The 913,734-nt window shown below is 70.0% G+C and carries 869 protein-coding genes, 2 tRNA genes, 11 pseudogenes and 3 riboswitches (2 of these 885 running past the window's edge); of the genes and pseudogenes, 375 read left to right on the forward strand and 507 right to left on the reverse strand.

Translation table 11 applies throughout. From position 1 onward, the window contains the following. Together HDA40_RS01115 and HDA40_RS01120 are read right to left on the reverse strand one after the other, a co-directional pair. A protein-coding gene (locus HDA40_RS01115; RefSeq protein WP_253750284.1) for a carbohydrate ABC transporter permease crosses the window boundary here: on the reverse strand, nt 1-299 show its 5' end (the start). 646 nt of this gene lie to the left of the window's left edge; only the first 299 of its 945 coding nucleotides appear in the window; it begins with the start codon at nt 297-299; its stop codon lies beyond the left edge, outside the window. Between the two features lie 88 nt (nt 300-387). Then, nucleotides 388-1,671, reverse strand: coding sequence for an extracellular solute-binding protein (locus HDA40_RS01120; protein ID WP_253750286.1), 1,284 nt, complete (start codon nt 1,669-1,671; stop codon nt 388-390). 193 nt (nt 1,672-1,864) lie between these two features. Between HDA40_RS01120 and HDA40_RS01125 the strand changes: the two genes are divergently transcribed. Both HDA40_RS01125 and HDA40_RS01130 read left to right on the forward strand, forming a co-directional pair. Further along, the gene (locus tag HDA40_RS01125; RefSeq protein WP_253750288.1) at nt 1,865-2,761 is read left to right on the forward strand and encodes a MurR/RpiR family transcriptional regulator; all 897 of its coding nucleotides are present in this window, start codon (nt 1,865-1,867) and stop codon (nt 2,759-2,761) included. A gap of 88 nt (nt 2,762-2,849) precedes the next feature. Beyond that, complete coding sequence (locus HDA40_RS01130; RefSeq protein WP_253750290.1) at nt 2,850-3,059, forward strand: hypothetical protein; 210 nt, start codon at nt 2,850-2,852, stop codon at nt 3,057-3,059. Nucleotides 3,060-3,119: 60 nt separating this feature from the next. On the opposite strand, the gene HDA40_RS01135 is transcribed toward HDA40_RS01130, so the two are convergent. Continuing rightward, a complete protein-coding gene (locus HDA40_RS01135; RefSeq protein ID WP_253750292.1) occupies nt 3,120-3,629 on the reverse strand; it encodes a MarR family transcriptional regulator in 510 nt (169 codons plus the stop codon). 61 nt (nt 3,630-3,690) lie between these two features. Here HDA40_RS01135 and HDA40_RS01140 point away from each other — a divergent pair, with 61 nt between their 5' ends. Both HDA40_RS01140 and HDA40_RS01145 read left to right on the forward strand, forming a co-directional pair. Further along, nucleotides 3,691-4,194 carry a winged helix DNA-binding protein gene (locus HDA40_RS01140; protein ID WP_253750294.1) on the forward strand — a complete coding sequence of 168 codons (504 nt, stop codon included), beginning with the start codon at nt 3,691-3,693 and terminating at the stop codon, nt 4,192-4,194. A 10-nt stretch (nt 4,195-4,204) separates the two neighbouring features. Next, entirely contained in the window at nt 4,205-4,720 is a 516-nt protein-coding gene (locus tag HDA40_RS01145; RefSeq protein ID WP_253750296.1) for a hypothetical protein, read from the forward strand. Here HDA40_RS01145 and HDA40_RS01150 read toward each other — a convergent pair. Beyond that, nucleotides 4,717-4,962, reverse strand: a complete 246-nt coding sequence (locus tag HDA40_RS01150) for a CBU_0592 family membrane protein (RefSeq protein ID WP_253750298.1) — start codon at nt 4,960-4,962, stop codon at nt 4,717-4,719. The genes HDA40_RS01145 and HDA40_RS01150 overlap by 4 nt on opposite strands. 6 nt (nt 4,963-4,968) lie before the next feature. Continuing rightward, nucleotides 4,969-5,035, reverse strand: a riboswitch (guanidine-III (ykkC-III) riboswitch). Between the two features lie 16 nt (nt 5,036-5,051). After that, nucleotides 5,052-6,104 (reverse strand): winged helix DNA-binding domain-containing protein, encoded by a 1,053-nt coding sequence (locus HDA40_RS01155; RefSeq protein WP_253750300.1) that lies wholly within the window; start codon nt 6,102-6,104, stop codon nt 5,052-5,054. Between the two features lie 324 nt (nt 6,105-6,428). Between HDA40_RS01155 and HDA40_RS01160 the strand changes: the two genes are divergently transcribed. Beyond that, nucleotides 6,429-7,454: an IS110 family RNA-guided transposase gene (locus HDA40_RS01160; protein WP_253750303.1), complete on the forward strand. Its 1,026-nt coding sequence runs from the start codon at nt 6,429-6,431 to the stop codon at nt 7,452-7,454. Here the strand turns inward: HDA40_RS01160 and HDA40_RS01165 are convergent. Then, on the reverse strand, nt 7,438-8,691 hold the full coding sequence (locus HDA40_RS01165) for an MFS transporter (RefSeq protein WP_253750306.1): 1,254 nt from the start codon (nt 8,689-8,691) through the stop codon (nt 7,438-7,440). The genes HDA40_RS01160 and HDA40_RS01165 overlap by 17 nt on opposite strands. 68 nt (nt 8,692-8,759) lie before the next feature. On the opposite strand from HDA40_RS01165, the gene HDA40_RS01170 reads away from it, so the two are divergent. Continuing rightward, the gene (locus tag HDA40_RS01170; protein ID WP_253750309.1) at nt 8,760-9,221 is read left to right on the forward strand and encodes a MarR family winged helix-turn-helix transcriptional regulator; all 462 of its coding nucleotides are present in this window, start codon (nt 8,760-8,762) and stop codon (nt 9,219-9,221) included. Between the two features lie 43 nt (nt 9,222-9,264). Here HDA40_RS01170 and HDA40_RS01175 read toward each other — a convergent pair whose 3' ends face one another. From HDA40_RS01175 to HDA40_RS01190, 4 genes are all read right to left on the reverse strand, one after another. Continuing rightward, entirely contained in the window at nt 9,265-9,744 is a 480-nt protein-coding gene (locus HDA40_RS01175) for a MaoC family dehydratase (protein ID WP_253750312.1), read from the reverse strand. An 82-nt stretch (nt 9,745-9,826) separates the two neighbouring features. Continuing rightward, the gene (locus tag HDA40_RS01180; protein ID WP_253750315.1) at nt 9,827-10,072 is read right to left on the reverse strand and encodes a DUF3040 domain-containing protein; all 246 of its coding nucleotides are present in this window, start codon (nt 10,070-10,072) and stop codon (nt 9,827-9,829) included. 93 nt (nt 10,073-10,165) lie between these two features. Next, entirely contained in the window at nt 10,166-11,395 is a 1,230-nt protein-coding gene (locus HDA40_RS01185; RefSeq protein WP_253750318.1) for a transglutaminase domain-containing protein, read from the reverse strand. A gap of 304 nt (nt 11,396-11,699) precedes the next feature. Beyond that, complete coding sequence (locus HDA40_RS01190) at nt 11,700-12,281, reverse strand: TetR/AcrR family transcriptional regulator (protein WP_253750321.1); 582 nt, start codon at nt 12,279-12,281, stop codon at nt 11,700-11,702. 71 nt (nt 12,282-12,352) lie between these two features. Between HDA40_RS01190 and HDA40_RS01195 the strand changes: the two genes are divergently transcribed. Next, on the forward strand, nt 12,353-13,594 hold the full coding sequence (locus HDA40_RS01195) for an NAD(P)/FAD-dependent oxidoreductase (protein ID WP_253750324.1): 1,242 nt from the start codon (nt 12,353-12,355) through the stop codon (nt 13,592-13,594). On the opposite strand, the gene HDA40_RS01200 is transcribed toward HDA40_RS01195, so the two are convergent. Both HDA40_RS01200 and HDA40_RS01205 read right to left on the reverse strand, forming a co-directional pair. Further along, nucleotides 13,564-15,195, reverse strand: a complete 1,632-nt coding sequence (locus HDA40_RS01200) for a PrsW family intramembrane metalloprotease (protein WP_253750329.1) — start codon at nt 15,193-15,195, stop codon at nt 13,564-13,566. The two genes, HDA40_RS01195 and HDA40_RS01200, sit on opposite strands and share 31 nt — an antisense overlap. Then, the gene (locus HDA40_RS01205; RefSeq protein WP_253750332.1) at nt 15,192-15,674 is read right to left on the reverse strand and encodes a hypothetical protein; all 483 of its coding nucleotides are present in this window, start codon (nt 15,672-15,674) and stop codon (nt 15,192-15,194) included. Before HDA40_RS01205 ends, HDA40_RS01200 begins: the two co-directional genes overlap by 4 nt. Nucleotides 15,675-15,776: 102 nt before the next feature. On the opposite strand from HDA40_RS01205, the gene HDA40_RS01210 reads away from it, so the two are divergent. Then, on the forward strand, nt 15,777-16,628 hold the full coding sequence (locus HDA40_RS01210) for a class I SAM-dependent methyltransferase (RefSeq protein ID WP_253750335.1): 852 nt from the start codon (nt 15,777-15,779) through the stop codon (nt 16,626-16,628). A gap of 8 nt (nt 16,629-16,636) precedes the next feature. Continuing rightward, entirely contained in the window at nt 16,637-17,161 is a 525-nt protein-coding gene (locus HDA40_RS01215; RefSeq protein ID WP_253750338.1) for a hypothetical protein, read from the forward strand. Between the two features lie 118 nt (nt 17,162-17,279). Here HDA40_RS01215 and HDA40_RS01220 read toward each other — a convergent pair whose 3' ends face one another. Continuing rightward, complete coding sequence (locus HDA40_RS01220; protein WP_253750341.1) at nt 17,280-17,894, reverse strand: alpha-ketoglutarate-dependent dioxygenase AlkB; 615 nt, start codon at nt 17,892-17,894, stop codon at nt 17,280-17,282. Then, on the reverse strand, nt 17,891-19,522 hold the full coding sequence (locus HDA40_RS01225; protein WP_253750345.1) for a RecQ family ATP-dependent DNA helicase: 1,632 nt from the start codon (nt 19,520-19,522) through the stop codon (nt 17,891-17,893). Before HDA40_RS01225 ends, HDA40_RS01220 begins: the two co-directional genes overlap by 4 nt. Nucleotides 19,523-19,694: 172 nt before the next feature. Here HDA40_RS01225 and HDA40_RS01230 point away from each other — a divergent pair, with 172 nt between their 5' ends. Beyond that, entirely contained in the window at nt 19,695-21,605 is a 1,911-nt protein-coding gene (locus HDA40_RS01230; RefSeq protein WP_253750348.1) for an elongation factor G, read from the forward strand. Between the two features lie 21 nt (nt 21,606-21,626). Here HDA40_RS01230 and HDA40_RS01235 read toward each other — a convergent pair whose 3' ends face one another. From HDA40_RS01235 to HDA40_RS01250, 4 genes are all read right to left on the reverse strand, one after another. Continuing rightward, nucleotides 21,627-21,914 carry a CD225/dispanin family protein gene (locus HDA40_RS01235; protein ID WP_253750351.1) on the reverse strand — a complete coding sequence of 96 codons (288 nt, stop codon included), beginning with the start codon at nt 21,912-21,914 and terminating at the stop codon, nt 21,627-21,629. Between the two features lie 40 nt (nt 21,915-21,954). Continuing rightward, entirely contained in the window at nt 21,955-23,175 is a 1,221-nt protein-coding gene (locus tag HDA40_RS01240; RefSeq protein WP_372502810.1) for an RNA polymerase sigma factor, read from the reverse strand. Between the two features lie 16 nt (nt 23,176-23,191). Then, on the reverse strand, nt 23,192-23,599 hold the full coding sequence (locus HDA40_RS01245; protein WP_253750357.1) for a YciI family protein: 408 nt from the start codon (nt 23,597-23,599) through the stop codon (nt 23,192-23,194). Nucleotides 23,600-23,676: 77 nt separating this feature from the next. Beyond that, nucleotides 23,677-24,141 (reverse strand): hypothetical protein, encoded by a 465-nt coding sequence (locus HDA40_RS01250; protein ID WP_253750360.1) that lies wholly within the window; start codon nt 24,139-24,141, stop codon nt 23,677-23,679. Between the two features lie 154 nt (nt 24,142-24,295). Between HDA40_RS01250 and HDA40_RS01255 the strand changes: the two genes are divergently transcribed. Continuing rightward, nucleotides 24,296-26,572: a glycosyl hydrolase family 18 protein gene (locus HDA40_RS01255; protein ID WP_253750363.1), complete on the forward strand. Its 2,277-nt coding sequence runs from the start codon at nt 24,296-24,298 to the stop codon at nt 26,570-26,572. A 98-nt stretch (nt 26,573-26,670) separates the two neighbouring features. Beyond that, nucleotides 26,671-27,612 (forward strand): serine/threonine dehydratase, encoded by a 942-nt coding sequence (locus HDA40_RS01260; RefSeq protein ID WP_253750365.1) that lies wholly within the window; start codon nt 26,671-26,673, stop codon nt 27,610-27,612. Here HDA40_RS01260 and HDA40_RS01265 read toward each other — a convergent pair. Next, nucleotides 27,609-28,526, reverse strand: coding sequence for an NADP-dependent oxidoreductase (locus HDA40_RS01265; protein ID WP_253750367.1), 918 nt, complete (start codon nt 28,524-28,526; stop codon nt 27,609-27,611). The two genes, HDA40_RS01260 and HDA40_RS01265, sit on opposite strands and share 4 nt — an antisense overlap. An 88-nt stretch (nt 28,527-28,614) precedes the next feature. Between HDA40_RS01265 and HDA40_RS01270 the strand changes: the two genes are divergently transcribed. Next, complete coding sequence (locus tag HDA40_RS01270) at nt 28,615-29,547, forward strand: AraC family transcriptional regulator (RefSeq protein ID WP_253750369.1); 933 nt, start codon at nt 28,615-28,617, stop codon at nt 29,545-29,547. Here the strand turns inward: HDA40_RS01270 and HDA40_RS01275 are convergent. Further along, complete coding sequence (locus HDA40_RS01275) at nt 29,544-30,566, reverse strand: GNAT family N-acetyltransferase (protein WP_253750371.1); 1,023 nt, start codon at nt 30,564-30,566, stop codon at nt 29,544-29,546. The genes HDA40_RS01270 and HDA40_RS01275 overlap by 4 nt on opposite strands. 58 nt (nt 30,567-30,624) lie before the next feature. Between HDA40_RS01275 and HDA40_RS01280 the strand changes: the two genes are divergently transcribed. The 7 genes from HDA40_RS01280 to HDA40_RS01310 all read left to right on the forward strand — a co-directional run bounded on the left by HDA40_RS01280 (nt 30,625) and on the right by HDA40_RS01310 (nt 36,520). Then, complete coding sequence (locus HDA40_RS01280; RefSeq protein WP_253750373.1) at nt 30,625-31,437, forward strand: class I SAM-dependent methyltransferase; 813 nt, start codon at nt 30,625-30,627, stop codon at nt 31,435-31,437. 101 nt (nt 31,438-31,538) lie between these two features. Next, nucleotides 31,539-32,297 carry a MerR family transcriptional regulator gene (locus HDA40_RS01285; RefSeq protein WP_253750375.1) on the forward strand — a complete coding sequence of 253 codons (759 nt, stop codon included), beginning with the start codon at nt 31,539-31,541 and terminating at the stop codon, nt 32,295-32,297. 107 nt (nt 32,298-32,404) lie between these two features. Further along, nucleotides 32,405-33,622 (forward strand): cytochrome P450, encoded by a 1,218-nt coding sequence (locus tag HDA40_RS01290; RefSeq protein WP_253750378.1) that lies wholly within the window; start codon nt 32,405-32,407, stop codon nt 33,620-33,622. A 1-nt stretch (nt 33,623) separates the two neighbouring features. Beyond that, on the forward strand, nt 33,624-33,860 hold the full coding sequence (locus tag HDA40_RS01295; RefSeq protein ID WP_253750381.1) for a ferredoxin: 237 nt from the start codon (nt 33,624-33,626) through the stop codon (nt 33,858-33,860). A 25-nt stretch (nt 33,861-33,885) separates the two neighbouring features. Further along, entirely contained in the window at nt 33,886-34,761 is an 876-nt protein-coding gene (locus HDA40_RS01300; RefSeq protein ID WP_253750384.1) for an SMP-30/gluconolactonase/LRE family protein, read from the forward strand. Between the two features lie 30 nt (nt 34,762-34,791). Continuing rightward, nucleotides 34,792-35,670, forward strand: a complete 879-nt coding sequence (locus HDA40_RS01305) for an alpha/beta fold hydrolase (RefSeq protein WP_253750387.1) — start codon at nt 34,792-34,794, stop codon at nt 35,668-35,670. A 79-nt stretch (nt 35,671-35,749) separates the two neighbouring features. Beyond that, the gene (locus HDA40_RS01310; protein WP_253750390.1) at nt 35,750-36,520 is read left to right on the forward strand and encodes a phosphotransferase family protein; all 771 of its coding nucleotides are present in this window, start codon (nt 35,750-35,752) and stop codon (nt 36,518-36,520) included. On the opposite strand, the gene HDA40_RS01315 is transcribed toward HDA40_RS01310, so the two are convergent. The 5 genes from HDA40_RS01315 to HDA40_RS01335 all read right to left on the reverse strand — a co-directional run bounded on the left by HDA40_RS01315 (nt 36,487) and on the right by HDA40_RS01335 (nt 40,318). After that, the gene (locus HDA40_RS01315) at nt 36,487-37,392 is read right to left on the reverse strand and encodes a hypothetical protein (protein ID WP_253750393.1); all 906 of its coding nucleotides are present in this window, start codon (nt 37,390-37,392) and stop codon (nt 36,487-36,489) included. The genes HDA40_RS01310 and HDA40_RS01315 overlap by 34 nt on opposite strands. Nucleotides 37,393-37,409: 17 nt before the next feature. Then, nucleotides 37,410-37,814 carry a DUF3052 domain-containing protein gene (locus HDA40_RS01320; RefSeq protein WP_253750396.1) on the reverse strand — a complete coding sequence of 135 codons (405 nt, stop codon included), beginning with the start codon at nt 37,812-37,814 and terminating at the stop codon, nt 37,410-37,412. A gap of 65 nt (nt 37,815-37,879) precedes the next feature. Further along, the gene (locus tag HDA40_RS01325; protein ID WP_253750400.1) at nt 37,880-38,848 is read right to left on the reverse strand and encodes a quinone oxidoreductase family protein; all 969 of its coding nucleotides are present in this window, start codon (nt 38,846-38,848) and stop codon (nt 37,880-37,882) included. A gap of 33 nt (nt 38,849-38,881) precedes the next feature. Next, nucleotides 38,882-39,373 carry an NUDIX hydrolase gene (locus tag HDA40_RS01330; protein ID WP_253750403.1) on the reverse strand — a complete coding sequence of 164 codons (492 nt, stop codon included), beginning with the start codon at nt 39,371-39,373 and terminating at the stop codon, nt 38,882-38,884. Nucleotides 39,374-39,490: 117 nt separating this feature from the next. Beyond that, nucleotides 39,491-40,318 carry an aldo/keto reductase gene (locus HDA40_RS01335; RefSeq protein WP_253750406.1) on the reverse strand — a complete coding sequence of 276 codons (828 nt, stop codon included), beginning with the start codon at nt 40,316-40,318 and terminating at the stop codon, nt 39,491-39,493. Between the two features lie 53 nt (nt 40,319-40,371). On the opposite strand from HDA40_RS01335, the gene HDA40_RS01340 reads away from it, so the two are divergent. After that, nucleotides 40,372-41,313, forward strand: a complete 942-nt coding sequence (locus tag HDA40_RS01340) for a GNAT family N-acetyltransferase (RefSeq protein WP_253750408.1) — start codon at nt 40,372-40,374, stop codon at nt 41,311-41,313. 92 nt (nt 41,314-41,405) lie between these two features. On the opposite strand, the gene HDA40_RS01345 is transcribed toward HDA40_RS01340, so the two are convergent. After that, nucleotides 41,406-41,750: an ArsR/SmtB family transcription factor gene (locus HDA40_RS01345; RefSeq protein WP_253750411.1), complete on the reverse strand. Its 345-nt coding sequence runs from the start codon at nt 41,748-41,750 to the stop codon at nt 41,406-41,408. Between the two features lie 106 nt (nt 41,751-41,856). Here HDA40_RS01345 and HDA40_RS01350 point away from each other — a divergent pair, with 106 nt between their 5' ends. Both HDA40_RS01350 and HDA40_RS01355 read left to right on the forward strand, forming a co-directional pair. Continuing rightward, complete coding sequence (locus HDA40_RS01350) at nt 41,857-42,786, forward strand: DMT family transporter (protein ID WP_253750414.1); 930 nt, start codon at nt 41,857-41,859, stop codon at nt 42,784-42,786. Continuing rightward, complete coding sequence (locus HDA40_RS01355; RefSeq protein ID WP_253750417.1) at nt 42,783-43,520, forward strand: class I SAM-dependent methyltransferase; 738 nt, start codon at nt 42,783-42,785, stop codon at nt 43,518-43,520. The genes HDA40_RS01350 and HDA40_RS01355 overlap by 4 nt, the downstream gene beginning before the upstream one ends. A 202-nt stretch (nt 43,521-43,722) precedes the next feature. Here the strand turns inward: HDA40_RS01355 and HDA40_RS01360 are convergent, their stop codons facing one another. Continuing rightward, complete coding sequence (locus HDA40_RS01360) at nt 43,723-44,265, reverse strand: YbaK/EbsC family protein (protein WP_253750420.1); 543 nt, start codon at nt 44,263-44,265, stop codon at nt 43,723-43,725. 182 nt (nt 44,266-44,447) lie between these two features. Between HDA40_RS01360 and HDA40_RS01365 the strand changes: the two genes are divergently transcribed. Then, nucleotides 44,448-44,858 (forward strand): HIT family protein, encoded by a 411-nt coding sequence (locus HDA40_RS01365; protein WP_253750423.1) that lies wholly within the window; start codon nt 44,448-44,450, stop codon nt 44,856-44,858. 24 nt (nt 44,859-44,882) lie between these two features. Here the strand turns inward: HDA40_RS01365 and HDA40_RS01370 are convergent, their stop codons facing one another. Next, nucleotides 44,883-45,782: a GNAT family N-acetyltransferase gene (locus HDA40_RS01370; protein WP_253750426.1), complete on the reverse strand. Its 900-nt coding sequence runs from the start codon at nt 45,780-45,782 to the stop codon at nt 44,883-44,885. Nucleotides 45,783-45,898: 116 nt separating this feature from the next. Between HDA40_RS01370 and HDA40_RS01375 the strand changes: the two genes are divergently transcribed. Genes HDA40_RS01375 through HDA40_RS01385 form a run of 3 tightly spaced genes read left to right on the forward strand, consistent with a single transcriptional unit; the run spans nt 45,899 to nt 48,348 of the window. Next, a complete protein-coding gene (locus HDA40_RS01375; RefSeq protein WP_372502811.1) occupies nt 45,899-46,609 on the forward strand; it encodes a M50 family metallopeptidase in 711 nt (236 codons plus the stop codon). 31 nt (nt 46,610-46,640) lie between these two features. Beyond that, nucleotides 46,641-47,279, forward strand: a complete 639-nt coding sequence (locus HDA40_RS01380; protein ID WP_253763529.1) for a DsbA family protein — start codon at nt 46,641-46,643, stop codon at nt 47,277-47,279. Nucleotides 47,280-47,289: 10 nt separating this feature from the next. Continuing rightward, the gene (locus HDA40_RS01385) at nt 47,290-48,348 is read left to right on the forward strand and encodes a phosphotransferase enzyme family protein (RefSeq protein WP_253750429.1); all 1,059 of its coding nucleotides are present in this window, start codon (nt 47,290-47,292) and stop codon (nt 48,346-48,348) included. Here HDA40_RS01385 and pip read toward each other — a convergent pair. Then, a complete protein-coding gene (pip, locus tag HDA40_RS01390; RefSeq protein WP_253750432.1) occupies nt 48,260-49,183 on the reverse strand; it encodes a prolyl aminopeptidase in 924 nt (307 codons plus the stop codon). The genes HDA40_RS01385 and pip overlap by 89 nt on opposite strands. A 95-nt stretch (nt 49,184-49,278) precedes the next feature. Here pip and HDA40_RS01395 point away from each other — a divergent pair, with 95 nt between their 5' ends. Beyond that, a complete protein-coding gene (locus tag HDA40_RS01395) occupies nt 49,279-50,349 on the forward strand; it encodes a serine hydrolase domain-containing protein (protein WP_253750435.1) in 1,071 nt (356 codons plus the stop codon). A 3-nt stretch (nt 50,350-50,352) separates the two neighbouring features. Here the strand turns inward: HDA40_RS01395 and HDA40_RS01400 are convergent, their stop codons facing one another. Both HDA40_RS01400 and HDA40_RS01405 read right to left on the reverse strand, forming a co-directional pair. Beyond that, a complete protein-coding gene (locus HDA40_RS01400; RefSeq protein WP_253750438.1) occupies nt 50,353-51,042 on the reverse strand; it encodes an alpha/beta fold hydrolase in 690 nt (229 codons plus the stop codon). 20 nt (nt 51,043-51,062) lie between these two features. After that, entirely contained in the window at nt 51,063-52,283 is a 1,221-nt protein-coding gene (locus HDA40_RS01405; protein WP_253750441.1) for an arginase family protein, read from the reverse strand. 576 nt (nt 52,284-52,859) lie between these two features. On the opposite strand from HDA40_RS01405, the gene HDA40_RS01410 reads away from it, so the two are divergent. Both HDA40_RS01410 and HDA40_RS01415 read left to right on the forward strand, forming a co-directional pair. Next, a complete protein-coding gene (locus tag HDA40_RS01410) occupies nt 52,860-53,381 on the forward strand; it encodes a P-loop nucleotide/nucleoside kinase family protein (RefSeq protein ID WP_253750443.1) in 522 nt (173 codons plus the stop codon). A gap of 9 nt (nt 53,382-53,390) precedes the next feature. Further along, a complete protein-coding gene (locus HDA40_RS01415) occupies nt 53,391-53,909 on the forward strand; it encodes a GNAT family N-acetyltransferase (RefSeq protein ID WP_253750446.1) in 519 nt (172 codons plus the stop codon). Nucleotides 53,910-54,008: 99 nt separating this feature from the next. Here the strand turns inward: HDA40_RS01415 and HDA40_RS01420 are convergent, their stop codons facing one another. Genes HDA40_RS01420 through HDA40_RS01430 form a run of 3 tightly spaced genes read right to left on the reverse strand, consistent with a single transcriptional unit; the run spans nt 54,009 to nt 57,762 of the window. Next, entirely contained in the window at nt 54,009-54,767 is a 759-nt protein-coding gene (locus HDA40_RS01420) for a hypothetical protein (RefSeq protein WP_253750449.1), read from the reverse strand. A gap of 40 nt (nt 54,768-54,807) precedes the next feature. Then, nucleotides 54,808-57,423 carry an excinuclease ABC subunit UvrA gene (locus tag HDA40_RS01425; protein WP_253750451.1) on the reverse strand — a complete coding sequence of 872 codons (2,616 nt, stop codon included), beginning with the start codon at nt 57,421-57,423 and terminating at the stop codon, nt 54,808-54,810. 39 nt (nt 57,424-57,462) lie between these two features. Then, complete coding sequence (locus tag HDA40_RS01430) at nt 57,463-57,762, reverse strand: GNAT family N-acetyltransferase (RefSeq protein WP_253750454.1); 300 nt, start codon at nt 57,760-57,762, stop codon at nt 57,463-57,465. Between the two features lie 55 nt (nt 57,763-57,817). Between HDA40_RS01430 and HDA40_RS01435 the strand changes: the two genes are divergently transcribed. Further along, nucleotides 57,818-58,792, forward strand: a complete 975-nt coding sequence (locus HDA40_RS01435; RefSeq protein ID WP_253750457.1) for a GNAT family N-acetyltransferase — start codon at nt 57,818-57,820, stop codon at nt 58,790-58,792. On the opposite strand, the gene HDA40_RS01440 is transcribed toward HDA40_RS01435, so the two are convergent. Then, complete coding sequence (locus HDA40_RS01440; protein ID WP_253750460.1) at nt 58,789-60,036, reverse strand: NAD(P)/FAD-dependent oxidoreductase; 1,248 nt, start codon at nt 60,034-60,036, stop codon at nt 58,789-58,791. The genes HDA40_RS01435 and HDA40_RS01440 overlap by 4 nt on opposite strands. A 66-nt stretch (nt 60,037-60,102) precedes the next feature. On the opposite strand from HDA40_RS01440, the gene HDA40_RS01445 reads away from it, so the two are divergent. Then, nucleotides 60,103-60,732, forward strand: a complete 630-nt coding sequence (locus tag HDA40_RS01445) for a nucleoside/nucleotide kinase family protein (RefSeq protein WP_253750463.1) — start codon at nt 60,103-60,105, stop codon at nt 60,730-60,732. A 14-nt stretch (nt 60,733-60,746) separates the two neighbouring features. Here HDA40_RS01445 and HDA40_RS01450 read toward each other — a convergent pair whose 3' ends face one another. Both HDA40_RS01450 and HDA40_RS01455 read right to left on the reverse strand, forming a co-directional pair. Further along, nucleotides 60,747-61,979, reverse strand: a complete 1,233-nt coding sequence (locus HDA40_RS01450) for a tetratricopeptide repeat protein (RefSeq protein WP_253750466.1) — start codon at nt 61,977-61,979, stop codon at nt 60,747-60,749. Between the two features lie 305 nt (nt 61,980-62,284). Continuing rightward, nucleotides 62,285-62,647: a DUF1304 domain-containing protein gene (locus tag HDA40_RS01455; RefSeq protein WP_253750469.1), complete on the reverse strand. Its 363-nt coding sequence runs from the start codon at nt 62,645-62,647 to the stop codon at nt 62,285-62,287. A gap of 47 nt (nt 62,648-62,694) precedes the next feature. Here HDA40_RS01455 and HDA40_RS01460 point away from each other — a divergent pair, with 47 nt between their 5' ends. The 5 genes from HDA40_RS01460 to HDA40_RS01480 all read left to right on the forward strand — a co-directional run bounded on the left by HDA40_RS01460 (nt 62,695) and on the right by HDA40_RS01480 (nt 66,130). Further along, nucleotides 62,695-63,495: a Bax inhibitor-1/YccA family protein gene (locus HDA40_RS01460; RefSeq protein ID WP_253750471.1), complete on the forward strand. Its 801-nt coding sequence runs from the start codon at nt 62,695-62,697 to the stop codon at nt 63,493-63,495. 165 nt (nt 63,496-63,660) lie between these two features. Further along, nucleotides 63,661-64,578 (forward strand): DMT family transporter, encoded by a 918-nt coding sequence (locus HDA40_RS01465; RefSeq protein WP_253750474.1) that lies wholly within the window; start codon nt 63,661-63,663, stop codon nt 64,576-64,578. Beyond that, entirely contained in the window at nt 64,575-65,297 is a 723-nt protein-coding gene (locus tag HDA40_RS01470; RefSeq protein ID WP_253750477.1) for a PP2C family protein-serine/threonine phosphatase, read from the forward strand. The genes HDA40_RS01465 and HDA40_RS01470 overlap by 4 nt, the downstream gene beginning before the upstream one ends. A gap of 33 nt (nt 65,298-65,330) precedes the next feature. Further along, entirely contained in the window at nt 65,331-65,654 is a 324-nt protein-coding gene (locus HDA40_RS01475) for a hypothetical protein (protein ID WP_253750480.1), read from the forward strand. Next, nucleotides 65,651-66,130, forward strand: coding sequence for a hypothetical protein (locus tag HDA40_RS01480; RefSeq protein ID WP_253750483.1), 480 nt, complete (start codon nt 65,651-65,653; stop codon nt 66,128-66,130). Before HDA40_RS01475 ends, HDA40_RS01480 begins: the two co-directional genes overlap by 4 nt. Here HDA40_RS01480 and HDA40_RS01485 read toward each other — a convergent pair. The 3 genes from HDA40_RS01485 to HDA40_RS01495 all read right to left on the reverse strand — a co-directional run bounded on the left by HDA40_RS01485 (nt 66,127) and on the right by HDA40_RS01495 (nt 68,794). Next, nucleotides 66,127-67,356 (reverse strand): RNA polymerase sigma factor, encoded by a 1,230-nt coding sequence (locus tag HDA40_RS01485; protein ID WP_253750486.1) that lies wholly within the window; start codon nt 67,354-67,356, stop codon nt 66,127-66,129. The genes HDA40_RS01480 and HDA40_RS01485 overlap by 4 nt on opposite strands. A 21-nt stretch (nt 67,357-67,377) precedes the next feature. Next, nucleotides 67,378-67,713, reverse strand: a complete 336-nt coding sequence (locus tag HDA40_RS01490) for a YciI family protein (RefSeq protein ID WP_253750488.1) — start codon at nt 67,711-67,713, stop codon at nt 67,378-67,380. A gap of 82 nt (nt 67,714-67,795) precedes the next feature. Continuing rightward, the gene (locus tag HDA40_RS01495) at nt 67,796-68,794 is read right to left on the reverse strand and encodes a Gfo/Idh/MocA family protein (RefSeq protein ID WP_253750490.1); all 999 of its coding nucleotides are present in this window, start codon (nt 68,792-68,794) and stop codon (nt 67,796-67,798) included. A 45-nt stretch (nt 68,795-68,839) separates the two neighbouring features. On the opposite strand from HDA40_RS01495, the gene HDA40_RS01500 reads away from it, so the two are divergent. Beyond that, nucleotides 68,840-69,361, forward strand: a complete 522-nt coding sequence (locus HDA40_RS01500; RefSeq protein ID WP_253750492.1) for an orotate phosphoribosyltransferase — start codon at nt 68,840-68,842, stop codon at nt 69,359-69,361. Here HDA40_RS01500 and HDA40_RS01505 read toward each other — a convergent pair. Together HDA40_RS01505 and HDA40_RS01510 are read right to left on the reverse strand one after the other, a co-directional pair. Next, the gene (locus HDA40_RS01505; RefSeq protein WP_253750495.1) at nt 69,350-69,835 is read right to left on the reverse strand and encodes a hypothetical protein; all 486 of its coding nucleotides are present in this window, start codon (nt 69,833-69,835) and stop codon (nt 69,350-69,352) included. The genes HDA40_RS01500 and HDA40_RS01505 overlap by 12 nt on opposite strands. Nucleotides 69,836-69,915: 80 nt before the next feature. Then, entirely contained in the window at nt 69,916-70,410 is a 495-nt protein-coding gene (locus HDA40_RS01510; RefSeq protein WP_253750498.1) for an HNH endonuclease family protein, read from the reverse strand. Nucleotides 70,411-70,434: 24 nt separating this feature from the next. On the opposite strand from HDA40_RS01510, the gene HDA40_RS01515 reads away from it, so the two are divergent. Beyond that, nucleotides 70,435-71,478 carry a helix-turn-helix transcriptional regulator gene (locus HDA40_RS01515; protein ID WP_253750501.1) on the forward strand — a complete coding sequence of 348 codons (1,044 nt, stop codon included), beginning with the start codon at nt 70,435-70,437 and terminating at the stop codon, nt 71,476-71,478. On the opposite strand, the gene HDA40_RS01520 is transcribed toward HDA40_RS01515, so the two are convergent. From HDA40_RS01520 to HDA40_RS01530, 3 genes are all read right to left on the reverse strand, one after another. Then, nucleotides 71,475-72,404, reverse strand: coding sequence for an SDR family oxidoreductase (locus HDA40_RS01520; protein ID WP_253750504.1), 930 nt, complete (start codon nt 72,402-72,404; stop codon nt 71,475-71,477). The genes HDA40_RS01515 and HDA40_RS01520 overlap by 4 nt on opposite strands. A 79-nt stretch (nt 72,405-72,483) precedes the next feature. Further along, entirely contained in the window at nt 72,484-73,839 is a 1,356-nt protein-coding gene (locus HDA40_RS01525) for an NAD(P)/FAD-dependent oxidoreductase (protein WP_253750507.1), read from the reverse strand. A gap of 189 nt (nt 73,840-74,028) precedes the next feature. Then, a complete protein-coding gene (locus HDA40_RS01530; RefSeq protein WP_253750512.1) occupies nt 74,029-75,327 on the reverse strand; it encodes an NUDIX hydrolase in 1,299 nt (432 codons plus the stop codon). 109 nt (nt 75,328-75,436) lie between these two features. Here HDA40_RS01530 and HDA40_RS01535 point away from each other — a divergent pair, with 109 nt between their 5' ends. Further along, nucleotides 75,437-76,372, forward strand: coding sequence for a polysaccharide deacetylase family protein (locus HDA40_RS01535; RefSeq protein WP_253750515.1), 936 nt, complete (start codon nt 75,437-75,439; stop codon nt 76,370-76,372). A 53-nt stretch (nt 76,373-76,425) separates the two neighbouring features. On the opposite strand, the gene HDA40_RS01540 is transcribed toward HDA40_RS01535, so the two are convergent. Then, nucleotides 76,426-76,809, reverse strand: a complete 384-nt coding sequence (locus HDA40_RS01540; protein WP_253750518.1) for a hypothetical protein — start codon at nt 76,807-76,809, stop codon at nt 76,426-76,428. 102 nt (nt 76,810-76,911) lie between these two features. Here HDA40_RS01540 and HDA40_RS01545 point away from each other — a divergent pair, with 102 nt between their 5' ends. The 3 genes from HDA40_RS01545 to HDA40_RS01555 all read left to right on the forward strand — a co-directional run bounded on the left by HDA40_RS01545 (nt 76,912) and on the right by HDA40_RS01555 (nt 79,897). Further along, nucleotides 76,912-77,694, forward strand: a complete 783-nt coding sequence (locus tag HDA40_RS01545; protein ID WP_253750521.1) for an RNA ligase family protein — start codon at nt 76,912-76,914, stop codon at nt 77,692-77,694. Beyond that, nucleotides 77,681-78,802 (forward strand): AAA family ATPase, encoded by a 1,122-nt coding sequence (locus HDA40_RS01550; protein WP_253750524.1) that lies wholly within the window; start codon nt 77,681-77,683, stop codon nt 78,800-78,802. Before HDA40_RS01545 ends, HDA40_RS01550 begins: the two co-directional genes overlap by 14 nt. A 72-nt stretch (nt 78,803-78,874) precedes the next feature. Beyond that, nucleotides 78,875-79,897, forward strand: coding sequence for a tyrosine-type recombinase/integrase (locus HDA40_RS01555; protein ID WP_253750527.1), 1,023 nt, complete (start codon nt 78,875-78,877; stop codon nt 79,895-79,897). Nucleotides 79,898-80,050: 153 nt separating this feature from the next. Here the strand turns inward: HDA40_RS01555 and HDA40_RS01560 are convergent, their stop codons facing one another. Further along, entirely contained in the window at nt 80,051-81,547 is a 1,497-nt protein-coding gene (locus HDA40_RS01560; protein ID WP_253750530.1) for a midas domain-containing protein, read from the reverse strand. A gap of 98 nt (nt 81,548-81,645) precedes the next feature. Then, on the reverse strand, nt 81,646-82,233 hold the full coding sequence (locus HDA40_RS01565; RefSeq protein ID WP_253750533.1) for a hypothetical protein: 588 nt from the start codon (nt 82,231-82,233) through the stop codon (nt 81,646-81,648). 91 nt (nt 82,234-82,324) lie between these two features. Here HDA40_RS01565 and HDA40_RS01570 point away from each other — a divergent pair, with 91 nt between their 5' ends. Together HDA40_RS01570 and HDA40_RS01575 are read left to right on the forward strand one after the other, a co-directional pair. Beyond that, nucleotides 82,325-83,026 carry an ANTAR domain-containing protein gene (locus tag HDA40_RS01570; RefSeq protein WP_253750535.1) on the forward strand — a complete coding sequence of 234 codons (702 nt, stop codon included), beginning with the start codon at nt 82,325-82,327 and terminating at the stop codon, nt 83,024-83,026. A 4-nt stretch (nt 83,027-83,030) separates the two neighbouring features. Continuing rightward, nucleotides 83,031-83,909 carry an ANTAR domain-containing protein gene (locus HDA40_RS01575; RefSeq protein ID WP_253750538.1) on the forward strand — a complete coding sequence of 293 codons (879 nt, stop codon included), beginning with the start codon at nt 83,031-83,033 and terminating at the stop codon, nt 83,907-83,909. Here HDA40_RS01575 and HDA40_RS01580 read toward each other — a convergent pair. Both HDA40_RS01580 and HDA40_RS41930 read right to left on the reverse strand, forming a co-directional pair. Then, nucleotides 83,896-85,521 (reverse strand): ABC-F family ATP-binding cassette domain-containing protein, encoded by a 1,626-nt coding sequence (locus HDA40_RS01580; protein WP_253750541.1) that lies wholly within the window; start codon nt 85,519-85,521, stop codon nt 83,896-83,898. The two genes, HDA40_RS01575 and HDA40_RS01580, sit on opposite strands and share 14 nt — an antisense overlap. A gap of 162 nt (nt 85,522-85,683) precedes the next feature. After that, nucleotides 85,684-86,721 (reverse strand): PASTA domain-containing protein, encoded by a 1,038-nt coding sequence (locus HDA40_RS41930; RefSeq protein WP_253750544.1) that lies wholly within the window; start codon nt 86,719-86,721, stop codon nt 85,684-85,686. A gap of 197 nt (nt 86,722-86,918) precedes the next feature. Between HDA40_RS41930 and HDA40_RS01590 the strand changes: the two genes are divergently transcribed. Both HDA40_RS01590 and HDA40_RS01595 read left to right on the forward strand, forming a co-directional pair. Continuing rightward, nucleotides 86,919-87,161, forward strand: a complete 243-nt coding sequence (locus tag HDA40_RS01590) for a hypothetical protein (protein WP_253750547.1) — start codon at nt 86,919-86,921, stop codon at nt 87,159-87,161. A 9-nt stretch (nt 87,162-87,170) separates the two neighbouring features. Then, nucleotides 87,171-87,839, forward strand: coding sequence for a class I SAM-dependent methyltransferase (locus HDA40_RS01595; RefSeq protein ID WP_253750550.1), 669 nt, complete (start codon nt 87,171-87,173; stop codon nt 87,837-87,839). Here the strand turns inward: HDA40_RS01595 and HDA40_RS01600 are convergent. Both HDA40_RS01600 and HDA40_RS01605 read right to left on the reverse strand, forming a co-directional pair. After that, on the reverse strand, nt 87,817-88,233 hold the full coding sequence (locus HDA40_RS01600; RefSeq protein WP_253750551.1) for a DUF4395 domain-containing protein: 417 nt from the start codon (nt 88,231-88,233) through the stop codon (nt 87,817-87,819). The two genes, HDA40_RS01595 and HDA40_RS01600, sit on opposite strands and share 23 nt — an antisense overlap. Nucleotides 88,234-88,243: 10 nt before the next feature. Continuing rightward, entirely contained in the window at nt 88,244-88,678 is a 435-nt protein-coding gene (locus tag HDA40_RS01605; protein WP_253750554.1) for a TlpA family protein disulfide reductase, read from the reverse strand. Nucleotides 88,679-88,700: 22 nt separating this feature from the next. Here HDA40_RS01605 and HDA40_RS01610 point away from each other — a divergent pair, with 22 nt between their 5' ends. Further along, nucleotides 88,701-89,642, forward strand: coding sequence for a phosphotransferase family protein (locus HDA40_RS01610; protein WP_253750557.1), 942 nt, complete (start codon nt 88,701-88,703; stop codon nt 89,640-89,642). Between the two features lie 143 nt (nt 89,643-89,785). Here the strand turns inward: HDA40_RS01610 and HDA40_RS01615 are convergent, their stop codons facing one another. The 5 genes from HDA40_RS01615 to ngcE are packed head-to-tail and all read right to left on the reverse strand — an operon-like array spanning nt 89,786 to nt 94,972. Further along, complete coding sequence (locus HDA40_RS01615; protein ID WP_253750560.1) at nt 89,786-90,703, reverse strand: N-acetylmuramic acid 6-phosphate etherase; 918 nt, start codon at nt 90,701-90,703, stop codon at nt 89,786-89,788. Then, nucleotides 90,687-91,661 carry a MurR/RpiR family transcriptional regulator gene (locus HDA40_RS01620; protein WP_253750562.1) on the reverse strand — a complete coding sequence of 325 codons (975 nt, stop codon included), beginning with the start codon at nt 91,659-91,661 and terminating at the stop codon, nt 90,687-90,689. Before HDA40_RS01620 ends, HDA40_RS01615 begins: the two co-directional genes overlap by 17 nt. Before the next feature lie 14 nt (nt 91,662-91,675). Further along, nucleotides 91,676-92,587 (reverse strand): carbohydrate ABC transporter permease, encoded by a 912-nt coding sequence (locus HDA40_RS01625; protein WP_372502813.1) that lies wholly within the window; start codon nt 92,585-92,587, stop codon nt 91,676-91,678. Beyond that, nucleotides 92,584-93,489, reverse strand: coding sequence for a carbohydrate ABC transporter permease (locus HDA40_RS01630; RefSeq protein WP_253750566.1), 906 nt, complete (start codon nt 93,487-93,489; stop codon nt 92,584-92,586). Before HDA40_RS01630 ends, HDA40_RS01625 begins: the two co-directional genes overlap by 4 nt. A gap of 55 nt (nt 93,490-93,544) precedes the next feature. Beyond that, nucleotides 93,545-94,972, reverse strand: a complete 1,428-nt coding sequence (gene ngcE, locus HDA40_RS01635) for an N-acetylglucosamine/diacetylchitobiose ABC transporter substrate-binding protein (protein ID WP_253750568.1) — start codon at nt 94,970-94,972, stop codon at nt 93,545-93,547. A 185-nt stretch (nt 94,973-95,157) separates the two neighbouring features. Between ngcE and HDA40_RS01640 the strand changes: the two genes are divergently transcribed. From HDA40_RS01640 to HDA40_RS01650, 3 genes are all read left to right on the forward strand, one after another. Then, nucleotides 95,158-96,114 carry an N-acetylglucosamine kinase gene (locus tag HDA40_RS01640; RefSeq protein WP_253750572.1) on the forward strand — a complete coding sequence of 319 codons (957 nt, stop codon included), beginning with the start codon at nt 95,158-95,160 and terminating at the stop codon, nt 96,112-96,114. 121 nt (nt 96,115-96,235) lie between these two features. After that, nucleotides 96,236-98,035: a glycoside hydrolase family 35 protein gene (locus HDA40_RS01645; RefSeq protein WP_253750575.1), complete on the forward strand. Its 1,800-nt coding sequence runs from the start codon at nt 96,236-96,238 to the stop codon at nt 98,033-98,035. 156 nt (nt 98,036-98,191) lie between these two features. After that, entirely contained in the window at nt 98,192-98,908 is a 717-nt protein-coding gene (locus HDA40_RS01650; RefSeq protein WP_253750578.1) for a hypothetical protein, read from the forward strand. A gap of 16 nt (nt 98,909-98,924) precedes the next feature. On the opposite strand, the gene HDA40_RS01655 is transcribed toward HDA40_RS01650, so the two are convergent. The 3 genes from HDA40_RS01655 to HDA40_RS01665 form a co-directional block, all read right to left on the reverse strand. Next, complete coding sequence (locus HDA40_RS01655; protein WP_253750581.1) at nt 98,925-99,827, reverse strand: homogentisate phytyltransferase; 903 nt, start codon at nt 99,825-99,827, stop codon at nt 98,925-98,927. A 152-nt stretch (nt 99,828-99,979) separates the two neighbouring features. Then, nucleotides 99,980-101,047 carry a cytochrome d ubiquinol oxidase subunit II gene (gene cydB, locus HDA40_RS01660; RefSeq protein WP_253750584.1) on the reverse strand — a complete coding sequence of 356 codons (1,068 nt, stop codon included), beginning with the start codon at nt 101,045-101,047 and terminating at the stop codon, nt 99,980-99,982. Nucleotides 101,048-101,067: 20 nt separating this feature from the next. Beyond that, entirely contained in the window at nt 101,068-102,510 is a 1,443-nt protein-coding gene (locus tag HDA40_RS01665; protein WP_253750587.1) for a cytochrome ubiquinol oxidase subunit I, read from the reverse strand. 728 nt (nt 102,511-103,238) lie between these two features. Between HDA40_RS01665 and HDA40_RS01670 the strand changes: the two genes are divergently transcribed. After that, complete coding sequence (locus HDA40_RS01670; RefSeq protein ID WP_253750590.1) at nt 103,239-104,108, forward strand: lysophospholipid acyltransferase family protein; 870 nt, start codon at nt 103,239-103,241, stop codon at nt 104,106-104,108. Here the strand turns inward: HDA40_RS01670 and HDA40_RS01675 are convergent. Beyond that, a complete protein-coding gene (locus HDA40_RS01675; protein ID WP_253750593.1) occupies nt 104,034-104,270 on the reverse strand; it encodes a hypothetical protein in 237 nt (78 codons plus the stop codon). The two genes, HDA40_RS01670 and HDA40_RS01675, sit on opposite strands and share 75 nt — an antisense overlap. 299 nt (nt 104,271-104,569) lie before the next feature. On the opposite strand from HDA40_RS01675, the gene HDA40_RS01680 reads away from it, so the two are divergent. The 5 genes from HDA40_RS01680 (at nt 104,570) to HDA40_RS01700 (ending at nt 109,390) form a co-directional block, all read left to right on the forward strand. Then, nucleotides 104,570-105,943 carry an MFS transporter gene (locus HDA40_RS01680; RefSeq protein ID WP_372503141.1) on the forward strand — a complete coding sequence of 458 codons (1,374 nt, stop codon included), beginning with the start codon at nt 104,570-104,572 and terminating at the stop codon, nt 105,941-105,943. Nucleotides 105,944-106,014: 71 nt separating this feature from the next. Further along, nucleotides 106,015-106,710 (forward strand): thymidine kinase, encoded by a 696-nt coding sequence (locus tag HDA40_RS01685; RefSeq protein WP_372502816.1) that lies wholly within the window; start codon nt 106,015-106,017, stop codon nt 106,708-106,710. Between the two features lie 9 nt (nt 106,711-106,719). Further along, nucleotides 106,720-107,526 carry a methyltransferase domain-containing protein gene (locus HDA40_RS01690; RefSeq protein ID WP_253750598.1) on the forward strand — a complete coding sequence of 269 codons (807 nt, stop codon included), beginning with the start codon at nt 106,720-106,722 and terminating at the stop codon, nt 107,524-107,526. A gap of 29 nt (nt 107,527-107,555) precedes the next feature. Beyond that, nucleotides 107,556-108,086 (forward strand): DUF6886 family protein, encoded by a 531-nt coding sequence (locus tag HDA40_RS01695; RefSeq protein ID WP_253750601.1) that lies wholly within the window; start codon nt 107,556-107,558, stop codon nt 108,084-108,086. Between the two features lie 74 nt (nt 108,087-108,160). Further along, complete coding sequence (locus tag HDA40_RS01700; protein ID WP_253750604.1) at nt 108,161-109,390, forward strand: sporulation protein; 1,230 nt, start codon at nt 108,161-108,163, stop codon at nt 109,388-109,390. A 185-nt stretch (nt 109,391-109,575) separates the two neighbouring features. On the opposite strand, the gene HDA40_RS01705 is transcribed toward HDA40_RS01700, so the two are convergent. Then, complete coding sequence (locus tag HDA40_RS01705) at nt 109,576-110,355, reverse strand: hypothetical protein (protein ID WP_253750606.1); 780 nt, start codon at nt 110,353-110,355, stop codon at nt 109,576-109,578. Nucleotides 110,356-110,467: 112 nt separating this feature from the next. Between HDA40_RS01705 and HDA40_RS01710 the strand changes: the two genes are divergently transcribed. The 5 genes from HDA40_RS01710 to HDA40_RS01730 all read left to right on the forward strand — a co-directional run bounded on the left by HDA40_RS01710 (nt 110,468) and on the right by HDA40_RS01730 (nt 117,511). Further along, complete coding sequence (locus HDA40_RS01710; RefSeq protein ID WP_253763532.1) at nt 110,468-111,205, forward strand: sulfite exporter TauE/SafE family protein; 738 nt, start codon at nt 110,468-110,470, stop codon at nt 111,203-111,205. A gap of 254 nt (nt 111,206-111,459) precedes the next feature. Beyond that, complete coding sequence (locus tag HDA40_RS01715) at nt 111,460-113,031, forward strand: IucA/IucC family protein (protein WP_253750609.1); 1,572 nt, start codon at nt 111,460-111,462, stop codon at nt 113,029-113,031. Next, nucleotides 113,031-114,446, forward strand: a complete 1,416-nt coding sequence (locus tag HDA40_RS01720) for an IucA/IucC family C-terminal-domain containing protein (protein ID WP_253750612.1) — start codon at nt 113,031-113,033, stop codon at nt 114,444-114,446. Before HDA40_RS01715 ends, HDA40_RS01720 begins: the two co-directional genes overlap by 1 nt. Further along, on the forward strand, nt 114,433-115,599 hold the full coding sequence (locus tag HDA40_RS01725) for a type III PLP-dependent enzyme domain-containing protein (protein ID WP_253750615.1): 1,167 nt from the start codon (nt 114,433-114,435) through the stop codon (nt 115,597-115,599). Before HDA40_RS01720 ends, HDA40_RS01725 begins: the two co-directional genes overlap by 14 nt. Nucleotides 115,600-115,729: 130 nt before the next feature. Then, the gene (locus tag HDA40_RS01730) at nt 115,730-117,511 is read left to right on the forward strand and encodes a substrate-binding and VWA domain-containing protein (RefSeq protein ID WP_253750618.1); all 1,782 of its coding nucleotides are present in this window, start codon (nt 115,730-115,732) and stop codon (nt 117,509-117,511) included. Nucleotides 117,512-117,525: 14 nt separating this feature from the next. Here HDA40_RS01730 and HDA40_RS01735 read toward each other — a convergent pair whose 3' ends face one another. After that, nucleotides 117,526-118,740: a chorismate-binding protein gene (locus HDA40_RS01735; RefSeq protein ID WP_253750620.1), complete on the reverse strand. Its 1,215-nt coding sequence runs from the start codon at nt 118,738-118,740 to the stop codon at nt 117,526-117,528. Nucleotides 118,741-118,941: 201 nt separating this feature from the next. Between HDA40_RS01735 and HDA40_RS01740 the strand changes: the two genes are divergently transcribed. Continuing rightward, a complete protein-coding gene (locus tag HDA40_RS01740) occupies nt 118,942-119,139 on the forward strand; it encodes a DUF5999 family protein (protein WP_253750622.1) in 198 nt (65 codons plus the stop codon). Between the two features lie 253 nt (nt 119,140-119,392). Here HDA40_RS01740 and gcvP read toward each other — a convergent pair whose 3' ends face one another. After that, a complete protein-coding gene (gene gcvP / locus HDA40_RS01745) occupies nt 119,393-122,194 on the reverse strand; it encodes an aminomethyl-transferring glycine dehydrogenase (protein WP_253750624.1) in 2,802 nt (933 codons plus the stop codon). 73 nt (nt 122,195-122,267) lie between these two features. Further along, nucleotides 122,268-122,376, reverse strand: a riboswitch (glycine riboswitch). A 124-nt stretch (nt 122,377-122,500) separates the two neighbouring features. After that, entirely contained in the window at nt 122,501-123,019 is a 519-nt protein-coding gene (locus tag HDA40_RS01750) for a YcxB family protein (protein WP_253750626.1), read from the reverse strand. A gap of 75 nt (nt 123,020-123,094) precedes the next feature. On the opposite strand from HDA40_RS01750, the gene mgrA reads away from it, so the two are divergent. Next, nucleotides 123,095-124,081, forward strand: coding sequence for an L-glyceraldehyde 3-phosphate reductase (mgrA, locus tag HDA40_RS01755; protein ID WP_308197659.1), 987 nt, complete (start codon nt 123,095-123,097; stop codon nt 124,079-124,081). Between the two features lie 119 nt (nt 124,082-124,200). Here the strand turns inward: mgrA and HDA40_RS01760 are convergent, their stop codons facing one another. The 12 genes from HDA40_RS01760 to HDA40_RS01815 all read right to left on the reverse strand — a co-directional run bounded on the left by HDA40_RS01760 (nt 124,201) and on the right by HDA40_RS01815 (nt 134,266). Then, entirely contained in the window at nt 124,201-124,869 is a 669-nt protein-coding gene (locus HDA40_RS01760) for a SanA/YdcF family protein (protein WP_308197660.1), read from the reverse strand. Nucleotides 124,870-124,929: 60 nt separating this feature from the next. Beyond that, a complete protein-coding gene (locus HDA40_RS01765; protein WP_253750628.1) occupies nt 124,930-126,231 on the reverse strand; it encodes a mannosyltransferase family protein in 1,302 nt (433 codons plus the stop codon). Nucleotides 126,232-126,344: 113 nt separating this feature from the next. After that, nucleotides 126,345-126,920, reverse strand: coding sequence for a MerR family transcriptional regulator (locus HDA40_RS01770; RefSeq protein WP_253750629.1), 576 nt, complete (start codon nt 126,918-126,920; stop codon nt 126,345-126,347). 200 nt (nt 126,921-127,120) lie between these two features. Continuing rightward, nucleotides 127,121-127,588, reverse strand: coding sequence for a bifunctional nuclease family protein (locus HDA40_RS01775; protein WP_253750631.1), 468 nt, complete (start codon nt 127,586-127,588; stop codon nt 127,121-127,123). A 50-nt stretch (nt 127,589-127,638) separates the two neighbouring features. After that, a complete protein-coding gene (gene ftsR / locus HDA40_RS01780; protein ID WP_253763535.1) occupies nt 127,639-128,355 on the reverse strand; it encodes a transcriptional regulator FtsR in 717 nt (238 codons plus the stop codon). Nucleotides 128,356-128,432: 77 nt separating this feature from the next. After that, on the reverse strand, nt 128,433-128,873 hold the full coding sequence (odhI, locus tag HDA40_RS01785) for an oxoglutarate dehydrogenase inhibitor Odhl (protein WP_253750632.1): 441 nt from the start codon (nt 128,871-128,873) through the stop codon (nt 128,433-128,435). A 166-nt stretch (nt 128,874-129,039) separates the two neighbouring features. Beyond that, nucleotides 129,040-129,417, reverse strand: coding sequence for a glycine cleavage system protein GcvH (gene gcvH, locus HDA40_RS01790; protein ID WP_253750634.1), 378 nt, complete (start codon nt 129,415-129,417; stop codon nt 129,040-129,042). Between the two features lie 44 nt (nt 129,418-129,461). Continuing rightward, a complete protein-coding gene (locus HDA40_RS01795) occupies nt 129,462-130,517 on the reverse strand; it encodes a DUF881 domain-containing protein (protein ID WP_253750637.1) in 1,056 nt (351 codons plus the stop codon). An 8-nt stretch (nt 130,518-130,525) separates the two neighbouring features. Next, entirely contained in the window at nt 130,526-130,858 is a 333-nt protein-coding gene (locus HDA40_RS01800; protein WP_253750640.1) for a small basic family protein, read from the reverse strand. Then, nucleotides 130,855-131,751, reverse strand: coding sequence for a DUF881 domain-containing protein (locus HDA40_RS01805; RefSeq protein WP_253750644.1), 897 nt, complete (start codon nt 131,749-131,751; stop codon nt 130,855-130,857). The genes HDA40_RS01800 and HDA40_RS01805 overlap by 4 nt, the downstream gene beginning before the upstream one ends. Beyond that, nucleotides 131,748-132,350: a cardiolipin synthase ClsA gene (gene clsA / locus HDA40_RS01810; protein WP_253750647.1), complete on the reverse strand. Its 603-nt coding sequence runs from the start codon at nt 132,348-132,350 to the stop codon at nt 131,748-131,750. Before clsA ends, HDA40_RS01805 begins: the two co-directional genes overlap by 4 nt. Nucleotides 132,351-132,514: 164 nt before the next feature. Continuing rightward, entirely contained in the window at nt 132,515-134,266 is a 1,752-nt protein-coding gene (locus tag HDA40_RS01815) for a DUF2264 domain-containing protein (RefSeq protein ID WP_253750650.1), read from the reverse strand. 120 nt (nt 134,267-134,386) lie between these two features. On the opposite strand from HDA40_RS01815, the gene HDA40_RS01820 reads away from it, so the two are divergent. Continuing rightward, nucleotides 134,387-135,433 (forward strand): LacI family DNA-binding transcriptional regulator, encoded by a 1,047-nt coding sequence (locus HDA40_RS01820; RefSeq protein ID WP_253750653.1) that lies wholly within the window; start codon nt 134,387-134,389, stop codon nt 135,431-135,433. A gap of 83 nt (nt 135,434-135,516) precedes the next feature. On the opposite strand, the gene HDA40_RS01825 is transcribed toward HDA40_RS01820, so the two are convergent. The 4 genes from HDA40_RS01825 to HDA40_RS01840 all read right to left on the reverse strand — a co-directional run bounded on the left by HDA40_RS01825 (nt 135,517) and on the right by HDA40_RS01840 (nt 140,301). Next, nucleotides 135,517-136,701, reverse strand: a complete 1,185-nt coding sequence (locus tag HDA40_RS01825) for an alpha-L-fucosidase (protein ID WP_253750656.1) — start codon at nt 136,699-136,701, stop codon at nt 135,517-135,519. Between the two features lie 62 nt (nt 136,702-136,763). Continuing rightward, nucleotides 136,764-138,431, reverse strand: a complete 1,668-nt coding sequence (locus HDA40_RS01830; RefSeq protein WP_253750659.1) for a type 2 periplasmic-binding domain-containing protein — start codon at nt 138,429-138,431, stop codon at nt 136,764-136,766. A gap of 47 nt (nt 138,432-138,478) precedes the next feature. Beyond that, the gene (locus tag HDA40_RS01835) at nt 138,479-139,384 is read right to left on the reverse strand and encodes a carbohydrate ABC transporter permease (protein ID WP_253750662.1); all 906 of its coding nucleotides are present in this window, start codon (nt 139,382-139,384) and stop codon (nt 138,479-138,481) included. Further along, nucleotides 139,381-140,301 (reverse strand): ABC transporter permease, encoded by a 921-nt coding sequence (locus HDA40_RS01840; protein WP_253750664.1) that lies wholly within the window; start codon nt 140,299-140,301, stop codon nt 139,381-139,383. Before HDA40_RS01840 ends, HDA40_RS01835 begins: the two co-directional genes overlap by 4 nt. A gap of 241 nt (nt 140,302-140,542) precedes the next feature. Between HDA40_RS01840 and HDA40_RS01845 the strand changes: the two genes are divergently transcribed. Next, the gene (locus tag HDA40_RS01845; RefSeq protein ID WP_253750667.1) at nt 140,543-141,544 is read left to right on the forward strand and encodes a hydroxyacid dehydrogenase; all 1,002 of its coding nucleotides are present in this window, start codon (nt 140,543-140,545) and stop codon (nt 141,542-141,544) included. On the opposite strand, the gene HDA40_RS01850 is transcribed toward HDA40_RS01845, so the two are convergent. From HDA40_RS01850 to HDA40_RS01870, 5 genes are all read right to left on the reverse strand, one after another. After that, nucleotides 141,483-141,896 carry a ribosomal maturation YjgA family protein gene (locus HDA40_RS01850; RefSeq protein ID WP_253750670.1) on the reverse strand — a complete coding sequence of 138 codons (414 nt, stop codon included), beginning with the start codon at nt 141,894-141,896 and terminating at the stop codon, nt 141,483-141,485. The genes HDA40_RS01845 and HDA40_RS01850 overlap by 62 nt on opposite strands. After that, entirely contained in the window at nt 141,893-142,396 is a 504-nt protein-coding gene (locus HDA40_RS01855; protein WP_253750673.1) for a GNAT family N-acetyltransferase, read from the reverse strand. Before HDA40_RS01855 ends, HDA40_RS01850 begins: the two co-directional genes overlap by 4 nt. Before the next feature lie 23 nt (nt 142,397-142,419). Next, on the reverse strand, nt 142,420-142,581 hold the full coding sequence (rpmG, locus tag HDA40_RS01860; protein ID WP_253750676.1) for a 50S ribosomal protein L33: 162 nt from the start codon (nt 142,579-142,581) through the stop codon (nt 142,420-142,422). A 34-nt stretch (nt 142,582-142,615) separates the two neighbouring features. After that, entirely contained in the window at nt 142,616-143,146 is a 531-nt protein-coding gene (locus HDA40_RS01865) for a YcxB family protein (RefSeq protein WP_253750678.1), read from the reverse strand. 147 nt (nt 143,147-143,293) lie between these two features. Beyond that, complete coding sequence (locus HDA40_RS01870) at nt 143,294-143,848, reverse strand: alpha/beta hydrolase (RefSeq protein ID WP_253750681.1); 555 nt, start codon at nt 143,846-143,848, stop codon at nt 143,294-143,296. Between the two features lie 56 nt (nt 143,849-143,904). Between HDA40_RS01870 and HDA40_RS01875 the strand changes: the two genes are divergently transcribed. After that, nucleotides 143,905-144,348 carry a VOC family protein gene (locus HDA40_RS01875; RefSeq protein WP_253750683.1) on the forward strand — a complete coding sequence of 148 codons (444 nt, stop codon included), beginning with the start codon at nt 143,905-143,907 and terminating at the stop codon, nt 144,346-144,348. Between the two features lie 8 nt (nt 144,349-144,356). Here HDA40_RS01875 and HDA40_RS01880 read toward each other — a convergent pair whose 3' ends face one another. Next, nucleotides 144,357-144,848, reverse strand: coding sequence for a GNAT family N-acetyltransferase (locus HDA40_RS01880; protein WP_253763536.1), 492 nt, complete (start codon nt 144,846-144,848; stop codon nt 144,357-144,359). Nucleotides 144,849-144,944: 96 nt separating this feature from the next. Between HDA40_RS01880 and HDA40_RS01885 the strand changes: the two genes are divergently transcribed. Then, entirely contained in the window at nt 144,945-145,487 is a 543-nt protein-coding gene (locus HDA40_RS01885) for a winged helix-turn-helix domain-containing protein (RefSeq protein WP_253750686.1), read from the forward strand. Next, nucleotides 145,484-146,350 (forward strand): MBL fold metallo-hydrolase, encoded by an 867-nt coding sequence (locus HDA40_RS01890; RefSeq protein WP_253750689.1) that lies wholly within the window; start codon nt 145,484-145,486, stop codon nt 146,348-146,350. Before HDA40_RS01885 ends, HDA40_RS01890 begins: the two co-directional genes overlap by 4 nt. Nucleotides 146,351-147,156: 806 nt before the next feature. On the opposite strand, the gene HDA40_RS01895 is transcribed toward HDA40_RS01890, so the two are convergent. After that, nucleotides 147,157-148,164: a LacI family DNA-binding transcriptional regulator gene (locus HDA40_RS01895; RefSeq protein ID WP_253750691.1), complete on the reverse strand. Its 1,008-nt coding sequence runs from the start codon at nt 148,162-148,164 to the stop codon at nt 147,157-147,159. A 75-nt stretch (nt 148,165-148,239) separates the two neighbouring features. On the opposite strand from HDA40_RS01895, the gene HDA40_RS01900 reads away from it, so the two are divergent. The 11 genes from HDA40_RS01900 (at nt 148,240) to HDA40_RS01950 (ending at nt 160,293) form a co-directional block, all read left to right on the forward strand. Further along, a complete protein-coding gene (locus HDA40_RS01900; protein WP_253750693.1) occupies nt 148,240-149,379 on the forward strand; it encodes a Gfo/Idh/MocA family protein in 1,140 nt (379 codons plus the stop codon). Then, a complete protein-coding gene (locus tag HDA40_RS01905) occupies nt 149,376-150,431 on the forward strand; it encodes a dihydrodipicolinate synthase family protein (protein WP_253750695.1) in 1,056 nt (351 codons plus the stop codon). Before HDA40_RS01900 ends, HDA40_RS01905 begins: the two co-directional genes overlap by 4 nt. After that, nucleotides 150,428-151,318 (forward strand): sugar phosphate isomerase/epimerase family protein, encoded by an 891-nt coding sequence (locus HDA40_RS01910; RefSeq protein WP_253750697.1) that lies wholly within the window; start codon nt 150,428-150,430, stop codon nt 151,316-151,318. Before HDA40_RS01905 ends, HDA40_RS01910 begins: the two co-directional genes overlap by 4 nt. After that, complete coding sequence (locus HDA40_RS01915; protein ID WP_253750698.1) at nt 151,315-152,118, forward strand: sugar phosphate isomerase/epimerase family protein; 804 nt, start codon at nt 151,315-151,317, stop codon at nt 152,116-152,118. Before HDA40_RS01910 ends, HDA40_RS01915 begins: the two co-directional genes overlap by 4 nt. A 4-nt stretch (nt 152,119-152,122) precedes the next feature. After that, nucleotides 152,123-153,343: a low temperature requirement protein A gene (locus HDA40_RS01920; RefSeq protein WP_253750699.1), complete on the forward strand. Its 1,221-nt coding sequence runs from the start codon at nt 152,123-152,125 to the stop codon at nt 153,341-153,343. Continuing rightward, on the forward strand, nt 153,340-154,572 hold the full coding sequence (locus HDA40_RS01925; RefSeq protein ID WP_253750702.1) for an MFS transporter: 1,233 nt from the start codon (nt 153,340-153,342) through the stop codon (nt 154,570-154,572). The genes HDA40_RS01920 and HDA40_RS01925 overlap by 4 nt, the downstream gene beginning before the upstream one ends. A 112-nt stretch (nt 154,573-154,684) precedes the next feature. Next, nucleotides 154,685-155,137 carry a DUF4190 domain-containing protein gene (locus HDA40_RS01930; RefSeq protein ID WP_253750705.1) on the forward strand — a complete coding sequence of 151 codons (453 nt, stop codon included), beginning with the start codon at nt 154,685-154,687 and terminating at the stop codon, nt 155,135-155,137. Between the two features lie 89 nt (nt 155,138-155,226). Beyond that, nucleotides 155,227-157,464 carry a transglycosylase domain-containing protein gene (locus HDA40_RS01935; RefSeq protein ID WP_253750708.1) on the forward strand — a complete coding sequence of 746 codons (2,238 nt, stop codon included), beginning with the start codon at nt 155,227-155,229 and terminating at the stop codon, nt 157,462-157,464. A 33-nt stretch (nt 157,465-157,497) separates the two neighbouring features. Continuing rightward, nucleotides 157,498-158,235, forward strand: coding sequence for a (Fe-S)-binding protein (locus tag HDA40_RS01940; RefSeq protein WP_253750711.1), 738 nt, complete (start codon nt 157,498-157,500; stop codon nt 158,233-158,235). Continuing rightward, nucleotides 158,232-159,659 (forward strand): lactate utilization protein B, encoded by a 1,428-nt coding sequence (locus HDA40_RS01945; RefSeq protein ID WP_253750714.1) that lies wholly within the window; start codon nt 158,232-158,234, stop codon nt 159,657-159,659. The genes HDA40_RS01940 and HDA40_RS01945 overlap by 4 nt, the downstream gene beginning before the upstream one ends. A gap of 10 nt (nt 159,660-159,669) precedes the next feature. Then, complete coding sequence (locus HDA40_RS01950; RefSeq protein ID WP_253750717.1) at nt 159,670-160,293, forward strand: LutC/YkgG family protein; 624 nt, start codon at nt 159,670-159,672, stop codon at nt 160,291-160,293. Here HDA40_RS01950 and HDA40_RS01955 read toward each other — a convergent pair. From HDA40_RS01955 to HDA40_RS01970, 4 genes are read right to left on the reverse strand one after another with little or no spacing between them, the layout of a single operon-like run. Next, nucleotides 160,277-161,092, reverse strand: a complete 816-nt coding sequence (locus HDA40_RS01955; protein WP_253750720.1) for an alpha/beta fold hydrolase — start codon at nt 161,090-161,092, stop codon at nt 160,277-160,279. The genes HDA40_RS01950 and HDA40_RS01955 overlap by 17 nt on opposite strands. Beyond that, nucleotides 161,089-165,258 carry a hypothetical protein gene (locus tag HDA40_RS41935; protein WP_253750722.1) on the reverse strand — a complete coding sequence of 1,390 codons (4,170 nt, stop codon included), beginning with the start codon at nt 165,256-165,258 and terminating at the stop codon, nt 161,089-161,091. The genes HDA40_RS01955 and HDA40_RS41935 overlap by 4 nt, the downstream gene beginning before the upstream one ends. Then, nucleotides 165,255-165,560 (reverse strand): trypco2 family protein, encoded by a 306-nt coding sequence (locus HDA40_RS01965; RefSeq protein WP_253750724.1) that lies wholly within the window; start codon nt 165,558-165,560, stop codon nt 165,255-165,257. The genes HDA40_RS41935 and HDA40_RS01965 overlap by 4 nt, the downstream gene beginning before the upstream one ends. 22 nt (nt 165,561-165,582) lie before the next feature. Then, a complete protein-coding gene (locus tag HDA40_RS01970) occupies nt 165,583-166,233 on the reverse strand; it encodes a class I SAM-dependent methyltransferase (protein WP_253750727.1) in 651 nt (216 codons plus the stop codon). Between the two features lie 63 nt (nt 166,234-166,296). Here HDA40_RS01970 and HDA40_RS01975 point away from each other — a divergent pair, with 63 nt between their 5' ends. Beyond that, nucleotides 166,297-166,824 carry a hypothetical protein gene (locus HDA40_RS01975; RefSeq protein WP_253750730.1) on the forward strand — a complete coding sequence of 176 codons (528 nt, stop codon included), beginning with the start codon at nt 166,297-166,299 and terminating at the stop codon, nt 166,822-166,824. Nucleotides 166,825-166,998: 174 nt separating this feature from the next. On the opposite strand, the gene HDA40_RS01980 is transcribed toward HDA40_RS01975, so the two are convergent. Then, entirely contained in the window at nt 166,999-167,370 is a 372-nt protein-coding gene (locus HDA40_RS01980) for a hypothetical protein (RefSeq protein WP_253750733.1), read from the reverse strand. Between the two features lie 195 nt (nt 167,371-167,565). Between HDA40_RS01980 and HDA40_RS01985 the strand changes: the two genes are divergently transcribed. Then, nucleotides 167,566-170,163: a proprotein convertase P-domain-containing protein gene (locus HDA40_RS01985; protein ID WP_253750736.1), complete on the forward strand. Its 2,598-nt coding sequence runs from the start codon at nt 167,566-167,568 to the stop codon at nt 170,161-170,163. A 453-nt stretch (nt 170,164-170,616) separates the two neighbouring features. Next, a complete protein-coding gene (locus tag HDA40_RS01990; protein WP_253750739.1) occupies nt 170,617-172,116 on the forward strand; it encodes an HNH endonuclease signature motif containing protein in 1,500 nt (499 codons plus the stop codon). Between the two features lie 81 nt (nt 172,117-172,197). On the opposite strand, the gene HDA40_RS01995 is transcribed toward HDA40_RS01990, so the two are convergent. Beyond that, entirely contained in the window at nt 172,198-172,683 is a 486-nt protein-coding gene (locus tag HDA40_RS01995) for an NUDIX hydrolase (protein WP_253750742.1), read from the reverse strand. Between the two features lie 55 nt (nt 172,684-172,738). Between HDA40_RS01995 and HDA40_RS02000 the strand changes: the two genes are divergently transcribed. Continuing rightward, on the forward strand, nt 172,739-173,362 hold the full coding sequence (locus tag HDA40_RS02000) for a hypothetical protein (RefSeq protein ID WP_253750745.1): 624 nt from the start codon (nt 172,739-172,741) through the stop codon (nt 173,360-173,362). On the opposite strand, the gene HDA40_RS02005 is transcribed toward HDA40_RS02000, so the two are convergent. Next, the gene (locus tag HDA40_RS02005; protein WP_253750748.1) at nt 173,346-173,735 is read right to left on the reverse strand and encodes a DnaJ family domain-containing protein; all 390 of its coding nucleotides are present in this window, start codon (nt 173,733-173,735) and stop codon (nt 173,346-173,348) included. The two genes, HDA40_RS02000 and HDA40_RS02005, sit on opposite strands and share 17 nt — an antisense overlap. A gap of 63 nt (nt 173,736-173,798) precedes the next feature. Here HDA40_RS02005 and HDA40_RS02010 point away from each other — a divergent pair, with 63 nt between their 5' ends. The 4 genes from HDA40_RS02010 to HDA40_RS02025 are packed head-to-tail and all read left to right on the forward strand — an operon-like array spanning nt 173,799 to nt 176,159. Further along, nucleotides 173,799-174,602, forward strand: coding sequence for a TrmH family RNA methyltransferase (locus HDA40_RS02010; protein WP_253750751.1), 804 nt, complete (start codon nt 173,799-173,801; stop codon nt 174,600-174,602). Nucleotides 174,603-174,634: 32 nt separating this feature from the next. Further along, nucleotides 174,635-174,874 carry a hypothetical protein gene (locus tag HDA40_RS02015; protein WP_253750754.1) on the forward strand — a complete coding sequence of 80 codons (240 nt, stop codon included), beginning with the start codon at nt 174,635-174,637 and terminating at the stop codon, nt 174,872-174,874. Further along, nucleotides 174,871-175,332, forward strand: coding sequence for an NUDIX hydrolase (locus HDA40_RS02020; protein ID WP_253750757.1), 462 nt, complete (start codon nt 174,871-174,873; stop codon nt 175,330-175,332). The genes HDA40_RS02015 and HDA40_RS02020 overlap by 4 nt, the downstream gene beginning before the upstream one ends. 11 nt (nt 175,333-175,343) lie before the next feature. Next, on the forward strand, nt 175,344-176,159 hold the full coding sequence (locus HDA40_RS02025; RefSeq protein WP_253750760.1) for a class I SAM-dependent methyltransferase: 816 nt from the start codon (nt 175,344-175,346) through the stop codon (nt 176,157-176,159). Between the two features lie 35 nt (nt 176,160-176,194). Here the strand turns inward: HDA40_RS02025 and HDA40_RS02030 are convergent, their stop codons facing one another. After that, complete coding sequence (locus HDA40_RS02030; protein WP_253763537.1) at nt 176,195-176,632, reverse strand: Lrp/AsnC family transcriptional regulator; 438 nt, start codon at nt 176,630-176,632, stop codon at nt 176,195-176,197. Between the two features lie 78 nt (nt 176,633-176,710). Between HDA40_RS02030 and HDA40_RS02035 the strand changes: the two genes are divergently transcribed. The 4 genes from HDA40_RS02035 (at nt 176,711) to HDA40_RS02050 (ending at nt 182,343) form a co-directional block, all read left to right on the forward strand. Then, nucleotides 176,711-177,640, forward strand: coding sequence for an SMP-30/gluconolactonase/LRE family protein (locus HDA40_RS02035; RefSeq protein WP_253750763.1), 930 nt, complete (start codon nt 176,711-176,713; stop codon nt 177,638-177,640). Between the two features lie 246 nt (nt 177,641-177,886). Then, nucleotides 177,887-178,729 carry a transposase family protein gene (locus HDA40_RS41940; RefSeq protein WP_253750765.1) on the forward strand — a complete coding sequence of 281 codons (843 nt, stop codon included), beginning with the start codon at nt 177,887-177,889 and terminating at the stop codon, nt 178,727-178,729. Between the two features lie 268 nt (nt 178,730-178,997). Continuing rightward, nucleotides 178,998-181,829, forward strand: a complete 2,832-nt coding sequence (locus HDA40_RS02045; RefSeq protein ID WP_253750768.1) for a glycoside hydrolase family 9 protein — start codon at nt 178,998-179,000, stop codon at nt 181,827-181,829. A 148-nt stretch (nt 181,830-181,977) separates the two neighbouring features. Then, nucleotides 181,978-182,343 carry a hypothetical protein gene (locus HDA40_RS02050; protein WP_253750771.1) on the forward strand — a complete coding sequence of 122 codons (366 nt, stop codon included), beginning with the start codon at nt 181,978-181,980 and terminating at the stop codon, nt 182,341-182,343. 29 nt (nt 182,344-182,372) lie between these two features. On the opposite strand, the gene HDA40_RS02055 is transcribed toward HDA40_RS02050, so the two are convergent. After that, the gene (locus HDA40_RS02055) at nt 182,373-183,137 is read right to left on the reverse strand and encodes a dienelactone hydrolase family protein (protein ID WP_253750773.1); all 765 of its coding nucleotides are present in this window, start codon (nt 183,135-183,137) and stop codon (nt 182,373-182,375) included. A gap of 105 nt (nt 183,138-183,242) precedes the next feature. On the opposite strand from HDA40_RS02055, the gene HDA40_RS02060 reads away from it, so the two are divergent. Beyond that, nucleotides 183,243-183,911 (forward strand): NAD-dependent epimerase/dehydratase family protein, encoded by a 669-nt coding sequence (locus HDA40_RS02060; RefSeq protein WP_253750775.1) that lies wholly within the window; start codon nt 183,243-183,245, stop codon nt 183,909-183,911. A 78-nt stretch (nt 183,912-183,989) separates the two neighbouring features. Here the strand turns inward: HDA40_RS02060 and HDA40_RS02065 are convergent, their stop codons facing one another. The 5 genes from HDA40_RS02065 to HDA40_RS02085 form a co-directional block, all read right to left on the reverse strand. Then, entirely contained in the window at nt 183,990-184,595 is a 606-nt protein-coding gene (locus HDA40_RS02065) for a hypothetical protein (protein ID WP_253750777.1), read from the reverse strand. A 49-nt stretch (nt 184,596-184,644) separates the two neighbouring features. Then, nucleotides 184,645-185,676 carry a serine hydrolase domain-containing protein gene (locus HDA40_RS02070; RefSeq protein ID WP_253750779.1) on the reverse strand — a complete coding sequence of 344 codons (1,032 nt, stop codon included), beginning with the start codon at nt 185,674-185,676 and terminating at the stop codon, nt 184,645-184,647. Between the two features lie 9 nt (nt 185,677-185,685). Further along, nucleotides 185,686-186,705 carry a lysylphosphatidylglycerol synthase transmembrane domain-containing protein gene (locus HDA40_RS02075; protein WP_253750781.1) on the reverse strand — a complete coding sequence of 340 codons (1,020 nt, stop codon included), beginning with the start codon at nt 186,703-186,705 and terminating at the stop codon, nt 185,686-185,688. 76 nt (nt 186,706-186,781) lie between these two features. Continuing rightward, nucleotides 186,782-187,411 (reverse strand): alpha-ketoglutarate-dependent dioxygenase AlkB, encoded by a 630-nt coding sequence (locus HDA40_RS02080; protein ID WP_253750783.1) that lies wholly within the window; start codon nt 187,409-187,411, stop codon nt 186,782-186,784. A gap of 65 nt (nt 187,412-187,476) precedes the next feature. Next, a complete protein-coding gene (locus HDA40_RS02085) occupies nt 187,477-188,427 on the reverse strand; it encodes a LysR family transcriptional regulator (RefSeq protein WP_253750786.1) in 951 nt (316 codons plus the stop codon). 137 nt (nt 188,428-188,564) lie between these two features. On the opposite strand from HDA40_RS02085, the gene HDA40_RS02090 reads away from it, so the two are divergent. Together HDA40_RS02090 and HDA40_RS02095 are read left to right on the forward strand one after the other, a co-directional pair. Next, nucleotides 188,565-189,584, forward strand: a complete 1,020-nt coding sequence (locus tag HDA40_RS02090; protein ID WP_253750789.1) for a M64 family metallopeptidase — start codon at nt 188,565-188,567, stop codon at nt 189,582-189,584. A gap of 113 nt (nt 189,585-189,697) precedes the next feature. Continuing rightward, a complete protein-coding gene (locus tag HDA40_RS02095) occupies nt 189,698-190,258 on the forward strand; it encodes a hypothetical protein (RefSeq protein ID WP_253750792.1) in 561 nt (186 codons plus the stop codon). Between the two features lie 16 nt (nt 190,259-190,274). On the opposite strand, the gene HDA40_RS02100 is transcribed toward HDA40_RS02095, so the two are convergent. After that, complete coding sequence (locus HDA40_RS02100) at nt 190,275-190,988, reverse strand: GntR family transcriptional regulator (protein WP_253750795.1); 714 nt, start codon at nt 190,986-190,988, stop codon at nt 190,275-190,277. Nucleotides 190,989-191,316: 328 nt separating this feature from the next. Here HDA40_RS02100 and nhaA point away from each other — a divergent pair, with 328 nt between their 5' ends. Then, a complete protein-coding gene (nhaA, locus tag HDA40_RS02105; protein ID WP_308197661.1) occupies nt 191,317-193,191 on the forward strand; it encodes a Na+/H+ antiporter NhaA in 1,875 nt (624 codons plus the stop codon). An 86-nt stretch (nt 193,192-193,277) separates the two neighbouring features. Here nhaA and HDA40_RS02110 read toward each other — a convergent pair whose 3' ends face one another. Both HDA40_RS02110 and HDA40_RS02115 read right to left on the reverse strand, forming a co-directional pair. Then, nucleotides 193,278-193,979 carry a TetR/AcrR family transcriptional regulator gene (locus HDA40_RS02110; protein ID WP_253750798.1) on the reverse strand — a complete coding sequence of 234 codons (702 nt, stop codon included), beginning with the start codon at nt 193,977-193,979 and terminating at the stop codon, nt 193,278-193,280. Nucleotides 193,980-194,418: 439 nt separating this feature from the next. Further along, nucleotides 194,419-195,276 (reverse strand): universal stress protein, encoded by an 858-nt coding sequence (locus HDA40_RS02115; RefSeq protein WP_253750800.1) that lies wholly within the window; start codon nt 195,274-195,276, stop codon nt 194,419-194,421. Between the two features lie 59 nt (nt 195,277-195,335). Here HDA40_RS02115 and HDA40_RS02120 point away from each other — a divergent pair, with 59 nt between their 5' ends. Further along, nucleotides 195,336-195,536: a DUF1918 domain-containing protein gene (locus tag HDA40_RS02120; protein ID WP_253750803.1), complete on the forward strand. Its 201-nt coding sequence runs from the start codon at nt 195,336-195,338 to the stop codon at nt 195,534-195,536. A 9-nt stretch (nt 195,537-195,545) separates the two neighbouring features. On the opposite strand, the gene HDA40_RS02125 is transcribed toward HDA40_RS02120, so the two are convergent. Continuing rightward, entirely contained in the window at nt 195,546-197,177 is a 1,632-nt protein-coding gene (locus tag HDA40_RS02125; RefSeq protein ID WP_253750806.1) for a DUF885 domain-containing protein, read from the reverse strand. Further along, the gene (locus HDA40_RS02130; protein ID WP_253750809.1) at nt 197,177-198,439 is read right to left on the reverse strand and encodes an alanine racemase; all 1,263 of its coding nucleotides are present in this window, start codon (nt 198,437-198,439) and stop codon (nt 197,177-197,179) included. The genes HDA40_RS02125 and HDA40_RS02130 overlap by 1 nt, the downstream gene beginning before the upstream one ends. Before the next feature lie 109 nt (nt 198,440-198,548). On the opposite strand from HDA40_RS02130, the gene abmR reads away from it, so the two are divergent. Next, nucleotides 198,549-199,091, forward strand: a complete 543-nt coding sequence (gene abmR, locus HDA40_RS02135) for an ATP-binding transcription factor AbmR (protein WP_253750812.1) — start codon at nt 198,549-198,551, stop codon at nt 199,089-199,091. Nucleotides 199,092-199,106: 15 nt separating this feature from the next. Then, entirely contained in the window at nt 199,107-199,499 is a 393-nt protein-coding gene (locus tag HDA40_RS02140; RefSeq protein ID WP_253763538.1) for a VOC family protein, read from the forward strand. On the opposite strand, the gene HDA40_RS02145 is transcribed toward HDA40_RS02140, so the two are convergent. Then, a complete protein-coding gene (locus HDA40_RS02145; protein ID WP_253750815.1) occupies nt 199,485-199,991 on the reverse strand; it encodes a DUF402 domain-containing protein in 507 nt (168 codons plus the stop codon). The genes HDA40_RS02140 and HDA40_RS02145 overlap by 15 nt on opposite strands. A gap of 72 nt (nt 199,992-200,063) precedes the next feature. Further along, complete coding sequence (locus tag HDA40_RS02150) at nt 200,064-200,861, reverse strand: helix-turn-helix domain-containing protein (RefSeq protein WP_253750818.1); 798 nt, start codon at nt 200,859-200,861, stop codon at nt 200,064-200,066. Between the two features lie 94 nt (nt 200,862-200,955). Between HDA40_RS02150 and HDA40_RS02155 the strand changes: the two genes are divergently transcribed. Together HDA40_RS02155 and HDA40_RS02160 are read left to right on the forward strand one after the other, a co-directional pair. Further along, nucleotides 200,956-202,845, forward strand: a complete 1,890-nt coding sequence (locus HDA40_RS02155) for a glycoside hydrolase family 15 protein (RefSeq protein WP_253750821.1) — start codon at nt 200,956-200,958, stop codon at nt 202,843-202,845. Further along, nucleotides 202,832-204,301: an MFS transporter gene (locus tag HDA40_RS02160; protein WP_253750824.1), complete on the forward strand. Its 1,470-nt coding sequence runs from the start codon at nt 202,832-202,834 to the stop codon at nt 204,299-204,301. The genes HDA40_RS02155 and HDA40_RS02160 overlap by 14 nt, the downstream gene beginning before the upstream one ends. On the opposite strand, the gene HDA40_RS02165 is transcribed toward HDA40_RS02160, so the two are convergent. The 7 genes from HDA40_RS02165 to HDA40_RS02195 form a co-directional block, all read right to left on the reverse strand. Next, a complete protein-coding gene (locus HDA40_RS02165) occupies nt 204,191-204,601 on the reverse strand; it encodes a hypothetical protein (protein ID WP_253750826.1) in 411 nt (136 codons plus the stop codon). The genes HDA40_RS02160 and HDA40_RS02165 overlap by 111 nt on opposite strands. Nucleotides 204,602-204,667: 66 nt before the next feature. Beyond that, nucleotides 204,668-205,726 carry a saccharopine dehydrogenase family protein gene (locus tag HDA40_RS02170; protein WP_253750829.1) on the reverse strand — a complete coding sequence of 353 codons (1,059 nt, stop codon included), beginning with the start codon at nt 205,724-205,726 and terminating at the stop codon, nt 204,668-204,670. A gap of 82 nt (nt 205,727-205,808) precedes the next feature. After that, a complete protein-coding gene (locus HDA40_RS02175) occupies nt 205,809-206,567 on the reverse strand; it encodes a hypothetical protein (RefSeq protein WP_253750833.1) in 759 nt (252 codons plus the stop codon). A gap of 75 nt (nt 206,568-206,642) precedes the next feature. After that, a complete protein-coding gene (locus tag HDA40_RS02180) occupies nt 206,643-207,176 on the reverse strand; it encodes a GNAT family N-acetyltransferase (RefSeq protein WP_253750836.1) in 534 nt (177 codons plus the stop codon). 25 nt (nt 207,177-207,201) lie between these two features. After that, nucleotides 207,202-207,996: an ABC transporter ATP-binding protein gene (locus tag HDA40_RS02185; protein ID WP_253750839.1), complete on the reverse strand. Its 795-nt coding sequence runs from the start codon at nt 207,994-207,996 to the stop codon at nt 207,202-207,204. After that, nucleotides 207,993-209,030, reverse strand: a complete 1,038-nt coding sequence (locus HDA40_RS02190) for a FecCD family ABC transporter permease (protein ID WP_253750842.1) — start codon at nt 209,028-209,030, stop codon at nt 207,993-207,995. The genes HDA40_RS02185 and HDA40_RS02190 overlap by 4 nt, the downstream gene beginning before the upstream one ends. Then, nucleotides 209,027-210,031 (reverse strand): FecCD family ABC transporter permease, encoded by a 1,005-nt coding sequence (locus tag HDA40_RS02195; RefSeq protein WP_372503142.1) that lies wholly within the window; start codon nt 210,029-210,031, stop codon nt 209,027-209,029. The genes HDA40_RS02190 and HDA40_RS02195 overlap by 4 nt, the downstream gene beginning before the upstream one ends. 142 nt (nt 210,032-210,173) lie before the next feature. On the opposite strand from HDA40_RS02195, the gene HDA40_RS02200 reads away from it, so the two are divergent. The 7 genes from HDA40_RS02200 to HDA40_RS02230 are packed head-to-tail and all read left to right on the forward strand — an operon-like array spanning nt 210,174 to nt 217,352. Continuing rightward, nucleotides 210,174-211,184, forward strand: a complete 1,011-nt coding sequence (locus HDA40_RS02200) for an ABC transporter substrate-binding protein (protein ID WP_253750845.1) — start codon at nt 210,174-210,176, stop codon at nt 211,182-211,184. Nucleotides 211,185-211,188: 4 nt separating this feature from the next. Next, complete coding sequence (locus HDA40_RS02205) at nt 211,189-212,652, forward strand: pyridoxal phosphate-dependent decarboxylase family protein (protein WP_253750848.1); 1,464 nt, start codon at nt 211,189-211,191, stop codon at nt 212,650-212,652. Next, the gene (locus HDA40_RS02210) at nt 212,639-213,955 is read left to right on the forward strand and encodes a lysine N(6)-hydroxylase/L-ornithine N(5)-oxygenase family protein (RefSeq protein ID WP_253750851.1); all 1,317 of its coding nucleotides are present in this window, start codon (nt 212,639-212,641) and stop codon (nt 213,953-213,955) included. The genes HDA40_RS02205 and HDA40_RS02210 overlap by 14 nt, the downstream gene beginning before the upstream one ends. Further along, nucleotides 213,952-214,500, forward strand: coding sequence for a GNAT family N-acetyltransferase (locus tag HDA40_RS02215; protein WP_253750854.1), 549 nt, complete (start codon nt 213,952-213,954; stop codon nt 214,498-214,500). The genes HDA40_RS02210 and HDA40_RS02215 overlap by 4 nt, the downstream gene beginning before the upstream one ends. Then, nucleotides 214,490-216,301 (forward strand): IucA/IucC family protein, encoded by a 1,812-nt coding sequence (locus HDA40_RS02220; protein ID WP_253750857.1) that lies wholly within the window; start codon nt 214,490-214,492, stop codon nt 216,299-216,301. The genes HDA40_RS02215 and HDA40_RS02220 overlap by 11 nt, the downstream gene beginning before the upstream one ends. A 23-nt stretch (nt 216,302-216,324) precedes the next feature. Beyond that, complete coding sequence (locus tag HDA40_RS02225) at nt 216,325-216,864, forward strand: HAD domain-containing protein (RefSeq protein WP_253750860.1); 540 nt, start codon at nt 216,325-216,327, stop codon at nt 216,862-216,864. After that, on the forward strand, nt 216,861-217,352 hold the full coding sequence (locus tag HDA40_RS02230; RefSeq protein ID WP_253750863.1) for a hypothetical protein: 492 nt from the start codon (nt 216,861-216,863) through the stop codon (nt 217,350-217,352). The genes HDA40_RS02225 and HDA40_RS02230 overlap by 4 nt, the downstream gene beginning before the upstream one ends. 9 nt (nt 217,353-217,361) lie before the next feature. On the opposite strand, the gene HDA40_RS02235 is transcribed toward HDA40_RS02230, so the two are convergent. After that, on the reverse strand, nt 217,362-218,633 hold the full coding sequence (locus HDA40_RS02235) for an amidohydrolase family protein (RefSeq protein ID WP_253750866.1): 1,272 nt from the start codon (nt 218,631-218,633) through the stop codon (nt 217,362-217,364). Between the two features lie 142 nt (nt 218,634-218,775). Here HDA40_RS02235 and HDA40_RS02240 point away from each other — a divergent pair, with 142 nt between their 5' ends. Both HDA40_RS02240 and HDA40_RS02245 read left to right on the forward strand, forming a co-directional pair. Beyond that, a complete protein-coding gene (locus HDA40_RS02240) occupies nt 218,776-220,182 on the forward strand; it encodes a glycosyltransferase (RefSeq protein ID WP_253750869.1) in 1,407 nt (468 codons plus the stop codon). A gap of 27 nt (nt 220,183-220,209) precedes the next feature. Then, entirely contained in the window at nt 220,210-222,168 is a 1,959-nt protein-coding gene (locus HDA40_RS02245; protein WP_253750871.1) for an SDR family NAD(P)-dependent oxidoreductase, read from the forward strand. A 6-nt stretch (nt 222,169-222,174) separates the two neighbouring features. Here HDA40_RS02245 and HDA40_RS02250 read toward each other — a convergent pair whose 3' ends face one another. Continuing rightward, nucleotides 222,175-223,392, reverse strand: coding sequence for a phospholipase D-like domain-containing protein (locus tag HDA40_RS02250; RefSeq protein ID WP_253750874.1), 1,218 nt, complete (start codon nt 223,390-223,392; stop codon nt 222,175-222,177). A 54-nt stretch (nt 223,393-223,446) separates the two neighbouring features. After that, a complete protein-coding gene (locus HDA40_RS02255) occupies nt 223,447-225,135 on the reverse strand; it encodes a DUF885 domain-containing protein (protein WP_253750877.1) in 1,689 nt (562 codons plus the stop codon). 62 nt (nt 225,136-225,197) lie between these two features. On the opposite strand from HDA40_RS02255, the gene HDA40_RS02260 reads away from it, so the two are divergent. Then, the gene (locus tag HDA40_RS02260) at nt 225,198-225,698 is read left to right on the forward strand and encodes a hypothetical protein (RefSeq protein ID WP_253750879.1); all 501 of its coding nucleotides are present in this window, start codon (nt 225,198-225,200) and stop codon (nt 225,696-225,698) included. On the opposite strand, the gene HDA40_RS02265 is transcribed toward HDA40_RS02260, so the two are convergent. Then, nucleotides 225,695-226,189: a hypothetical protein gene (locus HDA40_RS02265; RefSeq protein WP_253750882.1), complete on the reverse strand. Its 495-nt coding sequence runs from the start codon at nt 226,187-226,189 to the stop codon at nt 225,695-225,697. The genes HDA40_RS02260 and HDA40_RS02265 overlap by 4 nt on opposite strands. A gap of 104 nt (nt 226,190-226,293) precedes the next feature. On the opposite strand from HDA40_RS02265, the gene HDA40_RS02270 reads away from it, so the two are divergent. After that, nucleotides 226,294-227,043: a nucleotidyltransferase domain-containing protein gene (locus HDA40_RS02270; RefSeq protein ID WP_253750885.1), complete on the forward strand. Its 750-nt coding sequence runs from the start codon at nt 226,294-226,296 to the stop codon at nt 227,041-227,043. A gap of 44 nt (nt 227,044-227,087) precedes the next feature. On the opposite strand, the gene HDA40_RS02275 is transcribed toward HDA40_RS02270, so the two are convergent. From HDA40_RS02275 to HDA40_RS02285, 3 genes are all read right to left on the reverse strand, one after another. Further along, complete coding sequence (locus HDA40_RS02275; RefSeq protein ID WP_253750888.1) at nt 227,088-227,717, reverse strand: flavin reductase family protein; 630 nt, start codon at nt 227,715-227,717, stop codon at nt 227,088-227,090. 55 nt (nt 227,718-227,772) lie between these two features. After that, complete coding sequence (locus HDA40_RS02280; protein WP_253750891.1) at nt 227,773-228,681, reverse strand: hypothetical protein; 909 nt, start codon at nt 228,679-228,681, stop codon at nt 227,773-227,775. A gap of 217 nt (nt 228,682-228,898) precedes the next feature. Further along, a complete protein-coding gene (locus tag HDA40_RS02285; protein WP_253750894.1) occupies nt 228,899-229,432 on the reverse strand; it encodes a MarR family winged helix-turn-helix transcriptional regulator in 534 nt (177 codons plus the stop codon). Nucleotides 229,433-229,522: 90 nt separating this feature from the next. On the opposite strand from HDA40_RS02285, the gene HDA40_RS02290 reads away from it, so the two are divergent. The 4 genes from HDA40_RS02290 to HDA40_RS02305 all read left to right on the forward strand — a co-directional run bounded on the left by HDA40_RS02290 (nt 229,523) and on the right by HDA40_RS02305 (nt 234,618). Next, a complete protein-coding gene (locus HDA40_RS02290; protein WP_253750897.1) occupies nt 229,523-231,661 on the forward strand; it encodes an LLM class flavin-dependent oxidoreductase in 2,139 nt (712 codons plus the stop codon). Next, nucleotides 231,661-232,554 carry an LLM class flavin-dependent oxidoreductase gene (locus tag HDA40_RS02295; protein WP_253750900.1) on the forward strand — a complete coding sequence of 298 codons (894 nt, stop codon included), beginning with the start codon at nt 231,661-231,663 and terminating at the stop codon, nt 232,552-232,554. Before HDA40_RS02290 ends, HDA40_RS02295 begins: the two co-directional genes overlap by 1 nt. Nucleotides 232,555-232,705: 151 nt before the next feature. Continuing rightward, nucleotides 232,706-233,629: a phosphodiester glycosidase family protein gene (locus HDA40_RS02300; protein WP_253750903.1), complete on the forward strand. Its 924-nt coding sequence runs from the start codon at nt 232,706-232,708 to the stop codon at nt 233,627-233,629. Between the two features lie 2 nt (nt 233,630-233,631). Beyond that, entirely contained in the window at nt 233,632-234,618 is a 987-nt protein-coding gene (locus tag HDA40_RS02305) for a bifunctional glycosyltransferase family 2/GtrA family protein (RefSeq protein WP_253750906.1), read from the forward strand. Nucleotides 234,619-234,656: 38 nt separating this feature from the next. Here HDA40_RS02305 and HDA40_RS02310 read toward each other — a convergent pair whose 3' ends face one another. The 3 genes from HDA40_RS02310 to HDA40_RS02320 all read right to left on the reverse strand — a co-directional run bounded on the left by HDA40_RS02310 (nt 234,657) and on the right by HDA40_RS02320 (nt 237,266). Beyond that, nucleotides 234,657-235,040 carry a hypothetical protein gene (locus HDA40_RS02310; protein ID WP_253750908.1) on the reverse strand — a complete coding sequence of 128 codons (384 nt, stop codon included), beginning with the start codon at nt 235,038-235,040 and terminating at the stop codon, nt 234,657-234,659. Between the two features lie 74 nt (nt 235,041-235,114). Next, complete coding sequence (locus HDA40_RS02315) at nt 235,115-236,614, reverse strand: sensor histidine kinase (RefSeq protein ID WP_253750911.1); 1,500 nt, start codon at nt 236,612-236,614, stop codon at nt 235,115-235,117. Further along, complete coding sequence (locus tag HDA40_RS02320) at nt 236,592-237,266, reverse strand: response regulator transcription factor (protein ID WP_253763540.1); 675 nt, start codon at nt 237,264-237,266, stop codon at nt 236,592-236,594. Before HDA40_RS02320 ends, HDA40_RS02315 begins: the two co-directional genes overlap by 23 nt. A gap of 272 nt (nt 237,267-237,538) precedes the next feature. Here HDA40_RS02320 and HDA40_RS02325 point away from each other — a divergent pair, with 272 nt between their 5' ends. The 5 genes from HDA40_RS02325 to HDA40_RS02345 all read left to right on the forward strand — a co-directional run bounded on the left by HDA40_RS02325 (nt 237,539) and on the right by HDA40_RS02345 (nt 244,282). Next, nucleotides 237,539-238,150 carry a DUF4956 domain-containing protein gene (locus HDA40_RS02325; RefSeq protein ID WP_253750913.1) on the forward strand — a complete coding sequence of 204 codons (612 nt, stop codon included), beginning with the start codon at nt 237,539-237,541 and terminating at the stop codon, nt 238,148-238,150. Then, nucleotides 238,147-238,908, forward strand: a complete 762-nt coding sequence (locus tag HDA40_RS02330; RefSeq protein WP_253750916.1) for a polyphosphate polymerase domain-containing protein — start codon at nt 238,147-238,149, stop codon at nt 238,906-238,908. Before HDA40_RS02325 ends, HDA40_RS02330 begins: the two co-directional genes overlap by 4 nt. After that, complete coding sequence (locus HDA40_RS02335) at nt 238,905-240,704, forward strand: carbohydrate-binding domain-containing protein (protein WP_253750919.1); 1,800 nt, start codon at nt 238,905-238,907, stop codon at nt 240,702-240,704. Before HDA40_RS02330 ends, HDA40_RS02335 begins: the two co-directional genes overlap by 4 nt. 134 nt (nt 240,705-240,838) lie before the next feature. After that, a complete protein-coding gene (locus HDA40_RS02340; RefSeq protein WP_253750922.1) occupies nt 240,839-241,714 on the forward strand; it encodes a DUF72 domain-containing protein in 876 nt (291 codons plus the stop codon). 174 nt (nt 241,715-241,888) lie between these two features. Next, nucleotides 241,889-244,282 (forward strand): transglycosylase domain-containing protein, encoded by a 2,394-nt coding sequence (locus tag HDA40_RS02345; RefSeq protein WP_253750925.1) that lies wholly within the window; start codon nt 241,889-241,891, stop codon nt 244,280-244,282. A gap of 1 nt (nt 244,283) precedes the next feature. On the opposite strand, the gene HDA40_RS02350 is transcribed toward HDA40_RS02345, so the two are convergent. The 9 genes from HDA40_RS02350 to HDA40_RS02390 all read right to left on the reverse strand — a co-directional run bounded on the left by HDA40_RS02350 (nt 244,284) and on the right by HDA40_RS02390 (nt 253,527). Further along, nucleotides 244,284-245,666: a hypothetical protein gene (locus HDA40_RS02350; protein ID WP_253750927.1), complete on the reverse strand. Its 1,383-nt coding sequence runs from the start codon at nt 245,664-245,666 to the stop codon at nt 244,284-244,286. Further along, nucleotides 245,663-246,157: a SigE family RNA polymerase sigma factor gene (locus HDA40_RS02355; protein WP_253750930.1), complete on the reverse strand. Its 495-nt coding sequence runs from the start codon at nt 246,155-246,157 to the stop codon at nt 245,663-245,665. Before HDA40_RS02355 ends, HDA40_RS02350 begins: the two co-directional genes overlap by 4 nt. Nucleotides 246,158-246,276: 119 nt before the next feature. Next, entirely contained in the window at nt 246,277-246,978 is a 702-nt protein-coding gene (locus HDA40_RS02360) for a nicotinamide mononucleotide transporter family protein (protein WP_253750933.1), read from the reverse strand. 73 nt (nt 246,979-247,051) lie between these two features. After that, nucleotides 247,052-247,182, reverse strand: a riboswitch (FMN riboswitch). Between the two features lie 44 nt (nt 247,183-247,226). After that, entirely contained in the window at nt 247,227-247,847 is a 621-nt protein-coding gene (locus HDA40_RS02365; protein WP_253750936.1) for an RraA family protein, read from the reverse strand. 103 nt (nt 247,848-247,950) lie between these two features. Then, the gene (locus HDA40_RS02370; RefSeq protein ID WP_253750939.1) at nt 247,951-249,105 is read right to left on the reverse strand and encodes an epoxide hydrolase family protein; all 1,155 of its coding nucleotides are present in this window, start codon (nt 249,103-249,105) and stop codon (nt 247,951-247,953) included. 183 nt (nt 249,106-249,288) lie between these two features. Further along, nucleotides 249,289-250,905 carry an ABC transporter permease gene (locus tag HDA40_RS02375; protein ID WP_253750942.1) on the reverse strand — a complete coding sequence of 539 codons (1,617 nt, stop codon included), beginning with the start codon at nt 250,903-250,905 and terminating at the stop codon, nt 249,289-249,291. Next, entirely contained in the window at nt 250,902-251,846 is a 945-nt protein-coding gene (locus tag HDA40_RS02380; protein WP_253750945.1) for an ABC transporter ATP-binding protein, read from the reverse strand. The genes HDA40_RS02375 and HDA40_RS02380 overlap by 4 nt, the downstream gene beginning before the upstream one ends. 8 nt (nt 251,847-251,854) lie before the next feature. Beyond that, on the reverse strand, nt 251,855-252,505 hold the full coding sequence (locus HDA40_RS02385) for a TetR/AcrR family transcriptional regulator (protein ID WP_253750948.1): 651 nt from the start codon (nt 252,503-252,505) through the stop codon (nt 251,855-251,857). 38 nt (nt 252,506-252,543) lie between these two features. Beyond that, complete coding sequence (locus tag HDA40_RS02390) at nt 252,544-253,527, reverse strand: MDR family NADP-dependent oxidoreductase (protein ID WP_253750950.1); 984 nt, start codon at nt 253,525-253,527, stop codon at nt 252,544-252,546. Nucleotides 253,528-253,623: 96 nt separating this feature from the next. On the opposite strand from HDA40_RS02390, the gene HDA40_RS02395 reads away from it, so the two are divergent. Further along, entirely contained in the window at nt 253,624-254,574 is a 951-nt protein-coding gene (locus HDA40_RS02395; protein WP_253750952.1) for a LysR family transcriptional regulator, read from the forward strand. On the opposite strand, the gene HDA40_RS41945 is transcribed toward HDA40_RS02395, so the two are convergent. Both HDA40_RS41945 and HDA40_RS41950 read right to left on the reverse strand, forming a co-directional pair. Beyond that, nucleotides 254,568-255,077 carry a peptidoglycan-binding domain-containing protein gene (locus HDA40_RS41945; RefSeq protein WP_253750954.1) on the reverse strand — a complete coding sequence of 170 codons (510 nt, stop codon included), beginning with the start codon at nt 255,075-255,077 and terminating at the stop codon, nt 254,568-254,570. The genes HDA40_RS02395 and HDA40_RS41945 overlap by 7 nt on opposite strands. A gap of 141 nt (nt 255,078-255,218) precedes the next feature. After that, nucleotides 255,219-255,692 (reverse strand): Lrp/AsnC family transcriptional regulator, encoded by a 474-nt coding sequence (locus HDA40_RS41950; protein ID WP_253750957.1) that lies wholly within the window; start codon nt 255,690-255,692, stop codon nt 255,219-255,221. A 78-nt stretch (nt 255,693-255,770) separates the two neighbouring features. Between HDA40_RS41950 and HDA40_RS02410 the strand changes: the two genes are divergently transcribed. Then, the gene (locus tag HDA40_RS02410) at nt 255,771-257,060 is read left to right on the forward strand and encodes an APC family permease (protein WP_253750960.1); all 1,290 of its coding nucleotides are present in this window, start codon (nt 255,771-255,773) and stop codon (nt 257,058-257,060) included. Here the strand turns inward: HDA40_RS02410 and HDA40_RS02415 are convergent. Both HDA40_RS02415 and HDA40_RS02420 read right to left on the reverse strand, forming a co-directional pair. Next, entirely contained in the window at nt 256,958-257,446 is a 489-nt protein-coding gene (locus tag HDA40_RS02415) for a hypothetical protein (protein ID WP_253750964.1), read from the reverse strand. The two genes, HDA40_RS02410 and HDA40_RS02415, sit on opposite strands and share 103 nt — an antisense overlap. A 135-nt stretch (nt 257,447-257,581) precedes the next feature. Beyond that, a complete protein-coding gene (locus tag HDA40_RS02420; RefSeq protein WP_253750967.1) occupies nt 257,582-257,992 on the reverse strand; it encodes a VOC family protein in 411 nt (136 codons plus the stop codon). A 220-nt stretch (nt 257,993-258,212) separates the two neighbouring features. Here HDA40_RS02420 and HDA40_RS02425 point away from each other — a divergent pair, with 220 nt between their 5' ends. Together HDA40_RS02425 and HDA40_RS02430 are read left to right on the forward strand one after the other, a co-directional pair. Next, nucleotides 258,213-259,061 (forward strand): class I SAM-dependent methyltransferase, encoded by an 849-nt coding sequence (locus HDA40_RS02425; RefSeq protein WP_253750970.1) that lies wholly within the window; start codon nt 258,213-258,215, stop codon nt 259,059-259,061. A gap of 27 nt (nt 259,062-259,088) precedes the next feature. Next, entirely contained in the window at nt 259,089-259,691 is a 603-nt protein-coding gene (locus HDA40_RS02430) for a hypothetical protein (protein ID WP_253750972.1), read from the forward strand. On the opposite strand, the gene HDA40_RS02435 is transcribed toward HDA40_RS02430, so the two are convergent. The 6 genes from HDA40_RS02435 to HDA40_RS02460 are packed head-to-tail and all read right to left on the reverse strand — an operon-like array spanning nt 259,673 to nt 263,909. Next, on the reverse strand, nt 259,673-260,773 hold the full coding sequence (locus HDA40_RS02435) for a 5'-3' exonuclease (RefSeq protein ID WP_253750975.1): 1,101 nt from the start codon (nt 260,771-260,773) through the stop codon (nt 259,673-259,675). The two genes, HDA40_RS02430 and HDA40_RS02435, sit on opposite strands and share 19 nt — an antisense overlap. A 15-nt stretch (nt 260,774-260,788) precedes the next feature. Then, nucleotides 260,789-261,562, reverse strand: a complete 774-nt coding sequence (locus HDA40_RS02440) for a nucleotidyltransferase domain-containing protein (protein WP_253750978.1) — start codon at nt 261,560-261,562, stop codon at nt 260,789-260,791. After that, nucleotides 261,559-261,798: a hypothetical protein gene (locus HDA40_RS02445; RefSeq protein ID WP_253750981.1), complete on the reverse strand. Its 240-nt coding sequence runs from the start codon at nt 261,796-261,798 to the stop codon at nt 261,559-261,561. The genes HDA40_RS02440 and HDA40_RS02445 overlap by 4 nt, the downstream gene beginning before the upstream one ends. A gap of 34 nt (nt 261,799-261,832) precedes the next feature. Next, nucleotides 261,833-262,456, reverse strand: a complete 624-nt coding sequence (locus HDA40_RS02450) for a hypothetical protein (protein WP_253763541.1) — start codon at nt 262,454-262,456, stop codon at nt 261,833-261,835. Continuing rightward, a complete protein-coding gene (locus HDA40_RS02455) occupies nt 262,456-263,319 on the reverse strand; it encodes an SDR family NAD(P)-dependent oxidoreductase (protein WP_253750983.1) in 864 nt (287 codons plus the stop codon). Before HDA40_RS02455 ends, HDA40_RS02450 begins: the two co-directional genes overlap by 1 nt. Next, nucleotides 263,316-263,909, reverse strand: coding sequence for a TetR/AcrR family transcriptional regulator (locus HDA40_RS02460; protein WP_253750986.1), 594 nt, complete (start codon nt 263,907-263,909; stop codon nt 263,316-263,318). Before HDA40_RS02460 ends, HDA40_RS02455 begins: the two co-directional genes overlap by 4 nt. Before the next feature lie 87 nt (nt 263,910-263,996). On the opposite strand from HDA40_RS02460, the gene HDA40_RS02465 reads away from it, so the two are divergent. Beyond that, nucleotides 263,997-264,713 carry an SDR family oxidoreductase gene (locus tag HDA40_RS02465; protein WP_253750989.1) on the forward strand — a complete coding sequence of 239 codons (717 nt, stop codon included), beginning with the start codon at nt 263,997-263,999 and terminating at the stop codon, nt 264,711-264,713. 74 nt (nt 264,714-264,787) lie between these two features. On the opposite strand, the gene HDA40_RS02470 is transcribed toward HDA40_RS02465, so the two are convergent. Then, the gene (locus HDA40_RS02470) at nt 264,788-265,708 is read right to left on the reverse strand and encodes a proline dehydrogenase family protein (protein WP_253750992.1); all 921 of its coding nucleotides are present in this window, start codon (nt 265,706-265,708) and stop codon (nt 264,788-264,790) included. Nucleotides 265,709-265,751: 43 nt separating this feature from the next. Between HDA40_RS02470 and HDA40_RS02475 the strand changes: the two genes are divergently transcribed. Next, entirely contained in the window at nt 265,752-267,362 is a 1,611-nt protein-coding gene (locus HDA40_RS02475; protein ID WP_253750995.1) for a helix-turn-helix domain-containing protein, read from the forward strand. A gap of 9 nt (nt 267,363-267,371) precedes the next feature. Here HDA40_RS02475 and HDA40_RS02480 read toward each other — a convergent pair whose 3' ends face one another. Beyond that, nucleotides 267,372-267,737 carry a YybH family protein gene (locus tag HDA40_RS02480; RefSeq protein WP_253750998.1) on the reverse strand — a complete coding sequence of 122 codons (366 nt, stop codon included), beginning with the start codon at nt 267,735-267,737 and terminating at the stop codon, nt 267,372-267,374. Nucleotides 267,738-267,825: 88 nt separating this feature from the next. On the opposite strand from HDA40_RS02480, the gene HDA40_RS02485 reads away from it, so the two are divergent. Beyond that, nucleotides 267,826-268,704, forward strand: a complete 879-nt coding sequence (locus HDA40_RS02485; protein ID WP_253751001.1) for a LysR family transcriptional regulator — start codon at nt 267,826-267,828, stop codon at nt 268,702-268,704. Here the strand turns inward: HDA40_RS02485 and HDA40_RS02490 are convergent. From HDA40_RS02490 to HDA40_RS02560, 15 genes are all read right to left on the reverse strand, one after another. Continuing rightward, the gene (locus tag HDA40_RS02490) at nt 268,688-269,230 is read right to left on the reverse strand and encodes a dihydrofolate reductase family protein (protein ID WP_253751004.1); all 543 of its coding nucleotides are present in this window, start codon (nt 269,228-269,230) and stop codon (nt 268,688-268,690) included. The two genes, HDA40_RS02485 and HDA40_RS02490, sit on opposite strands and share 17 nt — an antisense overlap. A gap of 44 nt (nt 269,231-269,274) precedes the next feature. Beyond that, complete coding sequence (locus HDA40_RS02495; RefSeq protein ID WP_253751007.1) at nt 269,275-269,439, reverse strand: hypothetical protein; 165 nt, start codon at nt 269,437-269,439, stop codon at nt 269,275-269,277. Nucleotides 269,440-269,572: 133 nt separating this feature from the next. Beyond that, nucleotides 269,573-270,517 carry a hypothetical protein gene (locus HDA40_RS02500; RefSeq protein WP_253751010.1) on the reverse strand — a complete coding sequence of 315 codons (945 nt, stop codon included), beginning with the start codon at nt 270,515-270,517 and terminating at the stop codon, nt 269,573-269,575. A 31-nt stretch (nt 270,518-270,548) separates the two neighbouring features. Continuing rightward, nucleotides 270,549-271,340 (reverse strand): carbon-nitrogen hydrolase family protein, encoded by a 792-nt coding sequence (locus HDA40_RS02505; protein ID WP_253751013.1) that lies wholly within the window; start codon nt 271,338-271,340, stop codon nt 270,549-270,551. Nucleotides 271,341-271,393: 53 nt separating this feature from the next. Continuing rightward, complete coding sequence (locus tag HDA40_RS02510; protein WP_253751016.1) at nt 271,394-272,191, reverse strand: hypothetical protein; 798 nt, start codon at nt 272,189-272,191, stop codon at nt 271,394-271,396. Between the two features lie 44 nt (nt 272,192-272,235). Beyond that, nucleotides 272,236-274,497, reverse strand: a complete 2,262-nt coding sequence (locus HDA40_RS02515; protein WP_253751021.1) for a M28 family peptidase — start codon at nt 274,495-274,497, stop codon at nt 272,236-272,238. A 32-nt stretch (nt 274,498-274,529) separates the two neighbouring features. After that, the gene (locus HDA40_RS02520; protein WP_253751023.1) at nt 274,530-275,036 is read right to left on the reverse strand and encodes a hypothetical protein; all 507 of its coding nucleotides are present in this window, start codon (nt 275,034-275,036) and stop codon (nt 274,530-274,532) included. 18 nt (nt 275,037-275,054) lie between these two features. Continuing rightward, nucleotides 275,055-275,966: a hypothetical protein gene (locus HDA40_RS02525; RefSeq protein WP_253751026.1), complete on the reverse strand. Its 912-nt coding sequence runs from the start codon at nt 275,964-275,966 to the stop codon at nt 275,055-275,057. 7 nt (nt 275,967-275,973) lie between these two features. Further along, nucleotides 275,974-276,387, reverse strand: coding sequence for a hypothetical protein (locus HDA40_RS02530; protein WP_253751029.1), 414 nt, complete (start codon nt 276,385-276,387; stop codon nt 275,974-275,976). Between the two features lie 392 nt (nt 276,388-276,779). Continuing rightward, a complete protein-coding gene (locus HDA40_RS02535; RefSeq protein WP_253751032.1) occupies nt 276,780-277,391 on the reverse strand; it encodes a hypothetical protein in 612 nt (203 codons plus the stop codon). Between the two features lie 4 nt (nt 277,392-277,395). Further along, nucleotides 277,396-278,226: a carbohydrate ABC transporter permease gene (locus tag HDA40_RS02540; protein WP_253751034.1), complete on the reverse strand. Its 831-nt coding sequence runs from the start codon at nt 278,224-278,226 to the stop codon at nt 277,396-277,398. Further along, a complete protein-coding gene (locus HDA40_RS02545; RefSeq protein ID WP_253751037.1) occupies nt 278,223-279,155 on the reverse strand; it encodes a carbohydrate ABC transporter permease in 933 nt (310 codons plus the stop codon). The genes HDA40_RS02540 and HDA40_RS02545 overlap by 4 nt, the downstream gene beginning before the upstream one ends. A 92-nt stretch (nt 279,156-279,247) precedes the next feature. Then, on the reverse strand, nt 279,248-280,513 hold the full coding sequence (locus HDA40_RS02550) for an ABC transporter substrate-binding protein (protein ID WP_253751040.1): 1,266 nt from the start codon (nt 280,511-280,513) through the stop codon (nt 279,248-279,250). Then, entirely contained in the window at nt 280,510-282,402 is a 1,893-nt protein-coding gene (locus HDA40_RS02555) for a DUF2264 domain-containing protein (protein WP_253751043.1), read from the reverse strand. The genes HDA40_RS02550 and HDA40_RS02555 overlap by 4 nt, the downstream gene beginning before the upstream one ends. Further along, nucleotides 282,399-283,409 carry a hydroxyacid dehydrogenase gene (locus HDA40_RS02560; protein WP_253751046.1) on the reverse strand — a complete coding sequence of 337 codons (1,011 nt, stop codon included), beginning with the start codon at nt 283,407-283,409 and terminating at the stop codon, nt 282,399-282,401. Before HDA40_RS02560 ends, HDA40_RS02555 begins: the two co-directional genes overlap by 4 nt. 312 nt (nt 283,410-283,721) lie before the next feature. Between HDA40_RS02560 and HDA40_RS02565 the strand changes: the two genes are divergently transcribed. Beyond that, nucleotides 283,722-284,876, forward strand: coding sequence for a substrate-binding domain-containing protein (locus HDA40_RS02565; protein ID WP_253751049.1), 1,155 nt, complete (start codon nt 283,722-283,724; stop codon nt 284,874-284,876). Here the strand turns inward: HDA40_RS02565 and HDA40_RS02570 are convergent. Continuing rightward, on the reverse strand, nt 284,873-285,391 hold the full coding sequence (locus HDA40_RS02570; protein ID WP_253751052.1) for a GNAT family N-acetyltransferase: 519 nt from the start codon (nt 285,389-285,391) through the stop codon (nt 284,873-284,875). The two genes, HDA40_RS02565 and HDA40_RS02570, sit on opposite strands and share 4 nt — an antisense overlap. Before the next feature lie 72 nt (nt 285,392-285,463). Here HDA40_RS02570 and HDA40_RS02575 point away from each other — a divergent pair, with 72 nt between their 5' ends. Next, entirely contained in the window at nt 285,464-286,114 is a 651-nt protein-coding gene (locus HDA40_RS02575) for a LysE family translocator (protein WP_253751055.1), read from the forward strand. Nucleotides 286,115-286,281: 167 nt separating this feature from the next. Next, nucleotides 286,282-287,226, forward strand: coding sequence for an acyltransferase domain-containing protein (locus HDA40_RS02580; RefSeq protein WP_253751058.1), 945 nt, complete (start codon nt 286,282-286,284; stop codon nt 287,224-287,226). A 220-nt stretch (nt 287,227-287,446) separates the two neighbouring features. On the opposite strand, the gene HDA40_RS02585 is transcribed toward HDA40_RS02580, so the two are convergent. The 4 genes from HDA40_RS02585 to HDA40_RS02600 all read right to left on the reverse strand — a co-directional run bounded on the left by HDA40_RS02585 (nt 287,447) and on the right by HDA40_RS02600 (nt 291,046). Further along, entirely contained in the window at nt 287,447-288,982 is a 1,536-nt protein-coding gene (locus tag HDA40_RS02585) for an HNH endonuclease signature motif containing protein (RefSeq protein WP_253751061.1), read from the reverse strand. A gap of 168 nt (nt 288,983-289,150) precedes the next feature. Beyond that, nucleotides 289,151-290,026, reverse strand: a complete 876-nt coding sequence (locus HDA40_RS02590) for an ATP-grasp domain-containing protein (protein WP_253751064.1) — start codon at nt 290,024-290,026, stop codon at nt 289,151-289,153. Between the two features lie 13 nt (nt 290,027-290,039). After that, nucleotides 290,040-290,882, reverse strand: coding sequence for a phosphotransferase family protein (locus tag HDA40_RS02595; protein ID WP_253751067.1), 843 nt, complete (start codon nt 290,880-290,882; stop codon nt 290,040-290,042). 11 nt (nt 290,883-290,893) lie between these two features. Then, nucleotides 290,894-291,046, reverse strand: coding sequence for a hypothetical protein (locus tag HDA40_RS02600; RefSeq protein WP_253751070.1), 153 nt, complete (start codon nt 291,044-291,046; stop codon nt 290,894-290,896). 106 nt (nt 291,047-291,152) lie between these two features. Here HDA40_RS02600 and HDA40_RS02605 point away from each other — a divergent pair, with 106 nt between their 5' ends. From HDA40_RS02605 to HDA40_RS02630, 7 genes and pseudogenes are all read left to right on the forward strand, one after another. Next, nucleotides 291,153-292,175: a hypothetical protein gene (locus tag HDA40_RS02605; protein ID WP_253751073.1), complete on the forward strand. Its 1,023-nt coding sequence runs from the start codon at nt 291,153-291,155 to the stop codon at nt 292,173-292,175. A gap of 5 nt (nt 292,176-292,180) precedes the next feature. Then, nucleotides 292,181-294,451: a molybdopterin oxidoreductase family protein gene (locus HDA40_RS02610; RefSeq protein ID WP_253751076.1), complete on the forward strand. Its 2,271-nt coding sequence runs from the start codon at nt 292,181-292,183 to the stop codon at nt 294,449-294,451. Between the two features lie 9 nt (nt 294,452-294,460). Next, nucleotides 294,461-294,526, forward strand: a pseudogene (locus HDA40_RS42425) (4Fe-4S binding protein); the annotation flags it as partial. 30 nt (nt 294,527-294,556) lie between these two features. Further along, complete coding sequence (locus tag HDA40_RS02615; protein ID WP_253751079.1) at nt 294,557-295,048, forward strand: 4Fe-4S dicluster domain-containing protein; 492 nt, start codon at nt 294,557-294,559, stop codon at nt 295,046-295,048. After that, the gene (locus HDA40_RS41955; RefSeq protein ID WP_253751082.1) at nt 295,045-295,572 is read left to right on the forward strand and encodes a QcrA and Rieske domain-containing protein; all 528 of its coding nucleotides are present in this window, start codon (nt 295,045-295,047) and stop codon (nt 295,570-295,572) included. Before HDA40_RS02615 ends, HDA40_RS41955 begins: the two co-directional genes overlap by 4 nt. Then, entirely contained in the window at nt 295,569-295,883 is a 315-nt protein-coding gene (locus HDA40_RS02625) for a hypothetical protein (protein WP_253751085.1), read from the forward strand. Before HDA40_RS41955 ends, HDA40_RS02625 begins: the two co-directional genes overlap by 4 nt. Further along, complete coding sequence (locus HDA40_RS02630) at nt 295,880-297,085, forward strand: MFS transporter (protein WP_253751088.1); 1,206 nt, start codon at nt 295,880-295,882, stop codon at nt 297,083-297,085. Before HDA40_RS02625 ends, HDA40_RS02630 begins: the two co-directional genes overlap by 4 nt. A gap of 232 nt (nt 297,086-297,317) precedes the next feature. On the opposite strand, the gene HDA40_RS02635 is transcribed toward HDA40_RS02630, so the two are convergent. Continuing rightward, nucleotides 297,318-297,803, reverse strand: a complete 486-nt coding sequence (locus tag HDA40_RS02635; RefSeq protein ID WP_253751091.1) for a hypothetical protein — start codon at nt 297,801-297,803, stop codon at nt 297,318-297,320. Continuing rightward, nucleotides 297,800-298,564, reverse strand: coding sequence for a phosphotransferase (locus HDA40_RS02640; RefSeq protein ID WP_253751094.1), 765 nt, complete (start codon nt 298,562-298,564; stop codon nt 297,800-297,802). The genes HDA40_RS02635 and HDA40_RS02640 overlap by 4 nt, the downstream gene beginning before the upstream one ends. A gap of 23 nt (nt 298,565-298,587) precedes the next feature. Between HDA40_RS02640 and HDA40_RS02645 the strand changes: the two genes are divergently transcribed. Beyond that, a complete protein-coding gene (locus HDA40_RS02645; RefSeq protein ID WP_253751097.1) occupies nt 298,588-299,718 on the forward strand; it encodes a winged helix DNA-binding domain-containing protein in 1,131 nt (376 codons plus the stop codon). Between the two features lie 114 nt (nt 299,719-299,832). On the opposite strand, the gene HDA40_RS02650 is transcribed toward HDA40_RS02645, so the two are convergent. Genes HDA40_RS02650 through HDA40_RS02680 form a run of 7 tightly spaced genes read right to left on the reverse strand, consistent with a single transcriptional unit; the run spans nt 299,833 to nt 305,587 of the window. After that, nucleotides 299,833-300,123, reverse strand: coding sequence for a hypothetical protein (locus tag HDA40_RS02650; RefSeq protein WP_253751100.1), 291 nt, complete (start codon nt 300,121-300,123; stop codon nt 299,833-299,835). A gap of 4 nt (nt 300,124-300,127) precedes the next feature. Continuing rightward, nucleotides 300,128-300,694: a hypothetical protein gene (locus tag HDA40_RS02655; protein WP_253751103.1), complete on the reverse strand. Its 567-nt coding sequence runs from the start codon at nt 300,692-300,694 to the stop codon at nt 300,128-300,130. After that, on the reverse strand, nt 300,691-301,674 hold the full coding sequence (locus tag HDA40_RS02660) for a proline racemase family protein (RefSeq protein WP_253751105.1): 984 nt from the start codon (nt 301,672-301,674) through the stop codon (nt 300,691-300,693). The genes HDA40_RS02655 and HDA40_RS02660 overlap by 4 nt, the downstream gene beginning before the upstream one ends. A gap of 49 nt (nt 301,675-301,723) precedes the next feature. Next, nucleotides 301,724-303,325 (reverse strand): alkaline phosphatase family protein, encoded by a 1,602-nt coding sequence (locus HDA40_RS02665; RefSeq protein ID WP_253751108.1) that lies wholly within the window; start codon nt 303,323-303,325, stop codon nt 301,724-301,726. Nucleotides 303,326-303,385: 60 nt separating this feature from the next. Further along, on the reverse strand, nt 303,386-304,006 hold the full coding sequence (locus HDA40_RS02670) for a GTP cyclohydrolase II (RefSeq protein ID WP_253751111.1): 621 nt from the start codon (nt 304,004-304,006) through the stop codon (nt 303,386-303,388). Further along, nucleotides 304,003-304,707: a RibD family protein gene (locus HDA40_RS02675; RefSeq protein ID WP_253751114.1), complete on the reverse strand. Its 705-nt coding sequence runs from the start codon at nt 304,705-304,707 to the stop codon at nt 304,003-304,005. Before HDA40_RS02675 ends, HDA40_RS02670 begins: the two co-directional genes overlap by 4 nt. After that, nucleotides 304,700-305,587: a lysylphosphatidylglycerol synthase transmembrane domain-containing protein gene (locus tag HDA40_RS02680; protein WP_253751117.1), complete on the reverse strand. Its 888-nt coding sequence runs from the start codon at nt 305,585-305,587 to the stop codon at nt 304,700-304,702. The genes HDA40_RS02675 and HDA40_RS02680 overlap by 8 nt, the downstream gene beginning before the upstream one ends. 190 nt (nt 305,588-305,777) lie before the next feature. On the opposite strand from HDA40_RS02680, the gene HDA40_RS02685 reads away from it, so the two are divergent. From HDA40_RS02685 to HDA40_RS02700, 4 genes are all read left to right on the forward strand, one after another. Then, the gene (locus HDA40_RS02685; protein ID WP_253751119.1) at nt 305,778-306,227 is read left to right on the forward strand and encodes a YdeI/OmpD-associated family protein; all 450 of its coding nucleotides are present in this window, start codon (nt 305,778-305,780) and stop codon (nt 306,225-306,227) included. Between the two features lie 186 nt (nt 306,228-306,413). Next, nucleotides 306,414-307,997, forward strand: coding sequence for a Na+/H+ antiporter (locus HDA40_RS02690; RefSeq protein WP_253751122.1), 1,584 nt, complete (start codon nt 306,414-306,416; stop codon nt 307,995-307,997). A gap of 43 nt (nt 307,998-308,040) precedes the next feature. Next, nucleotides 308,041-309,012 carry an aldo/keto reductase gene (locus tag HDA40_RS02695; RefSeq protein ID WP_253751125.1) on the forward strand — a complete coding sequence of 324 codons (972 nt, stop codon included), beginning with the start codon at nt 308,041-308,043 and terminating at the stop codon, nt 309,010-309,012. Between the two features lie 2 nt (nt 309,013-309,014). Next, nucleotides 309,015-309,629 (forward strand): CG0192-related protein, encoded by a 615-nt coding sequence (locus HDA40_RS02700; RefSeq protein ID WP_253751128.1) that lies wholly within the window; start codon nt 309,015-309,017, stop codon nt 309,627-309,629. A 20-nt stretch (nt 309,630-309,649) separates the two neighbouring features. Here the strand turns inward: HDA40_RS02700 and HDA40_RS02705 are convergent, their stop codons facing one another. From HDA40_RS02705 to HDA40_RS02715, 3 genes are read right to left on the reverse strand one after another with little or no spacing between them, the layout of a single operon-like run. Then, nucleotides 309,650-310,633 (reverse strand): glycosyltransferase family 4 protein, encoded by a 984-nt coding sequence (locus HDA40_RS02705; RefSeq protein ID WP_253751130.1) that lies wholly within the window; start codon nt 310,631-310,633, stop codon nt 309,650-309,652. Then, on the reverse strand, nt 310,630-311,028 hold the full coding sequence (locus tag HDA40_RS02710; protein ID WP_253763542.1) for a 6-pyruvoyl trahydropterin synthase family protein: 399 nt from the start codon (nt 311,026-311,028) through the stop codon (nt 310,630-310,632). Before HDA40_RS02710 ends, HDA40_RS02705 begins: the two co-directional genes overlap by 4 nt. Before the next feature lie 37 nt (nt 311,029-311,065). Then, the gene (locus HDA40_RS02715; protein WP_253751134.1) at nt 311,066-312,040 is read right to left on the reverse strand and encodes a zinc-dependent alcohol dehydrogenase; all 975 of its coding nucleotides are present in this window, start codon (nt 312,038-312,040) and stop codon (nt 311,066-311,068) included. 17 nt (nt 312,041-312,057) lie between these two features. On the opposite strand from HDA40_RS02715, the gene HDA40_RS02720 reads away from it, so the two are divergent. Genes HDA40_RS02720 through HDA40_RS02730 form a run of 3 tightly spaced genes read left to right on the forward strand, consistent with a single transcriptional unit; the run spans nt 312,058 to nt 314,052 of the window. Next, a complete protein-coding gene (locus tag HDA40_RS02720) occupies nt 312,058-312,819 on the forward strand; it encodes a CDP-alcohol phosphatidyltransferase family protein (protein ID WP_253751137.1) in 762 nt (253 codons plus the stop codon). After that, nucleotides 312,816-313,304 (forward strand): NUDIX hydrolase, encoded by a 489-nt coding sequence (locus tag HDA40_RS02725; RefSeq protein WP_253751139.1) that lies wholly within the window; start codon nt 312,816-312,818, stop codon nt 313,302-313,304. The genes HDA40_RS02720 and HDA40_RS02725 overlap by 4 nt, the downstream gene beginning before the upstream one ends. A 4-nt stretch (nt 313,305-313,308) precedes the next feature. Continuing rightward, complete coding sequence (locus HDA40_RS02730) at nt 313,309-314,052, forward strand: FkbM family methyltransferase (RefSeq protein ID WP_253751142.1); 744 nt, start codon at nt 313,309-313,311, stop codon at nt 314,050-314,052. 147 nt (nt 314,053-314,199) lie between these two features. Here the strand turns inward: HDA40_RS02730 and HDA40_RS02735 are convergent, their stop codons facing one another. The 6 genes from HDA40_RS02735 to HDA40_RS02760 form a co-directional block, all read right to left on the reverse strand. Further along, nucleotides 314,200-314,451 (reverse strand): glutaredoxin domain-containing protein, encoded by a 252-nt coding sequence (locus tag HDA40_RS02735; RefSeq protein ID WP_253751145.1) that lies wholly within the window; start codon nt 314,449-314,451, stop codon nt 314,200-314,202. Nucleotides 314,452-314,508: 57 nt separating this feature from the next. Next, nucleotides 314,509-317,241: an AfsR/SARP family transcriptional regulator gene (locus tag HDA40_RS02740; RefSeq protein WP_253751148.1), complete on the reverse strand. Its 2,733-nt coding sequence runs from the start codon at nt 317,239-317,241 to the stop codon at nt 314,509-314,511. Between the two features lie 71 nt (nt 317,242-317,312). Then, entirely contained in the window at nt 317,313-317,783 is a 471-nt protein-coding gene (locus tag HDA40_RS02745; protein WP_253751150.1) for a S26 family signal peptidase, read from the reverse strand. Continuing rightward, nucleotides 317,780-319,576, reverse strand: coding sequence for an ABC transporter ATP-binding protein (locus tag HDA40_RS02750; protein WP_253751152.1), 1,797 nt, complete (start codon nt 319,574-319,576; stop codon nt 317,780-317,782). Before HDA40_RS02750 ends, HDA40_RS02745 begins: the two co-directional genes overlap by 4 nt. Then, nucleotides 319,569-320,111: a TlpA family protein disulfide reductase gene (locus tag HDA40_RS02755; protein ID WP_253751154.1), complete on the reverse strand. Its 543-nt coding sequence runs from the start codon at nt 320,109-320,111 to the stop codon at nt 319,569-319,571. Before HDA40_RS02755 ends, HDA40_RS02750 begins: the two co-directional genes overlap by 8 nt. Before the next feature lie 69 nt (nt 320,112-320,180). After that, on the reverse strand, nt 320,181-320,369 hold the full coding sequence (locus tag HDA40_RS02760; protein ID WP_253751156.1) for a hypothetical protein: 189 nt from the start codon (nt 320,367-320,369) through the stop codon (nt 320,181-320,183). Nucleotides 320,370-320,492: 123 nt separating this feature from the next. Between HDA40_RS02760 and HDA40_RS02765 the strand changes: the two genes are divergently transcribed. Continuing rightward, nucleotides 320,493-321,017 (forward strand): MauE/DoxX family redox-associated membrane protein, encoded by a 525-nt coding sequence (locus HDA40_RS02765; protein WP_253751157.1) that lies wholly within the window; start codon nt 320,493-320,495, stop codon nt 321,015-321,017. Between the two features lie 23 nt (nt 321,018-321,040). On the opposite strand, the gene HDA40_RS02770 is transcribed toward HDA40_RS02765, so the two are convergent. The 4 genes from HDA40_RS02770 to HDA40_RS02785 form a co-directional block, all read right to left on the reverse strand. Continuing rightward, the gene (locus HDA40_RS02770) at nt 321,041-321,415 is read right to left on the reverse strand and encodes a hypothetical protein (protein WP_253751159.1); all 375 of its coding nucleotides are present in this window, start codon (nt 321,413-321,415) and stop codon (nt 321,041-321,043) included. A gap of 63 nt (nt 321,416-321,478) precedes the next feature. Continuing rightward, on the reverse strand, nt 321,479-321,922 hold the full coding sequence (locus HDA40_RS02775) for a DoxX family protein (RefSeq protein ID WP_253751160.1): 444 nt from the start codon (nt 321,920-321,922) through the stop codon (nt 321,479-321,481). Between the two features lie 443 nt (nt 321,923-322,365). Next, nucleotides 322,366-323,382 carry a methyltransferase gene (locus tag HDA40_RS02780; protein ID WP_253751162.1) on the reverse strand — a complete coding sequence of 339 codons (1,017 nt, stop codon included), beginning with the start codon at nt 323,380-323,382 and terminating at the stop codon, nt 322,366-322,368. Between the two features lie 10 nt (nt 323,383-323,392). Then, complete coding sequence (locus HDA40_RS02785) at nt 323,393-323,944, reverse strand: TetR/AcrR family transcriptional regulator (protein WP_253751164.1); 552 nt, start codon at nt 323,942-323,944, stop codon at nt 323,393-323,395. 62 nt (nt 323,945-324,006) lie between these two features. Here HDA40_RS02785 and HDA40_RS02790 point away from each other — a divergent pair, with 62 nt between their 5' ends. Then, nucleotides 324,007-325,107, forward strand: a complete 1,101-nt coding sequence (locus tag HDA40_RS02790; protein WP_253751167.1) for an FAD-dependent monooxygenase — start codon at nt 324,007-324,009, stop codon at nt 325,105-325,107. Here HDA40_RS02790 and HDA40_RS02795 read toward each other — a convergent pair. The 7 genes and pseudogenes from HDA40_RS02795 to HDA40_RS42435 all read right to left on the reverse strand — a co-directional run. Further along, nucleotides 325,104-325,337, reverse strand: a complete 234-nt coding sequence (locus HDA40_RS02795; protein ID WP_308197662.1) for a cellulose binding domain-containing protein — start codon at nt 325,335-325,337, stop codon at nt 325,104-325,106. The two genes, HDA40_RS02790 and HDA40_RS02795, sit on opposite strands and share 4 nt — an antisense overlap. Before the next feature lies 1 nt (nt 325,338). After that, a complete protein-coding gene (locus HDA40_RS41960; protein ID WP_308197663.1) occupies nt 325,339-325,497 on the reverse strand; it encodes a hypothetical protein in 159 nt (52 codons plus the stop codon). 137 nt (nt 325,498-325,634) lie between these two features. Then, nucleotides 325,635-326,015, reverse strand: a complete 381-nt coding sequence (paaI, locus tag HDA40_RS02800) for a hydroxyphenylacetyl-CoA thioesterase PaaI (RefSeq protein ID WP_253763543.1) — start codon at nt 326,013-326,015, stop codon at nt 325,635-325,637. A 305-nt stretch (nt 326,016-326,320) separates the two neighbouring features. Next, nucleotides 326,321-328,066: an MFS transporter gene (locus HDA40_RS02805; RefSeq protein WP_253751170.1), complete on the reverse strand. Its 1,746-nt coding sequence runs from the start codon at nt 328,064-328,066 to the stop codon at nt 326,321-326,323. After that, complete coding sequence (locus HDA40_RS02810; RefSeq protein WP_253751173.1) at nt 328,063-328,530, reverse strand: MarR family winged helix-turn-helix transcriptional regulator; 468 nt, start codon at nt 328,528-328,530, stop codon at nt 328,063-328,065. Before HDA40_RS02810 ends, HDA40_RS02805 begins: the two co-directional genes overlap by 4 nt. A gap of 12 nt (nt 328,531-328,542) precedes the next feature. Continuing rightward, nucleotides 328,543-329,553, reverse strand: coding sequence for an MMPL family transporter (locus HDA40_RS42430; protein WP_372503143.1), 1,011 nt, complete (start codon nt 329,551-329,553; stop codon nt 328,543-328,545). An 87-nt stretch (nt 329,554-329,640) separates the two neighbouring features. After that, nucleotides 329,641-330,795 (reverse strand): annotated as a pseudogene (locus HDA40_RS42435) (MMPL family transporter); the annotation flags it as partial. Nucleotides 330,796-330,845: 50 nt separating this feature from the next. On the opposite strand from HDA40_RS42435, the gene HDA40_RS02820 reads away from it, so the two are divergent. Then, a complete protein-coding gene (locus HDA40_RS02820) occupies nt 330,846-331,445 on the forward strand; it encodes a hypothetical protein (RefSeq protein ID WP_253751178.1) in 600 nt (199 codons plus the stop codon). On the opposite strand, the gene HDA40_RS02825 is transcribed toward HDA40_RS02820, so the two are convergent. Beyond that, nucleotides 331,432-332,016: a DUF4291 domain-containing protein gene (locus tag HDA40_RS02825; RefSeq protein WP_253751179.1), complete on the reverse strand. Its 585-nt coding sequence runs from the start codon at nt 332,014-332,016 to the stop codon at nt 331,432-331,434. The two genes, HDA40_RS02820 and HDA40_RS02825, sit on opposite strands and share 14 nt — an antisense overlap. 163 nt (nt 332,017-332,179) lie before the next feature. Between HDA40_RS02825 and HDA40_RS02830 the strand changes: the two genes are divergently transcribed. Then, the gene (locus HDA40_RS02830; protein ID WP_253751181.1) at nt 332,180-334,207 is read left to right on the forward strand and encodes a HelD family protein; all 2,028 of its coding nucleotides are present in this window, start codon (nt 332,180-332,182) and stop codon (nt 334,205-334,207) included. A gap of 48 nt (nt 334,208-334,255) precedes the next feature. On the opposite strand, the gene HDA40_RS02835 is transcribed toward HDA40_RS02830, so the two are convergent. The 5 genes from HDA40_RS02835 to HDA40_RS02855 all read right to left on the reverse strand — a co-directional run bounded on the left by HDA40_RS02835 (nt 334,256) and on the right by HDA40_RS02855 (nt 338,037). Next, a complete protein-coding gene (locus HDA40_RS02835) occupies nt 334,256-334,639 on the reverse strand; it encodes a Rid family detoxifying hydrolase (RefSeq protein WP_253751183.1) in 384 nt (127 codons plus the stop codon). After that, the gene (locus HDA40_RS02840; protein WP_253751185.1) at nt 334,636-335,088 is read right to left on the reverse strand and encodes a RidA family protein; all 453 of its coding nucleotides are present in this window, start codon (nt 335,086-335,088) and stop codon (nt 334,636-334,638) included. Before HDA40_RS02840 ends, HDA40_RS02835 begins: the two co-directional genes overlap by 4 nt. A 143-nt stretch (nt 335,089-335,231) precedes the next feature. Next, nucleotides 335,232-336,374: a peptidoglycan recognition protein family protein gene (locus HDA40_RS02845; protein ID WP_253751187.1), complete on the reverse strand. Its 1,143-nt coding sequence runs from the start codon at nt 336,372-336,374 to the stop codon at nt 335,232-335,234. A 59-nt stretch (nt 336,375-336,433) separates the two neighbouring features. Beyond that, a complete protein-coding gene (locus HDA40_RS02850; protein ID WP_253751189.1) occupies nt 336,434-337,177 on the reverse strand; it encodes a polysaccharide deacetylase family protein in 744 nt (247 codons plus the stop codon). Next, on the reverse strand, nt 337,174-338,037 hold the full coding sequence (locus HDA40_RS02855; RefSeq protein WP_253751192.1) for a glycosyltransferase family 2 protein: 864 nt from the start codon (nt 338,035-338,037) through the stop codon (nt 337,174-337,176). The genes HDA40_RS02850 and HDA40_RS02855 overlap by 4 nt, the downstream gene beginning before the upstream one ends. 210 nt (nt 338,038-338,247) lie before the next feature. Here HDA40_RS02855 and HDA40_RS02860 point away from each other — a divergent pair, with 210 nt between their 5' ends. The 8 genes from HDA40_RS02860 to HDA40_RS02895 are packed head-to-tail and all read left to right on the forward strand — an operon-like array spanning nt 338,248 to nt 345,027. Beyond that, on the forward strand, nt 338,248-339,186 hold the full coding sequence (locus HDA40_RS02860; RefSeq protein ID WP_253751195.1) for a 3-oxoacyl-[acyl-carrier-protein] synthase III C-terminal domain-containing protein: 939 nt from the start codon (nt 338,248-338,250) through the stop codon (nt 339,184-339,186). After that, nucleotides 339,183-340,070: a diiron oxygenase gene (locus HDA40_RS02865; protein WP_253751197.1), complete on the forward strand. Its 888-nt coding sequence runs from the start codon at nt 339,183-339,185 to the stop codon at nt 340,068-340,070. The genes HDA40_RS02860 and HDA40_RS02865 overlap by 4 nt, the downstream gene beginning before the upstream one ends. Next, on the forward strand, nt 340,060-340,302 hold the full coding sequence (locus tag HDA40_RS02870) for a hypothetical protein (RefSeq protein WP_253751200.1): 243 nt from the start codon (nt 340,060-340,062) through the stop codon (nt 340,300-340,302). The genes HDA40_RS02865 and HDA40_RS02870 overlap by 11 nt, the downstream gene beginning before the upstream one ends. Beyond that, nucleotides 340,299-341,177, forward strand: a complete 879-nt coding sequence (locus HDA40_RS02875; RefSeq protein ID WP_253751203.1) for a class-II aminoacyl-tRNA synthetase family protein — start codon at nt 340,299-340,301, stop codon at nt 341,175-341,177. Before HDA40_RS02870 ends, HDA40_RS02875 begins: the two co-directional genes overlap by 4 nt. Further along, nucleotides 341,174-342,229 (forward strand): SDR family oxidoreductase, encoded by a 1,056-nt coding sequence (locus tag HDA40_RS02880; protein ID WP_253751205.1) that lies wholly within the window; start codon nt 341,174-341,176, stop codon nt 342,227-342,229. Before HDA40_RS02875 ends, HDA40_RS02880 begins: the two co-directional genes overlap by 4 nt. Then, nucleotides 342,213-343,301, forward strand: a complete 1,089-nt coding sequence (locus HDA40_RS02885) for a DUF3419 family protein (protein WP_253751208.1) — start codon at nt 342,213-342,215, stop codon at nt 343,299-343,301. The genes HDA40_RS02880 and HDA40_RS02885 overlap by 17 nt, the downstream gene beginning before the upstream one ends. After that, on the forward strand, nt 343,298-344,338 hold the full coding sequence (locus tag HDA40_RS02890) for a GNAT family N-acetyltransferase (RefSeq protein WP_253751211.1): 1,041 nt from the start codon (nt 343,298-343,300) through the stop codon (nt 344,336-344,338). Before HDA40_RS02885 ends, HDA40_RS02890 begins: the two co-directional genes overlap by 4 nt. A 35-nt stretch (nt 344,339-344,373) precedes the next feature. After that, nucleotides 344,374-345,027 (forward strand): hypothetical protein, encoded by a 654-nt coding sequence (locus tag HDA40_RS02895; protein WP_253751214.1) that lies wholly within the window; start codon nt 344,374-344,376, stop codon nt 345,025-345,027. Nucleotides 345,028-345,055: 28 nt separating this feature from the next. Here HDA40_RS02895 and HDA40_RS02900 read toward each other — a convergent pair whose 3' ends face one another. Genes HDA40_RS02900 through HDA40_RS02910 form a run of 3 tightly spaced genes read right to left on the reverse strand, consistent with a single transcriptional unit; the run spans nt 345,056 to nt 346,947 of the window. Further along, entirely contained in the window at nt 345,056-345,994 is a 939-nt protein-coding gene (locus tag HDA40_RS02900) for a DUF1152 domain-containing protein (RefSeq protein WP_253751216.1), read from the reverse strand. A 42-nt stretch (nt 345,995-346,036) separates the two neighbouring features. Further along, nucleotides 346,037-346,522 (reverse strand): GrpB family protein, encoded by a 486-nt coding sequence (locus HDA40_RS02905; RefSeq protein WP_253751219.1) that lies wholly within the window; start codon nt 346,520-346,522, stop codon nt 346,037-346,039. Continuing rightward, the gene (locus HDA40_RS02910) at nt 346,519-346,947 is read right to left on the reverse strand and encodes a hypothetical protein (RefSeq protein ID WP_253751221.1); all 429 of its coding nucleotides are present in this window, start codon (nt 346,945-346,947) and stop codon (nt 346,519-346,521) included. Before HDA40_RS02910 ends, HDA40_RS02905 begins: the two co-directional genes overlap by 4 nt. Nucleotides 346,948-346,999: 52 nt before the next feature. On the opposite strand from HDA40_RS02910, the gene HDA40_RS02915 reads away from it, so the two are divergent. Both HDA40_RS02915 and HDA40_RS02920 read left to right on the forward strand, forming a co-directional pair. After that, on the forward strand, nt 347,000-347,365 hold the full coding sequence (locus HDA40_RS02915; protein WP_253751224.1) for a MerR family transcriptional regulator: 366 nt from the start codon (nt 347,000-347,002) through the stop codon (nt 347,363-347,365). Nucleotides 347,366-347,403: 38 nt separating this feature from the next. Then, nucleotides 347,404-347,823: a YunG family protein gene (locus HDA40_RS02920; protein WP_253751227.1), complete on the forward strand. Its 420-nt coding sequence runs from the start codon at nt 347,404-347,406 to the stop codon at nt 347,821-347,823. Here the strand turns inward: HDA40_RS02920 and HDA40_RS02925 are convergent. From HDA40_RS02925 to HDA40_RS02950, 6 genes are all read right to left on the reverse strand, one after another. Next, nucleotides 347,808-349,709 (reverse strand): ABC transporter ATP-binding protein, encoded by a 1,902-nt coding sequence (locus HDA40_RS02925; protein ID WP_253751230.1) that lies wholly within the window; start codon nt 349,707-349,709, stop codon nt 347,808-347,810. The two genes, HDA40_RS02920 and HDA40_RS02925, sit on opposite strands and share 16 nt — an antisense overlap. A gap of 16 nt (nt 349,710-349,725) precedes the next feature. Beyond that, the gene (locus HDA40_RS02930; protein ID WP_253751232.1) at nt 349,726-350,160 is read right to left on the reverse strand and encodes a GNAT family N-acetyltransferase; all 435 of its coding nucleotides are present in this window, start codon (nt 350,158-350,160) and stop codon (nt 349,726-349,728) included. 43 nt (nt 350,161-350,203) lie between these two features. Then, nucleotides 350,204-350,758 carry a YciI family protein gene (locus HDA40_RS02935; protein ID WP_253751235.1) on the reverse strand — a complete coding sequence of 185 codons (555 nt, stop codon included), beginning with the start codon at nt 350,756-350,758 and terminating at the stop codon, nt 350,204-350,206. Between the two features lie 603 nt (nt 350,759-351,361). Then, the gene (locus tag HDA40_RS02940) at nt 351,362-351,631 is read right to left on the reverse strand and encodes a hypothetical protein (RefSeq protein ID WP_253751238.1); all 270 of its coding nucleotides are present in this window, start codon (nt 351,629-351,631) and stop codon (nt 351,362-351,364) included. A gap of 163 nt (nt 351,632-351,794) precedes the next feature. Beyond that, nucleotides 351,795-352,406, reverse strand: a complete 612-nt coding sequence (locus tag HDA40_RS02945) for a histidine phosphatase family protein (protein WP_253751241.1) — start codon at nt 352,404-352,406, stop codon at nt 351,795-351,797. 1 nt (nt 352,407) lies between these two features. Next, nucleotides 352,408-352,887 (reverse strand): hypothetical protein, encoded by a 480-nt coding sequence (locus tag HDA40_RS02950; protein ID WP_253751244.1) that lies wholly within the window; start codon nt 352,885-352,887, stop codon nt 352,408-352,410. 109 nt (nt 352,888-352,996) lie between these two features. Here HDA40_RS02950 and HDA40_RS02955 point away from each other — a divergent pair, with 109 nt between their 5' ends. From HDA40_RS02955 to HDA40_RS02980, 6 genes are all read left to right on the forward strand, one after another. Beyond that, on the forward strand, nt 352,997-353,491 hold the full coding sequence (locus HDA40_RS02955) for an HAD domain-containing protein (RefSeq protein ID WP_253751247.1): 495 nt from the start codon (nt 352,997-352,999) through the stop codon (nt 353,489-353,491). A gap of 69 nt (nt 353,492-353,560) precedes the next feature. Then, nucleotides 353,561-354,892, forward strand: coding sequence for a D-alanyl-D-alanine carboxypeptidase family protein (locus tag HDA40_RS02960; protein WP_253751250.1), 1,332 nt, complete (start codon nt 353,561-353,563; stop codon nt 354,890-354,892). A gap of 43 nt (nt 354,893-354,935) precedes the next feature. Further along, nucleotides 354,936-355,499 (forward strand): hypothetical protein, encoded by a 564-nt coding sequence (locus tag HDA40_RS02965; RefSeq protein ID WP_253751253.1) that lies wholly within the window; start codon nt 354,936-354,938, stop codon nt 355,497-355,499. 7 nt (nt 355,500-355,506) lie between these two features. Then, a complete protein-coding gene (locus tag HDA40_RS02970) occupies nt 355,507-356,040 on the forward strand; it encodes an ATP-binding protein (RefSeq protein ID WP_253751256.1) in 534 nt (177 codons plus the stop codon). 81 nt (nt 356,041-356,121) lie between these two features. Then, entirely contained in the window at nt 356,122-356,853 is a 732-nt protein-coding gene (locus HDA40_RS02975; RefSeq protein WP_253751259.1) for a DUF7873 family protein, read from the forward strand. Between the two features lie 336 nt (nt 356,854-357,189). Continuing rightward, a tRNA-Lys gene (locus tag HDA40_RS02980) sits at nt 357,190-357,261 on the forward strand. A gap of 76 nt (nt 357,262-357,337) precedes the next feature. On the opposite strand, the gene HDA40_RS02985 is transcribed toward HDA40_RS02980, so the two are convergent. From HDA40_RS02985 to leuS, 3 genes are read right to left on the reverse strand one after another with little or no spacing between them, the layout of a single operon-like run. Then, nucleotides 357,338-357,922 (reverse strand): DinB family protein, encoded by a 585-nt coding sequence (locus tag HDA40_RS02985; protein ID WP_253751261.1) that lies wholly within the window; start codon nt 357,920-357,922, stop codon nt 357,338-357,340. Continuing rightward, entirely contained in the window at nt 357,919-358,521 is a 603-nt protein-coding gene (locus tag HDA40_RS02990) for a TetR/AcrR family transcriptional regulator (protein ID WP_253751264.1), read from the reverse strand. Before HDA40_RS02990 ends, HDA40_RS02985 begins: the two co-directional genes overlap by 4 nt. Nucleotides 358,522-358,554: 33 nt before the next feature. Continuing rightward, on the reverse strand, nt 358,555-360,978 hold the full coding sequence (leuS, locus tag HDA40_RS02995) for a leucine--tRNA ligase (protein ID WP_253751267.1): 2,424 nt from the start codon (nt 360,976-360,978) through the stop codon (nt 358,555-358,557). A 37-nt stretch (nt 360,979-361,015) separates the two neighbouring features. On the opposite strand from leuS, the gene HDA40_RS03000 reads away from it, so the two are divergent. Then, on the forward strand, nt 361,016-361,783 hold the full coding sequence (locus tag HDA40_RS03000; RefSeq protein ID WP_253751270.1) for a hypothetical protein: 768 nt from the start codon (nt 361,016-361,018) through the stop codon (nt 361,781-361,783). Nucleotides 361,784-361,837: 54 nt separating this feature from the next. After that, entirely contained in the window at nt 361,838-362,833 is a 996-nt protein-coding gene (locus HDA40_RS03005) for a phosphotransferase enzyme family protein (protein WP_253751274.1), read from the forward strand. Nucleotides 362,834-362,867: 34 nt separating this feature from the next. Here HDA40_RS03005 and HDA40_RS03010 read toward each other — a convergent pair whose 3' ends face one another. Further along, on the reverse strand, nt 362,868-363,191 hold the full coding sequence (locus HDA40_RS03010) for a plasmid stabilization protein (protein WP_253751276.1): 324 nt from the start codon (nt 363,189-363,191) through the stop codon (nt 362,868-362,870). Nucleotides 363,192-363,380: 189 nt separating this feature from the next. Continuing rightward, on the reverse strand, nt 363,381-364,034 hold the full coding sequence (locus HDA40_RS03015; RefSeq protein WP_253751279.1) for an HAD family hydrolase: 654 nt from the start codon (nt 364,032-364,034) through the stop codon (nt 363,381-363,383). Between the two features lie 299 nt (nt 364,035-364,333). Between HDA40_RS03015 and HDA40_RS03020 the strand changes: the two genes are divergently transcribed. From HDA40_RS03020 to HDA40_RS03030, 3 genes are all read left to right on the forward strand, one after another. Continuing rightward, nucleotides 364,334-365,185 carry a hypothetical protein gene (locus HDA40_RS03020; protein ID WP_253751281.1) on the forward strand — a complete coding sequence of 284 codons (852 nt, stop codon included), beginning with the start codon at nt 364,334-364,336 and terminating at the stop codon, nt 365,183-365,185. 475 nt (nt 365,186-365,660) lie between these two features. Next, on the forward strand, nt 365,661-365,837 hold the full coding sequence (locus HDA40_RS03025; RefSeq protein WP_253751284.1) for a hypothetical protein: 177 nt from the start codon (nt 365,661-365,663) through the stop codon (nt 365,835-365,837). Further along, nucleotides 365,834-366,031 (forward strand): hypothetical protein, encoded by a 198-nt coding sequence (locus tag HDA40_RS03030; RefSeq protein ID WP_253751287.1) that lies wholly within the window; start codon nt 365,834-365,836, stop codon nt 366,029-366,031. Before HDA40_RS03025 ends, HDA40_RS03030 begins: the two co-directional genes overlap by 4 nt. A gap of 63 nt (nt 366,032-366,094) precedes the next feature. Here HDA40_RS03030 and HDA40_RS03035 read toward each other — a convergent pair whose 3' ends face one another. Then, the gene (locus HDA40_RS03035; RefSeq protein WP_253751289.1) at nt 366,095-366,520 is read right to left on the reverse strand and encodes a DUF2871 domain-containing protein; all 426 of its coding nucleotides are present in this window, start codon (nt 366,518-366,520) and stop codon (nt 366,095-366,097) included. Nucleotides 366,521-366,597: 77 nt separating this feature from the next. Further along, nucleotides 366,598-368,940, reverse strand: coding sequence for a tetratricopeptide repeat protein (locus tag HDA40_RS03040; protein ID WP_253751292.1), 2,343 nt, complete (start codon nt 368,938-368,940; stop codon nt 366,598-366,600). 207 nt (nt 368,941-369,147) lie between these two features. On the opposite strand from HDA40_RS03040, the gene HDA40_RS03045 reads away from it, so the two are divergent. Both HDA40_RS03045 and HDA40_RS03050 read left to right on the forward strand, forming a co-directional pair. Then, the gene (locus HDA40_RS03045; RefSeq protein ID WP_253751295.1) at nt 369,148-371,220 is read left to right on the forward strand and encodes a discoidin domain-containing protein; all 2,073 of its coding nucleotides are present in this window, start codon (nt 369,148-369,150) and stop codon (nt 371,218-371,220) included. A 122-nt stretch (nt 371,221-371,342) separates the two neighbouring features. After that, complete coding sequence (locus HDA40_RS03050) at nt 371,343-372,398, forward strand: DUF2382 domain-containing protein (RefSeq protein ID WP_253751298.1); 1,056 nt, start codon at nt 371,343-371,345, stop codon at nt 372,396-372,398. 22 nt (nt 372,399-372,420) lie between these two features. Here the strand turns inward: HDA40_RS03050 and HDA40_RS03055 are convergent, their stop codons facing one another. Next, a complete protein-coding gene (locus HDA40_RS03055) occupies nt 372,421-373,017 on the reverse strand; it encodes a LysE/ArgO family amino acid transporter (RefSeq protein ID WP_253751300.1) in 597 nt (198 codons plus the stop codon). Nucleotides 373,018-373,093: 76 nt separating this feature from the next. On the opposite strand from HDA40_RS03055, the gene HDA40_RS03060 reads away from it, so the two are divergent. Beyond that, nucleotides 373,094-373,984, forward strand: coding sequence for a LysR family transcriptional regulator ArgP (locus HDA40_RS03060; protein ID WP_253763544.1), 891 nt, complete (start codon nt 373,094-373,096; stop codon nt 373,982-373,984). Between the two features lie 616 nt (nt 373,985-374,600). Here the strand turns inward: HDA40_RS03060 and HDA40_RS03065 are convergent. Next, on the reverse strand, nt 374,601-375,359 hold the full coding sequence (locus HDA40_RS03065; RefSeq protein WP_253751303.1) for a DUF1963 domain-containing protein: 759 nt from the start codon (nt 375,357-375,359) through the stop codon (nt 374,601-374,603). Between the two features lie 178 nt (nt 375,360-375,537). On the opposite strand from HDA40_RS03065, the gene HDA40_RS03070 reads away from it, so the two are divergent. Together HDA40_RS03070 and HDA40_RS03075 are read left to right on the forward strand one after the other, a co-directional pair. Further along, on the forward strand, nt 375,538-376,104 hold the full coding sequence (locus HDA40_RS03070) for an ArsR/SmtB family transcription factor (protein WP_253751306.1): 567 nt from the start codon (nt 375,538-375,540) through the stop codon (nt 376,102-376,104). Further along, a complete protein-coding gene (locus tag HDA40_RS03075) occupies nt 376,101-377,360 on the forward strand; it encodes an MFS transporter (RefSeq protein ID WP_253751308.1) in 1,260 nt (419 codons plus the stop codon). Before HDA40_RS03070 ends, HDA40_RS03075 begins: the two co-directional genes overlap by 4 nt. A gap of 76 nt (nt 377,361-377,436) precedes the next feature. Here the strand turns inward: HDA40_RS03075 and HDA40_RS03080 are convergent, their stop codons facing one another. The 4 genes from HDA40_RS03080 to HDA40_RS03095 all read right to left on the reverse strand — a co-directional run bounded on the left by HDA40_RS03080 (nt 377,437) and on the right by HDA40_RS03095 (nt 381,003). Continuing rightward, nucleotides 377,437-377,916 (reverse strand): hypothetical protein, encoded by a 480-nt coding sequence (locus HDA40_RS03080; protein WP_253751311.1) that lies wholly within the window; start codon nt 377,914-377,916, stop codon nt 377,437-377,439. Nucleotides 377,917-377,926: 10 nt separating this feature from the next. Further along, nucleotides 377,927-379,375 (reverse strand): methionine--tRNA ligase, encoded by a 1,449-nt coding sequence (gene metG / locus HDA40_RS03085; RefSeq protein WP_253751314.1) that lies wholly within the window; start codon nt 379,373-379,375, stop codon nt 377,927-377,929. Between the two features lie 191 nt (nt 379,376-379,566). Beyond that, the gene (locus tag HDA40_RS03090; protein ID WP_253751317.1) at nt 379,567-380,274 is read right to left on the reverse strand and encodes a hypothetical protein; all 708 of its coding nucleotides are present in this window, start codon (nt 380,272-380,274) and stop codon (nt 379,567-379,569) included. Between the two features lie 108 nt (nt 380,275-380,382). Further along, nucleotides 380,383-381,003 carry a TetR/AcrR family transcriptional regulator gene (locus HDA40_RS03095; protein ID WP_253751320.1) on the reverse strand — a complete coding sequence of 207 codons (621 nt, stop codon included), beginning with the start codon at nt 381,001-381,003 and terminating at the stop codon, nt 380,383-380,385. Nucleotides 381,004-381,056: 53 nt separating this feature from the next. On the opposite strand from HDA40_RS03095, the gene HDA40_RS03100 reads away from it, so the two are divergent. Together HDA40_RS03100 and HDA40_RS03105 are read left to right on the forward strand one after the other, a co-directional pair. Next, on the forward strand, nt 381,057-381,326 hold the full coding sequence (locus tag HDA40_RS03100) for a DUF4287 domain-containing protein (protein ID WP_253751322.1): 270 nt from the start codon (nt 381,057-381,059) through the stop codon (nt 381,324-381,326). Between the two features lie 40 nt (nt 381,327-381,366). Further along, a complete protein-coding gene (locus HDA40_RS03105) occupies nt 381,367-382,536 on the forward strand; it encodes a glycoside hydrolase family 3 N-terminal domain-containing protein (protein WP_253751324.1) in 1,170 nt (389 codons plus the stop codon). Nucleotides 382,537-382,576: 40 nt separating this feature from the next. Here the strand turns inward: HDA40_RS03105 and HDA40_RS03110 are convergent, their stop codons facing one another. Beyond that, complete coding sequence (locus HDA40_RS03110) at nt 382,577-383,059, reverse strand: molybdenum cofactor biosysynthesis protein (RefSeq protein ID WP_253751326.1); 483 nt, start codon at nt 383,057-383,059, stop codon at nt 382,577-382,579. A gap of 72 nt (nt 383,060-383,131) precedes the next feature. Between HDA40_RS03110 and HDA40_RS03115 the strand changes: the two genes are divergently transcribed. After that, the gene (locus tag HDA40_RS03115; protein WP_253751328.1) at nt 383,132-383,623 is read left to right on the forward strand and encodes a hypothetical protein; all 492 of its coding nucleotides are present in this window, start codon (nt 383,132-383,134) and stop codon (nt 383,621-383,623) included. A 6-nt stretch (nt 383,624-383,629) separates the two neighbouring features. Here the strand turns inward: HDA40_RS03115 and HDA40_RS03120 are convergent, their stop codons facing one another. The 3 genes from HDA40_RS03120 to HDA40_RS03130 form a co-directional block, all read right to left on the reverse strand. After that, entirely contained in the window at nt 383,630-384,250 is a 621-nt protein-coding gene (locus HDA40_RS03120) for a HEAT repeat domain-containing protein (protein ID WP_253751330.1), read from the reverse strand. Then, nucleotides 384,226-392,967 (reverse strand): golvesin C-terminal-like domain-containing protein, encoded by an 8,742-nt coding sequence (locus tag HDA40_RS03125; RefSeq protein ID WP_253751332.1) that lies wholly within the window; start codon nt 392,965-392,967, stop codon nt 384,226-384,228. The genes HDA40_RS03120 and HDA40_RS03125 overlap by 25 nt, the downstream gene beginning before the upstream one ends. Before the next feature lie 429 nt (nt 392,968-393,396). Next, entirely contained in the window at nt 393,397-394,236 is an 840-nt protein-coding gene (locus HDA40_RS03130; RefSeq protein WP_253751334.1) for an HAD family acid phosphatase, read from the reverse strand. Nucleotides 394,237-394,397: 161 nt separating this feature from the next. Between HDA40_RS03130 and HDA40_RS03135 the strand changes: the two genes are divergently transcribed. Next, nucleotides 394,398-395,150 carry a hypothetical protein gene (locus HDA40_RS03135; protein WP_253751336.1) on the forward strand — a complete coding sequence of 251 codons (753 nt, stop codon included), beginning with the start codon at nt 394,398-394,400 and terminating at the stop codon, nt 395,148-395,150. Nucleotides 395,151-395,279: 129 nt separating this feature from the next. Here the strand turns inward: HDA40_RS03135 and HDA40_RS03140 are convergent, their stop codons facing one another. Continuing rightward, a complete protein-coding gene (locus HDA40_RS03140) occupies nt 395,280-397,595 on the reverse strand; it encodes an MFS transporter (protein WP_253751338.1) in 2,316 nt (771 codons plus the stop codon). A 116-nt stretch (nt 397,596-397,711) separates the two neighbouring features. On the opposite strand from HDA40_RS03140, the gene HDA40_RS03145 reads away from it, so the two are divergent. Continuing rightward, nucleotides 397,712-398,212: a GNAT family N-acetyltransferase gene (locus tag HDA40_RS03145; protein WP_253751341.1), complete on the forward strand. Its 501-nt coding sequence runs from the start codon at nt 397,712-397,714 to the stop codon at nt 398,210-398,212. On the opposite strand, the gene HDA40_RS03150 is transcribed toward HDA40_RS03145, so the two are convergent. Beyond that, complete coding sequence (locus tag HDA40_RS03150; RefSeq protein ID WP_253751343.1) at nt 398,185-398,916, reverse strand: carbon-nitrogen hydrolase family protein; 732 nt, start codon at nt 398,914-398,916, stop codon at nt 398,185-398,187. The genes HDA40_RS03145 and HDA40_RS03150 overlap by 28 nt on opposite strands. Next, nucleotides 398,913-401,033, reverse strand: a complete 2,121-nt coding sequence (locus tag HDA40_RS03155; protein WP_275978169.1) for a sigma-70 family RNA polymerase sigma factor — start codon at nt 401,031-401,033, stop codon at nt 398,913-398,915. Before HDA40_RS03155 ends, HDA40_RS03150 begins: the two co-directional genes overlap by 4 nt. A 143-nt stretch (nt 401,034-401,176) precedes the next feature. Here HDA40_RS03155 and HDA40_RS03160 point away from each other — a divergent pair, with 143 nt between their 5' ends. Next, nucleotides 401,177-402,670 (forward strand): pectinesterase family protein, encoded by a 1,494-nt coding sequence (locus HDA40_RS03160; protein ID WP_253751349.1) that lies wholly within the window; start codon nt 401,177-401,179, stop codon nt 402,668-402,670. 10 nt (nt 402,671-402,680) lie between these two features. Beyond that, nucleotides 402,681-404,138: an RICIN domain-containing protein gene (locus HDA40_RS03165; protein WP_253751352.1), complete on the forward strand. Its 1,458-nt coding sequence runs from the start codon at nt 402,681-402,683 to the stop codon at nt 404,136-404,138. Nucleotides 404,139-404,181: 43 nt separating this feature from the next. Here the strand turns inward: HDA40_RS03165 and HDA40_RS03170 are convergent, their stop codons facing one another. After that, a complete protein-coding gene (locus HDA40_RS03170; RefSeq protein WP_443671298.1) occupies nt 404,182-405,063 on the reverse strand; it encodes an oxygenase MpaB family protein in 882 nt (293 codons plus the stop codon). Nucleotides 405,064-405,097: 34 nt separating this feature from the next. Next, nucleotides 405,098-405,418 carry a hypothetical protein gene (locus HDA40_RS03175; RefSeq protein WP_253751357.1) on the reverse strand — a complete coding sequence of 107 codons (321 nt, stop codon included), beginning with the start codon at nt 405,416-405,418 and terminating at the stop codon, nt 405,098-405,100. A 145-nt stretch (nt 405,419-405,563) separates the two neighbouring features. Between HDA40_RS03175 and HDA40_RS03180 the strand changes: the two genes are divergently transcribed. Continuing rightward, entirely contained in the window at nt 405,564-406,568 is a 1,005-nt protein-coding gene (locus tag HDA40_RS03180; RefSeq protein WP_253751360.1) for a pectate lyase family protein, read from the forward strand. Nucleotides 406,569-406,651: 83 nt separating this feature from the next. Here HDA40_RS03180 and HDA40_RS03185 read toward each other — a convergent pair whose 3' ends face one another. From HDA40_RS03185 to HDA40_RS03220, 8 genes and pseudogenes are all read right to left on the reverse strand, one after another. After that, on the reverse strand, nt 406,652-408,607 hold the full coding sequence (locus HDA40_RS03185; RefSeq protein WP_253751363.1) for a thioesterase domain-containing protein: 1,956 nt from the start codon (nt 408,605-408,607) through the stop codon (nt 406,652-406,654). Then, nucleotides 408,604-409,800, reverse strand: coding sequence for an NAD(P)-binding domain-containing protein (locus tag HDA40_RS03190; RefSeq protein WP_253751366.1), 1,197 nt, complete (start codon nt 409,798-409,800; stop codon nt 408,604-408,606). The genes HDA40_RS03185 and HDA40_RS03190 overlap by 4 nt, the downstream gene beginning before the upstream one ends. Before the next feature lie 203 nt (nt 409,801-410,003). Then, complete coding sequence (locus HDA40_RS03195; protein WP_253751369.1) at nt 410,004-410,546, reverse strand: hypothetical protein; 543 nt, start codon at nt 410,544-410,546, stop codon at nt 410,004-410,006. A 58-nt stretch (nt 410,547-410,604) separates the two neighbouring features. Then, nucleotides 410,605-411,161, reverse strand: a pseudogene (locus HDA40_RS03200) (M20/M25/M40 family metallo-hydrolase); the annotation flags it as partial. After that, nucleotides 411,042-411,674 (reverse strand): annotated as a pseudogene (locus HDA40_RS03205) (M20/M25/M40 family metallo-hydrolase); the annotation flags it as partial. The pseudogenes HDA40_RS03205 and HDA40_RS03200, both read right to left, overlap by 120 nt. 66 nt (nt 411,675-411,740) lie before the next feature. Beyond that, the gene (locus HDA40_RS03210; protein ID WP_253751372.1) at nt 411,741-412,970 is read right to left on the reverse strand and encodes a glycoside hydrolase family 6 protein; all 1,230 of its coding nucleotides are present in this window, start codon (nt 412,968-412,970) and stop codon (nt 411,741-411,743) included. Between the two features lie 109 nt (nt 412,971-413,079). Then, nucleotides 413,080-415,233, reverse strand: a complete 2,154-nt coding sequence (locus tag HDA40_RS03215; RefSeq protein ID WP_253751375.1) for a DUF4132 domain-containing protein — start codon at nt 415,231-415,233, stop codon at nt 413,080-413,082. 105 nt (nt 415,234-415,338) lie between these two features. After that, nucleotides 415,339-416,184 (reverse strand): hypothetical protein, encoded by an 846-nt coding sequence (locus tag HDA40_RS03220; RefSeq protein WP_253751378.1) that lies wholly within the window; start codon nt 416,182-416,184, stop codon nt 415,339-415,341. Between the two features lie 71 nt (nt 416,185-416,255). On the opposite strand from HDA40_RS03220, the gene HDA40_RS03225 reads away from it, so the two are divergent. Together HDA40_RS03225 and HDA40_RS03230 are read left to right on the forward strand one after the other, a co-directional pair. Continuing rightward, a complete protein-coding gene (locus HDA40_RS03225; protein WP_253751381.1) occupies nt 416,256-417,095 on the forward strand; it encodes an LLM class flavin-dependent oxidoreductase in 840 nt (279 codons plus the stop codon). Nucleotides 417,096-417,216: 121 nt separating this feature from the next. Further along, complete coding sequence (locus HDA40_RS03230) at nt 417,217-417,690, forward strand: hypothetical protein (RefSeq protein ID WP_253751384.1); 474 nt, start codon at nt 417,217-417,219, stop codon at nt 417,688-417,690. Here the strand turns inward: HDA40_RS03230 and HDA40_RS03235 are convergent. Next, complete coding sequence (locus HDA40_RS03235) at nt 417,684-418,571, reverse strand: aminoglycoside phosphotransferase family protein (RefSeq protein WP_253763545.1); 888 nt, start codon at nt 418,569-418,571, stop codon at nt 417,684-417,686. The genes HDA40_RS03230 and HDA40_RS03235 overlap by 7 nt on opposite strands. An 11-nt stretch (nt 418,572-418,582) precedes the next feature. Continuing rightward, nucleotides 418,583-419,035, reverse strand: coding sequence for a hypothetical protein (locus tag HDA40_RS03240; RefSeq protein ID WP_253751387.1), 453 nt, complete (start codon nt 419,033-419,035; stop codon nt 418,583-418,585). A gap of 81 nt (nt 419,036-419,116) precedes the next feature. On the opposite strand from HDA40_RS03240, the gene HDA40_RS03245 reads away from it, so the two are divergent. Further along, nucleotides 419,117-419,719, forward strand: coding sequence for a putative glycolipid-binding domain-containing protein (locus tag HDA40_RS03245; RefSeq protein WP_253751390.1), 603 nt, complete (start codon nt 419,117-419,119; stop codon nt 419,717-419,719). Nucleotides 419,720-419,735: 16 nt separating this feature from the next. On the opposite strand, the gene HDA40_RS03250 is transcribed toward HDA40_RS03245, so the two are convergent. The 7 genes from HDA40_RS03250 to HDA40_RS03280 all read right to left on the reverse strand — a co-directional run bounded on the left by HDA40_RS03250 (nt 419,736) and on the right by HDA40_RS03280 (nt 426,303). After that, entirely contained in the window at nt 419,736-420,845 is a 1,110-nt protein-coding gene (locus HDA40_RS03250; protein ID WP_253751393.1) for a hypothetical protein, read from the reverse strand. 72 nt (nt 420,846-420,917) lie between these two features. Next, nucleotides 420,918-421,529, reverse strand: coding sequence for an HIT family protein (locus tag HDA40_RS03255; protein WP_253751395.1), 612 nt, complete (start codon nt 421,527-421,529; stop codon nt 420,918-420,920). 43 nt (nt 421,530-421,572) lie between these two features. Continuing rightward, the gene (locus tag HDA40_RS03260; protein WP_253751398.1) at nt 421,573-422,217 is read right to left on the reverse strand and encodes a GNAT family N-acetyltransferase; all 645 of its coding nucleotides are present in this window, start codon (nt 422,215-422,217) and stop codon (nt 421,573-421,575) included. A gap of 47 nt (nt 422,218-422,264) precedes the next feature. Beyond that, nucleotides 422,265-423,026: a GntR family transcriptional regulator gene (locus HDA40_RS03265; RefSeq protein ID WP_253751401.1), complete on the reverse strand. Its 762-nt coding sequence runs from the start codon at nt 423,024-423,026 to the stop codon at nt 422,265-422,267. A gap of 21 nt (nt 423,027-423,047) precedes the next feature. Continuing rightward, nucleotides 423,048-423,788, reverse strand: coding sequence for a sugar isomerase domain-containing protein (locus HDA40_RS03270; protein ID WP_253751404.1), 741 nt, complete (start codon nt 423,786-423,788; stop codon nt 423,048-423,050). 206 nt (nt 423,789-423,994) lie between these two features. Beyond that, nucleotides 423,995-425,386, reverse strand: a complete 1,392-nt coding sequence (locus tag HDA40_RS03275; protein ID WP_253751407.1) for a hypothetical protein — start codon at nt 425,384-425,386, stop codon at nt 423,995-423,997. Next, nucleotides 425,383-426,303, reverse strand: a complete 921-nt coding sequence (locus tag HDA40_RS03280) for an N-acetylglucosamine kinase (RefSeq protein ID WP_253751410.1) — start codon at nt 426,301-426,303, stop codon at nt 425,383-425,385. Before HDA40_RS03280 ends, HDA40_RS03275 begins: the two co-directional genes overlap by 4 nt. Before the next feature lie 58 nt (nt 426,304-426,361). Between HDA40_RS03280 and HDA40_RS03285 the strand changes: the two genes are divergently transcribed. The 3 genes from HDA40_RS03285 to HDA40_RS03295 are packed head-to-tail and all read left to right on the forward strand — an operon-like array spanning nt 426,362 to nt 428,698. Continuing rightward, nucleotides 426,362-427,330, forward strand: a complete 969-nt coding sequence (locus tag HDA40_RS03285; RefSeq protein ID WP_253751413.1) for a hypothetical protein — start codon at nt 426,362-426,364, stop codon at nt 427,328-427,330. Nucleotides 427,331-427,371: 41 nt separating this feature from the next. Then, nucleotides 427,372-427,848 carry a macro domain-containing protein gene (locus tag HDA40_RS03290; protein ID WP_253751416.1) on the forward strand — a complete coding sequence of 159 codons (477 nt, stop codon included), beginning with the start codon at nt 427,372-427,374 and terminating at the stop codon, nt 427,846-427,848. A gap of 4 nt (nt 427,849-427,852) precedes the next feature. Beyond that, entirely contained in the window at nt 427,853-428,698 is an 846-nt protein-coding gene (locus HDA40_RS03295) for a HEAT repeat domain-containing protein (protein WP_253751419.1), read from the forward strand. Here HDA40_RS03295 and ybiA read toward each other — a convergent pair. After that, nucleotides 428,682-429,236 (reverse strand): riboflavin biosynthesis intermediates N-glycosidase, encoded by a 555-nt coding sequence (gene ybiA, locus HDA40_RS03300; RefSeq protein ID WP_253751422.1) that lies wholly within the window; start codon nt 429,234-429,236, stop codon nt 428,682-428,684. The genes HDA40_RS03295 and ybiA overlap by 17 nt on opposite strands. 100 nt (nt 429,237-429,336) lie before the next feature. Beyond that, a complete protein-coding gene (locus HDA40_RS03305) occupies nt 429,337-429,474 on the reverse strand; it encodes a hypothetical protein (RefSeq protein ID WP_253751426.1) in 138 nt (45 codons plus the stop codon). Nucleotides 429,475-429,623: 149 nt separating this feature from the next. Between HDA40_RS03305 and HDA40_RS03310 the strand changes: the two genes are divergently transcribed. Then, a complete protein-coding gene (locus HDA40_RS03310; protein WP_253751429.1) occupies nt 429,624-429,926 on the forward strand; it encodes a hypothetical protein in 303 nt (100 codons plus the stop codon). 28 nt (nt 429,927-429,954) lie between these two features. On the opposite strand, the gene HDA40_RS03315 is transcribed toward HDA40_RS03310, so the two are convergent. Beyond that, nucleotides 429,955-430,905 carry an acyl-CoA desaturase gene (locus tag HDA40_RS03315; RefSeq protein WP_253751431.1) on the reverse strand — a complete coding sequence of 317 codons (951 nt, stop codon included), beginning with the start codon at nt 430,903-430,905 and terminating at the stop codon, nt 429,955-429,957. Nucleotides 430,906-431,154: 249 nt separating this feature from the next. Between HDA40_RS03315 and HDA40_RS03320 the strand changes: the two genes are divergently transcribed. Further along, on the forward strand, nt 431,155-432,591 hold the full coding sequence (locus HDA40_RS03320) for a DEAD/DEAH box helicase (protein WP_253763546.1): 1,437 nt from the start codon (nt 431,155-431,157) through the stop codon (nt 432,589-432,591). Between the two features lie 15 nt (nt 432,592-432,606). Here the strand turns inward: HDA40_RS03320 and HDA40_RS03325 are convergent, their stop codons facing one another. Continuing rightward, nucleotides 432,607-433,695 carry a DUF3103 family protein gene (locus HDA40_RS03325; RefSeq protein WP_253751434.1) on the reverse strand — a complete coding sequence of 363 codons (1,089 nt, stop codon included), beginning with the start codon at nt 433,693-433,695 and terminating at the stop codon, nt 432,607-432,609. Between the two features lie 66 nt (nt 433,696-433,761). Here HDA40_RS03325 and HDA40_RS03330 point away from each other — a divergent pair, with 66 nt between their 5' ends. Further along, a complete protein-coding gene (locus HDA40_RS03330) occupies nt 433,762-434,736 on the forward strand; it encodes an MFS transporter (protein ID WP_253751436.1) in 975 nt (324 codons plus the stop codon). 36 nt (nt 434,737-434,772) lie between these two features. On the opposite strand, the gene HDA40_RS03335 is transcribed toward HDA40_RS03330, so the two are convergent. Both HDA40_RS03335 and HDA40_RS03340 read right to left on the reverse strand, forming a co-directional pair. Further along, entirely contained in the window at nt 434,773-435,402 is a 630-nt protein-coding gene (locus HDA40_RS03335) for a VOC family protein (protein WP_253751438.1), read from the reverse strand. A gap of 199 nt (nt 435,403-435,601) precedes the next feature. Then, on the reverse strand, nt 435,602-436,033 hold the full coding sequence (locus HDA40_RS03340) for a VOC family protein (protein ID WP_253751440.1): 432 nt from the start codon (nt 436,031-436,033) through the stop codon (nt 435,602-435,604). Between the two features lie 64 nt (nt 436,034-436,097). On the opposite strand from HDA40_RS03340, the gene HDA40_RS03345 reads away from it, so the two are divergent. Continuing rightward, nucleotides 436,098-436,715, forward strand: a complete 618-nt coding sequence (locus HDA40_RS03345) for a TetR/AcrR family transcriptional regulator (RefSeq protein WP_253751442.1) — start codon at nt 436,098-436,100, stop codon at nt 436,713-436,715. Nucleotides 436,716-436,818: 103 nt separating this feature from the next. Continuing rightward, nucleotides 436,819-437,418, forward strand: a complete 600-nt coding sequence (locus HDA40_RS03350; RefSeq protein ID WP_253751444.1) for a dihydrofolate reductase family protein — start codon at nt 436,819-436,821, stop codon at nt 437,416-437,418. Here the strand turns inward: HDA40_RS03350 and HDA40_RS03355 are convergent. The 3 genes from HDA40_RS03355 to HDA40_RS03365 all read right to left on the reverse strand — a co-directional run bounded on the left by HDA40_RS03355 (nt 437,415) and on the right by HDA40_RS03365 (nt 440,138). Further along, nucleotides 437,415-438,044, reverse strand: a complete 630-nt coding sequence (locus HDA40_RS03355) for a hypothetical protein (RefSeq protein WP_253751446.1) — start codon at nt 438,042-438,044, stop codon at nt 437,415-437,417. The two genes, HDA40_RS03350 and HDA40_RS03355, sit on opposite strands and share 4 nt — an antisense overlap. A gap of 118 nt (nt 438,045-438,162) precedes the next feature. Then, complete coding sequence (locus HDA40_RS03360) at nt 438,163-438,864, reverse strand: response regulator (protein WP_253751448.1); 702 nt, start codon at nt 438,862-438,864, stop codon at nt 438,163-438,165. After that, the gene (locus tag HDA40_RS03365; protein ID WP_253751451.1) at nt 438,861-440,138 is read right to left on the reverse strand and encodes a sensor histidine kinase; all 1,278 of its coding nucleotides are present in this window, start codon (nt 440,136-440,138) and stop codon (nt 438,861-438,863) included. The genes HDA40_RS03360 and HDA40_RS03365 overlap by 4 nt, the downstream gene beginning before the upstream one ends. A gap of 128 nt (nt 440,139-440,266) precedes the next feature. Here HDA40_RS03365 and HDA40_RS03370 point away from each other — a divergent pair, with 128 nt between their 5' ends. The 4 genes and pseudogenes from HDA40_RS03370 (at nt 440,267) to HDA40_RS03385 (ending at nt 443,778) form a co-directional block, all read left to right on the forward strand. Further along, the gene (locus HDA40_RS03370; RefSeq protein ID WP_253751454.1) at nt 440,267-440,815 is read left to right on the forward strand and encodes a hypothetical protein; all 549 of its coding nucleotides are present in this window, start codon (nt 440,267-440,269) and stop codon (nt 440,813-440,815) included. Then, nucleotides 440,812-441,912, forward strand: coding sequence for a peptidoglycan-binding domain-containing protein (locus tag HDA40_RS03375; protein WP_253751457.1), 1,101 nt, complete (start codon nt 440,812-440,814; stop codon nt 441,910-441,912). Before HDA40_RS03370 ends, HDA40_RS03375 begins: the two co-directional genes overlap by 4 nt. Beyond that, nucleotides 441,909-442,595: an ABC transporter ATP-binding protein gene (locus HDA40_RS03380; RefSeq protein WP_253751460.1), complete on the forward strand. Its 687-nt coding sequence runs from the start codon at nt 441,909-441,911 to the stop codon at nt 442,593-442,595. The genes HDA40_RS03375 and HDA40_RS03380 overlap by 4 nt, the downstream gene beginning before the upstream one ends. Further along, nucleotides 442,592-443,778, forward strand: a pseudogene (locus HDA40_RS03385) (ABC transporter permease). The gene HDA40_RS03380 and the pseudogene HDA40_RS03385 overlap by 4 nt, the downstream one beginning before the upstream one ends. A gap of 75 nt (nt 443,779-443,853) precedes the next feature. Here the strand turns inward: HDA40_RS03385 and HDA40_RS41965 are convergent. Further along, nucleotides 443,854-444,438, reverse strand: coding sequence for a M23 family metallopeptidase (locus tag HDA40_RS41965; RefSeq protein ID WP_253751463.1), 585 nt, complete (start codon nt 444,436-444,438; stop codon nt 443,854-443,856). A gap of 115 nt (nt 444,439-444,553) precedes the next feature. Between HDA40_RS41965 and HDA40_RS03395 the strand changes: the two genes are divergently transcribed. Next, nucleotides 444,554-446,929, forward strand: a complete 2,376-nt coding sequence (locus HDA40_RS03395; RefSeq protein WP_253751466.1) for a tetratricopeptide repeat protein — start codon at nt 444,554-444,556, stop codon at nt 446,927-446,929. Nucleotides 446,930-446,957: 28 nt separating this feature from the next. On the opposite strand, the gene HDA40_RS03400 is transcribed toward HDA40_RS03395, so the two are convergent. The 5 genes from HDA40_RS03400 to HDA40_RS03420 form a co-directional block, all read right to left on the reverse strand. Further along, nucleotides 446,958-448,079: a sialidase family protein gene (locus HDA40_RS03400; protein WP_253751469.1), complete on the reverse strand. Its 1,122-nt coding sequence runs from the start codon at nt 448,077-448,079 to the stop codon at nt 446,958-446,960. A gap of 173 nt (nt 448,080-448,252) precedes the next feature. Further along, nucleotides 448,253-449,041, reverse strand: a complete 789-nt coding sequence (locus HDA40_RS03405) for a hypothetical protein (RefSeq protein ID WP_253751472.1) — start codon at nt 449,039-449,041, stop codon at nt 448,253-448,255. Between the two features lie 23 nt (nt 449,042-449,064). Next, nucleotides 449,065-449,379: a hypothetical protein gene (locus tag HDA40_RS03410; protein ID WP_253751475.1), complete on the reverse strand. Its 315-nt coding sequence runs from the start codon at nt 449,377-449,379 to the stop codon at nt 449,065-449,067. 22 nt (nt 449,380-449,401) lie between these two features. Beyond that, nucleotides 449,402-450,151 carry a hypothetical protein gene (locus tag HDA40_RS03415; protein ID WP_253751478.1) on the reverse strand — a complete coding sequence of 250 codons (750 nt, stop codon included), beginning with the start codon at nt 450,149-450,151 and terminating at the stop codon, nt 449,402-449,404. 36 nt (nt 450,152-450,187) lie between these two features. Next, complete coding sequence (locus HDA40_RS03420) at nt 450,188-450,589, reverse strand: hypothetical protein (RefSeq protein WP_253751481.1); 402 nt, start codon at nt 450,587-450,589, stop codon at nt 450,188-450,190. 243 nt (nt 450,590-450,832) lie between these two features. Between HDA40_RS03420 and HDA40_RS03425 the strand changes: the two genes are divergently transcribed. The 3 genes from HDA40_RS03425 to HDA40_RS03435 all read left to right on the forward strand — a co-directional run bounded on the left by HDA40_RS03425 (nt 450,833) and on the right by HDA40_RS03435 (nt 457,938). Continuing rightward, nucleotides 450,833-454,270, forward strand: a complete 3,438-nt coding sequence (locus HDA40_RS03425) for an ATP-binding protein (RefSeq protein WP_253751484.1) — start codon at nt 450,833-450,835, stop codon at nt 454,268-454,270. A gap of 112 nt (nt 454,271-454,382) precedes the next feature. Then, nucleotides 454,383-454,667 carry an acylphosphatase gene (locus tag HDA40_RS03430; RefSeq protein WP_253751486.1) on the forward strand — a complete coding sequence of 95 codons (285 nt, stop codon included), beginning with the start codon at nt 454,383-454,385 and terminating at the stop codon, nt 454,665-454,667. 16 nt (nt 454,668-454,683) lie between these two features. Next, nucleotides 454,684-457,938 carry a S8 family peptidase gene (locus HDA40_RS03435; RefSeq protein ID WP_253751489.1) on the forward strand — a complete coding sequence of 1,085 codons (3,255 nt, stop codon included), beginning with the start codon at nt 454,684-454,686 and terminating at the stop codon, nt 457,936-457,938. 58 nt (nt 457,939-457,996) lie between these two features. Here HDA40_RS03435 and HDA40_RS03440 read toward each other — a convergent pair whose 3' ends face one another. Further along, entirely contained in the window at nt 457,997-458,254 is a 258-nt protein-coding gene (locus HDA40_RS03440; RefSeq protein ID WP_253751491.1) for a hypothetical protein, read from the reverse strand. 45 nt (nt 458,255-458,299) lie between these two features. On the opposite strand from HDA40_RS03440, the gene HDA40_RS03445 reads away from it, so the two are divergent. Continuing rightward, nucleotides 458,300-460,021: a tetratricopeptide repeat protein gene (locus HDA40_RS03445; RefSeq protein WP_253751494.1), complete on the forward strand. Its 1,722-nt coding sequence runs from the start codon at nt 458,300-458,302 to the stop codon at nt 460,019-460,021. Between the two features lie 11 nt (nt 460,022-460,032). Here HDA40_RS03445 and cydB (HDA40_RS03450) read toward each other — a convergent pair whose 3' ends face one another. Further along, nucleotides 460,033-461,043 carry a cytochrome d ubiquinol oxidase subunit II gene (gene cydB / locus HDA40_RS03450; RefSeq protein WP_253751498.1) on the reverse strand — a complete coding sequence of 337 codons (1,011 nt, stop codon included), beginning with the start codon at nt 461,041-461,043 and terminating at the stop codon, nt 460,033-460,035. 7 nt (nt 461,044-461,050) lie between these two features. After that, a complete protein-coding gene (locus HDA40_RS03455; RefSeq protein WP_253751501.1) occupies nt 461,051-462,442 on the reverse strand; it encodes a cytochrome ubiquinol oxidase subunit I in 1,392 nt (463 codons plus the stop codon). A 71-nt stretch (nt 462,443-462,513) separates the two neighbouring features. Between HDA40_RS03455 and HDA40_RS03460 the strand changes: the two genes are divergently transcribed. From HDA40_RS03460 to HDA40_RS03500, 9 genes are all read left to right on the forward strand, one after another. After that, complete coding sequence (locus tag HDA40_RS03460) at nt 462,514-463,164, forward strand: hypothetical protein (protein ID WP_253751503.1); 651 nt, start codon at nt 462,514-462,516, stop codon at nt 463,162-463,164. 92 nt (nt 463,165-463,256) lie between these two features. Further along, complete coding sequence (locus HDA40_RS03465; RefSeq protein ID WP_253751506.1) at nt 463,257-464,555, forward strand: NAD(P)/FAD-dependent oxidoreductase; 1,299 nt, start codon at nt 463,257-463,259, stop codon at nt 464,553-464,555. Between the two features lie 3 nt (nt 464,556-464,558). Then, complete coding sequence (gene zwf / locus HDA40_RS03470) at nt 464,559-465,959, forward strand: glucose-6-phosphate dehydrogenase (protein WP_253751509.1); 1,401 nt, start codon at nt 464,559-464,561, stop codon at nt 465,957-465,959. Continuing rightward, entirely contained in the window at nt 465,956-467,926 is a 1,971-nt protein-coding gene (locus HDA40_RS03475) for a glycoside hydrolase family 15 protein (protein ID WP_253751512.1), read from the forward strand. Before zwf ends, HDA40_RS03475 begins: the two co-directional genes overlap by 4 nt. Continuing rightward, entirely contained in the window at nt 467,923-469,500 is a 1,578-nt protein-coding gene (locus HDA40_RS41970; RefSeq protein ID WP_253751515.1) for a GMC family oxidoreductase, read from the forward strand. The genes HDA40_RS03475 and HDA40_RS41970 overlap by 4 nt, the downstream gene beginning before the upstream one ends. 34 nt (nt 469,501-469,534) lie before the next feature. Continuing rightward, nucleotides 469,535-471,265 (forward strand): cation:proton antiporter, encoded by a 1,731-nt coding sequence (locus tag HDA40_RS03485; RefSeq protein WP_253751518.1) that lies wholly within the window; start codon nt 469,535-469,537, stop codon nt 471,263-471,265. Between the two features lie 12 nt (nt 471,266-471,277). Continuing rightward, nucleotides 471,278-471,490: a hypothetical protein gene (locus tag HDA40_RS03490; RefSeq protein WP_253751521.1), complete on the forward strand. Its 213-nt coding sequence runs from the start codon at nt 471,278-471,280 to the stop codon at nt 471,488-471,490. A 150-nt stretch (nt 471,491-471,640) separates the two neighbouring features. Continuing rightward, entirely contained in the window at nt 471,641-473,431 is a 1,791-nt protein-coding gene (locus tag HDA40_RS03495) for a bifunctional metallophosphatase/5'-nucleotidase (protein ID WP_253751524.1), read from the forward strand. A 109-nt stretch (nt 473,432-473,540) separates the two neighbouring features. After that, nucleotides 473,541-474,071: a hypothetical protein gene (locus HDA40_RS03500; protein WP_253751527.1), complete on the forward strand. Its 531-nt coding sequence runs from the start codon at nt 473,541-473,543 to the stop codon at nt 474,069-474,071. A gap of 83 nt (nt 474,072-474,154) precedes the next feature. Here the strand turns inward: HDA40_RS03500 and HDA40_RS03505 are convergent, their stop codons facing one another. From HDA40_RS03505 to HDA40_RS03525, 5 genes are all read right to left on the reverse strand, one after another. Then, nucleotides 474,155-474,352, reverse strand: coding sequence for a hypothetical protein (locus HDA40_RS03505; RefSeq protein WP_253751530.1), 198 nt, complete (start codon nt 474,350-474,352; stop codon nt 474,155-474,157). Nucleotides 474,353-474,466: 114 nt separating this feature from the next. After that, nucleotides 474,467-476,329 carry a glycoside hydrolase family 15 protein gene (locus HDA40_RS03510; protein WP_253751533.1) on the reverse strand — a complete coding sequence of 621 codons (1,863 nt, stop codon included), beginning with the start codon at nt 476,327-476,329 and terminating at the stop codon, nt 474,467-474,469. Nucleotides 476,330-477,005: 676 nt separating this feature from the next. Then, nucleotides 477,006-477,533: a transposase gene (locus HDA40_RS42440; RefSeq protein WP_372502829.1), complete on the reverse strand. Its 528-nt coding sequence runs from the start codon at nt 477,531-477,533 to the stop codon at nt 477,006-477,008. 259 nt (nt 477,534-477,792) lie between these two features. Beyond that, a complete protein-coding gene (locus tag HDA40_RS03520; protein WP_253751539.1) occupies nt 477,793-478,299 on the reverse strand; it encodes a hypothetical protein in 507 nt (168 codons plus the stop codon). Between the two features lie 1,468 nt (nt 478,300-479,767). Further along, a complete protein-coding gene (locus HDA40_RS03525) occupies nt 479,768-479,941 on the reverse strand; it encodes a hypothetical protein (RefSeq protein WP_253751541.1) in 174 nt (57 codons plus the stop codon). A gap of 193 nt (nt 479,942-480,134) precedes the next feature. Here HDA40_RS03525 and HDA40_RS03530 point away from each other — a divergent pair, with 193 nt between their 5' ends. Together HDA40_RS03530 and HDA40_RS03535 are read left to right on the forward strand one after the other, a co-directional pair. After that, a complete protein-coding gene (locus HDA40_RS03530) occupies nt 480,135-480,278 on the forward strand; it encodes a hypothetical protein (protein ID WP_253751544.1) in 144 nt (47 codons plus the stop codon). Nucleotides 480,279-480,289: 11 nt separating this feature from the next. Continuing rightward, nucleotides 480,290-480,520, forward strand: a complete 231-nt coding sequence (locus tag HDA40_RS03535; RefSeq protein WP_253751548.1) for a hypothetical protein — start codon at nt 480,290-480,292, stop codon at nt 480,518-480,520. A 44-nt stretch (nt 480,521-480,564) separates the two neighbouring features. Here the strand turns inward: HDA40_RS03535 and HDA40_RS03540 are convergent, their stop codons facing one another. Further along, nucleotides 480,565-481,011 carry a VOC family protein gene (locus HDA40_RS03540; RefSeq protein WP_253751551.1) on the reverse strand — a complete coding sequence of 149 codons (447 nt, stop codon included), beginning with the start codon at nt 481,009-481,011 and terminating at the stop codon, nt 480,565-480,567. Nucleotides 481,012-481,073: 62 nt separating this feature from the next. On the opposite strand from HDA40_RS03540, the gene HDA40_RS03545 reads away from it, so the two are divergent. Beyond that, nucleotides 481,074-481,721 (forward strand): TetR/AcrR family transcriptional regulator, encoded by a 648-nt coding sequence (locus HDA40_RS03545; protein WP_253751555.1) that lies wholly within the window; start codon nt 481,074-481,076, stop codon nt 481,719-481,721. Between the two features lie 97 nt (nt 481,722-481,818). Further along, nucleotides 481,819-482,088 carry a hypothetical protein gene (locus HDA40_RS03550; protein WP_253751558.1) on the forward strand — a complete coding sequence of 90 codons (270 nt, stop codon included), beginning with the start codon at nt 481,819-481,821 and terminating at the stop codon, nt 482,086-482,088. A 16-nt stretch (nt 482,089-482,104) separates the two neighbouring features. Here the strand turns inward: HDA40_RS03550 and HDA40_RS03555 are convergent, their stop codons facing one another. From HDA40_RS03555 to HDA40_RS03565, 3 genes are all read right to left on the reverse strand, one after another. Further along, nucleotides 482,105-482,581: an SRPBCC family protein gene (locus tag HDA40_RS03555; protein ID WP_253751561.1), complete on the reverse strand. Its 477-nt coding sequence runs from the start codon at nt 482,579-482,581 to the stop codon at nt 482,105-482,107. A 95-nt stretch (nt 482,582-482,676) separates the two neighbouring features. Then, nucleotides 482,677-485,070, reverse strand: coding sequence for an arylsulfatase (locus HDA40_RS03560; RefSeq protein WP_308197668.1), 2,394 nt, complete (start codon nt 485,068-485,070; stop codon nt 482,677-482,679). A gap of 192 nt (nt 485,071-485,262) precedes the next feature. Next, nucleotides 485,263-485,832, reverse strand: a complete 570-nt coding sequence (locus tag HDA40_RS03565) for a GNAT family N-acetyltransferase (RefSeq protein WP_253751564.1) — start codon at nt 485,830-485,832, stop codon at nt 485,263-485,265. Nucleotides 485,833-485,895: 63 nt separating this feature from the next. On the opposite strand from HDA40_RS03565, the gene HDA40_RS03570 reads away from it, so the two are divergent. After that, nucleotides 485,896-486,693, forward strand: coding sequence for a phytanoyl-CoA dioxygenase family protein (locus HDA40_RS03570; protein ID WP_253763547.1), 798 nt, complete (start codon nt 485,896-485,898; stop codon nt 486,691-486,693). On the opposite strand, the gene HDA40_RS03575 is transcribed toward HDA40_RS03570, so the two are convergent. From HDA40_RS03575 to HDA40_RS03600, 6 genes are all read right to left on the reverse strand, one after another. Continuing rightward, complete coding sequence (locus tag HDA40_RS03575; protein WP_253751567.1) at nt 486,669-487,937, reverse strand: hypothetical protein; 1,269 nt, start codon at nt 487,935-487,937, stop codon at nt 486,669-486,671. The two genes, HDA40_RS03570 and HDA40_RS03575, sit on opposite strands and share 25 nt — an antisense overlap. Nucleotides 487,938-488,132: 195 nt before the next feature. Next, a complete protein-coding gene (locus HDA40_RS03580; protein WP_253751570.1) occupies nt 488,133-490,880 on the reverse strand; it encodes a protease-associated domain-containing protein in 2,748 nt (915 codons plus the stop codon). After that, complete coding sequence (locus tag HDA40_RS03585; RefSeq protein WP_253751573.1) at nt 490,877-493,393, reverse strand: carboxypeptidase regulatory-like domain-containing protein; 2,517 nt, start codon at nt 493,391-493,393, stop codon at nt 490,877-490,879. The genes HDA40_RS03580 and HDA40_RS03585 overlap by 4 nt, the downstream gene beginning before the upstream one ends. 60 nt (nt 493,394-493,453) lie before the next feature. Continuing rightward, a complete protein-coding gene (locus HDA40_RS03590; RefSeq protein WP_253751576.1) occupies nt 493,454-493,600 on the reverse strand; it encodes a hypothetical protein in 147 nt (48 codons plus the stop codon). A gap of 94 nt (nt 493,601-493,694) precedes the next feature. Continuing rightward, a complete protein-coding gene (locus HDA40_RS03595; protein WP_253751579.1) occupies nt 493,695-496,658 on the reverse strand; it encodes a helix-turn-helix transcriptional regulator in 2,964 nt (987 codons plus the stop codon). 362 nt (nt 496,659-497,020) lie between these two features. Continuing rightward, on the reverse strand, nt 497,021-497,443 hold the full coding sequence (locus tag HDA40_RS03600) for a nuclear transport factor 2 family protein (protein WP_253751582.1): 423 nt from the start codon (nt 497,441-497,443) through the stop codon (nt 497,021-497,023). A 476-nt stretch (nt 497,444-497,919) separates the two neighbouring features. On the opposite strand from HDA40_RS03600, the gene HDA40_RS03605 reads away from it, so the two are divergent. Together HDA40_RS03605 and HDA40_RS03610 are read left to right on the forward strand one after the other, a co-directional pair. Continuing rightward, a complete protein-coding gene (locus HDA40_RS03605; RefSeq protein WP_253751583.1) occupies nt 497,920-498,402 on the forward strand; it encodes an SRPBCC family protein in 483 nt (160 codons plus the stop codon). Between the two features lie 398 nt (nt 498,403-498,800). Beyond that, nucleotides 498,801-500,060 carry an RNA-guided endonuclease InsQ/TnpB family protein gene (locus tag HDA40_RS03610; protein WP_253751586.1) on the forward strand — a complete coding sequence of 420 codons (1,260 nt, stop codon included), beginning with the start codon at nt 498,801-498,803 and terminating at the stop codon, nt 500,058-500,060. Between the two features lie 240 nt (nt 500,061-500,300). On the opposite strand, the gene HDA40_RS03615 is transcribed toward HDA40_RS03610, so the two are convergent. Next, nucleotides 500,301-501,983, reverse strand: a complete 1,683-nt coding sequence (locus HDA40_RS03615) for a glycosyl hydrolase family 28-related protein (protein WP_253751589.1) — start codon at nt 501,981-501,983, stop codon at nt 500,301-500,303. A 172-nt stretch (nt 501,984-502,155) separates the two neighbouring features. On the opposite strand from HDA40_RS03615, the gene HDA40_RS03620 reads away from it, so the two are divergent. The 6 genes and pseudogenes from HDA40_RS03620 to HDA40_RS03645 all read left to right on the forward strand — a co-directional run bounded on the left by HDA40_RS03620 (nt 502,156) and on the right by HDA40_RS03645 (nt 509,085). Continuing rightward, complete coding sequence (locus tag HDA40_RS03620) at nt 502,156-503,235, forward strand: LacI family DNA-binding transcriptional regulator (RefSeq protein ID WP_253751592.1); 1,080 nt, start codon at nt 502,156-502,158, stop codon at nt 503,233-503,235. Nucleotides 503,236-503,313: 78 nt separating this feature from the next. After that, nucleotides 503,314-506,121: a DUF4838 domain-containing protein gene (locus tag HDA40_RS03625; RefSeq protein ID WP_253751594.1), complete on the forward strand. Its 2,808-nt coding sequence runs from the start codon at nt 503,314-503,316 to the stop codon at nt 506,119-506,121. A gap of 579 nt (nt 506,122-506,700) precedes the next feature. Continuing rightward, nucleotides 506,701-507,138: pseudogene (locus HDA40_RS03630) on the forward strand (aldo/keto reductase); the annotation flags it as partial. 188 nt (nt 507,139-507,326) lie between these two features. After that, nucleotides 507,327-507,734 carry an ArsR/SmtB family transcription factor gene (locus HDA40_RS03635; RefSeq protein ID WP_253751596.1) on the forward strand — a complete coding sequence of 136 codons (408 nt, stop codon included), beginning with the start codon at nt 507,327-507,329 and terminating at the stop codon, nt 507,732-507,734. Further along, nucleotides 507,731-508,384, forward strand: a complete 654-nt coding sequence (locus HDA40_RS03640) for an SRPBCC family protein (RefSeq protein WP_253751599.1) — start codon at nt 507,731-507,733, stop codon at nt 508,382-508,384. The genes HDA40_RS03635 and HDA40_RS03640 overlap by 4 nt, the downstream gene beginning before the upstream one ends. Beyond that, a complete protein-coding gene (locus HDA40_RS03645; protein WP_253751603.1) occupies nt 508,384-509,085 on the forward strand; it encodes a DUF998 domain-containing protein in 702 nt (233 codons plus the stop codon). Before HDA40_RS03640 ends, HDA40_RS03645 begins: the two co-directional genes overlap by 1 nt. 406 nt (nt 509,086-509,491) lie before the next feature. Here HDA40_RS03645 and HDA40_RS03650 read toward each other — a convergent pair whose 3' ends face one another. From HDA40_RS03650 to HDA40_RS03675, 6 genes are read right to left on the reverse strand one after another with little or no spacing between them, the layout of a single operon-like run. Then, complete coding sequence (locus HDA40_RS03650; protein ID WP_253751606.1) at nt 509,492-510,484, reverse strand: LacI family DNA-binding transcriptional regulator; 993 nt, start codon at nt 510,482-510,484, stop codon at nt 509,492-509,494. Further along, nucleotides 510,481-511,326 (reverse strand): carbohydrate ABC transporter permease, encoded by an 846-nt coding sequence (locus HDA40_RS03655; RefSeq protein ID WP_253751608.1) that lies wholly within the window; start codon nt 511,324-511,326, stop codon nt 510,481-510,483. The genes HDA40_RS03650 and HDA40_RS03655 overlap by 4 nt, the downstream gene beginning before the upstream one ends. Beyond that, a complete protein-coding gene (locus tag HDA40_RS03660) occupies nt 511,316-512,242 on the reverse strand; it encodes a carbohydrate ABC transporter permease (protein WP_253751611.1) in 927 nt (308 codons plus the stop codon). Before HDA40_RS03660 ends, HDA40_RS03655 begins: the two co-directional genes overlap by 11 nt. Before the next feature lie 26 nt (nt 512,243-512,268). Further along, the gene (locus HDA40_RS03665) at nt 512,269-513,528 is read right to left on the reverse strand and encodes an ABC transporter substrate-binding protein (RefSeq protein ID WP_253751614.1); all 1,260 of its coding nucleotides are present in this window, start codon (nt 513,526-513,528) and stop codon (nt 512,269-512,271) included. 35 nt (nt 513,529-513,563) lie between these two features. After that, complete coding sequence (locus tag HDA40_RS03670) at nt 513,564-515,159, reverse strand: FAD-dependent oxidoreductase (RefSeq protein WP_253751617.1); 1,596 nt, start codon at nt 515,157-515,159, stop codon at nt 513,564-513,566. After that, complete coding sequence (locus HDA40_RS03675; protein WP_253751620.1) at nt 515,159-516,205, reverse strand: LacI family DNA-binding transcriptional regulator; 1,047 nt, start codon at nt 516,203-516,205, stop codon at nt 515,159-515,161. The genes HDA40_RS03670 and HDA40_RS03675 overlap by 1 nt, the downstream gene beginning before the upstream one ends. 171 nt (nt 516,206-516,376) lie before the next feature. On the opposite strand from HDA40_RS03675, the gene HDA40_RS03680 reads away from it, so the two are divergent. The 3 genes from HDA40_RS03680 to HDA40_RS03690 are packed head-to-tail and all read left to right on the forward strand — an operon-like array spanning nt 516,377 to nt 519,901. After that, a complete protein-coding gene (locus tag HDA40_RS03680) occupies nt 516,377-518,716 on the forward strand; it encodes a hypothetical protein (protein ID WP_253751623.1) in 2,340 nt (779 codons plus the stop codon). Further along, nucleotides 518,713-519,564 carry a hypothetical protein gene (locus tag HDA40_RS03685; protein WP_253751626.1) on the forward strand — a complete coding sequence of 284 codons (852 nt, stop codon included), beginning with the start codon at nt 518,713-518,715 and terminating at the stop codon, nt 519,562-519,564. Before HDA40_RS03680 ends, HDA40_RS03685 begins: the two co-directional genes overlap by 4 nt. A 34-nt stretch (nt 519,565-519,598) precedes the next feature. Next, entirely contained in the window at nt 519,599-519,901 is a 303-nt protein-coding gene (locus HDA40_RS03690) for a hypothetical protein (protein ID WP_253751630.1), read from the forward strand. Nucleotides 519,902-519,960: 59 nt separating this feature from the next. Here HDA40_RS03690 and HDA40_RS03695 read toward each other — a convergent pair whose 3' ends face one another. After that, nucleotides 519,961-520,362 (reverse strand): RidA family protein, encoded by a 402-nt coding sequence (locus HDA40_RS03695; protein ID WP_253751633.1) that lies wholly within the window; start codon nt 520,360-520,362, stop codon nt 519,961-519,963. Nucleotides 520,363-520,476: 114 nt separating this feature from the next. Between HDA40_RS03695 and HDA40_RS03700 the strand changes: the two genes are divergently transcribed. Next, the gene (locus tag HDA40_RS03700; RefSeq protein ID WP_253751636.1) at nt 520,477-521,451 is read left to right on the forward strand and encodes a helix-turn-helix transcriptional regulator; all 975 of its coding nucleotides are present in this window, start codon (nt 520,477-520,479) and stop codon (nt 521,449-521,451) included. A 101-nt stretch (nt 521,452-521,552) separates the two neighbouring features. On the opposite strand, the gene HDA40_RS03705 is transcribed toward HDA40_RS03700, so the two are convergent. Then, nucleotides 521,553-522,860 (reverse strand): CE1 family esterase, encoded by a 1,308-nt coding sequence (locus HDA40_RS03705; protein ID WP_253751639.1) that lies wholly within the window; start codon nt 522,858-522,860, stop codon nt 521,553-521,555. A gap of 213 nt (nt 522,861-523,073) precedes the next feature. Between HDA40_RS03705 and HDA40_RS03710 the strand changes: the two genes are divergently transcribed. Together HDA40_RS03710 and HDA40_RS03715 are read left to right on the forward strand one after the other, a co-directional pair. After that, the gene (locus tag HDA40_RS03710; protein ID WP_253751641.1) at nt 523,074-524,081 is read left to right on the forward strand and encodes a PaaX family transcriptional regulator; all 1,008 of its coding nucleotides are present in this window, start codon (nt 523,074-523,076) and stop codon (nt 524,079-524,081) included. A 438-nt stretch (nt 524,082-524,519) separates the two neighbouring features. Next, complete coding sequence (locus HDA40_RS03715) at nt 524,520-525,905, forward strand: endo-1,4-beta-xylanase (RefSeq protein WP_372503145.1); 1,386 nt, start codon at nt 524,520-524,522, stop codon at nt 525,903-525,905. Between the two features lie 417 nt (nt 525,906-526,322). On the opposite strand, the gene HDA40_RS03720 is transcribed toward HDA40_RS03715, so the two are convergent. Further along, entirely contained in the window at nt 526,323-526,991 is a 669-nt protein-coding gene (locus HDA40_RS03720) for a winged helix-turn-helix transcriptional regulator (protein ID WP_253751646.1), read from the reverse strand. Between the two features lie 75 nt (nt 526,992-527,066). Between HDA40_RS03720 and HDA40_RS03725 the strand changes: the two genes are divergently transcribed. The 3 genes from HDA40_RS03725 to HDA40_RS03735 all read left to right on the forward strand — a co-directional run bounded on the left by HDA40_RS03725 (nt 527,067) and on the right by HDA40_RS03735 (nt 531,005). Beyond that, nucleotides 527,067-527,846, forward strand: coding sequence for a DUF899 family protein (locus HDA40_RS03725; RefSeq protein WP_253751647.1), 780 nt, complete (start codon nt 527,067-527,069; stop codon nt 527,844-527,846). A gap of 272 nt (nt 527,847-528,118) precedes the next feature. Continuing rightward, nucleotides 528,119-528,601, forward strand: a complete 483-nt coding sequence (locus HDA40_RS03730; protein ID WP_253751649.1) for a hypothetical protein — start codon at nt 528,119-528,121, stop codon at nt 528,599-528,601. Nucleotides 528,602-529,886: 1,285 nt separating this feature from the next. Beyond that, on the forward strand, nt 529,887-531,005 hold the full coding sequence (locus tag HDA40_RS03735; RefSeq protein WP_253751651.1) for a serine hydrolase domain-containing protein: 1,119 nt from the start codon (nt 529,887-529,889) through the stop codon (nt 531,003-531,005). A 627-nt stretch (nt 531,006-531,632) separates the two neighbouring features. On the opposite strand, the gene HDA40_RS03740 is transcribed toward HDA40_RS03735, so the two are convergent. Further along, nucleotides 531,633-531,923, reverse strand: a complete 291-nt coding sequence (locus tag HDA40_RS03740; protein ID WP_253751653.1) for a hypothetical protein — start codon at nt 531,921-531,923, stop codon at nt 531,633-531,635. 636 nt (nt 531,924-532,559) lie between these two features. Here HDA40_RS03740 and HDA40_RS03745 point away from each other — a divergent pair. Further along, entirely contained in the window at nt 532,560-537,497 is a 4,938-nt protein-coding gene (locus HDA40_RS03745) for a diguanylate cyclase (RefSeq protein WP_253751655.1), read from the forward strand. A gap of 403 nt (nt 537,498-537,900) precedes the next feature. Here the strand turns inward: HDA40_RS03745 and erm are convergent, their stop codons facing one another. The 4 genes from erm to HDA40_RS03765 form a co-directional block, all read right to left on the reverse strand. Next, nucleotides 537,901-538,713 (reverse strand): ErmE/ErmH/ErmO/ErmR family 23S rRNA (adenine(2058)-N(6))-methyltransferase, encoded by an 813-nt coding sequence (gene erm / locus HDA40_RS03750; RefSeq protein ID WP_253751664.1) that lies wholly within the window; start codon nt 538,711-538,713, stop codon nt 537,901-537,903. A gap of 132 nt (nt 538,714-538,845) precedes the next feature. Further along, nucleotides 538,846-539,553, reverse strand: coding sequence for a transposase (locus HDA40_RS42450; RefSeq protein WP_372503146.1), 708 nt, complete (start codon nt 539,551-539,553; stop codon nt 538,846-538,848). A gap of 549 nt (nt 539,554-540,102) precedes the next feature. After that, nucleotides 540,103-540,522 carry an ester cyclase gene (locus HDA40_RS03760; protein WP_253751666.1) on the reverse strand — a complete coding sequence of 140 codons (420 nt, stop codon included), beginning with the start codon at nt 540,520-540,522 and terminating at the stop codon, nt 540,103-540,105. A gap of 148 nt (nt 540,523-540,670) precedes the next feature. Beyond that, nucleotides 540,671-540,922: a hypothetical protein gene (locus HDA40_RS03765; protein WP_253751668.1), complete on the reverse strand. Its 252-nt coding sequence runs from the start codon at nt 540,920-540,922 to the stop codon at nt 540,671-540,673. 254 nt (nt 540,923-541,176) lie between these two features. Here HDA40_RS03765 and HDA40_RS03770 point away from each other — a divergent pair. Then, nucleotides 541,177-541,718: pseudogene (locus tag HDA40_RS03770) on the forward strand (transposase family protein); the annotation flags it as partial. Between the two features lie 69 nt (nt 541,719-541,787). Here HDA40_RS03770 and HDA40_RS03775 read toward each other — a convergent pair. After that, on the reverse strand, nt 541,788-542,552 hold the full coding sequence (locus tag HDA40_RS03775; RefSeq protein ID WP_253751670.1) for a maleylpyruvate isomerase family mycothiol-dependent enzyme: 765 nt from the start codon (nt 542,550-542,552) through the stop codon (nt 541,788-541,790). 221 nt (nt 542,553-542,773) lie between these two features. On the opposite strand from HDA40_RS03775, the gene HDA40_RS03780 reads away from it, so the two are divergent. Next, nucleotides 542,774-543,052: a DUF7336 domain-containing protein gene (locus tag HDA40_RS03780; protein ID WP_253751672.1), complete on the forward strand. Its 279-nt coding sequence runs from the start codon at nt 542,774-542,776 to the stop codon at nt 543,050-543,052. A 20-nt stretch (nt 543,053-543,072) separates the two neighbouring features. Here HDA40_RS03780 and HDA40_RS03785 read toward each other — a convergent pair whose 3' ends face one another. The 3 genes from HDA40_RS03785 to HDA40_RS03795 form a co-directional block, all read right to left on the reverse strand. Next, nucleotides 543,073-543,843, reverse strand: a complete 771-nt coding sequence (locus HDA40_RS03785; protein WP_253751674.1) for a helix-turn-helix transcriptional regulator — start codon at nt 543,841-543,843, stop codon at nt 543,073-543,075. 143 nt (nt 543,844-543,986) lie between these two features. Continuing rightward, on the reverse strand, nt 543,987-544,424 hold the full coding sequence (locus HDA40_RS03790) for a hypothetical protein (RefSeq protein ID WP_253751676.1): 438 nt from the start codon (nt 544,422-544,424) through the stop codon (nt 543,987-543,989). 165 nt (nt 544,425-544,589) lie between these two features. Further along, entirely contained in the window at nt 544,590-544,904 is a 315-nt protein-coding gene (locus tag HDA40_RS03795; protein WP_253751678.1) for a CU044_2847 family protein, read from the reverse strand. 112 nt (nt 544,905-545,016) lie between these two features. Between HDA40_RS03795 and HDA40_RS03800 the strand changes: the two genes are divergently transcribed. After that, nucleotides 545,017-549,504 carry a serine protease gene (locus tag HDA40_RS03800; protein ID WP_253751680.1) on the forward strand — a complete coding sequence of 1,496 codons (4,488 nt, stop codon included), beginning with the start codon at nt 545,017-545,019 and terminating at the stop codon, nt 549,502-549,504. Nucleotides 549,505-549,642: 138 nt separating this feature from the next. On the opposite strand, the gene HDA40_RS03805 is transcribed toward HDA40_RS03800, so the two are convergent. Both HDA40_RS03805 and HDA40_RS03810 read right to left on the reverse strand, forming a co-directional pair. Beyond that, a complete protein-coding gene (locus tag HDA40_RS03805) occupies nt 549,643-550,776 on the reverse strand; it encodes a hypothetical protein (RefSeq protein ID WP_253751682.1) in 1,134 nt (377 codons plus the stop codon). A gap of 731 nt (nt 550,777-551,507) precedes the next feature. Next, on the reverse strand, nt 551,508-552,767 hold the full coding sequence (locus HDA40_RS03810) for a hypothetical protein (protein WP_253751684.1): 1,260 nt from the start codon (nt 552,765-552,767) through the stop codon (nt 551,508-551,510). A gap of 650 nt (nt 552,768-553,417) precedes the next feature. Between HDA40_RS03810 and HDA40_RS03815 the strand changes: the two genes are divergently transcribed. Next, a complete protein-coding gene (locus HDA40_RS03815) occupies nt 553,418-553,810 on the forward strand; it encodes a VOC family protein (RefSeq protein ID WP_253751686.1) in 393 nt (130 codons plus the stop codon). 90 nt (nt 553,811-553,900) lie between these two features. Here HDA40_RS03815 and HDA40_RS42455 read toward each other — a convergent pair. After that, nucleotides 553,901-554,047, reverse strand: a pseudogene (locus tag HDA40_RS42455) (ABC-three component system protein); the annotation flags it as partial. Next, nucleotides 554,044-554,652 carry a hypothetical protein gene (locus HDA40_RS03820; protein ID WP_253751688.1) on the reverse strand — a complete coding sequence of 203 codons (609 nt, stop codon included), beginning with the start codon at nt 554,650-554,652 and terminating at the stop codon, nt 554,044-554,046. The pseudogene HDA40_RS42455 and the gene HDA40_RS03820, both read right to left, overlap by 4 nt. Nucleotides 554,653-554,886: 234 nt before the next feature. Between HDA40_RS03820 and HDA40_RS03825 the strand changes: the two genes are divergently transcribed. Further along, nucleotides 554,887-555,669 (forward strand): transposase family protein, encoded by a 783-nt coding sequence (locus tag HDA40_RS03825; RefSeq protein WP_253751690.1) that lies wholly within the window; start codon nt 554,887-554,889, stop codon nt 555,667-555,669. A gap of 8 nt (nt 555,670-555,677) precedes the next feature. Here HDA40_RS03825 and HDA40_RS03830 read toward each other — a convergent pair whose 3' ends face one another. Further along, entirely contained in the window at nt 555,678-556,109 is a 432-nt protein-coding gene (locus HDA40_RS03830; RefSeq protein ID WP_253751693.1) for a hypothetical protein, read from the reverse strand. 881 nt (nt 556,110-556,990) lie between these two features. Between HDA40_RS03830 and HDA40_RS03835 the strand changes: the two genes are divergently transcribed. Together HDA40_RS03835 and HDA40_RS03840 are read left to right on the forward strand one after the other, a co-directional pair. After that, on the forward strand, nt 556,991-558,067 hold the full coding sequence (locus HDA40_RS03835; protein ID WP_253751696.1) for a hypothetical protein: 1,077 nt from the start codon (nt 556,991-556,993) through the stop codon (nt 558,065-558,067). After that, nucleotides 558,064-559,242: an ankyrin repeat domain-containing protein gene (locus HDA40_RS03840; RefSeq protein ID WP_253751699.1), complete on the forward strand. Its 1,179-nt coding sequence runs from the start codon at nt 558,064-558,066 to the stop codon at nt 559,240-559,242. Before HDA40_RS03835 ends, HDA40_RS03840 begins: the two co-directional genes overlap by 4 nt. Before the next feature lie 28 nt (nt 559,243-559,270). Here HDA40_RS03840 and HDA40_RS03845 read toward each other — a convergent pair whose 3' ends face one another. Beyond that, the gene (locus HDA40_RS03845) at nt 559,271-559,606 is read right to left on the reverse strand and encodes a HEAT repeat domain-containing protein (RefSeq protein WP_253751702.1); all 336 of its coding nucleotides are present in this window, start codon (nt 559,604-559,606) and stop codon (nt 559,271-559,273) included. Between the two features lie 37 nt (nt 559,607-559,643). Between HDA40_RS03845 and HDA40_RS03850 the strand changes: the two genes are divergently transcribed. After that, a complete protein-coding gene (locus HDA40_RS03850) occupies nt 559,644-560,405 on the forward strand; it encodes a hypothetical protein (RefSeq protein ID WP_253751705.1) in 762 nt (253 codons plus the stop codon). 84 nt (nt 560,406-560,489) lie between these two features. Here HDA40_RS03850 and HDA40_RS03855 read toward each other — a convergent pair whose 3' ends face one another. Together HDA40_RS03855 and HDA40_RS03860 are read right to left on the reverse strand one after the other, a co-directional pair. Then, nucleotides 560,490-561,404 (reverse strand): NAD(P)-dependent alcohol dehydrogenase, encoded by a 915-nt coding sequence (locus tag HDA40_RS03855; protein ID WP_253751708.1) that lies wholly within the window; start codon nt 561,402-561,404, stop codon nt 560,490-560,492. A gap of 253 nt (nt 561,405-561,657) precedes the next feature. Next, nucleotides 561,658-562,620: a zinc-dependent alcohol dehydrogenase family protein gene (locus tag HDA40_RS03860; RefSeq protein WP_253751710.1), complete on the reverse strand. Its 963-nt coding sequence runs from the start codon at nt 562,618-562,620 to the stop codon at nt 561,658-561,660. Between the two features lie 101 nt (nt 562,621-562,721). Between HDA40_RS03860 and HDA40_RS03865 the strand changes: the two genes are divergently transcribed. The 3 genes from HDA40_RS03865 to HDA40_RS03875 all read left to right on the forward strand — a co-directional run bounded on the left by HDA40_RS03865 (nt 562,722) and on the right by HDA40_RS03875 (nt 563,959). Beyond that, nucleotides 562,722-563,291, forward strand: a complete 570-nt coding sequence (locus HDA40_RS03865; RefSeq protein WP_253751713.1) for a TetR/AcrR family transcriptional regulator — start codon at nt 562,722-562,724, stop codon at nt 563,289-563,291. 137 nt (nt 563,292-563,428) lie between these two features. Next, nucleotides 563,429-563,599, forward strand: coding sequence for a hypothetical protein (locus tag HDA40_RS03870; RefSeq protein WP_253751716.1), 171 nt, complete (start codon nt 563,429-563,431; stop codon nt 563,597-563,599). Nucleotides 563,600-563,659: 60 nt separating this feature from the next. Further along, a complete protein-coding gene (locus HDA40_RS03875) occupies nt 563,660-563,959 on the forward strand; it encodes a hypothetical protein (RefSeq protein WP_253751719.1) in 300 nt (99 codons plus the stop codon). A 3-nt stretch (nt 563,960-563,962) separates the two neighbouring features. On the opposite strand, the gene HDA40_RS03880 is transcribed toward HDA40_RS03875, so the two are convergent. Further along, a complete protein-coding gene (locus tag HDA40_RS03880) occupies nt 563,963-564,139 on the reverse strand; it encodes a hypothetical protein (protein ID WP_253751723.1) in 177 nt (58 codons plus the stop codon). A 336-nt stretch (nt 564,140-564,475) separates the two neighbouring features. Here HDA40_RS03880 and HDA40_RS03885 point away from each other — a divergent pair, with 336 nt between their 5' ends. Next, nucleotides 564,476-565,378, forward strand: coding sequence for a hypothetical protein (locus HDA40_RS03885; protein WP_253751726.1), 903 nt, complete (start codon nt 564,476-564,478; stop codon nt 565,376-565,378). Nucleotides 565,379-565,661: 283 nt separating this feature from the next. On the opposite strand, the pseudogene cutA (HDA40_RS42460) reads toward HDA40_RS03885, so the two are convergent. From cutA (HDA40_RS42460) to HDA40_RS03895, 3 genes and pseudogenes are all read right to left on the reverse strand, one after another. Beyond that, a pseudogene (gene cutA / locus HDA40_RS42460) lies at nt 565,662-565,961 on the reverse strand (divalent cation tolerance protein CutA); the annotation flags it as partial. Next, nucleotides 565,907-567,370 (reverse strand): hypothetical protein, encoded by a 1,464-nt coding sequence (locus HDA40_RS03890; protein WP_253751729.1) that lies wholly within the window; start codon nt 567,368-567,370, stop codon nt 565,907-565,909. The gene HDA40_RS03890 and the pseudogene cutA (HDA40_RS42460), both read right to left, overlap by 55 nt. Before the next feature lie 289 nt (nt 567,371-567,659). Beyond that, nucleotides 567,660-567,733, reverse strand: a tRNA-Pro gene (locus tag HDA40_RS03895). A gap of 196 nt (nt 567,734-567,929) precedes the next feature. Here HDA40_RS03895 and HDA40_RS03900 point away from each other — a divergent pair. From HDA40_RS03900 to HDA40_RS03920, 5 genes are all read left to right on the forward strand, one after another. After that, entirely contained in the window at nt 567,930-570,326 is a 2,397-nt protein-coding gene (locus HDA40_RS03900) for an acyltransferase family protein (protein ID WP_253751732.1), read from the forward strand. 45 nt (nt 570,327-570,371) lie between these two features. After that, on the forward strand, nt 570,372-571,178 hold the full coding sequence (locus HDA40_RS03905; RefSeq protein WP_253751735.1) for a MerR family transcriptional regulator: 807 nt from the start codon (nt 570,372-570,374) through the stop codon (nt 571,176-571,178). A 48-nt stretch (nt 571,179-571,226) separates the two neighbouring features. After that, the gene (locus HDA40_RS03910; protein ID WP_253751737.1) at nt 571,227-572,180 is read left to right on the forward strand and encodes a hypothetical protein; all 954 of its coding nucleotides are present in this window, start codon (nt 571,227-571,229) and stop codon (nt 572,178-572,180) included. An 11-nt stretch (nt 572,181-572,191) separates the two neighbouring features. Then, entirely contained in the window at nt 572,192-573,868 is a 1,677-nt protein-coding gene (locus HDA40_RS41975; RefSeq protein WP_253751741.1) for an insulinase family protein, read from the forward strand. Between the two features lie 72 nt (nt 573,869-573,940). Then, nucleotides 573,941-574,456, forward strand: a complete 516-nt coding sequence (locus tag HDA40_RS03920) for a cupin domain-containing protein (protein WP_253751744.1) — start codon at nt 573,941-573,943, stop codon at nt 574,454-574,456. On the opposite strand, the gene HDA40_RS03925 is transcribed toward HDA40_RS03920, so the two are convergent. Continuing rightward, nucleotides 574,443-575,186: an anti-sigma factor gene (locus tag HDA40_RS03925; protein WP_253751747.1), complete on the reverse strand. Its 744-nt coding sequence runs from the start codon at nt 575,184-575,186 to the stop codon at nt 574,443-574,445. The genes HDA40_RS03920 and HDA40_RS03925 overlap by 14 nt on opposite strands. A gap of 32 nt (nt 575,187-575,218) precedes the next feature. Here HDA40_RS03925 and HDA40_RS03930 point away from each other — a divergent pair, with 32 nt between their 5' ends. After that, the gene (locus HDA40_RS03930) at nt 575,219-575,650 is read left to right on the forward strand and encodes a GNAT family N-acetyltransferase (RefSeq protein ID WP_253751750.1); all 432 of its coding nucleotides are present in this window, start codon (nt 575,219-575,221) and stop codon (nt 575,648-575,650) included. A gap of 46 nt (nt 575,651-575,696) precedes the next feature. Here the strand turns inward: HDA40_RS03930 and HDA40_RS03935 are convergent, their stop codons facing one another. Next, nucleotides 575,697-577,424: a DHA2 family efflux MFS transporter permease subunit gene (locus HDA40_RS03935; RefSeq protein ID WP_253751753.1), complete on the reverse strand. Its 1,728-nt coding sequence runs from the start codon at nt 577,422-577,424 to the stop codon at nt 575,697-575,699. Between the two features lie 86 nt (nt 577,425-577,510). Between HDA40_RS03935 and HDA40_RS03940 the strand changes: the two genes are divergently transcribed. Beyond that, entirely contained in the window at nt 577,511-578,002 is a 492-nt protein-coding gene (locus tag HDA40_RS03940) for an NUDIX domain-containing protein (RefSeq protein ID WP_308197669.1), read from the forward strand. Between the two features lie 7 nt (nt 578,003-578,009). On the opposite strand, the gene HDA40_RS03945 is transcribed toward HDA40_RS03940, so the two are convergent. Then, a complete protein-coding gene (locus HDA40_RS03945; protein ID WP_253751755.1) occupies nt 578,010-578,855 on the reverse strand; it encodes a rhomboid family intramembrane serine protease in 846 nt (281 codons plus the stop codon). 108 nt (nt 578,856-578,963) lie between these two features. Here HDA40_RS03945 and HDA40_RS03950 point away from each other — a divergent pair, with 108 nt between their 5' ends. Continuing rightward, nucleotides 578,964-580,325 carry a twin-arginine translocation signal domain-containing protein gene (locus tag HDA40_RS03950; protein WP_253751758.1) on the forward strand — a complete coding sequence of 454 codons (1,362 nt, stop codon included), beginning with the start codon at nt 578,964-578,966 and terminating at the stop codon, nt 580,323-580,325. An 87-nt stretch (nt 580,326-580,412) separates the two neighbouring features. Here HDA40_RS03950 and HDA40_RS03955 read toward each other — a convergent pair whose 3' ends face one another. From HDA40_RS03955 to HDA40_RS41980, 4 genes are all read right to left on the reverse strand, one after another. Next, nucleotides 580,413-580,916 (reverse strand): hypothetical protein, encoded by a 504-nt coding sequence (locus HDA40_RS03955; RefSeq protein ID WP_253751761.1) that lies wholly within the window; start codon nt 580,914-580,916, stop codon nt 580,413-580,415. Between the two features lie 22 nt (nt 580,917-580,938). Then, nucleotides 580,939-581,520, reverse strand: coding sequence for a hypothetical protein (locus tag HDA40_RS03960; RefSeq protein ID WP_253751764.1), 582 nt, complete (start codon nt 581,518-581,520; stop codon nt 580,939-580,941). Between the two features lie 85 nt (nt 581,521-581,605). Next, nucleotides 581,606-582,181, reverse strand: coding sequence for a DUF6245 family protein (locus tag HDA40_RS03965; RefSeq protein WP_253751767.1), 576 nt, complete (start codon nt 582,179-582,181; stop codon nt 581,606-581,608). A 65-nt stretch (nt 582,182-582,246) separates the two neighbouring features. Further along, nucleotides 582,247-583,332 (reverse strand): amidohydrolase family protein, encoded by a 1,086-nt coding sequence (locus HDA40_RS41980; protein ID WP_253751770.1) that lies wholly within the window; start codon nt 583,330-583,332, stop codon nt 582,247-582,249. A 49-nt stretch (nt 583,333-583,381) separates the two neighbouring features. Between HDA40_RS41980 and HDA40_RS03975 the strand changes: the two genes are divergently transcribed. Next, nucleotides 583,382-584,665, forward strand: coding sequence for a type I glutamate--ammonia ligase (locus HDA40_RS03975; RefSeq protein ID WP_253751773.1), 1,284 nt, complete (start codon nt 583,382-583,384; stop codon nt 584,663-584,665). A gap of 288 nt (nt 584,666-584,953) precedes the next feature. Here HDA40_RS03975 and HDA40_RS03980 read toward each other — a convergent pair whose 3' ends face one another. The 4 genes from HDA40_RS03980 to HDA40_RS03995 all read right to left on the reverse strand — a co-directional run bounded on the left by HDA40_RS03980 (nt 584,954) and on the right by HDA40_RS03995 (nt 587,234). Then, a complete protein-coding gene (locus tag HDA40_RS03980) occupies nt 584,954-585,340 on the reverse strand; it encodes a hypothetical protein (RefSeq protein ID WP_253751777.1) in 387 nt (128 codons plus the stop codon). 53 nt (nt 585,341-585,393) lie between these two features. After that, nucleotides 585,394-585,777 carry a hypothetical protein gene (locus HDA40_RS03985; RefSeq protein ID WP_253751781.1) on the reverse strand — a complete coding sequence of 128 codons (384 nt, stop codon included), beginning with the start codon at nt 585,775-585,777 and terminating at the stop codon, nt 585,394-585,396. Between the two features lie 343 nt (nt 585,778-586,120). Next, nucleotides 586,121-586,363: an SHOCT domain-containing protein gene (locus tag HDA40_RS03990; protein WP_253751784.1), complete on the reverse strand. Its 243-nt coding sequence runs from the start codon at nt 586,361-586,363 to the stop codon at nt 586,121-586,123. A 22-nt stretch (nt 586,364-586,385) separates the two neighbouring features. After that, nucleotides 586,386-587,234 carry a DUF2268 domain-containing putative Zn-dependent protease gene (locus tag HDA40_RS03995; RefSeq protein WP_253751787.1) on the reverse strand — a complete coding sequence of 283 codons (849 nt, stop codon included), beginning with the start codon at nt 587,232-587,234 and terminating at the stop codon, nt 586,386-586,388. A gap of 269 nt (nt 587,235-587,503) precedes the next feature. Here HDA40_RS03995 and HDA40_RS04000 point away from each other — a divergent pair, with 269 nt between their 5' ends. Beyond that, nucleotides 587,504-588,277: an alpha/beta hydrolase gene (locus HDA40_RS04000; protein WP_253751790.1), complete on the forward strand. Its 774-nt coding sequence runs from the start codon at nt 587,504-587,506 to the stop codon at nt 588,275-588,277. Between the two features lie 111 nt (nt 588,278-588,388). On the opposite strand, the gene HDA40_RS04005 is transcribed toward HDA40_RS04000, so the two are convergent. From HDA40_RS04005 to HDA40_RS04050, 10 genes are all read right to left on the reverse strand, one after another. Further along, a complete protein-coding gene (locus HDA40_RS04005) occupies nt 588,389-592,432 on the reverse strand; it encodes a golvesin C-terminal-like domain-containing protein (RefSeq protein ID WP_253751793.1) in 4,044 nt (1,347 codons plus the stop codon). Between the two features lie 179 nt (nt 592,433-592,611). Further along, a complete protein-coding gene (locus HDA40_RS04010) occupies nt 592,612-593,058 on the reverse strand; it encodes a hypothetical protein (protein ID WP_253751796.1) in 447 nt (148 codons plus the stop codon). A gap of 377 nt (nt 593,059-593,435) precedes the next feature. Then, complete coding sequence (locus HDA40_RS04015) at nt 593,436-596,153, reverse strand: glycoside hydrolase family 38 N-terminal domain-containing protein (RefSeq protein WP_253751799.1); 2,718 nt, start codon at nt 596,151-596,153, stop codon at nt 593,436-593,438. After that, nucleotides 596,150-597,226, reverse strand: a complete 1,077-nt coding sequence (locus tag HDA40_RS04020; RefSeq protein WP_253751801.1) for a Gfo/Idh/MocA family protein — start codon at nt 597,224-597,226, stop codon at nt 596,150-596,152. The genes HDA40_RS04015 and HDA40_RS04020 overlap by 4 nt, the downstream gene beginning before the upstream one ends. Then, complete coding sequence (locus HDA40_RS04025; protein WP_253751804.1) at nt 597,211-598,107, reverse strand: sugar phosphate isomerase/epimerase family protein; 897 nt, start codon at nt 598,105-598,107, stop codon at nt 597,211-597,213. The genes HDA40_RS04020 and HDA40_RS04025 overlap by 16 nt, the downstream gene beginning before the upstream one ends. Further along, nucleotides 598,104-599,294, reverse strand: a complete 1,191-nt coding sequence (locus HDA40_RS04030) for a CehA/McbA family metallohydrolase (RefSeq protein WP_253751807.1) — start codon at nt 599,292-599,294, stop codon at nt 598,104-598,106. Before HDA40_RS04030 ends, HDA40_RS04025 begins: the two co-directional genes overlap by 4 nt. Next, nucleotides 599,291-600,400: an ABC transporter ATP-binding protein gene (locus HDA40_RS04035; protein WP_253751810.1), complete on the reverse strand. Its 1,110-nt coding sequence runs from the start codon at nt 600,398-600,400 to the stop codon at nt 599,291-599,293. Before HDA40_RS04035 ends, HDA40_RS04030 begins: the two co-directional genes overlap by 4 nt. After that, nucleotides 600,400-601,227: a carbohydrate ABC transporter permease gene (locus tag HDA40_RS04040; protein WP_253751813.1), complete on the reverse strand. Its 828-nt coding sequence runs from the start codon at nt 601,225-601,227 to the stop codon at nt 600,400-600,402. Before HDA40_RS04040 ends, HDA40_RS04035 begins: the two co-directional genes overlap by 1 nt. Then, entirely contained in the window at nt 601,224-602,183 is a 960-nt protein-coding gene (locus tag HDA40_RS04045; RefSeq protein WP_253751815.1) for a carbohydrate ABC transporter permease, read from the reverse strand. The genes HDA40_RS04040 and HDA40_RS04045 overlap by 4 nt, the downstream gene beginning before the upstream one ends. Beyond that, nucleotides 602,158-603,552 (reverse strand): extracellular solute-binding protein, encoded by a 1,395-nt coding sequence (locus tag HDA40_RS04050; protein WP_253751818.1) that lies wholly within the window; start codon nt 603,550-603,552, stop codon nt 602,158-602,160. The genes HDA40_RS04045 and HDA40_RS04050 overlap by 26 nt, the downstream gene beginning before the upstream one ends. Nucleotides 603,553-603,728: 176 nt before the next feature. Between HDA40_RS04050 and HDA40_RS04055 the strand changes: the two genes are divergently transcribed. Next, on the forward strand, nt 603,729-604,472 hold the full coding sequence (locus tag HDA40_RS04055; protein WP_253751821.1) for a GntR family transcriptional regulator: 744 nt from the start codon (nt 603,729-603,731) through the stop codon (nt 604,470-604,472). Between the two features lie 9 nt (nt 604,473-604,481). Here HDA40_RS04055 and HDA40_RS04060 read toward each other — a convergent pair whose 3' ends face one another. Genes HDA40_RS04060 through HDA40_RS04070 form a run of 3 tightly spaced genes read right to left on the reverse strand, consistent with a single transcriptional unit; the run spans nt 604,482 to nt 607,161 of the window. Continuing rightward, entirely contained in the window at nt 604,482-605,141 is a 660-nt protein-coding gene (locus HDA40_RS04060; protein ID WP_253751824.1) for a response regulator, read from the reverse strand. Continuing rightward, a complete protein-coding gene (locus tag HDA40_RS04065) occupies nt 605,138-606,328 on the reverse strand; it encodes a sensor histidine kinase (RefSeq protein ID WP_253751827.1) in 1,191 nt (396 codons plus the stop codon). The genes HDA40_RS04060 and HDA40_RS04065 overlap by 4 nt, the downstream gene beginning before the upstream one ends. Next, on the reverse strand, nt 606,325-607,161 hold the full coding sequence (locus tag HDA40_RS04070; protein WP_253763550.1) for a CPBP family intramembrane glutamic endopeptidase: 837 nt from the start codon (nt 607,159-607,161) through the stop codon (nt 606,325-606,327). The genes HDA40_RS04065 and HDA40_RS04070 overlap by 4 nt, the downstream gene beginning before the upstream one ends. A gap of 352 nt (nt 607,162-607,513) precedes the next feature. Here HDA40_RS04070 and HDA40_RS04075 point away from each other — a divergent pair, with 352 nt between their 5' ends. Next, a complete protein-coding gene (locus HDA40_RS04075) occupies nt 607,514-608,452 on the forward strand; it encodes a hypothetical protein (RefSeq protein WP_253751830.1) in 939 nt (312 codons plus the stop codon). A 65-nt stretch (nt 608,453-608,517) separates the two neighbouring features. On the opposite strand, the gene HDA40_RS04080 is transcribed toward HDA40_RS04075, so the two are convergent. Then, nucleotides 608,518-609,420, reverse strand: coding sequence for a hypothetical protein (locus tag HDA40_RS04080; RefSeq protein WP_253751833.1), 903 nt, complete (start codon nt 609,418-609,420; stop codon nt 608,518-608,520). Next, nucleotides 609,414-610,664, reverse strand: a complete 1,251-nt coding sequence (locus HDA40_RS04085) for a hypothetical protein (RefSeq protein WP_253751836.1) — start codon at nt 610,662-610,664, stop codon at nt 609,414-609,416. The genes HDA40_RS04080 and HDA40_RS04085 overlap by 7 nt, the downstream gene beginning before the upstream one ends. Nucleotides 610,665-611,252: 588 nt before the next feature. On the opposite strand from HDA40_RS04085, the gene HDA40_RS04090 reads away from it, so the two are divergent. Next, nucleotides 611,253-611,846, forward strand: a complete 594-nt coding sequence (locus tag HDA40_RS04090; protein WP_253751839.1) for a GNAT family N-acetyltransferase — start codon at nt 611,253-611,255, stop codon at nt 611,844-611,846. 152 nt (nt 611,847-611,998) lie between these two features. Continuing rightward, nucleotides 611,999-612,550, forward strand: a complete 552-nt coding sequence (locus HDA40_RS04095) for an alpha/beta hydrolase (protein WP_253751842.1) — start codon at nt 611,999-612,001, stop codon at nt 612,548-612,550. Nucleotides 612,551-612,852: 302 nt separating this feature from the next. Here the strand turns inward: HDA40_RS04095 and HDA40_RS04100 are convergent, their stop codons facing one another. Together HDA40_RS04100 and HDA40_RS04105 are read right to left on the reverse strand one after the other, a co-directional pair. Then, on the reverse strand, nt 612,853-613,740 hold the full coding sequence (locus HDA40_RS04100; RefSeq protein ID WP_253751844.1) for a GNAT family N-acetyltransferase: 888 nt from the start codon (nt 613,738-613,740) through the stop codon (nt 612,853-612,855). Between the two features lie 80 nt (nt 613,741-613,820). Beyond that, complete coding sequence (locus HDA40_RS04105) at nt 613,821-614,144, reverse strand: hypothetical protein (protein ID WP_253751847.1); 324 nt, start codon at nt 614,142-614,144, stop codon at nt 613,821-613,823. A 109-nt stretch (nt 614,145-614,253) separates the two neighbouring features. Here HDA40_RS04105 and HDA40_RS04110 point away from each other — a divergent pair, with 109 nt between their 5' ends. Continuing rightward, nucleotides 614,254-615,498, forward strand: coding sequence for a hypothetical protein (locus tag HDA40_RS04110; RefSeq protein WP_253751850.1), 1,245 nt, complete (start codon nt 614,254-614,256; stop codon nt 615,496-615,498). Here HDA40_RS04110 and HDA40_RS04115 read toward each other — a convergent pair. Continuing rightward, nucleotides 615,495-616,298 carry an NAD(P)-dependent oxidoreductase gene (locus HDA40_RS04115; RefSeq protein WP_253751853.1) on the reverse strand — a complete coding sequence of 268 codons (804 nt, stop codon included), beginning with the start codon at nt 616,296-616,298 and terminating at the stop codon, nt 615,495-615,497. The two genes, HDA40_RS04110 and HDA40_RS04115, sit on opposite strands and share 4 nt — an antisense overlap. 108 nt (nt 616,299-616,406) lie before the next feature. Between HDA40_RS04115 and HDA40_RS04120 the strand changes: the two genes are divergently transcribed. From HDA40_RS04120 to HDA40_RS04175, 12 genes are all read left to right on the forward strand, one after another. Then, nucleotides 616,407-617,675, forward strand: coding sequence for a 4-oxalomesaconate tautomerase (locus tag HDA40_RS04120; RefSeq protein ID WP_253751856.1), 1,269 nt, complete (start codon nt 616,407-616,409; stop codon nt 617,673-617,675). After that, complete coding sequence (locus tag HDA40_RS04125) at nt 617,668-618,615, forward strand: VOC family protein (protein ID WP_253751859.1); 948 nt, start codon at nt 617,668-617,670, stop codon at nt 618,613-618,615. Before HDA40_RS04120 ends, HDA40_RS04125 begins: the two co-directional genes overlap by 8 nt. Nucleotides 618,616-618,663: 48 nt before the next feature. Next, a complete protein-coding gene (locus HDA40_RS04130; RefSeq protein ID WP_253751862.1) occupies nt 618,664-619,278 on the forward strand; it encodes a GntR family transcriptional regulator in 615 nt (204 codons plus the stop codon). Nucleotides 619,279-619,433: 155 nt separating this feature from the next. Next, on the forward strand, nt 619,434-620,423 hold the full coding sequence (locus tag HDA40_RS04135) for an ABC transporter substrate-binding protein (RefSeq protein ID WP_253751866.1): 990 nt from the start codon (nt 619,434-619,436) through the stop codon (nt 620,421-620,423). A gap of 9 nt (nt 620,424-620,432) precedes the next feature. Further along, on the forward strand, nt 620,433-621,263 hold the full coding sequence (locus HDA40_RS04140) for an ABC transporter permease (protein ID WP_253751869.1): 831 nt from the start codon (nt 620,433-620,435) through the stop codon (nt 621,261-621,263). Then, complete coding sequence (locus HDA40_RS04145) at nt 621,260-622,039, forward strand: ABC transporter permease (RefSeq protein ID WP_253751872.1); 780 nt, start codon at nt 621,260-621,262, stop codon at nt 622,037-622,039. The genes HDA40_RS04140 and HDA40_RS04145 overlap by 4 nt, the downstream gene beginning before the upstream one ends. Before the next feature lie 7 nt (nt 622,040-622,046). Then, on the forward strand, nt 622,047-622,865 hold the full coding sequence (locus HDA40_RS04150; RefSeq protein ID WP_253751876.1) for an ABC transporter ATP-binding protein: 819 nt from the start codon (nt 622,047-622,049) through the stop codon (nt 622,863-622,865). Beyond that, complete coding sequence (locus tag HDA40_RS04155; RefSeq protein ID WP_253751879.1) at nt 622,866-623,555, forward strand: 4-carboxy-4-hydroxy-2-oxoadipate aldolase/oxaloacetate decarboxylase; 690 nt, start codon at nt 622,866-622,868, stop codon at nt 623,553-623,555. Beyond that, nucleotides 623,552-624,565 (forward strand): amidohydrolase family protein, encoded by a 1,014-nt coding sequence (locus HDA40_RS04160; protein WP_253751882.1) that lies wholly within the window; start codon nt 623,552-623,554, stop codon nt 624,563-624,565. The genes HDA40_RS04155 and HDA40_RS04160 overlap by 4 nt, the downstream gene beginning before the upstream one ends. Nucleotides 624,566-624,597: 32 nt before the next feature. Beyond that, entirely contained in the window at nt 624,598-625,230 is a 633-nt protein-coding gene (locus HDA40_RS04165) for a GntR family transcriptional regulator (RefSeq protein WP_253751885.1), read from the forward strand. Nucleotides 625,231-625,468: 238 nt separating this feature from the next. Continuing rightward, entirely contained in the window at nt 625,469-627,187 is a 1,719-nt protein-coding gene (locus tag HDA40_RS04170; protein ID WP_253751889.1) for a tannase/feruloyl esterase family alpha/beta hydrolase, read from the forward strand. Nucleotides 627,188-627,381: 194 nt separating this feature from the next. Beyond that, the gene (locus tag HDA40_RS04175; RefSeq protein WP_253751893.1) at nt 627,382-628,353 is read left to right on the forward strand and encodes an ABC transporter substrate-binding protein; all 972 of its coding nucleotides are present in this window, start codon (nt 627,382-627,384) and stop codon (nt 628,351-628,353) included. 111 nt (nt 628,354-628,464) lie between these two features. Here HDA40_RS04175 and HDA40_RS04180 read toward each other — a convergent pair whose 3' ends face one another. The 4 genes from HDA40_RS04180 to HDA40_RS04195 form a co-directional block, all read right to left on the reverse strand. Then, complete coding sequence (locus HDA40_RS04180) at nt 628,465-629,130, reverse strand: SDR family NAD(P)-dependent oxidoreductase (protein ID WP_253751897.1); 666 nt, start codon at nt 629,128-629,130, stop codon at nt 628,465-628,467. Between the two features lie 60 nt (nt 629,131-629,190). After that, nucleotides 629,191-629,571 (reverse strand): hypothetical protein, encoded by a 381-nt coding sequence (locus HDA40_RS04185; RefSeq protein WP_253751900.1) that lies wholly within the window; start codon nt 629,569-629,571, stop codon nt 629,191-629,193. A gap of 129 nt (nt 629,572-629,700) precedes the next feature. Next, nucleotides 629,701-630,087: a PH domain-containing protein gene (locus HDA40_RS04190; protein ID WP_253751903.1), complete on the reverse strand. Its 387-nt coding sequence runs from the start codon at nt 630,085-630,087 to the stop codon at nt 629,701-629,703. Between the two features lie 74 nt (nt 630,088-630,161). Further along, nucleotides 630,162-630,926, reverse strand: coding sequence for a hypothetical protein (locus HDA40_RS04195; RefSeq protein ID WP_253751906.1), 765 nt, complete (start codon nt 630,924-630,926; stop codon nt 630,162-630,164). 179 nt (nt 630,927-631,105) lie between these two features. On the opposite strand from HDA40_RS04195, the gene HDA40_RS04200 reads away from it, so the two are divergent. Continuing rightward, the gene (locus HDA40_RS04200) at nt 631,106-631,960 is read left to right on the forward strand and encodes a phosphotransferase enzyme family protein (RefSeq protein ID WP_253751909.1); all 855 of its coding nucleotides are present in this window, start codon (nt 631,106-631,108) and stop codon (nt 631,958-631,960) included. Nucleotides 631,961-632,018: 58 nt separating this feature from the next. Next, nucleotides 632,019-632,390: a cupin domain-containing protein gene (locus HDA40_RS04205; RefSeq protein ID WP_253751912.1), complete on the forward strand. Its 372-nt coding sequence runs from the start codon at nt 632,019-632,021 to the stop codon at nt 632,388-632,390. Here HDA40_RS04205 and HDA40_RS04210 read toward each other — a convergent pair. The 4 genes from HDA40_RS04210 to HDA40_RS04225 form a co-directional block, all read right to left on the reverse strand. After that, nucleotides 632,387-633,214, reverse strand: coding sequence for an alpha/beta fold hydrolase (locus HDA40_RS04210; protein ID WP_253751915.1), 828 nt, complete (start codon nt 633,212-633,214; stop codon nt 632,387-632,389). The genes HDA40_RS04205 and HDA40_RS04210 overlap by 4 nt on opposite strands. A gap of 61 nt (nt 633,215-633,275) precedes the next feature. Further along, a complete protein-coding gene (locus tag HDA40_RS04215) occupies nt 633,276-634,022 on the reverse strand; it encodes a succinate dehydrogenase/fumarate reductase iron-sulfur subunit (RefSeq protein WP_253763551.1) in 747 nt (248 codons plus the stop codon). A gap of 8 nt (nt 634,023-634,030) precedes the next feature. Then, a complete protein-coding gene (locus HDA40_RS04220; RefSeq protein WP_253751918.1) occupies nt 634,031-635,971 on the reverse strand; it encodes a fumarate reductase/succinate dehydrogenase flavoprotein subunit in 1,941 nt (646 codons plus the stop codon). A 3-nt stretch (nt 635,972-635,974) separates the two neighbouring features. Next, on the reverse strand, nt 635,975-636,715 hold the full coding sequence (locus HDA40_RS04225) for a succinate dehydrogenase cytochrome b subunit (RefSeq protein ID WP_372502838.1): 741 nt from the start codon (nt 636,713-636,715) through the stop codon (nt 635,975-635,977). Between the two features lie 72 nt (nt 636,716-636,787). Here HDA40_RS04225 and HDA40_RS04230 point away from each other — a divergent pair, with 72 nt between their 5' ends. The 7 genes from HDA40_RS04230 to HDA40_RS04260 all read left to right on the forward strand — a co-directional run bounded on the left by HDA40_RS04230 (nt 636,788) and on the right by HDA40_RS04260 (nt 645,531). Next, nucleotides 636,788-637,723, forward strand: a complete 936-nt coding sequence (locus tag HDA40_RS04230) for a LysR family transcriptional regulator (protein ID WP_253763553.1) — start codon at nt 636,788-636,790, stop codon at nt 637,721-637,723. A 77-nt stretch (nt 637,724-637,800) separates the two neighbouring features. Further along, on the forward strand, nt 637,801-638,604 hold the full coding sequence (locus tag HDA40_RS04235; protein WP_253751921.1) for a TIGR04222 domain-containing membrane protein: 804 nt from the start codon (nt 637,801-637,803) through the stop codon (nt 638,602-638,604). Beyond that, nucleotides 638,601-639,419: an MbnB/TglH/ChrH family RiPP precursor modification enzyme gene (locus HDA40_RS04240; RefSeq protein ID WP_253751922.1), complete on the forward strand. Its 819-nt coding sequence runs from the start codon at nt 638,601-638,603 to the stop codon at nt 639,417-639,419. Before HDA40_RS04235 ends, HDA40_RS04240 begins: the two co-directional genes overlap by 4 nt. Further along, nucleotides 639,416-639,856: an SCO6045 C-terminal-like domain-containing protein gene (locus tag HDA40_RS04245; RefSeq protein WP_253751925.1), complete on the forward strand. Its 441-nt coding sequence runs from the start codon at nt 639,416-639,418 to the stop codon at nt 639,854-639,856. Before HDA40_RS04240 ends, HDA40_RS04245 begins: the two co-directional genes overlap by 4 nt. Nucleotides 639,857-639,894: 38 nt before the next feature. Then, nucleotides 639,895-641,040 (forward strand): coiled-coil domain-containing protein, encoded by a 1,146-nt coding sequence (locus tag HDA40_RS04250; protein ID WP_253751928.1) that lies wholly within the window; start codon nt 639,895-639,897, stop codon nt 641,038-641,040. A 96-nt stretch (nt 641,041-641,136) separates the two neighbouring features. After that, nucleotides 641,137-642,984 (forward strand): beta-propeller domain-containing protein, encoded by a 1,848-nt coding sequence (locus tag HDA40_RS04255; protein ID WP_253751931.1) that lies wholly within the window; start codon nt 641,137-641,139, stop codon nt 642,982-642,984. Nucleotides 642,985-643,011: 27 nt separating this feature from the next. Continuing rightward, a complete protein-coding gene (locus HDA40_RS04260; protein WP_372502839.1) occupies nt 643,012-645,531 on the forward strand; it encodes a DEAD/DEAH box helicase in 2,520 nt (839 codons plus the stop codon). A gap of 98 nt (nt 645,532-645,629) precedes the next feature. On the opposite strand, the gene HDA40_RS04265 is transcribed toward HDA40_RS04260, so the two are convergent. From HDA40_RS04265 to HDA40_RS04280, 4 genes are all read right to left on the reverse strand, one after another. Then, nucleotides 645,630-646,166, reverse strand: a complete 537-nt coding sequence (locus HDA40_RS04265) for a hypothetical protein (RefSeq protein ID WP_253751934.1) — start codon at nt 646,164-646,166, stop codon at nt 645,630-645,632. A gap of 62 nt (nt 646,167-646,228) precedes the next feature. Next, nucleotides 646,229-646,594, reverse strand: coding sequence for an FKBP-type peptidyl-prolyl cis-trans isomerase (locus HDA40_RS04270; RefSeq protein ID WP_372503148.1), 366 nt, complete (start codon nt 646,592-646,594; stop codon nt 646,229-646,231). A 216-nt stretch (nt 646,595-646,810) separates the two neighbouring features. Further along, nucleotides 646,811-647,311 (reverse strand): RDD family protein, encoded by a 501-nt coding sequence (locus HDA40_RS04275; protein WP_253751937.1) that lies wholly within the window; start codon nt 647,309-647,311, stop codon nt 646,811-646,813. Nucleotides 647,312-647,339: 28 nt separating this feature from the next. Beyond that, entirely contained in the window at nt 647,340-648,809 is a 1,470-nt protein-coding gene (locus tag HDA40_RS04280; RefSeq protein ID WP_253751939.1) for a peptide MFS transporter, read from the reverse strand. Nucleotides 648,810-649,003: 194 nt separating this feature from the next. Between HDA40_RS04280 and HDA40_RS04285 the strand changes: the two genes are divergently transcribed. Beyond that, the gene (locus HDA40_RS04285; RefSeq protein ID WP_253751942.1) at nt 649,004-649,342 is read left to right on the forward strand and encodes an RNA polymerase-binding protein RbpA; all 339 of its coding nucleotides are present in this window, start codon (nt 649,004-649,006) and stop codon (nt 649,340-649,342) included. A 157-nt stretch (nt 649,343-649,499) separates the two neighbouring features. Here HDA40_RS04285 and HDA40_RS04290 read toward each other — a convergent pair whose 3' ends face one another. The 12 genes from HDA40_RS04290 to kdd form a co-directional block, all read right to left on the reverse strand. Continuing rightward, nucleotides 649,500-649,841: a DivIVA domain-containing protein gene (locus HDA40_RS04290; protein WP_253751945.1), complete on the reverse strand. Its 342-nt coding sequence runs from the start codon at nt 649,839-649,841 to the stop codon at nt 649,500-649,502. A gap of 42 nt (nt 649,842-649,883) precedes the next feature. Beyond that, nucleotides 649,884-650,369 carry an FxsA family protein gene (locus HDA40_RS04295; RefSeq protein ID WP_253763556.1) on the reverse strand — a complete coding sequence of 162 codons (486 nt, stop codon included), beginning with the start codon at nt 650,367-650,369 and terminating at the stop codon, nt 649,884-649,886. A gap of 43 nt (nt 650,370-650,412) precedes the next feature. Continuing rightward, a complete protein-coding gene (gene lnt, locus HDA40_RS04300) occupies nt 650,413-652,233 on the reverse strand; it encodes an apolipoprotein N-acyltransferase (RefSeq protein ID WP_372502841.1) in 1,821 nt (606 codons plus the stop codon). Nucleotides 652,234-652,271: 38 nt separating this feature from the next. Continuing rightward, entirely contained in the window at nt 652,272-653,111 is an 840-nt protein-coding gene (locus tag HDA40_RS04305; RefSeq protein ID WP_253751948.1) for an ABC transporter ATP-binding protein, read from the reverse strand. Then, complete coding sequence (locus tag HDA40_RS04310; RefSeq protein WP_253751951.1) at nt 653,108-655,654, reverse strand: FtsX-like permease family protein; 2,547 nt, start codon at nt 655,652-655,654, stop codon at nt 653,108-653,110. Before HDA40_RS04310 ends, HDA40_RS04305 begins: the two co-directional genes overlap by 4 nt. Further along, a complete protein-coding gene (locus HDA40_RS04315; RefSeq protein WP_253751954.1) occupies nt 655,651-658,887 on the reverse strand; it encodes a hypothetical protein in 3,237 nt (1,078 codons plus the stop codon). The genes HDA40_RS04310 and HDA40_RS04315 overlap by 4 nt, the downstream gene beginning before the upstream one ends. An 88-nt stretch (nt 658,888-658,975) precedes the next feature. Beyond that, complete coding sequence (locus tag HDA40_RS04320; protein WP_253751958.1) at nt 658,976-660,271, reverse strand: glutamate mutase L; 1,296 nt, start codon at nt 660,269-660,271, stop codon at nt 658,976-658,978. Beyond that, nucleotides 660,268-660,648 (reverse strand): 3-aminobutyryl-CoA ammonia lyase, encoded by a 381-nt coding sequence (gene kal, locus HDA40_RS04325; protein WP_253751961.1) that lies wholly within the window; start codon nt 660,646-660,648, stop codon nt 660,268-660,270. Before kal ends, HDA40_RS04320 begins: the two co-directional genes overlap by 4 nt. Continuing rightward, nucleotides 660,645-661,394 (reverse strand): lysine 5,6-aminomutase subunit beta, encoded by a 750-nt coding sequence (kamE, locus tag HDA40_RS04330; RefSeq protein WP_308197671.1) that lies wholly within the window; start codon nt 661,392-661,394, stop codon nt 660,645-660,647. The genes kal and kamE overlap by 4 nt, the downstream gene beginning before the upstream one ends. Further along, complete coding sequence (gene kamD / locus HDA40_RS04335; RefSeq protein ID WP_253751965.1) at nt 661,391-662,947, reverse strand: lysine 5,6-aminomutase subunit alpha; 1,557 nt, start codon at nt 662,945-662,947, stop codon at nt 661,391-661,393. Before kamD ends, kamE begins: the two co-directional genes overlap by 4 nt. Further along, nucleotides 662,940-664,535 carry an amidohydrolase gene (locus HDA40_RS04340; protein ID WP_253751968.1) on the reverse strand — a complete coding sequence of 532 codons (1,596 nt, stop codon included), beginning with the start codon at nt 664,533-664,535 and terminating at the stop codon, nt 662,940-662,942. Before HDA40_RS04340 ends, kamD begins: the two co-directional genes overlap by 8 nt. Nucleotides 664,536-664,539: 4 nt before the next feature. Then, on the reverse strand, nt 664,540-665,571 hold the full coding sequence (kdd, locus tag HDA40_RS04345) for an L-erythro-3,5-diaminohexanoate dehydrogenase (protein WP_253751971.1): 1,032 nt from the start codon (nt 665,569-665,571) through the stop codon (nt 664,540-664,542). Nucleotides 665,572-665,715: 144 nt separating this feature from the next. Between kdd and HDA40_RS04350 the strand changes: the two genes are divergently transcribed. After that, nucleotides 665,716-667,143 carry a KamA family radical SAM protein gene (locus HDA40_RS04350; protein ID WP_253751974.1) on the forward strand — a complete coding sequence of 476 codons (1,428 nt, stop codon included), beginning with the start codon at nt 665,716-665,718 and terminating at the stop codon, nt 667,141-667,143. A gap of 60 nt (nt 667,144-667,203) precedes the next feature. Here HDA40_RS04350 and HDA40_RS04355 read toward each other — a convergent pair whose 3' ends face one another. Genes HDA40_RS04355 through HDA40_RS04365 form a run of 3 tightly spaced genes read right to left on the reverse strand, consistent with a single transcriptional unit; the run spans nt 667,204 to nt 669,051 of the window. After that, entirely contained in the window at nt 667,204-667,950 is a 747-nt protein-coding gene (locus HDA40_RS04355) for a class I SAM-dependent methyltransferase (RefSeq protein ID WP_253751977.1), read from the reverse strand. A 35-nt stretch (nt 667,951-667,985) separates the two neighbouring features. Then, nucleotides 667,986-668,597 (reverse strand): hypothetical protein, encoded by a 612-nt coding sequence (locus tag HDA40_RS04360; RefSeq protein WP_253751980.1) that lies wholly within the window; start codon nt 668,595-668,597, stop codon nt 667,986-667,988. Nucleotides 668,598-668,619: 22 nt separating this feature from the next. Beyond that, nucleotides 668,620-669,051 (reverse strand): winged helix-turn-helix domain-containing protein, encoded by a 432-nt coding sequence (locus tag HDA40_RS04365; RefSeq protein ID WP_253751983.1) that lies wholly within the window; start codon nt 669,049-669,051, stop codon nt 668,620-668,622. 121 nt (nt 669,052-669,172) lie between these two features. Here HDA40_RS04365 and HDA40_RS04370 point away from each other — a divergent pair, with 121 nt between their 5' ends. After that, a complete protein-coding gene (locus tag HDA40_RS04370; RefSeq protein WP_253751986.1) occupies nt 669,173-669,736 on the forward strand; it encodes a histidine phosphatase family protein in 564 nt (187 codons plus the stop codon). A 30-nt stretch (nt 669,737-669,766) separates the two neighbouring features. On the opposite strand, the gene HDA40_RS04375 is transcribed toward HDA40_RS04370, so the two are convergent. Together HDA40_RS04375 and HDA40_RS04380 are read right to left on the reverse strand one after the other, a co-directional pair. Further along, complete coding sequence (locus tag HDA40_RS04375; protein WP_253751989.1) at nt 669,767-670,429, reverse strand: hypothetical protein; 663 nt, start codon at nt 670,427-670,429, stop codon at nt 669,767-669,769. Next, nucleotides 670,399-671,043, reverse strand: coding sequence for a 4a-hydroxytetrahydrobiopterin dehydratase family protein (locus tag HDA40_RS04380; protein WP_253751992.1), 645 nt, complete (start codon nt 671,041-671,043; stop codon nt 670,399-670,401). The genes HDA40_RS04375 and HDA40_RS04380 overlap by 31 nt, the downstream gene beginning before the upstream one ends. A 104-nt stretch (nt 671,044-671,147) precedes the next feature. Between HDA40_RS04380 and HDA40_RS04385 the strand changes: the two genes are divergently transcribed. After that, complete coding sequence (locus HDA40_RS04385) at nt 671,148-672,212, forward strand: NAD(P)-binding domain-containing protein (RefSeq protein WP_253751995.1); 1,065 nt, start codon at nt 671,148-671,150, stop codon at nt 672,210-672,212. Here the strand turns inward: HDA40_RS04385 and HDA40_RS04390 are convergent. The 9 genes from HDA40_RS04390 to HDA40_RS04430 form a co-directional block, all read right to left on the reverse strand. Then, nucleotides 672,209-672,721: a hypothetical protein gene (locus tag HDA40_RS04390; RefSeq protein ID WP_253751998.1), complete on the reverse strand. Its 513-nt coding sequence runs from the start codon at nt 672,719-672,721 to the stop codon at nt 672,209-672,211. The two genes, HDA40_RS04385 and HDA40_RS04390, sit on opposite strands and share 4 nt — an antisense overlap. A gap of 37 nt (nt 672,722-672,758) precedes the next feature. After that, nucleotides 672,759-674,102, reverse strand: a complete 1,344-nt coding sequence (locus HDA40_RS04395; protein WP_253752001.1) for an NAD(P)/FAD-dependent oxidoreductase — start codon at nt 674,100-674,102, stop codon at nt 672,759-672,761. Nucleotides 674,103-674,126: 24 nt separating this feature from the next. Continuing rightward, nucleotides 674,127-674,954: an HAD-IIB family hydrolase gene (locus tag HDA40_RS04400; RefSeq protein WP_253752005.1), complete on the reverse strand. Its 828-nt coding sequence runs from the start codon at nt 674,952-674,954 to the stop codon at nt 674,127-674,129. A gap of 52 nt (nt 674,955-675,006) precedes the next feature. Beyond that, nucleotides 675,007-676,305, reverse strand: a complete 1,299-nt coding sequence (locus tag HDA40_RS04405) for a serine/threonine-protein kinase (protein ID WP_253752008.1) — start codon at nt 676,303-676,305, stop codon at nt 675,007-675,009. 29 nt (nt 676,306-676,334) lie between these two features. Then, a complete protein-coding gene (locus HDA40_RS04410) occupies nt 676,335-677,348 on the reverse strand; it encodes a terpene synthase family protein (RefSeq protein ID WP_253752011.1) in 1,014 nt (337 codons plus the stop codon). 81 nt (nt 677,349-677,429) lie between these two features. After that, a complete protein-coding gene (locus HDA40_RS04415; RefSeq protein WP_253752014.1) occupies nt 677,430-677,873 on the reverse strand; it encodes an Lrp/AsnC family transcriptional regulator in 444 nt (147 codons plus the stop codon). A gap of 50 nt (nt 677,874-677,923) precedes the next feature. Beyond that, a complete protein-coding gene (locus HDA40_RS04420) occupies nt 677,924-678,961 on the reverse strand; it encodes a zinc-dependent alcohol dehydrogenase family protein (RefSeq protein WP_253752017.1) in 1,038 nt (345 codons plus the stop codon). A 38-nt stretch (nt 678,962-678,999) separates the two neighbouring features. Next, nucleotides 679,000-679,845, reverse strand: coding sequence for a septum formation family protein (locus HDA40_RS04425; RefSeq protein WP_253752020.1), 846 nt, complete (start codon nt 679,843-679,845; stop codon nt 679,000-679,002). 130 nt (nt 679,846-679,975) lie between these two features. Then, on the reverse strand, nt 679,976-681,139 hold the full coding sequence (locus HDA40_RS04430; RefSeq protein WP_253752023.1) for an acyl-CoA dehydrogenase family protein: 1,164 nt from the start codon (nt 681,137-681,139) through the stop codon (nt 679,976-679,978). A gap of 75 nt (nt 681,140-681,214) precedes the next feature. Here HDA40_RS04430 and HDA40_RS04435 point away from each other — a divergent pair, with 75 nt between their 5' ends. After that, the gene (locus tag HDA40_RS04435) at nt 681,215-682,144 is read left to right on the forward strand and encodes a 5'-3' exonuclease (RefSeq protein WP_253752026.1); all 930 of its coding nucleotides are present in this window, start codon (nt 681,215-681,217) and stop codon (nt 682,142-682,144) included. On the opposite strand, the gene HDA40_RS04440 is transcribed toward HDA40_RS04435, so the two are convergent. The 7 genes from HDA40_RS04440 to HDA40_RS04470 form a co-directional block, all read right to left on the reverse strand. Continuing rightward, nucleotides 682,141-682,587, reverse strand: a complete 447-nt coding sequence (locus HDA40_RS04440; protein WP_253752029.1) for a hypothetical protein — start codon at nt 682,585-682,587, stop codon at nt 682,141-682,143. The genes HDA40_RS04435 and HDA40_RS04440 overlap by 4 nt on opposite strands. Before the next feature lie 95 nt (nt 682,588-682,682). Further along, nucleotides 682,683-683,165, reverse strand: coding sequence for a hypothetical protein (locus tag HDA40_RS04445; protein ID WP_253752032.1), 483 nt, complete (start codon nt 683,163-683,165; stop codon nt 682,683-682,685). 79 nt (nt 683,166-683,244) lie between these two features. Then, complete coding sequence (locus tag HDA40_RS04450; RefSeq protein ID WP_253752035.1) at nt 683,245-686,043, reverse strand: hypothetical protein; 2,799 nt, start codon at nt 686,041-686,043, stop codon at nt 683,245-683,247. Next, the gene (locus tag HDA40_RS04455) at nt 686,040-689,318 is read right to left on the reverse strand and encodes a hypothetical protein (protein ID WP_253752038.1); all 3,279 of its coding nucleotides are present in this window, start codon (nt 689,316-689,318) and stop codon (nt 686,040-686,042) included. Before HDA40_RS04455 ends, HDA40_RS04450 begins: the two co-directional genes overlap by 4 nt. Before the next feature lie 495 nt (nt 689,319-689,813). Next, nucleotides 689,814-692,816 carry a S8 family peptidase gene (locus HDA40_RS04460; protein WP_253752041.1) on the reverse strand — a complete coding sequence of 1,001 codons (3,003 nt, stop codon included), beginning with the start codon at nt 692,814-692,816 and terminating at the stop codon, nt 689,814-689,816. A gap of 204 nt (nt 692,817-693,020) precedes the next feature. Next, nucleotides 693,021-694,427, reverse strand: a complete 1,407-nt coding sequence (locus tag HDA40_RS04465) for an ABC transporter permease (protein ID WP_253752045.1) — start codon at nt 694,425-694,427, stop codon at nt 693,021-693,023. Beyond that, nucleotides 694,424-695,290 carry an ABC transporter ATP-binding protein gene (locus tag HDA40_RS04470; RefSeq protein WP_253752047.1) on the reverse strand — a complete coding sequence of 289 codons (867 nt, stop codon included), beginning with the start codon at nt 695,288-695,290 and terminating at the stop codon, nt 694,424-694,426. The genes HDA40_RS04465 and HDA40_RS04470 overlap by 4 nt, the downstream gene beginning before the upstream one ends. 110 nt (nt 695,291-695,400) lie before the next feature. Here HDA40_RS04470 and HDA40_RS04475 point away from each other — a divergent pair, with 110 nt between their 5' ends. Together HDA40_RS04475 and HDA40_RS04480 are read left to right on the forward strand one after the other, a co-directional pair. Then, nucleotides 695,401-696,642, forward strand: a complete 1,242-nt coding sequence (locus HDA40_RS04475) for a sensor histidine kinase (protein WP_253752050.1) — start codon at nt 695,401-695,403, stop codon at nt 696,640-696,642. Next, complete coding sequence (locus HDA40_RS04480) at nt 696,633-697,319, forward strand: response regulator transcription factor (RefSeq protein WP_253752053.1); 687 nt, start codon at nt 696,633-696,635, stop codon at nt 697,317-697,319. The genes HDA40_RS04475 and HDA40_RS04480 overlap by 10 nt, the downstream gene beginning before the upstream one ends. 324 nt (nt 697,320-697,643) lie before the next feature. On the opposite strand, the gene HDA40_RS04485 is transcribed toward HDA40_RS04480, so the two are convergent. Continuing rightward, nucleotides 697,644-698,306, reverse strand: coding sequence for a response regulator (locus HDA40_RS04485; RefSeq protein WP_253752056.1), 663 nt, complete (start codon nt 698,304-698,306; stop codon nt 697,644-697,646). After that, the gene (locus HDA40_RS04490; protein ID WP_253752059.1) at nt 698,303-699,691 is read right to left on the reverse strand and encodes a sensor histidine kinase; all 1,389 of its coding nucleotides are present in this window, start codon (nt 699,689-699,691) and stop codon (nt 698,303-698,305) included. Before HDA40_RS04490 ends, HDA40_RS04485 begins: the two co-directional genes overlap by 4 nt. A 143-nt stretch (nt 699,692-699,834) precedes the next feature. Between HDA40_RS04490 and HDA40_RS04495 the strand changes: the two genes are divergently transcribed. The 4 genes from HDA40_RS04495 (at nt 699,835) to HDA40_RS04510 (ending at nt 703,618) form a co-directional block, all read left to right on the forward strand. Further along, a complete protein-coding gene (locus HDA40_RS04495; RefSeq protein ID WP_253752062.1) occupies nt 699,835-700,764 on the forward strand; it encodes a carboxymuconolactone decarboxylase family protein in 930 nt (309 codons plus the stop codon). 11 nt (nt 700,765-700,775) lie between these two features. Continuing rightward, nucleotides 700,776-701,192 carry a DUF6220 domain-containing protein gene (locus HDA40_RS04500; protein ID WP_253752065.1) on the forward strand — a complete coding sequence of 139 codons (417 nt, stop codon included), beginning with the start codon at nt 700,776-700,778 and terminating at the stop codon, nt 701,190-701,192. Continuing rightward, nucleotides 701,189-702,967, forward strand: a complete 1,779-nt coding sequence (locus HDA40_RS04505; RefSeq protein WP_253752068.1) for a multicopper oxidase family protein — start codon at nt 701,189-701,191, stop codon at nt 702,965-702,967. The genes HDA40_RS04500 and HDA40_RS04505 overlap by 4 nt, the downstream gene beginning before the upstream one ends. Before the next feature lie 159 nt (nt 702,968-703,126). Beyond that, nucleotides 703,127-703,618 carry an HIT family protein gene (locus HDA40_RS04510; RefSeq protein ID WP_253752071.1) on the forward strand — a complete coding sequence of 164 codons (492 nt, stop codon included), beginning with the start codon at nt 703,127-703,129 and terminating at the stop codon, nt 703,616-703,618. Here the strand turns inward: HDA40_RS04510 and cutA (HDA40_RS04515) are convergent. The 3 genes from cutA (HDA40_RS04515) to HDA40_RS04525 form a co-directional block, all read right to left on the reverse strand. Beyond that, nucleotides 703,576-703,905 (reverse strand): divalent-cation tolerance protein CutA, encoded by a 330-nt coding sequence (cutA, locus tag HDA40_RS04515; RefSeq protein WP_253752074.1) that lies wholly within the window; start codon nt 703,903-703,905, stop codon nt 703,576-703,578. The two genes, HDA40_RS04510 and cutA (HDA40_RS04515), sit on opposite strands and share 43 nt — an antisense overlap. A 149-nt stretch (nt 703,906-704,054) precedes the next feature. Next, the gene (locus tag HDA40_RS04520; RefSeq protein ID WP_253752077.1) at nt 704,055-704,369 is read right to left on the reverse strand and encodes an AzlD domain-containing protein; all 315 of its coding nucleotides are present in this window, start codon (nt 704,367-704,369) and stop codon (nt 704,055-704,057) included. Then, nucleotides 704,366-705,058 (reverse strand): AzlC family ABC transporter permease, encoded by a 693-nt coding sequence (locus tag HDA40_RS04525; RefSeq protein ID WP_253752080.1) that lies wholly within the window; start codon nt 705,056-705,058, stop codon nt 704,366-704,368. Before HDA40_RS04525 ends, HDA40_RS04520 begins: the two co-directional genes overlap by 4 nt. A 64-nt stretch (nt 705,059-705,122) precedes the next feature. Here HDA40_RS04525 and HDA40_RS04530 point away from each other — a divergent pair, with 64 nt between their 5' ends. Further along, nucleotides 705,123-705,677, forward strand: coding sequence for a helix-turn-helix domain-containing protein (locus HDA40_RS04530; RefSeq protein WP_253752083.1), 555 nt, complete (start codon nt 705,123-705,125; stop codon nt 705,675-705,677). A gap of 7 nt (nt 705,678-705,684) precedes the next feature. Here HDA40_RS04530 and HDA40_RS04535 read toward each other — a convergent pair whose 3' ends face one another. The 5 genes from HDA40_RS04535 to HDA40_RS04555 all read right to left on the reverse strand — a co-directional run bounded on the left by HDA40_RS04535 (nt 705,685) and on the right by HDA40_RS04555 (nt 712,192). Continuing rightward, nucleotides 705,685-706,506, reverse strand: coding sequence for a sugar nucleotide-binding protein (locus HDA40_RS04535; protein WP_253752086.1), 822 nt, complete (start codon nt 706,504-706,506; stop codon nt 705,685-705,687). Continuing rightward, nucleotides 706,503-708,278: an aspartate--tRNA ligase gene (gene aspS / locus HDA40_RS04540; protein WP_253752089.1), complete on the reverse strand. Its 1,776-nt coding sequence runs from the start codon at nt 708,276-708,278 to the stop codon at nt 706,503-706,505. Before aspS ends, HDA40_RS04535 begins: the two co-directional genes overlap by 4 nt. A gap of 269 nt (nt 708,279-708,547) precedes the next feature. Beyond that, a complete protein-coding gene (locus HDA40_RS04545; protein ID WP_253752092.1) occupies nt 708,548-710,044 on the reverse strand; it encodes a glycoside hydrolase family 3 protein in 1,497 nt (498 codons plus the stop codon). A gap of 47 nt (nt 710,045-710,091) precedes the next feature. Beyond that, nucleotides 710,092-711,429 (reverse strand): histidine--tRNA ligase, encoded by a 1,338-nt coding sequence (hisS, locus tag HDA40_RS04550; RefSeq protein ID WP_253752095.1) that lies wholly within the window; start codon nt 711,427-711,429, stop codon nt 710,092-710,094. Nucleotides 711,430-711,454: 25 nt separating this feature from the next. Further along, nucleotides 711,455-712,192, reverse strand: a complete 738-nt coding sequence (locus HDA40_RS04555; protein ID WP_253763559.1) for an MBL fold metallo-hydrolase — start codon at nt 712,190-712,192, stop codon at nt 711,455-711,457. A 181-nt stretch (nt 712,193-712,373) separates the two neighbouring features. On the opposite strand from HDA40_RS04555, the gene HDA40_RS04560 reads away from it, so the two are divergent. Both HDA40_RS04560 and HDA40_RS04565 read left to right on the forward strand, forming a co-directional pair. Next, nucleotides 712,374-713,300 (forward strand): peptidylprolyl isomerase, encoded by a 927-nt coding sequence (locus tag HDA40_RS04560; RefSeq protein WP_253752098.1) that lies wholly within the window; start codon nt 712,374-712,376, stop codon nt 713,298-713,300. Nucleotides 713,301-713,346: 46 nt separating this feature from the next. Then, the gene (locus HDA40_RS04565; RefSeq protein WP_253752102.1) at nt 713,347-714,189 is read left to right on the forward strand and encodes a peptidylprolyl isomerase; all 843 of its coding nucleotides are present in this window, start codon (nt 713,347-713,349) and stop codon (nt 714,187-714,189) included. A 60-nt stretch (nt 714,190-714,249) separates the two neighbouring features. Here HDA40_RS04565 and HDA40_RS04570 read toward each other — a convergent pair whose 3' ends face one another. From HDA40_RS04570 to ruvC, 8 genes are all read right to left on the reverse strand, one after another. Then, entirely contained in the window at nt 714,250-716,691 is a 2,442-nt protein-coding gene (locus tag HDA40_RS04570) for a RelA/SpoT family protein (RefSeq protein WP_372503149.1), read from the reverse strand. A gap of 143 nt (nt 716,692-716,834) precedes the next feature. Continuing rightward, nucleotides 716,835-717,407, reverse strand: coding sequence for an adenine phosphoribosyltransferase (locus tag HDA40_RS04575; RefSeq protein WP_253752106.1), 573 nt, complete (start codon nt 717,405-717,407; stop codon nt 716,835-716,837). Between the two features lie 85 nt (nt 717,408-717,492). Continuing rightward, nucleotides 717,493-718,662, reverse strand: coding sequence for a protein translocase subunit SecF (gene secF, locus HDA40_RS04580; protein WP_253752109.1), 1,170 nt, complete (start codon nt 718,660-718,662; stop codon nt 717,493-717,495). Nucleotide 718,663: 1 nt separating this feature from the next. Further along, on the reverse strand, nt 718,664-720,538 hold the full coding sequence (gene secD / locus HDA40_RS04585) for a protein translocase subunit SecD (RefSeq protein ID WP_253752112.1): 1,875 nt from the start codon (nt 720,536-720,538) through the stop codon (nt 718,664-718,666). An 81-nt stretch (nt 720,539-720,619) separates the two neighbouring features. Then, nucleotides 720,620-720,982, reverse strand: coding sequence for a preprotein translocase subunit YajC (gene yajC, locus HDA40_RS04590; protein ID WP_308197672.1), 363 nt, complete (start codon nt 720,980-720,982; stop codon nt 720,620-720,622). A gap of 136 nt (nt 720,983-721,118) precedes the next feature. Then, nucleotides 721,119-722,234 (reverse strand): Holliday junction branch migration DNA helicase RuvB, encoded by a 1,116-nt coding sequence (gene ruvB, locus HDA40_RS04595; protein ID WP_253752115.1) that lies wholly within the window; start codon nt 722,232-722,234, stop codon nt 721,119-721,121. Further along, the gene (gene ruvA / locus HDA40_RS04600; RefSeq protein WP_253752118.1) at nt 722,231-722,836 is read right to left on the reverse strand and encodes a Holliday junction branch migration protein RuvA; all 606 of its coding nucleotides are present in this window, start codon (nt 722,834-722,836) and stop codon (nt 722,231-722,233) included. The genes ruvB and ruvA overlap by 4 nt, the downstream gene beginning before the upstream one ends. After that, a complete protein-coding gene (ruvC, locus tag HDA40_RS04605) occupies nt 722,833-723,354 on the reverse strand; it encodes a crossover junction endodeoxyribonuclease RuvC (RefSeq protein ID WP_253752121.1) in 522 nt (173 codons plus the stop codon). Before ruvC ends, ruvA begins: the two co-directional genes overlap by 4 nt. Before the next feature lie 147 nt (nt 723,355-723,501). Between ruvC and HDA40_RS04610 the strand changes: the two genes are divergently transcribed. Further along, entirely contained in the window at nt 723,502-724,269 is a 768-nt protein-coding gene (locus tag HDA40_RS04610) for a 3-hydroxybutyrate dehydrogenase (protein ID WP_253752124.1), read from the forward strand. An 11-nt stretch (nt 724,270-724,280) separates the two neighbouring features. Continuing rightward, on the forward strand, nt 724,281-726,221 hold the full coding sequence (locus tag HDA40_RS04615) for a helix-turn-helix domain-containing protein (RefSeq protein ID WP_253752127.1): 1,941 nt from the start codon (nt 724,281-724,283) through the stop codon (nt 726,219-726,221). 152 nt (nt 726,222-726,373) lie between these two features. Here the strand turns inward: HDA40_RS04615 and HDA40_RS04620 are convergent, their stop codons facing one another. The 3 genes from HDA40_RS04620 to HDA40_RS04630 all read right to left on the reverse strand — a co-directional run bounded on the left by HDA40_RS04620 (nt 726,374) and on the right by HDA40_RS04630 (nt 729,891). Further along, on the reverse strand, nt 726,374-727,483 hold the full coding sequence (locus tag HDA40_RS04620; RefSeq protein ID WP_253752130.1) for a glycosyltransferase family 4 protein: 1,110 nt from the start codon (nt 727,481-727,483) through the stop codon (nt 726,374-726,376). 65 nt (nt 727,484-727,548) lie between these two features. Then, a complete protein-coding gene (locus HDA40_RS04625) occupies nt 727,549-728,265 on the reverse strand; it encodes a TetR/AcrR family transcriptional regulator (protein WP_253752133.1) in 717 nt (238 codons plus the stop codon). A gap of 12 nt (nt 728,266-728,277) precedes the next feature. Next, the gene (locus HDA40_RS04630; protein ID WP_253752136.1) at nt 728,278-729,891 is read right to left on the reverse strand and encodes an MFS transporter; all 1,614 of its coding nucleotides are present in this window, start codon (nt 729,889-729,891) and stop codon (nt 728,278-728,280) included. A gap of 154 nt (nt 729,892-730,045) precedes the next feature. Between HDA40_RS04630 and HDA40_RS04635 the strand changes: the two genes are divergently transcribed. After that, nucleotides 730,046-730,588 carry a hypothetical protein gene (locus HDA40_RS04635; protein WP_253752139.1) on the forward strand — a complete coding sequence of 181 codons (543 nt, stop codon included), beginning with the start codon at nt 730,046-730,048 and terminating at the stop codon, nt 730,586-730,588. Here the strand turns inward: HDA40_RS04635 and HDA40_RS04640 are convergent. From HDA40_RS04640 to HDA40_RS04665, 6 genes are all read right to left on the reverse strand, one after another. Next, nucleotides 730,585-731,511: a branched-chain amino acid ABC transporter permease gene (locus HDA40_RS04640; RefSeq protein WP_308197817.1), complete on the reverse strand. Its 927-nt coding sequence runs from the start codon at nt 731,509-731,511 to the stop codon at nt 730,585-730,587. The two genes, HDA40_RS04635 and HDA40_RS04640, sit on opposite strands and share 4 nt — an antisense overlap. Nucleotides 731,512-731,570: 59 nt before the next feature. Further along, on the reverse strand, nt 731,571-732,455 hold the full coding sequence (locus tag HDA40_RS04645) for a branched-chain amino acid ABC transporter permease (RefSeq protein ID WP_253752142.1): 885 nt from the start codon (nt 732,453-732,455) through the stop codon (nt 731,571-731,573). 73 nt (nt 732,456-732,528) lie between these two features. Then, the gene (locus tag HDA40_RS04650) at nt 732,529-733,773 is read right to left on the reverse strand and encodes an ABC transporter substrate-binding protein (RefSeq protein WP_253752144.1); all 1,245 of its coding nucleotides are present in this window, start codon (nt 733,771-733,773) and stop codon (nt 732,529-732,531) included. 20 nt (nt 733,774-733,793) lie between these two features. Then, nucleotides 733,794-734,486, reverse strand: coding sequence for an ABC transporter ATP-binding protein (locus tag HDA40_RS04655; RefSeq protein ID WP_253752146.1), 693 nt, complete (start codon nt 734,484-734,486; stop codon nt 733,794-733,796). Continuing rightward, nucleotides 734,473-735,225 (reverse strand): ABC transporter ATP-binding protein, encoded by a 753-nt coding sequence (locus tag HDA40_RS04660; protein ID WP_253752148.1) that lies wholly within the window; start codon nt 735,223-735,225, stop codon nt 734,473-734,475. Before HDA40_RS04660 ends, HDA40_RS04655 begins: the two co-directional genes overlap by 14 nt. 259 nt (nt 735,226-735,484) lie before the next feature. Continuing rightward, complete coding sequence (locus HDA40_RS04665; RefSeq protein WP_253752150.1) at nt 735,485-736,693, reverse strand: CynX/NimT family MFS transporter; 1,209 nt, start codon at nt 736,691-736,693, stop codon at nt 735,485-735,487. A 58-nt stretch (nt 736,694-736,751) separates the two neighbouring features. On the opposite strand from HDA40_RS04665, the gene HDA40_RS04670 reads away from it, so the two are divergent. Continuing rightward, nucleotides 736,752-737,411, forward strand: a complete 660-nt coding sequence (locus tag HDA40_RS04670; protein WP_253752152.1) for a FadR/GntR family transcriptional regulator — start codon at nt 736,752-736,754, stop codon at nt 737,409-737,411. A 42-nt stretch (nt 737,412-737,453) separates the two neighbouring features. Continuing rightward, nucleotides 737,454-737,945, forward strand: coding sequence for a hypothetical protein (locus HDA40_RS04675; protein ID WP_253752155.1), 492 nt, complete (start codon nt 737,454-737,456; stop codon nt 737,943-737,945). A gap of 187 nt (nt 737,946-738,132) precedes the next feature. Here HDA40_RS04675 and HDA40_RS04680 read toward each other — a convergent pair whose 3' ends face one another. The 7 genes from HDA40_RS04680 to pgsA all read right to left on the reverse strand — a co-directional run bounded on the left by HDA40_RS04680 (nt 738,133) and on the right by pgsA (nt 744,027). After that, on the reverse strand, nt 738,133-738,885 hold the full coding sequence (locus HDA40_RS04680) for a YebC/PmpR family DNA-binding transcriptional regulator (RefSeq protein WP_253752158.1): 753 nt from the start codon (nt 738,883-738,885) through the stop codon (nt 738,133-738,135). Nucleotides 738,886-738,906: 21 nt separating this feature from the next. Beyond that, nucleotides 738,907-739,524, reverse strand: coding sequence for a pyridoxal 5'-phosphate synthase glutaminase subunit PdxT (gene pdxT, locus HDA40_RS04685; protein WP_253752161.1), 618 nt, complete (start codon nt 739,522-739,524; stop codon nt 738,907-738,909). A gap of 14 nt (nt 739,525-739,538) precedes the next feature. Continuing rightward, entirely contained in the window at nt 739,539-740,444 is a 906-nt protein-coding gene (gene pdxS / locus HDA40_RS04690; protein ID WP_253752164.1) for a pyridoxal 5'-phosphate synthase lyase subunit PdxS, read from the reverse strand. Between the two features lie 387 nt (nt 740,445-740,831). Beyond that, nucleotides 740,832-741,305 carry a hypothetical protein gene (locus HDA40_RS04695; protein WP_372502842.1) on the reverse strand — a complete coding sequence of 158 codons (474 nt, stop codon included), beginning with the start codon at nt 741,303-741,305 and terminating at the stop codon, nt 740,832-740,834. 35 nt (nt 741,306-741,340) lie between these two features. Beyond that, nucleotides 741,341-742,486, reverse strand: coding sequence for a glycosyltransferase family 4 protein (locus HDA40_RS04700; protein ID WP_253752169.1), 1,146 nt, complete (start codon nt 742,484-742,486; stop codon nt 741,341-741,343). 27 nt (nt 742,487-742,513) lie between these two features. Next, nucleotides 742,514-743,386 (reverse strand): phosphatidylinositol mannoside acyltransferase, encoded by an 873-nt coding sequence (locus HDA40_RS04705; protein ID WP_253752172.1) that lies wholly within the window; start codon nt 743,384-743,386, stop codon nt 742,514-742,516. Then, a complete protein-coding gene (gene pgsA / locus HDA40_RS04710) occupies nt 743,383-744,027 on the reverse strand; it encodes a phosphatidylinositol phosphate synthase (RefSeq protein WP_253752175.1) in 645 nt (214 codons plus the stop codon). Before pgsA ends, HDA40_RS04705 begins: the two co-directional genes overlap by 4 nt. Before the next feature lie 140 nt (nt 744,028-744,167). On the opposite strand from pgsA, the gene HDA40_RS04715 reads away from it, so the two are divergent. Then, entirely contained in the window at nt 744,168-746,342 is a 2,175-nt protein-coding gene (locus HDA40_RS04715; protein WP_253752178.1) for an elongation factor G-like protein EF-G2, read from the forward strand. A 145-nt stretch (nt 746,343-746,487) separates the two neighbouring features. Here the strand turns inward: HDA40_RS04715 and HDA40_RS04720 are convergent, their stop codons facing one another. From HDA40_RS04720 to thrS, 8 genes are all read right to left on the reverse strand, one after another. Next, nucleotides 746,488-747,345: an HTTM domain-containing protein gene (locus HDA40_RS04720; protein WP_253752183.1), complete on the reverse strand. Its 858-nt coding sequence runs from the start codon at nt 747,343-747,345 to the stop codon at nt 746,488-746,490. Further along, entirely contained in the window at nt 747,342-747,782 is a 441-nt protein-coding gene (locus tag HDA40_RS04725; RefSeq protein ID WP_253752186.1) for a hypothetical protein, read from the reverse strand. The genes HDA40_RS04720 and HDA40_RS04725 overlap by 4 nt, the downstream gene beginning before the upstream one ends. A gap of 57 nt (nt 747,783-747,839) precedes the next feature. Further along, complete coding sequence (locus HDA40_RS04730) at nt 747,840-748,274, reverse strand: thiol-disulfide oxidoreductase DCC family protein (protein ID WP_253752189.1); 435 nt, start codon at nt 748,272-748,274, stop codon at nt 747,840-747,842. Nucleotides 748,275-748,446: 172 nt separating this feature from the next. Then, nucleotides 748,447-749,247: a polysaccharide deacetylase family protein gene (locus tag HDA40_RS04735; RefSeq protein WP_253752192.1), complete on the reverse strand. Its 801-nt coding sequence runs from the start codon at nt 749,245-749,247 to the stop codon at nt 748,447-748,449. 181 nt (nt 749,248-749,428) lie between these two features. Continuing rightward, a complete protein-coding gene (locus HDA40_RS04740) occupies nt 749,429-750,139 on the reverse strand; it encodes a VOC family protein (RefSeq protein ID WP_253752194.1) in 711 nt (236 codons plus the stop codon). 29 nt (nt 750,140-750,168) lie between these two features. Further along, nucleotides 750,169-750,663 carry an HIT family protein gene (locus tag HDA40_RS04745; protein WP_253763561.1) on the reverse strand — a complete coding sequence of 165 codons (495 nt, stop codon included), beginning with the start codon at nt 750,661-750,663 and terminating at the stop codon, nt 750,169-750,171. Nucleotides 750,664-750,734: 71 nt separating this feature from the next. Further along, nucleotides 750,735-751,913 (reverse strand): Gfo/Idh/MocA family protein, encoded by a 1,179-nt coding sequence (locus tag HDA40_RS04750; protein ID WP_253752196.1) that lies wholly within the window; start codon nt 751,911-751,913, stop codon nt 750,735-750,737. A 28-nt stretch (nt 751,914-751,941) separates the two neighbouring features. Next, entirely contained in the window at nt 751,942-754,032 is a 2,091-nt protein-coding gene (gene thrS, locus HDA40_RS04755) for a threonine--tRNA ligase (RefSeq protein ID WP_253752199.1), read from the reverse strand. A gap of 205 nt (nt 754,033-754,237) precedes the next feature. Here thrS and HDA40_RS04760 point away from each other — a divergent pair, with 205 nt between their 5' ends. Continuing rightward, nucleotides 754,238-755,173, forward strand: a complete 936-nt coding sequence (locus HDA40_RS04760) for a serine hydrolase (RefSeq protein ID WP_253752202.1) — start codon at nt 754,238-754,240, stop codon at nt 755,171-755,173. 14 nt (nt 755,174-755,187) lie between these two features. Continuing rightward, a complete protein-coding gene (locus HDA40_RS04765; protein WP_253752205.1) occupies nt 755,188-755,658 on the forward strand; it encodes a type II toxin-antitoxin system PemK/MazF family toxin in 471 nt (156 codons plus the stop codon). On the opposite strand, the gene HDA40_RS04770 is transcribed toward HDA40_RS04765, so the two are convergent. Further along, nucleotides 755,644-756,654 carry an adenosine deaminase gene (locus HDA40_RS04770; protein ID WP_253752208.1) on the reverse strand — a complete coding sequence of 337 codons (1,011 nt, stop codon included), beginning with the start codon at nt 756,652-756,654 and terminating at the stop codon, nt 755,644-755,646. The two genes, HDA40_RS04765 and HDA40_RS04770, sit on opposite strands and share 15 nt — an antisense overlap. Nucleotides 756,655-756,772: 118 nt before the next feature. Continuing rightward, nucleotides 756,773-757,564: a trans-aconitate 2-methyltransferase gene (locus HDA40_RS04775; protein WP_253752211.1), complete on the reverse strand. Its 792-nt coding sequence runs from the start codon at nt 757,562-757,564 to the stop codon at nt 756,773-756,775. Between the two features lie 201 nt (nt 757,565-757,765). Between HDA40_RS04775 and HDA40_RS04780 the strand changes: the two genes are divergently transcribed. From HDA40_RS04780 to HDA40_RS04790, 3 genes are all read left to right on the forward strand, one after another. After that, nucleotides 757,766-759,106, forward strand: coding sequence for an ABC transporter substrate-binding protein (locus HDA40_RS04780; protein WP_372502843.1), 1,341 nt, complete (start codon nt 757,766-757,768; stop codon nt 759,104-759,106). Between the two features lie 117 nt (nt 759,107-759,223). Then, nucleotides 759,224-760,210, forward strand: a complete 987-nt coding sequence (locus tag HDA40_RS04785; protein WP_253752217.1) for a carbohydrate ABC transporter permease — start codon at nt 759,224-759,226, stop codon at nt 760,208-760,210. Then, nucleotides 760,207-761,178 (forward strand): carbohydrate ABC transporter permease, encoded by a 972-nt coding sequence (locus tag HDA40_RS04790; protein ID WP_253752220.1) that lies wholly within the window; start codon nt 760,207-760,209, stop codon nt 761,176-761,178. The genes HDA40_RS04785 and HDA40_RS04790 overlap by 4 nt, the downstream gene beginning before the upstream one ends. A 43-nt stretch (nt 761,179-761,221) precedes the next feature. Here HDA40_RS04790 and glpK read toward each other — a convergent pair whose 3' ends face one another. Next, the gene (glpK, locus tag HDA40_RS04795; RefSeq protein WP_253752223.1) at nt 761,222-762,706 is read right to left on the reverse strand and encodes a glycerol kinase GlpK; all 1,485 of its coding nucleotides are present in this window, start codon (nt 762,704-762,706) and stop codon (nt 761,222-761,224) included. Nucleotides 762,707-762,941: 235 nt separating this feature from the next. On the opposite strand from glpK, the gene HDA40_RS04800 reads away from it, so the two are divergent. Genes HDA40_RS04800 through HDA40_RS04815 form a run of 4 tightly spaced genes read left to right on the forward strand, consistent with a single transcriptional unit; the run spans nt 762,942 to nt 767,375 of the window. Beyond that, a complete protein-coding gene (locus tag HDA40_RS04800; protein ID WP_253752227.1) occupies nt 762,942-763,556 on the forward strand; it encodes a TetR/AcrR family transcriptional regulator in 615 nt (204 codons plus the stop codon). Continuing rightward, entirely contained in the window at nt 763,553-764,881 is a 1,329-nt protein-coding gene (locus tag HDA40_RS04805; protein WP_253752230.1) for an MFS transporter, read from the forward strand. The genes HDA40_RS04800 and HDA40_RS04805 overlap by 4 nt, the downstream gene beginning before the upstream one ends. After that, on the forward strand, nt 764,878-766,089 hold the full coding sequence (locus HDA40_RS04810; protein WP_253752233.1) for an alanine racemase: 1,212 nt from the start codon (nt 764,878-764,880) through the stop codon (nt 766,087-766,089). Before HDA40_RS04805 ends, HDA40_RS04810 begins: the two co-directional genes overlap by 4 nt. Next, a complete protein-coding gene (locus HDA40_RS04815; protein ID WP_253752235.1) occupies nt 766,086-767,375 on the forward strand; it encodes a D-arabinono-1,4-lactone oxidase in 1,290 nt (429 codons plus the stop codon). The genes HDA40_RS04810 and HDA40_RS04815 overlap by 4 nt, the downstream gene beginning before the upstream one ends. Nucleotides 767,376-767,510: 135 nt before the next feature. Here the strand turns inward: HDA40_RS04815 and HDA40_RS04820 are convergent, their stop codons facing one another. Continuing rightward, a complete protein-coding gene (locus HDA40_RS04820) occupies nt 767,511-768,089 on the reverse strand; it encodes a CGNR zinc finger domain-containing protein (RefSeq protein ID WP_253752237.1) in 579 nt (192 codons plus the stop codon). A gap of 97 nt (nt 768,090-768,186) precedes the next feature. Between HDA40_RS04820 and HDA40_RS04825 the strand changes: the two genes are divergently transcribed. The 3 genes and pseudogenes from HDA40_RS04825 (at nt 768,187) to HDA40_RS42680 (ending at nt 772,801) form a co-directional block, all read left to right on the forward strand. After that, nucleotides 768,187-771,087, forward strand: coding sequence for an FtsX-like permease family protein (locus HDA40_RS04825; RefSeq protein ID WP_253752239.1), 2,901 nt, complete (start codon nt 768,187-768,189; stop codon nt 771,085-771,087). Between the two features lie 298 nt (nt 771,088-771,385). Further along, nucleotides 771,386-771,808, forward strand: a pseudogene (locus tag HDA40_RS42675) (ATP-binding cassette domain-containing protein); the annotation flags it as partial. 372 nt (nt 771,809-772,180) lie between these two features. Next, nucleotides 772,181-772,801, forward strand: a complete 621-nt coding sequence (locus HDA40_RS42680) for an ATP-binding cassette domain-containing protein (RefSeq protein ID WP_443671304.1) — start codon at nt 772,181-772,183, stop codon at nt 772,799-772,801. Here the strand turns inward: HDA40_RS42680 and HDA40_RS04835 are convergent. After that, on the reverse strand, nt 772,791-776,147 hold the full coding sequence (locus tag HDA40_RS04835; protein WP_253752243.1) for a S8 family serine peptidase: 3,357 nt from the start codon (nt 776,145-776,147) through the stop codon (nt 772,791-772,793). The genes HDA40_RS42680 and HDA40_RS04835 overlap by 11 nt on opposite strands. Nucleotides 776,148-776,501: 354 nt before the next feature. On the opposite strand from HDA40_RS04835, the gene HDA40_RS04840 reads away from it, so the two are divergent. After that, nucleotides 776,502-777,989: a GH1 family beta-glucosidase gene (locus HDA40_RS04840; RefSeq protein ID WP_253752245.1), complete on the forward strand. Its 1,488-nt coding sequence runs from the start codon at nt 776,502-776,504 to the stop codon at nt 777,987-777,989. Nucleotides 777,990-778,016: 27 nt separating this feature from the next. Here HDA40_RS04840 and HDA40_RS04845 read toward each other — a convergent pair whose 3' ends face one another. Genes HDA40_RS04845 through HDA40_RS04860 form a run of 4 tightly spaced genes read right to left on the reverse strand, consistent with a single transcriptional unit; the run spans nt 778,017 to nt 781,723 of the window. Continuing rightward, a complete protein-coding gene (locus HDA40_RS04845; protein ID WP_253752247.1) occupies nt 778,017-778,604 on the reverse strand; it encodes a GTP-binding protein in 588 nt (195 codons plus the stop codon). Next, on the reverse strand, nt 778,585-778,953 hold the full coding sequence (locus tag HDA40_RS04850; protein WP_253752250.1) for a DUF742 domain-containing protein: 369 nt from the start codon (nt 778,951-778,953) through the stop codon (nt 778,585-778,587). Before HDA40_RS04850 ends, HDA40_RS04845 begins: the two co-directional genes overlap by 20 nt. Then, nucleotides 778,950-779,351 carry a roadblock/LC7 domain-containing protein gene (locus tag HDA40_RS04855; protein ID WP_253752253.1) on the reverse strand — a complete coding sequence of 134 codons (402 nt, stop codon included), beginning with the start codon at nt 779,349-779,351 and terminating at the stop codon, nt 778,950-778,952. The genes HDA40_RS04850 and HDA40_RS04855 overlap by 4 nt, the downstream gene beginning before the upstream one ends. Further along, nucleotides 779,348-781,723: a sensor histidine kinase gene (locus HDA40_RS04860; RefSeq protein WP_253752256.1), complete on the reverse strand. Its 2,376-nt coding sequence runs from the start codon at nt 781,721-781,723 to the stop codon at nt 779,348-779,350. Before HDA40_RS04860 ends, HDA40_RS04855 begins: the two co-directional genes overlap by 4 nt. Before the next feature lie 148 nt (nt 781,724-781,871). Between HDA40_RS04860 and HDA40_RS04865 the strand changes: the two genes are divergently transcribed. Continuing rightward, on the forward strand, nt 781,872-782,711 hold the full coding sequence (locus HDA40_RS04865) for a hypothetical protein (protein ID WP_253752259.1): 840 nt from the start codon (nt 781,872-781,874) through the stop codon (nt 782,709-782,711). Here the strand turns inward: HDA40_RS04865 and HDA40_RS04870 are convergent. Then, complete coding sequence (locus tag HDA40_RS04870) at nt 782,686-783,117, reverse strand: SsgA family sporulation/cell division regulator (RefSeq protein ID WP_184843436.1); 432 nt, start codon at nt 783,115-783,117, stop codon at nt 782,686-782,688. The genes HDA40_RS04865 and HDA40_RS04870 overlap by 26 nt on opposite strands. A 300-nt stretch (nt 783,118-783,417) precedes the next feature. On the opposite strand from HDA40_RS04870, the gene HDA40_RS04875 reads away from it, so the two are divergent. Then, the gene (locus HDA40_RS04875; protein ID WP_253763562.1) at nt 783,418-783,828 is read left to right on the forward strand and encodes a TIGR02611 family protein; all 411 of its coding nucleotides are present in this window, start codon (nt 783,418-783,420) and stop codon (nt 783,826-783,828) included. 36 nt (nt 783,829-783,864) lie between these two features. Here the strand turns inward: HDA40_RS04875 and recD2 are convergent, their stop codons facing one another. Genes recD2 through HDA40_RS04895 form a run of 4 tightly spaced genes read right to left on the reverse strand, consistent with a single transcriptional unit; the run spans nt 783,865 to nt 788,714 of the window. Beyond that, on the reverse strand, nt 783,865-786,114 hold the full coding sequence (gene recD2, locus HDA40_RS04880) for an SF1B family DNA helicase RecD2 (RefSeq protein ID WP_253752262.1): 2,250 nt from the start codon (nt 786,112-786,114) through the stop codon (nt 783,865-783,867). Nucleotides 786,115-786,144: 30 nt separating this feature from the next. After that, the gene (locus HDA40_RS04885; RefSeq protein ID WP_253752265.1) at nt 786,145-787,668 is read right to left on the reverse strand and encodes an ArnT family glycosyltransferase; all 1,524 of its coding nucleotides are present in this window, start codon (nt 787,666-787,668) and stop codon (nt 786,145-786,147) included. 39 nt (nt 787,669-787,707) lie between these two features. Next, the gene (locus HDA40_RS04890) at nt 787,708-788,076 is read right to left on the reverse strand and encodes a VOC family protein (RefSeq protein ID WP_253752268.1); all 369 of its coding nucleotides are present in this window, start codon (nt 788,074-788,076) and stop codon (nt 787,708-787,710) included. 29 nt (nt 788,077-788,105) lie between these two features. Further along, nucleotides 788,106-788,714: a GNAT family N-acetyltransferase gene (locus HDA40_RS04895; RefSeq protein WP_253752272.1), complete on the reverse strand. Its 609-nt coding sequence runs from the start codon at nt 788,712-788,714 to the stop codon at nt 788,106-788,108. A gap of 148 nt (nt 788,715-788,862) precedes the next feature. Between HDA40_RS04895 and HDA40_RS04900 the strand changes: the two genes are divergently transcribed. Beyond that, on the forward strand, nt 788,863-791,511 hold the full coding sequence (locus tag HDA40_RS04900; protein WP_253752275.1) for an MGH1-like glycoside hydrolase domain-containing protein: 2,649 nt from the start codon (nt 788,863-788,865) through the stop codon (nt 791,509-791,511). A gap of 146 nt (nt 791,512-791,657) precedes the next feature. Here HDA40_RS04900 and HDA40_RS04905 read toward each other — a convergent pair whose 3' ends face one another. Beyond that, nucleotides 791,658-792,554 (reverse strand): endonuclease domain-containing protein, encoded by an 897-nt coding sequence (locus HDA40_RS04905; protein ID WP_253752278.1) that lies wholly within the window; start codon nt 792,552-792,554, stop codon nt 791,658-791,660. Nucleotides 792,555-792,844: 290 nt separating this feature from the next. Between HDA40_RS04905 and HDA40_RS04910 the strand changes: the two genes are divergently transcribed. The 3 genes from HDA40_RS04910 (at nt 792,845) to glgB (ending at nt 798,197) form a co-directional block, all read left to right on the forward strand. Further along, nucleotides 792,845-794,692 carry an amylo-alpha-1,6-glucosidase gene (locus HDA40_RS04910; RefSeq protein WP_253752280.1) on the forward strand — a complete coding sequence of 616 codons (1,848 nt, stop codon included), beginning with the start codon at nt 792,845-792,847 and terminating at the stop codon, nt 794,690-794,692. Nucleotides 794,693-794,991: 299 nt separating this feature from the next. Beyond that, a complete protein-coding gene (locus tag HDA40_RS04915; RefSeq protein WP_372502844.1) occupies nt 794,992-796,371 on the forward strand; it encodes a glycosyltransferase family 4 protein in 1,380 nt (459 codons plus the stop codon). Next, nucleotides 796,368-798,197, forward strand: a complete 1,830-nt coding sequence (glgB, locus tag HDA40_RS04920) for a 1,4-alpha-glucan branching protein GlgB (protein ID WP_253752283.1) — start codon at nt 796,368-796,370, stop codon at nt 798,195-798,197. Before HDA40_RS04915 ends, glgB begins: the two co-directional genes overlap by 4 nt. A 121-nt stretch (nt 798,198-798,318) precedes the next feature. On the opposite strand, the gene HDA40_RS04925 is transcribed toward glgB, so the two are convergent. Next, the gene (locus HDA40_RS04925; protein ID WP_253752286.1) at nt 798,319-799,251 is read right to left on the reverse strand and encodes an SMP-30/gluconolactonase/LRE family protein; all 933 of its coding nucleotides are present in this window, start codon (nt 799,249-799,251) and stop codon (nt 798,319-798,321) included. Nucleotides 799,252-799,394: 143 nt separating this feature from the next. Here HDA40_RS04925 and HDA40_RS04930 point away from each other — a divergent pair, with 143 nt between their 5' ends. Further along, nucleotides 799,395-799,913, forward strand: coding sequence for a hypothetical protein (locus HDA40_RS04930; protein ID WP_253752288.1), 519 nt, complete (start codon nt 799,395-799,397; stop codon nt 799,911-799,913). A 175-nt stretch (nt 799,914-800,088) separates the two neighbouring features. On the opposite strand, the gene HDA40_RS04935 is transcribed toward HDA40_RS04930, so the two are convergent. Together HDA40_RS04935 and HDA40_RS04940 are read right to left on the reverse strand one after the other, a co-directional pair. Continuing rightward, nucleotides 800,089-801,456: an aminotransferase class I/II-fold pyridoxal phosphate-dependent enzyme gene (locus tag HDA40_RS04935; RefSeq protein ID WP_253752291.1), complete on the reverse strand. Its 1,368-nt coding sequence runs from the start codon at nt 801,454-801,456 to the stop codon at nt 800,089-800,091. 8 nt (nt 801,457-801,464) lie between these two features. Then, a complete protein-coding gene (locus HDA40_RS04940; protein WP_253752294.1) occupies nt 801,465-802,376 on the reverse strand; it encodes a GNAT family N-acetyltransferase in 912 nt (303 codons plus the stop codon). A 29-nt stretch (nt 802,377-802,405) separates the two neighbouring features. Here HDA40_RS04940 and HDA40_RS04945 point away from each other — a divergent pair, with 29 nt between their 5' ends. Together HDA40_RS04945 and HDA40_RS04950 are read left to right on the forward strand one after the other, a co-directional pair. Further along, a complete protein-coding gene (locus HDA40_RS04945; RefSeq protein ID WP_253752297.1) occupies nt 802,406-803,152 on the forward strand; it encodes an AAA family ATPase in 747 nt (248 codons plus the stop codon). Beyond that, entirely contained in the window at nt 803,149-803,889 is a 741-nt protein-coding gene (locus tag HDA40_RS04950; protein ID WP_253752300.1) for an HNH endonuclease family protein, read from the forward strand. The genes HDA40_RS04945 and HDA40_RS04950 overlap by 4 nt, the downstream gene beginning before the upstream one ends. A gap of 3 nt (nt 803,890-803,892) precedes the next feature. Here HDA40_RS04950 and HDA40_RS04955 read toward each other — a convergent pair whose 3' ends face one another. Next, the gene (locus HDA40_RS04955; RefSeq protein WP_253752303.1) at nt 803,893-804,177 is read right to left on the reverse strand and encodes a hypothetical protein; all 285 of its coding nucleotides are present in this window, start codon (nt 804,175-804,177) and stop codon (nt 803,893-803,895) included. Between the two features lie 185 nt (nt 804,178-804,362). Here HDA40_RS04955 and HDA40_RS04960 point away from each other — a divergent pair, with 185 nt between their 5' ends. Continuing rightward, complete coding sequence (locus HDA40_RS04960; protein WP_253752306.1) at nt 804,363-806,231, forward strand: glycoside hydrolase family 6 protein; 1,869 nt, start codon at nt 804,363-804,365, stop codon at nt 806,229-806,231. A 50-nt stretch (nt 806,232-806,281) separates the two neighbouring features. Here HDA40_RS04960 and HDA40_RS04965 read toward each other — a convergent pair whose 3' ends face one another. After that, nucleotides 806,282-807,184, reverse strand: coding sequence for a Gfo/Idh/MocA family protein (locus HDA40_RS04965; protein WP_253752308.1), 903 nt, complete (start codon nt 807,182-807,184; stop codon nt 806,282-806,284). A 29-nt stretch (nt 807,185-807,213) separates the two neighbouring features. Here HDA40_RS04965 and HDA40_RS04970 point away from each other — a divergent pair, with 29 nt between their 5' ends. After that, nucleotides 807,214-807,732, forward strand: a complete 519-nt coding sequence (locus tag HDA40_RS04970; protein WP_372503150.1) for a YbhB/YbcL family Raf kinase inhibitor-like protein — start codon at nt 807,214-807,216, stop codon at nt 807,730-807,732. 46 nt (nt 807,733-807,778) lie between these two features. Here the strand turns inward: HDA40_RS04970 and HDA40_RS04975 are convergent, their stop codons facing one another. The 3 genes from HDA40_RS04975 to valS all read right to left on the reverse strand — a co-directional run bounded on the left by HDA40_RS04975 (nt 807,779) and on the right by valS (nt 813,153). Further along, the gene (locus tag HDA40_RS04975) at nt 807,779-809,938 is read right to left on the reverse strand and encodes an alpha-amylase family glycosyl hydrolase (RefSeq protein ID WP_253752313.1); all 2,160 of its coding nucleotides are present in this window, start codon (nt 809,936-809,938) and stop codon (nt 807,779-807,781) included. Further along, nucleotides 809,917-810,465, reverse strand: a complete 549-nt coding sequence (locus tag HDA40_RS04980) for a MarR family winged helix-turn-helix transcriptional regulator (protein WP_253752316.1) — start codon at nt 810,463-810,465, stop codon at nt 809,917-809,919. Before HDA40_RS04980 ends, HDA40_RS04975 begins: the two co-directional genes overlap by 22 nt. Before the next feature lie 183 nt (nt 810,466-810,648). Continuing rightward, nucleotides 810,649-813,153, reverse strand: a complete 2,505-nt coding sequence (valS, locus tag HDA40_RS04985; protein ID WP_253752318.1) for a valine--tRNA ligase — start codon at nt 813,151-813,153, stop codon at nt 810,649-810,651. A gap of 343 nt (nt 813,154-813,496) precedes the next feature. Between valS and HDA40_RS04990 the strand changes: the two genes are divergently transcribed. The 9 genes from HDA40_RS04990 (at nt 813,497) to HDA40_RS05030 (ending at nt 822,345) form a co-directional block, all read left to right on the forward strand. After that, the gene (locus tag HDA40_RS04990; protein WP_253752320.1) at nt 813,497-814,105 is read left to right on the forward strand and encodes a hypothetical protein; all 609 of its coding nucleotides are present in this window, start codon (nt 813,497-813,499) and stop codon (nt 814,103-814,105) included. Nucleotides 814,106-814,108: 3 nt separating this feature from the next. Next, nucleotides 814,109-814,555, forward strand: a complete 447-nt coding sequence (locus tag HDA40_RS04995; protein ID WP_253752322.1) for an RDD family protein — start codon at nt 814,109-814,111, stop codon at nt 814,553-814,555. A gap of 9 nt (nt 814,556-814,564) precedes the next feature. Continuing rightward, on the forward strand, nt 814,565-815,209 hold the full coding sequence (locus tag HDA40_RS05000) for an HAD family hydrolase (RefSeq protein ID WP_253752323.1): 645 nt from the start codon (nt 814,565-814,567) through the stop codon (nt 815,207-815,209). A gap of 75 nt (nt 815,210-815,284) precedes the next feature. Further along, nucleotides 815,285-816,277, forward strand: coding sequence for a LacI family DNA-binding transcriptional regulator (locus HDA40_RS05005; RefSeq protein ID WP_253752325.1), 993 nt, complete (start codon nt 815,285-815,287; stop codon nt 816,275-816,277). 213 nt (nt 816,278-816,490) lie between these two features. Continuing rightward, nucleotides 816,491-817,870, forward strand: coding sequence for an ABC transporter substrate-binding protein (locus HDA40_RS05010; protein ID WP_253752327.1), 1,380 nt, complete (start codon nt 816,491-816,493; stop codon nt 817,868-817,870). Between the two features lie 95 nt (nt 817,871-817,965). Next, entirely contained in the window at nt 817,966-818,916 is a 951-nt protein-coding gene (locus tag HDA40_RS05015) for a carbohydrate ABC transporter permease (RefSeq protein WP_253752330.1), read from the forward strand. Between the two features lie 2 nt (nt 818,917-818,918). Then, on the forward strand, nt 818,919-819,809 hold the full coding sequence (locus HDA40_RS05020) for a carbohydrate ABC transporter permease (protein ID WP_253752333.1): 891 nt from the start codon (nt 818,919-818,921) through the stop codon (nt 819,807-819,809). 53 nt (nt 819,810-819,862) lie between these two features. Beyond that, nucleotides 819,863-821,482 carry a glycoside hydrolase family 13 protein gene (locus HDA40_RS05025; RefSeq protein WP_253752336.1) on the forward strand — a complete coding sequence of 540 codons (1,620 nt, stop codon included), beginning with the start codon at nt 819,863-819,865 and terminating at the stop codon, nt 821,480-821,482. Between the two features lie 95 nt (nt 821,483-821,577). Further along, nucleotides 821,578-822,345 carry a DUF1684 domain-containing protein gene (locus HDA40_RS05030; protein ID WP_253752339.1) on the forward strand — a complete coding sequence of 256 codons (768 nt, stop codon included), beginning with the start codon at nt 821,578-821,580 and terminating at the stop codon, nt 822,343-822,345. Nucleotides 822,346-822,492: 147 nt separating this feature from the next. On the opposite strand, the gene HDA40_RS05035 is transcribed toward HDA40_RS05030, so the two are convergent. Further along, complete coding sequence (locus HDA40_RS05035; RefSeq protein WP_253752342.1) at nt 822,493-823,263, reverse strand: hypothetical protein; 771 nt, start codon at nt 823,261-823,263, stop codon at nt 822,493-822,495. A gap of 376 nt (nt 823,264-823,639) precedes the next feature. On the opposite strand from HDA40_RS05035, the gene HDA40_RS05040 reads away from it, so the two are divergent. Then, a complete protein-coding gene (locus tag HDA40_RS05040) occupies nt 823,640-824,392 on the forward strand; it encodes a hypothetical protein (protein WP_253752345.1) in 753 nt (250 codons plus the stop codon). Between the two features lie 72 nt (nt 824,393-824,464). Here HDA40_RS05040 and HDA40_RS05045 read toward each other — a convergent pair whose 3' ends face one another. Continuing rightward, complete coding sequence (locus HDA40_RS05045; RefSeq protein WP_253752348.1) at nt 824,465-825,445, reverse strand: acyl-CoA dehydrogenase family protein; 981 nt, start codon at nt 825,443-825,445, stop codon at nt 824,465-824,467. A gap of 61 nt (nt 825,446-825,506) precedes the next feature. Here HDA40_RS05045 and egtA point away from each other — a divergent pair, with 61 nt between their 5' ends. The 3 genes from egtA to HDA40_RS05060 are packed head-to-tail and all read left to right on the forward strand — an operon-like array spanning nt 825,507 to nt 828,638. Further along, nucleotides 825,507-826,853: an ergothioneine biosynthesis glutamate--cysteine ligase EgtA gene (gene egtA, locus HDA40_RS05050; RefSeq protein ID WP_253752351.1), complete on the forward strand. Its 1,347-nt coding sequence runs from the start codon at nt 825,507-825,509 to the stop codon at nt 826,851-826,853. A 49-nt stretch (nt 826,854-826,902) separates the two neighbouring features. Then, complete coding sequence (locus HDA40_RS05055) at nt 826,903-827,820, forward strand: ABC transporter ATP-binding protein (protein ID WP_253752354.1); 918 nt, start codon at nt 826,903-826,905, stop codon at nt 827,818-827,820. Then, entirely contained in the window at nt 827,817-828,638 is an 822-nt protein-coding gene (locus HDA40_RS05060) for an ABC transporter permease (RefSeq protein ID WP_253752356.1), read from the forward strand. Before HDA40_RS05055 ends, HDA40_RS05060 begins: the two co-directional genes overlap by 4 nt. A gap of 149 nt (nt 828,639-828,787) precedes the next feature. Here HDA40_RS05060 and HDA40_RS05065 read toward each other — a convergent pair whose 3' ends face one another. Together HDA40_RS05065 and HDA40_RS05070 are read right to left on the reverse strand one after the other, a co-directional pair. Next, on the reverse strand, nt 828,788-829,408 hold the full coding sequence (locus HDA40_RS05065) for a suppressor of fused domain protein (RefSeq protein ID WP_253752359.1): 621 nt from the start codon (nt 829,406-829,408) through the stop codon (nt 828,788-828,790). A 35-nt stretch (nt 829,409-829,443) separates the two neighbouring features. After that, the gene (locus HDA40_RS05070) at nt 829,444-829,581 is read right to left on the reverse strand and encodes a hypothetical protein (protein WP_253752362.1); all 138 of its coding nucleotides are present in this window, start codon (nt 829,579-829,581) and stop codon (nt 829,444-829,446) included. A gap of 67 nt (nt 829,582-829,648) precedes the next feature. Here HDA40_RS05070 and HDA40_RS05075 point away from each other — a divergent pair, with 67 nt between their 5' ends. After that, nucleotides 829,649-830,302: a hemerythrin domain-containing protein gene (locus tag HDA40_RS05075; RefSeq protein WP_253752364.1), complete on the forward strand. Its 654-nt coding sequence runs from the start codon at nt 829,649-829,651 to the stop codon at nt 830,300-830,302. A 318-nt stretch (nt 830,303-830,620) separates the two neighbouring features. Here the strand turns inward: HDA40_RS05075 and HDA40_RS05080 are convergent, their stop codons facing one another. Beyond that, complete coding sequence (locus HDA40_RS05080) at nt 830,621-830,797, reverse strand: hypothetical protein (RefSeq protein WP_253752367.1); 177 nt, start codon at nt 830,795-830,797, stop codon at nt 830,621-830,623. 99 nt (nt 830,798-830,896) lie between these two features. Between HDA40_RS05080 and HDA40_RS05085 the strand changes: the two genes are divergently transcribed. After that, nucleotides 830,897-834,076, forward strand: a complete 3,180-nt coding sequence (locus tag HDA40_RS05085; RefSeq protein WP_253752370.1) for a penicillin acylase family protein — start codon at nt 830,897-830,899, stop codon at nt 834,074-834,076. A 58-nt stretch (nt 834,077-834,134) separates the two neighbouring features. On the opposite strand, the gene HDA40_RS05090 is transcribed toward HDA40_RS05085, so the two are convergent. From HDA40_RS05090 to ligD, 17 genes are all read right to left on the reverse strand, one after another. After that, complete coding sequence (locus tag HDA40_RS05090) at nt 834,135-835,655, reverse strand: MFS transporter (RefSeq protein WP_253752373.1); 1,521 nt, start codon at nt 835,653-835,655, stop codon at nt 834,135-834,137. A 122-nt stretch (nt 835,656-835,777) separates the two neighbouring features. Further along, nucleotides 835,778-836,395: a TetR/AcrR family transcriptional regulator gene (locus HDA40_RS05095; protein ID WP_253752376.1), complete on the reverse strand. Its 618-nt coding sequence runs from the start codon at nt 836,393-836,395 to the stop codon at nt 835,778-835,780. 140 nt (nt 836,396-836,535) lie between these two features. Then, complete coding sequence (locus tag HDA40_RS05100) at nt 836,536-837,426, reverse strand: ribonuclease Z (RefSeq protein WP_253752380.1); 891 nt, start codon at nt 837,424-837,426, stop codon at nt 836,536-836,538. 9 nt (nt 837,427-837,435) lie between these two features. Then, nucleotides 837,436-838,542, reverse strand: coding sequence for a DNA polymerase III subunit beta (locus tag HDA40_RS05105; protein WP_253763564.1), 1,107 nt, complete (start codon nt 838,540-838,542; stop codon nt 837,436-837,438). A gap of 166 nt (nt 838,543-838,708) precedes the next feature. Next, nucleotides 838,709-839,485: a 5'/3'-nucleotidase SurE gene (gene surE / locus HDA40_RS05110; protein WP_253752384.1), complete on the reverse strand. Its 777-nt coding sequence runs from the start codon at nt 839,483-839,485 to the stop codon at nt 838,709-838,711. Further along, entirely contained in the window at nt 839,482-840,480 is a 999-nt protein-coding gene (locus HDA40_RS05115; RefSeq protein ID WP_253763565.1) for a 1-phosphofructokinase family hexose kinase, read from the reverse strand. Before HDA40_RS05115 ends, surE begins: the two co-directional genes overlap by 4 nt. A 132-nt stretch (nt 840,481-840,612) precedes the next feature. Further along, nucleotides 840,613-841,722, reverse strand: coding sequence for a M24 family metallopeptidase (locus HDA40_RS05120; protein WP_253752387.1), 1,110 nt, complete (start codon nt 841,720-841,722; stop codon nt 840,613-840,615). A gap of 37 nt (nt 841,723-841,759) precedes the next feature. Next, the gene (locus HDA40_RS05125) at nt 841,760-842,353 is read right to left on the reverse strand and encodes a hypothetical protein (protein ID WP_253752390.1); all 594 of its coding nucleotides are present in this window, start codon (nt 842,351-842,353) and stop codon (nt 841,760-841,762) included. A 162-nt stretch (nt 842,354-842,515) separates the two neighbouring features. Further along, entirely contained in the window at nt 842,516-844,006 is a 1,491-nt protein-coding gene (locus tag HDA40_RS05130; RefSeq protein ID WP_253752393.1) for a glycoside hydrolase family 75 protein, read from the reverse strand. An 81-nt stretch (nt 844,007-844,087) separates the two neighbouring features. After that, nucleotides 844,088-845,644, reverse strand: coding sequence for a serine/threonine-protein kinase (locus HDA40_RS05135; RefSeq protein ID WP_253752396.1), 1,557 nt, complete (start codon nt 845,642-845,644; stop codon nt 844,088-844,090). Then, complete coding sequence (locus tag HDA40_RS05140; protein ID WP_253752399.1) at nt 845,641-846,270, reverse strand: class F sortase; 630 nt, start codon at nt 846,268-846,270, stop codon at nt 845,641-845,643. Before HDA40_RS05140 ends, HDA40_RS05135 begins: the two co-directional genes overlap by 4 nt. Continuing rightward, nucleotides 846,267-847,130, reverse strand: coding sequence for a DUF4397 domain-containing protein (locus tag HDA40_RS05145; protein ID WP_253752401.1), 864 nt, complete (start codon nt 847,128-847,130; stop codon nt 846,267-846,269). The genes HDA40_RS05140 and HDA40_RS05145 overlap by 4 nt, the downstream gene beginning before the upstream one ends. A 181-nt stretch (nt 847,131-847,311) precedes the next feature. Continuing rightward, entirely contained in the window at nt 847,312-849,213 is a 1,902-nt protein-coding gene (locus tag HDA40_RS05150) for an ABC transporter ATP-binding protein (RefSeq protein ID WP_253763566.1), read from the reverse strand. A gap of 125 nt (nt 849,214-849,338) precedes the next feature. Further along, nucleotides 849,339-851,075, reverse strand: coding sequence for an ABC transporter ATP-binding protein (locus HDA40_RS05155; protein ID WP_253763567.1), 1,737 nt, complete (start codon nt 851,073-851,075; stop codon nt 849,339-849,341). After that, nucleotides 851,075-851,884, reverse strand: a complete 810-nt coding sequence (locus HDA40_RS05160; protein ID WP_253752403.1) for a TetR/AcrR family transcriptional regulator — start codon at nt 851,882-851,884, stop codon at nt 851,075-851,077. The genes HDA40_RS05155 and HDA40_RS05160 overlap by 1 nt, the downstream gene beginning before the upstream one ends. Before the next feature lie 77 nt (nt 851,885-851,961). Further along, entirely contained in the window at nt 851,962-852,477 is a 516-nt protein-coding gene (locus HDA40_RS05165; RefSeq protein WP_253752405.1) for a GrpB family protein, read from the reverse strand. 98 nt (nt 852,478-852,575) lie between these two features. Next, nucleotides 852,576-853,544 (reverse strand): non-homologous end-joining DNA ligase, encoded by a 969-nt coding sequence (gene ligD / locus HDA40_RS05170; protein ID WP_253752407.1) that lies wholly within the window; start codon nt 853,542-853,544, stop codon nt 852,576-852,578. A gap of 47 nt (nt 853,545-853,591) precedes the next feature. Here ligD and HDA40_RS05175 point away from each other — a divergent pair, with 47 nt between their 5' ends. Then, complete coding sequence (locus HDA40_RS05175) at nt 853,592-854,323, forward strand: NAD-dependent epimerase/dehydratase family protein (RefSeq protein ID WP_253752409.1); 732 nt, start codon at nt 853,592-853,594, stop codon at nt 854,321-854,323. A 59-nt stretch (nt 854,324-854,382) separates the two neighbouring features. Here the strand turns inward: HDA40_RS05175 and HDA40_RS05180 are convergent, their stop codons facing one another. The 3 genes from HDA40_RS05180 to HDA40_RS05190 all read right to left on the reverse strand — a co-directional run bounded on the left by HDA40_RS05180 (nt 854,383) and on the right by HDA40_RS05190 (nt 857,334). Next, entirely contained in the window at nt 854,383-855,090 is a 708-nt protein-coding gene (locus tag HDA40_RS05180; protein WP_253752410.1) for a nucleotidyltransferase family protein, read from the reverse strand. 64 nt (nt 855,091-855,154) lie between these two features. Next, nucleotides 855,155-855,640, reverse strand: a complete 486-nt coding sequence (locus HDA40_RS05185) for a hypothetical protein (protein ID WP_253752413.1) — start codon at nt 855,638-855,640, stop codon at nt 855,155-855,157. A gap of 35 nt (nt 855,641-855,675) precedes the next feature. Further along, complete coding sequence (locus HDA40_RS05190) at nt 855,676-857,334, reverse strand: RecQ family ATP-dependent DNA helicase (protein ID WP_253752416.1); 1,659 nt, start codon at nt 857,332-857,334, stop codon at nt 855,676-855,678. Nucleotides 857,335-857,405: 71 nt separating this feature from the next. Here HDA40_RS05190 and HDA40_RS05195 point away from each other — a divergent pair, with 71 nt between their 5' ends. Continuing rightward, a complete protein-coding gene (locus HDA40_RS05195) occupies nt 857,406-858,188 on the forward strand; it encodes an SDR family NAD(P)-dependent oxidoreductase (protein WP_253752420.1) in 783 nt (260 codons plus the stop codon). 120 nt (nt 858,189-858,308) lie between these two features. Here HDA40_RS05195 and HDA40_RS05200 read toward each other — a convergent pair whose 3' ends face one another. Together HDA40_RS05200 and HDA40_RS05205 are read right to left on the reverse strand one after the other, a co-directional pair. Continuing rightward, the gene (locus tag HDA40_RS05200) at nt 858,309-858,491 is read right to left on the reverse strand and encodes an Rv0909 family putative TA system antitoxin (protein ID WP_253752423.1); all 183 of its coding nucleotides are present in this window, start codon (nt 858,489-858,491) and stop codon (nt 858,309-858,311) included. A gap of 156 nt (nt 858,492-858,647) precedes the next feature. Then, nucleotides 858,648-858,863, reverse strand: a complete 216-nt coding sequence (locus tag HDA40_RS05205; protein WP_253752426.1) for a DUF2795 domain-containing protein — start codon at nt 858,861-858,863, stop codon at nt 858,648-858,650. A gap of 112 nt (nt 858,864-858,975) precedes the next feature. On the opposite strand from HDA40_RS05205, the pseudogene HDA40_RS05210 reads away from it, so the two are divergent. The 6 genes and pseudogenes from HDA40_RS05210 to HDA40_RS05235 form a co-directional block, all read left to right on the forward strand. Further along, nucleotides 858,976-859,422: pseudogene (locus HDA40_RS05210) on the forward strand (SRPBCC family protein); the annotation flags it as partial. A 193-nt stretch (nt 859,423-859,615) separates the two neighbouring features. Continuing rightward, entirely contained in the window at nt 859,616-860,218 is a 603-nt protein-coding gene (locus HDA40_RS05215; RefSeq protein ID WP_253752428.1) for a PASTA domain-containing protein, read from the forward strand. Between the two features lie 15 nt (nt 860,219-860,233). Continuing rightward, on the forward strand, nt 860,234-861,046 hold the full coding sequence (locus HDA40_RS05220; protein WP_253752431.1) for a hypothetical protein: 813 nt from the start codon (nt 860,234-860,236) through the stop codon (nt 861,044-861,046). 2 nt (nt 861,047-861,048) lie between these two features. Next, nucleotides 861,049-862,251: a lipid-transfer protein gene (locus tag HDA40_RS05225; RefSeq protein WP_253752434.1), complete on the forward strand. Its 1,203-nt coding sequence runs from the start codon at nt 861,049-861,051 to the stop codon at nt 862,249-862,251. A gap of 3 nt (nt 862,252-862,254) precedes the next feature. After that, on the forward strand, nt 862,255-863,343 hold the full coding sequence (locus HDA40_RS05230) for a CaiB/BaiF CoA transferase family protein (RefSeq protein ID WP_253752437.1): 1,089 nt from the start codon (nt 862,255-862,257) through the stop codon (nt 863,341-863,343). Nucleotides 863,344-863,388: 45 nt separating this feature from the next. Continuing rightward, entirely contained in the window at nt 863,389-864,132 is a 744-nt protein-coding gene (locus HDA40_RS05235) for a hypothetical protein (RefSeq protein ID WP_253752440.1), read from the forward strand. A 585-nt stretch (nt 864,133-864,717) separates the two neighbouring features. On the opposite strand, the gene HDA40_RS41985 is transcribed toward HDA40_RS05235, so the two are convergent. Together HDA40_RS41985 and HDA40_RS05245 are read right to left on the reverse strand one after the other, a co-directional pair. Continuing rightward, on the reverse strand, nt 864,718-865,500 hold the full coding sequence (locus HDA40_RS41985) for a MaoC/PaaZ C-terminal domain-containing protein (protein ID WP_253752443.1): 783 nt from the start codon (nt 865,498-865,500) through the stop codon (nt 864,718-864,720). Beyond that, nucleotides 865,497-866,561, reverse strand: a complete 1,065-nt coding sequence (locus HDA40_RS05245) for an ATP-grasp domain-containing protein (RefSeq protein ID WP_253752448.1) — start codon at nt 866,559-866,561, stop codon at nt 865,497-865,499. Before HDA40_RS05245 ends, HDA40_RS41985 begins: the two co-directional genes overlap by 4 nt. A gap of 112 nt (nt 866,562-866,673) precedes the next feature. Between HDA40_RS05245 and HDA40_RS05250 the strand changes: the two genes are divergently transcribed. Beyond that, nucleotides 866,674-867,348 (forward strand): PhzF family phenazine biosynthesis protein, encoded by a 675-nt coding sequence (locus HDA40_RS05250; RefSeq protein WP_253752451.1) that lies wholly within the window; start codon nt 866,674-866,676, stop codon nt 867,346-867,348. A gap of 6 nt (nt 867,349-867,354) precedes the next feature. Here HDA40_RS05250 and HDA40_RS05255 read toward each other — a convergent pair whose 3' ends face one another. The 5 genes from HDA40_RS05255 to HDA40_RS05275 form a co-directional block, all read right to left on the reverse strand. Next, complete coding sequence (locus HDA40_RS05255) at nt 867,355-868,344, reverse strand: winged helix-turn-helix domain-containing protein (protein WP_253752455.1); 990 nt, start codon at nt 868,342-868,344, stop codon at nt 867,355-867,357. Nucleotides 868,345-868,441: 97 nt separating this feature from the next. Next, a complete protein-coding gene (locus tag HDA40_RS41990) occupies nt 868,442-869,188 on the reverse strand; it encodes a PH domain-containing protein (protein ID WP_253752458.1) in 747 nt (248 codons plus the stop codon). Then, nucleotides 869,185-869,826: a response regulator gene (locus HDA40_RS05265; RefSeq protein WP_253752461.1), complete on the reverse strand. Its 642-nt coding sequence runs from the start codon at nt 869,824-869,826 to the stop codon at nt 869,185-869,187. The genes HDA40_RS41990 and HDA40_RS05265 overlap by 4 nt, the downstream gene beginning before the upstream one ends. 22 nt (nt 869,827-869,848) lie before the next feature. After that, nucleotides 869,849-871,093, reverse strand: a complete 1,245-nt coding sequence (locus HDA40_RS05270) for a sensor histidine kinase (protein ID WP_253752464.1) — start codon at nt 871,091-871,093, stop codon at nt 869,849-869,851. 77 nt (nt 871,094-871,170) lie between these two features. Then, nucleotides 871,171-872,142 (reverse strand): acetylxylan esterase, encoded by a 972-nt coding sequence (locus HDA40_RS05275; RefSeq protein WP_253752467.1) that lies wholly within the window; start codon nt 872,140-872,142, stop codon nt 871,171-871,173. A gap of 111 nt (nt 872,143-872,253) precedes the next feature. Here HDA40_RS05275 and HDA40_RS05280 point away from each other — a divergent pair, with 111 nt between their 5' ends. The 4 genes from HDA40_RS05280 to HDA40_RS05295 all read left to right on the forward strand — a co-directional run bounded on the left by HDA40_RS05280 (nt 872,254) and on the right by HDA40_RS05295 (nt 876,473). Continuing rightward, nucleotides 872,254-873,270 carry a metal ABC transporter substrate-binding protein gene (locus tag HDA40_RS05280; RefSeq protein WP_253752469.1) on the forward strand — a complete coding sequence of 339 codons (1,017 nt, stop codon included), beginning with the start codon at nt 872,254-872,256 and terminating at the stop codon, nt 873,268-873,270. Then, entirely contained in the window at nt 873,267-874,055 is a 789-nt protein-coding gene (locus HDA40_RS05285; RefSeq protein WP_253752472.1) for a metal ABC transporter ATP-binding protein, read from the forward strand. The genes HDA40_RS05280 and HDA40_RS05285 overlap by 4 nt, the downstream gene beginning before the upstream one ends. Then, a complete protein-coding gene (locus tag HDA40_RS05290) occupies nt 874,055-874,903 on the forward strand; it encodes a metal ABC transporter permease (RefSeq protein ID WP_253752476.1) in 849 nt (282 codons plus the stop codon). Before HDA40_RS05285 ends, HDA40_RS05290 begins: the two co-directional genes overlap by 1 nt. Nucleotides 874,904-875,447: 544 nt before the next feature. After that, nucleotides 875,448-876,473 carry a serine hydrolase domain-containing protein gene (locus HDA40_RS05295; RefSeq protein ID WP_253752479.1) on the forward strand — a complete coding sequence of 342 codons (1,026 nt, stop codon included), beginning with the start codon at nt 875,448-875,450 and terminating at the stop codon, nt 876,471-876,473. On the opposite strand, the gene HDA40_RS05300 is transcribed toward HDA40_RS05295, so the two are convergent. Next, nucleotides 876,457-877,314, reverse strand: a complete 858-nt coding sequence (locus HDA40_RS05300; protein ID WP_253752482.1) for a class F sortase — start codon at nt 877,312-877,314, stop codon at nt 876,457-876,459. The two genes, HDA40_RS05295 and HDA40_RS05300, sit on opposite strands and share 17 nt — an antisense overlap. Beyond that, nucleotides 877,311-877,814 carry a hypothetical protein gene (locus tag HDA40_RS05305; RefSeq protein WP_253752485.1) on the reverse strand — a complete coding sequence of 168 codons (504 nt, stop codon included), beginning with the start codon at nt 877,812-877,814 and terminating at the stop codon, nt 877,311-877,313. The genes HDA40_RS05300 and HDA40_RS05305 overlap by 4 nt, the downstream gene beginning before the upstream one ends. A 129-nt stretch (nt 877,815-877,943) precedes the next feature. Here HDA40_RS05305 and HDA40_RS05310 point away from each other — a divergent pair, with 129 nt between their 5' ends. From HDA40_RS05310 to HDA40_RS05320, 3 genes are all read left to right on the forward strand, one after another. Beyond that, nucleotides 877,944-879,125, forward strand: a complete 1,182-nt coding sequence (locus tag HDA40_RS05310) for a phosphotransferase (RefSeq protein WP_253752488.1) — start codon at nt 877,944-877,946, stop codon at nt 879,123-879,125. A gap of 192 nt (nt 879,126-879,317) precedes the next feature. Next, complete coding sequence (trpS, locus tag HDA40_RS05315) at nt 879,318-880,364, forward strand: tryptophan--tRNA ligase (RefSeq protein WP_253763568.1); 1,047 nt, start codon at nt 879,318-879,320, stop codon at nt 880,362-880,364. A gap of 138 nt (nt 880,365-880,502) precedes the next feature. After that, entirely contained in the window at nt 880,503-881,891 is a 1,389-nt protein-coding gene (locus HDA40_RS05320) for an alkaline phosphatase PhoX (protein ID WP_253752491.1), read from the forward strand. Here HDA40_RS05320 and HDA40_RS05325 read toward each other — a convergent pair. The 5 genes from HDA40_RS05325 to HDA40_RS05345 form a co-directional block, all read right to left on the reverse strand. Continuing rightward, entirely contained in the window at nt 881,888-882,244 is a 357-nt protein-coding gene (locus tag HDA40_RS05325) for a hypothetical protein (RefSeq protein WP_253752494.1), read from the reverse strand. The genes HDA40_RS05320 and HDA40_RS05325 overlap by 4 nt on opposite strands. A gap of 78 nt (nt 882,245-882,322) precedes the next feature. Beyond that, on the reverse strand, nt 882,323-882,538 hold the full coding sequence (locus HDA40_RS05330; protein ID WP_253752497.1) for a hypothetical protein: 216 nt from the start codon (nt 882,536-882,538) through the stop codon (nt 882,323-882,325). Beyond that, entirely contained in the window at nt 882,538-883,608 is a 1,071-nt protein-coding gene (locus tag HDA40_RS05335; RefSeq protein WP_253752500.1) for a LacI family DNA-binding transcriptional regulator, read from the reverse strand. The genes HDA40_RS05330 and HDA40_RS05335 overlap by 1 nt, the downstream gene beginning before the upstream one ends. 60 nt (nt 883,609-883,668) lie before the next feature. Continuing rightward, nucleotides 883,669-885,996, reverse strand: a complete 2,328-nt coding sequence (locus HDA40_RS05340) for an HAD-IC family P-type ATPase (protein ID WP_372502845.1) — start codon at nt 885,994-885,996, stop codon at nt 883,669-883,671. Between the two features lie 100 nt (nt 885,997-886,096). After that, complete coding sequence (locus HDA40_RS05345) at nt 886,097-886,294, reverse strand: hypothetical protein (protein ID WP_253752506.1); 198 nt, start codon at nt 886,292-886,294, stop codon at nt 886,097-886,099. A 128-nt stretch (nt 886,295-886,422) separates the two neighbouring features. On the opposite strand from HDA40_RS05345, the gene HDA40_RS05350 reads away from it, so the two are divergent. Further along, nucleotides 886,423-887,325 carry an NADP-dependent oxidoreductase gene (locus tag HDA40_RS05350; protein WP_253752509.1) on the forward strand — a complete coding sequence of 301 codons (903 nt, stop codon included), beginning with the start codon at nt 886,423-886,425 and terminating at the stop codon, nt 887,323-887,325. 130 nt (nt 887,326-887,455) lie between these two features. On the opposite strand, the gene HDA40_RS05355 is transcribed toward HDA40_RS05350, so the two are convergent. The 5 genes from HDA40_RS05355 to HDA40_RS05375 form a co-directional block, all read right to left on the reverse strand. Beyond that, complete coding sequence (locus HDA40_RS05355; RefSeq protein ID WP_443671299.1) at nt 887,456-888,289, reverse strand: SCO6745 family protein; 834 nt, start codon at nt 888,287-888,289, stop codon at nt 887,456-887,458. Nucleotides 888,290-888,299: 10 nt separating this feature from the next. Continuing rightward, a complete protein-coding gene (locus HDA40_RS05360) occupies nt 888,300-888,779 on the reverse strand; it encodes a hypothetical protein (protein ID WP_253752511.1) in 480 nt (159 codons plus the stop codon). Between the two features lie 78 nt (nt 888,780-888,857). After that, nucleotides 888,858-889,796, reverse strand: coding sequence for a hypothetical protein (locus HDA40_RS05365; protein WP_253752514.1), 939 nt, complete (start codon nt 889,794-889,796; stop codon nt 888,858-888,860). A 131-nt stretch (nt 889,797-889,927) separates the two neighbouring features. Further along, entirely contained in the window at nt 889,928-890,578 is a 651-nt protein-coding gene (locus HDA40_RS05370; RefSeq protein WP_253752517.1) for an alpha/beta fold hydrolase, read from the reverse strand. A gap of 120 nt (nt 890,579-890,698) precedes the next feature. After that, nucleotides 890,699-891,871: a winged helix DNA-binding domain-containing protein gene (locus tag HDA40_RS05375; RefSeq protein WP_253752520.1), complete on the reverse strand. Its 1,173-nt coding sequence runs from the start codon at nt 891,869-891,871 to the stop codon at nt 890,699-890,701. Between the two features lie 182 nt (nt 891,872-892,053). Between HDA40_RS05375 and HDA40_RS42465 the strand changes: the two genes are divergently transcribed. Both HDA40_RS42465 and HDA40_RS05385 read left to right on the forward strand, forming a co-directional pair. Continuing rightward, complete coding sequence (locus HDA40_RS42465) at nt 892,054-892,491, forward strand: hypothetical protein (RefSeq protein WP_253752523.1); 438 nt, start codon at nt 892,054-892,056, stop codon at nt 892,489-892,491. 22 nt (nt 892,492-892,513) lie between these two features. Further along, nucleotides 892,514-893,800 (forward strand): CoA transferase, encoded by a 1,287-nt coding sequence (locus HDA40_RS05385; protein WP_253752526.1) that lies wholly within the window; start codon nt 892,514-892,516, stop codon nt 893,798-893,800. A 9-nt stretch (nt 893,801-893,809) separates the two neighbouring features. Here HDA40_RS05385 and HDA40_RS05390 read toward each other — a convergent pair whose 3' ends face one another. Further along, nucleotides 893,810-895,576: a carbohydrate-binding protein gene (locus HDA40_RS05390; RefSeq protein WP_253752529.1), complete on the reverse strand. Its 1,767-nt coding sequence runs from the start codon at nt 895,574-895,576 to the stop codon at nt 893,810-893,812. 218 nt (nt 895,577-895,794) lie between these two features. Here HDA40_RS05390 and HDA40_RS05395 point away from each other — a divergent pair, with 218 nt between their 5' ends. Genes HDA40_RS05395 through HDA40_RS05405 form a run of 3 tightly spaced genes read left to right on the forward strand, consistent with a single transcriptional unit; the run spans nt 895,795 to nt 898,938 of the window. Then, entirely contained in the window at nt 895,795-897,123 is a 1,329-nt protein-coding gene (locus HDA40_RS05395; RefSeq protein ID WP_253752532.1) for a sugar ABC transporter substrate-binding protein, read from the forward strand. Further along, the gene (locus HDA40_RS05400; protein ID WP_253752535.1) at nt 897,123-898,064 is read left to right on the forward strand and encodes a carbohydrate ABC transporter permease; all 942 of its coding nucleotides are present in this window, start codon (nt 897,123-897,125) and stop codon (nt 898,062-898,064) included. The genes HDA40_RS05395 and HDA40_RS05400 overlap by 1 nt, the downstream gene beginning before the upstream one ends. A gap of 1 nt (nt 898,065) precedes the next feature. After that, the gene (locus HDA40_RS05405; protein WP_253752538.1) at nt 898,066-898,938 is read left to right on the forward strand and encodes a carbohydrate ABC transporter permease; all 873 of its coding nucleotides are present in this window, start codon (nt 898,066-898,068) and stop codon (nt 898,936-898,938) included. Here the strand turns inward: HDA40_RS05405 and HDA40_RS05410 are convergent. Then, the gene (locus HDA40_RS05410) at nt 898,928-899,287 is read right to left on the reverse strand and encodes a winged helix-turn-helix transcriptional regulator (protein WP_253752541.1); all 360 of its coding nucleotides are present in this window, start codon (nt 899,285-899,287) and stop codon (nt 898,928-898,930) included. The two genes, HDA40_RS05405 and HDA40_RS05410, sit on opposite strands and share 11 nt — an antisense overlap. A 129-nt stretch (nt 899,288-899,416) precedes the next feature. Here HDA40_RS05410 and HDA40_RS05415 point away from each other — a divergent pair, with 129 nt between their 5' ends. Then, nucleotides 899,417-900,049 carry an LUD domain-containing protein gene (locus tag HDA40_RS05415; RefSeq protein WP_253752544.1) on the forward strand — a complete coding sequence of 211 codons (633 nt, stop codon included), beginning with the start codon at nt 899,417-899,419 and terminating at the stop codon, nt 900,047-900,049. Nucleotides 900,050-900,075: 26 nt separating this feature from the next. Here the strand turns inward: HDA40_RS05415 and HDA40_RS05420 are convergent, their stop codons facing one another. Continuing rightward, a complete protein-coding gene (locus tag HDA40_RS05420) occupies nt 900,076-900,360 on the reverse strand; it encodes an acylphosphatase (protein WP_253752547.1) in 285 nt (94 codons plus the stop codon). Beyond that, nucleotides 900,360-901,127 carry an exodeoxyribonuclease III gene (locus HDA40_RS05425; RefSeq protein WP_253752550.1) on the reverse strand — a complete coding sequence of 256 codons (768 nt, stop codon included), beginning with the start codon at nt 901,125-901,127 and terminating at the stop codon, nt 900,360-900,362. Before HDA40_RS05425 ends, HDA40_RS05420 begins: the two co-directional genes overlap by 1 nt. Before the next feature lie 54 nt (nt 901,128-901,181). Between HDA40_RS05425 and HDA40_RS05430 the strand changes: the two genes are divergently transcribed. Beyond that, on the forward strand, nt 901,182-901,721 hold the full coding sequence (locus HDA40_RS05430) for a DUF1697 domain-containing protein (RefSeq protein ID WP_253752553.1): 540 nt from the start codon (nt 901,182-901,184) through the stop codon (nt 901,719-901,721). 42 nt (nt 901,722-901,763) lie between these two features. Here HDA40_RS05430 and HDA40_RS05435 read toward each other — a convergent pair whose 3' ends face one another. Beyond that, on the reverse strand, nt 901,764-902,654 hold the full coding sequence (locus HDA40_RS05435; protein WP_253752556.1) for an NAD-dependent epimerase/dehydratase family protein: 891 nt from the start codon (nt 902,652-902,654) through the stop codon (nt 901,764-901,766). Nucleotides 902,655-902,783: 129 nt separating this feature from the next. Here HDA40_RS05435 and HDA40_RS05440 point away from each other — a divergent pair, with 129 nt between their 5' ends. Continuing rightward, a complete protein-coding gene (locus tag HDA40_RS05440; RefSeq protein ID WP_253752559.1) occupies nt 902,784-903,491 on the forward strand; it encodes a class I SAM-dependent methyltransferase in 708 nt (235 codons plus the stop codon). Between the two features lie 48 nt (nt 903,492-903,539). Here the strand turns inward: HDA40_RS05440 and HDA40_RS05445 are convergent, their stop codons facing one another. Next, complete coding sequence (locus tag HDA40_RS05445; RefSeq protein WP_253752561.1) at nt 903,540-905,555, reverse strand: hypothetical protein; 2,016 nt, start codon at nt 905,553-905,555, stop codon at nt 903,540-903,542. Further along, entirely contained in the window at nt 905,552-906,061 is a 510-nt protein-coding gene (locus HDA40_RS05450; protein ID WP_253752564.1) for a GNAT family N-acetyltransferase, read from the reverse strand. The genes HDA40_RS05445 and HDA40_RS05450 overlap by 4 nt, the downstream gene beginning before the upstream one ends. Nucleotides 906,062-906,138: 77 nt before the next feature. Here HDA40_RS05450 and rffA point away from each other — a divergent pair, with 77 nt between their 5' ends. The 4 genes from rffA to HDA40_RS05470 all read left to right on the forward strand — a co-directional run bounded on the left by rffA (nt 906,139) and on the right by HDA40_RS05470 (nt 909,616). Next, nucleotides 906,139-907,290: a dTDP-4-amino-4,6-dideoxygalactose transaminase gene (gene rffA, locus HDA40_RS05455; protein ID WP_253752566.1), complete on the forward strand. Its 1,152-nt coding sequence runs from the start codon at nt 906,139-906,141 to the stop codon at nt 907,288-907,290. A gap of 86 nt (nt 907,291-907,376) precedes the next feature. Beyond that, nucleotides 907,377-908,345: a glycosyltransferase family 2 protein gene (locus HDA40_RS05460; protein ID WP_253752569.1), complete on the forward strand. Its 969-nt coding sequence runs from the start codon at nt 907,377-907,379 to the stop codon at nt 908,343-908,345. An 11-nt stretch (nt 908,346-908,356) separates the two neighbouring features. Next, nucleotides 908,357-908,857 (forward strand): GtrA family protein, encoded by a 501-nt coding sequence (locus HDA40_RS05465; RefSeq protein WP_253752572.1) that lies wholly within the window; start codon nt 908,357-908,359, stop codon nt 908,855-908,857. Between the two features lie 39 nt (nt 908,858-908,896). Continuing rightward, nucleotides 908,897-909,616, forward strand: a complete 720-nt coding sequence (locus HDA40_RS05470; RefSeq protein WP_253752575.1) for a DUF72 domain-containing protein — start codon at nt 908,897-908,899, stop codon at nt 909,614-909,616. Here HDA40_RS05470 and HDA40_RS05475 read toward each other — a convergent pair. Next, nucleotides 909,606-910,514 carry an NADP-dependent oxidoreductase gene (locus HDA40_RS05475; protein ID WP_253752578.1) on the reverse strand — a complete coding sequence of 303 codons (909 nt, stop codon included), beginning with the start codon at nt 910,512-910,514 and terminating at the stop codon, nt 909,606-909,608. The two genes, HDA40_RS05470 and HDA40_RS05475, sit on opposite strands and share 11 nt — an antisense overlap. Before the next feature lie 167 nt (nt 910,515-910,681). On the opposite strand from HDA40_RS05475, the gene HDA40_RS05480 reads away from it, so the two are divergent. The 3 genes from HDA40_RS05480 to HDA40_RS05490 form a co-directional block, all read left to right on the forward strand. Then, nucleotides 910,682-911,308: an FMN-dependent NADH-azoreductase gene (locus HDA40_RS05480; RefSeq protein WP_308197673.1), complete on the forward strand. Its 627-nt coding sequence runs from the start codon at nt 910,682-910,684 to the stop codon at nt 911,306-911,308. 213 nt (nt 911,309-911,521) lie between these two features. Next, a complete protein-coding gene (locus HDA40_RS05485; RefSeq protein ID WP_253752581.1) occupies nt 911,522-913,267 on the forward strand; it encodes a discoidin domain-containing protein in 1,746 nt (581 codons plus the stop codon). After that, nucleotides 913,267-913,734, forward strand: the beginning of a protein-coding gene (locus tag HDA40_RS05490; protein ID WP_253752584.1) for an MFS transporter. Its footprint extends 726 nt past the window's final position; the window shows 468 of its 1,194 coding nt (coding positions 1-468); the start codon lies at nt 913,267-913,269; its stop codon lies off the right edge, out of view. Before HDA40_RS05485 ends, HDA40_RS05490 begins: the two co-directional genes overlap by 1 nt.

Raw genomic sequence — 913,734 nt, forward strand, 5'->3', positions numbered from 1 at the left:
GTCAGCACGAGGGTCCGGACGACGACGGTCCAGAACACCGGATCGCCGAGGATGCGCGAATAGTTCCGCAGCCCGACGAACGGCGGCCCGGCGTCGCTGAAGATCTGGGCGACGCCCCACTGCTGGAACGACAACACGATCACCCGGATCAGCGGGTAGCCGATCACCGCCAGCGAGACCGCCAGCGCGGGCAGGATGAGCAGGTACGGCAGGCGCGGGCGGGACCGGCGGGCGCGGGCCGCGCTCGGTCTCGGCGCCGGAAGCGGCCGCGCGACGGCCGGTTCGTCGAGTGTGGACACGGCTCCTCCTGGCGAGCGGCGGCGGTGCGTACGGCGGCCCGGGTGGACGGCGGCACTCCGCCCACCCGGACCGTCGGGCTCAGCTGAGTCAGCTGGCGTTGAGGGTAGTCTCGATCGCCTTGTCCGCGGCGGCCGTGATGTCCTCGATGGTGCCCTTGTTCGTCGCGATGTCCACGAACATGTTCAGTACCGTCTTGTTCTTCTCGACCTGGGCCCAGTTCTTGGCGGCGGGCAGCGTCCAGGTGTTGGAGAGGGTGTCGACGTACCCCTTCATCAGCGGGTCGCTGGTCACGATGGTCGTCGTGTTGGCCATGAAGCCGCCGTCGACGAACATCTGCTGGCTGGCCGGCGAGGTGTACGCCTTGATCCAGGACTTCGACCAGTCCTTGTGCTTGCCCTTGGCCGGGATCGCCAGGTCGGAGCCGCCCATGAAGGCCGGCAGGGGGCTGCCCGCCTTGGTCGGGCTCGGCATGACGAACGAGCCGATCTGGTCCTTGAGCTTCGCGTCGCCGTCCTTGCCGAAGACCTTCTTCATCTGGCCGCTGGTGTCGTAGAACATGGCGGCCTTGCCCGCGACCATCGTGCTGAACGCGGTGAGGTCGTTGATGGTGCGGTCACCGTGGTAACCGGCGTCCATCAGCGCCTTCCAGGTCTTCAGGCCGGCCACCGACTCGGGGGAGGAGAAGGTGGCGTCCCACTTGCCGTCCGCGCCCTGCTTGGCGACCTGGCCGCCGGCGTCGTAGATGAACGGCATCGCGCCGTACTGGTGCTGGCCGGGCAGGAAGAACGCCGAGAAGGTCGGGTCGGCCTTGTGCTTGTCCGACAGCTTCTGCACCGCCGTCTGCAGCTCGGCCCAGGTGGTCGGCGGGGTGGTGATGCCCGCGTCGGCCAGGATGTCCTTGCGGTAGATCACCGCGCGGAGACCGCCGTAGTAGGGCACGCCATACAGCTTGTCCTGGTACGTCGCGGAGTCCTGGAGCGCCTTGACCCAGGTGCCGGAGTTGGCGAACTCGGCCTTGTCGGCGGTCAGGTCGGCGAACGCGCCGTTGCCCATGTACAGGCCCATCTCGGTGGTGCCCAGCTCGATCACGTCGGGCGAGGTGCCACCCTGCGCGGCGGCGTCGAACTTGGTGAGGTGGTCCGCCCAGGCCTGGTAGGCCACGGTCACCTTGACGTTCGGGTATTCCTTGTTGAACTCGGCGGTGGCGGTCTCGACGGCCTTTGGCCACAAGGTCTGCGCGTCGACCTGGAGCCAGACGGTCAGGTCGCCCTTGGCGTCCTTCCCGCTGCCGGAGTCCTCCTTGCTGCCACAGGCCGCGGCGGCCAACAATGTGGCTGCCGCCACCGCCGCTGCGATGATCCTTCTCTGCATTCCATCCTCCCTGGACAGGTGGCGGTTGCCGGATGCACTGACGGATGTGCTGCTTGGATGTGCTGCTTGGATGTATGGAGATGACTGAACGGTGCTGGACCGCTACGCTGGCAGAAACCTCCGCCCCCGTCAATGTGGGTGAAGGAAATCGTCATTAACCAGTTACGAAGTCACGGTTACGGGAGGTGGCGCGGTGACGACGACACCGGTTCGGCCGGAGAATCTGGTCGCCGCGGTACGCGCGGTGCTGCCGTCGCTGACGCCGTCGGGCCGCCGGATCGCGGAGCTGATCCTGCACGACCCGGCCATGGTCGCCGCGCACACGATAACGGAGCTGAGCGCCGTCTCGGGGGTCAGCGAAGCGACGATCGTGCGTACGGCGCGATCGCTGGGCTTCGCCGGATATCCGCCGCTGCGGCTGGCGCTGGCGGCCGCAGCGGCCACCACTGAGGACGGCGATCGGCTCGTCCCCGGCGATCTCGGGCCGGACGATCCGCTGTCCGACGTGATCACGAAGGTGACCCGGGCGGAGACCGAGGCGCTGGCCGACACCGGCCGGCAGCTCACGCCCGAGCAACTGGCCCCGGTCGTCGACGCGATCGCGCGGGCGCGCCGGGTCGACGTCTACGGCGTGGCCGCGTCCGGCCTGGTGGCGGCGGACATGGCGCAGAAACTGCTGCGCATAGGCATCCTCAGCCACGCGTTCTCCGACGCGCATCTCGCGTTGACCAGTTCCGCCCTGCTGCGTACCGGGGATGTGGCGGTCGGGGTGTCCACCTCCGGCGAGACCCCGGACGTCCTCGAACCGATCCGGCGGGCGGCCGCAGCCGGGGCGTACACGGTGGCCATCACGAACAACCCGCGCTCCACTCTGGCCGCCGCGGCCGCGTTGACCCTGGTCTCCGCGGGCCGGGAGACGGCGTTCCGCCCGGCCGCGCTGGCCAGCCGGATCAGCCAGCTGCTGGTGGTCGACTGCATCTTCGTCGGCGTCGCCCAGCGCACCTTCGAGACCTCGCAACCGGCGATCCAGGACACCCGCGACGCGGTCAACCGGTTCGTCGCCGAATCCCGGGCGCGGCGGCGACGCTGAATGTGACCCGCCCGTTGCGTACGCCATCGATACTGGACAGTGCAAGCGCTACAGCCAGATCCGGATCGTAGGCGAAAGGGGAACCGGCATGGGCGACAGCGATCGGCAGGGACGCCGCTGGCGCGGCGGCGGCGGGGGTTGCGGCACGGGCGGCGGATACTTCCTCGGCTTCATCGGCGCGGCGGTCTACTACATCCAGCAGTCCGACGGCTTCTGGGAGGGCGTGGTCGGCGTGCTCAAGGCCCTCGTGTGGCCCGCGTTCCTCGTCTACGAGGTGCTCAAGTTCGTCAGCGCCTGACACCTGGGCCCACCCCGGCCGACTACGACCGATGGTGACCCGTGGCCGCGCGGCCACGGGTCATTCCTCGTCGCGACCGGCGTCGGCGATAGCCGCGAAGTCCGCCACGAGCCGGGGAAGCAGCCGCGCCAGGGCCGCCCGATCCGCCGCCGGCCAGTCCCGGGTGGCCATGGCGACGACTCCCCGGCGGAATTGCTGGATGCGGCGTAGGACCGCTTCGCCGTCCTCGGTCAGCACGAGCAGGGACCGCCGTCCGTCGCGCTGGTCGGCGCGCCGCCGCAGGAGCGCCGCCTCCAGCGCGAGGGCGGTCAGCCGGCTCGCCCGGGGCTGGTCGACGTCCAGCAGCGTCGCCGCCTCGCTCACGGTGAGCGTCTCGCCGCGGCCGGCGGCCGCCGCGACCGCATCGAGTAGTTCGAACACGGAGTCCGGCAGTCGCCCGGTCGGGCTGTCGCGTTCCCCGGCGCGCTCGGACAACCGGGCCAGCGCCCGGCGCCGCTGCGCCCGGCGGAGCGCCACCATCGCCCCTTCGATCTCCGCCACCTGCTCGTCCGGGGTGACCTTGTCAGCCATGCGCTCTCCGATGCATACTCGAAGACAACTACTTGTCATAGTACATGTATTTGGAGGGCTCATGGACACGCCCAAGCCGATCGGCTACTGGCTCATGCATCTTCACAATCTCCTCGAGGAGCAGTTCGAGCGCACCCTGGCCGGCCTGAACGCCCGAGCCGGGAGTGAGGACGAAGGGCCGGCCAAAACCGGCTCAGTGTTGTCGGTCAGCCGCCGGCAATGGCAGCTGCTCAACACGCTCAGCCGCGGCTCGCGTACAAGTGGGGAATTGGCCGAGGCGCTCGCCCCGTTCTGGTCCGGCGCGGCGGAGGACCCCCAGGCGGTGCTCGCCGACCTCGCGGACCGCGGCTGGACGCGGCTCGACGGTGACGCGATCGGCCTGAGCGAGACCGGCCGCGAGCTGCACGCGGAGCTGGCAGCGCGAGTGGAGCGGGCGCGGGCCGCGCTGCTGGGCGACCTGACGCCCGAGCAGTACCACCAGACCGTGCGGTCGCTGGCGACGATGGCGGCGAACGTCGAGGCTGCCCTGGGCAATCCGGCCCGAACGGCGTCATCGGTGTCATAGCGTGGGAGGCATGGCAGCCAAGGCTTTGGTGAACTCGCTGACCCGCGCGCAACAGGATCTGCTGCGCGAGACCGATCGCGACAACCTCGCGCTGCTCGACGAGGACGGCCTGGTCGAGCTGCACACCCGGATCCGGCGCGCCCGGGACAAGCACGTCGGCCTGTATCGGCGGGAGGCGGCGTCGAAGGTCGCCACCGTCGGCGGCCGGGGCAAGGCGCACGCCAAGAACACCCGCAACCGGGAGACGGCCGAGGTGTTCGAGGACGCGCTGGCCCGGGTCAGCCGGGCGCTCGCCGCCGCCGCGCGGGCCAGTGCGAACGTGCTGCGGGCCGAACGGCTCGCGATGGCACGCGCGGCCCGTTCTCCCAGGTCGACGGCGGCACCCGGGACGCGGCGGCCACCGGCCAAACGAGGCACGTCGAGCCAGCGCAGCCGGCCCACGCCCGATCAGCCGGTGCTCCGCAAGCAGCACGCGTCGAGCCGGGCGATGGGCGCGCGGCGGCAGGCCAAGCGCGACAGCCGTTAGTGCTCGGCCGCTGGTGCTCCGCGAAGCAACGACAGCCCGGAGACGATGGCCCAGGTGCCCTCCAGCAGGAGGAACCCCCAGGACCGCTGGTCGAGGGCGATCACGGCGAGCACGGCGGAACCGGCGAGGTTGAGGATGAGGTAGGTCCGCGAGCGCAGGTCCAGCCGACCCAGTTGGGCGGCGGCGAAGGCGGCCAGGATCATGAGTGATCCGCCGATTTCGATGAAATCAAGAAGAGTCATGGCGTCTGCGCGCCGTCTTCGCTGGGCCGGGTACGGCGGGCTCTCGTCCGGGGCGCCGCTGGACCGCGAACGCCGTCAGCCACGATAGCTCACTCGACGACGACAGGCACTCCCGCGTAGGCGGCGTACCGGTCGAAGGCGGCGTCGACCGCGTCGCGCTGCGCCGGGGTGAGGCGTACCGCCAGGGACAGCGACGCGGTGATCTGTTTCGCGGTGCTCGTCCGCCGCCAGGAGCCGATCAGCTGCCCGTCGATGATCAGCGGATGGATCAGCAGGTTGTCGCCGAAGCCCGCCAGCCCGCGGCTTTCCGTGTACGCCACCACGTACTCGTCGTAGCCCTGCAAGACATGGGCGTCGGGGGAGGGGACGGGCTCGGGCGGGTCGGCCGGCGCGTACCAGAAGGTGGTTCCGTTGCGGGAGACGGTCGTGAGGGCGTCCCCGGCCAGCTCGATGCCACGCCGGATCCGCGCCGTCGGGAGGCTCGACCACCAGGCGAAGTCCTTGGCGGTCGCCGGTCCGTGGCTGGTGAAGTACCGCCGGGTCAGCTCGGCCAGCCCGTCGTCGGGAGACCGCTCGGCCGTCTCCGGTACGCGTTCGCCGACAAGCGCGTACGTGTGCTGTCTGCCGCGCATCGGGCCGTTGCAGACGAGGCTTTCGAGTTCCGCGTCCATCACCAGGTACGCCAGCCGGTTGCCCGTGGGATCGGGGATCCCCGCGGCGGTCAGCGCCCGGCCGAGTTCCGGCCGGGTGAGGTGGTTGCCGCCGCCGAGAATGTCCCGCATCAGCGGCCGGGTCTTCGCGGTGGTCGCCTCGTCCACGCCGAGCTGGCGATAGTAGTACGCGTTCAGCTGATGGACCCGGGGTGCGGTCACCGCTTGCAGCCACACCAGATCCTCGGCCGCGACGAAGTGCCACGTCGGGCGCAGCGCGTGCACTCGAACGATGCGGCCGGAGTCCACGGCGGCCTGCATCGCGGCTTCGTCCACACCGGAACTCCGCTGCGCCACCGACCACTTGGCGACGGCGTACTCCTGGGCCTGGACGGCGCCGAGCCGCCGGACGACCGCCACCGGGTCCGGCAGCGGCTCGCCGGTCAGCCGTTGGTTGCGCAGTCGCCGCGCGATGATCTCCCGCTCCTCCACGACCGCATCCTATGGGCGATCAAAGCCGAACCGGGGACCGCCTCCGCGCCGGCTTCCTACGCCTTGCTGTTGCGCTGGATCAGGGTTCCGGGTCGGATCTTGGGTCAAGATTCGACCCAGAAACTCAGTGTCATTGTTGGGGCATGCCCGGCGGGTTCGCTCTCCGGAACCCTGCCTGCGTGGCGTTGGTCAGTAGTGCGGCCCGCCGGGTGCCCTGGTCCGTCCCGGGTGGCTTGATAGGAGCGTGGCTGCGCCCCAGCTGAGGTGTGCCTCCGGGTCGGATGCGGGGTTCCCCTGCTTCGACTGGTGAGAGGAACGCTTCTCATGGTGGTCCTGGGAATCGATGCGCACAAGCGCAGTCATACGGTGGCGGCGGTGGACGCGGCGGGTCGGCTGCTGGCCACCAAGACGGTCTCGGCTGATGCCGCCGGTCATCTGTTGTTGGTGCGGTGGGCTGGTCAGTTCGGTGAGCGGCGGTTCGCGGTGGAGGATTGCCGGCCGTTGTCGCGGCGGCTGGAGGCCGATCTGCTGGCGGTGGGGGAACGCATCGCGCGGGTGCCGCCCAAGCTGATGGCCAAGGCCCGTGACAGTGCCCGTAGTTATGGCAAGTCCGATCCGATCGATGCGCTGGCGGTGGCCCGGGCCGCGCTGCGGGAACCGGATCTGCCCACCGCGGTCCTGGACGGCCCGCCACGGCAGCTGCGTCTTCTGGTCGATCACCGTGCCGGTCTGGTCGCCGAACGCACTCGGGTGATCAACCAGCTGCGCTGGCACATTCACGAGATCAACCCCGACTGGCAACCACCCGCCCGCAGCGCTCACCGGCCTAAACACCTCACCCTGTTGCGTGGTCGGCTGGCCGACGCCACTGGCCTGGTCGCCGAACTCGCCGGTGAGCTGGCCCAGCGATGTGCTCAGCTGACCGTGCGTATTGGCGAGCTCGACCGGCAGATCAGCGAGCACATCGCGGTCCTGGCGCCCACTCTGCTGGCGTTGCCCGGCTGCGGATCCTTGACCGCGGCCAGGATCGTGGCCCAGACCGCCGACATCACCCGGTTCCGCTCGCAACACGCCTACGCCCGGCACAACGGCAGCGCACCGGTCCCGGTCTGGTCGGGCAACCAACAGCGCCACCGGCTCTCGCGCATCGGCAACCGCCAGCTCAACTCCTGCCTGCACACCATCGCCATCACCCAGCTGTCGCACTACCCACCCGGCCGGCAGCTCTACGAGCGCCGCCTCGCCAACGGAAACACCCGCAGGGAAGCCCTGCGGGTGCTCAAACGACGCCTATCCGACGTCGTCTATCGATGCCTCAAAGCCGACGCCACGATCAGCCCCTTGACATAGGAGAAACTGATCCAGCGGGAACCGGCTCGGCGTACTCGGGCTGCTGAGCTGTGTCGGGCCGGGTGATGTCGAAGGTGGACGGACGGCGGCGGGTCAGCGCGGTGGCGGCGGCCAGCACGAGCAGAGCCGAGAAGCTCATCGCCGCCCCGGCCCACAGCGTCGAGGCGTACCCGAGGCCGGCGGTGATCGTCACGCCGCCCAGCCACGCCCCGAGCGCGTTGCCGACGTTGAAGGCGGCGATGTTGGAGCCGGACGCGAGCGTCGGGGCCTGGCCGGCGTACTTCATGATCCGCATCTGCAGGCCGGGCGCGGTCGCGAAGCCGAACGCCCCCATCAGGAACAGGGCGATGACGGTCAGCACCTGGCTCGACGCCGTCGACGCGAAGACGGCCATCACCGCGGTCAGCCCGGTCAGGACGACGGCGAGCGTACGCGGGATCGACCGGTCGGCGCCGCGACCGCCCAGCGAGTTGCCGACGAACAGCCCGGCGCCGAACAGCACCAGCAGCCACGGAACCGTGCCGGCGGCGAAGCCGCCGACCGCCGTCAGCGTGTACGCGATGTAGGTGAACGCGCCGAACATGCCGCCGAAGCCGAGGATCGTCATCAGCAGCGAGAACCACACCTGCGGTTCGGTGAAGGCGCGCAGCTCGTGTCGCAGGCCGGCGGACGGGCCGGTCGAGGCCCGCGCGGGGACGAGGGTCGCCACGCCGATCAGGGCCGCGACGCCGATGACGGTGATCGCCCAGAACGTGGCGCGCCAGCCGAGCTGCTGGCCGAGGAACGTGCCGAACGGGACGCCGAGGACGTTCGCGGCGGTCAGCCCGGTGAACATCATCGCGATCGCGCCCGCCCGGCGGGCCGGCTCGACCAGGCTCGCCGCGACCACCGAGCCGATGCCGAAGAACGCGCCGTGACTGAGCGCGGCCAGCACCCGGCCCGCCATCATCACCTGGTACGTCCCGGCCAGCGCCGAGGTGAGGTTGCCCGCGATGAACAGGGCCATCAGGCCGATCAGGACCTGCTTGCGGCCGAGCCGGGTGACCGCGGCGGTGAGCCCGATCGCCCCGACCGCCACCGCCAGGGCATACCCGGAGATGAGCCAGCCCGCGACCGATTCGGTCACCTGGAAGTCGGCGGCCACCTCCGGCAGCTGCCCCATGATCACGAACTCGGTCAGGCCGATGCCGAACCCGCCGATGGCGAGAGCGAGCAGGCCGAGAGGCATCTTGCGCATGAGTCAGATAGTTGCACGCGCCGTATATCGGCGCAAGCGTGCTCCTGCTCACTGGTAGTATTGCAGGCATGGGCATCGCCGATGACGCCGTCGAGATCCGCGCACAGGGCTGGCGTACGCTCGCCGCACTGCACGGGCTCATCGACACGGCCCTGGAACGGGCGCTTCAGACCCGGCACAACCTGTCGGTGGTCGAGTTCACCGTGCTGGACGCGCTGTCGCGTCAGGACGGCTGGCACATGCGGATGCAGCAGCTGTCCCGGGCGGCCGCGCTGTCGAGCAGCGCCACGACGCGACTGGTGAACCGGCTGGAGGAACGGGGCCTGCTGACCCGGGTGCTGTGCCAGGACGACCGCCGGGGCATCTACACCGAACTGACCCCACAGGGGTCGAAACTGCTGGAGCAGGCCCGGCCCACGCATGACGACGTGCTCGCGGGGACGCTGGCCGACGCCGAGCGCCTGCCCGAACTGGCGCCGCTGGTCGACGCCCTGCACCGGTTGCCCGCGCCGGCCTCGGCTGCCGCCTGAGCACGCTGCGGCTCGGGCAAGCCTGCGGGCTAGACGCGGTCGCTCAGGCCGCGCTCTCCTCGGGCTCGTGCACGAGCAGCACGATCTCCCCGGTAGCCGCCTTCTGAATCTTGTCGCCGGTCTCGACCTCGTACACCAGGCCGAGCACCAGCTCGGTGAAGCCGCGCGGCCGAGGCCGGTGACCGGTCAGCGTGGCCGAGAGGCGTACGCGGGAGCCGACGGGCACCGCGGCGCGCAGCTTCAGCTCGCGCAGCCCCTGATTGACCATCATGTCGATGCCGTCGATGACGAACACCTCGCCGATCAGTGACGGAGCGAGGGAGATCGTCAGGAAGCCGTGCGCGATCGTGCCGCCGTAGGGGCCGGCCGCCGCCCGCTCCGGGTCGACGTGGATCCACTGGTGGTCCCACGTCGCGTCGGCGAACAGGTCGACCTGCTTCTGCGTGATCTCGTGCCAGGAGCTGGCGCCGAGCGGTTCGCCGAGCTGGGCGGCGAGGTCACGGACGTGGATCGTCTGGGTCACGGCAGGGCTCCTCGGGTACGCGGACGCCTGTGATCTTACGGCCCGCCGGCCCGAGCCCCGTGCACGGGCGTACCTCCGTAGATCAGACGCGGGTGTACCAGAGCCGGGCGGTCACCGAGATCAGGACGACGGCGACCACAGCGGCCACGAGGGCTCCCGCCGCGACGACGAGCAGCGGCATCAGGCACCACATGGCGGCGCAGACGATCAGCGGCCACCGGCCGGGCGGCGGCTCGCCCCGGGACAGCGCGACCGCAAGCCGAGGACTGCTGGCTTCCAGATTGCGTTCGATGACTTCGAGCTGACGCCGCTCTTCGCTGGTGAGCACCGCGAACTCCCTCCGGGCGACCGTGCGTTGCGGCGACATACCCGGATCTGGGCTTACGCACACTCCTTGCGGTCAGCTCGGCACAGTCCGAGGTCAGCCGGAGATACGGAATACCAACGGTTGTGGCGTCAACTCTCCCGACGGCGTACGCACCGCGACCGTGGCCGCGTGCGACCCGCCCGACGTCGGCAACGGCCAGACCGGGTCGGCTGCGTCGACCACGTGACTCTTCCCGTCGTGCTGCACGGCGTACCCGTTGGTGAAGGGATGTCGGCTGGTGAACCGCGTGGCCGGCGCCCCGTCGCGGACGTCGATGCTGATCCCGATCTCCGCGAGATCGGGGTACGCGTCCTGAGGCGACCCGGCGAGCAGCTGGCTGGGTCGCAGCTGGTGCTGGAAGTGGGGGATGAACGGAGGTTTCGCCCAGGTCGCGCCGGTCGTGCTGATCTGGTGGAAGTAGGTGAACCACCAGGCAGTGGTGGCCGGCTTCATCGGCCCGTCGGCGGCGAGCAGGGTGGGCTGCCGTCCCTCGGCGAGCGCCGTCTGAAGCTCCAACGTGGACAATGGAGCCGAGCCGAACATCCAGTACGCCCCGTTCTGCCCGTCGAGGACGACCCACTGTCCGAAGTCGTCGATCCACGCCTCGCTGACCACGTGGCCCTTACCCCACCCGGCGTGATGATCCCGCTGCCGCAGACTGAGCCGCCGGGCCGGGATGCCCGCCGCGTTGAGCGCGTGCGACAACACGGTGCTGTACTCGACGCAGGCGAACCGCATGCCGTCGTCGTCCACGTGCCGCAGCACGTCGACCGCGTCTTCCTCGTCGCCGACGTGGTCGTTGGCATGCTCCCAGCGTTTCGTCACCCAATGCAGCAACGTCACGGCCCGGTGCCAGGAAGAACCCGACAGCTCCGGCAACAGTGGACGGAGCTGCTCCTCGCGATCGGGCGTGGTGCGGAACAACTCCAACGGCAGCTTCGGCGTCAGCGACGGCCACACCACCAGTTCCAGGGGTGCGGGCGGGAGGTTCGCGGCCAGCTTCGCCTGAAGCTGCGGCCAGTCGGGCTCGGCTTCGAACGCCCGCTCAAGCTCGCCCTCGAACAGCTCAGGCTGGAAGAACCCGCCGTCCAGCGCCTCCAGCAAGAAGTCCCGGGCCTCCGCCGTACGCCCCAGGCGGGCGGCCGCGATCGCACACCCGGGCGCCCACATACGCGCCCAATGCTCGTCGGCGCGGAGGCGGGCCACGAGCGTGAGCAGGTTCTCGTCGTCCTCGGCGCGCATCAAGTCCTCGGCCTGGATGCGTAGCTGAACCCCGTCGGTCATGCGCGCCATTGTCGCGCGGGTTGGCTGACTTTCGCCGCCCGCTTGCGCTGGGCCGCGGGTCCTGGGATTTGTTGATCTTGGCGAGTTTCGGTTGCTATAACGACACTTTCTGGCCTAGATCAACTTTCCGCGGCCCCGCGGCCCCGCGGCCCCGCGGCCCCGCGGCCCCGCGGCCCCGCGGCCCCGCGGCCCCGCGGCCCCGCGGCCCCGCGGCCCCGCGGCCCCGCGGCCCCGCGGCCCAGCGGCCCAGCGGCCCAGCGGCCCAGCGGCCCAGCCCGGTGGCGCGGCGGGTGGCCATCCGGGGTCAGGGAGCGTAGCCCCGTACGGTCGCGGCGATCGCGTCCAGCCAGAGCCGCCGCGCTCGCGCCGGATCGCCGAGGAATCCCTTGAGCTCCAGCGACGCGAGTCCGTGGACGAGCGCCCACAGGTGGCGGCCGACGTCGACCGGTTCGTGGTCGCCGAGCCGGCCGGAGGCGGCGGCGCGACGCAGCGTACGCAGGACGCGGTCGAAGCTGCGGTAGTAGAGCGCTTGGGCGTCGTGGTCGAGGTCGACGCCTTCGCCGAGGTAGATCCCGTACACGTGGGGTCGTTCGAGGGCGGCGGCTCGGTAGGCGAGTGCGAGGTCGGGTAGTTCGTCGAGGGGGTCGTCGCGTTCGGGGACGGCTTCGTGGTGGCGGCGCATCGTTTCGGCGGCCTCTTGGGCGAGTGCGGTCAGCAGTCCGCTTTTGTCGCCGAACAGGCTGTAGACCGCACGGGTGCTCGTCCCGGCGTCGTCGGCGACCCGCCGGACGCTGACGGCCCCTGGCCCTTCGTCGTGCAGCACGGCGGCGGCCGCGCTCAGTAGCGCGTCCCGGGTCTGGTCGCCGTGTTCTTTCGGTCGTCCCACGCTCGACAGGATAGCGCAACAGTGTTACGTTACGTTGTAACGAAACAACGTAACAAAAACGGGGAGGGGTCATGAAGTACGACGTGGTGGTCGTGGGCACGCGGGTGGCCGGGGCGGCGACCGCGCTGCTGCTGGCCCGGCAGGGCGTACGCGTCCTCGCCGTGGATCGGGCGCGAGCGGGAAGCGACACGCTGTCCACCCATCAGATCCAGCTCCCAGGCGGAGCCCGGCTGCGCCGATGGGGCCTGCTTGACCAGGTCGCCGCGACCGGCTGCCCGCCCGCGTCCTCGATGCGCTTCGACTCCGGGTACGCCGTGCTCTCCGGTGCGTACCCGGAGGTGGACGGCGTCGGCGCGGTCTACAGCCCCCGGCGTACGCTGCTCGACGTCCTGCTGCAGGAGGCGGCGGCGGAAGCGGGAGCGACGCTGCGGGACGGCTTCGTCGTCGCGGGACTGCGTACGGGGCGCGACGGCCGGGTGACCGGCATCCGGGGCGCGGCCAAGGGCGGCGTCGCCGAGGACATCGAAGCCGATCTCGTGATCGGGGCGGACGGCAAGCACTCCACCGTCGCCCAGGCCGTCGGCGCGGCGACCTATCTCGACCGTGGCGCGACCGCCGCGGCGTGCTACGCGTACTTCGAAGGGCTGCCCGTCACCGGAGGCGAGGTCTACGTCCGCCCGGATCGCATGGTCGGGCTGTGGCCGACCAACGACGGGCTCACCATCGTCTTCCTCTCCGTCCCGGCGGCTCGCTTCGCCGCGATGCGTACCGACTTGGACACCGCGTTCCGGGAGTTGGTCGGCGGCGTGGCGGACCTCGGACCCCGGCTGGCCGCCGCGACGCAGGCGGAACGGCTGCGGGCCACGCCGGATCTGCCGAACCGGTTCCGGACGCCGCACGGGCCGGGCTGGGCACTCGTGGGTGACGCCGGGGTGGTCATGGACCCCTGCACGGGTCTCGGCATCGGGCACGCGTTGCACGACGCCGAGCTGTTCAGCGAGGCCGTGCTCACCGGCGACCTCAGCCACGCGCACCAGGTGCGTGACGCGTACCGGCGGCCCGTCTTCGACCTGACGACGCGGCTGGCGGCACATCGGCCCGACCGCACCGGTGCCGTGCTGTTCCCGGCGATCGCCCGCGATCCCCGTCTCGTCACGGAGTTCCTCGGCGTGCTGACCGGGATCACCCCGCCGGATCGCTTCTTCCGCCCGGGGCGGCTACGTCGCATCGTCGGCTGGCGGGGGCTCGGCCGGCTCGCCCTCGCGCGGGGGCACGCCCCGGCTCACGCGGGCGCGGCGGCCTTCAGCCGGTAGATGCGCTGGCGCAGAGCCTCCTCGGTGCCTGGCGGCGCGCTTTCGCCACGTTCGCGCCGCCAGCGGGTGAACGCCAGTTCCAGCTGCGCGGTGTGCAGGCGTTTGATCTGCTGGTACGCCGCAAAGCTGCCCTCGCGCAGCGTACGCAGCCGCAGGCGGAACCGCCGTGAGGCGTTCAGCAGCAACGACACCTCGTCCGGGGTGACCGCGCCGAGCCGGTTGGCCGCCTCGGCCCGCAGCTGGCGGTGCAGCGACCGGGTCTCCTGTCGCAGCGCGACGATCACCAGCGTGAGCAGCACGAGGAACGCCGGTCCCTTGAGGACGATCAAGTTGGCCGGCTGGATGATGAACAGCTGGACGTTCGCGTCGCTGGACTCCCAGTAGAAGTGACCCATGGCGCAGAAGTCCCAGACGAGGTGGGCGGCGATGGCGAACAGGAGCCCGCCGGTCGCGACCATGATCCGGCGTGGCCAGTCCTTGAGTTGCGTGGCCAGCCCGACGCCGGCCCCGATGATCCCGGCGTACGTCGCGTGGCTGACGAGCAGCCCGGTGACCTGCCGGTACCAGTGCTGGTAGAGGACCGAGTCGAGACCCTGCGTCATATACGACATGGACTCCGCGAACTGGAAGCCGAGACCGACGCACGCGCCGATGACCAGGCCGCTGAGCATGCCGTCGATCCGTCGTCGGCACAGGAGCACGAGGACCACGACACCGGACGCCTTGACGAACTCCTCCGGGAACGCGGCCGCCGCCGCGTGCCCCACGATCGCCGCGGTGCCCGGCTGCACCTCCGATCGGATCACCGCGTGCAGCATGCCCTCGACGATCTGCGCGAAGTACGACGAGACGACCGAGCCCCAGCCGAACGCGGCCAGCACCAGCCACCACGGCGGTTTCCGGTTGCGCTGCATCCGCCGGAACGTCCACAGCGCGAACGTGGTGGTGGGGATGCTCAGCAGCGCGCCCCGCCAGGAGATCCCGGCCTCCAGCAGCAGAATGAGCAGCATCAGGAACGCCGGGAGGCCGAAGACCACTCCGCCGCTGATGGCCAGCGCCCGCCACCGCGTACGCGTGGAGCCACCGGAAAGCGCGATCGTCATCACGACGATCGCGCCGATGATCGCGCCGATCAGGACGAGGGCGATGACGACCAGATTGACGATCCCGAAGCCGGACAGCGTCGGGTCGTCGTCCCGGATGATCGCGGCGCCCGCGGCGAGCGCGATCAGCAGTAGCACGACGCCGCAGACGCCGAACGCGACAGCCAACCGCCCGACCCGGTACGCCGCCGGATCCACCGGAGCGGACACCGGCACCGGTGCGGGCCGGACCGGCCGGAACTGCTGCGGCGGAAATCCCGGGGGCTGGAGTCCCGGGGGCTGGTATCCGGCGGGTTGATGTCCTGGCGGTCGACCTTGCGGCGGGTAGCCCGGCGGCGGCCCATGCCGCTGCGGCGGCACCACGGGCCAGCCGCCCGTCGGCTGCCCCAGCACCCGGTAGTCCGGTGGCGGCGGCCGATACCCCGGCGGCGGACTTCCCGGCTGACCTCCCGGCGGCTGATCGCCGGGTGGCGGCTGGCTTTCCGAGGGCGTGGTCATCGGGAGATCTCCACGTGCACCCAGGCGAGGACTTCGACGGCCTGCCCGCCGCGGATGCCCTCCAGGACGAACTGGTAGTCGCCGGCCGGTACAGCGGACGTGGTGCTCAGCGGCACCGGATCGGCCACCAGGTCGCCGAGGTCGTCGAGGTCTTCGCCGTTGGTGCGGTAGCCGAGCGAGTCGTACCAGCTCGCGCGGACGGGACCGGTCGGGCCGTCGTCCACGTCCTCTTCGGCGATCGTCGCGGCCGGGATCTCGCCCGCCTGGAAGGACGCCCGGGGCGAGTTCGAGGCGCGGCCGGTCGCCAGGTCGTACGCGTACAGCCGGATCGGCAGGGGCGAGCCGCGCTCGGGAGCGGTCGGCCAGCTCACCACGAGGACCACCGCCGTGGCGACGAGGACGACCGCGGCGATCAGACCGAGGATCGTCAGCAGCCGCACGGCCGGAGTGGCCCTATCGGCCTCGGACGGGTCAGCCATGGCGCCCCTTTCGTCTACCTCGATGGGTTACCCTAGCCGAATCCTGCGAACACCGATGCACATGTTTCTCGCACCATTGTCGACACTCCAGAGTGGATGGTCATGCTGCTGAGAGTGCTGGCCGACGGCGTACCCATCGACTGCGGCGGGGTGGCCGACGGCTTCACCGGCTGCTACGGCAAGCTTCCCGCGATCGGCATCGCCGCGGTCGCGACGATCGCCGCGGCGGCGGTCGTCGGCCACGCCGTCCTCGCCGCGCTCGTCCCGCAGCTGTTCAACGCGATGACCGGGGTGCCGACCGGCGGCGGGGAAGGTCTGCTCGGCGGGGGCTCGCCGACGGTCAAGGTGGGGGGCCTTCGCGTACCGGTGCTGCCGTCGATCGGGCCGAGTGTGCCGTTCGCCGGGCGTGTCCTGCTGGTCGGCGAAGGCAACTTCTCGTTCACCGCGGCGAATCTCGGGCTCGGCCGGGCGATTCCGCAGAACGTGACCGCGACGGCGTACTCACCGGACGGCCGGTTCCCGCCGGACGTCCTGTCGCGCGCCGACCAGTTGCGGGCGATGGGGGCCAACGTACGCCTGCAGGTCGACGCCCGGAACCTGCCTGCGGACCTGGCCGGTGGAGCGCCGTTCAACACGGTGATCTTCCAGTTTCCGCATCCGGGCGGACCGCGTACCGGGGCGTCGGTGGCCGGTCGTCAGCTGATGCGGGACTTCTTCGCGAGCGCGGCGCAGCGGCTGGCGCCTGGTGGCAAGGTCGTGCTGACGCTGCGCAACCAGCACTACGTCAGCCACTGGCGACCGGCCGAGGCGGCCGCGGCGGCCGGGCTGCGCCTGGAGTCCGTGACCGAGTTCCACCAGGGCCACTATCCTGGCTACGGCCATGTCACGACGAGCGCGGGCGCGACTTCGCCGGACGTCTCGCAGGGTTTCACCTTCGTCTTCACCCGCGGCTGAGAGGCACCATGACCATCGACGAACTCGTCGCCGCGTTCGCCGCGCTGCCCGGAGCCCGGGTCGGCGCCGGACCGCGCCATCCCGTCCGGCCCGACGCGACGCTCACGCCCCGCCTGACGGCGTTCTTCGCGCTGTATCCACCCCTGGCGAACGACGCCGGGTACGCCGAACTGCTGTGGAAGTACGGCGGGCTGGCCCGGAGCGACGAGTCCGAGGACCAGTTGTTCGACGTCTTCGGCTTCGGCGCCGACGTCGTGGACCTCGACCAGGACCTGTACGGGCCGGGCGTCGACGAGCAGGGCTTCTTCATCGTCGCCGAGGCGGTGGTGCACGCCGACACCGCCGACGGACCGGACACCTACGAGTACGACTTCGCCCTCAGCGTCGCCGGCGACCGGGAACCGGGCGTCTATGTGTTCACCTCGACGCTGACCGCGCGGGCTCCCGAGTGGACCCGGTACGCCGACGACTTCACGGCGTTCCTGGCCGACGCGGTCGAACGGGGCACGGTCTGGCCTCGCCCCGCACTCTGATCCGCCCCGAACTCTGACCCGCCCCCGAACTCTGACCCGCCCCCGAAGTCGATCACGAAGTTCAGGGAACGATCAGGCTCCCCGGTACGCGACACGCCGGTCGATCACGCCCGATAGTTCATGATCGCGCGGAAAGCCCACCGGGGGAGGGGGAAGGGGCAGGGGGCGAGGGGAGGACGGTGCGGAAGGTCAGCGAGACCCGGCGGCCCCGGGGCAGGACCGCGCCTGCCCAGCGGTCGGATTTCCGGGCGGCGATGGCGTGCAGCCAGTCGTATCGGGCGGGGCCGGCCATGACGAGCAGGCTGCCCGGTTCCAGCAGCACGTCCACTTTCGCGCTCTTGTCGCGCCGGCTGTAGGTCATCACGCAGGTCGAGCCGAGGCTGATCGACACCACGGTGTCGGCGAAGCAGGGCACGCAGTCCACATGGGCCGAGATGCCCTGCCCGGGTTCGTACTCGTTGACGATCAGCTGGTCGAGATCGCGGGACACGTGTCCGTCGGACCGTAGCCGCGTGGCCAGTTCGGCCGCCCACGGCGGCAGCGGGCCGAGATACTGGTCCCGCGACACCGTGCGGCGCGTGTAGTCGTACCGGTAGCCGTAGTGCTGCACGCGCCGTTTCAGGTCGGCTCGCCACGGCTGGCCGTCGATGACCGTCAGCAGCCGCTCCTGCTCGGCCGGGCCGAGATAACCCGGCACCTCGACGAGGCCGTCGACCCCGGCCACTGCGGTCACTCGACCACCAGCAGGTTGCGGGCCTTGACCGCCTTGAGGGCCAGCGTCCGGTAGCCGACCGACTCGAAGAGCACCGTGATCCGGTCCTCCTCCTCGCGCATGACGATGCCGGCGCCCCACTCCGAGTGGCGTACGCGCGACTGCACGGCGAAGCCGGTGTCCAGGCCCGCCTTGTCCTCGGCCGTCCCGGCGGCGCAGGTGTCGCAGTTGTCGCACAGCGCGTCCAGTTCCTCGCCGAAGTAGCCGAGCAGGAACTGGCGGCGGCAGTCCTCGGTCTCGGCGTACCCGCGCATCATCTCGACGCGGGTCAGCTCGATCGTGCGCATCTGCTCCGCCTCCTCGGCGGCGGCCTCGACGGCGTCCGAGACGCTGACCGAGTCCATCCACTCCAGACCGTCCGGGGTGGTCAGCACGGCCAGCGCCTCCTGCAGGAGGTTGACCGAGCGGGTCACCCGGGCCCGGCTCACGTCCAGCTTCGCGGCGACGTCGTCCAGCTTGATCGGCCCGCCGGCTTCCTTGACCGTCGTGGAGACCTGCCGTAGCAGCTCCTCGTCGACCTTGCCGGAGGTGAAGAAGCGGGGCAGCCGCAGATCCTCGGGGCGGAAGTACAGCACGGCGGTCGCCGCCTGCCCGTCCCGGCCCGCCCGGCCGATCTGCTGGTAGTACGAGTCGAGCGACTCGGCCGGGGCGGCGTGCAGGACGAACCGCACATCCGGCTTGTCGATGCCCATCCCGAAGGCGGAGGTGGCGACCACGATCGCCCGGTCGGAGTGCAGGAAGGCGTCGTGCACCTCGGCCCGCTCGGCCGCCGACAGCCCGGCGTGGTACGCGTACGCCTCCTCGCCGGCGTCGCGCAGCGCCTTGGCGTACTCCTCGGTCTCGCCACGGGTCTGCACGTAGAGCAGGCCGGGCGGGTCGAGGGCGACCACCCGGTCGACGATCTCGCGCCGCTTCTCGCGCTCGGTGACCTCCCGCGACACCTCGAGCCGGATGTTGGGCCGGTCGAAGCCCTTGACCAGCTCGACCGCGTCGCGCATGGCGAGCCGTTCGAGGATGTCGGCGCGGACGGGCGGCGAGGCGGTCGCGGTGAGCGCGATGACGGTCGGGTGGCCGAGCCGGGCGACGACCTCGCCGAGCCGCAGATAGTCCGGCCGGAAGTCGTGGCCCCACGAGGAGACGCAGTGCGCCTCGTCCACCACGAACAGCGACGGCTTGGCCTCGGCCAGCTCGGCGACGACCTCCTCCTTCGCGAGCTGCTCCGGTGCGAGGAACAGGAACTCGGCGCTGCCGGTCTGGATCGCCTCGAACGACGCGTCGTTGGCCCGGTCGGACCGCGACGAGTTCACCACGTGCGCTTCCGGCCCGCCGCGCCCGAGCAGTCCCTTGACCTGGTCACGCTGGAGCGCGATCAGCGGCGACACGACGATCGTCGGCCCACCGACCAGCACGGCCGGCACCTGGTAGATCGCCGACTTGCCGGACCCGGTCGGCGAGACCACCAAAGTGTCCCGGCCCGCGACCACGTGCTCCATCGCCTCCGCCTGCGCCGGGCGCAGGCTCTCCCAGCCGAAGGTCGTCCGCGCCACGTCGCTCAGCCGCTTCAAGGTCTCGCTCATCCCCTGGCTCATGCACGGCATCCTCGCACGCGAAATCCAGTTGCCGGTCCGCGGTGGTCCCTGTTTTGCTCAGCTCGTACGCACGAAGCAGCGACCACGTGAAGTGGCTTGAGGTTGGGAGATCCGATGCGAGGACGTTCTCTGCCCCGTCCGATTCCCGCCTACGCAGAGGACTTCTCGCTTCGTGCCTACTCTTCGTCCCACTCTCAATCTCGGAATCCTGGCGCATGTCGACGCCGGTAAGACCAGCCTGACCGAGCGGCTGTTGCTGTCGGCCGGGGTGATCGACGTGCTCGGCAGTGTCGACTCCGGCAGTACGCAGACCGACTCCCTGGAGCTGGAACGCCGCCGGGGCATCACGATCAAGTCGGCGGTGGTGTCGTTCACCGTGCACACCCCGGCCGGTGACACGGTGGTGAATCTGATCGACACTCCGGGGCATCCGGATTTCATCGCCGAGGTCGAACGGGTCCTCGGTGTCCTCGACGGTGTCGTGCTGGTCGTGTCGGCGGTCGAGGGCGTGCAGGCGCAGACGCGGGTGTTGTTTCGCACCGTACGCCGTCTCGGCCTGCCGGTGATCGTGTTCGTGAACAAGACCGACCGGGCCGGCGCGGACGTACCGGCCGTGCTGGCGCAGATCCGGGCCCGGCTCGGTGCGCCGGTCGTGCCGATGCCCGTGGGCGACTGCGCTGTGGACGTGCTCACCGGCCAGGACGACGACCTGCTCACGGCGTTCGTCGACGGCAGCTTGTCCGATGCCATGGTGCAGGGGTCGTTGCGGCGGCAGTCACGGGCCGGGACGGTCCTGGCGGCGTACGCGGGGTCGGCGATCACCGGCGACGGCGTGGACGCCCTGCTCGCGGCGTTGCCGGGGTTGCTGCCGTCGCGGTGCCCGGCCGTGGACGCCCCGTTGTCGGGGGTGGTGTTCAAGGTCGAGCGCGGCGGCAACGGCGAGAAGATCGCGTACACGCAGATCCTCGCGGGATGCCTGCGGGTCCGCGACCGGATCCCGGTGCGCGGAGCCGACGCGAAGGTGACCGCGATCCAGGTGTTCGACGACGGCACGGCGGTCCCACGGAACTCGGTCGAGGCCGGACGCATCGCGAAAGTCTGGGGCCTGACCGACGTCCGCATCGGCGACGCGATCGGCGAGTACCGGGCGACGATGGGTCAGCTGTTCGCGCCGCCGACGTTGGAGACGGTGGTCGTGCCCGACGCGGCCGACCGGACGGCGGTGCATACCGCGCTGACTCAGCTGGCCGAGCAGGACCCGTTGATCAACCTCCGCCAGGACGACGTACGCGGCGAGCTGTACCTGTCGCTCTACGGGGAGGTGCAGAAGGAGGTCATCCAGACCACCCTGACCGAGCAGTACGGCGTCGCGGTGACGTTCCGGGAGACCACGATGATCTGTGCCGAGCGGGTCGTCGGCGTCGGCGCGGCGGTCGAGCACATCTACCGCAATCCGTTCCTCGCCACGGTCGGGCTGCGCGTCGAACCCGGTACGCCCGGCAGCGGCGTGACGGTCCGGTTGGACGTGCCGGTCGAGACCATGCCGTTGTTCGTCTACAAGGCGGTCGACGTCTTCCGGGACGCCCTGGAGCAGACCGTACGCGAGACGCTCCAGCAGGGACTACGCGGCTGGCGGGTGGAGGACGTCGTGGTCACGCTCACCGACTGCGACTACAACTCGCCCGGCACGACGGCGGGGGACTACCGCAAGCTGGTGCCGATGGTGCTGATGGAGGCGTTGCGGCAGGCGGGCACGGTCGTGTGCGAGCCGGTGCACCGACTGACGATCGAAGGGCCGGCCGACACGCTCAGCGCGGTGCTGCGGTTGCTCGCCCAGCACGGAGCCGTCCCGTACGCACCGGTGCCGGCCGGGCCGGCGTTCGAGCTGACCGCCGACGTCCCGGCGGCCGAGGTGCACGCGGTTCAGCAGCGGCTGCCCGCGGTGACCCGGGGCGAGGGTGTGCTCGAAGCCGAGTTCGACCACTACCGCCCCCTCCGCGGCCGCGCCCCGGAACGCGCGCGAACCGACCTCAACCCGTTGCACCGCAAGGAATACCTGCTGCACGTCCTGCGCCGGGTCTGACTCGGCGGCAGTGGGCACGGCCTAGTAGTCGCGGCTGCCGGCCCGATTCGCCAGGAGGCAGATGTACAGGATGATGATCAGCACACCCAGGCCGACCGCCCACAACGTCCAGCTCTTGGCGCGTTCGGTCCGCTCCTCGGCCAGCCCGTGGTCGCCGCGGCTGTTGGCGTCCATCGCCATCGCCGAGAAGACGATGCCGACGATGCCGAGCGGGGTGCAGCAGAACAGGGTGGCCGCGATGGACAGGCCGAGCCACAACCCCGGCGAGCTGTCACCGCGGTAGGAGGGGCGGCCGTAGGGATCGGTCATGACCACTGTGTAGCAAAGCCGCGCCAATCCCGCTGACCCGTCAGAGCTTGGCTGCCCGGCCGTTGAGGTACCGCTGCTGCTGGAGGTTGCGCGCCCGGTCGGCGGCGTCCCGATACGCCGCCCGGGCCTCGTCGAGCCGCCCGGCCCGTTCCAGCAGATGTGCGCGGACGGCGTACAGGCGGTGGTCGTCGCGCGTGCGGGCATCGGCGGCCAGCGGTTCGAGCAGGTCCAGTCCGGTCTGCGGGCCGTGCACCATGGCCGCCGCCACCGCGTGATTCAGCGCCACCATCGGGTTGTCGGCCAGCTTCAGCAGCACCTCGTACAACGCGAGGATCTGCGGCCAGTCGGTCTGCTCGGCGCTCGGCGCCTCGTCGTGCAGTGCCGCGATGGCGGCCTGCAGCTGATAAGGACCCACCGGCCCGCGCGGCAAGGCTGCGGTGATCAGGTCGACGCCTTCGGCGATCAGGCCCGTGTCCCACCGTCCGCGGTCCTGTTCCGCCATCGGCACCAACGCTCCGTCCCGACTGGTACGCGCAGCGCGACGTGCGTCGGTGAGCACCATGAGCGCCAGCAGCCCGGCGACTTCCGACTCGTCCGGCAGCAGCCGACGCAGCATCCGCGTCAGCCGGATCGCCTCAGTGGTCAGCTCGACTCGATGCAGCGCTGGGCCGGACGTGGTCGCGTACCCCTCGGTGAACACGAGGTAGAGCGTGTGCAGCACGGCGGCGAGCCGCTGATCGCGGTCGGCCGGCGAGGGCAGCGCGAACGGCTGGCCGCTGGTGGCGACGGCCTGTTTGGCGCGGGTGATTCGCCGCGTCATCGTGTCCTCGGGGACGAGAAAGGCGCGGGCGATCTCGGTGGTGGTCAGGCCGCCGACCGCACGGAGCGTCAGCGCGATCTGCGACGCCGGAGTCAGCGCCGGATGGCAGCACAGGAAGAGCAGGACGAGGGTGTCGTCCTCGCTGGGCCCACCGGATTCCGCGTTCGTGCCCTTCGTCAGCAGGACATACCGTTCCTCGCGGGCGCGCCGCGCCTGCTCGCTGCGCAGCAGATCGGTGAGCTTCCGGGCGGCGACCGTGATGAGCCAGCCCTGGGGATTGGCGGGCAGCCCGTCGGCGGGCCAGCTCGTCGCGGCGGCCAGCAACGCCTCCTGCACGGCGTCCTCGGCCAGGTCGAAGTGGCCGTACCGGCGCACGACCGCGCCGAGGACCCGCGGCGCCAGGTCGCGCAGCAGATCCTCGGTCTCGGTCATGCCGTTCATCAGGTGGTCCCGGGGGTCACAGGTCCAGTTCGTCGCGCCCGTCGGCGATCGGCCGGACGTCGGCGTACCCGTTGGCCCAGACGTCACCCGGGCTCGGGCAGGCGGACAGCTTCGCCGCGATCTCGGTGGCCCGGTCGAAGCCGTCGCACTCCACGATCCACCAGCCCGCGAGCACCTCCTCGGTCTCCGCGTAGGGTCCGTCGGTCACGACGGGGACGCCGTTGGCCAGCCCGCGTACGCGGCGGGTGTGCACGGGCGAGACGAGCGCCTTGGTGTCGACCAGCTCGCCGGACTCGGTCAGCTCACGGTTCAGGTTCTCCATGAACTGGTACATCGGCGCCCAGTCTTCCGGGCTGACGTCGCCCTTGCCGCTCATCAGGTCGTAGTCGGCCTGCGAGCCGAACGTCAGGATCATGTACTTCATCGGGCTCTCCTCCTCTTCGCGATCCTTTCACCCGGGACGTCGGAGCCGCCGGACGTGACCGGACACGGTCGGCCGGATCAATCGGCGATCTTCTGCTGAGCGCGGTCCCGGGCCGCTCGCCGGGCTGTCGCGATCAGGAAGCCGAGCGCCGGCAGGAGGAGCAGTGCGACGCAGAGCTGCGGGGCCGGCTTCAGCGGATCGAGCGCGGCGACGGCGTACGCCCGGCCCGGACCGGCGAGGGCGAGCTGCCGCCGGCCGGACTCGGGGATGGTGACCTCCCATTCGTAGCGGCTGTCCGGTTCGGCGGTGACGGCCTGCCAGTCGGTGCCGACGAACGCGCCGTTCACCGGGCCGTACGCGGTGCCGAACAGCGATCGCCAATGCCCGTCGCAGCGGGACTGCTGCCGTTCGAGCCGGTCGTAGGTGACGTGGCAGCGGTCGAGGGTCACCATGGTGACTCCCGGCAGGCCCAGCAGCATGGCGAGCAGCCCGGCGCCCAGGACGGCTGCGACGGCGACGGCGCGGGAAGCGAACCTTCTCATGCCGGGTAGAGGCGTGCCGCTGTGCCGGACGTTGCCTGCGACTGTGCCTGATGTTGCCGCAGGCAACTTATCCAGAAATCTGAATGTGGCATTGACTCGGGCACGGTCCAGCCTTAAATATTCAGGAAAGTTTCCTAAAAATTGGGGAGGGCTCATGCGCACCAGACGCCTGATGGGCGCGCTGCTCACCGCGGGAATCGTGGCCACCGCCCTGGTCGCGGCCGCGCCCGCCGCGTACGCCGCGGCCGGGCTGACCGCGACGTTCTCGGCGGCGAACAACGGCTCGTGGTATCTCGACAAGTACGTCGTCGCCAATCCCACGTCGGCGGCGATCACCGGTTGGTCCCTGGAGTTCGATCTGCCGTCCGGGGCCACCCTCGGCAACGTCTACAACGGAGTCGCGAGCCAGTCCGGTTCGCACGTGACGATCGTCAACGCGCACTACAACGGGACGGTGGCCGCCGGGGCGACGACCGAGCCGTACAGCCCGTGGTGGGTGGCGTACGGGTCGGGGGCCGCCCCGCTGAACTGCCGGATCAACGGCAACAAGTGCGACGGCAGCGCCGACCGCGCCCCCGGTACGCCCACCGGGCTGTCGGTCACCGGGCGTACCACCAAGACGGTGTCGCTGTCGTGGACCGCCGCCGCGGCGACCGACTTCCCGATCGCCGGCTACGACGTGCTGTCCGGCTCCACCGTCGTGGGCTCCAGCACCACCACCAGCGCGGTGGTGACCGGGCTGACCCCTAACACCGCCTACTCGCTGAGCGTCCGGGCGAAGGACACCCGGGGCAACCTGTCGGCGGCGAGCGCGCCCGTGAGCGTGACGACGCTGAACCCGGCCGACGACACCACCGCGCCGACCGCGCCGAGCAGCCTGCGGTCCACCGCGAAGAGTTCGACGACGGTGAGCCTGGCCTGGACGGGCAGCACCGACGCCAGCGGCATCGCCGGGTACGACGTCTACACCGGCACCACCCTGCGGGCCAGTGTCACGGGCACCAGCGCGACCGTGTCCGGGCTGTCGCCGCTGACGGCGTACTCGTTCACGGTGAAAGCGCGCGACACCTACGACAACGTGTCGGCGGCGAGCAACGCCGTCAGCGTGACGACCGACGACGTGATCGGCTCCGGCCAGTACGCCAAGGTCGGCTACTTCGTGCAGTGGGGCATCTACGGGCGGCAGTACTTCGTCCGCAACCTCGACACGAGCGGCTCGGCGGCGAAGCTGACCCACATCAACTACGCGTTCGCCAACATCGACCCGGTGAACCTGACCTGCCTGCAGGGCGTCACCAAGGGCGTCTCCGGCAACCCGCAGGACCCCGACCAGGGCACCGGCGCGGGTGACGCGGACGCCGACTACGGCCGCCCGATGGCCGCGTCGCAGTCGGTCGACGGCGTCGGCGACACCGGCTGGGAGCCGCTGCGCGGCAACTTCAACCAGCTCAAGAAGCTCAAGGTGAAGTACCCGAACCTCAAGGTGCTCATCTCGATCGGCGGCTGGACCTACTCGAAGTACTTCTCCGACGTCGCGGCGACGCCGGCCAGCCGGCAGAAGTTCGTCCAGTCCTGCCTGGACATCTACCTCAAGGGCAACCTGCCCGCGTACAACGGGGCGGGCGGTCCCGGCACGGCGGCCGGCATCTTCGACGGCATCGACCTGGACTGGGAGTGGCCCGGCGCGGAGGGCCACGCGGGCAATCACGTGAGCCCGGCGGACAAGGCGAACAACACCCTGTTGCTGGCGGAGTTCCGGCGGCAGATGGACGCGCTGACCGTGACCACCGGCAAGCGGTACCTGCTCACCGCGTTCACCCCGGCGGACCCGGCGAAGATCGCGGCGGGCTGGGACATCGGCCCGACCGGGGTGTTCAGCTCGCTGGACTTCGCCAACGTGCAGGGCTACGACTTCCACGGGGCCGGCTCGGACAACTCGTGGGAGCCCAACCGCACCGGGCACCAGGCCAACCTCTACCGCGACACGCAGGACCCGTACGCCTTCGAGTTCAGCGTGAACCTGGCGATCCAGAGCTATCTGGACGCCGGGATCAGCCCCCGCAAGCTGACCTTCGGCCTGCCTTTCTACGGCCGGGGCTGGCAGGGCGTGGCAGCCGGGGGCGTCAACGGCGAATGGCAGTCGGCCACCGGCGCGGCGCCCGGCCAGTTCGCCGAGGAGGCCGGTACGCGCGGCTACTCGAATCTGATCGCGGGCGTGCCGGGCTGCACGGTGTACCACGACACGCAGTCGGTCTCGACCTACTGCTACACCGGAGCCAACGGGCAGTGGTGGTCCTTCGACGACACGTGGTCGATCGGGCAGAAGATGACCTGGCTGAAGAGCAAGGGCCTGCTCGGCACGATGATCTGGGAGATGTCCGGGGACACCGCGTCCGGGACGCTCATGGCAGCGGTCTCCTCGGGTCTGTAGCGCGCTGAACAACCGGCCGGTGACGGTCGGCCCGAAGCGGACGGCGTTTGGCCGGGGGTTTGTCGCCCCCGGCCACCCCTCCCGCCTACGCTGGGCACATGATCACCGAGGCCGACGTTCCCGCGGCGGACATCACGCCGGCGGACATCACCGCCGCCCGGCGGCGCATCGAGGGCCGGATCCGGCGTACGCCCCTGTTCGAGGCGGCGCCGGAGCTGGTCTTCAAGCTCGAATACCTCCAGCACACGGGTTCGTTCAAGGCCCGGGGCGCGCTCAACAACGTGCTCGCCGCCCAGGAACGAGGCGATCTGGGCCCGGCCGGGGTGATCGCGGCGTCCGGCGGCAACGCCGGGCTGGCCGTCGCGTGGGCGGCCGCGCAGATCGGCGTACCGGCCGAGATCCACGTCCCGGCGAACGCGCCCGCCGTCAAGGTGAAGCGGCTCCAGGCGCTCGGCGCGACCGTGGTGCAGACGGGCACCGAGTACAGCCACGCCCTGACTGCCTCGGCCGAGCGGGCCGCGCAGACCGGCGCGTTCGTGTGTCACGCGTACGACCAGCCTGAGATGGTCGCCGGAGCGGGCACCATCGCCCTGGAACTCGTCGAGGACACCACGGTGGACACCGTGCTCGTGGCGGTCGGCGGCGGTGGGCTCGTCGGCGGCATCGCGGCCGCCCTGGCCGATACGCCGGTACGCGTCGTCGGCGTCGAACCGGTCGCGGCGCCCAGCCTGCGTACGGCCCTCGGCCGCGGTGGCCCGGTGGACGTCGAGGTCGGCGGGTACGCCGCCGACTCCCTCGGGGCGCGCCGCGCCGGCCGGATCGCGTACGCCGTCGCCGAGCGCACGGGAATGGTCAGCGCCCTCGTCGAGGACGCGGCGATCCGGGAGGCCCGGCAGCGGCTGTGGGACGAGTGGCGGATCGTCGCCGAACCCGGGGCGGCCGCGGCGTACGCCGGGCTGACCGCGTACCGGCCCGAGCCGGGCGAACGGGTGGCCGTCATCGTGTGCGGGGCGAACACCGACCCGAGCGACCTGGTCTAGCCCTTTCGGCCTGCGCTGGGCACGATCAGGGTTTTGCCGCGGAGCCGGCCGGCCTCGGCGTCGGCGTGCACCGCGGCGATCTCGGCGAGCGGCCGGACGTCGGCGATGTCGAGGGAGATCACCCCGGCGTCGACGAGCCGGACGAGGTCGGCCAGCTGCGCCGGGTCTCGCCGCATCACGAACTGCTCACTGCGTACGCCGTCGGCCGCCACCTCGGTGGTGATGGAGACGATCACGCCGCCCGGCCGGACGAGCCCGGCGACCGCGGCTCCCGAGTCGGGGACCAGGTGCAGCAGCACGTCGATCGGTTCGGTCACGGCGTCGGCGACGGGACCGGCGGTGTAGTCGACGACCTCGTGTGCGCCGAAGCGGCGTACCGCGTCGGCGCTGCGGGCGGAGGCGGTGGCGATCACGTGCCCACCAGCGTGCCGGGCGAGCTGCACGACCGATCCGCCTACGCCGCCGCCCGCCCCGTTGACGAGGACTCGGTGCCCTGGCTGGATCCGGGCGCGGTCGATCGCCTGCCACGCGGTCAGCCCGGCGATCGGCAGCGCTGCGGCGTCTCGCAGCGGGATCCGGTGCGGGGCGCGTACGAGTAGTTCGGCGGGCGCGACGGCGTACTCGGCGGCAGCGCCGCCGTCGAGCTGACCGATGACCGGGTCGCCCGGCGTCAGCCCGCGTACGCCCGGGCCGATCGCCGTGATCGTGCCGGCGACGTCCCAGCCCAGCGTGTACGGCAGCGTGACCGGAAGGATCTCGGTGAGCCAGCCGGACCGGAGGCCGATCTCGGAGGGGTTGACGGAGGTGGCGGCGACCTCGAGGAGGACTTCGCCGGGTCCGGGGACCGGGCGGTCGACGTCGTCGAGGCGGATCACGGACGGGTCGCCGAAGGCGTGGATTCTCGCGGCTTGCATGTCCTCGACGCTAGATCGGCCTCCGCGAGACGATCTATGGGATGCAGTCCTGAAAACTTAAGCAATCGTCTCGTGAGAGAGTGTGTCCGTGGACGTGCTCAGCGATGTGATCAGCGTGATGCGGACGGGCCGGCCCCGGTCGGCGCAGGTGACCTGGCACGCGCCGTGGGCGCAGCGGTTCGCCGGAGTGCCGGGCTCGGCCGGGTTCCAGATCATCCTTGGCGGGCCGTGCACGCTGGTCGAGCCCGGGCCGGTGGCGCTGGCTCCCGGTGACGTCCTGCTCGTGCCGCACGGGCGTGGGCTCACTCTCGCCGACAGCGCGTCGACGCCGGTGACCGTGCCGGAGTGCGAACCCACCGGGCCGCCCGGTCAGCGCGGCGCCGTCGCGGTGGTGGGCGAGCCGAGTGGACCGAGCGGCCCGGGCGGCCCGACGGTGACGTTGTGCGGGGCGTACGAGTTGGATCGGGCCCTGACGCATCCGTTCCTGTTGAGCCTGCCGGAGCTGATCCATCTGCCGGCGCACCTCGGCCGGCACCCCGAGCTGCGTACGGTGGTCGACCTGCTCGCGGCCGAGTTGGCCGCGCCCCGGCTCGGCGGCGACGCGGCGGTCCGGGCGCTGCTGGACACGTTGCTGCTGCTCATCCTGCGCAGCTGGGTCGACGACGCCGCGCCGGACACCCGGACCGGCTGGGCTGCCGCGTTGCGCGATCCCGCGACGGTGGCCGCGCTCGACGCCGTCCATCGCGATCCGGCCCGGCCGTGGACGGTCGCCACGCTGGCCGCCGAGGCCGGGCTGTCCCGGGCGCCGTTCGCCCGCCGGTTCGCCGAACTGACCGGACGGCCGCCGCTGGCGTACCTGACGTGGTGGCGGATGACGCTGGCGGCCCGGCTGCTACGGCAGACCGACGCCCCGCTGCACGCGATCGCCCGCCGGGTCGGCTACGGCTCCGAGTACGCCTTCACCGCCGCCTTCAAACGCCAGTACGCGCTGCCGCCGGGCCGGTACCGCCGATCGGGTTAGCCGAAGATCCGGGCGCGGTCGAGGACGCAGACCGCTTCGGTGCGGTCCTCCACCGCGGCGTCGCGTTCGTAGCGGAATCCGGCTTTGAGCAGCGCCCGGATCGACTGCTCGTTGCCCGTGTCGGGGGAGGCGAGCACGCGCGCCGCGTCAGGGACCACGTCCCGGGCGTACGCCCAGATCGCCTGCGGGCCGACGCCGCGCCCGACGAGGGCGGGGTCGCCGATGAGGTAGTCGATCGCGACCGCGTCCGGTTCGCCCACGGCCTGCGCGTACGCCGGATAGTCGGCGGTCCGGTAGTGCTGGAAGATCCCGGCCGGGACGTCGTCGACGAGCAGCACCTGGACGCGTACCGGGCTGTTGCCCTCGACCCGGGGGCCGTACTTGCGCTCGATCGTGGCCAGGTCCTCGGGCCGGTGTCGCCACCAGTTCGCGACGTGGGGTTCGGCGAGCCAGCCGAGCAGGGCCGGGAAGTCCGCCCGGTCCAGCGGCCGGTACGCCAGCCGCGGCAGCGGTACGCCGGACCCGCGCCGGAAGTTGTCGGCGACCGATTCGGGGGCGAGCCGGGCGAGCGCGGCATCCCGAGAAAGCCATTCGAAGCGGTCGTGCTCGGGGTCGATCATGACGACGGCGGCGGCCGGGTCGACCTCGGCGGCGAACACCGCCCAGCCACCGGACAGGTCGACCGGGCGCAGGTCCAGGTCTTGCAGCCCGGCTTCCTCGGCGAGTTCGCGGGCCGCACCGGTCAGCACCGGCTCGCCCGGATGCCGGGCGCCGGACGGCGACGTCCACGCCCAGTCGCCCTCGTAGTCGGGACCTTCGTGCGTCCGGTGCAGCAGCAGGAACTCCAGCCCGTCCGGCCCGGGGCGGCGGACCACCACGCCGGCGCCGCGCGGGTTGTCGGGCGCGATCGGCAGCCCGTCCCAGGTGGTTTCGAGTTCCGGGTCCGCCGTCGTTTCCGGGTCTGTCAGGACGTCCGTCGCGATTTCCGGGTCGGCTGTCGCTTCCGCCTTTTCGGTCACCCGACGACCCTACCGGTCGGTGCATCTGTGACGGGCTCCGCGCCGATACGATTCGATCATGGGGATCGACCCGGGCCTGAGCGGTGTGCCGGAGACCGCGCTGTGGACGCTCTATCACCGCGTACGCGAGGCCCGGCGGCCGGACACCGTGCTGCCCGACCCGATGGCGGTGCATCTGATCGAGCAGTTCGACTATCCGTTCGAGGCCCGTTTCGGCGTGGGCTTCCCGGTGCAGCCGCAGATCATGGCGCTGCGGGCGCGGACCTTCGACGACGAGGTGCGCCGGTTCCTCGGCCTGCACCCGGGCGGGCAGGTCGTCGCGCTGGGCGAGGGACTGGAGACGACCTATTGGCGGGTCGGCGATCCGCAGGTCCGCTGGCTGAGCATCGACCTGCCGCCGATGGTGGAGCTGCGCCGCCGGCTGCTGCCGCAGGAGGACCGGCAGCGGCTGTGGGCCGGGTCGGCGCTGGACGAGGCGTGGCTGGACGAGGTGGACCCGGCGCAGGGCGTCCTCGTGACCGCTCAGGGTCTGATGATGTACCTCCGGCCCGAGGAGGCGGAAGGGCTGCTCGTCACCGTCGCGGAGCGGTTCCCCGGCGGCCGGATGATCTTCGACGCGATCACTCCGGCGATCGATCAGCAGGTCGTCCGGCACGTACGCGGCCGCAGCGCGTTCGAGCCGCCGCCGTTGCACTGGCTCGTCGGCCCGGAGGACCTGCCCCGGCTGCGGGCGCTGTCGCCGGCCATCTCCGACGTACGCGAGGTGCAGCCGCGGGTCGGCCGGGGTCTGGCGGGCTGGCTGGCGCCCCGGTTGAAGCGGATTCCCGGCCTGAGCCGCCGCCGGCCGATGATCATCGTGGTTGACTTCTAGCAGCGCCTCCACCAGCGCCTGCCGATCGGGCTTGACCCTCACGTAACGGGAGGCGGCACCGTGGCTGTAATCCCGGAACGACAGCCGGAAGGAGGGAAGCCATGAGCCACACCGTGGGACAGGTCGCCGAGCTGGCCGGGGTCACCGTACGCACGCTGCACCACTACGACGAGATCGGGCTGCTGACGCCCGGCGGCCGCACGAGCGCCGGATACCGCCGCTACGACGCCGCCGACCTGGATCGGCTGCAGCAGATCCTGCTCTATCGGGAACTCGGGTTCTCCCTGGAGGAGATCGCCGTCATCCTCGACGACCCGGACGCGGACGCGCGCGAGCACCTGCGCCGCCAGCACCGGTTGCTGACCGGCCGGATCGCCCGGTTGCGGGAGATGGTGGCGGCGGTCGAATACGTATTGGAGGCACAGAAGGTGGGCATCGACCTCACGCCCGAGGAGAAGTTCGAGGTGTTCGGGGACTTCGACCCCGACCAGTACGCCGCCGAGGCCGAGCAGCGCTGGGGCGGCACCGACGCGTACGCCGAGTCGGCGCGCCGGACCCAGCGGTACACCAAGGAGGACTGGCTGCGCATCCAGCAGGAGACGGCGGATCTGCTCGAGCGCTGGATCGCCGCGTACGACGCGGGGGTGCCGGCCGACAGCGAGGCGGGCATGGCGCTGGCGGAGGAGCACCGGCAGCAGCTGTCGAAGTTCTTCTACGACTGCACGTTCGAGATCCACACCGGGCTGGCCGAGATGTACCTGGCGGACGAGCGGTTCACCCGCAACTACGATCAGCACCGGCCTGGCCTGGCCCAGTACGTGCACGACACCATCGTGGCGAACGCGATCACGCGCGCTTGACGGCCCTCGGCGTGCGCCGGAGTTCACTCATCCAGCACATATTGAGCAATTGATGTATTTATTGCTAGCGTGTTCGGAGTGCCGGCTGCACGCACGAGGGGGTCGTGATGACCATCGCCGACCGTACGCCTGTCGAATTCCCGTTCACCGAGCCGCCGTCCCTCTACCACCCCGCACCGGAGCTGGGTGAACTGCGGGAGGAGTGCCCGGTCGCCCCGGTCGTCTTCCCGGACGGGGCGACCGCCTGGCTCGTCACCCGGCATACCGACGTCCGCCAGGTGCTCACCGATCCGCGGTTCTCCCGTGCGCACGCCGTCGCGGGCGAGGTCGAGATGGGACTCGGCCGGCTGGCCAGCGAGTCCATCCTCGGCCTGGATCCGCCGGAGCACACGCGACTGCGGCGGCTGGTGGCCGGCGCTTTCACCGCCCGCCGCGTCGAGCAGTTGCGGCCGCGGGTGACGGCGATCGTCGACGATCTGCTCCTCGCGTTGCGGAAGCAGCCGCAGCCGGCCGACCTCGTCGCGGGCTTCAGCCTGGCGCTGCCCGTCCGCGTCATCTGCGACCTGCTCGGCGTGCCGGAGTCCGACCAGCACCGGTTCCACGGCTGGTCCGACGCGGCGATGGGCGACCGCACCCGCGATCCGTGGATCATGATGGCCGCGTTCGCGAGCCTGCAGGGCTACCTGACCGAGCTCATCGCCGAGAAGCGGGCGCATCCGGCCGACGACCTGATGACGGCGCTCATCGACGCCCGCGACAACGCCGACCGGCTGTCGGAGGCCGAACTGGTCAACCTCGGGGTGTCGCTGCTCATCGGCGGGCACGAGACCACCGCTAATCAGATCGTGATGATCCTGCTGACTCTGCGGGCGCATCCGGAGCAGTGGGCGGCGCTGCGGGCCGACCCGTCGCGGGTGCCCGCCGCGATCGAGGAGCTGATGCGGTTCACCCAGCTCGGCGGGGGTGCGGGTGGCATCGCGCGGGTCACCACCGAGCCGGTCGAGCTGTCCGGCGTCACCATCCCGGCCGGGCAGGCGGTGCTGCCCGCGCTCGCCTCGGCCAACCGCGATCCGCGTGCCTTCGTCGATCCGGACACCCTCGACCTGCACCGCGGCGACTCGCACGGGCACCTCGGGTTCGGCGCCGGCGTACATCATTGCCTGGGCGCGCAGCTGGCCCGGATGGAGCTGCAGGAGGCGCTCGCGGGCATCCTGCGCACCCTGCCCGGGTTCGCGATCGACCTCGACGACGCCGACATCGCGTTCAAGCCGACGATGATCCTGCGTTCGGTCGCGTCGCTGCCCGTGCGCTGGGACGAATCCTGACATGGCCCCGGCCCCGCGGTGGACCGTCACAGTGGACCGGTCGCGATGCGTCGGCTCGGCCATGTGCGTCGGCGTCGCCAGCGACCGGTTCGCTCTCGACGGCGACGCCCGCTCGGCCCCGCTCGCGTCGCCCGTCGAGGCGGACGAGCGGGTCCGGGACGCGGCGGCGAACTGCCCCATGGAGGCCATCGAGCTGCGCGACGCGACGACGGGCGAGCTGATCGACCCCTACGCCTGACCCGTCCTCGGGTAGCCTGCGGCGAGTGATCGACACCTACTCCCTGCCGTCCGGCCCGCCCGACATCATGCCCGAGGGCATCGCGAGCCACGGGGACGTCTTCTACGTGTCCAGCGCCCGACACGGCACGATCTTCCGGGGCCACCTCGGCGAAGCCACGCTGGAGGTCTGGCAACCGGCCGGCGCCGACGGGCGTACCCAGGCACTCGGGCTCACCGTCGACCCGCTCGGGCGGCTGCTGGTGTGCGGCTGGGAGACCGGCCACCTGTTCGCGTACGACACGGCCACGGGCGAGCTGTCCGCGCGGGTCACGGTCGACGCCGAGGTCACCGGCCTCAACGACATCTGCGTCCAGGACGGGTACGCCTATGTGACCGATTCGAAGCGGCCGGTGATCTGGCGGCTGGCCGTCGGCGGCGAGGTGGGACCGGCCGAGGAGTTCATCGACCTCGGCGCGTTCGGCGCGCCCGATCCGGCGGACTGCTTCCTCAACGGCATCGTGCCCGGCCCGGCGCCCGGCACCCTGATCGTCTGCGATCAGGCGGAGGAGGTGCTGTGGCGAGTGGACACCGTCACGGCCACCGCCGAACGGGTGGATCTCGGGGGAGTCCACGTCGCCGGGGACGGCCTGGTCTGGGTCGGCGACGTCCTGTACGCCTGCGACAACTCCGAGGAGGACAGCCGCATCCGCATGTGGCTGACCGCGCTGACGTTGTCCGCCGACGGGCGTACGGCGAAGGTCGTCGAGCGCTGGGAGCGGCCGGTGGCGGACACTCCGACCACGGCCGCGTACCTGGACGGGCGGCTGTTCCTGGTGAACTCGCAGATGTTCGCCGAGCGTAGCGGCTATCCAGTCCGTCACCCGTTCACGGTCAGCGCGCTGACCCCACCGCACATCTAATGTCCTAGGACGCCTTACAGGGAGTGGCGTATGCTGCCCAACGGGGAACACCGGATCACCGTCAACGACGTCGAGCACTGGATCCGGGTCGAGGGGAGTGAGGCTCCCGGCGAGCCCGTCGTCTTCATCCACGGCGGGCCAGGTGCGAACGCCTTCCTGCTGGAGCGGACAGTCGGCCCGCACCTGGGGGCGTCGCATCCGGTCGTCTACTACGACCAGCGCGGTTGCGGCCGCTCCGGTCCTGCGCCGGGCTACTCGATGGAAGCCTTGGTCGCCGATCTGGACGGGCTGATCGGCGCGCTCGACCTGGATGCGGTCACCGTCGCCGGCTTCTCGTTCGGCGGCCAGGTCGCCGCCGAGTACGCCGTGCGCCATCCGGCCTCGGTCCGCCGGCTGATCCTGGTCGCCCCGCCGATCCTGGGCCCGCTGCGGTGGGACAACCGCCTCGCCGGGCTGGACGCGGTCGCGGATCCGTCGTTCCGCCGGGTCCTGCGGGAGTCGGCGCCGTCGCTGGAATTCGCCGTGGGGCGGCCGTCTTTCGGCTCGCTGCGCCACCTGTGGGCGGCGATGGACGCCGAGACCGGTGCGCGGTTCTCCCTCAACGATCCGGAGGTTCGGCGTCCGCCGGGCCTGCCGGAGGGGGAGGGGCTCGCGTACAACGCGGAGTTCGCCGACGCCGTGCTGGCGGAGCAGCGGCCGGGTTCCCTGCTCGACGACCTGGCGGAGCTGGACGTGCCTACGCTGGTCATCGTCGGGCTCTACGACCGCACCGTCGGCGTGGACGCCTGCCGGGACATCGTGGACCGCATGGCGAACGCCCGGCTGGTGCTCCTGTCGCGCAGCGGGCACGCGCCGATCGAGGAACCCGAGGCGTACGCCGACGCGATGACCGCATTTCTAGTGTCCTAGGACGACCTACGCGGTGTGAGCGTTGGGGGACTTATCCAACAGGAGCGCCTTCGGCGCACCGACTCAAAGGGGCCCGCCCTTGTCGATCTTGAATTCGACGCATCGGTTCGTCGTCACCGAGAACGTGCTGGTCAAGCAGTACGCCTCGTGGGATCGGGGCGAACACGTACGCGAGTGGACGGTGCTGTCGGCGTTGCCCGCGTCGGTGCCGGATCTGGTGCCGCAGGTCATCGAGTCCGGTCTGGACACCGATCCGCCATGGCTGGCGATGACCGTCCTACCGGGAGAGCCGTTGTCGGGACGTCTCGACGGGCCACGCCTGGACGCGCTCGAGGTGGCGTTGCGCCGGTTGTGGTCGGCGCCGGTGGGATCATTGCCGCCGCGGCGGTTCGATCCGGCGTACTGCTGTGCTGAGGTGCGCCGGCGGTTGGCGGAGTCGGCCCGGCCGCCGGGGGTCGCCGGGGACGCGTTCGACGCCGCGCTCGGCCTGCCGCCGCTGCCGTCGTCGGCCGCTGGGCAGGTCGTCGGGCACGGTGATCCGAATCTGGCGAACTACCTGTGGGACGGCGTACGCGTCCGGGTGGTCGACTTCGAGGACGCGGGCTCGTCGGATGTGGCGTACGAGCTGGGGACCTTGGTGGAGCATCTGTCGGCCCGGGAGCTGGACGCGGACGTGTTCTGCGCGCGGTTCGCGGATCTGGGGGTGGATGCGGGCCGGTTGCGGTTGGCGCGGTTGTGGTGGGCGGCGTTCTGGCTGCATCTGTTGTTGCCGGGTGGGCCGGCGGTGCGCCGGAATCCGCCGGGGACGCTGGAGGTTCAGGCGGTCCGGCTGCTCGCGCTCATCGGTTGAGCGGTCTGACGCGTGTGGTACGCCCGCGCCGCGAGCACGATCTGCTCGGGTGTGTGGTCGAGTCCGTCGAGGTCGATGGCGACTCGTCGGCCGTCGCGCTGTTCGTATTCGATTTGGAGGTCGGCGGTGGGTGCGTTGGGCCGGGGGCCTTTGAGGTAGAGGCCGGTGATGTCGGTCCAGGGTGTCGGTTTGCCGTAGAGCGTGTGGATTCCGGCTTCGGAGAGGCGCAGGAAGGGGCGGCGGCGTAGGGGGAGCATCACAGCCCAGACGAGGGCTGCTGCGGCGGGGAGCAGTGGCTCGGTGAGGATGCTGCGGGGCAGGTCGCCGGCGTTGGGTGGGGTGGGCAGCTCGAGCCAGGCAATCATGGCGGGGACGATCACCGCTGTGGCCAGGGCGAAGAGTGTGACGCCGGTGAGTGTGACGAGCCAGGTGCGCCGGACCGTCAGCGGAGCCGTCGGTGGCGTCGGGGTGTGCTGGAGGATGGCTCGCAGGTTGGTGACTTCGGCGTGGGCGGGTACGCCGATGAGCAGTCGGTCGAGTGGCAGCTGCAGGTGGAGCTGTCGGGTGGCGGCTGTGATCAGGCCGAAGCCGAGCAGTGTGGTCATCACGGGTAGCCAGGCGCGGCCGGTGACCTCGAAGCCGCCGTAGTAGTACATGGCGAGCCAGCTACTGGTGAAGAGTGTGATGCCGATGCGGCCGACGATCCGCTCGGTCTGGTGTCGGTACGCACGGTCGTAGCGCGCGGCGGTGATGATGGCGGCGACGATGGCCGGGTCGGAGTGGGCCTTGCCGTGTTCGGCGAGCCGGAGCGCCTCGGCCCGCGTGGCGGCGGGAAGTGTCGCCCAGGTGCCCGGGTCCGCGGCTGGTGGCATGGGCAGACGGTAGCGGGTCAGCGCAATTCTCGGCGGATGACGAGTTTGAGTCCGGACCAGGTGTCGTCGATGGCGGCGACTTTGACGTCTACGAGGCCGGTCGGTAGGGCGATGTCGCGTACGGCGTCTTCGGTGAGGTCGGTGGGCGCGGCGAGGCCCTTTTTGACGGCGGTTTGTTTGGGCCAGCAGACCCAGAAGGCGGCGTCGGGGGTCATCGCTGTGCGTACTCGTGGAAGTGCTTGGAGCAGTGTGGCGCGGCTGGTGGTGAACAGGAGGATGACGTCGTGGGGGCCGCGCAGGGTGGTGTGGGCGGTGACGCCGAGGTGGAGGGTGAGGCCGTCGGGTTGGTGGAGGACGGCGAGGCGGGTGGTGGGGGTGATGCCGAGTTTGCGGGGCAGGGGAGTGCCGGAGTAGCCGCTCATCGTTGGGACACCGTGCTTTCGCTCGCCGGCGCCGCGCGAGTCGTGCCTCGCGCGGCGCCTCCGGCTCACACCGTCAAGATCAATTTCCCGGTGGTACGCCGTCCCTCGAGATCTTCATGGGCACGTCGGGCCTCCGCGAGCGGGTATCGCTGCGATACCTGGATCCGCAGTTGCCCGCCGGCGATCCAGCCGAACAGGTCGTGCGCCCGGCCCAGCAGCTCGTCTCGGTCGGCGACGTAGTGGGACAGCGTCGGCCGGGTGACGAACAGGGAGCCGAGGCCGGACAGCCGTTGCAGGTCGAACGGCGGCACCGGGCCGCTGGCTGCCCCGAACAGGGCGATCAACGCCCGGGGGCGTATGCATTGCAGGTCGCCCTCGAACGTGGACGCCCCGACCCCGTCGTAGACGACGTCCACCCCACGGCCGCCGGTCAGCTCCTTGACCTGCTCGGGGAACGGCGTGCGGTCGTAGCGGATCACCTCGTCCGCGCCGGCTTCCCGGGCGAGCTTCTCCTTCTCCTCGGTGGACACGGTGCCGATGACCCGCCCGCCCTGCAGTTTGATCAACTGGGTCAGCAGCAGGCCCATGCCACCGGCGGCGGCGTGCACCAGCACCTGGTCGCCTTCGCGGACCGCGTACGTGGACCGGGTCAGGTAGTGCGCGGTCAGGCCCTGCAGCATCGCGGCGGCGGCCAGTTCGAAGTCCACCCCGGACGGTACGTGGACCAGCGCCCGCTCGGGCACCACGGCCAGTTCGGCGTAGCTGCCGGGCACCGAACACCAGGCGACCCGGTCGCCGACGGCCACGTGGGTCACCCCGTCGCCGACCTCGACCACGACGCCGGCCCCTTCCGACCCGGGCACCAGCGGCAACGGCAGCGGATAGCGGCCTTCCCGGTGGTAGACGTCGATGAAGTTCACCCCGGACGCGGCCACCTTCACCAGCGCCTGCCCGGGGCCGGGCCGCGGGTCGGGCCGTTCGGCGTAGGTCAGGACCTCGGGACCGCCGGTGGCGTCGACGACAATCGCATGCATGCCCTCACCCTAGTGCGGGCGGCGGTCGCCGGGTCAGGCCAGGCCCGGCAGATACGGCGGCAGCGCGGCCCCCGGTGCGAGTCGCTGATACTGCGGCGAGTCGACGAACCGGGCCAGCACATATCCCGACGCCAAGGTGAACGCCCGCCCGGACAGGATCTCGTCACCGGGCAGGAACACCTTGTGCACCCGGGTCGGCTCGGGCAGCTCACCGGCGGGGGAGATCTCGACGACCTGCGCCACATCCTCGGGCGTGGCCAGCGTGCGCCCGCAGAACGCGACGGTCAGCACCGGATAGCCGGGGGCGAACCCGGACCAGAACAGCTCCAGCTCACCGTCGACCGGCACGTGCGCGACCTGCCCGGCGACCCGTACGCCCGCCGAGGCCGGGCTCTCCCCGGCCTCGACGCGAGCGTGCGGCAGACTCCACCGGTTGGGCCGGTCGGATGCCTGGTCGTCGTGCAGGTGCACGAGGATGCGGCCGTGGAAGTCGACCAGCGCCACCAGCGCGATGCGGGCTGTCATAGGTCCAGTCTGCCTCCCCGGATCAAGCCGCGCCGCCCCTGCCGTGTGGTCAGCCCATCCGGTCTCATCGGCTCGGCGTCTTGTCGGGGTCGGGGCTGACCTTGCTCAGCGGGCCGGTCAGCCCATCCAGTTCATTTTGTCGGGGTCGGGGCCGATCCGGCCGTTCGCGTCGAGGCCGTCGATCGCGGCCAGGTCGGCCGCGGACAGCTCGAAGCCGAACACGTCGAGGTTCTCGGCGATCCGCGCGGGCGTCACCGACTTCGGGATGACGATGTTGCCCAGTTGCAGGTGCCAGCGCAGCACCACCTGCGCCGGCGTACGCCCGTGCGCGTCGGCGATCTTGGCCAGCGCCGGGTCGTCGAGCAGCCCCTTGCCCTGCCCGAGAGGGCTCCACGCCTCGGTCTCGATGCCGTGCTCGGCGTGGTACGCCCGCAGCGCCGCCTGGTTGAACCGTGGATGCAGCTCGACCTGGTTCACGGCCGGGACGACACCGCTGTCGTCGATGATCCGCGTGAGATTCGTCTGGGTGAAATTGGAGACCCCGATCGCGCGTACGCGCTTGGCCTCGTACAACTCGACCAGGGCGCGCCACGCCTCGGCGTACTTGTCCTGGCGGGGCACCGGCCAGTGGATCAGGTAGAGGTCCAGATAGTCCAGGCCGAGCTTGCGCAGGCTGGTGTCGAACGCTCGCAGCACCTTGTCGTGGTCGTGCTCGTCGTTCCACAGTTTCGTGGTGATGAACAGTTCGTCGCGCGGGATCCCGGACTCGGCGATCGCCCGGCCCACGCCTTCCTCGTTGAAGTACAGCTTGGCGGTGTCGACGCTGCGGTAGCCGGCCCGCAGCGCGGTGGCGACCGCGTCGTGCGCCTGGTCGTCCGGGACCTGCCAGACGCCGAAACCGAGCTGCGGCATGACGACGCCGTTGTTCAACGTGACTGTCTGCATGCCCCCGATGATTCCACTTGCCAAGCATCGGCAACCGGACAACGCTGCGCAGTGTGACGCTCATCCGCGCGTACGCCGCCGGTGCCGACGCCGAAGCCGTGGCCGGGCTCGTCGGCGAGATCTGGCGACGTCCGGTGCCCACGCAGGACATCCTCGAACAGCACCGGACCGCCCCGGCCGGGCGGATCGCCGTGTACCTGGTCGCCGAGTCCGGCGGCGTCGTCGCGTACGGCAACGCGATCCGCGAACCGGCCAACCCGGACGGCCTGTTCCAGGTCGACGTCGTGGTGACCGCCGCCCGCCGCCGCCACGGCATCGGTTCCCAGTTGCTGGCCCGGGTGGAGCAGTTCGCCGTCGAGCACGGTGCGACCCGGCTCGGCGGGGTCGTCCCGAGCGTCGCCGAGGACGCCGGGACGGCCTTCGCGATCCGTCACGGATACGCGATAGTGCGTCGTGCGTACCACTCCTATCTGAGCGTGGCCGACGTGGACGCGCGGCTGCTCGACCAGCCGGACCCGCCGGGTGTCCTGGTGACCACCCTGGCCGCGCTGGGCGACGACGAGCCGGCCCGGCGCATGCTGTGGGACGTGCACGAGCGGACCGTGCCGGACATGCCGGGATCGCGCACCGCGGTCCGGCGGCCGTACGCGGAGTTCGAGCAGGCGGTGCTGAGCCGGCGGTCGTTCCGCGCGGACGGCGCGTTCCTGGCGTTCGCCGATGGCGAGGCGGTGGGGCTGGCGATCGTGTCGTCCCAGCCGGAGGTCGGCACGATGAACCACGACTTCACCGGCGTGCTGCCGCGGTGGCGCGGCCGGGGCGTCGCGTCAGCCTTGAAGCGCGCCGCCATCCGATACGCCCGCGACCTCGGCGTGGCGACCCTGCGCGCGGGCAACGACGCGGAGAACGCGCCGATGTTGGCGATCAACGCCCGATACGGCTACCAGCGCCGCGGCGGCCACGTGCGCATCGAGAAGGTTCTGACGGCGCGATCATGAACTGGTGGTCGTGATCGACCGGTGTGTCGTGTCCCTAGGTACCTGATCGTTCCCCGATGGGACTGATCAGCCTCCGGTGATTCACGGCCGGGTCAGCGGGCCGGGTCGGGCGCGGCCGGCAGGGCGTCGGCGGGGTCGGGCAGGACCGCGTCGAGCAGGCCGGGGAAGCGTTCGGCGACCTCGCCGGCGCGCAGCCGGACGAACTTGCTGGTGCCTTCGCGGCGGGTGGTGGTCAGGCCGGCCTCGCGGAGCACCTTCAGGTGGTGGGAGCGGGTGGCCTTGGGCATGTCGGGGAACAGGTGGCCGCACGCGTACTCGTGGCCGCCGGACAGGGTCTGCACGATCTGCAGGCGCACCGGGTCGGACAGGGCGAACAGCACGGCGGTGACCGGCACCTCGGTCAGGGCCGGCTCGTCGGGGTGCACGGCGGAAGTCACGTGATCGTCCTCACCACGTCGATGGTTCGACTTTTCTCGAACAAGATCCTAGGCTCAGCTTGTTCGGTTCTTCTCGAACAATACCTGGCTTGGAAGGGGAACCGCCATGGGCCGCGCCGCCGCCCTCACCTCCGTACTCATCTGGGGCGTCCAGTTCAGCGTGCTCGCCGCCGCGCTGCGGCAGCTGGACGCGTACCACTTCAGCAGCCTGCGGTTCGCCCTCGGGGCGCTGGTCATCGCCATCGTCCTGGTGTGGCGGGAAGGCCGCGCCGCGCTGCGCTTCGACGGCCGGCTGCTCGCCGCCACCGGTTACGGCGCGGCCGGGTTCGCCGCGTTCAGCATCCTGCTCATCGTCGCGCTCGGCTACACGTCCCCGCAGAACGTCGCCCTGGTGGCGGCCACCTCGCCGATCCTCACCCAGCTGCTGCGCTGGGCCCTGGACGGCGTACGCCCCCACCCGGCGATCCTCGCCCTGGCCGTGGCCGCCCTCCTCGGACTGGCCCTGGTCATCACGAAGGGACACCTCGGCGGGTTCGGCGCGTTCGGCCTCGGCGACCTGATGGCGCTGGGCGCCGCGCTCGGCTGGTCGATCTTCACCTACGGCGCGGGCAAGTTCCCCGGCTGGAGCCCGCTGCGGTACACCACCCTGACGATGATCGGCGGCGCGGCGGTGACCCTCGCCGTGACCGTGCTGGCCGACGTCACCGGCCTGGCGCACCTGCCCACCCTGACCGCGGTGTGGGCGGTCACCCCGCACCTGGTGTACGTGGCCGTGATCGGCTCGGTCGTCGCCGCCCTGGTCTGGACGGTCGCCGTCCGCTCGCTGGGCGCCACGACGGCGGTGCTGTTCATGAACCTGGTCCCGATCATCGCGCTGCTCGTGGCGGTGGCCACCGGCGCGCGGCTGGGCGGGGTGGAACTGCTGGGCGCGGCCGTCACCGTCGCCGCGCTGCTCGGCGCGGCCGCCGTCCACCGGCGGGCGACCGCTCCGGCCCGCGCCGCGACCCAGCAGATCCCGGTACGCTCCGAAGCATGATCACGCCAGGTTTGTCCTTCGGCTCGGCCGCCCGGCTCTACGACACGATCCGGCCCACCTACCCGCTGACGGCGATCACCTGGGCGCTCGGCGCTCCCGGCGACCGGCCGTCACGGGTGCTGGACCTGGGGGCGGGCACCGGGCTGTTGTCCGCCGCGCTGCGAGCGGCCGGGCACGAGGTGGTCGCTGTCGAGCCGGACGACCAGATGCGGGCGGTGGCCGCAACCCGCCTGCCGGGGACCGAGGTGCTCGCCGGGTCCGCCGAGGACATCCCCCTGCCGGACGCCTCCGTCGACGCGGTCCTCGTCGGGCAGGCGTACCACTGGTTCACGCCCGAGCGGGCGCTGCCGGAGATCCGCCGAGTGCTCCGCGACGAAGGCGTGTTCGCTCCGATGTGGAACATCCGCGACGACCGTACGCCGTGGGTGGCGGCGTTCTCCGGGATCGTCGGCCACGAAGGCTGGGGCCTGGTCGACGGCTGGCAGTACGGGCCGGTCGAACCCTGGTTCACCGACCTCGAACCGGGCATGTTCGAACACACCGTGGCGATCCCGCCGGCGGCGCTGGTCGACCTGGCCCGGTCCCGCTCCTACTACCTGACCGCCGACGCCGCCGAACAGGCCCGGCTGACGCGAGAACTGACCACGCTGGCGGGTACGCACCCCGACCTGGCCGGGCGGGACGCCGTCGACATGCCGTATCGGACGTGCGTGTACCGGATGCGCCCCGCCTGACGGTCCGTTCATCGGCGACGTTTCCTGTCCTGCTGGCAGGTGTTCTGCGGTGGGCTTCTGGTCCGTCTCCAGGCGACGGACCGGCGATACGTCGCTCCGCCTCCGGAAGTCCGACGATCACGCCCCCTGGCGGCCCGCGCGGCGGCCCGGCGAGCGGTTGCTCAACCGGCTCGGGCAAGCGCTCCGCCCGGCGAAGGGTTGCTCAGCCGGCGAGGGTGAGCACTTCGGCGCCGGGCAGTTCGGCGAGCAGTTTGCCGGGCACGAGGAGCTTGCCGCGACGCCGGCCGCTGCCGATGACGACCCACGGCGTACTCGCGACGGCGGCGTCGACCAGCAGCGGCCAGGACGCGGGCAGGCCGATCGGGGTGATGCCGCCGTACTCCATTCCGGTCTGCGCCACCGCGTCGTCCATCGGCGCGAACGACGCCTTGCGCGCGTCGAGCCGCTTGCGGATCACCCCGTTGACGTCCGCCCGGGTGCTGGCCAGCACGACGCACGCCGCCAACGTGGTGTTCTCACCACGCCGTCCGGCCACCACGACGCAGTTCGCCGACTGCTCCGGCGGCACCGCGTACACCTCGCCGAAGACGGCGGTGTCGGCGTTGGCCGGGTCGGTGTCGACCACCAGCACCGACGCGGCGTGCTCCCAGCCGGACAGGGCCGCGGCCACCGGCGGGGCGAGCAGCTCGGGGCGCTCGGCCGCGGGCCAGGCCGCGTCGAATCGGCCGATGGGCGTGTCAGTCATCCCGCCAGCATACGAACGCCGCCCCGCCCCGCTTCCCCCGCCAGCCCTGCGGCCACCACGCGGCGGCCCGGGCGTTGATCATGGGGTTTCCGGTGTCGACACACCCCGCCGACACCACGGTCAACTCCATGATCAACGAGAGGGGCGGGGGAGGGATGGGTGGGCGCGTAGGCTGGCGGCCGATGGCGACCTGTCTGTTCTGCGAGATCGCCGCCGGTCGGCAACCGGCGGCCGTGGTGTACGCCGACGAGCTGGTGACGGCGTTCCTCGACATCCGCCCGTTGTTCCCCGGGCACGTGCTGGTGGCGCCGAAGGAGCACATCGCGGTGCTGGCCGATCTGCCCGTGCCCGACGTCGGCCCGTACTTCGAGCAGGTGCAGCGGATCGCGGTCGCGGTGCAGTCGGCGATGGGTGCGCAGGGCAGCTTCGTGGCGGTCAACAACGTGGTCTCCCAGAGCGTCCCGCATCTGCACACCCATGTCGTGCCGCGTAGCAAAGGCGACGGGCTGCGCGGGTTCTTCTGGCCCCGCACCAAGTACGGCTCGCCTGAGGAGGCCGACGACGTCGCGGCCAGAATCCGCGCCGTCCTCTAGGGAGTGGTCTCAGGAGAGCCGCCGCTAAGACGGCGCGGGAGCGTTGCGGTAGACGGTCGAGCTGCGGCGTACGGTCATCCCCGCGCGTTCGTAGACGCCGAGCGCCCCGGTGTCGGAGTGCGTCCACACGACGCAGGAGCGCCGCCCGGCCGCGTGGTACGCGGCGAAGCAGGCCCGCAGCAGCGCCTGGGCCAACCCCCGGCCCCGGTGGTCGGCGCGGACGGCGAGCCGTTCGATGTAGCCGTCGGCGATGCCGGGCAGGTCCAGCGCGAGCAGTACGCCGACCAGCTGCCCGCCGTCGGCGGCGACGACCGACCGTGCCGGGTCGAACGCGTCCCGGCCGACGGTCAGCATCGCCCATTCCTCGTAGGACTTGCGCCGCTGCTGCCATTCGTCGAAGGCGTCTTCGAGCACCAGGTACGCGTCCTGCTCGTCGCCGGGCTGGAACGGTCGCAGGGTGATCCCGCCGGGGGCGTCCACCACGGGCGGCTCGTCGAACGCGATCGCGAGCTGCCAGGAGGTCACCATGGGCGTCCAGCCGTGCGAGCGCAGCAACCCGGCGGCGGCGTGGTCGCCGTCGGGGGCGGTCTGGCTGATCACGGCCGAGCCTGCGCGGTGTTCGATCCAGTCCAGCAGCCCCGTCCCGATGCCCCGGCCGCGATGTGCGGGGTGGACGTCGGCGTCGCTGCGGCGGTTCATCCACGCCCACGCGGCGACCGTGCCGTCCGGGGCGGTCACCAGCACCGTGTCGGTGGCCGGGTCGAGCCCGGGCCGGCCCAGCACCGCCCGGATCTCGTCGGCGTCGCTTTCGGCGTACCCGTGCAGTCGCCGTTCGCAGGTCTGGACCAGCGCGTGCAGCGCGCTGACGTCGGCGGTCTGGACGGGACGGGCGGTGTAGCCGGCCGGCAGGACAAGATCAGTCACCGGCCGAGTCTAGGCGGTGCTGCTGTGCCTGCTGGTGTTCCTCGGCGTGCACGCCGCCTGGGTCGTGGCGATGGTCCCCAAGGAAACCTGAGCGACTTGCGGTAGGCTCCGCCGCCGTGAGCCTCACCGATCTCTGGGACCGTTTCACCGCCATCCAGCCGCCCCCGGCGTCCGGCCTGATCCTGGCGACCGCGGTCGCTTCGCTCGCGGCGGTGCTGATCCCCGCGGTGTGGCGGCTGGCCCGGAACCTGATCACGATCACCCACGAAGGCGGGCACGCGCTCGTCGCGGTGCTGACCGGCCGGCAGCTGCGCGGCATCCGGCTGCACTCGGACACCTCCGGGCTGACCCTGGCCCGCGGCAAGCCCCGGGGTCTCGGGATGATCCTCACCTTGTCGGCCGGCTACCTGATGCCGTCGCTGCTGGGCCTGGCGGCCGCGGCGGTGCTCGCGACCGGCCGGGTCACGCTGCTGCTGTGGACGGCGCTGATCCTGCTGTTCCTGGTGCTGCTGGTCATCCGCAACTGGTTCGGGCTGCTGTCGGTGACCGTCACCGGCGCGGTCGTGTTCGCGGTGTCCTACTACGCCGCCGAGCAGACCCAGGCGGCGATCACCTATGTAGCGGTGTGGTTCCTGCTGATCGGCGGCGTCAAACCGGTGCTGGAACTGCGGGGCCGCCGCCGTCGCGGCGGAACCGGCTCGGACCCCGACCAGCTGGCCCGCATCACCGGCGTCCCGGCCGGGCTGTGGATCGCCGTGTTCACGCTGGCGAACCTCGCCTGCCTCGCCTACGGCGGCTATCTTCTCGTACAAGACCGGGTTATGTAGACGCCGGGTTTCGATTACCGTACGCGGGGTGATGATCCCCTTCACCTACGCCTTCGACGGCTACTGCGGATGGTGCTACGGGTTCGCCCCCGCGCTGCACAAGTTCGCGCACGACAACGCCGACCGCGTCCGCGTCCGCGTACTGTCGGCCGGCATGCGCGTCGGCGACCGCATCAAGCCGTTCGACGCCTTGCGTTTCACCACCACCTCCAACGAGAAGGTGACCGAGGCGCTCGGCGCCGTCTTCGGACCCGGCTACCGCGCGCTGGTCGAAGAGGGAAGCTTCGCGATGGACTCGCACGGTCCCGCGTACGGGCTGATCGCGCTCAGCCTCCAGGACCCCGACCGGGCCCTGGAGTTCGCCGGCGCGATGCAGTCCGCGTTCTTCCTGGACGGCTGCTCGCTGTCCGACCCCGACACCTACCGCGCACTCGCCGCCCAGTTCGGCCTCGACCCCGAGCAGGCGGCCGCCGCGTTCGCCAGCCCCGAGGTCCAGGAACGTGCCCTGCGTGAGATGCGAGAGGTACGCGAACTCGGCGTGCCCGGCTATCCGACGCTGCTGATCCACCTGCCCGGCCAGACGCCGCAGATCTTCGGCGCCGAGGAGATGACCGGCGACGAGCTGACCGCCGAGCTCAACAAGACCCTGGCCGAGCACAACCTGGCCTGATACTGGACAGGTGACCGATCCGCTGCTCACCACGGCGTACGCCGCCTACGGGTGGGGCCCGCAGGTCACCGTCACACCCGGACCCCGGGGCGCGCTCGGCCGTATCTGGCGGGTACGCGCCCCGGCCGGGCAGTACGCCCTCAAGCACTCGTTCGACGCGCCGCCCGACGGCCGCCTGGCGGCCGAACTGGACCTGACCCGGCGAGCGGCCGACGCCGGCGTACGCGTACCGGCGACCCACCCGGCCGCCGACGGGCGGCTGCTCGTGCCCGCCCCGGGCGGCGGGGTCCTCCGGCTCTACGACTGGGTGGACCTGCATCCGATCGACCCCGACGCGCCCAGCACGCCGCAACGGCTCGGGGAGTTGCTGGCCCGGCTGCATTCGTGCGCCCCACCCGCCTTCGGCGGGCCCTCCGTCCGCCCTCCCGGCTCGAGCGTTCAGGCCGGCGGTGAGGAAGCGTGGTACCACGAGGCGCCGGACGCGGCCGAGTTCGCGGCGTTCGGCGGGCGGCCCTGGTCGGACCGGCTGGCCCGGCTCGCCGAAGACCTGCCGCAGTTGACCGGAGCGCTGGCCCCACCCGATCCGGCGGCGCTGCGGCTGTGCCATCGCGACCTGCACCCGGAGAACGTCCAAACCGGACCGGACGGCGACCTGGTGGTGCTCGACTGGGATCAGGTCGGCCCGGCCGAACCCGCCCGCGAGCTGATCCAGACCCTGTACGCCTGGTTCACCACCACCTCGGATGCCGCCGCCGAGGATCGGATGCCCGCCTGTTACGCGGCCTATGTGGACGCCGGGGGACCGGGCCGGATCCGCGGTCCCGCCGACTACACGATGCTGCTCGCCGACCGGCTCAACTTCCTGCTGCACCAGGCCCGCATCGCCGCCGATCCGGGCACGGCCGACGACGACCGGGCCTGGGCCGAACGGGAGATCGACGAGACGTTGCGGCTGCTGCCGACGCCGCGGCAGCTGTCCGTCACCGCTGCGCGTATCGCGCGAACGCTTCCCGCAGCACCCGGGTCACCTCCGGATGGCCCGAACCGTGCTCGGCCGGGCCGACGATGACCAGCTCCGCATCGGTCCAGCGCTGCGCCAGCCGGTACGCCACATCCGGCGGCCCGCTCACGTCCGCGCGCCCGGTCACCAGTACGCCCGGAATCCCGTTCAGCTTCACCGCGTCGGCCAGCAGGCGACCGTCGGGCAGGAAGCCCGCGTTCGCCCAGTAGTGCGTGACGAGCCGGGCGAACTGCAGCCGGAACCTCGGGTCGGCGTACCGGGGATCGGGTGAGGGTTCGGACAGGACCGCGACATGGGTGTCCTCCCATCGGCACCACTCTTCGGCGGCCGCCGCCCGCACCTGCGGATCCGGGTCGCTCAGCAGCCGGGCGTACGCCGCCGCGAGGTTCCCGTCGCGTTCGGCGGCCGGCACGTGCCCGGCGAACCGGTCCCACTCGGCCGGGAAGATCCGCCCCATCTGCCGGGTCACCCAGTCGACCTCGGCCGCCGTCGTCGTCACCACACTGAACAGCACCAGCTCCGACACGCTCGCCGGATGCGCCTCGGCGTACGCCAACCCCAGCGTCGACCCCCACGAACCGCCGTAGACCAGCCACCGGTCGATGCCCAGATGCTCCCGCAGCCGCTCGATGTCAGCGATCAGCTGCGCCGTCGTGTTGGTCGCCAGGCAGGTGTCGTGGTCGGCTACGTTCGGCGTGCTGCGCCCGCAGCCGCGCTGGTCGAACAACACCACGCGGTACTGCGTCAGGTCGAAGTTGCGCGCCCAGAAGGGACCGGCGCCCGAGCCGGGCCCGCCGTGCAGGCACACCGCGGGCTTGCCGTCGGGGTTGCCGAGCACCTCCCAGTAGAGCCGGTTGCCGTCGCCGACGTCGAGCATCCCCATGCGCGTCCCCTCCCATGGTCTAACAGCACTGTTATATCATGGCGACGGTTTCCTAGACGTGTTAGGTTTGAACCTAGAGCTATTAGGGAGATGTCATGAGCCTGCACCACCACATCCAGACCTACCTCGACCACCTCACCGCCACCGGCCGCGAAACCGGCCTCCAAGTCACCGCCTACCACCACGGCGAACTCATCCTCGACACCGTCGCCGGACACGCCGACCAACAGGGGAGAGCCGTCACCCCCGACACCCCCTTCTTCGCCTTCTCCATCGGCAAAGGACTCACCGGCGCCGCCATCCACCACCTAGCCGACCACGGCCACCTCGACGACGACCTCCACCTCGCCGACGTCTGGCCCGAATTCGCCCAGCACGGCAAAGACACCATCACCCTCCGGCACGTCCTCACCCACAGCGCCGGACTACCCACCCTGCCCACCGACACCACACCCGACGACCTCACCGACTGGCACCACATGTGCCACCTGCTCGCCGACGCCCACCCCACCTGGGAACCCGGCACCCGCCACGGCTACCACGCCTGGACCTACAGCTGGCTGACCGGCGAAACCATCCGCCGCGCCACCGGACGCACCCTCAGCCAGATCCTCGACGAAGACATCGCCACCCCACTCGGCATACGCGGCGAACTGCTCTTCGGCGTACCCGACAGCGACCAACCCCGCCTCGCCGTCCTCGAAGACCACGGCTGGGCCGACGCCTTCACCCACCTCAGCCAATACGCACCCAACGTCGCCGCCGCCTCGCCACCCGGCGTACGCCCCGACGCCACACTCGGCAACAACCCAGCCATCCTGCGCGCCGACATCCCCGCCGTCGGCACCGTCACCGCCCGAGCCGCCGCCCGCCTCTACAGCGCCCTGCTCACCGGCGAACTCATCACACCCGACCGGCTCAAGACCGCCACCACCACCGCCGTACACGGCACCGACTGGACCTTCGGCGGCCCCAGCGCCTTCACCCTCGGCTTCGGCGTCATCGACGACACCTGGATCGGCTACGACGGCAGCGGCGGCAGCATCGCCGCCATGGCCCCCGCCCACGGCCTCGCCCTCGCCGCCACCAAGAACGCCCTGTCCTACACCGACGACGACCCCATGGACACCATCCGCCGCATGGTCCTCGACGCCGTCACCCGCTAACCGTCACTCCGGCGCGGTCAGAAAAGGAACCACCACCGCGAGGAACTCCGCCAACGCCTCCCGATGAATATGGTGACCCATCGGGATCTCCACCACCCGAGCATCCGCCAACCGAGCCGCCGCCACCGCGAACAACTCCTGCGGCACATGACTAGCCGACCCACCCGCCAGCAACAACACCCGCGCCGACACCAACCCCAACCGATCCCACCACGCCGGATCCGGATCAGCCAACTGACCCATCACCGCCACCAACGCCTCCCACGCGTACGGCAATTCCTCCGCAGGCGGCGGACCCAGCGAGCCACCACGCATATCCCCAACCCGAGGCGGCGGACTGTCCTCGATCACCAACCGCCGCACCCGACCCGGCTGCGCCTGCGCCACCAGCCACGACACCGTCCCACCCAGCGAATGCCCGATCACATCCACCCGCTCGGCGCCCAGCACATCCAGCAGCCCCAGCACGTCATCCCGCATCAACTCGAACGAGTACGCCCCCGGACGATCACTATCCCCATAACCGCGCATGTCCACCGCGTACACCCGATGCGACCCAGCGAACGCCGGAGCCACCGAATCCCACGACGACCTCGTCGAACCACCCGAATGCAACAACACCAACGGCATCGCCCCGGGCACACCCGACACCTCCGCCGCCAGCCGCACCCCATTCACCGTGAAGAACTCCACCGCACCTCCCGGCGTACAAGCTAACCGGACGAACGGAACCGCGCCGCCCCCACAAACTCGTCCACGACGGACCACACAACCCCCGCCGACGCATCGGCGGGGGAGACCGCCATGAACTCCGCCACCGCCGCCCCCACCACCTCACACTCCGCGACCAACCCCCGCAGCGCGCCCAGCAACTGAGCCTCCGACAACCCACCCGGCGCAGGGAAACCCACCGACCCGAACACCGACGGATCCAACACATCCAGATCCACATGGACATAGACCCGCCGGGAACCCACCGCCGCCGGCACATCCTCCGGCGCGACCACCGCAATGCCCGACCGCGCCACGAACTCCACCTCACCCGGGTCCAGATCCCGCGCACCCACCAGCACCACCTGATCCGGCCGCAACGGACACCCCGGCACCAACCCCGGCGGACCCTCACCCAGCAACGTCCGCAACACCATCCCGTGGAACGCCCCCGACGGCGACGACTCCGGCGTGTTCAAGTCCGCGTGCGCGTCGAACCACACCACCACCAGGTCGTCGAACCGCTCCGACGCCGCCGACACAGGGGAGAGGTCCACCGAACAATCCCCGCCCACCGTCACCACGAACCGGCCACCCAGCTCCGCGACCGCCCGCGCCGTCCGCGCAGCGACCTGCTCCACAGCAGACCAGACTGGTACGCCGTCCGGCACCTCCACGAACGTATGTTCCAACGCCGGGTAGTGGCCGGCGATCAACCCGGCACCGACCGCCAACCGGCGCGCGTCCGAACGCGACGAACCCTGCCACTGCGGGACCACCAGCAACGCAGTCTTCGTCGCGCTGTCAGTTGGACGGGCCTCATCAGTTGGACGGTCGGCGAGGAATCTTCCTAGGACGTCTGCGTCCAGGTGGACGAAGGCTCGGCCGTCCCAGATGGACTCTCGTTCGGCGAACACCAACGCCACACCCTCGCCGAGGATCAAGTCGTCTGCCGACGCCGACGTGGCGACGGTGTAGACGAACCGCTCCAGCTCGCGCTCCGGCACGACCTCACGCGAGAAGAACTCCAACGGCTGCTCCGGCCGCAGCCCGGTCTCCTCGAGCAGCTCCCGGCGGGCCGCCTCCTCGGGCGACTCGCCCGCCTCGACGTGACCGCCCGGCAGCCCCCACAGATCCGGGAAGTTCACCGCGTCGGGCGCCCTCAGTTGCAGGAGAACCCGGCCGGCCGGGTCGACGACGATGACGACGGCGATCTGGATCATGGGGCATGACCCTACAGCGCCCCCCCAGACAATCCCGGACGGAGCTTTTGGGCATATTTGACCCCAGGTCTACCCCTACCTCGGAGGATTTCGGCGCTCTACGGCCATCTGAGAGCCTTTTAGCAGGTCAGAGGGCATATCGGAGATCAACATCGGGCTTCGGAGCCTGGCCGGCGGTCGGCGCGCCCGCCCGAGGCCCGGTGATCTCCGGTGGAGGGGATACCCATCGGCGACACGGAAGCGTACGTGGGCGTCCGGAGATCGCTCCGCAGGGAGTGGGAGACCGCCGGGGTCGTGATCTTGGGGCCGAATTATTGGTTCGCGCCCCCACCGGGACGGTCGTCGTCCCACACGTCATGCGCGCCCATAACGGTCATTATGGGCGGCCCATATCCGAGCAGGATTCCACGTTCGGACCCCAATCATTGATATCTGAATTACGAATATCGGTAATCCAATAATTCGTAACCGGATGGGCCGGAAAGTATGGGGCGGGTTTCCGCGCGTACGCGGACGGGATTCGAGCCTCCCCGGCCGGGCCAACATGATCAACTAACGGGCCGCGATAATCGGCCGATGCTGGTTGTGATGTGCGGACTGCCCGGTTCCGGCAAGAGCACCGTCGCCGTCGAGCTGAGCCGCGTACTGCGGGCCGTCGTCGTCTCGGTGGATCCGATCGAGGCGGCGATGCTGCGAGCAGGGGTGGACTCTGGTCAGCCGACCGGTTTGGCGGCGTACGTGGTGGCGGAGGCGGTCGCGCAAGGGGCGTTGGAGTCCGGGCTGCCGGTTGTCGTGGACGCGGTGAACGACGCGGTCGAGGCGCGGGCGCAGTGGGTCGGGCTGGGTACGCGGATGGCGGCGCCGGTGCGGTTCGTCGAGGTGGTGTGCCGTGATGAGGCGGTTCATCAGGCACGGTTGGCGGCCCGTGGTCGCCGGTACGCCGAGCTGCCGGAGCCGTCGTGGGATTCGGTGGTACGCCGTCGGGCGGCGTTCGAGCGGTGGCGGGGTCAGCGGTTGGTGGTGGACGGGGTGCGTCCGGTGGGTGAGGTCGTGGCGGAGCTGGTTGTGGGCCTCTCCCCCACTGCTGATCTTGGTTAGCATGCGGTCGTGAAGGTTGTTCGGGTCGTCGCTGGCGAGTTCGGTGCGGTCGTCGACGGGCTGGCTGAGGTGCTGGTGGACTCGGTGGCCGGTGGGGCGTCGATGGGGTTTCTGCTGCCGTTCGGGCTGGTGGAGGCGCGTACGTGGTGGTCGCGGGTGGAGCCTGAGGTGGCGGCTGGGCGTACGGTGCTGTGGGTCGCGTGGGAGTCGTCCGGTGTGGTCGGCACGATTCAGCTGAAGCTGGAGCTGGAGTATCCGAACGGGCGGCATCGGGCGGAGGTCGCGAAGTTCATGGTGGCGTCGTGGGCGCGGGGTCGTGGGATCGGCCGGGGGTTGCTGGGCGCGGTGGAGGCGGCGGCTCCGGGTCTCGGGGTGTCGTTGCTGGTGCTGGACACGGAGACGGATAGTCCGGCGGAGGGTTTGTATCGGTCGGCGGGGTGGACGGAGCTGGGTGTGATGCCGGCGCATTCGGCGGATCCGTCGGGTGTGTTGCGGCCGACGACGTTCTTCTTCAAGCAGCTGGCTTAGCGTGGGGTGAGACGGTGACGCCGCCCGCGCGACGGGGGTACGCGTGGGCGGCGGGTCTGGTTTCCCTGGCGGGGTCGGTGGCGACCGCTGCGGGCTGGGTCAGCCGGCGTTGCCGAAGGCGGTGACGGCGTGGGCTTTGCCGAGGGGGTTGTGGATGGTGACGATCCAGTATTCGCCGGTGGCCGTGAACTGGGCGGTGTAGACCCAGTGCGGGTCCGGGGACAGGGTCAGGGTGTATCCGGCCGGTGGGGCGTCGGTGACGACGGAGTCCACGACGCTCTGCGAGGACAGGGCGAGCATGCGGGGCTTGTTGTGGTTGACGAAGGCGTCGAGGAATTCGCGGGCGTACTTCTCGGCGTCGGTGTAGTAGACGGTCGCGTCGAGGCGTACTTCGGTGATGGCGTGGTCGGTGGCGTCGTTGCGGCTGCGGACGATCAGGTCGGAGCCGAGTTTGTTGCGGTAGGTGCAGTAGGTGGAGCCGGCCGCGCCGTCGCAGGTGGCTTTGGTCCAGGTCATGTCGATGTTCGGGGTGCCGAGTTTGGTGATCTGGGTGTAGGCGGCGTCGCTGGTGAGCTTCTTCAGCTTGGTGGTGTCGCAGCCGAGCCAGGCCTTCATGAACTGCAGGGCGACGCCGTCGCCGTCGCCGCCGGTGACGGTGCCGTGCGGGGTGCAGCCGGTCGTTCCGGTGGTGCTGGTGGCCTCGGTGGACGGTTGCGGAGTCGCCTCGGTGCTGGTGGTCGCGGCCGGTCCGACGGTGGTGTTGGCCGAGGGTGCGGCGCTGGGGTCGTCGGTGCCTTGGCAGCCGGCCAGGAGGGCGAGCGCGGTCAGCAGTGTGGCGGCGGTCGCGTACAGACGCATCGGGGGTCTCCGTGGGTGAGGTCGGTTGCTGGAGGTGACCTCACGGTAGGGAGTCGCCGGGTGGCTGGGCATCGGGACGGGTACGGATCTTTGCCGCCGTCCGGTGGGTCCGTACCGTCGTGCGTACCGGCTGGTGTGCCGGGCTGGTGGGGTCGTGGCGGGCCAGGTGGCGGGCTAGGTAGTGGCCGGTGAGGCTGTCGGGCTGGTGGGTGAGGTGGTCGGGGGTGCCGGCGGCGACGAGGGTGCCGCCGTCGATGCCGCCGCCGGGGCCCATGTCGATGACGTAGTCGGCGTTGGCGATCATGTCGAGGTCGTGTTCGATCACCAGGACGGTGGCGCCGTTGGCGGTGAGGCGTTGCAGGACGCCGAGCATGGTGCGGACGTCGAGCGGGTGCAGGCCGACGCTGGGTTCGTCGAAGGCGAATAGGGTTTCGTGCTGGTCGCGGCCGAGTTCGGCGGCGAGTTTGAGGCGTTGCGCCTCTCCCCCGGACAGCGTGGGGGTGGCTTCGCCGAGGGTCAGGTAGCCCAGGCCGAGGTCTTGGAGGGTCTGGATGCGGGTGCGGGTGGTACGCAGGTCGCCGGTGTGGTCGAGGGCTTGTTCGACGGTGAGTTTGAGGAGTGCGGGCAGGGTCAGGCCGGCGTGCTGGTAGCGGTCGGCGCTGGGTGCGTACCGGGAGCCGGTGCATTCGGGGCAGACGATGTCGATGTCGGGGAGGAATTGCACGTCGAGGGAGATCTCGGCGGTGCCTTGGCAGCGGGGGCAGCGCAGGGAGCCGGTGTTGTAGGAGAAGTCGGCGGCGGTGAGTCCGTCGGCTTTCGCCTCGGGTGTGGCTGCGTACGCGCGGCGTAGTTCGTCGAGGATGCCGCTGTAGGTGGCCACGGTGGAGCGGACGTTGGCGCCGATCGGGGTGCTGTCGACGGTGGCGACTCGGGTGATCGGCCCGGCGTCGACGGTGGCGACGTGTGGTGGTGTGGGTGTGCCGGTGGCGTGGGCGTGCAGTGCGGGGATGAGGCATTCGAGGACGAGGGTGGTCTTGCCGGAGCCGGATACGCCGGTCACCGCGGTGAGGCGGCCGGCGGGGAGGCTGAGGTCGAGCGCGTGGACGGTGTGCAGTGGCCGGGTCGTGAGCTGGATGCGTCCGAGGTCGAACATCTCATTCTCGGTGGCTGGCGTACGCACGACGACGGGTTCGCGGCCGCTGAGGAAGGGGCCGATGAGCGAGTCGGGGTCGGTGGTGATGGTGGTGGTGTCGCCGGTGGTGATTATTCGTCCGCCGTGGGGGCCTGAGCCGGGTCCGATTTCGACGAGCCAGTCCGCGGCGCGCAGGATCTGGGTGTCGTGGTCGACCAGGATCACGGAGTTGCCGTCGGTCAGCAGGTCTCGCGTGATGTCGATGAGCGCGTCCACGTTCGACGGGTGCAGGCCGATCGAGGGTTCGTCGAGGACGTAGAGGACGCCGGTGGTCTGGTTGCGTACGGCTCGGGTGAGCTGGACGCGTTGGCGTTCGCCGGTGGACAGGGTGGAGCTGGCTCGGTCGAGGCTGAGGTAGGACAGCCCGAGGCCGAGGAGCCGGTGGGCGATGTCCTGGAATCGTTCGCCGATGTCGCGGGCCATGCGGGCCAGGTCGGGCGGTTGGGTCTGGAGGACGTTCGGGATCCAGGTGTGGAGGTCGCTCAGGGTTTTCGCGGTGGCTTCGGCGAGGTTGAGACCGTCGAGGGTGGTGGATCGGGCCTGTTCGCTGAGCCGGGTGCCGTGGCAGTCGGGGCAGGTCTGGACGCTGAGGAAGCGGTTGACCCGGGTGAGGCCCTTTTCGTTGGTGGCGTTGCGGACTGCCTCTTCGACGGCTTGGCGGGCGTTGCGGTAGGTGAAGTTGAGGTCGAACAGTTTGCCGCTCTTGGAGGAGACTCGGATCTCTCGTTTGATCGGTGGCCCGTGCAGGACGGTTTCGTGTTCGGCCGGGCTGAGGTCGGCGTAGGGGACGTCGGTGCGTACGCCGAGTTCGGCGGCGACTTGGGGCATGACGGTCAGGCCGAACATCGACCAGGGTGCGACGGCGCCTTGGTCGATCGTCTTGGCGGGGTCGGGTACGAGGGTGTTCTCGTCGACCTCGCGTACGGTGCCGGTTCCTTCGCAGCGTGGGCAGGCTCCGTCGGAGTTGAACGCGAACGATTCGGCGCCGGGTGGGGTGAATACCGCGCCGCAGATCGGGCAGGTGAGGTTCAGTCCTTGGGCGACGTCGATGGTGGGCTGTTGCCGGTGGCCGTTCGGGCACAGGTGCGCGCCCAGGCGGGAGAACATCAGGCGCAGGTAGTTGAGCAGTTCGGTGGAGGTGCCGAAGGTGCTGCGGACGGTGGGCGTACCGGGTCGTTGGCGGAGTACCAGTGCGGCTGGGACGTGTTCGACGGAGTCGACGTCGGCTCGGGGCGCTTGGGCCAGTCGCCGGCGGGTGTAGGTCGACAGCGCTTTGAGGTAGCGGCGGGATCCTTCGGCGTACAGGACGCCCAGGGCGAGCGATGACTTGCCTGAGCCGGAGACGCCGGCGATCGCGACGAGTCTGCGCAGGGGAATCGTGACGTCGATGTCGCGCAGGTTGTGGACGCGGGCGCCGTGGACCTTGATCGTCTCCGGCGAGGAGTTCGGGTCGATCAATCCCATTTGGTAACCGTACAGCTACCGAAAGTGATCGAGGGCGGACTAGCGGACCTTGCGGGTGGTCCGGGCGACGATTTCCTCGTATTCGGGGTGCTTGTCGAGCCAGCCGTGGATGAAGGGGCAGATCGGCACGACGGTGCGGCCCTTCGCGCGGGCGTCGTCGAGGACGGCGCGGGCGAGCGTGGAGCCGACGCCCTTGCCCTCATACTCCGGGAGCACCTCGGTGTGAGTGTAGGCGATGATGGCGCCGGTGAGCTGGTAGGTGACGAATCCGGCGAGCTCGTCGCCGTCGTGGGCTTCGAATCGCTCGCGTTCGGGCGCGTCGGTCACGGTGAGTTGCATGGGTTCAGCCTAATTCGGTCGCCGGGCGGTCCGGGGCGGACCTACGCTGCGCGACATGACGGTGCGGTGGACGCAGTTGACGGATCAGGACGCGGCGGCGTGGGCGCTGCTGTGCGCGCGGGCGGAGGAGGTCGACAAGACCGGGGAGCATTACGACGCGGAGGATCTGGCGGAAGAGCTGGCGGATCCGCTGGTGTCGCTGGAGCTGGGGACCCTCGCCGGGTGGGACGGCGACGTCATGGTCGCGGCGGGGCTGCTGCGGAACCGGGCGACGGCCAACCCGGTGAACCGGGTGTACTTCGACGGTGTGGTGCATCCGCAGTACCGGCGTCAGGGGTTGGGCCGGCGGTTGACGGAGTGGGCGATCGAGACGACGCCGGTGGTGTCGCGGTCGCGGTTCCCGGACGCGCCGATGGAGTTGCACGTGCAGGCGCACGAGGCCAACACGGTGAAGGCTGGGCTGCTGACGGCGTCGGGGTTCGTGCCGCAGCGGTGGTTCTTCACGATGCAGCGGTCGCTGTCCGGTGAGCTTCCCGCCCCGGTGTTGCCGGAGGGCGTACGCGTGGAGGGGTTCGACCACGCGCGGCACGATCTGGCGGCGTTGCGCGTACGCAACGAGTCGTTCGCCGACCACTGGGGCAGCTCGCCGCAGGACGAGGAGTCGTGGAAGCAGTGGTACACGGGGACGCGGGCGTTCGTGCCGGAGCTGTCCTACGTGGCGCTGGCCGGGTCCCCCGGTGCGGACGACGAGATGGTGGCGTTCCTGCTGACGGCGTTCTTCGAGGCCGACGAGGTGGCCACGGGCCGGCGGGAGGCGTGGATCTCGACGATCGGGACGCTGCGCGCGTACCGGCGGCGGGGGCTGGCGTCGGCGTTGATCGCGACCTGCCTGCAAGCGGCGGCCGAGCAGGGTTACGACCAGGCGGCGTTGGGCGTGGACGCGGCGAACCCGACCGGTGCGCTGGGCGTGTACGAGGCGGCCGGATTCGCGGTGGATCGCAAGCACGTCGCCTACGTCCGCGAGTTCTAGAGCACGTCGGTGAGGGGGACGGTGGGGTCGGCTAGTTTGCGCAGGTCGACCCGCTGACCTCGGTAGCCGGCGCGGACGAGGTCCTGGATCGGGTCGACGACGTCCCAGACGTTGCCGTTCATCCCGGCCAGGACCCGTTCGCCGGAGATCCAGAAGGCGAGGAACTCCGGTGCGGTCCCGTCGGGTTTCACCGTGAGGTCGCCGCGCACCACGATCCGGTCGTAGCCGTGCAGCGGCACGTAGCCGGAGTACTCCATGCTCAGGTCGTACTGGTCGGAGTAGAAGTACGGCACCGGGTCGTAGGGTTCGTCGCGGTCGAGGATGGACTTGGCCGCGGCGGGACCGCCGTTGAGGGCGTTGGCCCAGTGCTCGACGCGGATGCGGGAGCCGACGAGGCGGCTGTTCCAGGCGGCGACGTCCCCGCACGCGAAGATGTCGGGGTCGCTGGTGCGCAGGTGCGAGTCGACGGCGATGCCGTTGTCGAGGTCCAGGCCGCACGCCTCGGCCAGTTCGGTGGCGGGCCGGATGCCGACGCCGACCACGATGAGGTCGGCCGGGATCTCGGTGCCGTCGGTGAGGACGACGTCGGTGACCTGCCCGTCGAGGCCGCCGAATTCGCGTACGCCGCTGTCGAGGTGGAACTCGACGCCATGTCCCGCGTGCAGGTCACGGTAGAGACCGCCCAGCTCGTCGCCCAAGACCCGGCGCAACGGCAGCGACTCGGTCTCGATCACGGCCACGGTGCAGCCGTGCGACCGCGCGGCCGCGGCCACCTCCAGGCCGATCCAGCCCGCCCCGACCACCACGACCTGCGTGCCAGGCTTCAGATCCGCGCGCAACTGGTCGGAGTCCGGGAGGGTACGCAGATAGCGGACCCCGGAGTTCTCACTGCCGGGCACGTCGAGCCGGCGTACGCGGGAGCCGGTCGCGAGCAGGAGCCGGTCGTAGGGCACCGACTGGCCGTCGGCCAGCGCCACGGTGTGGGCGTGCCGGTCGACCGCCACGACCCGGGTGCCCAGCCGCAGGTCGATGTTCTGTTCGGCGTACCAGGGCTGGTCGTGGACCTGCCCACCGTCGCGGGGGTCGTTGCCGAGCAGGTAACCCTTGGACAACGGCGGCCGTTCGTACGGCAGTTCGGTCTCCTCCCCGATCAGCACGACCCGGCCGGTGAACCCTTCGGCGCGCAGCGTCTCGGCGGCTTTGGCACCGGCCAGGGACGCGCCCACGATGACGACGGACTCCATGGGTTCCACTCTCGCACCGTGGGCGACCGGGCGCAGCCAGGACGGGGCGACGCGCCACAATGAGGTGTGCGATTCCGGCCGGTGACCTTCGACAGGCTCGTCGAGGAGGTGGCCGAACGCGTCGCCACCCTCGCTCCGCAGGACGCGCCGTGGCCCCGGGTCGCGATCGACGGCGCTCCCCCGGCCGAACCGCAGACGCTGGCCGACGCGCTGGTGGCGCCGTTGCGCGTCCGCGGGCGGCCGGTGCTGCGTGTGCGGGCCGAAGACTTCCTGCGCCCGGCGTCACTGCGGTTCGAGCACGGCCGGACCGATCCGGACGCCTACTACGACGACTGGCTCGACACCGGCGGGCTGCTGCGGGAAGTGCTCGAACCGCTCGACCCGGGCGGAACAGGCCGGGTGCTGCCGTCGCTGTGGAATCCGGTGACCGACCGGGCCACCCGCGCCGAGTACGTGACGATGCCGCCCGGTGGGGTGGTGATCGTCGACGGGGCGCTGCTGCTGGGCCGGTGGCTGCCGTTCGATCTGACCGTCCATCTGCAGCAGTCCCCCGCGGCGTTGGCCCGCCGGACGGCCGACGCCGACCGGTGGCGGCTTCCGGCGTACCAGCGCTATGACACGGACGTGGAACCGGTGACGGCCGCGGATCTGGTGGTGCGCGTGGAGGATCCGCGACGCCCGGCGGTGCTGGAGTGAACCGGGTGTGATCTTCAGAGGCGTGACAGAAGTTCCTGGGCCTGGGCCTGCTCCCGGTGATGGCGGCCGGGCCGCGCGGCGACCAGTCGCTTGTAGAGTTCGACGGCCTCGGCGGCGGGCGTGCGGGCGTCGGCGGGGCGGCCGTCGGCGACCAGGGCGGCGCTCAACGCCCACAACGCGCGGGCCTGCAGGCCGCTGTCGGACGGCGCGAGCTGGGTCGCCTCCTGCGCGGCGGCGACCGCGTCGGCCGGGCGGTCCAGGACGGTGAGCATCTCGGCCGTGGCCGTCAGGCTGTCGGCGAGCCAGGACCGGCCCCGATGCGGGTGACGGGTGGCGGCGGCGCGGGAGAGGGCGAGCGCGTCGCGCAGCGGAGCCTCGGCCAGCGGCGTACGGCCCAGGGTCAGCAGGCATCGGCCGAGGACGGTCAGCGTCACGCAGTGCTCGAACGAATGCCCGTCGAAGCCCTGGGCGCCATGCTTGACCGCTTCGTTGACGGCCGCGAGGGCTTCCTCGTCACGGCCGGCGGCGAGCAGGATCGCCGCGTGGCCGGCCCCGGCCGAGGCGAGCGCGGCCCGGTCGGCGGTACGCAGCAGCGCGGTCGCCTCGGCAGCGGCGGCCAGGGCCTCGGCCGAGCGGCCGATCTCGTGAAAGTGCCGGGCCTCGGCGGCCAGGGCGAGCCCGAGCTGCCGGGCGTACGCGGTGGGGCGGTCCTGGGCGAGGTCGCGCAGCAGCGGCACGATCCGCCCGTCGAGGCGCAGCGCTTCGTCGGCGTGCCCGAGGTCGGCCTCGGCGGCGGCGGTCGCGGTCAGCACGTCGGCCAGCATGGGCCGGTGCCGGACGGGGTCGGCGTCGACGCGTTCGGCCAGCACCTGCTGCGCGGCAGCCAGATGGGCGAGCGCTGCTTCGGCGCGGCCCGCGTCACGCAGGTCGTCGGCGTACGCCAGGGCCAGTCCGGCGACCCGGACCCGCAGCGCGGCCGAGGTGGGCGGCGTCCCGGCGGACTTCCACGCGTCCAGGGCCTGCTGTCCGATCTCGACCGCCCGATCGACCTCGGCGGACCGGTCGACCGGGGTCTGCCCGACGACGGTGGTGTCCACAGCGGAGGTCAGCGTGAGCCGGGCGCGCTGGTAGAGCTCGGCAGACGAACGCAACGTACGCCAGCGGCCCCGGCGAACCAGGTGCAGGACGATGCCGAGTACGCCGAGGGCGCACAGCGCCACCCCGGCGACGAGTACCACGCGCGCCACGTATTGCCCTCCCCAGCAGGACGTGTCGGCAGAGTACCCGGAGCATGCCGGGCCCGGCGAGCGCCAGCCACGATCTTGGTGAAAGGCGTCCTAAGTACCCTATCGGGCTATAGATACTTTCGCACTGAATGTCCGATACTGCGGGAGCGGTCTCGCGGACTCCTCGGCGCCATCGGCGCCCTGCTCACCGGCCCGCTCGGCGGAAGGCGGAAGCGAGCAAATCAGGGATATGCATGCGATCTTGGGCCTGGGAAGCATGCATATCCCTGATCCGCTTCAAAGAACGGCGTCCCGAGAAGCGAAGGTTAGAAGGCGAGGGCGACCAACGCCACGAGCGGGAGGAACCCCTGCATCACGGCGGCGCGAGCCATCCGGCGTTCGCCGGCGACGAGCACGATCGCCGCGCCGAGCATGCAGGCGCAGGCGAAGCCGGTCAGCGTACGCCCGGGGGTGTCGGCCAGGAACACTCCGACGATCGCCCCGATCCCGAGGAACAGGTTGTAGAAACCTTGGTTGAACGCCCACGGGCGGACGGCATCCACATCGGACGCGGCGGTGCGGAAGCGGCGGTGGACGTCGGGTCGGCGGAACAGGAGCGACTCCATCGCGAAGATGAGCACGTGGAGCAGGCCCGCGAGGGTCGCGGCGATCACGGCCACGATATTCATGCCGCCAGTATTGCCCGGCCAGTGGATCAGCGTGTCACCATCGGAGGATGCAGAGCTCCAACCCCGCCTTGGCGAAGTTGTCCGAGACCCCGGCGACGAGTGCGTACGGTGATCCCGGCTGGTATCAGCCCGGCTCCGGCGGCGGCACCGCGACCTATCCCGGCGTGGTCACCAGCGCGCGTACCGGTGTGATGACGGTCGACGGCGTCATCGGCCGCACCCTCGCCCTGATGGCGTTGCTCACCTTGGCGGCCGCGGCCGCGTGGATCTGGGTGCCGGACCGGCTCACCGGACCGGCGGTCTTCGGCAGCGCCATCGCCGCGCTGATCGTCGGCCTGATCGTCAGCTTCCGGCAGTCCACCAGCCCGCTCCTGATCGGGGCGTACGCCCTGCTCGAAGGCGCGGCGCTCGGCATGATCAGCGAATGGTTCAACCGGGTCTACCCGGGCATCGCCGCCCAGGCCGTCGCGGCGACCATCGGCATCTTCTTCGTGATGCTGATCCTCTACCGGTTCCGGGTCATCCGGGCCACCCCGCGGTTCACCAAGGGACTGATGGGCGCGTTGATCGCCGCGGTGGTCCTGATGCTGGGCAACTGGGTGCTGGCGCTGTTCGGGATCAACACCGGGCTGCGCGAGGCCGGCACGATCGGCATCATCTTCAGCCTCGCGATGATCGTCATCGGGGCGCTGACCTTCATCCTCGACTTCGACGTCGTCGAGCAGGGTGTGCGCAACGGCCTGCCGGCCCGCTACGGCTGGTTCGCCGCGTTCGGCATCGTCCTCGGCCTGGTCTGGGTGTACCTGGAGGTGCTGCGCCTGCTCAGCTATCTGCGCGGCCGGGACTGAGCGCGGGCATCCGTTTCGTCTTGCGGTTCTCCCGGACGATTTAGCGCGCGTCGGGATCGTCGAGCGCGGCCAGCCGTTCGAACGACGGCAGGCCGCGCTCGGGTCACCGTCCCATTCTGATCTCCGCAGTCCGGTCGTGTCGGCGTACCGGCCTAAGATGGGCGCGTGTCGCGTAAGGGCTGGCTGCTGTTCGCCGCGTTGGGCATCATCTGGGGTGTCCCCTACCTGTTCATCAAGATCGCCGTCGGTGGGCTGACCCCGGCGTCGGTGGTGTTCTGGCGGTGCGCGATCGCCGCGCTCATCCTGCTGCCGATCGCGATCGCCCGGGGCCAGCTGCGCGCCCTGCTACCCCACTGGAAGGCGCTGCTGGCGTTCACGGGGGCCGAGATCGCCGTCCCGTGGTTCCTGCTGACCTCCGCCGAGCAGCGGCTGAGCAGTTCGCTGGCCGGGCTGCTGATCGCCGGGGTGCCGCTGGTGGCGGCGCTGCTGGGCTGGGCGACCGGCGGTGAGCGCCTGGGTCCCCGGCGCATCCTCGGCCTGGGCGTCGGGCTGGCCGGGGTGACCGCCCTCGTCGGGCTCGACCTGTCGGCCGACGACGCCTGGGCGCTGGTGCAGATGGCGATCGTCGTCGTCGGGTACGCCGTCGGCCCGTTCATCCTCAACCGGCAGCTCAAGGGCGTGCCGGGGCTGGCCGTGATGGCGGTGTCGCTGACCTTGTCCGCGCTGATCTACGCCCCGGCCGGGATCATGCAGCACCCGGCGACCATGCCCGGCGCCGACGTGATCATCGCGGTCGTGGTGCTCGCCGTGCTGTGCACCGCGGTCGCGCTGACCGTGTTCAACGCGCTGATCGCCGAGGTCGGCCCGGTCCGGGGCCCGGTGATCACCTACGTCAACCCGGCGGTCGCGGTGCTCCTCGGCGTGATCGTGCTGAGCGAGCCGTTCACCGCCGGGATCGGGATCGGGTTCGCGCTGGTGCTAGCCGGTTCGGTGCTGGCGACCCAGCGAGCGGCCGACAAGAAGACCCCGGCGCGCGACCCGGCCGCCGGCGCCGAGGCCGAGCCGGTAGCGTCGCGGAAATGACCGCGCCCCAGCTCTCCGTCGCCGGCGACACTCAGATCGGCAACCGCTACCCGGAAAACTACGACGTGCTCGCCGTCGACGGCCCACCCGCCGACCGCACGGTCCTCGTTGTCGCCGACGGGATGGGGTCCGGCCGGGGCAGCGCCTTCGCTGGGCGTACCACTGTGGACACCTTCCGGGAGGTCACGCGGACCGGCGCGCCGAGCGCGGACCTGCTACGCGCGGCGGTCGCCGAATGTCAGCGGCGCGTGATCGACGGCGGCCGGGCCTGGCCGGAGCTCACCGGCTGTACGCTCACCGCCCTGGTGGTCGACGGTGCGCAGGCGTGGATCACCCAGGTCGGCGACTCACGCTGCTACCGGTGGCGCGACGGGCTGCTGGAGCAGCTGACGGTCGACCACACCGAGGCCTGGCTGGGCGCGGTCAACGGCTGGTGGCCGCACGACTCGCGGCAGGCCCAGACGGCCCGCTACCACCTGCTGCGCTATGTCGGGCATCCGGACGCGCCGGAGCCGGACGTGCTCAACGTGGCGCTGCGCCCGGGCGACGTGCTGTGCCTGTGCACCGACGGCATCGGCGAGGAGGTGTCCTACCGGAAGCTGGCGCAGGTGCTCGGCTCGGGCGCGACGCCGGCCGAGATGTGCACGCAGCTGCTGGCCGAGGCGCTGGCGACCGGCGGGAACGACAACGCGACCGCCGCGATCCTGAAAGTCTCCTAGTCACCGCGGTATGAGCGGCGATAGTATGACGGTATGCCCGCGAAGCGTGTGACGATTACGGTGCCGGAGGACGTCGCCCGGCTGATCGAAAACGTCGACAACGTGTCCGCCTACTTCACCGCCGCCGCCCGCGCCTCCGACCGCCGGATGCGGACCGAGGCGCTGCTGCGCCGGGCGGTCGGCGACAACGTCGACCCCACGGTGCAGGCCAAGGTCCGGGCGAACATCGAGCGGCAGCGCGCCGCCCACGCGGCCGCGCGGGCGCAGCGAGAGGTCCGCGACGCGCAGAAGGCGCTGGACGAGGCCGAGGCGCGGGTCGCCGCCCTGGACGCCCATCAGCGGCGGAACCCGGCATGACGGTCCGAGCGGTGCTCGACACCTCGGCCATGCTCGCCTACGCCAGCGTCGATCAGGCCATCCCGGTGTCGGAGTTCGTCCGGTCGGTGATGGAGGAGAACGAGGCGATCGGCGAGGACCCCGACGACGTCGAGGCGTGGGCCGAGATCAGCCAGGTCGGCATCCCGACGTCGACGTTCATCGCCGCGTATTCGCAGTCCGACGCGTTCGGCCGCAATCTGCTCGCCGACCTCGCGTCGGACCTGGCCGTGGCGGAGGAACTGGCCGACACCGAACGCTCCACATTCGTCTTCCTGCCGATGGCCGGCGTCGCCGACATCCTCGAGGCCAGCGAGCTGGAGCGGCAGTGGCCGGGCCGGGGCGAGGCCATTCACCACGCTTTGCGGCTCAACGCGGAGCTGGCCACCTTCGACCCGCCCAAGAAGCCCGTCCCGAGACTGCAGCTCACCGATCTCTCGATGACCTGGGACGACTAGGCGTTCTCGGCCGCCCGGTCGAGCAACGCCCGCCGCTCGGACTCGCTGTGGGTCCGGGCGGCCGCTTCCCGGAACAGGTCCGCCGCGCGTTCGCGGTCGCCGTCGCGGGCGGTCAGGTCGGCCTCGGCCGCCAAGGCGAGCGGATAGTCGTCCAGGGCTCCCCCGGCGCGGGCCTTCGCGAGCAGTTCCAGGCCGGCCGCCGGGCCGAAGGCGTACCCGTGGGCGACGGCCCGGTTCAGCTCGATGACCGGGCTGGGCTGGCGGCGGACGAGCTGGTCGTAGCAGTCGGCGATGGTGGCCCAGTCGGTCTGCTCCGGGGACGGCGCAGTCGCGTGACAGGTTGCGATCCGGGCCTGGAGGGCGTACGGGCCGTCGCCGGGCACGGCTGCGAGCAGGTCGACCGCCTCGGCGATCGCCGCGTGGTCCCAGCGGGCGCGATCCTGTTTGTCGAGCGTGACGAGGTTGCCGTCGGCGTCGCGGCGGGCCGCCCGGCGGGAGTGCTGCAACAACATGAGGGCCAGCAGCGCCGACGCCTCCGGCTGCTGCGGCATGAGCCGGGCGAGCAGCCGGGTCAGCCGGATCGCCTCGGCGGCGAACGCCGGTTCCCCGTCGGCGTTGTAGCCGTGGGTGAACAGCAGATACAGCACGGCCAGGACGCCGGGCAGCCGCTCGGTCAGCGCCGGGCCCTCGGGGACGGCGTACGGGATGCCCGCGTCGGCGATCTTCGTCTTGGCCCTCGTCAGCCGCCGGGTCATGGTCGACTCACTGGTCAGGAACGCACGCGCGATGTCGGCCGTCGGCACGGCGCAGATCGTGCGCAGGGTCAGCGCCACCCGGGCCTCCAGCGCCAACGCAGGATGGCAGCAGGTGAAGATCAGCCGCAGGCGGTCGTCGACCACCTCTTCGGCCGGCAGCGGCTCGCCGGTCGCGGCGGTCAACGCCAGGACGGCCACGTCGCGGAGCTTGCGGCGTTCCACGGTCGCGCGCCGGATCGTGTCCAGCGCCCGGTTGCGGGCCACCGTCATCAGCCACGCCCCCGGATTGCCCGGTACGCCGTCCGCGGGCCAGCGTTCGAGCGCGGCCGCCAGCGCGTCCTGAGCGCTGTCCTCGGCCAGTGTCCAGTCGCCGGTGATCCGGATCAGCGCCGCGACGATCCGGGGGTACGCGTCGGCCGCCGCCTCGGCCGCGGCGCCCCGAGCCGCCGCGGCCGAAGACTGCGTCGTCATCGAGCCCTCACCCGGACGTCGTCACTGCTCGAAGTCGGCGAACGGGCGGATCTCGATGCGGCCGCCGCGCGCCATCGGGTGCGTCCGCGCGACCTCGATGGCCTCGTCGAGGTCGGCGCACTCCAGCAGGTCGAAGCCGACGATCAGCTCCTTGGTCTCCGTGAACGGGCCGTCGGAGACCAGCAGCTGGCCGTTGCGTACGCGGACCGTGGTCGCCGCGTCGGCCGGGGCGAGGACGTGTCCCCGCAGCCGGCGGCCCTTCGCGTCGTTGGTCGCCACCCACTCGTCGATGTCGGGCTCCGGCGCCGGGTCGGTGTCGGGGTCGCCGTCGACGCAGACGAACATCATGTACTTCACGGTGAACTCCTTCGCTGGTGAAGTTGCTTTCACCGGAGATGACGATCGGCGGACGGCCGACCGGACAGCTCCCGCGAGAAAATTACCGCTCGCCCGGGAAGACCACGCCGACCTGGGCGCGTACGCCGTCGAGCAGACCCATCACGTCGAGGGTGTCCTGCCAGCTGACCAGCGGGCTCTCCTGCCGCCCCTCGCGTACGCAGCGCATCACCTCGATCGCCTCGTGCACCATCCCGCGGGCGGTGAACGGCACGCGGATGGTCTGCGGGTCGGCGCCGGCCCGGTGCAGGGTGAACTCCTCGGGCCGGAAGAAGATCGAGTCGAGCACGATCCGGCCACGGGTGCCCGACACCGCCGCGCGGACCGGGCTGTCGGCGGTGATGCCGCAGGTCAGCGCCGCGAGCGCACCCTGATGCGGGCCGTGCGCGTAGCCGAACAACATGCCGGTGTTGGCGTCGGTGCCTTCCGGGTTCAACGCCGACCACGCGGTCACCGACGACGGCACGCCGAGCACGGCGTGGGCGAAGGTCACCGGGTAGACGCCGAGGTCGAGCAGCGCGCCGCCGCCCTGGTGCGGGTCGCGCAGCCGGTGGTCGGCGGCGAACGGGCCGGCCAGGTGGAAGTCGGCGTGCACCGTGCTGATCTCGCCGATGGCCCCGTCGGCGAGCATCTCCAGCATCCGGCGGAACGCCGGGTTGGTCCGCATCCACATCGCCTCCATGAGGAAGACACCGCGGTCGCGGGCCAGGTCGATCAGCGCCTGGGCCTGGGCGAGGTTGAGCGTGAACGCCTTCTCGCACAGCACGTTCTTGCCCGCGCGCAGCATCAGCTCCGCCGCCGGGAAGTGCGCGTTGTGGGTGTTGGCGACGTAGACGACGTCGACGTCGGGATCTTCGGCCAGGTCCTGCCAGCTGCCGTGGGCGCGCGGGATGTCGAACCGCTCGGCGAACGCGCGGGCGCTGGCGAGGCTGCGCGAGCCGACCGCCACGACCTCGGCGTCGGGCAGCGTACGCAGGTCTTCGGTGAACGTGGCGGCGATGCCGCCGGTGGCGAGGACGCCCCACCTGATCTTGTCGGCCATGGGTTCCATCTAACCGGGTCCGCGGACGCCGGATAAGCTCGGGCCGTGCTGGCGACCAAGATCCAGGAAACGTGTCACCTGACCGGGGAGTTCCGGCTGCGCTCCGGCCGGGTCGCGACGGAGTATTTCGACAAGTACCGGTTCGAAGCCGATCCGGTGCTGCTCGACGAGGTCGGGGCAGCGCTGGCCGGGCTCGTCCCGGCGTACGCCGAGGTGCTGGCGGGGCTGGAGATGGGCGGCATCGCCGTCGTCACCGCGCTCGGCCGCCACACCGGGCTGCCCTGCGCGTTCGTCCGCAAGATCGCCAAGGAGTACGGCACCCGCCGACTCGCCGAGGGCGCCGACCTCGCCGGGCGGCGGGTCGTGATCGTCGAGGACGTGGTCACCTCCGGCGGCCAGATCGCGATCTCGACCCGGCAGCTACGCGACCTCGGCGCGATCGTCGACACGGCGCTGTGCGTCATCGACCGGCAGGAGGGCGGCGCCGAGGCGCTGGCCGCCGACGGGATCGCCCTGCGGGCGCTGCTGACCCGGGCCGACCTGGAGGCCGCCCGCTCAGCTGGGTGAGGCCGACGGGCGGTCGCCGATCCGCAGCGTCAGCTCGCCCGACCCGGACTCGTTGACGACGCGTACGGTCCAGCAGCCCGCGGCCGGGAAGTCCAGGCCGACGCCGAACTCGCCGCCGGGCTTGTCGAACGTGCTGTCGCCGTGCCACTCCGGCCCCCATTCCGGGGTGATCCGCCGCTGACCGGGACCGTCGGCGGTGACGGTCACCTGCCGGCCGCCGGTGAGGCGTACGACGATCTTCAGCGTCTGCCCGGCGACGAGGGTCGGCTGCGTCGGGAACAGCATCACCCACATCTCCACTCCCTGCCCGTACGCCTGGCGTACGAGCGGCTCGGCAGCGGCCGACGCGGGACAGGCGGCAGCCGGCCCGATCATGCCGGCGGACGACGCGGAGGAAACGGCGGTCGGAGCAGAGGCCGGGGTGGCGGTGCAACCGGCGGCGAACAGGACCACGGTCAGCAGAGCGCGTCTCATGTGAGAGGGACACCGCCCCCCGGAGCGAGGTTCCTCAACACGTCGTGAGCATCTGCCCGAGCGCGGTCGCCTCCGCGCCGTCACGCGGCGGCGACCGCCGCCACGTGGTCGATCTCGATCTCGGACGCGCGGCTGCGGTCATACCGCAGCGGCTTGCCCGTGTACGGGTCGTGCAGCACCCCGGACAGGACCACGCACGGGTTGCCTGTGCCGAGCCGGGCCCCGGTCAGGTCGCGGCGCAACACGTCGTCCCGGGTGTCGCAGCCGTCGCGGCCGCCGGGGGCGTCGGTGTCATCGGTCCACAGCGGATCGCCGAACGACGCGCGGGTGTAGCTGTCCCAATGGGACTGGGCGGCCCGGGGCAGCTCAGCCAGCAAGGCGAGCGCCGCGTCCTTGCCCGCGACTCCACCCGACGGAGCCGATGCCCCACCGGACGACGCAGCCGAGGGAGCGTACGTCGCGGTGGACACGGACGGGTCGTCGTCCAGCTGGCCCTCATCCCACCACCAGGCGACCGCCGCAGCGACGAGCAGCAGCAGGACCAGCGTGAGCAGCTCCCCCCGATAGCGCTTCATCAACCATCACCATAGGGTGTCGGGGTGAAGTCGGAGCGACTGATCGCGCTGCTGTTCACGCTGCAGGCGCGCCGTAGCGCCACCGCCGGTCAGCTGGCCGCGATCCTCGAGGTCTCCGAGCGCACCATCCTGCGGGACGTGGCGGCGTTGCAGGCCGCCGGGGTGCCGCTCTACTCCGAACCCGGGCGCGGCGGCGGCATCCGGCTGCTCGACGGATGGCGTACGCGGCTGGACGGGCTCACCGGGCCGGAAGCGGCCGCCCTGTTCGTCAGCGGAGTCCCGGCCGCGCTCGCCGATCTCGGGCTGGCCGGCGCGGCGACCAGCGCCCAGGCCAAGCTGCTCGCGACCCTGCCGGCCGGCGCCCGCGACCGCGCCCAGGAGCTGGGCGAACGGTTCCACCTGGACGCGCCCGGCTGGTTCCACCGCGACGAGCCGCTGCCCCACCTCGCCGACGTCGCGGCCGCCGTCTTCGACCGGCAACGGCTGCGGATCAGCTACGAGCGCGGCCGGCAGACCGTCCAGCGGACCGTCGACCCGCTCGGGCTCGTCCTCAAGGCCGGGATCTGGTACGCCGTCGCCGCCATCCCCACCGCCGCCGCCGCGATCGGCGCCGCCACGAAAGCCACCGGCGGCGTCACGGAGAAAGCCGCCGGCCACCTGCGTACCTACCGGGTGGCCCGGATCCGCTCCGTCGACCGGACGGGCGAGCGGTTCGAGCGGCCGACCGGCTTCGTGCTCGCCGAGTACTGGGCGACGGCCGCCGCCGAGTTCGACCGCAGCATCCTGCACGCCACGATCCGCGTACGCCTGCCTGCCCGGGTGCTGCCGGACCTGGCCCGCCACCTCGGCCGGAACACCGTCGAGGAACTGGGCCAGGTCGGCGCGCCCGACGCCGACGGCTGGGTCGAGGCCGAGCTGCTCGTCGAGACGCTGCACATCGCGCAGCATCAGCTGATCGCGCTGGCCCCGGACGTCGAAGTCCTCGACCCGCCGCAGTTGCGGGCGGCCCTGGCCGAGACCGGCCGGAGACTGGCCGCCCGCAACTCAGCACACCCGGACGGCGGCTAACGCCACTGGGCGTCGTCGATCACACCCTGGCTGTCCAGGCTGTTGGCGGCGGCGTACGCCCAGAAGTCGGGCCGGGTGCCGTCGTTGTCCACGATGGCGTACTCCTTCGCCAGTTGCCCGCTGCTCAGCGTCTGCCCGCCGAACCGGGCGGCGTCGGGGTCGGCGGCCAGTGCGGCGATGCCCCGGCCCAGGTAGTCCGGCGACTCCGACAGCGAGAAGTGCGGGTTGTCCGGACCGGCCGCGTCCCGCCAGGTGGCCTCGGTGACGCCGAAATGGTCCAGCATGGCCTCCGAGCGCAGGAATCCTGGCGTCACCCCGACCGCCACGCAGCCGACCTTCGCCAGTTCCTCGCCCTGCGCCATCGCGATCCGGTTGATCGACGCCTTCACCAGGTCGTAGAAGAACTCGCCCCGGTACGCCCGGTTGAACTCGGCCGTGCCGTCGGTGACCTCGACCAGCAGCCGGCCGGGCCGCTCACTGAGCAGCCCGAGCGCGTAATGGCTGGTGATGATGTGGGTACGCAGGCCGACGTCCAGCATGTGCAGACCCTTGCCGAGATCGTGCTCCCACAGCGGCTTGTCCCATTCGGAGAACGGGTCGCCGCCCCAGATGTCGTTGACGAGCACGTCGAGCCGGCCCTGCTCCCGGCGTATCCGGGCGACGAGCGCCGCGACCTGCTCGGGGACCAGATGGTCGGCCTCGACGGCGTACGCCGTGCCGCCCGCGCCGGTGATCAGCTCGGCGGTCTCCTCGATCGTCTCCGGCCGGCCCATCTCCGACGGCCGGGCGCGGGTGGTCCGCCCGGTGGCGTACACGGTGGCGCCGGCCAGTCCGAGGTGCACGGCGATGGCCCGCCCGCAGCCGCGGGTCGCGCCCGCGACGAGCGCGACCCTGCCCTTCAAAGGGCGTTCCCATGTGGTGTTCATGCGAGTCAGCGTCCCTGGCAAACCGGACAACCACCGTCAGGTTTGCCGGGGACTTCCGCGACGTTGACTACCGCGACGGTCAGGCGACCGGCGTCAGATCCCGCGGGGCCGTCTGCGCGACCGGCTGAGCCTTGCGGCCGCGCCACACCCGCCACAGCATCCGCGGCGACATGAGCTGCTGCGGGCTGATCAGGAAGTTGACCGCCTTCAGGAAGGTCTGCCCGACGAACGGGTCGGCCTGCGCCGCGACGTGCACCTTCGACAGGTACGCGTTGAGCAGCTTGACCCGGCCGGTCCGCGTACCGGGCACGTGCGGGAACCGCAGATCCCCGGACACGGTGATGTCCCACGGAGTGTCCACGATGGCGGTCACCCCGGCGAAGTAGCGCCTGGTCAGCCCGTCGCGGCCGCTACGCAGGCACTGGCCGAGCCACTGGGCGGCCATCGCGGCCGTCGTCATGCCCTGCCCGTACGCCGGATTGAAGCAGCACAGCGAGTCGCCGAGGGCGAGGTAGCCCTCCGGGAGCCGGTCGCAGCGCTCGTAGCGGCGGCGGGCGCTGGGGCCGATGCGGAACCGGGTCGGTTCGGTCAGCGGCTCCGCCGTGGCGAGCAGCCGCGACAGCTCCGGCCCGTCCAGGCGGGCGGCGTACGCCTCGAAGCCGGGACCGTCCAGCGGCGGGATGTCGTCGTTGACCCCCATCAGCGTGACGATCCAGCGGTCGCCTTCGGCGGCGAGCGTACCGGTGCTCGTCGGGTTGGCCGGGTGATGGCCGACGACGATCGCGGCGTAGTCCTGGGCGGCCGGGTCACGGCGGTACTCCCGGGTGACGTACACCAAGCCGGCCTTGACCGTGTCCTCCGGCGGGGCGGCGTACCCGTGCTCGGTCAGCCAGGCCGGGCCACGGTTGCTGCGCCCGGTCGCGTCCACCACGACGTCGGCGCGCAGGATCTCGTCCCGGGTGCGTACGCCGGTGACGCGGCCGTCGGCGACGGTCAGCCCGTCGACGGCGACGCCGGCGCGGATCTCGACCTGGGGCAGGGCGGCGACCCGGCTGCGCACGTACGCCTCCAGCGTCGGCCGGCTCACGCACAGCGCGGTCATGTCCGACGGGGCGCGCAGCATCCGGCGGCCGTCGTTGTACCAGATCACGTCGGCGTGGGTGTCGGCGGTGACCGCGCCCCGGGCGACGATGTCGGCGGTGAAGCCGGGCAGCAGCTCGTCGAGGATCGCCCGGCCCTTGTCGAGCAGTCCGTGGGCGTGCCGGCTCTGCGGTACGCCCTTGCGATGGGCGGCCTGCAGCGGCATCTCGTCGCGGTCGAGGACCAGGACGTGGTCGAACGCGTCGGCGAGGACTCGCGCGGCCAGCAGGCCCGCGACGCTCCCGCCGACGACGATCGCCCGGCCGGTCCGGCCGGCAGATTCATAGGGGTGCATGAGTGACTCCTGGAAGCGCTTGTGGCGTAACGGATTGGCGGAACGCTAGCCAGCCGGAACACATCCAGGGAAATGGAAATGACGTCAGGTGATTGACAATGTGCGGTGCGCCACAGCGGACAGGCGGTCATCAATGCCGCCGAATCGGGCGTACCGCTGAGTGCCGTGACACTTTCACGACATCGCGGCTCATCCCTGTGAAGGAGTCACCGTTCCGTCGATCGGGTCACCCGACTCGAGGTACACCGTGACCCCGGCGGCCCGCGCGCGCACGGCCGCCGCGACCCGCTTGGTCAGGATCGGCGGCAGCAGCCCAGCCGTCTCGTTGACCTCGTCGTCGATTCGGCAGAACCGGTAGCCGCGCAGCTCCTCCGGCTGGAGCCGGATCGCGGCCACGTCGGCCTCGGTGAGCACGCCGCCGTCGAAGACGAACGCCATCAGGTCGACGGTGCGCCGGCCCCGGGGCGGCGACCAGTCCACGACCAGCAGCCGGCCCAGCGACCGGTCCAGGCTCAGCTCCTCGAGGACCTCGCGGTGCGCCCCGGCCAGCGGCGGCTCGTTGCGCTCGACGACACCGCCCGGGATCTCCCAGTGGTCCTTGTAGGACGGCTCGACGATGAGCACCCGGCCGGACTCGTCGAAGAAGACCGCGCCCGACCCGAGGATCTTGTGCGGCAACGAGCGGTAGTGCTCCGCCGACGCGCGGCGTACCGGCAGCTGATGCTGGACTTCCCGGCCGTAGGCGACGAACCCGGCGCGGCGCAGGATCGGGCTCGACGTGCCGATCCGTGCCCTGGTCAGGGCGAACCTCGCCGCCAGGGTGGCGGCCTGGGCCAGCCGGACGGCCAACAGCGCCCGGTACGCCCCACGCCCACGCGTGTCGGCCAGCACGCCGCCGCCCCAGAGCTTGGCGACGCCGTCGTCCATGGTGAGGCCGGCCGAGCCGACCGCGCGCCCGTCGATCCGCGCCAGATACCGGAAGATCGTCCGCCCCGCACCGGCGGCGATCTGCTGAGCGAGCTCGGCGGCCTCGCCGGCGGCGAACTCGGGCGACGGCAGCGGCTGACCGAAGGCTTCCGCGGCCACCGCGTACGCCTCGGCGAGCTGCTCGGGCGTGTCCACGCGCTCGATCGTGACGTCGGCCGGGGCGGCCAGCTCCGGCAGTCCTTCGCTCAAGTCGTACGCGCAGATGTCGTGCTCGCCGACGATCTCGCTGCCCCGCCGGGTCAGCTCGTCGCCGAGATGGGCGGGCGTGGTCAAGGGATGGACGACGAACACGACGGCCTCGCCGCCGTTGGCGCCGGTCAGCCGCAGCGCCTGGGTCACCAGGCGGGCCGGGTCGGCGCCGTCGGCCCGCTGCACGGTGCCCTTGCCCTCATGGACCACGACGGTCACGTCGTCGCTGGTCGCGACGGTCGCGTCGTACGGCGTCCACACCCAGGCCGCCGCGGCGGCGAGGACCTCGTCGCGCAGCTCGTGTTCTCCCATGAGCGTGCATGCTGCCACAGCGGACGGTCATCTGGTGGCATCGCCGATCTTTCGCCGTATCCGGTCGCCGGGGTAGTCTCGCGGCACCCCGACTCCCCAGGAGCCGCCCGTGCCCCCCATCCGCTCGCGGCGCCTCGTCCCGGCGCTGCTCGGTGCGCTTGTCGCCGTCACCGTGCTGCTCACCGGTTGTACCGGGAGCCCGCGATCCGCGCCGCCCGGCCAGACCGAGCCGGCCTCGCCGACGCCGGAGCTCAGCAGCGCCGTGCCGTCGCCGTCGGCGGCCGAGTCCCCGTCGCCGAGCCCGACGCCGTCCCCGACCCGCAAGCCGTCGCCCAAGCCGAGCCCGACCAAGTCGCGTACGGAGTCCGGGGCGTTGTCGTGCAAGTCGACGGTCCCGCTCGTGCGCTCGCCGGCCAGCGGGCACGGCCCGGCCGGCTCGGTCAGCGTCACCGGTACGCAGAACGTGGCGCTCACCTTCGACGACGGCCCGGACCCGATCAACACCCCGAAGATGCTGGACATGCTCAAGCAGTGCGGGGTGAAGGCGACGTTCTGCCTGGTCGGCTTCCGGGCGCGGGACCATCCCGACCTCGTGCGCCGGATCGTCGCCGAAGGACACACGGTGTGCAACCACTCGTGGCAGCACCTGCTGGACCTGGCCGACGACAAGCGGACCGACGCGTACATCAAGCGGGACCTGGAGCACACCAACGAGGTCATCCACGCGGCCGCCCCGGACGCGAAGATCCGGTACTTCCGGGCGCCCGGCGGCAACTTCACGCCCCGGCTGGTGCAGATCGCCAAGGATCTCGGGATGACGTCGATCTACTGGTCGCTGGACCCGCGCGACTGGGAGAGCAGCAAGTACGGCACCGGGTCGTCGATGACCAACCACGTGATCAGCGCGGTGGAAAGCGGCGTACGCCCGGGGTCGATCGTGCTGTCGCACGACAACGGCAAGCCGACGACCATCGCGGCGTACCGGGTGCTGCTGCCGTGGCTCAAGGCCAGGTTCCGGCTGATCGCGTTGCCGACCGACACCTGAACATGATTAGGGGGACGCCCGCGTCCGGACGTCCCCCTGGGGGTGTACTTCGATCAGCTGTTGCTCATCGACGACAGGATCGTGCCGCAGCAGCAGCACAGGATGATCAGCGCCGGCAGACCCAGACCGAGGATCAGCGCGAGGGTCTTGTTCGGCGACTCCTGCGGGGTGGTGCCGATCGCGCCCGCGCCGAACGCCCACGGCGGCGACGCGTAGAAGACCTGCGCCTCACCGTAGCTGTTGTCGACGACGAGGCTGGCCTCGCCGACCTTCCACAGGTACGGGATCCAGATGGAGATGTGGTGCTGCCCCGGCGCGGCCGGGATAGCGTTGTCGCCCCACTGCAGCCGGTGCTGCTGGCCGTCGATGACCAGCCACGGCTTGAAGAAGGCGAACATGAACGCCAACCAGAAGTACTTGGTCGAGATCCGAATCATGAGCGCACACCCTAGTGCATCAATGCGAACGCGTGTCACGTGCGTCTCGCGCATTGGTGAAATCCCTGGCACAACCGAGTTTCCGGACCCTATAACTGTCGGGTGATCAAGTATCCGCGGACGCCGCACCTGGCCGGGTCACGTCTGCAACCAGGCGACCACGACCTCGCCCAGGCGCCGTTCGCCGCCGTACGCGGCCGTCACCTGGTCGTCGAGGAGAAACTCGACGGTGCCAACGCCGGGATCAGCTTCGACGCCGGCGGGCGGCTGCGGCTGCAATCGCGGGGGCACTACCTGACCGGCGGTCCCCGCGAGAAGCAGTTCGCCCCGTTGAAGTCGTGGGCGGCGACCGTCGCCGACCGGCTGCGCCCGGTGCTCGGCGACCGGTTCGTGCTCTACGGCGAATGGTTGTACGCCAAGCACACCGTGTTCTACGACGCGCTGCCGCACTACTTCTGCGAATTCGATGTGTTCGATGTGCGTACCAGTGAGTTCTTGAGCACGCCGCGCCGTCGCGAGTTGCTCGCGGGGCTGCCGATCACGAGCGTCCCGGTTCTGCGCGAAGGCCGCTTCACGGCGGCGAGCGAGCTGACCGCGCTGGTCGGGCCGTCCACCTGCCGGACCAGCGCGTGGCGCGAGAACCTGCGCGCGGCCGCCGTCGAGGCCGGGACCGACGCGGACCGGGTCGTCGCGGAGACCGACCGCGCCGACGACATGGAGGGCCTGTATCTGAAGGTCGAGGAGGGCGGCCAGGTGGTCGAGCGCTACAAGTGGGTGCGCGCGAGCTTCCTGACCGCCATCCTCGACTCCGGCACGCATTGGGCCGACCGCCCGATCGTGCCCAACCGGCTCGCCGACCCGGAGGCGCTCTATGCCCATCTTTGACGACCTGTGCCCGCGCGGTCCGGAATGGACGGTCGACTGGCCGCGGCTGCGCGCGGCGTTCGCGTGGCTGCGCCGCCTGGAAGGCGTCGAGCAGGACCCGCGCCACCACGCCGAGGGGGACGTGGCCACCCACACGCGGATGGCCGCCGAGGTGCTCACGTCGCTGCCGTCCTGGCGCGCGCTCGAACCGGACCATCGGGTCCGCCTGTTCGCGGCCGTGTTGCTTCACGATGTCGCCAAACCATTTTGTACGCAGACAGAGGCCGACGGGTCGGTGACGGCGCACGGGCATTCCCGGCGCGGCGAACTGCTGGCCCGGCGGCTGCTGTGGGAGCTGGACGCGCCACTCGGGTTCCGTGAGCACGTCGCGGCGCTGGTGCGGCACCACCAGGTCCCGTTCTGGGCCCTGGAACGCGACGATCTGGAGGAGATCGTCCTCCGGGTGTCGATCACGGCGCGCAACGACGACCTGGCGATGCTGGCCACCGCGGACATCCTCGGCCGGATCTGCGGCGACGCCTCCTCGGTGCTGGACAACATCGCGCTGTTCCGGGAGTACTGCGCCGACCTCGGCGTCCTCGACCGGCCGTGGCCGTTCGCCAACGATCACGCGCGGTACGCGTACTTCGCGACCCCGGGGCGCGATCCCCGCTGGGCGGCCTATGACGACACGACGTTCACCGTGACCGTGCTGTCGGGGCTGCCCGGCGTCGGCAAGGACCACTTCGTTTCCGGCCTGGATCTGCCGGTGATCAGCCTGGACGCACTGCGCGCGACGCTGGGCGTACGCCCGACCGCGCCGCAGGGGCCGGTGCTGGCGGCGGCCCGCTCGGCGGCGCGAACGCTGCTGCGGACCCGGACCCCGTTCGTGTGGAACGCCACGAACGTGTCCCGCCAAGTACGCGAGCAGATCGTCTCGCTCGCGGCCGGCTACGGCGCCCGCGTCCACGTCGTCTCCCTGGAGGCCCCGCCCGGTGTCATCTCGGCGCGCAACTCAGCGCGTACGTCGCCGGTGCCGGCCGCGGCCGTCGAGCGGATGATCGGCCGCTGGGAGACGCCCGACCTGACCGAGGCCCACGCCGTGTCCTGGATCGACACCCGAGTCTGACGGCTCTCGATGTCGGACGGCGCGCAGTGTCGGACGGCTTCCGGTGTCGGACCTGGGCGGTAGATTGGGATCATGGAGATCGTCCCCCGGTCCGGCTCGGGCGCGCTGATGCACCCCGTGCAGGAGTACGCCGACTTCACCGAGGCGTGGCTGCACAACCGGCGGCTGTCGGAGCACACGCGGGACGCGTACCGGCGGGACGTCACCTCGTTCCTGGCCTGGTGCGGCGAACACGACATCGACCCCCGGTCGGTCAAGTTCACCCACGTCAACGAGTACGCCCGCGCGCTGGAGGCGGCCGTCGACCCGCGTACCGGCAAGCCGCTCGCGCCGACCACGATCGCCCGCAAACTGTCCGGCCTGTCCAGCTGGTACGACTTCCTGCTCAAACTGGAGGCGGTCACCGCCAACCCCGTCGGCGGCGCGGACCGGCCGCAGGTCAGCCGCGACCACTCGACGACGATCGGGATGAGCCCGGCCGAGGTCGACGCCATCCTGCGGGCCGCCAAAGCGGACGGCGTCCGGGCGTACGCCATCATCGCCCTGCTCGCCGACCTCGGCCTGCGGGTCAGCGAAGTGTGCGGACTCGACCTGGACGACCTCGGCCACGAACGCGGGCACCGGACCATCCGGTTCGTCGGCAAGGGCGGCCGTCCCCGTCGCCGGGCGTTGGCACCTGGGACGGCGGCGGCGCTGGACGCGTACCTGGACTCGCGGGCCGCACTGGCGGGGGTCGCCGTCGACGAGCTGACCGGGCCGGTGTTCGTGACCACCACGGGCGCACCCGTCGACCGGCATGCCGTCAAGCGCCTCATCCCGCAGCTCGCCAAACGGGCCGGGATCCCCAGCGCCGAACATCTGTCGCCGCACTCCCTGCGGCACGCGTTCGCGACCACGGCCCGGGCTGAAGGCGTACCGCTGGAGGACGTGCAGGACGCGATGGGCCACGCCGACCCGCGAACGACCCGCCGCTACGACCGCGACCGGCACAACCTCGACCGCGATCCCTCGTACGCCATCTGGGCCGCGCGCGCTCGGCGTACTTCCTCCCCCTCCGCTGAGGCCGCGCCTGGAGCGCCGTCGGGAGACGCATGATCAGGGTCATTTCCCTGTCGCCGTGGCAACGTGGAAGTGACCCTGATCAAGATATGACCCGGTGAGGCGGTCGCCGGATCTGGCTTCCGGCGGCCACCCCACCCGGGCGTCTCTTCCTCGAGCGGCTACTTCGTGGGCCGCTGGTTCGGGCGGCTAGTCCTTGGGCAGCGCGAACTCGACCAGGTCCCGGTAGCGCTGAACAGCCTGCCGCAGCCGTTCGGTGTCGCCCTCGGCGTCCTCCCACTCGGACAGGGCCCGCTTCCGCTCCGCCAACGCCGCGGTGAGGCCCTCCAGAGCCTCGTCGGCGAGCGCCTGAGCATCCCGAGCCGCAGCCGCCGGATCGTCCACGAACCGCACCTGGACCTCGTGCCACCGGCTGCGCAGATTCTCCGCCGCCGTCGCGTCCCATAGGCCGGCCACGACCGGCAGCGGGTCCGCCACTGACCCGGCGTCCGTCGCTTCTGCCGCGACGGCCGCCGTTTCCTCCGCTACTTCCGCTTGCCCAGCGAACTCCCCAGCGTCGTCTGCTTCCCGAGCTGATTCCGCCGCGATCGGCTCGACGACAGCTGCTTGCACCGCAGTGTCTTCCACGGCGTCTTCCGCAGCGGCATCCTCCACCGTGGCGTCTCCCGCCGCGTCAGCGTCTTCCGCCGTTTCGTCAGCCGCGTCCGTCTCGGCGCTGGGCGCTTCCACCGCGTCGACGGCTTCGCCGGAGGCCACGTCGTCCGCCGCTTCAGTCTCAGCCGCTTCGGCTACAGGCTCGTCCACCTCGGCGACAGGTTCCTCCAGCTCGTCCGCACCGGACGACTCCGCACTAGGCGACTCTGCGCCCGGCGACTCCGCCAGGTCGGCCGCGTCGACCACCTCGGCCGTTTCCTCGGGTTCGCCGCCCGGTTCCTCGTCCCCGGACTCGGCCACGTCCTCGACGGCCGCGCCTTCGTCCGCCTCGTCTGTCACATCGTCTGTCACATCGTCTGCCGCGTCGGCCTCGCCGGCCGGCTCGTCCATGACGTCGCCATCGTCGGCCGCGTCCACGATGTCCGCCTCGCCGCTCGGCTCCACTGCGTCCGCTTCGTCGCCGGGCGACTCGGCTTCGTCGGCCTCCGCGGCCGGCTCCGCTACCGTGTCGGAGTCTTCCACCGCTGCGGCCTCGTCGGCCTCGGCTACCGGCTCATCGGTGGCAGTTTCGTCAGCCGATTCGTCTGATGCGTCAGCGATCTCGTCGGTGCTCTCCGCGTCCACCGATTCGTCGACCGGTTCGTCGACCGGTTCGTCTGTCGACTCGTCCGCTTCGTCGGCCGGCGACTCGGCGACGTCGGTCTCCGCGCTCGGTTCCGCGTCGTCGGCTGCCTCTGCGTCGTCCGCCTCCGCCGCGGAGGTCGGCGACTCCGCCAGGTCGGCCGCGTCGTCGTCCACTGCGGCGACCGTCGCGTCCACATCGGACGCATCGGGGCCTCCGGGAGCGTCGGTCGCGTCGTCGGCGGGTTCCCGCTGGGCGGGTACCACCAGGCGCTGCTCGTCGACCTCGGGGTCGGCTTCCGGCGCGGTGACGTGGTTGTCGATGTCGGCGGCGAAGTCGTCGATGACGTGCGGCTCCTCCTCCGGGTGATCCGAAGGCGCCAGCGGCCCCCGGATCTTGTCTGACTGCATAAGCCTTCCCCTTTCACACTGCGTCGGGGGACGCGGTGACTCGTGCCGCGTCGTGGTACGCGGCGAACAATGGGCCGCGTCGTGGGGGGCGCGGCGGGTCAGGGCCGCGAAGCCGGGCGACTTTCGGAGGTCGGCTGCGGCCGTTGAGGTGGTACGGGCTCCTCACCGAGCAGATCGGCGACAAGCTCGCGGTACTGCACTACCGCCTGCCGAAGTTCCTCGACGGACGCCTCGTGGCGGCGGGCGCGCTCGCTGATCTCGTGAGCCCGCCGGTAGGCCGAAAGCGTTCGGGCATGGTCGACGGACAGCTGCGCGACCTGGTCGTCGTAATCTCCGGTCGGGTACCCGATCTCACCCACGAGCCGGGTCACGACCTCGTCGGCGGCGCCGACGGAGTCCTCGGGCGCGTCGACGAATCGCGCCTGGACCTCCTGCCATTCGTCAGCGTATCTGCTTCGAGCGTCCGGCGTCAGTGGCCGAAGGTCGAGGTCGGCATGCCGACGTTGCCGTTCGAGCAACTCCTTCTCGGCCGCCGCCTTGCTGTCGTGTTCGGTGACCAGACGTTCGTACTCGTCGCCGAAGGTCGCCTGCAGTCTGCGACTGCGCTGGATCCGGACGGCGAAGACGGCGGCCGCCCCGAGGATGACGACGACCACGAGCAGAAGGATGACTTGTGCCGGTGACATGGCCTCTCCTTTCCGGTCGGGATCGCATACCCGGAGGATGGAGATTTCAATCCGGGTATGCGCGCCGTCCGAGGTGGAGCATGCTGAGAACATGACCGACCAGACGCGGGTGGCCCGAGCGTTCGCCGGTATCGCCCGCTGCGTCCTGGCGGAGTCGTCGGCCGCAGAGGTGTTGCAGGTCTTCGCCGACAGCTGTGCCGCGGCGGTGGGCGTACCGTCCGTCGGCGTGAGCGTCGGCCCGGTCGGTGACTGCCCGCACGTCATGGCCGCCTCGGACGAACGCGCGTACGTCCTGGAGGATGTGGCGGCCGGTGACGGGCCGACCCCGGCTCGCTACGTCCGCGCGTACGGGCGGTCGCTGGTCAACACGCGGCTGCTGCCGCACGACGGCCGGTGGCCGGCTGTCGCCGAGCGGGCGCTGGCGGCCGGCATCGGCCTGGTGACCGTGCTGCCGTTGCGGGACGCCGACGAGATCCTGGGCACCGTCACGCTGTACTGCGAGGACTGGGTCGGGCTGGAGGTACCCCGGATCGAGGTCGCCGAGGCGCTGGCCGTCACCGCGTCGGCCGTCCTGATCGAGGCTCGCCGCCGGGACGCCGCGGCTGCCCGCGCTCGGCGGCTGAGTGTGGCCCTCGACCAGCGGGTCCGGATCGAGCAGGCGGTCGGCCGGTTGGCCGAACGCTGGAACGTCACCCCGGACGAGGCGTACGAGCGCATGCGGCGGGACGCCGAGGAGCGCGATGTGCCGCTCGAGACTCTGGCACGGGAGGCGGCGGCCGTCGACCGCTGGTGACCTGATGACGTCCAGTGATCAACTCCGCGCCGCGATCCTTCTCGCCGCCGCGATGGCCGAGCACGAACGGCAATGTGCCGAACGGTCGCTGCGGTTCGCCGAGCGGCACGAGGGCCTCCTCGACACGGGGTCCGCCGAGCAACGCAAGCTGCACGAGCGGATGTCGGCCATCAATCGCGGCTCGGCCGAGCGTCACCTCGCCACCCGGCGGATCCATCTGGCCCACGCCGAGCGGCTGCGGAACTGGCGATTGGACGATCCGCTCGGCGTGGAGCCGTTCATGTCCGCGATGGCGGAGATCGTCGGCGCGCCGACCGCGCTGACCCTCGTCGGGAGCAGCCTGGCGCAGGCGTACGCCTCCGCCTCCGACGGGGTGGCCGAGGCCGCGCAGGATCTGGAGCTGATGCTCAGCGAGGGGCCGATGACCGATGCGGTCCGGGCGGGCGAGCCGGCGGTCGCCGAGGTGGGCAGCCGATCGGACGCGCAGCGCTGGCCGCTCTACCTGCCCGCGCTGGCCGACCTCGGCGTACGGGAGGTCATCGCGGTCCCCGTCGGGTCACGCTGGTCGCGCCTCGGCGCGCTGGCGGTGTTCGGCCCGGGGCATGCCGGAGCGATCGTGCGCCGACTGGGCCAGGTGGCCGACGCCCTGACCCAGTCGGTGCTGCTCGCGTCGGACAGCGCCGGCGGCTTTCCCTACCTGACGTTCTTCTCGGCCGGCTCGGGCCGCAGCACGATCCACCGCGCGGTCGGCATGCTCTGCGAGCGGATGGGCTGCGGCCCGGCGGACGCGCTGGCCCTGTTGCGGGCCCGCGCGTTCACCGCCGGGCTCGCGGTCGAGACCGTCGCCTCCGGGGTCGTCCGGCGCGAGATCACACTGGACTGACCTGCCGCTCGGGCAACGCCAGCTCCGGCCCCGCCCAGCGACGGCGCAGCCACCGGTCGTGCGAGGCGATGACGACCGCGCCGGGCGCGGTGCCCAGCGCCTGCTCCAGCTCGTCGGCCAGGGCCAGCGAGATGTGGTTGGTCGGCTCGTCCAGCAACAGCAGGTGCGGTGGCCGCGCCAGCAGCAACGCCAGCGCCACGCGCCGTCGCTGCCCCACGCTCAGCGCGCCCACCGGCCGGTCGAGATCACGCGGCGCCACGAGACCCAGCTCCACGAGCGGCACCGCCGGGCCGCCGGTCTCATACATCTCCCTAGGGGTACGCGACAGGTCCGGCCACTCGTCGTCCTGCGCCAACATGGCGGTACGCAGACCGCGGCGGCGCAGCACGACACCCTCCCCGGCGTCGAGGCGGCCGGCGAGCACACTGAGCAACGTGGACTTCCCGCTGCCGTTCGCCCCGGTGACCAGGAGGCGACCGGTCGCGCTCACGTCGAGCCGGTCGAGCTGGACCCGGCCGGGCACGTGCAGTCCGCGTACGGACAGCAACGGGCCGTCGTCGGGATCGGCCGACGCCGTCATCGCCGGAGCCCGGAACTCCAGGGGCGCTGGAGGTTTCCGGATCTGCTCCCGTTCGAGCACCGTGAGCCGTTGCTGCGCGTTGCGTACCCGTCGGGAGACCACGGCCTCGATCGCGCGGGCCTTGGCGAAGGCGATGTTCTTGTCACCGTCGCGGGGCGCGCGCCCGCTGTGGCCGACCTGGCGCGCGGTCACGCGGACCGCGTGCCGCAGCAGGTTGATCTCGTCCTGCTGAGCGAGGAAGGCCTGCTCCCATCGGGCCCGTTCGGCCCGTTTCGCCGACAGGTAGTCCGTGTAGGTGCCCCGGTAGCGGGTCGGCCCGCGCCGGCCGGTCATGTGCTGAGCCGGATCGAGGTCCACGATGTCGGTGCACACCTCGTCGAGGAACACCCGGTCGTGGCTGGCGACCACGACGACGCCGGGCAGCGCACGCAACCGCTCCTCGACGAACGCGACCGCCTCGTCGTCGAGGTGGTTGGTCGGCTCGTCGAGCAGCAGCGCCGACGGCTGCCGGACCAGCAGCGCGGCGAGCGCCACCCGGGACCGTTGACCGCCCGACATCTCGCCGAGCCGCCGGTCGCGGCCGAGCGCCGCCAGGCCGAGACCGTGCAGCACTTCGTCGGCGCGGCGGTCGGCGTCCCAAGCTCCGATCTCTTCGGCCCGGGTCAGCGCCTCACCGTAGACGTCGACCGCCGCGGAGTCGTCGGCCGCCCGCTGGGCGGCCTCCTCCAGCAGGGCGAGCACGGCCCGGCTTTCGGCCAGGGCTTCGGCGATCACGTCGCCGACCGTGTCCGTGGCGACGAACGGCAGCTCCTGGTGGAGCAGACCGAGGTCCGGCGGCCGGACGATCTCGCCGGCGTCCGGAGTGTCCACTCCGGCCAGCAGCCGCAGCAGGGTGGACTTCCCGGCGCCGTTCTCGCCGACCAGGCCGATGCGCTGGCCGGGCGAGGCGGTCAGGTGTACGCCGTCGAGCACGGCCCGGGGGCCGTAGAACTTCACCAGGTCGCGAGCGACCAGAAAAGGATTCGTAGACAAGAAAAGACACCACCGAAAGGGTCTGAAGAAAATGCCCGCCGGGTGTCGTCACCTCGGGCGCGGGCAAGGTCGGTGGTGTCACAGCTCCATAGTGCGTTGAGGTTAACACGATTCCGGGGCGTCGGGGAACGCCCCGGAATCGTGCGGTGGATCACCGCCGGTTCAGCCCTTGCCGCCCGACGACGGCTTGCAGCTCAGGTTGATCGGCGTGTCGGCCGGGACGGCGGTGCCCGCCTTCGGCGTCTGCGCGGTCACCACGTACCCGTCCAGCGCGGTCACCACGTTGCCGGACGGGTCCTTGCAGGTGATCGTGGAGAACCCGGCGTCGGTGAGGATCTGCTGCGCCGACGACGCCTTCTCCCCCACCACGTTCGGGACGCTGATCGTCACCGTCGACGGCGTCGGGGACGGGCTCGGCGCGGCGGTGCCGCTCGGCGCGGTACTGGCGGTGGCGGTGGCGGCCGCAGTGGTCGTCGGCGTCGCGCTCGCCCCTCCGGGGGTCGACGACTCCGACGCCGCCGCGGTCGGCGACGCGGGCGCCGCGGGCGTGGTCACCACCACGCTGGGCGACGGCGTGGCCGACGTCGACCCGGTGTCCTCGTCGCGGTTGCCCCAGTAGACCAGTCCCGCCACGCAGCACAGCAGGAGAAGCAGCAGCAAGAGCAGCCACAGCCACCACGGGCGGCGCTTCTTCTCCGGCGTACCCGAGGGCGGCGGGGCCGTCGGCGGGGTGCCGCCCGGTCCGGACGCGGCCGGCGTACTCGGTGCCGGTGCGGTCGGCGTCGCGGTCGGCGCAGGAGTCGGCGTCTCCGTGGCGGGCGGCTCGCTCACCGCCGCGGCGGCGACAGGTGCGGCGACGGGCGCCGGGTCTGCCGGTGCGGGCTGTTCAGCCGCGGCAGGTTCGGCCGGCGCGGCTGCGGGTTCGGCCGGCGGTTCGGCGGCGAACACCTGCTCGGTCGGAGCGTCCGCTGCCTCGGCAGCATCGGCCGGCTGCGGCGTCTCGACCGGTTCAGGCGTACCGGCCGGTTCGGGAGCGCCGGCCGGCGGGGCGTCGGACGCGGCAGCAGCAGCGACCGCGGCCGCTTCCGCAGCCGCAGCGGCAGCTAACCGGCGACGCCAGTTGATGTACCGGCCGCGATCGTCGCGCGGCGGGTTTGCTCGAGAGTCGAGCGGGAGGTCGGCGGCCTCGTTGTCAGACACTGACGCCTCTCAAGTCCGGGGGAACTTAGGAATTTCCATCGGACATCGTGAGGTTCGCCGCCCTTTCCGGCACTCGCCCGCAAGGTGAGTGATTCGCGCCGAACGGTCAGCGTACGGGTGCGGGGGCCGTCCACTGGGGAGGGCGGGACTACGCTGCGGGCCCTGCCGGGAACGAGCCGGATCGGTCACGCGCCGCGATGGGCAGCCTGTTGTTCCTGGTCGTCGCGCCGGGGGTGGTCACCGGACTGGTGCCGTGGTGGCTGACCGGCGGATGGCGTACCGGGACGACCATTCTGGTCCTGCGGCTGCTCGGCGCGATCCTGCTGACCGTCGGGACAGCCGCCCTTCCGTGGTCGTTCGGACAGTTCGTCTGGGAGGGCGCCGGCACTCCGGCCCCGGTCGCGCCGACTGAGCATCCGGGCGAAACGGGGCAACGCTAGCATCGGGATATGAGCGATCCCGATCAGCACGCCCGCGCGCTGGCCGCCGAGGCCGCCGCGAACAACGACGCGACCGGCTGGTTCGAGCGCCTGTACGCCGAGGCCGAAGCGGGGACGGCGGCCGTGCCGTGGGACAGCAGGGTGCCGCATCCGCTGCTGGTGGAGTGGGCCGACGCGGTCGAGCTGCACGGGCACGGCGAACCGGCGCTGGTGATCGGCTGCGGTTACGGCGACGACGCGGAGTTCGCCGCCGCCCGGGGTTTCGAGGTCACCGCCTTCGACGTCTCCCCCAGCGCCATCGCGGGCGTACGCGCCCGGTTCCCCGGCTCGGCCGTCCACTATGTTGCCGCCGACCTCTTCGAATTGCCCGAGGCGTGGCGTCAGGCGTACCAGTTGGTCGTCGAGATCTTCACGGTGCAAGCGCTACCGGTACGCCTGCGCGAGGCGGCGGTCGCGGCGATCTGCGAGACGGTGGCGCCGGGCGGTCGGCTGATCGTGATCCAGCGGTGGCGACCGGACGGCCCGGTGCCCGAGGGGCCGCCGTGGCCGCTGACCCGTGCGGACATCGAGCTGTTCACCGCGAACGGCCTGACGGCCGAGCAGGTGGAGATGCTGCCGGACGCCGACGGCGTGAGCGCCCGGTGGCGGGCGGAGTTCAGGCGCGACGCGGCCCGGTGACCCGGCGCAGCAGCAGGTACGCCTCGCAGCCGAGACACAGCCCGAACGCGGCGTTGAGGAACGCCGCGATCAGCGCGAACGCCGTCGCGACGAGGCCGACCGCGGTGGCGCCGGACAGGAAGCCGATCGCCGCGACGGTGGCGAAGACGAACCCGACGGCCTGCGCGAACCGGACCGGCTCGGCCGGCTCGACCGCACGGGGCGGGCCGAGCCGGGGTGCGACCAGGACGCGGAAGAGCGCCCCGTAGGGCGCGTGCCGGGCGCTGACCGCGCCGACGGCGAACACGACCGCCTGGGCGGCGGCGAGCCAGCCGCTGCGGGTGAGTGCGGTCACGATGAGAACCACCGTGGTGACTACCGCCGCGAAGCGCGGTCCACGGACGTCGAGCTGCATGAACGCAAAGTTACTGGGCGGTTGTGAACTCGCCGAGAACCGCCGTGATCGCTCCCACCAGCTGGGCACGGGTCGGCTGGCCGCTGGCCCGGCGGACGATCGTCCCGGCGGCGTCCACGAGCAGCACCGTCGGCGTACGCATGATGCCCAGTTCGCGGACGGCACCGAGGTGCGACTCGGCGTCCACCTCGACGTGGCGTACGCCGTCGACGGTCTTCGCGGCCTGCTCGCACAGGGCGCGGGTGGCCCGGCACGGGGCGCAGAACGCCGACGAGAACTGCAGCAGGGTCAGCGGTGTGCCCGGCTGCCAGCCGAGTTCGCGCAGCATCGGGACCTCCCCCGGGGTCTGGGCGGTGAACCGGCCGTTACGCCGTTTCCACACGACGCCGATCGCGCTCGCGGCGGCGAGGGCGACGACGACGGTAAACAAGCTGACCAACGGCACCGGTCAACGGTAGCTTCCCGGTGTGAACGAATTGCGGCCGGAAGACTGGGCGACGACGGAACTCACAGCACGCGGGATCAGCGTGCACGAGGTCACCTGGCCCCACCGATATCCCTGGTCCCAGGTGGCCAAGATCACTACGGACGCCGGGGACATGTGGCTCAAGCTCAACCTCGCCGACACGGCGTACGAGGCGGGGCTGTTGCGGCTGCTGGGCACGCTCGTGCCGGCGCACGTCGTGGTCCCCCTCGCGGTCGACGCCAGGCGCGGCTGGTCACTCAGCCCCGACGGCGGCGTGACGCTGCGGGCGCACGAGGACGGCAAGTTCCGGATCGAGGTGTGGGAGCAGATGCTCGGCGAGTACGCCGACGTCCAGCGCAGCCTCACTCCGCACGTGGCCGACCTCCTCGCCGTGGGTACGCCCGACCTGCGGCCGCAGCGCCTGCCGGAGTGGTTCGACCTGCTGCTGAACGATCCGTTCGTCCGGGCGAACGTCACCGGCCAGCTCGACGCGCTGACCGCGATGCGGCCGGTCGTGCAGCGGGCCGCCGAGGACCTCGTCGCGTCCGGAATCGGCCCGACGTTGCAGCACGACGATCTGCACGACGCCAACGTGCTCGTCCGGGGCGACAAGCACGCGTTCTTCGACTGGGGCGACGCCAGCGTGGCACACCCGTTCGGGACGCTGCTGGTGACGTTGCGGGTCGCCGCCCGCAAGGCGGAGGTCGAGGAGGGCGACCCGCTCCTGGCCCGGCTGCGGGACGCGTACCTGGAGGCGTGGACGGGCGAGCACACACGGGCGGACCTGGTCCGCTGGGTCGACGCCGCGCTGACCGTGACGAAGATCAGCCGGGCGCTGTCGTATCGGCGTTCACTGCGCGACGCCGACGAGAAACTACTCTCCGAGTACGGCGAAGGCGTCTGGGGCTGGTTCACCGAACTGCTCGAAGCCAACCCGATCTGACCCGTCCTCCTGCGCCCCGCCCGCCCCACTCGGCGCACGCATAAGCGGCAGATCAGGGATATGCCTGCGATCTTGAATCAAGATTCCAGGCATATCCCTGATCTGCCACCAAAGCGCAGCGTGAGTGCAGCGCCAGCGCAGCGTCAGGAGGCGGTCAGGCGGGAGACCGCGGGCCGGATCGCCCCACGGGTCTCGGCGAGCGCCTGCCGTGCGGCGTCGACGTCGGCGAGCTGGTGGTCGGGCGCGGCCAGCAGCATGAGCAACGCCACCGACGGGTCGTCGCCGGATTCGGCCAGCGCTTCGGCTGCGAGGTCTCCGTCGACGTGCGCGGCGGCCGACAGCGTCCACACCGCGCGGCGGCGCAGTTTGGCGTTGGTCGGCACGGCGCAGACCATCAGGTTGCCGTAGGTCCGCCCGTACTTGACCATCAGCGCGGTCGAGAACGTGTTGAGGATCAGCTTCGCCGCGGTGGCCGCCTTCATCCGGGTCGAGCCGGTGATGATCTCCGGGCCGGTGTCGGCGGCGATGAAGATGTCGGCGTGCTCGGCCAGTGACGCCCGCGGGTTGGACGTGATCAGCCCGGTCGTCGCGCCCAGCTTGCGGGCTTGCCGCAGCGCACCGCCGACGTAGGGGGTGCCGCCGCTCGCGGCCACGCCGAGCACCAGGTCACCGGGTTTGACGTCGGAGGCGTCGCGCGCCCCGGCGGTGTCGTCGTCCTCGGCTTGTTCGGCGGCCCGCCATAGGGCGTCCACCCCGCCCGCGACGTGCGGGACGACCTGGTCCGGTCGCAGCGCGTAGGTCGGGCGCAGCTCGGCGGCGTCGGCGAACGCGACCCGGCCGGAGGTGCCCGCGCCGAAGTAGTGGATGCGGCCGCCGCCGGCCAGGGCGCGGACCCCGGCCTCCACGGCCTCGCCGATCTGGGGCAGTACCGCCGCCACCGCCGCCGGCACGGTCGCGTCGGCCTCGTTGATCAGCCGCAGGACGTCAGCCAGCGGCAGTTCGTCGATCCGGTCGGAGGCGGGGTTGCGGCGTTCGGTCGGAGCGTCAGGTTCGACTTCCACGTACACGGTTGTTGGTCCTGCCTGCAGAGTGTCGGGACGAGACCGCGTCGTGCGCGCGGTCGAACGCCTCCCACGTCTGATCACCGCGACGCTGCGCGAGCGCGGCGAACAGACAGTCGGCGACGTAGAGCTGAGCGATCCGGCTGACGGTCGCGCCGGTGCGGAAGAAGATGCTCTCCCGTCCGGCGCTGGCCAGCACGATGTCGCTCATCTCAGCCAGGGGTGAGCGGGGGTAGTTGGTGATGGCCAGGGTCGTGGCGCCCCGCTGCTTCGCCACGCGGACCGGGTCGAGCACTTCGACGGTGCGCCCCGAGTGCGACACCGCGATGACGACGTCCTGGGCGCTCAGATGCGCCGCGGACGCGACCGCGCGGTGCACGTCGGAGTACGCCAGACAGGTGAGCCCCAGGTGGGACAGCTTGTGGTCGAGGTCGGCCACGACGACGTCGCTGGAGCCGACGCCGTAGAGGTAGACCCGGTGCGCCCGGTTCAGGGCGTCGACCGCCGCCGACAGCGCCTCCAGGTCGAACGTGTCCACAGTGTCCTGGATGGCGCGCTGCGCGGCGTGGGCCATCTTCTGGGTGATGGCCGGGAAGTTGTCCTCCGGCGCGATGTCGGTCTCCGCGCCGATCGGCACGTGCCGGCCGGCCGACTGCTGCCGGTCGACCGCCACGGCCAGCAGCAGCCGCAGCTCGTGGTAGCCGGTCAGGCCGACGTCGCGGCAGAACCGGGTGACCGTCGTGGCCGACGTGCCGGCTCGCCGGGCCAGCTCGGAGATGCTGGCCCGGGCGATCTCCGACGGCTGCTCGATGACGAGCCGGCCGACCGCCTGCTCAGAGTCGGGCAGCGAGGGCAGCAGGCCCCGGAGGCGGGCCAGCAGGGAGTCGGCGTCGATCGGCGGGGTGTCGCGCAGCGCACCCGAACCGGAGGCGGCCGCGCCGGAGGAAACAGTCGTCATGGGCACATCATCCGTCACTTCATCTGACCGGCGGTGAGTCCGGCCTGGATTTGCCGCTGGAACACGGCGTACACGACGAGGACGGGCAGCATGGCCAGGGTCAGCCCGGCGAACAGCCGGGAGTAGTCGCCCCGATAGCCCTCGCTGACCGCCAACGCGGCCAGCCCCTGTGCCAGGACGTACTTGTTCTCGTCCTTCAGCAGGACGACCGGCAGCAGGTACTGGTTCCAGTGGGCGAGGAAGTTGAAGATGCCGACGCTGATCAGGCCGGGCTTGGCCATCGGCAGCATCACCCGGAAGAACAGCCGGAACGGTCCGCAGCCGTCGATCAGGGCCGCTTCGCTGACCGCGGTGGGCAGCGTACGGAAGAACGCGGTGAGGAAGAAGACCGTGAACGGCAGCGAGTACGCCGTGTACACGAGCATCAGGCCGGGCAGCGTGTTGAGCATTCCCGCGTCGCGGACGACGAAGAACAGCGGCACGAAGGCGAGCACGACCGGGAACATCATGCCGCCGACGAAGGCGAAGTAGACGATCCGGTTGCCCCAGAACTGATACCGGGCCAGGGCGTACGCCGCGGTCGCGCCGAGCAGCATGGTCAGCGTCAGCGAGCCGATCAGCACGATGCCGGTGTTGAGGAAGTACTGGCCGATGTGGCCGTGCGTCCAGGCTCGGCTGAAGTTGTCCCAGCGCAGCGATCCCGGCAGCCCCCACGGGTCGGACAGGATCTCGTTGTCGCTCTTGAACGCGCTCAGCACCGCCCACAGCAGCGGCAGCGCGGTGAGCAGACCCCAGACGAGCAGGAACCCGTGGGAGAAGACGTTGAGGGTGCCGTCGACCAGGCTCTTGCCGCCGGAGCGCTTCGCCGGAGCTCGCCGGGTGGCCGCGGCCTCGGTCGCCGGGTCGGCCGAAGTCAGAGTGCTCACGACAGCTCGATCCTCTCGCGGCGGGTCAGTCGCAGCGCGACGATGGTGATGGTGAGGGTCAGGAAGAACATGACCACGCCGATGGCCGAGCCGTAGCCGAACTGCGAGTCCCCGAAGGACACGTCGTACACGCGCTCGCCGATGACGTCGGTGGAGAAGCTGGGCCCGCCCCGGGTCATGATCTGGACCAGGGCGAACGAGTCCATCGCGATGATGGCCAGGTACACCCAGGCGACCTGGATGGTGTCCCACAGCAGCGGGACGGTGATCTTGAACATGGTGGCGAACCGGCTGGCTCCGTCGAGCGCGGCGGCCTCGTAGATGTCCTTGGGCACCGACTGCATCGCCGCGCCGAACAGCACGACGTAGAAGCCGACGTTCGACCAGACCATGACGGCTATCACGGCCGCCAGTGCCACGTCGGGGTCGCCGAGCCAGATCTGTGCCAGGCCGTCCAGGCCGATCGCCCGCAGTCCCGCGTTGAGCAGGCCCGACCGGGGGTTGTAGACCTCGGTCCACAGCACGCCGATGACGGCGACCGACAGCATCTGGGGCGCGAAGTAGATCAGCTTGTAGACCGACGCGCCCCACACGCCGGTGATCCGGCCGCTGCGCCCGCCGACGTTGAGCATCGTGGCCAGGAACAGCCCGAGCAGGATCGTCACGACGGGCAGCAGCAGGAGCAGCCACAGGTTGTGCAGCAGCGCGTTCCAGATGTGCTCGTCGTTCCACAGTCGCTTGAAGTTGTCGAGCCCGACGACGTTGTAGTTCCGTGAGAGCCCGTGCCAGTCCGTCGTGGAGATGACGAAGGTCTGCGCGTACGGGGAGATCACGAAGTACGCGTACAGCGCCAACGGGGGCAGCAGGAAGGTCGCCAAGAGCGGCCATTTCCCGTGCTTCACAGTGTCACCTCCCAAAGGGGGAGCCCACGCCGGGCTCCCCCTCCGTCTAGCCGGATCACGCGGTGCGCTTGTACTTCTTGAAGGAGCTGTCGGCGGCGATCTCGTCGGCGCCCTTCTGACAGGCCTTGAGGAACTCGTCCGGGGTGGTACGCCCGGAGAAGAAGTCGCCGCACGCGGCGTCGACCAGGTTGCGCTCCAGCTTGCGGTAGTACACCGGGTACACCCAGTTGAAGCCGTTGGTGCCGGACGCCTTGAGCGCGTCGGCCACTGAGGACAGGCCCGGCGGCAGGGTGACGCCGTCGGTGGAGCCGGCCACGATCGTCAGGCTGGACACCTTCGTGGTGAAGTCCTTGGCGCCCTTCATCGACAGCATGTGCCGCATGTACTCGAGGCCGCCGCGCTCGTTCTTGGCCTTGGCGGGCACGATGAACGGCTCGCCGGCGGTGCCGCGGATGGCCTCGAACGGCAGCTTGTCGCCGGCGCCGAGGCTGGGCGTCGGCGCGACCGACATGTTGAAGCCGGCCGGGGTGACGTCCTTCTGCTCGCTCTCCAGCCACGACCCGTTGGGGATCATGGCCGCCTTGCCCTTGCACCACTCGGCCTGGGACTGCTTGTGGTCCAGGCCGGGGGTGCCTTCGAGGATGTACTTGTCCTTGACGATCTGGTACCAGGCGTCGGCGGCGGTCTTCATCGCGTCCGAGGTCCACGCGTTCGGCTCGAGGTTGTCGATGGCCAGCGCGACGGAGTTGCCGCCGAGCTTGATGGCCGTCGACAGCACCGCCCAGCTGAAGTAGCGCGGGTGCTTGCCGGCGTAGGTCCACGGGGCGATGCCGGCGGCCTTGATGGTCTTGCACAGCGCGATGTGCTCGTCCCAGGTCTTCGGGTACGCCCAGCCCTTGTCGGCGAACAGCTTCCGGGAGTACCAGATGCCGTAGACGCTGTAGGCGTAGTTGAGCGCGTACACGCCTTCGCCGAAGGTGCCGGACGCGACCGCGCCGGGCAGCAGGGTGTCGCGGACCTTCTTGCCCGGCACGTCGAGGCTGGGCGCGTCGAGCAGCGGGGTCAGGTCGGCGAGCTGGTTCTGCGCGACGAGGTCGCCCAGCGGGATCTGGCCCGCGCCGGAGTCGTTGATGAAGTCCGGCGGGGTGCCGTCGACGAACCGCGGCTGGAGGGTCTTGTTGATCTCCACGACGGCGGAGTGCTTGATCTCCGCCTTCGGGTAGGTCTCCTTGTACATCGCCTCGTGCGCCTTGGCGTAGTCCTCGCCGAAGCCGCCGTTGAAGATGACGATCTCGAGCGGGGCGTCTTCCTTGACGCCGAGCGGGTTCTTGTCGCTCTTGGTGCCCTCGTACTTGTCGGACTTGGTCTCGGGCTCGTCGTCACCGAGCGCGCAGCCGGAGAGCAGGCCCGCCGATCCGGCGACCGCCGCCGCGCCCGCGCCGGCGCGCAGTACCGCGCGGCGGGTCAGATCCTGTGCAGACATTCGGGTGTCCCTCTTCGTTGATGGGAGGTCTGTGGTGATGGGAGATCTAGGGGTGGTGCCTCGTGTGCGGTGCGAGTGGTGAGACTGTGCCGGGTCGCCGTTGCCGTTGTCAAGGTTTAACCGTCACCTTTGTTGGATCGTTAAGAAATCACCGTGACCTCGGCGCGACGTGTATCGTCCCCGGCGTGCTCACCATCGGCCTCGACGTCGGCGGCACCGGCGCTCGCGCCGCCCTCGCGCGCGACGGCGTCATTATTGCCACGACCAGCACAGATCGACCAACCCGTATCGGTTCCGGCGGCGTGGACGCGGCCAACGCGGTCGCGGTCCTGACACCCCTCGTCCGTGAACTGGTCACTGGCCGCCCGGCCCCGATCGACGCGGTCGGCGCCGGCCTCACCGGCTTCGCGTTGCTCGGCGACGAGCTACGGGTACGCCTGCCGCAAGCGCTGGCCGAGGCGGCCGGAACGCCCGTCGTGGTGCTCTGCTCCGACATGCTCACCTCGTACGCGGGCGCGCTGGGCCTGCGCGGCGGAGCGGTCGTCGCGGCCGGCACCGGGGCGGTGGCGCTGGGCTCGGACTGGCTGGGCGCCTGGCATCGGGTCGACGGCTGGGGCTACCTGCTCGGCGACATCGGCGGCGGCTCGTGGCTCGGCCGTGCCGGGATGCAGGCGGCGCTGCGCGCGTCGGACGGCCGTCCCGGCGGCTCCCCCGTCCTGCTCGCCGCCCTGACCGAGCGGTACGGCGACCCGATCGCCCTCGTCCGCGACCTCGCCGGGCGCGACGACCGCGCCGGGGTGATGGCCGGGTTCGTGCCCGCGATCGCCGCCGCCGCGCAATCCGGTGACCCGGTCGCCGCCGGGCTGCTCGCCGAGGCCGGTACGCAGCTGGCCACGTCGGCGCTCGCCGCGCTGCCGCCCGGCGCGCCGCGCGAGATCGCGTACACGGGCAATCTGTTCCAGGCCGGTCCGGCGTTGTGGGACGCGTTCGCCACGACCGTGACCGCCGGCGCGACGCTGCGGGAACCCGGTGGCAGCGCCGTCGACGGGGCACTGCGCCTCGCGCAGGGCGCGGCCGAAGACGCCCTCCCGCCCAACGCCCCCCTCCACCTCACCCGCCCGTCCACCGCCTCGCCCCGTTGATCATGGAGTTTCCGGTCACGACACACCGGCGAGACCACGGTCAACTCCATGATCAACGGGACTGGACTGCGGTGAGGCCGGCACGTTGGTAAGCGCTTTCCGAACCTGTTAGCCTGCCCCGATGCACGAGACGTTCGAGGTGACTCCGGCCGGTTTCCAGCTGGACGGCCGGCCCTTCCGGGTGCTGTCCGGCGCGCTGCACTACTTCCGGGTGCATCCCGGCCAGTGGCGGCACCGGCTGCGCATGCTGCGCGCGATGGGCTTGAACACGGTGGAGACCTATGTTCCGTGGAACCTCCACGAGCCGCGCCGCGGCGAGCATCACTTCGACGGGCTGACCGATCTGGCCGGCTTCCTCGACGCCGCCCGCGACGAGGGCCTGTACGCGATCGTGCGCCCCGGCCCCTACATCTGCGCCGAGTGGGACAACGGCGGTCTGCCGGCGTGGCTGACCGGCAGCCTGCCGCCGACCCGGCTGCGCTGCGCGGATCCGGCGTACCTGGCCGAGGTGGACCGCTGGTTCGACGTGCTCGTCCCGCACGTCGCCGCCCGTCAGATCACCCGCGGCGGGAACGTGCTCATGGTGCAGGTCGAGAACGAGTACGGCTCCTACGGCAGCGACCTGACCCATCTGCGGCACCTCGCCGACGGGCTGCGCGAGCGCGGCGTGGACGTGCCGCTGTTCACCTCCGACGGCCCCGAGGACCACATGCTCACCGGCGGTTCGGTCCCGGGTCTGCTCGCGACGGTGAACTTCGGCAGCCGCCCGCTCGAGGCGTTCGCCAAACTCGCCGAGCACCGCCCGGATGACCCGAAGTTCTGCATGGAGTTCTGGTGCGGCTGGTTCGACCACTGGGGCCACGACCGCGTGCTGCGGGATCCGGGCGACGCCGCCGCCGACCTCGCGGCGATGCTCGCGGCGGGCGCGTCGGTCAACGTCTACATGGCGCACGGCGGCACGAACTTCGGCACGACCGCGGGCGCGAACCTGGCCAACCCGAGTCTCGACGGCGACTTCCGGCCCACGGTCACCTCCTACGACTACGACGCCCCGATCGACGAGGCCGGCCGGGCGACGCCGAAGTTCTGGGCGTTCCGCGAGGTGCTGTCCGCGTACCGCAACGAGGTGGACGGGCCGCTGCCCGACCCGCCCGCGCCCACGCCGGTCCAGCCCCGAGCCTCGGTCACGCTTGCTCAACGGGTACGCCTGACGCAGGTCATCGACGAGGTCGGCGCGCCGGAGACGGTCGCGCCGCAACCGCCGTCCTTCGAGGAGCTCGGGATCGTCCATGGGATCGTGCGCTACACGGCGACCGTCCCGGGACCTCGGACGGCGTACCCGTTGGTGGTGCGGGGACTGGCCGACCGCGCGCAGGTGGCGGTCGACGGCGCGGTGATCGGCGTGCTGGAGCGCGACCGGCCCGCGGACCTGTCGTTCGCGGTGCCGGCTGCCGGCGCGCGGCTGGAGCTGCTGGTCGAGTCGATGGGGCGGCCGAACTATGGTCCGCTCGTCGGCGAACGCAAGGGGATCACCGGCGGTGTACTGCACGAGCGCCAGTACGTGCACGGCTGGACCGCCCGCGCGCTGCCCCTGGACGGCCCGTTGCCCGCCGTGCCGTGGGACCACGCCGACGACACTGACGCCGTCGCCGACAGCATTGTGGACGGACCGGTCTTCCGCCGCGGCTTCGTGACGGTCGACGGTCTCGCCGACGCGTGGTTGCTGCCCGGCGGCGGCAAGGGCTACCTGTGGCTCAACGGTTTCCTGCTGGGCCGCTACTGGTCGGCCGGACCCCAGCGTGCCCTGTACGCTCCGACGCCGCTGTGGCATGAGGGCGCCAACGAACTGGTCGTCCTCGAACTCGACACCCCCGCCGCGGCCGCCGCCCTGTCCATCCTCGACTCCCCCGCCCTCACCTGACGCTGCGCTCGACTCCGCCGCGCGTACGCTGGCGCTGCTCGAACCCGCCGTGGGGTGAGGCCCGGCGGGGTGTCGGTTGCCGGACTGTCGGTAGCCTCTGGTAGAAGAGTGCTATCAAACATGTGTTCGGAGAGTGGACGGAGTGGAGTAGCGACGATGACCGGGAAGGGACTGACCAAGACGGATCTGGAGCAGATCCGTGGCGTGCTCGACGGCGGCAAGCGGCCGCGTGTGATGTTCACCGAGTCGGCCGGGCAGATCGCCGGCCAGATCGGCCAGGTCGTCGCCCTGGAGGATCCGGACGCCGGTGACGAGTGGATCGTGGTGAAGTTCGGCGGCGACGCCCTGCCCTTCTCCCCCGCCGATCTCCAGATGCCGCCTCGGGGCGCGGCTGCCCGGCGTGCCGACGCCGTGGTGACGCCGGCTCCGGAGCAGACTGAGCCGGGCGGGCGGCGTCCGCTCGCGATCGGCGAGGACCTCATCGATCCCGCCAAGCCCAGCACCGAGAAGACCGCACGTCAGGAGCCCGCAGTGTCCGAAGAAACCCCCGCCGAGCCGGCCGCGCCGGCGCCTCGTAAGCCGGCCGCGCGTGCCGCGAAGGTGAAGACCCCGCCGGGGTTGGTGGTGACGCTGGCCTACACCGAGGGTGAGTGGACGGTCGGCGCGATGCAGGGCTCCAAGGCGCTGGCCAAGCCGTATGTCATCAAGCCGGCGGAGGCGCTGAAGATGGTGAGCCTGCTCGACGTGCCGGGCGTGCAGGAGGCCGTGGAGCACATTCTGGAGTCCGAGCGCGACAACGCGCGGGCGGCGGCGGAGAAGCTGCGGGCGGAGCTGGCCGAGGTCGAGGCGAAGCTGGCCGAGCTGGGCGCCTGAGCCCACCCGTTCGGGGTCAGGCCAGCAGCACCGCCAGCGGGAAGACCACGAACTCGACGTAGAACAGCTTCCAGATCAGCATGTAGTAGCGACGGACGGCGTCGGTGTCGGCGCCGTCCACGCGTATCCCGGTCAGCCACAGCACCGCCAGCGCGGCGGCGTGCGCGGCGACGAGCACCACGCTGTCGACGTCCGGGACGCCGGCCAGCCCGGCGGCGATGACGGCGGCGTACCCGAGGCTCAGGATCGCCTGGCACAGCCGCAGGGTGCGGCGGGGGCCGATGGTCAGCACCAGGGTCGAGATCTGGTGGCGGCGGTCGCCGTCGACGTCCGGGATGTCTTTCATCAGGGCGATGACGGCCGCGAACCCGGCCATGAACCCCACCATGAGCAGCACGTACGCCGGCAGTTCGGCCCGCCCGGTGAGCGCGGCCGAGTAGGCGAGGTAGACGCCGAGGTTGGCCACGACCGCACGGGCGGCGATGATGCACGCCGCGGCCAGCAGCGGGAACCGTTTGAGCCGCATCGGCGGCACCGAGTAGCCGGTGCCGATCGCGGCGATGATCGCGATCGCGGTGAACAGGTAGCGGCCTTGCAGCCCGGCCAGCAGCAGCGCCACCCCGCCGGAGACGGCCACGATCGCGACCGCGCCGCCGCGGCGCAGCGTACCGGCGGCCAGCGGCAGGTAGGGCTTGCTGATCCGGTCGATCTCGACGTCGGTGAGCTGGTTGAGCCCGACGACGTAGACGTTGACGGCGAGGCTGGCGACCAGCACCACCAGCCACAGGGCGGGGTCTTGTCGTTGGGCGGCATGGGTGGCCAGCACGTAGAGCGCGCAGACCGCCAAGGCGGTGCCGATGATCGTGTGCGGGCGCGAGAACGCCCACAGGGTGCGCAGTCCCGCCGCGGTGGTCCTCATGCCGCTGACTATGCCTTGATCAAGGATGCCGCACCACCGGCTCGCCACTGGTGGTGCGGCATTTTCATCCCCTCGGTGCAGTGGTTGAGTCGGTCCGGGTGGGATGACTGAGTCCTCCGCGACGGGGCGACTGAGTAGGCGGGTGAGCCCCCTCAGTGAGCGCCGTCGGGGATGTGCTCGACGCCGATGCGCTTGCGGAACACCCAGTAGGTCCAGCCCTGGTAGAGCAGCACCAGCGGGGTGAACACGACCGCCACCCAGGTCATGATCTTCAGCGTGTACGGGGTGGACGACGCGTTCTGCGCGGTCAGGCTCCACTCGGGCAGCAGCGACGACGGGAACACGTTCGGCCACAGCGCCACGAACAGCGACACCACCGTCAACGCGATGGCCGCCGCCGTCCCGGCGAACGCCCAGCCTTCCTTGCGGGTGCCCGGCCGCTGCCCCTTGCGTACGACTATGAGTGACAGGGAGGCCGCGAACGCCGCGACGGCTGCCACGGACAGCACGATCGACGCGCCGGTGGACCGGTAGCTGAAGGTGAACGCGAAGAACGCCACCGCGAACAGCGCGGCGAGCAGGCCGGCCTTCGACGCGACCGCGCGGGCGTGGTCGCGGACCTCGCCGGTGGTCTTGAGGGTCAGGAAGATCGCGCCGTGGGTGAGGAACAGCAGCACCATGGTCACCCCGGCGAGGACCGAGTACGGGTTGAGCAGGTCCCAGAATGAGCCGACGTATTCCAGCGGGCCGTTCGGCAGCGGCTTGGGCCGGATCTTGAGGCCGTGGACGATGTTGCCGAACGCGACGCCCCACAGGAACGCCGGGACCACCGACCCGATCACGATGCAGGCGTCCCACCGCCGCCGCCACTTCGGGTCGTCGCGGGTGCCCCGGTACTCGAACGCCACCCCGCGCACGATCAGCGCGACCAGGATGAGCAGCAGCGGCAGGTAGAACGCGCTGAACATGGTGGCGTACCACTCGGGGAACGCGGCGAAGGTCGCGCCGCCGGCGGTGATGACCCACACCTCGTTGCCGTCCCAGACCGGCCCGATCGTGTTGATCAGGACGCGGCGGCGGCGTTCCGCGAGGGCCCGGTCGCCGTGGGCCCGCCCGAGCACGGGCAGCAGCATGCCGACGCCGAAGTCGAAGCCTTCCAGGACGAAGTAGCCGGTCCACAGGATGGCGATGAGGATGAACCAGACGGTGGTCAGTTCCATGTCTTGTCTCCGCCTCAGACTCAGTACGCGAACGCGAGGGGCTGGTCGGTCTTGTCGGGCCGCTCCGGCGGCGGCGTCACGTCCGGCACGCCGGCCTTGGCGTACTTGAGCAGCAGCCCGACCTCGACGATCGCGAGCACGCCGTAGAGCGCGGTGAACACGGTCAGCGAGGTGATCACCTCACTGACGCCGACCGTCGGCGACACCCCTTGCGCGGTTTTGAGCTGGCTGAACACGATCCACGGCTGGCGGCCCATCTCGGTGAAGATCCAGCCGACCGAGTTCGCGGCCAGCGGCAGCAGCGGCAGGGACAGCCCGGCCCAGCGCAGCCAGCGCGTCCTGGGCGTACGCCCGCGCCGGGTCGCCCACAGCGCCCAGAGGGCGAACAGCCCGGCGATCGCCCCGAAGGTGATCATGAGGCGGAACGTCCAGTAGGTCACCGGGATGATCGGCGTGTAGCTGCCCGGCCCGAACTTCTGCTCGTACTCGGCCTGCAGGTCGTTGATGCCCTGGACCTGCCCGTCGAAGCTGCCCGTCCCCAGGAACGACAGCAGGCCCGGGATCTCGATCGAGTAGATCGGCTCGCTGCCGTCGAGGGTGCCGATGGTGAACAGCGAGAACGGCGCCGGCTGCGCGGTCTCGTACAGGGCCTCGGCCGCCGCCATCTTCATCGGCTGCACCTCGGTCATGATCTTGCCCTGGGTGTCGCCGGTGACGAACAGCGCCGCGGTCGCCACCAGCACCGTCCACCCGCCGACCTTCAACGCGCTGCGGTACGCCCGCCGGTCGGCGTCCTTGTCCGCGTCGCCGGTGGGGCGCTTGCGCATGACGTGCCATAGCGCCACCCCGGCGACCAGGGCGCCCCCGGTCAGGAAACAGCCGGCGAGGGTGTGCGGGAAGGTCACCAGGGTGACCTTGTTCGTCAGGACCGCCCCGAAGTCGGTCAGCTCGGCCCGGCCGGTCTCGGGGTTCAGCTTGAACCCGACCGGGTTCTGCATGAACGAGTTCGCGGCCAGGATGAAGTACGCCGACAGCGCGGTGCCGAACGCGGCGATCCAGATGCACGCCAGGTGGATCTTGCGGGGCAGCTTGTCCCAGCCGAAGATCCACAGCCCGAGGAACGTCGACTCGAGGAAGAACGCCAGCAGCGCCTCGATGGCCAGCGGCGCGCCGAAGATGTCGCCGACGAACCGCGAGTACGCCGACCAGTTCATGCCGAACTGGAACTCCTGCACGATGCCGGTGACGACACCCATCGCGAAGTTGATCAGGAACAGCTTGCCGTAGAACTTGGTCAGCTTCAGCCAGCGCACGGCGTGCGGGTCGCCGCGCTTCTCGGCGCGTACCCAGGCGGTCTGGAATCCCGCCACGAGGAACGACAGCCCGATCGTGATCGGCACGAAAAGGAAGTGGTAGACGGTGGTGATGCCGAACTGCCACCTGGCCCAGTCGAGCGCGTCCATGCCTGTCCCTCCGCCGGTCGTCCTGCCATGACCCGTCTGCCGTGACCATACGACCGCCCCGGGTGCCTTGGAGGGGAAATGTGACCCAACTCCGCAGGCCGCAGGTCCTGCGCCGGGTGGGGTGGTCTGACCGGATTCGATGGCCGGGCCCGTCGATCCCCTGCTGGGAATGGGTTCCCCCGTCGCGCGCCCGCTCAGCTGGTGCGCAGAAATCGTGTTTGCGCACGTCGCGGCCACAGCCGCCCGCCATGAGTCGATAGTCTACGGCTATCGCCGCAGCATTCCGCCCCGGTCTACGGGCATCGCCGGGGCTTCGGGTGCCGGGCCCGGCCGGGCGGGTCATGTCTGCTGAGGCCGGGCGTCGCTGGGCGGGCTTGGTGATCTCCGGATGCTCGCGTGAGGGGCGTGGCCGGGCTGGTGCGGTGATCTCGGGGCGTTCGCGTGTCTGGCATCGCTGGGCGGGCTCGATGATCTCCGGATGCTTGCGTACCTCACCGGCCGGCCGAAAGGTGCTCCGCCTTCCGGAGATCACCGTATCCGGGCCCTCCCGAGCCGGCCCTCGCACGACGCGGCTGCCCGGCGCCGCGCCGGCGCGCCCACGCGGGCCCGGCGCGATAGCCGTCCGACCCGAGCCGTCCGACCCGAGCCGTCCGACCCGCGCCGCATGAGCCGCACGAGACGCCCCGGTGACACCGACCCAGCCCCAGGTGTGCCACGATCGTCCCGCGATGAGCGCGACGACTGCCCCGACCGGCCCCCGTTGGCGCGCGCCCCTGGTCTGGCGCGTGCTGCAGGGCCTCGCCCGGATCCTGACCGGCCTGCTAGCCCGGCTCGAGGTCACCGGCGACGTGCCGGCCGGACTGCGCCACGGGCCGCTGATCCTGGCCGTGAACCACATCGGCACGTTCGACCCGATCGCTTTGTCGGCCGCCACGCGCAAGATCGGCGTACGGCCGCGGATCATGGCGACGGGCGGCCTGTTCCGGGCGCCGATCGTCGGCACGGCGATGAAGGCCAGCGGGCACATCCGGGTCAACCGAACCCGCGTGTCGGCCGACGAGGCGCTGGCGTCGGCAGCCGTCGACGACGCGGTCGCCGCGCTCGCCGAAGGCAGCGTCGTGGCCGGCTACCCGGAGGGCCGCATCACCCTCGATCCCGGGCTGTGGCCCGAACGGGGCCGCAGCGGCATGGCCCGGCTGGCGCTGATCACCGGCGCGACCGTCGTCCCCGTCGCCCAATGGGGGTCACACGAAGTCATCCCGTACGCCGACATCCTGCCCAACCTCGCCCGCGCCGTATGGCGGGACATCCGCGTACGCCCGACGGTCAAGGTGCACTTCGGCACCCCGGTCGACCTGTCCGGGCTGGACCCCGCCGTACGCGGCGACGTCCAACGCGCCACCGACCGCATCATCGCAGCGCTGCACTCGGAACTGGCGCCACTGCGCAAGGACGAACCCGAACGGCCCGCGTACGCCGACCCGACCCGGCCCAGCGAGACCCGGCGGTCGTTCAACCCCGACTCACGTACGCCGACGGTGCTTGATGTACGCGGCGACGACCTCCCGGGTGCTGGCCAACCCCAGCAGCGCCCGTAACTCGGCGACCCGGCGGTTCGCCGTCCGTAACGACATCCACTCCGATTGTGCGGCCGCGGCGATGGTCTGCCCGTCGGCCAGCCGCTCCAGCAGGGCCACCTGATCGGGGGCAAGGCGCACCACCCAGTCGTCGGAGCCGGTTTCGGCAGCCAACCCGAACACCTCCCCACCCTCCGCGCCGCCGGGGGGACCGGTGCCGCCGGCGCGTCCCTCCCCTTCGAGGCCTGCCTATTAAATTGACGATCGTTCGGACATTGTCACTGACGACGTACGGATTGACTAGAGGCATCCGGCAACCGGCAGACCTACCCTCGGCAGAACGTCGGATACCCGCCAGGAAGATGGACGTCTCTCCCACCCGAACCTGACGGACGTGTCGCGCCGTACGAGAGCGCCCCCCGGCGGAAGCGGCGCGCCGGGACGGGACCGGCCACCCGGATGATCGCGGCCGGCACCCGGTACTGGCATCATCTGCCGCTATGACCGCAGAAGCGCCGCCCCAGACGGGGGCCGCCGCCTTGTCCACGCCGCGGGAGCGGCTCGGTTGGTACTTCTACGACTGGGCCAACTCGGCGTTCTCCACGACCGTCGTCACCGCCTTCCTCGGCCCCTACCTGACGGCGATCGCGAAGGCGGGCGCCGACGCCGCCGGCAACGTGCACCTGCTCGGCCTGACGTTCAAAGCCGGGTCGCTGTTCCCCTACGCCACCTCCCTGTCGGTGGCGTTGCAGGTCCTCGTACTGCCCATCGCCGGCGCGATGGCCGACCGGTCCAGCCGCAAACGCCGCCTGCTCGGCCTGTTCGCCTACATCGGCGCGGTCGCCACGATCGGCCTGCTGTTCCTCACCGGCGAGCGGTACGCCCTCGGCGCCACCCTGTTCCTCATCGCCAACGTCGCGTTCGGCGCCAGCGTCGTGGTCAACAACTCGTTCCTGCCGCAGCTGGCCGACGAGAACGACCGCGACGCCGTGTCCAGCCGCGGCTGGGCGTTCGGCTACCTCGGCGGCGGTCTGCTGTTCCTGTTCAACGTCGTCGCCGTGGTCCTGTTCGGCACCGACGACCACAGCAAGGCCGAAGTCGCCCGCTGGTCGCTGGTCTCCGCCGGCGTCTGGTGGGCCGTGTTCACCACCCTGCCGCTGATGTGGCTCCGCGACCGGCCCGCGACCGGCGGCGAACGCCACGGCAACGTTCTGCTCGACGGCTTCCGCCAGCTGTGGCACACGCTGCGCAGCCTCAAGGCGTACCCGCTGACCCTGTTCTTCCTGATCGCGTTCCTCGTCTACAACGACGGCATCCAGACCGTCATCGGCCTGGCCGGCACCTACGCCTCCGAAGAACTCGGCTTCGACATCACCGTCACCATGCCCGTCATCCTCATGGTCCAGTTCATGGCGTTCGGCGGCGCACTGCTGCTCGGCTGGCTCGCCAAGCTGTTCGGCGCGTGGAAGACCGTCCTCGGCAGCCTCGCGGTCTGGTCCGTCATCGTCGTCGCCGCCTACTTCCTGCCCGAAGGCAAAGTCCTGCCGTTCGCCGCGCTCGCCGCCGCGATCGGCCTGGTCCTCGGCGGCAGCCAAGCCCTCTCCCGGTCGCTGTTCTCCCAGCTCATCCCCAAGGGCCGCGAAGGCGAATACTTCGGCCTGTACGAGATCTCCGACAAGGGCACCAGCTGGCTCGGCCCACTGCTGTTCGGCTTCGCGTTCGACCAGACCGGCAGCTACCGGTTCGCGATCGTCTCACTCATCGCGTTCTTCATCTTCGGCTTCGCCGCACTGCTCGCCGTGCCCATGCGGCGCGCGATCGCCGCCGCCGGCAACACACCGCCCAAGCTTCTCTAACATCAACGTGTACGCCGTGTGCACACCGGGTGGTGTGCACACGGCAGCCTGCGTTTACTAGGCTGCCGCCCGTGGATCACACCGGACACGGGGCGTCCTGCCATGCGGCGGGCGACGGCCGACTACGCGACGGAGCCTCCCTGAAGTTCTTCTGGGGGCCGATGGACTGCGGCAAGTCCACACTGGCCCTGCAGATGGACTACAACCACTCCCGGCAAGGCCGCCGCGGCGTCGTGCTCACCCGCAACGACCGGTCCATGAGCCCCCGCGTCACCACCCGCATCGGCCTGTCCCACGAGGCCGTCGAAGTGACCGACGACCTAGACCTCGTCACCCTCGTCCGGGAACGCTGGGCCGCCGGCGCCGCCGTCGACTACCTGATCTGCGACGAAGCCTGCTTCTACACCGAGCACCAGATCGAACAGCTCGCCGACCTCGTCGACACCTACGACGTCGACGTGTACGCCTTCGGCCTGGCCACCGACTTCCGCTCCCAACTGTTCCCCGCCGCCCGCCGCCTGTTCGAACTCGCCGACAGCGTCCACCGACTCCAAGTCGAAGTCCTCTGCTGGTGCGGCCGGCCCGGCCTGCTCAACGCCCGCATCGTCGCCGGCACCGTCGCCCGCGAAGGCGAACAGGTCGTCATCGGCGACACCGGCGCCACCGAAGCCGACGTACGCTACCAAGTACTGTGCCGCCGCCATTACCGCGCCGGCGAACTGGGCACCAAGGACACCGCTCTGGCGCACGACGGCTCGGCTGAGTAGCGTCACCCTATGGGACGAGTAAGCAGCGGTACCTTCGACGAAGCCATATCAGCCTGGCGTCAATGGCAAGACGCACCCTGGGGACGACTGCGGTACGCCATCGCCGCCGCCAACCTCGCCCGCCACCTCGACGAAGCCCTCCCCGGCGGAGCCCCCGGACACGTCCTCGACGTCGCCGGCGGCAACGGAGTCGAAGCCGTCCGCCTCGCCACCGCCGGTCACAAAGTGACGCTCGTCGACTACTCCGCGCAGATGCTCGCCGCCGCGACCGAACTCGCCCGCAAAGCCGGCGTCGCCGACCGCATGACCATCGTGGAATCCGACGTCGCCCGCCTGCCCGACCTGCTCGCCGGCCTCGAACACGACCTCGTCCTCTGCCACAACCTGCTGCCCTACGTCACCGACGTCGAAGCCGCCCTCACCACCTGCCTCGACACCCTGCGCCCCGGCGGCGTCCTCTCCGTCATCAGCAACAACGCCCACAGCGAACCCCTCCGCGTCGCCGTACGCGAACAGGACCCCTCCGCCGCCCTCGAAGCCCTCAACTCACCAGTACGCATGACCCGCACCTTCGGCGCCCCGATGACCCCCCGCACCGCCGACGAAGTCATCGCCGTCCTGTCCAAACTCGGCGCCCGCGTCGAAGGCCACTACGGCATCCGCAGCGTCTGCGACTACATGGCCGACGACGACCGCAAATACGACGCCAGCTTCTACGCCGAACTCGAACGCCTCGAGATCGCCCTCGCCGACCGGCTCCCCTACAAACTCACCGCCCGGCTCTTCCACGTCATCGCGGTCAAACCACTCGCCTGACCGGCTCCGGGGCGCGTACCGTCGCCCGGATGCGCCCCGGACCCGGCGAACTCCTGCACTTCTCCGAAGACCCCAGCATCACCGTCTTCCACCCCCACCTCGCCCCCACCGCCCGCGAAACCAGCGCCTACGTGTGGGCCGTCGACACCCACCACAGCCCGTCCTACTGGTTCCCCCGCCAATGCCCCCGCGCGATGGCCTGGACCACCCCCGACACCGACCCGGCCGACGCCGCACGCCTCCTCGGCCCCGCCACCACCCGAGTCCACGTCATCGAATACGACTGGCTCCCCGCCCTCCAAACCACCACCCTGTACGCCTACCGCCTCCCCGCCGCCGCCTTCCACCCCATCCACGAAGACGGCCACGCGTACGTCGCCACCACCACCGTCGAACCACTCGGCCCCGCCGAACCCGTCGGCGACCTCCTCACCACCCACCGCGACGCCGCCATCGAACTCCGCCTCACCACCACCCTCTGGCCCTGGTGGGACGAAGTCATCACCAGCACCCTCGCCTTCAGCGGCATCCGGCTGCGCAACGCCCGCCCCCGACCCTGACCCGCACCCTGAGACTTCCCTGAAACGCCCGCACGGCAGCGGCAGAACTTGCGCCCAGCAGCCATCATGGGCAGATGGTCTTCAAGAAACTCCTGGGCAGCCTCGGCATCGGCGGACCCACCGTCGACACCGTGCTATCCACCCCCACCGCCACCCCCGGCGGCCCCCTCCAGGGCCAGATCCACCTCAAAGGCGGCGGCTCCGACACCGACATCGAAGGCATCACCCTCATCCTCGTGGCCCAATCCGCCGGCGCCACCTTCGAGGTAGCCCGCATCAACGCCACCGGACGCTTCACCCTGCCCGCCGGCGCCACCCACGCGATCCCCCTGAACAGCCAGACCCCGTGGGAAACCCCCATCACCACCATCTACGGCCAGCCCCTGCCCGGCACAACCCTCGGCGTACACACCCAGGTCGACGTCCGCGGCGGCTCCGGTAAAACCGACCTCGACCCGCTCACAGTCGCACCCCTGCCGGTCCACAACCACCTCCTCGACGCCCTCGGCACCCTCGGCTGCCGATTCATCCGCGCCGACCTACGCCCCGGCCAGCAAGTCGGCCTCCCCACCCCGGTCGTCCAGCGCATCGCGTTCTACGCCCCCGCCGACGCCCGCCAACCCGGCGCGCACCTGCCCCAACTCAGCCTCAACTTCGCCGCCAACGCGCACGCCCTCGACATCGAGATCGAAGCCGGTTGGGGCACCCCGCCCATCCACCACACCCTCGCCCACACCGACGCCGGCGGCGACCTCACCGAGATCATCGCCAGCTGGGTCCGCGAAGCCCTCGCCCGCGTCCCCCAGCAGTCGACACAACCCGGCGCGTTCATGCAGCCCGCCCAACCCGGCTACCAGCAGCAGCCCGGCTACCGCCCCAGCGGACCCGGATACGCCGCCGCCGGCAACCACGGCGGCTACCGCGGCGGCCACGACCGGGGCTATGACCGCGGCTATGACTACCGCGGTTACGACAGCGGACGCCGCGGCCCCGGCATGGGCGGCATGATCGCCGCCGGAGCAGGCGGAGCCGCCCTCGGCTTCCTCGGCGGCATGGTCATCAGCGACATGATGACCCCCGACGTGAACGTCACCGAAAACGTCACCGAGAACTACTACGACACCGGCGGCGACACCGGCGACAGCGGATACACCGACACGGGCTACGACCCCGGGTACGCCGACACCAGCTACGACGGCGGAGGCTACGACAGTGGCGGCTACGACGCCGGAGGCGATTTCGGCGGCGGAGACTTCGGCGGTGGAGACTTCGGCGGTGGGGACTTCGGCGGAGGCGACTTCTGACACCCACCCGCCGACCTGCCATCCGGCCCACCCGCTGACCCACTGGTCACCAGGCAGAGCGCGGAGCTAGGCTGACGCCCATGTTCAAGGCCGTCGTCTGCTTCGCGCTCTTCTTCATCGCCGTCGGAGCAGCCGGCATGTTCTTCGCCGAACAACGCCGAAAGATGGGCGGCCCCCGCCGCTGATCAACGCCCCAAAGGGCCGGCAACCGGACGAGCCGCCGCATACCACTCGGCCAACTCGGCGAACAACCGCCGATGCTCCGACGGCGACCCGATCTCCGCCCGCCGCTCCGGATGCCGCACATAAAACTCGATCGCATCCGCCAAAAACCGGCTGTCCACCTCCAACTCCTGCAGCGGCAGCTCATCAGCGAACGGCACGAACCCAAGCCGCCGCACCCCACCCGGCGCAACCGCCAAATGCAGCCACCGCGCCAGAAAATGCGACACCACAGCCTGCTGCGCCGGCGCGACCGCCGCCCACGGAATCTCCACCCGACCCAGCGGACCCCACCGGGTGATCCCCTCCGGCGTCAACGCCACCGACCGCCGTCGCAACGCGAGCACCAGCCACACGCCCACCAGCACGGCATATGTCGCCAAGAGCGCGGTGTCCCACGGCGACACCTGATCCGCCCACTCCCCGCCGAGGCGCGGCCGGAGAAGCCGACCCGCCTGTACCGACGCGAGCACCATCCACAACAACGGCAACAACGCCACCGACCACCGCGCCGGCACCTCGAACGCCCGCCCGGAGGCCACGAAGGCAGCCGGACCACGGCCATCCCGGAACAGCACGACCAACGAAGCCACCAGCACCGCGACCGTCACCGGCAACAACAGCGCGATCGCAGCGAACGGCACAACCACCACGGCGGCCATCAACCCGACCACACCGCCGACCGACACCAGACTTCGCAGCCGTCCCACCCGCCGCGGCTCCCCCGGCGAACCCATCGACATGGCTGACACGGTAAGCCCCACCCGCCAGTGCCACTCATCACACGAACTGGCCCGGCCCCACCCCGAACGGCCACAATCCGCAGCCGTGGACTTCGCCGGACTCCCCATCCTCATGATCGCCGCAGCCACCGGCGGAGCCGTCGACGCCATCGTCGGCGGCGGCGGCCTCGTCGTCCTCCCCGCCATGCTGCTGGCCTCCGGCCTCCCCCTGCCCACGATCCTCGGCACCAACAAGCTCACCGCGATCGCCGGCACCTCCTCCGCCGCCTACACATACGCCCGCCACACCGCCATCGACTGGAAAGTGGCCGGCCCCGCCGCCGGATTCGCCGTCCTCAGCTCCGGCCTCGGCGCCCTCTTCGCCGGCAGCGTCCCCGCCAGCGCGTACCGGCCCGTCATCCTCGGCGTCCTCGTCGCCGTAGCCCTCTTCGTCACCTTCCGGCCCAGCCTCGGCCTCGCCGCCGACCCAGCCAAACGCACCCGCGTACGCATCGCGACCATGATCGCCCTCGGCGGCGGAGCCATCGCGTTCTACGACGGAGCCATCGGCCCCGGCACCGGCACCTTCCTCGTCCTCGCCTTCACCGGCATCATCGGCGCGGACTTCGTCCACGGCAGCGCGATGGCGAAGATCCTCAACACCGGCACCAACCTCGGCGCACTGGCCGTCTTCGGCTACTTCGGTCACGTCGACTGGCTCCTCGGCGCGATCCTGGCCGTCTGCAACATCGCCGGTGCCCAACTCGGCGCGCGACTGGCCCTCAAACGGGGCGCCAAGTTCATCCGAATCGTGCTCCTCGTCGTCGTCCTCGGACTCGTCGCGAAACTCGGCTGGGACCAGTTCCACTGACCGCTCCCCTACGGAGAAGTCGATCAGTCCCGTCGGGGAACGATCAGGGCGCCCGGGACACGACACGCCGGTCGATCACGACCGCTAGTTCATGATCACGCGGAAAGCCGGGTCACGCGGAAAAGCCGGGGGTTGGTGGTCGGTGCGCCGAAGGCGCTCCTTCTAGAAGGGCGCCGAAGGCGCTATCGCGGTAACCGTGGAACAGTCACACCGCGTAGGGCATCCTAGGACTCTAGGTGTATGACAATGTGATCGTGACTCACCCCGATGCCGAGCAGACCCGGCGGGCGCTGCTGGAGAGCCGTCCCGATCTGGTGGACGGATTCGACGAACACCTTCCGGCGGCCCGGGCCGCGGTCCTGCGTCGACTGTGGACGGCCCTGCGGCGGGAGCCGATCCCCGGGGTGGCCGGGGTCAAGACGGTCGGCGGCGACGCCCTGGTGACGCTCACCGACGGCCGGATGGCCATCGGCCCCGCCCTCGACCAATACGCCGAAGCCAGCCCAGACGTCCGCATCCGCGTACAGGTGAACGGCGGCACGGGGGCGTACGCCGATCCGGCGGAGCTGCTGAACGCCGTGGACCCGCAAACCCAAGGGCTGCAACGGGAACTGAGCAACAGCGTCGCGAACCTGGCCCTGGCCAGGACAGGGCAGCCCAGCGTGGATCTGACCGAGCTGCAGGGCGACCCGAACGGGCTGGCGGTGCTGGAGCAGTCGGTCGTCGACGGCCACCCGCTGCATCCGTGCTGCCGCACGCGGCTGGGGATGTCGACCGCCGACGTCCTGGCGTACGCCCCGGAGCACCGCACGCCGGTCGAGCTGGAGGTCTGGTCGGTGCCGCCGAGCCGGTGGCTGACGACGGGCGCCGGCACGCCCCCGCGGTTGGTCCTGCATCCCTGGCAGGCGGCCCACTACGGAGACGACCTGCGACGGCTCGGGGGACGGCCGGTGGAGCGGATCGTGGCCCGGCCGCTCATGTCGTTGCGGACGCTGGCTGCGGCAAGGGACCCGTCCCGGCATTACAAGACGGCGCTGGGCGTGCAGATGACCAGCGCGGTACGCCAGGTCTCCCCCGCCGCCGTCCATAACGGACCCTTGGTGAGCGACCTGTTGAGCCGGCTCGCGGCCGATCTGCCGATCCGCGTCTTCCCTGAGGTGGCCGCAGGCGCGGTCCTCGTCGACGGCGCGCCCCACCCGATGCTGGCGTACACCGTCAGACGGGCCCCGCTGCCGCAGGCGGGTGACGTGTGGACGCCGTTGGCTGCGGTCGCCCAGCCGGACGTGCTGGACCAGATCCTGCGGATCGGCTACGGGGGTCATCCGGTGGCGTTCTGGCGTGATCTGACGACCGTCCTGATCCCGCCGGTGCTGACGCTGCTGGCGCGGGGCGCCGGGCTGGAGGCGCACGGCCAGAATCTGCTCGTCCGGCTCGCGTACGGCCGGCCCGCCGAGGCGGGCTATCGGGACGTCGGCGGCATCCATCTGCACGCCGGTCGCCTGCGCGAGGCCGGGATGGATCTGCCCGCCGTCCAGGGCAGCCTGGTCACCGATGGTCTCGACGAGCTGCGGGCCAAACCGTTCGCGACGCTGTTCGCCGTGGTGCTCACCGAGATCGCGCACACGCTCCAGCAGCGGCACGGCGCCGATCCCCAGACGCTCTGGCGCATGGCGGCCGACCTCGCCGAGCAGGCCCCAGATCCGCGCGATCGGCTGGCGTTGGCCGGAACCACCCTGCCGATCAAGGCGACTACTGCGATGCGGCTGGCCGCCGATCCGGTCGCCGACATCTGGACCCCGATCACCAATCCGCTGGCTGGAGTGTGATGACAGACTTCCGAAGCCGGGCCGAGGACGCCGTCGAGGGCAAGCTCGCCGCGGCGCTGCGGCGTGAGGGCCTCACGCCGGGCGAGGTGACCGCGCCGCTGCGGGCCGAGCTCGACGACGCGATCGACAAGCTCACCCTCGCGTACCGCCGCCGGTCTGCGGCCGACGATCAGGCCCGCGCCTCCGGAGCACCGGACCTGCTCACGCTGATCGACGATCGGCCCGCCGACGACCAAGTGGTACGCCTGGAGCAGCTGGCCACGGAGGGGCACAACCTGCACCCGTGCGGTCGTACGCGGCTGGGCTGGACGCGTACCGACGCGGAGGCGCACGACCTGGAGAGCCCGGGGACAACGGTGCGCTTCGTCGGCGTACCAGTTGATGATCATGTCGGAGACGATCTGGGTGAGCGGCTCGATGTGCCGGCACCGCGCGGGCATCGCGCCCAGCCGGTGCATGAGTGGCAGCTGGGCGTCGTGCGCGAGCGGTACCCGCAGCTGCCGGTGCTGGACGCGAGCCTGCCCGCGCGGGTGACCGCGGCCGTCCGGACACTGTGGACTCCGGTGGGCTATCTGAAGGTGTCGCTCGACGTGCAGATCACCTCGACCCGGCGGACCATCTCCATCGCCAGTACGCGCAACGGTCCGCTGCTGTCGGCGGTGCTGCCGCCGCTGCTGGCCGAGTGCGACGAGCGGGCCGTGCTGTTGCGCGAGCCGGTCGGGGCGGCGTCGACGCTGGGCTCGGGCCGGGACCTGTCGGCGATCCTCCGTGAGCCGTTGCCGGCGATGGCGCCCGGCGAGCATCCCGTGCCGGCGATCGCGTTGTCGGCGGCCGAGCCGATCACCGGCGAGCCGATCGCGAGGCTGTTGCTGGCGCGCTCGGGGCTGTCCGCGACGGCCTTCGCCGAGCAGTACGCCCGCCTGCTGCTGACCCCGGTGCTCGGCATGGTCACGCGGTACGGCGTGGGGCTGGAGGCGCACCTGCAGAACTGCCTGGTGACCTTCACCGGCGGGGTGCCGACCCGGCTGATCCTGCGGGACCTGGCCGGGCTGCGGCTGCATCGCGGGCGGCTGACCGAGGCCGGGCTGAGCCTCGACCTGTGGCCCGGTTCGGTGGTCGGCACCGACGACGAGGCCGTGCTGCTGGCGAAGGTGGCGTACACGGCGTTCCAGGCCCACCTCGGCGACGTCGTGCACGCCCTCGGCGATCCGCCCGGGACGTGGGCGGCGATCCGCCGCGTGGTCGACGAGATCTACGACGATCTCGCCCCGGCGCGACCGGACCCGGCCAAGGCCGACCACGCGTTCCTGACCGCGCCGACGGTGCCGCACAAGGCGCTCGTCCGCATGCGGCTCGACCCGGCGCGCGGCGACGTCTACGTCCCGATGGAGAATCCGCTGCATGAGCCTGCCTGATCAGGTGCTGTCCGCGCTGGCTTCGACGGAGCGTCCGGTGTGCGCCTACATCTACGACACCGGGGTGGCCCGGGATCGGGTGGCGGCCGTCCGCGCCGCGCTGCCGCCCGGCGCGACGCTGTACTACGCGGTCAAGGCCAACGGGCATCCGGCCCTCGTCGGGGCGTACGCCGACACGGCCGACGGGCTGGAGGTCGCGTCCGGGGGCGAGCTGGCCCTCGCCCTCGACGCGGGCGCACGGCGGATCGCGTTCGGCGGGCCGGCCAAGACTCCGGCCGAACTGTCGGCGGCACACGAGGCCGCCCGGACGACCGACCTGACCCTGCACGTCGAGAGCGCCCTGGAGCTGCGGCGGCTGGGCGCCCTCGGCCCGCTCCCCTCGTCAGCCCGCGTCGCGCTGCGGGTCAACCGGGCGGTAGCCGGTCCGGCGGGCTCGCACGCCATGACGGGTACGCCCACGCCGTTCGGCATCGACGAGACGCAGCTGGCCTCGGTCGCTTCGCTGGCCGCTTCGTTGGGAGTGCCGGTGTGCGGGTTCCACCTGCACGCGGTGAGCAACTCCCTCGACGCCCCGGCGTACGCCGCGTTCGCCGCCGACGCGGTCGCCTGGTCCCGGCGTACGGCGGCGGAGCTGGGCATCGACCTGCGGTATGTGAACGTGGGCGGCGGTTTCGGCATCTCCTACGACGACCCCGGCCGCTCGTTCGACCTCACGGCCCTGGACTGGTCGGCGCTGGACCTGCCGGACGGCGTGGAACTGGCCTTCGAACCCGGGCGCTTCCTCGCCGCCCCCGCCGGTTGGTACGCCGCCGAGGTGCTGGACCTCAAACGCACCCACGGCCGGTGGTTCGCCGTGCTGCGCGGCGGCACCCATCACTTCCGGCTGCCCGCCGCCTGGGGCTACAGCCACCCGTTCACCGTCGTACGCGTCGACGACTGGCCCCATCCGTGGGAGCGCCCGGAGATCTCCGGCGTCGAAGTGGACGTCGTCGGCGAACTGTGCACCCCGCGTGACGTGCTCGCCCGGCGTACGCCCATCGACCGGTTGCGCGTCGGTGACCTGCTGGTCTTCGGCCAGACCGGGGCGTACGGATGGGACATCTCCCACCACGAGTTCCTCCGCCATCCACACCCGGATGTGATCGTCCTCTGACAGCCTGTGACGGGTGATCACAAGATGGTCTCCCAGAACAGCGCAACCCTCTGGTAACCCCCTAGACTGTGCCGGGTCTCACCCCCAATGAGCCCTATTTAGCCCCGCCACCCCCTCGGAGGCACCCGACATGCCGAACGGTCGCTCCGCCGCCGTCCGGTCGCACCGCCGCAGCTCCCCTCGCCGCAGCGGCCGCACCGCGCTGTTCATCCTCGTGCCCCTCCTCGTGGCGGTCGCCGCCGGCGGAGGCGTCTACGGCTACCAGAACTTCCTGGCCGACCGCTGCTCCGGTGAGGTGACCGCGACGATCGTCGCGGCGCCGTCCACCGCGACGCTGCTCGCGGATCTGGGCAAGACCTGGGCGGCTACCAACCCCAACGTGGACGGCCACTGCGGCAAGGTCACCGTGACCCCGGCCGACTCCAACAAGGTCGCCAACGCCCTGTCCGGCGTGTGGCCGAGCGAGCTGGGCCAGCAGCCGGACGTCTGGGTGCCGGAGTCGAGCGCGTGGTTCCGCAGCGCCCAGACCGGCGACGCCGAGGCCATCCTGCCCGACCTCCAGCCGAGCGTCGCCCGGTCGCCGGTCGTGCTGGCCATGCCGAAGGCGATGGCGCAGGCGCTGGGCTGGCCGACGGCCAAGGTCGACTGGACCTCCGTCCTCGACCAGGCGGCCGTCAAGGGCTGGAACTCCTACGGCAAGAGCTGGGGCAAGTTCAAGCTCGGCATGACCGACCCGGGCCAGTCGACGCCCGGTCTGCTCGCCCTGTCGGCGATCATCGACCGCGACGACGACCAGGACGTCTCCGACGCCGAGCGGCAGGGCCTGCTCAAGCTCAAGACGGTGCTCGAGGTCAAGGCCGACGACACCAACGCCATCATGGACGAGTTCGACTCGAAGGGCGGCCAGGGCGGCGAAGGCGGGCTGACCTACGTCTCGGCGTTCCCGGCCCTGGAGCAGGAGGTGCTGGCCCACAACCGGGCGCACCCCAACTCGCCGCTCGTCGCGATCTACCCGAAGAGCAACATCGAGGCCGACAACCCGTACCTCGTGCTGGACAACGCAGAGTGGGTGCAGAAGCCGCGGCAGTCTGTCGCACGGGCGTTCCTGCGCTACATCCGCACCGACGGCCGCACGGCCTTCCAGAACGCCGGCTACCGGGACGCCAACCGCAAGCCGGGCCCGGACTTCACCCAGGACAACGGTGTGCTGTCGACGCTGACCGCGCTACCGCGAGGCGTACTGCTGACCGACGCGGTCAACGACACCATCAACACCTGGACGGCGCTGACCCGGCTCACCAACGCCCTGTTCGTCCTCGACGTCTCCGGCTCCATGGGCGCCGACGTGCCCGGCCTCGGCAAGTCCAAACTGGACTTGACCAAGGAGGCGGCCAAGCAGGCGGTCGACGTCTTCCAGGGCAAGGGCAACGCCGGCTTGTGGTCGTTCTCGTCGAACAAGTCGGGCAGCAAGTCCTACGTCGAGAACGTCCAGCTCGGCCCGCTCGACGACGAGATGGACGGCGGCACCCGCGAGTCGAAGCTGAAGTCCGCCATCGACGATCTCAAGCCGGGCGGCAACACCGGCATGTACGAGGCGGTGCTGGCCGCGTACAAGGCGGTCCAGGCGAAGTACGTGCCCGACGCCGCCAACATGGTGGTGCTGCTGACCGACGGCGCGAACGACGACCAGGAGAAGAACCTCAAGCTGGCGCAGCTGCTCGAGCAGCTGAAGAAGGGCGACCCGAAGCGGCCGGTGACCATCGTGTCGATCGCGCTCGGCCCGGACGCCAACGGCAAGGTCCTCTCGCAGATCTCGTCGGCCTCCGCACCAGGAGCGCCCGCGCCCCTGGTGTCGAAGGGCTCCTACGACATCACGCCCGTCATGCAGAAGGCCATCTTCGGCGTCCGCTGACCCGCTGACGGACGTCAGGCCGCGCCGAGGAGTGCTTTGATCGGCGCGGCCTTCGCGGCCGCTTCGGCCACCTCAGCGGCCGGGTCGCTGCCCCACGTGATCCCCCCGCCGGCCCACAGGTGCAGGTGGGTCGGCGTGGCGGCCACCGTCCGGATGGTCAGCCCGAGATCCAGCCCGTCCCGGCCGACCCAGCCGAGCGCGCCCATGCTCGCCCCGCGGCCGACCGGTTCGAGCCGGGCGATCTGAGCCAGCGCGGCGAGCTTCGGCGCGCCGGTGACCGAGCCGCCGGGGCATACCGCCCGGAGCAGTTCCGCCAGGCCCACCCCGGGCCGCAGCCGGGCGGTTACGGTCGACTCCGCCTGCCACAGGTCGCCCCAGTGCTTCAGGGCGAACAGCTCCTCGACGCGTACGCTGCCGATCCGGGCCACGTGCGCGAGGTCGTTGCGCTCCAGATCCACGATCATGATGTGCTCGGCGCGTTCCTTGGCCGAGGCGAGCAACTGCGCCCGCCCCTCCTCGGTCGCCTTGGCAGTCCCCTTGATCGGGCGTGTCTGCGCAATTCCGGCGCGTACGCGCACGAGCGTCTCCGGGGACGCGCAGGCGACCGCCCACCCTTCGCCACCGATCAGCCCGCCGTAGTGCGCCCCCCGCAGCCCGGCCAGCCGCGCCAGCGCAGGCACCGGATCGCCCGCGTACGCCGCCGCCGAGTGCCCGACGACGTTGACCTGATAGACGTCGCCCACGGCGATCGCGTCCCGGACGGCGGCCACCGCTTCGGCATGATCGGCCTCGGACCAGCTGGGTACCCAGGGGTCGAGCGCGAACCGAGCCGGCCCTACGGCCGACTGAGAGCCAAGATCACTACTCTGCGTGAAGGAATATTCCGAATGCGCGTACACGATGGCGGCTATTTCGGGCACTTCGGGGACCGGTGTCGGCCGTCCGGGGGACGCGCCTGCGAGGGTCGCCCCGGCCGCCGCCGAGACGTAGAGGGCGGCGCCGCAGACGTCGCCGGGGCCGTGCCGGAGATCGACCCCAGACTCCGCCGCACCGAGATCACTCACCGGCAAACCGTGCTCACGCAAGAAGAATTCGACGAGGTCAGCGCTGGTCTGACCGACGGCGACCGGATCGCCGGGCCGCCATTCCAGCCGGGCCACCGGCGTCGCGTGCGCCCGGCACCGAGCCGGTACGCCGGGCGGCCCGGCGGCCGCGGTAAGCCCCCGCATGGATACCGAATGTACGACGACCGGACTCACTTGGATCATCCAAAGGGTTGATTACTGGGTGTGAGGGGCGTTACTTGCTCGAAATAGCCTCGTTCGGCGTAGTAGCGTGCGTGACTGTTCATGTGACCAACTCCACAGGGGCGTGTGATTCGTCACTACAGTGGCGAGGCATCACCCCTCAACCACAGCGGAGACCACCCCATGTGCCAGCACCAACCGCCCTGCCCGAGCGCCGACGCCGTCGACCGTGACGCGGCCCGGGTCGTCGCCAGCTTTCCGGAGCAGGGCTGGAGCCTTCTCTGCAACGGCGTCATCACCTTCGAGGACACCGGCGAGCTGCTCCCGGACGGGAGAATGATCGCACCGCAGCGAGGCCCCGCAGTGCACGCGCTCGCGTGACCTGCGCCACGGTTCCCGTGGCAGACCAGTCCCCCGGCTGACACCGACGGTCAGCCGCCGAACCACCGGACAGCACCATCGCCCGCCGAACGCCGAAGCAGCACCGAACCGTCAGCACCAGGAACACCGTGCACCAGGAACACCGTGCACCAGGAACCGCGTACCAAAGACACGCAGTACCGAAGACTTTCAGGCCCGGCCGACCGAACGGCCGGGCCTCGTGACGTCCAGGGCCCGGATCAGGCAGCCCGGATCAGGCGAACGCCTCCGGCGGCGGGCACGAGCAGACCAGGTTCCGGTCGCCGTACGCCCCGTCGATGCGCCGCACCGGCGCCCAGTACTTGCCGACCGGGTCCATCCCGCCCGGGTACGCGGCGACCGAACGCGGGTACGCGTGGGTCCACTCGTCGCCGCTGACCATCGCCGCCGTATGCGGGGCGTTGACCAACGGGTTGTCGTCCTTCGGCCAGGCGCCCTCGGCGACGGCGTCGATCTCGCGCCGGATGGCGACCATCGCGTCCACGAACCGGTCCAGCTCGCCCAGGTCCTCGCTCTCGGTCGGCTCGACCATCAGCGTCCCGGCGACCGGGAAGGACATCGTCGGGGCGTGGAAGCCGTAGTCGATGAGCCGCTTGGCCACGTCGTCGACGGACACGCCGGTGGCCTTCGTCAGCGGGCGCAGGTCGAGGATGCACTCGTGGGCTACCAGGCCCTTGTTTCCGGTGTAGAGCACCGGGTAGTGGTCGCGCAGCTTGGCCGCGACGTAGTTCGCGGCCAGCACCGCGTGCGCAGTGGCCGACGCGAGCCCGTCCGGGCCCATCATCCGCACGTACGCCCACGGAATCGGCAGGATGCCAGCCGAACCATGCGGGGCGGCCGAGATCGCCTTGACGGCCTCCTCACCCCGCCCCGGCAGGTACGCCGCCAGATGCGACCGGACGGCGACCGGGCCGACGCCGGGGCCGCCGCCGCCGTGCGGGATGCAGAACGTCTTGTGCAGGTTCAGGTGCGACACGTCCGCCCCGAACTTGCCAGGCTTGGCGAATCCGACCAACGCGTTGAGGTTGGCCCCGTCCACATAGACCTGGCCGCCCGCGTCGTGCACCTTCGCGCACAGCTCGGCGATGCTCGTCTCGTACACGCCGTGGGTGGACGGGTAGGTCACCATGATGGCGGCCAGCCGCTCCGCGTGCTCGGCGAGCTTGCGGTCGAGGTCGACGAGGTCCACATTGCCGTTCTCGTCGCAGGCCACCACGACCACGCGCATGCCGGCCATCACGGCGCTGGCGGCGTTCGTGCCGTGCGCGCTGGACGGGATCAGGCAGACGTCGCGGTCCAGGTCGCCCCGCGACCGGTGGTACGCCCGGATCGCCAGCAGGCCGGCGAGTTCGCCCTGCGAACCGGCGTTCGGCTGGACGCTGACGGCGTCGTACCCGGTCAGCTCGGCCAGCCAGTCCTCCAGCGAGCCGATCAGCTCGGCGTACCCGGCGGTCTGGGCGGCCGGCGCGAACGGGTGGACGTTCGCGAACTCGGGCCAGGTCACCGCCTCCATCTCGGTGGTGGCGTTGAGCTTCATCGTGCAGGAGCCGAGCGGGATCATGCCCCGGTCGAGCGCGTAGTCCAGATCGGACAGGCGGCGCAGGTAGCGCAGCATCGCCGTCTCCGAGTGGTGCGTCCGGAAGACGGGGTGGGTCAGGAAGTCGCTGGTCCGCGCGAATGCGAAGGTGCCGGTCTCGACGGAGTCCACTCCGGACACGCCGAAGGCCGCCCAGACGGCGGCGATGTCCGCCGCGGTGGTGGTCTCGTCGCAGGCGATGCCGACCCGGTCGGCGTCGAACGCCCACAGGTTGACGCCGTTCTCGGCGGCGGCCGTCACCACCTCGGCGGCCCGGCCCGGCACGACGGCGGTCACGGTGTCGAAGAATCGGCCGGTCGCCAGCTCCACCCCGCCGTCGCGCAGCCCCGCCGCGAGCAGCGTCGCGCTGTCGTGCGCGTGGCGGGCGATCGCCCGCAGCCCGTTCGGGCCGTGGTAGACGGCGTACATGCTGGCCATCACGGCGAGCAGGACCTGCGCGGTGCAGATGTTGCTGGTCGCCTTCTCGCGGCGGATGTGCTGCTCGCGGGTCTGCAACGCCAGTCGGTAGGCCCGGTTGCCGTCCGCGTCCCGCGAGACGCCCACGAGCCGCCCCGGCAGCGAGCGCTCCAGTCCCGCGCGCACCGCCAGATAGCCCGCGTGCGGCCCGCCGAAGCCCATGGGTACGCCGAACCGCTGCGCGCTGCCGCAGGCGATGTCGGCGCCGATCGCGCCCGGCTCCCGCAGCAGGACAAGGGCCAGCAGGTCGGCGGCGACGGTGACGAGCGCGCCCTGGGCATGGGCCGCCTGGATCAGGGCGGCATGGTCCCGGACGGCGCCCGAGGCTCCCGGATACTGCACGTGCAGGCCGAAGTACTCGAAGTCCAGCTCCCGCTCGATGTCGACGACCCGAACCTCGATGCCGAGCGGCTCGGCCCGCGTACGGATGACGTCGACGCTCTGCGGCAGGGTGTCGCCGTCCACGGCGTACACGTTGGACTTGGATTTGGACGAGCGGCGCGCGAGCGTCATCGCCTCCGCGGCCGCCGTGGCCTCGTCGAGCATTGACGCGTTGGCGGTCTCGAGGCCGGTGAGGTCGGTGACCACGGTCTGGAAGTTGAGCAGGGCCTCGAGCCGGCCCTGGCTGATCTCGGGCTGGTACGGCGTGTAGGCCGTGTACCAGGCCGGGTTCTCCAGGACGTTGCGCTTGATGACGCCCGGGGTGTGGGTGCCGTAGTAGCCCAGGCCGATCATCGAGGTCAGCACCTGGTTGCGCGACGCCAGGTCGCGAAGCTCCGCCAGGACCTCCGCCTCGGTGGCGGCGGCCGGGAGGCTCAGCTGCTCGTGCCACCGGATGGCCTCCGGAATGGCCGCGTCCATCAGCTCGTCGAGGCTGCTGTAGCCGACCGACTCCAGCATGCGGCGGGCGTCGTCGGAGGTGGGGCCGATGTGCCGCGCGGAGAACGAGAATGGGCTCGTCATGGGTTCGATTGCTCCCAGGGAGGCGGGGACGATGTCGTCCTCCCCCGCTGTCGCACCATGCGCTCCAGCGTCGCCGACCCGTGCGGTCCGGGTGCCTGAGAGGTTCCGGGGAGGAATTGCCCCTTCGGCGCCGTTCTGCCCGGTCTGTGGCCGGGGTACGCGGACTCTCCCGCGCGGGCGTACCAGCTACCCGCCACGGTACCAGTGCCCCCATGACGGTGCTGTTACGCATGTCTCCGGCGTGCCGGTGCGATCAGGCCGAAGTACCCGCCGAGCAACGGGTCGCCGCGAGCCGGCGCCGGCCGGTCAGGCCGCCGGGACGACCGGGACGAGCAGCCCGCGACCGGCCAGGAACGCCCCCAGCTCGGCGTCCTGCTCGGGGGCGAGGGCGCTCCGCCGGATCCACGCGGCCACCCCGTCGGAGGTCCGCAGCCCGTAGAACCCCGGGAGCATGACGATCGCGGCCACCACCGGCCACCGGTACGCCGTTTCGCCGAGCGCGGTCGTGACCCGGATCTCCTCGTCGGTGAGCGCGAACGACCGGAACTGCTCGGCCGTGCGCCGGCTCGCCAGCCGCCGGATGACCCGCTCCAGCCGGATGACCCCGGGCACCCGGGCCAGCAGGGTGACGACGGGCAGGATGACCAGCCACGCCCAGTCGAGGCCGCCCAGCTCGGCGAGGGCGCCCAGGCCGCCGGCCACGATCCCGATGAGCGCTCCGCCGATGATGTTGGCCACCAGCCGGATGCGCACGGGGCGCACCTCCCACCGGACGAGCCGGAGATCCTCGGCGGCGTCCGGCTGCACCATGAACTCGATCCGCACCGGCGCACCCTAAGCCCGCCGGCGTTGTCCCGCTGTCCCGGACGCCTGCCGAAGCCGAGGTCTAGGGTGAAGATCGTGACCTACACCGCCGCTTCCGATCGTTACGACAAGATGACCTACCGCCGGTCCGGGCGCAGTGGCCTGCGGCTGCCCGCGATCTCCCTCGGCCTCTGGCACAACTTCGGGGCCCAGCGGTCCTACGAGGTCGAGCGTGACATCGTCCTGCGCGCCTTCGACCTGGGCGTGACCCACTTCGACCTGGCGAACAACTACGGCCCCCCGCCCGGCACCGCCGAGGAGACCTTCGGGCGGCTGCTGGCCACCGATCTGGCGGCGTACCGGGACGAGCTGGTGATCTCGACGAAGGCGGGCTACCTCATGTGGCCCGGCCCGTACGGCGAATGGGGTTCCCGCAAGTACCTGACGGCCTCCCTGGACCAGTCGCTGCGCCGGATGGGGCTCGACTACGTCGACGTCTTCTACAGCCACCGGTTCGACCCGGACACGCCGCTGGAGGAGACGATGACGGCGCTGGACGCGGCGGTCCGCGCCGGCAAGGCCCTCTACGTCGGCATCTCCTCGTACAAGTCGGAACAGACCGCTCAGGCGGCCGCCATCCTGCGCGAGCTGGGCACACCGCTGCTCATCCACCAGCCGTCGTACTCGATGATCAACCGCTGGATCGAGGACGACGGGCTGCTCGACACCCTGGAGGAGGTGGGCGCGGGCTGCATCGCGTTCTCGCCGCTCGCTCAGGGGCTGCTCACCGACCGCTACCTCAACGGCGTACCGGCCGACTCCCGGGTGGCCACCAGCGTCTTCCTGAACGAGAGCGACCTCACCCCGGAGCGCCTCGCTCAGGTCAGCGCGCTGAACGAGATCGCCCGTGGGCGCGGGCAGTCGCTGGCTCAGTTGGCCCTCGCCTGGGCGCTGCGCGACCCCCGGATGACCAGCCTGATCATCGGCGCGTCCAGCGTCGCCCAGCTGGAGGCGAACGTCGCCGCGCTGGACAACCTGGAGTTCACCGACGCCGAACTGGCCGAGATCGACAAACTCCTCTAATCCCGGCGCCCGCTGGGCGCCGGGTCGCTCTGCGCTGGGCGCTGGGCGCTGGATCAGGGTTCTCGGTCGAATCTTGACCCAAGATTCGACCCGGATCCCTGATCCGGCGCAGCCGATGCTCAGCGCGGTGCGGCGAGCGCCTTCTCCACTCCGGTCTCGTGGGGGCCGAGGAAGACCGGGTCGCGACGGGTGACCACGTCCACCATCGCCTTCAGGTAGGCACCCTGCTCCCGGACGGTCGCCCGGTCCCATTGGAGACGCCACTGCCGGGCGCTGTCGTCGCCGACGCCCACCGCGTCCATCCCCGCCTGACGGCACAGGGTCACCGCCCGCTCGATGTGGAAGCTCTGGGTCACGACGATCGCGGCGGTGACGCCGAAGACGCGTACGGCCCGCTGGCACGAGTCGTAGGTGTCGAAGCCCGCGTAGTCAGGGACCACCTTCGTCCCCGGGACGCCGTTGGCCAGCAGCCACTGCTGCATGTGGCCCGGCTCGTCGTACCGCCATTCGCCGTGATCGCCGGAGACCAGGATCGCCTGGACCTTGCCGGCGTCGTAGAGCCGTTTGGCCTCCGCCAGCCGCGCCGTCAGGAAGCCCGACGGACTGCCGTTCGGGTCGACCTGCGCACCCAGCACCAGGGCCACCGGCCGCGCCGGGACGTCGCTCTCCGCGTACACGTGGCCGCGGGCGCCGCCCCGGATCCACAGCTGACTCGCCGCCACCGTCACGATCCCGGCCAGGCCCGCGATGAGCAGGCCGCGCCGGACCGTCCGCCAAGGGATCTTCACACCCTCCAGGATGTCGTACGCGCGCCAGATGGTTGCCGGCCGGCTGTGGTCGACCGGCACTCAGGCGACGAAGTTGTTCTGCAGGAACACGATGATCATCGCGCCTTGCAGGCCGACCGCGCCCATCGTGAAGAACTTGTCGAAGGTGGCGTTGCGCCCCATCTTCGCCAGGACGAAGAACGCCGCCGTGCACTCCAGGCTGTAGCGCCACAGTGAACTGAGCGGGTAATGCGAGTGGATCGGACTGATCAGCGGCAGCGCCAGGGTCAGCGCGGCGAAGACGACCAGGTAGCGGTCGGCCGGATCGAGTTTCCACGGCCCCACCAGGGCCAGCGTCAGCAACGCGATCATCAGCAGCGCGGTCGCGAGGTTGGCGACGTTGCGGAAGTTGTCCGGCGAGAACATCGGCGTCCAGTCGTGGATCATCTTCGCGACCTGGCCGATGGTCGTCCACGGCGCCTGGTAGCCGTCGTGGAACCAGGCCTTCTGCGACTGCATGAAGTGGGTCGCGCTGCCGAAGCTCTGCTGCAGATAGAACATGTACGCCGCCAGCCCGGACGGCACGAGCGCGATCGACAGGGCGTCCCAGCGGATGCGACGCGGCGACCAGCCGTGCTGGCGCAGGTACTCGTAGAGGAAGGCCGCGCCGAGGAGGATGCCGGCCATGCGAGTCGCCCCGGCCAGCCCGGCCAGCGCACCGGCGATCCACCAGTGCCCTCGGCGCATGCAGTAGAGCGAGCCCACCGCCAGGGCGATGAACATCGACTCGTTGTACGCGGCCACGAGGTAGAACCCGGTCGGGAAGGCGAGCAGATAGAAGGCCGCCCGGCGGGCGTGCCGCTCGTCCATCATCTCGGCCGCGAGGCGGTGCGTGACCACGAGCGCGGCCAGGCAGCACACCAGCGACACCGCCAGCGCCGCCCCGAACGAGCCGCCCGGCAGCACCGCGTTCGCTCCGCGTACGGTCATCGGGTACAGCGGCCAGAACGCAGTCGCCCGGGTGTCCCAGTGGTACCCCGTGTCGGCGATGATCAGGTACCAGGTGGTGTCCCACCGGTTCCACGCGTCCAGCGCGACCGAGACGCTGTCCGGCGGGTCGCCGGCCTTCGCCGCCAGCCCTTCGAACGGCACCCAGGCCGCGAAGGTGACCACGGCGTACAACGCCAGACCGGACAACCAGGTCCAGAACCCCACGATGAACGACTGCCGCCAGCGCTCGCGGCCCGACGGCCCGGTGGGCGGCGGGGCGGCGTGCTCACCGCCTACGGTCTCCCCGGGCGCGGCGTCCTCGGCGGCCTGAGCCGGGATCGCCGCGCGGACGGCGGGCGGGGCGCCTTCCAACTCCAGCGTTTCGTCGGGCATGCGGTGACGATAATGCATGCCTGAGTGTTATCGGTTCAGGGTCAGCGTTCCGTCCACGCCTGTCACAGCCCGATCAAAATGCGCCGCGGCCTGGCGGCCAGGTCAGCCGACGATCAGGAAGCCCGGCGGCGTGCCCGGCGGGCCGCCAGTTCGTCGGTCACCCCGAACGGAGCCTCGATCACCGGAGCCGGTTCGCCGGCGTCCTCCTCGGGGACCGCGCGTTCGCCCGGCAGCATCGCCAGCGAGCCCTGGATCTCCTTGAACGCGCCGCCGATCGCGATGCCGAACACGCCCTGCCCGCCCTGCAGCAGGTCGACGACCTCTTCGGCCGAGCGGCACTCGTACACCGTCGTGCCGTCGGAGATCAGGGTGATCCCCGCGAGATCCTCGACGCCGTGCGAGCGGAGCGTCTCGATGGCCTTCCGGATGTTCTGGAGCGAAACCCCGGCGTCCAGTAGTCGTTTGACGACTTTGAGGACTACGAGATCACGGAAGGAGTAGAGCCGCTGGGTTCCGGAGCCAGACGCGTCACGGATGCTCGGCGAGACCAGCCCGGTACGCGCCCAGTAGTCGATCTGCCGATAGCTGATCCCCACGGCGTGGCAGGCGGTGACCCCCCGATAGCCGACCGTCGGCTCCGGCAGGAACGCCTCCGCCAGTGTCGCCTGGTCTGCGCTGTAAGGCTCCATACGAATACCTCCACTCCGCGGCGCCGGGCAGCACGCAGCTCAGCGCCCGCTCGCGCACGGCTCGCGGTGGAGAGCGTCGGTGCCAGATCCGACAACTGTCACCCTATAGCGCAGGGCCGGGTGCGGGGTGGAGGCAACACGCGGACACGCCGCGAAAGGAGTATCCCGGCGCACCGGGCAGCGCGCCGACCGGGCAGCGGTCAGCTCGCGAAGTCCTCGGGGGTTACCTGCTCGAGGAACTCCCGGAACTTCTCGACCTCGTCCTCCTGCTCGTCGGGGATGATGATCCCCGCCTCGTCCAGGACCGACTCGGCGCAGCGGATGGGCGCGCCGACCCGCAGGGCGAGCGCGATCGCGTCGCTCGGGCGGCCCGACACCCGGATGGCGCCGTCGGAGAACAACAGGTCCGCGTAGTAGATGCTGTCCCGCAGGTCGGTGATCTCGACCGCCGACAACGGCGCGGACAGCGCCTGCAGGACGTCTCGCATGAGGTCGTGGGTCAGCGGGCGTTGCGGTTTCACGCCCTGCTGTTCGTAGGCGATGGCGGTCGCCTCCACCGCACCGATCCAGATCGGCAGGTACCGGTCGCCATCGACCTCGCGCAGCAGCACGATCGGCTGGTTGGTGGGCAACTCGACCCGCACCCCGACCACGCTCAGCTCACGCACAGTCGCCTCCCTCTCTCCGGCACAGCCCTCCCACCCACCGTACACGCATCTCACTGGCCGGGCGTGGCGCGCAGCCCCACCCGAACCAGTGCGGCGTGCAGGCGTTGCGACAGCACGGTTAGTTCCCGCACGGTCTCCGCCGCCCGCGCTTGCGCGGTCGGATCGGGGTGCCGCAGCAGCGGTGCGACCAGGGCGGCGATCAGGCCGACCTCGCGGTCCGCGGCGGCCCGCCAGGCCCGCAGATGCCTTGCGTGTACGCCGTGTTCGGCGAACGCGGCGGCCACCTCGGCGACAGCGAGCGCGTCGGCGTCGTAGCGGCCGCCGGCGTCCGGCGTCAGCAACCCGTGCTGCTCCAGATCCCGCAATTGACTCGTCGTCAGCCCGGCCCGGTCGCACAGTTCGGCCGTGGTGAGCCGGACCGAAGCGGCGTCCCGCGGCTGCGCCGGAACCGCGACTCCGATCGTCGTCGGCGGGGGCGCGTCGTCGGGCCCCAGCGCGACGAGGTTCGGCCGGGAGGCCGCCTCGACGAGCTCGTCGCCGCCTTCGGCGAGTTGCTCCCGGATGACCCGCAACGGCAGATACTGGTCCCGTTGGGCGGTCAGCACGTAGCGCAGGCGCTGGACGTCGGCCCGCGAGTACTTCCGATAGCCCGACGGTGTGCGCTGCGGCTCGACCAGCCCCTCGGTCTCCAGGAACCGGAGCTTGGAGATGGTGGTGTCCGGGAACTCGGCACGCAGCTCCGCCAGCACCTCACCGATGCTGAACAGCGGCTGCGCGTCGGCGCGGGCGCGGGCCTCCGCCGCGCCCGCCCGATCGCCGGGCGTCGCGGCCCGTTCGGACAGCGTCACGACTCCTCGGGGCGGGGCCCCGCGATGTAGACGAGCCGGAACTTGCCGATCTGGACCTCGTCACCGTTGTTGAGGGTGGCCGACTCGACCCGCTCGCGGTTGACGTAGGTGCCGTTGAGGCTGCCCACGTCGCGAACGGTGAAGGTCGAGCCCTCCCGGTGGAACTCGGCGTGCCGCCGCGAGACGGTCACGTCGTCGAGGAAGATGTCGCTGTCGGGGTGCCGCCCGCTGGTCGTCACGTCGTGGTCGAGCAGGAATCGAGCGCCCGCGTTCGGCCCACGCCGCACCACGAGCAGGGCCATCCCGGCCGGCAGTTGACCGGAGACCCGACCGGGCACGACGTCGGAGTCGGGACCCTCGAGAACCTCGTCCAACGAGCCGAGGTGCAGGGTCGACGTGACATCGAGCGGGGGGAACTCGTCGCCGGGGCGGGTCATCGGACCACCTCACGATTTCGTCTAACGGTGCTTCGTCAACAAACCTTGCTGCAACGGAGCTTGGGCGGTGATGGCGGCTACGCCCGCGGGCGGACTGCCCTCGGGCGATCGGTTGTGCGAGCGTAGCCAGCCAGGGAAGAAAGGGTCAACCGGACGCGCGGGCAGTTCAGCTCTCGGTGAGCTTGCGGTAGCCGTCCGCGTCGAGCAGCGAGGTGAGCGACGCCGGGTCGCTCGGCCGCAGCTCGACCAGCCAGCCTTCGCCGTACGGGTCCGTGTTGATCAGATCCGGCGAGTCGCCCAGTGCCTCGTTGCGGGCGACCACGACCCCGCTGACCGGAGCGTAGATCTCGGAGACGCTCTTGGTCGACTCGACCTCGCCGAAGGCGTCCCCAGCTGCCACGGTCGTGCCGGGCTCGGGCAGCTGCACGTAGACGATGTCACCGAGCGCGTCTTGCGCGAAGTCGGTGATACCCACCCGCACCGGATCGGCGCCCGCGGCCACCCACTCGTGCTCCGCGGTGTAGCGCAGATTCTCGGGAATCAACGGCTGCTCCTCTTCAACATCGTCTACCGCCTACCCGCCACCGGTCAGGAGGCGGGCTGCGCGTACTGCAGGTCCGGTTCCGCGGCTAACGCGGACACCGTTACCTTGCCCGGATCTTCGACGATCACGTTACCGCCGTCGCTGCTGACCGTCGCCACCACCCCGCCCGGAATGTTGAGCGCGGTCTTCATGGTGGCCGGATCACCGATGACGGTGATCGTGTAGGGGCCGGTCAGCTTCGTCCCACTCACATTCAGGCCGCCGTCGGCGTCCTGGAAGTAGGTCGAGACGATGATCCGGACGGCCGGGCCACCGCCGCCGCTGATCTGCATCGCCTCGGCGCCGGCGTTACGGAGTTCCTCGACCGCGTCGAGGAACCGCGACGCCCGGATCTGGCCGGAGAAGCGTACGGTGAGGCCGGTTCCCTCGGCGGGCAGCGTCCCGGCCAGGATGCCCAGCTCGTCGGCGCGTTGCTCGGCCGCGCCGCGGGCCGCCTCGGCGCTCTCGCTGCCGGCGGTCAGCTCTCGCTTCAGTTGCTCCAGGTCGGCGATCTCCTGGCGGACGCGATTCTCGTTGGAGTCCAGATCGGACAGAATCCGGACGAGGTCGTCGGTACGCGCCGAGGCCAGCGTCGAGTCCTCCGAGGTACCCCGGACCTGGACGATGAGGGCGAAGCCAAGCAGCCCGACCAGGACCGCGATGACGATCGTCGCCGCGGACACCTTCTTCTTGCCGGATTCGCCGGACCCACCCGCCGCCTCCGGCGAGCCGCCGGAATCCGTGGTGCCGGTGGAATCGTTCGAGCCGCTCGAGCCGCTCGGCGACGCCAGCGCGACCGTCGGCTCGGCTCCCTCGTCTGACTCGCCGTCGACGGTCTCGGCGGACCCGTCGGATGTGGTGTCGTCGGAGTCGCCGACTGCGTCATGGTCGGAGACATCGTCGGAGTCCACGGCGTCCGACGGGTGGTCGAGCCGGATCGTCTGCTCGGCGTCGAAGTCCGCGCCGAACGTGTCCGGGCGTACGCCGCCGGACCCGATGTCACGGTCGGCGTCGCCGGGCTGCCGATCCGGTTCGGGCTGGTTCTCGTGAGGGTTCGTCATCCCGCCTCCTACGCCCGGAACAGATGCCGCCGGATCGCCGCGACGTTGCCGAAGATCCGTACGCCCAGGACGACCACCACGCCGGTGGAGAGCTGGCCGCCGACGCCGAGCTGGTCGCCCAGCCACACGATGAGCCCGGCGACCAGGACGTTGGAGATGAACGAGACGACGAACTGCTTGTCGTCGAAGATCCCGTCCAGCTTGGCCCGCACGCCGCCGAAGACGGCGTCGAGCGCTGCGACGACGGCGATGGGCAGGTAGGGCTCGAGCGCCGCCGGGACGGTCGGGTCGAGGATCACGCCGAGGACGACCCCGGCGATCAAGGCGAGGACGGGGATCACTTGCCACCTCCCGATGGCGACACGGTCGCCGAGGGCGATCCAGAGACGACTGGCTTGGCGTACCGCAGCTGGGGATTGGCCGCGGCGGGCAGGGTGAGGTCGTCGGTGCGCTTCACCGAGAACGACATCCCCTTGCTGTCGACGAGCTTGCGGAACAGGTCGGCGGTCGCCGACTCGGAGAACTTGGTCGCCATCGAGCTCGGCCCGATGGCGGTGATCTTGTAGGGGCCGACCAGCGGCTTGAAGTCCACCAGGATCGCCTCGCCCGCCGAGCGGATGGTCGACGTCGAGGTGAGCCGCTGGCCGTTGATCGCGATCGCCTCCGCGCCGTCGGTGAACAGCTCGTTCACCACGTTGCGCAGGTCCACGAAAAGGACCCGGGCGGTCTTGTCGGCCTGGCCGGTCACCGGGTCGGCCTTCGCGGGGCCGTCGCCCAGCGTGATGGTCACGCCGTCGCCGGTCACCCGGCGCAGCCCGGTCGCGGCCTCATAGGTACGCAGCCGCTGAAGCGTGCTGTCGTTGAGCAGGGCCGCCTGAAGGCTGTTCACCTGGCCGCGCAGCAACTCCTCGCGGCCGGTCAGCGCGTCGATGCGGTCCTGCCGGGTGTGGATGTCGGCGATCAGGCCGTCGCGGGCCGTCTGCCGCTGCGGCTGCTCCTCGACGACCTTCTGGTACGCCACGGCGAGCAGGAAACCGAGCACGAGCGCGGTCACCGCCCCGAGCACCTTGTACGCCGTCCGCCTCGCCGGCGAGCGCCGGGTGGACGCCTCGTACGCCGCGCGGCTGGCGTCGACGGACTCCCGGAACAGGGAGTCCAACAGGTCCGTGCTGTAGCGGCGACGCGCCTGCGCGGCCTGCTCGCCCGTGTCGGGCGGGGGCGCCGAGGAGGTCATGCCGAACCTCCGGCGGCGGCCGGCTGCTTCGCGCGTACCACCGACCGAGCCTGCAGGATGTAGAGACCGCCGGCGACCCAGTAGAGGACGAGTCCCCACCAGGCCATCGCCCACCCGATCGCGTGGGCGACCGACGCGACCGCGCCGTCGGCGGCGGACGCGAGCAGCAGCACCGGGAACGCGAACAGGAGGATGAACGTGGCGGTCTTGCCGACGTAGTGGACCGGCAGCGGCGGTACGCCGTACCGCCGCAGGACCAGGACCACCACGCTGAGCACGGCTTCCCGGAGGAGCAGCGCGATGGTGAACGCCCACGGCACGACGCCCTCGACGGTGAACGCCACGATGGTGGCGAGGATGTAGAGGCGGTCGGCGACCGGGTCCATCAGCTCGCCGAGGCGGCTGACCTGACCGAGTCGCCGTGCCAGGTAGCCGTCGATCCAGTCGGTCGTGCCGCCGATCGCCAGCACCGCGACCGCCCAGCCCCACTCGTGCGGGCCGAGGAAGAGGTACAGGAACAGTGGGACGCCGAGCAGCCGCAGAAAGCTGATCGCGTTGGGGATGGTCAGGATCCTCGACCGGGGATCCGCCTGCGTCATCTCGCCCCCCTAGCCTGTCCGCCGCCGAGCCACTATATCCGCCCCGGAGTGGATCATCGCAGTCCCACTCCGGGGCGTCCGCGTCTGGGTGGTTTGCGACGCGTTGCGGCCGGTCAGCCCGCTTGGGCGGTCAGCCTGTCGGAGCGGTCGGCTCGGTTGCGGGATCAGGCGGACGTCGTCGAACCATGGGAACGCCCGACCTCGACGCGGCAGCGCAGCACGTGCTCGCCCGGAGCGAGCTCGGACCGCAGCGTCGGCAGGACCGTACGCGGGAAGTACAGGTGCGACCCGGGCATCGGATGGACGATCTCCCCCGTCCGCCCCGCGTCCTCCGACGTGATCGAGCTGGTGATGCCGCTCCCCGTGGCGGACGCCGTCCCGTCGCCGGTCGACGTCGCGGTTTCCACCTGCAGCCACGGTACGCAGAACCCGCCCTCGGCGATGTGCAGGGTTCGGCCGGTGACGATGCGGTGCTCCCGGACGTGAGCGTCGCCGTCGAACCAAAGTCGGCTGGAGACCGTGACGTCGGGCCACGGCTCCCAGTCGACCACCACGGCGGAGCCGTCGAGCGACGACGACCCGGAGGTGCGCGTACGCCAGTGCACGTCGTCGTCGGACAGTCCGAGCGCCGAGTCGAACGCGGAGTTCTCCAGGTCGGCTCCGCCGGTCGGCACGCTGATCCCCGCGAGCGTGGAGTACGCGAACTTCGCGTACTTGGCCGCTCCCCCACGCGCGTTCCACAGTGGGGCGTGCTGGCCGTTCAGCGCGACTACGTCGCCGTCGGCCGACCGGTTGAGCACCATCACCGGCGCCGGCTGCACCGTGACCCGTTCCTGCGACAAGGCTGCCGGAGCCGCCGTCCAGAACGGATGGTCGGCTGGGGCGGCGAGCGCGGAGAAGAACTTCGTCCCCCAGTACGGCGAGCCGCCGGCGAGGTACTGCTCGACCACACCGGTGTTCGGGTAGGCGTACCCGACGGTCAGGCCGCCGTCCTCGGCCGCGATCGGCTGCCGCCACCACCAGTCGAGGTGCCGCTGAGCCAGTCCGCGTACGCGGTCCCAGGGCAGGGCGGGCTGGTCCGCGGCGGCCAGCACCGGCCAGAACGACCCCTGCGCGAGCCGGTAGCCGAGGCTGCGCCCGAATGGCAGGCCCGCGCCGTCGTCGGCGAACCAGTGCTGGAACTGCTGCGCGAACTCGGCCGCACGCGAGCGGAACCTTGCGGCCCGCGCGGGGTCGACCGCGTCCAGCGACGCCAGCAACAGGCCATAGAAGTGGAATCCGAACGGCACGTAGTAGTCCCGGGGCGCGCTCCGGGCCGGCAGGCCGGGCCCGTCGGCGTACCAGCCGTCGGCGATCGCGAACTCCTCCAGCCGGTCCAGGTGCGCGCTCACTCGCGCTTCCTCCACTTGTACGCCGACCGCCCGCAACCCGGTGGCTGCCAGCACCGGGAAGAAGTGCCAGTTGTTGTCGACGGGGGTCGCGTTCGCGGCGACCGACAGCCAGTCCCGGAGGTGGTCCCGCTGGCGTCCGGTCAGCGGCTCCCACAGTTCGTGCGGGGCGACCGCCAGCGCGTAGCCGACCGCGGCGGACTCGACGACGCGCTGGTCGAGGTCGGGCGGTGGGCCGATGTACCAGGGATGGGCCGGGTCGACCGCGGCGGTCAGCGAATTGCGCAGCTCGTCCCACTGAACGTCCGCGCGCAGGCCGCCCGCGGCCGACGCGGCGAGGCCCCAGAGCGGGCGGGCGACCAACTCGAACCAGGTCGCACCGGGATCGTGGTTGGTGGCGTGGACGGGTTGCCGGTCCGGGCCGAGGGCGGCGGTACGCGTGGCGGGCGAGACGACGGCGAGCAGGGCCGAAAACCAGCCCTCCCGATCAGCAGAAACAGCGCCGTGGATCTGGTGTAACGAGGGCATGGCTGGCAGAATACGATCGCAGTAACCGCTTCCACAACAGTTTTCCCCAGATCTCGAAGAGCCAGATCTCGTAGCACCGATCCCGCAGCGCCAGAATCCGAAGCGAAGGTCAGGAGTCCCGTGAGCCAGCCGTCCAAGCGCCCCACCATCCGCGATGTCGCCCGCGCGGCCGGCGTCTCGGTCGCGACGGTCTCCCGCGCGCTCTCCGGCGACTACCCGGTCTCCACCGCGACCCGCGCCCGCATCCAGCGGGCCGTCCGCGACCTCGACTACGTGGTCAACGCGCACGCCCGCGCGCTGTCGGGGGCGACGTCGAAGGTGGTCGCCATCCTGATGAAGGAGACGGTGACCCCGTTCTACGCGCACATCGCGGCGGGCGTGGAGGCTGAGGCGGCCGAGCACGGACGGCTGTGCCTGGTCTGCACCACGCACGGCGACGCCGATCGCGAGCTGGAGATCATCAAGCTCATGCGGGAGCAGCACGCCGACGCCGTCATCCTCGTCGGCGGGGTCGTGGAGAACGAGGAGTACCGCGAGCGGATGAAGCGCTACGCGATCGGTCTGGCCGACGCGGGGTCGAAGCTGGTGACCTGTGCCCGCCCGCCGCTGGGTCCGGACATCCCGGCGATCGCCGTGGAATACGACAACGTCGGCGGGGCGTACGCCGCCACCTCGCACCTGCTCTCCGCCGGTCACCGACGCATCCTGATGCTCGCCGGACCGGACGGCTTCACCACCAGCGACCAGCGCGTGGTGGGCTACCGCAACGCGCTGGCGGCGTACAAGATCGCGGTCGACCCGGCCCTCATCAGCCACGGCGACATGGGCCGCGACGGCGGGTACGACCGCACGGCCGCGGTGCTCGACCGGGGCGTCGAGTTCACCGGGGTCTTCGCCGGCAACGACAACACGGCCGCCGGGGCGATCGCCGCGCTGCGGGACCGGGGCAGACGCGTACCGGAGGACGTCAGCATCATCGGGTTCGACGACGTCCCGCTGGCCGGGGACCTCAACCCGCCGCTGACCACTGTGCACCTACCGCATGAGGAGCTGGGCCGCACAGCGGTGAAGATGGCGTTGCAGGGCAACGGCTCCGGCCGCCAGCACGTCATGCTCGGTACGCACATCGTCGTCCGCGACTCGGTCACCACCGCCACCCCCCACTGACCAACCCCGCGGATCACAGTTACGCGGGCCAAAACCGCCGCGGGAAGCATGCGCATCCGTGATCTGCCGCCGAAGGCAAAGCGCTAGGAAGCGGTGAAGGCGGTGACGGCGGCGAGGGAGCCGGGTGGGGCCGCCTGGATGTCCAGGGTGGACGCCACGACGGGTGCGACGGAGTGCCACCGGCGTATCCCGACGGATGAGCCCGCGGCGATCTCGATCCCGTCCGCCACCACGGCGTACCCGTTGATGAACTGGCCGGCCCGCAGTTCCTCGCGCAGCTCGAGGTGGTCGAACCGCACTGGCTTGGGGAAGGTGGCGCGGAAGCCGCCGGGGATCGCGGACAGGGTGGCCGGGACGGGCCGCGCGAAGCGGCGCCGCAGCTCGCCGGTGACCTCCAGGAGCCGGTCGACGTCGGCCGGGTCGAGCCGGCCGCCCGGGGTGGGCGCGAGGTTGAGCAGCAGCCCGGCGCCGAGTCCCATCGATCGGTCGAAGATCTCCAGCAGCTGCTCCCGTGTCTTCAGCGCCGACGACGGCTGCCAGAACCAGTCGGCGCGGATCGGGACGTCGCACTCCGGCGGCAGGTACCGCTGTCCGTCCAAGTGCGACACGGCGGTGGTGAACATCGAGACGTCCGTCGCGGAGACGGTGTAGCGGACGGGTTCGGTGGCCAGCCCGTCCTCGTTGCCGACCCAGCGGATGGTCGGCTCGCCCAGGTTGAAGACCATCGCGTCGGGCTGATGCTCCCGCACCACCGCCATGATCCGCGTCCAGTCGTACGTGCGACCCTCCGAGCCCGCGCCGTCGAACCAGATCTCGAACAGCGGCCCGTAGCCGGTGCACAGCTCGGTGAGCTGCGCGACGTACAGGTCGTCGTAGGCTTCCGCGTCGTCGTAGCAGGCCGCGTTGCGGTCCCACGGCGACAGGTAGAGGCCCAGCCCCAGCCCCGCGTCACGGCAGGCGGCGGCCAGCTCCGCGACCACGTCACCCCGGCCGTCCCGCCAGGTCGCGCTCTTCACCGAGTACGCAGTGGTGGCGGTCGGCCAGAGGCAGAAGCCGTCGTGGTGTTTCGCGGTGAGCACGACGTACCGCGCGCCCGCCCGTTTCGCGACGTCGACCCACTGCGTCACGTCGAGGTCGTCCGGCGCGAAGGTGGCCGGATCGGCGGTGCCGTCGCCCCACTCCACCCCGTGGAACGTGTTGATCCCGAAGTGGAAGAACAGTCCGAAGCCGGCTTCCTGCCAGGCGAGCTGTCGCGGAGTCGGCCGCATCCGTCCCTCCTCACGCGAGGGGCGGCGCCGGGACAATCCCACGACGCCGCCCGTCCCCTGCCTTACTTGGACGCCGCGTACTCCTTGGCGTACTCCTCGCCGATCTTGTCACCGCCGTCAGCCTTGTACCGCTTGACCGCCGCGTCCCAGTCGTCGAGCGACGACCGGCCCATCACCACGGCGTTGAGCACATCGGTGATGGTCTTGCGGATGGCCGCCTCGCTCTTGCTGGCGGTGTCCGACACGAGCCCGTACGCGGGGTTGCGCACCAGGTTCGGGGCGGTCTTCTTCTCGAACGCGTGCATGAGTGCGATCGCGTCGGGCGACACCCCGGGGTAGAACAGCACCTGCGGCGCGTCGCAGAGGTAGGTGATGGGCAGGTTGGTCTTGTTCTCCCCGCCCTTCCACAGGTCGGTCTGCACCGGGTTGCCGGCCGCGTCTCGAGTGAAGTGGGCGCCCTCGACGCCGTAGTGGATCAGCTCGTACTCCTTGGTGCCGAACGGGGCGGCCAGGAAGTCGAGGACCCGCAGGAGCAGCTTGATCCGGTCCGGCGCCGCCTTCTTCAGCACGGTGTAGCCGAACACGCTCCGGGCGGCGAAGAGCTTGCCGCCCGCGCTGCCGCCGACATACGGCAGCGCCGGGGCGACGGTGTACGCGCCCTTGGCCGCCGGGATCATGCTGGAGTACGCACCGAAGCCGTCGGTGAGGCTGCCGGTGATCTGCCCGGCGAACTGGGTCTTCGCGTCCACCTGCGACACGGTCAGCGCGTCCGGGTAGTAGACGCCCGCCGCGTACAGGTCTCGCATGAACGCGACGGCCTGCTTGAACTCCGGCGTCGCGAAGTACGACACGAACGAGGTGCCGTCGTTCTTCCAGAGGTTCGGCGCTCCCCACGCGGGAGCGTGCACGCCGAGGCCGAAGTTGCCGCTCTTGCTCGCGCCGAGGGCGTACTTCTTGTCCTTGGTGAGCGCCTTCGCCGCGGTGAGCAGGTCCGAGCTCGTCCAGCTGCCAGAGGTGAACGCCGCCTCGTCGACCCCGGCGCCCTTCCACATCTCCCGGTTGGCGAAGAAGATGTTGCCCGGCGCCGGCCGCTCGACCGGCACACCCATGATCCGGCCCTTGACCCGGCCCATGTCCTTCCAGGCCCGGGTGGGGATGTTCGCCAGGTTCGGGTACGCCTTCACCGCGTCGCCGGACAGGAACTCCGACAGGTCGGCGCACTTGCTGGCGACGAAGTCGGCCTCGCGCGGCAGGATGTAGCCGCCGCCGATGTTCATGATGTCGGGCAGGTCGTCCCCGGCCATCAGGGTGGCCATCTTCGCCTGGTAATCGGCGTCCGGAACGACCGTCAGCTGCAGGTCGATGCCGAGCGCCTCGTTGACGGCCTGCAGGAACTTGTTGGTCTCCTTCGGGCCGGGCGGGGTGCCGTAGGTGATCACGACCGCCTTGACGACGCTGCCGTCACCGGGCTTGCCGCTGGTCGCGTTGCCGACCTCCGACGGGTACTTGGTGTAGCCGTTCTGCACGTCGTTGCCGTCGCCCGGCAGGTCCGGGGTGGGCACCTTGGCGGCCGTGTACGTGGGCCACGCCGCCTGCTCGGTGCCGGCGTTGCCGACGCCGCCGCCGCTGGTGCCGTCGCCGCAGGCGCTGATCAGCGAGGGCACCGCGACGGCCGTGGCGCCCAGGCCGATCGCCCGGAACACGGAACGGCGGGAGAGCTCCGAAGACATGGGGTAGTTCCTTTCTCGACAGTGAGAATGAGCAGGTGAAGAGGGGTTCAGCTCTTGATGGCGCCGGTGAGCACTCCGCGGACGAAGAAGCGCTGCACGAACGGGTAGACCAGGATGATCGGGATGACCGCGATGATCACGACGGCCATGCGGACCGTCTGCGGCGCGGACACGGCCGCCGCGTCGGCGGCCGACGGGTCCGCCAGCTGGGCGCCCTGGATGACGTACATCCGCAGCACCTGCTGGATCGGGAACTTCGAGTCCGACATGTAGATCGAGGCGTGGAACCAGGCGTTCCAGTAGCTCACCGCGTAGAACAGGCCGATGACGGCCAGCACGGCCTTGGACAGCGGCAGCACGACCCGCCACAACACCTGCCACTCGCCGGCGCCGTCGAGCCGGGCCGCCTCGAACAGCTCCTCCGGCAGGCCCTGGATGAAGCCCCGGACGATCACGAGGTTGAAGACGTTGATCATCACCGGCGCGACCAGGGCCGCGTAGTTGTCCAGCAGGCCCAGCTGCTTCACCACCAGGTACGCCGGGATCATGCCGGGCGGGAAGAGGAAGGTGAACAGGATGCCGAGCAGGATCTTCTTGCCGCCGACCAGTTGCGGACGGCTCAGCGCGTACGCCAGCAGGGTGGTGGCGACGAGGCTGGCCAGCGTGCCGACGAGGGTCACGCCGATGCTGACGCCGATCGCCTTGGTGACTTGACCGCCCCGGAAGATGTCCCGGTACGCGTCGAAGGTCGGGTGCTGGGGCCACAGCACCCAGCCGCCGTTGGCGACCACCTCGTCCGGGCTGGCCAGGCTGGTCGAGATGACGACCAGGAACGGGACCAGCACCAGCAGGCAGATGACCGCCAGGGCGACGCCCTTGGCCGCCTTCGTCACCGGTTTCGCCGGCTCCTGCCAGGCCGGGCGGCCCGATCGCTTCAGGGTGGCGCTGCTCATCGGTAGACCCCCTGCTCGCCGAGGCGGTGGGCGACCTTGTTGGCGGCGTACACGAGGATCGCGCCGATGACGCCCTTGAAGATGCCAGCCGCGGCGGCCAGCGGGAAGTCGCCTCCGCCGCCGAGGCTCTTGTAGTAGACGTAGGTGTCGATGATCTCGCCGGCCGCCGGTCCGACCGCGTCTCGTTGCAGCAGCAGCTGTTCGAAGCCGACCGACAGCACCTCGCCGAGGCGCAGCACCAGCAGCAGCACGACGACCGACCGGATGCTGGGCAGCGTGACGTGCCAGAAGCGCCGCCAGGGTCCGGCGCCGTCCATCGCGGACGCCTCGTAGAGGGTGTCGTCGACCTGGGCGAGCGCGGCCAGGAAGATGATCGTCCCCCAGCCCGAGTCCTTCCAGATGACCTGGGCGATCAGTAGGGGCTTGAACGCGTCCGGGTTGCCGATGATGTCCACGGTGTGCAGGCCGTGGTCGGCCAGGAACCCGTTGACCACGCCCGCGCCGCCCAGGATCTGCTGGAACAGCGCGACGACGATGACCCACGAGATGAAGTGCGGCAGGTAGACGACGTTCTGCACCAGACGCTTGATGGTGGTGCTCGTCAGGCTGTGCAGCAGCAGCGCCAGCCCCAGCGGGACCGGGAAGTAGAAGATCAGCTGGAGCAGCGAGATCTCCACCGTGTTGAGCACCGCGTGCCAGAAGTCGGCGTCGCCGAACATCTTCTGGAAGGTCTCGACGCCCACGAGGTTCGACTCGGCGAGCGTGATGCCCGGCCAGTAGTCGGTGAAGGCGATGACCATCCCGAACGCGGCGCCCAGATGGAAGATCAAGAAGTACGCGAGCCCCGGTACGAGGAACAGCCACAGTAACCGGTCACGTACCAGTTTCCGCCACAGTGGCATACGATCGCGCGGCACACGTGGTGCCTTACCTGCGCCGTTGCCATCTGCCGCCGCGGTATCCCGGGCGATCGTGCTGGCCGTCATGGCCCTCCCTCCTCGGCAAGTGACCGAGAACATAAACCGGTTACTAGCCTGACGTCAAGAGATCGCCTCAGCAGCGCACGCTTGTCCGGCATTGACCTCGTGTGACCGCGCCGATTACAGTGCCGCTCGTACAGAAAGCGGTTTCTGTCAAATGCGCAAGGAGCAGCTCACGATGACTCTCCCCCGCCCGGTCGGCGCCTTCTCGACGCGCCCCGACGTGCTCCCGGCGGCGTTCACCCCGGACCTGATCGCCCGGCTGGACGAACGGCTGGCCCTGGTGCCCGGGGCCGCCGGCCCGGCCGTGCTCGGCCCGCACGACGAGCGGCTCGCCGAGGTGACCGTCCTGATCACCTCGTGGGAAGCCTTCCGGCTGGACGCGAGCGCCCTCGACCGGATGCCCCGGCTGCGCGCCGTGATCCACGCGGCCGGCTCGGTCCGGCACCACGTGACGGAAGAGGTGTGGCAGCGCGGCATCCTCGTCTCGTCGGCCGCCGACGCCAACGCCGATCCGGTCGCCGACTTCACCGCGGCCGCCATCGCGCTCGGCCTCAAGCGGGTGATCCCGATGGCCCGCCGGTACGCCGACACCGGTCAGGTGCCCGCCTTCGGCGAACGAGTCGGGGCGGACGGGCGTACGGTCGGCGTGGTCGGGGCCTCCCGGATCGGCCGCCGCGTCATCCGCCGCCTCGTGGCCGCCGGGCACACCGTGCTCGTCTCCGACCCGTTCCTCGACAAGGCCGACGCCGTCGAGCTAGGCGCGCAGCTGACCGACCTCGACGACATGTGCCGCCGCAGCGACGTGCTGACGATCCACGCCCCGGCGCTGCCGGAGACCCGTCACCTGATCAACGCGGACCGGCTCAAGCTGTTGCGGGACGGCGCGCTGCTGGTGAACACCGCCCGAGGCGCGCTCGTCGACACCGACGCGCTGGTCGACGAATGCCGGACCGGTCGCCTGGACGCCGTCCTGGACGTCACCGACCCGGAGCCGCTGCCCGTCGGCCACCCGCTCTTCGAGCTGCCCAACGTGCTGATCACCCCGCATCTGGGCGGGGTTCAGGGCAGCGAGGTACGCCGCTTCGGCGCGTACGCGACGGCCGAGGTCGAGCGGTTCACGAGCGGGCAGCCCCTCCTGGGCGAGGTACGCCTGGCCGACCTCCCACGGCTGGCCTGACCGCCCACGCGTGCACGAGGTACGCCGCCGCGACGCCGACGGTGTACCAGAGCAGGTCGGGAGTGTTGAAGGTGCTGCCGAGGACCAGTCGGGCGATCGTGCTGCGGCTGGACAGGTCCGCCGGGATCGAGGTGAGCTGGAAGAACTCGACCGCCCAGCAGCAGGCGAGCGAGATCCCGGCGCTCATCGCCGGGCGAATCCGCGGGGCGACGACGAGCACGAGGACGTAGACGAGCACCGCGTACAGTGCGACTCCGGCGTACTTCGCGAACACCCCGGCGGTCGCCGCGCGTACACCGAGCCCGGCCAGCAGCACGACGACGGCGGCGATCAGCGCCTTCGGCCGGGTCACCGGGCCTTCCGGAACACGACCTGACGTACGCCGTCCTCGTCGAACTCGGTGAGCGGCTCCATCCCGAGCCGCCGCATGACGGCCTGCGAGCGTACGTTGTCGATCGTGGTGATCGAGAGGATCTCGGGCAGTCCGAGCTGCTCGAATCCGTAGTCCAGCAGCGCTATGGCGGCCTCGGTGGCGTACCCGTGGCCCCAGGCGGAGCGGGCGAGCCGCCAGCCGATCTCGACCCCGTCGACCGGAGCCTCCTCGTCGACCGCGTCGAGGCCGGCCATCCCGATGAACTCGCCGGTCTCCAGCACCTCCACGGCCCAGAAGCTGTAGCCGTCGCGTTCGATCCCCTCCTGGAAGTAGCGGATGGAGGCCGCGGCCTGCTCCCGGGACAGCAGAGGGCCGAGATGCGCGCGGACCTCGGGGTCTGCGTTCATCTCGGCCCACGGGTCGAGGTCGGCGTCACGCCAGCTCCGCAGCAGCAGGCGGCTGGTCTTGATCTCGATCATCCGGCCAGCCTAGCCGGACGGGTTCAGCGCTCCTCGCGGAACTCGACGTGCTGCTTCGCGATCGGGTCGTACTTGCGGACGACCAGGCGATCGGGGTCGTTGCGGCGGTTCTTCCGCGTGACGTAGGTGTATCCGGTCCCGGCGGTGGAGCGCAGCTTCACGATCGGGCGGGTGTCGACTGCCATGTCACTCTCCTAGCTCTATCGACCCCTGACAACGTCACGCCTCGGAGGTTTGTTCCGCCACCAGGCCCCGGCCGATCATGAACTCCCGCACAGTCGCCTCGTCGGTGGCGGTCAGGTGCCGCCGGGGCACCACCAGCCGGGGCTGGCGGTCGGCGTACAAGATCCAGAACTCGGAGGTCTCCCCCACCGACGTGACGGCGGCCCACCGGACCGAGAGATGCCCGACCGCGGACGTCTCTCCCGCCTCGACCTCGCTGAGTTCGAACGTCACGGGGTTGGCGAAATGCGTCGGCGTCGCACTGAGCACCCGCCCAGCCCGCCAGCGGGGGTACGCCACCACCAGCAGCGCGAGGACGACCCCCCCGATCGGTTCGAGGACGGGGATCTTGTGTCGCGCCACGACGATCACGATCGCGTACGCGCAGGCCAGCAGGGCCAGACCGAGCGCGAGCCAGAAGCAGACCCGGAACAGCCGACGGCGCACGGTCTTGAACATCCGCCGCCGTTCACCTTGATCCGGGGGCGCGGTGAACTCCACGCGCAGGCGCGTCTCCGTCGGGGTCACGGGGCTGAGCGTACTGCCCGCTAGCACGTCGTCGGGGTACGTCGCAGGGGTACGTCGTCTGCGGACGAGTCGCGACGCCCCCACTACCAGGTGATCTCGCTTCGGCAGACCCGTGCTACCAGGTGATCTCGCTTCGGCAGACCCGTGCTACCAGGTGATCTCGTCGAGGAAGTCCTCGATCGCGGTCGCGACCCGGCCGAGCACCGCCGCCGACGCGGCCAGCCGGCCCGGCACCAACAGGCCGTGATCCGCGTCCGGAATCTCCAGCAGCCGCGGGGTCAGCTCACGGGCAAGCCCGCTGTCCCAGCTGTGATCGGCCAGCCCACCGACCAGCAGCATCGGCGCGGTCGCGCGGCGCAGTTCGGCGACCACCTCCGGCTGGTTGAGCAGCGGCGTCAGCCAGATCGCGGGCAGCCCGCGATCGGCGGCGAGCCCGGCGGCGCAGGTCCCCAGCGACTTGGCGATCACGAGGGGCTTCAGTTCCGGCGCATCGGCGGCGATCCGGTCGAGCACGGGCTCCGCCTCGGCGGTCACCCAGGCCTTCCGCTGCTCGAGCGCCAGGGTCGGCGGCTCGTCGGGCCGGGTCCACGAATGCGCCACGATCCGGGCTCCCCGCAGCTCGGCCGCCTCCGCCGCGAAGGTCAGCAACGCGGTGTACGGGCCGAATCGCCCGCCGGGGAAGATGACAGCCAGTCGATCCATCGCGCCACCGTACGCCCACGCCGAAATTGTCGGTGCCCGGCCGCATGATCTTCCGCATGGGATTTCAGCTTGCCATCGACTGCACCGACCCCGACCGCCTGGTTCCCTTCTGGGCGGCCGCGCTGGACTACCGCCCACAGGATCCGCCCCAGGGGCACGCCACCTGGCGGGACTACTACGTGAGCGTCGGTGTGCCCGAAGAGGAACTGGGCGACGGAGACTGCACCGACCGGCTCGTCGACCCGGCCGGTGCCGGGCCGGCCATCTGGTTCCAGGTCGTGCCGGAGAAGAAGACGCTCAAGAACCGGCTGCACGTCGATGTCATGGTGGGCGGTGGCCGATCGGTTCCCGTGGCGGAGCGACGCGTACGGGTGGACGCCAAGGTCGCGGAACTGGTCGGGCTCGGAGCCACCGTGCTGAACAGACACGATGGTGAAGCATCCGACCATTACGGGGTGACGATGGCCGACCCCGAAGGCAACGAATTCTGCGTCGTCTGACGGCTGGGTCAGCCGGGCAGGTAGTAGTGCACGCGGGCTGGGCTGCCGTCCGCGTCCAGCCAGTCGGCGTACTCGCTGAACACGTGCTTCCAGCCCAAGCGCTCGTAGAAGCGGCGCGCGCCGGGGGCGTTGTCGGCGACGTCGAGGAAGAGCTGGTGGCCGTGCTCCACAGCCCAGCCGGCGATCTCGTCCAGCAGCCGTCGCGCGACGCCGTTCTGCCGCGCCGCCGGGATGGTGAAGAGCCGGCTGACCATCACGGGTGAGCCGAGCGCCGGATCCATCCGCTCGACGACCGGCATGGGCGGCGTAGCGCGCCGGATCACGGCGTGGCCGAGGACTCGACCGGCGGAGACGGCCACCCAGCTCTGCATCGCGTCGTCCGGGCTGAGCCAGCCGGCCGGATCGACGGGCCACCGGACCGGATAGGCATCGGCCTCGTAGACCTCCCGGAGGGCATCAATACAGGCCGCCACCTGCCCGTCGGCCCGGGGAAGCACCATCACGTCCACGAGCGGGAACGATAGCCCACCCGTTCGCCGGGCCAGAATGCCAAAGGACCCCTTGACATCTTAAAAAGCCAAAGTAGTCTTTGGCATATGCACGTCACCGATCCTCAGGCGATCCGGGCCCTGGCCCATCCTCTCCGGCTGGACCTGCTGGGACTGCTCGGCACGATCAGCCCGGCGACCGCCGCCCAGTGCGGCCGGATCCTCGGCGTACCGCAGGCGAACTGCTCGTTCCATCTACGGCAACTCGCCAAGTACGGCTACGTCGAGGACGCCGGGCCCGGCGAGGACCGCCGGGAACGCCAGTGGCGGATCGCGGTGAAGACCCCGGATCGACTCCGGATCGACCCCGGCAGCGACCGCCTGCTCGGGCAGCAGATCGCGAACGTCGTGGTCGACCACGAGATGGCCGCGATCCGGGCGTACGTCGATCGCGAGCAGGACGAGAGCCCGGAGTGGCGCGACGGTCTGGGCATGGCGACCGCCGTCCTGAAACTCACCGCCGAACAGGCGGCTGACCTCGCCACGAAGTGGCGAACCCTGCTCGCGTCGTACGAAACCGATGCCGACAAGCCCGACGGCCGGCACGTCCGCGTGTTCGTGTCCGTCACACCCCTGGGAGAAGCACAGTGAACCTCGACGTCACCTGGATCCACGGCGCGACCGGCGAGCCCACGCTGCAGGTCCACCGCGCGGACGAGCGCACATTCATCCTGCGCCAGAGCAAGTCCGTCACCTACGAGGCGCCCTTCCTCTTCCTGCTCGTCGGCGACGACCGGGCGCTGCTGCTGGACACCGGCGCGACCGCCGAACCCGAGCAGTTCCCGCTGCGGGCGACGGTCGACGACCTGATCGGCGAACTGCCGCTCGTGGTGGCGCATTCGCACGGCCACGGCGACCACGTCGCCGCGGACGGCCAGTTCGCCGATCGTCCACACACGACGATCGTGGGCCGGGACCTCGAAGAAGTCCGGGCGTTCTTCGGCTTCGGCCCGGCGGAGGACCGACTGCCGGGCGACACGGTCACCTTCGAACTGGGCGGCCGGACGCTGTCGATCCTCGGCTCGCCCGGCCATCACAAGTCGGCGATCACGATCTACGACCCGCGTACGGGCTTCCTGCTCACCGGTGACACCGTGATCCCCGGCCGCCTGTACGCCTTCGACTACCCGGCGTTCCTCGGCACCCTCGACCGGCTCGTCGCGTTCGCGGACGAGCACCCCGTCTCCTACGTGCTCGGCTGCCACGTCGAGATGCGGCAGCGCGCGGGGCGCGACTTCCCGATCGGCGCCACCTACCACCCCGACGAGCGGCGCCTGGAGATGACCGTCGAGCAGCTCCGGCAAGTCCAGAAGGCGGCTCACGAGGTCGCTCAGCGGCCGGGCGTACATCGCTACGACGACTTCGTCATCTACAACGAACCCCGGCAGCGAGACCTGCGGCTGCTCGTGATGCGCGGGCAGCTGCACAAGCTGATCGGCCGCCGGCCCCGCTGACCCCCCGCCCGCTTCCCGGCCTCCCCTGCTGGGTCCTCGGCTTCCCCTGCTGGGTCCCCCGCTTCCCACGGCTGGGTCCCCCGCTTCCCACGGCTGGGTCCCCCGCTTCCCCCGCTGGTTCCTCCGCGGACGCCGCGCCCGCTGACGCGCGCTGGTGCCGCCGCGCCGACTGAGGCGCTGATGCCGACCGCTGATGCCGCGCCGCCCACCCGCCGCGCGCCCGCTGATGCGCACTGGCCCCGAGCCGCCCACCGATTACGCGCCCGGCGGTGACGTCAGTGGTGATCTCCGGAGGCTGACGCACCTATCCGAAGCCCGGAAGGGTGCATCAGCCTCCGGAGATCATCCGCCGATGTTCCTGGACCGCCGCCGCGTCAGGACAGGGCACGCCCGGACGGCGGTTCCGCCCGGCGCGACGGCGGCGCAACCGCGGCTCCCCTCGGCGAGTGGAACGCGGTCTACCTGAATCCGGAGCGGAAGCGTCGATGGCGTTCCACCCAGCGCCAAAGCACCCACCGAAGCGCCGCCGGCGACGCCCCGGGACGCCAGTTGCGCCCCGGCACGACAGCGGCGCGCCGCCAGCAACGCGACGGGATGGGACGGCGGCGCAACCGTGCGGCCGGCCGCAGCGAGTGGAACGCGGTCTACCTGACCCCGGAGCGGAAGCGTCGATGACGTTCCACCGACCGCCGGAAACGTCCGCCGAAGCGCGGGAGCCTTCGGGAAAGTCAAGCCAGTGAGCGGGCGCGAAGGCGCCCGCCGAACCGACCGCCAAGCGGCCAAGCGACAAGCGAGCGAGCGCCGGGCTACCGAGCGACCGCCGTCGAGGACCGAACCACGAGCGATGCCGGCACGGTGACCGACCCGTTCGGCGGCGCGACGGCCAGCCCGAGCACCCGAGAGCCCAGTTCGGCGAGGTCGAGGCGGATCGTCGTCAGCGGTGGGCCGACGTCGGCCGCGCCGGGGACGTCGTCGAAGCCGACCACGCTCAGGTCGCCTGGCACGTCGCGGCCGAGGTCCCGGGCCGCCGCCAGCACGCCGTACGCCATCACGTCGTCGAGCGCGAACACCGCCGTCAGCGATGGACGCGCGGTGAGCAGTTCGCGGGCGGCGGCGTACCCGCCGTCTCGGCTGAAGTCTCCGGCGGCGACGGCGGTGGCCGGGAGCACGGATTGGAATCCGGCGAGGCGGTCCGCCACGGTGGCGAGCGTGTCCGGCCCGCTCACGACGCCGACCTCGGTATGCCCGAGGGACACCAGATGTTCGGCGGCCAGCTGCGCTCCCGCGTAGTTCGACGGGATCACGGCGTCGACGCCGGGCCCGTGGTCGCCGATCGCGACGACACGACCGCCTTGGTCGGCGTACCCGGCGAGGTGGTCGGCGAGGTCCGCCAGGAATCGCGTACCAGTGAAGGCCGACGCGGCCAGGATGATCGCCCGCGCGCGCTGGGCGCGCAGCCGGGCGACGTATTCCAGCTCGAGCTGCGGTTCGCGGAAGGTGCACGCGACCATGACCATGAGGTCGTGGTCCCGGGCCGCGCGCATGGCGCCGGCCGCGATCGCCGCGAAGTAGGGGTCGGCGATGTCGTGGACGATCAGCCCGACGATCGAGGTGGTCGCGCGGGCGAGCGCCTGCGCCGGGGCGTGCGAGACGTAGCGCAGGCGGTTGGCCTCGGCCAGCACCCGGGCGCGCAGTTCCTCGCGGACGGTACGGCCACCGCTGCCGTGCAGGACACGGGAGGCGGTGGCCAGGGAGACGCCGGCGGCGTCGGCGACCTGTTGCAGGGTCGCCTGTGTTGACGGTTTGTCGCGCACACCGGTAACGTACCGCCTCACACGCCGTTGGAAAGCGCTTTCCGTCCCCGGACGCCGCCCTACGAAGGGAAAACCATGCGCAAGGTGAACATCATCATGAACGGGGTGACCGGGCGCATGGGCTATCGCCAGCACCTGGTCCGTTCGATCCTGGCCATCCGGGAACAGGGCGGCCTGCCGCTGCCCGGCGGCGAGGTGCTGTACCCGGAGCCCGTGCTGGTCGGCCGCAACGCCGCCAAGCTGGAGGCGCTGTGCGCCCAGCACAACCTCAGCCAGTACACCACCGATCTGGACGCCGCGCTCGCCGACGAGGCCAACGAGATCTACTTCGACTCGCAGGTGACCACCGCCCGCGTCGCCGCGCTGACCAAGGCGATCGAGGCCGGCAAGCACATCTACACGGAGAAGCCGGTCGCCGAGTCGCTGGACGACGCGCTCGGGCTGGCCAAGCTGGCCGAGGCCAAGGGCGTACGCCACGGTGTCGTCGCCGACAAGCTCTACCTCCCGGGCCTGCGGAAGCTGAAGCGCCTGGTCGACTCCGGATTCTTCGGCCGCATCCTCACCGTACGCATCGACTTCGGCTACTGGGTGTTCGAGGGCGACTGGCAACCCGCCCAGCGGCCGAGCTGGAACTACCGCTCCGAGGACGGCGGCGGCATGATCCTCGACATGTTCCCGCACTGGCGGTACGTGCTCGACCACGTGATCGCGCCGGTCCGCTCGGTGTACGCACAGTCGGTCACGCACATCCCGGCCCGCTGGGACGAGCAGGGCGCCGAGTACGCCGCCACCGCCGACGACGCCGCGTACGCCGTCCTGGAGCTGGAAGGCGGGATCGTCGCGCAGATCAACTCGTCGTGGGCGACCCGGGTCGACCGCACCGAGCTGGTCACCTTCCACGTCGACGGTACGCACGGCAGCGCCGTCGCGGGGTTGCGCGGCTGCCGCATCCAGCACCGCAACGCCACCCCGAAGCCGGTGTGGAACCCGGACCTGCCGACCAGCCACGACTTCCGGGGACTGTGGACCGAGGTGCCGGACAACGACGTCTACGACAACGGGTTCAAGGTGCAGTGGGAGGAGTACCTGACGGCGGTCGCGACCGGCGCCCCGTACGCCCACGACCTGTTCGCCGGGGCGCGCGGCGTCCAGCTGGCCGAACTCGGCACGCAGTCCGCCCGCGAAGGCCGCAAGCTCGAGGTGCCCGCGCTGTGAGCCGCCCCGCCGAGAGCAAGACCTTTTATGCGGCCGCCCACGTCGTCGCCGATCCCGATGGCGACAACGGCGAAGGCCGGCCGGCCGTCGTCGACTGGGACGCCACCATGGCGTTCCGCCATCACCTGTGGTCGCTGGGCCTGGGCATCGCCGACGCGATGGACACCGCCCAGCGCGGGATGGGCCTGGACTGGTCCGCCACGCAGGAGCTGATCCGCCGCAGCGGCGCCGAGGCGCAGTCCGTCGGCGGGCTGCTCGCCTGCGGTGCGGGCACGGATCACCTGGCTCCGGGAGCGCACCCGCTCGACGCGATCGAGGCGGCGTACCGGGAGCAGCTCGCGGTCGTGCAGAACGCCGGGGCGCGGGTCATCCTGATGGCCAGCCGCGCGCTCGCGGCCGGCGCGCAGGGACCGGCGGACTACGCCCGGATCTACGGCAGGTTGCTGACCGACGTGGATCAGCCGGTGATCCTGCACTGGCTCGGCGACATGTTCGACCCGGCGCTGGCCGGCTACTGGGGAGACAAGGATCTCGACAAGGCGGCCGACGCCGTGCTGGAGATCATCCACCACAACGCCGCCAAGGTCGACGGGATCAAGGTGTCGCTGCTCGACGCCGACCGGGAGATCGCGCTGCGGGCGAAGCTGCCGGCCGGCGTACGCCTCTACACCGGCGACGACTTCAACTACCCGTCGCTGATCGAGAGCGGATCGCACGCGCTGCTCGGCATCTTCGACGCGATCGCGGTGCCCGCCGCAGCCGCGCGTACGGCGCTCGACGCCGGGGACACCGCGAAGTTCCGGGAGATCCTCGATCCGACCGTGCCACTCGCCCGGCACATCTTCGCCACGCCGACATATCACTACAAGACCGGCATCGTGTTCCTGGCCTGGCTCAACGGGCACCAGGACGAGTTCCGGATGGTCGGCGGGCAGGAGCGCTCGCGCAGCCTCGAGCACCTGATCGAGTTGCACCGGCTCGCCGCGGAGTGCGGCGTGTTGAGCGATCCGGACCTGGCTGCGGCCCGCCTCGCATCCCTGGTGGCGCCGTGACCGCGCCTGTCGCCGCCGACACGGCGCCCGAGAGCTTCCGGCTTTCGCTCAACACCGCCACGGTGAAGAAGGCGTCGCTGGAGACCGCCGCGCGGCTCTGCGCGGAGAACGGCATCAGCGGCATCGGCCCCTGGCGCGACGTGGTCGAGGCCGCCGGGGGCGCGCAGGCCGCGCGCAAGCTCATCGACTCGTACGCCTTGAGCGTGACCACGCTCTGCCGAGGCGGGTTCTTCACGACCGGGTTCGGTAAGAGCGCGACGCCGGAGGCGCGGTCGGCGGCGCTGGCCGACAACCGGGCGGCGATCGACGAGGCGGCCGTCCTCGGCACGGGTGAGCTGGTGCTGGTCGTGGGCGGGCTGCCGGACGGGTCGAAGAACCTGCCCGCCGCCCGGCAGGCCGTCGCCGACGCCCTGGCCGAACTGGTCCCCTATGCGACCGACCGCGGCGTACGTTTGGCGATCGAGCCGCTGCACCCGATGTTCTGCGCCGATCGGGCGGTCGTGTCGACCCTCGGTCAGGCGCTGGACCTGGCCGCCCCGTTCGCGGCGGACGAGGTCGGCGTCTGTGTGGACACCTATCACATCTGGTGGGACCCCGACCTGTACGCCCAGATCGAGCGGGCGGGCCGCGAGGGCCGCATCTCGTCGTACCAGGTCTGCGACTGGGTGTTGCCGTTGGCGGAGGACGCGCTGCTGAGCCGGGGCCACGTCGGCGACGGCCACATCGACTTCGCTCCGATCACCGACGCCGTACGCGCGGCCGGCTACGCCGGGCACGTCGAGGTGGAGATCTTCAACCAGGCCGTGTGGGACACCGATCCGGCGGTGACCGTGGCCACCATGGCCGACCGTCATCGGCGCTTCATCAAGCCGGCGGGGCCGCTGTGAGACTCGCCTTCTCGACGCTGGGCTGCTCCGGACTCCCCCTGCCCGAGGTCGTACGCCTCGCGCAGGAGACCGGCTGGCCCGGCGTCGAGGTGCGGGCGGCGGCCGACGAACCGATCCACATCGGACTATCGTACGCGGAGCGGGCGGCGGCCCGGGCGGAACTGGCAGGCGTCACCCCGCTCTGCGTCGCGAGCTACGTCAAGGTGGCCGCCGAGGGCGACGACGACGCCTGCGTCGCGGACGCGCTCGCCCACGCCGACCTCGCAAAGGACCTCGGCATCCCCGCCGTGAGAGTGTTCCCGGGCGCCGAGGCGCCCCGGACCGGCCCGCTCAGCCCGGGTGCCGAAGCGCCGGGAGATGACGCCGATCAGCGGGCGGTCGCACGGTTGCGCACGATCGCCGACCGGCTGCCGGACGGCATACAGATCTGGCTGGAGACGCACGACTCCCATCCTCGGGGCGTGGACGTCGCCCGGATCCTGGGTCAGGTCGGCGACGACCGGGTCCGGGCGATCTGGGACGTCCTGCATCCGTGGCGGGTCGGCGAGCCGCTGACCGTGTCGCTGGCGGCGCTGCATCCGTACCTGGCTCATGTGCAGGTCAAGGACGTCCTCAGCGCCGCCGAGCGCACTCCCCTGCCGCTCGGCCGGGGAACGGTTCCGCTGCGCGACGCACTGGAACTGCTCCGGCGTACGGCGTACCAAGGCTGGCTGAGCCTGGAATGGGAGAGCAAGTGGCATCCCCAGGCCGGACCACTGCGGGAGGCCTTGATCGCGAGCCGGGCGTGGCTGGCATCATGATCGCGTGAGCGCCCCCTCCGCCACCCTGCGGTCGAAGACCTCCGACGAGACGTCCGCCGTCAGCACGATGGCCGGTAAGACGGCCGGTAAGAAGGTCACCCCGGCCGAGCTGTTCTGCGACCTGGTCTTCGTCTTCGCGATCGTCCAGGTCTCGGCCCTGTTGCACCACGATCACACCTGGGCCGGGATCGGGCACGCCGCGGTGCTGTTCCTGCCGCTGTTCTGGGCCTGGTCGGCGATCTCGATCCACGCCAACCTCAACCCGATCGAGAACTCGGCCGACCGGATCACGATGTTCGTCGCGGCGCTGGGCGCGCTGTTCATGGCGGTCTCGGTCCCGGACGCGTTCGGCGACCGGGGCATCATCTTCGGGGCCGCGTACCTGGTGCAGCGGGCCGCGTTGACGCTCCACGAGGCGATCACGCCCACCGATCGCCACCCAGGCCCGTTCTTCCTCGTCTTCTTCCAGATCAGCGGCCCGCTGATGTTCCTCGGCGGCTTCCTCGCCGGGAACGCCCGGCTGGCGGTGTGGATCCTGGCCATCGCGATCGACGTCGTCATGCCGCGCCTGATGCGGCGGCATCTGAGCCGGATGACCTTCGACCTGCCGCATCTCCTCGAACGACACGGCCTGTTCCTGCTCATCGCGCTCGGCGAGTCCATCCTGTCGGTCGGCGCGACCGCGGTCACCCTCGACCGCCTCACCTCGCCGGTGATCGCCACGATGATCAGCGGCTTCGCGCTCGCCTGCGGGCTGTGGTGGATCTACTTCGTCTTCGCGGGGGCGGCGCTGGAGGAACGGCTGCCGGTCGCGATCGCCCGGCTGCGGACCGACCAGCTCGGCCGCATGCTCGGCTTCAGCCATCTCTGGCTGGTCGCCGGGGTCATCGCCGTCGCGGTCGGCCTCGCCGAGGCCATCGCGCATCCCGCGCACCATCTCGACCGCGGCATCGCCAGCCTGCTGTTCGGCGGCGTCGCGCTCTATCTCGCCACCTTCGGCTACACCACCTGGCGCATGTTCCGCCGGCTGCCGCTCGCACGGCTGGTCTCGGCCGCGCTCGTGCTCGGCATGCTGCCGTTCGCGACCGAGGTCCCGGCCGTGCTCGCGCTCCTCGACCTCGCCGTCGTGCTCATGCTCCTCGCCATCATCGAGTACGCCGTCAGGGCGTACCGGGACCGTAAAGCGCGTCAGCGGCACCCTGAACCGGAAGAGGCGACCACGTGAGCAGCAAGCTGGGCGGACGCGATTTCGCCCTGTTCTGGGCAGTGGAGACACTGTCGACGTTCGGCAGCTCGTTCTCCGTCATCGCGGTGCCGCTGATGGTGCTGCACGCGACCGGCTCGGTGACGCAGATGGGCCTGCTCACCGGCGCACTCGGGGTCGCCACCCTGGTCAGCGGCTTCTTCGCCGGTGTCGTCGCCGACCGGTTCGACCGGCGCCGGCTGCTGATCATCTGCAACGTCGCACAGGCCGTGCTGTTCGGCATCATCCCGCTCGTCTGGCTGTTCGCCACCCCGATCTGGCTGCTCTACGTGGTGGTGCCGCTGACCGGCGCCTTCGCCATGCTGTTCCGGGTCACCTACGTGACCGTGGTCCCCCGCCTCGTCGACGCCGACCAACTGACCCGGGCCAATGGGCGGCTCTCGGCCAGCTTCGCCGCGTCCCAGGTCATCGGGCCGATCCTGGCCGGCGTCGTGTCGGGGCAGTTCGGCCCGTCCGTCGCGATCGCCGTCGACGCGGCGACCTTCGTCCTGGCCTCGATCGGCCTGCTCTTCGTACGCCTCCGCCCGCCGGTCGCGGCCGATGAGCACGCGCTCCCCGCGAAGGTGTCGTTCTGGGCCGAGTTCAGCGCCGGCGCCCGCTTCCTCTGGCGGCACCCGGTGCTGCGCTCGATGCTCGTCCTGCTGACGATGATGATCTTCTTCTGGCAGGGGCTGGTCGACGTCGTCATCTTCTACCTCAAGCACGATCTCGGGCAGCCGGACCGCACGGTCGGCTACGTGATGGCGGTGGCCGCCCTGGGGACCGTCGCGGGAGCGCTCACCGTCGCCCGCGTACGCAAGGTGATCGGGTTCGGGGTGACCTGGATCGGCTCGACGATGCTGGCCGGGCTGTTCGTCGCGGCGATCGCGTTCACCCACTCCGTGCCCGGCGTCGCCGTCTTCACCACGCTCGCCTTCGCTTTCACTGCCGTCGGCGGCATCTGCTCGATGTCGCTGCGCCAGGAGATCACCCCGAGCGCGCTGCTGGGCCGGGTCACCTCGGCCTGGTGGACGATCCACTTCTCGCTCGGCCCGATCGGCGCGGCGGTGGTGACGGCCTCGGCCGAACGCTTCGGGGTCGGCCTCGTCATCGGCATCGCCGGGCTGGCGTACCTGCTGATCTCGGCGGTCGGCTTCCTCACGCCGATCCGGCAGCCGCACCCGGAGCGCATGGTCGTCGACGCCGCCTGAAGGGCCGTCCGGCGACGGCCTGGGATGGCCGGGCCGGGTCGCCCGACACGGCCGCGTTCGGCATACTGACGGGCGTCCCGCACCGGCCACTGTGTACACGGAGGATCGCCGGATGACCGCCCCCGAACCCCCGGCCGCACTGCCGCCCGCTGTGCCGTCGCCGCCGCCTGCCGCACCCGCCCAGCCACCCGTGCAGTCCACACCGCCCGCTCAGGAGGTCGCGCTCACCACCGGGCGGCTGACGGAGGTGGCCCGGACGTCGAGCGACGCGTTCCGGCGTACGACGGCCAAGCACAACGTGCTGGCGATCGTGGCGCTGCTGACGGTCGCGTTGTCGGTGCTGACCTTCGGCATCCTCGCCCCCATCGGCGCGATCCTCGGGCACATCGCGTTGCGGCAGCTCAAGGGGCGTGAGCAGACCGGCCGGGGGATGGCGCGGGCGGCGGTGATCCTGGGCTGGACCTTCACCTTCTTCCTGCCCTGCCTTACCCTGTTCCTCGGGATGGGCACGATCCTCGCCTTGATCAAGACGGCAGCGGAGCTGATCGGCCTGTTCGCCGGTTGACAACGAGCTGTGCGGCTATTCCGCGTCATAGAGTGACGACCTTCACACTCCCGATGACGATCTTGTGATCGCCGGGCAGTCTTGCCTGCATGGCAACCCCCGCTCATAGTTCGGCCACCCCTCGAAAGCTCGTCCGCGCCGCCGTCGTCGCAGTGCTCGCCGGCGCCGTCGTCGCCGGTCTGGCCGTGCCCGCGAGCGCGCTGGCGGCCTGGGCGGTCAACCACGCGGGAGTCGCCTGGGACGACCTGCCCGACGCGTTGCAGAACCCGGCCCGGCAGGAGGCCAGCTACCTCTACGCCAGCGACGGCAAGACGCTGCTCACCACCTTCTACGACCAGAACCGCCGGGACGTGAGCCTCGACGAGGTCGCGCCGGTCATGCGGCAGGCGGTCGTGGCCGCCGAGGACTCCCGGTTCTACGAGCACGGCGGAGTGGACCTCAAGGGAATCCTGCGCGCGGTGGTGGCCAACGGCACGAGCGGCGAGGTCGAGCAGGGCGCGTCGACGCTGACCATGCAGTACGTCCGGAACGTGCTGAAGAACGACCCGACACTGACCGACGAGGAGCGCGCGGCCGCCACCCAGGTGACCGCCGGGCGCAAGATCAACGAGGCCCGGTACGCGATCACGCTGGAGACCCGGCTGACCAAGGACCAGATCCTGGAGCGGTACCTCAACATCGCGTACTTCGGGCACGGGGCCTATGGCGTGTACGCCGCCGCTCACACCTACTTCTCCAAGGACCCGAGCAAGCTGACGCTGGACGAGGCGTCGCTGCTGGCCGGTCTGCTCCAGTCGCCGGAGTCCGACAATCCGATCGACGGCGACACCAGCCGGGCGCTGACCCGGCGCAGCTACGTCCTGCAGGCCATGGTCGGGCTGGGTGAGATCACCGCCGACCAGGCGAAGACGGCCACCGACGCCGAGCTGAAGCTGACCCCCGGAGCGTCGCCGAACGACTGCACCGCGGCCAAAACCTCGACCGGCTACTTCTGTGACTACTTCCGCAGCTGGTGGCAGTCGCAGGCGGCGTTCGGCGAGACCGCCGCCGACCGGCTGCAGGCGCTCAAGACCGGCGGTTACCGCATCATCACCTCGCTCGACGCCAAGGTCCAGGCGACCGCGCAGGCGCAGGTGCTGACCGTGTACGGCTACAGCAACAAGCGCGTCGCGCCGATGGCGGTCGTGCAGCCCGGCACGGGCAAGGTCCTCGCGCTGGCGGTGAACCGGCACTACAGCGCCGCGGCCGGGACCGGCAACACGATGAACCAGCTCGTCGCGGGCAACGGCACAAGCCTGCCCGGCTACCAGGCCGGCTCGACGTTCAAGATGTTCACGATGCTGGCCGCGCTGGAGGCCGGCAAGGCGCTGGACACCGGCTACTACTCGCCGAACCGATACAAGTCCGATTACGCCGATTCCGGGCCGAACAGTTGTGACGGCTACTGGTGCCCGCAGAACGCCGCCGCCTCGATGGCCGGTTACCGGAACATGTGGACCGGCTTCGGCCGCTCGGTGAACACGTACTTCGTGCAGCTGGAGGAATCGGTCGGCGCGGACGCGGTCGTGGAGATGGCCGAGCGGCTGGGCATCAAGTTCCGGTCGAAGGAGAACCAGCAGAACGCGCAGGACGCGTCGAGCTGGGGCGCGTTCACCCTCGGCACCTCGCTGACGACGCCGCTGGACCTGGCCAACGCGTACGCCACGGTCGCGGCCGAGGGCAAGTACTGCTCCCCGACCCCGATCTCGTCGATCACCGACGCGGACGGCAAGTCGGTCGCGGCCGGGCAGCCCGACTGCAAGCAGGCCATCAGCGCCGAGGTCGCCCGCGCGGCCACCGACGCCGCCCGGTGCCCGGTCGGTCAGCAGTCGGCGTACTACCGCTGCAACGGCGCGACCGCCGGTTCCGTGGCCAACATCGTCGGCGGCCGCGACGTCGCGGGCAAGACGGGCAGCTCCGACGGCAACGTCACCGAGTCGTTCGTCGCGTACACGCCGCAGATGGCCATCGCGTCGATCGCGGCCAACCCGAGCACCAGCAAGGACGCCGTCGGCTCCGCCGTGCAGCGGGACGTGATCCAGGCGGTCGCGCGTACGCTCAACACCTCGCTTAAGGGTGTGGCCGAGAAGAAGTTCACCGCGCCCAAGCTGACCAGCGCGTTCGCGTCGGGCCAGGAGCCGCGCGAGGAACCGAGCCCGACCCCGTCCGAGTCGTCGCGGAACAACGGCAACGACAACGGGAACGGCCGGCGCAACCGGAACACCACCCCGACGCCGTCCGCCACGACCGGCGGGCTCGGCGGGATCTTGGGCGGGTGGGGCAACTGACGTCGGCCGGATGATCCTATAGGATTCTCCGGCGTGAGGGTCGCGCTGTTCGTCACGTGTCTGGCCGACGCCATGTTTCCCGACGTCGGCCGGGCGACGGTGGCGGTACTGGAACGGCTCGGAGTCGAGGTCGTCTTCCCGCCGGGGCAGACCTGCTGCGGGCAGATGCACGTCAACACCGGTTACCAACGGCAGGCGGCCAAGCTCGTCCGCAATCACGTCGACGTCTTCGAGCCGTACGACTACGTCGTCGCGCCGTCAGGCTCCTGCGTCGGCTCGGTACGCCATCAGCACGCGATGGTCGCCCGCAACGCCGGCGACGCCGGGCTGGCCGACCGGGCGCAGTCCGTCGCGACCAGGACCTACGAGCTGTCGGAGTTCCTGATCGACGTGCTGGGCGTCGAGGACGTCGGGGCGGCGTACCCGCATCGGGTCACCTATCACCCGACCTGCCACAGCCTGCGCATGCTGCGGGTCGGCGACAAGCCGCTGCGCCTGCTCCGCCACGTACGCGGCCTGGACCTGGTCGAGCTGCCCGACGCCGACCAGTGCTGCGGCTTCGGCGGCACCTTCGCGGTCAAGAACGCCGACACCTCGACGGCGATGCTGGCCGACAAGATGCGCAGCGTGCTGTCGACCCGCGCGGAGGCCGTCTGCGCCGGCGACTCGTCCTGCCTGATGCACATCGGCGGCGGCCTGTCGCGGCTGCGCACCGGCGTACGCCCGATCCACCTGGCCGAGATCCTCGCGAGCACCGGGAGCGCCGGATGAGCCAGACCTTCCTCGGGATGCCGCACGCCCCGGCTGGAGTCGGCCACCTGCACGGCGATCGGCCGTTCCCCGACGCCGCCCGGGACGCCCTCGCGAACACCCAACTGCGGCGCAACCTCGGCCATGCGACCGCCACCATCCGCGCCAAGCGCGCCAGTGTCGTCGGCGAACTCGATGACTGGGAAGAACTTCGCCTAGCCGGTGAGGCGCTCAAGGCGTACACGATGGCACATCTGGACCGGCTCCTGCCGCAGCTGGAAGCGGCCGTGACCGCCCGCGGCGGGGTGGTGCACTGGGCGCGGGACGCGACCGAGGCGAATCAGATCGTGGTGGACCTGGTACGCGCGACCGGGACCGACGAGGTCGTGAAGGTCAAGTCGATGGCCACCGCGGAGATCGGCCTGAACGAAGCCCTGGCCGCCGCCGGGATCGCCGCGGTCGAGACCGACCTGGCCGAACTGATCGTCCAGTTGGGACACGACGAGCCGAGTCACATCCTGGTTCCGGCGATCCATCGCAACCGGGCCGAGATCCGCGAGATCTTCCTCCGCGAGATGCCCGGCGTGGACCCGGAGCTGACCGACGAGCCCCGGCGGCTGGCCATGGCCGCGCGGGCCCATCTGCGGGCGAAGTTCCTCACCACGAAGGTCGCGATCTCGGGGGCGAACTTCGGCATCGCCGAGACCGGCACGATCACCGTCGTGGAGTCCGAAGGCAACGGCCGCATGTGCCTGACCCTGCCGGACACCCTGATCACGGTGATGGGCATCGAGAAGGTCGTGCCGACCTGGACCGACCTCGAAGTCTTCCTGCAACTGCTGCCGCGCTCGTCCACCGGCGAGCGGATGAACCCCTACACCTCCACCTGGACCGGGGTCACGCCCGGCGACGGGCCGCAGACGTTCCACCTCGTGCTGGTCGACAATGGACGTACGGCGGTGCTGGCCGACCCGGCTGGGCGCTCGGCGTTGCACTGCATCCGCTGCTCGGCCTGCCTCAACGTGTGCCCGGTCTACGAGCGCGCGGGCGGCCACGCCTACGGCTCTGTCTATCCCGGCCCGATCGGCGCGGTGCTGACCCCGCAACTGACCGGCGCCGCCACCTCGCTCCCGTACGCCTCCAGCCTGTGCGGCGCGTGCTTCGACGCCTGCCCAGTCCGCATCGACATCCCCTCGATGCTGGTCCACCTTCGATCGACGCAGCCGCACCCGGCCACCGAACGGGCGGCATTCGAGGCGGTCGCCTGGACGATGGCCTCGGCCGGCCGGTTCCGGCTCGGCGAACGCCTGCTGCGGCTCGGCCGGCTGATCGCGCGCCGGGGACGCATCCGGCGGCTGCCACCGCCGCTGTCGGCGTGGACCGACACCCGCGACCTCCCCGCACCACCCCAACAGACCTTCCGCGACTGGTGGTCCGCCCGATGAGGATTCCCGGATGAGCGCCCGCGACGACATCCTCGCCCGCATCCACGCCGCCAACACCGGCATCGCCGCTCCCCCGGTTCCCCGGGACTATCGGCGTACCGGGACTCATGCGCCGGGCGATGCCGAGCTGTTGGAGCTGTTCACCGATCGGCTCGTCGACTACAAAGCCACCGTCGTGCCCTGCACTCCCGCCACGCTGGCCGCGACGCTCGCCGACATTTGTCGCGACTGGACGGTCGTCGTCCCCGCCGGCTCGGCTTCGTCCGTGCCGGGTGCGGTCGTGGACGACGGGCTCTCCTACGCCCAGCTCGACGCGCTCGACGCCGTCCTCACCGGCTGCGCCGCCGCCTGCGCCGAAACCGGCACCATCGCCCTCGACGCCGGCCCCGACCAGGGCCGCCGCGCCGTCACCCTGATCCCCGACCGGCACATCTGCGTCGTCCGCGCCGACCAGGTCGTGCACACCGTGCCCGAACTGCTGGCCCGGCTGGACCCGACCCGGCCGCTCACCTTCATCAGCGGCCCCTCGGCCACCAGCGACATCGAGCTGCATCGCGTCGAAGGCGTCCACGGGCCGCGTACGCTGATCGTCGTCCTCGTCACCCTCTCGGGCGGGCTCAGGCGGCGCGCTTGAGGATCTCGGCGGCGACCCGCTCGGGTACGGCGTCCGGGATCCAGTGGCTGACCTCGTCCAGCTCGACGAAGGCGTACTCGCCGGTCACGTGGTGGACGCAGGCTTCGGCGGCGGCACGCCCGATCGCGAGGTCGCCGTTGCTCCAGAGGAACGTCGTCGGTACCGCGACCGGCCCGAGCCGGCCGAAGTCGCCGTGTCCCATCGCGCGGTACCAGTTGAGGCCGCCGGTGAGCCGCTCCCGGTGCAGCATCGGTGTCACGTAACGGTCGATGCGACCCTCCGGGCAGCCGAGGAACATCGCCCTGATCCGCAGCCCGTCGTCCTCGAGGAGGACGTCCTCGGCTTCCGGCGTACGAAAGAAGTCCATGTAGGACGATCGTTCCCGCTGGTCGTCGTCGTGGCGGATGGCGCGCCCGAACGCGGCCACGTGCGGCACCGACAAAGCGGTGAGGGTCCGGGTGCGCTCGGGATGGCGGGCCGCCAGGTACCAGCCGATCGCCGCGCCCCAATCGTGCCCGACGACGTGCGCCGCCCCGACCCCGAGCTTGTCAAGCACGGCCAGCGCGTCGGCGGCGATCTCACTGATCTGGTACGCCTCCACCGCCGCCGGCCGGGCACCCGGGGCGTACCCGCGTTGATCGAAGGCGACCGTACGCAGGCCGGCGTCCCGAAGGGTCGGCGTGACGAGGTCCCACTCCCCTTTGTGCTGGGGGAACCCGTGGAGCAGCAGCACGACCGGACCGTCTTCCGGGCCGTCCACGTCGGCGTCGAAGGTCATTCCGCGTACGTCGAACTTCACGCGACGATCTCCCATCGGGTCAGGCCGAGCGCGGCCGAGATGCTGACGAGCGCCGAAGTGCCGGGGTCCGCCGCGATCGTCCGCAACGGCTCGGTCCGGGCGTACGCGAGCGGCCACCCGTCCGTCGTCCAGGTACGCACCCCGTCGTCGCCGGAGGTCACCAGCACGTCGCCGGACAGGGCGATCCCGGTGATCGGGCTCGGCGAGGTGGCGACGATCCGCTGACCGCCGGAACCCACATCCCAGCGCCGGATCTGCCCCGCCGCATCCCCGGAGTACGCGTACCCGCCGTCCAGGACGACCGCCCAGACCGGCTCCTCCCCCGGATGCACCCGGATCGGCTCAGCTCCCTCGCGCAGAATGCGTACGCTCCCCGACATGTGACCGGTGACGACGAGGCCGTCGTCGGCGACGGCGACCGCCGTGACCGAGTCACCCACCCGCGCCTGAGGGATGTTCTCCCACCAGCCGGAGCCGGGCGCGGACCGCCAGACCGATACGCCGCCCCGGCCGCCGCCCGCGGCGAGACGACCGCCGTCCGGCGAGGCGGCCAGCAACCGGCCGCCCTCGTGCCACAGCGCCGGGCCGGCGACTGTGCCGCTGCCGCCTGCTTCCGCCATTGGGGTCCCAGTGGCAGTCCGGAGGTCGGGGAAGATCACGCGGCCGTCGTCGAGCAGCGCCGCGATCCCGGAACGCGTGACGGCCACCCCGTGAATGGGCTGCCCCAAATCGACGGTCAGGTCACCCGGCCGGAGCTCGTCACCCGACCACAGCCCGTCACCCGACCAGATCTGGAGCCGACCGTCCTGTCGCGCGCCCACGACCAACCCGCCGGTCGGCCCGCCGCCCAACTCGTCCCCGGTCGGCCGGTCCCCTGCTGATCTTGAATGGTTGGCGTCGCCAGGGCGACGATTTCTGTTCAAGGTCAACTCCGCCGCACCCACGCCGGAGCCCGCGCCGCCCGCGACAGCGGATCCGCCGCCAGAACCGGCAGCGCCGAAGCCCGCACCGGTGGATCCGCCAGCAGAGTCCAGGCTGGCGGAGCCGATCGCGACAGCGGTCCACGGAGCGTCACGAGCGGCGAGCCCATCCCCCGCAAGGTCCCAGACGTGCACCAGTTCCTCGGCGGCTGTCGACATGACCAGCGACCCGTCCGGGCTGACCGCGACGCAGCGTACCGGCTGCCGGTGCCGCCCGAGGACGCGCCCGGGCACGACATCGCCGTCCAAGGTCCGCACCGCCAGCGCCGACGAAGCCGCCGCAGAAGCCGCCGCAGAAGCCGCCGCAGAAGCCGCCGCAGAAGCCGCGGCCGAGGAGGAGGAGGAGTCCAGGGGCCAAGCCATGACCTGCCCGTCCCCGCCACCGGAGAGCACCGAGCGGCCGTCCGGGGTCACGGTCACGCTCCACACCTGGCCCTCGTGCTGCCCGAGCGGCCGCCCCGACTGATCCGGCGCGACGGACGGATCTGACGGGCCGCCGAGCGGGAACGCGAAGACCTGCCCGATGTACGTGCCCACGATGACCGTGGACCCGTCGGGCGTGATCGTCATCGCCTCGGCCCAGCGTTTGACCCGGCCGAGGACCCAGCCGGTGCCCGAGGCCGGCGCCCAGACGCGTACGGTGTCGTCTCGGCCGCCGCTGATCAGCAGGTTCCCATCCGGGCTGAACACCAGCGACCGGACTTGGTCGTCGTGCTCGCCGATCACGGTCGCCTGGCCGGTGGCGAGGTTCCAGAGGCGTACCTGGCCGTCCTGGCCGCCGGTGGCGATGCGGTCGCCGCTGGGGGCGTACGCGACGGCCCAGATGTGCCCGGCGCTGTTGATGAACGGCGGATCGTCCAGCGAGTAGCCGTCGGCGTCGAGCCGCCAGCGTCGCACCGTCTTGTCGGCGGCGCAGGTCGCCATCTCGTCGCCGTGCGGGCTCACGGAGAAGGCCCGGATCGCGCCGAAGTGGCGGCCGATGTCGACCGCTCGCCCGTCGTCGAGGTCCCAGCGGCGTACGCGGCCGTCGTCGTCGCCGGTGAGGACCTGGGCCGGCCCGAGGAACGCCGCTGCCCAGACCTGTCGGCTGCCCGAGTCCACGGTACGCGTCAAGGACCGGCTGGCGCGTCCGGTCGTCGACACCGCGACGATCGCCGGGGCCTGCCGGGCCGCGACCGCCGCCCATCGGGCCGCCGGGAGTCCGGTGTGGACAGCCGTCAGCCCGAGCTGTGCGGCCGGCCGGACCAGCGGGGCTCGCAGTGCGGGACTGGCGATCTCCAGCACTCGCGACGCCGACCGGACCTCCGCCGACGTGGCCGCCCCCGTACGCAGCATCGGCCGGACCGCGTCCACCCCGAGGACGTCGATCGCACTGGCCAGCCAGCCCGGGTCGGCCAGGAACCCGAGGTCACCCCCGGCGGCCATGACCGCCCAGGGCCGGTGTTCGAGCAGGTGCCGAGGGGTGTCTGCGGGCCAGCCCCGGGCCGCCCAGGAGTCCGCCCATGCCGCGACCTGCGCCGTGAACGGCGCGAGGCGTACCGGGCCGAAGACGGTGTCCCGGCAGGTGTCCAGCAGCGTCTGGTGGGCGAACCGCCAGCCGCCGGTGTCCTCCAGCACCCGCCCGAACCGCGCCCGCAGCAGCGCCTCCACGTCGAACGCCGAAACCTCCGCCGCCGGGCCCCCGAACGCCGAAACCCCCGCCGAACCCGCGAACCGCGAAGACGCCGAACCATCGAACCCCGATGGCGGCGCGGCCCCACTGGACGTGTCCAAGGGCGAGCTGAGAACGGACGCCAGCTCGTCGGCGGTCAACGGACCTGCCGCCGCGGTCAGCACGCCAAGAACTCCGCGCGTCGTAGCGTCCGCGGCCAGCTCGCGCAGATCGGACTCGGCCCGCTGCTCGACCCGCTGCGCCTCGACGACCTGGGTCAGCTCGGCCGGATACAGCGTCCACAGCGGATGGTCCGGGTGCACGTCGTCGGGCACCGGCGTCTTGCGCCCGGTCACCAGCACGTGCGTGAAGAACGGCGTACGCGACGGCAGCAGGGAGGCGACGCTTCGCTGCCCGGCGGGCCGGAGGTCTTCGTCGAGTCCGTCGACGATCAGCAGCAGATGGCGTTCGAGACGTTCCGCGCGGTCGGCTGCCCGGGTCCACAGGTCGGCGAACGCCGCCGCGTCCGGCTCGATAGGCGGGTCCTCACCGAGCAATGCGGCGAGCTGTCCCGTGACGGCCGCGAGGAACCGGTCCGCGCCGGCGTCGAGGGCGCGCCGCTGCAACAGGTACGCCACGCAGTCGACCCCGTCGGGCGGGCTCGCGGCCAGGTGGGCGGCCAGCGCAGTCTTCCCGGCCCAGGGCGATCCCACTACACGCCGATAGCCGGGCGAGCCGGTGGCGAAGGCGCGCAGCGCCGCGAGGTCGGCGGCCCGGTCCAGCAGGTCCGGCGTACGCCCCGCGACTTCGGCGATGACGGCTTGGTAGCCGGCCCGCCGCACGGTCGCGGGCAGACGGACGAGGGTGGCCGGGGTGCAGCCCAGTTCCCGCCACCACAGGCGGGCGTTGGGCAGCCGGTCGAGGTGCGTGATCGGGGTGGCGGTCAGCGCCGACTCCCCCGCTCGCGGCTGGTGCTCGGTGACGACGCCGAGCACGATCTCGTTCCCGGCCGGACCCGTCACGACCGCGCTGCCGGAGACGCCGGACCATTGGCTGCGCCCGAGCGCCTCCTGCTGCGGCGGGAGCGGCCGGGGCGTACTGGTCACCCGGAAGGTCAGCAGGTCGGCGACCCGCTGGTCGGCGGTCGGGATCTCGCCGTCGAGCTGCGCGGTGTCTCGCGTCGAACGTCCGTCCGCCGTCCGGCGTTCCTGAAAGTGCGGGTAGCCGATCGCCCGGCAGTCGCGGATCACCGCGGCGGCTTCCCGGTCGACCGAGCCGAACCGGAGCGGCCGCACGCCGGGCAGCGGCGTCGCCAGCTCCAGCAGCGCCAGGTCGGCGCGCTCGCCGCCCAGCAGCAGGACCAGCGCCGGATGCTCCACCTTGTCCACGCCGCGCACGGTGACGGCGCCGTCCGCGGTCACGGTGTGCGCCGCGGTCAGCACGAGCCGGTCGGTCACGAGCAGGCCCGAGCCGCTGATCCAGCCGCCGGGACCTTCGCAGAGGACCTCGACGGCACGATCGGCGTACCCGGTCACGCGGGTTTCTCCAGGCCACGTGAGCCCACCTTGATCGGGAGGCCGTCCGCGTCGACCGGCGGCTCCAGCACGATGGTCACCTTCTGCACCGACTCGCTCGCGACTCCGGCCTGCCCGCCCAGCTCCACCACCCAGAACCGCACCCCGCCCCGCGCCTCCGCGCTGCGGGTCACGCCCACCTGGAACTCCAGCGTCACCTGGCCCACCGGGAACTGCACCGGCGCGTCCACCGCCTCCGCACTCGCCCGCGCGAGTTCCGCGCGCAAGGCCTGGACGACGTCGACGAGCCCGATCTGCGACATGCGGACCATCCTTCCCGGCCGCTCAGACCATGCGCAAGACCGTGGTGTGCTTCAGGTCCGCGTCCTCCAGGTCCTCATTCACCGGTACGCGGAAAGCAGCGACCTGCTCGAAGCCGGTGGTCGGGCGGTAAGCGCGTCCGGGGTCCCCGACCAGCACCAGCGCCCCGCGTTCGTGCTGCCGTCGCAGGAACCCGAGCATCGCGTTCGCCATGTCGCGGCTGTAGAAGACGTCCCCGGCCAGCACGACGTCGGCGTCCGGGACGGGCAGTTCGGGCGGCGTACTCAGCAGATCGCCGAGCGCCCGGTCGACGGTCACCCCGTTCAGCTCCGCGTTGAGCGCGATCGCCGCGTCGGCGTACTCGTCGATCTCATTGGCGACGACGCTGCGCGCGCCGGACCGCGCGGCCGCGATGGCGACGAGCCCGCCGCCGGCGGCCAGATCGAGGACGGACTTGCCGGCCACCAGCTCGGGATGGTCGAGGAGGTGGCGGGCGAGGCCCTGGCCGCCGGCCCAGGCGAAGGCCCAGAACGGCGGCGGGAGTCCCTTCCGCCCGGTGACCTGCTCCATCAGCTCCCACAGCGGGATGGCCTCGGTGGCCTGCCGGAGCTTCAGCTCGGGCAGGAACGGCAGCCCCAGCGGTTCGGTGTGGGCCCGGACGAAGTCGATCAGCACGCCTGTAGACCCTACCCATCGGGCTGATCCACTGGACGGCAGTCGGCCCGTACGCTGTCCGCCGTGACCTCCGTCGAACACATCCGGGACGCTGCCCGTGCCGATCAATACTGGGCGCTGGTGCCGCAGGGCCCCGGATTCTGGTCGCTGTGCCGCTTCGACGACACCACGGGATTCGTCGGCCCGCCGATGCACGTCTCCGGCGCCATCGGCGTCCATCCCGGGGTGGCCGTCGCCTGGGCGCAGCGGATCACCGGGCTGCCGGGCTGGGTGCCGATGATGTCCCGGCCGGGTGTCCTGGTCGAGGAGGCGTACTCGCTGGTCCTGGAGATCGCCCACCAGCCGCGCACCGGGCGGCGGATCGTGTTGCGGGTGGAGGCCGACCCGCAGCGGCCGAGCGGCGCGTCCGTCGTGGTGCGCGAGCGCTGGGACGCGTCGGGCCTCTACAGCGAGGCACTGTCGGTTGTGGACCGCGCCGAGTTCGCGGACGAGGCGCAGATGCTCCAGCAGACCGCGGACGGGTTCGGGCTGGACCCGGCGCTGTGGACGGCGGTCCTGCCCGGCGTCGAGTGGGCGCACGGCCCGCTCTGAGCGAGCCGCACCAAACCTGTCATGCCCGACACTGTCCTCATTTGACAGACAATCGGACTGGACTGCCACCCGGGGGTGCCGCAGGATGGGTGTCGGTGCGGCGACGCCATGTTCGACACGGCTCGCACCCGACCGCGTCGCCGCACCGACACCTCTGCACGTCAGCGCCCGGCTCTAGAGCGCGCCGGCCTCCTGGATCACGCCCACGACCGATTTGGCGATCTCGGGCATCCCGCCGTCGGCCGGGCAGTCCACGTAGGCCACGCTGATCGCGTCGACGCTGACCACGTAGGAGAAGGCGTCGCGGCACTGGGTCGGCTTCTGCGACCGCAGCGCCTCCTGGCCGAGCCGCTGGTCCGAGGTCAGCCCCAGCAGCTGATCCAGCCGGGCCGCCGTCAGCTTGCCCGTCTTGGTCGACCCGTTCTTGGCCGTCTTCGTCCAGCTGCCGTCCGGGGTCACGGCGACCTTGTCACTCATTCCGGCGATTCCGCCGGCCCGGCGTACCTCGAGCGTGGTGAACCGGGCGGCGAGGGTCGGCGCGGCCATGGTCGCCTCCGTCGAGGGCTGCTGGCCAGGGCTGTTGGCGCAGCCGGTCAGCAAAGCGAGGGCTACCGATATGACACCTAGTGTCCATCGGCCGGACAAGGATGTCACATTCCCAGCATTCACAATGTGTCTTCCTTCGATATATAAATCTCTCGGTGGCTACCGCCATCATCACACTAAGTCGGGGAGGACTCAGTGAGAAGATCCATCGCGATCGCCGGCGCCGCCCTCTTGATGGGCGGCGTTTTGCTCGGCACCGCGCCCGCGGGTGCGGCTCCGGGCGGATCGGCGTCCGCCGTCGCACGCGCCGACCAGGCGCTCTCGGAGCATAGGGCGGCTGCTGCGGCATCCGCGTCCGACGCGTTCAGCTCGTATCGGACGATCACGGACGCGAACGGCGCCTCGCACGTGCGCTACACGCGTACCTACAACGGGCTGCGGGTATACGGCGGCGACATCGTCGTGCACACCAGCCCCACCGGCGCGTACGCCGGAACCTCGGTCGGTCTGGCCTCGCCGCTGTCCATCGGCACCACGGCGAAGACCACCTCGGCCCAGGCCAAGGCGGTCGCCCGGCAGAACTTCCGCGGCACCATCACCAGCGTCGGCAGCTCCGAGCTGTTCGTCGACGCCACCTCCGGCACCGGCAAGCTGGCCTGGGAGACCGTCGTCTCGGGCTGGGGGCCGGACAAGCAGACCCCGTCGAAGCTGCACGTGATCAGTGACGCGGTAACCGGCGCGTACCTGGGCTCGTTCGACGAGATCGAGACCGTCTCCGGCACGGGCAACAGCATCTTCTCGGGCACGGTCACCGTGGACACCACGCTGTCGGGCAGCACCTACTCGATGGTGGACCCGTCGCACGGCAACGGTCGCACCTGCGACCTGAACAACGGGACGTCCACCTGTACCACGTTCACCGACACGGACAACGTGTGGGGCAACGGGACGAACTCGAACCGGCAGTCGGCCGGCGTCGACGCACACTACGGCGCGGCGCTGACGTTCGACTACTACAAGAACGTCCACGGCCGGAACGGCATCTTCGGCAACGGCACCGGCGTGCCGTCCCGCGTGCACTACGGCAGCAACTACGTGAACGCGTTCTGGGACGGCGCCCAGATGACCTACGGCGACGGTTCGGGCAACGCGAACCCGCTCGTGGCGATCGACGTCGCCGGCCACGAGATGTCGCACGGCGTCACGGAGAACGTGGTCTCCGGCGGCCTGACCTACTCGGGCGAGTCCGGCGGGCTCAACGAGTCCACCAGCGACATCTTCGGCACCGCGGTCGAGTTCTCGGCCAACAACACCTCCGACCCCGGTGACTACCTCATCGGCGAGGAGATCAACATCAACGGCGACGGCAGCCCGCTGCGCTGGATGTACAACCCGACCCTCGACGGCGCGTCGCACGGCTGCTGGTCGACCAGCACCAACAGCGTCGACGTGCACTACTCGTCCGGCGTCGGCAACCACTTCTTCTTCAACCTCGCCGAGGGCACCGGCGCGACGCAGTGGGGCACCAGCCCGGTCTGCGGCAGCGCTCCCGCCGTCGTCGGCATCGGCCGGACCAAGGCCGAGAAGATCTGGTTCCGCGCGCTCGACGTCTACTTCACGTCGAACACCCGGTACGTGAACACCACCACGCCGGCCAACACCTCGCGGGCGTACACGCTCAGCGCCGCCACCGACCTCTACGGTCTGTGCAGCGCCGAGTACAAGGCCGTCCAGGCGGCGTGGACCGCGGTCAACGTGGCCGGCTCCGACGCGTCCTGCCCGGCGGGCAACGACTTCTCGATCGCCGCCACGCCGGCGGCGGGCTCGGTCAACCCGGGTGGCTCGCTGACCAGCACGATCAGCACCACGCTCACCAACGGCTCGGTCCAGACGATCAACCTGACCGCCACGGGCCTGCCGAGCGGGGCGACCGCCACGTTCAGCCCGACCTCGGTCACCACGGGCGGCTCGTCCACGCTGACCATCGCCACCGCGGCGAGCACTCCGGCCGGCACCTACCCCGTCACCGTGACAGGCACGGGCACCGGATCGACCCGCTCGACCTCCTACATGCTGACGGTCAACGGCCCGCCCGGGTGCTCGCAGACCAACGCGACCGACGTGACGGTCCCGGACAACACCACGGTGGAGTCCCTGATCACGATCTCGGGTTGCGCCGGTAACGCCGGTGCCGGGTCCACCGTCGAGGTGCACATCGTGCACACCTACATCGGTGACCTCGTCGTGTCCCTCGTCGCCCCGGACGGCACCGTCTACACGCTGTCCAACCGGGCCGGCGGCTCGACCGACAACATCGACACCACCTACACCGTGAACCTGTCCAGCGAGGTCGCCAACGGAACCTGGCGGCTGCGCGTACAGGACGCCGCCAGCGCTGACACCGGCTACATCAACAGCTGGACGCTCAACCTGGCCGGGTCGACGCCACCCGCGTGCAGCGGCACCAACGGCACTGACGTCACCATCCCCGACAACACCACGGTGAACAGTGCGATCACCATCGCCGGCTGCACCGGCAACGCCAGCTCGACCTCCACCGTCGAGGTGCACATCGTGCACACCTACGTCGGTGACCTCGTGGTCTCGCTGGTCGCGCCGGACGGCTCGGTCTACGCCCTGCGCAACCGGACGGGCGGTTCGGCCGACAACATCGACCAGACCTTCACCGTCAACCTGTCCACCGAGGTACGCAACGGCACCTGGAACCTGCGCGTCCAGGACGCCGCCAGCGCCGACACCGGCTACATCAACAGCTGGACGCTCACGCTCTAGCTGACGCTGTAACCAAGTGACACCGAAGTGACACCGAAGCGGCGTCGGTCCCCGTGACCGGCGCCGCTTCCACGCCCGCAGCGCTCGCAACGGCGTACGGCGCACCCGTAGCTGGCCTGCGTGTCGACGTCGGCGAAGACCGCGACCGCCCGCGGGGCCTGGTCCTGACGCTGCGCCGCCAGGGCTCGTTCGCGCTGGCCCTGCCCGACTTTCCACGGGCAGATGAGCCGTTCCCTCGGCGCCGACCAGCTGCCAGAGCGCCGTGCGCCCTTGGTGCGCGATCTCTAGCCGGTTCGCAAGATCATGCGCCGAAGGTTTGCGTTCAGGGGGCGTTTCGCGCATACGGCTCGCGCACGATCACGAAATCGGGTGCGAAATCGCAGACGGCGGGCGCACTACGACATCTGTCTCTTGTGGACTTTCGGAATTGGATCGTGGCACATTTTCGTGACCTTGACCCCCTGGAAGGTGTCGGACGACTGTTCTAACGTTGACTCTGTGAACGGGGTGTTGGCGCAGGTCGAGGCGGATGTCGCCGAGCTGATCGCCGGTCCCCTGTGGACACTTTCGGACGCCGAGATCACCGACGAAGTCCGCCGAGTCCACACCGCGATCCAAGCCTTGTCGGGCCGGTTCCTGGCGTTGATCGGCACCGCCGACAGCCGCGAGATCCCCCACAACGCCGGTGCGACCGGCACCGCAAACTGGCTGACCTACCTCCTGGCCATGCGGCACAAGGATGCTGTCGGTTGGACGAAGCTGGCCAAGCTCTTGCCGGAGACGCCGGTGGTCGAGCAAGCATTGGCGGCCGGGCAAGTCACCGTCGACCAGGCGCGCGTCATCGCCAAAACGGTGCACGACCTGCCGTCGGCCGTCGGCGATGCGGGTAAGGCGAAAGCCGCTGACGTGTTGACGAAGCTTGCCGCCGACGACCGGCTGCGGCCGGAGACGCTGGAGAACCACCGGTCGCAGATCCTGGAACTGGTCGCACCCGAGATCGCCGAGGAGCGCCTGCGCCGCGATCTAGAACGCGCCGAACGGTCGGCCTACGACCGGCGCGACTTCACCCTCATCCCTTACGGCGAAGGCGAATACCGGATCCGCGGTGTCTTCGATGCCGAGATGGCGGCGATCGTGCGGACCGCATTGGACCCGCTGTCCGGGCCACGCAAGCCCGCACCAACCGCCGCCGCCAGGCTCGCCGGCGCTGCGGACGCAGCAGGCAGCTTCAGGATGGCAGCCTGTGCGGATGCGAGCTGCGCGGGTGCGGGTGCGAGCTGCGCGGGCGCGTGCGCGGATGCGAGCTGCGCGGGCGCGGGACGTGGTACTGAAGCGGCAGATGGCGGCCGCGTTGCGGCTCGGGTGCTGCCAGGGGAACCGGATCTGCGCTCGGCCGGCGCCCGCAGGGCTGATGCGCTGGTCGAGGTGTGCCAGCGGATCATCAATGCCGGTGAGCTGCCCGATAACGGCGGCGAGAAACCGCACCTGACGATCACCCTGCCCTGGGATGCCCTCCAAGCCAAGGTCGGCGCAGGACTGCTCGACACCGGCGACCTACTCACCCCAGAAACCGTCCGAAGACTCGCCTGCGACGCGATGATCATCCCCGCAGTGCTCGGCGGCGACGGCCAAGTCCTCGACGTCGGCCGCGCCCGACGCCTCATCGACGGCCCACTCCGCCGCGCACTCGTACTGCGAGACAAGGGCTGCGCCTTCCCAGGCTGCGACCGGCCACCCCAGTGGTGCCACGGCCACCACATCCGATCATGGGCAGACGGCGGCGACACCTGCCTCGCCAACAGCGTTCTACTCTGCGGGTTCCACCATCGCGAAATCCACCACGGGCACTGGGAAGTCCGCATGCGACCGGACGGCTTCCCCGAATTCCTGCCACCCGCCTTCGTCGACCCGCAGCGGCGAGCAGTCCGCAACAGCCTCCACCGCAGATGCTGAGCGGCTCGACGTGTACGCCCGCGGTGCGCGTTTTCTAGCCGATTCGCAGATGGCGGGCACCGTCATGGACAGCGCAGCTGGTCAGATGCGGTGGTAGCTCCAGCCGACCATTTCGCCCTCGTGGTACGGCATGACGCCGTGGAACTGGCGCGGATCGTCGTCCAGCACCATCGGCAGCCACTCGTGATCGCTCGCCCACATCGGGAGGCTGCGAATCGCGTCAAGGCCGACCCATTCGAGGGTGCCCTCGTCCGGCCCGTCGTGCAGTTCTCCGGTGTACGCGTCGACGCGGAAGACGAAGCCGAGCCAGTCCTCGCCCTGCTTGCCGAAGCCCGGCCACAGCACCGTGCCGCGCAGCGTCAACTCCTCGGCGATCAGGCCGGACTCCTCCTTGATCTCCCGGCGTACGCCGGTGACGACGTCCTCGGAGCGCTCGACCTTGCCGCCGAGCCCGACGTACTTGCCGAGGTGCAGGTCGCCGGGTCGCTTGTTCCGGTGCAGCATCAGCACCTGCCGCCGATCCGGGGAGAGCACGTACGCCAGGGTGGCCAGCACCGGAGTCACCATGTCCTGAACCCTATCGTCCGGCGGAATCGTCAGACCTACGCGGCACGATGGCGGGGTGCCGTTGCAGAACCGGGTCGATCCGACCGGAGACATCGTCCGCGATCCGGGGCGGGGGTTGTTCACCGGCAATCGCGGCTGCCTGCATGGGGCCGATCGGGAGTTGGGCGGGTCGCGGTGGCGGTCGAAACTCTGGATCTGCTGCGTGCTGGACTGGCGGGGCCGGCAACGTGACGTGATGCCGCCCGGTCGTTGGACGGCGTTGTTCTTCCTCGACGAGGCGACGGCGTTCGCCGCCGGGCATCGGCCTTGTGCGTACTGCCGGCGCCGGGATTTCCTGGCGTACGCCGAAGCCTGGCGTTGTGCGTACCAGTTGGGGGAAAGGCCGAGGGCGGCGGAGATGGACGCGCGCCTGCACGCTGAGCGGGTCGATCCGCGGAGTCGGCGGCAGCGCACGGGCCGCGCGTTGTTCGCGGACCTGCCGGACGGCGCGATGATCGGCCTGGGCGGGCCGGCGCTCAAGCTGGGCGGGCTGGCGTTGCCGTGGTCCTTCGCGGGCTATGGCGAGCCGGTCGCGGCCGGCGGCGAGGTCGAGGTGCTGACGCCGCCGTCAACCGTGGCGGTGCTGGCGGCGGGCTATCGCCCGGTGCTGCATCCGACCGCGCTCAGGCGAGTCCCTTGATCCGCCGCCAGTCGCGGACGATCTCGTCGACGTCGATCCGGGCGATCACCACCGGCGGGCCGTCGACCAGGCCGCGGTTGGCCTGCTCGATGCGCTTGTTGAGGTCGGCGACCAGCTGCCGGACGGTCTGCTCGGAGTTCTTCTTGATCGCCTCGTCCAGGATGTCTTCGGCGGCCTTGCGGATCTTCAGCGAGGTCGGCGCGAGCCCGCCGAGGTTCTCGCGGGCCACCATGGACTTGAGCCACCAGTCTTCGTCGTAGTGCTCGCCGGCGCCCGGGATGGGCTTGCCGCTGCCCGGCAGGTCGTCGAAGTCGCCCCGCTCCCGGGCCTCCCGGATCTGCCGGTCGATGTGCGATTCGTACGGGCTCCCCATGATCCGACGATACCCGGCGAGACCCGGCGTGATCGTCGCAGGTCGGCGCGGGATGATGGGCGCGTGCCGGATCTGCGCATCACCAGTCGCAACGCTCGCTTCCAGCAGTGGTCGGCGTTGCTGACCAATCGCACCAAACGCCATCGGGCGGGTGAGTTCCTCGTTCAGGGCGTACGCCCGATCAGCCAGGCCATCGAGCACGGCTGGGCGGTGCGCGCCCTCCTCTACGACCTGGACGTGCAGCTCTCGCACTGGGCCGCCGACCTGCTCGACACCGTACGCGCGCCGGCCGTCGCGATGGCCCCGGAGTTGCTGGCGGAGCTGGGCGGCAAGGAGGAGGACGCGCCCGAGCTGATCGCCGTCGTGGCGCAGCGGCCGGACGACTTCCGGCGGATTCGGCCGGCGCCTGGCCGCCCGGCGGTCGTCTTCGACCGTCCCACCAGTCCGGGGAACATCGGGACGCTGATCCGGTCGGCCGACGCGTTCGGCGCGGCCGGGGTCATCGTGACCGGGCACGCCGCCGACCCGTACGACCCCAAGGCGGTGCGGGCCAGCACCGGTTCGTTCTTCGCGGTGCCGGTCGTGCGGGCGCCCTCGCATCGCGAGGTCCTCGACTGGGCGGCGGCCGGCTCGCTCGCGGTGGCGGGGACCGACGAGACCGGCGACGTCGACGTGGCCGAGTACGGCTTCCAGCAGCCCACGCTGCTCGTCGTCGGCAACGAGACCGCCGGGATGAGCGCCGGCTGGCGGGAGGCGTGCGACACCGTCCTCAGCATTCCGATGATCGGCGCGGCCAGTTCGCTCAACGCGGCCACCGCCGGTTCCATCGCCCTGTACGAGGCGGCCCGCGCCCGGTCTCGTTCTTGACGTGTTCGAACGACTGTTCGATAATGGTGGGCATGGAGCTGGTGGAGCACTGGTGGAACGGCGGTGCCGACGCGCATCGCGAGGACGTCATCGTGCGGCGCGGCCCGGAGGGCACCCACGAGGTGGAGCTGCGGGTCGGCGCTCGGTCGATCAAACGGGAATACCGGACGCGCGACGAGGCGAAGATCATCTCCGACGGCCTGCGGGCGGTCGGCGTCTGGCTGGACCTGACCCGGTTGCGCTCGTTCGCCGGGCAGGCCGTGGCGCGGTGACCCAGCACGCCGGGGCCGAACGGGAGCCCGCGATCATCGCCGTCCACGCCGTGCTCCGGCGCGGCGATCAGGTGCTGCTCGGGCTGCGGCAGGGTACCGGCTGGTCCGACGGCCACTGGCATCTCCCGTCCGGCCACGTCGAACGGGAGTCGTCGCTGGCGGCCCTCGTCCGGGAGACCTGGGAGGAGCTGGGCGTCATCGTCGACCCGGCCGCGACCCGGCTCGTGCACGTCCTGCACTTCTGGGGCGCGCCGAGCCGGCTCAACCTGTTCTTCGAGGTCGGCGCGTGGGACGGCGAGCCCGTCAACGCCGAGCCCGACAAGTGCGCGGCCGTCGGCTGGTTCGACCTCGACCGGCTCCCGCCGATGACGGTCGCCTACGCGGCGCAAGGGCTGGCCCGTTACCGCCAGGGCATCGCGTACAGCGACTTCGGATTCGCCCCGGAACGAGTCCGCTAAGCTGCTCGCCCATGACGGCGGCGACGATCTTCGACCAGCAGGAACGACGGCAATGGCGCGACCGCGCCGTGGCGTACGCGGACTCCTTCGCGCACCTGTGCGGGCACACCGCGCCGGCCTTGCTCGACGCGGTCGCCGTCCGGCCGGGCTCGCGCCTGCTCGACGTCGGCACCGGGACAGGCACCGTCGCCGCCCTGGCCGTCGAACGCGGAGCCGCCGTCACCGCCGCCGACGCGGAGCCGTCCATGGTCGCGTACGCCCGCGCTCGGGTGCCCGCAGCGCACATCGTCGAGGCGATCCTGCCCGAGCTGCCGTTCGACGACGGCGTCTTCGACGCGGTGGTGGCGAACTTCGTCCTCAATCATGTCGGCGATCCGCGTACCGCCGCCGCCGAGCTGCGGCGCGTCACCCGGCCCGGCGGCCGGGTCGCCGTCACGATCTGGCCCTATCCGCAGCCGCCGTTGCAGCGCCTGTGGGCCGACGCCGTCGAGGTCCCCGGCCTCGTCCGCCCGGCCGAACGGGTCGCGGTCGCCCCGGAACTGGACTTCGCGCGTACGCCGTCAGGACTGGCCCGGCTGCTGAGCGACGCCGGGCTCGGCGAGGTCGGATGCGACACCGTCACGTGGGAGCACGTCGCCGACGCCGAGGACTGGTGGAGCGGGCCGGCCAACGGGATCGCCTCGATCGGGCAGCTCGTCGTGGCGCAGACCCCCGAGGTGGTCGATCGCATCCACGCCCGCTATCTGGGGCTGGCGGAGGCGTACCGGCGGACCGATGGGTTGCTCGCCCTGCCGACGGCGGCCCTGCTCGCCTCCGGCACCGCCTGACCAGCTCACGATCAGCCACACGATCAGCCACACGATCAGCCGGGTGAGACCGGGCGTTCGAAGAAGCTCTCCAGCACCACGATCGTCTGCGTACTGGTCACCCCGTCGACGGCGAACAGCCGCCGCAGTACGCCCTGCAGCTCCTCGGTCGTCCGCGTACGCACCTTGACCATGAGCGACGCGGAGCCCGCGACGACGTGCGCCTCCAGGATCTCCGGGATGGCGGCGAGCGCCTCCTTGGTGTCGCCCATCCAGGTGTTGCCGTCGACCATCACGTACGCGAGGACGCCGCGCCCGACGGCGGCCGGATCGACGTCGACAGTGGTCCGCCGGATGACCCCACGCTCGCGAAGCTTCCGGACCCGGTCGTGCGCCGCAGCGGCGGACAGCCCGACGGCCTGCCCGAGGGCGGCGTACGCCGAGGTCGCGTCCCGTTGCAGCGCATCGAGCAGGGCGCGGTCGACGTCATCCAGATCACTCACCACTTGACCGTACCAGATTCGGCGTGGATACGATTCGACTGAACGTCATACAGACAGGAGCAAGGAGCCATGGACACGATCCCGGCCCAAACCATTCCAGCAGCGTTCCCGACGATCCCCGCACAGTTCGAGAAATTGGACGAACGGTTCCGCTGGCTCGACGGCGACTACGAGGTACGCCGCCTGTTCACCGGCGCCCGCAAGACGGAGGGCCCGGCGTACTTCCCCGCCGGGCGGTACCTCGTCTTCAGTGACATCCCCAACGACCGCCTCCTGCGGTACGACGAGACCACCGGAGCGGTCGGCGTCTTCCGCCCCACCTCCGGGTACGCCAACGGCAACACCGTCGACCGCGAGGGCCGCCTGATCACCTGCGAGCAGGGCAACCGCCGGGTGACCCGGACCGAGCACGACGGCACCGTCAGCGTGCTGGCCGATCGCTACCGAGGCAAGCGGCTCAACAGTCCCAACGACGTCGTCATCCGCGCCGACGGCTCGATCTGGTTCACCGACCCGAGCTACGGCATCGACTCCGACTACGAGGGCAACGCCGCCGAATCCGAACTGGACGGCTGCTTCGTCTTCCGGCTCGACCCGTCGGGTGAGCTGACAGTGGTCGCCGACGACTTCTGCCGCCCCAATGGCCTGGCCTTCTCCCCCGACGAGAAGCGGCTGTTCATCGCCGACACCCGGCAGGAGCCGAGCCACATCCGCGTCTTCGACGTAACCGACGACGGCCGGCTGACCGGCGGCGAGATCCACGCGACCTGCACCTTCGGGCGCTTCGACGGGCTGCGCCTGGACACCGAGGGCCGGATCTGGGCCGCCGCCTGGGACGGCGTGCACTGCTTCGCCCAGGACGGCGACCTCATCGGCAAGCTGGTGCTGCCGGAATCGGTGTCCAATCTGACCTTCGCCGGGCCGAAGCGCAACCTGCTCTACATCACCGCCGCCACGTCGCTGTACGCCCTCCGCGTCACCTTCAACGGCGCCCGCTGACCTCCGGCGATTTCCATTGGATCAGGGATCCAAGTCGAATCTTGGCCCAGGATTCGACCCAGATCCCTGATCTCGTTCCATCCTGATTGCCGCAGGTGGAACCGTGTTGCGTGATGGTGTGGGTGGGTGCTCAGCCAGCTCACCGGCTGTGGATCTTCGTGATGATCTTTAGTCGCCGATTCGTTAGCGGCACATGCGGCGTGGCGTCACTACACAAGGCGAGCCCTCGGCAGATTGCTGTGGTTTGTGAAGACAACACCAATCCGCGCCGAGGGCTCGCCTGCTGTCTACCAGGTCAAGCTGAACCTGTCGAGCGCCACCGTCACCGCCGTCGTCCGGGCGATCACCCTCTACCGCACCACGGTCGGATCCCGGTGGCGTAAGAAGACCGACTATCAGGCGGCGCTGATCGTGCTCGGGCACCTGCGCCACGACCAACGCCTGGCCGACCTGGGCGGTGGCAACGACGTGTCAGCGTCGACCGTGCGTCGCTGGGTCCAGCAGGTCATCACGATCCTGGCCGCCCGAGCACCCCGCCTGGACCGGGTCTTGCACCGCGCCGCACGCACCGGCGTCGAATATGTACTGCTCGACGCCACCCTCATCCGGTCCACCCGCCGACACGGCCCGGCCGGACGCAACACCTACAGCGGCAAACACCACGCCCACGGGCTGCAATTCACGGCCCTGGTCAGCCCCGCCGGGCACCTGCTATGGCTGTCCAAAGCCCGACCTGGACGCACCCACGACGCCACCGCCGCCCGCGCCGACCGGCTACCCGCCCAGCTCCAGCGCTCCGGCCTGGCCGCCATCGCCGACCTCGCCTACAGCGGCCTGGCCAAAGACGCCAACCACGACCCCGACCAGCCGATCATCATCACCGGCCGCCGGCCCCACCCCAACCGGCCGCTGACCGCCACCGAAACCTTCACCAACCAGGTCATCAACGCCGAACGCGCCGCCAACGAGCACCCCTTCGGCTACCTGAAAAACTGGCGCATCCTGACCTGCCTGCGCATGCACCACCGCAACGCCACCAAACTCCTGCGAGCCCTGATGATCCTCACCCAGATCGAAAACCCACGATGAACCCACCCGGGCAAAAGATCTCCACAAAGATCATCGGGTGGCGAGCTGCCCCCACAGCCCACCACCCGAACCACGCAACACACAACCACCTGCAGCGTTCAGGATGAAACGAGATCCCTGATCCAGCCCGAATCGCGGGGCGGCGCGAGGCGGCGCGGGGCGGCGCGGCGCGGAACGCCGAGCAAAGTGCCCATGGATATCCGTGATCGGTCGCTATAAAATTCACACTGCCCGATGTGGGAGCGCTCCCAACGCCCAAGGAGACAGCATGCCCAGATTCCGCCTGCTGGCGGCGACGGCGGTCACCGCCTTGATCGCCGGCCTGACCAGCGCCGTGTCCGCCCCAGCCCTAGCGGCCGGCCCCTACAACTACGCCGAAGCGTTGCAGAAGTCGATCTGGTTCTACGAAGCGCAGCAGTCCGGCGCCAAGCCGAGCTGGAGCCGAGTCGGCTGGCGCGGCAACTCCGGCATGTCCGACGGCTCCGACGTCGGCCTCGACCTGACCGGCGGCTGGTACGACGCCGGCGACCACGTGAAGTTCGGCTTCCCGATGGCGGCCAGCACCACCATGCTGGCCTGGGGCGCGGTCGAGTACCGCACCGCGTACCAGAACTCCGGGCAGCTGACCCCGCTGCTGAACAACCTGCGCTTCGTCAACGACTATTTCATCAAGGCCCATCCGTCGGCCAACGTCCTCTACGGGCAGGTCGGCAACGGCGGCACCGACCACGCCTGGTGGGGTCCCGCCGAGGTGATGAAGATGGCGCGCCCGGCGTACAAGATCGACAGCAGCTGTGGCGGCACGGATCTCGCGGCGGAGACGGCGGCCGCGATGGCGGCGAGCTCGATGGTCTTCCGGCCCACGGACAGCGCGTACGCCGACAAGCTGCTGACCCACGCGACGCAGCTGTACACCTTCGCGGACACGGTGCGAAAGAAGTACCACGAGTGCATCACCGACGCCCAGGGCTATTACCAATCCTGGAGCGGCTACAACGACGAGCTGGTCTGGGGTGCGATCTGGCTCTACCGCGCCACCGGCACTGCGTCCTACTTGGACAAAGCCAAGACGTACTACGCGAACCTCGGCACCGAGCCGCAGTCGACGACCCACTCCTACAAGTGGACCCAGGACTGGGACGATAAGTCCTACGGCTCGTACGTGCTGATGGCCAAGCTGACGGGTGAGCAGCAGTACATCGACGACGCGAACCGGTGGCTGGACTACTGGACGGTCGGGGTCAACGGCGCGAAGATCACCTACTCCCCCGGCGGCCAGGCCTGGCTGCAACAGTGGGGTTCGCTGCGGTACTCGGCGAACACCGCGTGGGTGGCGCTCGTCTACTCGGATTACCTGAGCGACGCGACCCGGAAGACGCGCTACCACGACTTCGGCGTTTCCCAGATCAACTACATCCTGGGCAGCAATCCGAACAACCGCAGCTACATGATCGGGTTCGGCGCCAACTCGCCGATCAACCCGCACCACCGCACCGCGCACGGTTCGTGGACCGACAGCCTCACCAGCCCGGCGAACAACCGGCACGTGCTCTACGGCGCGCTGGTCGGCGGGCCCGGCTCGGCGAACGACGCGTACACCGACGATCGCAGCAACTACCAGATGAACGAGGTCGCCGACGATTACAACGCCGGGTTCACCTCGGCGCTGGTCCGGATGTACTCGGAGTACGGCGGCACCCCGCTGGCGAGCTTCCCGCCGGCGGAGACGCCCGACGACAGCGAGATGTACATCGAGGCGGGCGTCAACGCGTCCGGCACGACGTTCACCGAGATGAAGGCGACCGTCTACAACAAGTCCGCGTGGCCGGCCCGAGCGCTGACCAACGGCTCGTTCCGCTACTACTTCACCCTCGACGGCAGCACCACGCCGGCGCAGATCTCCCTGACGTCGGCGTACAACCAGTGCACGGCGCCGACCGGGCCGACCCAGTTCAGCGGCAACGTCTACTACGTGACCGTCTCGTGCGCCGGGCAGAGCATCGCACCCGCGGGCCAGTCCGACTGGCGGCGCGAGGTCCAGTTCCGGATCACCAGCGCCGGCACCTGGGACCCCACCAACGACTGGTCCTACCAGTCGGCCATCGCGCGCGACGCGCACATGACGCTCTACGACGGCGCCACTCTCGTCTGGGGTTCCGCGCCGAGCGGCGGCTCCACCGACACGACTGCGCCATCAGCACCTGGTACGCCCACCGCGTCGGCGATCACCTCCACCTCGGCGACGCTGACGTGGACGGCGTCCACCGACACTGGCGGCAGCGGACTGGCCGGCTACGACGTCTACCGCGAAGCAGGCACCACCGACGTCCTCGCCGGAACCACGACCTCGTTGTCACTGGCGCTGACCGGCCTCACGGCGTCCACTTCGTACACCTATTACGTCGTGGCCCGGGACGGGGCCGGAAACTCCACGGCGTCGTCGCCGGTGACGTTCTCCACGAGCGCGCCGCCGAACGACACCACTCCCCCGTCCGCCCCCGGTACGCCGGTCGCCTCGGCGATCACGTCCAGCGGCGCGACGCTGACCTGGACGGCGTCCACCGACACCGGCGGCAGCGGACTGGCCGGCTACGATGTCTACCGCGAAGCGGGCACCACCGACGTCCTCGCCGGAACCACGACCTCGTTGTCACTGGCGCTGACCGGGCTGTCCGCGTCCACTTCGTACACCTATTACGTCGTGGCCCGGGACGGGTCCGGCAACAGGACCGCCTCTTCGCCGGTGACCTTCAGCACGACGGCCGCCGCCGCGCTGAGCTGTGACGTGGCGTTCGTGTTCACCAGCCAGTGGCCGGGCGGCTTCACCGCGGCGATCACGGTCAAGAACACCGGCACGACGACGATCGGGCCGAACTGGACGCTGGTGTTCAGCTGGCCGGCCAGCGGCCAGGCGGTGACCCAGGGCTGGTCGGCGACGTTCACCCAGTCCGGGCAGATCGTCACGGCCAAGAGCCTCGACTACAACGGCTCCATCGCGCCCGGGGCCAGCGTGTCGCTCGGCTTCAACGGCTCCTGGACCGGCTCGAACCCGGAGCCGACCGCCTTCACCCTCAACGGCACCCCCTGCACCGTCTCCTGAGGTTTTCATAGCTGCAGATCAGGGATATCCATGGAATCTCCTCGAGTTTTTCCATGGATATCCCTGATCTGCACCGGATCTACGGCGCCGAAGCGAGCGCTCCGAGCGCGGGGGCGGGACAATGGAGGCAGCCGACGAGGGAGGCGACATGGCCAACGAATGGAACGAGCTGGGCGAGAAGCTGGAAGGTCTCGGCCTGAAGCTGAAGTTGCACCTGCAGCAGAGCGACACCGGTGACGTGCCCGACGCGCTGAACAAGATCGGGCACGCCGTGCAGGAGGTCTTCTCGGCCGCGGGCAACGCCGTCAAGGACGACGCGGTCCGGGCCGACGTCAAGGAGGCCGGGCAGATGCTCGGCGACGCGCTCGCGAACACGTTCAACCGGGCGAGCAACGACATCCGCGACCGGTTCGGCAAGAAGCCCGGCGAGGCGGGTTCGGAGACGACCCCGGAGACCCCGGAGACTCCGCAGACTCCCGAGGCCAAGCCCGGCGACGGCCCAGCCCCGGAGTAGAGCCCCGGAGTAGGCAAGCCTGGGCGGGTTCAGTCCAGGAAGGACAGGATGCGCCGCCAGGCGTCGGCGGAGGTCTGGCGGTGCTCCTGGTGGTGGAGGTCGAAGAAGCTGTGCGGGGCGTCCGGGTAGACGACCAGGTCGTGGGGCGTACCGGCGTCGGTGAGCGCCTGGCCGAAGCGGTCCACCGCCGCGGCGGGGATGCCCGGGTCGGCCCCGCCGAACAAGCCCAGGATCGGCGTACGCAGGGACGCGGCGACCTGGTTCGGTCCCGGTGACCCGTTGATCTCGTCCAGCGCTCCGTAGAGCCCGATGACCCGGGAAAGCCCGTAGGACGGGTCGGCGGTCAGGAAGGCGAGCCGGCCGCCGAAGCAGAAGCCGAGCGCGGCGACCTCCGGATGCGCCGCAGTCCCGAGGGTTCGCAGGGCGGCGATTCCGGCCGCGATGTCGCCGTACAGGCCGGGCCGGCTGAGCGCCATGAGATGCGGCATGACCGTGGTGAGGTCGTCGAATCCGCCACGGGCCCGGTGATCGAGTCCGGCCGTACGCCCGAAGTAGTCGATGGCGAGCGCGGGGTGGCCCTGCTCGGCGAGGCGGATCGCCAGGCTCTCGTAGAAGCCGGAGAGTCCCCGGTTGTCGGGGAGGATGAGGACGGCCCGCCCGGTGACGTGGGCGGGGGTCGCCCGGTACGCGGCGAACGAAGCGCCGTCCACGCCGGTCAGAACGAGGTCTGCGGACTCGGCGGAGGTGACGGGATCGGAGTAGATCGGCGGCTGAGCGTCGTAGTCATGGCACATGCGGCCGACGGTAATTCCGCGATTGCCCCATAATACCACAAACACGATCTTGATTCCAGTACGCAGTGGACAGAAACCGTCCACCCAAAGTCGTAGGGTGTCGCCATGAAGGTCATCGTCTTCGGCGCCACCGGCATGGTCGGCCAGGGCGTGCTGCGAGAGTGCCTGCTGGCCCCCGACGTCGACCAGGTCCTCACGGTCGGGCGGCGGGCCACCGCGCGCGGCCACACGAAGCTGCGCCAGGTCGAGGTGCCCGACCTGACCGATCTGTCGGCGATCGCGGACGAGCTGGGGACTTACGACGCCTGCTTCTTCTGCCTCGGCGTGTCCTCGGCCGGGATGAAGGAGGCCGACTATCGCCGGGTGACCTACGACTTGACGATGGCCGCCGCCCGCCCGATGGCCGAGCACAACCCTGACGCGACCTTCGTCTACGTCTCCGGCGCCGGCACCGACAGCACCGAGCGGGGGCGCACGATGTGGGCGCGGGTGAAGGGCAAGACCGAGAACGACCTGTTCGCCCTGCCGTTCCACGCGTATGCCCTGCGGCCGGGGTTCATCCGGCCGATGCACGGCGAGACCTCCCGGACCCGGCTCTACCGTGTCATGTACGCCATCGGCCGGCCGATCTTCGCGCTGGTGCCGCGGATCGCCCCGAACTCGGTCACCACGACCGAGAACATGGGCCGGGCGATGCTGACGCTGGCCCGGCACGGCTGGCCGGAGCAGATCCTCGACCCGCAGCAGATCAACGCGGCGGCCGGCCGAGGCTGACCAACCGGGGCGCACAGCGAAACGCGGCCACGAGAAGGCTCCCGTGGCCGCGCCGCCGATATCAGTGCGGTGCCGGGGCTACGCCCGGTGCAGCTCCCACTTCACGTAGCCGCTGTCGAGCGTCGCGGTGTCGCCGGAGCACGTGTAGGCGAGGCTGTTCTTCGACAGGTCGAGGTTGCCGTCGAAGGCTTTCGTCGTCAGCGGCGTCTCGACGCCGTTCATCACCATGACCGACTTCGTGGTCACCGTGCCGCCCGGCGCAGTGCCGGACAGCTTGCCGTTCTCGCCCGACCAGGTGGTGCTGGTCGAGCTGCCGTCGAAGGTCTGCTTCATGGTGACGTCCTGACCCATCTGGGTCGTCTTGATGTCGATCTCGGCCTGGGTGAACTTGATCGTCATCTGGTCGGCGAAGGTCAGCGTGATCGTACCCTTGCCGCTGCCGGTCGAGCCGTTGCCGATGAGCGCGGCGGCGGCCTGGGCGAGCTTGGTGACGTCCACGTTCCAGGTGCCCTTGAGACAGTCGGCGCCGGTCGCACCGCCACCGCCGGTCGTCGGGCTCGCGGCCACGCTGGTCGCGGCGGATGCGCTGGGCGTACCGCTCGCGCTGGGCGTGTCGGAGCCGCAGCCGGCGAGAGCGAACAGGGATGCGGCCAGCAGGCCGAGCAATGGCGCCTTGGGGGTCATGGCGACATGGTGGTCAAGGCCCGCGCCCGGTTCAACGCCGCGTCGGCTTTCAGACATCCAGCACGGCGTCGGCCACCGCGGCCATGTGCCGGGCGCCGTCGTGGCCCGGCACCAGCAGATCCGACGTGTACGCGAAGACGACCGAACGGTCCGGGTCGGCCCACCCGATGCAGCAGTTGCTGCCGTTGTGCCCGAAGGCGGCGGGGCTGAGCCGGCCCATCGGCCGGGCCAGGCCGTCGGCTCGGCCTGCCTCGGTCCCGCCGAGCTGGAATCCGTTGCCCCAGCGCATGGGAAGCTTCACGACGCGGTCGACCTCGCCGTCGGACGACGGCGTCACGGCGGCCGCGATCGTCGCCGGGCGGACGACGCGTACGCCGTCGAGTTCGCCGTCGTTCAACATCATCCGGTAGAACCGGGCCAGATCCCGGGCGGTCGTGGAGACCCCGGCGGCGGGGACGACGGCTTGGCGTACGGTTCGGCGGTTGAAGAAGGCGGCGCTCGCCCGGCCCAGCGCGCCCCGGCTTCGGATCGGCACGTGCCGGGACCACGCCTCGTCCGGCAGCCCGAGGTAGGTGTCGCGCATCCCGAGCGGCTGGAACAGCCATCGGTCCAGGTAGCCGCCGACGGGTTCGCCGGTCACTCGGCGGATCAGCTCGCCGAGGATGAACCCGTAGCTGACCACCTGGTACGCCGGCCCGTCGCCGGCCGGCCACTTCGGACGGGCCCGCTCGATCGCGCGGACCGACCGGTCCCAGTCCGCCATGCCGAGCCCGTCGAGCAGTACGCCCCGGGCGGCGTACAGGCCCGAGCGGTGTTGCAGGACGTGCTGGATCGTGATGCCGTCCTTGCCGTTCGCCGCGAACTCGGGCCAGTAGCGGGCCACGGGTTCGGTCAGGACGAGGTCGCCGCGCTCGGCCAGGCCGTGCACGGCCAGCGCCGTAAACGGCTTGCCCGCCGAGAACGTCCAGAACAGGTTCTCCGGCGTTCCGCCGACCGCCTCGTCGAGCAGGAGCCGGTCGCCGCGCCAGACCACCAGCTGGGCGGCTCCGCCCCGGGCTCGCATCAGATCGACGGCGTGCACGGCGTGACTCTAGCTCGCGGGCGTCGTCGACTGGGTGCGCCGCCACCAGAAGAACGCCGCCATGCCGAGCGGGATCGGCAGCAGCCAGACGAAGATGCGGAAGATCAGGCTGGCCGCGACCAGCTGGGCGTTCAGCTCGTCCGACTGCAGGCCCAGCACTCCGATCAGGATCAGCTCGGTCACACCCAGGTTCCCCGGCGTCAGCGGGACGAGGGACGCGATCGTGCCCAGGGCGTACGCGTAGAGCACCACCGACGGCGTGAGCACGTCGCGCCCCAGACCGACCGCTCGCAACGAGGCGAGCAGTACGCCGTAACTGGCACCGGTCGCGGCGATCTGCGTCGCGACCACGAGCGGCGCGTTCTGGCGTACGCCGATCATGAGGTGCTCCCGCGTACGCAGGATGCGTACCGCGACACCTCGGGGCGCTGGACGCCGCAGCCTGTGGGCGAGCGCGGCAGCCACCGATTGGAGCCGGTACGCGAACCGGTGCGCGTAGTCCTCCCGCCGCAGCAACAGCCACGGTACGCCCACCAACAGCACCAACGCGGTGACGCCGAGCGCGAAGAACAGCGGCGTGTGCTCGTCGCCCCGGCCGGTGATCAGCACGGCCGAGGTGCCCACCACAGGCAGCAGCAGCATCGTCAGGTAGCGGCCGATGCCGGACAGCGCGACGGCGGTCGTGGTGCGGTCGGTCGAGAAGCCCCACGAGCGGCACATGGCGTATCGGGCGGCCAGGTCGGCCCCGGTCGGGAACAGTGCGGTGAGGAAGTTGCCGACGAGCCCGGTCTGGGTACCGCGCCACCAGCTGAGGCCCGGCAGCGCGGCGACCGCGGACCAGCCGTTCAGCGCGAGCACGACCAGGCCCAGCGCGAGCAGGACGACGACCTCGCCGGCCGACAGGCTGCGTAGCGTCTGCCAGATCTCGGCGTAGCCGGCGACCCGGGGCACCACCCAGCCGAAGACGATCACCATCGCCACGACACCGATCAGCCAGACGATTCGCTCTCTCCGGCGGGATCGGCTCACAACGATCATGCTAGGCCGGTCGGCGGACTCCTCGCGGCTTATCGGCCTGCCCGTGGCTTATCGGACTGCCCGTGGCTTATCGGACGCCGCGCGGGCGGAACTGGATGCTGATCCGCGGTCCGGCCGGCTTGGCCGTCTTCAGGATCGCGTGCTCCCAGGTTCGCTGGCAGCTGCCGCCCATCACGATCAGATCGCCGTGCCCCTGCTCGAAGCGCTGGACGTCGCCGCCGCCGGTCGGGCGCAAGGCGAGCGCCCGGGGATCGCCGACCGACACGATCGCGACCATCGTGTCGTGGGTCGCCCCGCGTCCGATGCGGTCGCCGTGCCAGGCCACGCTGTCCTGGCCGTCCCGGTAGTAGCAGAGCCCGGCCGTGCGGAACGGTTCGCCCAGTTCTTCGGCGTAGTACGCGTTCAGCGCCGTCTTCACGGTGTCCAGCGACGGATCGGGCAGTTCCTCGTCCTCGTCGTAGAAGCAGAGCAGGCGGGGAACGTCGACGACGCGCTCGTACATCTGGCGGCGTTCGGCCTTCCACGGCACCTGGTCGCGCAGGCGTAGGAACAGCTCGTCCGCACCGGTCAGCCAGCCCGGCCGCAGGTCGATCCAGGCGCCCCGGCTCAGCTCGACGCGCTGCACCGTCCCGGCCAGCGGGCCGGGCGTGATCTCGTCGCCGAGATCGAACAGCGAGCCCTGAAACGCACCGGTCATCCTCGCAGCATACGCCGCCGTTCGCACAGGTGTACCAGCACCGTCGGCGAACCGGGCGGGGAGGATCACACTTCTCGGCCGTGCCGGGCCAACCAGCGCAGGTACTCGGGCCGACGCGCCGCATAAGCCCGGTACGCCTCCCGCGCCAACTGCACGAGGTCGTCGAACCGCTCGGCCAGCGGCCCGTCCCGGCGGCAGATCACCAGGTGACGTAGCGTGATCGGGCTCCCGGCCAACGGGCGTACGACGACGCCGTCGCCAGCTGGGAAGACCGCCTGACACGGGCTGACCGCCCGGCGGGTCGCCACCATCTCCCGGATCGGCACCGCGTCGGAGATCGTGTAGAGCACCCGGGGCGTGAACCCGGCCTGTTCGCAGGCCAGATGCCAGCAGTCCGGCCAGCCCGCCCCGTCGACCGGCGTCATCGCCATCGGCTCGGCGGCGAGGTCGGCCAGCTCCACCTCGTCGCGCTCGGCGTACGGGTGGCCTTCCCAGAGCGCCACGAACACCGGCTCCCGGACGATCACGTCCCAGAGCAGATTCGGCGGCGGGCGCAGCTCGAACCCCGGATAGTCCACTGTGGCTGCTGCATCGAGCCGGTCGGCCAGCAGCAGCTCCCACAGCAGCCGCGGGGAATACTCGGCGTGGAGGCGCACCTCGGCGGCGGGCAGCCGGGCGCCGAGCCGGTCCGCCAGCCCGACCGACACCGGTCCGGCGAGCCCACCGAGCCGGATCGGCTCCGACTCCCGCCGAGTCTGGTACGCCGCCCCACGCCGCAGGTCGTCCATCGCCATCAGCATCGACCTCGCCCGGACCAGCACGTATTGGCCGAGCGGCGTGGGCCGCGCGCCCTGGCGACCCCGGACGAAGACCTGCCCGCCGAGTTCGCGTTCCACCCGCTGGAGCAGCGCCGTCAACGCGGGCTGCGAAACCCCCAGAGCAGCCGCGGCCTTCGTGATGCTGCCGGTGTCGGCGATCACGCAGACGGCGCGGAGATGGCGCAGCTCCAGTTCCATAACGCCGATGCTATGGCCACTCGCGATTGCCGCAATGCCTCCATCAATGCCGATATTTGGATGACTCAGATTCGCCGCCGCTCCTCGGGTCGCACCCCCGTCCGAGGCGCGGCGCACCCTCGCGAAGGAGGCATCCGTTGCGTCCATCCATCCGGCTGGCCGCCCTGGCGGCGCTCGTCGTGGCCGCCGCTTTCGCCGGGCCGGTCCCGGCGTCGGCCGCTCCCACCGGAACCCAGTGGCTGGAGGCGTTCGCCGAGGACGGCGGCATCACCCAGATCGCCGTCCCATCCGCGAAGTCCACCGCGAAGTCCACCGCGGAGACGGCCGCCAAGAGCACCGCGGCGGCGGTCACCGCGACCGTCACCCCGTTGCAGCAGACCGGCAGCACGGGCACCCGGTTCGACCTGGTCTTCGTCGGCGACGGCTACACCGCGTCCGAGATGGCCCTCTATCACCAGCACGTGGCGGAGAAGTGGGCGACCCTCACGACTCTGGCGCCCTACAGCACCTACAAGAACTACTTCAACGTCTGGATGGTCGACGTCGTCTCCGCACAGTCCGGTGTGGACAACGATCCGACCCAGGGCATCAGCAAGAACACCGCGCTGGGCATGTACTTCTGGTGTTCCGGCACCGAACGCCTGCTGTGCCTCGACGAGTCCGCCGCCCGGTCGTACGCCGCCAACGCGCCGGCGGTCGACATGATCGTCGCCGTCGGCAACAGCACGAAGTACGGCGGCGCGGGTTACTCCACGGTGGCCACCGCGTCGGGCGGCAACGCCCAGTCCGGCCTCATCGTCCAGCACGAGCTGGGCCACTCGATCGGCGGCCTCGCCGACGAGTACGACACGCCCTACAACCGCTACTCCGGTGCCGAGCCCACCGAGCCCAACGTCACCAAGTACACCGCGGCTCAGCTCGCCTCCGGCAACCGCAAGTGGTACGCGCTGCTGGGCCAGGCCACCCCGGACGGCGGCGTGATCGGCGCCTACGAAGGCGCCCGCTACTACAAGTACGGGCTCTACCGGCCGTCGCAGAACTCCGTCATGCGTTCGCTCGGCCAGCAGTTCAACACGATCGGGCTGAACGTGATGACGCAGAAGCTCCTCGCCAAGATCCAGCTGACGACCGTGACCGGCATCGTCCCGGCCGACTGACCCGACACGACCGACCCGTACGGCTGACCCGCAGTGTTCGGCCCGGAAAACGCCGGAGCGACAAGATCGTGTCGCTCCGGCGTCATGTGGTTACTTATGGTTATTGTGCGGTGATGACCGGTTCCGCCCTTCTCCGGCCGCTTCTGTTCGTCGCCGTCGTCCTGATGGGCGTCCTGCTGCATCCCGCCGGGGCACACGCCGACGACCGAGCGAAGCTGACCGACGCCGAAGCCCGAGCCCGTTTGAAGGCCGCCGGAATCACCTGGTGGTCCAGCAGCGACTGCACCAATCGGCTGCGCGCCGACTGCACCTCGTTCGACCAGATCCGGCGTACGACGATCGCGGGGGTGGTGACCCTCCGCAAGTCGAGCACGTGCCCGATCATGGTGACCGGTGGGACCGAAACGGGCCACGGCGCCGGCACCTACACGCACTGGAACGGCTGGAAGGTCGACATCGCGCTCAACGACTGCGTCAACAAGTATGTGCGCAGCTGGTTCCACGACGTCGGCACGATCAGCGGCTGGGGTCATCAGTACCGGGCGCCCTCCGGCAACCTCTACACCAACGAGGGCAACCACTGGGACATCCTGTACTACACGTGCGGCGGCTGCGATCCCGAACCCGTCCCGCCCAGACCTGCCGTCGCACCGGACCGGTCGGCGGCGGGCTGAGCGAGCCGAGTCCGCGTCAGTGGATGGTCGGGCGGGCCAGCGCGATCTGGTAGTTGTAGCGGTCGCCGCGATAGGTCGACACCGCTCGTTCCACCGGCCGGTCGCGCTGGTCGAACGCGGTCCGCTCGACGAGCAGCGCCGGGCTGAACGCCGGCACCGCCAGCAGTTCGGCGGTGGCCTGGTCGAGGACGGTCGCGCGAATGGTCTGCTCCGCCCGCACCAAGGTGATCCGGTAGCGCTCCCGGAGCACTTCGTAGAGCGAGCCGCCGAGCGGTTCGTCGAGCAGTCCCGGCACGACCGATCCCGTCAGGTAGGTGTGCTCCAGGCACATCGGCTCCCCGTCGGCGGTGCGTACGCGCTCGATGTGCACCACCGACGCGGACGGCGACAGGCCCAGGGCGAAACCGATGTCGGCACCGGCCGGCACGTCCTCGGCGATCCGGAGCCGTGAGCCGGGCAGGAGTCCTCGGCTGCGCATGTCGTCGCTGAACGATGTGAGCTCGATGCTCTTGGTGATCGCGGGCGGGGCGACGAAGGTGCCCGCGCCCTGCACCCGGTAGACCCGCCGCTCCCGTTCCAGTCGCTCCAGCGCCTGCCGGACCGTCATGCGGCTGACCGCGAACTCCTCGGCGAGGTCGCGCTCGGTGGGCAGCCGGTCGTGCGGGCCAAGCTCATGGTCGATCAGCCGGCCGAGGTGGTTCTGCAGCAGCTCTCGCTTCGTCCGCGCCATGCCACTCCCCGTGCCCGTGTCCCACCCCACGCCGAGGCAGCCGATTGGTCTGAATCGATTGGTCTGAACCAGCACGATGATACGACGCCGCCTGCGGAAAGACGATGCCTGGAGCAGACTCTCGATACGGCACAATTGGACTAGACCAAAGCGCCCGACCGTGAGCTGTCTGGGCCCGGCAGTGGTCGTAGCGGGCGCGGCCCGCGCAGCCCGTGCGGCACGGACCTGACGGTCGGGTTATTCCTCACCGTGGGATCGGTCTCCATCCCGCATCCCACGCTGATCTTTGTGCCTACGATCAGCGCGGGAGGCTCGCGAAGGAGAACCGATGGTCAACGGAACGGCGCTGCGGACGGCGTGGACGCGGAACATGGACACGCCGCTACGACGGTTCCTGCGTACGGCGACCGGCGGGGCGGCCATCCTCCTCGGCGCGACCGTGGTGGCCCTCCTCTGGGCGAACATCAGCCTGTCCTCGTACGAACAGGTGTGGGAGACCGAGTTCTCGCTCCACCTGGGACGGTGGGGCATCGAGCTGACCCTGCGCGAGTGGATCAACTCCGGCCTGATGACCTTCTTCTTCTTCGTCGTGGGCCTGGAGGCACGGCGCGAGTTCGACCTCGGCGAGCTGCGCGAAAGACGCCGGTTCGCGCTCCCCTTGGCGGCCGGCACGGCCGGCATCCTCGTGCCGATCGGGATCTACCTGCTGATCAACGCGGGCTCGGCCTCCGCGCACGGCTGGGGCGCGGCGATGTCGACCGACACCGCGCTGGCCCTCGGGATGCTGGCGCTGGTCGGCCCCCGGTTCCCGGACCGGCTGCGCGCCTTCCTGCTCACCGTGACCGTCGTCGACGACCTGCTCGCCCTGGTGGTCATCGCGCTGTTCTACACCGGCGGCGTCTCGCTGGGGCCGCTGCTGCTCGGCGTACTGTTCCTGCTGCTCGTCCTGGCCGCCCGGATCGCCCGCATCCGGATCGGCGCCGTGTACGTCGTGCTCAGCGTGGCCGCCTGGCTGGCCGTGTTCGGCTCCGGCGTCGACCCGATCGTGGTCGGTCTCGTCGCCGGTCTGGTCACGTACGCGTACCCGGCGCCGCGCAGCGAGCTGGAGAAGGCCACCGACCTGTTCCGCACCTTCCGCGAAGAGCCGACCGCCGAACTGGAACGGGAGGCCCGCGCGGGCCTGCGGCTGGCGGTCTCCCCCAACGAACGTCTCCAGGCGCTCTACCTGCCCTGGACGAGCTACCTGATCGTGCCGTTGTTCGCGTTGGCCAACGCCGGGATCAAGATCGACGGAGAGTTCCTCGGCCGGGCCGTCACCTCGCCGATCACGCTGGGCATCGCGGCCGGATTCGTGATCGGCAAGCCGATCGGCATCATCGGCGGCTCCTGGCTGGTGACCCGGCTATCCAAGGGACGGCTGCGGCCGCCGGTCGGCTGGGCCGCCGTCGGCGGAGCCGGGACGATCGCCGGCATCGGCTTCACCGTCTCTCTGCTGGTCGCCACCCTGGCGTTCACGGGCGACCAGCTGGAGGAGGCGAAGCTCGGCGTACTGGTCGCGGGGTTGCTGGCCTCGGCGGTCACCTGGATCGTCTTCCGCGTCGTGACGATGCTGTCTCCCCTGCGCCGGGCACGGGCGCTGGCCGACGGCGCGGAGTCCATCGTGGACCTCGCGGTCGAGGTGGACCACGAACGAGACCACATCCGCGGCCCGGCCGACGCGCGGATCACCATCGTGGAGTACGGCGACTTCGAGTGCCCCCACTGCGGGCGGGCCGAACAGATCATGCGCGAACTGTTGTCCGGCCGGACCGAGATCGCGTACGTGTGGCGGCACCTGCCGCTGACCGACGTGCACCCGCACGCGCAGCTCGCCGCGGAGGCCGCCGAGGCCGCCGCCGAGCAGGGCGCGTTCTGGGAGATGCACGACGTGCTGCTCGATCACCAGGGCGATCTCGACCTGACCGACCTCGTCCGCTACGCCGACCAGCTGAGCCTGGACACGGATCGGTTCGAGGAGGATCTGCGTACGCGGGAGGGAGCCGCCCGGATCGCCGAGGACGTCGACTCGGCCGACCTCAGCGGGGTCGCCGGGACGCCGACGTTCTTCGTGAACGGGCGCCGGCACCACGGCGCGTACGACATCGACTCGTTGAAGGCGGCCGTGCACGCAGCGAAGACTCGGGCCGTCATTCTCAACGTTTAGGGGATGTGCTCGCGGGGGTAGTTCCCGCGCCGTGCCTAACGCCGCTGTCCAGATGATGGTTGTTACGACCCGCTATACCCGTTATCTCATTTCCGGTTCGGTTCGGCCGGTATCCTCCAGCGCCAGTTCGCCTCGACGGCCGTCGGGGGCGGGCCGGGCAGCTCGGGAATCGCCTCCTTCGACGCGTCCGACCCCTCCGCACGCCGGAGACCGGCGAGAATGACGGCGAGATACCGCCGGCGCAGTTCCTTGGTGCGCACCGCGTCCGGTACGCGGATCGCCGCGCACGCCTCCAGCACGAAACCCAGGTCGGTGACGCCGACGCCCGGCCGCAACGCCGGCTGGGCGTCGGTCACCAAGCGGGCCGCCAGTTCACCCGACCGGCGGGCTGCCTGCGCCATCTCCTCCGTGGGCGTGAACGTGCCCGCGAGATGCACGGTGAGCGAGTGGACGTCCGCGTCGACCACGTTTCCCAGGAACGCTTCCAGCGCTTGCCAACCCGCGTCCGGTTGCGATGCCGATGGCGCTTGCGACTGTGCTTTCGACTGCGCGAGCGCGTGCTCGGCTTCGGCGTTGTAACGCAGCAATCCGTCGTGGCACAACCGGCGCAGCATGTCCTCTTTGCCGGGGAATCGGCGGTACAGCGCGCTCATGCCGACGCCGGCACGATCCGCGACCGCCGCCACCGGCGCCTTCGGGTCGGCCAGGAACACCTCGCGCGCGGCTTCCAGGATGGCCTCGTCGTTGCGGGCGGCTTGGGCTCGGCGGCCGGAGAGTCCTTGTGTCACACCGGACAGCTTACCGGAACGGACCATTCCGGTCTACTGTGGCCCGTCCGATCTTCAGCACCTCGCGGGGAACGTCGGAGCGCCGCGAGCGTACGGGGAACCGCGTGAGATTCACCTCACAAGGCGTCATTCAACCGTTCGGCGGAGCGCGTCTGGGTTGCGAAGACCCACAACGGATGGGCAGACTGTCTGCCTGCCCGGCGTACGACTCAGGCGGTTTCGATTGGCGGATTGGACCCGTAACCTCAGTCGGCCCACAGTCGGTTAAGTCGTGGCAGGCCGGGAGACCGGCACGGCGCGCGGGATGCGGGCGGGAGACCAGCCGCCGCGGCCAGGGGCACCGTCCGCACCCCCGCGTCGTGCACAGACGGGACGCGCAGACGGACTGCCCGGGACCGGACAGCCCGCCGACACGGGTCAAGCAGCCGGCCGTAACGGGTCAGCGGTCGTGTTTGTGGACCACACCGATCGCGCCGGAACCATGCTGCGTCAACGCCCGGCTCACCGAACCGAGCAACGCGCCGGTGAATCCGCCCCGGCCGCGACAGCCCACGACGGTCAGCCCAGCTTCCCGCGACGCCTCGATCATCGTGTCCTCGACGCTCTTACTGGTGACGATGCGCTTGTCCACCGGGATTCCGGCGACCTCAGCCGCCGCGCTGTTCAGCGCCTCGTCGAGGGCGGCGTCCTCGTCGCCCTCGGCTCGCGCCTGCACCAGCACGAGCGAGGTCCGGCGCAGTTGGGCCTCTTCGGCCGCGAACCGCAGCGCCGCTTGGGATTCGGCCGATCCGTCGATGCCGACGAGCACCGGACCGGCGTCGGGATCGGGGTCGAATCCTTCCCCGTCGTCCCCGGTACTGACGGGGCGTACGACGACGACCGGGCCCTGCGCGTGCGCGGCGACCTGGCTGGAGACCGAGCCGAGCAGCAGTTGCTCGAAGCCGCCGACGCCCCGGCTGCCGACGACGGTCACCGCCGCCGTGCGGGACAGCTCGATCAACGCCGCGGCCGGTCCGCCCGGCACCTGGCGCGCGGTGACGTCGGTCAACTCCGGGTGTGCGTCCCGCAGCCCGTCACCGATGTGGGCGATCATCCGGTCGAGGTCTTCGCGTACCTGATCGTCGGCGAGCAGCCCGGGATCCATCCCGCCCATCGGGGGGTACGCATACACGGCCGGCTGGTACGCCAGCACGCAGTCGAGGGTGGTCTGGCGGCGTACGGCGAGACGGGCGGCGTAGCGGGCGGCGGCGAGGCTGGAGGGTGAGCCGTCGACTCCGACGACAACTGGAGCGATCATGTGCCACGTTTCCCCCGTACGCCCGGCGGCGAAACAGCGGCCGGACTTATGGTGAGGGTATGAAGGCGAAGGTCGGCGATCGCTTGATCATGGAAGGCGCCCACGTCGGCGAGGCCCGGCGGGTCGGCGTCGTCATGGAGGTTCGCCACGAAGACGGTACGCCGCCGTACCTCGTGCGGTGGGAGGACGACCACGAGGGGCTGGTGTTCCCAGGCCCCGACTCACACATCGAGGAACCCGGGAACAGTAGACAGCGCTAGTCCCAGGGCCTAGTCCTGGCGCAGGGCGGCGGCGAGCTGCCCCAACCCGAGCGAGCCGAGATCGAGCGCTCGCCGGTGGAACTCACGCGACGGCAGACCTGACGCGGCGCGCGCGTCCAGCCAGACGCGCTCGCCCGCCTTGTAGGCCAACGCCTGTGCCGGTCGGCCGAGGTAGCGCGCGAGTTCCGCGGACGCGTACCCGCCTTGCTGGCAACGGTTCGCCAGCATGTCGTAGGCGGCGTCGGCGGTCCACCGGCGGCCCTCGCGATCGGGCAGCTCCAGGTGCAGTCCGATGTCGATCACCACGCGGGCGGCCCGAAGCAGCTGCGCGAACAGGTGACCCAGCCGCGCGCCGGGCTGCGTGTAGAAGCCAAGCTCGTCCATCAGGCGCTCGGCGTACAGCGCCCAGCCCTCCTGTCCGGCCGACAGCCCGCCGAGCAGATTCAGCCGCTGCCCCAACGGGTTGCGCCAGGACTCGTACCCGATCTGCAGATGATGTCCGGGCACGCCCTCGTGGTAGACGGTCGTGTAGGCGTACCAGGTCGCGAACTCGGTGTCGCCCTCCGGCAGCTGCCACCACACGCGGCCCGGCCGCGTCAGGTCGGCGGACGGCCCGATGTACATCGTCCCGGCCGACGTCGTGACCCTGGACTCGATGCGCCGCAACGGCTCGGGGATGTCGAAATGCGTACCGTCCAACTCGGACACCGTGCGTTCGAGCACGCCCTGCAGCCAGTCCGCGAACTCCGCGGGGCTGCCGATCATGCCCGGCGACCCCGGCCCGTCGAGGTGGTCGAGCACCTCGCCCAGCCCGGCCCCCGGCAGGATCACGGCGGCCTCCGCACGCAGCTGCGCCTCGATCGCCTCCACCTCGTCCCAGCCCCACGCGTACAGCTCGGCCAGGTCGGGTCGCACGCCCAGGAACTTGCGCAGCCAGATCGCATACCGGTCCGGGCCGAAGCCCTCGCTCGGGTTCGCCTTCGGCTTCAGGTCCGTGCTCAACCAGCTCGCCAGCCGCTGGTACGCCGTCACCGCGTCCGTGGCCGCCACGTTGAGCGCGGCCTGCTGCGGTCCTCCGGCGTACGCCGCGGCGAGCTGCTCGGTGTCGGCGATCCAGCCGTCGCAGCGCACCACGACGAGGTCGATCTGCCGGGCGGCGGCGACCTGGCCCCGGTCCGCCGCGAGGGCGAGGCTCTCGGCGTACCCGGCCAGGGCCCGGGGCACGTCGGCGAGCCGTTCGGCGACCAGCGCCCAGCCCGCTTCCCGATCGGCCGCGTCGGCGTCGCCCGCCGGGACCGCCGCGTCGATCGCCTGCCGGATCATCTGGAGCGGCCCGGTCGCGGCGGCGTGCAGTTCGCGCAGATCCTCGCCGCTGTCGTGGAACTCGATCAGCGACTCCAGCCGCTCACCGAGATGGTCGAGCAACCGGCGGTCGCGCTCGGACTCGGCCGCCAGCGCGCCGATCTTCCGCAACCCCGCCGCCGCGAAGTCGGCCCGCGCCTGGTGGCCGGCCGGGCTGTAGTCGGTCAGCCGCTCGGGCTCCTTCGCCCCGGCCTCCACGACGGCGCTGGTCGGATCGAGGACCGCGTACGCGGCCAGCAGCTCGTCGGCGAACCGATCCGCCTGATCCGCGGCCGCCATCAGAAGTACGTCCGCAGCAGCTCGGAGACGGTGTAGTCGTCCTCGACGACCGGGATCACCGACCATTTGTCGAACGCGGTGCACGGGTGCGAGATGCCCAGGCAGACCAGGTCGCCGACGGCGACCGCCCCCTCGTCGCGTACCAGGAGGTGCCCATGGTGATCGTTGAGCCGCAGGACTTCGAGCCCGTCCGCGGGCTCGACCCGCCCGTCGGCTATGCCACTGCCGACCGGCTCTCCGTCCTCACGCCCGGCTCGAGCGTTCGAGCCGGCCCTGCGGACCCGCAGCGGGACCGGCAGGCCCTCGTCGTAGGGGGCCTCGCGCTTGCCCATGCCGAGGAGCGCGAGCCCGGGTTCGGGCGTGGCGAGCACCTGCGCCCAGATCTCCAGGGCGGCGTCGAGCGCCCCTTCCCCCGGTACGCGCAGGAACGGCGTCTTGTGCCGGTAGGTCCCGTCGTCGTGGGAGATGTACGCGCCGCTGCGCAGCACGAGCCGGATCTGCCGCCCGTCGAGCCACTGCCCGCCGAGGGTAGCCGTGACCAGGTCGAAGTACGCGCTGCCGCCGGCCGTCACGATCGGGTCGGCGGGAAGCAGATGGGCGATCGCCTTGGTCGCCGAGACGAGGCTGTCCAGAAAGGACTGTGCTGCTTCCGGCGTCGCCAGCAGTCCTTCGAACGAGGAGATCCCGACGAGGTCGAGGGTCGGCGCGTCGTGCACGGCCTGAGCGACGGCGACCGCCTCGGCATCGGTCCGGCACCCGGTACGCCCGCCCGCGTAACCCCATTCGAGCAGCACCCGGAAGTGGCCACCCGCGGCGGTCAGCCGTTCGACGGTCGCGACCGAGTCGGCGTAGACGAGGATCTCCGTATCCTGCTGCGATCCCAGCCACCGCAGCGCCGTCGGGTCGACGACCACGTTGGCGAGCAGCACCCGCGGTACGCCGAGCGCCGCGCACGCGAGCGCCTGATTGGGCGTGGCGACGGTGATCGCCCACGCGCCCGCGTCCAGCTGCGCCTGGAACAGCGACGGCGCCATGGTCGTCTTGCCGTGCGGAGCGAACAGCGCGCCGTGCCGCTCGCAGTAGTCCGCGAGGGTCCGCACGTTGTGGTCGATCGCCGTACGCCGCGCGACCATCACCGGCCAGGTGAACGCCCCGCCGAAAAGGTTGTGCCGGGCGGCGGCGAACTCGGTGAGCGTCACCGGCGGACCGGGCTGCCATACGCCCTTCGCCCGCCAGTCCAGATACTCCTCGGGGATCTTCATCCCCGCATTCTGTCGCCTTCCACCTTGATCGAAATCGCCGACCCGCCGTTCGCCGTAGGCGTACGCCGGACCGTCGACGGCGACCGAGCAACGGTGTAATCATGTAAGCATGATTCGAGTAGTAAGTCGCGCCGAACAACCACCGCCGGCCGACGACGCCCCGGCCTGGATCACCGGCCTGCTGCCGGACGACTGGTTCACCGGACCGGCGGAGATCGTCATCGACCGCGACGAGATCCTCATCGTCGGCACCCTCGCCGAGCCCGCCCACGCGGCGGACGCGTCCGAGGCCGACCGGGCCGCCGCCGAGCGGGGCCGCATCGCCGCGTACCGGGAGGAGACCCGCGAGCGGCGGATCCGGTTCGCCCGGCAGATCGAGCACAAGTACCAGCGCAAGGCCGCCTGGGGCGTGGTCTGCGGCGGCACCCGCGAACTGTTCACCACCCTGTCGGCTCCGGTGATGACCCGGCTGCGCCAGCCCGACCGGCAGGTCCTCGACACGCTCGTGGACGCCGGGGTGGCCCGCTCCCGGTCTGAGGCGCTGGCCTGGTGCGTACGCCTCGTCGGCCAGCATGCCGACCAATGGCTCGCCGAACTGCGCGACGCCATGACGGCGGTGGACGACCTCCGTAAGCGGGGACCGGCCCTCTAGGCTGACTCCGTGAAGATCGCGACCGGGACGCTGCACCACGTCGAACTCTGGGTGCCCGACCTCGAGCGGGCGGTCGCCGGCTGGGGCTGGCTGCTGACCGAGCTGGGTTACGAGCAGTTCCAGGACTGGCCGGGCGGGCGCAGCTGGCGGCTCGGCCCGACGTACCTCGTGGTGGAGCAGAGCCCGGCGCTGGCCGCCGGTGAGCACGATCGGCTCCGGCCCGGCCTGAACCACCTGGCCTTCACCGTGGTCGGACGCGACCGTGTCGATCAGCTCGTCGCGGCCGCGCCCGAGCACGGCTGGTCGCTGATGTTCGCCGACCGCCACCCGTACGCCGGCGGCCCCGAGCACTACGCGGCGTATCTGGAGAATGTGGACGGTTACGAGGTCGAACTAGTCGCTGACTAACTCCAGATACGGCAGGTGAGCGCCGCCGAACGGGCCACGCCGTTCGGCGACCGCGCGCATCAGCCACTCGGCAGCGGCGGACGCGTTGGCGATCACGTCCGCCGGGTAGGCGTACTTCACCTGGTGCTCGGCGAACTCGTCCGCGTCGTCGAGCAGCACCCGCCCGTCCCTCATGCGGAGCACGTCGAGGTCGAGGTCGACCATGGTCACCTCGCGGGCGTGCGGCCACACCGCCGGGGTGGCGATGTCGCAATAGATCTCGTTGCGCGCTCCCTGTGCGTAGAACGCCGCCGTCCACCAGGCGTTGTGCGGGATCAGGAGCACGTGCGCCCACTCCGCCTCGGTCACCAGGTCGTCATGTCCCTTGCGCACCACGGTCCCCTTGGTCGCGCCGAGCCAGATGCCGTGCTCGTCCTCGCCGAGACGGCGCGCCATCTGATGCCAGTGCAGGGAACCGTCGTACTTCGTGTATGCCAGCCAGACCTCCGCCATGACGTGAAGCTAGCTGTCCTCCGCCCGCCTTGTCGTGCCCTTATCGCGCGTGTCTCACCGATCCGGCACGCTTCACCGCTCGGCTTGCCGCGCTCGTAGGACATCGGCGGTGAACGGATCGGCCGGGAAGAAGGACTCGATCGCCAGCTCCGCCACGGTCACGTCGGCCGGGATGCCGAAGGTGGCGATCGTGCTGAAGAACGTCAGCTCGCCGAGCGGCGTACGCAGCCGCAGCGGCGTCACCACGTCGCCCGACCCGGGCGACTCCACCTCCGGCTCCGGATCGTCGCACGGGTACGCCTTCAGCTCCTCGTACAGCTCCAGCAGTTCGGGGTCGCCCGCGACGGCAGCCTGCCGCCGCAACCGGGTGAGCAGGTGCGCCCGCCATTCGCCGAAGTTGACGATGTGCGGGGCCAGCCCGTCCGGGTGCAGCCCGGCGCGCAGGATGTTGGCCGGCGGTTCGAGCAGCCACGGGGCCACCACCGCGGTCATGAGGTCGATCGCGGCGTTGGCGTCGAGCATGCGCCAGAACCGGTCGGTCACCACCGCCGGATACGGCTCGTGACCGGTCAGCACCTGGCGTACCGCCTGCCACACACCGGCCATCCGGGGCGAGGTCACCTCGCTCTCCGTGTACGCCGGGGCGTACCCGCCGGCCAGCAGCAGCCGGTTGCGCTCACGCAGCGGCACGTCGAGGTTCTCCGCGAGGCGCAGCAGCATCGGCCGGCTCGGCCTGGCCCGGCCGGTCTCGAGGAAGCTGAGATGCCGGGCGGAGACCTCGGCGAGCCCGGCGAGGTCGAGCTGGCTGAGCCGGCGGTGGGACCGCCAGTGCCGCAGCAGTTCACCCACCGTGGGCGAAGACGCCGTCATGATCACTCCACTTCTTCGCACCAATCTGGGCCAGTCTGCCCCTGCTTCGCCGATTCGCCGAACAGGGCCGCGCCAGCCGGGCGATGCTGAACACATGACGATGCCCATCGGCGCCGCCCAGGGCCCGGCCATCCATGAGCACGGCCTGATCGGAGATCTGCAGACCGCCGCGTTGATCGACACCAACGGAACGGTCGACTGGTTCTGCGCGCCGCGGTTCGACGGGCCGAGCATGTTCGCCGCCCTCCTGGACCCCGAACGCGGTGGGCACCTGCGCGTGGCGCCGGAGGGCGTCGAGTACGTGACCCGGCAGCTCTACCTCCCCGGTACGCCGATCCTCATCACGCGCTTCCTCAGCGAAGCCGGCGTCGGCGAGGTCATGGACTTCATGCCGATCGCCGAGGGCCACGGGAAGATCGCGACCGACAAGCACCGGCTGGTGCGGATGATCAGCGTCGTCCGGGGCAAGATGCGTTTCCGGTTCGACTGCGAACCGCGGTTCGACTACGGCCGCGCCCGGACCGAGGTCGACTTCAGCCCGGACGGAGCCGTGTTCCGGGGTGCGGGGATGACGGTCAACATCAACCCCTCGCGCAAGGATCGCGTACTGATCAAGCCAGGGGACCTGCAACGCACGGAGCACGGGCTGACCGCCTTCGCCGACCTGGTCGCCGGCGACGTCGGCGGCATGATCCTGGAGACGATGCCGGACGGGCCGCCCCGCGTCGTCCCGCCGGGGGAGATCCTGACCCTCTTCGAGCAGACCCGGGACTTCTGGCGGTCCTGGATCGGCCGCTCGCAGTACCGCGGCCGATGGCGCGAGATGGTCGAGCGGTCGGCGATGACGCTCAAACTCATGACGTACGCCCCGACCGGCGCCCTCGTCGCGGCGCCCACGGCCGGGCTGCCGGAGCAGATCGGCGGTGAACGCAACTGGGACTACCGGTTCACCTGGATCCGGGACGCCTCGTTCTCCGTGTACGCCTTGCTGGGCCTCGGCTTCACCGACGAAGCGACGCAGTACCTGGGCTGGCTCAACGACCGGGTGAAGGAGTCGAAGAACGGCCAGCCGCTGCAGATCATGTACCGGGTGGACGGTTCGCCCGACCTCGACGAGGAAGTCCTCGACCACCTGTCCGGCTACCGGGACTCGCGCCCGGTACGCATCGGCAACGGCGCGGCGAGTCAGCTCCAGCTCGACATCTTCGGCGAGGCGATGGACTCGCTGTATCTGGCCGACAGCCACGGGATCATCATCGGCAACGCGGGCTGGAAGAACGTCCGCGGTCTCGTCGACTGGCTGTGCGACAACTGGGACCAGCCGGACGAGGGCATCTGGGAGACCCGGGGCGGCCGGCAGGACTTCACCTACGGCCGGCTGATGTCCTGGGTGGCCTTCGACCGGGCGGTACGCCTGGCCCGTGCCAAGGGCCGCCCGGCCGACCTGGAGCGGTGGACCCAGCAGCGCGACGCGATCTACGAGCAGATCATGGAGCGCGGCTTCCATCCCAAGCGGGAGGCGTTCGTCCAGCACTACGACACCGACGTGCTCGACGCCTCCCTGCTGTACATGCCGTTGGTCGGCTTCGTCGCGCCCAGCGATCCGCTGTGGCAGTCGACGCTGCGCGCGATGGACAGCGAGCTGGTCTCCGACAGCCTCGTGTATCGCTACGACCCGGCGGCCTCGCCGGACGGTCTGCGCGGCGCCGAGGGCACGTTCACCATCTGCTCGTTCTGGTACGTCGACGCGCTGGCGCGCTCGGGCCGGCTCGAGGAGGCCCGGCTCACCTTCGAGAAGATGCTCACCTACAGCAACCACCTGGGGCTGTACTCGGAGGAGATCGCCCCGACCGGCGAGCAGATCGGCAACTTCCCGCAGGCGTTCAGCCACCTGTCGCTGATCAGCGCCGCGATGAACCTCGACTTCCAGCTCGACCACGGCGCGGGTTGGGTCGAGCCGGTGCTGAGCCATGCGAGCCGATAGCCGCGCGCTCGTTCCGTTGGCCCTGGCGCAGTTCATCTGCAGCTTCGCCGGCTCCAACATGAACGTGATGATCAGCGACATCAGCCACGACCTGAACACGACCGTCGCCGGGGTGCAGCTGTCCATCACGCTGTTCCTCCTGGTCATGGCGGCGTTGATGATTCCGGGCGGGAAGCTGACGGACAAGTTCGGGCGTAAGCGCCTGTTCCAGCTGGGCCTGATCGTCTACGGCGTCGGCGCGCTGGCCTGCGCGGTCGCGCCCGGGTTGGGCGTACTGGTGCTGGGGAACTCCATTTTGGAGGGTGTCGGGACGGCGCTGCTCATCCCGCCGGTCTACATCCTGGCCACGTTGTACTTCACCGACCTGACCTCGCGCGCACGGGCGTTCGGCATGATCAGCGCCATGGCCGGGGTCGGCGCGGCCGCCGGTCCGCTCATCGGCGGGCTCATCACGTCCGCGATCAGCTGGCGGGCCGCGTTCGTGTTCCAGGCGCTGGTCATCGTCGTGATCGTGGTCCTGGGCCGCCGGCTCACCGACCCGCTGCCGGCCCAGCCCGACCGCGAGTTCGACGTCCGCGGCACGGTCCTGTCCGCCGTGGGACTCATCCTGATCGTCTCGGGCATCCTGCTGGCCAGCAAGAAAGCCTGGCTCATGCTGCTGATGATCGCCGCCGGCATCGTCGTGCTCTGGTTCTTCTTCCGGCATGTACGCACAACGGAGGCGGCGGGCAAGGAGCCACTGCTGTCGATGCGGTTGTTCGGCAGCCGCGTCGCCAACCTCGGCATGGTCACCCAGAACCTCCAGTGGCTCGTCCTGATGGGCACCTCGTTCGTGGTCGCCGCGTTCCTCCAGGTGGTCCGCGGCTACAACGCCATCCAGACCGGCCTGATCTTCACCGCCGCTACGGTCGGCATCCTCGGCACCTCCCTGCTGGCCGAGCGCCTGGCGAAACGGTGGCCGCAGCGTACGCTCATCGAGACCGGCTTCTTCGTGACCGTCGTCGGGGTCTGCGCCCTGCTGCTGATCGTGGCCTGGTCCACCGGCGGTGCGCTCGCACTCCTGCCGGGCCTGTTCATCATCGGCGTCGGCATCGGGCTGATGATCACGCCGTCGGTGAACATCGTGCAGTCGGCGTTCGGCGAGAAGCTGCAGGGCGAGATCTCCGGACTGTCCCGCAGCGTGTCGAACCTGGGATCCTCGCTGGGCACCGCCGTCGCCGGAACGGTCATCGTCGCCGGGATCACCCGCACCCCGGAGCGTTCGTACGCCCTGGCGATGCTCGTGCTCGCGATCGCGGCGCTCGGCGGCCTGCTCATCGCCGAACGCCTGCCGAAGGCACAGCCGTCAGGCGGCCCCGCTGCCGACGGCACCACTGCGGACGGCGGCGCGGACGCGACGCAGACCGAGGTACTGGAGATCGATGAACAGCAGAACGGGAAGCGCCTGGAGGGCTGAGAGCGCGACACCCCACCCGGTCAGCTCGAACGCGCCGCCGAACGCGACCGCCAGGCTGGCCGCGATCCACCCGACGTTGAGCACGATCACGGTCCACGCCCCGGCCGGGGAGATGTCCCGCTGAGCCGCCAGCACCGTCAGCCCGGTCGCCCAGACGAACAGGAACACGCCCACCCCGAGGGCGAACGCGGTCGGCGTACCGAGCCACTCGTCGAGCTTGCCGCTCAGGGCGAGGATGACGACGCCGAGCCCGGCCGAGGCCCCGGCGTCCAGCCGCAACGCGAAACGCAGAAGATTCATGCGCCTACTGTCGCCGCCGGAGGTCATGACGTCGATTACCTGCCAGGTAATGGGCTCAGTATGCGCTCAGGACTCGGTGAGGACCATCTCGGAGGAGCCGGGCAGCGTGGTGACGTAGTCCGCCCCCATCAGTTGTGACGGTGTCCGGGCGCCGCTTTCGGCGTATCCCTCGGATAGGAGCCGGACCACCACAGGCAGCGACGCGGAGACGGTGAGGTCGTAGCCGTTGGCGGTGGTGATCCGGGCGACGCGGCGCTCGCCGGGCGCGGTCACCTCGCCCCACACGTGCATCGGCCGCTTGGCGCGGGTCTCGGGCGACGGGCCGGGACGGCTGCCCGCCCGGTTCTGCAGCACGCGCTGGACCGCGCCGAGTCTGAGGACCGGCCGCGCGATCTCGGTGAGCCGCAGGCCGCGGATCTGGCTGCGGGAGGTGGGCAGATAGACCTCGATGTCGGGGATGCCGGTCGTGCGGTACGCGCTGGCGACGTCGCCCCACGGGATGGCGACCGCGAGCTTCTCCCCCACTCCGAAGTCGACGGTGCGGGTCAGGCTGCCCATCGGGATCCGGGCGAGACGGCCGTTCCGGCGCACGCGTGTGCCGCCGACCGCACCCTCCACAGTGGTCTTCGCGGTGCCGGGCGACAACGCCGACCGCGTATCGAACCCGAGCCGCAGATGCGTCGCGCCGGGCAGCGCGGCGGCCAGCGTCGCGGCCACACAGTCGGTCGGCACGACGTCGAAGCCGACCGCCGGGCAGATCACGATCCCGGCCCGCTGCGCCTTCTCGTCCAGCGAGTACGCGCGCTCCAGGACGTCGATCTCGCCGGTGATGTCGAGATAGTGCGTCCCCGTACGCAGGCACGCGGCGAGCATCGGCGCGGCGGTCTGCGAGAACGGGCCGGCACAGTGCAACACGACCGCGACGTCGCGCAGGCCCTCGTCGAGCCGGGCCGCGTCGGAGAGCGGGAACGCGCGCGCGTCGAGACCCAGCTCCGCCGCGAGCGGAATCAGCCGCGCCTCGTCTCGGCCCGCCAGGATCGGGGTCAGCCCGCGTACGACGGCTTCCCGGGCGATCAGCTCACCGGTGTAGCCGTACGCGCCGTAGATCATCCACTCGCTCGCCACCCTCGCTCCCCTCCCACTCCCCGCTCGCTCCCTTGACGGACTGATCGGCAGCGTACGGGAGTGGGGGTCGGCAGGCGAGCGCTCAGGGCTGGCGGCGGGCCACGGTCAGCACCTGGGTCGGGGAGTTCCAGGCGGCCGTGGTGAGCGGCTGCGGCTGCACCCGGGCCGGAGCGAGCAGGGTCAGCGCGTGCTGGGCCCGCTCGCCGGCGGCGTTGGCCTCCCGGCGCAGGCTGCGAGCCTGGTCGGCGGCGGCGACATACGCCTCCCACGCGTTGCGTTCGCGCAAGGTGACCGACCGGTACGCCGATTCGCTGGCTTGGCGTACCACCCGGCTCAGCTGGCGCTCCTGGTCGGCGAGCGGGCGTCGCGGATCCCAGCCGTCGCGTCCGGCGACCGCGTCGCCGAGGGCCAGCGGGGAAACCTGCCCGCGCAGGGCCGCCTCGGTGACGATCCGGCGCAGGTGGCGTACCCGGCCGGACAGGTCTTCGTCCTGCTCCGTCTCGGTTTCGACGGCGGCGGCCAAGGTCAGCCGGCGCCAGCGTTCGTCGGCCGCGTCGTACGCCTGACCGGCCTGTTCCAGCTCCGCCTGGGCGGTGTGCCACAGCTCACGGAGCCGGGTTTCCCGCGCGCCGGCGCGGTCGGCCGCGACGGTCACCTCTCCGGCGTACCGGGTGGATTCGACGGCCAGCGTGGACAGGCGCTCTCGCCGCAGGACCGTCGCCGTACGCAGCCGGGCGGCGTCACGCGTCCACCGCCGAACCCCCGGGACGATCAGCCAGCCGGTGGCGTAGACGGCGAAGAGGACCAGCAAAAACCACAAAGCTGCGACGTTCGGTACCACGCGAATAACCTACAGCTTTTGCCGATAATCCGCATCAGATCCGACAAGTCCGATCATCCACTCTGGACACTGCGGTTACCTCAAGGGCTTGATGAGCAGCTCGAACTCCAAGTCGTCGCGCTTGGGCAGACCGAACCGTTCGTCGCCGTACGGAAACGGCGTCGTCTTGCCCGTCCGCGTGTAACCGCGCCGGGCGTACCAGGCGATCAGTTCGTCGCGGACGGAGATCACGGTCATGCGCATCTCGCGTACGCCGAAAGCCGTGACGGCGACGCGTTCCGCCTCGGCGATGACGGCCTTGCCGACGCCGCCGCCCTGGAGACCCGGGCGGACCGCGAACATCCCGAAGTACGCGTAGTCGCCCCGATTCTCGACGTGGCAGCAGGCCACCAGATCGTCCGGCCGATCCGGGTCGGCGGCGACCAGCACCCGGCTGTCGGCGTCCTCGAGGAGGCCGGCGACCTCCTCGGCGTCGGTCCGCTGGCCGTCGAGGAAGTCCGCCTCGGTCGTCCACCCCGCTCGGCTGGCCTCCCCCCGGTACGCCGACTCCACCAGGGCGACGAGGTTCGGCACATCGGACTCGGCGGCGAACCGGAAGGAAAGATCCATCCGCCCAGCATAGGCGGAGGGCGGACTAGACCGGCACGGCTCGGCGGGCGGCCGGGATCACCAGCGGCGCCCCGGTTTCGGGGCACTCGACGATCCGGCACGGCAGCCCGAAGACCTCCTCGATGAGCTCGGCGGTGACGATCTTAGACGGCTTGCCCTCGGCCACGATCCGGCCGTCGCGCATCGCGATCAGGTGCGTGGCGTACCGGGCGGCCTGGTTGAGGTCGTGCAGCACCGCGACGAGCGTGTGCCCCTGCTCCTCGTGCAGTCGCGCGCACAGGTCGAGCACGTCGAGCTGATGGGCGATGTCCAGGAAGGTCGTCGGCTCGTCGAGCAGCAGCAGCGGAGTCTGCTGCGCGAGCGCCATGGCGATCCAGACACGCTGCCGCTGGCCGCCGGACAGCTCGTCGACGAACGCGGTGGCGAGGTCGGCCACGCCGGTGGCGACCATCGACTGCTGGACGATCTCCTCGTCGTGCGCCGACCATTGGCGCAGCAATCCCTGGTGTGGGTAGCGGCCCCGGGCGACGAGGTCGGCGACGGTGATCCCGTCGGGCGCGATGGACGTCTGCGGGAGCAGGCCGAGCGTACGCGCGACCGCCTTGGCCGGCAGCCCTCGGATGTCCTTGCCGTCCAACAGGACGCTGCCCGCCTGGGGCCGTAGTGTACGGGCCAACGCCTTGAGCAAGGTGGACTTGCCGCAGGCGTTCGGGCCGACGATGACGGTGAACGAGCCGTCCGGTATCTCGACGCCGAGATCCTCGGCGACGACGCGCCGTTCGTACGCGAGCCTCAGGCCGGTCGCGGCGAGCCGCGTCATGAACGTCCTCCTAAAGACGAGCGGCGGCGTGCCGCGAGCAGCCAGACCAGGTACGCCCCGCCGAGGATGCCGGTGAGCACCCCGACCGGCAGATCGCGGCCCGGCACCAGCCGTTGGGCGGCGAGGTCGGCCGCGGTCATCAGGGCCGCCCCGACCAGGACCGAGGACAGCAGGTTGGGGCCGGGGTCGCCGGTGATCCGCCGGGCGACCTGCGGCGCGGTCAGCGCGACGAACGACACCGGTCCCGCCGCGGCAGCCGCCGCCGAGCAGAGCAGGACCGCCGCCGCCAGCAGCGACACCCGCACCGGCGTGACGCGTACGCCGAGCGCCAGCGCCTGGTCGTCGCCGAGCGCCAACGCCGACAGCGGCCGGGACAGTCCGAACAGGACGATCGGGACCACGACGGCCAGCACCGCCAGCAGGGGCAGTGCGTCCTCCCAGCCCCGGCCGTCGAGGCTGCCGGTCAGCCACAGCATCGCCCGCGACGCGTCGGTGATCTCCGCCCGGGTGAACAGATAGCCGTTGACGCCGGTCAGGACCGCGGCCACGCCGATGCCCACGAGCACCAGGTGATTGCCGTGCGAACCGTGCCGGACGGCGAGCAGATAGATCGCGGCGCCGGTGACGATTCCACCCACGAGCGCTCCGGCCGCCAGGGTGAGGCTGCCACCGCCGGTGACCACGATCGCCACGAGCGCGCCGGCCGCCGAGCCCTGGGTGAAGCCGAGCACGTCGGGGCTGCCGAGCGGGTTGCGGGTCAACGCCTGGAAGATCGCGCCCGCCAACGCCAGCGCGGCTCCGGCGAGCAACGCCGTCACGACGCGAGGGGCGCGCAACTCCTGGACGATGTACGCGTCGGCGGGCGTACCGGAGCCGAGGACCGCCTTGAGGGCGGCGTCCGGGCTGAGCGGATAGTCGCCGGTGCTCAGCAGAAGCAGTGCGCAGCCCAGGGCCACGGCGAGGACGGCGAGTCCCGCCACGACGGACCGGGGACGGAGTCTGACGGAGACGGTCGCGGCACGCAGGACGGTCATACCGCCACCGCCCGAGTGCGGCGTACGGCCCAGACGAAGAAGGCGCCACCGGCGACGGCGGTGACGATGCCCACCTGCACCTCACCGGGCCGGGCGAGCACGCGGCCGAGCACGTCCGCGCCGAGCAGCACGACCGGGGCGACGAACGCGCTGACCACCAGCAGCCAGCGCATGTCGGGTCCGGTGAGCGGCCGGACCAGGTGCGGCACCAGCAGGCCCACGAAGACGATCGGCCCGCACGCGGCGGTGGCCGCTCCACAGAGCAACGTGATCGCGACGATGCTGCCGGCTCGGACGACGGCCGGGCGGGCGCCCAGCGCGCGGGCGGATTCGTCGCCGAGCGCCAGCGCGTTCAGCGGCCGGGCCAGCACGGCGACCGCGATCAGCCCGACGGCGATGAACGGTGCGATGAACAGGGTGGCCGATGCGCCGGTCGCCGCCAGCGAGCCGACCGTCCAGAAACGCATGGCGTCCAGCGACGCGGTGTCGAGCAACTGCACCGCCGACACGTACGCGTACAGCACGGCGTTGACGGCGGCTCCGGCCAGCGCCAGGCGCCCCGGCGTGGCCGTACGCCCACCGCCGACGGCCCACACGAGCACCGAGACCGCGGCCGCGCCGAGGAACGCGAACCATACGTAACCGCTGAGCGACCCGATCCCGAGCACGCTGATCCCGGTGACCACGGCGGCCGAGGCCCCGGCGTTGATGCCGAGCAGGCCCGGATCGGCCAGCGGATTGCGGGTCAGCGCCTGCATGACGCCGCCGGCCAGGCCAAGCGCCGCGCCGACTTCGAGACCGAGCAGCGTACGCGGCAGGCGCATCTCGCGTACCACTGTGTAGGCGGGGGCTTGCGGGTCGACGAGGCCGGACCAGACCTCGGCGAGCGACATCGGTTTGGCGCCCACCGCGAGGCTGAGCGCGGCCGTGACGACCAGCAGGGCCACGGACCCCAGCAGGACGGCGGGCCGACGGGGAGGTCGGGAGAGCACGGGGGATATCTCCGGAAATGTGACACGCCCGGCGGGCGGGCTTCACTTGACAACGCTGACTCAGGTAAGGCTAGCCTAACCACAGCTGAGGCGGAAGCCCGGCCCCCCGCGATCCCCGTCGCGGGCTCAACCCCATCGCAGGAGTAGAACGATGACGCACACCTTCAGCCGCCGCGGCCTGCTTTCGGCCGCCGGAGCCCTCGGACTGGCCGCCCTGACCAGCGCCTGCGGCTCCGACGACAAGCCCAGCTCGACGGCGAGCACGGGCGGGGCCTGGTCGTTCACCGACGACCGCGGCACGAAGGCGTCCGCTCCGAGCCGACCGCAGAAGGTCGTCGCCTTCATCGGCTCCGCCGCCGCCCTCTACGACTTCGGCGTCAGCGACCAGATCGTCGGCGTCTTCGGCCCGACCAAGACCGCCGACGGCAAGGCCGACGTCCAGGCCGGCGACTTCCCCATCGACAAGGCCGAGATCCTCGGCAACGTCTGGGGCGAGTTCAACGTGGAGAAATACGCCGCGCTGCGGCCCGAGGTCCTGATCACCAACATCTACGAGAAGGACACCCTCTGGTACGTCCCGGACGAGAGCAAGGACAAGATCCTCCCGCTCGCGCCCTCGGTCGGCCTCAACGCCGCGCGCACCCCGCTCAACAAGATCATCGAGCGGTACGCCGACCTGGCGGGCTCGCTCGGAGCGGATCTGACCGCAGCGAAGGTGACCGACGCGAAGACCCGATTCGAGGCGGCGGCGAAGAAGCTGGGCGAGGTGGGCAAGTCCAGCGGCCTCAAGGTGCTCGCCTGCTCGGCCGCGGCCGACCTGTTCTACGCGTCCAACCCCGGCATGAACAGCGACATCATGTACTTCAAGGAGCTGGGCGTCGAGATCATCGTCCCGGACAAGCTCGACGACCTCGGCTACTTCGAGAGCCTGAGCTGGGAGAACGCCGGCAAGTACGCCGCCGACGTGCTGCTGCTCGACAACCGCAGCTCCACCTTGCAGCCCAAGGACCTCACCGGCAAGCCGACCTGGAACCAGCTGCCCGCCGTCAAGGCCGGGCAGATCGTCGGCTGGAACAGCGAACCCCGCTTCTCGTACGCCGGCAGCGCGGGCGTCCTGGAAGAACTCGCCAACGCCCTGACCTCGGCGAAGAAGGTCAGCTGATCTCATGCAGGCCCTGTCGCACCTGCTCGACGCCGCCGGAGCCGACCGGTACCGGCTGGCGGTCGCGGACGGCGCGCAGCGAGTCGCCCGGCGGATCACCGCCGCCGGGCGGCCGTTCACCGGGATCTCCCCCGCCCGGCTCGCCGCCGACATCGACACGATCGACCTGGACCACCCACTCGGCGACACCACCGCCGCCCTCGACGAACTGGACCGCGTCTACCTCCGCGACGCCGTCTACTTCCACCACCCCCGCTACCTCGCCCACCTCAACTGCCCGGTCGTCGTGCCGGCGCTGCTCGGCGAGACCGTGCTGTCGGCCATCAACTCCTCCCTCGACACCTGGGACCAGAGCGCCGGCGGCACCCTCATCGAACGCCGCCTGATCGACTGGACCACCCGGCGCATCGGCCTCGGCCCGCTCGCCGACGGCGTCTTCACCAGCGGCGGCACACAGTCCAACGTGCACGCCCTGATGCTCGCCCGCGACGAGGCGCTGGACCGCTTCGCCTGCTCAGCAGGCGATCTGCGCATCTTCGCCTCCGAGTACGCGCACTTCAGCGTCACCAAGGCCGCCAAGCTCCTCGGGCTGGCCGAAGACGCGGTGATCTCCGTACCGGGGACGGCCGACCGGCGGATGTCACCCGAGGCGCTGCGCCGGTCGCTCGCGGCGTGCCGCGAAGCCGGGCTCGTCCCGATGGCGGTCGTCGCCACCGCGGGCACCACCGACTTCGGCAGCGTCGACCCGCTCCCCCAACTCGCCGACCTGTGCCGGCGTACCGGGGTGTGGTTGCACGTGGACGCCGCCTATGGCTGCGGACTGCTCGTCTCCCGCCGGCGGCGGCTTCTCGACGGGATCGAACGCGCCGACTCCGTCACCGTCGACTACCACAAGTCCTTCTTCCAGCCCGTCAGCAGCAGCGCGATCCTCGTACGCGACCGCGCCGTCCTGCGGCACGCGACCTACCATGCGGACTACCTCAACCCGAAGCGGGCCGCCGAGGAACAGCTCCCGAACCAGGTGGACAAGAGCCCGCAGACGACCCGTCGGTTCGACGCGCTCAAGCTGTGGCTGACCCTGCGCATCATGGGCCCGGACGCGGTCGGCTCGCTCTTCGACGCCGTCGTCGACCTGGCCGACGCCGGCTGGCGACTGCTCGACGGCGATCCGCGGTTCGAGGTCCTCGTCCGCCCCCAGCTGAGCACCCTCGTGTTCCGCTACCTCCCATCGTCCGATATGGACGCCGAAGAGGCGGACGCCGCGAACCTGTACGCCCGCAAGGCGATCGCCGAGTCGGGCGAGGCGATGGTCGCCGGCACCGTCGTCGACGGCCGCCACTACCTGAAGCTCACCCTGCTCAACCCGCGCACCACCGTCGACGACATCGGCACGGTCCTCGACCTCCTCGCCCACCACGCCGAGACCTACGCCAACACCTCCGTCGGGAGCAGCCTTGTCGCAGCCTGAGCCGGACGACTCCCGAATAAGCGACTCCCGGATTCACGACTTCGTCGCCGTCGGCCTCGGCCCGTTCAATCTGGGCCTGGCCTGCCTCGCCGAACCGCTCGACCTCGACGGCGTCTTCCTGGAGAGCAAGCCGGACTTCGACTGGCACCCGGGCATGCTCCTGCCGGGCAGCACCCTCCAGACGCCGTTCCTCGCCGACCTGGTCAGCCTGGCCGACCCGACCTCGCCGTACTCGTTCCTGAACTACCTCAAGCAGAGCGGGCGGCTGTACTCGTTCTACATCCGCGAGAGCTTCTTCCCGCTGCGCCGCGAATACGCCGACTACTGCCGGTGGGCCGCCCACCGACTGCGCTCGATCCGCTTCGGGCAGCACGTGCGGTCGGTGTCTGCCGACAGCGGTGTCTACACCGTGCGGACCGCGACCGGCGACACGTTCCGGGGACGGCGGCTCGTGCTGGGCATCGGCACCGTCCCGCACCTGCCGCCCGCGGTGACCGGCGTACCTGGTGTCGTGCACAGCTCGGCGTACCTGGGACAACGGGACGCGGTACGCGCCAAGGAGAGCATCACCGTCGTCGGCAGCGGGCAGAGCGCGGCCGAGATCTACCACGACCTGCTCACCAGCCGCGGCGAGGGCGGCCGCGACTACGACCTGACCTGGATCACCCGCTCGCCCCGGTTCTTCCCGCTGGAGTACACCAAGCTCACGCTGGAGATGACCTCCCCCGAGTACGCCGACTACTTCCACGCGCTGCCGATGGGCGTACGCGACTCGCTGAACGTAGCGCAGAAACAGCTCTACAAGGGCATCAACGCCGACCTGATCAACGCCATCTTCGATCAGCTCTACCAGCAGCAGGCAGCTCCGTCCGGTCGCGGCGCGCGTACGCGCCTGATGACGAACACCGCATTGCGTAGAGCGTCCTATGACGCTAGCCAGGACGCTTACACCCTGGATCTGCGGCACGAGGAACAGGGCGTCGACTTCGAGCAGCGTACGCAGGCGCTGGTGCTCGCCACCGGCTACCGGCAGCCGACGCCGGAGTTCCTCGGCCCGATCGAGGACCTGCTCGCCCACGATGCGGTAGGACGGCTGGCGGTCGGCCGCACCTATCGAGTCGACAATGGACAATCCGGCGCGGTGTACGTCCAGAACGGCGAACTGCACACGCACGGCTTCGTCGCTCCGGATCTCGGCATGGGGGCGTACCGGAACTCGTGCATCCTGCGGGACATGCTCGGGCGGGAGGCGTACCCGGTCGAGAAGGCCATCGCCTTCCAGGAGTTCGGAGCGCCCGCGTGAGCGTCGACAGCGCCTTCGAGATCCGTTACGTCGACGCGGTGGCCGACGCCGGGCTGCTCCACGGCTGGGTCACCCACCCCAAGGCCGCGTTCTGGATGATGCAGCAGGCGTCACTGGGCGAAGTCGCGGCAGAGTACGCCGCGATCGCCGCCCGGCCCGGCCACGACGCGCTGATCGGCTCCCGGGACGGGCAGCCGGTGTTCCTGATGGAACGCTACGACCCCCGCCACGAACTGTCCGGGGTGTACGCCGTCCAACCCGGCGACGTGGGAATGCACTTCCTCGTCGCCCCGGCGGAAACGCCGATCCCAGGTTTCACCCGCGCTGTCATCCTCGCCGTGCTCGACCTGCTCTTCGCCGATCCGCTCACCCACCGGGTCGTCGTCGAACCCGACGCGCGCAACACCGCCGTGCACGCGCTCAACGCGTACGCCGGCTTCGAGGTGGCCGGAAAGGTCCGCCTGCCGCACAAGGAAGCCCTGCTGAGCTTCTGCGCCCGCTCGGCGTTCGAGCACGCCCAGCGAAGGAGTCGTCATGTCCACTGAGGTGTCCACTGAGGTGTCCACTGTGTTGTCCGCTGCGTCGTCCGCCGAGTCGTCCGCTGGGCCGCCGACCAAGCACCTCCGGCCCGAGCTGTGGGCCAAGGCCAACCGGCACCTGGCGGCCAAGGCGCTCGCCGAGTTCGCCCACGAGCGGCTGCTCACGCCGATCCCCCACGGCGACGAATCCACCGACCGGTTCAGCGACCGGTTCACGGTGCGGGCGAACGACACCGAGTACCGGTTCACCGCGCGGCTGTTCGCGCTCGACCACTGGCAGATCGATCCGGACTCGGTGACCCGGGTCCGCGAGGGCGCACAGCTCCCGGTGGACGCCGTCGACCTCATCCTGGACCTGCGCGACACGCTCGGGCTCTCCCCGGCCGTCCTGCCCGTCTATCTGGAGGAGATCACCAGCACGCTCGCCGGGCTCGCGTACAAGTTCGATCGACCGCCGGCCGACCTCAGCAGCGCGGGCTTCCAGGCGATCGAGACCGGCATGACCGAGGGCCACCCCTGCTTCGTCGCCAACAACGGCCGCCTGGGCTACAGCATCAGCGACTTCCACGAGTACGCCCCGGAGGCGGCGCACCCGATCCGGCTGACCTGGATCGCCGTACACCGGTCGGTCTCGACCTTCACGTCGTGTTCCGACGTCGGCTACGACACCCTGATCAGCGGCGAACTCGATGCGTCCACTCTGGAGCGACTGACCGCGTCCCTCGATGAACCCGGCGACTACCACCTGATGCCGGTGCACCCGTGGCAGTGGCGCAACCGGATCGCCGTCACCTTCGCCGGCGAGGTCGCGCAGGGCCGGATCGTCCACCTCGGCGACGGCGACGACCTGCACCAGGCGCAGCAGTCGGTGCGGACCTTCTACAACGTCAGCGCCCCGGAACGGCACTACGTCAAGACCGCGCTGTCGGTGCTCAACATGGGCTTCCTGCGCGGGCTGTCCGCCGAGTACATGCAGGCCACCCCGGCGATCAACGAATGGCTCGCCGGGCTGATCGCCGACGACCCGGTGCTCGCCAAGACCGGCCTGACGATCCTGCGCGAACGGGCGGCGATCGGCTACCGCCACCCCCAGTACGCCCACGCCGCGCCGAAGGGCTCGCCCTACCGCAAGATGCTGGCGGCGTTGTGGCGGGAGAGCCCCGTCCTCGCTCCGGGCGAACGCGTCACGACGATGGCCGCCCTGCTCCACGAAGACCTCGCCGTCCAGTGGATCACGCGGTCGGGCCTGCCCGCGGCGGAGTGGCTCCGGCGGTACCTGACGGCGTACCTGACCCCGCTGGTGCACTGCTTCTACGCGTACGAGCTGGTCTTCATGCCGCACGGGGAGAATGTGATCCTGGTGCTGGACGAGCACGACGCGCCGGTCCGCACGATCTTCAAGGACATCGCCGAGGAGATCGCGGTGATGGACCCGGACCTGCCGTTGCCCGCGGCGGCCGAGCGGATCCGGGTGAGCGTGCCCGACGAGCTGAAGCTGCTGTCGCTGTTCACCGACGTCCTCGACTGCTTCTTCCGCTTCCTCGCCCCGCGCCTGGAGCCGGTGCTGCCCGAGGCGGAGTTCTGGCAGCTCGTGGCGGACTGCGTCCGCGACTACCAGGCCGCCAACCCGGCCCTGGCCGAGCGGTACGCCAAGTACGACATGTTCGCCGAACGCTTCGACCTGTCGTGCCTGAACCGGCTGCAGCTGCGCAACAACCAGCAGATGGTCGACCTCGAAGACCCGTCGGGCGCACTGCAGCTGGTGGGCACGCTCGCCAACCCCCTCCACACCGCGTCGTGGGGGTGACAGGGCGTGTAGCATCGAAGGCCGTGCCCCGTCCGATGCTGCTGCTCGACGTCGACGGCGTCCTCAATCCCTACGCCGCGCTCTGGTGCCCCGCCGGATTCGGCGAGTACGCCTTCTTCCCCGCCGAGGAGCCGGTACGCCTCTGTGAGGGCCACGGATCGTGGCTGGCCGACCTCGGTGAGGCGTACGAGCTGATCTGGGCGACCGGCTGGGGCGTCACCGCGAACCGGCTGCTCGCGCCGTTCCTCGGGCTGGCACAGTTGCCGGTGATCCAGTTTCCGCCGGCGCCGTTCCGCCCGGAGGACAAGGTTCCGGCGATCGCCGCGTACGCCGAGGGGCGGCCGGCGGTGTGGATCGACGACATGCTGACCCCGGAGGCGTACGCGTGGGCCGATCAGCGGGCCGAGCCGACGCTGCTGATCGCGGCCGATCCCGCCGAGGGCCTCACCCGCGCCATGGTCGACGAGGCGCTGAGCTGGGCGGCGACCCTCGTCCCCGGCCCGGTTCGGCCGCGGCGGCGGTTGACCTTGCATCGCCGCCTACGCAGCTTGCGCGCCCGGTGACCCGCCTGCTGCTCAGCCTGGCGGCCCTCGTCTGCGCGGTGCAGGTCGTGACCGGGGTGACGATGTACCGGTCGGACGCTGTCGAGGACTCCGGCGATGTGGTGGCCTCGGTGGTCGTTCCCGCGGCGCTGGCTGCTGTGCTGCTCGGGACCGCCGCGATGCTCCGGTGGCGTGGGCTCGCCGTCGGCGCGCTGGTGTTCGCGCTCATCCGGGTCGGCTGTGGCCTGCCCGGCGCGTTCGTGGTGCTGGACGGCGGCCGTCCGCTCGACGGCTTCGCCGCCGCCGCCGAGGTCGTCGCCGACGCCCTGGTGCTCCCGCTGATCGTCGTCGCGCTCGTCCTCAGCCGCCGTTCGTGGCGGCGGGGCTCGCGGCGGCGGCGCGAGCAGCCGGTGATCTCCGGAGCGCCAGGTACCCCATCGCCGAGCGGAAAGGTATCCAGCGCTCCGGAGATCGCAAACCGCGAGCTGCGGCGGGCGTCGCCCGCGTAGCCGGGGGCGTCAGGCTCCGCTGCGCGGGAACTGCTCGTCGAGCGCGTCCGGGCTGACCAGCGGCTGGGTCATCATGGACCGGACCGTCTCGTCCCGAGCGGCCAGGGCGGCGCGTTGCGCGTCGGTCAGGGGGATCCAGGGCGCGGGCGGCTCCGGCAGCCGGGCCGGCAGTCGGCGTCCGGCCCGGTAGGTGGCCTCGTTCACCAGGCGCAGCGGCGCGGTGCGTACCTGGCCGTGCACGTCGGCGACGGCCCAGGGTTCCTCGACGAGGTGGAACACCGCGAGGTCGGCTTGGGCGCCGACGTCCAGCGTCCCGGCGGCCAGCCCGAGCACCTCGGCCGGCCGGCGGGTGGCCGCCGCCACGACCTCGTCCAGCGGCCAGCCCGCCGCCAGCATCTTCGCCATCGTCGTGGGCAGGTCGAACACCGGCCCGTGCAGCGATCGCGCGTGCAGGTCGCTGGAGACCGTGTGCGGCTTCAGCCCGGCGGCGAGCTGCGCCTCCAGGATGTCGAAGGCGAAGCCGCCGGATCCGTGGCCGATGTCGAACACGACGCCGGACGCGTACGCCTCCTTCGCGGCCGGGTCGATGCCGCCCGGTAGTGCGGCGGCCGCGATCCCGCTGGCGCAGTGCGTGACGATGTCGCCCGCCCGCAACAACGGCAGGATCTCTCCGAGCGTGGGCGGGGCCGCCCCGATGTGGACCATCACGGGCAGCCCGCACGCCTCCCCCGCCTCGATGGCGCGGCGCAACGGTTCCAGCCCGCTCGGCCCGACCGCGTGGCGGTCGACGCGCACCTTGAAGCCGCGTACGCGGTCCGGGTGGGCCCGGGCCGTCGTGACGGCCAGGTCGACGTCGCAGTTCTCCAAGGTCCGGGACTCTCCGGTGGCCGCCACCAGGCCGACCGCCGAGATGTTCAGCAGCGCGGGCACGTCGACGGTGAACCGGCGTACGCCTTCGTCGAGCGCGGCGAACGAGAAGGCTCCGGCCGATCCGGCGTCGACCCAGGTGGTGACCCCGGAATGCCACGCCGTCGGGTCGGGGTCGATGCCCCAGTAGGTCGCTCCGGCATACACGTGGGTGTGCAGGTCGACCAGGCCCGGCGTGACCAGGCGGCCGGACACGTCGAGCAGGTCGGCGCCGGCAGCGGCCGGGTCGGCGGCGAGGCCGGGGCCGACGGCGGCGATCCGCCCACGCGCGACCGCCACGTCGGCCCGGCGTGGTCCGCCCGGCCGGGCGGGGTCCAGGACGTCGCCGCCACGGAGCACCAGGTCCCATCTCATGTGCCTGATACTGCCCGATGTTTCGCCGAAGTGTCACACGGGGATCGTCTGGCGTGTCCCGGGAAATCCGCCCGGGGCGGCACATTCGACCTATCCGCAACGCACCGGACGTGGAAAGATCGAAGGTGGTGAAAGGAGACCGATGACGCCGCAACTGATCACCCCGCCCCGCCGATCGCTGGCCGATCTCGGGGAGGTGATCGGACCGGAGCGGCTGCGCGTGCTGCGAGCGACCGCCGACGATCTGCGCCGCCGGTTAGGCGGCCGGACGGTCTGGCAGGTCAACTCGACTGCGACGGGCGGCGGCGTCGCCGAGATGCTCCAGGTGCTGATGGGTTACCTGGCCGACGCCGAACTGCCGACGCACTGGCTCGTCGTCGGCGGCGAACCCGAGTTCTTCGAGATCACCAAGCGACTGCACAATCGGCTGCACGGTGCGGCCAGCGGCCCGGACCTGACCGAGGCCGACGCGGCGGCGTACGCCCGCGCGACGGCGATCAACGCGACAGCCGTGGCGGAGCTGGCCCGGCCGGGCGACATCGTCGTGCTGCACGACCCGCAGACCGCCGGGATGGCGTCCGGGCTGGCCGACCGGGGCGTGACGGTGATCTGGCGCTGTCACATCGGCGGCGATCGGCGTACGCCGGTCACCGACGAGGCCTGGGAGTTCCTGCGGCCGCATCTGCGGGCCGCCGAGGCGTACGTGTTCTCGTTGCCGCACTATCGGCCCGAGTTCCTGCCGGCGGATCGGACGGTCGTCATCCCGCCGTCGATCGACCCGGCCGCGCCCAAGAACGCCGACCTCGACCCGGCGACCGTGGAGGCGGTCCTCCGAGCGTGCGGGATCTTCACCGGCGGCCCGGCCGGTCCAGCCCGGTTCACTCGGCGTGACGGCCGTCCCGGTGAGGTGACGCGGACGGCGAAGCTGCTGGCCGACGAGCTGCCGAGCCCGGACGAGCCGATGCTGGTGCAGGTCTCGCGGTGGGACCGGCTCAAGGACATGAGCGGGGTGCTGACGGCGTTCGCCGAGCGGGTCGCCCCGGGTGGCCCGGGCTGGCTGGTGCTGGCCGGTCCGCAGGTCGACGACGTCGGTGACGATCCCGAGGGCGCCCAGGTGTACGCCGAATGCCAGGCGGCGTGGCAGGCCCTGCCCCGGGCGAGCCGCCGCCGGACGGTGCTGGCGAGCCTGCCGCTGGAGGATCTCGACGAGAACGCCGTCATGGTCAACGCGCTCCAGCGGCATGCGGCCGTGGTCGCCCAGAAGAGCCTGGCCGAGGGGTTCGGGCTGACCGTCGCCGAGGCCATGTGGAAGTGCCGGCCGGTCGTGGGGTCCGCTGTCGGCGGCATCCTCGACCAGCTGGGTGACGGGCGTGGGGTGCTGGTCGAGCCGTCGGACGCGGCCGGGTTCGCCGCCGCGGTCCGCCGCCTGTTCGACGACCCGGCGGAGGCGGCCCGGATCGGCGACGCCGCGCACGCCTTCGTCCACCGCGAGTACCTCGGCGACCGTCACCTGTTGCGGTGGGCTGAGCTGCTCGGCCGCTTCCTCTAGGCCGCCGGCGGCGCTTAGCCTTCCCGCGTGGGAAGCGCGACGCATTGGCTGAAGCTGCTCGGTGGCATCGTCGTGCCCGGGATCGGCGACCGGGCGCTGCGGCGGCGGGTGGCGGGCCGGATCGTGCTCGTCACCGGGGCGTCGGAGGGCATCGGCGCGGCGACGGCGATCCGGCTCGGTGCGGCGGGCGCGGTCGTGCTGCTCGCCGCGCGGACGGAGAGCCGCCTGCACGAGGTACGCGCCACGATCGAGGCGGCGGGCGGGAAGGCGTACGCGTATCCGGCTGATCTGTCAGATCCGGAACAGGCCGAGCGGCTCGGCGAGCGGATTCTGCGTGACCATCGCCGGGTCGACGTCGTGGTGTGCAACGCCGGCCGGTCGATCCACCGGTCGGTCGCCGACACCGCCGACCGCTTCCACGACGTCGTACGCACGGCCGACCTGAACTATCTCGGCCCGGTGCGGCTGTTGCTGACGCTGCTTCCGGCGATGCGAGCCGGCGACGGCGGGCACATCGTCAACGTCTCGACCGCCGGCCTCCTGACGCCCGCCCAGAACTGGTCGTCCTACCTGGCGTCGAAGGCGGCGTTCGACGTGTGGTTGCGCTGCGCCGCACCGGAACTGCGGCTCGACGGCGTCACCGTCACCAGCTTCTACAGTGGACTCGTACGGACCCGGATGAGCGCGCCCACGAAGTTCTTCCGGCGGTATCCGGCCGCCACGCCGGATGAGGCGGCGAGCACGGTGTGCCGTGCGGTCGCTCGGCGACCGCGTACGGTGCAGGCTTGGTGGTCCCGGCCGGGCGAGGTGCTGGCCGCCGCGTTCAAGAGCCCGGTCGAGCGGGGGATGGCGGCGAGCGCCCGCCTGCTGCCGTTGCGGGCGGCGGCCCTGGTCGATCCGCTGCGGATGGTCCGCCTGGCCTGGGCGAGCCGCCGCTACGGCTGGACGCTCACGGCGGCCACCGCCGGTGGGCGTACCGGGGAGGTCGCGCTCGTGGATCGCAGCGGTCCGCTGACGCGTGGGGAGCTTCAGGCGGCGGCCCAGTCGTGCGCGGCCGCGTTGCGGGACCGGGGCGTCCGGCCCGGCGACCGCGTGGGTATCCGGTGTGCCACGCATCGCGGTCTCGCGATCACCGCGAGCGCGGCCGGGCTGCTCGGCCTCGACACCGTGCTGCTGCCACCGCACGCCGAACCGGCGGCCACCCTGACCGTCCTGATCTCCGACGACGCGCCGGGCACGCCGTGGCTCACCCTCGTCGGCGGCCCCGGCGGTGCGCTCGGCCGTCCGCCGGTGCGCGGGCGGCTCACGGTCCTCACCTCCGGCACCACCGGGACGCCCCGGCTGGTACGCCGAAAGCTGACCTGGCGTTCGCTGCTGGGCCCGGCGCTCGCCCATCTGCGACACATCCCGATCCGCACGGGCCGCCCGATCATCGTGGCCGTCCCGGCGTACCACGGCTATGGCCTCAGCTATCTAGCGGCGGGGCTGGCCTTGGGCGCGCCCGTCGTCCTCGTGCCCGGCAAGGATCCGGCGGCCGTGCTCGCCGCGGCCCGGGAGCATCGGCCGACCGCGATCTTCGCGCTGCCCGAGCACCTCGCCGGGTTGGCCGCCCAGCCCGACGCGGCCGATCTCCCGCCCGGCGTACGCATCGTGACCGGTGCGGAACCGCTGGCTCCGGAGTTGTCACGCCGGCTGCTGGACGTGTTCGGCGACCGGGTCTACAACCTGTTCGGCTCGACCGAAGCGGGCTGGGCCGCGATGGCGACCCCGGCCGATTTGAAGGCCGCACCCGGCACGGTCGGGCGACCGCCGGCCGGCGTACGCCTCCATGTCCTCACCGACGACGGCCGGCCGGCGCTGCCGGGCGAGACCGGCGCCGTGCACGTCGGCGGCTGGCTGCCCCAGGGGCGCCTGGTCCCCACCGGCGACCTCGGCCACCTCGACCGGGCGGGCCGTCTGATGCTCGACGGCCGCGCCCCGTCGTAGGCTCGCTCACTTACAGGGGTAGTTGCCCGCCGTGCAGGTGACGCCGGTGTTGTAAGCGTCGTTGAAGTGTGTGTAGTACGCGTCGTAGAGCGGATGCGTGGACCCGGTCTCCGGCCCCATCTTCACGAAGATCTCGTCGTTCTCGTTGAGGGCGTCCTGCGTCCAGTTCTGCGACCCGGTGTAGACCCGGTACTGGTACGCCGACCCGTTGAGCCCGTACAGCACGAAGAACTTGTCGTGCACGTCGTTCTTGCGCCGGATCTTCACTCCGGCGGCGAGCAGGTCGGCGTACACGCCGCTGTCCATCGCGATGCCACCGGCCGAGTCGGTGCCGACTGCCATCCATACGGCGCACCCGGCCGAACGGAAGCGTTTGACGAGGCTCACCAGCTCCGGTCGCCCGCCGGTGACGCTCGCCATGCCGACCCGCAGCCGGCAGTCGCTGTTGGGAGTGATGTCGTTGAGCCGGTTGACGATCGTGTCGGTCTGGCCCGCGCCCTCCGGCGACGCGTACGCGTCCGCAGCGGTGCCCAGGTAGTAGCCCCGGCTGGAGGCGGCGTCATAGTAGTCGTTGCCGGTGTAGTGGCGGCGGTTCCACATGTCGGTGAAGTTCGCGACGAACCCGGTGTAGAGCGCCGAGTCCCCGTAGACCGTGATCGCGTTGTTGAACGCGTCCGGGCCGGTGGCGTACGTGAGGTTGGCCGAGCCGAACCACACGACGTTCGAGCGGGTCACCCCGTTCGGATCGACGGTGCCGCTGAAGGTGAACATCTTCGTATGCATGTCGCCGTCGGCGCTGGTGCTGATGCAGCCGTGCCCGCCGCTGCTGTTCTGGCAGAACTTGTAGTGCGCCAGCTGCTTGATCGTCGCCACCGCGGGATCGGCCGACGCCTCGTTCTTGCCGTCGACCACGACCCAGACGGCGACGCCCCGACTCTGCGCCCGGAGCAGCGCGTCGGCGACAGAGTCGATGCTCAGCGAGTGGATCGTGCCCCGGATGGTCCCACCGGCCGGAGTCCGGTCGATCAGCCGTTGCAGCTCGGTGTGGATGGTGTAGTCCCGCCCCGGGTCCGGGTTCGAGAAGTGTGCCCACACGGGATACCCGCCGATGACGGCGGAGGCCGACGAGACGGCCGCGGCGCTGGGCAACCCTGGGACGATCGCCACCAGGGCGCCCAGCATCGCAGCCAGCGCCGCACTACCGGCACGGAGTCGAAGCTTCATGGATGAATCTTGATGAAAGACCTTAACGCTGTCAATGTCTAGAACGTTGAGGCTTCACGCGCCCGGCGCGGCCGCGCCCAGGACGACGGTCTCCAGAGTGGACAGTGGCAGCGGCCCGTGACCGAGCACCGCGTGGTGGAAGTCGCGGATGTCGAAGCCCGCACCCCGGGCCGTACGCATCCGCTCCCCCAGCTCCTCGATGCGCAGCTTCCCGATCATGTACGCCAACGCCTGCCCCGGAACGGCGATGTACCGGTCGACCTCGTTGGTGATGTTGCTCATCGACAGCGCCGTATTGTCGCGCATGTAGTCGATCGCCCGCTGCCGGGACCAGCCGAACTGGTGCATGCCCGTATCCACCACGAGGCGGCAGGCCCGCCACGCGTCGAAGGAGACCATGCCGAGCCGGGTCGTGTCGTCGGTGTAGAGCTCCATGCGGTCCGCCAGGCGTTCGGCGTACAGGCCCCAGCCCTCGCCGTGCGCGGTGAGGTAGGCGTACCGGCGGAACTCGGGAAGCTGCCGCTGCGCCTGGGCCACCGCGATCTGCAGATGGTGCCCCGGCACGCTCTCGTGGAACGCCAGCGCCTCGTACTCGAACCGCGTACGCGACTGGGGGTGCAGCGTGTTGATGACGTGCGCGCCCGGCCGGGAACCGTCGCCGGTCGGCGGCTGGTAGTAGCCGAGCACGGAGTTCTCCGCCTCAGCCGAGTCCATCTCGCGGACGACGCACGGGGCCAGCGAGTAGTCGCGGAACCAGTCCGGCAGCGCCTCCTCGGCCCGGCGGAGCGCCCCGGTGACGGTGTCGACGATCTCGCCGCTCGTGGCGAAGCGCAGCGCCGGATCGTCGCGCAGCCGGGCGATCACCTCGTCGGCGTCGGACGTGCCGAGCACCTTGGCGCCCCGTTCGGAGAATTCCGCACGCAGGCGCGCCACCAGGCGTACCCCTGTCTCATGAATCTCGGCAGGCGTGAGTTCCGTGGTGGTGTGGGCACGGACGAGACCGAGGTAGGCGGCCTCGCCGCCGGGCAGACCGCCCACGCCGACCTCGCTGTCCCCGCGGCCGGCCGCCAGCAAGCGGTCCGCGAGCACTTCGCGGTAGCGGGCCAGCGCGGGCCGCACCGTGCCGCGGACCAGGTCCTCCGCGCGGGCCAGCCAGCGCGTGCCGTCCACCTCCGCGCCCGGCCGCGGGCCGGTCAGCGGGTCGTTCGCCAGATCACTCGACAGGTACGCGTCCAGCTGCGCGATCGCCTGCTCGACGCCCAGTCGCGTGGGGGTACGCCCATCGGCGAGCGCTTCGACGTGCCGGTTTCCGAGGGTGTCCAGGAATCCGCCGAGCTTCTCCAGCCGCGCCAGGTACGCCTCAGCCGCGGCCGGTTCGCCGACCGGCGCGGTCGGAATCGTCCCGACCAGCAGCGGCACCACCCCGGCGATGCTGGCGTTGACGCCGACCTCCTCCAGCCCGCCCCGGAGCACGTCCTGCTCGTCGGCGAGGACCCGGGTGAGCCAGGCGTGACTGATCCGATCCGACTCCCCCAGCGTGGCTGGATCGATGTCGGCGACCTTCGCGGCGATCCCCCCGAGCCGGGTCGCGGCCCGATCCGCCGCCGCCCGGCTGGGATCGGGCACCTCGGCGTCGTACCCCGTCACGCCGAACACCGTGGCGCCGAACGGATCGTGTTCGTTGCGGGCCCGGAAGTAGTCGTCGCCCAGTTCGGCGAGACGCGTGTCCTGTGTCGTGTCCATGGTCCGCAGCCTATTCGTGGCTCCGCAGCCTCTTCGCCGGCGGACCGACTAGCCTGGTCGCTGTGCCTCCCGCAGACGCCGAGCCCGACGTGCTGGCCGCGTCGCTCGCCGACCGGCTCACCGCGCTGACCTTCGCCGACCGGACCACCGACGAGGTCACCCAGGTGCTGCTGGACGAGATCGCGGCGTGGGCCCACGACCGCGGCTGGCGGGTCTATCGCCGCGCCGCCAGCGTCGCCCGGCTGCCACCGCCCTACGACCGGCAGCACTCCTACCTCGACATCGCCTGCGCCCGCCCCGACGGCGGTCCCGTGGTGATCGAGGTCGACCACACCGACCGCCGGCGCACCGTCGACAAGCTGCTCGAAGAGGCCGCCGCTGGGCGTACGCCGATCTGGGTGCGCTGGAGCAGCCGGGCGATCGCCACCCCGCCCGACCCCGTACGCCTCGTCGCCGTCCCCGTCACCACGGTCCGGGGACTGCACTCGCGCCGCCATGACCTTCCGGTGCCGACGCACAGCGCTGCCGACCTCGGCGACACCGAGCAGCCGGACCTGTTCTAGCCGCGGCTCTTGCGGCGCAGCTTCTCCAGCGTCTCCGTCGCGTGGTGGCGTACCAGTTCGTCTTCGTCAGCGGTCGCCAACGCCACCGACGCCACGACGAACGGAGTCGCCGGGAACTCGGCCAACGCGATCGCCGCGTCGAGGCGGTCGCCCCAGTGATCCGCCCCGATCAGCACCTCCACCACCGGGCGTACCCAGGCCGCGTCGCCGGTGAGCCGGAACAGCGCCTGCGCGCCGCGTACGGCGAACACCCCGCTCGCGTCGATCATCTGCTGCTTCAGCAGGCCGGGAAGATCCGGCAGCCCGGACTCGGCCACTGCCTGAGCGGCGACCGCGTCGCGTTCGCGCAGACCCGCGCTGATCCACGCCGTCACCACCTCGGGCTCAGTCCCGACCCGTCTCCGCAACTCGGCGAAGTCCGCGCCCTCATGCCACACGAGGTACGGATCGCCGAAGACCTCCCGCCGCCACTGCACCCAGTCGGTCGCCATGACGGACAGCCTACGATCGATCCGTGGTTCGGCGAGTCCGGCGTACGCTGGCAGGCCAAACACGCCGCCACCCAGGCGATGACCGAACTTCCTTAGGCGACATCATGTTCTCCACCCAGGAACGAGACACCATCCGGCAGCGGCTGCTGGAGCTGGCCGCCGCCGATCCCGCGATCGCCGGCGCGGCCGTCACCGGCTCGCAGGCCACCGGCGACGAAGACCGCTGGTCCGACATCGACCTGGTGTTCGGTGTCGACGGCCCGCCCGCCGTGAGCATGCGCCACTGGACCGACCGGCTCTACGACGACTTCGGCGCGGCACACCATTGGGACCTGCCCTCCGGCTCGGCCGTCTACCGAGTGTTCCTGCTTCCCGGATGCCTCGAGGCCGACATCGCGTTCGTGCCGATCGCCGACTTCGCCCCACGCGGCCCGAGCTGGCGGACCGTCTTCGGCACCCCCGCCGAGCCGCACCCCGCACCGGCGCCGACCGCGGACCACCTGGCCGGCTTGGCCTGGCATCACGCGCTGCACGCCAGGATCAGCATCGAGCGGAATCGGCTGTGGCAAGCCGAGCACTGGATCGGCGCAGTACGCACCCAGGTGATCGCCCTGGCCTGCCTGCGCCTCGGTCATCCGACCAGTTACGCCAAGGGCGCCCATCTACTCCCCGCCGACCTGACCTCCATGCTGGCGGCCACCCTCGTCCGCACCCTCGACGACGCCGAACTGCACCGCGCCCTCAGGGCTACCGTCGATGCGCTGGTAGCAGAACTCGTCCGCATTGATCCGGCGCTGGCCGCTCGGCTGCTTCCCGCCCTCACCGACCTCGCGAGCCCGACCCCACTTCCGTGAACCAGGCCCGCCCTGTGCCACGATCGAGTCCACAAGAGACCTGCTCAGGAGACCGCTGCCGGGCTGTGCGGCATCTCCCACGCGGCGGCCAGGCGGGACTCGGCCAGGTTCTCGCCACCGCCGAAGAACTCACAGAACTTCATGATCAGCGGATCCCAGGCGACCGGATCCACGTACGCCGTGCCCGGGATGCTCACGTGCTCCTCGGCGTACGCCCGCAGCACCTTGGCGTGGAACGCCGTCGCGCTCAGGTCGCTCAGCGGATGGGCTGCCGTCACGGTGCACTCCAGCTGGATCGGGCACTCCTCGACGCGCTGTGGGCGTACCAGCTGGGATTGCTGAGGAGTGAGCCCCGCGGCCCGGAACTTGTCCGCGACGTGGCGGTAGCCCATGGTGGCCTTGTGGGCCGGGACGTCGGCGCGGCCGGTGGTGAGCGCGAGCCGGTCGACCGCAGCGACCAATGTGGAGGGTACGAGGTTGAGCACGCATTCGCCGTCACGCCGCAGGTTGGCGGCGGTCTGCGACGAGTTGCCCAGCCCGAGTACGCATTCCTGGCCGAGCCACCACGCCGACGACATGGGCGCCAGGTTGGTGGTGCCATCCGGGTTGCGTGAGCTGATCAGGACGACGGGAGTGCCGAAGTAGAGGACCTTGAGGTCGATTGTCTGATGCACACCACGATCGTGGCGCGGCCGGACCTGCGGTGCTGGCGAGAATCGGCCGTCACGATCATGACGCGTCGAACAGGTCGTCGCAGACCTGCGCCAGGAACTCGCTGGGCGAGTCCGGGAAGTCGTCCGGCGGGACGATCGTCAGGAAGGTCTGCTCGTCGAACTGGTCCGGCGGATCGAGGCGCAGCGGCAACTCCACCCCCGGCGACGGATCGGCGCCCGAGTGATCCCCGTACGCCTCCGCGACGTCGGCGCCGGTCACGCGCAGGATGCGAGAAATGCTGACGAACGCCGGATCGTCGGCCTCGTCGACCGCTCGTGACCAGTGCCGGAGCAGGACCACGGCGGCGGCGCTGAGCACGGCCGTCCACGGCCCGGCCAGCGTCGGCGGAACGTCGAGCACCTGCAGTTCCGGCAGCCCGTAACGGTCGAGTCCTTTGGTGGTCATCCAGATCCCGTGGTCGTCCGGCGACTGCGGTACGAGCACCCATCGGGTCAGCGTCACCCGGTCCTCTTCGTCGGGCAGCGTCTCCAGGGCCTGCTTCGGATTCAGGATCTGCGGCATGAACGCGTCGATGAGCGTACCGGGGAGGTCCTGGGCCAGGGCGGCGGCGACGCCCCGGGCGTTCCACTCGTGCGCGGGCGGCCAACCTGGCCGGAACGCCGCCTGGCAGATCACGACATGCGTCGCAGTGGACGCCACACCCAGCTCGGCCGAGGTCGCGCCGAACATCCGCAGATAGTCCAGCGGCAGCGGCGGCGCCTCCTCGGCCGGCCACACCTCAAGGGTGAGCAGCGGACCGGCCAGCATCTGCAGCGCACCCGAGCGCAGCGGCTCCGGCAGCCGCAACGCGGCCTGGGCGGCGGCCACCTCTATGTCGTCGGGCGGCGAGGACGTCGTCACGACATAGGTCGCCTGGACCATCTCGGGAACACTGAGCGTCACCACGTCGTCGGAATCAGCCACTCAGCCATCGTGCCCAAGATCGGGCCTCGCGGCCAGTCCCACGCGGCTAAGACACGGCCGACGCGACCGAACCGCGCGACCGAACGAGCACGACGCGGCTGGTTCGAGCGGCACGGGCGGTGGGCGCGGCACTGCCGGTGGGCGCAGTCGATCATGCCCGTGGGGGGTCGATCAGGGTCCTACGGACACGACACACCGGTCGATCACGACCGTAGGTTCATGATCGCGCGGAAAGCCCGGGGGCGGAGGCGGCGGAGGCAGCGGAGGCAGCGCGCGAGGAGGAGAGGGCGGCGACGACGGCGTCGCAGGGGTCGTCGACGGCCTCGATGTCCCGGACGGCGCACGCCACCCGCCGGAGCAGGACGCGGAACGCGTCGCGTTCGGCCGGCGACAACGTGCCGAGCACCGTGTCCTCCGCTGTGCGTACGCGCTTCTGGAGGTCTTTGAGCGCGCGCCGGCCCGCCGCGGTGGCGACGACCTTGCGCTGGCGGCGGTCGGCCGGGTTGAGCCGACGTTCGACGAGCCCGGCGGTGACGAGGTCGTCGATGAGGTAGGTCATCACGGTGCGGTCGATGCCCAGGTACGCCGCGAGCGCGAGCTGGCTGGGGTGTTCGCCGCGGACGACCTCCGTGAGCGTCTGGTAGCCGCGCGGGCCGTGGGGAAAGTCGCCCAGCTCGGTGACGACCGTGCTCTGGTACGCCCGCAGCAGCACGCCGAGGCCCCACCCGAAGTCGTCATGCTCCCGATCCATGCCCGGAAGCATACCCGCCGAAGCGCGGTTGCACCTATCATCTGTGCGACATACGATCTGTCTCGCAGCACATAACTGGGGAGGGCGAGCATGGAGTTCGGCACGTCGATCACACCGGCCAACGGCGGTGATCCCGTCGCGCTGGCACGCCGGAGCGAGGAGTTGGGCTTCGACCTGGTCACCTTCCAGGACCATCCGTACCAGCCCCGGTTCCACGACACCTGGACGCTGCTGGCCTGGGTCGCCGGGCGGACCGAGCGCATCCGGCTCGCCGGGAACGTGCTGAACCTGCCGCTACGCGAACCGGCCGTGCTGGCGCGGAGCGCCGCGAGCCTCGACCTGCTGTCCGGCGGCCGGCTGGAGCTGGCGCTGGGCGCGGGCGGGTTCTGGGACGCGATCGAGGCGATGGGCGGCCCTCGGCGGGAGCCGCGGGAGGCGGTCGAGGCCACCGAAGAGGCGATCGAGATCATCCGGGGGATGCTGGACGCCGGAAACCAGACCCCGTTCCGATACCGGGGCAGGCATTACCAGGTGCCCAACGCGCAGCGCGGCCCCCTGCCCGCCCATAACATCCCACTGTGGCTGGGCGCGCTCGGTCCTCGCATGCTGCGCCTGATCGGCCGCAAGGCGGACGGCTGGCTGCCGAGCCTGGGCCGGGTGGGCGTCGACGGTCTCCGTGCCGGGAACAAGCTGATCGACGAGGCCGCCGAGGCGGCCGGGCGCGATCCGTCGGACATCCGCCGTCTCGTGAACGTCACGCCGGACGTCCCGCTGGAGATCCTGCAGACCCTGGAAGCGGACACGCTCATCCTCTACACCGACGATGTGTCCGAGATGGAGCGGTTCGCCGCGGAAGTCATGCCGGTGCTGCGCGCGACGAACCGCCGGCCCACCCGGCCGAGCTGGGTCCGGGCGAAGCGGCGCGACGGGATCGACTACGACGGCGTACCGGCGTCGGCGGACGCGGTCGAGCCCGGGGACATCGACTTTCCCCGCCTGAGGTCGACCTATCTGCGCGGCGGGAACCCCGGCATCGTGCTGCGGCCCCGGACGACCGGCGACGTGGTGGAGGCGCTGGCGTTCGCGCGCCGTCACCGGAACGTCCCGCTCGGCATCCGCAGCGCTGGGCACGGCGTCAGCGGGCGGTCCACGAACGACGGTGGGATCGTCCTCAGCGTGGCGCGGCTCGATCACGTCGAGATCGTGGGCGACCGCCGGATCCGCGTCGGCCCCGGCGCGCGCTGGGCCGACATCGCCCGCGCGCTCGCGCCCCACGGCTGGGCGCTCACCTCGGGCGACTACGGCGGCGTGGGCGTCGGCGGCCTGACCACCGCGGGCGGCATCGGCTGGCTCGCCCGCAAACACGGGCTCACCCTCGACCACTTGCGCTCCGCGGAGGTCGTGCTCGCTTCAGGCCAAGTCGTACGCGTGGACGCGGCGCACAGCCCGGAGCTGTTCTGGGCTATCCGGGGCGCCGGCGCCAACTTCGGCGTGGTGACGGACTTCGAGTTCGACGTGGACGAGGTCGGCGACGTCGGGTTCGCCCAGCTGGCCGTGGACGGAAGCGATCCGGCGGGGGTGCTCGAACGGTTCGGCGCAGCGGTCGAGGCCGCGCCACGGGACCTGACCGCCGAACTCATCATGAGCCGGCCCCGGCCGGGGGCGTACGCGACGATCCTGGCGGTCGTCGACAGCGACGACCCCGAGACGATCGTGTCCCAGCTGGAGCCGGTGGCGTCCATCGCTCCCCTGCTGGATCAGCGCGTCGTCATCACCCCGTACGCCGGTGTCATGGCGAACGCCGGCGACGCGGACCACGACGGCCAGGGAGAGCCGGCGGCCCGATCCGGGCTGATCGAGCACCTGACGCCGGAATTCTCCGCCGCCGCCGAAGAGCTGCTGCGCAGCGGCGCTGTGCACTTCTTCCAGCTCCGGTCGGTCGGCGGTGCGGTCGCCGACGTCGACCCGATGGCGACGGCGTACGCGAACCGGGCGGCGAACTTCTCGGTGACCGCGCTCGGCGGCAGTCAGCACCGGCTCGACGCGCTCTGGGATCGCCTGCTCCAGCCGCATTTCACCGGCTCATACCTCAACTTCGACACCGATCGGCGGCCGGAACGGCTGCGCGACGCGTGGCCGCCGGAGCACCTGGCCCGGCTGCGCGACCTCAAACGCCGCTACGACCCGGACGGGCTCTTCCGCGACAACTTCTACCTCGGGGACTCCTGATGACCGACTACGGGCACGACCTCCAGTTCGGGGTGTTCGTCACCCCCACCGCCCAGCCCGTACAGCACGCCGTCGAGCTGGCCGTCGCCGCCGACCGGGCCGGGCTGGACCTGGTGACCTTCCAGGACCATCCCTATCAGCCCCGCTTCCACGACACCTGGACGCTGCTGAGCTACGCGGCGTCGCGTACGCAGCGGGTGCACGTCAGCGGCAACGTCCTGAACCTGCCGCTGCGGCAGCCGGCCGTCCTCGCCCGCGCCGCCGCCTCCCTGGACCTGCTCTCGGGCGGCCGGTTCGAGCTGGGCATCGGCGCGGGCGGGTTCTGGGACGCGATCGAGGCGATGGGCGGGCGGCGGCTCAGCCCCGGGCAGTCGGTGCAGGCGCTCGAAGAGGCGATCACGATCTTCCGCGAGATCTGGAACCCGGCCGAGCGAGGCGGCGTACGCGTCGACGGCGAGTTCTACCAGGTACGCGGGGCCAAGCGCGGTCCCGCCCCGGCGCACGACATCCCGATCTGGCTGGGTGCGTACAAGCCGCGCATGCTGCGCCTGATCGGGCGGAAGGCCGACGGATGGCTGCCGTCGCTGGGCTATCTGCCCGGCGGTGCGACCGAGCTGGGTCCGCTCAACGAGGTGATCGACGAGGCCGCGGTCGCGGCCGGGCGGTCGCCCTCGGCCGTCCGGCGGCTGCTGAACGTCGGCGGGCAGTTCTCCGCGCAGTCGACCGGCTTCCTCAACGGGCCGCCGGAGCAGTGGGCCGAGGACCTCGCCGGGCTGACCCTGGAATACGGGGTGAGCACCTTCATCCTCGCCACCGACGACGCCGCCACGCTCGAGCTGTACGCGGCCGAGGTCGCGCCCGCGACCCGCGCACTCGTCGCCGCCGCCCGCTGACCATGCCGGCTCTCTCCCCGTTGGCCGCGGATCACGGTTACGCATGTTTCCACCGGCCGATTTGGCCTGCGTAACCGTGATCCGCAGCATTTAAGGGCGTCCACGGGTGTAGCACAGGTGGTGCATAGGGCGGCGGGTTTGACTCGCCGACATGAAGATCTCACGCCGTGGGCTGCTGCTGAGCGGGCTCGGGGTGGTGGCCGCCGGCGGCGGCACCGCCGCCTGGGCCCTCGACCGCTATGTGATCGACCACGTCGAGGTGTCCAACGCGTCGCAGATCGTCGCGCCCAAGGCGACGGTAGCGACAGCGGGCGGCTCTGTCACGAGCACCGCCACCTCGTACGCCAGCGACACGGCGAAGATCTCGATCGAGAAGGTCGAGACGGGCTCGGGCGACGACAAGGTCACCTACTTCGTCGCCGACGTCCAGATGACCGACGCCACGATCGTGCGGTCGGCTTTCGCGAACGACGAGTTCGGTCAGAACATCATCGCGAACACCTCGGAGATCGCCCGGGACGCCGGTGCCGTGCTGGCCGTCAACGGCGACTACTACGGCTTTCGCACCACCGGCATGGTGATCCGCAACGGGGTGGCCTTCCGCGACTCCGGTGCGCGGCAAGGTCTCGCGTTCTACACGGACGGCACGGCCAAGCTGTACGACGAGACCACGACGTCGGCCCAGGACCTGGTCGACGCCGGAGTCTGGAACACCCTGTCGTTCGGGCCGGGGATCGTCGACGACGGCAAGCCGGTCGCCGGCATCGACTCCGTCGAGGTCGACACCAACTTCGGCAACCACTCCATCCAGGGCCGGCAGCCGCGTACGGGGGTCGGGCTGCTCGGCGCCAACCATCAGCTCTGGATCGTGGCCGACGGGCGCAGCAACGGCTACAGCCGGGGCGTCACGATGACGGAGTTCGCGAACATCTTCGTCGACCACGGCGCACAGACGGCGTACAACATCGACGGCGGCGGCTCGTCCACCCTGGTGTTCCAGGACAAGCTGGTCAACAACCCACTCGGCAAGGGCCAGGAGCGCGGCACCAGCGACATCCTCTACGTCGCGGGCTGACGATGGTCGTCCTCATCCCGGCGTACGAACCGGACACCCGCCTGATCGACCTGGTACGCCGGTTGCCGCACCATCGCGTGGTCGTCGTCGACGACGGCAGCGGTCTCGCGTACAAGCAGGTCTTCGAAGGCGTCCGGCGACTCGGCGCCGACGTCGTGACCCTGGGCCGCAACCACGGTAAAGGACAGGCGCTGAAGACGGGCTTCGCGCACGTCGAGGAGAAGTTCCCCGGCGAGCCGGTGGTGTGCGCGGACAGCGACGGGCAGCATCGCGCCGAGGACATCGACGCGGTGGCCCGGCGGCTGAGCGAGACGAACGCGGCGATGGTGCTGGGCGCGCGGCGGTTCACCGGACCGGTGCCGGCGCGCAGCCGCCTCGGCAACACCGTGACCCGGGCAGCGTTCCGGCTGGTGACCGGCACTTCGGTCAGCGACACGCAGACCGGACTACGCGGCTATCCGCCCCGGATGCTGACCTGGCTGGGCGACGTCCGCGGCGAACGGTTCGAGTACGAACAGCGCCTCCTGCTGCGCGCGGCCCGCGAACGGCTGCCGCTGGCGGAGGTCGAGATCGCCACGATCTACCTCGACGAGAACGCCTCCTCGCACTTCCGCCCGGTACGCGATTCGCTGCGCGTCTTCGGGCAGCTGGCCACGTTCGCCACCTCCTCGCTGCTCGGCTTCGCCGTGGACTTCGTGGCCCTGTTCCTGCTGGCCGCGTGCACCGGGAACATCGTCCTCGCGGCGATCCTGGCCCGGCTGCTGAGCGCCACGATCAACTACGGCGTGAACCGCCGATACGTCTTCGCCTCCACGCGCCGCCGGTCGGCCCTGCGGTACGCCGCCCTCGCCACCATCGTCCTCGGCGCGAACGTGGTCCTGCTGGACGTGCTCAGCGCGGTGACGGGGTCGCTACTGATCGCCAAGCTCGCCACCGAGCTGGTCCTGTTCAGCGCGAGCTACCTGATCCAGCGCCGCCTCGTCTTCTGAGGCTCCCGCCGGCCCCGCCGAGACTTTCACCGCCGGCCTCACTGCTGGCGACGCCGCGCCGACCGGGGCCTGCCGGGGCGACCCCGCCCCGAGCTTCGCCGAGGACTGCGGGGCTTCGGCTGGGTCGCCTGCCGTTCCGCCATCACCGACACCAATCCAGCGACGGCGAGCGCCGCACCCCCGATCGCGAACGTGGCCCCGATGCCGTATTTGGTCGACATGGCTTCGTCGTACGTCTCGTAGTGCGAGAACTCGCGGCTGGTCCCGCCGTGTGACCGCGTGTAGACAGGACAGACGTCGGACCGGCTCATGAGTTCCCCGTCGCACATGGTGTTCGGGCTCACCAGCATGCAAAGCCCGATGAGGACGAAGACGCCGCCGAGGAACACGAAGACCCAACGGTGCTTGGTCCAATACGGCATCTCTGCCCTCCGGGAACTTGGTTGGTTCCCCATCCTGAACCGTCGCCGCAACTCCCGCCGGCCGTTACGAACCGCTATTCCGCGAGGGGGAGGCGGACGGTGAACGTCGTCCGGCCCGGCTCGCTGGCCACGGCGACGCTCCCCCGGTGCGCGGCCACGACCGCCTGCACGATCGCGAGGCCCAGCCCGGTGCTTCCGGCGGTACGTGAGCGCGATCCGTCGCCGCGGGCGAACCGTTCGAAGATGTGCGGCAGCAACTCGGGCGGTATGCCCGGGCCGGCGTCGGTGACGCTCAGCTCGGCCTGCTTGCCCGACGGCGAGACCGCGACCGTGACGACCGTCCCTTCGGGCGTGTGCGTACGCGCGTTGGCGAGCAGGTTCGCGACGACCTGGTGCAGCCGCGCCCGATCGCCGGTGACGACGACCGGTTCCTCGGGGACGTCCAGGCGCCACTCGTGCCGGGGTCCGGCGGCGTGCGCGTCGCTGACTGTGTCTACGACGAGCGCGGTCAGGTCGACCGGCTGGTATTCCAGCGGGCGGCCGGCGTCGAGGCGGGCCAGCAGCAGCAGGTCCTCGACGAGGCCGCTCATCCGCTGCGCCTCCGACTCCATCCGGCCGAGCAGGTGTGCCACGTCTTCCGGGAGGTCGTGGCGGCGGCTGAGTTCGGCGTACCCGCGGATGGAGGCGAGCGGGGTGCGCAGTTCGTGGCTGGCGTCGGCGACGAACTGGCGTACCTGGGTCTCGCTGGCGTGGCGGGCTTCGAGCGCCTCGCCGACGTGGTCCAGCATCCGGTTCAGCGCCGCGCCGACCTGGCCGACCTCCGTACGCGGATCGGTGTCCTGCTCGTCGACGCGTTGGGGCAGCTCGACCTCACCGCGATCGAGGCGTACCTGGGAGACGCGGGTGGCGGTGGCGGCGACCCTCGACAGTGGACGAAGCGCCCGGCGGACGATGACCGTTCCCCCGTACGCCACCGAGCCGAGCACCAGCAGAGTCGTCCCGGCGACGACGGCTGCCAGCAGCAGCACCGTCTCCTGGGTCTCCTCCAGCGGCAGCCCGGTGACCAGGATCGCCCCGTCGTCCATCTGCTTGGCCACGACCCGGTACGCCCCCTGGTCGCACAGCTCGATGGTGTGCGCCTTGCCGTCGACGGGGACCGACAGCAGATTCGCGTACGCGTCGGTGAGGTCGGGTGAGGTCTGGCCCTGCTCCGACAGCACCGACGCCGAGACCACCTGGCTGCCGCAGAGCCGGGCGTTGAGCGTGCCGATGCTCTGGCCGAGTACCCAGCTGTCCTGGTCCGACTCGCCCGAACAGTCCTTCGCGCCAGTGGTTCCGGCGTCGGCGGGCTTCGGCTTGTGGTTGTCGTACCCCTTCGGCGCGCGGATCGCCGCCGCGGTCAGCTGCTTGTCGATCTGCCCGTTGAGCGTCTTGCTCAACGCGACGATGGTGGTGATGCCCACCGCGAGGAAGGCCAGCGCCAGCAGCGTCGTCATCGCCGCGACCAACCGGGCCCGCAGCGTCCAGGCGGTGGGGCGTGGCCAGACCCGCCTACGCGGCCGGCTTGAGGACATACCCCGCACCGCGCATCGTGTGGATCATCGGCACCCGCCCGGCGTCGATCTTCTTCCGCAGGTAGGAGATGTACAGCTCGACGACGTTGGCCTGGCCGCCGAAGTCGTAGTTCCAGACCCGGTCGAGGATCTGCCGCTTGGACAGCACCCGGCGCGGGTTGCGCATGAGGTAGCGCAGCAGTTCGAACTCGGTCGCGGTCAGTTCGATCGAGTGGCCGCCGCGGCGGACCTCCCGGCTGTCCTCCTCCAGCACGAGATCGCCGACGACCAGCATCGACTCCGACTGGGACTCGGCGCGGACCGAGCGGCGTACGAGCGCGCGGAGGCGGGCGACGAGTTCCTCGATGCTGAACGGCTTGGTGACGTAATCGTCGCCGCCGGCAGTGAGCCCGGCCACCCGGTCCTCGACGGAGTCCTTCGCCGTGAGGAAGAGCACTGGCAGCTCCGGTGCGTCGGCGCGCAGTTTCCGCAGCACCTGGAGGCCGTCGAAGTCGGGCAGCATCATGTCGAGGACGACGGCGTCGGGCCGGAACTCCCGGGCGGTACGCACCGCGCTGCCACCGTCGGCGGCGCTGCGCACCTCCCAGCCCTCATACCGCAGCGCCATCGACAGCAGCTCGGCCAGGGTCGGCTCGTCGTCCACCACGAGCATGCGGACCGGGCTGCCGTCGGCCCGGCGGAGCTGTCCTCGCTTGGCCGTGGCGGCCGCCGAGGGGACCGCCGCGTTCACCGGGACCGCGTTCACCGTGGCTGCATTCACCGTCGTCATGCCCTCGATCATGCGGGCGTCCGCTAGAGGCCCGCTTTTCGTTCGCTGTGTGTTCCCTGTACTTATCGGCGACCTAGCCGGCTCACAGGTCACACCTAGCTCGGGACGGCTGAATGAACGGCAGGCCAACCTGAGCTGAAGACGAAGGATATCCCGTGACCGATCTGACCATCATCGCCGCCGATCTCGCGGCGATCTGTCTGCTGACGTTCGCCGTCTACTTCCCCCGGCACCACCGCCGCGACCTGGTCGCGGCGTTCCTCGGCGTCAACATCGGCGTCTTGGCGGTGTCGATGGTGCTCGGCTCGTCGACCGTCGGCGCGGGCCTCGGGCTGGGGCTGTTCGGCGTCCTGTCGATCATCCGGCTGCGCTCCTCCGAGATCGCCCAGCATGAGGTCGCGTACTACTTCGCCGCGCTCGCGCTCGGCCTCATCTCAGGGCTCAGCTCCGAGGTCACCATCCTCAGCGGCGCCCTCATGCTGCTCGTGGTCGCGGCGCTGTTCGTGGGCGACCATCCCGGCCTGTTCCGCAGCTACCGGCAGCAGACCGTGCGGCTCGACGTCGCGTACACCGACGAGGCGGCGCTGCGCGCTCGCCTGGAGACCGTGCTGGGCGGCCGCGTCGTCAACCTCACCGTCCGCGAACTCGACCTCGTCAACGACATCACGGTGGCCGAGGTCCGCTACACGGCCGGCGATTCTCCACTGGTACGCGATTCTCCAGCGGTACGCGAGCCGGGCCCGCGCGTCGAGCGGATCGCGGCATGACGGCGTACGCGGCGGGCCTGCCGCCGATCGCGCTCGACGAGCTGACCGCACGGGCGGAGTTGCTGACCCGGGTCGACCGCAAGTACGTGCTGCCCCGCTCGGAGCTGCCCGAGCTGCTCGACGGACTGGCTGGGCGGGCGCGCGTACTGGAGATCGACGGCCGCCGAGAGTTCGGCTATCACTCCGTCTACTTCGACACCCCAGAGTTGGACAGCTACCTCGGCGCGGCGCGGCGGCGTCGCCGTCGGTTCAAGGCGCGCCTGCGGCACTACGTCGACTCGGGCCTCCAGTACGCCGAGGTCAAGACGAGAGGTCCCCGGGGCACGACGGTCAAACGCCGCCGGCCTTACGACGGCGGAGACGGCTTCGCCCCGGTGCTCGCCGAGTCCGGTGTGGACGTCGATCCGGCGCGGCTGAGCCCGACGCTGACCACGTGCTATCGGCGTACCACCTTGTATGTGAGCGAGACCGGCACCCGCGTGACGATCGACGCGGACCTGGCCTGGCGCGTGCCCGGCGGTCCGGAGCTGGACCTGGCGGGCCGAGTGATCGTCGAGACCAAGTCGGGTGGCCGCGCGTCGGCGGCGGACCGGCTGCTGTGGTCGCTGGGCCATCGGCCGTGCCCGGTCTCCAAGTACGCCACCGGGCTGGCCGCGTTGCGCCCCGGGCTGCCCGCGCACCGCTGGCGGCCGGTGCTCCGCCGCCACTTTCCCGCTCTGTCATCTGCCCTGCCACCTGCCCTGGAGGACCTGTCATGAAGATCCGCAGGAAAGCGCTCGTCGCGGTCACCTCGGCCGCACTCGGCATCGCGGCGCTGGCCGGCTGCTCGACCAGCGCCGACCCGGGCACCTCGACGGCGGCGTCCACTTCGGGCACGTCGACGGTCAGCGGTTCGCAGACCGCCCAGGAGGTGATGGCCGCCAACCAGGCCGACCACGTGGACGGCGATCAGTCGGCGTTCACCGAGTCCGAAGTCGTCGACGTGAAGCTCAGCGGCGGCAGCGCCTCCGTCGACGGCGACGGCGACGGCGTCAAGGTGGACGGCTCGACGGTGACCATCACGCAGGGTGGGACCTATCGGCTGTCGGGGTCGCTGACCGGGCAGGTGGTCGTCGCGGCGGCGGACGCGACCGTCAAGCTCATCCTCGACGACGCCACGATCACCAGCAGCACGACGGCCGCCATCGCCGTGACGGACGCGAAACTGGTCACCGTCGTCCTGGCCGGGGGCAGCCAGAACTCGCTTGCCGACACGTCCTCGTACGCCGACGACGCGGATGTCAACGCGGCCCTGTTCAGCTCGGCCGACCTGACGATCACCGGCGCCGGCGCGCTGACCGTGCACGGCAACGGCAACGACGGCATCGCGAGCAAGGACGGTCTGGTCATCCAGGCCGGCACCATTTCCGTCACCGCCAAGGACGACGGCGTACGTGGCAAGGACTATCTGGTCGTCGACGGCGGCACGGTGACGGTCGCCGGCGGCGGAGACGGTTTGAAGGCGGACAACGACACCGACGCCGACCGTGGCTACATCTCCGTCGCGGGCGGAACCGTGAAGGTCACCGCCGGGGGTGACGGCGTGGACGCCTCGACCGACCTCGTCGTCACCGGCGGTACGCTCACCGTCGCGACCGGCGGCGGCAGCGGCGAACAGCCGTCCGACGACACGTCGGCCAAGGGTCTGAAGTCGAACGTCATCACCGTCCTCGACGGCGGCACGATCACGGCCGACTCCGCCGACGACGCCGTGCACAGCGACGGCGCGGTGCACTTCGCCGGGGCCACCGTCACCGTGGCGAGCGGGGACGACGGCGTACACGCCGAAGGGGACCTGATCGTCGACAAGGGCACGGTGACGGTCACGAAGTCGAACGAGGGCCTGGAGGGCAAGGACATCACCGTCAACGGCGGCGACGTCACGGTCACCTCCAGCGACGACGGCATCAATGCAGCCGGCGGCTCGGGCACCTCGCAGTCCGGCGGCGGGTTCGGCCGGGGTGGCGGTGGAGGTGGCGAGATGGGCGTCGGCGACTACTCGCTGAGCATCGCCGGTGGCACCACCGTCATCAACGCCGACGGCGACGGCTTCGACTCCAACGGAATGGCGAAGATCACCGGCGGCACCCTGGTCGTCAACGGCCCGACGATGAACGGCAACGGGGCACTGGACGTCAACGGCTCGTTCGAGATCACCGGGGGCGTACTCGTGGCGGCGGGCAGCGCGGGCATGGCGGTCGCCCCCGACACCGGATCGGCACAGGGCTGGCTGTCGGCCACCTTCGACTCCGCCGTGAGCGCCGGGACGACGGTCCACGTGACCGATTCGTCCGGCCAGGTGCTGGCGACCTTCGTGACGTCGAAGTCCATGCAGAACCTGGTCTACTCGTCCACGGAGATCAAGAGCGGCACGGCGTACAAGATCTACACGGGTGGCTCCGCCTCCGGCGCCGACACCGGCGGACTACGCGCGTCAGGCAGCCTGGGCTCGGCGACCGTGCTCGCCACGGTCACCGCCGGCCAGGCCCCGGCCGGCGGCTTCGGCCGCCGCTGACCCCCACCGGCACTCCCCGGTCCGGCGTGATCCTTACGCCAGCCACGCTTTTTCCGGCAACGAAATGCCCGGGTACGCAGCATGGCCGGCGCAATGATCGAGCGGCGGGGACCAGACGCCGGTAGCCTGGGCGCATGGGCGGCATCCGGGTCGGCACCGCCTCGTGGACCGACAAGACCCTGCTCGCCTCGGGGTGGTATCCGCAGGCGGCCGACACCGCCGAGCAGCGCCTGGCGTACTACGCCCGGCAGTTCCCGCTCGTCGAGGTCGACTCCACGTACTACTCACCGCCCGCCGAGCAGACCGTGCAGCTGTGGGCCGAGCGCACCCCGGCCGGCTTCCTCTTCAACGTCAAGGCGTTCAGTCTGCTCACCGGACACCCGACGAAGGTGTCGTCGATCTTCAAGGATCTCCGCCCGGAGACCGACAAGACCTCGGTCTACCCCCGCGACCTGGATCCGAAGACGACCGACGAGATCTGGGACCGGTTCCTGTCGGCGTTGCGGCCGCTGACCGACGCGGGCAAGCTCGGCGTACTGCTGTTCCAGTTCCCGCCGTGGTTCACCATCCGGCGGTCGAACAAGGACTATGTCCTGGAGGCGGCCGAACGCTGCCGCCCGCTGCCCATCGCGGTCGAGTTCCGGCACGAGTCCTGGTTCGCCGGGGACAACCGCGCCGAGACCCTCGACTTCCTGCGCCGCCATCATCTGCCGCTCGTCTGCGTCGACATGCCGCAGGGCCACAAGTCGTCGATCCCGCCGGTCGTGGAGGCGACCGCCGATCGGGCGGTGGTCCGCTTCCACGGGCACAGCGACAAGTGGACGAGCCGCGACATCTACGAGAAGTTCGGCTACCTCTACTCGGAGCGCGAGCTGAAGGACTGGGCACCGAAGCTGGAGCAGCTCGCCGACACCGCCGGCGAGACCCATGTGCTCATGAACAACTGCTACTCAGACTACGCCCAGCGCAATGCGAGGCAGCTCGTCGATCTGCTGACGGGCGCGGACTGAGCTGCGAAGACGGCATCACCCCCAGAGCTCGACATCTGTCGATCATGTGATCCACGACATGCCCATGTGGGGGCGGGCAACGGTCCGGGGTGATCTTGCGTCAAGGTGCTCAGATCACCCGCCCGTTTCGACCCCGGTGGTGCCCTCATGCGTAAAGGCGACCGCAATCCCGTCATGAACGTGGCGTCCCTGCTGATCTGTGGTGTCCTCGCGGGCGTCGTGGTGGCGGCGGCGGCGTTCCCGGCGATCGCGATGTCCGGTCTAGCGGCGAAGTCGGGCGCGCAGGCGTTCGCGGACCTGCCGAGCGAGCTGACCGTGAAACGGTCGCCGCAGATGAGCAAGGTGTACGCGAGCGACGGCCGGACCTTGCTGGCCTCGATCTATGACGAGAACCGGCAGGACATCGCCATGGATCAGATTCCCAAGGTCATGCAGCAGGCGATGATCGCCGCCGAGGACCACAAGTTCTACGAGCACAACGGCGTCGACGTCCAGGGCATCGCGCGGGCGTTCGTGGCGAACAAGAACTCCGGCGAGACTCAGCAAGGCGCGTCCACCCTGACGATGCAGTACGTCCGGCTGTCGATCACGTACGCCGCCGACAACCCCAACGACGTGTTGAACGCCGCCGAGGACACCCCGGCGCGGAAGTTGCGCGAGGTCAAGTACGCGCTGGCGATCGAGAAGAAGCTCACGAAGGACCAGATCCTGGAGGGCTACCTCAACATCGCATACTTCGGGAACCACGCGTTCGGCATCTACGCCGCGTCGCAGGTGTACTTCGGCAAGGAGCCGAAGAACCTGACGGTCGAGGAGGCGGCCTTCCTGGCGGGGCTCGTCAAGTCGCCGAGCGACTTCAACCCGATCCAGGACGACGGCACCGTCAACGAGCAGGCCGCCGCCGACGGCAAGGGCCGACGCGACTGGGTGATCGACCAGATGCACGAGATCGGCGCGATCACGGCCGAGCAGGTGACGCAGGCCAAGGCCAAGGAACTGAAGATCACCGGCAAGCCCGCGCCGAACGGCTGCACCGCGACGGCGATCGCCAGCGCCGGGTTCTTCTGCGACTTCCTTCAGCGCTGGTGGATGAGCGAGCCCGCGTTCGGGGCGAACTCCTACGAGCGTGAGCGGGCGCTGAAGACCGGCGGTTACAAGATCGTCTCCTCGTTGGACGTGTCGACCCAGAACGCGGCCAAGGCGAACGTCGAGAAGTACCTCAAGACCGGCAAGAAGCACGCGCTGATGGTGGTCGCCGTGGAGCCCGGCACGGGCAAGGTCCGGTCGATGGCGGTCAACCGAAACTTCAAGATCGACGACGCGGCCAGCCCGAAGAACGGCCTGTCCACCGACCCGGCCAAGGCCGCCAAGAACATTCGCGGCACGTACCCGAACACGGTCAACCCGCTGATGAGCGGCGACCAGTACGGCTACCAGTTCGGCTCGACGTTCAAGGTGTTCACGGCGGTCGCCGCGCTGGAGAACGGCTACCCGCTCGACTACACGATCAACTCGCCGTACCAGTGGGTGTCGCCGTTCGTCACCGCGCCCGGCCCGGCCAGCTGCGGCGACAAGTGGTGCCCGAAGAACGCGTCGCAGTCGATGACCGGCGTACACACGATGTGGCAGGCGTTCGGGCGCTCGGTGAACACCTACTTCGCGCAGCTCATCGCCCGGGTCGGCCCGGGCAAGGCGGTCGAGGCCGCGAGGCAGATGGGGCTGACCTTCCGGGGTGACCCGAACCAGCAGGGCACCGACGCGTACTTCGCGGCGCACCCGGACGCCTGGGGCACGTTCACCCTCGGCGTCACCCAGAACACGCCGATGGAGATGGCCAACGCGTTCGCGACGCTGGCCGCCGACGGCACCTACTGCCAGCCGATCCCGGTGGAGTCCATCACCGACGCCAACGGAGTGCAGCTCGACGCGGCCAAGCCGCGGTGCCAGAAGGTGATCGACACCGACGTGGCGCGGGCCGCGATCGACATGGCGCGCTGCCCGCTCGGCGACCGGTCTCAGCTCGGCGGATGCGCCAACGGGGGCACCGCGCCCTACGTCCGCAACATGGTCGACAAGCCGGTGGCCGGCAAGACCGGCACCACCGACAACGACCGCACGGCCGCGATGGTGGCCACGACGCGTCAGCTGTCGGTGGCGGGCATCGTCGCCGACCCGGACTGGACCAACAACACGGTCAGCTCCGCCAACCTCGGCGGCAAGGACGCGCACCGCGACGTGGTCAACCCGGCTGTCGCCGACACGCTGCACGACGGGATGAAGGGCAAACCGGCGCAGCAGTTCGGCAAGCCGGACGGCACGAAGATCGTGCACGGGACGAAGACCTCGATCCCGAGCGTCACCTGCAAGACGGTGAGCGAAGCGACCACCGTCCTGCGCAACAAGGGCTTCTCGGTGACGGTCGAGCCGGGCGAGGTCAACTCGACCTGCCCGAAGGGCACCGTCGCCGGGACGTCGCCGAGCGGCTCGACGAGCAAGGGCAGCACGGTGGCCATCCAGGTCAGCAACGGCCAGGGTGGCGGGCAGAACCCGCCACCCCAACAGCGCTAGGTCACATGGTGGACCAGCCGTCGATCGCGTCGTCGATCGGCGGCTGGTTGATCCGCGTACGCCCGACGACCCGCCCGGTCGCGTCGAGCGCCTCGAACTCGGCGCTCAGCGGGTCGGCCACGGTCACCACCGCCGCGTCGTTCGCCACCGGGGCCTGTGCCACGAGCGCGCCGCCGACGAGGACGCGTACGCCGGTCGCGGTCTTCGGCGTGATCACCAGTACGCCGGACGCGGTGTCGTCCAGGCGTACCGCGACTGTCGTGTGGGGATCAGCGGGGTTCTCCTCGGTGAACAGGCTCCGCCCGATCCCGAGGCCGGTGCCGGTGTCCCGGTCGTAGCGGATCGAGACGGTGCCCGACCAGCCTCCGGTCACCCGGGGCGCGGCGACGACCGTCGTGACCCCCGTACGCCCGGCCGCGTCACCGCCGGGCCAGTCGATCCGGCCGCCCCACACGATCCGGGGCAGGCCGCTCAGCACGGCCGGGCCGAGCGGGGTCCGCTCGCCTTCCAGCGCCTCCCGGGCGAGCTGCCCGTCCGGGGTGCCGCGAGCGGTCCGCAGCTCCTGATGGACGACCTGATCGGTGATCGGGAGGATGCCGGTGTCGTATGGAGCGGGCATCTTCTCCCGGACCCGGCCACCACACTCGACACGCCACCATTCGGCCCGCGCGGTGCTCGCCTCGCGAACCAGGTAGGAGCCGGTGGGCTCGGCCTGCCAGCGGTTCAGGTCGGGCCAGGCGGCCGAGTAGACGGTGCACCCGGCCGGGGCCAGCGCCACCACCGCCGCGATCGAGGTCTTGTTCTCGTCCACGAACTCGGCGTGCGTGAACGGGCCCAGCCCATCGCTGTAGCTGTTCAACGCCTCGATCCGGGTCAGCTCGGTCGCCGGCGCGCCCTTCGGCGCCCGGAAGATCGCCGAAGCCTGGGTCCACGCCTCCGCTCCCGGGTCGGCCAAGGCGAACGCGACGATCGCGATCCGCCACGGACCCACGTCATCGAGATAGAGGATGTGCGTCTCGCGTACCGCATAGCGGGTGAGATAGAGCCCGCCGCGCCGATGCTCCCCGATCAGCCGGTCCACGTCGGCGAGGTAGCCGGGGTCCGCGGCCGCCAGCTTGCCGCGGACCGGCGTGTCCGCGAGCCGCTGTTCCCAGCTCCGCTGGGCGTCGAAGCCGGTGGCGGGCGGCGGTTCGGGCGCGTTCTGCGGCCCGACGGTGACCCACGCGACCGCGAGCGCACCGGCCACAGTGGTGGCGACGGCGGCGTTCCGGCGACGGCGCGACCGCCGATGACGGGTCCGGATCCGGCTGTACGGGTCGTGTTCGGGGCGGACCTCGTCGGCCAGGTCGCGTAGGGCGCGGCCGACCATCTCGTCGACGCTCACAGCGGGATCCTTTCCAGATCGACCGGGTCGAGGACGGCACGGAGCCGGGCCAGTCCCCGGCTGGCGTGACTCTTGACGTTGCCGAGCGAGCAGCCCAAGGCGGCCGCCACCTCCGCCTCGGACATGTCGCCGAGATAGCGCAGCACGACGACGGCCCGGGTACGCGGCGGCAGTGCCCGCAGCGCGTCTCTGACCGCGTGCCGCTGGGCGACCGCGTCGGCGGTGTCGGCGAAGGCCGTGTCCGGCGGCGACGCGGTGACCAGTTCCCGCCGCCGGAACCGGCGCCAGGCGCTGATGTGCTGGTTCACCATGACGCGGCGGACGTAGGGCATCGGCTCGTCCACCCGGGACCACGCCCGCATCGTGCGGACCAGCGCGTTCTGCACCAGGTCCTCGGCCTCGTGCGCCGAGCCGGTGAGCAGGTACGCGATCCGCAGCAGCTCGACGTAGCGAGCCTCCACGAATTCGCGGAACCCGTCCTCACCAGGCATCGGCGCACTCCCCCTCGGCAGTCCGGGCTGGGCCGCCCGGCTTACCTGACACGACCCGGCGACGCCGCGGAAGGTTGTGTCCGGCCGCCAAGATCTTCCCGCGGAGTTCTTCGCGGGGCTCAGACCGTCACGGGTGTCGAGGCGGCCGGTGCCGCCACCGCCGCCCGCGAGGTACGCAGCCAGACGGAGAACCCGTAGGCCACCAGCCCGCCGTAGACCACGTAGAGGACCGCCGACGGATAGAAATGCGACTTGATCAGCAGCGGTACGCCGACCGCGTCGACGGCCAGCCAGGCGAGCCAGAAGTCGTTCCAGCCCCGGGCCATCGCGTAGGTGGCGACCATCGAGCCGACGAAGATCCAGGCGTCGCACCAGAAGTACCAGCGCGGCGCCGGCCAGCCCGCCCCGAACCAGACGAACACCTGCTGGACCACGACGACCGCGACCACCCAGAACGCGGCCAACGCCAGCCGCTCGCGCACGGTGGCCCAGCGAGGTGTGATGGCCGGGCCCGTCGAGCCGCGACCGCGCGACACGCCATACCAGCGCCACCAGCCGTAGATGCTGGTGACGATGAAGAAGATCTGCCGTCCGGCCTGGCCGAACAGGGTCATCGCCTGCGGGTTGTCGAAGGCGACGCCGAAGAACACGGTGAACAGCAGGAGATTGCCGGCGATGCCGGCCGGCCAGGCCCAGACGCGGCGGCGCAGGCCGCCGATCGCCGAGGCGAAGCCGAACGCGTTGCCGATGACCTCGCGCCACAGGATGTGCTGGCCGAAGACGGTCAGCTGGGCGTCGAACAGGTCGTGCAGAACACTCATCACAGGGTCCCTTTCCACTATGGACCCCGGGGGACGCGAGACGGCGGCGTCAGCCCACGGCTGACCCCGTTCGTCGCGTGCTGCCTCCCATCCGGACTTTCACCGTCGGTCCCGGAGTTCCACCGGGTCCACCGGCCGCTGGCTGCGGTCGGGTCGCGGACTGTCACCGCCGGTTCGGACTTTCACCGACCCCGGAGCACGTCTGGCCGCAGTATCACACTTGACCGGCCCGCTCCCTAGGGTGCCGGTCACAGCGGCAGGTCGGCGCCCGCGTCGCGCAGGATGCCCGCGATCTTCGCGCGGTGCGCCGACTCCCACTCGTCCAGCGTCTCGGCCGCTTCCTTGGCCAGCTTGGCCTGCGCCTTCGCGGCGATCTCGGCCTGCCGGGCGGCGGGGACGACGACCACGCCCTCCTCGTCGGCCACCACCACGTCACCAGGGTGGACGGTCACGCCACCGCAGGTCACCGGGACGTTCAGCGGCTCGGGGCCGGCCTTCGAGCCGGGGATCGGGATGACACCCCGGGCGAAGACCGGGAAGCGGGCGTCGCGCACCTCGGCCAGATCGCGGATCAGTCCATCGAGGACGAAACCGGCGATCCCCCGGCGCTGGGCGACCGCACAGACGTTGCCGCCGGCGAGCGCGTAGTCCAGGTCGCCCGACTCCACGACGATCACCGAACCCGGCTCGGCCAGATGGATCGCCGCGTGCAGCATCAGGTTGTCGCCCGGCCGGCAGCGCACGGTGAACGCCGGCCCCGCGACGCGCGGCGTCGGCGACCACAACGGGCGGATGCCGATGTCCATCACCTGCGCCCGATCCAGCAGGTCGGCAAGGGTGGTCGTGGGGAGGTCAGCGAAGTCGGTCACGTCCCCATCTAACAGTACGAACGTACGGTATGCAAACGGGCCCGCTGGTCTCGGGCCCGTTTGCTCGCTTCGTGTCGGGCCCGCCTGCATCAGGCCCCGTGCCTCAGAGGCTCGCGAAGAACTCGCGCAGGTCCGTCACCAGGAGATCGGGATCAGTCGTGTACGCGAAATGCCCGCCCCGGTCGAACTCGGAGTAGCGCACGATGTTGTTCGACCGCCCGGCGAACGTCTGGATCGTGCGGAAGTCCTGCGGGAACACCGCGACCGCGGTCGGGATCTGGTTGGGCTCCTCGCGGTAGCCCGCGCCGCTCTGCGCATCCTCGTAGTAGTGCCGGGCGCTCGAGCCGCCGGTCCGGGTGAACCAGTAGATGCTCACGTGCGTCAGGTAGTTGTCGACGTCGAGGTACTCGGCGAAGTCGCCCCAGCCCGTCCAGAGTTCGGCGTTCCAGGCCAGCTGCCCGGCCGGCGAGTCGGTCAGCCCGTACGCCAACGTCAGCGGCCGCGTCTGCTGGATCTGCTGATAGCCCGCCTTGCTCTGGAAGTCGGCCGTGGTGCCGGACAGGCTCGCCTTGTCGGCGTCGGAGATCTTCTCGAACTCGGCCGGATCACCGGACGGGAAGGCGAAGATCTGCAACAGATGTACGCCGATCAACCCGGCCGGGGCCAGGATGCCCAGCTCGCGGCCGACCAGTGCGCCCGCGTCACCGCCGGCGGCGCCCCACCGCTCGTAGCCGAGCCGCGCCATCAGGGTCGCGAACGCCCGCGCCATCCGGGCACTGTCCCAGCCCTGCTCGGTCGGCGGCCCGGAGAATCCGTAGCCGGGCAACGACGGCGCGATGACGTGGAACGCCTGGGCCGGGTCGCCGCCGTGCGACCGCGGATCGGTCAGCGGGCCGATCACCTTCAGGAACTCCACGATGGACCCCGGCCAGCCGTGCAGGAGCAACAACGGCGTCGCGTCCGGCTCGGCCGAGCGTACGTGCAGGAAGTGGATGTTCTGCCCGTCGATGGTCGTGGTGAACTGCGGAATCTCGTTGAGCCGGGCCTCGGCGGCCCGCCAGTCGTAGCCGTCGCGCCAGCGCTCGGCCAGCCGGCGTACGACCGCCGTCGGCATCCCGTACGTCGTGCCGCTGCCAGGCACATCGTCCGGCCAGCGGGTCGCCGCGAGCCGGGTAGCCAAGTCGTCGAGGTCGGCCTGCGGAACGTCGATCCGGAACGGCACGATCTCCGACTGCACAGTCTCGGTCATCTCAGTCATGACCCCGACGTTACGGGGGCTTTAGGACGAGATCATTCCTAATGCGCCAACGCACGAGACGGATCCTCGCCCGCCGAGCCGGACCCCGCCGCGGCCGCCCTTCGATGAAGATCGTCGGCTGCCGACGATCACCACCGGCCGCCGAGCGCGAAGCACCCCGGAGACCTGAGGAAGGCGGCGGGCTCAGGAAGAAAGGTCCCGCCGCCGGAACAATGCCAGCCCGCCAACGGTCAGCACGATCGCGACCACGAGCAGCGCCGCGAGCGGACCGACCGCGGGATCGGCGACCGGGACGGCCGGCACGTGGCTGAACGGCGAGATGTCCCGGGCGGCCTGCGGCAGGCCGAACAGGTCGCCGAGCATGCCGAAGACGATGCTCACGACCAGCCCGGTCCAGGCGAGTGCGACGCTGATCCGGGGCAGCGCACCGAAGGCGAGCACGACGAAGCCCGCCACGGTCAGCGCGGCCGGGAGCTGGACCAGCGCCGCGCCGACCAAGGTGCCGACGCTGGTCTGCCCACCGGTCGAGAGGTCGCCGAGCCCCATGGCCAGTCCTGACGCCGCGAGCAGCAGCACCGCGCCGCCGACCGCGATGGTCAGGTGCGAGGCGACCCACTGGACTCGGCCGGTCGCGGTGGCCAGGGCCGCCTCGGCCGTGCCGGCCGTCTCCTCGCTGCGCAGCCGCAGCAGGACCTGGACCGCGAATCCGGCGGCGAGTACGCCGAAGATCGCCATCATGGCCGCGTAGAAGACGTCCACGAGGCCGCCGGACGCTCCCCCGGCCAGCTGGCCCATGAGGTCGGCGACTCCCTTGTTCTCCTCGAACGCGTCGTTCACCGTGTTGCCCAGCGTGCCGATGCCGTAGCCGAACACGGCACCGCCGATCACCCAGCCGATCACGGTGCCACGCTGCAATCGCCAGGCCAGGCCGGTCGGGCTGAGCAGCGAGCGGGAAGCGGCCGGCGGGCCGAGCCGGGCGGGCACCAGGCCCGCGCCGAGGTCGCGGCGGTTGACCAGGGCGTACGCCCCGGCGGCACAGGCAAGGGTGAAGAGCAGCGGGATGATCAGCGCCCACCAGCGTTCGTCGCCGTAGGGGCGTACCTGTTCGCCCCAGCCGAGCGGGGACATCCAGGCCACCCAGGTGCTCGTGACACGGATGCCGTCCGGTCCGATCTCGCCGAGGGCGTCGCCGACCCCCCGCACGAAGTACGCCACGCCGATGGTGAGGGCCGCGAACCCGTTGGCGGCGCGGGCGGTGCTGAACACTTGAGCGGCCAGTGCCGCGATCCCGGCGAAGGACATCCCGGTGAGCACGCTGGCCGCACCCCAGGCGACCGAGCCGGCGGCGGGCAGGCCCGCGCCGAGCAGTGCCAGGGTCAGGAATAGTCCCATGAGGACATTCGCGATCAGGGCGTGGGTCAGCGCCGCCACCAGGCCGGCGTGCCGGCCGACCGCGGCCGACCCGATCAGCTCCGACCGGCCGGTCTCCTCGTTCTGCCGGGTATGCCGGACGACGAGGAAGGTGCTCATCAGCGCCACCAGGACCAGCAGCGACGCATAGTTGCGGAAGTTGACGAGCGCGCCCTGCGTGACGCCGACCGGGACGCCCCGCATCAGCAGCACGGCCGGGCTCGTAACGGCGCCCTTGAGCGCGGTCGCCGCATCCGCCTCCGTCGGGAACTCGTCCTTGACCGCGGCGGCGCCCGCGTACAGGAGCAGCATCGCGCCGGCGATCCAGATCGGCAGCTGAATCCGGTCGCGCCGCAGGGCGAGCCGGGTCAGCCGGAGTGCGCCCTTCATCGCGACACCCCGGTTCCGGCGGTGGCGGCAGCGGGCCGGTTGTAGTGACGCAGGAACAACTCCTCCAGCGTCGGCGGCTGGCTGACCAGCCCGCGTACGCCGGCCTCGGCGAGCAGCCGCAGCGCCTGCTCCAGGACGGCGTTGTCGACGGCGAAGCTCACCGTCGAGCCGGCCGTGCCGTCCTGTACGCGCAGGTCGTGCACGCCCGGCAGCGCGGCCAGCCCGTTGACCGTTCCGGCCAGCTCGGCTCGGATCGTCGTACGCGTCAGGTGCCGCAGGTCGGCGAGCGTACCGGTCTCGACCGCCTTGCCGTCGCGGATGATGGTGAGCCGGTCGCAGAGCGCTTCCACCTCGGACAGGATGTGGCTCGACAGCAGGACGGTACGCCCACCGCGCTGCACCTCGGCCCGGACGACCTCGCGGAAGACCTCTTCCATCAGGGGGTCGAGACCGGACGTCGGCTCGTCCAGGATGAGCAGTTCGACGTCGGAGGCGAGCGCGGCGACGAGGGCCACCTTCTGCCGGTTGCCCTTGGAGTAGGTGCGGGCCTTCTTGCGGGGGTCGAGGTCGAACGCGGTGAGCAGTTCGTCCCGGCGCTGCTTGTTCAGCCCGCCGCGCAGGTCGCCGAGCAGGTCGATGACCTCGCCGCCGGACAGGTTGGGCCACAGCGTCACATCGCCGGGCACGTACGCGAGCCGCCGGTGCAGTTCGGTGGCCTGCGCCCACGGATCGCCGCCGAGCAGCCGGGCCGTGCCGCCGTCGGATCGCAGCAGGCCGAGCAGGACGCGGATGGTGGTGGTCTTCCCGGCGCCGTTCGGGCCGAGGAAGCCGTGCACCTCACCGGTGCGGACGGCCAGGTCGAGGCCGTCCAGCGCACGGGTGCGCCCGAACGACTTCACCAGGCTCTCCACCTGAATCGCGTGCGTGATCGCGTCGGACATGGTGGTCGTCACTCCTTCGAGGAGGCTTCTTGAGGGGGTTCGGTGAGCAGACGATCCATCGCCGTATGCAGGTAGCCGGCCTGCTCGGGCGACAGCATGGCGTTGGCGGCGACGTCGATGAGGGCGCGGTTGATCCGCACGTAGCCCTCCGTGCTGGACAGATCGACGCCGAGCACCCGGGACAGCTGGTCGGAGAGCAGGAAGACGCCGAGTTGCATCGCGCAGATGACGGCTCCGTACGCCCGCGGGTCCTGGGTCTGTACCCCGGTCTTGACGGTCCACTCCTCGCCGAGGTCGACCATCTGATCGAACATCGCGGAGGCCGCCGGTGAACCATCCTTTATGGACTGCACCAGGTAGCGCTGCAACAGCCTCATCTCCGGGCTGTGGCTGACGAGGAAGCCGGGGTCGGCCAGCTTGCCGCCGAAGACCTCCTCGCGGAACTGGTCGGTGCGCGCCTTGGCGTACTCGTCGCAGGTGTCGCGCAGCGCCTCCTTGGAGCCGAAGTGGTGCCGCAGCAGGCCGGAGGACACCCCGGCCTCCTGCGCGATGTCTCGGACGGACGCCCCGGCGATCCCCCGGTCGGCGAACAGCCGGATGGCCGCGTCCCGGATGCGGGCACGGGCGGTCAGGTCGTCGGGCGCTCGTTCGCTACACACACGTATAGCGTACTACACGCTCGTGTAGTCGCCAAGAGTCATACCCTGACCAGCATCTTTCCGACGTTGTCACCGCGCAGCACGGCTAGGAACGCCTCGACCGTGCGCTCGACGCCGTCGAAGATCGTCTCGTCGGAGACCGCCCGCCCCGCCTGGATCTCCGGGACGATCAGCGCCTCCAGCTCGTCGCGCAGGTCCAGGTTGTGCCGGACGAGGAAGCCCTCCAGCCGCAGCTGCTTGCCGACGATGTCGTAGAGGTTGTAGGGCGCGGGCGGCGGGTTGTCCGGGTCGTTGTACTGGGCGACCGCGCCGCACCAGGCGATCCGCCCCCGCTCGCGCAGCACGTCGATCGCGGCCGCGAGATGGTCGCCGCCCACGTTGTCGAGATAGACGTCGATGCCGTCCGGTGCGGCGGCCCGAAGCCCGCTCAGCACCCCGTCGTGGTAATCGAACGCGGCGTCGAAGCCCACGTGGTCGGTCAGGTGCCGGGCCTTCGCCGGCGAACCCGTGCTGCCGATCACTCGCCGCGCGCCCAACAGCCGCGCGATCCGCCCGGCCGCCGTTCCCACTCCCCCGGCCGCCGCGGAGACGAACAGCGTCTCACCCGCCCTCAGCTCCGCGGTCCGCTTCAGGCCCACATAGGCGCTCAGTCCCGTGCCACCCAGAATCCCCAGATACGCCGAAAGGGGCACCCGATCCGGGACAGTGAGCACGCGCACCTCCTCGTATCGCACGAGCGCGTGCGATCGCAGCCCGTGACGATGGGCCACGACGTCGCCGACCGCCAACGACGGCGTACGCGACTCGACGACCCGGCCGACGGCTCGTCCCTCCAGCGGCGCGTGCAGGTCGTTGTCCGCCATCGCCTCCCGCATGTAGGGATCGACCGACAGGTACGCGTTCGCCACGAGCGCCTGCCCCTCGGCCGGGCTTGGCAGCGGCTCCTCGACGAAGGCGAAGTCGGCGGGCGTGGGCAGGCCCTGCGGGCGGCGTACCTGATGCACGGTGAGCGATGTCGTCATGCGACCAACGCTAGGCAGCGACAACGGGTGTGAGCAGGGGCATTCACGCATGCCTACGGCGGCTTCCATGAAGGCCGCTCATGTACCTTCGGCCTCATGCCCGCTGCCGCCCCTGACGGCAAAGCCGACCCTGCCGCCGATCTCGCCCCGAACGAGCTGCGCGTCCTCGTCGCCGTCGACGCCGCCGGAGGCTTCACCGCCGCCGCGGCCCAGCTCGGCCTCACCCAGTCGGCCGTATCGCACGCCGTCCGGGCCTGCGAACGCAAGATCGGCGTCGTCCTGTTCGACCGCGGGCGGCACGGCGCCCGGCCCACCCCGGCGGGCGTACGCGCGGTGGCGCACGCTCGCCGCATCCTGCGGCTGCTGGAGACTCTGGGCGCGGAGGCGCGTGGCGCGGCGGCCGGCAGTGTCGAGGGGCCGCTGCGGATCGCCGCGTTCCGCAGTGCGGCCGCGCATCTACTCCCCGCCGTGCTGGCCCGGTTGACCGTCCGGCTCCCCGGCGTACGCCCGGAGGTGGCGATCGTCCGGGAAGTCGGCCGGGGCACCGCCGGTGAGGTCGCCGACGGCCGGGCCGACATCGGCATCGCGACCCTCGGCGGCAGCCAGGCGATCCCCGCCGGCCTGCTGTCGGGACGGCTCTTCGAGGACCCGTACGCGCTGGCGTACCCGTCAGGCCACCGGGAGCCGCGCGGCCTGCCGCTGATCGACTGGGACGAGAACTGCGGCTCCTACACGCGCGAGTGGTGGTCGGCGCAGGAGTGGCTGCCGCGCGCGACGATCACCGCGCAGGACGACAGCGTGGTGCTGTCGATGGTCGCGCAGGGCATGGGCATGGCGGTGGCCCCGCAGCTCAGCCTGCTGGGCGCGCCGCCCGGACTGGCGATCGAGGACCTGGGCGAGAGCCGGCCTCGGCGGGAGATCGGCTACGTGACGACCCCCGCGATGGCCCGGTCGCTGGCGGTCCGCACCTTCATCCGGGAGTTGCGGTCGACGGCGAGGCTGCCCACCGCATCCGGTGAGCAGCCTCGGGCACGGTCGGATCAGTAGGGGACGTCCAGCCATTCCCACCCGGGCCAGATGCTCGGGTTCGACGTGTGGACGCAGAACGTCTGCTCGGTGGCCACGTGCTTCATCTTCTTGCGGGTGTTCGGCCCGGCCCAGCCATCGACGACCAGGCCCGCACCCTCGTAGGTGTTGAGGTAGGACTGGACGTTCTTGACGGCCTGCCGCGTGTTCGGGCCGTACTCGCCGTCGATGCTGATGCCCTGGCCGTAGCAGAACACCAGGTCCCATTGGATCTGCTTGATCGCCCGCCGCTGTCCGGCGGAGCCGTTCTCGTTGAGATAGTTCATGTCGCAGCTGACGGTGTAGCTGCCGCTGCTGTTGACGTACGTCTCGTACCGGGAGAGCCCGGCCGCGTCGTCGCTGACACCGCTGACGTTGTTGCAGTACGGCAGGGCGGCGCTGGCCGGGCTGGCGGTGAGGACGACGCCGCCGCCGGTGGCGGCGATCATCGTGACGACCGCGAGGACTCGTTTGAGGGTGTTCACTGCACACTCCTTGGACCGGGGACACGACGCGTCAAGCGACAGTTCTGCATGCATCACTGCGCTGACCGAGTCATCGTCCCGGCCCCCGGCGGGCCTGCGAAACGCTGTTTCGGTTCCCGCCGAACATGTACAAAAAGTGATTCAGCGCTCGGCCGCGCGCTCCGGCAGCATCGTCGGAACCGGGTTGCTGACCTGCTGGAAGATCACCGACGTCCGGAACCCCGCGATCTCCCGCCGCTTGCTCAACCGGTCGAGCAGGAAGGCGTGCAAGGCGTCCAGATCCGACACGCCGACGTGCAGGAGGAAGTCGTCGCCGCCGGCGAGGACGAAGACGCTGAGCACCTCGGGCATCTTCGCGGCCGATGCCTTGAACGAGTCGATCACGGCTCGGCTCAGCGGGCGTACCTGAACCGAGACCATGGCCTGCACGCCGCGGTTGAGTGCGACGGGATCGATCTCGGCGTGATAGCCGCGGATGACACCCCGGCGGGTCAGCGCGCGTACGCGCTCCAGACAGGTCGACGGGGCGATGCCGAGCCGCCGGGCGAGTTCCCGGTTGGACAGCCGCGCATCTGACTGCAGGAGGCGGATGATCGCCGAATCAAGTTCGTCCACGACCGTATTCTGCGCTCGATTCCAGCCATTCGTTCGGCCGGGAGTCGGCTAGGCCGAACACTTGCCTAGCGTCGAACCGTGACGAAGACACGACTGGGAGTCTGGGCCGGTACCGCCATGGTGCTCGGCGGCGTACTCGGGCCGGGCATGCTCGTGCTCCCGCATCTGGCGGCGACGGCGGCGGGACCGGGCGCGATCGTGGCTTGGGCGGGCCTCGTCGTGGTCAGCGTCCCGGTCGCGATCACGTTCGCCCGGCTGGGGGCAAGGCTGCCGGGTGGCGGTGGGGTGGCGCACTACGCCGGGGCGGCGTTCGGGCGCTGGGCGTACGCCCTGGTCGGCTGGTGGTTCTTCGCGGCGGTGCCGATCGGGACGCTGGCCGGCGCGCTCGCGGGCGGACTCTACGCCGCTACCGCGTTCGGCTGGCCCGGGCCGGCCACCACGGTGATCGCCGCCCTGGTCTTGACGGCGGCGTTCGCGGCCAACGCGGCCGGCCTGCGGATCGGCGCCAAAGTGCAGGTCGGCCTGCTCGCGCTGCTACTCGTGGTGCTGATCGGCGCCATCGTCGCCAGTACGCCCGCCGTCCAGGCCGCGTACTTCGAGCCGTTCCTCCCCCGCGGGCTCGGCGGCGTCGGCCGGGCGGTCGGAGTACTGATGTTCGCGTTCGTCGGCTGGGAGGCCGCGAGCCACCTGTCGGCGGAGTTCTCGGGAAAGCGGCTGCTGACCGCGACCAGCCTGACCCTGGCCGTGATGGCGGTCGTCTATCTCGGCGTCGCGGTGACCGCCGCGGGCTCCGGCGCGGCAGCCTCCCCGGTGCCGCTGACGACGATGCTGAGCACCGGCATCGGGCGCACCGCCGCGCCCGTCACCGGAGTCGCCGCCCTCGTGCTTACCTTCGGCGCGGTCAACACCTACCTCGCCGGAGCAAGCCGACTAGGTGCCGCGCTCGCCGAGCAGCGCCTGCTGCCCCATCGGCTGGCTCGGCCCGGACGTAGCCTGCTCGTCATGGCCGCCGCCATCACCGTCGCCGGAGTCGTCACGGCCGGCCGTCCGCTCGACCTCGATCCGCTGCTGCGGGCCACGTCCGCGTGCCTGGCGACAGTGATGGCGCTCGGCACCGCCGCCGCCGTCCGGCTGCTGCGCGGACCCGGCCGGGCGACCGCGATCGCCGCGACCGCGCTGACTTCACTCACGCTCGCGCTGTGCGGGGCGTACCTGGTCGTCCCGGCCGCGATCGCGATCTTCGGCGGAGCCGTCCGCGCCGGATTTCAGAAGCGACTCCATTCCCGACCGGGCACCACGTCCCACGGAACGTCCGCCGGCTCGGCGAGAAACACCGGCCGGCTGACCACGAAGTCCCCGGCCCGCTGAGCCCGCAGAATCAATCCCAGCTCGAACAGCTCCGGATCGGCGGTGTGGGAGTACCGCAGGGTGAGGTCGTGCTGCTCCCGATAGCCGAACGCCCACTGCTCAAGCTGCGACGGCACTCGCCCGACCAGACGTTCACCGTCGAGCGTGATCTGCGGGCCGGTCAAGCCGTCCACCGCGACGCAGACGAGCGCATCGTCGGCGCAGTAAACGGTGAGGCCGCGCTCATCCAGCTCGCCGAACCTTCGAACGTTCGGGTCGCGGCCCGGGGAAAGCACGCGAATGACCTCGGCGCACGTCATCCCAAACCGCAGCGGCCCAACACCGGCAAGCGGCTCAAACTCCCACTGTTCCCGGTCATCGTCCGAGAAGACTCGCCAGATGTCCATGCGCGGCATTCTCCGCACGTCGCTCGATGGCTGGATGACCAGGGTGCGGACTTGATCTAGGCGGGAAACGGCTGCCTGAGCAACCGTTTCCCGCCTAGATCATCCCTGCGTGACGCAACGGCCAGCGCGACGGCGCTACTGCGGGTGGACGATGTCGATCATCCACGGTACGCCGAACTGGTCGACGCAGCTTCCGTACTCGTCGCCCCACATCTGCTTCTCGAGCGCCATCGTGACGGTGCCCTTGGCGGCCAGCTTGTCCCAGTAGCCGCGCAGCGCGTCGGCGTCCTCGCCGCTGATGCTGATCGAGATGTTCTGGCCGGGCTGGTGCTCCATGCCGGGCGGCAGGTCGGAGGCCATGATCGTGAACCCGGCCGGGGTCTCCAGCAGGGCGTGCATGATCTGGTCCTTGGTCGCCGCGTCGTCCGAGCCGAACTCGCCGAACGTGGTGAGCTTCAGGTCGCCGCCGAGTACCTCCTGGTAGAACTCCATGGCCTCCTTGCAGGAGCCGGGGAAGTTCAGGTACGGGTTCAGGCGCGTGCTCATGGATCCTCCTTGATCGCTGATCACCGTCACAGGGGCGCTGTCCGCGGAGAGCTGACCCCCGGGATAGCCGTCCCGTGGAGAGCTGTCCCCGGAGAGCTGTCTCATGGAGAGCTGTCGCCCCTGAGCCTAGGGCGATGTCCCGGGGCCGACCGGCGCTTCAGCCGAACGAGTACGGCGAATTCGTTTGTGCCGGCCTCGCCGGCATGCGATCTTTCGCAGCGTGAGCAACCCCGCAGACGCCGGCTACGCCGACAGCATCGCCATCAACCGCGCCAACTGGGACGAACGCGCCCCGGCCCACGCTCAGTCGCCCGGGTACAACGTCGCCGACTTCGCCGCCGATCCGGCGTACCTGTCCGAGGTCGTCCGGTTCGACACCCCCCGGCTCGGTGACATCGCCGGTCTTCGTGGCGTACACCTGCAGTGTCACATCGGCACCGACACCGTCTCCCTCGCCCGGCTCGGCGCGCGGATGACCGGCCTCGACTTCTCGCCCTCCGCGCTGGTGGAGGCCCGCGCGCTCGCCAAGGCCGCCGGCGTCGAGGTCGACTTCGTCGAATCCGACGTGTACGCCGCCGCCGACGTCCTCCCGGCGGGCGAGTTCGACCTGGTCTTCACCGGGATCGGAGCCCTGTGCTGGCTGCCGGACGTACGCCGCTGGGCGGCGGTGGTGGCGCGGCTGCTCAAGCCGGGCGGGCGGCTGTTCCTCCGGGAGGGGCATCCGATGCTCTGGGCGCTCAACGAGCACACCACCGACGGCATCAAGGTCACGTATCCGTACTTCGAGACGGCGGAACCGCTGGTCTTCGACGAGCCGGGCACCTATGTGGAGACCGAGACGCAGTTCGAGCACAACGTCAGCCACAGCTGGAACCACGGGCTCGGGGAGATCGTGTCCGCGCTGCTCGCCGAGGGGATGCGGCTGACGATGCTCGAGGAGCACGACAGCGTGCCGTGGAAGGCGCTGCTCGAAGGCATGGTGGAGGACGAGCACGGTGAATGGCGGCTGGCCGAGCACCGTGAGCGGGTGCCGATGAGCTACACGCTGCAGGCGGTACGCGAGCGGTAGGGCGCCGGAGCAGTAAAATCATTCGCGATGAATGATCCGACCACCGAGGGATACGCCGCCACCCCGGCCGAGATCGAGGGGATGCTGCGCAACCTCTGCGCGTACGCCTTGAGCGAGCCCGATCCGATGCAACGGTATGTCGAACTGACTCACCAGCAGGTGCTGTTCCAGGGCATGGTCGAGGCGATCCGCCGCGAACGGGGCCGGGCGCTGGCGGATCTGCTGGTGGCCGGGATGCCGGCGGCCCAGGTCGCGGCGAAGACGAACCTGGCGACCGAGCCGAAGGTACGCAAGCTGGTCAGCTCGGCCGGTGAGGCGGAACGGGTCAAGGCGGCGGCCCGCCCGGCGAAGGCCACCAAGGCGGCTAAAGCAGCCAAGGCGGCCAAGGCGGCCCCTGCGAAGAAGGAACCGGAGCCGTTGCCGCCGCACTTGGCCGCGCCCAGTGGGAAACGCGTACTGACGCCGGCCGACCTCGAGGCGTTGGGGCTCAGCCCGAAGAAGCGCGCCGCCAAGAAGGCGACACCCGCGAAGCAGGCGGCCACCACGGCAGCCGGCACGGAGTCGGCGGCGGGCAAAGGTTCGGCGGTGGGCAAGGCTGTGCAGCCGAAGGGTCAGAAGAGCGCGAGCTGACCGGGGATCGGATCACGCCGGTTGCGCCTGCGCCACTGATTCGGCACGTACGCAGTGCCGGCCGGGTCGGTGCCGTTCGGGTCGGCGCGCCCGGTCAACGCCCACAGCGACGGCCCGAGCGAGATCCCGTGGCCGGACAGTGCCCGGCGCATCACCGCCAGGTCGAGCGGCAGCCGGATGCCGTCGAGCGCCGGGATCGTCAGATCGTGCCGCATCGCCATGATCCGCCGGTTCCGGTCGACGACCTCGCGGGCTTCGGGCGTACCGAAGTGGGTGGCGGCGCGGTCGCCGACGGCGCTGCGGACGGATTCGGCCTGGCCGTCGTCCCACGCTGACCAGGCCGCGTCGACGCTGCCGAACGCGGCGAGCAGCCGGGCCGCGGTCGCCGATCCGAAGCCGCGTACGCCGTGCAGGTTGTCGGAGGGGTCGCCGCGCAGCGCCGCGTAGTCCCGATACTGGCCGGGCGTCACGCCGTACACGTCGGCGAGGGATTCCGGCGTCACCACGACCGCCTCGTCGAATCCGCCGTTGCGGATGCGCAGCACCGACGTCGTGGGGTCGATCAGGGCGAACGCGTCCCGATCGCTGGTGACGAGGATCGACCGCCAGCCGTCGCAGCGAGCCCGCTCGGCCGAGCTGGCGAGCACGTCGTCCGCCTCGTACGCAGTCGGCGTGACCACGCAGAGGCCGGCTGCTCGCAACAGCTCGGGCGCGGTCGCCAGCTGGTCGGTCAGGTCGGCGGGTTTGTCCGGCCGCTGCGCCTTGTAACCGGGGTACGCCACCCGCCGGGCGGATTCGTCGGGGCAGTCGAACCCGACGACCACCGCGTGGGGCCGGATCTTCGCGGCGGCGCGGGCGATCGACAGCATGAGCCCGTGCAACGCCCAGACCGGGCGGTCCGCGTTGTCGACGAGCTTGCCGATGGGCGCCGCGTGGTACGCCCGGTGCAGCAGGCTGTTGCCGTCGACCGCCAGCAGCACCGGCCGCCGCTCGGCCGGTATCCCGGTGACAGCTGTTCCGGCGGCCGGCTTCGCGGAGGCAGACGTCCCCGAGGCGCGTGGCGGCGGGGACGGCGGGGGCACCCGCTCAGAGTAGCGTCAGGGTCCGATCTCGATGCCGAGCTCCCGGCGCAGGTGTTTGCGCAGGGCCTGCTCCATGGCGTCGGGCCAGGTCGCCCCGGTCCGCTCCGCCAGCTCCCGGGCGACCGGGAGGAACAGCCGTGAGCAGGCCAGATGCGCCGACACCACCGAGGTGCGGGTCGCCTCGATCGACGGCAGCGCGGCGTACGCGGCGAGCCGGTCGGCGGGCAGGATTCCCTTCAGGCGAAGCGCACCGGCCCGCTCCGCGCCTTGGAGGACCGCGTCCTCCAGCATCACTTGCAAGATCAACGTACGCAGCAGCCCCGAGCCGGACGCGCCGACGGCGTACTCGCCGCGGCCGAGGACCACGGGCAACAGTCCGAGCACCCGCAGGAACTCCCGGATCAGGTGCTCGACCCGGGCCGGGTCCGGCGACGGCGGCTCGTCGGCGGGCACTGCCAGCTCCCCGAACAGCGGGCGCAGCTGGCCGCGTACGCGGTCGGGGGTGGTGATGGTGACGTCGAAGCGTAGCCAGTCAGCCGTCACGTGGGTGACGACCGTCGTCGTCGCGTCGGCCATCCGCTGACGGTGCACGACGGTCGCCACCTTGTCGGCGACGGCGTCCCAGTCCGCCGCGTACGCCTTCGGATCGTCCGTCGCGACGACGAGGTCGACGTCGCTGAACTGGTCCGCCGCGCCCCGGCCGAGACTGCCGCCGAGCCAGGCGGCTTGGACCCGTCGATCGGCGCGCAGCTGGGCGGTCAGCCGATCGATCAACTCGTCCGGGGTCACCGGATCCTCCTTCGGTTGCGCGGCCCGCTGCCCGGACCCCGGTAGAGGCTCAGGAAGTACACGCCGGCGCCGAAGACGGTGAACCCGAGGAACGCCGCCAGCCAAGCCGTGCGCGCGTTGCGGGTGAGCAGCGGATTCTGCAGCATGTCGTCGAGCATCCACGCCCAGAACACGATCAGCGGGGCGATGAGGAGGAACACCAGGACGCTCTGCACCAGGGGACCGAGCCGGATCACGCCGACCAATCTACGTCGCCGGTCTACGTCGCGATCACGCCGGAGCCGGTGCGAGACCGAACCACGCCGCGACCTGCGCGACAAGATCATCCTCCGATGCCGTGCCGTCCACCTCCAGCACCCGCAGCCCGAGATCGGCGGCTTCGGCCCGGACTCGATCGGTGAACATCGCGTCGCGGGCGAGCAGGTTCGCCAACGCCGTCGCCGGGTCACTCGTGCGGCCCGCGATGTTCCACAACGAACCCCGGCCCTCGAACGCCGCCCGCCGGAACTCCGGGGTCGGCAGCAGCCAGACCGCGTGGCGTGGACTCGCCAACTGCGGCCGGACCAGGTGCGGCAACAGGCGGAAACCCTCTGCGACGACGCCCGCGTCCCCGTCGGCCCGGAGGTCGTCGACGATCAGGCCGAACGCCTCACCGCGATACCAGTGGAAGGTGTCGAGCATGGTCTCCGGCGACCGCAGCAGCCACCGCTGGTCCATGTCCATCGCCAGGAACCGCGCCAGTTCCGGGCTGTCGGCCGGCGTACTGCGGCGGGCGTGGTCGGCCATCACGTCGTCGGTGGCGTACAGCCGCAGACCCTGGGCGGCGGCCAGCCGTCGGGCGACGGTCGACTTGCCGCCGCCGCTCCCGCCGCCGATCCAGTAGACGTGCTCCATCACTCCGGGTCAGCTGCCTCGGCTTCAGCTGCCTCGACGTCAGCTGCCTCGATGTCGGCACAGCCGGTCAGCTCCAGGCTGCGGCGCCACAGCTCCGCGCGGGCAGCCAAGTCGTACGCCTGGCTGTCGGCGCGTTCCTCCCGCATGCGGTCGTAGAAGCGCCCAGTGACCCCGTCCAGGTCGCCGTTGACCGCCAGCCGCCGCACGGATTCCACCCCGACCTCGAGGGCGTCGACGGAGCGGCCGATCGACTTGAGCACCATCTTGGTCGGCATGTAGGTGCCCGGGTGCAGGCTGTTGACGGTCACCTCCGTGGCGGGCAGCCGCTCGGCCAGCTCAAACCCGGCGATGATCTGCGCGAGCTTGCTCTGGGCGTACGCCCGCATGCCGTCGTAGCCGTGCTCCAGCATCAGGTCGTCGAAGTCGAGCGGGTACTGCCCGAGCGAGGCGACGTTGACGATCCGCGCCGGCGCGGCGGCCCGCAGCAGCGGCAGCAGGTCCAGCGACAACGCGAACCCGGCCAGATAGTTCACGGCGAACCGCAGCTCGTGGCCGTCGGCGCTGACTCGCCGGTCCACCCCGTCGGGCTCACCGCCGCCGATGCCCGCGTTGCTCACGAAGACGTCCAGCCGGTCGGCCACTTCCCCGACCTGGGCAGCGAGACGGCGTACCTGCTGGAGATCGGCGAGATCGGCCACGACGGATCGTGGACGCTTGCCGCGCTCGGCGACCTCGGCGGCGACCTGGTCGAGCCGGGTGGTGTCGCGGCCGTGCAGGATCAGGTCGTGGCCGTCGGCCGCGAGCCGGTACGCGAGCGCGCGGCCCAGGCCGTCGGTGGCGCCGGTGATGAAGATGGTGCTCATCGGTGAGTGACTCCCGGGTTCGCGAGGGTGTGGACGAGTTCGTCGACCAGCTCGGCGCCGAACCGCCGATCGGTGGCGAGTAGGCGATACCAGAGCAGGCCGAAGACCAGGTCGAGGACCGTCTCCGGGGACAGGCCGGGCGGCAGGTCGCCCCGGTCCTGGGCCCGGTCGACGAGCTGCCGGAGCGCGGCCCGGCGATGACTGAGGAACTCGGCCCGGAAGCGCTCGCCGAAGGCCGGATTGACCTGCGCCTCCGCCATCAGCGCCCGCAACGTGCCGGCGATACGCGGCTGCCCGCCGAGCTGGAACGTCGCCGTGAGGAAGGCCCGCAGGTCGGCGGGGTAGCTGCCCTCGTCCGGAATCGGGATGTGCAGCTCGGCCTTGGTGGTCAGGGCGTCGAGCAGCACGTCCGCTTTGGACGGCCACCAGCGGTAGATGGTCTGCTTGCCCGCGCCCGACCGGGCGGCGATGCCCTCGATGGTGAGCCCCGCGTAGCCGACTTCGGCCAGCAGGTCGAGGGCCGCCGCCAGGATCGCGAGGCGGCTGGCTTCGCTGCGCGGGCGTCCGGGGCGAGCGGGTTGGCGTTCCACGATCACGATGCTAGCGTAAAACGAGACGAGACGTCACGGTTCGAAATTCCGGCCCGGCTCAGTCTCGCTATCGCAAGGGAGATCCACATGAGTGACCTCACCGCTCTGGTCGTCGGGGGAACGTCGGGCATCGGCCTGGCCACCGCCCGCCAACTGGCCGCCCGTGGCGCGCGTACGCACATCGCCGGGCGCAGCCGGGACCGGCTGGACGCCGTGGCCTCCACCGACCCCGGGCTGATCGGGCACCAGGTCGACGGCGCCGATCGGGACGGCATCGCCGCCGTCGCCGCGTCGATCGGGCGCATCGACGCGCTCGTGCTCGCCCTCAGCAGCACCCTCGGCGCCGGTCCGCTCGCCGACCTGGATCTGGGCGTACTCCGGACGGCGTTCGACGGGAAGTTCTGGGCCCACCTCACCACGGTGCAGACGACGTTGCCATATCTGGCGGCGGACGCGTCGATCACCTTCGTGAGCGCCATCAGTGCGCGTACGGGGCTCGCCGGGACGGCCGGGCTCGCCGCGATCAACGGGGCGATCGAGTCGATCGTGCCGCCGCTCGCGGTGGAACTCGCGCCGCGCCGGGTCAACGCGGTCTCCCCCGGGCTCGTCGACACCCCGTGGTGGGACGGGCTGCCCGCGGACGGACGGGCGGCGTACTTCGCCCAGGCCGCGGCGGCGCTGCCGGTACGCCACGTCGCCACCGCGGACGAGGTCGCCGAAGTGGTGGTGCTGGCCGCGACCAACCGCAACCTCACCGGGACCGTGCTGGAAGCCGACGGCGGGGCTCGACTGGCCGCGCTGTAAGCGCCGCTTGCTTGATCAGCGGAAGCTTGGCGGGGTCATGACACCGCGAACTTCCGCTGATCAAGACAGAACACTCAGGACCGCGAAACCAGCGCCCGCAGGAAGAACGTCAGGTTCGCCGGCCGCTCGGCGAGCCGCCGCATGAAGTAGCCGTAGTACTCGCCGCCGTAAGGCACGTACACCCGCATGGTGTACCCGGCGGCGGCGAGGCGCTCCTGCTCCGGAACCCGGATGCCGTAGAGCATCTGGTGCTCCCACGAGTCGGCCGAGCGCCCGTACTGGGCGGCCATGCGCTGGGCGGAGGAGATGATCGCCGGGTCGTGCGAGGCGACCATCGGGTAGCCCGGCCCGGCCATGAGGATGTCGAGGCAGCGCAGGTACGCGGCGTCGATCTCGGCCTTCTTCTGGTACGCCACCGTTTCCGGCTCCTTGTACGCGCCTTTGCAGAGGCGTACGCGAGAACCGGCAGCGGCCAGTTCGCGGCAGTCGGCCTCGGTCCGGTGCAATGCCGCCTGCACGACCGCGCCGACCCAGGGGAACTCCGTCCGCAGCTTGTGCAGGATGCGCAGAGTCGAGTCGGTGGTGGTGTGCGACTCCATGTCGAGGGTGACCGTCGTGCCGACGTCGGCCGCGGCGGTACAGATGCGCCGGGCGTTGGCGAGCGCGATCTCCTCACCGTCGCCGGGCAGCGCCTGGCCGACCGCGGACAGCTTCACGGAGACCTCGGCCGACGTCCCGTAGGACAGCCCGCCCAGCAACGCCAGGTACGCCTCCACGGTGGCGTCGGCCTGCGACCGGTCGAGGGTGTCCTCGCCGAGGTAGTCGAGCGTGACGGCCCGCCCGCTTCGGATGAGTTCGCCGGTGACGGCGAGGGCGTCGGTGGTGGCGGAGCCGGGGACGAACCGGTTGACCATCGCCCGGGTCGGGCGCAGACGCTCGACGACGCGGCGGGTGCGGCCGGAACGGGCGGCCGCGAGCAGCAGGGTACGCATCACGCTGATCACGCTAAGCCGCCGCGAGCCGCTACTGTTTGTGCTGATGGACAATGTACGCGCTGCCGAGTTGGAGCAGCGGACAACGCTTCGGGAGATGATCACCGCGTTGGGCGGGCATCTCGTCGATGTCGTGATCGCCCCGAAGGGCCTGGCGGTCGGCGTACGCGATGTCGTGGTGGCCGATCCGTACGACGACCCGGCGTTGCGGGAGGGCGACGTCGTGCTCGTCGTCGGTGCGCGCGGCGCGGACGCCCGGCCGCTGGTGGCGCACGCCGGGACCCGTGGCGCGGCTGCGGTCGTGGTCAAAGGCGGCGTGATCTTGAAGGAGGCGGCCCGGGACGCCGGCGTCGCGTTGCTGACCGTCGACGGCGACGCGCGCTGGGATCAGGTGCAGACGCTGCTGCGTTCCGGGCTGGCGACGGCCGAACCGGTCCCGCTGCCCAACGAGACGGGCGACCTCTTCGCGCTCGCGCAGACCATCGCCACGCTGACCGGCGGCAGCGTCAGCGTCGAGGACGTCGGCAGCCGCGTCCTGGCGTACTCGGCGGTCGCGGGCGAGGTCGACGACCTGAGGTTGCGGTCGATCCTCGGGCGACGCGGGCCGGAATCCTACCTGGCGTTGCTGCGCGAGTGGGGCGTCTACGACGAGCTGCGCCGACCGGATCACGTGGTGACCGTGCCCGACCATCCGGAGCTCGGCATCCGGCGGCGGCTGGCGATCGGCCTGCACGCGGGCGGGCGGCAACTGGGTTCGATCTGGGTCCAGGAGGGCGGCCGGCCGCTCGCCGAGGGAACGGCCGAGGTGCTGATCGGCGCGGCCCGGCTGGCCGCGCAGGACGTCGTCGCGCAGGCGCACGGCGCGACGAGCCGAGGCTTCCGGTCGCGGCTGCTCGCCGACGGGCTCACCGGGCGCGTGCCCGGCTCGCTGGTCGCCGCCGACCTCGGCCTGCCCGCCGGCCCGGCGCTGCTGGTCGCCTGCGACATCCGGGACCAGCCGGGCGACGGCGAACCGGCTGGGGCGGCACTGCGGCGGGCGCGCGCCGCCGAGATCATCGCGGTCCACGCGGCCGCGTTCCGGCGCAGCGCCGTCACCGCTCAGGTCGGCCCCAGGGTGTACGCGATGCTGCCCGGCCTCGACGTCGACCCCGCCGGCGCGCAGGCCCAGACCTGGGCGGCCGAGACGACCGAGGCGGTACGCCGGGAGTCGGGCTTCCCGGTCCGGGCCGCCATCGTCACCGCCGACACGGAAGCCTTGGAACAGGCCCGATCCGAGGCCGATCAAGTGCTCCGGGTGCTGCTGCGCTCCCCCGATCGCCCGGTCGGCACGATGGCCCAGGTACGCGCGGCGGTCCTCCTGCAGGAGGCGCTGGACGCCACCGCCGGACTGCGCCATCCGGGGCTGGACGCGCTCGCGGCGCACGACGCGGACCACCACGGCGAGCTGGCCACGACGCTGTGGTCCTATCTGGACGCATTCGGCGACGTCCCCGTGGTCGCCGCCCGGTTGCACGTCCATCCAAACACCGTGCGGCATCGCGTACGCCGGGCGGCGGAGATCGCCGGGCTGGAGCTGGCCGATCCCGAACAGCGGCTGCTCGCCGCCCTGCTGCTGCGGGGCAGCCGGCGCCGTCAGGCCGAGTCCGGCCAGCTGTAGGCGTACGGGTCAGCGCTGGACCGGGGTGAACTCCGGCCGGTCCAGCACCCGCAGCCAGCTGCCGTCCGGCTGACGGCGGGCGACCTGGGCCCGCGCTCCGGCCGCGTCCTTCGGCGGCGTCGCGGTCAACGCCAGGTCGCCGTGGATCAGCGTCGGCAGCGGCGTCTCCGGCTCGAACCGCGCCCCGCTCGCGAGCACCTTCTCCCACAGCGCCTGAATCGCGGCCCGGCCCACGGTCTGACCGCCCGGCGGGTACGCCAGCACGGCGTCCGGCTCGTACAGGGCGGCGACACCGGCCGCGTCCCCCGCGTTGGACCGTTCCACGAACAGCCGGGTGATGTCCTCCGGCGTCTGCGCCTTCTCGTACTGCGTCATCGCGCTCTCCTTCCCTTCACCTCCAGCGTCACGCGTACTGATCTAGAAGTCCAACAGCTAGTTCTTCTGGGAGCTAGAATCAGCGCTTATGGAACTGCGGCAGCTGGAGTACTTCGTGGCGGTCGCCGAGGAGCAGAACTTCACCCGGGCCGCCGACCGCGTGCACATCAGCCAGTCCGGGATCAGCGCCCAGATCCGGCAGCTGGAGAAGGAACTCGGCACGGAGCTGTTCGACCGCTCCGGGCGTACGGCGACGTTGACGGTCGCCGGGAAGGCGGCGCTGGAACACGCGCGGGCGGCCTTGGCCGCGGCGGGCGCGGTCGAGCAAGCCGTCGGCGAGGTCAGCGACGTGCTACGGGGACGGCTGCGGCTCGGGATGGTGGTCGGCTGCACGGTGACGCCGCTGTTCGAGGCGCTGGCCGCCTTCCATCAGGCGTACCCGGGAGTGGAGCTGTCGCTCACCGAGGACGCCTCCGACCGCATGGCCGACGGCGTACGCCTCGGCGAACTCGACGCCGCCCTGATCGGCGCGGCCGGCGCACCACCATCCGGAGTGGAGTCTCTGACGCTGGTCAGTGAGCCCCTCGTCGCCGTCGTCCCGGCGGGCCATCCCATAGCGGAACGCCGGACGTTGACGCTGCGGGCGCTGTGCGCGTACCCGTTGGTGTGCATGCCCCGGGGCACCGGCCTGCGGGCGGTGCTGGAGGGCGCGTGCGCGGCCCGGGGCCTCACTCCGACGATCGTGGTGGAGGCGGGCGCGGGCGACGCGATCGCCGACCTGGCGGGGCGCGGGCTGGGCGTCGGCGTGCTCAGCGCCTCGATGGCGGCGGCCTACCCGCTCGTCGCCCGGGAGGTGTCTGATGTGGATGATCCGGCCGTGCTGGCGTTGATCTGGCGGACCGCGCCGCCACCGGCGGTACGCCGGTTCGTGAGTCTCGCCCGGAAGAGCTTCAGCGCAGCACGCTGAACCGCACGTAGTTGGCGAGCGGAGCGGAACCCTCGTCGATCCGCCGCAGCTTGACGGTCGCCCCACCCGGATGGTCGAACAGCCGTACGCCGTCGCCGAGCAGCACGGGTGCGATGAAGACGGCGACCTCGTCGAGCCAGCCCGCCTCGATGCACTGCCGCGCGACATCGGCGCCGATGATGTTGACGACCTTCTCCCCCGCTGCCGTCCGGGCGGCCTCGACCGCCTCCTCGAAGTCGTTGACGAAGGCGACCCCGGGGACCGGTTCGGCGGGCGGATTGTGGGTCAGCACGAACTGCGGGCCCGCCCACCCGCCGCCGAACGCCTTGCCCTCACCCTCGGTACCGCGATGCGGGTCGTCGCCGCCGAACGAGCGCCGCCCCACGAGGATCGAGCCGACCTCGCCGACGAGCGCGTCGGCCGCCGGGTTCGGGCCGATGAACTCGGTCAGCCAGGACATGTCACCGCCGGGGCCCGCGATGAACCCGTCCAGCGACATCGTCGCGGAGTACAGAAGCTTGGCCATGCCTCGAAGCCTAGGCGCGGCCGCCGACAGTTACGCCGTCCTCGTCATTCGTCGGCGCGGCGTTCCTTGATGGCGTCGATGAAGACCAGCCATTCGATCGGCGTCGGGATCAGCTGACGCTGGGCTCGCTCGGCGGCCTCCCGGCGTTCGCGGTCACGCCGGTCGTGGTCGGGGTCGCCGCACCCCGTGTCGGGGGTGTGCTCAGACATCAGCGTCACCTGCTCTCCGTACGCCGCTCCGTCGTATATAGAACGGCGCGACTGTCGCAAGCGTTTCACCCATCGTTGAACGCCGGCTCAGCAACGTCCCTGGCCTCGGCGAAGTCCGGCCTCGGCCGTGACCTCAGGCCCGCCGGGTACGCAGGACGAGGACCGCCCCGGCGATCAGCATCCCGGTCCCGGCCGCCACCCAGCCGCCCAGCGGCAGCCCGGTCACCGGCAGCGGCGGGCTCGTCGACGGGCTGGGCGGACCCGGTGTGGTCGGCGTCGGCGGTCCCGGCGTCGGGGTAGGCGTGTGAGTCGGACTCGGCGTCGGCGAGGTCGGCGTCACCGTGACGGTCGGGCTCGCCGTCGGCGATTCGGTCGGCGATGCCGTGACAGTCGGAGTGACCGTAGGAGTCACCGTCGGCGTGACAGTCGGGGCCGGCGTGGTCGGCGTCGGGGTCGGCGCGACAGGCGGGCCGCAGGTCGCGGAGGAGATGATCACCTCGCCGGGACCGGGCGGCGTCGCCGTGAACGTGAAGTGCGCGGCGTTGAGCGTGAGGCCCCCGGCGAACGGGAGCTGCTCGTTGAGCACGAGCGTGCCGATCCGCGTCGTGCCGTCCATCAGCGGGATGGTCGTGTTCGGCCGCGGGTTCGGCACGATCAGCAGGCTCACGCCGTTGATGATGACCGTCAGGCTGGAGATCGACACCGTGGGCGTGGCGTTGACGCCGTCGTAGAAACAGTTGGCGTACAGGGCCGCGCCGTCGATCGTCACGTAGTCGCTCAGGGTCAGGTCGACCGAGGCGACGCTCGCGGTCGCCTGGCTGGTGTTGCTAACCATGTCGTCCTGTGCCACCGCGTGCAACGACGTGGCGGTGCCCGCGCCGGGGATCGACAAACTGTCGATCGAGCTGGACTCGTTGCCCTGTGCGGTCGGTGTCGGCGGCTGATTCACGCCGCCCGTCGTCACGGTGATGCCGTACGCCGACGGCACGGGCTCTGCGGCCCAACCAGGCAGGGCCAGCCAGGTAGCCGCAACGGCGAGGCAGGCCGCGAGCGCGGCGACCGTCAGCTTACGAGTCACCTGCTAACGGTATCTTCTGGACATTATGGACTCAGCTCGACACACCCAAGGTCGCGCGGGCGTACGCCCCGGTCTCCGGTCCAGCCTCGGCGACGACCGACCCGGCCGGGTCCCAGATCCGGGAGCGCCCGGCCGCATCGTCGTAACCGGCGCCGGTCGACCCGGCGAAGCTGGCCGTCACCACCCAGACGCCATAGGTCGTGGCGGTACGCCGAGCGCGCTCGTCCTGCACCGAGATCTCGTGCGACCCGTCCAGCGCCCCGGCAACGTACGCGTCGATCCCGAGGTCGCAGGTACGGGCGGCGTGCTCGGCGACTCCGGTGTCCTTGCAGACGGCCAACCCGAGCCGCCAGCCGTCGACCTCCAGCACGGCCGGCGCGTCGCCGGGGACGAAGTGCTCGGGCTCGGCCCCGCCCAGGAACATCTTCCGGTACGCCACCCGCGCCCCGTCGCCGTCGATCGCCAGCACGCCGATGTGCTTCGCAGCTGCCCCCGCCGGCCAAGCCGATCCACCCGGCCCGGACGCGGCCGCATGGGGCGAGACAGCCGTCGCGGCGGACGCGGCGACGGGCGCGCCGATCAGCGCGATAGCGCCCGCCTCCGCGCAGGCGGCGACGATCGGGGCGAGCCGTGAATCGTCGGGGGCGACCGGGACGGCATCGAACTCGTACCCGGTCAGCGACATCTCCGGGAACACGACCACCCGGGCGGCGGCCGCCCGGACGAGGCCGGCATGCGCGAGCGCATTCGCGGCTACGTCGTGCGCCACGCAGGTGGGCTGTGCCGCCGCGACGAGCAGGGGAACGCGTGGAGAGCCGATCATGAGCCCAGCGTAAGTCGGCTATGTTTCCCGCCCGTGTCGGCCGCAACCCCGGGTCAGACGACGCGCGGCTCCGGCTCCTCGGTGCTCGCCGGTTCCGGGGCAGGCTTGGGTGGGAACAGCACCGCCGTCAGATCCCGGCCTTTGAGCAGCCAGGACGTGCCGAACGCCCAGACGGCGACCACCTCGCCGACGTAGAGCGGCGTCAGCTCGCCCAGGGACAGCCGGAGCAGCCCGCCGACGGCGACCCACGCCACGGCGACGATGATCGCCCAGCCGCAGATCTTCTGCACCAGTGCCATCCGCCGATCGTTCTCGTACTTCTTCTCGCGGTACGCGAAGATGAACGCGATCGCCGCGAGGCTGCCGATGAAGATCGCGGCACAGGTGAAGTGGACGACCGCCACCGTGTTCTCGCCGAGGGCCTGCTGCATCGGGGCACACCCGGCCGGTTCGGGCTGGACGCCGCACAGCGGCGCTCCCGGCTCGATGCCGACCCGGCGGGTGGGGAAGAACACCACGCCGACGACGGCCACTCCGGCCACCGTGCTCAGCCAGTAGTCCCAGGTCCGCGGCTGCGCGGACATGTAGGTGAGCAGTAGGAAGCCGACCACGCTCAGCCCGGCCACGAAGAGGTCGCGCATCGACGAGTGGTAGTACGCGCTGATCGAGCCGCGCACGTGGACGCTCCCCCGCAGGTACGCCGCCTCGCCCACGATGAACGCGATCGGCAGGGCGAGTCCGATGATTCCCACGACGGTGCGGATATTCAGGTAGGACCGGACGTAGAGGGCGGCCGGATCCGTGCGGCCGGCGGCGTCCGCCGGGCGCTGGAAGGTGTCGGTGGCGGCCATCTTCCCACGATCCGCCGCCGCGATCATCGACGCAAGATGATCCCCTAGACGGTGTACGTCTTGGCCACCAGCACCAGCTCCGACGTGTGCGAACCCTCGACGCCGACGTCCGGCGGGCGCGGGGTGAAGCCGGGCAGCCCGGCCAGCCCGTCGCTGCCGTCCATGACGCGTACGCTCACCGGCCCGGTCTGCTCGACGGTCAGGGTCACGGTGAGCCCGTCGGCGGGCGGCGCGTGGAACAGCACCCCGAAGTCGCCCGTGAGGGCGTCGGACGGCACGGCTCGTCCGGCGACGGTCGCACTGGTCACCTTCACTCCGGGCACCTTGACGTAGACCAGCCGGACGTCCCGGTTCGGCTTGATCAGCAGCGTCATCGTCCGGCGCGGGCCCTCCACCGTGGAGGACGTGGCGGTCAGGCTCGGCGCGGGCAGATCCGCCGCCTGCGCCGGTCCGCTGGCGACGTCGCCGTGCAACAGCGGGAACTTCGCCTCGACGTTCTCGGTGCCGGACGCGTACTGGGCGGCCCAGGCTCCCGGCTTGTCGTCGGCGCTGACCCAGCGGGCCTGCCCGGTGTCCGTGTCCAGGGCGTACATGAGCTGCTCGGGCGCGGGATGCTTGGCGTCGAACCGGTCGACCGCCAGACCCACGCCGGTGAACACCAGCATCAGCACCGCCGCGCCGACCGCCGGCCACATCGCCCGCCGAGGGAACACCACCCACAGCGCGAGTCCCAACATCGTCGCGAAGAGGGCGGCCGCGGCACCGGTCGCCAGGCCCAGCGCCGGGAAGAACAGCATCACGGTGGGCGCGAGGATCACCACCGCCACCGCGCCACCGATGGTCACCGCCGCGGGCTTCGCCCAGGGGATACGCACAACGGAGGCGACGATTCCCGCCAAAGCCCCGAACAGGGCCGGCAACGCAGCGAGATAGGAGCCGCCAGGTGCGAACGCTGCGAGGACGACGCCGAGGACGGCGAGCCAGCCGAACCCGGCGACGGCCAACGCCCATCGCCCAAGACGCCTGCCCCACCAGGCGTACCAGAAGAGGAGCAGGGTCGCGACCAGCGCGACCACGGCGGCCCGGAACCACTCCGGCCGCCAGGGGTCGATCATCTGCCGGTAGCCGGGCCGGATCGCGACCAGGATCAGCCAGTAGACCTGGGCGAGGACGGGCGCGAGCGCGAGCGGCACGAGGCCGAGCCCGAACGCGGCGGCCTGCCGCCCGAACCCGGCGCGGTGCCGCACCACGACGCTCAGCGCGACCACGGCGAGCGATGCGAGGATCGCGACCGGCCAGACCAGCCAGCCCGGGTAGCGGACGAGGTAGCCGAGGACCGGGAAGTAGGTGGAGTCGCCCGCCGACGGCTGCTCGAGCGTGGCCAGATCGCGGGCCGCGAACGCCTTCGCGACCGCGAGCGCGTTGGCCCCGTGATGCTGGAGGCTCGCCTGGTCCATGTACTCCGGACGGTCCTCGGGCGTGTGGTAGACCGCCGAGCCGTCGATGTACGCCGTGTTCAGCCCGGTGAACCGGCCCGCGTCGCGGAACGGCGAGAAGTCGGTGTCGTTGGGCAGGATCCGGTAGACCTCGACGGCGAAACTGGTCGCGACCGGGTACGGCGCCACGTCGCCGTAGACCCCCACGACGTCGGCGTTGTCGCGGGTCGTCTCGAACATGATGGCCGGGCCCGACGAGCCGCGCGCCTCGTAGTTGAGCACGACCCCGCCGTCCTTGGCGAGGTCGTGCTGGCTGACGAAGGCCTCCGCACCGCACAGGCACGCCTCTTCGGCGTCGGTGAACAGGAACACGACGTCGTTACGCGGCCGCTCGCGGCTGGTCAGGATGCGGGCGGTCTCCAGGAGCGTGGCGACCCCGGCCCCGTCGTCGTTGCCACCGTAGGACACCTGCACCGAGTCGTAGTGCGCGACGAGGAACACGCGTCCGGTCGAGGCGGTGCCCTTCAGCACCGCGACGACGTTGCGTACGCGGGCCATCGTGTAGCCCTCGCCGAGCGCGTCGTCCGCCCCGACCGCGTCCTGGATCTGCGGATCGAGCCCGTAATCCTTCAGCGTCCCGACGATGTAGTCCCGGGCGGCGGCGGCGTTCTTCGACCCGGCGACGTGGACGGACTCGCCCAGCGTCTGCACGTGCGCGTACGCCCGGCCCGCGCTGAACTCGTCACCGGGCGCGTCGGCGGCCAGCGGCGCGGGCGGCCGGACCGTCCACACGCTCAGGAAGGCCAGGCCGGCCAGCACGACGAGGACGATGAGGCCGCCGAGCGTACGGCGAGCGGGTGTGTGCTCCACGCCCACATCTTCACCCGGCGGCCCGCCGATTGTCAGTCAAGCCGGTCGCCCAGGTCGATTTTCAGCTCGGTGATCTGCCGGAACTGATCGTCGAGCAGCCGGGTCACGACCGACCGGATCGTCCCGGCGAACTCCTCCTCGGAGTATTCCCGCAGCGTGCCGGGCTGGACGCGGACCGTCCACTCCTGCATGCCCCGGACCGAGATGGCGATCCGGCCGTCGGAAGACTCGCCGCGGGCGACGATCTGCGCCCGCCGCTCGACGAACTCCCACTGACCCTCGGTGACCGGCTCGGGCTCGGCGGTCCTCCGCTCGTCCTCGTCCTCGCTGAGAATCTCGTAGTACTCCCGCATGCGCCGGGCCCACAACACCCGCGCCAATGCTTCGAGCTGGCCGGGCAGGCGGCTCTCGTCGAGCCACCGGTAGCCGCCCGGGAACCGCAGCCGAACCTGGTCCCGGTCGTACAGTTCGGCCGTCATGGCGCCGTCCGGCGTGGCCGCCGTGATCACCATCTGGTCGAGTTGCTCGCTCACCATCATCGTCAGCACCTCCCCGGGCTAGTTGGCGTTGCCCATCAAGTCGTGCACGTTGCCCTTGGTGGCTCCGGCGAGTTCGGGGCGCATCGGGATCAGCTTCGACCGGCCGCCCTGCAGCGCGCTCAGATCCTTCGCGATGACCGTGTGCACCTTGTTCTGCTCTTCCTTGATGTGCTCGGTCAGCTTCTTGAGGGCCTGCTTGAGCTTCGGCACGATGGTCAGCGGATCCGAGCCGGAGACGTCGACCTCTTCCTTCGCCTGGCCGGCGGCCTGCGCCCCGACCTGGGCCGCTCCCGCCACCAGTTCCAGCGCGAGGACGCCGGCCACGACCGGCCCGCCCGCGAACGCCGTGCCGACCGAGGCGACCGACCCGATGACGGTGAGCGCCATCGACGCGCCGCCGCCCCAACTGCAGTCGTGCTCCAGCGCCTTGAGCGTCTTGTCGGCGATCTTGTTGACGTCGTCCCGCGCGGTCTTCCAGACGCTCTGATATGCCTGGACGGCGCCGCGCATCACGTAGACGGCGATGAACTGGCTCTGCACGTTCGCCGGGAACGGCTTGATGAAGTTGGTCGTGAAGTTCTGCGCCGCGCTGCCGGTCCAGCCGTCGACCAGCGTGCTGACGTCCATGTGCTTCAGATCGCCGACCGGCGAGATGGTCTCGCCCTCCTTGTTGGCCTTGGTCGGCGGCAGCAACTGTCCGTCGGACAGCTCGGTCAGCGCGCCCTTGAGGTCGTCGATGATCGTCTTCACCGACCCGTTGGGATCGGGGAGCTGCGCGAAGGGCTCGAACAGCTGCGGGATCTGGCTCCAGGTCGCCATCTCCGCCCGTTGCTCGGCGTCCAGCACCGTCCCGTTCGCCTGGATCTTCTGCGCCCACTCGTTGCACTTCTGCAGGATCTTGCTCGCCTTGCCCCGGATGTCGTCGCTCATGTCAGCCTCACAGCGCCAGCTTGATGTCGGGGATCGAGACCTTGTTGCCGGACTTGTCCTGCGTGTAGTCGTTGCTCATCAGCTTCCGCAGCTCGGTCCCGGCCGCCTGGTCGGTGCGTGCGTACTCCTGCGCAGCCAGCCGCAGCGCCTCCGCGGTCAGTTCGACGTTGTGCCCAGCCTCCTTCACGCAGCCGGCGATGATGTCGCCCAACTGCGAGATGACCTCCGCGTGCTTGTCACCGCCGCCACCCTCGAAGTCCGCGGGCCGGGTGAAGGCCGCCGCGACGTTGTCCGCCGCGTACTGGACCTTGCCCTGCACGCGATAGAACGCCGCCTGCACCACCGGCATCTCGGCATTGGCCGCGCGCACCAGATCTTCGAGCCGTGCGCCCAGCAGCTGCCCGCTCAGATAATTCCCCACCGCCACCTCCCCAGGTCCGAAAGCTGGGGAACGCACAGTGTGGGATGTCTTGTGTGACGGTGAGCCCCCCAGCTGAGGCCATCGTAGGAAGATCGGCACGCCCGATACGTCGCACAGGAAGTGGAAATAGCTCTACAACTTGTGCGGTATATGAATGAGGCGGACTACTCCGCTTCGGCGACCCGCTCTAACGCGGGCAGATACGCGCGATACGGCCCGACGTCGAGCCGATGCCGCCTGGCCAGCACCTCCGCGATCTGCCCCAGATGGGTGAGGTCGTGCGCGACCCACGCCGCGCTTCGCCAGGCAGATCAGGGAGATGCATGCTTCCGAGGCCCAAGATCGCAGGCATATCCCTGATCTGCCGATACAGGCAGGGCTGGGGTGGGCGGTCAGGAGTGCAGGGCTGCGACGATGTGGCGGGTGTTGGCCCAGACGACGTACAGCGCCGGCCCGGCGAGCAGGAACAGCCCGATGGCTGGCTTGGTGACGACTGCGCCGGCCAGTACGCCGAGCACGGCCAGGTTCGCCAGGCTGAGGTACCACTTGCGGACCGACAGGTAGGCCGCCGCGACGACGAGCCGCCAGGTCAGCCGGGTGTCCAGCGCCAGCAGGGCGGTGGCGGTGACGACGACCAGCACGACGAGCAGGGCCAGCATCGGGGTGGCCGCGCCGAACGGCGTACCGAGGGCGAGGCGGAAGTCGGTGGCCAGCACGATGACGGCGAACGCCGCCGCCGCACCGACCGCGAGCGACCGGCCGAACCGCTTCCGGTAGGACTGCCAGAACGAGCCGCCCGTGAAGGAGCCGAACGCGGCCGCCACCGCCGGGCCGAGCACCGCCGACAGCGCGACGAAGAACGGCCAGGCGGCCAGCGGCTCCCCGCTGAACGCGAAGGCGGCCAGCAAGGGCAGTGCGGCCGCGACGAGCGCGAGGTTGGTCTTGAGGAACGCGTACGCCGTGGCGAAGATCGTGTCGTAGGGCAGGCGTGCGAGCAGTCTCATGCCGTCACCCCTTCATTCCGGAGGTGGCGATGCCCTGGATGAAGTACCGCTGGCCGACGAGGAAGATGAGCAGGATCGGCAGCACGGACAGCACGGAGCCGGTCATCATCATCGCGTAGTCGGCGTCGAACTGGCCGACGAACGAGCGCAGACCGAGCTGGATGGTCCAGAGGTCGTTGCTGGTCAGGTAGATGAACGGACCCATGTAGTCGTTCCAGGTGTTGACGAACGTGAGCAGGCCGAGGCTCGCGAGCGCGGGCTTGGACAGTGGCAGGATGATCCGCGCCCAGATCCCGTACTCGGACAGGCCGTCGACCCGGGCCGCCTCGGACAGCTCCTCGGGGATCGTCAGGTAGTACTGCCGCATCAGGAAGACGCCGAACGCGCCGAACGCCTGAAGCAGGATCAGCGACCAGAACGTGTTCGTCAGGCCGGCCTTCTGCATCATGATGTACTGCGGGATCATGTACGCCTGCCACGGCACGGCGATGGTCGCGACGTACGCGAAGAACAGCGCGTCGCGGCCGGGGAAGCGCAACTTGGCGAACCCGTACGCCGCGAAGCTGCCCGTCAGCACCTGCAGGAAGGTGATGACCGCGCTGAGGAAGACGGTGTTGCGCAGGTAGGTGCCCATCGGGATCTGCGTCCAGATGTCGCTGAAGTTCTTCCATCGGAAGTCCTTCGGGATCCACTGCACCGGGATGCTCAGGACCTCGTTGTTGCGCTTGAGCGAGGCGCTGATCATCCAGCAGAACGGCACGAGGATCGCGACCGCGGCGACGATCAGCACGACGTAGAGCAGTACGCGCCCGGCGAGGCGGAATGGAGACTTCATGAGCGCTCCCGGCGGTTGTTGAACCAGAACTGCGTCAGGGTGAGCACCAACACGAGCGCGAACAACACGAGCGAGATCGCCGAGGCGTACCCGAACTCGCCTTCGACGATGCCCTGCCGGTAGATCTGCTGGGACAGCACGAGGGTGGCCCGGCCGGGTCCACCGTCGGTCATCACGACGATCAGGTCGAACACCTTGAAGCTCTGCACCGTCAGCAGGATGAGCACCAGGAAGGTGACCGGCCGCAGACCGGGCAGGGTCACGTTGCGGAACCGCTGCCAGTTGTTGGCGCCGTCCATCTTGGCGGCCTCGTAGTGCTCGGTCGGGATCGCCTGGAGACCGGCGAGGAACAGGATCATGTAGTAGCCCATGTCGCGCCACACGCTCGTAAGGATCACGGCGGGCATCGCCCAGGTGGTGCTGGTCGTCCAGCCCGGCGCGTCGTCGATCCCGATGAAGTGCAGGAACTGGTTGACCGGCCCGACCTCGGGGTTGAACAGCATGTTCCACACGATGGCGACCGCGACCATCGAGGTGATGTACGGGAAGAAGGCGGCGGCCCGGAAGAAGCCGACCCCGGCGATCTTGCGGTTGAGCAGCAGCGCCAGGCCGAGCGCCGCGAGCACGGTCAGTGGCACGTGCCCGAGCGCGTAGTACGCCGTGTTCCTCAGCGCGATCTTGGTCGACTCGTCGTCGAGCAGGCGCTGGAAGTTCTTCAGCCCCACCCACTCGGGCGCGTTGTAGGAGTCCCAGTCCATGAAGGACAGCACCAGCGCGGCGATCACCGGGATGAGCGTGAGCACCGCGAAGCCGAGGAAGTTCGGCAGGATGAAGCTCCAGCCGATGAGCGTGTTCCGCCACCGGCGCCGGGTGCGCCGCGGCGGCGACGGCACGGCGGTTGCCGGCGTCGCGGTGAGCAGGTCTGCCATAGTCTCTGCCTTCGTCGGTCCTCAGTGCTCCCCGGACGGCTCCCGCCCGTGCGAGGCAACGGGCGATAGCCGTCCGGGGAGGGTGAAAGAGGTCAGCTGGCCTCGTTCTTGACGCGCTTCTCGATCTCGGCGATGCCCGCGTCGACCGACTTCTCCTTCGTCATGATCAGCCCGTGCTCCTCGTTGAGGATCGTGTCGATCTTCGAGGTCTTGTCGCTGACCGGCATCTCCAGCACGATCTTGTCGGGCGCGAACGCCTTCTTCGAGGTGTCGTCGGTGGGCATGCCCTCGAGACCGAAGTACGACGTCCGGATCTCGTCGGTGAGCAGGGCCGGGACGACGCCGATGGCGGCGATCGCCTTGGCGCCCTCGGGACCGGCGGCGAACTCGACGAACTTCTGCGCCGCGGCGGCGTGCTTGGCGTTCTTGTTCACCGCGAACGCCGTCGGCGAGCCGAAGGTGGTCACGCCGGACGCACCGGCCGCCTGGGGCAGCGGCGCGATCGCCCAGTCGGCGTCGGTCGAGCCCTTCTTCTTCTCCGCCATGATCTTGGCGATGTACCAGGTGCCCATCGGCAGCATGGCGGTCTTCTTGGTCTCGAACATCGACGCGTAGCCGGTCTTCTGCGTCTTGGCCGTGCCGTAGTCGAGGGTGGCGCCCGCCTCCTGGATGCCCAGCGCGTTCTTGTACTGGTCACCAAAGAACTTGTAGTCCGGCCCGAGCAGGTTGCCGCCGGTCTGCGCGGCCGAGATGGCCTGCACGACCGAACGCCAGGTGTGGTGGTAAGTGCCGTACACCTTGTTCTGGCCCGCGCCGCCGGTCAGCGCCTTGGCCAGGTCGGCGTACTGGTCCCAGGTCAGATTGGTCGGGTAGGGCTTGCCCGCCGCGTCGAACAGCTTCTTGTTGTAGTACAGCACCCAGAAGTCCTGGCGGTAGGGCAGCGCGTAGTACTTGTCGCCCTCCTGCTTGAACGCGTCGAGCCCGTTCAGCTTCGCGCCGTTCTCCGACTTCGCCAGCGACGTGACGTCCTTCAGCTGACCCCGGCCGGCGTACCGGGCGTAGTCGATGACGTTCTTCATCGTGATGACGTCGGTGCTGTCGCCACCGGCGAGCATCGTGGTCACCTTGGTCGGGTAGTCGTCGGCCAGGATGTCGACGGGCTTGATGGTGATGTCCGTGTTCGCCTTCTGGAAGGCGTCGAACAGCGCCTTGAACTCCGGCGTGGAGTCCATGTTCCACACGCTGATGGTCAGCTCGACGGGGCCGCTCTCCGCGCCGTCGTCGTCCGAGCCGCAGGCCGCGAGCGGCGCGGCGGCGGCCACGGCCGCGCCGAACGCCAGCAACTTTCTTCTGTTCACGAGGGGTCCTTCCTAGGGAGCGGGAAATCAAGGGGGGCGGTCGTTCTGGTCAGGTCGGGCCAGGTCACCGTGACGGATGACCCGGATGTTTCGATCCGCGGAGGTTGGGCTCCGCCGTTCAGCGCCAGGCCCACGAACCTCCAGCCATCCGGCTTCCAGCCGCCCATCTGGTACGCCGAGAGCCACGGTGTGCTGGTGAGCCCGCCGAGCGGAGTGGCGTCCCGGGCTTGATGGGTGCCGGAGTCTTCGAATCCGCCGAGGTCCACCGCGACGGAGGTGTGCTGGTCACCGGTGACCGGCCAGCCGCCGACACGCAGCGCCACGGCGCGGTCCCAGCCGGGCGCGCCGTCGGGGTCGACCCGTACGCAGCGGACCTCCCACGCGCCCCGGACGATCGACACGGTCGTGATCAGGGCGGCGTCGAGGACGGTTCCGGGGCGGCCGGAGCCGTGGTCGGGCACGCTGCGGTCGGGGTCGATCCAGTGCGCGCGAGCGCGGGAGGCCAGCACGGCCGCCCCGTCGACCTCGCCGGCCGTGAGCGTCTCGAACCCGGTGCGGTGGGTCGCCCGGCCGTCCGCGTCGAGCAGCACGACCGAGTTGTCCAGCGGCGCGTCCCAGCCCGCCTCGTCCAGCAGCGGAGCCGTCGCCGTCGAGTACGCCATCCGCGCGTACAGGGGCGAGTCGCCGGTCCGGTCGCCGGGGCGGGCGTGGTCGGTGCCGTGGTTGTGGACGCGGACGATGCCGTCGGCGTGCGTACCCACCACCGCCCAGCCGGGCGCGGCGGCGACGGTGAGCTGGTCGGCCTGTTCAACGGGCAGCGGCTGCTCCACGTCGGTCCACACCGGATGGTCGGCCGGCAGGGCGAGCCCGAGCATGCCCTTGGCCGCCCAGTAGGGCGATCCCGGCCCGGAGTAGCGCTGGGCGATGGGCCGCCAGGGGTGGTGCCAGCCCAGGGTGAGCAGCCCGTCGTCGTCGGGTGCGCCGTGGTCGGCGAAGTGCTTGACGATCCCGGACGCGGCCCGCCTGATCAGCCCGGGTGCGAGTGTGGGCGACCCGGCCAGCGCGCCGACCCAGAACGGAGCGGCGGCGGCGAAGCGGTAGGTCAGGCTGCGGCCCTGGATCAGCGGCGAGCCGTCGGCGCCGACGAGGCGCACCGCGTCGAGGAGGAAGCGGTCCAGCCGTTCGGCGTACGCCGGCAGCCGCGGAGCGGCGAGCTGTTCCGCACCGGTCATCCGGCTCCAGAGGATCGGATACAGGTGCAGCGCCCACCCGGCGTAGTGGTCGTAGTTGCGCGATACGCCGTCGCAGTACCAGCCGCCCGCGCGGGCGAAGGACTCGTGCGTGGCCAGGTCGGCTTCCATGTCGTCCAGCGACCACGGGCCGCCGACGGAGGCGAGGAACTGCTCGACGACGATCCGGAACCACACCCAGTTCGACCGGGGGTAGTCCTGGTCGCCGACGACCTCGGCGAGATAGGCCACGACCCGTTCCTGCACACCCGCGTCGAGGGCGTCCCACAGCCACGGCCGCGTCACGTCGAGGATCAATGCGATCGACGCTGCCTCGACTTTGGCCTGACCGTGTTCGCTCGGCCGGACCCAACGCTCGGGGGACGTGGGATCCGTGCCCGTGGCGATGCCTTGTGCGTACCAGTCGAGGAGCTGGAGCGGGTCCTCGCCACGCTCCCCCGCGATCCGGAAGCCCGCGAGCAGCAGGGTCCGGGCGAAGCCCTCCAGGCCGTCCACATCGGTGCCGTAGCCGCCGGGCGCGCCCGGCGGCGTGATGCGCGCGTGGCTGGGCGAGGCGTGGCGGCGGGCCGCCAGCAGCATGCGATCGGCCAGCGTGGTCCAGTCGTCGCGCGTCCAGCCGGTGATGGGCGAGATCGTCACGCGCTCACCTCCAGCACCTCGCTGGTGACGGCGTCGATCGGCGGCACACCGGCGATGAATCGTTCCAATTCGGAGAGTGCCTGAGCGCTCATCCGGCGCGTCTCGGAGCCGAGCGAACCGGCGATATGCGGGGTGATCATCACGTTGGGCAGCTGGTAGAGCAGTGAATCCTCGGGCAGCGGCTCAGGCTCGGTGACGTCGAGAACGGCGTTGAGGCGGCCGGTCGCGCATTCGCGCTCCAGCGCCACGTGGTCGATGACCCCGCCGCGGGCGGTGTTGATGACCGTGGCCCCGTCGGGCAGCAGCGCGAGTTCCCGTACGCCGATCGCGTTGCGGGTCTGCGGCAGCTCCGGCAGATGCAGCGACAGGATCTCCGACCGCGTCAGCAGCTCGTCGAGGTCGACCAGCCGGCCGCCGGCGGCCGCCACCGAGGCGGCGTCGGCGTAGGGGTCGGTGACCAGGACTTCGGCGGTGTCGAGGGTCTGCAGGCGCTCGACGACACGGCGGCCGATCCGGGAGAACCCCAGTACGCCGATCGTGCGCCCGAAGTTGGACAGGTCCTCACGGGCGGCGACGCTGTACCAGTCCGCGCGGTTCGCCCGCGCCTCGGCGGCGAGCAGATGCGCCTTCTTCCCCGCGAAGATGATGGCGGCCAGGGTGAACTCGGCGACCGGGGTGGCATTGGCCTCCGCCCCGCTGGTCACCAGGATTCCCCGATTCCACACCTCGTCGGAGACCAGGCTGCGGACGCTGCCGGCGCAGTGCAGGACCGCGCGTAGTTTCGGCGCGGAGTCCAGGCGGTCGGCGGTGAGCGTGGGGCAGCCCCACGAGGTGAGCAGCACCTCCGTCTCGGCCAGGCGGGCGCGGGTGTGCGGCGCGTCGAGGTCGTCCGACCAGATCGGATCGCCGAGGTCGGCAAGCGACCTCAGCCGCCGCATCTCCGCCGGGCCGAACTGGAGCCGGAAACTGTCGGGCCGCATCACGAGCAGTGCCTGCGGACGGTGCATGCGATCGGGCCTTCCGGTGGTCCCCTGAGAGTGGGGGTTCGTTTGTGTTCGTTTTTGTTCGTTCGATCGGGTGACAGGGAGTCAATCGCATGGAGAACTGCACCACAAGGGTTCGTTACCAGTCTGTAACACGATATGACTCGGAACTGGCCGCACTTTTGTGATCGAATCTGATCGGTTCTGACCGAAACCTGATCACCACCTGATCACCGAGGGGGTTCCCGTGCCGTCGACACCGAGGCGCACAATCGAGCTCCCGACCGCGCTCTCCCCCATCGCGGACCCGTCGACCCTGGAGGCGCAGCAGTGACCGTGTCCGAGCCCCCGCTGCTGCCCGCGGAACGACGCGAGCGGCTGCTCGCCGACCTACGGGTACGCGGGACTCTGCGGGTCAGCGACATCGCCCGCTCGCTCGGCGTCACCGCGGTGACCGTGCGTCGCGACATCGCTCAGCTGGCCGGCGAGGGCGCGATCGAACGCGTGCACGGCGGCATTCGCCTGCCGCGCCAGGCCGGCCCGGCCCTCTCCCCCGCCGCGTCCCCCGTGTCCCCGACCTCGTCCACCGGCCCGTCGAGCGACGACGACGCGGCGTCCATATCGGACGAGTCGGAGCTGGCCTCGGTCGGCATGGTCGTGCCCTCGCTGGACTACTACTGGCCCGCCATCGTGCAAGGCGCACGCGACGCCGCCCCGGACGCGGGCGTACGCATCGTGCTGCGCGGCTCGTCCTATGACGACGTCGCCGACGTCCGCCGCCAGGTCACCTGGCTGCTGGAGTCGATCGGCGTCCAAGGACTGCTCATCGCCCCGCCGACGGTCGGCGCCGAGGCCGCCGAACTGATCGCGTGGCTGGCCGGGCTGGGCATTCCGGTCGTTCTGGTCGAACGCACCGCGACGGTCGGTCCCTACCACGAACACGTCGAGTCGGTCAGCACCGATCACGCGTTCGGGGCCAGCCTCGCGGTGCGGTATCTCGCGTCCGAGGGCCACCGGCGCATCGGCTTCTTCGCCTCGGCCACGAGCCCGCACACGCCGAAGGTGCGGCTCGGCTGGCGGGAGACGGTGACCGAACTGGCGCTGGAGCTGGCCGGGACGCCCGACGTCATCTCCCCCGACCACCGCCACCCACAGTGGAGCGAGGAGGTCGACCGGGCGCTCGACGCCTGCGTGGCCACCGGGACGACCGCCCTGCTCGTGCACTCCGACCGGGAGGCGATCTCGCTGGTCGCCCGGTGCGAGGAACGCGGCATCCGGGTACCCGGCGACCTAGCCGTGGTGGCGTACGACGACGAGGTGGCCGGCTTGGCCAACCCCGCGCTCAGCGCCGTCCGGCCGGCCAAGTTCACCATCGGCGCGACCGCCGTCCAGCTGCTAGCCCAGCGCATGCAGACCGGCCCGGACCGGCCCGTCCATCGCGTACGCGTCAGCCCGCGGCTGGTCGTCCGTGACTCCAGCGGCCTTCGCTAGAGCGTGATCCAGTAGCGCCGGGTGCGTCCGAGCACGGTGTCGCGCACGTCTTCCAGGACGCCGCCGTTGCGCTCGATCGTGCGCGCCGAGCCGATGTTGCCGTCCTCGCAGGTGATCAGCACCCGATCGAGCCCACGTTCCTTGGCCCGCTGCAACACCTGGCCGAGCGCCCAGCCGGCGAGCCCACGGCGGCGGGCCGACGGGCGTACGCCGTAGCCGATGTGGCCGCCGGCCTCGGCCAGGAAGTCGTTGAGCCGATGCCGGAGGGTGATCGCGCCCAGGATCTCGTCGCCCTCGGCGATCCACCAGTAATCCGCGTGGACCCGCCCCTCCGCGACCGGCACGGACATGTCCGACTGCCGCCGCAGGTACGCGACCCAGGCCGCGAACCCGTCAGGCGTGGACACGTCGTAGTCCGCCGACACCCCGGTGCCGTGCAGCTGTTCACCGGCCCACTCGTCGCGGAACTCCAGCCAGGCGCGGTGCCGGTCGGCGGCCGGTTCGATCAACTCCATGCCCTCACCGTAAGCACCCCGACGGGATACCCGCTTCCCAATTACGTTCCGGGCGGTGTTCACTTCTGAGCCATGGGACCGGTCTTGTCGCACGTGCTCGATGTCCTGCCACAGTTCCTCCTGGCCTGCCTGGTGCTCGCGGTCCTGCCCGGCCCGGCGACCGCGCTGTTCCTGCACCGCTCGGTTCGCGACAGCCGGGCCGCCGGGCTCGCCGCCGTCGCCGGGAACGAGATCGGCATCTTCGCCTGGGCGCTGGCGGCCGGCAGCGGCTTGACCGCCCTGCTGCAGGCCAACCGGATGCTGTTCGACGCGCTGCATATCGTCGGCGCGGGCGTCCTGGTCTGGCTCGGTGTCTCGGCCTGGCGCAGCGCCGGTCGCCCCGAGACGGCGGTGCTCGCCGACCTGGCCCCGCCCAGCGGGCGTACGCCGACGGCCGCGTTCCGGGCCTCCCTCGTCTCGATCGCCGCCAACCCCAAGGCGGCGGTGTTCGCCTTCTCCTTCTTCCCCCAGTTCCTGCCGGCCGACGGCGCCGTCTTCGGCACCACTCTCGCGCTCGCCGTCGTGCAGGTGACCCTCGACAGCGCCTACTGCGCCCTCATCGTGCTGCTGGCTGTGCGCGTACGCGATTGGCTGGCGCGGGCGACCATCCGGCGTCGCCTCGAACGGACGCTCGGCGCCATCCTCGTGGCGCTCGGCGTACGCCTCGCCGTCGAGACGCGCTAACCGTGATCATCGCGTCAGCCATGCCGCTTCGGTCTGGCCGTGACCATTGCGTCAGCCATGCTGCTTCGGGCGGCGATTTGTCCGGTGATACGGCATGGCCGGCGCAATGATCAACCGCCCAATGCCGGGGGCGGCGAAGGAGTGCGAGGGGCCGGTAGGGTTTGGTCGTGGATCTGGACGACATCGCCACCCGGCTCGGCGTACCCCTCGACGACGTCGACCGCGTTCACCGGCTCGCCGGTGACCTGCCCTCGGCTCCGTTGCCCGCCAAGGCCGACGCACCGGCGATCCTCGCCCGGCTCGCGGTCCAGCCGGACGACGTCGCCGAGATCATGGCGGGCTGGCCCGATCCCGACTCCCCACTGTGGACCCCCGAGCTGCGCTGGCTGCTCGACCGTTCCATCGCCCTCGTCCGAGCCGACCTGGGCGGCTACGACTGGCTGCCGCCCGGACCCGAGCTGCCCCGCGACCGGGGTCCCGCCTGGCGACACCTCTACGTGTACGCCTACCTGGCCCTGGTCGACGTCGTGCTCGCGTACCACCGCGACCACGGCATCGCCGAGGCCGTCTCCTGGGCGACCCTCGCCGACCTCGGCCGCAACCTAGCCGTCGACCGCCGGATGAACCGCGAGGGCTGGCCGGTGATGCAGGCGTGGCTGACCCTGCACGCACGCGGCGGCCTCTACGAACTGGGCCGGCTGCAACACCAGCGCGGCGAAGACGCCATCGGCCTGCACATCCCCGAGGCGGGACCGCTGAACCCCGAGGCCATCACCGCGTCGCTCGACGAGGCCCGCGAGTTCTTCCCGCGCCACTTCCCCGACGAGCGGTACACAGCCTTCTCCTGCGGCTCCTGGCTGCTCGACCCGCAGCTCCAGGAGTACCTGCCCGCGGACTCGAACATCGTCCGCTTCCAACAGCGCTTCGAGCTGGAGCCGTACGAGGAGCCGGAAGGACTGGACGCCGACGTCGAGGTGCGGCGCTTCGTGTTCCGCAGCCTCACCACGCCGCTCGACCAGCTGCCCCGGCGTACCGTGCTTGAGCGCGCCGTCGCCGACCATCTGATGGCCGGCCGGCACTGGTACTGGCGTCGCGGCCGCTTCGACCTCTAGCACATCGATCGAGAGGACCTCCGGGCCGGCTTGCGCGTCCGATTCCGTGATCATGCTTCCGTGGTCTGCGCGAGACGGCCCCTGGGCGCACACCATCGGCGCATGATCTTGCGAATCGGCTGGAATCGCACACCATGGCGCATGACAAGCGCATCCGTCGGTGCCGTCCGTGTCGTCGTGACCCATGCGGCGCCGCGAGAGTATCGAGCCACGCAACGGCTCAGCATCTCCGATGGAGGGTGTTGCGGACTGCTCCTCGCCGTGGGTCGACGAAGGCGGGAGGGAGGAATTCGGGGAAGCCGTCTGGTCTGATGCGGACTTCCCAGTGCCCGTGGTGGATTTCGCGGTGGTGGAACCCGCAGAGTAGGACGCTGTTGGTGAGGCAGGTGTCGCCGCCGTCTGCCCATGATCGGATGTGGTGGCCGTGGCACCACTGGGGTGGCCGGTCGCAGCCGGGGAACGCGCATCCCTTGTCCCGCAACACGAGTGCGCGGCGGAGTGGTCCGTCGATGAGGCGTCGGGCGCGGCCGACGTCGAGGACTTGGCCGTCGCCGCCGAGGACGGCTGGGATGATCTTCGCGTCGCACGCCAGCCGGCGCACGGTTTCCGGAGTGAGCAGGTCACCGGTGTCGAGCAGCCCTGCGCCGACCTTGGCTTGGAGGGCGTCCCAGGGCAGGGTGATCGTCAGGTGTGGTTTCTCGCCGCCGTTGTCGGGCAGCTCACCGGCGTTCATGATCCGCTGGCACACCTCCACGAGGGCGTCAGCCCTGCGGGCGCCGGCCGAGCGCAGATCCGGTTCACCTGGCAGCACCCGGGCCGCACCGCGACCGACGTCGGCTGCATCCGCACCACGTCCCGCGCCCGCGCCGCTCGCATCCGCACACGCGTCCGTGCAGCCCGCGTCCGTGCAGCCCGCCACGGTGAAGCCGCCCGTTGCGTCCACACCCACGCAGCCCGTGCCCGCGCCGCCTGCCATGGTGAACCTGCCTGCGTCGACATCCGTGCCGCCTGACGCGTGGGAGCCGCCTGCGGCGTCTGGAGCGCCAGCGTGCCCAGCCGCAGCGGTCGCGGTCGGTGTGGGCTTGCGTGGCGCGGACAGCGGATCCAACGCGGTCCGCACGATCGCCGCCATTTCAGCGTCCAGGACGCCGCGGACCCGGTATTCGCCTTCGCCGTGCGGGATGAGGGTGAAGTCACGCCGGTCGTAGGCCGACCGCTCGGCCCGCTCCAAGTCTTTGCGGAGGCGCTCTTCGGCGATCTCCGGCGCGACCAGCTCCAGGATCTGCGAGCGGTGGTTCTCCAGCGTCTCCGGGCGTAGCAGGTCGTCGACAGCCAGCTTCGTCAACACGTCAGCGGCTTTCGCCTTGCCCGCATCGCCCACCGCCGACGGCAGATCATGCACCGTCTTGGCGATCACCCGCGCTTGCTCGACAGCGACCTGTCCGGCGGCGAGCGCCTGCTCCACGACGGGCGTCTCAGGTAGCAGCTTGGCCAGCTTGGTCCACCCGACTGCGTCGCGATGCCGCATGGCCAGCAGATAGGTCAGCCAGTTCGCGGTGCCGGTCGCACCCGCGGTGTACGGGATCTCGCGACTGTCGGCGGTACCGATCAACGTCAGCAGCCGGCCGGACAGCTGCTGGATCACGGCGTGAACCCGGCGGACTCCGTCGGTGATCTCGGCGTCCGAAAGTGTCCACAGGGGACCAGCGACCAGCTCGGCGACATCCGCCTCGACCTGCGCCAACAGCCCGCCCATGGGATCAACGTTAGAACGAAGGTACGACACCTTCCAGGGATCAAGGTCACGAAAATGTGCCACAAATCTATCTACAGTGGACATCCAGCGCTTGCGACTGTACCGGCGCGATGGCCACGCCGTGTTGCCTGAGCCACCATCCACGGTCGCCGTTGACTGAGGAGGAGGTCATCGGGCGAGCGCGCTGAACAGTAGCGCCGCGTCGGCGGTCGGCGGCAGGTCACTCACCTGGCCGTCGCCGACCTCGACCACGCGCCACTCGCCGTCCGCGCGCAGCGCCAGGTCCGTGGTCACGAAACGCCCGCCGAGGGCTGCGACCAGCGGCGCGACCGCGCGCAGGTCGGGATGCGGGGCCAGGTCCGGGGTGTCGGGGTGGGCACTGACGAGGACCGGTTCGGCGTCGACCCACCAGGCTCTGGCCTCGGCGGTACGCCCAGCGGCGCGGCCGTAGTCCTCGAAGCGGCGTACCACTATGCCGCCTTGGAGCGTGTCGTCCTGCAGCTCGATCAGGCGGGTGATGACCCGGGTCGCGTGGTCGAGGTCGGCGAGGTCGGGCAGGTAGCAGGCTTCGGCCCACTCGTGTTTGCGGGACTTGACGTAATCCTTCACGATCGCGGGACCGCTGCCGAGGGAGCCGATGAGGTCGGCGATTTCGCCGGGTGACGGCGGGTCGAGCGGCTGGCGGGGCATCCAGACGCTCTCCGGGGTGACGGCGGCGAAGGTGGCGTACCAGCCGGGCAGTTCGTGCGCCGCCCGGTAGTCGTCCGGCGGTACGCGCAGCGGCGTGCCGCGGCCGGCGAGCACCGCCGCGAGTTCGGCGTACCGGTCGGCGGGGATCATCCAGCCGCGATACCAGACGGGACCGGCGTCGACCGGCACTCGGCGTACGGCGGTGACGGAGTTTCCGGCCAGGACGGCGTCGTGGTCGACCAGGGCGGTCGCCCCGCCGAGCTCGCGGACGAGGGTTGCCTGGTCGGCGAAGTACGGGTCGACCCGGTGGGGGCTGAGCGGGTCGGCGCAGAACAAGACGGTGAACGCGGCCACCCGACCACCGTAGTCAGTCGTCGCCGCGCCGTCGCTCCGTCCAGGCGGTGTGGCGGCTGCGCAGATCGGCCGCGCTGAGGTCGGTCCGGCCGAGATCGTGATAGTTGTCGATCCAGGTTTCGACGTCGCGATCGGCGTTGGCCAGTGCGAACAGGTCCCATTGCCGCAGCTCCGGCACGGTGACCCCGGCCGCCTCCTGGTACGCGTCCAGGAACACCTCGGCGTACGCGGGGCCGTGGAGCAGGACGAGGTCGAGGCGGCACCAGCTGATGTCGAATCCCCGGGGGGCGAGGCTGGCTCCGGACCAGTCGATGATGCCGGTGAGGACGTCGCCCGCCCAGAGGACGTTGCCGGTCCAGTAGTCGAAGTGGGTCAGTACGCGTTCCTGCTCGGCCAGGCGCGCCCGTGCCGCGGGCATCGCCCGGGACGCGCCGCCCGCGGCGGTGACCGCCATCCCGTCGCGGAACCCGGCCAGCCCGCCGACCGGTACGCCGTGCAACCGGGCCAGTGCCCGGCCCAGCGGCTCGGGATGCGGAGTCGCGATGTCGGTGTCGCCCGGAATGCGGGTGGTGAGCACGGCGGGCTCGCCGAATACGGCGCCAGCGGGGTCGGCTGCGACGAGCCGGGGCGCCCAGCCGCCGAGCCCGTCCAGGGCGGCGAGCACGGTCGATTCCCGGACGACGGCCGGATCGCCGGGCCGGAATCGGCGCAGCACCAGATCGTCGATCGAACCGTCGAATCGCAGCAGGTGTGTGGCGGCGTGCGTCCCGCCGGCCAACCGACGCGCGTGGCGTACGGGGGCGCCGGTCGCGGCAGCGACCCAGGTCAGCGCCGCCGGCGACGGTTCAGCTTCCATGATCCACAAGGCTACGGCAGCGGTGGGCGCGGCGGCTGGCCGGGCGGGGCCGCCCGGTTCTTCCGTTGTGCTGAGACGACGACGGCGATGACGGCGGCGGCGAACGCGCCGACGACGGTGACGACGATCAGGAGCACGATGGCGAACAGGAGCCACGCGGCCACAGGACCTCCAGGGGAGCCGGTCCACCGAGGATAGTTCAGCGGATGGTTCAGCGCGGATCTCGCGAAATGCGGCGTCCCTTTTGATCGTCTTGGTACGCTTTGCGCCATGCTGCGGCATCCCTGGCGGCCCGTGATCGGTGCGACGATCGCATCCGTCGTGCTGGCCCTCGCCATCGTCCTGGGCAGCCGGGGACTGCGCACCTTCGACTCCGCGCTCGCCCCGTACGCCGTCGCGACCGTGTTCCTGGTGTTCGGCGCGACCTACCGCTATCTCGTGTGGATCTCCCGACCGGGGGCGCAGCGGCTGTTCCGGAAGGGCTTCGGCGCGCTGTTCAGCTGGGACAACTTCCGGCGTACGCCGACCGCGCTGCCTCGGATGGCGGCCACCTATCTCGGCTTCCAGAAGTTCCTCGGGGCGCGCTCGAAGCCTCGCTGGGTGGCTCATCAGCTGCTGTTCTGGGGCTGCATCCTCGCCGCGCTCATCACCTTCCCACTGACCTGGGGCTGGTTCACATTCACCGCGAACAGCGGCAGCGGCAGCGGGCCGCAGTACACCATGAACCTCTGGGGATTCGGGATCCTGAAGTTCGACGCCTTGTCGGTGTTCGGCTGGATCATGTTCCACGGCCTGGACATCGCGGCCGTCCTCGTCCTAGCGGGCGCCGGCTACTTCCTGGTACGCCGCATGCGCGACCGGGAGGCCACGACCGGCCAGCGGTTCGGCTACGACCTCCTGCCGCTGCTGGCGCTGATCACGATCTCGGTGACCGGGCTGCTGCTGACCTTCTCCAGCGTGTTCCTGCACGGCGGCGGCTACGAGTTCCTGGCCGTCCTGCACATGGCCTCAGTCGTGCTGACCCTGATCTATCTGCCGTTCGGCAAGTTCTTCCACATCATCCAGCGGCCGGCCGCCGTCGGCATGCAGCTGTTCAAGTACACCGCCCAGGGGAAGGTCGCGCACTGCGTGCGGTGCGGGCGGGAGATCGACACGGCGGCGTACCTGGAGAACCTGCGCGGCACCATGCGCGACCTCGGGTTGAGCTTCGACGAGTGGGCCGGAACCTGCCCGGAGTGCAAGCGGCGGCTGCGGGGTCAGGCGTACCTGTCCTCGGTGAAGAAGGGCTTCTGAGCGCTGTGAGCGTCGACCCGTCCGTGACCCCGCCGGGCACCCGCAACTTCCGCGACGCGGGCGGGCTGCCGGCCGACGCCTGGCGCGCCCTGTACGGAAACGAGACCCTGGTGCCGACCCATTGCTGCTTCTGCGGCGTGCAGTGCGGCATGTATCTGCGGGTCCGGGACGGCAAGGTGTTCGGCGTCGAACCCCGCAATCACGACATCAACCGCATGCGGCTGTGCCCGAAGGGGCTCAACGCGTACCAGCAGGTCAATCATCCGGACCGGCTGACCGTGCCGTTGCTGCGGACCTCGCGTGACGCGGAGCTGCGGGCGGTGAGCTGGGACGACGCGCTGGACTACACGGTCGACCGGATTCAGGCGATCCAGGCCGAGCACGGGGTGGACGCGTTCGGGATGCTCGGCGGCGCGAGCCTGTTCACCGAGAAGACCTATCTGGTCGGCAAGTTCGCCCGGGTCGCGCTGAAGACGCGACACGTCGACTACAACGGCCGGCTGTGCATGGTCAGCGCGGCCGGGGCGAACAAGCTGTCGTTCGGCATCGACCGGGCGGCCAACCCGTTCGCCGACATCCTGCTCTCGGACTGCCTGCTGATCGCGGGGTCCAATGTGGGCGAGTGCTTCCCGGTGATGACCCAATACCTGTGGGGTGCACGGGATCGGGGCGCGAAGCTGATCGTGGTCGACCCGCGCGAGACCAGCGTCGCCCGGACCGCCGACATCCATGTGGCGCTGCGGCCGGGCACCGACTCGGCCTTCTTCAACGCCGTGCTGCACGTGGTGATCCGCGAAGGTCTGGGCGACCAGGAGTACGTGGACGAGCACACGACCGGGTGGGCCGAGCTGGCCGAGACGGTTCAAGGGTATCCGCCTGAGCGGGCGGCCGAGATCTGCGGCATCCCCGCCGAGCAGGTCGAACAGGTGGCGCGGATGTTCGCCACCGCGCCGCGGGCGATGGCCTGGCACGCGCGGGGCATCGAGCATCACACGCAGGGCGTCGAGAACTGCCTGACCGTGATCAACCTCTGTGTGGCGACCGGCAACCTGGGCAAGCCGGGCGCCGGCTACGGCACGATCACCGGGCAGGGCAACGGCCAGGGTGGACGCGAACACGGGCAGAAGTCCGATCTGCTGCCGGGCGGGCGGTCCATCAACGACCCTGTGCATCGGCGGCAGATCGCCGAGATCTGGGGCATCGAGGAAAGCGAGCTGCCGCAGGCGGGGACCTCGATGATGGAGATGGTCCACCAGATGAGCCGTGGGGAGATCCGCGGTTTGTTCGGCATGTGCAACAACCCGTTCGTCTCGCTGCCGAACTACGACGTCGTCAAGGCGGGCTACGACTCCCTGGCCTTCCACGCGCAGTGCGACTTCTTCCTGTCCGAGACGGCCGCCAACGCCCACGTCGTCTTCCCGGTCACCACCTGGGCCGAGGACGACGGTGTCATGGCCAACGCCGAGGCCCGGGTCGTCCGGCACCGCAAGGCGCAGGAACCGCCCAGCGGCGTACGCACCGACACGTGGGTGCTGTGCGAACTGGCCCGGCGGCTCGGCGTGGGCGACAAGTTCGCGTTCACCAGCTCCGTCGACGTCTTCTCCGAACTGCGAATCGCATCGCGGGGCACGGTCAACGACTACTACGGCATCACCTACGAACGGATCGACGAGACCGGCGGCATCGCCTGGCCCTGCCCCGAAGTCGATCATCCCGGTACGCCCCGCCTGTTCGAGGACGGCCGCAGCTATCACGCCGACGGCAAGATCCATCTGCAGCCCGTCGAGTGGCATCCGCCGGCCGACCCGTACGACGACGACTTCCCGATGCGGCTGACCACCGGGCGTACGGTGGCGCACTTCCTGTCGGGGAACCAGACCCGACGGCTCGGCGGCCTCGTCGAACAGACGCCTCGCCCGTGGGTCGAGATCCATCCGAGCCACGGGTACGCCAACGGCGACGCGGTGACCGTGGTGACCCGGCGCGGCGAGGCGACCTTCCCGGCGCTGGTGACCGAGGCGATCCGGCCGGACACCGTATTCGTGCCGTACCACTGGCCGTTCCCGGTGGCGGCGAACGCGCTGACCATCGACGCGCTCGACCCGCGATCGAAGATCCCGGAGTACAAGGTGTGCGCCTGCCGCCTCGAACGCGCCGCCGCCGTGGTCGACGTTCCCGCGCCGCCGATGCCACCCGGCCGGGAGGCGTACCCGGCGGCGCAGGCCGCCCGGTCCGATCCGAACCCGCCGACGTCGTCCCAGGGAAGGGGGTTCTAGACCGTCATGATGGGCCGCACCCTGTTCATCGACCCGGGCCGTTGCATCGGCTGTGAGGCGTGTGTCTCGGCCTGCCGCGAATGCGACTCGCACCGGGGTAAGTCGATGATCCACCTCGACTTCCTGGAACCGGGCAGCACGGTCGCCTCGATGCCGACCGTCTGCATGCACTGCTCCGACCCGGTCGCCCCGTGCGCGCAGGTCTGCCCGGCCGAGGCCATCCTGATCACCGAGGACGGCGTGGTCCACGACGCGGACAAGACCCGCTGCATCGGCTGCGGGAACTGCGTCAACGCCTGCCCGATGGGTGTGCCGAAGATCGACCTCGCCGCCAAGCTCCAGTACAAGTGCAACCTCTGCTACGACCGCACGGCGCACGGCCTCGCCCCGATGTGCGCCACGGTCTGCCCCACAGGCGCGCTCTTCTACGGGTCGCTCGACGAACTCGAGGCCGACCGGCCCGGCGTACGCGTCTCCGACCAATTCGACTTCGGCGGATACCCGCTCGGCACCGGGGTCGGCGTGGTCGTGCCGGCCGACCGGGACAAGCCGGTGCCCGGCGGCTTCTATCCCAGCGTCCTCGGGGAGCCCCTGTGACCACCCGTGACTCCGAAGTGGACGCATCTGATGCGGATCTGGATCGGCTGCGGGCCGACGATCTGACGTCGCGGCGGGACTACCTGCGGATCGCGGTGACCGTCTCCGGTGGACTCGCCGTCGGCGGCATCGCGACCGCGGCCGGCCTGTTCCACCGCCACGGCGACGGCACGGCCGAACCGCTGCGCATCGCCGACCGCATCGACCCCGGCCAGTCGGTCGCCTTCGCGTACCCAGGCGACGAGGATTGGGCGGTCGCGATCCGGTTGGCCGACGGCACCCTGGTCGCGTACTCGTCGATCTGCACTCATCTGGCCTGCGGCGTGCTGTGGCGGGCCGATCGGGGTGAGCACGGCGAACTCTACTGTCCTTGCCATGAGGGGGTGTTCGACGCGCGGACCGGGCGGGTGACCGCGGGGCCGCCGCCCCGGCCGCTGCCGCGTGTGATCGTCGAGGAGCGCGCCGACGGCATCTACGCGACCGGCACCGCGCGTTCGGACACGGCGGCGGAGGGTGGCCGATGACCAACCAGCCGACCCATGATCGCTATCCGCAGATCCGCCCGACCAGCGGGTACGCCGATTCGCGCATCAGCGCGACGGGTCCCGGGCCGGGCGCGGGCGTCGACGCCGATCCCGAACGGTCGGCGATGCTGTCCGCCCGGACCGGCATCGTCATCACCATCCTGATCGGACAGCTGTGGGCGTTGGCCGTCGCGGTCGACGCCTGGATGAGCGGGACGGTCGCCACCGCGTGGTGGCTGGCGGCGTTCCAGGTCGCGTCGTTCATCGTGGCGTACGCCGTCTGGCGGGCCGGAGACCGGAGGGACCGATGAGCGAGACGCCCTCTCGCACCGCGTACGTCAACGTGATCCTGGCGGCGACCTCGTTCCTGCTCTGCTCCTGGGCCTGGGGCCTGATCAGCCCGCTGGGCGGCCGCCTCGGCACCGCTTTGCACCTGAGCTCCTTCCAGCAGTCGCTGCTGGTCGCCGTCCCGGTGCTGGTCGGGTCGCTCGGACGAATCCCGGTCGGGGCGCTGACCGACCGGCTCGGCGCGAAGGTCATGCTCCCCGCGATCAGCTTCCTGACGCTCCTCCCGGTGCTGGCACTGATCCCGGCGTACGACTCCTATCCGGCCCTGCTCGTCGTCGGCTTCTTCCTCGGCCTCGGCGGTACGCCGTTCGCCGCCGCCATCCCGCACGGCAACGGCTGGTTCCCGCCGGCCCAGCGCGGCTTCGCGCTCGGCGTGATCGGCATGGGCATGGGCGGAACGGCGATCGCGGCACTGCTCACCACGCCGATGCTCGACCACTTCGGACGCAACGCCCAGTTCGTGCTCGTGGCGATCGTGCTCGCCGTTTTCGGCCTGATCCTGCTCGCCGTACTGCGCGACCCACCGGGGCGCACTCCGCCGACGACATCGTTCGCCCAGCGCTTCGGCACCGCCGCCAAGCAGCCGATGACCTGGCCGCTGGCCGGGCTCTACGCGATCACCTTCGGCGGCTACGTGGCGTTCGCCGTCTACCTCGTGACCTACCTGCAGACCGGCTACGGGCTGGAACCGAACGACGCCAGCCTCAAAGCCGCCGGATTCACCCTGGTCGCGGTCGTCCTCCGCCCGTTCGGCGGCTCGCTGTCGGACCGGATCGGCCCGGCCCGCGTCCTGACCGGATGCCTCGTCGTGGTCACGGTGATGGCACTCTGGCAATCGTTCCAGCCGTCGCTCTACCCGTGGGCCACCATCACCTTCCTCACGATGGCCGGCGCGCTCGGCGCCGGGGCAGGCGCGGTCTTCGCGCTGGTCTCGCAGGTCACCGCGAGAGACCAGATCGGCTCGGTCACCGGCATCGTCGGAGCGGTCGGCGGACTCGGCGGCTTCGTCCCACCCCTGGTCATGGGAGCCATCCACGGCATCACCGGCTCGTACGCACTAGGCCTGGTCCTGCTCGCGATCGTCGCGTTCGCCGGCCTGGCGTACTCATGGTTCCTGGTCCGCCGCACGTCCAGCCCCACCCCACCCCCCGCCCTATCCCCCTAACCTCTCCCTCCCCGCCTCCGCTCTCTACCCCGTTGATCATGAACTTTCGGTCGTGATCAACCGGCGTGTCGTGTCCGCAGCTCCCTGATCGACTCCGGGGGTTCGTGATCAATCGGCGGTGACCAGGATGTGGTGGACGGCCCAGCTCAGGCTCCGCGCGACGTCCGACTCGCGAGGTTGCCGGTTCGGCCACGACGACGCCGAGAGGCGCGCCTCCAGCTGAGGCTGTAGTTCATAGTTCACGCAGTGCCGCGACCTGGACGGGGTCCAGGTGACCGTCGGCGGCTACGAACGCCTTCGCCACCGTCAACACTTGGCGGCCGTGCTCGTCCGTCTGACACGCCGCTCGTTTGCGCCAGCGACCGATGACCGCCAGCGCGCCACCGCGGACGTCGCCGTACCACCTGTCGGGCCACGACGGATTCGGGTCGCCAGGGCGCGTACTGCGGTAGCCGGCCCGCTTGGCCAGGCGTCGTCGGGCGGCGTACGCCTCGACGTCGGCGAGCCACAGCGTCCGGCTGCGCGACAACACGTCCAGCGCGTGCAGTAGTGCCGCCTCGTCGCGGCGAATCGGGCCGGCGACCCGCCTCAGGTAGGAGAACGTGGCGTGGAACCCGATCGGGCGGTAGAGCTGCACGCAGCTGCCCAATGCCGTGAGCCGCCGACCGAAAGGCAGGCTGGGATCGGCGACTTTACGGGCGTACGTGCCGAAACTCATTGCAGGGCGGCTGCCCAGTCGTCGGCGCGCTCCCGGGCGTACGCCGCGTCGGCGTCGTAGAGGTCGGCGTGTCCTTCGGCGAGGTGCCGGGCGAACGCTTCGTCACCGGCAGCCGCACGAGTGCGGATCAACTCCGCCATCGCGCGTACGCGTTCCTCGATCACCTCCGGCAGCCGCGCGCGGTCGGCCGCCGACAACGCGTACGCGTCGCAGAAAAGCCGGAGCCGCGCGGACTGCTCGGCGGTGGTGCCCCGGCGGTCGTGGTTCGCCGGGCCGCCCAGCGGGACGAACCGATAGACGGTGTAGGCGACGTCCCAGACACGCGAACCCGGGTGGGCTGTGTCGAAGTCGATCAGCGCGACCGGCTGACCCGCCCGGAACACCGTGTTGTACGGCGCGACGTCGCCGTGGCAGACGACCTCGACCGGCTCGCGGGGCGGTTGGTACCACAGGCCGTGCGCCGGGAACGCGGCCGTGGCGTCGTGGTACGCCCGCAGCAGCCGGGCGGTCGCGATCAGCGTCTCCTCGGACCAGACGTACTCCGGCATCGGATAGCCCGGAACGTCGCCGTCGAGGAAGTCGACGACCTCGCGGCCTTCGTCGTCGAACCCGTGGGCCCGTGGCGCACCGGTGAACCCGGCGTCGGCGAGGTGCCGCAGCAACGCCTGCACCGTCGGCGACCACGGACCAGCCGGGCGGTGCAGCAGGGTTCCCCGGCGGACTACCGCGTTGACGCCGCCGCGCAGGATTTCTTGATCCACTCGGCCGAAGATACAGTCACGGAGTGGACGTGTCATGGGGGTTTGTCAGTGGCCGGCGGCTCGACCGGCACGGTTTGACCACCCCGGTCGCCGACGTCGCGGCTGCCGCGCGGGCGATGTGCGGTACGCACTCCCAGGTGCTCTCCGCGGCCGAGCTGTCGATCGGGCTGCGGCTGGCCGACGGCACCCGCCAGGACGTGCAGAACGCGCTGTGGTCCGAGCGCACCCTGGTCAAGACGTTCGGTCCCCGGGGAACCATCCATCTGCTGCCCGCTGAGGATCTGGCTCTATGGTGCGGCGCGTTGGGCGCCATCCCGTCGGGCAATCCGTCTCCGCCGGGCATACGCGTGACCCCGGAGCAGACGGAAGAACTGGTCACCGCGCTCGGCACGATCCTCTCCGACGGCGAGTTCACCGTCGACGAGGTGACCGACGCACTCGGCGTACGGGTCGGGTCGTGGGCGGTCGACCCGGTCGTGCCCGCGTTTCAGACGTTCTGGCCCCGGTGGCGGCAGATCACCCATCTGGCGGCGCATCGCGGAGTTCTCTGTTTCGGTCCGAACAAGGGGCGCAACGTCACCTACACCAACCCGGCTCGCTGGCTGCCCGGCTTCACGCCCGCGCCGGCCGCCGAGTCCACCTCCTGGCTACTGCACAGCTACTTGTACGCGTACGGCCCGTCGGCGTCGCCGCACTTCGCCCGATGGCTCGCCGCGCCGCCCCGCTGGGCCGCCTCCGTCTTCGCTGACGCCGATCTCGACGAGGTGACCGTCGAAGGCACCGCCGCCTGGGTGAACCGCGGCGACACAGAGTTCCCGTCCGCGGCCGACGGCGTCCACTTGCTACCCCACTTCGACGCGTACGCCGTCGGCGGTCAGCCGCGCGAACTGCTGTTCCCCGGCGAGGCGGCGAAACGGGCGCTGGCTGGAAGCCAGGCGGGCAACCATCCGGTGCTGCTCGTCGACGGCGTCGTCGCGGGAGTGTGGCATCAGAAGAAGTCCGCCAAGAACGTCGCGATCACCGTTGATCCGTTGCGTACGCTGACCGCCCAACAGCGCGGGCAGCTCGATACGCAGGTCGAACGGGTCGGTGCGATCCTCGGGCTGAAGCCGTCGTTGACCATCGACACCGTGACGGTCGGCCCCCACGCGTGATCAGTCCGTTGGGGAGTTGATCAGGGTGCTGCGGACACGACACGCCGGTTGATCACGACCGAAAGTTCATGATCAACGGGATAGCGCGGGCAGCGCGGGGGACGGGCGAGGGGGTCAGCGGGATCGGGTAGAGAGGACGGCGGAGGCGATGACGAGGTCTTGCCAGGACATGCCGGAACCCTTGTAGAAGACGGGGCCAGGGGGAACGACGAAGGAGCCCCGGACGACGTCCGCCATCGGGACGAGGCGGGCCGGTGTCAGGTCACCCGAAGCGATCGCCAGGATCACGTCGCCGCACTCTCGAAGGGCCGTCGCCGGGTCTTCGACGATGACGGTCGCACGAGCGCAAAAGGCCGCGTCGACCTCCCGCGCGTCCGGCGTGTGCGCGCCGACAGCGGCGACCACTGCGTCACCCCCGCAGCTCCGACGAGTCGAACACCGGCTGCGCCGAGGTGGTGGCACAGATGATCACGTTGGCGTCGCGCAGCGTTGGGCGTACCCCTTGGGAGGACACCACGTGCAGGGACGCGACCTCGTAGCGCGCGGCGAGGGTTTCCGCGTGCCCGTGGCCCTGCGGCCCGGCGCCGAACACGACGACGCGGAGCGGGCCGAGCCGGTCGAGGGCCGGGCGCAGCGCGGCGACCGTGACGGCAGGGGTGCGCAGGGTCGTGAGCGCGGTGCCGTCGAGGAGCGCGACCGGCTGGAGGGTCTCCGCGTCGAACAGGGTGTAGACCGCGTTGATCCGCGGCAGGCCGCGGGCCGCGTTGCCGGGCGCGACGGTCGCGAGCTTGACCCCGGCGTAGCCGCCGGCCTCGGCCGGCATGAGCAGCAGTTCGCCGTGGCTGAGCGCCACCGACGTACGCGCCACGGAGGCGGAAGGATCCAGGCCCGATCGCAACGCGGCGGTGATGGCGTCGACAGCGGCCGATGGGCTGAGCGCACGCCGGATCGCGTCGGCGTCGAGGTACGGGATCATCGCAGCACGAATCCCGGCAGGTCGTCGTCGGGATCGACGACGAAGGTGTGCTCCCCGGTCTGGTACGCGGTTCCGGTGACGCACGGCACGACTGCAGCGAAGCCATCCACAGTGGTCTCCGAGACGATCGAGGCGGTGAACCGCGAGCCGACGATCGAGTCGTGCACGAACGCCTGTCCGGGGTGGAGCCGTCCGGTCGCGGCGAGCGTGGCGACCCGCGCGGCGGTGCCGGAACCGCACGGCGACCGGTCCAGCTCGCCGTCGGCGAAGATCGTGACGTTGCGCTGGTGCAGCGGGCCGAGTTCCTCGTAGAGGATCGTGCCGTAGACGCCGCTGAGCCGGTCGTCGCTGGGGTGTCTCGCCCACGGGCTGTCGTTCAGCGCCCACTTGATCTCGCGGCCGATCGCGATGAGGTCCTGATGCGACTCCGGCGTCACCGTCAGACCGAGCGAGGCGGCATCCACCTGGGCGTAGATCGCGCCGCCGAAGCTCACGTCGACGCGGTACTCCCCCACTTCGACGTCGCGCGCGATGAGGTAACTCGGTACGTTGACGAAGTCCACCTTCGACACGCGGCCGTCGTTCACGTGAACCCGGGCGGTCACGCGGCCGGACGGCACGTCGATGACCACATCGGTCTGCTCACCGGTGACCGGCACGAGTCCACTGCGGACGGCCCACGCGCCGAGCGCGATGGTGCCGTGCCCGCAGGCCGTCGAGAAGCCGTCCTTGTGCCAGAACAGCACGCCCAGGTGCGCGCCGTCGTCGTCCGGCGGCACGAGGAAACCGCCGTACATGTCCGCGTGCCCGCGCGGCTCGAAACACAGCAGCCGCCGCAGCCCGTCCACACGCGGATCGGCCATCGCGCTCACCCGCCGGGCCGCGACGGTCTCGCCCGCGATCGGCCCGGGGTCGGTCACGATCCGGAAGGGCTCACCGCCTGTGTGATAGTCGACGGTACGCACAACGCCGTGATCCATGCCGGTCAGCGTATGTGACCGAGCCGCCTGCCGTCGGCGCGACGGGCCGTCAGGAGAAGGCGGTCAGGAAGCGGTCGCGGAACTGGTCCATCGGCCAGACGGGCGCGGTGGGAGCGGGTCGCAGCCCGTCGGTCCAGCCCCAGGACGCGGTCCGGTCGAGCAGTGCCCGGTCGCGGGCCACGATGGTGATCGGCACGTCGTGACCGGCGCCCGGCCCGGTCACGGCGGGCGCGGGCTGGTGGTCGCCGAGGAAGACGAGCACGAGGTTGTCGTCGCCGTAGGTCTCCACATAGGAGATGATCGTTTCCAGCGAGTACGTGATCGCCGTCCGGTAGTCCTTGCGCAGCCGGGCCGGATCGCGATGGATCACGAGGTCGGCGGAGTCGCCCGCGCCCGGCTTCTCCTCGAACGTCGAACCGTCGCCGACCTGGTCCCATGGGCGCAGGGTCGGCACCGGCTCCCACGGGGCGTGGCTGGAGATCAGCGGGATCACCGCCATCACCGGCGGCCGGTCGGCCTTACTGCGTTCCCGCTGCTGGAACTGCGACAGCGTGTACTGGTCCGGCATCATCGCGAAGGCGTACAGGGGGCCTTTGTAGGCGAGGTCCTTGGACGCGTACACCTGGTCGTAGCCGAAGAACTCCCCCTCCGGGAAACCGGCGACGGTCGCGGGCATGACGGCGACCGAACGTCCGCCCGTCTTGGCGAAGGCGGAGGTCAGCGTGAGCCGGTCGCTGGCGGTCAGGGTGTCGTAGCGCTGCTGATTGTCGACCCACAGGCCGGACAGCAGCGTCGAGTCGGCCAGCCAGCTGCCGCCGCCCACGACCGGTGAGGTCAGGTAACCGCTGCGGGCGGCGTACCCGGCGCGGGCGAGCCGCGCCGTCCCGTCGGCCAGCACCTGGTCGATCTGCGGCGCGATCTCGGGGTGCTCCAATGCGGTACGCCCATAGCTCTCGACGATGGCGAAGACGACGTCCTTGCCGCGTAGCCCGGTCAGCAGCTGATCCGGCGGGACGTCGCGGAACCGGTCCTGCTTCAGCGCGGCGATGAACTGCCGCTGATCCTCGATCCCGGAGGTCACCTGGCGTACGCGGTCGTAGCCGTCACGTCCGGCGACCGGAACGGCGGTGACCAGTTGCGCGCCGGTGATCGCGAGGATCACCCAGCCGACGGCGAGGACGCCGAGCGTGGCGGCGGCCGGCGTACGGTGCTCGACCGACACTCTCGCCAGGCTGCGGAAGGCGACCACGGCCAGCACCAGCACCAGCAGTCCCAGCAGGATCGCGCCGACGATCGCGGCGATCTCGACCGGGCGGCCGCTCGACAGACGCAGGTAGGTCGCGCCGGAGCCCAGGAAGCTCCAGTCGGCGACCGGATCGAACGGCCGGTCGAGAACGGTGGAGAAGCCCAGGCTGAGGATCTTCAACACGGCGAGTACGCCCAGCAGGACGCCGATGACGGGGACGGCGACGCGACGGGCCTTCGGCGGCAGCACCAGGATCAGGCCCAGGCCGACGATCAGGTCGATCGGGAGACGGACGAACGCCGCCGGGGTCAGCCGGACGGACTCGTCCGGGGCGATCATGAGGAGGACGAGCACGAGGACGGCGAAGACCGCCGCCCCGATCGCCAGCGGACGCCGGATGCGCACCCCGCCATCATCGCAGCTGGCACGGCCCGGCTGCGATCCCGGGGGCGAGGCTTGGCCACGTCAGCCGAAGATCGTGTGGCCGCCGAGTCTGGCCTTGGCCGCGAGGTATCCGGCATTGGCCGGCGACAGGTGCACCCCGGTCGCCACGTGCTCGGTCACGGCGATGCCGAGCCGGTCCAACTGCTCGGCCTTGTCGGGGTTGTTGCTGAGCAGCGCGATGCGGCCCGCACCGAGCGCGTGGAGCATCTGGGCGGCGACGGTGTAGTCCCGCTCGTCCTCGGCGTGCCCGAGCGCGAGGTTCGCCTGATAGGTGTCGAGCCCAGCATCCTGCAGCGTGTACGCCTCCAGTTTGGCGTACAGGCCGATCCCCCGTCCCTCCTGCCGCAGGTAGAGCAGGTATCCCCCGGCGGCGGTGATCCGTTCGGCCGATTCGCGTAGCTGCGGGCCGCAGTCGCACCGCTGGCTGCCGAAGACGTCGCCGGTCAGGCATTCGCTGTGCGGGCGTACCAGTGGCGGGCGACCGGGCGGGATCGTGCCGAGCCGCAACGCGACGTGTTCGCGGTCGTCGACCAGGCCGGTGAACGAGACGACGCAGGCCATGGTCGCGTACCCGTCGGCGAAGCGCAGCGGGACGGTGACCTCGGTCCGGATCTCGGCCGGCGGGATCGGCTCGGGCGTCATCCGGCGCCCCCGGACGCGTCGCAGCGCGGCGAGAGTGCGTACCGCATCAGCACGACGTCGCCGATCTGGCGTACCTCGGCGAGGGCCGCCCGGCGTCCGGGGTGGAAGGGGAACCGGCCGTCGCCGACGAATCGCCGCCCCCGGGAGTCGCCCACGAAGAACGGGGCCACCACCAGGTGCAACTCGTCGGCCAGGTCGGCGGTGAGGAACTGGGTGTGCACGGTGCCGCCGCCTTCGACCATCAGGCGGCGTACGCCCCGGGCGTAGAGGTCCTCGGTCAGCGCCCGCAGATCGACCGGCTGCCCGCCGTCGACGATCGTGGCGCAGCCGCCCAGGCGGGACTTGGCTTCGCTGACCGAGTCGCTCTGGCAGTACACGAGCTTCTCCGCGTCGCCCGCCGCGAAGAACGCCGCCTCCGGGTCGAGCAGCGCCGACCCCGTGACGGTCACCTTCATCGGGCTCGACGGCAGGCCCAGGCGTACGCGTTCGTCCCGCCGGTCGTCCGAACGGATCAGCAGGCGGGGATTGTCGTGCCGGATGGTGGTCGCGCCGACGAGGATGGCGTCGTGCGCCGCGCGTACGGCGTCCACGCGGTCGAAGTCGGCTTCGTTGGACAGCAGCAGCCGGTCCTCGGTCGGGCCACTGAGGTAGCCGTCGATCGACATGCTGCAACTGAGCAGGATGTACGGGCGGTCAGCCATGGACGGCCACCCCCTCATCCAGAGTGGACGGTTTGAGCACCCGGGCGAGCAGCACGAGCGCGCCCGGCAGGCAGGCCGCCAACCCCAGTACGCCGTACGTCACCGCGGTGGCGACGCCCTGCTCGGCAGTCAGCCCGGCAGCGCCGAACGCCCAGGCGGCGACACCTTCGCGGGGCCCCCATCCGGCGAGGTTCAGCGGCAGCATCATCGCCAGCAACGCGCACAGAGTCAGCGGCAGCAGCCGGGTCAGCGACGCCGTCGCGCCCGCCGTCCGGGCCGCCACGACGAACGTGGTCAGGTGCCCGGCGAGGATGACCGCCGACAGCCCGGCGACCCCGAGCCACGGCATCTCAGCGATCCTCCGCCGCTGCCGCCACGCCAGGACTCCGGCCGGCACCGCCAGCGGGATCAGGGCGTAGCGGGCGTAGCCGCGTACCGGGGACGGCAAGAGGGCCAGCAGCACCACGCCCAGCGCGACGACCACCGCCTGACCGGCGATCCGCTCGACCGCGACCGAGCGCACCCCGAGCCGGACGTCGCCGATCGACCGTCCATGCCGGACGGCGCGATGCACGTCGCCCGCGATCCCGCCGGGCAGCGTCGTGTTGAGGAACTGTGCCCGGTAGTACGCCGCGACCGCGCGCGGGAACGGCAGGCTCACCCCCAACCGGGCCGCCACCAGCCGCCAGCGCCACGCCGAACACACCGTCGTCAGGGCACCCGCCGCGAGCGCGACTCCGATCGCGACCGCGTCGATCCGGCGTACGCCGGCCAGGAACGGGCCGGCGCCCACCCGCCACAAGAGAACGGCGAGCAGGGCGAAGCCGCCGATCGCCCGGGCCCACCCCCAGAACGGGCGGTTCGATCTGGACGCGGTCATCCACACACCCTAACTACCGCCGGTTCCGCTGGGACTAAACATCGTCGGACCGCCGGTGCGACCGGCGCGGCGGAGGTTTCCGCCCGGCCGTCCGAAATCCGGGCGGGGGATGCGATGAGTTCGGCCGGATGCGGCAGTCTGAGGACATGACGATCATTGACGAGTCACCGACGAACCAAAGGGGATCATCGTGAAGTTCCAGGCCGTCATCGAACTGCACGGCAAGACCGCGACCGGCATCGTCGTCCCGGACGAGGTGGTCGAGGCGCTCGCGGCGGGCAAGCGCCCGGCGGTGCGGGCGACCATCCGCGAGCACACCTACGAGACGACCATCGCGCCGATGGGCGGCCGGTTCCTGATGCCGGTCAGCTCCGACGTACGCGCCGCGGCCGGCGTCGCCGCCGGCGACGAGGTCGAGGTGACGGTCGAGGTCGACGCCGCGCCTCGGCAGGTCGAGGTGCCGGACGACCTGGCAGCGGCGTTGGACGCCGTGCCCGCCGCCCGCAAGACCTTCGACGGGCTCTCGGTGAGCCTGCGCAAGTACCACGTGACACAGGTGACCGGGGCGAAGACCGACGAGACCCGGCAGCGGCGGATCGAGAAGTCGGTCGCCACTCTCGCCGAGGGCCGCGCCCGCTAGAGCCGGGGGCATGTCCTGCTGGAGCCGGGGCATGTCCTGCTAGAGCCGGGGGCACGTCCTGCTAGAGCCGGGGGCACGTCCTGCTAGAGCCGGGGGCACGTCCTGCTGGAGCCGGGGTACGTCCGCTAGCACCGAGGTCCGCGCCCGCTGGCACTCGAAGATCGCCCGACCGGGAAGATAGGAGACGTGCTCGGTCTCGAACTCGTCGTGCTGCTCGGCCTCGCGCTGCTGGTCTGCGGTCTGCTGGCCCGGCGTACCGGGGTCGCCCCGCCGGTGCTGCTGCTGATCTGCGGCGTGCTGCTCGGGTTCATCCCGGTGCTTCGGGAGGTGCACCTGCCGCCCGAGATGGTGCTGCTGTTGTTCCTGCCCGCCCTGCTGTACTGGGAGAGCATCACCACCTCGCTTCGCGAGATCCGCAACAACCTGCGGGTGATCGTGCTGGTCAGCACCGTGCTCGTGATCGGGACGGCGGCCGCGGTCGCCTGGGCGGCGCACGCGCTCGGGATGCCGTGGGGTCCCGCCTGGGTGCTCGGGGCGGCGGTCGCACCGACCGACGCGACGGCGGTCGGGGTGCTGGCGCGGGCGCTGCCGCGCCGACAGGTCACCGTGTTACGGGCCGAGAGCCTCATCAACGACGGCACCGCCCTGGTCATCTACGGACTGGCGGTCGGGGTCACCGTCGGCGAGGAACATCTGAGCACCCTGCACGTGAGCTGGCTGTTCGGAGTCGCGTACGCCGGAGGGGCGCTGGCCGGAGCCCTCGTGGGCTGGCTGTCGGTGCAGTCCCGCCGCTGGATCGACGACCGTGTGCTGGGCAACGTCGTGACGATCCTGACGCCGTTCTCGGCGTTCCTGCTCGCCGAGTTGATCGACGCGTCCGGGGTGCTGGCGGTCGTCGTGGCGGGCCTGTGGCTGAGTCAAGCCGGGCCACGGGTCATCCGGGCGGAGGCCCGTCAGCAGGCCGAGGCGTTCTGGTCGATGGCGACCTACCTGCTCAACGGAACGTTGTTCGTCCTCATCGGGCTCCAGGTGCACGACGCCGTACGCGGTCAGGACGGCAAGGCGTTCACCGACGGGCTGACGGCGGTCGCGATCATCTCGGCGGTGGTCATCGGCACCCGGTTCGTCTGGCTGTTCACCACGCCGTACCTGATCCGTGCGCTGGATCGGCGGCCGCAGCAGCGGCTGCGCCGGATGGGGCCACGGCCGCGCGTGGTCAGCGGCCTGTCCGGCTTCCGGGGCGCAGTGTCGCTGGCCGCCGCGCTCGCGGTGCCCCGGCTGATGGCGTCCGGGGAGCCGTTCCCGAACCGAGACATGATCATCTTCGTGACGACTGGCGTCATCGTGGTGACCTTGGCGCAGGCGCTGCTCCTGCCCCGGGTCGTACGCTGGGCGCACCTCCCGCCGGACACCTCGCCGGCCCAGGAGCGGCACCTCGCGGAGACGACCGCGACGGAGGAGGCGCTCGCGGCGATGCCCCGGATCGCCGGCGATCTCGGGGTCGAGCCGAAGGTGGTCGACCGGCTGCGCCACGAGTACGAGAAGCACCTGCGGGTGCTGCGGGCGTCCGAGCCCGACGTCGACGATCAGCCCGCGCTGACCTACGACCAGCAGTACACCGAGCTCAAGCTGGCCGTGCTGGCGTACAAGCGGGCCACCGTGGTGCGGCTGCGCGACGACGGCAGCATCGACGACATCGTGCTGCGCAACGTGCAGACCCGGCTGGATCTCGAAGAGGTGCGGCTGACCCGCCACGAGGCCCTCGAATAGCCGCGCCGAACAGCCGCCCGAGCAGCTGGCTTAGGGTGATCACATGCGCACCACCACGTTGGGAACCCGAGGTCCGGAGGTCGGCGTCGTCGGTCTCGGCTGCATGGGCATGAGCCACGCCTACGACGATCCGGCCAACCGCGACGACGACGTCTCGATCGGCGTGATCCGGCAAGCCCTCGACCTCGGGGTCACCCTCATCGACACCGCCGACGTCTACGGCCCGTACACGAACGAGGAACTCGTCGGCCGGGCGCTGACCGGGGCGTACCGGGACCGGGCGGTGCTGGCCACCAAGGTCGGCCTCGTTCCCGACGGCAGCTCGGACAGCACCTCGCCCAACTACGGCCGCAACGGGAGCCCCGAGTACATCCGCCGGGCGATCGACGCGAGCCTGCGCCGGCTCGGCACCGATCACGTCGACCTCTACCAGCTGCACCGCGTCGATCCCACCGTCCCGATCGAGGAGACGTGGGGCGCGATGGCGGAGACCGTCGCGGCGGGCAAGGCCCGGCAGATCGGCCTGTCGGAGGTGACCGCGGACGAGATCCGGCGGGCGCAGACGGTGCACCCGGTCGCGTCGGTGCAGTCGGAGCTGTCGTTGTGGACGCGTGATCCGCTGGCCGAGGTGCTGCCCTACTGCGTACGCGAAGGCATCGCGTTCCTGCCGTTCTCGCCGCTGGGCCGCGGCTTCCTCGCGGGCCGGGTCTCGTCCTTCGACGAATTGCCCGCCGACGACTTCCGGCGGCGACTGCCGCGTTTCCAGCAGGACGCGCTGCGGGCCAACCTGGCCCTGGTCGGCCGGGTCCAGGCGGTCGCCGACCGGATCGGGGCCACGCCCGCACAGGTCGCGCTGGCCTGGGTCCTCGCACAGGGCGAGTGGGTCGTCCCGATCCCGGGTACGAAGACCCCGAAGTACCTGATCGACAACGCGGGCGCGGCCGACGTCCGGCTCAGCGCCGAGGATCTCGCCGACCTGGACGCGCTGCCCGCGCCGGAAGGAAGCCGGTACTAGACATGGCGGTGCTGTACAAAGCCGAGCTGCACCCGTCGAAGCTCGATCTGATCAACGCCTGGCTGCCCGGTCGCCCGTGGTTCGCCGGGCCGGTCGGCGTACCGGTGGACCGGCTGGCGGCCTGCCGATTCGACGACCCGGCCGGTGAGGTGGGCGTCGAGACGATGCTCGTGCGCGCCGGAGACGGGCCGATCTACCACACTCCGCTGACGTACCGGGGCGCGCCGCTGGCCGGGGCGGCGGCCTTCCTGCTGGGCACCTCCGAGCATTCGACACTCGGGACGCGGTGGATCTACGACGCGGTCGGCGATCCGGTCTATGCCGCTGTGCTGGCGGCCGCCATCGTCTCCGGCGGCGGCGAGGCCGAGGAGTACATCGAGGACGAGGACGGCCGCCAGCAGCGTCGCGAGCCCGCGATGACGGTGCGCGGCAGCGGCGTACCGGGGGCCGTCGCGGCGCGGATCAGCGTCGTCCGCGAGGTCGTCGACAGCGATCCGGCCGTCGTCGTGACGGACGGCGCGCAGCTGCACGTGGTCCGGGTCGTCGGCACGCCCGTCGCGGGCGCGACCCTGACCGCGACCTGGCCCGGCGCGACGGCCGTGCTCGCGTCACTATGAGAACTACGTCGCGGTAAGGGCTACAGGGCCGCCGCGAACCGGCGGACCGTCTCGTCCCAGCCGGTCAGGCTCGACCGGCGGGCCAGCGCGGCGGTCCGCAGGTCCGCGCGTACGTGCGGGTCGGTGAGCCACGAACGCACGGCCCGCGCGAAGGACGCCGGGTCGTCGGGCGGCACGAGCAGCCCGCCCCGGCCCAGCGCCTCCGGCACGCCACCGACGTCCGCCGCCACCACCGGCATGCCTTGGGCCAACGCCTCCCCGATCACCATGCCGTAGGTCTCCCCCCGGCTCGCGAGACACAGCAAATCGCCATTCCAACGAGTACGCACACCGCCGAGCACGATCCGGTCGGTCAGGCCGGCGGCATCGATCTGCTTCCGCAATGCGTCCACATAGGCCGGATCGCGGTCGAGCGGGCCGGCGCAGTCGAGCGTCCACTCCAGATCCGTCAGGGTGGCGAGCGCGTCCACGAGGATGTCCTGGCCTTTGCCGGGGGTGACGGCCGCGACGCAGATCAGCTGCGTTCCGGCGGCCGTACCGGGGTGGATCGGCCGCGCGTCCACCCCGGGTTCGGCAACGTGCACCCGGTCGCCCCGGTACGCGTACCAGCTGCTGACGAGCCGGCGGGTCCACTGGCTGGTGGTGACGACGGCGCTGACCGACCGCAGCGCCGCCGCTTCCTCTGGTGTGGACAGTGGCATGTGCATCAGCAGGATCAGTCGAAGCCGCTGATGCCGGGCGAGCACCGCGGGCGCGGCGGAGCCGATGAGCCCGTCGACGACCACCGTCGCCCGGTCAGGCAGTGCCGCGAGCGCCTGGTCGAGCCGGTCGAGGTCGGCCGGCGACGGATGGGGCCAGGCCCCCGCGACCGGATGCTCGGCCGGAACCCGGCCCACGATGCCTAGCCGGTCGATGACGTGACGGTCGTAGACGTTGCCGCCGCTGGGGGTGGCGTCGATGTCGCTCGGGACGACGAAGTGGACGGTCTGAACGGCCGATGTCATAGGGCTCGTTCGTAGGTGGCCCAGGCGATGTGGGATTCGTGGAGCGTCACGGCGAGGCCGCTGAGCCCCCGCGCGGTCTCGCCGAGCTGCCCGGAGTGGACGCCGTCGGCGAGCCGGTCGGCGATCGCCCGCGCGAGCACCTCGGTGGTGGTGTTGAGCCCGGTGAACTCGGGCAGCTCGTCGAGATTGCGCAGGTGGTACGCGCCGACGATCTGCTTGAGCGTGTCCGCCGCGAGCGCGATGTCGACCACGACCCCGTCGGCGTCCAGATCGGACCGTTTGAACGTGGCGTCGACGACGAAGGTCGCGCCGTGCAGTCGCTGGGCGGGCCCGAAGGTCTCGCCGTGGAAGCTGTGCGCGATCATCATGTGGTCCCGGACGGTGACGCTGAACAATGGACTCTCCCCGGCTCTGTTCGGAATCATGGTCGGATTACTGGTCGGCGTAGGTGATGACGTGGCACATCGGCAGGTCGCCGGCCGCGATGCGGGGCAAGACGGCCGGCAGCTCCCCGAACGGCGACTCCCCGTCGAGCAGCGCGTCGAAGACGGGGTCTTTGAGCAGGTCAAGTGCGGTACGCAGCCGGTCGCCATAGGTCCGGCTGTCCCGGCGGGCCGGCGCGACCCGGCCCACCTGGCTGCTGCGGATGGTGATCCGTCCGGAGTGGAAGACGCCCCCGAGCCCGAGGCTGACCTCCCGGTCGCCGTACCAGCTCAGTTCGGTGATCGTGCCCTCGTCGCGCACCACGTCGAGCGCCGTACGCAGGCCCGCCTCGGCCGCGCTGGCATGGTAGACCAGGTCGCGGCCGGTCCGGGCGTCGGCCGGGGTCGCGAAGCGTACGTCGAGTTTCCGGGCGACCTCCCGCTTGGCCTCGTCGACGTCGACGAGTTCGACGTCCGCGCCGGGGATCTTGGCAAGTACGGCGGCGACCCCGCAGCCGACCATGCCCGCGCCGATGACCGTGATCCGGTCGCCGACCAGCGGCGGCGTGTCCCACAGCGCGTTGACCGCCGTCTCCACCGTGCCCGCGAGCACGGCACGTTTCGGATCCACGCCCGGGGGAACCTCCACCACGGCGCTTCTCGGCACGACGTACCGGGTCTGATGCGGATGCAGGGCGAACACGGTCGTCCCCACATCCGGTCCGGCCTCGATCACGCCGACGCTGAGGTAGCCGTACTTGACCGGTGCCGGGAACTCGCCCGCCTGGAACGGGGCGCGCATCCGGGCGTACTGGCCGGGGGGCACCTCGCCCCGGAAGACGAGGGTCTCCGTGCCCCGGCTGACGCCGGAGTAGAGCGTACGGACTTCGACGTCGTCGGAGCCCCGTTCCGGCAATGGCTCGTCGCGGATCTCCCCGACGCCGGGCGTACGCACCCAGAAGGCGCGGGCAGTGGAAGTCCCCATAATTGATGATTGTGCCGATGATGCGTACCGGACCGGTGACAGGGCTCGCCGTGCAGGTCGGTCTCCTTGCCGGACTTTCCGTCTCGGTGGGGCTGACCGGGCTCGGCTGGACCCTGGGCGTGGCCTACGGGCTGGCCGTCGCCGGGCTGCTGACCTGGGCGTTGTGGACGGCTGGGCGAGGTCTGGGGCCCGCCGACGGGATCACGCTCGCCCGCGCCACGCTGGTCGGCGGGATCTTGGCGATGACCGTCGGCGTGCCGGGGCCGGTGTGGGTGATCGTCTGGACGTCGACGCTGGCGCTGGTCCTCGACGCGATCGACGGCTGGATCGCGCGGCGTACCGGGACGGACTCGCCGCTGGGTGCCCGGTTCGATATGGAGGTCGACGCGTTCCTGCTGCTCGTGCTGGCGATCTACGTCGGGCGGTCGGCCGGGCTGTGGGTGGCGCTCATCGGGTTCATGCGCTACCTGTACGCCCTCGCCGGCTGGCTGCTCCCCTGGCTGCGCGGCCAGGTGCCCTACCGGTACTGGCGCAAGGTCGTCGCCGCCGTCCAGGGCATCGTCCTGGTCTGCGCGGCCTCGGGACTGTTCCCGCACTGGCTCGTCCTCACGACCTTGGCGGTGGCGTTGGCGCTGCTGCTCGAATCGTTCGGGCGCGACGTCGTATGGCTGGCCGCGCAGCGCTTCCCCGCGTTGCGGCGGCTGGGGCCGCTAGTCTTCCCGACGGCCGCAAATGCCCGCGCCTGGGACGGCCGTCCGCTTGTACGCTCCTCCGCGTGACCGACGGGGAGATAAAGATCCGGCGCGCCGCGCGAGTGCTGCTGCTGGACGCCGACGACCGAGTGCTCATGTTGAAGATCCATGACCCGTCCGCAGTACGCGGCCCGGGTCCGCTGCCGAGCATGGATTTCTGGCTCCTCGTCGGCGGCGGGCTGAACCCGGAGGAGAGCTACGAGCAAGCCGCTCGGCGGGAGGTATTCGAGGAGACCGGCATCACCGACCTCGTCCTCGGCCCGTGCATCCTGCGGCAGGAGAAGGTCGTCGAGAACCCGTACGGCGAACTGCAGCACGTCAAGCAGCAGGTCTTCGTCGGCCGGGTGCCGTCGGGCGTACCGGTGAGCTTCGACGGGCACGAGCCGCTGGAGGCCTCCACGACCCTCGGCTACGAGTGGTTCACCCATGCCCAGGTGCTCGCCCGTGAGCCCTACGAGACGTTCGTGCCGCTCGGTCTCGGCAAGCTGATGGGCGAAGTCCTTCTAGGCTGAGCAGATGGACGTGTTCGCCCGCGCGTGGGGCATCACCCGGTCGATGGCGATGTACCACGGGATCCCCGGCCGGCAGCGGCGGATGCGCCGGTTCTACGGCCAGTTCCTCGGCCCCGGCGAGGTCGGCTTCGACATCGGCGCGCACGTCGGCAACCGCGTACGCGCCTGGCGGGCGCTGGGAGCCCGGGTGATCGCGGTCGAACCGCAGCCCGACTTCATCCGGCTCCTGCGGATCATGTTCGGCCGGTCGCGCGCCGTCGTCCTGGTGCCATCGGCGGTCGGCGCCACCGCCGGCCGCACCACGATGGCGTTGTCGTCGGCGACCCCGACGGTCTCCTCGATGTCGCCGGAGTGGATCACCTCGGTCACCCGGGACGACCGATTCTCCAGCATCCACTGGGATCGCACCGTCTCAGTCGACGTGATCACCCTGGACCAACTCGTCGCGGCCTACGGCGTACCAGCGTTCGTGAAGATCGACGTGGAGGGCTTCGAACTGGAGGCGCTCCGCGGTCTGTCCCACCCGGTACGCGCGCTGTCGTTCGAATACCTGCCGCCCGCGCACGAGGCCGCGCTCGCGTGCCTGGACCTGGTCGAGAAGCTGGGCGGCTACGAATACAACTACTCGCCGGTCGAGACCATGCGCCTGGCCTCGGCGGACTGGCTCGACGCGGCCGGGCTCACCACGTTGCTGGACCGGTTCCGCCCGCTCGGCCGATCGGGCGACGTGTACGCGCGCCGCCGCTGACGCGACCCGGCCCGCTGACGCGGTTCCCCGGCGCGACGCGGCACCCCCATGGCCCGGCGCCCCGAGCGGCCCGGTTCATGATCTCCGGAGCGTGGCGCACCTGATCTTGGCGCGATCACGTGCGCCACCGTCCGGAGATCGCCAGCGTCACGGCCAGGTGAGGCCGAGCACCTCGGCAAGTTCCTTGTCGGCCGGCTCGACCAGGTGGCGGCCGTCCGGGAGGGCGACGACCGGGATCGACATGCGCCCGTCCTGCACCTGTTGGACGTAGTCGCGCGCGGCGTCGTCGGCGTCGGTGTCGATCCAGGCGTACTCGACGCCGTTGCGGTCGAGGAACCGCTTGGTGCGTACGCAGTCGCCGCACCAGGTCGCGCCGTACACCGTGAGGGTGTCAGTCATGCCTTGATCAAGTCCGGCTCGCCGCCGCCTATTCCCGCCGCCATGGCGACCGCCTGCCTACCTGAGGCCGGCTTTGGCGCGTACGCGGGCGGCCTGGGCGTCGTCGAGACCGTCGAGAACGGACAGTGCCTGCCGCCAGGCCTCCCGGGCGTCGCCGGTCCGGCCGGTCGCCGCGTACGCGTCGCCGAGGCGGTCGAGGGTGGCGGCCTCGTCGATCGGCTGCTCCGCGTCGCGCAGCAACGGCAGCGCCCGGTGGTAGCAGGCGATCGCGTCGTCGAGCCGGCCGAGCCCGGCGTACGCGAAACCCATGCTGTCCCAGGCGAGCGCCTCGCCACCGGGGCAGTCGTGCTGAGCGAGCAACGCCTGGGCCGCACCGCAGTCGGCGAGCCCCTGCTCGTACGCGCCGAGGTGGGCCGCCGCCCAGCCGAGGCAGTTGAGCGCGCGGCCTTCGCCGATGGGGTCGCCGAGGACGCGGAACACGTCCCGTGCCGCCTCGGCGTGTGTCACCGCGTCGCCGGGCCGGCCGAGATAGTCGGTGTTCAGCCAGCTCAGCCCGAGCCGGGCGTGGCCCTGACCGGCCAGGTTGCCGGCCGAGGCGAACAGCTCCAGGGCGGCGGTCAGGTGCCGCACGGCCTGGTCGGCTCCCTCGGTGAAGGCGTGCACGCGGGCCAGGACGAGGTGCGACCGGGCCTGGTCGAGAATGTCCCCCGCCGCTTGGGCGGCGTTCAGCGCCGTCGTCTGGCAGCGCAGCAGCGCCGGCCAGTGGGCGTACTGCTGCTGGTAGCCGGCGACGGCCCAGGCGATCTCGCAGGCGTAGGCCCAGCGCCCGGCAGCCACGCAGCGGTCCACGACGACGGTCAGCGGATGCTCCTCGGCGGCGAACCAGGCGACCGCCTCGGCCCGCCCGGAGATCTCCGTGATCGTGACGCCGGGCTGGGGACCGGCCGGGGCAGGCCGCACCCGATGCGGGCTGAACTCCGCGTTCGCCCGGTACGCCGTGTGCAGGTAGTGCTCGGTGAGCCGCAGTTCGGCCTCCGGGTCGGCGTCGGCCGCCGCGATGTCGTCGGCGTACTGGCGGAGCAGGTCGTGCAGTTCGTAACGCAGGTGGCGGCGTTCGGCCAGCAGGTTGGCCCGCATCAGCTCGGTGAGCGCCCGCCCGGCGTCGGCGGCGGGCACGCCGGCGAGACTGGCCGCGGCGGCGACGGTGACCGTCCCACCCGGATGCAGGCTGAGCAGCCGGAACAGTCTGGCCGCAGCTGGACTCAAGTCCTGGTAGGACTGCTCGAACGCGGTGCGCAGGTCGCTCATGAGGTCGTCGTCGACGACCGCGCCCAGGCCGCTGCTCTGCTCGAACCGGCGGCTCAGCTCGGCCAGCGACGCGTGCGGCCGCAACGCGACGTGCGCGCCGACGACGGCGAGCGCGAGCGGCAGACCGCCGCAGCGGCGCAGGATCTCGTCGGCGGCGGCGGGTTCGCCGCGCATGCGGTCCGCGCCTATCCGCGTACGCAGCAGGTCGCGTGCTTCCCCATCAGCCAGCGGCTCCAACGGCACCGGCTGCGCGCCGTGCGAGACGACCAGCCCGGTCAGCTGCTTGCGGCTGGTGATCAGGGTGAAGCAGCCGGGCGCGGCCGGCAGCAGCGGGCGTACCTGATCGGGGTGGCGGGCGTCGTCGAGGACGACCAGCATCCGCCGGCCGTGTAGCAGACTCCGGAACAGCGTCGCCTGAGCGTCCACTCCGGACGGTACGCGGTGGGCGGGCACTCCGAGCGTGTCGAGGAACCCGCGCAGCACACCCGCGGCGTCGGCGGGCGTCGTGTCCGGCGCGAATCCCCGCAGGTCGGCGTACAGCTGACCGTCGGGGAACCGGTCGGCGGCCGCATGTGCCCAGGTCAGGGCGAGCGAGGTCTTGCCGACCCCGGCGGTCCCCCAGACCACGGCGATGCTGTGCCGGCCCGGGACGGCGTCGAGCGAGGCCAGCTCGGCGGCCCGGCCGACGAAGCCCGCGCACGGCTGTGGCAGCGCGGCGGGGACCAGTTCGATGGCGCCCGGCGCGGGCGGGGCGGCCAGCTGGGCGTCCTGCCGCAGGATCGCCAGGTGCAGGTCGCGTACGCCGGGACCGGGCTGGATGCCGAGCTGCTCGGTGAGACTGACCCGCAGGTGCTCGTACGCCTCCAGCGCCTCGGCCTGCCGGCCGCTGCGGTACAGGGCGAGCATGAGCGTCCGGGTCAGCGGCTCGCGCAGCGGATCCTCGTCGATCATGCGCTCCAGGCGCGGGATGAGCGTGTCGTAGCGGCCCAGGGCCAGCTCCGCCTCGGCGAGCTGCTCGTACGCGCGCCGCCGTTCCTCCGCCAGCCGCTGGCGCTCGATTCCGGCGTACTCGGAGGTCACGTCGGCCAGCGCCTCGCCCCGCCACAGGTGCAGCGCCTGATGGAGCAGGCCGGCGGCGTTCGCCGGGTCGGTGGCGGCCACCGCCGCGGCGCGGTGCACGGTCGCCCGGAAGGTTGTCAGGTCGATGTCCTCGTCTCCTGCCTCCAGCAGATAGCCGCCGTCCAGGGATCGGATCACCGCCGCCCGTGCCCCGGCGGCCACGGTGCGCCGCAGCGCCGACACCGCCCCGTGGACCTGCGTACGCGCCGACGCGGGCGCCGCCTCGCCCCAGATCGCGGGGATCAGCCGGTCGAACGTGACGACCCGGTTGGCATGGAGCAGCAGGTACGCCAGCACGCCTCGATGCTGGGGCCGGACGGCGGCGGCCGCCCCGCCGGAGAGGCTGACTTCCAGAGGTCCCAAGAGCCCGAACGTCGGCATCGTCGCCCTCCAGTCGCGCGCGCCCGGGGGTGGTGGGCGCACCGATTGGCAGCCTAACCGATCATGGGCGCATCTTGATCTGTCGATAATGGAGCGCGTGCCAGCCGCCGGACCGCCACCCCTACGACCAGGGCGGCGTCGAGGAAGCCGAACTCCCGCGAGTCGTAGCTCACGGCCGGATTGTCGCCGAGCACGACGAGCCGGCCGGGCGGAACGCGCCCGTGTTCGTCCCCGATGGACAGTCGCGCGGGGACGGGATCACCGGCGACCGCCACGACCCGTTTCACGAGCAGCCGGTCGTCCGGCAGCATCCGGCGTACGCGCGACGAATCGGTGACATCGGCGATCGCGGACAGCTCCGGGGTGCCGGCCGGACTGCGGAACACCACCGGCATCCCCGGCCGCACCCGGTCGGCGGGCGTACGCCGGACCAGCAGGCGGTCCCCCGGCGCGTACGCGGGCAGCATGCTGTGGCCGTCCACGGTGACGATCAGCAACCGGCGTCGCAGCAGATCCCAGATCACGATCCGACCTCCTGCGCATATCCGGCCGCCTGCAGCCGGAACAGCCGCGCGTACTCGCCGTCCAGGGCCAGGAGCGACGAGTGGTCGCCGGTCTCGGCGACGCGGCCGTCCCGCAGGACGTAGATGAGGTCGGCGTCGCGGACGGCCGACAGGCGGTGCGAGATCAGCAGATTCGTCCGGCCGAGCCGGGCGGTCCGCAACGACCGGTGCAGCTCGTGTTCAGCCTGCGGGTCGAGGCCCGAGCTGGGCTCGTCGAGGATCATCAGGTCGCAGCCTTCCCGCAGCAGCCCCCGGGCGACGGCGACGCGCTGCCACTGGCCGCCCGACAGCACCGTCCCCGCTTCATCGTCGCCGTCGAAGAACGCCCGGGTCAGCATGGTCTGATAGCCGCGCGGCAGCTCACGCAGGACGGAGTGGACTCCGGCGCCGGCGGCGGCGGCCTCGACCCGGCCCGGATCGTCTCGGGCGGTCAGATCGCCGAGCGCGATGTTGTCGGCGGCGCTCACGTCGTAGGTCATGAAATCCTGGAACACCGCCCCGATCCGCGTACGCAGCTGGGCCGGGTCCGCGTCGCGCAGATCCACGCCGTCCCAGCCGATCGTGCCCTGGCTCGGGTCGTAGAGCCGGCACAGCAGCTTGACCAGTGTGCTCTTGCCCGAGCCGTTCAGGCCGACCAGCGCCACCGTCGAGCCGGCCGGCAGCAGCAGGTCGACCCCGCGCAGCACCCACGGATGGCTCTCGTCGTACCGGAACCACACGTCGCGCAGGCGTATCCCCTGCCGCAGCGACGGCACCGGCACGGGGACGGGCGGCACGGGCAGATCCGGCGGCGTACGCAGAATCTCGGCGTACGCCGCGAAGAACATGCCCTGCGCGTGGAGGTTGGCCGTCGTGGCGACCACCATGGCCAGGCCGGACTGCGTACTGGCGATGGCGGCGAGGAAGATCGACACGTCGCCGAGGGACAGTTCGCCGCGCCGGGCGGCCAGGGCGGCCCAGATCAGCCCGGCTCCGGCCACGACGGCGGTGAGCGCGGCCAGTCCGGTGTGCCCGCCGACCTCCCGCCGTTCCATCCGGCGGATCGCGGTGTCCGCTGTGGACCGTTCGCGCATCATCAGCGTACGCAGGAACCCGCCGGTGCCGAACAGGCGGATCTCCTTGGCGGCCTGCGTACCGGTGAGGAGCTGGCTGTAGAAGTACTCCCGGCGATGGTTGGGCTCGACGCCGATCTGCGCGGCGGCCCGGCGTCGGGCGAGGTACAGCTCGGCGACCAGCATCGGCACGGCGGCGCACACCAGCACCACCGTCATCGCCGGGCTGAGAACGAGCAGCGAGCCGATGAAGCCCGCCAGGAGCAGCACACCCCGGCCGAGCCCGAGGACGCCGTCGAGCAGCTGACCGGCGTTGTCGCAACCGCGTCGGGCGACCCGCAACCGGTCGAGGTACGCCGGATCCTCGAACCGGCGCAGCCCGACGAGACGGCCGGTCGCGGCGAAGAGGCGTTCGGTCGCTACGGCGCTCAGCCGGCGGCTCGCCTCGTTGCTCAGGAACAGGCTGATCCGGGGCAACGACGCGGCGATCACGCCGAGCGCGGCGAGCCCGACGACGTAGGCCGTGATCGGTCCCGTCCCGGCCAGCCGATCCAGCAGCAGCTTGGTCAGCCAGGCGAGCAGCACCGGGACGACCGCCTCGGCCACCGTCACGGCGACGTACGCGGCCGCCACACCCGGGGCGGCCGCGCCGACCAGTCCGGCGAATTGGCGTACCGCGCCGGACCGGGGCTGATCACGCATGGGCGGGTACGCGGTCCGGCAGTTCCTCCACGCGCATGCCGTTGGCGGTCACGACGCCGTCGGACAGTACGCACAGACCGGGGAACCCGGCGACGGCGAACGCCTCGGACAACGGACCGGAGTGGGGCTCGACGACGACGCGGGCGGTGCCTGCCAGCTGATCGGCGTACTCGCTGAAATCCTGCGCGTCGGTGACCACGACGGCCAGGACCTTCTCGCGCGGGAAGCGCGCCGCGTAGTCGGCGAAGCGCGGGACGGCGGCGCGGCAGGGCTTGCAGGTGGGGCTGAAGAAGCCGACGAGCGCGTCCCCGGTCAGTTCGGCCGAATCGACGATGTCACCGTCCAGTGTGGTCGTGGTGAAGGCTCCGACCCGGCTGCCCGGCTGGAGCACCGGATTCTCGGGCAGCGTGAAGGCGTTGTCCTGGCTCTGCTGGGCGGTCTGCTCGCGGAGCCGCCGCAGTACGCCGAACAGCAGGAACAAGTTGAGCAGGGTGAGCACGGCGAGGATGATGACCGCCGCGGTGAGAGTCGCCATTTCCGGCCTCCATGCCGTTGAGAGGAAGACGGCGGGGCCCGGTGCCGGACCCCGCCGAACGGGGCTGCGTCAGCAGCCACCGCAGCTGGCGTAGCTGGTGGAGCAGCCTTCGTTGAGGCAGCACACCCGGGTCACCTTCTGGCCCAGGTAGCTACGCGGCGCCGGACAGTCCTGGCACCACGACGTCACCGAGCATCCGGCGGCGACGCGGGCCTTGGGGACGACGAGCCCCAGCAGGCGATCGGCCAACTTACCCATGGGAATCTCCTTTCTCGTGGGTTCGGCAGCACGCTGTCACGCGTCGCTACGATCCGGCTAACCGCCGACTACTGGGGCCCGGACCTCTTGCATCCCGGTGGCCACGATGGATACCGTCCGCTCGTGCCCTACCTTGAGCTGGCCTGCCGCCTGGTGCTGGTGACCGTGTTCGCCACCGCGGTGGCGGGGAAGATCTCCAGCCGCGCGGCCTGGACCGCATTCGTCGACTCGCTGGACCGCATGGACGCCGTCCCGGTTCGTCTGCTCCACCCAGCCGCGTGGGCGTCACTGGCCGCCGAGATCGCGATCTCCCTGCTCCTGGTCGTGCCCGGCCGCCTCTTCGCGGTCGCCGGCTTCGTGATCGCGATCGGACTGCTCGGCTCGTTCACCGCCGCCATCGCGAGCGCGATCCGCCGTGGCAAGAACGCGCCCTGCCGATGCTTCGGCGCCTCGGTCACCCCGCTGGGCTGGAGTCACGTCGGGCGCAACTCGGGCCTGATGGTGCTGGCCGCGGTGGGCTTGACCGCGGCGCTCCGCGGCGGTCCGATCGACATCGCTCCAGCGGTCGTCGCCGCCGCCACTGGCGTCGTCGTGGGCCTGCTCGTCACCCGTCTCGACGATCTGCTCGCGCTGTTCCGCACCCCCTGACAAGCGGCGGTACGCCGTCGTGCTCAGCGGGCGAGCACTTCGGAGGCAGCTGCTACGGCGTACGTGGTGAGCCAGAAGAGTCCGATCAGGAGGCCGATCGCGGCCGGGGTGAGCGCCCGGACGAGGCCCCGGCGGCGGGCGTGCCAGCCGCAGACGATCGCGACGACGCTGGGCGCCATCGCCATGCCGACCAAGGCGAACCGGACGAGTAGGTCCCGCCAGGGATGCGGCGGCAGGTGGTAGTCGGGAATCCAGGCGCGCAGGCCCACCCCGGTCGCCCAGGCGCCGCCGAGCGACATGATCGCGGCGAGCGCCCCGATCCAGGCGTACGCCAGTGTCGGGTCGTCCACCTTCTCCGTCGCGATCGTGTCGGTCGGCGACTCCACCGGCAGTTCCATGGCGCACCTTTCCGCGTACCACATCTGTTGGGGCAAACGCGGAGCGGACCTGGACGTAACGGACTAACCGAGCGCGGCGGCGATCGCGGCGCCCACGAAGACGACCTGAAGCGCGGTACGCAGCGGCAGCGGGGTGGCGGGCTTGCCGCCGAGGGTCAATCCTCGCCGCGCGGCCAGGACGTTCGCGGGGAACATCGCGAGCATCAGCAACGCGAGGCAGATCGCGGCGATCGGGGCGAGCGGCTTGATCAGCAGTCCCACCGCGCCGGCGAGTTCGAGGACGCCGGTCAGCGTGACGAGCAGGTCCGGCCGGGGCAGCCGCGGCGGGATCATGGCGATCATGTCGCGCCGCCAACTGGGCAGGAAGTGCACGACGCCGGTGGTGACGAACATGAGCGCGAGCCCGCCGCGCAGGGCGGGCTGCCAGGTGTCGAGGGCGTCCACGCCGACGAGCCCGAGCAGGCGCAGGACGGCGAATCCGCCGATGAGAGCGATGAGGGGAGCCATCTTCCCGTCTCCAATCTTGTCGTTGCCAAGATTGCTCTCCCGGCGAGAACTTGTCAACGACAAGATTGGTGACGCGCCCCACTCGTTCACCGCGCCGGAAAGACCATGTGCCCGTGGCCTGCGTTCGCCGCAGACCATGTGCCCGTGGCCTGCGTTCGCCGCAGACCACGGGCACATGACCAGGAGAGTGCCTAACCCCGCGCGCGGGAGCGGCGGCGGAACCACCACACCATCAGCGCGGCCGAGACGATCGCGGGCCCGCAGTGCACCAGCAGTACGCCGGCCAGGCTCGGGCCGCCCCAATCCTTGGCGTAGCTGGCCGAATCGGACCAGTCGATGACGAACAGCTCCGCGATCCCCCGGACGATGAACTACGCACCGAACACGAACGCGATGACCAACAACACCTTTCGCATGCCATGATCATCACACAGGCCGACCCGTCAGCGTTTGCGGCCGACGACCACGCCGTTCGCTCCAGGCGCGTCCAGTGGGACGACCCGGACGTCGCTGAAACCTGTGTCGGACAACCAGGCGGCGTACTCCACATCGGAGTAGTTCCGGCCGCCTTCGGTCTCGACGATCATGTTCATCCCCATCAGCGCCGCCTCGGCCGGACCGGTCCGATCGCCGTTGAGCAGCCACTCCGAGACGATCAGGACGCCGTCGGGCGGCAGCGCGGCGTAGCACTTGGCCAGGAGTTCGCGGTTCGTGGCCTCGTCCCAGTCGTGCAGGATCATGCTCAGCAGGATCACGTCGTAGCCGTCCGGCAGCACCGGCTCCGCGCGGAAGTCGCCCGGCACGGTCTCGATCCGGTCGGCCAGCCCGGCCGCCGCGATCTTCCGGTCCGCGATCTCGCACACGTGCGGCAGGTCGTAGACCGCGGCTTTGAGGTGGCTGAAGTTCCGGCACAGTTCGATCGGGTACGCGCCACCGCCGCCACCGACGTCGAGCAGGCGCGCATGCTGCCCGAAGTCGTACGCCGAGGCGAGCGTGCGTGCGGTGAAGATGGAGGTGGAGAACATCGCCTCCCAGAACTCGGCGAGCATCGCCGGGTCGCCGGTCTCGAAGGCCGACCGATCGGTGTCGGGATCCCAGGTCAACGGACGGTCGGTACGCAGCGCTTCGCCGATGCGGTGCCAGGGCAGGTAGGTCTTCACGTCGCAGTACCGGACCTGGCCGCCGAAATAGTAGGGGCGGCCGGCGACGAGGAACTCCTCGGCCAGCGGCGAGTTGCGGTAGCCCTCGCCGTCGCGCTCCAGCAGACCGAGCGAGGCGCACGCGGCCAGCAGCATGTCGGCCGGCCGGTCGGCCAGCCCGAGTTCGTCGCGGAGGTCGGCGACGGTGACGACCCGGCCGCCCGCGATCCGGGTGAACAGGTCCAGCTCGACGGCGACCGCCAGAGTCTTGAAGCTCCAGAAGCCGGTCACGAGCCGCATCAGCGGAGTGGGAGTGATCATCCCGCCATTCTCATGTAGACGGTCGCAGCCCGTCCAGCAGCACAGTGAGAAATGCGTCGATGTGTTCGGGCGAGCCCGACCGGGCGACGGCGTACGCGGACTCGCCGATGACCGCCGTGAGGACGCCGAGCGGGACGTCGTCGCGTACGCGGCCGTGGCGTTGCGCGGCGGTGAGCATCTTCTCGACCGCGGTCACCAGTTCGCCGCGAAGTGCCGTGGTCTCCGGCGCGGACAGGCCACGCAGGTTGTCGCCCGCCGCGTGGTGCGCCCCTTGGAACGCCATCAACTCCGCGAGGAAGGTACGCAGCGCCTGCTCCGGGCGATCCGAGCCGGACAACTCGTGCGCGCGGGCGACCACGGGGCGCAGCAGTCCCGCGACGGCCGCGTCCAGCAGCGCGTCCTTGCCGCCGAACGCGCGCACGATCGTGCCCGAGCCCAACCCGGCCCGCTTCGCGATGACCTCGACGGTGAGCGTGGCGTCCGGCTCAGCGAGCAGCGCCGTGGCCGCGTCGAGGGCCAGCTGCCGATTGCGTACGGCGTCGGCCCGGCTCGGAGTTGACATCTGGAACGTCCCTTCCACATAATTGGAATGAGCATTTCAGTTATCGTACTCGAGGAGTCGCCATGAACAAGCGCATCCTGGTCTCCGGCGCGAGCATCGCCGGGCTGACCCTGGCGTACTGGCTGACCAGGCACGGCTTCCAGGTCACGGTGGTCGAACGGGCCGAGCGGCTGCGCGCGGGCGGCAACGGCGTCGACGTACGCGACCAGGCCACCGACGTCGTCGCCGAGATGGGCCTGCTATCGCAGATCCGGGCGGCCGCCACCGACGTACACGGCATGAAGTTCGTCGACGCCGCCGATCGGGCGGTGGCCCGGATCGACATCCGCGACCCGGCCAGCCTGGAGATCATGCGGGGCGACCTGGTGGCGTTGCTGCACGGCGTGACCGACGTCGAATACCTGTTCGGCGACTGGATCACCGCGATTCGCCAGGACGACGACGGCGTGACCGTCGACCTCGCGAGCGGCGGCACACGCCGGTTCGACCTGCTCGTCGGGGCCGACGGGCTCCACTCGGCGACCCGGCGGCTGGCGTTCGGCCCGGAGGCTGACTACCTCACCTTCAAGGACCACTACTTCGCCTTCGCCGACGCCGACTCCTCGCTCGGCGAGGACCGCTGGGTCACCATGTTCAACACGCCGGGCAAGATGGCCGGGCTCTACCGGTCCGGCAACCACGCGCAGGCCAAGGCGTACTTCATCGTCCGGTCGAAGCCGATCACGTTCGACTACCGCGACGTCGGCGAGCACAAGCGCCTGGTCCGCGACGCGTTCGGCGGCGATCGATCGTGGCGGATTCCGGAGCTGCTCGACGCCGCGTTCGCCGATCCCGAGTTCTACTTCGACGCGCTCAGCCAGGTGAGGATGCCGACGTGGTCCACCGGTCGCGTGGCGCTGACCGGGGACGCCGCCTGGTGCGCCTCCCCCGCGTCGGGCGCCGGCGCCGAACTGGCCCTGGTCGGGGCGTACCGGCTGGCCGAGGAGCTGGCCGCGGCCGAGGGCGACCACCGGATCGCCTTCGCCCGGTATCACGCGGCGCTTCGGGGACTGGTCGCGAAGAAGCAGCGGATCGGGGTGAACGTGCGGGTCATGGTGCCCCGGACCGAGGGCGGGCGACGCGTACGCGACTTCGCCGCCCGCCTCCGGTCCGGCCGGAACTAAGGACTGCTGCAGGTGAGCGTAGGCGCGGACGGGCTGCCGTTGGCGAGGAACCCGAACGTCGTCGAGGTCCCGGCCGCGAGCGACCCGTTGTAGGACACGTTCTTCACGGTCACGGCCGAACCGCTGACCGTCAGGGTGCCGCTCCACAATTGAGTGATCGTCTGGCCGGAGGCCGGCGTCCAGCCGGCGGTCCAGCCGTTGATCGCCGAGGCTCCGGCGGTGACCGTCACCTCACCCTGGAAGCCGCCCGGCCAGGAATTGACCGTCTTGTACGCCGCAGCGCAGACCCCGGCCGGCGGCGGTGAGGACGGCGGAGGCGACGACGGCGGTGAGGACGGCGGGGGTGAGGACGGTCGGCCGCACGCTGGAACGGCCCGGGATGTGGATCACTGAGCCTCCCCGATAGATGATCACGAATGGTCGGGCAGTACCAGCGTCGTTCCGCGCAGCCATTCACGTCAAGGCTCTTCCGGAAACTTTCGGTCGTTGGCCCGAAATTTCCATTCTGATGCAGGCGAATACGGCGATCAGCCCTCGGGAGACTTCCGAAGCTCGCGGGACTTGCCGCGGAACTCCGCGATGACCTCGTCGCCGCAGGTGACGGTCACGTCATAGATGCCGCTACGCCCGTACCGGGTGCGCTCGGTCGCGACCGCGGTCAGCTCGTCGCCCAGCCTCGCCGCGCGGACGAAGACGATGTCGCACGACTCCGCCACCGTCGGCGTGCCATACGTGTTGCAGGCGAAGGCGAACGCCGTGTCGGCCAACAGGAAGACGTACCCGCCGTGGCAGATGTCGTGACCGTTGATCATGTCGCGGGTCACCGACATACGCGCGACGGCCCGGCCCGGCTCGACCCCCTCGATGGTCGCCCCGGCGCGCTGCGACGCGAGATCATCGGCGTACATGGCGTCGGCCGAGCGCCGGGCCAGCTCGTGTGCTTCGTCCACCTGGCCACGCTACCGCCCGGCGGCACTGTCGCCCGGGCGCCTCCCGCCGCCTTGCGACCCCGCGGGGGCCGCCGTCGCGTGGGGTCCGCCGCCGGTGGGGAAGGCGATCACCGGAACGCTGTGTACCTGTCACGCCAACGGATAGGTACACAGCGTTCCGGTGATCGTGCCGTCCCCGCTTCACGGGCCGGGCGGCGCGGCTGGCGCCCCGTGCGCGCCAGCCGCCGCCGAAGGGCTGCCCCGAAGGCCGCGCGGGAAGCGCGTCAGTCGCCCCGGGACGGTTCGGCCGACGCCGGGATCGGCGTGAGCGGCTGTGCGCCCAGCTCGTCGATCAGCTCGCTCTCCCGGGTGACCAGGTCGGTGGCCATCTGCGTACGCGGGGAGACGAGTGACGCGGCCGCGCCGAGGATGCCCATGACGATGGCCAGCCAGAAGACGACGACCAGTCCGTCGTGGAACGGCCCGGCGATCAGGGTCGGGAAGAACTGGCGGTCGGTCAGGGTCGCCGCGTTCGCCGCCGGGAGCTGGCCGAGGATCTGCGGCCCGAGCAGTTCCTGGATCGGGTTGTAGCCGAGGAACGCCGCGAACAGCGTACCGACCGGCGGGAGCGCGGAGATCGTGTGCGCCGCCTCCGGCGGTACGCCTTGCGCGGTGAGCCCGGAGTCCAGGGTGGACGGCAGCGAACCGGCCAGTCCGGCGACCATCAGCGAGAAGAACACGCCGATCGACAGCACCATGCCCGCGTTCTGGAAGGTCGCCCGCATGCCGGAGGCGACACCACGGAGGTGTGCCGGAACGCTGGACATGATCAGCGCCGTGTTCGGGGCGGAGAACAGGCCGCCGCCGAAGCCGTTGAGGAACACCAGCACGGCGAAGACGCTGTAGTGGAAGTTGGTCTGCACCAGCAGCAACGCGGCGAACGACGCCGACATGAGCAACAGCCCGCCGGCCGCGAACGGGCGCGGGCCGAACCGGTCGGACAGGAACCCGGAGAGCGGTCCGGCGGCGAGGAACCCGATGGTCAGCGGCAGCAGGTAGATGCCGGCCCACAACGGGGTCTGCTCATAGTCGTAGCCGTGCAGCGGCAGCCAGATGCCCTGCAGCCAGATGATCAGCATGAACTGCAGGCCGCCTCGCGCGATCGAGCCGAGCAGGCTGGCGGCGTTGCCACCGGTGAACGCCGGGATGCGGAACAGCCGCAGCGGGAACATCGGCTCGGCGACCTTGGCCTCGATGACGGCGAACGCGGCCAGCAGCACGACTCCCCCGGCCAGCCCGGCGATGATCCACGGGTTCGTCCAGCCCATCGAGTGGCCCCCGTACGGCTGGATGCCGTAGGTGATCGCGGCCAGCAGCGCGGTCAGCCCGGCGGCGAAGGTGAGGTTGCCCCACCAGTCGATCTTCCCCGGCCGGCGTACGCCGTTGTCCCGCAACGACTTGTACGCCCAAATGGTGCCGATGACGCCGATCGGGACGTTGACCCAGAAGATCGAGCGCCAGTTCCACTCGGCGAGCACTCCGCCGAGCACGAGCCCGATGAAGGATCCGGCGATGGCGGCGACGATGTTGATGCCGAGCGCCATGCCGCGCTGCGCGGCGGGGAACGCGTCGGTGATGATCGCGGCGGAGTTCGCCATGAGCATCGCGCCGCCGATCGCCTGCACGACTCGCCAGCCGATCAGCCACAGGGCGCCTTTGCCGCCGGTGAACGGGTCCAGCGACAGGATCACCGAGGTCACGGCGAAGATGGCGAAGCCCAGGTTGTAGATGCGTACGCGGCCGTAGATGTCGCCGAGCCGGCCCAGGGTCACCACGAGCACGGCGGTGACGAGCATGTACCCCATCAGCATCCAGAGCAGGTAGCTGACGTTACCGGGCAGCAGCGGGTCGAGGTCGACGCCGTTGAAGATGGCGGGCAGCGAGATGAGCACGATCGAGGAGTTGATCGTGGCGATGAGCATGCCGAGGGTCGTGTTCGACAACGCGACCCACTTATAACGGCTGTTCATGAAGGTGCGTTCTCCGAAGGGGTTGCGACGGATGGAGACGTGACGAGGTCGGCGAGGGCGTTCAGAGCGGGGAGGGCGGCGGAGATCGCGGCCGCGTCGCGCGGCTCGAGCTGGGCCAGCAGGGCGGCGACTTTGCCGCTGCGGACGGACCGGCGATGACGCAGCAGGTCGAGGCCGGCCGTGGTGATCTCGACGAGCACCACCCGGCGGTCGCCGGGATCAGCGGTACGCACGGCGAGCGAATCACGTTCGAGCCGGGACACGACCTGCGTCATCGCGGGTTGCGTGACGCCCTCGATCCCGGCCAGCTCGGTCAGCCGGCGGGGACCCTCTCGTTCGAGGGTGGCGAGCGTCGACGCCGCGGTCAGGCTGAGTCCAGACGGGTTGAGCCGCCGCAACGCGGTGAAGACCCGCAAGATCGTAGTGCTCAGGTCCGTATCAGGAGTGACCGAGGTGGACCGCATATGGAATTTCTATCATGATCTTATAGAAGTACCTAATGCACCGCGCGTACGCCGCCGCTCCAGGTATCGACCGGGCCACTGGGCGGCCGACCCGATGACGGCCAGCAGCGCCGGGGCGAGCAGGGAGCGTACGACGAAGGCATCGATAAGAATGCCCGCGGACAGCGCGAAGGCCAGCTCGCGGAAGGGCCGCAGCGGCACGAGCGCGAGCAGGCCGAAGCTGACCGCGAGAGTGAACGCGGCGGCGCGGATCGCGCGCGCGGACTCCGGCAGGGTCACCGCGAGCGCGTCGCGCAGCGGACGGCGGCGGGCCTCACGCCAGGCGGGCCCGATGCCGAAGATGTTGTAGTCGGAGCCGAGCGCGACCAGCAGCACCGCCGCCGCGAACGGGACGTAGAAGGTGATCCCGTCGTTGCCGAGCCAGTCCTCGAACACCCGTGTCGTCAGGCCGAGCGTCGCGAGGATGGCCAGCACGCTGCACGCCAGCAGCGCCAGCGGGGCCGTCAACGCCCGCAGGTACAACGCGAGGAACAGCAGGTTCGCCGCCAGCGCCGCGAGCGCGATGCGGCCGAGGTCGGCCACGGTCTGATCCACGATGACGTCCGCGACCGCCGTGTCGCCGCCCAGGCTGACGCGCGTACCGCCGAGTCCGGCGCGGTCGGCCAACCCGGGCAGGTCCGCCTGCAACTGGGTCACCGTCTGGATCGCGCGCGCGCCGAGCGGTTCGTCGGACAACACCACCAGATATCGGGCCGCGCTGCCGTCCTTCGCCTCGAACAGGGGGCGTACCTGCTCGATCAGGCGGTCGTCTGGTCCGACGACCGCCGCGACGCCGGGCTCGTGCGCGAGCGCGTCGCGCAGCCGGGCCAGTTCGGCCGTCTTCCCGGTGACGCCCGCGCCCTCCACCAGCACTTCGGTCGGTGACAGGATGCCCTCGGCGAATCCCGCCTCGGCCTGCTGAGCGGCTTGGCGGGCTGGATGCGTCGCGGGCAACGCGTCCACAAAGGACACGCTGAGCGTCATGTGCCGCACCGGCAACGCCGCCCACAGCAGCCCGCCCACGCAGGCGACGAGCACCACCACCGAGAAGCCGGGCCAGGTCAGCGTGCGGGCCCACCAGCCGCGCGGCTCGCGTACCGCTTTCGGCCGTCGCCGCGACCGCCCCGGCGCCCACAGCACCGCCCGCCCGAGGATCGCCAGCAGCGCCGGCACCAGCGTCACCGCGACCACCATGCCGATGGTCACCGCGACCGCCAGGCCCGGCCCGAACGCGCGGAAGGTCGGCGTGCCGGCCACGATCAACGCGCCGGTCCCCGCCGCAGCCGTCGCTCCCGCGGTCATGATGATCGGCGAGAACCGCGCCGTCGCGAGCCGCGCGGCGGACAGCCGGTCCATGCCGTCATCAAGGTGTACGCGCAACGCCGAAACGTAGAACACCACGTAGTCGGTGACCACCCCGAGCAGCAACGCGACCAGCAACGGCTGTGTCTCCTGTGGAACCGCGACGTCGAAGCGCGCCGCGAGCGCGCCGCCCACCCGCAGCGTGATCACGATGGCCAGGCCCGCCACGGCCAGTGCGAGCACCGGCGCGACCACCGAGCGGAACGCGAACGCCACGATGACGAACACCGCCGCGACCGTCGCGACCTCCAGCCAGGTCAGCGAGGACAACACGATCCGCCCCTGCTCGACCCGGGCGGGCACCGAACCGGTGACCCCGACGACGTGATCCTGCGGGCCGTAATACTTCGCAACGAACTGGTCGGCCGCGTCGACCTGCTCGGCCAGACTCACATCGGGCCTGGTGAACAGGTACGTGATGATGGTCGTGCCGTCCTCCCGCGACCCGGGCAGCAGCTTCTTCTCGTTGGTGATCGGCACCGCCGCCAGAATCGGCTGCACATCGGCGTATTGGCCCTCCGAGACCGCCCGCGCGCGGGACACCGCCTTGGCCTGCACGTCGAGCGGCAGTCCACGCGGATCCCGTTGCACCACGGCGACTCGGCTCAGCAGCGGAAAGCCGAACTTGTCGTAGGACCGCACCTCGGTCTGGACCGCCGGGTTGCCGACCGAGACGAGCTGGCTGAGATCCTCCCCGGCCTGCCCGACCGCCGGCAGCAATCGCACCGCCGCGATCGCCGCGGCCACCCAGAACGCCACCACCAGCCAGCGCAGGGCGACCAAGACCCAGGCGTAGACCTTCATTCCGCTCCCCTGCCGCTCGCCCCGTTCCGATGTGCGCGGCCGGTACCCACGCGGCCGCATCCCGGAAACCCCGCCCTGGGCGCGACCGGCAGGCCGTCTAGATTGGAGGGATGCAGCGCACGCCGCCGGACGAACTGATCGCCGAGGCCGCCCAGAATCCGGGCGGCTACGTCTACGAGATCGACGGGGAGATGATCGGCGATCCCGACGGATACATTCCGCCGGAGGCGATCCTGGGCGCCTGGGAGGTCGGGCCGGACGGCGTCCTGACGGGCGAGTACGAGCCGAACGAGGAGCACGGGCCGCCGCAGGACGACTTCAGCCACCTGACCGAGGCGGACCACTGGCTCGACTGGATGGGCGAGGACCCCGCTGCCGCCATCCGCGAGTCGGTCCTGGAAGTGTTGCAGGATCAGGTGCCGGACGCGTCGCTGCGCTGGATGAAGATCGTCGCCGAGCCACGCTTCCTCACGGCGGGCCGGCCCGCGCCCGACGATCCGGACAAACTGATCGTCACCCGGGCGGCGCTCGCGCTGTCGTTCGGACTGGGCGTCGACTCCGGCGACAGCTACGAGATCCTGTGGGGCGTGTTCAGCGTCGCCGTCGTCGGCCTCGACGAGCCGGCCGGCCGCAGCCGCGTCTGGTTCGACCTGTGGGCCGACCTCGATGAGGCCGAGGAGCAGCTCCCCGACCGCATCAGCGGCTTCTGACCGCCTCGGCCGGGGCATAAGGGCGCTCGGCGGGGAGCATGTCGCGGGCGTCGTCGAGGCCGCCGCCCCGGATCACCGCCCGGATAGCCTGGCACTGCGTCGTGATGTCGTCGATGCCGACGATCCAGTCCTCGGTGTAGCGGCGTACGGCTTCGCCGGAGAGGCCGACCTGGATCGCGCGGTGCGGCAGCGGACGCAGGTGCAGGTCGCGCTCGGGGTCCCACTGGATGCGCACAGGCGCGCGCAGCGACCGCTTCCAGTCATCGCGGTCGCGGTGGACGCCGCGCTCGTAGCTGCTCAGTGCGCTGTTCGCGAGCGCCCAGTCGAACCCGTCGCGGCGGATGCGGATGGCGAGCACGCGCTCCTGACCGGCCTTGCCGCCCCAGCCGCAGCGGTACATCATCCACAGGAAGGACGGCTTGATCCAGGTCATCCGGTCCCGCTTGAAGCCCGGCCCGAAGCGCCCGGAGAGGGCGGCGGGCTCCGCGATAGCCGGGTTGTACGCCTGGTAGACGGTGATCGTCTCGTCGTCGTGCAGCGCCCGGATCTGCCGGGCGGGAATCTCGTTCATAACGAGGGCAAGGTATCGATCGGAAAATCGGTTGAGCCTCCGAGTTTCGCCGGGATAGGCTCCTCCGCCGCAATCGAGGCGAACCCCTCGCAGCGTACGCACGCTGAACTGAGGACGGGCGTGACTGCCGGCTGAATCATCACGACTAGGGATGGACTTCAGCATGGACGAGAGCACGGAGATCACGGCGGAGCAGGCGTACCTGGCGCACGCGCGGGGCGCGTTGGACCGGATGCGGCAGGACGTGCTGGACACGGAGACCCCGGAGTTCGTCTCCGGCACCGACGAGGTGTGGTTCAACACGATGTACCGGATCGCCCGCGCCCAGCGGGGCCGGGATCTCGTCGATCTGCCGGACGTCCCGCTGTTCTTCGGCCGGCTCGACTACGACCCGGGCACGGTCTTCGAGGATTCGTCCGGCGGCGAGGACCGCGTCTATGTCGGGCGGCGGCATGTCCGGGACAACGACGGCACCCCGTTGGTGGTGGACTGGCGGGCACCGGTGTCGATGCCGTTCTATCGGGCGACGCCGAAGGACCGGCTGAGCGTCGTCCGGCGCCGGCGCTATGGTTTCGCTGAAGGTGCGCTGCTCACGGCGTATGAGGATGAGATTCTGGGGAGCGGGGCCAGCGGGCCGGGCGCGTTGCTGGCCGCGGAGATCGAGCGGCCACGGTCTGGGCCCATGCGCGACATCGTCGCGACCATCCAGCCCGAGCAGGACGAGTTGGTCCGTGCGCCCCTCCAGCCGAGCATCTGCGTGCAGGGCGCGCCGGGGACCGGCAAGACCGCGGTGGGCCTGCACCGGCTGGCTTACCTGTTGTACGCGGAGCCGCAGCGGCTCGGCGCGGGCGTGCTGGTGGTGGGGCCGAACCGGTCGTTCTTGTCCTACATCCGGCACGTGCTGCCGGCGCTGGGCGAGGTGTCGGTGGGCCAGAAGACGATCGATGAGCTGATCGACCGGACCGTGTCGGCGGTGGACACTCCGAACGCCCTGCTCGTGAAGGGCGACGCGCGGATGGCCGAGGTGCTGCGGCGGGCATTGTGGAGCCATGTGTCGCTGCCCGGCGAGGATCTGGTGTACGTGCACGGCTCGACTCGATACCGCGTCGGCCAGGGCCGGATGGCGCAGATCGTGAGCGAGATGCAGTCCGTACGCTATGCCGCCGGGCGGGACGGCGCGGCGCAGCGGATCGCGGGCCTGGTCGTGATGCAGATGGAGCGGCGCGGCGCGACGCCGGACGACCGAGAGGTGGCGGCAGTTGCCCGATCCAAGCCGGTGAAGGGTGTCCTCGACGCGGCCTGGCCGAAGCTGACGCCCGAGCAGGTGCTCTTCCGGCTCCTGTCCGACGCGGACTTCCTCGCCTCGTGTGCGGCGGATCTGCTCGACGAGCAGGAGCAGGCGGCCGTGCGGTGGGCCAAGCCCGCTCGCTCGGTGAAATCGGCCCGGTGGTCGGCGGCCGACACGGTGCTGCTCGACGAGCTGGCCGGGCTGATCGACCGGGTGCCGTCGCTGAGCTATCTGATGGTGGACGAGGCGCAGGACCTCAGCCCGATGCAGTGCCGGGCGCTCGGCCGCCGCTGCGGCAACGGATCGCTGACCGTGCTGGGCGACATCGCGCAGGGCACGAGCCCGTGGGCGGCCGGTGACTGGCCGTCGCTGCTGGCCCATCTCGGCAAGCCGGACGCGGAGGTCGCCGTGCTCGACCGCGGTTTCCGGGTGCCCGCCGCGATCATCGAGTACGCCGCCAGGCTGCTGCCCGCCATCGCTCCCGGGCTCGGCGTGCCGACCTCGGTCCGGCGTACCGCCGGTGCGCTGGAGGTGCTACCGGTGTCTGCCGGTGAGCTGGCCTCGGCTGTGGTGGACGCCGGTAAGGCACGGCTGGCCACCGAAGGCTCGGTCGGCGTCATCGCCGCCGACTCGGACATCGCCGCCCTGCACGCGGCGGTGACGGCGGCCGGGCTCGATACCGCGCTCGTCGGCGTCGACGAGGACGCCTTGGAGTCGGCCCGGCTCGTGTGCGTACCGGCGGGGTTGGCCAAGGGGCTGGAGTTCGACTCGGTGATCGTCGTCGAGCCGGCCCGGATCGTCGCCGCCGAGGAGCGCGGGCTGCAGCGGCTCTACGTCGCGCTGACCCGCGCGGTCAGCTCGCTTCAGGTGCTGCACGCCGAACCGTTGCCCGCCGGGTTGTGAGCGGATCGGCGGCTGAGGCGCCGGGTGGCGTCTCAGCCGCCGGCTGGGCTACAGGACGGCCAGTGCGTCGATCTCGACGAGCATGCCTGGGGCGAGCCCGACGAAGACCGTGGTCCGGCTGGGGAACGGGGCTTGGACGAACTCCTGGTAGACCTCGTTCATCGCCGCGAAGTGCTCGTGGCTGGTGAGGTAGACCCGCATCATGATGACGTCGTCCATCGTGGCGCCCGCGGCGGCGAGCACCGCGACCACATTGGTGAGCGTCTGGCGGGTCTGTTCGGCGACGCCGCCTTCGACCAGTTGTCGGGTCGCCGGATCCAAGCCGACCTGTCCGGCGACGGCGACCGTGTTGCCCTTGCGGACGGCCTGCGAGTAGCTCGCCGCCGGGCTGGGGGCCTGGTCGGTGGAGTACGCCACCTTGTCTTGGCTCATCGGACCTTCACCACCATCTCGACCTCGACGGCCCAGTTGAACGGGATGGTCATCCCGACCGCGCTGCGGCTGTGCTGCCCGGCCGGGCCGAAGACCTCCCGGAGGAGGTCGCTGCACCCGTTGACGACCGCGGGCGTGTCGTCGAAGTCCGGGGCGACGTTCACCATGCCGAGAACCTTCACGAACTGCTCGATGTCGTCGAGCGAGCCGACGAGCGAGCGGATGGCCCGCAGATTGTTCAGCGCGCACATGCGCGCGGCCTCGTACGCCTCCGCCACGGAGACGTCGGCACCGACCTTGCCTTTGATGTCCTTGCCGTCCCACGAGGAGATCTGACCCGAGGTGAAGATCAGATCACCGACCCTGGTCGCGAGCGCGAACTTGCCGTTGTCGAGTTCGATGGGCTCGATGATCAAGCCCATGCCCTTCAGCGTCTCTTCGTAGGACACAGTCATCCCCTAGGTACGGTGAATCTTCGCTCTGCCGACGCATTGAACCACGCTGTGCAGCGCGGATGCGAGGTAGCGCGGCGTGTCCGGCGGATCTTGTCAGGAGGTTGCCGGGCGGCGCAGTCACCGCCCGGCGACACATGTCAGTACTGGAATGCCTCGCGAACGGCGCCGCCGACGACGGCACACCAGGTGGAGAGGTCGACCTTGCCGTTGGGGTGCAGTCCGTGCAGGCGCTGCATGTCCTGGACGGCCTTCATCGTGACGTGGTCGTACTCGCCGGTGACGAGGACCTCCGGCCAGCCCTTGCGGTTGAGCATGTACTGCACCGCGCTGACCGGCAGGCCGGTGGCGTCCTTCTCCAGCTCGACGACCAGCGCCTCCCAGGTCGCCAAGGTGAAGGTGGCGTCGGCGTCGACCGGGATGCCGTTGGCCGCCTGGAACGCCCCGACGGCCGCGACCGTGGCGGAGCCGAACGCGCCGTCGGTGGGCACGGCGTATCCGTGGTGGTTGAGCAGATACTGACCGACCTGCACGATCGGGCTGTTGACGAAGCGCCAGATGTCGGGCCAGCGCCGGTCCGGGATGTCGGCGTGGTCGGAGCCCATCGCTTCGGCCACCCGGGAGCGTACCGAGGGGAACAGCTTGTAGAACTCGATGCCGGGGCAGTCGGTGAACCGGAAGTCCCAGTGCCCGAAGATGTCCCAGGCGTGCAGCCCGAACCGCTGCGAGACGGCCACGCACAGCCGCACCAGCGAGTTCAGCAACGCGTCCGGCGGCACCTCGGTGATGTAGGTGCCCTCGTTCTCGATGCCGATCGCGTTGCCGTTCTCACCCGGGCAGTGCGCGGCGACGACCTGGTGGTCGCCGGCCTCGAGCCGCTCGAGGCTGCGGTGGCGGCCTTCGAGGACGTAACCGCCCCGGCTGACGGTGAAGTGCTGACCGGTGTCGGCCCAGCCGTTGCCGTCCATGTGCAGGTCCTGGCAGTCCTGGGCGAGCTTGACGGCCTGCTCCCGCGAGTAGTCCGTGACGTTCGGGAACGCCATGTGATGCAGGATGATCTTGTTGGTGGTGTTGTTGGTCAGCTGGATCGTGCTCGACGGCGGCCGGGCGCCCCACGAGTCACAGTCGATGATCCAGGGGAACTCGCTGCTCGGAGCGGCCGCCGCGGGCGTACCCGTGGCCAGCTCGGTGCCGACGACCGCCACCGCGGCCAGGCCCAGGCTGGCGCGCAGGAGCGTACGCCGATCCACTTCGGAGATCGCATCGGGGATGTCGTGTGCCATGAGGACCTCTTGGGGGCGAGGGTGGCAGATTTCTTCGTCATGCCACGGGCTCACGAAGACTATTTGCGCCCAGCAGTCCCCGCAAGACCCTGGTAGGCGGACACCCCCAGCAGCTTGTCCACGGTGACAAACTTGTAACCTCGCTGCAGAAGGCCGTCGACGGTTTCGCGTACGGCGCGCACGGTCTCGCCGCGATTCCCGCCGTGGCCGTCGAATCCGTCGTGGAAGATGAGGATCGATCCCGGACGCGTCTTCGCCACCGCCCGGCGGCCCATGCGTACGCCGGACGGCTGGAACACCTCCAGCGCGTGCCCGAACTCCCCCGCCACCGGGTGCAGATCGCGGCGGCGCAGCATCCGCAGCAGGCCCGGATGCCGCCAGAGCCACGGCGTACGCGCCAACGCCGGAGTGCGGCCGGTGACCTGGGTGAGGATCTGCTGGGTCCGCTCGACCTCCCGCTCGTACGCACCCGGCCGCAGATAGGTGCCGAACCGATGGCTCAGCGAATGGTTGCCGACGACGTGCCCGGCGGCGATCACCCGCCGGACGACGTCCGGATGCCGCTCGACGCACTGTCCGACATGGAAGAAGGTCGCCTTGACTCCCCGATCGTCGAGGATGTCGAGGATCTCCGAGGTGTACGGCTCGTTCGGGCCGTCGTCGAAGGTCAGCGCGACCACCTTGTCCCCGGCCGGGGCGCGGTGCGGGTAGGTCCGCGCCGTCGGCCCGAACGGCGCCATCAGCAGCCAGTACGCCGCGCCCCCGAACGCGACGACCAGCAGCACGGCGCCGAGGACGATCACCGGTTCTCCCGCCCAGCCAGCACCGGCGTCGCCACGGCGACGGGAGCCATCGCGGCAGCGGGAGCCGCGGCCCGCATCGCAGCCGGAGCGGCGGCCTGCGCGGGCAGCGCCGCCTGGAAGGAGCCCTGCTCGTGCCGGAACGCCGGAGCCGAGCCGAGCACCCGCCGGCCGGCGATCCGGTTCACGCCATAGGTGAGCAGGTAGTGCACGGGAAGGCTGACGAACACGTTGTAGGCCAGGCCCCGGGTGAACCGCCGGCCCGAGGTGAACGTGGGGTTCGCGTGGGCGTACAGGACCCGGCCCTGCTTGCGCAGCCGGCGCAGCTGGTCCAGCTCGTCGCCGCCCTGGGTCAGGTTGGTGTCGTAGCCGGTCCAGGCGTCGCGGCGGAACGCGATGTTGGTCGCGCTGGCGTACATGGCCCGGCCGGTCAGCTTGTAGACGCCGTTGACCGCGCCGAACAGCGTCCGGCCGTACACCCGGCCCCAGCGCGGGCCGTCGGCGTACTCGCACGGGCCGACGACGGCGACGACGTCGGCCCCGGTGCGGAACTGGGCATCGATGCGGCTGAGCCAGTCGCGGCCGTACACGGTGTCGGCGTCGGCCGAGACGACGATCTCGCCCCGCGCTTCGAGCGTGCCGCGCTGCCGGGCGTTGCAGACGCCGGGCGTGGGCTCGGTCACCACCCGCGCACCGAGGTCGCGGGCGATCTGCGCGGTGTCATCCGTGCAGTTGTTGTCGACCACGATGACCTCGAAGCCGCCGTCGAAGTCCTGCTTCTGCAGCGACAGCAGCGCGTCGGCGACGTAGCCGGCCTCGTTGAAGCACGGGATGACGACGCTGAACCTGATCTTCTCTGCCATGCGGTTCAGTCTTCGGCGTCGGGGCCTGCCTGAACCATCAGGAGCTCCCCCGAGTTGGACGTGGGGTTATCCCCCGTAAGGAGCTGCGCTCAGCCCCAGATCAAGCCCGCTACCCAGGCGAGAGAACCCGGCTGGTGGGGTGAACGACTCAGGGCGACCTGAGTACCGGCGCTCATGACCGGGCGGCCCGTCCTGCCGACGATGGAGGCCATGGACGGGGTTTATCTCGGATCACTGACGTACGCGCTGGGAACCCAGAAGCGGCACGTCCGCGAGTCCGCCGAAGCGGAGCTGCTGCGGTCGGCCGCGAGCGACCTGGAGGCGGCCGGTTTCCGGTGGCATCACGTATGCGCGCCGGATGAGACGGCATACGACTTGGCGCGCCGGGCGGTGGCGGAGATCGAAGGAACCAGCGGCCTGCACGACATCGACGCGATCGTCTACGCGACCTGCCTGCCCGAACCGCAGGACGGCCCGATCCGCGACGTCAAGGTGCTGATGGACTTCCCGGCGAGCCGGTTGCAGGCCGAGTTCGGGCTGCGCGACGCGATCGTGGTCGGGCTGCATCAGCAGGCGTGCACCGGGATGCTCGGTGCGCTGCGGATCGCGAAGGCGCTGCTGGCTGCCGAGCCGGAGTTCCGGCGCGTGTTGTGTGTGACCGCCGATCGCTTTCCCGACGGCGCCTGGTACGAGCAGGCGTACAACGTGATCTCGGACGGGGCTGCCGCGTGCGTCGTCGGCCGGGAGCCGGACGTGTGCCGGTTGCTCGCCGTTCACCAGATCACCAACGGCGGGCTCGGCCGGGCAGGCGATGACGAGACCGTCGGCACCTACTTCGCGTACACGCACCGGATCGTGCGGGAGACCGCGGCGCGGATCGGCGTCTTTCCGTCCGAGCTGGACTGGATCGTCCCGCAGAACACCCACGAGCAGGCGTGGCGGATCGTCGCCCGGCTGCTGGCGGTGGACCACGGGCGGGTGTGGCATCCGTCGCTGCCGGACGTCGGCCATGTGATCTCCGCCGACGTGGTGGTGAACCTGACCGCGTTGCTGGCCTCGGGCCAGACGCGGCCCGGTCAGCGGATCGCGCTGGCGATGGCCGGGTTCGGGCTGAACTGGCAGTGCGCGGCGCTGGAGGTGACGAAGTGAGCGCGTTGGCCACCGCCTTGGCGGAGGTGGCGCCGACGGCCGAGCGGCTGAGCCGGTTGTCCGAGCGGGCCTTCCAGAATCCCTACACGACAGTCGACTGGCCTTCCACCGTAGAGCCGGAAGCGGACTGGTTCACCAGTCCCGAATACGTCAGCCTCTACGGCACCGACGTGTGGCCGGGCCTCGACGAGAAGGCTCGCAAGCGACTCGCCTTCCACGAGGCGGCCGGTTTCTACAGCCTCAACATCCATGGCGAGAAGTCGCTGATGCAGGGCCTCGCCGCCCGGCTGTACCGCAGTGATCTGGCCGCGTTCACCGGCTACCTGCACCATTTCCTCGACGAGGAGAACAAGCACAGCGTCTACTTCGGAGGCTTCTGCACCCGATACGCCCGTGTGCACCGGACGCGGCAGCTGCCGTTCGCCACCGAGCGGCCGCGCGATGTGGACGACTTCCTGTTCTTCGCCAAGACGATGATCTTCGAGGAGATCGTCGACCACTGCAATCGCATCCAGGCCCGGGATCGGCGGTTGCATCCGCTGGCGCGGTTCATCAACGACAGCCATCACCGGGACGAGGCCCGACATCTGGCCTTCGGTCGGCAGTTGACCGCCGCGCTCTGGGCGGCGGCGGCACCGGGCTGGGAGCCGGCGGTGATCGACGAGATCCGCGCCGACCTCCACCGTTTCCTTGCTGCCAGCTGGCGTGACTACTACCACCCCGACGTCTACGCCGACGCCGGCTTCGCCGAACCCTGGGAACTGGCCGACCTGGCCTGGTGTACGCCCGCGCAACGGGAGCATCGGCGGCGGGTCTCGGCCAAGTGCCTGCGGGTGCTGACGGCGGCCGGCGTACTGACCGAGGAGCCGTCCGATGCCTTCTGAGACCGAGATCCGGCAGGCGTTGCGAACGTTCGTCGCCCGGCACGCCGGAGACGTCGCGATCACCGACCAGACCGCGCTGTTCACGGTGCGCGTCCTGCGGTCGATCCACCTGCCCGAGCTGATCATGCTGCTCGAACGGCTGCGCGGTGCGCCGATCGACGTCGAGCAGCTGCGGATCGGCGACTTCGACAGCATCGACGCGATGCTCACCCGCTTCGGGAGACCCGCATGACCACGCTCGCCGACCTCACCGACCTCGGGCTGCGCTGGGACGCGTACGGCCAGTCCGGGCTGTCCGGTCCGCTGCTGCGCCTCGCCGACGACCTCGATCTGGCGCTGCGCCGGCTGGCCGGGAGCTGGGACGCCGTCGAGGAACAACCGCCTGCGACGCTGCCTGCAGCGGACCTCACCAGTCACCTGCGCGCCTTCCCGCACCAGGCCACCTTCACGATGGGGCTCGAACCCGGCGACGTCAATCTCGGCGAGTTCGCCGACGGCCCGGTGGTCGACCCGGCCGGATCCGTCGTGCTCACGCGCACCGGCCCGGTCACGACCGTCCTCACTCCGGCTGCCTGCTTCCACGTGTACGCGCAACGCCGGGGTGTGCAGCTGGCCGAGGCGGCGTACGTGACGACGCGGTCCACGTGCTTCCGCCGCGAGGAGCGCTACGAGCCGCTTCAGCGGCAGTGGAGTTTCGCGATGCGGGAGATCGTCTGCCTCGGCACCTCGGCCGAGGCGGCGTCGTTCCTCACCGACACCCGGACGCTGGCCGACGACTTCAGCCGGTTGGTCGATCTGCCGCTGGACTGGTCGCCCGCGACCGATCCGTTCTTCCGGCCGCACCTCCAGCCCGGGTTCCTGATGCAACGCGTACAGCTGGTCAAGCACGAGGCGGCCTATGGCGCGTTGGCGCTCGCCTCGGCCAACCGGCACCACTCGCATTTCGGCTCCACCTTCGGCATCTCGCGGGACGGTGTGCCGGCGTCGACGGCGTGTGTCGCCTTCGGCCTCGAACGCTGGCTGTACGCCCTGGTCGACCGGCACGGCACCGACCCGGGTAGCTGGCCGGACCTGGTGGCGGCGGCGGAGCAGGCGGTGGCCCGATGACGACGCTGATCACCGGCGCGGACGGCTATCTGGGCCGCCGCATCGCCACCGCCCTGGCCGCCGACGACGACCTCGTGCTGGCCGTACGCGCGGCGGACAACGCCGAGCTGAACCGGAAACGCGCCAAGCTCGCCCACCTGCCCGGGGCCGAGGTCGTCCCGGCCGATCTGCGCGACGGCGACCCGTTCGCGTACGTGGATCCCCGACGGATCACGCGGATCGTCCACGCGGCCGCGCTGATTCGGTTCGACCTTAAGCGCGACCGCGCCGAGCAGGTCAACGTGACCGGCACGGCCCGCGTACGCCAGTTCGCGGAGCGCTGTGGCGACCTCGACCGGCTCGTCTTCCTGTCCACCCTGTACGCCGCCGGCCGCCGCCACGGCGAAGTACGCGAGACGCGGCTGACCGACGCCGGGTTCGCCAACCATTACGAGTGGTCGAAGTGGGCGGCCGAGGAGGTCCTGCTCGCCTCGGATCTGCCACTGACCGTGCTGCGCCTGCCGACGGTGATCGCCGAGGACGACAGCGGCGCGATCGGTCAGTTCAACGTCTTCCACCACACGTTGCGGCTGTTCCATCAGGGGCTGCTGACGCTGCTGCCCGGCGACCCGGCGACGCCGCTGAGCCTGGCCACCGCCGAGTTCACGGTGGACGCCGTGCGGGCGATGCTCGCGGCCGATCCGGGGATCTACCACGTCTGCGGCGGGGCGCTGCCGCTCGGCACAGTGATCGACACGGCGTTCACCGTGTTCGAGCGGGATCCGGCGTTCCTGCGGCGGATGCTGCCCCGGCCGTTGCCGTGCGACCGGGCTGCGTTCCTCGACCTGGCCGACGCGGCCCGGCGGCTGCGCGGCGGCCCGCTGCAACCGGCGCTGACCTCGATGCTCCCCTTCGCCGAACAGCTCTACCTGCCCAAGACTTTCCGGACCGACCGGCTGCGCGCCGCCTGGCCCGGATATCGCGAGCCCGACCCCGTCGCCGTCATCGCGGCGGCCACCGGCGCTCTGCTCGCGGCGCCGGTCGAGAGGAGACGCCATGCTGCAGCGCGTTGAACTGCCCGGAGCGGTCGACGATCGGCTGTTCTTCGCCCAGGTCCGGGAGGACCCGCAGGTCGAGATCGACGCCTTCGCCGGGCGCTGGGACGGCCCGATCGCCGTGGTCAGCTCGGCCGGATGCACCGCGTTGTCCCTGGTCGCCGCAGGTGCGCCGGACGTCACCGGGGTGGACGTCAACCGTACGCAGAACCATCTCGTCGAGTTCAAGGCGGCCGCGGTCGACCGGCTGGATCGGCGTACGGCGCTGGGCCTGCTCGGGGCGGTCCCGATGAGCGCCGACGACCGGCGGTACGCGTACCGGGGCATCCGCGGAGTGCTGAGCTCGGCGGCGAGCGGCTATTGGGACGGCCGTCCCGCCGCCGTCGGCCGGGGTGTGCTCCAGTCCGGCGTCACCGAGCGGCTGATGCGCCTGATCGCCCGCGTCGTACGCACGACGCACCGCCGCCGGGTGCCGGACTTGCTCCGGCTGTCCACCATCGACGATCAACGACGGTTCTATCGCGACGAGTGGGACTCGCCGGCCTGGCGGGCGCTGTTCCGGGTGCTGTGCAACCGGCTGGTGCTGCGGCGGGCGTACGACGAGCGGTTCTTCGCCCACGTCGAGGACGGAACCTACGCGGCTCACTTCCACGCCGTCGCCGAGCACACGCTGAGCGACCTCTCGGTGTCCGACAACTACTTCCTGCACTACCTGCTCACGGGCAGCTATCCGGTGACGAGCCGGCCGCCCTACCTGGCCGGCTCCGTCCCGGTCGGTCGGCTCGACCTCGTCGACGCCGCGTTCACCGACTATCTGCGTACGCGGCCGGACCACAGCATGGCCGGTTTCGCCTTGTCGAACATCTGCGAATGGCTGACCGCCGAACAGATCGACGACCTGTTCGCCGAGATCGTCCGAACGGCCCGGCCCGGCGCCCGGCTCGTCTTCCGCAACTTCGTCGGCTGGACCGAGGTGCCCGAGCGCTGGCGCGACGCCGTACGCGAGGACCGCCCGCTCGGCGAACGGATGATCCGCGCCGACCGCAGTCTGTGCCAGCGTCGTGTCGCCGTCTGCGAGGTGGCCGCATGAGAGTCCGTGACGCTCGCCCCACCGACAACGACGCCTTGGTGAGCCTGGCCGCGCAGTCCACGATGGATGGCGACCTCGCGCTGCGGTTCGACCGCGAACCTGACTACTTCGCGCTGAACCGCCTCGCCGGGGACACCTGGCGGGTCGGCGTGGTCGACGGCGACGCCGGGCCGCTCGGGTGCATCGCGGTCGCCCGCCGGACCGCGTTCCTGGACGGCGAACCGGGCGAGATCGCGTACGTCGGCGACCTGAAGGTCCACCCGGACTTCCGGCGGCGGGGCGTCGCCCGCTCGCTCGGGCATTGGGCGTACGCCGCCGCACAAGATCTGGTGGGTCCGCACGCGCCGATGATCTCGACGGTGCTGGCGGGCAACGACGCCGCCGCGACGCTGGCCCTGGGCTTCCTCCCGGGCGTGACCCGCTGGGCGACCATCCGCTCCGCCAGCGTCGACCTGCTGACCCGGCACCGGCCGCGCCTTTCGGATCTCGGCGTACGCCTCGCCGAACCGTCCGACGAACCGGAGATGGTCAAGCTCTGGCACCGGCTGGCGACGCGACGGCAGTTCGCGCCCGTCCTCGCCGGTCTCCCGTTCGGCCAGCCCGGTCTGGAGTACCTGCTGGCCCGGCGGCCGGACGGCGACCTGGCCGGCTTCGTCGGGCTGTGGGACCAGCACGACATCAAGCAGATGCGCGTGATGGGCTACTCCCCCAGGCTGGCCGCCATCCGCCTCGCGTTCAACCTTGCCGCCCCGTTGTTCGGCACGCCGCGGTTGCCGAAGCCGGGCGGAGCGCTCGGCTACCGCACGGCGGTCAACGTGTGCGCCGACACCCCGGAGACACTGCGTACGCTGCTGCGCCACGGCTGCGACCGGCTCCACGGGAAGTACTCGTTCCTCACCGTCGGCCTGGACACCCGCGATCCGCTGGCCTGGGCGCTGACCGGGTTGCGCGCCCAGCCGACCGACGTCGACCTGCTGGTGCTGAACGGTCCCCGCGACCGGGACGCGTCCGTCCACTTCGAAATCGCCACGGTCTGACGACGCTGTCGGTGGCCGCCGCTAGAGTGCCGCGCATGACTTTGAGTCGCGGCTGGGTCTCCGCCGGATTGGGACCCCATCGTCCGGTGAGCGGAACCTACGGCTTCGATCCCGCCACGGACCTCCCCGCGCTACCGCTGGACCACCCGGGCGGGCTCCACGCCTGGATGACCGAACTGGTCCCGCTGAACGAGCTGGCCAAGGGCCGCTACGGGATGGCCACGCTGGGCGGGCCGGTCAGCATAGCGGGGCACCGGGCCGCGCTGCCCGACTCGTTCATCGCCTTCATGAAAGACTCGGCGCTGCGCGACTCCGTTCCCACCTGCACCTCGTGCTACTGGGAAAGCGACCTGCCGGCCGCACCCAGCCCGGTCACCGAAGGCGCCACCCTCGTCCGCTTCCTCAACGACCAGCAGGGCTGCCTCTTCTGGTACCTGCACCTGCTCCCCTCCGGCGCGCACGAGGTCGTCTGCGGCGGCATCGCGTACGACTGCGAAGAGGCCGAACCGCACGAGGCAGCCGAAGACCTTCTGCTCGTGGCCGACGACTTCGACGAGTTCATCGCCCGCTTCTGGATCGAGAACCTCGCCTGGTACGAGGTGGTCGGCCAGAAGCGAGCCGAGGACGAGCTGTCGCCGCCGGTACGCGACTACGTCCGCCAGCTCGGCCCCGTCGACGAACTCAGCTGACCTGACCCGGTTACCCGGCCACCCGGTGTCAGTGCGGGATCGGGCGGCGCGGCCGGATCTCGGCCTGCTCCCGGTACGCCTCGATCGCCAGCCCGACCTCCAGCGGCGTACGGGAGTGCTCGATCAGGTCGCGGTAGCGCAGCTCGGCGGCCAGCGCGTCCAGGCCGACGACGAAGTACAGCGCCATCAACGGGTTCACGAACAGCTCGGTGCCACGAGTCCGCGCGGTCACCGGTGCGTTGCCGAACTGGCCTCGCAGCGCGGCCGCGACCTGACCGTGCACGATGCTGGCATGCGCCGGGTGTTCGCGGGCGGCGTGCGCGACCGCCTCCAGATAGCCTTCCGGCGACACGGTGCAGGCGCCGTGATAGCCACCCGTCCGTTGCAGCGCGGCCAGGTTCTCCAGCACGTGCGCATGGCAGACGCCGTGATGTGAGTCGATGCCGAAGCCGAGGCTGACGACCAGCTTCAGCGGCACGTCGAGGCCCGAGACCGCCGTCAGACTGGTCATGTCCTCCTCCGGCGTGCCGATGCCGGCCTCGTCGCCGCGCATCAGGATGTCGGTGCCGCCGTCGGCCAGGACGATCGCGTCGACGTCCAGCAGCTCCACCAGCTTCCGGTACGCCGCCCGCAGCGGGCGGACGCCGGTGCGTTCGAAGGCGTACACGACGGGATCGTGGCCCTTGGTGTGCAGCCAGCGGGCGAGCGCACGTTCGGGAAAGTACCGGTCGTTGCCGGGCGAGTCCGACCGGATCACGGCCAGCCCGGTACGCAGCCACGCGTCCGGCTTGAGCATGCCCAGCTCGCTGATCGAGAAGCTCGCCAGCGACACGCGTACGCCCGCCGCGCGCAGCGCCAACGCCAGCGGCAGTCCGGCGTACACGTCGAAGCCACCGCCGGCCCCGGCGATCAGCACATGACGGGCTGATCGGAGACGGTCGGCGACGGGCAGGGACAGCAGTGTCACGCGGCCACGGTAGCGAGCCTCCCGAGCTGGGCGCGACGCATTTCAGCGGAGCAGGTCCTGGATGAAGTCCGTCTTCGCGCGGGTGTACGCCCGACGGTCGTCGGCGTGCCGGGCGGCGAGGTCGCGCTTGAGAGTGCTGTAGCGGGTGACCGCATCCGGATCGGCGCGGAGGCGATCGCGTACGGCGAGGTAGCGCGACCACTGCGGATCGTCGGCGGCGACCACGTGCAGATGGATGATCCGCACCCATGCCTCGGACTCCTTGACGAAGACCTGCCCGCCGTCCGGCCCGGCGTCGCCGCGATAGATGTACCCGGCTCCGGTGAGCGCGTCCCGCGCTGGATCGAACGGCACTCCAGGTCCCTGGCGGACGGCGAGGTCGATCACCGGCTTCGCGGCGAGCCCCGGCACCGAGGTCGATCCGATGTGCTCGACACCGCCCGTCAGCCCGCCGAGCAGCGCCGCCACGTCGGCCGCATAGGCGGAGCCGGTGACCAGCCACGACGGGTCGTGGTCGGCGACCGTCACCGTTCCATACCGTAAGCCGAGCTGGGGCATGAGGTGACTCTACGTACCCAGGGTGCGAGCTGGAGTACGCCGAAGGTCACCTCCACGGCGAGGAAGACCCACAGGATTCCGCTGACCCCGTGGCCCAGGGCGTACGCGAACCAGGTGGAGAACAGCAGCCGGGCGAATCCGTCGAACAGCCCGTGGATCGGCAGCGGACGGGTGATCCGCAGCAGCGCCCAGATCAGCACGACCGAGCCCATCAGGGTGGCGTACAGGGATTGGAGGGGGTCGAGGGGTGGGAAGCCGCCGAGGCCGACGGCCGTTCCCAGGTCCGACAACGCGTCGTGCAGCAGCGCGTATGTCCATGGGGTTGCGAACCCGGCCGTCACGATCAGGTCGTACCAGGCGCTGATCCGGACGGTCCGCAGGTATTTCTTCGTCATGATCGGGACGCTAAACCCTGGAGTACGCTCCAAGGTCAAGTGAAGGAGGAGCATGCGCATCGGGGAACTCGCCGAGCGGGCCGGGCTGAGCACCGACACCGTGCGGTTCTACGAGAAGGTCGGCCTGGTGGCGAGTCGGCGGCTGAGCAACGGCTACCGCGACTTCCCGCCTGAGACGCTGCCCTGGCTGGAGTATGTCCGCACGGCCCAGCGCCTCGGGTTCTCGCTGGCCGAGATCGTCCGCACCGGCGAGCGGCTGAAGGACTCGCCCGACAGCGCCGCCGCGCTGTCCGCGCTGTTCGCCGAGAAGATCGACGTGATCGATGCGCGGATGGCCGACCTCGCGCAGTTGCGGTCCGAGCTGGCCGATCGCGTCGGCACTGCCTGCCCGCTGCAGGTCGCGGCCACCCCCGCATGATGTCGGAGGCGTGTGGCAGTCTCACTGGCATGCCCCCGATGACCTTGACCGCTGTCGAGAACGCGCTGCGCGCCAGCTGGGCCGCCGACACGTGCTCCCCCGACGACCTGGAGCGGTCGGGCTGGGACGACGCCAATCCGTCCCTCGGCCACTGCGATGTGACCGCCTTGATCCTGCACGACCTCTTCGGCGGCGACCTGGTCCTGGGCGACGTGCACACCGCCGGCGGGGCGCCGCAGGGGTACCACTGGTGGAACCGCCTGGGCAGCGGGATGGAGATCGACCTGACCCGCGAGCAGTTTCAGGCGGGCGAAGTCGTCTCCGGCGCCCGGGTCGTCCAGCGGCCATCCGGCCCGTTGAAGCGGCGCAACGACGAATACGAGCTGCTCCGGCGGCGGGTCGAGGATCAGCTCGGCGAGCCGCTTCCGCGTCGCGACACCGCTCAGGCGTCGGTGTAGCCGATCTTCTGCAGGTCGTACCAGGTCTTGTAGAGCCCGCCCCCGGCGATCAGCTCGGCGTGCGTACCCTGATCGACCAGGCGGCCCTCATGAAGCACGAAGATCACGTCGGCGTGGCGTACGTTGGCGAGCCGGTGCGTGATCAGCACGGTGGTCTTCGCGCCGTGGCGGGCGCGTACCGAGGCGAACAGAGCGGCCTCGGCGCGGGCGTCCAGCGCCGACGACGGCTCGTCCATGATCAGCAGATCGGCGTCTCGGAAGAAGCCGCGGGCGGCGGCGAGCCGCTGCCACTGGCCGCCGGACAGATCCTGGCCGCCTTCGAAGCTGCGGTCGAGCAGGGTCGCGTACCCGTGGGGCAGGTCGAGGATCATCTCGTGGGCCACGGCGGCCCGCGCGGCCGCCTCGACCGGATCGCGTCCGCCGTCGACGGACAGGTCGCCCAGCCGGATGTTGGTCTCGGCGGTGAACGGCCACTGCCAATGGTCCTGCGTCACCGCGCTGAACGCGGCCCGGACCGCGCCCGCGTCGAGATCCGGCAGCCGGTGCTCGTCCCACCAGACCGTTCCTCTGTCCGGGGTGCGCAGTCCCATGAGGACTGCGGCGAGGGTGGTCTTCCCCGAGCCGTTCTCGCCCACGAACGCCACCGTCTGTCCGGCCTGGATAGTCAGGCTCACCCCGTCGACCGCCGGTCGGTCGCGATCGGCATAGGTCAAGGTCACAGCATCCAGCCTGAGCGTGCGGAACGGTGGCGGCATCAGCGGTTCCGCCGGGCCGCTGGGGGTCAGCCGCCGCGCTCGCGTCAGGAACTCCTCCAAGTCACGCAGGTGGCGACCGTCCGCGTACAACTCGTTGATGTAGATGGTGGCGACGTGGAGGCTGTTGCGCGCCGACTGGAGGGCGACCACGGCGGTGGCCGCGGCCGCGAGCGGGAGATGCCCGGTGACCAGGAGCCCCGCGAGCAGCCCGTAGACCCCGGCGTTGCAGACGCCGGTGATGATCGCGCCGGTGGTGGTCGTGGCGGTGACCGCCCGGGCGAGCCGCAGCTGCGCAGCGGTCTCGGCGTCCATGACCACGTCGTACTGTCGCAACAGGAAGTCACGCAGGTGATAGGCGCGCAGTTCGGCGGCGGAACCGCGCCGTGCCATCAGTTCCGTGAGTATCCACACTCGACGCCGCCGGATCGAGCCGAGCAGGTACTCGCGGTAGCGCTGACCGCCCGCGCGCAGCGCCGACCACGCCTCCGGGACGCTCGCGGCCAGCAGGGCGGCCGGCAGCAGCGGATGCAGGATCGCCAGGGCGGCGCCCGCGGCGATCACCCCGATCACGCCCGCCATCAGGTTGATCGCGTGCCGGACCACGTTCCAGACCGCGTCCACTCCCCGCCCGCTGCCACGTTCCAGCTCGTCGGTGAAGCCTTCACTGTCGTACGCCGAGAGGGGCACCGCAGTCGTCGCCTCGAAGAGGGAGCGCTCGGCCTGCTGACGCAACCGGGGTTCGAGGCGCGTTTGAGTCCACCCGGAGGCGATGCCGAGCGCGCCCCGGACGGCGGTGAGGACGACCAGCGTGAGCAGCGCGGGCACGGCGGCCTCGACGCGTTCGACCGTCGGCCCTTGGGAGAGCACGGCGATGAGGACCCGTTGGGTGGTCAGCAGGCCCAGCGTCGCCATGACCCCGGCGGTGACCGTGATGCCGATCGTGGCGATGGTGCCCGCGCGGTCGGCCGCCATCGCGCGCCGGAACGCGGTCGCGATCAAGCGCGGCAAGGCTTTGGCGACCCCCGCGATACCGGCGTCGACGCTCGCCTGGAGGCCGACCTCCCACCACGCGCTGCGCAATTTGGGGATGTCGCTCACCCGTTTCATGGTCGCGGCGTGAGCGCGATTCACGAAGACTCCTACGCTCCTACGTGAGAGTCTTCGAGTAACAGTGGGTCCAGAGCTGGTCGACGTACTTGCCGTACCGCGGAGTCTCGGCGTACCCGCTGCTCTCGTAGAGAGCGATCGCCTCGGGCTGCCGGTTGCCGGTGGTGAGCCGGATCGACCGGTAGCCGCGGTCCCGCCCGGTCTGCTCCAATGCCTTCAGCAGCGCCCGGGCCAGCCCGCGACCCCGGTACGCCGGACTCACGTACATCCGCTTGACCTCGCCGGAGTCCTCGGTCGCCGCCTGCAGCGCCCCGCAGCCGACCGCCTGCCCCTCGACGACGGCGACGAGATACGTCGCGCCCGGCTGGACCTGCGAGCGGCCTTCGGCCCCGTATCGGGTGACGAGTTCGGCGAAGGCCGCACCGAGCAGGGCGTCCAACTCCGTATCGCCGAGTTCTCGCTGCTCCACGTACATGCCGGTCACCGTAGGACGAACGCATTACGTCCGTGTTACGCGCTTACCGTCGGCCGCCGGGCTCCCAGCCGTACACCTCGATGTCGGCGTACCGGTCGGCGGTGAGGATGTCGCGCGCCGTCTGCTCGTCCGGCGCACGCAGCAACGCCGCCGTCCCCAGCCAAGCCGTCCCGTCGTCCGACAACAGCGGCCCGTACGCGATCAGCCCATCACGATCGGGGACCTCGGTGTCCGCCGGCTCGCCCTCGCCGAGCCCCAGCACGAGGTAGCGGTTGGTCTCCTCCCGCAGCCCCGGGAACTCCCACATCGTCCGCCCGAGCAGATTGCGCCACCGCCGCAGCAGCACATCCCGGTACGCCCCCGCCTGGTAATTCGGCTCCTCGAAAGCGAATCGCCGAGCGGCCGCCGCATCCGGCAGCTCGACGACGTGAACGCTGCCCAACAGCGTCTCGCCGTCCACCGAGAACACCGGGCCGCGCGCGATCAGCTCCGCCTCGAACCCGTCCATGTACGCCCAATGCGGCTCGATCAGCGCATCCCGCAATGGCAGCGAACCAGGCCGGTCGCGGTGGTAGCAGAAGAACTCCATGCCGATCATCTTGCAGCACCCTGCCACCGGTTTACGCGTTGGCTGGTTTGCCCCGTTGGCGGCGTCCGGCGGGGCAGCGCTTCCCCGTTGGCCGGGCGGCGTCCGGCGGGGCCGCTCTCCCCCGTTAGCCGGGTGGCGTCCAGCGGACGCATGATCCACATCCCGTTTCGTGTCGGAATCGGGGGCGGATGCGACACACGACGGGATGTGGATCATCCTTCGACGCGTGCGCCATCGACGTTCGCCGCCCGACCGAGCGCGCGAATCAGCGCAGCATCAGCGACGAAGAAGTGGAGGGCGGCGGGGTCGTGGCCAACTTGATCTTCCCAAGCCGGGTCTTTCCCGCCGCCCTTTGGCCGCGTGCCCACGATGGGGTCATCCGTCCGGCCCGCTCAGAACAGCAGGAAGATTAGCACAAAAGTTCGAACATGGCGTCGGACTCCACGCCCCGCCGCCCAAGCCGGCGCCCCCGAGGTTCGAGTCTGCCGATCCGGCTCATACCGAGAACGAGATTACTGTCCACCTACGACAGAATCGGCGCGGACGTTCCAGCAGCCGAGCACCGGCCGGTCGCGTTTCCTAGTGAGGCAACGACGGTTGCCCGGGTGAGCGTCATGACGTCAGCTGGCGGCCGAGTCCGGTGATCGCGACTGCCACGCCGACGAGGATGAAGAAGATCCCGAACGCCCGGTGCAACTTCGGGTGCTCAGCCCAGAACCGAAGCTGCCGTACATGAGGTTGGCGCGGATCGAGGACGAACGACACCCAGATCACGAACAAGCCGATGAGTATGAAGATGATCCCGCCGCCGATGGCGCCGGCCGGGGTGGCTTCCTCCCTCGGTTGCATCGGCTCAGCCACCTCCTGTTTAGCGACGATCACCCGCGGCGAGGGTAGACGACCCTGGCAAAAGGAGGTGGAGGGCGGCGGGTTACGTGACGGATCTGGTTATCGCCCGTCATGCGTGTCGGACTCCACGCCCCGCCGCCCAAGCCGGCGCCCCCGAGGTTCGAGTCTGCCGATCCGGCTCATACCGAGAACGAGATTACTGTCCACCTACGACAGAATCGGCGCGGACGTTCCAGCAGCCGAGCACCGGCCGGTCGTGTTCGCTGGTGAGGATGCTGATCGTCGCGGTGTGCGGGTGCGCGAAAAGCCGTCCTGCTTCAGGCGGCAGGCCGAGCCAGCGGGCGGCGAGGACGCGTTGCAGGTGACCGTGCAGGACGAGTACGACGTCGCCGCCCGCCAGCAACGGCTCCACGCGACCGAGAACGGCGTCGATTCGCGCCCCGACCTGCTCAACCGACTCACCGGGATGGGCGGAATCGCCGGGGATCACGCCGTCGCGCCAGAGGTCCCAGCCCGGCCGCGTCGCCTCGATCTGCTGTTCGGTCAGTCCTTCGTAGCCGCCGTAGTCCCACTCCCACAAGTCCTCATCGGTACGCACCCCTGGCAGCCCGATCAGCGCCGCGCTCTGCACGGCCCGATCCGCTGGGCTGGCGTACGCCGCTGTCACCGGGCGTGCGGCGAAGACCGGGGCGAGCCGGCCTACGGCGGCCCGGCCTGCTTCCGTCATCGGGATGTCGGTGCGTCCGGCGTACTGGCCGGTGCGGCTCCACTCGGTCTCGCCGTGCCGGACCAGAATCAGCTCACCCATCTCAAGACTCCCATCCGGCCTGTTCGCAGAGCGTCATCACCCGTTGCAGCGCTTGGCTGCTGTCTTGGAGGGCCGCCACCCGAGCCTGCAACGCGGCCAACGCGGCGGCGCCCGACTTCGAGTCGTACGCGTCGGCCGCGTCCGCGAAGCGCTCCTCCGCCGCAGCCGCGGCGAGCAGGGCCGCCCGTAGGTCGGAGCTGTCGGCCTTGTCGGCGGCGTCGCGCGTGTCCGACGCCAGGCGGCGGAACGAAGCGGCGTCGCCGGAGGTCGCCGCACCCCGGCCGTCACCGTTCAGTGCCAGTTCGCAGGCGGCGGCGTCGCCGCTGTCCCGCCCGAACTCCCAGTAGACGGCGCCGCCGCAGGAGCACAGCAGGCACAGCGCGATCACGCCCGCGATCACGAAGTAGTACCACTTCAGCTGGAACCCGGTCTTGACCGGCGGCTGCGGCTGGAGCGGTGGCGGCGTGGGCGCAGGCTGCATGTCCGTCCCTTGTGGATGTCGAGAAGAGTGGGCGCCGCCGACGGTATCAGTCCTTGATCACCCCAGGTCGGCCAGGGAACCACGGGGCACCTGGCGTTACGATTCAGCTGTGGCAAGCAGCGTTCGACCGCTGGTGTTTCTCGACGTCGACGGGGTGCTGCTCCCCTTCGGCGGTACGCGCCCGGCCGCGCCGATCCTCGACCCGGCCGAGGACGACCATCCACTGCTGCATCGGCTCGATCGGAGTCTTGGGCCGCTCCTGCTCGGGCTCGACGCCGACCTGGTCTGGGCGACGACGTGGATGGCGGACGCGAACGATCTCCTGGCCCCTCGGCTCGGGCTGCCGCCGCTTCCGGTGGTGGACTTCCTCGAGGACGACGATCCCGGGTCGCGCCTGCATTGGAAGACGCGGGCGCTGGTCGCCTGGGCCGGGGATCGTCCGTTCGCCTGGCTCGACGACGAGCTCACCGACGTCGATCGCGAATGGATCGAGGCTCGGCATACGCGACCCGCACTCGCGTACAAGGTGGTATCGACGGTGGGGCTGACCCGCGCGGATCTCGACGCCGTCGCGCGCTGGCTGGACCGGGTGTCGTCGGGCTGACCAAGCGGGCCTGACGAGATCTGGGGATATCGACCCGCTATCGGGCAGTATGTCGATATTGTGCAGCCGATGACCAGTACGCGGACGAACCGAGGACGACGAGCTGCCCTGGCGGTGGTGACCGCCGCCCTGGCGACGCCGCTCCTTGCCATATCCGTGGCCACCGGAACCGCGGCCGCCGCTGTCACCACACCCGCCGGGGCCGTCGGAAAAGCCGAAGCCGCCGGGGCCGTCGGAGAAGCCGAAGCCGCCGGGGCCGTCGGAGCAGCCGGAGAAGCCCGGGCCACCGTCACCCCGTGCCCAAGGATGACCGGGGCTACGGTGCCGCACCCGCCGAAGCCGTCACCGCCGCATGCCGATCACTATCAGCGGGCCATCGGCGGAAGCCGCCTCGACACGGTCGGACTCGTCCTGCCGGCCGGCGTCGCGCGCCCACCGGCGATCACCGCCACGTCCTGGCTCGTCGCCGACTTGTCCACGGGCGAGGTTCTGGCGGGCTGCGGCCCACACGAGTACTCCCCTCCCGCGAGTGTCCAGAAGCTCTTGCTGGCCGCTACCTACCTGGCCAAACTCGATCCGCATCGGGTCGTCACCGTGACGCCGGGCGACCTCGACATCCCGGCCGACAGTTCGATGGTCGGGCTCGTCCCCGGCGGGCGCTATCGGATCGAGACGCTGTGGCTCGGTCTGCTGTTGCAGTCCGGCAACGACGCCGCCAACGTGCTCGCCCGGTTGGGCGGCGGCAGCGTCGCCGACGGCGTACGGGCGATGAACGGGGAGGCGGCCTGGCTCGGCGCCTATCAGACCCACGCGGTCACGCCCTCCGGATACGACGGCGCGGGCCAGTTCACCAGCGCGTACGACCTCGCGCTCATCGCCCGGGCGTGTTTCGCCGACGAGGCGTTCCGCCGGTACGCGGCCACGCGGAGCGCGTTCATGCCCGCTCAGCCGCCGAAGCGCAAGCGTTTCGAGATCCAGAACCAGAACCAGCTCCTCTACGACTATCCCGGTGCGCTGGGCGGCAAGACCGGCTTCACCGACCTTGCTCGGCACACCTATGTCGGCGCCGCCCAGCGCGGCGGGCGGCGGCTCGTCGTCACGTTGCTGGGGGCGGAGTCTTGGCCGCAGGCAGGCTGGCAACAGGGCGCCGCCCTGCTCGACTGGGCGTTCGGGCTGCCGGCCGGGGCGTCCGTCGGCCACCTCGTGAACCCGGGCGAAGCACCCGCGACGCCGGCGCCGAAGGCGTCTGGGTCCTCGGCCGGCCTCGCGGCCGCGATCGACGCGCCTGCGGCCGGGCACGGATGGAAGACCTCGACCGTGGTCGCCGTCGGCGTCCTCGCCACGAGCGGCCTGGGCCTGGTCTTCGGCCTGGTCCGCCGGATGCGCCGGCCGAGGCCCTGAGGGGCACTTCACGGCGCTCGTGGGTGCCTTATGATCTCCGGCCATGCGGGGACAGAAGTTTCTGGGGTGGCTCGGCGTGGTGGGCATGTCCGGCCTGCTCGCCTACGCCCTCTACGCCAACTGGCCGCGGGAGCAGGGTCCGCGGCCGTACGTCGCGCCGACGTTCGCCGAGCCGTCGGAGGCCGGGCACAAGCGCGCGTTCCACGAGGTCTGCCCGCTGATCAACCGACCCGAGGTGCTGGTGCTCGTGGAGACCCCGCCCGAGGTGCACGGGCAGGGCACGTCGTACGACCCGGACGGCATGTCCTATCTCAGCTGCAACATCAAGCTGCCCACGCGGGCCGTCCGGCTCGACGTCGGGCGCGGCGTCGACGTCGCCGCGATGACCGAGGCGGCCACCGGCGGGCACAAGCTCACGGTGCTCGGGCGTCCCGCGATCTACGAACAGGAGCACCTGATCGCGCCCACCGCCCGGCTCACGATCGCGTGGGACCCCAGCGATCCCAGCGCGTACGCGAGCATCGCGGTCTTCCAGAACGACGGGTACGCCGACGAGGCGACCCTGGTCCGCATGGCGGAGTTGATCGTGCCCGCGCTGGCCAAGTGAGCCGCCGATGACCGGGCGATCCGAGGTGCTGCTGATCGGCGGCCGGGCCGGGGTGGGCAAGACGACGGTCGCGAACGAGATCCACGCTCAGCTCTCCGGGCTGCGGGTTCGCCATTGCGTCATCGAGGGCGACAACCTCGATCTGGCGTACCCGGCGCCGTGGGAGCACCAGCTGGCGGAGCGCAACCTCGCGGCGATGTGGCACAACTATCGGGCGCTCGGCTATCGCCGGCTGGTCTACACCAACACCGTCAGCGTGCAGTACATCGCCGAGTTGACCGCTGCGATGGGGGACGATCCAAAGGTGATCGCCGTACTGCTGACGGCCGGCGACTCGGCCGCGCGGGAGCGCCTGGCCCGCCGGGAGATCGGCAGTGGACTCGCGTACCACGTGGAGCGCAGCGACCTGATGGCCCGACGGCTGGACGAGACGGTTCCGGCGACGGTCGTGCGAATGTCGACGGACGGCCGGACCGTCGCGGAGATCGCCACGGAGGTCCTCGGGTTGACCGGGTGGACGGCGGCCCCGCGCCGAGACTGAGCGCCAAACCCGTTGCCGTGGCGGATGATCCGGTCTACCGTCAGTCGTCCGGTGATCGAGGCCGGGCCGGGGAGGATCACGATGACCAAGCTCAACCAGATCATCGCGCTGGAGAAGGGCGTCAAGGCGACCGCCGAGACGACTTTGACGAAGGCGTACCACGAGGCGCAGAAGCCGGACCTGTTCGCCGGTCTCATCCGGACCTACGAGCCGCTCGAGGAGGACGGTTACGTCCTGCCGTCGGAGTCGAAGAAGGTCACCGCGAAGGTGCCGTCGCTCGTGTCGGAGATCGAGGCCGCGGTGGAGCGGCTGATCGACCTGACGCTGACCAAGGACACGGCGAACGCGGTCGCGAAGGCCGACGTGAAGGTGGGCGACACCGTCCTGGCCGCCGACGTGCCGGTGACGACGCTGCTGTGGCTGGAGAAGCAGCTGACGAACCTGCGGACGTTCATCTCGAAGCTGCCGGTCACCGACGTCGCCGACGACTGGACCTGGGACGGCGACAACCAGGTGTTCCGGTCGGCCACGGTGAAGACGATGCGGTCGCGCAAGTCCGAGGACTTCATCGTCGTCGTCCCGCCGACCGACAAGCACCCCGCCCACGTGGAGAAGGTGACCAAGGACGTCCCCGAGGGCACCTGGTCGACCACGAAGCTGTCCGGCGCGGTCTCGCCGTCGCAGCGCGACACCTGGCTGGCTCAGGTCACCACGGTGACCGAGGCGGTCAAGACGGCGCGCGAGCAGGCGAACCTGGCCGAGGTGGTGGACGCCAAGATGGGCAAGAAGATCCTGGACTACATCTTCCGATGAGTCCGCACCGACTCCCGGCTTCGGCCGGGTGAGCACAAGTTGAGATTGAGGCTCGAGTTCAGGCTGACGCGGGCCGGGAGAGTGCAGGTTCGAGTCCTGCCCGGGGCACTCACGTCCCGGTAGCCCAACTGGCAGAGGCGACCGGTGGCACCCAGACTCTTGCTCCAAGATCAAGCGCAGTTCGGCCAGTTCGCATCGACCAGCGCCAGGCAGTGGAATCGCAGACCCCAGTTCGAATCTGGGCGGGACCTCTTCATGGTCTCGTGGAGTAGCGGCAACTCGGCAGCCGATAGGAATGACCTGGAGCTTTAAATGTGGCGACGAGCGCCGGACGTCCACGTGATAGCGCAGCAGTAGCGCATCGGACTCTTAATCCGACGGACGCCGGTGCGAATCCGGCTCACGTAACAGGGGGCCACGCCAGGGTAGGCGTGGCCCCCGCCTAATTCCTCGCTCCGGCATTACCTCTATAGCGCGGCTACCGTCAGTCGACCATGCGACGCGTACGCATGGCGAGAAGTGCGTCGATCTCGCCGACGTGCCCGAAGCTGCCCTGCATGACGGGGGCCAGCCAGCTGTATCGGCTGCGCTGACCGCCGAGGCCGGGGGCCGGTTCGTTCAGCCGTTCGGTGGTCAGCCCGGCCAGCTCCGTACGCAGACTGTCCGTCACCTCGGAGAAGTACGCCAGCAGCTGCGCCGAGGTCAGGAACGGCACGGCGTCGACCTCCTCGACGGTGAATCCGGTGACCACGCCGTAGCCCTGGAAGCCGAGTCCGGTCGGGTCGTAGCCGGTCCGGGCGGCCCAGCCGTTGCGGTGCCAGACTTCACCGCTGACCGGTTCGGCGCGCCACGCCTGGTGCGTCAGCAGATCGAGCCATCGGGTGAAATGCCAGAGGGTGACGCCGACGCTGTTGCCGCCCGGGTCGGGCCGGTACGCCACGGCGTCGTCGGGCAGGTCCTTGAAGCGGTGGCGCACCGCCCCGGCCAGCTCGTCGAGCCAGGTGGCGAAGAGGGCGACGACGGTGTCGGGTGCGGCGGCGGCCGAACCCCGGCCGGTCTCGTCGGTCATGAAGTTCCCTTCGTGATGGGAGCGGAGGAGTTCTCCCGAGCGGCGGCGATGAGCACGACGGCGGCGGCGCGTGCGTCCAGCGCCGGTTGGGGACCCGGGTCGACCAGTGCGGTGGCGACCGCGCCTTCCGTGAGGACCTTCAGCTGCCGGGCGAGCGCGTCGGGATCGCGTACGCCCAGCGCAGCGGTCCGCAGGGCGATGAAGGCCAGCAGCCGTTGCTTGTGGAGGCTGGCGATCGGGCGGGCGGGGTGGCCGGGGTCGGGCAGGTCGGCGGCGGCGTTGACGAACATGCATCCCCGATAGTCCGGCGTGGACGCCGACTCGCTGAGCAGGTCGAACACGGCGAGCAGCTGGCCCTCCGGGTCCGCGGCGCGGGCGGAGACGGCCGCGGTCAGCTGGTCGTGCCAGCCGGCGCTGCGGACGGTCAACGCCTCGGCGACGAGCGCGTCCTTGCCGGGGAAGTGCAGGTAGAGGGTGCGTTTGGTGGTGCCGGCTTGGTCGGCGATGGCGTCCACGCCGACGGCGTTCACCCCCCGCACGGCGATGAGGTCGATCGCGCTGGCGATCAGCGAACTACGGGCGGTCCCTCGCGGCGTCACGCCTATTACATATACCGGTCGGTGTACTAAGCGTCAAGCCGCCACGATGTTCACCAGCGACGGTGGGCGCACGACCACCCGGGTCACCTCGGACGAGCCGAGCGCTGCGCGTACCCGCTCGGTGGAGAGAGCGAGCTCGCGCAGGCGTGACTCGCTGACGTCGGCCGGCACCGTGAGCTTGTCGCGGACCTTGCCGTTGATCTGGATCACGCAGGTGGCGGAGTCGGTGACCAGGAGCGTGGGGTCGGCGACCGGCCAAGGCCGCCGGCAGACGGACGGCGCGTGACCGAGCCGTTCCCACATCTCCTCCGCGGTGAACGGCGCGAAGCAGGACAGCATCGCCGCGAGCGCCTCGACGCCTTCGCGGGTGGCCGGATCGCTCGGCGAAGCCTTGCGCAGCACCGTCGTCAGCTCCATGAGCCGGGCAATGGCCACATTGAACCGGCGGCCGTCCATAGCGGACGTCGTCTCCGCGATCAGGCGGTGCACAGCACGCTGAAGGTCGCCATCGGACTCCCCTGTGGACGGCAGGAGCGAGCCGGAGAGCCGCCAGACGCGCGAGAGCCACTTGACGGCGCCGGCGGGCGAGACGTCCGCCCAGTCGATGTCGTCCTCGGGCGGCCCGGCGAACACCATGGTGACGCGGACGGCGTCCGGGCCGTAGCTCGCGATCTGCTCCTGGAGATTGACGAGATTGCCCAGCGTCTTGCTCATCGCCTTGCCGTTCATGATGACCTGACCCTGGTTGGTCAGCCGGGTGAACGGCTCGGTGAACGGCAGCAGGCCGAGGTCGTGCAGGGCCTTGGTGAGCCAGCGGGCGTACATGAGGTGGCCCGTCGCATGCTCGCGCCCGCCGATGTATTCGTCGACCGGCAGCCAGCGGGCCAGCCCGGCCGGATCGAACGGGCCCTCCTCGTAGGTCGGATTCGGGTAGCGCAGGAAGTACCACGAGGAATCCACGAAGGTGTCCATCGTGTCCGTGTCGCGCTGTGCTGAACCACCGCACTGGGGACAGTCCACGTTCACCCAGTCGGTCGCGCTGGCCAAGGGGGACTTGCCGTCGGTGGGCCGCAGTACGTAGCCGCTGTCCGGTAGCCGGACCGGCAGCTCGCCGTCGGGCACCGGAACGAGGCCACACCGGTCACAGTGGATGATCGGGATCGGCGTGCCCCAGTAGCGTTGCCGGGAGATCAGCCAGTCCCGCCAGCGGTACGTGACGGCCTCCTCCGCGCCGATCCGCTCGACGATCGCCCGTCCGGCCTCAGTGGACGGCATGCCGGTGAACTCGCCCGAGTCGATCAGCCGCCCCTCCCCCTCGGTCGCGACGTCGGTCTCCCGTGGATCAGGCTCGCCAGTGTCGATGACCGGGCGCACCGGCAACGCGTGGACCAGCGCGAAGTCCAGGTCCCGCTGATCGTGGGCGGGCACCGCCATGATCGCGCCCGTGCCGTAGTGCGCCAGGACGTAGTCGGCCGCGTACACCGGCACGCGCTCGCCGGTCGCCGGGTGGATCGCGTACCGCCCCAGGAACACGCCGGTCTTGGGCCGGTCCGCCGCCAGCCGCTCCAGCTCCGTCGCGGTCGCGGCCTGCTCCCGGTAGGTCTCGAACGCCGCGCGCTGCCCGTCGCTCACCAACTCCGCGGCCAGCGCCGCGTCCACCGCCACGACCAGGAAGGTCGCGCCGAACAGGGTGTCCGGGCGCGTCGTGAACACCCGGACCGCGTCACCGCCGTCGAGTTCGAAGGAGAGGTACGCACCAACGGAGCGACCGATCCAGTTGCGTTGCATCGCCAGGATCTCGTTCGGCCAGTGCCCGGCCAACTGCGCCATGTCGTCGAGCATCCGCTGGGCGTACCCGGTGGTATGGAAGAACCACTGCGTCAACGGACGCTGGACGACCACCGCACCGCATCGCTCGCATCGACCGCCGATGACCTGCTCGTTGGCCAGTACGGTCTGGTCGTTCGGGCACCAGTTGACCGCCGCCGCTTTCCGGTACGCGAGCCCGGCCGCGAACAGCCGCAGAAACAGCCACTGGTTCCACCGGTAGTACTCGGGATCCGACGTGTGCAGCCGCGTACGCCAGTCGAACGAAACGCCGAGGCGCCGGAACGAGCGCGCCTGCGTCTCGATGTTGGCGTACGTCCACTCGCGGGGATCGAGGCCGCGTTTGCGGGCCGCGTTCTCGGCGGGCAGCCCGAACGAGTCCCAGCCGATGCCGTTGAGCACGTTTTGGCCACGCATACGCAGATAGCGGGCGATCGCGTCGCTGATCGAGTAGACCTCGGCATGCCCCATGTGCAGGTCGCCCGACGGGTACGGGAACATGCTGACGACGTAGGACCGGGCGGCGTCGCCGTCGCTCGCCTGATAGACGCCCAACTCGTCCCAGATCGCCGTCCACTTGTCGACGACCGAGTTCGGGTCGTACGCGTCTTCGCTGCTGTCGATGCCCATCCCGCCCAGTCTGGCATCGACCTGATACACCATGCACATGAATTCGCGTACGCGCGCAGTCACCTGGACGCTCGTCGGCGCGTTGCTGCTCTCCCTGGCCAGCGGGGTGGTCCTGGCCCTACTGAGCGACGCCGGCCCGGACCGCACCACGTTCGTCGTCGTCCTCCTCGCCGTCAACGCGGTCGCCGTGCTGGCCGGCCTGACCGCCACGATCGCCGGAGCGATCATGCTCGGGTCGAGCGGGTCCCGGCGCAGGGCGGGCTTCATCGTGACCGGCCGAGCGTTCCGCATCCCGCCACGGACCGACCTGCGGCTCAACGGCGTCCTCGGCATCCTGATCACCGGACCGCTGGGCGGGATGATGTGGCGTTCGCCGGACTCGCGAGGCATCGCGATCGCCTTCGTGACCTGCATGGCGATCCTGATCGCGCTGATCCTCGCCGTCGGACCGGGCCCCGTCCTCGAACTGCGCCCGACGGGCGTCTACTGGAACGCCCGCGTCTTCCGGCGGCACATCCCGTGGGAGGCCCTGGCTCCGGGCGGCCCGGACCGGCCGCGCCCGTCCGACTTCCGGCTGCTGTTGATCGTGACCCGGCCGGAGCTGGTCACCCAGCGCGGGTCACGGCTGGGCAGCGGAACGGCTGAGCGGCCGTTCCTGTCGCTCGCGATGGATGTCCATCCGGTGTTCCTGGCCGATGCGATCCACTGGTACGCGGACCACCCTGAAGACTGTCGGGCCATCGGTACGCAGGCTGAGCACGACCGGCTCCGCACGGCGCTCGGGGCAGTTCCCGCCCCGGCTTAGCCCGTCCGGGTAATCCGATGTACAGCGGCGGCCACCGCAGTCATGATCACCGGCATGACCGACCCGGACCTGGTACGCGAGCTGCTGGCCCGGTGGGGTGTCCCCGCGAACGCCGCCGTGACCCGGACCGAGCACGGCACGAACAACCACACGCGCCGGGTCGTCAGCGGAAGCCGGTGCTGGTATCTACGCGTCAGCCCGCATCGCAGCGCGGACCAGGTACGGGCCGAACACCGCCTGCTGGCCAAGCTCGCGAAGGCAGGGCTGCCCTTCGCCGTCCCCACCCCGGTTGCGCTGCCGGACGGCGGCACGGTCGTCGACACCGCCCGCGGCCCGGCTGTTCTGTGCGAATCGATCCCCGGCGTGCCGCCGGACCTCAGTCAGGAGCCCGCCCTGGAGCGGTTCGGCCGCGCTGCGGCGGACTTGAGCGAGGCGCTGGCCGGTATCGCCCCGCAGGACACGCCGCACGAGTGGCAGGGCGGGCCGTTGGAGGTACTCCCCGACCTGTCGAGCTTGGCGCGGGAGCTGGTCACGGCCGGGCTGGACATCGACCAGGTCCGGGTCCTGCGTAACGGCGCCGACCGGACCTTGGCCGTCTGGTCAAAGATCGCCGGGCGGCTGCCGAACCAGGTGGTGCATGCCGACCTGGCGCGCTCCAACGTGCTGGTCGATCCGGACACCGGGCCGGTGACCGGCATACTGGACTTCGAGCTGACGGGCTACTGGATCCGGGCGATCGAGCTGACGGTGGCCCTGGCGCTGTCCGGAGCGGCGGACGGACCAGGCTGGCAGCACCGGGCAGCCGCACTCGCCCGGGGCGGAGCCTGGGGTACGCGGCTGACGCCCGCCGAGCTGGCCGCCTTGCCCGACCTGATGCTGGTCCGGGCGGTGGCCTCGACCGTCTGGCGGGCGAACCGGTGGCAGCTCGGGCAGTCGAGCCTGACCGAGGTCGCCGACCGGCTGGATGTGCTGGCCGAGACGCTGCGCTGGCGAAGCGCCGAAGGCGGGCGGCTGGGCGATATCGTGGCCGCCGCCGGCGCATCCGGTTGAGCCAGTCGGGTCAAGCCGCCGGAAGGTCGCTTCGCTACCGCGACAACGCGCGTTCCAGCTGCGCCTTCGTCATCGAGGCGCGGCCCTTGATGTCGCGGTCCTTGGCCTCGTTGTACAGCTGGGCCTTCGTCCGCCCCTTCGGCCCACCGTGCGACCGCTTGCCGCCGCGCTCTCCTGACGACATGTCGGTCAACGACAGCTTGCTGGCCGTCTTCGACTCGCCGTGGCGCGCGCGTTCCTTGTTGACCGTCCGCGCGGCGATCTCCTCAGCTCGGTCGGTGGACACGCCGCGCTTCTTCGCGCTGGACTTGATGTGCTCGTACTGACGCTCGCGCTTCGGACTCGATCCAGCGGGCATGACGCTCTCCCTTCGTCCGCCCTGGTCGTCCCCTTCGTCCGCGCAGCTCAAACGCAGATGCCCGAATAGCGGCGAGCGCTCGGGTGACGGCGAGTTCCATTCATGATCCACATCCCGTCTCGTGTCCGGATCTGGCCCTTACGCGACACATTTCGGGATTGCGATCGCGGCTTGACCTATCTGGACCCATCAGATCGCTGCGTTGTGCTGAACGACCAGGCCGGGGAGTTCGTCGAGGGAGTCGATGCGGAACAGCGCCTGCTCCGCGACGTCGGGCAGGTCGAGGATGTGGCCCCAGGGTCCGCGCCGGATCAGGCAGGTCTTCAAGCCGAGGGCGTGCGCTGGGCGTACGTCGTTGTCGGGGCGGTCGCCGACGTAGAGGATCGCGGACGGGTCGCCGCCGCCTTCGCGGATGACGTGGTCGAAGAAGGCCGTTGACGGTTTCGTCGCGCCCCAGCCTTCGGAGGTGCCGATCACGTCCACGGGGAGGTCGAGCGAGCGCAGGATCGTCTCGGCGAACGTGGGCTGGTTGCCGGCCAGGCCGACGAGCAGACCTTGGTCCTTCAGCGCACTCAGGCAGGCACGTGCGTCCGGGTAGAGGTCCTCTTCGCCGAACGTCTCCGTCTGTCCGGCCGCAGCCCGGCGTTCGCGCTCGGCTTCGAGGTCGAATCCGGGCCGGATGATCTCGAACGTCTGCCGGAAGTCCTGGCCCCGGGCGATCACCGCGCCGAGGACCGCCGACAGCGTGTGCCGGGGCACGCCGAGCCAGTCCGCCCAGGTCGCGAACTCCCGGGATTCGTCGAGGATCGTGCCGCCGACGTCGAAGAAAACCGCCTTGATCATCCGTACCCCGTCCAGCGTCGCCCGACCCAACCACCGGATCATAGAACCGCTTGATTCGCCGTCGCACCGTTCTCACCGACAGCTCGTCGGCGGCTGCCGGCGTACTGGTGCCGACTGCCCCGCAGGCCGCCGGGATGCCCGCAGCGCAGAGCATTCGTCCCGCCGATCCCCGGTACGCCGCGATGACAGTCGGGAAGGGCTCGGATTCACGCCGACCTCGCCGGCATGCACCAGGAGTCGCGCCCGGCGGCATGTTCCCACTACGGTGGGCAACGCGTCACCGGCTTGGGAGGCCATGAATGGTGGAGAGTGGACGGTCCCGTTCCCGCAGGATCCTGGCGGCTATCGGCTACCTGGCAGCAGCGGTGGTCGCGGCTGGTGCCGGCCTCGTCGGGTGCTCGGCGACGCCCGAGTCCGCGCCCCCGCCGCAACCTGTGAGCTGGGAGGTCGGCGCCTGCGTCCGCCAGGTCGACGGGCCTACCGCGATCCCCTCCGGCACCAATGCCGCGTTGCGAGTCGCGCTGCTCGGCCGGCAGACGTTCGAGCCGGTGCCGTGCACCGATCCGCGCGCGCAGTCGAAGATCATCGAGTTGGGCGCGACATTCGACCCGCTCAATACAGCCAAGCCCCTGGATCCCGGCTGCCCTGACAACACCGACGCGGCCTACCGGCCGACCGGCGCGCTTCCGCTCCAGAAGCGGCTCGCCTGCGTTCGCAACCTGAAGGCGCCCCATCCGGGTGACCCCGGCGGCGGCGGAGGTACGAACACCATCGCCGGAGACTGCGTGTCCATTGTGGGCATGCTCGACAACGGCTACGAGGAGCTGCCGTGCGACTGGCCGCAGGGCTGGTTCGCCCAGGTGGTCGCGGTGGCACCTACCACGGCGAGCTGCCCCGCCCGCGACACGGTCAGCCGGCTCAGCTACGGCACCGGCGGCTTCCTGTGCCTGGGTCAGGGCCACGGCGGGACCATAGCCAGGCCCGGCGACTGTGTCACGGAGCTGGGGTCGGCGCTCGCCCCGATCGCGCACACCGCCTGCACAACCAAGACGCGCAAGCTGGTCTCCTTGGTGGACAAGGGAAAGCCGTGCCCGTCCGGCACGAAGGCCGGATGGTCGCCGGGTTACGACCGAACGCTCTGTCTTCGTTAGAGGGCCACTCCATAGACGGCCACGAGGATCGGTAGATCTGCGGCTTCCTGACGGCCTCGAGGTCCGGCGGGAACCGGTCGAGCATGCCGCGGTAACCGGTGGCCACGCATGATGGAGCGCAACTCCGTCGCGGCGACCCGGTCGGCGTGCGGCGTCAAGACGGTCGTGATCACTGACAGGAGCCCGCCGACCAGCCGGCACAGTCGGCTGCGAGCAGCCGAACGTCTCGGCCGGCAGCACCTGCGGCAAATCATGGCGCAGGCTGCGGCACGTGGAGCCCATCGACGCCACCTGTCGATTATCTCTCTAACGCCGAACGAGTGACGATTCATTGCCCTCTTGAATACGTTGTGTAGCAAGCACCCGGGCTATTCGAGAGCCTCATTACCGCATTTGATTATGGGTAGTCGACCGGTCTAGCCTTCTCGTGGGCGCAGGGCACATCGGCGGCCGAACGACCAGGAAGGACGGTGGCATGAACGACCAACGAGTGAAAGACGAATTCGATCGAATAGCCGTGAGGGAACAACTCGGCAAGGACCGCAGACTCATCGCGCAATACGAAGCGGGCCTGGCTCATGCGCGCGGCAAGGTGGAGGAAGCACGCTACAAGCTCGGAAGGTTGGACGAACGGTTGGAGCGTGCACGATGACTGCCGAGGAATACATCCAGGCTCTGCGCGACCTCATGCGGATCGACTGGGAGGACGACGTCGCCGAGGAGAAGCGGTTGGCCGAGCTGGCCGAGGCGCAGGGCAACACCTGGTCGGCGAAGTTCCATCGCGACAGCGTCGAACGGCTGGAGGCGATGGACAAGCCATGGGAGAAGCCGATGCCCGTCTTCTGAACGGAAACGGCGCAGCGCCCGTCCCCAACGGGGGCGGGCGCTGCGCGTACGGGCGAGGGGGTCCTATTCGGCGTCGGCGGCGCGGTTCTTCGGCACGCGCTTGCCGAGGTTGATGAACAGCAGGACCAGGCCGACGGTCAGCCCGATGTGGCCCAGCCCGGCGATGCCGGCGATGGCCTCGTTGCTCTCCTTGCCGTAGACCGTGAGGGTCCCGTGCACCACCATGGTTGCGATCGTCACGGCGAGGCTGGCGTTGTAGACCCAGAAGAAGGTGGCGAACAGCCGCCGGTTCTCGGTCAGGCCGAACAGCTTCTCCAAGCCCAGCACGATCAGGAAGAACAGCATCCCGAGCGCGAGCAGGTGGGTGTGCACCACGCCGAGCTGGGTGTCGCCGGTGTACTCCTGGATCTTCGTGATCTCCCGGTACGCCAGGCCACTGATCAAGCCCAGGATCATGTAGACATGGGCCGCTACGTAGAGTTTTCTCACCGGACCAGGGTCCGCTACGGCGTACGTGTTAGCCAGGGCTAGCGGGTTTTCGAGATCTTTTCGACGTTCGGGAAGTGCTACGGCATCTCCTCGACCTGCTTGAGTTTCGGCCGCACGTCGGCGGCCGACGGATGGTTCAGCTCGTCCAGGATGCGCAACGCGTCTCGCCACGATCCGGCCGCCAGGCTCCACTCGGCCGCGCCGAAGTGGTTGTCTCCCAAGTGCACCAGCGTGTCCGCCTCGTGATAGCGGTCGCCGATCTCCCGGTAGAGCCGGATCGCGTTCTCGTAGCAGCGGACCGCCTCGGCGTGGTCACCGAGGTGCTGGTGGGCGTACCCGAGGCTGTCCCAGACCGGCGCCTGCCCGAATCGGCTGCCGAGTTCGGCGTGCACCGCCAGGGCTTCGGTGCAGCGCGCGACGGCCTGCTCGTACTCGCCGAGCAACGCGTGATACCAGCCCACCACGTTGAGCGACCGGGCACGGCCGGTCTGGTGGCCGGCCGTCTGGAAGAGGTCGAGCGCCTGCTGCGAGCAGGCGAGCGCGGCGGACATTCGGCCGTGCTGCTCGTGGACCCGCGACAACGCGATCTGGCTGTTGGCCTCACCCACGAGGTCGCCGATGCGCCGGAAGTTCTCGGCGGCGTCGAGGAGCAGCGCCTCAGCGTCGTCCCACCGTCCGAAGCGGATGTGCGCCCGCGCCAGGATCCGCTGGGCTTGGGCCAGACCCGTCGGGTCCGCTGCCGCGCGGGCCGCCTCGGCCGCGATCTCCTGGGTGGCCGTCAGATCGTGCCACTGGCCACGCCAGTCCAGCACGTCCGCGATCGCCCAGGCCAGCTGCCAGGTGAGTACGCCGAGCCCGGCTTGTTCGCCCTGCCGGATCTGGGCCAGCAGCACCGGATGCTCGGCGGCGAACCAGGCGCGCGCCTGGTCGATGTCCTCGAAGGACTCGGCAGTGATCGCGGGATCGGCGGGGTGCAGTGCGATCCGGTCCCGTTGCGGGTAGATCGTGAGGGCGGCGTCGTGGGCACTGTGCAGGTAGTGGCCGAGCGACCGCCGGATCGCCGCCCGGCGGACGGGCGCGCTGTCCAGCGTCTCGGCCTGTTCGGCGGCGTACGCCCGGAGCAGGTCGTGGAAGGCGTACCGGCCGGACAAGGTCTGGCTGAGGAGGTTGGCCCGGACCAGTTCGGTGAGCGACTGCTGGGTAGCCGTCGCGTCGGTCCCGGCGACGCTGGCCGCCGCCGCGAGGGTGATGTCGGGTCCAGGGTGTACGCCGAGCAGCCGGAACATCCGGGCAGCCGGTTCGCCGAGGGCGCGCAGGGAGTAGGAGAAGACCGCGCGGACGTCGGCGGTGGCGTCCTCGTCGGCGAACGCGTCGAGGCCCTGCCGGGCATCTCGCAGTTGCGTGACGAGCCGGGTCAGCGACGGCTCGGCACGGGCGCGCGCGGCGATGATCGCCAACGCGAGCGGCAGCCGGGCGCATCGGCGCACGAGTTCGTCGACGGCCTCCGGTTCCCGGGCGACCGCCTCCGGGCCGAGCCGGTTCGACAGGATGCGTACGCCCTCGGTCGCCGACGGCAGCTCGAGCAGCAGGGGTTGCGCTCCCTCTGTGACGACCAGGCTGGACAGCCGATTCCGGCTGGTGATCAGGGTGAGGCAGTGCGGCGAGCCGGGCAGCATCGGCCGGATCTGCTCGGCGCTGCGGGCGTTGTCCAGCACCAGCAGTACGCGCCGGTCGGCGAGGACGCTGCGGAACAGGGCGGACTGGGCTTCCACGGTCAGCGGGATGCGCTGCGCCTCGACTCCGAAGGCTTCGAGCAGGCCGCGTAGCGCCTCTGCGGCGCCGACCGCCGGGCCGCGACCGTCGAAGCCGCGCAGGTTCAGATAAATCTGCCCGTCGGGGAATCGCGCGGCGGCCCGGTGCGACCAGTGGATCGCCAAGGCGGTCTTACCGACTCCGGCGGTGCCCGAGATGGTGGAGATCACTGCCGAGGTGGCCGATCCGCCCAGCGGCAGCCGCTCGTCGAGTTCGGCGAGTTCGGCCTCCCGGCCGGTGAAGTGCGGCACGTCGGCCGGCAGCTGACGGGGCTTCGGCCAGCCGGGTACGCCGCTAGCCGGCCCGGCACCGCCGCGTCGCCCGTCGGCGATCCGGTCGCGGAGGGTGGCGAGCGAGCCCTGTTCCGCCGGGGTGGCGCCCAGCAGCGCCACGAGGATGTCGAACCGGTCGGTCGGCGGCAGCGTCCGTCCGGCGAAGTATCCGGCGATGATCCCGATGGACCAACCGGTCCGGGCAGCGATCTCCCGATAGGTCAGCTCGGAGTCCCGGCGTTGATGGGCCTGCCGCCGGCGCAGCTGCCGCAGCAACGCGGCCAGGCCGTCTACAGTGTCCACACCGGACGCGGCACCCACGATCTCGCCGTTCATGCCGCCCGCTCCTTTCACCCCCGCCGCATCGACCACCAGGCATGATCATCAATGCACGATGATCATACGGTCGCCCGTCGCGACTGCCCATCCCATAAGCGTTCAACAATGTTCAGCCGCGTTCGGGATTCGGGGCGCGACCCCGCCTTGCTCGGGAACCATGTGCGTCACCCCAGCCAGCCGATCCCCCTCGATAGGAGCTCGCTGATGAACGTGGTACGCAGAGTGGCGGCGCTGGTCGCCCTGACGCTCGGCCTGTCGGCGCCCGCGCTGCCGGCGCACGCCGGCGCCAACGGACTGAAATCCGGGATGACGTGGACCGTCACCGGTCAGCAAGACGGCTACGTGCACATTGGAGCCGATGCGCAGACGAATCCCTATTCCGGCGACACCGAGATCGACCATTACCTGCCCGTGCTGTGCCTGCAGGTGGACGGCCGTGCCGCCCCCGCCGGGATCGAATACGACTTCTACAACGGCTGGGCGCAGGGCGCCGTCCGCGCCACCGCCGCCGTCCGTGGTGACGCGCTGAGGTCGACCGACGCCGCCGATGCGTTGTGCGTACGCACCTTCGGCGCGGGCTGGCGGCTGGCCGAGTTCCACGACGGCCGCTACGGCGACGACTTCTCCTCCGGAGGCGGGTGGTCGTTCTGGGCCGCCGCCGGTGGCAATCTGTTGCCGGGTTCGCGGTTCTGGGTGGCGATCAACGACCAGCCGGCCAATCCGTGGGACTCCGAGGGTGCCTGGCCCGATCCCCTGCCGACCGGTACGCAGAACGACCTGATTCTGCGTACGGATCTGAGCGAGATGGTGAACCCGCTGTTGCGGGTGTCGGCCAGCACCAGCTTCCAGAACCTCGTCCGCACGGCGGTCGGCCGGATGTTCGACGGAGACACCAACGCGCTGCTGACCGACGTGATCGCCGAGGCGGAGGCGACCGGGACGGTCGACCCCAACGCCCCGGACTGGCTGGCCGTGAAGGACATCGTGGCGCGGTTCCAGAACATCGACGGGCAGGCGTACCAGCCGCAGATCTTCATCCCGAACTACGAGGAGGGCGTGATCACCGGCAACCCGGTGACGATGGCCGTGCAGGGCACCGACGGCCAGACCGCGCTGCCTGCGTACACCTTGGACGGGTCGGGGCAGGTGGCGGAGCACGCTCCGGTGGACGAGGCGTACACGGAGACCTACGAGGTGTGGCTGCTGACGATCAACGACGGCCTCGGCAACGGCGACGCCGAGACCGCGACCGCCGCCGGCACCACGAGCACCGCGAAGACCTCCAGCACGGCGAGCACGGCTGCCGGGGACGACTCGGCGCGTACCGAGACCGTCATGGGCATCCAGTCGGTGTGCAACCCGACCGGGCTGCGCAACGACCAGGGCATGGAGTTCCTGACCCAGTTCAAGATCGGCTCGCCGGGCTCGGTCGAGTCGTTCTGGCAGGGCGCGCTCGAGGTTCGGCTGATCGTCCTGGGCAAGGGCGGCGTGGAGATCAAGAACGCGTACTGGGGCAAGATCCTGCGCAAGACGGCCAAGCGCGGCAAGGTCGTCAACATGTTCCTCACGACGTGGGATCGCGCCCAGTTCGGCGACTACCTCGCATACAAGTGGGTCGAGGAGGACAGCGGACCGAAGATCGAGATCACCCTCAGCCTGAAGGCGGAGATCAAGCTCAAGCTCAACATCACCGCCGGCCAGGAAGTCAAGATCACGATCGAGGCCAAGAACGACGACATGGGCATCGGCCTGGTCGGTTTCGGCGAGTCCACCTACATCCCGTACAGCACCGGCACCGTGGAGTGGAACGTGTGCAGCATGGGCGGCACCGGTGGCACCGGCGTCGACAACTACGCCAGGCAGGCGACGGTCGCCGCCTCGTCCACCTTCCCGGGCTACGCCCCGGAACGGGTGAACGACGGGTCGGCGGACACCAGCCTCGGCGGCGGCTACAGCTGGGCCAACAGCTACGGCGACGAGAACTACCCCGGTCTGCAGCCGCAGTGGGTCCAGCTCGACTTCGGGGTCAACCGGACAGTCGGCCGGGCGGTCGTCTACACCAGCCAGGGATATCCGATCCGGGACTTCGACATCCAGATCTGGAACGGGTTCGGCTGGGAGACGGTCGGCACACCGGTCCGCGGCAACACGGCCTTGTCGGTGACCGTCACCTTCCCGCAGCGCTCGACTCGGCTGATCCGGGTCCTCGGCTACTCGGGCCCCACGCATCAGCAGGGCTACGTGCGGGTCAATGAATTCGAGGTGTACGCCTCCTGAGCGACCCGATCCGGTTGCTCCTGCAACGGGAGCAACCGGATCTTCGTGTTTCCACCTTGATCCGCTGGGTACGCGATCTTCGCAAGGCCACATGGCAAGGCCAGAAGACGGGGGGTCTTCTGATGATCAGCACGCAAGAGCTGAACCTTTTGGCCGGAGCCAAGGTGTATGACGGAGCCGGCGAGAAGATCGGGTCGGTCGGCCGGGTCTATCTCGACGGTGACGACGGGCACCCGGCTTGGGTCGCCGTGCGTACCGGATGGTTCGGCACGAACGAGAACTTCGTGCCGCTGGACGACCGGAGTCACATCGAGGGTCACAAGCTCCATGTGTCGGCGATGAAGGACGAGGTAAAGCACGCGCCGCAGGTGGAGCGCGACTCCGGGAACCTGAGCGAACGCTCGGCGGCCGAGTTGGACCGGTACTACTACAACCTGCCGGCCGGCAAGTTCGCCGATCGCGGCGGGTCCGCGACGACCGAGCGAGCCGCCGCGTCCGATCAGGCCAGAGCGGTTGGCCAGCATCGGGCGCCGGACCAGCCGCGGACCGATGATCAGGCCCGGCTGGGCAGCGACATGCGGACGGGCGACCAGACCCGGACGGCTGACAAGACCGGCATGGACGACCGGACCGGCATGGCCGGCCGAGCCGGGATGGACGACCGACCTGGGATGGACAGCCGAGCCGGGATGGACAGCCGTGCCGGGATGGACAGCCGTGCCGGGATGGACAACCGTGCCGGGATGGACAACCGAGCCGGAATCGACAACCGCGCCGGGATGGGCGAGAGGTCCAGGAACCTCAACATCACCCGCTACGAGGAGCAGCTGCGGACCGGCAAGCAGGACGTGGAGACCGGCAAGGTCCGCCTGCGCAAGCACGTGGTGACCGAGAACGTGGACATCACGGTCCCGGTCAGCCACGAGGAGGTCCGGGTCGAACGCCACCCGATCGACCAGCCGGGGGCGCAGCGTCCGGGCGCGCAGCCGTTCGCTGAGGAGACCGCCGAGGTGATCCTGCACGAGGAGCGGCCGACCGTCAGCAAGGAGACCGTGCCGGTGGAGCAGGTCGGCCTCGTGACGGAGACCCACACCGAGCAGCGGCACGTGAAGGACACGGTACGCAAGGAGCAGATCGACGTGGAGGACGACCGCTCCGAGCGTGACCGCCGGAGGTAGCCGGCCGGGCTGCGGCTGAGGCTCACCCGAGGATGAGCCGCAGCCCCACGATGGTCATCGTCCCGGCGACCAGGCCGTCCAGTACGCGCCAGGTCGCCGGGCGAGCCAGTTTCGGGGCGAGCCGACGGGCGGCACCGCCCAGTCCGGCGAACCAGACCGCGCTGGCGAGCGCGGCCCCGGCGGCGAACCACCACCGGTGGTTCTCCTGGCTGGCCAGTCCGCCGAGCAGGAGCACGGTGTCCAGGTAGACGTGCGGGTTGAGATAGGTGAAGGCCAGGCACGTCAGCAGGGTGGCGCGCAGTCCCGCGCCACTGCCCGCCGCCGCTTCGAGGAGCCCGGGTCGCAGCATTCGGCGTACCGCCAAGGCGGCATAGGCGAGCAGGAACGCGGCGCCGGACCACCGGATGGCGTCGAGCACTACGGGACGGTCGGCGACCACGGAGCCCAGACCCGCCACCCCGGCCGCGATGAGCAGCGCGTCGGACGCGGCGCAGACCAGGACCACCGGCAGAACGTGCTCACGGCGCAGCCCTTGCCGCAGCACGAAAGCGTTCTGGCTGCCGATGGCGACGATCAGGCCGAGCGAGGCGCCGAATCCGGCGAGCAGCGAGGTGAGCACCCGGCAACCGTAGGAACGCCGCTGCATGCAGTCCAACTAATGTTTCTTAGGCTTGATTAGTATTGCTTAGGTGACCTTGGACTCGGCCCAGCTGCAGACTTTCGCCGCGGTGATCCGTGAGGGCAGCTTCGACGCGGCGGCGCGGGCGCTGAACGTCACCGCGTCGGCGGTGAGCCAGCGGATCAAGGCGTTGGAGCAGACGGCCGGGCAGGTGCTGGTCCGACGGGCCAAGCCCTGTGTGGCCACGGCAGCAGGCGAGCCGTTGCTGCGCCTGGCCGGGCAAGTGGCACTGCTGGAGCGGGAGGCGCTGGACGCGGCCCGGGGCGGCGTGCCGGAGCCGGCCGGCGAGACCTGGACGCGGCTGCCGATCGTGGTCAACGCCGACTCGCTGGCCACCTGGTTCCTGCCCGCGCTGGCGGCGGTTCCGGAGGCTGCGCGATTGCTGTTCGACGTGCACCAGGACGACGAGGACTACACCGCCGAACTGCTGCGCAGCGGCACCGTGATGGCCGCAGTGACGACGCAGAACGTGCCCGTGCAGGGCTGCCGGGTGCAGCGGCTGGGCACCATGCGGTACCTGCCGGTGGTCGCGCCGGGCGTACGGGAGCGGTGGTTTCCCGGCGGCGGCAGCGCGGAGGAGTTCGCGTACGCCCCGATGCTGTTGCTGAACCGCAAGGATCAGCTGCAACACCGATTTCTGCGTACGCTGACACGGCGGTCGCTGGATCCGCCGATCCACTACATCCCGTCGGCGGACGCGTTCAACCGCGCGATCGGGCTCGGGCTCGGCTGGGCGCTGATGCCGGAGCCCTTGGCGACGGCCGAGATCACGGCCGGCCGGGTGCTGCGGCTGCCCGGCCGGCCGGTGAACGTTCCGTTGTACTGGCAGCACTGGAAGCTGGAGTCGGCGGCGCTGACCACCCTGACGACGGCCGTACGCGACGCCGCAGCGACCGCGTTGCGCTGAGACTGCTTGAGGAAACGTTCGGCGCGGTCGGTCTCGATCCGCGCGATGGAGGTCGGCATGCGTCCCCGCGCCCTCCCGGCCCTTCCGCGCGGTGGCCGGCTCGGGACACTCTTTCCGCGCGATCATGAACTTTTGGTCGTGATCGACCGGCGTGTCGCGTCCCGGCGACCCTGATCGTTTCCCGACGGGACTGATCAACTCCCGGACACGGTCGACTCCGGACACGGTCGACTCCGGACACGGTCGACTCCGGACACGGTCGACTCCGGACACGGTCGACTCCGGACACGGTCGACTCCGGGCAGGGACGGCTACGGGCGGGGTCGACTTCGGTCAGGGGAGCCGAACGGACTGGGCGTGGCGGAAGGTGTCCCAACAGCTCCCACCGCGCCTTGACCTGCCGCAGGCGTGGGTAGATCTGCTTGTGGTGAGGCACGACGTTCGCGCCGTCGTGGCCGAGGCGTTCGGCGATGGCCCGGCCGAAGCCCCGGGTTGCCCCGTGACGATCGCGGTCCGTCCGCTGAGACTCATGCGCGATCCCTTCAAGATCGCAGTCAGCCCCAAAATCGCCCAGCGGTCGGCCACCCGACCTCACGTGATCACGCCATCTTTTTGGCTAGTAGGTCTCCAGCGTCGCCACGGCCCCGCTCAGGTCGCCCGATCGCAGCCGCGCCGCCGGGACGGAGACGTACAGCGTGCCGTCGAACGGGAAGGCATCGAGTTTGAGCAGGTGCAGGTGGTCCTCGGCCCAGTAAGGCGACGGCCCCAGCTCCCAACCCGGCCAGCCGAAGGCGGTGTGGCCGTTGACATCGCCCCACTGCTCGTACACCGGGTGCAACTCCATGCCGAGAATGTTCTGCCGGTGCGGACCGCGATCAAGCCGGTTCACCACGTCGTCCCACTGGTCCGGCAGAGTGAGAACGGGGACGGCGTCGACCGCGATCCGCTCGTAGGACTCGGCGGGTTCCGCTGCGGTCCGCTCGACGGCTCGATCCGGGTGGGCGGCGATCACCCGGGCCCAGCCGGGAGAGGTCAGGTCGGCGTCCCACTCGTGCTCGGGGACCGGGTCGTAGACGAAGACGTTCAGCAGACCCGTCCGCCAGGGCACCGGCTCGCCGAGCAGATCGGCGAGCGCGTCGGTGTCCAGAACGGCGGCGAGGCTGAGCGGGACGTCGCGGTGATGCGGCCAGGGCGTGCCGGGGTCCAGCAGAGCCGGGCCGCCAAGGGCGCAGCGCCCAGTCGCCGGCTGTCCGGCCTCAGCCGGCCGCAACTGGAACGCCGGACAGGCCAGGGCCGCCAGCTGGGCGCCGACCGACTCGCCGACCACGTCGGCGCAGAGTCGCGACAGTTCGGCGCGCTTCGCTCGAAGATCCATCCGGGCATTCCAGCACGTACCCCCGACAAACAGCGCGGTCGGCGCATCGCGGTCAGTGGGCATGACGAATCAGCAGGTGTCGACGAAGGAATTCCTGTCCCGCCGCAAGCTGGCCCTTATCGCCCGGAATACACAAGAGCAGTTGTGCAACTGCTCTTGTGTATGTCATGATCTGCTGGTGACTGACAAGATCACCGACTCGAACGTGCTCGCCGCGTTGGCGCACCCGCTGCGCCGGCGCCTGATGGACCTGCTGCGGGCGTACGGGCCGGCCACGGCGAGCGCGCTCGCCGAGCGCACCGGCGAGGCCATCGGCAACGTCAGCCACCATCTGCGCGTACTAGGCACCGCGGGCCTCATCGAGGAGGCCCCGGAGCTGGCCCGCGACAAGCGCGAGCGCTGGTGGCGACGGGTCTCGCCCAACCTCGGCTGGTCCCAGGGCGACTTCGCCGCCGACCCGGCCGCGGCGACCGTCTCGGCCGCGGTCCAGACGATGCTGCTCGACCGGCACTCCGGCGCCGCCCGCGAGTGGCTGGCCACCGAGCACTCCGCCGAACAGGCCGACTGGGTCGACGCGGCGTTCGTCGCCGACCGCTGGATGCTGCTCACCCCCGCCGAACTCGCCCAGCTCGGCCAGGAGATCATCGACGTCCTGCTCCGCTGGGGCACGCGCGAGATCCCCGACGACGGCCACCACCGTGATCCTGTCCTCGTCTTCTCGTACGGAGTTCCCGCACAGCCATGACCGTTACGCTCACCGCTCCCGCCCCCAGTCCCGCCCCCGCCGCCGATCACAAGTCCGACTTCGCCAAGTTCTGGTTCGGCGAGACCGTCAGCAAGATCGGCACCGGTGTCAGCACCGTCGCCCTCCCGCTCGCCGCGATCACGACCCTGCATGCCAGCACCTTCCAGATCGGACTGCTCACCGCCGCCGGCTGGCTGCCGTGGCTGCTGATCGGCCTGCCCGCCGGGGCGTGGGTCGACCGGATGGCCCGGCGCCCCCTGATGATCACCTGCAACCTCGTGTCGTTCGCACTGCTCGTCAGCGTGCCGGTGTCGGCCTGGCTCGGCTGGCTCGGCTTCACTCAGTTGCTCGTCACCGCGCTGCTGCTCGGCACCGCCGCGGTCTTCTTCCAGACTGCGTACCAGGTGTATCTGCCGTCGCTGCTGCCGCCAGCGGAACTGCCCGCCGGTAACGCGAAGATGCACGGCTCCGAGGCGTTCGCCCAAGTCGCCGGGCCCGGCCTGGCCGGGGGCATCACCCAGGTCCTCGGCATCCTCACCGGGCTGCTCGTCAACGCGGCGACGTTCCTCGTCTCGACCGTCTGTCTGCTGCGCATCCGGGCCCGCGAGGTGGTCGCGCCGGTCCCCCGCGACTCCAGCCTCACCCGCGACATTCGCGAAGGTCTGCGCTTCGTCGTCCGCGACCCGTATCTGCGGGTGTTCTCCGCCTTCGGGGCCGCCTTCAACCTCGCCTTCATCGCGTACCAGGCGGTTCTCGTGGTCTTCCTCGTCCGGGAGGTCGGCGTCGACAGCGCACGCGTCGGCGTACTGCTGATGGGGATGAGCGCCGGAGCGGTCCTCGGCGCGTGGGCGGCCACCCGGATCTCCCGCCGCTTCGGCAGCGCCCACGGCCTGCTGCTCGCAGTCTTCGGCACCGCACCGTTCGCGGTGCTGATTCCGCTGACCGCACCAGGCTGGCGGCTGATCCTCCCGGTGATCGGCGGCGCGATGGTCGGCGCGGGCACCGCCGTCAGCAACGTGATCCGGGGCAGTTTCCGCCAGCTCTACACACCCCGGCCGCTGCTGGGCCGGGTGAGTGTCAGCATGATGTTCCTCAACTTCGGCACGATCCCCCTCGGCGGGATCATCGGCGGCGCGCTCGGCCAGTGGATCGGCGTACGTCCCACGGTGTGGATCATGGCGGTGACGGTGGCCTGCTCGCCGCTGTTTCTCCTGATCGGACCGTTGAAGCGATCCCGAGACCTCCCCGCCGCATAACCCGCGCCGGTTCAGCCAGCTCGGCCCGCATGGGGCCGAGCTGACCGGGATCCTGTTACGACGGTCGCGCTGACGTCTACTGCTGCGGCGGCGTCTGCGGCCAACCGGCCGGCGGCGACGCCGGTGCGGGCGGCGGTGCGTACGCCCCGTAGGCCGGTGGCTGGGCCTGCGGCGGGACGGGCTGGCCCGGCCAGGCGCCGACCGGCGGCACAGCCGGCGGCTTCGGCCCGGTCGCCCCGACGCGGGGCAGCACCAGCGCGGCGATCAGCAGCACGATGCCGAGGTCGAACACGATCCGGCTGGCCGCCCACACGAACTCGTTCGACCCGGTGACCACTTCGAAGTCCTGCAGCAGCCAGTACAGGTCGGCCAGGCCGATGCAGGCGAGACCGGCGACCGCTGCGAGCGTCGAGAGCAGGCCGTTCTTGCGGACGCGAAGCAGGACCGCGACGGCGCCGAGGAACGCCAGCACGAGGACGAAGCTGTCGTCGATCTTCGCGAAGGTGGTGTAGAACTCCAGATCCGCGGCGGCGAGCGGGGTGGCGGCGAGAGACATGGCCCTGAACCTATCCGATCCGGGGGAATGCCGGTACCGCCGTCTCCCCCGCGCACTGGGCGAGCAGGCGGGCGGCCCCGTCGGGCAGGAACGGGGTGAGTTCAGTGGCGATCAGCCGGCAGGCGGACAGCAGGTCGGCCAGCACGGCGCTCTTGGCCGCCGAGTCCCGGTCGCCGAGCTGCCACGGCCGGGTCGCGTCGATGTGCCGGTTGGCCTGCTCGACGGCCGAGCAGAGGGCGCCGGTGGCCGTCCGGAAGTCGCCGACCCCGAGCGCCCGACTCACCTGTTCCGGCAGTACGCCGAGCGCTGCGGTCAACGGTCCACCGGCCCCACCCGATGGGGTCGCGCCGAAGTGCTTGCGTACCAATGTGGTGGTGCGATGGATGAGGTTGCCCAGACCGTTGGCGAGATCGCGGTCGGCCCGGTCGATCAGCCGGGTGGTTGTGAAGTCGGTGTCGCCCAGCCGGGCGACGTCGCGCAGCAGCCACCACCGCACGGCGTCGGAGCCGTAACGGTCGATCAGCCGCAGCGGGTCCACGGTGGTGCCCGCGCTCTTACTGATCTTCGCCCCGTTCAGGGTGAGATAGTCGTGGACGAGGATGGTGGTGGGCAGCGGCTGGCCGGCCGACAGCAGCAGAGCCAGCCAGTAGACGGCGTGGAACCGCACGATGCCCTTGCCGATGACATGGATGCGCTCGTCGGACTCCGCCCACCAGCGCCGGTACCGCTCGGATTCGTAGCCGAGCGCGGTGACGTAGTTGCCGAGCGCGTCCCACCAGACGTAGACGGTCTGGCTGGGATCGCCGGGCACCGGGATGCCCCAGCCGCCGGAGCGGGCCGCCGGTCGCGAGACGCTGATGTCGGACAGGCCGCCGCGCAGGAAGGCGAGCACCTCGTTGCGCCGGGCCGCCGGTTCGACACGGACACGGCCGGACTCGATGGCCGCGAGCACCTCGTCCTGATAGCGGGACAGGCGGAAGAACCAGTTCGACTCGGTCACTGGCTCCGGCGCGACGCCGTGCTCGGGGCAGACGCCGTCCACCAGGTCCGCCTGAGCGTAGAACTGCTCGCAGCCCCCACAGTAGAGGCCGGAGTACGAGCGGCGGTAGAAGTCGCCCCGGGCGGCGCACGCCGCCCACAACCGGGCGACGCCGTCGAGGTGCCGCTCGTCGGCGCTGGTCCGCACGAAGTCGTCGAACGCGACCTGCAACGGTTTGGCGAGCGCGGCGAATCTGGCGGCGTTGCCGTCGACGAACGTACGCGTGTCCACCCCGGCGGCGCGGGCGGCCACCACGTTCTTCAAGGCGTTGTCGTCGGTGCCGGTCAGCAGCCGCGCCTCGTGCCCGGCTCGGCGCGCGTGCCGGGCCAGGACGTCGGCCTGCACCAGTTCGAGGGCGTACCCGAGATGCGGTTCGGCGTTGACGTAGGGAATGGCGGTGGTGACATAGCGGCGTCCCATGGCGGGTCCTTTCACCCTGACCCGCGTACGCCGAGCTACCCCGCCGCCGCGGGGTCTCTCGTCGGATGTGTCAGCGCACGACCGATGGCCCCGGGAAGGGGCCCATCATGCGTACGGTCGGCGCTGGCTGCATGCCCGCATCGTGGCACGCCGCCCGATGCGCCGTCATCCGGTTTTCGGTCCTCTGGCGCTCAGGACGGATAGTCCAGCACGAGATACTCGTACTCGCCGAAGTCGACGACCTTGTCCCGGTCGCGGTCGACGAACACCGTCAGATACACGTCGCCGGTCGCGCCCGGGGCTTCCCGCCGCGCAGCGATGGTGGAGATGTAGATCTGCCCGAGGTCGGTCGAGTACGGCTGGATGCGGGTGTCCACGAAGTAGTTGTTGCGGACGTCGACCAGGTTGAGGCGGCCGCTGCTGTAATCGGAGTCGGCCATGCCCATGCCCGGCGCGAACTGCTCGGTGTCGGCGACCGCCAGGCCGTCGCGAAGATTGAAGATGGTGGGATCGGTGAAGGCGCAGATTTGGACGGCCAGATCCTTCGGCGGACGCGGGAACCGCAAGAAGAACGGCTCGTCCCGCATCGTCACGTAGACCGTCTCGACGGTGCCTCGGTCGACGCGCATCGGACTGAGCTGCTGGCCCTGCCAGAATTCCAGGCCGAGACGGGGCGTACGCGCCACTTCGGACGGCGGCGTGGGACTCGGGCTCGGGCTGTCGCTCGGACTGAGGCTCGGACCGGCGCTGGACGCGGCCGGCGACGGCGCGGCCTCCGGCTGTTGCGGCCAGCGCCAGGCGGCCACCGTCACCACCAGCGCGACGAGTCCGAACAGGGTCGCGATCGCCGTCATGACTCCCGCGAGCGAGTTCCACCATTGCAGGTTGCCGAACCGCACCGCCAGCTCCCATCGCTTCGGACACACCGAGTGTCACGGCTGCGGCGTACGCCGGGAAACGGCTGAACGGCCGGTGGCGGCTCGCGTACCGTCGCGCCCGGTCGGCGATCAGCCGGAAACGGCGTACCCGCGGAGGAACGCCTGGACCCCGGCGGTGACGACGCGGTCGATCTCGGCCTGGTCGGGCAGTTGGCCGTTGCCCGCGAAGAGCACGCGGTTCCACGGGATCGACAGGACCAGCCAGCAGAAGTGGTACGCGGCCAGGACCGGGTCGGCGGCCCGCAGCCGGCCGCGCCGGGTGAGGACGGCGAAGGTCTGGCCGAGCGCGCCAGCGACCCGTTCCGGTCCGCCTTCGTAGAAGGTGTGCCCGAGTGCCGGGAAGCGGTCGGCTTCGGCGATGACCAGCCGGCGCAGCCGCATCACGTTGGGCTGCATGAGGAAGCCGACCAGGCCGCCGGCGAGGTCGGTGAGGTCGCGTTCGAGGTCCGCCGAGTCGGCCAGCCGGGCCACCCGGTCCCGGACGAGCTGGTCCACCTGGCCGACCGAGCCCAGCACCAGCTCCGCGAACAGCTTCTCCTTGCTCGCGAAGTGCTTGTAGACGGTTTGCTTCGAGACCGCGGCGCGGGCGGCGACCTCGTCCATGCTGGCTCCGACGTAGCCGTTGGCCAGGAACACGCCCGCCGCCGCCTCCAAGATCGCGTTTCGCTTCGCCGTCGGACGGTCGGTCACGTCAGTACTGTACCGTCTAGTTCTGCCGCATCCGTGGCACGGGAGGGGACAACATGTCGTTCCAGGCGTACCTCGACAACATCGAGGACAAGACCGGGCTGACCCCGCGGCAGCTCATCGCGCTGGCCCAGGAGAAGGGCTTCGACGCACCGGGTACCAAGGCCGGGGTGATCGTCGACTGGCTCAAGGCGGACTACGACCTCGGGCGCGGTCACGCGATGGCGATCGTGCACATCGTCAAGAACGGCGACAAGGTGGGCGGGCGCGACGCCGGCGAAGGCGAGAAGCTGTGGCTCGACGGCAAGGCGACCAAGCCCGCCTGAACGAGCCGCGCCTGGTGCGTGGTTGGGCTACCTTGGCGTGATGGGACTGAGCCGCCGTCACCTGCTGACCGCGGCGGGCCTGAGCTTGTCCGCCGCCGCCTGCGGCTCGAACGGCGCGCCCGCGGGATCCCCCACGGCCACCACACCCGGTCCGGCCAGCCCCACGCCGACCGCCACCGGGCTTGACGAGACCGCGCTGCGGCGTAAGGTCGCCAGCCTGCTGGTGGTCGGTTTTCGCGGCCAGACCGTCAGCCCCGACGACTGGATCGTCAAGGCGATCCGGGGGCAGCACATCGGCGGCGTCATCCTGTTCGACACCGACCAGCTGACCGGCCAGCCCCGCAACATCACCTCACCGGAACAGGTCACGAAGCTCGTGACCTCGCTGCGGGAGGCCGCGCCGGGACCGCTCATCGTCTCGATCGACCAGGAGGGCGGGCGGATCTCCCGCCTCAACCCCGGCAACGGCTTCCCCGCCAGCCAGTCGCAGGCCCAGGTCGGCGCGATCAACCAGGCCGCGCACACCACGGCCTGGGCCCAGGGAATGGTACGCAGCCTGACGTCGGTCGGCGTGACGATGAACTACGCACCCGTCGTCGACCTGGCCACGAACCCGAACAACCCCGCGATCGCCAAGCTCGGCCGCAGTTTCTCCGCCGACGCCGACGTGGTGGTCGCCAACGCCACCGAGGAGATCAAGGTCCACCGAGCGAGCAAGATCAAGACCTCGATCAAGCACTTCCCCGGGTTCGGCAGCGCGACCGGCAACACCGACTTCGACGTCGTCGACGTCACCGGCACCTGGAAACGCAGCGACCTGGTCCCGTTCCAGCGGCTCATCGCCGCCGGCACCGCCGACTCGGTGCTCGTCGCCCATCTGCTCAACCGGCAGCTCGACCCGGACAAGCCGATGTCATTGTCCCGCAAGGCGGTCAACGATCTCCTGCGCGGTGACCTCGGCTGGACCGGGCCGGTCGTCAGCGACGACATGCAGGCCAAGGGCATCACCGCCAAGTACGGCACAGACGAGGCGTTCACCCTGGCCGTCCAGGCCGGCGTCGACCTCCTCGTGTACGCCAATCAGCAGGTCTACAACCCGCGAATCGTCACCGAGATCCTCGACGTGGCGGTGAACCGGGTCAAGCGCGGCGACCTGACGATGGCGCAGATCGACGCGGCGGTGGCCCGGGTCGACACGCTGCGCCCCTGAGCCCCGGTCAGTCTTCCGGCGGCATGATCTCGACGGGGACTCAGCCCTCCGGCGCGATGATCTCGACGAGGACCGGGCCGACCCGCAGGACGCCGTCGGTCAGCGGCGTACACCGGATGCCGCCTCTGCCCCGCAACTGCTCCCGGGCGCCCGGCCCGATCGTCACGTCCATCCAGGCACACGGGTTGGCCGGGCGGTTCACCCGGAGGCGTACCGGGCCGTCACCGCTGTCCAGCACCAGGATCGAGCCCACCAGGTCGTCGACGGCCACCCCGGCGAGCAGGACGTTACGGCGTACGTGGGTCAGGTCGGCGCCGGGCGGCAGCGAGTCCTGCGCGATCACGGTCACGGCGGCGTCGAGGTGCGCCCGATGCCCGAAATAGCGGTCACCGACGATGCCGAGACCGGCGCGCAGGCGTACTTCGGCGACCAGTTCGCCGGCCGGAGCGGGGACCGGCCCGTCCTGAGGCCGTCCCTCGAATCGATGGACCGGTGAGGCGAGCAGCTGCACGATCTCCGGCATACGCGCATGGTACGCGGAACCGGGTTTGCCGAGTATCCGCGCACGTCAACCCCTGCCCGCTACGGTGGGAGGATGAGCGAGAACCCGCTCACCCCAGCTGAGCTGGGCGAAGACCCGGTCGAACCGGTTACCTCGCCCCCGTCTGGGCGGCGTACGTGGCCGATCTGGGTGGCGATCGGCGTCGCCGCCGCGCTCTTCCTGTGCTGTGCCGGGACGGCCACCGCGGGGGCGGTCGTATGGAAGCTGCGTCACGACGACTTCACCGCCAACGGCGACCTGACCTTGTCCGGTAGCGGCACGAAGGACGGCGCGGCCTGCTCGGGCAACGAGATGTACGGCGACATCGCGCAGGGCACCCAGATCGTGGTCAGCGACCCCGAAGGCACGATCGTCGCGGTCGGCACCCTCGGCGACGGCGTCACCAAGGGCCCCGACTGCGTCTTCCCGTTCACGGTGGAGCACGTGCCGAAAATGAAGAAGTTCTACGGGATCACGCTCGGCCAGCGCGGCACCCTGACGTATACGCCCGACCAGATGAAGGAAGGGTTGCACCTCTACCTGTAGGAATCGCTACTGACTGAGCTTGGCGACCGCGATCCGGGCTGCCTTCTTCGCGATCGGAATGGGACTGTCCACGTGCCGCCCGATCTGCTCCACCGCCCGGGTGGCCTTGAGCTTCGTCAGGGCGGTGATGGCGAAGGCCACGACGTCGTCGTCGTCCAGTTCGCCGATCAGCGCGTCGATGACCTCCTCCCGGCGCGCGCCCTGACCGATCCGGCCCAGCGCCTGCACGACCATCTGCCGGGCGCCCCGATAGCTTCGATCGGTGGCCAGCTCGAGCATCTCGTCGAGCAGGGCGGCGTCGGCGGCCTGGTCCAGCGCGTTGCCGACCGTCCACTTGTACCCCTCCGGCAGCCGCGGGTCGCGGAAGAGGCGTACCAGGGCGGGACCGGCGTCGGGCCGTGCGGTGCGGACGGTCAGCGCCCGGGCGACGGTGTCCCACAGGTACCACCGATCGCGGTCGGGCAGGTCCGCCGTCCCGATCTCGTCGATCCAGCGGATGAGGACCGGGACGGCGGCTTTGGGCAGATCCTCGAGGGTGGTGAGGTCGCCGGGGTGCTTCACCTGCACCCCGGCGGCCGCGAGATCTTCCGTCATCTGCCGCATCACATGTGCAAGGGCGGTAGCCATTTGTAGATCCTTATGAGCCGCAGCTGCTGAGCCGAGCGCATCGCCGTCGAGATGATCGCGTCCTGGCGCACGATGTACACCGGGACCTTGCCGACCGACTCGGCGTACAGTATCAAGTCGAGGGTCTGACCAGTGAAGTCGACGGTGTCCTCGGCCTTGACCTCGACTACGGTTCGCCGTTTGGCGTTGTAGTCCGGGAACCGGCGGGCTGCCTCACCCGAGAACGACCTGACCGCCTTCTTGCCTCGTGCCGGGATGCCCAGAGCCTTCTCAGCCTCAGCGCCCACGATCCGGTTGATCCTCAGTTGCGCGATCCGTGCGGCCCGCTTGGCCATCACCGCCGCCTCGGCGGCCTTGGCCGCCTGACGCGCCCGGATGACGTTCTTGATCTTCGCGATGCCCTTGCCGCCGAAGACCAGTTCGGCGACCGAGAACACCGCCCGTCCGATGGCTTCGCCGTAGTTGCCCCGGTTCCAGTCGTCGGCGATCGGATCCCAGACGCTGTGCCAGACGCCGCCCCAGAATTCGCCCGGGTTGTCGCCGGCGTAGTTCCACAGCTCGCTGATCTGCTGACCGCACGGGAAGCAGCCGACCACCGCGGCGCCGAAGTCCCACAGGCCCGTGACGGTCGCCCAGGCCTGCTCGCCGATGCCCTTGAAGAACCCGCCGACCTGCTTGAGCCAGTTCGGAACCGAGAAGTGGCCGTCGACCTCGAAGTTGCCGATCGGGTTGCCCGAGGCGAACAGGTACCGGTTGGCGGTGCCCGCGCCCATGCCGAGCTGGAAGTCGGCCAGGGCACCGGTGTAGAAGTCGGGCGTGAGGAATCGCGACGCGGTCGGCGAGTAGTCGCGGAATCCCATGTCGTAGGTGCCGCCGGCCTGATCCCACCGTTGGGCGTTGAACCGGTAGAGGTTCACCGGCCGCTTGACGCGGAGCAGGTCGGCGGAGTCGGGCTTGTCGACGCCCGTGAACATCGGGGCGTCGTCCTGGCCGTACGCGGTGTACCCGTAGGTGGCCCGGGTGTTGCCGCTGGTGTCGGTGATCGCTTCGACGTCACCGCGGGCGTTGTGCACGTAGTTGAACTCGCCCGTGGGTCCGCCGTCGTTCGCGGTGACGGTTTGCGAGATCCGCTCGCTGCCGGCGCCGTACCGATAGGCGGTGGTGCTCGTGGTGCTCGTGGCGACACCGGCGGTCCGTTGTTCCGACAGCACCAGGTCGCTGGCGCCCATGTACCGGATGGTGGTGTCGGCCTGTCCTTCCAACTGCGCGCCGGTGTCGCTCGCGCCGTAGATCTTCCGGCTCGTGGAGGTCGTGCGGTTCAGCGTGTCGTACGCGTAGTCGGTGATGGACTGATACCGGAAGTAGGAGACCTCGTTCCGGATCTTGCGGTCGAAGCCGTCGTAGGTGTACCCGCTGAAGCTGTTCGACGGCTCACCCGGATCGCCGCCGCTGACGATCGACGTGGACCGGATCTGCTCGGTCCGGCCGAACGGGTCGTAGTAGTAGAAGGACGAGGTCGTGGTGGTGGTGCCGTCGTCGTTCGGCGATCCGCCGATGGTCTTGGTCAACCGGTTGCGGTCGTAGAAGTTCGCGGTGGTGCTCTTCTTCCCGCCGGGCTCGGCGAACTCCTCGGTGAGGATGTTGCTGTTCGCGTCGTAGACGTACTTCTCGGTCCGGTCCGTGCCCTTGGTGACCTGGGTGACCCGATCACGCGGGTCGTACTGATAGGTCAAGGTCCGGTCGAGGTACGCGCTGGTGTTGTCGGCGTTCATCAGCCGGGCGACGTCTTCGGACGGATTGCCGTTGAGGTCGTACTTGAGCGTGTGTTCGGCGATCAGGCGACCAGGCGTGCCGGTGTTCTCGGCGAGGTGGCGCAGCCGCCCGTCAGCGAAGTACGTGTAGTCGACGTTCCCGCCGAGGGGCTTGGTCTGGTGTGCCAGCTGGCCGCGGGGCGTGTAGGTGTACGCACTTATCCGTGGGTTCGGATCGCCGGGCTGGGCCAGGTTCTTCGCGGTCGTGACGAGGTCCCGGGCGTCGTACACGAACTCGTCGATGAGTGCGTCGAAGGTCCGCTTGGTGACGTTGCCGTTGGCGTCGTAGTCGTAGGTGGAGGTGTGCTGTACCGCGCCGGCGTCGATCTCATTCATCGCGGCCAGCTGGTTGAGACCCGTGTAGGTCATCGTGTAGCGATCGATCTGAGAGCCGGTGCTTCCGTCGCTCAGCGTCGTGAGGTTGCCGTTGGCGTCGTAGGTGTAGGTGTACGACTGCCGCTCGTTGTCGACCACCCCGGTGGTGTCGCGGACGAACTTGATGGCGTCGGCCACGACGATGCCGTTGGCGTTGTCCGACAGCGTGACCATGTCGGTGTTGGTCAGGATCACCATGGGATAGGTGCCGAGGCTGACCCACTCGCCGGCGTGTTGGGTCTGGTCGACGGTCTTGGTCTGGCCGAACAACGTGTACTTGGCGTCGGTCGCCGCGCCGGCCACCGCCGGGTACCGCACGAACACCTCGTAGTCGTCGTTCGCGTGGCGGTTCGGCGGTACCCAGGTGAACTTGTTCGCCCCGGTGCCGGGCGCGTGCGTGGCGTAGTCGGTGCCGACGTATCCGGTGCCCTGGCTGGTCGTCGTCCAGTCGCCCACCGTGGCGACGTAGTGCTCGTCGGTGTTGTCCCACAGCGACACGTCGCTGCCGACCGGTACGCCTTCGTCGGCCCGGTTCTGCAGTTTGCCGTCGGGGTAGTACGACATCGTCATCGTGTGGGTGAGGCCGCCGTCCGCCCCGGTGACGGTCCGGCGGGTCTGCTGTCCCAGCGGGTTGTAGTCGAACGTCGTCGAGATGCCGAACGGGTCTGTGGTCGATGCGATCCAGCCGTTGTCCAGGTAGCTGTAGGTGGAGTCGACTCGGGCGCCCGCCGCTCCGGGGACCTTGCCCGACGTCGGCTGGGAGACCTTGGTCAGGTTGCCGACCTCGTCGTAGGTGTACTGGATCTTCTCGCCGACGGTGTAGTACGCGTCGTCCTTGTCGTACGGGAGGACCTGCTCCTTGATCCGGTTGAGTTCGTCGTACACCGCGACCTGTGCGAAGTCGTCCGGATCGTCGGTGGTGGCGACGCCGCGCGGGCTGACCACCTTGGTGCGGTTGCCGACCTGGTCGTACTCGTATCGGGTGAGGTGGTACGCGACGACGCCGCTGACCGTGTCGTACGGCTCCTTGGCCTCGGCGAGCAGCCCACGCGCGTCGTACGTCAGGAAGGTCTGGTTGTTCTCCTCGTCGGTGGTCGTGACCATCAGCCCGTCGTGGTCGTAGCCGACGCTCGAGGTGAAGCCGGCCGCGTCGGTCGAGGTATGCACCTGGCCGTCGCTGTCGTAGGTGACCTTCGTGGTGAAGTCGTCCGGGTCCGCCGTGGCGTTCTTCAGCTGGTCGACCACCTTCGTGGTGTTGCCGACGCTGTCGAAGGTGTAGCTGATGACGCCGTTGCGGGCGTCGGTGATCGTGGTGTTCTGATAGATCTCGTCGTACGCGTAGCGGGTCACGAAATCGTTGGCGTCGGTGGTGAGGTTGCCGTTCGGCTCGGTCACCGTGAGGACGTTGCCGACCTTGTCGTAGCCGTAGCTGGTCTTGCGGTCCGGTCCGCCGGTGGTGTCCTTCGGCGCGAAGGTGGCGGTGGTCCGGTCGCCGGCGTCGTAGGTGGCGGTCGTCAGGGCGCCGTTGGCCGCGGTGGATTCGAGGATGTTGTCGTTGGCGTCGTATACAGGGGCCGGTTTGACGAGGAAGTCACCGGTCGCCGCGTTCTTGGGCACCCGCGCGGTCAGCGGACGGTTCATCAGGTCGAAGCCGAACGTGCTGGTCTTGCCCTTGGCGTCGGTCACGGACAAGACGTTTCCGCGCACGTCGTACGCCTTCGTGCTCGTCCGGGTCAGCGCGTCGGTGCTCGTCTTGGGCAACCCCGTGGGGTCGTAGGTGCCGAAGGACGTGCTGTGCCCGTTGGCGTCGGTGATCTTCGTCAGCTGGCCGAAGGTGTCGTACTCGTAGGTGGTCGTGAAGTCGCTGGCGGCCGGGGTGCTGGTGCCGGCCGGATCGGTGGCGCTGGTGAGGTTGCCCTCCAGGTCGTAGCCGAACGTCCAGCGACGGCCCTCGGAGGACTGCTTGGCGATCAGGTCGGCCCAGTGCCCGGTCAGCCCCGACTGGTACGCGTACGTGGTGCCGGGCCAGCCGTTCTTGACCTGCTCGGCGGTCTTCGACTCGGTCGGATATCCCGTCTTCGGGTCGTACGCCGAGGTCGACACCGAACCGTCGGCCTCTTCGAGGCGGATCACATTGTGGTCGCCGTCCCAGCCGAGCTTGGTCGTCTGGTTCTTGGCGTTGGTGGTCTGGAACGTCCGGCCGTACCCGTCGGTGAGGAAGGTGGCCGGGTGGTTCTCGGCGTCGACCACCACCGTGGTGATGTTGTCGCCGGTCTGCCCGTCGGGGTCGCTGTAGGCGAACGCGATCGGGTTGCCGAGCCGGTCGGTGTAGTCCTTGGTCGCCCAGTGGAACTTCGGGTCGTCATCGGGCAGGCCGTAGTACCGCAGCGCGGTGCCGTGGCCTCGCGGATCGACGACCTTCACGAGCTTGACGTTCTTGTTGCCTTGCGTCATGTCGTACTGGAACCCGAACACCTTCGGCTGGGTCCATCCGGCGCCGTCGATCAGCTCGCCGAGCAGGCCCTTGTCGGTGTAGGTGAAGGTCAGCGTACGGCCGGCGATGTCCACGATGGAGCGGACGTGGTCGATGATCTTCGGGTTGGTCAGGTTGCTCTGCCCGGTGACCTTGGCCCAGGTGGTGTCGTTGACGTAGTCGTACGTGTCGCCCTTGGCCCAGTAGGTCAGGGTGAGCACCTGGCGTCCGGTGGCGTCGGTGATGTATTTGAGGAACTTGGTCGGCTTGTTCTGCGAGCGGCGCACCTCGTAGGTGAAGGTCATGAGGTTGCCGTTCTTGTCCTCGATCGACGACAGGTACCCGTCGCAGTCGTAGGAGAAGACGGTGCGGTCGGGCCGGGTCATCGTCCAGGCGCGGTCCGCTTCCGTCTGCGCCTTGCACGTGACGAGCTGCTGCAGGAACAGGTGCACGCCCTTCGGCGAGGTCCACTCGTTGGCCGTCGCGTTCCAGCTGAAGGTGTGCGTGGTGCCGTCGCCGTCGGTGAGTTTGACGGTCGTCGGGTTCGGATTCGGGTGGAAGTCCAGGGACGAGCCCAGGCGCAGCGGCGACGACGCCTGCAGCGACCAGCCGTACCCGGTCACCGTGTCGGTGGTGTCCTGCGAGTTGTACGCGAGTCGCAGGACGGTCGAGATGCCCCGGGACGGGTTGCTCATTGCGTCGTAGGTCCACACGGTGTTGCCCGCGTGCAGGTTGTTCATCAGGGCGGACCCGGCGCCGGTGTCGACCCCGTCGTAGCTGTAGAAGCCCTCCAGACCGAGCTGGTCGGACGTGGGTTCCTCGACGGCGACCTTCTGGTCGAGCGCCGCGATGCCGGCGGACGCGGACAGCCACTGACCGGTCGTCTTGTTGTGCAGCTCCCACTTGAGCACGTAGTCGGTCCGCTTGTTCGCGTCGGACGGCGCGGGCGTCTTGACCGTGGCGGTCACGTCGGCCGTCGACCCGGCGGTGATGTCGCGGGGCAACGCGGTCGCGACCTGGTTGCCGCTGGTCGTGACGTCCGTGCCGTCGGGCAGCGTCCAGTGGTAGGACAGCTCCCAGTTCGCCGCGGGCCAGGCCGTGGTGGTGGGGTTGGAGACCGAGACGGTCACCGGGTAGGTGCTGGCCGGCGCCATCAGCCCGGCGGTGCCGGGCGCGTAGTAGGTGGACTCGGCGGTGGGTTCCAGGTAGGTGACCCGCAGCGTCGGGCGCAGCATCGGCTCGGCGCCCTCGCTGGACAGCAGCATCGCGCGCTGGGTCGACACCGCCTCGTCACGCATCTTGAGCAGGAACCCGTAGTTCGACGCCGGGGTGGTCAGCCAGCTCTTGACGGTGTTGGTGACCGTCCACGACTCCCACTCGGGGTCGTTGGTGAACCCGTCGAAGTAGGACTCGGCCGTCGCGTCGTAGTCACCGCCCGGAGTCGTCCAGGCGGTCCCGGACGCGGCGCTGTTCCAGGTGGCGGTGGTCTCGTCGAAGGCCCGAGTGAGCCGGTGCACGTCGACCTTGCCGTCGGTCACGTCGCCCGGGTAGAGGCCGGTGTTCCACATCTCCAGCTGCGCGTCGACGACGTTCGCGTTTCCTGGTACGCCCGCCAGGTTGGTGAATCTCACCAGGCCCCGGGTGTCCCCGTACGCGCTGGAGTTGTTGCCCGGTGACACGTACGGGTCACCGCCGTAGACGTTGACGTTGGCCGTGGGCTGCGCCGCCGACAGCGTCGTGTCGGGCACCTGGTTGGCCGTCGTCTCCCGGAAGACCTTGGTGATGCGGCCCGCCTTGGGCAGCAGGACGCCCTGGGTCGGCCCGGCGATCACCTGCCCGTCGGCGGTCTTCACCGCGATCATGTAGTAGTAGAAATGCCGCTTGAGGGGGTCGTTCTCGTCGGTGGGGGTCGGGGACGCCGTGGTGTCCTGGTAGGTCCGCAGTCCCGACGACACCGGGGCGACCAGGGTCGCCGCCGACGGCACGAAGGTCTGGTAGACGCTGCGGTGGACCTGGTACTCGACGATGTCGTCCGCGGTCGAACCGGACCCGGTCGGGTCGGCGTACGCCGGCCAGGTCAGCGCCGCCCCGGTCGCGGTGATGGTCGTCGGCACGTCCACCGCGACGCCCGGCCGCCCGAACGTGACGACCAGCTTCGGCAGGTTGTAGTCGCGGCGGTTGTTGTCGTACGCGTACTCCGAGGCCTCGTAGATCGGCCCGCCGCGGCCCTTGTCGGCCTCGTCGACGGCCTTGACCATGAAGCCGTAGTTGGGCTGCGTGCCGTTGACCCAGTCCTGCACGACGTTGCGGACCGGGAAGCTGTTCCACACGCTGGAGACGCCGGCCTTCCTCGTGGTGGTGCCCCACTTGGTCAAGCGCACGGCGTCGGCGATCACCGACTTGTTCGCCACGTCGCCGAGCACGACCCGGCCGGTGGTGCCCGCCGCGAACGGATGCACGCCGAGGGTCTTCCACACGCCGTCGGCCGCGCCGGTCTGGTCCACCGTGTACGCCTTCGACCCACCGTTGTAGAACACCGTGTACGGAGTCGCCGTCGAGCGGTCGGACTCCGACGTGAAGTGCACCTCGACCTGATAGTCCCCGGCTTCGGTGATCGTCGGCGTCCACGTGTGCGTGTTGCCTGCCGTCGCGTCATTGTTGTACCGGTAGTCCGCGCCGATCGCCTTGGCTGTCAACGAGTTCGCCGAGTACGGCCAGGTGCCGGAGAACGAGGTCCCGGCGTCGCCGTCGTCGACCACGATCACGTTCCCCGCGGGCTGCGCCGCCATCGCGGTGTTGATGCTCCCCCACGTCGCCGTCGACTCGTCCCAGGAGCTGGTCACCCGCCGCGCTTCCAGCGCGACGTCGTACGCGTAGCTCCAGTGCGTCTGCGAGTAGTAGAGCTGCAGCTGCGCGTCGTCGATCGGCGTACCGGCGGGGATGCCGGTGAGCGGGAACCGAACCAGCGAGCGCCACGTGTTGGCCGACTCGGTGCCGACCCGCAGCTGGTAGGTGTCGTTGTAGTTCGCGTTCTGGGTTCCCGAGTAGATCTCGACGTCCTGCCCGTCCGTCGGCACGGGCTGGATCTTGATCGTGGGGTCGATCGTCACGGGGTACCGGCGGGACGCGTCGGCGAGCCAGGCCGCGTCCGGCACGATCGTGATCTCGGCCGTCGAGCCGTGCTGGGTCAGGATCTGCGCCACGTTGCGCGACATCGTCTTGCCGACGTCGGACTTCGCGTCGTCCTTCGAGTCGAACATGTACGGCGCGGGCATCACGAACAGCACCCGTCCGCCGTCCGGCCCGGTGAACTCGATCGACCCGTCGGCCGCCTGGCGTGCGATCAGCCCGCCGGTCTTGATCGACAGCGTCACCGCGAACGGCTCCGCCGGCGCCTTCGCCAGGACGAAGTCCTCCTGCAGCGTCGTCGAGGTCACCTCGTACACGACGTCCGCGCCGGACGCCGCACCGGCGTACGTGACGGTCGAGCCGGCGACCTTCGGCGTCAGGTCCGCGGGCAGTCCCGCCAGACCCAGCTCGATGTGCCGGCCGCCGGACTCGAACCGCACCAGCTTGTCGCTGCGGTCACCGAAGCGCGAGGTGAAGGCATTGGCGACATTCTGGTACGCCCAACCGCCCGAGCCGGGCCGAACCGTGAGGTCGATCGGCTTCCAGGTACGACCGTCGCGGTAGTTCAGCGGGGTCTGCGACACCTCGGCCTGCATCCGGCCGTCCGACAGTTGATAGAACCGCGCGTTCTGCGTACGCCGGGCGGTCAGTTCCTTGACCCGCTTGGCCGGCGCCCACGCCTTGCCCTTCGTCGCCGGGTCGTCGTGCGGCACCCCGTCCAGCTTGAGGTCGACCGACTTCGGCGGCTCCTTCGGCCGTGGCGCGGAGGTCGCCCCGAACAGGCGGCGCACCGGATCCCAGAACCCGCCTGGATCCTCGGCGGTCTGCTGGGCACTCGACGGTGTGGCGAACGCCGGCACACCCGAACCCATGATCATGACGACACTCAGTGCGCCGGCCAACAGCCAGCGACGGCTCTGGTTTCGCAAGGCCGAATCCTCCCCAGGACCGGGTGCACAGCACCCGAATCGGCCCATCGGCGCGGGGATCACTCGACATCGCGCGGCCCCCGTGCCGACGGTCTTCGGTTGTCGGCGCCGCCGATGCAACTTGCACCCACGACGATGCGCCACATCTTCGGCAGTGACGAACATCGCTGTCAACAGTGTCGAATCGACCTCTGATCGCCGCCGAACCGGCGATCGCCGAGCCATCTGCCTGCGGCTACGCGGGCCTCGCCGGTCAGCCCGCAAGGGAGGCGAGCGTTACGGAGCCGTTATCGCTGTCGCGGACTTCTCGACAGCCGCACGACGCGGACCGTGTCACGCTCCGCGACATGATTTCCATATGTCGATGTCCGCGAATGACGAACGGGCGGACCGGAGACTCCGGCCCGCCCGCGTACGCCGCGAATCAGCTCACGGCAGGAAGTAGTTCGGGTTCGGCAGCTTGAAGGTGCGGTCGGCGTACCCGCCCTCCAGGTCGCTGAACTGGTCGCCGAAGTTCGCGACGATGTCGTAACCCAGCGACTCGATGTGCGCCCGGGTCGCCGACTTGTAGTGCACCGTGGTGCAGGAGCCGTTGGGGTCGCCCGCGCAGGCCGCCTGCAGATAATCCGGGTACTGGGCGACCGGCGGCTTCGTGAACAGCCCGTCCTCGCCGTCGACCAGCGTCGTCGGGGCGGGGTAGCCCGCGTCGACGCCGACTCCGTCCGAGGTCAGATTGCCCAGCGTGGCCGCCTCCTGAGCCAGCGGCCGCCCGGTCAGGAAGAAGACCGCGTAACCCTGCTCCTGGGCGTACCGGACGAGGTCGACCATGCCGAAGACGGCCGGGAACCGCTGCTCGGTGACGAACTGCCCATTGGTCGTGGGGTTGTACGCCCAGTTGCTGAACACCTCGTAGTTCCAGGTCAGCAACGTCGTGTCGTCGACGTCGAGGACGATCGCCTTCGAGCCGCCCGGCTTGTGCCGCATGGCGTCCAGCCAGCGGCGGCCGGCCGACGCGACCTTGCGGGCCTCGTCGGCGTAGTTGCCGTCGTCAGCGGCGATGCCACTGCCGAGCGGGTCGCCGTAGTAGTTGCGAAGCTGCTGGCGCAGGACATCGATGTTGGTGACCTGCTCGGCGTACTTCGGGGTGATGGTCTTGATGGCCGGCTGCGGGGTCGCCGCGGAGGCCAGCCCGCCCACGGCGACCAGAGCGGCCGCCACCAGCGACGTGGTGAGGACGCGGCGCGGTGAGCGCCAGGATCGTGAAGTCACGTCACGTTCCCTTCATCGGGGGTTCACTTTGACCCCGTGACGCTAACGCCAAGATCGGATCCGCGCACGACAGGGCACGCGGTCGAAACGCGCTTGCCAGGGCGTGCGATGATCGAACCTATGATTCGCCTCATGCGAAAGGGCGTGCGCGCCCTCGCGGTATGACCGCGCCGCGGCACCTACGTGCCGCCTCCTGGAAGCTGGCCGCTGACATCCGCGACGAATGGCTGCACGTCGGCCTCGCCTGTGGCCCGGCCGATCGGTCCGCCGCCGAACACGCGCTCACCAGGGTGTACGCGTCGATGGGCCGCTCCCGGCCGGAGTTCGTCTGGGTCCGATCGCCTCGGGAAGCCCAGCCGCTCGTCCGTGACCTGCCGACCCTGGCCGGCCTGTACGCCTGGATCACGGCTCCCCCGCCCGACGCCGATCCCCCACTGGCCAGTGATCTGGCGACCGTGGTGGCCCGGCTGCGCTGGCGGATGGACGACCGGATCGACACTCCGGCGTTCGATCCGAAGCCGCCCAAGCGCAAGAAGGGCGAGCCGTGGCCGGATCACCCGGTCGACCGGGCGATCGACTTCGGCGTGCCGTTCGTCGAGATCCTGCGCAAGCACGTCCGCGACGAGCTGTTCCTCCAGCTGATCCGGGCGTACGCCGCCCCCGCGAAACAATCGCTCGGCGAGCCGAGCCCGGTCTGCTGGTTCGGCCAGCAGGAGGCGCACTGGATCGCCTACTACGACGTGTGGCGGCAACTCGGCTTGGCCGACTTCGGCCCGGCGCTCGACGCCCAGCTCGACGTCTGGGGCGACCTCGCCCGCTCGGCCGGCTGGTTCTGGCCCGGCGAACAGGCGTGCGTCGTCGCCGAGCGACCCGCCCGCCCCGGCGTGTACGCCGACGGCTTCACCATCCCCTAACCAGATGAGCGCTGGATCAGGGACCGAAGTCGAATCATGCGCCACGATTCGACGCGGATCCCTGATCCAGCGCCGAAAACGCGGCGCGCCGCGCGAGTCAGGCAGGCACCGGGTCAGGCAGGCAGCGGGTCAGGGCGACACCGTGATGGGTTGGCTCGGGGCGACGGCGTGCCAGCCCGCGTGCGGCTGATCGGCGTGCCGGCCGGCTTCTGGACGCAGCGTGATCTGGGTGTCGATCCGGCCCGGCCCGTCGACGTGTACTCCGATCGCGGCCGGTCCGTAGCCGCTGGCCACCACGGTGTAGGCGCCGTCGGCCAGGTCGTCGACGGCGAAGCCGCCGGTGCCGTCGGTGTGCGTACTGCCGCGCACGGTTCCGGCCGCGTCCAGCACGACGACCAGGGCGTCTTTCAGCGGCTTGCCGTCGGGCGCGCGTACGGTCCCGGCGACGGTCGCCGCACGGCGCAGCGCCAGCTCACGCTCCACTGTGTCGCCCGGGGCCAAGCTGATCGTCAGGGCGGCGGGCAGATGGCCGTCGGCCGTCACGGTCAGCGTGTACGTTCCGGCTTCGAGCCGCTCCAGCACGATCCGGCCCGCGCTGTCCGCCCGCGCCGTCGCGACCTGCCGCCCCGCGTCGTCGGTGAGGTTCGCGGCGGCACCCGGCACGCGCGTGGCCACGGCCAGCGTGGCCGCTCCGGTCAACACGATCTCGTGATACGCCTTGGCAGCGACCTGCACTCGTGAAGCGTCGGGGCGGTATCCGCCGGCCGCGGCGACCAGCACGTAGCTTCCCGGCCGCGGGGCGCCGACGGTGAACGTCCCGGTCGCGTCGCTGGCGGCGGTGGCGAGCAGCTCCCCGCCGGCGGCCAGCAGACTCAGCCGCACCTGGGCCAGCGGCGTACCCGTGGCTGTGCGGACCATTCCGGTCAAGGCGTGGGCGGCCTCGACCACCGGGGTGTGGGCGTCGTGCGTACGCAGGGAGACGGCGGGCAGCACGCTGACGCAGATCAGCGCCACGATCAGCAGCGGCACCAGGGCGAGGAAGATCGGGGGCAGCGCATCGGCGAACGCGCGGGCGATCCCGTCGCGTACGGCGTCGGGCAGTTCGGCCAGCCGGGCGGGGGTCAGCGAGCCGACGCCGCCGGTGACGGAGACTCCGGGCAGCTCACGGGCGACCGCGTCGTACAACCGCGTCGTGAACAGCGAACCGCAGACGGCCACCCCGAGTGCGCCGCCGACCTGGCGGACGAAGGTGACGGCGGAGGTGGCCACGCCGAGGTCGGCGCGGTCGGCCGAGTTCTGCACGACGAGCACCAGCACCTGCATGATCAGGCCGATGCCGAGCCCGATGACGACCATGTACGCGCTGATCAGCGCCCGGGTGCTGTGCTCGTCCAGGGTGGACAGCAGCCACAGTCCGAGCCCGGTGAGCAGGGCACCCGCGATCGGGTACGCCTTGTACCGCCCGGTCCGGCTGATCAGCTGCCCGGACGCGATGGCGGTGACGAGGATGCCGGCGACCAGCGGCAGCATCAGCAGCCCCGAGTTCGTGGCGTTCGCCCCGGTGACGACCTGCATGAAGATCGGCAGGTAACTGATCGACCCGAACATCGCCACGCCGACGGCGATGCTGGCGACGGAGGCGAGAGCGAAAGTCCGATCCCGGAACAGCCGCGGCGGCAGGATCGGCTGCGCCGAGAATCGGGCGCTGACCAGCCACAACACCGTGAATCCGACGGTCGCCGCGATCAGCCGGCGGATCTGTGCGCTGCTCCAGGCGTACTCGCTGCCGCCCCAAGAGGTGACCAGGACCAGACCGGTCACCGCGGCGGAGAGCAGCACGGCGCCGAGATAGTCCACTCGCGACCGGGAGGTGGGCGCGGGCAGCTTGAGCACGACGGCGATCATCGCGAGGGCGATCGCCCCGAGCGGCAGGTTGATGTAGAACACCCACCGCCAGCTGGCATGATCGGTGAGGTAGCCGCCGAGCAGCGGCCCGGCGACCGACGCGACGCCGAAGGCCGCGCCGATGAAGCCCATGTAGCGGCCGCGATCCCGAGGCGGAACCAGGTCGGCGAGGATGGCCTGGGCGAGCACCATCAACCCGCCCGCGCCGACGCCCTGCACCGCCCGGTACGCGATGAGCTGCGTCATCGTCTGCGACCAGCCGCACAGCGCCGATCCGATGAGGAACACGGCGATCGCGAAGATCACGACTGGTTTGCGACCGTAGATGTCGCCGATGCGGCCGTACAGCGGCAAGGTGACCGTCGAGGTCAGCAGGTACGCCGTGACCACCCACGAGATGTGGTCGAGCCCGTCGAGGTCGCCGACGATGGTGGGCAGCGCGGTCGCCACGATCGTCTGATCCAGAGCGGCGAGCAGTACGCACAACATGAGTGCGACGAAGATCGTGAGCAGGCGGGCTTTCTGCGTCTTCGTCTCCACTGTGGCGTTCATCGCCTGGGGTAACGAGCCGTACGTACGTTACGAAACGGCCATTTCACGCATCCCGCGCGGGAAACCCGCGTGATCTCGGCGCACGGCCCGGGTACGGTCGGGCGATGCCCGAATTGCAGCAGCTGGACCCCGGTCACGCCCCGGCGGTACTGGCCTTCGAGGTATCGAATCGCGCCTACTTCGCGACCTCGATCACGGACCGGGGCGACGACTACTTCGCCGAGTTCGACGCCAGGTTCGACGCCTTGCTGGCCGAGCAGAAGGCGGGCGTCTGCGCCTTTCACGTGCTCGTCGACGACGACGGTTCGGTCGTGGGCCGGGTCAATCTGGTGGACTTCGAGCACGGTGCCGCCGAACTCGGCTACCGGGTCGCGCAGCATGTCACGGGCCGGGGCGTGGCGACGGCGGCCGTTCGGGAGGTCTGCGCGCTCGCGGCGGACCGGTACGGGCTGCATACCGTGCGGGCGGCCGTGTCGCTGCAGAATCTCGCGTCGCAGAAAGTGCTGGTCAAGGCCGGATTCGTCGCCGTCGGCCCCGCCGATCCGGCGAACGTCGGCGGTCAGCCGGGCACCTGGTATCAGCGCCGGATCTCGACGGTGACGTGACCTACGGTCATCAGCGGGACCTGGGCGACCACCTCGCCGTCGGGGTTGATCGCGCAGGTCGGGCCGTAGCCGACCCGTTCGGCGCCCCGCTCCCCCGTCACATCGGCGGAGACGAGCCACATCCCGGTTTCGCTTACGCGCTGACGGCGGATCTCGTTGTGCCGGGGTTTCCACCGCTCGGCGTTCTCACGACGCATCATGTTCTGCGTCGGCAGCAGCAGCACGTCCGCGTCTTGGGCGGCGACCGCGGCGGCGGCTGCGGGGAACTGGGCGTCATAACAGATGTTGATCCCGAAGCGTACGCCGTTGCGGTCGAAGACCGGGTAGGCGTCGCCGGGCTCGAAGAGCGCCTCGCCGGGCACGAGATGCGTCTTGCGGTAGCAGCCGGACAGTTCGCCGCGGTCGAGGACGACAGCCGAGTTGAGCAACCGGTCTTCGCGACGCTCGATGATGCCGAGGACCAGGGTTGGCCGGATCGGCGCGAGGCGGCGGCACACGGCTGCGAACTCGGCGGAGCCCAGGTCGAGGGCGTACCGGGTCAGGTGGTCGGCTTCGACGAGGTAGCCCTGTAGGAAGCACTCCGGGAACAGCAGCAGGTCGGCGTCACCGGCCCGCCGGGCGAAGTCTTCGACGCAGGTCAGCGCGGCGTCGACGTCGCCGAGGATCTCGGGCGTCTGGCAGGCGGCCACACGGAGTCCGGTCATGAGGTCCTCATCGGGGCGCCGATCGCCGGATCCCGGGTGTTGGTGAGGAAGTCGGTCGCGGGCAGTCTGCCGTCGGAGCGGCGGGGCCCTTGCGCCGTACGCGGATCGCTCTGCCGAAGGGTGCTCGTCGTCCAGCCGGACTGGTTCCAGGAGTTGCCGTTTTCGACGGCGGAGTCGGCCAGCACGGCGTCCCGGTTGTTGGCCAGCGCGAGGTTGTGCGAGAACTGCGCCGAGGAGTAGAAGAAGGCGAACCCGTCCTTGGCGTTGCGGTACGCCGTGTTGTTGCTCAACCGCAGGGCGCCCCGGTTGGCGCTCTCGGTGAAGCCGTAGCCGACGTTGTCCCAGGCCGCGCTGTTGGTGACGACGTGGGCGACGGCCGGGGCGGGGTCGCCGCCGCCGAGCCGGAAGCCGTTGCCGGAGCCGATCACGGCCTGCGACGCGTCGTGCCACAGGTCTTGGCCGTTGGCGTACGCCCAGCTGCGGTCGACGGTCACCGGCGAGGAGAACTCGTGCAGGTCGAAGCCGTCGTCGACGTTGGAGAAGAAGCGGCAGCCGCGTACGGTGTTGCCGGTGCCCGAGCCGTATTTGAAGGCGAGCCCGTCGGCCGCCCCGCCGGCGTCGTGGTTGCGGTAGAAGTCGCTGTCGAGCACCTGGTTGCCGGTCGTGCCGTTGTCGCGCAGCATCAGGCCGGTGCCCTTGTTGTCGTGGAAGGACAGTCCGCTGAAGACGGTCGAACGGCAGCCGACGCACACGTACGCGTGAGTCGGCGCGTTGCGGATCTCCAGTCCCCGGACGGTCCAGTACGCGGCCCGTTGGGTCACGAACCAGTCGGTGTGCGGGACGGCGGTCGCGTCGAAGACGGGACGCTCCCCGGCGGCGTTGGTCAAGGTGATGCGTTTCTGCGCGGTCCCGTTCGTCGTGATCTCGACGGACTCGGTCGGGTGGTAGGTGCCGCCCCGGACGACGATCGTCTGACCCGGTCGGACGACCGAGACCGCTTTGGCCAGGGTGGCGTACGGGCGCGCCTGGGTTCCGTCGCCGCTGTCGTCGCCGCCCGGAGCGAGGTAGATCTGACCGGTCGCGGCGCGGGGCGTACTCGTGGGAGAAGGCGCGGGTGACGACGGGGCGGCCGAGGCCGTCGGGCCGGAACCGACCACGGGCGGATCAGCCGTGGGTGGATCTTGGGGGGTCGGCGGCGGGAGCAGGACGACGGTGGCCGCGATGGCCGCCGCCGCGGTCGCACCGGCGGTGATCGTGGCGGCGGGCTTCGCGGTGAGCAGGTCCCAGAGTTTGCCGAGCAGCCCGGTCGAGACCGGCGCGAGGTGGCCGCTCGATGCCTGGGCGATCACGGCGGCGAGCCCACCGGCGACCGGCAGCAGGCCGATCTGCGCGAGCGCGACGTCGTCCGGGGCGAGCCGGCCCGCGACGATGCACTGCGGACAGTCGCGGACATGCCGGTGCAGGCGTTTCACCCACCGAGAGTCCGCCTTGCCGTCCCAGCCCCGGGCAGCGGACTGGAGCCCCGCGCAGCGTGGCGTGGCCCGCCACGCGGCCAGGATCAGGCGGGCCCGGTCGAGGTGGGCGCGCATGCGTTGAATCCGTACGCCGGTGTGCGCGACGGTGATGCCGAGGGTGGCCGCGACCTCGGCCCGGCTGAGCCCGCCGAGCAGTTCCTGCCACCAAAGGGTCAGGATGCGGCGGTCCTCGCCGTCGAGCCAGCGGGTGGCCTCACGGACGGCGTTGCGCTGCCCGGCGAGCCGGGCGCGGGTGATCGCGTCGTCGACGAAGTCGGCCTCGGGATCGGGCTGGTCGTCGGCTTCCTGCCAGACGTCGAGCCTCGGCGCGCGCCGAGTCCGTTCCCGTTCGCGGATCTGGCGCACGGCGATCGCGACGAGCCAGGACCGGAAGCTCTCCGGCTCGCGCAGTCCGGGCATGCCCTGAACGGCGCGCAGCATCGTCTCCTGCACGACGTCGTCGACGTCGGGATGGCCGTCGAGGGCCCGGCCGACGATGTTGTAGACCAGCGGCAGATGGCCGGTGAGCAACTCGGCGAGGGCCTGCCGGTCTCCGTCGCGGGCGGCGACGACCTGCGTGGTGTCCGCAAGCACGGGCGACATCGTGGCGCGCGGCAGGCGGCGCTGTCAAGACATCTACCAGTGACTATTTTCTCGGGAGTCGCGACAAAAACTGTTATGGGTTGCCGTCCGGGCCCGTCTCCTGATCGACACCGCTCCACGGATCGTCCCAGGAGGACCCATCCATGAACACCTCACGATCGCCCGGCGGACGCCCATCCGCCTGGCGCCGCCGGCCTGTGCCGGCGCTGGCCACCGCCGTCCTCGGCGTGACCGCCGGGATCATGCTCATCACCATGCCGATGGCGGAGGCCGCGGTCGCGCCGGTCAACGGCGGCGTCTACACCCTCGCCTCCGGAGCCAGCGGAAAGTGCATCGACGTCGTCGCCGCCGGCACCGGCAACGGCGCCCTGCTGCAACAGCTGGCCTGCAACACCGCCGCCACCGACATGCAGTTCAAAGCCGTCTCCCAAGCGGGCGGCTACGGACTGGTCAACACCAACAGCGCCAAGTGCATGGACGTCCCCTACGCCGACAGCAGCAGCGGCATCCAGCTGTGGCAGTGGACCTGCGGAGCCAGCACCAACCAGACCTGGACGTTCACCGCCTCCACCGCAGCAGCGGGCAAGTACATCATCAAGAGCGTCGCCACCGGGCTGTGCGTATCCGACAAGGACGGCTCCACCGCCGGCGGCAACCCGATCATCCAGGAACCCTGCTCCGACATCGCCCGCATGCAATGGTCGTTCAACTACGTCACCGGGGCGACCTCCAGCCCGACTGCCACCGCAGGTACGCCCACCGTCGCGTCCGACGGCACCGGCAAGTACCGCACGGTGCAGGCGGCGGTCGACGCGGTTCCGGTGAACAACACCAGCCGGGTGGTGATCACGATCAAGGCCGGGACGTACCGGGAGATCGTGACCGTGCCCGCGAACAAGCCGTACATCACCCTGCAAGGGCTGGGGTCGTCGGCGAGCAACACGGTCATCGTGAACAACCACTATGCCGGGGCGTACGGAACCTCCGGCAGCGCGACCGTGTTCGCGTACGGGCATGACTTCATCGCCACCAACCTCACCATCTCCAACGACTTCGACGAAAGTTCGGTCACCTCCGGGCAGCAGGCGGTCGCGTTGCACCTCAACGCCGACCGGGCCGTGCTGACGAACGTCCGGCTGCTCGGCGACCAGGACACCTTCCTGGTCAACGACGCGACGCGGGCGTACGTGAAGAACTCCTACATCGAGGGGACCGTCGACTTCATCTTCGGCGGCGGCACGATCGTCTTCGACGGGTGCAGCGTCTATGAGAAGCGCTCGACCGGCGGGCCGATCACGGCCGCGAGCACGGACACGGCGAAGACCTACGGATTCCTGTTCTACAAGTCGACCATCACCGGCGCGGCGAACAACGTGACCGGGCTCGGCCGGCCCTGGCGGCAGGGCGCCCAGGTGCTCTACCGCGAGTCGACGCTGAGCGCGACCATCGCGACCGCTCAACCGTGGACCAACATGTCGACCAACACCTGGCAGAACGCCCGGTTCTTCGAATACCGGAACACCGGCTCGGGCGCCACCGTCAACGGCAACCGGCCGCAGCTGGCCGACTCGCAGGCCGCGAACTACACCCCGCAGAAGTACCTGGCCGGTTCCGACGGCTGGAACCCGATCTCCTAAGGAGTCCGTGATGCAGAGAAAACGCTTCATCGCCGGCCTGGCCGCGTCGGTGTGCACGGTCGCCGCCGGGATCATGCTCATCACCATGCCGATGGCCGAAGCCGCGGTCGCGCCGGTCAACGGCGGCGTCTACACCCTCGCCTCCGGAGCCAGCGGAAAGTGCGTCGACGTCGTCGCAGCCGGCACTGGCAACGGCGCCCTGCTGCAGCAACTGGCCTGCAACGCCGCCGCCACCGACATGCAGTTCAAAGCCGTCTCCCAAGCGGGCGGCTACGGACTGGTCAACACCAACAGCGCCAAGTGCATGGACGTCCCCTACGCCGACAGCAGCAGCGGCATCCAGCTGTGGCAGTGGACCTGCGGAGCCAGCACCAACCAGACCTGGACGTTCACCGCCTCCACCGCAGCAGCAGGCAAGTACATCATCAAGAGCGTCGCCACCGGGCTCTGCGTGTCCGACAAGGACGGCTCCACCGCCGGCGGCAACCCGATCATCCAGGAACCCTGCTCCGACATCGCCCGCATGCAATGGTCGTTCAACTACGTCATCGGGGCGACGGCGTCTCCGACGTCCGGCGGGCGTACGTGGTCGAACACGGCCGACGGATTCGCCGCGGGCACCACCGGCGGCGCGGGCGGCACGACGGTCACCGTCACCACCCAGGCCGACCTCGTGAAGTACGCCGCCGCGAGCGCGGCGTACGTGATCCGGGTCAGCGGCACCATCACGGTCACCCCGTACGGCTACGAGATCCCGATCGCATCGAACAAGACGATCATCGGCGTCGGCGCGACCGGGCAGATCAAGAACGGCGGCCTGCACCTCAACCCGGGCACGAAGAACGTGATCATCCGGAACCTCACCATCGGCGACACGAAGATGGCCTCGGACGATCCCGACGACAAGGACTTCGACTACGACGGCATCCAGATGGACACCGCCGACCACATCTGGATCGACCACAACCGCATCCACGACACCAATGACGGGCTCATCGACAGCCGCCTGGACACCACGTACCTGACGGTCTCGTGGAACGTCCTGAGCAACACGAACAAGGCGTTCGGCATCGGCTGGACCGACAACGTGACGGCGCGGATGACGATCCACCACAACTGGATCCACGACACCAACCAGCGCAACCCCAGCACCGACAACGTCGCGTACGCCCACCTCTACAACAACTACATGCAGAACATCACGTCCTACGGGAACCTGTCCCGGGGCTCGACGAAGATGGTGCTGGAGAACAGCTACTTCGAGAACGTGGCGAACCCGTACTACAACGACACCTCCGCCGCGCAGCTCAAGCAGTCCGGCAGCATCCTGGTGAACTGCAGCGGCAAGGCGCAGACCAACGGCTCGGCGTTCACGCCGTCGAGCTTCTACTCGTACACGCTCGACTCGGCGGCGAACGTGCCGTCGCTGCTGCGCACGTACGCGGGTCCGCAGGCCGACATCGCGTGATGTGTTCCGGTGGGGTCGTATTGGGCGCACGCGGCCCCACCGGTCACCCCGTCAGCCAGTCCCCCCGGGCCGTCGCTGAACGCGGCCGGGGGGCGTCCGCGCGAGCCACTGACCGTTCCGCACGGGCCATCGCGCTGCGATAGAGCGGTCCTTCGAAGACGCGGCGAGGCAACGCCCGCATCGCGTGCCGGAGGGCGTACGCCGACGCGGTCGCGGACAGGTCGGTGGTCGGCAGCCCCGGCAGCAAGTAGAGCCGGCGCGCCCAGCGGGGCAGCAGACTGACGCCGAGCGCGCTGAAGCTCCACCAGGCGAACCGCACGGGCGTCAGGCCGAGCCCGTACGGCATCGGCGGCGACACGAGGAAGCGCAGCACCTCCATCGCGCCCGGCGTCGTGGCCAGCTGGGGTCGCGTCGCGGCGTAGTACTCGGCGACCTCGGCCGCCGTACCGGGCACCGACTCGGGATCCAGCCCGACGAGCGCCGCCGCGCGACGCTGCTCGGTGTAGTAACGGTCGACCTCGTCGGCGGTGAGCCCGAGGCCGGCCCGCTGGGCGGTGGTCACGAACGAGTCGACCTCGGTGACGTGCACCCACCGCAGGAGTTCGGGTTCGTCGGCGCGGAATCGCTCGCCGGTCGCCGGGTCGACGGCGGTCATGGCGGCATGAATGGCCCGGACGTGCCGGCCGGCCGCTTCGGCTTGGGCCGTCGTCCCGTAGACCACCGTGGCGACATAGGTGATGGTGCGCTGGAGGCGACCCCAGGGATCGCGCTTGAAGTCCGAGTTCTGCATGACCCCGGCGATCGCCCGCGGATGCAGCGCCTGCAACAGCAGCGCCCGGGGTGCGGAGATCAGCAGGATCGGGTCGGCGTGCACCCGCCACGTGATCGACTCGGGCCCGAACAAGCCTAGATCGCCCGCCATCACCCGAGCGTACGCCGATCCCTGTCGGAGGTAGTCGCTACGCTGCCGGACGGCCGTTGGCGGTGGCGGCGGCGATGAGCGCAGTCACCCCGGCGATGAGGATCGGACAGCCGATCGACAGCAGGCTGAGCACGCCGAGGATCACCAGCAGCCCACCGGCGAAGCCGAGCAGCCCTCGTCGGTGCGCGCGGCGCCGGTCGACGGCGTACCCGCACAGAACCACCGAGAGCCCCAGCGCGGCGAGCACCCACCACAGTGGTGTGTCGCCTTGGCCCCGCATGATGACGACGTACACGGTCAGCATGACCGCGGCGGTCACCGCAGCGATCGCCGCGAGCAGATCCCATCGACGCCCCATGCTTCGAGAATAGGCGATCCGCCGTTGACAAATTAGAAATACATCGATATGGTGCTGGACTAGGAAAGCGCTTTCCACATCCGAACACCGCCCCTGCGCGCCCACGCATCGGCGGACGGCGCGCAGATCCCACCGGAGGTCATTCATGACGTCTCCCTCGCACCACCCACTCCACGGACGGCTCCTCGCCCTGGCCGGGACGATCGCCCTCGTCGCGACCGGACTCGCCGTCTCGGCCGCACCCGCCTCGGCGGCCACCTTCAACCTCGAAGGCTGGGCCACCCAGGGCGGCGGCACCACCGGCGGCAGCGGCGGCTCCACCGTCACCGTCACCAGCGCGTCCGCCCTGGCGAGCGCGGCCGGTTCCAGCACCACGCAGACCATCCAGGTCAACGGCAAGTTCGCCTGCTCCAGCGAGATCACCGTGGCGTCGAACAAGACGATCATCGGGGTGGGCTCGAACTCCGGGCTCACCGGCTGCGGGCTGAAGCTCAAGAGCGTCAGCAACGTCATCATCCGCAACCTGGTGATCGCCAAGGTGCCGGCCGGCGTCGGCAACGGCGACGCGATCCACGTCGAGAAGTCGACCCGCCTCTGGATCGACCACAACGACCTGTCCAGCGACACCAGCCACGGCACCGACTACTACGACGGCCTGCTGGACATCACCCACGCCGGCGACTACATCACGGTGTCCTGGAACAAGTTCCACGACCACATCAAGTGCTCGCTCGTGGGGCACAGCGACGACAACGCGTCAGAGGACACCGGCCACCTGCGGATCACCTACCACCACAACTGGTTCAACAACTGCGACCAGCGTGGGCCGCGGGTCCGCTTCGGCAACCCGGTACACGTGTTCAACAACTACTACTACAACTCCGGCACCTACGGCGTGGCGTCCACCTGCAACGCGGGCGTCTACCTCGAACGCAACTACTTCGAGAACACGCCGAACTCCGCGGTGTCGGCGACCGGCAGTTCCCCGTCGGGCAACATCAAGCTGCTCAACAACTACCTGGTCAACTCCGGCACCCCGGCGGCCCGCAACGGGGCCGGCGTCGCGGCCATCCCGTACGCGTACACGGTGGACGCGAACTCGTCGGTGAAGTCGATCGTCACCTCGGGTGCGGGCACCGGCAAGATCTAGCCCGTTGAACGCTGCAGATCACGGTTACGCAGCCGTGAGGAAGCCGGTGAGGCATGCGTAACCGTGATCTGCAACCAGTAGAGCTAGCGGGCGATGCGCAGGCGCCGGGCGAGTCGGGCCGAGCGCCGCTGCTTGCGCGCGACCAACGTCTGTCCCCGTTGGACGAGGGCGGGCACCCGGCGCGGCACGTCGACGAACTCCGAGTCCGGTGTCGAGGCCGGGAACAGCGCGAGCGTACGCCCGGCGGGTGCGGCCCCCTCGACCAGCAGGTGGCAGGTCGGTGTGACGCGGGCGTTGACCTCCAGCAGGTACGCCTCCCCCGACTCGGTGATCATGAAGTCGAAGCCGCAGAACCCGGTGAGCCCGAACCGTTCCACCAGTACGCGAGCCGCCGAGGCCATCTGCGGATGGTCGATGACGCGGACGACCGCCGCCGGTCCACGGGCCTCGGTCGCCGCCACGACCTCGAGGCAGACCACCGCAGTCGCCTCGCCTTCGAAGCAGGCCGCCGTCACGATGCCTTCGCGGCCCTCGACGAACCCTTGCGCGTTCACCACAGGGCGTGCGCGCCGGGCCCACGCCGAGAACGGAGCGGCTTCGAAGTTGACCACCAGCCGCTTGAGCGCGCGCGGCAGGCTCGGCGGGTACGCCACCGACCGCCAGGCCGTCGCCGCGTCGGCCGGTTCGCGGACGAAGGCCACGCCGCGACCGCCCCAGCTGCCGTCGGTCTTCAGCGCGTACGGCAGGGGCCAGTCGGCGAGCTGCCGCCGATCGTCCACCACGGCGGTCTCCGGCGCGGTCACGCCCAGCGATTTCGCGGTCGCCGCCAGCCCCGACCGCGAGGTCACCGACGTCCACTGTGCAGGGTCGCCGAGCGACCGCCCGACGAGCGCGGCCAGCTCCGGATCGGTCAGCTTGACCGACTCGTGCAACCGTCGCAGCAAGGCCAGCGCCCGCTCGTCGTCGGGCAGGATGATGTCCGGCTGCGCCTGGCGGATCGCGGCCACCAGGGACCGCCGCCGCCACAGCCGGTTGAGCCGGCAGTCGGCGATCAGCCCGTCGACCAACTCCAGCACGTGCCCGCGCGGCCGGCACGCCGACACCTCGAAGCCCGCCTCGATCAGCGCGTGGGCCAGCCGGGCCGCGGCGAACCAGCGCATCGTGGTCAGGATCATCGGGCGCTCGAACCCGGGCCGGGGGCGAACTCCGGGCCAGCCGGGCCGGGCCATCGCCAAGCCGTGGTCGATCGCCGCCGCCACCGCGGCCGCCGCCACGGGTTCCCGCACGACCTCCAGATGGTCGCCGTCGACACGCTGCACGACGACGCGCTCGGCCAAGCCCGCCCACAGCCGGGCCACGTCACAGCCGAAGTGCCGGTCCTGCGAGGTGGCGATCAAGGTCAGCGTCCCGGGATAGGTCCGCGGGCGATAGGCCGCCATCGACTGGTACGCATAGCGAGCCGAGTGCGTCTCGGCGCTCGCCACGTCCCGCACGGAATCCGCCGTCTTCGCATTCCGGCGCACGAGTCGCCGGATCAGGCGTACGCCGCGCAGCCGGACCTCGGCCAGCGCCGCGAGCGGCCGCATCCGCACGATCCGGGCCAGCTGCCAGCCGGTGCGGCGCAGCAGCGCGCGTACCCACATCCTGCGCGGCCAGAAGCGTTCGTCGTAGACACCCTCGATGAGGAACAGCGAGCCGACGTCCTGACCCGCCGCCCGGAGCTGCTGGGCGACTTCGAGGGCGAGGAGCGCGCCGAACGAGTAGCCGCCGACACGGTACGGCCCGACCGGTTGCAGCCCCCGGATCGCCGTCACGACCTGGGTCGCCGCGGCGGGCAGGCCGATCGCGTCGGGCAGCACCGGCATCATCGCGTACACCTGCTGCGGGCCGGTCATCGCCTGAACCGCCGGGAGCAGTTCGGCGAGATCGCCTTCCACTCCCGGCATCAGGAACAGGGTCTCCGCGTCGTCGCCCGCCTTCAGCAGCTGAAGGCGTACGCCCTCGGCGGCCGCCGCGTCGGCGGCGAGCGTCGTGGTCATCTGGTCGCCGCGGCTCTACGGGCGAGGACCCGCGCCACCCGGGGCGCCACGTATTCGGCGCCGACCATGAATCGCATGAGCGGCCCGAAGCTGTTCGCGGCGGGCGGTCCCACGAAGTACAGCCCGCGGACGGAACTCTCGAAACCGCCGGACAGCACCGGCATCCGCTCGTGCGTACGGATCGCCGTGCGCAGGCTGTCGCTGAAGAACTCCAGCCGCTGGACGTCGGGCCAGTAGCCGGTCGCCGCGATGATGTGGTCGGTGACGTGCTCGACCTTGCCGTGCGGCGTACGCAGCACCAGCTTGGCCTTGCTGCCGTCCACGGTGGCCTGCTCGATGACGGCGCTGAGCGTGGTGGACACCGTGGCGTCGAAGCGCGGCTTCATCCACCACGCCGACGACGGGCCGAGGTGCCGGCGAATGATCTTCACGCGCAGACCGCTGGGCAGGAAACGGAACAGGTTCGGCCGCTTCTGGAAGATCCACGACCGCAGCCCCGGGCCGATGCCGGTGGACGGATGCCGCAGCCGCTGGTAGAGACTGCGACCGCCGTGCGGCTGCGCGGAGGCGAACTTGACCCGGTCGCGCCGGGCCACCAGCGAGGTGTTCGCGCCCGCCTCGGCCAGCAGCGCGGCGATGTCCACGGCGGACGAGCCCGCCCCGATCACGGTGACGTCCCGGCCGGCGAAGCCCGACAGGTCGTGATGCGCGGAGGCGTGCGACACGAGGTTCGCCGGCAGGCCGGCCAGCTCCTGCGGCATCCGCGCGAAATGCGTGATGCCGACGGCCGCCACGACCAGTTCGGCCGTGAGCGTCTCCCCGTCGTCCAGCTTGAGCGTGAACCCCTCCGCTCCCTTGTCCAGCGCGATGACCTGACGGTCCTCGACCTGCGGCACGAACCGCTTCTGGAAGTCCACCGCGTACGACGTGAACACGTCCAGCTCGACCGGGATCGCCGTGTCGTCGTAGGCGATTCCGTTCTCCTCGCAGTACGCCGACAGGCGGCTGCCCGGCTCCGGCGAGCTGAGGCTCGACGCGAACCCGTCGGACTTCAACGACATGCCGGCGGGCATGTGACGCAGCCACGTGTCGAGCGGCGTGCCGAAGATGCGGTGTGGCACGCCGAGCGACCGCAGATGCGCCGCGATGGACAGTCCGTAGGGCCCCGCGCCGATGATGGCTACCCTGGTCACGAACCCGCACCCCCACAACGATTTCGGGCCACCTCTCGATCGGGGACCCGCACGATAACCGGGGATGCTATTCGCCCTATGGACTACTAAGTAACGACGTGGACCGTCAGACTCCCGACAACTGTCACCCGCCAGGAGCGCTGCGTACGCAGAATGCCGGAAAGGCGGGTTGCCCGGTAGGCCGGACGGTCAGGTCGCCGTCATCAATTCCTCGACATCGGCCGCGAATCGTCGCGCAGGAACGACGTCCAGCCAGCCAGCGTGGACGGTGACGGCCGACGCGTCGTCGACGACTCCGACCACGACTCGGTGGCCAGATCCGGCTCGGGCCAACGACGCCACCGGCTGACGCTCAGCAGCGCCAGCAACAGCATCCCGCCGACCAGCGCGGCCGTGCCCGTACGCAACGGCATGCTGAGGTCCGCGTGCAGCCCGCCGAACGAGATGTCCTTGGACAATGCCTTCACCACACCGTGCGGGGCGATCATCAGCAGGATGTAGCTGCCCGCGTACACGACGCCGGTCAGCACCGCGCCCAGTGGCGACATGCGCAGTGTCGCGATGAGCCCGAGCAACAGCCCGGCGACGAGCAGGAAGACGAGCGGGCGCAGGATGTCGGCGCCGCTCGGGGTGGCGGTGTTCTCGTCGTCGAGAACGCGCAGCGAGGTGGACTGGCCGATGGCGAGCAGGAACCAGGACAGCGGGGCGATGACGAGGGCGGCGATCAAGGTCCAGAGGTGTCGCATGCGCGGCATCTTAAAGGCGTTCGCCGTTCGCGTCCTGTTTTGTACGCCTCGTCAGCAGTCATTCACCCTCTGCTATCACGTCGGCGATCAAGGCGGCCAACAACGCGGTCCTGCCCGGGATCTCCGCCACCACAACGTGTTCGTCGTCGGCGTGCGCTCCCCCGCCGACCGCGCCGAGCCCGTCCAGCGTCGGTACGCCCATCCCGGCGGTGAGGTTGCCGTCCGATCCGCCGCCGACGGCCGTCTTCGTCAACGGTGCGAGGCCCAGCCCCGCGGCCAGCTTGCTCGCCCGGGCGAACAGGGCCGCGGAGGATTCGGAGGTCATCGGGGGCCGGTGAGACTGGGTCGACAGCTCTAGGCGTATCGCTGGATCGACCGGCTGGAGCGCCCGGAGCGCGAGTTCGACACGCGACAGTTCGCCCGGCGTGGCCGCCTGCACGTCGATCGCGACCTCGGCCAGCGCGGGCACCGTGTGCGGGTGGTGCCCGCGGACAGCACGGTGGGTGTGACGGTCGTGCCCAGCGCCGCGTCGCCGAGCGTCGCGATGGCCAGCACCTGGTGTGCCAGCTCGACGCCCGCGTTGTGGCCGCGTTCGGGCTCGAGCCCCGAGTGCGCCGCCTTGCCGTGTACGCGCAGCGAGTAGCCGGCGGAGCCCTTGCGCTCGGTCTTCAGCGCACCGCCGGGGCCGGACGCCTCCAGCACGAACGCCGCCTTCGCCCCGGTCGCGGCGGCCTCGATGAGCGCCCGCGATCCAGGCGAGCCGATCTCCTCGTCGCCGGTGACCAGCAGCGTCACGCCGGTCCGGTCAGGCAGTTCGGCGATCGCGTGCAGCGCCATGACCAGGCCCGTCTTCATGTCGAAGCAGCCGGGGCCGCGCAGGATGCCGTCCACCACCTCGAACGGATGCGTACGCAGCGAGCCGATGGGCCACACAGTGTCGTGATGACAGAGCACGAGTACGCGCGTCGGCCCGCCGAACCGCCAGGTCAGGTGGATCCCGTCGCGCTGGGGCGGCGTGCCGAGCACCTGCGTGCCGAGGGCGGCGACGACGTCGGCGCTCCGGTACAGCGCGGCTTCGTCGGCGGAGGGGGACTCGGTTTCGACGAGGGTTCGAATGTGATCCAGCATTGCTCCATGATCAGGGTCATCTCCGTGCCGTCATATAGCGACAGGAAATGACCCTGATCATGAGCGTTACCGCAGCGGCGGATTGGCGTACTGCACCAGTTCGATCGCCTGCTGCGGGAACCATGCCCCGGCCGCCGGATCGGCGATCCCGCCCCGTGCCGGGTCGACGCCGGTGCCCGTGCCACGGTCGCACTGCCCGTCGGACTGACCGGGCGTCTTGATCCACAGGTACGCGTCCACCAGCGGATCACCGGTGCTGGACGTCGGCTTCAGGCCGAGCCCACGACCGGGCGGGTTGCACCAGTCCTGAGCGTCCGGCCACCCGTTGCCGACCGGCGGCGTCCACGGGCCCTGCCCGTTGCGGCTCGTGTCGATCACGAAGTGCGGCAGGACGTCCGGCGACACCGCGCCGACGTTCTGGTCGTACCACGCGTCGGTCAGGCCCCAGGTGCTGAAATCGGCCGGATTCGCCGGGTAGTACTGGCTCGCGCACCAGTCGAAGTGTCCGCGCGCCCAGTCCGGACCCTCCGTACCGAAGTAGACGCACTTGCTGATCCAGCTGCCGTACTTGAGCTGGCGCTCGGTCGTCTGATAGTTCGACAGGTTGAGGAAGAATCCGTCGGCCTGCTGCACGCCCGCCTTGACGAGCCGATCGGCGGCGTCGCCCGAACCGAGCCAGCCGCTGTGCGTACCGTCGAGGTAGACGCTGGTGTTCGGCAGCGCCTTGAGCTTCGCCACCGCGTAGTTCAGCATCGCGAACCGCTCGGCCGCGGCGGTCGCCGGGTCGGCCTCAGCCGGCTTGCACCACTCCGACGCGCCGTTGATCGAGGTGTACCAGGGGATGATGCCGAGGCTGTCCGGCTCCAGCGCCACCACCACCTCGTGGCGGCCGATGCCCGCGGCGAACGCGTCGACCCAGGCCTCGTACTCGGCCACGCTCGTCGCGCCGCCCGCGGAATACTGCGCGCAATCCCGGAAGGGGATGTTGTACGCCACCAGGACCGGCACCTTGCGCTGCACGGCCGCCCGGGTGACCTCGGTCTTCACCGACTTGGTGACATCCTGACCCGTGCCGCCGGTGTACCACACCGCCTGCGGGGTGCTGACCATCGTGAGCAGCTTCGTCGCCACACTCCACTGCCCGTGCGCGTAGAGCGAGGCGATCTGCTGGACGGCCGCCGGGTCGGGGCGCGGGGTGTAGAACCTCGTGCCGTCCTGGCCGTGCGCGTACGCCGGGGTGGCGCCGGCCAGGACCGTGGCGAACAGCGCCGCCGTTGCTGTGAAGATGCGCTTCACCGATGTTCCTCCTGAGGGGACGGAGACAGTGGGAACGCTCCCAACGGTGTCCGGCGTACGCGACGATGTCAACACCTCGATCGGCTTAAGGAATGCGCCGGGCGACGGCTTAGACCTGCCCCGCCACCGACACGACGAGGTCCAGATCGCGGATGACCTCGGAGAACGCCACCGGCGGCACCTCTGCCAAGGGGACCGCCGAGCCGTCGCTCAGGAACCGCACCACGCCGACCACCACGTCGCCACCGCCGAAGTAGCCCGGCAGGTCGCAGGTCAGCGCGGCGGAGATCCCGGGGCCGGCCGAGCGGGACGCCTGGTGCTCGTCATATCGGTCATGGGTGGACCACCCACGCTCGGACAGCAGCTGACCCGCCACTTTGCCGTCGACCGTGCGTCCGGCGAAACGTCGCGAAACGTCGACGGCGTCGCCCTCGGCCGGGCTCACCAGGTACAGCTCCCTGAACGCCTGCTTCACCGGTTGCTGGAGCTGGAGCTGTCCGAGCTTCGCTTGCCAGTGGTCGAGCAGGCCGCGCTCGTACAGCAGGAACGGATGCGCCGCGGTGAGCGGACCGTCGAGGTCGACCTCGTCGAGCAAGCCGATCCGGCCTGCCTGGTCCTGCCAGATCAAGGCCGGGAGCATCGCCGCGCCGGCAGGCAGGCTCCGCAGGCGGGCGAACTCATCGGGTGCGAGGGTGCCACCGGTGGCGACGAGCCGCTCGATCATCCCGGTACGCATCCGGCGAGCCTGGTCGCGGAGCCGTTCCTGGTGTTCGCGGACCTCGGCGTACCGCGTGTCCCTGCGTACGCCGGCCGGCACCGACTTCAGCTGCTCGCCCGCCTTGCTGACCGAGATGATCGGTTCGGCGCCGGACAGCCGCACCGCGACGGCGTACTCGCCGATGGTCCAGTCGCCGGGTGCCTCGGCGGCGATGCGGGCCTCGCAGTCCCACTCCAGGCGGCCGGCGTCCGGAAAATCCGCCACCTGGGCGAGATGGTCCAGGGCGACCGCGACCGCGGCGGCGTGGCTGTGCCTGCGGTTCGGACCCAGCTTCGGACCTCGCTTCGCCACCTCCCGCACGGCCAGATACCGGTCGAGCACGGTCTCCCCGTCGGCCAGCGGCAGCAGGCCCAACGCGGCGATGCCCGCCAACGCGTTGTTCTTGGCTCGCTTGTGGACAGCCGTCCGGTTCCACCCGAGCGCCGCCGAGATGATCTCACTCGGGCAGAGCGCCAGCAGCTGACGTGCACCGTCGACGCCGGCCTGCCGCACGGCGACGAGGATGGCGACGCGATCCTGCCGCACCGCCTCCGTTGTGGAGGCCGCCTGGACCAGCCGCAGCAACGGCTCCGCGCCGGGCAGCCCCAGCAACGGCAGCAGCACCCCGGCGTCGCCCGCCGGCAGCCGGAGGCCGAAGGCGTACCGCCGTTCGCCGTCTGGCCGGTCGCGCAGGTGTTCCACCAGCGCCGTCCGCTCGTCGTCGGTCAGCTCGGCGGAGCCGAAGCGCTCGGCCATCCGGCGATCGGTCGGCCGCTCCACGGCCCGGAGCACGAACCGCAGACCCCTCGGCACCAGAACCTCGGGCAGCCGGTCCCAATCGGATTCGGGCGGCGAGGTCAGCCGCCAGGCCAGTTCCTCGAAGTAGTCGAGGACGACAGGTGCGCACGCGGCAGGCGTCAACCTCGCGGCGCTGTCGGACGGTGAGCGGCCCATGACGGCGTAGCCCAGGTACTCGTCGTCGGCGAACGCCTGCTCGATGACCTCGATGTCCAGCTCGCCCACCGCGTGCAGGGCGTCCAGCACCCGCGCCACGGTCTCCCGGCGTGCGCGGCCCAAGGGAGTGAGCACCAGGAGCCGAAGCAGGTGAACGTCGCCGGCAGCGATCGCCCGGTCCGCGAGGGGCTCAAGCGGCGGGGTCGGCCAGCCGACACGGTCCACAATGGCGGCCAGCGCCACCGTACGCCGGGCGGTCGGCCACGGCGCGTCCAGGACGTCTCCAGCGTCGTCTGCATTCCGCACGGGAAACGCGCTGTCGTAGATGTCGTCCAGCGCGGCGCGGACGTCGTCGATGTGGGAGTCCAGATGCCCACCGGTGCGGTCGATGCTGTTGCCGGACTCGATCGCGCTCTGAATCTCCTTGGCAAGCGCCCGCAGACCTGCCAGGTCGCCGGCCTTCGTCAAGCCGGCCGCCTGGTCCGCCAGCCGCCACAGAGCATCTCGCTGGTCACGGACCTCGCCGGCGAACATGTCCGGTACGTCAACCACGAGCCACCCACCGATCAGCCACCGCGTCACGCGCCTCGACCCGCAACACCGGTACGCATCCGTCCTGTCGACCGCAATCCGATCATCGAACGGTAACGCGCAAGGTCAACTAGCGGCCGAGGTGGCCGAAGCGAGTGGGAGGGTCCAGCGGAGGACGGCGGAGCCGGCGACGTTCTCCAGCGACACCGGATGGCTCTGGCCGCCGTCGAACCGTTGCAGCTCGGCCGGATCCCAGTGCACGGCGAGCACCGGGCACCCGGCGACCTCGATCGTTCCCGCGCCGAGGGCGTGCGGCCAGCCCGCCCGCTGGCCGAGGTGGTGGTGCGTGTGCAGCTCCACCTTCGCCAGGTACTTGTAGTGTCCCTGGACGACCGCCCATCGGTTGACCGTCGCCGCCTGCTCGTACGCCGCGTCCACCGGCAGGTCCAGCCACCCGTGCGGCCCGCCGGCCCGGAACGCCGGGATCGGTTGTGAGCCGAACTCGGCCTGAGCCTGCTCCGACCCGTCGCCCCGGACGAGGACGTCCGCCAGGCCGTCGACGGTGGCGGACGGCGACACGGTGCCGACCCAGGAGTCCAGGGCGATGGGGTCGCCGATGATCATGCCGCCCGTGTCGACGGGTAGCTCGCCGAGCAGCACCGAGTCCGGCTGCTCGGACACCGCCGACCAGGGCAGGCCGAGGGCGACCTCGAGGACGGCGATCGCTTCGGCCAGGGCGTATGCGCCGGGGCGGGTCGTCGCCGTGACCGTCAACGGTCCCGTCCCGACTGGCACGGCGATCGCTTCGGCGAGCCCGTCCTTGAGGTGGGCTCCGCCCGTTCCGGCCGCCCGGCGGGCGCGAGACGACAACGGCTCGCCGAAGTCGGCCCACTCGTCGAGGTGGCCGCCGCAGCCGAGCACGACGGCACCCGACGGCGCTCGGATCGAGCCCAAAGTCATGGTGTCCGGCACGGCCTCACGATAGTCACATTCATCGTCGCCGGTGTGCCCCGGGCCTGAGCGGATCATGAGAGGCTACCGGCATGAGAGTCGGAGTGGTGATCCTGCCGGACCGTCCCTGGGCGCAGGCCCGGCGGCTGTGGGAGAAGGCGGAGGCGGTCGGCTTCCACCACGCCTGGACCTACGACCATCTGGGCTGGCGGGACCTCGTCGACGGACCGTGGTACGACGCGATCGCCACCCTGACCGCGGCAGCAGGCGTGACCGAGCGCATCAGGCTCGGCACGATGGTGGCCTCGCCGAACTTCCGCCATCCGGTGCACTTCGCGCGGGAGATCAGCACGCTGCACGACATCAGCGGCGGCCGCGCGATGATCGGCGTCGGCGCGGGCGGCCTCGCCGGATTCGACAACGACGTCCTCGGGCAACCACACCTCGACCGGCGGCAGCGGTTCGAACGGTTCGCCGAGTTCGTGGAGCTGCTGCATCGGCTGCTGCGCGAGGGCCGAGTGACGTTCGACGGAACGTACTACCGGGCGGTGGACGCCCGGTGCGAGGTGAGCGAACTGCCGCTCGTCATCGCCGCTGAGGGTCCGCGAGGGATCAAGCTCGCCCAGAAGTACGGCGACGCCTGGGTGGCGGGCGGCGACGTGACCGAGGACGTCGAGGAATGGTGGGCGTCGGTCGAGCGGCTCAGCGCGCGCAACCCGGTCAGCACCACTCGGTTCCTCATCCTCGACCCGCGGTCGGCCACCTACTCGCTGTCGAGCGCGGAGTACTTCGTGGACGCCGTGGAACGCGCGGAACGGCTCGGTTTCACCGACGTGCTGACCCATTGGCCCCGGGAGAGCAGCTGGTTCACCGGCAGCGAGGCGGTGCTGGACGAGGCGATGGCCGAGCTACGGCGACGTCGGCCCGAATGACCTCTTGATCGTTTGCCGCGCGTGCAATAGCTTCATGCAGCCCCATCAGCCTGGCCAACGAGGGAACGTCATGAAGCTACAGCGCAGGCGGCGTGCCGGACACATCAGCTTGCTTCTCGGCGTGGGCGCGATCCTCATCGTCGGCGCGATGGCCGGCTACGAGATGACCGCGTACGGAATCCCGCTCGGGCCGTTCTCGCTGTACTTTCTGGGCTCGATCGCGGTCGCCGGCGGGTTGGCGGTAGTCGTGTGGGGATTCCGGCCGGCGCCAGTGGTGCTGAGCGACGCGGGTCTCGGACTGCGTACCGCCGGAGTGAAGACGACGCTGCCTTGGCCGCAGGTCGACGCGCTCATCCTCGAACCGCCGGGCGGTTCAGGGGGCGAGGCGCACCGGCTGGTCTTGGTACCGGCCACCGGAGTCGACCTCGGCGTCCCGATCGAGTACCCGAACAAGGCGGATCGCCGGAAGTCCCTGATCCTGGTCAAGCTGGACGGGCTGCAACCGACGGTCGACGAGGTGAAGAAGGCGGCACGGCGGTACGCCGGTGCCAAGTTCGTGGACAAGACCGTCCTTCAACGCAAGCCGGTTCACTGACGCGTGAGGCGGTCGAGCGTACGCAGGCCGAGGCGGGCCATCGGCGGATTGGTGTCGGCGTAATACCACGGCAAGCCCATGGCCTGCGCGAACGCCCAGGCTCGGCCGCGTTCCCAGGCCAGATCGTCCTCGCCGAGGCGCTCCCGGAGCACCTTGCGAGGACCCGCTTCCAGCAGATGCCAGGCGCTGACGAGGTCCAGCGCCGGGTCGGCCGGGCCGAGTCCGCCGACGTCGAGCACGCCGGTGAGGCGGCCGTCGTCGACCAGCACGTTGCCGGGGATGAGGTCGCCGTGCGTCATGGCGTCGGGCGCGGTCCGGGGCAGCTCCCGGAACTCCGTCCACATCGCCCGCAGCTGGGGCACGTCGAGGATGCGTACGCTGCGGTCGAAACAGAAGTCGAGCCAGCCGTCCGCCTTCTTCAGGTCGCCGCCACGCCCGCTGCCGCTGAAGGTACGCCCCCGGGTGTCGATCGACCGCACGCCTGCGATGAACTCGGCGAGGTCCTCGGCGAAGCCGGTCGACTCCCCCGGGTCCTCGACCGTCGCCACCGTGCCCGGCAGCCACGTCTGCACCGACCACGGCAGCGGATAGCCCGCGCCCGGCTCACCCAGCGCTACCGGCTCCGGGGTGCGGAAACGCGTACGGCCGGCGAGTTCGGCCGACGCGTCGGCTTCGGCTCGCAGGTCACGCCCGATCTCGGCGGGGTCGCCGGGCACGAGGGGAAACCGAGCGGCCAGGTCCTCACCGATCCGGAAGATCGCGTTGACCGTGCCCTCCGAGGACACGACCGGTTTGATCGGCGACGTACGCCATTGCGGGAACTGGTCGTCGACGAGGGAGCGGACGATTTCCGGAGTGACTTCGAGCTGGTCGTCATGCATCGGCACGCCGATCAGGCTACGTGGTCCTCCGCCAGGAGACCGAGCGCGACCGGGTCACTGTCCAGGGTCGATGGCGCCGTCCGGGTCAGCGACATGGCCCGCAGCGAGATCCGCAGCAGCAGTTGCAGCACGACGCCGACGACGGGGAACGCGATCAGATAGACCAGCGCCTCGACGACGGTGGCCCGGACCTCGTTGGCCGCGCCGAGCGGCACGGGCCGGCCGACGAGCGCGTCCAGGCACATCATCTCGGCCCGGACCAGGTCGAACTCCAGCCAGCCGATGATCAGCACGCCGAGCACGATGGCGCCCAGGTCGATCAGCCGCGGCGGGAGGTCCGACCAGGCCCGCAGCTCGCCGAGGCCGCGCCCGAACTGCCGGCTGAACGCGATCAGCTCCACCAACGCCGCGAGGGCGAAGACCGGCAGCAGTTGGGCGACAGTGGAAGCGAAGGCCTCGTGCATCGGGAAAGGGTCGCATGACGGGCAGCCCGGCGAAGTCGGAAAGTCGTCATGGCGTACGCCCCGGCCGGTACGTTATGAGGCATGACGTTGCTTCCCCACGCACTGGTCTGGCGGCGTACCGACACGACGGGCGGCGAGTACGCCGGTTACGACGATCGCGACGGGCTCACCGCGCACGGCTACGCATTCGCGGCCGCTCCAGTGGCGTACGCCTGCCGCTATGAGCTGTCGGCCGACAGCCGGTGGGCCAGCAGCCGTCTCGACGTGACCGTCGAAGGCCCGGGCTTTCTGCGTACCCTCAAGATGGAAAGAGCGAGTGGCCGCTGGCGGATCACGACCTCGGAGCGTGGGAACCTCAACGCCGTTCTGCCGACCGCCCCGCTGGCGGGTACCGAGGAGCCGGAGCGGCTGGCCGACGCGCTGGACGTCGACCTGTACGCGTCGCCGCTGACCAACACGCTGCCGATCCGGCGGCTGAACCTGCTCGGCCGGCCCGCCGGGACGAGCAGCACGATCACCGCGGCGTGGGTGTTGTTGCCGAGCCTGGCCGTGGTGCCGTCCGAGCAGACCTACACGGTGCTCGGTGACGGCCAGATCCGGTACGCCTCCGGCACCTTCAGTGCGGACCTGACGCTCGACGAGGGCGGGTACGTCGTGACGTATCCCGGCCTCGCCGATCGGTAGACCTCACCCGGTAGATCTAGGGAAGCAGCTGGTCGGGCACCATGTCGAACAGCCCGAAGTACGCGCTCGCGTACTGGCCGTCCGGCAGCAACGTCGACGTGCTGACGTGGGTGAACGCCTCGACGCCGACCCAGCCCTGGAAGACGCCGTCGTCGTCGACGACCTGCAGCAGCGGCCGGGGATGCGAGTTCGCCTTGTAGCAGGGCTGGCCCTGGGCGAGGCATTGGCACCAGTACCACTCGGTGTTGCGCCGCCCGCCGCCGATCTCGGCGATGTAGCGGACGCGGTTCTTGGTGGGGAACGTGGCGCCGCAGTTGCAGCTGGAGTTGTGCTGGTTCCAGCCGATGCACTGGGCGTTGGCGCAGACCTGCCACGGATTGTTGTAGTTCGCGTCGCCAGGCGTCTGGTTGCCCGAGCCGAACCACCAGGTGCCCCCGGTGCTCTGCCGGCTCACCGTGCCGCCGTTCTCGACGACGAACGTGCCGGTGTACTTGCGGGCGTTGTAGCGCGCGTCGGTGACGAGCTGCGTCATCGTCGCCCGGGTCTCCCGGCCCAGGCCCGCGTTGCTGCCGTAGCCGATGCCGAAGGTCGCCGAGTAGTCGCTGAACACGCCGGCCGCGGGGATCTGCGGCGGGTTGGTGTACAAGGTCGCGCTGTTCATCCGGGCGACCGTGCCGAGGCTGGTGAGGTTCCAGTACTCCGTCAGCGGGCTGCGCGCGTTCCCGGCCGCGTCCTTGGTCCAGGTGATCTTCAGGCGTCCGTCCGATGTGTAGGAATAGGCGCCCTGGAAACCGCCGGTCGGGTCGCCGGCGAATCCGTCGACCGTCTTGACGTAACAGTCCGGCACGTCACCGCTGCAGTCGGCGTACACGGAGTCGACGCGGACGGGTTGGTCGAGCAGGTTCCAGGTCCAGTAGTTGTGTACTACCGCGCCGTCGGTGGTGAACGCGTAGTACCCGAGGCGTACCCAGTCGCGGTAGTTGTTGACGCTCGCCTGGTCGAGCCCGGCCACGGCCACGACCCAATTCGCCTTGCCCGCCGGGAGGGCGGTCGCTGCCCGGGCCGGGCCGGCCGGCACGAGCAGCCCCGCCACGAGCAGCGATGCTGCGATCCATCGTCGCTTCATGGCGGACATTAGACATCATGAATCTATTTTCGGCAACGCCCGAAATTCCGCTGCCGGCTCGTCGCCGCCCGGTCAGGCGGTGGGCGTACGGCGGCCGCCGTAGGACTCGATGAGCGCGTCGGCCACCGTCGCCGCGTCGGCCTCCGCCAGCTCCGCCGGATACTCCGGCATCAGGTCGTCCCAGACCACCAGCCACGATCCGTACAGCTGCGGCTGCCCCTCCGGCCGGGCGAAGAACCACATGTGCAGGTGCGCCGCCCCGTCGCCGATGCGGTACGCGTGCGCGCGGGTGATGCCCGGCAGCGCCTGGATGTGGCCGACGAGATGCTTGGTGAGCACGCCCAGCTCGGCCGCCAGCTCGTCCGGCAGGTCGGCCAGGTCATAGTGGTCACGCGGGTGCAGCATCAAGACAAGTGGTACGCCGACGCGCTGAATCCGGGTGAGCCGCCAGGTATCGGTGAACCAGATGCCGTCATCGCGATGGTCGCAGGATCTGCAGTCGGCCGGGTCCTCGCCGTGGCGGGGCGGCTCAGGCATCACCGGCGGGCGCAGCGGCGTGACCCGCAGTCCCTCCTGCTCGAACGGGCTGATGTCCCAGCCGGTCATGCGCGCCAACGGCAGCCGCCCCTCCGCGTCGGCGGCGGCGATCGCGTGGGCGTAGTACTCCTCAGGGTCCATGGCCATGATCAGGACCCTAGAGCATGGGGTCCGCCCGGCGGGGGTTCCGTCAAGAGGCGGCGGGTTGGTAGACGAATCCGGTCAACGGCGCGAGGACCTTCCAGTCGAGCGCCTCATAGAGCGCCCGGCCCTGGACCGTCGCGCCGAGAATGCCGGTAGACGCTCCATTCTCGACGGCCGCGGCGGTGAGCGTGCCCATCACCACCGTCCCGAGGCCACGACGCTGGTGCGCCGGTTCGGTGATGATCTGGTCGAAGACCCCGGCGGTGCCGGTCACTCCGAGCTGGCCGGCCGCGGCGAGATCGCCGGCGGCGCCATGGACCCGCACGCGGGTGACACCGTCGGCGGTCTCGGCGGTGACGGCGTACCCCTCAGGCGCCTGCACGCGCGACGGGCGCAGGTCGACGGCCATCAGGAAGCACGGATCGAGGGGCTCCCAACCGGCGGGGAACCACGGCTCCATCTCGCTAGACGGAAGGAACCCCTTGATACAGGTGGTGGGCTCGGTGATCGTGCCGATGAGGCTGCGGGCGACCGCGGCGTCGGTCTCGGTGTCGCCGGTGAGCAGGACGTGCCGGACCAGCTGGGTCGGCTGACCGACCTCGATCCGCAAGCCGTAAGGCTCGTCCACCGGCTTGGGCGTACCCCGCGAGACGGCCCACCCTTCGGCCCATAGCCGTGCGACGTCCAGCATCCAGCCCACCCCCGTGTACGCGCCGACGTGCTGCCGGCCAGGTAAACCTAGCTGGGGTGGACGTCGAACTCCACGTCATACCGGTCACCCCGGTAGCGCGAGCGGCCCCACTCGATCGCCGAGCCCGAGGCGTCGTAGGCCACCCGGTCGATGACGAACGACGGCAGCCCGATCGGCACTTCGAGCAGCTCGGCGTCGGTCTCGTCGAGGGCGATGACGGACACTCGATGGGCAGCGGTCGCCACCTGCACACCCCAGTGCTCCTGAAGGATGACGTACAGGGACTGGTCGTCGGCGAGCAGGTCGGCCAGGCCCGGGAACCGGTTCGCCGACAGGTGCGTGTTCTCGACCGCGATGGGCACCCCGTCGGCCGTACGCACCCGGTGCAGGGCGACGATCGGATCGCCTTCGGCCAGTTGCAGACGTTGTGACACCAGTTCGGTCGCTGGGCGTACGCCTAAGGAAACGACCCGCGCACCCGGCTCCAGACCGCGCAGCCGCATGTCGTGGCTGAACGAGCCGGTGGTCGTGCCGTGCGTGAGGCGCGGCTCGGCCACGTAGGTGCCCGCGCCGTTGACGCGGCGTACGAGCCCCCGGGTGACCAAGTCGGTGATCGCCTGGCGGGCGGTCATCCGCGCGACCTGGAAGCGTTCGGCGATCGACCGCTCCGACGGCAGCAGGGTGCCGGGCGGCTGCTCGCGGGCCATCGCCTCGAGGATCTCCCGCAGTTGCTCGCCCTTGGCGCGGTCGGTGTCGAACGCGTCGGGGAGCGGAATCTCCGGGAACGTGTTGTGCGGGCTGCGGGCCATGGTGCTCCGAACAGGACGTGGTCAGGCGTCGCCGAGACGGACACGCCCACCGTACTGCCGCAGGATCTCGGCGTTGCGTTCGTAACCGCCGGGCGTGTTGGCCGAACGGTACACCAAGGACGGCGTTCCCGCCGCCATCTGACGCCCGACGACCTCGGCCACCAGCAGATTCGCCGCGAGTACGCCGGTCAGACCGGACAGCGGCCCGAATCTGTCGCCCTCCGGCAGCGGCACCGCCGCGTCACCCCAGGGTGCTCCATTGTCGATGACGACGTCGGCGAGCTCGGCCAGCGACGGGCTGCGCTGGGCGGTGGTGGCGTGGTCGACCGAGGTGATCGCGATCACCCGATGCCCCCGCGACTGGGCCAGCTGGACCATCTCGACGACCGCCGTGTTGCCGCCGGAGTTGGACGCGATCACGAAGACGTCCGCCGGCCGGATGTCGGCCAGCGCCCAGATGCGCTCGGCCACCCCGGACTCCCGTTCGAGCAGCGGATCGAGGATGTCGGCGGGCTTGGCGTCTCCATAGTAGACAAGATCGCGGATGGCGAGCTGATTCGCCGGGATCAGCCCACCGGCCCGGCCGACCAGCTCCAACGCCACCGCCCGCGAATGCCCCGTGCCGTACGCCTGAAGCACGCCACCGGCGGTGAGCGCGTCGGCGACCAGCCGCCCCGCCTCGGCGATCGCATCGCGTTGCGTGGTGATCAGCCGCTCCACGGCGGCCCGGGCGACCTCGGCGTACGCGTCCTGGTCGATCATCGCTCTCCTTCGGTCTTGCTGTTTCTTATGGCGCTTCTTGCTCGCGCTCTTATGACGCTGCTCGCTCGCGTGGCTTTGTGGCCTCGCGTGGCCCGCCTCATCCGCGGGAGTTCGTGATCTCCGGAGGGTGGCGTACCCATCCCCCGCGCTGACAGGTAGCCGGCCCTCCGGAGATCAGCTGCCGTCGCCGAAGTCGCCATCAGGGGTCAGGGCGGTGGGGTCAGGGCGGCGAACAGGTCCGCCACCGTCCGGGTGATCAGTTCGGCGCTGCCGGGGGCGGCCGCGCTCGCGAGGACTTCGTACGTGGCCGACCCGTAGGCGGCGGCCGGCGGCAGGTATCCGGGATAGGCGTTCGTATATCCGAGCACGACAACGGCCCGAGGGCAACCCTGCTGTTCCTCGCGCGCCCGGTTCGCCAGGCGCAGATCTTCGGCGGCGCTGAGGAACGGTTCGCCGGGGAGCCCAGCCAGGAGCAGATCACCGATGCGTACGGCGGCGACCTCCGCCTCGATCTCGGGTGGTGCGACGACGGCCGCCATCCGCGCGCCGTCGAGGTTGCCTTCGGCGATGCGGGCGGCGATCGGGTCGGACGCGGCGCGGATGCCGTCCTCGGCTGCTGCGATCAGGGCGTTCGCGTCGACCGGTGGCTTCGGTTCGAGCGTGACGCGGCGGCTGCGCCAGTCGAGGTCACCGTCGGCCGCCCAGCCGATCCCCGGAGCGGAGCCACCCGACGCCCAGCCGATCCCTGGAGCTGAGCCGTCGGACGCCCCGCCGATCCCTGGAGCGGAACCGTCAGCCCAGCCGACCCTGGGTGCGGAGCTGTCAGTCGAGCCGGTCTCCGGGGCCGGGGCGGCGGCTTTGTCGAGGAGTTCGAGGCACCGGTCGGCGACGAGCGCGCCGAGCCGGTCCAGTTCGGACGCGTCCTGGCCCTGACGCGTACGCCGGGTGCTGATGTCGCCGGCCGCGCCGGCTGCGACGGCGATCCAGGTCCCCGGCCCCAACCGGTCGGCGAGCGCACGCCGGACCGCTCCGGTCAGGTCGGCGCTGACGAGGAGGTTCTCCGACGGCAGCACGGTCGGATGCACGGGCAGGACGACCAGTACGCCGGCTCGGCGGCCCTCGGAGACGATCTCGACGACGTCCAGCGGTACGCGCGGCTCGCCCGCGTAGTGGCTGCGTACCGCGCCGACGCCGTGCAGCGGGCCGGAGTGGACCAGGCCGGACGCGCCGGTCTCGGCCCGGCGGGCGGCCGCGATCGTGTCGGCGACGGCGGTGCTGAGGGTGGCGAGCCAGTCAGGCGGTGTGGCCGTCCCACCTGGTACGCATCCGGTCTCCGGCCCGGCATGGGTGTGGCTCGCGGCGACCCAGAGGAGGTCCACGCCGGACACCGCCGCGCGGGCCGCCTGGGTCAGGTCGGCGTTGACGCAGATCGCGTCGATCAGCGCCAGGCCGAATCGGCGTACGCCGTCGGACCAGGTGATCGCGGAGACGCGCAGCGGATCGAGGGTGCCGGTGGCGGTTCCCTCGCGGAAGGCGTACCCGCCCATGGGGGTGCCCGGCGGGACGGTCAGGGTCTGGGCGGCGAATCCGACTCTCACCGGAGCGTCACCCGCACCAGTCCGGAGTGGATGCCGAGGTCGGTGGCGGCGGCGAGGTTCGCGGCGCCGTCCAGCCCGTCCCCGAGCGGCTCCCGCAGGCGTACGCCGGGTCGTCGGAGGGCGAGTTCGTCGGCGAATCGGCGACGCAGGGTGTCGTTGCGCAGCAGCCGTCCGGTCCACGACACGGGCAGGTCCGTCCCGGCGGCGGCGACGGTCGCGGCGAGTTCCTCGGCGGCCTCGGCGATGATGCGGTCGGCGTACGGGTCGGTGCCGGCGAGCTCGAGCACGGCCGGGGCGAACTCGGCGATGCGCGCGACGGCGTCCGGTGCCGGGTAGAGGGATTCGGCGAGGTCGGCGAGGTCGCCGAAGTGCTTGCCGGCCAGCTCGGTCAGCGGGGTCGGCTCGATCCGGCCGTCGTGGCCGCGTAACGCGACGTCCAGGCCCCTTCGCCCGATCCAGAAGCCGCCGCCGGCATCGCCGCACAGGTAGCCCCAGCCGTCGACCTGACGGCGTACGCCGTCGCGATCCAGCCCGAGGGCGATCGCGCCGGTCCCGGCGGCGAGCACGATCCCGGGGCCGAGCCCGAAAGCGCCCGCGTGGGCGGTGACGACGTCCCCGGCGATCAGGACGCGCTGTGCGCCGAGCCGGTCGAGCAGATCGGCGGCCAGGGCTGCGTATTCGGCGTCGGAACCGAGGACGCTGGTCAATCCCAGGCAGACGGTGCCAATCTGGTCGGCGGCGGCCACGGCCGTCCAGGGTTCGGCGATCGCGGCCAGCACCGCCGCGGATGGGCGTACGCCGGTCCGGTAGGTCATCCCTGGCGCTTCGGCGCTTCTCCCGACCTGACCGTTTCGCGACAGTGCCAGCCGCATGCGCGTCTGGCCTGCGTCGATCGCCACGTCCACCACGTCAGCCATGATCGGCATCGTAATACCGGTCTAGACCGAAAGCTATAGCGGGTTTACGCTGCCGACCATGAAATCGGCTCTTGTCGCTGCCTTGTCCGCCGCCGCCCTGCTGGCGACCGGCTCCGTCGCCCTGCTGACCACAGGATCTCCCGCCGCCGCATCCGACCTGCGCGTGTACACGTCGGTCCCCGGCTCCTACCGAGTCCAGCCGACATCCACCAACGGCACCCCGGTCTTCCACGACCTCGGCGCCCGGATCACCGTCCCCGCCGGCACCACGAAGTACCTGAGCAGCAAGCTCATCGTGTCAGCCGCGACCGTCGTCACCGAGACGTCGCATCTGGTCTACTGCCGCCTGCCCGGCGCCACCGCCCTGACCGACCGGCTCGTCTCCGGCCAGAACGTACTGGCCGGGACGACCACGACGATCCTCACCCGCGGAATGATCACCGCGCCCGCGTCCGGCAGTCTCACCTGCTCGCTGGAGGCGATCTTCATCGACCATACGGCCACCAGCGGCGCGCAGTCGATCCGTGTCGAGGCGTCCACGTACGTCGAGGACGTGTTCGGCGTGCTGCCCGCGTCGGCGCAGACCTATCAACCAACGCGCACCCGCGTCGACAGTGGCTACTACGCCGCGCCGGTCACCTTCACGGCTCCGGCCGGGGTGACGAGCATCCAGGCCATCGGCGACGTCAACGTCACCACCTGCTACGGCACGAAGCCGGAGGCGTTGTGCGTCGGCGGGCGGCTCACCGGCGGATACGCGTACGTCGGCACGCAGCTGGTGGTGCACCAGCTCAACCAGGACGGATCGGTCTGCAACACCACCACCAACGGCGCGCTCGCGGGCGTCACCGTGTCCAACACCGTCCACCACTTCAAGATCAATACTTGGCACACCGCCGTACCAGTCCTGGCGAGCTGCTCTTCGCGTACCTTCTCCGCTTCGACCAGAGTGACCGCCAACGCGGGAGCCGAGTCGATCGTCGTGGAGGCCAACCACCAGTCGCTGACCGCGTTGTTCGTGTCCTGACCCGCGCTTGGGGTGTCATACCGCGATGGCATCATCGCGGCATGACGCCCCTCACCGTCCGCCAGGGCGACGCGACCAGCCCGCAGGCCAAGGGTCCCAAGGTGATCGCGCACATCTGCAACGACCTGGGCGGCTGGGGCAAGGGGTTCGTGCTGGCCATCTCCAAGCGGTGGCCCGAACCGGAGCGCGACTACCGCGACTGGCATCGCCACCGCGCAGGCAACGACTTCGGGCTCGGCGCGGTCCGGATCGTCCAGGTCGCCACGGACGTCTGGGTGGCGAACATGGTCGCCCAGCACGGCATGAAGACCGGCAGCAACGGCCCGCCGATCCGCTACGACGCCGTCGAACGCTGCCTCGCCAAGCTCGCGGAGCTGCTGCCGTCCGGCGCGTCGGTGCACATGCCACGCATCGGCACGGGGCTCGCCGGCGGCTCGTGGGACAAGATCGAGCCTCTAGTGGTACGCACACTGTGCGCGCGGGACATCCCGGTGACGGTCTATGACTACGGGAAATGATCCGTTGACCGCAGTTCCGTGGGACACGCTGCACCACGCGTACGGGTCGGCGGCGGACGTGCCGGATCTGTTGCGCGCCTTGGCTTCAGCCGACGAGGACGTCCGCGGCGAGGCGCACTACCGGCTGCGGGGCAACGTCTACCACCAGGGGACGCGCTGGGAGGCGAGCGCGTACGCCGTCCCGTTCCTGGTGGCGCTCGCGGATGAGCCGTCCACACCGGAGCGCTCGCTGGTGGTGGATCTGCTCCGCCTCGTGGGCCTCGGCGACCTGGACGATCGCGCGCTGCCGTTCGCCGGGTTCCCGTCGTTCGGCGAGGATCTGCGCCGGCGCATCCGCGAACTGCTGCCCGCCTTCTACGAGGGCGAGGTGGAAGACGACGACTTCGAGGTCATGGACCTCGCCGCGCAGGTGTGGGCCGCCGATGCGTACGCGGCCTTCACCCCGAACGGCGAAGTGTTCCGCCGCTGGCTCGGCGACCCGGATGCCGAGGTGGCCGCCCGCGCCGCCGAACTGCTCGCCTGGGTCCCGACGACACCGTCGATCGTGGCCGACCTCATCGCCGTGCCCGACGGCGACGGCGTACGGGCGAGCGCGAACCTGGCCCTGGGGCACCTGACCGGTGAGGATCCGGTGGTACTGGCCCGGCTCAGCGGGCAGTTGTCCGATCCGTCGCCGATGATCCGCTGGTCAGCGGCGGTCGCCGTGGCTCTGCGTACGCGGCCCGACGTGCCGCCGCCGGTTCGCCGGCTGCTGGAGGCCGAGCGGGATCCGACGCGGCCGGTGACCGTGCCCGGCTGGCAGCGGCCGCTGGCCGGGTTCATGGCCCTGGCGCTCACTCCGCCCGGATAGCGTCCCGGGCTTCCATCAGCGCGAACCCGAGCAGATTCAGCCCGCGCCACTGCGCGGGATCCGACGCGCGGGGGTCGGCCGCACCCAGCCCGATCCCCCAGATCCGGTCCAGCGGACTCGCCTCGACGAGCACCCGCTCCCCCGTCCCCAGCAGGTACGCCCGCAGGTCGTGGTGCTGACCGAACTTCGCCACGCTGCCCGCCACGACGATGGCGTACCGGTTGTCGTCCCAGGTCTGCTGGTCGAAGTCGCGCACCTGCCGGCCGAGTTCCTTGGCCTGGCGCGGGTGCTTCACCGACAGCACCTTGTCGGCCATCACGTCGTCGCTGAACAACTTCGCCTTGGACCACATCATCCAGTGCTCGGCCGTGGCGTACGCCCGCCCGCCGACCTGGAACGACGCGGGCCACCACTGGCTCAGGCAACCCGCACCGACGGTGCCGTCGGGTTGCGGTTTGTGCCCCCAGAAGTGGAGGTATTTCACGTTCTTCCCGGAAGAGACGAGGTCAGCCAGATCGGTGCGGGTGTGCGCGAGCATGCCCGACAGTGTGCCGGATGCCTATGACACTGCGCGACCCGCCTGTTACTCAAACCGGGCACGAATTGTGCTGCCGAGCTTCATCCGGCGAGGCGGCGGTTCAGGTGAGGGGGACGGCGATGAGGGCGGCGATCAGGCCGTACTCGATGGCCGTCGCCGCGTTCGCGGGCGCGGCGAGCAGCAGCGACGCGACGACCGCTGCCAGCGCGGCAGCCGGGTACCAGATCCTCTTGGTCATGGGGCCGAAGGTAGCGGCCGCTGCGGAGGTGAGATAGATAAATGAAGCTCACCCCCCGTGGTGCCCTGACCACGCTCCGGGGCTTGCGAGGTGGCTCTGACCAGCGCATAGTTAAAGTGACTCCACCCCCATTCGTGAGGATTCGCGCCATGCTTGCCGACGATGACCGTTCTCCGCGCCTTGATGCCGACGCGTTGATGGAGATGACGCACGAGACGATGATGGCCCGCTGGGAGCTGGGCCTGGTGACTCCGATGTCGGCGACGATCAGCACGTTCGCCAAGACCGACGGCAGCTGGTGGACGGCGGCCGAGGAGATGTGGCGCCGGGTCTGCGTCGAGGAGGAGAACAAGCGCCTCGACTTCCATCATGACCGGTTCGGCAGCAACGTGCAGGCGGCCGGGCCGCCGCAGTCGCTGTTCGGGCGCCAGAGTCCTCGCAACCTCGCCTAGTCTCGCTCGGCCGGCGCGGCCGGTGGTGTCAGCCCCGCGGAGCGACCAGTTTCGCTTCGAGGCGCTGCGGCACCGGCCAGCGCACGTCGCGGGCCCAGCCGAGCTTCTCGAAGATCCAGATCAGCCGGGCGGACGGGTCGATCTGACCGCGTAGCACGCCGTGCCGGGCTCCGGTGGGGTCCGCGTGGTGGGAGTTGTGCCAGCTCTCCCCGAACGACAGGATGGCCAGCGGCCAGAAGTTGGTGGCCTTGTCGCGGCTCTCGAAGGGCCGCTCGCCGAAGACGTGGCAGACGGAGTTGACCGCCCAGGTCACGTGGTGGAGCAACGCCATGCGGACGAGGCCGGCCCAGAAGAAGGCCGTCAGCGCGCCGGTCCAGGAACCGCTGATGAGCAGGCCGAGCAGGGCCGGAGCGAGCAGCGACAGGGCCGCGATCGGGCCGAACAGCTTACCGACGAGCCGCATGTCCTTGTCGTTGAGCATGTCTGGGGCGAATCGGGTGCGGTTGCTCAGTTCACGGCGCAGCATCCAGCCGACGTGGGCGTGGCCGAGCCCTTTCAGCAGCGCGCCGACCGAGGTGCCGTAGCGCCACGGCGAGTGCGGGTCGCCTTCGCGGTCGGAGAAGGCGTGATGACGGCGGTGATTGGCGACCCATTGGATGGGCGAGCCCTGCACGGCGAACGATCCCGCCACCGCCAGTGCGACGCGCAGCCCCCGCCGGGCCTTGAACGAGCCGTGGGTGAGCAGCCGGTGGTAGCCGGCGGTGACGCCGAACCCGGCGATGACGTAGATCGTGGCCGCCATCGCGATGTCGGCGGCGGACAGGCCCCAGCCCCAGGCGAGCGGGACGGCGGCGGCCAGCGCGACGAACGGGACCACGACGAAGATCCACATCGTGATCGCGGCGGCCGTACCCTGACGGGCGTCGAGCAAGGGCTTCGGCCCGGTCTGCTGCTCGGGCGCGGTGTTCAGTGTCGTCATGGGCTCCTGCCGGGGGTTGACCGCGATCGGTGAGGGTCAGACACTACTCCCTCACCTACCCAAATCCCCAAGATCACCACAAAGTTCCGTTTGTCGGTACTCCGGGTGATCTTCGTCGCCGAGGCGACGGCCGCGACCACGACACCAGCGATGATGCAGTACCCTCGAAGCCGTCTTGTCGATCACCACGCGCTGCGGCCGAACACGGTCTGCGCCGGGCTGGCCGACCCCTCTACGTTCGGAGTACGCATGGCGGCCCGCCGCCCCTCCTCAGCTTCCTCACCGTCCGGGTTCGCTCAGCTAGGCGTGCCCGCCGCCCTCGTCTCGGCCCTCGACGGCCAGGGCATCAGCACACCGTTCCCGATCCAGCTCGCGACCATCCCGGACGCGCTCGCCGGCCGCGACGTGCTGGGCAAGGGTCAGACGGGTTCCGGCAAGACCTACGCGTTCGTCCTGCCGCTGCTGGCCCGCCTGGCCGCGTCGGCCCGGCCGCGTCAGGCCAAGCGACCGCGCGGGCTGATTCTCGCGCCCACCCGGGAGCTGGCCGATCAGATCGCGGCCAGCCTCGCTCCCCTGGCCAAGACGATGTCGCTGCGCGCGCTGACCGTCTACGGCGGCGTCGGGCACGCCCGCCAGATCAAGGGTCTGCGCGACGGCGTCGACGTCCTCATCGCCTGCCCCGGACGGCTCGCCGACCACATCGACGCCGGTCACGCCGACCTGAGCGCCGTCGAGGTCACCGTGATCGACGAGGCCGACCACATGGCCGACCTGGGCTTCCTGCCCGCCGTACGCCGACTGCTGGAGCAGACGCCGGCGGGCGGGCAGCGGCTGTTGTTCTCCGCGACCCTGGACGCCGGTGTCGACGTGCTCGTGCGGCGCTTCCTGCACCAGCCGGTCCGGCATACCGTCGAGCCCCGGCGGCAGGCCGAACCGACGATGCACCACCACGTGCTGCACCTGCAGGCGCAGGACCGGTTCCCCGTCCTGGTCGACCTGACCAGCGCGCCGGGCCGGTCGGTGGTCTTCACGCGTACCAAGCACGGGGCCAAGGCACTGGCCCGCAAGCTCGTCGCAGCCGGCGTGCCCGCTGTCGAACTGCACGGCAACCTCGGCCAGAACGCCCGGACCCGCAACCTGGGCGCGTTCTCCGACGGCACGGTCACCACCCTCGTCGCGACCGACATCGCCGCGCGGGGCATCCACGTCGACGACGTGGCACTGGTCATCCACGCCGATCCGCCGGTGGAGCACAAGGCGTACCTGCACCGGTCCGGCCGCACCGCACGCGCCGGGAGCACCGGCACCGTCGTCACGCTGGCCACCGATGATCAGATCGGGCAGGTACGCGACCTGACCCGCAAGGCCGGCGTCTCCTCGACGACCACCCGCCTGCGGCCGGGCCACCCGCTGCTGACCGAGATCGCTCCGGGAGACCGGAGTCTGGCCGAGCCTCCGTTGAAGCCGGCCGCGCCGGCGCCTGCGTCGGCATCCCAGGCTCCGTCGTCGAACGCGGCCCGGCGGGGCCGGCGGCGACCGGCCCGGCACCGGTCCGCGACGGGGACCACGAGCCAGACCGGCCACCAGACCGGCCAGGCGGCCCAGGGGCAGCCCAGCCAGTCCAGTCCGGGCGGTGCGGCGGCCTTCTCCGGGCGTACGCGGGTCGGGTCCCGCCGCAGCCGCTGACCGTCGGCGGCGTCTCTACAGCGGCGCGACCCAGTACGGCGACACGTCCATCCACCCGTTGGCGGCGGCGCCGTTGAGCCGTCCGCTGCTGGTGGTGGCGAGCGTGTACCACGAGTCGACGTAGTCCGGGTCGTCGGTCCACCACGACGACGGCATGGCGTCGAGGATCGCGCTGACGAGCGGGATGTACACGCCCGCGTCCGCGATCGTCAGCAGCGCGGCCGCGATCGCCTGAGCGAGCTGCAGGTAGTTGGTGTCCCCGTCGTCCTCCATCATGACGGCGTCGGCGAGGTTGTACTTGTACGCCGAGAAGTGCACGAGGAGCTGGTTCGGGTAGTAGGTGGTGCCGTCCTTGTTCAGGTACGGCATCTGGACGATGTCGACCTTCGGGTGGCCGTCGAGGCCGAAGCCGCTGACCACCGTGTAGATCTCGGCGTCGCCCTTGATCCACGGCTCCTTGTCGTCGCTGAGCCGGACGGCGTCGACCTTCGTCGCCCAGTAGCCGCCGGTCAGCGCGGCGCCGGCGAGCGCCGACTTCGCCTGGTGAGCGGCGAGCGTCTGCCGGAGGACTTCGATGCCGAGCGGCAGTGCCCGGGCGGTGTCGACTTCGACGACCAGGACGGGTCGCAGCGGCATCCGGTCGCCGGCGAGGACGACGCGTCCACCCGCCGCGTCGTACGCGGTGACAGCGGTGGCCTCGTCGTCGGACGGCGCGCTGGCGACCAGGGGCACCTCGCGCTTGGCCTGCGCCCGCATGCTCGCGTCGGCCAGGCGTACGCGCAGCAGGGACTCGGCGCCGTCGGGGAGCCCCTTGGCCGCCCGCACGGCGTGGTTGGCCGCGGCGACGTCGGCGGCGAACCGCGTACCCAACGGCAATGCGGCGAGGTCGACGGATCCGGCGGCGACCGCGGACGTGACCCGCGACCGAGCGGCGGGTTTGCCGAGTTCAGCGGCGAGGCGGTGGGCGAGGGTATCGGTGACGGTGGCGACCGACGCGCCCGCGAACGGGTCGGCGGGCGCGGCCTGAGCAGGCGTGACGAGTCCGACGGTGAGGGCGGCGGCCAGGAGGACGGGCAGGGTGCGGCGTGCAGGGGGTTGGTACACGCGGTCTCCTTGGGTTCCCGGGGCGTGGTGTCAGCCATCGCCCCAGCGCGATCAATCGATGGTTCGATGATCGCTGATATCGACCGCGTCTACAAGGGACGTCGTCGCCTGCGCTCGGCCAAGACGATCAGGGCCGCCCTGACCATCCCGCCGAGGCTGGTGCCCCGCGAGCGGCTGGAACGGGCCAACGGCCGGTTGTTCGCCACCCAGTCCGTCATCAACACCTTCGTCGGCCCGCCCGCTAGGGCGGCGTTGTTCGCGCTGGCGGCGTCGGCGGCGTTCTTCACCGGTGCCGCCGCGTTCGCGCTTGCCGGGCTGGCCGCGATGCTGCTGCCCGCGCTGCGTCCCACTCGCGAGGAGCATGACCGCCGCCGCTCGACTCCGACCACCGTCACGGCGGACATTCGCGCCGGATGGACCCCCTTCTGGCGCCACGACCTGCTGCGCCGGGTCGCGTTCATCTCTGCGGCGATCAACTTCTTCAGCGCCGCCACCGCCGGCCTGCTCGTCCTGTTGGTCACCGGCCCGTATCAGGTGTCCCCGTCACGGTACGGCCTGCTCATCGCCGTGCCGGCCGCCGGCGCGATCATCGGATCGCTGCTGGCTGAACATGTCGTGCCGCGCATCGGCGGCGGCCCGGTCACGTGGCTCGCCGCCCTCGTCCCCGCCGCCGGCTACGCCGTTCTCGGGCTGAGCCGCAGCACGGCCCTCGCGCTGGCCGCGATGTTCCTCGCCGCCATCGCGACCTCGCTGAACCAGATCGTGGTCAGCACGCTGCGCCAGGCCGCGGTCCCCGACGAGCTCCTCGGCCGCGTCACCTCGGCGTACCGGCTGGTCGTGCTCGGCGTCGTCCCGCTGGGCGCGCTCGCCGGCGGCCTGCTCGGGCGCGGCCTGGGCATCCGCGCCCCGTTCCTGGTGGCCGCTGCCGGACTCGGGCTCGCGGCGGTCCTGCGCGCGTCGCGGGTCACCACCCGGGCGCTGCGCGCGGCCGAAAAGTCCGCGGCGGACGAGAGGGAGCCTCACCCGGCCTTGGCCAGGTGAGGCTGTCCCCCATTTCCCCCATGTCGTACGCACACCTCAGGCGGTGGCTTCCCAGCTGAATCCGTCCAGGTCGGTGAACGGGCCGGCCTGGCTGCCGATCGCCAGCCGGTGCGAGCCGGTGCCGTCGGCAGGCAACCCGGCATCCTTGGCCAGGCCACGGATGCCGTAGAGGACGAACTTCACGCCGTTCGCCGGGCTCTCGAACTCGGCGTACTTGCCGAGGCTCCGGGTGACCACGAAGCCGTGTTCGGCGTAGAACCGCTTGCTCGCGGTGAAGTCGGCGACGCCGATCAGCAGCACGAACTGGTCGATCTCGCCGGTGTCGGGGCCGGTGTCCTTCTTCGCCGAGGTCGCGACCTTCCAGACGGTGCCGTCGGGGGCCTGGACGGTGCCGCCCCAGCCCCACAGCGACTTCGAGACCGGCTTCAGGACGGTGGCGCCGGCGTCGACGGCCGCGCCGATGAGCCGCTTGACCGCCGCGGGCTGGGAGACGACCAGCGACAGCGTGAAGCCGCGGAAGCCGGTCGTCGGCGTCTGCGAGGCGCGTACGCGCAGCCGGGAGCCGAGCCCGAACGCGGCGGTGTAGAACGCCTCGGCGGCGACGACGTCGGCCACCTCCAGCGTGACGGACTCGATCGACGCGGCGGTGACGGTAGCGGTGGCCATGTTGTTCTCCTCGGTGTATCTGCCTGTCGGCAACGCTTGGCTTGCTGTCGGCGACCCGGTGGGGGAAGCACGGATAGCGTCGCCCGCGACGGGGTCGGCGCACATCGGTGACGACCACGGGCCGCGCCACGGAGCCGACCACGTACGGCTACGGGCACGGCCGCGCAGCGGCCACCGAGGAGCCCGGCTAGCTGCGGTATCAGGCGAACATGGCGGCCACATGCTCGGCGATCTCCGCGTCGGAAACGTCGCGCAGATGGCGGTCGACGGCCCAGCGGTGCCCGGACGGGTCGAGGAACTGCGCTGTGCGGTCGCCCCAGAACGCGTCGTGCGGCGGCTCGAACTCGGTGGCCCCGGCGCTGATCGCCTTGTCGTATACGCCGTCGACGTCCTCGACCGGCAGATGGAACGCGGCCGGGGTACCGCCCAGGGCTGCCGGCGTACGCAGGCCGCGCCCGGGCCACTCCCCTGCGACCGCCAGCACGGTGTCTCCGACGAGCAGCTCGACGGTGAGCGGGCGGCCGTCGGGCAGCAGGATTCGGCTGGTCTCCTTCGCGCCGAGGACCTCGGCGTACCAGGTGGCAGCGGTGTCGGGATCGGACACCACGAGATGTACGGCAACTTGTGTCATGCCGGCGACCATACAGTCTGTCTGGTCAACATGTCCATACACCCTGTCTGGTACGCTGGCACCCGTGGCGGCCCGACGCGATAGACCCAACCAGGACGGCGTTGACCTGCGCGAACGCATTCTCGACGCGCTGCGCGAACTGCTGAGCGAACGCACCTTCGACACGCTGAGCGTGGCGGAGGTCATCACCGCCGCCGGGGTCTCCCGGGCCAGTTTCTACTTCTACTTCCCCAGCAAGCAGGCCGCGCTGGCCGAACTCGTACGCCGCGCGGTCGGCGCCGGGCACGAGGCAGCGGAGCCTTGGGTACAGGCGTCGGCCGACCCGAAGGACACGCTGCGGGCGGGCATCGACGCCGGTGCCGTGCTCTGGTCGTCGAACGCGCCCGTGCTGCGCGCGATCGTGGAGAGCTGGGCGTCCGACGTACTGCTGCGGGAGCTGTGGCTGACCCAGATGCAGACGTTCACCGATGCGACGATCGACCGCATCGAGGCCGACCGGCGAACCGACCCCGCGATGGCGGCCCGGCTGGACGGCGTCGACGTGCCCGCCCTGGCCGCCACGCTGACCTGGACCGGCGAGCGGCTGTACTACCTGGCCGCCTGTGGAGTGCCGCCGTTCGACGACCGCACGGTGCTGGTCGACACGCTCACCCATCTCTGGCTGTCCGCGCTGTACGACTGAGTTCGATTGAGGCGTCGATTTCGCCGGTATTCGTTCGTGTAGGAGGTGAGCGGCCGCACCACGCGGTCCGCAACACAGTTCACCGCACGGAAGGAACGGGTTCATGCGCTCGATCGCAGTCACGATGTGGGTCACGCTGGACGGCGTCGCCCAAGGCTTCGGCCGGCCGGACGAGGACACCCGAGGCGGGTTCACGCACGGCGGGTGGGGCCAGCGGTACAACGACGAGGTCATGGGCCGCGAGATGGCCCAGAGCATGGCCAAGCCTGGCGACATGCTGTTCGGCAGGCGTACCTGGCAGGACTTCATCACCGCCTGGGGACGCTCGACGGACGGCAACCCGGTCACCGCGCACATGAACGCGGCCACCAAATACGTCGTCTCGCGTACCCTGCCGGACGCGGACGCCTGGCCGGGCTCGATGCTGCTGCGCGGCGAGGCGGTCGACGTGGTCGCCGAGCTGAAGGCTCAGCCGGGCGACGACCTGTCGATCATCGGCAGCGTGTCGCTGGTGCAGAGCCTGCATGCCGCCGGCCTGATCGACCACTACACGCTGGTGATCTGCCCGCTGACCCTAGGCGTCGGCACTCGCCTGTTCGACGACGCGAGCCCGTTGACCGAGTTCGACTTGACCAGCAGCGTCACGACCACGACGGGCGTGATCATCGCCCACTACGACCGCCACAGACCCGATGCGGCCTAAGCGTGCGGGGGCGCCGCCAACGGTCGCCACCACTGATCCTGTTCCCGACCCGCGCCGACATCGACGTGGCCCGCACCGGCGAGAACGGCGTCGCGGCGTACGCCGGGCAGCACCTGATACTTGATCGACGCGGTGTCGCTGACGAGCGCCAGCGGCCACCACAAGGCACGGACGTACTCGCGGGCCGCTTCCGGACCGTCCCAGTCGTAGCATCCGCGATAGACGCCGTGCTCGTCGGCAGCCAGCCACAGCTTCGACACGAACCCCGGGAAGGCGACGAACAACGGGGTGTTGAGCAGGCTCTCGGCTCGGAACATTCGGTGGCCGCTGCCCCGGACATACCGCAGCCGGAATTGGACGATCAGTACACACGGCTCGTGCGGTGCGGCTCGGTCGAGGACCGTCTCACGGTAGATCCGCGACGTCGACCCGTCCGCGAACCGCACCCAGGTATCGATCCGACGCCGTGGCATGTGCACGCGCCGCCGGGCCAGCAGCATCATGGTCCGGCCGGCACAGGCCGCGAGCCTGGGCAAGGCCGTCGCCAAGCGGTAATGCTCCACCCGTCGTTCGCGCTGGACGATCGTCATGGTCGCCTCCTCCCGGACGTCGCGGCGAGAAGTCATTCCACGCCCTCTTCCCAGCCTGCGCCGCCGATGAACGCAGGCCCACGGTTCGTCGACCCGGTGGTACGGGACCTTCGGCCTACGGAGAGCATCGTCGGTGCCGCAAACGGTGACTGGGTCAGCGAGGGTCAGCGCCGTCCTGCCTGCCGGCATCGTCGACGCTGACCAGGCCGCACTCGTACCCGAGGATCACCGCCTGGACCCGATCACGGAGACCGAGCTTGATGAGGACGCGCCCGAGATGGGTCTTGACCGTGCTCTCCGCCATGAACAGCGCGGCGGCGATCTCGACGTTCGACAGACCCCGGGTGACCTGCGTCAGCACGTCGCGTTCCCGTGCGGTCAACACCGCCAGCCGACCGTCGTCGGTGCGCCGCACAGATGCGCTGCCAAGGAAGTGCGCGATCAGGCGCCTGGTGACGCTGGGCGCGGCGACCGCCTCGCCCGACGCGACCACACGGATGGCGGACAACAGGTCCGCGGGGGGCGCGTCCTTGAGCAGGAAGCCACTGGCCCCGGCGCGGAGACCGGCGAGCACGTACTCGTCGAGATCGAACGTGGTCAGGATGATGACTTTCGGCGGCGCTGCGACGGCGTCGGCACGAGAGTGAATCCGGCGGGTGGCCTCGATCCCGTCGAGGCCCGGCATCCGGATGTCCATCAGCACGATGTCAGGCCGGGTACGGCCGATGACGTCGAGCGCCTCTGCGCCGTCGGCGGCCTCGCCGATCACCTCGATGTCGTCGGTCTCGTCGAGGATCATGCGGAGTCCTGCGCGTACGAGTGTCTGGTCGTCGACCAGCGTCACACGGATGGTCATGCGGGCCGGCCTGGAGCGGTCGCCATGGAACGTTCGGCCAGCGGCAGGCTCGCGCTGATCTGAAAGCCGGTGCCGGCTACCCGGCCGATCGTCAGTTCACCACCGAGCATGGCGACTCGATCGGCGATGCCGAGCAGTCCGACGCCGGATGGGTTGCCGCCATCCACCGGCGCGGCGCCGTCGTCGGTCACCTCGACCCGCAGCCGCTCGGCTTCGAACTCCAGGCGTACCGTCGCTGTGGCCCCTGGTTCCGCGTGCTTGAGCACATTGGTCAGCGCCTCCTGCACGATCCGGTACGCCGACAGGTCGACACTGGGCGGCACGGCCACCTGCGCGCCCTCGATGTGCAGCGTGACGTCAACTCCGGCGGTCCGCATCTGGTCGACGAGCGAGGGCACCGCCGTGATCCCGGGTTGCGGGGCGAGCTGCGGCCCCTCGTCCGGTTCGGCCCGCTCCAGGGCCAGGAGCCGGCGCATCTCCGCCAGCGACGCCCGGCCGGTCTCGATCACGTGCTGCAACGCGGTGGCGGTCCGCTCCGGGTGACGGTTGAGCGCGGCCGCCGCGCCGTGTGCCTGCACCACCATGACCGACATCCCGTGCGCCACCACATCATGCAGTTCACGGGTGATCCGAGCCCGTTCGGCCGCGGCCGCCATGGCAGTCCGCTGCTGATGCTCGCGCTCGACCAGGCGCAGGTGCTCTCGCCGGCTGCGTACCGCGTCGCCGACCGCGAAGGCGACCACGAGCAGCAGCAGGTCACGGGTCGCGGTCGGGGTCGTGACGATCATGGCCGAGGCAAGCCGTGCCAGGCCGGACGGCCCGGTGACGACCGAGCCGTCCGGCGTACCGGTGCTCGCTGCCTCCCAGGTGACCTGCGGGGCCAGGATCAGGCCGTAGGTGATGGCCAGAGCCGCCGCCAAGCACCAGATGGCGGTCCACCGCCTTCGGGCCAGGCTGGCCACCGAGTACAGTGCGACGGGCACGGCCAGGTCGAGCGGCAGCGGCGGCGACCATGAGTCGAGCTGATGCGCCGTCACACCGATCCCGACCAGCGCCAGTGCCAGCAGTGGCCGATACCGCCGGATCAGCAGGCCGACGATGATCAGCGAGCCGAACAGCCACCAGACGGCAAACGCCTGACGCATGGTGAACGCGTCGACGAAGGGCACCTTCAACTTCGAGTACACGCTCGCGAACGACAGCGCCGTCACCGCGGTCAGCGCCGCCGCCAAAGTGGCGTCGACCAGGAGCGGACGTGAGACGAAGCGGAGCATCGCCTCATCGTAAGGATCGCACCCGGAATCGGCGTCCGACTGCGGTGCTACGACCCCAGTACCGGTGCTGGGGCAAAGGCGTACCGCAGTCGGACGACATCGACACGGTGCGCGCCGACCGTAGAGCCATGACCAGACCTGTCGCCGCGCTGTTCGTCACCGCGCTGCTCACCACCGTCATGTCCGCCTGCCAGTCGGGCGGGGCAGAACCGTCGCCCGGCTCGGTCGGCTCGACCGCGCCGGGCGGGCGTCCACAGCAAATCGCCGCCCTCGCCCGTGAGTACGCACAGTGCGTCCGGGACCATGGCATCCCGAACTTCCCCGATCCGACCATCTCCGACGGCAACGTGTCGTATGCCGGCGGCGACAGCATCAAGACCGCGGTGGCCGCCCACCCCGAGGCGATCGCGGCATGCAAGTCGATCCAGGACCGGCTCAGCCAGGTAGGCGGGAAGAACTGGCGCCCCACCGCCAGGGACCTGCAGAAGCTCGTCGAGTTCGCGAAGTGCATACGCGAGCACGGCGTACCGGAGTGGCCGGATCCGGACGCCGACGGGAGGTTCACCGTCTCGGCCAAGCTGGAGGACGAGAATCCGGAGACCCGCATCTACCCCGCTCACGCCGCGTGCAAGGGTTACTGGGACGGCGCGGTCGACTTCCACGGCAGCAAGAAATGAAGCTGGTTCGCAAGGTCGCCGCCCTGCTGTCCGTGTCCGCCGCGGCGGTCGCCGTGGGATACGCCGTGACCGCCCGGCCGAAGACGACCGAAGACTCGTCGTTGCCGCCGGCGACCAGCACCGCCGACGTCACCCGGGGCACGGTCACCCAGACGGTGCAGATCTCCGGCACGCTCGGCTACGACGGCGCGTACCAGGTGATCCATCACGGACAGCCCGGCACCTTGACCGGCACGCCGGCCCCGGGCACGACGATCGGCCGGGGCGGCGTCCTGTACGCCGTCGCCAACGTCCCCGCTCGGCTGCTCCTGGGCGGCGTACCGGCGTACCGGGACTTCGCGGACGGCATGGCCGACGGACCGGACATCCGTGAACTGGAACGGAACCTGGTCGCCCTCGGACTCGACCCGAGCCGTCAGATCACCGTGGACGATCACTTCACGGCCGCCACGAAGGCGGCGATCCGCCGCTGGCAGGCATCCTGGGGCTGGCCCGCCGACCGGCGTACGGGCCGGCTCGGCCAGGGTGAAGTGGTCTTCCTGCCGGCAGCGGTACGCGTCACCGGTTTTCAGACGGCTCTCGGTGGCACCGTGGCGCCGGACTCACCGGTGCTGACCGCGACGTCGACGAACAAGGTGGTGACCGCGGCGGTCGGCACCGACCGCCAGGCCCTGCTCCACGTCGACGACGCGGTCTCGGTGACTCTGCCCGGCGCGGACGCGGTGACCGGCAAGGTGATGAAGATCGGGCGGGTGGCGGCTGCTCCCGGTGCTGGGGCGGGACCCGACGACGGCGCGGTTTCCAATCCCGGCCCTGCGACGGTCATGGTCACGATCGCCGTCACCCTGCCCGTCGGCGGCCCTGACCTGGATCAGACGCCGGTTCAGGTCGGTATCACCACCGCGACCCACCCGGACGTGCTGCTGGTGCCGATCTCCGCCTTGCTGGCCCGGCCCGGCGGCGGATACCAGGTCCGTCTCTCCGACGGCGCGTACCTCCAGGTGGAACCCGGCCTGTTCGACGAGACGGCCGGCCTGGTCGAGGTGACGGGCGCGGGACTGATCGCCGGCCGGCGAGTGGAGGTGCCCGCCTCGTGACTCCGGTCCTGGAGCTGATCGAAACGTGGAAGGTCTACCCCGGTACGCCACCGGTCGCGTCGATCCGCGGCATCACCCTGAGCATCTCCAGCGGTGAGCTGGTGGCGATCGTCGGGCCGTCCGGCTCGGGCAAGACCACCCTGCTCAACCTCGCCGCCGGGCTGGATCGGCCGTCCGGCGGCTCGGTACGCATCGCGGGCCAGCGCATCGAGACCCTCTCCGACGCGCAGCTGTCGGGTCTGCGCGCGCATCGGCTCGGCATCGTCTTCCAGCAATTCTTCCTGCTCGATCACCTCACCGCCGTCGACAACGTGGCCACTGGGCTGCTGTATCGGGGCAGCCGGGCCGCCGAACGTCGCCGGGCGGCGTACGAGGCATTGGATCGGGTCGGCCTCAGCAGCCGGACCGAGCATCGGGCGACCCACCTCTCCGGCGGTGAACGGCAGCGGGTCGCCATCGCCCGGGCGCTGGTCGGCCGACCGGCCGTCGTGTTCGCCGACGAACCGACCGGCAACCTCGACTCGGCCAACGGCGCGGAGATCATCGCGCTCCTGCACGAGTTGAACGACGACAGCACCACCATCGTCGTCATCACGCACGACCAGCACGTCGCGGACGCCATGCGGCGGCGTATCGAACTGCGCGACGGCACCGTCGTGCACGACAACGGGAGCACGTCATGAAGTCGCGTCTTCGCCTGGCCGACCTTCTCCCGGTGAGCACGGTCGGGCTGCGTACGCGGCCGGGGCGCGCCGCCCTCTCGGTGCTCGGTGTCGCCATCGGGATCGCCGCGATGGTCTCCGTCCTCGGCATCACCCGCTCCAGCCAGGCCGACCTGCTCGCCCGGATCGACCGGCTGGGCACCAACCTGTTGACCGTGGCCAACGGAAAGGCGCTCGACGGCGCCGAGACTCGGCTGCCCGCCACCGCCGGGGGCGCGGCCGCGCGTACCGACGGCGTGCTGAACGCCGCACCGACCGCGGAACTCGCTTCGGTACGCGTCTACCGGACCGATCAGATGCCGGCCAACCGCACCGGTGGCCTCACCGTACGCGCCTGCGACGCCGCCCTGTTGGCCACACTGGACGGCAACATGGCGGCCGGCCGTTTCCTCGACTCCGCCATCGTGCGCTATCCGGCGACCGTCCTGGGTTTTGACGCCGCGCGGGCCTTGGGCATCGGCGACGTCGCCGGCCGGCCGCAGGTGTATCTCGGTGGCCACTGGTTCACCGTGGTCGGCATCCTGCGCCCCGTCGAACTCGCTCCGGAGGTGGACAGCTCCGCCCTGATCGGCTTTCCGATCGCGGCGGACGCGTTCGGCTACGACGGCCACCCACCCAGATCTACGTGCGAACGGTGACCGACCGGACCGCCGAGGTGGCCGGCTTGCTCACCCGGGCGGCCAAACCGGCCCATCCCGAGGAGGTCGTCGTGAGCCGTCCTTCTGAACTGCTGGAAGCCCGGCTCGCCGTTGCCGGCGGCGCGACCACCCTGTTCCTGGGTCTCGGCACGGTCGCGCTGCTGGTGGGCGGCATCGGCATCGCCAACGTCATGGTGATCTCGGTATTGGAGCGGCGCGGCGAGATCGGGCTACGGCGCGCGCTCGGGGCCGGCCGCCGCCACGTCGCGCTGCAGTTCCTGGTCGAATCGTTGCTGTTGGGCGCGGCCGGTGGAACCGTCGGCGTCGTCTTCGGCATCGCCGTCACCTTCGGTCTGGCCTACCAGCGGGGTTGGCCGCCGACGGTCCCCGGGATCGCCGTCGGAGCGGGCCTGGGCGCGGCAGTGGTCATCGGAGCGCTCGCCGGTCTGTATCCGGCGCTGCGGGCGGCCCGGCTCTCCCCGACGGAGGCCCTGCGAACCGTCTGACTGCCGGCCACCACAGATGTCGGATGGCACGGGACCCAATCGGTCTCGCGCCATCCGTCGGTCGACCGTGCGGGGTCAGCAGCCCTTCCAGGCCGTGGTGTGGTCGTGGGGGTACGTCCGGCCGCAGAACTGCGGCGGATGCGACACCCACGCCCCGGACGCGGAGTCGTACGCCTGCGTCGAGATGTGCAGGTGGCAGCCGCTCGACTGGCCCTTGTTCCCGGTCTTTCCGACGACCGTGGTCGTGCCGACGACCGCCCCGGGGTTGTAGTTGATGGTGTCCATGTGCATGTACTTGACGCGCCACGTCACGGTGCCGAACTTCTTCGTCATCGTCAGGCGGCCGATGGTCCGGTCGACGGTCGCCACCGTCATGCCGTCCCAGATCGGGTACAGCGCCTGGTAGCAGGGCGCCGACGGCTTGGAGAAGTCCAGGGCGTAGTAGTCGCTGCAATGCTCGGCCGGACTGCCGCAGTAGTCCGTGTGCAGGCCCTCCCCGTACCAGGACCCGGAGAGCACCCATGAATCGCTGTAGAGCCACGGCGATTCGCCGTTGGGCGAGGGACTGGAACTCTGGTGTGCCTGGGCCATCGACGGCGCCATGACCGAGGCCAGCAGCAGGGCCACGATGGCGGCCAGCCGGAGCGCGTGCTTCCTCACGTTACCTCCCTATCGTTGCGTGCGGCCATCTCGTGGATGGCGTACGCAGATGCTGGCAGCGCGGCGACCGGCCGGAGTGGATTCTCGGACGGATCCGGACAGCTACCATCGACGAATGCGGGTTTCCTGGGGCGACTCCGTGCCCGAGCCTCCTGATCCCCGATCCGCCGGCACCATCGCCGACCTCGTGGAACGGCTGCGGTTGGCGAAGGTGTACTACGGGGACCCGTCCGTCCGAGACATCGCCCGGATGGTGAATCAGACCCGTGCCGCCCGATCGCACCGCTCGGCGAAGACGCCGCCCACGACACCGAGCACCATCGGCTATCTGTTCGATGCCCGACGGGTTCGGCTGGACGTGAACCTGATGGTCGACGTGTTGCAGGTGATCGGCGTTCCGCCGCCTGCGGTGCGGCACTGGGTGCAGGCTTGGCGAGTCGTCACCGACACCGTCCGGCCGGAGCGGCGGGTCGCGGCCAGCCGCGAGCTTCCGGCTCCGCCGCTCGCCCTGCTGGGCCGCGATGCCGAACTGTCGACGATGCTGAGTTCGGCCAAGTCTGTGGTGGTCTACGGCATGCCGGGCGTGGGCAAGACCGCGCTGGCGCTGCGCGTCGCTCATGAGGTGACGCGCCGGCACGGTCAGCAGGCCGTGCACCTGTACGCCGACGTGGGCGCCATCGACGACGGCGACGTGTTCGCGGGTTCGGACGAGATCGGCGGCGAACTGCTGCAGGCGCTCGGCGTCCCCGTGCCGTCGTCCGGTGACGCGATCTGGCACGCGCTCGCGACTCACCTGCAGGGCCGGGACTGTGTCGTCGTCCTGGACAACATCGGCGCGCTGGATCAGATCGCTCCCATCGTGGCGCTACCGGGAACACGTGTCATCGCGACGTCGCGCAGGCGGCTGGAGTCGACGGCCCGGATACTGGCCGTGCCGCTGCACCCGCTCGCCGTTTCGGAGTCCGTCGACCTGCTCGTGCGGGTGTCGGGCTGGCATGAGCCGGCCGTGGACCAGACCGATCTGCTTCGGATCTGCGAGTTGTGCGGCAACTTGCCGCTGGCCCTGACGACCGCGGCGGCGTTCATCCGTAAGCATCCTGACTGGACGATCGCCGACCACGCCGACCGGCTGGCCGAGCTGACCGTCTTTCCCGGCCTGCATGCCGCCTTCCAATCGTCCTACCGATCGCTGTCAGCACCGGCTCGACGTCTGCTGCGCCTGCTCAGCCTGCATCCGGGACGCGCCATCGCGGCACCCGCCGTGCGGGCGCTCTGCGGGGAAGCCCCGGCCCGTCGCGTACTCGAGGAACTCGTCGGCGCCAGCCTGCTGGACCGTGCTGTCGGTGGCCGTTACGCGATTCACGACCTCGTCCAGGCGTTCGGGCGGGACCGCGCCCTCGACGAGGAACGTCCGGCGAGCCGCCGCGCAGCCCTGCATCGGCTGGTCACGTCATACGTCGAGCTTGTGCACGCCGCCGCGACGTCGGAGCCGGATCAGCTGCTCTCCGGCACGCCGGACACGGTCGGGGCATGGTGGCAGGCCGAGCGGTCCAACCTCGCCGCGGCCATCGCCCTGGCCAGCCACTTGGAGCTGGCTGCCGAGACTCTCGCGATCGCTCGCGACTGCTGGATCCGGCAGGACATGACGGGAGACTTCGCCGCCGGACTGGCCTTCCAGGAGTACGCCGTCCGGGCGGCGGCGACGATGTCCGATGCGACGGCTGAGGCCGAAGCCCTCTACCGCCGGGGCATGCTGCGCTGGCGTTCGGGCGCGGTCGAAGCCGGCGTACGCGATCTGGAGTCGGCCCTGGTGACGCTGGGTGGGATCGAGACGGACCTGCTGAGGGCACGGATTCACAACGGCCTCGGCGTCATCCTGATGTCCGACCTGCGGTACGCCGAGGCGAGCGAGCACTACACCTTCGCGCTGGAGGTGTACCGGAAGCGAGACGACCTGCCGGGGCAGGCGAACGTGCTGGGCAACCTCGGGGTCTGCCGGATGGAGCTGGGCGACCTCGACGACGCGGCGGCGTACATGGTGCGGGCGCTGTCCATCTTCGAGCGCACGGGCAACCGGCGTGGCCTGGGCCGCAGCACCGGCAACCTCGGCGAGATCCACCTCGACGGCGGCCGCCCCGCCGAGGCGGTGCCGCTGCTGGAGACCGCCGTCCGCCTGCATCAGGATCACGGCAACGTCTATGACGCCAGCTACTGTCTCGCCTCGCTCGGCGTCGCCCGCGCCGGCTGCGGCGACCTGGGCCAAGCCGCAGCCGACATCGAGCGAGCCGCTGCGCTGAGCACCGGTCTGACCTCGGACCACCTGAACAGCCATCTCCAGCGCCGATCGGCCGACGTCGCGCTCGCCCGCGGCGACCGGCAGACCGCCGAAGCGGCGTACCGGCAGTCGCTGGCGACCGCGCACCGGGCCAGGGCCGGGTGGACCGTGCTCTGCTGTGAGAAGGCGCTGGCCGAGCTGACCACGTCGGCCTAAGCGCCCGCTCCGCATCGATCGGACACGGTCAGTAGTCTGCGGCGTGGCTTTCCATCACCCATAGCGTTCCGCCGGTGGGCGACACACTCTTCGGCTTGGCGTTGTAGCCCAAGGTCAGGAAGGTGCCGGTGGCGATCTCCACACTCGACGGGTTGGCCTGGTCGGCCGCGCCCGAGTTGTAGATCGGCGTCACTGTGCCCTTGGTCCACGTGGCGGTCGGGTTGCTGACCAGCATGCCGACCGTCGGGCGGTACGTCTGCGCCTTGTCGCCGTAGGTGAACAGGATCTTCCCGCTCGCCGTCTTGAGCAGATGATGGGAGTTCGCCAGGACCCCGGTGAAGCTCTGGTACGCGAACGCCGGCGTCGCCGTGTAGGGGTTCCACTTGACGATGATGGCCGGTGAGCCGCCGCCGTCCTGCTCGGCCCGCACGACCGCGACGACCGTGCTGCCGAACTGGACGAAGCTCGGCTCGGTATAGGTTCGGCCAGGCGGGTTGCTGTTGACGATCATCGTGCTCGAGCTGGTCACCAGGAGCCGGGGGCTGATCGTGGCCCGCCAGGTCGCCCGCATGAAGTGCGCACCGCCGGCGGTTCCCGTGGTGTAGAACGGGATCAGCACCTGGTCGACTTGAGTTCCGTTGTCGGCCAATGCGAGTACGCCGCCGTGGCTGTAGATGCCGCCGGTCACGCCGGGCGCGACGAGTTGCTCCGGATCGGTGAAGCGCGTCCAGCCCGGCTTCCACACCGAGTAGTAGAGCCTGCCGCCGGGCACGAAGAAGGTCAGCACGACCGCGCCGTCGTTCATCTTGCCGAGCTTCGGGTCTCGGGTGTCGATGCCTGCCATGGTGCTCGGGTCTGCCAACGCCGGTGTCGGGGTGCTCCATGTGCGGCCGTTGCTACTGCCGAAGGAGAGCTGGATGGTGCCGACCGCGTCGGAGTGCGCGGTCGCGCGGTGCCACACCGCCATCAGCCTGCCGTCGTTGAGTTTCACCACGTCAGGGAACCGGGCCTCGTAGTCTCCCGGTTCCTGCACGACGCTGGCCACCATGCTGACCGCTGCCGCGGCGGGCTGCGCGCCGCCGACGATCGACGCCCCCACCAGGACGACGGCCAGCGACCACCGGTACATGCGACGCTTCGACCTATTCATGCGCACGAGTCCTCCCCAGATTCGTCACCTGGCGAAGATTCTGGTCTATACCGATCCGGGAAGGAAGTGCCGAACCGGATATCCGATATGGATGGACGAGCGCGATGATGCCGAAAGCGCGAAGCGGCCCTCCCCTACGTGGGGAGGGCCGCATGACGTCGAGCGAGTGGAGCCTATCCCTTGAGGGACCAGTCGGCGTCGCCGTCCTTCACCGATCCGTCGCTGTAGCCGGCGACGACCGGGTTCGGCCACTTGCCGCCCGGGAACATCGAGGCGTCGACCGCCTCGCCGTGCAGGGTGCTCATCTGCGCGGCCTGCGCGCCGAGCAGCGCGGTCAGGGTGGTGACGGCGGCGATGATGAGGCCCGTGTTGACGCCGGCCTCTTCCACGATCAGGGCGGCGCCCGCCCAGGAGAACACCGCTGTGCCGAAAGCCGCGATGGCTGTCACCATCGCCGCGATGAATTTGACGACGATGACCCCCAAGGCGACGTAGAACGCCAGGCCGGCGACCGCGCACACGGTCAGCGACGTCGACACCTTGTCGCCGATCTTCGCGACCCGGTCCGCGGCGTCCGACTGCGGCTTCATGGCCTTGACGTACGCGTCACGCGCCGAGCCGTGCCACACGTCGTCGACGGTGAGCGCGGTGTCCTTGAGCTGGCCGGACACGCCGCTGGCCAGGCCGCGGATGTCCTGCCAGTCGAAGGCGTCGACGAACATGCGGATCGGGGCGATCGCGCCCTTCAGCAGCTCGATGATCTTGTTGAGGATCCACTGCGCCAGCTGGGTGATCTTCTCCGCCAGCCACTTGATGGCGTCCTTGATGAACCCCGGGATGTACCAGTGGTCCATGGCCGAGTTGGCGGCCGGGGCGACCTGGCCGATCTTGGTGTTGATGCCGTTCGCGCCGTCGGTCACCTTGTTGACCGCGGCCTCGTACTGCGCCTGCGAGAATCCCATGTGCGTTTCCTCCCCGTGTCCGGTCAGTAGATGCCGCGGTTGCGGTGCTCGGCGGCGGCGTCCTCAGCGTCGTAGGTGGTGGCGACGGTCCGCAGCGCGTTGCCGATGTCGTGCATGGCGGTCACCGCCTCGTCGGAACGCGAGCTGACGGTGTTGACCACGTCGTTATAAGGACCGACGATCAGCTGGAACACGCCGGCTTCGATCCGGCCCAGCTGCATGTTCTTGGCCGTGGTCCCGACCTTGCTCATCTGGTCGCTCTGCTGATCCCAGACCTGCGACTCGGTACGCAGGGCGTCGGTTGCGACCTTTACTTCTTTGGCGCTTGGGTATCCCATTGCGGTCCAATCATCGAGCGGGTCAGGACTCGGCCATCCGGCGCGGGTCGTTCATCAGTGCCATCGTCTCGGCGAACAGCGCGTCGAGCCGGCCCTGCGCGGTGGGTGCGCCGGCGTGGTCACGCAGCCGGTCGCGGGCGATCGTCAGTGCCTCGTTGAGCGCGTGGGCGATGCTGCCGCCGGACTGGTCGGCGGCCCAGTTGGCGTCGATGTCGCAGCCGGTCAGCCCGCTTGCGTTGAGCTTGACGGTGACGGTGCGGGTGCGGTTGGTCCCCTCGAAGTGCTGCACCAGGGGCGAGTCGGCGGCGATCTCGTCGACCCGGTCCATCTCCCGCATCATCTCCTCGGCCAACTCGTCGATCCGCCGGGGCTGGACCGGAGGTGTGTCGCGGCGGAACATCGCCGGCACGTCGTTCAACGGCGTCGTGAACTGCTCCACCGAGTCCTCGCGCATGGCGCGCTGCATCTTGTCGCCCCACTCGCCGCCCTCGAGGGTTCGCGACCAGTCCTGCACCCGGGACTCCGACGCCTGGCCGAACGCGTTGAGGACCGCGGCGCCGAGGGCGTCGGGCTTGACCCGGCGCGGCCAGTCCGAGGAGACGTCCATCCGCTCGGGCAGTCCGGCCGCGTCGAGCACGATGTTCACCGCGCCCGAGGTGTCCTCGGCCTGCGTACGCTGCGGCGCGGTGGCGTCGGCCTCCTTGAGCAGGCCTTGCAGCATCGCCGCGTATTGCTCCATGCGGGCCAGCTCATGCATGAGCTCGTCGTTCACGTTCGTTCCTCCCCTGAGGTCAGCTGTATGCGGGCGTCACGCCGGACGGCCACGGATGACGCTCACGGCTGCGGCCAGCATGGCCAGGCACGCCGCCGAAGCGACGACGCCGATCCCGACGTCGGCCGAGCCGTTGCCCCGGTTGAAGTAGGCGAGCGCCACCCATTCGACGCCCAGCGCCAGGACGACGGTCACGAGGCCCGTCACCCAGCGGAAGCCCCGTGACGCTCCACGAGCCGCCGTGGCCACCAGCAACGCCAGAACGGACACCGCGACGAGGGTCGCGACGCCGGGCTTGCCCAGGCTGTTGTCGGGTTGGCTGTCCGGGCGGAGCAACCAGACTCCGCCCACCGTGGCAAGGCACACCACGCCCAGAACCGCCCAGAAGATCGGACCGGTCTGCTGCTTAGGTCGCTGCGCGTTCAAGTTTTGCCCCACGGGAGGCGATCCTATGGATCACAATCACATAGGACAATCCATCATCGGCCAACCTGTGGATAACTTCCCTACCGCACCCACGACGACCACCTATTCCTGGTCGGCTCGGGCAGGTCTGCGCTCAAGGCGTACGCCGCGGGCGGCCGGTCGAACGCCAATACACGCGGCATTTCCGCGAATCTACGCGCTCCGCCGCCGACGACCCTGGAGCAGGCCCGCCACCTGGTGGTTAGGATGCCCGCTATGGATCTTGGCGTGCCGCGGCTCCGGCTACGCCTGCTCGGCGGGTTCGGGACAGACCGGCCGGGTGGCCCACCGACCGTCGGACGATGGTCCCGGCCAAGCGCCCAGACCCTGGTGAAACTGCTGGCCGTGACGTCTGGTCATCGGCTGCATCGCGAGCAGGTGATGGACGTCTGCTGGCCCGACGCCGAACCGGGCGCTGCCATCCGGAGCCTTCGAGTGGCCCTGCATGCCGCCCGGCACGCCTTGGAACCTGAATTGCCGCCGCGTACGCCGTCGTCGTATCTGCTCGGTGAGGGCGATCTGTTGTGGCTGAGTCCGCAACTGGTGACGGTGGACTTCGACGAGGCGATGGCCGCCGCCGAAGCCGCGCTGACCGTGCGACCACCCATCGCCGCCCACCTGGAGCCGGCGTACCAGAGCCTGGCCGAGGAGCTTCTGCCGGAGGATCGGTACGCCGACTGGCTGGCACCCAGCCGGGCGGAGCTTTCCGTACGCCGTCGCCGAGTGATTCTGGCCCTGGCCGAGGCCTATCGCCTCGACGGGCGAGCGCAACAAGCAGTCGACCTGCTACGTCCGCTGCTCGACCAGGACGTGACGGCCGAAGACGCCAATCAGGCGATGATCGGCGCGTACCTGACGCTGGGCCAGCGCCGCCACGCCGTGCGGCAGTACCACGCCTGCCGCGACGCGCTCGCCGCCGAACTCGGCACGCGGCCCAGCCCCGCGACGGAACTGCTCTACCGGCAGGCCCTCGCCGATCAGACTCCCGCCGCCGCACCGGCATCACCGCCTGCACTGCCGGCACAGGCCCGACGGTCGGAACGATTGCCGCTGGCCGGTCGCGAGCACGCGATCGACCGGCTGCTGCACCCCGACGGGGATACTCCACCACTGGTGCTCGTCAGCGGGGAGGCGGGCGTAGGCAAGACCCGCCTGATCACCGAGGCGGCTCGGCGGTACGCGGCACGGGGTTCCCTGGTGCTGTGGGGCGCCGGGCACGAGGTGGAGGGCCACACCCCGTACGGCGCTTGGGTCGAAGCGCTCGACGGCTACCTCGCCGACCGATCCGCGGCCGAGCGTGCGGCGACCGGCTCGCAATATCCGGAGCTGGCCGCGCTGCTACCGGCATTGGGATTGTCGCCACCGCAGTCCGGAGACCCGGAGTCCGAGCGAGGACGGCTGTTCCGGGCAGTGGCGGCGCTGCTGACCGACCTCGCCGTCCGGCCGCTGCTGGTCGTGCTGGACGATCTGCATTCCGCCGACCCCGGCTCGGCGCAACTGCTGCACCACCTGGTCCGGATCAGAGGCGCCCGGCCTTGGCGGTTCCTGGCCACTTGGCGCGAGGAGGATCTGCCCGCCGATGACGGCCGACGGCGAACCCTCGACACGATGCAGCGTCAAGGAGTCGCGCAGCGCATGGAGCTCATGCGCCTCGGGCGTGCCGACACCGATCGCCTGGTCTCCGAGGCCGTCGGCCGCGAATTGTCGCCGGCTGATCTGGACCTGGTGTACCGCCTGTCGCTCGGAAACCCCCTGTACGCGATCGAACTCGCCGGCCAGCTGCGCGCCGGCACGCTGGCGGCGCTCGCCGTCGACGGCGTGGGGGTCCCGGTCGCGGTCCGGCACCTGGTCGCCGATCGGCTTGCCCGGCTGGCGCCCGGCGCCCGGCGCCTCGTCGAAGCCCTCGCGCTGGCCGGGACCGACGCCGCCGACGCCGACCTGCTCGACATCGCCGGGCACGGCCTCTACCCGCCGATGTCCGGCCCGGCGGTGGCGGCCGGGCTGGCTGAGGCGACCGACGCCGGGCTCATCGACGAACGTGAGGTCCTCTCCGACGGACGGCGGGTGCCGGGGCACGGCTTCCGTCATCCGCTCAATCGGCTCGCCTGCGCCGAACGTCTTCCCGACGTCGTACGCCGGCAGGTGCACACCGCGTACGCCGACGCTGTGCTGCGCCGCCGTCCCGACGCGGTCGACACCCTCGTCTTCCACCTGACCCGGGCGGACGATCCTAGGGCGACCACCTACCTCGAGCTGGCCGCCCGCAGGTCGGCTTCGCTGTACGCCAATGAGAGCGCGGCCGGGTACTACGAGCAGCTCGTCGAACGGCTCGACGTGGCCGAAGGGGCAGCCGCCGAACAACGCCTGGCATGGGCGGCGGTGCTGCGACGGCTGGGGCGCTATCGCGAAGCCGAAGAGGTCCTCGCCGTCGCGCGTACCGCGCTGGCGAGCGACAACCACTATGGACCGGCCCGTACGGCCGAGCTGGCGTTGTCGGCCGACATCACGCTGAGCCGGATTCATGTGGACGCCGGGCGTCCGCAACGGGCCGTCGACCTGGTGGCCGCGAAGCAACCGTCCGGCGCCGTCGCGCCGGCGATTCACGCCGAGCTTCGCCTGACCCAGGCGCTGGCCTGGTTCGCCACGGGGCGGTACGAGCGCAGTCTGACGTCCGCCGAGAACACCATCCAGCAGGCCGGCCGGCTACCCGGGTCGGCGGGACACCGGTTGCTGATCCGCGCCATGGTCACCCGGTCGATCTGCCTGGCGTTGCTCGGGCGGCGTGCCGACGCCGACGACGCCGCGCGGCAGGCTCTTCCGCTGGCTCAGGGCTTGGGTGACCCGGCCCTGACCAGCACGGTCACCGCCCAGCTCAGCGAGCTCGCCGGTCTGGACGGCCGGCTCATCGACGCCCGCGACTACGCCCGGCAGGCGCTCGACCTCGCCGGGCAGACCGGCGACCCGGCGCAGCTGGCGTTCCGGCGTGGCAATCTCGGCCGGCTGTGCCTGCTGGCCGGTGACTGGGCAGCCGGAGCGCGACTGCTGCGTACGGCGTTGGCGCTGGCCCGGCCGCTCGGCACTCCGTGGTGCCTGCCGTACGCGCTGATCAATCTCGGCGTCGAACTGCTCTGGCGGGAGGAGGACGACGTCGCCGAGGCCCACCTGACGGAATGCCGGAACCTGGTCGAGTCCACCGGCGATCGGCAGGCCCTGTCCGATGCGCTCACGCTGCTCGCCGAGATCGAGATCCGGCGAAACCGTCCACATGTGGCACTCGACCTCGTCGGGAGCGTTCGCACCGCCTCCGCCGACGCCGTACGCGCCGCGGCGTACCTGGCGGCAGGCGAGCCCGAACAGGCTCTGGCCGCTGTCGCCAGGCGCGACGATCATGATCGGGTCGCCGGCGTCGAAGCGGACCGGGTGCGCGCCCTCGCGCTGGCCACCCTCGGGCGTACGCCCGAAGCCGTCGCTGTGCTGACTACGGCGATCGCGGCTGCCGAGGCGATGCCCTATCCGTACGGGCTGACGCGCCTGTTGGAAGCGCGCGCCGGCATCGTCGGCGGCCCGCTCGCGCGACGAGACCGCGCACGGGCCGCGTCGCTGCGGGAACACCTGCGCCGGGGTGTGGCGGAGGGATCGCAGCCGGAGCATTAGCCGGCCGAGCAGTCGCGACCGCACCGGTAACGGCTCAGTAATGGCGGCTTTCTACCGTGCGGCACTGTCCTCGCCCGCGTACGCGCGGGTCCCGCCCTCATCTGGAGCACGGATGCCTGCGAACCCCCCACCGGCCACCGTCGTCATCGACGCCGGCGGTGAACCGTGGTCGCGGATCATCCCCCTACTCGACGGCTGGGTCGATCGGCTGCCCGACGGCGGCCTGATCGAGCTGGTCGGCGAAGACCCGCACCTACCCGACGCGCTCGCCGGCTGGTGCGCCGAACACGGCTTCCCGATGCACCGGCTGGCCGCCCGCGCCGGACACCGCATCGAACTGCCACCCGCCGGGACCACCGCGACCGCGGCCGACCGGCCACCCCACCCCGACCTGTGACGCTAGGGAGAACCTCGTGCGACAACGAACCCGGACCGCGGCAGCACTGCTGACCGCGCTCACCCTGGCCGTCGGCCCCGTGCCGGCCGCCACCGCCGCGGCGACCGCGACCGCGGCCGCCCAGCCGATCCCGAGCACCGGTGACACGATCACCGTCACCCTCATCACCGGAGACACCGTCACCATCGCCACCGGGCCCGGCGGGATCGCGGCCGCGGAGCCGCACACCGGCCCGGGACGTGACGACATCACCTTCACCACTCGGTCCGACGGACCGGGTGACATCACCGTGATCCCGTCCGACGCGTTGACGCTGGTCGCCGCGGGACGCCTCGACGAGCGGCTGTTCGACGTGGACCGGCTGGTCGCCTACGGCTACACCGGGGAGTCCGACCTGCCGCTCATCGTCGAGCAGACCAGCAGCGCCGGCGTCGCGACCCTGGCGAGGGAACTGCCCGCCGCCAAGGTCACCAAGCATCTGCCGAAGCTGCGGATGAACACGATGCGGGCCGCCAAGGCGCAACGAAAGGACCTGTGGCGGCAGCTCGTCAACGGCGACCGGCTGCAGCCCGGCCTGGACCGAGTGTGGCTCGACGGGCAGACCCGGATCAGCCTCGACCAATCGGTGCCGCAGATCGGTGCGCCCGACGCGTGGAAGGCCGGTTACACCGGCGCCGGGGTCACCGTCGCCATGCTCGACAGCGGCTACGACTCCGATCATCCGATGCTGGCCGGCCGAGTCGCGCTCGCCCAGGACTTCACCGGCGTCGGCAGTGCCGAGGACGACCACGGCCACGGCACCCACGTGCTGTCGACCATCGGCGGCGCCACCGACGGAAACCTCCGGGGCGTCGCACCGGAAGCCCGCCTGGTCGTCGGCAAGATCTGCACAGCAGGCGGAAGCTGCCCCGACTCGGCGACACTGGCCGGCATGGAGTGGGCGGTCACCACCGCCGGAGCCAAGATCGTCAGCATGAGCATCGGCGGACCGGACGAAGCCGGTGACGACCCGCTGGAGTACGCGATCAACGAGTTGTCGGCGCAGACGGGCGCGCTGTTCGTGGTGGCCGCGGGCAACTCCGGCGAGAACGGGCTGAACACCGTGGAGAGCCCTGGCACCGCCGACGCCGCGCTGTCGGTCGGCGCCGTCGGGCGCGACGACTCACTGGCGTACTTCTCCAGCCGGGGCGCGCGCCTGGGCGACAACGCTGTCAAGCCCGAGATCACCGCCCCCGGCGTGGGCATCGTCGCGGCCAAACTCGGCGGTGGTTCGGTCGCCATGAGCGGCACCTCCATGGCCACCCCGCACGTCTCCGGCGCGGCCGCGTTACTGGCCCAGCAACATCCTCAGTGGAACGGTCAGCAGCTCAAGTCCGCGCTGATGGGCGCGGCCAAGCCGAAAGACGGGCTGACGGCGTACCACCAGGGAACCGGACGAGTCGACCTGACGCGGGCCGTGAGCCAGCAGGTGACCGTGACACCCGCGAACCTGTCCGCTGTGGCGGGCTGGAGCCGCGAACCCGGCGCCGAGAAGTCCCACCAGCTGACGTACCGCAACGACGGTGACGTCGCGACCAGCTTGAAGCTGACCGTCGGTACGCCGTCCTCCCCCGGTGGCCAGGTCGGCAACACGGCACTGTTCACTCTGGACCGGGACACGATCGACGTGCCCGCACACGGAACGGCGAGCGTCGCCGTCACCGTCCACGACGTGATGCCGCGTGGCACGCAGGCCGCGATCCTGACCGCCGCGAGCGCCGACGGCACGGTGTCGGTCCGCAGCATCCTCGCCGACGACACCCCGGTGCCGTCGTGGAAGGTCAGCGCCACGGTGCTCGACCGGAACGGAGCACCGGCCCGCGGAACAGTCGAGCTCGTCGACCGGTACAACGCCCGCAACTACTACCTCAACCTCGTTAACGGCGTCGCGATGACGACGGTGCCTGAGGGCGAGTACTACGCGGCGCAGAACATCAACACCACGACGCCGCGCAGTGGTTCCCTCGTGATCGTGCCGGTGACAGTGTCGGCCGACACGGCGATCACCTTGGACGCGCGGGCGGCCAACCCGGTCGACGTCCAGCTCCACGACCCTCAGGCCGAAGGGGTCGCACTCGTCGCCAGCGTCACCGTGCCCTTCGGCGACGGAACGCGCGCGTACAGCTCGGTCGCCGGTCGCGCCGCGGACTTCGGCACCGTCTACGTCGCGCCGATGACCGACCCGCGAGCCGGCTACCGCGCGTACGCCACGTTCGCGCAGAGGGGAGCAACGTCGGCGAACCCGAGTCCCTACTTCTACGAGATCATCGACGAGCGCGCCGGTGGCGTGCCCGCCGATCTGACCTACGAGACCGGCCGGGAACGGCTCGCCAAGGTGACCGTCGACTATCGCGGGCAGGGCGCCGAGTCCACCGGCGACAGCGGTACCACCCCGGCCGGATCCGCGCACCCCACGATCACGTTCGACCAGCCGGTGATGTTCCCGTCGCGGGTGGAGCACTACCGCACCCCGGGAGCGTGGAACGATCGCATCCGGGTCGCCGGGCGCATGTCGCTCCAGATTCCGCCACGCGTCTACGGTCCCGGCCAGGACAACCGCCTGGTCTGGAACAGCGGCGTCGTCGGGCCGAACATGACGCTCGACGCCTTCGCCCGCCAGGGCGACAACATGGGCCTGCACTCCTCCAACGTGGTGCAGTGGTTCATCGGCGGCAACGACGGCGAGTACGGCACCGACTGGGGCGCCGAAGGCACCCTCGACCTCAGCCGCGACGGACAGCTGATCAAGCGGTGGAACGCCGTCGGCATGGCCCAGTCCGGCACCCGGGTCCCCACCGACCCCGGGGTCTACTCGCTGCACGGCAGCGTGACCCGTAGCCGGCCGTACGCCGGACTGTCCACCAAACTCGACGTCGAGTGGACCTTCCCCTCGGCCAGTTCCGCCGACCTCGTCGTGATTCCGCTCATCGGCGTACACGCCGACGTCAAGGGCCTCGACCTGAACAACGCCGCCCAGGCCAACAGCACCTCGCAGATCACGCTCACGCTGCAGCGCAGCCAGAGCGCCGCACCGTCGCCGACGACGCTGACCAGCCTGGAGGTCTCATTCGACGACGGGGTCACCTGGCAGCCGGTCGACGTCGACGGCGGGACGGCGAAGATCAAGAACCCTGCCGGAGACGGATACGCGTCGCTGCGGGCCACCGCCCACGACGAGGCGGGCAACACCGTCCGTCAGACGATCATCCGCGCCTACGGCGTACGGGCGTGACACCCGGTCCGGCGTCCTGCGGCTCGCCGTGGGACGCCGGACCGGCCCGTCTTCGCTGCTACGAACCGCCTGCTGCCGCGTCGTCCAGGCGCGGCAGCGTCGGCCAGCGGCGGGCAGCACGACGGTAAGGAACAGCGTCGGTCGCCGCGTCATCGGTCGACCGTTCCATTCGGTTTCCTTGCCCTGCAACCGACTTCGGCGGCGCCGCGAGTCGCGACAGCCCTTCCCTTTCATCGATGATCAGCCCTATGATGCTGATCACTTCGTTGTGATCTCTCCCGGAGGTGTCCATGAAGAAGATGACGATCCGCCACAAGAGCGCCGTGCGCCTGCTGTCCGGAGCCCGTCGGCTCTGGTTCGAATGGTGCTGGTAAGACGCAGCAGGGCGGGCGCCTCCGGGCGTCCGCCCTACAACTGCCACCGGGACCTGGGCCCGTACGCCGGGGTCGCCGCCTTCCTGGAAGACCTCGCCCGCGATCATCCTCGCCAGGCCGCCCGCCATGCCGTCGAACTGCAGGCCATCGTCCCGGCCCTGGATCCGGGCGCGCCGGCCGCCGAGGAGCAGCCGATCCGGTTCCATCCGGTCCGGCGGACGGCCGCCCTCGCCTTCGGCGCGGCGGAGTTCGCCGCCGCGTGCGCCCTGCGCCGCCCGTTGACCGTTCACTTCCTGCACGCCGACGCGGCCGACGAGACGACCACCGAACTGCTCGGGACGTTGACGCGACGGCTCGCATCCACGCCGATGACCGTGCAGCTGCACGACGGTGGCCCGCCCGCGCCGCCCGTCGAGTCCCGGCCCGCCGAGCTGCGGGCCGCCCTGGGCGACAGCCTGGCCCGCGGCTTCTACCACCACGCCGCGCGTACCGCCCGGCGCGGCCGGGCCGCTGTCACGCCCGACACCGACCTCGCCGACTGGTGGTCGTTCACCACTGGGCTGGCCACCGCTCTGGCCGCGCTCGGACAGGCCCCCGAGGCTCTCCAGTTGTACGCCGAAGCTCAGGCCGTCACCGACGATCCGAAGATCACCATGTCGGCCGCCTACTCCACGGCCATGCTGTACGCGCGCCACCTGCCCGCGGCGCAGCAGAACCCGGCGGCCGCCCGGAAATGGCTGGAACAGGCGCTGCACCTGGCCGACGGCATCGCCGACGAACGGCAGCGCGTCGTGTCGGCCGTCTTCTACGAGCAAGGCATCGCCCTGCTCGACAGCCGCGACGGCCGCGCAGCCGAGGCGCTGGAGCTGGTGACCTCGGGCCTGGCCAAGCTGGCCGCTGTCTTGGGTCCCGAGGAGCGCCGGCAGGATCGCGCCCGGCTGCTGCACAACCGGGCGCAGGTTCACCTGGCCCTCGGCGACCCGGCTCAGGCGCTGGCCGACCTCAACGCCGTCATCGCTTTCGATCCTGACAACTGCGAGTACTACGCCGACCGGGCCGCGTTGCACCGCGCCGCCGGGCGTACAAGCGCCGCGTTCGACGACTACGCGACGGCGATCCGGCTCGGTCCGCACCTGCCGGAGGCGTACTACAACCGTGCGACGCTGCACGAGGAAACCGGGCGCAGCGGGCCCGCGCGCGAAGACCTGCGCCGGGTTCTTGCCATCGATCCGGGCCACCTCGACGCCCGGGTGGCGCTGGCCAACCTCGACCTCGCCCGCGGCGACCTCACCGCCGCCGAACAATGCGTACGCTCGGCTCCGCCCGAACGGGCGCACGAACCCGCGCTGCTGTGCACGCTCGGCCTGATCCGGTCGGAACGTGGTGCGCTGGATGAGGCCGACGATCTGCTGACCCAGGCCCTGGACGCCGACCCCGACCTAGCCGAGGCGTGGACGAACCGGGCGGCCGTCCGCTTCGAGCGCGGCGACGCCGCCGCGGCCGTGGCCGACCTCGATCGCGCGGTGGCACTGTCGGCCGCGGTAGAGCCGCGCTACAACCGCGCGACCGCGCTCATGCGGCTGGAACGCTGGGACGAGGCAGCCGCCGACCTGACCGTGGCGCTAGCCATGCCGGGACTGGACGCCCGGCTACGCCGCGATCTGCGTTCCGGGTTGAACCGCTGCCACGCTCAATCGGCTCATCGGTAGGCCCAGACCGGTCACTCCTCGGTGGCGTTCTCGAATTCGGTGCGGCTCAGCCGCTGCCGGAACGTGTGGTAGGTCCACGCCTGGTAGGCCGCCACCACCGGGAAGATGAGGATGAAGATGACCGTCATCAGCTTGAGCGTGTAGCTGCCCGACGCCGTGTTCGAGATGGTCAGATCGGTCGCGGCGCCTTCGGTCGAGACCATGACGCGCGGGAACAGTTCGGTGAAGATCGAGACGACGACGGCGGCCATGACGAAGGTCGTCAGGGTGAACGCCCAGCCGTCGCGGCCCTGCCCGGCGAACCAGGCCGCGGCGATCACGGCGAGGATGGCCGCGATCTCGATCGGGTTCGGCAGGACGCCCTTGTCGGCGACGATGTGCGTCCAGATGGCGTAGACGGCCACGATGGCGGCCACGAACGGGGCGACCTGGCGGGCCAGGCGCTTGGCCCGGTCGCGTACGCCGCCGGTCGTCTTCAGGGCGATGAAGGTCGCACCGTGCAGCACACACAGCGCCAGCAGCGTGACGCCGACATAGAGCGGGTACGGCTTGAGCAGGTCGAGGAAGTCGCCCGTGTACTCCTGGTCCGCACCGATCGGCAGGCCGTGCAGCAGGCCGCCGAGCGCCACGCCGAGCAGCAGTGGCGCGACGATGCTGCCGGCCGTCAGCAGGATGCTCCACCTCGTACGCCAGCGGGGGCTCTGATCGCGGCCCCGGAATTCGAAGGACACCCCGCGCAGGATCAGGGCGACGAGGATCAGCGCCAGTGCCAGGTAGTACGCCGAGAACATGGTGGAGTACCAGCCGGGGAAGGCCGCGAACATGGCGGCTCCCGCGACGACCAGCCACACCTCGTTGCCGTCCCACAGCGGGCCGATCGTGTTGATGATCGTGAGCCGGTCGGGCTCGTCGCGGGACAGGTACCGGTGCAGGATGCCGACGCCGAAGTCGAATCCTTCCAGGACGAAGAACCCGGTCCACAGCACCGCGATGAGAATGAACCAGACGTTGACCAGGGTCATGGTTGCCTCACTGGATCCCGACGGGGACGGGCGGCTCGTCTACCGGCTCGGCGGGGGCCGGGGGCAGTTCGCGCCGGGCGTACCGCAGCATCAGGACGAGGTCGACGATCGCGAGCACGAGGTAGAGCAGGAAGAACACGATGAGGCTGATCACGATCGAGGTGGTGCCCACCGACGGGGACACCCCGTCGGACGTGCGCATGATGCCTTGCACGATCCACGGCTGGCGGCCGTTCTCGGTCAGCAGCCAACCTGCGGTGTTCATGGCGAACGGCAGGAGCACCGACCACACCGCCAGCCAGAGGAAGCGACGGGACGTCTCCAGTTTGTTGCGGTGGATCAGCCACAAACCCCACAGCCCGAGCAGGAGGACCAGCGAGGCCGCGTACGCCATCACCCGCATCGACCAGTACTGAATGAACACGTTCGGCACATAGTTGCCTGGGCCGTACTGCTGCTGATACTGGGCGTTGACCTCGTTGAGCCCGATGACCTGGCCGTTCCAGGTGTTGGTGGCCAGCAGCGACAGCAGGTGCGGGATCGCGATGATCTTGGTGGGGTTCTGGTCGTTGTTGCCGCCGCCGATCTGGAATGCCGAGAACGAGCACGGCTGGCAGGTCTCCCATTGCGCCTCGGCGGCCGCGATCTTCATGGGCTGATACTTCGCCTCGACGACGCCCAGTTCACTGCCGACGAACATGGCCAGGAACATCGTCGGGACGAGGACCGCCAGGGACAGCTTCGCCGAGCGGGCGAAGACTTCCACATGGGACTTCTTGCGCAGGTGCCAAGCCGACACGGCGAGCATGACGACCGCCGCGGTCGCGAGCGCGGCGAGCAGCACGTGGGCGTACCCCCAGAGGAAGACCGGGTTGGTCATCACCGCCCAGATGTCGTTGAGCTGGGGCCGGCCGGTGGTGGGATTGGTCTGGTAGCCGACCGGGTGTTGCATCCAGGAGTTCGCGGCCATGATGAAGGCGGCCGACCCTGCGGCGCCGAGGGCGACCAGCCAGATCGTCGCGAGGTGCAGGCGGCGCGGCAGCTTGTCCCAGCCGAAGATCCAGACGCCGAGGAAGGTCGCCTCGAGGAAGAAGGCGGCCAGTCCCTCCATGGCCAGCGGAGCGCCGAAGACGTCGCCGACCAGCCGGGAGTAGGCCGACCAGTTCATGCCGAACTGGAACTCCTGGACCAGCCCGGTGACCACGCCGACGGCGACGTTGATGATCAGCAGCGTCCCGAAGAACTTCGTCAGCCGCAGGTACGCCGCCTCACCCTTCCGGTGCCACACGGTTTGCAGCACGGCGGTCAGAAACGCGAGTCCGATCGTCACCGGCACGAACAGGAAGTGGTAGATCGACGTCATCGCGAACTGCACTCGCGCGAGATCTACGTTCGACATCGGCTCAGTATGATGGACTAAGCGGACTTAAAGGTTGAATTGGATGAAGACTCGCGAAAGGGTCCGGCAGGATGTCCCGCAATCCCGGCGACGCACGCAACGGCGGCATGCTCCCGCCGCCCGTCAAATACCACCCCGCCGTGGAGGACGATCTGCTGACCGGATTCCGCCACCCCGACGGACGCCCCGGCGAACTGCGCGGATTCTTCGCCACGACCATCGCCGTCTCGCTGGTGGTCTGGGATCTGGCGTTCTCGCTCGGGGCGTACCACACGGTCTTCTACTACCGGCTGTTGCAGATCTTCGTGGTCTGCGCGGTCCTTCTGCTCGGCGCGGTGGTTCTACGCAGACACCTGACCGTGCGGCGGTGGATGCTGACAATCCTCGCGGTTCCGGTCATCTGGGTCGCCTGGCGTCTGATCGTCCCGATCGGCGGACACTGGCACACCGCCTATCACATCATCGATTCCGTGCTGATCGGGCTCGTCCTCGTGACACTGCCGATCACGATGTGGGTAGTGGCGCGCATCGTCGCGCCGGAGTACTTCGAGCTGTCGACGCTGCGCCTGCGCCTGGCCAGCGCCGGCATCGTGGTCGTGGTGGCCATCGCGGGCGTGCTCACGGGTCAGTTCAACAATCATGTCGTCACCTGCCAGGACTTCGTCGTCGCCGGTGACGACACCCCGGCCAACTGTCTCAACAGCTCGGAAAGACCCAAGTAGGAGAGACTTTCTCCTTTCGCGCCGCCGACCCCGTCCACCCCGGCAGAATTGCCGGGTGGGCTAAGGCCCCCGACACACATCACGGGGATCTCATGGACGCGAAAACCACCAAGGTGGCGATCGTCGGCGGCGGATTCGCCGGAGTCGCCTGCGCCAAGCGCTTAGCCGGTGAGCCCGGCATCAACGTGGAACTGTTCGATCGCGCCGGATACCACCAGTTTCAGCCCTTGCTGTATCAGGTGGCCACGGCCGAACTGACCTTCGAGGACATCCGGTTCGATCTCGCCCGTCTCTTCCACGGCAAAGACGCCGTGCGGGTACGCAGGGCGGAGGTCGTCGGCGTCGATCCGGACGCGATGACGCTTTCGCTCGACGGTGGCGAAACGGTCGCGGCCGACTACATCGTGCTGGCCGCCGGTGCCCGCCCGAACTTCTTCCATACGCCCGGCGCCGCCGAGCACGCCTTCCCGCTCTACAGCGTCGAGGACGCCCGCCACGTACGCGGCCGGATCGTCCAGCTGTTCGACGACGTGTCCGCCAAACCGGAGCTGATCGAGGACGGCGCGCTGACGTTCGTCATCGTCGGCGGCGGGCCGACCGGCGTCGAGACGGCCGGAGCGCTGTCGGAGCTCGTGCACGACGTGATGCCGCACGTGTATCCGGACGTTCCGCCCGGGGCTGCTCAGGTCATCCTGGTGGATCTCGGGCACAGCCTCCTGTCGGGCTTCTCGGACGAGGCCGGCTCCTATGCGGCGCGCCAACTACAGCGCCGTGGGGTGAAGCTGCGCCTGGGCGTACCAGTGAAACAAGTCGACGCCGATCAGGTGGAGCTGGGCGACGGGACGGTCCTCAAGACGCGTCTGGTCGTGTGGGGCGGCGGCGAGCAGGCCGCCGAGATCGCCGGCGCGGCTGGGCTGGCGCAAGGCCGCGGCGGGCGGATCGACGTGGAGCCGGACCTCACGGTGCCCGGACACCCGAAGGTCTTCGCACTGGGCGATCTGGCCAACATCCCGTACGGCGACGAGGTCCTGCCGCAGCTCGGCAGCGTCGCGCAGCAGGCGGGCCGCTGGGCCGGCGAGAACATCCTGCTGCTGACGAAGGGGCAACCGGCCCGGCCGTTCCATTACCGCGACAAGGGAATCATGGCGATGATCGGTCGCAAGGCGGCGGTCGCCGAGATGGGCGCGCACCGGCACGAGATCCAGGGACGCGTCGCCTTCGCCGCCTGGCTCGGCGTGCACGCCGAACTCCTGGGCAACATCGGCGCCGAGCTGAAGGCCTTCCTCGCCTGGGCCGAGGACTTCTACGTCCGCCCGCACCACCGGACGGCGTCGCTGCTGGAGCCGTCGCGCATCGACATGCCGCGCATCGACTGGAATCAGAAGGGCTGAGCTATGGGCAACGCCGAGGTCTTCGTCATCTTCGGCATCACCGGCGACCTGGCCAAGGTGATGACTTTCCATTCCTTGTACCGCCTGGAGGCGCGGGGCCTGCTCGACTGCCCCATCGTCGGCGTCGCCGTCGACGACTGGACCCAACAGGACCTGCGCGACCACGCCCGCGCGGCGATCGAAGGGCAGGACGTGGCCGGCGGCGGCGAGAAGATCGACGAGGAGGTGTTCGACCGCCTCCTCGGCCGGATGTCCTACCAGGCCGGTGACTTCTCCCAGCCGGACACCTACGCGCACATCGCCAAGGCCGTCGGCGAAGCGCGTACGCCGGTGTACTACCTGGAGACCCCGCCGTCGCTGTTCGGCATGGTGATCCAGAACCTGGCCAAGGCCGACATCATCCGCGACGGTCGGGTGGTCGTGGAGAAGCCGTTCGGCCATGACCTCGCCTCCGCCAAGCAGCTCGCCGCCGAACTGCACCAGTGGGTCCCGGAGCCGCAGCTGTACCGCATCGACCACTTCCTCGGCAAGATGGGCATGGAGGAGCTGATCTTCCTCCGGTTCGCCAACTCGCTGTTCGAACCGGTGTGGAGCCGCAACTTCGTCGAGTGCGTGCAGATCACCATGGCCGAGGACTTCGGCGTCGCCGATCGCGGCCACTTCTACGATCCGGTCGGCGCGTTGCGCGACGTGGTGGTCAACCACCTGATGCAGCTGCTGTCGGCGGGCGCGATGGACGCGCCGGCCGGCCGCGACCCCGACACGCTCAAGAACGCACAGACGGCGCTGTGGAAAGCCGTCGTCACCGCCGATCCGGCGCACTACGTCCGCGGCCAGTACGACGGCTACCAGTCCGTCAAGGGCGTCGCACCGGGTTCCAGCACCGAGACGTATGCCGCTCTGCGGCTCGACATCGACAACTGGCGGTGGTCCGGGGTTCCGTTCTTCCTGCGTACGGGCAAGAGCCTCGCGCTGACGCAGACGGAGTTCCGGATCGTGTTCAAGCGGCCGCCCAAGCTCGGCCTGGACCTGCCGATCGACCATTCGCCCGAAGCCGACCAGCTGGTCGTCAAGCTCGACCCGACCACCGGTGTGCGGTTCCGGTTCCAGGGCCGGCGAGGCGACGCGTCCGGACCGCAGCCGGTCACCGCCGACGTCGAGTTCAGCCAGCAGGGCGGCGAGGGCCCGACGCCCTACGAAGTCCTCCTGCACGCGGCGATGGTGGGCGACAGCACCCGGTTCACCCGGCAGGACGGCGTCGAGGAGACGTGGCGGATCATGCAGCCGCTGCTCGACGCCCCACCGCCCGTCCACCCGTACGCCCCGGGAAGCATGGGCCCGGACGCGGCGGATCGACTCGTCGCCGACTTCGGCGGCTGGCACACACCGTGGGGTGCGAAATGACGACTGTCGAAGAGCGTACGCAGGCCGCCAAGACGGCGACGGGGACGAAGCCCAAGAACGAACCGAAGATCAAGCGGGCCGGCGTCCACGCCGACACGGGACCGCAGAGTGCCGCCGCGCCGTCGCCGTTCCCGCCGATCGAGGACTACGCCTTCCTGTCCAACTGCCACACCGGCGCGCTCGTCGCACCGGACGGCTCGGTGGACTGGATGTGCGTGCCCAGGTTCGACTCGCCGAGCATCTTCGGCAGCCTGCTCGACCGCGGCGCGGGCAACTTCCGGTTCGGCCCGTACGGCATCCACCATCCGGTGGCCCGCCAGTACGAGCCGGGTTCGCATGTGCTCACCACGACCTGGCGTACGCCGACCGGCTGGCTGCTGGTCCGTGACGCGCTGACGATCTATCCGCGGCACGAGGAGGACAAGAGCACGCCGCACACCCGGCCACCGGTCGACGAGGATGCCGACCACCTGCTGGTACGCACAGCGGTGTGCATCAGCGGCCGGGTGGAGGTCGAGCTCATCTGCGAGCCGGTGCTCAACTACGGCCGCGAGCCGGCCACCTGGCAGTTGGTCGGGGACAACCTCAAGGTGGCCGAGGCCGACGGGACCGGTTTCCGGATGCGACTGGGCTCGGACATGAAGCTCGGCGTGGAAGGCGACCGCGTCCGTGGCCGGCATGTGCTGGAGGAAGGCCAGGGGACCTTCTGCGCCTTGTCCTGGCGGGAGGACGGCTACACCCCACCCGACTACGCCGAGGCGACCGCGCGCCTCGACGCCACCGGTCACTTCTGGCGAGCCTGGCTGGCCAACTCCCGCATCCCCGACCATCGCTGGCGGGAGATGCTGCAACGGTCGGCGCTCACCGTCAAGGGCTTGACCTACATGCCGACGGGCGCGACGGTCGCCGCGCTGACGACGTCGCTGCCGGAAACGCCCGGCGGCGAGCGGAACTGGGACTACCGCTACACCTGGATCCGCGACACCACGTTCACGTTGCAAGCGCTGCACTGGCTCAACATGGACTGGGAGGCCGACGAGTTCATGCAGTTCGTCGCCGACCTCGAACCGGCCGACGACGGCTCGCTGCAGATCATGTACGGCATCGACGGCCGCCGGGAACTGCCCGAGTCCTTCCTGGACCACCTGACCGGGTACGCCGGCGCGGCCCCGGTACGCGTCGGCAACGCCGCGTACAACCAGAAGCAGAACGACGTCTACGGCGCGGTGCTGGACTCGATCCTGATGCACACCCGCCGCAGTCAGCGTCTGCCCCGGCGGCTGTGGCCGATCGTGCAGTCCCAGGCCGAGTGCGCGAGCAAGGTCTGGCGCAATCCCGACCAGGGCATCTGGGAGGCGCGCGGCGATCCCAAGCACTACGTCTCGTCGAAGCTGATGTGCTGGGTGGCGCTCGACCGGGCCGCGCAGCTGGCCGACGTACGCGGCGATCCGAAGCTGGCCGCGCAGTGGCATGAGACGGCCGAGGAGATCCGCGCGGACATCCTGAGCCGTGGGGTGTCCGACAAGGGCGTGCTGCGTCAGCACTATGACACCGACGCGCTGGACGCCTCGACCCTGCTAGCCGCCATGTTCAACTTCCTGCCGCCGAGCGACGAGCGGCTGCGCGCCACGGTCGAGGCGATCTCGGAGGATCTGACCGAGGCCGGGTTCGTCCTGCGGTACCGGACGGACGAGACCGACGACGGCATGTCGGGCAAGGAGGGCACGTTCCTCATCTGCTCGTTCTGGCTCGTGTCGGGGCTGGCCACCATCGGCGAGACGCAGCGTGCTCGCGATCTCATGGAGAAGCTGCTGCGCATCGCCTCACCGCTGGGCCTGTACGCCGAGGAGTTCGACACCGAAACCGGGCGGCACCTCGGCAACTTCCCGCAGGCTTTCTCCCACCTGGCTCTCATCGAGGCCGCCGGGCGCATCATCCTTTCTGAGATAGTCCAGGAGATCTCGTGAACATCTATGACGTCATCATCGTGGGCAGCGGCGCCGGCGGCGGCACGCTCGCCGCGAAACTCGCGCCGTCGGGTAAGAAGATCCTGCTGTTGGAACGCGGCTCCTGGCTGCCTCGCGAACCCGATAACTGGGACGACGCCGCGGTGTTCGTCGACAACCGCTACATCTCGCCCGACACCTGGTACGACCACAAGGGCAAAGCCTTCCAGCCGCAGGTGCACTACTACGTCGGCGGTGCGACGAAGCTCTACGGCGCGGCCCTGTATCGCCTGCGCGAGAAGGACTTCGGCATCGTGCAGCATCACGACGGGATCTCGCCGGCGTGGCCGATCAGCTATGCCGACATGGAGCCGTACTACACCGCCGCCGAGCAGATGTACCAGGTGCACGGCAGCCGGGGCGAGGATCCGACCGAACCACCCGCCAGCGCTCCGTACGCCTTCCCGCCCGTCGCGCACGAGCCGCGGATCCAGCAGCTGGCCGACGACCTGGCCGCCGCCGGGCTGCATCCGTTCCACGCGCCCTGCGGCGTCCGACTGACCGAGTCGAATCGGCCGTACAGCGTCTGCGTCAAATGCGACAGCTGCGACGGGTTCCCTTGTCCGCTGCATGCCAAGTCCGACGCCGAGGTGTTCGGCGTACGCCCGGCGCTGACGCAGCCGAATGTGGAGATGCTGACCAACGCCGAGGCCGTACGCCTGGAGACGGACCCGAGCGGCCGGACGGTGACGACCGTGATCGTGGAGCACGAGGGTCAGGAAGAGCGCTACCAGGGTCACATCGTCGTCGTCGCGTGCGGCGCGGCCAACACGGCGAAGCTGCTGTTGCGCTCGGTCACTGACAAGCATCCCAATGGTCTGGCCAACGGGTCGGACCAAGTCGGCCGCAACTACATGTATCACGACAGCCAGGCGGTGCTGGCGCTGTCGCGGGAGCCCAACCCGACGGTCTTCCAGAAGACGCTGGGAGTCAACGACTTCTACTTCTCGGGTCCCGGTTTCGACTTCCCGATGGGCAACATCCAGATGATCGGCAAGTCGCGGCCGGCCATGTATCGGGGCGAGAAGCCGTTGGAGACCAAGTTCGCGCCCAAGTTCAGCCTCAACGACGTCGCCAACCACGCCGTGGACTTCTGGCTGTCGACCGAGGACCTGCCGATGCCGGACAACCGGGTGACGCTCACCTCCGACGGGCAGGTGAAGCTGACGTACCAGCCGTCGAACAGCACCGCCGCCGACCGGCTCTACCACCAGCTCAAGTCGATGCTCAAGCACCTCGGCATGCATGAGGACCATCTCGCGCACCGGTTCGCGTACATGAAGACCGACATCCCGATCGCCGGGGTGGCGCACCAGGCCGGCACCTGCCGGTTCGGCAACGACCCGGAGACGTCGGTGCTCGACGCCGATTGCAAGGCGCATGAGCTGGACAACCTGTACGTCGTGGACACCAGCTTCTTCCCGAGCATCGGCGCGGTGAACCCGGCGCTGACGGCGATGGCCAACGCGCTGCGCGTCGGAGACCACCTGCTGGCCCGCATGGGCGTGTCGGCGGCGACGGCCACCGCCGCGTAGACGAACCGCCGGCGCGAGTCGCGAGGGGCCCGACGTGACGACCGATCAAGTCCTGCTCGGCGTGGCTCTGATCCTCGTCCTCGCGGTCGGGTCGCAGATCCTCGCGTCCCGGGTGCACATTCCGGCGCTCATCGTCCTGCTGCCGAGCGGCTTCGTGGCCGGCGCCCTGACCGACGTCGTCAATCCACAGAAGCTGCTCGGCAGCGCGTATCAGCCGCTGGTGTCGCTCGCGGTGGCAGTGATCCTCTACGACGCCGGCCGCGCCCTGTCCTTGAGCCGGTTACAGGGCCACAAACGGCGGGTGGTCCGGCGGCTGCTGATCATCGGCGTGCCACTCACCGGGGCGTGTGGCGCGCTGCTGACCGCGTGGCTGCTGGGCATGTCCAGCCAGGCCGCGCTGATGATCGGCGCGATCCTCGTGGTGAGCGGGCCGACCGTCGTCGGCCCGCTGCTGAACCACGTACGCCCGGCCGACCGGCTCCAGCACATCCTGGCCTGGGAGGGCTCGCTAGTCGATCCGATCGGCGGCATCCTCGGCGCGCTGGTGTTCCACGGTGTCGTCGCGGGCCGTGAGGACCGGGTGATCGCGGGCCTGGCCCACTTCAGCGCCAGTCTCCTGCTCGGCCTGCTCGGCGCGGCCGTCGGCACCGGCCTGCTGTGGCTGGCGCTGAACCGGCTGCGGCTCGGCGAGACCCTGGGCACCTTGGCGCAGCTGGCTGTCGTCATCGGCGTCGCCGCCGTCTGCGACGCCATCCGCGACGACAGCGGCCTGTTCGCGGCCGTCGTCATGGGCCTGGCCCTGGCCAACATCAAAGCGTTCGACATCTCCGGCCGCCAGCCGTTCTTCGAGACCCTCGTCCAACTCATCATCGGCGTGCTGTTCGTCGCGATCTCCGCGACCGTCACCCCGGCATCGCTTCGCGGGCTGGTGCTGCCGGTCCTCGGCGTCACCGCTGGGCTCGTGCTGGTGGTTCGGCCGCTGGTGGCGTACCTGTCGACCCTGCGCACGGACGTGCCCACCCGGCAACGGGCCTTCATCGGCTGGATGGCGCCCCGAGGCATCGTCGCGGCCGCCACCGCCGCCACGTTCGGGCCGTCGCTGGTCAGTCAGGGATTCGCCGGTGCCGACAAGATCCTTCCCGCGACCTTCCTCGTCATCGTCATGACCGTCACCCTCTACGGGCTCACCGCCGCCCCCGCCGCCCGCCTCCTGAAAGTCATCCGGACCGCCCAGAGCCGTCCCCTGCTCGTCGGCGGCCAAGCCTGGGTCCTCGACCTGGCCCGCACGCTGCGCCACCTCGGGCTGGAGGTCGTGCTGTGGGCAGGCCGCCACACCGAACGGCAGGCCATCCGCGACGCCGACCTCGAACTGGCCCCCGGCGAGCTGCTCTCCGACGTCAACGACCCGGCCGCGCAGATCGAGGGCGTCACGGCCGTCCTGCTCCTCACCGACGAGGACGATTTCAACAACCTCGCGGCCACCCTGCTCCAAGGCTCCGTCGAGGGCCCGGTCTACCGGCTCGCTCCCGCTCAAGACACCGAAGCAGTGTCCGCGGGCGGCGGGCCCGCGCTGTTCGGTCCCGGCCTCACCCGCGACAGCATCATCCAGCGGTACGCACAAGGCCAGCGCATCACCGTCGACGCCACAGCCGGCGAACCGCTGTTCCGCGTACGCCAAGACGGCAGTCTTCACCCGGTGACGCACGACGGCGTACCGGAGGCGCAGCCGGGCGACACCGTCATCCTGCTCGCCGACCCCGCCTGACATGATCACGGCGTGACCACGGTCGACTGGCCGAGCCTGTCCATCGGGATCGCCAACCCCGACTTCGCCGGCGCCCGCCAGACCTTCGCCGCCGAGCCCAACGCCTTCTCGCCGGTCTTGTCGATGCGAGCCTGGATCAACCCAGCCTCCGAGCCCGACGTGAAGTTCGTGGCGCGCGAATCGATCCCCGACGAGGAACCCGAGGCGGAAACCGTCTCAGGTTAGGGGTCGCGTCGGTGGCGTACCCGCGTTAACCGCGCCCGGCCGGGCGGTGACCGGGCGATGACGGATCGAGGCCGAGGTCGCGGGCCCTTTGATCGCTCGTTAGGGTGCGATAGCGCTCTCAGCGCGAAGATCGACAAGGAAAGGCGCGCAATGCAGACTCCCCCCACTGGCACGTCCCGGCGCCAGGTTCTCGCCGCCGCCGCGGCGGTCGCCGCGGCCCCCCTCGTCGGCGCGGCCCCCGCGTACGCCGATTCGTCGAAGACCAAGAGCTGGGACCTCACCCTGCTCGGCACGTCGGACCTCCACGGCAACGTCTACAACTGGGACTACTACAAGGACAAGGAATACGACGACAGCGCGCACAACGACGTCGGCGTAGCGAAGCTGGCCACGCTGGTCAACCAGATCCGGGCCGAGCGGCGGGGCAAGGCCACGCTGGTGCTCGACGCCGGCGACACGATCCAGGGCACCCCGCTGGCGACGTTCTACGCCAAGCAGGAGCCGATCACCACCACGGGTGAGACGCATCCGATGGCCCGGTCGATGAACATCATCGACTACGACGCCGTCACGCTGGGCAACCACGAGTTCAACTACGGCCTGCCGCTGCTGGACCTGTGGATCCGCCAGCTCGGCTTCCCCGCGCTCGCGGCCAACGCCGTCGACGCCGCCACCGGCCAGCCGGCGTTCCTGCCGTACGTGATCAAGAAAGTCGATCTCGGCAAGGGCGCGCCGACGCTGCGGGTCGGCATCCTCGGCCTGACCAACCCGGGTGTGGCCATCTGGGACCGGGGCAACGTCGAGGGCAAACTCGTCTTCAAGGACATGGTCGCGACCGCCCTGAAGTGGGTGCCGATCATGCGGGCGCGCGGCGCCGACATCGTCCTGGTCTCCGCGCACGGCGGCGACAGCGGCACCTCCAGCTACGGCCCGGAGCTGCCGAACGAGAACCCGGCCGCGCTGATCGCTCAGCAGGTGCCCGGCATCGACGCGATCCTGTTCGGCCATGCGCATAACGAGGTCGTGCAGCGCTTCGTCACCAACGACATCAGCGGCGAGCAGGTCCTGCTGTCCGAGCCGTCGAAGTGGGGCCAGCGGCTCACCCGGATGGACTTCACGCTGAGCCGCGACCAGGGCGAGTGGCGCATCACGAGCAAGCAGTCCACCATGCTCAACACCAACACGGTCGTCGAGGACCCCGCGGTGCTCGCCGCGGTACGCGCCCAGCACAACAAGACCGTCGCGTACGTGAACCAGGTAGTGGCCCGGTCGGTGGTCGAGTTGTCGGCGGCTGAGTCCCGGTACAAGGACACCGCGATCCTGGACTACATCAACAAGGTCCAGACCGACACGGTCGCGACGGCTCTGGCGAGCACCCAGTACGCCACCCTGCCGGTGCTGTCGATCGCGGCCCCCTTCAGCCGGACCGCGGTCTTCCCGGCCGGCGACGTGAAGATCAAGGACGTCGCCGGGCTCTACATCTACGACAACACCCTGGAAGCCGTGCTGATCAGCGGCGCCGAGGTGCGGGCGTACCTGGAGTACTCGGCGAAATACTTCCGCACGCTCGCTGTCGGCGCGGCGGTCGACCCGGAGACGATCAACGAGTCGACCGTGCCGGACTACAACTACGACACCCTGTCCGGCGTCGACTACGACATCGACATCAGCAAGCCGGTCGGGCAGCGCATCACCAAGCTGACCCACGGGGGCACCGACACCCCGGTGGCCGACGGCGACCAGTTCGTCATCGCGGTGAACAACTACCGGCGCAGCGGCGGCGGCAACTTCCCCGGCGTCGTGAAGACCCAGGTCTACAACGAGCAGCAGGAGATCCGCCAGCTGCTCATCGACTGGGCGCAGGCCAAGGGCGCCATCGACCCGGCCGACTTCTTCACGCCGAACTGGCGGCTGGTGCGCGAAGGCGTACCGGTCTTCTGATCAGACCTATGTGGGGGCCGGGCGTTCGACGAGCGCCCGGCCACCGCGTGAAGCTCTCGGTTGGCGAGCGCATCCGCCCTCGGCTGCAAGATCCTCGTAGACTCTGGTGATGAGCGAGCCCGAGGCCCCAGCTGAACGAAAGCCTTGGTCCCCGGTTCTCGCGGGCGCAGTTGCCCTGGTTGGCGTCGCCGCTCTGTGCTGCTGGGGTGCGCTCAGCCAGTTCTCACCCTCGATCCGGTCGGACGACCCGCGGGAGTACCCGCGCAAAGACGAGGCGCTTCACATCACGTACGGCGGTGGAGACCTGGAGGATGATCTCCTGCCCCGATACAGCGTGAAGCTTCCGTGCGACGTTCAGCATCTGCGGTGGGGCAACCATGAGGACATGGGCTCGATGGGTTCGCTCTATCTCCGCTTCGACACGTCGCCGACCTGCCTGGACGAGTTTCTCCGGGACAACCGGCTGCAGTCGGCGGCGGCTTGGACTCCCGCCGTCTTCGTACCCGCTGAGTACGGCTGGGCCGTCAGCTCCAGCGACGCCGCCTATGCTGCGAGCCCGTCGGAACGCGTGCAGCTGAGCGTTTCGATCCATCGAGGCGAGCAGCGGCCGGAGGCGTACGTAGTCGCGGTGTACCGGTGACTCCCGTTGAGGGCCTTGACCGGCGTCGCCGGGCTGGCGCAAGGCAGGCTGGATCAACCGCCGACAGACCGCCCTCGCACTCGTCAGCCGCGATAGCCGTCCAGCGCGTTGTTCGCCAGGTCGACACCGACGAACCGCTGCCCGCCGAAGTAGCGCAGCGCGTCGATCACCTCGTCGTCCGGTGCCTCGACGTACACCAGCGAGATCGGCAGGTACACCGGGACACCCGGGCGCATCGGGGGCAGCAGTTGGGCGACCCGCGCCGAGCCGCTGCGGAACACGATGTTCTGCTTCTAGCGCAGTACGCCGACAGCGTCGATCTCGTTCCAGGCGAAGCTGTTCGCTCGTCCTTGGACGTTCGCGATCGCGATGCCCTGGACGCCGATCGGCGTCCGTTACGCCAGCTCGGCTGGCCGCCGCTCGTCGGGCATGTCGAGGAAGTCGTTCAGTGTGATCGCGGCGTTGATCAGTGCGAGATGGGTGAACGCCTGCGGGAAGTTGCCGAGATGCTCACCGTGCAGGCCCAACTCCTCGGCGTACAGCCCGACGTGGTTGCCGTAGGTCAGCATCTTCTCGAACACGAACCGCGCATCCGCTAGCCGGCCGGCGCGGGCGAGCGTCTCGACGTACCAGAAGGTGCACATCGAGAACGTTCCCTCGTGGCCGAGCAGGCCGTCGGGGGACGCGAGCGGGTCGTAGCGGTAGACGAGGCTGTCGGAGACCAGCGCGTCGCCGATCGCGTCCAGGGTGGACAGCCATTTGGGCTCGGTGTCGGAGATGAAGCCGACCAGCGGCATGACCAGGAGCGCGGCGTCCAGCACATCGCTGCCGTACGCCTGCACGAACGACTGCCGCTGCGGATTCCAGCCCTGGGACATGACCTGCTTGTGGATCTCGTCGCGGGCCGCCGTCCAGCCCGTCGTCTCGGCCGGCCAGCCCAGTTCTCGTGCCAGGCGGATCGTCCGGTCGAGGGCGACCCACGACATCACCCTGGCGTACACGAAGTGTTTGCGCCCGCCCCGGGTTTCCCAGATGCCTTCGTCGGGCTGGTCCCAATGGGCCGCCACCCAGTCGGCGAGCCGGCACAGCCGTTCCCAGCCGCTGGTGCCCAGCCGGCCCGCGCCGCCCTTGTACGCCGTCCAGATCGCGTCGAGCATCTCGCCGTAGATGTCGAGCTGAAGCTGATGCGCGGCGCCGTTGCCGATCCGGACCGGCCGTGAACTCCGATACCCGTCGAGATGGCTGAGCGTGTGCTCGTCGAGGTCGGACGAGCCGTCGACCCGGTACATGATCTGCAGCGGGCCGCCGTTGGCGCCGCCGACGCCGCCGGGGCGGGCCGACAGCCACCGGAACAGCCGCCGGGCCTCGTCGACATACCCGAGACGCAGCAGCGCGTGCACGGACAGGCTCGCGTCGCGGATCCACGCGTACCGGTAGTCCCAGTTGCGCTCACCGCCTATCTGCTCGGGCAGCCCGGCCGTGGGTGCGGCGACGAGTGCCCCGGTGGGGCTGTAGGTGAGCAGCTTGAGCGTGATCGCCGAGCGCATGATCGTCTCACGCCACCGCCCTCGGTAGGTGCTCGCGCTCACCCAGCGGTGCCACCAGTCGAGGGTCGAGCGATACCGGCCGTCGACCTCGGCGGCGGTCACGCGACGGGGAACCTGCTCGTCGACACCACCGCTCACGGCGAACCACGCCTCCTCACCGGCGGCCATGTCCAGAACCGTGGTGATGTCGTCGCCGTCGGGGATCAGCTTCCGGTCGCTGTCGATGCGTACCGCACGGCCGCTGGCCCGGAAGACCGCAGACTCACCGTCGTGCGCCAGCACATGGTCGGCCCGGCCGTAGTCGAACCGGGGAGCGCACCGCACGTCCAGGCGCACCTCGCCGCGTACCACCCGGACCATCCGGACCAGCAGATCCATCGTGTCGGTCGCGCGGCCGGTGACGGGCATGAAGTCGACGACCTCGGCGACCCCCTGCTCGCCGAGGAACCGGGTCACCAGCACCGCCGAGTCGGGCAGATACAGCTGACGTGCCGTCCACTCCTCTCCGATCGGCGCGATCCGGAACAGTCCGCCGCGATCGGGATCGAGCAGGCTCGCGAACACGCTGGGCGCGTCGAAGCGTCCGGGGCAGTACCAGCTGATGGCTCCGGAGGTGTCGGCGAGCGCCGCCGTACGCAGGTTGCCGATCAGGCCATGCTCGGCGATCGGGACATAATCCCCGGTGCCGACCGCCCGCTCCGCCTCCGTCATCTGCAGCGTCTTCATCCTGATCCGCACCCCACCAGCTGTCTGAGTTCGGCGATGTCCGGCAGATCGATCTTGCGCGGAACCGCGCAGCGACCAGGGCGGCCACGCCACGACCACGTCGTCCCGCCACCCACGGCAATGGTTCATTGTCCCATGCCCCGGACCTGGGCTGCGTGGATTCGCCCAGGCCACCGGGCTGAAGATCCACAGGCGTTGTGGGATCGTCTAGTCGGCGACGAACCGGCCTTCACCGCCCGGTATTGGGTGAATGCCGATGATCGCGGGGGCCGGCAAGAGAATGTCACCGCGGATATCGACGAGGGCTTCTACCAGGGGTCGTCGACGGTGACGCCGAGTCATCGAATGCGGTCATCAGCGCCTGCCGAGATCGAGGTGAAGCGGCAGTCCGGCTGAGCAGACTCTTTCGTTCTAGGCAGTGGAAGGTCAGTCTGTGCTGGCGGCGGCATGGATTCGGCCGGTGCGGTGGCGCCGGGTCATGGCCCATGGACCATCGCGGCGTGGTGCTCGGGATGGCGCTCGTAGTCGCGGACGGTGCGTCGGCTGCGGGTGATCCACGACAGGGTCCTCTCCACGACCCGCCTACGGTGCAGGACCCGGAACCGAGCTGGTCAGCCAACTTGCGAACGATCTCCACGGCCAGGCCGAGAGTGTCGGTGGCCTAGTCGACGAGTTGGCCGGCGCATCCGGCGTCGGCCCAGACCTTGAGCACGCCGGTGAAGCAGGTTCGTAGGGCGCATAGCACGGCGCGTGCTGCGTCGCGGTCCTGAACGGAACCGGTGGTGACCATGATGATCAGCAGCAGGCCGGTGCTGTCCACGACGATGTGGCGCTTGCGGCCGATGATTTTCGTGCCGGCGTCGTAGCCGCAGCTGGACTTGGCGACGATCTCGGCCGCGCGCACCGAATGCGAGTCCATGATCGCTGCTGTCGGGGTTGCGTTGCGGCCTTCAGCGAGGCGGATCTGTTCGCGTAGTCTGTCATGGAGGCGGGTGAGGTGCCGTCGCGGGCCCAGGTCCAGAAAATAGTAGGAGGCCGTCGGCTGCGGCGGGAAGTCGCGGGCAGGGCACGCCAAACGCAGCTGTTGTAGCGGATCGCGTCGACGATGTCGCGGCGCGGCTAGGTGACCGGGCGACTGCCATGGTCGCCGGTGCCGCTGGCGGGCAGGAACGCGGCGATGAGCTGCCACTCGGTGTCAGACGGTCTGAGGGATAGCGGCGCGGGCGGATCGTGGGCGGGCGCTCTGCGCCCGGCAGCGGGGGCACAGCAGCCTGGCCGCAAACCAGATAGAAAGACACGGTAGGGCCTTCGGGAGGCATGGCTTCGACAACCACAGCCGTACCCGAAGGCCCTTCCTCGTGTCCGCGTCACACACCGAGACCGATTCGGATTCCTCACCTTCAAGGCGGATCAGCCCCGCTGACCCGATCCTTTACCGAGCACTAAACTTACTGCGGGGTCAAGTAGCTGTACCACGTGACCCAGTCGCCTGCAATACCGTTGTATGTATTATCCGCGCCAACCCTGAAGAAGATGGTTGTCAGGTATGCGATTCCGCCTGAGCTCTCCTGAGTCAATGAGCAAGACGTCCAATATTCATCGCTATCCCAGACGCTGATCTGGCAGTTCCACTTGTAGTAGCCAGCAGCGAGATAGATGTTGCGCTCGATGTGCCCGCTGGCCGTGTAAACGTTGACTACATCCTCCTCCCACAGGTAGTCACCTGCGGCTATGTAAATGCGACGTGGCGTCGCAAGCATATTGACAGTCCCGCCATACGTGCCGGCGTCAGCCGCGAGAAAGATCTCGCGTGAGATTTCGGCGCCGGCCGCTGCGGCAGGCGCGGGGTTGAGTAGCGCGGCGAATGCGCACGCGAGCCCAACGACAAACAACTTCGCGAGCCACTTTTTTGCCGCACTTCCGGCCGGTAGATGACGAACACTACGGTTGGGCACGGTGTCCCCTTTCAACTGATGGCTGATGCTGGACCGTCACCGCTGACGCCGCTAGGCGCTGACCCCGACCTCCTCTACTTAAGGGTCCTGATCAGCAGAAACGCACACCAAGAAAGGGGAAATTCGAGCAACGTTGTCCATCATGTACCGATGAACTAAGCCGAAAGGCATAATGCGGCCCACATGAAACTCCCCCGTTTCAGGTCGTGCTCACATATTAGTGATCTTACACATTTATGTCAATGCTTGCCGGGCCGCCGCAGGCGTTCCTGTCCCCACGAATGGTTCCAACCGGAGGGACACCTGCGGCGTCTCAACACTCGTCAGGACCTGCCCTACGCTGCCTCCTGATCAGTCGACCTGCTCAGTCGCGCCGAAACGTTCGCCGGCCTTCGACGCCGCGCGACCCGAACGCCGAAGGGACCGCTGGTGTGCGATCCATAGAGGCTCCCAATGCCCACCGCGCCAAGGCTTCAACACCGTGACCCGATACCCCGTACCCCATATGGCCACCTCTCCGGACGGCAGGCCGCTCGCCCGCTCGCTCGCGCCAGCCGACCCGGTGGTGGTCAATGTGGACCGCAACAACGCGGCTGACAGCATCAGCTCCCCCGGACGGAACCCTGTCAATCTCTATCCGATTAGGACTGAGTACGTCCTGCTGCCCGACCAGCGCAGTCCGAGCTACCGTCGACAACTTGTGCCAGTCCGCCAGCTCATCCCGAAACCCCGGCACCTCATCAAGTGGAGTATCGACCTCGCACAGTCGTGGCGACGGTAGCTGGCGGCTCCGGTGCTTGATTCTTCGCGGACTCGTGCTGCGTCGGTCGCACACACGCTCAACACACGGGGTTCACCGGGCGAGTCCCAGCGAGCTGCCGACGCCCAGATCTCTGTATTGCCGGGGAACGGTGCCAGCGGCGCGGGCCTCACAAACAAATGACAGTAAAAATGCTGTAGACACTGCGACAGCCTCGGGGCAGATAATGCGCCATCCGGCGCACGTACGCTCAACGTGTGGTCGGCACCGCCGCTCGACTCCGCCAAGAGCCACAGCCTGCCCGCTCCGACTGTATGCACGATCGATGGCCAGAGATGCCGAGAGCACCTCAGCTGCGGACTATTAGTAAGAAGTCCCACACCGCAGCTGGACCGGGAGTAGACAGTCCGCTGCCGCTGGGTTCGATCAGATCTACGGTCTGCTCGTGCCGGGTGGTCATGTATCGGGCCACGGCCGTTCCTAGATCATCTGGTTAGGCCGAGCGTGGACGACCCGCCCCGAATGTCAGCCGGTGACGTCGCCCCTCGATCAGTTGCTCTACCCAGTTGCTAGAGCAGGTCGGCTCTGACTTTCTTAGTCGATTGCTAGCACCTTGATCATCTAAGCCGAGTTCTGGCGGTCACAGGTGAGTGCTCCGGGCATGGTCAGCATGCGTTGACTGAGGTAGGCCGTCGGGGTGCTGGCCGATTACAGGCGTTCCCGGAAAGGCGTGAAGTCGTGGTCGGGAAACAGGCTGGGGAAGACGTCGAGCATGCTGCGCAGATCCGTCACGGTGGTCTGGAGACTGCGGTGGGTGAGGTCGATGTCAGCGAACAGAAGCCCCCAGCCGCGGGCACCCTTGGTGGCAAGCAGGGCGTCCATGTATGCGCTGTAGGTGAGGTCGAGCTTCACGAAGGTGGAGGGGTGCTCGCGGATCTGTGGGTCGATGTCGACAAGTTGATCGTCGAACCAGACCTCAACCGGCCTCGGTCCGGTGACAGGCGCAGATGAGTCAGGTGGCCGTTCCCTGTGCCCTGGAGCCGGCGATGCACCGCAACTGGGAGTGGAACCGGCGATGCGACTCGGTCTCGGGGAAGATGGGCGGGCCGTCGCCCTGCTCGACCACGTCAAGCAGCGGAAACACGTCGACCTCGCCGTGGGCATGGGGCAGGGGGCAGGGGTCAACCACGCGAACCAGAACTGGTTGAACCGCAGCTGACCGTGGCCGGGATGACCGGCGATACCGCGATCGCCGGCTGGATCGCCGACGTTCCCGCCGAGATCCTCGCCGACCTGCATGCGGGCCGGCGCGGCCCCTTACCCGCGCCGGGTAAGACCACGATCTGGCGGGTGCTGTTCCCGAGCCGATGCCGGCATCCTGGGCGACGCGATCGGCGCATTGCTCACCGCCACTCTGGCGCCCGGCCGCATGACGGCCGTCCGGCAACTGTCGCCGTTTGATCGAAGGGTTGACCGGGCCCGTCTTGCGGGATCGCGGCTCTGGCTCAGTGAGCCGCCGGTCGGCCGTACCCGGGTCGGTGTGACTGGTCGATACCGTGTTCGGCCCACGAGTACAGGTGCAGCGTCAGACCATCCGGATCGTCGAAGACCAGCAGCCATCCGATCGACGCCTCGATCACCGGCGAGCGGCGCACGCCCAGCTCGTCGAGCCGGGCGGCCCAGGCTTCGATGTCGTCCTTGCCGTCGACGGCGAAGCTGACCGGATCGAAGCCCTGACATCCTTCGGCAGCCGTCGGGTTCACCCGGAAGGCGATCATCGTTTCGCCCAACCCGGGCGCGGTGCCGGCGACTCCGCGGGCGACGCCGTCGGCATCGGGAAATTCGATCGTCGTCTGGAACCCGAAGACCTGGCCATACCAGGCCACCGAGCGAGCCAGGTCGGTGACCGGGATCTTGATGTGGTGAATGCCGGACAGGACGGGCGTGGTCATCGCGTACCCCCGAGCCAATTGGGTGCAGTACAACTGCGGTTAATATCTGTAGAATGCGCCTCATGGCCGAACCCGTCAAGAGGCCCTATCGGTCCCCAGCACGCGCTGCCGCTGCTGCTGTCACCCGTGAGCGCATCCGCGAAGCCGCCGGACGACTGTTCACGACCCAAGGTTTCACCGCCACGACGATGAAGCAGGTCGCCGCGGACGCGGGCGTCGGCGAGCGCACCCTCTACGACGTCTTCCCCACGAAGGCGAAGCTGTTCGGGCACACCCTCGCGGTGGCGACAGTCGGCGACGAGCAGCCGATCCGAGTCGCCGAACGACCCGAGATCATCGTTGCCCACGAAGCAGACGATCCCCGGCAGGCGATCGAACTTTTCGTCGCGTACGGCAGCGACCTGCTGGACCGCGCCGGAGACCTCATCATGATCAGCGTCGAGGCGGCCGGCGCCGACCCGGACATGCGCGCCGCCGCCGACGCCGGCTCCCGCGCCCACCACGAGGTCATGCTCGCCTTCGCCCAGGCGCTGGACGCGCGTCGTGCACTGCGGCCGGGCCTGGACCCGATGAGCGCGGCCGACATCTTGTACGCGCTCAGCTCGCCGCACATGCACCAGCTGCTCCGACGCCACCGCGGCTGGAGTGCTCGGCGATACCGCACCTGGCTCGCCGAAGCGCTCGAACGCGAACTACTGCCCCACGTCTGAAGTGTTCGGCAGGTCCACGGGAACGCCGACCTCGCTTTCCCCGCGCCACAACAATGGACAAGCTCGGATATCGACGGCGTCCAGTAAGGTCGGTCGCGTGACTCTCGATCAGAAGACGCTCGCCGACATCACCCTGCTGCTGGCCCAGCGCAAGAAGATCCAGGCCGTCAAGATCTACTTCGACCACCATCCTGGCATCAGCCTCGAGGCCGCCAAGCAGGCGGTCGAGGCGATCGAAGCGCAGCCCTGGTCGCCCCAGGCCTCAGCGCTCAAGGCCAACGGGCAGGCCATGCAAGCCGCTCAGCTGGTCCACAAGCACACCAGTCTGTCCATGCGGGAAGCGAAGCGATTCGTGGACGGCCTCTGACCGCAGGCCGCCGCCGTCATGTTCGTCGCCGGCCCGCTTGCTCCTCCAACCGCCGCATCGCCCGGTGAAACAAGCCGTCGATCGGACGCCGCCACCGCACCAGCGTACGCACGGGAGCCGTCGCATCGATAGCGATGAGCCAACCGACCCGTACGCGATCCCTGGACAATCCGTGGACGGTCCATCGTTCGAGCATCGCGCTGACTCCCGGTGCGTTCGTCTCCTCCACCCGGTACGCGAAGACGCCGGCCGATCGGTCCCAGACCAGGATCCGTTCTCGGGCCACGACACCGCCCCGCAGCCGTAGGTACCGAATGGTGCCTTCGCCGAACGGCGGGCCTCCCTCGTACCAGGCGGTCCGAGCGATGCCGAACCAGGCGGGCCAACGCTCCGGATGCTCCGCGAGGCTGGCGAACACCTGATCTGCCGACAGCCGGACCGTTCCTATGACCTCATGCCGAGTGACGGCGTTGTCGATGAAGTCAAGGCCCACGGCACTCAATCCGCGCATGGCGCAGCCCTCTTCCCACTGGCGCAGCGCCTTCGCGTGGACCGGCGGCTATCTCCGATCATGGAGCGGTCGCCGGGTCAGCCGTTCATGCCGTGCGCGGCGAGCGACCGCTGCGCATGTTCGTGCAAGGCATGCTCGGCGGACAGGTCGCCGTGCGGCTGGATGTCGAAGACCACCTTCTTGACGGTGCCGGTGAACGGGAACGGTGACCGGTCGGCGTAGATCCGGTCCACCGGCATCCCGTTGTCGCGGCCGATGTCCATGCCGGCATAACCGGAGAACCGGAAGGGCACCGTGCTGTCCATCCGCCCGCCGCCGACGGGCCGGTCGTTGACCAGCAGGGTGATCTGGCCGCCGGTGCCCGGCTTTGCTGCGTCGGCCGCGAAGACCACCGCCACCTGAACTTCTCCTGCCGGGAGCGGGTCGGCCGCCGCCTGCCGATACACCTGCATTCCCATCATCGAGTAGGTGTGCATGAGTTTTCCGTCGAGCACGAACAGCGAGAATCCACCGAGGTGGTCGGCCTCGGCGACGATGACGCCCTCGGCGCCCCCGGCTGGGATGACGAGCTCGGCACTGATCGTGTACGAATGGCCGTACACCCGCGGGATCATTCCCGACGCCACGTTCTGCACGTCACCGAAGAACGTGTACTGCGGCACCTGAGGCAGCGGCGGCAACATCCCGAACCAGACCGAGAATCCGCTCAGCAGTGGCAACACCCGGAACCGCTCGGCTTCTTGCCAGAACAGCTCGCGAAGCTCGGCGACCTTCTCCGGATGTGTCTCGGCCAGATCCCATGCCTGCGTGAAGTCCTCCGGCAGGTAGTACAGCTCGACGGGGTCGGCGTCCGGGTTCCATTCGCCCGGCGCGAACCGCCGCAGCGTCTCCGGCGTGGCGTCCCAGGGAATGCGTGGCATCCGCATCGACAGCCACCAGCCGTCGGCGTACATGGCCCGGTTGCCCAAGATCTCGAAGTACTGACGCGTGTGGCGTTCTGGTGCGTCGGCGTCGTGCAGGGAGTCCGCGAAGGTCACGCCGTGCATCGGCTCCTGGGGGATGCCGTCCACCTTGGTCGGCTGTGGGATCCCCGCGATCTCGAGGACCGTCGGAGCGACGTCGATGACGTGGGTGAAGTGCGAGCGCAGCGCTCCTGGGTCGCGTACTCGCGCGGGCCAGTGCACGACCATCGGGTTGCGGGTGCCGCCGAGATGCGAGGCGACCTGCTTGCCCCATTGGAACGGACAGTTGCCGGCCCACGCCCACGCCGCCGAATAGTGCGGCGCCATCATCTCAGTGCCCCACATCGGCGGGCCTCCGTACTGCTGCAAGACCTCCAGTTGCTGCTCGTCGGTCAGCGGGATGCCATTAAGCATCGTCAGCTCGTTGAACGAGCCGGTGACGGTGCCCTCCATGCTGGCGCCGTTGTCGCCCCAGATCCAGATGACCAGAGTGTCCTCCAGCTCGCCCATCTCCTCGATCGCCGCGAGCACACGACCCACGTTCCAGTCCGCGTTCTCCTGGTATCCGGCGTACACCTCCATCTGCCGGGCGTAGTACCGCTTGCGGTCCTCGTCGAGCGACTCCCAGGCCGGAAGCTCATCGGGTCGCGGCGTGAGCTGCGCGGCCGCCGGAATGACTCCTAGCTCCTTCTGCCGCGCGAACGTCTCCTCCCGGTACGCGTCCCAACCGCCGTCGAAGCGTCCCCGGTATCGGTCGGCCCACTCGGCCGGCACGTGGTGCGGGGCGTGGCTGCATCCGGTGGAGAAGTATGCGAACCATGGTTTGGCCGAATCCTGGGCGCGGATGCCGTGCAGCCATTCGATGGTCTTGTCGGCCATGTCGTCGGGCAGATAGTACTGTTCGCCGTCTCTGCCGTCAGGTACGCCGACGGTCCTGTTGTTCTCGGTGATCACCGGGTCGAACTGACCGGACTCGCCACCCAGGAAGCCCCAGAAATGATCGAATCCCCAAGCGTTGGGCCACCGGTCGAACGGTCCGGCCGGTCCCTGCTGACCGTCCGGCGTCAGGTGCCACTTGCCGAACGCGCCCGTGCTGTAGCCGTTGTCCCGCAGGATGCGCGGCAGCGGCGCGCAGTCCCTGGGCAGGTTCGCCGAGTAGCCCGGGAATCCCGCGGAGAACTCGCCGACCGAGCCGAACCCGACGGTGTGATGATTGCGGCCGGTCAGCAACGCCGCCCGGGTCGGCGAGCACAGCGCCGTCACATGGAACCGGTTGTACCGGAGTCCTTGGGTGGCCATGCGGTCGAAGTTCGGGGTCCGCACCGGTCCCCCATACGCGCTCGGGTTGCCGAAGCCCGCGTCGTCGATCAGCACCAGCAGCACATTCGGGGCGCCTTCCGGCGGGCGGGTGTGCCCGATCTGGCTCCAGTCCGGCTCGGACCCGTCCAGCGTCCGCCGCACGACGCCGCTGAACGGTGGCCGCCGGATCGGCAGGACCGTTCGATCCACGAGCTGATCGCTCATCATCTACCCCCGTTGGTTGCGTTTCGTGCAGCTCGGGCTGCCCGCGGCACCCGGCCGCGGCGCGCATCGCTGCCGCCGCGACGCATGGACCTAACCAATCAATCAGGAGTGCCGGTGGCTTCACCCACAACGTGTGAATCCCGGGTCGAAACACCTCGACGAACCATCCACAACGGGTCAGTCTGGCAGCGGGTCGATCGCTAGCCGTGCGTGCAGGTGCAGGTCACGGAAGGCGTCGCGGTTCTGCGACTCGTACATCGCACCTCGCAGGGTGCCTTCCGTCGCGTACCCGCAGCGCTCCGCGACCCGGCAGGAAGCGACATTGCCGACCGCGTGGCCGAGTTCGAGGCGGTAGAGCCCGATGTCCTCGAACGCCCACCGGGTCAGCAGCGTCAACGCCGTGCTGGCGATCCGCCGGCCGCGGTGCTCGGCGGCCACCCAGTAGCTGACCCGGGCGACCCGCAGATCGGGCTGGACGGAACCGAGGCCGACGCCGCCCACGACGACGCCGCTGGCCTCGTCGGTCACGCAGTAGGTCGCGGCCTCGCCCCGCTTCCACTTCTCGCGCCGTCCCCGCAGCACCTCGGCGACGGCTGCCTTGTCCGTGACCGGCGTCGGGTGTGTGTTCCAGCGCAGATATTCCGGGTCGGTGACACCCTGCAGCAACGCGTCGACGTCATCTGGTTTCCAGACCCGCAGCCGCAGACCGCCGCCACGCAGATCCGCGGGCGCTAGTCGGTTGATCACCGGCCCATTCAACACGAAACCGGCCGCACCGGCGAGCAGTTAGGATTCTTCGTTGTGGCGGAGATGCGTGGCAGCGCCCTGGATTCGGATCTCGTTGCGCTGCGGGAAGACGGCTACGTGGTCCTGCAAGGCTTGCTGGGCGACGCAGAGCTTGCCGCGGCCCGCAACCACGCGGACGATCTGCTGAGCGGCATCGGCTGGAGTGACAACGACTTCGACGGCCGGCGTACCCGGCGGGTCTATTCGCTGCTGAGCCGGGTCGGTGCCTTCGATTCGCTGCTCCTTCATCCGCGTGTGCGCAACCTCGTCACCGCGTCACTCGGTGAGGTCTACCAGTTCGGCATGCTGTTCCTGTCAGCCGTCGATCCGGGCCAGGGCACCCAGCCGCTGCACTTCGACGCCGGGGTCTATCCCCTCCCCCGGGACGTCGAGGCGGAGACCAACGTCATCTGGGCACTCGACGACTTCACGGCGGACAACGGCGCCACCTTGATCGCACCGGGCAGCCACCGGTGGGCCGCCGATCGACGCCCGAAGCCTTCGGAACTCGTGCCGGCCGTCATGCCCGCCGGTAGCGCCCTTGTTTACAGCGGGCGCCTCTGGCACGCCGCCGGGCACAACACCTCCGAGACCACGCGCCGAGCCCTGATCTGCGAACACGTCCTGCCGTGGCTACGCCCGGCCGACAACCACATCCTGGGCACGGGCCTCGACGGGCTACGCCGTCTGACGCCCGGACTCCGGCGCTTGGCCGGAGTGGCACTGGCCAGCGATTATCTTGGCTTCGTCGCCGGCCAAGACCCTGAGCGTTGGCTACATCACGCAGATGATCGGACTCACTCGAAGTCGTCACCGACGTGAATCGCGACCGAGCGGGTGTGGGCGACATCGTTGCCGCACAGCAGCCAGCCGAAGTCGAAGTCGCAGTCCTCGTATGCTCCGCCTAACGGCCTAAGGGTGGTGACGGCGAGGCGCACCCCCGGTCGCAGGTCGATGTAGCCGAAGATGGTCTCTTCTTGAGCGCGCTCCTGGGACGAGACGAGCAGCTTGGCGGTACGGCGGCTGGCGAACAGGGCGACCCATATCCGGTCGGCGTCCACTCGGACGAGCCGCCAGGCACCGATGTCGGCAAGGACTCGCCCCGTCGTGGCCTCGAGGATTTGGTTGGTGTCCGTCGGCACACCCGTCGCGACGACGCCGGATCGATGCTGCTCGCCGAGGATGAGCTGCTGACCGTCGCGATCGATGACCGTGTGCAGCAGGAATTGCGCCGTGATGTAACGGAGTTGGCCCTGCAGGTCGTATACCTTCATGTCGACCATGTCGACGCCGCCACGCTGGCAGATGAGATCTCCGCAGGGCCATAGGTCAGGCGGATAGCTGGCGCTGTTCGTAACGTTCAAGTACGCGATCTGGCGCAAGCCGTGGATGTCGAAGACGCCTACGCCTGGGTATTCGAGGGGCCCGGAGCGGGGTGGGGACGGTGGAACAGCCAGGATGTATCTCGTCGATCCGCCGATGATCCAATAATCTTTGGGAAGCGTTCCGACGAGGCGCGCGTTTCCGGTCGTCAGGTCCACTGCCCGCACCGTGCCGTCGCGGTCGGTCGACCACTGTGCGGTTCCATCGAAATAATTCGACGCTTTCAACCAAGGGGATCGCCAGATCTCCCGCCCGGTACGCGCGTCAACGCCTACGGAATCGTCGGGACACCCGCTGCACCAGATCGGCACAATCGCACCGGCTGTGTTGGCTAGGACGGCCCCCTTGCGGCGCCATAACTCGCCACCCGACCGAAGATCCACAGCGAACGTTTGATCAGTCCCGGACCGGAGGACCTTCTTCGTCGCATCGGTGTAGCCGGTGGCGCTCATGATGAGTACGCCGTCGACGATGCGCTGGGACTGCAGGTGGCCGATGCCCGGATCGCGCCGCCAGAGTTCCCGTCCGTTGTGCAGGTCGAGCACACCGACGTCATCGTCGTGGATGGAGTGACGGGTGGCGTACCCGTCGCCGATCAGGGAATAGAACTCGCCCCTGGTCAAGGCTGGTAGCACCACCCGGCCTGTGCTCGGGCCGTTTGGCGGTACGGCAGCCAGCATCACCAGGACCAATGCGAATCGGACCCAGCGCCACCTCGATCGCATGCTGCTCCCACCCCCGAAAACCGTGGCTGGACGGTATCAGCGAGGCGCAACCACGTGGCCCTCCCGCGTCGATCGTCGCCGAAGATCCATGATCCGCTTGGATCAAGGAGATTCTCCCTGATCCAAGCGGCTCATGAGGCGCTCAGAACACGGTCAGGACAAGCGAACCGCCTGCAGAACCGTCTGGTCGACGCGGTTGCCGGCCGCGTCCACCGCCACGACGCGTACGCTCAGCGCACCCGTCCCTGTCACGTGCGGCGTGACGGCGTATCCGCCCTGGGTGCTGCGCACGGTCGCCGACGTCCAGTGTGCGCCGTCGTCGGTGCTCGTCCAGACCTGCACTCCGCTGATCCGGGGTGCCTGCGGGTCCTGGTGGTACGCCTCGACCGTGAACCCTCGTGCCGGCGTGTCACCGAAGTGGTACGCGACGAACACGAGCGGATCAGCCGCGCACGGGTCGGTCGAGTCCGACACGAGGGTGCCGATGCAGATCGAACCTGCGCCCGGCCGGTTCACTGCGGGGGCGGCCGAGGTGAATTCCCACTGGGTGTGCACCTCGCCGTAGGACGACAGGCGATAGTCGGTCGCCAGCCGGTACGCCGAGCTCTCCGGTGGCAGCGTGTACGCGACCAGGCCGGCGACCGAGCCCTGGGGCACTTCGACGCCGTCGCGGTAGAGGTGCGCCGAGGCGGAGTCGTAGCCGTAGAGGCCGCTGGACAGGGAGCGGTCGGATTCCATGTAGCCGATGGGGTAGAACGTGTTTCCCTGGCGGCAGTAGGAGCACAGCTGCACCGGGTTCAGCGTCGTTCCCCAGCTGCCCGGTTGGGCGGCGAGCACGTCCGGTACCTCGGCGGGGCTGCCGGGGACGAACGGGCGGGCTGCCCATTCCTGTGTACGCCGGTTGGTGTCGGCGTACACCCGCAGGGAACTCTGGTACATGCCAGGGCTTTCGAGCTCGTCGCGGTGCACGAGTTCGGGGGAGATCGGTCCGGTGTACTCGGTCCGGGTCGTGGGGGCGGCGAACGGCTCGGCGACGCCGCCGGTGAGGAACTCGTTGGGCTGGAAGGCCGAGGTGACCCGGCTGTCCAGCACGTCCTGCGCGGTGTCGGTCCGGTACACGGCCTTGGTCGGTGTCAGGTCGGCGGACCGGACGGTCAACCGCTGGTCGGCCGGGATCTCGCCCTGCTCGTAGAACTTCAGGTCGTAGATCTCGGTGGCCGTGCCGCCGTCGGTGTACGCGACGCTGACGGAGCCTTTCGTCAGCCGGGCCCGCAGGGCGGCCGCGTCGGACGGCGTCACCGAGACGAACGGCATCGGCGGAGTGGGGTCCTCACCGAGGATCCAGTCGCCGCGCAGCGGCAGGGCGCAGAACTCCCCGGGCGTCGCCGACGGCGTCTCCGGGTCCATGAGGACGCCGACGGCACCGGCGCGGATGGCGTTCTGCAGTTGCCAGTCCATCACCGCGCCCAGCGAACCGCCGAAGCACTGCAAGCCGGTGCTGTTGGCGACGGTCAGCAGGACGAGCTTGCCGCGGGCGTTGACCTTGGCGAAGTCCGCCTCGGTCCCCTCACCCGCCGCTACCACGCCGGCCGCTCCGCGAGTGGCCAGCCGGTACATCGGGTAGCCGGGGAAGGTGGCGTACGACGGATACATCGCGTGCAGGGCCTGGCCACCCTTGCCTGCGATCGACATGGTCACCGGCGTCGCCCCGCCCACCCAGCCGAGTTCGAGCCGGAACTGCCCGGTCGAGACCCGGTCGGACGGCGTCACCCAGTACTGGTGGTTGCCGTAGGAGCTGAACATCAGGTCGGAGGCGTAGCGGCCGTCCGGCAGCGTACGGGTGTCCTGCAGCATCGCGTTGTAAGTGGAGGACGGCCGGGGCGTCTGCACCGATATCGGCCGGGCCTGCGCCACCTCGAAGGTCACGTCCGTGGCGCCCGCGACCGTCACCTCCGGCTTCTCCAGCAGGACGTTCTGGTCGTACGCGTCGTCGTAGAACGACACCCAGCCGCTGATCCAGTAGGTGCCCGACGGTACGTTGGCCTGCAGCCCGTAGGTGGTGCACGGGTCGATGTCGGCGCAGCCGAGCAGGTTGGCCGTGAAGGCTTGGCCGGCCGCCGGGCCGGTGATGCCCATGAGATTCACGCCCATCACGCACATCGTGGTCCGGACGGCGTTGCAGGCGAAGACCTGGTGGTCCTTGTCGGCCGCCAGATGCACGGTCACCGTCACGGGATAGGTCGCGGTGTACGCGGGGCTGGTCGCGTACCCGAGGATGTGATCTTTGAGCCAGACGCGCGCGATGCCGGAGCCGAGTCGCCCGCCGGGCGCGACCGCGGACCAGAAGGAAGCGGCCTGGCCCAGGTCGAGGGCGAGTTCGGCGGTGTGGTCGGCGTTGGTCTTCGCGATCGTCGCGCCCGGGAAGCGGGTGTTCGGGTTGGCGGTGCTCGCGTATTGGACGACCACGGGGAGGCGGGCGTCTTTGGCCGCGTAGCCGTGGGCGGCGAGCCAGGTGACGTCGAACAGCCCCGGGTCGACCGCCGCGCCGAGCCGGGCGACGTCGGCGGGCAGCGCGCTGATCCGCTGTACGCCGCCGGCCGACCCGGTCGCGGTGATCTTGATCGTGGGGCCGCCGGGGCGCGGCTGTGCGGTGGCGGTGACCCGTCCTCCGGCTGCGGTCGGCTTGCCGGCCGCACTCAGCCGTACGGAGTCGCCGGTGATGAGCGGTACGGTGACCGGCTGGGCGGTTCCGGCCTGCGCGGCCGTGAACTGTTGCGGCGCACCGGATCGGGCGGCTGCGGCGGGGGTGCCGCTGATCGTGGCGGAGGTGACGCTCGCCAGCATCGCCGACGCCACCAGCGCGACGCCCACCCTCCTCATGGATTGTCTGCGGTGGTTCATCGGGCCGCTCCTTCCGTGAGCGTCCAGTCCTTGCGGGTGACCTTGTCCGGCGCGGCCGTGACCGGGCCCGACGCCGTCGTGTAGCCCTGCGCGCCGGCCGTGTAGGTTCCCGTGCCGTTCGCGAACAGCCAGTAGAAGCCGTGCGGCAGCGCCGGATCGTCGGACGCCGCGCTCAGCGCCCGGCTGGTCGGCCCGGCGATGGTCGCGTTGTCGATTCCGGACTGGCCGGAGTTCTGCACGACTCCGGCGATCAGTCCGCCCGGTGCGGAGACGCAGGCGTGCGTACCGAGGAAGACGTCGTCGACGCCCCACCACCAGCCGTCGCGCGCCTCGTAGTGGAACCGGACCTTGACCTGCGTACGCCCGGCGGCCTGTGGCAGGGCCACGGTCTGTGCCCCGAGCACGTTGGTGTCGGCGGCGCGCCAGACTGTCGTCCATCGGCGGCCGTTGTCGACGCTGAGGTCGACGGTGGCGTGCTGCCGGACGGCCTTGGCGTAGTACGCGCTGTCGAACCGCAGTTCCGGCGCGGACTGCCCGGCCAGGTTCACGGCCGGAGACGTCAGGTACGCGTCCCCGCTGCCCGACGCGAGCGCGAAGGTGTCGTCGCCGCCGGGCGGAGGCGACCGGTCGGCCGGGTTGTCGAACACCCAGCCCTGCGACTTCCAGCCGGAACGGTTCGCGAAGCCCGTCTCGTAGCCGTTCCACCGGTAGCCCGGGGCCGTGCAGGCCGTCAGGTCGGCGGAGATGCGGACGTCGTGGCGCAGGTCGGCGCCGCCCAGATGCACCGGAGCCGCATCAGCGGTGTAGCCGGGGTAGACGGCTGTCACGTGGACGGTGTAGTCCCGGTCGTTGACGAGCCGGACCGTGTACGCGCCGGTGAACGGGTCGGTGTAGACGGCACCGCCGGGGTAGCCGTCGATCGTGATCCGCGCATAGACGGGCCAGCCGTGGCCGCTGCCGTCCACGACGGTTCCCGCGAGCATGCTGCTGTCGACCGGACGCAGCTGGGCGTCCGCGGTCACCGTCTGTCCTTCCGCGACGGTCACCTTCTGGCCGGACACCGTGCCGTAGCCGTACTTGTCGAAGGTCAGCGTGTAGGAGCCGACGAGCGCGCCGTCGATCGCGTACGTGCCGTCGTCCGCGGTCGTGGTCGCGTACGCGCCGGGGTCGGCCTTCACGGTGGCGCCCGGGAGCGGCTTGCCGTCCCCGTCCGTCACGCGGCCGGCGATGCGCCCGTGCGGTCCGCCGGAGAGCGCACCGACGCCGTTCGGGCTGCCCAGGCCGGTCGGCCCGTCCCAGCCCGGCCCCGCCTGGCACAGCTGCGTACCGCAGTCGGCGACCACGCCGTCGGTCACGTCGAACAGGTGCGCCGACTGCTGCGGGTCGTGGTAGGGGAACGTCACCGGGTCGCTGTCCGCGGCTGGGCGGCCGGCGAGCGCGTACATGGCCGCCGTCAGCGGCGCCGACAGGCTCGTCCCGCCCACCTGCAGCCAGCCGCCGTTCGTCGTGTCGAAGACCCCGAGACCCGTCGCCGGATCCGCGACGGCCGAGATGTCGGCGATCGCACGCTGGTCGCAGCCCGTGTTCACACCGTTTTGGTACGCGGGCTTCGGCTCGTAGATCGAGCAGCCCGACCCGGCTCCGGGGCCGCCGGCGGGGCTGCCCCACGCGGCCTCGTGCCAGCCGCGCACGGAGTCGTCACGGGTCAGACTCGTTCCGCCGACCGCGACGACGGCCGGGCTGGACGCCGGATAGTTCACGACGTAACCGGTGTCCCCCGTGGACGCGGTGATGACCGTCCCCGGGTGGGTGTAGTGCTCGTCGATCTGCAGCTCTTCGCCGAACTCACCCGGTACGCCGTAGGAGTTCGACACGAAACCGGCGCCCATGCGTACGGCGGTGTCCACTGCGGCGGCGAGGTCGTCGACCGACGCGCTGTCGCCTTCGACGAGCAGGATGTGGCAGTTCGGGCAGGCGGCCGAGACGGCGTCGAGGTCGAGCGCGGTCTCCAGCCCCCAGCCCGGGTCGTCCGGCGGGTACGCCGTCCCGCCACGCTGGTCGACCTTGCGGAAGCAGCCGTTGGCGGTGGTGCACGCGGGCAGCCCGTAGTGCGCCCGGAACACGGCGAGGTCTTCCTCGGCGTGGGAGTTGCCGAGGGCGTCGACGATCGCCACGGTCTGCCCCTGCCCTGCGTCGGGCAGCTTGTACGCGTCGCGGATGTCCGCCGGCCCCAGCGCGGTCGCGGGCGGGCCGTCGGCTGCGGCGGCCCGCAGGCTGTGGTCAGTGCCGGTGAGGACCATGGCGTAGCACTGCGCGGTCCGCGGGGCGGTGCGCTGGTTGCAGTCGGCCGGGGTGTACCGGTCGCGCACGCTCGGGTCAGCGGACAGGCCCGCGGTTCCGTGGTTTCCGCCGGGTGCGGCGGTGGCGATGGCGGAGGCCGCCGCCGAGGTGAGGGCGAGGGTCAGGGTCAGCGCGGTGACGATCCATCGCCGCGCGGAGAGGGGTGGTGACATGGGGGTACGCCTTTCGTCAGCCGTCACAGCGTTGTCCGCTGCCAAGGGGGTGGTCGGCCGTCACAGGGGCTCGTACTCGTCGTCGCGCTCGCCCTCATCCGTGGAATCCACATCAGACTCCAGGGGGTCGGATGCCAGTGGCTGCTGGGCGGGTGCGTCGGCGGGCGGCGGCGGTGAACCGTTCGCCGGTTCGTCGTCGGTGCTCACGAAGTGAGTCTTGGCCCGCGCGGCACAGGTGACGAGACGGCAGATGCCGGGTTTAATTCCGCCCGCGCCCCGGAAAAATTGGGCGCGGACCGCCCTACGCTGGTCCCAGAAGATCTTGTTCGACGGCCGCGACCGCCAGCGCCGTACGCGATGACACCCGCAGTTTCCGCATGGCCGATTCGATGTGCCCGCCGATGGTCTTCACCGACAGCGTGAGCGCCTCCGCGATCTGCGGGTTCGTCTGCCCGGCCGCCACCAGCCGGACGACCTCCACTTCGCGCGGCGACAGCCGATCCCCGTACCCGGGCCGGCCCCGCCGTCGCGGTTCAGCCGGCGTCTCACCTGCCGACGTCTTCGCGGCGGGCGTCTTCGCGGCGGGCGTCGGTGCTACCTCCGACGGCCGGGCCGCGTCGGAGGTAGCGCCCAGTGCGCGCAACCCCTCCGCCACCTCCGTCAGCAACGCCGACCCAGCTGGTCGGTCGCCAGGCCGACTCTCGTCCGCCAGGAGACAGAGCGCCTGCCGTTCCCGGGCCAGCAAGGCGTCGTAGGGTCGCCCCGCGGTCGCGTACGCGTCAGCGGCGGCGGCGAACGCATCGGGATCGGGTCGCAGGATCGCCTCGCCGAGGCGGAGCGCTGCCGCCTGGGCCGGGGCGTCGTCGGGGATTCCGGCCGCGTACTCCCCTAGCAGCCGCTCGGCGTCGGCGGACCGGCCGGCGGCGAGCAGGGCGTCGAGGCGTACGGGGAGCAGTTCGGCGGCCCACAGCCACAGCCCCTTGTCCTCGATCATCTCCGCGGCTTCGCCGGAGATCCGCACCGCCTCCTCGACCTCCCCCGCACGCAGCAGCAGCCGCGCGGTGGCAGCCATCGGCTCTACCAGATGATCCACGGCGCCCGCCTGCTCGGCCAGCTCGATCGCGACCGCGAACTGTGCCCGCGCGGCGACCGGATCGCCGGTGGCCGCCGTCAACTGTCCGATCACGACGGTCGCCTCGCTGCGGGTGAGCGGCTGCAACGCCGGGTCGCCGGCCAGCGCGACCACCCGGGGCAGCAGACCCGCCCAGTCCTCACCGGTGAACCAGTCCACATGCGCCCGCGTCGTGACGATCATGTCGTGCAGCAGCAGATGCTCATGCTGCTCCGCCAGCGTGCGGGCGCGGTCGAGGCGGGCGCGGGCGTCGGCGTAGCGGCCCCAGGTGAGAGCGGCGTGGCCGAGGTTGAGCTGCCCGGCGGTCACCAGCGACGCGAGATCGGGTGTGGCCGGAGCGTCCGGAATCTCGGCCGCAGCCGCCCAACCCACCGGGTCGCCCAAGGTCAGCCGCGCGGTCACGCTCGCGATCACCAGCCGCAGCCGGTCCGGCGGTGCCAACGCGTGGGTCAGCGGCGCCGCCCGCTCCAGCCAGCGCCGGTGCGCGTCCGCCGGCACACCCCGACCGCGCGGCCGGGCCAGCAGCATCATCGCCCGCGCCGCCTCGGCCGGTCGATCCGCCAGCCCCGGCATCGCGGCCTCCAGCGCCGCCCGTCCCGCGTCGTACTCCTGCAGGTAGAAGAGCACTTCACCGGACAACGCCAGCGCCTCCGCCCGGTCACCCGCCGCGTCCGCGTCCTCTCCTTTCTGCAGTACGCGAGCCAGCTCCCGGTAGCGGGCCGGATCGGCGACGCTGCTCAACGGGATCATCCGGGCGAGCCGCAGCACCACCGGCACCTCAAGTTCAGCGTGCAGCAGCAGGTCGAGCAGGAGCCCTACCGCACCGTCCTCGTCACCGGCGGCGAGCGTACGCGCCGCGGCCCGCTCGGCGTACTGGCACCAGGACGCGATGTCGCCGGCTTCGCGATGGTGACGGGCGAGGCGGAGCAACGGCTGCGGCTCGACGGATTCGAGCAGCTGCGCGGCCCGGGCATGAGCGCGGCGACGCCACGGGATCGCAATCGCATCGTGCACCGCCCGCGCCGCGAGTTCATGCCGGTACGCGAGCCGCCCCCGCTCGTCGGCCACCAGCAGTCCGGAATCCAGCGCCGCCAGCGTCGCGTCGAGAGCAGCCTCCTCGGACAGCCCGGCGACCTGCGTCAGGACGACCTCCGTAGCGGGCGCCGACAGCACCGCTGCCGCGTACAAGAGCTGGCGAGCCTGCGGATCGAGCCGGTCGACGCGCTCGCCGACCGCGTCCCGGACCGTCGCGGACACCGCGATGCCGGTAAGCCGGCGGCGGACCCACCGGCCGTCACGACGCACGAGGTCGGAACGCGCGTGCATGAGCCTGACCGCTTCCTCGACCGACAGCGGCACCCCCTCCGTACGCTCATGCACGAACGAGGCGAACCGGTGCGAGATGGGTTCTCCGCCGAGCATCGAGGAGATCAGCCGGGCGGTGTCGGCGACGTTGAGCGGCGCGAGTTCGAGCCGCAGCGTGGCGCGAGCGGACAGCCGACGAAGCAGAGAGTCGGCGGGCACGTCCTCGGGCCGATAGCTGACGACCAATGCAACCTCGGCGACGGGACGGGCAGCCAAGAACACCAGGAATTCCAGCGTGGCCGGATCGGCCCAGTGCACGTCCTCCACCACCAGCACCCGTACGCCCAACGCCGCCAGCAGTTCGGCCAGCGCACGCAGCATCCGGTGACGCGCCGCAGACGGATCCGCGACCGGCTCCGGCGCAGGCGGCAAATGATCTGTCCACTCGGGGAACACCGGTCGCAATGCGCCGGCGAGTGGCGTCAGCGCCAAGCCCTCCGGGGTGTCGACCGCCTGGCGCAGGGCGTCCACAATGGTGCCGAGTGTCAACGGCTCGCGGAACGGCGGGCAGACCGCGTGCAGCACGCGCGGCCCATCCTGTCTGTACGGCGCGTCCGGTCGGTGTTCCTCCTCCGGCCCGTACGCCATGAGGGCAGCGCGGATCAGCCGGGACTTGCCGACCCCGGCCTCGCCTTCGACCAGTGCGACGCCCGAGCCGCCCGACGCCTCGCCACGCGGGGCGTCGCCGTAGATGAACGCCTGCAGCGCCGCCAGCTCGCGGTCGCGGCCGACGAGCCGGGGCGCGGCGATTGGATGGGAACCGGCCATGATCCACCAGCTTGCCCTTTGATCACCGTCAACGGAAGCCCTCGACCACTCGCGGACGAGAACCCGTGCGCCAAGCGGCTACCCATGGTTCGGCAACCGCTCCGATCGAGCCTGGCCAACGCGGTCGCCGGACGGCGAGGTCAACGGCGGGGACTGGAGCGTCTGCTGCGCCACGCCGCCGCTAGACCTGGGCGCCTCTCCAAGTCTGGCGGTTCGTCGTGCTGATGCGGCCACCCGCTGCCGACGCTCAGCCTATTGCGCGCCAGGTCGTCTGACGTCTGCCAAGTTCTCGCGGTAGCAGGCTGACGCTGAGTGCTGCACGTCGACGGCCGCGACGCCTATTGAATCTCCATCAAGGATGGTCAGCGAAGGGTTTCGGCGACCGCCATCGTGTCCTGATAGAACGGATACATCTCGCTGATCAGCCCGTCTCGGACTGTGATCAGCTGCATGACCGAGGTCTCCAGCATCCGGCCGGTGGCTCGGGCGGTCAGGACGCCTCGGTTCAGGACCACGATCGCGTCGTCGCCGACGACGAATCGCTGCTCGAGGAACTCCAGCGACTGCCATGCATCGCTCATCGCGGCCATGAACCTCTCGATGCCGCGCGGCCCGCGCCAGATGCCGCCGTACGGAAGGCTGGGCGCCTGGTACATCACCACGTCGGGATGGAGGCATGCGGCAATCCCGCCGAATGGGGCCTTCCCCATACCTCCAGCCGCGATGTAGGCGGCCTCGGCGGCGTAGAAATTCTGCAGTACGTCCATCGTGCTCTCACTGCTCACCAACCCATCATGGCGACCCGGACGGTATCAGTCCGGCGAGAATCGGACGTGGTGATCCCCCGCCAGCCCCGCCGATCTCGGGCACCTTGGGTTCGACATGTTGAGCCTGAGCACGCTTGCTGACACTCGTCGCGTGACCTGGCATGGATCTCCGACGAGCCGCCTGGCTCGACCCGCAAGTCCTCGTCCCACACCGCGTCGCCGTCGATGCGCCACACGCGCTTATCCACATTGTCCGCGATAAACGGAAGCTATCGGCATCCGTGGCCGAGCGGCGAGCTGGCTGCAGAGGCGCTGCAGAGCCCTCGGCGACAGAGGGTGCTAAGCGCCGACTTCCAGGTGCCCGGGTTGGCGGAGTGGGGATGCGAAGGCGCGGTCGTCATGGCCCGCGCGGCGACAGCGGGCATTGACGCAACCCACCGGTTGCCATACGGTATGGCAACCAGGACGTTGCCATACCGTATGAGGAGGCCACAATGACCAGTACGAGCACCGACTATCGCATCACCGTCCGAGTGAACGCCCCCGCCGACGTCGTGTTCGACCTGGTCACCAGCCCCGAAGCACTCACCACCTGGTGGAGCCCCGTCACCGGTTCCGGGCTGACCAATGGAGAGCTGCGGTTCCCGATGGTGCCCGGCCATCCCCCGCTGCTGATCCGTGTCGACGAGGCGACGCCCCCGACCGCCGTCCGCTGGACCGTCGTCGAGTGCACCTTCCTGCAGGACTGGATCGGAACGCAGCCGACCTTCACGATCACCCCACTCGACCACGACTCATGCGAGCTCACCTTCGAACACCGCGGCCTCAACGACGAACTCGACTGCAAGGACATGTGCAGCCGAAGTTGGAATCACTTCATCGGCACCAGCCTCCCGGAACTAGCCGACGGCGGACCCGGCGCTCCCAACCGCAGCCCACGAGACCTCGCCCGCCGCGTGGCCGAGGAGAATCGCTGATCTCGAAGCGCCCACGCCAGCCCGGCGTCACCGACCTGCTACGCGCTCGCCTCGACGTCGAGCCAGTGGCCATGTTCCCGGCGCAGTCCGATCATGACCAGAGTCCGGCCGGGAAACCCGGCGGCAATCCCACACAGGGTCTGCAGAAGCAGATTGAGATCGACTGGACCGGTACGCCAGCGTGAGTCGTGAGTCTGGCGCCAGAGGCGGCAGGTCTCGGCCGGGGGCGAATGCCCGCCATGCCATAGCGATGCCGCTTGGGCGGCGGGGTGCGCGGTCCCGAACCGGTCTGAGAGCCCGTTGAAGAACGGGTTGTTGTCGTAGGTGGCTGGAAGACTAACCCGGTGAGTAGGTTCACGGCGTTCCGGTTCACTGTCGATGCCCGGGCGGGGCGGATGGTGGTGTTGGGGCGGCATGCGGGTGCGGCGCGGTTTGCGTTCAACCAGTGTCTGGCGATGGTGAAAGACGCCCTCGATACCAAGGCCAAGACCGCGGATGGTTCGGTGCGGGTGCCGTGGACTGCGTTTGATCTGATCAACAGCTTCAATGGGTGGAAGCGGTCGGCGGCGGCGGGCCGGGTGTGGGCGGTGGACTCGGCCGGACGGGCCACGCTGCAGAGTGCGGGTTTGCGCTGGCGGTCCGAGGTGAGTCAGCAGGTGTTCGAGGAGGCCGCGGTCGATTGTGGCCGGGCGTTGGCGGCGTACGCCGACTCACGAAAAGGCAAGCGGCGCGGTCGCCGGGTGGGGTTTCCGCGATTCAAGCGCAAGTCGGCCACGGTGGTGTCGTTCCGGATCCGCAACAAGACCACCGCCGGCAAGGCCACGATCCGGGTAGGTGACGTCGATGCCGGTCCGCGGACGATCAGCTTGCCCAAGATCGGGATCTTGCGGGTGCGGGAGGACACCCGCCGCCTGCGGCGCATGCTGCGCAACGGTCGGGCCACCATCCGCTACGTGACGGTGTCGCATCGTGCGGGGCGGTGGACGATCAGTGTCACCGTGCAGGCCGCCGATCTGCATCCGGCCCGCCGCCACCCGGCACCTGCCGCAGGCGACCAGCAGGGCTGGGTGGGTGTGGATCGGGGGTTGACCGCGCTCGTGGTGGCCGCCGACCGCACCGGTCGAGAAGTGGTGCGGGTCGACCCGCCCCGGCCGTTGCGCACGAGTTTGCCGAGGCTGCGGCGTCTGTCGCGGAGGGTGTCGCGGGCGCGGCGCGGGTCGATCAACCGGGGCAAGGCGGTGGCGCGGTTGGCTCGCTGTCACCGGCGGATCAAAGACGTTCGCGCACACGCGTTGCATGAGGTCGCCAACCATCTGGTCAATACCCACGATCGGCTGGTGTTGGAGGACCTGAACACGGCGGGCATGGTGAGAAACCGGTGGCTGGCTCGGTCGATCAGCGACGCGGGCTGGGCGCAGCTGGCGCGGATGGTCGGCTACAAGCAGCAGTGGGCGGGCGGGCAGGTGATGACCGCGGATCGGTGGTTCGCGTCGAGCAAGACCTGTTCGGTGTGTGGTGCTGTTGCTGCCAGCCTGACGTTGTCGCAGCGGGTGTTCGCCTGTGCCGTGTGTGGCTTTGAGGCGGATCGGGATCTGAATGCCGCCGCGAATCTCGCTGTCTGGGGCGAGCAGCATGATGCCCAGATCCGGGACCCCTAAGTGCGAGGCCCGGTTATCAATGCCTTGCCGAGGGACGGCTCTGACCGGCGGGCATCAGCCCGCCGGTGAAACCCGTCCCGTTGACGCAGGAACCCCAACGCCGACCACCCCAGCACGGTGCGGTCGGCGGCAAGGACGCCCGAGAAGGGCGCTGTTGTATCAACCAACAGGTTATTCAACAGGCTGTGAGGCGACGTCTCGGACCGGCTCGGCTCGCGTGACCCGGAGCGAGGATCGGTCCTATGTGTTCGGGATGGTGCCGGAGAGGCTGCCGTTCCAGAGGACTTGCGGTCCCTCGACGGTCGTCGGGCGGTTGGTGGAGGCGACGGTCACGCCGGAGACGAGGATCGTCCACGACCCGCTGACGCTGACATTCTCGAAGAACTGGGTGCCGTCGACTCGCCAGCCCCGCAGCGCGCACAAGGTGGTTCGCGTTGAGGTGGAGCGGTAGTTGTGGTTGATCGTGCAGTCGAGCAGCGTCCTAGCCTTAGCGTCGCCGCTGTAGATGCTGCCCAGTTCGTAGGCGGTGATGATGCAGCGAGTGAGGTGGATCAGCGCCGTGCCGTTGATCAGGTAGCTGCTGCGATAGACCGAGCCGGTGGTCTCGCTCGTCGGTCGCAGGTCCACGAAGGTGCAGTCGGTGAAGGTCGAGGCGTCGGCGGCGAGGGTGGTGCCCGTCGCGGGGTCGATGCTGCCGTGGAAGTTGCAGTCGGAGTAGTGGAATCGGGGCGCGTTGGTGTCGATGGCCCAGGTTGTGCCGCCCCACATCCGGCAGTTGTCGAAGGTCATGTCGCCGATGTCGGAGACCGGTGAGAGCTTCGAGGCGGTGACCACGCCTGGGCCGGCGTTGTCGTAGAACTCGCAGTCGGTGAACTGTCCGTCGAAGCAGATGCTGCCGCCCTCGGGTTCCATGTCGACGCCGGCCCCCGGTTTGGACGACAGTGCGAGCCCGTTGTCGACACCGCCGCCGTTGTTGACCGCGCGTCCGGTGAAGCGGAACTTGCAGCCGGTGGCGGTCAGTCCGCGGCCACCGGTCCACGACAGGCCCTGCCGGCCGTTGTACTCGGTGACCACGTTCGTGAGCGTGTAGTCGGTCGGCGGATCGGTGAGGGTCAGGCCGCCGTATCCCAATGCGATGCCGTCCAGGCCGTGGAATTTGCTGGTCACCGAGTTGATCGTGACATTGCGGCATTTCAGCAGCCGAATGCCGGTCGCCTTCACCTGTCGTCCCGTGTCGCCCCAGCTGCCACCGAGCTTCAGCGCGACCGATCGGCCGTTGAGGACCAGCGACGAGATCGTGATGTTGCTGCCGCCGATCACCTGAATCATGCGGCCGGCCTCGACCCCGTACCGGCTGCGCGGGCTGGTGCCCACCTCGTCGGCGGGGTTCCCCGGGATCTGTCCGGCGTCATAGTTCGTCGCGGGCACGTACCCGCCGTACAGGAGGCCGTCGGCGAGTTTGATCGTCGCGCCGTGTCCGTTGATTTGCAGGTATTGCAGTCCGACCCGGGAGCCGATGTGGAAGATCGGCAGCGCGACTCGCCAGGCGTCGAGATAGCCGGAGGAGCCGAAGTTCTCGTCCAGGTCGGCGTGAAGGTCGGCGGGGGCGATGTACGCGCTCTGAGCGTTGACCCATGCATCGATCTGATCCGCCGGAAGTTGCTTTCCGACCAGGTAGGTCCCGACCGGGATGTTCAGCGTCGCGCCGCGCTCGCTGGTCGCCGAGATCGCCCAAGCGGCCCGCTGAAACGCTGCGGTGTCGTCGGCGACGCCGTCGCCGACCGCGCCGAAGTCCGCCTGGAGGTCGAAGACGGGATAGGCCTCCGCGGCTGCGCTCTGCGCCGTCAGCGCAACGGCCAGTGGAGTGAGCGCCGCGGCGCCGAGCAGCGTACGCCGGGACATCGGCCTGGAAGTTATGGACATCGAAATCCCCTCTCGTTCTCGGAGCGCTCGCCCCGAGGAGGCTGGATTGAATCTGGCCGATTATGCGCTTAATCACAGAACGGTGCAAGGGGAGTCGCGATCGGCCTGCGCGGCCGGGAGCCGGGACGATGGCGTTACCCGGCCGGCCGCCCGGGGAGGGTACGTTGACCGGGTGGTGAGTAACCGGGGTCGCCGACCGCGTCAGATCGACGTGGCCAAAGCGGCGAACGTGTCGACGGCGATCGTCTCCGCGGTGATCAGCAGTACCAGCACCGGGACGATCCGGGTGAGCGAGGAGACTCGGCGGCGCGTGCTCAAGGCCGCCGAGGACCTGGGATACGTTCCGAACGTGGCTGCCCGGAGCCTGGCCGGCGGGCGCAGTCACCTGATCGGCGCGTTCACGTATCAGCAGCACTTCCCCCGGGAGAGCCGAGACTTCTACTTCGAGTTCCTCCTCGGCATCGAGGAGGCCGCCGAGGACGCCGGCTACAACCTGCTGCTGTTCACCGGGACACGCGACGACTCCGGTAATCGCACCGTGTACCGCAACGGCTCCAACATGCTGCAGCTCGCCGACGGATCGATCATGGTCGGCGGTCAGGTCGACCCGAAGGAACTCGCCCGGTTACACGCGGAGCGGTACCCGTTCGTCATGGTCGGGCGGCGAGACTCCATCCCGGACGGAGTCTCCTGGGTCGCCGCCGACTACCGGTCCGGAACCGCAGAGGTGGTCCGGAAGCTGGCCGAACTCGGGCACCGCAGAATAGCCTTCGTCCAGGGCGCGCTGACGCACGAGACCGTCGACGACCGGCGGGCCGGATTCGCCGAGGTCGGAACCGAACTCGGGTGGCCCGACACCAGCCTTCCCGTGCTGACCTATGACACGGCCGGCGGCGCGGACGCGAATCGCCCTCGCACGCTGCTGTCGCTCGCGCGACGCCGAAAGGTCACTGCCCTCGTGTTCGAGTCGAACTACCTCGCCGACCAGGTCCGCACGGCCGCGGCGAGCGCCGGGGTGGATGTCCCCGGACAGCTGAGCGTCGTCGCACTCGGCGACTGGTCCGAGCGGAATCCGGGCCAGCAGGTCGCACCCGGCTTGGCCGAATTGACGTCCCCGTCGCGCCAGATCGGCCGGGAGGCGGTGGCGATGTTGATCCGCCTGCTCGGCAGCCAGACCACCAGGACCGAGCACGTGATGATGCCGTGCACGATCACGACCGGTAGCACGATCGCGCCGCCGCCATCCTCTTGACGGGCCCGAGTCGGGCTCCTACGCTCCTCGTGATTACGCGCTTAATTGCGTGAGCTCGATCTCGAGGAGAGTCGACCCATGCCGCAGCAATTCAGCAGACGTACAGTCCTCGCCGGCGGTGCCGGAGCGTTCGGCTTGGCGGCCGCGGCTCTGCGGACCGGCGTCGCCAACGCCGCGCCCGTCCAGCGACGGGGCCCGATCGTGATCAGCGACGGGCGTGCCCGCGCGTCGCTCGTGCTGCCGGCCGAGCCGCACCCGGACGAACGGCAGGCAGCCGACGAGCTGATCAGCCATCTGAGCGACATGGCCGGCGTCGAGGTCCGCGCCGGAACCGCACCGGTTCCGGGCCTGCTGCCCGTCTACGTCGGCGCCGCCTGCCCGGACCTGCGGCTCGACGACGTCGACGACCCGGACGGCACCGGGCACTCGTTCCGGATCCAGGTGACCCACAACCGGATACAGCTGGCCGGCACCGGTTCCGCCGGTACGCTTTTCGCGGCGTACGAACTGCTGGAGCAACTCGGCGTGCGGTGGCTCATGCCAGGGCCGCACGGCACCGTCCTGCCTCGCGTGAGCAACGTGATCGCGCCCGAACAGGACTTGATCGGCGTGCCCACGTTCGGCAGCCGCCAGCTGCACTTCGTCGACAACTACCTCGGCACGATGCCACCCGGCGTCGATCGCAACGAAGGCGCGGACTGGTCGCGTCGGCGTCGGCTTCGCGGCGAGTCCTGGGACGCGCACGGCATCGACCTGCAGCCACCGGCGTCGAAGACGGCGGAGCCGGAGCTCTACATCCACGAGAACGGCGTACCCACCAATCAGCTCGACGTGACGAATCCGGAGGTGCTGCGGCGGGCCACCGCGTACGCGCGTACCCAGCTCGCGGCCAACCCCGAGCTGAGGGTGCTGCGGATGGGCCCGGCCGACGGGCACGGCTTCGGCGTCACCGATTGGGATGCCGGCAATTGGGACACCCTCGCCGGGCTGCCCAGCGTGACCGATCGATACATCCGGTTCTTCAATCTCGTCCTGGAGGATCTGCAGCGCGACCATCCGGATGTCGGCATCGCGTTCTTCTGCTACGACAACTACATGCTGCCGCCGGTCCGAGTCGTGCCGAACCGCAAGATCATCCCGGCGCTGGCGCCGATCAACGTCGACCGGCTGCACACCGCGGCCGAGCCGAGCGGCCAGGAACGGCGCTACTACCTGCGACTCGCAGACCGGTGGCGAACAATGGTCGACGGCTGGTCCTACCGGGGCTATCTGTTCAACCTCGCCGATCCGGGCTTGCCGTTCGTGCCGATCGCGCCGGCACGCGACGAGATTCCACTCTATGTTCGGCACAAGTCGCGATACGGCTGCCGGATGGAGGTCTCGGCCAGCTGGGGTTACGACGCTCCGGCCTTCTACCTGGCCACCAAGCTGATGTGGGACGCGACAGCCGATCCCGCCGCCGTGCTCGCGGAATTCTGCGCCGCCGCGTACGGGCCCGCCGCCGCGCCGATGGCCGACTACTTCGGCAAGATCGCCGACACCGTGTCGCGAGCTCCGATCATGACCGGTCGATGGCTAGCACACGTCCGGATCTTCACCGCGACGGACTTCGAGAAGCTCGACCAGCTCCTCGCCGACGCCGAGCGTCGGGCCGACGACACCGGCGATCCGGGCATCGTCGATCGAGTCGCGGTGGCCCGCATCGCCTTCCAGTTCGGATGGTCGATCTGGGACGCGCTGCGCTCCTGGCACGAAGGTTCCTTCACACAAGCCGCCGCCAGCCTGACCCGGGCGGAAAGCGACTTCGCCGTGGCAGTGTCCCACCAGCCCGTCGCGCTCTATCCGCAACGGCGCAACTTCATGAACTTGATCGCGCCCCCGATTCGGGCGGCGGCGGAACGGACTGCCGGCGACAACGAGATCGTCTGGTCCCTCCCGGATGAGCTGTCCGCGATCTTGGACGATACCGACGACGGGCTCGCTGACGAGCTGTACGCAGCCGACGTGCCCGATGCCGGCTGGCGACCGCTCGCCACTCGCTCCCGGTCCGCCTCCGATCAAGGGTTGAGCTACTTTCGGGGCGCCTATTGGTATCGCACCTCGCTACCGATCTCGGCGGCCTGGGCGGAACGACGGCTGTCACTCTGGCTGGGATCAGTGGACGAGTCCGTGCGCGCCTGGGTCAACGGCACCGAGCTTCCGCTGATCGCCGGGTCCAAATCGTTCCAGCCATGGGAGTTCGATCTCCGCGGAAAGCTGCGTTTCGACGGCACCGACCGGCTGGTAATGCGAGTGGTCAATCGCAACCTCAATGAACTCGGCACCGGCGGCCTCGTGGGACCCGCCTTCGTCTGGGCCGGCGAAGCGATCACACCGCTGTCCGCCCCGCCGCCGGTTGTCCGCGGCCCCGGCCGCCGTGACCTCGGCCAAGTGCCGCAGCCGGTGGTCGTCAGCACCGCAGGTTGGCACCAGCAGCTCCCGGCCCAGTGGCGGGCCAAGATCGACCCAGTCGGCGACTGCGCCGAGCTCGGGCTGTGGGAACGCCAGATCCCCACCGCGAACCAGTGGCTGGAGCTGGCCACGGACCGATCGATCGCCGAGCAGGGCTTGGCGTACTACTCCGGCGGCCTGGTCTACCGGTTCGACGGCCAACTGCCCAGCCAAGCCAGATCCGGCCGGCTGATGGTGCCCAGCCGGGCTCGGCTGGTGTCGGCATGGCTCGACGACAAACCGCTACGAGCCGTCGGCTGGAGCGACGACGTGCACTCCTACGCCCTGCCGTCCATTCCGAACCGCTCCGTGACCCTGGTGATCGCCATCCGGGACTCCCCCGGAGCGGGCCGCGGTGGCCTGCACGGCCGGGTGACCGTTACCGACCCCGGCTGACGATTCACCGCGGCGGAGGCAGCCGTGCCGCGGCCGGGAGTCCCGCGCACTGTGGCAGGCTCGCGGGCTTCCTCTCACCGACGTTGAAGAGCGGCGGGTCGGCGTAGTGGGAGTCGGTGGGCCTTGTGTCGATGGCCGGGGCGGGTTTTCGGACAGGTTCGTCGATGGTGTCTACGTCCACCCAAGCGCGGTGGTGGTGGCGCAGTCGGCAGTAGCGCATGCCGGGGTTGATGGGTGGCCTGTGTCGCTGGTCGTCGCCGTCGCACGCCAGCCACCACAGTGTGGCGAACGCTGGGCGTGGCAGTAGTTCTCCGTCGTCCAGGGTGGACAATGGCCCGCCGCCGACGATTGCGATGTCGGTTAGGAGCTGGTGGAGGAAGGGTGGCAGGAAGATGTGGCGTGCCGAGTGCGAGGTTTGACGGGGCCGAGCCAGCGTCGGCCGGGTAGTTCGTGGCGGCTGCCGGTGTGCGGGTCGATGTTGAGCTCCTCGGCCGCGCCCTGGCGCCGATCCGCGACGAAGTGACCATCCCCACGAAGTTCGGCTACACGCCGACCTTCGGCTAGGACTCGCGACCCGAACACATCCGCGAAGTCGTCGACATCAGCCTGCACAACCTGGGCATCGACACGATCGACCTGCTCTACCCGCACCTGCCCGACCCGAACGTGGCGATTGAGGACGTCGTAGGCGTCATGAAGGAATTCGTCGACGCCGGCAAGGTGAAGTACCTCGGAGTCTCCGACGCCGACGCCGACACCATCCGCCGCGCCCACGCCGTGCACCCGATCTCCGCACTGCAGGACGAGTACTCGATCTTCGCCCACGACGGCGAAATGCTGTTTCCGGTCCTGGAAGAACTCCGCATCGGCTTCGTCGCATACTCGCCGCTGGCCCGCGGCTTCCTCAGCGGCGCGGTCAAGTCCCGCGATCAGACGACGCCAGCGACTACCGGCAGCGCATCGCCTGGTGGAAGCCGGAGAACTACGACGCCAACCTCGCCATCGTCGATCAGCTGACCACATTCGCCGAGAGCAAGGGCGCGGCTCTCTCCCAGCTTGCGCTGGCATGGCTGTTGGCGAAAGCGGACTTCATCGTGCCCATCCCCGGGCTCGCGCAATCCCGGCCGCGTTGCTGAGAATGTCGCCGCCGTCGAACGCATAATTAAGACTTGACTTAATTAAGCTGGCACTTATACAGTTCGCGAGTGCACGCTTTCGACGTCCTCGGCGACCCGGTGCGACGCCGAGTACCGGAGCTGCTCGCCGACGGAGAGCGGGCCGCCGGCGACGTCGGCGTGGTCATCCGGGCAGAGTTCGGCATCTCGCCACCTGGGGTGTCGCAGCACCTGCGGGTGCTGAGGGAGTCGGGTTTCGTCGTCGTCCGTCCGGACGGCATGCGGCGCCTGTACGCGGTGAAGGCAGCACCTCTGCGGGAAGTCGACATCTGGCTGGAACGCCTCCGGCAGTTCTGGAGCCGGCGCCTGGACGCATTGGCCACCGAGGTCGCCCGCGGCCAACGCCAACGCCGCGACCAGCGCGACAACGGTGGAAACACTGCCGGGACACCGGATCGTCGGCAGGGAACCGAGTCAAGTAGCGAGGAAGAGAAATGATCGACATCGTCAACCAGATCAACGCCACCCGCCGAGAGATCGGCAACCTGGCGGTTGCCACCGGTGAAGGGCGGTCGGTGTTACTGCGGCGGGTCTACGACGCCCCGATCGAGGACGTCTGGAGCGCCTGCACCGACCCGCAGCGGCTCGGCCGATGGCTGGGCCCGGTCGAAGGCGACTTGCGTGTCGGCGGTACGTTCCAGCTCAAGGACAACGCCGGGGGCGAAATCCTGCGCTGCGACGAACCCCGCCTGATCAAGGTGACCTGGGTCTTCGGCGAGGGCATGCCGACTGAGGTCGAGGTGCGCCTCGCGACCAGCGACGGCGGTCGCACCGCTTTGGAGCTGGAGCATGCCTCACCCGCGCAGATCGTCGACGAACTCCTACGCACGTACGGTCCCGGTGGCACGATCGGTGTCGGCTGCGGCTGGGACCTCGCGCTGCTCGGCCTCGACCTCTTCCTGCACGGCGTGGAGTTTGACCCCGCCACCTGGCAGGACACCCCAGAGGGAAAGGAATTCGCCATCCGCGGCTGCCACGCGTGGGGGTCCGCGATCCAGGCTGCCTGGGGAACCAGCGATGACAGTATCGCGGCGGCCATCGCGTTCGCGGTGCAGCCGTTCGCGGCCGAGACCAGCGGTGACCGCTGATGACCCACGACGTCATCGCCACCACCGCCGGCAGGGCGCCCCGCGCCGCAGCCGGGTCGACGAGAATGCTGCTGACCTGCGGCATGTTCGCCGGACCGCTCTACATCGTAGTGGTCGTCTTCCAGATGCTCACCAGGGACGGATTCGATATCAGCCGGCATCCGGCCAGTATGCTGAGCAACGGCGACTACGGATGGATGCAGATCGCCAACTTCGTGGCCAGCGGTCTGCTGTTCGTGGCGTGTGCGATCGGGCTGCACCGGGTCCTGCGCCCGGCAGCGAGTCCGGGAGGCAAGTGGGGACCGCGGCTGATCGGCGTCTTTGGCGCCGGGATGCTGGGCTCGGCCGCTTTCTCCGCTGACCCCGCCGACGGCTTCCCACCGGGCACACCGACCGGCCCTCCCACCACGATGAGCTGGCACGCAGCGGTGCACCTCCTGGTCGCCGCCATCGCCTTTCTCGCGCTCGTCGCCGCATGCTTCGTCTTCGCCCGGCGGTTCGTCGCGGCCGGTCTTGCCGGTTGGGCTGCCTTCAGCGGCGTGACCGGCGCGGCCTTCCTTGTCACCTGGAGCTTGATCTTCACGCTGCAGGGATCGCGCCCGGCCAACATCGCCTTCGCCCTCGCGATCGCCCTTGCGATGGCATGGGCGTCCCTTCTCGCCGCGCACCATCGGCCCAACCGGCGACAAAGTGAAGGCTAGCCCCAATACCGGTGGCCGGGAGGGTTGATCTCCGATGGGATGTCGTGCCGCTTGCTGGTGGATCATACGTGCCAGAATCCAACCGCATCTCAGCCGCTCAGGGTCAGATGTGTTCGTAACGGCTGTCCGACGACGGTCGATCTGACACGTGGCGAACCAGACGGCGCGACTCGATGGTCGCGCCGTTTCTCATGGCGGGTCACGTCCACGGGTGTGCCGGTGGCGAGGCAGCCGTGGAGGATACCGACGAGCCGGTTGGCGACCTGGCGGAGGGCGGCAGTGCTTGGCGAGATGTATGGCAGGCCGACGCGGTTCAGGCGATGCCTGGCGAGAGATTCGTGTAGCGCTTGATCGACGATCCGCCGCGTGGTCTCGGGCAGCCCGCGATGGCCACTCACTGCTACCTCTACCGCTCCCCCGCCCTGTGAGTTACTGATGCCGTACTGCGACGAAGGACTAGTTCGGGGTCGAACAGCACTTCGTCGCTGACCAGCGGGCTACCGGCGATTTGAGCCTCCAGGAGCGCCACGGCTGTCTGTCCGATCTCCTCGATCGGCTGACGGATCGTCGTCAGCGGCGGATCGACGCAGGTCATGAGGGCGGAATCGTCGTATCCGATCACGCTGACGTCCTCGGGGACGGCCAGCCCGCTGCTGCGGGCACCGCGGATCGCGCCGAGGGCGAGCACGTCGCTGGCGCAGATCAGTCCGGTCGCACCGCGTTCGATCAGCTGGAGGGCCGCGACAGCTCCGCCCTCCAGCGAAAGGATCGTGCGTTCGACCAGGTTCGGCTCACCGGGGAACGCCTGAATCTTGCGTTGTGACGGCACGTGGCCCAGCGGGCCGACCAGGAGGCCGATCCGCTGGTGACCGAGGCTGCGCAGATGGCTGTGCGCCTTGGCTACCGCCGCCGCGTCGTTGGTGGACACCCGCGAGAAGCCCAGGTCGTCTGCCGCGGCGTTGATGAGGACGACCGGCAGTCTGCGTTGCAGCAGCCGCTCGTAGTGCTCGTGGTCCGCGTCGGCTTGTGCGTACGCGCCGCCGGCGAAGATCACGCCGGACACCTGCTGGCCGAGCAGCATCGTGACGTAGTCGCCTTCGGAGACGCCTCTGCTCGTGCGCGTGCACAGCACCGGCGTGAAGCCCTTCTTGACCAACGCGCCGCCGACGACCTCGGCGAATGTGGGAAAGATCGGGTTGAGCAGGTCCGGCAGCACGAGCCCGACCAGACGCGGGCGTTCGCCGCGCAACTTGACGGGCCGTTCGTAGCCGATCACGTCCAGCGTCGTGAGCACGGTGTTCCGGGTCGAGTCGGAGATCCCCGATCGGCCGTTGAGCACTCGGCTCACCGTAGCCTCGCTGACGCCGGCGTGCTGGGCGATGTCGGCCAGCCGGCTCATTTGAGCCCCGAATGGGCCAGGCCCTCGACGAACTGGCGCTGGGCGATGATGAAGACGATGAGCACCGGCAGGACTGTCATCGTGGCGGCGGCCAGTTGGGTGTTCCACATCTCGCCGCCGTAGGCGTCGGTGAATCGGGTGAGCGCCTGCGGAAGGGTGAACAACTCCGGCGAGGTGAGGTAGACGGTGGGTTCGAGGTAGAGATTCCACGAGGTGAGGAAGGTCAGGATCCCCACGGCGGACAGCGCGGGTTTGGCCAGCGGTACGCAGATCCGCCACCAGATTCCGGGGCGGCCGAGTCCTTCCAGGCGCCCGGCCTCTTCGAGTTCGGCGGGGAGGGCGATGAAGAACTGCCGCATGATGAACGTGGCCAGTACGCAGGGTGCTGCCAATGCGGTGACCAGAATCAACGGCCAATGCGTGTTGATCATTCCGGCTCGTTTGAACATCTGGAACAGCGGCACGATCGTCACCTCGCTCGGCACCAGCAGGCCGATGAGCACCACCACGAAGAGGGCGTTCGCGCCGGGGAACCGGATGCGGGCGAAGGCGTACCCGGCGAGGCTGGAGACCAGCAGGGTGATCGCCGTGACCAGCAGCGCTATGTAGACGCTGTTGAAATATTGCCGGGCGAACGGCTGGAAGGTGAAAGCTTCGGAGTACGCCGACAGCGTCGGGTGATCGGTCCACAGTGACGGCGGGGACGCGAAGATCTCCGGCAGGGGTTTGACCGAGGCCGCCACCATCCAGATCGTCGGCACTACGAACGGAATCGCCAGGACGCCGAGCGCCACCACCAGCAGTACGCGTCGGGCCAGGGAACTCAAGGTTTCACTGCTCATGGAAGACCCACTTCCGGCGAAGCTGCCATTGCAGCAAGGTCAGCAGCATGACGAAGGACAGCAGCATCAGGGCGAGGGTCGAGCCGTAGCCGATGTCGTTGAACTCGAAGGCCTGCTGGAAGACGTAGTAGACCAGCACTGTCGTGCTCAGCTCCGGACCGCCGCCGGTCAGCACGGCGATCTGCGCGAACGACTGCAGTGCGCCCACGATGGTGATGATGGCGGTCAGCAACACTGTCGGCGAGATCAGCGGCAGGGTGATCCGGGTGAAGATCGTCCGGCCGCCTGCCCCGTCCATCCGGGCCGCCTCATACAACTGGGAGGGCACGCCCTGGAGCGCGGACAGGAACAGCACCATGTTGACGCCGACGCTGCGGACCACCTGGGTGATGATCACCGACAACATGGCGGTGTTCCCGTGCTGCAGCCAGTTCGGCCCCTTGATGCCGATCGTCGCGAGCAGTCCGTTGATGCCGCCGTTGTCTTGCAACAGGAAGCCCCAGACCAGAGTCCAGGCGACGACGGAGACGACGACCGGCGAGAAGAACAGTGTGCGGAACAGCGTCGCTCCGCGGAACCGACGGTTGAGGAGCACGGCGATGAGCAGGCCGAGGGTGATGTTGAGGATCACGACGCCGCCGGAGAAGATCGCCGTCGCGAGCAGGACCGACGGCAGCTGGGGGTCGGACGCCAGTGCGGCGTAATGCTCGGCTCCGACGAAGGTCTGCTTGCCGGTGAACACGTTCCAGTCGTTGAGGCTGTACCAGATCGCGAGGCCGACCGGAATCAGCACGAACAGCAGGACCCCCGCGAGCTGCGGTGTGATGAAGAGGTAGCCGCTGAGCACGTCTCGTCGGCGGGTGGTCCAGAAAGGCGGCCGGGCCGTGCCCCGGGCGTTGGCAGACGCCCGGGACACGACACGGTTTTTCGCGGTGGCCGACACTACTTGGCCAGGATGGGGTCGATTGCCGCGCAGACCGAGCGCAGCACGGCCGGGATGTCGGCGTCGGCCTTCCACATGGCGTCCAGCGCGGTCTTGCCCTTCTGGGCGATCTCGGCGGGGCTGGTGTGGTTGGGCAAGGTGACGGCGTTCGGCAGCTGGTCGACGACGACGGTCTGCAGCTGTTCGGCGCTCAGCGTCTTGTTGTTGGCGGCGAGCTTGGCCCCGGTCAGCAGGGACTTGCGGGGCGGCGGGAAGAACTGGGCCAGCTTCTCGGCGTTCGACGGGTTCGTCAGGTACGCGAGGAAGTCGGTGGCCTGGCTCTGATGCTTGCTCGAGGTCAGTACGCCGACCCCGGCCTGCCCGAGCACGGCGTACTTGCCCGCCGGACCCGCCGGTAGCGGGTGGAGCCCGAACTTGAAGGAGCCCGTGAGCAGTGAAGCTCGGGAAACCTGGGCGATGGTGAAGGCGGCGTCACCGGCGAAGAAGTCCGCCGTGGTGCCCGGGCTGGGCGTCGCCTTGGTCGTGAACGCCGCGTCGTGCAGGAAGGAGAAGGCCTTCTGCATCTCGGGACTGGCGAAGGTGCAGGTCTTGCCGTCTGGGCTCCACGCAGCGGCACCCCAGCCGGTCCAGACGGTGGCCAGCACGTTCCACGATTTGTAGTCGAAGTCGCGGATGACGAAGCCGGCCTTACCCGTCTTCTCGTGGACGGCCGCGCCTGCGGCTGCGACCTGATCCCAGGTCAGCGTGGCGGGGTCGATCTTCTGACCGGCCTTGGCGAGCAGGTCGGTGTTGACGTAGAGGGCGTACGGCGAGTTGGAGAACGGGTACGCGTACAGCGTGCCGTTGCGGCTGTACTCGGCGGTGACGCTGGGGAGCAGGTCGTCGTATTGCCAGCCGTCGGTGGCCTTGAGCTTGTCGGTGAGCCCGACGAGGGCGTCGGAGGCGATGAGGTCCTTCGACAGGTCGCCCATCCAGGCGAGGTCCGGTGCGTTGCCACCGGCGATCTGCGTGGTGAGCGTCGTGTTGTAGTCCGCGAACGGCAGACTCTCGAACGTGATCTTCGAGACGTCGGGGTGGTCGGCTCGATACGCGTCGCCGATGGAGTTGAGCAATTTCAGCTGAGCCTCGTTGGAGGTCCAGACCGTCATCCGCAGCTCGGCCGGGCCTGAGGTCTCGGCCGCCGGCCCGGCGCAGGCCGCGCTGAGCCCGAACATCGCCGTCAGCGCGAGGGCGCCGAGCGTCTTGCGTGCATTTATCATGATCGCGTCCTTCTTGGGTGAGTGTTCGGCGCGGCTCAGTAGCCGACGACCTCGGGCCAGTGCAGCTCGACGCCGGCCTCGACGAGCCGGCGCTGGAACGAGTCGACGAGTTCGGCGTCGGTCGCGACCTGTCGTGGGCTCAGGCCCCGGTCGAGGCAGAAGGCGGCGAGTTCCCCCGCGGACTCCCCCACGTTCCACTCGACCGGATGCAGCCGGTACGCGCCGTTGGTGATGTGGGTGGTGCCGATGTTCTTGGCGGCCGGCAACAGGTTCTGGACGCGTACCGGAACCAGCGATCCCAGCGGGATCTCGAACGGCGCGCACTCGACGTCGATGTAGTTGTCGCCGCCCGTCGACGGATGCAGGTCGATCCGGTACATCCCGACCCCGACCGAGCCGTCGAAACGGGCCGGACCGTCGTATCCGCGGGCCTTGATCGAGATGTCCTGCTCGCGGATGGTGGTCAGCGCCTTGATCCGCCGGGACTCCCGGATGTAGGGCGCCTGGGCGAAGCCGTCGGGCGTGCCGACCAGATCGCCGCGCAAGCGGAGCCCGGGCCAGCCGCGTCCGCCGTCGGGTCGCGGTGCCTCGGTCTGCAGCCAATACGCGTACGCCCGGGACTGTGCCTTCGCCGCGGCGAGGTGCCGGCTGCGGTCCCCGGTGTCGATGATCGAGCCGCCGACGTAGTCCAACTGTGGCCAGTTGGCCAGCACGATGTCGCTGTCGTACAGGCCGTCGGCGAAGGTCTGCCGGGCGGCGATCCGTCGGAACTGCCACAGATCCTGATCACCGGCGTCGAAGCGCGGGTCACCGGAATTGTCCTGGTCCGGGTTGACGATCATCGTTCGCTGTTCCGGCACGAGGGTGCGCGGATTCGGCGCGACGAACGACAGCATCGGCGCACCCCAGAACGGCAGCTCGAACGAGCGCCACTGGTCGTAGTCGGCCGGTCGCTCGATGGTGTGGTCACCGGCGACGTGGTCGAAGGTGAAGCACCATGCGATCGACTGGACGTTGGCCGGGTCGGCCACCTCGGCCGCGCTCGGCTCGCCGGTGTCCGACCGCGCCTCCGCGCCGACGACATACTCGGTCCCGGTGAGCGGAAGCAGATCGCCGGTCTCGGTGCCGTCGAGGACGAACTCTGCCGTGATGACGATGTCGGCACCGGTCTGCAGGTCCTTCACCGTGACCGTGCGGACCACGCCGTCGACGACGTCGGCCGAGACCGGAACCGCTGGTTGCACGACGGTCAGTCGGCCGCTCGACCGATACGGCGCGAGCAGGGCTTCGATGACGGCGAGCGCCACTCGCGGCTCATGGCACAACCGGCTGACCCGGCCGCGGCCCGGGTTGAGTTCCCGCTCGGCGCGGGCCGCTTGCGACAGCGGGTAGTGGTCGCGGTAGTAGCGCCGGATGTTGTCCCGGAGCGTCCGATAGCGGGCGGTGATGCCGAACTGCTCGACCCAGATGTGTTCGTCCGGTGGCACTGCTTGCGACGTCAGTTGCCCGCCGAGCCAGGCGTACTCCTCGGTCATCACCACGCGGCGGCCGCGGTGGAGCAACGCGAGCGCTGCGGCTACCGAGCCGAGCCCGCCACCGATGATCGCCACGTCGGCGGCGATGGCGCGCATCAGGACGCCGCCGATCGGGCGACGATGGTGCCGCCGGTTTCGACCTCGGCCATCAGCAGCCGCTGGGTCTCCAGGGTCGCCCATTCCTGGGGGTCGGTGGTGATCAGCTGCTGCAACAGCTCTAGCGCCTCGGCGGCGATCTGCATCCTCGGCACGTGCAAGCCGGTCAAGTCGCCGTTCGCGGCGCGATGGCCGCGTACCTCGCCGAGGGCGGCGACCGAGATCTCGCCCGGCACGTCGACTCCCGCTTCGACCAGCGCGTGGATGACGTCCTCCGTCAGGAAGGCGTCCTCGGCGATGATCAGGGTCGCCTCGGTGGCCCTCGCCAGCCGCGGCAGGTCGGCGACGCGCTCGTCGCCGACCAGCAGGAACGCCAGCCGGCCTTCGGCCGACGCCGCCTCCACGGCGCCGCGCCGGTCGCGCGCGGTCGGCGTGTCCCGGCCCCGGTGCACATACAGAGCCTGCCGATGGCCGAGCACTGCGGCCTGGTCGATCAGCTCAGAGGTCGGGGTGACGTAGTCGATGCCGACGTAGGGCACGGCGGCCGTCGTCTCGTCGCGCCGGCCGACCGCGACGAACGGGAACTGCTCGGCGACCAGCCGCTCCAGTTCCGAGCCGACCATCTGCTGGCCGAGCAGGATGCAGCCGTCGGCGAGCCGGAGCCGGGTCTTGCGGTGGAACAGGCTGCGCGTGCCGTCCTCTACCGGAGAGGACGTGAAGAACAGCAGGTCACATCCGATGCTCTCGGCGGCCCGCTCGATCCCGTTCAGCAACGGGCCGTAGAAGTCCATGCTCTCGGGCGACAGGGCCGCCTCGTAGGTGAAGACGCCGATGATCTGGCTGTCCAGGCCGGCGAGCCGCCGGGCTGCCGGATCGGCGACGTAGGTGGCCTGCTCGAGCGCGCGCTTGACGCGGGCCCGGGTCTCCTCAGGGATGCGCACGTTCGTGCCGTCACGATCGTTCAGCACCACCGACACGGTGGTCTGGCTGACACCCGCGATCTCCGCGATCTCGCGCTGCGTCACCCGGCGACGTCTCGTTGGCATCGACCCTCCGTTGATAATGCCTATCTTCTTCGAACGCCGATGACCATAAGCCGCCGGAAACGAAAGCGCAACCTCCCCTTGACAGATGGGCTCTCTGGTTGACATCGTCCGTTTCACCGCGAAGCAGATAGGCATTATCAAACGAGATTCGCGGGCAGACAGGAGCAGACGATGACACCCCAGTTCAGCCGTCGCGGCTTCCTCGGCATGACGCTCGCGGCGGGCGTCGTCCTCATCGCCGAACCCACCCCCGTCACCGCCTACGCCGCGGCCGGCGACGTCTCCCTGACCGCCGGCGGGATCAGCCTGCTGGCGAGCGTCGGCGGACGCCTGGCCATCCGCGACGCGGCCGGTGTCACGCGGTCCGCCGGATCGAAGTTCCAGATCAAAGACCAGCTCACCGGAATTCACCTGTCCACCGGCGGCACGCCGGCGCTCGCCCAGCTGCCCGACGGAACCCCGGCGATCCGCATGGACTACGTCTTCGACGCGGCGGCCGGCCCGGTCACGGTGGTCGGCTGGTTCACCGTCACGACCAACCACGCCCAGCTGGAATGGCACGTCACCGGCCCCGACACCCTCGTGCCGGACGGCTTTCTGTTCAGCCGGGCCATCCAGGCCCCGACATCGCCCGACGACTACATCGCGATCACCGAGTGGGTACGCGACGCGGGCGGTGGCATCCCGTACGAGGACACCGTGGGCGTCGCGCACACGTCGAGCTGGGGCAGCCTGCACGGGATGTTCCTGCTGGACCGGTCCCGCCAGGCCTGGACGAACACCACCTGGGTCCACGCACCCGGGGTTGCCGACCCCGACGGCGGCTGGACCAGCCGGGCCGACTTCTTCTTCTCCGAGACCCGTCCATCGGCCACCGCGACCATCGGCCGCGGTCGCGAACTCGGGCTCGAACTGACCACCAACCGCCCGTTCAACCTCTTCGACATGGCCGGCGAGCCGATGCAGCTCACCGCCACCGTCGCGAACGGTGGCGCGACCCGGTCGGCCGAACTACAACTGACGGTCCGCGACTTCGACGGCACCGTCGTGGCCGACACCACGATCGGCGGCGGCATCGCCGCCGCAGGCACCTGGCAGTACGCCTTCACCGTGCCCGCGCCGACCACCGGAATGGTGTTCGCCGAGGTCACCGTCCGATCCGGCGACGACTCGGCCTTCGCACGCACCAACCTGGCCACGCTCGCCCCGTTCGACTACCAGGCCGGCGCGAGCAGCATGTTCGGCATCGCCAACTATCCGTGGCTCCAGCGGCCGAGCGCCGACGCCGTACTGGATCTGTGGGAGCGGGCCGGCATCAGCCTGGTACGCATCGCGTACGACGGCGGCCCGGGCCTGCCGCCCGCCGCCTTCGACGCCCGGACGATCCGGCACAACATCGAACTGCAACCATCGCTTGAGGCGACCGATGCCGACGCCGCCACCTGGGCGGCCGACAAACTGGCGGTGGCCGTCGGGGCCGGAGCCGGCTACTTCGAGGTCGGAAACGAGCTCAACCGCCCGTTCAACACCGGAACCGCCGCGCAGGCGTACCTGGACAAGGCCCTGAGACCGGTTTTCGACCGGCGGGCAGCCACCGGCACGGCGATCAAGCTGATGAACAACGGCCTGGCCGGGATGGACAAGCCATGGGTGCAGAACTTCATCGCAGCCGGCGGCTGGGACCTGATCGACGCGTTCGCCTACCACCCCGGCCGTGGCAACTTCACGCCGGACTACATTCCGCCGGGCGACGACTGGAGCACCGGAGCCGACGGCACCTACTGGAACTTCTACGGTGGCCTGAAGCAACTGAAGGCACTGATGGCGCAGCACGGCGAGAAGGAGATCTGGCTGACCGAGGCCTACGCGCCGACCAAGCCGAACAGTTGGTGGCACGACACGTACCGGCACGCGGCGGAAAACGTCCTGCTCACCCTCGCGTTGGCCAAGGCCGAAGGCGTCAGATGCGTGTGCTGGTACCAGTTCCACGACAGTGTCCTCGGCATGCCGCAGGTCGCCGATCCCGGCAACGTCGAATACCACTACGGCCTGATGAACCGCGATCTGAGCCCTAAACCGTCACTGCTCGCGTACGCGAACGCCGCGCGCGTGCTCGACCAGGCGACCTTCCGAAGCTGGCTGACCTTCGCCGACCCGCTCACTTTCGGCTTGTGGTTCGACACCCCGTCCGGGCCGGCCGTCGTCCTGTGGAACCGGGCCGACGGGTATCTGCTCAACACCGCCGGGCAGCGCACCGACTGGCATTTCCCCGCGCCGGAAGTCTGGGCCGATCCGTGGCCGACCAAGGTGACCCTCACGGTCGCCGCCCGCAGCGCCGTCACCGAGCTGAACGCCATCGGGCAGAGCCGGCCAGTACCGGTCGCCGGGGGTCAGGTGACCGTGACCCTCGACGGCGCGGCGAGAATCTACTATGGACTCGTGCCGCGTCCCGACAGCAATGGCAGACACACCCTGGCCGGTACCCGCATCGGACGGAGCCGGCGGCGGTGAGCGACCGAGCGACGCCGATCCTGTCGGTGACCGACCGCGGGACGAAGATGACGCAACTGCTGCCAGGACAGCCGATCGGCAGCGTAAACACCAGGCTCATCCAGCTCGTGCTGCTCGGTGTGGCGGCGTGGGCTGTCACGTCGTCGGTCCCGTACGCCGCGCTGCTCGGCTTGGCGCCGACTCCGGGCGTGAGCCAGGCGCTGGGAAGCCCGTGGGCGTTGGCGGGGGCGATCGCCACTGCCTTTCTCGCGTTGGTGACAACCGGCCACGTCCATGCGCGGGCCGCGGCGGCCTTGCGGCAGAGCCTCGTGTCGGGCCTGTTCAACGGCCTCACGGTGGCTGGCGGACTCGCCGCCGGTGGCCTGCTCTGGACAGCCGCCAGCTACACCCGGAATCCGGCGCCGTCGTTCGACCTGGAGCACATCGTCACCTCACCGACGATCCCCCGTGAGCTGGGGGTGCTGGTGGCTGCGCTCATGGCGGCCCTGGCGGTCTGGCTGCTGATCCGTCTGACGGCAGCCCTCCGTGACGTACGCGAGCGACAGCTTGCCATCGAACGACTGCGACAGAGCGGAAAACGCTACGACGGACTGATCACCGAGGTCGTGTTCCAGAACGAGTGGCTCTGGGACATGCCCGTCTTCACCATCCGCGTCGCGTACGCCGACCGCGGCGAACCCCGGGAACTCTGGCTGCACATGCGGACCGACGCCGAACGGGTACCGACCCTCGGCTCGCCGGTGATCGTGTTGACCGACCACGCACGATCGACACACGTCGACCTCGACTACGAGGCGGGCGTGCAGTTCGAGGAACCCTACGACAAGTTCGTCGCCCCGTCCGGCTGACGACCAAGCGCTTCCCGAAGGGACCCACACCCCGATGACCAACCAGATCGAGGCGCAACCCGATGACGGCTGCGTGTTCGTGTTCGACGGAACCGTGCTCGAGCTGTTCGGGCACAGCGACGTTCATCGGTTTCATGTCTGGCAACGCCCGCGTCTGGAGTTCCCGGACGGAAAGCGACCTCGGCTGGAGATTCGCTGCGCGGTGGGCCCGATGCTCGGCATGGCGTATGAGCCGGCGCGCCGCCCCGAGCTCGATGCTCTCGCCGCAGCTGTGGCCGGGGCGATCGCGCAACGCGACGCGTCGGTTCGATCGCGCGGCAACGGCGGGCCGGTCTAGCACCGCCGCAGCTAAGCGGGGGCGCCTATCGCGCTGACGCGCGTAGGCGCCCTGCCTTGTCAGGCCGTCGCGACGGCCGTGCCCTCCAGTTCCACCATCAGCGTAGGGATCGCCAGCCGGGTCACCCCGAGCATCGTGCTGGCGGGCGCCACCCGGGCAGCGCCCAATCGCGACGCGAGAACACCGTAGTGCTGCAAGAGCAGCTCGACGTCGGTGGTGTAGACGGTGAGCCGGACCAGATCCGCCAGAGACATCCCGGCCTCGCCCAGCACGGCCTCGAGATTGTCCAGGCTCACGGCGATCTGGGCTGCCATGTCGCCCTCATACTGGGGCTCGCCTTGCGCGTTCGTCGCGGTCTGACCGGAGATGTACAGGGTCCGGACCTCCCCAGAGACGACCTCACCCTGGTTGAAGCCCAACCGCTGCGACCACGTCCACGGGTTGACGGCCGTACGTTGCATCGCATTCGCTCCCATTCGCCACGTGCGGCCCGGCAGGACGCCGACCCGCGTGGTGGTGAGCCTCTCAACCGAATCACGACACCCTCTGTCATGTATCCCGGGCATACTTCGATCATGCGCGCGGACCGGTTGGTGGCGCTGGTGCTGCTGCTGCGCCAGCGCGGTCAGTTGTCGGCGACCACGCTGGCCCGCGAGCTGGAGGTCTCCACCCGCACCGTGCTTCGCGACATCGAGGCGCTGTCCGCCGCCGGGGTACCGGTGTATGCCGAACGCGGCCGCCACGGTGGCTTCGCCCTGTTGCCGGGCTTCCACACCGAGCTCACCGGCCTCAACCATGACGAGGCGCTCGCCCTGCTGGTCGCCGGATCGCGGCGCGGCGCTCAGGCGTTCGGCCTGGGCTCCGCACTGGCTTCGGCCATCCTCAAGGTCGTCGACGCGCTCCCCGAAAGCTATCGGCACACCGCTGCCGGTGCGGTCGAGCGATTGCTCATCGATCCGGAGACCGACCTTTTGTCGCGTCGGACGGCGGCCGACGAACTCGCGGAGGACGTCGTGGGAGAGGTTCGACGCGCGGTGCTCGCGGGTCACAAGCTGCGAATCCACTACGCCGCCGCAGGCCACGCGGCGAACTGGCGGACCGTGGATCCCATCGGCCTGGTCACGGTCCGCGAGCAGGGTTACCTGCTGGCCACGAGGTCCGGCTCCGACCGCACCTACCGGCTGTCGCGGATACTCGCCGCCGAGGAACTCGCCGAAGCGGCGGAGCGCCCAGTTCGCGTCGACCTGGATCAAGCCTGGCATGACCGCAGTACGCGATTCCGGGCGGGCGATGACCAGGTGACGGCGTACGTGCGGCTGAATCCGAGACGACGGGAGGAGCTGATCAGCACCGCCGTCGCCGTTCTGGCCGAGGAGACGGAGGCAGACGGCCGGCTCCGGTTGGAAGTGACGTTCCAAGACGCAAGACACGCCGAGTGGGCGCTGTGGCAGCTGTCCACGAACGGGGAGGTGCTGTCCCCGCAGTGGCTACGCGACGCCCTGCACGATCGCGCCGTCGCCGTCGCCAAGCGATATGAGAGGTCCACTTGAGAAGCCGTGAGTCTGGCCAGGCTCACGGCTCCGGTCCGGCGCTGGACGAACCTGAGAGCATTCCCCCGAGCCGTCGACCGCCCCGGGGGAATGCTGCTCCGTCAGGGGCTCGTGCAGGTGAGCGATGGTGTCGACGGGCTGCCGTTGGCCAGGAAGCCGAACGTCGTCGACGCGTTGGAGCCCACCGAGCCGTTGTAGGAGACGTTACTCATCGTGACGTTCGAGCCGGCTGCCGAGAGCGTCGCGCTCCACACCTGGGTGATGGTCTGGCCACTGGCCAACGTCCACCGCACAGTCCAGCCCGTGATCGGCGCGTTGCCGGCGGAAACGGTCACCTCGCCCTGGAACCCGCCCGGCCACGTGTTGATCGTGCGATAAGTCGCGCCGCAGGCCCCGCCCGGCGCTGGGCTGCCTGAACTGGAGCTGCTCGGCGACGGGCTGCCGGATGCCGACGGACTGCTCGACGGCGACGAGGTGATGGACGGGGAACCGCTCGGCGACGGGCTGCTCGGGAACTGCGCCAGGAACGTGTTCACCTCCGCCGACGTCCATGTACGCGTTCCGCTGGTGGAGGTGGTGCCGTCCACTGGGCTGGGCGTGTGGTCGCCGTCGAACGCCGCCCATTGGACCGGATAGCCGGACCGGCATCCGGAGTACGCGGTGGTGTAGTGGGTGAGGCTGCCTTGGGAAGGCTCGCGTGGGCTCTGCGCGCTGCACCCGTTGTTCCGCACGAAGGTGTCGCGCAGCGACCGTCCGTTGGAGATGTTGAGCACGCTGTCGTGCGTGCCGTGGATGCCGAAGTACGCGACCGGCTGCGTGCCGCCGCTGCATCCGCTGAGGTTGGCTCCGGAGTAGACCACGACCGCTCGGAAGACCGTGGGCCGGGCGCAGGCGAGGGCGTAACTCATCGAACCGCCGTAGCTCCAGCCCATCGCGAAGATCTGACTGGTGTCGACGCACAAGTCGCCTTCGACGAGCCGGACGAGGTCGTCCACGAGGGTGACGTCGCGGCCGTTGGTGTTGGCCCAGCCGTTGTCGATGCCCTGCGGCGCGACGAAGATCGTGCCGTTGTTCGACAGCTGCTTCTGGCCGTAGAAGGCCCACGCCGCTCCGTCTGGCCCGCCGGTGGCGACGTCGTTGGCCGTGCCGTTGAGCCAGTGCAGCCCGAAGATGAGCCGATAGGCGTGGGTGTTGTTGTAACCGCTGGGGATGCTCAGGACGTAGCTACGGTTCTGGCCACCGCTTTGAATCGAACGAGTTCCGCTGGTGAGCGTCGGCGTCTTGCCGCAGCCGGCCGTCGGCCCGGCCTCGGCCAGCCTGGGCACCAGCAGAACAGCGCCGGCCAGCGCCAGGGTCAACAGGCTGCCCAGAATCCATCGATGCCGGGCCGGTGTGGTCATTCGTCTCATGGCGTTTCCTCGATCGCAACAGTCTGCGGGTCGGCCCGACCCCGTCTGGATTCCCGAGATCCGGCCGTCTGCCACATACGTGGTCGGGCCACTCGGGATGCGTGTCAGGTAGTGTGCCTGCCGGACGCAGAACTGTCAATCGATGACATCTAATGCGAGGTCGTGCCCGTGTCGTCGGTGGACAGCAGATCCGCAGCCGCAAGGACGCCTATCATGGGCGGAGCCCCAGACCGTGGGGCGGTTCGTCGCAGCGCCGGAGTCGCCGTGGTCAGTCCGTTCGAGATCGAGGAGATCTTTCCCGATGTCGCGGTGGGCTCGCGGCTGCCCCGGCGACAGCAAGGCACCTCGGCCCAGGCGCTCGCGGCGACGCTCATCGCGGATTACACCTTGCCCGATCGCGTCTGGCTACCCTCGGCAGCCATCGTCGCGCTGCTGGTCGAGTCCGGCGTCAGCAGCGGCGCAGCCCGCACGGCGATAAGCCGACTGATGCGGCGCGGAGTGCTGGAGAGCAGCCGAGAGGGACGGCATAGCTCGCACCGGCTGACCGTGGACGCCGCAGGCGAGCTACTGGCGGGGGGCGCGTGGATCGCCCGGTTCGGCGACCGCGACCGGGTATGGGACGGGTATTGGACGCTGGTCGCCTTCTCGCTGCCCGAGGAGCAGAGCGCGCGGCGGCGATCTCTGCGCGCCGAGTTGCGCTGGCTGGGCTTCGCGCCGCTCTACGACGGACTGTGGGTGTCGCCCGACGAGGTGAACCCGACGGTCGAACGACGCCTCGGCGCAGTCGCGTTCGGTGCGCTGACCGTCTTTCGGGCCAGGCAGGAAGATCTTGCCGTCGAGGTGAGCCGGAATCCCGTCGACGCCTGGGACCTGCCCGCCATCGCAGGGCACTATCAGCGCTTCGATGAGCGCTGGCGACCACTGCTGCCACAGGTACGCCAGGGCGAGATCGCCGGCGCCCCCGCAGTTCACGCTCGCACGCAGATCATGGACGCGTACCGGCGTATCCCCTTGCTCGATCCGCAGTTGCCGACCGAGCTGCTGCCGGCCGGGTGGCCTCGCTCGCAGGCCCGGGACCTGTTCGTGGCCGTCTACGACGGGCTGGCCGGCCCGGCCGAAAAGCATGTTCGAGCTGTTGTGAGCCAGGCCGCCGCTGCATCGCGGGCTGACGCCGTCCGCGCCCAGACGGTCGTCCGACTCGCCGCCACCGGCACGAGCTGACGGTTCCGAAATCGCTCCGGAAGTTTCGGCCCGATCGAAGCTTCTCGCAGACCCAGACAGGGTCGGTCCAACACTGATCTTTCGGATGGCCCACGTTAGACACTCGACCACAATGCTCTGACCAGCCAGTCAACTGAGGCAGTCCATCCGGAGCATCCTGTGTCCACGGTGAATCGCCGCAATCACGCCCTTCATCCTTCCGAAAAATTCTCGGAACTCGCCATTGCGAATCAGTCGCGGCGCGTGGCAGCATGCCTCGGTATCGACGCCCGCCCATGCGGCGCCGGCCGCTCCATCGAACCCGGCGCCGGCAACCGAAAGGAGTCCATGGTGACCGCACGTCCTCCTGCGCATCGTGGCGAACACCAAGGCAGATCGACCCCGCTCCGCAAAGCGCTGCTCTTCGGTGCGACCAGCGCACTAGCCGTCCTGACCGCGATGATGGTGATCCCCGACGCGAACGCGGCGGCGAGCATCCTCGGCGCCGCGGCCGCGCAGTCCGGCCGGTACTTCGGCACGGCGATCGCGGGCAGCCGGCTCGGCGACTCGACGTACACCACCATCGCTGCACGTGAGTTCAACATGGTGACGGCCGAGAACGAGATGAAGATCGACGCGACAGAGCCCCAGCGGGGGCAGTTCAGCTTCAGCGCCGGCGACAACATCTACAACTGGGCCACACAACGCGGGCTGAAGGTGCGGGGCCACACCCTGGCTTGGCATGCTCAGCAGCCCGGCTGGATGCAGAGTCTGTCCGGGTCGACGCTGCGCCAGGCCATGATCGATCACGTCAACGGGGTGATGGCGCATTACAAGGGCAAGCTCGCTGCGTGGGACGTGGTGAACGAGGCGTTCAACGAGGACGGCAGCCGCCGTCAGTCGAACCTTCAGGGCACCGGCAACGACTGGATCGAGGTCGCGTTCCGGACCGCCCGTAACGCCGACCCGTCGGTGAAGCTGTGTTACAACGACTACAACATCGAGAACTGGTCGTACGGCAAGACGCAGGGCGTGTACCGGATGATCCAGGACTTCAAGTCCCGGGGCGTGCCGATCGACTGCGTCGGACTGCAGACGCACTTCACCGGCGGCAGCTCACTGCCGAGCAACTTCCAGACCACGCTGTCCAGCTTCGCCGCCCTCGGCGTGGACGTCGCCCTGACCGAAGTCGACGTGACCAACGCATCGACCTCGCAGTACGCGGGCCTCACGCAGGCGTGCATGAACGTCCCGCGCTGCATCGGCATCACCGTGTGGGGCGTACGCGACAGCGACTCGTGGCGGTCCAGCGAGAGCCCCCTGCTGTTCGACGGCAGCGGCAACAAGAAGGCGGCGTACACGTCGGTGCTCAACGTCCTCAACTCCGCCAACCCGAACCCATCCACGACAACGTCCTCTCCCGGGTCGCCGTCAAGCTCGCCGTCCACCTCGCCGCAGCCCAGCGGCGCCAGCAAGATCGTCGGCTCGCAGTCAGGCCGCTGCATCGACGTGCCGAACTCCTCACACAACAACGGAACCAGGGTCCAGCTGTACGACTGCCACGGCCTGACCAACCAGCAGTGGACCTACACCTCGAGCAAGCAACTGACCGTGTACGGCAACATGTGCCTGGACGCGGCCGGATCCGGCAACGGTTCGGCAGTCCAGATCTACAGCTGCAACGGCCAGACCAACCAGCAGTGGAACGTCAACTCCAACGGCACGATCACCGGCGTGCAGTCCGGCCGATGCATCGACGTCTGGGGCACCGGCAACGGGCAGCAGGTTCAGATCTACGACTGCAACGGCCAGGCGAACCAGCAGTTCCGGCTGGCTGCCCTGTAGGTCCTCACTCTGATCCCACTCTCCATGGGAGGGGTCGTCGCCTCGACGACCCCTCCCCCACCAGGTCGCGTCAAGATCGAGCATCGCCGCAGGTCAGGATAGGTTTGCGCGCCTCGTTTCCTTTCCTACCGAAGAGGTCACCGGTTCGATTCCAGCATCGCCCACCAAGATCAGGTAAGCATGCGCATACCTCGCGTCATTTGCTGTCGGCCTGCGCAGACGCGGCAACCCGACATCGTGTTTTCGATTTGACCGCGACGCCCGGCGCGAACCACCCAGGCAATGATGCACTCCACCACGCCTTCCGTGGCTGCCGCTCGGGTCCGGCGAACCATGCTGAGATCCCGCGCATCATCGATGGCTGGACGCCGCTGACGATGGCGCCTGCCTCGTCACGGGTCGATTGGCTGCGCCGGTTCATCTGACATCCTGATGCGCTGGGACACGCACGTTTGCGATGAGATGGCGTATGACCTCGCGATCGCCGCTGACGGCGGCGCCGGCGGCTACGAGCCCGGTCAGGTCGTGGTCGCCAAATGCGGCCAGGAGTCCATTCGTTGTTGTCGCCAGGACGGCGTCCGGCTGCTCGGGCGGCTCATGCGCGACCTCAGCACCGGCCGAAGTGAGGCGGACGCCGAACACCCCGCCCAGACCCTTGTCGCGTAGTTCGATCCGCAGCGTCGCCTGGGGCCGCTGCCAGCTCGGCACAAAGTAGGTACGGATGCTCAACATGACGCTGTCCACGCTGACGAAGACCTGTTCTGCGGTCGGCGGCGCCGCCAGCGCCCAGGTGCCCAGCGCGACGACGATCGGCTCAAGGCCCCGGCCCCATGCGGTCAGCTCGTAGACCCGGACGTTCGCTGGCGGAGGCAGGTGGCGACGGCTAATGACGCCCACGTCGGCCAACTCCCGCAGCCGGTCGGACAGCGCGTTCGGGCTCGCGGCCGGCAGCGCCTGTTGCAGGTCGGTGAACCGTTTCGGCCCGAACAGCAGCTCGCGGACCACGAGTAGTGACCACCGCTCCCCCACGATGTCCAGGCCGCGCGCAACGCCGCATGCCTGCCGATAACCGCGCTGGACTGGCATCGGCCACCTCCCTTCAGACTTGCTCCATCGTAGCAGATACTATTACCCTCATAGCGACTGACTCGAGGGAGAATCATGACTACGCCACCGGCACCCCCAGTGACTGACCGCAAGACCTGGCAAACGCAGCTCGACGAACTCCGGCTCCGCGAGAAGGCGCACACCCGCGAGGGCGACGCGATCGCCGCAAGCCGCCGCCGGCTGCCCATGGTCGAAGTCGACCCCACCACCCGTCTCCTCGGAGCCAACGGCCCGGTGCCCCTGCTCGATGCCTTCGAAGGCCGAGCCCAGCTGTTCGCGTCGTACCACATGTGGCACGCCGGCAGGCCGGCCGCCGACCAGTGCGAGGGATGCACGTTCTTCACCGGCCAGGTAATCGAACTGTCCTACCTGCACTCGCGTGACGTCACGTTCGCGGTCTTCTGCCAGGGGCCGTTCGAGGAAACGTCACGCTACCGCGACTTCATGGGCTGGCAGGCGCCCTGGTACTCGGTGCCCGCACAGTCGCTGGACTCTCTTGTCGCTGGGCGCGCGTTCGGGATGAAGGCGTGCTACCTGCGTCAGGACGACCGGGTGTTCGAGACGTACTGGACTACCGGCCGGGGCTGCGAGCCAATGGCGCCGTCGTACGGCCTGCTCGACATGACCGTCTACGGCCGCCAAGAACAATGGGAGGACTCCCCGCAGGGGTGGCCTCAGCGCTTTCGAACCGACGGCGACCAATTCCGGCTCGACGGCCGGCCCACATCACAGTGGTCACGCCTCGCCGCCGGCCGCGACGACGACCTGGGCACCACTGGGAACACCGACAGCGACCACCACTGCTGCGGCGGCTCGACACCGACTGGCGCATGAATCGCCCGCCGAGTGCCCCGGCCAATCACGCTTAGCGCCACGACGTCGCCCTTACTGACCGGCTTCAACGAGGGAGCTCACCAAGAGTGGACATCCGTTCCTCGGCATTGAGTGTGCGTCTCTGGGTTCCCGCGCGGGCTGTCGCCCGAGTGGCTGCGCGTACCCGGAAGCTCTCCGGCTCAGGCCCTCACACCTGCTGGTGGCCCATTTATGTCGGCGGCCGCTGGCATGATGGCGAACGCTGTACAACCGAATGCAAGGGAACGAACACCATGAACGACGGCCGCGCCGATTTCGACTTCATCTTCGGGCGGTGGCTCGTCCGCCACCGCAAGCTGCGCGATGTCACCGACCCCCATTGCACCGAGTGGATCGAGTTCGACGCTCACGCGCAGGCGGAACCGATCTTCGGAGGTCTGGGTCACGTCGACCGGATCTGGACCGAGGCACCGCCCGGCGAGGAGCCGTTCGAAGGTTTCACTCTGCGGCAGTTCGATCCTGAGCAGCAGGTGTGGCGGATCTGGTGGGCTTCCAGTCGTCGGCCTGGTCACCTTGACCCGCCCGTCGAGGGAGCGTGGCGCGACGGGCGGGGCGTCTTCGACTGCGAGGACGTTCTCGGTGGTTCGCCGGTGAAGGTGCGTTTCGAGTGGACGACAGACGGGGCGGACGCTGCCCGCTGGCAGCAGTCGTTCTCGTATGACGAGGGTCAGAGCTGGCGGACGAACTGGATCATGGAGCTGTCACGGGCGAGCTGAGACCACTGACAGTGGGCGTTCCGGGAAAGGGGGCGTGCCAGGCACCGGCGCGCAGACGAAAACGGGCACGGCGTTCACCGTCATGATCCCCAGCCAGGTACTGCCTGATTGCGGCTATGCCGCAATGGCCCATGTCCTCGACACGATCAGCACGTCATCCGGCGGTTCCCATGTGCGATGGGACCCGTCGGAGGCTCAACCTGCCGCGGCGCCGATTCGCTGGCCCGGTCAGACGGACCGTAATAAGACCGCCGCAACGGATACATTTGGCCCCTGAGCTGCGGGTACGCGGTTCGGATTGTGCCACGTAAGGTCCACCAAGAACATTGATCATGTTATTCATCTGCACGTTAACGACTTAGAGATCGTTTGATACGGGGGAGTGCGCGAACCGCCAACGGGCCACAACCTGACGCGAGGTGACGAAGGGCCGAGGCGAATCGGACACCGCACGGACATCGGCAAATCCGGACGCCTGGTCCAACGCCCGGTGACGAGCGCGCTCGGCGGGCAACTCGCTGGACGCCGATCACTCGCATCTTCATATGGGCTACATCCGCCGCGTCCGGACAGCCGGTACGGTCACAGCCGCGCCCCGTGCTGCGGGAACGTGGTTCGGCCTCCGCCAAGCATGGTCCAATTGGGAATGTGCATGCCTCGTCACTACGGTCTTTGGCCTGCGCAACCGCGGCGACCCAGCACCCTGGTCCGATTTTGCCTTGAGGTCCGCTGCGAACCGACGAACGCAGGGCAACCTGATATGGACCTGGTGGAGTACGCGCTGAAGGCGGGCGTCCGATAGTCACAGACGTCCCCCACCGTCGAGGCGAATAGCGACGTCCGACCGGACGGAGTCGGGATTCACGCCGAGTTGGCGCAGCAGCCGTTCTGCCACTCTGCCAGCAGGGCGCCGAGGAGGTCGGTGGTGCCGCCGGGCCGACGAAGTCCATCAGGCGGCACGCGGGCCGGTTCGAAGATTGCGTAGCCGGCACTCGCCAACGAGATGCGCTCACGGCCGAAAATGGCCGACCCCGGGGGCGACCGTCCGTTATGGACTGAATCAGCGGCGACCCGTCGCAGGCCCACGACAAGCCGAGCGGAAACGGCCGGGAAACGGGTCAGCATGTTGTATCTCCATTGGCCGGCCGGAACCGATCCGGCGTGACACCCGGCCATCAGGTGAGGAGCCATCCCCTTGGCACAAACAAACAGGCGTGCGTTTCTGCGGTGGTCCGGTCTGGTCGTCACCCCAGCTGTAGTCGGCAGCGCCTGGGCGTCTCCCGGCGTGGCCGCCACGAATACTGATACGACCGGCACTCAGCTGACGCCGCTTCCGGCGGCGCTGCGGCCGGGCGGGGAGTTCGACCAGTATCTCAGCCAGCTCGCGACCCACGACCAGTTCTCCGGCACCGTCCTGGTCGCCCGCGGCGGTCATCCGGTGTTGTCGCGCTCGTTCGGGTACGCCGACAAGAACAAGGACCTTCGCAACCAGGCCGACACCATCTACTGTCTGGCGTCCGTGACGAAGCTGTTCACCGCGATCGCCGTCGGACAGCTCGTCCAGCTCGGCGAACTGACCTTGCTCGACCCGATCGGCCAGCACCTTAGCGGGTTCACCGCCGACGTCGCCGACAAGGTCACCATCCATCACCTACTCACCCACACCTCCGGCCTGGGCGACTTCATGCGGGACCCTGGGTATTTCGAGGAGGCGGTCACCTGGACGACGCCGGAGCAGATGATGGGCGGCACCCTGGGCCACATCCGCACCGAGTCGCTCGCCTTCGCGCCGGGCGCGGGTAACCAGTACAGCAATTCCGGCTACCACCTGCTCGGCAGCATCATCCAGAAGGTCTCGGGCCAGTCGTATTACGACTACGTCCGCGAGCACGTCTTCCGGCCGGCGGGCATGACCGACGCGGACTTCACAACCCTGCCGCAGTGGAGGAGCGGCAGCCGGTACGCGCATCCGTACCCCACCGACCAGTTGGGCAAGAGATACGACGCTCTCGACGGGGACGCCTACGTCTACATCGGCAACCCGGCCGGCAACGCGCTAGCCACGGCGCCCGACCTGGTCAGTTTCGCCCGGGCGCTGAACGACGGCACGCTGCTGAACGCCGTCTATCGGGACGTCTTCGTGACCCCGAAGCTGCCCAAGCCGCCCTTGCCGGCCAAGCCTGGGCTGCCGCCGGTCACCCCGTTCGCCAGCTACGCGCCAGACAATTTCCTCATCAACGGCCGGTGGGTCGCCGGGCACGGTGGCGCCGCACCCGGCGTGAGCACCAGCGTCGACTGGTACCCCGGCACCGAGTGGACGGCGGTCGCCCTCAGCAATTACGACATGTCGCCAATCCCCGGCGTGAACCAGCGATTGCGCCAGATCCTGACGAGCCAGGCATAGCGCCGATCTCGAAGCAGAACAAGTTCCCAGCCCGTCGGTCGCGCCCGCAGACGACGGGAGACCGGCCTGGTCGGAGGCTCATACCCCGACCAGGCCGTTTCTGATTCCCGGTGATGCCTGGGGGCGGCCGGACCCAGGACCACGCCTTGGGCGCGGAGTATGTCGCGTTGCCGCCGGTGCTTGTCGAAACCTCGCGTGCGGGGGTGTGCGATACCCTTCCCGCCTCAGGACTTGGTCGCTAGGTCTGCGGTGGTGTGGCGGGCCGCGGGCGGCCCGTTTGGCCTGGTCGGCTTTTTCGCGCGTTTGGCGCTCTTGCGCAGCGCTGAGCCCGGCTGTGGCGTATGAGCGGCCGCGACGTGCTGTTGGATCGCGGTCGTCTCCCCACCGGGTTCGGCGTCGGCAGGGTGGTCATGGTGAACCTGGTCTCCTGTCCACCGACGAGTAACCGTGCGGCGACCTGCCTGGCGTCCGAGTGGGGTGCCAAGGTCTGGGCGATGACCACCGAGAGGCCGTCGCGGCCCGGCCATCGGCCAAGGACAGCGAGAAATGGCCCTGTCACTCAACTCGTGGCAGTCCGTCGGCTAAGCGACTGCTGTGATCCGGAGGCTTGCTCGACTTACCCATCCCTCATTTGGCCCGGTGAGCGACCACTTCCCCCGCTGTGATCTGGGGCGGGTTCGGAAGAAGAGACGCCAAATTCTCCTTCACCCAGTCCGCAGCCTTGTTATTCGAGTTCTCGGCACCATCTCGGCTCTCAAAAACGCTCGTCGACACCATCACCCCATCTCCGGCGTCGACCCAGTAATAGGCAAGGAAGCCCGGAACCGTGCTGATGATCGGGACAAACCCTTCGTCCACACGCCGCCCCGCCTCGCGAGGATCGGTCACGCCGTCGTAACGACGTACGGTTGCGTACATTTGTCTCCCCCTTCCCAGATGCAACTCCTTGCTGTGGTATCGAGAATTTCGGCGATGTAGGCCTTTCAAGCAGAATGTCGTTTGCCGGCGATCAAGATTGATACTCCTGCGCGTGGCGCATGCGCCGACGTTTGACCGACAACCACTCAAGATTACCGCTGCGGCCCTGGCCAGTGGCATGGGCAAAACCGAGATTGCTGGGCTTGCGCCTGACTGTGAAGTCAAGCCGTCATGTAGAGGTCGTAGTAACAGCCTGTTGTACAACCGGTTGGGTGGCACAACGGCGCCCTTCTCGGGCGTCCTTGCCCGCACCGTGGTGGGTTGGTCGGCGTCAGCCTGTCGACGAAACCAGCCCCGATGACGTGGAACCCCACCGCCGACCGACCACGGCCGGCAGGTGGGGGCGCCCGAGAAGGGCGCTGTCTCACAAGTCAACCGACTTATGAAACAGGCCGTAGGGTCACGTCGCCCAGTGTTGCGGTCATCATGGCCACGTTCCTCGCCGAGCGCCGTGCTCAGCGGGTCAGGCCGGAACATCGTTAGATCCCCAATCCCACCTCCGGTGCGGAGGTACGGTGAGCGCAGACATGCTAAGTGCAGGCGCTCAGCTGTGAGCAGCGCATTTGGGGCGAGGCTATGGGCACTGACCGCGTGTCGCCGGCGCGGGATTCGCCGATTCGGGTCGAAACGGTGTATGAAAGCGAGTCCACCCGGGTGACGCGGCTTTTCCTGCCTGGGCGCACCGTGATCCGTAAGGAGCCGTTGGGCCCAGACTGGGAGACACGGTTGCGGCACGAGGTGGGGATTCTCGCGCGGCTTCATGGTGTTGCGGGGGTTGCCCAGGTGGCAGATGTGCCGCCGTACCCCAGGTCGATCATGTTCGACGATGTTGCTGGGGTTAGCCTGGCTGAGGTACCGATGCCGTTGGAGCACCGCGAGTTGATCAGGCTCGCTGTGGATTTGTCGGGTGCGGTGGCCAGGATGCATGGCCGAGGCGTGATGCATTTGGATCTTGGTCCGGCCAACGTGCTGCTGTGTGGGCCCGAACGCTCCGCGTGCCTGGTGGACTTCGCGTTGGCGAGTTCGTTCGCGGAGATCCGCCCGGAGTTCACGCACCACAGCGAGATCGTGGGGACGTTGGCGTACCTTGCCCCGGAGCTGACCGGTCGTACGAGCCGGCCGGTCGATCAGCGTGCCGACTTGTACGCGTTAGGGGCGACGCTGTACGAGCTGGCGACCGGTAGCCCGCCGTTTGGCAGCGGCGACGCGTTGCGGTTGACGCATGACCATCTCGCGCGCGTTCCGGTCGCGCCAGCCCAGGTGAATCCCGCGGTGCCTGCCGAGTTGTCCCAGATCATCATGCATCTGCTGGAGAAGGAGCCGGACCGCCGTTATCAGACGGCCGACGGACTGATCCACGATCTGGTACAGGTGCGTGACGACCCGTCACCAGCCGGGCAGTTTCGGCTGGGGGATCATGATTTTCCGCTGCGTCTGCTGCCACCGTCTCGACTCGTAGGACGGGACAACGAGATCGCCAGGCTGGCTGCCGCGTTTGCCGAGACAGTGTCGGGGCAGAGTCGGAGCGTGCTGGTCTACGGGCCGCCGGGGGTGGGCAAAACGTCGTTGATCGACGAATTGCGGCCCGCCGTGACCGGTGCCGACGGCTGGTTTGTCACCGGCAAGTTCGATCAGTATCGGCGCGATCACGAGTCAGACGGGGTGCTCCAGGCGTTTCGTAGCTTGGGACGACAATTGCTCGCCGAGCCAGAGGACGAACTTGCCGAACTGCGTCAGCGGTTGCTGCGTGGTCTTGGCCCCAACGCTGGTCTGGTCACCGCTGTGGTTCCGGAGTTCGCGGTGCTGCTCGACGTTGCCCCGGATCCCGGAGATCCGCTGACGGCTCAGGTCCGCGGGCAGCAGATCGCGGTGGAGACTCTGCGGGCCGTGGTGTCCCGCAAACGCCCGATGGTGTTCGTCGTCGACGACCTTCAGTGGGCCGGCCGCACCCCGCTGAGCATCATCGACATGCTGTGGGGACAGGACAACCTCATCGACGGGCTGCTGCTGGTCGGCGCCTACCGCGAGAGCGACGTCGACGCCGCCCACCCGCTCACGGCGATGCTGGCGCGGTGGCGGCGCCAGCAGACCATGCCGGAGCAGATACGACTGACCAACCTGCCCGCAGCAAGCCAGAACACGATCGTGGCGGACATGCTTCGTCTGGACGCCGGAAAGGCGGCGGGCCTGGCCCAGGCGCTCGCACCACACACCAACGGCAACCCGTACGACACTGTGGAACTGCTCAACGCGCTGCGACACCACGACGTCCTGACGCCACGCACCGGTCGATGGCAGTGGGACCAGGCGGCGCTCAGCCGTTACCTGGCCACCACCGACGTCTCCGACCTGCTTGCGGAGCGTACCGACGCCATGCCAGGTCCGGCGCGGGCCATGCTGCAGGCCATGGCATGTCTCGGCGGCCAGGCAGAGCTGAGCCTGCTGGCCGCTGCCACCGGCGCCCCGGCCGCCACCGTCGAGCAGCAGCTGATACCCGCCCTGGACGACGGCCTGCTCCTGCTCGGCGCCCGCGAGACGATACGGTTCCGCCACGACCGGATCCAAGAGGCGATCCTGCGCCGATTGGGGCCTCAGCGGCAACATCGTCTGCAATTGGCGATGGCGAGACGCCTGGCCACGGTGCCCGACCTTTACGCGGTCGCCGCGCAGCAATATCTGCCGGCGCTCGACGCGATCCACGACACCGACGAACGGCACCTCGTGGCCGGACTGCTGCGCCACGCCGTCGAGCAGGCCAAACTGGTCGCCAACCACCTCGAAGTCGAAAAGCTCCTGACCGGTGCACTGCGACTGACCGACCCGACCCAGCGCACCACCCTCATCGAGCTGCACACCGGCCGCCACGCCGCCCTCTACGGCCTCGGACGCCTCGACGAGGCCGACGAGGTCTACGCCACGATCGACACACTGTGCACGAGCACGCTGGAGCATGTTGATTCGACGCTCGTGCAGGTCAGCAGCCTGATCAATCGAAACCGCAGTCAGCAGGCGCTCGACCTCGGCCTTGCCGTTCTGCAGCAACTCGGCATCGTAGTGCCCACCTCGCAGGAGCTGCCCGGCCAGGTCGAGCGCGCCCTCGACGCGCTGCATCAGTGGCTTGACCAGAGCGACGAGACCGACGACCTGCACCGGCCGGAGATCACCGATGCGACGCTGCTGGCGACGGCCGCACTGATCTACCAGATCCTTCCGGCGGCCTACTTCGTCGATCAGACGATGGCAACGATGGCTTGGCTGGCCTTGCAGGCACTGCGGATCTTGAAAGAACACGGTCCTGGCTCCACCCTGATCGGTCCGGCCGCGATGGTCGTGGTGGCCACGATCGCGATGCGGCAGGACTACCGCACAGGCTATCGAGCGGGGCGGCGGATCCTGACGCTGGGCGAGGCGCGCGGGTACGAGCCAGGCACTTCCCAGGCCCGCTTCATGTTCGTCGTCATCAGTCAGTGGTTCGAACCCCTTGAAGACTCCGCCAAACTCGGGCAACTGACGCGAGACGGACTGACCTTGGGCGGTGATCTCGCTTACGCGTCCTACATGAGCCAGATCTACGTGCCGCAACTGCTCGACTGCACACCGTCGCTGGACGGCTATGCCACGACGGTCGAGTCCGCGCTGGCTTTCGCCAAACGGACCGGAAACGAGCAGGTCCGCGAGTTGCTCGAAATCTACCGATGGCTGGTGGGCCTGCTACGCGGCGACGACGGAGCCTCGGCTTCCGACGACGTGGCATCGCCGCGACGGTACCCCAACAACCAGTCCGCGGTAGTCCACGCACACGTCAACCGCGCGCTGGCCGCGTCGTTGTTCGGCGACCAGACGGCGCTGGCCGAGCACACCACGGCGGTAATGCCGCTGCTCCCCGCTATCGTGGGCACATACCCCACAGCGGTGGCCCACGTTCTGCGGGCGTTGGCCCTCGCCGGCCGGATTCGCGCGACGCCAGGCGACGAACACATCGCTCTCCTGGCCGAGTTGGACGAGGTGATCGACTGGTTGGCCGCACGCGCCACCGACGCCCCGTTCAACTTTATGCAGTTGTTGCGGCTGGCCGAGGCCGAGCGGGCCTGGGCTGTGGGCGACTTCCGGGTCGCTCTGCGCGCCTTCGACGCGGCGCAACGAGAGGCATCTGCCCGCCAACGCCCCTGGCATCGTGCCCTGATCTTCGAGCGTGCGGCACAGTTCCACCTGGCCGATGGCATGGACCACACCGCATACGGCCTACTCGCCGAGGCACGCCACGAATACGAGATGTGGGGCGCCACGGCGAAGGTCGACGACCTCGACTGGGCCTACCCGGCACTGCAAAAGTCACCACCCGACGCACCGGCGACTGCCCGGAATCAGCCGGGCGACGGCGCCGCGCGCCGCAGATCTGCCGTCATGACCGGCACGATCAATCTGCTCGGCGTACTCTCCGCCTCTCGGGCATTGAGTTCCCAGACCACCGTTGACGGCCTACGAACCCGGGTCGTCGACGTGCTCAGCGCGATGACCGGCGCCACCGACGTCCATCTGCTGCTGTACAGCGACGACCGGAAAGATTGGCTGCTCACCACACCAGGCACAACCGGCGACGGCGACGGCGACGGCTCAATCCCCCTCGACACAGCCGCTCGACAACGAATGATACCAATATCTGTGATTCGATACGCCGAGCGCATCCGCGAACCTCTGGTGGCCAACGACGCCGAGCGAGACGATCGATTCGCCCGCGATCCATACTTCAGAGATCTCCAGCGCTGTTCGCTCTTGGCCGTGCCGATCCTCAGCAGAGGAAAGCTGCGGGCATTGCTGCTGCTGGAGAACCGCCTCATCCACAACGCGTTTTCCACCCAGCGGCTCGACGGCGTCATGCTGATCGCCGGCCAGCTGGCCGTCTCGCTCGACAACGCGATGGTCTACTCGTCGCTGGAGCGCAAAGTCGCCGAACGCACCGACCAACTCGCGCTCGCCAACGCCAGGCTCGAGCTCCTCAGTATCACCGACCCGCTCACCGGAGTGGCCAACCGGCGCCGGCTCGAAGAGGTGCTCACCGCCGAGTGGAACATGGGGCAGGACCGTTCCGGGGCACCCGTCGTCCTAGCGATGATTGACATTGATCACTTCAAACTCTACAACGATCACTATGGACACGCCTCGGGCGATCGCTGCCTGCAGCGCGTCGCCCACCAGCTCACCCGGGCAGCGGACACGACTGACCTGGTGGCACGCTACGGCGGCGAGGAGTTCGCCGTCGTGATGCCAGACACCGACATTGCCACCGGGCTCCGAAAAGCCGAACGGATACGCAACGCCGTCATGGAACTCGCCGAACCACACACCTTGACAGCCGCCGAGATCGTCACAGTCAGCATCGGAATCGCAGCCGTGACACCGGCACCGGACAACACGGCAGAAGAACTCATCGAGATGGCCGACGTCGAGCTGTACCGCGCCAAACGCAGTGGCCGCAACCAAGTACGAGCCGCCCCACACCGCGCCCCTGAATGAACGGCACGCCGACACCGGACCGCCGACCGCAGGGGCAGCCGGAATGCACGCCGAAGGTCCCAGCCTAGCGGGAGGCAATGCTGACGACGCCCCGTTTCGCGGGAACCCCGTCGCCACGGCATCCAGGCCGCCAGCCTGCGAAACCCGCAGGCCCACAGCTGCCCGGCGGCTTTTGACGTCGTGTGACCTATCGACGCCGCGCCGGGCTGCCGGAAAATAGTGAGAGTGCCGGCATGTCGCGGAGTGGCCGCGTTCGGTGTGTCAGGCGAGGGGTAGGAACGAGGCTACCCTCGCTTGCTGAAGATCAGCAGGGATGACGTTAGTCCTGTTCAGCGCGTGCCCGCTCACCGGCTTGGCCGCCATTCCAGACGGGCCAAACCGGCGAGCGGGGCAATCGCTCGCCTCAGCGCTGCAGGGAGGTGAAGAGCGTGACCCACTGATCGGGATGAACGAACGCCACCACCGCGTCACGGCCGATGCCCGCCCGGTCGAAGGCCGCACCCACCCCGCCGTAGTGCCGGTCGAGCGAGGCGTATAACGAGCCGCCAACGCCGGAAAAGCCCAGCTCCACCAGTTCCTGCCACGCACCGCCATTGTCGATGAGAGGTTCGGGCCGGCGCTCGATCCGCAGGATCGCCGAATCAACGGAAGGGACGGGCCTGAAACTCTCCCTGCCTATCCTGCCGAGCAGGCCCCACGAGAACCACGGCCAGCTTTCCACCGTCACCAGGCTCCACCTGCCGAAGTCGCCGCTGCGCTTGCGGGCGTATTCCAACTGGGTGACCAGGGTGGCGGAGGTCAGCTCTGACGCCCTCAGGCACCAGTTGACGATCGATGAGGTGATCGAGTACGGAATGTTCCCAACGACCGCGAACGGCTCGCTCGGTGGCCGCGTCGCGGTGAAGTCATCCCTGACGATCTTCAGCTTGGTCGTGGCTTTGAGCTTGGCCACCAGGAGCGGGTCTACCTCGTAGCCCACGACCTCGGCGCCCGCTCTAGCTAGCGCCATCGTGAGCACTCCCTCACCGGCGCCGGGCTCCAGCACCAGGCCACTCGGCCGCGCCGCCTTGACCAGCAACTCTATGGCATGCCGGTCGACCAGGAAGTTCTGCGAGAGCTTACGCCGCGCCCGATCTTTGGGCGTACGACCGCCACCGCCGTTCCTGACCTTCTTCTGGGTGTGCGAAAAGTTTCCGTGCGCGAAGTTTTGCGCCACAGCAAAAGCCCTTTCGGGTCCTCGAGATGAGTGGGATCTCGACGGGCCCTGGGCTCGCGTCCTGCGAAGCTAGCGAGCCAGAGCCCAGCTGCTGCGCAGACGAATGAAACATATGCAGTACATGCGATCACTCTAGGAAGGATCTGCTGAAGTTGCGAAGCCTTTTCCACTGAGATTCGTCGCACCGGCGGGCGACGACCATTCAGGATCCTGATCACAGGTGGGAGCCGCCCGTTGCTCAACAGCGACAGCGGGTGAAGCAGCGCCTGGGTGACGCCGAGTACGGCACCGGGCGACTTCATGGCCAGCACCAGCGTCGTCCAGAGCCAGCACAGGCTGATGCTGAAGACGACGAGCAGCACCGCAGCAGCCAGGCCGAAGGCGTTGCCGCCGGGGCGGAATCCGAGCGCGAGGCCGAGTCCGACCACCACCGTGGAGGCGAGTGCGTATCGCACGGCGTCGCTGAGCGTCGCCCCAACGAGGGGCGGCGGGCAGGATCGACAGCGTGCGGTACCGGTCGAACGCGTCGCTGGCGAGGTCTGTGCTCAGTGCGACCCCGGCGGCGCCCTGGGCGATGAGCTTGCCGTGGTCGATGACGGCGATGCGGTCGGCCCGTCGAGGTATTGCGCTATCAGCAGCACCGTAGCGCCCTCCGCGAGCTGATTGTTGGCGATCGTCCATAATGCACTGCTCGACTGGGCTGACGCCGCGAAGGGTGGCGAACGCGGCCTCGCTGCCCAACCGGTCGGGATTGTCCCCGGCGGTGGACAGCAGCTGGGCCGCGGTGACGGGTCCGATGCCAGGCCGGGTGAGCAGTCGGGACGCGGTCTGCCGGACCAGCGCCTCGACCTGAGCAGTGTTGGCCCGGACCGCGGCGTCGAGGAACTGCCAGCGGCGGGCCTACGCCGACAGGCGAGGCTGGTGCCGGCGGCACCGACCAGCGCGGCGAAGGCGGTGGCGAGCTCATCGACGCGCCGACGGTCAAGCCGTGCGCGCTGCCGGTCCTCGATCTCGAGGATGAGGCAGCGTAGCTGCCGTTCGGCCTGGGTGCGCGGCTTTGTTGCACCGCGGTGGACGACCAGCAGCGCCCGCAACTGCCCACCGGCGCCGGAGCGGGTCTTCGGGGTGGCGCTGGCGTCGCCGGGTAGGAGTGCGCGGGCCGCATCGCCCGCGTCAACCGGATCGAACTTGCCGCGACGGCGCCGTGCGGCGCGGTGGGGCCGGTTGACTTCGAACACCCCCCGAAGACAAGCCCTACCTGCACCGGAGCCTGCGCCTGAAGCTGACCTACGCCACAGAAACACAAACGGTGCACACCAATATTGATCTTGGCGAACACCGTCACGCCCCGACGCACGGCCGGGCCGGGCAGCTGGTCGGTGCCGTCGGCTACACCGGCGGGCCGGCGGGCACCACGCCGAGTTGCTGCATGAGGGTCAGCATGTCCGCGACGCCCCAGTGCTCGCTCAGCCGGCCCGCCTCATCGAACTTCATGATGTCGATGAGCTGTATCGTCATGGACTTGCCGGTTGCCGGCACCCCCATGAAATCGCCACGATGCGTCGCCGTGGCGGTCACCCGCGCGACAGCCTTGTCGCCGCTCGCGACGAGGTCCTCGACATCCATCCGCATGTCGGGGAACGCGGTCAGCAGGGCCCGGAAATACTCCAGCGTCCCCTGCTTGGTAGGAGCCAAGCCTGGCAGGTCCTCATGCTCGACGAAGTCGTCTGCCAGCAGGTCGCCGAACCCTTCAAGGTTCCCCACGTTGATCAGCTCATATGCCTTGCGCGTTGTCATCGTGTTGTCCACTGTTGCCCCCGTCGCACCTGTAGCGGCTGTACGCTCCGATCGTATTCCGTCCGGTACGCCAGCCGGGCCGGAACGTCCGGGGTTGACCTGCGTGTTTGCTTCGGCGGCGAAGGCGGTGCCCGCGACGACCGCTGCTTTGCCACTGGAATCAACGCAGGGCGAAGCGCTGCTTTGCGATCTGTGGAACGGGTGTCGTGGCCAGGCCTGAGCTGTCGATCAGCTCATCGATGCTGCCGGGAAGGTGCCATGTCAGTCGCCGTCCACACCGCGTGATGGCTTGTAGCTGGTCGTCTGCTGGCCATGACACGTGGACGATCCACACGTCGGCGTCACCCGGCGCGACGAAACTGAATTGGACGGATGGGGCGCCATCGGGCTCGATGACAGCCAGCGGGACCATGTGTGTAGCCGACCACAAGTAGATAAGGTGTTCGCTTGTCGCGGCGGCAAGGATTGCGCGTCGGGCGACCAGGCGAGGATCTTGGGCGCCGATGGGGGGCCGATCCACGTTGTGATTGTCGTGGGCGTAAGTGGTTGCACTAACGCGATGGCTCCATTGCAGAGTGCCACCGCCACCTTCGAACTGTGGGTCTGTCAAGATAACGGCTCTGGATCTCTTTCGGTGGTGACCGTGGGCAATTGCCGTCTGTCCATATTAGATACTGGTGCTGGTGTGATGCTGATCAGCTTGCGAGCATTGTGTTCGCAGGGTTGTCTCCGCTGGTGATCGCAGACGTGACGGATGAGGGTGACTGGACACGGGTTCGTGCGCGGACGCCGGACGCGGCAATGTGCCGGGACTGCGGCGCCCGTGCAGTGCGGGTGCACGGCTATCACGAGCGGACGCTGCGGGATGTGCCCGTAACGCGCGCCGGGTTCAGGTCGTGGTGCGGGTACGCCGATGGATCTGCCCGACCTACGGCTGCCGCCAGACCTTCCGCGAGCAGATCCCCGGCGTCCTGGAGCACCGCCAGCGACGCACGACCCGCCTGACGGCCCAGATCGGCGCGGTCGCGCGGGAACTGGCCGGGCGCGGCACCGCCCGGCTTCTGCCGGCGCTGGCGATGCCCTTGTCCCGTCACACCGCCGTACGGACGCTGCTGCGTACGCCCGTTGGCGAGCAACAGATTCCGCGGGTTCTCGGTGTGGATGACTTCGCGTTGCGACGACGGCACCGCCACGCCACGATCTTGATCCCGCCCCAGGCCCCGTGGCGCCAGCAGAAGCGCGCATACAACCCGCAGATGCGTCACAGGTTCGCGTTTTTACTCGTTGGGGTCCCATTCTGCGAGCTGCTCCATCGGCTTGGTGTCTCCGGTGGTCTCCAGACCGTCGAGGGGGACGCGGTCGTAGAAATAGAGGACCAGTTCGCTCGCTGCGCCTCGCATCGCCATGTCGCCCGGTTCCGCGTCGGCGGCGAGGTCGTCGCAGCGGACGCCGTCGGCGTTGAGGGTCAGGCGCCAGGAGCGGCCCTCGGTCGTGTGCAGGTCGATGGTCGCCGGCGTGAACGGCCAGGGGACGGTCGTCGCCGAGACGGTCGTCAGGAACTCGTCGACCCCCTCGACCGCGACGTCGGTCGGCAGCGGCTGTGCGGCTCCCTGGGTGAGCTGGGCGTCGTACGTGTGGACGGCGAACTCCTGGATCTGATGCCGGGCCACAGCTCCGCTGGTCTGCGGGGCCTGCGAGCGGCCCCACCACGTCCAGCAGCCGCGGTCCGGGCCGGCCTCACGCATCGCGTCGAGCATCAGCTCGGTCGACTCGGCGAGCCACGCGTCCATGGCTGCGCGGTCGCGGGGCGCGGTCGGCGCGCCCTTCGGGTCCGTCCTGGCCGGTGGCTGTGCGCCCGGGCCCGCCGCGACGATGGCGGCCTGACGGCGGCGACCGTCGCCGAGGTGCTGCGCCAGTTCGCGCAGCGTCCAGTCCGGGCAGGTCGGGACCTGGACATCAAGGTCGGGGGCGGACGCGATCGCGGCCCGGAACGCGGCCGAGCGGTCTTCGATCAGCCGCAGGACCTCGGGAAACTCCAGCATGTTTTGCACGTCGGTGGTGTATCACGGCACGACGGCCCCCGGATAGCGAATTTGTCGGACGAACGATTCGACAGCGGGGCGGAGCGCCGGCGCCGAAGCGTCCTGAAGCTCCGCACACTCGCTGGTCGACCTACGAAGTCGCTCCCAGCAATCAGTGTTCGGTCCGACGGGGCCAGCGCGATCGGAGTGAGACGAGAGCTGGTGCGCGATAGCCTGCGCCCGTGAAGGTCTATCCCCTCTGGCACGTCAGCCACCAGAACGAAGCCGGCCCCGACAACGAGACGATTCACGTCGACGACGACGGCGTGTTCATCGACGAGCAGGACGGCGACGACGTCAAGCTGCTCGGCATCTACTCCTCCGAGGCCGCGGCCGAAGAGCGGATCCGCCGCGCGCGCCTCCTGTCGGGCTTCGCCGACGAGCCAGACTGCTTCCAGATCGGAGAGTACGACCTCGATGAGGACCACTGGACCGAAGGCTTCGTCCGCGAGCCGTTCTAGGCCCTCCTGCGCGGACGCGTCTACGGCCCGGCCACGTGGGAGCGGCGATCGCGCAGAAGCCGGTCGACTCTCGCCGGCGGCACCGGCATGGTCGCCTGACCGAGCACCATGCCCGCCTCCCATCGGGTGGAGACGTGCAAGGCTTCGAAGATGCGGCTCACGTCGCTGGTCACGGTGCGTGCCGACACACCCAGCAGCCGAGCCACGGTCGCGTCCTTGGCTCCGGCCGACAACAGGGAGACCACGTTCAGCTGGCGCTCGGTCAGCTCGACGACCCCGGGAATGTCTCGAATCGGCACGGCCACATCTTGGACGCGAACCCAGAGATCACAGAAGGCCTCGATGAGATCCGGGTCGTCGCACAACCAGGCTGTCGGCTTCCCCCGGACACTCAGCGGGCCAGGGAACAGGGCCAGCCGCTCATCGATGACCAGGCCCGCGATGTGGACCGGCGCCACCCAGGTATCCGGATGGCACGCGGCGAGCAGCGAGAGGTGCACCGCCGGCGCGGTGATCATATGGCCCCTGATCCCCCGCAGGCGGGTGCGCTGGTTGGGTTCCCGCTCCCGGCGCAGCGGATCGAAGAAGGTACGCGGCTGCAGGTTGAAGATCGACGACTCGGTGATCCGTTCCAAAGCGGGTAACCGGCTGTTGATCTCGGAGAGTCCCTCGGCGAACAGGCGCATCCGTCCCTGCGGAGCTCCCGCGTACATCGCGTCGGCCACGCGGCGCGCGACCTCCGCCCTCAGCGCCCAGGATCGGGCGGTGAGGTCAGGCGGCTCTGTCGTCATCTCGGCGGCACCTCTGCAGCTCCTCCCCCGCTCGGCACGCAGATAAATTACTGGATATCGCTCCGGCGCCTTCGGGCAGTAGGTGACGATCGCCGCCCGCCTGCTCCCAGCCGGAATGCAGCTGGGAGCAGGTCGCGTACGGGTCAGTTGATGCGGACGCAGGCGCGGCCACGCTGACTGCCGTTGGTGAACACGTACGCGCAGGCGTACCCGTTCTTGGCCCAGCCTTTCCCACGCCACGCGGCGACCACGGCGGTCTTGTCCGTGGCGAGACCCGGAGCCGAAACGCAGCCCGTGTTGGTGTACGCCCGCTCGGTGTACCAGGGCTTGCTGTTCGTGTCGAGGTAGACCCAGTTGATGTAGAAGTTGCAGATGATGTCGCCGCCGTACAGGTAGATCTTGGCAGTCTGGGAATCGATCGTATTACCGTCGCCGGCCACGTAGTGGTAGATGTACCCGTTGTCGGTGCCGGCGATGTAGCCGGTGGTGCTGCCGCTCGCGTACGCCCCTTGGGTTGTCGTTGCTAGCAACCCAGTCGTGGCCAGAATCGCCGCGACGGCGAGCTTTTTGAGGCTTGTCATGAGGGCCTTCCCTTCCGAATGGACTGGTCTGGCCACACTTCTACGCCCGCGACTCCACCGGACCCTATCCTCTCTGCGGAAAGTAGCAGAGGACTTGACAGCGACGTGCGCATGCCTGGCCGACGTGGATCTCCAGCCGCTCTCCTCCATGGTGAGCGGGTTCGTTCAGTTCTCCCATTCGAGGCGCACGACGGCCGTCGCCTCGGCGCCGACTCTCGCCAGAACGCTGGACAGCCCGCTGTTCTCCACTGCCAGCTTGATGCCGAACTCGACGCCGTAGCGGCGTGGCGGATCGGGCATCGTCGCGCGCACGGAGTCCGCGAAGAATTCCGCGACCGCCGAGATCTGCTCGCGGACGTCGTCGAGCCGGAACCGTGGCCCGTGGCCCGCGTCACCTCCGGATGCCATCGCCACCTCGGCCTTGATCGTGCGCCCGCTGGGCAGTTCGATCTCGACGGTCCGCACGCTCTGGTCTCCCATGTGGTCCTCCGGCTGGTATTCGATCGCCGTGCCGACTATTGCGTCGCCACGGCAAGATACACAACGATATCCGTGGTCGTCGTCGTGGCGGGCGGACGCGAGGGGGAATATCATGGCCTTCCGGGTGTCGTCCTTGACCGACCTCGCCCGGTTGTCGACGGTGTCGGTATGGGACGGTCCGGCGTTCCTCGGGTCTGGTTTCTTCATCGAGCGGGGCTTGGTCGTCACGTGCGCACATGTCGTCCAGCGCGCTCCCGACACGATCCGGATCCAGTGGCAGGACAGTGATCACACAGCCACCGTCCTGGTCCGCGATCCGCCTGATCGCGGTGACAGTGGCTACTACGACTTTCCGGACCTGGCGTTTCTGCGTCTTTCCGGACCGCTGCCGGATCACCCCTGGGCTCGGCTGTCGACCAACATCGAGAACCGGCCGACCACTGTGCCGGTGGTGATCAACGGATTCAGCCTCAATACCGCCGACGTGGGCGTGGCACCGACCAGCCTCCGGCTCGAAGTCACCGGCGACGCCGGCCGATACTTTCGGGTCAAGGGCGACGAGATACCAGACGGCGTCAGCGGCGCGCCGGCCATCGACGAGCGGACCGGTCTCGTGTACGGGGTGGTCAAAGCGTCGCAGGACTATGGCGCACCGCGCGGCGGCTCGCTGATCAAAGCGGCTGAGGTCACGCTGCGGCGCAGCCGGCACAGTCACAGACTCGGCGAACCGGTCGAGCCGGGACCATCGCCGGTCCGGCCGGCACCGGGCACGCCGTTGTACGGGCTCGTGGCACAGCAGCGCAAACGCGCCGAGCAACTGCCGTACTCACTGGTGCAGGACGAGCGGATTCCACCGCTGTCCTCCTTGTACGTCCGGCAGCGTGCCACCACCCGCCGCCTCACCGCGACCGGACCGGGCACGGTGTCCGTACAAGAAATGCTCTACCAGCATCGCAACGCACTGATCGTCGGCGGGCCGGGGGCCGGCAAGTCAGCGCTCGTACAGCACATCGTCGCCGAGACGAGCGGCTGGTGGCTCGCCGACAGCGAGGCGTTGCCGCCATACGGTTCCGTGATCGCCGTCCGCATCCCGGCGCCCAGTCTGCTGTTCGACGGTTCGCTGGCCGAGTTGGCCGCCCACGCCGCCACGGCGGACCTGTACCTGCACGACAGGCTCAGCCCGACGATGTTCGAAGTTGCTCCGCTGCCAGGCGTCGACTGGCTGATGCTGGTCGACGGGCTTGACGAGATCTTGGAACGCGACATCCGCGAGAAGCTGATCAGCGCGCTGTCCGATCGCGTCGCCGAGCTGGGGTCGCACTGGCGATTCGTGGTCACCAGCCGGCCGCTGCGCGAACACGAGTTCGCCCGGCTGCACGAAAGCCTCGTCGACGACGTCGGCGACGAGCGTCTGGGCGAGTACGAGCTGAGCTTGTTCGATGCGGCTGGACTGACCGCGTTCGCCCGCCGATGGTTCGTCGTACGCACGCCGCATGACGCTCGGCGGCAGGCTTTGGGCTACCTTCGCCGGATCGTCGACAGCAGGATCGGCCCGCTGGTCAAGGTTCCGCTGCTGGCCACCGTCGCGGCCGTGGTGTATGAACATGATCCGCTTCGGGCTTTGCCGGTCGACCGCACCGGCCTGTACGCCCAGTTCGTCGACGGGCTGCTCTACCGACGGCGCACACAGACCAACCTCGAACAGCGGTTAAGGCAGCGGCTCGCCGCGTACGGTCGGCCGGCTGCGGATCTGGCCACCAGGCTGGCCGAAGGCGGCGAGGAATGCCTGGAGTTCGTGGCCGCACATCGGATGGACGGCGACGAGCGAAGCTGCGTCGAGCTGGTGATCGCCTGGCTGGATGTACCTCCCCACAGCCCGATGGCCGCCGAGCTGCCCGACGTCGTGCGCGATTACCTGCTCAGCACTGGCTTGCTGATGCTGCGCGACGGCGAGCCGGAATTCATCCATCAAGGCTTCGGCGAGTATCTCGCGGCCGGCCGCCACGTCCGGACTGGCTTCGACCGCGGCGCCTGGCTGCGCCGAGTTCGCTCGTCCGAAATGGATAATCTTCGGCTCTTCGCGTTGTCCCGGTGGTCGCGTGAGCCCGGCAACGACGCGATCGGTGTGCTGCGGCAGCTGGCGCGGCCCGGCTGGACGTGGACGTATCCGCACCTGGAGAAGTACTGTGCCGTACTCGCCGACGGCACGCCGATCGACTCAGCCGGGGCGGAGTCGGCCGCTCGGACGCTCGTCACGGCGGTCCGCCGCATGCGCCCGCAACTGGGCCTGCGCCAGGAGTTCCTGCGCGATGTCCTCACCGTCGCTACGGTCCGCCACGGTGCACCGGCCGTGGCGCGGCTGGCGATGTCCCGGGCGACAATCGCCAAACGGATCGCCGCCGCGCAGGCATTGGCCGATGGGCCAGGCGACTACCGGGATGAGAGCCAAGAACTGCTGCGGCGCATAGGAAGCGATCCGCGCGTACCTACCGAGGACCGCCTGTTGGCCTGGTTCACCGCCGCCGAGACCGCTGACGGCCATGCGCAGTGGGGCGCCCGATCGTTGCTCGACGCCGTCGCGGCGACGCCCAGCCTGGCGGTGCGAATGCGGGCCGCGGCTCTCCTGGACGGCTTGGGTCTGGCAGCGCAGACCCGGCAGGCACTAGTGGAACGGGCCACGTGCCCGACGCTTCCGCTGGCTGAGCGCAATGAGGCGCTGGAGCTGCTTCCCGCGCTGTCGACACATGCCCCCGGAGGAAACACGGATCACTGGACGCGCCAGGCGACAGGACTGGCCACCTTGGCCGCCAGCGACAAGGCTACGCTCCTGCACCGCCTCAGTGCGGGCTTGAGGCTCGTCGCCGAGGACGATCCCGGCGTCGCCGAACCGATTCTGGCGGGGATCGTCGGCCAGCCGATCAGCTGGCTGGCGCGGCTGTCAGTGGTCACCGAGCTGCGGCACGACCGCCGAGAGGACCTCGCCGAGCAGGCCCGATCCATGCTCATGAACGATTTCACCGCCACCGCCGATGAGCGAATGGTCGCCGCGCTCACGTATCCGAACTACCTTACCGACCACGCCATGGCTCTGCGTTGGACAACGGAGGCCGACCCGGCGCTGCGGCTGGCCGGATTGCGAGTCCTCAACCGGATCGGGCACGCCGAGAAGGCAGTGTCGATCGCATGTGGATGGATCCACGATCGCGGCGAGAGCTTCGGCTTCCGGGTTGACTCAGCGCTCGCCCTGGCGCGCAGCGTCGGGCGCTATGAGCTGGCCCAGGACACGTTGCGCGCCCTCGCCGCCGACGCTTCACTGCCGCGCCGCCACCGCTGGCGGGCGTGGCTGGCGGTGGGCGCTCTGGTCCAGGACGACATCACCAACACACTCTGTGTGGGCTCGGCCGATGCCGCCTACTGGAGCCAGTTCCCCAACCGTCCCACGTTCCGCTCGCGCGTACCGATGGAGTTCGTGCAGCCCGAAGCTGAGCCCGAGCGGCCCGCCGAAGACGATCCGCTCGCGTCGTCCGCCGCTGCGGGGCCGCCCGGCCGCCCCGGGCGCATCCCGCGGCAGATCCGCCGACTGCTGCGCGGAACCGCCCCGGCCATGAGGCGCTCGGCGACGACCACCCCAGCCGGGCTGGACGGCCAACTCGCCCAGGCTCGCGAATCCCTCATTCGCCGTGCCGAAGAATTGCGCCTCTATACCCTGTCCGAAGCCGGGCGGCGGGGCCGGGTACCGACGCACGACCGGCTCACCGGAGCCCTCGGCACGGACGCCGCGCGACGCGCCGATGCCGCGCTCGTGACCCTGCTCTGCGAACCGAGCCTGACGGACGACATGCGGCGTCGGCTGGGCCGCCGTACGCGGGGCAAGAAGCCGGGTTGGTGGGCTCGGCTGGTGGCCGACGGCGACCCGGTCTCGCTGGCCCTGGCCTGGGCACTCCGGCCGTTCGCCGAGCGGGAGAGCGCCACCGCCCGGCCGCCGGCCTACCGGCACCGCCTACGCGCCCTCGGGCGAGGGGTGTACGCCGACGCGCTCACCATCACAACGGCGATCGTGTACACCCTGTTTGTCACAACGGTCGCGTGCGCGGCAGTCGCCGTTCTGAAGGGCCCGTCGGGCCACGACATCGCGCGGATGGCCACGGCGGCGGAGGTGGCCGTACTCGCGCCGGCAGCGATGGTCATGGCGGCGCTGCTGATCCGGCCGCATCGTCCGCGCCGCTCGCGGTATCTTGCCAGCCGGATCGGGCTCGTTTCGGGCGTACTGGTCGCTGCGAGTGTCGCGGGTGGACGGCCGGTGACATCGCCGTTCGCCGCCACGTTCCAGGACTGGGTGCGGCCGGCACTGACCTGGGCCAACGATGTAGCCATGCCGTACCTGCTGGCCACCGCCTGGCCCGGCTGGGTACAGACACGAGTGGCCGACTTGGTCGATCTACGGATCGTCATACCGATCGCCTGCGCCCTGGCCGTCCTCGGCGCGTATCGCAACATGGCCGCGGGACCGGCCTTTGTTCCGGCCGCTCGGCGACGCTGGTACGTCACCGCGCTGCGGCTAGCGGCCATGATCGTCACGATCGCAGTGATCTGGCCGTAGCCATCCCAAGGAATGCAGGAACGGCATATCCATCGATGGGATATGCCGTTCGTTTTTGGGGTGGGCCGGCCGGATGCGAAGCGAATCCGCGACTGGGTCAGGCACACGGATCAGCCCGGTACGTGCCGACCCTGGCCCTTACCCGCCGAAGGACGCCCACTCGAAGCCGGGCTCACGCATCGGCAGCAGGACGGACCGGTCAATGGCCCCCACCATGATCTCACAGAGATCACCATCGTCCTTAGCCTCGCGCGCGCTCCATGCCGAACGAGGTTGCGCCTGGGGGCCGGCACAGACCGCCACGACAAGACCGGAACCGACGTAGAGCGAGGTCTCGTCGCGGGGCCAGCGCATTGGCCGGAGTGGTACTCGCCGCAAGGGCTCAACCAGACGCCGAGCCTGTTCCGCGGTCACCTCCGCAGAAGCATGAAACGGCAATGTGCGCGTCACATTGACGAGCACGTGCTGCATCAAGTACGCGCTGAGCGGCTCACGCTCGACGACCGGCTCGTCGGCCACCCCCAGGTAGAGGACCTGTGGATCGGGTTGTGCTGGATCGATGGCGATCCCCCACTCGGTCGCAAGGTTGGTGCCCACAACGATTAGCCCGTCCGGGACCGGCTGCCACCCATCGAATGGGTCGTGGTCGGCGGTACGCACCTTGTCAGCGGCCAGCACCTCGTTGACGCCACTCAGGATGCTGTTACGTCCCGCCGCGACACGGTAGAACTCGTTCAGCGGGGCGGGCAGCGGAACCGGCGACGAGGCGGGCTCGCCGGTCGCCGAGGGAACGTCGGCGTACCAGGTGTCGACGAACGCCCGCAGCGCGGCGACCGGATCCCCGGGAAGCAAAGTCACCCAACCCAGGTCGGGCAGGTGCTGCGAGCGCACCACGGGCCGCACCAGGTCGAGAAGGTCGAACGGCAGCCGGTTGACGATCTTCATTCCGCAGTAGGCCATCAACTCCGGCCGCTCGAACGATTGCCAGCTGCAAAGGAACTCGAGTGGACCCAGCGGCAGACAGCCTTCGGCGAGTCGCACAAAGCCCACGAATCGTAACCCGGTAGCGGATCGGCGGTCGATCGCCAGTCCGGCCTCGATGGGAATCGGCTCGCCGCGTAACGCGATCTCGTCGGCACTCTGCACCGCGGTGCCGTCCGGCCGGTCGCCGGGCTCAAGGATGATCACCATCGTGTCCAGCCCGATCGCGTACGACACCGTGTCGAGCGTCAGCACGACCGCCCCCGGGCCGGCTTCGGCGAGGGCCGTCACCTCCGGGACCAACGACCAAGATCCATACATGGCGGCCAGTGTAAAGGACCAGGTCAGTGAGGTCGACCGGGCAAGCCTGCACGCTCGCACGCCTCATGTCGCAAGGAAGCGACGATCCATCAAGTACCGAAGAGTCACCTCGTTGGCCACAGTGGACTAGTTGAGTCGCGATCCATGCGGCTGCGGCTGACGTGCGTACGCCGAGAACTGTCCGGCTTCTATCGCCGCTATCTCACCGACAGCGTCGAAGGGCTGCGGACCCGGTCCAAGCGGCCCAAGACCAGCCCGAATGTCACCCACGCCGACATCGTCGGAAAGATCATCTACTTACGGCAGCATCAAGGGCGACCCAGCCGCGGGCGACCATATCGGCTACGATACGGGCGAAGCGCGGAATCATCGTCCGCTTCGCGTCAATCCTGAGGCCGGACGGTATAGCCGTTGTGCCGGTCTAGACCCACCGCTGGCACGCACGGAACTCAACCATGATGCGCACCATCGCAGCCTCCTCGTACCCCGTGATGATCACTGCATGCTCTTCGTCGGCCAATGCCGGCCACCTTCCCATGCAATCAGCATGAACCCCAGACGCGCCGCGCCATTACCCGATGCGGTCCGCGTACACAAGGGCGCGCTACTCGGCGGTATAGCGCGAAGCGCAGCGCACGCCCGATCTTCGGCATGAGGGGACCGGTGCTGCATGGCGGTGGCCGGTCAGATCGAGGGGTACCCTAGCTGGCCATATGGAGCTCCAGCGCCTCACTGAGGGCGTCGCTGACACGGTTGTTGACACCGGCGACGAGGTGTCCCATAGCTTGATCAATCAACGCTCGGATCAGCCTTCGCGTGTCTTGGCTCGGATCGAGGGCGACCAGCCGCCGCTCGAGTGAGACGCTGTGTGTCAGCACCGGGACCACTTCCTCCTGGAACTGCACGGGCCCGTGGCAGAGCACCGAAGCGCGGATGGCTCGGCGGCGCATGAGCAGCCCTAGCTCGGCCAGCCGGTCCTGGCCTCGCGCGGGCGAGTCGGTAATCGCCGCGATTGCTTCATCGATCGCGGCGAGGCCCGCGCGGTACGCCTGCCGGACACTAAAAGACCAGTGGTGAAAGCTCAGCCCGGGAACCGGTTGAAGAGGCTGGTCCGGGTCGACGCCAACAGGGACCGGTCTAAAAGCTTCGGACCGCTCATCCCGAGCACCAGATCGGGCGAACAGCGACGCTTGGACAGCCTGATCAAAACCGAAATTGACGCGCGTACTCTCACGCGGACGCTGATCGCAGGCCGCCACAGCCTCCCGAAGAAGTCCGCGCGCCTCGTCGGGGTGGCCGGAGTCGGTAAACCGCAGTGAGGATCCCGCAGCCCAGAGCACCCAGGTTGCCAGCCATGCCGGCCCGGCTTCGGACATCCGGCGTTGCAGCGCGAGGGCCTCGCGCTCGAACTCGAGGCTCGCGTCTGTCTGCCCGGCCAGGTCGAGATATATCGCCATGTCCAACAATGCCCACATGACACTACTGGGCTGCGGATAGACACCATGCGCCCCCCGCGCCCGGTAGCTGTCGACCACCTCGAGCTGCACGGTCGCGGCATCCGCGAACTGCCCGACCTCGGCCAGGGTGCACGCAAGTTCCATGAGGATTTTCGGGTCAGGCTCCAGCGGCCTCCGGGCGGCCCGGCGGGCGAGCGCCGCAGCCTCCTGGCGTGCGGCCAGAGCGGGACCGTCGGCGTACGCGAATGAATACTGCAGGCCGAGTAAGGACAGCGCCCGCGCCGCGTTGTTGAGGTGCTCTGCTTCCCCGCCTGCGGCCAGGCTTCGATAGATGCTGACGGCCTCCTCGAAGTACGCAACGCCCTCCGGTGGATTCTCACGGTTGATCTGCCAGCCGAATCTCACCAGGCAACGAGCTAGTTCAGGCAGACCATGGTCCGGCCGAAGCCGGGCCAGCCTCCGATGCTCGGCGATCATCTCCTCAGTGACCCGCTCGACCCGCACGAGCCCCACCGTCCCTCGCAGCCAGATACCGGCAACGGTATCCGCACACCGCACAGCTTGAACACCATGATCAGATACGCGCTCATCCGCAATCGGAGGTTCGCTACGGGTGGCCCGCTCATCGGACGGGCACAGAACCCGCAACGGCCAAGCGCTCCCCCGCCAGCCTGCACCCAACCACAGGGAGCAGGCTGAGCGCGGTCTGACCCTGAAACCGCACCGCACAACGCACGGCGCGGATCATGCGCAGCCACCGTCTATCGGCAGGTCAGCCGCTATAGCCAGCCGTCCGCCAGGGGAGCAGTTTAAGCGTGTCGCCCTGGAGATCGACCTGCACCTCGACCGTGTTTGAGCAGCTCAGCAGATGTAGGTTCGTGCGGTTGGGTACGCGTTTCGACCATCGAGGACGGCTTGATCGCGGGGCACCAACCTGCGCCCGTCGTCGTGGTCGCCCAGGCTCGGTTGCGGATCCGTCCCAGCACATGCACGACAGCCGGTCTTGGTTACTCGGTCATCCCGGTTATAGTCGGCGACGCCTCGGTGCCCGTGCCAGCGACTCACATACCGATGACAGGAAGTTCCCGCTTCGGAACCTTTGTAACGCCCGTTCCGGCTCATCGGGTGACGTTGCGTCTGGAAGAATCTCAGTCATGAATCCGGTGATATCAGTGATGCTGGCGGTCGCGGACGCCGACGAGGCCGCGCGCTGGTACGAGCGGGCTTTGGGCGCGCGCCAGCTGTGGAACCTTGGTGGTGTGGTCGGACTCGAAATCGAAGGCGCCCCGTTCTTCCTTGGGCAGCCCGAGGGCAATGGCTGGGATACTCCGAGCGTCCTCGGCAACCGAACCGTGCGCATCGAGGTGTTCGTCGACGACCCGGACGCGTTCATTGCCCGCGCGACGACCGCCGGCGCGGATGGCAGCGTTGACGTCATCCGAGACCACGAGACCCCGTGGGGCACGCACCGCCAGGGCGGCTTCATCGATCCGTACGGCCACCTGTGGCTCGTTGGTGACCGGTCGCCGCTCAGCTCTCATCCGTGACCCGCACTCGGCGTCTCGATCCTTGGCGGACACCGCCGGGACACTGATTCGCGGGCTCAAGTCAGCCGCAACACCGACGTAGTACACGTCGCCTTGCAGCGCTTCAAAGGTAGGCCCTGGCACGTTATCTCGCGCGAAGACACGCAGAGCTTCTGCGCTATAGAATGCGACCCGCTGCCGCCGGATATGAGCGCTGGACTCGGAGCAGGTGGCGGCGTCCGGCCCGCTCGAGGTCACCCGATGAGGGCCCCCAAGACTCCGAGTAGCGCGGTTCCGCCTACCACTCCCAATAGGATCCAACGGGCTCGTACGGCGTTGCGTGCGCGATAAGACAATGCGGCGAGCAGGAACAGCACTCCGGGAACTCCCCAGATGCCCCAGGTGGCGCCGAAATTGAACCAGCCTTCCGGGCTCATGTTGCTGATGCCCTTGTCGATGGGGTGCATCGCACCGGTAAGGATCAGGCCCTTCACCACGGTCTCGGCTACCGGGTACACCAATTGGACGGCTGCGCAGCCCCATAGTCCGGCGAGAACCATCCACGACGGGATCCGCCCGCCCCACTGTTGCACCGATGCCAACGCCAAGGCGACGGTGAGCATCCGCAAGCAGATCGCCAGGATGACCACACCGTTGTCGTTCCAGGAGGTGCCGTGGGTCATGTTCCACAACACGGCCGCTCCCGCGACAACACAGAACAAGCCGATGTACGTGGCGGCGGCCAGTGCGGGCCACCGCCGCGTCGGCGGCTGCGGACTCGTCACCATAATTGGGGCTTGCGGGGCCGGCACACTTTTGATCGACATGACACTATATTCGTGGTGCAGATCGCTGCGGCCCATCAGTGATTACCCTGACGTTCGACCTACTTCCGAACAGGGTCTACCGCACCCATGGAGAAGCCATACCGGAGTCAGTAGGTTATTCATGAGACAGGCGTCGATGGGTCTGCTCGGGGCTGCCTAATCGACTTATGACGCGTGTCGCGACTGGACGCAGCGGCCGGTCGCGCGTAGATCACCGGGGTTGTGTCGACCACCGTAATCAGCGCAGACCGGTCGCTGCGCGTTGAGACTATGACCGGCCTCGCCCGCGATCAAGTAGATGACCTCGTCCGCCAGCTCGCCGGCCACGGCCTGTGGTCGGTGCAGCGCCGCCGCGCCCTAGATCCGTACCGATCCGTTCTGGTGGTGCTGCTCTACCTACGCCACAACCTGTCGCAGCACTTGCTGGCCGAGCTGTTCGGCTGTTCCCAGCCGACCATCTCCCGCCTGGTCACCTCGTTGATCCCGGCGCTGACCCGGGTGCTCACGCCGCTGACCAACCAGATCACCGAACGCGAGCTGCGCTCGACGGTGCGCGTTGACGGGTTCCTAGTGCCGATCGGCGACCGGCGCAAGAACACCTACGCATCGGGCATGTACTCCGGCAAACGCCACCGATGCGGATTCAACGTGCAGGTGGTCGCCTCCTGGCGCGGCCGCGTCGTGCTGACCGGTGACCCAATGCCCGGAGCGATGCACGACGCCCGCGCCTGGCGGGAATCCGGTCTGGCGCAACGGTTCGAAGGCCGCCTACACGGCGACGGCGGACCCGGCGGGTTCGCCGACACCGGCTACATCGGCACCGGCCTGCTCGTTCCTGAGAGGCGCACCGGACCAGAGCCGCTCGGCGTGCACGCCCGCGAGTTCAACAAGATGATCGCCTCGCAACGAGCCTGCGTCGAACGCGCTATCGCGCACCTCAAGAACTGGCGGGTCCTCGCCTACGGCTACCGCCGACTGATCTCCAACTTCCCCGCCACCCTCGCAGCCGTCACCCAACTCGAGGTCTACCGGACATCGACGAGCGTCTCGTAAAGGCGTTCTCAGACACGCGGAGAGGTCCTCCTGAACTCCTGTGCGCGCCGCAGGAACCAGCCTGCCACGATCTCGCCCAGCTCAGATGAAGAGCCTGCCGCCTCCACCACCCGCATCTGAGGATCACTCATATCGATCTCGCATTGGGAATAACGGATCTCCGCATCCCAGTTCAAGCCGCCCGGGCTCAGACCGCCGAGCACCCTGCTGTCGCTGTAGTCGACTCGAAGGGTCTGCTCAATGTGATCCGTGGCCAGATCGACGTGAAGAAGCATCCAGATCCCGTCGTCGTCCTCGAACATCCATGCCTGCGTGTCGGGCTTGGTCACCCCAACGCGTCCCAAGCCATCCGACAGGTCGCGAACCCGGTGCAGGAACTCGCGTTCGTGGTCAGTCCGCGGCTCATGCTCGCTGGAGAACCACTCGTCGTCGCTGATCATCGTTCCCATCACATCGCTCGCCGCCTGGCACATGCCCTACCTATGACAGACGTGGTTGAACCACACGCACGCTTAACAGTCCACCGTCGGCCCTCGACGATCGCGGACCAGGCGGGTTCGCTGACGCCGGATACACCGCCACGGACTGCCGGTGGCCGAAGAACCTACCGCCCATCGTCGCGCATGGCTACCGACGCCGAACATCGACGCACCTCTCATGAATTACTCACTCAGCCGCAGCTCTCATGATTTGCGTCGACGTACTACGCACTCTTCTCGGCACGAGAGGACGTTCGCCTTAGAGATCATCAGCCTCGCCGTCCTCGGGTCACGATCCCCCGCGTGACGAGCGAACCGACCGTTCATCGGACCAACCTCAGGCATCGGCCAGACAACCCGCCCCGGAGGGAGCAGTCCGACAGGCCATCGACCCTGAACCCGGCACCACCCAACCGCGATTTGAATCACGGGCATCCACTATCAATCGGCAGGTCAGCCGCTATGGCCAGCCGCCCCGCAGGGGGATGTGCTCCACTAAGGGGACCTTTTGTCCGATTTTATTCCCGATTTGCCCGACTGCGGCTTTTCAATCAGGTGCACCTTGACCAGGGCAAACGTCTCGCAGTTCGCTATCAATGTCGATGCGCAGGTTCAGTTCACGCTGACACCCCGATGGATCACCGAGAGCGTGGCTGCGAAGGTCTCGCTCGCGGCTACAACGGATGCACAGTCAGCGGCACCGTGGCTGAGGCAGGTCCATGCGATGATTTCTGCTTGCCGCATCGCGGGTCGACTGGCAGCATGACGGACGTGATCAAAAGAATCGAGTCTTCTTTCCGCTCGTGAGCGTGACAACCGAGCCTGGATTGCTCGGATCCCAGATGAGCTTGTTCGAGCACGCGCTGCGTCTGCATCAGCAGCATCCGAACTCGGCTATACCGCGTGACGGAGAACCCTTTCCCGACGACGAAGCCCATCGTCGGCGACGGCGACCACGCAAGCAGGTAGAGCAGCGTCTGATAGGCGCTGGGGTTGCGGAAGTTCTGGACGCACACTTCACGAGCGCAGACGCACCACCGGCCGAACTTGCCGATGCGTTCCATGACCTCGATGTCCCGATCCACCGCAACGACCACATCACCGCTGCCGCGCTACGCGCCGACCGTGAGCGCGTGCGTCGCGCAGGCCGGTGGCTGGTCCGGCATAGTACCGACCGATGCTCAGCTACGGTCGGGCTAGCGCTGCTCGCGGCAGATTGGGCGGAGGAAGACATCCCGCTGATCCAGACCATTGGTCTGCTATCGCACCGGTTCGGCCCGTTAGCCGCTGATGCCCTGCGACGACGTCGAGGCGGCGAAGAGGCGCTTTTATGGCTGGCCCAGCGAGTCACCGGCTGGGGGCGGGTCTACGTTATCGAGGCACTTTGCCGTAATGGTGCCTACGCCTCGCGTCATTGGCTGTTGCGTCACGCCTGCGACGGGGACTTCCTCAACGGATACTTCGCTGGGCAGGTCGCCACCGCTACACACCTCCACGAGGCGATCGTCGGGACCGACGTGGACGACGAGTTAGTCGACCACACCGGCCGATTGTTGAAGATCATGGCAGACTGCGGCGGGATGGGCATGACGCTGGATCATTACCCGCCTGCGAGCATCGTCCTTGCCTCGCATGCGGGCCACCTCAGCGCGCAGGCACCGACGGTGGGCAGGTATCTCGATGCAGCTGTCATCGCTGATCACCTGGCGGAGAAGCCTTCGGAACGTCTCGGCTGCAGCGTCGAACAGCGCGACCATCTGGTACAGCAGTACCTCGCCGTCCTTGATCGGCAGGACTGGTGTGACACCGTACGGTCCGGCCTTGACCCGACCAGCGACTACTTCGCCTGGTTTGCGGAGAACATCGCAACGCGTCGACGGCTGCGCGCGTTCATGGACCTGACAGGTGACGGCCGATGAATCATGATAATGATCATCGCCTTATCGAAGCGGTGAAGGCTGGCGATGAAGTCGCAGTCGAGCAGGCACTGGCCAACGGCGCCAACCCGGATATCGCGGTTGCCCGGTTTCGAGGATCGGTACTGGTCGAGGCCGCACGCACCGGTCGGTTGCCGATTGTGCGATCGCTGCTGGACGCCGGTGCTCGTGTGGGGTGCATTGACGGCTATGCCGCGACTCCGCTGCGGGTCGCGATGCTTGAAGCGCATGCCGATGTGATGGGCCACCTCATCAACCACGGAGCGCTCGCGGCTGAACCAGTAAACAGAGCCAGTGTGCTGACGGATGCGATCTCGTACACCGCGTTCCGTCCGACAGCGGCGGCTGTCGCGACCCTCCGTGTGCTGTTGGAAGCGGGCGCAGTTCCAGGCGCGAGCGAAGAGGCACCCCTCATCACTGCGGTTATGGGCCCGGTGGCGCCGGTGGTACTACGCCTTCTTCTCACCCACGGAGCAGACCCCAACCAGCGGCGCTCGGACAGCTCACCTGCGGTCGTCATCGCTGCCCGCCGAGGTGACCACGCCGTGGTGGATGTACTCCTGGAGGCCGGCGCCGATGTCGACGCTTGCGACGCGCGAGGTCGGACAGCGTTGATGCACGCGGTTGAACGCAACGAGCAACGGGTCGTCGTAGCCCTCCGAGTGGCAGGCGCCTCGACCGACGTGGTCAGCGCCGACGGCATGACGGCGCTCCAGCTGGCCCGCGGCTGGCAGCGTCAGAACATCCAATTCTTGCTGGGCGAACACCACGTCGGCATGGATGACGTGCCGATCATCCGAACCACTCTGCGGGTCGCCATGACCGAGGCTCGGCTCGTCGGTGACCCGCAGATGTTCCACCTATTGGCGAACGTCATCGACATCGCGATCGACGACCTCGGCGATGACGAGTGGGAGACCAGGACGGGCTTATCCACCGAGACGGCGCAGGCTTTCGCCGCACGGCTGCGCCTGGACTTCCTCCGCGCTACCGGCGCATCCTGGCACCAGCTGGCCGCCACAGCAGACGAATTCGCCACCGCGCGCTCGGCGTTGGTCGAGCTCGCCTACGGCACTACCCGCCGGATGCCATCCAGCATGAGCAGATTGGAGATCATTGATCTTCTCGAAGAGATCAATCGCCAGCTCGGCCGATGACCTGGATCAATTGCAACGACAGCCGGCATCATCCACCAGCGCGGTTCTGGGCCCACCGCCACAGCAGGCGGCGACTCTCCGGCGTGTCCAGATTTTGAAGTCCGCGGACCGCCCAGTCTCTGAGGGCAGCGTCGTCACCGTGGAGTTCGGCCGCGAGAACGGGCAGGGCACGATCCGAGCGAGCGTCACCGATTAGTTCCAGCAGCCAGCATCGGATGCCGTGGTCACGTTCGTTGTTGAACTCTTCAATCAACTCCTCGATGTGGTCGGCCGCAATGTCACGTAGGCGGTGAAACCCGTCTTCGGCGAGTTGCGGGTTGCGGCGACGCATCAAGCGCAGGGCCTGTCGAAACTCGTTGCTCACCGGCAGAGGCTATGCCGACCGGATCTACGCTACGACCGTGGAGAACCAGTTCTATCGACGCCGCTGGAGCGAACCGCGCGGGGATGAATTCGACGAATGGGGGCGCTCGGTCTGGTACTTCGAGGTCGACGGCGAGGGTTGGCCGGTTCGGCAGGTCGAGGTGTACGACCACGGCCCCGTCCTGCGCTACGGACCCAGCCACGCGGAAGATCAGTACGGTGGGCTCGGGCAGGCGAGCCTCGACGGTTCCCACGACGACTGGAGCGCGTACGTCATCACTCGAGAAACGTTCGAGCGGGCCTGGAACTTAGCCGCGGGTTCCACGGTCTTCGGCGATCGGGCTACTGTCGCGATCGCGATCGGCGAGCCCGTGTCCGTCGGCCTTCGCGTCGTTGACATGTGGGCTGCGGGTGAACGACTAACGACGACCGACAACGTGGCCTACGTACCGTCCCTCTGCCATTACCTTCGCTTGGCTGTCATACAGGTTGACCAGCGACAGATACCGCCTTGCCCCTTCCCAGGGCTGACTCCGGAGGAGATCTTCCGACGGTTGGAGTCCGACGAGACGGGATTTCGCGAGCAGTACTGGTTCATGCAGTGGAGCGAGACCCTCGATGGCGTGTCCTGCTACGCGTACCTGGACGACGACCTGGTTGTGGTCTTCGCTCTCCGGGACGGCCGCTGCGGACCACAGGGTTCCGGCAGGGTATTCGTCGTCAGCATCCCGCCCAAGCAGTTTGTGGCTACCCTGCTGGAGGCCATCGGCGCGATCAGAAGCGGCTCCAACGGTCCCTGAGGGCCTTCGGGGGGCGTGGGCGACGTCGTCGCGCTTGTGGGCCGACGCGGTCCGGCGGCCGGAGATGCGGGCGCGCCGCCGTGGTCAGTTCACGCTCACGATGACCTTGCCGAGGGCGTGTCCCTCGCCCACCCAGGCCAGTGCCTGGGGCACCTGGTCAAGGGTGAAGGTGCGGTCGATGTGGATGCGGAGATCACCAGCGGCGCAGAGCTCGGCGACCGGTTCGAAGTGTGTCGGCCCTTCCTTCACGGCAAGCACGCCCAGCCGGCGGTGCGTGAGCCGACCGATCACCGAGCCGATCGTCAGCACGCGTAGCAGCGCTCGTACCGATCCGCCGACGCATCGGTAACGGCCACCCGGAGCCAGTGCCCGGCGGTAGGCGAACACCGACCGGTGCGCGACCAGATCGAGGATGAGATCGTAGGGACCGCTGCGGGTGAAGTCTTCGCTGCGGTAGTCGATCACCTTGTCCGCGCCGACCGACCGCATGAAGTCGAGCTTGTCGGCGTTGTCGACGCCGGTCACCTCAGCGCCGAGTCGCTTAGCCAACTGAATCGCGAACGAACCCGAACCTCCGCCGGCACCGTTGATCAGGACTCGTTGTCCGGCCGTGGCGCCGTCGGTGCCCTGCCGCGCGATGACGCCCGCTTGCGGAATCGTCGACGCCTCGGCGAAGGTCAACGCCGGGGGCTTAGGGGCCAGCGCCGATTCTGGGGCGATCGCGTACTCGGCGAAGCCGCCTTTGAGCGCGAGGTTGTCGCCATACACCGCGTCACCAGGACGGAACCGGGTGACGGTCGGACCGACCGCATCGACCCAACCCGCAATGTCTGAGCCGAGTATCCGGCGTGCCGGGAAGCGCGGCCCACCGATGCGCGAATACATCGGCGAGCCTCGTAGGGTCTCCCAATCGCTGAGGTTGACCGAGGTCGCCGCGACTTTGACGAGCACCTGCCCGACGCCCGGAGATGGCCGGGGAACGTTCTCGATCCGCAGCACATCCGGCGGCCCGTAACGGTCGTACACGACCGCCCTCATCGACATACCCTCATTCCTCCACGGCCCAGCGCCCTCCCGTCATCAGTAGCATGCCGGCACAAGCCTTTGACCGACGAGTGGCGGATGCGGGCCGGGGCCGCTGGAAAGGACCTGAACAGCATCTCGCCAGCGGCCTACCGGTAGTGCGCTTGGACGACGAACCATGGGCCGTAATGCTGTGCGAGACACATCGTCAGCTGTCGTGATTAAGTGACTACGGGGTCAGCACGATCCTCCCGAAGACCTCGCCAGCGTCCATCTTTTGGTGCGCCAGCACGGCGTGCTCGAGCGGCAGCACCTCGTGCACCACCGTCTGGAGTTCGCCACGACCCGCGGCTGCGAACTGCTCCATCCGCACGGCACGTCGAGCGGGCTCCGCTATCGTCGCGGCGCTGAAGGTGGCGAAGGACATCGACTTCTGGAATGCGGCCATCAGCCTCTCGCCGAAGTCTGCCGGTGGCTGGCCACCGACTGCGCCGACGACCACGAGTCGACCGTTGGGATTGAGCCTGTCGAAGAACGACGGCATGTCTTCACCTGCTACGACGTCGATAATGACGTCGTAGCCTGCGGGATCGTCCTCTCCTCCTTCTCCGGAGCGGTCCAGCACGTGGGTCGCACCGAGGTCGCGCAATCGACGGCCACGCTCAGGGGAGGAGGTGGTGACTGCCACGGCGCGGGCACCGCCGCGAGCCGCGAGCTGGACCGTCATGATCCCGATGCTGCCGGCCGCGCCGCGTACCAGCACGGTTTCGCCCGAGAAGAAGTGAGCGTGGGAGAGACCGAAGTGGGCCACGACCCCAGAGCTTCCGATGGTCACGGCGTCGACAGCGGAAAGGCTCGCCGGCAGGGGCAAGACCTCTGCGATCGGCGCAATTGCCTGCTCGACGTAGCCGCCGCCCGTCCCGGTGAACGCCCACACGCGCTGCCCGACCCATGCGGGGTCGACGCCGTCGCCCACCGCGGTCACCGTCCCCGCCACCTCGCCGCCTGGGATATGGCCCTCCTGGAAGCCGTAGGCAGCCAGAGCACCACTTCGGATCACGACGTCGACGCCTCCGACGCCGATCGCCTCAGTGGCGATCAACACCTGTCCCTGAGCGGGAGCCGGGCCAGGGATATCGATGACCGCTAGCCCCTCGGGGCCGCCGAATTCCTTGATTGCGACTGCCTTCACTGTTGTTCCTTTTCGTGAGCTGGATCAAAGCCGCCGTTAGGCGACCCCTGGCTGCTTGGGACGCTAACGGACGCCGGCGTCCGTTTAGCTAAAGTGAGAGAGTGGCCGACCGTTCGTATCAGACACTGCGCTCGGACGCGCTGGACAACCGCGAGCGCATCCTCGACGCGGCTCGGACAGTGTTGGCCGCCGAAGGCCTGGACGTGCCGATGCGCGAGATAGCCCGGCGCGCCGGGGTCGGCCCCGCCACCCTGTACCGCCACTTCCCCACCAAGCAGGCGCTGGCCGCTGAAGCCTTCACCGAGCAGATGTATGCGTGCCACGCCATTGTCGAGGAGGGGCTCGCCGACCCGGATCCGTGGCACGGCTTATGCCTGGTGATCGAGAAGCTCTGTGAACTGCACGCACGAAACCGGGGCTTCACCACGGCGTTCACCTCGGCCTTCCCTCACGCCATGGATCTCGCCGCGGGGCGCGAACACGCGCTCACCTTGCTCGCCGACCTCGCCCGCCGCGCCAAGGACACCGGCCACCTGCGGGCCGACTTCGTCTTGGACGACCTCATCCTCCTGCTGATGGCCAACGGCGGCCTGCACGCCACATCGACAAACGCTCGGGTTACTGCCTCCCGCCGCTTCGCCGCGCTCGCGATTCAGGCATTTCGCGCTTGATCGGCGCTCACCGCGATGCCCCGTGGTCCAATCGGGTTCTGCCCCACCCTCACGAAGGCCGAGTCGAAGGCGATATGGTTCCCGCGTCGTGGCCGTGAGCGGTGTCATCGGCAGATGCTCGGAACCGACGGTGCAGCATGTATCGGCATCTGATCGTCACCGGCGAACACCGCGGTCACCTCTGGCTTATCACCGGTGAGGACGCCACCCCGTTCGGCGCAGAGTTCGGGCACACCACCGGCGAGACCGGGTTCGCCGGTTGGGTCAAGCCCCGGGCTGCGGACAAGGAGTGGTTCGACGCCGCCTGACGCCGCGATCCGGGCCTCGAGAGGGTTGTCTGGCAAGTGCAGGCTGAGGATGATCATCGGGTGTCGTTCCTGAACCCAGATCTGGTCACCTTCGAGCTGCGTGACGGCGAACCTGTCCTGTCGTTGGCCGTTGAAGTCCCCACCGGGCCAGATGAGGGCTGGTCGTTGATGAATCGGCTCACCGTGTGCGTCGTGGACGGACCCGGCGATGCGGGATACCTGTTCCCTAGGCTCGGCGGGCCCGGCGGCGACAAGGCGCCCCAGGGCTGGGACGAGGCCGTCGTCCGCGCTGGCGGGAGCACCGTCGTGTTCGGCACCGGCACCCAGAACCGCACCCTGTTCGCACCCTCAGTGGACTGACCATCAGACACGGCCGGCAACGGAGGTGACGGTGGAGAGCACGGCGTCGGCGTCACCGCACGACGAGTTCTGGCAGATCCTCGCCACGATAGGACGGATCGCCTGCGACCCGGCGACGTGCCGCCGGCGGTCGAGCATGATCTTGCCCGACTTCCTATCCCGCGCATCGTCCGATTCCACGAGTCCCTGGTGGAGCTGTGCGGCAAGGCGCTGACCTGGGAGCTGTGGCAGGCCGCCGACAGCGTCAACGCCAGACACGGGCAGGCGCTGATCCGTTCCGCCGAGGCCGCATACGCGGCGGCCCTGGCCCGAAGCCGGGCATATCGCGCCTGGCAGGCGGCGACTATGCGATCGGATCCTCGTACAACCGCTTGAGGTCGATTCGTGTTGCCTGACAACACCGTGTGGTTTTCGCACGACGGCGCCAGTCTTCGGCAGTGGCATCCCCCGTGCGAGGGAGGCGCCCCACCCTGCAGTGGGAGGTCCGGCGGAGCCGTTGGCCGCATGATCATCACCATGACGATGACGCGATGGGCGCCCCGGATCGCTCCGATCTGGCTTGGCAGCTATCTCATCCTGCGGATCTACTGGGCGGCGACCGGCACGCCCGACGGGCTCTCGGCCATCGGCGGCGACCTCGTGGTGTTCACGGGTTGGGCCGCAGTCGCCCTCTGCGCACTCGCCGCGGCGACGGCCGCGCTGTTGCTGCGGACCTCCTCGAAACCGGTGATCGGCATCGCCTGGGCGCTCAGCGTCCTCTTGGTCATGTCGGCGGTACTGCTCCTGCTGGACATCGTCGGAGCGATCTTCCCGGGCGTGATGCCGAAGCAGTTTCCGCTCGGCGCCCTGAGCCGAGCGGCATGCGCGCTGGGTGGCGTCCTGCTGGCGCATTCGGCCCATGCGCGCCGCGGTCCTCGGGTCCTACGGACGTTGGCTCACACTCCGGCGTGGGCGTACTGGGCGGCCTACCTCGCGGTTGCCGGCTGCCTGACCCGGATCGCCGCCCAGGCGGCTGTCGGTTTCGGCAACTCGCCGATCGCACTCGGCGCGGCGGCAGCGTTCGAGATCGCGTTTGTGCTGGCGGGAACCCTGCTGCCGCTCGCACTGGTGCACTCGTGGGGGCGGACCTGGCCGCGCTGGGTCCCTTTCCTCCAAGGGCGTACGGTGCCACGGCGGCTGGTGCTGTGGCCCGCGACGGGCGTCGCGACGGGCATCGTCGTCTACTTCGGACTGATGCTGCTGCAGATGATCTGGGAGCGTTTGCACGGGCGCAATCCGTTCCCGCCGAGCGGCGGTCTCGACCTGCCGGAGGCGTTCTTCTGGGTCGCCGTGCCCGCGTACTGGATCTGGGGTGTCGGGCTGGCCTTCGCCGCGGTCGCGTACGCCCGCCGCACGCGACCGGCCGCTGAGCGCGAGTAGCACAGAAATGTCCCTTTGCCGGGAAGCGCAGGGAGGTTCTCGATGCAGACCCGCTCGTTCCTCTCGGCTCCGTGGCTGCTCTCCTGCCGGGGCCGAGATCAGGCACCTGATCGAGGGCGAGACCGACAGCATGATCCACTCCATCGTCCCGCCAGGCCAGGTGAATCGGGCGACCATCCATCCACCGTGAGCGAGTTCTGGCATGTCCTCTCGGGCGTGCGGCAGATATGGCGACGGGATGCCACCGGTGAGGGGCCGACCGTTCTGGGGAGGGGTGTTTCCGTCGACATTCCGCCTCCAGCGCGACATACCGGTCGGCCGTTGTCAACAGCACCGCCTCCCATTCCTCGCCCTGACCGAACTCACCCAAATGCCGGAACGCCGACGCGATCGGGCCCTTGACCTGAGCCGACGCCGCGAATCGTTGCTGCATCGCGTCACCGACAAGCTTCACCGCCGCTTGCTTCGCCTCGGTCGCCACACCAGCGCGGCCGGGCTGGTGAGTCCCAGCCACGCTCGCGTCAGTCCTTACCCGGATGTCCGGCCATATTGTGCTGCGGCGAACTCGAGGATGCGGTCGCATGCTGACACGGGGAGGCTCGGATTACGAGCGACCTCCAAGACCACCTCTGGGTCGGGGTGGGAGGCCAACTCCACCAGCATGTCTGGCGGCGTCGACGGGTTGCCCGCAACGTACACCGCATTCGCGGGATACCGCAGACATGCCGCCAGCGCGGCGGGCGGCGATGCCTCGTTCCAGGCAACGTCCATGACCGCTTCTGCTGGAGCCTGCGGGTGCGTCGCGATGGTCAGCAGTACGTCGGGCGGGCAGCAGGGATGGGCGGCCAGCCTAGGAAACGTCGCCGGTCCGTGCCGAGCCGCGGTCACCCGGACTTGCTCAGGCGACGCCGATGCATGGCAAACGGCGCGAAGCGCGACCTCGAAGTCCGGGTCAACGCTTAACAACGCCCGCAGATCTTCGGGTATCCGGTGACTGGCGGCCGCGACCAGGCGAACCCTGGGGTCGACGTCGGCGGCCAGGACGCGCAGCCCATCGAGGTCCGGATGGTTATCCGTGTTCGGCGACCCGCCGTCTCGGCTGTGCCGCACCAGCAAGTCGAGCGGAGTCCTCGGATTGGCCAGAACTGCCCCCCGCCAGCGGCCTGCCTCCGATTCGTACAGCCGACGGAGCAACCCGGCCGGCGCCGCCCAGTTGATCGCGACTCGACCGGTCACCTCAGGAACTCCTAATACCACCAGACGGGCATAGGTCTCCTCTGCAAGATCCGGACGACCCGCGAGCGCGAGCGCCACATGGGCGTCCAGGTCCATGGCGAGAGGCTCGACAGCCGTGACCGGTGTCGTCGGATTAGCCGCTGCGGCCAGACGCACATCACGGAGGGCGACCGTATTGTCCGGCCCATGCAGGCAGGGATTCAGTGGCGGTGATCCGCTGTGAGCGATGAGCTCGGCAAGGATCCGAGCAGGCGTATGCCGGTTGGATGCCAGTGCGAGCCTCACACAGGCTTCGGTCCGGTCGGCCAGCCGAAGTGCCAGTTCCTCGGGTATTTCCCAGACCTGAGCGGCGCAAGCAGCTACGGAGCAGACGGCATCGTCGGCAAGCGCATAGGCGATGTCAGTACGCTCCGCAGCGTGCACGGCCAGCGCCTGGCGCACCTCTAGGGTCGGGCACGACGCAAGTAAATCCAGCCAGTCGCCGGGTGCGTCCACCCGGGCGATGCCAGCGAGCACCATCCATGGATCAGCACAGGGAATCCGCTCGACCGCGAGTTGTCCCGATCCGATCAGTGCCAGCAGGACGTCCCGGTCACCGCTCGCGATCAGCGTCTCGATCTGGGCTGGCGTCAAACGTTGCACCTGTGCGAGTTCCCGTGAAACGGCTGGACTGCCCTTGGCGATGAGCTGATCGATGTGGGCGGGCAGCATTGCGACGTTGCCCGCAAGGGCGAGCAGGATCTGCGAAACGGACACAATGCTCCTGCTGGTTCTAGAACAGCAAACGCCGATGACGCGCTCACTCATGATCAGCGAGGGAGCACCACCACGACAAGCCGTTTACCCGCGTACCGCCATACCGCATCATGCATCCGCGAGATCCCGACACGGTTGAGTGCTGGTCCCCCTTACGTCGCCCGGCTCGGCGCTTGCTTGGCAGTCGAGAGGCGCTTCTGGCTAACGCTTGACCGCACTGCGTCCCCGGAAAGCGCGAAAGGCTAATCCGACGATCCGGACCAGCCTTCTGACCTGCGTATCCACCCTGTCGGGCTGGCCGGATTCGAACCGACGACCCCTTGACCCCCAGTCAAGTGCGCTACCAAACTGCGCTACAGCCCGTTGCCGCCCGGATCTCTCCGCGCGGCAGCCCACACAGCGTAGCGCACCCGGCCACCTGTTTGCGCACAGGCCCCTGGTGTCCGTTTCGCGGCGGACGCACGCGGCCATACGATCGTTCCAAATCATTCCAAAACGGGCGAAAGCCCATGCGGCTTGTGGCGAGTTTTCGTGGCTGCGCGGTGGGCACACTGACGCGGTGTCAAGGGCTCCCAGCCGCCAGAACGTCCGGTATCAGCCGCCGCTGGACGGCGTACGCGCGCTGGCGGTGCTGGCCGTGCTGCTGTTTCACGCCGGCGTCCGTCAGTTGCCGGGCGGGTTCCTCGGCGTCGATGCGTTCTTCGTCCTGTCCGGCTTCTTGATCACCTCTCTGCTGCTGGGCGAGCTGCGGCGTACGGGCAGGATCGCACTGGGCGAGTTCTGGTTGCGGCGGGCTCGGCGGCTGCTGCCGGCGCTGCTCGCGGTGCTCGTCGTGGTGGCTCTGCTCGCCCGGACGCTCGCCGGTGGCGAGGAGTTGACCCTGGTACGCGGTGACGCGCTCGCCACGTTGGCGTACGTGGCGAACTGGCGGATGATCTATCGCGGGACGGATTATTTCGCGCAGAACGCAGCGCCGTCTCCGCTTCAGCACACCTGGTCGCTCGGCATCGAGGAGCAGTTCTACCTGTGCTGGCCGGTGATCGTGATCGCCGTGATCGTGTTCGCGCCGCGCCTCATGCGCCGAGCGCGACCATACTTGGCCCGCCCACCACACACCCGTTGGATGCACCGAGCGCAGAAACGCTGGCCGCGCCCAACACCCACAGGCCCGGAGCGCCCAACGCAGCCACGCCCGGCGAGCCGCGCACAGCAACGCTGGGCGCGCCAACCATCCACACGCTTGGCGCGTCCGAACCAGCCTCGCATGGTGAGTCGAACACAGAAACGCTGGGCGCATCCGACACACGCACGCCTGGCGCGACCGGCACAGCCACGCGTGGCTCGTCGAACGCAGACTCGCTGGACGCGCCCAGCACACACACGCTGGGCGCGCACGACACTGCCGGGCCCAGCCCAAGAAGAAGCAGAGCCGCGCCAGGCGCGCCTAACCCAGCGGTTCGGAAGAGGCATCCTGCTGGCCCTGGTTCTGGCGGGAGCACTCGCGTCGGCGATCGCGGCAGCGTTGCTCTATCGCGACGGGGACGTCGGCCGGGCGTACTTCGGGACGGACACCCGGGCGCAAGCCCTGCTCATCGGCTGTGCGCTGGCGCTCGTGCTGAGGGCTCGGGGACCAAGCGCCGGACCACGGATTCAGTGGGTCTCCGGTGTCGCCGCCGCGCTGGGGCTCGTGATCACCGGGTTCCTGTGGGCGTACGGCGACGGAACACAAGCCTGGCTGTATCGGGGCGGGCTGACGCTCGGGGCGATCGGGGTCGCCGCCGTGTTGTGGCACGTCAGCGTCGTTCCAGCCGGAACGCTGAGCCGGGTTCTCTCGGTCGCGCCGCTGGTGATGATCGGCCAGATCTCCTACGGGCTGTATCTGTGGCACTGGCCCCTGTTCCAACTGCTCGACGCCGACCGCACCGGCCTGACCGGCACACGGTTGATCATGCTTCGACTGGCCGTCGTACTGGTCGTCGCCACCGCGTCTTACTGGCTGATCGAACGGCCGGTGCGGCGCGGCGTACGCAGGCCGGCCTGGTTCGTGGGCCGCCGAGCGGCGATGGCGAGTGCACTGGCCGTCACGGTGTTGGTCGCCGGCACGGTCGCGGCGGTGGTGTCGGGGACCCGTCCAGCCACGGTGACCGCAGCCGCGCCGGTCGTGGTTTTTCCGAGCGGCGCACCCTCGGCAGGCGCGTCGGCGACGCACGGGCCGATGACCCGGGCCGGTCGCAAGCCCGGCGGGCAGCCACGCATCACGATTCTGGGTGACTCGGTCGCCTGGACGGTCGGCACGTACCTGCCCGAGCATCCGGGTCTGACGGTCACCACTCGGGCGATTCAAGGATGTGGCATCGCGCTGCTGCCGGACATCCTGACACAGGGCTCGCCGCACACGAACTATCCCAACTGTGAACATTGGCCGGATCGGTGGCGGTCGGCGATCCGGATCGACGATCCCGACGTCGCGGTGATCTTGCTGAACCGCTGGGAGCTGATGGATCGGCGAATCCAGGGCGGCTACCAGCACGTCGGTCAGCCCGCGTTCGACGCGTACTTGAGCGGGCAGTTGACCCAGGGCATCGGCATCGCCAAGTCGCGCGGCGCTCAGATCGTGCTGCTCACGGCGTCGTACACCCGGCGCAGCGAACGCCCGGACGGCGGTTTGTATCCGGAGGACGAGCCGATCCGGGTGGACGCGTGGAACCACCTGCTCCAGGCCACGGCACTGCGATTTCCCGGCCAGGTCAGCGTGCTGGACCTCAACGCCGTCACCTGCCCCGGCGGCCGGTTCGCCTGGGATGTCGACGGGCTGCGCATCCGTAGCGACGGACTGCATTTCACCCCGCCCGGCGTACAACAGGTGATCGCACCGTGGCTGCTCCCGCAGGTGGCGCGCATCGCGGTGACCGGGCCGCCCGCGCCGCAGGGCCGAGCCACCGCGCGGCCGGACTGAACCGCGCCTTGACCTTCCTGCAGCAGGAAGGTCTACCGTCGCGTCATGCGGCTGCTGACGATCGGGCAGGCGGCGCGCCTGGCCGGCGTGACCGCCATGGCGCTGCGGCACTACGACGCCATCGGGCTGCTGCGGCCCGCGGTGGTCGATCCCGCGACCGGCTATCGCCGGTACGAGCAGGATCAGGTGGACCAGGCCCGCCGGATCCGCCAGCTCCGCGCGCTCGACCTTCCGTTAGATGTTGTACGCCGACTGCTCGAGTCCGACCTCGACACCGTCCGGGAAGCACTCCGGCAACACCGCACACGGGTGGATGCACGGATCACCCGCCTGCGCGGCGTACTGCACGCGATTGATCATGCTCTGACCGATGACGGAGAACCGACGATGACGACCCCCGAATACGCCGACGAGGCCGACCAGCACCGGCACTTCGCCAAGACGCTGTTCAACGAGGTGTGGCGGTTGATGGAAAAGGAGGACCGCTCCCCCGCCGACGACGCTTGGATGATTCACATGGCGCACGCGTCTGCCTACCACTGGCTCGAGGTCGGTACGCCGGAGAACGTCGCGCGCAGCCACTGGCAGTGTTCCCGCGTCTACACCGTCGTCGGGCGGGCCGAGCCGGCGCTGTATCACGCCCATCTCGTGCTGGAGACCTGTCGCGCCAACGGCATCGGGGACTGGGACTTGGCCTTCGCTTACGAGGCACTGAGTCGTGCGTACACGTTGGCTGGCGAGAAGGAGCAGGCGCGGAGCTGGCTGGAGCGCGCGCGGCTGGCCGCCGACGAGATCGCGGCCGACGACGACCGCGAGCTGTTGCTCGCGGACCTGGCGACGATCTTGGTGTAGCCGAAACGGGGCTGCTTGACCGCCGGGCTGGGCCATATGATCTCCGCCGTGATCACGACCGCCCTGGCTCGGCTGATGCCGCTGAAGACCGATCCCGTGGACCAGTACCCTCAGCTGGTCCCGCTGCAGAAGGCCGTGAAGGCGGCCGACTGGACCGGCGTCGCCTCCTATTTCGCCGGCTTGCCCGCACGGTCGGATAAGACGCAGGCAGTCAGCCTCGTGTCGGCGACCGCGGGGGCGGAGAAGTTCCTGCAGCGTGCGGTCGACACCGAACGCGATTCGGCGCTGGCCCGGACGCTGCTCGGTGCCCGTTTCATCGACATCGGCTGGAAGGCCCGTAGCGCCGTCTACGCCATGCATGTCAAGCAGGCGCAGTGGCAGATCTTCTTCGACTACCTGCAGCGGGCGGAGCGGCTGCTCGCCGACGCGACGGCGATCGACCCCACCGAAGCGGCGGCCTGGACTCAGCGCATCGTGACGGCCCGCGGTCTGAGCCTCGGCATCGACGAGGCGCGGCGGCGGTATGAGAAGGCCGCCGAGCACTCCGACGCCCCGTACACCGCGCAGCGGCAGCTCATTCAGAACCTGTGCCCGAAGTGGGGTGGCTCGACCGCCGAACTGCACACGTTCGCCGGTGAATGCCTGGCGTCGGGCAAGCCGGGGACGCTGGCCGGGGCCATCGTGGCCGACGCCCACGTGGAGCATGCGATCACCAACGAGTACGTCCGGGATGCTGTGCTGTACCTCGGCAAGCCCGATGTCGTGAAATCGGTGACCGCGGCCGCTGCGCAGACCGTGCTGCACCCGGATTTCCAGCCGGGCTTCGGCTCGGTGGGCGCACATTCGGTTTTCGCCTTCGCCTTGCACACCGGCGGCAGCCGGCACGCGGAGCCGCATTTCGCCGCGCTCGGCAACCGTGCCGGTTCCTACCCGTGGGACATGCTGCACCAGGATTGGAAGAAGGCGTTCCGGCAGGCGTCGCGATCGGCGCGGTCCTGGTGAACACGACGCGCGTGCTTGAGGTTGACGGAGTGCCGGTGCTGCTCGCGCCGACGCCTGGTCCGATGCGGGCCGGTTTGGTCTTCCGAGTGGGCCGGGCCGATGAGACGCTGGCAACGGCCGGCGTGACGCACCTGGTGGAGCATCTGGCGCTGCACCGGCTGGGGGTGACCGACTTTCACTACAACGGGATGACGGGCACGACCGCGACCCAGTTCGTCACCCAGGGCACGTCGGAGTCCGTGGCACGGTTCCTGACCGGGGTGTGCGCGAACCTGCGGGACCTGCCGTTGGATCGGCTCGCCACGGAGAAGAACCTGATCCGCACCGAGGCCGCTGGCCGCCCCGACGGAGTCAACGAGCACATGCCGCTGTGGCGTCACGGCGCTCGCGACTACGGCCTGGTCAGCTTCCCGGAATGGGGCATGCACACCCTGACGGCCGAGCAGGTCACCGCGTCGGTCCGGGAGCGTTTCACCCGGCAGAACGCGGTCTTGTGGATCGCCGGTGCGCAGATTCCCGATGGTCTGCGCCTCGATCTGCGCGACGGCCGCCGATGGGAGCTGCCGGAGCCGTCTTCGGCGTTGCCGGTGACACCTGCGGTCTTCAACGGCGTTCCGGACCGCATCGTGATGGAAGCGCCTGTTCCGCGTACGCGCGCCGGGGCGGCGTATGCCCGGCTGTTGGAGCGTGCGCTGTTCCGTGAGCTACGGCAGGAACGTGGTCTGTCGTACACGGCCGCCGCCGCGTATCACACCGACGGGCGCCCGCAGGCCCTCGTCACAGCGGTCGCCGACGTCCAAACTGGGCGCGGGGACGCAACTGTCGAAGTGTTCCTCGCCCAGGTAAGCGCTCTGGCGACGAACGTGGTGGACGACGCCGAGCTGGAGACCGTCCGCGCGTTGGAACTGGACGGGCTCCGCGATCCGGAGGTCGAGGGCCGGCTGCTGGCCCGGCGGTCGGTCGATCTGCTCACCGGTTTCGCGTGGCCGAGCACAGCGGAGATGGTCGAAACCTTCGAGAAGCTGACCGCCGCCGACATCGTCGAAGTGGCGGCCGCCGCGAGCCAAGCCGCGCTGCTCATGCTGCCTGCCGGCACCCGGCGGACGCCCCCGGGATTCGAGCAGGCGCCGACCTTCTCCCGGTTCGCCGTCGACGGCACACGATACCGATCCCGGGTCGACCGCGACGTCGTCCTGGTGCTCGGCTCGGACGGCGCAAGCGTCGTCACCGCCGACGGCCCTGCCACAGTGCTCTACGACGACAGCGCCGTGCTGTTGCGCTGGCCCGATGGCGGACGGCGGCTGATCGGCGGAGACGGCATCACCGTGGCGATCGAGCCCGCGTATTACCCGGTCGGCGACGACGCGCTGGCCGGTCTCGACGCCGCAGTTGGCCCGGCGAAATACGTCGACCTGCCCGAACGGGATACGCCCGTCGTTCCCGCAGCGTCGCGGATCGGCGCCTGGCGGATCCGCCTGCGCCGGTTCACGCTGCCGTGGCGGGCGCGCCTCGATCGCTTCGCGACCCTCCGGGGTGGCCGCAAGAACGTCCTCATCACCACGGCCATGGGAGTCGTCGCGGTCGGGCTGATTCTCGCCGCGACCCTCGGCGCACGCGGACTGGCATGCCCCGCCGTCATCTGGACCGGCACGTTCATCTGGCGATGGAACCGCACGATGCGCCGCTGAGCACGGTGGCCCAGCCAGGCGACCCGCGATTGGATCACCCCATGTGGCCGGCCGGACCGATACGGTCGGGGCATGTCTTATCCACCTCAGCAATACACCGCCGAGGCTCCCGCCGTCAGCGCCACCTTGCGCAGCGGCGACGCGCCCGTCGACCTGACGATCGGAGCGCGGTCGAAGGTCAGTTACCTCGCGACCGGCGAGACCACGAACGGCATGTTCGGGCTCTACCGCTGGGACCTGCAGGCGGTGCCGCCGCCGGACAGCCTGCCGGGTGGGCATTTCCATCGGACGATGGCGGAGTCGTTCTACATCCTGAGCGGCACGGTGGCGCTCGGCGACGGGGAGAAGTGGGTCGATGCGTCGCCGGGTGACTACCTGTATGTGCCGCCGGGTGGCATCCACTCGTTCGCCAACACCTCGGGCGAGCCGGCGTCGATGCTGATCCTGTTCGCACCCGGTGGACCGCGCGAGGCCTACTTCGAGGAGCTGGCCGACATCACGGCGAAGGGCCGGGAGCTGACCCACGACGAGTGGGTGGAGCTGTGGGCGCGGCACGACCAGTACGAGGCGACGATCACGACAGGTTGACGGTCGCCAGCGGGGCCATCGTGGGGGCGGGTGAGCCGCCGACAGGTTCGCGGGTGATGCCGAACGCGGTGGATCCCGGCTGCCAGTCGAAGGCCAGCGTCCCGCCCTCGATGCCCACCGGCAGGATGGCGGCCGAGGTCGGCGTGCCGTTGGTGAAGACCCACATCTGGTAGGTCTGGCCGGCGGGCGGCTGGCGCAGCCCGGCGAGCATGGCGACCCCGCCGTGCTCGGAGGCCGACACGGCGGCCGCGATCCGGCCGCCGTCGGGCATGTCGGCGCCCTTCATGACGACGTCGCGGGCGTTCATCACGGCGTAGATGCGGTCGCGTTCGGACTTCAGCGTCTGGACCTGGTTCTGCTGGGCTGACAGCTGGTGGTTCAGCACCGCGTACAGGCCGCCGACGGCCAGCACGGCCGTGGCGGCGATGGCCAGGGCGGCACGCCGCCACCGTTCGGCGCTCTTGAGCGGCGGGATGCGGACGACGATCGGGGCCTGTCGTTGGCGGGGCAGCTGCGGCGTTTGCTTGATCGCGGTCAGGACGTCGGCTCGCATGCTCGCCGGCGGCGCCTCGTAGGGCTCACCCAGGTTCGCTGCGACCTCGTGGAACCCGGCTACCTCGGTCCGGCACGGCTCGCACTCGTCCAGATGACGCGAGAACGCCGTACGCTCGGCATCGTCCAGGGCGTCTAATGCATACGCCCCGGAGAGTGCGTGCAGGTCCGCGGTCATTGAAGACGATGATACGCCTTAGGATTGTGATCATGGGAGACTGGACGCTGCGGCCAGCGACGGCAGCCGACGTGGACGCCGTCGCCGAGTTGCGGGCGGTGGTGATGCGACCGGACCTGGAACGGCTCGGCCGCTACGACGAGCACCGCGTCCGCCAGCGCCTGCGGGAGCGGTGGGTTCCCGAGGACAACCAGGTGATCGAGGTCGGCGGGGTCTTCGGCGGTAACGTGGCGCTTCGCCTTGACGAGGACGGCCACTGGCTGGAGAACTTCTACCTCGACCCGTCCGTGCAGGGGCGCGGCGTCGGGTCGGCCGTGCTGGAACAGGTGCTGTCCGAGTGCGACTCACGTGTCCGGTTGCAGGTCCTTCAAGGCAGCCCGGCCCGGCGCCTCTACGAGCGGCACGGTTTCACCGCGTACGCCGAGGACGCGGTCGACGTGTGGATGGTCCGCCAGCCGCGCTGAGGGTGACCCGGCGCCGTTTGGACGACGCCGGGTCTGTTTCCGCCACTCAGCGGCCGTGGCCTGCGGCGTTGTCCGCGCCAGCCTTGCGGCTGCCTGCCCTGGCCGGTCGGTTGTCACCGCGGGCCGCAGCGCTGTCTGCCCTGGCCGGGAGGCTGTCGCCGTGGCTCGCAGCGCTGTCTGCGCTGGCCGGGAGGCTGTCGCCCTGGCTCGCGGTGTTCTCCGCACCTATCGGGGCGTTGTCGCCATGGCCTGCGGCGTTGTCCGCGCGGGCCGGGAGGAGGAACGCGGTGACGATCACGGCGATGGACAGGACCGCGCCGACGACGAACGCCAGCCGCATGCCGCCAAGGTTGGCGGCCACGGTGGCGACGCCCTGCGACTTCAGCGCGTCGGCTCGCGCACCCATCACGGTGATCACGAGCGCGGTGCCGAAGGCCGCCGCCACCTGCTGCAATGTGCCCAGGATCGAGCTGCCGTGGGAGTACAGGTGCGGCGGGACCGCGCCGAGCCCCAGGGTGAAGACCGGGGTGAAGGTGGCGGCCAGGCCCACCATCATCAGCGAGTGCAAGCCGAGGAGCTGCCAGAACGGCATCGTCATGGAGACCTGGGTGAATCCGGCGAGCGAAACGGTGATCGCGATCGCACCTGGGATGACCAGCACCCGGCCGCCGAACCGGTCGAACAGCCGGCCGACGGTCGGGCCGAGCAGACCCATCGCGAGTCCGCCGGGCATCACGAGCAGCCCGGTCTGCAGCGCGGTCAGCTCGCGGACGTTCTGCAGGTAGAGCGGCAGCAGGATCATCGAGCCGAGCATCGCCATGAAGGCGACCGACATCAGGGTCAGCGAGACCGTGTAGGTGCGGTGCTTGAGCGTGCGCAGGTCCATCAGCGGCGTACCGTGCTTCTGCAGCATCAGCTGGCGTACGACGAAGATGCCGATGGCGACCAGCCCGATGCCCACGATCGCGGTGGCCACCCCGGCGTGGCCGCCCTCGAACCGGCTGAGCCCGTAGACCAGTCCGCCGAAGCCGAACGCGGCCAGCCCGACGCTGATCCAGTCGATGGTGCTGACCTGCGGCTCCCCTACGTTCTTGAGCTGCTTCAAGCCGCCCCAGGTGATCACCGCGGCGATGGGCAGCACGACCGCGAACAGCAGGCGCCAGGACCCGAAGTTGAGGATCACGCCGGCGATCGCCGGGCCCATGGCGGGCGCGACGGAGATGGCGAGGCTGACGTTGCCCATGACCTTGCCGCGGTGCTGGTCAGGCACCACGTGCATCAGCGTGGTCATCAGCAGCGGCATCATCACGGCCGTGCCCGACGCCTGCACGATGCGAGCACCGAGGAGAACTTCGAAGGTCGGTGCGACGATGGCCACGGCGGTTCCGAGCAGGAACAACCCCATCGCGGTCGCGTACGCGGTGCGGGTGGACACCCGCTGCAGGAACCAGCCGGTGATCGGGATGACGGCCGCCATGGTCAGCATGAACGCGGTCGACAGCCATTGCGCGGTCTGCTCGGTGATGCTCAACGCGCTCATCAGCTTCGGGATGGCGTTGATCATGATCGTCTCATTGAGAATGACGACGAATGTGGCCAGCACGAGCAGCCGGATGACGGGTGGTGTGCGACCCGAGATCGCGGGGTTCGCAGATTCGACAGATGACTCTATTTGCTGGACAGGCACGGTACCTCGATCAAGGTTGGCGGACATATGGTCGCGGTCAGCGGTCGTACTTACATTCGATGGCATACCAAGACTGACTGATCCCACCGACAAAACTCATCGCATCTGGTCCACATTCCAGGGAGTTCTGTCAGAATTCATCGCGCCCGGCATCCGCGATTAGGGTTACCACTGTGGCCCACTTCCGACCGGCGGTCCGGGCGATCGTGCTGGATGAACACGACCATGCCCTGCTGGGCCGGCTGGAGTTCACCGACTCCGGCCGCGACTTCGTCGTGTGGACGGTCCCCGGCGGCGGGATCGAATCCGGCGAGGACCCGATGACGGCGTTGCGGCGGGAGCTGACCGAGGAGATCGGCCTCGACCTGACGGCCGATCCGCCGCACGTGTGGCATCAGCAGGTCCGCTGGTCACGCCGCGACAACGGTTTCGACGGCGTACGCAACGACTACTTCCTGGTGCGTACAGGCCACTTCGATCCGCGCGGGTCGATGACCGAAGCACAGCTCGCCGAGGAGTACCTGATGGGCTTCCGGTGGTGGAGCCCGACCGAGATCCAAGACTATGCCGGTCCGGCCACGTTCGCACCACCCACGTTTCCTGCCCTGCTCCGCGCGCTGTTGTCCGACGGCGTACCGGCCGCTGCGATCATCCTCGACGACTAGAGGCTCGTCAGCGCCAGCCGCCCCGGTCGGTCTTGCGCCACATGACCTGCGGTTCGGCGTAGCCGGCCAGCTGGCGTGGCACCGGTGGCCCCCGCCGGCGGCCGCGGAACGGCAGCGCGGCCAGCACCCCGACCATGAAGCCCAGCACATGCGCCAGGTACGCCACCTCTCCCCCGCCGGTGACGGCCAGCCCGGCTGAGTAGAGCCATTGCAGCACGAACCAGGTGCCGAGGACGATCCATGCGGGCAGCCGCAGCGGGATGAAGAACAAGATCGGCACCAGACTCCACACGCGAGCGCGCGGGAACAGCACCAGGTACGCCCCGAGGATGCCGGACACCGCCCCGGAAGCGCCGATGAGCGGCTCGGTCGTGTCGGGGTTGGCCAGCGCGAACCCGTAAGCGGCGGCGTACCCGGAGGCGACGTAGACCAGCAGGTAGCCGATCTTTCCGAACCGGTCCTCGATGTTGTTGCCGAAGACCCACAGGAACAGCATGTTGCCCAGCAGGTGCAGCCAACCGCCGTGCAGGAACATCGAGGTCAGCACCGACAGCGCGGGCTGCTTGGCATAGGTCGGGGCGTCGACGACGCAGCCGAGCCCGTTCGCCATCCGCCCGACCGCGCCGGTGGCCACCAGCGGCAGCTGGGTGTTGGTGATCAGCTCCTTCGGGATGGCCGCATAGTGCTGGAAGAACGCCGTCTGGTGGCACAGGTCCGACACCGCTTCGCTGCCGATCCCCATGTTCGCGAAGACCGGCGTGAACAGCAGCGCCAACACGTTCGCGGCGATCAACCCGTAGGTGACCCACGGCGTACGCCGGACGGGGTTCACGTCATAGATCGGGATGACCATGGATTCACTGTGCCCTATCGCCGCGATCGCGGCATCCCCCGTGCGGGCCACCACGGCGTGTGCGCGTTCCGTATGCTCTTCCCGCGAAGGTGATCATGGGGAGCTGGAATGAAGATCAACAGGCGACAGGTGCTGGCGGTCGGCAGTGCGGTTGCGGCGGCGACCGCGTTGGGCTCGCAGCAGCCGGCAGCGGCCGCGATCGCGTATGACGTGGCGATCAACTCCATATGGAACGACTCATCGCGGATGTGGATCAAGATCGTCGGATCCGTTCCGGTGGGGGCCATCGCGGCCCACGTCCTCGATTCAGACGGCTCGGTGCTCGCCACGTTGCGCGACTTCACGTTGACCTACGGCACAACGTCCGACGGTCAATGGACCAGCAACGACCATGCCGCATTGCCTCGCCTCGGCAGCTATGACGTCGCCGTCGACATCAACGGGGCAGCGAGCGGCGAGACGTACCACCAGGTCCTCCCACATGCGTTCCGCTACTTCGCCCACACGTTCTTCGAGGACCTCCAGATGGCGCCGCCGATCGTGGACTTCGATCACCGGGAGGTCACTGTCACCGGCCGGCTCGTCTGGGAGGAACCGGCCACGCTCGTCCGGACACCTCTGCCGGGGCACACGATCCGGTGGAGCACCTTCATCCCGACCGCGGTGGAGGCAGACCCGAGCGGGGTCACGACCAGCGATGACGCGGGTCGAATCACGTTCGTCGTGCCCTGCCCGGCGGAAGCGTGGATCCGGGTCAACACATCAGACGACGGTACCTATCTCTCAACCGGCGCCGAGGTCAAAGTCGGCGCGGCGATCCGGCCCAGCCGGCTGACATTGACCCAAGTGGAGCCCAAGGTCGTCTATGGCGAGCGGGTCAGCCTGGGCGGGCGATTGGAGATGCTGGCCGCCAGTACCTGGGTGCCCTACGCTGAGCAATCAATCCTGCTCACCGACCGCTCCCGTGACTTGCGGCTGACGACGGTCACCGACCAGGACGGCCGCTACCAGTTCCCCGCGGTGGCATCGGAGAACGGCCCGTATACCGCGTACTTCAACTGGGGCGAGGCCCCCGATCGCCTCATCGCCGTTACCCAGACCAGCGCCGAACCACAGGTGCGGTGGCACACGACTCTTACGGAAGTCGGCATGTGGCAGCCCGACGGCGGTGACCTGTGGCGGGTCCAGGGCCGCGTCGGATATCCGGACGGACGGTCGCCGCTCCGGACGATCCTTCTCTTCGAAACCATGCCAGTCGGGACGACGACCTGGAAAACTGCGGTCACCTCCGTGCTGTCCATCGGCGACACCTTCGCGGTCGATCTGACGATCACGGTGCCGAAATATATCCGGGTACGCATCGCGCAGACCGACGATTTCCTCGGCGCGGTCGGACCTACGTTGTACGCCGGGTCCGGCCAGCCACCCCGTCACAGACCCACTCAAGGCATTCCGCTGCCACGGCGTTGACGCTCCCGACGCCGGTCGAACCCGAAAGACGTGGGCGGCGTGGTCGACACCGATGAGGTGGGCGACGGGTCGCGCGTAATAGTCGACTCAGTACGACAGGTCGATCCCTCGCCGACGGGCAAACTCGCGATGGGCGATCATGATCGCGTCGAGCCAGCGGGCCAGCATCTCGTCAGCGCGGTACATCCGGGTCATGCGTACCTCGAACTGACCCGTGTCGACGTGATCGACCGAGGTGACGTCGGGCTGGTCGACGAGCGCCTCCTCGACCAGATCAGGGTCGGACTCCTGCTGGGACTGGTAAGGCTGTACGAGCAGCCCCACCTCGTCGGCGAAGCTCAGTCCCCAGAGCAAGCCATCGCCGGTGCCGACCCCGAGAACGGTGCAGACCTGGTCGCGCGTGATGGTGAACGTATGCCCCGGCCACGCTTCCTCGACGGTCGTCAAGGCCGCCGGCATACGGTCGAGGACCGCCGCGACCGGTGAGCAGGTGGCGAGCTGGGAACCCCAGTACCAGACTCTGCGCAGGTCGCCTGTGCCACTCACAGGCTTGACGCCGGGGACGGCGTACGCGGTCACTCGAGACCTCATCGGCTGGCTCTTTCGCGATGACTCAGTCGGGAGAACTAGAAATAGCAGTGCTCATCGAGTGTGCGGTTGCTGCGCGAGCGATGAAACGCAGCGTCAGCCGGATGTTGACCCCGGGCTCATCGTCATCGCACGCTTGCTCGGCGGAATCGGCAAGGGCGTCTGCCGCACCAACATCCGTGCCGTATGCCATCTCCTCAGCGAACGCTGTACAAGCTGCTTCGATCGTCTCTGATTCGACGCCTATCGCGTTGCCATCGTGGTCATCGTCGAGCTCGAAGTGGCGCTTCCAGCCATCGAGAACCTCGGCCGCGGCTCGCCGATCGGTCAGCTCGATGGTGCGCTCGATCAAGGTCCGCACGCTGCTGTTGATCTGGCCGCAGTAGAAGTCACGCAAGTCGGCCAGACAACTGGCGTAGACGGACTTGAAATGATCTCGCGGAAGGGCCTCGAGCCGATCGACGAGTATGCCGTGGAGGTCGAGGCTTTCGTCCAAGTCGAGGACCGTCACCTCATCCATGCTCTGGACCTCGGCCTCGGTCAGAGTGGTGATGTCGAAGCTCGCCTGGCAAGCTCTTCCGCCAGCCGGCAATTCCTGATCGAGCACAGTCGGCAGCTTAGTACGGCAGTAGTCGCAGTTCGCCGGTTGAGCTGCGTGGAGGCAGGGAGACCCGATGATCGTGGCACCCGCATCAGAGGTCCACTGAGCCGAGGAGATCCAACAGCAAGTCGGTGTTCTCGATCGCAGCTTGCAAGATCTTTCGTGCTTCACGCAGCTTGCCGGCCTGGTCAGCGAGCGTGTGCACGTCGCCAGCGGCAACAGCTCCATACGTCGTCGCGCTGACCGCGAGGAGTATCTTCAGTCCTTCTGCTGCCTGCCCGGCAGCCAGCGGAATGGGGTCAGCTGGGCACTCTTGAGCAATCGCCGGAAGCGGCGCGCACGCTCGCTGTACTTGCCATCGGATAAGTTCTGCCCGGGCCGCGGGATCGCTGGCAACGTCAGCAGCGCTCAGCTGCCGTTGCCAAATGGCGTATCGCGCATCTCGGCTCAACGGCAGCCTATCCGTCGCCATCGCCAGGGACTGCGATGCGCCCAGCAAGGCGCTTGCCAGCCACGCTCGGTAGGCGTTGACCCCACCGAGCTCGTCCATCGCCGCTGTTTGGTCTGCTGCCTCACGAGGAACATGGTCGACACCGAGCATGTTCAGCGCCCCGACGAGACGTTGCTCGAGAGGCCGCTCTCCATCTGCTCTTCCATCGGACTCCATGAACGAACACTAGCGACGCACGACCACGATGAGGGAGCTACGACCTTTCCTCGCGGTCGACAACATCAGAGGCGGTACACGCGGGCGGCGTTGTCGACCCCGATGAGATGAACGATCCGCTTCGCGTCCGTCTCTGTGAAGTCGGCGAGGAAGCCCGACAGCGCCTCCCGGAACAGCGTCGCCGCGAGGTAGTAGAACTCGGGTAGGCCGAAGGCGTCCGATGAGTACAGCATCTTGGTGAACGGTGCGAGTTCGAGCGCTTCGGCGAGCACGGCGGTGGCGCGGGTGCCGACGTTGTGCAGGGCGAGGCCGACGTCGAAGTACACGTTGTCGAAGACCTGCGTCAGGTAGCCGGCCTCACGGTGGTACGGATAGGTGTGCAGTAGCAACATCGGAACGCCGGTCGGCTCGATAGCGCGCAGCAGTGGCGTCAGCAGCGCCGGATTGGTCTGGTGGAGGTTCAGGTCAGGGTCGCCGAAACCGGTGTGGAACTGCACCGGCAGGTCGAGATCGACGGCGGTCCAGATCAGAAACCGGTGCAAGGTCTCGTCGGCGATCCGCGCCGGACCGCCGCGGCCCATCATGGCCAGCGCGAGCCCCGCCGCCGCGGTCACGTCGCTGTCCGTCGGGCGGCGAGGATCCAAGGCCAAGCCCATGCGGTACGCGGCTACGCTCTTGGCCGCTACCGCGGCCTCGGCTCGGGCGGCGAGGTTCTCCCGGAACGCGGTCGCGAAGCCCATCGCGTCGACCCCGCTAGTGAGCAACTGCTCGGCGAGCTGCTCTAGGCGTACCACTTCATGAGCGGCCGCACCCGCCGCGGAGCCGAGCTCTTGCGGGGTGAGCAGGGGTTCGGGCAGGTAGCCGGTGTCGACGCAGAGCGCGCCGAGGCCTGCCGCGGTCAGGAAGCGATCGGTGACCTCGGCGTGGCCGAGCGACGCGCGGCGGTCGAGGTAGTCGGCGGGCGGGGCGTGGGTGGGCAGGTCGAGCAGCGGCGCGCAATGCTTGCGCACGGCGAAGCCGAGCAGAGAATCCCACGAGCCGCGCGGGCCCTCGGTCAGCAGCCCGGCGAACGCGGTCGCGTCGAGATCGCGCCGGACGACGCCGTGGCAGTGATGATCGGTCAGCGGCAGCGCCGCCACGCATTCGCGCACCTCACCAGCTTGCCGGAAGGTCGGGCGTTTTGCCGGTAGGTTCGCTTGTGTGACCAATCCGGACGAGATCGCCGCCGAGCTGGCCGCGCGCGACGTCGCCGTGATCGCGCTGACCTGGGTGGACAACAGCGGAATCACTCGGATGAAGGGTATCCCGGTGGCCCGGCTCGCTCACGCGGCGCACTGGGGTGTCGGCGCGTCGCCGGTCTTCGACACGTTCCTGGTCGACGACTCGAACGTGATGGGCCGGTACGCCGGAGGTCCCGTCGGCGATCTGCGGCTCGTCCCGGATCTGCGGCGGCTGACCCTGCTCGCGGGGCAACCCGGCTGGGCGTGGGCCCCGGCCGACCGGTACGACCAGAACCGCGACCGCCATCCGCAGGACGCGCGCGGGATCCTCGGCACGGTCGTGACACGGCTGGCCGATCAGGGGTACGCCGTGCGGGCGGGGTTCGAGGTCGAGTGGTGCGTCGTTCCCTCCGACAGCGCCCCCGCTTACGGGATGGCCCGCGCCGTCGAGCACTCCGACTATCTGCGTACGCTGATGGAGGCGTTGATCGCGGAGAACGTGCCGGTCGAACAGTTGCACCCGGAGTACTCCCCCGGCCAATTCGAGGTGTCGTTCTCACCGCAGGACCCGGTCGGCGCCGCCGACATGCTCGTCCTCGTACGCGAAACCATCCGCGCGGTGAGCTTGCGACACGGATTGCGAGCCTCGTTTGCGCCCCGGGTGGTCGCCGGCGGTGTCGGCAACGGCGGCCACGTACACCTCAGCCTGTGGCGAGGCCCGGAGAACCTCATGCTCTCCGACGTCGGCTCGTCGTTCATCGCCGGGATCCTGGAGCGCCTCCCGGCGCTGCTGGCGTTCGGCGCGCCTTCGGTCGCCAGCTATCTGCGGCTGGTGCCGTCGCATTGGGCTGGGGCGTACGCCTGCTGGGGGCACGAGAACCGGGAGGCAGCGCTGCGGTTCGTCACCGGGACGGTGGGCGAACGCGAATCCGCCGCCAATATCGAGGTGAAGTGCTTCGACGCTACCGCTAACCCTTACCTCGCGCTGGCTGCGTTGTTGTCTGCCGGCCTGGACGGGGTTTCTTCCGCGTTGTCGCTGCCGGAGCCGGTCGAGGTCGATCCCGCGTCGCTGGCTTCGCCGCCGCCTCGGCTGCCCACATCGTTGTCGGCTGCAGCCGACGCGTTGGAGGGCGACCCGTTCTTCGCGTCCGAGCTGGGGGTTGAGCTGGTCGACACCATTCTCGCGGTTCGGCGGGGTGAGGTTGCGGTGTTCGACGGTGCTTCCGAGGAGGAGATCGTCGCCCGTACGCTCTGGCGCTACTGACCCTGCGTTGATTCGGCTTGATCAGCGTCATTTCCATGTCGCCATGGCGCAAAATGCAGGAGCCGTTCTCGCTCTCCCAGCGGTGCTGGTTGGGCTCTACCAAGGCGGGGTGCTTGTCGGCCGGCGGGACGACGATGAAGTCCTCGGCAGTGCGCCGGCGTCCGCAGGGTCGAGCAGGCGCGTGATCACCACGACCGTCTCGGCACGCTGGCAGCACGATCGGTGAGCCCGCCGCCGCGCGAGTACCGGCGTCACGGCAATCCACGCCAGAACCGCATCAGGTCAAGCTCAACGCCAGTCGCCGTTGACGTAAGTGTTGTCCTGATTGGAGAAGAAATAGAAGTAGTACTCGCCGCCGTTCAGCGTGTACCCGGCGGAGGTAGCCCCCTCGCAGGGGATCGGGAAGGGGTCGCCGATGGGCGGGTCGATCCCGAGGGTCCAGTGGTAGAGCTGTCCCACCACGTCGTACGCGGGATCGCAGGAGGCGCCGAGGACCGCCCGGTGTTCACCGCCGAGCAGGGTGAAGCGCGGCGAGTACCCCGAGCCGTTGAACCAGAGGTCGAAGGGCTGGAAGCGGGCGGTGACCGGACGCGGCGGAGCGGCGTACGCCGCCGATCCGGTGGCCAGCACGACGGCAGCCAGGACCAGTGCCAGAACGGTGCGAACTCTCGGCAAGACGATGCTCCTCGTGGCGGGTGACGAATGGCGAGTGACGGTTGACGGGGGGGTCAGCCGAGGTCGCCGGAGATGTGGGTGTTGTCGACGCCGGAGAGGAAGCCGAAGTAGTACTCGCCACCGCTCAGGTGGTATTGAAGATCTTTCCCCTCACCTTGGCAGCTGAGGACGACGAGGTCACCGACCGGCCGATCCAATCCCCAGGTGACGTGCATGAGGCGAGTGTTCACCACGTCGGAGGCACAGTCTGCCCACAAGCTGGCGTTATGCCATCCCGGCCCGAGTTCGACCTTCGGCGACGCACCTTGCACGTTGAACCAGATGTCGAAGCCCGCCCGGGGCACGGCGGTGGTTCCCGCGACGGCGGCTGACGCCGGATGCGCTCCGAGGAGCAGGGTGGTCAAGGCGACGGCTGCGGCGATGAGTCGCTTAGGCATGGAATCTCCGAGGTAGGGATCGGCAACGCTGATCAACATAGCAGCATGTAAGCAATCAACTACGTATCGTGTTGGCGCGGCGACCGTCCAAGATCGATGACGTCGAACGTCGAGACATATCTGAGCGACGAGGACGAGCATGGGCGACGCGTTGACCACTGCACGAGCAGTACGCCTGCGGGGTGCACCTGCTGGATCAGGGTCTTTTCCAGGTCGCCATAGCGCGCATGGCTGCGTGGAAATGACCCTGATCAAGGGCAGCGCAAGTGGTCGGGCACGGCACGCCGCGGGCGAACGTCGCGGGCTCAGCGGGCGAACCGGCGCGGGCCGGAGCGGGGCACGGTCAGGGGCCTACGATGCGGGCCTTCTCGCGTTCGAACTCCTCCTCGGTGACGACGCCTTCCTCGTGCAGCCGTTGTAGCTCGGCCAGCAGCAGGACTGGGTCCGGCGGGGACTGCGGGGCGAGGTGTGCGGCCCGGTCGGCGACTTCCTCGCCGATCCGCCGCGCCAGCCATCGGACGCGCAGGATTCCGAGGACGATCGCGAGCGTCGCCAGTACGCATACCCAAGGCAGGACCTCACGCATGCGCGCAGGGTATCCATGATTGTCACGAAGTCGCGCGGGCGAGGATCTCCGGGCCGGTCAGGGCCGTGCTTTGCGCAACGGACAGGCCGGTCGCCTTCAGGTGCGCGTCCACGATGCGCAGGCCGACGGCGTACCCGGCCATGTCGGGGATGCCGACCGGCTCGGCGCCGAACTTCCGGGCCGTCGTGTCGCCCAGCACGTACGCAGTGGTCTTGTCGTAGCCGGTGATCTCGAACGCCGCGACCGTCTTGGCGTAGGCGTCTTCCAGCGAGTCGCCGGTGACCATGGTGGACCAGGGTCCCATCGCGGCCGGGCCGGCGAGTTCGCGGACGAACGCCTCGGCGAGTCCTTCGGAGACGACGTGCTCGCCGACCATCGGCGTCCACGGCACGTTCTGGTACCGGATCTGGTGGTGCAGCTCGTGGACGGCGCAGTACGCGATCCGTCCGACGACCTCGTCGGACGGCCAGCCGATGAGGTACAGCCAGCCGGGCGCACCGCCCATGCCGTAGTAGCCACCGGCGACTTTCATCAGGTGCTCGTCGTCGGGGTTGCCGAGCACGAACAGCACCTTCACCTCGTCGGGCTGCTTCCAGCCGCACAGCGCCTCGGAGGCACGCTCAAGAGCGGCGGTGATCTGCCCGACGACGTCTTCGCTGACGAGGCGGGTCAGAGCCGGGAGGTAGCGCTGATCGTCGGCGTCGATGCGGAAGCCGCCACCTTGGTGGTGCAGGTCGACCGGGTCGCCGGGCAGCGGGACGTGCTCATACATCGGCGCGATGAGGCCGCGCAACGCGTCGGCGCGCTCAGGCAGCGGGCGGGCCAGGATCTCCAGCATCGTCTGCGGGGTGTCCATAACCGTGATCTTCATGGTTCCGACGGTAGGGACTCACGCCGCGTGAGGGTCAAGCGCCGGTGCGGGCAGCTCGACGCGGCACGACTGGTACGCCATGCACGTAACCTCGGCCTTGATAGGTGCATGGCGTACCAGGGGCGCCGGAGGTGGCACGGCGGCGAGGCGGACGGCGGCCAGGCAAGCAAAACGCGGCTGGCGGCGCGGCGCGGAAAGGCCGGCTAGACGGCAAGGCGTAGGGAAGGCGGACAATAAGGGTCATGGGTCGGCGGAGGATCATTCGGGCCGTGATCGTCGTGCTGTCCGTTACCGTTCTTCTGGTGGGGCTGCTCTATCTCGCCCAGCGCAAGCTGATCTACTTCCCGAGTCAGGAGACCGGGCCGGTGCCGACCGGGATGACGGAGGTCAGCTTCGGCACCGCCGACGGCCTGACTCTGCGGGGTTGGCTGTCCGCACCGTTGGAGCCAAGTCCGGGCCAGGGCACGGCGGTGCTGGTCGCGAACGGCAACGGCGGCAATCGGGCTGGCCGCGTACCGCTGGCGCGGGCGCTCAGCGAACGTGGGCTGACCGTGCTGCTGTTCGACTACCGTGGCTACGGCGGGAACCCGGGGAGCCCGACGGAGTCCGGGCTCTTCCTCGACGTCCGGGCGGCGTTCGACTATCTGCGCGCGTCCTTCGACAGTCAGCGCATCGTGCTGTTCGGCGAGAGTCTCGGAACCGGCGTTGTGACCGATCTCGCGGCGGAGCAACCGGTGCGCGCCGTCGTCCTGCGGTCACCGTTCACGGACCTCGCTTCGGTAGGTGCCGCACACTATCCGTTCCTTCCCGTCCGTCTTCTCCTGCGGGATCGGTTTCCCGTGCTGGACAAGGTTTCCAGCGTGGAGTCACCGATGACCGTGGTGTACGGAACTGCTGATGGCACTGTGCCGCCCGCGCAGAGCATCGCCGTCGCGGAACGGGCTGGGATCGCCCCGATCGCCGTTCCGGGAGCGGACCATAACGACGCCGTGCTCGCCTACGGCCCGCAGCTGATCGACGCGATCACCGCCGCCGCCAAGTAAGGCCACATCGACGCGATCACCGCCGCCGCAAGGTAGGCAACCTCGAGATGCGCCCTGCCAGGCCGTCGCGGGGGGGTTCACGGCCTGGCAGGGACGATGGAGCCGCGGCGGCTACGGGCCTAGGCTCGGCGGGATCGGGTTCCAGGGCACGTTGGGCGCCGGCGCGGACAGGGCTGCGTTGATGCCCGCCGCGTACGCGGTGGTCCCCTGTTCGTTCGGATGGAACGAGGCCATGCTGGGTGTCCTGTCGCCGTCGCCTTGTGTGGCCAGGGTCAGCCCGTTGATCCAGTTCTGGCCCAGCACCTCGCAGGCGTCATGTCGGAGGAACCGGTCGTCGACCGGGGCGAACGTCACGTTCATTCCTTCGGTAGCCCACAGATGGAGCACCGTGTCGCCTTGCTTGCGTGTCAGGTATGCCTGCAGCGGAAGGATCGCGTTGAGTTCCCAGGGCTCGACCCAGCATGCCTCGGCGTCGCTGATGTTCATGACCACCGGGTAGTTCGCGAGCACGATCTTCGCCGTCGGCGCCTGCGTCTTGATCTTGCGTAGCAGGGCTTCGAGGTCGGGGATCGTGTGGTCGTCCAGTTGGTCGTAGACGGTGTCCCAGAGCGCCGACTCCTGGCACATCGGCGTTGCCACGCAGGTGGTGAGGATGTTGCCGAAGACGCCGCCGTCGTTGCCGCCGATCGTCAGGATGACGTAGTCCGTGTCCTGGTTCAAGACGCCGGAGTAGAGCTGTGGATATTCGAACCACTGCCCCGTGCCGTCGTAGTCGGGGCTGCCGACGCGGCCGTACCAGGGGGTGGTCAGTTGCTCCGTCACTGCCCCGGAGCAGGCGACGAAGCCGAGTTCGACCGAGGAGCTCCACTGATTCTCCAGTGCGCCCACCGTCTGGGTCATGCCTGGCAGGACCAGTTTCCTGGCCCACGCGTCGGGGCTGCGGCGGCACGAGTTCTGCCACTTCGGATCGCCGCCGTCGACGTTGGTCTCCGCGTAGTAGCCTGCCGCCCCTGTGGCCACCGGGTCGCCGGTCCCCTCCCCGGAGGAGTAGGAGTCGCCGAGGACGGCCACCTTGACGGGTTCGCGGCTCAGCGGCTGGAACGCGACGGCGTCCCAGGCGACGTTCTCGGTCCCGTCGCCGTCGAGGGTCACGTTGGTGAGGCTGACGCTCGGCACGCCGTTGAACTTGAACGAGCCCAGCGAGACCCAGTTGTTGGCTTGGCGCTTCTGGTTGATGTAGCGCACGGTCGAACGTCCGTCGCCGAAGTGGATCGTGTACTTGGCCTGCTGGGTCCGGGCGCCGTGGTCGGGCAGGTGGACCGCCACCCGCATCCAGGTGTAGATCGCGCGGTTCAGCTTCCACGTGCCGACCACTTCGAGCCGGTCTTGCAGGCCGCCCGGACTGCCCGATCTCGTGTGGCCGAAGATGAACCGCCCGCCGAAGCCGGCGCCGAGCTGATGGATGTCGACCTTGGACGGCATCGTGCCGTTGGCGTCGGTGGCGAAGCTCATCGAGAACGTGCCCTCGCTGGTGATGTTCGCGCACGGGCGAACGGAGGGCACGCCGTTCACATCCTCGTCGATGATGTACGCACCGGTCGGCGCGGCGTTGCCCGATGCCGAGGCGCTGCGGCTGCAGTTCGGTGGGTAGGAGGTGCCGTTGGCCTCTTCCATCCAGGTGGAGGGGAACCGGAGGAACTCGTAGCCGCACTCGGAGTTGCAGTTCTTCCACGTCGCCGGCCGGTTGTACCAGCAGCGGAAGTCCGGGAAGCCGTTCTGGGCGCTGCGGCAGGGGCCGGGGACGTCCGGGATCGCGTCCGGATCCCACGGGACCTCACCGACCAGGTCCTTGACGCACCGGTTGGTGTCGTCGCAGAACAGGTCCATCGGCGGCTTCACGTCGTACCGGTACTCGTCGGTGTTCCACCACGCGCCACGGAACGCGGGCACTTCGACGCCGGGTGCCTCGTACAGCCCCATCGGCCATGCCGCCCATCCCATGACTCGCTCGGGGTAGGGCCACCAGTTGGGGTGCACGGCGTCGGAGAAGTGGTTGTTGTGCAGGAACGGCTCTCGCTGCGGGTTGTACTTGGGGTTGCCGGGGTTGTTGTGCCAGCCGACGCCCCAGGCGCCGTTGTTCTTCGACGCGTCGGCCTGCGGGTAGAAGCCCGAGTTGTACGCCCAGACGGCGTAGAACCAGTTCTCGATGTTGACCGGATTGCCGTTGTTGATGCGCAGCCCGGCGCTGTAGGTCTGGTTCCATTTCTGTACCAGGATCTGCAGGCCGGCGGCGATGTTGGAGGCGTAGTCCAGCGCGATCGCGTGCTTCTGTTCCGAGGTGCGCTCGCCGATCCGCATGCCGTCGGTGACCTGCATGACCCCGTAGCCGCAGTCCGCGTCGGCCATGTTGATGTCCCAGTCGTCGCCCTCGTAGCCGTTGTAGATGTCGATGCCGTAGTAGTTTCCGATGAGCGGGTTGCCGGTGACGCCGGGCATGGCGTACCGGGAGGCCTGCCACAGGTTGGATTCCTGCATGGCGACGCCGAGCAGGATCTGCGCCGGGACGCGGCTGGTGGGCCATCCGGCCAGCGCCGGTGTCGGGAACAGCTGCATCGGCTTGGTGGTGGTCAGCGCGACCCGGGTCCGCCAGCCGTCCACGCCGGTGGGGTTCCAGGTGGCGTCGAGGTTTTTGGTGATCGCCTGGTTGGCCGCCCATTCGACCTGTCGCGGTTTGGGCTGCATGGCCTGGCGACGGTGGTCGTTGCGGGCGATCGCGCAGGTGCGTTCGCTGGTGCTTTCGGGCAAGTCGTCGGTGACCAGGTTCGCTGCGAGTGCCGCGGTCGTCGCCAGGGGATCCAGGGCGGGTGAGATCGTCTCGCCGATGGGTGTGGTGCTGGCAGTCGTCGGAGTTCCCGGGCCGCCTGGAGCCCTGGCCCCGGCGGGGTGGGCCAGGTCGATGCCCAGCCGCACGGTCTGGTCCGTGGCCGGGACGGTGAGCGACAGTTCGATCGGTGCGGCTTCCGCGTCGGTCAGCGGGGCACGTCCCTTGGCCCAGCCGACGTCATGGACGAAGACCGCGGCTGTGCTGCTGGCGCTCGCGCCCGGGGCCACCTTCGGCAGGTGCTTGAGATAGCTCGCGGTGCCCCGCACCGTGGCGGCGCCGACGATCGCGACCGTGCCGTGCGCGGCCGGGGCCAGGCTGAAGCCGTCGAAGGCGCCACGGGCGAACTCCGTGGGGCTGGCTCCGGCAGGGCTGTTCTGTGCGAGCTGTGCGCGGCTCAGGCGCAGCGCCGCCAATTGTTTCGGTGCGGCGGACGCGGCCGCCGGTTGGCCGGCCGAGGAGACCCTGTCCAGATAGACCAGGCCGCCGTCGGCGTCGGCGGTCAGCCGGAACGGGACGCCGGTGGTCCGGGCGATCAGCCCGATCTTCCCGCCTTCGACCCGCACGATGTGCGCGCCCTTGGCTGCGACGATCCGGGTCCGGCTCACCGGGATCGCGGAGGTCACCTGCCCGTCGAGTTCGACCGGCTTCGCCACGACCTTGCCGTTGCGCGTGTCGACGATCGCCAGCCGGGTTCGCCCCTGGTCGTCGCGGGCCTTCGCCTGCGTCAGGACAGCGAGGTCGTCGGCGCCGCACCCGGGGTTGAAGTAGGCCAGGGAGGCGGTGACGCCCAACTTGGTCACGTGGCCGGTGCGCAGGTCGACCACCGCCGCGAAGCCGGCCCGGTCGAACAGATCGGGCTTGTTGGAGAACGCCCGGGGTGCGTAGACGGCGACCACCTTGTCACCGGAGGAGGTCAGGCAGGCCTGCCCGATCCACTGGTCGACGTCGACCAGGCTCTCGCGCAGCGTTGCGACGACCCGCCAGGCGTAGCCGTCGGCCGCGCGGGCCGTGAGGATGTGCAACCCGCGCCCGTCGGCCGCGGTGGCCCAGGCGAGGTCGGTGGAGGACTTCCATCGGGGGGTGAGGACGCGGTCGCGGTCACGTTCGGGGACCACCTGGGGCGCGCGGCTGTCGCCGCTGGACGTCGCGCTGGCGGGCGCGCCGGCCGGCTGGGCGGCGTGCGCGGCCGTGATGGGCATGCTGAAGATCGCGGCCGCGAGCAGCAATGCGGTGTGCTTGCGGGCACGGACGACCGTGGGACGGGTCTGCATGTGCGTCTCCGGGGGTGGGGAGGGCTACGGGGGCTCGCGTTCACGCCGCCGCGCCGCGGCCGGTCAGGCTGCGGTTCGATCGGCGAGGTTCGGCCCGATGGCTGCCGTCGAGCAGTGGCAACCGTGGAGCAGGGGGTGCGAGCCCGGCCGTTCGCCGGACCCGCACCACGAGCTGGTCGTCAGGGTCCGAACCACATCATCCGGATGGCCCTGTCGAACCCGAGCCAGGAGTAGTAGCCGGGGGCGCCGTCGATCGGGCCGGTGTATCCGCCGCTCCGCTTGGCGATGGTCTGGATGCCCATGTACGTGTACTTGCCCGGGACGCCGTCAATCGGGCCGCTGTAGACGTTCTCCCGCGTCAGGTACCGCTGGACACCTTTCCAACTGTTGACGCCGGGGTATCCATCGGCTGGTCCGGTGTAGCCGAAGCTCGCCGCCGGTCCGGCCTGGATGCGGCACCACATCGGCATGTCGGTGGCGCTGCCGCTGTTCGTCAGGCGGTACATGTTGTCCTTGCAGAACTGCGTGGTGTAAGAGTTGCCCGCCTGGGCCGGCGTGGCGACAGTGAGGCCGGCGAGCGCCACGCTCAACGCGACGGCCACTGCGGAAGTACGCTTCCAGTTCATGATGATCCTCTCCAGGGACGGTCACGCGATCCAGGAGGTGCACTGCAACGGGGAGAGGCGTCCGTGACGGTGGCAGTGACGCGTTCGCACTGCCCCAGCCCTGCGGACACCTACGGTGCCGGCACCCTACGGTTCCGCGCGCACTATGCGATCTTGGTGAGTCCGGACTTACCACGATCGATCTGGATGCGACTGTAGGCTTCGCGCGGGGACAGCTGAACCCAACGAATCCGCGAAAATTGCGGTGCCTCGCGTACGGCACACGGAAAGATGATCTCCGGTGCGCCACGCACGTCACCGCACCATGATCACGTGCGTGGCACTCCGGAGATCAGGAGATAGCCGGCGCGCGAGGCCGGTGGCCCCGCGCGCCGGGATCAGCGAGCGAGCTGGACGGTGGCGATCTCGAAGCCGCGCAGATCCACCCGCACCGACCCGTCCGGGCCGATGTCCACAGCAGACCCCGTACGTCCCCGCAAGTCGGCCAGCCACGCCGCGCTCAGGCCCGGCACAGAGAAGACCGCCGTCGAGGGAGCCGGTTGCAGGCAGACGACGCGTACCTCCAGCAAGTCGGAACCGGAAGCCAAGTCGGAACCGGAAGCGGAGGAGGAACGGGAGCGCAGCGACGTCATCACGACGCCGTCGCCGGACACCGACAACCCCGAAGCCGAAGCAGGCAACGGAGCCGACGGCGACGCAGCGCCGGGGAACGCCAGCAGCGAATGCCGGTAGACCTCGGCCGCCGCAGCCACCCCCGCCCGATCCCACGAGGCACGGATCGGCATGACCGCGAGGTCGACGGTGATCGGCCCGTGGCATTGAGCCTGCGGCGCGGGCAACTGCGGCCCGGCGGGTTCGTCACGCAGCGCGTGGATGTTGCGCGACAGCATGCCGATCGAACGCAGCAGCGTGATCGCGAGGTGCCCGTCGACCACCTCGTACTCGGTGGGCTGGGTGAGCAGCGCGGCCGTCTCGCCCGCTACGACGAAGCCCGACGCGGGGAACGTCGGCAGCGGGAACTCCCCACCGCCACCCTCCACCGACGAGGAAGATCGGGAGACGACGGCGAACTGACCCTCGGCGTACGACGTCATCGAGGTAGCACCCGTGGGCAGGTGGAGCCGCACCCGATGGTCGGAGCACCGGTTGTCGAAGCTGACCGTGAGGCGTACGAACGGCTCGCCGACGCGCAGCTCGACGCGGGTCACCACGGTCACCGGCACTAGCGTCGAGGAACGGGCCGGAGCCGGTGGCGCGGCGGCGACGATGGTCGGGCTGACCGGGGTCGGCTCGGCGGCCGCGACCGGCCACTCGTACACCCGCGACACGTCGACGACAGCCACCAGCGGGCCCGAGGAAACCACCGAGACCGAGGTGGAAACCGGTTCGGAGACCAGCACATCCGTGGCGGGCGCGGCGTAGTTGTAGCTGTCCCCCACGTCGCCGCCGTCGACGATCAGCCCGATGTCGGCCACGTCGAACCGCAGCACCCCATTGTCCAGAATGGACCCGTCCACGGACACCGCCGAAGCAGGCAACACCTCAGAAGACGGCCGGACCGACACGTGTCCCAGGGCGGGAACGGTGACGGCAGCGGCGACGACCGAGCGTGGCGCGGCCACGATCCGCATCCGGACCGAGGAGCGATCGTCGAGGGCTGTCCAGACGTCGTCCACGCTGAACGACGGGTCGCCGTGCCGGGCGACGTGGAAGGTCAGCTCGTCACCGGCCAACTCCCAACCGGTGATCTCCTGCCCGTACAGCTCGATGCCGTGGATGCGCCGCAATCCCTTGGCGATGTCAGAGAGACCGTCGAGCAGGTCGTCGGCGAGCACCGACGGTCCCGACGACAGCACCTGGATCGGCACCGGCGTCCCGTCGCCCGTGACCAGACCGTCGGATTCGGGCAGATCCAGTTCGACGACCGAGGTCCGCTCGAACGGCGAGGGGTTCCAGACCGCGTACCCGTCATTGGGCACGACCGCGGTCAGGCTCGCCCCGGCCAGGTCGACGACCGCCCGCGCGAGCTGGTCGGCCTCGGCCAGCCGCGCGGCCACCTGCACCGCGGTCTCGTCACAGCCGCAGCCGGTCACCGAGTCGTGGCACGACGCGTCGATCAGCCGAGTCCACGCCATGTCCAGGAAACCCTGCACCGGCGGCCCGTTGTGCCACAAGGCCGCCAGCGGCTCGGCGTGCCGCTCGACCGCCCGCTCCGCGCGTCCCATCGCTCTTTTCACAGGGGTACGCACAGAGATGACCCCGGGCAGGATGTTCGCGCGGGCGTGGGACCGGAGTTCCCCGGTGATCCGGGGCAGGCTTTCGAACCGGGCCGACTGCGTCGCGAAGTACTCGGCGAGCGTACCGAGGCGCAGGTCGAGCCCGGTCTCCGCAGAAGCGCGGGCGAGCAGGTCCGCGACGTCGGCAGCCGGGGCGGCATGGTCGGTGCCGTACATGCCCAGCATCGGCCCGCCGTCCGGATACCAGGCGTTCAGGTACGCCGACAGCTCCTTGGCCCGCGCGGCGACCAGCGGCGGTGACGCCGTCAGCGAGGCGGCGTTGCCGTAGCCGCCGGGCATGTATTCGGTGCGGATGACGGTGCCGTCCGGGGCTTCCCAGCCGAACGCGTGCTGCTCCAGCGCCCCCGGTACGCCCCGGAAGACGCAGGCGTGGGCGAGCCCGGCGCCGGTCAGGATCTGCGGCATCTGCGCGATGTGGCCGAACATGTCGGGCAGGTAGCCGACCGGCAGCGCGGCGCCGAGTTCCTCGGACCGGCGCAGGCCGCGTTCCAGGTTGCGGACGATGTTCTCGCCGGAGCACAAGAACTCGTCGAGCAGGATCTGCCACGGGCCGACCGCCAGCTGCCCGTTGGCCACCAGCTCGCGGACCTGGTCACGGCGCTCGGGGCGCACGTCGAGGTAGTCGTCGACGGCGGCCATCTGACCATCCAGAGTGAACCGTTGCCGCGGGTCGGCGGCCATCCGGTCGAAGACGTCGTCGAGCAGCGCCACCAGGCGCAGCCGGAACCGCTGGAACGGCTCGTACCATTCGCGATCCCAGTGGGTGTGCGGGACGACGATGATCTCGGTCGGCGTCATACTTGCAAAGCCTCTCCGGAGACGGGGTGCTGGGACGCGCGGACGATGCGCTGGCTGGTGACCAGGTCGGACAGCCCGCCCTCGACCCCGGTACGCGCAGCCGAGCCCGTGGTGACCAGCGAGTGGAACGCCACCAGCTCTCGTTCGAACGCCTCGTCGACGCTGGTGAACACCGACCGCGTCGGGCCTTCGGCGATCGTGAGCACGGTGGGCGCGTTCATCAGGTAGGGCGTCGGGAAGACCAGTTCGAGTGATCCGCGTTCGTGGTGCAGGGTCACGGTCTCCCGGTACGCCGGATAGTCCGGCAGGTAATGCCAGTGCAACGTGTAGCGCCCGCCGTCGGACAGATCACCGGTGACCTCCACCGACGGCTCGGGCACACCCTTGCGGGTCCACGTCGTGGCGTGGTCGATCGTCGCGGGCGCGCCGGTGAACAGCCGCAGCAGCGACAGGTCGTGGCTCAGGCTGTTGGCGAGGATCCGGTAGAGACCTTGCGCGCCCGGGTCGTCGCCGACGGCTGCGCGTACGAGGTCGTCGTCGCGGGCGCGCAGCGAGGCGAGCGCCGCCGGCGGCACGTCGGTGAACGTGGGCAGGTGGGCGAAGGCCAGCTGCGATTCGCCGCTGGGATGCAGCACGGTGACGTCGACGTGGTGGACCGCGGACGGCCCGCCGATGCGGTCCAGCTCTTCGAGGGCCCGTTCCACGGCCGGGTCGTATTGCTTCATGTAGCCGACCATCAGCCGATCCGTCGCGGGCAGCTGTGCGATCTCGGCTCGGGTCAGCGCGAGGGGCTTCTCGCAGAACACCGGCAGCCCGGCGGCGAGCGCCTGACCGGCCAGCGTCCCGTGCGATCCGGAGGTGAGCAGCAGGATCGCGTCGAACCCGCCGGCGGCGATCATCTCGGACGCGTCGGCGTACCGGGCGACGTCGAACTCGGCGAGCGCCGTCGGGGACAGGTCGCTGACCGCGACGACGGAGAACAGGTCGGACCGGCGGGCCAGCATCGGCAGGTGCGCGGTGCGGGCGATCGTGCCCAGCCCGGCTATCGCGACGCGGATCATCGCAATCCCCATTCGGCGAGGGTGGCTCGGTTCGCGCGCTGGTCGGCGAGGATCCGGCTGAGGTCCTGCCCGGTGCCGGGGGCGTCCTGCTCGACGACCAGCCATCCGGTGTAGCCGATCTCGGTCAGCTCGGCCAGCACCGCTGGAAGATCGACGTCGCCTTGTCCGAGCGCCGGGAATCCCCCGGCTCGAACCATCGCTGACAAGTCGGCCCCCTCATCGCGTACCCGATGATGAACGAGACGGTCCGCGTCCTTGACGTGGACCTGTTTGATGCGCGGACCCCAGCGGCGCACCGCGGCCACCGCGTCGCCGCCGGCGAGCGCGAGGTGGCCGGTGTCCAGGCAGATCGAGATGTCGGTGAGCGCGAGCAGCCGGTCGGCCTCCTCGCCGGTCTCGATGTCGGTGCCGAGGTGGTAGTGGAAGACGGGTTCGAGGCCGCGCGCCCGGCAGCGGTCCGCGGCCTGCTGGACTCGGTCCGCGAAGCCGGGCCAGGCCGCCTCGGGCAACGCCAGGTCAGGATCGAGCGGTACGCCGGGAGCAGCGAATCGGCGCGGATCGGCGGGGCAGGCGAGGGTGGGCCGGGGCGCGAACCGGTCGTCGTCGACTGGGACGGCGGTGAACACGTCGAGCGCGGCGTCGAGGTTCGGCAGGTCGGCCGTGAAGCCGTCGGGGTCGCCGTAGCGCAGGTCGACCCAGCCGCCGGCCAGCTGGATGCCGTGCCGGGCGAGCCGGTCGGCCAGCTCCCGGCCGGTGCCGAAGTAGCCGATCGGCCCGGAGTCGACGCCGGTGTATCCGGCGGCCGCCAGTTCGGCGAGCATCGTGTCCGGGTCGACGATCGGGGATTCGAGCGAGTAGACCCCGAAGTTGCAGGGGGCGTTGGCGATCTTCACCGACATATCGCGACGACCTCCGTCGAAGACGTCTCCAGCAGATGCAGTCCGTCGCCGGCCGGAAGCAGCACTCGGTCGCCGCGGATCACCGCCCGGGAGCCGTCCGGCCGGATCAGGACCGTGCCGTCGGCGTCGAGGGCGAGCAGTTCGTCGCCGAGCCGGATGAGCAGCGCCTCCTGCGGTCCGGCGTTGATCGCGACCCGGCCCGCGGCCAGCCCGCCGAGCACGTCGCCGTCGTCGGCGAGGACCCAGGTGGTGGGGTTGCCGGGCAGACCGTCGCTGCCGGGCCGGTGGTAGTCGCTGCCGCCGACCGGGATGACGTCCGGCCGCCAGGCGTCCGCCCAGGCCAGCGGGGCGCCCCAGGTGCGGTCGAACCAGCCGGAGTGCCAGATCTCGGCGTGCCGGGGCCGGTCGGTCACCGGCTGCCGCCAGGCGCAGTCGCCGCCGAGCGGATGGTTGATGGACAGGATCCCGCCGTCGCGGCCGACCGCCGCGACCCAGTCGTCGACCGGGCGGCGGAAGTCGACCCAGCCGATGGGGCCCCAGGCGTTGGCGTGCCCACGGTCGGTGGTGACCTCCTGCCCGGGGATCAGGTCGATCCCGTAGCGGGCGCCCGCCGGGGCCAGCTCCGGGTGGTGGCTGACCGTGTTGTGGTCGGTGACGGCGAGGAAGTCCAGCCCTCGCTGCACGGCCAGCACGGCCAGCTCCGAGACGGTCGAGCTGCCGTCACTGTGGACGGTGTGCGAGTGCAGGTCGCCCGCGAGCCAGGTCCGCCCGTCTACTTCCGGCAGCGGCCGTCGTTGCATTCTTTCTGGCGACGGCGGCTGTTCGTGTGTCGGCTGGTTCGGCGATTTGTCCGAAACTGTGGTGGTGACGGTGAAGTCGAGCCCGTCCGTCGGTACGCGATGCAGCCGCAGCAGCACGTGCCACACCCCGGGTTCGAGTTCGCCCGGCAGGTAGCCCGGCGTCGCCCAGCCGGGCGTGATCGTGTACCGGTCCCGGGCACCGCCGGACCAGCCCCGGAACCCGGCCGGCCCCTCGCATCCGAGATCGAGGACGCCCCGCGCCCGGTCGTAGGCCAGTTCGACGGACAGGGCTGCCGTGCCGGGCGGGACCTCGACCGGCACCGAGCGCATGATCTGCTCGGCCCGGTCCTCCATCGTCCAGCGGCCCTGGTGCACGGTCATCGGTTCGCCCCGGTGGGCTGGGCCGGAACAGGCGCGGCGACCAGCTCGTCGTCGCGGTAGAGCAGGGCGCGGCCCGGTCGCGGCGCGACCCAGCCCCGGTCGCCCGGTGCGGGCTCCTCGCCTTCGGCGACCACCACCTGGACGGTGCCGACATCGCCGGGCAGGTCGAGGCTGACCAGCGAGGAGCTGCCCAGATTCTCGACCACCACGACGACGCCCGACAGCGCGCCCGCGCGTTCGGCCGGCGAATAGTCGAGATACTCCGGGCGTACGGCGTAAGTGACGGTCTCCCCCGGCTCGGTCAGGCCCTCGGCGATCTCCGGCATCGGCAGGATCGTCCCGGCCACCTCGACGCCCGCGTCCCGCACGGTCGCCGGGATCAGGTTCATCGGAGTGGAGCCGATGAACCCGGCGACGAACGTGTTGGCCGGACGGCGGAACACCTCGACCGGTGTGCCCACCTGACGGATGCGGCCGCCCTGCATGACCGCGATCCGGTCGGCGAGGGCCAGCGCCTCGGCCTGGTCGTGGGTGACGAACACGGTCGTCACGCCGAGGTCGCGCTGCAATCGCTTGAGGAACGTGCGCGCCTCCAGCCGCAGCCGGGCGTCCAGGTTGGACAGCGGCTCGTCCAGCAGGAACACCTGCGGCGTGTAGGCCATCGCGCGGGCCAGCGCCACGCGCTGCTGCTGCCCGCCGGACAGCTGCGCCGGCCGTCGCTCCAGCAGCTCGGCCAGGCCGAGACCGCCGGCGGTCTCGGTCGCCTTGCCGTGCCGGGTCCGCCGGTCCACCTTCTTGATCCGCAACGGGTACGCGATGTTGTCGCGCACGTTCATGTGCGGGAAGAGGGCGTAGTCCTGGAACACCATCGCGACGTCGCGCCGCCCCGGCGGCATGCCGGTGACGTCGGTGTCACCGATGTGGATGGTGCCCCCGGAGGAGACCTCCAGCCCGGCGATGGTGCGCAGCAGCGTCGTCTTGCCGCATCCGGACGGGCCGAGCAGGGCGAAGAACTCACCGTCGACGATGTCGAGGTCGAGGGCGTTCAGCGCGCGTACGCCGTTGGGGTAGACCTTGGTCAGCCCGCTCATGGTGATGGCGGCCATCAGCGTTTGATCCCTCCGTGGAAGCGGAAGCCGTAGCGGGTGCTCACGAAGATGAACATGAGCACGACCGGCAGCGAGTAGAGCAGCGAGAACGTGGAGAGCAGCCGCAGGTCGGCCTGCCCGCCCTCGGTGTAGAGGGTGTACATGATGACCGCCGCCGGTGCCTTGTCCGGGCTGCGCAGCAACAGGTAAGGCACCAGGAAGTTGCCCCACACGTTGGCGACCGCCCACACCGCGACGGTGGCCAGACCCGGCCGCACCAAGGGCACCACGATGTGACGCACGATCTGCAGCGGACTGGCTCCGAAGACCCGCGCCGACTCCTCGTACGAGGTCGGCGTGGAGTCCATGAAGTCCTTGAGGATGAAGATCGCCGCCGGCAGCAGCCCCCCGGACATGATCAGGATGACGCCGAGTCGGGAGTCGATCAGGTTCAACCGGAACGCCAGCTCGAACAACGGCACCATCGTCGCCGTCCCCGTCACGATCGACGAGAGCAGCAGCAGGCCGTAGAGCAGCGCGTCCCGGCCGGGGATACGGACCCGGCTGAGCGCGTACGCGGCCAGCGCGGCGAACACGACGACCAGGATCGCCGTACCGCCGGCCAGCCAGACCGAGTTCAGCAGCGACTCCACCGCGTACGGGTTGTCCAGCAGCGCCCGGAAGTTGTCCAGCGCGAAGTCGGGCATCGACGTCGTGATCTTCGGCGTGCTGTCGAACGGCGCGGTCGCCAGCCACAGCAACGGGATCGCGAAGAACCCGAGGACCACGCTGAGGAAGACGTACCGGCCGATCCGGCCGAGCAGGTGGCTGACGGTGGTGTTCACGCCTCCTCCTTCCGGCGCCCCAGCATCCGCAGGTAGACCAGCGCGAGGACGAGGTTGATCAGCAGCATCAGGAACGAGATCGCCGAGCCGAAGCCGAGCTGACCACCGGACAGGGCCACCTTGTAGACGTAGACCGCCAGGATCTCCGACTTCCCCTCCGGCCCGCCCGCGGTGATCAGGTACGGCGAGAAGTCGTTGAACGTCCACAAGCTGATCAGCAGCAGATTGGTCAGGATGTGCCCGCGGATGCGCGGGAACACCACGTCACGCAACTGCTGCCAGGTGTTCGCCCCGGCCAGCTTGGCCGTCTCCAGATGCGACGGCGGCACGTTCCCGAGCGCCGCGCTGTAGAGCATCATCGAGAACGCCGTGCCACGCCACGTGTTGAACACGATGATCGACAGCATCGGATGATCGAGCAGCCAGGCCGCGCCCGGCGTATGCAGGACGGCGTTGAGCGTGCCGGCGTCACGGTCGAGCAGCGCGATCCACAGGAACGCCACCACCGACCCCGGCAGGATCCAGGCCAGCAGCACGAACGCCTCGACGACGCGGCGTACGAAGCCACGGCGGTCGCGCAGCGTCCACGCGATGGCGAAGCCGAGACCGGCCTGCCCGATCACCGCCGAACCGATCACGAACTGCAGCGTCAGGCCCAGCGACGTGAGGAACCGGTCGTCGCCCAGCGCGGTCGTGTAGTTGTCCAGCCCGACGATCTCCGGATGTGCGGCGGCGAGCCCGGTCAGCCGGTAATTGGTGATGCCGAGATAGATCGTCCAAGCGGCCGGCAGGACGAGGAACAGCACGATGAGCACCATGCTGGGCACCACGAACGCGGCCGCCCGGGCCCGGCCGAGCCCGGCGGCGTCCGGGGACGCGCCGTCGCGGCGCGCCCCCGGCAGTTGCTGCGTACTGGTGTCCTCGGTGGTGTCAGGACTGGACGTTGCCTGCACCACCGACGATCCCCTCGACCTTCTTCTGATACTCCGCGGCCGCGTCGGCCGCGCTCTTGCCGGACACGACCGCGGCGGTCGCCTCCTGCAACGCCGTCGACACCTGCGGATACACGGCCAGCGGCGGCCGGTACGCCGTCAGCGGCAGCACCTTCTGCGACACGAAGCTGAGCATCGGGTCGCCGGCGAGGACCTCCTTGTTGACGTCCATCCGGGCGGTGATGCGCGCCGCGCCGGCCAGTTCGGACTTGACCGCCTCGGCCGAACTCATGAACGACAGCAGTTCCCAGGCCTGCGCCGGGTACTTGCTGTTGGGGTTGACGACGCGTACGCCGCCGCCGGACATGCTGACGAAGTCCTGGCCCCGCACGCCCGCCCCGGGCTGCTTGGCCGGGATCATCGCGTACCCGACGGTGGTGTCCCGGTCGGCCATCTTCGCGATGCCCGCCTTCGGCTCGACGACGCTGCGCCAGAAGTAGTCGCCCTCACCGAGGATGCCGATCTTGCCGGCGGCGAACATCTCGAACGACTTGTCCCGGCCCTTGGCCTCCTGCTGCAGCTTCGGGTCACCGAGGCCGCCGCCGTACACCTTGCCGTAGAAGTCGAGCATGTCCTTGACCGGCTGGGTGGAGCCGGACCACTTGCCGTCCTTCCAGATCTCGCCACCGGCACCCACCAGCAGCGGCAGCGCGCCCTGCATGGAGGTTGCCTCACCCATCGCGGTGCCGGCGTTGATCTGGATCGGCGTGACGCCGGGGAGGGTCTTGAGCTTGGCCCCCGCGTCGAGGATGTCCTGCCAGGACTTGGGCTGCCAGTCGGCGGGCAGGCCCGCCTGGGCGAACAGCTTCTTGTTGAAGTAGAGCACGCGACCGTCGGTGCCCTGCGGCACGCCGTACTTCTTGCCTTCGAACGTGCCCAGGCCCTGGACGGACTGCGGGATCTGGCTCCAGCCCTCCCACGAGTCCACTCCGGAACCGGCCACGTCGGCGAGCGGCTTGATGTATCCGGCCTGGGCGAACTCGCCGACCCAGATGCCGTCGATCGCGATGACGTCGGGACCGGCCTTGCTGCGCAGGTCCAACGCCAGCTTGGTCTTGTACTGCTCGTCGTCGACGCCGCTGGGCACGAACGTCACCTTGGCGGTGACGCCCTTGGCCTTCTGGGCCTCGATGAACTTGGGGATGACCCAGTCCTGGATCCACTGGGCGCCTGCGGAGTTCTTGCCGCCGACGATCGAGTTGGCGGCGATGGTGAGGGTGATGTTCTTAGCGTCGGCGCCGGACGGCTCCTCGGAGCCACATCCGGCCATGGTGAGAGCGAGAGCGGCGAGCGCGGCGACCGCGCCCGTCGACGTTCTGCGCTGGACTGACATATTGCTTCCCTTCGGCGACTGGGTTGACTCGAAGAGGCTCGCGTTGCTCAGAATGTCATGACAACCTGCCGACGTAAATGTCTGCCGCGAAATCTTCACGTAACAGATCGGACGGCCCCCGATTGTTAGGACATCCAGACGTACAGATGATCAATGTCTTGTCGCATAATGGCGGCGTGGACGGCCTCGCGCAACTCATCCGGATCGACCGGTCCAGCCCGGTCCCCCTCTACTACCAGGTCGCGCAGCGCATGCAGGAACTCATCGAGTCCGCACAGCTGCCGCCGGGTTCCCGGCTGGACAACGAGATAGCGCTGGCCGACCAGCTCGGCCTGTCCCGCCCCACGATGCGGCAAGCCATCGGCCACCTGGTCGACAAGGGACTCCTCGTCCGCAAACGCGGCGTCGGTACGCAGGTCGCCCAACGGCGCGTCAGCCGCCAAGTCGAGCTGACCAGCCTCTACGACGACCTCGACCGGGCCCGCCGCCGGCCGCGTACCGAAGTGCTGGCCTTCGAAGTCGTCACCGCCTCACCCGCCGCCGCCGAAGCCCTGCACCTGCCCGCCGGAGCCGACGTGCTCCACATCGAACGACTCCGGTACGCCGAAGACGAACCCCTGGCCGTCCTGCGCAACTACCTGCCCGCCGGGCTCGCCGACATCAGCCGCGACGCGCTCGCCGAACGCGGCCTCTACCAGGTGCTGCGCGACAGCGGCATCCAGATGCGCATCGCCGACCAGACCATCGGCGCCCGCAAAGCCAGCTCGGCCGAGGCCCGGCTGCTCAGCGAAATCCGTGGCGCTCCCCTGCTCACCATGTCGCGGACCGCGTACGACCCGGCCGGGCACGCCGTCGAGTACGGCGACCACGTGTACCGGGCGTCGCACTACTCGTTCGAGCTGACCCTGCTCTCCCGCTGACCCGGGCCGTCAGGTCACCAACCCCCGGCGGTACGCGTAGATCACCGCTTGAACACGGTCTCGCAAGTCGAGCTTGGTAAGGATGCGCGACACATAGGTCTTGACGGTCTCCTGGCTGATCACCAACGCGGTAGCGATCTCACCGTTGGACAGGCCGTTGGCGATCAGGCGCAGCACCTCCAGTTCACGCGGAGTCAGCGGACCGTCATCGGGGGTGCTCTCCGCAGGACGGATCCGCGCCGCGTACCGGCCCACCAGTTGCCGGGTCACCTCGGGTGCCAGCAACGCGGCCCCACTCGCGACCGTGCGGATGCCGTTCAGCAGCTGCGCCGGCGGGGCGTCCTTGAGCAGGAAGCCACTCGCCCCGGCGCGCAGCGCCCCGTACACGTATTCGTCCAGGTTGAACGTCGTCACCACGAGCACCTTCACGGGGTTCGCCACCCCGACCCCGGCCAGCTGACGGGTCGCCTCGATGCCGTCGAGCACCGGCATCCGGACGTCCATCACCACGACATCGGGGTGCGACCGGCGAGCCAGGTCGACCGCGGCACGCCCGTCCCCGCACTCGCCGACCACCTCCAAATCCGGCTGAGCGTCGATGATCGTCGCCAGGCCCGTGCGGATCAGAATCTGGTCGTCACAGACGAGCACCCGGATCGGAGCGCTCACGACGCGCCTCCGGCCGGGATGCGGGCGCGGACGACGAAGGCACCGTCATCCAACCGGCCCGCGCTGAACTCGCCGCCGAGAACACCGACGCGTTCGCGAAGCCCGGCCAGGCCGCGGCCGCTCCCGCCAGGCGACGCGGTGACCGCCTCCCGGCCGTCCGTGCTGACCTCCACGACGATCTCCTGCGGGGCGTGGTGCACCCGGACCGCCGTACGGCTGCCGTGGGCATACTTGAGGGCGTTGGTCAGGGCCTCCTGCACGACACGGTACGTCGCGACCTCGGCGCTGCCGGCTGTCTGCTGTGGACTGCCCTCCTCGACGAACTCCACCGGCTGGCCCGCCCGCCGAGTCTGCTCCACGAGGTCATGCAGCTCGCCGATCACCGCCTGCGGAAGCGCGCCCGCCCCGGGCGGCCCGGATGCTGTCGTCGCCTCCGCGCCGTGGTCGGGGTTGAGCAGGTCCAGCAGATGCCGCAGATCGGCAATCGCCCGGCGGCCGGTGTCGCTGACCGAAGCCAAAGTCTGATCGAGGCGTTCCGGCGCGGCCGTCAGATACCTCGCCGCCTCCGCCTGCACCACCATCGCCGTCACATGGTGGGTCACCACGTCGTGCAGCTCTCGGGCGATGCGGGTGCGTTCGGCGGTACGCGTGGCCTCGGCGATGTGGCTGCGGCTTTCGGCCTCAGCAGCCCGGGACAGGCGTAGCCACGCCCCGATCCCCCACGCGATGGCCAGCACCAGGTAGAAGGAGGTGAACCCGGCCACCCCCTCACCCGATCCACGCCGGTCGAGCGCCACCGCCAGCACCACGTACGCCACAGTCCCCAGGACCACCGCACCGCGCCGATGACGTCGCAGGTGCACGGAAGTGCTCAGCAGCGCGATGGGCAGGGCGGTGCCCGCCACAGTGTGGAAGCCGAGGAGCTGATCAAGGGCGAAGCCGAGAGACACCAGCGCGAGACTGACCGCAGGCCAACGACGGCGAACCACCAGCGGGAGGCTCTCCAGGGCGATCACTCCGACGGCCATCGCGTCGAACGGCCGATCCGGCAAGTCCCCGAGCTGCGTCCCGTTGCTGTGCAGCGCCGGGATCACCGACGCCACGACGAACACCAACGCCAACGGGAGATCCCGGACCGTGACGGGCCACCGCCGCCATCGGTCCAGGATCCGCTCGTGGTCGATCACCGGGAAAGACTAACGGTCGCGGTGACCCCGGCGGCGCGCCGGCGCATCGGCACCAGCTGGCCGCGGCGGCGGGCCAGCCACAGGAACACTCCGGTCACCACCACACCAGCCACCAGCGCGTAGAGGCTCGCCTCCGGCCCGAACTCGCCGCCGCTGAGCGCCGTCGAACCGGACAGCACGCCGTGCAGCAGCCCGTCCGGCGCGCTCTGCCCCGAAACCCCGGTACCGAAGATGCCGCCCTCGGCGAAGTTCCACGCGAAATGCAGGCCGATCGGCACCCACAGATTGCGGGTGGCGACGTACGCGGCACCGAGCATGCCGCCGGCCTCGACGGCGATCGCAAGTGAGCTCCACACGCTAGCGTGCGGGTTGAACAGATGCGCCAGGCCGAACAACCCACCGGTGAGGACCAGCGCCAACCACGTGCCGATACGCTGCTCGACGAACCGCAACAGAACACCACGGAACAACAGCTCCTCCGTCACCGCGGCAGCGGCCGTGACACCCGCCAACGCGACCGCGCCGGACACCGAACCCCAGCCGTCGACCCGGTAACCGCCGGACAGGGCGATGACCGCGATGACGGCCGCGAACAATCCGAAGCCGATGACTGCACCCCGGCCGAATGCGCCGCCCGCGCCTTTCCAGGCCACCTCGGCCGGCGCGCGGCGTTCGGTCCGGCGCACCACCCAGGCGTACGCGAAAAGCGAGAGCACTGCGGTGGCGACGCCGAGAACCAGCGTGGGCCACACGTTCCACTGCACCGCGCCGACGGCAGCATTGCCGGCGAACGCCACCACCGAGACGGTCACGATCTGCGCCAACAGTCGCAAGAACAGTCGCATGACGACCCTTTCCCCAGAACCCGCGACCGGAGCGCCGCGGCTACCCAGAACGCTATGGATCCGCGGGCCTGGAATCGTCACCGCGCAGCGGACAGTGGCCGGTAGCTCTCGCGGGGGACAAGCGGGCCACCTCGTGTGCCGGTCGTCGCATTACTCGTTCGAGTCGACGCTGCGTTCCCGAGAGTTGTTCGAGGCGGCCGTGCTCACCGGTCGACCCATTTACTGGGTCTGACATGAGCCGAGGCTCGGACGCATTGACCGCCGTTTGATCAAGCAATAGCCTCCCTTCGATGACCTTGAGCATTGGGGCTCGGGTCGTCGACAGTCTGGGGAGGACTACATGCGATTTGGCAGACGACTGGTGCTGGTGGTCGGGTTGGTGTTCGGCCTGCTGGCCATGTCAGGGCAGGCCGCGCAGGCCGCCTACTACAACACCTACACGACCATCGCCAGCTTGCCCAACACGAGCTGCTGCACCGGCGTACAGGGCTTCGCCGCCGGATCCACCTACCTGTACTCGGTGAAGAACCACACCAACTACGACGACCTCGCCGTGATCTACCGGGTCAACAAGACCACTGGTGACCGGGTGTTGATGACCAACGGCACCAACGGCGGGACGACCAACACCTGGCTCGGGCACGCGAACGACATGACCATCGTCGACATCGACAGCCAGCACCACCTGTTCGTCGTCACCTTGGAAGCGACCGGAGCGCAGCTGGTGAAGCTGCGCTACGACGGCACCACCTACTACTACGTCGGGTCGTACCAGATCCGTCTCAACGGGGCCGTGGCGTCGCCGTCCGGGGTCAGCCGCGTCGCCCAGGACAGCACGACGATCTCGTTCATGTTCAAGAGCGGCCGGACCGTCTACAACGGCAGCATCGGGCTTCGGTCCAACTCCGGGACGATCAACCTGACCAAGGCGTTCGATCTGCAGGTCGAGGGCGCGCTCGTCAACGGCGCCACTGTCTCGGACCTGACGACCTTCGTCAACCAGGGGTTCTTCTACGACGCGAGCAAGAAGGTGCTCTACTACCCGCTGACCAAGGAGAACCGCAGCATCGTGCTCGTCTACCGGAACATCTCGGCGGCGACGACGGGCACCGCGCCTGCGGCCAGCGACCTCTCGTTCCGGATCACGTCCTCGGCGTACACGACGTTCGAGATCGAGGGTGTCGGGGTCAGCGGCGGCGTTCTGTACTTCAACACGAACCGGTCGAACGCGGACGGCTCCGCCGACGGGGTGCACTCGTTCAACGGCTACGTCGCCTGACGTAGGTATGGGCGGGGATTCGCTGTGGCTTCGGTGAAAGGGCCATAGCGGATCCCCGATCCGAACTAATGCGGCTTGCGGTAGCTACAGGAGACCGGCTGCAGACGCGGGTCGCATTCCAGGATGGGCGCGGATGTCGTGCGGAACGGTTTGCCGTGGTTGTCGATGGCGAACGTCCCGGTACGCCCAGCGGACGCCCATGCGATCTCGACATGCCACAGGCAGTCGCAGTCGTCCACGGAACGGACGGCCAGCTCGAACTGCTCGGCTTCGGCGTTCGTGATCTGGTAGGGGAAGTCCACCGGCGGCGTGTTGTAGTACCGGCCGTCCGGACCGTCGAACAGCTCGACGCCGGGCGGTGGGCTTACTCCCGCGTGGACCACCTTCGCTCCGGCAGCGGCGAGCATCGTCGCATCCGTGCCGCTCAGCCTGATGTCGAACGGACGGACGACGCCTTCCGCCCCACACTCGTCGGGCCGGCGAAGCACGACGCCCTGCACGGGCAGCCGCCGGTCGACGACGAGCTTCGCACTGGTCAGCACGACCGCTGTCGGCGAGGCGCCCTGCAGGATGAAGCTGATCCGGCCGCCGACGAACGGCACGTCCGGGTCGCCGTTCCAGCCCCACGCTCGCGCCGCCTTCTCGTCCGGCATCAGCCAGCCGCCGGGATGCCCCACTCCGCAGGCCGCCGACTGGAAGTACGTCGCCGTCAACGGAGCGCCGCGGACGTCGACCGGCACATCCTGGTGCACCAGGTCACCGCCCGTCTCGTCGCTTTTGTCGCCACCGGCCAGGCGGTTCAGGCTGTCGGAGATCTGGCCCGAGATGAACCCGCTCACCCCCGCGTACGCGCCGGTCGCCACCAGGCCGAGGACGAGGGCGACGATCAGCGTACGCCAGCCGTGGCGCCGGACCTGATCCCTGATCCAGCCCGGCGACCAGGCCAGTTTCTCCTGCGGTTTCACCATGAACTCGGCCGTATCTCGTGAGGGTGGTTGAGCCACCAGGACGCCGCGACGCGGGCCGTAGGGTGGGCTGCGGGATTGTCGCGGACTGCGTGCAGCAGGGCCTGCTGACCGGCGATGCCGGCGGCGTAGACGATCGCCCTGCTGTCCTGATCGCCGGGCGGACTGGTCAGAGTTGCCGCCATGGCGGTCCAGAAGGTGCGCGGAACCTGGGCGGTACTGGGGATGTGCGACACCGACCAGGTGGCGATGCTTCGCACCGGCGCGGCGGTGGCCGGATCGAGGATCAGTGCTCGGACGAGTTCCTGACCGTCGGCGTCGCCGAGCGCGGTGAGCGCCTGAATCATATGTGTCGCGACCAGGATCTCGTTGCGTTCCAGCGCTGTGCGCAGTTCCCGGGTCACCGCGTGGCCCGCCGACGCCCGGTACGGCGTCGCAGCGATCATCCGCGCCGCGACCGCCCGCCGCGTGATGTGCGGATGCAGCAGCATCTCCTCCAGCAGATACGCCAGCATGAGGTCGCCGCCGGGCTGATGACCCGGGACGCTCGCGGCGATGGCCTCGGTGATGGCGGTGATGAGCGGTTGATGACGTCGGCTGGTCCACCCGGTGCTGAAGACGACGGTGACGAGTTCGTCGCCGTCCAGCACGCGCGTGATCGCCGTACGCAGACCGGCCCGGACCTGAGGTGTCCGCCGCAGCAGGTCGGCCGCCGCCATCCGGGCCGGCGCGAGCGGCTCTTGGGTGAGCAGGTCCGCCGCCTCCCGGGTGAGCGTCATCTTGTCCGCGAGCGAGAAGTGCCCCCGGGTGATCTTCTCGGCGGCGCTCCACCAGGCCGCCTGCCGGGCGAGTTCGTTGACGGGCTTGACGATGGAAGCCAGCACTGCGCGAGCTGCCGGCCGGCTGCGGGCTGCCTCCAGGACGAGCATCGGCTCGTTGAAAACCTGATTCGCCGGGTCCTTCACCGCGGTCGCGCAGGCCGAGACGACCGCCGACTCGGTCGTCTCGTTGTGTAGAAGGCGCTGCGTGGCAGTGCTCCGGTTGAGCCAGCCTTGGCCGTCCGAGATGAGCAGTTCGCGGATGAGCCGGTAGGTGATGGCGGGAAGATACGGCCGGGTGGTCCGAGCACCGGTGCGGAGGAGTCCGGAACCCACAGCGTCCCAATGGACGCCGGTCATGGCCTCCGTACTCAGCGCCCGCTCGATCAGGCCTTCCAGGACGCGCGGCGCGATCGGCGGGCGCGTCATCGTCGCCTTCCCGCCGCCGTGGTGTATCTCGCGGTAACGAAGTCACTGATCGCGGTCAGCGTGGTTTCTCGCAGCCCCAGTAGTTGCTCATATCTCCGGATCACGGCGTACCCGGCGGGATCAGTCCCTCTTTCCCAGCGCGAGACCTGCGCCCGGTCGGCGCTGCGGGTCGAGCAGCCGCCCAAGAACGCCTGGCAGAAATCCCTTGTCCGGTCCATTCCGTGCTCCGCGCCGAGCAGCCGGTTGGACCTCAACAGCCAAGCGACCCGCTGAACGCGGCCCGGACCGTCCGGGCCGAGGCTGGCGACGGCGGGAGACACCGGCCTCCCCCGGGTACGCGGCCGATCCATAGTGGAATGCTATCGCCGTGAATGTCGTTCACCACGTTCACCAGCGGATCTGCATCGGGCGGAAACTTCAACAAATCGCAGCCGGGTCGCCTGGATGATCGAACAACGCGGAACCCGCAAGCATCGCGGTGCAGTTCGACCGCCGTGGCGCTGCCCCGAAAAGGCGTCGTCGGTCGGCGGCGGCGATGCGACAATCGGCCCGCGTCATGATCGACTCGTTCGCGTCCTGGAGGTCCGCATGGACATAGCCTCGCTGCTGCCGATGACCACGAGCCGGCTGTCGCTGCGGCTCTTCACCCCCGGCGACGCCGACGACCTGTACGCCTACCAGAGCCTGCCGAGCGTGGCGCGCTATCTGTACCGGCCCCCGCACACGCGGGAACGCAGCGAGGAGGTGGCCGCCGAGCGCGCGGCGCATACCACTTGGTGCACCGACGGGGACAAGGTGGCGCTCGCTGTCTGCCGACGCGACGAGCCCGGCGTCCTCGGCGAGGTGACGCTCACGCTGGCCGACACCCGCGCCGCCCAAGCCGAGATCGGCTGGACGATCGACCCACGCCATCAGGGCCATGGCTACGCGACCGAGGCCGCCGCGGCGCTGGCCGCGTTCGCCTTCGACACGCTCAAGGTGCACCGGCTCTACGCACGGCTGGACGTGGAGAACACCGGGTCCGTCGGGGTCTGCGAGCGCCTCGGGATGCGCCGGGAGGCGCACCTCGTCGAGAACGACCTCGACGGGGACCGCTGGGGCAGCGAGTACATCTATGCGGCGCTGGCCGCGGACCTGCTGGCCATTCGGGCTGGTAGGTCCGATCCCGCCGTCGGTAGGTGATCCTTCCAAACAGAGGAAACCCAGTGTTCTGATTCAGTTTGCCTTGACAATTATTGAAGTTCAATGTGTCCACGTCGGACGCAGGATGAGAGGTGTCCGGGAGGCTCCCCACACACCCCTCATCGAATGCGCCGGGCCGGTAGCATCTGCCGATGGCTGACGTTCTGATCCTGCCTGGCGGTCGCTACGGTCCGGAGCTACCCCTGTTGCATTACGCAGCCCGGGCCGCCGAGGCCCGCGGCGGTGTCGTGGAGTCGGCGCATTGGGAGCGGCGAACCGATCTGCGGAGCCTGCCGGCCGAGCAGCGGATGGACTGGATCGAGTCGCAGGTGCGCCCGCACCTGCAGGGGATCGGACTGCTCGTGGGCAAGTCCCTGGGCACGTACGGCGCCCGGTTGGCCGCCGAGCACCGCCTTCCTGCGGTATGGCTGACCCCGATACTGAACAACGCCACCATCGTCGCCGCTATGTCCGCCGCGACGGCCCCCATGCTGCTGGTCGGCGGCACTGCCGACCCGATGTGGGACGGCACGGTCGCGCGCAAACTCGGCCCGCACGTCCTGGAGGTCGATGGCGCCGATCACGGCATGGACGTGCCGGGACGGCTGGCGGCGTCGGTCGAGGTCCTCGGCCGGGTCGCCACGGCCGTGGAGGACTTCCTCGATGAGATCGGCTATGCGGGCCCGGGCTCTCATCAGGGCTAGGGGCGGCGGCCTGGGGCTTCAACGTCGCCAGAAGCTCATCACGGCCAATCTGGAGTCCGGCGAGATGGGTGCCGGGCACGGCCTCCCTCGCACCCAGCCGAGCCTGCCGATCAAGCCCGGCCGGGCCGGCACGATGACCCACGACTCCAAACGCCACGGCACTACCGTGTTCGCCACACGTGGCTGGCCAAACACCCCCGCTGACTCGATCCTGGCGAAGGTCGACGTGGCCGGGTGGCACTTCGGCAAGTGTCAAAGCAAACACGATCACCCGCAGACTTGCCCGTTTCCGACCCACGCTCCTAGCGGACAAGGATGAGGTTGGCCATGTCGACGACCGGGCGATAGCCGAGCGCCGCGTAGATCTTGTTCGACGTCGGGTTCGCCTGATCGGTGAACAGGCACGCCCGCGCGCCTTCGGCGACGATCCGGCGGGACACCTCGGCGACGGCGGCACTGGCCCAGCCGCGTCCACGCTGCTCCGGTGGCGTGTAGACCGGGCCGACCCGGGCCACGCCGTACGAGGGCGGGTTCGCGCCCGTCAGGTGCACCGGCTCACCCGTCTCGTCGACCCAGAACCAGATGTTCTTGGTGACCAGGGTTTGCAGGGTGCCCTCCCGGTCCGGAGCCTCGTGGAAACTGATTCCACGCGGGCGACCGGCCTGCTCGTCTGCGTCCGCGCCGAACGCCTCGTACCAAGCCTGGACGAGGTCGACGTCGTCCTCGGTCGCGCGGCGGAGTTCGCCGGGGACACGTTTCGGCGGGATCAGGTCGCCGAGTTCGTGGAGCCGGGTGTGCTGGCCGACCTCGACGCGTCCGCCCTGGTGGCGTACCAGTTCGGTGGCGCACAGCTGGACGGCGGGCAGCGCTCCGTTGATCGCCGCGATCTCCTCGCCACGTTCGTGCAGCGCCCGGCCCAGCGCTACGGCGGCATCGTCCGGCATGGACAACAGGAACGGCGGATACGGCTCGAAGGGAGCCGTACGCATCCCCGCGCCGACCACCGCACCGGACTCGTCGCGTACCACGAGCCACCAGTTGCGTTCCGGCTGTTCCTTGCCGGCGGCGAGCTGCGCGGCGGTCCGCTCGGCGAGCGTGGCCACCACGGTGCTGACCACCGCGTGAGCCGCGAGATGGTCGCCGGCCGCGGCGAGGAACTCGGTCGGATCGGTCAGGAACTCCAGCTGCATCCGCTCAAGCTACCGAGCCCGAGTACGCCGCCGCAGCTCACTTTCGCCCCCACACCATCGGCGGGAACTGGCGAGCGAAGTCAGGCGGGGCGGCGCAGATACTGTTCGGCGATCTCGCCGTCGAGGTCGGCGTACCCGGCGGCGCAGACGAGCAGGCCGCTCTTGACCTTCGCCGTGCGATCGGCCACCGTCGCGAGGTCCCTCGCGACGAGATCCACGAACAGCTTGAGCCGGCGCGAGAGTTCGGCCGACCCGGACACACGCCCGAACGCCGACGACGGAGGTACGAAGTACAGCGGCTCGCGGGCCGCGGTCAACCGTTCCGACGCAGCGCCGAACGGCTCGGCGGCGGCGGCCAGGGCATCGGGCCTGACCTCGAACGAATCCGTGACGACACTTGTCATGGCCCCGAAGGTAGCCGCTGACGATGCGGCCGGCATCCGCACATACACCAGGGGACGGTCGGCATTTGTGCGGATGTGCCTCACCTCGGCGCAGCCTAGCGTTCGTCCCGTGACGGATAAGAACATCATCCTCCAGCGGCTCACGTCGGATGGTAAGGAGATCTCCGGCATCGCGGCACAGGTCACCGGCGATCCCGACACGGTCCGGCGCGCCCGCGACGCCTACAGCAGCGGCGCGACAACCACCTTGGCCCTACGCGCCGACCTCGTGCAGACGGTCGCCGGGTTGCACCCGTGGTCGGGCCTCGCCGCGTCGCGCTGCTTCGGGCTCGTCGATGTCATCCTCACCGAGCTCGAAGCGATCGGGACCTCGCTGACCGCGGTCGCTGATCGCCTGGTTGACGTCGAGAGCGCGCTGCGGGCGGCGAACGGCGCCGTCGCCGACGTGCAGCGAAGGTTTGCGACGTTCCGGAACGCCGTGACCGCCCAACTCGCGAACGCCGCGCCCGCCGACCTGATCACGATCGAGGGCCAAGCCGTCACTACCGGAAACGCACTGCGCGCCGAAGCACGCACAGTGCGGGCCAACCTGGTGGCCGCCCTCCAGGCCGCGCTCGCCGCACTGCTCACCGCGCACCAAGGCTTGGACGCCGCCGTCAAAGCCGCCGAGGCACGCTGCCCGTTCACCACGAAGTACGGCGGTAGCTTCGAGAAGATGCTCGAGTCCCACGAGGCGAAACGGACCGACATCTATGACGACAACGGCCCGAAGCCGGGCGGCTTCGCGACGACCGCCACCGGCGTCAACCTCATGCTGGCCGGCTTTCAGAAGAAGTTCTACGAGGCGCTCAAGGCATACCCGGGCGGAGACATCCGAGCCGACGAGGTCGCCGACGAAAAGAGCTACCAGGCGCTGATCAGGTCCGAGATGGCCAAAGCGCCCAACGATCCCACCCGTCGGCGCATCAGTCTCCAACAAGCCGCCGTCCTGAACGAGCAGTCCCTGGCCAGGACGCTCGGCGAGGTCTTCGACGCCGGGCTCGACCGGGGGCGCTTCGCCCAGTTGAGCGCACCGGTCCAGGCGGCGATCAAGGACGCGGCTTACAACGGCATCACGCCGTTCTCGGAGACGCGTGCCACCGATCCACGACGGAACCTTGGCGAGCATGGGGCGGCTTATTACATCAACCGCGGCGAGCTCGAGAAGGCCGCGGAGGTGCTCGAGAAGTGGGGAGCCTGGGCGGCCGTCAACGTGATCAACAAGAAGGGGCAGGTCGTGCCGAGGCCCCAGCGACTGGGCGGCTTGGCGACCCGCTTCAAGGAGCTCGCGCAGATCCTGCGGAACGGTTGCTAGCGGGGCTCGGTGGGCTGCGCGGCGAGGTCGGCGAGCCAATCGCGGCTGGCTCGGGTGACACGGGCGGGCACGTCGAGGGAGTCGAGCAGTTCGGCGGCGGCCGCCATCTCGTGCTCTCGGCGTACGGCGTGGGCGATCGAGCCTTCGACCAGCCGGTCGAGGGTGGCCGCGCTGCTGCGGGCCAGTTCCTCGCGAATGTTGGCGGTCAGCCACTCCTCCAGCCCGGCGGCACGGGCCCCTTCGAGGGCCTCGATCACGGCCGCGGCGAGTCCTTTGTAGAAGACGCTGCGCAGTAGCTTGCGGGTGGCGGCCGCACCGATCGGGCCGTCGACGACGCTGACCGTCGCGCCGTACGCGCCAAGAGCGTCGGCATAGCGAAGCGCGCCCGGTCCGCTGACTGCCATCGGCGTACGCAGGCCGTTGCCGGGCACCGGCGACAGCAGGGCGACGTCGACGACGTCCACCGCGCCGTCGGCCGCCGCCGCGACCTGTTCCTTGCGCCGGGGTGACGCGGTGTTCAGGTCGGCCCAGAGCACGCCCGGCCGGCAGCCCGGCAGCCCCTGGGCCAGCGCGTCGAGCGCGTCGGCGGCGCTGTTGACGCTGAGTACGAGGTCGGCGTCGCGGCACGCCTCGGCGGCGTCGTCGGCTGCGCGCACACCGTCGGGAATCCGCAAGCCCGCTGTGCGTACCAGTGGATCGAACCCGGAGACCGCGGCGCCGGCGGCGGCGAGATCGGCCGAGATGTGCCGGCCCGCTTCGCCCAGGCCGAGCACCGCGATGCGGAGCGGTACGGCGGTCATGCGCATTCTCCCGAGTTTTCCTGGGCCGGAGCCGATTGTCAACAATTGTATTCGCAATCTGATTGACCTAGAGTTCGCCGCAACCGTGACCCGGACGGAGATGAGATCATGAGTGCCGTACGGGCGGGCATCCCCGTCCTCATCATGCGCGGAGGCACGTCCAAGGGGGCGTATTTCCGCGCCGGAGATCTGCCCGCCGACCCCGCCGAGCGCGACCGGCTGCTGCTGCGCGTGATGGGTTCGCCCGATCCGCGCCAGATCGACGGCATCGGCGGCGCCCACCCGCTGACCAGCAAGGTCGCCGTGCTGAGCCGGTCCGACGACCCCGAGGCCGACGTCGACTACCTGTTCCTGCAGGTGCAGGTGGACCAGCCGCGGGTCAGCGCCGAACAGCCGTGCGGCAACATCCTGGCCGGCGTCGGCCCGTTCGCCCTGGAACGCGGCCTGGTCCAGCCGACCGGCGAGGTCACCCCGGTACGCATCCGGATGGTCAACACCGGCGCGTACGCAGTGGTGCACGTGCCGACCCCGGACGGCGTCGTCGAGTACGCCGGAACCACCGCACTGAGCGGGGTGCCTGGGACGGCGGCGCGCCTGGTCGTGGAGTTCCGCGACACCGCCGGATCGGTCGCGCCCGCGCTGCTGCCGACCGGCCGGATCGTCGACGACCTCGACGGGACCGCCGCCACGCTGATCGACAACGGCATGCCGATCGTCGTGCTGAACGCCACCGACCTCGGCGTCACCGGATACGAGTCGCCGAAGGACCTGGAGGCGAACGAAGCGCTGCGCGAGCGGGTCGAGAAGTTGCGGCTGATCGCCGGGCACCTGATGGGCCTGGGCGACGTGGCGGCCACGACGGTGCCGAAGATGTGCCTGGTCGCACCGCCCGCGAACGGCGGGAGCCTGAGCACCCGCATGTTCATCCCGCACCGGGTCCACCAGTCGATCGGAGTGCTCGCGGCGGTGAGCGTCGCGACCGCCGCCGCCCTACCCGGCAGCGTCGCCGCCGCCCACATCGCCACGGAAGGCCCGGCCCACATCGCCACGGAAAGCCCGGCCCACATCGCCACGGAAAGCCCGGCCCACATCGCCACAGAAAGCCCGGCTCACATCGCCACGGAAGGCCCGGCCGACGTCGCCGAGAAAAGCACCGCCGACGTCGTTGAACAAAACGCCACCAAGGAAAGCCACAGCACAGAGGTGCGCATCGAGCACCCGACCGGCTGGTACGACACCGTCATCGACGTCACCGTGCACGGAGACGACGTGAAGGTCGGCCGGTCCGCCGTGGTCAGCACCGCCCGGCTACTACTGGACGGCACCGTGTTCCCAGCAGAGTATCCAGCCTCCCGAGGAGAAACACCCGATGACTGAGCCGATCCGGGACGTCGCCCACGTCTCCGCGGTGGAACTGTTCACCCCGGTCCTGGCCGAGAGCACGGCGTTCTTCGCCGACGTGCTGGCCCTGGAGGAGGTGTACCGGCACGGCGACAGCGTCTACCTGCACACCTGGGACGACTACGAGTCGTTCACCGTCAAGCTGACCGCGCGCGACAAGGCGGGCATCGGGCGTACGTGGTTGCGGGCGCGCAGCCCGGAGGCGCTGGCCCGGCGGGTCACCGCGATCGAGGCGGCCGGGCTCGGCGAGGGCTGGAACTCCGACGAACCCGGGTATGGCGAGGTCTTCCAGTTCCACGACCCGGACGGCCATCCGTTCGGCATCTACTGGGACACCAAGCGATACGAGCCGTCGGACGCGACCCGGCCGGCGTTGAAGAACCAGGCGTCGCGGTTTCCCGGCCGGGGCGCGAACATCCGGCGGCTGGATCACGTCAACTACCTGGCCGCTCAGGTGGACGCCGCCGAGGGGTTCCTGGCCGACGTGATCGGCGCCCGGCCGAGCGAGCAGATCGTCAACGACGACGGCAGCAAGCAGGGCGTCTGGTACACCGTCTGCGACAAGTCGTACGACCTGGTCTACACGCGAGACTGGACCGGCACCGCCGGGCGGCTGCACCACATCGCGTTCGCCGCCGACACCCGCGAGGACATCCTGCGTGCCGCCGACGTGTGCCTGGAGGCCGGCGTCCACATCGAGACCGGGCCGCACAAGCACGCCATCCAGCAGACGTTCTTCCTCTACGTCTGGGAGCCGGGCGGCAACCGGATCGAGTTGTGCAACGCCGGCGCGCGGCTGCTGCTGGCCCCGGATCACCAGATGATCACGTGGACGCAGGCCGAACGCGCCAAGGGCCAGGCCTGGGGCTTGAAGACCATCGAGTCCTTCCACACGCACGGCACACCGCCGATCTGATCTCCGCCTTGCCAGGTTGTGCGCAGTATCGCGTACAATCTGGAACCCATGAACGTGGCCGACCGTCTGCGCGCCGGAATCCTCGCGGGGGACTTCGTCCCGGGCCAGCGGCTCGTGGAAGCCGAGTTGTGCCACCAGTTCAACAGCTCGCGGGGCACGGTTCGCGCCGCGCTCGTCAACCTCACCCATGAGGGCCTGGTCGAACGCGTCGCGAACCGCAGCGCCCGGGTCCGCACGGTCAACGTCGAGCAGGCCGTCGCGATCACCGAGGTGCGCCTCGCGGTCGAAGGGCTGTGCGCGTACCGGGCGGCGGTCAACGTCACCGACACCCAGGTCGAGGAGCTGGCTGCGCTCGGCCGGCAGATGCGGGATGCCGTGCGATCCGGCGAGATCATGGCGTACTCGAATCTCAACTCGACGCTGCACGAGACGGTCGGCGTGATCGCCGGTCAGCCGGTCGCCGCCGACGTGCTGGCCAATCTGCGCGCCCGCAACGTGCGCCACCAGTTCCGGCTGGCGCTGCGCCCGGGGCGGCCGCAGGTGTCGCTGCCGGAGCACCTGGCGATCATCGAGGCCATCTGCGCCCGCGATCCCGAGGCTGCCGAGCGGGCCGCCCGACGCCACGTCGCCGGGGTCATCGCCGCCCTGCGTGAGCAGGTCTGACCCGCCGCACAGACGATCTTGTGTCGGCTCCGTTACCTCCTTGATAAGAATGTGCGCTGGATCGTCTTCAAAAATGTCAACAATATGGCTAGGGTGATGGGCCAAGTGTTCGGTCACCGAGTCCCCAAGGGGCCCGAGTCTTCATAGGAGTTCCGATGCAAGACAGCATCACGCGCGTCACCCTGACGCGTCGGGGGGCGCTCACCGCCTTCGCCTTGGCTCTGCCCCTCGCGGCCTCCGCCTGCGGCGAGGACACCCCGTCGACCTCCAACTCCGGCGGCGGCACCACGACCGTCAAGGTCGGCGTCATCTCGATCATCGACGTCGCCCCCATCTACCTCGGCGTCAGCAAGGGCTTCTTCAAGGACGCGGGTCTCGACCTGAAGCTGGAGACCGCCTCCGGCGGCGCGGCCATCGTGCCCGCGGTCGTCGCCGGGCAGTACCAGTTCGGCTTCAGCAACACCGTCTCGCTGCTGCTGGCAAGCTCCAAGGGCCTCAAGCTCAAGGCGGTCGCGGCCGGCGTCAGCACCGTCGGGACCGAGGGCAAGGACTTCGGCGCCGTCGTGGTCAAGGCCGACAGCCCGATCAAGTCCGCGGCCGACCTGGCGGGCAAGAAGATCGCGGTCAACACGCTCAACAACATCAACACGACCACGGTCAACGAGGTGGTACGCAAGGCGGGCGGCGACCCGTCCAAGATCACGTACGTCGAGCTGGGGTTCCCCGACATCGTCGCGGCGATCGCGAAGGGTGACGTCGACGCCGGGCAGGTCGTCGAGCCGTTCCTCACCACCGCGACGCAGGCCGGCAACCGGCAGGTCGTGTCCAACTACGCCGGCACCGACCCGAACCTCACCGTAGCGGCGTACTTCACCTCGGCGGACTACGCGAGCAAGAGCCCGAAGGTCGTCGAGTCGTTCAAGACCGCCATGACCAAGTCCCTCACGTACGCCAACGAGCACCCCGACGAGGTGCGCGCCATCCTCGCCACCTACACCAAGATCGACGCGAAGGTCAGCGCCGCCGTCATCCTCCCCCGTTGGACCGGCACGATCGACCAGGCGTCCGTGGCCAAGCTCGCCGAACTGGCCCAGAAGGACGGCTTCCTGACGGCCACCCCCGACATCGCGGCCCTGATCGGCTGATCGAGCGTCATGTCCCTCCCCGCGACGACGTCGAGTCCGGTGGCCGGGCGGAAGTTCCGTCCGGCCGCCGGCCGCCGAACCGATCTGTTCCTGGGCGCGCTCGGTCTGGTCTGCGTACTGCTGCTGATCGAGATCGTGTCCCGCACCGGCCTGGTCGACTCCCAGTTCCTGCCGCCCGCCAGCCGCATGGGCGCGGCCCTGGTCACCGATCTGGGTCAGCGTGACTTCTGGATCGCGTTCGGCCAGACCGTCCGCGGCTGGGCGATCGGCCTCGCCCTCGCGATGCTGCTGGGCATCGCGGTCGGCGTGGTCGTGGGCAGCGTCCCGTTCCTGCGCCGGGCGACCGCGTCCACCATCGAGTTCCTGCGCCCGATCCCGTCGGTCGCGCTCATCCCGCTCGTCGTGCTCATCTACGGCAGCCAGCCGCAGTCGGCCCTGATCCTCGTGGTGTACGCGTCGTTCTGGCAGATCCTGGTGCAGGTGCTCTACGGCGTCGCCGACGTCGACCCGGTGGTCCGCGACACCGCGCACTCCTACCGGTTCACTCGCTGGACGGTGTTCCGCACGGTCGTCTGGCCCACCGCATTGCCGTACGTGGTCACCGGGTTCCGGCTGGCCGCCGCAGTCGCGTTGGTTCTGGAGATCACCGCCGAACTGGTCATCGGCGTACCGGGGCTGGGGCAGATGATCGGCGTCGCCCAGTCGTCGGCCGCCGTGCCCGAAACGTATGCCCTGGTCATCGTGGTCGGCCTGATCGGCGTCGTCGTCAACGTGTTCGCCCGCCGCGTTGAACGGCACGTCCTGCGGTGGCACGCCTCGGTGCGGAAGGACCTGTCGTGAGAAAAGTCGTCGTAGGACTGCTGTTCGCGGTTGGGCTGCCGATCCTCCTGATCGCCGGCTGGTGGGTCGTCTCCGACGGCTCCACCAGCTTCTTCTGGCCGCCGCTGGCGGAGATCGTGCGGGTGTTCCCTAAGACCTGGCAGGGCGACCGGATCACCGCCGACGTGCTGCCCAGCCTGGCGCGGCTCGGCCTCGGCTACGCGATCGCGCTGATCTGCGGCATCGGCATCGGCGCGGCCATCGGCCTCAACCCGCGGCTGCGCGCCTTCGCCGAACCGACGCTGGAGTTCTTCCGGGCCATCCCGCCGCCCGTGTTGATCCCGGTGATCGCCCTGTTCGCCGGGTACACCGGCTGGACGGCCAAGGTGGTCACCATCTCGCTGGGCTGCCTGTGGCCGATCCTGCTCAACGCGGTCGAAGGCGTACGCGGGCTGGACGAGGTGCTGCTGGACACCGCGCGGTCCTATCGGCTGCGGCGGCGTACACGGCTGCTGAACGTGGTGCTGCGCGGGGCCAGCCCGCAGATCGCCGCCGGCGCCCGGCAGGCGTTGTCGATCGGCGTGATCCTCATGGTCGTCAGCGAGCTGTTCGGGGCCAACCGCGGGCTCGGCGCGTCCATCGTGCAGTTCCAGCGCTCGTTCGCCATCCCGGAGATGTGGACCGGCATCATCCTGCTCGGCCTCATCGGATTCCTGTTGTCGGTGGTCTTCCGCTTCGTCGAGCACCGCAGCCTAGCCTGGTACCGCGGCCTGCGCCGCACGGACCGGAGATTGTGAGTTCTCGATGTCCACAGTCCTCACCGAAACGGTCGCGCTGGACGTCAGCGGACTGCGCAAGACCTACGAAGGGCACGGCGAACCCGTCGAGGCCATCCGCGACCTGACCTTCGAGGTACGCCGCGGCGCGCTGGTTTGCGTCGTCGGCCCGTCCGGCGCGGGCAAGACCACCCTGCTGCGGTGTGTCGCCGGTTTGCTCGGCAGCTCCGCCGGGCAGGTGACCCTCGACGGCGCGGCCGTCACCGGCCCGCCCGCCGGGATGGCGGTCGTCTTCCAGGAATACGGCCGCAGCCTGTTCCCCTGGCTGACCGTACGCCAGAACGTCGAGCTGCCGCTGAAGGAGAAGCGGGTCCCCCGCGCGGATCGGCAGCGCCTGGTGGACGAGGCACTGGCCGCCGTCGGCCTGTCCGACAGCGGCAGAGCCCATCCGTGGCAGCTGTCCGGCGGCATGCAGCAGCGGGTCGCCATCGCCCGCGCGGTCGCGTACGAGCCGTCGGTGCTGCTGATGGACGAGCCGTTCGCCGCCGTCGACGCGCAGACCCGGGCCGACCTGGAAGACCTCGTCCGGTCGTTGTGGAAGCGACTCGGCGTCACCGTCCTGTTCGTCACGCACGACATCGACGAGGCGGTCTACCTGGCGCAGCGGGTCCTGGTGCTGTCCAACCGGCCGACCGTCGTCCTGGAAGACGTCGCGATCGACCTCCCCGACGAGCGCGACCAGCTCCAGACCCGGTCCCTGCCGCGCTTCGCCGAGCTGCGCCGCCACGTCTACGAACTGATCCAGCTGGCCAAGAAGGGCCACCGGCCGGGAACCGAGGGAGTCTAGATGCCGCTCGTCGTCCGCAACACGCCCCGGACCGCACTGGACATCGTGGACGGACTGGGCGCCTGCGGGGTCGCCACCGTCCACGAGGCACAGGGCCGCACCGGGCTGCTGCACCACCGCCTGCGCCCGGTGTACGCCGGGGCGGCCGTCGCCGGGACCGCGCTCACCTGCACCGTCGCGCCCGGCGACAACTGGACCATCCACGTGGCCGTCGAGCAGGCCCGGCCGGGCGACGTGCTGGTGGTGACGCCGACCAGCCCGTGCACCGACGGCTACCTCGGCGACCTGCTCGCCGAAAGCCTGCGGGCACACGGCGTACGCGGAGTGGTCATCGACGCCGGCGTCCGCGACGTGCGCAGCCTCACCGAACTGCGCTTCCCGGTGTGGTCGGCGGCGGTGTCCGCCCAGGGCACGGTCAAGCAGACCCCCGGCGACTGCCAGGTCCCGATCGTCGTCGCGGGCGCCCTGATCCACCCCGGGGACGTCATCGTCGCCGACGACGACGGCGTGGTGTGCGTACCCCGGGTGGACGCGAAACAGGTGCTGGCCAAGGCCGAGGCCCGCGTCGCCAACGAGGCCGGCAAACGCGCCCGGCTCGCCTCCGGCGAACTCGGCCTCGACATGTACGCCATGCGCGAAGACCTGGCCGCCAAGGGACTGGTCTACGAAGACTGGACGGAGCAGCAGTGATCATCGACTGCCACGGGCACTACACCACCGCCCCGGCGGCCCATTCCGAGTGGCGGGAGGACCAGCTGCAGACCTTCCTGACCGGCCGGCCCCAGTCGGCGTACCCGTCGATCTCCGATGACGCGATCCGCGAGAGCGTCGAGACCAACCAGTTGCGCCTGTTGCGCGAGCGCGGCGCGGACCTGACCATCTTCTCGCCGCGCGCCTCGGCGATGGGCCACCACGAGGGCGACCTGGCGACGGGCATCGCCTGGGCGCGGGCCTGCAACGACCTGATCGCGCGGGTGACCGAGCTGTTCCCCCAGTCGTTCGCGGGCGTGTGCCAACTGCCCCAATACGCCGGCGAACCGCTCGACGCCGCCGTGGCCGAACTGCGTCGCTGCGTCGACCTGGGGTTCGTCGGGCTGAACCTGAACCCCGACCCGAGCGGCGCGCGGTGGACCTCCCCGCCGTTGACCGACCCCTACTGGTTCCCGCTGTACGAGGCGATGTGCGACCTGGACGTGCCGGGCATGGTGCACGTCTCGGCGAGCTGCACGCCGGTCTTCCACGCGACCGGCGCGCACTACCTCAACGCCGACACGACCGCGTTCATGCAGTTACTGCAAGGCGACCTGTTCGCCACGTTCCCACAACTGCGGCTGATCATCCCGCACGGCGGCGGCGCGGTCCCCTACCACTGGGGCCGCTACCGGGGCCTGGCCGACATGCTCGGCAAGCCGCCGCTGGCCACGCACCTGATGAACAACGTCTTCTTCGACACCTGCGTCTACCACCAACCCGGCATCGACCTGCTGTTCGAGGTGATCGGGCTGGACAACATCCTGTTCGGCTCGGAGATGATCGGAGCCGTACGCGGCATCGATCCCACGACGGGGCACCACTTCGACGACACCAAGCGATACGTCGACGCGCTGCCGCTGACCGACGCCGAACGCGCGCAGGTCTACTCCGGCAACGCCCGGCGGGTCTACCCACGCCTGCAAGCCCGGCTGACGTCTACGCTATGAGAGTTGCACCGGGACGGGAGGGGTCGCGCGTCGTGCGTACTGAGGAGCCAGAGGTCGCCATCGCCGACCAGATCCGGTCGGCGATCCTGGCCGGGGACTTCGCGCCGGGGCAACGGCTGGTCGAGGCCGAGCTGTCGGCCAGGTACGACGCCAGCCGGGGCACCGTCCGCTCGGCGCTGATCGACCTGACCCACGCCGGGCTCGTCGAACGCATCGCCAACGTCGGCGCCCGAGTGCGTACGGTCAGCGTCGAGGAGGCCATCGCCATCACCGAGGTGCGCATGGTCGTGGAAGGACTGTGCGCGGCCAAGGCCGCCGAACGGGTCACCGACGCCGAGGCCGCGGAACTGCGCGCCCTCGGCCGGCGGATGACCGAGGCGGTCAAGGGCGGCGAGATGATGGTCTACTCGCAGCTCAACACCACGCTGCACGACCGCATCTGTGAGATCGCCGCCCAGCCGGTCGCCGCCGAAGTCCTGGCCAACCTGCGCGCCCGCAACGTGCGGCACCAGTTCCGGCTCGCGCTGCGGCCCGGCCGCCCGCAACGGTCGCTGCCCGAACACCTCGCGATCATCGACGAGGTCTGCTCGCGCAGCCCCGAGGGCGCCGAACGCGCGGCCCGGCGGCACGTCGCCAGCGTCATCGACGCGCTGCGCGAGATCTAACGCTCGCACGCCCTTTTTTGCGCGCTCGGTCGACCCCGTCTTTCCGCGCGATCATGAACTATCGGTCGTGATCGACCGGCGTGTCGTGTCCCGGCCGCCCTGATCATTCCCCGGACGGCCTGATCAACTTCGCGTCTCCGTTAAGCGCACAATTTCGTCGCGCAGATTGCTTTACATATTGTTGACATTCTGCGTATGGTCGCCGTCATCCGCTCCGCTCGATAGAGAAGGAGACCCGATGCGTACACCCATCTCCGTCGGCCTGATCGCCGTCCTCACCGCTGTCACCGTCGTGTTCGGACCCGGCGCCTCGGCGGGCCGCCCGGCCACCGCCGACGGTCTGGCCGACCTGCCCGCCCTGTCCCCCGTCCTGGCCTGTGCCGACGTGCCCGGGCTCGACCTGACCGGGGTGACCGACGCCCCGGTGACGATCCGGTCGGCGACCGTCGTCGGCGGCAACTGCGAGGTGCAGGGCAGCATCGCCCCGGCCGACACCATCGTGCTGCGCCTGCCGGTCAACGGCTGGACCCAGCGCTACGTGCAGACCGGCTGCGGCGGGCTGTGCGGCAACGCCCGCATCTCCTATCCGCAGGCGGCGACCTGCCCGGTCATCGCCGACGGCACCGTCGCCAGCGCCACCACCGACATGGGCCACCAGGGCCAAAACGACGGCTCCTGGGCGGCCGGCAACCCGCAGGCGCAGATCGACTTCGCGTACCGGGGCGTGCACGTCACCGCGCAGGTCGCCAAGGCCGTCATCACCCGCTTCTACGGGCACGCACCCCGGTACTCGTACTTCATCGGCTGCTCCGACGGCGGGCGCGAGGCGCTCATGGAGGCGCAGCGCCATCCGCACGACTTCGACGGCATCGCCGCCGGCGCGCCGGCCAACAACATGGTCGTGCAGAACACCTTCCACCACGGCTGGAACGTCGTGACCAACAAGGACGCAGCCGGGAACTTCATCCTCCTGGCCGACAAGCTGCCGCTGATCCACCAAGCGGTGCTCGACGCGTGCGACCGGCTCGACGGGGTCGCCGACGGCGTACTGGACGATCCGCGGCAGTGCCGGTTCGATCCCGCCACCCTGATCTGCACGGCCGGACAGGCCGCCTCTACCTGCCTGTCCACTGCCGAAGCCGGCGTCGTACGCCGGCTGCACGACGGCGCGGTGGACGCCCAGGGCCGGCGGCTCGAAGTCGCCATCGCGCACGAGTGGGGCTCCGAACTGGAATGGACCCTGTTCGTGCCGACCGCGCAAGGGCAGACCGTGGCCAGCGAGAACTTCGCCCTGTCCTACCTGCGCTACCTGCGCGACCCGAACCAGGCCGACCCGGCGTACCAACTGTCCGACCTGGACTTCACCGTCGAGTCGTTCTGGCGCGTCGTGCAGTCCTCGTCCTACATGGCCGCAATGGACCCGGACCTGTCGGCGTTCCAGCGCGGCGGCGGCAAGCTCGTGCTCTGGCACGGCTGGAACGATCAGCACATCTCACCGCAGACCACGTTGGCGTACTACGACGCGATGCGCCAGACGATGGGACAGCGCACCGTCGACGGGTTCGCCAAGCTGTTCCTGTTCCCCGGAATGGCGCACTGCGGCGGCGGCGCTGGGCCGAACACGTTCGACGTCCTCACCCCGGTGATGGCGTGGGTCGAGAGCGGACGGACGCCGTCGGCGATCGTCGCGTCCACCGTGGCCGACGGCACGGTCACCCGCACCCGCCCCGTGTACGCGTACCCGGCCGTCGCCCGCTATGACGGCACGGGCAGCACCGACGACGCCGGGAACTTCGTCCCCGTGACTCCGCGTCACCAGCCGGCCGACGACTACACCTGGGTCGGGCAACGCCTCTACTCCCACGGCTATCAGACCTGGTGCACCGCGTACGGGACGGATCTGGTCTGCCGCCCGGCGGACACCTGGCTGACCCGCCGGCAGCGAGTGACGGCCTGATCGGCTCCTTTCGGCGGCCCCGGCCGGGCGTCCGGCCGGGGCCACTCGTCACTTCGCCCCACGTAACGACCCCATCGCCGCGGCGGGCCACCCGCTGCGGGCGAGACGGTCGCCCGCTTCGCAACCGGCGATTGTCGTAAGGATTGATGACGATCTTGTGCCTGCCGGTGCCAGACTCCGCCAGGAGGTTTCCCATGCCCACGACAAGGACCACGAGAAGACAGTTCTCCCGGCTCGCCCTCGCCGGCCTGGCCGCCCCGGTGCTCGCAGCGTGCGGCGCCGGCGAGGACGAGACCTCGCCGTCCGGCGCGCCGGACAAGGTGACCGTGGGCATCGTGCCGATCATCGACGTCGCCCCGATCTACCTGGGCAAGGAGCGCGGCTACTTCAGCAAGCGCGGCATCGACCTAGCCCTGACGCAGGCGCAGAGCGGCGCCGCCGTGCTGCCCGGCGTCGTCAGCGGCGAGTTCTTGTTCGGCTTCAGCAACATCGTCTCGCTGATGCTGGCACAGGCCAAGAACACCGCCGTCAAGGCCGTCGCCAACGGGGTCAACACCACCGGCGAGCCGAGCCATGACTTCTCCGGCCTGATCGTCAAGGACCCGAAGATCACGTCCACCAAGGACCTGGAGGGCAGGACGGTCGCGACCAACGCGCTGAAGAACATCGTGGACACCTCGGTGAAGGAGATCGTCCGCAAGGACGACGGCGACTGGCGAAAGATCAAGTTCGTCGAGATGCCCTTCGCCGACATGGCCGCCGCCCTGGAGGAGGACAAGATCCAGGCCATGTTCGTCGTCGAGCCGTTCCTGTCCGCCGCCCACGCCAAAGGCTGGCGCAGCCTCGGCTCCTTCGCCGACGTCGACCCCAAACTGTGCGTCGCGCTCTACTTCACCTCGACGCAGCTCGCCGTCCAGAAACCCGACCTGGTCCACCGGTTCGCGCTGGCCATGGCCGAATCCCTCGAGTACGCCGACAGCCACGCCAACGCCGCGCGCCAGATCGTGACCACCTACACGAAGATCAAGATCGAGCAGGTCGCCGCGATGACGCTGCCGCGCTGGCTGACCGACATCGACCGGACCTCCATCGAGACGATGAGCGGCGTGCTGGTGTCGACCGGGCTGCTCGCCGCGCCTGCCAACATGAACGTCCTGCTGCCGTGACGTCCTGCCGCGCCGCCGTCTGCTGCCGTGCCGTCTGCCGCCGTGACGTCTGCTGAGGTCCGTCTGCTGCCGTGCCGTCTGCTGCCGTGACGTCTGCTGCCGTGACCGGCGTCAGGCGAAGCCGTAGACCGGAATGATCGCCCCGTTGATCGGCCAGGCCTCCTCGGAGCACAGGAACGCGATCACCTTCGCCACGTCCTCCACCGGGACGGCCTTGGCCATCGCCCGGTCCGGGATCACCGCCCGGTTCGCCGGGGTGTCCAGCAACGCCGGCATCACCGCGTTCACGCGTACGCGGGAAGACTTGAGCTGCTCGGCGACCAGCCCGGTCAGGCGCACCACCGCGGCCTTCGACAGCGAATAGGCGACCGGGTCCAGCCCGGTGACCGCCGACCGTGATCCGACGTTGACGATCGCGCCGCCGTGCTTGGCCAGCCGCGGCGCGGCCGCCTGACTGGTCCACAGCGCGGTCGCGACGTTGATCTCGGTCGCCGCCGCCAGATCCTCCTCGGTGACGTCGGCCAGCGAACCCGGGAAGTAGCCGCCCGCGATGTTGACCAGCGCCCGGGTGTCGCCGAGCTCGTCGATGCGGCCCCACGCCTCGTGCACCGCCCGGCGATCGGTCAGATCGACCTGCAACGCGTGCACGCCCGCCAGCTTCTGCTGCGGCTTGGACCGGTCCAGCGCCACCACCTCGGGCGTACGCCGGGCCAGCTCCGCCACGACGGCCCGCCCCAACGCGCCCTGCGCACCCGTCACGACAACCAGATCAGCCATCCGCCCATTGTCGCGTACGCCCCGAGCCCCCGTCAGGACGGTCGTCGAGGCGACCCGGAATCAGAGCTCTTCGTCCAGCAGGCCCAGCATCGAACGGGTCGCCGGCGCGCCCGAGCTGTCCAGGCCGAGAACCTGGGCTGCGGAAACACCGGCCACCGAACCGGTCGCCACAGGGACAGCCGCAACGGGCACGGCCGGCACCGCCGGCCGGGGCATCGACAGCCGGACCACTTCTCCCGCGTGGATCGCGGTCGGGCAGGGCGACGGCTGCCCGCACCGTTCGCACGGCTCGGCCGCCCCGGCGGGCACATGCGCCTTGGCGAGGGCCAACGCGGTCGTCGCCACGATGCTCCTGCGCAGGAACAACGGGCCGTCCGGCGGCTGCTCGTACGAGACCTCGCCCAGTCCAGGCTTGTCCTGCCGGTGCTCCACGCGCTCCACGCCCGCCTCCTTCGGTCGGCATCACCGTCGGGTCTAACCGCCGACCGTGGCCGCAGGACTTGCGTCGCGTGCAAATTCCATCTCGCGCGTGTCTCCCGCATTGCCGGGCAACCGCCGTGACCTGGGCGGTCAGGTTCTCGGGCAGATGTAGAACAGGATGACGTTGTGGACGTGCTGGCCCTTGTTCACGCCGCGGAAGTCCATCTCGTAGGTGTGTGTGCCCACGTTGATCGCGATGGACGAGCTGGAGTAGAACGACCCGGCCCACGACTTGTTGCTCACCACGCTGATGCTGGTGATCCGCGAGTACGGCACGCTCGTCAACGCGACCTTCTTGCCGACGAAGGACTTGTCCTGGATGATCACGCGTCGATCGGTGAGCCCGAGAAAGCCGGTGCCGATGCCGGTCGCGTCGTAGACGGCCAGGACCTTCTCCCCCTCCATCAGCCCGCTCTGGATCTGGCGTAGCTGATCCTCGCGGTCGAACGGCACCGCGTCGGTCTGCTGCCGGGCCATGATGCAACCTCCCTTGTGTTGATCAAGGATCAGCGTAGGTGAGGGAATCAAGCCGGCCCGTAGTCGTACGACGGCTAGAAGCAGTGCCAGGAGCCGCTGCCGGAGTCGGCGGCCGACGACCCGTCGGGCAGCGTCACCGTGATGCTCCACGAGTAGTTCCCGAACACCGACACCCCACCGCCGCCTCCGCCGAAGAAGGAGGACCTCCCGGAGAACGACGTGCTGCCGCTGCCCGAGTAGGACACGCTGCGCATGGAGTCAGCCTGGCCCGCGCTGCCGCGCGGGTTCGTGCCGTACGGCGCTCCGCTGAGGCTGGCGTACACGTCGATGGTGACGGTGCCGCCGCTGCAACTCGACGAGGACGAGCCGGACAGCGTCGCCGTGCGATAGTCCGGTGGCGCGGCTTTCGTCGTGGCTGGTGCAGCCGTCGTGCGCCGAACCAACGGTTTGCTCGGAGAAGCGGTACGCCGCACGGCGGGACTCGCCGCCGGGCTCACCGCCTGCAGAGTCGGCGCGGCGCTCGGCGTGGCTACCGGGGATGCGCTCGCCGACCGAGACACCAGCGGCATGACCGGCTGGTTGGCCTGCGGCGGCGGCGAGTCGCGGGGCCACATTACGGCGATCGAGACCGTGACGATCAAGAGCCCGAGCGCGACCAAGGTCCAGCCTCGCGACTCAGGTCGCTGAGCGTCCACTACCGGCTGCGGCTGCTTCTGCTCCTGCTCCTCCACCGGCTCCGGCGGCTCGGGCTGTGGCAGCAGGGCGCCGCACCCCGGCACCAGGCAATAGGGACTCTCGTCGTGGTCGACCGCGCCACACGCCGGACACACCAGGCTCACGCTCAGCAGTATCCACGATGGACCGTCCTGATCGCGGTCAGGACGGGGCCGCCCCGGTCGGGCCCCGCCGGCCGCCACCAGCCTCGTTGATCATGGAGTTTCCAGGTCCGACACACCGGCGACACCACGGTCAACTCCATGATCAACGGGAGGAGGGGTGGGGAGGGTAGCGTTCGGGGGTGGTGTGGGCCGCGATCCCGTACACGCCCGCGATTCAGCAGGTCGTGGGCGCTGCTTTCGGCGTACCAGTGGAAGAACCGCAACGCCTGCACGGTGGTGAGGAGTCCGCGGCCTATCGGATCGCGGGCCTGGTGGTGCGGCTCGGGCCGCCGTGGCGCACGGACGCCGAGATGACCTGGTTCGCGCGGCTCGCGGCACACGCGAGCGCCGCGGTGCCCGAGGTGATCGCGCCGCTCCCGACTCGTTCGGGCGATTATGTGGTACGCGCAGCGCAGCGACCGGTCACCGTGTGGCCGTTCGCCGCCGGGACCTGGCCGGACAAGCACGACCCCGGGGTCCGGCAGCAGGCGGCCGAGCTGCTCGCGCGGGTGCACGCGGCGTTGGCCGACGCGCCTGGGCCGGCCGGGCCCGTGACGCAGATGCCGCGCGGGCCGGGTGACGACCTGGCCGATCCGCGGCTGGACGCGTGGCTGGCCGAGCGGGCGCAGAGTAGGACGCAGCCGCTGCACGGTGACTACTACCGGGGCAACACGCTGGCTGTCGACGGCCGGATCACGGCCCTACTGGACTGGGACGACGCGGTCGTCGGGCCGGTCGAGCGGGAGGCGGCCGAGGGAGCGTGGGAGTGGGGCGGATGCCTGGACACCGGCGTCGTTGACGGCGCCCAGGAGTTCCTGGCGGCGTATGCCGAGGCCGGTGGGCCTGTCGTCGACGACCTGACCTTCCGGCAGTATGCCCGCGCCCGAATGCGGGGCGAGATCCTGCTCGCCCGTACGCGCTGGCACGAGCTGGACGCCGAGGACCACGCCTACCACGAACGGCAGCTCGCGGCCTATCACGCCCTGCCGATCTAGCCTACCCCCGCCCAGTGGCCGATTGCGGCGAGCCGCGACGGTGGCGTACCGTCGATTCATGGGACTGGAGTCCCACGAAGGAGGGCAGGCAGTCATGGACGACCCGACCGTCACCGATCCCGGCCTCTACCGGGTGGTCTTCGAGAACGACCGCGTACGCGTCCTGGAGTATCGCGACGAACCCGGAGCGCAGACCCATCCGCACGACCATCCCGACAGCGTGATGATCACCTTGACCTCGTTCCACCGGCGGGTGTCGCTCGGCGACCAGGAACGGGATCTGGAGATCCCGGCCGCCCGGGCGCGCTGGGTCGGCGCGCAACGCCACTCCGGCCTGAACACGGGAGACAGCCCGACCCACGCGTTCTTCGTGGAACTCAAGGAACCGGCCCAGAACCCTTCCGGCGCACCGGTTCTGGGACCGTCCTAAAGGTACGAAGCCAGCCAGTCGAGCGCGCCGCCGGCGTGGCGCAGCACCGAGACGTGCCCGTCGTCGGGCCACCGCTGGAACCGGGCGCCGGGGATGCGCCCGGCCAGCCAGGCGCTGTGCGTACTGGGGACCATCCGGTCACGCTCGCCGTGGTGCAGCAGCACGGGGACGGTGATCGTGGCCGGGTCGAACCCCCAGGGTCCGGCGTTGGCCAGGTCGTCGTCGATCTGCGCGGCCGGACCGGCGGCGATCGCCGGCCCGACGACGCTGCCGAACCAGCCCCACTCCCCTTCCAGGGCCGCCCAGTCGACGTCGGCGAAGCCGATGTCGCCGTCCTTCTCGGCGGTCGCCTCATGACGTTCCCGCGCTGTACGCCCCGCGGCCGACGCGCGCAGGGTGGCTTCCGACGCCGGGGCCATGCCGGCGAACCAGTCGAGGCCGTCGGCGTCGATCGGGGCCAGCCCGGAGACGCTGACCGCCGCGAACACCCGATCGGGCAGCAGCGCGGCGCAGGCCAGCGCGTGCGGTCCGCCGCCGGAGTGGCCGAAGACGGCGTACCGGCCGAGCCCGAGGTGGCCGGCGACGGCAGCGGTGTAGTGGGCGGCTGAGGCGAAGTCCCGCCCCGGTGCCGGGGTGGAGCCGCCGTAGCCGGGCCGGTCGTAGGACACCCAGCGCAGCCCGAGGCGGTCGGCCGCGGCGAACAGCGGTTCCGGCGGTGCGCCGAGGTTGGGGGTGCCGTGGTGCCAGACGATCGGCGCCCCGTCCCCACCCGTGTCGTACGCGTGCAGCCGCACGCCGTCCACCGGCACGTCGAATTCGATCACGCCGACCATTACACACGAACGCCCCGGCTGTAGGGCCGGGGCGTCGTGCGTACGAGCCGGGTCAGGACTTCGCGCGGACCGCGTGGAGGAAGTCCTTGTTGAGCTGCGAGATGGCCGCGAGCGGGATGCCCTTGGGGCAGACCGCGGTGCACTCGCCGCTGTTGGTGCAGCCGCCGAAGCCCTCCTCGTCGTGGGCGTGCACCATGTTCAGCACGCGCGAGTCACGTTCGGGCTGGCCCTGCGGCATCAGCCCCAGGTGGGTGATCTTCGCGGCGGTGAACAGCATGCCCGAGCCGTTCGGGCAGGCTGCCACGCAGGCGCCGCAGCCGATGCAGGTGGCCGCCTCGAACGCCGCGTCGGCGTCCGGCTTGGGCACCGGCACCGAGTGCGCCTCGGGCGCGGACCCGGTCGGCGCGGTGATGTAGCCGCCGGCCTGGATGATCCGGTCGAACGCCGTCCGGTCCACGACCAGGTCCTTGATGACCGGGAAGGCCCGCGCCCGCCACGGCTCGACGTCGATGGAGTCGCCGTCGGAGAACGTGCGCATGTGCAGCTGGCAGGTGGTGGTGGCCTTCTGCGGCCCGTGCGGGGTGCCGTTGATGACCAGCGAGCACGCGCCGCAGATGCCCTCGCGGCAGTCGTGGTCGAAGGCGATCGGCTCCTCGCCGCCCAGGATCAGCTTCTCGTTGAGGACGTCGAGCAGCTCCAGGAACGACATGTCCGGCGACACGTCGTCCACCTCGTAGGTGACCATCCGGCCGGCGTCGTCCGGCCCGGTCTGGCGCCAGACGCGCAGCTTCAGGCGCATGGTGTCGCTCACTTGTAGCTCCGGGTGCTCGGGTGGACGTATTCGAAGTCCAGGTCTTCCTTGTGCAGGACGGGCTGGGCGTCCTCGCCGCCCCACTCCCACGCCGCGACGTAGGAGAAGTGCTCGTCGTCGCGCTTGGCCTCGCCGTCGGCGTCCTGGCTCTCGGCCCGGAAGTGGCCGCCGCAGGACTCCGTGCGGTGCAGCGCGTCGATGCACATCAGCTCGGCCAGCTCGAAGAAGTCGGCCACCCGGCCGGCCTTCTCCAGAGACTGGTTGAGGCCCTCGCCGTCGCCCGGCACGCGTACGCGCTGCCAGAACTCGGCCTTGAGGTCCCGGATCAGCGAGATGGCCTTGCGCAGCCCTTCGTCGGTGCGCTCCATCCCGCAGTACTCCCACATGATCCGGCCGAGTTCGCGGTGGAACGAGTCGACCGTGCGGTCGCCGTTGATCGCGAGCAGCCGGGTGATGCGGTCCTCGACCTGCTGGCGGGCCGCGGCGACCTGGTCGTGGTCGGCGGTCAGCTTGTCGAACGGGCCGGCCGCCAGGTAGTCGCCGATGGTGTTGGGCAGCACGAAGTAGCCGTCGGCCAGGCCCTGCATGAGGGCCGACGCGCCGAGCCGGTTGGCGCCGTGGTCGGAGAAGTTCGCCTCGCCGATCACGAACAGGCCCGGGATGGTCGACTGCAGGTCGTAGTCGACCCACAGCCCGCCCATCGTGTAGTGCACCGCCGGGTAGATCCGCATCGGGACCTCGTAGGGGTCCTCGCCGGTGATCCGCTGGTACATCTCGAACAGGTTGCCGTACTTGGCTTCCACCGCCGCGCGGCCCAGCCGCTGGATCGCGTCGGCGAAGTCGAGGTAGACGCCCAGGCCGCCGGGGCCGACGCCGCGGCCCTCGTCGCAGACGTTCTTCGCGGCCCGCGACGCGATGTCCCGCGGCACCAGGTTGCCGAACGCCGGGTAGATGCGCTCGAGGTAGTAGTCGCGTTCGTCCTCCGGGATCGCGCCCGGTGCGCGCTGGTCGCCCTTGGCCTTGGGCACCCAGACCCGGCCGTCGTTGCGCAGCGACTCCGACATCAGGGTCAGCTTCGACTGGTGGTCGCCGGAGACCGGGATGCAGGTCGGGTGGATCTGCGTGTAGCAGGGGTTCGCGAACAGCGCGCCCTTGCGGTGGGCCCGCCAGGAGGCGGTCACGTTGCAGCCCTTGGCGTTGGTCGACAGGTAGAAGACGTTGCCGTAGCCGCCGGAGGCCAGCACGACCGCGTCGGCGAACTCGGTGGTGATCTCGCCGCTCACCAGGTCGCGTACCACGATGCCGCGGGCGCGGCCGTCGACGATGATCAGCTCCAGCATCTCGTGCCGCGCGTTCATCTCCACGTTGCCCGCGCCGATCTGCCGCTCCAGCGCCTGGTACGCGCCCAGCAGCAGCTGCTGGCCGGTTTGGCCCCGGGCGTAGAAGGTACGCGACACCTGCGCGCCGCCGAACGAGCGCGTGTCGAGCAGCCCGCCGTACTCCCGGGCGAACGGCACGCCCTGGGCGACGCACTGGTCGATGATCTCGACGGAGATCTCGGCCAGCCGGCGGACGTTCGACTCCCGGGACCGGAAGTCGCCGCCCTTGACGGTGTCGTAGAACAGCCGGTGGATCGAGTCGCCGTCGCCGCGGTAGTTCTTCGCCGCGTTGATGCCGCCCTGGGCCGCGATCGAGTGCGCCCGGCGTGGGGAGTCCTGGTAGCAGTAGCTCTTGACGTGGTAGCCCAGCTCGGCGAGGGTCGCCGCAGCCGAGCCGCCGGCCAGGCCGGTGCCTACCACGATGACGGTCAGCTTCCGCTTGTTCGCCGGGTTGACCAGCTTGGCCCCGAACCGGCGGCGTTCCCAGCGGGTCTCGATGGGGCCGTCCGGCGCCTTGGTGTCGGCGATGTTGTCGCCGTCTTCGTAGAACTCGGTCATTGCTCAGCCCACCAATCCGACGGTCACAGCGAGCGGGACGATCAGGAAGCCGGCGCTCAGGCCGACCGACACGACCAGCGCGCCCGCCTTGAGCACGCGCTGGCGCTTGGCGTTGCTGACCCCGAGGGTCTGCAACGCCGACCACAGGCCGTGGCGCAGGTGGAAACCGATCATCACCATGGCCACGACGTAGAAGAGGGTGACCCACCAGCGCCCGGGCGCGAAGTCCTGCACGACCGCGTCGTACGCCTTGGTCCGGTCGCCGACGGGGTTCACGGTGCGGGTGGTCAGGTCGAGGATGTGCCAGACGATGAAGGCCAGGACGATGACGCCGCCCCAGCGCATCGTGCGGGCGGCGTAGCTGCCCTGCACCGGCGGGCGGTGGGCGTACTTGACCGGGCGGGCCTTCTTGGCGCGGATGGTCAGCACGGTCGCGGACCAGATGTGCGCCACGACCGCCAGGAGCAGCACCGCGCGCTGGATCCAGAGGTAGCCCTCGAACGGCACGATCGGCGTGGCGATGGTACGCAGCCAGTGCGCGTAGTGGTCGAAGGCCCCGGCGCCGACGAAGATCTTCAGGTTGCCGATCATGTGCACGACCAGGAAGCCCACCAGGAGCGCGCCGGTCGACGCCATGATCGCCTTGAGTGCGACCGAGCTGCGCCTGCGGACCGGCCGGACCGGAGTGCGCTGGGCGCTCGGAGCCCCGGCTTTCACGCTGCGGGGAGGAGAAGCTACTGCCACGACGACGACGCTAGGAACGAGCTGAACCTCGCGTCCAATGCATGCGTGCCCGTTTTCCGATAGCCGTAGACTATCGTCGTGCAGCTCCAACAGCTCCGCTACTTCGTCGCGGTCGCCGAAACCCGGCATTTCACCCAGGCGGCCGACCAGGTCGGTGTGACTCAACCCTCACTGAGTAAGCAGATTCACGCCCTGGAAACCGACCTCGGCGCGGAGCTGTTCACGCGTACGCGGGGAGCCATCGCGCTGACCCCCGCCGGCGAGGCGTTGCTGCCCCTGGCCCGACGGATCATCGCCGACACCGACACCGCCCGCGTCGAGGTCCAGGAGCTGGTCGGCCTGCGCCGGGGACGGCTGCGCCTCGGTGCCACGCCGAGCCTGTGCGTCAGCCTCGTCGCCCCCATTCTGCGCCGCTACGCCGACGCCTATCCCCGCGTACGCCTGCAGGTGGAGGAGAGCGGCTCCCAGGACCTCGTCCGGCACCTCGTGCACGGCGGCCTCGACATGGCGATCATCGTGCTGCCCGACGCGGGCACCGATCCGTCGCTGCGGACCGAGCCGATCCTGCGCGAGAGCCTGGTCGTGGTCTCCTCGCTGACCATGCCGCCGCCGACGGAGAAGCCGCCGCTGCGCATCACCGATCTGCGCGACCAGCCGCTGGTCATGTTCCGCACCGGCTACGACCTGCGCGACGCCACCGTCGCGGCGTGCGAGCGGGCCGGGTTCACCCCGTCGTTCGCCGTGGAGGGCGGCGAGCTGGACGCCGTGCTCGGCTTCGTCGAGGCTGGTCTCGGCGTCGCCCTCGTCCCCTCGATGGCGGTCGCCGGCCGCGACCGGCTGCGCATCACTCCCCTGGCCAAGCCGGGCGTGCAGCGGACCGTCGCACTGGCGCACCGCCGCGACGTCACCCCGACCCACGCCGCCCGGGCGCTGCGCGACACCCTGCTGGCGTACCTCACCGAGGCGTCGGCGTGGAGCACCCTGCCGCCCGGCGTCGACCCGCTCTGACCCGGCTCGCCTACCGCCCGGATCCGGCTCACCGGCCCGACGGATCGGCCCTTGCGCTCGGTAAGCACACTGTCCGCATGCGCGCGACGTTGTTGTTAGTCATGTTCGCTCCGTTCGTGATGGGCGGCCTCATCATCGTCATCGCCTTCGTCCAGTTGAACCGCCGGCGCAACGCCGTCTACACCGGACCCCCGCCCAGCCCGGAGGAGGTCGCGTACCTGGCGGGCGGGCGACCGCGGGCGGTCCAGTCGGCGCTGGCCTCCCTCTGGATCGCCGGCGCGGTCCACCGGCGCCCGATGCACGTGATCCCCGGGGCCACGCCGCTGCAACGGGCGGTCGCGGCCGAACTGGCGCAGGGGCGTACCGGGCGGGCCATCGTCGCCAGCCCGGCCGTGGCGGCTGCGCTCGGCGAGATCCGGCACTCACTCCAGCTCAAAGGCGTGCTGAGCGCCTCCGACCGGCGTACGCCCACCGGCAACGCCCTGCTGCGCCAGCAGCGCAAGGAGTACGCGTACCTCGCGCCCGCCCAGCGGCCGGCCTGGATGACCTACGGCCCGGCCGCGGCCGGGCTCGGGGTCGGCCTGTTCGGGACGGCCGCGTTCACCGCCATCAGCCCGGACCTGCTCGGCTACTTCCCGCTGCGGACCGCCGCCGCCACCAGCGCCGGGGCGAGCACCTACAGCTGCGGCAGCTCGTCGGCGTCCTGCGGCAGCCCGCCCGACACCGGCGGCTCCACCGACGGCGGCTCCAACTGCGGATCGTCCGGCTGCGGCGGCGGGTCCAGTTGCGGCAGTAGCGGCTCCAGCTGTGGTGGCAGCAGCTCCAGTTGTGGCGGTGGGTCCAGTTGTGGCGGCGGCTCGAGTTGCGGTGGCGGCTCGTGAGCTCGCCCCTGGCCGGAGTGGGCATCGGCTGGCGGCCGGAGATCTCCGGCTACGTCACCGGCCTGCCCGCCCTGGCGTTCGCCGAGGCCATCGCGGAGTCGGTCCCGCATCACGGGCCGCTGCCCGACGGGCTCGCCCGGCTCCGGGAACGCGGCGTGCCCGTCGTCCCGCACGGCGTGAAGCTGTCCCTCGGCGGGGCCGAGCCCGTCGACGCCCACCGCGTCGATCATTTCGCCGCCGTCGCCCGGCTCATCCAGGCCCCGCTGGTCAGCGAGCACATCGCGTACGTGCGGGCCGGCGGGCACGAAGCCGGTCACCTGCTGCCCGTCCCGCGTACGCGCGAAGCAGTCGACGCGATCGCCGCCAACGCCGCCGTCGTGCAGTCCACACTGGATGTCCCGCTGGCGCTGGAGCCGATCGCCACCCTCGTCGACTGGCCCGACGACGAGCTGACCGAGGCCCAGTTCCTCACCGAGATCCTCGACCGGACCGGCGCACTGCTGCTGCTCGACGTCGCCAACATGTACGCCAACGCCGTCAACCGGGGCGAGGACGCGTACGCGCTGCTCGACGCGCTGCCGTGGGAGCGGGTCGCGTACTGCCACGTCGCCGGGGGCGCCGAGATCGACGGGCTGTATCAGGACACGCACACTGATCGCGTACCCATGGAAGTGCTGGAACTGGTGGCTCACCTGGCCGGTCGGCTGCCCGCCGTGATGTTGGAACGCGATGGCAGCTATCCCCCGGCGGCCGAGCTGTCGGCGGAGCTGGACGCCATCGCCGACGCCGCGGGCCTGGGCCGGGTGACGGCGTGAGCCTGGCCGACCGGCAGGCCGCACTGGTCGCCGCGCTCGTCGCCGGAGGTTCGCCGCCGCCCGGATTCGACACGGGCCGCGTCGACGCCGTACGCGAACAGCTGCTGCGCAAGCGTGCCGGGGAGGTCGGCCGGGCGTGGCCCGCGCTGGCCGCCTCTCTCGGTCCGACCTGGTACGCCGCCTTCCGAGCCTGGGCCGACGGGCGACCGCCGCAGGGATCGCTGCGCGACGGCTGGGACCTCGCCCGCAGCCTGTCCACACTGGATCGATCGGCACAGGCTGAACTGCGCTCTCGCGACGCCCACTGGTCCTACGACGGGCTCACCTCACCTCGGCGACGATCCCCGCTCGCCCGCCTCCTCCGCTCGGCGATCATTCGCTTCGGGAAACGATCAGGGCGTCAGGGACACGACACACCGGCCGAGCACGACCGTTAGTTCATGATCGTGCGAACTTCAGCGCCTAAGGTGAGGCCGTGACCGAGCCCGAGACCGAAACCCGGCCCTGCCTGCACTGCGGCAAACCGGTGCCGCAGCGCGCCGGCGCCGGACGGCCGTTTCGCTACTGCCGCGACAACGACGGCGAATGCCAGCGTGCCGCCCGCAACACCCGCATGCGCCACCGCACGTCACCCGGACTGGCCGGGCAGGTCGCCAAGGCGTACGAGGTCGTGGACCGGCTCGACCAGGTCGTGGAGACCCTGACCGAGGCACTGCACGCCGAGCTGTCGCCCGCCGGCGTCGAGCGGCAGCTCGCCGAGGTGCGCGCCCAGGCCGCCGCCGACGTCGCGGCCGCCCGCAGCGAGGTCACCGCGTCCGACGCCCAGGCCGCGCAGCTCCAGTCCGCGATGCGCCGCCTGGAAGACGAGACCGCGGCCACCCTTCAACGGGTACGCGAAGAAGCAGCGGCCACTTTGGAGGCTGCCAACGCCGCCGTCGCGGCGGCCGAGGCGACCGCGGCAGCGGTACGCGACGAGGCGGCGACCGCCGTCCAACAGGCGCACGCCGAAGCGCTCGCGCAGAAGGAGCGGGCCGCGGCCGACGTCGCCGCCGCGTACGCCGAGAAGGAACGTGCCGACGCCCGAGCCGCCGACGCCGCCGACCAGGCCGACGCCGCCCGCGCCGAACGCGACCGGATCGCCAAGGAGGCCGACAACGCCGTGGCCGCTGCCGGGGCGCTGCGCGATGAGGCGTACCAGCAACGAGACCAGGCCCGGACCGCCGCGACCGAAACCCAGAGCGCGCTGGCCACGGCCGAGGGCGAGCAGCGCCGCCTGACCGCCGAGCTGGACCGGGCCACGGCCCGGCTGTCGGCCCTCGACACCCAGGTGGCCACGCTGACCGGCGACCTCACGACGATCACCGCCGACCGCGACGCCGGCGTACGCGACCTCGACGCCGCCCGCAGGCTGGCCGACGAGGCCAACCGGGATCTCGCGATGGCCCGCCGCGATGCCGAAGTGGCGCAGCGGGACGCCGCGGTCGCCCGGCGCGACGCCGAAGCCGCCCAGGCCCAGGCCGCGCAGCTCGCCGACCAGGTCGCGCAGCTCATCGCCGCAGTCGCCCGGCTCGGCGCCCCCGCACCGGCACCCGCTCCCGCTTCCGCGTCGTCGGCGTCATGATCAGCGGAAGTCTCCCGAACGGGCAGGTGCCATAACCCCGCGAACGCTCCGCTGATCATGGGAACCCCCTCCCGCGTGCCCGCGTCCAACGCGGTCATGAGATTGAAGCTGCTGGGCGCGGCCGCGTCCGCCCTCATCGCGTTGACGGCGTGCACCGATGAACCGTCGGCCCCCACCCCGCCCCCGGTGGCCGCACCGGCGTTGCAGCTCGTCTCCTACGACTCCTGCGATCGGCTGCTCGCCGACGTACGCGCCGCCGCCAAGGCCAGCGTCCAAGCCTGGGGGTTCGGCAACCAGATGATGTGGCGGGACTTCGCCAGCGGCACCGAACGGGCGACCGGCGGGAAGGCCGCCGTCCCCGACGCCGCCGGGCCGGCGTACTCGGGGACGAACACGCATGAGGCCGGCGTGGACGAACCCGACCTGGTCAAGACCGACGGCAAGCGGATCGTCACCCTCAGCCAGGGCATGCTGCGTATCGTCGACGCCGCCCAGCACAAGCTGACCGGTTCCGTGCAGCTGCCCCAGTCGGGCGACGAGCTGCTGCTGTCCGGCGACCACGTCCTGGTCATGGGCGGCCGGTCCTACTACCCGGCGGCCCGGGGCGGGCCGATGGCCATCGCCGGGAGCACCACGATCACGCTGGTCGACCTGACGACCGCGAAGGTGATCTCGACGTACACCATCGACGGCACGTTCGCCGACGCGCGCCAGACCGGCTCCGTCGCCCGGGTCGTCGTCCGGTCGACGCCGAAGATCGTCTTCAAGCCGGACGCGCGTGGTGATCAGAAGACGCTCATCGCCAACAACCGCAAGATCATCGACAAGACGCCGATCGAGGCGTGGCTGCCCAGTTACAGCAGCGACGGCAAGCCCGGCACCGTGGACTGCGGCGACGTGCGCCACCCCGCGACGTTCAGCGGATCCGAGCTGGTCACCGTGCTCAGCTTCGACCTGGCCGCGAACCAGCTCGCCGACGGCGTACCGGCTGCTCTGTTCGCGGACGGTGAGACGGTCTACGGCTCCGGCACCCACCTCTATCTGGCCAACGACGAGCGCTGGCGCGGCGTCGGCACCAAGGGCAAGACCGAGCTGTACATGTTCGACATCACCGGCCGCCAGCCCCGGTACATCGCCGCCGGCACCGTCCCCGGCTGGCTGCTCAACCAGTACTCGATGTCCGAGTACTCGGCCGCGGCGAACGACACGCTGCTGCGGGTCGCGACCACCACCGGGCACCCGTGGGGCCAGAACACGAAAAGCACGTCCAGCGTGTACGCGCTGCGCACCGACGGAGGCACGCTACGGGTCGTCGGCAGCGTCGGCGGACTCGGCAAGGGCGAGCAGATCTACGCCGTACGCTTCGTCGGCCCGACCGCGTACGTGGTGACCTTCCGGCGCACCGATCCGCTGTACGTCGTCGACCTGCGCGACCCGGCCAAGCCCGTCGTCGCCGGTCAGCTGAAGATCCCCGGCTACAGCGCGTACCTGCATCCGCTCAGCGGCGACCGGCTGCTGGGCGTCGGACAGGCCGCCGACGACAACGGCCGCACGCAGGGCACCCAGATCTCCCTGTTCGCCGTCGGCGACCCGGCGAACCCCCAGCGCCTGGCGAACCACGAGGTCGGCGACCACGGCTACAGCGAGGCCGAGTTCGATCCGCACGCGTTCCTCTACTGGCCCGAGACCAACCTGCTGGTGGTGCCGGTGCAGAAGTGGGACAGCGACAAGGGCGAGGCGGGCGCGCTGCTGATCAAGGTCGGCGACACCGGGCTGACCGAGGTGGGCTGGATCACCCACCCGATCCGCCCGACCAGCTCGTACTATCCGACCGCGATCCGGCGCAGCCTGGTCATCGGCGACGAGCTGTGGACCGTCTCCGACTCCGGGCTCATGGCCAGCACCCTGGCCGGTGCCAAGCGCGTCGCCTGGCTGGCGTACTGAACCTGACGATCCAGTAACCTTCAGGCGGTGACCGCCGCCTCGCGTACCCTCATCGATCTGCTCCCGCCACCCGCCGAGGGTGGCGGGCCCAGCGAGCCCGAGGAAGTCCTGCTCGCCTTCGAGGGCTGGGCCGCGAGCCGGGGACTGAGCCTGTACCCGGCGCAGTCGGAGGCGCTGCTGGAGATCGTCACCGGCTCGAACGTGATCCTGGGTACGCCGACCGGGTCCGGCAAGAGCCTGGTCGCGGCGGGCGCGCACTTCTCCGCGCTGGCGTCGGGCGAGCGGACCTTCTACACCGCGCCGATCAAGGCGCTGGTCAGCGAGAAGTTCTTCGCGTTGTGCGAGCAGTTCGGGGCCAAGAACGTCGGCATGCTCACCGGCGACGCCGCCGTCAACGAGTCGGCCCAGATCATCTGCTGCACCGCCGAGATCCTGGCCAACCTGGCCCTGCGCGAGGGCGCGAAGGCCGACGCCGGCCAGGTCGTCATGGACGAGTTCCACTTCTACGCCGAACCCGACCGGGGCTGGGCCTGGCAGGTGCCGCTGCTGGAGCTGCCGAACACCCAGTTCGTCCTGATGTCGGCCACGCTAGGTGACGTCACCCGGTTCCAGGAGGACCTGACGCGGCGTACCGGGCGGGAGACGGCCGTGATCACCTCGGCGACCCGGCCGGTGCCGCTGGTGCACGCGTTCTCGCTGACGCCGTTGCAGGAGACCGTCGAGGATCTGCTCCAGACCCACCAGGCGCCGGTCTACATCGTGCACTTCACCCAGGCCGCCGCGATGGAGCAGGCCCAGGCGCTCATGAGCGTCAACATGTGTACGCGCGCCGAGAAGGACGCGATCGCCGAGATGATCGGCAACTTCCGGTTCGCCGCGGGCTTCGGCAAGCAGCTGTCCCGGCTCGTGAAGCACGGCATCGGCGTGCACCACGCCGGCATGCTGCCCAAGTACCGCCGGCTGGTCGAGCTGCTGGCCCAGGCGGGCCTGCTGAAGGTCATCTGCGGCACCGACACCCTCGGCGTCGGGATCAACGTGCCGATCCGGACGGTGCTGTTCACCGCCCTGTCGAAGTACGACGGCACGCGGATGCGGCACCTGAAGGCCCGGGAGTTCCACCAGATCGCCGGGCGGGCCGGCCGCGCCGGGTTCGACACCCTCGGCCGGGTCATCGTGCAGGCCCCGGAGCACGTGATCGCCAACGAGAAGGCGATCGCGAAGTTCGCCGGTGACCAGCGCAAACTCAAGAGCTACGTGAAGAAGAAGCCGCCCGAGGGCATGGTCTCCTGGGGCCAGCCGACCTTCGACAAGCTGGTCGCCGCCGACCCCGAGCCGCTGATCTCCAGCTTCACGGTGACCCACTCGATGATCCTCAACGTCATCGAACGCGGCGGCGACGTCTTCGCCGACCTGCGCAAGCTGCTGACCGACAACCACGAGCCGCGATCGTCCCAGCTCAAGCTCGTCCGCCGGGCCTTCGCGATCTATCGCGCGCTGCTGGCCGCCGGAGTCGTCGAGCGCGTCTCCGGGCCGGGTGAGCCGCTCCGCCTGCGGGTGGTGGAAGAACTCCAGCTCAACTTCGCCCTCAACCAGCCGCTGTCGCCGTTCGCACTCGCTGCCCTGGAACTGCTCGACCGCGACTCCGCCACGTACGCCCTCGACGCGTTGTCCATCATGGAATCGACGCTGGAGAACCCGCGCCAGGTTTTGTCCGCCCAGCAGTTCAAGGCACGCGGGGAAGCCGTCGCCCAGATGAAGGCCGACGGGCTCGAATACGACGAGCGCATGGCACTGCTGGACGAGGTCACCTACCCCAAGCCGCTCGCCGAACTGCTGGAGGCGGCGTACGAGATGTATCGGCGCGGCCACCCGTGGGTCAGCGAGCACGAGGTCGCACCCAAATCCGTGGTACGCGACATGTTCGAGCGCGCCATGACGTTCACCGAATACGTCGCCTTCTACGGGCTGGCCCGCTCCGAGGGCATCGTCCTGCGCTACCTCGCCGACGCATTCCGGGCGCTGCGGCAGACGATCCCGCCGGACGCGCGTACGGAGGACCTCGAAGACCTCATCGAATGGCTCGGCGAACTGGTCCGGCAGGTCGACTCCAGCCTGCTCGACGAGTGGGAGCAGTTGCGGAACCCGGTTGTCGAAGGCGCGCCCGTGGTGCTGGAGGAGAAGACACGCGGCGTCACCGCCAACGTCCGGGCTTTCCGCGTGCTGGTGCGCAACGCGTTGTTCCGCCGGGTCGAGCTGGCCGCCTTCGAGCGCTACGACACCCTCGCCGAACTCGACCCCGACTTCGACTGGCGTACCGCCCTGGACGCGTACTTCGAGGAGAACGACGAGATCGGCGTGGACGGCGACGCGCGCAGCGCCGCGCTGCTGCTCATCACGGAGGAGAAGGACCGCTGGCAGTGCCGCCAGATCCTCGACGACCCCGACGGCCACCACGACTGGGCGATCACCGCCGAGGTCGACCTGGCCGCGTCGGACGAGGCCGGCACCGCCGTCGTCGCCGTGCTCGACGTCTCTCGCCTCGACTGAGCTTCCCGGTCGCGACTACTGGAACGCCACGTACGCATCCCCAGCGGGATAGGTGCGTGGCGTGGCAGTAGTTCGCCTGGATCGCCGCCCGAGCCGGGTCAGGGGCAGGTCGGGACCTCGGTCAGGCGGCTCACCTTGTCCACGGGGATCCAGACCTTCGTGTCCACGACGGAGCCTGGGCCGACGACATAGGGGGCGGTCACCACGAGGTAGCCGTCGTGCGCGAAGCTGACCGGCCCGCAGGACGTTCCGGCGTCGTACTCCACCTTCATGAGCGGGCGGGCCGTCTCGGCGACCGGCGACAGCCAGACGACCAGCAGCGCCATCGCGATCATGAAGAGTCCTGCGATCGTCCAGCGCTTCGTCGCGTCGATGTCCCGGCCGAGCCGATCGCTTTCCCCCGACGCCGCGCCGTACGCGAGGAAGACCGCACGGATCAGCGACGCGAACGCGACGACCAGCAGGAACGCGACCCACCATTGCAGCCACCAGGCGAGGTGGACGACGTCGTCCCGGCCCCGGACGATGAACGCCGCGCCGAGCACGGCGGTGAGGACGATCAGGCCGTTACGCCACGCCTCCGCCTGCCGGCGGCCCGCCGCCACCCGACTGAACTCACGATCATCAACCTCCACGCTGCACACGATAAAGCGACACCGGGGCTGGTGCTGTCCCGGTGTCGCTTTACTGATCGACGTCAGCCGTTGATGGAGACGACGTCCACCACGAAGACCAGCGTCTCGTTCGGGCCGATCACGCCGCCCGCGCCCTGCGCGCCGTAGCCGAGGTTCGGCGGGATGACGATCAGGCGGCGGCCGCCGACCTTGGCGCCGACCAGGCCCTGGTTCCAGCCGTCGATGACGCGGGCCTGGCCCAGCGGGGCCACGGTGAACGGCTGCGCGCCCCGGTCCCACGAGGAGTCGAACTGCTTCTGCGTCGACCAGGAGACCCCGACGTACTGCACCGCCACCGAGTCGCCGACCTTGGCCGCGTCGCCCGAGCCATCGACGATGTCGGTCACCTGGAGGCCGGCGGGCTTCTCGGCGTCGCCGGTGAAGGTGATCGCGGGCTTGCTCTTGGTATCGGTGCTGACGTTCACGCCACCGCTGCCTTTCGTCTCGGAGCCGCTGTTGTCACCGCCACAACCGGCCGCCCCTGCGGCCAGCAGCCCACCCAGGGCTAGAACGGCTACGACTCGCTGAATGATTCGCACCCGCGCAGGCTACCCGAGAGATCGCGGTTCGCCAGAGCAACCGCGCGGACCGCCTGGTCCTACCCCTCAAACGGCAGGTGTATGCGTGACGGTCAGGGAGGTGGCCGCGTCGTAGGGCGTCCGGCCGCGGAGCAGGCCGATGGCGTACCCGATGATCACGATCCAGGCCGCGCCGACGAAGATCGTGCCGAGGGTGTCGTCGCCCGCCTTGAGGAAGTAGAAGACGCCGGTGTGGGCGAGTTCCCACGGCAGCGCCACCTTGAGCAGGTTCCGGGCCAGCGCCCGGCCGAAGCCGGGCACGTCGGCGGGGACGTCACCCGCAGCGTCCGACACCCGGAGGCGCAGGACGCGTTTGCCGGGCGATGCACCTCGGGCCTCCCAGAAGGCCAGCCAGAGGGTCACCGGGACGATCAGGATCACGAACGACACGGCGTTCCAGGCGGCGGTGGAGATGTCCAGGGACCTGCCGAAGGACATGCCGAGCGGGATCAGTGCCACGGCGTACAAGCTGATGATGCACCAGTCGACGAGCCAGGCGGCGAGACGGCGGAGCGGGGAAGCCTTCACGCGGCGGATCGTAGCCGCCGCGCGCGAGTCAGTGGATCCCGCGCATGAGCGAGCGGATGTGCTTGGTGAACATGAACGCGGCGAAGCCGATGAGCACGGACACGATGCCGAGGATCAGGAAGTAGCTCGGCCCGCCGTCGGACAGTTTGGCGACCTGGCCGCCCACGGCGTCGCCGACCGCGGTCGACAGGAACCAGACGCCGAGCATCTGGCTGGCGTACCAGGCGGGGGCGAGTTTGGTCGTCATGGACAGGCCGACCGGCGACAGCGACAGCTCACCGGCGACCTGCAGCGCGTAGACGGCGACCAGCCACAGCGGGGAGACCTTGTGGGTGAGGGCCTGCTGGGCGGCGGCGGCCATGAGCATGAAGGACAGACCATTGAGGATGAGCGCGACCGCGAACTTCCACGGGGTGGAGACGCGGGTGCCGAGCTTGACCCACAGCGCGCCGGCCAGCGGCGCGCCGATGATGATCAGGATCGGGTTGACCGATTGGAGCCAGGCGGCCGGGAAGGTGAAGTTGCCGATGGTGCGGTTGGTGTTGTCGTCGGCGAACGTGTTGAGCACCGAGCCCGCCTGGTCGTAGATCATCCAGAAGCACGCGGCGAACACGAACAGCCACACGTACGCGTGCATCCGGCTGCGTTCCACGTCGGTGAGCCGCTTGTCGAGGAAGATCCGGCTGAAATAGACGACGGCGACCGCCACCGTGAACCAGGCCAGCAGGTCGACGACGCTGCGTACGCTCAGCCAGCCCACCAGCGCCAGGAGGCCGATCACCACAGCTGCGATCACCATGCTGAGGCCGACCCAGCGCAGCGTCCGCGTACGCTCCGGGCCGACCAGCGGGTGGGTCGGCGCGACGCCGTTGTCGCGGAGCCGGCGGCCGCCGACGATGTACTGGATGACGGCGAAGGTCATGCCGACCGCGGCGACGCTGAAGCCCAGGTGGTAGTTGAAGTGGTCGGCGAGCCAGCCGGTGATCAGCGGGGCGATGAACGCGCCGAGATTGATGCCCATGTAGAAGATCGAGAATCCGGCGTCGCGGCGCGGCGAGTCCTTCTCGTAGAGGTTGCCGACCATCTGGGAGATGTTCGGCTTGAGCAACCCGGTGCCGAGCACGATCAGGATCAGGCCGGGGAAGATGCTCCAGTCGGTCGGGATCGCCATCGTGTAGTGGCCCAGCGCGATGACGATGCCGCCGTAGAGCACCGAACGCCGGGCGCCCAGCAGCCGGTCGGCGACCCAGCCGCCCGGCAGCGCCGCCAGGTACACCATGCCGACGTACACGCCGTAGAGGGCGTTGGCGTCGGCGTCGGGCATCCCGAGGCCGCCGTCGGCGACGCTGGCGGTCAGGAAGAGGACCAGGATGGCCCGCATGCCGTAGTAGCTGAACCGTTCCCACATCTCGGTGAGGAACAGCGTCGACAGGGCCCGGGGATGTCCGAAGAACGATCGGTCCAGGTCCTCCGCCGGGACCGGCTCAGTGATCGACATCCCAGACCTCCGAATTCACGATCAAATAGCCCTAAAATGGACCATAACGGATCTCCAGGGCCGGGTCAGGGCAGTCACCTAATTCCCGGGGCAGGTACCCTTGTGGGAATCTCTGACGCACTCGCGGTCGTTGCACCGTGTGATCAGGGACTGAGCAGGACCTTGCACTAACTTTCTCGAGGGGTGAGCCGAATATGGGCGAGCGCATGCTGCGCGGGAGCCGACTGGGCGCCGTCAGCTACGAGTCGGACCGCAACACCGAACTGGCTCCGCGTCAGACCCGTGAGTACTTGTGTGCCAACGGCCACCAGTTCGAGGTGCCGTTCGCCGTCGACGCCGAGGTGCCCATCACCTGGGAGTGCAAGTTCGACGGCACGGTGGCCCGCCTGGTCGACGGCTCCGAGCCGGAGCAGAAGAAGGTCAAGCCGCCGCGTACACACTGGGACATGCTGCTGGAACGCCGGTCGCTGGAGGAGCTCGAGGAGATCCTCAACGAGCGGCTCGACGAGGTCAGGACCCGCCGGGGTCGCTGATCACACGTCGTCACGGCTCGTCAGGTTCGCCTGGCGAGCCGTTTCCGTGCTCGCCGCGGTTCAGTTCATGTCCCGGCGCCGCGGTGGTGCGGCCCGTCGCTCCCGCCGGGCACCGGTCGGGCCGCTAGACGGCCCTCCCTGCCGGCTCCGCGTCAGCTCAGCCGGCCACGACTCGCGCCAGCTCGGCCGACAGCCGGTCCAGGTGATGGTCGACCTGCTCGCGGTCGTAGCCGCGCAGCACGACGAGCCCGTTGGCGCGGAACTCGGCGATCGACTGCGCCGCCTTCGCAGCGGCGGCGGGGTCTTGATAACCCAGTGCGTTCTCGGCCGCCCGGATCTCCTTCTCGACCTGTTCGCGGTCGTAGCCGCGCAGGACGATGGTGAACGGCGTCTCCGCCGGGGTGGTCTCGACGGCGAGCGTCTGCTCGCTGCGCCTCGGCAGTGTCATGACCACGATGAAGACTGCGGCTATCGCGGCGGCGATCAGGAACGGCAGCACTTCGGACCCCTCTCCCCAACGAGTGGGGTCAGGGTAGCCGGGTCAGTCGACGATCTCGCCTTCGATGACCTCGTCGGTCTCCTTGGGCTGGGCGGCCTTCGGCGTACGCTGCACGCGCACCTGACGCGGCCCGAACAGGTCGCCTGCGACGTTGGACGGGACGCGCTTCTCGGTGATGCGCTGGCCTCGCCGGGCGGCGAGCTTGCGGATCGGCGGGATCAGCAGCAGCGCCCCGATCACTCCGGTGAAGAAGCCCGGCACGAACAGCAGCAGGGCGCCGATCGCTCCGGCGATGCCGTCGGCGGCCTGGGGACCGACCGGGCTGTTGCTGCGAGCGGCGTCGCGTACTCGACGCCAGCCGCGCCGGCCTTCCCGGCCGAGCGCGAACACGCCGGCCGCGCTCATCAGCAGCAGGACGAACAGCGCCCACCCGAAGCCGATGAGCTGGGCCACGCCCACGAAAACGGCGATCTCGACGATCGCCAGGACCAGCACCGCCAGCGGGACGAAACGCCACCGAGACCGCACTGCCACCTCCAGACCCACGCCGGCGCCTACCGGCGCTTCAAGCCTACCCGCGCGAGCGGCGACGCAGCACGACAGCACCGGCCAGGACAGCGATCGCCGCCACACTCAGCACCAGCTCCGGCCAGTACGCCAGCCGCGTGGCCAGGGTCGTCCCGGTGCCCTCGTGGAGCTGCCGGACCTGGACGTCCCGGGTGAAGAAGCCGGTGGCCTGGTGCACCTCGCCGGAGGCGTCGACGAACCCGGAGATGCCGACCGTCGACGACATCAACGACTCCCGGCCGTGCTCCACCGCGCGCAGCCGCACCATGGCCAGCTGCTGCCGGGCCTCGTCGACGTTGAACGTGGCGTTGTTCGTCTGCACCACGAGCAGGCCCGCGCCGTCGGTCACGGTGTCCCGCACCAGCCCGTCGTACGCGATCTCGAAGCAGATGACGTCGCCGATGGTGGCCGGTCCCATGGTGAGCACGCCGGAGGTGTCGCCGGGCTGGAAGTCCGACCGGAGCAGACCAGCCTTGTCGGTGACGATCTTCGCGATCGGTTCGATCCACCGCCGCAGCGGCATGTACTCCGCGAACGGCACCGGATGCTGCTTGGTGTACCGGGCGGTGACGCCCTGGCCCGCCTCCCAGACCAGGCCCACGTTGTAGACCTGGCCCTCCTGCTGGCCGCTGAGCACCGACCCCACCAGGATCGGTACGCCGATCGCCCGGGCGGCCCGGTCGATGGCGTCGGCGGCGTCCGCGTTGCGCAGCGGATCGATGTCGGAGGAGTTCTCCGGCCAGATCACCAGATCCGGCTTGGGCCGCTTACCCGACGCGACGTCGGCGGCCAGCTCTTCGGTCGCCGAGACGTGGTTGTCGAGCACGGCCCGGCGCTGGGCGTTGAAGTCCAGCCCCATGCGGGGCACGTTGCCCTGGACGATCGCGACCGTCACGGTCGGGCCGTCCGGGGTGGACAACGGGACGGCGTACCCGACGACCGTCAGCGCCGCCGCACCGACCACCGCCAGGACCGCAACCCACCTACGCCCGCTCGCCAGCGCCGCCTGCGCCGGGTTGGGCGCTGGATCAGGGTTCTGGGTCGAATCTTGGTCGAAGATTCGACCGTCATCCCTGATCCAGCCCAAGCCGAGCGGGTCGGCCGAGACGTCCGCCGTGGTCTGGCGTTTCGGCGTGGTCTGGGGCGGAGCGAGCCGGCGGGGGAACGCGCGGGCCAGGGCGAGCAGGAGCAGGCCGCCGGTGACGGCGACGACGAAGGTGACCAGCGGCGCCCCGCCGAGTGCGGCGAGGCGCAGCGTGGGCGCGTCGGCCTGGCTGAACGCGAGGCGGCCCCACGGGAAGCCGCCGAAGGGCGTACGGCCGCGCAGGGCTTCCTGGCCGACCCAGAGCACTCCGACGACCAGCGGCCAGCTCCACCGCCAGCGGTCCACGACCGGGCTCACCACGGCCAGGGCCAGCCCCTGCAGGGCGAAGTACGCCGCCTGCAGGCCGACCAGCAGCAGCCATGGCCACGGGCCGACGTGCGTGCTGGTCCACGACAGCAGGGGCGCGAAGAACACGACACCGGTGATGAAGCCGAACAAAGCCCCCGTACGCGGTCGCCGCCGGTGCACGGCGAGCGCCGACGCCGCGACGCCGAACGGGGCGAGCCACCACAAGCTGTACGACGGGAACGACAGCAGCAGCGCCGCCCCGGCGAACACCGACAGCAGCAGTCCGGCCCAGTACGGCACCGGCTTGCCGGCGGGCGTGGGCTCGGGCGCGGCCACCTCGGTCGGCGGGGCGTCAGGCGGGGCAACGGCTGCGGTCACGGCGAAAACCCTACCGCGACGGCCAGTCGGCCTTGTCACGAAAGCCCACCGCATCAGCCCCCTCCTCCGCCCGCAGGCCAGACCCGGCCTGACTAACCGGCCGCGGGCTTCTCCGCCTCCAGCATGACCGCCCCGTCGACGTCGTCGACCGAGAACAGGGTGCCCGGCGGGTAGCTGGCCAGCATCGCCGGTGGGAGCTGCACGGTGCCGTCCCCGGCGACGACCGCGAACTCCCGTCCGCCACGGCCCTCCGCGCCCACGCGGCCGTCCCGGATCGTCACGACCCGCCCGAACGCCTCACCGACGGCCATGTCGTGAGTGACCGCGACGATGGTCGTGCCGCGCTCGGCGTTGACCCGGTCCAGCGCCGACAGCACCTCGTCCCGGGCGACCGGGTCCAGCCGGCTGGTCGGCTCGTCGACCAGCAGCAGCCCCGGTGACGCGGCCAGGCCGACCGCCAGCGCCGCCCGCTGCTGCGCGCCCGGCGACAGCTGGTCGATCCGGCGGTCGCCGTACCCGAGCAGGCCGACCAGCGCCGCGACCGACTCGGCCGGTTCGACGTCAGCCGGGCGTACCTTGCGCACACGGCGCTGGGCGAGCCAGATGTTGTCCTCCAGGGTCGCGTACGGCAGCAGGTTGCGGGTCGCGCCCTGCAGCACCACCCCCAGATCCGTGCCGCGCAGCCGGGCCAGCTCGCCGTCGGTCAGCTTGCCGATGTCGGTCTGTCCCAGGTGGACCCGTCCGGCGCTGGGCCGCATAAGCCCGGCCAGCAGCGCGATCAGCGTCGACTTGCCCGAGCCGCTCGGCCCGACCAGGGCGACCTTCTCCCCCGGCGCGATCTCCAGATCCACCCCGGCGAGGGCGACCACGTCGCCGCCCTCGGCCCGGTAGATCTGCACCACGCGCCGGCAGATCACGGCCAGTCCGTTCACCGGGTCTCCCCTTCCACCGCCCGCCGCAGCACGGTGGCCACGACGAGGCTCGTCAGCAACAGAATCACGACCTGGCCGAGCAGGGCCGCCGCGAGCAGGCCCGGCCGGACCGGCAGCAGCGGCGTGGCCGGCGCCCAGCCGCCGTCGGCCACCATCGGCACCACCGCCCGCGCCGTACGCCAGGCCAAGGCCGCCACGAGAGTGCCGATCAGCGCCGCGACCGCAACGAGGACGGCGTACCCGCCGGCGACCTGGCGTGGCACCGACCGCGACCGCATGCCCTGGATGCGCAACGCCCGCATGACCCGGCCGATCTCGTCGTGCTCGGCCGCGCCGACCACCAGGACGCCGGTCACCCCGAGCACCACCGCCGCCAGACAGGCCACCAGGTAGAAGCGCAACGCCAGCGCCGGCCCGGACCGTTCGAGCCGCTCGGCCGCCCGCTCGGCGGTCATCGTCGCGACCGGCGTCAGCCCCTGCACCCGCAACCCCGACCGGATCAGCTCCGGAGTGTCCTCGGCGAGCCACACCTGCGCTTGGCGTACCGGGGTCGCGGCGGGCAGCCCGGCCAGGTCGACCAGACCGCCGGCGGTCCCGAGCCGGGGCAGCACGGCGACCTCGGCCACCTCGGTCACCGACACCGAATCGGCACCGGCGGCGACCCGGTCGGGCGGGGATTGGGTGGCGATCATCGGCAACGGCCCGGATCCGGTCGCGCGCAGCGAACCGCACGCCTGCTCCTGCGGCACCGCCGCGTCGGCGCTCCAGTACCCGATGCCGCAGAACCGCTCGGCGTCGACCGCCAGCACCCGGAACCGCTTGTCCGGCAGCATCGCCGCCGCCATCGCGTACCGGCCGGACGGGTCGGCGTCGCGGACGGCGGCGCGCAGGTCCCCGGCGGTCGTGGTCGGCAGGCTCCACACCTCGGCCGCGCCGACGTCGAGCCGGGCGCGTTCGGCCCGCGCCCACGCGCCGGCGGTGGTGGCCGCGACGGCGAACCCGCCAGTGCCGAACAGCACCACCAGCAGCGCCAGCAGCCGCGAATGGGTCGGCCGGCGGGCGATCACGAACGCCGCCATGGCCCGGTTGACGCGGCCGCGCCGCAGCCCCCACCTGCCCAGCCGTTCGGCGAGCGGACCGGTCAGGCGACGGGCCACCAGCCCGGCGGCGACCGCCGTCAGCAGTGGCGCCAGCAGGGCCAGGCCGCCCGGCTGGTCCTCGGCGGTGATCTGATAGCCGGCCGCGACCGCCGCCAGCACCGCGCACACCTCAGCGAGTCCGATCAGGACGGTGTGGGCGCGAGCGGGCGTACCCCGCAACTGTGCCGCGATGGGTCCCCGGCCGGCCTGTGCCACGGCTATTCCGGCGAGCGCGGCCACCGTGACGATCGCCGCCGCCACCGTCGCCACGACCCCCCAGGTCAGCTCCGGACCGTCGCCGCCGGGCAACGTCCACGCCCCCAGGACGCGTACGCCGAGCCACCCGGCGGCCAGCCCGATCGGGGCCGCCGCCAGGGCCGGGAGCAGTGTCTCCGCCGCCGACAGCCACCACCGGGTGAACCCCGGTACGCCCCGCAGCCCCGCGAGTCCGCTCTCGGTACGCCGCCGCACCGTGCTGGAGCTGACCGCCAGGTACAGCACGACCATGGTCAGCAGCAGCAGCGGAACCGCCGCGACCTGCACCGACCGGTCGAGTCCGGCGCGTTGGGCGGCGATGCGGTCCAGCAGGTCCGGCAGCGCGGTGCTGACGTCGTAGCCGTTCTCCTCGGCCAGCGTCTCCTCTTCGGCGGCCAGCGACCGCAGCCCGGCGTCGTCGGTGAAGTCCACGCCGTCGGCGATCAGGTCGGTGGTCTGGAACGCGGTTCCGAACGGGGTCGCGGCGACGGTTTCCAGCGTCGCGAACACGGCGGGCACTTCCTGCTCCGGTTCCTCGTCCGGCTGCGGCACACCGGTGAACGACCGCCCCGCCCCGTACGCGCCGGTCAGGTCGCCGATGGCGTACACGCCGACGACGGTGAGCCGGATCGGATCGCCGTCGGCCCGGAAGCCACCCTGCGATAGGGTTCCGGCGACGAAGCCGGTGTCCGTGCCCGGCCGCAGCCCGGCCGACTGCGGAACGATCGCCTCCCCGGCTCCGGCGACGCACCGGCCGGACACCATGCGGACATGGGCGCACACCCCCGACCGGTACGCCAGCCACACCGACGTGCCGAGCGACGTCTCCGTCGCGCCGAGCTGCCCGCCGACGAGCAACCCGCCGACCGTGGTGAACCCGGGCTGGTAGGGCAGTTGCGGGGCGAGTTTCTCGGCCGGGAGTGGGGCCGGGCGGCCCGGGAATCCGCCCGGCGTCAGCAGGACCGTCCGGGCGATCGACAACTCCTGCGGCGCGGCGTCGGCGACCTGCGCCGCCGTCACCGCCCGCGCCGCCGCGCCGGTGTACAACGGCACGGCCGCGGCCGCCGCCGACGCGATCACCGACAGGGCCAGCACCAGCAAGGCGGTGCCCCGCCGCCGGCGCAGCATCACCCGGACGATCCGGATCATCGGCCTTCCTCCCCGTCCGACACCAGCGCCCGATCGCCGCCATCACCGCTACCGTCCGGGATCGACGCACCGCCACCGTCCGCGGCGAACGAACCGCCGCCACCCGGGGCCGAGGCACCGCCACCGTCCGGAGCGAACGAACCGCCGCCAGCCGTGGTCGAAGCGTCACCGTCCGAAGCGAACGAACCGCCGCCGCCCTGAGCCGAGGCACCGCCAGCGTCCGCGGCGAATGAACCGCCGCCGTCCGACTCGGGCGCGACTACGGCGCGGGCCAGTCGCCGCGCGCTCAGCCAGCCGGACGCCGCGATCGGCGCGGCGGCGACGAGCACTCCGAGCCCGACGGCCGGCCCGGACACCGTCGGTACGCCGGTCGCGGTCCAGTCGTCGGTGAACACCGACAGTCCGCCACCGCCCCAGCCGATCGCGGCGGCGATGGCGAGCGCGGCGCCCAGCAGCACTCCGGTCGCCAAGAGCAGCCACGCCGACCAGCCGATCGCGCGTACCGCCGTGCGGGCCGTCAGGCCCTGCCGCCGCAGGTCCAGCAGTTCGGCCCGGCGTTGGGCGTACTCGCCGGTGGTGATCACGGCCAGCCCGGCCGCGCCCAGCAGCACCCCGAGCAGGGCCGCGCCGAGCCGGAATCGGGCCGCCTGTCCGGGTCCGGTGCGCACCATCCGGTCGACGCGCTCGTCCACTGTCTCCTCGCCCGCGATCAGCAGCCGTTCGCGTATGCCGGTCAGCACCGCCGCCGGGGTGTCGGCGCGCGCCCAGACTTCGGCCTGCACGACTCCCCCTTCGTCGGCCAGGCGGTCGGCGTACTCGTGGTCGATCAGGAAGCCGTCGCCGCCCGCGCCGGGCAGGATGCCCGCACCGTCCACGACGCGTACCGGCCGGGAGATCCCGTCGAGCACGGGCAGTTCGCGGACCTCGTCGGTCTGGGCCAGCCGGGCACGGCCGGCGACCACCGCGGGCAACGGCACCGGGGCGTCGGCCACCAGGACGCGCAGGTCGGTCGAGACGTGCATCGGATCGCTGGGCCGGTACTGGGCGCTGAGCCAGCCGTCGCCGTGCAGCACGGTGAGGTCGCCCGCGGTGGTCGTGAAGCCGGGCCGCCAGCGACCGGCGGCCGCCATTCCGGCGGCGTCGACCAGCGTCGTGTCCGGGGACTGCTGCCGGATCGCGGTCAGCCGCAGCGCTTCCGGTGACGAGGTGAAGCCGAGCCAGGCCAGCCGGCAGCCGTCGGCACACTGCGGCACGTCGGCGGCGTAGGAGCCGGCGCCGAGCTGATGCGCGACCGTGATCGGCACCGTGAACCGCTGCCCGGCCGCCGTCACGAGGGTGGCGCGGATCGTCCCGCCGGCGTCGGCCGAGGTCGCCGTCACGTCCAGGACCAGCCGTGTCCCGGTCACCTGCACGGGTGCGTTGACCGCCGGGCGGACGTCGGCGGCGATCCGGCGGGCCAGCGCGGCACCGGTTTCGGACACCCGGGCGAGGCGGTCGCTTTCGACCGCGACGACGCTGCTCGCGGCGAGTTGCTGCCGGGCCGCCGCCAGCAGCCAGCGGCCGTCCGGATCGGCCGCGTGCACGGCCGCGCGGACCGCGGTGTGATCCGAGCCGACCACTGTGATGACCCGGGCCGCGCCCAGCTCGGCCACCGCACGCTCGCGCAGCGCCGCCGAGGTGGTCTGCACGCCCGAGGCCGCCAGTGCCGGGGTGGCCACCGCGACCGCCACCAGCGCCAGCGCGCGGGCCGTGTGCGGCCGCCGGGCCAGGTGCATCGCCGCGAGCCCCAGCCCCAGGTCGCCGCGGCGCAGGCGGCCCACCCCCAGGTGAGCCAGTCCCCAGGCCACGATCCGCCCGGCCAGCAGGGCCGCCGCCAGCACGCTCACCATCGGGGCCAGCGGCGCCAGGCCCGCATCCGGGCTCGCCGTCACATTCTGGTACGCCAGAAGCAGCGCCACGACGACGACGAGTGCCTCCAGCGGCGCGAAGCGCAGCCGCTTCGCGGCCCGCTGCGCGCGCCGCACGGCGTCCAGCACCGGCGTACGCAGAACGCGGGTCTCTGTGGCGGCGACCAGGGCCAGCACCGCCACCAGCACGGCGCCGGCCGCCGCACCGTCCGTCGTGGACACCGGCGACCCGCCGCTGAGCAGCCCGGTCGCCGCGCCCAGCACCGCACCGGCCAGCACCGCGAACGCCGACGGGCCGACCGCGAACAGGAACCGCGTACGCACCGGGGCGCCGCGCAGGACGCCGAGCGCCGTCTGGGGAGCCCGCCGGTCGGCCGCCGCCGCCGCCGCGAGCAGCAGCACGAACGCGCCCACCAGCAGCAGCGCCCCGGCCGCCGCCAGCACCCCGGCCGCGAGCGCCCGCCGCCCGGCGGTGATCTGGTCGAACAGCTCCGGCAGCAGCCCGGTGGCGAAGAAGGAGTCCGGCGGCGTCTGCCGCAGCTCGTCCAGGGTGGACCGGGCAGCGGTCAGGTCGGCGGGCAACGCCGCCGGATCGGTGACCGTCGTGTCCACGACCACGGTGACGCTGACGCCGTTGACCGCGTCCGCGGCGACCGGCGTACGCAGCAGCGCGGCGTCGGCGGTAGCGATGGCGCGCACGGTGTCCGCCCCGGCCAGCACCGGGGTGTCGGTGCGCCGTGGATCGGCCGTCAGATCCGAGCGTCCCGCCCAGTACGCCCGATCGCCGCCGGGCTGGTAGACGCCGACGACCGTCAGCCGGTAGCCGAGGACGGCCGACAGCGTCGGAACGTCGGCGGTCAGCTCGTCGCCCGCGCGTACGCCGAGCTTGTCGGCCGCCGTGGTGCTGAGCAGGACCTCGCCGAGCGCGGCGGGGCAGCTGCCGGCGATCGTCAGGTGCTCGCAGGCGCCGTCGCGGCTGACCACCGGGGCCGCGAGTGCACCGGATGCGGCTTTGATCCGGGCCGGGACCTGCAACGTCGTGTAGACGGCCAAGCCGCTGCCGGCCGCGGCGCGTTCGGCCGCCGCGCGCGCGGCGTCGACCTTGCCACGGTCACCGGCGGCGTCGAAGACCACCTCGCCGCGCAGGCTGAGCGTGCGCTCCAACGGCCCGGCGGCGCTCACGTGCGCGACCAGCAGCCGACCGGCCGCCGCGCGGGCGTACGCCGGCGCCGCCGTGGCGACCGCGGCCAGCAGGAATCCCAGTGTCGCCAGGATCGCCGCCTGACCGGCGTGGGCGCGTAGCCCGCGCCTGAGCATCCGCCACATGTCCACCCTCTCGGGAGCGCTCCCACACTCAGCGATGGAGCGTAACGGACCGGAAACGCCGCCGGGGTCCCCCGATTGGATCAAGAAGTCAGCGCAGCGAACCGAGCAACGCCAGCGCCGCCGCCGGATGATCGTCGGCCAGCAGGCCCGCCGCCGCCAGCACGTACGCCGAATCGATCACGACCGCCGGATCGCGGGGCAACGCCCAGCCGCCGGCGGTGTCGGCCAGCGCCGTGCGCAGCACCGCCCGGCCGAACGACGGCGAATTGTGCCGCAGTACGCCGCCCGAGCCGATCACCAGGCGTACGTCGCGCAGGTCGGGGCCGCTGCGGGTATGGCGGCGTACCGCGACGGTGGCCGCGAGGGCCGCGATGCGGCCGTCGAGCGGATCGTCCGGGCCGGCCACCAACCCCGGGCGCTCCGACCGCAGGGCGGCCGCCACCGCCAGCTCCTCCGCCGAGGGGATCAGCCGCTCCGCCACGGCCGCGTCGACGACTCCTGGCGCGCTCCAGCGCATCCCGAGATCGCCCTCGACCGTGCGGCTGCGCCACAACGTCCCGGCCGCCTCCGCGCGTACGTGGGCGCGCTCGGCGTCCGGGGTCAGCACCGAGTACACGTCGCAGGTCGCCCCGCCGACGTCGACCACCAGCAGATCCTGGCCCAGCTCGTCGCCCAGCAGTTCCACTCCGCGCAGCACCGCGTCCGGGGTCGCCGCGCGTACCAGCGACGCGAACCGGGGACCCTTCGACAGCCGCTTGCCCCCGATCACGTGCCGCAGGAACACCTCCCGGATCGCCGCGCGGGCCGGCCCGGGCTCCAGGACCCCGATCTTCGGCAGCACGTTCTCGGTGGCGGTCAGGGGCGTTCCCGCGTCTCCGAACAGCGTGCTCAGCTCTGCGCGTACATCTTGATTGCCGGCCAGGACCACCGGAACGCGGTGGCGGCCCGCGGACAGGCGGGACCGCGCGAGCTTGCCGGCGTTGTGGGTCAAGACCTCCGCGTCGCCGCCGTCGGTCCCGCCCACCAGCAGGATCACATCCGGGTACGCCGAGCGCAGCGCCGCGAGCCCGGCGGCATCCAGCGGGCCGGCCGCGACGTGCACGACCTTCGCGCCGGCTGACAGGCCGACGCGGTGCCCGGCCTGGGCGGTGACCAGGGCTTCGTAGCCGACCACCGCCAGGCGCAGCCCGCCGCCGGCCGACGAGCACACGCGGACCTCGTCGCAGGCTATCCCGGTGGCCGCGACCGCCGCGTCCAGGCCGCGTAGCACGTCGGACTCCACGGTGGTCGGATGCGACGCGGTGGCCAGGAGCGCGCCGGTGTCCGTGTCGACCACGGCGGCCTTGGTGAACGTGGACCCGACGTCCACGCAGGCGATTCTCACTTGGCGGGGACGACCACCGTGCCGGTCGCCGTCACCGCGACGATCGGCGGGTCGAGCACCTCGGCGGCGGACTCGCTGCGGTCCGGGCGACCCCGGCAGACCACCCGCGCCTCGAAGTCGATCGTGCGGCTGCGGTTGCCCATCCGGGTCACCGTCGCCACGATCTCCAGCACGTCACCGGCCCGCATCGGGGCCTTGAACTGCACGTCGGCGTAGGACGCGAACAGGCCCTCGTCGCCGTCGAGCTGGATGCACACCTCGGTCGCCACGTCGCCGAACGCGGCCAGGGCGTACGCCCCGTCGACGAGGTTGCCCGCGTAGTGCGCGTGGCTGTACGGGACGTACTTGCGGTGGGTGACGATCGTTCCGACGCTCATTTGACGGTTGCCGCTTTCTGCGTGACGAGACGGTGGACCAGATACGAGGCGACCTCGCTGGGCGTGGTGCCCCGGCCGAACACCCGGTCGACGCCGAGGTCGCCGGCCATCAGCTCGTCGAACCGCGGCCCGCCGACGATGAGCAGCGGCCGTTTCGCCGCCGGCATCGCCTCCCGGAACGCCGCCGACATCTCCCGCGTGTTGTGCAGGTGCGCGTCGCGTTGCGTGACGACCTGCGAGACCAGTACGGCGTCGGCCTTCTCCTTACGCGCGGCCTCCACCAGCTCCGGCACGGTCACCTGGGCGCCGAGGTTGACCACCTTCAGCTCCCGGTAGTACTCCAGGCCCTTCTCCCCGGCGATCCCCTTGACGTTGAGGATCGCGTCGATGCCGACCGTGTGCGCGTCGGTGCCGATGGTCGCCCCGACCACCGACAGCTTGCGCCGCATCTTCAGCTTGACCGCCGTGTTGACCTCCTTGGCGCTCAGCAGCGGGAAGTCGCGCTCGACGACCTGCACCTTGTCCGGCTCGACCAGATGGTTGACCCGTCCGTAGACGACGAAGAAGGTGAACCCGTCGCCCATCTGCTTGGCGTGCACGAGCATCGCCGGGTCCAGGCCCATCTTCGCCGCGAGCTGCAGCGCGGCCCCCTCGGCTTTCTTGTCGTGCGCCATCGGCAGGGTGAACGACACCTGCACCATGCCGTCGCCGGTGGTGTCGCCGTACGGCCGGATCACGGAACTCACTGGGCCGCCTCCAGCAGCTCGGTCGCGGGGTTGTAATAGCCGTCCTCGTGCTGGGCGACGCCGTCGAGGCCCTTGCCCCGGTCGGCGGGCCGCTTCATGATCCCGAAGGTGCCCTCGCCGATCGCGGTGAGCAGCCCCTTCTTCTCGATCACGCCGAGCAGGTCCACGGCCTCGTCGAGGACCTGGTGGGCGCGCTGCTGGATGAAGCCGCCCGGGGCGGGGACGAAGTCCTCGTGCAGGCCGCCGCAGGCGTTGAGGACGTAGCGGACGTTCTGCAGCGCGATGTCCCGATCGGACAGCCACGGCGTGACCACGGCCTCGGTCATCATGCCGACCAGCAGGATGCCCTGGCCGGTCATCGCGCCGACGAGGTTGAAGAAGCCGTCGAGCAGGTTGCCGCGGAACACGTCGCCGGTCATGTGCTTGGTCGGCGGCATCCACTTCAGCGGCGCGTCCGGGAACAGCTCCCGGGCCAGCAGCGCGTGGGCCAGCTCGAGCCGGAACGACTCCGGCAGATCGGGGTTGATCTCGAACGCGTGGCCCAGGCCCAGCTGCCAGTCCGCCAGCCCGGCCTCGTGCGCGAAGTACTCGTTGAGCAGCTGCGACACCGTGACCGTGTGCGCCTCGTCGACCGCGTCGGCGGTGGTGAGGTAGTTGTCCTCGCCGGTGTTGATGACGATCCCGGCCCGGGCGTGGATCTGCCGGGAGAACCGCTGGTCGACGAAGGTGCGGATCGGGTTGATGTCGCGGAACAGGATGCCGTACATCGAGTCGTTGAGCATCATGTCCAGCCGCTGCAGACCGGCCAGCGTGGCGATCTCCGGCATGCACAGGCCGGAGGCGTAGTTCGTCAGGCGTACGTAGCGGCCCAGTTCCTTCGACGACTCGTCCAGCGCCGCCCGCATCAGGCGGAAGTTCTCCTGGGTGGCGTACGTGCCGGCGAAGCCTTCCCGGGTCGCGCCCTCGGGCACGTAGTCCAGCAGGGACTGGCCGGTCGAGCGGATCACCGCGATCACGTCCGCCCCGGCGCGGGCGGCCGCCTGCGCCTGCGGAATGTCCTCGTAGATGTCGCCCGTGGCGACGATGAGGTAGATCCAGGGGCGCTGCTTCGGATCGCCGAGCTTCTTGATCATCCGGTCACGGTCGGCGCGGTTGCGGTCGATCGTCTTCATCCCGGCCTTCACCGCCCGGTCGGCGGCCTTACGAGCGGCCGTGCGCGCCTTGCCCTCCGGTACGCGGAACCGCACCGAACCGGCCGCCGCCTTCTGGGCCAGCACGGTTATATCCGTCTCACCCTCCGACAGCATCGCGTCGAACACGGGCAGGGCGACCCCCTGGCCGAGCCCGGTGTCGGCGCGTACGGCGTCGACGAGCCGGTTCGCCCACGGGATGCCCTCCGCGTCGGCTCCGGTGATCCCGGCCAGCCGCAGCACGGCCCGCTCCACCGAGACGGTGGTGTGGCTGCGCGCCAGGTCCACCACCGGCGCACCGGCCCTGCGGGCCAGCTCCCGGGCCTTCGCCACGACGTCGTCGTCGAGGTGCAACTTACCCATAGATCTTCTCTCCACGAAGGATGGTCAACCGGCAGTCCGGCAGGTCGGGCAGCGGCTCGTCGGGCAGGGCGGGCAGCAGCGTCGGCAGGGTCCCGACCAGCCCGGCCGGCGCCTGCCACACCGCGAACGTGGCCGCCTTGCCCGGGGCGAGCACGCCTTCGTCATCACGATGGGCGGCGCGCCAGCCACCACGGGTATGCGCGGCGAACGCGGACTTCGCGCTCATCCGCAGCGTCGGGTTGAAATGGTTGACGGCGGCGCGTACGGAACCCCACGGGTCCAGCGGAGTCACCGGGGAGTCCGAGCCGAACGCCAGCGTCACCCCGACCGCGTGCAACTGGCCCATCGGGTTGCTCGCCAGCGACCGGGCCACCCCCAGGCGCTGGGCGTACATCTGGTGCTCGCCGCCCCACAACCGGTCGAACGCCGGCTGCATGCTCGCCACGATGCCGTACTCGACGAACCGGGCGATCAGCGCCTTGTCCACGATCTCCACGTGCTCGATGCGGTGCCGGGACTCGCGCAGCACCTCCGCGCCGCTCACCCCGTTGCCGCCGAGCTTGGCCGCCGCCATCGCGAACCCGTCGAGCACCGTGGTGATGGCGGCGTCGCCGATCGCGTGGAACCCGCCCTGGACGAACCGACCCGTCGAGGAAGAGTGCCGGTGGCAGTCCAGCAGATGGTCGCGTACCTGGTCGGCGGTGACGTAGCCGAACCCGCAGCCGTCCCCGTCGAGATAGTCGCTGGACAGATGCGCCGTACGCGACCCCAGCGCGCCGTCGGCGTACAGGTCGCCGCCCGCGCCGACCGCGCCGAGGTCGACCGCCTTGGCCGCGCCCATCAGCTCGCCCCAGTAGCCGTAGACCTCCGGCAGCTCCGGCAGCCGGCCCAGCGCCAGGACGTCGGTGAAGTCGTCCTCGGACGAGGTGCCGGGGCCGCCGCACTCGTGGATCGCCCCGATCCCCAGCGACGCCGCGTGCTCCAGCGCGCGCCGTTGCGCGGCCCGCCGCTGCTCGGCCGTGATCCCGGCGAACGCCGCCTCCCGCACGACATGGTGGGCGTCGCGGCGTACCCAGCCGGACGCGTCGTAGCCCGCGACGCCCTCGGCGAGCGTCAGCAGCCCGGAGCTGACCAGCGCGGAGTGGATCGACGCCTGGGACAGGTAGACGGCCCGACCACCGGCGGCCCGGTCCAGCTCGGCGGCGGTCGGCGGCACCTGCGCCTCCCTCGGCCAGGCGGACTCGTCGAATCCGTGGCCCAGCAGCACCGCGCCCTCGGGCAGGGTGGCCGCGAACGCCGCGACGGCGTCCAGCACGTCCCGCGCGCTGCGGGCCGCCGACAGGTCCAGCCCCGACAGGGCCAGGCCCGTGTCGGTCGCGTGCACGTGCGCATCCACGAACGCCGGGGTGATCAGGGCGTTCTCGCCGGCCAGTTCCCGCACGTCGACGACCGTGTCGGCGGCGGGCGCGTCCTCCACCGGGCCGAGCCAGGTGACCACCCCGTCGGTCACCAGCAGGGCGGACAGACCGGCGTGCACCGGCAGCGCGGGAGTCCGGATGGCGGCGTTCGTGTACAGAGAGGTAGGCATGGGATCAGTCTGCCGCTAGTCGCGCCTCGAACAGCGTGCGCACGCCAGGAACCTCGCGCAGCAGGTCCAGCGCCAGCTCCGCATGCCCCGGGGCGTACCCGTTGCCGATCAGCATGGTCACGTCCGCCGCGAGACCCTCCGCACCCAGCGCGGCGGCCGCGAAGCTCGTGGCCATCGAGAAGAAGATCACCGTGCCGCCGTCCGCGGTGGACAGGATCGCGCCGTGCTCGCAGCCCGGCACGTCCACGCAGACCACCGTCACGTCCGCGCGCCGCCCGAGCGCCGCCTCGACCGCCGCCGACAGCGCCACCGGGTCACGCGCGTCGGCCAACGCCACGACGTCCGCGAGCCCCGCGGCCACGAGCCGCTCCCGCTCCGCCTCCACCGGCACGATCCCAGCGGTACGCACAGCGCCGGCCCGTCGTGCGGCGGCCAGTGCCAGCGAACCGGACTTGCCGGCGCCCCCGATGACGGCGACGGTCGGGTTCTCGTACTTCTTCACGACGCGCTCGGTCAGCGCCGGGGCCCCGCAGACGTCGAACACCGCCAGGGCCAGCTCGGGATCGAGGTCGTCGGGCAGCTTGGCGGCGATCGACCGGCCGAACAGGATCGCGTAGCCGACCGCGGGCACCTGCTCCGACAACCCGTCCCACCGATCGAGACCATCGATGATGTTCAGTGGGGTCAAGGTTAGGCTGACGAGCGTAGCGACCCGATCTCCCGGCTTCAGGCCCAGCGGCGAATCCGGCCCCACCGCGTCGACCGTGCCGATCAGCATCCCCCCGGAGCCCGTGACCGGATTGTGCATCTTTCCGCGTGATTCGACGATGTCGAGAACTTCCGCGCGCACCTTGTCGCCGTCGCCGCCGTGCTTGGTGAACAGCTGCCGGAAACTCGCCGCGTCGAGATTCAGCTTCTCGATCGCGATCCGCACCTCGTCCGCGCCGACCGCCGGATCGGTGGACAGCCGCAGGGCCGCCTGCGGCAGGACGCCGCTCGGCTCGAGGACCCGGTGCAGACCTACGGGCGACGTCATCGTCAGATCTCCTTGATTCCCCTTGATACGTACAACAGCCGGTGCTTTGCGAGCGCTGGCGGAAATTCTCCGGCAGAATAGTTCCTACACGAAAAATAATCCAGTAGTGTGACGCCGTCACCCCACCGCTCGAGGAGGAGCCAAATGTCCAGCGAAGCAGAATCCGCCGTAGAGGCCGCCTCACCGTCCTCCCGGCTGACGCTGACGCCGGATCGAGCGGGAGGCGCCCAACCCTACGAGTACCGCCGCAAGGAACTCGTGGAACCCGACTGGACCCGCTTCCCCGGCTGGCGTGACGTCACCGCCGCCCAGTGGGAGAACGCCCAGTGGCAGCGGGTCAACTGCGTCAAGAACGTCAAGCAGCTCCGGGCCGTCATGGGCGACCTGCTCGACGAGCGCTTCTACATCGACCTCGAAGCCGACCAGCAGCAGACCGCGACCATGTCCATGCTGCTGCCCCCGCAGATGCTCAACACCATGGTCCCGGCCGGCGCTCCCGCCGGTGCGGCGTACACCGAGGCGTTCTACGCCGACCCGGTCCGCCGCTACATGGTCCCGGTCGCCTCCGACCGGCTGCCCGAGTGGACCTCACACCCGCACGCCACCCGCGACTCGTTGCACGAGCACGACATGTGGGTCGCCGAAGGACTCACCCACCGTTACCCGACCAAGGTGCTCGCCGAACTGCTGTCGACCTGCCCCCAGTACTGCGGCCACTGCACCCGCATGGACCTCGTCGGCAACTCCACCCCGGCCGTCGCGAAGCTCAAACTGGAACTCAAGCCGGTCGACCGCTACGACGCCCACATCGCGTACCTGAAGAACCACCCCGGCGTCCGCGACGTGGTGGTCTCCGGCGGCGACGTCGCCAACGTGCCGTGGAAGCAACTCGAGGCGTACCTCATGCGGCTGCTCGAGATCGACACCATCCGCGACATCCGGCTGGCCACCAAGGCGCTCATGGGCCTGCCCCAGCACTGGCTGCAGGCCGACGTCGTCGAAGGCGTCGAACGAGTCGCCCGCACCGCCCGCCGCCGAGGCGTCAACCTGGCCATCCACACGCACGTCAACCACGTGAACTCGATCACGCCGATCGTCGCCAAGGCCGCCCGCACCATGCTCGAAGTCGGCGTACGCGACGTCCGCAACCAGGGCGTACTCATGCGCGGCGTCAACGCCCACAGCCACGACCTGCTCGACCTGTGCTTCGCACTCCAGGGCGAGGCGAACATCCTGCCGTACTACTTCTACATGTGCGACATGATCCCCAACGCCGAGCACTGGCGCGTCGCCGTCTGGCAGGCCCAGCAGCTCCAGCACGACATCATGGGCTACCTGCCCGGCTACGCCACCCCACGGATCGTCTGCGACGTGCCCTTCGTCGGCAAGCGCTGGGTCCACATGGTCACCGAGTACGACCGTGACCACGGCATCTCGTACTGGACCAAGAACTACCGCACGTCGATCGAAGCCGCCGAGGCCGACGCACTCACCAAGCGATACGCCTACTACGACCCGATCGACACCCTCCCCGAGTCCGGCCGCCGCTGGTGGGCCAAGCAGGAGGACTGACCCAGCCTCCGCGACGGGCGGCGCATATGCGGTGCGGGCAGCACCGCCCGTCGCGGATCTTCACCCCTGGCCGAGGCTCAGCCGCCGGCCGAGGTTCAACGTCGTCTCCAGACGCATGCGCATGACGCCGCCGGTGGCCTCCACCGCGTCGCGGATCGCGCCGAGCAACCGCTCCTGAGCGGCCGGCTCCCGCAGCCGGAACGGCGAGAACGTCTGCACCATCCGCAGGTACGCCTCGGTCGGCAGCGCCAGATCGGAGTCGAACCGCAGCACCCGCACATCGTCGAACAGCCCGCTGTCGCGCAGGTCGGCGACGATCCACTCCGCACCCCGGTCGACCACCGGATAGTGCTCGGTGGCGAACGCGGCGTCCACCGCGACCCGCTGCTCCTCGTCGGCGAACGAATGCTTCCGCCCGATCAAGGCCAGCACGCCGTCCTCATCGAGCAGCCCATGCGCGCGTACGCACCGAGCGGCCGGATCGAGCAGATGCCAGATCAACGTCCCCGCCAGCACCGGCAGCGGCCGCGACGGCGCCCAGCCCTCGAAATCCGAGCTGACCACCTCAGCCCGCGGAAACTTCGCCCGCAGATGCTCGGCCATCCGCGGATCCGGCTCGACGCACAGCATCGGCGCCCCCAACCGGCTGAACAGCTCGGTGCCCTTGCCGGTACCCGCGCCGATCTCGGCGATCAGCTCCGGCGTACCACCGATATACCCGGCCAACGCGTCGGCCATCTCCGCCGGATACCCCGGCCGGACGTCGTCGTACTGCGCTGCCACTTCCCCGAAAACCGTCGTCGCCACGCGGCCATGCTGCCACAGCGCCCGAACTCCCGGCCTCAGCGACGACGCCAGTAGCCGGCCACCTGCTGACCGTCCCGCTCGTGCGGCTCCACCCACACCTGACCCGAACTGCCCAACGTCAACGCCGGCCGATGCACCGGACCCCGCTGCCGGGGCACCACCGCGCGGCGGACGAAGCCACGGACGGCCATCGAGGCCGCCACCTCCGGCAGGCGCTCGGCCCAGTACTCCCCCACGTCACCGGACAATCCCGCGGCCGCCTCCGACAACTCCGAGATCACCCGCTCGGTGCTCACCTCGGGGCGCACATGGGCCAGCAGGATCAGCCCCTCCTCCACCTGCAACGGCGTACGCAGCTCCACCTGCCGCAGATCCGCCAGCCGCTCGGCGGCATCGGCCCACAGCAGCTGCACCAGCACGTCGTCGGCGGAGGCGACCGCCATCCCGGCAACCGTCACCGGCTCCCGCAGCAGACTGCCCGCCGGTACGCACACGATCTCGTCGCAGACCCGATGCCGCAGCTGCACCGCCAACGCCGTCCCACCGGAGACCACCTGATCGCTGCCCTCGGTCGCGAGCGCCCGCCACCGGTACGCCGCCTCCAGCGACAACACACCCCTCAACCAATGCGGCAGCCGCTCGGTCATGGGAGGTCCACGTCACGCGAAGTCATGCAGCTTCCATTCCCCGCGACTCGGGCGGACGAACCTCCCGCAGCAACGGCCGCAACTCCAGCCACCGCGGATGCAGCACATCCGCGTGCAGGGCACCGTCGCGTACCACGATGAAACCATCCGCGAGCAGAGACTTCACCGCGGCGCTCGCGGTGGCCGGAGCCAGCCCGCACGCCTCCGCGACCGCCCGCGCGGAGACCAGCCCACGCGGACGCAGCGACAACTCGGCCAATACGCGCATCTGCGAGCGCGGCAGCGGACCGCCCGCGTCGACACCCAGCTCGGCCCGCAGCGCGTCCTCGTCCTCCGGCGAGAACAGCCACCCGCCCCCGGCGACGCGCCCCACCCCGAGGCGGCGCGCGGCGGACACCACGCGTCGGCGCGAGGTCCCGAGACGCCGCGCGACCTGCTCCGGGGTCGCGTCCATCTGGCCACGATAAGCCGTGTTCGCCACACGGTCATCCGCGTAACGTCCGACAAGCCGTCCTAGGAGCCTATTAGTCTCAGGTCAGACGCATGACACGCCTGGACACGGTTTGATGGAAGGCATGCGGGAGATCGTCCTCGTGCGGCACGGGCAGACCGAATGGTCCGCGACCGGCCGCCATACGTCCGTCACCGACCTCGACCTCACCCCGGAGGGCGAACGCCGAGCGCGTACGCTCGGGGCCCGGCTGGCCGGGCGTTCGTTCGCGCTGGTGCTGTGCAGTCCCCGCAAACGGGCGCAGAAGACGGCCGAGCTGGCCGGGATCGGCCCGATCGAGGTCGACGACGACCTGGTCGAGTGGAACTACGGCGAATACGAAGGCCGGACGACGCCGCAGATCCGGGCACACGACACGAACTGGACCGTGTGGACCGGCGCGACCCCGGGCGGCGAAACAGCCGCACAGGTCGGTGCGCGCGCAGACCGGATCCTGAACCGCGTACGCCCGATCCTGGCCGGCGCGGACGTCTGCCTGATCGGCCACGGCCACCAGCTGCGGGTGCTGACCGCACGCTGGCTCGGGCTGCCGCCCCAGGACGGGGCGCTGTTCAAGCTGGAGACGGCGACGCTGAACGTGCTGGGCTTCGAACGGGAGGACCCGGTGATCCAGACCTGGAACGCCTGACCGCGCGCAGCTGACCGCGCTCTTGGGAGATCACGGACGCGGACCGGCGCTGGTCGGCCCGTACGACTTCACGGTGCCCGCGACCGCCGCGGTGACCGCTGTCAGGACGCTGAAGATGACCGCCAGCGCGATGGCGATGCCGTTGCTTCTCTCAAAGCCGAACACGAACGTGAACTGATCGCTCACAGCGATGCCCCGCAGCAACGGCGACACGACCAAGGTCACCACCACGTAAAGCACACAGAGCCCGCACAGCGTCCACGCGCCGGGAATCATGCGGGCGAAGGTGAACCCCGCTAGGACCACAAGCGCACCGGCGCCGCCGACACCACCGATCACGTTCTGGAGCACAAGGCTGGACCAGCGATCGGTCGACCCGAGGGCGTAGACGACGTCGTGTAGCGCGAACCAGCAGAGCATGGCGGCGGCGAGCAGCGCCAAGCTGGCGGCGATCATCGCGGCGACGGCATTCGCCCTCGGTCTGGGCTTCCCCGACAACGGGCTCGGCCCGCCACGCAACTGCGGCTGACCTTGCTGCGGAAAGCCGAGCTGCGGCGGATTCGGCTGCATCCGCGCTCCTCCCGTTGCGGCGACAGAGATCTGCCGCAGACTATCGTCCGCGACACGAGTCCGCCTTCTCACGCCAACCGGCGACGGCGTCGTCAGTCCCGGGCCTGCCAGGTCGTGACGCACGCTTCGTTGCCTTCGGGATCGGCGAGCACCCAGAACGCCGGTGCTTCGGCGTCGTAGACAAGCCGTCCACCCGCTGCGATCGCGGCCGCCATCCGGTTTGCCGCGTCGTCGTGCGGCAGGGTGACATCGAAATGGATGCGGTTGCGTTGCGGACGCGGCGCGTCCATCTGCTGGAACCACACCGGCGGGCTCTGCCGATCGGGGTCGCTCAGCGAGCCGTCCGGCTCGTCGGCGTACGCCAGCAGTGCTCGCCAGAACGGGCGGACCGCGTTGATGTCGAGCGCGTCGATCGCGATCTCCAGCACCTGGCGCACCCCGGGACGCGTACGCCCGCCGACGGCGGCGGTGATGCGCCGGGCCAGTGCGACGTCCTCCTCCGTCACCCACGGCTCGTCCTGGGTGCTCTGCACGGCCAGGAGGAGCTGATCACGGCGTACGTCCAGCCAGAGGTGCTCGTCGGCGGCCTCGCCCGCGGCGTCGACCACGGTCTGTGCCAGCGCGACGGCCTCCGCCACCGAGGCCGCTGGGATCGTGGCCCGCAGCGAGCGCAGCTGGTAACGCCAGCCGAGGTCGTGGACGGCTTCGGACGCGGCCTGCCGCGAGAGCATCTCCATGCCGCGAATACTGCCAGCGGGGTGTGACGCTCGCCGGTTCCCCCGCACGGGAGAGGGGGGTCACAGGGGGGATGGGGGTGGCGGGTGCGGGGGTTGTAGGGGACGTGGAGATCGACGCGGTCGTCATCGGGGCCGGGCAGGCGGGCTTGTCCAGCGCGTACTTCCTGCGCCATTTCGGCCTGACGGATTTCGTGGTGCTGGACGCCAACGCCACCCCTGGCGGAGCGTGGCGACATCGGTCGCCGACCTTGAGCATGGCCGAGGTGCACGGCATCTTCGACCTGCCGGGCTTCCCCTTCGACCCGGCCGATCGGCGGGAATCCGACCCTGCCGCCGACGCTGTGAGCGACTACTTCGCCGCGTACGAGCGTCGGATGGGGCTTCGCGTCATCCGCCCCGTCGCGGTCCAGTCCGTTCGCCGGGAGCCCGACCGGCTCGTCGTGTCGGACGGCACGACCGAATGGGTGGCTCGCGCGGTCATCAACGCGACCGGCACCTGGACCCGGCCGCACTGGCCGTACTACCCGGGCGCGGCCGAGTTCCAGGGCCGCCAGCTGCATTACGCCGACTACCGGGGTCCGGAGGAGTTCGCGGGCAAGCGGGTCGTCGTGGTCGGCGGCGGCAACTCCGCCGTCCACGCGCTGTCCGATCTGGCCGGGGTGGCCGCCCAGACCGTCTGGGTCACGCGCCGGCCGCCGGTCTTCCGCGACGGCGAGTTCACGCCGGACACCGGCCGCTCCGTCGTAGCCGAGGTCGACGCGCGGGTCCGCGCGGGTCTTCCCCCGCAGAGCGTCGTCAGCGTCACCGGTCTCGGTTACACCACGGTGGTACGCGAAGCGCTGGCGAAGGACGCGCTGCACCGGTTGCCGATGTTCGCCAGGATCACGGCGTACGGGGTCGAGTGGGCCGACGGGACGTCAGCGGAGGCGGACGTCATCCTGTGGTGCACCGGGTTCCGGGCCGCCCTGGACCACCTGGCGCCGTTGAAGCTGCGCGAGCCGGGCGGCGGCATCCGGATGGACGGCACCCGGGTCCTCGCCGAGCCGCGGCTGCATCTGGTCGGCTATGGACCGTCGGCGAGCACGGTCGGGGCCAACCGCGCCGGCCGGGCGGCGGCCCGGCAGATCCGGGACCTGCTGCGTACGCCGGAAGCAGCGGCGACAGTCTAGGAGTCGGAACGGCCGCGCCGGGAACGGCGGTGCAACCCCCGCCAGCGTCCCCCTTGCGATCGGGCCGCGGCTTCGGCCAACCGGCCTTCGGCGTACCCGATGGTGGTGGCCTTGGGCGTCGTCTTGCGCCAGCGCGTCACGAGCCAGTTCTCGACGGCGCTCGCGAGATCGGGCCGGGGCTTGTCGGCCCGCACCTGCCAGCGGGAATGGACCCACCGCTCGACCGCGTGCGAGAGATCGGCCTGGGCGAGGCGGCGGTGCGCCACCAGCCAGCGTTCGACGGCCAGGGCGTCCTCGCCGCAGGCGCGCACGAACGACGCGATCATCTCCTCGCCGGGAAGGTGCCCCCGCGACAGCGCATGGGCGATCGTCGCCCGTGGCAGCCGTTCGCCCAGCGCAGAGGCTTTCTCCTCCAGCTCGCGATAGCTGAGCTGAGCCCGCTCCCGCAGCGCACGGAGGGCCTGGACGTATTCGGCCGGCGTGCCGATCTGCGCGACATCCGTCGACATGCGCCGCCCATACCCACTTTCAGGGTCTCAAACGTCCTCAGTCGTCGTGTTCCGACGACTTTCCAAATCGCGCGTAGACCGGATTACCGTACTCGGCCATCGCCCGGCGGGCGAAGACCTGCTGGATACTCGACACTCGCTCGGAACGCTTGCGTCCGACGAAGCTGATCGCCCAGTGCACCAGCGTGATCAACCGGTTTTTGAAGCCGACCAGATAAATCAAGTGCACGACCAGCCACAACACCCAGCCGATGTAGCCGCTGAACCGCAGGTGCCCGACGCTGGCCACCGCCGAGAACCGGGAGATGGTGGCGAGGCTGCCCTTGTCGCGGTAGTGGAACGGCTTGCCGGGCGGCTGCCCCTTGACCCGTCGGATGATCTGCCTGGCGGCGTACTTGCCGCTCTGGATCGCCACCTGCGCGACGCCGGGCAGCTTGTTCAGCGACATCATGTCGCCGATCGCGAAGATCTCAGGATGACCGGCCACTGTGCAGTCCGGGTTGACCAGGATGCGACCGGCCCGGTCGGTGGCGCCGCCGGCCGCTTCGGCCAGTTGCCGGGACAGCGCGGGCGCCGACACCCCGGCCGCCCAGATCTTGGTCATCGACTCGATGCGGCGGCGGCCCTCGGGCGTCTCGACCTCGATGCCGGTCTGGTCCACCCCGACGACCTTGGTGTTCAGCTGCACGTCGACGCCGATCTTCTCCAGCCGTCGCTGGGCGCGGCTGGACAGGTGGTCGCCGAAGGTCTGGAGCACCGCGCCGATGGCGTCGACCAGGATGATCTTCGACTTACGTGGATCGATGTGCCGGAACTCCCCCCGCAGCGTCCGGTGGGCCAGCTCGGCGATCTGCCCGGCCATCTCGACGCCGGTCGGGCCCGCGCCGACGATGACGAAGGTCAGCCACCGTTCGATCGCCTGCGGATCGGTCTCCAGCTCGGCCAGCTCGTACGCGCCGAAGATGCGCCCGCGCAACTCCAGCGCGTCGTCGATACTCTTCATGCCGGGGGCGTACACGGCGTACTGGTCGTTGCCGAAGTAGGACTGAGCGGCCCCCGCCGCGACGATCAGGGAGTCGTAGTCGACCGTGTAGGAGGTGCCCGGGGCGACGACCTTCACCTGCTGGTTCGCGACGTCGACCTCGGTCACGTATCCCATGAGCACCCGTGTGTTGCGCTGGCGGCGCAGCACCTCGCGCAGCGGGGGCGCGATCTCGCCCTCGGACAGGATGCCGGTGGCGACCTGGTAGAGCAGTGGCTGGAACAGGTGGTGCGCGGTTCCGTTGATCACCGTGACGTCGACGGGCGCCCGGTCCAGGGCCTTGGCGGCGAACAGGCCGCCGAATCCCCCGCCGACGACGACCACTTTGTGCCTGTCCATGCCCTTACGCTAGGCCAGATCGGGTCACCCCGCCCGGAGATGGCGCTGGAGATGGCGGGCGACCCCGTCCTCGTCGTTGGGACCGACCGTCCCGCCGGCGGCCGCCAGCGCCGCCTCGGTGGCGTTCGCGACGGCGTAGCTCTCGTCGGCGATGGCGAACATCGGCAGGTCGTTGGCATTGTCCCCGAAACACACCAACCGGGTCGCCGAGACGTGATCCCGGATGAACCGGACGGCGTCCGCCTTGTTCGCCAGCGGATGACACAGCTCCAGCCAGGCGTACCCGGGCACGCCCCGGTCCGGGCCGAGGTGGGCGTACAGGTCGGCGGGCAGCTCGGCGAGGACCGGATCGATCCGGTCGGGCGTGTCGATCGCGATCACCGTCAAGATCTCCTCCGACAGCGCCTGCGCGAAGTCGGTGACCAGCTGGAATCGCCGGTCGCCCCGGGCCAGCCGGACCGCGGTGAAGTTCTGCTCGCTCGCGTTCTGCTCGCCGAGGTGGTGGATGCGGTGGTGACCGCCGGCGTCGATGGTGAACACCAGCGGCCGCAGTCCCATCCGGAGCAGGACGTCGACGGCGGTCGCGGCGGTCTCCGGGCGGATCAGGTTGCGGGCCAGCTCGGTCCGGCTGATCGGGTCGTAGACGAACACGCCGTTGATGAAGGCCATCGGCAGCCGCAGGTCCAGCTCGCCCAGGATCGGCAAGGCGGTGTACGGCGAGCGGGCGGTGGCCACGGTGAACCACAGACCCTGCTCGATCAGGTCGTTGATGATCTTCACCGAGGTGGGGCTCACCGCCGAGGCGGAGTTCAGCAGGGTGCCGTCCAGATCCGTCACGTAGAGGGTGGTCACCGGCCGAGCGTAGCCGTGACGATCATGCGGCCGACGAGCACGGCGGCGACGATCACGGGGCGTTCGACGGCGCGGGCGACGCCGCCGACGACGGCCGGGTGGCGGGCTCCGTCGTCGGCGCGGACGTCGGACTCGGTGGCGCGGCCGTCGTGGCCTTCGGCGTCGGGCTCGCCGCCGTCGTCCGGGGCGCGGTCGTCGTCCGGGCCGCGCCCGTGGTCGCCTGGGTGACGTTGGTGGCCCGAGCGGGTGCGCTGCCACCGACGCTGCTCCGCGCGTTCGCCGTCGGATAGGTCGTCGGGGACGGCGTACCGGGCGGGTCGTCGCCCAGCTGGCCCGCCGCCAGCGCCAACGCCGCCACGCCGACCGCGGCGATCCCGCCCACCGTCAGCGCCCAGCGCTTGCGGCCCTTGGGTGGCAGGCCGGTCGGATCGTCGATGGGGTCGTAGACCGGCTCATAGGTCGGCACGGCCGCCCGGGCGGCGAAGTTGGCCGTCGGCATGGTCGCCGTCGCGGTCACCCCGGGACTCGGTTTCCGGGCCGTCTGGGCGGCTGCGGCCAACGCCGCCGCGCTGGCGTACCGGGCGGCGGGGTCCTTCTCCATCGCCCGCTCGACCACCTCGCGCACCGGCGCCGGGATCGACTCCGGCAGCGGGGGCGGCTGATCGCGTACCTGGCTCAGGGCCACCGACACGGCGTCCGGCCCGGAGAAGGGCAGATGCCCGGTCAGGCAGTGGTACGCCACCGCGCCCAGCGCGTACACGTCGGCGGCGCCGGTCAGCGGCTTGCGGGTGGCCTGCTCGGGAGCCATGTACGCGGCCGTCCCGAGCACGGTGCCGGGCTGGGTCAGCTCCGCCGACCCGGCCGAGCTGGCCACGCCGAAGTCGACCAGGATGACCTCGCCGTCCGCCGTGAGCAGCAGGTTGGCCGGCTTCACGTCGCGGTGCACCACGCCCGCCTGGTGCGCCGCCTCCAGCGCCTCGGCCGCCTGCGCCACGATCCGCATCGTCTGCCCCGGGTCGAGCGGCTGCCCGGCCTCCAGCCGCCGGCTCAACGGCTCGCCCCGGACCAACTCCATCACCAGATACGCGATCCGCCCGTCCGGGACGTCCGCCTCGCCGTAGTCGTAGACGGCGACGATGCCCGGATGGTGCAGCGCGGCGAGCGTACGCGCCTCGGCGGCGAAGCGCTCCCCGAAGCCGGGCTGGGCCAGCAGCCGCGGCACGATCACTTTCACGGCCACTTGACGAGCCAAGGTCTCGTCGGTAGCGACCCAGACGTCCGACATGCCCCCGGAGGCGAGCTTCCTCACCAGCCGATAGCGGTTCTCGACGGCATCTCCCGCAGTCAGCATCCTGGACCACTACCCAGGAGAGGCGATTTTCACCCCAGCTGCGCATCGACCTCCGCGACCACGGCGCCCAGGTGATCGGGAATGGCCGCGTAGAAGGCCGCCCGGTCGGCGGAATACCGCGGATTGCCGGTCGACCAGGCGATCTGCCCCCGAGTCCAGATCAGCGGCGCTCGGGCGTACGCGAGGACGGCGGCGCTGCCGGCCGGGTCGAGGCCCTCGCAGTGCGTCCGCAGATCCTCGTACGCCACCCGGTACGCCGCCAGCCGGCGTTCGTAGCCTTCGGCGAGCCGGTACGCGCTCTGCTGCGGCGAACAGCGCTGTTCCTCGGAGACGATCGCGACCAGGTTCACCCGGCTGCCCTGCTCGGCTTCGATGTCGGCGGAGAGCAGGTCGTTGGAGATGATCATCAGCTCGACGCCGATGGTGACCGCCCGGTGCAGCAGCGGATCGCCGACCGCCGCCGGGGGCAGTTCCCGGTTCTCGGCGTACTCGCCGAGGGCCAGGGCCACGTACGCGCCGAAGAACAGCGGCCGCCAGCGCAGATAGTCCCGCAGCCGGGGTACGCCGCCGCCGCGCACCTGGGCCGCTTCCCATTCGCAGCCGTCGAGGTGCCGCCGGAACTCCGTCCGCAGCCGCCGCTGCCACGCCTCCGAGGCGGTGGCGGCGATGCGCCCCCAGGTCTGGTACAGCGCCCGGCCCAGCGGGCCGCTGCCGGGACTGTCCAACCAGGAGGCGATCGCGGCGCAAAGCCGTGCCACGACCGATTCCGGCTCCTGCGGGCCGATCCGCTCCAATTGATCATCCATGATGGACCATGCGCCCATCCACTCCGCCACCCGGGCCAGCTCGGGCGCGGTGGCGTCCGGATACATCCCGGCGACGAGCGCACCGAAGCGCGTACGCCGGACGTAGTCCTCGGCAGCCGGTCCGCGGGCCAGTGCGTGGTCGCGGAGGAAGGCGCGGCACGCCTCGTCGGCGGGGTCGGCGTAGGGGCTCAGGCGTAACTCGACCGGAACGTGCAGCTCCGGAACGACGATGGTCACGTCTTCAGCATGGTTCGCTGCGGGGTGCAACTTCCAGAATGCAAGTAGCTCATTCAGTTACTCAAGCTGAGCCCGGGGCGATCAGGAGACCGCGGGCGGGCGCTGTTCGAACGGCGTCGACAGCACGACCGTCGTCCGGGTGATGACGTTGGCCGCCGACCGGATCTCCGCCAACAGCTTCTCCAGCTCCGCCGGCGACCCCACGCGTACCAGCAGGAGATAGAAGTCCTCACCCGCCACGGACCAGCAGGAGTCGATCTGCGCGAGGTGTGACAGGCGCTCCGGGGCGTCGTCCGGCTGGGCCGGATCGAACGGGCGGATCGCGACCAGCGCGGTCAGCGGAAGCCCGATGGCCTCGTAGTCGACCTTGGCCGCGTAGCCGGTGACGATGCCGCGTTGCTCGAGCCGGCGGACCCGCTGATGCACCGCGGAGACCGACAGTCCCACCTTCTCGGCCAGGTCCGTGTAGGACATGCGGCCGTCCGCGGTCAGCGCGGCGACGATGGCCCGGTCTGTCTCCTCCACGGCGGTCACGATAGTGGTACGCGCGGTCACCGCGCCAGAGCCCAGGTCACTCACGGCCGGACCAGCACCTTCAGCGCCGTCCGGTCGGACATCGCGGCATAGCCGCCGGGCACCCCGGCCAGGTCGACGCCGACATCGAAGACCGGCGACGGGTCCAGACGCCCGGCGAGGACGTCGGCCAGCAGCTCCGGAATGTACGCCCGCGCCGGCGCGACCCCGCCGCACAGCCCGACGTTGTTGTCGAACATGGTGTTGATGTCGACGCCGCCGGAGCCCCCATGCGGCACGCCCACATAGCCGACGTAGCCGCCCGGCCGAGCGACGCGGATCGCGGTCCGCATCGACTCCTCGGTCCCGACAGCCTCGATGACAGCGTGCGCGCCCCAGCCGCCGGTCAGCTCCTGAACCGCGGCGACCGCGTCCGCCCCGCGCTCGGCGACCACGTCGGTCGCGCCGAACTCCCGGGCGATCGCCGTACGCACCTGGTGCCGTCCGAGCGCGATGATGCGCTCGGCCCCGAGCCGCCGCGCGGCCAGCACCCCGCAGAGCCCGACCGCACCGTCCCCGACGACCGCCACCGTGCTGCCCGGCGCGACCCGGGCGCTGAGCGCGGCGTGGTGCCCCGTCGACATGACGTCCGACAGAGCCAGCACCTTGACCAGGTCGTGGTCGGACAACCCGGCCGGCAGCGGCACGAGCGTGCCGTCGGCGAACGGTACGCGTACCGCCTCGCCCTGCCCGCCGTCCGCGCCGACCTGGCCCCAGAACCCGCCGTGTACGCAGCTGGTCTGCAAACCAGCCTGGCAGAACTCGCACGTCCCGTCGGACCACACGAACGGGGCGACCACCGCCTGGCCGACCTTCAGCGTCCGCACGCCCGTGCCCGCCGCCTCGACGACGCCGAGGAACTCGTGCCCGATCCGCTGGCCCGGCCGCCGACTAGCCACCCCCTGGTACGCCCACAGGTCGCTGCCGCAGATGCAGGCGTGGGTGACCCGGACGATCGCGTCGGTCGCCTCGACCAGGTCGGGGTCGGGCACCTCCTCGATCCGGATGTCCTTCGGGGCATGAATGACCGCTGCGCGCATAAGATCATCGTAAGCGCGACGGCCCCTCCGTACCCGCGTCAGGGCAGATCACGGCCCTTGTTTCCGCGAGCCGACCCGGTCATCGTCCCGGTGCCGAACCACAGCAGGCAGTGCACCAACCGGCGGCCCATGATCCAGTACTCCGCCAGGTTGTAGTCCGACCGGTTGTCGAACCAGAGGTAGGTTCCGGCCAGGCCGGCCACCTGGGCGGCCCGGACGCCGAGGAACGATGCGGCGACCGTCCGGCAGGTCGTGTGGAGCGACTCGTAGTCCGGTTCGACGACCTCCTTGCTCGTCTGCGGGGCGAGGAAGGTTCCGGCGTACTCGCTGTTGTGCCGCTCGGCGCACGGCACGACCTTGGCCGTCCCGCTGGCCGGAACGGCCAGGCAGGTGGCGGGCAGGGTCGCTCCCTTGAGACTGCCCTCCCGTGCCTGCACGGCGTCGACGCCGAGATCCACCTCGACCAGGTCGCACCGGTACCAGTGCTGCCCCGCCTGCCACGCGACGTCGGTCGGCACGGCGACGACCAGCCGAAGACGGATGTGATACCAGTTATGACCGACGTACTCACTGGTCCGGCGGTCGCATTCGGCGTACACCTCCGCCTGGGCGGCCTTGGCCACCGCCGTCGAATAGCGGTCGAGGGTGGGTGGCTTGCGCTCGGCGGCCGCGGCCCCGGTGAACGCGCCGACGTAGGTCGTCTCCCGATTGTGGCTGGCGGCGCAGTCGACGGTCTGCTCCTTCGCCGGTGCGATCTGTTCACCAAGACTGGTGTGACAATCCCCAGCCTTGGACACGACCTGCTCTGCCGACGCCGGAGTGGGCCACCCGATGTCGCCGTCGACGCCTTCGGGCAGCCCACATCCACTCACTCCCAGGATCAAGGCGAAACCTGCCGCGCAAGCGGCCCGCCGAACGCGCATCCCCGTTTCTCCCTCCCCGTGTGACAGGGGAGGGTAGCGGATCCACGCCAGCACAGGTGGGCGCGGCAGGCTTCAGCGGAACAGGCAGGCTTCAGCGGGCGAGGTGGCGGGCGATGACCATGCGCTGGATCTGGTTGGTGCCCTCGACGATCTGCAGCACCTTCGCCTCGCGCATGTACCGCTCGACCGGGTGATCGGCGACGTAACCCGCCCCGCCGAGCACCTGCACGGCGTCTGTGGTCACCTTCATCGCCACGTCGGTCGCGAACAGCTTGGCCTGGGCCGCCTCGATCGAGTACGGCTGCCCGGCGTCCTTGAGCCGAGCGGCGTGCAGAGTCAGCGCCCGGGCCGCGGCGAGCTGGGTGGCCGCGTCGGCGACCAGGAAGCCGAGCCCTTGGAAGTCGATGATCCGCTGGCCGAACTGCTTGCGTTCCTTGGCGTACCCGATGGCGTAGTCGAGCGCGCCCTGGGCGAGCCCGACCGCGCAGGCCGCGATGCCGAGCCGGCCGCTGTCCAGCGCGCCCATGGCGATCGTGAAACCCTCGCCCTCGCCGCCGATCAACCGGTCCGCGGGCACCCGAGCCCCGTCGAGCACGACCTGCGCCACCGGCGACGCCTTCAGCCCCATCGTCCGCTCACGCGGCTGCGGCTCGATGCCCTCGGTCGCGGCGTCCGCGAACAGGCAGGAGATCCCCTTGGCGCCGGGCCCACCGGTCCGGCAGAAGATGTTGTACGCGTCCGCGACGCCGGCATGGGTGATCCACGCCTTCGTGCCGTTCACGACGTACGCGTCGCCGTCCAGCCGGGCCGCGGTGGTGAGGTTGGCCGCGTCGGAGCCGCCGGCCGGCTCGGACAGGCAGTACGCCCCGAGCAGCTCCCCGCCGAGCAGGTCCGGCAGCCACCGCTGCTTCTGCTCCTCGGTCCCGTAGGTGGCCAGCGGGTAGCAGGCCAGGGTGTGCACGCTGACCGCCTCCGCGACGGCCAGCCACCGGCTCGCCAGGATCTCGAGGACCTGGAGGTAGACCTCGTAAGGCTGATCCGCCCCGCCGTAGCCGCTGGAGTAGGGCAGGCCGAGGAAGCCGCTGCGGCCGAGGGTCCGGATGATCTCGCGGGGGAACTCGCCCCGCGCCTCGAAGTCGTCGGCACGCGGACGCAGTTCCTTGTCGGCCAGCTCGCGGGCGAGGTCGAGGAGGTCACGGGACAGTTCCGCAGCCGACGGGTCGAGGCTGGGGGGCAGGAGCACAACGCTGGGCATGTGAACAGCTTAACGAACGTTAGGGCCTGGGCGCGTACCCGGCTGGTGTCACCCCCGTGTGGCAGTCTGATGGGCGTGACCGCTCCCCTGCTCGCCGTCGACGCGCCCAGCCTCTATTTCCGCGCGTACTTCGGAGTACCCGAGTCGTCCGCCAAGACCGCGTCCGGCCAGCCGGTCAACGCCGTCCGGGGCTTCCTGGACATGCTCGCCACCCTGGTGCGGACGCGCAAACCCGATCGCATCGCGTGCGCGCTCGACGCCGACTGGCGGCCCGCCTGGCGAGTCGAGCTGCTGCCGAGCTACAAGGCCCACCGGGTGGTCGCCGAGCCCGCCCCGGGCGTCTCCGTCGAGGAAGTGCCCGACACGCTCGCCCCCCAGGTTCCGATGCTGCTCGAGGTGCTCGAAGCCTTCGGGATCGCGGCCTTCGGCGTACCGGGGTATGAGGCCGACGACGTCCTCGGCACGCTCGCCGCGTCCGCCTCGCGGAAGGCCCCGGTCGAGGTGGTCAGCGGCGACCGCGACCTGTTCCAGCTCGTCGACGACGAGCGGGGGGTGCGGTTCCTCTACGTCGGCCGGGGCGTGGCCAAGCTCGAAGACTGCGACTCCGCCGCCGTCGTCGCCAAGTACGGCGTACCGCCGGAGGCGTATGTGGACTTCGCGATCCTGCGCGGCGACCCGAGCGACGGGCTGCCCGGCGTACCGGGCGTCGGTGAGAAGACGGCGATGGCCCTGGTCAACCGCTACGGCAACCTCGCCGGCATCCGCGCCGCCGCCCTGGAATCCGTCGGCGAGATGGCCTCCGGCGTACGCCGCAAGATCGCCGACGCCGCGTCCTACTTGGACGTCGCCCCGAAGGTCGTCCGCGTGGCCGACGACGCTCCGCTCCCGCCGGTGGACCTGACGCTGCCCCGCGCGCCGAAGGACGCCGACCGGGTGCTGGCCCTGGCCGAGGAGTGGAACCTCGCCGGCTCGTGTCGCAGGCTCGTCGACGCCCTTGCCGCCTAGCTCGGCCGGGTGGACGCGGGGTACATCGCGATGACGCTGATCGCCCACCGAGACACAGTGCCCTCCGTCGTGCGGGTGAAGGTGAACGAACCTCCGTCGACTGTGCCCAACGCCTTCGTCGGCAGATAGCCCGGCCCGCGACCGTCGCAGGTGACTGGCAGGCTGCCTCTGCCGCTTCCCATGGTGGAGACGACCTCGACCGTCATCCGGCCACCGCCGAGACACACGCCGGTATAAGCGAGGATCCCTTCCGGACTCCTCACCTGGGCGGCCGCGTCGGCGATCGGCGGAAAGCTCGTCTCCGTGCCGTTCGACTCCGAGGTCCACAGCGCAACTATCTGACCGGGATATGCCGCGAGATCCGGGAAAGCCGCCGCGGTCGGCAACGCGGACGGCGCGGCCGAAGGCGGGGTGTCAGGTCCCGTACATGCGGCCAAGGCCATCACGACTATGCCCCCGGCAGCCCCGGCGAAGACCCTCCGACATCGGGATTCATCGTTCCTAAACAGCATCTGCGCTCCGTTCGACCGGGGCCGGATCAGCAGGCGCCGTCGGCCCGATCCCGGAACTCCTGCTCCGTCATGATCGTGTATCCACCTTTGCCGTCCGCTGCCATGACCTTGCCCGCCTCGAGCGACGCCAGATCATCGGCCGCGAAGTCGAACGTCGAATTGGGTGCCACCGACGAATTCGAGATTCCCACCTCGAGCCGATATCGGTGCCCGGCCGCGATCGACGTCAGTATGCCGTCGCCGGCCGCCCAACCGTCCGGCGTCTGGAAGAACGGCGCCGAGTCTTCCTCGAGGCCCGGCCCGGACACTCGCCACGCCGTCGCGGAGTCGTCGGCGTCGGCGAGCGAGATCGAGGTCGCCGAGCCACCACCGGCACAGATCTGCATAAGGGTCGTTCCGCCGCCCTGGTTGCTGACCGCGGCGAACACCGAGTTCCAGGGCGTACATCCGCCGAGGAGTAGGAGGAGCGCCGCGACCCCCGTCGCGTTCCTCAACCGTCTGCCGATCACGTCAACGACGGTAGATGAAGCAGATCACGGTTACGCATGCATCCTCGTGCAGGGAGGCATGCGTAACCGTGATCCGCACCTAACGGGAGCGGCGAGCGAAGGCGAGCCAGGTGACAGCGAGCAAGGCGAGCGCCCCACCCCCGACGGGAACGAGAACGGGTAGCGCGGGCGGAACCACGGGCACCCCCAGCCACGTCTCCCCCGAGGTGATCGGCAGCACCGATCGGGCCAGCGCCCATGCCAGCCCCGCCCCCAGGAGTCCTAACAGGACCCCGAAGAGCACCGCGATCGCGTACGCGAGCCGCGACGACCCGCGCAGGGTTCGTTCCCGGAGGCCGGCCAACCGCAGCGCGCTGAGATCCGGCGAACCCCGGTCGACCCGGGCGACGGCGAGCAGGACCGCGCCCAGCAGCAGCCAGGCGACCACGGTCGCGCCGACGAACAGCCGCAGCACGAGGGCGGCCGGCGACCTGGCGGCGACCGTACGCGCCTCGGCCCGCGAGACCGAGCCGACGACGAGCACACCCTTGGCCTGCAACGCCGCCGTCAGCGAGGCGGGTGCCGACGCGGTCAGCCAGACCTCCATCGAGTCCAGCGTATGCGCGCCGCCGGTCGCCGCGATCAGCGTGTCGAGATCGACGAGCAACCCGGTGTCGCCGATCCGGGGCAGCACCGGGGCCTCGCCGACCTGGGTCAGTTTCAGGGAGCCGCCGCTGAGCGGCAGGTCCATCCGCCGGGCGTCGACGTCGAGGCCGGGCGTGGCGATGGCGGGCAGCGCCTCCGGGACTTCCGGCGGCAGGAGCAGACCCGATCCGGTCAGCTTCCAGTTCCCCGCCTTCTCCAGCGAGCCCACCACACGCCAGTCGCTGATGTCGGCGTACGGGGAGAGTTCCTCCAGCGACAGCCGCCAGCCCGCGCCGCTCGCCGCCACTCCGTTGATCGCGTCCAACCGGCAGCCCGCGTCGCACGCGGCCGGGAGCGTGATGGTCAGCGTACTGCGCCCGGCGTTGGGCGATCCGAGCGTGACCGTCTGCCGTCGGCCGTCCGAAGTGGTCACCTGCGCCAGCAGCAGCGCCCGCGGATTCACCACCCCGTCCAGCGGCGTCGCCGTCACGGTCACCGACACCGTCTTCGACAACAATCCGCGTTCGGTCAGCTTCGGCCCGATCTGCGCCGCCACGGCCGGCGCCCGGTCCCAGTCGAGCTGGGCCGCCCGGCTCAGGTCCAGCGCCAGGATCTCGGGATGCCTCGTCTCGCTGGAGATCCGCCCGACCGGCATCGCGAACGCGCCCTCCGGATCGACCGCACGCACCGCCGCGATCACCTGACCCGGGTCCGCGGCGCGCACGGAGAGCACACGATCGGCACCTACCGACAACGCGATCTGCTTCTCGCGTACCACTTGGCTCGTGGCGAGCGAGGACGCGACCAGCGCGAGCAATGCCACGGCCAGGCCGCTCAGCGCGATCAGCTGGCGTGCGGCCGGCCGTCGCCCGAGCTGCGCGGCGGCCAGGCCCAGAACGAGCCGGCCCGCGCGCAGCAGCCGCGGCGTCGCGGCCCGGACCACCGCGGGCAGGACCCGCGCGACGACCAGCACCATCGCCGCCGCCAGGAGCGCGGGGGCGAAGTTTCCCAAGCCCTCAGTCGTACGCACGAAGGCGAGACTGGTGACGGCGAGCGCGACCAGCGCGACCTCCCCGGCGGGCAACTGCCGCAGCCGGGCCGCCCAGGCCGGGCCGACCTGCCGCAGCGCGTCGACCGGGCGGGCGATCACGACCGGCAGGACCGCGACCGTGATCGCGAACGCGACGGCGAACGCGGTGAGGCCCACCGACAGAGTGAACGGCGACCCGGTGATCGACGCCCCGACGACCAGCCCGGCGAGCGCCACGAACAACGGCGCGCCACCGCCGAGCGCCCAGCGCAACGGCACCGGCAGCCCCCGGACGGCCTGTACGCCGAGTTCCCCGCGTTCCCGCTGGACCTGCCGGGACACGAGCAGGAACAGCACCAGGCAGCCGAGCGTCAGGACGGGCAGCACGACGGCCGGAGTGGCGACGCCGACGTATCGGCGCTGGTCCTGCACCCGATCCAGGAGGGTGGGCAGCCCGTCGGACGGCGGCTCGATCAGCTTCGGCTGCAGGATCCCCTCCAGGAACTGCTGCCATGTCATGCTGCTGAGCAGCGACGGTTCCACGAGCACGTCGGCGGTGAGCAGATGGCTGTCGTGCGGCACCGCCTGCATCGCGTCGGCCCGGGTCAGCAGCGGGCCTTCCACGCTGCCGTCGAGCCGGGTGGTGAACGGGCTCGGCCAGCCCCAGTAGTCCTCGTTCTGGTCGAGCGGCGTGTAGACGCCGACCACGTCGAACGGGTGCGAACCGTCCGGCGACGGATACCACATGTTGTACTTGTCGTCGAAGAGCCCCTGCGCGACGTCGAGCACCGAGCCGACCGACACCTGCAACGCCTTCGCCTGATCGGCCGGGACCACGATCTCGCCCGGCGCGACCGGGCACCGCCCGGCGGTCATCTTCAGATGTACGCAGAAGTCCTCGCGGAACATCAGCGTGCTCGCGTCGTTCGGGACGAAGCCCAGGACGTCGAACTGCTGCCCATAGCGGACCGTCAGCCCTGGCGTGTCGCGTACGCGGTTCAACGTGGTCTCGAAATTCGACGAGTCCTTGGAATCAGCGGCGATCCGGAACTCCCGCTCGGCCAGCGGCGCCTCGGCGATCGTGTCGGCGGCCAGCCGATCCCCCGTACGCCCCGGGAAATCCGCGCCTACGGCGGCGAGCGCGCCGAGGACGCCGGTCAGTACGCCCACCGTGAGCAGGCCCGCCCAGCGGGCGCGGATCAGCAACGCCAGCAACGGGATCACTTCTCGTCCCCCTCTCGCTCGGTGCTTCCTCCGCGCTCGTGTTCATCGCGCGAGCTCTCTTCCCGCTCGCTGCTGGGGCGCTCGCCTTTGTGGCGCTGGATCACGGATATGGGTCGAATCTTGGACGGTTTTTCCATGGGTATCCGTGATCCGGTCCCCTCCCCGGCGGGGCCGGGGCCGTCGCCGACGGGGCCGGGTTCGGGGCCGTCGCCGGTGGGGCCGGCGGTGGCTGGGCGTCCGGCGCGACCGGTTCCAGTCGCGGACCGGACGGCGAGGGTGACCCGCCGGGTAGCCCAGCCGACCGCCGCGACGAGCACCGCCGCGCTGATCGCCCCGGCCAGGACGAGTACGCCGAACGGCACACCTCCGGGCGGCGCGGCGAGCACCTGCCACCGATCCGTGAATATCTTCGGCGGCGGAACGGGCAGCGCCGCCGCTGCGACCGCGGCGATCAGGCCGGCCGCTGTCGCGGCTGCCGGGGGCCAGCCGTAGAAGGCCAGCCCGGCTCGGCGTACTGCTCGCTCGGGCAGGCCCTGCACCCGCAGCGCGGTCAGGTCCTTGACCGTCGCCGTGCGCCCGGACGCGGCTGCCAGGAGCAGCGCGGTCGCCGCGATGACGAGCCCCAGGATCGCGGCGAGCAACGCGAACCGCCGGATGGCGGCCGGGGCGTCGTCGTCGAGCCGGTCGGCCGCCTGGGCCGGCGTCTCGCTGCGCAGCACCCGAATCTGCCGTTTCGCCAATTCGTCCACGATGGACTCCGGGGCGTCGGCCGTGAGCCACACCTGGAACTGCTCCGCCGCCAGGCGTACGCCGGCCAGCTCGTCCAATTCGGTCAGATCGACGAGGACTCCGGACGCGCCGAGCCGGGGCAGCGCCGAGACCTGACCGGTCACCCGGACCGGGACGGCCGGTGCGCCCAGCATGTCCAGCCACAACTGCTGCGGCCGGTTGCCGTAGCCGGGCGTACCTGCGAGCACCACCGGAATCGGAACCGGGGCCCCGACCGGGTACGCCGACGGCAGGCACGAGCCTCGAAGCGGCAGGCCGCAGGTCGGCGGGGCGATGATGGACAGCCCGTCCGGGCTGGTCGACAGCTCGGCGGCCAGCGCGTCCGGCTGGACCGGCCCCCGCCAGCGCACCCGATCGGTGAGGTCGGCCCGGCTGACCAGGTCCGTCCCGCTCGCCTGGACGGCGTGCAGGGTGACCTGGGTGCCCCAGTCGGGCTTGCCGTCGTGCACGGGCGGGCCGCCGGGCTTGGGCTCGTCCCGCGTGACCATGTCGAACGAGGCGATGCGGCAACCGTCGTCGCAATGTTCCACAGTGGCGGAGTACGTCGCCCGCCCGGGAGTCAGCGGACCCCACAGCGCGCGCACCGCCACACCGTCTCGCCGCACCAGCGACGCGGCGACATACACGGTGTCGGCCACGTCATCAGACTCGTCGGCGGCATGAGCACTCAATCCGTCGCGGCCCAGCTTGTGCAGTTTCGGGTTCAGCGTGACGTCCAGCGCCAGCGTCCCGCTCGCCACCTTCCAGCCCGGCGCCTGATCGTCGCGAGCGGTCGGCAGCGGGCCGTATTCGGCGCGCCACAACGCTGTCCGGGCCAGCCGAGCCGTGTCGACGGCCAGCACGCCGTCGCTGAGCCCGGCCGACAACGTGTACTGCGCCGCCGCCATCGCGTACCGGCCGTCGGGGTCTACTTCGCGCACCGCGTCGCGCAACACGACACGGCTCGGCGCGGTCACCGTCAGCACGCGCGCCGCGCCCACCTGGAGCGCGGCCCGGTCGGCGATCGCTGGACGAGCGCGCAGATCGTCGGCGAACGCTCCAGCCAGCCCGGCGACCGCCACGACCAGCAAGGTCACGACCCAGCGCAGCGCCGGTCGCCGGCTCGCCGACAACGCCGCGAACGCCGACGGCAGCCGGCCCGCGCGGGCCGCCCAGCCACCGGTCCGCGCGGCCAACGCCAGCAGCAGACGGCTGACGAGCAGACCCGCCGCCAGCGCCAGCACCGCCGGAGCGGCAGCAGGCGCGACCGTGGCGGTCCGCGTCTGCGCGACGCTGATCAGCTGCCACACACCGACTCCGGCCAGCAGCAGCACGACGATCTCGACCACGTCCAGCGCACGCCCGGTCCGTGCCCGCGCGGGCACGTCCCGCAGCAGCTCGCTCACGGTCGCGCGCGTCGCCTGCGTCTGCGCCACCGCCGCCACGACGATCGCGCTGACCAGCACCGCCGCGCCCGATCCCAGGCTCGCGGCCAGCGCCGTCGACTGTTCGGTTCCGGCCCCACCCGCCAGGGCATATCCAGCGAGTACGCCCAACGGCGCGCCCAGGATCGCGGCGGTGAGCATGGGCGACACGGTCGGGGCCAGCGACGAGGTCCACACCCGCCACCAGCGCACACCCCGCAACCGGACGAGCCCGACATCGGTGCGATGAGCCTGGGCCGCGTGCCGGACGGCGACGAACAACGCGACTCCGCACAGCAGCACCAGCCGGGCCGCCGCGACAGCGATGCCGTTGAGCAGTTCCTGCTGCTCAGCCTCGATCTCCCGGGCGAGACTGTCGGCCGACGTACGCACGACCATGTTGTCGGCGCCCAGCCCCTGCCGGGCCACGTCGAGCCGATGCGCCAGATCCCCGTCGTACGCAGCCGAGGCCAGCAGCAGCGAGACGGTCGTGGTGACCTTCGTGACCGCCGTGTCCAGCGTCGGCCGGACGGTGAAGCCCGGTTCCAGATCCTGCGGACCGGTCTTGAGCACGCCATGCCAGTACGGATCCAGCGGATCCTGTGGCTGATAGCGGCCGACGACGGTCAACGTCACCGGCAGCTTGGCCTCCTCCGGCGTGTACGCCACCGTGTCCCCGACAGCCAGCCCCAGCCGCTCGGCGGTGACCTGGCCGATCATGATCTCGCCGGATGCGGCCGGGCATGCGCCCTCGATCAGGGAATGCGCGCAAACCCCGTCCCGGGCGAGGACGGAGAACGTCGTCAACTCGCCGACCGTCATCCGGCCGCTCATCGCGTACTCGGTGATCGTGTCGAGGGTCGGCAGCTCGCCGGCCCGCGTACGCAGTGCCTCCCGCAGCGGATCTGCCTCGCTGATCTGCCCGGGCTCCTTCGACCGGATCGATACACTGACATACCGCTCCACTGGAGCGGCGGTGTCGACCGCCCGCCGGGCCAGCGCCTCCCGGGTCGCGAAGGCGTACCAGGGGGTGGCGGCGGCCGCCGCGACGGCGAGCAGGGTGAGCGCCCAGATGGCCGCCACCTGAGCCCGTCGTGAGCGGATTGCGCTCCAAACCAGACCGATCACGTTCTGAAACAGTGCCTAGGGGCGCAAATTCTTTGCGGACCCACGCCGATCGTTACCAATTCGGGATCTTCCTCTCGCGGCTGTGAGTCCTTTGTGGAACTTTTGCCCCGGCGGTCAACCGGGATGGGTGGTCGTCGCTGAGGCAGGCGTTCGTCCGCTGGGCGTCGTCGGGCGGGCGTTCGTCCGGTGGGCGTCGTCGGGCGGGCGTTCGTCCGGTGGGCGTCGTCGGGCGGGCGTTCGTCCGGTGGGCGTCGTCGGGCGGGCGTTCGTCCGGTGGGCATCCGTCAGCGGATGTTCGTCGTGGGCGGGCGTTTGTTGCTGGGACGGGCGCTTGTTGCTGGGACGGGTCGGGCCGCCCGTTCGCACCTCGATGCGGACGGGCGGCCCTCAGTGTGCCGGTAGGCGGCTGTTCTCGTCAGCCCCGAACGGCTGTTCTCGTCAGCCCCGAACTCAGCCCACGAGCAGGTAGCTCGACCCGATGGTCGAGGTCCCGTCGCTGTAGCTGAGCTTGCCGAGGTAGCGGACGCCCGCCGTCAGGCCGGTCCAGGAGACCGTCAGCGACGTCGCGCCGCCGACCGTGACCGTCTGGCTCGCGGGCGACACGGTCGCGTTGCCCGCCGAGGTGGTGCCGAGCGTCCAGCCGTTCAGCTTGACGTCCAGCGGGCCGGACGCCGAACCGAACAGCACGACGTAGATGTCGTACGTGCCCGGGTTCAGGATCATCGTCTCGTTGGCATCGCCGCCGGCGCTGAGCGTCACCTCGTTCGCCGTCCCCGCCGCGTACGCGTAGAGGTCGGTGTCGGTGGCACCGGCGTAGTCCGCGTTGAACGTGGAGTAGCGGCCGATGGTGCCCGCCGGGACGGTGACCGTGAGCTTCGCCGTCCGGCTGCTGACCGCCGGGGCGGCGTCGTCGAACGAAGGACCGGCCGGGTCCAGCGTGTGGCTGGTGACGTCGGCCGGAACGAGACCGGCCAGCGTCGCGCTGAGTGTGCCGGCGAAGCCGGACTTCACCGGCACTGCCACGCTGCCGGCCGCCGTCGAACCGGTGATCTCCGGCGACACCGCCAGCGAGACCGGCTTGACCGCGATGGGGCTGCGGACCTTGTGCTTGCCGGTGCCGAACTCCTGCCAGGTCAGCGAGCCGAAGGCCCACTCACCGATCGCGGCGGTCGTCCGGGTGACGGTGACCGTGTAGCTCTTGGTCTTGCCGGGGCCCACCACGAGCAGCGGCGGGTTCACCTTGACCTTGAACCCGGCCGGGGCCGACACGACCGGCACGTAGACGCCCGCACGCTTGGTCACGTTGGTGACCGACCGCTTGATCGTCTGCGAGCCGGCGAGGTCGCCGACGGCGATGGACGGGTAGTTCAGGTCGCTCGGGTCGACCGTCGGGTAGCTCGCGCAGAACGACGGGTCGGTGATGAGCTGGAACTGACCCAGGGCGCAGCCGTACGCGATCCAGTCGGTCGGCGTCGAGTCGTACACCAGGCCCGGGTCGAATGCCGGAGCCGGGGTCACGTGGCCCGAACCGAAGTTCAGCGGCGTCGCGTCGCCGAACGCCCACTGGATCGGCTTGCCCTGGTTGTCCTTGGTGCTCGCCGTGGTCATCAGGGCCGACTTGACCGCCATCGGCGACCAGTCGGGGTGCTTGGCGATCAGCAGCGCCGCGATGCCCGCGATGTGCGGCGAGGACATCGAGGTGCCCGAGTAGGTCGCGAAGCTGTTCCCGTAGTTGGCCGCGGTCGGCGCCACCGAGGCGACGACGTCGACGCCCGGCGCGGTGATGTCCGGCTTGAGCAGGTCGCCGTTACCGGCGATGGCCGGTCCGTACGACGAGAATCCGGCCATCTGCGGAGCCCGCACCTTGGTGGTGTCGACCACGCTGATGCTCGCCGTCGCGCCCGCCGTCTGGGCGTACGCCCGGACCGCCGCGCCCGCCGTCGAGTCGAGGTGCACCGTCGGCAGGAAGTGGTCGTCGCCGTTCAGCGACTGCGCTGCCGAGGTGTTGGTGAGGACGACGCCGACGCCGCCCGCGTTCTTCACGGCGAGGCTCTTCTCGACCCGGGCGTTGCCGCCCCGGTCGCAGACCACGATCTTGCCGGCCGTGAGCGCGGGGTCGAGGGTGCCGACGTAGCACAGCTGGGCCTGGGTCGGATCCGCGTCGGCCCTCTTCACCGCCGACGAGTAGACCAGTGGCGACGAGGCGACCGCGGCCGGGATGGTGCCGATGCCCTTGTAGGTCGAACCGTTGCCCAGCGTGACCGACTTCGAGTTGCCCCGGTCGTGGGTGCTGGCCGCGACGGTGGTGATCCACGGGTCGTTGTGCGCGACGCTGCTCTCGCCGATCGTGTCGCCGTCGTTGCCGGCCGAGGCCGAGACGAAGACGCCCGCCGCGGCAGCGTTGAAGAACGCGATTTCGGCACCGGCCACGATGTACGCCGACGAGCCGGAGATCGAGTAGTTGATGACGTCCACACCGTCCGCGGTGGCCTGCTCGATCGCGGCCACCAGGTCGATCTCCTGGCCGTGGCCGGAGCCGTCGGAACCCTGCCACAGCGCCTTGTACATCGCGAGGCGGGCGGCCGGGGCCATGCCGCTGATGCTGCCGACCTCGTTGCCGCCGATGGTGGCCGGTACGCCGAAGTCGCCCGCCGCCGTCGACGAGGTGTGCGAGCCGTGGCCGCCGTAGTCACGCGGCGAGTCGAACTCGAAGTCCTCGATCTCCGGGAAGCCGGCACGGTAGTACCGCGCGCCGATCAGCTTGTTGTTGCAGGGCACCGGAGCCTCGACGCCCGAGTCGCAGGTGCCGTGCCACTTCGCCGCGATCGCCTTGGCGTCCGGGCGGGGCTCGGACAGCGCCGCGAACGACGCGCTCTCCGGCCAGATGCCGGAGTCGATGACGCCCACGATGACGCCCTCGCCGGCCCGCTTGTCGCCGTGGAACTGCTGGTTCCACACGCCGTTCTTCCCGGTGAGGCCGAGGAAGTCCCGCGTCGTGGTGGTGTCGGCGGTGTAGGTCTGGCTCTCCCAGAGCTTCTTGATGCCCGAGGTCTTCGCCAGCTTCTGCGCCTCGACGGCGGTCAGCCGGACCGCGAAGCCGTTGAAGGTCACACCGTAGTCATAGGTCTTCGACGTCGGGTTGATGCCCGCAGCGCGCAAAGCCTTGTCGTGCTTGCTCGTCAGATAGTTCCGGTACGCCGTCGCACCGCTCGAGTGCGCGTCCAGCCGCTTGCCCTGCGTCGTGCGGGTGGCGGTGTAGCCCGAGACCTTGCCGTCGTACGTCGCGACCGGAGCGTCGATCGCCTGCACGATGTAGAGCTTGGTCTGCTGCGCCGAGCCGGCGGCGACGGCCTGCGTACTGCTGCCGGCTATCAAGCCACTGGCAACGAGGGCGAGTGCCGCGAGGGCCGCCGTCGCAGGCGCGCGCCGGCCCTTCGGCCGGAGTGCGTTCATGGGGGTTTCCTCTCCAGTAGGCGAACCGTGATCGTGAACGGTCCACATGGTTCCGGAGCGTATGACTCGGAGGTACGACACCTACTCACCTGATCGACTACACACGGCGGACCGTTCGGCGGAGCCAACGCATTTGGTGTGGACGATGTCGTTCGCCATTCGATCGCGAGCTGTGGAATGACAGACTTGTCATCGCCTTCGGGGTCAGATCACCATGTTCACCACCGCGTACCAGAGAGCCAGGTAGAGCACCTGAAACGGGCGCTGCGACCGGGTCACCGACCCCAGCGACCAGGCCAGTGAAGGGATCGCCACGACGCAGCCCACCCAGATCGCCAGGCTGAGCAGCGAACCGGCGAGCACCCACCGGAGCATCGGGCCGAGACCCAGGGCCGCAGTGAAGAGCACCCCGGCCGTCCATTCCGCCGCTGCTCGCCGCGCCGGCCCCGGGTACGCCCCCAGCAGCCCCGCCACCGAGGACTCGTGCCGGAACGCCCCGAGCCGGGACCACACCAGCACCGGCCACACCCAGACGACGGGCAGCAACGCCGGTGCCGCCAGGCCGCAGAGCGCCAGTCCAGCCGCGACCAGCCACCACCATCCCGACGTGTGCCGGGCCAGCACCCGCGCCTCCCCGCTGACGAGGCCGGCGAACCGGGATCCTCGAACCACCGCGGTGACCGGCCGGTGACCGAGTCCAGCGCCGGCCGTCGGCTCGACCGAGCTGGTCGCACCTCGTTTCCTGGCCGGTGGGCGCGTGTCGAACCGGTGGAACCACAGTGCGGGCACCACTGCCACGCCGACCGACAGGAGCGTCAGCACCAGCCGATCGGCGATGAACCCGGTCGTCAGCTGCATCCCGGACCAGGTGAAGGTACGCAGTGGATCGTCGAGGTACATGAAGCCGACGCTGAACTCGGTGACGCGTACGCCCATCGCGGTGAGGTCGGCCCGCATCGACTCGGCGAGCGCCTGCCCGCCCAGTCCGCCGAGCGGGGCCGCCCCGCCCTGCCCGGCGAGCGCTCCCAGCGAGGCGGTGAAGAACCACACCACGGTGCCGAAGCCGCCCCGCAATGGCCGGATCGTCTCGAACACCACGGCCAGCGCGGCGGTGATCGCCAGGACCGGCACGGTCAGCAGCAGAAACGGAGTGAGCAGCCCGATCGGGTCGATGGCACGGGACTCGCCGCGAATCAATTGGAGCGCCGCCGCGGAGGCGGCGAGGACACCGGTCATCGAGCCGAGCACCAAGACGTTGCTCAGGAACTTGCCGAGCACGTACGCCCACCCCGTGATCGGCGTCGCCGCCAGCACCTGACCGACCCCGGTCGCCTCGTCGCGAGTGACCGAGCCCCGGATGGCGAAGAAGCCGCCGATCATCAGCCACATCGACGCGGCCAGCGCCGCCACCGCACCGACATACGCGCTGGTGTAGACGCCCCGATAGGCTCCGGCGTTGACGATGACCCAGTGCGCGTCCCGGGCCGGCAGCGCCAGCCAGGCCAACGCGACCGCGCCCAGCAACACGACCAGGTACGCCGGTCGCCGCGACCGCTCCCGGAAGTCCGCCCTGGCCAACGCGACGATCGCCCGCAGACCTCGCGCGCTCACCGGCCCGCCGCCACGAGCCCGAGGTACGCGTCCTCCAGCTCCGGCGCGACCGGCTGCGCGTCGGCGACCGGCGGCTCGAAGGCGAACACCCGGGCACGCATCGCGTCCCCGGTCCGCAGTACCCGACTGACCGCGTGCCTGCTTTGCAGATGCGCGACGTGTTCCGGGCGGACGGTCACCTCCCACACGCGGCCCTTGGCCGCCTGGAGCAGCGCGTCGAGGGTGCCCCGGTAGCGCAAGCGCCCGCCGGAGACGACCGCCACCTCGCTCGCGATCGCCTCGATGTCGCTGACGATGTGCGTCGACAGCAGCACGAGCCGGTCGGTCGCCAGATCGCTGAGCAGGTTGCGGAACCGCATCCGCTCCTCGGGGTCGAGGCCGGCGGTCGGCTCGTCGACGATGAGCACCTGTGGATCGGCCAGCAGGGTCTGGGCGATCCCGACGCGGCGCAGCATGCCGCCGGAGTAGCCGCCCAGCGGCCGCTTGGCCGCCTCGGTCAGGTTGACCAGCTCGAGCAGTTCGTCGATCCGGGCCCGGGCCGAACGCGCCGACAAGCCTTTCACCGCCGCCAGGTACGCGAGGAACTCCCGCGCGGTGAGGTGGGTGTAGACCCCGAAGTCCTGCGGCAGGTATCCGAGCGCCCGGCGCAGCAGTTCGGGTTTCGCCGTCGCGTCCACCCCGTGAAAGAGGACGCGCCCGCTGGTCGGGCGGGTGACCGTGGCCGCGATGCGCATCAGGGTGGACTTGCCCGCGCCGTTCGGGCCGAGCAGGCCGACCAGCCCGGGGCCGAACCGCAGGGTGAGGCGGTCCACGGCCCGTTTGCCGCCCGGATACACCTTGGTGATCTCATCGAGTTCCAGCACGTGCTCCAGCCGACCATTCCGGCCCGGCTCCGTGCACTACGTCCAAGGGGCGTCTGGAAGGTATGGCTAGGCCTACTGTGCCTGGTCTTCGGCCGCGCTAGGTTGATCAGGTGCCTCGGCTTGGCGGCCGGCGTGGGCTGCGATGGTGGCCCCGTGCGCTGGCCTATCTCGTCTCGTCGCCACCGGTGATGTTCACCGTCGCGGTGCCGATGGGCGTACTCGCGCTGCCGTGGCTTCTGTTGACCAGCGACGTGGGCCGGGCCTCCTTCGCCCGGACCGTCCTCCTGGGGCTGGCCGGGCTGCTGCTCGTCGCCGGGCTCGGCCCGCCGCTCGCCCGCGTGATCGCCGCGTTCGAACGATGGCGGCTCCGGCTGGCCGACCCCCGGCCGCTGCCGTCCCCGCGATCCGGCCCGGCCCGGCTGCCGTGGCTCGATCCGGTGGCATGGCGCGAGTTCGCGTACGCGATCCTCCTGGTCACCGTCCTGCCCGCGCTCTACCTGCTGACCTCGATGTCGGTGCTGCTCGCGCTGCTGTGGATCGTCGCACCGCTGCTGGCCGCCGACCAGCCGGTGTCGCTCGGCTTCAGCGAGGTCGGCAGCGCCGCCGAAGCCGTCCCCTACACGGTCGCCGGAGTGATCCTGCTGCCGGTGACGGCGTACCTGTTCCTGATCCTGGCCGACGGCCACGTCGCGCTGGCCCAGGCGCTGCTCGGTGGCGATCCCCGAGATCAGCTCGTCGAGATCGCCCGCTCCCGGTCCAGGCTGGCCGACGCGTTCGAGGCCGAACGCCGCCGGATCGAACGCGACCTGCACGACGGCGCCCAGCAGCGCCTGATCGGCCTGACCCTGCAGCTGGGCCTGGCCCGGCACGACCTACCCGCCGACTCAGCGGCCGGGCAGGCTGTCGCCGCCGCTCACGAGCAGGCCAAACAGCTCATGGTGGAGCTGCGGGAACTCATCCAGGGCATCCGGCCGCAGATCCTCACCGACCGGGGTCTGCCCGCCGCGCTTCGCGAACTCGCCGACCGCTCCCCCATCGGCGTACGCGTCATCGCCGCCGTGCCGAACCGGCTCCCGGCGCAGGTGGAGGCGACGGCGTACTTCGTCGCCGCCGAAGCGCTCGCCAACGTCGCCAAACACTCCGGCGCCACCCGGGCCGACGTCGAGGCGACCGTCTGCAATGGACTTCTGACGATCGCCGTCACCGACGACGGTTCAGGCGGAGCCGACCCCGCCGGCGGCAGCGGCCTGACCGGGCTCGCCGACCGTGTCGGCGCGATCGACGGCACCACGCTGCTGTCCAGCCCAGCCGGTGGCCCGACTGTGCTGAAGGCGGAGATCCCGTGCGCCTGACCGACTCCGTGCCTACCGAGCCTGGCCGCGTCCGGGTGGCGCTCGCCGAGGACGGCGTACTGCTGCGGGAAGGTCTGGCCGGTCTGCTCACCCGCTTCGGCTTCACCGTCGTCGCAGCGGTCGGCGACGCCCCGTCACTGCTCTCCGCGTACGCCGCCGAGCAGCCGGACCTCGTGGTCACCGACATCCGCATGCCGCCCGGCTACACCGATGAAGGGCTGCGCGCCGCGTTGGAACTGCGCCGCCGGAACCCCGCCCCGGCCGTCGCCGTCCTCAGCCAATACGTCCAGCACTCCTTCGCCGCCGAACTGCTCGAGTCCGGCAGCGGCCGGGGCGTCGGCTACCTGCTGAAGGACCGCATCGTCGACGTCGAAGAATTCGCCGCGACCTTGCACCAGATCGCGTCCGGCGGCACCGTCGTCGACCCCCAGGTCGTCCGGCAACTGCTCCAACGGCATCGCGACCCGCTGTCGCGGCTGTCGCCCCGCGAAAGCGAAGTCCTCGCCCTGCTGGCCGAAGGCCACTCGAACGCGGCGATCGCCCGGCGGCTGGTGGTGACCGAGGCGGCCGTCGGCAAACACGTCGGCAACATCTTCGCCAAGCTCGACCTGCCGCCGGCCGACGACACCAACCGACGGGTGCTGGCCGTGCTGACCTACCTCAACGCCGACGCCTAACTCACGCACTGCCCCGAACCGCACCGCCCCGAACCGCCCCGAACCGCACCGCCCCGAACCGCACTGCCCCGAACCGCACCGCGCCGCACCGCACCGCACCGCACCGCACCGAACCGAACCGAACCGAACCGAACCGAACCGAACCGAACCGAACCGCACCGCACCGAACCGCGATGCACCACGCCCATCACGCCAGCGCAGCGCACCTGCGCCACCCGCTCCGCCATCCCCACCAGATCACGGATCTGAGTCGAATCACAGCCCAAGATTCGACCCATATCCCTGATCCACCGCTAACGCCCAGCGCCGAGCGGAGCGCAAACCTCAGCGGCGGCGAGGAGTGATCAACCCCGACTCGTACGCCCACACGACGAGCTGCGCCCGATCCCGGCAGTGCAGCTTCATCATCGCCCGGTTGACGTGGGTCTTCGCGGTCAACGGGCTGATCACCATCCGCTCGGCGATCTCGTCGTTGCTGAGTCCCCGGGCGACGAGTTCGACGATCTCCTGCTCGCGGGCGGTCAGCACCTCACGTCCGGCGGCTGGGTCGGCGCCCGGTGGTCCGGCGACGAATTCGCTGATCAGCGTACGCGTGATCGCCGGGGCCAACAGCGCGTCCCCTCGGGACACGACCGCGATCGCCTGCAGGAGTTCGGCCGGATCGGAGTCCTTGAGGAGGAACCCGCTCGCCCCGGCGCGCAGGGCAGCGAAGACGTACGAGTCCAGCCCGTAGTTGGTCAGGATCAGCACGCGTACGCCGCTCAGCCGGGGATCGGCGGCGATGCGCCGGGTCGCCTCGATGCCGTCGAGACCTGGCATCTGGACGTCCATCAGCACGACGTCCGGGTGTAGCCGGGTGGCTTCGGCGACCGCTGCCGCACCGTCGGCGGCTTCCCCGACGACTTCAAGGTCGTCTTCGGCGTCGAGCAGCGCCCGGAATCCGGCCCGCATCAGCGCCTGATCGTCCGCCAGCAGGACTTTGATCATGGAGTTTCCTGTCCCGGCACACCGTCGACACCACCATTAACTCCATGATCAACGGGGACAGCGGGAGGGGCGGAGGGCGGGACAGCGGGCGGGGCGGCGGGCGGGACAGCGGGTGGGGCGGAGGGGGCGGGGACAACGGCTGGGAGGGGGAGGTGGGCGCGGACGGCGAACCCTCCTCCGTCGAGCGGCTCGGCGGAGAGCGTCCCACCCAGCCCGGTGACCCGTTCGCGCATCCCGCGAAGCCCGACTCCCGGCGTGACAAAGGCTCCCGGCGTGACAAAGGCTCCCGGCGTGACAAAGGCTCCCGGCGTGACGGAGGCTCCCGACGTGAGGGAGGCTCCCGACGTGAGGGAGGCTCCCTGCGTAATGGAGTGTCCCGGCGTGAGGGCGGAGGCGGCGGAGGCGGAGGCGGAGACGGGGAGCGTCCCGTCGTCGGTCACTGAGACGACGACCTCGGCGGCGGCGTACGCGACGGTGACCGAGGCGGTGGCGGACCCGGCGTGTTTGGCGACGTTGGTCAGCCCTTCCTGGACCACCCGGTACGCCGCCTGGTCGACCTCGGCGGGCAGCGATCGGGGTTCGCCGCAGATCTCCACCGTCACCGGTACGCCGAGCGACCGGGTGCGTTCGAGCAGTTCGGGCAGCCGGTCGAGGCCCGCGCTGTCCATGTCGGACGTACGCAGCGCGCCCAGCGTGGCCCGCAGTTCCCGCATCGCGTCGGCGCTGGCCTCCTGGATGGCGAGCAACGCCGGCGGCGGTTCTTCGCCGTGTTTGCGGGCGAGGTGCACCGCGATCCCAGCCTGCACTTTGATCACGGAGATGCTGTGGGTCAGCGAGTCGTGCAGGTCCCGGGCGATGCGGAGGCGCTCTTCGCCCGCCCGGCGCAGGGCCATCTCCTCGCGGGTGCGTTCGGCTTCGAGCGCCCGTTGCTCGACCTGGGCCAGGTACGCCTGCCGCTGCCGTGCGATGAGCCCGGCGATGTTGGCCGCGACGAACCAGCCCAGCAGCAACGAAGTACGCTCCCCCACCTGCTGCGGGAGTCCGCCGCTGGACGTCGAGATGTCGTACGTGAGGAAGCCGGTCAGGAAGACGACGCTGGCGAGGGCGGCCGAGACGCGGTAGCCCAGCCATCCGGCGACGTACACGGTGCCGAGGACGGCGAACGAGGCTGAGATGCCGGCGTGGACGCGTACGTGGAAGGCGAGCATCGCGACGGTGACCAAGGCCATCGCCGGCACCGGGTACTTGCGGCAGACGGCCACCGCCGCCGCGGTCGCCAGTGCCAGCGCGACTTCGAGCAGGCCGACCGAACCGGCGTCCGGCGACAGCGTCGCGTTGCCGAGGAGGACGGCCGCGATCACGAGACCACCGATGGCGAAGGGCATATCCGCACTCTAGAACGGTCGCCGCCGCGAATCGTCCTGCGCTTGCCGTAGATCACGCGTACTGCGGTCGCGGTATCGGCGGCCCGTCAAGTGCCTGCGGCCGCACGACGCTTTCGCCGGGTGCCGAGACCAGCATCGAGATCATGACTTACCGCTTCGTGACACCCGCGCCTGTGAGGCAGGCGAGCGGCTTGACCGCCGAGGTCTACCGCCAGTTGCGGGAGGAGTTCCTGGGTCCGGTGCCGACCTTCCAGGTGCTGTCGGCCGTGCCGGAGCTGATGGCGGCGACCTGGTCGCTGATGCGGGAGGCGCTGCTCGCCGGGGACGCCTCCCGGGCCGACCGCGAACTGGTGGCGACCGCGGTTTCGCAGACGAACCGCTGCCGGTTCTGCGTGGACGCCCACGTGATGCTGCTGCACGCGTTGGGCGAGCACGATCTGGCGGAGGCCGCGGCGCGCGACGAGGCGCCGGCCGCGAAACAGGACCTGGTGGCGTGGGCGCAGGCCAGCCGCAATCCGCTGACCGCCGGCTGGACCGACGACGGGCACTCGGCCGAGTTGACCGGCACCGTGTTCGCCTTCCATTTCATCAACCGCATGGTGTCCGCCCTGCTCGATCCCGATCTGCTGCCTGGTGGTCTGCAACGGTCGTCGGTGGTCCGCAATGTCGGCGGCCGCCTCTACGCCAAGGTCGCCCGGGAGGCCAAAGTCCCGCGGACGACGGTCGAGCGGGCGTACGCCGATCTGCGCCGGGTCGCGTCGAACGCCGACGGGCTGCTCAGTGCGACCGCACAGCACCACATCGCCGCCGTCGTCTCCGCCGAGGACGGCATTCATCCGGCGCGGCCCGCGGACTGGGCCGTCGACCTCGTCCGGGATCTGCCCGCGCTCGATCGTGTCGGTGCCCGCATCGCGTTGCTGGCGGCGTTCGCGCCCAGCGCGCTCAGCCAGGGCGACGTCGCGCTCTGGCGACTGTCCCATCCAGCCGACGCCGACCTGGTGCGGCTGGTCGCGTACGGCGCGATCACGGCCACCGAACACGTCGCGAACACGGCGCACGCCGCCCTCATCTGAAGGAGACCATCATGCGCAAGGCCCTTTTCGTCACCAGCGGCGTACTGCTCGCCGTGTTCGCTCTGCAGTTCGCGTTCGCCGCCGTCGGCGCGTTCACCAAACCCGCCGGTGACAGCGCGTACACGCTGCATCGGATCACCGGTTCGGCGGTCATTCCCCTGCTCATCCTGCTCATGACACTGTTCGCCGCGCTGGCCAAGGCCCCCGGCAAGCTCATCGGCCTGGCGATCCTGCCGCTCGGCCTGGTCATCCTGCAGCCGGTGTTCGCCGGGATCGCCAACGGCATGACCGACGACGGCGGCGCGACCAGCACGGTCGGCCTGATCATCGGCGCACTCCACGCGATCAACGCGATCATCATGGTCCACGTCGTGGTCAACGTCATGCGCGGAGCCCGCAAGCTCGGCGAAGCCGCGGAGGCAGCGTGAACACCGGCTCCGTCATCGCGATCGACTTCCTGATCGCGGTCGTCGCGGCCGCCGCGTGGCTGGGCAGCGGCGCTACCGCTGCCGCCCGGCGTCGTCCAGTCGCGTTGCTGCTCGCCGCTCTCGCGGTGCTCGCCACCGCGGCCCGCGCGGTCACCATCGCACTGCTCGCCCGTGCGGGCTGGTGGTTCGCCGGGGAGAAGATCCTCATCGCCGCGCCGTTGTCGCTCGCGGCTGTGGTCGTCGCCGGCTGGCGGCTGCTCCGGGCTCGGGGCGACATCCGATCCGCGGCCGTCGCGCTTCTCTTCGCCGGGTACGCCGACAGCAGCGCACTGCTCGTGACGGTGGTGCACGGGTACCCGGCGTCCGCAGGAACCGGACTGCTGGCGGTCGCGGGGGTCGTCGCCGCGACCGCGGTGTCCTGGCGTCTCCTCGGCCCGCGCCCGTCGCGCGCCGTGTCCCGGACGACGCTCGCGGTGGCGGTCGTGGCGCTGGTGGCCGGCACCGGGCTGGCCGCCGCGCCGAGCGCTGCTCCCGGCGTACCACATCATGTGCAGGCGGAAGCCGCAGCGAACGTGGGAGAGCCGACTGACCGCACTCCTGGCGGCTCGCCCGAGAGCCTCCCCGGCAAGCGTTTCACGTTGACAGCCGGAACCGCCACGGTGACCGTGAGCGGGCAGAGTGTCGCGGCCTGGGCGTTCGACGGCCAAGTGCCGGGGCCGGAGCTGACCGCGACCGTCGGCGACGTCCTGGAGGTGACGCTGCGCAACAAGGACATCGCGCGTGGTGTCACGTTGCACTGGCACGGATACGACGTGCCGAACAGCCAGGACGGCGTGCCGGGGGTGACCCAGGACGCGGTGCTGCCAGGGCAGGAGTTCGTCTACCGGTTCCGCGCGGATCAGGCGGGAACCTACTGGTATCACACCCATGCGGTGTCCGACATCGGCGTGAAGATGGGCCTCTACGGCGTGCTCGTGGTACGCCCAGGGCCGATGTCCGGTGTGGACCGGGTGATCGCGGCGCACACGCTGTCGAGCGTGAGCCTGCCCGAGCCGGCACAGGAGCCGGTCGCGGCCGGTACGCCGATGCGGCTGCGGCTGATCAACACCGACAGCGCCACCCACCGGTACGCCCTGGCCGGCTCACCGTTCCAGGTGGCCGCCATCGACGGGATGGACCTGTCCCAGCCGCCCGCGGTGTCGGAGACCGTGATCTCCATCCCGGCCGGCGGCCGCTACGACCTGGTGTTCTCCGCGCCCGCGGCGCCGATCGCGCTGTCGGTGGACAACCGCGTGGTCTACTCCACCGGCGCGCTCACCCCGTCGACGTCGGGTTGGCCGGTCCTCGACCCGCTGAGCTACGGAACCGCCCAGGACCCGCCGTGGAACCGATACGACAAGGAGTTCACCCTGGTCCTCGACCGGGGGCTGGACCTGCGCGGACTACTCCCCCGGTACGCACACACCGTCAACGGCGCGGCCGACCCCGACATCCCGCCCCAGGTCGTCCACCTCGGTGACACCGTCAAGTTCACGATCGTGAACCGGTCACTGGTGGTGCATCCGTGGCACCTGCACGGGCATCACGTGCTCGTGTTGTCCCGCAACGGAAAGGCGGCGACCGGAAGCCCGCTGTGGCTCGACTCCTTCGACGTACGCCCCGGCGAAGTGTGGGAGGTGACCTTCAAGGCCGACAATCCCGGCATGTGGGCGAACCACTGCCACAATTTGGCGCACGCCGAGCAGGGCATGCTCCTGCACCTGATGTACGCGTGACAGATTCTCATTCATGGCAGGTCAGCCCTCTGGACCACGCTGTGTATTGAGGGCTAGCATTTCTGTTACGGCTCCGGGCCGCATGCAGACCCGGAGCCGTCCACTATGTATGCACCTCGGCCGCACGCCGCTGAAACGCCGCATGGATAGGCTGTTCCGATGCCGCATTGGAGCCATGAACCGCCCGGCTACGTGTGCCCTTTCTGCGAATTCCTGGCCGGTCGCGATCGGGTCAACGACCAGCGCGACGTCGTCCTGAAATCCGATCGGGCGACCGCTTTCGTGGCCCCCCGGTGGTGGCCGAACAATCCAGGACACGTCCTCGTCATCCCGAACGAGCATTACGAGAACCTCTACGATCTTCCGGCGGAGTTCGGTCACGCGGTCCACGACGCCGTCCGGGAGATCGCGATCGCCCTGCGGACGGCGTACGGGTGCGCCGGGGTCTCGACGCGGCAGCACAACGAACCCGCGGGCCACCAGGACGTCTGGCATCTGCACGTGCACGTCTTCCCGCGCTTTGACGGCGACGACCTCTATCGCAGCCGGGCCCTGCCCGGGTTCGTGCCGCAGACCGAACGCGAGCCGTACGCCCGGCTCCTGCTGGATTACTTCGCCGGGCGAGTCGAGTCGCGTACCCAGGCGAGATAGGACGCCGCGCCGTCCACGACCGGCAGGCAGACGATCTCCGGAACGTCGTAGCTGTGCATGCCGCGCAGGTGGTCGCTGAGTTCGGGCCCACGCTCGACGGTCGTCTTGAACTCGACGCGCCACTCGCGGGCCTCGTCCACCCCGCCGTTCCACCAGTACACGCTGGTGATCGGCCCGTGCACCTGGGCGCACGCCGCCAGCCGCGCACTGACCGCGGACCGGGCGAGTTCGTGCGCGCCGTCCGCGGAGTCTGTCGTGGTCACCACGATGACGATGTCAGTCTGCACACCGCGCACGGTAACCCCTGGCGCACCACCCCGCCCTCCGCACCCTCCCACCTCTTTCCTGCAGATCACGGTTACGCATACCTCCCCGGGCCGATTTGGCATGCGTAACCGTGATCTGCAGGAGTCGGCAAGCCGCCGGGCGAGCGGGCTTAGCGGAGGCCGGCGAGGCGCAGCAGCGCCGCAGTGGCGGCGGCGGCCACGACGACCACGGCGAACGGCATACGCCGCCAGGCCAGGAGTGCGCCGACGGCCACCCCGGCCGGTCGGGCGACGCCGAGCGCGAGATGCCCGGCGTCGGTGAACACGGCGGTCGCCACCAACGCGGCGAGCAGCGTCGTCGCCGCCACCGGCAGCAGGTCGCGCAGCCAGTCCGGGAGGGTGAGGCGGCCGCGGAGCAGGACACCGGACAGCCGGATGGCGTACGTGCCGACGGCCAGGACCAGGAGAACCACGACGTATTTCATTCCGATGCCCCCTGGAGCGAGAAGCGGCGGACGATTCCGGCCGCGACGCCGAGCAGTGCGGCGAGCACCGGGAGCCCGGCGGGCAGCAGCGGCGTCGCCGCGACCGCGATGACGGCCCCGATCGCCGCGCACGTCCGGGTCGTCCGGTCGCGCATCGCGGGCAGGATCAGGGCGAGCAGACCGGCTGGGAAGGCCGCGTCGAGGCCGTAGACGTTCGGGTCGCCGACCGCGCCGCCGACGAGGACTCCGGCGATGACGCCGAGGTTCCAGGTGACGAACAGGGTCGAGCCGACCAGCCAATACGCCTGCCGCCGCCGGTGCTCGTCGTCCTGGGCCAGGGCGAAGGCGGTGTTCTCGTCGATCAGCACGTGCGCGCCGAGCAACTTCAGCGGCAGCCGGTCGCTGATGGCCCCGCCGATCGCCAGGCCGAACGGCAGGTGCCGGACGTTGACCAGCAGCCCGCCGAGGATCGCGGCGACCGGGTTCCCGGCCGCGAGCATGCCGACGGCGAGGAACTGCGACCCGCCCGCGAAGATCAGCAGTGACATCGCGGTGGGCAGCCATTTCGGCATTCCCTCGGCGACGCTGATCGCGCCGAAGGAGATGCCGATCATCGCGGCGGCCGCCCCGATCGCGAGCGCGTCCCGGAGCAGGCCGCGATCGAGGGGCGTTCGATCTGGCGTACGCATGTTTAGAATATCGAACACGCGACCACTGTTCGTCAAATCGAACGATACGACCTATGGAGCGAACATGACCGACGGGCCACCGCTCGACGTCATCGCCGCCGCGCTCCGGCGCGAACGGGACCGGCTCGGCCTCAGCCTGAGCGAAGTCGCGAAACGGGCCGGGGTCGCCAAGTCGACGCTCTCCCAGCTGGAGTCCGGCCAGGGCAACCCGAGCGTGGAAACGCTCTGGTCATTGGCGGTCGCGTTGGAGGTGCCGTTCAGCCGCCTCATCGAACCCGGCCCCACCGGCGTACGCGTCGTGCGGCGAGGCGAAGGGGTGGCGTACCCGAGCAGCCAGGCGGACTTCACCGGCACCCTGCTCAGCTCCGGCCCCCGGCACGTGACCCGGGACATCTACGTCCTGCACGTCGAGCCCGGTGCGGAACGGCATGCCGAGGCACACATCCCGGGAACGGTCGAACACATGGTGGTCTGCGGCGGCCGGCTGCGTACCGGACCGGAGGAGAACCTGGTCGACCTCGGACCCGGCGACTACGCGTCCTTCCCCGGCGACGCCGACCACGGCTACGAGGCCCTGGAACCAGGCACCTGGGCGGTGCTCGTCATGGAGCACCGGTAGCCCGCGGCTACCCGGCGAGCACCTCGGAGACCGGCCGGATCTGGACCTTGAGCAACGCCGCCGCGCGCGACGAGTCGAGTTTGACGTCCAGCGGCCCGGCGCTGGGCACCCGCGTGGCCTTGCCCGTCGGCACCAGCCTCGGCGACAGCCCGTGCCGCAGCGCGATCAGCTTGCCGAGCTGCGCCCGGCTCACCGCCTGCGGCCCGGCGACGTTGAGCACCCCGGCGTAGTCGTTGCCGACCAGCTCCAGCAACGCCGCCGCCAGCTCGGCGCCGTCGATCGGGCACCGCACCTGGTCGGTGAACAGCCGGCCCTCGGATCGCCGATGGATCAGGTCGAGCGCCAGCCGGACCTGCGGCGACGTCTCGTCCCCCAGGATCAGCGAGGTACGCACGATCGCCGCCGACGGGTCGATCGCCGCGACCGCCGTCTCCGCCGCCGCCTTCGCCGCGCCGTACGGGGTGATCGGGCTCGGGTCGTCGTCCTCCGTATACGCCTCCGGCCGCCCCGCGTGCAGGGCGTCACTGGACACGTGGACCAGCCGCGCCCCGACGGCGGCCGCCGCGGTCGCGACGTGGGCCGCGCCCGTCGCGGTCGGCCCCCACGACCAGCGGTCGTAACACGTGTTGATCACCGCGTCCGGGCGTACCAGCTGGACGAGAGTGTGGACCGCGAACGGCTCCCGCACGTCGAGGCGGGACCAGTCGTGCAGCTCGCTGGGTCTTTCTGGGCGGGCGTGCGTGCCGATGACCTCGACGCCGGCGGCCAGCGCGAGACGGGCCACCTCGCTCCCGAGGTGGCCCGACGCTCCGATGACCAGCAGCCTCACGCGGCGGGCGCCTTCGGCTTGAAGTCCACCCCCGCCTCGGCGCGCTGCTGCGCGGTGATGGGCGTGGGCGCGCCGGTCAGCGGGTCGTAACCGTTGCCGGTCTTGGGGAACGCGATGACCTCGCGGATCGAGTCCGCGCCCGCGAGCAGCATGCAGACGCGGTCCCAGCCCAGCGCGATGCCACCGTGCGGCGGCGGGCCGTACGCGAAAGCGTCGAGCAGGAAGCCGAACTTGTCGCGCTGCTCCTGCCCGGAGATGCCGAGCAAAGTGAACACGCGTTCCTGCACGTCGCTGCGGTGGATACGGATCGAGCCGCCGCCGATCTCGTTGCCGTTGCAGACGATGTCGTACGCGTACGCCAGCGCGTGCTCGGGGTCGTCGTCGAACTTGTCGATCCACTCGGCGTTCGGCGAGGTGAACGGGTGGTGCAGCGCGGTCCAGCCGATCTGGATGGTGTCGTCTTTGTCGTCGTAGACCGGCTCGAACATCGGCGCGTCGACGATCCAGCAGAACGCCCAGGCATCCGGGTCGATCAGGTTGGCCCGCTTGCCGATCTCCAGCCGGGCCGCGCCCAGAAGTTCTTGCGTACGCCGCTTCTCGCCGGCGCCGAAGAACACCGCGTCGCCCGGCTTCGCGCCGACGGCGTCGGCCAGCCCGGCCAGGTGCGCCTCGGACAGGTTCTTCGCGACCGGACCCTTCGGCTCGCCGGTCTCGGCGTCGAGCAGCAGGTACGCCAAGCCCTTCGCACCACGCGACTTGGCCCAGTCCTGCCAGCCGTCGAGTTCCTTGCGCGTCTGGCTCGCCCCACCGGGCATGACGACCGCACCCACGTACGCGGCCTGGAACACCCGGAACTCGGTGCCCTGGAAGTAGCCGGTGAGATCGGTCAGCTCGCTGCCGAACCGCAGGTCGGGCTTGTCGGAGCCGTAGCGGTCCATCGCCTCGCCGAACGGGATGCGCCGGATCGGGGTCGGGATGTCATAGCCGGCCAGCTCGCTCCACAGCTTCGTCACCACCGCCTCGGCGAGGTCGATGACGTCGTCCTGGGTCACGAACGACATCTCGATGTCGAGCTGGGTGAACTCCGGCTGCCGGTCGGCCCGGAAGTCCTCGTCGCGGTAGCAGCGGGCGATCTGGTAGTAGCGCTCCATCCCGGCCACCATCAGCAGCTGCTTGAACAGCTGAGGCGACTGCGGCAGCGCGTACCAGGAGCCGGGCTGCAGGCGTACCGGGACCAGGAAGTCGCGCGCGCCCTCGGGAGTGGACCGGGTCAGCGTCGGCGTCTCGATCTCGTGGAAGTCCCGGGCGTGCAGGATCTCCCGGGCGATCTGGTTGGCCCGCGACCGCAGCTTCATGGCCTTCGCCGGGCCGGGCCGCCGCAGGTCGAGGTAGCGGTGCCGGATCCGGATGTCGTCGTTGGCCTCGACGTGGTCGTCGATCGGGAACGGCAGCGGCGCGGCGGTCGACAGCACCTCCAGGTCGCTGACGATCACCTCGATGGCGCCGGTGGGCAGGTCCGGGTTCTCGTTGCCGGCCGGGCGCTCGCTCACCGTGCCGGTGACCTTCACGCAGAACTCGTTGCGCAGCGCGTGCGCCTGCTCCGACCCGGCTTCGCCGGGGCGGAGCACCACCTGGGCGATGCCCGAGTCGTCGCGCAGGTCGATGAAGGTCACCCCGCCGTGATCACGGCGCCGGGCCACCCAGCCCGCGAGCGTCACCACCTCACCGACGTGCGTCGGGCGCAGGGTGCCGGCGTTATGGGTGCGGATCACGGTGGCTCCTTCACGGACTGCAACAGCTGCCTTGTCATTCTTCCATCCAGCCGCGTCGGGTTCGTCCCGGGGAGTCGATAACCTGAAATCCACCGCAAGCTGCCCCGAACTCCGGCTTTGCCGCCTTTCCCGCCCGCCGGGGCGTCGTCTACGCGATCCTCACCCTCCCCGCCTCAGCGCTCCGCGCTCACCCGCAGACACGGTTACGCAGGTCTCCGGTGCGAGGAGAAGCCTGCGTAACCGTGATCTGCACGGAGTGGAGCGGACGGTCAGCGGGCGCCGGTCAGCACCTCCGCCGCCGCCCGACCGCACACCGGAGCCGAGCCGAAGGTGGCGACGTGCATCGAGCCGACCGGTTCGCCACCCGGCACGCCCATCTCGACCACGTACGCGTCCGGCCGCTCGGCCAACGCCGTACGCAGCGCCGTGGACAGCCAGTCGTGCCGGTGCGCGTCGCGGACGACCAGGACGAGCGGGCGGCCCGACGCCGCCTGCAGAGCCGCTGGGAGGCCGCCGTTGCGGGCGGCTGCCGCGTCGAGACGCTCCACTGTGGTCCCCGGCAGGATCTCGGCGAGCGGTCCCCCGACGCCCCACGGGGTCGCGGCGTCGACGGCGAGATTGACCGAGGTGGTGAACTCCACGACGTGAGCCGGCTTCATCAGCGGCTCCGCGGCCGCGGTCTTCCACGTGCGTACGGCGCGACGGGCCGCCTCCAGGCCCGGCTGTCCGCCGCCCGTGCGCCACCGGGCGGCGGCCTCCTGGCGGACGGTCGCCTGCGCCGCCGACCACGAGGCGAGGGCGGCGACGCGCCCGGCCGCCTCGGCGAGCCGTTGCTCGGATAGCGTTCCGTCGTGGACCGCCTGCACGAGCGCGTCCCGCAGGAGGATCGCGGTCGCCTCGTCAGCGGTCTCGCCGCCGACGCACACGGCGTCCACTCCGGCCGCGACCGCGCGTACGACGGCTCCGGCCAGCCCGTACTGCGCCTTGATCGGAGCCATCTCGATGCCGTCGGTGACGACCAGACCCGCGAAGCCCAGCTCGGTGCGGAGCAGGTCCATCACGGGCGCGCTCAACGTCGCGGGCACCGCGGGGTCCAGGGCCGGGAGCAGGACGTGCGCCGTCATGATGGACTGCGTACCGGCCTCGATGGCGGCCCGAAAGGGGGCCAGCTCCAGGCGAGCCAGCCGCTCGCGGTCGGCGTGCACGATCGGCAGGCCGTGGTGGGAGTCCACATCGGTGTCCCCGTGCCCCGGGAAGTGCTTGGCGCAGGCGGCCACCCCGCTGGACTGCAGCCCGCGTACCCAGGCGGCGGTGTGGCGGGAGACCAGATCCGGGTCGGTGCCGAACGAGCGCACCCCGATCACGGGGTTGTCCGGATTGTTGTTGACGTCCGCGGTGGGCGCGTAGTTCAACGTGATCCCGGCGGCGGCGAGCTGATCGCCGATGTCGGCCGCGACGGACGCCGTCAGCTCCGGGTCGTCGGCCGCGCCCAGCGCGTGATTGCCCGGCCGTGTGCTGCCGCTGCCGATCTCTATCCGCGTGACGTCGCCGGACTCCTCGTCGAGGGCGATCACTACGGCGGGATTGTGTGCGCGCAACGCGGCGCTGAGGGCGGCGAGCTGGTCGAGGTCGACGATGTTGCGCCCGAACAGCGCCACACCGCCGAGACCCTCGTCCAGCCGCCGCCTCAGCCATTCCGGCGGCGTCACACCGACGAACCCGGGCTGAAGCACCCCGTCCGCCCAGATACGAACCTGGTCTGCCATGCAAGGCAGACTAATCTTTAGGTTTCTTTATTGTAAGTAGGCTGCCGTCATACGATCGGTCCGGAAACCGTCGGATACCGATCCTCCGCGGGCGGGTTCCAGGTCAGCGCTTCGGCCGCGATCTGGTCCCCGGAGCGGATGTCCTTCACGGAGTCGCCGTCCGGCCCGCTGAACCAGACGAACGGAATGCCCCGCCGCTCGGCGTACCGGATCTGCTTGCCGAACTTGGCCGCGGACGGCGACACCTCCACCGCGATGCCGCGGGCCCGCAGCGAGGCCGCGGTCCGCATGGCCGCGGCCCGGTCCTCGTCCGCCGTCAACGCGATCAGCACACACGTCGGTACGCCACGCGAAGCGCTGAGCGCGTTCTTTCCGAAGAGGACACCGAGCAGCCGGGACAGCCCGATGGAGATGCCCACCCCGGGGTAGCGCTCGTCGCCGGAGCTGGCCAGGTTGTCGTAGCGGCCGCCGGAGCAGACCGAGCCGATGCTCTCGTAGCCGGCCAGCTGGGTCTCGTAGACCGTGCCGGTGTAGTAGTCGAGTCCGCGCGCGATCTTCAGCTCGGCCCGGCACAGGCCGGGCGAGTGCGCGGCGGCTGTCTCGACCACCGCGACCAGTTCGGCCAGGCCCTCGTCCAGCAGCGGATCGGTGACCCCGAGCTTGAGCACCTGCTCGGCGAACGAGCCGTCCTCGGCGGAGATCTCGGCCAGCGCGAGGCAGGCGCTCGCCTGCGCCTCGCTGACTCCCCCAGCGACAAGTTCCTTCAGTACGCCCTTCGGCCCGATCTTGTCGAGCTTGTCGACGATCCGCATGGTCTCCATCGGGTCGGCGAGCCCGAGACCCCGGTAGAAGCCCTCCAGGATCTTGCGGTTGTTCACCTGGATGGTCGCCTTGGGCAGCGGCAGCTCGGCGAAGACGTCCCCGATCACCAGCGGGATCTCGGCCTCGTAGTGGGCCGGCAGGGTGTCGCGGTCGACGATGTCGATGTCGCACTGGTAGAACTCGCGATACCGGCCCTCCTGCGGACGTTCGCCTCGCCAGACCTTCTGGATCTGGTAGCGGCGGAACGGAAACTGGAGCTTGCCCGCGTTCTCCAGCACGTAACGGGCGAACGGGACGGTCAGGTCGAAGTGCAGCCCCAGCTGGGCGTCGCCGGCGCCCCGCGGCTCCTCGGCGTCGGCCTGCAGCCTGCGCAGCAGGTAGACCTCCTTGGAGGTCTCGCCCTTGCTGAGCAGGGTCTCCAGCGGCTCGACCGCGCGGGTCTCGAGGGACGCGAAGCCGTGCAGCTCGAAGACGCGCCGGATGCGGTCCAGGAAGTGCTGCTCGACGACTCGGTTGGCCGGCGACCACTCGGGGAAGCCGGACAGCGGCGTGATCTTGCTCATTTCTCGCAAAGCTCCTGTCGAAGTCTTAGAAGCCGCGTTTCGGCGCGCTCAGACCGGCATCCCGGAGGTAGGGATTGGTGGCGCGCTCGCGGCCGATGGTCGTGGCGGGGCCGTGGCCGGGCAGCACAACTGTGGCGTCGTCGAGCGGCAGGACCTTCTCCCGCAGGCTCGCCCGCATCTGCTCCATGCTGCCGCCCGGCAGGTCGGTGCGTCCGATCGAGCCGGCGAACAGCACGTCACCGCTGAAGCACACGGGTTCGTCCGCTGCGTCGATGGCGCGCTCTGCGGGGATCGCGAGGCGATCTCCTCGAGCCAGCGCCGGCGTCCGGAACATCACCGACCCGCCGGTATGGCCGGGAGCGTGGTCGACGGCGATCTCCAAGCCGGCGATCTTGAGCAGCTGGCCGTCGGCCAGTTCGGCCACGTCGTCGGGCTCGCTCCAGGGCAGCCCGCCCAGCAGTTTGTTCACGTCCATCGAATTCAGGGCCTTGCCCGGGTCCTCGAGCATGTAGCGGTCGTCCGAGTGCAGGTACGCCGGAACGCCCTTGGCGCCGCAGACCGGCGTCACCGAGAAGGTGTGGTCGAGGTGCCCGTGGGTCAGCAGAACCGCCACCGGGCGCAGCCGATGCTCGGCGAGAAGATCGTCGAGCCGGTCGACCACGCCGATGCCGGGGTCGATGACGACGCACTCCTCGCCGGGGCCAGGAGCCACGACGTAACAGTTGGTGCCGAAGACGTCCGACGGGAAACCCGCGACGAGCACTGGCTCCACCTTTCTACACTCAGCCGTTTGTCCAGAGCCTATCTGGCACGACACAGCGACTTTCCGTACACTCGCACGGACTGTGCGGGACGTGGCGTGGCACACTCCGGTACGAAACCGCTGATTCACCCTGAAATTGGTCCACCCCGACAACGGCGTAGAGACAGGGAGGGGAGCTCTCGTGGCTTCCAGCAAGACCCGTGCGCGGAAACTGGCCCGCGCCAAGCTCAACCGGCAACTCGCCCGCGAAGCCGAGTCGCAGCGGCGCGGTCGCCAGGTCCGGGCCGGTGTAGCCGTGGGTCTCGCCGTACTCCTCGTCGGTGTCGGAACCGCTTGGCTGCTCGGCGCGTTCGACAAGGACAAGACCCCGGCCGCCCAGACCCAGTGTGAGTGGACCAAGCAGGACACCTCCGCCAACGCCGATCTGGTGGACAAGGGCGTGCCGACGACCTCCGGGCTGCCCGACACCGGCACCGGCACGATGACTATGGCGCTGGGCACGGGCACGGTCACGGCGGCGCTGGACCGGGCCGGGGCGACCTGCGGCTCGGCGAGCCTGCGATACCTCGCCGACCAGAACTTCTTCAACGGCACCGCCTGCCACGCGCTGACCCACACCGACGCCGAGGGGTACGCCCTCGCCTGCGGCGACCCGTCCGGCAAGGGCACCGGCGGGGCGGCGTACACGTTCTTCTCGGAGCAGCCGGCCCCGGACGCCACCGCGAGCGCGGCCCCGTCCGCTGCCGCCAGCGCCTCCGCCGCGCCCGCCTCCCTGCGCTTCTACCAGGCCGGGACCGTTGTGATGGAGCCGGCCGTCAGCGGCAGCCAGTTCCGGATCTTCTACAAGGACTCGACGGTCGACTCCGCGGTGCACAACTACTCCGTGGTCGGTCAGGTCAGCTCCGGGCTGAACGTGATCGAGGCCATCGCCAAGGCCGGGACCGTCGCCAACGACTCCGGCGCCGACGTGAAGCCCAAGACCGAGGTCAAGATCCAGACGCTGACGGTGGCCGACACCCAGCCGACCACCGAGCCCACCGGCTCGGCCGCGCCGACCCAGTCGGCGGCGCCGACCGGCTCCGCGTCGCCGTCCGCGACCGCCAGCTAGCCTTTTACCAGCGAGAATCCACCCGACCCGCACGGAGGAAAGTCCCATGACGTCCACGAGGGAGCGCCAGCGCGCGGCGGCCCGCGCTCGGCTGGAGCGCGAGATGACCACCCGCGCCGAGGGAGCCCGCAAGCGCCGGCAGCGCAACGCGTACATCGGAGCGGGTCTGGCGGTGCTGATTCTCATCGGCGGCGGCACCTGGCTGGGCGTCAGCGTGTTTGGCAAAGACAAGAAGAGCAACACTCCGGCGGCGGCCCCGTCCGGGTGCCAGTGGCTGCCCGACACCGACTCGGCGTCGAACCCGAACCTCAAGGAGGTCGGTACGCCGGCCACCGACGTGCCGAAGTCGGGCAAGCAGCTGCTGACGCTGAACACCACGCAGGGCAAGATCGAGATCGAGATGAACGTGACCGACGCGCCGTGCACCACGGCCGCGATCGCTTACCTGACCGGTCAGAAGTTCTTCGACAACAGCAAGTGCCACCGGATGGTGACTGAAGGCTTCAAGATCCTCCAGTGCGGTGACCCGTCCGCCACCGGCTCCGGCGGCCCGACCTTCAAGTACGCCGAGGAGAACCTGCCGACCGGCCAGAACCCGGCGTACGAGCGCGGTGTCGTCGCGATGGCGAAGACGCAGAGCCCCAGCTCGACCGGCAGCCAGTTCTTCCTGGTCGACGCGGACATCCCGCTGTCGGACGGGCAGACCACGCAGGGTCTGACCGCCGACTACACGGTGCTCGGCAAGATCGTCACCGGCCTCGACGTCCTGGACAAGGTCATCAAGGCCGGCGCGGTCGGCGAGGACGGCAAGACGGCGGCCGGCGACGGCAAGCCGAAGCTGGAAGTGAAGATCACCTCGGCGACGGTCGGCGCGGTCCAGGCCTCCTGACGCACAGCGAAAGGGCCGCCCTCCTGAAGGAGGGCGGCCCTTTCGCTGTGCTGAGACGGATCAGGCGCCCGAGGTGACCCGGTACGCATCGAAGACCCCATCGACCTTGCGGACGGCGTTCAGCAGGTGGCCCAGGTGCTTCGGGTCGGCCATCTCGAAGCTGAACCGGCTGACCGCCACCCGGTCCCGGGTGGTGGTGACCACGGCGGAGAGGATGTTGACCCGCTCCTCCGACAGCGCCTTGGTGACGTCGGCGAGCAGCCGCTGCCGGTCCAGCGCCTCGACCTGGATCGCGACCAGGAACGTCGACCCCGCCCGCGGCTTCCAGGTGACCTGGACGATCCGCTCCGGCTGGGCCTGCAGATCCTCGGCGTTGGCGCAGTCGTTGCGGTGCACCGAAACCCCGCCGGACCGGGTGACGAAGCCGAAGACGTCGTCGCCGGGCACCGGGGTGCAGCAGCGGGCCAGTTTGATCCAGACGTCGCTGACGCCGACCACCACCACGCCCGGGTCCTGACTGGACTGACGGGCGCGCGACGGACGCGTGGGCACGGCCTGCTCGGCCATGTCCTCGATCGAGCCCTCTTCCCCACCGTACGAGGTCACCAGGCGCGCCACGATGGACTGCGCCGAGACCTGGCTCTCCCCGATCGCCGCGTACAACGAGGCGACGTCCGGCAGGTTCAGCTCGCGGGCGATCGCCATCAGGGCCTCGGCGGTGAGCATCCGCTTGAGCGGCAGACCCTCCCGGCGCAGCGACCGGTTGAGCTGCTCCTTGCCCTGCTCGATCGCCTCGTCCCGGCGCTCCTTCTTGAAGTACTGCCGGATCTTCGTCCGCGCCCGCGGCGACTTGACGAAGCCCAGCCAGTCCTGCGTCGGACCGGCCGTCTCCGACTTCGAGGTGAAGATCTCCACCACGTCGCCGTTGGACAGCACCGACTCCAGCGGCACCAGCTTGCTGTTGACCCGGGCGCCGATGCACCGGTGGCCGACGTCGGTGTGCACCGCGTACGCGAAGTCGACCGGGGTCGACCCGACCGGCAGCGCCCGCACGTCGCCCTTCGGCGTGAAGACGTAGACCTCCTGGCTCGACAGGTCGAACCGCAGCGCGTCGAGGAACTCCGACGGGTCGCTGGCCTCCCGCTGCCAGTCCAGCAGCTGCCGCAGCCAGGTCATCTCGTCGATGTGGGCCGGCGGGCCGACGATCGTCGCGGCCTTGTTCTCCTTGTACTTCCAGTGCGCGGCGATGCCGTACTCCGCGGTGCGGTGCATCGCGTTGGTCCGGATCTGCATCTCCACCGGCTTGCCGGTGGGACCGATGACCGTCGTGTGCAGCGACTGGTACATGTTGAACTTCGGCATCGCGATGTAGTCCTTGAACCGGCCCGGCACAGGCTGCCAGTTCGCGTGGATCACGCCGAGCGCCGCGTAGCAGTCGCGCACCGTCTCGACCAGGATGCGGACGCCGACCAGGTCGTAGATGTCGTTGAAGTCGCGCCCCCGGACGATCATCTTCTGATACACCGAGTAGAGGTGCTTCGGCCGCCCGGTGACCTCCGCCTTGATCTTCGATGTCCGCAGGTCGCCCTGCACCTTGTTGGTGACCTGCCGCAGCAGCGCCTCCCGCTGCGGCTGGTGCTCGTCGATCAGGCGCTTGATCTCGTGGAACCGCTTCGGGAACAGCTGCTCGAAGGCGAGATCCTCCAGCTCCCACTTGATCGTGTTCATGCCGAGCCGGTGCGCCAGCGGCGCCAGGATCTCCAGCGTCTCCTTCGCCTTCTGCTCACGCTTGGGCGCGGGCAGGAAGTTGAGCGTACGCATGTTGTGCAGCCGGTCGGCAAGCTTGATCACCAGCACCCGCGGGTCCTTGGCGGTGGCCACGACCATCTTGCGGATCGTCTCCGCCTTCGCCGCGTCGCCCAGCTTGACCTTGTCGAGCTTGGTGACCCCGTCGACCAGCAGCGCCACGCTCTCGCCGAAGTCGGCGCGCACCTGGTCCAGCGTGTAGGCGGTGTCCTCGATCGTGTCGTGCAGCAGCGCCGCGACCAGGGTCGTGGTGTCCATGCCGAGCCCGGCCAGCACCCCCGCGACCGCCAGCGGGTGCGTGATGTAGGGATCGCCGGACTTGCGGTACTGCCCGCTGTGCCACCGGTCGGCCGTCTCGTACGCCTGCTGCAGCAGCCGGATGTCCGCCTTCGGATGCCACTTGCGGTGCTCCGAGATCAGCGGCGCCAGCTCCTCCGCCACCAGCGTCGACTGCCAGGGCGCGTTGAATCGCGACAGGCGGGCGCGTACGCGCCGACCTGACGGGGTCCCGGTGAGAATGCTCATCGGGTTCGTCTGCGTCGCCGGGGCGCCCTCAACGGGCTCGAGAGCGCTCTGCGCCTCCTCGCCCGGCGGCACGGTCGCCGTCCGGCCGGACGCGCCCGCACGGTGCAGGGGGAGGACGTTGTCCTTCTCACCACCCTGCTCCGGAGCCCTCACGGCGTCGACTGGATCCATGGACACCAGGCCGCTCCTCACACCTCGTCAGGCGCCGCCGCCACTCGACGATCCCCTCGCGAGGAAACCATCTTACCCAGCGGACGGACCACTAACAGGTGTCAGAACACCCGGGCGGCCCTCGGCAATCCCTGCGACGGACGTCACACTGTCCAAAGGGCGTGCACCGACCGCCCCGGCAGGCGCTTGCGCCCCTCCAGGAACGCCAGCTCCATCAGCACCGTGAAGCCGACGACCACGCCACCGGCCCGCTCGACCAGATCCAGCGTCGCCTCCGCCGTCCCACCGGTGGCCAGCACGTCGTCGACGACGAGGACGCGCTGACCGGCTACGAAGGCCCCCTCGGAGACCTCCAGGACGGCCTGGCCGTATTCGAGGTCGTAGGCGGCCGAATGAGCCACCCGGGGCAGCTTGCCGGCCTTCCGGACGGCCACCACGCCCACCCGCGCGGCGTACGCGACGGCGGCGGCGATCACGAAGCCCCGGGCCTCCACGCCGACCACGGTGTCGAACGCGAGCGTGCCGTCGGCGTCCGTGTAGTGCTCGACGATCGAGTCGATCACCGCGTGGAACGTCTCCCCGTCGGCGAACAACGGCGTGAGGTCCTTGAACTGGATCCCCGGCTTCGGGAAGTCGGCCACGTTCACCACGCCGCCGGCGACCAGCGCCGCCGTCTCGGGGCCGTTGTCGCCCTGGTGTTCCACGATCTCCGTCACGGGCTCCACTCTAGGGGGTGACCAGGAAGCGGCGAACGCCCACCTTGCCAGCCGGCCAGGTGGGCGTTCGCGGATGAGGCTGCGCTTAGCGGCGCTTGGGCGCTCCCGGACGGACGGCCTTACCGCCGCCGCTGCCCGACTTGCCCCCGGCGGGCTTGCGACCGGCCGGACGGGCGCCCGGACGCGGTGCGGCGGTGCCGCCGCCCGTGGTGGCCAGCTCCGGCTCCGGGGCGGCCTGGGTAGGCGTGCCGGCGGCGGCCTTGCCCGCGCCGCTCGCCCGGCGGGCCAGCACCCGCTGCGTGTGCGTGGCGATCTTCGGCTCGAACTCCTTCAGCGTCACCAGGACCGGCGTCGCGAAGAAGATCGACGAGTACACCGCTGTGCCCATACCGATGAACAGCACCAGGCCGAGGTCCTTCAGGGTGCCCGCGCCGAGCAGGCCCGCCCCGATGAACAGCAGACCGCCGACGGGCAGCAACGCGACCAGACCGGTGTTGATCGACCGCATCAGGGTCTGGTTGACGGCCAGGTTCGCCGCCTCGGCGTACGTCTGGGTGCTGCTACCGGTGATCGACCGGGTGTTCTCCTGGACCTTGTCGAACACCACGACGACGTCGTAGAGCGCGAAGCCCAGGATGGTGAGGAAGCCGATCACGGTCGACGGCGAGATCTCGAACCCGACCAGCGAGTAGACCGCGGCCGCCGCGAGCAGGTCGAACGCCAATGACGCCAGAGCCGCCACCGCCATCCGCCACTCGAACCGGATGATCAGGAAGACGGTCACCAGCGCGAGGAAGATCGCGAGGCTGAACAACGCCTTCTCAGTGACCTGCTTGCCCCAGGCACCCGACACGACGTCGTAGGAGATGACGTCCGAGGAAATGCCCAGCTGCTGGGCCACCGCCGCCTTCACCTGGTTGGCCTGGTCGCTCGAGATCGGCGTCGTCCTGATCTTGTAGGACGGCTGGCTTCCGCCGAGGTGCTGGCTGGTCCCGACCGCCGCCTCGGAGTCGACCTTGACGATCTGCGCGCCGACGGCGTCCTGGACCTGTTCGATGGTCCCCGCCGAGGCGGGGACGGTGAACTCGGTGCCGCCCTTGAACTCGATGCCGGCGGTGAAGCCGCGCGCGAAGAAGCTTCCCAGCGCGATCAAGAGCACGACGCCGACGACGCCGAACCAGACCTTGCGCTTACCGATGATGTTGAGGCCGGCCTCACCGCGGTAGAGGCGAGTCGCAAGTCCCGACTTGCTCATGTCAGGCCTCCTTGGCCCGGTAGCGACGCGGCTCGTCGGCCTCGTCTTCGTTGGCCTGATGCAGGACCCGGCCGAGACCGCTGACGCGTGGCGACATGAACGCCTTGGTGCGGGCGAACATCTCCATCATCGGGTGCCGGAAGAGGAACACCACCACGAGGTCGAGCACGGTCGACAAGCCCAGCGCGAACGCGAAGCCCTTCACCGCGCCGGCCGAGAAGAGGTAGAGGACCACCGCGGCCATGACCGTCACCGTGTTGGCGGTGATGATCGTCCGCCGGGCGCGGACCCAGGCTCGCTGCACCGCGCTGCGCGGCGCTCTACCTTCCCGGATCTCGTCTTTCAGTCGTTCGAAGTAGATGACGAACGAGTCGGCCGCGACACCTAGTGAGACGACGAAACCGGCCATGCCCGCGAGGGTCAGCGTGAAGCCCATCGTCCGGCCGAGCCAGACCAGCGCACCGAAGGTGAGCAGACCGGACAGGACCAGCGAGAGGAAGATGACCGAGCCGAGCAGGCGGTAGTAGAAGAACGCGTAGACGATGACCAGCAGCATGCCGAGGCCGGCCGCCAGCAGACCCGCCTTCAGCTGGGCCTGGCCGAGCGTCGCGGTGACGTGCACCGCCTCGTCGGCCTTGAAGGTCACCGGCAGCGCGCCGTAGTTGAGCTTGTTCGCCAGGTCCGAGGCGGTGTCGGAGGTGAAGCTGCCGCTGATGGTCGAGTCGCTGGTGAGCACCTCGCGGATCTCCGGGGCGGAGATCACCTCGTTGTCGAGGACCACGGCCACGAGGCAGTTGCCCTGGTCGCCCTTGATCTCACAGGTGGTGCCGGTCTTGTTGACCGCCTCCTTGGTGAGGTTGGTCCACTTGTCCTGGCCGTTGCCCTTGAACTTCAGGCTGACGACCCACTCGGCCTGCTGCCCGTTCGGCGGCACGGCCTGCGCGCTGCCGATGTCGGTGCCGGCGACCTTGGCGACGTCCAGCAGGTACTTGCCGGTGCTCTCGCAGGCGACGACCTGGGAGTTCGCGTCGCTGATCGAGCCGACCGGGCGCTTGCCGAGCTGCTCGCAGCCGACCTGCGGGACGTTGAACTGGATCTTCGCCGGGAGGACGGCGACCTCGTTGGCCGTCAGGTCGGCGAACTTCGAGAACTGGAGGGCCGCGGTCGGATCGGTGGACACGTCGACCGGCGCGGTCAACGCTTCGGCCGCCTTGTAGGTGGTGTCGCCGATCTTCTTCTTGACCTCGTCCAGCGTCGCGGTCTGCTCCTGGGTCAGCGCCTTGGCGGTGGGCGTCGGGCTGGCCGCCGCGGACGGAGACGTGGAAGCGGACGCGCTCGGCGTCGCGCTCGCGGCCGCGCCGCCGCCCTGGCCGCTGGCCGTCGCGGACGGCTTCGCCGAAGCCGACGCCGACGGGCTCGCCGAGGTGGACGCGGAGGCCGACGGGCTCGGGCTGGCCGTGGCCGCCGCGAGAGCGCCGCTGTTGTCCTGCACCGAGTTGAGGACCTTGCGGAAGAACATCTGCGCGGGCTGGCCGACGTCTTCGAGATCGGCCGTCTTGCTGCCCGGGATGGAGACCACGATGTTCTTGTCGCCTTCGGTGACGACCTCGGCCTCGGCGACACCCGTACCGTTCACCCGGTCCTCGATGATCTGCCGGGCCTGCTCCATCTCCTTGGCGGACGGCGTCTTGCCCTGGGCTACCAGGGTCATCCGCATGCCGCCGACCAGGTCCAGGCCGAGCCGCGGGTGCAGGCGGTCGGTGAAGCTGCCACTGGCGCCGGAGGTGAAGAAGACAAGCAGATAGAGGACGACGAAGAGACCGGCGAGGACGGCTAGCTGCCGCCCTGGCTTCATCTGTCCTTGAGGTGGTGCCACGGCCTCGGGTCTCCTTGCATGGGGAACGGGTGGGGAGGGTGGACCCGGCACCGGATCAGCGGCGCCGGGGTGGGTCTAGGACTAGCGGCCCTGCTCGATGACCTGCGGGGTCTCGTCGGCGGTCTCCGACTCCGTGGTCTCCTCGGCGGTGGGAGCCTTGATGACCCGGCCGATGGCGGCGCGCTCGTAGGTCGCGTTCACGCCCGGCGCGATCTCCAGCAGCACGGTGTTGTTCTCGTCGTCGATGCCCGCGACGGTGGCGTGCAGGCCCACGACGGTTACCACCTCGTCGCCGACCGCGACGTTGCGCTGCAGCTCCATGGCCTCCTTGCGCCGCTTGCTCTGCGGGCGGATGATCATGAAGTACATCAGGGCGGCCATGAGGCCGAAGAAAAGCAGCGTGGGCAGCGCACTGCCGCCCGAATTGCCTGCCGCGTAGAACACGGTTTCTGACCTTCCGTTTCAGCCCACCCCGGGTGACCGGGGCAGGCGAAGAATGTCCGTTCGGACCGCGCGAAGTCTAGTCGCTGGACCGCCGATCGCCACACCCCCTGTGGCGATCACATTACGATCACGGCAATTATTCGGCTTCGTCTGCGGAACTGAACAGGTCCGGCGCCCCGGCGGCGCCGCCGGAAAACATACCATTCCCGGCTGTTTGTCCAGGGAGTTGCGTGCCCGTCTGCCCCGGAAAGGCACTGTTCGGCGGCGTACGGCCGAGGTGCTGCCAGGCCGCCGGAGTGGCCACCCGGCCCCGGGGCGTACGCGCGAGCAGGCCGGCCCGGACGAGAAAGGGTTCACAGACCTCGGCGACGGTCTCGGGCTGCTCCCCCACCGCGACGGCGAGCGTGGACAGCCCGACGGGTCCGCCGCCGAACGTCTCGACCAGCGCCGCCAGCACCGCCTTGTCCAGCCGGTCGAGGCCGAGGTCGTCGACGTCGTAGACACGCAGCGCGGCCCGGGCCGCGTCCAGCGTCACCACGCCGTCGGCCCGCAACTCGGCATAGTCGCGTACGCGGCGCAGCAGCCGGTTGGCGATCCGGGGCGTCCCCCGCGACCGCCCGGCGATCTCCTCGACGCCCTCCCCGGTCACCGGTACGCCGAGGATCCGGGCGGATCGGTGCAGCAACGCGGTCAACTCGGTGCCGTTGTAGAACTCCAGATGCCCGACGAAACCGAACCGATCGCGCATCGGGCCGGTCAGCAACCCGGCCCGGGTCGTCGCCCCGACCAGGGTGAACGGCTCGACGTCCAGCGGAATGGCGGTCGCGCCCGGCCCCTTGCCGACGATGACGTCGACCCGGAAGTCCTCCATCGCCGAGTAGAGCAGCTCCTCGGCCGGCTTGGCGATCCGGTGAATCTCGTCGATGAACAGCACGTCGCCGGCGGCCAGGCTGGTCAGGATCGCGGCGAGGTCGCCGGACCGCTCGATGGCCGGGCCGCTGGTCATCCGCAGCCCGCCGCCCAGCTCAGCGGCGACGATCATGGCGAGCGTCGTCTTCCCCAGCCCGGGCGAGCCGGAGAACAGGATGTGATCCGGCGGCGAACCCCGGCGCAGCGCGCTGTGCAGCAGCACTTCCAGCTGCTCGCGTACGCGTTCCTGCGCGATGAACTCGCTCAGCCGCTTCGGGCGGACGGTCGCCTCGGCGTCGCGCTCCTCCGGGGAGGCGACCGCGCTCACGACGGATTCGCTCACCGGGTCCTACCCAGCAGCTTGATCGCCTGCTTCAACAGCACGGGCACGGGCGGCGTCGGGCCGTCCTCCAGCCCGGACGCGACGGTGCCGATCGCCTGGTCGGCCTGGCTCGCCGTCCAGCCCAGCCCGACCAGGCCCTGCCGGACCTGTTCCTGCCAGGGCATCTGCCGGGGCACGCCCTTCACCGAGGCGGCCGCGTCGACCGGGCCCACCTTGTCGCGCAGCTCCAGGATGATCCGCTCGGCGCCCTTCTTGCCGATCCCGGGCACCTTGGTCAACACGCCGACCTCGCCGTGCGCGATCGCCACGCGTACCGAATAAGGAGAATGGACCGACAACACCGCTTGGGCGACCCGCGGGCCGACCCCGCCCACGGTCTGCAGGAGTTCGAAGATCTCCCGCTCCTCGTCGTCGACGAAGCCGTAAAGAGTGAGCGCGTCCTCGCGGACGATGAGCGTCGTGGACAGCCGCGCGTCATGGCCGACCCGCAGGGTGGCCAGCGTGTTCGGGGTGCAGTGCACGGCCAGGCCGACTCCGCCGACCTCGACCACCGTGGTGTCCGCGCCGACCCAGGCGACCTTGCCCGCCACGCTCGCGATCATCGACCCCTCCGATACTGCTGCAACGCCGCCGCGACCTTGTCCCGCGTGCCACCGCGCCACACGTGGCAGATCGCCAGGGCCAGCGCGTCGGCCGCGTCCGCCGGCCGCGGCGGGGCGTCCAGCCGCAGCAGGCGGGTGACCATCGCGGTGACCTGAGCCTTGTCGGCCGTGCCGGAACCGGTCACCGCCGCCTTGACCTCGCTGGGAGTGTAGAGCGCGACCGGCAGCCCGGCACGGGCCGCCGCGAGGATCGCGACCGCGCCCGCCTGCGCGGTGCCCATCACGGTGCGCACGTTGTGCTGGCTGAAGACCCGCTCCACGGCCACGCCGTCCGGCTGGTGCAGGGCGATCAGCTCGGCCAGCCGGCCGTCCAACCGCAACAGACGGTGGGCCAGCTCCTCGTCCGGGTCGCTCTGCACCACCTCGTACGCGATCGGGGTGCACTGGCGCCCGGGGACGCCCTCGACGACGCCGACGCCGCACCGGGTGAGCCCGGGGTCGACTCCCAGTACGCGCAACCGAATCCACCCCTCCCCGCACACCTGTACGACACCCTATCGTCCGGCCCCGACAGGGTTCGCACGGCACGCCGCACACGAACCCCGCGTGGAGTGTGTGGCGTGGACACATGTGTTGCCCGGTCGCGCGCTCGTAATTTCTGCGCCATGACGATCGGGGAAACCGTGGGCCTGGACCTGTCGGGCAAGACCGCGCTGGTCACCGGGGCGGGCAGTGGCATCGGGCGGGCCTGTGCCCGGCGGCTGGCCGCGGCCGGGGCCCGGGTCCTGGTGGTGGATCGCGACCAGGACGCCGCTGAGTCCGTCGCGGCGGAGACGGGCGGCGCTTCGATCGTGGTGGACCTCGCCGATCCGGCCGCCCCGGACGCGATCCCGGCGGAGTTGGACGTCGTGGTGAACAACGCCGGGCTGCAGCACGTCGCGCCGCTGGCGGACTTCCCGCCCGACCGGTTCGCGTACATCGAGCAGGTCATGCTGCTCGCGCCGTTCCTGGTGGTCCGGCGCGCCCTGCCGCACATGTACGCCCAAGGCTGGGGCCGCATCGTCAACATCTCCTCCGTGCACGGGTTGCGCGCGTCGCCGTACAAGGCCGCGTATGTCGCCGCCAAACATGGTCTGGAGGGGCTGAGCAAGGTCGCCGCGCTCGAAGGAGCCCCGCATGGGGTCACCTCCAACTGCATCAACCCGGCTTATGTGCGTACGCCGCTGGTCGAGGGGCAGATCGCCGATCAGGCGCGGACCCACGGCATCGCCGAGGAGCAGGTCATCAGCGAGATCATGCTCGCGAAGGCGGCGATCAAGCGGCTGATCGAACCGGACGAAGTCGCCGAACTCATGGCGTATCTGTGCACTCCGGCAGCCTCGTTCATCACCGGAACCAGCATCGCGATGGACGGCGGATGGACAGCGCACTGAGAATGCAACGCATGACACCCCTGTCCCACCTGCTGGAGCTGCTGGAACGGGAGGCGAGCCCGGTCGAGTTCGAGGGCCCGCTCCTCCAGGCGCGCGCGGACGGCGCAGCCGCCGAGGAGCTCGCCGCGCTCGAGGAGGCCAAGGTCGTCGCGTTGCGGGTCCGGGCGCTGCTCGAACGCCGCCGCCGGCGGGAGCTGGAGCTGTCCGGGCTCTACGACACCGCCAGCGACCTCGCCGGCCTGCGCGACCTCGACAGCGTCCTGTCCGCGATCGTCCACCGCTCGCGCAACCTGCTGGGCACGGACATCGCGTACCTCACGCTGAACGATCCCGATCACGGCGACACCTACATGCGGGTCACGGACGGCTCGATCTCCGCGCGGTTCCAGCGCCTCCGGCTGCCGCTCGGCGGCGGACTGGGCGGCCTGGTGGCACAGACTGGTACGCCGTACGCCACGGCCGACTACGCGCAGGACACCCGGTTCCAGCATCTCGGCGAGGTGGACGCCGGGGTCGGCGAAGAGGGGCTCGTCGCGATCCTGGGCGTGCCGCTACGGCTGGGCGCCCAGGTCATCGGCGTGTTGTACGCCGCGAACCGGTCCGCCCGCCCGTTCGCCCGGGAAGAGGTGGCGCTGCTGGTCTCGCTGGCCGCGCATGCCGCCGTCGCGATCGACACCGCCCGGCTGCTGACCGAGACGCAGGCCGCGCTGACCGAGCTGTCGGCCGCCAACGAGGTCATCCGCGCGCACAGCCAATCGGTGGAACGGGCCGCGGCCGCGCACGACCGCATGACGTCGCTGGTCGTCCGCGGCGGCGGGGTCGAAGACGTCGCGGCCGCGGTCACCGACGCACTCGGCGGTTCGCTCCTCGTGCTGGACGCGGACGGGCGTACCCTCGCGCTCGTCGGCGACCTCGGCACGCCCGAGTCGTCGGTGCTCGCCGAGGCGGTCACCGCCTCCCGCGCCGGCGGCCACGCGGTCCGCCGGGACGAGCTGTGGTACGCCGCCGTCGTGGCCGGCGCGGAGAACCTCGGCACGCTGGTCTGCCGTCCTCAATGGCCGCTGGCCGACGCCGACCAGCAGATCCTCGAACGGGCCGCGCTCGTCACCGCCCTGGTGCAGCTGTTCCGCCGCAACCTGGCCGAAGCCGAGGGACGCGTACGCGGAGAGCTGCTGGACGACCTCATCGCCCGGCCCTGGACTGACCGCACTTCTGGCGGCTCACGCGAGCGTTCCCCGGCGGACGTGGACGCGTTGCGCGTACGGGCACGCCGGATCGGTGTCGATCTCGACTCGCCGCACGTCATGGTGGCCATCGGCGACGAGTTCGCCTCGTCCGGTGCGCTGCGCCAACGGGCCGCGTCCTGGGGCGTCACGTACGCCGCCACCCGCTCCGGGCTCTCCGCGATCCGGGACGGGCGGGTCGTGCTGATGCTGCCCGGCGGCGACGCCGGGGCCACCGCTCGGGCCGTCGCCAAGGATCTCGCCCGGGCGCTCGGCCGCCCCGCGACCGTCGGCTCGGCCGGTCCGGCTACCGGAGCGGCCGCCCAGGCGCACGCGTACGCCGAAGCCGACCGGTGCGTGACCGCCCTGGTCGCCTTGGGCCGCACCGGCGAAGCGGCGTCCACTTCGGAGCTGGGCTTCGTCGGCCTGCTGCTCGGCGCGGTCACCGACGGCGGCGACCGGGGCGTTGCCAGGTTCCTCCATCACGCCATCGGCCCGGTCGTGGACTACGACACGCGACGTGGCACCGCGCTCGTCAAGACGCTGGAGTGCTACTTCGGTGCGGGCGGCAGCCTGGCCCGCGCGGCCGAGCAGCTGCACGTCCACGTCAACACCGTCACGCAACGGCTGGACCGGGTCGCGCAGCTGCTCGGGCCGGACTGGCAACGCCCCGAACGCGCCCTCGAAGTGCAGCTGGCTCTTCGCCTACACCGCCTCCGCACCGGCTAACCCTCACGCCCACCGCCGCCCCTCACGCCCACCGCCGGCCGCCTGCGCACCGCCGGCGCGCCCGTATGGCGCTGGATCAGGGATCCGGGTCGAATCATGGGCCAAGATTCGGCTGAGATCCGTGATCCAGCGCCGAAGGCGGATGGGCTGGATCAGGCGAGCATCAGCGGGGCCAGCCGCAACCGCCGGCCGCGCGTACGCCGCATGGCGTGCCGGTAGGCGGCGACGTAGCCCGCGCCGAGGTGGTCGGCCGTGAAGTTCCCGGCGACGTGCCGCCGACAGTCCACGGCATTCAACGCGGCCGTGTCATGCACGGCCTTCGGCAGATCGGCCGGATCGTCGCGAATGAAGCCGGTGACCCCGTCGACGACGACCTCGGCGACGGCGCCGCCGCGCAGGGCGACGACCGGGGTGCCGCAGGCCATCGCCTCGATCATCACCATGCCGAACGGCTCCTCCCATTGGATCGGGAACAGCAGGCAGCGCGCCTCGGCGAGCAGTTTGCGCTTCTCGGTCGCATCGGCCATGCCGAAGACGAGGTCGTCGGCGGCCAGCCGGGGCCGGACTTCGCGCTCGAAGTATTGCTGTTCCAGGAGTTCGTTGCATTTCCCGGCGAGCACCAGCGGCACTCCGGCCGCGTGGGCGGCGTCCAGCGCCAGGTGCGCTCCCTTGTCGGGATGGAACCGCCCCAGGAACAACGCGTACTCCCCCTTTTCCGGCTGGAACGGGAAGGTGTCGACGCGTACTGCATTGTGGACGGTGCCGACCCAGTTGAGTTCGGGGGCGAGCACCCGCTGACGGTGCGAGATGGCGACGAGGTGCACCTCGCGGCCGAGCGTTCGGTAGAGCTGGCGCAGATCGCCCGTGACCGGGCCGTGCGCGGTGATGACCGTCGGCAGGTCGAGGGTTTCGTAGTAGGGCGCGCTCAGCGGCCCGGCGAGCGTGTGGTCGTGGACCACGTCGAGCCCGCCGGTCTCGGCTAACCGGGTGACCGCCAGGCGGGCCGCCGCGGCGTGCGCGACCTCGGGGAAGGGATCGCCGAGCCGGTCGGACTGGATCTCGTCCCATACGGGGACGAAGTCCGCCTTGGTTCCGTTGCGCCCGGCGGCGATGAGGGTGACCTGATGTCCGGCGTCCACAAGGGCGTCCGCCAGATCCGCGACGACGGCTTCCACTCCGCCGTACGCCGCGGGAGGGATGTCGAAATAGGGTGGTGCGACTAGCGCGATCCGGAGCTGTTCTGTTGCTGGTGAGCCTTCCATAGAACTGTTCTCCCTATCGACCGGCGCACGGAGCGCCCGTTTAGCACTCTATGTGCCAACGCTGGTCAATTCTGGGGAACTGCGATCCCGCGCAGGAGCGTGTCGACCACTCGCTCCGGCAGGGTCGCATCATCGATGGAGGGGCTCCACCTTAGCATTCGCTGCAACATGACGGGTCCGGTGAGCATCAGCGCGACCATTTCGACGTCGGTGTCGGCGCGAAGTTCACCGGTAGAAATCCCCCGTTCGAGGACTTCTCGGGTACGCGCCCGGCGTGGTTCGACGATCTGCTGATAGAGGCCCCACAGCTCGGGATTGCGCAGCACCTCGGGCACGATGCAGGGGAAGACGCGAGCCGCCCGGGGATCGACGCTGACGCTGACCACGCTGAGCAGCTGGACGAGGTTGTCGCGAACCGACAGTCCCTCGTCGATGGACTGCGGCGCCTTCAACGCCTTGACCGCCTCCAGGATCAGGTCGTTCTTGCCCGACCAGCGCCGGTAGATCGTGGCCTTGCCGACTCCGGCCCGGGCGGCGACCGCCTCAATGGACAGTTCGCCCACCGACGTGCCCTCGGCCAGCAGGTCGAGGACGGCGTCGATGATGGCCTCGTGTGCGCGGGTGCTCCGCGGGCGACCGATCGCCCGCGGAGCCTCCGTGCCGGCGTTGTCGATCCCGGGACCGCTCGCGCGGTCCGCCGCGGCAGCCGCGCCCTCGGAAGAAGCCGCGCTTCCCGAGAAGTCCGGGCTACCGGAAAAATCGACAGTGCTCGTGTTCGTCATGGTAGGGAAACCTTACCCGACCTCGACCGCCTCAACCGCCCGCTCGGCGGTCATGGCCTTCTCGGCCGCCTCGGCGGCGGTGTGCGGCTTGGCCTTGCCCGGCAGCCAGCCGAGCACGACGATCAAGCCGATGATCCCCACGGCGACGGAGCCGAGAGCGGCGGCGTGCACCGCGTCGACGAATGCCGAGTCGGCCGCCTTGACCAGGACGTTCGCGGCTCCGGCGAGCGGCGTGCCGGCGAGCTGGTCGGCGACCGCGTGCGCACCCGCCACCGACTCGCTGATCGCGTCCTTGGCCTGCGCCGGGACCTCCTTCGGCAGCCCGGCCACGGTGTCGTCGACGCCGTTGCGGTAGACCGAGGACAGCACCGAGCCGAGGATGGCCACGCCGAGCGCGCCTCCGACCTGCCGGACGGTGTTGTTGACCGCCGAGCCGACACCCGCCTTCTCGCGGGGCACCGACGCCATGATCGCGTCGGTCGCCGGCGGCATGATGTTGGCCATGCCCACGCCGAAGGCGAAGAACATGCCGATCACGACCAGGATCGAGCTGCTCTCGTCGACCAGCAGGTAGCCGGCGGTCGCCAGGGTCACGACGGTGACGCCGACGGCGCTGACCGCCTTGGCCCCGAACCGCTTGACGAAGCTGGCCGACAACGGCGCGAAGATCAGCTGGGCGGCCGCGAAGGGCAGCATCAGCAGGCCGGTCTGCAGCGGCGAGTAGCCCCGGACCAGCTGCAGGAAGAAGGACATGAAGAAGAACACGCCCATGGCCGCGAAGAACGAGAGCCCGACCAGGCTGGTGGCCGCGGCGAACCGGGCGTCCCGGAAGAGCTTGACGTCCAGCGACGGGTGCTCGGTGCGGTTCTCCCACCAGACGAAGACCGCCAGCGCGACCACGCCGACCGCGATCCAGGCCCAGACGCTCGGCTCGCCGAAGCCCGCCTGGCCGCCGTCGATGATGCCGTAGACCAGGGCCGCCAGGCCCAGGATCGACAGCAGCACGCCCGGCACGTCGATGCGGCCCGGCCTCGGGTTCCGCGAGTCCGGCACGATCATCGCCACGAACAGCAGGCCGACGGCGATGATCGGCAGGTTGATCATGAAGATCGAGCCCCACCAGAACCGCTCCAGCAGCGCGCCGGCCAGGATCGGGCCGAGTGCGACGCCGAGGCCGACCGCGCCGGCCCAGATGCCGATGGCGCGCGCCCGTTCCCGCGGGTCGAAGACGTTGGTGATGATCGGCAGCGTCGTGGCCATGATGGCCGCGCCGCCGAGGCCCATGACCGCCCGCGCCGCGATCAGCTGGCCGGGGTTCTGGGCGTACGCCGAGATCAGGGAGGTCAGGGCGAACAGGATCAGACCGACGATGAGGACCTTCTTGCGGCCCATCCGGTCGGCGAGCACGCCGAAGGTGAACAGCATGCCCGCGAACACCAGGGTGTAGGAGTTGATCGCCCACTCCAGCTGACCCTGGGTGGCGCCGAGGCCCTTGACCGGGTCGGCGAGGTTCTTGAGGGCCACGTTGAGCACGGTGTTGTCGAGCACGACGACGAGCAGCGACACGACCAGCACCGCGAGGATGGCCCACCGCCTCGGGTGCCCGGTGTTTGCTTGGGTCTCCACAGGAGTTCCCCCCAGTGTCACGATTTCTTTACGAAACGGAACGGTTCCGTCTCGCATCCAGGGGAACACTACGCGGGGTACTTCTGATACGGCACCGTATCGTTTCGATTGTGAGTCTCATCACCCGCACAGCCAGACCTTGTACAGTGCGCCGGTGGCCAGCCCCTCGTCCCCAGCCAGCCCCGGCGCCAAGGTCCTGACCGTGCTCGGCGTCCTGGTCTTCGCCGTGGGCGGCGGCATCCTCGGCGCGTACGCCGCCGACACGGCGCTGAGCCGCGCTGGGCTGCTGGCGCAGGAGCCCGCCCTGGTGGTGCCCAGCAGCATCGCCGGGATCGGCATCGGCGGTGTCCTCGGCCTCGGTGTGCTGCTCGGACTCCAGGCACTGCCGCGGATGCTGCGATCCTCCAGACCCGGCGCGGCGGGGGTGGTGGCCAAAGCCCTGTTCGCGACCGGGCTCGGCGTCGTCGCGTACCAGTTGATCGTCGCGGGGCTGGTGTGGCTCGTCGGCCTGGCGTTGCCGACCGGCGTGACCGTCGTGCTGGCCGTGGTCCTGGCGATCGTGGGCCTGCCGTTCGCGGGGCCGGTGGCCTACCGCCTGCTCGCCCGCAAGCAGATCAGGGTTCCGAGTCGAATCGTGCCGGAAGATTCGACCGGGAACCCTGATCCAGTGCAGTCAGAACCACACCGCGCAGGTTAGAACCGGCGGCGCAGGAAGGCTGCCACGGTCCCCCACAGCCCCCGGCGGAACAGCAGCACCGCGAGTACGAAGACGCCGCCGGTGATCAGCCCCGGGCTCGCGAAGTCGGCCTGCGACAACGAGTCCTCCAGCACCACGACGAAGCTGGAGCCGAACAGCGCGCCCCAGAGCGTGCCGATGCCGCCGAGCACGACCATGATCACGGCCTTGCCGGAGGTGGTCCAGTGCAGCGTGTCGAGGCTGACGAACTGGTGGGCCAGCGCGAACAGCCCGCCGCCGAGCCCGGCGACGAACGCGGACAACACGAACGCGGCGAGCTTGTAGCGGTGGACGGGATAGCCGAGGGCCCGCGCGCGGGCGGGGTTGTCGCGGATGGCGACCAGCACCCGGCCGAACGGCGAGTGCACGATGCGCCAGGTCAGCCCTAGTCCACCCAGGACGATCGGCAGCGCGGCGTAGTAGAAGTAGTAGTTGTCGCTGAGGTCGACCGAGCCCAGCGTGCGGGGCACCGACTGCATGCCGTTCTCGCCGCCGGTCACACTGCGCCACTCGTTGGCGATGAAATAGATCATCTGGGCGAAGGCCAGCGTCACCATGGCGAAGTAGATGCCGACCCGCTTGACCGCCAGGTAACCGACCGGCACGGCGATCAGCGCGGCGGTCAGCGCCCCGCCCAGCACCGCGAGCGGGAACGGCAGTCCTAGATGGACGGCCAGCAGCCCCGTCGCGTACGCCGACGAGCCCCAGTACGCCGCGTGCCCGAACGACAGCAGGCCGGCGTACCCGAGCAGCAGGTCGACGGAGACCGCGAACAGCGCCCAGCACAGCAGGTCAACGGCCAGCCCGGTGTAGACGCCGTTCGGCAGCCATACCGCCACGAGCAGCCCGGCGGCCAGCAGGACCGGACCGGCGAAACGCCGCACCGGGCCTCTCCCCGGCTGGGCGGTCTCGGGTTCGACGGTCTCGGACGGGGCGATGGTAGTCACGCGATCTCCTCGCGGCCGAACAGGCCGGCCGGGCGCCACAGGAGCACGACCGCCATGAGAACGAAGGGCAGAGTCTGGGCGATCAGCGCCCGCCAGGACTCCGGGGCGTACGCCTCGGCCCACACCTGGGCCACCCCGATGACGAAGCCGACCGCCACGGAGCCGAAGATCGAGCCGAGGCCGCCGATCACCACCACCGCGAAGACGACGATGATCAGATCCGCGCCCATCAGCGGGTTCACCGCTCGCATCGGGGCGGCGAGCACCCCGGCCAGGCCGGCCAGCGCCACGCCGAAGCCGAAGACGGGGGTGATCCAGCGGCCGACGTTGATGCCGAAGGCCCGGGTCAGCTCCGGGCGCTCGGTGGCGGCGCGGACGACCATGCCGACTCGCGTACGCGTCAGCAGGGCCCAGACGCCGACGCAGATCGCGATCGAGGTCCCGAGCACGAACACCCGGTACGCCGGGAACTCGAACAAGCCGAGGTCCACGCTTCCCGACAGCGCGCTCGGCATGGCGTACGGCGACGACTGGACGCCGTACCGGGCCTTCACCAGGTCCTGCAGGATCAGCGTCAAACCGAAGGTGAGCAGGAAGTTGTACAGCGGATCCAGCTTGGTCAGCCGGTGGATGAAGGCCCGTTCGAGCACCATCCCGAGCGCGGCGAGCCCGACCGGCACCGCGAGCAGCGCCGCCCAGAACGGCAGGCCCAGCTCGTCGGCCAGCACGTACGCCCCGAACGCGCCCAGCATGTAGATCGCGCCGTGGGCGAAGTTGACCACCCGCAGCAGGCCGAAGATGACGGCGAGCCCGAGCGCGAGCAGCGCCAGGAAGCTGCCGCTCACCAGACCGTTGAAGGTCTGCTCCAGAAAGTTGGTCATGTCGGCTCTCTCGTTGCGGTCCGGCGGCCCGGCTCTCGTCGAGCCGGACCGACCGAAGCGTCTGTTCCGGGACTCAGGCGCCAGACATCTGGCAGTCCGGGCTGGGCGCGCGGAACGCCTCAGCCGCCGGGATGGTCTTGAGGATCTTCACGTAGTCCCAGTCCTCCTTGACCTCCTCCGGCTGCTTCACCTGAGCCAGGTACGCGTCGTGCAGGACCCGGTGGTCGGCCTTGCGGATCTCGCCGTTGCGCAGGAAGAAGTCATCGACCTTCTTGCCTTCGAGCTGGGCCACGATCGTGTCGGCCTCGTCGGTCCCCGCCGCCTGCACCGCCTCCAGGTACTGCGTGGCCGCCGAGTAGTTCGCCGCGTGCGCGAAGGTCGGCCGCGAACCCGTACGCGCCTTGAACTTGTCGGCCCACTCGCGGTTCTTGGCGTCGAAATTCCAGTACCACGCGTCGGTGTAGGTCGTGCCGGCCAGCGCCGCCGGGGTCAGCGAGTGGATGTCGGTCAGGAACATCAGGCCGACCGACAGGCCGACGCCCTTGTCCCGCAGCTTGAACTCGTTGTACTGCTTGACGAGGTTCACCAGGTCGGCCCCGGCCTGCATGGTGCCGATGACGTCCGGCTTCGGGTTCAGCGTCGGCGCCTTGAGCAGGTAGGTCGAGAAGTTGTCGCTCGGGAACGGCGCCGCGTCCTCGCCGACGACGTGACCGCCGGCCTTCTCCACCGCCGCCTTGAAGCTGCGCTCCATGTCCTGACCGAAGGCGTAGTTCGGGTACACGATGTACCAGTTCTTCGCGCCGTTCTCGGTGGCGTTCTTGCCGGTGCCGTTGGCCAGCATGTAGGTGTCGTACGCGTAGTGGAAGGTGTACTTGTTGCAGGACTTGCCGGTCAGGTCGGTCGTCGCCGCGCCGATGTTGAAGTAGAGCTTCTTCTTCGCCTTCGCGACGTCGGCCACCTTCAGCGCGGCCGACGAGGTGGGCACGTCGAGGATCACGTCGACGCCGTCACGGTCGTAGAACTCGGCCGCCTTGGTGTTGGCCACGTCCGGCTTGTTCTGGTGGTCGGCGTCGACCACCTCGATGTCCTTGGTCACCGCCTTGTCGCCGTACTTGGCCTTGAAGTCCTCGATCGCCATCTTCACGGCCTCGACCGAGTTCTTCCCCGACAGCGCCGAGTAGCCGGCCGACTGGTCGTTGAGCACACCGAGCACGATCTTGCCGCCGGTGAGCTTGCTGTCACCGCCCGACTGCGGGCCACCGCTGCACGCGGTGACCAGCAGGGCCACCGCGCCCAGGGCCGTCGCAAATCTCTTCATCGCGTTCTCCTCATTGAGAGTCAGATGCCCAGATACGCGAGCAGCTCGCGCTCGCGGTTACGCACCTCGGTGTTGTCGAGGGACTCCACGACCCGGCCCTCGGCCAGCAGGTAATGCCGATCGGCGACGGTGGTGGCGAAATGCAGGTTCTGCTCGACGAGCAGCACGGTCGCGCCGTCGGCCTTGACGAGCCGCAGGATCTCGCCGACCCGCTGCACGAGCAGCGGCGACAGTCCTTCCGTCGGCTCGTCGCAGAGCAGCAGCTCGGCGCCCATCCGCAGAACCCGGGCCAGGGCGAGCATCTGCTGCTCGCCGCCGGACAGCTTGGTCGCCGGCGAGTTCCGGCGCTCGTACAGGTTCGGGAACATCTCGTAGACGCGGTCCAGCGACCACGCCCGCGGCCCGACCCGGGGTGGCAGCGTCAGGTTCTCGGTCACCGTCAGCGTGGCGTAGCTGCCGCGATCGTCCTGGACCCAGCCCACGCCCAGCCGCGCCCGGCTGTGCGCCGGCTTCTTGGTGATGTCCGCGCCGCGCAGGCTGATCGTGCCGCGCTGCTGCGGGTGCAGGCCCATCACACTGCGCAGCAGGGTGGTCTTCCCGGCGCCGTTGCGGCCGCACAGGGTCACGACCTCGCCCGCCGCCACCTCCAGCGCCACGTCCCGCAGCACCTGTGCCTCGCCGTACCAGGCGTTCAGGCCGTCAATCCGCAACATGCGCTTCTCCCAGGTACGCGCTGATGACGCGCTCGTCGTCACGGACTTGGGCGTACGCCCCCTCGACGAGCACCTTCCCGGCCTGGAGCACGGTGACCCGATCGGCCAGCGCCCCGACGACGCTCATGTTGTGCTCCACCATGACGACGGTCCGCCCGTCGCGTACGCGGCCGATCAGTTCGACGGTGCGATCGACGTCCTCGACGCCCATCCCCGCGGTCGGCTCGTCCAGCAGCAGCACCTTCGGGTCCAACGCCAGGGCCAGCGCAAGTTCGAGCGCCCGCTTCCGCCCGTACGCCAGACTGTCCGCGGTGGATTCGGCGTGCCCGGCCAGGCCCACCTGCCCCAGCAGCTCCAGCGCCCGGTCGCGATGCCGGTGCAGCAGCTTGTCCGATCGCCAGAACTTCCAGCCCAGGTCCCCCGCCAGCGCCAGTTCGACGTGCTCCCGGCAGGTCAGCTGACTGAACAGGCTGGTGATCTGGAAACTGCGGGCCACTCCGAGCCGGGCGATCTTCTCCGGCGCGAGTCCGGTGATGTCGCGTCCGCCCACCTCGATACGCCCGGCGGTGGGCCGGAGGAAACCAGTGAGCAGATTGAACAGCGTCGTCTTGCCCGCCCCGTTCGGCCCGACGAGCGCGTGCACGCTGCCGTCGGCGACGTCGAGATCGACCGCGTCCACCGCCCGGAAGCCGCGGAAGTCGCGGGTCAGGGCGCGCGCGGTGAGCGCGCTGTGCGCCATGGGCAGCCGCCTCCTGTGTGCCGGCGTGGCGGCGCGATGTGACGCCGACCACTGATGTCGCGAAAACCTATGGCCCGGGAGCGAACCCGGGCCATGTCGGCGAACCACACATTCAGCGTTGTTTCAGGGGCGTATCCACACACGTCACCATCCCGCCCACCCACCCGTTGATCATGGAGTTAGCCGTGGTCTCGACGGCGTGGCGAGGCGGTGAACTCCATGATCAACGGAGCGGGAAACGGCGGGCGGTGAGGCGGGGTCAGTCTTCGATGAAGCGTCGCTTCGCGGCGAAGACTCCGGCGAAGCCCTGGACGACCGCGGCGACGACGAGGAACGCGATCGGCACCACCCAGCCGGCTGTCGACTCGTAGAGGACTCCCACCACGAACGGGCCGAGTGCCGCGATGAGGTAGCCCGTGGACTGGGCGAACGCCGACAGCGCGACGGTGCCTTCGGAGGTGCGAGCGCGCATTCCGATCATCGCCAGCGCCAGCGGGAACGCGCCCTGGCCGATGGCCAGCAGCACGACCCAGGCGATCGCGCCGCCGCGCGGGGCCAGCGCGAGTCCCACATAGGAGGCGACCATCGCGACCGACATCGCGATCACCAGGCTGCGCAGGTTCCGCATCCGCTGGGCCATCGCCGGCATGAGCAGTGCGATCGGCACGCCGACACCGGTGACCCCGGCCAGCAGCAGACCGGCCGTCGTCGGGCTGTAGTCGGCGTCGCGGAAGATCTGGGCGAGCCAGCCCATAGTGGCGTACCCGGAGAGGGACTGGGTTCCGAAGTAGACGGCCATCGCCCAGCCGAGCCGCTTGCGACCAGGGTGCACCCGGTCCAGCGCCGCCGCGGACGAGCGGGTGCCCGGCGGCGTACGCCGAAGGCCGGCGCGCAGCCAGGGCAGCATCGCGACCACGGCGATCACGGCCCACACGCCCAGCCCGGCTCGCCAGGAGCCGAACGCTTCGGCGATCGGGACGGAGGCGGCCGCCGCAGCAGTGGTGCCCGCGGTCAGCGTCATCGTGTAGACGCCGGTGACCAGCCCGGCCCGCCCCGGGAAGTACGTCTTGACCATGACCGGCAGCAGGACGTTGGCGACGGCGATCCCGGCCAGGGCGAGGGCGCTGAGCGCGACGAAGATCGCGGCCGAGTGGGTCGTGGCCCGGAGCACCTCGCCGACGGCGAGCGCCCCCATCGCCCCCACCAGTACGCGAGCCGGCGTGAAGCGCCGGGTCAGCCACGGGGTCAGCGCCCCGAACGCGGCGAAGCTGAGGGCGGGCAGCGTCGTGACCATCCCGGCGAGCGCACCGGACAGGTGCAGCCCGACGCGTACCTCGTCGAGAAGGGCGCCGAGGCTCGTGACCGCCGTACGCAGATTCAGCGCAACGAGCAGGATGCCCGCCAGGGCCATCGCGGGTGCCAGCACATGACGAGAAGGAGCGGGGGCGGCGACGGCTGGCGAACTCATAGATCCGATCGTAGAATGATGGGACGAATTCTGACACCGGATGTAAGGACCGACACAGATGAGCCTGCGCTCGGCGTCGCGCCAGACCCTCGTCCCCCAGGTGGTCGAGCAGCTCCAGGAGCAGATCAGCAACGGTGAGTGGCCCGTCGGCACCCGCATCCCGACCGAGCCCGATCTGGTCGCCGCCCTCGGCGTCGGCCGCAACACCGTCCGCGAGGCGGTGAACGCGCTGGTCCACGCCGGCATCCTCGAACGCCGCCAGGGCTCGGGCACCTACGTGCTCGCCACCGACGAGCTCACCGGCGCGGCCGGTCGCCGGCTCGCGGGCGCGAAGCTCGACGAGGCCGTCGAAGTCCGTCGCGCCTTCGAAGTCGAAGCGGCCCGGCTCGCCGCCTTACGGCGTACAAGTGAAGACTTGAGCTTGCTGGAGGCGGCGCTGGACGCGCGCGAGCGGGCCTGGGCCGACGGGGACGCCGCGTTGTTCGTGGAGGTCGACGCCCAGTTGCACATGGCGGTCGTCGCGGCCGCGCACAACTCCATGCTGGCCGAGTTGTACGCGTCGTTCGGCGCGGCCTTGCGCGCGAGCCTGAGCGAACGCATCGGCAGCGAACTGACCCCGGAGAGCTACTGCGACCACAGTGGACTCATCGCGGCGATCCGCGCGGGTGACCCCGTGGCCGCCGCGACCGAAGCAGGGTCCTATTTGGAGATCGCCTGAGCGCCGTTTGCCGTTCTCGTGGTTCGGGGTAACTCGAACGACATGGCAGTGCTAGCTCGATATCGGACGGCCACGGGCGCCGGTGTGCTCACCGCGCTCGTGCTCGTGCTGGTCTTCGGCAGCCCGATGTATCGCAATTGGGCGGCCGACCACGCGAACCCCAACACCGCCGGCGGCTGGTTCCTGCGGCTGCTCGGCTGGCCGGCCTGGCGCTTCGACAGCAACGACACCTTCGGCAACGTCCTCGCCGACGACCTGAAGGCGATCCTGCTGATCGTGCTGACCGGCGTCTTCCTGATGCTGTCCACCGGACAGCAGCTCGCCCGAGCCCGCGGCACCCTCAGCCAGTTCTTCGCGGGCTGGTCGGCGTACATCTTCGCGGCGGCGCTCGCCGCGCTGCTGACCGCGTTCATCCGCAGCGACCCGTCGCTGCTGGCGGCGTTCCAAAGCGCCGGGAACGGGGCGCTCTACGGGCTGTTCGTCGGATGGATCATCGGGATCGCGACGTTGGGCCACTGGCGCGGCTCATCCTGACCCCTTGCCCGCTCTGACACGCAGCCCGCTCTGACACGCAGCCCGCTCTGACACGCAGCCCGCTCTGACACGCAGATCAGGGATGTGCAGGCTTCCTCAGCTTGGGAAGCCTGCACATCCCTGATCTGTTCGCTTTACGGGGGCCGAGGCCGCTTTACGGGCCGGCCGAAGCCGGTTGTGGGCCGGATCAGGCGTCGATCGCCGCCATGACGTCGTCGGACACGTCGAAGTTCGCATACACGTTCTGGACGTCGTCGCAGTCGTCGAGCGCGTCGATCAGCTTGAAGACCTTGCGCGCACCCTCCTCGTCCAGGGCCACCTGCACGCTGGGGACGAAGGTGGACTCGGCCGACTCGTAGTCGATCCCGGCCTTCTGCAGCGACTCGCGTACGCCGACCAGGTCGGTCGACTCCGAGATCACCTCGAACGACTCGCCGAGGTCGTTGACCTCCTCGGCGCCGGCGTCGAGCACCGCGCCCAGGACGTCGTCCTCGGTCAGGGTGTTCTTCGGGAGCAGCACCTGGCCCTTCCGCGTGAACATGTACGCCACCGACCCGGCGTCGGCGAGGTTGCCGCCGTTACGGGTCAGCGCCACGCGCACCTCGGTGGCGGCACGGTTACGGTTGTCGGTGAGGCACTCGATGAGCAGCGCCACGCCGTTCGGCCCGTACCCCTCGTACATGATCGTCTGCCAGTCGGCGCCGCCGGCCTCCAGGCCGGAGCCCCGCTTGACGGCGCGGTCGATGTTGTCGTTCGGGACGGAACTCTTCTTCGCCTTCTGGATCGCGTCGTAGAGGGTCGGGTTTCCGCCGGGGTCACCACCACCAGTACGCGCCGCAACCTCGATGTTCTTGATGAGGCGGGCGAAAAGCTTGCCACGCTTGGCGTCGATGGCAGCCTTCTTGTGCTTGGTAGTCGCCCACTTTGAGTGGCCGGACATAACCCCTCCGTCGTGTTGCGGTCAGACCGCGGACCGCACCATGTCCACGAAGTAGCGGTGCAGGCGCAGGTCCCCGGTGAGCTCCGGGTGGAATGAGGTCGCGAGCAGGTTGCCCTGCCGGACCGCGACAATCCTAGCGTCCGGGCCGTCGCCTACCTGCCCCAGCACCTCGACGTCGCCGTTGACCTTTTCCACCCAGGGCGCGCGGATGAACACCGCGGTGACCGGACCACCCTCGACCCCGGTGATCTCCACCGGCGATTCGAACGAGTCCACCTGGCGGCCGAACGCGTTCCGGCGTACCTGCAGGGCGAGCCCGCCGAAGGAACGCTGGTCGGGCCGGCCGTCGAGGACCTCGTCGGCGAGCATGATCATCCCAGCGCACGTCCCGTACGCCGGCAGGCCGGCCCGGAGCCGCTCGGCGATCGGATCGAAGACCTCGAACTCCTGGGCAAGCTTGCTCATCGTCGTGGACTCCCCGCCGGGGATGACGAGCGCGTCGATCTCCGCGACCTCGCCCGGCCGGCGAACGGGCCGGGCGATGACGTCGCACTCCGCGAGCGCCGCGAGGTGTTCACGGAAGTCGCCCTGCAGCGCGAGGACCCCGATGACCGGCTGCGCATCCGGCGATACACGCACGCGTGTATCGGCACTCACCAGCCACGCTCCGCGAGACGGTGCGGCTGCGGGATCTCGTCGACGTTGATGCCGACCATGGCCTCACCGAGGCCGCGGGACACCTTCGCGAGCACGTCCGGGTCGTCGTGGAAGGTGGTGGCCTTGACGATGGCGGCGGCGCGCTGCGCCGGGTTGCCCGACTTGAAGATGCCGGAGCCGACGAAGACGCCCTCGGCGCCGAGCTGCATCATCATCGCGGCGTCGGCCGGGGTGGCGATGCCGCCCGCGGTGAACAGCACGACCGGCAGCTTGCCCGTCTCGGCGATCTCCTTGACCAGCTCGTACGGAGCCTGCAACTCCTTGGCCGCGACGTACAGCTCGTCCTCCGGCAGGCTGGTCAGCCGCTTGATCTCGCCCCGGATCTTGCGCATGTGCGTGGTGGCGTTCGAGACGTCGCCGGTGCCGGCCTCACCCTTGGAGCGGATCATCGCCGCGCCCTCGGTGATCCGCCGCAGCGCCTCACCCAGGTTGGTCGCACCGCAGACGAACGGCACCGTGAACGCCCACTTGTCGATGTGGTTGGCGTAGTCGGCCGGGGTCAGCACCTCGGACTCGTCGACGTAGTCCACGCCGAGCGCCTGCAGCACCTGTGCCTCGACGAAGTGGCCGATCCGGGCCTTGGCCATCACCGGAATGGAGACGGCACTGATGATGCCGTCGATCATGTCGGGGTCCGACATGCGAGACACGCCACCCTGGGCGCGAATGTCGGCCGGTACGCGCTCCAGCGCCATGACGGCGACCGCGCCGGCGTCCTCGGCGATCTTGGCCTGCTCGGGGGTGACCACGTCCATGATCACACCGCCCTTGAGCTGTTCGGCCATGCCGCGCTTGACGCGAGCGGTTCCAGTGACCGCGGCGGTGCTGACGGATTCGGACATGGCGGTATCAACTCCTGTCGGATACAAGGGGGGTCTACCAGCGATGTTACGCGTTCGCGAACTTGCCGCCCTACGGCCAATCACATCCGGGTGGCCGCCCATGTGGCGCCAGTCACACCGACCCCCATTCGCGCTGCCGCACTCGCCGCGTCCGCTGCCGCGCTCACCGCCGCACTCCCCACGCTCACCGCCGCACTCCCCACGCTCACCGCCGCACTCCCCACGCTCACCGCCGCACTCCCCGCGCTCGCCGGGCGCGTTGATCATGGCGTTAGGGAAACGATCAGGGTGCTGCGGACACGACACACCGGTCGATCACGACCGATAGTTCATGATCGCGCGGAGAGGGCGGAGAGGGCGGCGGGCGGGAGCGAGCGTGGGGGCGGGTCAGACGTCGATGTCGAAGTATGACGGGCGCTCGTGTCGCCGGGCCAGCCCCAGCATCCGTGCCATGCGGTGTTCGCGCAGCGACAGCGCGTCGCGTACTGAGTCGGTGTGCACCTGCCGGGCCAATGCCAGCCGCCGTCCTGCCGCGTCGACTGCTTCGACCAGCGCCGGGTCGGCTTTGGCGGCGGTCACGTCGAGTTCGCGGAGTCGCCGGGTCAGGTCGTTCTCGGCGGCTTCCCGCTCGCCGTTCGGGGCGTCCAGGGCGGCCCGAGCGGCCAGGTACAGCTCGTCCTGCGGCGTGTCGGCCTGCTCGGCGAGCACCGCCGCGGCCGCCGCGCGGCGTACCAGTTGGGCGTCCAGCGCCCGTCGCGCCGAGCCCGCGCGCAGGTGCAGCCGGTCGAGCCGCGCCGCGAGCCAGGTGACGTAGGTGCCCACCAGGACGACCACCGCCACGACTCCCACCACCCACGCCACGTCGAGCATGGTAGTGGTCGCTCACCCGCGCAGGATCACCCGGCGGCCAACGACTCGTTCGCGCCGGGCACGACCTTGCCCGGGCTCGCGTCGATCGCGGTCTGGTACACCTCCAGCACGCGCCGCGCGACCACCGGCCAGTCGAACTCCCCCACCACCGCGGTGGCTCGGGCCGACAGGTCGGCGCGGCCTTCCGGATCGTCCAAAAGCTCCGATATTGTACGCGCAAGGGCGTCTACGTCACCGTTAGCGAACAACGCCCCGGCCCGGCCACCGTCGAGCACCCGGCGGAAGGCGTCGAGATCGCTGGCGATCACGGGAGCCCCGGCCGCCATCGCCTCGGTGAGGATCATGCCGAAGGACTCGCCGCCGGTGTTCGGCGCGACGTAGAGGTCCACGCTGCGCAGCATCCGGGCCTTGTCCGGCTCGGACACCTTGCCCAGGAAGGTGAGCCGCTCCCGGACGATTCCGGGCAGCTCGATCTCGTCGAGGTCGCTCGGACCGGCCAGCAGCAGCCGCAGCCCCGGCCGATCAGGGGCGATCCGAGCGAACGCCTCGGACAGCAGCCCGAAGCCCTTGCGGGGCTCGGTGAACCGGCCGAGGAAACCGATCGCGCCGCCCTCGCCGGGCCAGCCGGGCAGCGGGTCGGCGGTGGCGAACTTGGCGACCGCCACCCCGTTCGGGATCTCCACACCACCGCCGCCGAGGTGTTCGACCTGCACCCGGCGGGCGAGGTCGCTGACCACGATCCGGCCGGTGATCCGCTCCAGCACCACCTGTAAGGCGACCTGGGCGGCGGCCATCATCTTCGACCGCGTCATCGCGGTGTGGAAGGTCGCCACGACCGGCCCGTCCGCGGCGAGCACCGCCAGCATCGACAGGCTCGGCGTGATCGGCTCGTGCACGTGGAGCACGTCGAACCGCCCGTTGGCCAGCCATTTGCGTACGCGGGCCAGCGAGATCGGCCCGAACGCCAGCCGCGCCACCGAGCCGTTGTAGGGCACGGCGACAGCCCGTCCGGCGGCCACCACGTACGCCGGCAGCTCGGCGTCCTCGTCGGCCGGGGCGAGCACGCTCACCTCGTGCCCGAGGCCGAGCAGCGTCTCGGCCAGGTCACGGATGTGAAACTGCACGCCACCGGGCACATCCAGCGAGTACGGGCAGACGATCCCGATTCGCATGCCCATCCCTTCTTTCGCGCCCGCAGGCTATTCGGCCAGCCAGAGCTTCTGCATCATGTGCCAGTCGGCGGGATGCTGGGCGATCCCCTTGGCCAGCTCGTCGGCGACCGTCTGCGTCAGCGCTCGCACCCGCTCGGTCAAAGTACCCTCCTGCGGCGGTTCGAGGGGACCGACGAGCCGTCCGACCGGGCGCTCGGGCTCGTACCAGAGGCTCGCGACGAACAGCGGAGCACCGGTACGCAGTGCCAGCAGCGCCGGACCGGCCGGCATCCGGGCCTTGCCCCCGAAGAAGCGGACGTCGACACCGCGCCTCGACAGGTCCCGGTCGGCCAGCAGCGGGACGATGTGATTGTTCTTCAGCGCTTCGGCCAGCACATCGGTCGGCGGCGTGGACCCGCCCGTGTTCGGGATGATCCGCATCCCCAGGCTCTCCCGGTACGCCAGAAACCGCTGATAGACGCCCTCGGCCTTGAACCGCTCGGCAACCGTCGTCAGGGGCATGTCCATCGCCGTGACCCAGGCTCCGGCGGCGTCCCAGTTCCCGGCGTGCGGCAGCGCGACGATCGCCCCGGTCCCCCGCTCGCGGGCCTCCCGCAGCATCTCCCAGTGCTCCAGAGCGAACCCGTCGCGCAGTTGCTGCCGGGACAGCGACGGCAGCCGGAACGACTCCATCCAGTAGCGTGCATAGGAGCGTACGGCGTCGCGGAGCAGCTCCGGGGGCACCGGCCCGCCGAGGACCTGCGCGAGATTGCCTTCGAGACGGCGTACCCCTGGACCTTGACGGCGGGCCGCGCGATCGGCGCCGGCCCGGAAGACCGCGGCGGCGACGGGCTTGGGCAGGGCCCGCACGACCCGCCAGCCGGCAACGAAGCCGAACTCGACGAGCTTGTCCCGGTTCACGCGGGGCCCTGCCGCCCGGCGGCTCGCTGGTCGGCGAGCTGCTGCCGGTCCGAGCGCGCGGCCTGGACCATCCGCTGGCCGACGGTGAAGATCGAACCGGCCGCGAGCAGCCAGAGCGCGGCAGGCAGGCCCCAGCCGACGCCGGCCGCGGTGAGCAGCCCGCCCACGCCGATGCTGATCAGCCGCTCGGCCCGCTCGACCAGACCGACGTTGGCGTCGAGGCCGAGTCCTTCCGCACGGGCCTTGACGTAGGAGACGACCTGTCCGGCGACCAGGCAGATGAGCACCGCGACCAGCGTCGGGGTCTCGTCGCGGTAGAGGTACGCCAGCGAGGCGAAGACCATGCCGTCGGCCACCCGGTCCATCGTGGAGTCGAGGAGCGCGCCGAACCGGCCGGGCTTGCGCTGGGCTCGGGCCAGCGCGCCGTCGACGACGTCGGTGAGCGCGCTGAGCGTGACGATCACGACCGCGGCGACCAGGTGGCCCCGGGTCGCGAAGCCGAGGGCGCCGACGCCGACGCCGAGTGTGCCGATGACCGTGACGACGTTGGCCGTCACGCCGAGGCGCAGCAGGGCGCGGATGAGTGGATCGAAGAGTCGCACTGTGGCGCTCTTGATGGTGACGCTGAAGATCTTCGCCATAGCGGTCTAAAGATAATGGGAGGGCCTGCCGGATCTGTGTGTCGGGGTTGTTAAGTCGCCGTCCGGGGTGTGGGATTCAGGTATGTGATGTGAACCACAGCCGAACTACGGCTTGACTCCAATGATTAGAGGAGGTAGCGATGGCCCAGAAGGCTGCGCCCGCCAAAGGCGGGGAGAAGGGGGTCGCCGGCGCCGTGCCGGCGGTGGATTCGCCCGACAACGTACGCAACGTGGTGCTCGTCGGACATTCCGGCTCGGGCAAGACGACACTGGTCGAGGCGCTGCTCGCCGGGACCGGCACGATCTCCCGGGAAGGCTCCGTCACCGACGGCACCACGGTGACCGACAACGACCCCGCCGCCGTACGCCAGCAGCGCTCCGTCGCGCTCGGTTGCGCGCCGATGCTCTACAACGGCGTGAAGATCAACCTCCTCGACACTCCCGGGTACGCCGACTTCGTGGGCGAGCTGCGCGCGGGCCTGCGCGCGGCCGACGCCGCCCTCTTCGTGGTGAGCGCCGTCGACGGCATGGACGCCGCGACCGTCGCGCTGTGGGAGGAGTGCGCCGCCGTCGGCATGCCGCGTGCGGTCGCCGTGACCCGGCTGGACCATCCTCGCTCCGACTTCGACGAGGTGGTCGCGCTGTGCGATCGCGTCTTCGGTGAGGGCGTCATCCCCCTGTACCTGCCCATGCACGGCGACGACGGCGAGAGCGTCGTCGGCCTGATCGGGCTGCTCACCCAGCGCGTGTTCGACTACACCGAGGGCTTCCCGCCGGCCGTCCGCGACCCCGATCCCGAGCACCTGCCGGCCATCGAGGAGGCGCGCAACGAGCTGATCGAAGGGATCATCGCCGAGAGCGAGGACGAGACCCTCATGGACCGCTACCTCGGCGGCGAGGAGATCGAGATCCAGACCCTGGTCGACGACCTGGAGAAGGCGGTCGCGCGCGGCCACTTCTACCCCGTCGTGCCGGTCAACTCCCCCACCGGCGTGGGCCTGGACGCGCTGCTGGAGCTGCTGACCAGCGCGTTCCCGACGCCGCTGGAGCACCCGCTGCCCGCGGTCACGGCCGTCGACGGCTCGCCGGAGGCTCCGCTGACCTGCGACCCGGCCGGTCCGCTGGTGGCCGAGGTGGTCAAGACGACGATCGACGCGTACGTGGGGCGGGTGTCGCTGGTGCGGGTCTTCTCCGGCACGCTGCGCCCGGAGACCGCCGTGCACGTCTCCGGGCACGGGCTGGCCGAGCGTGGCCACGCCGACCACGACACCGACGAGCGCATCGCGCACATCTACTCGCCGCTCGGCGCCACCCTCCGCGAGGTGCCGTACGCCGTCGCCGGCGACATCTGCGCGATCACCAAGTCGACCTCGGCCGAGACCGGGGACACCATCTCCGCCAAGGACCACCCGCTGCTGGTGGAGGCGTGGGAGATGCCGGAGCCGCTGCTGCCCGTCGCGGTCGTGCCGAAGACCCGCTCCGACGAGGACGCGCTGGCCAAGAACCTCGGGCGACTGGCTGCCGGGGACCCGACACTGCGCCTGGAGCGCAACCCCGAGACCCATCAGCTCGTCCTGTGGTGCATGGGTGAGGCGCACGCCGACGTCGTCCTCGAACGCCTGAAGGCGGGCGGCGTCGAGCTGACCACCGAACCGGTCCGGGTCGCCCTGCGGGAGGCGTTCGTCTCGGAGTCCCAGGGCCACGGCCGGCACGTGAAGCAGTCCGGCGGGCACGGGCAGTACGCAGTCTGCGACATCGTCGTCGAGCCGCTGCCGCGAGGAACCGGGATCGAGTTCGCCGAACGAGTCGTCGGCGGCGCCGTGCCGCACAACTACATCCCGAGCGTGGAGAAGGGCGTACGCGCCCAGGTCGAGAAGGGACTCGTCGCCGGATATCCGGTCATCGACGTCCGGGTGACCCTGGTCGACGGCAAGGCGCACAGCGTCGACTCCTCCGACGCCGCCTTCCAGACCGCCGGGTCGCTCGCGTTGAAGGACGCCGCCGAGAAGGCCCAGATCTCGCTGCTGGAACCGGTCGACGACGTCGAGATCCGGGTGCCGGACACGTACGTGGGCGCGGTCATGAGCGACCTGTCCGGCCGCCGCGGCCGGGTCCTGGGCAGCGACGCCGACCCCGAGCACGACGGGAAGACGGTCGTCCACGCCGAAGTCCCCGCGACCGAACTCGTCCGGTACGCCATCGAGCTGCGCGCGATGACCTCCGGCGCGGGCAGCTTCCGCCGGTCGTTCGCCCGGTTCGAGCCGATGCCGTCACACCTGGCCGACGCCGCCCGCAAGGAACACGCCACCCGCTGACCCACCGCTCGCCGGCCCGCTTGCCCGCCGACGCCCTATCCGGTCGATCATGAACTAATAGTCATGATCGACCGGCGTGTCGTGTCCGCAGCACCCTGATCGTTCCCCGGGGAACGTGATCGACTTCGCCGTCGTCCGGGCCGGATCAGCCGGTCAGGGCGGGTTCGGCGACCGGCTCGGCGGGCTTGTCCCGCCGGACCTTGCGGCGGAGCCAGTCGTAGGCGCGCTCCAGTGGCAGGAAGCTCAGCATCGCCACCAGGTGCGGGGCGAACGAGATCGTGATCGTGGCGATCGTCACGAGGTGGAACGAGTAGAAGAAGCCGACGACCCGCAGCCGCCACTTCTCGGGCACCACGAGGACGAGCGGGCTCAACAGCTCGAACAGCATGATGCCGATCTGCGCCCCGATGAGCAGGCCCGGGATCGGTGCGATCAGGTCGGCCAGGCCGGTTCCCCGGCGCAGGATCGCGCGGGCCAGCACCGACCCGGTCATCCACTCCGGACCGCCGTACCGCAGCTTCGCCCAGGAGGCGAGGAAGTAGGTCGCCACCACGCCCAGCTGCACCATGCGGAAGGCCCACCCGGCGCGCTCGGAGGGCGTACGGTCGCCGAAGCGCGCGGGACCGCACGTGGGCAGCACCGCGAGGGCCATGAGGTACGCGTACCGGTCGTGGTCGACCTTCCCGTAGCTCATCGCCACCAGCATCCAGGCGAAGTAGAGCCCGAACACGGTCCAGCCCAGCAGCCGCGGATAGCGACCGGTCGCGGCGGCCAACGCCGTCACCAGCAGCGTCCAGAAGATGATCCACACGATCAGGGCGGTCGGCCGGGGCAGGTGCAGCAGCCGGGCGACCAGCAACGGCTGGTACGACTCGGCGCTGGCGTGGGCGTGGCCGCGTACCCACGGGGTGAAGATCACCAGGTCGGCGGCGGCGAACAGGTAGACGATCGTGCGGAAGAGCGCGACGCGGGCCTTGGGGACCGGGGCGAACAGCCAGTTCATCGGGTGACCCGCCAATCGGCCAGCACGTCGTCGGTCCACTTGCCGGTGGGCCGCCCGGAGTGGATCTCGTGCATCCGGTTCACGTAGCGGACCTCGACCAGCGGCGCGGCCTGCGGATTGCGCTTCTCGTACGCCTCCAGCACCTGCCGGAGCAGCGACGGATCGGCGGCGTACGCGTCCTGCGACGCCTCCACCTCAGCCCGGCGCAGCCCGGTGCGCTTCTCGTCGAGGAGGATCACGGTCCCGTCGGCGGTGACGCCTTCGATCCGGGGATCGGGTGCGGGCTCGTTCGGCGGGTTGACCCCGGCGTACATCCGGAAGGGACCGAACGGGAAGTCGTCGTCGGAACCCCACAGGGTTCCGCCCAGAAGCAGAGCGCAGACGACGGCGGTGATCACCACTCTTGTCGTGCGGGCGGTATGGGAAAGCGTGTCCATGGCGGACCGAAGCGTAGCCGGTCCCCCACACCGGCCGCTGTCCCGGCAGGGACTGCGTTACCGGATCGCCGACACCTTAGCCAGTTTGCGCACCGGCGCGGGGGCGACGGGCGTCGCGGCGGGGTGGTCGACGGGCAGCGCGCACGCGGCGGTGCCGCCCGGCATGTGGTGCCGGTTGCGGGCGATCAGGCGGTAGAGCGGCCAGGCGGCGGCCCGCACCGGCGGCAGGGCGAGCACCCAGCCGAACGGCTTCCAGAACAGGTTGCTCGACCGCAGCAGCGCCCCGACCGCCTCCGGCCCGGCCAGCGGCTCCCGGCCCTCGGCGACCCACTGCACGGCCTGCTGGGCCGCCTGCTTGGAGACGCCCAACTCCGCGAGGTCGGCCCGCTGCCACGGCACGACCTCGGCCGGCGTCGGGATCCACCGGTTCACGAAGTTCGCGCACAAGGTGCAGAAGGCGCAGTCACCGTCGAAGACGAAGGTCGGTCTCACGTGACCATCTTCCCGCTTCCCGGGGCGGGTCCGCGACCCCGCCACGTGTTCCGCTGATCACGCCTGCGACCCGCCGGCCCGAATCACGCCGAGCGAGCCCGCTTTCACGCCGAGCGGCGGCGCGAACGACGCCGAGAGCGGCGGCTGCTAGACCGACGCCCAGGGGGCTGGTTCACGATGTGTCCGCCCGTACGGCATGGGCCGAAGCGAGCAGTTCGGACAGCGTGACCGGGCGCAATCCCTTGGCCCGCAAGCCCTGCACGATGGCGGCCAGATTCCGCACCACGAGCAGGCGGCTCTTCGCGCCCACGTCGTGGGCCAGGATGATCGACCCCGGGCGGGCGTCGGCCACGACTCGCTGGACGAACCCGTCCGGGTCGCCGGCGTACTGCTTTTCCGGCACGGGCTGGCTCCACATCGCGATGTCGTAGCCGAAGTGGTCGGCCGCGATGAGCGTCGTCCCGCCGACGTGGCCCCACGGCGGGCGCATCAGCCGCGGCTCCCGGCCGAGGCGCAGCACGATCTCGTCGTGCGCCGCCTGCAACTCGCGCAGTACGCCGTCCGCGTCCAGCTGGGCGAGGTCGGCATGCGACCAGGTGTGGTTGCCGATCTCATGACCGTCGTAGCCGCCGGGGCCAACGACGCCGGCATGATCCCGCAGATGCTTGCCGACCAGGAAGAACGTGGCCGGAGCGTCGAGCTTGCCGAGGGTGTCGAGCACCTGCGGCGTCCACTCGGGCATCGGCCCGTCGTCGAAGGTCAGCGCGACGAGCGGGGCCTCCGTCTCCACGTGCCAGAAACATCGGATCGAGCCCCGATTACTCCAGTCGAGCGAGTTGCCGGCGGGGGCGTACCCGCCGTCGAGCGGCAACCTGTGTGGGCTTAGGGCCCGGCGGCCGACCGTCGCGGCGACGGCTGTGACACCGGCGGCCACTGTTCCGCCGGCGAGCATGGTGCGGCGTGACACCGACATGTGAACCCCCCGTAAGGCGCTGATCGCGAAGGCGAATCACGTCCTTAGGAGAATCGTGCGGTGCCGGTGCCACGCGTCGCCACCCTATCGACAAACTCGACTAACCGTGCACGCCGGCTGACCTGCGATCACCTGCATGATCACCGACGAACGGGCGAGGAAAACCGGCCGGTCGGCCGCCTCACCAGACCAGACAGAACGGGTGCCCCACCGGGTCGGCGAAGACCCGGAAATCCTGGCCTCCACCCGGTAGCTTGGTCGCGCCCAGCGCCAGCACCTGCCGCTCGCCCTCCTCGGCGTCGGCCACCGTCACGTCGAGGTGATACTGCTGCGGGTACGCCGGATCGGGCCAGCGCGGCGCGGTGTAGACGCCCACGTTCTGGAAGCAGACGGCGGGCTGGCCCTCGGCCGAGATCATGGCCCCTTCGGGACCCTCGTACGTGGTCTTCATCCCCAGCAGCTCGGCGTAGAAGCGGGCCAGCGTCGCCCCGTCCGGGGAGTCGATCATGAGGTCGGCCAGGCCGACGCCGTCCACGCCGTCACGCTGGCAGAGGCAGAACGGGTGCCCGCTCGGGTCGGCGAAGACGCTGAAGGTCTCGCCGCCGCCGGGCAGCCGTGTCGCGCCGAGCTTCTCCGCGCGCTCGATCCCCGCCGGCAGGTCCGCGACGACGAGGTCCAGGTGCATCTGCTGGGGGTACGCCGGGTCGGGCCAGCGCGGCGCGACCAGGTCCGGCGCGAGCTGGAAGGCGACTTTCCAGCCTTCCGGGGTCTGTGTGGTGATCCAGTCGTCGTCGGTGCTGATCACCTCGAAGCCGGCCAGATCCCGGTAGAAGGCGGACAGTCCGACGACGTCGGGGGTGTCCAGGACGATTTCGCTCAGTTTCCCAATCACGTCACCTGCATACCCGCCGGGTGTGACACTCAGGCCGCCGCGCCGACCGGACCGCCGCCCGGAATCGAAGGCGGCCAGGCGGCCGACAGCAGGTCCCGGGTCTCGGTCAGCAGCTGAGGCAGGGGCTTGGTCCGCCCGATCACCGGCATGAAGTTCGCGTCGCCGCCCCAGCGCGGAACGATGTGCTGGTGCAGGTGTCCAGCGATGCCCGCACCTGCCACGCCGCCTTGGTTGATGCCCAGGTTGAAGCCGTGCGGCGTAGACACCGCGCGGATCACTCGCATCGCCGTCTGGGTGAAGGCGGCCAGCTCGGCGGTCTCCTCCGGGTCGATGTCGGTGTAGTCGGCGACGTGCCGGTAGGGGCAGATCAGCAGATGCCCCGGGTTGTACGGGAACCGGTTGAGGACGGCGTACACCCGCTCGCCGCGCGCCACCACGAGGCCGTGCGTGTCGTCGGTGGGCGCGACGCAGAACGGGCAGCCCACCGGCTCGGCCGACGAGTCCCCGCTCTGCACGTACGCCATCCGCCAGGGGGTCCACAGCCGTTCGAGCCCGTCCGGCTCCCCGATCTGTTCCACGTGGACAGCCTATAAGCTCAGCGAACCTGGGCGTTGGCGTAGTACGCCACCAGCTCCGGGTCGAGCTCCGGCACGTCCTGCGGCACGCCGCCCGCCCGCAGCGACACGGTGGCCGACACTCCCGCCGCGACGCTCATCCGGGCCGCGACCGGAGATGTGTCGGTCGCCCCGCCGTCGCGCACGAACCGGCAGAACTCCGCCATGATGAGCGGGTCCGCCCCGCCGTGCAGTTGGGTCGCGCCGGGGATCTCGTAGACGGTGTCGGCGTCCTCCCGGTAGCCGGAACGGCGCTGGTTCCACACCTTCACCACGCCGCCGGGGCCGTCGCCGAAGTTCTCCAGCCGCCCCGCGTCGCCGATGACGGTGTAGTTGCGCCAGTAGTCCGGCGTGAAGTGGCACTGCTGGTACGCCGCGACGATCCCGTTGTCCAGCACCATGTTCATCACGGACACGTCCTCGACGTCGATCTCGTGGTGCAGGCCGGACTGGGCCAGCGGCGGCCAGTGCTTCTCCGGGGCGTACCAGTCGTCGTGCTTGGGCTCGCCCGCCGCCAGCCGGTCGGTCACCCGGTTGTAGACGCGCAGGTCGCCGAAGGCGCTCACCCGCTGGGCGTACCCGTCGGCGAGCCAGTGCAGGACGTCGATGTCGTGGGCGGCCTTCTGCAGCAGCAGGGAGGTCGTGTTCGCCCGCTGGGCGTGCCAGTCCTTGAAGTAGAAATCGCCGCCGTGGCCGACGAAATGGCGTACCCAGATGGTCTGGACGGCGCCGATCTCACCGCGGGCGATGATGTCGCGCATCAGCCTGACCACGCCCATGTGCCGCATGTTGTGGCCGACGTAGAGCCGGACGCCCGTGCGATGGGCCGTCGCGAGGATGGCGTCGCACTCCTCGACGGTGATGCCGAGCGGCTTCTCCACGTACGCGGCCTTGCCCGCCTCGAGCACGTCGGTGGCCACGCGCAGGTGCGTGTGGTCGGGGGTCATGACGACGATGCCGTCGATATCGGGGCGGTCGAGCAGCGTGCGGTAGTCCGCGACGGTGTCGACGCCCTCGATCATCGACGCCGCCGTCGCCAGGGCCGCGGGATCGGTGTCCGCGACCGCCACCACCCGGGAGCCGGAGCCCGGGTGGTGGCCGGCCGTCGCGAGACTCCGCCGCAGGCCGAAGCCGATTACTCCCAGTCGAACGTCTTCCATCGGGCCAAGATCACATATCGGCGGGGCGCTAGTCAACCGATTCCGCGTCGGCGGGAGCGGCGGTCGGGGCCGTGTTGGCCCGGGACCGGACGAACTCCTCGACGTGCAGCACGGCGTCCGGGATCGGCACACCGTTGCGTTGCGACCCGTCGCGGTAGCGGAACGAGACGGTGCCGTCGGCGACGTCCTGGTCCCCCGCGATCACCATGAACGGGATCTTCTGGCCCTGCGCGTTGCGGATCTTCTTCTGCATCCGGTCGTCCGACGCGTCGACCTCCGCCCGCAGCCCGCGCGCCTTCAGCTTCGTCACGAAGTCGTGCAGGTACGCGACGTGGTCCGGGCTGTCGCCCGCGTCGCCGGGGAGGCTCTCGGCCGAGCCGCCAGGAGTGCGGTCTGTCCGGATCGGGATACCGATCACCTGGACCGGCGCGAGCCAGGCCGGGAACGCGCCCGCGTAGTGCTCGGTGAGCACGCCGAAGAAGCGCTCGATCGAACCGAACAGCGCGCGGTGGATCATGACCGGGCGCTGGCGGGTGCCGTCAGCGGCCTGGTACTCCAGCCCGAACCGAGCCGGCTGGTTGAAGTCGACCTGGATCGTCGACATCTGCCAGGTACGCCCGATGGCGTCCCGCGCCTGCACGCTGATCTTCGGGCCGTAGAACGCCGCGCCGCCCGGGTCCGGCACCAGCTCGAGGCCGGAGCTGCGCGCCGCCGTCTCCAGCGCCGCCGTGGCCTCGGCCCAGTCCTCGTCCGCGCCGATGAACTTCGGCGAGTCGTCGCGAGTGGACAGTTCCAGGTAGAAGTCGTCCAGACCGTAGTCGCGCAACAGGTTGAGGACGAAGTCCAGCAACGCCGTCAGCTCACCCGGCATCTGCTCCTTGGTGCAGTAGATGTGCGAGTCGTCCTGGGTCAGGCCGCGTACGCGGGTCAGGCCGTGCACCACGCCGGACTTCTCGTAGCGGTACACCGTGCCGAACTCGAAGAAGCGCAGCGGCAGCTCCCGGTAGGACCGGCCGCGGGCCGAGAAGATCAGGTTGTGCATCGGGCAGTTCATGGCCTTGAGGTAGTACTCGGCGCCTTCGAGCTGCATCGGGGGGAACATCGTGTCGGCGTAGTAGGGCAGGTGGCCGGAGGTCTCGAACAGCTGCGCCTTGGTGATGTGCGGCGTGTTCACGAACTCGTAGCCGGCTTCCTCGTGGCGCTGCCGCGAGTAAGCCTCCATCTCCCGGCGGATGATGCCGCCCTTCGGGTGGAACACCGCCAGACCCGACCCGATCTCGTCCGGGAAGGAGAACAGGTCCAGATCCGCGCCGATCTTGCGATGGTCGCGCTTGGCCGCCTCCTCCAAGAACGACAGGTACGCCTTGAGGGCGTCCCGCGTCGGCCAAGCGGTGCCGTAGATCCGCTGCAGCTGCGGGTTCTTCTCATCGCCGCGCCAGTACGCCGCCGCACTGCGCATGATCTTGAACGCGGCGATCAGGCGGGTGCTGGGCAGGTGCGGACCCCGGCACAGGTCGCCCCAGCAGCGGTCGCCCGACTTGGGGTCGAAGTTCTCGTAGATCGTCAGCTCGCCGCCGCCGACCTCCATGACGTCGGGGTCGACATCGCCCTTGACGTCCACGAGCTCCAGCTTGAACGGCTCGTCCTTCAGCTCGGACTTGGCCTGCTCCAGCGAGTCGAACCGGCGGCGCTTGAAGGTCTGGCCCTGCTTGATGATCTCCTGCGCCCGGGCCTCGATCTTGGCCAGGTCCTCCGGGTGGAACGGCTTGGGCACCTGGAAGTCGTAGTAGAAGCCGTTCTCGATGGGCGGGCCGATGCCGAGCTTGGCCTCGGGGAACACGTCCTGGACCGCCTGCGCGACGACGTGCGCGGTCGAGTGCCGCAGCACGTTCAGGCCGTCCGGCGAGTCGATCGGAACGGCCTGGACCTCGACGTCGACCGCCGGGGTCCAGTCGAGGTCCCGCAGGGTGCCCTCGGCGTCCCGGACGACGACGATCGCCTTCGGGCCGTGGGCCGGCAGTCCGGCGGCGGCCACCGCGGCGGCGGCCGTCGTCCCGGCGGCCACGGTGACGACGGCGTCTCCGCTGGGGCCTGCGACGGGTGCGGGCGCTGCGCTCACGATGTGCTCCTCGAGTAGTTTCGGATGGTTGCCAGAGGCGGACATTCCGGCCTGGGTCATGCTATCGCCACGCTGTCCCGGCCCCCGGGCCCGCCCCGCGGACTCCCCGGCCGCGTCGCCGCCGCCGGCCTGCGAGCAGTGAGGTGCGCCACCCGGAAGCGCTGCTGACAGGTTGCTCACAGCTTGCTGAGTCAAGGTCGATGACATGGAGGACACGACTCATCGCCCCCAGCTGAGCCGTCGGCGTCTGATGGGCATCCTCGCCGGCGGCATAGCCGCCTCCGCGGTCGGCGGCGTCGGCATCTTCACCACCCAGTCCGGCGGTAACGCCGCCGGACCGTCCCCCGCCCCCGCCACGACCTCTTCCTCCGCGGCCGCCGGGTCCACGTCCGCGTCAGCCGCCGAGAAGACCGTGACCCCGGTCGTACGCGTACAGACCGACGAGGACACCTGGTACGCCTGGCAGTGGGTGAACCTGACGACCGGTGCGACCTACGGATCGGCCGACGCGGCGAAGCAGACGAACAACACCGAGTCGATGATCAAGGCGTGGATCGGGGCCGACTACCTCGCCGGGCTCGAAGCGTCCGGGCAGCCGCTCAGCGACGCCGACAACGCGCTGATCACGAAGATGATCAAGAAGTCCGACAACGCGGCCGCCCAGACGCTGTACCTGCGCCGGGGCGGTGACCAGGTGATCCAGCGGGCGATCGACGAATGCGGGCTCACCGGCACCGCGGTCACCGAGTCCTGGTGGTCGAAGACCCAGATCACCGCGCTCGACGCCACCCGGATGATGCGCGAGATCCTGACCCGGGCCGAGACGTCCGAGCTGGTGCGGTGGCTCGTCGACGACTTGATGCGCAACGTCGACGACGACAACGCCTTCGGCATCGCCCAGGTGCTGGCCGAGACCGATCCGCAGGCCGACCCGGCGGTGAAGAACGGCTGGACCGACCACGCCAACACCGGCCTCTGGAACCTGAACTGCCTGGCCGAGTGGACCTCGACCGGCACCGGCGACCACATCGTGCTCGCGATCCTGACCCGCTACCCGCTCGGCCACGGCCAGGCGTACGGGGAGAAGGTGTGCCGTGAGGTCACCAGCCAGCTCCTGGAACAACTGACCGTCCAGGCGTGACATACAGTCTGGCCATGATCTGGTGGGTCCTGCTGGCCGTCGCCCTCGCCCTCGTCGCCGTCGTCGTCGTCACGCGAACGAGGAAGCCGGCCCGTAAGCCCACCCGGCCGGCACGCGGGCCGAAGACAGGCCCGAAACCCGCGCCGCCCAAACGAAGCACCACCCCGGGCACCGGGCCGCAACCCGGCGAGATCTGGTGGGCCGACGTGCCCTATGAGGACGGCACCGGCCACAAAGTACGCCCGTGCCTGATCCTGCGCGGCGGCTCGCGGGACCGCGAGGTCCTGAAGATCACCAGCCAGGACCAGTCCGACCGCAACGATCACGTCGTCATCCCGACGCGTACCTGGGACCCCGGCGCCGACCACAACAGCTGGCTGGACCTGACCGGCCCGATCCGGGTGCCGCTGGGCGGCTTCCAGGACCGGGCCGGGACGCTCGACGCCAAGATCTGGCAGAAGGTGCGCCGCCTACACGGCGTGTGAGTACGCCTCGATCTCGGCCAGCAGCGCGGACTTGTCCGCCTCCGACGCGAACGACTGGCGTACCGCCGCGCGCGCCAGATCGGCGACGCCGCGCTCGTCGAGGCCGAGCAGTTCGGCGGCGACGGCGTACTCCTTGTTGAGCCAGGTGGAGAACATGGGCGGGTCGTCGGTGTTGATGCTCAGTTGAACACCGGCCGCGACGAGCTGCGGCAGCGGGTGCTCCGCCAGCGAGGCGACCGCCCGGGTGCAGACGTTCGACGTCGGGCAGACCTCCAGCGGAATCTGGTGCTCGGCCAGGTACGCCACCAGCTCCGGATCCTGCACCGCGCGGATGCCGTGACCGATGCGCTCGGCGCCCAGCTCGTGGATGGCGTCCCACATGCTCTGCGCGTCGCTGGTCTCCCCGGCGTGCGGCACCGAGTGGAGTCCGGCCGCCCGGGCGGCGTCGAAGTACGGCTTGAACTGCGGCCGGGGTACGCCGATCTCCGGTCCGCCCAGGCCGAAGCTGATCAGCCCGTCCGGCCGCTGATCGAGCGCGATCCGCAGCGTGTTCTCGGCCGCCTCCAGCCCGGCCTCACCCGGGATGTCGAAGACCCAGCGCAACTGGAGGCCGAGATCGCGGGCGGCGGTCACCCGCACGTCCTCGATCGCCTCGCAGAACGCCTCGGCCGGAATCCCCCGCCGGACGCTCGACCAAGGGGTCACGGTCAGCTCGGCGTACCGGACGTTCTGGCCGGCCAGGTCGGCGGCGATCCCGGCGGTCAGCGTACGCACGTCCTCGGCGTCGCGGATGAGGTCGACGACGCTCAGGTACACCTGGACGAAGTGGGCGAAGTCGGTGAAGGTGAAGTACTCGGCGAGCTTATCGGCGTCGGCCGGCACGGGTGAGGTGCCCTCGTGCCGGGCGGCCAGCGCCGCCACGGTCTGCGGCGACGCGGATCCGACATGGTGCACGTGCAGCTCGGCCTTGGGTAGGCCGGCGATGAACTCCTGCATCGGCAGATCATAGGCGGCCCACCCGCCCCGAGCGTTGATCATGGAGTTTCCGGTCATGACACGCCGTCGAGACCACGGTTGACTCCATGATCAACGGATGGGGTGGGGGTGGGTGGGGTCAGGGTTTGTGGGCGACGAGGAAGATGCGGCGGAAGGGGAAGGGCACCACGTCCCGCCGCACCGGGTACGCCTTGGCGAGGCGGTCCTGCAGCTGATCGCGGAACCGGCTCCAGTCCGCCGGGCGGTCGGCCAGAGCGGCCCGGACCGGCCGCAGCGCGGTCCCCTCCATCCAGGCCAGCACCGGGTGCGGCCCGTCCGGCCGGACCGGCAGCAGATGCAGGTACGTCGTCTCCCACACGTCGACGTCGCAGCCGGCCTCCAGCAGGTCGCCGGCGTACTCGGCGGGTTCCCACACCGCCGCGCCGTCGCGCAGCCCCTCGATCCGCCCGGCCCATTCCGGGCTGGCCGACAGTTCGCGCAGCAGCTGATGCGACGGCGCTTCGAAGTTCCCGGGCACCTGGAAGGCCAGCCACGCCCCCGTACGCACCGCTGCGGCCCACGAGCGCAGCAGCTGGCGATGGCCGGGGACCCACTGCAGGACGGCGTTGCCGACGATCACGTCCACGTCTTCGGGCGGCGTCCAGGTGGACACGTCGCCGACGGCGAACGCGACCTTCCCGGACCGCGCCTCGGGCAGGGACGACGCCGAGTCGATCATCTCGGCGGACGAGTCAAGGCCCTCGATCCGTGCATCGGGCCAGCGCTGGGACAAGGTCACCGTCAAGTTGCCAGGACCGCAACCAAGGTCCACGATGTGGGCAGGCGCGTGACTCCCAACACGTGCCAGAAGATCATGAAATGGGCGAGATCGTTCGTCTCCGTACCGCTGATACACCCGGGGGTCCCACATTGTGCACGCTCCCACGCAGTATTTAGAAAACCGTACGTCCGTCTTGTTTAACGATAACCGAGGTCACAGCGGGCTCACGAGTGGGTTTCCGAATCGTTACGAAGCCCGCTACGCCCCGGCTCTAGACGTAAACCGACGGTAAGGGATTGCATGATCCGATCAGGTCGTGCAAGAACCCAGCAGGGTGAGAAGGAGATGTCCATGGCATCAGCCAGGCGGCGTTCATTCGTGGCGCTCGTCGCGGCAGCCGGGCTCACGCTCGGCGGACTCGCGGCGTGCAACTCCGGCGAGAAGTCCAGCGACAATTTGGACAAGCCGGAGTGCGCGGCATTCAAGGACTACACAGGAATCGCCGGTAAGACCGTCAGCGTCTACACGTCGATCCGGGACGCCGAGGCCGACCTGCTTCAGCAGTCCTGGAAGCAGTGGGCCGACTGCACCGGCGTCAAGATCGACTATGAGGGCAACGGCGACTTCGAGGCCCAGCTCCAGGTACGCGTACAGGGCGGCAACGCGCCCGACATCGCGTTCATCCCCCAGCCCGGTCTGCTGTCGAAGCTGGCCAAGGCCGGGAACCTGAAGCCGGCCGCCGAGAAGACGCAGGCGATGGCCACGCAGAACTACTCGGGCGACTGGCTGAAGTACGCGACGGTCGACGGCAAGCTCTACGGCGCGCCGCTGGGCTCGAACGTGAAGTCGTTCGTCTGGTACTCGCCGAAGATGTTCAAGGACAAGGGCTGGACCATCCCCACCTCCTGGGACGAGCTGATCTCGCTGAGCGACAAGATCGCCGCCACCGGCATCAAGCCGTGGTGCGCCGGCATCGAGTCCGGCAGCGCGACCGGCTGGCCGGCCACCGACTGGATCGAGGACGTCCTCCTGCGTGACCAGGGCCCGGACGTCTACGACCAGTGGGTCGCGCACAGCATCCCGTTCAACGACCCGAAGATCGTCTCGGCGGTCGACAAGGTCGGCTCGATCCTCAAGAACGACAAGTACGTCAACGGCGGCCTCGGCGGCGTGAAGTCCATCGCGACCACCTCCTTCCAGGCCGGCGGCACGCCGATCACGACCGGCAAGTGCGCGCTGCACCGCCAGGCGTCGTTCTACGCCAACCAGTGGCCGCAGGGCACCAAGGTGGCCGAGGACGGCGACGTGTTCGCGTTCTACTTCCCGGCGGTCGACCCGTCGAAGAAGCCGGTGCTGGGCGCGGGCGAGTTCACCGCGATCTTCGACGACCGGCCCGAGGTGCAGGCCTTCCAGACCTACCTGGCCAGCGCGGAGCACGCGAACTCGCGGGCGAAGCTGGGCAACTGGGTCTCCGCCAACAAGGGCCTGGACATCGCGAACGTCGCCAACCCGATCGACAAGAAGTCGGTCGAGATCCTGAAGGACTCCTCGACGGTGTTCCGCTTCGACGGTTCGGACCTCATGCCGGCCTCGGTCGGCGCGGGCTCGTTCTGGAAGGGCATGACCGACTGGATCAACGGCAAGAGCACCAAGGACTCGCTGGACTACATCGAGAACAGCTGGCCGAAGTGATCCTGGGTCACGACGACCCGTCGTGACCGTGACGACATCGACACCAGCCGGAGCTCCGTCCGCATCGGACGGGGCTCCGGCCGCCCACCGGCCCTGTGGGGCACACCGGGAGATCAGATGGATTTCAGCAACGAACCACCGAAACTCTTAGAGCTGCTCTACGGCGTCATCGGCTTCCTGGCCGTGGTCGGCCTGTTGTTGTTCGTGCTCGACAAGCTGCCGATGCGCAAGGACCGGTGGGTCGCCCTGACCTTCCTGTTCCCCGCCGGCCTTCTGCTCACCATCGGCCTGATCGTCCCGGCCATCCGCACGTTCATCCTGTCGTTCACCAAGCCCGACATCGCCAACCCGGGCCAGAACAAGTTCGCGGGATTCGAGAACTACGTCTGGATGTTCACCGAGCCGGAGTCCCGGCACACCCTGCTGAACACGCTGCTGTGGGTGGTGCTGGTCCCGACGGTGTCGACCGCGGTCGGGCTGATCTACTCCGTGCTGGTCGACCGCTCGCGCGGGGAGGCCTTCGCGAAGTCGCTGATCTTCATGCCGATGGCGATCTCATTCGTCGGCGCCGGCATCATCTGGAAGTTCATCTACGAGTACCGCCCCGAGGACGAGCAGCAGCTCGGCCTGCTCAACCAGATCGTGGTGTGGCTGGGCGGCAGCCCTCAGCAGTGGCTGCTCAAGGGCCCGTGGAACACGCTGTTCCTGATCGTCGTGCTGATCTGGATCCAGGCCGGCTTCGCGATGGTCGTCCTGTCCGCCGCGATCAAGGCGATCCCCGCCGAGATCGTCGAGGCGGCCCGCCTGGACGGCGTCACGCCCTGGCAGATGTTCTGGCGGGTCACCGTCCCCAGCATCCGGCCGGCCCTCGTCGTCGTCCTCGTCACCATCACGATCGGCACCCTCAAGGTCTTCGACATCGTCCGCGCGATGACCGGCGGCAACTTCGGGACCAGCGTCCTGGCGTACGACATGTACAACTGGGCGTTCCCGTTCGACAACACCGGACGAGGCTCGACGCTGGCCGTCTTCCTCTTCCTGCTCGTCACGCCGATCGTGATCTACCAGATCCGCAACCTCCGCCAGCAGAGGGAGATCCGATGACCGTCGTACCGCCTGCCGTCGCCAGCGGCGAGACCGAGGTCGCGCCGAGCGATCAGGGCGGCGTGGCCAAGCGCGTCGGCAAGAAGCTGACCAGCCGCACCGCCACCGTCGTCTCGATCGTCATCGCTCTGGTGTGGACGATCCCGACGTTCGGTCTGTTCATCTCCTCGTTCCGGCCGGAGAACGACATCAAGGGCAACGGCTGGTGGAACTTCTTCACCAGTCCCAGCTTCACCCTGGAGAACTACCAGGAGGTGCTGTTCGGCACGTCCAACGTCAACGGGCGGCTGGCCAGCTACTTCATCAACTCGATCGTGATCACGATCCCGTCGGTGCTGTTCCCGGTGTTCTTCTGCAGCCTGGCCGCGTACGCGCTGGCCTGGCTGAACTTCAAGGGCCGGGATTGGATCTACATCGGCATCTTCGCGTTGCAGATCGTGCCGCTGCAGATGGCGCTGGTTCCGCTGCTCAGCTTCTTCAGCCGGGGCGTGACCATCGGCGGCGTGAACATCATGCCCGCCTGGCATCTCGAGGGGCCGGACAAGTTCATCCAGGTCTGGTTCGCCCACACCTGCTTCGCCCTGCCGCTCGGCATCTTCCTGCTGCACAACTTCATGTCCGAGCTGCCGCGCGATCTGATCGAGGCGGCCAAGGTGGACGGCGCCAGCCATCCGAAGATCTTCCGCAGCGTGGTGCTGCCGTTGATCGTGCCGGCCCTGGCCAGCTTCGCGATCTTCCAGTTCCTCTGGGTGTGGAACGACCTGCTCGTGGCGCTCATCTTCGCGGGCGGCAATCAACGCACCGCGCCGCTGACCGTGCGCCTGGCCGAGATGGCCGGTACGCGGGGCAACGAATGGCAGCGCCTGACCTCGGGCGCGTTCATCTCGATCGTCGTACCGCTGATCGTCTTCCTGTCGTTGCAGCGCTACTTCGTCCGTGGCCTGCTCGCGGGCTCGGTCAAGGGCTGATCTCGCGGACCTGTCCCGCCCCGTACGCGGGCGGGACAGGTCGCTAGACCCAAGCCAGGGTGCGCTGCACCGCTTTACGCCACTGGGCCAGCTCCCGATCGCGTACCCCTGCGTCCATGGCGGGAGTCCAGCGGGCCGAGACCGTCCACTGTGACCGGAGCGTCGCGAGATCGGGCCAGTAGCCCACCGCGAGCCCGGCGCCGTACGCCGCCCCGAGACTGGTCGTCTCCGCGACCGCGGGCCGCACGACCTCGACGTCGAGCACGTCCGACTGGAACTGCATGAGCAGCTCGTTGGCGGTCATTCCGCCGTCGACCCGCAGTTGCGACAGGCTGCTGCCCTGCCAGTCCTGGAGCATCGCGTCGACGACCTCGCGGGTCTGCCAGGCGGTCGCCTCCAGTACCGCGCGGGCGATGTGGCCCTTGGTGACGTAGCCGGTGAGCCCGGCGAGGACCCCGCGTGCGTCCGAACGCCAGTGCGGCGCGAACAGTCCCGCGAACGCCGGGACCAGGTAGCACCCGCCGTTGTCGGGCACGCTGGCCGCCAGCGCCTCGATCTCCTCGGCCGAGCGGATGAGGCCGAGGTTGTCGCGCAGCCACTGCACCAGCGAGCCGGTGACCGCGATCGACCCCTCCAGCGCGTACGCGGCCGGGCCGGTGCCGATCTGGTAGCCGACCGTCGTGAGCAGCCCGTGCGTGGAGGCGACCGGCCGGGTGCCGGTGTTGAGCAGCAGGAAGCTGCCGGTGCCGTAGGTGCACTTGGCCTCGCCGGGCGAGAAGCACGTCTGGCCGAACAGCGCCGCCTGCTGATCGCCGAGCGCCGCCGCCACCGGTACGCCCGCCAGCTCGCCCCGCGCCTCGCCGTAGACCTCCACGGACGGGCGGATCTCCGGGAGCATCGCGCGCGGGATGCCCATGGCCTTGACGATGTCGTCGTCCCAGTCGAGCGTCGCGAGATTCATCAGCAGCGTACGGCTGGCGTTGGTGACGTCGGTCAGATGCCGGCCGCCCTTCGGCCCGCCGGTCAGGTTCCAGATGAGCCAGGAGTCGACCGTGCCGAACAGCACCTCCCCCGCCTCGGCGCGCGCCCGCAACCCCGGTACGTGATCGAGCAGCCAGCGCAGCTTCGGTCCGGCGAAATAGGTCGCCAGCGGCAGCCCGGTCTGCGCCCGGAACACCTCCGGCGCGCCGAACTCCTTCAGCAGCGAGTCCGTACGCGTGTCCTGCCAGACGATCGCGTTGTGCACGGGGCGGCCCGTCAGCCGGTCCCAGACGATCGTGGTCTCCCGCTGGTTGGTGATGCCGACGGCGTCGAGGTCGGAGCGGGTGAGCCCGGCGCGGTCCAGCGCCCCGCTCACCACCCGGCGCACGTTGGCCCAGATCTCCTCCGGATCGTGCTCGACCCAGCCCGGCTGCGGGAAGATCTGCTCGTGCTCGTGCTGGTCGACGGCGACGACCTGGCCCTCGGCGTCGAAGACGATGCACCGGGAGGAGGTCGTGCCCTGATCGATGGCTGCGACATACCGCACGCGATGAGGTTACCTGCCCGATTCTGCGCGACCGCGTTCGCGGCAGATCACGGTTACGCATGCTTCCCGCGCCCAAGATCACCTGCGGATCACGGTTACGCATGCTTCCCGCGCCCAAGATCACATGGCTATCCGTGATCTGCCGGCCAAAGACGCCGTGGACAAGGGCCGTGACGCGTGCCATAGTTCTAGGTCACACGACTGGGTCAGGTGACCCACTACGGAGGACGAGCGCATGGCCCGGATGGCGGTGACCGAGCGGCGAGCCGCGCTGATCCAGGCGGCGCTGCGGGTGATCGCAGCCGACGGGGTCGCCGCCGCGACCACCCGGGCGATCACCGCCGAGGCGGGCATGTCGCTGGCCAGCTTTCACTACGCCTTCCGGTCGCGGGACGAGCTGATCGCCGAGCTGATCCCGTACGTCGTGGAGCACGAGAGCCTCGCGGCCGAGCAGACGCTGGCGGTCGGCCACGATCTGCGGGAGACGATCCAGCGAGGTCTCCAGGGCTTCCTGGACCTCGTCGCCGCCGACCCGGCGCGGGAACAGGCGATGTTCGAACTCTCCCTCTACGCGCTGCGGACCGAGGAACTGCACGAGGCTGCCAAGGCCCAGTACGCCAGTTACTACAAGGCGGCCGAAGGCATTGTCGAGGCGGCCGCCCAGCTGACCGGCCGGACGTGGAGCCGCCCGGCGAGCGAGATCGCCCAGATCGTCGTCACCCTGACCGACGGGCTAACCCTCGGCTGGCTGGTGCATCGCGACCGCGCCGCCACCCAGCCCATCCTCGACTTCGCCGCGGACGCGATCGCCGCGCTCGCGGACCCCCTCGACACCTCGGAGCCGGCATGAGCGAGACGCTCGCCGAAAGACCCGCTGTCTTCACCGAACCCGACAAGCCGGTCACGGGCCGCTGGGTCGGCCTGTTCGGGCTGGCCTGGCTGGGCATCTGGATGGCCCAGCTGACCCCCGTCCAACTGCTGCTGCCCGAGCAGGTCGAGGCCCAGCGCCCGGCCACGGACTGGGTCGGCAGCGTCATGGCGTTCGGCGTCATCTCCGGCGTCGCCGGGTTGTTCGCCCTGGTCGCGTACCCGTTGACGGGGGCCCTGTCGGACCGCACGACGTCCCGCTTCGGTCGCCGCCGTCCGTGGATCGCCCTCGGCGCCCTGCTCTTCGCGGTGTCGCTCGTCGTCCTCGGAACCCAGACCGGCGTGGTCGCGGTCGGCGTCTGGTGGACGCTCGCGCTCATCGGCTTCTGCGTGCTCACCGCCGCGCTGACCGCCACGATCTCCGACCAGGTCCCGGTCGGCCAACGCGGGTTCGTCTCCGGCTGGATCTCCGCGCCGCAGGCCATCGGCACCATCCTCGGTCTGCTGCTGGTCACCACGATCTTCACGGGCCGGGTCCGCGGCTACACGACCGTCGCCGTCCTGCTGCTCGCGCTGGTCCTGCCTTTTCTCTTGCGTACGCCGGACGCAGCGCTCCGCCAGGGCGACCGGCCGGCGTCCAGCCTGCGAGGATTGCCCGGGCCGGCTACAGGTACGTACGCTGGCCGTGATCGCCGACGGCTTGCCGTCGGCGAGGTATTGCAGGGACTTTGGGTGTCACCGAAGCAGCACCCTGATTTCGGCTGGACGCTCCTGAGCCGGGTCCTGGTGAACCTGGGCAACGCCTTCGGCACCACGCTGCTGCTGTACTTCCTCAAGTATCACGTCCACGCGGCCGACCCGGACGGCTCGCTGCTGCTCCTCTCCGTGATCTACATGTTCTTCGTGATCGCCGCGTCGCTCTACCTCGGCCGGTTGTCCGACCGCCTGGGCCGCCGCAAGATCTTCGTGATCACGGCGTCGGCCAGCCAGGCCCTGGCCGCCATCCTGCTGGCGGTCTTCCCGAACCTGACCGTCGCCACCGTGGGGGCCGGTCTGCTGGGGCTCGGCTACGGCTGTTTCCTGTCCGTCGACCAGGCCCTGGCGACGCAGGTGCTGCCCGACCCGGCCACCCACGGCAAGGACCTCGGCATCATGAACATCGCGACGACCGTGCCGCAGGCGGTCGCCCCGCTGGTCGGCGCGGCGATCGTCGCGTACGCGGGCGGGTTCGGCGTGCTGTACCTGATCGCCGGGATCACCTCGCTCGTCGGCGCGCTCTGCGTCGCACCCGTGAAAGGCGTCCGATGATCGACCTGTCGTTGCCCGCAGCGCACCTGCCCGTGGACTGGCCCGAGGTCGACAAGGCGACCGCCGACCTCGACCCTCCCTTCGGGACGGTCCACCTGGGAGCGCTGCGGCACAACGCACAGGACATGGTGCGCCGCGCTGGGCCTACCCCTATTCGGGTGGCGAGCAAGAGCATCCGCAGCCGCGAGCTGATCGCGGGCCTGCTGGCCCTGCCGGGCTATCGGGGTGTGCTGGCCTACACGCTGGCGGAGGCGATGTGGCTGGCCGTCACCCTCGACGACGTGGTGGTGGGCTACCCCACCGCGGACCGTGCGGCGCTGACGGAGCTTGCGCTGTCGCCGGAGCTGGCGGCCCGCGTGACGCTGATGGTCGACTCGGTGGAACAGCTCGACTTCATCGACGCCGTGGTGCCGCAGCGTGAGCCGTTGCGGGTGTGCGTCGAGATCGACTCGTCGTACCGGTCGCGGCTGCTCGGCCATGTCGGGGTGTGGCGGTCGCCGATCCGGCAGGCGCCCGAGGCGGCCGCGCTGGCCCGCGAGATCGTCCGGCGGCCGGGCTTCACGCTGGTCGGGATGATGGGCTACGAGGCGCAGATCGCCGGGCTGGGCAACGCTCCGCGCGGCAAGCCGCTCATGGGCCGGATCCTCCGGACCGTTCAGAAGCGATCGATGGCCGAGCTGATCGAGCGCCGGTCGGCCGCCGTCGCCGCCGTCCGCCGGCTGGCCGAGCTGGAGTTCGTCAACGGCGGCGGCACCGGCAGCCTGGAAGCGACCGCGTCCGACCCGTCGGTCACCGAGGTCACCGCCGGATCAGGACTGCTCGGGCCGCACCTGTTCGACAACTACGCGCACTTCCACCCGGCTCCGGCCGCCGCGTTCGCGCTCAGCGTCGTACGCCGTCCCGCGCCGGACCGGGTGACCCTGCTCGGTGGCGGCTGGATCGCCTCCGGCCCGCCTGGACCGGATCGGCTGCCCCAGCTCGTCTGGCCGGCCGGACTGTCCTACGTGGCCCGTGAAGCGGCCGGCGAGGTGCAGACGCCGGTGACCGGGGCGGCGGCCCGATCGCTTCGGGTGGGCGACCGGGTCTGGCTCCGGCACACCAAGGCGGGCGAGGTGTGCGAGCACGTCGACGAGCTGTACATCGTGGACGGACCAGCCGTCGTGGGCGCGGTGCGGACGTATCGCGGCGAACGAAAGGTGTTCCTGTGACCTGGCAGAACTGGGGCCGTTCGGAGTCGGCCAGCCCCGTACGCGTCGTCACTCCGGCGTCGGCCGACGAGGTCGCGACCGCGATCGCCGACGCCCGGCGCGACGGGCTGACGGTCAAGCCGATCGGCGCCGGGCACAGCTTCACCGGCATCGCCGTCGCCGACGGAGTGCAGCTGAACCTGTCGCGCCTGTCCGGCCTGCTGTCGGTGGACCGCGAGCTTCAGCAGGTCACCCTGGCCGCCGGCACGCACCTGCACGAGGTGCCCGCGCTGCTGGCCCCGCACGGGCTGGCCATGCAGAACCTCGGGGACATCGACGCGCAGACCGTCGCCGGGGCCACGTCCACCGGTACGCATGGCACCGGTGCGGCGTTCGGCGGGCTGGCCACCCAGATCGTCGCGGTCACACTGGTCACCGCGGCCGGTGAGATCCTGCGGATCGACGCCTCGCACGAGCTGTTCAACGCCGCCCGCCTCGGGCTCGGCTCGCTCGGCGTCCTCGTCGACATCACCGTGCAGTGCGTACCGGCGTTCAAGCTGGCCGCGGTGGAGGCGCCTGAGCCGTTGGCCGGCGTACTGGAGTCCTTTCTGGAGCGGTCGGCCGCGCCCGATCACTTCGAGTTCTACTGGTTCCCGCACACCACGACGGCGCTGACGAAGACGAACACCCGGCTCGCGCTGACCGAGCCCAGCGTCCCGTTGGGCGGCTTCAAGCGGTGGCTGGACGACGAGTTCATGTCGAACACCGTGTTCTCCTGGGTGTGCGGCATCGGCCGGTCAATCCCAGCGGCCATCCCGTCGATCAACCGGCTCGCCTCGCAGCTGACCGGCGACCGCGCCTTCACCGACGTGTCGACCTCGGTCTTCACGACCGTCCGCCGGGTCCGGTTCCGGGAGATGGAGTACGCCCTCGCGGTCGAGGCGATTCCCGAGGCCGTACGCGAGATCGACCGGCTCATCACCCGCAAGGGCTGGCGGATCTCCTTTCCCCTCGAAGTACGCGTCGCCGCGCCGGACGACATCTGGCTGTCCACGGCGTACGGACGCCGGACCGGATACGTCGCGGTCCACCGCTACGTCAAGGAAGACCACCACGAGTACTTCCGCGCGGTCGAAGAGGTCTTCCGGACCTTCGGCGGCCGGCCGCACTGGGGCAAGATCCACTATCGGGACGCGGGCGACTTCGCCACGCTGTACCCCCGGTTCGACGACTTCCTCGCGGCGCGCGACAAGCTCGACCCGGACCGCGTCTTCGCCAACGCCTACCTGACCCGCGTCCTCGGCTGACCCCCGTCCTCGGCCGACCCGCGTCCTCGGCCGACCCCCGTTGGGGTGCAGATCACGGTTACGCAGGCCAAAATCGCTCGGGGAGGCATGCGTAACCGTGATCTGCAGCCCAACGACGGGACGGGAGCGGCAGCGTCAGGCGGCTGGGCGGTGGGTGGCGGCGTGCCGAGCGACCTTGGCCCGGTTCCCGCACACCGCCATGACGCACCAGCGTCGCCGCCCGCGCGGGTCGCGGAACAGCCATCCGCAGCCGGCTCCGGCGCAGGCGCGTACTTCGGTGCTGCCGGGCGAGGCGAGCAACCGGGCGGCCTGGTGGACGATCGCGCGTAACGGACGCTCCGCGTCGTCGCCGTAATCCCATGCCGCCGCGGACTCCGAGCCAGTCTCCGCAGCTGGTCGCAGGCCCGGGGCGAGCGTCCGGACGTAGTGGGAGATGAGCGACCAGTCCGCGTCGGCGCCGGTCAGCGCCTGGTAGTAGGCCCGCCGGAACTCCAGGACCCGGGCCAGCACCCGGTCCCCGTCCGCCGGGTCCGCCGTGGCCAGGTCGGGCAGCAGCCCGGCGTGCCGCGCCCACACCGCTACATGCTCATAGCTGTGCAGGTATTCGTGGGTCTCGGCGCCACCGTCCCAGGCGGCGCGGGTGTTGCAGATTTCGAGCGCCACGTCTCCGGCGACGATGGCGGGCATCCGCAGACCGTCGACCATGACAGGCATTGCTCTACCCCTTAGTCAACCACTAACCTCTGAACCGTACTCTACCGGTTAGCTCTCCAGCAGGAGAAGACCGGCGAGCTCTCCTTGAGGAGATGGCGTGCGGGCGATCCTCTCACTGGCCCTGGCCCGGCTCTATCGGGGGCCGACCCGATGGCTGCTCATCGTGGCCGGGGTGGCCGTCGCGACGCTGCTGCCGATGTCGGCCGCCGCCACCGCCGCCGCCACGTCGACGAAGGCACTGGCGCATGGCCTGGCCGCGCTGCCGCCCGGCGAGCAGAGCCTGATCGTCTCCTACCCGAACCTCGCGATGGAGTCCGCACAGCTCAACGGCATGGACTCCCAGGTACGCAGCCAGCTGGCCAAGCTGACCCGGCATCCCGCTAGGGCCCAGATGCTGTTCCGGGAGATGGGCGACACCGCCGGGGGTTCGTTCTTCCTGGGCGCCGCCGACGACCTCGCCTCCGGCGTCGAGGTGACCAGCGGGCGGCTGCCGGCCTCGTGCACGCCGCAGCGCTGCGAAGTCCTCCTCATCGGACAGACGCCGCCGAAGATGCCGGACGGGCTCGGCGTGGAGATCGTCGGGACCGGCGTACGCACGGATCCGCTGCTGCTGACCGGCACGTTCGAGCCGAAGCGCGACATCCCGCTGCTGCTCGCCGACGGGGTGGCCAAGGCGAGCGCGATCGATTCGCTGACCGCTTTCCAACGGCAGTACGGCTGGGTCGCCCCGCTCGACGTCGAGCGGGCCTCGGCCGACGTGGACGGGTATCTGGACGCCAGCCGCCAGGCCGGCGACGACCTGTCGCGCTACAGCGTCGGGCTGCACCTCACCGCGCCCGACGAGGTGCTCCGCAGCGAGCACGACCGCGCCCAGCGCAGCACCCGCCGATTCGACCTGCTGAGTGGGGCCGCGACGGCGTTGCTGGTCGGCTTCGCCGTGATCGGCGCGGTCGGCGCCCGCCGGGATCACCGCGCGGTCGTCGCCCTCGTACGCCGTCGCGGCGCGCCCGCTCGCCGGCTGTTCACCCTCACCGCCGTCACGGCCGTCATCCCTGTCCTGATCGGAACCGTGCTCGGCGTCCTCCTCGGACTGGCCGTCTTCGGCACGACCGCGTTGTCCGGCACCACGTCGACCCAGATCGCGGTGACGACGGTGCTGGCCGCGGTGCTTCTCGGGGCCGCGCTCAGCTGGGCGCCGGAGCATCCGTGGCGGGCGGTCGACGCCGTGGTGGTCGCCGGGATCGTCGTGGCCGCCGTCGCACTCGCCCGGGGCGCGGTCACCGTGCAGGCCATCAATCAGCGTACGGACCCGTTGCTGGTCGCCTTGCCGATCATCGCGATCGTCTGCGGCGGGCTCCTGGCCGGGCGGCTCTTCCCCTTGGTCGCGCCGTTGGGCGTACGCCTGACGCGCCGGTTGCCGGGCGCGGCCGGGCTGCCCGTGCGCCTGGGCCTGTCCGGCGCGGTACGCCGGCCGCTCCGCGCGGTCGCGACAGTGGCCTTCCTCGCCGCCGCGACCGGAATCGTCCTGTTCGCCGGCGGCTACCGGGCGACCTTGCAGCAAGGCGCGGTCGACCAGGCGACGTTCGCCGTCCCGCTCGACGTGAGTGTCCGATCGGGACAGAACCTGCGCCGCCCGCTCGACATCGCCGACGAGTCCGCCTATGCCCGGCTCGTCCCCGGAACGCTGACCGCCAGAGTCGTACGCGCCACCGCAGGGATCCGGGTCAACGCGGCCGAGACGAAGGCGGCCGAGGTCGTCGGGGTGACACCGGAGGCTCTCACGCGCATCCCCGCCTGGGACCGGGTCACCGGCGGCGACGACGCCGCCCGCTCGGCGCAGCTCATCACGGCCGCCGCGCCGGACCGCGGCTGGCGCGTACCGGCGGGCACGAAGAATCTGGCGTTCGACGTGCTGGGCCCGCTGGACGATCTGAAGATCACGGCGTGGCTGCGCGACGCCGGCGGCCGGGACTTCGCGGTCGAGCTGATCCGATCCGGCCAGCGGCTGACCGGTGAGCTGGCCAAGGCGACCACCACCGAGGCCAAGCTGTTCGCCCTGAACATCGCCGAGACCGCCGACTACGGCCAGCGCCGGCAGCACCACACCGGCGAGGGCGGCCTCGACGTCCCGGTCCTGTCCGGGCGCCTGACGGTGACCGGGCTCGGCAACACCTTCGAGACCGACTACGAGCTGGCCACCGGCCGGATGGTGGCGCTGATCGGGGCGACGCCGGAGACCGAGCTGCCGGTCATCGTCGACCCGGTGACAGCGACCGCCGCAACCGGCGGCAAGCTCCAGCTCAGCGTCCAGGGCTCGGCTCCGGTCACCGGCCGGATCGTGCAGGTCCTGCCCCGCTTCCCCGCGACCGGGGACCGGTTCGTCGTCGCCGACGTGCGGGCGCTCGCCGACGCGCTCGACGCCCGGGAGCCGGGAACCGGTTCGGTGAGCGAACTCTGGCTGTCCTCACCGGACCCGGACGCATTGCGCCAGAACCTCGCGAAGTCGCCGTACGACCAGCTCACCGTGCGGTCGCGCGCCCAGGTCGAGGACCAGCTGGCGACCGACCCGCTCGCCGTCGGCGCGGCGCGTCTGCTGTGGACGGGCGCCCTCGTCGCCCTCGGCGTCGCCGCCGTCGCCCTGGTGCTGCTGGTCATCGCCGAACGCCGGGACGACGCGGCAGAGCTGTACGCCTGGGAGAGCGACGGCCTGACGCCGGGCGCGCTACGGGGCCTGCTGTTCGCCCGCGCCACCGCCGTCGTCGCCGTCGCGGTGCCCTGTGGCGTACTGCTGGGGCTGCTGCTGACCCGGCTGACGACAGCGCTGGTGCTGGTGACGGCGGTCGGCTCCGCGCCTCGGCCGCCGCTCGCCCTGGCGGCGTCGCCGCTGCAACTCGCCGCCGTGCTCGGCGCGGGCGTCGGGCTCGGCCTGCTCTGCGCCGGGCTGGTCGCCTGGCGCTCGTTCCGCACTCCCCTGCCCGTCCGACCAGAGGCACTCTGATGCCCCGCCCGACCGGAGGCACGCTGATGCCTCGCCCGACCGGAGGCACGCTGATGCCGCAGGTCCACCGATCCCGTCGGATCAGGGTTCCGGGTCCGATCTTCCGCCATGATCCGACCCGGAACCCTGATCCGGCGCTCACCACGGCGCTCGTCACGGCGCACCCCTCGGCGCGTTCGACGGCGCGCCGGCCGACCCGCCCGGAGGAATCGCCGTGAGCCCAGTCATTCGCGCCGACGACTTGTTCTGCCTGCATCGCGTACCCGGCAACGGATTCGTCGCGGCGTTGCGCGGGCTGACCCTGGAACTGGCCCCCGGTGAGCGCCTGCTCGTGCACGGCCCGAACGGCTCCGGCAAGACGACACTGCTGCGAGTGCTGGCGGGCGAGGTCTCGCCCAGCGCGGGCACGGTCACGGTCGGCGGCGTCGACCTCGTGGGCGCGCCGCAGGCTGAGACCGCGCGGCTGCGGTCTCGCGTACTCGGGCTGGTGGATCAGCAGAAGACGCTCATCCCCGAGCTGTCCGTTGTCGACAACATCGCGCTCCAGAGCCGGGTGGGGACGCGGAAGGTCGACAAGCCCCGCGACACCGCGCTCAAGCTCCTCGCGACCTTGGGGCTCACCGACCTGGCGCACCGATCGCCGGGCTCGCTGTCGGGCGGCGAGGCTCAGCGCGTCGCCGTCTGCGCCGCGGTGGCCCACTCCCCGACCCTCGTGCTCGCCGACGAGCCGACCGGCGAACTCGACCGGACCTCGGCCGACGCGATCTACGATCTGCTCGTCGCGGCCACGGCCGCCGTCGGCGCGTCGCTGCTCGTGGTCAGCCACGACGTCCGCGCGGCGCGGATCGCCGACCGGGTGGTCCGGATCCGCGACGGGCGGCTGTCCGAGGAGTGGCGTCCCGGTCAGCCGGAGGACCTGGTCGTCGACGACCGCGGCTGGGTGCGGCTTCCGCTCGCCCTTCATCGGGTACGCCCAGAGCCGCGACCGGACGGGCTGCTGCTTCGTCCGTCCACACCGGTCGAGCAGACGCGACCGGAGTCGGTGTCCGTCGCACCGCACCCGCCCGGCGACGCCGTCGCCGCGCTTTCGGAGGTGGCGCTGGCCCGGGACGGCCGGGCGATCCTGACCGGACTCTCGTTCGAGGTGCGCGCGAGCGCCTGGACGATCCTCAAGGGACGATCAGGTTCCGGGAAGACGACGTTGCTGCGACTGCTGGCCGGGTTGGAACGGCCGGACTCGGGCCGGGTCGTCGTCCAGGGCACCGATCTGTCCACTCTCAACCGCACCGAGCTGGCCCGGTTCCGGCGTACCTGGCTGGGCGTCGCCGGACAGCGCGCGGCACTCGTCGAGACGCTGGACGCCGTGGCCAACCTCCACGTCGCCCGGGAGGCCCGGGGGCTGCCGGAGAATCCGGAGCTGATCGGGCAGCTGATCGCCCGGCTCGGGTTGACCGGCGTACGCCACCGGCCGGTGGAGACGTTGTCGGGCGGGGAACGCCAGCGGGTCGCCGTGGCGCGGGCGCTGGCCGCCGAGCCGTCGATCGCCGTGTTCGACGAGCCGACCTCGCAGCAGGACGAGGCACACGCCGAACTGGTGGCGGCGACCCTGCGGGCGGCGGCGCGGGCCGGGGCGGCGATCGTCGTCGCCACCCACGACCCGCTCCTCCTTCAGGCCGCTACGTCATCGGTCGCTTCTGCTCGACCTACTTCTTGACCTGGTACGCCCCGATGATCGTCTGCTCGACGACCACCCCGGACGCGTCGCTGCCCTGGGCGCGCAGCGAGATCGTGCTGCCCGCCTTCTGCGGCAGGAACGCGTACCAGGCGGGGCCGGCCTGGACGACCAGCACCGAGTGCCAGGTCTTGCCGCCGTCGGTGGAGTAGTCCACCTTCAGCTTGCGCAGCGGCGCCGTCCCGGAGTCCGGCTGCCCCGCCACCGTGATCGGCACCATCGCGATCGGCGCCGGCGAGGCCAGCCCGGTGGCGGCGTCGATGTCCGGGGCGAAGCTCACCGAGGTGACCGGCAGGCGGGCGAACCCGGCCAGCGGATCGTCGCCGACCTCGACGTGCTTCGACCGGAACGACCAGCTCGCAGTGACCTTCGTGGAGAACCGGCTGTCCCGGGTGACCTCGGTGACCACCTTGTAGTTCGCCGCTTCCGGCGGCACCTCGACGTCGAGGTAGGGATCGGTGGACTCGGCGATCTTCACCCCGTTGCGATAGAGCGTGGACTTCGCCGACGCGTACGCCGAGAAGCCCGCGTGCCCGGCCCCGTCGCCGAAGGTCGGCGGGCCGATGATCAGCTCGTCGCCGGACCGGACCAGGTATTGGAACGGATACTGGGCCGTGCCGAACGCCGGCCCGAACACCGGGGCGTTCCACGACTCGGCGGTGGTGCGGCCCGGCTTGAGGACACGCCGCGGACCCGTCTGGTAGGCCCACTTGCCGCCCTCCGGATCCGACCAGTCCTGCTCCTGGTACTCGTCCTGCCAGGCGGCGTCACCGTTGAAGTACAGGGTCCGCTGGAACGGTGTCTGGAAGGAGACGCCCATCGACCAGCCGCCCCCGAGGGGATCGTTCACCGGTGTCGGATGGCTGAAGACCACCGACTCCAGTCCGGGCGCGTTCTGGTGGTAGGTGGCCTTGACCGTGGCGAGATCCCGCTTGGCCAGTTGCTTGTCGAGGCCGGTCGGGAAACTCTTCGGGAAGTACCAGGCCAGGTTGTACATGCTGGGCGCGTTGAACAGCGTCCCGTCCGGCCCCGGCGTCGCCCAGCCCGAGGTGACCGAGCTGGACAGACCCTCCACCGGCGACGGGCCGATCAGCCCGCTGTAAAGCTTGCCGAGGCCCTCGTCCCCGAGCAGCCCGAAGCCGGCCGCGCTGCCGTTCGGGAAGGTGTACTCGGCGTCCAGGATGGTGGCGACGTTGATCGCGGCCGGATCGGGCACCTTGGTCCGCACCGGCCGCGCCGTACGCATGTCGAGGACGGCCGTGCCGGTGGCGGCCACGACGAGCTTCGGCTGGATCAGCATCGTGGTCGACCGCTCGTCGAGGTCGTCCAGCCAGCTGTTGACGAAGTACTCGCCCTTGGGCAGCCGGATGGTCTCCGCACCGCCGCCGAAGAGCACGTATTCACTGACGCCACCGCCGTTGAGGATCGTCAGGTGGCTGTCGTTCGGCGTACCGTCACGCGAGATGTGCTCGAAGGTGATGTCGTAGCTTTCCACCTCCTTCTCCACGCCGTAGGGGACGCTCACGCTCACTCCGGACGCGGTTCCGACGAGCTGGCCGCTGTAGAAGCCGTCAGCAACGTCGGCGCGAGTGTCCGCGGTGAGGGTGACCGATGCCGAACCGCCGGCGGGGACCGTCACGGTCGGCGCGCTGAGCGAGAACAGCGAGCCCGGGTCGCCGGCCCCCGTTGTGTGCAGGGCCAGGGTCAGCGTTACGTCGGCCGTCCCGCTGTTGTGATAGGTGACCGTCTTGGTGATCGGGGTGTCGTCGCCGTGCGGCCACGCGGCCAACCCGAAGCTGACGGACGGCGCTTCCGCCGTGATCGTCTGCCCGATCGCGCGGGCCACATCGACCCGGCCCGCACCCTGACCGAACGCGGCAATCCCGTCCAGCGGCTTGGCCGAGCCCATCAAGGTCGCCTTCACCTGCGCCGGAGTCCACTGCGGATGCTCCTGCACCAGCAATGCCGCCGAACCCACGGTATGCGGGGTCGCCATCGACGTGCCCGAGAGCGTCGCGTACGGCTCGCCGGGGGTGCACAGGAAACCCACCGAGCTGCACGCGGCCACGATGTCCACGCCCGGCGCGGAGATCTCCGGCTTGACCGCCGCGTCGCCGACCCGCGGGCCTCGGCTGGAGAACTCGGCCAGCTCGTCGGTCTTCGACGTCGCGGCCACCGCCAACGCAGCGTCGGCACTGGCCGGTGAGCCGACCGTCCGGTCACCGAACTCGCCGTCGTTGCCCGCCGCGATCACGAACAACGTCCCGTACTGCGCGGTCAGGTCGTTGACCGCCTGCTCCAGCGGATCGATGTCAGGAGTGTCCGGCCCGCCCAGGCTCAGGTTGACCACGTCGGCGCCCTGCTCGGCCGCCCACTGCATGCCCGCCAGGATCCATGACTCGGCACACCCGACGTCGACGCAGATCTTGCCGTTGAGCAGCTGCGCATCCGGGGCGACGCCCTTGTACCTGCCGCCCGACGCCGCACCACTACCCGCGATCGTCGACGCGACATGCGTACCGTGCCCGACATGATCACGGTCGTCCTCGTCGGGGTAGTCGGCAGCGGCGAAGTTCTGCCGAGCGATCACCTTTCCCGCCAGATCCGGGTGGGTCTCGTCGATGCCGGTGTCCAGCACCGCCACCTTCACCCCAGCCCCGGTGTAGCCGGCCTGCCAGGCCGTAGGCGCCCCGATCAGCGGAACGCTGACGTCCAGCGTCGGCTTGCGTACCCCATCGAGCCAGATCTTCGCCGTGGCCAGCGGCTGAGCCGCGAGCCGCGAGTCCGAACCGGTCAGGCCCTTCCACAGGGTGCCGAGCTTGCCCTTGTCAGCTCGCCCGGCCGAGCCGTGCACCGCCTTGAGCGAGCGGGTCAGCTTCAGACCGGTGTCGGCCGGTGGCGCGGACTTGGCCGTCACGATCAGCGGCAGATCGACCCGGCGATCGTCGTAACGGAACTGGATCAGCGCGGTGACGTCGAACAACCGCGAGTCCAGTCGGCCCGCCGCCAGCAACGGCCGGGCATCGGACGGAATGACGTGCAGATGACCTTTCGACTGGTAACTCGCGAACGTGATGTGATCGCGGCCGTTCCCTCGGATCACGCTGATGCGCCCGGAGTCGGCGACGCGCAGAACGTCGCCGGTGATCAGCGTGACGGTGTGAGCCCGGCCCGGAAGCGTGGCACGGATGCCCCCGTTGGTCGTGGCGGTCGGGTTTGCGTTGACGGGTCCGGACGGCGCCGCCCCGGCGGGTACCCCGCCGACCAGCACCGCCAGCGCGAAGGCGGCCGCCAGAACGCGGCTTCCTTCTCGTCGGTGTCGAAGCATGACCTCCCCTATCCGTGTAATGGCATCCATGAGTTCATGGATGCCTGCACTCCGGAAGACGCCACTAATGGAGATCGCGTTGCACCGGAAACGGGCCAATTTCGCCTGCGCCCTAGTCGATCCGCGTTACGGGCAAGTGCCTGAAATATTCAAATGTGGTTGCGGGTCTTCCGGAGGAAGAGTCATCCGAGATACAGTCCTTCGCAATAGCGTGGGAACGCTCCCACGGCCGGCGGCAAAGACTGGATCGCAGCGCAACACTGCGACCCGGTCGCAGATAAGGCGACGCCCGGCCGAACGTGGGAGCGTTCCCACATACACTACGTCCAAGGTCCACAACTGAAGGAGTCGACCATGCCGGTGCTCACCCGCCGGAGGCTGCTGGAAGGGGCCGCGGCGTCGGCCTACAGCGCGGCGGTCACCACGGCCCGCACGACCGGCGCGGCGGCAGCCGCGGCGGCTGTAGGCACAACCGTGGCCGCCTGCGACGACAGCCCCGGGCAGCCCATCCCCGAACCCACCCTCGGGCTGAGCTTCCCCACGGGATTCGTGTGGGGCGCCGCGACGTCGGCGTACCAGATCGAGGGCGCCGCCGCGGAGGACGGCCGGACGCCGTCCGTGTGGGACACGTTCAGCCACACGCCCGGCAAGGTCCGCAACGGCGACACCGGCGACGTGGCCGCCGACCACTATCACCGGTTCGCGGCCGACCTCGACCTGATGAAGTCCATCGGTCTGTCCTCCTACCGGTTCTCCATCTCGTGGCCGCGGGTGATCCGCGACGGGAAGGGCCCGATCAACCAGCAGGGCCTGGACTTCTACAAGCGACTCGTCGACGGCCTGCACGAGCGCGGCATCACCCCGATGGCGACCCTCTACCACTGGGACACCCCACAGGCGCTGCAGGACGCGGGCGGCTGGGAGAACCGCGACACCGCCTACCGCTTCGCCGAGTACGCCGCCGCCGTGACCGAGGCGCTCGGCGAGTCGGTGCCGACCTGGCTGACGCTCAACGAGCCGAAGACGGTCGTGCAGAACGGCTACCTCAACGGCGGGCACGCCCCGGGCTTCCGCGACCCGTCGAAGGCGTACGTGGTGGCGCACCACCTGATGCTCGCGCACGGCCTGGCGGTGGAGGCCGCGCGCCCGCACATCGGCGGTGGCCGGATCGGCCCGGCGCTGAACCTGCACCCGTGCTACCCGGCCGACGAGAGCCCGGAGGCCGCCGAGCAGACGCACCTGATGGACGGCTACGAGAACCGGCTCTACCTCGACCCGGTGTTCCGGGGCGAGTACCCCCGGGACACCCTCGAGTCGATCGCCGAGTTCAGCCCGATGGCGAAGTACATCAAGGACGGCGACCTGAAGATCATCTCGGCGCCGATCGACGTGCTGGCGGTGCAGTACTACACGCCGATCTACGTGACGGCCACCGGCGGCACCGTCCAGAAGCACCCGCTGACCGAGGCGTTCTGGCAGCAGATCTACCCCCGCGGCCTGACCGACATCCTGGTCCGCGTCAAGAAGGACTACGGCGACGTGCCGTTGACCATCACCGAGAACGGCCTGCCCACGCCCGACCAGCTCGGCGAGGACGGCAAGGTCGACGACGCGGGCCGGATCGCCTTCCTGCGCGACCACTTCGCCGCCGCGCACGCCGCGATCGCCCAGGGCGTACGCCTGGAGAGCTACCACGTGTGGTCCTTCATGGACAACTTCGAGTGGCAGGAAGGCTACGAGCAGCGCTGGGGCCTCATCTACGTGGACTACCCCACGCAGCGGCGGATTCCTAAGCGCAGCGCGCTGTGGTACTCCGACGTGATCCACGCCAACAAGGTCTGATCCACCGGTTCGGCCCGGGAGCCTCGGTCACTTGGTGGCCGAGGCTCCTCCCGTACGCAGGATGTATTCCAGCAGCGTGATCAGCACTTCCTTGACCGATTCCCGTTCCCGGGCGTCGCAGAGCACCACCGGGACGTGCTGCTCCAGGTCCAGCGCCGTACGCACCTGGGTCGAGGTGTGCGTACGCACCCCGTCGAAGCAGTTGACCGCCACCATGAACGGTGTGCCTCGCCGCTCGAAGTAGTCGATGACGTTGAAGCTGTCGGCCAGCCGCCGGGTGTCGGCCATGACGACCGCGCCGAGGCTGCCCGAGGCCAGCTCGTCCCACAGGAACATGAACCGGTCCTGGCCGGGGGTGCCGAACAGGTAGAGCACCAGATGCGGGGCGATGGTGATGCGGCCGAAGTCCATCGCCACCGTCGTGGTCCGCTTGGCCTCCACCCCGTTGATGTCGTCCGTTTCCTCCCCCGCGCTGGTCAGCACCTCTTCGGTCCGCAGCGGGCTGATCTCGCTGACCGAGGACACCAGCGTCGTCTTGCCGACCCCGAAGCCGCCCGCGATGAGGATCTTCAGCGCCTGCGGCACCGCCGTCCGCTCAGATCGTCCGGAGGCCATGGATCACCGCCTGGAGCAGCTGCTCGGTCGGACCGTCGGGAGTGGACGGGGGGTCGTAGCGCTCGATGAGGCCCTCGGCGTGCAGGTCGGCCAGCAGGACCCGGACCACGCCGAGTGGGAGGTCGACGACGGCCGCCACCTCCACCACCGCGCAGGGCCGCTCGGCGGCGGCGAGGATGGCCCGCTTCTCCGGAGTCTGTGCCTGGGCCGGGTCGTCGACGGTCGCCACGACGTGGGCGATGAGGTCGAAGCCTGCGGGGTCGACCCGGCCGCCGGTGATCGCGTAGGGACGGACGACCGGACCGGCCTCTTCGTCGAGCCAGTCGGACTCCCAGTCCTCCGCGTTCACCGCGCTCCAGTCGCCAGGTGCTCGCCCACCCGGGTGACCATCAGTTCGGCCTCGTACGCCAGCAGCCCGAGATCGGTGTCGGCGCCGGTCAGCACGGCCAGACAGGTGCGGTGGCCGGCGTCCGAGATGAGCAGGTACGCCGTGTCGAACTCCACCACGGTGGACCGGACGGCGCCGCCCTCGAACCGGCGGCCCGCGCCCCGGGCCAGGCTGGCCAGGCCGGCAGCGGCCGCTGCCAGGTGATCCGCCTCGTCCGCGTCGAACTTCGCGTCGCGGCCGAGTACGAGACCGTCGACCGACAGCAGGACCGCGTGCCGGGCGGCGGGCACCTTGCCCACGAGGTCGTCGAGCAACCACCCGAGTCCGGTCGGCGCGGCGGTGTCGCTGGTGGACGTCATGGCTGGGTCTCCCCCTCGTCGCGCGCGGGCTGGTCGCCCTCGACCGGACCGGTCTCCGGTTTCTTCGCCGCCGGGCTCGGCTGTGCCGCCGACGGACCATTATCACCCTTGTGGACGGTCGTGGAACTGTCGGTTTCCCCACCGACCGCAGCCGGCTGCTCCGCGACCGCGTCCGCCTTCTCGGTCACCGGGTCGAGGGACGCCCGGCCGGACGCGGTGCCCCGCTGGAACGCCGCCAGGTTGGCCCGCACCCGCTGGGGCGTACGCTCGCTGACCGGACCGGCCGCCTCCGCCGCGGGCGAGGTGGGCGGGTCGGGCGGCGCCTGGCGCGACCGGCGCGGCAGTCCCCCGACGTCGATCCCCCCGGCGGTCTGAACGACCGGTTCCGGGCGGGCCGACACCTCGGCCTGCGCCGGCATCCTCACCCCGGCCGGGCGCCTGGGCAGGTCGGTCGTCACCGGCGCGGGCTTGGCGGCCGGCTTGGGGACGGTCGCGATCAGCGACTGCGGAATCAGCGCCTCGGCACACACGCCGCCCTGCTCCGACCGGGTCAGCTCCACGGCGATCCCGTGCCGGGCGGCCAGCCGCGCCACCACCAACAGGCCCAGCCGGGCACTGTTGGCCGGGTCGAAGTCCGGCGGGACGGCCAGCCGGGCGTTCGCCTCCTGCAACGCCTCCTCCGTCATGCCCAGGCCCCGGTCGGCGACCCGGACCAGCAGACCGTCGGACCGGCTCTCGGCGCTGACGGTCACCCGGGTCTGCGGCGGGGAGAACGACGTGCCGTTCTCGACCAGCTCGGCCAGCAGATGGATGATGTCGCCGACGGCCCGCCCGGCGATCGCGACGTCGGGGATCTTCTCGACGACGACCCGGACGTACTCCTCGATCTCGCTGACCGAGCCGCGGATGACGTCGACCGCCGCCACCGGGTGCCGCCAGCCCCGCCCCGGCGCGCCGCCGGCCAGGATCACCAGGTCCTCGGCGTGCCGCCGCATCCGGGTCGACAGGTGGTCGAGCCGGAACAGGTCTTCCAGTTCCTGTGGGTCGCGGGCGCGCCGCTCCATCCGGTCCAGCAGGCTCAGCTGCCGGTGCAGCAGGGTCTGGCTGCGCCGGGCGACGTTGAGGAAGACCTCGTTCAGCCCGTGCCGCAGCACCGCCTCGTCCACCGCCGAGCGCACCGCGGTCTGGCGTACCTCGGCGAAGGCCCGGCCGACCTCGCCGATCTCGTCGTGCCCGAAGCTCAGCTCGGCCTCGGCCACCTCGACCCGTTCGCCCTTGCGTAGGCGGGCGACGACGGCGGGCAGTTCGACCTCGGCCAGGTCGGTCGCGGTGTCCCGCAGGCGCAGGAGCCGGCCCGCGACCGAGCGCGAGACCCGCAGGCCCACCCACAGCGCCAGCGCGACCGAGATCAACCCGGCCAGCCCGGTCGCCACGATCCGGGTGTACGCCGCCGACACCGCGGCCTCCGACCGCTCGGCGGGCGCGGCCGCCGCCTGCTCCTCGAACGAACGCAGCGCCTTGAGCACTGCGTTGGTCGCCGTACGCCAGTTGGCCGCGTTGATCGGCAGCGGGTTGTTCGGCTGGCCCCGGCTGAGGAACGCCTCCTCCATCACCGCGAGCTGCACGAACGCGTCGCCGCGGACCATCTCCTGATACCGGGCGCGGTCGGCGTCGGGCAGCTCCCCGACGGCGTCGGCGAACAGTTGGCGCTGAGCGCCGATGGCTCCGGCGATCTGGGTGACGTCGTTCATCGTCGGCTTGCCAACCGCGAAGACCGCGCTGACCAGCGCGTCCTCCTGAGCGACCAGCTCCCGGGCCCGGCTGAGCCCGATGAGCGTCCGGGACAGCTGCGACAGCTGCGGGTCCTGCACCTCGGCCAGCGGCACGAACAACCGGTACGCCGAGTCGATGATCTTCGTGTACCCCGTCATCGCGGCGGCCCGCAGATCGGCGCTGCGCCCGGCGCCGCCCGCGTCCGCCGCGTTCCGGGCGGCCTGGAGCTGATCCAGCTCGGCGGTGAACTCGCTCAACCGTCGCTTGATCAGGTCGTCGGCCCGGTCGGTGACGTCCCCGCTCGCCGACTGCTGTCGGAAGTCGCGTACCGCGGTGTCGGTCGCGTCGCGCTGGGCCGTGATCTCGGCGGACGTGCCGGGCTGGGCCAACTGGACGACGGTGAGCCGGCGCTCGGTCTGCAGTTCGGCGACGACCTGGGCGGCCGGTCCGCCGACGTGCCGGGCGAACAGGCCGGCGTCGGCCAGGTTGCGCGCCGGTCCGACGGTCAGCGCCGTGGCCAGCAGCCACAGCCCGAGCAGCGCCACCAGGGGGATGATGACCAGGGCCGCCATCTTCGCCCGGATCGACCGTCTCTTCAACACCTCAAGCCTCCGGCGGAGCAAATCAGCACGCCGGACATGGCATCACAGGTGGGCCCGCTTGTCCACTACGTCCGTCTTCAATAGACAGTCAAGCCCGGCCGGGCGGAGGATGCCGCGATTGCGGGCTTACCGGCAGAATGCCGCCGTGGACAACCTGATCGGCATCCTCTCCGCCATCGTCTCCGTCGTCGGCGCCATCGTCGCCGGCGTCATGACCAGCTGGTCCAGCCGCAAGGCGAGCGCGTTCGACGCCAAGCTGGAACGGGAGCGGCACGAGGAGACCAAGGCCGAACAGGCCGAGAAGGTGCTCGGCCGCTATCGTGAGCCGCTGCTGCTGGCGGCCAACAGCCTCCAGTCGCGCCTGTTCAACGCCGTACGCGACGAGTACCTACCGGTCTACCTGCGGTGCGGCGACAAGGAGCAGGAAGACTACGCCCGGCAGTTCACCGTTTACACCCTGGCGGAGTACCTCTGCTGGGTGGAGATCATCCGGCGCGAGCTGCGTTTCCTCGACCTGGGCGGCGAGGAGCAGAACCGGGTGTTCACCAAGCGGCTGCTGGACGTGACGAACACGCTGTCCAGCCAGAAGTACGAGCAGGCGCACTACCGGCTGTTCCGCGGCCAGCAGCGGGCGATCGGCGAGTTGATGATGCAGCCGGGCGCCGACGGGCACCACGACTGCATCACCTACCCGGAATTCACCCGCCGGTTGGACGACGACCCGCGGTTCCGCTCCTGGTTCGAGCGGCTGCTCCGCGAGGTCGACGACATCGCCGACCAGAGTGAGGCCGGCAACGCCCGCGTCATCGACACGCAGCGGTCGCTGATCGACCTCATCGACTTCCTCGACCCGGACAAGACCCGGCTCGGCGCGGACCACCGGGAGAAGTACGTGGAGGCGACACCTTCCCCTGCGCCGCCTAGCACGTCACCCACCGGTTCGTCACACTCCGTGACGGTCAGCGCCCAGCCAGCAGCCGGTTGACCGCCGCGTCGACGTCCAGGTGCTCGGTCTCCCGGCCCCTCGGCACGACGACATAGGTACGCCGCAGGAAGCGTACGAGCACGCTCCGCGGCACTTCGAACAGGGCGTTCCCGTCGGGTGACGAGAGCGCCAGCGCGACGAAGTCGCCGCGCGGCGTGGCCCACGGCCAGACGCGTACGTCGCCGATCCCCGCCGGCTCGTCGAGGCCGGTCACTAAGAGTTCCCGAGCGAACGACCAGCTGACCGCCTCCCCTCCGGCGGACTCGGCATGGAAGATCACTTGGACCGCGTACGGGTCAGCCGGGTCATAGCGCAGGCTGGCGCGTACTGGTAGCGCTGTCGCGTCCGGCGCGACGAGCCGCAGCGAGGTCTCGACCTCGACGGTCGTTGGTCGGATGGCACTCATGTCGTACTCCCCCCGGCACCGCTGCGAGGCTGGTCTCGCCCCGCCTTCCCATACTCAGGCGCACTCCGGCAATTACGCTCCGTCATACGATGATCTCACCCAGTAGTGGGAAGACAGGCAGAAACCCGGCCCAATGGGGGCCGGATTTCGTTAAAATCCGCAGCTCGCTGCGGGGTGCCTGTCGGCGCCGGGTGCATTCAACGTCGACTCACCTCCGTAACGTGCGCACCACTTGTAAGGTGACGGGCGAGGAGCACCGCCATGCCTGTCGAGTCACCCAGAAAGACCGCCACACGCGATATGAGTACGCCCGATGACCCCACGGGAGGGTCGAAACCGGACAGTCCCGGTGGGATCAAGGGAAAAATAGCCGCAATTCGGGCACATCCCACGGGAAGTGTCGCCTTTCGGACCGGTATCGCCATTCTCGGCGGCCTGATCGTCGTCCTTGGACTCGCCCTGGTTCCGTTGCCCGGACCCGGCTGGCTCATCGTCTTCTTCGGCGTGAGCATCTGGGCCATCGAGTTCGTCTGGGCCCGCCATCTGCTCCAGTACGGCCGGCGCAAGCTCGGCGCGTGGACCGCCTGGGTCAGCCTCCAGCCGTGGCCGGTCAAGGCGCTCATCGGTGCGGTCGGCCTGGTCTTCGTGTCCTTCGTGGTCTGGCTGACGCTCAAGCTCAGCTTCGGCGTCGACCTGCTGAGCTACCTCTAGCGCCCGGCACTACAGCGCTGTCTCCAGCGCACCGCATCACGGCGTGAGCCGGTGGTCCAGCGCGGTCCACCGGCGGCCCGCGCCCAGGGTGCGTACGGCGACGCCGAGCGCCTTGAACGAGCCCACCAGCACCACGAGCCTCTTCGCCCGGGTGACGGCGGTGTAGAGCAGGTTGCGCTGCAGCATCATCCACGCGCCCGTGGTCAACGGCACCACCACCGCCGGGTACTCGCTGCCCTGCGAGCGGTGGATCGTCACGGCGTACGCGTGCGCCAGCTCGTCCAGCTCGTCGAAGGCGTACTCGATCTCCTCGTCCTCGTCGGTGCGCACGGTCAGCTTGTGGTCCTCCACCGACAGTCCGGTCACGACACCCAGCGTCCCGTTGAACACCCCGGCGACGCCCTTGTCGTAGTTGTTGCGGATCTGCGTGACCTTGTCGCCGACCCGGAACACCCGCCCGCCGAACCGCTTCTCCGGCGCGCTTTCCCGGCCCGGCGTGAGCGCCTCCTGCAGCAGCGCGTTGAGGTTGCCGGCGCCGGCCGCGCCCCGATGCATCGGGGCGAGCACCTGCACATCCCGCCGGGGGTCGAAGCCGAACTTCTGGGGGATGCGCTTGCTCACCAGGTCGACGACGAGCTGCGCGGTGGCCTCGGCGGTCTGCGCCGGCTCCTCGTCCTCACGCTGGTCGCGGGCGAAGAAGAAGAAATCGCCGAAGCCCCGCAGCTGCGGCGGCTCGCCGTTGTTGATGCGGTGGGCGTTCACCACCACGCCGGACTCCTGAGCCTGCCGGAAGATCCGCGTCAGGCGTACGCGGGGAACGGTGTCGGCGTTGAGCAGATCCCGCAGAACCTCGCCCGCGCCGACCGAGGGCAGCTGGTCGACGTCGCCGACGAACAACAGATGCGCCCCCGGCGCGACGGCCTTCACGAGCTTGTTGGCGAGCAGCAGATCCAGCATCGAAGCCTCGTCCACGACGACCAGATCGGCGTCGAGCGGGTTCTCCCGGTCGTAGGTCGCGTCGCCGCCGGGCTTGAGCTGGAGCAGCCGGTGCACCGTGGTCGCCTCGTGGCCGGTCAGTTCGGCCAGCCGTTTCGCGGCCCGTCCGGTCGGCGCGGCCAGCACGATCTTCGCGCGCTTGGCGCGAGCGAGTTCGACGACCGAGCGCACGGTGAAGCTCTTGCCGCACCCGGGGCCGCCGGTAAGGACCGCGACCTTCTCGGTCAGCGCGAGGCGGACCGCCTGCTCCTGCTCGGCGGCCAGCTCGTGCCCGGTGACGGTACGCAGCCAGGCCAGCGCCTTCACCCAGTCCACATCGGCGAACCCAGACATCCGGTCGCGACTGGTGTTCAGCAGTCCCAGCAGGGTGTTGGCCAGCGACGTCTCCGCCCGATGGAACGGCACCAGGTACACGGCCGGGATGGTGGCCGGGCCGTCGGCCGAGGCCGGACCCGGAACCTGCTCCCGGACGACGCCCTCGGTCGCCACGAGGTCTTCGAGGCACTCGGTGACCAGCGCCGCCGGCACCTCCAGGATCTTCACCGCATCGCCCACCAGGTTGGGCTGCGGCAGGAAGCAGTGCCCGGAGTCGGCCGCCTCGTTCAGCGTGTACTGCAACCCCGCCTTGACCCGCTCAGGACTGTCCCGGGGGATGCCGACCGCCTGCGCGATCGTGTCGGCCGTCTTGAACCCGATCCCCCACACGTCGGCGGCCAGCCGGTACGGCTCGTTCTTCACCACCGAGATGGCCGAGTCGGTGTACTGCTTGTAGATGCGTACGGCCAGCGAGGTGGACACGCCGACGCCCTGGAGGAACAGCATGACCTCCTTGATGGCCTTCTGCTCGTCCCAGGCGGCGGCGATCATCCTGGTCCGCTTCGGGCCGAGCTTGGGCACCTCGACGAGTCGCGCCGGCTCCTCCTCGATGACACGCAGGGTGTCCGCGCCGAAGTGGCCCACGATCTTCTCCGCCAGCCGTGGCCCGATGCCCTTGATGAGCCCGGAGCCGAGGTACCGCTCGATCCCCTTGATGGTGGCCGGAAGAACAGTCTTGTAGGACCAGACTTCGAACTGGCGGCCGTACTTAGGGTGGGAGGTCCAGCGGCCGGTCAGCCGCAGGCTCTCCCCCGGCTGCGCGCCCAGCAGCGGCCCGACGACCGTCAGCAGATCGGTCGCGCTCCGATCAGTGGCCACGCGCGCGATCGTGTAGCCGGTCTCCTCGTTGGCGTACGTGATCCGTTCGAGGACGGCCTCCAGCACCGCGCCCTTCGGGGGAGACTGCTGCAGCACGGATGCAACCTAACAGGTAGGTCTCACAGGTCAGAGGTGCCGCAGCTCCGGCCACAGCTCAGCCCACGTACGCCGCGGCCCCCGGCAGATCCAGACGTCCGCGCCCTGCTCGTCGTTGTCGAGGTGCACGCCGTTGTCGAAGGTCGCCGCGTGGACCACGTCGGCGCACTCACGACGCAGATCGGCCTCCTCGAAGCCCTCCCCGACGACGAGCACCGGACCCGGTCCCTCCGGCGGCGGCCCCCAGCGCCAGTACGCCAGGTGCCCGGAGTAGACCTGGGGCAGGCCCAGCGACGGTCCATAGTGGTCGAGCGCGCCTGCCTCGCCGTAGTTCCCGGCCACCAGGACGGCGGTCGCCCGCTCCGCCTCCGGCAGGCCCCGATAGACCGCCGCCACCTGGGCGGCGAAGTCCGGCCAGCCGACCGTCTCCCCGGCGTCGTAGTTGACCGCGGGCTGCAACGTCGCGTGCAGCATCGAGACCGGGTACACCGGCAGGCCCAGCGAAAGCGTGCTGAGCGCGGAGATCCCGGCCACCCAGCCGACGGTCCGACGACGCTTCACGCTGTCGCCCAGCCAGCCGTCGAGCAGGATCGCGCCCGAAGCCAGCAGCGCCGGGTACGCCCCGGCCGGGTAGTACTCCCGTCCACCGGTCGCCAGGACGAGCCCGACCACCACGAGGTACGCCCACCCCAGCGCCCGGAACCGGGCCGCCGCCGGATCACGGAGCAGCCGCCACAGCCCGGTCGCCCAGACGATCGCCGCCGGTACGCCGAGCAGCAGCACCTGGAACGGGAGGAGCCCGGCCCGGCCGCCCCAGTCGGCGTCCTCCCGGATCACCGCCGTCATCTGGAGCTGCGGCCAGTCGTGACTGGCCTGCCACCAGAGGTTGGGCGCCCAGATGAGCAGCGCGATCAGCCCGCCCGCCCACAGCTGCCAACGCCGGAACACCTCCCGGGGCCCGGCGATGAGCAGCCCGGCGACCAGCCCGGCGGCGTAGATCAGCGGCAGGTTCTTCAGCTGAAGACCGACGCCGGCGGTGATCCCGAGCAGGAGCAGGAGCCGGTCGTCGCGCGTACGCAGCCAGCGGGCGAGCAGCCAGGCCAGCACACTCCAGACGAGGATGTCGAAGATCGTGGTGGACAGCAGGTGTCCCGAGATCACCACGGCCGGTGCGGTCGCCGTCGCCAGCCCGGCCAGCGCCTGCGCCCGCCGACTGCCCCCGAATTCGGCCGCGATCCGGCCGGCGACGAGCACGATCGCGCCGAGCGCCAGCGCGGACGGCAGCCGCAGCAGCATCAGCTCCAGCCAGTCCGGCCAGCTGCCGGCGACCAGCCCGGTGAACCCCGCCCACAGCGGCGCCAGCGGAGGCTGGTCGTCGTAGCCCAACGCCGGATGCCGACCGGCCGCCAGGTAGTACAGCTCGTCGCGGTGGAAGCCGTACCGGCCGCTGAACGCGAACTCGACCAGCGCTGCGACGAGCGCGATCAGCCGGAGCGGGCGGTTGCTCCGCTCGGTGGGAGCGGCCTGGACAGTGTGGACGGTCGCGGCGGTCACGCGCCCAGTCTGATCGATCCGCGACGTTGTTCGCAGCCCCTATTTCTTCAGCTGGGTGAGTGCGATCTTGTGCCCGTCCGGGTCCTCGAGGAACGTCATCCAGAGGTCGCCGGAGTCGTCCCGGTGCACCACGTGCGGCTCGTCGAGGAACTCGACGCCCAGCGCCTGGAGCCGGGCGTACTCGGCGTCGAGGTCGGTGACCGAGTAGTAGTGCACGGTCCGGGTGCGGAACTCCGGGTTCTCCGGCACACCCAGATAGAGCCGGACGTCGCCGCTGGCGAAGAACGCCATCGGCTGGCCGGGCACCACGAATTGCAGCGACATGCCGAGGACGTCCCGGTAGAACGCCACCGAGCGGTCGAGGTCGGTGACCGAGATATGGATCTGTGCGACTGGTCCGAGCGCCATGGGAACGAGGCTATGCCCCGATCCGCCGATCAGCCGCGCGACGCTCGCGTCCGGGGCGGCGAGACCCGCCGGGTCAGCCACTCCGACTCGAGGATGGCGTACACCAGCTCATCGGTCCACTCGCCCTTGACGTACTCGTTCTCCACGAAGTGCGCCTCCCGGCGCAGACCCAGCCGTTCGAGCACCTTCGCCGAGGCCGTGTTGCGCGCGTCCAGCCGCCCGATCACCCGGTGCAGGCCCAGCCCGCCGTCCACCGGCAGGGTGAACGCCAGCCGCAGCAGCGCCGAGGTCGCCTCGGTCGCCAAACCGTGCCCGGAGAACTCCGGGTTGAAGACGTAGCCGATCTCGCCGCCGCCGTCCTCCCGGCTCAGCCAGGTCAGCGTCACCCCGCCGACGACCCGCTCGACCTCCCGCCAGACCACGGCGAGGAAGAGGCGGTCGCCCACCTCGCGGATCTCCGACGCGCCCATCTTGGCCTGCAGGTCCGCCCGGACCGCCGCCTCGTCCCGGGTCTCCCAGTAGAGATAGCGCGTGACCTCGGGGTCCGACTGGATCGCGTAGAGGTCGTCGAAGTCGTCCAGCGTGTAAGGGCGCAGAGTCAGCCGGGCGGTGTAGATCGGGTAGGACGGCTTGAGCACCCGCCGATGGTAGGTCGAGGCGACTCCCAGCGGCCACCTCATTCGGCCGTGGGTGAACACCGGCCGGCCGACGCCTCCTGTGAACTGTCTGCAAAATCTTTCCGGCAAAGGGCCCTCCGCTGTGCGTACAACCGGGAAGATTCTCGTGATGGAGGATCTCGCGAGCAGTGAGCGGCGACGGCTGGCGGCGGCCGAAGCCGGCGCCGAACCCTGGCGAGCGTGGGGCCCCTACCTGTCCGAGCGGGCGTGGGGCACGGTGCGCGAGGACTACAGCGAGCACGGCACCGCGTGGGACTACTTCCCCCACGACCACGCGCGGTCGCGGACCTACCGGTGGAGCGACGACGGCCTGGCCGGGTTCAGCGACGAGCACCAGATCTTCTGCTTCGCGCTCGCGCTCTGGAACGGCCGCGACCCGATCCTCAAGGAGCGGCTGTTCGGGCTGGCCGGGCCGGAGGGCAACCACGGCGAGGACGCCAAGGAGTACTGGTGGTACCTGGACTCCACCCCGACCCATTCGCTCATGCGCTGGCGGTACCACTATCCGCAGGCCGAGTTCCCCTACGCACAGCTGGTCGCGGTCAACCGGGAACGGAACCGGGAGGAGACCGAGTTCGAGCTGGTCGACACGGGGGTGTTCGACGAGGACCGGTACTGGGCGGTCGAGGTCGCCTACGCCAAGGCCGACCCGCACGACGTCTGCGTCGAGATCTCCGTGACCAATCGCGGGCCCGACCCGGCGACGCTGCACGTCCTGCCCACGCTGTGGTTCCGCAACACCTGGTCGTGGGGGCTGCCCAACCGCGACGCCAAGCCGGTGCTGCACGGCGATCCCACGGGCGGCCGGCTCGTCGCCCGGCACCAGACGCTCGGCCAGCTCGTCCTGGAGGCCGGGCCGGGGCCGGACGGGACGCCGCCGCCTGCACTGGTCTGCGACAACGAGTCCAACGCCGAGCGGCTGTGGGGGCTCCGGGGCCGGTCGGCGTATCCCAAGGACGGGATCAACGACCATCTGGTGCACGGCGCCGCGACGGTGAACCCCGATCTGGTCGGCACGAAAGGCTCGCTGCACTACACCCTGGAGGTAGCCGGCGGAGCGTCCGTGACGCTGCGGCTGCGGCTCGCCCAGACCGCGCCGCCGCCCGCGATCGGCCCGCCGCCCGCCCTCGACCTGTCCTTTGACCAGGTATTCGATCAGCGGCAGGCGGAGGCGGACGCGTTCTTCGCCGAGCTGACGCCGGCCGGTGCCTCCGCCGACGAGGCCGCCGTCGTCCGGCAGGCCGTCGCCGGGCTGATGTGGGGCAAACAGTTCTACCACTTCGACGTGCAGCAATGGCTCCGCGGCGATCCAGCCTCGCCGCCGCTGTCGCCCTCTCGGCGCAAGGGCCGCAACGCCGCGTGGTGGCACATGAACAGCTTCGACGTCATCTCCATGCCCGACCCCTGGGAATACCCCTGGTACGCCGCCTGGGACCTCGCCTTCCACTGCGTGGCCATCGCGCACGTCGATCCGGGGTTCGCCAAGCAGCAGTTACTCCTGTTGCTCCGGGAGTGGTACCAGCACCCCAACGGGCAGATCCCGGCGTACGAGTGGGCCTTCGGAGACGTGAACCCGCCCGTGCACGCCTGGGCCGCGCTGCGCGTCTTCGAGATCGACGGCGGCGAAGACTTCGGCTTCCTCAGCCGGATCACGCACAAGCTGCTGCTCAACTTCACCTGGTGGGTCAACCGCAAGGACACCGACGGCAACAACGTCTTCGAGGGCGGCTTCCTCGGCCTCGACAACGTCGGCCCGTTCGACCGCTCGGCCGCGCTGCCCATCGCCGACGGCGTCCTCGAACAGTCCGACGGCACCGGCTGGATGGCGATGTACGCCCTGAACATGCTGGAGATGTCGACCGTCCTCGCCCTGCACGACCGCACCTACGAGGACATCGCGACGAAGTTCTTCGAACACTTCGCGTACATCGCCACGGCGGCGACCAAGCTGTGGGACGACGTCGACGGCTTCTTCTACGACTCGCTGCGCGTGCCCGGCAAGGGGCGTACGCCGATGCGCTACCGCTCGGTGGCCGGGCTGATCCCGCTGTGCGCCACGACGACCGTCGGCACGGTGACCCTCGTCCGGCTGCCCGAACTGGCCCAGCGCATCCGCTGGTTCCTCACCAACAAGCCCGAGTACGCCGCAGTGGTCGGCTCGCGCCGGATCTCCGACGGCGGCCAGCAGCGCCGGCTCCTGGCGATGGTCGACCCGGAACGGCTGCTCCGTGTACTGGGGCGGATGCTGGCCGAGGAGGAGTTCCTGTCCCCGTACGGCATCCGCAGCCTGTCGAGACGCCACGACGACAAACCGTTCACCGTGACCCTAGCCGGGCAGGACTTCACCGTCGGCTACGAGCCCGCCGAGTCGACGAGTGGCGTCTTCGGCGGCAACTCCAACTGGCGCGGCCCGGTCTGGATGCCGGTGAACTTCCTCCTCGTCGAAGCACTCCGGGAGTACGCCCTGTTCTTCGGCGACGACCTGCGCGTCGAGTACCCGGTGCGCTCGGGAGTTCAGCGTACGCTCACCGAAGTCGCCGACGATCTTGCCGACCGGCTGATCTCCCTCTTCCTCCGCGACGAACACGGCCGGCGGCCGATCTACGGCGCCAACGAACTGTTCCAGACCCACCCCGACTGGAAGGACCGGCTCGCGTTCCCCGAGTACTTCCACGGAGACAACGGGGCAGGGCTGGGCGCTTGGCACCAGACGGGATGGACCGCCCTGGTCCTGAACCTCATCCTCCACCGCCGCTGACTCCCCCTCGCCTCCCCTTCCGCGCCGCGCGCTCCCGCCTGGCCATGATCGTCGGCAGCCGCCGTTCATGGCGGTCTGCGTCTCCATGATCGGCGGCGGCCGCCGTTCTTGGACCGATTTCCGAGATGATCGTCGGCAGCCGCCGATCATGCGGCGAGGCCACCTTGGGCCGCCGAAAGCCGCCGCACCATGTGAACGATCTCCGCGACCACCTTCTCCGGCCGATGCGTCAGGTCGTACCAGGTGTACCGCAGCACCTTCCAACCAGCCGCTACCAGGCGATTCTGCCGCTCACGGTCGCGCTGGAACCGATCGCCGGCGGAGTGCCAAGCGCGCCCGTCCATCTCGACGGCCAACTGGATGTCCTCGAACGCGAGATCGATCTCCCCGATCAGTCCTTCTTCGTCGTACGCCGGGAAATTCGCCCGCCAGCCCGTCACGCGCGCTCCTCGAAGGTGGCCGATGAGCAGTCGTTCGGCAACGGAACGGGCACCTGGGACCGTCCGCCGCACCAGGCGTACCAGATGGTTGATCCCACGACGCCCGGCGAAGTCGTGGACCCTGGCCACGAGCTCATCGAATGTGATCCACCGCTGCTGAAACGCCCGGTCGAGCAGGCTGTCCGCCTTGTCGTCGTCGAGAATCCGCAGGCAGTCGAAGACGGTCCGGGCGCGGCCGGTGATCAGGATCCCGTCCACGAACTCCAGGTCGGCATCGGGTAGGTCTTCGTACCAGACCTGGACGCCGGCCAGTCGGCAATGGCCGTGCCGCCTCACGGTGAGCCAGGTCCCACGGTCCGGCACCTCGATGCCGTGACGTCGTGCGGCCGACGACGCGCTGAGAACGGCGGCCGGCGCGGCAAGCACTGCGGCCAGGTCCCGCAGCCGCGGCGTAACCACCAGGCCGCGAAGCGACAGGACCGGACCGAGCACCACCTGCCACTGCCCGGAGCGGATCCGATGAGCGATCTGCCCGGCGGTGAACCCGGCCTTTCGCGCGTCCGTACGCGTGAACAAGCCGGACCGCGTCGAGATGGTGGGCATGGAGCATCGACCTCCGTCCGTGGCACGCCACGGGCTGAGGGAGGCACAAAGGCGTGGGAACCGAAGGCCAGAAGGTATCCGGCTGGGTGGCCGAGGTCCAGCAGAGCGCGACACCTGTGGAAAACCCTCCATGACCCGTGTTGGTGATCGGCGGCAGCCGACGATCAGGCCGTTCAGCGCTCCAATATCGGCGGCAGCCGACGATCACGAAGACGCAAACCGCCATGAACGGCGGCAGCCGACGATCAACGTGCCCCGGGGTCTCGGGAACGCGGCTGATAATCGGAGGCATGACGATCCGGTTCGGACCACAGCTCTGCACCGACCTGTCGGCGGGCGCGCGACGGGAGTGGCTGGTCACCGACGGCCTCGGCGGGTACGCCATGGGCACGGTCGGCGGTCTGCGTACGCGGCGCTATCACGGGTTGCTGATCATGGCCGATCCCGAGCACGGGCCGGCCCGCCGGCACCTCGGCCTGGCGAGCCTGGACGCGACGGTGACGCTGGAGTCGGGCCGGACCGTGCGGTTGGGCGTGCACGAGTGGGCGGACGGGACGGTCGACCCGTGCGGTCATGAGCTGCTGACCAGCTTCGACTTGACCGACGGCGTACCCCGGTGGCGGTGGCAGATCGGCTCGGTGGTGATCGAGCGCGAGATCGCCATGCGGCACGGGGAACCGTCGGTCGCGGTGGTGCACCGGCTGGTCGGCGGCGGCCCGGTCGAGCTGACCTTGGCGGTGCTCGGCACCTGGCGCGACGTCCACGGGGAACGGACCGCGCAGGGCCCGCCGCCCCAAGCGACGACGACCGCCGACGGGGTGATCGTCGAGGGGGCGTATCGCGTACAGGGGGACGCGGAGTGGCGGCCGAAGGGCGAGTGGTGGTTCGGCGTACGCCATCGGGAGGAAGCCGAACGCGGGCTGACCCCGGTCGAGGATCTGCGGCACCTCGGGGAGTACTCCGGCCGCCTGGACCGACCCGGCCAGTCCATCGGGGTGACCGCTTCCGCCGAAGGCACCCGGGTCGAGCCCGCCGAGACGACGGTCGAGCGAGCGCGCGACCGGGGACGGCGACTGGGCGACGACGGCAGGGCCGCCGACCAGTTCGTCATCCGTACGCCCACCGGTCCGGACGTCGTGGCGGGCTATCCGTGGTTCGGGGCCTGGGGTCGCGACACGATGATCTCCTACGAGGGGCTCTTCCTGACCACCGGCCGGGTCGACGAGGGCCGCCAGCTGCTGCGGAACTATGCGGCAACGCTCAGCGAGGGCATGCTGGCGAACACGTGTGACACGGGGTCCCGGGAGTACAACACCGCCGACGCCACGCTCTGGTTCCTGCACGCGGTCGACCGGCACGCGCAGGTCGACCCGGATCTGGCCGAGGAGCTGCGGTCCCAGGTGCGGTCGGTGGTGGACCACCACACCTGGGGCACCCGGTACGCGATCAAGATGGACCCGGTCGACGGCCTGCTGGGCCAGGGCGCCGAGGGTGAGGCGTTGACCTGGATGGACGCCCGGGTCGGCGGAGTGCCGGTGACGCCGCGCGCGGGCAAGGCGGTCGACATCAACGCGCTGTGGGTCAACGGGCTGGCCGGGCTGGCCGAACGCTGGCCCGAGGACGGCTATCGGCAGTTGCACGACCGGGCCAGGCAGTCGTTCCAGAGGTTCGTCCGGCCGGACGGTCTGCTCCACGACGTGCTCGATCAACCCGAGCCGGGGGTCCGGCCGAATCAGCTCCTGGCCTGGTCGCTCCCCCACGCACCACTCGTCCCGGAGGCTGATCCGCTCCGGCGGCTGACCGAACAGCTGCTCACCCCGATGGGCCTGCGCAGCCTGTCCCCGGCGGCCGACGGCTACCGGGGACGTCACCGGGGTACGCCGGCGGACCGAGACCGGGCGTACCACCAGGGGACGGTGTGGCCCTGGCTGCTCGGCCCTCTCGCCGACGCGACCGGCAGACTCGCGAACGACAGAGTCGGAACGCCGGCGGACGGCATCGAAGGCCATTGGAGCGACTACGGCCTCGGCTCGGTGAGCGAGACCGCCGACGGGGACGCACCGCACGGAGCCACCGGCTGCCCCTTCCAAGCCTGGTCCGTCGCCGAGACCACCCGCGTCAGGGAGACAACGCCCTGACGGAGACGAGACGACGCGCGCCTGACAGAGACGAGACCGCGCCTGACAGCGCCGAGACGACGCCCTGACAGCGACGAGACACACCGCCGCGACGACACGCGTTACAGAGAGACACGCCGGACGAAACGCCGATGCAAGGCGAACGTTACATACCGAAAACCTGAACTTCTCCGCCGGTAACGCACGATCGGCAAGGATAGAGGCACCCTGTCGAACCACTAGGCGCCTGGTCAGGTGCCTAGTGGCGTGTGTACGGGCGGCGGGGCGCGAGCACCCTGGGGGCCGGTATGTCGCTTGTCATGGATCAACTCACCGCTGGGCCCGCCGGCTCGGAACGAGCCACCGGGGCCGGCAGCACGGGACGAGCCGCCGGAGTCGCCGGCTCGGAGCCGGCCACCAGAGAGGCAGGGCGGGCAAAGCCGCTTCGCATCCTGATGCTCTCCTGGGAGTACCCGCCACTGGTCGTCGGCGGCCTCGGCCGCCACGTCCACGCGCTCGCGACCTCCCTCGTCGCGGTCGGGCACGACGTCACCGTCGTGACGCGGCACGCGCCGGGCGCTCCGCTCGACGAGGTCGTCGAGGGCGTACGCGTCGTCCGGGCACCGGAGGATCCGCCGCAGTTCCCGCTCGCCACCCCGTCACTGCTGGCCTGGACGATGGCGTTCAACCACACGCTGACCCGGGCGGCGCTGCGCGCGACCGACGGCGGCGCGGCGTACGACGTGATCCACGCGCACGACTGGCTCGTCACCCACACGGCCGTGACGCTCAAGGAGCACCTCCGCGTCCCGCTGGTCGCGACGATCCACGCGACCGAAGCCGGCCGCCATCAGGGCTGGCTGCCGGACGAGATGAACAAGTGCATCCACTCCGTCGAGTGGTGGCTGACCCACGAGGCGAACCGGGTCCTCGTCTGCTCCGAGTACATGAAGTGGGAGGTCGGCAAGCTCTGGGCGCCGCCGCTCGACCGGGTGGAGGTCATCCCGAACGGCGTCGACGACCGCGCCTGGGCGGCGGCCCCGGAGGAGGTCGCGCAGGCCCGGGCTCGCCTCGGCGGCAAGGGCCCGCTCGTCGGCTTCGCCGGCCGGCTCGTCTACGAGAAGGGCGTACAGCACCTGGTCGGCGCGATCCCCCAGTTGCGCGCCGACCATCCCGGCCTCCGCGTCGTCATCTCCGGCGACGGCCCCTACCGCACCGAACTGCAGGAGCAGGCGGCGAAACTGCGGCTCGGCGCCAGCGTCACCTTCACGGGTTTCCTCAGCTCCCGCGAACTGCCGGCGGTCCTCGGCGCCACCGACGCCACCGTGGTACCCAGCCTCTACGAACCGTTCGGCATGGTCGCGCTCGAAGCGGCGGCCGCGGGCGCGCCGCTCGCCGTGGCTGCCACCGGCGGGCTGGCCGAGATCGTCGAGTCCGGCGTCAACGGCGTCACCTTCCCGCACAGCGATCCCGACGCGCTGGCCACCGCCGTCGGCAGCCTGCTGGCGGACCGGTGCGGCGCGCGGCGCATGGTCGAACACGGCAGACTCGTGCTCCGCGAACGCTACGCGTGGCACGGCATCGCCTCACGCACCGCGGCGGCGTACCGGCGAGCGGGCACGGCCGGCACCGTCGGGGTCAAGGTCGGGACCCTCCCCCAGCTCTCGGTTCCCTCCGGCATCAATCTGTTGTACGCATGAAGCAGCCGACCGATCTCGATCTGTTCCTGTTCGCCCAGGGTCGCCACGAGCGATTGTGGACCGTCCTCGGCGCACACGAGGTGGACACCGGCGGCTGTCGCTTCGCGGTGTGGGCGCCACAGGCCCGTGAAGTCCGAGTCGTCGGCGACTTCACCGGCTGGGGCGCTGCCGACGGCGTACCCCTGCAGTTGGATGGACCGAGCGGTGTCTGGAGTGGAGCCGCAGACCCAGCGCGGCGCGGGCAGCGGTACAAGTACCGGATCCTGGGCGCGGACGGAGTGTGGCGGGACAAGGCCGACCCGATGGCAAGCCGGGCCCAGACGCCGCCGGACACCGCGTCGGAGATCTGGACCAGCGAGTATCAGTGGGGCGACGACGCGTGGATGAAGGACCGCCAGGGTGAGCATCACCGGCGGCCGATGAGCGTGTACGAGGTCCACCTGGGATCGTGGCGGCCCGGGCTGTCCTATCGGGAGCTGGCCGACGAGCTGACCGAGCACGTCGCCGACCTGGGGTTCACCCACGTCGAGTTCCTGCCCACGATGGCCCACCCGTACGGCCCGAGCTGGGGTTATCAGGTCACGGGCTACTACGCGCCGGACGCCCGCCTCGGTACGCCCGACGACTTCCGCCACCTGATCGACCGCCTGCATCAGGCCGGGATCGGCGTGCTCCTGGATTGGGTGCCCGCACACTTCCCGAAGGATGACTGGGCGCTGGCCCGGTTCGACGGCACTCCGCTCTACGAGCATCCCGATCCGCGACGCGGTGAGCATCCGGACTGGGGCAGCCTCGTGTTCGACTACGGACGGCCCGAGGTCCGCAACTTCCTCATCGCCAACGCCCGCTACTGGTGCGACGAATTCCATGTGGACGGGCTTCGGGTGGACGCCGTCGCATCGTTGCTCTATCTGGACTACTCCCGTGGGCCGGGCGAGTGGACGCCGAACATCCACGGCGGCAACACGCACCTGGAGGCGGTCGACTTCCTCCGCGACCTCAACGCCGCCGTGTACGCCGACCATCCGGGCGTCGTGATGATCGCCGAGGAGTCGACGGCGTGGCCGGCGGTGTCCCGGCCGGTCGACTGGGGCGGGCTGGGCTTCGGCCTCAAGTGGAACATGGGCTGGATGCACGACACGCTGTCCTATGTCGAGCAGGATCCACTGTGGCGGCACGAGCGGCACGATCAGCTGACCCTGCCCGGCCTGTACGCCTTCGACGAACAGTTCCTGCTGCCGCTGAGCCACGACGAGGTGGTCCACGGCAAGCGGTCGCTGGTCGGCAAGCTGCCCGGAGACCGGTGGCAGCGGGTCGCCGGACTACGCGGGCTGCTGGCCTACATGTGGGCGTTCCCCGGCAAGAAGCTCGTCTTCATGGGCGCGGAACTGGCCGTCGAACACGAATGGAGCGAGGCGTGGGGGCTCGACTGGGCGGTCCGGTCGGATCCGCTCGTCGGCGGGGTCCATTCGCTGTTCCGCGACCTCAACTCGCTCTACCGTACGCACCCGGCACTGTGGGAACTGGACACCTCGCCGGACGGCTGGCAATGGCTGCACTCCGATCCAGCGTCCAATGTGGTGGCTTTTGCTCGCCGGTCGCACGACCGTACGCCTGTGGTGTGTGTGGCGAACTTCGCCGGGGTGCCGCAAACGGCGTACCGGGTGCCGCTGCCCGCCCCGGGCACGTGGCGCGAGGTGCTGAACACCGACGCCACGTGCTACGGGGGTTCGGGGGCGGGCAACCTGGGTTCCGCCGTCGCCGACGCGACCGGGTGCGCCTCGCTGACGCTCGGCCCCCACACCACCCTCTACCTCACCCCCTAACTCCCCCACCGCCTTTCCGGTTGATCATGAACCTTCGGTCATGATCAACCGGCGTGTCGTGTCCCTACCGCCCTGATCAACTCCGTACGGCCCTGATCAACAGGGAGGCGTAGCGGGCGGCTCAGGGGCGGCGGAGGGAGACCACGTCGTAGGTCGTCGTCGGCGTCACCGGCGTGGTGAACCGGGCGTTCGTGAAATACAACCGGCCCGCGTACGCGGCGAAGGTGGCGGGCGTGTCGAACGACGGATCGGTGATCCGCGCGGTCACCGTCCCGGTCGGGAGGTCGACGACGGCCAGCTGGTTGGCCCGGTTCTGGACGGCGTACAGGGTGTCGCAGTCGCGGAGCAGCCCGTCGCCGAAGGTGAGCAGCTCACCGCCCAGGTCCACCTGGGTCGCCGCCCCGGTCGTGGCGTCCACCCGGAACAGCAGGCCGGTGTTGGACTGCACCACGAGCAGCGCCCGGCCGTCCGGAGTGTCGACGATGCCGTTCACGTTGACCGCGCCCGGCGTGTACGCGATCCCGCTCAGCGGAATGGTCGTCACCTCCGACTCGTGCGGCAGCCCGTCGGTCAACGGCAGCCGGTAGAGCACCGGATTCCACGAGTCCGTGAAGTACGCCGCCCGCCGGGTCAGCACGACGTCGTTCACGAAGGCGGTTCCGGCGGCGGCGAACCGGTAGCCGGCCAGCACTTCGCCGGTCGCCGCGTCGACGATCCGGGCGTCGCCGCCGGTGCCACCGGAGACGAACAACCGGTTCCGGCGGTCCAGCTTCAGGCCGAGCGACGGCGTACCGGGGCCGGTCACGAAGACCGAACCCGTCCCCGTCTTCAGATCCGCTCGATAGATCGAGCCGCTGACCCGGCTCGTCACGTACGCCGTCCCCCGAGGCGAGATCTCGATGCCCTCCGGCGCGAAGCCGTCCGGCAGCGGTACGCGATCGGGCCGCCCGGCGGCGTCGGCCGCGGTCGGCAGGCTCACTGCGGCGACAAATCCGGCCGCGACGGTGGCGGAGGCACGAAGAATCCCACGACGCGAATGCATGGAAGAGTTCATGACTGCCGATCCCATCACGACTCGGCGATCCGCGCATTCCGGGATATCCAGACAACTCACAGGCTGTTCGGAGGGTTCCAGGACGACCCGCTCGTAGCTTTCGACGGGCGTCGGCGAGTGCCGCGCAGTCAGGAGTACCGATCATGAGTGACGCCTCGTCCACGCCGGTGCCCGCCGAGGAACCGGCCCGGGACTTCGCCGCAGAGCCGACCCGGGACTTCGCCGCAGAGCCGGCCCGGGACTTCGCCGCACTGAACGCCCCGCTGTACGCGACCCCGCCGAACGCGCCGAACACGTCAGACCCGGCCGGGCCGACTGCGCCTACCGCTCCGAAGCGGGCGATCAAGCCGTGGCAGAAGATCGCCGGTGGGGTGGCCGCGCTCGGCATCGCGTTCGCGGCCGGGTTCGGCGTCTCGTCCGCCACGTCCGGCTCGTCCGGCACGGACGGGCAGAGCGGGCAGGGCGGACCGCCCGGCATGACCCAGGACGGGTACGGCTTCGGCGGCCAGGGCGGCTTCGGCGGAGGCGGGTTCCCGGGAGGAGGCGGCGGTTTCTCCGGCCGGCAAGGCCAAGACGGCACCCAGCAACAGAACGGCACCCAGCAACAAGACGGCACCCAACAGGGCGGCACCCAACAGGGCACCACCGGCACCGGCACCTGACCCCTCCCCACCCACCCCACCCACCCCGCCCACTCCGTCGCGCCGCCCACTCCGTCGCCCGCCCACCCCACCCACTCCGTTAGGTGCAGATCAGGGTTACGCATGCTTCAACCGGCCGAGGATGCCTGCATAACCGTGATCCGCAACCCAAAAGCGGGCGGAAAGCGGGAGTGGGTCAGCGGGTGCCGCGCGGGAACGAGCGGGACCGCGCGCCCCCGCGAGGAACAGCCCGAGCGGCGGCGGCGAGAACCGAGGCAAGCTCGGGGAACCCGTCGCGCACCAGCCCAACGGTGACGCGTACGTGGTCCTGGCCGAGCGGCGCGGCTTCGAACGGTGCGCCCGGTGCGACGGCCACTCCGTGCGCCGCCAACGCGACCAGCGCGGCGCGTTCGTCGGCGACTTCCAGCCAGAGGTTGATCCCGTCGTCGGCGGTCGCGACCGCGCCTTCCTGGGCGAGCGCGGCGAGCAGGGCCAGCCGGCGGCGGGCGTACTCGGATCGGGCGGTCTCCAAGAGGATGGCTGTCGACGGTGATGCGAGCAGGTCGAGCAGGATGTGCTGGAGGAGGCGGCTGGACCAGCCGGGCCCGAGCATCCGGCGGTCGACGACCGGGGCGAGCACGGACACCGGACCGCCCACGACGGCGAGCCGCAGATCCGGGCCGAGGCTCTTGGCGTAGCTGCGGATGTGGACGGTACGCCCCGGCAGGAAGCAACCCAGCGACACCGGAGGCGCACTGGTGATGTCGGCCGCGTGGTCGTCCTCGACGACGATGACGGACGGATGGCTCGTCAGCAGGGCGGCCAAATCGGAGGCACGCCGTCCGGTCATCGAAACGCCGGTCGGGTTGTGCGCCCGGGGCTGGAGGATCAGCATCAACGCACCGGCTTCGAGCCCTAGGGCCAGCGAGTCCGGCGTGATCCCCTGCCGATCCAGCGCCACCGGGACAGCCGTCGCCCCGGCGGCGTCGATGAGGTCGAGGATCGGCGGGAAGGTCGGATTCTCCACCAGTACGCGGTCGCCGAACCGGACGTGGGCGCGGACGACGCGATCGAGAGCGTCGAGCGCGCCGTCCACGACGGTGAGCTGCTGGGCGGCGTACGGCCAGTGGTCGAGCAGGTGCGCTTCCAGCGCGGGGAGCACCGGGTCGTCCAGGTAGCTGGTGGTGAGCGGCTCCGCCCCGAGCCGGCGCAGCGACTCGGTCAGCTCCGGCAGCAGCTCATGATCCGGTACGCCGGTCGACAGGTCGGTGGCCGCCGCCACCCCGGGGGCGAGCCGGGCGTACCGCAGCCGGGACCGCAGCCGGTCGCCGCCGAGCACGATCGTCCCGGACCGGCCGCGGGTGGCGATCAGCCCGGCCCGGGTCAGCCAGCTCCACGCCTCGCTGACCGTGGTCGGGCTGACCCCGAGTTCGCGGGCGATCGCGCGTACGGTGGGCAGCCGAGCGCCGGCGGGCAGCTCACCACTGTGCACGAGTCGGCTGACCGCGGCGGCGATGCCCTGCGCGCCCCGGTCCGTGACCGCTTTCGTGATGAGCTGCAGCACCAGTACGCCTAGACGGTCATCGTCCGCATTTGGCTCGTCGGCCGGTAGCCCAGGCTGGTGTAGAGGCGCAGGGCGACCTCGTTGTGCCCGAACACGTTCAGGCCCAGCACCTGCGCTCCGGCGTCGAGCGCGGACTGCTCGGCGGCGAGCATGGCGGCCCGGCCGTATCCCTTGCCCCGGTGGCCGTCGTCGACCACGACGTCGAAGACGAAGCTCGTGTCCGGCTCGACCTCATGGCACACCCAGATCGACGCCACCGGCTTGTCCTCGGCGACGATCGTGTAGATGTCGTGCCCGGGAGTGTCCAATCCGGACGGAAGCAGCTCGGCCGACTGCCGCTCGGCGCGTTCGCGGGCTTCCTCCTCGGTCAGCAGTCCGTTGAGAACGAACGACTCGGCGTACCCGGCCATCTGCTCGGTCCACCACGGACCGAACTCCGTCGCGGACATCCGGCGCACGGTCACGCCGTCCGGCAACGCAGGGCGCTCGCCGAGGTCCTTGTGCATGTTCTGCGAGCCGAGCGGCACATCTCGGAACAGCGCCTGCTGCGCGGGATCGGTCGGGTCGACCCCCATGTTCACCCGCGGCGACCGGCCCCGGGTCCACTCACGAGCGATCGCCAGCGCCGCCCGGCCGTAGCCTCGGCGCCGGTAGGGCTCCTCGATGTGCAGATCTTCGAGGACCACCATCCGCGCGCCGTCCTGCTCGATCTGCAGCAGGCTCAGGTAACCCACCGGCTCGTCGCCGTCGATCAGGCGCAACAGCACGGCCTCCTCGGCCCGCTCCCGGCGCGCGGCCGCCTGCGCGGTCCGCGCCGGCCGGCGGGTCCGCGCGGCGTACTGGGTCAGCCGGTCCATCCACAGCTCACGCCAGGTCTCGGTCTCTTGGACGTCAGCCGGACGCGTCGTCAACTCACTCATGCGACGAACCTACCGTTACGCTCATCATCATGTACGCCCAGCGCATCCGACCGCCTGCCGAACGCTCCGGCGCCCGGCGGCTGGAGCTGTCCCAGCCGGACGGGACGTATCCCGGGTGGGTGGTGATCACCGGCCCGAACGGCGCCGGGAAGTCCGCCCTGCTGGCGCGGATGGCGGCCGGCGACGGCGAGGTGGTCGAGCCCGCGCCCCGGGTGCTGGCCTTCTACGACAGCGGTCGGACCTTGCCGGCCGGCGATCGGGTCGCCGTGCTGCTGGACGATCTCGCGTCGCGGGCGGCGGCCGACGCCGAGGGGCTGGTGCTGATCGACGAGCCCGAGCTGCATCTCGACCTGGTCGCGCAGCGCGCGGTCGGGTTCCGCCTCAAGGAGGCGTTCCCGGGAGTGCAGTTCGTGGTGGCGACCCACAGCCCGTACGCGTGCCAGGCGGCCGACGTCGCGATCCGGCTCGACCCCGGGCGTACGCCGTTCCGGGCCGACGACGACCTGCTGCATCGGGTGATCTTCGGCAGTGGTGACGACGCCGCCCAGTCCGAGCTGTTCGGCGTGGTCTCGCCGTACTCCGACGGAGCCCGGCGGCTGCGGGAGGAACTGGTCGCGCTGGAGATGGCGGTGCTCGACGGGACGGCCACCCCGGCCCAGGCCGAGCGCTTCGCCGATCTGCGGGCGCTGCTGACCAGCTCGCCCGAGGCGAGGAGCGAGGAGGTCCGGGCCCGGCTCCGGCGGCGGGCGGCGTACCTGCGGGAGCGGCGCGCGTGATTCCGCTGCGGCGCCCCGAGCTGCCCTCCGACGCCCTGGCCCGCATGATCGACCTGACCGACAGGATCGCTGCCGTTCCCGGCCCGCGCCGGTCGGCCGAGGCCCGCCGCATCTGGTCCCGGGATCGCACGGTCCGCCCGACCATCCGTCAGACCCTGGGCGGCATGGCGCCGGGGCTGGAACGGTGCATGTACTGCGGCGACAATCAGGGTTCCGATGTGGACCACTTCGAGCCGCTGTCGCGCAACCCGCTGCGTACCTTCGACTGGCTCAACCACCTGCTGGCCTGCTCGATCTGCAACGGGCACTTCAAACGCGACCGGTTTCCGCTGGACGCCCAGGGCAATCCGCTGCTCGTCGATCCGACCGTCGACGACCCGGCCGATCACCTGCGGCTGTCGCTGACGACCGGCTCCTTCGTCGGGCTCACCGCCCGGGGCGAGGCCACCATCGAGGTCTGCGGACTCAACCGGCCGATCCTGACCCGGGGCCGACTCGCCGCGCGGACGACGATCGAGCGCTGTCTGCGGATGTGGGACCGCGCCCGGCGGCTCGACGAGCCCGAGTTGGCCGCCGAGCTGCTCGACACCGCCCGGGAGCAGCCGTTCACCGCGGTCGCGTACGCGATGGTGCGGGCGGCCGAGCTGCCGACGGCCGCCGCCGTCCTCCCCGCGGAGATCGTCCGGCTGCTCCGCCTCACCCCGGTACGCCGGGCGCTGGGCGCCGGGCACGCCTGAGATTCACGGGCGGAACAGGGCGTTGCCGGGTGGCCCATCGGTGTCGGTTCCGGTGGGCCCGCCGCCCGGTGTGGAGGGCCGTTCGCTGGGCCGGGGCGACGGCGAGATCATCGGCGGCGGGGGCGGCGGCTGGCGGTCCTTCTGGACCACGACGATCATCCCGGCCAGGCAGCCGATCGCAGCCAGTACCGCCACCACCAGGGCGATGATCAGCAACGGCAGCCGACCGCGCCGGCGGCGCTTCCCCGGTTCATCCGGCGCCGACGGCGGAGGCGTGCCATTAGTCACGATCTGACGGTATCGCCCCACCCGCCCCGAGTCCGGCAGACCCACCGCGTGACCTGACGGGAGTGAGATCGACTGACCACAATGGATCGGTCCACATCATTTCCAGGCAGTTACCTACCTGTTGCCATGGGAGCGTTCCCATGCCATGATGACGGTCACTTCCTCCACGCCCAAGGAGTGTCCTGATGAGATCTGTCCCCCTCCACGGCAGGATCCGGCAGGCGTTGCGGTCGCCCGTACGCCGGGCGGTCGCCACGGCCGGAGTCGTCGCCCTGGCCTCGGCCGGCGTCGTCGCCATGGCGTCCTCAGCGAGTGCGGCCGCCGGCTGCCGGGTCACCTACACGTCCAGCCAATGGCCGGGTGGGTTCACGGCGTACGCCACGATCACCAACCTCGGTGACGCGATCAGCAGCTGGAACCTCGGCTTCGACTTCCCGGCCGCCGGCCAGAGCGTCACGCAGGGTTGGAGCGCCACCTGGACCCAGTCCGGGCAGCACGTCAACGCCGCCAGCCTCAGCTGGAACGGCGCCCTCGCGACCAACGCCTCGACGCAGATCGGGTTCAACGGCGCCTGGACCAGCAGCAACCCGAGCCCGACCGTGTTCACGCTCAACGGCGTGACCTGCACCGGCGCGACCTCCTCGCCGTCGGCGAGCAGCAGCGCCAGCTCCTCCCCCTCCACGAGCACGTCGCCGAGCTCGAGCACCTCGCCGTCGTCCAGCACGTCGCCGAGTTCGAGCACGACGTCGAGCCCGCCCCCGCCCGGAACGCACGTCGACAACCCGTACGCGGGCGCGACCGGGTACGTCAACCCGGAGTGGAAGGCGAAGGCCAACGCCGAGACCGGCGGCAGCCGCATCTCGAACACGTCGACGGCGGTGTGGCTCGACCGGATCGCCGCGATCAACGGCGTCAACGGTGGCATGGGCCTGCGGGCGCACCTGGACGCGGCGGTCACCCAGGACGCCGCCAATGGCAGCACTCCGCTGACCATCCAGTTCGTCATCTACGACCTGCCCAACCGTGACTGCTCGGCGCTGGCCTCCAACGGTGAGCTGTTGATCGCCAACAACGGGCTGGCTCGGTACAAGACGGAATACATCGACCCGATCGCCGCGATCATGGCCGACAGCAAGTACCGCAACCTGCGGATCTCGACGGTCATCGAGCCGGACTCGCTGCCGAACCTGATCACCAACCTCAGCTTCGCCAAGTGCGCGGAGGCCAACAGCACCGGGGCCTACGTCCAGGGTGTCCAGTACGCCCTGAACAAGCTGCACGCGCTGTCGAACGTCTACACCTACATCGACGCGGCGCACCACGCGTGGCTCGGCTGGGACAGCAACTTCGGCCCCACCGTGAACCTCTTCTACACCGTCGCCTCCGGCACCACCGCCGGGGTGAGCAGCGTGGACGGATTCATCGTCAACACCGCGAACACCTCCGCCACGGTGGAGCCGAACTTCACCGTCGGCACCACCGTGAACGGAACCTCGGTGCGTCAGTCGAAGTGGGTCGACTGGAACCAGTACGTCGACGAGCAGTCCTTCGCGATCGGACTGCGCAACGCGCTGGTGTCGAAGGGCTTCCAGTCCGGCATCGGCATGCTGATCGACACCTCCCGCAACGGCTGGGGCAACTGCGTCCAGACGCCGTGCGCCGCCGGCGGACCGGCCACCCGCCCGACGTCGGCCAGCACCTCGACCGACGTCAACACGTTCGTGAACAACTCCCGTATCGACCGCCGGATCCACGCCGGCAACTGGTGCAACCAGTCCGGTGCGGGCATGGGCTACCGGCCCACCGCCAGCCCGGCCGCGGGCCTGGACGCCTACGTCTGGATCAAGCCGCCGGGCGAGTCGGACGGCTCCAGCACGGAGATCCCGAACGACGAGGGCAAGGGCTTCGACCGGATGTGCGACCCGACCTACACCGGTAACAGCCTGAACGGCAACAACCTGTCCGGCGCCCTGCCCAACGCGCCGCTGGCGGGCCAGTGGTTCTCGGCTCAGTTCCAGCAGCTGATGGCGAACGCCTACCCGCCGCTCAGCTGATCGAGTAACGCTGCACGACGAAGGCCCCGGGCTTGCCCCGGGGCCTTCCCTCATTCTCCCAAAGAGATGGTGCGACCGAACTCGACAGACTCCAGCGCGGCGAACAGAACGCGTACCACTTGAGCTGCGAAGACCACGTCACAGGGGTGACCGGCCCCCGGAGTCTGCGCCAGCGCGAGGAGTTCGTCGACCGCGTTGCCGAACGCCTCGACGGCGCTGATGGACCCGCCCGGCACCTCGCGAACGCCGGCTTCGCCGTAGAAGACGTTGCTGAAATGGCCCGCCGCCGCCGGCGCGTGGACGGTCAGGCCCATCTCGCTCACCGCGCCGGACTCGTGGCGCAGCAGGACGTGCCCGGTCTGCCGGGTGCCGGCCACCGCCGTCACCTGGCGCACCGGGCCGAGGACCGGCAGCAGCCGCGCGAGCGCGTGCGGGCCGACGTCCCAGAGACCGCCGTGCTCGTGCCGCCACTGCGACTGCGCGTAGGGCGAGCCGGGCGTGTCGATCGCGCCGAACAGCGTGACGCGCCCCGCGAACCAGCCGCCGGTCTGCTCGGCGTCGGCGAGAGCCTCGGCGACCACCGGGTCATAGCGGTTGGTGAAGAACACGAGGTTGGCGACGCCCGTCTCGCGGGTCGCGGCCACCACGTCCTCGGCGTCCTCGATGTCCAAGGCCAGCGGCTTGTCCAACAGCAGGTGCTTGCCCGCCCGCGCGGCCCGCGCGGCCAACGGGGCCTGCACGTGCGGGGGCAGCGCCACGGCCACCGCGTCCACGTGGGCCAACAGGTCGTCGATCTGCTCGTACGCCTGGAGCCCGAACCGTTCGGCGACCGCCCCCGCCTTGGCCGGATCGCGGCCCCACACGGCGACCAGCTCCGCCCGCGGATGCGCGGCCAGCGCCGTCGCCTGAGTCTCCGTCGCCCAATATCCGGTGCCGAGAAGTCCGAAGCGCATGCCGGAAACGGTACCGGATCTCCATTAGGCTGGGACTCATGCGAGCCAAGGCGCAAATTCCATATGACGCCCTTCCCGAGGTTCCGTCGTTCGAGCTGGTCAGCGACGATCTGACCGAGGGCAAGCCGGTGCCGCTCGACTTCGTCCACACGTACGCCGGCGGCGGGAACAACATCCCGCACCTGCGCTGGTCGGGCTTCCCCGCCGAGACCGCCGGCTTCGCCGTGACCTGCTACGACCCGGACGCGCCCACCGGCAGCGGCTGGTGGCACTGGTCGGCCGTCGGCTTCCCGCCCGACGTCACGGAGATCGTCGACGGACGGCTGCCCGGCGAGGTCTTCGCCGTCCGCAACGACTTCGGCGACAAGGAGTACGGCGGCCCGTGCCCGCCGCCGGGCGACGCCCCGCACCGCTACATCTTCGCGGTGCACGCTCTGGGTTCGGTGCTGACCGACGTGGACGACGACGCCAGCCCGGCGGCGGTCGGGTTCAACCTGACGTTCGCGACGATCGCCCGCGCGACCCTCACCGCCCTCTACTCCCGCTGACAGATAGACCGGGTGACGCGCCCCCGTGGCGCGCCACCCGGACCCGTCAGTACTGCCAGCCGACCGTTGTCGAGCCGGTGCTCGAACACGGGGTGGTGTAACTGTGGTTGGAGCCGTTCTCCCAGGTCACCGCGCCACCTGAGGTGATCTTGAGGAACTTGAACTGGATCGTCGTGCACGCCGGCACGCTCGCCGTCACGTACCAGGTCGGATAGTTCGGCGCCAGCATCGGCCCGATCGCCACGGACTTGCTCGTCGACCAGTTGCCCAGTTCGGCGACGCTGCCGGAGAGATAGATGTTGTCCCCGACGCTCGTCGGCGAGGCGTTGGTGACCGTGAAGGTCACCGGCACCTGCGCCCCCGACTCGGTGACCACGTCGTAGCCGTTGCTCGTCCCACCACTCGTCGTGACGGTCACCGAGGCGGTCCCAGCCGTCACGCCGGACGGAACGGTCGCGGTGATCCGGTTCGCCGCCCAGCTGGTCGTCGACGCCGTGACGCCGCCGACCTTGAGGGTGCCGCTCGTGCCGAAGCCCCGGCCCTCGACCGTGATCGTGTTCCCGGCCCGGGTCAGCGTCGGGCCGACGCTGCCGATCTGCGGTGCACTCGGCTCAGCCGGGTGGTAGGACCACACCGCCACGTTCCCCGCGTTCAAGGTGAACGAGTTCGCCGGGTTGTTGCCGCCGGATCCACTGGTGACGGTCAGCGAGCCGCCGCCGAGCGTACCGGTGAGCTGGTCGCCGTAGGTTCCGGCGGGCAGTGCGGTGTTGAGCCCGGTGATGCTCGCCGCCGACGCGCCCTTGTTGATCGCCACGAGGACGACGTCGTTGTTGAACTTGCGCTCGTAGATGTAGACGTTGCTGTTGATCCACCGCTGCTGGTGGGTGCCCCAGGCCAGCGCCGGATTGGTCTGGCGCAGCGCCGACAGCTTCTTGACCACCTGGTACGCCGTCGTCGTCTCGCTGAAGCCGGGCATCATCGGCCGGTTCCACGGGTCGCCGCCGCCGCTGGTGTCGTTGTGCAGGTACTGCTCGGTGCCGTAGTAAAGGCACGGCGTACCCCGGACGGTCAGCATGAACGCCAGCGCCTGGTGCAGCAGCGACTGGTTGTTGTTCAGCGTCAGGAACCGCGACATGTCGTGGTTGTCGATGAAGGTGACCAGGTTTTCCTTGTACTTGTAGTCCGCGCCCGTCTTCGTGATCGCCGCGTCCAGCGCCGTCATCGAGCCGCCCGAACCGAACGCGTTGCGCATCGCGATGTTCAGGTAGAAGTCGAGCACCGAGATGCCGCTCGTGTTGGCGAACCGCACGTTGTCGTCGTAGAGCGGATCGGACTGGCTGCCCAGGTACCACTCCCCGAACAGGGTGGTGTCCTTGTGGCTGAGCACGGTGTCGGCGAAGGACTTCTGCCAGCCCGCCGTCATGTGCTTGACCGCGTCCACGCGTACGCCGTCGACCCCGCGGTCCATCCAATAGTTGGCGTCGGTCTTGAGCAGGTTGTTGATCGTGGGGTTCTGCTGCTCCAGATCGGCCAGGTCGGCGAGGTTGAGGTACTGCGTCTGGTAGCGGTCGTCCCAGTTGGTGATGCCGCCGTTGTGGTGGAAGTAGCCGTTCGGGTCGGAGACGTAGTTGCCGAGGAAGGTCCCGTTGTCGTAGAGCGCACCCGCTTCGGCGAAGGTGGCGTCGGCGGGGTTGGCCGGGCTCGTGTGGTTCGGCGCCCAGTCCATGATCACCTTGATGCCGTTGGTGTGCGCGGCCGCGATGAGCGCGTCGAACTCGGCGAGCGTACCGAAATGCTCCTCGGGCTTCTTGAAGTCGCGTGTCCAATAGCCGTGGTAGCCGGCGTTGGCGGTGCCGCTGTAGACCGCCGCCTTGTCGATGTTGTCGACGTGCGGCGAGATCCAGATCGAGGTCACCCCCATGTTCTTCAGGTACGCCAGCTTCTGCTGGATGCCGGCGAAGTCGCCGCCCCAGTAGAGCTTCCAGTTGGCCTTGGTCGAGTCGTACAGCCCCGGGCTCTTCGTCGGATTGTTGTTGCCGGTGTTGCCGTCGAAGAACCGGTCGGTGGCGATCTGGTAGCAGAGGTCTTGTTTGAGGCTCGCCCGGTTGCTCACCGGTGCGTCGGCCCGGACGGACGTGGCCGGTCCGAGCGCCGCCAGCAACACGCCGGCGCTGAGGACGGCGGTCAGGCGGGATCTCCGCTGCATTGCGGTCTCCTCTGTGGACGTGCCGCCGGTCCGGGCGGACCGGCGGCAGGCGAAGTCAGCGCGGGCGGGTGGAGTCGCTGGAGTCCTTCGAGGTGTTTGCCCAACTGCTCGGCGAGTACGCCGGCCAGCTCGGTCAGCTGCCGCAGGTCGGCCTCCGGCAACCCGGCGAAACGCAACCGGTTCGCCGCCGCGTGGTACACGGACGCGGCCGCGAGCCGATCCGCGCCCGCGTCGGTGAGGTAGACCTGCACCAGCCGCTGGTCGCCGCGATCCGAGCCGGTGGTGACCAGACCGGCCTCGGTCAGCCGCTGCACCAGCCGCGTCGCGTTGCCCCGTGTGCAGAGCATCAGCTCGGCGAGCCGGGTGATGGTGCGCCCGGTCTCGCGGGCGGGGTCCAGCAGTCGCAACAGGGTGAAGTGCGTCGGGGTCAACCCGACCGATCGCAACGCGCGCCGGTCGCCGTCGTCCAGCAGCACGTAGACCTGCTGAAGGCGGTCGTACAACTCGCGATGCGGATCGTCAGACAACGTTGAACTCCGATGTGTTGACTAGTCACCAAACACGTTGCGCAGAGGTTAAGCCCACCTCACATCGATGTCAACGCCCACTCATCCACCCGACATGCCGACGCCCGTCAGCGGCGGATCACGGATATGCAGGCTTCGGCGGCGAGGGAAGCATGCATATCCGTGATCTGCACCAAAAGCGGGCTAGAGGGTGACGGTGACGGTGAGAGCGCCGGAGGATTCGGTGAGGATCAGCGAACCGATCTGGCCGGCGGCCTGAAGGTCGTCGGCGACGAGCCGCAACGCCGCAAGCGAAGCGGCCGGTCCGGTGACGGTCACGGCCGACGCCGGAGCGCGCTGCGACAGCCGGGCCGCCGACTTCGCCCGCCGAACCGCCGCGATCACCTCGGACGCCGCCGCCAGGGCAGCATCATCACCTGAGGGCAGCCCAGCGGAGGAAGGCCACGCGGCGAGATGGATCGACCCCGTACGCCACCAGGACCAGATCTCCTCGGTCACGAACGGCAGGAACGGCGCGAAGAGCCGCAGCAGCGTGTCCAAAGCGGTACGCATGGCGGCGACAGCCGACCCGCCGTCCGGCGAGTATGCGCGGGGCTTGGCGAGTTCGAGGTAGTCGTCGCAGAACTCCCAGAAGAAGCGTTCCACAGTCGACAACGCACCCGGATAGTCGTACGCCTCGAACGCGGCGGTCGCCGACGCCACGACGCTCTCCAACCGAGCCAGCATCGCCGAGTCCAATGGGGAGGTCACCAGCTCGGACGGCGACGGGAACGTGAGCACGAAGCGGGACGCGTTGAGCAGCTTCACCGCGAGCCGCCGCCCGATGCGCATCTGCTCGCGCGACGGCGTGATGTCCACGCCGGGGCGCCCGGACGCGGCCCAATAACGCACCGCGTCCGGCCCGTGCTCTGCGATCGCCTCCAGTGGTGGAGCGACGGTGTTGTGGCTCTTGGACATCTTGGAACTGTTGTCGGCGAGCACCCAGCCGGAGATCACCGCGTTCTTCCAGGGCAGCTCGTCGTACTCCAGATGCGACCGCAGCACGGTGGTGAACAGCCAGGTCCGGATGATCTCGTGCGCCTGCGGGCGCAGGTCCATCGGGAACACCTTGTCCATCAGGTCACCCGCCGCGATCACCGGCGACAGCGACGAAGTCGCCCAGGTGTCCATCACGTCCGGGTCGGCGGTGAAGCCGCCCGGCTCGTCGCGCTGCTCCGGGGCGTACCCGTCGGGCACCTCGGCCCGAGGATCGACCGGCAGCCGGCCCTCCGCGGGCAGCAACGGCTGGTCGTAGCGGGGTTCGCCCTGGTCGTCGAGGCGGTACCAGACGGGGATCGGCACGCCGAAGTACCGCTGGCGGCTGATGAGCCAGTCACCGGTCAGCCCGCGCACCCACGACTCGTAGCGAGCGCGCATGTGCGGCGGGTACCAGTTCAGGGCCTCGCCTCGGCGCAGCAGCTCGTCCCGCAGACGGTCGTCGCGGCCACCGTTGGTGATGTACCACTGGCGGCTCGTGACGATCTCCAGCGGAAGGTCGCCCTTCTCGTAATACTTCACGGCGTGCCGCAGCGGGCGCTCGCCCAGCAGCAGGCCCGCCTCCCGCAGGGTCCGCACGGTCTCGCGGCGCGCGGCCTTCACCGTCAGCCCCGCCAGCGGCGCGTACCGCTCGGCGTCCACTCCGGACGGAGCGTCGGGCAGCAGGCGCCCGTCGCGGCCCACGATCGCACGGATGGGCAAACCCAGATCACGCCACCAGGTCACATCGGTCAGGTCGCCGAACGTGCACACCATGACCAGGCCCGTGCCCACCGCCGGATCCGCGTCCTTGTGCGGCAGCAGGGGCACTTCCGCTTCCCACCAAGGGGTACGCACAACGCTGCCGAACAGGTTCTGATAGCGCTCGTCGTCCGGGTGTGCCACCAGCGCCACGCAGGCGGGCAGCAGCTCCGGCCGGGTGGTGGCGATGGTCAGCGGTCCGGTCGGCCCGTCGAACCGCAGGTCGTAGAAGGTGCTGTCGGCGTCGCGGAACTCCACCTCGGCCTGCGCCACGGCGGTCTGGAAGGTGACGTCCCAGAGCGTCGGCGCCTCCGCCAGGTACGCCTCACCGCGGCGCACGTTACGCAGGAAGGCGCCCTGCGCGGTGGCCCGCGCCCGGTCGCCGATCGTCTGATAGGTCAGCGACCAGTCGACGCTGAGTCCGGTGGCCCGCCACACGTCCTCGAAGTGTCGCTCGTCGTACGCGGTCAGCTCTTGGCACAGTTCGATGAACCGTCGCCGGGACACCGGAGTCTGTTCCTTGCCCTTCGCCGGATGCTCCAGCGAACCGGGCGTGGCTTCGCCGGGGGCGTACGCCAGAGTCGGGTCGCAGCGCACGCCGAACACGTTCTGCGCCCGGCGTTCGGTGGGCAGTCCGTTGTCGTCCCAGCCCATCGGGTAGAACACGGCTTTGCCGGTCATCCGGTGATACCGGGCGAGCACGTCGGTCTGGGTGAATGAGAAGACGTGCCCGATATGCAGCGAGCCGCTCACCGTCGGCGGCGGCGTGTCGATGGAGTAGACCTGGTCGCGGGACGCCGACCGGTCGAAGCGGTAGGTCTGATCGGTCGCCCAGCGGGCCGACCACTTCTCGCCCAGCCCGTCGAGGCTGGGCTTTTCCGGGATCGCAGTTTCCGGGATCGCGGGATGCATTCGTGTGCACCTTTCGAGACGCCACACCGGGTGAGGTGGGCTTGACAGGAGAAGGGGGTCGACGGGCTCCGGCGTCAGCCGGCTACCCGTACTCGACGTACGCGTACGCCGCATACCTCGACGACCGGCCGCGGCATCGCCAGCGGGGCTCGGTTCATCGGGTTCGCGGTCGTCGCCACGTCGCCCTCCTGTGTGGTCTCGGGTGTCAGTGCGTTCCACGGTACCAGTCCGGCGGGCGGCGGGGCGGTCCCGCCGGGTCGGCCAGTCGACCTTGACTGGTTTGTGCCGCCAGAGCGACGCGTTCTGGGCAAGGTCAACCCCCGAGAGCCGTAGACTGGGTGATATGTCCGATACGACCCGAGCCAGCCTGCCGGAAGTCGCTCTCGGCAGCGCCGTGCTGGCCGCCGACACCGCCCGAGACTTGGTCAAACGGGCGGCGTACGCCGGGATCCGCACCGTGAGCGACACGCGGGACGCCGCCGTGGACCAGGTCCAGACGAGGGTGCGCGCGATCGCCCGCGCGGTCGCCCCCGGCATCATCGACGAGCTGATGCCCTACCTGACCAGCTCGGTGCTGCCCCGCTTCCTCGACGCGGCGCTGCCGCTCATCGAGGCCAAGCTGCTCCCCCGCCTGATGGAGTCGGCCATGCCGCTGATCGAGGAACGGATGATGCCGCGCCTGATGGAGTCGGCACTGCCGCTCATCGAGAAGCAGATGATGCCCGGCCTCCTCGACGCCGCGATCCCGCTGTTGCAGGACAAGGTCGTGCCACTGATGATCAAGGACCTGACCGAGAGCGAGGAGCTGCGGGAGTTGATCACCGAGCAGAGCCGGGACGTCGTCGCCGACGCGGCCGGGGATCTACGGGACAGCACCGCCGCCGCCGACGACCGGCTGGAGATCGGGTTCCGGCGGCTGTTCCACCTCTCCAGCTCCGCCTCGGCGAAGTAGCCGATGGAGCACCGGGCGTACGCGGGGCTGGTGTCGCGGCTGGCCGGGCTGGGCCTGGACGTGCTCATCACCGCGATCACGGTCGTGGTGGTGGGCCGTGGGCTGCCGGAGGTGTGGCGCCTGGTCGCCGGTACGCCGCCGCACTGGGTCCTCACGGCGTTCGACTGGGGCGCCAACATCACCCCCGCGGTGTACTTCGCCGGGTCCTGGCGGCTGACCGGGCAGACCATCGGGGCCAGCGTGTTCGGCACCGTCGTACGCCTGGCCGACGGAAGCCCCATCGGCCTGATCCGGGCGATCCTCCGTGCCGCCATCGGCCTGCTGTTCGCCCCGATCTGGTTCGTCGGCACGGTGACGGTGCTGTTCGACGTCCGCCGCCGCTCGCTGCTGGACATGGCGTTCGGCACAGTCGTCCAGTACCTCGGCCGCCCCGGACGCCCGACGCCCTAAGGTGGCGGCGTGGCAAAACCTGAACTGGTCATCTTCGACTGCGACGGCGTACTGGTCGACAGCGAGCGCATCGCCATCCGGCTCAACATCGAGTTGCTGGCCGAGTACGGGCATCACGCCACCGAGGCCGACATCGTCGACCACTTCGTCGGCAAGTCGCTGCCGTCCATCCAGGAGCTGATCGCCGAATGGCTGGGCCGGCCGGTGCCCGAGTGGCCAGATCTGTGGATGACCCGGATGACGGCGGCCCACGACGCCGAACTGACCGCGGTGGACGGCATCGCCGAGGCGCTGGACCGCATCGACCTGCCCGTCTGCGTGGCGTCCAGCGGGCGGCTGGAGAAGACGCGGCACAGCTTGAAGCTGACCGGATTGAGTCACCACTTCGGGGATCGGCTGTTCAGCTCCACAATGGTCGAACGGGGCAAGCCGTTCCCCGACCTGTTCCTGCACGCCGCGCGTACGCTCGGCGTCGAGCCGACCGCCTGCGTCGTCGTCGAGGACAGCGAGCCCGGCGTACGCGCGGCCCGGTCGGCGGGCATGCGCTGCTTCGCGTACGCCGGTGGAGTCACCTCTGGCGAGAAGCTCATCGGAGACGGTACGGTCGTCTTCGATGACATGCGCCGGTTGCCGGAGCTGCTCGCCGCGAGTTGACGGGAATCCCACCCGGCGGAAATCCCAGAGGATGCGTGCAAGCCACTTGCACGCTGATGCACTACGCTTGCACTCATGACGCGCAGACTGGCTGAGGTAGCGAAGTACGTCGGAGTCAGTGAGGCCACGGTCTCCCGGGTGCTGAACGGCAAGCCCGGGATCTCCGAGGCGACGCGGACCGCCGTGCTGACCGCGCTCGACGTGCTGGGGTACGAGCGCCCGACCAAGCTGCGCGGCGAACGGGCCCGCCTGGTCGGCCTGGTCCTTCCCGAGCTGGGCAACCCCATCTTCCCGGCGTTCGCCGAAGTGGTGGCCGACGCGCTCGCCCGTCGCTCGTTCACCCCGGTGCTCTGCACCCGTACGCAGCACGGCGTCTCCGAAGGGGACTATGTCGACATGCTGCTCGACCAGCATGTCTCCGGGGTCATCTTCGCCGGCGGCAACTACGCCCAGGGCGCGGCCGACCACGAGCACTACCACCGCATCGCCGACCGGGGACTCCCGGCGGTGCTTGTCAACGCAGCCATAGACGGGCTCAAGTTCCCGCGGGTGTCGACCGACGACTCGCACGCGGTCGAGCAGGCGTACCAGCATCTCGTGGCGCTCGGCCACGAGCGGATCGGGCTGATCATCGGCCCCGAGGACCACATGCCGTCGCTGCGTAAGCTCACGGCGTACCAGGGCAAGGCGGCCGAGCCCGGCCTGTTCGAGCACACGATGTTCTCCCTCGAGGGCGGCCACGCCGCCGGGACGCGGCTGATGAACCGGGGCGCGACCGCGCTCATCTGCGCCTCCGACGTCCTGGCGCTCGGCGCCATCCGGGCCGTCCGGCGGCTGGGCCGCAGCGTGCCCGGCGACGTCTCCGTGGTCGGCTACGACGACTCGTCCTTCATGACCTGCACCGAGCCGCCGCTGACCACCGTCCGGCAGCCGATCGAGGCGATGGGTCAGGCAGTGGTCGCGCTGCTCATCAACGCCATCGCGGGCAACCCGATCCCGACCGACGAGTTGCTCTTCGAGCCCGAGTTGGTGGTCCGCGGCTCCACTGGTCCGGCACCCGCCGCGTAACACGTTTCTTGCACAGCCCCGCCGGGCGTACGCCCCGGCGGGGCTTCTTTGTGCCCGCAAAACCACAGGTCAGACCGCTTATGCAAGAGTCCTTCGCGATCACCGTTGCAAAGTCGTAATTTTGCATTGTGTTGTCGGAGTATTGCCGCCAGGAGTCGCCATAGTTACAGTGAGCGCACTCAGCGACAACCCGTTCCCCGAAGGGATGGATAGATGTCCGTAACGCAGTACCGCAGGGTGGCAGCCCTCGCGGCCGTGGCCGGACTGGGGCTCGCCCTCGCGGCCTGTTCGACGAAGGGCGACGACTCGTCCAGCAGCGGTGACAAGGTCACCATCACCGTGGACTGCATGCCCGTGGGCTCGCAGAAGGAGCTGCTGAAGGACTGGAACGCCGACGTCGAGGCGTTCCAGAAGCTCTACCCGAACATCACGATCAAGAGCGTCTCGGTCGGCGCCCAGTGCAACAACCCGCCGGACTTCACCGCCCGGCTCGCCGGCGGCACCGTCACGGACGTCTTCTACGCGTACATGACGGACCTTCAGCAGGTGCTGGACTCCGGTCAGGCCATGGAGATCACCCAGTACGTCAACAAGGACCAGATCTCGACCTGGGACAGCATCTCCAAGGAGGCCAAGGCCGCCTTCAGCGAGGGCGACAAGCTGTACGGCATCCCGACCAAGAACTACTCGATGGGTCTGCTGTACAACAAGAACCTCTTCCAGCAGGCCGGTCTGGACGCCAAGAACCCGCCCAAGACGTGGGAGGAGGTCCGGGACGCGGCCAAGAAGATCGCCACCCTCGGCAACGGCATCGCCGGCTACTCCGACTACAGCGCGGGCAACACCGGCGGCTGGCACTTCACCGCCGAGCTGTTCTCGCAGGGCGGCCAGGTCGTGACGGCCGACGGCAAGAAGGCCGACTTCAACAACGACCTCGGCAAGAAGGTCCTGCAGAACCTCAAGGACATGCGGTACACCGACAACAGCATGGGCTCCAAGCAGCTGTTGCAGTGGGCGGACCTGTTGACCAACGCCGGCGCCGGCAAGGTCGGCATGTTCGTCGGCGCGCCCGACGCCACCACCGCGATCGTCACCCAGTTCCAGGGCAAGTACCAGGACTGGGCGATGGCCCCGATGCCCGGCCAGGGCGGCGCGGCCAAGGGCACGCTCGGCGGCGGTGAGGGCTACTTCTTCAAGAAGGGTCTGTCCAAGGCGCAGGTCGAGGCGGGCCTGAAGTGGCTGGCCTACGAGAAGCTGACCGTCGGCAAGGGCCAGTTCGACTACGTCCGGGCCAAGCCGGAGAACAACCCGGTCGGCCTGCCGCAGCCGCAGCTGTTCATCCCGGGCAGCGACGCGTTCAAGGCGGACAACGACCTGAAGGTCGCCAACGCGAACGTGACCGTGGACGACTTCGCGCTCTTCGCGAACAACCCCGTCCCGATCAAGTTCGAGCCGGCCAACGCCCAGGCGATCTACGCGGTCCTCGACTCGGCGATGTCGGCGATCCTGACCAACCCGAACGCGAGCGTCGACGACGAGCTCAAGAAGGCCGAGGACAAGGTCAACCAGGCCTTGGCCGCCGCCGCCAAATAGCGGTCGGGGCTAGCGCCACCCCAGCGGCGCAGCCAGTAGGCGTGGGGGCCGGTCCTGAGCGAGAGCCGGCCCCCACCTCACCCCAAGGAGCAGTCATGCCTTCGGCGACCGTGGCGCCCAGCCCCATCCACGCTTCACCCCCCGCCCCCACCACGCGCCGTACGCGCCGCGCGGGCGGCCAGCGGATCACCAACAACCTGACGGGATACGGCTTCCTGATCGGCGCGATCCTCTGTTTCGCGCTGTTCTCCTGGTACCCGATGATCCGCGGCGTCGTCATGAGCTTCCAGCGCACCCGCCGCGGGGTGACGACCTGGGTCGGCTGGGACAACTACGAGCGCATCCTCCAGGACCCGAGCTTCTGGACGGCCTGGAAGAACACGGCGTACTTCACGGTGCTGGCGCTGGTCCTCGGCTACGCCGTCCCGTTCGTCGTGGCCATCATCTTCAACGAACTGCGGCACGCGCGCGGATACCTGCGCGTACTGATCTATCTGCCGGTCATGCTGCCGCCCGCGTCGGCGCTGTTCCTGTTCAAGTACTACGCGTACGACCCGAGCGACGCCGGCCTGTTCAACGCGATCCTCAAGGTCATGCACCTGCCGACCTCCCAGTGGATGCAGTCCACCTCGATGGCCGTGCCCGCGATGGTGCTCGCCTCGACCTGGATGAACATGGGCGGTGCCGTGCTGATCTATCTGGCGGCGTTGCAGAACATCCCGGGCAGCCTCTACGAGGCGGCCGAACTGGACGGCGCCGGGCTGTTCAAACGCATCCGCCACGTCACCATCCCGCAGACCAAGCTGATCCTGTCGCTGATGGCGATGCTTCAGGTCGTGGCGACGATGCAGCTGTTCATCGAGCCCCTCATCCTGGCCAACGGCGCCGGTACGCAGGACTCGGCGACGTCGGTCGCGTACCTCATCTATCAGCACGGCTTCTTCCAGAACGACCTCAACGGCGCCGCCGCCCTCGGCGTGATCATGCTCCTGGTGCTGGGCGGCTTCTCCGCGGTCTACCTCCGCCTGAGCGCGAAGCAGGAATGACGATGACGACACGTGAATACGGCCCGCGTACGCTGCTGTCGCACACGCAGCTCACCCGGGGCAGAGGACCGGCGGTCTACTGGACGCTGCTGATCGCCATCGTGGTGATCTTCACGCTGGCCTTCATCGGCCCGCTCTACTGGATGGTGACCAGCGCCCTGAAGACAGGCCAGGAGGTCGCGCAGACCCCGCCGACGCTGTTCCCGGCCGATCCCGATCCGCAGAACTACATCGACGCGTGGAACAACCTGACCCTCGGCAAGCTGCTGTTCAACACCATCTACTACGCGGTCGGGGCGCTGCTGTTCCAGCTCGTGCTGGACACGGCGGCGGCGTACGCACTGTCGAAGCTGCGGCCGATCTTCGGCAACGTGGTGCTCGGCGCGATGCTGGCCACGCTGATGATCCCGGCGATGGTCCTCATCGTCCCGCAGTACCTGACCGCGATCGACCTGCCGATCCTGCACATCAGCCTGCTGGACTCGCCGTTCGCGATCTGGCTGCCGGCGGTGGCCAACGCGTTCAACATCTTCCTTTTGAAACGGTTCTTCGACTCGGTGCCGCAAGACCTGATCTACGCCGGGATCGTCGACGGGGCCGGACCGTTGCGCATCCTCTGGTCGATCATCCTGCCGATCTCCCGGCCGATCCTCGGCGTCGTGTCGATCTTCGCGGTGACCGCCGTCTGGAAGGACTTCCTCTGGCCCAAGCTGGTGGAGCCGTCCCCGGAGACCCGGACGATCAGCGTCGGCATCTACGCCTTCGCCGGCGGCACCCCGCAGAACGTCGTGATCGCCGCGGCCGTCATCGCCGCGATCCCGACCGTGATCTTCTTCCTGATCTTCCAGCGCAGCATCATGGCCGGCCTCACCACAGGCGCCGTGAAGGAGTAGCCGCGCAGCGTGACCTCCCATTGCAGGCGATCCAACACTAGAAAGAGACTGCCTTGACGAACTCCGCCGCTTGGTGGCGCACCGCCGCGATCTACCAGGTCTACCCCCGCAGCTTCGCCGACGGCAACGGCGACGGCGTCGGCGACGTGGCCGGCATCCGTGCCCGCCTGGGCCACCTCAAGACCCTCGGTATCGACGCGATCTGGTTCAGCCCCTGGTACTCGTCGCCCATGGCGGACGCCGGCTACGACGTCGCCGACTATCGCGACATCGACCCGATCTTCGGCACGCTGGCGGAGGTGGAGGCGCTCATCGGTGAGGCCCACGACCTCGGGCTCCGCGTGATCGTCGACATCGTCCCCAACCACTGCTCGGACCAGCACGCCTGGTTCCGCGCAGCGGTCGAGGCCGGCCCGGGTTCGCCCGAGCGCGCGCGGTTCCATTTCCGGCCGGGCCGGGGCGCGAACGGCGAGCTGCCGCCGAACGACTGGCAGTCGAACTTCGGCGGCTCGGGCTGGACCCGCGTCCCGGACGGCGAGTACTACTTCCACATGTTCGCGCCGGGGCAGCCCGACCTGAACTGGGGCAACCCGGAGGTGGTCGAGGAGTTCGACGGCATCCTGCGGTTCTGGCTGGACCGCGGGGTCGACGGCTTCCGCATCGACGTCGCGCACGGCCTGGTCAAGGCCGACGGCCTGCCCGACATCGCGTCGCTGGCTCCGGGCGCGGGCAAGCCGTACGAGGACCAGCCCGGGGTGCACGCCATCTACCAGCGGTGGCGCGCGATCGCCGACGAGTACACCGCCGCCGACCCGAAGCGGGAACGCGTCTTCGTCGGCGAGATCGTCGGTCCCGACCCCGAGGGGTTCGCCCGCTACCTGCGCGCGGACGAGCTGCACTCGGCGTTCAACTTCGACTTCCTGTTCTGCCCGTGGGACCCGGCGCGGCTGCGTACCGTCATCGACGACACGAACTCGGCGCACGCGCTGGTCGGCGCGCCGCCGACCTGGGTTCTGTCCAATCACGACGTCACCCGGGTGGCCACCCGGTACGGGCGGCTCGACTACACCGGGTTCGGCTTCGACGACCGGCGGCACGGCGTACCGTCTGATCTGGAGCTGGGGACCCGGCGGGCGCGAGCCGCCGCGTTGCTGTCGATGGCCCTGCCGGGCGGGGTCTATGTCTATCAGGGCGATGAGCTGGGCCTGTGGGAGGTCGAGGACCTCGACGACGACCTACGGCAGGACCCGATCTGGGAGCGGTCCGGGCACACGGAGCGGGGCCGCGACGGCTGCCGGGTGCCGCTGCCGTGGTCCGGCGACCAGCCGCCGTTCGGCTTCTCCAGCGACTCTGGCGACTCGGAATCCGAACCGTGGCTGCCGCAGCCGGCGGCCTGGAAGGACTACACCGCCGAGGCGCAGGAAGGCGACCCCGCCTCGATGCTGTCGCTCTACCGGTCGGCGCTGGCGATCCGGCCCGGCTTCGGCGATACGCCGATGACGTGGCTCGACTCGGCGCCCGAGGTGCTGGCCTTCCGGCGGGGCGACCTGATCAGCGTGTCCAACCTCGGCTCGACGCCGGCCGAGCTGCCCACCGGGACGATCGTGCTGGCCAGCGGCCCGCTCGAGGACGGCCGGGTGCCGTCGGACACGACGGTGTGGTTGCGCGCGTAACCCTTCTCCAGGAGTAAGGCCGGTGAGGTTGACTCACCGGCCTTATTTTGTTCACGGCCCGGGAGTACGCTTCCCACACGATCTTGGGAGGAACCATGGGTGACGATTCCCCGGCCGGCTGGCAGAGCTGGCGGGAACGGCGCGACCGCGGCCTGCGCAACCCGCACGGCTGGTTGAGCCTCACCGGGCTGCACTGGCTGGGCACCGATCCGGCCGGCTTCGACACGGTCCCCGGCCGGTGGCGCGTACTGGACGACACCGTCTACGTCGCGGCCGGTATAGCCGACGGACTGACCTACGGCGATCACCCCGTCGACGGCGAAGTGGCGGTGACCGGATCGGACCGCGTACGCCACGGCGACGTCGAGGTGGAGGTCATCCAGCGCGGCGGCTGGTGGGCGCTGCGCGTACGCGATCCGCATTCCCCCACGCTGACCGCGTTCACCGGTGTTCCGGCGTACGCCTTCGACCCGGCCTGGATCGTCGACGGAACCTTCGAGCGGTTCCCCGAGGCGCACGAGGTCAAGATCGGCTCGGTGATCGACGGGCTCACCCACGCCGAGTCGGCGGTCGGCGTACTGCGGTTCACGGTAGCCGGCCAGGAGCTGGCGCTCACCGCGTTCGACGGCGGCGACGGCTCGCTCGACCTGCTCTTCCGCGACGCCACCAGCGGAGTCACCACGTACGCCGCCTCCCGGTCGCTGTCGGTGCCGGCGCCCGACCCGGACGGGCGGGTGCGCATCGACTTCAACCGCGCCTTCAACATGCCGTGCGCGTTCACCGAGTACGCCACCTGCCCGCTGCCGCCGCCGGAGAACACGCTGCCGGTCGAGATCACCGCAGGCGAGCAGAAGTACCACTGACCCAGCCGTGCTCCGGCCCCGCGCTCGTCGCGCCGGGGCCCCGCTGGATCACGGATCTCGGTCAAATCTTGGGTCAAGATTCGACCCGGAACCCTGATCCAGCGCGGAATGCGGAGCCCGGAAGGCGCGAGCGGAGCCGAGTCGGGGTCACGGGTCGAAGCGGCCGGCGACCAGCTCCTGGAGCCAGATCTTGGCGCGGATGAGCGGTCGCCGGATCCGCCGTTCGCGCCATTCCGCCTTCGCCAGCTTCGCGCGGGCCCGGGACGTGTCCTTCAAATAGCGCCACCGCGCCCAGGGCGAGCCTGGCCGGGCGAGCCGGAACGCTCCGACATATAAGAGGACGGGGACGAACAACCCGACGAGTCCGGTCCAGATCTTGCCCTTGAGCAGGGTGATCGCCGCGAGGGCCAGGTTGAGCAGCGTACCGCCGAGGGCGACGACCCAGTTGACCCAGCCGCCGCCTTCGGACCGGGCGAACAGGAACTCGTCGATGGCGATGGGTCGCAGGCCCAGCAGCAGCATCCCGGAGACGGCCACCGCGACGAAGACGGCGTCGACCGACGTACGCCCCTGCTCCGACCAGTAGACGTCGTCGAGGTGCAGGATCAACGCGAACTCGTCGAGCACGAGTGCGGATCCGATCCCGAAGAGTGCCGCGACCACGGACAGCGCTGCCGTGTGACCCCGGGGGATGGCGAGCGCGGCCACTCCGCCGACGAGCATGAAGATCACGCCGAACACGACGTGGTGGATGTGCAGTCCGCCCGGGGTGACGTTCCCGGGCCACCAGCTGACCTGAGCGCGGATGAGGCGTACCGAGATCCGGATGAACGCGAAGCCGATCACGACGCCCGCGAAGAAGCAGAACAACGGCAACCGGCCGGTCTCGACGATCTCGTGGTCGAACCAATGCCCCATGCCTAGATCTGATCACGAGCCGTCCGGCCACTGGGCCGGAACCCGCCCGGTCGGCCGCGCCAACCACGGAGCGTGACACATAGATCGCTATGCGTATAAGATTGCCCGTCTGAGACCGATTTGTGACCCATCCCCTAGGGGTTTACGCTTGGTGTTCACGCCGTGACGGAGCATTGAGATCGGCACCGGGGGATCCGCCCTTGACCCACGCGCTGAGCGCGAGAGTGGCGGAATGGGTGTTTTGCGAGTTGTGTCCGCTCAACTGCCTTCCCGGACCCATCGCGTACAGTCTATCCCCCACATAGACGCCTTACATAGTGATCATTCGACGTATGTGCAGGTGGGCAGGGCTCTGGATGGTCGCTAAGGTCGACCGATGCGCCGAGACAACGACGTCAAGAGTGTGCTTACCGCCAAGGTTTCGCACGCCTTCACCCTCATCCGCGAACGCTTCACGACCAGCCCGCGCCGTGTCGCAGCGTTCGGCCTGGTGGCCGTCGCTGGGGCAAGCGCCCTACTCCACACTTCCGCTGCCACGGCCGAGCCGAGCAGCTTGAACACCGCCAAGGCGGCCCAGGTGGTCACCGCCACCAAGGCCGCGTCCCCCGCCAAGTCGGCGGCCGCCAAGGCCACCGAGAAGTCGGCAGCCGCCAAGGCCACCACCGCGCCGAAGACCGCTGCCAAGGTCAAGCCCACCGCCGGCTACAACCAGACGCAGATGAACAACGCCGCCCTCATCGTCAAGGCCGGCAAGGACCTCGGCATCTCCGAGAAGGGCCAGATCATCGCGGTCGCCACCGCGATGCAGGAGAGCAACCTCTACAACCTGGCCAGCCACGTGGTGCCGGAGTCGCTCAAGTACGCCCACCAGGGCACCGGGGCCGACTACGACTCGGTCGGCCTGTTCCAGCAGCGGTACACCACCGGCTGGGGCACGGTCAAGGAGATCATGAACCCCTCCGAGTCCGCCAAGAAGTTCTACCGCGCCCTCCAGCGCGTACCGGGTTGGCAGAACATGGCCGTCACCGTTGCCGCGCAGACGGTTCAGGGCTCCGCGTTCCCCGACGCGTACGCCAAGCACCAGGGCAACGCGACCGCGGTCGTCAAGGCGGTCAACTCCGTCAAGTGACCATAGGTAGCCCCCAAGGGCGGGCCGTGACGTTCATCGTCACGGCCCGCCCTTTATGCGTTGACCGGGGCGCTACGCAGCTCGTGGCGAGTGGACGATTCGGCCCAGCAACTCGTCGCGGATGCCGGGGCGGCTGCCGAACACGAGCAGGAACGCGGCCTCCCGGACCAGCCGTTGGGCGGCGGAATCGAGCAGCACCGACCGGCTGCCGGTCTGGACCGCCAGCACCGTCGCGCAACGCATCGCCAGCTCGGACGCGGTCGCCCGGGCGGCCGGGGTCGATGTCGCGTCGGCCGTCAGCAGCGCGGTGCGGCAGGCGGCCACCTCCGCCGACAGTTGCGGGACGGCCGGGGCGTCACCCAGCAGCCGGACACAGCGCTCCGCGACACCGAGCGCCAGGAATCCGTTGAGCGCCCAGCCCGACGCCTCCCGGGCGGCCCAGTCGGCGTACGGCTCGGCGGCCACCAGGCGATCCGCCGGAAGGAGGTGATCGGCGAACGACACCGTCGCCGTCCGGCTGGCATTGGCCGCCGACAACGGAACCACGGTCGCCCGCAGGGTGTCCGACTCGACGGCGTCGACGAAGAAGAACCGGACCCAGCCGTCGTCGCCGACCGCCGCCACGTGCAGCACGTCGATGAGATCCCAACCGGTGACCCAGGCCGCCTCCCCGGTCAGCCGCCAACCCCCGGCCGACTCGTACGCCTTGAGCCCGCTGGCGCCCGGCCGGGCGCCCGAATGGGCGATCCCGCCACGGAGATCGCCCCGTCCCAACGACGCCTGCCACTTCTCGCGTACACCCGGCTCGTCGGAAGAACCCGCCGCCCGCAGCGGCCCGCGATGCTGGAGCCAGACGAAGGCGGTGGCCAGGCAGCCGCCCGCGAACGTCGCCACCAGCGGTCCCACCTGCTCGATCGGACCGCCGACCGCCTCGTAGAAGCCCTCGCGGGCGAGCAGGTCCAGCTGCGACACCGGTACGCGCTCGGCTCGGTCGACCGCGCCGGCCGCCGGAAACAGCACCTCGTCGGCGATCCGCGCGGCCGTGTTCATCATCCGGCGAAGATACCGCAACACAAGCTGGCCTTCTGGATACTTCACATTTCCCATATGATTTATGGATATCTTTGTCTCCGCCGAGCCGGAGGGCGCCATGAACGCTCGCCCCTCGTCCGTAACCCCGGCAGTACCCGACACGCCACCGGAACCCGAACCCGCGCGCCCGATCGGCGAGCGCGCGGCCGAGGAGTTCGTCGCGGCGCGCACCGTTCACCCGGGGGCCGACCCGCAACTCGGAGTCGAGCTGGAATGGCTGCTCGTGGACAAACGGCAGCCGCGCGAACGAATACCGTTCGACACCGCGCAGGCGGCCCTGGCCGACGCCGCCGGATTCCCCACGCTGGCCACGCTGACCTGGGAACCGGGCGGCGCGCTCGAACTCAGTTCCCGGCCCGCGAGCACGGTCCCCGCCGCCCTGGCCGAGATGACCACCGATCTGGCCGCCGTTCGCTCGGCGCTCGGCAAGGCCGGGATCTCGCTGGTCGGCGCGGGGCTGGATCCCGTCCGGCCGCCGCACCGCCTGCTCGACGCGCCCCGGTACGCGGCGATGGAGGCCTACCTGGACCGCCGGGGCGACGCCGGACGATGGATGATGACCGGCACCGCCTCCGTGCAAGTGTGTGTCCATTCCGGACACGAAGGCCGGGGCCCGCTCGGCTTCCGGGAACGGTGGCGGCTCGCCCACGACCTCGGGCCGGTCCTGGTGGCGACCTTCGCGAACTCGCCGATCGCCCGGGGCCTGCCGACCGGCTGGCGGTCGACGCGGCAAGCGATCTGGGCCGCGCTCGATCCGAGCCGTACGCGAGCGCCGGTCGGCGACGATCCCCGCGAAGCCTGGGCGCGGTACGCCCTCGACGCCGGCGTGCTCTGCGTCCGCACCGAGAACGGACCATGGCTGGTGCCGGACGGACTGACGTTCCGCGACTGGATCCGCACCGGGCTGCCTCGTCCGCCGACCGCCGACGACTTGGCCTATCACCTGACCACGCTGTTTCCACCGGTACGCCCCCGCGGCTACCTGGAGCTGCGGATGATCGACGCCCAGCCCGGCGATCGCTGGACCGTGCCGTTCGCCGTCGCGACCGCGTTGCTCACCGACGCGCGGGCGGCCGACCGAGCGGCCGACGCCTGCGAACCGTTACGGCGTGTGCCGAGAGTGTGGCAGGACGCGGCCCGCCACGGGCTGACCCGGCCGGCGTTCGCCACCGCCGCGGCGACCTGTTTCGAGGCGGCGCTCGACGCCCTGCCGCGATTGGGCGCACCGCCACTGGTCAGCGCCCGCGTCGCCCAGTACGCCGAACGCTTCGTCGCGCGCGGGCTGACGCCCGCCGACACTCTGCTCGACAAGCTGCGTGTCCGATCGGAGGATGATCAGGCCGCCCTGTGGACAGCCTCAGAGCAATAGGGGTCAACCCTGATGGTTCCGCGTTGACCCCGTAGGACACACTGTGCCGATGGGCAGTGAGATCACCAACGGTGAGATCGTCGTGTCCGGCCTGACCAAACACTACAAACAGGTCAAGGCCGTCGACGGGCTGTCGTTCACCGTGAAGCCGGGGCGTGTGACCGGTTTCCTCGGGCCGAACGGCGCCGGCAAGACCACCACGTTGCGAATGTTGTTGAACCTCGTCCGTCCCACCGCCGGGACGGCGACCATCGGCGGAAAGCGATACGCCGACCTGAGCGACCCGATGAGCGGCGTCGGGGCGGTGCTGGAGGCGTCCAGCGCGCACAAGGGCCGGACCGGCCGCAATCACCTCCGGGTGATCTGCGCGGCGGCAGGGCTGCCGTCGGCGCGGGCCGACGAGGTGCTCGAGATCGTCGGGCTGACCCCGGCGGCGAACCGGAAGTTCAAGGGCTACTCGCTGGGCATGCGCCAGCGGCTCGGCATCGCGACGGCGATGCTCGGCAACCCGCAGGTGCTCATCCTCGACGAGCCGGCCAACGGCCTGGACCCCGAGGGCATCCGCTGGATGCGTGACTTCCTGCAGTCCCTGGCCGCCCAGGGCCGGACCATCCTCGTCTCCAGCCACCTGCTCTCGGAGATGGAGCTGCTCGCCGACGACGTCGTCATCATCGCGGCCGGCAAGCTCGTCGCGCAGGGCGCCGTCGGCGACATCGTCGGCAACATGGGCGACGGCGGCCTGGTCCGGGTGCGAACGCCCAAGCCGGACGAGCTGATCGCGGCGCTGGACTCGGCGAGCGTCGTACGCCAGGAGGACGGCGCGCTCGTCGTCACCGGCACGACCGCCGCCGTCGTCGGCGAAGCGGCCCTCCGGGCCGGGGTGGCTCTGCACGAACTGGTCACCGAACGGCCCGACCTCGAACGGGTCTTCCTCGACCTGACCGCCGGCAAGGAGGCGATCCGATGAGGCTGATCCGCAGCGAGTTCCTGAAGATCCGCACCACCAACGTGTGGTGGCTGTTCGTCCTCGGCACGCTGGGCCTCTGGGCGATATCGTTCTTCTTCAACGTCCTGCAGGCGCACTTCGTCCTCAACCCCGAAGGCGTGCCGGACGACCAGGCGGCGACCTTCAGCGCGATGGCCAAACCGGCCGCGCTGACGGCGTACCTGGCGACGAGCGGGCAGTACTTCGGGCTGATGTTCGTGATGTTGCTGGGCATCCTGACGGTGACCAACGAGTTCCATCACCAGACGGCCACGACGACCTTCCTGGCGACCCCGCACCGGACCTCGGTCATCATCGCGAAGACGGTCGCGGCGGCCATCTTCGGCTTCCTGCTATGGCTGCTGACGACCATCCTCAGCGTCGTCGGCACGGTCATCTTCCTCAACATCGAGAACGCGGAAGCGGCGTTCGGCGACTCGGCGGTCATCCGGTCGATCCTGCTGAACCTGATCGCGTTCGCGCTGTGGGGCCTCATCGGCGTCGGCTTCGGCGTCCTGATCCGCAGCCAGATCGGGGCCACCGTCACGGCGCTGATCCTGTACCTCGTCGGCACCATCGCGGTCTCGATCATCGTCCAGCTGCTCTACGTGTGGCTGGAACAGGAGTGGATCAAGCAGCTCCAGTGGGTGATGCCGTCGATCGCGTCGAGCCTGCTCGTCAGCGGGGTCGACCTACCGGACCAGCCGCACTACTGGGTCGGCGGGCTCGTCCTGCTCGCCTGGGCCGCGGTCACCGGCGTCATCGGCACCCTCATCACCCGCAACCGCGACATCTCCTAACTCGCACTCTCGGACGCGCTTTTCGGCGCCTTCGTGCGCCGGCGTCCGCGCTTTGGGCGCTGGATCAGGGTTCCGGGCCGAATCTTGGGTCAAGATTCGACTTGGAGCCCTGATCTGTTTGGTTGCGTCCGCGCTTCGCGCGACGGCTGTCACCAGAGGGACGGGCGCGACGGGTCGATCACATGCAGCGGGACCTTCTCCCCGAGCGCGTCGAGCACCACCTGCGCGCCGGCTTCCTGCGCGGCGGCGTACTCGGCGTCGGTGAGCGCCACGATCTGCAGGAACGCCAGCCCGCCGAACGGCGTCGGGATGGTGCCCAGCTCACTGTCCACAGTGAAGCCCAGCGCGGCCAGCCGGGTGTCCCGGTCGCCCAGCGTCAACCGGCCCGGCCGCAGCGTCTGCCCCGGCGCGAACCACTCCCCCGTCGCGTGCACGTACGCCGACAGCTGCTGGATCAGCATGACCGCCCAGGCCGGCGGCGCTTCCCCGGCCGGACGGCGTACGGCGCGGAGGGTGAACTCGAACCCGAAACCGGAGTCCACCGGGTTCTCACTGTGCTTCTCGTACAGCTCCGACATCCCGTAGCTGATCAGGTGCCAGTGCGGCACCGGATCCTCCCGCGCGAAGATGCTGATCCCGTCGAGCGCCTCCACGCCGCCCAGGTAGGACGGCAGTTCCGGGGCGACATGCAGCGGGACCGCGTCACCGTAGAGCCGCTCCAACGCGGCGTCGATCGCGCTCCAGCCAGGCGCCGAGTCATCGCCCACCATGCACGCACGGTACCCCGCGAATCGCGGAGCTCAACCTACTTCTTCTTGCCGAAGATGGACCGGATCGCGAACCAGAGGATGGCGACGCCGATCGCGATGCCGACCAACCGCAGATAGCCCTGTTCGCTCCAGCCCTGGCCAGGGGTGTCGGCCAGGAGGGTGAGTCGGCGCATCGGCACTCCGTGAGGGTTTCGGAATCCGGCCGGGCGGGCACATTCCTGGTCGACCGAAGGAGGAGCTTTGACTGTAACGGATCCGGAGGGCTGGGAGTCCGAGGAGTGGGGCGGGCGCAGCATCGCGCGCGTTCTCGCCGATGAGCACACCCGGCTCCAGACCCTCCTTGACGACGCCCTGGCGGCGACCGGCCCGGCCTTCGCAGGTGGAGAGACAGCCGCTGGAGCGACATCCGCTGGAGCGACCCCGCCGCGGCAGGTCGCCGACGCGTTCATCGCCGCGATGAGCCGCCACCTGTCCGCCGAGGAGCAGGAGCTCTACCCGGCCGCCCGCACGGCCCTCGACAACGGCGATCGGCTTGTCGACGACGAGATCGAGGCCGATCGGGAGATCCTGCGCGTGCTCGCCGATCTGCACAAGGCGGACCCGGACGGCGAGGACTTCGCCGCCCTGCTCGCACGGGCCGACCTGCACCTGCGCCGGCACGTACGCACCGCCGACGAGGACATCTTCCCGGAGCTGCGCCGCCGGCTCGACCGGGAGCAGCAGGTGAAGCTGGGCAACCGGATCGACATCTTCGAGGAGGCCGCACCGACCCGGCCGCACCCGAACACGCCCTCGACCCCGCCGCTGAACAAGGTCGTCGACCCCGCGATCGGCACCGTCGACAAGGTGCGCGACGCACTCTCCGGCCGCAAGACGCGTCCGCAGGACTTGTAGCCCCAGCCCGTGATCTTGAATGGAAAACGCTGTCATAGCAACGCTTTCCATTCAAGATCACCCGGCCGGAGCGCACCCGGCCGGAGCGCACCCGGCTGGAGCGCACCCGGCTGGAGCACACCCGGCTGGAGCACACCCGGCTCGAGCGCACCCGGCTGGGGCGCACCCGGCCGGAGCGCAGCCGGCCGGAGCGCACCCGGCCGGAGTGCGCAGAAAACGATCTAGGCGGGAAATGGTCGCTCAGGCAACCGTTTCCCGCCTAGATCATTTACGGTGGCTCGCACGGACGGCTCGCAGGGCCCGCGCGAACCCAGTGGGTCAGCGGCGACGGCCCCGCCAGGCTGCCCGAGGTGCCCACCCGGCCAGGCTCAGGGCTACGAACAGCAGGCCCGCGGTGTTGAGCGTCGACGAGTTGACGATGTTGTTGGTCGACACGTCCAGCCACTGCACGAGCAGCGAGAGCGCGAAGAGCACAACTCCGATCCAGGCGAACATCTTTGACCCCTTCACATTGAGGGCGCTAAACGTTACTGTCCGGTAAACGCGACAACCTTTCGCATTACCCGAGAGTTCCGTCGTGAAGGGACACTGCCCATGTCCGTCAAAATCCAAACCAGGGCGACCCTCGTCCTCGCCCTCACCGCTGCGATGGTCGCCGTCGCCCCGGCCGCACCCGCGTCCGCCGCGAGCGCGTACCTCAAGACGAACGACTACTGCCTCGACCAGTGCAACGACATCCTGCCGCCGGGCGAGAACGGCAACGCCACGTTGGCCGGAATCCTGTTGCACCAAAGCATCGGCACCCGCCCAGCCCACTCCGCCGACCAGCTCGCCGCGTACGCCAACCTGCTCAGCGCGTACACGGGGTTGACGGACGAGCAGATCGGCCAGTTCTACAACGACGGCGCCTTCGGGGTGCCGGCCGGACAGGTGGAGAGCACCATCAGCCCCCGGTCCGACGTCACCATCGTGCGCGACAAGGCGACCGGCGTACCACACGTCACGGGCACGACCAGGGAAGGCACGATGTTCGGCGCCGGGTACGCCGGAGCGCAGGACCGGCTGTTCCTCATGGATCTGCTGCGGCACGTCGGCCGGGGCACCCTGACGAGCTTCGCGGGTGGCTCACCCGGCAATCAGGACCTGGAGCAGAGCGTCTGGCGCAACTCGCCCTACACCGAGGCCGACCTCCAAGCTCAGGTCAACGCCCTGCAGAACAACGGCACCCGCGGCGCGCTGCTGTACGCCGATATCACGCAGTACATCGCGGGCGTCAACGCGTACATCAACCACTGCATGACACAGTCGCCGGTGGACTGCCCCGGCGAGTACGTACTGACCGGCCACCTGGACGCGATCACCAACGAGGGCGGGCCCGAACCGTTCAAGGTGACCGACATCGTGGCAATCTCCGGCGTCGTCGGCGGCCTGTTCGGCGGTGGCGGCGGCGGTGAGATGGCTTCGGCCCTCGTCCGTGTGGAAGCCCAGGCGAAGTACGGCGCCACCGTCGGCGACCAGGTCTGGCGCGCCTTCCGGGAGCAGAACGATCCCGAGACGCTGCTGACTCTCCACAATGGCCAGAGCTTCCCGTACGGGCAGTCGCCCGCGAACGCCACCGGGGTGGTACTCCCCGACCGGGGCACGACGGCCGGCGTACCAGTGGTCTACAACCGGACCGGGTCGGCCGGGGTCTCCGCCGAGGCCGTCGAACCCGCCACCGAACGCAAGGGCATGTCGAACGCGATCGTGGTCTCCGGCTCGATGACGGCGACCGGCAACCCCATCGCCGTCTTCGGCCCGCAGACCGGCTACTTCTCCCCGCAGCTGCTCATGCTGGAGGAGTTGCAGGGACCGGGCATCAGCGCCCGCGGCGCGTCCTTCGCCGGAGTCAACCTCTACGTGCAGCTCGGCCGAGGCCAGGACTACGCCTGGAGCGCCACCTCCGCCGGGCAGGACATCACCGACACGTACGCCGTCCAGCTGTGCGAGACCAATGGGTCCACCCCCACGGTGAACTCGATGGCGTACCTGTTCCGTGGGGTGTGCACGCCGATGGAGACGCTGCGGCAGAACAACGCCTGGCAGCCGACCACGGCGGACTCGACGCCGGCTGGCTCCTACTCCCTGATCACCTATCGCACGAAGTACGGCCTGGTCACGCATCGCGGGCTGGCCGGGGGCGTGCCGACGGCGTACACGTCGCTGCGCTCGACCTATCGGCACGAGGCCGACTCCGCGATCGGCTTCCAGATGTTCAACGACCCGTCGCAGATGGGCGACGCCGTCGCGTTCAACAACTCGGCGTCCAACGTCGGGTATGCCTTCAACTGGTTCTACGTGAACAACACCCAGGCGGCGTACTTCAACTCGGGTTCGAACCCGCAGCGGCAGTCCACCGCCGATCCGAACCTGCCGCAGAAGGCCGACGCCGCACACGAATGGGTCAACTGGAACCCCGACACGAACACGGCGGCGTACACCCCGGCGAGTGCCCATCCGCAGGCGGTGAACCAGGACTTCTTCGTCAGCTGGAACAACAAGCAGGCCGGGGACTACAGCGCCGCCGACGGCAACTTCAGCTTCGGCCCCGTTCATCGGGCGCAGTTGCTGGACAAGGGCGTACGCGCGGCCAGTGCGGGCGGGCACAAACTCACCCGCGCCGACGTCGTCCGCGTCATGGCCGACGCGGCGGTCTCCGACCTGCGGGTGACCGAGACGCTGGACCTGGCGCTGGACGTCATCGAGAGCCAGACCGTCACCGACGCCGGCCAGGCCGCTCTGGTCAGCAGCCTGCGAACCTGGCTGAACGCGGGCGGGCGACGGGTCGAGACGTCGGCCGGCTCGCACGCCTACCAGTACGCCGACGCGATCCGCGTGTTCGACGCCTGGTGGCCGCTGCTGGTGTCCGGCGAGTTCAAGTCCTCGCTGGGCGACGGCCTATACAGCTCGCTCGTCGGCGCGATGCAGATCAACGAGTCGCCGTCGGGCGGGCAGCAGGATCCGGCCGGCAGCGGCGGATCGCTGAACGACACCCAGGGGCACAAGGGCTCGTCGTTCCAGCACGGCTGGTGGGGCTACGTGAGCAAGGACCTGCGCTCGGTGCTCGGCCGGCCGGTCAGCGGCCCGCTCGCCGCGACCTACTGCGGCGGCGGCAGCCTGACCGCCTGCCGGTCGATGCTGCTCAGCACGTTGAGCAGCGCCTCGGCGACCCCGGCGGCGACGGTGTACCCGGCGGACAAGTACTGCTCGGCGGGCGACCAGTGGTGTGCCGACAGCGTCGTGCAGTCCCCGCTCGGCGGGATCACCGACGACAAGATCAGCTGGCAGAACCGCCCGACCTACCAGCAGGTCGTCTCGTTCCCCGCGCACCGCGGCGACAACATCGCCAACCTGGCCAACGGCAGGACCGCCACCGCGTCCAGCACGCAGTTCCTCACCAGCAACACTCCGGGCAAGGCGGTCGACGCCAGTGACGGCTCGCGCTGGTCCAGCTCCTACAACGACAGCAATTGGATCAAGGTCGATCTCGGCTCGGCCCAGACCGTGGGCCGGGTGTTGCTCCACTGGGAGTCGGCCTACGGGCGCGCGTACCGGATCGAGGTCTCCTCCGACAACAGCACCTGGACCACCGTCTGGTCGACCACGACCGGCAACGGCGGTCTCGACATCGACGCCTTCAGCCCAGTGACCGCGAGATACGTCCGCATGACGGGAGTCACGCGCGGCACGTCCTACGGCTACTCGCTCTGGGAGTTCGAGGTGTACGCGAAATAGCAGCGACACGACAGGGCGGACCCCCGTCGGGGAGTCCGCCCTGTTCCGTGCGGTGAAGCTATCCGATGTGGACGGCAGCGCCCGCGGCGACCGAGTTGGTCTTGTCCCGGCGGATCATCACGAAGGTGATGACCGCGGAGACCGCCAGCAGGATCGCGCTGACCGTGAACGCCACGTTGTAGCCGTGGATCGCGCCCAGCGCCTGGTTCTGCGGGGTCGGACCGCCATTGTCGACGATGTAGTTGGCCACCGCCGTGGTGAACACCGTGTTGAGCACGGCGACGCCGAGCGAACCGCCGACCTGCTGCGAGGTGTTGATCATCGCGCTCGCCACGCCGGCGTCGTGGTTGGCCACGCCCGACAGCGCGGTGTTACCGAGCGGCACGAAGCAGCAGGCCATGCCGACCGCCATGATGACCAGGGCGGGCAGGATCAGCTTCGGGTAGGACGAGTCCGCCTTCAGCTGAGTCAGCCACAGCATGCCGCCGGTCGCGAGCAGCGCGCCGACGGTCATCATCACGCGCGGGCCGACCTTGGGCAGGATCGCGCTGCCGAGCCCGGCGGTGAGGATGATCCCCGCCGAGAACGGCAGGTACGCCACACCGCTCTTGAGCGGCGAGTACTGCAGGGTGCCCTGGAAGTAGTAGGTCATGAACAGGAACATGCCCATCATGCCCGCGCCCAGGGTGACCGAGGTGAGGTACGAGCCGCCCCGGTTGCGCTGCAACACGACACGCATCGGCAGTAGCGGGTGCGAGCTGCGCACCTCGACGATGACGAACGCGATGAGCAGCACCGCCGAGAGCGCGAACAGGCTCAGCGTCACGCCGGAGGTCCAGCCGTCCTCGGCGGCCTTGGTGAAGCCGTAGACGAGGGTGACCAGGCCCGCGGTGGACAGCACCGCGCCGGGGATGTCGTACTTGGTGTCGCCCTCGGCCTTGCTCTCGCGGACGATCGGGATCGCCAGGAAGATCGCGATCGCCGCGACCGGGATGTTCACCAGCAGGCACCAGCGCCAGTCGAGGTACTGGGTGAGCAGACCGCCCAGGATCAGGCCGATCGCCGCGCCGCCGCCGGAGATGGCGCCGAACACGCCGAACGCCTTGGCGCGCTCCTTGACCTCGGTGAACGTCACCGTGATCAGGGACAGCGCGGCCGGAGCGAGCAGCGCGCCGAAGACGCCCTGGAGCGCACGGGCGGCGAAGAGCATCCCGGCGTTCTGCGCCACACCGCCCAGCGCGGAGGCGAGCGCGAACCCGGCGAGGCCGATGAGCAGCATCCGCTTACGCCCGGCGAAGTCGGCGATCCGGCCGCCCAGCAGCAGCAGACCACCGAAGGCCAGCGTGTACGCCGTGACGATCCACTGCCGGTCGGCCTGCGAGATGTTCAGCGCCTCCTGGGCCGACGGCATCGCGATGTTCACGATGGTCGCGTCGAGGACCACCATGAGCTGGGCGATCGCGATGACGGTCAGCGCCAGCCAGCGCTTGGGGTCTGGCGGGTGCGACGTCGCTTGACCGGCGTCGGCCCGGGACGGGGTGGCGACGGAGCGGCGCGCCGTCGAGGTGTCGTTAGACATGGATGTCTCTTCCGTTGAGGTGATGAGGTGGCGGAATCTGGGCGCACGCGGCCCACCGCCGGACTCGGTCAGGCTAGAAGCCCCGTCCGACAATTAGATTTCGGTGGATTAACAGCGATATTTCAGCAGGGAGACCGTTTCAGCACAGGCAGCAGCACGTCATCCACGACGTGCACCGCGTACGCCTCCGCCATCGGCCCGCACTGCCACGTCTTATGGCTCACGATCATGGCGTGCATCACTTCTTGGAGCGTCCGGGCGCCGGTGCCCACCGGAACCTCGCCCCGGGCGATCGCCCGGTCCACGATGGTGGTGAACAGGAACGCCTTGGACTCCAGAATGGTGCGCTGCAACGCCTCGGCGAGGGCGGGCGTGTGACCCGCCGCGGTGATGAGGCCGGTGATGACGTCGCCGTCGGCACGGTTCGCGGCCGTGCACGCCCGGTCCATGAGGTCGAGCAGGTCGCCACGGAGCGACCCGGTGTCGACCGGGGGTGGTTCCTCCCCGAAGTGCTGGACGATGGCGTCGACGACCATCTCCGGCTTGTCGGTCCACGTCCGGTAGATGGTGGCCTTGCTGGCGTGCGCGCGCTCCGCCACGTGGTCCATCGTCATCCGGTCGTAGCCGACCTCGGCGAGCAACTCGAAGACCGCCTCGCAGATCGCCTCGCGGCGACCCGCCCCCCGGCGCGAGACGGGTCGGCGCAGGTCGACGTCCGTGCTAGACATGGTGTCGGTCATGGCTTCCCCTCCCCCTTCGAGCCACTGTGTACGAAACCGTTCCGTACACCGGACTCTAATCCCAAGATCGGCGATCACCCAACGCCCGACCGAGTGATGATCGCCACGGACGCGCCGAACCGGCCGCTGGTGGGTACGAGTCAGCGGCGGGGCGGGAGCGGAATGCGCGTCAGATCCTCCGCGACGACGATTTCGCCCGAGAACGCTTGCGCGGCCTCCTCGGCGAAGGCGCGCGGCTCGGTGTAGCGCTGCGAGAAGTGCGTGAGGACGAGTTTGCGCACGCCGGCCTCGGCCGCGATCCAGCCGGCCTGAGCCGCCGTCAGATGGCCTGAGATAGCCGCCAGTTCGGTCTCGGTACTCAGGAAGGTGGCCTCGATGACGAGCAGGTCGGCGTCGGCAGCCAGCTCGACGGCGGCCGGGCAGAGCCCGGTGTCCATCACGAACGCCACGATCTGGCCGGGGCGTACCTCGCTGACCTGGTCGAGCAGCGGGCCGCCGTCGCGCTGCAACCGGCCGATCGCCGCGCCGTAGATCCCCGCCGCGGCCAACCGGTCCGGCAGCATCCGCCGCCCGTCCGGCTCGACCAGCCGGTAGCCGAAGGAGTCGACGGAATGATGCAGACGCTGGGCGTACAGGGAGCCGAAGGGCAGCGTCCCGATGAGCCCGTCGGCCTCGATCGGAGCCGCCTCCACCGGGGCATGGTCGACGAACGAGCTGGCGTGCCGCAACCGCTCGAAGTACGCCGCCCCGGTCGCCGGGAAGTGCACCGGCACCGGATGCTCGACACCGTCCAGTGACAGCCGCTGGATGACCCCGGGCAGCCCCAGACAGTGATCCCCGTGGAAGTGAGTGAGGCAAATCCGGTCGACCGCCGAGGCAGGCATCCCGGCGAGCAGCATCTGCCGTTGCGCGCCCTCACCCGGATCGAACAGCACACCGTACTCGTCGAACCGCAGCAGGTACGCGTTGTGGCTGCGCTGGCGGGTCGGCACCTGGCTAGCGGTGCCGAGGACGATCAGCTCACGGGTCACGTGAGCAGACTACGGAGACTTGCGCAGCGGTACGACGAGATATCGCAGCTCAGTGCGGTCAGTGTCGGCGGCGGTGATACTCGTGGGTTGAATGCCGGTCTGGAATCGCAGCACCACCCGGTCGTCGCCGAAGGCCCGCAGCGAGTCCAGGAGGTATCGGCCCTGGTAGGAGGCGGTCGTCGAGCCGGTGGTCTGCGCCTTGACCTCCTCCCGGGAGTCGCCCGCGCCGTCGTCCGAGCCGCGGACCACAACCACGCCGTCAGCGGCCTCCAGTGTCACCGTCCCGATCGGACCGGCGAACGGCATCGCCCGCTCGACCGCCGCCCGGAGCAGGTCGGCATCCACGTCCATAACACACTCTGGGCGTACGCCCAGCATCCGCTCAAGCTGCGCGTCCGGGTAGGGCAACGCGAGCGACGACACCACGACGCCGCCCTCGGCCCAGGACAGCCCGAGCCGGTCGGCGTCGGCGAGCACGGTCACCTCCGCCGTCTCCGGCTTGGCGAGCATCCGGGCCGCCTCGGCGAGGATGCCCGCCGGGATCAGGACGTCCACCGGCCCCTCGCCGGACCAGGGCACCGACGCCACGGCCAGCCGGAACCGGTCCGTGGCGGCGAGCCGGAGCCGATCGGCGTCCGACCTGACGCGTACGCCGCTGAACAGGGGCAGTCCATCTCGGGACGCGGCACCGGCGACCGCCGCGACGGCCGCCGTGAAAGCCCCGGCCGGCGTCCGCCCCGCCACCGGCGGCGGCTCCGGTGCGGGACCGAGCGCGGCCGGATCGAGCAGCGGCAACGCGAATCGGGCCGAGCCGGTCCGGATCGCCAGCCGCGACCCCTCCACGCGTACGCGGACCTCCGACGCGTCGAGCGAGGCGAGCGTGGCGGCCAGTGCCCGGCGGCCCACTGCGACGACACCGTCGGTGTTCACGGTCGCGGGAACATCGCCCCAGACCGCCGCCTCCTCGCCGGACGCACTCAATCGCAGCTGCCGCCCGGCGACGGCCAGCCGTACGCCGCCCGCCCGGGCCGCTCTCGGCGGCAGCAACCGGTCGGCGCGCGCGGCGGCCCGGGCGAACGGTGCGGTCGCCACGGTGAACTCCACAGTCGACTCCATGATCACGGGCGGCAGCCTATTCCCGAGGTCCGACACTTCCCCCGCGCTCGCTCCTCCGCACCCCGGTAGGTGCGTTGATCATGGAGTTCGCACCCCCGACACACCGCCGAGACCACAGTTGACTCCATGATCAACGTGGCGGACGCGCGGCGGCGGGCGGGCGGCGTCAGCGAGCCAGTGCGGCCGGGAGGGCGGGCAGGGTGAGCTTGATCGGAGCCTCCTGCAACGGGCGGACCGGGGTGATCGTGGCGTACCCCTGCGCCAGCAGGTCCAGGTCGGTGCCGACCTTGGGCAGCTCGGCCGTCTCCTCCAGGGTGGTCCACACCGCCCCGGCCGTGATTTCGGCGAGGCCGATCTGCACCTGTCCGAAGCCGCCGAACGGGGCCTGCCGGACTCCGGCGATCTCGGGCGCGTCTGGGACGTTGAGGTTCAGCACGACCGACCCGGGCACTTGGTCGAGCAATGGCAGCAGTTCGACGGCCAGCCGCCCCGCCGTCGACCAGTGCAGTTCACCGTCGACCTTGCCGTGCGGGACGTCGAGCGACACCGCCATCGCGCGGATGCCCCCGATCGCGGCCGTGAACGCGGCCCCGACGGTGCCGGAGTGCAGGACGGCGTTGCCGCAGTTCGCGCCGCGGTTGATGCCGGACACCAACAGGTCGGGCGGATCGCCGAAGGCGCCCCGCGTGGCGATCATCGCGATGAACCCGGGGGTCGCCGCGACGGCGTACGCGCACACGTCGGGCAGGCCGGGCAGGTCGCGTTCCTCGGCGACGATCCGGCCGCCCTCCTCGGTCGCCGTGATACCGGCGCTGCTACCGCTGCGTTCCCGGGTCGGCGCGGCGACCACCACGTCCAGGCCGGCGGCATGCAGGCTGGCCGCGAGCTGATGCAGTCCAGGAGCGTCGATGCCGTCGTCGTTGGTCACCACCACTCTGGTCATTGCGGGCCTCCCAGCTGCATGCGATGCGCCAGTTCGTCCGGGGTGGCGTGCCCGTCCATGGGCGGCATCGGCTCTCCGTCGTACGCCCGCAGCGACACCCGCTCGACCAGGCGCTCGACGGCGTCGGCCCGGCCGGTGCCGAGTCCGTGCCGGGTCACGTTGAGCGCTCCGGCGGCCGCGCCGAGGCGTACGGCGGCGGGCAGATCACCGCCCTGGGCCAGCACGGTCGCGATCCCGGCCGTCATGGAGTCCCCGGCACCGTGGTGATCGGCGGGTTCCAGCTCGGGCATGCGTACCTCGACGATCGCGTCCTCGGGATCGGGCAGCAACGCGAGCGCGGGCTTCTCGGCGCGCGTGGCGACCACGGCCGTCGCACCCCGGTCGCGGAGCCGCCGCATCGCCGCGATGAGGTCGACGGTCCGCTCGGTCGAGGCCCGGCCGTCGCGGACCAGTTCCTCGTGGGAGACCTTGGCGAGGGTGAGCCCGCCTTCCAGGACGGCGTCCAGGTACGCCCCGGACAGGTCGGCGACCACGGTCCCGCCGTTGCGCCGCAGGTCGCCGGCCAGCCGCCGGTAGACGTCGGGCGGCAGCACCTGGGTCTCGGCCATCCCGCTGAGCACGCTGACCCGAGATCGCAGCCCTTCGGTGAGGGTGAGCCCGTACAGCTCGTCCTGCTCGTGTCGGCCCAGCGACTCGCCGGGCATCACGGCGACCTCCTGCCGTTGCCCGCCGCGCCGGTCGTGCACGTACGCCCCACTCCGGGACTGGGTCTCGACGACGCGGGTCTCGATGCCCTCGACCTCGATGAGATTGGCGAGCACCCGGCCGGCCTCGCCGCCCAGCGCGGTGCAGAACACCACCTGCGCGCCGAGCGAGGCGATCATCCGGGCCTGCCAGACACCCTGCCCGCCAGCATGGAGGTGGATCTCGTCGGAGCCGCCCCGGCCGGGCCGCTCGACGGTGACCGTCAGCTGCGGCGCCGGGGCGAAGACCATGACACGCACCGCCGTTTCCTACCCGTCGCCGATCACGGGGAAACGGAGTCGATCAGGGTGCTGCGACCACGCAGCACCGGCCGAACACGACCATTAGTTCATGATCGCGCGGAAAGGGCGGGTAGAGCGCGGCTAGCCGACGATGGCGAGGTCGCGGGTGGTGAGATTGAAGCGTTCGCCGCCGGACTCGGTGACCGTGACGATGTCTTCGATCCGGACTCCGAACCGCCCTTTGAGGTAGATACCGGGCTCGATCGAGAAGCACATCCCGGGCACGAGGGTCTGCCGCTCGCCTTCGACGAGGTAGGGCGGTTCGTGCCCGCTCATGCCGATGCCGTGCCCGGTGCGGTGGACGAACTGCTCGCCGTAGCCCGCCTCGGTGATGATCCGGCGGGCGACCCGGTCGATCTCCTCGCACGGGACGCCCGGGGCGACGGCGTCGAAGGCGGCCTGCTGCGCGACGCGCACGACGTCGTGGACGGTCAGTTCCTCGGCGGTCGCCTCGCCCACGTGCACGGTGCGGCTGATGTCGGAGCCGTAGCCGTCGCGCAGGCCGCCGAAGTCGAGCACCACCATGTCGCCGTCCTCGATGACCCGCTCGCCCGCGTGGTGGTGCGGGTTCGCGCCGTTCGGCCCGGAGCAGACCAGCGCGAAGTCCACGCGCTCGTGGCCGAAGTCGTGCAAGAGCCGGGTCAGGTCCGCGGCCACGTCCAGCTCGCGCCGTCCGGCGAAGGCCATCGTCAGGATCGCCTCGAACGCGCGGTCCGCGGCTTCGCCCGCGCCTCGCAGCCGGTCCAGCTCCGCGGTGCCCTTCACGGCCCGGAGCATGGGCAAGACCTCGGTCATCGACTTGTACGCGATGTGCGGCGCGGTCCGCTGGAGTCCCAGGACGTGCATGGCCCAGGCGGAGTCGGAGATGGCGTACGCCGAGGCGTGGAGGACTTCTGCCGCGATCGAGTAGGGATCGACCCCGTCGGGCCAGTCCACGAGGCGGAGGTGGGTCGCGCCGGGGCACTTCTCCGCGTCGCCCCGTTCGAGCCGGGGCACCACCAGGACGGGTTCCCGGTCGGCCGCCACCACCAGCAAGGTCAGCCGCTCCGTGGTCGGCGGCTCATATCCGCACAGGTACGCCAGATCCGGGCCGGGCGTGATCAGCAGCCCGTCCTGCCCCGCACCGGCTGCCGCGCGGGCGACCCGGGTCAGACGGTCGGCGTACTCGTCGCTGGTGAACGGCGTGGCCATGGCGCTCTCCCGGCTGCGTCGGCGGATGCCAGCGGGCTCAGCAGGCGCCGAAATCGTCCGTGTAGAGCCGCTGGACGTAGTCAGCGTAGCCCGCGATCTCCTTCCGCACGGTCGTCCCATCGTGAAGGAACAGGTACGCCGAGTCGCCCTGCTTGACCATGATCCCCGGGTACGCGTGGCTGCCCGCCGGCGGCGTCAGCTCGACCTCGCCCGAGTACGCCCGCCGCACGGCGTCCACCGGGCTGCCTTCGCTGATGCCTTCCGGCGTACGCACCGGGGCGTGCGCCCACAGCAGCACCAGCCGGTCCTCGACGAAGACCGGGTCCACCCCGGCCAGGTCGCCGAATCGCATCACGCAGGCGCCGGGCTGTTTGGTCAGCCCGTGTTCGACGGTCAGGTCGGCCACGGTGTCGCCGAACTTGACGTCGGCGATCCCGCTGAAGGTCACGACGTCGTCCGAGCCGGACGTCCCCGGCCTGTTGTTGGCGACCGGATCGAAGACCCGGTCGGCCGTGGCGGCACGGTCCGCACCCTCGCCGCGGAGCACCCAGGCTCCGGCGAGCACCGTCGCGGCCAGGCAGCCGACGACGATCATGGCGGCGATGGCCGCCGTGCGGCGCGTCCCCCGCATAGTGCACCCCCCGTGCTCCATCGGTGACCCAAGGTAACAGGACTGGCGACCGAGCCTGGGGGGTCCGGCACGGGCTGCGAGGAACAGTCCCGATAGTCCGGTTCTAGCGGGCCGTGTCTCCCAGTGATCACCAGCGTGCCGGCGATCACTGGGAGACCGGGCCTAGTTGGCGTTGACGAAGGTGGAGGCCAGCGACTGGCCGAGGGTGATGGCGGCGCCGTGGCTCTCGATCGGAGAGACGCGCTGCGAGCCCTGGAAGACGATGTACGTGACGCCAGAGTCGGTGCCGCCGTTGCTGGGATCGGGGTTGACGCCCAGATCAGCGGCGGTCCGATAGGAGGCCTCACCGATGATCGCGGTCGGGCCGGTGTCGCCGACCACCGCGTATTCCACCTGGTTGTTGTAGATCACCGCCACGACCGTGCCGCAGCCGATCGAGTAGTTGCGGTAGTCCCATGTGCTGCTCGGACTGGGCACCACCACGTACGGCAGTTGTGCCGCGTTAAGTGGGCTGTCGGTCGAGGAGTGGCAGAACGTGTCGGGCAGGAAGCAGCAGTCGGTGTTCTCGTTGCACTGCGTCGTCCGGATGCCGTCGCAGTCGATGTCCATGTCGGCCTGCCAGAACACCGCACCGGTCTTCTGGCAGACGGGGATGGTGGCCGACGACACGTCGGAATCCGTCTTGTACTTGCCGCTGGAGATCTGGGTGCAGCCAGTCAGTTTGGCCAGCAGCTCCGCCGCTGTCGGCGCACCACCGCCGCCGCCCGAGCCGGACCGCAGCCGGTCGACGTTCGGCCCGCCGTTGACGGTGGTCGCGGTGGCCCGGATCGTGTTCGAGCCCGCGTTCAGGTTCGCGGTGAACGCCTGGTCGGCCCAGGTGTCCCAGGTCCCGGTGCTCCCGAAGGCCAGCCCGGCCGCCACGACCGTCCCGTTGACGGCGATGTCCATCGGCCGGTTCGTCGTCGTGCCGTTGGCGTACCGGATGGTGAAGCCGGCACTGCCCGCGGCCGCCGCGGTGACTGTCCACTGCACGTAGCTGCCGGTGACATTGTCGTAGTTCACGAACCCCGTGCCGGTGAAGCCGGTGTGGTTGGCCTCCACCACGCCCTGCGAGATCGTGGCGTTCTCGGCCTGGTAGTCGGTCGTGGTCGTGGCCTGGACCTCGAAGTCCAGATAGTCCAGGTTCGGCCCGCCGTTGACGGTGGTCGCGGTGGCCCGGATCGTGTTCGAGCCCGCGCCGACCGGGGCGGTCAGGGTTTTGGTCGCCCAGGTGTCCCAGCTGCCGGTGCCGGCGAAGGCCAGTCCGGCGGACACGACCGTCCCGTTGACGGCGATGTCCATCGGCCGGTTCGTCGTCGTGCCGTTGGCGTACCGAATCACCAGGGTGGCCGTGCCCGCGGTCGCGGCGTTGACGGTGAACTGCACGTAGCTGCCGGTCACGTTGGTGTAGTCGACGAAGCCCGCGCCGGAATATCCGGTGTGGTTCGTCGCCACCGCGCCCTGCGAGATCGTGGCGTTCTCCGCCTCGTAACGGATCGGGGCAGCGGCGGCCGGCGCCGCGGACACCACCACCCCCAGGACGAGGGTGGCCGCTCCGGTCGCGGCCGCCAACAGGCGCCGCAGCCGGGGCTGGCGTAGTCGGACGTGCCCCACGTACGCTCCTCTCCGGAACTGTCAGTTAGGTTGCCTTACTGACATACGGCGATGAATGTTAGGAGCGCGGATCGACCGAAGTCAAGACGTTGCGGATCCGGAGGCATTGACCGACGGCCGCTGCCCGGACCCCGGCGGCGGCGGGCGGAAGCTCGCCCGCACCACGTCGTAGAGCGACCGGTTCGGCGAGAAGTCGGCCTCGTCGGTGGCCCAGTAGACGACCAGGTCGGCCTGGGGATGACTGACGACGAGCGCGGCGGCGTGCCGTTTGCCGCCGCCCGAGTCGAAGGTGAACTCCCACTCGGCGGCGGGCAGCGACATCGACAGCGGCTTGAGATGGACGAGCTGGTAGCCAGGCCAGGCACCCGAGTCGACCAACCGGCGTTCCTCGGCGCGGGCGCCCTCGACGGGATCCATCGTCGACGGCCGGATCGGGTCGACGGCCAGCACCCGGCCGCCGCGCGGGTCGGCGAAGCACGCCGTCGACCCCACCGACCAGGCGCGCCAGCCGATCGGTACGCCCACCCCGAAGCTGCCGGGCCGGAAGTACCAGGTGAAGCCGTTCACGAGTTTAGGCGTACCGGGCGGGCCGGGGCGGTCGGTGGGCACCGGATGCGCGTCGGCCGGGGCCGCCTGTTCGCACGCCGCCACACCTGCCTGGATCGCGGCCGACAGCCGCGACGGGTCGGTCACGTCGCCGCCGGAGCCACCGGTCCGGGCGGCCGCGACGGCAGCGCCGCTACCGGCCGCGATCGCCGCGACCAGCACAGCGGCGAGGATCAGCCGCAGCCGGCGACGGCGGCGTGCCTCGACATCGGTCGACTGCCCGTTGGCCGCGCGCACCAGCAGACGCTCCACCTCCTGCGAGGCCATCCGGGTCTTCGGATCCCGCCGCAGCAGCCCCTCGATCACCGGCTTGAGCGATCCGGCCTGCAGCAGCGGATCCGGCTCCTGCGTGGCCAGCGCCGTGAGCGTCTCGACGACGCTGGGCCGGGCATAGGGCGTACGCCCCTCGACCGCGGCGTAGAGGGTCGCGCCGAGCGACCAGAGATCGGATTCCACACTGGACAGGCCGAGCCGGGCACGTTCGGGTGCCAGGTATTGCGGAGTCGCGATCAGGCCGGGCCGGGTGATCGCTCCGTCGGTGTCCAGGGTTGCCAGGCCGAAGTCGGTCAGGACGACCCGGCCGTCGTCGCCGATGAGCACGTTGTGCGGCTTGACGTCGCGATGCAGCACGCCCGCACCGTGCGCCGCCTGCAATGCCGCGAGCACGGCCAGGCCGACCTCGGCGGCGATCTGCGGGGGCAGCGGGCCGTCCTCCTCCAGCACCTTCTGCAGCGATCGCGACGGCACGTACTCCATCACGATCCAGGGCCACTTCTCCGAGTGCAGGACGTCGTAGATCTTGACGACGTTCGGATGGTTCAGCCGAGCCGCCGCTCGCGCCTCGCGCAGGGTCAGCTCCCGCAACTGCCCACGCTCGGACTTCGTCAGCCAGGCAGGCGGGACCACTTCCTTGATCGCCACCTGGCGATGAAGCACCTCGTCATGGGCCAGCCAGACCCGGCCCATGCCGCCCTTGCCGACCGGTTCGAGCAACTGATACCGGCCGGCGATCAGCGCAGCTGTCTCGGTCATGCCGTCTTCACCGCCGACACGACGATGTTGTCCGCATAGGACCGCACGGCCCGGTCGAAGTCCCCGCCGCAGGTGATCAGGCGCAGTTGCGCGTCCGGGGTCGGACCGTACACCTCCGCCGTCGGGAAGGCGCTCTTGGCGTACTCGTGGACGGCGGTCACCGCGAAGCTCACCCAGGATCCCCCACGTCGCACCTCGACCCGGTCGCCCGGCCGCAGCCGGTCCAGGCGGTAGAAGACCGCCTTGCCGTGGATCGAGTCCACATGCCCGGCGATCACCGCCGGACCTGGCTCACCCGGGACGGTGCCTTCGGCGTACCAGCCGGCGATGCCGAAGGAACTCGGCGCCGTCAGCCGCCCGCGGACGTCGAGGTGCAGCGTGGCGAGGGCGCTGTCGACGCCGATGGCGGCGATCCGCAAGCGGGTCGGCGGCAGCGACGCGGCCGTCGGCGAGACGTCCGGCGTGGGCACCCCGGCCAGCCACCCGGCGGCCGGCGACGGGCGGGCGTCCACCCACAGCAGGCTCATCGCGCCGCTCAGCGCGCCGACCGCGACGAGCGCGAGCAGTACCGCGCCGACCGGTCCCGACGCTCGATGGCGCCGGATCGCAGACCCCGGCGCGCTCACCACACCTGGGCCCGCCGACTAGCCCGGGAGGCTCTCGGCCGAGCGGCCAGGAGTGCGGTCAGTCGCCACACCGCGCCCGCCGCGACCAGCACCAGCACACCGGCCCCGGCCATCGGCCAGAGCGGCTTGGGCGCGGTGCCGCCGCCACCGGTCTCGACGCCACCCGTCGGTACGCCGCCGTCGCGGCTCGCGTCGGTGCGCAGCTCGGCGCGCAAGCCGTTCGGACCGTCCAGGATGAGCATCGAGTAGACGTTGCCGGGCTTGAGCACACAGTCCAGTCCGCTGGGGGCACCGCCGTCGGCGGGCTTGATCACCAGTCGCCAGTCCCCCGGTTTGACCTGCTGGTACGCGGTGGCAGTGGCGAATGCGACGTTCTCGGCGACCGGGGTGCCGTCCGGCAGCGCCACTGCCAGGAGCGGAGCCTGGACCGAGGCCGAGATGACGCGGACCTTGGCCTGGCCGTTCGACGGCAGCGTGAGATCGTCGGCGAGGACGCGCAGGCCGAGATCGGCGTAGCGGCCGACTCCGGCCACTGTGTACGCCTGCCCGGCCGCGACGCTGACCTGCGTCGTCAGGACGGGCGGCTGGGACTTCGGCGCGCCGGAGGGTCGCATCGCGACGGTGTAGCCGCCGGCCGGGAGAGCCAGATAGTCCGACATCACGCCGTAGCCGACGCCCGGAAAGATCTGCTCCTTGATCGCGCCGGTCTGCGAGGACAGGTACACGTCGACCGCCGGAGTGTCCGGCGACAGGTGTGCGAGACGCACATAGCCGTGGCCGGCGGCGTACGCCGGGGCAGTGGGCGCGGTCCCGGCGATGAGCAGCGCGACGACGGCCAGCCCCACAGCGCGTGACAGCACAATGCCTCCCCTCGACACGGTGAGAGTGCCCCGTGACGGTGATCCTCACCATTGCCCGTTTGGCCGAGCTGTGCCGCCTTTCTCCCCGCCAGTGTCGCTCTCCCGCAGGCCGGAACGTGGGACCGGCCGCGGTCCCAAGGGTCCGCGGCCGGTCGGTTAGGCGACAATACTCAGCTCGCCGTCAGTCCACCTCGGCCAGTGCCTGGGCGAACTGCGCCTGGTAGAGCCGGGCGTACGCGCCGTTCTTGGCGATGAGCTCGGCGTGCGCGCCCTGCTCGACGATCCGGCCGTTCTCCATCACGAGGATGGTGTCGGCGTCGCGGATCGTGGAGAGCCGGTGCGCGATGACGAAGCTCGTGCGGCCCGCCCGCAGGCTGCTCATCGCCCGCTGGATCAGCACCTCCGTACGCGTGTCGACCGAGCTGGTCGCCTCGTCGAGGATGAGGATGGTCGGCTCGGCGAGGAACGCGCGGGCGATCGTGATCAGCTGCTTCTCGCCCATGCTGATGTTGCCGCCCTCCTCGTCGATGACGGTGTCGTAACCGTCGGGGAGCGTACGGATGAAGCGGTCGGCGTGTGCGATCTCCGCCGCCGCGATGATCTGCTCGCGCGTCGGATCGTCCGCCCCGTACGCGATGTTCTCCGCGATCGTGCCGCCGAACAGCCAGGTGTCCTGCAACACCATGCCGGTCTGCTCGCGCAGCTCGTCGCGGGACATCTCGGCGATGTCGACGCCGTCCAGGGTAATCCGGCCCTTGGACACGTCGTAGAACCGCATCAGCAGGTTGACCAGAGTGGTCTTGCCGGCTCCGGTCGGCCCGACGATCGCGACGGTGTGTCCGGGCTCGACGGCCAGCGACAGGCCCTCGATCAGCGGCCGGTCCGGCTTGTAGCTGAACGAGACGTCCTCGAAGGCCACCCGGCCCCGGACCTCGGCCGGGCGCGCGGGATGCTGCGGCTCGGGCGACTGCTCGTCGGCGTCGAGCAGCTGGAACACCCGCTCGGCCGAGGCCACGCCGGACTGGAGCAGGTTAGCCATGCTGGCGACCTGCGTCAGCGGCTGGCTGAACTGCCGGGAGTACTGGATGAACGCCTGCACGTCGCCCAGCGACATCGCCCCCGAGGCCACCCGCAGCCCGCCGACCACCGCGACCAGCACATAGTTCACGTTGCCGAGGAAGAACAGCGCGGGCTGGATCATGCCGGAGATGAACTGCGCCTTGAAACTGGACGCGTACAGGGCCTCGTTGTGGTCGGCGAAGGTGCGCGAGGCCTCCTTCTGCCGCCCGAACACCTTCACCAGCGAGTGGCCGGTGAACATCTCCTCGATGTGCCCGTTGAGCTTGCCCGTGGTGGACCACTGCCGGATGAACTGCGGCTGGGACCGCTTGCCGATCCGGGCCGTCACGAAGATCGACAGCGGCACGGTGATCAGTGCGATCACCGCGAGCAGCGGCGAGATCCAGAACATCATCCCCAGTACGCCGACGATCGTCAGCAGCGAGGTGACCAGGATGCTCAGCGTCTGCTGCAGGGTCTGGGCGATGTTGTCGGTGTCGTTGGTCGCCCGGCTGAGCACCTCGCCCCGGGGCTGGTTGTCGAAGTAGCTCAACGGCAGCCGGGACAGCTTCAGCTCGACCTGCTCCCGCAGCCGGTAGATGGTCCGCTGGACGACCACCGTGGTCAGCCGGCCCTGGATCACGCCGAACAGCCAGGCCACCACGTAGATGCCGAGCACCCACAGCACGATCGTGCCGAGCTTGTCGAAGTCGATCGTCTGGCCCGGGGTGAAGTCCATCGCGGACAGCATCTCGGCGAGCCGGGTCTGACCGGCCGCCTGCATCTGCCCGACGACCTGCTCCTTGGTCAGGCCCGGCTGGTTGAACTGCTGGCCCATGACCCCGGCGAAGATGACGTCGGTCGCCTTGCCGAGGATCTTCGGCCCGAGCACCGACAAGAACACGCTCACGATGCCGAAGCCCATCAGGGCGGCGACGATGAACCGCTCCGGGCTCAGCATCTTCAGCAGCCGCTTCAGCGAGCCCTTGAAGTCCAGCGGCTTCTCCGCCGGAGCGCCCATCATCCGGCCCGGGCCGAACCCGGGACCGCCGCCTTGCGGACGGCGTACCGGGGCGGCCGGTTGCTCGTCGGACGTCGCTGGTTGTCCCTGCGCCGCGGCCGGCTTGCCGTTCGGGGATTCACTGCTGGTCACGCGACGGCCTCCTGCTCGGTGAGCTGCGACAGCACGATCTCCCGGTAGGTCGGGTTGCCGTCCATGAGTTCGGTGTGGGTGCCCTCGCCGACGACCTCGCCCTCGTCGAGGACGAGGATGCGGTCGGCGTCCCGGATCGTGCTGACCCGCTGGGCGACGATGACGACGGTCGCGTCGGAGACCTCGGACCGCAGCGCCGACCGCAGGCGGGCGTCGGTGGCGTAGTCCAATGCGGAGAACGAGTCGTCGAACAGGTAGATCTCGGGCCGCAGCACCAGCGCGCGAGCGATCGCGAGCCGCTGCCGCTGACCGCCGGAGACGTTCGAGCCGCCCTGGGCGATCGGCGCATCGAGCCCTTCCGGCAACTCACTGACGAAGTCCTTGGCCTGGGCGACTTCCAGCGCCTGCCACAGTTGCTCGTCGGTCGCGTCCGGGTTGCCGTAGCGCAGGTTCGACGCGATCGTCCCGGAGAACAGGTACGGCTTCTGCGGCACGTACCCGACGAGCGTCGCGAGCAGCGCCGGATCGATCTGGCGTACGTCGACGCCGTCGACCAGGACTTCGCCGCCTGTCACGTCGAACAGCCGTGGCACCAGGTTGAGCAGCGTCGACTTGCCGGCACCCGTCGACCCGATGACGGCGGTCGTCTGCCCGCGCTGGGCGGTCAGGTCGATCCGCCGCAGCACCGGCTCCTCCGCGCCCGGGTAGCGGAACTCCACCTGCCGCAGGTCGAGCCGGCCGTCCCGGCTCACCTCGGTGACCGGCTCGCTCGGTGGGACGACGCTGGACTCGGTGTCCAGCACGTCCTCGATGCGCTCGGCGCAGACCTCGGCCCGCGGGATCATCATGAACATGAAGGTCGCCATCATGACCGACATCAGGATCTGCATCAGGTAGCTCAGGAACGCGGTCAGCGCGCCGATCTCCATGTCGCCGCCGGCGATGCGGTGCCCGCCGAACCACAGCACCGCGACGCTGGAGACGTTCACGACGAGCATGACCGTCGGGAACGCGGTCGCCATCAGCTTGCCGACCGCCAGCGAGACGTCGGTCAGCTGCTGGTTGGCGTCGCCGAACCGGGCGTGCTCCCGCTCGTCGCGCACGAAGGCCCGGATCACCCGGATGCCGGTGATCTGCTCGCGGACGACCCGGTTCACCTTGTCGATCCGCTCCTGCACCAGCCGGAAGAGCGGCCGCATCCGCACGACCAGGAACGCCACGATCGCGAACAGGATCGGCACGATGACCAGCAGCAACGAGGAGAGGGGGACGTCCTGCCGCAGGGCCAGGATCACGCCGCCGACCATCATGATCGGCGCGGCGACCATGAGGGTGAAGGTCAGCAGGACCAGCATCTGGACCTGCTGGACGTCGTTGGTGGTCCGGGTGATCAGCGACGGCGCCCCGAACTTGCCGACCTCCCGCAGCGAGAAGGACTCGACGCGGTCGAACAGCGCGCCGCGGATGTCCCGGCCGACCGCCATCGCGGTCCGCGCGCCGAAGTAGACGGCCCCGATCGAGCAGGCGATCTGGATCAGAGTGACGCCCAGCATCACCCCGCCGATCTTGACGATGTACCCGGTGTCGCCGGTGACCACGCCGTCGTCGATGATGTCGGCGTTGAGGGTGGGCAGGTAGAGCGTCGCCAGGGTGGAGACGAATTGCAGCAGCACCACCAGGGTTATGTCCCCCCGGTATGGCCGCAAGTGCTTGCGCAACAGGCGGATGAGCATCATTCTCCCGATCGGTTCGCTGAGTCGTTCGCGGTGTCGTTCGCGGTGTCGTTCTTGGTGCGATGCGCGGTGGCCCCGGCCGGGCCGAGGTCGTGAAGTTCGGCCTCCCAGCCGTCGAGCAGCATCCTGGCGATGTCCGGTGCCTCGCCGTCCGCCGATTCGTCGTCCGGCGCTCGGTCCTTGGTCTGATCGCGGACCAGCAGGCCGTCGAGGAGCAGACTGACGATCTGGTCGGCGTCGAGCGGCTGGAAGTCATGCGGGGTGGCCTGGCCGAGCAGCCCCTGCTGCCCCATCGCGAAGACCAGGCTCACCAGCATGTGCGAGGCAGTCTCGGTGGGGACCCGCAGCCGAAGCTGGTCAGGCTCGATCACGTTCGCGACGGCGCGGAAGGTGCGCTCGCGCATCTCCTTCATCTTGGCGACCATCTCGCCCGCGTCGTCCTCGCCCTTGGCCGTGGTGCGGATGAGCCCGATGAGCTTGCCGCTCTCGCGCATACCTCGGACCAGGATGTGGGCGGTGTCCACCAGCCGGGCACGGAGGTCCAGTTCCGGATCGATGGCCGACAGCGCCCGCTCCAGCGGAGCGGGATCGAAGACGCTCATGATCGCCGCCCGGATGAGCGACGGCTTGTCGGGAAAGACACCGAAGAGGGTGCCTTCGGCGACGCCGGCGGCCTCTGCGATCTGCTTCGTGGTGACGAGCACCCCGTGCTCCTTGAGCAGCGGGATCGTCGCGGCGATGATCGCGGCTCGGCGGTCGTCGGGGGCCATCGCGGGCACTCGGCGCCGTCGATTCGGCTCGGTCTTCACGGGGCCGAGCCTACTGAGTGAGCGCTCGCTCATTCAAGCCCGGCTCACGGCGTTTCGCCCACAGCTGATCTCCCTGGTCACAGCCGGGCCAGGATCGACTCGATGAACGGCGCCTTGCCCGCCCGGTACGCCGGACGGTCGTGCCGATCCGCCGCGGCCAGGTCGGTCTTGATCCGGGCATACTCGGCCGCGTCATCGGGATGGCTGCGCAGGTGATCCCGGAACTTCAGCAGCGGCCGCCAGTCCCAGTCCTCACCGACCACGTGCAGGTGGTGCGTACGCCAGGCGATGTCGGGATAGCAGAACGACCACTTGCGCTGGGCGTCGTCGGCCGGCTCCGGGGCATGCACCCAGCCGATGCCGGCCAGAGCGGCGGTCAGCGACCCGGTCAGCGACGGCTCCCACTGCGGCACCCGGGCGAGCATGTCGATGATCGGCTTCGCTGGCAGGCCGGGCACCGAGGTGCTGCCGATGTGCTCGACCGGGCCGGACAGCCACTCGCCGAGTGCCGCGGCCACCTGGTCGTGCTGCTCGGCGTACGCCGTCGGCCACCCCGGGTCGGCGGGGACGATGTCGATCGGATCACGTCGCACCCGAAGAGGAAACTCCGGTCATCACCGTGGGGCAACCCTATTTCGCTCACGGCGTGGGAGTGGACCGTGCTGGGCCGGTCGACCTCCCGCGCGGACGATCACCAGGTGATCCGAGCCTCGGCCGGACGGCGTTCGGGCCGCAGCCCCCGCCAGGACGGATGCCGCAGCCGCCCGTCCGGGGTCACGTTGCGATACACGATCTCCCCGACGAGGTCCGGCTCGACCCAGCGCGCCTTCCTCGCGTACATCCGGGGAACCTCCTCGTCGTAGGGCGACGTCTCGCGGAGCAGGGGCTTGAGCAGGGACATCAGCTGGTCGAGGACCTTGTCGCTGAAGCCGGTGCCGACGCGGCCGATGAACCGGAGGCGGCCGTCACCGTCGTACGCGCCGAGCAACAGCGCGCCGAGGCTGCCCGCGCGGCGGCCCTCTCCCGCGGTGTAGCCGCAGACGACGGCCTCGGCCGTGGCGAACAGCGGTGTCTTGATCCAGCCCCGCGAACGGCGGCCCGGTTCGTAGACGCCGTCGGTCCGCTTGGCCACCACCCCTTCGAGCCGCTGCTGCCGGGCGGCGGCCTGCACGTCGTCGCCGTCGCCGAGGAAATACGGCGGCACCGCCAGTGCGTTGCCCGCCAGACCGAGCCCTTCGAGCCCCTCGCGCCGCTGTGTCCAAGGTTTCGAGAGCAGCGCCGTACGCCGATAGAGCAGGTCGAACGCGAAATACCGCACCGGAACCGCCGCGACGAGGGCGGCCGACGGCCGGCTGACGTGCATCCGGCGTTGCAGCATGGCGAACGACGGCGCGCCGGTCGCCGGATCGAGCGCGACGATCTCCCCGTCGAGCGTGATCGACCGGTACGCTCCCAGCTCGGCCAGCTCCGGATAGCTGCTCGTCAGATCCAGATTGTTGCGGCTGACCAGGCGCAGCCCGCCGGTCGAGCTGGTCGACGCGACCGCCCGGATGCCGTCCCATTTGAACTCGAACGCCCAGCCGGGACCCTGCGGAATGGGTCCGGCGGTCGCCAGCATCGGGTCCACCGCCGGCGGCCAGCTCGGGCGGGAAGTGCTCACGCTTCGATCATCTCCGTTCCCGCGCGCGTTGGTGGGATCATCGACTGATGCGCATACTGCTAATCGGGGGCGCGGGCTACGTCGGCGCGCTGCTGCTGCCGTACCTGACCCGCCGGCACGAGGTCGTCGTGTTCGACCGTAAACCGCCCGACACCCCGGCCGAGCACATCGTCGGCGACGCGACCGACCTGTCCGCCTTACGGGGCGCGATGAAGGGCGCCGACGTCCTGATTCACTGCGCCATGGGCGCGGACGATCTCGATCCGGCCGTCGGGGCGGCCCAGGCGTACGACGTGAACGTGAAGTCGGTCCACCTCGCGCTGCTGGCCGCGCACGAGAACGGAGTGCCGCACGCCGTCCACATCAGCAGCCTGTCCGTCTATCGCGACCTGCTCGACCGTACGCTGTCCGGCGAGGAGCCGCCGGACGCCACCGACCTCTACGGGCTGACCAAACAGCTCGGCGAACAGGTATGTCACGCGGCCGCCCGCGAATGGGGACTGACCGTGACGATCCTGCGGCTCACCTGGCCCACCGCCGACGCGGACTGGCCGGCCTGGACCCGGTGGGGCGAGCCGATCGTGCACCACACCAGCGACGGCGTTCTCGTCGAGCCCACCGCCGCCAGCGACCTCGCGGCCGCCGTACTGTCCGCAATGGACTATCGGAGCGGTTGCGAGACGTTTCTCGTCTCGGGCGACACCTCCGCCCGGCGCTGGAGCATCGACAAGGCCCGGCGACTCCTCGGCTGGGAACCGAAGTTCGAGCCACCCGCCTGAGCGGCCCGGTTCGGCTCGCATCATCCCGGATGGCGCGAGCGCCCGCCCGCCTGGAGCGCTCAGTTCGCCGATCGGGGCCGTACGCCCATGGCCCGGTAGCCCTCGAAGAGTGGTCCCCCGGCCGTGTCCAGCACTTCCCGCGCGAACTTCGCGGTCGCGACCGGGTCGCCGGATGCCGCCAGCCACCGCCCCGCCAGCTCCGCGTCGAGGTCGCGCAGTTCGCGCAGGAGCCATTTGCTCGTGCCGGTCCAGTGCCCGGCCAGCGCCAGAGCCTGCTGCGCCGACGCCGTCCACAACGCGGTCGCGATCACCGTGCGTTCGCCCGCGTCGACGGCATGGGCGAGGTCGTCCAGCAAGTCGGTCAGGCCGTAGCGGACGTATTCCCGGTCGGCGTCGCTGAGCCCCCGTGGCCCGGCGGCCAGCACCCGGGCGCAGCGCGCCGGCCGGTCGCCGGGATCGCCGAGAATCGGCAAACCGGTCGCGATCATCCGCTGCAGCACCGGGCGCCGCTCGGCGACGTCCTTGTCCAGGTAGTACGTCATGGTCTGCTCGTCGTGCACGAACAGTTCGACCGGCCAGCCCCGGTAATAGCGCGAATCCCGATGCGGCGCCTGTGAGTCTCCGTCCGGCAACACCACGACGATGTCCAGGTCGGAACCGGGTGTGCGGTGCGCGGTCAGGACACTGCCCGCCAGCACCGCCCATCGGGCGAGCGGAAACAGTTCCAGGACCAGATCTCGCGCCACCGCGACCGGTTCGTCGTGCATCTGGTCAGCATTCCCCGCGTACGCCGAAAGTGCCAACCAGATCGTGGTGACCGGCTCCGTCCGCTCAGTCGTTGAGCACCCGCACCAGATCGTCCCGGAAGGACTGCTCGGCCGCGCTGACCTCGGTGCCCCCGATGCCGAGCACACCGCCGCTGGACGCCGCGGTGACGACCTCTTCGACGATGGTGACCAGCCAGTGCTTGTACGCCGACCCGTCGGCCTCGTGGCCGCGCTCGTCGAGCAGCTGTGCCGCCGCCGTGGCCCGGTCGAGCGCGTCGGCCGCCACCGCGACCGGGTCGCCGGGAGCGAAGACCGGCAGGCTCGCCTCCTCCTCGCTGTCGGGGTCACCCAGCCGGGCGACGATCTCGGTGGCGACCGACCGCACCAGTTCGCTCGCCGAATCCCGGCCGTCGGAGATCGCCGCCATCCCGGCCGCGTTCTCGGCGGCCGTCCGGCGGGCGCTGTCCTCCTCGGCCGCGCTCGCGGCGAGCAGCACCGCCTGCGGCAGGCCGACCAGCAGTCCCCATTCGGCGTCGGTGAAGCCGTTCACGTTTACCCCCTCGAATCGGTGAAGCCTGTCGTAATTTAGTCGACCACGAGCAGCTGCTGCGCCCGCACCACGGGCACCGACAGCGTCTTGTAGCCGACCTCGTCGAACAGCACCGTCATCTTGTCGCCGTCGTAGCCGAGCACCAGGCCGGAGCCCCACTCGGCATGGCGTACGCCGGTGTGCACGGTGAACGGCCGGTCGTCGGAGACTCCCTCGCCCGGTCGCACGTGGCAGTTGTCGCAGTGCCCGCACTGCTTGGGAACGTGCTCGCCGAAGTACGCCAGCAGCACCTGGGCACGGCAGGACCGGCTCTGCGCGAACGCCCGCATCATGTCGCCGCGCGTCTGCCCGACCGCCTGCCGCCGCTCGAACTGGGCCAGGGCCGCCTTCGCCGCCGCGACCGGCTCCGGCGCGTAACGCGGGCTGACCACCTTGTTGTTCGCCAGCGTGTCGGCCGCGCCGACCTCTTCGAGCAGCCCGAGCAGCTGGGCGATCTTGCGGGCACTCAGTCCGCTGCGCTCCTTCAGCTGCGTCTTGGTCGCCGGTCCCCCGGTACGCAGCAGCGCCGCGAGGTCGCGCAGCTCGGCGTGGTCCGGCGAGCCGCCGTTGAAGAACCGTTGCAGCGCCTCGTCCTCCATCCGCCACAGCAACAGGGTGCGGGCGGGCTGGCCGTCGCGACCGGCCCGGCCGATCTCCTGCAGGTAGCTGTCGGGCGAGTCCGGCAACGCCACGTGGGCGATCCACCGGATGTCGGGCTTGTCGATGCCCATCCCGAACGCCGAGGTCGCCACCATGACGGGGATCTCGCCGTCGCTGAACTCCAGGTGCCGCTTCTCCCGGACGCCCCCGGCCATGCCGCCGTGGTAGAACGCCGCCTTGAACCCGGCCGAGACGAGCCGGTCGGAAAGTTCCTCGGCAGCCCGCCGAGTCGGCACGTAGATGATGCCGGACCGGCCGTCCTCCTCCTTCAGGAAGGCCGACAGTCGCCGCCACCGATACTGCTCGTCGGAGCAGTACGCCACTTCGAGGTGCAGGTTCGGGCGGTCCAATCCGGACACGATGGTCTGGTGCCGGCGCAGGTCCAGCCGCGTCGCGATGTCCTCCCGGACCGGCGGCGAGGCGGTCGCCGTCAGCGCCACCACCGGCGGCCGCCCGAGATCGGCGATGAACCGGCCGAGCCCGAGATAGTCCGGCCGGAAGTCGTAGCCCCAGGCCGACAGGCAGTGTGCCTCGTCTACGGCGACGAGCGACGGCTTCAGCTCGCGCACCTGCCGTGCCCGCTCCGGATCGGCCAGCTGCTCCGGCGTGGTGAACAGGAACCGGGCCCGGCCCTCACGCACCTCGGCCAGGGCGGCCGCCTGCTGCGTCGGCGTCTCGGCCGAGCTGATGCGCACCGCGCGCAACTGCGGAATCCCGCGATCGTTCAGCGACGCGAGCTGGTCCTGCTGCAACGCCAGCAGCGGCGAGATGACGATCGTCGGGCCGGGCAGCAGGGTCGCCGGAATCTGGTAGACGGCGGACTTCCCCGCCCCGGTGGGCAGCACCACGAGGGTGTCGCGGCCCGACATGATCGACCGCATCGCGGCCAGCTGCCCGTCACGCAGACGGCGCCAGCCGAACACCTGCCGCGCGGCGCGGCGCAACCGGAACGAGTGCAGCAGGTGAAACGGGGGGAACGACAGAAGTGATCTCATCGGCGCTGACGCTACCCGGTGGGTCTGACGAGCAAACCCGGACGCCGCGCGACACCGCTTAAGGTGACGGCATGACGACACCACCCCCGGACCGGCCGGACGCGCCGGTCGCCGCGATAACCGGTGCGGCGCAAGGCATCGGCGCCCGGATCGCCGAAGTCCTCGAGGCGGCCGGGTTCCGGCTCGCCCTGCTGGACCGGCAGGAGATCACCGCGTTCCCGGACGCGCTGACCCTCACCGGCGACGTCACGAACGAGGCGGACGTGGCGGCGTACGCCGGCGCGGTCAACGAGCGCTACGGCCGGATCGACGTCCTGGTCAACAACGCCGGCATCGCCTGTATCAGCCCGGCCGAGGAGACTCCGGCGGCGCTGTGGCGGCAGGTCGTCGACGTGAACCTGACCGGCCCGTTCCTGCTCTGCCAGTCGTTCGGCCGGCAGATGCTGGCCGCGGGCGCGGGGTCCATAGTGAACATCGCGTCGGTGGCGGGCCTGTTCGGCGTCGCCGACCGGGCGGCGTACAACGCGAGCAAGCACGGGCTGATCGGGCTCACCCGGACGCTGGCCGTCGAGTGGGGCGGCCGGGGCGTACGCGTCAACGCGGTGTGTCCCGGCTGGGTGAAGACTCCGATGGACGACGCGTCGCAGGGCGAAGGCGCGTACGGCGACGGGGACATCGTCGACCACGTGCCGCTGGGCCGGTTCGCCACCCCGGACGACGTCGCGCAGGCGGTCGCCTTCCTGGCCGATCCGCAGCGCAGCGCGTTCGTCAACGGCGTGACGCTGTCGGTGGACGGCGGCTGGGCGGCCGACGGCTCATGGCAGTCGCTGCGCCTCGACGCCCGCGCCCGATGACACCCCAGCAGGTCGCCCGCGTCCTCTCCGCTCTCCAGGCGCCCGGTAGCGCGGAACGGGGCGCCCGGAGAGCGGAGAGGACGGCCCGCCGCAGCGTGCCGCCCTCCCGAACGAGACCGCTTACTTGTCGATGACGTCCTTGGCGGCGTCGGCTGCCTTGTCGATGCCGCCAGACGCCTTTCCGCCCGTCGCGTCGTCGGCCTTGTCTGCCGCTGTGTCGACGTGTTCCTTCAGCTTGTCGTCGCCGCCGGCCTTGTCGGAGACCTTGTCGACAGCGTCCGCGATCTTGTCCGAGATGCCCATGTCAACCCCCGTACGCCCAGGTCCCCCGCGGACTCCGGGCGCTTCCGATGCTAGGGCCGCGACTGCCGCATCGGGGCGGATTCACCAGATTCCCGGCCGGCATACGCATACCCGCGCGCCGTCCGGGTAGTTGTCCGGCATGGCATAGACAACCGGTCAAGCGTCACGGTCGGCGGACATCAGCCGGATCGACTCGGCCACCTCGTCGCGTTCGTATTCGCCCTCGGGCAGCGCGTCGAGTCGGCTGAGCGTCTCGGCGGGCAGGTCCGCGGCGGTGGCCCGGCGGACGATCTCGTCCCGGGTCACCCGCTCGTCGGCGACGTAGATCTCGTCGAGGAGTTCCTCGAGCCCCGGCAGCGGAACACCGCTCATCGCACACACCTCCGTACTCCATGGAGCGAGCGCTGCGGTACCCGGGTTCGACGAGGCCAAACGCGTCGCCGCGAAGGTGGCCGGGCCGGTTGGACGACCGAAAGGAGTCGGCATGACCAGCCAGACCGAGACCGTGGAAGTCGCGGTGCCGGTCCACACCGCGTACAACCAATGGACCCAGTTCGAACAGTTCCCCAAGTTCATGAAGCGGGTCAAGGAGGTCCGGCAGATCAACGACACGCTGACCCACTGGACGGTGGAGATCAACGGGGTACGCCGGGAGTTCGACGCGCAGATCACCGAACAGCAGCCGGACCGCCGGGTGGCCTGGATGTCGACCAGCGGCACCCGCCAGGGCGGCATGGTCACCTTCCAGCCGATCGACGCCGACCACACCCGGGTGACGGCGCAGCTGGATCTGGAGCCGGAGGGCTTCGTCGAGACCCTCGCGGACAAGACGGGGATGGTCGGCCATCACGTCAAGGAGGACCTCGAGAACTTCAAGGAGTTCATCGAGGACCGGGGTAGCGAGACCGGTGCCTGGCGCGGCAGCGTCGAGGGCGGCCTCGTAGAGGACCGGGGCACGACCTACCAGTCCCGATCGGCTCAGCCGGGTTCGGCGCTGCCGTACGACGATCACAATCGTCCTTTGTAGAACGGATGGCAGATCCGATGACCGCCTCGGGGCGCCCTTCCACCTGAGGGCGTCCCGAGGTGTCGTCGGCAGTGGCGGCGCTCGATACAGTGGACAGGTGCGCACCCGCGCCGTCCTCCTGGTTCTGCTCGCCACCCTGCTGGCGACGGCCGGTTGCGGCCTGATCGGCTCGGCGCGGCCCGATCCCAGCCCTTCGCCGGCCCCGGTCCCGCAGACGATCGTCGTCCCGGCGGTCACGGGCAAACGCTTGACCGAGGCGGCGGCGACGCTCAAGTCCCACGGATTCGACAAGGTCGCGTACCACGACTCGGTCGGCGACCGCATCGTCCTCGAACCCAACAACTGGCTGGTCACGAAGCAGACTCCGGCCGCCGGCGCGAAAGTCGCCCGCGACACCGAGGTCACCCTCGACGTCGCCAAGCCCACCGACGGCGTCGGCCCCGGCTCGGTGCAGGTCGGCGTGCTTCCCGACGTGCGCTGCATGGAGCTGCAAGCCGCCCAGGACAAGCTCCAGGAGGCCGGGTTCCTACTGCTCACCTCGAAGGACGCGCTGGGCGACCGGCACCAGGTCCTCGACCGCGACTGGGTGGTCATCGGCCAGAGCCCCGACCCCGGCCGGCTCACGCTGCCCACCACCCGCGTCACCCTCACGGTGGTCAAGTACGGCGAACCCACGGGCGACTCCGGCTGCCGGAGCTGACGTATCTTCGGGCGCATGGTCCGCCTCCTGCAGTGGTTGCTCGCCGTGACCGCGCTCGCCACCGTCGTGGTCGAGATGCTCATCTGGTGGTACGCACAAGGCGGCGACTGGGGTCTGGCGGTGCGTACCGGCTGGGCTTTGCTCCGCTCGCTGGGTTTCCTGCTGCTGATCCGCCAGGTGCGGCTGGGCCGGGCCAGCGCCCGCCCGTTCGGGCTCATCCTCTGCGTGACGACGTTGTTCGCGGTCGCCCGGCTGATCCTGCCGAAGCAGGGGCTGCCCACCGCGCCGGGCGTACTGGGGTTCGTGGCGCTGTCGGTCCTGTGCGCCGCCGTCCTGGTGCTGCTCTATCGGTCGACGGACCTGGACACGCATCTGCGGCAGCATCCCCGGCGCATCGTGATGGATCGCAACGGGTTCTCCCTTCAGCAGGTCGCGCCGAAACGCCCGCCGGTGTCGGGGTGGCTGCTCACCGCCCGGGTCGCCGGGCTCGCGTACGGGCCGCTGATGCTGGTTCCGGCGATCGTCGCGATCGGCCTCGTCCTCGACGGCCGGGTGACCCTCGTGCCGCTGATCGTCATCTGGTTCGTCGCCGCCCTCGGGATGAGCTACCTGATGGGGATCGTGACGTTCTTCCTGCTCCGAGGTAAGCGCTGGCCGCGCCCCGTGGTCATCCTGCTCACGGTGGCGGCGTTGGCCGTACAACTGCCGTTGTGCTGGCTGATGCTCGACGGCGACGGGCTGGTGCGGGACGGCGCGCCGCTGGTCGTGACGGCCGGGCTAGCCGTCTATGCGCTGTGGCGCGCGGATGTACCCACGAGTAACATTTGATCGTGAGCCAAAACGTCTATGTCGTCGGCGTCGGGATGACGCCGTTCCGCAAGCCCGGCAGCGTCGACGCCCAGGGCGACGACGTCGACTACCCGCAGTTGGTGCGGGAGGCGGGGCGGGCGGCGCTGGCCGACGCGGGCGTCGAGTACGCGCAGATCGAGCAGGCGATCGCCGGCTATGTCTACGGCGACTCCACCAGTGGCCAGCGGGGCCTCTACGAGCTGGGCCTGACCGGCATCCCGATCAGCAACGTCAACAACAACTGCTCGACCGGCTCGACCGCGTTGTTCCTCGGGCGGCAGCTGATCGCGGGCGGGCTCGCCGACTGCGTACTGGCGGTCGGGTTCGAGAAGATGCAGAAGGGCTCGCTGACGATGGCCTTCGGCGATCGGGAGCCCCCGCTGATGCGGCATCTGGCCGCCCAGGCCGAGCTCTACGAGCCGACGACCGCGCCGTACGCCGCCCAGCTGTTCGGCAACGCCGGACGCGAGCACATGACCCAGTACGGCACCACGGCCGAGCAGTTCGCCCGGATCGCCGAGAAGAACCACCGGCACTCGGCGAACAATCCGTACGCTCAGTTCCAGGACGTCTACACGCTGGACCAGATCCTGGAGTCCAAGATGATCTCCGAGCCGCTGACGAAGCTCCAGTGCTCGCCGACCTCGGACGGGTCGGCCGCGGCCGTGCTGGCCAGCGAGCGGTTCGTCGACCAGCACGGGCTGGGCGACCGCGCCGTGCGGATCGCCGCCCAGCACATGGTGACCGACACGCCCGCCACCTTCGAAGACCGCAGCGCCATCAGCGTCGTCGGGGCGGACATGACCCGGCTGGCCGCGCGGAAGGCGTACGACACGGCCGGGTTCGGCCCGCAGGACGTGCAGGTCGTCGAGCTGCACGACTGCTTCTCCACCAACGAGCTGCTCAGCTATGAGGCGCTCGGCCTGTGCGGCGAGGGCGAAGGCGGGTCGCTGATCGACTCCGGCGCCACGACGTACGGGGGTCGCTGGGTGGTCAACCCCTCCGGCGGGCTCATCTCGAAGGGGCATCCGCTGGGCGCGACCGGGCTGGCCCAGTGCGCTGAGCTGACCTGGCAACTGCGCGGCCAGGCCGGTCCCCGCCAGGTCGACGGCGTACGCGCGGCGTTGCAGCACAACATCGGGCTCGGCGGCGCGGCCGTCGTCACGCTCTACACGAGGGCCTGACGCGTGCCGGGGCCGCTGGCCGGCGTACGCGTCGTGGAGCTGGCCGGGCTCGGTCCCGGCCCGTTCTGCGCCATGCACCTGGCCGACCTCGGGGCAGACGTCGTCCGCATCGACCGCAGTACGCCTTCCTCGCCGGTCGACCCCGATCACGACCTGCTCAACCGGGGCAAGCGGTCGATCGCGCTGGACCTCAAGGATCCGCGGGATCTCGACGTCGCGTTGCAGTTGATCGCGAAGGCCGACCTGCTCGTCGAGGGCTACCGGCCCGGCGTCGCCGAACGGCTCGGGCTCGGCCCCGACGTGTGCCTGGCCCGCCAGCCGAAACTGGTGTACGGGCGGATGACCGGCTGGGGCCAGGAGGGCCCGCGGGCGCGGACCGCGGGGCACGACCTCACCTATCTGGCGTTGACCGGGGTGCTGCACGGCATCGGCCGCGCCGGCGGCCCGCCGCAGATTCCGCTGAACCTCCTCGGCGACTTCGGCGGCGGCGCGCTCTACCTGGCGACCGGGCTGCTCGCCGCACTCTGGGAAGCCGAACGCAGCGGCCGGGGCCAGGTCGTCGACGCCGCCATCGTGGACGGCGCGGCGCACCTGAACACGCTCACCTGGGGCTTGCTGGCCGGCGGGGCGTGGCGGGACGAGCGCGGGGTCAACCTGCTCGACTCGGGCGCGCCCTTCTACGACGTGTACGCCACGGCGGACGGCGAGTACCTGGCGGTCGGCCCGTTGGAGCCCCGATTCTTCGCCGAGTTCGCTCAGCGACTCGGGCAGCCCGACCTCGTCGACCTCCAGTACGACGCCGTTCGCTGGCCGGAACTGCGGGAACGTCTCCAGACGGCTTTCGCTGGGCGTACCAGAGCCGAATGGACGGAGATCTTCGCGGACGGCGACTCGTGCGTGGCGCCGGTGTTGTCCCTGCGCGAGGCCGCCGAGGACGCGCACCTGGCGGCCCGGCAGACCTATGTGGACTTCGGCGGGACGACGCAGCCCGCGCCTGCGCCGCGCTTCTCGCGGACCCCGGCCGAGCTGACCCGGCCGCCCGCGAAGCCCGGCGAGCACACCGCGGAGGTCCTGCGCGACTGGTTGGGCTGACCCCCGCCGGACAGAGATCCAATATCGGACTTATGCTAGCTTTTCGTGCTCTTCGTCCGAATGCGAGATCTCGTGCTCAAGCTGGCAACGTGGTTCACGGCGGTGGCGGCGCTGCTCCTGGCGACCGCACCGGCGTCCGCCGCGCCCGGACAGGCCGACGCGTACGCCGTGCCCGACCGGACCTACCACTACCTGCACGTCGGCGACGTCCTGACGGCACAGCTGACCGTCCGCAACCGGGGACCGCACAGCGCGGACATCATGGTCGGTCGGCCGCGGGCGGACGGGTTCACGTTCCTGAGCTGGACCGGCTGCCCGCACATCGTCGAGGGCACCTGCCACCGCTCCCTGGCCGTCGGCTCGTCGATCCACGTCGGCGTACGCATGCGGCTGCGCAGCGACAGCCCCGCCTCGCCGCATCTGGGCTTCACGGTCGCCGACGCGGCCGACCCCAACACCGGCGACGACGGCGTGACCCTGGCGATCTGCGTCTACGAGTCGCACCAGTGCAGCCGTACGCTGTCCGGCCCCGCACCGTTCCCGGCGTCCTCCCCGTCGCCCGCCGCCACGCGGCTCGCCGTCGCCGCCGCGACCGCACCCCCGTCCGCGGCCTCGTCGTCCGCCGCCTCGTCGTCCGCCGCCTCGTCGTCCGTCGCACCGTCGTCAGCCGCAGCCAAGCTCGCCGAGACCGCCTCGCCGTTACGGGGCGCGTGGCTCGCCACACTCGCCCCCGCGCTCATCCTGCTGACCGCCGCCTTCGTCTCGACCCGTTTCCGCCGTCCCCACTGACCGCGCCCCTTCCCCCGCCTGACCCTTTCCCGTCGATCATGAACTAGCGGCCATGATCGACCGGCGTGTCGCGTCCGCAGCTCCCTGATCGTTCCCCCAGCGCCCTGATCAACTCCGTTGCCGGAGCCGCGCGACCAGACTCCGAACCAGAGCCGCGCGACCAGACCCGTCACCAGCGCCACCCGCAAAGACCCGTCATCAGAGCCCCGCGACCAGACTCCTCACCGGAGCCGCGCGGCGAGACCCGTCACCAGAGCCCCCCGACCAGACGCCTCACCGGAGCCGCGCGGCAAGACCCGTCACCAGAGCCACCCGACCAGACTCCTCACCGGAGCCGCGCGGCAAGACCCGTCACCAGAGCCACCCGACCAGACTCCTCACCGGAGCCGCGCGGCAAGACCCGTCACCAGAGCCACCCGACCAGACTCCTCACCAGAGCCGCGCGGCAAGACCCGTCACCAGAGCCCCCCGACCAGACGCCTCACCAGAGCCGCGCGGCAAGACCCGTCACCAGGCCCACCCGACCAGAATCCGAACCAGAGCCGCGCGGCAAGACCCGTCAGCGGAGCCGAACGAAGAGACCCGCTAGAGCCTGCCGAACTCGGCGAGGCCGTTCCGGATGACAACCGCCCCCGAGTCGGACACCGTCTCGAACTGAACGACACCGGGCGCGACCGGCCAGAACGAGTGCGTGATCTCCTGGCCCGGCAGCACCGGCTGGCTGAACCGCACGGCCAGGCGGCGCAGCGTACGCGGATCGCCGCCGCCGACCGCCATGATCGCTGCCCACGAGGTGAACGCCATCGTGCACAGTCCGTGCGCGATGATCCCCGGCAGCCCGGCTCGCCGGGCTATCCCGTCGTCGAGGTGGATCGGCATCGGATCACCGGCGGCCTCGGCGTACCGGAAGGTCTGGTCGGGATCGATCCGGGCCGTGACCGTGGTCGCCGGACGGCTTCGGAGCGCTTCGTCGAAATCGTGTACCGGGGCGGGATCGCCGAAAGCCATGCCCGTCCAGCCTCGGATGAAGGCCGTGATGACCTGCTCGTTGACGAGGTCGTCGCCCGCATGAGTCGCCGTACGCACGACGACGCTGGTCCCGGACGCCTTCGGCCGCACCCCGACGACCGCTGCCGACGACCGGAGATCCATCCCCGGCGTGATCGGCCGATGGATGCGGATGTCCTGTTCCCCGTGCAGGATCAGGGCCAGCGCCTCGATCGGGGCCGCACCCATGACCGCCTCGACGACGACCTCCCATACCGGCACGATCGCGAAGACGGGCGGGGCCAGCTCACCCGACAGATGCTCCGGAATCGGGTCGTTCGTCGCCCTCGCGTACGCGATCGTCTGGTCGGACGTGATCACGGCGTACCTCCGGTCGGACGGCTGAGCAGGACGGCGTCTCGTTCCAACTCGGCGGGGTCGGAGTTCCACAGCACGACGGAGTCGATCGTGCTCCGCCGGTAGACCTCGTGCGGCGAGGTCACCGGCGGCAGCTCACCCGGCCGCCGCCACACCCACGCGGCGTCGAGATCCGTCCGATGTGGACTGTCGATCGGCAGCCCGGCCTGCAAACGCAGGTGCGCCGCCTCCAGATTGATTCCGGCGTGCCGCACCGCCATCCGGGGCACGTCACCACCCGGCGCCCGGCCGGCGACCTCCACGACGACCGGCACGCCCTCGCGCACGATCAGTTCGGTGTGGACGACCATCTCGGCGTACCCCAGCGCCGCGACCACGCGTTCGTTCAGCTCGTGGAGACTGTCGTACCGCACGCTCATACTGCCTATCGGGAGGTCGAGCAGCGGACCCAGGTAACGGCCGACCTGCACCGGTTCTACGTGCCTTGTGCGTACAACTGAATTGACGTGATGGCCCACGCCCAGGACGAACTCCTCGGCCTCCCAGCCCGCCTCACCCTCGTGAGCCGCGAGCCAATCGCGCAGCTCAGCCACGGTGCGCAGGACGCGGACGCCGCGGGAGTTGGCCTCCTGCCGCGGCTTGACCACCACGGGCAGCCCAACGCGAGTCAGGACCTCCGCCTCAGTCCGCGCCACCATCGGCTCGAAAGCCACGAACCGGGGCACGGTGATCCCGGCCGCGGCCAGCTCGCGCTTCATCGTGACCTTGTCCAGATAATTCAACGGGTACGCGGGAAGCCGCGCCGCCAGCCCCAGAAGCCCCCGGAGCCCGGCGCAGTCGGCGAGCGCGTATTCGTCGTTCGTGACCACCTCGTCCGGCCGGACCTCGGCGAGCACGGCCGCCCAGTCCCCGCGATCGGCCCGGATCACCGGGGGCGACTCGCCATCCACGTCCTCCCGGACGGCCGGCTCCCCCGCCGAAATGACGACGCACTCCGCCTCGGGAAAGACCTCGCGAAGGTCGGTCGTCAACGGCTGCCGCGCGTGCAGAACCGCGATCTTCATGACGCTCCCTCGACTGCCGCGAGATCATGGTCAGTTTCACGCTGTCGTTCGAGGGCAGCGACCGGATCTGGTTCGGACATGGCCCACAGGATACGAGGACTAGGCTCGGCTGGTGACTGACCTGCATGTGCTGCGCGTCTTCTGCGCGCCCGGCGACACCGGCGGCAATCGGCTCGGCGTCATCCTCGACGGCGAGCAGATCCCTGGGGAGCCCGATCGTCAGGAGGTGGCGCGGGAGCTGGGCTTCAGCGAGACCGTCTTCGTCGACGACCTCTCCGACGCCGTCCTCGACATCTACACGCCGAGCACCCGACTGCCGTTCGCGGGGCATCCGCTGGTCGGCACGGCCTGGTTGCTGCGTCGTGAAGTGCATGCGCTGGAGTTGTTGCGCCCGGCCGCCGGCGAGGTGCCGACGCGGCAGGAGGGCGAGCTGAGCTGGATCTCCAGCCAGCCGAGCTGGGCGACGGGGCGCCGTACACAGCAGTTCGGGTCGGCCGAAGAGGTCGACGCGCTGCCCACCCCACCGCTGGGCGAGGGCTGGCTGTACGCCTGGGCCTGGGCGGACGAGGCCGCCGGCGAGGTCCGGGCGCGCGGCTTCCCCCGGCGCAACGACGGCATCGTGGAGGACGAGGCGACCGGCGCGGCCGCCATCACGCTGACCGGCGAGCTGAAGCGGGATCTGACGATCCGCCAGGGCATCGGTTCCCAGATCCTGACCCGCTACCTCGATCCCGAGACGGTCGAGTTGGGCGGCCGCGTCGTCCTGGACGAGGTACGCCGCCTCTGACCGGCGTCAGCCCCGCTGGCCGCGCAGCAGGGCGCGGCCGAGCGTCGTGACCTGGTGCACCATGCGATTGCCGTCGCGGCGGCTCGTCAGCAGTCCCGCCTCGCGCAGCACGGCCGCCTGCTCGCTCGCCGACGCCACCGAGATACCGGCCCGGCGAGCGAGGTCGGTCGTGCTGCGGCCGTCGTCGGCCGTCGCGCTCAGCAACACCGAGCGCGTCTGGCCGATCAGCGCGGCCAGACCGGACCGCCGATCGTCAGCGGTGTCCGGCAACAGGTCGAAGCGGCGCTCGACCGGATACACCAGGACCGGGTCGGCGCTCTCCTCGAACATGGTCATCGGATGGTGGATCCCGAAGTACGCCGGGACCAGCAGCAGGCCGCGGCCCCGCAACGAGATCTCCTGATCGGGATGGCTGGGTACGCGCAGCTCCCCGTCGGAGTACTCGATCATCGGGCGCAGCCCGTCGAGCATCGCCGCCACTCCGCCGCCGGCCATCGTCCGGATGCGGATCGAGCGGTCGTGCTCGACGGCCGCCTCGACGACGCGCCGATGGGGTGCGATGGCCAGCTGATGGAAGGTCCGGATCGTGTCGGTCAGCGAGTGCAGTGCGGCCGGTGAGCCCGCTGCGAGGTCGCGTACGCCGGGCTCCGCGTGCTGGGGAACCGTCATCCGGCGCAGATCCCGCCGCAGGACGCCGACCGGCGTCGAGCGCATCCGTTCGAGGCCGTCCTCCAGCTTGTGACCGGGCACGATCGGGTTCAGGAAGTCGGGGAAGAACCCCATGGTCGGCGTCAGCGCCGAGAGCAGACTCATCGCCGGGCTGAGACCCGCGTTCCGCAGCGCACTCGCGGTCGCCCGTCGCCAGCCGGTGAACAGCAGATCGCCTGGCTGACCTCGGAGCATGTGGATGCTCAGGATCAACTCCCACAGCGGATCAGCCGTCGGCGCGAGGCGTACGCGTGCGATGTCGGCGCTGGTGAAATAGATGCGCAGCATGAACGAGACTCCCCGTGTCGGTCACCCTCCGATGTTCGACGCTCGCCGATCCCGCCGGGTTGCGGAAGCGAACTGTCGGTTCGACGCCTTCATTTGTTCAGCGGATGCCGAGCCGATGCCGATCCGATGCCGAGTCACCGTCGACCATGCCGACGAGCCACCTGGCCTCGTCGGCGGTGCCGATGGCGGCCGCGTCCTCCGGCTGGGCCACATAGTGGCCGATCGCGGCGCGCAGGAAGTCGGGATTGACGAACAGCCAGCCGAGCGGGATGTCGACGGTCTCCTGCGCCAGCCCGAACACCGCCGACCCGGTGAGCACCAGGCGCACCGTCGCCGGCCGGTCGATCCGGCGCAGGTACGCGATCTCGTCCCAGCGCACGGTGTGCCGCCGGACGAGGTGCTGAACGGTGATCCCGGTGGGATCCAGCAGCAGTCGCGGCCGCCGGAGGAAGAACAACGCGACGGTGACCAGCAGCCCCGACACGCCCATGACCGCCGCAACCGTCCAGTCGAAGGCGTCGCGGACGATTTCCGGGTCGTCACCGAGCGAGGCGGTCGGCACCAGCTCGCCGAGCAGATTGGCGCCGAAGATCGCGAACCCGGCCGCAGCTGGACTCGCCGGGATGATGAAGACGCCGTCGGCGACCGTGACGGTCGCCCGCCGAGTGGCCCAGGAGACGAGCAGCATGAAGGCCACGAGCGGCACGCACAACGGCACCAGGAAGCCGAGAGCGAAGCGCGGCCCCGAATCCGGCCCATACCACCCGGCCTCGTACGCGAGCCGCAGAACGAAGGCCAGCAGCGCCGACGGAACAGCGGTCCATCGAAGGGCGTTGGAGGTCACGCCCTAAGGTACGCCAGCACGGCAAGGACTCGCCGGTGCTGATCGCTGTCCTGCGGCAGTTGGAGCTTGAGGAAGATGTTCGAGACGTGCTTCTCCACCGCGCCTTCGGTGACCACCAGGCGCTTGGCGATCGCCGTGTTCGACGAGCCCTCCGCCATCAGGCCGAGCACCTCGCGTTCGCGCGGGGTCAGCTCGCCGAGCGGATCGGCCCGGCGGCGCATCATGAGCTGGGCGACGACTTGCGGATCCAGGACGGTGCCGCCGGACGCCACCCGGTCGAGCGCGTCGAGGAAGCCGTCCACGTCGACGACCGCGTCCTTGAGGAGGTAGCCGACCGCTCCGCTCGCGTCGGCCAGCAGATCGTCGGCGTACGCGAGCTCGACGTATTGCGACAGGACGAGGATCGGCGTCTTCGGCACCTTGCGGCGTACCTCGACGGCGGCGCGCAGGCCCTCGTCGGTGTGTGACGGGGGCATCCGGACGTCGACCACGCTGATGTCCGGTTTCAGCGACAACGCCGCCTCGACGTAGGACGGGCCGTCGGCGACTGCCGCGACGACCTCGTGACCGGCCTCGGCCAAAAGCCGGACGAGGCCCTCTCGGAGGAGGACCCCGTCCTCGGCGACGATGACACGCACGCCGTAGAGCGTAGCGAATCGGTCAGACCGGCACCTCGGCGATCACCACCGTGGGCCCGCCGGCCGGCGAGTCGACCGCGAATTCGCCGTCCACTGTGGTGAGACGGTCGGCCAGCCCGGCCAGCCCGTGGCCCTTCGCGGGATGGGCGCCGCCCTGGCCGTTGTCGGAGATCATCACGTAGACGCGGCCGTCCCGCCGGGTCAGCGTGAGCCGGGCCGCCGTCGCCGTGCTGTGCTTGGCCACGTTCGCCAGCGCCTCGGCGGCGGTGAAGTAGAGCACATTCTCGATCTGGGCGGGCAGCCGCTCGGTGACCTCCAGGGTCACGTCGACCGGCACCGTCGAGCGACTGGCCAGGGTCGTCAGCGCGGCCGGCAGGCCGCGGTCGGCGAGGATGGGCGGGGCGATGCCCCGCGACAGCGCCCGCAGCTCGTCGAGCGTCTCCTTGGCCTGGCCGAGCGCGTCGTCGATGGTGAGCGCGGCGGCCTCGGGGTCGCTGTCGAGCTGACGGCGAGCCCGGCTCAGCTCCATCGCGAGCCGGATCAACCGCTGCTGTGGCCCGTCGTGGATGTCACGCTCCAGCTTGCGCAGCGCGGTCGCCTCGGCCGACACGGCGGCCGCCCGGCTGGCGGTCAGGTCCTCGATCCGGCCCTGGATCTCGGCCAGCCGGGTCAGCAGCAACTGGGCGAACGAGGCGTGCGTGACGGCCGCGAACCGCTGCACGAAGTAGACCGTGAGCAGGCAGAAGATGCCGAGGTAGGTGTAGTAGAGGACCTCGTTGTGCCGGGTGTACTCGCCGAACAGGACCTCGACCACCGGGTTGGTGTAGTCGTCGGTGTACGGCAGGTACCGCTCCCAGTACCAGTAGGTCAGGCCACCCAGGGCCGCCGCCCACCAGGCGACCGTCAGCACGAAGGAGAAGATGGCGACCGGCAGGTTCAGGAAGCCGTGCAGCAGGTCCAGCCACGACTGTCCCGAGCGCATCGGGTTGGTGATCCGCCGGAACCAGCCGGCCCTCTCGGGGGCCTTCCGGTACACCGGTCGCGGTGTCTTATGCCCCGACCACACCTGTAGGCGTACCCGTTGGAGATCGGCGAAGCCGCGCGCGAGCAGCAACGCGAACGCGAGAATCGCGAACCCGAGGACGATCACCAGCGTGCCGATCCCCAGCCAGAAGAACGGGATCACCAGGACGAAGGTGATGACGGCGACCGGCAGCGACAGCAGGTTGTACGCGGCGTCGGAGCCGAGACGGCGGAAGATCCTCATGGCCATAACGCTAGGGCCTGTACTAGTACGCGAGACATCCCGCCGCCCGGCGTCCTCATGGTGGGGTTATCCCTACTTCACTTCGCGGTCTTGCCTGCGGCGAAGCGCAGCATCTCGACCCGCTGCTGGGTCTGGCCGCCCTCGTGACCGTTGTACGGCCAGACGACGATCTCCTTCTCCGCCGCGTAATGGTTGTACGCCGCGTAGACGGTCGACGGCGGGCAGATCGCGTCCATCAGCGCGACCGAGAACAGCGCCGGCGCGGTGGCCCGCGTCGCGAAGTTGACCCCGTCGAAGTAGCTGAGCGTGGTGAAGACCTGGTCGACGTCGTGCCGGCGGGCCTTCAGGTACGTGACGATCTCCGAGTAGGGCGCGCCGTCGGTGATCTCCGTCGCGTGGCGGTAGTGGCACAGGAACGGGACGTTGGGCATCGCGGCCACCAGTCCGTCGACGAGCCCCGCGACCGCGATCGTGATGCCGCCGCCCTGGCTGTCGCCGGTGACGACGACCCGGTCGGCGTCGACCCGCGGATGCGCCCGTACGGTGTCGACAGCTCGGACGGCGTCGGAGAACACCCGGCGGTAGTAGTACGTCTCCGGGTCGCCGATGCCCCGCGTCATGAACCCGGGAGCCTGCGGAGCGCCCGAGGCGTCGGGGTCGGCGGTGTCGCCCGGGTACGCCGGGTTGTAGCCCTGGCCGCGGGTGTCCATGAGCAGGTGGGCGTAGCCGGCGGCGCTCCAGTGCAGCCAGTCGTGCGGCAGCCCGCGCCCGCCGCTGTAGCCGAGGTAGTTCACCACGCAGGGCAGCGGGCCCTCGATGTGCTTGGGCAGCAGGAACCAGGCCCTCACCGGCTGGCCGGCGTACCCGCTGAAGGTCACGTCGAACACGTCGACGGTCGCCAGTCCAGCGTCGTAGGGGGTGAAGACCGCGTCGGTGGCGGCCTCACGGGACATCGTCAAAGTCTTCGCCCAGAAGGCGTCGAAGTCGGCGGGTTCGACGCGGTCGGGGCGGTATTCACGGAGGCGATCGAGAGGCCAGTCGACGAACACGGGCCGCTCCTTTCGGGGAGAGGGGATCTTGAGACACCCTAAACCCCACGTTCAGCTGGAGTTATTGCAACTAACTTGCAATAGCCTCCGACCCGGTTTTAGGCTGCCGTCATGGTCACCTCTCGGCTCCGCCGTGTCCTCACCATTCCGACACTTGTACTACTCGCGACCGGTACCACGCTAGCCGCCTGCGGCGAGTCCGGCGACACCGGCAGCGGATCAGGTCTGCGCATCGTCACCACCGTCGCCCCGATCACCTCGATCGCCGCCGCCGTGGCAGGCGACAAGGCGCGGATCGACGGGCTGGTCCCCGAGGGCACCAACTCCCACACCTTCGAGCCGCCGCCGAGCGCGGCGAAGGTGCTCAGCCAGGCCGACATCGTCTTCGTCAACGGCCTCAAGCTGGAGGAGCCGACCAAGGAGCTGGCCGAGACCAACCTCAAGAAGGGCGCCAAGATCGTCGAGATCGGCACGACGGTGCTGCCCGAGAGCGACTACATCTACGACTTCTCCTTCCCGAAGGAGGACGGCAAGCCCAACCCGCACCTGTGGACCGACCCCACATACGCGATCAAGTACGCGGCCGTCATCCGCGACACCCTGGTGCAGGCCGACTCCGCCAACGCCGAGGCGTACAAGGCGAACTACACCGTCTTCGAGACCAAGGCGAAGGAGCTGGACGCCGCCCTCCGGGCCGACCAGGACACGATTCCGGGCGGCCACCGGGAACTGCTCACCTATCACGACGCGTACGCCTATTTCGCGAAGACCTACGGTTGGAAGGTGATCGGCGCGATCCAGCCGCAGAACTTCGAGGACCCCACCCCGAAGGAGGTGGCCGCGCTGATCGACCAGATCAAGGCGGAGAAGGTCCCCGTGATCTTCGGCTCCGAGGTCTTCCCGTCCGACGTGCTGGCCGAGATCGGCCGCTCGACCGGCGCCCGATACGAGGACACCCTGCGCGACGACGACCTGCCGGGCAAGCCAGGCGAGACCGACCACTCGTGGCTGGGCCTGATGCGCTACGACTACGTCACGATGATCAAGGGGCTGGGCGGCAACCCGGCCAAGCTCCAGGCGCTCGACATCGCGATCGCCACGCCGGACAAGGCGGACTACCCGCAATGACCGGCGTCGACGCGGCTGAGCGCGGCGAGGAACTGGTCCGCCTCGCCGGAGTGCACTTCGGCTACGACCACCACGCCGTGCTCCGCGGCGTCGACCTGAGCGTGTGCGAGCGGGACTTCATCGGCGTCGTCGGACCGTCCGGGTCGGGCAAGACCACGCTCCTACGGCTCCTGCTCGGCACCAACAAACCGCAGCACGGGTCCATCACCCGCAAACCCGGGGTGGCCGTCGGCTACGTGCCGCAGCTCGAGACGGTGAACTGGAACTTCCCCGTCACCGTGGCCGAGTGCGTACTGATGGCCCGCAAGCAGCGCGGCCTGCCGTGGCCGAGCCGGACGGACAAGGCCGACATCGCGGCCGTCCTCGACCGGCTCGGCATCGGGCACCTGGCGAACCGCCACATCCGGGAGCTGTCCGGCGGCCAGCAGCAGCGCATGTTCATCGCCCGCGCGCTGCTGCGCCGCCCGCGCCTGCTGCTCATGGACGAGCCGACGTCCGGTGTGGACGTCGCGAGCCGCCACGACATGCTGCACCTGCTGACGGACCTGCACGCCGAGGGCGTCGCCATCCTGATCACCACCCACGACCTCAACGGCGTGGCGTCCCACCTGCCCCGGCTCGTGGCCGTCCACGGCCGCATCGTCGCCGAGGGCACGCCGCGCGAGGTCATCACGCCGCCGGTGCTCGAGGAGACCTTCGGCGCGCCGATGCAGGTCCTGGAACATCTCGGCATGCCCGTCGTCCTCGACGTCGAAGGCAACCTGACCCGCTCCGGGAGCTCCTGATGGATGTGCTGCTCGATCCGTTCACCTATCCCTTCTTCGTCAAGGGCCTGATCGTCGCCACCATGGCCGGCGGGCTCTGCGGGCTCATCGGCGTCTTCATCACGCTGCGCGGGATGAGCTACATCGGGCACGGACTGTCGCACGCCATCTTCGGCGGCTTCGCGGCCAGCTCGATCATCGCCGTGAACTACTACCTCGGCGCGGGCCTGTGGGGCCTGGCGTCGGCGCTGGCGATCAACTCGGTCACCAAGCGGCGGCGCATCGGCGCGGACGCGGCGATCGGCGTCATCACGACAGCCTCGTTCGCGCTGGGCGTGGCGTTGCTGAAGTTCTACGGCGCCAAGGGGCCGAGCTTCGACGCCGCGCTGTTCGGCAGCGTACTGGGGATCACCTACACCGACATGTGGATCCTCGCCGGGGTCTTCCTGTTCGCCGGGCTCGTCGTCTTCCTCAACTACCGGTCGCTGCTGTTCGCGACGTTCGACCCGGACGTGGCCGACGTGAGCGGCGTACGCGTGGCGCGGGTGGATGCGCTGCTCATGCTGGTGCTGTCGATGTCCATCCTGGCCACCTTGACCGTCATCGGCGTCACCCTCGTCGCGGCCACGCTCGTAGTGCCCGCAGTCGTCGCCCGGATGCTGACCAACCGGTTCTCCCGCATGCTCGTGCTCTCCACGATCATCGGCGCGACCTGCGGCTTCGTCGGCATGTACCTGAGCTACCACCTCGACGTGCCGTCCGGAACGACCATCGTGCTGACCGGCGCGGCGGTGTTCGGCGCGGTCATGCTGATCACCGGCGGGCGCCGGCTCCAGCGGGCCGGGCAGCTCGACACCCACACGGCCTGAGGGCGCCTGCTCGGTCGCCCGATCGCCCTGCCGCCCGGCTCCGACGCCGGCCCGGTCGCCCTGCCGATTGGCGGCGGGCTCTCGACGGGTACGGCCCCGCGCTACGGCCTGGACGGCGTGGGGCAGCCGTAGCGGCTGGCGGCTGGCGGCTGGCGGCTGGCGGCTGGCGGCTGGCGGCTGGCGGCTGGCGGCTGGCGGCTGGCGGCTGGCGGCGGATGATCTCCGGACGGCCGAGCACCTATCTGGTTCAAGATCAGGTATCTGGGCTTCCGGAGATCCCTCCTGGAGCCACGGAACAGGGCGGCCGAGATCGCGCGGTCAGCCGCACCACCCGGAAAGGTCGCCCGGGCAGCCGCAGAACAGAGGCGGCCGAGGTCGCGCGGCCGGCCGCAGCACCCGGAAAGGTCGCGCGGGGCACCCGGAAAGGTCGCGCGGGGCACCCGGAAAGGTCGCGCGGGGCGCCGCAGCACCCGGAAAGGCCGCGCGGGCGGCGCTCCGAAAGAACGCGCGGAAACATGCTGGCGTGGCCCGGCAGAATGGGCGCATGGGTGTGGCGAAGGGCTTCGAGCCGGTCGAGGCGGCGTACCGGGATCTGCTGAGCAGTGGGGCCGAGTCCGGCTCGGGTCTCGCTGTGATCTACGACGGCCACGTGGTCGTCGACCTCGTCGGCGGAGTGGTCACTCGGGACACTCTGGTGAACACGTATTCCGTGAGCAAGCCGTTCGCCGCGTACTGCCTGCTCCTGCTCGTCGACCGGGGGCGGGCCGACCTCGACGACCCGGTACGCAAGCACTGGCCGGAGTTCCGCAGCGACGCGACTCTTCGCCACGTCCTCGCGCACACTTCCGGGTTGCCGGTGTTCCCCGTGTCACGGACGGCCGAGGCGCTGAGGGACTGGGATCTGCTGTGCGGCGACCTGGCCTCCGCCACTCCGATGTGGACACCGGGTGAGGTGGCCGCCGAGCACGCGCTCACCTACGGCCACCTCCTCGGCGAGTTGGTACGCCGCATCGACGGGCGTACGCTCGGCGCGTTTCTGCGGCAGGAGGTCGCCGAACCCGGGGAGCTGGATCTGGGGTTCGGCCTGTCCCCCGCCGACGAGGCCCGGTGCGCCGATCTCGCGTACGGCGATCCGGACTGGCCCGTGACGATCCTCGGCGAGCCCGGTTCCCTGAAGGCGCAGGCGCTCGGCAACCCGGCGGGCTGCCTCGATCTGGCCGTGCTCAACGGAGAACTCTGGCGGAGCACCGAGGTTCCGGCGGTCAACCTCCACGCGACGGCGCTCGGCGTGGCCCGGTTCTACGCCGAGCTGATGCGCAGCACGAAGGAGGTCGTCGCCGAGGCCGTCCGGGTGCAGCACGACGGCGTCGACCGGGTGCTGGACCGGCCCGTGCGGTGGGGGCTGGGCGTACAGGTGGAGGACGACGGCAGCTGGGGCATGGGCGGCATAGGCGGGAACTGCGGGTTCGCCGACCCCGTTCGCGGGTACGCCTTCGGCTACGTCACGAGGCACCTGGCCGGGTTCGAACGGGTCGACCGCCTGGTCGACGTCCTCAACGACTGCCTGTGAGCCGACCGCCGGTGAGCCGACTGCTCATATGACGACTCCCGGTGAGACTACTGCCGGTGAGCCGACTGCCGGTGAGACTACTGCCGGTGAGCCGACTGCCGGTGAGGCGACTGCCGGTGAGCAGACTACCGGTGAGACGGCTACTGGTGAGCCGACTGCTCATTTGACGACTCCCGGTGGGATCGCGCTCGGTGAGACCGCTCCCGGTGAGCCGGCTGCCCGTGGGGCCACTGTCGGTAAGCGTCGCGTACACGATCACATTGTCCAAGTAGGACCGTGTCGCGGCGTCGAATCGGCCGCCGCACGTGATCAGCCGCAACAGCGCCGTCGACGCCACCCGATGCACCTCCGGCGCCGGGAACTCGTCCTTGGCGACGAGGCGTACGCCGTCCACCGTGAACACGGCAGTCGTCCCGTCTCCCCGGTCTACGAAGATGTCATCCCCTTTGCGTAGTTCGCCGAGCCGGAAGAAGACGGCCGGGCCGGACGCGCGGGAGTCGACGTGGCCGACGAGCACCGCGCTACCTGCCTCCCCCGGGCTCGGCCCGTAGCGGTACCAGCCCGCGAGGTCGGGCGTGTCCAGCGGCGGCACTTCGATCGAGCCGTTGGCCGCGACACCCGTCTCGACGATCCGCGCGTCCACCCCGATCACCGGTACGCGCACCGCCACCGGCGAGGACCGGCTCAGCAACCGGCCCGACCCGTCGACGGTGTAGCCGCCCGGGATCTGCGCCGGGCTCGGCAGCGGCGGCCGGCCGGGCATGACGACGAAGGCGGTGGCCAGCGTGCCGACGCCGGCGAGCGCGAACAGCAAGGCGAGCAGCGGGAGGAGCCGTCTCATCGACGGGCCAGCCGCCACACGGCCACCGACGTCGCGAGCAGGAGGATGCCGACGATCAGCAGGGTGTCGGACGGGCCGCGCATCGCCGAACCCCCGCCGCCCATCGGGCCGAGGACGGTGGCGACGACGACGGAGGCAGTGAAGCCGGTGCCGTCGCCGCAGGTGCCGCCGAGCGCGTACGTGCCGGGCTGGGTCTCGGCCGGGATGGTCAGGGTCACCGACCACTCCCGCGGATTCTTCGTCGAGGCGAGCATCGGCATGTTGGACGCCCCGTCGAGGGTCGTCGCCGAGATCGACGCGCTGGTGGCGGCGGCTGGGCAGGTCACGACCACGTCGACCTGCGCGCCCGGCCGCACCGGATTCGGATCGACCTGCGCCTCCGCCGCCGACGACGCCGAGCCCGCTGAGCGGGCAGGAGAAGCGGCCGCGGGAAACGCGAACGCGAGGAACAGACCGAACAAGGCGGCCGCGACGAGCCGGAAAGGCAGCCCAGCGCTCATAGCGGTCCCCTTCGCCATGGACACGTCGGCCCCGAACGAGCTGGCACATCCGACAGTAAGCGCAACAACCGCGCCAATACCGCGTTTCGCGAGAAATCCTCGACGGTGACAGCGACTACGATCATCTACGTGCCCCGTACAGTGACGCTGGCCCTCCTGGACGCCGACGGCGCCCTGCTGGGCGCTCTGCCGCCGGTCGAGGTCGAGGTGCCGTGGTGGCAGGAGACCGCGAGCGTGATCGCGGCTGTCCAGGAGCGCTTCGGCATCGACGTCTCGGTCCTCCGGCTGCTGCACGCCCCGGAGCACTTCCCGGGCGGCGAGGTCACCTATCTGGCCCAGACGACCGACCCGACGACCAGCCTGCCCGCCACCAGGGCTGTCGACGTCGATCTGAGCGATCACCCGTTGCGGCCGGACTACGCCAAGCCCGGCGGGCCGGACCGGAGCCTCGACTGGGCCGCCGAGCGGCTGCACGAGCTGGAGTTCGGGCCGATCGGCGCGGCGACCCAGATGCGTACCTGGAATCTGAGCGCGATCTGGCGGCTGGAGGCGGCCGCCGGGACGGTTTGGCTCAAGCAGGTCCCGGCGTTCTTCGCGCACGAGCCCGTGGTGCTGCGTTGGCTGGCCGCCGAGGGCTTCGGGCTGTCCGTGCCCATCCAGCTCGCCACCGACGGCAGTCGGATGCTGCTCGCCGAGCTGCCCGGGGTGGATCTCTACGCGGCCGGGCTCGGCGTCCGCGCGTCGATCGCCGCGACCCACCACCACATCCAGATCGAGGCGGCGGCGGAGGTCACGCGGCTCATCGGCCTCGGGGTCCCCGATCTCCGTGGCCCGCGCCTGACCGAGGTCGTCACCCGGGTCACCGACTGGTACGCCGAAAGCGATCCGGCGCTCGAAGCGCTCGTCGCGGGTCTGCCCGAGCGGTGGGCCGCGATCGACGAGTGCGGGCTGCCGGACACCCTCGTCCACGGGGATCTGCACCCCGGCAACGCTCGCGGCGACGAGGTCCACCAGGCGATCCTGGACTGGGGTGACTCGTTCGTCGGCCATCCGGGCTTCGACATCCTGCGGATGACCGAGCGGGTGACCGAGCCCGACGCGGCCGCGCTGGTCGAGGCGTGGGCGACGCGCTGGCAGCACGCCGTGCCCGGCTGCGACCCGGTGAAGGCGATCGACCTGCTGCGCCCGGTGGCCGCGCTGCGCAACGCCGCCACGTACGCCAGGTTCCTGGCCAACATCGAGCCGTCCGAGCACCCGTACCACGCGGGGGACGTGCCGTTCTGGCTGCGGCAGGCGGCTCTCGCGGCTTGACCGATCCAGCTGCTATGGTTGATCGCATGGACTCTCGCGTCCTCATTCTGTACCGATGGCGGCTGTCGACGTTCTCCAGCTGATCCGTCCGTACCACCCTTTTCTCTTTTTCCTTTCCCGCGTGGCCCCACTGCGCCCGCGTGCCTCCGAAAGGCTTCTGCCATGTCTGAGAACGTCATGCCCGAAAACGTCATGCGAGCGAACGTCATGCTCACCGGCGACCGCCCCACCGGCAAACTCCACCTCGGGCACTACGTCGGTTCCATCGCCAACCGAGTCCGCCTGCAGCACGCGTACAACAGCTTCTTCATCATCGCGGACCTGCACATGCTGACCACGAAGAACAGTCGCGCGGACATCGAGCGGTCGGCCGGCAACGCGCGGGACATGGTGCTGGACATGCTCGCGGCGGGGATCGAGCCGGAGAGCGCGACCTTCTACCTGCAGTCGGCCATTCCTGAGGTCGGTGACCTGAACACGCTGTTCCAGAACCTCGTGACGGTGCCCCGGTTGGAGCGCGTGCCGTCGCTGAAGGACATGGCGCGCGACTCCGGCAAGGACGAGATGCCCTACGGCCTGCTCGGCTACCCGGTCCTCCAGGCGGCCGACATCCTGTGCGTCAAGGCGACCGCCGTCCCGGTGGGCAAGGACAACGCGGCGCACGTCGAGGTCACCCGGGAGATCGCCCGGCGGTTCAACCACCTCTACGGCGACACGTTCCCCGTGCCGGAGTTGATCCACGCCGACGTCCCGACCCTGGTGGGCACGGACGGGCAGGCGAAGATGAGCAAGAGCATCGGCAACACGATCCTGCTCTCCGACGACGCCGCAGCGGTACGCCGCCGCGTCATGGGCATGTACACCGACCCGGATCGGGTGCGCGCCGACGTCCCGGGCAAGGTCGAGGGCAACCCGGTGTTCATCTACCACGACGCCTTCAACGACGACAAGGCGCAGGTCGAGGAGCTGAAGGAGCGTTACCGCACCGGCCGGGTGGGCGACGTGGAGGTGAAGGAGAAGCTGGCCGCCGCGCTCAACCGGTTCCTGGACCCGATGCGCGAACGCCGCGCCAAGTACGCCGCCGAACCCGGCCTGGTCGACCAGTTGATCGTCGAGGGCACCGAGCGTACGCGGGAAGTGGTGCGGCAGACCGTCTTCGACGCGCGTAAGGCGATGGGGCTGACCTCGACGTTCCAGGCGATCCGCCGCAAGGCGCAGGCGACCACGAAGTCACGGTGACCTTGCCGGTTCGGGGCGTGGCCGGTCCACGCCCCGAACCGGTGGCGCGCTGTTCCCACCGTCAGCTTCACGCGCTGTTCATGTGGCTGTGAACCGTCGGTACCCCGGGTGCCGAGTCGCTGCTGGAACGTGACGGAGGTGACTTCCTCCGTATCCCGCCGCGGCGTACTGCGGGCCTCCGCCGCCGGCGGCCTCGGGATCGCCCTGGCCGGCAGCATCCCCGCCATCGCTGGTCCGGCCGCGGCGCACGCACCCGCCGCGGGCTATGGACCTCTCGTGCCCGACCCGGCCGGCCTGCTGGCATTGCCCGCCGGATTCGCTTACACCGTCGTCGCGTACGCCGGCCAGACGCGGCTGGAGACCGGCCAGTTCACCCCGAGCGACGCCGATGGGACGGCGTTCTTCCGGGGTCATCGGGGTGCGGGCGCGCTGGTCAACAACCACGAGATCGGCGGCAGCGAACCGTTCCGCGTACCGGCGCTGGCCGGGCTCGCCTACGACCCCGGCGCGGGCGGCGGGACGACCACCGTCGACGTCGACCACGACGGCGACCGGATCGGCGAATACGTCTCCCTCGCCGGGACGCACAACAACTGCGCCGGCGGGCGTACGCCCTGGAACACCTGGCTGACATGCGAGGAGACCGAGCAGCGCAAGGGCGGGATCTTCCTGCAGGATCACGGTTACGTCTTCGAGGTCGACCCGTTCGACCGTGCGGCGAACTACGATCCGGTGCCGCTGAAGTTCCTCGGCCGCTACTCGCACGAGGCGGTCGCGGTGAACCCGCGCAACAATGAGATCTACCTGACCGAGGACGCCTCCGGCCCGCTCGGGCTCTACTTCCGCTGGACGCCGCCGCGCGGATTCCAGGGCCGCAAGGGCGCGCTGCGCGAGCTGGCCCTCAGCGAGGGCGGTGCGACCGCGGGTCGGCTCCAGGCGATGCGGGCCCGCCACGGCAAGACGCACATCACCGATCTCTCCGCCGCGACCAGACCCGGTACGCGATACCAGGTGGACTGGGTGGACGTGCCGGATCGCGACGCCCGCACGACCTCGGTACGCCGGCAGTTCGCCGACGACGAGGTGACCCGCAGCCGCAAGCTGGAAGGCGCGTGGTGGGGCGACGGCGGCGCGTACTTCGTCGCGAGCTACGCCCGGGCCGCCGACGGCAGCGTCAACGAGCACGACGGCCAGGTCTGGTTCTACGACCCCGAGAACGAGACGATCACGCTGAAGACGATCTTCGGCGTGAACCCCGATCCCAGTGCCGAGGGGAACTTCGACGGGCCGGACAACATCACGGTCTCCCCCTACGGCGGGGTCATCCTCGCCGAGGACGGCGAAGGGCTGTCGCACCTGGTCGGGGTGGACGAGCACGGCGCCGCCTTCGCGCTAGCCCGCAACGAGCTGAACGACAGCGAGTTCACCGGGCCGACGTTCAGCCCGGACGGCCGGATCCTGTTCGCCAACATCCAGTCGCCCGGGATCGTCTTCGCCATCACCGGCCCGTGGGGGCGCGTCCGCTAAACCGGCTGCTGCTCCACGCCGGCGTCGTCGGCGAGGTCGCCGAGGTCGGCGAAGGCCAGTTTGACCGGCGGACCGGGCTTCGCCGGCTGCCAACCGCGGGCCAGGGCTTCGCGGATGCTCGCGGCCACCATCGCCGGGCGTACCGCTCCGGTGGGCTGGCCGAGCCAGTTACCGGGGTGCACCCACGGCATCGACACGACGAGGAGACCGCCCGGTCCGGCGGCCGGCTCCGCCACGAAGATCAGCGGTGTCCAGCCGTTGCCTTGGCAGTAGGTGGGCCGGCGGCGAACCTTCCAGCGGAACTGGACGCCGTCGACGACGATGCGCCGGGAACCCTTGCGAGCCAACGTCATTGCGCCTCCTACCAGCAGGGCCCGGTGCCGATCAGCACCGTACGTGGACTTCCTGCCGACGCGACGGATTTCCGCGGCCTACAGGGCGGCTTGGCAGTCGTGGCGCGGCTCGACCCGGGTGGCCAGACCTCGCAATCCGTTGGCGGCGGCCCGTCGGAGCCCGCCGAACCGAGGCTGCCGGGGGGTACGGGTCCGTTGTGGATGTTCGGGGACGACGGGCGCGTCGGGCCGCGCCGAGGCGAGGTGTTCTTCGGTCTGCTGACGGGCGAGAATGAACGCAGCGGGGAACTGCATCATGACCTCCTGGAAGAGACCGGGCCGGTCGAGGCCCGGACGATCAGTTCGGTGGGCAGCACGACCTGCCCGGTGGGCGGCGCGGACTCGGGGTCGAGCAACAGCTCCCCCGCGATCCGGCCGCGGTCCGCGGCGGGCTGGCGTACGGTCGTCAGCCCGGCGGTGGCGGCCTCGGGGATGTCGTCGAACCCGATCACCGAGATGTCCCGGCCCGGCGCCAGCCCGCGCTGGGTCAGGGCGTCGAGCACCCCGAGCGCCAGCAGGTCGGTCAGCGCCACGATCGCCGTCGGCCGCTCTTCGCGATCCAACGTGTACGCAGCCGCAGCAGCCCCGTCCGCACGGGCGTTTCCGGCCGCGTTGATCGTGATGATCTCGCCGAACGGGACCCCGGCCTGGCCGAGCGCTTCGGCGTAGCCGCGCAGGCGTTCGCGGCTGACGTAGTAGGGCACCGCATCTGGATCGGTCAAGGAAACCGGATGATTCTCCCGTTCGGGGATCAACCAGTCGCTGACCACGGCGATCCGGCGGTGGCCGAGGCGGACCAGGTGCTCGCCGGCCGCCCGGGTCGCGGCGGCCTCGTCGATGCCGACGAACAGCCGGCCCTCGTTCCGGTGCTCGCCGGTGACGATGGGCAGGCCCCGCGCCTCCGCCGCCGCCCAGGCGGCATGCCAGTCGGGGATGCAGTAGGAGCAGAAGCCGTCCACGACCGCGCTCTGCACCATCGACGCCGCGGTCTCCTCATTGCTCGCCGACAACGGGAGCAGCAGCAGCCCGGTGTCATGGCGTTGGGCCGCAGCGGCCAATCCGGCCAGGAACTGCACGGCGAACGGGTCGGTGAAGGCGAACCGCAGGTCGTCGGTGAACAGCACGCCGATCGCGCCCACCGTCCCGGTACGCAACGAGCGTGCGCCCGGGTGCGGGCCGGTGTACCCGAGGCGACGGGCGGTCGCCAGGATCTTGTCGCGCAGATGCGGGGACAGCTGATCCGGGCGGCTGTACGCGTTCGACACCGTGCTGCGGGAGACCCCCAGCTCGTCGGCGATCGTCTGCAACGTCGGCTTCACCTTCACGGCTGCCCTTCTACGGTGACTTCTGTATCGATCCAGTGGTTCTGAATCGATACAGTACGCTCACCGCCGGAGCTTGGCAACCACCCAGGTCAATGCGGCCGAGGCCGCCACGGCGCAGAGCACACCGATCCCGTCGTTGCTCAGATCGCCGACGGTCAAGGCGGCGATCTCGGCGACCGGTGGCACCAGGGCCACCAGCGCGAACGCCCCGGCCGAGGCGGCGAGCAGCCCGATCTTCCAGCCGTTCAAGGGGCGGGCGACGAGCAGCAGCACCCACCAGGCGACCAGGAACAGCGTCAGCGTCGCCGTCGACCGGTCGGCCTCCAGCGACGTCCCGCCGACTGCCCGGGCGAGGGCGTACGCCACGAAGGTGGCCGTCGCGCAGGCGATCCCGGCCGGAATGGCGAACCGCAGTACGCGCGGCACGAAGCCGGGCCGGGCGCGTTCGCTCGACGGCGCCAGGGCCAGGAAGAAGCCGGGGATGCCGATGGTCAGCGACGCCACGAGGGTGACGTGCCGGGGCAGGAACGGAAAGGGCAGCTGAGCCACCCCGACCGCCAGCGCCAGCAGGATCGAGTACGCCGTCTTGGTGAGGAACAGGTTGGCGACGCGCTCGATGTTGGCCAGCACCCGACGGCCCTCCCCGAGGACCGACGGCAGCACCGAGAAGTCGTCGTCGAGCAGCACCACCTTGGCGACCGCCCGGGTGGCGCCGCTGCCGGAGCCCATCCCGATGCCGAGGTCGGCCTCCTTCAGCGCGAGCGCGTCGTTGACCCCGTCACCGGTCATCGCGACCACGTGACCCCGGCCCCGCAGCGCTTCGACGAACTCCCGCTTCTGCTGCGGCGTGACCCGGCCGAAGACCGCGTGCTGCTCGACGGCGGCCACGAGGTCGTCCCCGCCGGTCGGCAGCGTCCGGGCGTCGCACGGATCCCCCGACCCCGGTACGCCCACCTGCCCGGCGATGGCCCCGACCGCCGCCGCATTGTCCCCGGAGATGACCTTCACGGTGACGTCCTGCTCGGCGAAGTACTTCAGGGTCGCCGGGGCGGCCGCCCGCAGTTTCTGCTCCAGCACGATCAGCGCCGCCGGCGTACGCCCGTCCGAAGAGGACAGCGACGGCGCGGTGGTCAGCACGAGCACCCGCAACCCTTGCGCGGCCAGCTCGCCCGCTCGCTTCGCAGTCGAGGAACCGGCCGGGAGCAGCACCTCCGGCGCACCGAGCAACCAGGCGCCCTGACCGTCGAAGTCCGCCCCCGAATATTTTCGCGCCGACGAGAAGACCTGCTTTTCGCGTACCCGCCAGGACGGAGCTTGACCCACCGCGTCGCCGACGGCCTGCAGTGTGGCGTTGGGCCGATCGTCGGACTGGACCAGCGCGGACAGGACGGTACGCAGCCGGCCCTCGTCCTGGCCGTCGATCGGCTCGATGGTGCGCAGGCGCATGCCGGGCTCGGTGAGCGTGCCGGTCTTGTCGAGGCAGAGGGTGTCGACGCGCGCGAGCACCTCGACGGCGGGCAGTTCCTGGACCAGGCAGCGGCGGCGGCCCAGCCGGATCACGCCGACCGCGAACGCGACGCTGGTCATCAGCACGAGGCCCTCGGGAATCATCGGCACGACCCCGGCGACCGAGCCGATGACGGCCTCGGAGACGCTCGACCCCCGGGTGAACTGCGCGATCACCAGCAGCGCGCCCACCGGGATGATCACCCAGGTCAGCAGGCGCAGGAACCGGTTGATGCCCTGATACAGCTCCGACTGAGCCAGGCTGAACCGGCCCGCATCGGCCGCGATCTTCGCGGCGTACGCGTCGTCGCCGACCTTCGTCGCCCGGAACGCGCCGGCCCCGGCGACCGCGAAGCTGCCGGACAGGACGCGATCGCCGGTCGCCTTGTCCACGGGGTCCGACTCGCCGGTGAGCAGCGATTCGTCGATCTCCAGATGGTCGCTCTCGACCACCTCGCCGTCGACCGGGGCCTTCTCCCCCGTCGCCAGGAGCACGACGTCGTCCAGCACGACCTGCTCCGGCGGGACCTCGGCCTCCTTGCCGTCCCGGCGCACGCGCACCGGCGCCCGGCCGACGAGGGCCAGCTGGTCGAGGGTGCGCTTGGCCCGTAGCTCCTGGATCACGCCGACCGCGCTGTTGACCACGATGATGAGGCCGAACAGCGCGTCGATCGGCGACCCGAACACCAGCACCAACGCGCACAACGCACCGATCAACGCGTTGAACCGGGTCAGGACGTTCGCCCGGACGATCTGCCCGACCGTGCGGCTGCCGCGTCCCGCGACCCGGTTCACCCGGCCGTCAGCGGCCCGCTCGGCCACCTCCCGCCCCGTCAGCCCTGTCAGCCCACCCTGCTCACCCTGCCCACCCACACCCCCCATCCTGCGGCATCCCCGTCGTTTTCCGCGATCATGAACTAACGGGCGTGATCAACCGGTGTGTCGTGTCCGCCGCACCCTGATCAACTCCGGTGGACCATGATCAACGGTAGATCGGGTCCCCCTGCGGCTCAGCGCTCGTCCGGTAGACCGGCTCCTCCCCGGGCTCACGGAAGATGGGCGTGGCGGCGTCGGGCGTATCCCCGTCTGGCGGGGCCAGCGCGGCGACGGGCACCTCGTCGTCCACCGCTTCCGCGGTGTTCTCGTCTTCTTCGATCGGCTCGATGGCATCGCGGCTCATGGCATACATCCCTTCTGCCGTCCTTCACCTCAATCTTGCACAGGTCCGGCCGCCTCGCGACCGACGTTGACCATGCCCGGCCGGGGTGCTTGACCTCAACCATGGTTGAGAAGGCAGGCTGGGGAACCATGAGAGCAGTCGTCTTCGACCAGTTCGGCCCGCCTGATGTGCTTCGTCTCGCGGAGTTGCCCGATCCGTCGGCCGGACCCGGCCAGCTACGCGTACGCGTGCAGGCCGCCGGGGTGCAGCCGTTCGACGTCGGCGTGCGTACCGGGACGATGCCCTGGGTGCAGGCCGCCTTCCCGCAGCAGATCGGCCAGGAGTACGCCGGCATCGTCGACCAGGTTGGCGAAGGGGTCACCGGCTGGGCCGAGGGAGACGAAGTCCTCGGGTCGACCATGCTCAACGCCGTCGCCGAGTACGTCGTCGTCCCGGCGGAGAACGCCGTCCGCAAGCCCGCCGAGCTGGACTTCCCCAGCGCCGCCGCACTGGTCGCCGCGTCGCAGACCGCCTCCGGGGCGCTGCTGGAACTCAAGGTCGCCGCGGGCGAGACCCTGCTCGTGCACGCCGCCGCCGGATCGGTCGGCACCATCGCCGTCCAGCTAGCCCGGCTGGCCGGGGCGACCGTGGTCGGCACCGCCGGCCCGGCCAACCACGACTATCTGCGTACGCTCGGCGCACTGCCCGTCGCGTACGGGGACGGGTTGGTGGAGCGAGTCCGGGCGGTCGCGCCGCAGGGCGTCGACGTGGCGCTCGACGCCGCCGGGCGAGGGGCGATCGCCGCCTCCGTCGAACTCGTCGCCGACCGGGACCGGATCGGCACCATCGTGGACGACGCGGCCGCGGCCGAATACGGCACCCGGGTCGTCCGGGCCGGTCGCTCCCCACAACGGCTGGCCGAGGTGGTCGCCCTCGCCGCTGCGGGCAAGATCGTGCTGCCCGTCCGCGCGTACTCAGTGGACGATGTGGTCGCCGCCCACGAAGCGGTGGAGTCCGGCCACGGCCGAGGCAAGGTCGTGGTCACCCTCTAGAACCTGCCCCCGCGGGCCGCTCTTCATGCAGATCACGGTTACGCATGCCTCCGTCGCCGTAGATGGCATGCGTAACCGTGATCTGCATGAGGCCGACGGCGCGAGCCGACCAACGAGCCGACCAAGCAGGTCACACTCGCGGCAGGCCGATCGGGTTGATCGCCGGAATCGACCGCGCCGCCGCCCGGGCGAGCGGGGTGAGCAGTTCGACGAGCCGGCCGGTCGAGCCGAGCGCGCGCCAGGGCCGCATCGCAGCGTCGTCGGTGATCGCCTCGATCCGCCGGTACGCCTCAACCGCAGTGGTCGTAGCGGTCCCCGCCGACGTCAGCCAGCCCCGCTGATGCAGGCGGCCGATGGCGGACGCCCATTCCTCGTCGGTCCAGCCTCGGGCTGGTTGCAGCGTCTCGCGGGACAGGTCGAGCCCGGAACGCCAGGCGAGCGCCTCGCAGCCGTCGAGACCGGCCGTCACCAGGGCGGCCACGTGCCCGTCGCCCCGGTGCTCGCGCAGCACCGTCGCGGCCTGCCAGAGCCGGGCGTACGGGTCGTCCGGCATCGGCAGGGCGAGGTTGGCCGCGCCGAGAACGCGTCCAGCAGTGTCGGCTGCGAGCGCGGTCTGGCTGAGCAGCTCGGCCGCCTCGGCGATGCGCTCGGTGCCGACACCGGCCAGCAGACCCTTCAGTGCCGCGACCGCGCCGGCCTGCCGTGCCTGCAGGGCGGCGGCCGGAGTGGCCCGGCTCCAAACGTCGGGCAGAGCGCGGGCCACCGTCGCCGGGGCGAACCCGAAGAACGCCGCCACCACGGGGGCGGGGCCGACCGGGCCGAGCACGGCGGCCCGCCCGGCGAAGTAGCCCCGCCAGAATCCGCGCAGGCCGGCCGCCTCGAAGTGCTCGCGCGCCTCGGGCGCGAAGTAGGTCACCGCGTGGAGCGGTTCGAACAGTGTCCACATGCGACGCGCGAGATGCATGGCGCCGGCCCTAGTCGGCGTCCAGGGCGTGCTTGCGCCGCAGGTACTTCTCCCGGAACTCCAGCGGCACGAAGACCAGAGTGATCACGACGTCGGCGACGATCGCCCACAGGATGACCGTCCACGGGTCGAGGTGCGGCAGGCCGGCGCTCTCGGCCCAGCTCGTCTTGAGTCCGAGCGGCGGGAAGCCCTCCCAGAACAGGAACCACAGCAGCGGGCCGAGACCGACGGCGAGCCCGTATGCCGTGTAGTGCCCGGCGTGCGAGAACCCGATGCCGAGCAGGACCGCCAGGATCAGGAAGACCACGACGGCGACGCGCTGGCCGCTCTGCGACGGGAAGCCGTCGGTGATCACCTCGCCGAGCGACTTGCCGCTGTTGAGCACCTGCCGCCAGAAGACGGCCAGAAGCACGATCGCCCCGACGATGACGACGGCGAAGAGCAACCCCCGGAATATCTTCGCGCCGCCGCTGGTCTCTGTTTCGGACATGCCTTTGTTCTCCTCCCCTTGGGGGCCGGCACGAGGGTCCCGGCCCCGAACGCCGACACGCTACTGGAAAGAGTCCACTCAGGCAGCGCGTCGCTGAGTGCCGCCGCGGCGGGCCGCCGATGCGCCCACAGATCGTCTCATCGAAGTAGATGCGTTGCGACGCCCGGCCGAACCGAAGTCGGCGACCGAAGGGGTGACGTCGGCGTCGCACCCGGACGAGACCACATGCAGCTCATACGCGGTGTCATCGAGTTCGGCCGCGCACTCATGCCGTGTCGCCGCGAGGTCCTCGACCTCGCCCACACCGGCCGCCGTGCGGACCGCGTACGCCGCGAGCCGCTGGGCGCTGTCGTTGATCCGATCCTGCCGGGCGCGGATCGCGGTGGCCTGGGCCGCCAGCGCCGCCCGCTCCCGGCGGCGTCCTTCCAGCCGCAGGTGCTCCGCCCGGCGACGCGCCTCGGCGGCGATGCCCCGGGCCCCGGAGACCAGGGCGGCGTCGGGGTTGATCGGCCGCGCCGCTACCTCCGCCCAGGCCGCGTGCGCGGCCCGCTGCCGCTCGTGCATCCGCTCGCGACGGCTGGCCGCCTGCTGTGAGATGGACGCCAACAGCTGCCCGTCGGCGTCGCACCACGCGGCCAGCAGGTTGAGGACCCGCTGCTCGACGCGAGCGGGCAGGTCGCCCGCGAGCGGCACGCCCCGCGCCGAACTGCCGTCCGGGTCGTGGTCGAGGGCGTGGACGACGTCCAGCGGAGTCCACCCGGCCTCGAAGAACCGGCTGAGGCGGCGGCGCAGCTCGGGCGGCTGCAACTCACGCAGGCTCACCAACTCGTAGAGCAGCCAGCGGACGGCCTGCTCCTGCGCGGCCCGCCCGACCGGCACCCGCGCGGGATCGATCGAGGAGTGGCCGAACGCCCAGTAGGGGTGGCACTCGGGACAGCGGCGTTCACTGTCGCCCAGGTCGAACCTGCGCGTCTGCTGATCGCATCGGCCGCACCAAGGCGGCATCTCCATCGCCATGACCGGAACTCCCTGCTGTCTGTGGCAGCGGTTAGGGGTGAAGCACCTGTCATGGCCGACGATAACGGTGAGGTACGACAAAAACTCCGAGCGTTACCCGAACACGCGTCCCAACTGGACGTTCCGGCTGGTCAGAGGTTCGCGAGCAGATCCGCCAAATCCGTCGGGCGGCTGTACATCGGCCAGTGGTCCCCCATCAGCTCGACCACATCGGCCCCCTGAAGCCGGGCGAAAAACGGATGGCCCGCCGCGATCATCCCGCGTACCTGATCGGCCGGGAAGGAGCAGGTGACCAAGGTCTGCGGGAGCGTCGCGTACTCCGGCGTGTAGTGGACGCCTTGTGTCACCGAGGCGAACGGGTGCGGCCGACCTTCGGCGCGCACCGCCTCCGGCACTCCGGCGGGCACCGGCACCAGGCCGTCGACCACCGCGGCCCGGGTCTGCTCCTGCTCCTCCGGCGCGGTGGTGTCGAACTGCGACACTCCGTCCGGCAGCGGCCCACTGTCCACATAGACCACGCGGCCGATCCGGTCCGCGGCCTGCCCGGCCGCCGTCGACACCACCATGCCGCCGTAGCTGTGGCCGACCAGCACCACGTCCCGCAGATCGTTCTTCTCCAGGACCGCGATCACCTCGGCAACGTGCGCGTCCAGATCCGTGCCCGGCTCCAGGCTCAGATCCAACGGGTACGCCGAATGCCCGAGCGCGGTCAGCCGGCTCACCACGTCCCGCCAGGCCGAAGCGCCGAGCCACATGCCGGGGACCAGTACGAATGTCGTCATGTCTGCCACGCTAACCCCCATTGCGGACAGCTCCTGTCCCCATTAGTCGATGATCATTGCGTCAGCCATGCTGTTTGACCGGACATCTCGCCGCGCGAACCGACATGGCTGGCGCGGTGATCACGAGAGGAGGGTCCGTTCGAGGTCGCTGTGGCGACGGCCGCGCGGCGCGATCCGCAGGTCGCCGAGCCAGCCCTGCAACCGGCCGACCGCCTGCTCGATCTCGGCGATCTTGTCCGCGCCCACGTCCTCGAGGAGCCGGAACACGATCTCGCCGTCCGCCCGCTGCGCCCAGCCGCCGACGATGCGCCCGTCGCTCCACACCGTCGGGCTGACGTTGCCCGTCCGGTCGAACACCGCCCCGGAGTGCTCGCCGAGGTACCACTCCCGGGCGGACCAGCCCATCGGCGTCGGGTCGAGCGCGGGCAGCAGCGCAACCCACGGCTCCGGATCCGCGACCGGATCGACGTCCTCCGGCAGCACGAAACCGACCTCGCCGTCGAGGTCCACTTCGACCGCGCCGATCGCGGCCAGCGTCTTGCGGGCCTGGGTGAGCGTCCAACCGGCCCACCATTTGAGGTCGGCCGCAGGCGCCGGGCCGAACGCGGCCAGCCAGGTCCTGGCCAGCTCGGCGCGGGCTTGCTCCTCGGCCACCTCCGGTACGCCGCCCGGCAGCCATTGCTGCATGGGCGACCAGGTCCACTGCGTGTTCGTCCAGGTGCCCCCGGCGGGACGGCCCCGGACGATCCGGCCCTCGACGGCGAGCAGGAACAGGATCCACGCAGTGATCGTCTGCTTGGCCTCATACGGCTTGCCGGGCGCGACGGTGATCTGCGTACGCAGTCTCGGCTCGTCGACGGACAGCTGCGCCGCCGTCGCCTCGCCGCGCGCGGCCAGCGCCGTCTCCGCGGCCCGTTCGAGCTCCGCCAGCCAAGCGGCGTCCCCCGCGCCCGCCTCGGTGATCAGCTTGACGTAGGTCTTCCGCGACTGCGCCGCCACCGCCAGCGCACAGGCCCGCTGGATCGCCGGGACGAGGTCGACCGGGGCGACGAACAACGTACGCCGCATGCCGTGCAGGCGCAGAAGCGTGCGATCGGCGTACAACGCCTTGTCGAGGGCTTCCACGGTCGCGCCGGGATATCGGGCGAAGACCGACAGATACACCGTCGCCGGATCGGTGGCGTGCAGTACGCCCACCGCCCGCACCGCCTCGTCGATCGACGCCGCCGGGGTGCTGAGCCGATGCCGCCGAGCCAGTCTCGCCCGCCGCTCGGCCACGGTGATCTTCCGCATGCCCCCGTTGATACCAGACCCCACCGACACCGCTCCGTCATCCGCCGTCGATCATGCCGCCGAGGCGTTGATCATGGGGTTTCAGCCGCGACACACCGGTTGATCACGACCGTTAGTTCATGATCGCGCGGAAAATGGCGGGAGCGCGGCGGGGAGGGGGCGGAAGGGGGTATGCAGGAGGAATGGCGAAGGAAGAGAAGTCCGCCGCGCTCGACCGGCTCCTCGACCGTGCGTTCCGCGACGGCGGTGAGAAGAACACGACCGAGCTGCGGGCGGAGGCGGAGCGGCAGCACGCCCCATCCGGCCTGCTGGCCCGGCTCGACCTCGTGCCGGAAGGCCGGTACACCCGGGAGGGCCTGCTCATGGCACTGCCGGAGGAGGACGCCGACCTGTGGCGCGATCCCGAGTCGTTGCCGTTGTCCGAGCTGGACCGGGCGCTCGCGACCTACTCCTCGGACGGTCAGGCCGACGATGTGACCGGGGAGGACGCCGGGGCCGAGGAGGAGTTCGGCGAGACGCCCTGGGCGCTGCAGGATCACGAGAAGGGCGATCCCGACCCCACCTCGGTGGAGGGCCGCCGGTTGCGTCCGTCGCCGGAGGGCCGCACCGGTCCAGGCTGATCGGGCGCATACCCTCGGACGCATGCGCACAGCGTTCGAGCAGGCGTGGACGGCGCTCGGCGGCGGGCCGGCGCCCGCGTACCGCGTAGCGGATCAGCCGGTGCTGGCGGCCGCGCTCCCAGTCGCCGACCTCGCGTTGGCGACCGTGACCGCGTGCGCCTGCGCGGCGGCCGAGTTGGCGCAAGCCCGTGGCGCGAAGACACCCGAGGTGGAGATCGACGCCGCACGCGTCGCGACCGCGTTCACCAGCGACCGGCACCTGCGCCGCGCCGGGCACGGCTTCGAGGCGTTCGCGCCGGACTCGGCGTTCTTCCGCGCCGCCGACGGCTGGGTGCGTACCCACGCGAACTATCCGCATCACCGCGAACGGCTCCACCGGATCCTCGGCCCCGACGTCCGCGCGGCCATCGCCGAACGGTCCGCTCAGGAGGTGGAGACGCAGGTGCTCGCCGCGGGCGGGCTCGCGTTCGCCGTGCGTACGGCCCAGGAATGGGCAGCCTCCGCGCCAGGCCAGGCCGTCGCCCGGTTGCCGCTGATCGTCCATTCCGATCCAGCTCCAGCGATACGCCGAAAGCAGCGACCGGTGCTCACCGGTGATCGCCCGGCGGCCGGATACAAGGTGCTGGATTTGACGAGGGTGATCGCCGGCCCGGTCGCCACCCGTACGCTCGCCTTCCTGGGCGCCGACGTGCTCCGGATCGATCCGCCGCAGTTGCCGGAGCTGGAAGGCCAGTGGCTCGACACCGGGCTCGGCAAACGGTCCACGCAACTCGACCTGGCCCGCCCCACCGATCACGCCGCCTTCGCGGAGTTGCTGGCCGACGCCGACGTGGTGGTGACCGGCTACCGGCCGGGTGCGCTGGACCGGTTCGGCCTGTCCCCCGCCGCCCTGCTCGATCGGCGGCCGGGCCTCGTGGTCGCGAGGCTCTCGGCCTGGGGCGGCGACGGGCCCTGGTCCGGCCGGCGCGGCTTCGACAGCCTGGTCCAGGCGGCCACCGGCATCGCGCTCATCGAGGGCACCACCGAGGGCACTGTGGACAGACCGGGGGTGCTGCCGGCGCAGGCGCTCGACCACGGCACCGGCTACCTGCTCGCCGCTGCCGTGTTGCGCGCGTTGGCCGCCCAGCTCAGCACGGACTCCGGTCACATCGCCGAGTTGTGCCTTGCGCGTACCAGTAGATGGCTCTTGGACCTGCCCCCGCGCGAACAGCTGGCGGGCCGCGAGCCGGAACCGACGCTGACCACGGTGGGTGACTTGACCGTGGCCCAGCCTGCCTTCGGTTCCGGCTCGTGGCCCGGGAGGCCCTAGTCGGGAGATCTAGCCCTGGTACTGGGCGACGATCTTGGTGAAGTCGTAGGGCTGTTGCGAGATGCCGCTGCACGCGTCGGCGTCGGTCCCGCCGCCGCAGGCGCGGTCGCGGTTGATCGACCAGTACGCGAACCGGCCCAGGTGCTTGCTCTTGGCGTAGGCGAGCATCTGCTGGAAGTCGGCGACGGTGACGGTCTCGCCGGCCTCGTCGGTCTTGCCGTTCATCGACGAGAACCCGACGTGCGAGTACGCGACCGCGTCCGAATACCCGTACGCGTTCTTGACGGCGTTCTTGAGCCCGTCGGTGGCGGCGATGGTCGCGTCGCCCATGTCGCCGGAGAAGCCGCCGTAGTCGAAGGGCATGATCGCCCACACGTCGTTGGCGAGCCCGGAGTTCGCGCCCCGCGCGATCATGTCGAGGCCGGTGCTGTCCGGGCCGGTCGGCGTGGTGCCGAAGGTGATGATCGTCTTGACGCCCGGGTTGTTCGTCTTGACGATCTTCAGCGCGTCGATCACCCGCTGCCGGACCGTCGCGCTCGACCACTCCGTGGCCTCGATGTCGATGTCGATCGCCTTCAGCGCGTACGCGTTGATCACCTTCTGGTACGCCCCGGCGAGCGCCGACGCGCTGGTGCATTTCTCCCCGAGCTTGTCGCCGGACCAGCCGCCGATGGAGACCATGACGTCGCCGCCGTTGGCCCGGATGCGGTTGATCTGGGTCTGGTCGTTGCCGCCGGTCAGCGGCCGGCTGCCGTCCCAGGCAGGGTTGCAGGTGCCGTCGGACAGGATGAAGGCGAGGGTGAACCACTTGATCCCGGTGGTGTTCATGACGGTGACCGGATCCTGCGGGCTGCCCCAGCCGAGGTACTCGTAGGGCGCGGCGGCCATCGGGTTCGCCGGCGGCGTCGTTCCTCCACTAGAGACGGTGATCTTGTCGAGGTTCGGTCCGCCGTTTGCCGTCGTCGCGGTGGCGCGTACGACGTTGGCTCCGGCGGTCAAGGTCACCGTCTGCGGCACGTCGGCCCAGGTGTCCCAGTTCGTCGTGGACGCGAAGGCCAGCGAGCCGTTGACGGTCGAGCCGTTCACGGCCACCGACAGCGGCCGGCCGGCCGTGGTGCCGTTGGACGCCCGGAAGGTCAGCGTGTAGGTCCCGGCGCTCGCCACGCTCACCGAGCACTCCACATAAGAACCGGTCGCGTTGTCGTAGTTCACGAACCCGGCACCGGTGTATCCGGCGTGGTTGGCCTCGACGACGCCCTGCGCGATCGTGCAGTCCTCGGCCTGGTAGACGGTCGCGATGGGGGTCGGCGTGACCTCGACGTCGAGGTAGTCGACGTTGGCGTCGCCGTTGGCGGTCGTCGCCGCCAGCTGGATCGTGTTCGACCCGGCGACGACGGGGACGGTCACGGTCTTGGTGACCCATGTCGTCCACGCGCCGGTGCCGGGGAAGGAGACGGCGGACGCCGCTGTCGCGCCGTTGACGACGACGTTCGCCGGACGGTCGGTGGTCGTGCCGTTGGCGTACCGGAGGCCGAGGGTCGCGGTGCCGGCCGCGGTGGCGGTCACCGTCCAGGTCACCGAGCCGCCGACGGCGTTGGCGGTGTTGCAGAACCCGGTCCCGGAGTAACCGGCCCAGTTGGAGTCGATCGTGCCGTCGCAGACGCCGTTCTCCGCCTCGTACCGGGTCGGGGCGGCCGACGCGCCCGGCGCCCAGATCGCGGTGGCCAGCAGCGCGGAGGTGAGGACGGCCGCCCGCACGAGGGCGTGTCTCTTCATGCGCTTCCCTTCTGGTTTCTGTTAGGTAATCTGACTAACCGTCGCATCACGATAGAGCAGTTCCGTTTTCTTCGAAAGACCGGAATAGAGCGATGGATCGTTGACGTGCGCTTAACACCGTGGATATCTTCACGTGAACCACGGACGCCTGAGCAACATCCGTCCACATACGTGAACCGAATCCCGCGCCCCGAACACTTCCCCCTCAAGGAGTGACCGTGAAGAGACTCCGGTACGCCGTCGCGCTCCTCGCCGTGATGGCCACCGCGCTGTCGGCCACCGCGTGCGGCGGCGACGACGGCGCCCAGCAGAACGCCAAGGGAGAGCTGGAGATCTGGATCCGGCAGGCGGCCGGTTCCGACTCGGCCAAGACCGCCGAGCGCCTGGCGCAGGCGTTCACGCAGGCAAGCGGCGTCCCCACCAAGGTGGTGGCGATCTTCGACGACTTCGAGACCAAGCTTCAGCAGCAGGGCGCCCAGCACAAGCTGCCCGACATCGTCATCAACGACACCGCACAACTGGGCAACATGCAGTCGCAGGGCTGGCTGCGCCAGGTCGACAAGTCCACTTTCGCCGGCGCAGACAAGATCTCCGAGCGAGCCTGGAAGGCGGCGACCGCCACCGACGGCAAGTACTACGGCGTACCGTTCTCGGCGCAGGCGTTCCTGCTCCTGGTCCGGGCGGACTGGCGCAAGAAGCTGAACCTGCCGGAGCCGAAGACCTGGGCCGACCTGGCCGCCCTCGGCGCGGCGTTCACGAAGAACGACCCGGACGGCAACGGCAAGGCCGACACCGCCGGGTTCGACATCCCCGGCACCACGCAGCGCGGCTACATGTCCTGGTACGCCTCCTCGTACATCTGGGGCAACGGCGGCGACTTCGTGGCGCCGGCCGGAACCGGCAAGTGGAAGCCGGCCGTCGGCGACGCGAAGTCCGTCGAGGCCGTGAAGTGGCTGCAGGACCGGTTCTGCGTGGACAAGTCGGTGAACCCGGGCGCGGTGAACGTCAACACCACCACCGCGCACGAGGTCTTCGAGAAGAATCAGGCGGGCATCTACCTGGTCGGCCCGTACGTGCTGGCCCGGTTCGTGAAGAGCCTCGGCAGCGACAAGGTCGAGGCGATCGCGCTGCCGGCCGGCCCGTCCGGCGGTCCCGGCGCGCTGGCCGAGGGCGAGAACGTCTATCTGATGGCCGGTTCGGACAACGAGGCCGGGCAGAAGAAGTTCGCCGAGTACGCGACCTCGGTCGACGGGCAGAAGATCGGCATGAACGCCGACGACCCCGGCGCGATCGTCCGGCTGTCCGTCAACACCGGGGTCGACATGGCCTCGGTCCGCAAGGACCCCCGGTGGCTCGCCTTCCAGAAGGTCTACGACGAGGCCGGGGTGTACAGCCCGCCGGTGCCCAACTGGGCTCCGTTCCGGCAGACCGCGGCCGACGCCATCAACGCCGTGATGGCCGACTGCGGCGCCGACGTGCAGGCGGCCATGAACAAGCTGGCCGGCCAGCTCGGTGACCTGCTCTCGAAGCAGAACGCACTCGCCTGATGGTTCTTCGCACCGCGGAGTCCCGCCGCGCCATCGGGACCACCGAGGACCGCCGCACGATCCTGGGGCGCCGCCGGCCGCGGCGGCGCTCCCCCGTCGTGCCCTGGCTGTTCCTGGCTCCGGCCCTGATCCTGCTGTTCTACTTCAAGTACCTGCCGATGGCCGACGGGCTGCGGATGAGCTTCTACGAGATCCGCGGCTATCTCGGCGACCAGTGGGTGGGCGGTCAGAACTATCAGGAGATCGTCACCGACGACCAGTTCACCGCCGCGCTCTGGCACAGCGTGGTGCTCGCCGTCGGCACGACCGCAGGCTCGATGTTCTTCGGACTGATCCTCGCGCTGCTGCTGGAGGGCAGTTCCCGGGTCCTGTGGTTCGTCCGCACCGCCGCCTTCCTGCCGGTCGTCACCACCATCGCGGTGGTGGCCGAGGTGTGGCGGATCCTCTACCACCCGGCCGCGAACGGCCCGCTCAACACGATCCTCGGCTGGTTCGCGATCTCGCCCCAGCCGTTCCTCGCCGACGAGCACAGCTCGCTGCTGTCCATCATGGCGGTGGGCGTCTGGCGGGGCGCACCCTACGACATGATGATCTTCCTGGCCGGGCTGGCCGGGGTGGACCGATCGCTCTACGAGTCGTCCGCAGTGGACGGCGCGGGCACCTGGCGGCGGTTCCGCCACGTCACCGTGCCCGCGCTGCGCCCGGTCTTCGTCATCCTGATCACGCTCGCCGCGATCCGGGGCATCCGCGTGTTCACCGAGGTCTTCCTGCTCACCAACGGCGCGCCGAACGGCTCGACCGAGGTGCTCATGACCCTCATCTACAAGCTCGGCCTGCAACAGGGCGAACTCGGCATCGCGGCGGCCGGGTCGATCGTGCTGTTCGCCGCGACCGTCATCCTCACAGTCGCGGTTCGCGCGCTGCGCCGCCGGGAGGTCTGAAATGAGCGCCGAACGCTTCGACACCGTCCTCGGGCTCGCGCATCGCCGCGGGCTCGGCGCCCGGATCGGCGTCTTCGTCTTGTACGCACTGATGGTGGTGGTCTTCGCCGGACCGCTGGTGGCCCTGATGATCGGCGCCTTCTCCAAGGTCGTCGACCCGACCGGGTTCTCCCTCGTCCCCGACGGCGGCTTCACCGTCCGCAACTTCGTGGCGGCCGCCGACCGCGACGTCTACCACTACTTGATCAACTCGTTCGTCGTGGTGGGCTTCGGGCTGCTGCTGCAGATGCTGGTCAGCGTCTTCGCCGCGTACGCCCTGGCCCGGCACAAGATGCGGTTCGCCGCGTTGATCATGCTGGCGGTCCTGGCGACGATGATGCTGCCGGAGGAGGTCATCACGATCCCGCTGTCGGTGGTGCTGGCCGACGTGCCGCCGTTCGACGTCAACCTGATCGGCACGTACGCCGGGATGATCCTGCCGGTCGGCGCGTGGGGCTTCTCGATCCTCGTCATGACGGAGTTCATGAAGGAGGTCCCGGTCGAACTGGAGGAGGCGGCCCGCATCGACGGGGCCGGCGAGCTGCGTACCTTCTTCTCGATCATCCTGCCGTTGTGCCGTCCGGCCCTGGGCGTCATCGGTGTCTTCGGCTTCACGATGATCTGGGACCAGTATCTGCTGCCCCTCATCGTGGCGACCGAGCCGTCGCAGTACACGCTCCCGATCGCACTGCGTACGCTGCGGTCGGACGAGGAGGTCGGGATAGGAGTGCTGCTGGCCGCCGCCATGCTGGCCCTGCTGCCCTCGGTGATCGCCTTCCTGGCCTTCCAGCGCCAGTTCGTCCGTGGGCTGACCAGCGGAGCGATCAAGGGATAGCGTCGTAGCGCACCCGCGCGTGCGCGATGTCCTCCGCGTGCCGCTCCGCCCAGTCGATCAGCTCCCAGGCTGTCTTGAGCAGGGTCTGCCCCATCTCGGTCAGCTCGTAGTCGACGCGGGGCGGCACGACGGCGTGCACCGTACGCTCGACCAGCCCGTCCCGTTCCAGGTTGCGCAGCGTCACGGTGAGCATCCGCTGACTGATCCCCTCGATGGAGCGTTTGAGGTCGGTGAACCGGCGGCTGCCGTCGCGCAACTGGTAGACGACGTTGAGCGTCCACTTGTCGCCGACCCGGTCGAGCACGTCCCGGACCTGGCAGGTCAGGTCGTTCCGAACCGACAGGTCCATGGTTACCTCCAGGTCACTGAGGCAGAGATTCGTCACTGAGGCAGAAAATAGTGCCTTCTTCCGCTTCCGTCCAGAGTTCCCGACGATGGGGTCAGTTACTTCGGAGAACCACCCGGGAGGAAGACCCAGATGTCTCAGGAAGCACCCGCCCTCGACGAAGCCTTCGGCGTACCGGCGTCGGCGGAGCAGCTCGACCGCGCAGCCGAAGCCTTGCGTACCAACGGTTTCGTCGTCCACGTCGTCGACACCGCCGAGGACGCCCGCAAACTCGTCGTCGGCGAACTCGTCCCTCGCGACCAGGCCGTCTTCACCGCCAGCAGCGAGACCCTGCGGCTGTCGGGCATCCTCGCCGATCTCGACGAGTCCGGCGGCTTCCAGTCCGTCCGCGCCGAGGCCGGCGACCTGGGCGACGACATGTGGGCGCGGATCCGCCTCGGCGCACTGCCCGACGTCGTCGTCGGCAGCGTGCACGCCGTCACCGAGGAAGGTCACCTCGTCATCGGCTCGGCCAGCGGCAGCCAGTTCGCCCCGTACGCCTCCGGCGCGAAGAAAGCAGTGTGGATCGTCGGCGCGCAGAAGGTCGTTCCCGATCTCGCGACCGGCCTGCGGCGACTGCGTACGCACAGCCTGCCGAAGGAGTGGCGGCGGCTGAACGAACTGGCCGGGCAGACCTCGTTCCTCAGCCGCATCCTCGTCATCGAGCACGAGTGGTTGCCCGAACGCGGTGTGGTGGTGCTCGTCCGGGAGCCCATCGGGTTCTGAGTTCCAGGCGGTGTGCCAGCGGTGTTCTAGGCGGTCGGGAGGATGAGGAAGCCGGTGTCCCCCACCGGGTCTTCCTCATCCACCGTGAAGGTCTTCACCACGGCGTCCTCCGGTCCTCGCCGCGCCCAGCGCAGCAACCGGTCGACGTCGTCGGGCGCGCCCTCGAAAGCCGCCTCGACCGCGCCGTCCCGGCGATTGCGGACCCAGCCGGCGACATTGTGCGCGAGTGCCTTGCGACGGCACGTGTCCCGGAAGTAGACGCCCTGGACGAGGCCGGCGACCACGACCCGCCTGCGGATGATCTCACTCATCAGCCGAGGTCCACCACGATCGGAGCGTGGTCCGACGGGCCCTTGCCCTTGCGGGCCTCCCGGTCGATGTAGGCCCCGGTCACCCGGTCGGCCAGCGGCTTGGTCGCGTACACGAGGTCGATGCGCATTCCCTTGTCCTGGTGGAACATCCCGGCCCGGTAGTCCCAGTAGGTGAACGGATTCGGTCCCTTCATCGGCTTCGGCACGATGTCGTGCAGGCCGAGGTCGAGCAGGTGCCGCAACGCCTCGCGCTCCGGCGGCGTCACGTGGGTCGCGCCGACGAACTGCGCCGGGTCCCAGACGTCCGCGTCGGTGGGCGCCACGTTGAAGTCGCCGCACACCGCGAGCTCCGCGTGCCCTCCCAGCTCGTCGCCGAGCGCGGTCCGCAGCGCCGCCAGCCAGGTCAGCTTGTACGCGTAATGCGGGTCGTCGGGGGTCCGCCCGTTCGGCACGTACACCGACCACACCCGTACGCCGCCGCAGGTCGCGCCGAGCGCCCGCGCCTCCGGGTCGGGGAAGCCCGGCTCGCCGGGGAAGCCGGGCGACACGTCCGCCAAGCCGACCCGGGACAACAGGGCGACCCCGTTCCACCGGTTGAGCCCGTGCGCGGCCGTCTCGTAACCGAGCTTGTCCACCTCGGCGACCGGGAAGTCGGCCGTCTTCGTCTCCTGCAGGCAGACCACGTCGGGCCGGACGGACTCCAGCCAGTCGAGCAGCCGCGGCAGGCGGGCATTGACCGAATTGACATTCCAGGTCGCCAGTCGCATGACCCCACCGTAGGCCATAGGGCTGACACCCGGTGCTCGTGGGATGATCGCGTCATGGCGAAGTTCGGGGTTCTCCTGCGGGGCATCAACGTCGGCGGCAGCAACAAGGTCTCCATGGCCGACCTGCGGACGCTTCTCGATGGCCTCGGCTTCACGAACGTGAAGACGCTGCTCCAGAGCGGCAACGCCGTCTTCGACGCCCCGAAGGGCACCCCGGCGCAGCTCGCCACGCAGATCGAGCAGGCGCTGGAGGACCGCTACGGCCGGGTGATCGGCTGCGTCGTCGTGACCCGCGCCGACCTCGACCGGATCGTGGCCGCCAATCCGCTGGCCGGGATCGCCGACAAGCCGTCCTACCAACTCGTCACGTTCCTCAACGGCGAGCCCGACGCGAAGCTCTTCACCGCCGACGACACCACGGCGTACGCGCCGGAGGTGGTGCTCGCCGGCGATCGCGAGATCCACTCGTGGCACCCGAACGGGCAGGCGAACACGAAACTCACCCCGGGCTGGTGGAAGAAGCGGCTGCCCGGCCTGGTCGCGACCGCTCGGAACTGGAACACCGTCCTGAAACTGCGCGACCTGCTGGACTGACGGCACCGCTGGAATGACCCCGCTGCCGGACTGACCGCGCGACTACCCGCGCGGGTGACGGGCGACGAAGTCCGCGACGTACTCGTCGAGCTTCACCGTCGGCTCCCAGCCGAGGGTGGCCGCCTTGCTGGTGTCGGCCCGGCCCCGCGTCCGCTCGCCGCGCAGCGCGGGCACCATCTCGATCTCGGCGCCGAACATCCGCGCGACCTCGAGGAGCGGCCATTCCCGGCCGGTGCCCAGCAGGTAGCCGTCGCCGGAGCCCTTCTCGGCCGCCAGGACGACGCCCCGGACGATGTCGCTCACGTGCGTGAAGTCGCGGGTCTGCGTACCGGGGTCGACGACGGTCAGCGGCTCGCCGGCGAGGTACTGGCGCTCGAAGATGCCGATGACGGTGGCGTAGCGGCCCTCGGTGATGTGCCACGGCCCGTACGCGTTGTAGAAGTACGTGATCGCGTAGTCCAGCCCGTACCAGGACGCGAAGTTCTTGATGTATTCGATGTTCTTCGCCTTGGTCCAGGCGTACGGGTTGAGGTTCTCGTCCGCCCCGTCGTTGCCGAACTTCGAGCTGGACCCGGCGTACACCAGCTTCGCGCCGTGCTCGTGGGCGAACTTCACGACCTCCTTGGTCCCGTGGAGATTGAACTCCCAGGTGAGGTCGACGTCGTCGAAGGACTGCACGATCCGCGAGTACTCGCCGAGGTGGAAGACCCTGTCCGGGGAGCCCAGGCCGTGCTCGGCCCAGATCTTGCGGATGTCGACGGTCGACCCCGTCAGGTAGCGGACCCGGGGGTCGGTGACGTGCTTCTCGACCGACCCCGTGAAGTAGTTGTCCACGGAGATGATCTGGGCGTCGGGGCGCTCGGTCAGCAGGAGCTTGATCAGGTTGCCGCCGACGAACCCGGCACCGCCGGTCACAAGGATCGTAGAAGTCACCCGGCTACTTTAGTTGCGGACGCCGCCGACCAGGCAACCGGCCCGGCGACCGCGCGTGGGCCTTCCCGAGAAGGCGTCTCGTCACTACCATGGCGTGCTGTCGACAAAGCGGTCAGACGGAGGGTACCGGTGCAAGACGCAGAAGTTATCGCGTTCACGCAGGGCGAGGACAAGCACTGGTGGTACCGCGAACGCCGGGCCATCATCGCCAAGGAGGTCCGGGGCCTGCGCCCCGGCAAAGCGGTGGAGATCGGCGCGGGCGGCGGCGGCAACTCCCTCGTGCTGAAGGAACTCGGCTGGGACGTGCTGGCCACCGAATACACCGAGGCGGGCGTACGCATCGCCAAGGAACGCGGGCTGAACGCCATGCAGGCGGACGCCACCCAGCTCCCGCTCGACGACGGGTCGCAGGATCTGTTCCTGGCGTTCGACGTCCTCGAGCACATCGAGGACGACCAGCGGGCCGCCGCCGAGATCTTCCGCGTGCTGCGCCCGGGCGGCACGGCGCTGATCGCCGTGCCGTGCGACATGGCGCTCTGGTCGGCGTACGACGAAGCCAGCCATCACTTCCGGCGGTACACCCGGGAGACGCTCACCGAGCTGATCTCCGGCGCCGGCCTGACCATCGACTCCCTGCGCAGCTGGAACGTGCTGCTACGGCCGGTCGTGAAGATGCGCCGCAAGACCGCCGCGGTCGACGACACCGTCGGCGACGTGACGGCCGTGTCCCCGGTGGTGAACCTCGGCCTCGGGGTGATCATCAAGGCGGAGCGCTTCCTGCCGGTGAGTTCGCTGCCGGGCGTCTCCCTGATGATGCGGGCGCACCGCCCCGCCTGACGACCCGTGCGCGCCGCCCCGCCTGTCCGGCGGGGCGGGCCGGCGCGGTCAGCGCCGGACTTCGAAGACCAGGGTGTCGTGGTCGGTGTACTTGAGGTCGGCGACCGCGGCCAACCCGGTGACGTCGGCGGGGACCCGGCGGTCCACCGCCAGCCACCGGACTCCGTACTTGTCCCGCAACAGGTCGACCGACTCGGCGCTCGGCGCGGTGAAGGCCCGGTCGTTCGCGGCGAGGATCTCGGGCTCCCAGTAGGGCGCCCATTGGTAGTCCTTGCGTGTGCCGGCCGTCTTCATCGCCGAGTCCGTGTAGACCCAGCCCTCGACCAGCACCCGGCGCTCGGCGTACGCCGACACCCAGAAGCTGCGGCTGTCGCAGGCCGGAACGGTCACCCGCAGGCAGTGGACGTTGGTCGCGACCAGGTCGCCCGGCGACGAGTGGTCGCGCAGCCAGCGCATCGCCTCGACGCCGCCACGCGGGATCTGCCCCGTCGTGCCGCGCGGGTAGCCCCGAAGGCCGGTCTTCGTGGTGCTCTCGACCGGCTTCGTGTACGCCTTGAGGTTCGTGAGCGCGCCGCCGAGCATCACTGCCACGAGCACGACCGCCAGCCCGCGGCGCCACTGCCGCACCGGTTCGCCCAGGAGCCCGGCGATGCCGGCCACCGCGGCGATCACCAGGTAGGGCTTGGCCGACGACAGGAAGTACATCTGGCTGCCGCCGGGCTGGGAGGTCAGCATCACGACCCCGATGGCGGCCGCGCCCAGCCCCAGGCAGAACAACACGGCCTGGTTCAGTGCCCGCCGGCCCGCCACGACCAGTCCGAGCACGCCGGCCCAGACGCCGAGCCAGCCGACGACGATCCGGAGCGTCATCTCGGCGTAGGACTCCGCCGGGCCGCGCATCGCGAACGGCACGATCCGCATACCGGCCGAGCCGCCCCGGAACAGCAGCAGCATCGCCGCCACGAACACCAGCGCGGTCAGGGCGGTCGCGATCAGGGCGGTGCGATCGAGCCGGCGGCGGAAGACCAGGCCGACCGCGGCGACGAAAGCCGCCGCGGCGAGCAGCATCGGCACGAACGTCGCCTTCGCCCCGGCGACGCCGGCCGCGAGCAGCACGAACAGCAGCCACTCGCCCTTGGTCGCGGCCCGGGGCAGGAGGTCGACGACCAGGTACGCCAACGCGCCGAAGATCATCGCGGCGAAGACCTGGGTGGGGCTGATCCAGAGGTTGACCAGCATCCATCCGGTGCCGACGGTGTTGAACCAGGACGTGCCGACCAGCGTGAAGAACACCACGACCGGCCCGGACCACCAGGTCTTGACCACCGCCTTGGCGGTGTACGCCGTCAGCACGACGAAGCCGGCCAGCACGGGCATGAGGCCCAGCCGGAACAGCAGAGTCTGCAGCTCGATCCCGCTGCCCCAGCTCGCCGCGGCCAGATGGGCGTGGTAGTACCAGTGATAGTGCAGGGGCTCGTCGACGACGTACGGGATCATCGCCGGGAAGTGGTGCTTGAACTCGGCGGCCAGCGCGAGGTGGAAGACCATGTCCTGATAGGGCTGGCTGTTGCCGGGCCAGCTGGTCCCGTTCCGCCGGAAGAAGTCGATCGCCGTCCAGCAGAACAGGGCGACGACGAATCCGGCCAGGATCCAGGACCACCACAGCGGCGCGCGCTCGCCCGAACCATGCCAATGGCGGCGCAGCCCCGGTACGAGCGCGAAGGCCGCCACTACCAGGATCGACGGCACGACCGCCAGCTGCGGTACGCCGGCCGCCCGGAATCCGATGTAGACGAACACGCTGAGTGGGTAGCCCAGGGCGAGCCCAGCGGCGATGTCGAGGGCGATCGGGCCGGCCTTGCGGCGCAGCGCCCGCCATAGCAGCAGGCCGGGCAGGGTCACGACGACGAGAATGTAGCCGCTGAACAGGGCGAGGTCGGTCAGCCCGACCCCGTACGCCTTGAGCAGCAGCACGGCGAAGAGCGCCGTCAACCCGGCGGGGACCCAGCCGGAGGCCAGCAGACGCCACGCGGATCGCGGGGCGCCGGTGGACGCCGGGCTCACCGGCGGCGGGCCGATCTGGAGTCCGCGTGCATCTCGGTGACCACGGCCTGGTGCGTCACGCCGTCGACCTCTCGTTCGAAGACCGGGCTCTCAGTGAAGCCGAACCGCTTGTGCAACTGACGGACCACGGTGTTGTCGGTCAGCGTCTCGCCGCGCAGCCAGGTCAGCCCGAGCACGTCGAAGGCGTGGTCCACGGCCTCCTGCTCCAGTTGCAGCCAGGCGCCCAGCAGTTCGCGGCGCTCCTCCAGGCCCTCGATGTCCAGGAAGAAGCCCCAGTGAGCGGAACCCTCCGCCTGGTCGAATTGCCCGAAATGCACGACTCCGGCGGGCCGGTCGCGGTAGTGGAAGATCAAGACCTTGCGGTCACCCCGCTCGACCGTCGCCCACCAGCCGAGATGTTGCTCCGGCGTGATCTCCCGCGTGTAGAAATGAGTGTCCCGAACGCGAGGATGATTACGCCATGTCCGGATCAAGGCGAGGTCGGCCTCAGTCGCTTCCACTAACATGATCATCTCCCCGTCAGGTCAAACATCGCAGGATGCTACCTCTCACTTCGCCAAGATTGTTGCTAGGGTCCATACCCGTGCAGGACAACCCTTTGCCCATCCCGTTCAACCGGCCCTTCGTCACCGGTCAAGAGACGGCGTACATGACCGAGGCGATGACCAACGGGCCGCTGTCCGGCGACGGGCCGTTCACCAAACGGGCGTCGGCCTTGCTGACCGAGATCGTCGGAGCAACCTCCGCCTTGCTGACCACGTCGTGCACGCACGCGCTGGAGATGTCGGCCATCCTGCTCGATCTGCAGCCGGGCGACGAGGTGATCCTGCCCTCGTTCACGTTCTGCTCCACCGCCAACGCGTACGCCCTGCGCGGCGCGATCCCCGTGTTCGTGGACTGCCGCCCGGACACCCTCAACATCGACGAGCGCCTGATCGAGGCGGCGATCACCGAGCGGACGAAGGCGATCGTCGTCGTCCACTACGCCGGGGTGGCCTGCGAGATGGACGCCATCGGCGACCTCGCCCGCCGGCACGGGCTGGTCGTGATCGAGGACAACGCGCACGGCCTGGGCGGCTTCTACCACGGTCAGCCGCTCGGCTCGATCGGCGCGATGGCCACCCAGAGCTTCCACGAGACCAAGAACGTCCACTGCGGCGAGGGCGGCGCGCTGGTCTTCGGCGACGCCGAGTTCCACGACCGCGCGGAGATCATCCGGGAGAAGGGCACCAACCGGGGCCAGTTCTTCCGCGGCATGGTCGACAAGTACCGCTGGATCGACGTCGGCTCCAGCTACCTGCCGTCCGACCTGCTCGCGGCGTTCCTGTGCGCGCAGCTGGAGGAGTTCAAGGAGATCCAGGCGCAGCGCATGGCGGTCTGGAACCACTACCACGCCGAGCTGGCCGGCTGGGCCCGCGAACAGGGCGTCACCCAGCCGACGGTCCCCGCCGACCGGGTGCACCCGGCGCACCTCTACTACCTGCTGCTCCCGGACCTGGACAACCGGCAGGCCATGCTCGCCCACCTGAAGGAGCGGGGCGTCCAGGCGACGTTCCACTACCAGCCGCTGCACTCGGCCCCGGCCGGCGTGCAGTACGGCCGCGCGCCGGAGGAGGGCTGCCCGGTCACCGACGCGACCGCCGACCGGCTGCTCCGCCTGCCGCTGTTCGCCGGGTTGCGGCCGGAGGAGCTGACCCGGATCACCGAGGCGGTCCTGGAGTTCCGGGTCCGCTGAGGACACTCCGGCGGGCCGTGCGATCATTTCGCACGACCCGCCACCTGGGAGTAGGGTGGGCGCGCTGCGCCGCGAAAGGTTGTTGCATGTCCGTTTCCGTCGTCATTCCCTGCTACCGGTCGGAGAAGACGCTCCCCGCGCTGGTCGAGCGGCTCCACCCGGTCCTGGCGCAACAGCCGGGCGAATACGAGATCATCCTCGTCGTGGACGGCAGCCCCGACAACACCTGGCAGGTCGCGGCCGACCTCGCCCAGCTGCACGAGCGCACCCGCGCGATCCGGCTCGCCCGCAACTACGGCCAGCACAACGCGATCGTGGCCGGCGTACGCGCCGCGCGGTTCGACGTGATCGTCACGATGGACGACGACCTCCAGCACCCGCCGGAGGAGATCCCACGCCTGCTCACGGCGCTGGAGGACGACGTCGACCTGGTCTACGGCGTCTCCGTCGAGGAGGAGCACAAGGTCGGGCGCAACATCGGCTCCCGTGGTCTCAAGGCGGCCCTGACGCTCGGGCTCGGCGTACCGGACGCCCGCAACCTCAGCGCCTTCCGTGCGTTCCGCTCCTTCCTGCGCGGCGGGTTCGACCTCATCACCGGTCCGCACCTGTCGATCGACGTTGCGCTGTCCTGGACGACGACCCGGATCGTGGGCGTCGCGGTCCGGATGGAGCACCGCCAGGAAGGCGAGTCCGGCTACACGCTGCGTACGCTCGTCGCTCGAGCCGTCGACATCGCGGTGGGCTACTCGGTGCGGCCGTTGCGGATCGTCACGTATGTCGGATTCCTCGTGGGCCTCGCCGGCCTGGCTCTCGTCGGCCGTCTGCTCTGGCTCTACTTCACGGGGAACACGACGGTCGCCGGGTTCACCACCATCGCCACGGTGGTCGCCATCTTCGCCTCGGTCCAGATGATCGCCATCGGTGTGCTGGGCGAGTACGTCGGGCGCATCCACTCGCACGGCATGGGCCGGCCCACCTATGTGATCCGCGACCGGGTCGGCCTCGCCTCGACGCCCGCGCAGCGTGAGGCCGAGCAGCAGACGGTCGTCCGCTGAGCGAGGATCACGTGACTCAGACCAGCCCTCCGATGGAGGCCGCGCCACCAGCTCAGGAACGCCATCCCTGGATTCCGGCCTGGCTCGACGACGTGCCCGGCGTCGGCCGCCTCGCCGTCACGCTGCTCAACGACTCGCGCGTGCGCTACCTGCTCGCGGGCGGGATCACCGCCGTCATCTCGTACGCGTACTTCTCGGTGTTGTTCCTGCTGGTCGGCCACCACGTCCATTACCTGGTGACGCTGACGATCGCGAACTTCCTCACGACGGTCACGGCGTACCCGATCTATCAGCACGGCGTCTACCAAGCCGGGCAGGGCGGGTTCGCCCAGTTCCTGCGGTTCTACGCGACCTGTCTCTGGGCGCTGGTCTTCGGCCTGGTCACCATGCCACTGCTCGTCGAACTGGTCTCGATGCCGGTGCTGGTGGCCCAGGCCATCGTGATCGTCGTGTTCCCGCTGATCAACTACCCGCTGCAACGGCGCTGGGCATTCGGCGGCGGGCGCCGCTGAGCGCGGCGTATCTCCGGCGAAACCGGGTACGCAGCACGAGTGCTCCTCATCGGCACGTCCGGCTGGCAGTACCGGGATTGGCGCGGCCCGTTCTATCCGGACGACCTCGCCCAGGCGCGCTGGCTGGAGTACTACGCCGAGCGCTTCGCCACCGTCGAGGTCAACAACGCGTTCTATCGCCTGCCCGAGCGGTCGACTTTCGAGCAGTGGCGGACGCGTACGCCGGATGGGTTCTGCGTGGCGGTGAAGATGAGCCGCTATCTGACCCACGTGAAGCGGCTGGCCGACCCCGCCGAGCCGGTCGCGAGGTTCCTGAGCCGGGCGGACGCATTGGGCGACCGGCTCGGCCCGGTGCTGCTGCAACTGCCGCCGACCCTGCGGGCCGACCCTGAGGCGCTCACCGAGACGCTGCGGCGCTTCCCGAAGGACGTGCGGGTCGCCGTCGAGCCCCGGCACGCGTCGTGGTGGACCGACGACGTCCGGCGCGTCCTGGAGAAGCACAACGCCGCGCTGAGCTGGGCGGATCGCGGTGGACGCCCGGTCACGCCGCTGTGGCGTACGGCGGACTTCGGCTATCTGCGCCTGCACGAGGGGACGGCCCGGCCTCGACCGCGCTACGGGCGTACCGCGTTGAAGTCATGGCTGGACCGCGTCCAGGACGCGTTCGGCCGGCAGTCCGTCTACGTGTACTTCAACAACGATCACGGCGCGGCCGCGATCGACAACGCACGCACGCTGGAGCGCCTGGCTAGAAGGTGAGCACGACCTTGCCCGGCAGCCCGCCCGTCGCCATGATGCGATGCGCCTCGGCGGCCCGCTCGAACGGGATCGTCGCCGCGACCCGCGTACGCAGCCGCCCGACCGCCGCGGCCGTCACCAGATCCCGCAGTACGCGCTGGTCCGGCCGGATGAGCACGACCTGCCGGCGTACGCCTCGCGCCGGATCGACCGGCTCGGTCGGCCGGGTCGTGACGAGCACTCCGCCGTCCTTCGTCGCGTTCGCCGCCGCCGCGCCGACCGGGACGGCGTCGAACACCGCGGGCGCCTGACCCAGCGCGGCCGGCCCCGCCGACCGCGTGACGACCTCGTCCGCGCCGATCTCGCGTACCCAATCCTGATCATGGTCGTTGGCCACGGCCAGCACGCGCCGACCGGCCTGGCGGGCGAGCTGGACCGCGAAGCCGCCCACGCCGCCGCTCGCCCCCACGACCAGCAGCGGGCCGTCGCCCGCGAGCATGCGCACGGCTTGGCTCGCGGTCTGGCCGTTGAGCGGGAGGGTCGACGCTGTCGCATAGTCGAGCGCGGTGGGCAGTTCGGTGAGCCAGTCGACGTCAGCCGCAACGAGCTGGGCGTATGAGCCAGGCGTGCCGCGTGTGAGGTGCCACGGCACGAGCCCCACGACGCGGTCGCCGACGTGGAACCGGCTGTCCGTCGCGCCGACGGCGACCACGTCGCCGGCGAAGTCCCAGCCCGGCAGGAACGGCGGCGGAACCGGTCCGCCCGGGAGCCGGCCGACCCGGGCCGCCGCGTCGGCCGGCTGTACGCACGCCGCCCGCACCCGGACCAGCACCTGGCCTGGCCCGGCGGCTGGATCGGGCAGGTCCACGACGTGCAGAACCTCCGGTCCGCCCAGCGCAGTCACCGCGATCGCGCGCATCTCCCACCTCCGAAGCGTCCAGTGTGGACGGGCCTACCCGGTGGCGCAAGCATCGACCTCCATCACAGGAACGTGACCTACGTCGCACTTCACTGGGCGATCCGGACCGCAGTCCGATAGAGTCGGACGGGTAATCGGACTGCGGTCCGAATCTGAGGAGGGTTTCCGTGAGCAAGCTTCTGCACATCTCCGCCTCACCCCGGGGCGACCAGTCCGAGTCGCTCGCCCTCGGCGAGACATTCCTGGCGACCTATCGCGAGGTGAATCCGGGTGCCGAGGTCGACACCTGGGATCTCTGGGACGGCACGCTGCCGCAGTTCGGGCCGGCCGCCGCGCACGCCAAGATGACGATCTTCGCCGGCGGTACGCCCACCGGTGACCAGGCCGAAGCCTGGGACGCCGCCCGCGCCGCGTTCCAGCGCTTCGACGCCTACGACCGGTACCTGTTCACCGTTCCGATGTGGAACAGCGGGGTGCCTTACATCCTCAAGCAGTTCATCGACGTCGTGAGCCAGCCGGGCATGGTCTTCTCCTTCGACCCCGAGGCCGGCTACACCGGTCTGCTACGCGGGAAGAAGGCCGCCGTGATCTACACCGGCGCGGTGTACGGCGACGACCGCGGGCGCGCCTTCGGCACCGACCACCAGCAGCCGTTCTTCCACGACTGGCTCGAGTGGGCCGGGATCACCGACGTCACCGAGGTCGCCTTCCGCCCCAACCTGGCCACCGCCGACCCCACCACCGGCCGAACCCAAGCCCGCGCCACCACAACCGACCTAGCCAAAACCTTCTAACCCCACCTTCACCAGCGGGCAGATCACGGTTACGCATGCCATTTCGGCGGCGGGAAGCATGCGTAACCGTGATCTGCACCCAAGGCTTGACATGGAGCCCGAAGGCATCGAGGATCGTGCGTACGAAGCGGCTTGGCGCGGCGTGAGAAACGTGACGCGCTCAGTGATGAACTGACCCGGCCGGTGACCCTCCCGTACTCCGAGGAGCCCACCGTGCCCAGAAAACGCTATCTCGCCGCCCTAGCCGCCGTCCTGCTCACTTCGTCGATAGCGATAGTCGCCCAGCAGGCCGATGCCGCCGACGTCTTGCTTTCCCGGAACAAGCCCGTAACCGCCTCGTCCGTCGAGTCTTCCGCGTACGCCGCGCAGTTCGCGGTCGACGGGGACACCGCGTCGCGTTGGGCCAGCGTCGAGGGTTCGGATCCGCAGTGGATCCGGGTCGATCTCGGCTCGGCGGTGCCGATCTCCCGTGTCCGGCTCGTCTGGGAGGCCGCGTACGCGTCGGCGTACCGGTTGGAGGGGTCGGCCGATGCCTCCACGTGGACCACGATCAAGTCGGTGTCCGGGGAGAACGGCGGCACCGACGATCATTCCGGTCTGACCGCCACCGTCCGGTACGTCCGGGTGTATGGGACCCAGCGCGGCACCGCGTACGGGTATTCGCTGTTCGAGTTCGAGGTTTACGGACCCGGTGGCCAGTCCGCCACGGACTATCAGGCCGAGGACGCCTCGTTGGCGCAGGCCGCGGTCGCCACCAACCACACCGGCTTCACCGGTACCGGTTTCGTGGACTACGTGAACGTCGCCGGTGGCTGGATACAGTGGACGGTCACTGCCGCCTCGGCCGGTCCGGCGACCCTCACCGTCCGATACGCCAACGGCACCACCGCGAACCGCCCGCTCGACGTCACGGTCAACGGGGCGGCCGCCGCGACGGGAGTGGCCTTCGCCCCGACCGCGACGTGGGACACCTGGGCGACGCAGACGATCCCGGTCACCCTGGTCGCCGGGAGCAACACCGTACGCGCGACCGCCACGGCGAGCACCGGCGGCCCGAACGTCGACAAACTCACCGTCGGCACCGCCGGAAGCCCCGGCCCGACCGGCAGCCCCAGTCCGAATCCGAGTCCGAGCCCGAGTCCGACGAACAACCCAGGGACCCAGTTCACCGTGGCCGCCGCCGGTGACATCGCCGAGCAGTGCACCGCGTCGACCAGCTCGTGCCAGCACCCGAAGACAGCCGCCCTGGTGACGGCGATGAACCCGGCGTTCGTGCTCACCATGGGCGACAACCAGTACGACGACGCCCGGCTGTCGGACTTCCAGAACTACTTCGACAAGTCCTGGGGCGCGTTCAAGGCCAAGATGCACCCGGCGCCGGGCAACCACGAGACCTACGACCCGGCCGGGTCCATGGCCGGCTACAAGTCCTACTTCGGGAGTATCGCGTACCCCCAGGGCAAGTCGTACTACAGCTACGACTACGGCAACTGGCATTTCATCGCGCTGGACTCGAACACGCTGACCGATTCGGCTCAGCTGACCTGGCTACAGAACGATCTGGCCGGCACCACGAAGGGGTGCGTGGCGGCGTACTGGCATCATCCGCTGTTCAGCTCCGGTGACCATGGCAACGACCCGGTCAGCCGGCAGGCCTGGCAACTCCTGTACGCCGCCCACGCCGACCTGGTCCTCAACGGGCACGATCACCACTACGAGCGGTTCGGCCCGCAGAGCCCGACCGCGGCCGCCGATCCGAATGGGCTCGTCGAAGTGCTCGGCGGCATGGGCGGGGCGTCCCCGTACGACATCGTCAACGTGCAGCCGAACAGCCAGAAGCGGCTGTCCGGGACGTTCGGCGTGCTGAAGCTCTCGTTCACCGACACGACCTTCTCGTGGCAGCTGATCGGGACCGACGGCGCGGTCAAGGACACCAGCCCGACGTACACCTGCCACTGATGTACGTCACCGTCGACCGGGATCTCCCGGCACCGGGACGGCGTGCGCTGCGCGCCGTCCCGGCCACCGTGTTCGCCCTCGGCGCGGTCAGCCTGGTCACCGACGTCTCCTCGGAGATGGTCACCGCCGTGCTGCCGCTCTATCTCGCGCTCACGCTCGGCCTCACCCCGCTGCAACTCGGCCTCGCCGACGCGCTCTCCTTCGGCGTCACAGCGGTGCTCCGGCCGATCGGCGGCCGGATCTCCGACCGGTGGCGGGCCAAACCGGTGGCCGTTTTCGGCTACGCGCTCTCGGCGGCGGCGAAGGTCGGCGTACTGCTGGCGGGGGCGGCGATCGGGCCGCTGGCCGCTGCCATCGTCGCCGACCGCACCGGGAAAGGACTGCGTACCGCACCTCGGGACGCGATGATCGCCGCCGCGGTGCCGGCCGAGCGGCAGGGGACGGCGTTCGGCGTACACCGGGCGATG

It is taken from the genome of Hamadaea flava (genome assembly GCF_024172085.1).
Classification (GTDB): domain Bacteria; phylum Actinomycetota; class Actinomycetes; order Mycobacteriales; family Micromonosporaceae; genus Hamadaea; species Hamadaea flava.

Bases quoted from the DNA above. Each gene is read 5' to 3' on its own strand.
- HDA40_RS03245 (WP_253751390.1), top strand. From the start codon at position 419,117: ATGACGTTGCTTCCCCACGCACTGGTCTGGCGGCGTACCGACACGACG.
- HDA40_RS02035 (WP_253750763.1), top strand. From the start codon at position 176,711: ATGGACACGATCCCGGCCCAAACCATTCCAGCAGCGTTCCCGACGATC.
- HDA40_RS05035 (WP_253752342.1), bottom strand. From the start codon at position 823,263: ATGGGGCATTGGTTCGACCACGAGATCGTCGAGACCGGCCGGTTGCCG.
- HDA40_RS04655 (WP_253752146.1), bottom strand. From the start codon at position 734,486: ATGTTGCGGATTGACGGCCTGAACGCCTGGTACGGCGAGGCACAGGTG.
- HDA40_RS01320 (WP_253750396.1), bottom strand. From the start codon at position 37,814: ATGAGCGGCTACTCCGGCACTCCCCTGCCCCGCAAACTCGGCATCACC.
- HDA40_RS04125 (WP_253751859.1), top strand. From the start codon at position 617,668: ATGACTGAGCCGATCCGGGACGTCGCCCACGTCTCCGCGGTGGAACTG.
- HDA40_RS01240 (WP_372502810.1), bottom strand. From the start codon at position 23,175: ATGAACGGCATGACCGAGACCGAGGATCTGCTGCGCGACCTGGCGCCG.
- HDA40_RS01530 (WP_253750512.1), bottom strand. From the start codon at position 75,327: ATGGGAGAACACGAGCTGCGCGACGAGGTCCTCGCCGCCGCGGCGGCC.
- HDA40_RS03680 (WP_253751623.1), top strand. From the start codon at position 516,377: ATGACACCCCAGTTCAGCCGTCGCGGCTTCCTCGGCATGACGCTCGCG.
- HDA40_RS01170 (WP_253750309.1), top strand. From the start codon at position 8,760: ATGGGCATCGCCGATGACGCCGTCGAGATCCGCGCACAGGGCTGGCGT.
- HDA40_RS02250 (WP_253750874.1), bottom strand. From the start codon at position 223,392: ATGAAGCTTCGACTCCGTGCCGGTAGTGCGGCGCTGGCTGCGATGCTG.
- HDA40_RS03985 (WP_253751781.1), bottom strand. From the start codon at position 585,777: ATGCCTAAGCGACTCATCGCCGCAGCCGTCGCCTTGACCACCCTGCTC.
- HDA40_RS04140 (WP_253751869.1), top strand. From the start codon at position 620,433: ATGTCCCTCCCCGCGACGACGTCGAGTCCGGTGGCCGGGCGGAAGTTC.
- HDA40_RS04500 (WP_253752065.1), top strand. From the start codon at position 700,776: ATGCGCAAGGCCCTTTTCGTCACCAGCGGCGTACTGCTCGCCGTGTTC.
- HDA40_RS03670 (WP_253751617.1), bottom strand. From the start codon at position 515,159: ATGCGCGCCATCGCCGCCGACGTGGCGATCATCGGTGGCGGGCTCGGC.
- HDA40_RS05410 (WP_253752541.1), bottom strand. From the start codon at position 899,287: ATGGACCTGTCGGTTCGGAACGACCTGACCTGCCAGGTCCGGGACGTG.
- HDA40_RS02420 (WP_253750967.1), bottom strand. From the start codon at position 257,992: ATGAGCACGCGCCTGAACCCGTACCTGAACTTCCCCGGCTCCTGCAAG.
- HDA40_RS05355 (WP_443671299.1), bottom strand. From the start codon at position 888,289: ATGCATCTCGCGCGTCGCATGTGGACACTGTTCGAACCGCTCCACGCG.
- HDA40_RS02895 (WP_253751214.1), top strand. From the start codon at position 344,374: ATGACTTTGAGTCGCGGCTGGGTCTCCGCCGGATTGGGACCCCATCGT.
- HDA40_RS05135 (WP_253752396.1), bottom strand. From the start codon at position 845,644: ATGACCGAGACAGCTGCGCTGATCGCCGGCCGGTATCAGTTGCTCGAA.
- HDA40_RS02300 (WP_253750903.1), top strand. From the start codon at position 232,706: ATGAAGATCTCACGCCGTGGGCTGCTGCTGAGCGGGCTCGGGGTGGTG.
- HDA40_RS04855 (WP_253752253.1), bottom strand. From the start codon at position 779,351: ATGACGTCCACCAGCGACACCGCCGCGCCGACCGGACTCGGGTGGTTG.
- HDA40_RS03115 (WP_253751328.1), top strand. From the start codon at position 383,132: ATGAGCGAGAACCCGCTCACCCCAGCTGAGCTGGGCGAAGACCCGGTC.
- zwf (WP_253751509.1), top strand. From the start codon at position 464,559: ATGGGCAACGCCGAGGTCTTCGTCATCTTCGGCATCACCGGCGACCTG.
- leuS (WP_253751267.1), bottom strand. From the start codon at position 360,978: ATGGGCATCGACAGCAGCGAAGACGCGTACGACCCGAACTCGGTCGTC.
- HDA40_RS05420 (WP_253752547.1), bottom strand. From the start codon at position 900,360: ATGAGTGAGATCATCCGCAGGCGGGTCGTGGTCGCCGGCCTCGTCCAG.
- HDA40_RS01380 (WP_253763529.1), top strand. From the start codon at position 46,641: ATGATCCCCTTCACCTACGCCTTCGACGGCTACTGCGGATGGTGCTAC.
- HDA40_RS04570 (WP_372503149.1), bottom strand. From the start codon at position 716,691: ATGGATCCAGTCGACGCCGTGAGGGCTCCGGAGCAGGGTGGTGAGAAG.
- HDA40_RS04255 (WP_253751931.1), top strand. From the start codon at position 641,137: ATGAGATTGAAGCTGCTGGGCGCGGCCGCGTCCGCCCTCATCGCGTTG.
- HDA40_RS01845 (WP_253750667.1), top strand. From the start codon at position 140,543: ATGACTCTCCCCCGCCCGGTCGGCGCCTTCTCGACGCGCCCCGACGTG.
- HDA40_RS01145 (WP_253750296.1), top strand. From the start codon at position 4,205: ATGGCAGCCAAGGCTTTGGTGAACTCGCTGACCCGCGCGCAACAGGAT.
- ngcE (WP_253750568.1), bottom strand. From the start codon at position 94,972: ATGTCTGCACAGGATCTGACCCGCCGCGCGGTACTGCGCGCCGGCGCG.
- HDA40_RS04155 (WP_253751879.1), top strand. From the start codon at position 622,866: ATGCCGCTCGTCGTCCGCAACACGCCCCGGACCGCACTGGACATCGTG.
- HDA40_RS02180 (WP_253750836.1), bottom strand. From the start codon at position 207,176: ATGGATCTTTCCTTCCGGTTCGCCGCCGAGTCCGATGTGCCGAACCTC.
- HDA40_RS04030 (WP_253751807.1), bottom strand. From the start codon at position 599,294: ATGACCGTGCACCAGGGCCGCTGGACGATGGAGGACCGGGCCGAGCAG.
- valS (WP_253752318.1), bottom strand. From the start codon at position 813,153: ATGCATCCCGCGATCCCGGAAACTGCGATCCCGGAAAAGCCCAGCCTC.
- HDA40_RS03355 (WP_253751446.1), bottom strand. From the start codon at position 438,044: ATGACTTCTCGCCGCGACGTCCGGGAGGAGGCGACCATGACGATCGTC.
- HDA40_RS02705 (WP_253751130.1), bottom strand. From the start codon at position 310,633: ATGACATCGGCCGTTCAGACCGTCCACTTCGTCGTCCCGAGCGACATC.
- HDA40_RS05120 (WP_253752387.1), bottom strand. From the start codon at position 841,722: ATGGCCACGCCGTTCACCAGCGACGAGTACGCCGACCGTCTGACCCGG.
- HDA40_RS03625 (WP_253751594.1), top strand. From the start codon at position 503,314: ATGCCGCAGCAATTCAGCAGACGTACAGTCCTCGCCGGCGGTGCCGGA.
- HDA40_RS02495 (WP_253751007.1), bottom strand. From the start codon at position 269,439: ATGTCTGAGCACACCCCCGACACGGGGTGCGGCGACCCCGACCACGAC.
- HDA40_RS04840 (WP_253752245.1), top strand. From the start codon at position 776,502: ATGCCGGTGCTCACCCGCCGGAGGCTGCTGGAAGGGGCCGCGGCGTCG.
- HDA40_RS04090 (WP_253751839.1), top strand. From the start codon at position 611,253: ATGGACATAGCCTCGCTGCTGCCGATGACCACGAGCCGGCTGTCGCTG.
- HDA40_RS01710 (WP_253763532.1), top strand. From the start codon at position 110,468: ATGATCGCCGCAGCCACCGGCGGAGCCGTCGACGCCATCGTCGGCGGC.
- HDA40_RS03015 (WP_253751279.1), bottom strand. From the start codon at position 364,034: ATGATCAAGGCGGTTTTCTTCGACGTCGGCGGCACGATCCTCGACGAA.
- HDA40_RS02575 (WP_253751055.1), top strand. From the start codon at position 285,464: ATGGGACCGGTCTTGTCGCACGTGCTCGATGTCCTGCCACAGTTCCTC.
- HDA40_RS04925 (WP_253752286.1), bottom strand. From the start codon at position 799,251: ATGAACTCTTCCATGCATTCGCGTCGTGGGATTCTTCGTGCCTCCGCC.
- HDA40_RS02760 (WP_253751156.1), bottom strand. From the start codon at position 320,369: ATGGGTAAGTTGGCCGATCGCCTGCTGGGGCTCGTCGTCCCCAAGGCC.
- HDA40_RS04495 (WP_253752062.1), top strand. From the start codon at position 699,835: ATGACTTACCGCTTCGTGACACCCGCGCCTGTGAGGCAGGCGAGCGGC.
- egtA (WP_253752351.1), top strand. From the start codon at position 825,507: ATGGATATCTTTGTCTCCGCCGAGCCGGAGGGCGCCATGAACGCTCGC.
- HDA40_RS05070 (WP_253752362.1), bottom strand. From the start codon at position 829,581: ATGCGCCGACTCACCCTCCTGGCCGACACCCCTGGCCAGGGCTGGAGC.
- HDA40_RS02320 (WP_253763540.1), bottom strand. From the start codon at position 237,266: ATGCTCGTGGTGGACGACGAGCCGACCCTGGCCGAGCTGCTGTCGATG.
- HDA40_RS05040 (WP_253752345.1), top strand. From the start codon at position 823,640: ATGCGCCGAGACAACGACGTCAAGAGTGTGCTTACCGCCAAGGTTTCG.
- HDA40_RS05375 (WP_253752520.1), bottom strand. From the start codon at position 891,871: ATGCGGAAGATCACCGTGGCCGAGCGGCGGGCGAGACTGGCTCGGCGG.
- HDA40_RS03335 (WP_253751438.1), bottom strand. From the start codon at position 435,402: ATGGCCACCGCTACCGTCACCGCCGCGTCGATCGAGTCCGTCACGCTG.
- HDA40_RS04940 (WP_253752294.1), bottom strand. From the start codon at position 802,376: ATGAGTGAGTTGACGACGCGTCCGGCTGACGTCCAAGAGACCGAGACC.
- HDA40_RS03255 (WP_253751395.1), bottom strand. From the start codon at position 421,529: ATGGCCATGGACCCTGAGGAGTACTACGCCCACGCGATCGCCGCCGCC.
- HDA40_RS05345 (WP_253752506.1), bottom strand. From the start codon at position 886,294: ATGAGCCGCGATGCCATCGAGCCGATCGAAGAAGACGAGAACACCGCG.
- HDA40_RS04080 (WP_253751833.1), bottom strand. From the start codon at position 609,420: ATGGTGAAACCGCAGGAGAAACTGGCCTGGTCGCCGGGCTGGATCAGG.
- nhaA (WP_308197661.1), top strand. From the start codon at position 191,317: ATGGTCAACGGAACGGCGCTGCGGACGGCGTGGACGCGGAACATGGAC.
- HDA40_RS03145 (WP_253751341.1), top strand. From the start codon at position 397,712: ATGCCCGAATTGCAGCAGCTGGACCCCGGTCACGCCCCGGCGGTACTG.
- HDA40_RS02115 (WP_253750800.1), bottom strand. From the start codon at position 195,276: ATGATCGCTCCAGTTGTCGTCGGAGTCGACGGCTCACCCTCCAGCCTC.
- HDA40_RS03965 (WP_253751767.1), bottom strand. From the start codon at position 582,181: ATGGAGTCCGATGGAAGAGCAGATGGAGAGCGGCCTCTCGAGCAACGT.
- HDA40_RS03135 (WP_253751336.1), top strand. From the start codon at position 394,398: ATGACCGCGCCGCGGCACCTACGTGCCGCCTCCTGGAAGCTGGCCGCT.
- HDA40_RS02920 (WP_253751227.1), top strand. From the start codon at position 347,404: ATGACCTTGACCGCTGTCGAGAACGCGCTGCGCGCCAGCTGGGCCGCC.
- HDA40_RS04780 (WP_372502843.1), top strand. From the start codon at position 757,766: ATGGCATCAGCCAGGCGGCGTTCATTCGTGGCGCTCGTCGCGGCAGCC.
- HDA40_RS03945 (WP_253751755.1), bottom strand. From the start codon at position 578,855: ATGGTCATCCCGATCTATGACGTGAACCCCGTCCGGCGTACGCCGTGG.
- HDA40_RS03020 (WP_253751281.1), top strand. From the start codon at position 364,334: ATGGTGGAGAGTGGACGGTCCCGTTCCCGCAGGATCCTGGCGGCTATC.
- HDA40_RS04085 (WP_253751836.1), bottom strand. From the start codon at position 610,664: ATGACGCGCCCGCCGATCGCGCCGCGCGTCCTGGAAGGCCTGATCGAG.
- HDA40_RS02220 (WP_253750857.1), top strand. From the start codon at position 214,490: ATGTCCACTGAGGTGTCCACTGAGGTGTCCACTGTGTTGTCCGCTGCG.
- HDA40_RS02910 (WP_253751221.1), bottom strand. From the start codon at position 346,947: ATGACGAAGAAATACCTGCGGACCGTCCGGATCAGCGCCTGGTACGAC.
- HDA40_RS05060 (WP_253752356.1), top strand. From the start codon at position 827,817: ATGAGGCTGATCCGCAGCGAGTTCCTGAAGATCCGCACCACCAACGTG.
- HDA40_RS03395 (WP_253751466.1), top strand. From the start codon at position 444,554: ATGCGGGTTTCCTGGGGCGACTCCGTGCCCGAGCCTCCTGATCCCCGA.
- HDA40_RS05125 (WP_253752390.1), bottom strand. From the start codon at position 842,353: ATGCGGGGGACGCGCCGCACGGCGGCCATCGCCGCCATGATCGTCGTC.
- HDA40_RS03340 (WP_253751440.1), bottom strand. From the start codon at position 436,033: ATGACACAAGTTGCCGTACATCTCGTGGTGTCCGATCCCGACACCGCT.
- cydB (WP_253751498.1), bottom strand. From the start codon at position 461,043: ATGACCCTGGTCAACGTCTGGTTCATTCTCATCGCGGTGCTGTGGACC.
- HDA40_RS03405 (WP_253751472.1), bottom strand. From the start codon at position 449,041: ATGGGATTCTCGCAGGCGCAGTACGAGGCCGCGGTCAACAAGGTGACC.
- HDA40_RS04835 (WP_253752243.1), bottom strand. From the start codon at position 776,147: ATGCTTCGACACCGACGAGAAGGAAGCCGCGTTCTGGCGGCCGCCTTC.
- HDA40_RS04565 (WP_253752102.1), top strand. From the start codon at position 713,347: ATGACGTCCACGAGGGAGCGCCAGCGCGCGGCGGCCCGCGCTCGGCTG.
- HDA40_RS04990 (WP_253752320.1), top strand. From the start codon at position 813,497: ATGTCCGATACGACCCGAGCCAGCCTGCCGGAAGTCGCTCTCGGCAGC.
- HDA40_RS03025 (WP_253751284.1), top strand. From the start codon at position 365,661: ATGAACGACCAACGAGTGAAAGACGAATTCGATCGAATAGCCGTGAGG.
- HDA40_RS05095 (WP_253752376.1), bottom strand. From the start codon at position 836,395: ATGACCGACACCATGTCTAGCACGGACGTCGACCTGCGCCGACCCGTC.
- HDA40_RS01205 (WP_253750332.1), bottom strand. From the start codon at position 15,674: ATGGCTGACCCGTCCGAGGCCGATAGGGCCACTCCGGCCGTGCGGCTG.
- HDA40_RS05220 (WP_253752431.1), top strand. From the start codon at position 860,234: ATGGTCCGCCTCCTGCAGTGGTTGCTCGCCGTGACCGCGCTCGCCACC.
- pgsA (WP_253752175.1), bottom strand. From the start codon at position 744,027: ATGGCGAAGATCTTCAGCGTCACCATCAAGAGCGCCACAGTGCGACTC.
- HDA40_RS02025 (WP_253750760.1), top strand. From the start codon at position 175,344: ATGACGGCGGCGACGATCTTCGACCAGCAGGAACGACGGCAATGGCGC.
- HDA40_RS03080 (WP_253751311.1), bottom strand. From the start codon at position 377,916: ATGTCTCTCGCCGCCACCCCGCTCGCCGCCGCGGATCTGGAGTTCTAC.
- HDA40_RS02540 (WP_253751034.1), bottom strand. From the start codon at position 278,226: ATGAAGTCTCCATTCCGCCTCGCCGGGCGCGTACTGCTCTACGTCGTG.
- kamD (WP_253751965.1), bottom strand. From the start codon at position 662,947: ATGGGTAAGTTGCACCTCGACGACGACGTCGTGGCGAAGGCCCGGGAG.
- HDA40_RS03260 (WP_253751398.1), bottom strand. From the start codon at position 422,217: ATGCTGGACGTCGCACGGCTATGGGCCGAAGGGTGGGCCGTCTCGCGG.
- HDA40_RS04380 (WP_253751992.1), bottom strand. From the start codon at position 671,043: ATGGAGATGCTCTCGCGGCAGGCCGCGTCCGAAGCCGTCCACGACCTC.
- HDA40_RS04720 (WP_253752183.1), bottom strand. From the start codon at position 747,345: ATGAACTGGCTGTTCGCCCCGGTCCCCAAGGCCCGCGTCGCGCTCTTC.
- HDA40_RS02200 (WP_253750845.1), top strand. From the start codon at position 210,174: ATGACGCACACCTTCAGCCGCCGCGGCCTGCTTTCGGCCGCCGGAGCC.
- HDA40_RS03785 (WP_253751674.1), bottom strand. From the start codon at position 543,843: ATGACGACAGAGCCGCCTGACCTCACCGCCCGATCCTGGGCGCTGAGG.
- HDA40_RS03585 (WP_253751573.1), bottom strand. From the start codon at position 493,393: ATGTCACCACCCCTCTCCGCGCGGCGATGGATCGTCACCGCGCTGACC.
- HDA40_RS05390 (WP_253752529.1), bottom strand. From the start codon at position 895,576: ATGAAGAGACACGCCCTCGTGCGGGCGGCCGTCCTCACCTCCGCGCTG.
- HDA40_RS05330 (WP_253752497.1), bottom strand. From the start codon at position 882,538: ATGCAGTTCCCCGCTGCGTTCATTCTCGCCCGTCAGCAGACCGAAGAA.
- HDA40_RS01260 (WP_253750365.1), top strand. From the start codon at position 26,671: ATGATCACCGAGGCCGACGTTCCCGCGGCGGACATCACGCCGGCGGAC.
- HDA40_RS01165 (WP_253750306.1), bottom strand. From the start codon at position 8,691: ATGCGCAAGATGCCTCTCGGCCTGCTCGCTCTCGCCATCGGCGGGTTC.
- HDA40_RS02525 (WP_253751026.1), bottom strand. From the start codon at position 275,966: ATGAGCGACGACATCCGGGGCAAGGCGAGCAAGATCCTGCAGAAGTGC.
- HDA40_RS03570 (WP_253763547.1), top strand. From the start codon at position 485,896: ATGCGTGGCAGCGCCCTGGATTCGGATCTCGTTGCGCTGCGGGAAGAC.
- HDA40_RS05300 (WP_253752482.1), bottom strand. From the start codon at position 877,314: ATGAGACGGCTCCTCCCGCTGCTCGCCTTGCTGTTCGCGCTCGCCGGC.
- HDA40_RS04215 (WP_253763551.1), bottom strand. From the start codon at position 634,022: ATGCGCCTGAAGCTGCGCGTCTGGCGCCAGACCGGGCCGGACGACGCC.
- HDA40_RS02150 (WP_253750818.1), bottom strand. From the start codon at position 200,861: ATGACGGCGTCTTCGCCCACGGTGGGTGAACTGCTGCGGCACTGGCGG.
- HDA40_RS05080 (WP_253752367.1), bottom strand. From the start codon at position 830,797: ATGTTCGCCTGGATCGGAGTTGTGCTCTTCGCGCTCTCGCTGCTCGTG.
- HDA40_RS01265 (WP_253750367.1), bottom strand. From the start codon at position 28,526: ATGCAAGCCGCGAGAATCCACGCCTTCGGCGACCCGTCCGTGATCCGC.
- HDA40_RS02235 (WP_253750866.1), bottom strand. From the start codon at position 218,633: ATGAGATGGGACCTGGTGCTCCGTGGCGGCGACGTCCTGGACCCCGCC.
- HDA40_RS01650 (WP_253750578.1), top strand. From the start codon at position 98,192: ATGACCGGGAAGGGACTGACCAAGACGGATCTGGAGCAGATCCGTGGC.
- HDA40_RS03475 (WP_253751512.1), top strand. From the start codon at position 465,956: ATGACGACTGTCGAAGAGCGTACGCAGGCCGCCAAGACGGCGACGGGG.
- HDA40_RS02570 (WP_253751052.1), bottom strand. From the start codon at position 285,391: ATGGAGTTGATCGAACCGGCCGCCGACCGGCACCGCGCCTGGCTGGAG.
- HDA40_RS03105 (WP_253751324.1), top strand. From the start codon at position 381,367: ATGGGACTGAGCCGCCGTCACCTGCTGACCGCGGCGGGCCTGAGCTTG.
- HDA40_RS02265 (WP_253750882.1), bottom strand. From the start codon at position 226,189: ATGGCGACCGACTGGGTGCAGTGGCGGCGGGAGGTCTTCGGCGATCCG.
- HDA40_RS01700 (WP_253750604.1), top strand. From the start codon at position 108,161: ATGGTCTTCAAGAAACTCCTGGGCAGCCTCGGCATCGGCGGACCCACC.
- HDA40_RS03100 (WP_253751322.1), top strand. From the start codon at position 381,057: ATGTCGTTCCAGGCGTACCTCGACAACATCGAGGACAAGACCGGGCTG.
- HDA40_RS05015 (WP_253752330.1), top strand. From the start codon at position 817,966: ATGCCTTCGGCGACCGTGGCGCCCAGCCCCATCCACGCTTCACCCCCC.
- HDA40_RS04675 (WP_253752155.1), top strand. From the start codon at position 737,454: ATGGCAGTGCTAGCTCGATATCGGACGGCCACGGGCGCCGGTGTGCTC.
- HDA40_RS04405 (WP_253752008.1), bottom strand. From the start codon at position 676,305: ATGCTGACTGCGGGAGATGCCGTCGAGAACCGCTATCGGCTGGTGAGG.
- HDA40_RS01455 (WP_253750469.1), bottom strand. From the start codon at position 62,647: ATGAATATCGTGGCCGTGATCGCCGCGACCCTCGCGGGCCTGCTCCAC.
- HDA40_RS02735 (WP_253751145.1), bottom strand. From the start codon at position 314,451: ATGACTGACACCCTCACGGTGTACGGCGCGACCTGGTGCGGCGACTGC.
- HDA40_RS02065 (WP_253750777.1), bottom strand. From the start codon at position 184,595: ATGACCCCCAAGGCGCCATTGCTCGGCCTGCTGGCCGCATCCCTGTTC.
- HDA40_RS04875 (WP_253763562.1), top strand. From the start codon at position 783,418: ATGAGTACGCCCGATGACCCCACGGGAGGGTCGAAACCGGACAGTCCC.
- HDA40_RS04120 (WP_253751856.1), top strand. From the start codon at position 616,407: ATGAGTGCCGTACGGGCGGGCATCCCCGTCCTCATCATGCGCGGAGGC.
- HDA40_RS02380 (WP_253750945.1), bottom strand. From the start codon at position 251,846: ATGTCCGACGCGATCACGCACGCGATTCAGGTGGAGAGCCTGGTGAAG.
- HDA40_RS03360 (WP_253751448.1), bottom strand. From the start codon at position 438,864: ATGACCATCCGTGTGACGCTGGTCGACGACCAGACACTCGTACGCGCA.
- HDA40_RS05290 (WP_253752476.1), top strand. From the start codon at position 874,055: ATGGATGTGCTGCTCGATCCGTTCACCTATCCCTTCTTCGTCAAGGGC.
- HDA40_RS01235 (WP_253750351.1), bottom strand. From the start codon at position 21,914: ATGACCGATCCCTACGGCCGCCCCTCCTACCGCGGTGACAGCTCGCCG.
- HDA40_RS01215 (WP_253750338.1), top strand. From the start codon at position 16,637: ATGACCATCGACGAACTCGTCGCCGCGTTCGCCGCGCTGCCCGGAGCC.
- HDA40_RS02715 (WP_253751134.1), bottom strand. From the start codon at position 312,040: ATGGGGACTTCCACTGCCCGCGCCTTCTGGGTGCGTACGCCCGGCGTC.
- HDA40_RS02510 (WP_253751016.1), bottom strand. From the start codon at position 272,191: ATGGCCGCCACCGACACCTTCCAGCGCCCGGCGGACGCCGCCGGCCGC.
- HDA40_RS04520 (WP_253752077.1), bottom strand. From the start codon at position 704,369: ATGAAATACGTCGTGGTTCTCCTGGTCCTGGCCGTCGGCACGTACGCC.
- HDA40_RS05365 (WP_253752514.1), bottom strand. From the start codon at position 889,796: ATGGCGATGGAGATGCCGCCTTGGTGCGGCCGATGCGATCAGCAGACG.
- HDA40_RS03290 (WP_253751416.1), top strand. From the start codon at position 427,372: ATGACGCCCCTCACCGTCCGCCAGGGCGACGCGACCAGCCCGCAGGCC.
- HDA40_RS05475 (WP_253752578.1), bottom strand. From the start codon at position 910,514: ATGCGCGCGATCGCGGTGACTGCGCTGGGCGGACCGGAGGTTCTGCAC.
- HDA40_RS01140 (WP_253750294.1), top strand. From the start codon at position 3,691: ATGGACACGCCCAAGCCGATCGGCTACTGGCTCATGCATCTTCACAAT.
- HDA40_RS04915 (WP_372502844.1), top strand. From the start codon at position 794,992: ATGGATCAACTCACCGCTGGGCCCGCCGGCTCGGAACGAGCCACCGGG.
- abmR (WP_253750812.1), top strand. From the start codon at position 198,549: ATGATTCGAGTAGTAAGTCGCGCCGAACAACCACCGCCGGCCGACGAC.
- HDA40_RS03675 (WP_253751620.1), bottom strand. From the start codon at position 516,205: ATGCCAACGAGACGTCGCCGGGTGACGCAGCGCGAGATCGCGGAGATC.
- HDA40_RS02890 (WP_253751211.1), top strand. From the start codon at position 343,298: ATGAGAGTCCGTGACGCTCGCCCCACCGACAACGACGCCTTGGTGAGC.
- HDA40_RS02660 (WP_253751105.1), bottom strand. From the start codon at position 301,674: ATGGATCACGGCGTTGTGCGTACCGTCGACTATCACACAGGCGGTGAG.
- HDA40_RS02585 (WP_253751061.1), bottom strand. From the start codon at position 288,982: ATGGGCGGGCTGTTGGCGCAGGTCGAGGCGGATGTCGCCGAGCTGGTC.
- HDA40_RS02975 (WP_253751259.1), top strand. From the start codon at position 356,122: ATGACCAAGCTCAACCAGATCATCGCGCTGGAGAAGGGCGTCAAGGCG.
- HDA40_RS02930 (WP_253751232.1), bottom strand. From the start codon at position 350,160: ATGTACGTGGAGCAGCGAGAACTCGGCGATACGGAGTTGGACGCCCTG.
- HDA40_RS03305 (WP_253751426.1), bottom strand. From the start codon at position 429,474: ATGACCAAGAGGATCTGGTACCCGGCTGCCGCGCTGGCAGCGGTCGTC.
- HDA40_RS04610 (WP_253752124.1), top strand. From the start codon at position 723,502: ATGACGATCGGGGAAACCGTGGGCCTGGACCTGTCGGGCAAGACCGCG.
- HDA40_RS02050 (WP_253750771.1), top strand. From the start codon at position 181,978: ATGGCCAACGAATGGAACGAGCTGGGCGAGAAGCTGGAAGGTCTCGGC.
- HDA40_RS03185 (WP_253751363.1), bottom strand. From the start codon at position 408,607: ATGACCACGACGCTCGCCGCCGACGCGGCGGCCGCCGAGGGCGTACGC.
- HDA40_RS03595 (WP_253751579.1), bottom strand. From the start codon at position 496,658: ATGGCCGGTTCCCATCCAATCGCCGCGCCCCGGCTCGTCGGCCGCGAC.
- HDA40_RS02485 (WP_253751001.1), top strand. From the start codon at position 267,826: ATGGAACTGCGGCAGCTGGAGTACTTCGTGGCGGTCGCCGAGGAGCAG.
- HDA40_RS03005 (WP_253751274.1), top strand. From the start codon at position 361,838: ATGACCGACCCGGACCTGGTACGCGAGCTGCTGGCCCGGTGGGGTGTC.
- HDA40_RS01280 (WP_253750373.1), top strand. From the start codon at position 30,625: ATGGGGATCGACCCGGGCCTGAGCGGTGTGCCGGAGACCGCGCTGTGG.
- HDA40_RS02785 (WP_253751164.1), bottom strand. From the start codon at position 323,944: ATGTCAACTCCGAGCCGGGCCGACGCCGTACGCAATCGGCAGCTGGCC.
- HDA40_RS05175 (WP_253752409.1), top strand. From the start codon at position 853,592: ATGCGCATACTGCTAATCGGGGGCGCGGGCTACGTCGGCGCGCTGCTG.
- HDA40_RS01195 (WP_253750324.1), top strand. From the start codon at position 12,353: ATGAAGTACGACGTGGTGGTCGTGGGCACGCGGGTGGCCGGGGCGGCG.
- HDA40_RS02825 (WP_253751179.1), bottom strand. From the start codon at position 332,016: ATGAACGAGATTCCCGCCCGGCAGATCCGGGCGCTGCACGACGACGAG.
- HDA40_RS03665 (WP_253751614.1), bottom strand. From the start codon at position 513,528: ATGATAAATGCACGCAAGACGCTCGGCGCCCTCGCGCTGACGGCGATG.
- HDA40_RS03820 (WP_253751688.1), bottom strand. From the start codon at position 554,652: ATGGGCCGCAGCGATCTGCACCACGAATATAGTGTCATGTCGATCAAA.
- HDA40_RS04660 (WP_253752148.1), bottom strand. From the start codon at position 735,225: ATGGCGCACAGCGCGCTCACCGCGCGCGCCCTGACCCGCGACTTCCGC.
- HDA40_RS02370 (WP_253750939.1), bottom strand. From the start codon at position 249,105: ATGACTGAGATGACCGAGACTGTGCAGTCGGAGATCGTGCCGTTCCGG.
- HDA40_RS03920 (WP_253751744.1), top strand. From the start codon at position 573,941: ATGTCTTATCCACCTCAGCAATACACCGCCGAGGCTCCCGCCGTCAGC.
- HDA40_RS01210 (WP_253750335.1), top strand. From the start codon at position 15,777: ATGCTGCTGAGAGTGCTGGCCGACGGCGTACCCATCGACTGCGGCGGG.
- HDA40_RS03285 (WP_253751413.1), top strand. From the start codon at position 426,362: ATGAAATCGGCTCTTGTCGCTGCCTTGTCCGCCGCCGCCCTGCTGGCG.
- HDA40_RS04965 (WP_253752308.1), bottom strand. From the start codon at position 807,184: ATGCGCTTCGGACTTCTCGGCACCGGATATTGGGCGACGGAGACTCAG.
- HDA40_RS01420 (WP_253750449.1), bottom strand. From the start codon at position 54,767: ATGCGTCTGTACGCGACCGCCGCCACACTGCTGACCGCGCTCGCCCTC.
- HDA40_RS04975 (WP_253752313.1), bottom strand. From the start codon at position 809,938: ATGCAGCGGAGATCCCGCCTGACCGCCGTCCTCAGCGCCGGCGTGTTG.
- HDA40_RS02315 (WP_253750911.1), bottom strand. From the start codon at position 236,614: ATGTCCTCAAGCCGGCCGCGTAGGCGGGTCTGGCCACGCCCCACCGCC.
- HDA40_RS02960 (WP_253751250.1), top strand. From the start codon at position 353,561: ATGACCAGTACGCGGACGAACCGAGGACGACGAGCTGCCCTGGCGGTG.
- HDA40_RS02190 (WP_253750842.1), bottom strand. From the start codon at position 209,030: ATGACCGTCCTGCGTGCCGCGACCGTCTCCGTCAGACTCCGTCCCCGG.
- HDA40_RS05155 (WP_253763567.1), bottom strand. From the start codon at position 851,075: ATGCTCATCCGCCTGTTGCGCAAGCACTTGCGGCCATACCGGGGGGAC.
- HDA40_RS03425 (WP_253751484.1), top strand. From the start codon at position 450,833: ATGGATCTTGGCGTGCCGCGGCTCCGGCTACGCCTGCTCGGCGGGTTC.
- HDA40_RS01350 (WP_253750414.1), top strand. From the start codon at position 41,857: ATGGGCCGCGCCGCCGCCCTCACCTCCGTACTCATCTGGGGCGTCCAG.
- HDA40_RS03240 (WP_253751387.1), bottom strand. From the start codon at position 419,035: ATGCACGAGGCCTTCGCTTCCACTGTCGCCCAACTGCTGCCGGTCTTC.
- HDA40_RS03195 (WP_253751369.1), bottom strand. From the start codon at position 410,546: ATGCGACACCTCTGGACCTTGATCGCCGCCCTCGTCATCGCCCCGCTG.
- HDA40_RS04205 (WP_253751912.1), top strand. From the start codon at position 632,019: ATGGGACTGGAGTCCCACGAAGGAGGGCAGGCAGTCATGGACGACCCG.
- HDA40_RS02080 (WP_253750783.1), bottom strand. From the start codon at position 187,411: ATGACCGGTGCGTTTCAGGGCTCGCTGTTCGATCTCGGCGACGAGATC.
- HDA40_RS04115 (WP_253751853.1), bottom strand. From the start codon at position 616,298: ATGACCGCCGTACCGCTCCGCATCGCGGTGCTCGGCCTGGGCGAAGCG.
- HDA40_RS04870 (WP_184843436.1), bottom strand. From the start codon at position 783,117: ATGAGTGCCATCCGACCAACGACCGTCGAGGTCGAGACCTCGCTGCGG.
- HDA40_RS02810 (WP_253751173.1), bottom strand. From the start codon at position 328,530: ATGCGGTCCACCTCGGTCACTCCTGATACGGACCTGAGCACTACGATC.
- HDA40_RS01550 (WP_253750524.1), top strand. From the start codon at position 77,681: ATGCCCATCTTTGACGACCTGTGCCCGCGCGGTCCGGAATGGACGGTC.
- HDA40_RS03065 (WP_253751303.1), bottom strand. From the start codon at position 375,359: ATGGATCTTCGAGCGAAGCGCGCCGAACTGTCGCGACTCTGCGCCGAC.
- kdd (WP_253751971.1), bottom strand. From the start codon at position 665,571: ATGACGTCGCCCGTAGGTCTGCACCGGGTCCTCGAGCCGAGCGGCGTC.
- HDA40_RS04360 (WP_253751980.1), bottom strand. From the start codon at position 668,597: ATGACCGAGCGGCTGCCGCATTGGTTGAGGGGTGTGTTGTCGCTGGAG.
- HDA40_RS03720 (WP_253751646.1), bottom strand. From the start codon at position 526,991: ATGCCAGTCCAGCGCGGTTATCGGCAGGCATGCGGCGTTGCGCGCGGC.
- HDA40_RS04680 (WP_253752158.1), bottom strand. From the start codon at position 738,885: ATGTCCGGCCACTCAAAGTGGGCGACTACCAAGCACAAGAAGGCTGCC.
- HDA40_RS05425 (WP_253752550.1), bottom strand. From the start codon at position 901,127: ATGCGACTGGCGACCTGGAATGTCAATTCGGTCAATGCCCGCCTGCCG.
- HDA40_RS04015 (WP_253751799.1), bottom strand. From the start codon at position 596,153: ATGACGCCGACCGAGATCATCGTCGTCCCGCACACCCACTGGGATCGC.
- clsA (WP_253750647.1), bottom strand. From the start codon at position 132,350: ATGACGCAGGCGGATCCCCGGTCGAGGATCCTGACCATCCCCAACGCG.
- HDA40_RS02700 (WP_253751128.1), top strand. From the start codon at position 309,015: ATGGCGGTGCTGTACAAAGCCGAGCTGCACCCGTCGAAGCTCGATCTG.
- HDA40_RS01885 (WP_253750686.1), top strand. From the start codon at position 144,945: ATGCACGTCACCGATCCTCAGGCGATCCGGGCCCTGGCCCATCCTCTC.
- HDA40_RS02790 (WP_253751167.1), top strand. From the start codon at position 324,007: ATGAACAAGCGCATCCTGGTCTCCGGCGCGAGCATCGCCGGGCTGACC.
- HDA40_RS03775 (WP_253751670.1), bottom strand. From the start codon at position 542,552: ATGCTGGAGTTTCCCGAGGTCCTGCGGCTGATCGAAGACCGCTCGGCC.
- HDA40_RS02155 (WP_253750821.1), top strand. From the start codon at position 200,956: ATGACGATGCCCATCGGCGCCGCCCAGGGCCCGGCCATCCATGAGCAC.
- HDA40_RS03225 (WP_253751381.1), top strand. From the start codon at position 416,256: ATGAGAGTCGGAGTGGTGATCCTGCCGGACCGTCCCTGGGCGCAGGCC.
- HDA40_RS03430 (WP_253751486.1), top strand. From the start codon at position 454,383: ATGCCTGCGAACCCCCCACCGGCCACCGTCGTCATCGACGCCGGCGGT.
- HDA40_RS04280 (WP_253751939.1), bottom strand. From the start codon at position 648,809: ATGTCGATCACTGAGCCGGTCCCGGCGGAGGACCTGGACCGATCGTTC.
- HDA40_RS04485 (WP_253752056.1), bottom strand. From the start codon at position 698,306: ATGATCAAAGTCCTGCTGGCGGACGATCAGGCGCTGATGCGGGCCGGA.
- HDA40_RS03790 (WP_253751676.1), bottom strand. From the start codon at position 544,424: ATGACAAGCCTCAAAAAGCTCGCCGTCGCGGCGATTCTGGCCACGACT.
- HDA40_RS04700 (WP_253752169.1), bottom strand. From the start codon at position 742,486: ATGCGAATCGGGATCGTCTGCCCGTACTCGCTGGATGTGCCCGGTGGC.
- HDA40_RS42430 (WP_372503143.1), bottom strand. From the start codon at position 329,553: ATGACGCTCAGCGTGTCCTTTGTGGACGCGTTGCCCGCGACGCATCCA.
- HDA40_RS03800 (WP_253751680.1), top strand. From the start codon at position 545,017: ATGGCCTTCCGGGTGTCGTCCTTGACCGACCTCGCCCGGTTGTCGACG.
- HDA40_RS01770 (WP_253750629.1), bottom strand. From the start codon at position 126,920: ATGGAGCCTTACAGCGCAGACCAGGCGACACTGGCGGAGGCGTTCCTG.
- HDA40_RS03265 (WP_253751401.1), bottom strand. From the start codon at position 423,026: ATGGCCCGCAGCCCGCACAACACGTTCCCGGAGATTCCGCTCCCCGAC.
- HDA40_RS04615 (WP_253752127.1), top strand. From the start codon at position 724,281: ATGACACCCCTGTCCCACCTGCTGGAGCTGCTGGAACGGGAGGCGAGC.
- HDA40_RS02945 (WP_253751241.1), bottom strand. From the start codon at position 352,406: ATGGGTGAGCTGATTCTGGTCCGGCACGGCGAGACCGAGTGGAGCCGC.
- HDA40_RS05195 (WP_253752420.1), top strand. From the start codon at position 857,406: ATGACGACACCACCCCCGGACCGGCCGGACGCGCCGGTCGCCGCGATA.
- cydB (WP_253750584.1), bottom strand. From the start codon at position 101,047: ATGGAACTGACCACCGTCTGGTTCATCCTCATCGCCATCCTGTGGACC.
- HDA40_RS02505 (WP_253751013.1), bottom strand. From the start codon at position 271,340: ATGATCGGCTCTCCACGCGTTCCCCTGCTCGTCGCGGCGGCACAGCCC.
- HDA40_RS01510 (WP_253750498.1), bottom strand. From the start codon at position 70,410: ATGAAGCGCTATCGGGGGGAGCTGCTCACGCTGGTCCTGCTGCTGCTC.
- HDA40_RS03815 (WP_253751686.1), top strand. From the start codon at position 553,418: ATGAATCCGGTGATATCAGTGATGCTGGCGGTCGCGGACGCCGACGAG.
- HDA40_RS03375 (WP_253751457.1), top strand. From the start codon at position 440,812: ATGAAGCTGGTTCGCAAGGTCGCCGCCCTGCTGTCCGTGTCCGCCGCG.
- HDA40_RS05045 (WP_253752348.1), bottom strand. From the start codon at position 825,445: ATGATGAACACGGCCGCGCGGATCGCCGACGAGGTGCTGTTTCCGGCG.
- HDA40_RS05200 (WP_253752423.1), bottom strand. From the start codon at position 858,491: ATGGGCATCTCGGACAAGATCGCGGACGCTGTCGACAAGGTCTCCGAC.
- HDA40_RS02750 (WP_253751152.1), bottom strand. From the start codon at position 319,576: ATGCGTGATCAGCCCCGGTCCGGCGCGGTACGCCAATTCGCCGGACTG.
- HDA40_RS02970 (WP_253751256.1), top strand. From the start codon at position 355,507: ATGACCGGGCGATCCGAGGTGCTGCTGATCGGCGGCCGGGCCGGGGTG.
- HDA40_RS04035 (WP_253751810.1), bottom strand. From the start codon at position 600,400: ATGGCCGCCATCACCATGAGCGGGCTGACCAAGGTCTACCCCAACGGC.
- HDA40_RS01360 (WP_253750420.1), bottom strand. From the start codon at position 44,265: ATGACTGACACGCCCATCGGCCGATTCGACGCGGCCTGGCCCGCGGCC.
- HDA40_RS01855 (WP_253750673.1), bottom strand. From the start codon at position 142,396: ATGATCGAGATCAAGACCAGCCGCCTGCTGCTGCGGAGCTGGCGTGAC.
- HDA40_RS02845 (WP_253751187.1), bottom strand. From the start codon at position 336,374: ATGGCACACGACATCCCCGATGCGATCTCCGAAGTGGATCGGCGTACG.
- HDA40_RS04790 (WP_253752220.1), top strand. From the start codon at position 760,207: ATGACCGTCGTACCGCCTGCCGTCGCCAGCGGCGAGACCGAGGTCGCG.
- HDA40_RS02205 (WP_253750848.1), top strand. From the start codon at position 211,189: ATGCAGGCCCTGTCGCACCTGCTCGACGCCGCCGGAGCCGACCGGTAC.
- HDA40_RS03705 (WP_253751639.1), bottom strand. From the start codon at position 522,860: ATGAGACGAATGACCACACCGGCCCGGCATCGATGGATTCTGGGCAGC.
- HDA40_RS02775 (WP_253751160.1), bottom strand. From the start codon at position 321,922: ATGGCTCCCCTCATCGCTCTCATCGGCGGATTCGCCGTCCTGCGCCTG.
- metG (WP_253751314.1), bottom strand. From the start codon at position 379,375: ATGGGACGCCGCTATGTCACCACCGCCATTCCCTACGTCAACGCCGAA.
- HDA40_RS01690 (WP_253750598.1), top strand. From the start codon at position 106,720: ATGGGACGAGTAAGCAGCGGTACCTTCGACGAAGCCATATCAGCCTGG.
- HDA40_RS03765 (WP_253751668.1), bottom strand. From the start codon at position 540,922: ATGGTCCCGCTGGCTGTCATCGAGCCCGATGGCGCCCCATCCGTCCAA.
- glgB (WP_253752283.1), top strand. From the start codon at position 796,368: ATGAAGCAGCCGACCGATCTCGATCTGTTCCTGTTCGCCCAGGGTCGC.
- HDA40_RS05370 (WP_253752517.1), bottom strand. From the start codon at position 890,578: ATGACGACATTCGTACTGGTCCCCGGCATGTGGCTCGGCGCTTCGGCC.
- secF (WP_253752109.1), bottom strand. From the start codon at position 718,662: ATGAGCAAGTCGGGACTTGCGACTCGCCTCTACCGCGGTGAGGCCGGC.
- HDA40_RS05255 (WP_253752455.1), bottom strand. From the start codon at position 868,344: ATGCTGCGCATCTATTTCACCAGCGCCGACATCGCACGCGTACGCCTC.
- HDA40_RS03730 (WP_253751649.1), top strand. From the start codon at position 528,119: ATGAACGACGGCCGCGCCGATTTCGACTTCATCTTCGGGCGGTGGCTC.
- HDA40_RS03050 (WP_253751298.1), top strand. From the start codon at position 371,343: ATGATCAGCACGCAAGAGCTGAACCTTTTGGCCGGAGCCAAGGTGTAT.
- HDA40_RS03840 (WP_253751699.1), top strand. From the start codon at position 558,064: ATGAATCATGATAATGATCATCGCCTTATCGAAGCGGTGAAGGCTGGC.
- HDA40_RS01595 (WP_253750550.1), top strand. From the start codon at position 87,171: ATGAGCGATCCCGATCAGCACGCCCGCGCGCTGGCCGCCGAGGCCGCC.
- HDA40_RS03700 (WP_253751636.1), top strand. From the start codon at position 520,477: ATGCGCGCGGACCGGTTGGTGGCGCTGGTGCTGCTGCTGCGCCAGCGC.
- HDA40_RS01815 (WP_253750650.1), bottom strand. From the start codon at position 134,266: ATGCCCTCGTTACACCAGATCCACGGCGCTGTTTCTGCTGATCGGGAG.
- HDA40_RS02045 (WP_253750768.1), top strand. From the start codon at position 178,998: ATGCCCAGATTCCGCCTGCTGGCGGCGACGGCGGTCACCGCCTTGATC.
- HDA40_RS02490 (WP_253751004.1), bottom strand. From the start codon at position 269,230: ATGGCCAAGCTTCTGTACTCCGCGACGATGTCGCTGGACGGGTTCATC.
- HDA40_RS04170 (WP_253751889.1), top strand. From the start codon at position 625,469: ATGCGTACACCCATCTCCGTCGGCCTGATCGCCGTCCTCACCGCTGTC.
- HDA40_RS02635 (WP_253751091.1), bottom strand. From the start codon at position 297,803: ATGAGTTTCGGCACGTACGCCCGTAAAGTCGCCGATCCCAGCCTGCCT.
- HDA40_RS02185 (WP_253750839.1), bottom strand. From the start codon at position 207,996: ATGACGCGGCTCGCCGCGACCGGCCTGAGGCTCGCGTACGAACGGCGC.
- HDA40_RS01590 (WP_253750547.1), top strand. From the start codon at position 86,919: ATGGGCAGCCTGTTGTTCCTGGTCGTCGCGCCGGGGGTGGTCACCGGA.
- HDA40_RS03605 (WP_253751583.1), top strand. From the start codon at position 497,920: ATGACCAGTACGAGCACCGACTATCGCATCACCGTCCGAGTGAACGCC.
- HDA40_RS01620 (WP_253750562.1), bottom strand. From the start codon at position 91,661: ATGACGACTGTTTCCTCCGGCGCGGCCGCCTCCGGTTCGGGTGCGCTG.
- HDA40_RS04905 (WP_253752278.1), bottom strand. From the start codon at position 792,554: ATGCCCACCATCTCGACGCGGTCCGGCTTGTTCACGCGTACGGACGCG.
- HDA40_RS01730 (WP_253750618.1), top strand. From the start codon at position 115,730: ATGCCGAACGGTCGCTCCGCCGCCGTCCGGTCGCACCGCCGCAGCTCC.
- HDA40_RS03645 (WP_253751603.1), top strand. From the start codon at position 508,384: ATGACCCACGACGTCATCGCCACCACCGCCGGCAGGGCGCCCCGCGCC.
- HDA40_RS03500 (WP_253751527.1), top strand. From the start codon at position 473,541: ATGAGCGAGCCCGAGGCCCCAGCTGAACGAAAGCCTTGGTCCCCGGTT.
- HDA40_RS04670 (WP_253752152.1), top strand. From the start codon at position 736,752: ATGAGCCTGCGCTCGGCGTCGCGCCAGACCCTCGTCCCCCAGGTGGTC.
- HDA40_RS04620 (WP_253752130.1), bottom strand. From the start codon at position 727,483: ATGGAAGGCTCACCAGCAACAGAACAGCTCCGGATCGCGCTAGTCGCA.
- HDA40_RS01540 (WP_253750518.1), bottom strand. From the start codon at position 76,809: ATGATTCGGATCTCGACCAAGTACTTCTGGTTGGCGTTCATGTTCGCC.
- HDA40_RS03075 (WP_253751308.1), top strand. From the start codon at position 376,101: ATGACCGTTACGCTCACCGCTCCCGCCCCCAGTCCCGCCCCCGCCGCC.
- HDA40_RS04805 (WP_253752230.1), top strand. From the start codon at position 763,553: ATGAGCGAGACGCTCGCCGAAAGACCCGCTGTCTTCACCGAACCCGAC.
- HDA40_RS01525 (WP_253750507.1), bottom strand. From the start codon at position 73,839: ATGCACCCCTATGAATCTGCCGGCCGGACCGGCCGGGCGATCGTCGTC.
- HDA40_RS02950 (WP_253751244.1), bottom strand. From the start codon at position 352,887: ATGCAGCCTGCGCCCACGCCGCCACCGCTCCAGCCGCAGCCGCCGGTC.
- HDA40_RS04095 (WP_253751842.1), top strand. From the start codon at position 611,999: ATGGCTGACGTTCTGATCCTGCCTGGCGGTCGCTACGGTCCGGAGCTA.
- HDA40_RS04395 (WP_253752001.1), bottom strand. From the start codon at position 674,102: ATGGACAGGCACAAAGTGGTCGTCGTCGGCGGGGGATTCGGCGGCCTG.
- HDA40_RS01160 (WP_253750303.1), top strand. From the start codon at position 6,429: ATGGTGGTCCTGGGAATCGATGCGCACAAGCGCAGTCATACGGTGGCG.
- HDA40_RS05270 (WP_253752464.1), bottom strand. From the start codon at position 871,093: ATGAGGATCTTCCGCCGTCTCGGCTCCGACGCCGCGTACAACCTGCTG.
- HDA40_RS01570 (WP_253750535.1), top strand. From the start codon at position 82,325: ATGACCGACCAGACGCGGGTGGCCCGAGCGTTCGCCGGTATCGCCCGC.
- HDA40_RS03710 (WP_253751641.1), top strand. From the start codon at position 523,074: ATGGGCGGAGCCCCAGACCGTGGGGCGGTTCGTCGCAGCGCCGGAGTC.
- HDA40_RS04745 (WP_253763561.1), bottom strand. From the start codon at position 750,663: ATGGCGTACGTGCAGAGCGGGGACTCGTCGGCCGAGCCGGTGGGCTGC.
- HDA40_RS05010 (WP_253752327.1), top strand. From the start codon at position 816,491: ATGTCCGTAACGCAGTACCGCAGGGTGGCAGCCCTCGCGGCCGTGGCC.
- HDA40_RS05295 (WP_253752479.1), top strand. From the start codon at position 875,448: ATGGGTGTGGCGAAGGGCTTCGAGCCGGTCGAGGCGGCGTACCGGGAT.
- HDA40_RS05005 (WP_253752325.1), top strand. From the start codon at position 815,285: ATGACGCGCAGACTGGCTGAGGTAGCGAAGTACGTCGGAGTCAGTGAG.
- HDA40_RS02455 (WP_253750983.1), bottom strand. From the start codon at position 263,319: ATGAGCACCATCTTCATCACCGGCGCCACCGACGGCCTGGGCCGCGCG.
- HDA40_RS02875 (WP_253751203.1), top strand. From the start codon at position 340,299: ATGACCACGCTCGCCGACCTCACCGACCTCGGGCTGCGCTGGGACGCG.
- HDA40_RS03040 (WP_253751292.1), bottom strand. From the start codon at position 368,940: ATGAACGGCGAGATCGTGGGTGCCGCGTCCGGTGTGGACACTGTAGAC.
- HDA40_RS04625 (WP_253752133.1), bottom strand. From the start codon at position 728,265: ATGACGAACACGAGCACTGTCGATTTTTCCGGTAGCCCGGACTTCTCG.
- HDA40_RS03745 (WP_253751655.1), top strand. From the start codon at position 532,560: ATGGGCACTGACCGCGTGTCGCCGGCGCGGGATTCGCCGATTCGGGTC.
- HDA40_RS02655 (WP_253751103.1), bottom strand. From the start codon at position 300,694: ATGATCCCGTACCTCGACGCCGACGCGATCCGGCGTGCGCTCAGCCCA.
- HDA40_RS01130 (WP_253750290.1), top strand. From the start codon at position 2,850: ATGGGCGACAGCGATCGGCAGGGACGCCGCTGGCGCGGCGGCGGCGGG.
- HDA40_RS03510 (WP_253751533.1), bottom strand. From the start codon at position 476,329: ATGACGGAGGCGGAGCGGGCGGTCGGCACCGGGGATTATGTCCCGATC.
- HDA40_RS02535 (WP_253751032.1), bottom strand. From the start codon at position 277,391: ATGAGACTGCTCGCACGCCTGCCCTACGACACGATCTTCGCCACGGCG.
- HDA40_RS01575 (WP_253750538.1), top strand. From the start codon at position 83,031: ATGACGTCCAGTGATCAACTCCGCGCCGCGATCCTTCTCGCCGCCGCG.
- HDA40_RS01325 (WP_253750400.1), bottom strand. From the start codon at position 38,848: ATGCATGCGATTGTCGTCGACGCCACCGGCGGTCCCGAGGTCCTGACC.
- HDA40_RS03830 (WP_253751693.1), bottom strand. From the start codon at position 556,109: ATGATCAGCGACGACGAGTGGTTCTCCAGCGAGCATGAGCCGCGGACT.
- HDA40_RS04510 (WP_253752071.1), top strand. From the start codon at position 703,127: ATGCCGCATTGGAGCCATGAACCGCCCGGCTACGTGTGCCCTTTCTGC.
- HDA40_RS02830 (WP_253751181.1), top strand. From the start codon at position 332,180: ATGGACGAGAGCACGGAGATCACGGCGGAGCAGGCGTACCTGGCGCAC.
- HDA40_RS04010 (WP_253751796.1), bottom strand. From the start codon at position 593,058: ATGAACTGGAAGCGTACTTCCGCAGTGGCCGTCGCGTTGAGCGTGGCG.
- HDA40_RS01440 (WP_253750460.1), bottom strand. From the start codon at position 60,036: ATGGAGTCCGTCGTCATCGTGGGCGCGTCCCTGGCCGGTGCCAAAGCC.
- HDA40_RS04765 (WP_253752205.1), top strand. From the start codon at position 755,188: ATGATCTGGTGGGTCCTGCTGGCCGTCGCCCTCGCCCTCGTCGCCGTC.
- HDA40_RS04900 (WP_253752275.1), top strand. From the start codon at position 788,863: ATGGAGGATCTCGCGAGCAGTGAGCGGCGACGGCTGGCGGCGGCCGAA.
- HDA40_RS02520 (WP_253751023.1), bottom strand. From the start codon at position 275,036: ATGATGGTGAGCGAGCAACTCGACCAGATGGTGATCACGGCGGCCACG.
- HDA40_RS04235 (WP_253751921.1), top strand. From the start codon at position 637,801: ATGCGCGCGACGTTGTTGTTAGTCATGTTCGCTCCGTTCGTGATGGGC.
- HDA40_RS01435 (WP_253750457.1), top strand. From the start codon at position 57,818: ATGACGGTGCGGTGGACGCAGTTGACGGATCAGGACGCGGCGGCGTGG.
- HDA40_RS01495 (WP_253750490.1), bottom strand. From the start codon at position 68,794: ATGGCCGACAAGATCAGGTGGGGCGTCCTCGCCACCGGCGGCATCGCC.
- HDA40_RS03740 (WP_253751653.1), bottom strand. From the start codon at position 531,923: ATGTACGCAACCGTACGTCGTTACGACGGCGTGACCGATCCTCGCGAG.
- HDA40_RS03160 (WP_253751349.1), top strand. From the start codon at position 401,177: ATGAACACCTCACGATCGCCCGGCGGACGCCCATCCGCCTGGCGCCGC.
- HDA40_RS04135 (WP_253751866.1), top strand. From the start codon at position 619,434: ATGCAAGACAGCATCACGCGCGTCACCCTGACGCGTCGGGGGGCGCTC.
- HDA40_RS02670 (WP_253751111.1), bottom strand. From the start codon at position 304,006: ATGACGCCCGAGCCGATCCCGCCGGCCGAGATCCGGACCGAGGTCACC.
- HDA40_RS03990 (WP_253751784.1), bottom strand. From the start codon at position 586,363: ATGCGTGAGGTCCTGCCTTGGGTATGCGTACTGGCGACGCTCGCGATC.
- HDA40_RS02240 (WP_253750869.1), top strand. From the start codon at position 218,776: ATGACGCCGCAACTGATCACCCCGCCCCGCCGATCGCTGGCCGATCTC.
- HDA40_RS01355 (WP_253750417.1), top strand. From the start codon at position 42,783: ATGATCACGCCAGGTTTGTCCTTCGGCTCGGCCGCCCGGCTCTACGAC.
- HDA40_RS02060 (WP_253750775.1), top strand. From the start codon at position 183,243: ATGAAGGTCATCGTCTTCGGCGCCACCGGCATGGTCGGCCAGGGCGTG.
- HDA40_RS04150 (WP_253751876.1), top strand. From the start codon at position 622,047: ATGTCCACAGTCCTCACCGAAACGGTCGCGCTGGACGTCAGCGGACTG.
- HDA40_RS04890 (WP_253752268.1), bottom strand. From the start codon at position 788,076: ATGGCGCTCGGACCAGTCGCACAGATCCATATCTCGGTCACCGACCTC.
- HDA40_RS01875 (WP_253750683.1), top strand. From the start codon at position 143,905: ATGGGATTTCAGCTTGCCATCGACTGCACCGACCCCGACCGCCTGGTT.
- HDA40_RS02005 (WP_253750748.1), bottom strand. From the start codon at position 173,735: ATGGGGAGCCCGTACGAATCGCACATCGACCGGCAGATCCGGGAGGCC.
- HDA40_RS04440 (WP_253752029.1), bottom strand. From the start codon at position 682,587: ATGGCCTTGGCCGCATGTACGGGACCTGACACCCCGCCTTCGGCCGCG.
- HDA40_RS05430 (WP_253752553.1), top strand. From the start codon at position 901,182: ATGGCGAAGTTCGGGGTTCTCCTGCGGGGCATCAACGTCGGCGGCAGC.
- HDA40_RS02340 (WP_253750922.1), top strand. From the start codon at position 240,839: ATGGGCGGCATCCGGGTCGGCACCGCCTCGTGGACCGACAAGACCCTG.
- HDA40_RS03655 (WP_253751608.1), bottom strand. From the start codon at position 511,326: ATGAGCAGTGAAACCTTGAGTTCCCTGGCCCGACGCGTACTGCTGGTG.
- HDA40_RS04020 (WP_253751801.1), bottom strand. From the start codon at position 597,226: ATGGGGATTGCGATGATCCGCGTCGCGATAGCCGGGCTGGGCACGATC.
- HDA40_RS04285 (WP_253751942.1), top strand. From the start codon at position 649,004: ATGGGCGAGCGCATGCTGCGCGGGAGCCGACTGGGCGCCGTCAGCTAC.
- HDA40_RS01705 (WP_253750606.1), bottom strand. From the start codon at position 110,355: ATGTCGATGGGTTCGCCGGGGGAGCCGCGGCGGGTGGGACGGCTGCGA.
- HDA40_RS04845 (WP_253752247.1), bottom strand. From the start codon at position 778,604: ATGGCCTCCGGACGATCTGAGCGGACGGCGGTGCCGCAGGCGCTGAAG.
- HDA40_RS02630 (WP_253751088.1), top strand. From the start codon at position 295,880: ATGAGCGAGACGCCCTCTCGCACCGCGTACGTCAACGTGATCCTGGCG.
- HDA40_RS04750 (WP_253752196.1), bottom strand. From the start codon at position 751,913: ATGGAAGACGTTCGACTGGGAGTAATCGGCTTCGGCCTGCGGCGGAGT.
- HDA40_RS03955 (WP_253751761.1), bottom strand. From the start codon at position 580,916: ATGAGGTCTCGAGTGACCGCGTACGCCGTCCCCGGCGTCAAGCCTGTG.
- HDA40_RS03030 (WP_253751287.1), top strand. From the start codon at position 365,834: ATGACTGCCGAGGAATACATCCAGGCTCTGCGCGACCTCATGCGGATC.
- HDA40_RS01290 (WP_253750378.1), top strand. From the start codon at position 32,405: ATGACCATCGCCGACCGTACGCCTGTCGAATTCCCGTTCACCGAGCCG.
- HDA40_RS02285 (WP_253750894.1), bottom strand. From the start codon at position 229,432: ATGGATCGGGAGCATGACGACTTCGGGTGGGGCCTCGGCGTGCTGCTG.
- HDA40_RS02390 (WP_253750950.1), bottom strand. From the start codon at position 253,527: ATGACGACATCGCTCACCGTGCATCAGGTACGCCGCCCGCAGGGCCTG.
- HDA40_RS04220 (WP_253751918.1), bottom strand. From the start codon at position 635,971: ATGACCGAGTTCTACGAAGACGGCGACAACATCGCCGACACCAAGGCG.
- HDA40_RS01900 (WP_253750693.1), top strand. From the start codon at position 148,240: ATGCGCAAGGTGAACATCATCATGAACGGGGTGACCGGGCGCATGGGC.
- HDA40_RS03455 (WP_253751501.1), bottom strand. From the start codon at position 462,442: ATGTCGAACGTAGATCTCGCGCGAGTGCAGTTCGCGATGACGTCGATC.
- HDA40_RS04430 (WP_253752023.1), bottom strand. From the start codon at position 681,139: ATGCCCAGCGTTGTGCTCCTGCCCCCCAGCCTCGACCCGTCGGCTGCG.
- HDA40_RS04005 (WP_253751793.1), bottom strand. From the start codon at position 592,432: ATGCAGACCCGTCCCACGGTCGTCCGTGCCCGCAAGCACACCGCATTG.
- HDA40_RS02270 (WP_253750885.1), top strand. From the start codon at position 226,294: ATGTTCTCCACCCAGGAACGAGACACCATCCGGCAGCGGCTGCTGGAG.
- HDA40_RS03270 (WP_253751404.1), bottom strand. From the start codon at position 423,788: ATGATCGACCAGGACGCGTACGCCGAGGTCGCCCGGGCCGCCGTGGAG.
- HDA40_RS03120 (WP_253751330.1), bottom strand. From the start codon at position 384,250: ATGGCTACCGCCCTTGCACATGTGATGCGGCAGATGACGGAAGATCTC.
- HDA40_RS05245 (WP_253752448.1), bottom strand. From the start codon at position 866,561: ATGAAGATCGCGGTTCTGCACGCGCGGCAGCCGTTGACGACCGACCTT.
- HDA40_RS04650 (WP_253752144.1), bottom strand. From the start codon at position 733,773: ATGAAGAGATTTGCGACGGCCCTGGGCGCGGTGGCCCTGCTGGTCACC.
- pip (WP_253750432.1), bottom strand. From the start codon at position 49,183: ATGGGGATGCTCGACGTCGGCGACGGCAACCGGCTCTACTGGGAGGTG.
- HDA40_RS04995 (WP_253752322.1), top strand. From the start codon at position 814,109: ATGGAGCACCGGGCGTACGCGGGGCTGGTGTCGCGGCTGGCCGGGCTG.
- HDA40_RS04930 (WP_253752288.1), top strand. From the start codon at position 799,395: ATGAGTGACGCCTCGTCCACGCCGGTGCCCGCCGAGGAACCGGCCCGG.
- HDA40_RS04910 (WP_253752280.1), top strand. From the start codon at position 792,845: ATGACGATCCGGTTCGGACCACAGCTCTGCACCGACCTGTCGGCGGGC.
- HDA40_RS05090 (WP_253752373.1), bottom strand. From the start codon at position 835,655: ATGTCTAACGACACCTCGACGGCGCGCCGCTCCGTCGCCACCCCGTCC.
- HDA40_RS02805 (WP_253751170.1), bottom strand. From the start codon at position 328,066: ATGAACAGCCGTTATAAGTGGGTCGCGTTGTCGAACACGACCCTCGGC.
- HDA40_RS04810 (WP_253752233.1), top strand. From the start codon at position 764,878: ATGATCGACCTGTCGTTGCCCGCAGCGCACCTGCCCGTGGACTGGCCC.
- HDA40_RS05285 (WP_253752472.1), top strand. From the start codon at position 873,267: ATGACCGGCGTCGACGCGGCTGAGCGCGGCGAGGAACTGGTCCGCCTC.
- HDA40_RS03165 (WP_253751352.1), top strand. From the start codon at position 402,681: ATGCAGAGAAAACGCTTCATCGCCGGCCTGGCCGCGTCGGTGTGCACG.
- HDA40_RS02985 (WP_253751261.1), bottom strand. From the start codon at position 357,922: ATGACCGACGAGACCGGCCGGGGTTCGGCCGCCGCCGCACCCGACACC.
- HDA40_RS02375 (WP_253750942.1), bottom strand. From the start codon at position 250,905: ATGAAGGGCGCACTCCGGCTGACCCGGCTCGCCCTGCGGCGCGACCGG.
- HDA40_RS05350 (WP_253752509.1), top strand. From the start codon at position 886,423: ATGAGAGCAGTCGTCTTCGACCAGTTCGGCCCGCCTGATGTGCTTCGT.
- HDA40_RS01560 (WP_253750530.1), bottom strand. From the start codon at position 81,547: ATGCAGTCAGACAAGATCCGGGGGCCGCTGGCGCCTTCGGATCACCCG.
- HDA40_RS05190 (WP_253752416.1), bottom strand. From the start codon at position 857,334: ATGAGATCACTTCTGTCGTTCCCCCCGTTTCACCTGCTGCACTCGTTC.
- HDA40_RS02680 (WP_253751117.1), bottom strand. From the start codon at position 305,587: ATGACCGCGTCCAGATCGAACCGCCCGTTCTGGGGGTGGGCCCGGGCG.
- HDA40_RS02345 (WP_253750925.1), top strand. From the start codon at position 241,889: ATGAACGTGGCGTCCCTGCTGATCTGTGGTGTCCTCGCGGGCGTCGTG.
- HDA40_RS03250 (WP_253751393.1), bottom strand. From the start codon at position 420,845: ATGAAGCGACGATGGATCGCAGCATCGCTGCTCGTGGCGGGGCTGCTC.
- HDA40_RS04960 (WP_253752306.1), top strand. From the start codon at position 804,363: ATGAGATCTGTCCCCCTCCACGGCAGGATCCGGCAGGCGTTGCGGTCG.
- HDA40_RS02095 (WP_253750792.1), top strand. From the start codon at position 189,698: ATGACCGGTTCCGCCCTTCTCCGGCCGCTTCTGTTCGTCGCCGTCGTC.
- HDA40_RS02675 (WP_253751114.1), bottom strand. From the start codon at position 304,707: ATGGCTGACCGCCCGTACATCCTGCTCAGTTGCAGCATGTCGATCGAC.
- HDA40_RS03460 (WP_253751503.1), top strand. From the start codon at position 462,514: ATGTCCCGCAATCCCGGCGACGCACGCAACGGCGGCATGCTCCCGCCG.
- HDA40_RS03175 (WP_253751357.1), bottom strand. From the start codon at position 405,418: ATGGGGCGTCGATGGGATCTGCTCGCGGCGATCGCTGCGGTGACCGCC.
- HDA40_RS01950 (WP_253750717.1), top strand. From the start codon at position 159,670: ATGAGCGCCCGCGACGACATCCTCGCCCGCATCCACGCCGCCAACACC.
- HDA40_RS02625 (WP_253751085.1), top strand. From the start codon at position 295,569: ATGACCAACCAGCCGACCCATGATCGCTATCCGCAGATCCGCCCGACC.
- HDA40_RS05085 (WP_253752370.1), top strand. From the start codon at position 830,897: ATGTCCGTCAAAATCCAAACCAGGGCGACCCTCGTCCTCGCCCTCACC.
- HDA40_RS04175 (WP_253751893.1), top strand. From the start codon at position 627,382: ATGCCCACGACAAGGACCACGAGAAGACAGTTCTCCCGGCTCGCCCTC.
- HDA40_RS04945 (WP_253752297.1), top strand. From the start codon at position 802,406: ATGTACGCCCAGCGCATCCGACCGCCTGCCGAACGCTCCGGCGCCCGG.
- HDA40_RS01460 (WP_253750471.1), top strand. From the start codon at position 62,695: ATGCAGAGCTCCAACCCCGCCTTGGCGAAGTTGTCCGAGACCCCGGCG.
- HDA40_RS02835 (WP_253751183.1), bottom strand. From the start codon at position 334,639: ATGAGCCAAGACAAGGTGGCGTACTCCACCGACCAGGCCCCCAGCCCG.
- HDA40_RS01825 (WP_253750656.1), bottom strand. From the start codon at position 136,701: ATGCGGCCGACTCCGCGACAGCTCGCCTGGCAGGAAGCCGGCTTCGGA.
- HDA40_RS02450 (WP_253763541.1), bottom strand. From the start codon at position 262,456: ATGGAGCACGTCTACTGGATCGGCGGCGGGAGCGGCGGCGGCAAGTCG.
- HDA40_RS01645 (WP_253750575.1), top strand. From the start codon at position 96,236: ATGCACGAGACGTTCGAGGTGACTCCGGCCGGTTTCCAGCTGGACGGC.
- HDA40_RS03150 (WP_253751343.1), bottom strand. From the start codon at position 398,916: ATGACCGGACTCCGTGTGGCCGCCTGCCAGACGCCCGAGATCCTCGGC.
- HDA40_RS03445 (WP_253751494.1), top strand. From the start codon at position 458,300: ATGGTGCTGGTAAGACGCAGCAGGGCGGGCGCCTCCGGGCGTCCGCCC.
- HDA40_RS05340 (WP_372502845.1), bottom strand. From the start codon at position 885,996: ATGGGGGGTGTGGGTGGGCAGGGTGAGCAGGGTGGGCTGACAGGGCTG.
- HDA40_RS02545 (WP_253751037.1), bottom strand. From the start codon at position 279,155: ATGGCAGACCTGCTCACCGCGACGCCGGCAACCGCCGTGCCGTCGCCG.
- HDA40_RS03000 (WP_253751270.1), top strand. From the start codon at position 361,016: ATGAATTCGCGTACGCGCGCAGTCACCTGGACGCTCGTCGGCGCGTTG.
- HDA40_RS03870 (WP_253751716.1), top strand. From the start codon at position 563,429: ATGTATCGGCATCTGATCGTCACCGGCGAACACCGCGGTCACCTCTGG.
- HDA40_RS02130 (WP_253750809.1), bottom strand. From the start codon at position 198,439: ATGAAGATCCCCGAGGAGTATCTGGACTGGCGGGCGAAGGGCGTATGG.
- HDA40_RS05150 (WP_253763566.1), bottom strand. From the start codon at position 849,213: ATGATGGGCGCTCCGGCGGAGAAGCCGCTGGACTTCAAGGGCTCGCTG.
- HDA40_RS05065 (WP_253752359.1), bottom strand. From the start codon at position 829,408: ATGGTGGGCGATGACTCGGCGCCTGGCTGGAGCGCGATCGACGCCGCG.
- HDA40_RS04715 (WP_253752178.1), top strand. From the start codon at position 744,168: ATGGCCCAGAAGGCTGCGCCCGCCAAAGGCGGGGAGAAGGGGGTCGCC.
- HDA40_RS01255 (WP_253750363.1), top strand. From the start codon at position 24,296: ATGCGCACCAGACGCCTGATGGGCGCGCTGCTCACCGCGGGAATCGTG.
- HDA40_RS01655 (WP_253750581.1), bottom strand. From the start codon at position 99,827: ATGAGGACCACCGCGGCGGGACTGCGCACCCTGTGGGCGTTCTCGCGC.
- HDA40_RS02605 (WP_253751073.1), top strand. From the start codon at position 291,153: ATGCTGCGGCATCCCTGGCGGCCCGTGATCGGTGCGACGATCGCATCC.
- HDA40_RS02360 (WP_253750933.1), bottom strand. From the start codon at position 246,978: ATGAGTGTTCTGCACGACCTGTTCGACGCCCAGCTGACCGTCTTCGGC.
- trpS (WP_253763568.1), top strand. From the start codon at position 879,318: ATGCGAGCGAACGTCATGCTCACCGGCGACCGCCCCACCGGCAAACTC.
- HDA40_RS05415 (WP_253752544.1), top strand. From the start codon at position 899,417: ATGTCTCAGGAAGCACCCGCCCTCGACGAAGCCTTCGGCGTACCGGCG.
- HDA40_RS01410 (WP_253750443.1), top strand. From the start codon at position 52,860: ATGCTGGTTGTGATGTGCGGACTGCCCGGTTCCGGCAAGAGCACCGTC.
- HDA40_RS02305 (WP_253750906.1), top strand. From the start codon at position 233,632: ATGGTCGTCCTCATCCCGGCGTACGAACCGGACACCCGCCTGATCGAC.
- HDA40_RS04315 (WP_253751954.1), bottom strand. From the start codon at position 658,887: ATGTGGCGGATGCTCAGGCGCGGGCTACGCGCCCACGCCGGTCAGGCG.
- HDA40_RS01735 (WP_253750620.1), bottom strand. From the start codon at position 118,740: ATGCGGGGGCTTACCGCGGCCGCCGGGCCGCCCGGCGTACCGGCTCGG.
- HDA40_RS02355 (WP_253750930.1), bottom strand. From the start codon at position 246,157: ATGCCTGGTGAGGACGGGTTCCGCGAATTCGTGGAGGCTCGCTACGTC.
- HDA40_RS02055 (WP_253750773.1), bottom strand. From the start codon at position 183,137: ATGTGCCATGACTACGACGCTCAGCCGCCGATCTACTCCGATCCCGTC.
- HDA40_RS01555 (WP_253750527.1), top strand. From the start codon at position 78,875: ATGGAGATCGTCCCCCGGTCCGGCTCGGGCGCGCTGATGCACCCCGTG.
- HDA40_RS01725 (WP_253750615.1), top strand. From the start codon at position 114,433: ATGAGCCTGCCTGATCAGGTGCTGTCCGCGCTGGCTTCGACGGAGCGT.
- pdxS (WP_253752164.1), bottom strand. From the start codon at position 740,444: ATGTCCGAATCCGTCAGCACCGCCGCGGTCACTGGAACCGCTCGCGTC.
- HDA40_RS02595 (WP_253751067.1), bottom strand. From the start codon at position 290,882: ATGGAAGCTGAACCGTCGCCGGCGGCGCTGACCTGGGTCGCTGCCGCG.
- HDA40_RS04800 (WP_253752227.1), top strand. From the start codon at position 762,942: ATGGCCCGGATGGCGGTGACCGAGCGGCGAGCCGCGCTGATCCAGGCG.
- HDA40_RS03530 (WP_253751544.1), top strand. From the start codon at position 480,135: ATGCGACTCGGTCTCGGGGAAGATGGGCGGGCCGTCGCCCTGCTCGAC.
- paaI (WP_253763543.1), bottom strand. From the start codon at position 326,015: ATGTACGCCGATGATCTCGCGTCGCAGCGCGCCGGGGCGACCATCGAG.
- HDA40_RS01470 (WP_253750477.1), top strand. From the start codon at position 64,575: ATGACCGCGCCCCAGCTCTCCGTCGCCGGCGACACTCAGATCGGCAAC.
- HDA40_RS02120 (WP_253750803.1), top strand. From the start codon at position 195,336: ATGAAGGCGAAGGTCGGCGATCGCTTGATCATGGAAGGCGCCCACGTC.
- HDA40_RS03350 (WP_253751444.1), top strand. From the start codon at position 436,819: ATGCGCTCGATCGCAGTCACGATGTGGGTCACGCTGGACGGCGTCGCC.
- HDA40_RS03010 (WP_253751276.1), bottom strand. From the start codon at position 363,191: ATGCCCGCTGGATCGAGTCCGAAGCGCGAGCGTCAGTACGAGCACATC.
- HDA40_RS02780 (WP_253751162.1), bottom strand. From the start codon at position 323,382: ATGATCACTCCCACTCCGCTGATGCGGCTCGTGACCGGCTTCTGGAGC.
- HDA40_RS05180 (WP_253752410.1), bottom strand. From the start codon at position 855,090: ATGCACGACGAACCGGTCGCGGTGGCGCGAGATCTGGTCCTGGAACTG.
- HDA40_RS01505 (WP_253750495.1), bottom strand. From the start codon at position 69,835: ATGAGACGCGCTCTGCTGACCGTGGTCCTGTTCGCCGCCGGTTGCACC.
- HDA40_RS04310 (WP_253751951.1), bottom strand. From the start codon at position 655,654: ATGATCCGGATCGTCCGGGTGATGCTGCGCCGGCGGCGGGGCACCGCC.
- HDA40_RS04725 (WP_253752186.1), bottom strand. From the start codon at position 747,782: ATGGACACGCTTTCCCATACCGCCCGCACGACAAGAGTGGTGATCACC.
- HDA40_RS01315 (WP_253750393.1), bottom strand. From the start codon at position 37,392: ATGCCACCAGCCGCGGACCCGGGCACCTGGGCGACACTTCCCGCCGCC.
- HDA40_RS04420 (WP_253752017.1), bottom strand. From the start codon at position 678,961: ATGCGCGCAGCGGTCATTCATGCCCCGAAGGACATCCGGATCGAGGAG.
- HDA40_RS02855 (WP_253751192.1), bottom strand. From the start codon at position 338,037: ATGGCAGAGAAGATCAGGTTCAGCGTCGTCATCCCGTGCTTCAACGAG.
- HDA40_RS01295 (WP_253750381.1), top strand. From the start codon at position 33,624: ATGGCCCCGGCCCCGCGGTGGACCGTCACAGTGGACCGGTCGCGATGC.
- HDA40_RS02695 (WP_253751125.1), top strand. From the start codon at position 308,041: ATGCGCACCACCACGTTGGGAACCCGAGGTCCGGAGGTCGGCGTCGTC.
- HDA40_RS05055 (WP_253752354.1), top strand. From the start codon at position 826,903: ATGGGCAGTGAGATCACCAACGGTGAGATCGTCGTGTCCGGCCTGACC.
- HDA40_RS02165 (WP_253750826.1), bottom strand. From the start codon at position 204,601: ATGAATCTTCTGCGTTTCGCGTTGCGGCTGGACGCCGGGGCCTCGGCC.
- HDA40_RS01485 (WP_253750486.1), bottom strand. From the start codon at position 67,356: ATGACGACGCAGTCTTCGGCCGCGGCGGCTCGGGGCGCCGCGGCCGAG.
- HDA40_RS04390 (WP_253751998.1), bottom strand. From the start codon at position 672,721: ATGTCGACGGATGTCGCGCAGATCGGCACGCCGGCCGAATACGTCCAG.
- HDA40_RS01285 (WP_253750375.1), top strand. From the start codon at position 31,539: ATGAGCCACACCGTGGGACAGGTCGCCGAGCTGGCCGGGGTCACCGTA.
- HDA40_RS02860 (WP_253751195.1), top strand. From the start codon at position 338,248: ATGGACGGGGTTTATCTCGGATCACTGACGTACGCGCTGGGAACCCAG.
- HDA40_RS01185 (WP_253750318.1), bottom strand. From the start codon at position 11,395: ATGACCGACGGGGTTCAGCTACGCATCCAGGCCGAGGACTTGATGCGC.
- HDA40_RS05305 (WP_253752485.1), bottom strand. From the start codon at position 877,814: ATGAGCGCTGGGCTGCCTTTCCGGCTCGTCGCGGCCGCCTTGTTCGGT.
- HDA40_RS01830 (WP_253750659.1), bottom strand. From the start codon at position 138,431: ATGTCTTCGGAGCTCTCCCGCCGTTCCGTGTTCCGGGCGATCGGCCTG.
- HDA40_RS02160 (WP_253750824.1), top strand. From the start codon at position 202,832: ATGCGAGCCGATAGCCGCGCGCTCGTTCCGTTGGCCCTGGCGCAGTTC.
- HDA40_RS03400 (WP_253751469.1), bottom strand. From the start codon at position 448,079: ATGAATAGGTCGAAGCGTCGCATGTACCGGTGGTCGCTGGCCGTCGTC.
- HDA40_RS01405 (WP_253750441.1), bottom strand. From the start codon at position 52,283: ATGATCCAGATCGCCGTCGTCATCGTCGTCGACCCGGCCGGCCGGGTT.
- HDA40_RS02615 (WP_253751079.1), top strand. From the start codon at position 294,557: ATGATCCACCTCGACTTCCTGGAACCGGGCAGCACGGTCGCCTCGATG.
- HDA40_RS04370 (WP_253751986.1), top strand. From the start codon at position 669,173: ATGCGGGAGATCGTCCTCGTGCGGCACGGGCAGACCGAATGGTCCGCG.
- HDA40_RS02295 (WP_253750900.1), top strand. From the start codon at position 231,661: ATGACCGACTACGGGCACGACCTCCAGTTCGGGGTGTTCGTCACCCCC.
- HDA40_RS02100 (WP_253750795.1), bottom strand. From the start codon at position 190,988: ATGGCGCGGACGAAGCGAGAGCTGCTGCAGAACCACCTCGGCCGGCTG.
- HDA40_RS04820 (WP_253752237.1), bottom strand. From the start codon at position 768,089: ATGCCTGTCATGGTCGACGGTCTGCGGATGCCCGCCATCGTCGCCGGA.
- HDA40_RS03950 (WP_253751758.1), top strand. From the start codon at position 578,964: ATGAAGATCAACAGGCGACAGGTGCTGGCGGTCGGCAGTGCGGTTGCG.
- HDA40_RS05400 (WP_253752535.1), top strand. From the start codon at position 897,123: ATGGTTCTTCGCACCGCGGAGTCCCGCCGCGCCATCGGGACCACCGAG.
- HDA40_RS01475 (WP_253750480.1), top strand. From the start codon at position 65,331: ATGCCCGCGAAGCGTGTGACGATTACGGTGCCGGAGGACGTCGCCCGG.
- HDA40_RS02125 (WP_253750806.1), bottom strand. From the start codon at position 197,177: ATGGCGGCCGCGGATCAGGCGGATCGGTTCGCCGACGAGCTGCTGGCC.
- HDA40_RS05030 (WP_253752339.1), top strand. From the start codon at position 821,578: ATGGGTGACGATTCCCCGGCCGGCTGGCAGAGCTGGCGGGAACGGCGC.
- HDA40_RS03695 (WP_253751633.1), bottom strand. From the start codon at position 520,362: ATGCAACGTACGGCCGTCAACCCGTGGACGTGGTCGCAGCGGTTGGGC.
- HDA40_RS04775 (WP_253752211.1), bottom strand. From the start codon at position 757,564: ATGTGGGACCCCCGGGTGTATCAGCGGTACGGAGACGAACGATCTCGC.
- HDA40_RS03045 (WP_253751295.1), top strand. From the start codon at position 369,148: ATGAACGTGGTACGCAGAGTGGCGGCGCTGGTCGCCCTGACGCTCGGC.
- HDA40_RS04075 (WP_253751830.1), top strand. From the start codon at position 607,514: ATGCGATTTGGCAGACGACTGGTGCTGGTGGTCGGGTTGGTGTTCGGC.
- HDA40_RS03545 (WP_253751555.1), top strand. From the start codon at position 481,074: ATGGCCGAACCCGTCAAGAGGCCCTATCGGTCCCCAGCACGCGCTGCC.
- HDA40_RS04100 (WP_253751844.1), bottom strand. From the start codon at position 613,740: ATGCAGCTGGAGTTCCTGACCGATCCGACCGAGTTCCTCGCCGCGGCC.
- HDA40_RS02310 (WP_253750908.1), bottom strand. From the start codon at position 235,040: ATGCCGTATTGGACCAAGCACCGTTGGGTCTTCGTGTTCCTCGGCGGC.
- HDA40_RS02880 (WP_253751205.1), top strand. From the start codon at position 341,174: ATGACGACGCTGATCACCGGCGCGGACGGCTATCTGGGCCGCCGCATC.
- HDA40_RS01720 (WP_253750612.1), top strand. From the start codon at position 113,031: ATGACAGACTTCCGAAGCCGGGCCGAGGACGCCGTCGAGGGCAAGCTC.
- HDA40_RS03315 (WP_253751431.1), bottom strand. From the start codon at position 430,905: ATGACGACACTGAACACCGCGCCCGAGCAGCAGACCGGGCCGAAGCCC.
- HDA40_RS04735 (WP_253752192.1), bottom strand. From the start codon at position 749,247: ATGTCGGTGTCACGCCGCACCATGCTCGCCGGCGGAACAGTGGCCGCC.
- odhI (WP_253750632.1), bottom strand. From the start codon at position 128,873: ATGACCCGCCCCGGCGACGAGTTCCCCCCGCTCGATGTCACGTCGACC.
- HDA40_RS04785 (WP_253752217.1), top strand. From the start codon at position 759,224: ATGGATTTCAGCAACGAACCACCGAAACTCTTAGAGCTGCTCTACGGC.
- HDA40_RS04665 (WP_253752150.1), bottom strand. From the start codon at position 736,693: ATGAGTTCGCCAGCCGTCGCCGCCCCCGCTCCTTCTCGTCATGTGCTG.
- rpmG (WP_253750676.1), bottom strand. From the start codon at position 142,581: ATGGCAGTCGACACCCGCCCGATCGTGAAGCTGCGCTCCACCGCCGGG.
- HDA40_RS01120 (WP_253750286.1), bottom strand. From the start codon at position 1,671: ATGCAGAGAAGGATCATCGCAGCGGCGGTGGCGGCAGCCACATTGTTG.
- HDA40_RS05105 (WP_253763564.1), bottom strand. From the start codon at position 838,542: ATGGAGTCGACTGTGGAGTTCACCGTGGCGACCGCACCGTTCGCCCGG.
- HDA40_RS02335 (WP_253750919.1), top strand. From the start codon at position 238,905: ATGAAGATCCGCAGGAAAGCGCTCGTCGCGGTCACCTCGGCCGCACTC.
- HDA40_RS04105 (WP_253751847.1), bottom strand. From the start codon at position 614,144: ATGACAAGTGTCGTCACGGATTCGTTCGAGGTCAGGCCCGATGCCCTG.
- HDA40_RS02085 (WP_253750786.1), bottom strand. From the start codon at position 188,427: ATGGAACTGGAGCTGCGCCATCTCCGCGCCGTCTGCGTGATCGCCGAC.
- HDA40_RS02965 (WP_253751253.1), top strand. From the start codon at position 354,936: ATGCGGGGACAGAAGTTTCTGGGGTGGCTCGGCGTGGTGGGCATGTCC.
- HDA40_RS03110 (WP_253751326.1), bottom strand. From the start codon at position 383,059: ATGCCGGAGATCGTGCAGCTGCTCGCCTCACCGGTCCATCGATTCGAG.
- HDA40_RS01805 (WP_253750644.1), bottom strand. From the start codon at position 131,751: ATGACCTCCTCGGCGCCCCCGCCCGACACGGGCGAGCAGGCCGCGCAG.
- HDA40_RS01225 (WP_253750345.1), bottom strand. From the start codon at position 19,522: ATGAGCCAGGGGATGAGCGAGACCTTGAAGCGGCTGAGCGACGTGGCG.
- HDA40_RS02480 (WP_253750998.1), bottom strand. From the start codon at position 267,737: ATGACGCAGTACGAGAAGGCGCAGACGCCGGAGGACATCACCCGGCTG.
- kal (WP_253751961.1), bottom strand. From the start codon at position 660,648: ATGAGCGTCGGAACGATCGTCACCCACCGCAAGTACGTCCCGTACAGC.
- HDA40_RS01995 (WP_253750742.1), bottom strand. From the start codon at position 172,683: ATGGTGACTCCGGTGCTGGCCACCCTGGCGTACGTGCTCTCCCCGGAT.
- HDA40_RS02915 (WP_253751224.1), top strand. From the start codon at position 347,000: ATGCGCATCGGGGAACTCGCCGAGCGGGCCGGGCTGAGCACCGACACC.
- HDA40_RS03525 (WP_253751541.1), bottom strand. From the start codon at position 479,941: ATGGACGCCCTGCTTGCCACCAAGGGTGCCCGCGGCTGGGGGCTTCTG.
- HDA40_RS05385 (WP_253752526.1), top strand. From the start codon at position 892,514: ATGCGCACAGCGTTCGAGCAGGCGTGGACGGCGCTCGGCGGCGGGCCG.
- HDA40_RS01200 (WP_253750329.1), bottom strand. From the start codon at position 15,195: ATGACCACGCCCTCGGAAAGCCAGCCGCCACCCGGCGATCAGCCGCCG.
- HDA40_RS04050 (WP_253751818.1), bottom strand. From the start codon at position 603,552: ATGTCAGTCCAGCGCAGAACGTCGACGGGCGCGGTCGCCGCGCTCGCC.
- HDA40_RS03495 (WP_253751524.1), top strand. From the start codon at position 471,641: ATGCAGACTCCCCCCACTGGCACGTCCCGGCGCCAGGTTCTCGCCGCC.
- HDA40_RS03310 (WP_253751429.1), top strand. From the start codon at position 429,624: ATGCTTGCCGACGATGACCGTTCTCCGCGCCTTGATGCCGACGCGTTG.
- HDA40_RS04760 (WP_253752202.1), top strand. From the start codon at position 754,238: ATGGAGGACACGACTCATCGCCCCCAGCTGAGCCGTCGGCGTCTGATG.
- HDA40_RS05460 (WP_253752569.1), top strand. From the start codon at position 907,377: ATGTCCGTTTCCGTCGTCATTCCCTGCTACCGGTCGGAGAAGACGCTC.
- HDA40_RS04340 (WP_253751968.1), bottom strand. From the start codon at position 664,535: ATGCCTACCTCTCTGTACACGAACGCCGCCATCCGGACTCCCGCGCTG.
- HDA40_RS02730 (WP_253751142.1), top strand. From the start codon at position 313,309: ATGGACGTGTTCGCCCGCGCGTGGGGCATCACCCGGTCGATGGCGATG.
- HDA40_RS04365 (WP_253751983.1), bottom strand. From the start codon at position 669,051: ATGGACGCGACCCCGGAGCAGGTCGCGCGGCGTCTCGGGACCTCGCGC.
- HDA40_RS05280 (WP_253752469.1), top strand. From the start codon at position 872,254: ATGGTCACCTCTCGGCTCCGCCGTGTCCTCACCATTCCGACACTTGTA.
- HDA40_RS01795 (WP_253750637.1), bottom strand. From the start codon at position 130,517: ATGACGAACCCTCACGAGAACCAGCCCGAACCGGATCGGCAGCCCGGC.
- HDA40_RS04530 (WP_253752083.1), top strand. From the start codon at position 705,123: ATGACCGACGGGCCACCGCTCGACGTCATCGCCGCCGCGCTCCGGCGC.
- HDA40_RS01980 (WP_253750733.1), bottom strand. From the start codon at position 167,370: ATGGCCGCGCCGACCCTCGCCGCCCGGTTCACCACGCTCGAGGTACGC.
- HDA40_RS03370 (WP_253751454.1), top strand. From the start codon at position 440,267: ATGACCAGACCTGTCGCCGCGCTGTTCGTCACCGCGCTGCTCACCACC.
- HDA40_RS01870 (WP_253750681.1), bottom strand. From the start codon at position 143,848: ATGGATCGACTGGCTGTCATCTTCCCCGGCGGGCGATTCGGCCCGTAC.
- HDA40_RS01565 (WP_253750533.1), bottom strand. From the start codon at position 82,233: ATGTCACCGGCACAAGTCATCCTTCTGCTCGTGGTCGTCGTCATCCTC.
- HDA40_RS01330 (WP_253750403.1), bottom strand. From the start codon at position 39,373: ATGACAGCCCGCATCGCGCTGGTGGCGCTGGTCGACTTCCACGGCCGC.
- HDA40_RS01835 (WP_253750662.1), bottom strand. From the start codon at position 139,384: ATGAGCAGCGCCACCCTGAAGCGATCGGGCCGCCCGGCCTGGCAGGAG.
- HDA40_RS01740 (WP_253750622.1), top strand. From the start codon at position 118,942: ATGTGCCAGCACCAACCGCCCTGCCCGAGCGCCGACGCCGTCGACCGT.
- HDA40_RS03365 (WP_253751451.1), bottom strand. From the start codon at position 440,138: ATGCTCCGCTTCGTCTCACGTCCGCTCCTGGTCGACGCCACTTTGGCG.
- HDA40_RS02255 (WP_253750877.1), bottom strand. From the start codon at position 225,135: ATGGACACGACACAGGACACGCGTCTCGCCGAACTGGGCGACGACTAC.
- HDA40_RS05450 (WP_253752564.1), bottom strand. From the start codon at position 906,061: ATGTTAGTGGAAGCGACTGAGGCCGACCTCGCCTTGATCCGGACATGG.
- ybiA (WP_253751422.1), bottom strand. From the start codon at position 429,236: ATGCTCGCGCACACCCGCACCGATCTGGCTGACCTCGTCTCTTCCGGG.
- HDA40_RS03725 (WP_253751647.1), top strand. From the start codon at position 527,067: ATGACTACGCCACCGGCACCCCCAGTGACTGACCGCAAGACCTGGCAA.
- HDA40_RS02475 (WP_253750995.1), top strand. From the start codon at position 265,752: ATGGACAATGTACGCGCTGCCGAGTTGGAGCAGCGGACAACGCTTCGG.
- HDA40_RS04180 (WP_253751897.1), bottom strand. From the start codon at position 629,130: ATGGCTGATCTGGTTGTCGTGACGGGTGCGCAGGGCGCGTTGGGGCGG.
- HDA40_RS01930 (WP_253750705.1), top strand. From the start codon at position 154,685: ATGACCGCCCCCGAACCCCCGGCCGCACTGCCGCCCGCTGTGCCGTCG.
- HDA40_RS02430 (WP_253750972.1), top strand. From the start codon at position 259,089: ATGAATGATCCGACCACCGAGGGATACGCCGCCACCCCGGCCGAGATC.
- HDA40_RS03885 (WP_253751726.1), top strand. From the start codon at position 564,476: ATGACGATGACGCGATGGGCGCCCCGGATCGCTCCGATCTGGCTTGGC.
- HDA40_RS03320 (WP_253763546.1), top strand. From the start codon at position 431,155: ATGGCGGCCCGCCGCCCCTCCTCAGCTTCCTCACCGTCCGGGTTCGCT.
- HDA40_RS01135 (WP_253750292.1), bottom strand. From the start codon at position 3,629: ATGGCTGACAAGGTCACCCCGGACGAGCAGGTGGCGGAGATCGAAGGG.
- HDA40_RS01880 (WP_253763536.1), bottom strand. From the start codon at position 144,848: ATGGTGCTTCCCCGGGCCGACGGGCAGGTGGCGGCCTGTATTGATGCC.
- HDA40_RS03180 (WP_253751360.1), top strand. From the start codon at position 405,564: ATGACGTCTCCCTCGCACCACCCACTCCACGGACGGCTCCTCGCCCTG.
- HDA40_RS02755 (WP_253751154.1), bottom strand. From the start codon at position 320,111: ATGGCGACTCTCACCGCGGCGGTCATCATCCTCGCCGTGCTCACCCTG.
- HDA40_RS04545 (WP_253752092.1), bottom strand. From the start codon at position 710,044: ATGGCAGACCAGGTTCGTATCTGGGCGGACGGGGTGCTTCAGCCCGGG.
- HDA40_RS03825 (WP_253751690.1), top strand. From the start codon at position 554,887: ATGACCGGCCTCGCCCGCGATCAAGTAGATGACCTCGTCCGCCAGCTC.
- HDA40_RS05325 (WP_253752494.1), bottom strand. From the start codon at position 882,244: ATGACGTTGGCTCGCAAGGGTTCCCGGCGCATCGTCGTCGACGGCGTC.
- HDA40_RS02465 (WP_253750989.1), top strand. From the start codon at position 263,997: ATGAGTGACCTCACCGCTCTGGTCGTCGGGGGAACGTCGGGCATCGGC.
- HDA40_RS01305 (WP_253750387.1), top strand. From the start codon at position 34,792: ATGCTGCCCAACGGGGAACACCGGATCACCGTCAACGACGTCGAGCAC.
- HDA40_RS05205 (WP_253752426.1), bottom strand. From the start codon at position 858,863: ATGAGCGGTGTTCCGCTGCCGGGGCTCGAGGAACTCCTCGACGAGATC.
- HDA40_RS04490 (WP_253752059.1), bottom strand. From the start codon at position 699,691: ATGCCCTTCGCCATCGGTGGTCTCGTGATCGCGGCCGTCCTCCTCGGC.
- HDA40_RS05115 (WP_253763565.1), bottom strand. From the start codon at position 840,480: ATGGTCTTCGCCCCGGCGCCGCAGCTGACGGTCACCGTCGAGCGGCCC.
- HDA40_RS05405 (WP_253752538.1), top strand. From the start codon at position 898,066: ATGAGCGCCGAACGCTTCGACACCGTCCTCGGGCTCGCGCATCGCCGC.
- HDA40_RS04770 (WP_253752208.1), bottom strand. From the start codon at position 756,654: ATGCAGGAGTTCATCGCCGGCCTACCCAAGGCCGAGCTGCACGTGCAC.
- HDA40_RS02935 (WP_253751235.1), bottom strand. From the start codon at position 350,758: ATGATCGGCATGGAGTTCTTCTGCTACCACCGCGACCGGCCTGGTTCG.
- HDA40_RS04350 (WP_253751974.1), top strand. From the start codon at position 665,716: ATGTCCAGCGAAGCAGAATCCGCCGTAGAGGCCGCCTCACCGTCCTCC.
- HDA40_RS03410 (WP_253751475.1), bottom strand. From the start codon at position 449,379: ATGGGATACCCAAGCGCCAAAGAAGTAAAGGTCGCAACCGACGCCCTG.
- HDA40_RS01670 (WP_253750590.1), top strand. From the start codon at position 103,239: ATGAGCGCGACGACTGCCCCGACCGGCCCCCGTTGGCGCGCGCCCCTG.
- HDA40_RS03930 (WP_253751750.1), top strand. From the start codon at position 575,219: ATGGGAGACTGGACGCTGCGGCCAGCGACGGCAGCCGACGTGGACGCC.
- HDA40_RS01765 (WP_253750628.1), bottom strand. From the start codon at position 126,231: ATGCCCGACGAAACGCTGGAGTTGGAAGGCGCCCCGCCCGCCGTCCGC.
- HDA40_RS03835 (WP_253751696.1), top strand. From the start codon at position 556,991: ATGAGCTTGTTCGAGCACGCGCTGCGTCTGCATCAGCAGCATCCGAAC.
- HDA40_RS02770 (WP_253751159.1), bottom strand. From the start codon at position 321,415: ATGGAACTGCCGGTGGAGTCGCCGACCGACACGATCGCGACGGAGAAG.
- HDA40_RS01245 (WP_253750357.1), bottom strand. From the start codon at position 23,599: ATGAAGTACATGATCCTGACGTTCGGCTCGCAGGCCGACTACGACCTG.
- HDA40_RS01250 (WP_253750360.1), bottom strand. From the start codon at position 24,141: ATGAGAAGGTTCGCTTCCCGCGCCGTCGCCGTCGCAGCCGTCCTGGGC.
- HDA40_RS02870 (WP_253751200.1), top strand. From the start codon at position 340,060: ATGCCTTCTGAGACCGAGATCCGGCAGGCGTTGCGAACGTTCGTCGCC.
- HDA40_RS03235 (WP_253763545.1), bottom strand. From the start codon at position 418,571: ATGCATGACGACCAGCTCGAAGTCACTCCGGAAATCGTCCGCTCCCTC.
- HDA40_RS01480 (WP_253750483.1), top strand. From the start codon at position 65,651: ATGACGGTCCGAGCGGTGCTCGACACCTCGGCCATGCTCGCCTACGCC.
- HDA40_RS04190 (WP_253751903.1), bottom strand. From the start codon at position 630,087: ATGGCCCGGCAGCAGACCGACGCGGTGCCGTTCGACCGCGAGGATCAG.
- HDA40_RS04645 (WP_253752142.1), bottom strand. From the start codon at position 732,455: ATGACCAACTTTCTGGAGCAGACCTTCAACGGTCTGGTGAGCGGCAGC.
- HDA40_RS01150 (WP_253750298.1), bottom strand. From the start codon at position 4,962: ATGACTCTTCTTGATTTCATCGAAATCGGCGGATCACTCATGATCCTG.
- HDA40_RS02885 (WP_253751208.1), top strand. From the start codon at position 342,213: ATGCTGCAGCGCGTTGAACTGCCCGGAGCGGTCGACGATCGGCTGTTC.
- HDA40_RS02395 (WP_253750952.1), top strand. From the start codon at position 253,624: ATGCCCGCTGCCGCCCCTGACGGCAAAGCCGACCCTGCCGCCGATCTC.
- HDA40_RS03640 (WP_253751599.1), top strand. From the start codon at position 507,731: ATGATCGACATCGTCAACCAGATCAACGCCACCCGCCGAGAGATCGGC.
- HDA40_RS05360 (WP_253752511.1), bottom strand. From the start codon at position 888,779: ATGTCCGAAACAGAGACCAGCGGCGGCGCGAAGATATTCCGGGGGTTG.
- gcvP (WP_253750624.1), bottom strand. From the start codon at position 122,194: ATGACGAGCCCATTCTCGTTCTCCGCGCGGCACATCGGCCCCACCTCC.
- HDA40_RS01600 (WP_253750551.1), bottom strand. From the start codon at position 88,233: ATGCAGCTCGACGTCCGTGGACCGCGCTTCGCGGCGGTAGTCACCACG.
- HDA40_RS03925 (WP_253751747.1), bottom strand. From the start codon at position 575,186: ATGACCGCGGACCTGCACGCACTCTCCGGGGCGTATGCATTAGACGCC.
- HDA40_RS03650 (WP_253751606.1), bottom strand. From the start codon at position 510,484: ATGAGCCGGCTGGCCGACATCGCCCAGCACGCCGGCGTCAGCGAGGCT.
- HDA40_RS01945 (WP_253750714.1), top strand. From the start codon at position 158,232: ATGAGCCAGACCTTCCTCGGGATGCCGCACGCCCCGGCTGGAGTCGGC.
- HDA40_RS02015 (WP_253750754.1), top strand. From the start codon at position 174,635: ATGGAGCTGGTGGAGCACTGGTGGAACGGCGGTGCCGACGCGCATCGC.
- HDA40_RS03795 (WP_253751678.1), bottom strand. From the start codon at position 544,904: ATGGGAGACCAGAGCGTGCGGACCGTCGAGATCGAACTGCCCAGCGGG.
- HDA40_RS05020 (WP_253752333.1), top strand. From the start codon at position 818,919: ATGACGACACGTGAATACGGCCCGCGTACGCTGCTGTCGCACACGCAG.
- HDA40_RS01965 (WP_253750724.1), bottom strand. From the start codon at position 165,560: ATGTCGCAGATCGGGCTCGTCGACGTCGTCCAGGCCTTGCGCGCGGAA.
- HDA40_RS01365 (WP_253750423.1), top strand. From the start codon at position 44,448: ATGGCGACCTGTCTGTTCTGCGAGATCGCCGCCGGTCGGCAACCGGCG.
- HDA40_RS04460 (WP_253752041.1), bottom strand. From the start codon at position 692,816: ATGAACGCACTCCGGCCGAAGGGCCGGCGCGCGCCTGCGACGGCGGCC.
- HDA40_RS02720 (WP_253751137.1), top strand. From the start codon at position 312,058: ATGATGCGTACCGGACCGGTGACAGGGCTCGCCGTGCAGGTCGGTCTC.
- HDA40_RS02145 (WP_253750815.1), bottom strand. From the start codon at position 199,991: ATGGCGGAGGTCTGGCTGGCATACACGAAGTACGACGGTTCCCTGCAC.
- HDA40_RS42465 (WP_253752523.1), top strand. From the start codon at position 892,054: ATGGCGAAGGAAGAGAAGTCCGCCGCGCTCGACCGGCTCCTCGACCGT.
- HDA40_RS01395 (WP_253750435.1), top strand. From the start codon at position 49,279: ATGAGCCTGCACCACCACATCCAGACCTACCTCGACCACCTCACCGCC.
- HDA40_RS02820 (WP_253751178.1), top strand. From the start codon at position 330,846: ATGCAGCGCACGCCGCCGGACGAACTGATCGCCGAGGCCGCCCAGAAT.
- HDA40_RS03155 (WP_275978169.1), bottom strand. From the start codon at position 401,033: ATGTCGCCCGTGCTTGCGGACACCACGCAGGTCGTCGCCGCCCGCGAC.
- HDA40_RS03535 (WP_253751548.1), top strand. From the start codon at position 480,290: ATGACCGGCGATACCGCGATCGCCGGCTGGATCGCCGACGTTCCCGCC.
- HDA40_RS01520 (WP_253750504.1), bottom strand. From the start codon at position 72,404: ATGAACACCACATGGGAACGCCCTTTGAAGGGCAGGGTCGCGCTCGTC.
- HDA40_RS01695 (WP_253750601.1), top strand. From the start codon at position 107,556: ATGCGCCCCGGACCCGGCGAACTCCTGCACTTCTCCGAAGACCCCAGC.
- HDA40_RS01425 (WP_253750451.1), bottom strand. From the start codon at position 57,423: ATGGGATTGATCGACCCGAACTCCTCGCCGGAGACGATCAAGGTCCAC.
- HDA40_RS03330 (WP_253751436.1), top strand. From the start codon at position 433,762: ATGATCGCTGATATCGACCGCGTCTACAAGGGACGTCGTCGCCTGCGC.
- HDA40_RS02415 (WP_253750964.1), bottom strand. From the start codon at position 257,446: ATGGACATCTGGCGAGTCTTCTCGGACGATGACCGGGAACAGTGGGAG.
- surE (WP_253752384.1), bottom strand. From the start codon at position 839,485: ATGACCAGAGTGGTGGTGACCAACGACGACGGCATCGACGCTCCTGGA.
- HDA40_RS03995 (WP_253751787.1), bottom strand. From the start codon at position 587,234: ATGAAGATCACGGTTATGGACACCCCGCAGACGATGCTGGAGATCCTG.
- HDA40_RS01430 (WP_253750454.1), bottom strand. From the start codon at position 57,762: ATGCAACTCACCGTGACCGACGCGCCCGAACGCGAGCGATTCGAAGCC.
- HDA40_RS02330 (WP_253750916.1), top strand. From the start codon at position 238,147: ATGACGGCGTACGCGGCGGGCCTGCCGCCGATCGCGCTCGACGAGCTG.
- ruvA (WP_253752118.1), bottom strand. From the start codon at position 722,836: ATGATCGCGAGCGTGGCGGGCAAGGTCGCCTGGGTCGGCGCGGACACC.
- HDA40_RS03690 (WP_253751630.1), top strand. From the start codon at position 519,599: ATGACCAACCAGATCGAGGCGCAACCCGATGACGGCTGCGTGTTCGTG.
- HDA40_RS01335 (WP_253750406.1), bottom strand. From the start codon at position 40,318: ATGCAGACAGTCACGTTGAACAACGGCGTCGTCATGCCGCAGCTCGGT.
- HDA40_RS03280 (WP_253751410.1), bottom strand. From the start codon at position 426,303: ATGGCTGACGTGGTGGACGTGGCGATCGACGCAGGCCAGACGCGCATG.
- HDA40_RS03580 (WP_253751570.1), bottom strand. From the start codon at position 490,880: ATGAACCACCGCAGACAATCCATGAGGAGGGTGGGCGTCGCGCTGGTG.
- HDA40_RS02290 (WP_253750897.1), top strand. From the start codon at position 229,523: ATGGAGTTCGGCACGTCGATCACACCGGCCAACGGCGGTGATCCCGTC.
- HDA40_RS03615 (WP_253751589.1), bottom strand. From the start codon at position 501,983: ATGTCCATAACTTCCAGGCCGATGTCCCGGCGTACGCTGCTCGGCGCC.
- lnt (WP_372502841.1), bottom strand. From the start codon at position 652,233: ATGCGGTGGGCTTTCGTGACAAGGCCGACTGGCCGTCGCGGTAGGGTT.
- HDA40_RS03465 (WP_253751506.1), top strand. From the start codon at position 463,257: ATGGACGCGAAAACCACCAAGGTGGCGATCGTCGGCGGCGGATTCGCC.
- HDA40_RS03715 (WP_372503145.1), top strand. From the start codon at position 524,520: ATGATGGTGATCCCCGACGCGAACGCGGCGGCGAGCATCCTCGGCGCC.
- hisS (WP_253752095.1), bottom strand. From the start codon at position 711,429: ATGAGCAAGATCACGCCGCTGTCCGGCTTCCCCGAGTGGTCGCCGGCC.
- HDA40_RS01935 (WP_253750708.1), top strand. From the start codon at position 155,227: ATGGCAACCCCCGCTCATAGTTCGGCCACCCCTCGAAAGCTCGTCCGC.
- HDA40_RS01665 (WP_253750587.1), bottom strand. From the start codon at position 102,510: ATGGACGCGCTCGACTGGGCCAGGTGGCAGTTCGGCATCACCACCGTC.
- HDA40_RS04525 (WP_253752080.1), bottom strand. From the start codon at position 705,058: ATGCGTACGCCAGATCGAACGCCCCTCGATCGCGGCCTGCTCCGGGAC.
- HDA40_RS03905 (WP_253751735.1), top strand. From the start codon at position 570,372: ATGCGGCTGCTGACGATCGGGCAGGCGGCGCGCCTGGCCGGCGTGACC.
- HDA40_RS03540 (WP_253751551.1), bottom strand. From the start codon at position 481,011: ATGACCACGCCCGTCCTGTCCGGCATTCACCACATCAAGATCCCGGTC.
- HDA40_RS04130 (WP_253751862.1), top strand. From the start codon at position 618,664: ATGAACGTGGCCGACCGTCTGCGCGCCGGAATCCTCGCGGGGGACTTC.
- HDA40_RS02560 (WP_253751046.1), bottom strand. From the start codon at position 283,409: ATGCACCGTCCGCAGGCACTGCTCGTGATGCGGCCCGACAGTTTCCGG.